Origin of the sequence: Krasilnikovia cinnamomea (assembly GCF_004217545.1) — a bacterium.
Classification (GTDB): Bacteria; Actinomycetota; Actinomycetes; order Mycobacteriales; family Micromonosporaceae; genus Actinoplanes; species Actinoplanes cinnamomeus.
The window spans coordinates 2,178,663-3,101,408 of record NZ_SHKY01000001.1 but is presented as its reverse complement, the minus strand read 5'-3'; the positions used below and the strand labels follow the sequence as shown (position 1 = coordinate 3,101,408).

Annotated in this window: 833 protein-coding genes, 14 tRNA genes, 3 rRNA genes, 1 other RNA gene, 14 pseudogenes and 1 riboswitch (2 of these 866 running past the window's edge); of the genes and pseudogenes, 513 read left to right on the top strand and 352 right to left on the bottom strand. The window is 71.4% G+C overall.

Going from position 1 to position 922,746, the window contains the following annotated elements; genetic code table 11:
• From murJ to EV385_RS13940, 7 genes are all read left to right on the top strand, one after another.
• Positions 1-278, top strand: the 3' end of a protein-coding gene (gene murJ / locus EV385_RS13970) for a murein biosynthesis integral membrane protein MurJ (protein ID WP_130509866.1). 1,498 nt of this gene lie to the left of the window's left edge; 278 of the gene's 1,776 nt are visible here — the last part of the coding sequence; the start codon falls outside the window, past its left edge; it ends in the stop codon at positions 276-278.
• Positions 279-477: 199 nt separating this feature from the next.
• Positions 478-2,016 (top strand): protein kinase family protein, encoded by a 1,539-nt coding sequence (locus tag EV385_RS13965; RefSeq protein WP_130509865.1) that lies wholly within the window; start codon positions 478-480, stop codon positions 2,014-2,016.
• A gap of 31 nt (positions 2,017-2,047) precedes the next feature.
• A complete protein-coding gene (gene sigM / locus EV385_RS13960; RefSeq protein WP_242624870.1) occupies positions 2,048-2,752 on the top strand; it encodes an RNA polymerase sigma factor SigM in 705 nt (234 codons plus the stop codon).
• Positions 2,749-3,738: a hypothetical protein gene (locus EV385_RS13955; protein ID WP_130509863.1), complete on the top strand. Its 990-nt coding sequence runs from the start codon at positions 2,749-2,751 to the stop codon at positions 3,736-3,738. Before sigM ends, EV385_RS13955 begins: the two co-directional genes overlap by 4 nt.
• Before the next feature lie 132 nt (positions 3,739-3,870).
• Positions 3,871-4,830, top strand: coding sequence for a thioredoxin-disulfide reductase (gene trxB / locus EV385_RS13950; protein WP_130509862.1), 960 nt, complete (start codon positions 3,871-3,873; stop codon positions 4,828-4,830).
• A gap of 28 nt (positions 4,831-4,858) precedes the next feature.
• Entirely contained in the window at positions 4,859-5,182 is a 324-nt protein-coding gene (trxA, locus tag EV385_RS13945; protein WP_130509861.1) for a thioredoxin, read from the top strand.
• 160 nt (positions 5,183-5,342) lie between these two features.
• Positions 5,343-6,491, top strand: a complete 1,149-nt coding sequence (locus EV385_RS13940; protein ID WP_130509860.1) for an N-acetylmuramoyl-L-alanine amidase — start codon at positions 5,343-5,345, stop codon at positions 6,489-6,491.
• 1 nt (position 6,492) lies between these two features.
• Here the strand turns inward: EV385_RS13940 and EV385_RS13935 are convergent, their stop codons facing one another.
• Positions 6,493-7,161, bottom strand: a complete 669-nt coding sequence (locus EV385_RS13935; RefSeq protein WP_130509859.1) for a GNAT family N-acetyltransferase — start codon at positions 7,159-7,161, stop codon at positions 6,493-6,495.
• A 219-nt stretch (positions 7,162-7,380) separates the two neighbouring features.
• On the opposite strand from EV385_RS13935, the gene EV385_RS13930 reads away from it, so the two are divergent.
• A complete protein-coding gene (locus EV385_RS13930; protein ID WP_130509858.1) occupies positions 7,381-8,682 on the top strand; it encodes an aminotransferase-like domain-containing protein in 1,302 nt (433 codons plus the stop codon).
• Positions 8,683-8,690: 8 nt separating this feature from the next.
• Entirely contained in the window at positions 8,691-9,647 is a 957-nt protein-coding gene (locus EV385_RS13925; protein WP_242624869.1) for a D-alanine--D-alanine ligase family protein, read from the top strand.
• 898 nt (positions 9,648-10,545) lie between these two features.
• On the opposite strand, the pseudogene EV385_RS35055 reads toward EV385_RS13925, so the two are convergent.
• From EV385_RS35055 to rpmH, 10 genes and pseudogenes are all read right to left on the bottom strand, one after another.
• A pseudogene (locus EV385_RS35055) lies at positions 10,546-10,909 on the bottom strand (hypothetical protein); the annotation flags it as partial.
• A 2,179-nt stretch (positions 10,910-13,088) separates the two neighbouring features.
• Complete coding sequence (locus tag EV385_RS13905; protein ID WP_130509855.1) at positions 13,089-13,544, bottom strand: GNAT family N-acetyltransferase; 456 nt, start codon at positions 13,542-13,544, stop codon at positions 13,089-13,091.
• Between the two features lie 1,012 nt (positions 13,545-14,556).
• Complete coding sequence (locus EV385_RS13900) at positions 14,557-15,669, bottom strand: ParB/RepB/Spo0J family partition protein (RefSeq protein ID WP_130509854.1); 1,113 nt, start codon at positions 15,667-15,669, stop codon at positions 14,557-14,559.
• A complete protein-coding gene (locus tag EV385_RS13895; protein ID WP_423203116.1) occupies positions 15,666-16,811 on the bottom strand; it encodes a ParA family protein in 1,146 nt (381 codons plus the stop codon). The genes EV385_RS13900 and EV385_RS13895 overlap by 4 nt, the downstream gene beginning before the upstream one ends.
• A gap of 897 nt (positions 16,812-17,708) precedes the next feature.
• Positions 17,709-18,497, bottom strand: a complete 789-nt coding sequence (rsmG, locus tag EV385_RS13890; RefSeq protein ID WP_423203048.1) for a 16S rRNA (guanine(527)-N(7))-methyltransferase RsmG — start codon at positions 18,495-18,497, stop codon at positions 17,709-17,711.
• 146 nt (positions 18,498-18,643) lie between these two features.
• Positions 18,644-19,243 (bottom strand): Jag family protein, encoded by a 600-nt coding sequence (locus EV385_RS13885; protein WP_130509852.1) that lies wholly within the window; start codon positions 19,241-19,243, stop codon positions 18,644-18,646.
• Between the two features lie 131 nt (positions 19,244-19,374).
• A complete protein-coding gene (gene yidC / locus EV385_RS13880) occupies positions 19,375-20,409 on the bottom strand; it encodes a membrane protein insertase YidC (protein WP_130509851.1) in 1,035 nt (344 codons plus the stop codon).
• A gap of 1 nt (position 20,410) precedes the next feature.
• Positions 20,411-20,647 (bottom strand): membrane protein insertion efficiency factor YidD, encoded by a 237-nt coding sequence (yidD, locus tag EV385_RS13875; protein ID WP_242625290.1) that lies wholly within the window; start codon positions 20,645-20,647, stop codon positions 20,411-20,413.
• An 89-nt stretch (positions 20,648-20,736) separates the two neighbouring features.
• A complete protein-coding gene (rnpA, locus tag EV385_RS13870) occupies positions 20,737-21,123 on the bottom strand; it encodes a ribonuclease P protein component (RefSeq protein WP_130509849.1) in 387 nt (128 codons plus the stop codon).
• Positions 21,124-21,158: 35 nt separating this feature from the next.
• The gene (rpmH, locus tag EV385_RS13865) at positions 21,159-21,296 is read right to left on the bottom strand and encodes a 50S ribosomal protein L34 (RefSeq protein ID WP_020516543.1); all 138 of its coding nucleotides are present in this window, start codon (positions 21,294-21,296) and stop codon (positions 21,159-21,161) included.
• Positions 21,297-21,875: 579 nt separating this feature from the next.
• On the opposite strand from rpmH, the gene dnaA reads away from it, so the two are divergent.
• The 5 genes from dnaA (at position 21,876) to EV385_RS13840 (ending at position 28,511) form a co-directional block, all read left to right on the top strand.
• Entirely contained in the window at positions 21,876-23,843 is a 1,968-nt protein-coding gene (dnaA, locus tag EV385_RS13860; protein WP_130509848.1) for a chromosomal replication initiator protein DnaA, read from the top strand.
• A gap of 706 nt (positions 23,844-24,549) precedes the next feature.
• Positions 24,550-25,683, top strand: a complete 1,134-nt coding sequence (dnaN, locus tag EV385_RS13855) for a DNA polymerase III subunit beta (RefSeq protein WP_130509847.1) — start codon at positions 24,550-24,552, stop codon at positions 25,681-25,683.
• 36 nt (positions 25,684-25,719) lie between these two features.
• Complete coding sequence (gene gnd, locus EV385_RS13850; RefSeq protein ID WP_130509846.1) at positions 25,720-26,592, top strand: phosphogluconate dehydrogenase (NAD(+)-dependent, decarboxylating); 873 nt, start codon at positions 25,720-25,722, stop codon at positions 26,590-26,592.
• Between the two features lie 7 nt (positions 26,593-26,599).
• On the top strand, positions 26,600-27,730 hold the full coding sequence (gene recF, locus EV385_RS13845; protein ID WP_130509845.1) for a DNA replication/repair protein RecF: 1,131 nt from the start codon (positions 26,600-26,602) through the stop codon (positions 27,728-27,730).
• Between the two features lie 295 nt (positions 27,731-28,025).
• Positions 28,026-28,511, top strand: a complete 486-nt coding sequence (locus EV385_RS13840) for a DciA family protein (protein WP_423203115.1) — start codon at positions 28,026-28,028, stop codon at positions 28,509-28,511.
• Between the two features lie 390 nt (positions 28,512-28,901).
• Here EV385_RS13840 and EV385_RS13835 read toward each other — a convergent pair whose 3' ends face one another.
• The gene (locus tag EV385_RS13835; protein WP_130509844.1) at positions 28,902-29,468 is read right to left on the bottom strand and encodes a hypothetical protein; all 567 of its coding nucleotides are present in this window, start codon (positions 29,466-29,468) and stop codon (positions 28,902-28,904) included.
• A 520-nt stretch (positions 29,469-29,988) separates the two neighbouring features.
• On the opposite strand from EV385_RS13835, the gene gyrB reads away from it, so the two are divergent.
• From gyrB to EV385_RS13810, 6 genes are all read left to right on the top strand, one after another.
• Positions 29,989-31,941: a DNA topoisomerase (ATP-hydrolyzing) subunit B gene (gyrB, locus tag EV385_RS13830; protein WP_130509843.1), complete on the top strand. Its 1,953-nt coding sequence runs from the start codon at positions 29,989-29,991 to the stop codon at positions 31,939-31,941.
• A gap of 194 nt (positions 31,942-32,135) precedes the next feature.
• On the top strand, positions 32,136-35,849 hold the full coding sequence (gene gyrA / locus EV385_RS13825) for an intein-containing DNA gyrase subunit A (protein WP_423203114.1): 3,714 nt from the start codon (positions 32,136-32,138) through the stop codon (positions 35,847-35,849).
• Positions 35,850-35,852: 3 nt separating this feature from the next.
• Complete coding sequence (locus tag EV385_RS13820) at positions 35,853-36,746, top strand: DUF3566 domain-containing protein (protein ID WP_130509842.1); 894 nt, start codon at positions 35,853-35,855, stop codon at positions 36,744-36,746.
• A 119-nt stretch (positions 36,747-36,865) separates the two neighbouring features.
• Positions 36,866-36,942 (top strand) — tRNA-Ile (locus EV385_RS13815).
• 35 nt (positions 36,943-36,977) lie between these two features.
• Positions 36,978-37,106, top strand: coding sequence for a DLW-39 family protein (locus EV385_RS35050; protein ID WP_242624868.1), 129 nt, complete (start codon positions 36,978-36,980; stop codon positions 37,104-37,106).
• A gap of 10 nt (positions 37,107-37,116) precedes the next feature.
• Positions 37,117-37,189: transfer RNA gene (locus EV385_RS13810), tRNA-Ala, on the top strand.
• Between the two features lie 89 nt (positions 37,190-37,278).
• Here the strand turns inward: EV385_RS13810 and EV385_RS13805 are convergent.
• The 4 genes and pseudogenes from EV385_RS13805 to EV385_RS13790 form a co-directional block, all read right to left on the bottom strand.
• Positions 37,279-38,526 carry a tyrosine-type recombinase/integrase gene (locus EV385_RS13805; RefSeq protein WP_242624867.1) on the bottom strand — a complete coding sequence of 416 codons (1,248 nt, stop codon included), beginning with the start codon at positions 38,524-38,526 and terminating at the stop codon, positions 37,279-37,281.
• Positions 38,502-38,690: pseudogene (locus tag EV385_RS35045) on the bottom strand (helix-turn-helix domain-containing protein). The gene EV385_RS13805 and the pseudogene EV385_RS35045 overlap by 25 nt, the downstream one beginning before the upstream one ends.
• Positions 38,687-38,890, bottom strand: a complete 204-nt coding sequence (locus EV385_RS13795; protein WP_130509840.1) for a hypothetical protein — start codon at positions 38,888-38,890, stop codon at positions 38,687-38,689. Before EV385_RS13795 ends, EV385_RS35045 begins: the two are co-directional and overlap by 4 nt.
• A gap of 169 nt (positions 38,891-39,059) precedes the next feature.
• Positions 39,060-40,333 (bottom strand): annotated as a pseudogene (locus EV385_RS13790) (replication initiator).
• Positions 40,334-40,713: 380 nt separating this feature from the next.
• Here EV385_RS13790 and EV385_RS13785 point away from each other — a divergent pair.
• Positions 40,714-42,690 carry a CshA/CshB family fibrillar adhesin-related protein gene (locus EV385_RS13785; RefSeq protein WP_130509838.1) on the top strand — a complete coding sequence of 659 codons (1,977 nt, stop codon included), beginning with the start codon at positions 40,714-40,716 and terminating at the stop codon, positions 42,688-42,690.
• Between the two features lie 795 nt (positions 42,691-43,485).
• Here the strand turns inward: EV385_RS13785 and EV385_RS13780 are convergent.
• Complete coding sequence (locus EV385_RS13780; RefSeq protein WP_130509837.1) at positions 43,486-44,730, bottom strand: calcium-binding protein; 1,245 nt, start codon at positions 44,728-44,730, stop codon at positions 43,486-43,488.
• Positions 44,731-45,523: 793 nt separating this feature from the next.
• Between EV385_RS13780 and EV385_RS13775 the strand changes: the two genes are divergently transcribed.
• From EV385_RS13775 to EV385_RS13755, 5 genes are all read left to right on the top strand, one after another.
• The gene (locus tag EV385_RS13775) at positions 45,524-46,303 is read left to right on the top strand and encodes a DinB family protein (RefSeq protein ID WP_130509836.1); all 780 of its coding nucleotides are present in this window, start codon (positions 45,524-45,526) and stop codon (positions 46,301-46,303) included.
• A gap of 66 nt (positions 46,304-46,369) precedes the next feature.
• Entirely contained in the window at positions 46,370-47,314 is a 945-nt protein-coding gene (locus EV385_RS13770) for a DUF2332 domain-containing protein (protein ID WP_130509835.1), read from the top strand.
• A gap of 129 nt (positions 47,315-47,443) precedes the next feature.
• Complete coding sequence (locus EV385_RS13765) at positions 47,444-47,980, top strand: helix-turn-helix domain-containing protein (RefSeq protein WP_130513290.1); 537 nt, start codon at positions 47,444-47,446, stop codon at positions 47,978-47,980.
• Between the two features lie 106 nt (positions 47,981-48,086).
• On the top strand, positions 48,087-48,848 hold the full coding sequence (locus EV385_RS13760; RefSeq protein WP_130509834.1) for an SDR family oxidoreductase: 762 nt from the start codon (positions 48,087-48,089) through the stop codon (positions 48,846-48,848).
• A gap of 215 nt (positions 48,849-49,063) precedes the next feature.
• A complete protein-coding gene (locus EV385_RS13755; protein ID WP_242624866.1) occupies positions 49,064-50,665 on the top strand; it encodes a GGDEF domain-containing protein in 1,602 nt (533 codons plus the stop codon).
• A gap of 57 nt (positions 50,666-50,722) precedes the next feature.
• On the opposite strand, the gene EV385_RS13750 is transcribed toward EV385_RS13755, so the two are convergent.
• From EV385_RS13750 to EV385_RS13740, 3 genes are all read right to left on the bottom strand, one after another.
• Positions 50,723-51,364, bottom strand: a complete 642-nt coding sequence (locus EV385_RS13750) for a DsbA family oxidoreductase (protein ID WP_130509833.1) — start codon at positions 51,362-51,364, stop codon at positions 50,723-50,725.
• A 17-nt stretch (positions 51,365-51,381) separates the two neighbouring features.
• Positions 51,382-51,810: a SufE family protein gene (locus EV385_RS13745; RefSeq protein ID WP_130509832.1), complete on the bottom strand. Its 429-nt coding sequence runs from the start codon at positions 51,808-51,810 to the stop codon at positions 51,382-51,384.
• Positions 51,811-51,991: 181 nt separating this feature from the next.
• Positions 51,992-53,722: a proline--tRNA ligase gene (locus tag EV385_RS13740; protein ID WP_130509831.1), complete on the bottom strand. Its 1,731-nt coding sequence runs from the start codon at positions 53,720-53,722 to the stop codon at positions 51,992-51,994.
• Between the two features lie 171 nt (positions 53,723-53,893).
• Between EV385_RS13740 and EV385_RS13735 the strand changes: the two genes are divergently transcribed.
• The 8 genes from EV385_RS13735 to EV385_RS13700 all read left to right on the top strand — a co-directional run bounded on the left by EV385_RS13735 (position 53,894) and on the right by EV385_RS13700 (position 64,384).
• Positions 53,894-54,673 carry an SGNH/GDSL hydrolase family protein gene (locus EV385_RS13735; protein WP_130509830.1) on the top strand — a complete coding sequence of 260 codons (780 nt, stop codon included), beginning with the start codon at positions 53,894-53,896 and terminating at the stop codon, positions 54,671-54,673.
• Positions 54,674-54,683: 10 nt separating this feature from the next.
• The gene (locus tag EV385_RS13730) at positions 54,684-55,583 is read left to right on the top strand and encodes a sulfurtransferase (RefSeq protein ID WP_130509829.1); all 900 of its coding nucleotides are present in this window, start codon (positions 54,684-54,686) and stop codon (positions 55,581-55,583) included.
• Positions 55,584-55,766: 183 nt separating this feature from the next.
• The gene (locus tag EV385_RS13725) at positions 55,767-56,369 is read left to right on the top strand and encodes a TetR/AcrR family transcriptional regulator (RefSeq protein WP_130509828.1); all 603 of its coding nucleotides are present in this window, start codon (positions 55,767-55,769) and stop codon (positions 56,367-56,369) included.
• Positions 56,370-56,473: 104 nt separating this feature from the next.
• On the top strand, positions 56,474-57,811 hold the full coding sequence (locus EV385_RS13720) for an acetyl-CoA carboxylase biotin carboxylase subunit (RefSeq protein WP_130509827.1): 1,338 nt from the start codon (positions 56,474-56,476) through the stop codon (positions 57,809-57,811).
• 5 nt (positions 57,812-57,816) lie between these two features.
• The gene (locus EV385_RS13715) at positions 57,817-58,695 is read left to right on the top strand and encodes a hydroxymethylglutaryl-CoA lyase (RefSeq protein ID WP_207229824.1); all 879 of its coding nucleotides are present in this window, start codon (positions 57,817-57,819) and stop codon (positions 58,693-58,695) included.
• 194 nt (positions 58,696-58,889) lie between these two features.
• Positions 58,890-60,419 carry an acyl-CoA carboxylase subunit beta gene (locus EV385_RS13710; RefSeq protein ID WP_130509825.1) on the top strand — a complete coding sequence of 510 codons (1,530 nt, stop codon included), beginning with the start codon at positions 58,890-58,892 and terminating at the stop codon, positions 60,417-60,419.
• Positions 60,420-60,473: 54 nt separating this feature from the next.
• A complete protein-coding gene (locus tag EV385_RS13705) occupies positions 60,474-61,631 on the top strand; it encodes an acyl-CoA dehydrogenase family protein (RefSeq protein WP_130509824.1) in 1,158 nt (385 codons plus the stop codon).
• Positions 61,632-61,726: 95 nt separating this feature from the next.
• A complete protein-coding gene (locus EV385_RS13700; protein ID WP_130509823.1) occupies positions 61,727-64,384 on the top strand; it encodes an ATP-binding protein in 2,658 nt (885 codons plus the stop codon).
• A 288-nt stretch (positions 64,385-64,672) separates the two neighbouring features.
• Here EV385_RS13700 and EV385_RS13695 read toward each other — a convergent pair whose 3' ends face one another.
• The gene (locus tag EV385_RS13695) at positions 64,673-65,176 is read right to left on the bottom strand and encodes a MarR family winged helix-turn-helix transcriptional regulator (RefSeq protein WP_242624865.1); all 504 of its coding nucleotides are present in this window, start codon (positions 65,174-65,176) and stop codon (positions 64,673-64,675) included.
• Between the two features lie 102 nt (positions 65,177-65,278).
• Here EV385_RS13695 and EV385_RS13690 point away from each other — a divergent pair, with 102 nt between their 5' ends.
• A complete protein-coding gene (locus EV385_RS13690) occupies positions 65,279-65,857 on the top strand; it encodes a YceI family protein (RefSeq protein WP_130509821.1) in 579 nt (192 codons plus the stop codon).
• 219 nt (positions 65,858-66,076) lie between these two features.
• Positions 66,077-67,555 carry a glutamate-cysteine ligase family protein gene (locus EV385_RS13685; RefSeq protein ID WP_130509820.1) on the top strand — a complete coding sequence of 493 codons (1,479 nt, stop codon included), beginning with the start codon at positions 66,077-66,079 and terminating at the stop codon, positions 67,553-67,555.
• A 33-nt stretch (positions 67,556-67,588) separates the two neighbouring features.
• Here EV385_RS13685 and EV385_RS13680 read toward each other — a convergent pair whose 3' ends face one another.
• Positions 67,589-69,484, bottom strand: coding sequence for a Hansenula MRAKII killer toxin-resistant protein 1 (locus EV385_RS13680; RefSeq protein WP_130509819.1), 1,896 nt, complete (start codon positions 69,482-69,484; stop codon positions 67,589-67,591).
• Between the two features lie 152 nt (positions 69,485-69,636).
• Here EV385_RS13680 and EV385_RS13675 point away from each other — a divergent pair, with 152 nt between their 5' ends.
• Positions 69,637-70,518: a PASTA domain-containing protein gene (locus tag EV385_RS13675; RefSeq protein WP_165449472.1), complete on the top strand. Its 882-nt coding sequence runs from the start codon at positions 69,637-69,639 to the stop codon at positions 70,516-70,518.
• Positions 70,519-70,550: 32 nt separating this feature from the next.
• Here the strand turns inward: EV385_RS13675 and EV385_RS13670 are convergent, their stop codons facing one another.
• A complete protein-coding gene (locus tag EV385_RS13670) occupies positions 70,551-70,850 on the bottom strand; it encodes a hypothetical protein (protein WP_130509817.1) in 300 nt (99 codons plus the stop codon).
• A 513-nt stretch (positions 70,851-71,363) separates the two neighbouring features.
• Between EV385_RS13670 and EV385_RS13665 the strand changes: the two genes are divergently transcribed.
• The 3 genes from EV385_RS13665 (at position 71,364) to EV385_RS13655 (ending at position 73,198) form a co-directional block, all read left to right on the top strand.
• Positions 71,364-72,245, top strand: coding sequence for a helix-turn-helix domain-containing protein (locus EV385_RS13665; RefSeq protein WP_130509816.1), 882 nt, complete (start codon positions 71,364-71,366; stop codon positions 72,243-72,245).
• Positions 72,215-72,433 carry a DUF397 domain-containing protein gene (locus EV385_RS13660; RefSeq protein ID WP_130513288.1) on the top strand — a complete coding sequence of 73 codons (219 nt, stop codon included), beginning with the start codon at positions 72,215-72,217 and terminating at the stop codon, positions 72,431-72,433. Before EV385_RS13665 ends, EV385_RS13660 begins: the two co-directional genes overlap by 31 nt.
• Before the next feature lie 234 nt (positions 72,434-72,667).
• Entirely contained in the window at positions 72,668-73,198 is a 531-nt protein-coding gene (locus EV385_RS13655) for a hypothetical protein (RefSeq protein WP_130509815.1), read from the top strand.
• A gap of 12 nt (positions 73,199-73,210) precedes the next feature.
• Here EV385_RS13655 and EV385_RS13650 read toward each other — a convergent pair whose 3' ends face one another.
• From EV385_RS13650 to EV385_RS13635, 4 genes are all read right to left on the bottom strand, one after another.
• On the bottom strand, positions 73,211-73,798 hold the full coding sequence (locus EV385_RS13650; protein ID WP_242624864.1) for a hypothetical protein: 588 nt from the start codon (positions 73,796-73,798) through the stop codon (positions 73,211-73,213).
• 378 nt (positions 73,799-74,176) lie between these two features.
• Positions 74,177-74,980: a WecB/TagA/CpsF family glycosyltransferase gene (locus EV385_RS13645; RefSeq protein ID WP_423203113.1), complete on the bottom strand. Its 804-nt coding sequence runs from the start codon at positions 74,978-74,980 to the stop codon at positions 74,177-74,179.
• Entirely contained in the window at positions 74,980-76,053 is a 1,074-nt protein-coding gene (locus EV385_RS13640; RefSeq protein WP_130509813.1) for an NAD-dependent epimerase/dehydratase family protein, read from the bottom strand. Before EV385_RS13640 ends, EV385_RS13645 begins: the two co-directional genes overlap by 1 nt.
• Positions 76,054-76,210: 157 nt before the next feature.
• Positions 76,211-76,296: transfer RNA gene (locus EV385_RS13635), tRNA-Leu, on the bottom strand.
• Positions 76,297-76,473: 177 nt separating this feature from the next.
• Here EV385_RS13635 and EV385_RS13630 point away from each other — a divergent pair.
• From EV385_RS13630 to pknB, 7 genes are read left to right on the top strand one after another with little or no spacing between them, the layout of a single operon-like run.
• Positions 76,474-77,256: an FhaA domain-containing protein gene (locus EV385_RS13630; protein WP_130509812.1), complete on the top strand. Its 783-nt coding sequence runs from the start codon at positions 76,474-76,476 to the stop codon at positions 77,254-77,256.
• 5 nt (positions 77,257-77,261) lie between these two features.
• A complete protein-coding gene (locus tag EV385_RS13625) occupies positions 77,262-77,744 on the top strand; it encodes an FHA domain-containing protein FhaB/FipA (RefSeq protein ID WP_130509811.1) in 483 nt (160 codons plus the stop codon).
• Positions 77,741-79,222 carry a PP2C family protein-serine/threonine phosphatase gene (locus EV385_RS13620; RefSeq protein WP_130509810.1) on the top strand — a complete coding sequence of 494 codons (1,482 nt, stop codon included), beginning with the start codon at positions 77,741-77,743 and terminating at the stop codon, positions 79,220-79,222. The genes EV385_RS13625 and EV385_RS13620 overlap by 4 nt, the downstream gene beginning before the upstream one ends.
• A 34-nt stretch (positions 79,223-79,256) precedes the next feature.
• Entirely contained in the window at positions 79,257-80,765 is a 1,509-nt protein-coding gene (locus EV385_RS13615; protein WP_130509809.1) for an FtsW/RodA/SpoVE family cell cycle protein, read from the top strand.
• Complete coding sequence (locus tag EV385_RS13610) at positions 80,762-82,264, top strand: penicillin-binding transpeptidase domain-containing protein (protein WP_130509808.1); 1,503 nt, start codon at positions 80,762-80,764, stop codon at positions 82,262-82,264. Before EV385_RS13615 ends, EV385_RS13610 begins: the two co-directional genes overlap by 4 nt.
• Position 82,265: 1 nt before the next feature.
• Positions 82,266-83,618: a serine/threonine-protein kinase gene (locus EV385_RS13605; protein WP_130509807.1), complete on the top strand. Its 1,353-nt coding sequence runs from the start codon at positions 82,266-82,268 to the stop codon at positions 83,616-83,618.
• Complete coding sequence (gene pknB / locus EV385_RS13600) at positions 83,615-85,417, top strand: Stk1 family PASTA domain-containing Ser/Thr kinase (protein ID WP_130509806.1); 1,803 nt, start codon at positions 83,615-83,617, stop codon at positions 85,415-85,417. The genes EV385_RS13605 and pknB overlap by 4 nt, the downstream gene beginning before the upstream one ends.
• An 18-nt stretch (positions 85,418-85,435) precedes the next feature.
• On the opposite strand, the gene EV385_RS13595 is transcribed toward pknB, so the two are convergent.
• From EV385_RS13595 to EV385_RS13580, 4 genes are all read right to left on the bottom strand, one after another.
• Entirely contained in the window at positions 85,436-86,083 is a 648-nt protein-coding gene (locus EV385_RS13595) for an aminodeoxychorismate/anthranilate synthase component II (RefSeq protein WP_130509805.1), read from the bottom strand.
• Between the two features lie 4 nt (positions 86,084-86,087).
• Complete coding sequence (locus EV385_RS13590) at positions 86,088-86,363, bottom strand: hypothetical protein (RefSeq protein ID WP_130509804.1); 276 nt, start codon at positions 86,361-86,363, stop codon at positions 86,088-86,090.
• A 2-nt stretch (positions 86,364-86,365) separates the two neighbouring features.
• A complete protein-coding gene (locus tag EV385_RS35040; protein ID WP_423203047.1) occupies positions 86,366-87,532 on the bottom strand; it encodes a class E sortase in 1,167 nt (388 codons plus the stop codon).
• A 506-nt stretch (positions 87,533-88,038) separates the two neighbouring features.
• On the bottom strand, positions 88,039-88,848 hold the full coding sequence (locus tag EV385_RS13580) for a DUF881 domain-containing protein (protein WP_130509802.1): 810 nt from the start codon (positions 88,846-88,848) through the stop codon (positions 88,039-88,041).
• 198 nt (positions 88,849-89,046) lie between these two features.
• Between EV385_RS13580 and EV385_RS13575 the strand changes: the two genes are divergently transcribed.
• From EV385_RS13575 to EV385_RS13555, 5 genes are all read left to right on the top strand, one after another.
• The gene (locus EV385_RS13575) at positions 89,047-89,310 is read left to right on the top strand and encodes a cell division protein CrgA (RefSeq protein WP_130509801.1); all 264 of its coding nucleotides are present in this window, start codon (positions 89,047-89,049) and stop codon (positions 89,308-89,310) included.
• A 219-nt stretch (positions 89,311-89,529) separates the two neighbouring features.
• Positions 89,530-91,695 carry a (Fe-S)-binding protein gene (locus tag EV385_RS13570; protein ID WP_130509800.1) on the top strand — a complete coding sequence of 722 codons (2,166 nt, stop codon included), beginning with the start codon at positions 89,530-89,532 and terminating at the stop codon, positions 91,693-91,695.
• Positions 91,696-91,754: 59 nt separating this feature from the next.
• On the top strand, positions 91,755-93,098 hold the full coding sequence (locus EV385_RS13565; RefSeq protein WP_130509799.1) for a hemolysin family protein: 1,344 nt from the start codon (positions 91,755-91,757) through the stop codon (positions 93,096-93,098).
• Complete coding sequence (locus tag EV385_RS13560) at positions 93,091-94,116, top strand: hemolysin family protein (protein WP_130509798.1); 1,026 nt, start codon at positions 93,091-93,093, stop codon at positions 94,114-94,116. The genes EV385_RS13565 and EV385_RS13560 overlap by 8 nt, the downstream gene beginning before the upstream one ends.
• A gap of 76 nt (positions 94,117-94,192) precedes the next feature.
• Positions 94,193-95,068, top strand: coding sequence for a LamG-like jellyroll fold domain-containing protein (locus tag EV385_RS13555; RefSeq protein WP_242624863.1), 876 nt, complete (start codon positions 94,193-94,195; stop codon positions 95,066-95,068).
• A 28-nt stretch (positions 95,069-95,096) separates the two neighbouring features.
• On the opposite strand, the gene dcd is transcribed toward EV385_RS13555, so the two are convergent.
• Complete coding sequence (gene dcd / locus EV385_RS13550; RefSeq protein WP_130509797.1) at positions 95,097-95,681, bottom strand: dCTP deaminase; 585 nt, start codon at positions 95,679-95,681, stop codon at positions 95,097-95,099.
• A 74-nt stretch (positions 95,682-95,755) separates the two neighbouring features.
• On the opposite strand from dcd, the gene EV385_RS13545 reads away from it, so the two are divergent.
• The 5 genes from EV385_RS13545 to EV385_RS13525 all read left to right on the top strand — a co-directional run bounded on the left by EV385_RS13545 (position 95,756) and on the right by EV385_RS13525 (position 98,792).
• Entirely contained in the window at positions 95,756-96,265 is a 510-nt protein-coding gene (locus EV385_RS13545; RefSeq protein ID WP_130509796.1) for a pyridoxamine 5'-phosphate oxidase family protein, read from the top strand.
• A 48-nt stretch (positions 96,266-96,313) separates the two neighbouring features.
• A tRNA-Gly gene (locus tag EV385_RS13540) sits at positions 96,314-96,387 on the top strand.
• Positions 96,369-96,770, top strand: a complete 402-nt coding sequence (locus EV385_RS13535) for a DUF5919 domain-containing protein (protein ID WP_341273992.1) — start codon at positions 96,369-96,371, stop codon at positions 96,768-96,770. The genes EV385_RS13540 and EV385_RS13535 overlap by 19 nt, the downstream gene beginning before the upstream one ends.
• Positions 96,767-97,552 carry an inositol monophosphatase family protein gene (locus EV385_RS13530; protein WP_130509794.1) on the top strand — a complete coding sequence of 262 codons (786 nt, stop codon included), beginning with the start codon at positions 96,767-96,769 and terminating at the stop codon, positions 97,550-97,552. The genes EV385_RS13535 and EV385_RS13530 overlap by 4 nt, the downstream gene beginning before the upstream one ends.
• A 151-nt stretch (positions 97,553-97,703) precedes the next feature.
• Positions 97,704-98,792, top strand: a complete 1,089-nt coding sequence (locus EV385_RS13525; protein ID WP_130509793.1) for a hypothetical protein — start codon at positions 97,704-97,706, stop codon at positions 98,790-98,792.
• On the opposite strand, the gene EV385_RS13520 is transcribed toward EV385_RS13525, so the two are convergent.
• The 13 genes from EV385_RS13520 to EV385_RS13465 form a co-directional block, all read right to left on the bottom strand.
• Positions 98,739-99,566: an NRDE family protein gene (locus EV385_RS13520; RefSeq protein ID WP_207229823.1), complete on the bottom strand. Its 828-nt coding sequence runs from the start codon at positions 99,564-99,566 to the stop codon at positions 98,739-98,741. The two genes, EV385_RS13525 and EV385_RS13520, sit on opposite strands and share 54 nt — an antisense overlap.
• An 18-nt stretch (positions 99,567-99,584) precedes the next feature.
• Positions 99,585-100,421 carry a 3-methyl-2-oxobutanoate hydroxymethyltransferase gene (gene panB, locus EV385_RS13515; protein WP_130509791.1) on the bottom strand — a complete coding sequence of 279 codons (837 nt, stop codon included), beginning with the start codon at positions 100,419-100,421 and terminating at the stop codon, positions 99,585-99,587.
• 19 nt (positions 100,422-100,440) lie between these two features.
• Complete coding sequence (locus EV385_RS13510) at positions 100,441-101,694, bottom strand: MFS transporter (RefSeq protein WP_130509790.1); 1,254 nt, start codon at positions 101,692-101,694, stop codon at positions 100,441-100,443.
• On the bottom strand, positions 101,691-102,776 hold the full coding sequence (locus tag EV385_RS13505; protein ID WP_130509789.1) for a thioesterase domain-containing protein: 1,086 nt from the start codon (positions 102,774-102,776) through the stop codon (positions 101,691-101,693). Before EV385_RS13505 ends, EV385_RS13510 begins: the two co-directional genes overlap by 4 nt.
• Before the next feature lie 29 nt (positions 102,777-102,805).
• Positions 102,806-103,579 carry a type III pantothenate kinase gene (locus EV385_RS13500; RefSeq protein WP_130509788.1) on the bottom strand — a complete coding sequence of 258 codons (774 nt, stop codon included), beginning with the start codon at positions 103,577-103,579 and terminating at the stop codon, positions 102,806-102,808.
• Between the two features lie 6 nt (positions 103,580-103,585).
• Positions 103,586-103,990 carry an aspartate 1-decarboxylase gene (panD, locus tag EV385_RS13495; protein WP_130509787.1) on the bottom strand — a complete coding sequence of 135 codons (405 nt, stop codon included), beginning with the start codon at positions 103,988-103,990 and terminating at the stop codon, positions 103,586-103,588.
• A gap of 32 nt (positions 103,991-104,022) precedes the next feature.
• The gene (locus EV385_RS13490) at positions 104,023-105,414 is read right to left on the bottom strand and encodes an aspartate aminotransferase family protein (RefSeq protein ID WP_130509786.1); all 1,392 of its coding nucleotides are present in this window, start codon (positions 105,412-105,414) and stop codon (positions 104,023-104,025) included.
• Positions 105,411-107,030 (bottom strand): FAD/NAD(P)-binding protein, encoded by a 1,620-nt coding sequence (locus tag EV385_RS13485; protein WP_130509785.1) that lies wholly within the window; start codon positions 107,028-107,030, stop codon positions 105,411-105,413. Before EV385_RS13485 ends, EV385_RS13490 begins: the two co-directional genes overlap by 4 nt.
• Entirely contained in the window at positions 107,027-109,192 is a 2,166-nt protein-coding gene (locus EV385_RS13480) for a pyridoxal-phosphate dependent enzyme (protein WP_165449471.1), read from the bottom strand. The genes EV385_RS13485 and EV385_RS13480 overlap by 4 nt, the downstream gene beginning before the upstream one ends.
• Entirely contained in the window at positions 109,189-110,223 is a 1,035-nt protein-coding gene (locus EV385_RS33895; RefSeq protein WP_165449470.1) for a hypothetical protein, read from the bottom strand. Before EV385_RS33895 ends, EV385_RS13480 begins: the two co-directional genes overlap by 4 nt.
• A gap of 68 nt (positions 110,224-110,291) precedes the next feature.
• A complete protein-coding gene (locus tag EV385_RS13475; RefSeq protein ID WP_130509783.1) occupies positions 110,292-111,545 on the bottom strand; it encodes an ATP-grasp domain-containing protein in 1,254 nt (417 codons plus the stop codon).
• Positions 111,542-113,110, bottom strand: a complete 1,569-nt coding sequence (locus EV385_RS13470; RefSeq protein ID WP_130509782.1) for an AMP-binding protein — start codon at positions 113,108-113,110, stop codon at positions 111,542-111,544. Before EV385_RS13470 ends, EV385_RS13475 begins: the two co-directional genes overlap by 4 nt.
• Positions 113,111-113,147: 37 nt before the next feature.
• Positions 113,148-113,384 (bottom strand): phosphopantetheine-binding protein, encoded by a 237-nt coding sequence (locus EV385_RS13465; protein ID WP_165449469.1) that lies wholly within the window; start codon positions 113,382-113,384, stop codon positions 113,148-113,150.
• 216 nt (positions 113,385-113,600) lie between these two features.
• Here EV385_RS13465 and EV385_RS13460 point away from each other — a divergent pair, with 216 nt between their 5' ends.
• Entirely contained in the window at positions 113,601-114,653 is a 1,053-nt protein-coding gene (locus tag EV385_RS13460) for a phosphopantothenoylcysteine decarboxylase domain-containing protein (RefSeq protein ID WP_130509780.1), read from the top strand.
• Here EV385_RS13460 and EV385_RS13455 read toward each other — a convergent pair.
• Entirely contained in the window at positions 114,582-115,535 is a 954-nt protein-coding gene (locus EV385_RS13455) for a Rossmann-like and DUF2520 domain-containing protein (RefSeq protein ID WP_130509779.1), read from the bottom strand. The genes EV385_RS13460 and EV385_RS13455 overlap by 72 nt on opposite strands.
• Before the next feature lie 1,030 nt (positions 115,536-116,565).
• Between EV385_RS13455 and EV385_RS13450 the strand changes: the two genes are divergently transcribed.
• The 4 genes from EV385_RS13450 to EV385_RS13435 all read left to right on the top strand — a co-directional run bounded on the left by EV385_RS13450 (position 116,566) and on the right by EV385_RS13435 (position 121,159).
• Positions 116,566-116,886 (top strand): hypothetical protein, encoded by a 321-nt coding sequence (locus EV385_RS13450; protein WP_130509778.1) that lies wholly within the window; start codon positions 116,566-116,568, stop codon positions 116,884-116,886.
• A gap of 72 nt (positions 116,887-116,958) precedes the next feature.
• Positions 116,959-118,059 (top strand): hypothetical protein, encoded by a 1,101-nt coding sequence (locus EV385_RS13445; RefSeq protein ID WP_130509777.1) that lies wholly within the window; start codon positions 116,959-116,961, stop codon positions 118,057-118,059.
• Positions 118,060-118,349: 290 nt separating this feature from the next.
• On the top strand, positions 118,350-119,915 hold the full coding sequence (locus EV385_RS13440; RefSeq protein ID WP_130509776.1) for a GGDEF domain-containing protein: 1,566 nt from the start codon (positions 118,350-118,352) through the stop codon (positions 119,913-119,915).
• A 191-nt stretch (positions 119,916-120,106) separates the two neighbouring features.
• The gene (locus EV385_RS13435) at positions 120,107-121,159 is read left to right on the top strand and encodes a class I SAM-dependent methyltransferase (RefSeq protein ID WP_207229822.1); all 1,053 of its coding nucleotides are present in this window, start codon (positions 120,107-120,109) and stop codon (positions 121,157-121,159) included.
• 55 nt (positions 121,160-121,214) lie between these two features.
• On the opposite strand, the gene EV385_RS13430 is transcribed toward EV385_RS13435, so the two are convergent.
• The gene (locus EV385_RS13430; protein WP_130509774.1) at positions 121,215-121,892 is read right to left on the bottom strand and encodes a hypothetical protein; all 678 of its coding nucleotides are present in this window, start codon (positions 121,890-121,892) and stop codon (positions 121,215-121,217) included.
• Positions 121,893-122,085: 193 nt separating this feature from the next.
• On the opposite strand from EV385_RS13430, the gene EV385_RS35035 reads away from it, so the two are divergent.
• The gene (locus EV385_RS35035) at positions 122,086-122,280 is read left to right on the top strand and encodes a YciI family protein (protein WP_242625287.1); all 195 of its coding nucleotides are present in this window, start codon (positions 122,086-122,088) and stop codon (positions 122,278-122,280) included.
• 108 nt (positions 122,281-122,388) lie between these two features.
• Here EV385_RS35035 and EV385_RS13420 read toward each other — a convergent pair whose 3' ends face one another.
• Complete coding sequence (locus EV385_RS13420) at positions 122,389-122,946, bottom strand: phosphoribosyltransferase family protein (RefSeq protein WP_130509773.1); 558 nt, start codon at positions 122,944-122,946, stop codon at positions 122,389-122,391.
• Between the two features lie 107 nt (positions 122,947-123,053).
• Between EV385_RS13420 and EV385_RS13415 the strand changes: the two genes are divergently transcribed.
• Positions 123,054-124,181 (top strand): PP2C family protein-serine/threonine phosphatase, encoded by a 1,128-nt coding sequence (locus EV385_RS13415; protein WP_130509772.1) that lies wholly within the window; start codon positions 123,054-123,056, stop codon positions 124,179-124,181.
• 17 nt (positions 124,182-124,198) lie between these two features.
• Here the strand turns inward: EV385_RS13415 and EV385_RS13410 are convergent, their stop codons facing one another.
• Positions 124,199-124,402, bottom strand: coding sequence for a hypothetical protein (locus EV385_RS13410; protein WP_130509771.1), 204 nt, complete (start codon positions 124,400-124,402; stop codon positions 124,199-124,201).
• Positions 124,403-124,701: 299 nt separating this feature from the next.
• On the opposite strand from EV385_RS13410, the gene EV385_RS13405 reads away from it, so the two are divergent.
• Positions 124,702-126,558, top strand: a complete 1,857-nt coding sequence (locus EV385_RS13405; protein ID WP_130509770.1) for an acyl-CoA dehydrogenase — start codon at positions 124,702-124,704, stop codon at positions 126,556-126,558.
• Positions 126,559-126,639: 81 nt separating this feature from the next.
• Here the strand turns inward: EV385_RS13405 and EV385_RS13400 are convergent, their stop codons facing one another.
• Positions 126,640-127,155 (bottom strand): SixA phosphatase family protein, encoded by a 516-nt coding sequence (locus EV385_RS13400; RefSeq protein ID WP_130509769.1) that lies wholly within the window; start codon positions 127,153-127,155, stop codon positions 126,640-126,642.
• 79 nt (positions 127,156-127,234) lie between these two features.
• On the opposite strand from EV385_RS13400, the gene EV385_RS13395 reads away from it, so the two are divergent.
• Positions 127,235-127,513, top strand: a complete 279-nt coding sequence (locus EV385_RS13395) for a DUF6458 family protein (protein WP_130509768.1) — start codon at positions 127,235-127,237, stop codon at positions 127,511-127,513.
• A gap of 34 nt (positions 127,514-127,547) precedes the next feature.
• Here the strand turns inward: EV385_RS13395 and trhA are convergent, their stop codons facing one another.
• The 7 genes from trhA to pdhA form a co-directional block, all read right to left on the bottom strand.
• On the bottom strand, positions 127,548-128,222 hold the full coding sequence (trhA, locus tag EV385_RS13390; protein ID WP_130509767.1) for a PAQR family membrane homeostasis protein TrhA: 675 nt from the start codon (positions 128,220-128,222) through the stop codon (positions 127,548-127,550).
• Between the two features lie 47 nt (positions 128,223-128,269).
• Positions 128,270-130,114 carry an NHL domain-containing thioredoxin family protein gene (locus tag EV385_RS13385; protein ID WP_130509766.1) on the bottom strand — a complete coding sequence of 615 codons (1,845 nt, stop codon included), beginning with the start codon at positions 130,112-130,114 and terminating at the stop codon, positions 128,270-128,272.
• Positions 130,115-130,201: 87 nt separating this feature from the next.
• Entirely contained in the window at positions 130,202-133,321 is a 3,120-nt protein-coding gene (locus EV385_RS13380) for an LppU/SCO3897 family protein (protein ID WP_130509765.1), read from the bottom strand.
• 391 nt (positions 133,322-133,712) lie between these two features.
• The gene (locus EV385_RS35670; protein ID WP_278044980.1) at positions 133,713-133,841 is read right to left on the bottom strand and encodes a hypothetical protein; all 129 of its coding nucleotides are present in this window, start codon (positions 133,839-133,841) and stop codon (positions 133,713-133,715) included.
• Between the two features lie 167 nt (positions 133,842-134,008).
• Positions 134,009-135,475, bottom strand: coding sequence for a dihydrolipoamide acetyltransferase family protein (locus EV385_RS13375; RefSeq protein WP_130513286.1), 1,467 nt, complete (start codon positions 135,473-135,475; stop codon positions 134,009-134,011).
• A gap of 5 nt (positions 135,476-135,480) precedes the next feature.
• A complete protein-coding gene (locus EV385_RS13370; protein WP_130509764.1) occupies positions 135,481-136,470 on the bottom strand; it encodes an alpha-ketoacid dehydrogenase subunit beta in 990 nt (329 codons plus the stop codon).
• Complete coding sequence (gene pdhA / locus EV385_RS13365; RefSeq protein WP_130509763.1) at positions 136,467-137,606, bottom strand: pyruvate dehydrogenase (acetyl-transferring) E1 component subunit alpha; 1,140 nt, start codon at positions 137,604-137,606, stop codon at positions 136,467-136,469. Before pdhA ends, EV385_RS13370 begins: the two co-directional genes overlap by 4 nt.
• 461 nt (positions 137,607-138,067) lie before the next feature.
• On the opposite strand from pdhA, the gene EV385_RS13360 reads away from it, so the two are divergent.
• Positions 138,068-139,375: a hypothetical protein gene (locus tag EV385_RS13360; RefSeq protein WP_130509762.1), complete on the top strand. Its 1,308-nt coding sequence runs from the start codon at positions 138,068-138,070 to the stop codon at positions 139,373-139,375.
• A 1-nt stretch (position 139,376) separates the two neighbouring features.
• Here the strand turns inward: EV385_RS13360 and EV385_RS13355 are convergent, their stop codons facing one another.
• The 3 genes from EV385_RS13355 to EV385_RS13345 are packed head-to-tail and all read right to left on the bottom strand — an operon-like array spanning position 139,377 to position 144,192.
• Positions 139,377-140,603, bottom strand: coding sequence for a hypothetical protein (locus EV385_RS13355; RefSeq protein WP_130509761.1), 1,227 nt, complete (start codon positions 140,601-140,603; stop codon positions 139,377-139,379).
• 35 nt (positions 140,604-140,638) lie between these two features.
• Complete coding sequence (locus tag EV385_RS13350) at positions 140,639-142,357, bottom strand: GTPase (RefSeq protein ID WP_130509760.1); 1,719 nt, start codon at positions 142,355-142,357, stop codon at positions 140,639-140,641.
• The gene (locus EV385_RS13345) at positions 142,354-144,192 is read right to left on the bottom strand and encodes an ABC transporter (RefSeq protein WP_130509759.1); all 1,839 of its coding nucleotides are present in this window, start codon (positions 144,190-144,192) and stop codon (positions 142,354-142,356) included. The genes EV385_RS13350 and EV385_RS13345 overlap by 4 nt, the downstream gene beginning before the upstream one ends.
• 385 nt (positions 144,193-144,577) lie before the next feature.
• On the opposite strand from EV385_RS13345, the gene dnaK reads away from it, so the two are divergent.
• The 4 genes from dnaK to EV385_RS13325 all read left to right on the top strand — a co-directional run bounded on the left by dnaK (position 144,578) and on the right by EV385_RS13325 (position 148,783).
• Positions 144,578-146,455 (top strand): molecular chaperone DnaK, encoded by a 1,878-nt coding sequence (gene dnaK, locus EV385_RS13340; RefSeq protein ID WP_130509758.1) that lies wholly within the window; start codon positions 144,578-144,580, stop codon positions 146,453-146,455.
• Positions 146,452-147,072: a nucleotide exchange factor GrpE gene (gene grpE / locus EV385_RS13335; RefSeq protein WP_207229821.1), complete on the top strand. Its 621-nt coding sequence runs from the start codon at positions 146,452-146,454 to the stop codon at positions 147,070-147,072. Before dnaK ends, grpE begins: the two co-directional genes overlap by 4 nt.
• Positions 147,073-147,136: 64 nt before the next feature.
• Entirely contained in the window at positions 147,137-148,318 is a 1,182-nt protein-coding gene (gene dnaJ / locus EV385_RS13330) for a molecular chaperone DnaJ (protein ID WP_130509757.1), read from the top strand.
• Between the two features lie 24 nt (positions 148,319-148,342).
• Positions 148,343-148,783: a heat shock protein transcriptional repressor HspR gene (locus EV385_RS13325; protein WP_130509756.1), complete on the top strand. Its 441-nt coding sequence runs from the start codon at positions 148,343-148,345 to the stop codon at positions 148,781-148,783.
• 83 nt (positions 148,784-148,866) lie between these two features.
• Here EV385_RS13325 and EV385_RS13320 read toward each other — a convergent pair whose 3' ends face one another.
• The 4 genes from EV385_RS13320 to EV385_RS13305 form a co-directional block, all read right to left on the bottom strand.
• On the bottom strand, positions 148,867-149,313 hold the full coding sequence (locus EV385_RS13320) for a hypothetical protein (RefSeq protein WP_130509755.1): 447 nt from the start codon (positions 149,311-149,313) through the stop codon (positions 148,867-148,869).
• A gap of 197 nt (positions 149,314-149,510) precedes the next feature.
• Entirely contained in the window at positions 149,511-150,719 is a 1,209-nt protein-coding gene (locus EV385_RS13315; RefSeq protein WP_130509754.1) for a cation:proton antiporter, read from the bottom strand.
• Between the two features lie 6 nt (positions 150,720-150,725).
• The gene (locus tag EV385_RS13310; RefSeq protein WP_130509753.1) at positions 150,726-151,223 is read right to left on the bottom strand and encodes a cation:proton antiporter regulatory subunit; all 498 of its coding nucleotides are present in this window, start codon (positions 151,221-151,223) and stop codon (positions 150,726-150,728) included.
• Between the two features lie 29 nt (positions 151,224-151,252).
• Positions 151,253-153,397 (bottom strand): ATP-binding protein, encoded by a 2,145-nt coding sequence (locus tag EV385_RS13305; RefSeq protein WP_242624862.1) that lies wholly within the window; start codon positions 153,395-153,397, stop codon positions 151,253-151,255.
• A gap of 256 nt (positions 153,398-153,653) precedes the next feature.
• Here EV385_RS13305 and clpB point away from each other — a divergent pair, with 256 nt between their 5' ends.
• On the top strand, positions 153,654-156,242 hold the full coding sequence (clpB, locus tag EV385_RS13300) for an ATP-dependent chaperone ClpB (protein ID WP_130509752.1): 2,589 nt from the start codon (positions 153,654-153,656) through the stop codon (positions 156,240-156,242).
• Positions 156,243-156,297: 55 nt separating this feature from the next.
• Here the strand turns inward: clpB and EV385_RS33890 are convergent, their stop codons facing one another.
• Positions 156,298-156,474, bottom strand: coding sequence for a hypothetical protein (locus tag EV385_RS33890; protein WP_165449468.1), 177 nt, complete (start codon positions 156,472-156,474; stop codon positions 156,298-156,300).
• A gap of 343 nt (positions 156,475-156,817) precedes the next feature.
• Between EV385_RS33890 and EV385_RS33885 the strand changes: the two genes are divergently transcribed.
• The 5 genes from EV385_RS33885 to EV385_RS13275 all read left to right on the top strand — a co-directional run bounded on the left by EV385_RS33885 (position 156,818) and on the right by EV385_RS13275 (position 160,810).
• The gene (locus EV385_RS33885) at positions 156,818-157,996 is read left to right on the top strand and encodes a hypothetical protein (protein WP_165449467.1); all 1,179 of its coding nucleotides are present in this window, start codon (positions 156,818-156,820) and stop codon (positions 157,994-157,996) included.
• Positions 157,997-158,074: 78 nt separating this feature from the next.
• Positions 158,075-158,836 (top strand): hypothetical protein, encoded by a 762-nt coding sequence (locus EV385_RS13290; RefSeq protein WP_130509751.1) that lies wholly within the window; start codon positions 158,075-158,077, stop codon positions 158,834-158,836.
• Positions 158,837-159,209: 373 nt separating this feature from the next.
• Complete coding sequence (locus EV385_RS13285; RefSeq protein WP_130509750.1) at positions 159,210-159,605, top strand: ADP-ribosylation factor GTPase-activating family protein; 396 nt, start codon at positions 159,210-159,212, stop codon at positions 159,603-159,605.
• A 57-nt stretch (positions 159,606-159,662) separates the two neighbouring features.
• Entirely contained in the window at positions 159,663-160,040 is a 378-nt protein-coding gene (locus EV385_RS13280; protein ID WP_014440216.1) for an ArsR/SmtB family transcription factor, read from the top strand.
• Between the two features lie 98 nt (positions 160,041-160,138).
• Positions 160,139-160,810 carry a class II aldolase/adducin family protein gene (locus tag EV385_RS13275; RefSeq protein WP_130509749.1) on the top strand — a complete coding sequence of 224 codons (672 nt, stop codon included), beginning with the start codon at positions 160,139-160,141 and terminating at the stop codon, positions 160,808-160,810.
• Positions 160,811-160,826: 16 nt separating this feature from the next.
• Here the strand turns inward: EV385_RS13275 and EV385_RS13270 are convergent, their stop codons facing one another.
• Complete coding sequence (locus tag EV385_RS13270; protein ID WP_130513284.1) at positions 160,827-161,603, bottom strand: DedA family protein; 777 nt, start codon at positions 161,601-161,603, stop codon at positions 160,827-160,829.
• A gap of 196 nt (positions 161,604-161,799) precedes the next feature.
• Positions 161,800-161,982 (bottom strand): hypothetical protein, encoded by a 183-nt coding sequence (locus EV385_RS13265; RefSeq protein WP_130509748.1) that lies wholly within the window; start codon positions 161,980-161,982, stop codon positions 161,800-161,802.
• Positions 161,983-162,199: 217 nt separating this feature from the next.
• Here EV385_RS13265 and fbaA point away from each other — a divergent pair, with 217 nt between their 5' ends.
• Positions 162,200-163,225, top strand: a complete 1,026-nt coding sequence (fbaA, locus tag EV385_RS13260; RefSeq protein ID WP_130509747.1) for a class II fructose-bisphosphate aldolase — start codon at positions 162,200-162,202, stop codon at positions 163,223-163,225.
• A gap of 104 nt (positions 163,226-163,329) precedes the next feature.
• Positions 163,330-163,878 carry a hypothetical protein gene (locus EV385_RS13255; RefSeq protein WP_242624860.1) on the top strand — a complete coding sequence of 183 codons (549 nt, stop codon included), beginning with the start codon at positions 163,330-163,332 and terminating at the stop codon, positions 163,876-163,878.
• Here the strand turns inward: EV385_RS13255 and EV385_RS13250 are convergent.
• On the bottom strand, positions 163,875-165,086 hold the full coding sequence (locus tag EV385_RS13250) for an LOG family protein (RefSeq protein ID WP_423203045.1): 1,212 nt from the start codon (positions 165,084-165,086) through the stop codon (positions 163,875-163,877). The genes EV385_RS13255 and EV385_RS13250 overlap by 4 nt on opposite strands.
• Before the next feature lie 57 nt (positions 165,087-165,143).
• Between EV385_RS13250 and EV385_RS13245 the strand changes: the two genes are divergently transcribed.
• Positions 165,144-165,566 carry a DUF3151 domain-containing protein gene (locus tag EV385_RS13245; RefSeq protein WP_130509746.1) on the top strand — a complete coding sequence of 141 codons (423 nt, stop codon included), beginning with the start codon at positions 165,144-165,146 and terminating at the stop codon, positions 165,564-165,566.
• A gap of 20 nt (positions 165,567-165,586) precedes the next feature.
• Here the strand turns inward: EV385_RS13245 and EV385_RS13240 are convergent, their stop codons facing one another.
• From EV385_RS13240 to EV385_RS13230, 3 genes are all read right to left on the bottom strand, one after another.
• The gene (locus EV385_RS13240) at positions 165,587-167,434 is read right to left on the bottom strand and encodes a chromosome partitioning protein (RefSeq protein ID WP_242624859.1); all 1,848 of its coding nucleotides are present in this window, start codon (positions 167,432-167,434) and stop codon (positions 165,587-165,589) included.
• Between the two features lie 555 nt (positions 167,435-167,989).
• A complete protein-coding gene (locus EV385_RS13235; protein ID WP_130509744.1) occupies positions 167,990-169,021 on the bottom strand; it encodes a diacylglycerol kinase family protein in 1,032 nt (343 codons plus the stop codon).
• A 2-nt stretch (positions 169,022-169,023) separates the two neighbouring features.
• Positions 169,024-170,316 (bottom strand): adenylosuccinate synthase, encoded by a 1,293-nt coding sequence (locus EV385_RS13230; protein WP_130509743.1) that lies wholly within the window; start codon positions 170,314-170,316, stop codon positions 169,024-169,026.
• Between the two features lie 177 nt (positions 170,317-170,493).
• On the opposite strand from EV385_RS13230, the gene purD reads away from it, so the two are divergent.
• Positions 170,494-171,735, top strand: a complete 1,242-nt coding sequence (gene purD, locus EV385_RS13225; protein WP_130509742.1) for a phosphoribosylamine--glycine ligase — start codon at positions 170,494-170,496, stop codon at positions 171,733-171,735.
• A gap of 12 nt (positions 171,736-171,747) precedes the next feature.
• Here the strand turns inward: purD and EV385_RS13220 are convergent, their stop codons facing one another.
• Positions 171,748-172,197, bottom strand: a complete 450-nt coding sequence (locus EV385_RS13220; protein WP_130509741.1) for an SCP2 sterol-binding domain-containing protein — start codon at positions 172,195-172,197, stop codon at positions 171,748-171,750.
• Between the two features lie 134 nt (positions 172,198-172,331).
• Between EV385_RS13220 and purB the strand changes: the two genes are divergently transcribed.
• Entirely contained in the window at positions 172,332-173,753 is a 1,422-nt protein-coding gene (gene purB, locus EV385_RS13215; protein WP_130509740.1) for an adenylosuccinate lyase, read from the top strand.
• 55 nt (positions 173,754-173,808) lie between these two features.
• Here purB and EV385_RS13210 read toward each other — a convergent pair whose 3' ends face one another.
• Positions 173,809-174,501 carry a S1 family peptidase gene (locus tag EV385_RS13210; protein ID WP_165449466.1) on the bottom strand — a complete coding sequence of 231 codons (693 nt, stop codon included), beginning with the start codon at positions 174,499-174,501 and terminating at the stop codon, positions 173,809-173,811.
• 316 nt (positions 174,502-174,817) lie between these two features.
• Here EV385_RS13210 and purS point away from each other — a divergent pair, with 316 nt between their 5' ends.
• The 3 genes and pseudogenes from purS (at position 174,818) to purL (ending at position 178,655) form a co-directional block, all read left to right on the top strand.
• Positions 174,818-175,072 carry a phosphoribosylformylglycinamidine synthase subunit PurS gene (gene purS, locus EV385_RS13205; protein ID WP_130509738.1) on the top strand — a complete coding sequence of 85 codons (255 nt, stop codon included), beginning with the start codon at positions 174,818-174,820 and terminating at the stop codon, positions 175,070-175,072.
• Positions 175,069-175,734, top strand: a pseudogene (purQ, locus tag EV385_RS13200) (phosphoribosylformylglycinamidine synthase subunit PurQ); the annotation flags it as partial. The gene purS and the pseudogene purQ, both read left to right, overlap by 4 nt.
• Before the next feature lie 152 nt (positions 175,735-175,886).
• On the top strand, positions 175,887-178,655 hold the full coding sequence (purL, locus tag EV385_RS13195) for a phosphoribosylformylglycinamidine synthase subunit PurL (protein ID WP_130509737.1): 2,769 nt from the start codon (positions 175,887-175,889) through the stop codon (positions 178,653-178,655).
• 206 nt (positions 178,656-178,861) lie between these two features.
• On the opposite strand, the gene EV385_RS33880 is transcribed toward purL, so the two are convergent.
• Positions 178,862-180,847 carry a carboxypeptidase-like regulatory domain-containing protein gene (locus tag EV385_RS33880; protein ID WP_165449465.1) on the bottom strand — a complete coding sequence of 662 codons (1,986 nt, stop codon included), beginning with the start codon at positions 180,845-180,847 and terminating at the stop codon, positions 178,862-178,864.
• Between the two features lie 238 nt (positions 180,848-181,085).
• On the opposite strand from EV385_RS33880, the gene EV385_RS13180 reads away from it, so the two are divergent.
• From EV385_RS13180 to amcA, 5 genes are all read left to right on the top strand, one after another.
• The gene (locus EV385_RS13180) at positions 181,086-181,370 is read left to right on the top strand and encodes a sterol carrier family protein (RefSeq protein WP_130513281.1); all 285 of its coding nucleotides are present in this window, start codon (positions 181,086-181,088) and stop codon (positions 181,368-181,370) included.
• An 86-nt stretch (positions 181,371-181,456) separates the two neighbouring features.
• Positions 181,457-183,064 (top strand): amidophosphoribosyltransferase, encoded by a 1,608-nt coding sequence (gene purF, locus EV385_RS13175; protein ID WP_130509736.1) that lies wholly within the window; start codon positions 181,457-181,459, stop codon positions 183,062-183,064.
• Between the two features lie 88 nt (positions 183,065-183,152).
• Positions 183,153-184,295, top strand: a complete 1,143-nt coding sequence (purM, locus tag EV385_RS13170; RefSeq protein WP_130509735.1) for a phosphoribosylformylglycinamidine cyclo-ligase — start codon at positions 183,153-183,155, stop codon at positions 184,293-184,295.
• Positions 184,296-184,507: 212 nt separating this feature from the next.
• On the top strand, positions 184,508-185,614 hold the full coding sequence (gene amcB, locus EV385_RS13165) for a cyclophane-forming radical SAM peptide maturase AmcB (protein ID WP_130509734.1): 1,107 nt from the start codon (positions 184,508-184,510) through the stop codon (positions 185,612-185,614).
• Positions 185,580-185,807: a multiple cyclophane-containing RiPP AmcA gene (amcA, locus tag EV385_RS33875; RefSeq protein WP_165449464.1), complete on the top strand. Its 228-nt coding sequence runs from the start codon at positions 185,580-185,582 to the stop codon at positions 185,805-185,807. The genes amcB and amcA overlap by 35 nt, the downstream gene beginning before the upstream one ends.
• Before the next feature lie 131 nt (positions 185,808-185,938).
• Here amcA and EV385_RS13160 read toward each other — a convergent pair whose 3' ends face one another.
• Entirely contained in the window at positions 185,939-186,151 is a 213-nt protein-coding gene (locus tag EV385_RS13160; RefSeq protein WP_130509733.1) for a DUF3073 domain-containing protein, read from the bottom strand.
• A 181-nt stretch (positions 186,152-186,332) separates the two neighbouring features.
• The gene (locus EV385_RS13155) at positions 186,333-187,412 is read right to left on the bottom strand and encodes a Glu/Leu/Phe/Val family dehydrogenase (RefSeq protein ID WP_130509732.1); all 1,080 of its coding nucleotides are present in this window, start codon (positions 187,410-187,412) and stop codon (positions 186,333-186,335) included.
• 149 nt (positions 187,413-187,561) lie between these two features.
• On the opposite strand from EV385_RS13155, the gene EV385_RS13150 reads away from it, so the two are divergent.
• A complete protein-coding gene (locus tag EV385_RS13150; protein WP_130509731.1) occupies positions 187,562-188,401 on the top strand; it encodes a DUF8083 family protein in 840 nt (279 codons plus the stop codon).
• Positions 188,402-188,703: 302 nt separating this feature from the next.
• The gene (locus EV385_RS13145; protein ID WP_014687221.1) at positions 188,704-188,913 is read left to right on the top strand and encodes a BldC family transcriptional regulator; all 210 of its coding nucleotides are present in this window, start codon (positions 188,704-188,706) and stop codon (positions 188,911-188,913) included.
• A gap of 75 nt (positions 188,914-188,988) precedes the next feature.
• Here EV385_RS13145 and EV385_RS13140 read toward each other — a convergent pair whose 3' ends face one another.
• Entirely contained in the window at positions 188,989-189,360 is a 372-nt protein-coding gene (locus tag EV385_RS13140; protein ID WP_130509730.1) for a PPOX class F420-dependent oxidoreductase, read from the bottom strand.
• Positions 189,361-189,379: 19 nt separating this feature from the next.
• Between EV385_RS13140 and EV385_RS13135 the strand changes: the two genes are divergently transcribed.
• Genes EV385_RS13135 through EV385_RS13120 form a run of 4 tightly spaced genes read left to right on the top strand, consistent with a single transcriptional unit; the run spans position 189,380 to position 192,666 of the window.
• Positions 189,380-190,156, top strand: a complete 777-nt coding sequence (locus tag EV385_RS13135) for a class I SAM-dependent methyltransferase (protein WP_130509729.1) — start codon at positions 189,380-189,382, stop codon at positions 190,154-190,156.
• Positions 190,153-190,713 (top strand): RNA 2'-phosphotransferase, encoded by a 561-nt coding sequence (locus EV385_RS13130; RefSeq protein WP_242624858.1) that lies wholly within the window; start codon positions 190,153-190,155, stop codon positions 190,711-190,713. The genes EV385_RS13135 and EV385_RS13130 overlap by 4 nt, the downstream gene beginning before the upstream one ends.
• Positions 190,714-190,759: 46 nt before the next feature.
• Positions 190,760-191,323, top strand: coding sequence for a hypothetical protein (locus EV385_RS13125; protein WP_130509727.1), 564 nt, complete (start codon positions 190,760-190,762; stop codon positions 191,321-191,323).
• The gene (locus EV385_RS13120) at positions 191,320-192,666 is read left to right on the top strand and encodes a PrsW family intramembrane metalloprotease (protein ID WP_130509726.1); all 1,347 of its coding nucleotides are present in this window, start codon (positions 191,320-191,322) and stop codon (positions 192,664-192,666) included. The genes EV385_RS13125 and EV385_RS13120 overlap by 4 nt, the downstream gene beginning before the upstream one ends.
• Positions 192,667-192,682: 16 nt before the next feature.
• Here the strand turns inward: EV385_RS13120 and EV385_RS13115 are convergent, their stop codons facing one another.
• Positions 192,683-192,931, bottom strand: a complete 249-nt coding sequence (locus EV385_RS13115) for a hypothetical protein (RefSeq protein WP_130509725.1) — start codon at positions 192,929-192,931, stop codon at positions 192,683-192,685.
• Positions 192,932-193,061: 130 nt separating this feature from the next.
• On the opposite strand from EV385_RS13115, the gene EV385_RS13110 reads away from it, so the two are divergent.
• Both EV385_RS13110 and EV385_RS13105 read left to right on the top strand, forming a co-directional pair.
• Entirely contained in the window at positions 193,062-193,478 is a 417-nt protein-coding gene (locus EV385_RS13110; RefSeq protein WP_242624857.1) for a hotdog fold thioesterase, read from the top strand.
• Positions 193,479-193,528: 50 nt separating this feature from the next.
• Complete coding sequence (locus EV385_RS13105; RefSeq protein ID WP_130509724.1) at positions 193,529-193,921, top strand: hypothetical protein; 393 nt, start codon at positions 193,529-193,531, stop codon at positions 193,919-193,921.
• A gap of 3 nt (positions 193,922-193,924) precedes the next feature.
• On the opposite strand, the gene EV385_RS13100 is transcribed toward EV385_RS13105, so the two are convergent.
• Positions 193,925-194,242, bottom strand: coding sequence for a hypothetical protein (locus tag EV385_RS13100; protein ID WP_130509723.1), 318 nt, complete (start codon positions 194,240-194,242; stop codon positions 193,925-193,927).
• Positions 194,243-194,355: 113 nt separating this feature from the next.
• Here EV385_RS13100 and EV385_RS13095 point away from each other — a divergent pair, with 113 nt between their 5' ends.
• Positions 194,356-194,994, top strand: a complete 639-nt coding sequence (locus tag EV385_RS13095; RefSeq protein ID WP_130509722.1) for an HAD family hydrolase — start codon at positions 194,356-194,358, stop codon at positions 194,992-194,994.
• A gap of 53 nt (positions 194,995-195,047) precedes the next feature.
• Positions 195,048-195,458 carry a hypothetical protein gene (locus EV385_RS13090; RefSeq protein WP_130509721.1) on the top strand — a complete coding sequence of 137 codons (411 nt, stop codon included), beginning with the start codon at positions 195,048-195,050 and terminating at the stop codon, positions 195,456-195,458.
• Between the two features lie 31 nt (positions 195,459-195,489).
• On the opposite strand, the gene EV385_RS13085 is transcribed toward EV385_RS13090, so the two are convergent.
• From EV385_RS13085 to EV385_RS13075, 4 genes are all read right to left on the bottom strand, one after another.
• On the bottom strand, positions 195,490-196,164 hold the full coding sequence (locus EV385_RS13085) for a nucleoside/nucleotide kinase family protein (RefSeq protein ID WP_130509720.1): 675 nt from the start codon (positions 196,162-196,164) through the stop codon (positions 195,490-195,492).
• A 142-nt stretch (positions 196,165-196,306) separates the two neighbouring features.
• A complete protein-coding gene (locus tag EV385_RS33870; RefSeq protein ID WP_165449463.1) occupies positions 196,307-196,462 on the bottom strand; it encodes a hypothetical protein in 156 nt (51 codons plus the stop codon).
• Between the two features lie 185 nt (positions 196,463-196,647).
• Positions 196,648-197,319, bottom strand: coding sequence for a hypothetical protein (locus tag EV385_RS13080; protein ID WP_130509719.1), 672 nt, complete (start codon positions 197,317-197,319; stop codon positions 196,648-196,650).
• A 264-nt stretch (positions 197,320-197,583) separates the two neighbouring features.
• The gene (locus tag EV385_RS13075; protein WP_207229820.1) at positions 197,584-198,192 is read right to left on the bottom strand and encodes a class I SAM-dependent DNA methyltransferase; all 609 of its coding nucleotides are present in this window, start codon (positions 198,190-198,192) and stop codon (positions 197,584-197,586) included.
• A gap of 279 nt (positions 198,193-198,471) precedes the next feature.
• Between EV385_RS13075 and EV385_RS13070 the strand changes: the two genes are divergently transcribed.
• Together EV385_RS13070 and EV385_RS13065 are read left to right on the top strand one after the other, a co-directional pair.
• A complete protein-coding gene (locus tag EV385_RS13070; RefSeq protein ID WP_207229819.1) occupies positions 198,472-198,657 on the top strand; it encodes a hypothetical protein in 186 nt (61 codons plus the stop codon).
• Positions 198,658-198,827: 170 nt separating this feature from the next.
• Complete coding sequence (locus tag EV385_RS13065; RefSeq protein WP_130509717.1) at positions 198,828-199,628, top strand: nucleoside phosphorylase; 801 nt, start codon at positions 198,828-198,830, stop codon at positions 199,626-199,628.
• A gap of 203 nt (positions 199,629-199,831) precedes the next feature.
• Here EV385_RS13065 and EV385_RS35665 read toward each other — a convergent pair whose 3' ends face one another.
• The 11 genes from EV385_RS35665 to EV385_RS13020 all read right to left on the bottom strand — a co-directional run bounded on the left by EV385_RS35665 (position 199,832) and on the right by EV385_RS13020 (position 206,479).
• Positions 199,832-199,957, bottom strand: coding sequence for a hypothetical protein (locus EV385_RS35665; protein ID WP_278044979.1), 126 nt, complete (start codon positions 199,955-199,957; stop codon positions 199,832-199,834).
• Between the two features lie 26 nt (positions 199,958-199,983).
• The gene (locus tag EV385_RS13060) at positions 199,984-200,718 is read right to left on the bottom strand and encodes a hypothetical protein (protein ID WP_130509716.1); all 735 of its coding nucleotides are present in this window, start codon (positions 200,716-200,718) and stop codon (positions 199,984-199,986) included.
• Complete coding sequence (locus EV385_RS13055) at positions 200,715-200,960, bottom strand: hypothetical protein (protein ID WP_130509715.1); 246 nt, start codon at positions 200,958-200,960, stop codon at positions 200,715-200,717. The genes EV385_RS13060 and EV385_RS13055 overlap by 4 nt, the downstream gene beginning before the upstream one ends.
• Before the next feature lie 334 nt (positions 200,961-201,294).
• The gene (locus EV385_RS36120) at positions 201,295-201,513 is read right to left on the bottom strand and encodes a DUF7710 domain-containing protein (RefSeq protein ID WP_423203044.1); all 219 of its coding nucleotides are present in this window, start codon (positions 201,511-201,513) and stop codon (positions 201,295-201,297) included.
• A gap of 152 nt (positions 201,514-201,665) precedes the next feature.
• Positions 201,666-201,742, bottom strand: a tRNA-Phe gene (locus EV385_RS13050).
• Positions 201,743-201,752: 10 nt separating this feature from the next.
• Positions 201,753-201,829, bottom strand: a tRNA-Asp gene (locus EV385_RS13045).
• 40 nt (positions 201,830-201,869) lie between these two features.
• Positions 201,870-201,942, bottom strand: a tRNA-Glu gene (locus tag EV385_RS13040).
• 134 nt (positions 201,943-202,076) lie between these two features.
• Positions 202,077-203,189, bottom strand: a complete 1,113-nt coding sequence (locus EV385_RS13035) for a MerR family transcriptional regulator (RefSeq protein ID WP_130509714.1) — start codon at positions 203,187-203,189, stop codon at positions 202,077-202,079.
• Positions 203,179-203,745 (bottom strand): isopentenyl-diphosphate Delta-isomerase, encoded by a 567-nt coding sequence (gene idi / locus EV385_RS13030; RefSeq protein WP_130509713.1) that lies wholly within the window; start codon positions 203,743-203,745, stop codon positions 203,179-203,181. Before idi ends, EV385_RS13035 begins: the two co-directional genes overlap by 11 nt.
• A gap of 76 nt (positions 203,746-203,821) precedes the next feature.
• Positions 203,822-205,306, bottom strand: a complete 1,485-nt coding sequence (gene crtI, locus EV385_RS13025) for a phytoene desaturase family protein (protein WP_130509712.1) — start codon at positions 205,304-205,306, stop codon at positions 203,822-203,824.
• A 48-nt stretch (positions 205,307-205,354) separates the two neighbouring features.
• Positions 205,355-206,479, bottom strand: coding sequence for a polyprenyl synthetase family protein (locus EV385_RS13020; RefSeq protein ID WP_130509711.1), 1,125 nt, complete (start codon positions 206,477-206,479; stop codon positions 205,355-205,357).
• 116 nt (positions 206,480-206,595) lie between these two features.
• Here EV385_RS13020 and EV385_RS13015 point away from each other — a divergent pair, with 116 nt between their 5' ends.
• Both EV385_RS13015 and EV385_RS13010 read left to right on the top strand, forming a co-directional pair.
• Positions 206,596-207,489 carry a phytoene/squalene synthase family protein gene (locus EV385_RS13015; protein WP_130509710.1) on the top strand — a complete coding sequence of 298 codons (894 nt, stop codon included), beginning with the start codon at positions 206,596-206,598 and terminating at the stop codon, positions 207,487-207,489.
• A gap of 1 nt (position 207,490) precedes the next feature.
• Positions 207,491-208,858 carry a cryptochrome/photolyase family protein gene (locus EV385_RS13010; RefSeq protein ID WP_130509709.1) on the top strand — a complete coding sequence of 456 codons (1,368 nt, stop codon included), beginning with the start codon at positions 207,491-207,493 and terminating at the stop codon, positions 208,856-208,858.
• 28 nt (positions 208,859-208,886) lie between these two features.
• Here the strand turns inward: EV385_RS13010 and EV385_RS33865 are convergent, their stop codons facing one another.
• Positions 208,887-209,030, bottom strand: a complete 144-nt coding sequence (locus EV385_RS33865; RefSeq protein WP_165449462.1) for a hypothetical protein — start codon at positions 209,028-209,030, stop codon at positions 208,887-208,889.
• A gap of 132 nt (positions 209,031-209,162) precedes the next feature.
• On the opposite strand from EV385_RS33865, the gene EV385_RS13005 reads away from it, so the two are divergent.
• From EV385_RS13005 to rrf, 4 genes are all read left to right on the top strand, one after another.
• Positions 209,163-210,527 (top strand): dihydrolipoyl dehydrogenase family protein, encoded by a 1,365-nt coding sequence (locus tag EV385_RS13005; protein WP_130509708.1) that lies wholly within the window; start codon positions 209,163-209,165, stop codon positions 210,525-210,527.
• A 450-nt stretch (positions 210,528-210,977) separates the two neighbouring features.
• Positions 210,978-212,496, top strand: a 16S ribosomal RNA gene (locus EV385_RS13000).
• A gap of 442 nt (positions 212,497-212,938) precedes the next feature.
• A 23S ribosomal RNA gene (locus tag EV385_RS12995) occupies positions 212,939-216,047 on the top strand.
• A 137-nt stretch (positions 216,048-216,184) separates the two neighbouring features.
• A 5S ribosomal RNA gene (rrf, locus tag EV385_RS12990) occupies positions 216,185-216,301 on the top strand.
• The 16S, 23S and 5S rRNA genes sit together here, the layout of an rRNA operon.
• A gap of 279 nt (positions 216,302-216,580) precedes the next feature.
• On the opposite strand, the gene EV385_RS12985 is transcribed toward rrf, so the two are convergent.
• The 3 genes from EV385_RS12985 to EV385_RS12975 all read right to left on the bottom strand — a co-directional run bounded on the left by EV385_RS12985 (position 216,581) and on the right by EV385_RS12975 (position 218,520).
• The gene (locus tag EV385_RS12985; protein WP_130509707.1) at positions 216,581-216,910 is read right to left on the bottom strand and encodes an STAS domain-containing protein; all 330 of its coding nucleotides are present in this window, start codon (positions 216,908-216,910) and stop codon (positions 216,581-216,583) included.
• Between the two features lie 290 nt (positions 216,911-217,200).
• A complete protein-coding gene (locus tag EV385_RS12980; protein ID WP_130509706.1) occupies positions 217,201-217,878 on the bottom strand; it encodes an NADPH-dependent F420 reductase in 678 nt (225 codons plus the stop codon).
• Between the two features lie 138 nt (positions 217,879-218,016).
• Complete coding sequence (locus EV385_RS12975) at positions 218,017-218,520, bottom strand: DUF6194 family protein (RefSeq protein WP_130509705.1); 504 nt, start codon at positions 218,518-218,520, stop codon at positions 218,017-218,019.
• A 95-nt stretch (positions 218,521-218,615) separates the two neighbouring features.
• On the opposite strand from EV385_RS12975, the gene EV385_RS12970 reads away from it, so the two are divergent.
• Positions 218,616-219,386, top strand: coding sequence for a MerR family transcriptional regulator (locus EV385_RS12970; RefSeq protein WP_130509704.1), 771 nt, complete (start codon positions 218,616-218,618; stop codon positions 219,384-219,386).
• On the opposite strand, the gene EV385_RS12965 is transcribed toward EV385_RS12970, so the two are convergent.
• Positions 219,356-220,207 carry a hypothetical protein gene (locus EV385_RS12965; protein ID WP_130509703.1) on the bottom strand — a complete coding sequence of 284 codons (852 nt, stop codon included), beginning with the start codon at positions 220,205-220,207 and terminating at the stop codon, positions 219,356-219,358. The genes EV385_RS12970 and EV385_RS12965 overlap by 31 nt on opposite strands.
• Positions 220,208-220,438: 231 nt before the next feature.
• Here EV385_RS12965 and EV385_RS12960 point away from each other — a divergent pair, with 231 nt between their 5' ends.
• The 4 genes from EV385_RS12960 (at position 220,439) to EV385_RS12945 (ending at position 226,823) form a co-directional block, all read left to right on the top strand.
• Positions 220,439-222,061, top strand: a complete 1,623-nt coding sequence (locus tag EV385_RS12960; RefSeq protein WP_165449461.1) for a methyl-accepting chemotaxis protein — start codon at positions 220,439-220,441, stop codon at positions 222,059-222,061.
• A 211-nt stretch (positions 222,062-222,272) separates the two neighbouring features.
• The gene (locus tag EV385_RS12955) at positions 222,273-222,803 is read left to right on the top strand and encodes a hypothetical protein (protein WP_130513278.1); all 531 of its coding nucleotides are present in this window, start codon (positions 222,273-222,275) and stop codon (positions 222,801-222,803) included.
• A gap of 15 nt (positions 222,804-222,818) precedes the next feature.
• Complete coding sequence (locus EV385_RS12950; protein WP_130509701.1) at positions 222,819-224,351, top strand: flotillin family protein; 1,533 nt, start codon at positions 222,819-222,821, stop codon at positions 224,349-224,351.
• Positions 224,352-224,588: 237 nt separating this feature from the next.
• A complete protein-coding gene (locus EV385_RS12945) occupies positions 224,589-226,823 on the top strand; it encodes an ATP-binding protein (RefSeq protein WP_207229818.1) in 2,235 nt (744 codons plus the stop codon).
• Positions 226,824-226,826: 3 nt separating this feature from the next.
• On the opposite strand, the gene EV385_RS12940 is transcribed toward EV385_RS12945, so the two are convergent.
• Together EV385_RS12940 and EV385_RS12935 are read right to left on the bottom strand one after the other, a co-directional pair.
• Complete coding sequence (locus tag EV385_RS12940) at positions 226,827-227,312, bottom strand: SRPBCC family protein (protein ID WP_130509700.1); 486 nt, start codon at positions 227,310-227,312, stop codon at positions 226,827-226,829.
• Positions 227,309-227,671 (bottom strand): metalloregulator ArsR/SmtB family transcription factor, encoded by a 363-nt coding sequence (locus EV385_RS12935; protein ID WP_130509699.1) that lies wholly within the window; start codon positions 227,669-227,671, stop codon positions 227,309-227,311. The genes EV385_RS12940 and EV385_RS12935 overlap by 4 nt, the downstream gene beginning before the upstream one ends.
• 373 nt (positions 227,672-228,044) lie before the next feature.
• Here EV385_RS12935 and EV385_RS12925 point away from each other — a divergent pair, with 373 nt between their 5' ends.
• Together EV385_RS12925 and EV385_RS12920 are read left to right on the top strand one after the other, a co-directional pair.
• Positions 228,045-229,325, top strand: coding sequence for a hypothetical protein (locus EV385_RS12925; RefSeq protein ID WP_130509698.1), 1,281 nt, complete (start codon positions 228,045-228,047; stop codon positions 229,323-229,325).
• Positions 229,322-229,633, top strand: a complete 312-nt coding sequence (locus EV385_RS12920) for a hypothetical protein (RefSeq protein WP_130509697.1) — start codon at positions 229,322-229,324, stop codon at positions 229,631-229,633. The genes EV385_RS12925 and EV385_RS12920 overlap by 4 nt, the downstream gene beginning before the upstream one ends.
• A gap of 934 nt (positions 229,634-230,567) precedes the next feature.
• Here EV385_RS12920 and EV385_RS12915 read toward each other — a convergent pair.
• Complete coding sequence (locus tag EV385_RS12915) at positions 230,568-231,248, bottom strand: HAD family hydrolase (RefSeq protein ID WP_130509696.1); 681 nt, start codon at positions 231,246-231,248, stop codon at positions 230,568-230,570.
• A gap of 255 nt (positions 231,249-231,503) precedes the next feature.
• On the opposite strand from EV385_RS12915, the gene EV385_RS12910 reads away from it, so the two are divergent.
• Entirely contained in the window at positions 231,504-232,043 is a 540-nt protein-coding gene (locus tag EV385_RS12910; protein WP_130509695.1) for a DUF6226 family protein, read from the top strand.
• Between the two features lie 158 nt (positions 232,044-232,201).
• On the opposite strand, the gene EV385_RS12905 is transcribed toward EV385_RS12910, so the two are convergent.
• Positions 232,202-232,576, bottom strand: a complete 375-nt coding sequence (locus EV385_RS12905; RefSeq protein WP_130509694.1) for a hypothetical protein — start codon at positions 232,574-232,576, stop codon at positions 232,202-232,204.
• Between the two features lie 870 nt (positions 232,577-233,446).
• Here EV385_RS12905 and EV385_RS12900 point away from each other — a divergent pair.
• From EV385_RS12900 to EV385_RS12890, 3 genes are all read left to right on the top strand, one after another.
• Positions 233,447-233,785 (top strand): PadR family transcriptional regulator, encoded by a 339-nt coding sequence (locus EV385_RS12900; protein ID WP_130509693.1) that lies wholly within the window; start codon positions 233,447-233,449, stop codon positions 233,783-233,785.
• Positions 233,785-234,825 carry a hypothetical protein gene (locus tag EV385_RS12895; protein ID WP_130509692.1) on the top strand — a complete coding sequence of 347 codons (1,041 nt, stop codon included), beginning with the start codon at positions 233,785-233,787 and terminating at the stop codon, positions 234,823-234,825. Before EV385_RS12900 ends, EV385_RS12895 begins: the two co-directional genes overlap by 1 nt.
• A gap of 252 nt (positions 234,826-235,077) precedes the next feature.
• The gene (locus tag EV385_RS12890; protein ID WP_130509691.1) at positions 235,078-235,737 is read left to right on the top strand and encodes an HAD family hydrolase; all 660 of its coding nucleotides are present in this window, start codon (positions 235,078-235,080) and stop codon (positions 235,735-235,737) included.
• Here the strand turns inward: EV385_RS12890 and EV385_RS12885 are convergent.
• Positions 235,718-236,983 carry an NsdA family TPR-like regulatory protein gene (locus tag EV385_RS12885; RefSeq protein ID WP_130509690.1) on the bottom strand — a complete coding sequence of 422 codons (1,266 nt, stop codon included), beginning with the start codon at positions 236,981-236,983 and terminating at the stop codon, positions 235,718-235,720. The genes EV385_RS12890 and EV385_RS12885 overlap by 20 nt on opposite strands.
• Before the next feature lie 211 nt (positions 236,984-237,194).
• Between EV385_RS12885 and EV385_RS12880 the strand changes: the two genes are divergently transcribed.
• The 11 genes from EV385_RS12880 to EV385_RS12830 all read left to right on the top strand — a co-directional run bounded on the left by EV385_RS12880 (position 237,195) and on the right by EV385_RS12830 (position 244,570).
• A complete protein-coding gene (locus tag EV385_RS12880; RefSeq protein WP_242624856.1) occupies positions 237,195-237,644 on the top strand; it encodes a hypothetical protein in 450 nt (149 codons plus the stop codon).
• A 114-nt stretch (positions 237,645-237,758) separates the two neighbouring features.
• A complete protein-coding gene (locus EV385_RS12875) occupies positions 237,759-238,121 on the top strand; it encodes a hypothetical protein (protein ID WP_130509689.1) in 363 nt (120 codons plus the stop codon).
• Positions 238,118-238,528 (top strand): hypothetical protein, encoded by a 411-nt coding sequence (locus EV385_RS12870; RefSeq protein WP_130509688.1) that lies wholly within the window; start codon positions 238,118-238,120, stop codon positions 238,526-238,528. Before EV385_RS12875 ends, EV385_RS12870 begins: the two co-directional genes overlap by 4 nt.
• Before the next feature lie 2 nt (positions 238,529-238,530).
• Positions 238,531-239,964 (top strand): FtsK/SpoIIIE domain-containing protein, encoded by a 1,434-nt coding sequence (locus EV385_RS12865; RefSeq protein ID WP_130509687.1) that lies wholly within the window; start codon positions 238,531-238,533, stop codon positions 239,962-239,964.
• Positions 239,961-240,341, top strand: a complete 381-nt coding sequence (locus EV385_RS35945) for a hypothetical protein (RefSeq protein WP_341273937.1) — start codon at positions 239,961-239,963, stop codon at positions 240,339-240,341. Before EV385_RS12865 ends, EV385_RS35945 begins: the two co-directional genes overlap by 4 nt.
• On the top strand, positions 240,338-240,535 hold the full coding sequence (locus tag EV385_RS12855; protein WP_130509686.1) for a hypothetical protein: 198 nt from the start codon (positions 240,338-240,340) through the stop codon (positions 240,533-240,535). Before EV385_RS35945 ends, EV385_RS12855 begins: the two co-directional genes overlap by 4 nt.
• Positions 240,532-241,128 (top strand): hypothetical protein, encoded by a 597-nt coding sequence (locus EV385_RS12850; protein WP_130509685.1) that lies wholly within the window; start codon positions 240,532-240,534, stop codon positions 241,126-241,128. Before EV385_RS12855 ends, EV385_RS12850 begins: the two co-directional genes overlap by 4 nt.
• A complete protein-coding gene (locus tag EV385_RS12845) occupies positions 241,125-241,319 on the top strand; it encodes a hypothetical protein (RefSeq protein WP_130509684.1) in 195 nt (64 codons plus the stop codon). Before EV385_RS12850 ends, EV385_RS12845 begins: the two co-directional genes overlap by 4 nt.
• Complete coding sequence (locus tag EV385_RS12840) at positions 241,316-243,154, top strand: replication initiator (RefSeq protein WP_242624855.1); 1,839 nt, start codon at positions 241,316-241,318, stop codon at positions 243,152-243,154. The genes EV385_RS12845 and EV385_RS12840 overlap by 4 nt, the downstream gene beginning before the upstream one ends.
• Entirely contained in the window at positions 243,138-243,350 is a 213-nt protein-coding gene (locus EV385_RS12835) for an excisionase family DNA-binding protein (RefSeq protein ID WP_130509683.1), read from the top strand. Before EV385_RS12840 ends, EV385_RS12835 begins: the two co-directional genes overlap by 17 nt.
• The gene (locus EV385_RS12830; RefSeq protein ID WP_130509682.1) at positions 243,350-244,570 is read left to right on the top strand and encodes a tyrosine-type recombinase/integrase; all 1,221 of its coding nucleotides are present in this window, start codon (positions 243,350-243,352) and stop codon (positions 244,568-244,570) included. Before EV385_RS12835 ends, EV385_RS12830 begins: the two co-directional genes overlap by 1 nt.
• A 92-nt stretch (positions 244,571-244,662) precedes the next feature.
• On the opposite strand, the gene EV385_RS12825 is transcribed toward EV385_RS12830, so the two are convergent.
• Positions 244,663-244,734, bottom strand: a tRNA-Lys gene (locus EV385_RS12825).
• Positions 244,735-245,177: 443 nt separating this feature from the next.
• On the opposite strand from EV385_RS12825, the gene EV385_RS12820 reads away from it, so the two are divergent.
• A complete protein-coding gene (locus EV385_RS12820) occupies positions 245,178-245,744 on the top strand; it encodes a GOLPH3/VPS74 family protein (RefSeq protein ID WP_130509681.1) in 567 nt (188 codons plus the stop codon).
• A 63-nt stretch (positions 245,745-245,807) separates the two neighbouring features.
• Here the strand turns inward: EV385_RS12820 and EV385_RS12815 are convergent, their stop codons facing one another.
• The 3 genes from EV385_RS12815 to EV385_RS12805 form a co-directional block, all read right to left on the bottom strand.
• A complete protein-coding gene (locus tag EV385_RS12815; protein WP_130509680.1) occupies positions 245,808-246,146 on the bottom strand; it encodes a hypothetical protein in 339 nt (112 codons plus the stop codon).
• A 409-nt stretch (positions 246,147-246,555) separates the two neighbouring features.
• Entirely contained in the window at positions 246,556-247,107 is a 552-nt protein-coding gene (locus EV385_RS12810; protein ID WP_207229817.1) for a hypothetical protein, read from the bottom strand.
• Between the two features lie 274 nt (positions 247,108-247,381).
• A complete protein-coding gene (locus EV385_RS12805; RefSeq protein WP_130509679.1) occupies positions 247,382-247,798 on the bottom strand; it encodes a hypothetical protein in 417 nt (138 codons plus the stop codon).
• A 266-nt stretch (positions 247,799-248,064) separates the two neighbouring features.
• On the opposite strand from EV385_RS12805, the gene EV385_RS12800 reads away from it, so the two are divergent.
• From EV385_RS12800 to EV385_RS12785, 4 genes are all read left to right on the top strand, one after another.
• Positions 248,065-248,568 carry a SigE family RNA polymerase sigma factor gene (locus EV385_RS12800; protein WP_130509678.1) on the top strand — a complete coding sequence of 168 codons (504 nt, stop codon included), beginning with the start codon at positions 248,065-248,067 and terminating at the stop codon, positions 248,566-248,568.
• A complete protein-coding gene (locus EV385_RS12795) occupies positions 248,558-249,607 on the top strand; it encodes a hypothetical protein (protein WP_130509677.1) in 1,050 nt (349 codons plus the stop codon). Before EV385_RS12800 ends, EV385_RS12795 begins: the two co-directional genes overlap by 11 nt.
• Before the next feature lie 477 nt (positions 249,608-250,084).
• A complete protein-coding gene (locus EV385_RS12790) occupies positions 250,085-250,675 on the top strand; it encodes an RNA polymerase sigma factor (RefSeq protein ID WP_130509676.1) in 591 nt (196 codons plus the stop codon).
• A gap of 15 nt (positions 250,676-250,690) precedes the next feature.
• Complete coding sequence (locus EV385_RS12785) at positions 250,691-251,869, top strand: CU044_5270 family protein (protein ID WP_130509675.1); 1,179 nt, start codon at positions 250,691-250,693, stop codon at positions 251,867-251,869.
• A 146-nt stretch (positions 251,870-252,015) separates the two neighbouring features.
• Here the strand turns inward: EV385_RS12785 and EV385_RS12780 are convergent, their stop codons facing one another.
• Positions 252,016-252,852 (bottom strand): alpha/beta fold hydrolase, encoded by an 837-nt coding sequence (locus EV385_RS12780; protein ID WP_165449460.1) that lies wholly within the window; start codon positions 252,850-252,852, stop codon positions 252,016-252,018.
• Between the two features lie 398 nt (positions 252,853-253,250).
• On the opposite strand from EV385_RS12780, the gene EV385_RS12775 reads away from it, so the two are divergent.
• Positions 253,251-253,763 carry a SigE family RNA polymerase sigma factor gene (locus tag EV385_RS12775; RefSeq protein ID WP_130509673.1) on the top strand — a complete coding sequence of 171 codons (513 nt, stop codon included), beginning with the start codon at positions 253,251-253,253 and terminating at the stop codon, positions 253,761-253,763.
• The gene (locus EV385_RS12770) at positions 253,753-254,565 is read left to right on the top strand and encodes a hypothetical protein (RefSeq protein ID WP_130509672.1); all 813 of its coding nucleotides are present in this window, start codon (positions 253,753-253,755) and stop codon (positions 254,563-254,565) included. Before EV385_RS12775 ends, EV385_RS12770 begins: the two co-directional genes overlap by 11 nt.
• A gap of 13 nt (positions 254,566-254,578) precedes the next feature.
• Here EV385_RS12770 and EV385_RS12765 read toward each other — a convergent pair whose 3' ends face one another.
• From EV385_RS12765 to EV385_RS12750, 4 genes are all read right to left on the bottom strand, one after another.
• Positions 254,579-254,821: a hypothetical protein gene (locus EV385_RS12765; protein WP_130509671.1), complete on the bottom strand. Its 243-nt coding sequence runs from the start codon at positions 254,819-254,821 to the stop codon at positions 254,579-254,581.
• A gap of 51 nt (positions 254,822-254,872) precedes the next feature.
• Positions 254,873-255,841 carry a tryptophan synthase subunit alpha gene (gene trpA / locus EV385_RS12760; RefSeq protein ID WP_341273935.1) on the bottom strand — a complete coding sequence of 323 codons (969 nt, stop codon included), beginning with the start codon at positions 255,839-255,841 and terminating at the stop codon, positions 254,873-254,875.
• A complete protein-coding gene (gene trpB / locus EV385_RS12755; RefSeq protein WP_207229816.1) occupies positions 255,838-257,043 on the bottom strand; it encodes a tryptophan synthase subunit beta in 1,206 nt (401 codons plus the stop codon). The genes trpA and trpB overlap by 4 nt, the downstream gene beginning before the upstream one ends.
• A gap of 274 nt (positions 257,044-257,317) precedes the next feature.
• Positions 257,318-257,710 (bottom strand): winged helix-turn-helix transcriptional regulator, encoded by a 393-nt coding sequence (locus tag EV385_RS12750; protein WP_130509670.1) that lies wholly within the window; start codon positions 257,708-257,710, stop codon positions 257,318-257,320.
• A 112-nt stretch (positions 257,711-257,822) separates the two neighbouring features.
• Between EV385_RS12750 and EV385_RS12745 the strand changes: the two genes are divergently transcribed.
• Positions 257,823-258,818 carry an SDR family NAD(P)-dependent oxidoreductase gene (locus tag EV385_RS12745; protein WP_165449459.1) on the top strand — a complete coding sequence of 332 codons (996 nt, stop codon included), beginning with the start codon at positions 257,823-257,825 and terminating at the stop codon, positions 258,816-258,818.
• Position 258,819: 1 nt separating this feature from the next.
• Here the strand turns inward: EV385_RS12745 and EV385_RS12740 are convergent, their stop codons facing one another.
• Together EV385_RS12740 and EV385_RS12735 are read right to left on the bottom strand one after the other, a co-directional pair.
• Entirely contained in the window at positions 258,820-259,428 is a 609-nt protein-coding gene (locus EV385_RS12740; protein ID WP_130509668.1) for a DUF4360 domain-containing protein, read from the bottom strand.
• A 76-nt stretch (positions 259,429-259,504) separates the two neighbouring features.
• A complete protein-coding gene (locus EV385_RS12735) occupies positions 259,505-260,152 on the bottom strand; it encodes a DUF4360 domain-containing protein (protein WP_130509667.1) in 648 nt (215 codons plus the stop codon).
• 378 nt (positions 260,153-260,530) lie between these two features.
• Here EV385_RS12735 and EV385_RS12730 point away from each other — a divergent pair, with 378 nt between their 5' ends.
• The 12 genes from EV385_RS12730 (at position 260,531) to EV385_RS12680 (ending at position 272,731) form a co-directional block, all read left to right on the top strand.
• On the top strand, positions 260,531-261,166 hold the full coding sequence (locus EV385_RS12730; RefSeq protein WP_242625286.1) for a DUF4360 domain-containing protein: 636 nt from the start codon (positions 260,531-260,533) through the stop codon (positions 261,164-261,166).
• Positions 261,167-261,423: 257 nt separating this feature from the next.
• Positions 261,424-261,696 (top strand): hypothetical protein, encoded by a 273-nt coding sequence (locus EV385_RS33860; protein ID WP_165449458.1) that lies wholly within the window; start codon positions 261,424-261,426, stop codon positions 261,694-261,696.
• Positions 261,697-261,769: 73 nt separating this feature from the next.
• Complete coding sequence (locus EV385_RS12720) at positions 261,770-263,953, top strand: AfsR/SARP family transcriptional regulator (protein WP_130509664.1); 2,184 nt, start codon at positions 261,770-261,772, stop codon at positions 263,951-263,953.
• 488 nt (positions 263,954-264,441) lie between these two features.
• Positions 264,442-265,473 (top strand): ABC transporter substrate-binding protein, encoded by a 1,032-nt coding sequence (locus EV385_RS12715; protein WP_130509663.1) that lies wholly within the window; start codon positions 264,442-264,444, stop codon positions 265,471-265,473.
• Positions 265,470-266,273, top strand: coding sequence for an ABC transporter ATP-binding protein (locus tag EV385_RS12710; RefSeq protein ID WP_130509662.1), 804 nt, complete (start codon positions 265,470-265,472; stop codon positions 266,271-266,273). The genes EV385_RS12715 and EV385_RS12710 overlap by 4 nt, the downstream gene beginning before the upstream one ends.
• On the top strand, positions 266,266-267,135 hold the full coding sequence (locus EV385_RS12705) for an ABC transporter permease (RefSeq protein WP_130509661.1): 870 nt from the start codon (positions 266,266-266,268) through the stop codon (positions 267,133-267,135). Before EV385_RS12710 ends, EV385_RS12705 begins: the two co-directional genes overlap by 8 nt.
• 16 nt (positions 267,136-267,151) lie before the next feature.
• Positions 267,152-268,069 carry a TauD/TfdA dioxygenase family protein gene (locus tag EV385_RS12700; protein ID WP_130509660.1) on the top strand — a complete coding sequence of 306 codons (918 nt, stop codon included), beginning with the start codon at positions 267,152-267,154 and terminating at the stop codon, positions 268,067-268,069.
• Complete coding sequence (locus EV385_RS12695) at positions 268,066-269,418, top strand: LLM class flavin-dependent oxidoreductase (RefSeq protein ID WP_242624854.1); 1,353 nt, start codon at positions 268,066-268,068, stop codon at positions 269,416-269,418. The genes EV385_RS12700 and EV385_RS12695 overlap by 4 nt, the downstream gene beginning before the upstream one ends.
• On the top strand, positions 269,415-269,651 hold the full coding sequence (locus EV385_RS35030; RefSeq protein WP_242624853.1) for an FAD-dependent oxidoreductase: 237 nt from the start codon (positions 269,415-269,417) through the stop codon (positions 269,649-269,651). Before EV385_RS12695 ends, EV385_RS35030 begins: the two co-directional genes overlap by 4 nt.
• A gap of 14 nt (positions 269,652-269,665) precedes the next feature.
• On the top strand, positions 269,666-270,985 hold the full coding sequence (locus tag EV385_RS12690; protein WP_242624852.1) for an FAD-binding protein: 1,320 nt from the start codon (positions 269,666-269,668) through the stop codon (positions 270,983-270,985).
• Positions 270,982-271,347, top strand: coding sequence for a 4Fe-4S dicluster domain-containing protein (locus EV385_RS12685; protein WP_130509659.1), 366 nt, complete (start codon positions 270,982-270,984; stop codon positions 271,345-271,347). Before EV385_RS12690 ends, EV385_RS12685 begins: the two co-directional genes overlap by 4 nt.
• Positions 271,331-272,731, top strand: coding sequence for an MFS transporter (locus EV385_RS12680; protein ID WP_130509658.1), 1,401 nt, complete (start codon positions 271,331-271,333; stop codon positions 272,729-272,731). The genes EV385_RS12685 and EV385_RS12680 overlap by 17 nt, the downstream gene beginning before the upstream one ends.
• A 64-nt stretch (positions 272,732-272,795) precedes the next feature.
• Here the strand turns inward: EV385_RS12680 and EV385_RS12675 are convergent, their stop codons facing one another.
• A complete protein-coding gene (locus tag EV385_RS12675) occupies positions 272,796-274,373 on the bottom strand; it encodes a GGDEF domain-containing protein (protein ID WP_165449457.1) in 1,578 nt (525 codons plus the stop codon).
• Between the two features lie 255 nt (positions 274,374-274,628).
• On the opposite strand from EV385_RS12675, the gene EV385_RS12670 reads away from it, so the two are divergent.
• Both EV385_RS12670 and EV385_RS12665 read left to right on the top strand, forming a co-directional pair.
• Positions 274,629-276,221 carry a GGDEF domain-containing protein gene (locus EV385_RS12670; protein ID WP_130509656.1) on the top strand — a complete coding sequence of 531 codons (1,593 nt, stop codon included), beginning with the start codon at positions 274,629-274,631 and terminating at the stop codon, positions 276,219-276,221.
• 330 nt (positions 276,222-276,551) lie between these two features.
• Positions 276,552-277,391: a phosphoribosylaminoimidazolesuccinocarboxamide synthase gene (locus EV385_RS12665; protein ID WP_130509655.1), complete on the top strand. Its 840-nt coding sequence runs from the start codon at positions 276,552-276,554 to the stop codon at positions 277,389-277,391.
• 56 nt (positions 277,392-277,447) lie between these two features.
• Here the strand turns inward: EV385_RS12665 and EV385_RS12660 are convergent, their stop codons facing one another.
• Positions 277,448-277,633, bottom strand: a complete 186-nt coding sequence (locus EV385_RS12660) for a hypothetical protein (RefSeq protein ID WP_130509654.1) — start codon at positions 277,631-277,633, stop codon at positions 277,448-277,450.
• The gene (locus EV385_RS12655) at positions 277,630-277,917 is read right to left on the bottom strand and encodes a hypothetical protein (RefSeq protein ID WP_130509653.1); all 288 of its coding nucleotides are present in this window, start codon (positions 277,915-277,917) and stop codon (positions 277,630-277,632) included. The genes EV385_RS12660 and EV385_RS12655 overlap by 4 nt, the downstream gene beginning before the upstream one ends.
• A gap of 303 nt (positions 277,918-278,220) precedes the next feature.
• On the opposite strand from EV385_RS12655, the gene EV385_RS12650 reads away from it, so the two are divergent.
• A complete protein-coding gene (locus tag EV385_RS12650; RefSeq protein ID WP_130509652.1) occupies positions 278,221-279,108 on the top strand; it encodes a helix-turn-helix domain-containing protein in 888 nt (295 codons plus the stop codon).
• 74 nt (positions 279,109-279,182) lie between these two features.
• Here EV385_RS12650 and EV385_RS12645 read toward each other — a convergent pair whose 3' ends face one another.
• Positions 279,183-279,419 carry a DUF397 domain-containing protein gene (locus tag EV385_RS12645; protein WP_130509651.1) on the bottom strand — a complete coding sequence of 79 codons (237 nt, stop codon included), beginning with the start codon at positions 279,417-279,419 and terminating at the stop codon, positions 279,183-279,185.
• A gap of 265 nt (positions 279,420-279,684) precedes the next feature.
• Between EV385_RS12645 and EV385_RS12640 the strand changes: the two genes are divergently transcribed.
• Positions 279,685-279,948, top strand: a complete 264-nt coding sequence (locus EV385_RS12640; protein WP_130509650.1) for a hypothetical protein — start codon at positions 279,685-279,687, stop codon at positions 279,946-279,948.
• A gap of 52 nt (positions 279,949-280,000) precedes the next feature.
• Entirely contained in the window at positions 280,001-280,297 is a 297-nt protein-coding gene (locus EV385_RS12635) for a hypothetical protein (RefSeq protein WP_130509649.1), read from the top strand.
• Between the two features lie 56 nt (positions 280,298-280,353).
• Here the strand turns inward: EV385_RS12635 and EV385_RS12630 are convergent, their stop codons facing one another.
• Together EV385_RS12630 and EV385_RS12625 are read right to left on the bottom strand one after the other, a co-directional pair.
• Entirely contained in the window at positions 280,354-281,130 is a 777-nt protein-coding gene (locus EV385_RS12630; protein WP_278045023.1) for an SAM-dependent methyltransferase, read from the bottom strand.
• A gap of 280 nt (positions 281,131-281,410) precedes the next feature.
• Positions 281,411-283,018, bottom strand: a complete 1,608-nt coding sequence (locus EV385_RS12625; protein ID WP_242624851.1) for a GGDEF domain-containing protein — start codon at positions 283,016-283,018, stop codon at positions 281,411-281,413.
• A 234-nt stretch (positions 283,019-283,252) separates the two neighbouring features.
• Here EV385_RS12625 and EV385_RS12620 point away from each other — a divergent pair, with 234 nt between their 5' ends.
• Positions 283,253-283,873 carry a TetR/AcrR family transcriptional regulator gene (locus tag EV385_RS12620; protein WP_242624850.1) on the top strand — a complete coding sequence of 207 codons (621 nt, stop codon included), beginning with the start codon at positions 283,253-283,255 and terminating at the stop codon, positions 283,871-283,873.
• A gap of 104 nt (positions 283,874-283,977) precedes the next feature.
• Positions 283,978-285,402, top strand: coding sequence for an MFS transporter (locus EV385_RS12615; RefSeq protein ID WP_130509646.1), 1,425 nt, complete (start codon positions 283,978-283,980; stop codon positions 285,400-285,402).
• Between the two features lie 117 nt (positions 285,403-285,519).
• On the opposite strand, the gene EV385_RS12610 is transcribed toward EV385_RS12615, so the two are convergent.
• Complete coding sequence (locus EV385_RS12610; RefSeq protein WP_130509645.1) at positions 285,520-286,989, bottom strand: cellulose binding domain-containing protein; 1,470 nt, start codon at positions 286,987-286,989, stop codon at positions 285,520-285,522.
• A 262-nt stretch (positions 286,990-287,251) separates the two neighbouring features.
• On the opposite strand from EV385_RS12610, the gene EV385_RS12605 reads away from it, so the two are divergent.
• Positions 287,252-288,013 carry a dienelactone hydrolase family protein gene (locus tag EV385_RS12605; protein ID WP_130509644.1) on the top strand — a complete coding sequence of 254 codons (762 nt, stop codon included), beginning with the start codon at positions 287,252-287,254 and terminating at the stop codon, positions 288,011-288,013.
• Between the two features lie 20 nt (positions 288,014-288,033).
• On the opposite strand, the gene EV385_RS12600 is transcribed toward EV385_RS12605, so the two are convergent.
• Together EV385_RS12600 and EV385_RS12595 are read right to left on the bottom strand one after the other, a co-directional pair.
• Positions 288,034-288,471, bottom strand: a complete 438-nt coding sequence (locus EV385_RS12600) for a VOC family protein (RefSeq protein WP_130509643.1) — start codon at positions 288,469-288,471, stop codon at positions 288,034-288,036.
• 38 nt (positions 288,472-288,509) lie between these two features.
• On the bottom strand, positions 288,510-290,072 hold the full coding sequence (locus EV385_RS12595) for a UDP-N-acetylglucosamine 2-epimerase (RefSeq protein ID WP_130509642.1): 1,563 nt from the start codon (positions 290,070-290,072) through the stop codon (positions 288,510-288,512).
• A gap of 340 nt (positions 290,073-290,412) precedes the next feature.
• On the opposite strand from EV385_RS12595, the gene EV385_RS12590 reads away from it, so the two are divergent.
• The 5 genes from EV385_RS12590 to EV385_RS12570 all read left to right on the top strand — a co-directional run bounded on the left by EV385_RS12590 (position 290,413) and on the right by EV385_RS12570 (position 303,757).
• On the top strand, positions 290,413-290,979 hold the full coding sequence (locus EV385_RS12590) for a type 1 periplasmic-binding domain-containing protein (protein WP_130509641.1): 567 nt from the start codon (positions 290,413-290,415) through the stop codon (positions 290,977-290,979).
• A gap of 97 nt (positions 290,980-291,076) precedes the next feature.
• The gene (locus EV385_RS12585; protein ID WP_130509640.1) at positions 291,077-301,924 is read left to right on the top strand and encodes a LamG-like jellyroll fold domain-containing protein; all 10,848 of its coding nucleotides are present in this window, start codon (positions 291,077-291,079) and stop codon (positions 301,922-301,924) included.
• Positions 301,921-302,535: a DUF416 family protein gene (locus EV385_RS12580; protein ID WP_130509639.1), complete on the top strand. Its 615-nt coding sequence runs from the start codon at positions 301,921-301,923 to the stop codon at positions 302,533-302,535. Before EV385_RS12585 ends, EV385_RS12580 begins: the two co-directional genes overlap by 4 nt.
• A gap of 342 nt (positions 302,536-302,877) precedes the next feature.
• Positions 302,878-303,459 carry a transposase family protein gene (locus tag EV385_RS12575; RefSeq protein WP_165449455.1) on the top strand — a complete coding sequence of 194 codons (582 nt, stop codon included), beginning with the start codon at positions 302,878-302,880 and terminating at the stop codon, positions 303,457-303,459.
• Positions 303,434-303,757 (top strand): hypothetical protein, encoded by a 324-nt coding sequence (locus tag EV385_RS12570; RefSeq protein WP_130509637.1) that lies wholly within the window; start codon positions 303,434-303,436, stop codon positions 303,755-303,757. Before EV385_RS12575 ends, EV385_RS12570 begins: the two co-directional genes overlap by 26 nt.
• Before the next feature lie 160 nt (positions 303,758-303,917).
• Here EV385_RS12570 and EV385_RS12565 read toward each other — a convergent pair whose 3' ends face one another.
• From EV385_RS12565 to EV385_RS12530, 8 genes are all read right to left on the bottom strand, one after another.
• Positions 303,918-304,466, bottom strand: a complete 549-nt coding sequence (locus EV385_RS12565) for a hypothetical protein (protein WP_130509636.1) — start codon at positions 304,464-304,466, stop codon at positions 303,918-303,920.
• A gap of 93 nt (positions 304,467-304,559) precedes the next feature.
• The gene (locus EV385_RS12560) at positions 304,560-305,186 is read right to left on the bottom strand and encodes a GTP-binding protein (RefSeq protein ID WP_130509635.1); all 627 of its coding nucleotides are present in this window, start codon (positions 305,184-305,186) and stop codon (positions 304,560-304,562) included.
• The gene (locus EV385_RS12555; protein ID WP_130509634.1) at positions 305,167-305,637 is read right to left on the bottom strand and encodes a DUF742 domain-containing protein; all 471 of its coding nucleotides are present in this window, start codon (positions 305,635-305,637) and stop codon (positions 305,167-305,169) included. The genes EV385_RS12560 and EV385_RS12555 overlap by 20 nt, the downstream gene beginning before the upstream one ends.
• A complete protein-coding gene (locus EV385_RS12550) occupies positions 305,634-306,104 on the bottom strand; it encodes a roadblock/LC7 domain-containing protein (protein ID WP_130509633.1) in 471 nt (156 codons plus the stop codon). The genes EV385_RS12555 and EV385_RS12550 overlap by 4 nt, the downstream gene beginning before the upstream one ends.
• Positions 306,101-309,124 (bottom strand): HAMP domain-containing sensor histidine kinase, encoded by a 3,024-nt coding sequence (locus EV385_RS12545; protein ID WP_130509632.1) that lies wholly within the window; start codon positions 309,122-309,124, stop codon positions 306,101-306,103. The genes EV385_RS12550 and EV385_RS12545 overlap by 4 nt, the downstream gene beginning before the upstream one ends.
• On the bottom strand, positions 309,111-310,193 hold the full coding sequence (locus EV385_RS12540; RefSeq protein WP_242624848.1) for a hypothetical protein: 1,083 nt from the start codon (positions 310,191-310,193) through the stop codon (positions 309,111-309,113). Before EV385_RS12540 ends, EV385_RS12545 begins: the two co-directional genes overlap by 14 nt.
• Positions 310,194-310,815: 622 nt before the next feature.
• Positions 310,816-312,486 (bottom strand): DUF885 domain-containing protein, encoded by a 1,671-nt coding sequence (locus tag EV385_RS12535; protein ID WP_130509631.1) that lies wholly within the window; start codon positions 312,484-312,486, stop codon positions 310,816-310,818.
• A gap of 39 nt (positions 312,487-312,525) precedes the next feature.
• Positions 312,526-313,590: a PHP domain-containing protein gene (locus tag EV385_RS12530; protein ID WP_130509630.1), complete on the bottom strand. Its 1,065-nt coding sequence runs from the start codon at positions 313,588-313,590 to the stop codon at positions 312,526-312,528.
• A 55-nt stretch (positions 313,591-313,645) separates the two neighbouring features.
• On the opposite strand from EV385_RS12530, the gene mtnA reads away from it, so the two are divergent.
• Positions 313,646-314,653, top strand: a complete 1,008-nt coding sequence (mtnA, locus tag EV385_RS12525) for an S-methyl-5-thioribose-1-phosphate isomerase (RefSeq protein ID WP_130509629.1) — start codon at positions 313,646-313,648, stop codon at positions 314,651-314,653.
• Positions 314,654-314,662: 9 nt separating this feature from the next.
• Here the strand turns inward: mtnA and EV385_RS12520 are convergent, their stop codons facing one another.
• Both EV385_RS12520 and EV385_RS12515 read right to left on the bottom strand, forming a co-directional pair.
• Positions 314,663-315,235 (bottom strand): DinB family protein, encoded by a 573-nt coding sequence (locus tag EV385_RS12520; protein WP_130509628.1) that lies wholly within the window; start codon positions 315,233-315,235, stop codon positions 314,663-314,665.
• A 40-nt stretch (positions 315,236-315,275) separates the two neighbouring features.
• Positions 315,276-316,316, bottom strand: a complete 1,041-nt coding sequence (locus EV385_RS12515) for a prephenate dehydrogenase (protein WP_423203042.1) — start codon at positions 316,314-316,316, stop codon at positions 315,276-315,278.
• Positions 316,317-316,469: 153 nt separating this feature from the next.
• Between EV385_RS12515 and EV385_RS12510 the strand changes: the two genes are divergently transcribed.
• Entirely contained in the window at positions 316,470-317,564 is a 1,095-nt protein-coding gene (locus tag EV385_RS12510; RefSeq protein ID WP_242624847.1) for an outer membrane protein assembly factor BamB family protein, read from the top strand.
• Between the two features lie 72 nt (positions 317,565-317,636).
• Here the strand turns inward: EV385_RS12510 and EV385_RS12505 are convergent, their stop codons facing one another.
• A complete protein-coding gene (locus tag EV385_RS12505) occupies positions 317,637-318,407 on the bottom strand; it encodes a M23 family metallopeptidase (protein WP_130509626.1) in 771 nt (256 codons plus the stop codon).
• 87 nt (positions 318,408-318,494) lie between these two features.
• Between EV385_RS12505 and EV385_RS12500 the strand changes: the two genes are divergently transcribed.
• The 4 genes from EV385_RS12500 (at position 318,495) to EV385_RS12490 (ending at position 320,317) form a co-directional block, all read left to right on the top strand.
• Positions 318,495-318,863, top strand: a complete 369-nt coding sequence (locus tag EV385_RS12500) for a hypothetical protein (RefSeq protein ID WP_130509625.1) — start codon at positions 318,495-318,497, stop codon at positions 318,861-318,863.
• Between the two features lie 101 nt (positions 318,864-318,964).
• Positions 318,965-319,132 (top strand): hypothetical protein, encoded by a 168-nt coding sequence (locus tag EV385_RS33855; protein WP_165449454.1) that lies wholly within the window; start codon positions 318,965-318,967, stop codon positions 319,130-319,132.
• Positions 319,133-319,221: 89 nt separating this feature from the next.
• On the top strand, positions 319,222-319,743 hold the full coding sequence (locus tag EV385_RS12495; RefSeq protein WP_130509624.1) for a tRNA adenosine deaminase-associated protein: 522 nt from the start codon (positions 319,222-319,224) through the stop codon (positions 319,741-319,743).
• Between the two features lie 118 nt (positions 319,744-319,861).
• Entirely contained in the window at positions 319,862-320,317 is a 456-nt protein-coding gene (locus EV385_RS12490; RefSeq protein WP_423203041.1) for a nucleoside deaminase, read from the top strand.
• 108 nt (positions 320,318-320,425) lie between these two features.
• Here the strand turns inward: EV385_RS12490 and deoD are convergent, their stop codons facing one another.
• Positions 320,426-321,142, bottom strand: coding sequence for a purine-nucleoside phosphorylase (deoD, locus tag EV385_RS12485; RefSeq protein WP_130509622.1), 717 nt, complete (start codon positions 321,140-321,142; stop codon positions 320,426-320,428).
• 120 nt (positions 321,143-321,262) lie between these two features.
• Here deoD and EV385_RS12480 point away from each other — a divergent pair.
• The 9 genes from EV385_RS12480 to EV385_RS12440 all read left to right on the top strand — a co-directional run bounded on the left by EV385_RS12480 (position 321,263) and on the right by EV385_RS12440 (position 331,704).
• Positions 321,263-321,352, top strand: a tRNA-Ser gene (locus EV385_RS12480).
• A gap of 222 nt (positions 321,353-321,574) precedes the next feature.
• Positions 321,575-324,778, top strand: a complete 3,204-nt coding sequence (locus tag EV385_RS12475; protein WP_130509621.1) for a TIM-barrel domain-containing protein — start codon at positions 321,575-321,577, stop codon at positions 324,776-324,778.
• A 50-nt stretch (positions 324,779-324,828) separates the two neighbouring features.
• Entirely contained in the window at positions 324,829-325,179 is a 351-nt protein-coding gene (locus tag EV385_RS12470) for a putative quinol monooxygenase (RefSeq protein WP_130509620.1), read from the top strand.
• Positions 325,180-325,374: 195 nt separating this feature from the next.
• Positions 325,375-327,753 carry a right-handed parallel beta-helix repeat-containing protein gene (locus EV385_RS12465; protein ID WP_130509619.1) on the top strand — a complete coding sequence of 793 codons (2,379 nt, stop codon included), beginning with the start codon at positions 325,375-325,377 and terminating at the stop codon, positions 327,751-327,753.
• Positions 327,754-328,213: 460 nt separating this feature from the next.
• Positions 328,214-328,423: a hypothetical protein gene (locus tag EV385_RS12460; RefSeq protein WP_130509618.1), complete on the top strand. Its 210-nt coding sequence runs from the start codon at positions 328,214-328,216 to the stop codon at positions 328,421-328,423.
• A gap of 133 nt (positions 328,424-328,556) precedes the next feature.
• Positions 328,557-328,997, top strand: a complete 441-nt coding sequence (locus tag EV385_RS12455) for a DUF6886 family protein (protein ID WP_207229815.1) — start codon at positions 328,557-328,559, stop codon at positions 328,995-328,997.
• 37 nt (positions 328,998-329,034) lie between these two features.
• Positions 329,035-329,376, top strand: coding sequence for an STAS domain-containing protein (locus tag EV385_RS12450; protein ID WP_130509617.1), 342 nt, complete (start codon positions 329,035-329,037; stop codon positions 329,374-329,376).
• 119 nt (positions 329,377-329,495) lie between these two features.
• On the top strand, positions 329,496-330,845 hold the full coding sequence (locus EV385_RS12445; RefSeq protein WP_165449453.1) for an acyltransferase family protein: 1,350 nt from the start codon (positions 329,496-329,498) through the stop codon (positions 330,843-330,845).
• 88 nt (positions 330,846-330,933) lie between these two features.
• Positions 330,934-331,704 carry a DUF2786 domain-containing protein gene (locus tag EV385_RS12440; RefSeq protein ID WP_165449452.1) on the top strand — a complete coding sequence of 257 codons (771 nt, stop codon included), beginning with the start codon at positions 330,934-330,936 and terminating at the stop codon, positions 331,702-331,704.
• An 86-nt stretch (positions 331,705-331,790) separates the two neighbouring features.
• Here EV385_RS12440 and EV385_RS12435 read toward each other — a convergent pair.
• Positions 331,791-331,878, bottom strand: a tRNA-Ser gene (locus tag EV385_RS12435).
• Between the two features lie 80 nt (positions 331,879-331,958).
• On the opposite strand from EV385_RS12435, the gene ffs reads away from it, so the two are divergent.
• The 9 genes from ffs (at position 331,959) to EV385_RS12390 (ending at position 342,568) form a co-directional block, all read left to right on the top strand.
• Positions 331,959-332,055: signal recognition particle sRNA small type (gene ffs / locus EV385_RS12430), an RNA gene on the top strand.
• A gap of 130 nt (positions 332,056-332,185) precedes the next feature.
• On the top strand, positions 332,186-335,089 hold the full coding sequence (locus EV385_RS34295) for a DNA polymerase III subunit gamma and tau (RefSeq protein WP_207229814.1): 2,904 nt from the start codon (positions 332,186-332,188) through the stop codon (positions 335,087-335,089).
• Between the two features lie 98 nt (positions 335,090-335,187).
• On the top strand, positions 335,188-335,496 hold the full coding sequence (locus tag EV385_RS12420; protein WP_242625284.1) for a YbaB/EbfC family nucleoid-associated protein: 309 nt from the start codon (positions 335,188-335,190) through the stop codon (positions 335,494-335,496).
• Positions 335,497-335,500: 4 nt separating this feature from the next.
• Complete coding sequence (recR, locus tag EV385_RS12415) at positions 335,501-336,094, top strand: recombination mediator RecR (protein WP_130509614.1); 594 nt, start codon at positions 335,501-335,503, stop codon at positions 336,092-336,094.
• Between the two features lie 357 nt (positions 336,095-336,451).
• On the top strand, positions 336,452-337,447 hold the full coding sequence (locus EV385_RS12410) for an ABC transporter permease (RefSeq protein ID WP_130509613.1): 996 nt from the start codon (positions 336,452-336,454) through the stop codon (positions 337,445-337,447).
• Between the two features lie 137 nt (positions 337,448-337,584).
• Positions 337,585-339,312, top strand: a complete 1,728-nt coding sequence (locus EV385_RS12405) for an ABC transporter substrate-binding protein (protein ID WP_242624846.1) — start codon at positions 337,585-337,587, stop codon at positions 339,310-339,312.
• A 118-nt stretch (positions 339,313-339,430) separates the two neighbouring features.
• The gene (locus tag EV385_RS12400; RefSeq protein ID WP_130509611.1) at positions 339,431-340,432 is read left to right on the top strand and encodes an ABC transporter permease; all 1,002 of its coding nucleotides are present in this window, start codon (positions 339,431-339,433) and stop codon (positions 340,430-340,432) included.
• Between the two features lie 13 nt (positions 340,433-340,445).
• Positions 340,446-341,513, top strand: a complete 1,068-nt coding sequence (locus EV385_RS12395) for an ABC transporter ATP-binding protein (RefSeq protein ID WP_130509610.1) — start codon at positions 340,446-340,448, stop codon at positions 341,511-341,513.
• A 17-nt stretch (positions 341,514-341,530) separates the two neighbouring features.
• A complete protein-coding gene (locus EV385_RS12390; RefSeq protein WP_130509609.1) occupies positions 341,531-342,568 on the top strand; it encodes an ABC transporter ATP-binding protein in 1,038 nt (345 codons plus the stop codon).
• 93 nt (positions 342,569-342,661) lie between these two features.
• On the opposite strand, the gene EV385_RS12385 is transcribed toward EV385_RS12390, so the two are convergent.
• From EV385_RS12385 to EV385_RS12370, 4 genes are all read right to left on the bottom strand, one after another.
• Positions 342,662-343,045, bottom strand: a complete 384-nt coding sequence (locus EV385_RS12385) for a hypothetical protein (protein WP_130509608.1) — start codon at positions 343,043-343,045, stop codon at positions 342,662-342,664.
• Positions 343,045-343,752 (bottom strand): HNH endonuclease family protein, encoded by a 708-nt coding sequence (locus EV385_RS12380; protein WP_130509607.1) that lies wholly within the window; start codon positions 343,750-343,752, stop codon positions 343,045-343,047. Before EV385_RS12380 ends, EV385_RS12385 begins: the two co-directional genes overlap by 1 nt.
• 253 nt (positions 343,753-344,005) lie before the next feature.
• Positions 344,006-345,745, bottom strand: coding sequence for a 2-isopropylmalate synthase (leuA, locus tag EV385_RS12375; RefSeq protein ID WP_130509606.1), 1,740 nt, complete (start codon positions 345,743-345,745; stop codon positions 344,006-344,008).
• Positions 345,746-345,978: 233 nt separating this feature from the next.
• Positions 345,979-346,779, bottom strand: coding sequence for a hypothetical protein (locus EV385_RS12370; protein ID WP_130509605.1), 801 nt, complete (start codon positions 346,777-346,779; stop codon positions 345,979-345,981).
• Positions 346,780-346,974: 195 nt separating this feature from the next.
• Between EV385_RS12370 and EV385_RS12365 the strand changes: the two genes are divergently transcribed.
• Positions 346,975-348,240, top strand: coding sequence for an aspartate kinase (locus EV385_RS12365; protein ID WP_130509604.1), 1,266 nt, complete (start codon positions 346,975-346,977; stop codon positions 348,238-348,240).
• 24 nt (positions 348,241-348,264) lie between these two features.
• On the top strand, positions 348,265-349,317 hold the full coding sequence (locus EV385_RS12360; protein ID WP_130509603.1) for an aspartate-semialdehyde dehydrogenase: 1,053 nt from the start codon (positions 348,265-348,267) through the stop codon (positions 349,315-349,317).
• A gap of 41 nt (positions 349,318-349,358) precedes the next feature.
• Here EV385_RS12360 and EV385_RS12355 read toward each other — a convergent pair whose 3' ends face one another.
• Complete coding sequence (locus EV385_RS12355; protein WP_130509602.1) at positions 349,359-349,655, bottom strand: hypothetical protein; 297 nt, start codon at positions 349,653-349,655, stop codon at positions 349,359-349,361.
• A gap of 196 nt (positions 349,656-349,851) precedes the next feature.
• Here EV385_RS12355 and pyrE point away from each other — a divergent pair, with 196 nt between their 5' ends.
• Positions 349,852-350,379, top strand: a complete 528-nt coding sequence (pyrE, locus tag EV385_RS12350; RefSeq protein ID WP_130509601.1) for an orotate phosphoribosyltransferase — start codon at positions 349,852-349,854, stop codon at positions 350,377-350,379.
• 24 nt (positions 350,380-350,403) lie between these two features.
• Here pyrE and EV385_RS12345 read toward each other — a convergent pair whose 3' ends face one another.
• Positions 350,404-350,748 carry an STAS domain-containing protein gene (locus tag EV385_RS12345; protein WP_130509600.1) on the bottom strand — a complete coding sequence of 115 codons (345 nt, stop codon included), beginning with the start codon at positions 350,746-350,748 and terminating at the stop codon, positions 350,404-350,406.
• A 256-nt stretch (positions 350,749-351,004) separates the two neighbouring features.
• Between EV385_RS12345 and EV385_RS12340 the strand changes: the two genes are divergently transcribed.
• Together EV385_RS12340 and EV385_RS12335 are read left to right on the top strand one after the other, a co-directional pair.
• Positions 351,005-352,627, top strand: coding sequence for a methyl-accepting chemotaxis protein (locus tag EV385_RS12340; RefSeq protein ID WP_165449451.1), 1,623 nt, complete (start codon positions 351,005-351,007; stop codon positions 352,625-352,627).
• Positions 352,628-352,693: 66 nt separating this feature from the next.
• Positions 352,694-353,668, top strand: a complete 975-nt coding sequence (locus EV385_RS12335) for a helix-turn-helix transcriptional regulator (protein ID WP_130509598.1) — start codon at positions 352,694-352,696, stop codon at positions 353,666-353,668.
• Positions 353,669-353,681: 13 nt separating this feature from the next.
• On the opposite strand, the gene EV385_RS12330 is transcribed toward EV385_RS12335, so the two are convergent.
• Positions 353,682-354,485, bottom strand: a complete 804-nt coding sequence (locus EV385_RS12330) for a GntR family transcriptional regulator (RefSeq protein ID WP_165449450.1) — start codon at positions 354,483-354,485, stop codon at positions 353,682-353,684.
• Between the two features lie 179 nt (positions 354,486-354,664).
• Between EV385_RS12330 and EV385_RS12325 the strand changes: the two genes are divergently transcribed.
• Positions 354,665-354,979, top strand: coding sequence for a hypothetical protein (locus tag EV385_RS12325; protein ID WP_130509596.1), 315 nt, complete (start codon positions 354,665-354,667; stop codon positions 354,977-354,979).
• A 6-nt stretch (positions 354,980-354,985) separates the two neighbouring features.
• Here the strand turns inward: EV385_RS12325 and EV385_RS12320 are convergent, their stop codons facing one another.
• A complete protein-coding gene (locus EV385_RS12320; RefSeq protein WP_130513266.1) occupies positions 354,986-356,575 on the bottom strand; it encodes a GGDEF domain-containing protein in 1,590 nt (529 codons plus the stop codon).
• A gap of 257 nt (positions 356,576-356,832) precedes the next feature.
• On the opposite strand from EV385_RS12320, the gene EV385_RS12315 reads away from it, so the two are divergent.
• Positions 356,833-357,762 carry a DNA adenine methylase gene (locus EV385_RS12315; protein ID WP_242625283.1) on the top strand — a complete coding sequence of 310 codons (930 nt, stop codon included), beginning with the start codon at positions 356,833-356,835 and terminating at the stop codon, positions 357,760-357,762.
• On the opposite strand, the gene EV385_RS12310 is transcribed toward EV385_RS12315, so the two are convergent.
• On the bottom strand, positions 357,759-358,640 hold the full coding sequence (locus tag EV385_RS12310; RefSeq protein ID WP_130509594.1) for an ATP-binding protein: 882 nt from the start codon (positions 358,638-358,640) through the stop codon (positions 357,759-357,761). The two genes, EV385_RS12315 and EV385_RS12310, sit on opposite strands and share 4 nt — an antisense overlap.
• 245 nt (positions 358,641-358,885) lie before the next feature.
• Here EV385_RS12310 and EV385_RS12305 point away from each other — a divergent pair, with 245 nt between their 5' ends.
• A complete protein-coding gene (locus tag EV385_RS12305) occupies positions 358,886-359,884 on the top strand; it encodes an AraC family transcriptional regulator (RefSeq protein WP_130509593.1) in 999 nt (332 codons plus the stop codon).
• 128 nt (positions 359,885-360,012) lie between these two features.
• On the opposite strand, the gene EV385_RS12300 is transcribed toward EV385_RS12305, so the two are convergent.
• From EV385_RS12300 to EV385_RS12285, 4 genes are all read right to left on the bottom strand, one after another.
• Complete coding sequence (locus EV385_RS12300) at positions 360,013-360,798, bottom strand: hypothetical protein (RefSeq protein WP_130509592.1); 786 nt, start codon at positions 360,796-360,798, stop codon at positions 360,013-360,015.
• 177 nt (positions 360,799-360,975) lie between these two features.
• Complete coding sequence (locus tag EV385_RS12295) at positions 360,976-361,974, bottom strand: CU044_5270 family protein (protein WP_130509591.1); 999 nt, start codon at positions 361,972-361,974, stop codon at positions 360,976-360,978.
• Positions 361,971-362,636, bottom strand: coding sequence for an RNA polymerase sigma factor (locus EV385_RS12290; protein WP_242624844.1), 666 nt, complete (start codon positions 362,634-362,636; stop codon positions 361,971-361,973). Before EV385_RS12290 ends, EV385_RS12295 begins: the two co-directional genes overlap by 4 nt.
• A 185-nt stretch (positions 362,637-362,821) precedes the next feature.
• Positions 362,822-363,244 (bottom strand): ATP-binding protein, encoded by a 423-nt coding sequence (locus tag EV385_RS12285; protein ID WP_278044977.1) that lies wholly within the window; start codon positions 363,242-363,244, stop codon positions 362,822-362,824.
• 190 nt (positions 363,245-363,434) lie between these two features.
• Between EV385_RS12285 and EV385_RS12280 the strand changes: the two genes are divergently transcribed.
• Positions 363,435-363,800, top strand: a complete 366-nt coding sequence (locus EV385_RS12280; RefSeq protein WP_242624843.1) for an STAS domain-containing protein — start codon at positions 363,435-363,437, stop codon at positions 363,798-363,800.
• Here the strand turns inward: EV385_RS12280 and EV385_RS12275 are convergent, their stop codons facing one another.
• Positions 363,801-365,057: a PP2C family protein-serine/threonine phosphatase gene (locus EV385_RS12275; RefSeq protein ID WP_130509589.1), complete on the bottom strand. Its 1,257-nt coding sequence runs from the start codon at positions 365,055-365,057 to the stop codon at positions 363,801-363,803.
• A gap of 787 nt (positions 365,058-365,844) precedes the next feature.
• Between EV385_RS12275 and EV385_RS12270 the strand changes: the two genes are divergently transcribed.
• A complete protein-coding gene (locus tag EV385_RS12270) occupies positions 365,845-366,150 on the top strand; it encodes a helix-turn-helix domain-containing protein (protein WP_130509588.1) in 306 nt (101 codons plus the stop codon).
• Positions 366,151-366,256: 106 nt separating this feature from the next.
• Here the strand turns inward: EV385_RS12270 and EV385_RS12265 are convergent, their stop codons facing one another.
• Entirely contained in the window at positions 366,257-366,538 is a 282-nt protein-coding gene (locus EV385_RS12265) for a hypothetical protein (protein ID WP_130509587.1), read from the bottom strand.
• A 172-nt stretch (positions 366,539-366,710) separates the two neighbouring features.
• A complete protein-coding gene (gene cspE / locus EV385_RS12260) occupies positions 366,711-366,914 on the bottom strand; it encodes a transcription antiterminator/RNA stability regulator CspE (protein ID WP_130509586.1) in 204 nt (67 codons plus the stop codon).
• A gap of 406 nt (positions 366,915-367,320) precedes the next feature.
• Between cspE and EV385_RS12255 the strand changes: the two genes are divergently transcribed.
• Positions 367,321-367,770, top strand: coding sequence for a peptidase inhibitor family I36 protein (locus tag EV385_RS12255; RefSeq protein ID WP_130509585.1), 450 nt, complete (start codon positions 367,321-367,323; stop codon positions 367,768-367,770).
• A 108-nt stretch (positions 367,771-367,878) separates the two neighbouring features.
• Here the strand turns inward: EV385_RS12255 and EV385_RS12250 are convergent, their stop codons facing one another.
• The gene (locus tag EV385_RS12250) at positions 367,879-370,839 is read right to left on the bottom strand and encodes an AfsR/SARP family transcriptional regulator (protein WP_130509584.1); all 2,961 of its coding nucleotides are present in this window, start codon (positions 370,837-370,839) and stop codon (positions 367,879-367,881) included.
• A 317-nt stretch (positions 370,840-371,156) separates the two neighbouring features.
• Between EV385_RS12250 and EV385_RS12245 the strand changes: the two genes are divergently transcribed.
• Both EV385_RS12245 and uvrA read left to right on the top strand, forming a co-directional pair.
• Positions 371,157-372,101, top strand: a complete 945-nt coding sequence (locus EV385_RS12245) for a DUF8189 domain-containing protein (protein WP_479723873.1) — start codon at positions 371,157-371,159, stop codon at positions 372,099-372,101.
• Between the two features lie 196 nt (positions 372,102-372,297).
• Positions 372,298-374,766: an excinuclease ABC subunit UvrA gene (gene uvrA / locus EV385_RS12240; protein WP_130509582.1), complete on the top strand. Its 2,469-nt coding sequence runs from the start codon at positions 372,298-372,300 to the stop codon at positions 374,764-374,766.
• 191 nt (positions 374,767-374,957) lie between these two features.
• Here uvrA and EV385_RS36115 read toward each other — a convergent pair.
• Positions 374,958-375,371, bottom strand: a pseudogene (locus EV385_RS36115) (IS1380 family transposase); the annotation flags it as partial.
• A gap of 562 nt (positions 375,372-375,933) precedes the next feature.
• Here EV385_RS36115 and EV385_RS12225 point away from each other — a divergent pair.
• From EV385_RS12225 to EV385_RS36100, 13 genes are all read left to right on the top strand, one after another.
• Positions 375,934-376,377 carry a 6-pyruvoyl trahydropterin synthase family protein gene (locus EV385_RS12225; protein ID WP_130509581.1) on the top strand — a complete coding sequence of 148 codons (444 nt, stop codon included), beginning with the start codon at positions 375,934-375,936 and terminating at the stop codon, positions 376,375-376,377.
• On the top strand, positions 376,355-377,149 hold the full coding sequence (locus tag EV385_RS12220) for a 7-carboxy-7-deazaguanine synthase QueE (protein ID WP_165449448.1): 795 nt from the start codon (positions 376,355-376,357) through the stop codon (positions 377,147-377,149). Before EV385_RS12225 ends, EV385_RS12220 begins: the two co-directional genes overlap by 23 nt.
• A 2-nt stretch (positions 377,150-377,151) precedes the next feature.
• Positions 377,152-377,844, top strand: coding sequence for a 7-cyano-7-deazaguanine synthase QueC (gene queC / locus EV385_RS12215; protein ID WP_130509579.1), 693 nt, complete (start codon positions 377,152-377,154; stop codon positions 377,842-377,844).
• Positions 377,844-378,407, top strand: coding sequence for a GTP cyclohydrolase I (gene folE / locus EV385_RS12210; protein ID WP_130513263.1), 564 nt, complete (start codon positions 377,844-377,846; stop codon positions 378,405-378,407). The genes queC and folE (EV385_RS12210) overlap by 1 nt, the downstream gene beginning before the upstream one ends.
• On the top strand, positions 378,404-378,874 hold the full coding sequence (queF, locus tag EV385_RS12205) for a preQ(1) synthase (RefSeq protein WP_130509578.1): 471 nt from the start codon (positions 378,404-378,406) through the stop codon (positions 378,872-378,874). The genes folE (EV385_RS12210) and queF overlap by 4 nt, the downstream gene beginning before the upstream one ends.
• Before the next feature lie 106 nt (positions 378,875-378,980).
• Entirely contained in the window at positions 378,981-379,619 is a 639-nt protein-coding gene (locus EV385_RS12200; RefSeq protein ID WP_207229811.1) for a class I SAM-dependent methyltransferase, read from the top strand.
• Between the two features lie 1,378 nt (positions 379,620-380,997).
• Positions 380,998-381,573 carry a hypothetical protein gene (locus EV385_RS12195; protein WP_207229810.1) on the top strand — a complete coding sequence of 192 codons (576 nt, stop codon included), beginning with the start codon at positions 380,998-381,000 and terminating at the stop codon, positions 381,571-381,573.
• Positions 381,574-382,146: 573 nt separating this feature from the next.
• Positions 382,147-382,710: a type 1 periplasmic-binding domain-containing protein gene (locus EV385_RS12190; RefSeq protein ID WP_130509575.1), complete on the top strand. Its 564-nt coding sequence runs from the start codon at positions 382,147-382,149 to the stop codon at positions 382,708-382,710.
• Between the two features lie 99 nt (positions 382,711-382,809).
• On the top strand, positions 382,810-393,603 hold the full coding sequence (locus tag EV385_RS12185) for a LamG-like jellyroll fold domain-containing protein (protein WP_130509574.1): 10,794 nt from the start codon (positions 382,810-382,812) through the stop codon (positions 393,601-393,603).
• Between the two features lie 5 nt (positions 393,604-393,608).
• A complete protein-coding gene (locus tag EV385_RS12180) occupies positions 393,609-394,100 on the top strand; it encodes a hypothetical protein (RefSeq protein WP_165449446.1) in 492 nt (163 codons plus the stop codon).
• An 816-nt stretch (positions 394,101-394,916) separates the two neighbouring features.
• Positions 394,917-395,138: an HNH endonuclease signature motif containing protein gene (locus EV385_RS36110; RefSeq protein ID WP_423203112.1), complete on the top strand. Its 222-nt coding sequence runs from the start codon at positions 394,917-394,919 to the stop codon at positions 395,136-395,138.
• Positions 395,139-395,176: 38 nt separating this feature from the next.
• A complete protein-coding gene (locus EV385_RS36105; protein ID WP_130509571.1) occupies positions 395,177-395,521 on the top strand; it encodes an SMI1/KNR4 family protein in 345 nt (114 codons plus the stop codon).
• A 106-nt stretch (positions 395,522-395,627) separates the two neighbouring features.
• The gene (locus EV385_RS36100; protein ID WP_423203040.1) at positions 395,628-396,026 is read left to right on the top strand and encodes a DUF4265 domain-containing protein; all 399 of its coding nucleotides are present in this window, start codon (positions 395,628-395,630) and stop codon (positions 396,024-396,026) included.
• 295 nt (positions 396,027-396,321) lie between these two features.
• Here EV385_RS36100 and EV385_RS12160 read toward each other — a convergent pair whose 3' ends face one another.
• Positions 396,322-396,849 carry a GNAT family N-acetyltransferase gene (locus tag EV385_RS12160; RefSeq protein WP_130509570.1) on the bottom strand — a complete coding sequence of 176 codons (528 nt, stop codon included), beginning with the start codon at positions 396,847-396,849 and terminating at the stop codon, positions 396,322-396,324.
• A gap of 14 nt (positions 396,850-396,863) precedes the next feature.
• Complete coding sequence (locus EV385_RS12155; protein WP_479723872.1) at positions 396,864-398,174, bottom strand: NsdA family TPR-like regulatory protein; 1,311 nt, start codon at positions 398,172-398,174, stop codon at positions 396,864-396,866.
• Between the two features lie 401 nt (positions 398,175-398,575).
• Between EV385_RS12155 and EV385_RS12150 the strand changes: the two genes are divergently transcribed.
• The 13 genes and pseudogenes from EV385_RS12150 (at position 398,576) to EV385_RS12090 (ending at position 408,744) form a co-directional block, all read left to right on the top strand.
• Positions 398,576-398,788: a helix-turn-helix transcriptional regulator gene (locus tag EV385_RS12150; protein WP_130509569.1), complete on the top strand. Its 213-nt coding sequence runs from the start codon at positions 398,576-398,578 to the stop codon at positions 398,786-398,788.
• Positions 398,789-398,909: 121 nt separating this feature from the next.
• Positions 398,910-399,773 carry a hypothetical protein gene (locus EV385_RS12145; RefSeq protein WP_130509568.1) on the top strand — a complete coding sequence of 288 codons (864 nt, stop codon included), beginning with the start codon at positions 398,910-398,912 and terminating at the stop codon, positions 399,771-399,773.
• Between the two features lie 68 nt (positions 399,774-399,841).
• On the top strand, positions 399,842-400,294 hold the full coding sequence (locus tag EV385_RS12140; protein ID WP_130509567.1) for a single-stranded DNA-binding protein: 453 nt from the start codon (positions 399,842-399,844) through the stop codon (positions 400,292-400,294).
• Complete coding sequence (locus EV385_RS12135; RefSeq protein ID WP_130509566.1) at positions 400,252-400,545, top strand: hypothetical protein; 294 nt, start codon at positions 400,252-400,254, stop codon at positions 400,543-400,545. Before EV385_RS12140 ends, EV385_RS12135 begins: the two co-directional genes overlap by 43 nt.
• A gap of 4 nt (positions 400,546-400,549) precedes the next feature.
• Complete coding sequence (locus tag EV385_RS12130) at positions 400,550-401,428, top strand: FtsK/SpoIIIE domain-containing protein (protein ID WP_130509565.1); 879 nt, start codon at positions 400,550-400,552, stop codon at positions 401,426-401,428.
• A 66-nt stretch (positions 401,429-401,494) separates the two neighbouring features.
• Complete coding sequence (locus EV385_RS12125) at positions 401,495-401,875, top strand: hypothetical protein (protein ID WP_130509564.1); 381 nt, start codon at positions 401,495-401,497, stop codon at positions 401,873-401,875.
• 135 nt (positions 401,876-402,010) lie between these two features.
• Positions 402,011-403,078: a DUF6197 family protein gene (locus EV385_RS12120; protein WP_130509563.1), complete on the top strand. Its 1,068-nt coding sequence runs from the start codon at positions 402,011-402,013 to the stop codon at positions 403,076-403,078.
• A pseudogene (locus tag EV385_RS12115) lies at positions 403,075-403,371 on the top strand (hypothetical protein); the annotation flags it as partial. The gene EV385_RS12120 and the pseudogene EV385_RS12115, both read left to right, overlap by 4 nt.
• Positions 403,372-403,745: 374 nt before the next feature.
• Positions 403,746-404,063 (top strand): hypothetical protein, encoded by a 318-nt coding sequence (locus EV385_RS12110; RefSeq protein ID WP_130509562.1) that lies wholly within the window; start codon positions 403,746-403,748, stop codon positions 404,061-404,063.
• The gene (locus tag EV385_RS12105; RefSeq protein ID WP_130509561.1) at positions 404,060-405,046 is read left to right on the top strand and encodes a hypothetical protein; all 987 of its coding nucleotides are present in this window, start codon (positions 404,060-404,062) and stop codon (positions 405,044-405,046) included. Before EV385_RS12110 ends, EV385_RS12105 begins: the two co-directional genes overlap by 4 nt.
• Complete coding sequence (locus EV385_RS12100; RefSeq protein ID WP_341273934.1) at positions 405,043-406,809, top strand: replication initiator; 1,767 nt, start codon at positions 405,043-405,045, stop codon at positions 406,807-406,809. Before EV385_RS12105 ends, EV385_RS12100 begins: the two co-directional genes overlap by 4 nt.
• A 65-nt stretch (positions 406,810-406,874) precedes the next feature.
• Positions 406,875-407,204 (top strand): helix-turn-helix domain-containing protein, encoded by a 330-nt coding sequence (locus tag EV385_RS12095; protein ID WP_130509560.1) that lies wholly within the window; start codon positions 406,875-406,877, stop codon positions 407,202-407,204.
• A gap of 13 nt (positions 407,205-407,217) precedes the next feature.
• A complete protein-coding gene (locus EV385_RS12090; RefSeq protein WP_130509559.1) occupies positions 407,218-408,744 on the top strand; it encodes a LacI family DNA-binding transcriptional regulator in 1,527 nt (508 codons plus the stop codon).
• Positions 408,745-408,846: 102 nt separating this feature from the next.
• On the opposite strand, the gene EV385_RS12085 is transcribed toward EV385_RS12090, so the two are convergent.
• Positions 408,847-408,923, bottom strand: a tRNA-Pro gene (locus EV385_RS12085).
• A 73-nt stretch (positions 408,924-408,996) separates the two neighbouring features.
• Positions 408,997-409,890, bottom strand: coding sequence for a metallophosphoesterase (locus EV385_RS12080; protein WP_130509558.1), 894 nt, complete (start codon positions 409,888-409,890; stop codon positions 408,997-408,999).
• Positions 409,891-409,915: 25 nt separating this feature from the next.
• Here EV385_RS12080 and EV385_RS12075 point away from each other — a divergent pair, with 25 nt between their 5' ends.
• Positions 409,916-410,368, top strand: a complete 453-nt coding sequence (locus EV385_RS12075; RefSeq protein ID WP_130509557.1) for a GatB/YqeY domain-containing protein — start codon at positions 409,916-409,918, stop codon at positions 410,366-410,368.
• A gap of 106 nt (positions 410,369-410,474) precedes the next feature.
• Here EV385_RS12075 and EV385_RS12070 read toward each other — a convergent pair whose 3' ends face one another.
• On the bottom strand, positions 410,475-412,904 hold the full coding sequence (locus EV385_RS12070; RefSeq protein WP_130513259.1) for a transglycosylase domain-containing protein: 2,430 nt from the start codon (positions 412,902-412,904) through the stop codon (positions 410,475-410,477).
• Between the two features lie 318 nt (positions 412,905-413,222).
• On the opposite strand from EV385_RS12070, the gene EV385_RS12065 reads away from it, so the two are divergent.
• A complete protein-coding gene (locus EV385_RS12065; protein ID WP_130509556.1) occupies positions 413,223-413,525 on the top strand; it encodes a WhiB family transcriptional regulator in 303 nt (100 codons plus the stop codon).
• Positions 413,526-413,550: 25 nt separating this feature from the next.
• Here the strand turns inward: EV385_RS12065 and bagB are convergent, their stop codons facing one another.
• From bagB to EV385_RS12050, 3 genes are all read right to left on the bottom strand, one after another.
• Positions 413,551-414,726 (bottom strand): ArsA family ATPase, encoded by a 1,176-nt coding sequence (gene bagB, locus EV385_RS12060; protein WP_242624840.1) that lies wholly within the window; start codon positions 414,724-414,726, stop codon positions 413,551-413,553.
• Positions 414,727-414,806: 80 nt separating this feature from the next.
• Entirely contained in the window at positions 414,807-415,766 is a 960-nt protein-coding gene (gene bagA / locus EV385_RS12055; RefSeq protein ID WP_130509555.1) for an ATPase BagA, read from the bottom strand.
• A gap of 33 nt (positions 415,767-415,799) precedes the next feature.
• Positions 415,800-416,876, bottom strand: coding sequence for an Rv0361 family membrane protein (locus EV385_RS12050; protein WP_130509554.1), 1,077 nt, complete (start codon positions 416,874-416,876; stop codon positions 415,800-415,802).
• Between the two features lie 119 nt (positions 416,877-416,995).
• Here EV385_RS12050 and sp36 point away from each other — a divergent pair, with 119 nt between their 5' ends.
• The 5 genes from sp36 (at position 416,996) to EV385_RS12025 (ending at position 423,414) form a co-directional block, all read left to right on the top strand.
• Positions 416,996-417,151: a Sp36 family protein gene (sp36, locus tag EV385_RS12045; protein WP_130509553.1), complete on the top strand. Its 156-nt coding sequence runs from the start codon at positions 416,996-416,998 to the stop codon at positions 417,149-417,151.
• The gene (locus tag EV385_RS12040) at positions 417,148-417,633 is read left to right on the top strand and encodes a RidA family protein (protein WP_207229809.1); all 486 of its coding nucleotides are present in this window, start codon (positions 417,148-417,150) and stop codon (positions 417,631-417,633) included. The genes sp36 and EV385_RS12040 overlap by 4 nt, the downstream gene beginning before the upstream one ends.
• A 144-nt stretch (positions 417,634-417,777) precedes the next feature.
• Positions 417,778-418,566 (top strand): MBL fold metallo-hydrolase, encoded by a 789-nt coding sequence (locus tag EV385_RS12035; protein WP_130509552.1) that lies wholly within the window; start codon positions 417,778-417,780, stop codon positions 418,564-418,566.
• Positions 418,563-422,207 (top strand): adenylate/guanylate cyclase domain-containing protein, encoded by a 3,645-nt coding sequence (locus EV385_RS12030; protein ID WP_130509551.1) that lies wholly within the window; start codon positions 418,563-418,565, stop codon positions 422,205-422,207. Before EV385_RS12035 ends, EV385_RS12030 begins: the two co-directional genes overlap by 4 nt.
• Positions 422,208-422,238: 31 nt before the next feature.
• Positions 422,239-423,414: a serine/threonine-protein kinase gene (locus tag EV385_RS12025; RefSeq protein ID WP_130509550.1), complete on the top strand. Its 1,176-nt coding sequence runs from the start codon at positions 422,239-422,241 to the stop codon at positions 423,412-423,414.
• A 38-nt stretch (positions 423,415-423,452) separates the two neighbouring features.
• Here EV385_RS12025 and EV385_RS12020 read toward each other — a convergent pair whose 3' ends face one another.
• From EV385_RS12020 to EV385_RS12010, 3 genes are all read right to left on the bottom strand, one after another.
• Entirely contained in the window at positions 423,453-425,459 is a 2,007-nt protein-coding gene (locus tag EV385_RS12020) for an ATP-binding protein (RefSeq protein WP_130509549.1), read from the bottom strand.
• An 11-nt stretch (positions 425,460-425,470) separates the two neighbouring features.
• Positions 425,471-426,937 (bottom strand): carboxyl transferase domain-containing protein, encoded by a 1,467-nt coding sequence (locus tag EV385_RS12015; RefSeq protein WP_130509548.1) that lies wholly within the window; start codon positions 426,935-426,937, stop codon positions 425,471-425,473.
• A gap of 293 nt (positions 426,938-427,230) precedes the next feature.
• Positions 427,231-427,908: a Crp/Fnr family transcriptional regulator gene (locus tag EV385_RS12010; RefSeq protein WP_130509547.1), complete on the bottom strand. Its 678-nt coding sequence runs from the start codon at positions 427,906-427,908 to the stop codon at positions 427,231-427,233.
• A 222-nt stretch (positions 427,909-428,130) separates the two neighbouring features.
• Here EV385_RS12010 and EV385_RS12005 point away from each other — a divergent pair, with 222 nt between their 5' ends.
• From EV385_RS12005 to EV385_RS11985, 5 genes are all read left to right on the top strand, one after another.
• Complete coding sequence (locus EV385_RS12005; RefSeq protein ID WP_130509546.1) at positions 428,131-429,312, top strand: CapA family protein; 1,182 nt, start codon at positions 428,131-428,133, stop codon at positions 429,310-429,312.
• A gap of 106 nt (positions 429,313-429,418) precedes the next feature.
• The gene (gene nth, locus EV385_RS12000) at positions 429,419-430,216 is read left to right on the top strand and encodes an endonuclease III (RefSeq protein ID WP_423203111.1); all 798 of its coding nucleotides are present in this window, start codon (positions 429,419-429,421) and stop codon (positions 430,214-430,216) included.
• A 32-nt stretch (positions 430,217-430,248) separates the two neighbouring features.
• Positions 430,249-430,824 (top strand): TlpA family protein disulfide reductase, encoded by a 576-nt coding sequence (locus tag EV385_RS11995; RefSeq protein WP_130509545.1) that lies wholly within the window; start codon positions 430,249-430,251, stop codon positions 430,822-430,824.
• Positions 430,821-431,513, top strand: coding sequence for an NUDIX hydrolase (locus EV385_RS11990; RefSeq protein ID WP_242624839.1), 693 nt, complete (start codon positions 430,821-430,823; stop codon positions 431,511-431,513). Before EV385_RS11995 ends, EV385_RS11990 begins: the two co-directional genes overlap by 4 nt.
• Before the next feature lie 31 nt (positions 431,514-431,544).
• On the top strand, positions 431,545-432,723 hold the full coding sequence (locus tag EV385_RS11985; RefSeq protein ID WP_130509544.1) for a MarP family serine protease: 1,179 nt from the start codon (positions 431,545-431,547) through the stop codon (positions 432,721-432,723).
• Between the two features lie 118 nt (positions 432,724-432,841).
• Here EV385_RS11985 and mycP (EV385_RS11980) read toward each other — a convergent pair whose 3' ends face one another.
• Positions 432,842-434,125 (bottom strand): type VII secretion-associated serine protease mycosin, encoded by a 1,284-nt coding sequence (gene mycP / locus EV385_RS11980; RefSeq protein ID WP_242624838.1) that lies wholly within the window; start codon positions 434,123-434,125, stop codon positions 432,842-432,844.
• Between the two features lie 216 nt (positions 434,126-434,341).
• Entirely contained in the window at positions 434,342-438,322 is a 3,981-nt protein-coding gene (gene eccCa, locus EV385_RS11975) for a type VII secretion protein EccCa (RefSeq protein ID WP_130509542.1), read from the bottom strand.
• A 175-nt stretch (positions 438,323-438,497) separates the two neighbouring features.
• Here eccCa and eccD point away from each other — a divergent pair, with 175 nt between their 5' ends.
• Positions 438,498-439,937 carry a type VII secretion integral membrane protein EccD gene (gene eccD / locus EV385_RS11970; RefSeq protein ID WP_130509541.1) on the top strand — a complete coding sequence of 480 codons (1,440 nt, stop codon included), beginning with the start codon at positions 438,498-438,500 and terminating at the stop codon, positions 439,935-439,937.
• Positions 439,938-439,956: 19 nt separating this feature from the next.
• On the opposite strand, the gene EV385_RS11965 is transcribed toward eccD, so the two are convergent.
• Complete coding sequence (locus EV385_RS11965; protein ID WP_130509540.1) at positions 439,957-440,454, bottom strand: inorganic diphosphatase; 498 nt, start codon at positions 440,452-440,454, stop codon at positions 439,957-439,959.
• 531 nt (positions 440,455-440,985) lie between these two features.
• Between EV385_RS11965 and dacB the strand changes: the two genes are divergently transcribed.
• The 7 genes from dacB (at position 440,986) to EV385_RS11930 (ending at position 449,328) form a co-directional block, all read left to right on the top strand.
• On the top strand, positions 440,986-442,506 hold the full coding sequence (gene dacB, locus EV385_RS11960; RefSeq protein ID WP_130509539.1) for a D-alanyl-D-alanine carboxypeptidase/D-alanyl-D-alanine endopeptidase: 1,521 nt from the start codon (positions 440,986-440,988) through the stop codon (positions 442,504-442,506).
• 55 nt (positions 442,507-442,561) lie between these two features.
• Positions 442,562-443,629 (top strand): zinc-dependent metalloprotease, encoded by a 1,068-nt coding sequence (locus EV385_RS11955; protein ID WP_130509538.1) that lies wholly within the window; start codon positions 442,562-442,564, stop codon positions 443,627-443,629.
• Positions 443,630-443,636: 7 nt separating this feature from the next.
• The gene (gene tilS / locus EV385_RS11950; protein ID WP_130509537.1) at positions 443,637-444,617 is read left to right on the top strand and encodes a tRNA lysidine(34) synthetase TilS; all 981 of its coding nucleotides are present in this window, start codon (positions 443,637-443,639) and stop codon (positions 444,615-444,617) included.
• Positions 444,618-444,744: 127 nt separating this feature from the next.
• Entirely contained in the window at positions 444,745-445,320 is a 576-nt protein-coding gene (gene hpt / locus EV385_RS11945; protein WP_130509536.1) for a hypoxanthine phosphoribosyltransferase, read from the top strand.
• Positions 445,321-445,578: 258 nt separating this feature from the next.
• A complete protein-coding gene (gene ftsH, locus EV385_RS11940) occupies positions 445,579-447,603 on the top strand; it encodes an ATP-dependent zinc metalloprotease FtsH (RefSeq protein ID WP_130509535.1) in 2,025 nt (674 codons plus the stop codon).
• The gene (gene folE, locus EV385_RS11935) at positions 447,600-448,277 is read left to right on the top strand and encodes a GTP cyclohydrolase I FolE (protein WP_423203110.1); all 678 of its coding nucleotides are present in this window, start codon (positions 447,600-447,602) and stop codon (positions 448,275-448,277) included. The genes ftsH and folE (EV385_RS11935) overlap by 4 nt, the downstream gene beginning before the upstream one ends.
• A 97-nt stretch (positions 448,278-448,374) precedes the next feature.
• On the top strand, positions 448,375-449,328 hold the full coding sequence (locus tag EV385_RS11930) for a DMT family transporter (protein ID WP_242625280.1): 954 nt from the start codon (positions 448,375-448,377) through the stop codon (positions 449,326-449,328).
• Here the strand turns inward: EV385_RS11930 and EV385_RS11925 are convergent.
• The 4 genes from EV385_RS11925 to EV385_RS11910 all read right to left on the bottom strand — a co-directional run bounded on the left by EV385_RS11925 (position 449,318) and on the right by EV385_RS11910 (position 453,195).
• Positions 449,318-449,542: a hypothetical protein gene (locus tag EV385_RS11925; RefSeq protein WP_130509533.1), complete on the bottom strand. Its 225-nt coding sequence runs from the start codon at positions 449,540-449,542 to the stop codon at positions 449,318-449,320. The genes EV385_RS11930 and EV385_RS11925 overlap by 11 nt on opposite strands.
• 38 nt (positions 449,543-449,580) lie before the next feature.
• Entirely contained in the window at positions 449,581-449,841 is a 261-nt protein-coding gene (locus EV385_RS11920; RefSeq protein WP_130509532.1) for a hypothetical protein, read from the bottom strand.
• A gap of 9 nt (positions 449,842-449,850) precedes the next feature.
• Entirely contained in the window at positions 449,851-450,510 is a 660-nt protein-coding gene (locus EV385_RS11915; RefSeq protein WP_130509531.1) for a hypothetical protein, read from the bottom strand.
• Positions 450,511-450,594: 84 nt separating this feature from the next.
• Positions 450,595-453,195: an FtsK/SpoIIIE domain-containing protein gene (locus EV385_RS11910; RefSeq protein WP_130509530.1), complete on the bottom strand. Its 2,601-nt coding sequence runs from the start codon at positions 453,193-453,195 to the stop codon at positions 450,595-450,597.
• A 141-nt stretch (positions 453,196-453,336) separates the two neighbouring features.
• On the opposite strand from EV385_RS11910, the gene EV385_RS11905 reads away from it, so the two are divergent.
• A complete protein-coding gene (locus tag EV385_RS11905) occupies positions 453,337-453,879 on the top strand; it encodes a hypothetical protein (protein WP_242624837.1) in 543 nt (180 codons plus the stop codon).
• Positions 453,880-453,885: 6 nt separating this feature from the next.
• Here the strand turns inward: EV385_RS11905 and EV385_RS11900 are convergent, their stop codons facing one another.
• The 7 genes from EV385_RS11900 to EV385_RS11870 are packed head-to-tail and all read right to left on the bottom strand — an operon-like array spanning position 453,886 to position 462,392.
• Positions 453,886-454,494: a hypothetical protein gene (locus EV385_RS11900; protein WP_130509529.1), complete on the bottom strand. Its 609-nt coding sequence runs from the start codon at positions 454,492-454,494 to the stop codon at positions 453,886-453,888.
• Positions 454,491-455,612 carry a M23 family metallopeptidase gene (locus EV385_RS11895; RefSeq protein ID WP_130509528.1) on the bottom strand — a complete coding sequence of 374 codons (1,122 nt, stop codon included), beginning with the start codon at positions 455,610-455,612 and terminating at the stop codon, positions 454,491-454,493. Before EV385_RS11895 ends, EV385_RS11900 begins: the two co-directional genes overlap by 4 nt.
• Positions 455,609-456,157, bottom strand: coding sequence for a hypothetical protein (locus tag EV385_RS11890; protein ID WP_130509527.1), 549 nt, complete (start codon positions 456,155-456,157; stop codon positions 455,609-455,611). The genes EV385_RS11895 and EV385_RS11890 overlap by 4 nt, the downstream gene beginning before the upstream one ends.
• A gap of 6 nt (positions 456,158-456,163) precedes the next feature.
• Positions 456,164-458,128, bottom strand: coding sequence for an MFS transporter (locus EV385_RS11885; protein ID WP_130509526.1), 1,965 nt, complete (start codon positions 458,126-458,128; stop codon positions 456,164-456,166).
• Entirely contained in the window at positions 458,129-461,674 is a 3,546-nt protein-coding gene (locus EV385_RS11880; protein ID WP_130509525.1) for an ATP-binding protein, read from the bottom strand.
• A 43-nt stretch (positions 461,675-461,717) separates the two neighbouring features.
• Complete coding sequence (locus tag EV385_RS11875; RefSeq protein WP_130509524.1) at positions 461,718-462,080, bottom strand: hypothetical protein; 363 nt, start codon at positions 462,078-462,080, stop codon at positions 461,718-461,720.
• Between the two features lie 15 nt (positions 462,081-462,095).
• Positions 462,096-462,392 (bottom strand): hypothetical protein, encoded by a 297-nt coding sequence (locus EV385_RS11870; protein WP_130509523.1) that lies wholly within the window; start codon positions 462,390-462,392, stop codon positions 462,096-462,098.
• Positions 462,393-462,756: 364 nt separating this feature from the next.
• Between EV385_RS11870 and folP the strand changes: the two genes are divergently transcribed.
• From folP to EV385_RS11835, 7 genes are all read left to right on the top strand, one after another.
• Positions 462,757-463,569, top strand: coding sequence for a dihydropteroate synthase (folP, locus tag EV385_RS11865; RefSeq protein WP_130513252.1), 813 nt, complete (start codon positions 462,757-462,759; stop codon positions 463,567-463,569).
• A gap of 158 nt (positions 463,570-463,727) precedes the next feature.
• A complete protein-coding gene (folB, locus tag EV385_RS11860) occupies positions 463,728-464,075 on the top strand; it encodes a dihydroneopterin aldolase (protein ID WP_207230089.1) in 348 nt (115 codons plus the stop codon).
• Positions 464,072-464,599, top strand: coding sequence for a 2-amino-4-hydroxy-6-hydroxymethyldihydropteridine diphosphokinase (gene folK, locus EV385_RS11855; protein WP_130509521.1), 528 nt, complete (start codon positions 464,072-464,074; stop codon positions 464,597-464,599). Before folB ends, folK begins: the two co-directional genes overlap by 4 nt.
• A 35-nt stretch (positions 464,600-464,634) precedes the next feature.
• A complete protein-coding gene (locus EV385_RS11850; protein ID WP_130513251.1) occupies positions 464,635-465,111 on the top strand; it encodes a DUF3180 domain-containing protein in 477 nt (158 codons plus the stop codon).
• A gap of 95 nt (positions 465,112-465,206) precedes the next feature.
• Entirely contained in the window at positions 465,207-466,331 is a 1,125-nt protein-coding gene (locus EV385_RS11845) for an ABC transporter permease (RefSeq protein ID WP_207229806.1), read from the top strand.
• A gap of 57 nt (positions 466,332-466,388) precedes the next feature.
• Entirely contained in the window at positions 466,389-466,679 is a 291-nt protein-coding gene (locus tag EV385_RS11840; protein ID WP_130509520.1) for a hypothetical protein, read from the top strand.
• Between the two features lie 101 nt (positions 466,680-466,780).
• On the top strand, positions 466,781-467,272 hold the full coding sequence (locus EV385_RS11835) for a hypothetical protein (RefSeq protein ID WP_130509519.1): 492 nt from the start codon (positions 466,781-466,783) through the stop codon (positions 467,270-467,272).
• Here the strand turns inward: EV385_RS11835 and EV385_RS11830 are convergent.
• Positions 467,165-468,289, bottom strand: a complete 1,125-nt coding sequence (locus EV385_RS11830) for an ABC transporter ATP-binding protein (RefSeq protein WP_130509518.1) — start codon at positions 468,287-468,289, stop codon at positions 467,165-467,167. The two genes, EV385_RS11835 and EV385_RS11830, sit on opposite strands and share 108 nt — an antisense overlap.
• A gap of 44 nt (positions 468,290-468,333) precedes the next feature.
• On the opposite strand from EV385_RS11830, the gene EV385_RS11825 reads away from it, so the two are divergent.
• The 4 genes from EV385_RS11825 to EV385_RS11810 all read left to right on the top strand — a co-directional run bounded on the left by EV385_RS11825 (position 468,334) and on the right by EV385_RS11810 (position 472,102).
• Positions 468,334-469,020 (top strand): ABC transporter permease subunit, encoded by a 687-nt coding sequence (locus EV385_RS11825; protein ID WP_130513250.1) that lies wholly within the window; start codon positions 468,334-468,336, stop codon positions 469,018-469,020.
• Entirely contained in the window at positions 469,017-469,724 is a 708-nt protein-coding gene (locus EV385_RS11820; protein ID WP_130509517.1) for an ABC transporter permease, read from the top strand. Before EV385_RS11825 ends, EV385_RS11820 begins: the two co-directional genes overlap by 4 nt.
• Before the next feature lie 200 nt (positions 469,725-469,924).
• On the top strand, positions 469,925-470,923 hold the full coding sequence (locus EV385_RS11815) for a glycine betaine ABC transporter substrate-binding protein (protein ID WP_130509516.1): 999 nt from the start codon (positions 469,925-469,927) through the stop codon (positions 470,921-470,923).
• 99 nt (positions 470,924-471,022) lie between these two features.
• Complete coding sequence (locus EV385_RS11810) at positions 471,023-472,102, top strand: hypothetical protein (protein ID WP_130509515.1); 1,080 nt, start codon at positions 471,023-471,025, stop codon at positions 472,100-472,102.
• A 79-nt stretch (positions 472,103-472,181) separates the two neighbouring features.
• On the opposite strand, the gene EV385_RS11805 is transcribed toward EV385_RS11810, so the two are convergent.
• Together EV385_RS11805 and EV385_RS11800 are read right to left on the bottom strand one after the other, a co-directional pair.
• Positions 472,182-473,306 carry an NADH-quinone oxidoreductase subunit D gene (locus EV385_RS11805; RefSeq protein WP_130513249.1) on the bottom strand — a complete coding sequence of 375 codons (1,125 nt, stop codon included), beginning with the start codon at positions 473,304-473,306 and terminating at the stop codon, positions 472,182-472,184.
• Between the two features lie 195 nt (positions 473,307-473,501).
• Positions 473,502-474,464, bottom strand: coding sequence for an SAM-dependent methyltransferase (locus EV385_RS11800; RefSeq protein WP_130513248.1), 963 nt, complete (start codon positions 474,462-474,464; stop codon positions 473,502-473,504).
• A gap of 151 nt (positions 474,465-474,615) precedes the next feature.
• On the opposite strand from EV385_RS11800, the gene EV385_RS11795 reads away from it, so the two are divergent.
• The 10 genes from EV385_RS11795 (at position 474,616) to EV385_RS11750 (ending at position 486,658) form a co-directional block, all read left to right on the top strand.
• Positions 474,616-475,599, top strand: coding sequence for a Rossmann-like and DUF2520 domain-containing protein (locus tag EV385_RS11795; protein ID WP_130509514.1), 984 nt, complete (start codon positions 474,616-474,618; stop codon positions 475,597-475,599).
• Positions 475,596-476,429, top strand: a complete 834-nt coding sequence (gene panC, locus EV385_RS11790) for a pantoate--beta-alanine ligase (RefSeq protein WP_130509513.1) — start codon at positions 475,596-475,598, stop codon at positions 476,427-476,429. Before EV385_RS11795 ends, panC begins: the two co-directional genes overlap by 4 nt.
• Positions 476,429-476,857 carry an aspartate 1-decarboxylase gene (gene panD, locus EV385_RS11785; protein ID WP_130513247.1) on the top strand — a complete coding sequence of 143 codons (429 nt, stop codon included), beginning with the start codon at positions 476,429-476,431 and terminating at the stop codon, positions 476,855-476,857. Before panC ends, panD (EV385_RS11785) begins: the two co-directional genes overlap by 1 nt.
• 456 nt (positions 476,858-477,313) lie before the next feature.
• Complete coding sequence (locus tag EV385_RS11780) at positions 477,314-478,225, top strand: septum formation family protein (protein WP_130509512.1); 912 nt, start codon at positions 477,314-477,316, stop codon at positions 478,223-478,225.
• A gap of 61 nt (positions 478,226-478,286) precedes the next feature.
• Positions 478,287-479,933, top strand: coding sequence for an L-aspartate oxidase (locus EV385_RS11775; protein WP_130509511.1), 1,647 nt, complete (start codon positions 478,287-478,289; stop codon positions 479,931-479,933).
• A gap of 98 nt (positions 479,934-480,031) precedes the next feature.
• Entirely contained in the window at positions 480,032-480,886 is an 855-nt protein-coding gene (nadC, locus tag EV385_RS11770; protein ID WP_242625279.1) for a carboxylating nicotinate-nucleotide diphosphorylase, read from the top strand.
• Positions 480,887-480,948: 62 nt separating this feature from the next.
• On the top strand, positions 480,949-481,707 hold the full coding sequence (locus tag EV385_RS11765) for a type III pantothenate kinase (RefSeq protein ID WP_130509510.1): 759 nt from the start codon (positions 480,949-480,951) through the stop codon (positions 481,705-481,707).
• A 112-nt stretch (positions 481,708-481,819) separates the two neighbouring features.
• The gene (gene lysS / locus EV385_RS11760; protein WP_165449698.1) at positions 481,820-483,274 is read left to right on the top strand and encodes a lysine--tRNA ligase; all 1,455 of its coding nucleotides are present in this window, start codon (positions 481,820-481,822) and stop codon (positions 483,272-483,274) included.
• A 146-nt stretch (positions 483,275-483,420) separates the two neighbouring features.
• Positions 483,421-483,774 (top strand): histone-like nucleoid-structuring protein Lsr2, encoded by a 354-nt coding sequence (locus EV385_RS11755; RefSeq protein ID WP_130509508.1) that lies wholly within the window; start codon positions 483,421-483,423, stop codon positions 483,772-483,774.
• A 361-nt stretch (positions 483,775-484,135) separates the two neighbouring features.
• On the top strand, positions 484,136-486,658 hold the full coding sequence (locus tag EV385_RS11750; protein WP_130509507.1) for an ATP-dependent Clp protease ATP-binding subunit: 2,523 nt from the start codon (positions 484,136-484,138) through the stop codon (positions 486,656-486,658).
• Between the two features lie 55 nt (positions 486,659-486,713).
• Here the strand turns inward: EV385_RS11750 and EV385_RS11745 are convergent, their stop codons facing one another.
• Complete coding sequence (locus tag EV385_RS11745) at positions 486,714-487,616, bottom strand: HhH-GPD family protein (protein ID WP_130509506.1); 903 nt, start codon at positions 487,614-487,616, stop codon at positions 486,714-486,716.
• Positions 487,617-487,638: 22 nt separating this feature from the next.
• On the opposite strand from EV385_RS11745, the gene EV385_RS11740 reads away from it, so the two are divergent.
• The 3 genes from EV385_RS11740 to EV385_RS11730 all read left to right on the top strand — a co-directional run bounded on the left by EV385_RS11740 (position 487,639) and on the right by EV385_RS11730 (position 489,485).
• A complete protein-coding gene (locus tag EV385_RS11740; RefSeq protein WP_130509505.1) occupies positions 487,639-488,151 on the top strand; it encodes a glycine cleavage system transcriptional repressor in 513 nt (170 codons plus the stop codon).
• Positions 488,148-488,699 carry a peptide deformylase gene (locus EV385_RS11735; protein WP_130509504.1) on the top strand — a complete coding sequence of 184 codons (552 nt, stop codon included), beginning with the start codon at positions 488,148-488,150 and terminating at the stop codon, positions 488,697-488,699. The genes EV385_RS11740 and EV385_RS11735 overlap by 4 nt, the downstream gene beginning before the upstream one ends.
• An 81-nt stretch (positions 488,700-488,780) precedes the next feature.
• Entirely contained in the window at positions 488,781-489,485 is a 705-nt protein-coding gene (locus EV385_RS11730) for an adhesin (protein ID WP_130509503.1), read from the top strand.
• 15 nt (positions 489,486-489,500) lie between these two features.
• Here EV385_RS11730 and disA read toward each other — a convergent pair whose 3' ends face one another.
• The 4 genes from disA to EV385_RS11710 form a co-directional block, all read right to left on the bottom strand.
• Positions 489,501-490,640 (bottom strand): DNA integrity scanning diadenylate cyclase DisA, encoded by a 1,140-nt coding sequence (gene disA / locus EV385_RS11725; protein ID WP_130513245.1) that lies wholly within the window; start codon positions 490,638-490,640, stop codon positions 489,501-489,503.
• A gap of 139 nt (positions 490,641-490,779) precedes the next feature.
• The gene (gene radA / locus EV385_RS11720; protein WP_130509502.1) at positions 490,780-492,228 is read right to left on the bottom strand and encodes a DNA repair protein RadA; all 1,449 of its coding nucleotides are present in this window, start codon (positions 492,226-492,228) and stop codon (positions 490,780-490,782) included.
• Positions 492,229-492,286: 58 nt separating this feature from the next.
• Positions 492,287-493,018 (bottom strand): hypothetical protein, encoded by a 732-nt coding sequence (locus EV385_RS11715; protein ID WP_130509501.1) that lies wholly within the window; start codon positions 493,016-493,018, stop codon positions 492,287-492,289.
• Positions 493,019-493,116: 98 nt separating this feature from the next.
• Positions 493,117-493,992: a UbiA family prenyltransferase gene (locus tag EV385_RS11710; RefSeq protein ID WP_423203039.1), complete on the bottom strand. Its 876-nt coding sequence runs from the start codon at positions 493,990-493,992 to the stop codon at positions 493,117-493,119.
• On the opposite strand from EV385_RS11710, the gene EV385_RS11705 reads away from it, so the two are divergent.
• The 4 genes from EV385_RS11705 to EV385_RS11690 are packed head-to-tail and all read left to right on the top strand — an operon-like array spanning position 493,991 to position 497,500.
• Positions 493,991-494,743, top strand: coding sequence for a methyltransferase domain-containing protein (locus EV385_RS11705; RefSeq protein ID WP_130509499.1), 753 nt, complete (start codon positions 493,991-493,993; stop codon positions 494,741-494,743). The two genes, EV385_RS11710 and EV385_RS11705, sit on opposite strands and share 2 nt — an antisense overlap.
• Positions 494,743-495,897: an acyl-CoA dehydrogenase family protein gene (locus tag EV385_RS11700; protein ID WP_130509498.1), complete on the top strand. Its 1,155-nt coding sequence runs from the start codon at positions 494,743-494,745 to the stop codon at positions 495,895-495,897. The genes EV385_RS11705 and EV385_RS11700 overlap by 1 nt, the downstream gene beginning before the upstream one ends.
• 57 nt (positions 495,898-495,954) lie before the next feature.
• Positions 495,955-497,019: a type III polyketide synthase gene (locus tag EV385_RS11695; protein WP_130509497.1), complete on the top strand. Its 1,065-nt coding sequence runs from the start codon at positions 495,955-495,957 to the stop codon at positions 497,017-497,019.
• 28 nt (positions 497,020-497,047) lie between these two features.
• Entirely contained in the window at positions 497,048-497,500 is a 453-nt protein-coding gene (locus EV385_RS11690; protein WP_130509496.1) for a DUF6023 family protein, read from the top strand.
• A gap of 31 nt (positions 497,501-497,531) precedes the next feature.
• Here EV385_RS11690 and EV385_RS11685 read toward each other — a convergent pair whose 3' ends face one another.
• The gene (locus EV385_RS11685) at positions 497,532-498,344 is read right to left on the bottom strand and encodes a hypothetical protein (RefSeq protein ID WP_130509495.1); all 813 of its coding nucleotides are present in this window, start codon (positions 498,342-498,344) and stop codon (positions 497,532-497,534) included.
• A gap of 332 nt (positions 498,345-498,676) precedes the next feature.
• On the opposite strand from EV385_RS11685, the gene EV385_RS11680 reads away from it, so the two are divergent.
• The 4 genes from EV385_RS11680 (at position 498,677) to EV385_RS11665 (ending at position 501,580) form a co-directional block, all read left to right on the top strand.
• The gene (locus EV385_RS11680) at positions 498,677-499,162 is read left to right on the top strand and encodes a CarD family transcriptional regulator (protein ID WP_041832964.1); all 486 of its coding nucleotides are present in this window, start codon (positions 498,677-498,679) and stop codon (positions 499,160-499,162) included.
• A 42-nt stretch (positions 499,163-499,204) separates the two neighbouring features.
• Entirely contained in the window at positions 499,205-499,897 is a 693-nt protein-coding gene (gene ispD, locus EV385_RS11675) for a 2-C-methyl-D-erythritol 4-phosphate cytidylyltransferase (RefSeq protein WP_130509494.1), read from the top strand.
• A gap of 5 nt (positions 499,898-499,902) precedes the next feature.
• On the top strand, positions 499,903-500,385 hold the full coding sequence (ispF, locus tag EV385_RS11670) for a 2-C-methyl-D-erythritol 2,4-cyclodiphosphate synthase (protein ID WP_130509493.1): 483 nt from the start codon (positions 499,903-499,905) through the stop codon (positions 500,383-500,385).
• 85 nt (positions 500,386-500,470) lie between these two features.
• Positions 500,471-501,580 (top strand): tetratricopeptide repeat protein, encoded by a 1,110-nt coding sequence (locus EV385_RS11665; protein ID WP_130509492.1) that lies wholly within the window; start codon positions 500,471-500,473, stop codon positions 501,578-501,580.
• 192 nt (positions 501,581-501,772) lie between these two features.
• Here EV385_RS11665 and EV385_RS11660 read toward each other — a convergent pair.
• From EV385_RS11660 to EV385_RS11635, 6 genes and pseudogenes are all read right to left on the bottom strand, one after another.
• Positions 501,773-502,672: pseudogene (locus tag EV385_RS11660) on the bottom strand (N-acetylglucosamine kinase); the annotation flags it as partial.
• Complete coding sequence (locus EV385_RS11655; protein ID WP_130509491.1) at positions 502,669-503,934, bottom strand: 6-phospho-beta-glucosidase; 1,266 nt, start codon at positions 503,932-503,934, stop codon at positions 502,669-502,671. The pseudogene EV385_RS11660 and the gene EV385_RS11655, both read right to left, overlap by 4 nt.
• Positions 503,931-504,818 carry a carbohydrate ABC transporter permease gene (locus tag EV385_RS11650; protein WP_130509490.1) on the bottom strand — a complete coding sequence of 296 codons (888 nt, stop codon included), beginning with the start codon at positions 504,816-504,818 and terminating at the stop codon, positions 503,931-503,933. The genes EV385_RS11655 and EV385_RS11650 overlap by 4 nt, the downstream gene beginning before the upstream one ends.
• A complete protein-coding gene (locus EV385_RS11645; protein WP_130509489.1) occupies positions 504,815-505,753 on the bottom strand; it encodes a carbohydrate ABC transporter permease in 939 nt (312 codons plus the stop codon). Before EV385_RS11645 ends, EV385_RS11650 begins: the two co-directional genes overlap by 4 nt.
• A gap of 2 nt (positions 505,754-505,755) precedes the next feature.
• Positions 505,756-507,072: an ABC transporter substrate-binding protein gene (locus EV385_RS11640; RefSeq protein WP_130509488.1), complete on the bottom strand. Its 1,317-nt coding sequence runs from the start codon at positions 507,070-507,072 to the stop codon at positions 505,756-505,758.
• Between the two features lie 39 nt (positions 507,073-507,111).
• Positions 507,112-508,293, bottom strand: coding sequence for an ROK family transcriptional regulator (locus EV385_RS11635; protein ID WP_130509487.1), 1,182 nt, complete (start codon positions 508,291-508,293; stop codon positions 507,112-507,114).
• A gap of 274 nt (positions 508,294-508,567) precedes the next feature.
• Between EV385_RS11635 and EV385_RS11630 the strand changes: the two genes are divergently transcribed.
• From EV385_RS11630 to EV385_RS11620, 3 genes are all read left to right on the top strand, one after another.
• Positions 508,568-509,455 carry a chitosanase gene (locus EV385_RS11630; protein ID WP_165449443.1) on the top strand — a complete coding sequence of 296 codons (888 nt, stop codon included), beginning with the start codon at positions 508,568-508,570 and terminating at the stop codon, positions 509,453-509,455.
• 131 nt (positions 509,456-509,586) lie between these two features.
• Complete coding sequence (locus EV385_RS11625) at positions 509,587-510,432, top strand: hypothetical protein (protein ID WP_207229805.1); 846 nt, start codon at positions 509,587-509,589, stop codon at positions 510,430-510,432.
• A gap of 78 nt (positions 510,433-510,510) precedes the next feature.
• Entirely contained in the window at positions 510,511-510,993 is a 483-nt protein-coding gene (locus EV385_RS11620; RefSeq protein WP_130509486.1) for an SRPBCC family protein, read from the top strand.
• Positions 510,994-511,013: 20 nt separating this feature from the next.
• On the opposite strand, the gene EV385_RS11615 is transcribed toward EV385_RS11620, so the two are convergent.
• The gene (locus tag EV385_RS11615; protein WP_130509485.1) at positions 511,014-514,469 is read right to left on the bottom strand and encodes a toll/interleukin-1 receptor domain-containing protein; all 3,456 of its coding nucleotides are present in this window, start codon (positions 514,467-514,469) and stop codon (positions 511,014-511,016) included.
• A gap of 156 nt (positions 514,470-514,625) precedes the next feature.
• Here EV385_RS11615 and EV385_RS11610 point away from each other — a divergent pair, with 156 nt between their 5' ends.
• A complete protein-coding gene (locus EV385_RS11610; RefSeq protein WP_130509484.1) occupies positions 514,626-515,099 on the top strand; it encodes a hypothetical protein in 474 nt (157 codons plus the stop codon).
• Here EV385_RS11610 and EV385_RS11605 read toward each other — a convergent pair whose 3' ends face one another.
• Positions 515,100-518,138, bottom strand: coding sequence for an AfsR/SARP family transcriptional regulator (locus tag EV385_RS11605; RefSeq protein ID WP_130509483.1), 3,039 nt, complete (start codon positions 518,136-518,138; stop codon positions 515,100-515,102).
• A gap of 338 nt (positions 518,139-518,476) precedes the next feature.
• Between EV385_RS11605 and EV385_RS11600 the strand changes: the two genes are divergently transcribed.
• Entirely contained in the window at positions 518,477-520,018 is a 1,542-nt protein-coding gene (locus EV385_RS11600; RefSeq protein WP_130509482.1) for a glycosyltransferase family 39 protein, read from the top strand.
• Between the two features lie 46 nt (positions 520,019-520,064).
• On the opposite strand, the gene hisC is transcribed toward EV385_RS11600, so the two are convergent.
• The 4 genes from hisC to hppD form a co-directional block, all read right to left on the bottom strand.
• Positions 520,065-521,144 (bottom strand): histidinol-phosphate transaminase, encoded by a 1,080-nt coding sequence (gene hisC, locus EV385_RS11595; protein WP_130509481.1) that lies wholly within the window; start codon positions 521,142-521,144, stop codon positions 520,065-520,067.
• Complete coding sequence (locus EV385_RS35660; protein WP_423203038.1) at positions 521,141-522,469, bottom strand: RDD family protein; 1,329 nt, start codon at positions 522,467-522,469, stop codon at positions 521,141-521,143. Before EV385_RS35660 ends, hisC begins: the two co-directional genes overlap by 4 nt.
• A 55-nt stretch (positions 522,470-522,524) precedes the next feature.
• Positions 522,525-523,046, bottom strand: a complete 522-nt coding sequence (locus EV385_RS11580) for an RDD family protein (protein ID WP_242624835.1) — start codon at positions 523,044-523,046, stop codon at positions 522,525-522,527.
• A 346-nt stretch (positions 523,047-523,392) separates the two neighbouring features.
• A complete protein-coding gene (hppD, locus tag EV385_RS11575) occupies positions 523,393-524,550 on the bottom strand; it encodes a 4-hydroxyphenylpyruvate dioxygenase (protein WP_207229804.1) in 1,158 nt (385 codons plus the stop codon).
• A gap of 88 nt (positions 524,551-524,638) precedes the next feature.
• Between hppD and EV385_RS11570 the strand changes: the two genes are divergently transcribed.
• The 3 genes from EV385_RS11570 (at position 524,639) to EV385_RS11560 (ending at position 528,226) form a co-directional block, all read left to right on the top strand.
• Positions 524,639-525,127, top strand: a complete 489-nt coding sequence (locus tag EV385_RS11570) for an Lrp/AsnC family transcriptional regulator (RefSeq protein ID WP_130509480.1) — start codon at positions 524,639-524,641, stop codon at positions 525,125-525,127.
• A gap of 63 nt (positions 525,128-525,190) precedes the next feature.
• Entirely contained in the window at positions 525,191-526,501 is a 1,311-nt protein-coding gene (locus EV385_RS11565) for a PQQ-binding-like beta-propeller repeat protein (protein ID WP_130509479.1), read from the top strand.
• 39 nt (positions 526,502-526,540) lie between these two features.
• Complete coding sequence (locus EV385_RS11560) at positions 526,541-528,226, top strand: fumarate hydratase (protein ID WP_130509478.1); 1,686 nt, start codon at positions 526,541-526,543, stop codon at positions 528,224-528,226.
• Between the two features lie 81 nt (positions 528,227-528,307).
• Here EV385_RS11560 and EV385_RS11555 read toward each other — a convergent pair whose 3' ends face one another.
• Both EV385_RS11555 and EV385_RS11550 read right to left on the bottom strand, forming a co-directional pair.
• On the bottom strand, positions 528,308-528,817 hold the full coding sequence (locus tag EV385_RS11555) for a GNAT family N-acetyltransferase (protein ID WP_423203037.1): 510 nt from the start codon (positions 528,815-528,817) through the stop codon (positions 528,308-528,310).
• The gene (locus EV385_RS11550) at positions 528,814-529,131 is read right to left on the bottom strand and encodes an ArsR/SmtB family transcription factor (RefSeq protein ID WP_130513238.1); all 318 of its coding nucleotides are present in this window, start codon (positions 529,129-529,131) and stop codon (positions 528,814-528,816) included. Before EV385_RS11550 ends, EV385_RS11555 begins: the two co-directional genes overlap by 4 nt.
• 132 nt (positions 529,132-529,263) lie before the next feature.
• On the opposite strand from EV385_RS11550, the gene EV385_RS11545 reads away from it, so the two are divergent.
• Positions 529,264-529,722 (top strand): ArsI/CadI family heavy metal resistance metalloenzyme, encoded by a 459-nt coding sequence (locus tag EV385_RS11545; protein WP_130509477.1) that lies wholly within the window; start codon positions 529,264-529,266, stop codon positions 529,720-529,722.
• A 24-nt stretch (positions 529,723-529,746) separates the two neighbouring features.
• On the opposite strand, the gene EV385_RS11540 is transcribed toward EV385_RS11545, so the two are convergent.
• Entirely contained in the window at positions 529,747-529,956 is a 210-nt protein-coding gene (locus EV385_RS11540) for a hypothetical protein (RefSeq protein WP_130509476.1), read from the bottom strand.
• Between the two features lie 178 nt (positions 529,957-530,134).
• On the opposite strand from EV385_RS11540, the gene EV385_RS11535 reads away from it, so the two are divergent.
• Together EV385_RS11535 and EV385_RS11530 are read left to right on the top strand one after the other, a co-directional pair.
• A complete protein-coding gene (locus EV385_RS11535) occupies positions 530,135-530,875 on the top strand; it encodes a helix-turn-helix domain-containing protein (protein WP_130509475.1) in 741 nt (246 codons plus the stop codon).
• Positions 530,876-530,907: 32 nt separating this feature from the next.
• Positions 530,908-531,150, top strand: coding sequence for a hypothetical protein (locus EV385_RS11530; protein ID WP_130509474.1), 243 nt, complete (start codon positions 530,908-530,910; stop codon positions 531,148-531,150).
• Positions 531,151-531,219: 69 nt separating this feature from the next.
• Here the strand turns inward: EV385_RS11530 and EV385_RS11525 are convergent, their stop codons facing one another.
• Both EV385_RS11525 and EV385_RS11520 read right to left on the bottom strand, forming a co-directional pair.
• Positions 531,220-531,729, bottom strand: coding sequence for a hypothetical protein (locus EV385_RS11525; RefSeq protein WP_130509473.1), 510 nt, complete (start codon positions 531,727-531,729; stop codon positions 531,220-531,222).
• A 106-nt stretch (positions 531,730-531,835) separates the two neighbouring features.
• A complete protein-coding gene (locus EV385_RS11520; protein ID WP_130509472.1) occupies positions 531,836-532,348 on the bottom strand; it encodes a hypothetical protein in 513 nt (170 codons plus the stop codon).
• Positions 532,349-532,628: 280 nt separating this feature from the next.
• On the opposite strand from EV385_RS11520, the gene EV385_RS11515 reads away from it, so the two are divergent.
• The 5 genes from EV385_RS11515 to EV385_RS11495 all read left to right on the top strand — a co-directional run bounded on the left by EV385_RS11515 (position 532,629) and on the right by EV385_RS11495 (position 539,554).
• The gene (locus EV385_RS11515) at positions 532,629-533,891 is read left to right on the top strand and encodes an arginine deiminase (RefSeq protein ID WP_130509471.1); all 1,263 of its coding nucleotides are present in this window, start codon (positions 532,629-532,631) and stop codon (positions 533,889-533,891) included.
• 24 nt (positions 533,892-533,915) lie between these two features.
• Positions 533,916-535,310, top strand: a complete 1,395-nt coding sequence (locus EV385_RS11510) for a class II fumarate hydratase (protein ID WP_278044976.1) — start codon at positions 533,916-533,918, stop codon at positions 535,308-535,310.
• A 49-nt stretch (positions 535,311-535,359) separates the two neighbouring features.
• Positions 535,360-536,775: a cysteine--tRNA ligase gene (gene cysS / locus EV385_RS11505; protein WP_130509470.1), complete on the top strand. Its 1,416-nt coding sequence runs from the start codon at positions 535,360-535,362 to the stop codon at positions 536,773-536,775.
• A complete protein-coding gene (gene rlmB / locus EV385_RS11500; RefSeq protein WP_130509469.1) occupies positions 536,775-537,887 on the top strand; it encodes a 23S rRNA (guanosine(2251)-2'-O)-methyltransferase RlmB in 1,113 nt (370 codons plus the stop codon). The genes cysS and rlmB overlap by 1 nt, the downstream gene beginning before the upstream one ends.
• Positions 537,888-538,213: 326 nt before the next feature.
• On the top strand, positions 538,214-539,554 hold the full coding sequence (locus EV385_RS11495) for an outer membrane protein assembly factor BamB family protein (RefSeq protein ID WP_130509468.1): 1,341 nt from the start codon (positions 538,214-538,216) through the stop codon (positions 539,552-539,554).
• A 45-nt stretch (positions 539,555-539,599) separates the two neighbouring features.
• On the opposite strand, the gene EV385_RS11490 is transcribed toward EV385_RS11495, so the two are convergent.
• The gene (locus tag EV385_RS11490; RefSeq protein WP_130513236.1) at positions 539,600-540,691 is read right to left on the bottom strand and encodes an ABC transporter ATP-binding protein; all 1,092 of its coding nucleotides are present in this window, start codon (positions 540,689-540,691) and stop codon (positions 539,600-539,602) included.
• Positions 540,692-540,913: 222 nt separating this feature from the next.
• On the opposite strand from EV385_RS11490, the gene EV385_RS11485 reads away from it, so the two are divergent.
• Positions 540,914-540,990, top strand: a tRNA-Thr gene (locus tag EV385_RS11485).
• 835 nt (positions 540,991-541,825) lie between these two features.
• On the opposite strand, the gene EV385_RS11480 is transcribed toward EV385_RS11485, so the two are convergent.
• Together EV385_RS11480 and EV385_RS11475 are read right to left on the bottom strand one after the other, a co-directional pair.
• Positions 541,826-542,206 carry a DUF2267 domain-containing protein gene (locus EV385_RS11480; protein ID WP_130509467.1) on the bottom strand — a complete coding sequence of 127 codons (381 nt, stop codon included), beginning with the start codon at positions 542,204-542,206 and terminating at the stop codon, positions 541,826-541,828.
• A 45-nt stretch (positions 542,207-542,251) separates the two neighbouring features.
• Positions 542,252-542,524, bottom strand: coding sequence for a DUF2795 domain-containing protein (locus tag EV385_RS11475; RefSeq protein ID WP_130509466.1), 273 nt, complete (start codon positions 542,522-542,524; stop codon positions 542,252-542,254).
• 591 nt (positions 542,525-543,115) lie between these two features.
• Between EV385_RS11475 and EV385_RS11470 the strand changes: the two genes are divergently transcribed.
• Entirely contained in the window at positions 543,116-544,924 is a 1,809-nt protein-coding gene (locus EV385_RS11470; RefSeq protein ID WP_130509465.1) for an NAD-binding protein, read from the top strand.
• A 13-nt stretch (positions 544,925-544,937) separates the two neighbouring features.
• On the opposite strand, the gene EV385_RS11465 is transcribed toward EV385_RS11470, so the two are convergent.
• Positions 544,938-545,699 carry a TetR/AcrR family transcriptional regulator gene (locus EV385_RS11465; protein WP_130509464.1) on the bottom strand — a complete coding sequence of 254 codons (762 nt, stop codon included), beginning with the start codon at positions 545,697-545,699 and terminating at the stop codon, positions 544,938-544,940.
• An 82-nt stretch (positions 545,700-545,781) separates the two neighbouring features.
• Between EV385_RS11465 and EV385_RS11460 the strand changes: the two genes are divergently transcribed.
• Together EV385_RS11460 and EV385_RS11455 are read left to right on the top strand one after the other, a co-directional pair.
• A complete protein-coding gene (locus EV385_RS11460; protein WP_130513235.1) occupies positions 545,782-546,729 on the top strand; it encodes an ATP-binding cassette domain-containing protein in 948 nt (315 codons plus the stop codon).
• Positions 546,726-547,505 (top strand): ABC transporter permease, encoded by a 780-nt coding sequence (locus tag EV385_RS11455; RefSeq protein WP_130509463.1) that lies wholly within the window; start codon positions 546,726-546,728, stop codon positions 547,503-547,505. Before EV385_RS11460 ends, EV385_RS11455 begins: the two co-directional genes overlap by 4 nt.
• A gap of 31 nt (positions 547,506-547,536) precedes the next feature.
• On the opposite strand, the gene EV385_RS11450 is transcribed toward EV385_RS11455, so the two are convergent.
• Positions 547,537-548,757: a DUF4032 domain-containing protein gene (locus EV385_RS11450; protein WP_130509462.1), complete on the bottom strand. Its 1,221-nt coding sequence runs from the start codon at positions 548,755-548,757 to the stop codon at positions 547,537-547,539.
• Between the two features lie 115 nt (positions 548,758-548,872).
• Here EV385_RS11450 and EV385_RS11445 point away from each other — a divergent pair, with 115 nt between their 5' ends.
• Positions 548,873-550,087, top strand: a complete 1,215-nt coding sequence (locus EV385_RS11445) for a trypsin-like serine peptidase (protein WP_130509461.1) — start codon at positions 548,873-548,875, stop codon at positions 550,085-550,087.
• 53 nt (positions 550,088-550,140) lie between these two features.
• Positions 550,141-550,872: a phosphatase PAP2 family protein gene (locus tag EV385_RS11440; protein WP_130509460.1), complete on the top strand. Its 732-nt coding sequence runs from the start codon at positions 550,141-550,143 to the stop codon at positions 550,870-550,872.
• Between the two features lie 4 nt (positions 550,873-550,876).
• Here the strand turns inward: EV385_RS11440 and EV385_RS11435 are convergent, their stop codons facing one another.
• The 4 genes from EV385_RS11435 to EV385_RS11420 form a co-directional block, all read right to left on the bottom strand.
• Positions 550,877-551,638, bottom strand: a complete 762-nt coding sequence (locus EV385_RS11435; RefSeq protein ID WP_242624834.1) for a PIG-L deacetylase family protein — start codon at positions 551,636-551,638, stop codon at positions 550,877-550,879.
• A gap of 60 nt (positions 551,639-551,698) precedes the next feature.
• Entirely contained in the window at positions 551,699-552,799 is a 1,101-nt protein-coding gene (gene nagA, locus EV385_RS11430) for an N-acetylglucosamine-6-phosphate deacetylase (RefSeq protein ID WP_130513233.1), read from the bottom strand.
• 2 nt (positions 552,800-552,801) lie between these two features.
• Entirely contained in the window at positions 552,802-553,728 is a 927-nt protein-coding gene (locus tag EV385_RS11425; protein WP_278044975.1) for an ROK family protein, read from the bottom strand.
• Between the two features lie 136 nt (positions 553,729-553,864).
• Positions 553,865-554,788 (bottom strand): SIS domain-containing protein, encoded by a 924-nt coding sequence (locus EV385_RS11420; RefSeq protein WP_130509458.1) that lies wholly within the window; start codon positions 554,786-554,788, stop codon positions 553,865-553,867.
• 192 nt (positions 554,789-554,980) lie between these two features.
• Here EV385_RS11420 and EV385_RS11415 point away from each other — a divergent pair, with 192 nt between their 5' ends.
• From EV385_RS11415 to EV385_RS11400, 4 genes are all read left to right on the top strand, one after another.
• Positions 554,981-555,766 (top strand): DeoR/GlpR family DNA-binding transcription regulator, encoded by a 786-nt coding sequence (locus tag EV385_RS11415; RefSeq protein ID WP_130509457.1) that lies wholly within the window; start codon positions 554,981-554,983, stop codon positions 555,764-555,766.
• Positions 555,767-555,915: 149 nt separating this feature from the next.
• Positions 555,916-556,872 carry an ATP-binding cassette domain-containing protein gene (locus tag EV385_RS11410; protein ID WP_207230086.1) on the top strand — a complete coding sequence of 319 codons (957 nt, stop codon included), beginning with the start codon at positions 555,916-555,918 and terminating at the stop codon, positions 556,870-556,872.
• The gene (locus tag EV385_RS11405; protein ID WP_130509455.1) at positions 556,869-557,879 is read left to right on the top strand and encodes an ABC transporter permease subunit; all 1,011 of its coding nucleotides are present in this window, start codon (positions 556,869-556,871) and stop codon (positions 557,877-557,879) included. Before EV385_RS11410 ends, EV385_RS11405 begins: the two co-directional genes overlap by 4 nt.
• A gap of 109 nt (positions 557,880-557,988) precedes the next feature.
• Complete coding sequence (locus EV385_RS11400; RefSeq protein WP_242624833.1) at positions 557,989-558,408, top strand: DUF3263 domain-containing protein; 420 nt, start codon at positions 557,989-557,991, stop codon at positions 558,406-558,408.
• An 11-nt stretch (positions 558,409-558,419) separates the two neighbouring features.
• Here the strand turns inward: EV385_RS11400 and EV385_RS11395 are convergent, their stop codons facing one another.
• Positions 558,420-560,630: an AAA family ATPase gene (locus EV385_RS11395; protein ID WP_130509454.1), complete on the bottom strand. Its 2,211-nt coding sequence runs from the start codon at positions 560,628-560,630 to the stop codon at positions 558,420-558,422.
• Positions 560,631-560,732: 102 nt separating this feature from the next.
• Here EV385_RS11395 and EV385_RS11390 point away from each other — a divergent pair, with 102 nt between their 5' ends.
• The 5 genes from EV385_RS11390 (at position 560,733) to EV385_RS11370 (ending at position 568,314) form a co-directional block, all read left to right on the top strand.
• Positions 560,733-561,407, top strand: coding sequence for a hypothetical protein (locus EV385_RS11390; RefSeq protein ID WP_130509453.1), 675 nt, complete (start codon positions 560,733-560,735; stop codon positions 561,405-561,407).
• A gap of 137 nt (positions 561,408-561,544) precedes the next feature.
• Positions 561,545-564,427, top strand: a complete 2,883-nt coding sequence (locus EV385_RS11385; RefSeq protein ID WP_130509452.1) for an alpha/beta fold hydrolase — start codon at positions 561,545-561,547, stop codon at positions 564,425-564,427.
• Positions 564,424-565,365 (top strand): ABC transporter permease, encoded by a 942-nt coding sequence (locus tag EV385_RS11380; protein ID WP_130509451.1) that lies wholly within the window; start codon positions 564,424-564,426, stop codon positions 565,363-565,365. Before EV385_RS11385 ends, EV385_RS11380 begins: the two co-directional genes overlap by 4 nt.
• A 250-nt stretch (positions 565,366-565,615) precedes the next feature.
• A riboswitch (SAM riboswitch) is annotated at positions 565,616-565,747 on the top strand.
• Between the two features lie 12 nt (positions 565,748-565,759).
• Positions 565,760-567,037 carry a threonine synthase gene (thrC, locus tag EV385_RS11375; protein ID WP_130509450.1) on the top strand — a complete coding sequence of 426 codons (1,278 nt, stop codon included), beginning with the start codon at positions 565,760-565,762 and terminating at the stop codon, positions 567,035-567,037.
• A 290-nt stretch (positions 567,038-567,327) separates the two neighbouring features.
• Positions 567,328-568,314, top strand: a complete 987-nt coding sequence (locus EV385_RS11370; RefSeq protein WP_130509449.1) for a GNAT family N-acetyltransferase — start codon at positions 567,328-567,330, stop codon at positions 568,312-568,314.
• 72 nt (positions 568,315-568,386) lie between these two features.
• On the opposite strand, the gene EV385_RS11365 is transcribed toward EV385_RS11370, so the two are convergent.
• The gene (locus EV385_RS11365) at positions 568,387-568,914 is read right to left on the bottom strand and encodes a GNAT family N-acetyltransferase (RefSeq protein WP_130509448.1); all 528 of its coding nucleotides are present in this window, start codon (positions 568,912-568,914) and stop codon (positions 568,387-568,389) included.
• A gap of 491 nt (positions 568,915-569,405) precedes the next feature.
• Between EV385_RS11365 and groL the strand changes: the two genes are divergently transcribed.
• The 3 genes from groL (at position 569,406) to EV385_RS11350 (ending at position 573,228) form a co-directional block, all read left to right on the top strand.
• Positions 569,406-571,028 carry a chaperonin GroEL gene (groL, locus tag EV385_RS11360; RefSeq protein WP_130509447.1) on the top strand — a complete coding sequence of 541 codons (1,623 nt, stop codon included), beginning with the start codon at positions 569,406-569,408 and terminating at the stop codon, positions 571,026-571,028.
• Between the two features lie 137 nt (positions 571,029-571,165).
• On the top strand, positions 571,166-572,971 hold the full coding sequence (locus EV385_RS11355; protein ID WP_130509446.1) for a glycerol-3-phosphate dehydrogenase/oxidase: 1,806 nt from the start codon (positions 571,166-571,168) through the stop codon (positions 572,969-572,971).
• On the top strand, positions 572,968-573,228 hold the full coding sequence (locus EV385_RS11350; RefSeq protein ID WP_130509445.1) for a DUF4031 domain-containing protein: 261 nt from the start codon (positions 572,968-572,970) through the stop codon (positions 573,226-573,228). The genes EV385_RS11355 and EV385_RS11350 overlap by 4 nt, the downstream gene beginning before the upstream one ends.
• Here the strand turns inward: EV385_RS11350 and EV385_RS11345 are convergent.
• Positions 573,225-573,869 carry an HD domain-containing protein gene (locus EV385_RS11345; RefSeq protein ID WP_130509444.1) on the bottom strand — a complete coding sequence of 215 codons (645 nt, stop codon included), beginning with the start codon at positions 573,867-573,869 and terminating at the stop codon, positions 573,225-573,227. The two genes, EV385_RS11350 and EV385_RS11345, sit on opposite strands and share 4 nt — an antisense overlap.
• Before the next feature lie 294 nt (positions 573,870-574,163).
• On the opposite strand from EV385_RS11345, the pseudogene EV385_RS11340 reads away from it, so the two are divergent.
• Positions 574,164-576,233: pseudogene (locus tag EV385_RS11340) on the top strand (PrsW family intramembrane metalloprotease); the annotation flags it as partial.
• Positions 576,234-576,782: 549 nt separating this feature from the next.
• Here EV385_RS11340 and EV385_RS11335 read toward each other — a convergent pair.
• The gene (locus EV385_RS11335; RefSeq protein ID WP_207230085.1) at positions 576,783-577,079 is read right to left on the bottom strand and encodes a GroES family chaperonin; all 297 of its coding nucleotides are present in this window, start codon (positions 577,077-577,079) and stop codon (positions 576,783-576,785) included.
• A gap of 188 nt (positions 577,080-577,267) precedes the next feature.
• Between EV385_RS11335 and EV385_RS11330 the strand changes: the two genes are divergently transcribed.
• Entirely contained in the window at positions 577,268-578,527 is a 1,260-nt protein-coding gene (locus EV385_RS11330) for an AI-2E family transporter (protein ID WP_130513231.1), read from the top strand.
• A 217-nt stretch (positions 578,528-578,744) separates the two neighbouring features.
• Here EV385_RS11330 and EV385_RS11325 read toward each other — a convergent pair whose 3' ends face one another.
• Entirely contained in the window at positions 578,745-580,778 is a 2,034-nt protein-coding gene (locus tag EV385_RS11325; protein WP_423203035.1) for an ATP-dependent DNA helicase, read from the bottom strand.
• A 33-nt stretch (positions 580,779-580,811) separates the two neighbouring features.
• On the opposite strand from EV385_RS11325, the gene EV385_RS11320 reads away from it, so the two are divergent.
• From EV385_RS11320 to EV385_RS11305, 4 genes are all read left to right on the top strand, one after another.
• Positions 580,812-581,318 carry a DUF402 domain-containing protein gene (locus EV385_RS11320; RefSeq protein WP_130509441.1) on the top strand — a complete coding sequence of 169 codons (507 nt, stop codon included), beginning with the start codon at positions 580,812-580,814 and terminating at the stop codon, positions 581,316-581,318.
• A 177-nt stretch (positions 581,319-581,495) separates the two neighbouring features.
• Positions 581,496-582,464, top strand: coding sequence for a PI-PLC domain-containing protein (locus EV385_RS11315; RefSeq protein ID WP_242624832.1), 969 nt, complete (start codon positions 581,496-581,498; stop codon positions 582,462-582,464).
• Positions 582,465-582,654: 190 nt separating this feature from the next.
• A complete protein-coding gene (locus EV385_RS11310) occupies positions 582,655-583,281 on the top strand; it encodes a DUF47 domain-containing protein (RefSeq protein ID WP_130509440.1) in 627 nt (208 codons plus the stop codon).
• Positions 583,282-583,284: 3 nt separating this feature from the next.
• Positions 583,285-584,292, top strand: coding sequence for an inorganic phosphate transporter (locus EV385_RS11305; RefSeq protein WP_130509439.1), 1,008 nt, complete (start codon positions 583,285-583,287; stop codon positions 584,290-584,292).
• Here the strand turns inward: EV385_RS11305 and EV385_RS11300 are convergent.
• On the bottom strand, positions 584,285-585,295 hold the full coding sequence (locus EV385_RS11300) for a Gfo/Idh/MocA family protein (RefSeq protein WP_130513229.1): 1,011 nt from the start codon (positions 585,293-585,295) through the stop codon (positions 584,285-584,287). The two genes, EV385_RS11305 and EV385_RS11300, sit on opposite strands and share 8 nt — an antisense overlap.
• 47 nt (positions 585,296-585,342) lie before the next feature.
• Here EV385_RS11300 and EV385_RS11295 point away from each other — a divergent pair, with 47 nt between their 5' ends.
• A complete protein-coding gene (locus EV385_RS11295) occupies positions 585,343-586,131 on the top strand; it encodes an NUDIX hydrolase (RefSeq protein WP_130509438.1) in 789 nt (262 codons plus the stop codon).
• Here EV385_RS11295 and pstB read toward each other — a convergent pair.
• The 6 genes from pstB to EV385_RS11265 all read right to left on the bottom strand — a co-directional run bounded on the left by pstB (position 586,112) and on the right by EV385_RS11265 (position 592,303).
• Positions 586,112-586,888, bottom strand: coding sequence for a phosphate ABC transporter ATP-binding protein PstB (gene pstB, locus EV385_RS11290; RefSeq protein WP_130509437.1), 777 nt, complete (start codon positions 586,886-586,888; stop codon positions 586,112-586,114). The two genes, EV385_RS11295 and pstB, sit on opposite strands and share 20 nt — an antisense overlap.
• A gap of 12 nt (positions 586,889-586,900) precedes the next feature.
• The gene (pstA, locus tag EV385_RS11285) at positions 586,901-587,986 is read right to left on the bottom strand and encodes a phosphate ABC transporter permease PstA (RefSeq protein WP_130509436.1); all 1,086 of its coding nucleotides are present in this window, start codon (positions 587,984-587,986) and stop codon (positions 586,901-586,903) included.
• Positions 587,987-588,032: 46 nt separating this feature from the next.
• The gene (pstC, locus tag EV385_RS11280; RefSeq protein WP_130509435.1) at positions 588,033-589,121 is read right to left on the bottom strand and encodes a phosphate ABC transporter permease subunit PstC; all 1,089 of its coding nucleotides are present in this window, start codon (positions 589,119-589,121) and stop codon (positions 588,033-588,035) included.
• Between the two features lie 38 nt (positions 589,122-589,159).
• Positions 589,160-590,254 carry a phosphate ABC transporter substrate-binding protein PstS gene (gene pstS / locus EV385_RS11275; RefSeq protein WP_130509434.1) on the bottom strand — a complete coding sequence of 365 codons (1,095 nt, stop codon included), beginning with the start codon at positions 590,252-590,254 and terminating at the stop codon, positions 589,160-589,162.
• Positions 590,255-590,558: 304 nt separating this feature from the next.
• Positions 590,559-591,566 carry a mycothiol synthase gene (mshD, locus tag EV385_RS11270; protein ID WP_130509433.1) on the bottom strand — a complete coding sequence of 336 codons (1,008 nt, stop codon included), beginning with the start codon at positions 591,564-591,566 and terminating at the stop codon, positions 590,559-590,561.
• Between the two features lie 14 nt (positions 591,567-591,580).
• On the bottom strand, positions 591,581-592,303 hold the full coding sequence (locus EV385_RS11265; protein WP_207229800.1) for a winged helix-turn-helix transcriptional regulator: 723 nt from the start codon (positions 592,301-592,303) through the stop codon (positions 591,581-591,583).
• A 317-nt stretch (positions 592,304-592,620) separates the two neighbouring features.
• Between EV385_RS11265 and EV385_RS11260 the strand changes: the two genes are divergently transcribed.
• From EV385_RS11260 to EV385_RS11240, 6 genes are all read left to right on the top strand, one after another.
• On the top strand, positions 592,621-593,670 hold the full coding sequence (locus EV385_RS11260) for a hypothetical protein (RefSeq protein WP_242624831.1): 1,050 nt from the start codon (positions 592,621-592,623) through the stop codon (positions 593,668-593,670).
• A 103-nt stretch (positions 593,671-593,773) separates the two neighbouring features.
• Complete coding sequence (locus EV385_RS11255) at positions 593,774-594,559, top strand: LmeA family phospholipid-binding protein (protein WP_242624830.1); 786 nt, start codon at positions 593,774-593,776, stop codon at positions 594,557-594,559.
• 87 nt (positions 594,560-594,646) lie between these two features.
• Positions 594,647-594,724, top strand: coding sequence for an Ms5788A family Cys-rich leader peptide (locus tag EV385_RS35940; protein ID WP_341273990.1), 78 nt, complete (start codon positions 594,647-594,649; stop codon positions 594,722-594,724).
• 155 nt (positions 594,725-594,879) lie between these two features.
• Positions 594,880-595,728: a sulfurtransferase gene (locus EV385_RS11250; RefSeq protein WP_130509431.1), complete on the top strand. Its 849-nt coding sequence runs from the start codon at positions 594,880-594,882 to the stop codon at positions 595,726-595,728.
• Between the two features lie 4 nt (positions 595,729-595,732).
• Positions 595,733-596,062 (top strand): DUF1416 domain-containing protein, encoded by a 330-nt coding sequence (locus EV385_RS11245; protein WP_130509430.1) that lies wholly within the window; start codon positions 595,733-595,735, stop codon positions 596,060-596,062.
• Between the two features lie 86 nt (positions 596,063-596,148).
• Positions 596,149-596,997, top strand: coding sequence for a hypothetical protein (locus EV385_RS11240; protein ID WP_130509429.1), 849 nt, complete (start codon positions 596,149-596,151; stop codon positions 596,995-596,997).
• Positions 596,998-596,999: 2 nt separating this feature from the next.
• Here the strand turns inward: EV385_RS11240 and EV385_RS11235 are convergent, their stop codons facing one another.
• The gene (locus tag EV385_RS11235; RefSeq protein WP_130509428.1) at positions 597,000-597,362 is read right to left on the bottom strand and encodes a DsrE family protein; all 363 of its coding nucleotides are present in this window, start codon (positions 597,360-597,362) and stop codon (positions 597,000-597,002) included.
• A 46-nt stretch (positions 597,363-597,408) separates the two neighbouring features.
• Here EV385_RS11235 and mtfM point away from each other — a divergent pair, with 46 nt between their 5' ends.
• The 12 genes from mtfM to EV385_RS11180 all read left to right on the top strand — a co-directional run bounded on the left by mtfM (position 597,409) and on the right by EV385_RS11180 (position 604,993).
• A complete protein-coding gene (mtfM, locus tag EV385_RS35655) occupies positions 597,409-597,513 on the top strand; it encodes a small membrane protein MtfM (RefSeq protein WP_278044974.1) in 105 nt (34 codons plus the stop codon).
• The gene (locus EV385_RS11230; RefSeq protein WP_130509427.1) at positions 597,510-598,124 is read left to right on the top strand and encodes a heme-binding beta-barrel domain-containing protein; all 615 of its coding nucleotides are present in this window, start codon (positions 597,510-597,512) and stop codon (positions 598,122-598,124) included. Before mtfM ends, EV385_RS11230 begins: the two co-directional genes overlap by 4 nt.
• Positions 598,125-598,180: 56 nt before the next feature.
• Complete coding sequence (locus tag EV385_RS11225) at positions 598,181-598,603, top strand: Fur family transcriptional regulator (RefSeq protein ID WP_242624829.1); 423 nt, start codon at positions 598,181-598,183, stop codon at positions 598,601-598,603.
• Positions 598,600-599,649 (top strand): CAF17-like 4Fe-4S cluster assembly/insertion protein YgfZ, encoded by a 1,050-nt coding sequence (gene ygfZ, locus EV385_RS11220; protein WP_130509425.1) that lies wholly within the window; start codon positions 598,600-598,602, stop codon positions 599,647-599,649. The genes EV385_RS11225 and ygfZ overlap by 4 nt, the downstream gene beginning before the upstream one ends.
• Positions 599,650-599,709: 60 nt before the next feature.
• Positions 599,710-600,543 (top strand): beta-keto acid cleavage family enzyme, encoded by an 834-nt coding sequence (locus EV385_RS11215; protein ID WP_130509424.1) that lies wholly within the window; start codon positions 599,710-599,712, stop codon positions 600,541-600,543.
• Positions 600,540-601,463 (top strand): asparaginase, encoded by a 924-nt coding sequence (locus EV385_RS11210; RefSeq protein ID WP_130509423.1) that lies wholly within the window; start codon positions 600,540-600,542, stop codon positions 601,461-601,463. Before EV385_RS11215 ends, EV385_RS11210 begins: the two co-directional genes overlap by 4 nt.
• 103 nt (positions 601,464-601,566) lie before the next feature.
• Positions 601,567-602,049, top strand: coding sequence for a helix-turn-helix domain-containing protein (locus tag EV385_RS11205; protein WP_130509422.1), 483 nt, complete (start codon positions 601,567-601,569; stop codon positions 602,047-602,049).
• Entirely contained in the window at positions 602,046-602,501 is a 456-nt protein-coding gene (locus EV385_RS11200; protein ID WP_130509421.1) for a hypothetical protein, read from the top strand. The genes EV385_RS11205 and EV385_RS11200 overlap by 4 nt, the downstream gene beginning before the upstream one ends.
• A 70-nt stretch (positions 602,502-602,571) precedes the next feature.
• The gene (locus tag EV385_RS11195; protein ID WP_130509420.1) at positions 602,572-602,886 is read left to right on the top strand and encodes a DUF2516 family protein; all 315 of its coding nucleotides are present in this window, start codon (positions 602,572-602,574) and stop codon (positions 602,884-602,886) included.
• Positions 602,880-603,695: an alpha/beta fold hydrolase gene (locus tag EV385_RS11190; protein ID WP_423203109.1), complete on the top strand. Its 816-nt coding sequence runs from the start codon at positions 602,880-602,882 to the stop codon at positions 603,693-603,695. The genes EV385_RS11195 and EV385_RS11190 overlap by 7 nt, the downstream gene beginning before the upstream one ends.
• Positions 603,696-603,743: 48 nt before the next feature.
• Positions 603,744-604,172, top strand: a complete 429-nt coding sequence (locus EV385_RS11185) for a hypothetical protein (RefSeq protein WP_130509418.1) — start codon at positions 603,744-603,746, stop codon at positions 604,170-604,172.
• Positions 604,173-604,198: 26 nt separating this feature from the next.
• A complete protein-coding gene (locus EV385_RS11180; RefSeq protein ID WP_130513226.1) occupies positions 604,199-604,993 on the top strand; it encodes an EI24 domain-containing protein in 795 nt (264 codons plus the stop codon).
• A 9-nt stretch (positions 604,994-605,002) separates the two neighbouring features.
• Here EV385_RS11180 and EV385_RS11175 read toward each other — a convergent pair whose 3' ends face one another.
• The 3 genes from EV385_RS11175 to EV385_RS11165 form a co-directional block, all read right to left on the bottom strand.
• Complete coding sequence (locus EV385_RS11175) at positions 605,003-606,019, bottom strand: LacI family DNA-binding transcriptional regulator (protein WP_130509417.1); 1,017 nt, start codon at positions 606,017-606,019, stop codon at positions 605,003-605,005.
• Positions 606,020-606,024: 5 nt separating this feature from the next.
• A complete protein-coding gene (locus EV385_RS11170; protein ID WP_130509416.1) occupies positions 606,025-607,467 on the bottom strand; it encodes a GH1 family beta-glucosidase in 1,443 nt (480 codons plus the stop codon).
• A gap of 117 nt (positions 607,468-607,584) precedes the next feature.
• Positions 607,585-608,346 (bottom strand): maleylpyruvate isomerase family mycothiol-dependent enzyme, encoded by a 762-nt coding sequence (locus EV385_RS11165; RefSeq protein WP_130509415.1) that lies wholly within the window; start codon positions 608,344-608,346, stop codon positions 607,585-607,587.
• Positions 608,347-608,411: 65 nt separating this feature from the next.
• On the opposite strand from EV385_RS11165, the gene EV385_RS11160 reads away from it, so the two are divergent.
• A complete protein-coding gene (locus tag EV385_RS11160; protein WP_130509414.1) occupies positions 608,412-609,485 on the top strand; it encodes a UDP-N-acetylmuramate dehydrogenase in 1,074 nt (357 codons plus the stop codon).
• An 18-nt stretch (positions 609,486-609,503) separates the two neighbouring features.
• Here the strand turns inward: EV385_RS11160 and EV385_RS11155 are convergent, their stop codons facing one another.
• Positions 609,504-610,028, bottom strand: a complete 525-nt coding sequence (locus tag EV385_RS11155) for a CAP domain-containing protein (protein WP_130509413.1) — start codon at positions 610,026-610,028, stop codon at positions 609,504-609,506.
• Between the two features lie 469 nt (positions 610,029-610,497).
• On the opposite strand from EV385_RS11155, the gene EV385_RS11150 reads away from it, so the two are divergent.
• The 10 genes from EV385_RS11150 to EV385_RS11105 all read left to right on the top strand — a co-directional run bounded on the left by EV385_RS11150 (position 610,498) and on the right by EV385_RS11105 (position 618,679).
• Positions 610,498-611,196, top strand: a complete 699-nt coding sequence (locus EV385_RS11150) for a response regulator transcription factor (RefSeq protein ID WP_130509412.1) — start codon at positions 610,498-610,500, stop codon at positions 611,194-611,196.
• A 124-nt stretch (positions 611,197-611,320) separates the two neighbouring features.
• Positions 611,321-613,639, top strand: a complete 2,319-nt coding sequence (locus tag EV385_RS11145; RefSeq protein WP_242624828.1) for a chemotaxis protein CheA — start codon at positions 611,321-611,323, stop codon at positions 613,637-613,639.
• 1 nt (position 613,640) lies between these two features.
• The gene (locus EV385_RS11140) at positions 613,641-614,084 is read left to right on the top strand and encodes a chemotaxis protein CheW (RefSeq protein WP_130509410.1); all 444 of its coding nucleotides are present in this window, start codon (positions 613,641-613,643) and stop codon (positions 614,082-614,084) included.
• Positions 614,084-614,950, top strand: a complete 867-nt coding sequence (locus tag EV385_RS11135; RefSeq protein ID WP_130509409.1) for a hypothetical protein — start codon at positions 614,084-614,086, stop codon at positions 614,948-614,950. The genes EV385_RS11140 and EV385_RS11135 overlap by 1 nt, the downstream gene beginning before the upstream one ends.
• Before the next feature lie 16 nt (positions 614,951-614,966).
• On the top strand, positions 614,967-616,103 hold the full coding sequence (locus EV385_RS11130) for a protein-glutamate methylesterase/protein-glutamine glutaminase (RefSeq protein ID WP_130509408.1): 1,137 nt from the start codon (positions 614,967-614,969) through the stop codon (positions 616,101-616,103).
• Positions 616,100-616,945 (top strand): CheR family methyltransferase, encoded by an 846-nt coding sequence (locus EV385_RS11125; protein WP_130509407.1) that lies wholly within the window; start codon positions 616,100-616,102, stop codon positions 616,943-616,945. Before EV385_RS11130 ends, EV385_RS11125 begins: the two co-directional genes overlap by 4 nt.
• Before the next feature lie 7 nt (positions 616,946-616,952).
• Positions 616,953-617,339: a response regulator gene (locus tag EV385_RS11120; RefSeq protein ID WP_130509406.1), complete on the top strand. Its 387-nt coding sequence runs from the start codon at positions 616,953-616,955 to the stop codon at positions 617,337-617,339.
• Positions 617,336-617,824: a chemotaxis protein CheX gene (locus EV385_RS11115; protein ID WP_130509405.1), complete on the top strand. Its 489-nt coding sequence runs from the start codon at positions 617,336-617,338 to the stop codon at positions 617,822-617,824. The genes EV385_RS11120 and EV385_RS11115 overlap by 4 nt, the downstream gene beginning before the upstream one ends.
• Complete coding sequence (locus EV385_RS11110) at positions 617,821-618,183, top strand: response regulator (RefSeq protein WP_130509404.1); 363 nt, start codon at positions 617,821-617,823, stop codon at positions 618,181-618,183. Before EV385_RS11115 ends, EV385_RS11110 begins: the two co-directional genes overlap by 4 nt.
• A 7-nt stretch (positions 618,184-618,190) precedes the next feature.
• The gene (locus EV385_RS11105; RefSeq protein ID WP_130509403.1) at positions 618,191-618,679 is read left to right on the top strand and encodes a hypothetical protein; all 489 of its coding nucleotides are present in this window, start codon (positions 618,191-618,193) and stop codon (positions 618,677-618,679) included.
• Between the two features lie 10 nt (positions 618,680-618,689).
• Here EV385_RS11105 and EV385_RS11100 read toward each other — a convergent pair whose 3' ends face one another.
• The 30 genes from EV385_RS11100 to EV385_RS10955 form a co-directional block, all read right to left on the bottom strand.
• Positions 618,690-619,688: a sulfotransferase family protein gene (locus EV385_RS11100; protein ID WP_130509402.1), complete on the bottom strand. Its 999-nt coding sequence runs from the start codon at positions 619,686-619,688 to the stop codon at positions 618,690-618,692.
• 115 nt (positions 619,689-619,803) lie between these two features.
• A complete protein-coding gene (locus tag EV385_RS11095; protein WP_130509401.1) occupies positions 619,804-620,085 on the bottom strand; it encodes a hypothetical protein in 282 nt (93 codons plus the stop codon).
• A 3-nt stretch (positions 620,086-620,088) separates the two neighbouring features.
• Entirely contained in the window at positions 620,089-621,702 is a 1,614-nt protein-coding gene (locus EV385_RS11090; protein WP_130509400.1) for a hypothetical protein, read from the bottom strand.
• Positions 621,692-623,731 carry a flagellar biosynthesis protein FlhA gene (locus tag EV385_RS11085; RefSeq protein WP_130509399.1) on the bottom strand — a complete coding sequence of 680 codons (2,040 nt, stop codon included), beginning with the start codon at positions 623,729-623,731 and terminating at the stop codon, positions 621,692-621,694. Before EV385_RS11085 ends, EV385_RS11090 begins: the two co-directional genes overlap by 11 nt.
• A 174-nt stretch (positions 623,732-623,905) precedes the next feature.
• Positions 623,906-625,000, bottom strand: a complete 1,095-nt coding sequence (locus EV385_RS11080; protein WP_130509398.1) for an EscU/YscU/HrcU family type III secretion system export apparatus switch protein — start codon at positions 624,998-625,000, stop codon at positions 623,906-623,908.
• A gap of 69 nt (positions 625,001-625,069) precedes the next feature.
• On the bottom strand, positions 625,070-625,834 hold the full coding sequence (locus EV385_RS11075; RefSeq protein ID WP_130509397.1) for a flagellar biosynthetic protein FliR: 765 nt from the start codon (positions 625,832-625,834) through the stop codon (positions 625,070-625,072).
• Positions 625,831-626,721, bottom strand: coding sequence for a flagellar type III secretion system pore protein FliP (gene fliP, locus EV385_RS11070; RefSeq protein WP_242624827.1), 891 nt, complete (start codon positions 626,719-626,721; stop codon positions 625,831-625,833). The genes EV385_RS11075 and fliP overlap by 4 nt, the downstream gene beginning before the upstream one ends.
• A complete protein-coding gene (locus tag EV385_RS11065; RefSeq protein ID WP_130509395.1) occupies positions 626,721-627,221 on the bottom strand; it encodes a FliO/MopB family protein in 501 nt (166 codons plus the stop codon). Before EV385_RS11065 ends, fliP begins: the two co-directional genes overlap by 1 nt.
• 6 nt (positions 627,222-627,227) lie before the next feature.
• Positions 627,228-627,977: a flagellar motor switch protein FliN gene (gene fliN / locus EV385_RS11060; RefSeq protein WP_130509394.1), complete on the bottom strand. Its 750-nt coding sequence runs from the start codon at positions 627,975-627,977 to the stop codon at positions 627,228-627,230.
• Complete coding sequence (locus EV385_RS11055) at positions 627,974-628,954, bottom strand: flagellar motor switch protein FliM (protein WP_242624826.1); 981 nt, start codon at positions 628,952-628,954, stop codon at positions 627,974-627,976. The genes fliN and EV385_RS11055 overlap by 4 nt, the downstream gene beginning before the upstream one ends.
• Before the next feature lie 100 nt (positions 628,955-629,054).
• Entirely contained in the window at positions 629,055-629,504 is a 450-nt protein-coding gene (locus EV385_RS11050) for a flagellar basal body-associated FliL family protein (protein WP_130509393.1), read from the bottom strand.
• 16 nt (positions 629,505-629,520) lie between these two features.
• The gene (locus EV385_RS11045) at positions 629,521-630,528 is read right to left on the bottom strand and encodes a flagellar motor protein MotB (protein ID WP_130509392.1); all 1,008 of its coding nucleotides are present in this window, start codon (positions 630,526-630,528) and stop codon (positions 629,521-629,523) included.
• Between the two features lie 3 nt (positions 630,529-630,531).
• On the bottom strand, positions 630,532-631,320 hold the full coding sequence (locus EV385_RS11040; protein WP_130509391.1) for a flagellar motor protein: 789 nt from the start codon (positions 631,318-631,320) through the stop codon (positions 630,532-630,534).
• Positions 631,320-631,589 carry a flagellar FlbD family protein gene (locus EV385_RS11035; RefSeq protein ID WP_130509390.1) on the bottom strand — a complete coding sequence of 90 codons (270 nt, stop codon included), beginning with the start codon at positions 631,587-631,589 and terminating at the stop codon, positions 631,320-631,322. Before EV385_RS11035 ends, EV385_RS11040 begins: the two co-directional genes overlap by 1 nt.
• Before the next feature lie 206 nt (positions 631,590-631,795).
• Positions 631,796-633,019 (bottom strand): flagellar hook protein FlgE, encoded by a 1,224-nt coding sequence (locus EV385_RS11030; protein ID WP_130509389.1) that lies wholly within the window; start codon positions 633,017-633,019, stop codon positions 631,796-631,798.
• Between the two features lie 50 nt (positions 633,020-633,069).
• On the bottom strand, positions 633,070-633,513 hold the full coding sequence (locus EV385_RS11025; RefSeq protein WP_130509388.1) for a flagellar hook assembly protein FlgD: 444 nt from the start codon (positions 633,511-633,513) through the stop codon (positions 633,070-633,072).
• A 108-nt stretch (positions 633,514-633,621) separates the two neighbouring features.
• Entirely contained in the window at positions 633,622-635,757 is a 2,136-nt protein-coding gene (locus tag EV385_RS35650) for a flagellar hook-length control protein FliK (protein ID WP_130509387.1), read from the bottom strand.
• A 29-nt stretch (positions 635,758-635,786) separates the two neighbouring features.
• Entirely contained in the window at positions 635,787-636,776 is a 990-nt protein-coding gene (locus tag EV385_RS11015) for a transglycosylase SLT domain-containing protein (protein WP_130509386.1), read from the bottom strand.
• Positions 636,773-637,447 carry a flagellar export protein FliJ gene (locus EV385_RS35005; RefSeq protein ID WP_242624825.1) on the bottom strand — a complete coding sequence of 225 codons (675 nt, stop codon included), beginning with the start codon at positions 637,445-637,447 and terminating at the stop codon, positions 636,773-636,775. The genes EV385_RS11015 and EV385_RS35005 overlap by 4 nt, the downstream gene beginning before the upstream one ends.
• A 102-nt stretch (positions 637,448-637,549) precedes the next feature.
• Positions 637,550-638,860 carry a FliI/YscN family ATPase gene (locus tag EV385_RS11005; protein ID WP_130509385.1) on the bottom strand — a complete coding sequence of 437 codons (1,311 nt, stop codon included), beginning with the start codon at positions 638,858-638,860 and terminating at the stop codon, positions 637,550-637,552.
• Positions 638,857-639,531: a FliH/SctL family protein gene (locus tag EV385_RS11000; RefSeq protein ID WP_130509384.1), complete on the bottom strand. Its 675-nt coding sequence runs from the start codon at positions 639,529-639,531 to the stop codon at positions 638,857-638,859. The genes EV385_RS11005 and EV385_RS11000 overlap by 4 nt, the downstream gene beginning before the upstream one ends.
• Positions 639,515-640,540, bottom strand: coding sequence for a flagellar motor switch protein FliG (gene fliG, locus EV385_RS10995; protein WP_130509383.1), 1,026 nt, complete (start codon positions 640,538-640,540; stop codon positions 639,515-639,517). The genes EV385_RS11000 and fliG overlap by 17 nt, the downstream gene beginning before the upstream one ends.
• A 29-nt stretch (positions 640,541-640,569) precedes the next feature.
• Complete coding sequence (fliF, locus tag EV385_RS10990) at positions 640,570-642,162, bottom strand: flagellar basal-body MS-ring/collar protein FliF (RefSeq protein ID WP_130509382.1); 1,593 nt, start codon at positions 642,160-642,162, stop codon at positions 640,570-640,572.
• A gap of 1 nt (position 642,163) precedes the next feature.
• A complete protein-coding gene (gene fliE, locus EV385_RS10985) occupies positions 642,164-642,490 on the bottom strand; it encodes a flagellar hook-basal body complex protein FliE (RefSeq protein WP_130513224.1) in 327 nt (108 codons plus the stop codon).
• Between the two features lie 5 nt (positions 642,491-642,495).
• Positions 642,496-642,888: a flagellar basal body rod protein FlgC gene (locus EV385_RS10980; protein ID WP_130509381.1), complete on the bottom strand. Its 393-nt coding sequence runs from the start codon at positions 642,886-642,888 to the stop codon at positions 642,496-642,498.
• A gap of 2 nt (positions 642,889-642,890) precedes the next feature.
• Positions 642,891-643,238, bottom strand: coding sequence for a flagellar basal body rod protein FlgB (gene flgB / locus EV385_RS10975; protein ID WP_130509380.1), 348 nt, complete (start codon positions 643,236-643,238; stop codon positions 642,891-642,893).
• Between the two features lie 194 nt (positions 643,239-643,432).
• Positions 643,433-643,756 carry a hypothetical protein gene (locus EV385_RS10970; RefSeq protein WP_130509379.1) on the bottom strand — a complete coding sequence of 108 codons (324 nt, stop codon included), beginning with the start codon at positions 643,754-643,756 and terminating at the stop codon, positions 643,433-643,435.
• A 6-nt stretch (positions 643,757-643,762) separates the two neighbouring features.
• On the bottom strand, positions 643,763-644,155 hold the full coding sequence (gene fliS, locus EV385_RS10965; protein WP_130509378.1) for a flagellar export chaperone FliS: 393 nt from the start codon (positions 644,153-644,155) through the stop codon (positions 643,763-643,765).
• Positions 644,156-644,171: 16 nt separating this feature from the next.
• On the bottom strand, positions 644,172-645,686 hold the full coding sequence (gene fliD, locus EV385_RS10960; protein WP_278045021.1) for a flagellar filament capping protein FliD: 1,515 nt from the start codon (positions 645,684-645,686) through the stop codon (positions 644,172-644,174).
• Between the two features lie 159 nt (positions 645,687-645,845).
• The gene (locus EV385_RS10955) at positions 645,846-646,646 is read right to left on the bottom strand and encodes a flagellin N-terminal helical domain-containing protein (RefSeq protein WP_130509376.1); all 801 of its coding nucleotides are present in this window, start codon (positions 646,644-646,646) and stop codon (positions 645,846-645,848) included.
• Positions 646,647-647,020: 374 nt separating this feature from the next.
• On the opposite strand from EV385_RS10955, the gene EV385_RS10950 reads away from it, so the two are divergent.
• The 10 genes from EV385_RS10950 to EV385_RS10905 all read left to right on the top strand — a co-directional run bounded on the left by EV385_RS10950 (position 647,021) and on the right by EV385_RS10905 (position 658,604).
• Positions 647,021-647,506: a flagellar protein FlgN gene (locus EV385_RS10950; protein WP_130509375.1), complete on the top strand. Its 486-nt coding sequence runs from the start codon at positions 647,021-647,023 to the stop codon at positions 647,504-647,506.
• Positions 647,506-648,897 (top strand): flagellar hook-associated protein FlgK, encoded by a 1,392-nt coding sequence (gene flgK, locus EV385_RS10945; protein ID WP_130509374.1) that lies wholly within the window; start codon positions 647,506-647,508, stop codon positions 648,895-648,897. Before EV385_RS10950 ends, flgK begins: the two co-directional genes overlap by 1 nt.
• A 10-nt stretch (positions 648,898-648,907) precedes the next feature.
• The gene (gene flgL, locus EV385_RS10940; protein WP_130509373.1) at positions 648,908-649,795 is read left to right on the top strand and encodes a flagellar hook-associated protein FlgL; all 888 of its coding nucleotides are present in this window, start codon (positions 648,908-648,910) and stop codon (positions 649,793-649,795) included.
• A gap of 348 nt (positions 649,796-650,143) precedes the next feature.
• Positions 650,144-650,536 (top strand): flagellar assembly protein FliW, encoded by a 393-nt coding sequence (fliW, locus tag EV385_RS10935; protein ID WP_242624824.1) that lies wholly within the window; start codon positions 650,144-650,146, stop codon positions 650,534-650,536.
• Between the two features lie 101 nt (positions 650,537-650,637).
• The gene (gene csrA, locus EV385_RS35645) at positions 650,638-650,886 is read left to right on the top strand and encodes a carbon storage regulator CsrA (RefSeq protein ID WP_130513223.1); all 249 of its coding nucleotides are present in this window, start codon (positions 650,638-650,640) and stop codon (positions 650,884-650,886) included.
• A gap of 85 nt (positions 650,887-650,971) precedes the next feature.
• Positions 650,972-653,116, top strand: coding sequence for a glycosyltransferase (locus tag EV385_RS10925; RefSeq protein WP_165449440.1), 2,145 nt, complete (start codon positions 650,972-650,974; stop codon positions 653,114-653,116).
• Between the two features lie 21 nt (positions 653,117-653,137).
• Entirely contained in the window at positions 653,138-654,922 is a 1,785-nt protein-coding gene (locus EV385_RS10920; RefSeq protein ID WP_130509370.1) for a glycosyltransferase family 4 protein, read from the top strand.
• A gap of 95 nt (positions 654,923-655,017) precedes the next feature.
• On the top strand, positions 655,018-656,751 hold the full coding sequence (locus EV385_RS10915) for a methyl-accepting chemotaxis protein (RefSeq protein WP_130509369.1): 1,734 nt from the start codon (positions 655,018-655,020) through the stop codon (positions 656,749-656,751).
• 193 nt (positions 656,752-656,944) lie between these two features.
• The gene (locus EV385_RS10910) at positions 656,945-657,691 is read left to right on the top strand and encodes a hydrolase (protein ID WP_242624823.1); all 747 of its coding nucleotides are present in this window, start codon (positions 656,945-656,947) and stop codon (positions 657,689-657,691) included.
• Positions 657,692-657,767: 76 nt separating this feature from the next.
• Positions 657,768-658,604: an SRPBCC family protein gene (locus EV385_RS10905; RefSeq protein ID WP_242624822.1), complete on the top strand. Its 837-nt coding sequence runs from the start codon at positions 657,768-657,770 to the stop codon at positions 658,602-658,604.
• Positions 658,605-658,623: 19 nt separating this feature from the next.
• Here EV385_RS10905 and EV385_RS10900 read toward each other — a convergent pair whose 3' ends face one another.
• Together EV385_RS10900 and EV385_RS10895 are read right to left on the bottom strand one after the other, a co-directional pair.
• Positions 658,624-660,462, bottom strand: coding sequence for a sensor histidine kinase (locus EV385_RS10900; protein ID WP_130513221.1), 1,839 nt, complete (start codon positions 660,460-660,462; stop codon positions 658,624-658,626).
• A gap of 78 nt (positions 660,463-660,540) precedes the next feature.
• Positions 660,541-660,768: a DUF7455 domain-containing protein gene (locus EV385_RS10895; protein WP_130509367.1), complete on the bottom strand. Its 228-nt coding sequence runs from the start codon at positions 660,766-660,768 to the stop codon at positions 660,541-660,543.
• A gap of 224 nt (positions 660,769-660,992) precedes the next feature.
• Here EV385_RS10895 and EV385_RS10890 point away from each other — a divergent pair, with 224 nt between their 5' ends.
• The 3 genes from EV385_RS10890 (at position 660,993) to EV385_RS10880 (ending at position 665,086) form a co-directional block, all read left to right on the top strand.
• A complete protein-coding gene (locus EV385_RS10890; RefSeq protein WP_341273989.1) occupies positions 660,993-662,582 on the top strand; it encodes a S8 family peptidase in 1,590 nt (529 codons plus the stop codon).
• Positions 662,583-662,669: 87 nt separating this feature from the next.
• Positions 662,670-663,071 carry a response regulator gene (locus tag EV385_RS10885; protein WP_130509365.1) on the top strand — a complete coding sequence of 134 codons (402 nt, stop codon included), beginning with the start codon at positions 662,670-662,672 and terminating at the stop codon, positions 663,069-663,071.
• A 374-nt stretch (positions 663,072-663,445) separates the two neighbouring features.
• A complete protein-coding gene (locus tag EV385_RS10880) occupies positions 663,446-665,086 on the top strand; it encodes a DNRLRE domain-containing protein (RefSeq protein ID WP_278044972.1) in 1,641 nt (546 codons plus the stop codon).
• A 30-nt stretch (positions 665,087-665,116) separates the two neighbouring features.
• Here the strand turns inward: EV385_RS10880 and EV385_RS10875 are convergent, their stop codons facing one another.
• Positions 665,117-665,896 carry a class I SAM-dependent methyltransferase gene (locus EV385_RS10875; RefSeq protein ID WP_130509364.1) on the bottom strand — a complete coding sequence of 260 codons (780 nt, stop codon included), beginning with the start codon at positions 665,894-665,896 and terminating at the stop codon, positions 665,117-665,119.
• Positions 665,896-666,654, bottom strand: coding sequence for an SDR family oxidoreductase (locus EV385_RS10870; protein WP_130509363.1), 759 nt, complete (start codon positions 666,652-666,654; stop codon positions 665,896-665,898). Before EV385_RS10870 ends, EV385_RS10875 begins: the two co-directional genes overlap by 1 nt.
• 233 nt (positions 666,655-666,887) lie before the next feature.
• Between EV385_RS10870 and mshA the strand changes: the two genes are divergently transcribed.
• Together mshA and EV385_RS10860 are read left to right on the top strand one after the other, a co-directional pair.
• The gene (gene mshA / locus EV385_RS10865) at positions 666,888-668,201 is read left to right on the top strand and encodes a D-inositol-3-phosphate glycosyltransferase (protein WP_242624821.1); all 1,314 of its coding nucleotides are present in this window, start codon (positions 666,888-666,890) and stop codon (positions 668,199-668,201) included.
• A complete protein-coding gene (locus tag EV385_RS10860) occupies positions 668,198-668,782 on the top strand; it encodes a type III secretion system chaperone family protein (RefSeq protein WP_130509362.1) in 585 nt (194 codons plus the stop codon). Before mshA ends, EV385_RS10860 begins: the two co-directional genes overlap by 4 nt.
• A 559-nt stretch (positions 668,783-669,341) precedes the next feature.
• Here EV385_RS10860 and EV385_RS10855 read toward each other — a convergent pair.
• On the bottom strand, positions 669,342-670,634 hold the full coding sequence (locus EV385_RS10855) for an MDR family MFS transporter (protein ID WP_242624820.1): 1,293 nt from the start codon (positions 670,632-670,634) through the stop codon (positions 669,342-669,344).
• A gap of 144 nt (positions 670,635-670,778) precedes the next feature.
• Here EV385_RS10855 and EV385_RS10850 point away from each other — a divergent pair, with 144 nt between their 5' ends.
• On the top strand, positions 670,779-671,537 hold the full coding sequence (locus EV385_RS10850) for a phosphoglyceromutase (RefSeq protein WP_130509360.1): 759 nt from the start codon (positions 670,779-670,781) through the stop codon (positions 671,535-671,537).
• 145 nt (positions 671,538-671,682) lie between these two features.
• On the opposite strand, the gene phoU is transcribed toward EV385_RS10850, so the two are convergent.
• Positions 671,683-672,330, bottom strand: coding sequence for a phosphate signaling complex protein PhoU (gene phoU, locus EV385_RS10845; RefSeq protein WP_130509359.1), 648 nt, complete (start codon positions 672,328-672,330; stop codon positions 671,683-671,685).
• Between the two features lie 196 nt (positions 672,331-672,526).
• Here phoU and EV385_RS10840 point away from each other — a divergent pair, with 196 nt between their 5' ends.
• Both EV385_RS10840 and EV385_RS10835 read left to right on the top strand, forming a co-directional pair.
• Complete coding sequence (locus EV385_RS10840; protein WP_423203034.1) at positions 672,527-673,819, top strand: sensor histidine kinase; 1,293 nt, start codon at positions 672,527-672,529, stop codon at positions 673,817-673,819.
• Between the two features lie 30 nt (positions 673,820-673,849).
• The gene (locus EV385_RS10835; protein WP_130509358.1) at positions 673,850-674,533 is read left to right on the top strand and encodes a response regulator transcription factor; all 684 of its coding nucleotides are present in this window, start codon (positions 673,850-673,852) and stop codon (positions 674,531-674,533) included.
• Here EV385_RS10835 and EV385_RS10830 read toward each other — a convergent pair whose 3' ends face one another.
• On the bottom strand, positions 674,534-675,364 hold the full coding sequence (locus EV385_RS10830; RefSeq protein WP_207229797.1) for a DUF3109 family protein: 831 nt from the start codon (positions 675,362-675,364) through the stop codon (positions 674,534-674,536). It abuts the gene before it with no gap.
• A 110-nt stretch (positions 675,365-675,474) separates the two neighbouring features.
• Between EV385_RS10830 and EV385_RS10825 the strand changes: the two genes are divergently transcribed.
• Positions 675,475-676,290 carry a sugar phosphate isomerase/epimerase family protein gene (locus tag EV385_RS10825; protein WP_130509357.1) on the top strand — a complete coding sequence of 272 codons (816 nt, stop codon included), beginning with the start codon at positions 675,475-675,477 and terminating at the stop codon, positions 676,288-676,290.
• A gap of 25 nt (positions 676,291-676,315) precedes the next feature.
• Here the strand turns inward: EV385_RS10825 and EV385_RS10820 are convergent, their stop codons facing one another.
• Positions 676,316-676,876 carry a CGNR zinc finger domain-containing protein gene (locus EV385_RS10820; protein ID WP_130509356.1) on the bottom strand — a complete coding sequence of 187 codons (561 nt, stop codon included), beginning with the start codon at positions 676,874-676,876 and terminating at the stop codon, positions 676,316-676,318.
• Positions 676,877-676,995: 119 nt separating this feature from the next.
• Between EV385_RS10820 and EV385_RS10815 the strand changes: the two genes are divergently transcribed.
• From EV385_RS10815 to EV385_RS10795, 5 genes are all read left to right on the top strand, one after another.
• Positions 676,996-677,916 (top strand): proline dehydrogenase family protein, encoded by a 921-nt coding sequence (locus EV385_RS10815; protein ID WP_130509355.1) that lies wholly within the window; start codon positions 676,996-676,998, stop codon positions 677,914-677,916.
• 156 nt (positions 677,917-678,072) lie between these two features.
• Complete coding sequence (locus tag EV385_RS10810; RefSeq protein WP_130509354.1) at positions 678,073-678,285, top strand: helix-turn-helix domain-containing protein; 213 nt, start codon at positions 678,073-678,075, stop codon at positions 678,283-678,285.
• Positions 678,286-678,482: 197 nt separating this feature from the next.
• Positions 678,483-678,584 carry a 30S ribosomal protein bS22 gene (locus tag EV385_RS10805; RefSeq protein ID WP_007465623.1) on the top strand — a complete coding sequence of 34 codons (102 nt, stop codon included), beginning with the start codon at positions 678,483-678,485 and terminating at the stop codon, positions 678,582-678,584.
• Positions 678,585-678,654: 70 nt separating this feature from the next.
• Positions 678,655-679,776: an NAD-dependent epimerase/dehydratase family protein gene (locus EV385_RS10800; protein ID WP_423203033.1), complete on the top strand. Its 1,122-nt coding sequence runs from the start codon at positions 678,655-678,657 to the stop codon at positions 679,774-679,776.
• Positions 679,773-680,672: a lysophospholipid acyltransferase family protein gene (locus EV385_RS10795; protein ID WP_130509352.1), complete on the top strand. Its 900-nt coding sequence runs from the start codon at positions 679,773-679,775 to the stop codon at positions 680,670-680,672. Before EV385_RS10800 ends, EV385_RS10795 begins: the two co-directional genes overlap by 4 nt.
• Before the next feature lie 34 nt (positions 680,673-680,706).
• Here the strand turns inward: EV385_RS10795 and EV385_RS10790 are convergent, their stop codons facing one another.
• Together EV385_RS10790 and EV385_RS10785 are read right to left on the bottom strand one after the other, a co-directional pair.
• The gene (locus tag EV385_RS10790; RefSeq protein WP_242624818.1) at positions 680,707-681,873 is read right to left on the bottom strand and encodes a DUF5667 domain-containing protein; all 1,167 of its coding nucleotides are present in this window, start codon (positions 681,871-681,873) and stop codon (positions 680,707-680,709) included.
• A 178-nt stretch (positions 681,874-682,051) separates the two neighbouring features.
• Positions 682,052-683,011, bottom strand: coding sequence for an ECF subfamily RNA polymerase sigma factor, BldN family (locus EV385_RS10785; protein ID WP_242624817.1), 960 nt, complete (start codon positions 683,009-683,011; stop codon positions 682,052-682,054).
• A 294-nt stretch (positions 683,012-683,305) separates the two neighbouring features.
• On the opposite strand from EV385_RS10785, the gene EV385_RS10780 reads away from it, so the two are divergent.
• From EV385_RS10780 to EV385_RS10735, 10 genes are all read left to right on the top strand, one after another.
• Positions 683,306-684,817 (top strand): AMP-binding protein, encoded by a 1,512-nt coding sequence (locus EV385_RS10780; RefSeq protein WP_242624816.1) that lies wholly within the window; start codon positions 683,306-683,308, stop codon positions 684,815-684,817.
• On the top strand, positions 684,814-685,071 hold the full coding sequence (locus EV385_RS10775; protein WP_130509350.1) for a glutaredoxin family protein: 258 nt from the start codon (positions 684,814-684,816) through the stop codon (positions 685,069-685,071). The genes EV385_RS10780 and EV385_RS10775 overlap by 4 nt, the downstream gene beginning before the upstream one ends.
• A 44-nt stretch (positions 685,072-685,115) precedes the next feature.
• A complete protein-coding gene (locus EV385_RS10770) occupies positions 685,116-685,757 on the top strand; it encodes an HAD family hydrolase (RefSeq protein ID WP_130509349.1) in 642 nt (213 codons plus the stop codon).
• A gap of 231 nt (positions 685,758-685,988) precedes the next feature.
• Positions 685,989-686,726 carry a redox-sensing transcriptional repressor Rex gene (locus EV385_RS10765; protein ID WP_130509348.1) on the top strand — a complete coding sequence of 246 codons (738 nt, stop codon included), beginning with the start codon at positions 685,989-685,991 and terminating at the stop codon, positions 686,724-686,726.
• A complete protein-coding gene (locus EV385_RS10760) occupies positions 686,723-688,039 on the top strand; it encodes a glutamyl-tRNA reductase (protein WP_130509347.1) in 1,317 nt (438 codons plus the stop codon). Before EV385_RS10765 ends, EV385_RS10760 begins: the two co-directional genes overlap by 4 nt.
• Positions 688,040-688,074: 35 nt before the next feature.
• Positions 688,075-689,019, top strand: a complete 945-nt coding sequence (gene hemC / locus EV385_RS10755) for a hydroxymethylbilane synthase (RefSeq protein WP_130513214.1) — start codon at positions 688,075-688,077, stop codon at positions 689,017-689,019.
• On the top strand, positions 689,016-690,599 hold the full coding sequence (locus tag EV385_RS10750) for a bifunctional uroporphyrinogen-III C-methyltransferase/uroporphyrinogen-III synthase (protein ID WP_130509346.1): 1,584 nt from the start codon (positions 689,016-689,018) through the stop codon (positions 690,597-690,599). The genes hemC and EV385_RS10750 overlap by 4 nt, the downstream gene beginning before the upstream one ends.
• A gap of 48 nt (positions 690,600-690,647) precedes the next feature.
• Entirely contained in the window at positions 690,648-691,637 is a 990-nt protein-coding gene (gene hemB / locus EV385_RS10745; protein WP_130509345.1) for a porphobilinogen synthase, read from the top strand.
• A gap of 46 nt (positions 691,638-691,683) precedes the next feature.
• A complete protein-coding gene (locus EV385_RS10740; RefSeq protein ID WP_130509344.1) occupies positions 691,684-691,896 on the top strand; it encodes a type II toxin-antitoxin system HicB family antitoxin in 213 nt (70 codons plus the stop codon).
• An 18-nt stretch (positions 691,897-691,914) separates the two neighbouring features.
• On the top strand, positions 691,915-692,115 hold the full coding sequence (locus EV385_RS10735) for a type II toxin-antitoxin system HicA family toxin (RefSeq protein ID WP_130509343.1): 201 nt from the start codon (positions 691,915-691,917) through the stop codon (positions 692,113-692,115).
• A gap of 15 nt (positions 692,116-692,130) precedes the next feature.
• Here the strand turns inward: EV385_RS10735 and EV385_RS10730 are convergent, their stop codons facing one another.
• The 3 genes from EV385_RS10730 to EV385_RS10720 are packed head-to-tail and all read right to left on the bottom strand — an operon-like array spanning position 692,131 to position 694,663.
• A complete protein-coding gene (locus EV385_RS10730; RefSeq protein WP_130509342.1) occupies positions 692,131-692,373 on the bottom strand; it encodes a hypothetical protein in 243 nt (80 codons plus the stop codon).
• Entirely contained in the window at positions 692,370-693,920 is a 1,551-nt protein-coding gene (locus EV385_RS10725; RefSeq protein ID WP_207229795.1) for a radical SAM protein, read from the bottom strand. The genes EV385_RS10730 and EV385_RS10725 overlap by 4 nt, the downstream gene beginning before the upstream one ends.
• On the bottom strand, positions 693,917-694,663 hold the full coding sequence (locus EV385_RS10720) for a prolipoprotein diacylglyceryl transferase family protein (RefSeq protein WP_130509341.1): 747 nt from the start codon (positions 694,661-694,663) through the stop codon (positions 693,917-693,919). The genes EV385_RS10725 and EV385_RS10720 overlap by 4 nt, the downstream gene beginning before the upstream one ends.
• A gap of 49 nt (positions 694,664-694,712) precedes the next feature.
• Here EV385_RS10720 and EV385_RS10715 point away from each other — a divergent pair, with 49 nt between their 5' ends.
• Positions 694,713-695,366, top strand: a complete 654-nt coding sequence (locus EV385_RS10715) for a hypothetical protein (RefSeq protein ID WP_130509340.1) — start codon at positions 694,713-694,715, stop codon at positions 695,364-695,366.
• 67 nt (positions 695,367-695,433) lie between these two features.
• Here the strand turns inward: EV385_RS10715 and EV385_RS10710 are convergent, their stop codons facing one another.
• The 3 genes from EV385_RS10710 to EV385_RS34995 all read right to left on the bottom strand — a co-directional run bounded on the left by EV385_RS10710 (position 695,434) and on the right by EV385_RS34995 (position 700,408).
• Positions 695,434-697,860, bottom strand: a complete 2,427-nt coding sequence (locus EV385_RS10710; protein ID WP_130509339.1) for an endonuclease — start codon at positions 697,858-697,860, stop codon at positions 695,434-695,436.
• A 52-nt stretch (positions 697,861-697,912) separates the two neighbouring features.
• The gene (locus EV385_RS10705; protein ID WP_130509338.1) at positions 697,913-698,932 is read right to left on the bottom strand and encodes a GNAT family N-acetyltransferase; all 1,020 of its coding nucleotides are present in this window, start codon (positions 698,930-698,932) and stop codon (positions 697,913-697,915) included.
• Between the two features lie 90 nt (positions 698,933-699,022).
• Entirely contained in the window at positions 699,023-700,408 is a 1,386-nt protein-coding gene (locus EV385_RS34995; RefSeq protein ID WP_242624815.1) for a lytic transglycosylase domain-containing protein, read from the bottom strand.
• 170 nt (positions 700,409-700,578) lie between these two features.
• Here EV385_RS34995 and EV385_RS10695 point away from each other — a divergent pair, with 170 nt between their 5' ends.
• A complete protein-coding gene (locus tag EV385_RS10695) occupies positions 700,579-700,788 on the top strand; it encodes an FmdB family zinc ribbon protein (protein WP_130509337.1) in 210 nt (69 codons plus the stop codon).
• 618 nt (positions 700,789-701,406) lie between these two features.
• Complete coding sequence (locus EV385_RS10690) at positions 701,407-704,067, top strand: adenylate/guanylate cyclase domain-containing protein (RefSeq protein ID WP_130509336.1); 2,661 nt, start codon at positions 701,407-701,409, stop codon at positions 704,065-704,067.
• An 87-nt stretch (positions 704,068-704,154) separates the two neighbouring features.
• Here EV385_RS10690 and EV385_RS10685 read toward each other — a convergent pair whose 3' ends face one another.
• Positions 704,155-704,670 carry a phospholipase gene (locus EV385_RS10685; RefSeq protein WP_130509335.1) on the bottom strand — a complete coding sequence of 172 codons (516 nt, stop codon included), beginning with the start codon at positions 704,668-704,670 and terminating at the stop codon, positions 704,155-704,157.
• A gap of 240 nt (positions 704,671-704,910) precedes the next feature.
• Between EV385_RS10685 and EV385_RS10680 the strand changes: the two genes are divergently transcribed.
• Positions 704,911-705,927, top strand: a complete 1,017-nt coding sequence (locus EV385_RS10680) for a potassium channel family protein (RefSeq protein ID WP_130509334.1) — start codon at positions 704,911-704,913, stop codon at positions 705,925-705,927.
• A 4-nt stretch (positions 705,928-705,931) separates the two neighbouring features.
• Here EV385_RS10680 and EV385_RS10675 read toward each other — a convergent pair whose 3' ends face one another.
• Both EV385_RS10675 and EV385_RS10670 read right to left on the bottom strand, forming a co-directional pair.
• Positions 705,932-706,984 (bottom strand): 2-oxoacid:ferredoxin oxidoreductase subunit beta, encoded by a 1,053-nt coding sequence (locus EV385_RS10675; protein WP_130509333.1) that lies wholly within the window; start codon positions 706,982-706,984, stop codon positions 705,932-705,934.
• Entirely contained in the window at positions 706,977-708,830 is a 1,854-nt protein-coding gene (locus EV385_RS10670; RefSeq protein WP_130513211.1) for a 2-oxoacid:acceptor oxidoreductase subunit alpha, read from the bottom strand. Before EV385_RS10670 ends, EV385_RS10675 begins: the two co-directional genes overlap by 8 nt.
• Before the next feature lie 298 nt (positions 708,831-709,128).
• On the opposite strand from EV385_RS10670, the gene ndhC reads away from it, so the two are divergent.
• The 5 genes from ndhC (at position 709,129) to EV385_RS10645 (ending at position 712,050) form a co-directional block, all read left to right on the top strand.
• Positions 709,129-709,506 carry an NADH-quinone oxidoreductase subunit A gene (ndhC, locus tag EV385_RS10665; RefSeq protein ID WP_130509332.1) on the top strand — a complete coding sequence of 126 codons (378 nt, stop codon included), beginning with the start codon at positions 709,129-709,131 and terminating at the stop codon, positions 709,504-709,506.
• A 93-nt stretch (positions 709,507-709,599) separates the two neighbouring features.
• On the top strand, positions 709,600-710,337 hold the full coding sequence (locus tag EV385_RS34990) for a DivIVA domain-containing protein (protein WP_242624814.1): 738 nt from the start codon (positions 709,600-709,602) through the stop codon (positions 710,335-710,337).
• 56 nt (positions 710,338-710,393) lie between these two features.
• Positions 710,394-710,840: an SRPBCC family protein gene (locus EV385_RS10655; RefSeq protein ID WP_130513210.1), complete on the top strand. Its 447-nt coding sequence runs from the start codon at positions 710,394-710,396 to the stop codon at positions 710,838-710,840.
• A 47-nt stretch (positions 710,841-710,887) separates the two neighbouring features.
• Positions 710,888-711,490: a DNA-3-methyladenine glycosylase I gene (locus EV385_RS10650; RefSeq protein ID WP_130509331.1), complete on the top strand. Its 603-nt coding sequence runs from the start codon at positions 710,888-710,890 to the stop codon at positions 711,488-711,490.
• A 26-nt stretch (positions 711,491-711,516) separates the two neighbouring features.
• Positions 711,517-712,050: a hypothetical protein gene (locus EV385_RS10645; RefSeq protein ID WP_130509330.1), complete on the top strand. Its 534-nt coding sequence runs from the start codon at positions 711,517-711,519 to the stop codon at positions 712,048-712,050.
• A 196-nt stretch (positions 712,051-712,246) separates the two neighbouring features.
• Here the strand turns inward: EV385_RS10645 and EV385_RS10640 are convergent, their stop codons facing one another.
• From EV385_RS10640 to EV385_RS10630, 3 genes are all read right to left on the bottom strand, one after another.
• Positions 712,247-713,059: a serine protease gene (locus EV385_RS10640; RefSeq protein WP_130509329.1), complete on the bottom strand. Its 813-nt coding sequence runs from the start codon at positions 713,057-713,059 to the stop codon at positions 712,247-712,249.
• A gap of 170 nt (positions 713,060-713,229) precedes the next feature.
• The gene (locus EV385_RS10635) at positions 713,230-714,018 is read right to left on the bottom strand and encodes an enoyl-CoA hydratase-related protein (RefSeq protein ID WP_130509328.1); all 789 of its coding nucleotides are present in this window, start codon (positions 714,016-714,018) and stop codon (positions 713,230-713,232) included.
• Between the two features lie 30 nt (positions 714,019-714,048).
• The gene (locus tag EV385_RS10630; RefSeq protein WP_130509327.1) at positions 714,049-714,843 is read right to left on the bottom strand and encodes a PaaX family transcriptional regulator; all 795 of its coding nucleotides are present in this window, start codon (positions 714,841-714,843) and stop codon (positions 714,049-714,051) included.
• 294 nt (positions 714,844-715,137) lie between these two features.
• On the opposite strand from EV385_RS10630, the gene EV385_RS10625 reads away from it, so the two are divergent.
• Entirely contained in the window at positions 715,138-715,305 is a 168-nt protein-coding gene (locus tag EV385_RS10625; protein WP_015625691.1) for a DUF3117 domain-containing protein, read from the top strand.
• 78 nt (positions 715,306-715,383) lie between these two features.
• Positions 715,384-716,826: a leucyl aminopeptidase family protein gene (locus EV385_RS10620; protein ID WP_130509326.1), complete on the top strand. Its 1,443-nt coding sequence runs from the start codon at positions 715,384-715,386 to the stop codon at positions 716,824-716,826.
• A gap of 82 nt (positions 716,827-716,908) precedes the next feature.
• On the opposite strand, the gene EV385_RS10615 is transcribed toward EV385_RS10620, so the two are convergent.
• Positions 716,909-717,580, bottom strand: a complete 672-nt coding sequence (locus tag EV385_RS10615) for an O-methyltransferase (protein WP_130509325.1) — start codon at positions 717,578-717,580, stop codon at positions 716,909-716,911.
• Between the two features lie 173 nt (positions 717,581-717,753).
• Here EV385_RS10615 and EV385_RS10610 point away from each other — a divergent pair, with 173 nt between their 5' ends.
• On the top strand, positions 717,754-719,013 hold the full coding sequence (locus EV385_RS10610; RefSeq protein WP_423203108.1) for a trypsin-like peptidase domain-containing protein: 1,260 nt from the start codon (positions 717,754-717,756) through the stop codon (positions 719,011-719,013).
• Positions 719,014-719,076: 63 nt separating this feature from the next.
• On the top strand, positions 719,077-719,511 hold the full coding sequence (locus EV385_RS10605; RefSeq protein WP_130509323.1) for a twin-arginine translocase TatA/TatE family subunit: 435 nt from the start codon (positions 719,077-719,079) through the stop codon (positions 719,509-719,511).
• Positions 719,512-719,546: 35 nt separating this feature from the next.
• Here the strand turns inward: EV385_RS10605 and EV385_RS10600 are convergent, their stop codons facing one another.
• From EV385_RS10600 to EV385_RS10590, 3 genes are all read right to left on the bottom strand, one after another.
• Positions 719,547-720,707 carry an Mrp/NBP35 family ATP-binding protein gene (locus EV385_RS10600; protein WP_130509322.1) on the bottom strand — a complete coding sequence of 387 codons (1,161 nt, stop codon included), beginning with the start codon at positions 720,705-720,707 and terminating at the stop codon, positions 719,547-719,549.
• Positions 720,708-720,804: 97 nt separating this feature from the next.
• Positions 720,805-721,320 (bottom strand): DUF1003 domain-containing protein, encoded by a 516-nt coding sequence (locus EV385_RS10595; protein ID WP_130509321.1) that lies wholly within the window; start codon positions 721,318-721,320, stop codon positions 720,805-720,807.
• Positions 721,313-722,626, bottom strand: coding sequence for a magnesium transporter MgtE N-terminal domain-containing protein (locus tag EV385_RS10590; RefSeq protein ID WP_130509320.1), 1,314 nt, complete (start codon positions 722,624-722,626; stop codon positions 721,313-721,315). The genes EV385_RS10595 and EV385_RS10590 overlap by 8 nt, the downstream gene beginning before the upstream one ends.
• Positions 722,627-722,653: 27 nt before the next feature.
• Between EV385_RS10590 and EV385_RS10585 the strand changes: the two genes are divergently transcribed.
• The gene (locus EV385_RS10585) at positions 722,654-723,526 is read left to right on the top strand and encodes a PhzF family phenazine biosynthesis protein (protein ID WP_130509319.1); all 873 of its coding nucleotides are present in this window, start codon (positions 722,654-722,656) and stop codon (positions 723,524-723,526) included.
• A gap of 13 nt (positions 723,527-723,539) precedes the next feature.
• On the opposite strand, the gene EV385_RS10580 is transcribed toward EV385_RS10585, so the two are convergent.
• Entirely contained in the window at positions 723,540-724,034 is a 495-nt protein-coding gene (locus EV385_RS10580) for a hypothetical protein (RefSeq protein ID WP_130509318.1), read from the bottom strand.
• Between the two features lie 101 nt (positions 724,035-724,135).
• Positions 724,136-724,834 (bottom strand): HAD family hydrolase, encoded by a 699-nt coding sequence (locus tag EV385_RS10575; RefSeq protein WP_130509317.1) that lies wholly within the window; start codon positions 724,832-724,834, stop codon positions 724,136-724,138.
• Positions 724,835-724,988: 154 nt separating this feature from the next.
• Here EV385_RS10575 and EV385_RS10570 point away from each other — a divergent pair, with 154 nt between their 5' ends.
• Positions 724,989-725,942, top strand: a complete 954-nt coding sequence (locus tag EV385_RS10570) for a DMT family transporter (RefSeq protein ID WP_130509316.1) — start codon at positions 724,989-724,991, stop codon at positions 725,940-725,942.
• Positions 725,943-726,093: 151 nt separating this feature from the next.
• Positions 726,094-727,035: an SDR family NAD(P)-dependent oxidoreductase gene (locus tag EV385_RS10565; protein ID WP_130509315.1), complete on the top strand. Its 942-nt coding sequence runs from the start codon at positions 726,094-726,096 to the stop codon at positions 727,033-727,035.
• A gap of 47 nt (positions 727,036-727,082) precedes the next feature.
• Here EV385_RS10565 and EV385_RS10560 read toward each other — a convergent pair whose 3' ends face one another.
• The 4 genes from EV385_RS10560 to trxA (EV385_RS10540) all read right to left on the bottom strand — a co-directional run bounded on the left by EV385_RS10560 (position 727,083) and on the right by trxA (EV385_RS10540) (position 731,019).
• Positions 727,083-727,571: a DUF4190 domain-containing protein gene (locus EV385_RS10560; protein WP_130509314.1), complete on the bottom strand. Its 489-nt coding sequence runs from the start codon at positions 727,569-727,571 to the stop codon at positions 727,083-727,085.
• Positions 727,572-727,662: 91 nt separating this feature from the next.
• A complete protein-coding gene (locus EV385_RS10555) occupies positions 727,663-728,070 on the bottom strand; it encodes a CoA-binding protein (RefSeq protein WP_130509313.1) in 408 nt (135 codons plus the stop codon).
• A gap of 20 nt (positions 728,071-728,090) precedes the next feature.
• Positions 728,091-730,529 (bottom strand): intein-containing Rv2578c family radical SAM protein, encoded by a 2,439-nt coding sequence (locus EV385_RS34985; RefSeq protein WP_242624813.1) that lies wholly within the window; start codon positions 730,527-730,529, stop codon positions 728,091-728,093.
• 127 nt (positions 730,530-730,656) lie between these two features.
• A complete protein-coding gene (gene trxA, locus EV385_RS10540; RefSeq protein ID WP_130509312.1) occupies positions 730,657-731,019 on the bottom strand; it encodes a thioredoxin in 363 nt (120 codons plus the stop codon).
• Between the two features lie 548 nt (positions 731,020-731,567).
• On the opposite strand from trxA (EV385_RS10540), the gene EV385_RS10535 reads away from it, so the two are divergent.
• The 7 genes from EV385_RS10535 to EV385_RS10510 all read left to right on the top strand — a co-directional run bounded on the left by EV385_RS10535 (position 731,568) and on the right by EV385_RS10510 (position 736,737).
• A complete protein-coding gene (locus EV385_RS10535; RefSeq protein ID WP_130509311.1) occupies positions 731,568-732,191 on the top strand; it encodes a TrmH family RNA methyltransferase in 624 nt (207 codons plus the stop codon).
• A gap of 199 nt (positions 732,192-732,390) precedes the next feature.
• On the top strand, positions 732,391-733,062 hold the full coding sequence (locus tag EV385_RS10530) for a DUF6758 family protein (RefSeq protein WP_341273933.1): 672 nt from the start codon (positions 732,391-732,393) through the stop codon (positions 733,060-733,062).
• A 119-nt stretch (positions 733,063-733,181) separates the two neighbouring features.
• Positions 733,182-733,340 (top strand): hypothetical protein, encoded by a 159-nt coding sequence (locus EV385_RS33845; RefSeq protein WP_165449439.1) that lies wholly within the window; start codon positions 733,182-733,184, stop codon positions 733,338-733,340.
• Positions 733,341-733,349: 9 nt separating this feature from the next.
• Positions 733,350-734,228 carry a PH domain-containing protein gene (locus EV385_RS10525; protein ID WP_130509310.1) on the top strand — a complete coding sequence of 293 codons (879 nt, stop codon included), beginning with the start codon at positions 733,350-733,352 and terminating at the stop codon, positions 734,226-734,228.
• A gap of 43 nt (positions 734,229-734,271) precedes the next feature.
• Positions 734,272-735,123: a PHP domain-containing protein gene (locus EV385_RS10520; protein WP_130509309.1), complete on the top strand. Its 852-nt coding sequence runs from the start codon at positions 734,272-734,274 to the stop codon at positions 735,121-735,123.
• A 52-nt stretch (positions 735,124-735,175) separates the two neighbouring features.
• On the top strand, positions 735,176-735,787 hold the full coding sequence (locus EV385_RS10515) for a MarC family protein (RefSeq protein ID WP_130509308.1): 612 nt from the start codon (positions 735,176-735,178) through the stop codon (positions 735,785-735,787).
• A 134-nt stretch (positions 735,788-735,921) separates the two neighbouring features.
• Positions 735,922-736,737, top strand: a complete 816-nt coding sequence (locus EV385_RS10510; RefSeq protein WP_130513208.1) for a RecB family exonuclease — start codon at positions 735,922-735,924, stop codon at positions 736,735-736,737.
• A gap of 36 nt (positions 736,738-736,773) precedes the next feature.
• Here the strand turns inward: EV385_RS10510 and EV385_RS10505 are convergent, their stop codons facing one another.
• Entirely contained in the window at positions 736,774-737,637 is an 864-nt protein-coding gene (locus EV385_RS10505) for an oxygenase MpaB family protein (protein WP_130509307.1), read from the bottom strand.
• A gap of 387 nt (positions 737,638-738,024) precedes the next feature.
• Here EV385_RS10505 and EV385_RS10500 point away from each other — a divergent pair, with 387 nt between their 5' ends.
• On the top strand, positions 738,025-738,504 hold the full coding sequence (locus tag EV385_RS10500; RefSeq protein ID WP_130509306.1) for a DUF2231 domain-containing protein: 480 nt from the start codon (positions 738,025-738,027) through the stop codon (positions 738,502-738,504).
• Between the two features lie 49 nt (positions 738,505-738,553).
• Here EV385_RS10500 and EV385_RS10495 read toward each other — a convergent pair whose 3' ends face one another.
• On the bottom strand, positions 738,554-738,880 hold the full coding sequence (locus tag EV385_RS10495; RefSeq protein ID WP_165449438.1) for a translation initiation factor 2: 327 nt from the start codon (positions 738,878-738,880) through the stop codon (positions 738,554-738,556).
• 62 nt (positions 738,881-738,942) lie between these two features.
• Here EV385_RS10495 and EV385_RS10490 point away from each other — a divergent pair, with 62 nt between their 5' ends.
• Entirely contained in the window at positions 738,943-739,122 is a 180-nt protein-coding gene (locus EV385_RS10490; RefSeq protein ID WP_130509304.1) for a hypothetical protein, read from the top strand.
• Between the two features lie 176 nt (positions 739,123-739,298).
• Here the strand turns inward: EV385_RS10490 and EV385_RS10485 are convergent, their stop codons facing one another.
• On the bottom strand, positions 739,299-739,883 hold the full coding sequence (locus EV385_RS10485) for a hypothetical protein (protein WP_242624812.1): 585 nt from the start codon (positions 739,881-739,883) through the stop codon (positions 739,299-739,301).
• Positions 739,884-740,045: 162 nt separating this feature from the next.
• On the opposite strand from EV385_RS10485, the gene EV385_RS34980 reads away from it, so the two are divergent.
• Entirely contained in the window at positions 740,046-740,285 is a 240-nt protein-coding gene (locus tag EV385_RS34980; RefSeq protein WP_242625385.1) for a hypothetical protein, read from the top strand.
• A gap of 237 nt (positions 740,286-740,522) precedes the next feature.
• On the opposite strand, the gene EV385_RS10475 is transcribed toward EV385_RS34980, so the two are convergent.
• The gene (locus EV385_RS10475; RefSeq protein WP_130509302.1) at positions 740,523-741,209 is read right to left on the bottom strand and encodes a 5-formyltetrahydrofolate cyclo-ligase; all 687 of its coding nucleotides are present in this window, start codon (positions 741,207-741,209) and stop codon (positions 740,523-740,525) included.
• 78 nt (positions 741,210-741,287) lie between these two features.
• Here EV385_RS10475 and EV385_RS10470 point away from each other — a divergent pair, with 78 nt between their 5' ends.
• From EV385_RS10470 to EV385_RS10445, 6 genes are all read left to right on the top strand, one after another.
• Entirely contained in the window at positions 741,288-743,378 is a 2,091-nt protein-coding gene (locus tag EV385_RS10470) for a sensor domain-containing diguanylate cyclase (RefSeq protein ID WP_207229793.1), read from the top strand.
• Positions 743,379-743,429: 51 nt separating this feature from the next.
• A complete protein-coding gene (locus EV385_RS10465) occupies positions 743,430-744,344 on the top strand; it encodes a UTP--glucose-1-phosphate uridylyltransferase (RefSeq protein ID WP_130509301.1) in 915 nt (304 codons plus the stop codon).
• Positions 744,341-745,642, top strand: a complete 1,302-nt coding sequence (locus tag EV385_RS10460) for a molybdopterin molybdotransferase MoeA (RefSeq protein ID WP_130509300.1) — start codon at positions 744,341-744,343, stop codon at positions 745,640-745,642. Before EV385_RS10465 ends, EV385_RS10460 begins: the two co-directional genes overlap by 4 nt.
• Positions 745,642-746,280, top strand: coding sequence for a GNAT family N-acetyltransferase (locus tag EV385_RS10455; RefSeq protein ID WP_130509299.1), 639 nt, complete (start codon positions 745,642-745,644; stop codon positions 746,278-746,280). Before EV385_RS10460 ends, EV385_RS10455 begins: the two co-directional genes overlap by 1 nt.
• A gap of 158 nt (positions 746,281-746,438) precedes the next feature.
• Complete coding sequence (gene sepX / locus EV385_RS10450) at positions 746,439-747,215, top strand: divisome protein SepX/GlpR (RefSeq protein WP_130509298.1); 777 nt, start codon at positions 746,439-746,441, stop codon at positions 747,213-747,215.
• Between the two features lie 83 nt (positions 747,216-747,298).
• Positions 747,299-747,372, top strand: a tRNA-Ala gene (locus EV385_RS10445).
• Positions 747,373-747,447: 75 nt separating this feature from the next.
• Here EV385_RS10445 and EV385_RS10440 read toward each other — a convergent pair.
• On the bottom strand, positions 747,448-748,350 hold the full coding sequence (locus EV385_RS10440; protein ID WP_130509297.1) for a tyrosine-type recombinase/integrase: 903 nt from the start codon (positions 748,348-748,350) through the stop codon (positions 747,448-747,450).
• A 236-nt stretch (positions 748,351-748,586) separates the two neighbouring features.
• Here EV385_RS10440 and EV385_RS10435 point away from each other — a divergent pair, with 236 nt between their 5' ends.
• Positions 748,587-748,973, top strand: coding sequence for a hypothetical protein (locus EV385_RS10435; RefSeq protein ID WP_130509296.1), 387 nt, complete (start codon positions 748,587-748,589; stop codon positions 748,971-748,973).
• 344 nt (positions 748,974-749,317) lie between these two features.
• Here the strand turns inward: EV385_RS10435 and EV385_RS36095 are convergent.
• Both EV385_RS36095 and EV385_RS10425 read right to left on the bottom strand, forming a co-directional pair.
• A pseudogene (locus tag EV385_RS36095) lies at positions 749,318-750,611 on the bottom strand (ISL3 family transposase).
• A 69-nt stretch (positions 750,612-750,680) separates the two neighbouring features.
• Positions 750,681-750,884 (bottom strand): hypothetical protein, encoded by a 204-nt coding sequence (locus EV385_RS10425; RefSeq protein WP_130509295.1) that lies wholly within the window; start codon positions 750,882-750,884, stop codon positions 750,681-750,683.
• 226 nt (positions 750,885-751,110) lie between these two features.
• Between EV385_RS10425 and EV385_RS10420 the strand changes: the two genes are divergently transcribed.
• Both EV385_RS10420 and EV385_RS10415 read left to right on the top strand, forming a co-directional pair.
• Positions 751,111-751,815: a hypothetical protein gene (locus EV385_RS10420; RefSeq protein WP_130509294.1), complete on the top strand. Its 705-nt coding sequence runs from the start codon at positions 751,111-751,113 to the stop codon at positions 751,813-751,815.
• A gap of 642 nt (positions 751,816-752,457) precedes the next feature.
• Positions 752,458-753,135: a hypothetical protein gene (locus tag EV385_RS10415; RefSeq protein WP_130509293.1), complete on the top strand. Its 678-nt coding sequence runs from the start codon at positions 752,458-752,460 to the stop codon at positions 753,133-753,135.
• Positions 753,136-753,158: 23 nt separating this feature from the next.
• Here the strand turns inward: EV385_RS10415 and EV385_RS10410 are convergent.
• Positions 753,159-753,803, bottom strand: a pseudogene (locus EV385_RS10410) (ISL3 family transposase); the annotation flags it as partial.
• A 287-nt stretch (positions 753,804-754,090) separates the two neighbouring features.
• Complete coding sequence (locus EV385_RS10405) at positions 754,091-755,950, bottom strand: sensor histidine kinase (RefSeq protein ID WP_165449437.1); 1,860 nt, start codon at positions 755,948-755,950, stop codon at positions 754,091-754,093.
• A gap of 1,140 nt (positions 755,951-757,090) precedes the next feature.
• On the opposite strand from EV385_RS10405, the gene EV385_RS10400 reads away from it, so the two are divergent.
• Complete coding sequence (locus EV385_RS10400; RefSeq protein WP_130509291.1) at positions 757,091-757,600, top strand: NUDIX hydrolase; 510 nt, start codon at positions 757,091-757,093, stop codon at positions 757,598-757,600.
• A gap of 77 nt (positions 757,601-757,677) precedes the next feature.
• Here EV385_RS10400 and EV385_RS10395 read toward each other — a convergent pair whose 3' ends face one another.
• Positions 757,678-758,070 carry a hypothetical protein gene (locus tag EV385_RS10395; protein WP_130509290.1) on the bottom strand — a complete coding sequence of 131 codons (393 nt, stop codon included), beginning with the start codon at positions 758,068-758,070 and terminating at the stop codon, positions 757,678-757,680.
• A gap of 53 nt (positions 758,071-758,123) precedes the next feature.
• On the bottom strand, positions 758,124-758,567 hold the full coding sequence (locus tag EV385_RS10390) for an SSI family serine proteinase inhibitor (RefSeq protein WP_130509289.1): 444 nt from the start codon (positions 758,565-758,567) through the stop codon (positions 758,124-758,126).
• A 252-nt stretch (positions 758,568-758,819) separates the two neighbouring features.
• Between EV385_RS10390 and EV385_RS10385 the strand changes: the two genes are divergently transcribed.
• The 3 genes from EV385_RS10385 (at position 758,820) to EV385_RS10375 (ending at position 761,020) form a co-directional block, all read left to right on the top strand.
• Positions 758,820-759,209: a VOC family protein gene (locus EV385_RS10385; protein ID WP_130509288.1), complete on the top strand. Its 390-nt coding sequence runs from the start codon at positions 758,820-758,822 to the stop codon at positions 759,207-759,209.
• A 104-nt stretch (positions 759,210-759,313) separates the two neighbouring features.
• Positions 759,314-759,679, top strand: a complete 366-nt coding sequence (locus tag EV385_RS10380; RefSeq protein ID WP_130509287.1) for a VOC family protein — start codon at positions 759,314-759,316, stop codon at positions 759,677-759,679.
• A 111-nt stretch (positions 759,680-759,790) separates the two neighbouring features.
• A complete protein-coding gene (locus tag EV385_RS10375) occupies positions 759,791-761,020 on the top strand; it encodes a GAF domain-containing sensor histidine kinase (protein ID WP_130509286.1) in 1,230 nt (409 codons plus the stop codon).
• A 369-nt stretch (positions 761,021-761,389) separates the two neighbouring features.
• Here EV385_RS10375 and EV385_RS10370 read toward each other — a convergent pair whose 3' ends face one another.
• Positions 761,390-762,964 carry a dolichyl-phosphate-mannose--protein mannosyltransferase gene (locus tag EV385_RS10370; RefSeq protein ID WP_130509285.1) on the bottom strand — a complete coding sequence of 525 codons (1,575 nt, stop codon included), beginning with the start codon at positions 762,962-762,964 and terminating at the stop codon, positions 761,390-761,392.
• A 74-nt stretch (positions 762,965-763,038) separates the two neighbouring features.
• Between EV385_RS10370 and rsmI the strand changes: the two genes are divergently transcribed.
• Positions 763,039-763,887 (top strand): 16S rRNA (cytidine(1402)-2'-O)-methyltransferase, encoded by an 849-nt coding sequence (rsmI, locus tag EV385_RS10365; protein ID WP_130509284.1) that lies wholly within the window; start codon positions 763,039-763,041, stop codon positions 763,885-763,887.
• Between the two features lie 581 nt (positions 763,888-764,468).
• On the opposite strand, the gene EV385_RS10360 is transcribed toward rsmI, so the two are convergent.
• Positions 764,469-765,080, bottom strand: coding sequence for a hypothetical protein (locus EV385_RS10360; RefSeq protein WP_130509283.1), 612 nt, complete (start codon positions 765,078-765,080; stop codon positions 764,469-764,471).
• A gap of 87 nt (positions 765,081-765,167) precedes the next feature.
• On the opposite strand from EV385_RS10360, the gene EV385_RS10355 reads away from it, so the two are divergent.
• Both EV385_RS10355 and metG read left to right on the top strand, forming a co-directional pair.
• Positions 765,168-765,383, top strand: a complete 216-nt coding sequence (locus tag EV385_RS10355; protein WP_130509282.1) for a hypothetical protein — start codon at positions 765,168-765,170, stop codon at positions 765,381-765,383.
• Between the two features lie 1,295 nt (positions 765,384-766,678).
• Entirely contained in the window at positions 766,679-768,481 is a 1,803-nt protein-coding gene (gene metG, locus EV385_RS10350) for a methionine--tRNA ligase (protein WP_130509281.1), read from the top strand.
• A gap of 3 nt (positions 768,482-768,484) precedes the next feature.
• Here the strand turns inward: metG and EV385_RS10345 are convergent, their stop codons facing one another.
• Positions 768,485-769,525: a hypothetical protein gene (locus EV385_RS10345; protein WP_130509280.1), complete on the bottom strand. Its 1,041-nt coding sequence runs from the start codon at positions 769,523-769,525 to the stop codon at positions 768,485-768,487.
• A gap of 87 nt (positions 769,526-769,612) precedes the next feature.
• On the opposite strand from EV385_RS10345, the gene EV385_RS10340 reads away from it, so the two are divergent.
• The 6 genes from EV385_RS10340 (at position 769,613) to EV385_RS10315 (ending at position 775,361) form a co-directional block, all read left to right on the top strand.
• Complete coding sequence (locus tag EV385_RS10340) at positions 769,613-770,515, top strand: TatD family hydrolase (RefSeq protein ID WP_207229792.1); 903 nt, start codon at positions 769,613-769,615, stop codon at positions 770,513-770,515.
• A gap of 80 nt (positions 770,516-770,595) precedes the next feature.
• Positions 770,596-771,486 carry a 16S rRNA (adenine(1518)-N(6)/adenine(1519)-N(6))-dimethyltransferase RsmA gene (rsmA, locus tag EV385_RS10335; protein WP_130509278.1) on the top strand — a complete coding sequence of 297 codons (891 nt, stop codon included), beginning with the start codon at positions 770,596-770,598 and terminating at the stop codon, positions 771,484-771,486.
• Entirely contained in the window at positions 771,483-772,061 is a 579-nt protein-coding gene (locus EV385_RS10330) for a Uma2 family endonuclease (RefSeq protein ID WP_242624809.1), read from the top strand. The genes rsmA and EV385_RS10330 overlap by 4 nt, the downstream gene beginning before the upstream one ends.
• Positions 772,058-773,005 (top strand): 4-(cytidine 5'-diphospho)-2-C-methyl-D-erythritol kinase, encoded by a 948-nt coding sequence (locus EV385_RS10325; protein ID WP_130509277.1) that lies wholly within the window; start codon positions 772,058-772,060, stop codon positions 773,003-773,005. Before EV385_RS10330 ends, EV385_RS10325 begins: the two co-directional genes overlap by 4 nt.
• Before the next feature lie 7 nt (positions 773,006-773,012).
• Positions 773,013-774,821 (top strand): ABC-F family ATP-binding cassette domain-containing protein, encoded by a 1,809-nt coding sequence (locus tag EV385_RS10320; protein ID WP_130509276.1) that lies wholly within the window; start codon positions 773,013-773,015, stop codon positions 774,819-774,821.
• Between the two features lie 78 nt (positions 774,822-774,899).
• A complete protein-coding gene (locus EV385_RS10315) occupies positions 774,900-775,361 on the top strand; it encodes a DUF4383 domain-containing protein (RefSeq protein WP_130509275.1) in 462 nt (153 codons plus the stop codon).
• Between the two features lie 44 nt (positions 775,362-775,405).
• On the opposite strand, the gene EV385_RS10310 is transcribed toward EV385_RS10315, so the two are convergent.
• Both EV385_RS10310 and EV385_RS10305 read right to left on the bottom strand, forming a co-directional pair.
• The gene (locus tag EV385_RS10310) at positions 775,406-776,008 is read right to left on the bottom strand and encodes a TetR/AcrR family transcriptional regulator (RefSeq protein WP_207230083.1); all 603 of its coding nucleotides are present in this window, start codon (positions 776,006-776,008) and stop codon (positions 775,406-775,408) included.
• Between the two features lie 161 nt (positions 776,009-776,169).
• Positions 776,170-777,129 carry an acyl-CoA desaturase gene (locus EV385_RS10305; protein ID WP_130509273.1) on the bottom strand — a complete coding sequence of 320 codons (960 nt, stop codon included), beginning with the start codon at positions 777,127-777,129 and terminating at the stop codon, positions 776,170-776,172.
• Positions 777,130-777,545: 416 nt separating this feature from the next.
• Here EV385_RS10305 and EV385_RS10300 point away from each other — a divergent pair, with 416 nt between their 5' ends.
• The 19 genes from EV385_RS10300 (at position 777,546) to cysN (ending at position 808,529) form a co-directional block, all read left to right on the top strand.
• Positions 777,546-784,748, top strand: a complete 7,203-nt coding sequence (locus tag EV385_RS10300) for a type I polyketide synthase (RefSeq protein WP_130509272.1) — start codon at positions 777,546-777,548, stop codon at positions 784,746-784,748.
• Between the two features lie 5 nt (positions 784,749-784,753).
• Complete coding sequence (locus EV385_RS10295) at positions 784,754-789,319, top strand: type I polyketide synthase (protein ID WP_130509271.1); 4,566 nt, start codon at positions 784,754-784,756, stop codon at positions 789,317-789,319.
• A 30-nt stretch (positions 789,320-789,349) separates the two neighbouring features.
• The gene (locus tag EV385_RS10290; RefSeq protein WP_130509270.1) at positions 789,350-789,646 is read left to right on the top strand and encodes an acyl carrier protein; all 297 of its coding nucleotides are present in this window, start codon (positions 789,350-789,352) and stop codon (positions 789,644-789,646) included.
• The gene (locus tag EV385_RS10285) at positions 789,643-790,413 is read left to right on the top strand and encodes an alpha/beta fold hydrolase (protein ID WP_130509269.1); all 771 of its coding nucleotides are present in this window, start codon (positions 789,643-789,645) and stop codon (positions 790,411-790,413) included. Before EV385_RS10290 ends, EV385_RS10285 begins: the two co-directional genes overlap by 4 nt.
• Positions 790,414-790,428: 15 nt before the next feature.
• Positions 790,429-791,364 carry a sulfotransferase family protein gene (locus tag EV385_RS10280; protein WP_130509268.1) on the top strand — a complete coding sequence of 312 codons (936 nt, stop codon included), beginning with the start codon at positions 790,429-790,431 and terminating at the stop codon, positions 791,362-791,364.
• 19 nt (positions 791,365-791,383) lie between these two features.
• Positions 791,384-793,015: a hypothetical protein gene (locus EV385_RS10275; protein ID WP_130509267.1), complete on the top strand. Its 1,632-nt coding sequence runs from the start codon at positions 791,384-791,386 to the stop codon at positions 793,013-793,015.
• A 12-nt stretch (positions 793,016-793,027) separates the two neighbouring features.
• Positions 793,028-794,725: a hypothetical protein gene (locus tag EV385_RS10270; RefSeq protein WP_242624808.1), complete on the top strand. Its 1,698-nt coding sequence runs from the start codon at positions 793,028-793,030 to the stop codon at positions 794,723-794,725.
• A 139-nt stretch (positions 794,726-794,864) separates the two neighbouring features.
• A complete protein-coding gene (locus tag EV385_RS34960) occupies positions 794,865-796,691 on the top strand; it encodes a hypothetical protein (RefSeq protein ID WP_242624807.1) in 1,827 nt (608 codons plus the stop codon).
• An 86-nt stretch (positions 796,692-796,777) separates the two neighbouring features.
• A complete protein-coding gene (locus EV385_RS10260; protein WP_207229791.1) occupies positions 796,778-797,779 on the top strand; it encodes an extracellular catalytic domain type 1 short-chain-length polyhydroxyalkanoate depolymerase in 1,002 nt (333 codons plus the stop codon).
• Positions 797,780-797,813: 34 nt separating this feature from the next.
• On the top strand, positions 797,814-798,644 hold the full coding sequence (locus EV385_RS10255) for a helix-turn-helix domain-containing protein (protein WP_130509265.1): 831 nt from the start codon (positions 797,814-797,816) through the stop codon (positions 798,642-798,644).
• Positions 798,645-798,690: 46 nt separating this feature from the next.
• Positions 798,691-798,762 (top strand) — tRNA-Gln (locus EV385_RS10250).
• 84 nt (positions 798,763-798,846) lie between these two features.
• A complete protein-coding gene (glmU, locus tag EV385_RS10245; protein WP_130509264.1) occupies positions 798,847-800,307 on the top strand; it encodes a bifunctional UDP-N-acetylglucosamine diphosphorylase/glucosamine-1-phosphate N-acetyltransferase GlmU in 1,461 nt (486 codons plus the stop codon).
• 121 nt (positions 800,308-800,428) lie between these two features.
• On the top strand, positions 800,429-801,409 hold the full coding sequence (locus EV385_RS10240; RefSeq protein ID WP_130509263.1) for a ribose-phosphate diphosphokinase: 981 nt from the start codon (positions 800,429-800,431) through the stop codon (positions 801,407-801,409).
• A gap of 380 nt (positions 801,410-801,789) precedes the next feature.
• Positions 801,790-802,413 carry a 50S ribosomal protein L25/general stress protein Ctc gene (locus tag EV385_RS10235; protein WP_130509262.1) on the top strand — a complete coding sequence of 208 codons (624 nt, stop codon included), beginning with the start codon at positions 801,790-801,792 and terminating at the stop codon, positions 802,411-802,413.
• Between the two features lie 86 nt (positions 802,414-802,499).
• A complete protein-coding gene (pth, locus tag EV385_RS10230) occupies positions 802,500-803,087 on the top strand; it encodes an aminoacyl-tRNA hydrolase (RefSeq protein WP_130509261.1) in 588 nt (195 codons plus the stop codon).
• Positions 803,088-803,770: 683 nt separating this feature from the next.
• Complete coding sequence (locus EV385_RS10225; protein ID WP_242625267.1) at positions 803,771-805,315, top strand: sugar transferase; 1,545 nt, start codon at positions 803,771-803,773, stop codon at positions 805,313-805,315.
• Positions 805,316-805,374: 59 nt separating this feature from the next.
• Positions 805,375-806,274, top strand: coding sequence for a 3'(2'),5'-bisphosphate nucleotidase CysQ (locus EV385_RS10220; RefSeq protein ID WP_242624806.1), 900 nt, complete (start codon positions 805,375-805,377; stop codon positions 806,272-806,274).
• Between the two features lie 45 nt (positions 806,275-806,319).
• On the top strand, positions 806,320-807,231 hold the full coding sequence (gene cysD, locus EV385_RS10215) for a sulfate adenylyltransferase subunit CysD (protein WP_130509259.1): 912 nt from the start codon (positions 806,320-806,322) through the stop codon (positions 807,229-807,231).
• Positions 807,231-808,529, top strand: coding sequence for a sulfate adenylyltransferase subunit CysN (cysN, locus tag EV385_RS10210; RefSeq protein WP_130509258.1), 1,299 nt, complete (start codon positions 807,231-807,233; stop codon positions 808,527-808,529). The genes cysD and cysN overlap by 1 nt, the downstream gene beginning before the upstream one ends.
• On the opposite strand, the gene EV385_RS10205 is transcribed toward cysN, so the two are convergent.
• The 3 genes from EV385_RS10205 to galE (EV385_RS10195) form a co-directional block, all read right to left on the bottom strand.
• Complete coding sequence (locus EV385_RS10205) at positions 808,513-809,343, bottom strand: ATP-binding protein (RefSeq protein ID WP_130509257.1); 831 nt, start codon at positions 809,341-809,343, stop codon at positions 808,513-808,515. The two genes, cysN and EV385_RS10205, sit on opposite strands and share 17 nt — an antisense overlap.
• A gap of 193 nt (positions 809,344-809,536) precedes the next feature.
• Positions 809,537-810,694: a galactokinase gene (galK, locus tag EV385_RS10200; protein ID WP_130509256.1), complete on the bottom strand. Its 1,158-nt coding sequence runs from the start codon at positions 810,692-810,694 to the stop codon at positions 809,537-809,539.
• A complete protein-coding gene (gene galE / locus EV385_RS10195; RefSeq protein ID WP_130509255.1) occupies positions 810,691-811,671 on the bottom strand; it encodes a UDP-glucose 4-epimerase GalE in 981 nt (326 codons plus the stop codon). Before galE (EV385_RS10195) ends, galK begins: the two co-directional genes overlap by 4 nt.
• A 176-nt stretch (positions 811,672-811,847) precedes the next feature.
• Here galE (EV385_RS10195) and trpS point away from each other — a divergent pair, with 176 nt between their 5' ends.
• The 12 genes from trpS to EV385_RS10135 all read left to right on the top strand — a co-directional run bounded on the left by trpS (position 811,848) and on the right by EV385_RS10135 (position 823,474).
• Positions 811,848-812,873: a tryptophan--tRNA ligase gene (gene trpS, locus EV385_RS10190; protein ID WP_130509254.1), complete on the top strand. Its 1,026-nt coding sequence runs from the start codon at positions 811,848-811,850 to the stop codon at positions 812,871-812,873.
• A gap of 5 nt (positions 812,874-812,878) precedes the next feature.
• The gene (locus tag EV385_RS10185) at positions 812,879-813,454 is read left to right on the top strand and encodes a 2'-5' RNA ligase family protein (RefSeq protein ID WP_130509253.1); all 576 of its coding nucleotides are present in this window, start codon (positions 812,879-812,881) and stop codon (positions 813,452-813,454) included.
• A 22-nt stretch (positions 813,455-813,476) separates the two neighbouring features.
• Entirely contained in the window at positions 813,477-814,397 is a 921-nt protein-coding gene (locus EV385_RS10180; RefSeq protein WP_130509252.1) for a YihY/virulence factor BrkB family protein, read from the top strand.
• 7 nt (positions 814,398-814,404) lie between these two features.
• Complete coding sequence (locus tag EV385_RS10175) at positions 814,405-814,779, top strand: hypothetical protein (RefSeq protein ID WP_130509251.1); 375 nt, start codon at positions 814,405-814,407, stop codon at positions 814,777-814,779.
• Between the two features lie 28 nt (positions 814,780-814,807).
• Positions 814,808-815,080: an SCO4848 family membrane protein gene (locus tag EV385_RS10170; protein WP_130509250.1), complete on the top strand. Its 273-nt coding sequence runs from the start codon at positions 814,808-814,810 to the stop codon at positions 815,078-815,080.
• Between the two features lie 262 nt (positions 815,081-815,342).
• On the top strand, positions 815,343-816,410 hold the full coding sequence (locus tag EV385_RS10165) for a BMP family lipoprotein (RefSeq protein WP_207229790.1): 1,068 nt from the start codon (positions 815,343-815,345) through the stop codon (positions 816,408-816,410).
• 182 nt (positions 816,411-816,592) lie between these two features.
• Positions 816,593-818,101, top strand: coding sequence for an ABC transporter ATP-binding protein (locus EV385_RS10160; RefSeq protein ID WP_341273932.1), 1,509 nt, complete (start codon positions 816,593-816,595; stop codon positions 818,099-818,101).
• The gene (locus EV385_RS10155; protein ID WP_130509247.1) at positions 818,098-819,429 is read left to right on the top strand and encodes an ABC transporter permease; all 1,332 of its coding nucleotides are present in this window, start codon (positions 818,098-818,100) and stop codon (positions 819,427-819,429) included. Before EV385_RS10160 ends, EV385_RS10155 begins: the two co-directional genes overlap by 4 nt.
• Positions 819,430-819,433: 4 nt before the next feature.
• Positions 819,434-820,702: an ABC transporter permease gene (locus EV385_RS10150; protein ID WP_130509246.1), complete on the top strand. Its 1,269-nt coding sequence runs from the start codon at positions 819,434-819,436 to the stop codon at positions 820,700-820,702.
• A gap of 45 nt (positions 820,703-820,747) precedes the next feature.
• Entirely contained in the window at positions 820,748-821,461 is a 714-nt protein-coding gene (locus tag EV385_RS10145) for a cytidine deaminase (RefSeq protein WP_130509245.1), read from the top strand.
• A 46-nt stretch (positions 821,462-821,507) separates the two neighbouring features.
• Positions 821,508-822,788 carry a thymidine phosphorylase gene (locus tag EV385_RS10140; RefSeq protein ID WP_130509244.1) on the top strand — a complete coding sequence of 427 codons (1,281 nt, stop codon included), beginning with the start codon at positions 821,508-821,510 and terminating at the stop codon, positions 822,786-822,788.
• A gap of 5 nt (positions 822,789-822,793) precedes the next feature.
• Positions 822,794-823,474, top strand: a complete 681-nt coding sequence (locus tag EV385_RS10135) for a DUF4272 domain-containing protein (RefSeq protein ID WP_130509243.1) — start codon at positions 822,794-822,796, stop codon at positions 823,472-823,474.
• On the opposite strand, the gene EV385_RS10130 is transcribed toward EV385_RS10135, so the two are convergent.
• Positions 823,471-824,376, bottom strand: a complete 906-nt coding sequence (locus tag EV385_RS10130; RefSeq protein ID WP_130509242.1) for a methyltransferase domain-containing protein — start codon at positions 824,374-824,376, stop codon at positions 823,471-823,473. The genes EV385_RS10135 and EV385_RS10130 overlap by 4 nt on opposite strands.
• Before the next feature lie 26 nt (positions 824,377-824,402).
• On the opposite strand from EV385_RS10130, the gene EV385_RS10125 reads away from it, so the two are divergent.
• From EV385_RS10125 to EV385_RS10100, 6 genes are all read left to right on the top strand, one after another.
• Complete coding sequence (locus EV385_RS10125; protein ID WP_130509241.1) at positions 824,403-825,533, top strand: adenosine deaminase; 1,131 nt, start codon at positions 824,403-824,405, stop codon at positions 825,531-825,533.
• Between the two features lie 449 nt (positions 825,534-825,982).
• Entirely contained in the window at positions 825,983-829,630 is a 3,648-nt protein-coding gene (locus tag EV385_RS10120; protein ID WP_130509240.1) for a sensor histidine kinase, read from the top strand.
• Positions 829,627-830,028: a roadblock/LC7 domain-containing protein gene (locus EV385_RS10115; protein ID WP_130509239.1), complete on the top strand. Its 402-nt coding sequence runs from the start codon at positions 829,627-829,629 to the stop codon at positions 830,026-830,028. The genes EV385_RS10120 and EV385_RS10115 overlap by 4 nt, the downstream gene beginning before the upstream one ends.
• A 92-nt stretch (positions 830,029-830,120) precedes the next feature.
• Positions 830,121-830,501, top strand: coding sequence for a DUF742 domain-containing protein (locus EV385_RS10110; protein ID WP_130513201.1), 381 nt, complete (start codon positions 830,121-830,123; stop codon positions 830,499-830,501).
• A gap of 1 nt (position 830,502) precedes the next feature.
• Positions 830,503-831,090, top strand: coding sequence for a GTP-binding protein (locus tag EV385_RS10105; RefSeq protein WP_130509238.1), 588 nt, complete (start codon positions 830,503-830,505; stop codon positions 831,088-831,090).
• A gap of 96 nt (positions 831,091-831,186) precedes the next feature.
• Positions 831,187-832,062 (top strand): arylamine N-acetyltransferase family protein, encoded by an 876-nt coding sequence (locus EV385_RS10100; protein WP_130509237.1) that lies wholly within the window; start codon positions 831,187-831,189, stop codon positions 832,060-832,062.
• Between the two features lie 108 nt (positions 832,063-832,170).
• Here EV385_RS10100 and EV385_RS10095 read toward each other — a convergent pair whose 3' ends face one another.
• The 5 genes from EV385_RS10095 to deoC all read right to left on the bottom strand — a co-directional run bounded on the left by EV385_RS10095 (position 832,171) and on the right by deoC (position 838,879).
• Positions 832,171-834,441 carry a transposase gene (locus tag EV385_RS10095; protein ID WP_130509236.1) on the bottom strand — a complete coding sequence of 757 codons (2,271 nt, stop codon included), beginning with the start codon at positions 834,439-834,441 and terminating at the stop codon, positions 832,171-832,173.
• Between the two features lie 24 nt (positions 834,442-834,465).
• Positions 834,466-835,551 (bottom strand): DNA primase, encoded by a 1,086-nt coding sequence (locus EV385_RS10090; RefSeq protein ID WP_423203032.1) that lies wholly within the window; start codon positions 835,549-835,551, stop codon positions 834,466-834,468.
• 53 nt (positions 835,552-835,604) lie between these two features.
• Complete coding sequence (locus EV385_RS10085) at positions 835,605-836,375, bottom strand: aldehyde dehydrogenase family protein (RefSeq protein WP_242625264.1); 771 nt, start codon at positions 836,373-836,375, stop codon at positions 835,605-835,607.
• Positions 836,376-836,469: 94 nt separating this feature from the next.
• The gene (locus EV385_RS10080) at positions 836,470-837,897 is read right to left on the bottom strand and encodes an aldehyde dehydrogenase family protein (RefSeq protein ID WP_130513199.1); all 1,428 of its coding nucleotides are present in this window, start codon (positions 837,895-837,897) and stop codon (positions 836,470-836,472) included.
• Positions 837,898-837,907: 10 nt separating this feature from the next.
• Positions 837,908-838,879: a deoxyribose-phosphate aldolase gene (deoC, locus tag EV385_RS10075; protein ID WP_130509234.1), complete on the bottom strand. Its 972-nt coding sequence runs from the start codon at positions 838,877-838,879 to the stop codon at positions 837,908-837,910.
• A gap of 83 nt (positions 838,880-838,962) precedes the next feature.
• Here deoC and upp point away from each other — a divergent pair, with 83 nt between their 5' ends.
• The gene (gene upp / locus EV385_RS10070; RefSeq protein WP_130509233.1) at positions 838,963-839,595 is read left to right on the top strand and encodes a uracil phosphoribosyltransferase; all 633 of its coding nucleotides are present in this window, start codon (positions 838,963-838,965) and stop codon (positions 839,593-839,595) included.
• Positions 839,596-839,736: 141 nt separating this feature from the next.
• Positions 839,737-840,540, top strand: coding sequence for a class I SAM-dependent methyltransferase (locus EV385_RS10065; protein WP_130509232.1), 804 nt, complete (start codon positions 839,737-839,739; stop codon positions 840,538-840,540).
• A gap of 17 nt (positions 840,541-840,557) precedes the next feature.
• Here EV385_RS10065 and EV385_RS10060 read toward each other — a convergent pair whose 3' ends face one another.
• The 3 genes from EV385_RS10060 to EV385_RS10050 are packed head-to-tail and all read right to left on the bottom strand — an operon-like array spanning position 840,558 to position 845,047.
• Positions 840,558-841,046 (bottom strand): NUDIX hydrolase, encoded by a 489-nt coding sequence (locus tag EV385_RS10060; protein ID WP_130509231.1) that lies wholly within the window; start codon positions 841,044-841,046, stop codon positions 840,558-840,560.
• A 1-nt stretch (position 841,047) separates the two neighbouring features.
• Positions 841,048-842,199 carry a glycosyltransferase gene (locus EV385_RS10055; RefSeq protein ID WP_130509230.1) on the bottom strand — a complete coding sequence of 384 codons (1,152 nt, stop codon included), beginning with the start codon at positions 842,197-842,199 and terminating at the stop codon, positions 841,048-841,050.
• Positions 842,192-845,047, bottom strand: a complete 2,856-nt coding sequence (locus EV385_RS10050) for a bifunctional glycosyltransferase/CDP-glycerol:glycerophosphate glycerophosphotransferase (RefSeq protein ID WP_165449435.1) — start codon at positions 845,045-845,047, stop codon at positions 842,192-842,194. The genes EV385_RS10055 and EV385_RS10050 overlap by 8 nt, the downstream gene beginning before the upstream one ends.
• 256 nt (positions 845,048-845,303) lie before the next feature.
• Here EV385_RS10050 and galE (EV385_RS10045) point away from each other — a divergent pair, with 256 nt between their 5' ends.
• The 3 genes from galE (EV385_RS10045) (at position 845,304) to EV385_RS10035 (ending at position 850,633) form a co-directional block, all read left to right on the top strand.
• Positions 845,304-846,317 (top strand): UDP-glucose 4-epimerase GalE, encoded by a 1,014-nt coding sequence (gene galE, locus EV385_RS10045; protein WP_130509228.1) that lies wholly within the window; start codon positions 845,304-845,306, stop codon positions 846,315-846,317.
• A gap of 93 nt (positions 846,318-846,410) precedes the next feature.
• Positions 846,411-849,854 (top strand): bifunctional glycosyltransferase/CDP-glycerol:glycerophosphate glycerophosphotransferase, encoded by a 3,444-nt coding sequence (locus tag EV385_RS10040; protein ID WP_130509227.1) that lies wholly within the window; start codon positions 846,411-846,413, stop codon positions 849,852-849,854.
• 95 nt (positions 849,855-849,949) lie between these two features.
• On the top strand, positions 849,950-850,633 hold the full coding sequence (locus EV385_RS10035; protein WP_130509226.1) for a GOLPH3/VPS74 family protein: 684 nt from the start codon (positions 849,950-849,952) through the stop codon (positions 850,631-850,633).
• A 94-nt stretch (positions 850,634-850,727) separates the two neighbouring features.
• On the opposite strand, the gene EV385_RS10030 is transcribed toward EV385_RS10035, so the two are convergent.
• Both EV385_RS10030 and EV385_RS10025 read right to left on the bottom strand, forming a co-directional pair.
• Positions 850,728-852,371: a phospho-sugar mutase gene (locus EV385_RS10030; protein WP_130509225.1), complete on the bottom strand. Its 1,644-nt coding sequence runs from the start codon at positions 852,369-852,371 to the stop codon at positions 850,728-850,730.
• A gap of 19 nt (positions 852,372-852,390) precedes the next feature.
• Complete coding sequence (locus EV385_RS10025) at positions 852,391-854,469, bottom strand: serine/threonine-protein kinase (protein ID WP_130509224.1); 2,079 nt, start codon at positions 854,467-854,469, stop codon at positions 852,391-852,393.
• 205 nt (positions 854,470-854,674) lie between these two features.
• Between EV385_RS10025 and EV385_RS10020 the strand changes: the two genes are divergently transcribed.
• Together EV385_RS10020 and EV385_RS10015 are read left to right on the top strand one after the other, a co-directional pair.
• A complete protein-coding gene (locus EV385_RS10020; protein WP_130509223.1) occupies positions 854,675-856,246 on the top strand; it encodes an acyl-CoA mutase large subunit family protein in 1,572 nt (523 codons plus the stop codon).
• Positions 856,247-856,525: 279 nt separating this feature from the next.
• Positions 856,526-857,803: an amidohydrolase gene (locus EV385_RS10015; RefSeq protein WP_130509222.1), complete on the top strand. Its 1,278-nt coding sequence runs from the start codon at positions 856,526-856,528 to the stop codon at positions 857,801-857,803.
• 53 nt (positions 857,804-857,856) lie between these two features.
• Here the strand turns inward: EV385_RS10015 and EV385_RS10010 are convergent, their stop codons facing one another.
• The gene (locus tag EV385_RS10010; protein WP_341273931.1) at positions 857,857-858,894 is read right to left on the bottom strand and encodes a DUF4349 domain-containing protein; all 1,038 of its coding nucleotides are present in this window, start codon (positions 858,892-858,894) and stop codon (positions 857,857-857,859) included.
• Between the two features lie 107 nt (positions 858,895-859,001).
• On the opposite strand from EV385_RS10010, the gene EV385_RS10005 reads away from it, so the two are divergent.
• Genes EV385_RS10005 through EV385_RS09990 form a run of 4 tightly spaced genes read left to right on the top strand, consistent with a single transcriptional unit; the run spans position 859,002 to position 862,331 of the window.
• A complete protein-coding gene (locus tag EV385_RS10005) occupies positions 859,002-859,637 on the top strand; it encodes an MBL fold metallo-hydrolase (RefSeq protein ID WP_130509221.1) in 636 nt (211 codons plus the stop codon).
• Positions 859,638-859,639: 2 nt separating this feature from the next.
• Positions 859,640-860,542: a hypothetical protein gene (locus EV385_RS10000; RefSeq protein ID WP_130509220.1), complete on the top strand. Its 903-nt coding sequence runs from the start codon at positions 859,640-859,642 to the stop codon at positions 860,540-860,542.
• A 44-nt stretch (positions 860,543-860,586) separates the two neighbouring features.
• Positions 860,587-861,324 carry an SCO6745 family protein gene (locus EV385_RS09995; RefSeq protein WP_130509219.1) on the top strand — a complete coding sequence of 246 codons (738 nt, stop codon included), beginning with the start codon at positions 860,587-860,589 and terminating at the stop codon, positions 861,322-861,324.
• Positions 861,325-861,368: 44 nt separating this feature from the next.
• On the top strand, positions 861,369-862,331 hold the full coding sequence (locus EV385_RS09990) for a GNAT family N-acetyltransferase (RefSeq protein ID WP_130509218.1): 963 nt from the start codon (positions 861,369-861,371) through the stop codon (positions 862,329-862,331).
• 54 nt (positions 862,332-862,385) lie between these two features.
• Here EV385_RS09990 and EV385_RS09985 read toward each other — a convergent pair whose 3' ends face one another.
• Positions 862,386-862,847 (bottom strand): gamma-glutamylcyclotransferase, encoded by a 462-nt coding sequence (locus EV385_RS09985; RefSeq protein ID WP_130509217.1) that lies wholly within the window; start codon positions 862,845-862,847, stop codon positions 862,386-862,388.
• A 90-nt stretch (positions 862,848-862,937) separates the two neighbouring features.
• On the opposite strand from EV385_RS09985, the gene EV385_RS09980 reads away from it, so the two are divergent.
• Positions 862,938-864,338, top strand: coding sequence for an NAD(P)H-quinone dehydrogenase (locus tag EV385_RS09980; RefSeq protein ID WP_130509216.1), 1,401 nt, complete (start codon positions 862,938-862,940; stop codon positions 864,336-864,338).
• Between the two features lie 35 nt (positions 864,339-864,373).
• Here the strand turns inward: EV385_RS09980 and EV385_RS09975 are convergent, their stop codons facing one another.
• The gene (locus EV385_RS09975; protein WP_341273930.1) at positions 864,374-865,195 is read right to left on the bottom strand and encodes a DedA family protein; all 822 of its coding nucleotides are present in this window, start codon (positions 865,193-865,195) and stop codon (positions 864,374-864,376) included.
• A 976-nt stretch (positions 865,196-866,171) separates the two neighbouring features.
• Here EV385_RS09975 and EV385_RS36090 point away from each other — a divergent pair.
• Together EV385_RS36090 and EV385_RS09965 are read left to right on the top strand one after the other, a co-directional pair.
• Positions 866,172-866,822 (top strand): annotated as a pseudogene (locus EV385_RS36090) (PAS domain-containing protein); the annotation flags it as partial.
• A 13-nt stretch (positions 866,823-866,835) separates the two neighbouring features.
• The gene (locus EV385_RS09965) at positions 866,836-867,606 is read left to right on the top strand and encodes a sensor histidine kinase (protein WP_130509215.1); all 771 of its coding nucleotides are present in this window, start codon (positions 866,836-866,838) and stop codon (positions 867,604-867,606) included.
• Positions 867,607-867,676: 70 nt separating this feature from the next.
• On the opposite strand, the gene EV385_RS09960 is transcribed toward EV385_RS09965, so the two are convergent.
• Entirely contained in the window at positions 867,677-869,425 is a 1,749-nt protein-coding gene (locus EV385_RS09960; RefSeq protein ID WP_130509214.1) for an acetyl/propionyl/methylcrotonyl-CoA carboxylase subunit alpha, read from the bottom strand.
• Positions 869,426-869,491: 66 nt separating this feature from the next.
• Between EV385_RS09960 and EV385_RS34955 the strand changes: the two genes are divergently transcribed.
• The 3 genes from EV385_RS34955 to EV385_RS09945 all read left to right on the top strand — a co-directional run bounded on the left by EV385_RS34955 (position 869,492) and on the right by EV385_RS09945 (position 872,117).
• On the top strand, positions 869,492-870,316 hold the full coding sequence (locus EV385_RS34955) for a helix-turn-helix transcriptional regulator (RefSeq protein ID WP_242624805.1): 825 nt from the start codon (positions 869,492-869,494) through the stop codon (positions 870,314-870,316).
• 85 nt (positions 870,317-870,401) lie between these two features.
• Positions 870,402-871,358 carry an ATP-binding cassette domain-containing protein gene (locus tag EV385_RS09950; RefSeq protein ID WP_130509213.1) on the top strand — a complete coding sequence of 319 codons (957 nt, stop codon included), beginning with the start codon at positions 870,402-870,404 and terminating at the stop codon, positions 871,356-871,358.
• Between the two features lie 3 nt (positions 871,359-871,361).
• On the top strand, positions 871,362-872,117 hold the full coding sequence (locus EV385_RS09945; RefSeq protein WP_130509212.1) for an ABC transporter permease: 756 nt from the start codon (positions 871,362-871,364) through the stop codon (positions 872,115-872,117).
• A 208-nt stretch (positions 872,118-872,325) separates the two neighbouring features.
• Here EV385_RS09945 and EV385_RS09940 read toward each other — a convergent pair whose 3' ends face one another.
• The 6 genes from EV385_RS09940 to EV385_RS09915 all read right to left on the bottom strand — a co-directional run bounded on the left by EV385_RS09940 (position 872,326) and on the right by EV385_RS09915 (position 877,385).
• Positions 872,326-872,982 (bottom strand): O-methyltransferase, encoded by a 657-nt coding sequence (locus tag EV385_RS09940; protein ID WP_130509211.1) that lies wholly within the window; start codon positions 872,980-872,982, stop codon positions 872,326-872,328.
• Positions 872,983-873,085: 103 nt separating this feature from the next.
• The gene (locus tag EV385_RS09935; RefSeq protein WP_130509210.1) at positions 873,086-873,700 is read right to left on the bottom strand and encodes a Maf family protein; all 615 of its coding nucleotides are present in this window, start codon (positions 873,698-873,700) and stop codon (positions 873,086-873,088) included.
• Positions 873,701-874,054: 354 nt separating this feature from the next.
• On the bottom strand, positions 874,055-875,137 hold the full coding sequence (mycP, locus tag EV385_RS09930) for a type VII secretion-associated serine protease mycosin (RefSeq protein WP_130513197.1): 1,083 nt from the start codon (positions 875,135-875,137) through the stop codon (positions 874,055-874,057).
• A 29-nt stretch (positions 875,138-875,166) separates the two neighbouring features.
• Positions 875,167-876,645: a hypothetical protein gene (locus EV385_RS09925; protein WP_130509209.1), complete on the bottom strand. Its 1,479-nt coding sequence runs from the start codon at positions 876,643-876,645 to the stop codon at positions 875,167-875,169.
• On the bottom strand, positions 876,645-877,058 hold the full coding sequence (locus EV385_RS09920; protein ID WP_130509208.1) for a hypothetical protein: 414 nt from the start codon (positions 877,056-877,058) through the stop codon (positions 876,645-876,647). The genes EV385_RS09925 and EV385_RS09920 overlap by 1 nt, the downstream gene beginning before the upstream one ends.
• A 129-nt stretch (positions 877,059-877,187) precedes the next feature.
• The gene (locus tag EV385_RS09915) at positions 877,188-877,385 is read right to left on the bottom strand and encodes an acyl-CoA carboxylase subunit epsilon (protein ID WP_130509207.1); all 198 of its coding nucleotides are present in this window, start codon (positions 877,383-877,385) and stop codon (positions 877,188-877,190) included.
• A 101-nt stretch (positions 877,386-877,486) separates the two neighbouring features.
• On the opposite strand from EV385_RS09915, the pseudogene EV385_RS09910 reads away from it, so the two are divergent.
• Both EV385_RS09910 and EV385_RS09905 read left to right on the top strand, forming a co-directional pair.
• Positions 877,487-878,584: pseudogene (locus EV385_RS09910) on the top strand (serine/threonine-protein kinase); the annotation flags it as partial.
• A gap of 2,892 nt (positions 878,585-881,476) precedes the next feature.
• Positions 881,477-882,220, top strand: coding sequence for a M50 family metallopeptidase (locus EV385_RS09905; protein ID WP_130509206.1), 744 nt, complete (start codon positions 881,477-881,479; stop codon positions 882,218-882,220).
• 71 nt (positions 882,221-882,291) lie between these two features.
• On the opposite strand, the gene EV385_RS09900 is transcribed toward EV385_RS09905, so the two are convergent.
• Positions 882,292-883,878 carry an acyl-CoA carboxylase subunit beta gene (locus EV385_RS09900; protein WP_130509205.1) on the bottom strand — a complete coding sequence of 529 codons (1,587 nt, stop codon included), beginning with the start codon at positions 883,876-883,878 and terminating at the stop codon, positions 882,292-882,294.
• 134 nt (positions 883,879-884,012) lie between these two features.
• Here EV385_RS09900 and EV385_RS09895 point away from each other — a divergent pair, with 134 nt between their 5' ends.
• From EV385_RS09895 to EV385_RS09885, 3 genes are read left to right on the top strand one after another with little or no spacing between them, the layout of a single operon-like run.
• Positions 884,013-886,061, top strand: a complete 2,049-nt coding sequence (locus EV385_RS09895; RefSeq protein ID WP_130509204.1) for a hypothetical protein — start codon at positions 884,013-884,015, stop codon at positions 886,059-886,061.
• 27 nt (positions 886,062-886,088) lie between these two features.
• The gene (locus tag EV385_RS09890; protein WP_130509203.1) at positions 886,089-886,955 is read left to right on the top strand and encodes a biotin--[acetyl-CoA-carboxylase] ligase; all 867 of its coding nucleotides are present in this window, start codon (positions 886,089-886,091) and stop codon (positions 886,953-886,955) included.
• 5 nt (positions 886,956-886,960) lie between these two features.
• Positions 886,961-887,554, top strand: a complete 594-nt coding sequence (locus EV385_RS09885; protein ID WP_130509202.1) for a PH domain-containing protein — start codon at positions 886,961-886,963, stop codon at positions 887,552-887,554.
• A gap of 42 nt (positions 887,555-887,596) precedes the next feature.
• On the opposite strand, the gene EV385_RS09880 is transcribed toward EV385_RS09885, so the two are convergent.
• The 3 genes from EV385_RS09880 to EV385_RS09870 form a co-directional block, all read right to left on the bottom strand.
• Positions 887,597-888,193, bottom strand: coding sequence for a GtrA family protein (locus EV385_RS09880; protein WP_130509201.1), 597 nt, complete (start codon positions 888,191-888,193; stop codon positions 887,597-887,599).
• 62 nt (positions 888,194-888,255) lie between these two features.
• Positions 888,256-888,786: a GtrA family protein gene (locus EV385_RS09875; RefSeq protein ID WP_242624804.1), complete on the bottom strand. Its 531-nt coding sequence runs from the start codon at positions 888,784-888,786 to the stop codon at positions 888,256-888,258.
• Positions 888,787-888,849: 63 nt separating this feature from the next.
• Positions 888,850-889,608 (bottom strand): sigma-70 family RNA polymerase sigma factor, encoded by a 759-nt coding sequence (locus tag EV385_RS09870; RefSeq protein ID WP_130509200.1) that lies wholly within the window; start codon positions 889,606-889,608, stop codon positions 888,850-888,852.
• 300 nt (positions 889,609-889,908) lie between these two features.
• Here EV385_RS09870 and EV385_RS09865 point away from each other — a divergent pair, with 300 nt between their 5' ends.
• From EV385_RS09865 to EV385_RS09855, 3 genes are all read left to right on the top strand, one after another.
• The gene (locus EV385_RS09865) at positions 889,909-891,726 is read left to right on the top strand and encodes a phosphoenolpyruvate carboxykinase (GTP) (RefSeq protein ID WP_130509199.1); all 1,818 of its coding nucleotides are present in this window, start codon (positions 889,909-889,911) and stop codon (positions 891,724-891,726) included.
• 97 nt (positions 891,727-891,823) lie between these two features.
• The gene (locus tag EV385_RS09860) at positions 891,824-892,963 is read left to right on the top strand and encodes an NAD(P)/FAD-dependent oxidoreductase (RefSeq protein WP_130509198.1); all 1,140 of its coding nucleotides are present in this window, start codon (positions 891,824-891,826) and stop codon (positions 892,961-892,963) included.
• A 31-nt stretch (positions 892,964-892,994) separates the two neighbouring features.
• A complete protein-coding gene (locus EV385_RS09855; RefSeq protein WP_130509197.1) occupies positions 892,995-893,765 on the top strand; it encodes an isoprenyl transferase in 771 nt (256 codons plus the stop codon).
• Between the two features lie 13 nt (positions 893,766-893,778).
• On the opposite strand, the gene otsB is transcribed toward EV385_RS09855, so the two are convergent.
• Complete coding sequence (otsB, locus tag EV385_RS09850; RefSeq protein WP_130509196.1) at positions 893,779-894,591, bottom strand: trehalose-phosphatase; 813 nt, start codon at positions 894,589-894,591, stop codon at positions 893,779-893,781.
• 320 nt (positions 894,592-894,911) lie between these two features.
• Here otsB and EV385_RS09845 point away from each other — a divergent pair, with 320 nt between their 5' ends.
• The 4 genes from EV385_RS09845 (at position 894,912) to EV385_RS09830 (ending at position 898,882) form a co-directional block, all read left to right on the top strand.
• Entirely contained in the window at positions 894,912-896,321 is a 1,410-nt protein-coding gene (locus EV385_RS09845) for an RNA 5'-3' helicase PhoH2 (protein WP_130509195.1), read from the top strand.
• A gap of 280 nt (positions 896,322-896,601) precedes the next feature.
• Entirely contained in the window at positions 896,602-897,297 is a 696-nt protein-coding gene (locus EV385_RS09840) for an aggregation-promoting factor C-terminal-like domain-containing protein (RefSeq protein WP_130509194.1), read from the top strand.
• 96 nt (positions 897,298-897,393) lie between these two features.
• Positions 897,394-898,158, top strand: a complete 765-nt coding sequence (locus EV385_RS09835; RefSeq protein ID WP_242624803.1) for a S1 family peptidase — start codon at positions 897,394-897,396, stop codon at positions 898,156-898,158.
• A gap of 58 nt (positions 898,159-898,216) precedes the next feature.
• Complete coding sequence (locus EV385_RS09830; RefSeq protein ID WP_130509192.1) at positions 898,217-898,882, top strand: rhomboid family intramembrane serine protease; 666 nt, start codon at positions 898,217-898,219, stop codon at positions 898,880-898,882.
• Between the two features lie 15 nt (positions 898,883-898,897).
• On the opposite strand, the gene glpX is transcribed toward EV385_RS09830, so the two are convergent.
• The gene (gene glpX / locus EV385_RS09825) at positions 898,898-899,947 is read right to left on the bottom strand and encodes a class II fructose-bisphosphatase (protein WP_130509191.1); all 1,050 of its coding nucleotides are present in this window, start codon (positions 899,945-899,947) and stop codon (positions 898,898-898,900) included.
• A gap of 132 nt (positions 899,948-900,079) precedes the next feature.
• On the opposite strand from glpX, the gene EV385_RS09820 reads away from it, so the two are divergent.
• Positions 900,080-900,730: a DUF4245 domain-containing protein gene (locus tag EV385_RS09820; protein ID WP_130509190.1), complete on the top strand. Its 651-nt coding sequence runs from the start codon at positions 900,080-900,082 to the stop codon at positions 900,728-900,730.
• A 25-nt stretch (positions 900,731-900,755) separates the two neighbouring features.
• Here EV385_RS09820 and EV385_RS09815 read toward each other — a convergent pair whose 3' ends face one another.
• From EV385_RS09815 to EV385_RS09805, 3 genes are read right to left on the bottom strand one after another with little or no spacing between them, the layout of a single operon-like run.
• Complete coding sequence (locus EV385_RS09815) at positions 900,756-900,959, bottom strand: exodeoxyribonuclease VII small subunit (protein ID WP_130509189.1); 204 nt, start codon at positions 900,957-900,959, stop codon at positions 900,756-900,758.
• Positions 900,956-902,182 carry an exodeoxyribonuclease VII large subunit gene (xseA, locus tag EV385_RS09810; RefSeq protein ID WP_130509188.1) on the bottom strand — a complete coding sequence of 409 codons (1,227 nt, stop codon included), beginning with the start codon at positions 902,180-902,182 and terminating at the stop codon, positions 900,956-900,958. Before xseA ends, EV385_RS09815 begins: the two co-directional genes overlap by 4 nt.
• A 9-nt stretch (positions 902,183-902,191) precedes the next feature.
• The gene (locus tag EV385_RS09805) at positions 902,192-902,743 is read right to left on the bottom strand and encodes a hypothetical protein (protein WP_130509187.1); all 552 of its coding nucleotides are present in this window, start codon (positions 902,741-902,743) and stop codon (positions 902,192-902,194) included.
• A 195-nt stretch (positions 902,744-902,938) separates the two neighbouring features.
• On the opposite strand from EV385_RS09805, the gene EV385_RS09800 reads away from it, so the two are divergent.
• The gene (locus EV385_RS09800; RefSeq protein ID WP_130509186.1) at positions 902,939-903,907 is read left to right on the top strand and encodes a 4-hydroxy-3-methylbut-2-enyl diphosphate reductase; all 969 of its coding nucleotides are present in this window, start codon (positions 902,939-902,941) and stop codon (positions 903,905-903,907) included.
• Here EV385_RS09800 and EV385_RS09795 read toward each other — a convergent pair.
• A complete protein-coding gene (locus EV385_RS09795; RefSeq protein WP_130509185.1) occupies positions 903,904-905,046 on the bottom strand; it encodes a DNA recombination protein RmuC in 1,143 nt (380 codons plus the stop codon). The two genes, EV385_RS09800 and EV385_RS09795, sit on opposite strands and share 4 nt — an antisense overlap.
• Before the next feature lie 53 nt (positions 905,047-905,099).
• Here EV385_RS09795 and EV385_RS09790 point away from each other — a divergent pair, with 53 nt between their 5' ends.
• Positions 905,100-905,867, top strand: a complete 768-nt coding sequence (locus EV385_RS09790; protein ID WP_130509184.1) for a hypothetical protein — start codon at positions 905,100-905,102, stop codon at positions 905,865-905,867.
• 27 nt (positions 905,868-905,894) lie between these two features.
• On the opposite strand, the gene EV385_RS09785 is transcribed toward EV385_RS09790, so the two are convergent.
• The 5 genes from EV385_RS09785 to EV385_RS09765 all read right to left on the bottom strand — a co-directional run bounded on the left by EV385_RS09785 (position 905,895) and on the right by EV385_RS09765 (position 912,042).
• Entirely contained in the window at positions 905,895-906,449 is a 555-nt protein-coding gene (locus EV385_RS09785; protein ID WP_130509183.1) for a hypothetical protein, read from the bottom strand.
• Positions 906,450-906,524: 75 nt separating this feature from the next.
• On the bottom strand, positions 906,525-909,068 hold the full coding sequence (gene valS, locus EV385_RS09780; protein ID WP_130509182.1) for a valine--tRNA ligase: 2,544 nt from the start codon (positions 909,066-909,068) through the stop codon (positions 906,525-906,527).
• 39 nt (positions 909,069-909,107) lie between these two features.
• Positions 909,108-909,602, bottom strand: coding sequence for a methylated-DNA--[protein]-cysteine S-methyltransferase (locus EV385_RS09775; RefSeq protein ID WP_130509181.1), 495 nt, complete (start codon positions 909,600-909,602; stop codon positions 909,108-909,110).
• Positions 909,599-911,152 carry a DNA-3-methyladenine glycosylase 2 family protein gene (locus EV385_RS09770; RefSeq protein ID WP_130509180.1) on the bottom strand — a complete coding sequence of 518 codons (1,554 nt, stop codon included), beginning with the start codon at positions 911,150-911,152 and terminating at the stop codon, positions 909,599-909,601. Before EV385_RS09770 ends, EV385_RS09775 begins: the two co-directional genes overlap by 4 nt.
• Positions 911,153-911,463: 311 nt before the next feature.
• Positions 911,464-912,042: a dienelactone hydrolase family protein gene (locus tag EV385_RS09765; protein WP_130509179.1), complete on the bottom strand. Its 579-nt coding sequence runs from the start codon at positions 912,040-912,042 to the stop codon at positions 911,464-911,466.
• 149 nt (positions 912,043-912,191) lie between these two features.
• Here EV385_RS09765 and ychF point away from each other — a divergent pair, with 149 nt between their 5' ends.
• The 6 genes and pseudogenes from ychF to EV385_RS09735 all read left to right on the top strand — a co-directional run bounded on the left by ychF (position 912,192) and on the right by EV385_RS09735 (position 914,858).
• Positions 912,192-913,277, top strand: a complete 1,086-nt coding sequence (ychF, locus tag EV385_RS09760; protein WP_130509178.1) for a redox-regulated ATPase YchF — start codon at positions 912,192-912,194, stop codon at positions 913,275-913,277.
• Between the two features lie 31 nt (positions 913,278-913,308).
• Positions 913,309-913,590, top strand: a complete 282-nt coding sequence (locus EV385_RS09755) for a type II toxin-antitoxin system RelE/ParE family toxin (protein WP_130509177.1) — start codon at positions 913,309-913,311, stop codon at positions 913,588-913,590.
• A gap of 14 nt (positions 913,591-913,604) precedes the next feature.
• Positions 913,605-913,898 (top strand): HigA family addiction module antitoxin, encoded by a 294-nt coding sequence (locus tag EV385_RS09750; protein ID WP_130509176.1) that lies wholly within the window; start codon positions 913,605-913,607, stop codon positions 913,896-913,898.
• Positions 913,899-914,001: 103 nt separating this feature from the next.
• Positions 914,002-914,148 (top strand): annotated as a pseudogene (locus EV385_RS09745) (DUF933 domain-containing protein); the annotation flags it as partial.
• A 78-nt stretch (positions 914,149-914,226) separates the two neighbouring features.
• Complete coding sequence (locus EV385_RS09740) at positions 914,227-914,466, top strand: hypothetical protein (RefSeq protein WP_130509175.1); 240 nt, start codon at positions 914,227-914,229, stop codon at positions 914,464-914,466.
• Positions 914,463-914,858, top strand: coding sequence for a PIN domain-containing protein (locus EV385_RS09735; protein WP_130509174.1), 396 nt, complete (start codon positions 914,463-914,465; stop codon positions 914,856-914,858). Before EV385_RS09740 ends, EV385_RS09735 begins: the two co-directional genes overlap by 4 nt.
• A gap of 120 nt (positions 914,859-914,978) precedes the next feature.
• Here EV385_RS09735 and EV385_RS09730 read toward each other — a convergent pair whose 3' ends face one another.
• The gene (locus EV385_RS09730) at positions 914,979-915,560 is read right to left on the bottom strand and encodes a Uma2 family endonuclease (RefSeq protein WP_130509173.1); all 582 of its coding nucleotides are present in this window, start codon (positions 915,558-915,560) and stop codon (positions 914,979-914,981) included.
• A 61-nt stretch (positions 915,561-915,621) separates the two neighbouring features.
• Between EV385_RS09730 and EV385_RS36085 the strand changes: the two are divergent.
• The 7 genes and pseudogenes from EV385_RS36085 to EV385_RS09690 all read left to right on the top strand — a co-directional run.
• Positions 915,622-915,999: pseudogene (locus tag EV385_RS36085) on the top strand (GNAT family N-acetyltransferase); the annotation flags it as partial.
• A gap of 38 nt (positions 916,000-916,037) precedes the next feature.
• Entirely contained in the window at positions 916,038-916,619 is a 582-nt protein-coding gene (locus EV385_RS09720; protein ID WP_242624802.1) for a hypothetical protein, read from the top strand.
• Positions 916,620-917,017: 398 nt separating this feature from the next.
• Positions 917,018-917,224, top strand: a complete 207-nt coding sequence (locus EV385_RS09710) for a helix-turn-helix transcriptional regulator (protein WP_341273929.1) — start codon at positions 917,018-917,020, stop codon at positions 917,222-917,224.
• Positions 917,225-917,383: 159 nt separating this feature from the next.
• Positions 917,384-919,150 (top strand): aa3-type cytochrome oxidase subunit I, encoded by a 1,767-nt coding sequence (gene ctaD / locus EV385_RS09705; RefSeq protein ID WP_130509170.1) that lies wholly within the window; start codon positions 917,384-917,386, stop codon positions 919,148-919,150.
• Between the two features lie 336 nt (positions 919,151-919,486).
• Positions 919,487-920,572 (top strand): G5 domain-containing protein, encoded by a 1,086-nt coding sequence (locus tag EV385_RS34950; protein WP_165449434.1) that lies wholly within the window; start codon positions 919,487-919,489, stop codon positions 920,570-920,572.
• Between the two features lie 64 nt (positions 920,573-920,636).
• Positions 920,637-921,464 (top strand): nucleotidyltransferase domain-containing protein, encoded by an 828-nt coding sequence (locus EV385_RS09695; RefSeq protein WP_242624801.1) that lies wholly within the window; start codon positions 920,637-920,639, stop codon positions 921,462-921,464.
• Positions 921,461-922,207, top strand: coding sequence for a Type 1 glutamine amidotransferase-like domain-containing protein (locus EV385_RS09690; RefSeq protein ID WP_130509167.1), 747 nt, complete (start codon positions 921,461-921,463; stop codon positions 922,205-922,207). The genes EV385_RS09695 and EV385_RS09690 overlap by 4 nt, the downstream gene beginning before the upstream one ends.
• Here the strand turns inward: EV385_RS09690 and EV385_RS09685 are convergent.
• The gene (locus EV385_RS09685) at positions 922,192-922,557 is read right to left on the bottom strand and encodes a PH domain-containing protein (protein ID WP_130509166.1); all 366 of its coding nucleotides are present in this window, start codon (positions 922,555-922,557) and stop codon (positions 922,192-922,194) included. The two genes, EV385_RS09690 and EV385_RS09685, sit on opposite strands and share 16 nt — an antisense overlap.
• A 38-nt stretch (positions 922,558-922,595) precedes the next feature.
• On the bottom strand, positions 922,596-922,746 hold the 3' portion of the coding sequence (locus EV385_RS09680) for a 4a-hydroxytetrahydrobiopterin dehydratase (RefSeq protein ID WP_130513194.1). Its footprint extends 161 nt past the window's final position; 151 of the gene's 312 nt are visible here — the last part of the coding sequence; its start codon lies beyond the right edge, outside the window — the gene reads right to left on this strand; it ends in the stop codon at positions 922,596-922,598.

Genomic DNA, 922,746 nt, shown 5'->3' with positions numbered 1-922,746 from the left:
TGGCCGTGCTGCGGCGCCGGATCGGCCGGCTCAATCTCGGCTCGGTCGCCGGCGCGCTGGCCCGGGTGCTGGTGGCCGCCACGCTGGCCGCCGCGTTCGGTCTGCTGGTGCTGCGGCTGCTGCCCGGCGGCGCGCGCCCGGAGCGCGGCGCGGCGATTCTCCAGGTGGCGGTCGGCGGGTCGGTGATCGTGGTGACGTACGTCGTGGCGGCCGCGCTGCTGCGGGTGCGCGAGGTCAGCCAGGTCATCGGCATGGTCCGCCGCAAGCTGGGCCTCTGAGTCCATCGCGAACTCGGACTTTGAGGCTGTGGACAAGCCTGTGGACAAGCCGCTGAACAGCCCATCGTCGTCACCGGACGGCCGGTAGCCGATCGGCCGCGGGCCTCGGACGGGTGCCCCGCCCGGGGTTGACCTGTGGGAGCCTGGCCCGGGCCGGGTAAGGTCGTGTCGGACACGTGTGTACCACGGAGGAGGACCGGTGACCCAGGTCGGCGAAGGCCACGAGACCGCGGCCGATGGGGCCGGTCCGGTCATGACCTTCGGTACCTCCACCGTCGGTGAGATCCTGGCCGAGCGCTACCAGCTCGAGGACCACGTCAACAACGACAGCGCCGGCCGCCAGGTGTGGCGCGGCATCGACGTCATCCTGCGCCGCCCCGTCGCCGTGGTGCTGCGGCACCCGGGCGGGGATTCCGCCACCGAGATGCTGCAGGCCGCGGTCGACGCGAGCCGGGTGATCCACCCCAATCTGGTCGGCGTCTACGACGCCATCGACGAGGGCGAACGGGCGTACGTGGTCCGCGAATGGGTGGACGGGACCGCGTTGCGCGAGCTGGTCACCACGAACGGACCGATGGATCCGCCCCGGGCCACCGCGATCGCCCGCTCGCTGGCCGACGCCCTCACCGCGGTGCACGCCACCGGCATGGTGCACGGCAACGTGCACCCGGGCACCACCCTGATCGCCGACGATGGCCGGGTGGTGCTGGCCGACGCCCGGGCCGACGCGGCGGACAGCATCGAGGCGGACGTCCGCGCGGTCGGGGGGGTCCTCTACTACGCGCTGACCGGACGCTGGCCGCACACCGAGGTCGGCCGGTCCGCGCTGCCCGACGCGCACCGCGACGCCGCCGGCACCATCGCCGCGCCGCGACAGGTCCGCGCAGGCATCCCGGCCTACCTGGACGACCTCACGATGGACCTGCTGGACAAGCGGGTCACCGCCCCCGACGCCCAGGCCCTCGCGGCCGAGCTGGCCCGCCTCGACTCGGCCGACGACGACTACGAGGACGTCGGCCCGCTGCGGTTCACCCAGGGCACCTCGGTCGAGCCGGTCCGCAGCACTCGCAAGATCGCGCTGGGCATCGCGGCGCTGGTGGTCATCGCACTGCTCGGCCTGATCTTCGGCATCAACGCCATCTCGAACTCCGGCCAGGACAAGCCGTCCGGCGCGTCTCAGGCGGGGACGAACCAGCCCGGGCCCAGCGGCGGCGGCACCAGCGACGACGGCGACAACACGCCCGCGCCCCCGCAGAAGATCGCGCTGACCGCCGACATGGTCCGGATCGTCGACCCGCCGCCCGGCACCCGCGACGACACCGGCGAGGCCGCGAAGACGGTCGACAACGACGACTCGACCGGCTGGGAGACGCAGGGCTACCGCTCTTCAAAGTTCGGCAATCTCAAGTCCGGCATGGGCGTCCTGATCAACCTGGGAACGCCGCGGTCGATCAGCGAGGTGCGGGTCGAGGCCTCCGCGCCGGGCGTCGCCATGGACGTCCGTACGGGTGACGGCGACCCGGGCGACAACTCCGGCGGCGACGAGAAGATCCTCAAGACCTACACGCGGGTCAGCGACTCCGACATCGAGAAGTCACCGGGTACGGACACGGTCCTCACGGGCTTCGACGAGAACACGAAGTACCAGTACATCCTGGTCTTCCTGAGCGAGCTGCCGCGCGGCGACGACGGCAACTACCGGGTCAGCATCAACAAGATCGAGGTGTACGGCAACTGACCCGGCCGCCCGTCTCCGCTAGATTGCTGGCGTGACCCAGCAGCGCGACGCGCACCCGGGGGCGGAGCCGCTCACCCCGAGCGACGCCGAGCTGCTGCGCGCGCACGTCGACGGCGACCCCGACGCGTTCGGTGAGCTGGTCCGCCGCCACCGGGACCGGTTGTGGGCGGTCGCGCTGCGCACGGTCGGCGACCGGGAGGAGGCCGCCGACGCGGTGCAGGACGCGTTGCTGTCGGCGCACCGCGCCGCCGCCCGGTTCCGCGGCGAGTCGGCGGTCACCACCTGGCTGCACCGGATCGTCGTGAACGCCAGCCTGGACCGGCTGCGCCGCCGCCAGTCGCACCCGACCGTGCCGCTGCCGGACGGCAGCCGCCCCGACGACACGCCCAGCGCGCCGGAGCCCGCCGCGCCCGCCCCGGACCACGACACCGCGCTGATCGTCCGCGCCGCCCTGGCCGATCTTCCCGCCGATCAGCGCGCCGCGATCGTCCTGGTCGACCTCCAGGGGTACGCGGTGGCCGAGGCCGCCACGATCCTCGGCGTCGCCGAGGGCACCATCAAGAGCCGGTGCGCGCGGGGCCGCGCCCGGATGGCGCTCGCCCTGGCCCCCCTGCGCCCCGGCGGAGACGGCGGTCACGACGCCGGCGGGAACCGTACGGGCGCCCACCGCGTCCCATCGGGGTCGGGAGTGACAGGGCCGCTCCCGCCCACACCCGAGGGGAGGCGCGACCCGTGACCGGGGCCGACTTCAGCGACGTCGACATCGACCTGCTGGCCGACTACGTCGGCGGGGTCCTGGACGGCACTCCGGAGGCAGCGGAGGTGGCCGCCCGGATCGACGCCGACCCGCAGTGGCGCGACGCGCACGACGCGCTGCTGGCGGGCATGGCCGCGGTCGACACCGAGCTGCGCGCGATGGGCGCCGCCCCCGAGCCGATGCCCGCGGACGTGGTCGCCCGGATCGACGCCGCCCTCGCGACGGCCGCCGGGATCGCGCTCGACGACGATGCCCTGACTGACGCCGCGAGCGCGGACACCACTGTTGCGGACGCCGGGGACGCGGAGGACGCCGGTGCCGCGGAGGCGGGGCCGCGCCGGCATCTGGTCGCCGTACCGTCCGGGGGTGCCCGGGTGGGCGCGGCCCGGCGGCGGTGGCGCTGGGCCGCGCCGATCGGGGTCGCGGCCGGAGTGCTCGCGTTCGCGGGCCTCGGCGTCAACCACCTCGTCAGCCCCGCTTCCAAGAGCACCGAGTCGGCCGATTCCACCGCCATGCTGGCGCAGCCCGCGAGCGGCGCGGCGGTCCTGCCGGATGCCGGCCAGATCCGCACCACCAGCACCGACTACGCGCCGGACACCTTGCGTGCCGAGGCCGCCCGGGCGTTGTCCGCGCCCGCCGCCGCGCAGGACCGCGCGGAGCCGGGCGCGGCGAAGGGCGCCGTGCCCAGCGTCGTGCCCAGTGCCGAGGCGATGACCGGCGTGGCCACGCCGTTGCAGCGGCTGCGCGCGCGGGACGCCCTGCAGGCCTGTCTGGACGCGATCGCCCTGGAGTACGGTCCCCGCCCGCTCCTGGCGCAGAGCATCGAATACGCCCGCTTCGCGCAGGCCCCGTCCCTGATCGTGCGGTTCGCCGGGCCGGACGGCACGTGGGTGTGGGTCAGCGGCCCGGACTGCGGAGTCCCCGGTGCCGGCGCGGCCACCCGATTCCGGGAAAAGGTAGGCTGACCCGCACCGCGTTTCCCGTTGGGTGAGTTCGACCACGGGCCTCTGACGCGCGGGAATGACGCGTCCCTACGATGAGGTTCTAGCGTGCGGAGTCGCCGGGATGCCCGGTGACATCGATCGGAGGAGTCGGCAGTGGACGAGGTCCGAAACCTGATCATCATCGGCTCGGGACCGGCCGGCTACACGGCGGCGCTGTACGCGGCCCGGGCCAACCTGAACCCGCTGGTCATCGAGGGCGTCCAGTCCGGCGGCTCGCTGATGACCACCACCGAGGTGGAGAACTTCCCCGGCTTCCCCGAGGCCATCATGGGCCCCGAGCTGATGGACAACATGCGCAAGCAGGCGGAGCGGTTCGGCGCCGAGTTCATCACCGACGACGTGACCCGGGTCGAGCTGTGCGACCGCCCGACCGAGGCGGGCAGCGACGGCCTCAAGACGGTGTGGGTGGGCGACACCACCTACTTCGCCCGCGCGGTCATCCTCGCCACCGGCTCCGCGTGGCGCCCGCTGGGCGTGCCGGGGGAGCAGGAGCTGCTGGGCCACGGGGTGTCGTCGTGCGCCACCTGTGACGGCTTCTTCTTCCGTGGGCAGCACATCGTCGTGGTCGGCGGTGGCGACTCCGCGATGGAGGAGGCCACCTTCCTGACCAAGTTCGCGGAGACCGTGACCATCGTGCACCGGCGGGACTCGTTCCGGGCCAGCAAGGTGATGCAGGTTCGCGCGCTGAACAACCCGAAGATCAAGATCGAGTGGAACAGCGAGGTCGAGGAGATCCTCGGCGCCGAGGGCAAGGTCGTCGGGGTCCGGCTGCGTGACACGCAGACCGGGGCGACGAAGGTCCTCGACGTCACGGGCGTCTTCGTCGCGATCGGGCACGACCCGCGCAGCGAGCTGTTCAAGGGCCAGGTCGAGCTCGACGCCGACGGTTACGTCAAGGTGGCGAGCCCCAGCACCCGGACGAACATCCCGGGCGTCTTCGCGGCCGGCGACCTGGTCGACCACACGTACCGGCAGGCCATCACCGCCTCCGGAACGGGCTGCGCCGCGGCCCTGGACGCCGAGCGCTTCATCGCCTCGTTCATCGAACTCTGAGCAACTACTGAAATCCCGGAGGTACCTGGTGGGAGCAACCAAGGCGGTCACCGACGCCACGTTCGCCAGCGACGTGCTGCAGTCCCAGAAGCCGGTGCTGGTGGACTTCTGGGCCGAGTGGTGCGCGCCCTGCCGCAAGGTCGAGCCGCTGCTGGCCGAGATCGCCACCGAAATGGGCGACAAGGTGGAGATCGTCAAGGTCAACATCGACGAGAACCCCGAGACCGCTCGCGCCTACCGGGTCATGTCCGTGCCCACCCTGACCATGTTCAAGGGCGGCGAGCCGGTCAGCTCGGTGGCCGGCGCGAAGCCGAAGGGCGCTCTGATCAGCCTCATCGAATCGGCGCTCTGACGCCCGACCCCGACGCCCCCGTGTCCCACCGGACGCGGGGGCGTCACCATTTCGTGATCCCCCGCACGGATCGTCGATCGACGTCCGGCCGCGCCGGATTGTGCGCGGTACGCTCCGGAGGTTGCCCTTCCGCCCACCCCCGAGCCCAAGGGAGCCGCGCGTGCGTGCGATCCGACGTGGAGATTCCGGACCGGCCGTTGAGGAGATCCGGTCCATCCTCGTGGCGCTCGACCTGCTCGAGCTCCCCTCCGACGTCTACGACGACGCCACCGAGACCGCCGTACGGGCGTTCCAGCAGAGTCGCGGCATCGGCGTCGACGGGGTCGTCGGCGCCGAGACCTGGCAGGCCCTCGACGACGCCCGCTGGACCCTCGGCGACCGCACCCTCTTCCACTCCATCCCGGCCGCGCTGACCGGCGAGGACGTCCGCGCCCTCCAGGAACGGCTCATGGAGATGGGCTACGACACCGGCCGCGCGGACGCCATCTACGGCGCACGCACCGCCCGGGCGGTGGCCCAGTTCCAGCGCGAGGTCGGCCTGACGCCGGACGGCACCTGCGGCCCGCAGACGATGCACGCGCTGCGCCGGCTCGGCCGCAAGGTGGTCGGCGGACGCCCGCAGTGGCTGCGCGAGGCCGAGGCATTCCGCCAGTCCGGCCCCAACCTGATGGGCAAGACCATCGTCGTCGACCCCGGTCACGGCGGCCCCGGCGACCGCGGCGTGGTGGTGCCCGACGGCCCGCTGCGCTGGACCGAGGCCGACCTGGCGTTCGACCTCGCCGCCCGCCTGGAAGGCCGGATGGCCGCCGCCGGCATGCGCGTACACCTCACACGCGGGCCGTCGCCCGCCGAGCCCATGACCGGCGCCCAGCGCGCCGAGCTGGCCAACAGCCTCGGCGCCGACCTGCTCATCTCCCTGCACCTGGACGGGCACGACAACCCGACCGCGGACGGCGTCGCCACCTACCACTACGGCACCGGCAACGGCCTGACCTCCACGGTCGGCGAGCGGCTGGCGAACCTGGTGCAGCGGGAGATCGTCGTGCGCACCGGGATGCGCGACTGCCGCATCCACGCCAAGACCTGGGAACTGCTGCGGCTGACCCGGATGCCGGCGGTCCGCGTCGACTTCGGCTACCTCACCTCACCGGGCGAGCGGGAGCGGATCGTCGACCCGCTGTTCCGCGAGCAGCTCGTCGAGGCGATCCTCGCCGCGGTGCAGCGGATGTACTACCCGGTCGAGCAGGACGTGCCGACGGGCTCGATCGACGTACGCAAGCTCCGCATGGTCCTGGCCAAGCAGGCCTGACTCAGGACTGGGTGGAGCGGGTCGCCGCGGCCGGGCGCACCGGGCGCAGCAGCGTGTCCGGGCTCATCGAGCCGAGCAGCTTCTCCAGCGCGTACTCGACGTCGGACTTCCAGGACAGGGCGGTGCGCAGTTCGAGCCGCAGCCGCGGGTAGCGGGGGTGCGGGCGTACCGTCTTGAAGCCCACGGACAGGAAGAAGTCGACCGGGGCGACGCAGCTGCCCGCGCCCTCCTCCCCGGTATCGCCGAACTTCGCGTCGCCGAACGCCTCGATCGCCTTGACCCCGCGCTTCGTGAGGTCGCGGGCGACCCCCTGCACGAGCATCCGGCCCAGCCCGCCCCCGGCGAACGCCGCGACCACGTGCGCCGTCGTCAGCAGCACGGCGTCGGCGGACACCGGGGAGGTCGGGAACGCCATCGACCGCGGCACGTAGGCCGGCGGGGCGTACATGACGTAGCCGGCCGGCATGCCGTCCACGTACGCGAGCTTGCCGCACGAACCCCACTCCAGCAGGGTCTGCGACACCCAGGCCTCCTTCTCCAGCCCGGGATCGCCGGAGGCGCAGGCGCGTTCCGCGGAGACGGGGTCGAGTTCCCAGTAGACGCACTGGCGGCAGGGCCGGGGCAGATCCTCGAGGGTGTCGAGGGTCAGGTTGACCAGGCGTCGCGACATGGGCGGACCCCTCAGCATCACGGAATGTCCGGTTGACGAAGCACGGTCCTGTTCACGTGCCCGTCCGCGCCCCCGTCGGATACTACGCCGCAATGGCCTTGAACGGCACCGATCGGACCTTGCCGACAGGCCACCACCGGCTGGTTGGCAGGCGGCCCCCGCGTACGCGGCGACTAGCATGAATGCCGTTGTCGCCATTTTCAGGAGGGGTGAGACGGCATGACCGGTACGACCCAGGACGACTACACGGACCGCTACGCGCGGCGGGTACGCGGGATGACCACCTCGGAGATCCGCGCGCTGTTCGCCGTCGCCAGCCGCCCCGAGGTGGTGTCGCTGGCGGGCGGATCGCCGTACGTCGCGGCGCTGCCACTCGACGCGGTGGGGGAGATGCTCGGACGGCTCGCCGCCGAGGAGGGCACCACCAGCCTCCAGTACGGCATCGGCCAGGGCACCGCCGAGCTGCGCGAGGGCATCTGCGAGGTGATGTCGCTGTCCGGCATCGACGCGTCCACCGGTGCGTCACCCGACGACGTGGTGGTGACCGTCGGCGGTCAGCAGGCACTCGACCTGGTGGCACGGCTGTTCCTGGACCCGGGCGACGTGGTGCTCGCCGAGGGGCCGACGTACGTCGGCGCACTCGGCGCTTTCCAGGCCGCCCAGGCACAGGTACGGCACGTCGCCATGGACGCCGACGGCCTCATCCCCGCGGCGTTGGAGGCGGCCATCGCCGAGACCGCCGGGCGGGCCAAGTTCCTGTACACCATCCCGACGTACCAGAACCCCGCCGGCGTCACGCTGACCGACGAGCGGCGCGAACAGGTGCTAGACATCTGCGAACGGGCCGGGCTGCTGGTGGTCGAGGACGACCCGTACGGAACGCTGAGCTTCGCGGGCGACGCGCCGCGACCGCTGCGGGCGCGCCGCCGCGACGGGGTGTTCTACCTCAGCACGTTCTCGAAGACCTTCGCGCCGGGCCTGCGGGTCGGCTGGATCCTTGCACCCCACGCCGTCCGGGAGAAGCTCGTCATGGCCAGCGAGGCGCAGATCCTGTGCCCGAGCGCGTTCGCGCAGGCCGCCGTCACCAAGTACCTCGCCACCATGCCGTGGCGCGAGCAGATCAAGTCGTACCGGGAGATCTACCGGGAGCGCCGCGACGCCCTGCTGGACGCACTCGAGGATCTGATGCCCGCCGGCACGACCTGGACCCGCCCGGAGGGCGGCCTGTTCGTGTGGGCGACGCTGCCCGACGGCCTGGACTCGAAGGCGATGATGCCGCGCGCCATCGCCGCCCGCGTCGCCTACGTGCCCGGCACCGGGTTCTTCGCCGACGGCTCCGGCGCCGGCCACATGCGGCTCAACTTCTCCTTCCCGCCGCCCGACCGCATCCGCGAAGGCGTCCGCCGCCTCGCCGGGGTCATGGAACAGGAGCTCGCGATGCGCGCGGTCTTCGGCACCCCGACCCGGCACCGCCGTCGTGGGCACGCCGGCGCGGACACGCCCGGCCCCGACTTGGCATGATCAAGTCCATGGGTACGGAGGAAGACGTGCGAGTTCTGGTCCTGGCCGGCGGCCTGTCGTACGAGCGGGACGTGTCGTTGCGTTCCGGTCGGCGGGTGCTGGACGCGCTGCGCGCCGCCGGACTTCAGGCGGACATGCGCGACGCCGACGTCGCGCTGCTGCCCGCGCTGCAGGAGGATCCGCCGGACGCCGTGGTCATCGCGCTGCACGGCGCCACGGGGGAGGACGGCTCGCTGCGCGGAGTGCTGGACCTGTGCGGCGTGCCGTACGTCGGATGTGACGCCCGCGCCTCCCGCCTGGCGTGGGACAAGCCGTCCGCGAAGGCCATGCTCCGCGAGGCCGGCATCCCCACCCCCGACTGGGTGGCGCTGCCGCACGACCGCTTCTCCGAGCTCGGCGCGGTCGCCGTACTCGACCGCATCGCCGACCGGCTCGGCCTGCCGCTGATGGTCAAGCCGGCGCAGGGCGGCTCCGGGCTCGGCGCCTCGGTCGTGCGGGACGAGGCCGATCTGCCGGCCGCCATGGTCGGCTGCTTCGCCTACGACTCCACCGCCCTGGTCGAGCGGTACGTGGCCGGCATGGACGTGGCGGTCTCCGTGGTCGATCTCGGCGACGGCCCGCAGCCCTTGCCCGCCGTCGAGATCGTCCCGCGCAACGGCGTGTACGACTACGCCGCCCGCTACACCGCCGGGCTGACCACGTGGCACACCCCGGCACGGCTCGACCCGGCCGTCGCCGCCCGGGTGGCATCGACAGCCCTCGCCGCACACGAAGCGCTCGGCCTGCGGGACCTGTCCCGGGTGGACCTGATCGTCGACGGTGAGGGCGAGCCGCACGTACTCGAGGTCAACGTCTCGCCGGGCATGACGGAGACGTCGCTGCTGCCGCTCGCCGTGCAAGCGGCGGGGCTGGACTTCGGGAAGGTGTTGGCCGGGCTGGTCGGACGCGCGACCGCCCGTGGATAGCTAGCGCTCGTTGGGGCCGTGGTGCCCTGGTCATCGTCTCCGCGGTGACCGATGCCTGTCTTACCTGCCGGGCCGCCCCGTGTGCCCGGCCAGTCGCTTCGGTGGCCCGCCGTGCGCTTCGGCTATCCCGCGCCGGTCGTGCCCGCCGTTTCGGGCGCATCGCCGGTCGGCAGGGGATCGGAGGGTCTCCGGGTCTCGGCCGTGCCAGATGCCGGTGAATGATGCTCGGCGGTCGGTCTCTCCTTCACCGCGTTGTCTCCTCGGGCGGTGAAGGTCGGCGCTGGTGGTGCCGCCGAAGGTGGGGCGGGCAGCTGGTTGGCGTCGGATGCTCCGGGGTTTCCTTTGGAGCTCAGGTCGGGCTCGACGGCGTCGCTGTGTTCGACGGCGCCGGTGGGCCGGTTAATGGGCGCGGTGTCGTGGTTGTTGGCGCGCGGTGAGTTGACCGTTCCCGCGGCAACGTCGCCGCGAAATTGGCCGTCGCCGCTGTCTGTTTCCTCTGCGCTGTCCGCGCCGTCCGCATGGCCGCGATTCGCGCCGTCCGCGTGGCCGCGATTCGCGCTGTCCGCGTGGCCGCCGGTCGCGCCGTCCGCGTGGGCGCCGTTCGTGTCAGCTGCGTCCGCGTGGCCGACCTGAGCATCAGCGGCTCCTGCGGTCGGCTCCGCACGGGCGCCTTCTGTGTCACTCTTCAGCGCCCCGACCGTCCCTGCGTCAGTCACCCCTGCGTTGCTGGCTTCCGTACTGGTCGCCTGCGAATCGGCTTCTGTGAGCGTCGCCGGGGCATCGGTTTCTATGAGCGCCTGGGCATCGGTTTCTATGAGCGCCTGGGCATCGGTTTCTGTGTGTGTCGCCTCCGCGTCGCCGAGATTGACCGCGGATGCGGTGGGTGAATCACTGATCGTGGAAGGCGCCTGCCATGCGATGTGGGGCGGCTCGGCGATGGCGCGGCCGCCGAACTCGCCCAACCATGCGGCCACCAGCGCCAGGCTCTCGCGCCACTGCTCCTCGGGAACGACCGGAAGGATGTCATCCCACAGTGAAAGGAACGTCCCACGAAGCTGGAGTCGCCCGTACGGCCGCGCGAGGAACCACATGTGCAGGTGGGCGGAGCCGTCGCCCCAGCGGTTGACGTGGACACGGGCCACGCCGTCGAGCGAGCGGACCGCGCGTTCCAGTCGTACCGTCATGACCCCCAGTTCGGCGGCCAGCAGATTCGGCAGGTCGCCGAGGTCGAGGTGGGATCGGCATTCGAGGATCAGCACCACCGGGAGACCGGTTGGCCGGTCCATCGCGCGAACACGCCACCGGTCACTGACCCAGATGTACGCGTCGTCCGGCGTGTTGCAGGCGACGCAATCCGCAGCGTCCTCGCCGCTGCGCGGTGGTTCGACGGCGACCGGATCAGCGAGAGTCTTGACCCTCATGTCCCCCTCGAACGGGAAGGAGGGCCAGCGCGTGAAGTCCGGGAGTGGGGGATTCTTGTCGGGCACGTGGCTGACCCTAGCCCAGCTTGCGAGCACTGTCCCGGCTCAATTTGAGTGAACTCCCTTCCCCGGGTCAGCCATTCAGACGCACCCGAAGACGTTGATCGGCATCACGGTGTGTGGACGGTCGAGTTTCGGGCTCGGTTGTCCACAGGAGTTATCCACAGGCCGGATGGTTTCCCGTGAAACACCACGTAGATGCCGGGGCGCACCTGTGGATACACCCGTGTACGTCCGCCCAGGCATCGGCGACGTTTCACGTGAAACGGTGGGGCTCCGGTCCCTCAACAAGACTTACGCACAGGCTGTGGATATTCATCCGCTGGGCTTCCGTCCCGTCGCCAGTCTCCGAACATCGAGACGACCCGGCGGTGCTGGAGGCGCGCTGGCTCCTCGCCCCCGCACTCGCACATCAGACCCCGCGCCAGTCGACCCCCATGCGGAGCTCGAGGGGGGTGCTGCAAGCGATAGCTTAGGTCCGTCCCATGCTTCCCGGACCAACGCGTCGGCGGGCGGGTAGCGCCCCCTCGCGCCGTGGATCTCATCCGTCTCGCGCCGTGGATCTCATGCGCCTTACGCCTGGCCGCGTCGCTGCGGCCGGTTTCACGTGAAACGGCACCGGGCACCGGGCACCGGGCACCGGGCACCGGGCACCGGGCACCGGGCACCGGGCACCGGGCACCGGGCACCGGGCACCGGGCACCGGGCACCGGGCACCGGGCACCGGGCACCGGGCACCGGGCAGATTGTGCTCGGCTGTTTCACGTGAAACAACGTCGCGGCCGCAGCGCGAAAGGGCCGAGCCGATCCTGGTCTCCTGGCGGACGTTCCGAGGTGACTGAGTAGACGGGCTTGACGCCTTCGGTCGATCTCAGACGGCGAGATTCCAAGCAGAGGGGCGAGCATTTTCAGGGAGGCAGACTCCTGTCACGTCGCAGTGGGATGCGCTGACGCTGGCGTCACCGACCAGCGTGGTCAGCCGGTCCCGGCGGGAAGGGTGGCTCGAGCCTCACGGATCGGATCCGGCGGCGGGTTGGCGAGCGCCGTTTGCCACGCGCCTGGACGCGCCTTTGCTCGGTAGACGGCTCCGGGTCCGGGATCATCGAGTCATCGGTCGCCAGGACGAATAGGCGGCATGAGCAGCGACGCCTCTTGCCAGTGTTGCCGGACGTGGGGCCGGACAGGCCTGACCGCTGACCTGACTCCGAAATCCGTCGCCCGGACGCCCATCGCCCCGCGCGCCCAACGCAACGTCGGCCCGGTCCCGCGTGGGCAATGCCTTAGCGACCTCGAAGCAGCCCACAGCTTCCGCGTCAGTCATCCGGCAGCTTTGTGATCGGAACGATGCCCGGCGTTTCACGTGAAACCGCGCCGCAAGGCTCCTGTCTGCAAGCAAGGCCGGGGTGCGGCTTTCAATGGCAGGGCGACTTGCTGGGAGCAGCGGATCGACGGCGAAGTCGGTGGCATCAGAGATTCCAGCCTCTGCTGAGCATGGATTGCCACCCCCAGTCCGCTGCGGCTGCCACTTCCCGCCGGCTGTCTGCCCTTCGGCCGCCTGCCCTTCGGCCGTCTGCCCTTCGGCCGCCTGCCCTTCGGCCGTCTGCCCTTCGGCCGTCTGCCCTTCGGCCGTGTGCCCTTCGGCCGTGTGCCCTTCGGCCGTGTGCCGTCCGACCCCAGGAATCAGGCTTCGGTCGCCGAGACGACCGCCGGGTGGCGCTTACGCAAGGAGCTGGCGAACCCATCTCGTCTATCCACGCGATCCATGCGGATAGGAAACGAGGCGGAGCAGAGCGCAGACAAAATGGCGGTCGGCCTAGGTTTCACGTGAAACAACCACCTACGCGCGTACATCGCTCGGGCCCGGCCAAGCTGTGGGTAGAGAGTCGAATGGACATGTGGGGAGCCAGCCCATGGTTGGGCGCACCTGCCGGGCGCAACAAGTGGCTCCCAATATCAAGTCTCAGAGATCCAGCACTCCGACGGTTTGGCCTCCGCTCTGCTCGCCAGTCGGTCGGAACCCCAGTTTCAGATAGAACTTCTCGGGCCCACCAAGCCGAGGCTCCCACGTGACGTACGCTCGGTCGCCGCCGCGGCGACGAATCTCCCGACAGACCGCGTCAACAGCGAACCGACCGTATCCGCGGCCCTGGGCGGCCGCCGCGATATTCAAGCGCCAAACTCCTGAGCGCCGGTCGCTTGGATCCCGGTCTGGGTCCCACGGGATGTCGAGGAACCCCATCAAGAAGCCGACTAGCTGATCGTCGTCGTAGATCAGCCTCGGCCAGGCGTAGTCGGCGAAGACATAGGCCTCGGCCAACGACTTGACCACCGGCTCGACCAGATCCTCCTGATCGGATCGAACCGACAACGCAAGAGCTGCCTCGTAGTTCGTCGGAGTAATGCTCTCCAGTCGCATACGGCGAAGGCTAGCGACTCGCCACCGGCTGAGCGCGGGTCCTACCCCTCGGCCTTGTCTCCGCGAGCCGCCGGGCATTGGTCCGGCGACCCGCCCGGCACTGTCCCGGCGACCCGCCCGGCACTGTCCCGGCGACCCGCCGGGCCTCGTTTCCGCGAGCCCTGCCTGCTCAATCTCCGCGAGAACCGGCGACGACGATCGGGGCACCGAGCGGGATCTCCGCGTCTCATTGGCGCGACAGTCGTCGTAGCCGCCGAGCCAGTTGTCCATGTGCTCGAACTGATCGCCGTTTTGAGCCAGCGTGACCGGCCACTGGACCTGCGACCGGCCGAATTCCCGCGGCGTATGTGGGGACCGCCAGGCCGATGCGGCCCGCTCTCGCCGTGCGCTGCGTCTGTTGTTGGCAAGCCCGGCATTGTCTGTCGCGGTGCGCAACCAGGGCGTACGGCATGTAATGGTGCAGCTCGACCATGGCGATTGGAATACTGCGCCGAGCCCACCGCCGCGGTCGTGACCGGGTCAGCGGGAGCGTGCCGATGCCCGACAACCGCCGTAGGACTCCGAACTAGTCGCACGAGCCCCGCCTGCTAACGCCAGCGGATCCGCGTATGCATGCAACGGAGCCCGACGGCAACCATCTAGTAGCCCGGAGTCCGACCAGGGGTCTAGGGCCTACCGGCGCCAACACCAGATCGACGCGGAATGCGAATTGCCCTCATGGCTCACCCGACAACGGCACAGTCCCCGGTTCCGCGCGCTCAGAACGAATTCAACCGCAGAATCCAGGCCCGCGAAATCTCAGGAGAATCGTTCTAGGAGAACCGCATCCACAGGGAAGAAGCGACTGACTGGCGGCCCGGAGACCATACATTGCGTGCCTAGGCAAGAGCGAAAGGCGCTCACGCGCCGCCCTATGCAACTCGAAGCCGGGTAACAGGGCAAACAAAAGACAGGCACGCGATTCATGACCGCGGCCTGTCTTCGTTGTAGGGCGCCGGACTACCAGGCTGGCTCAGCCCTGCTGGTCGTCACTGCCCTCCTGGTCCACACCGATCATGCCAACGATGCGTTCCAGGTCATCGACCGTAGCGAACTCGATGGTGATCTTTCCTTTGTTCCGGCCGATGTCGACTTTGACGCGGGTGTCGAAGCGATCCGACAGCCGCTCGGCCAGGTCGTTCAACGCCGGCGCGTGCACCTTGGCCCGGCGGGTCGGTGCCGCCTTCTTGACCGGGCCGTCGGCGAGCGCAAGGGACACGAGTTCCTCGGTGGCGCGTACGGATAGACCCTCGGCGACAATCCGCAGTGCCAACTTCTCCTGCGCGTCGCCGTCTTCGAGGCCGAGCAGTGCGCGAGCATGTCCCGCGGACAGCACGCCGGCCGCCACCCGGCGCTGTACCGGAGCGGGCAGATTCAGCAGTCGAATCGTGTTGGAGATCTGCGGCCGACTCCGGCCGATCCGCCGCGCCAGTTCCTCATGAGTCGCGCCGAACTCGTCCAGCAGTTGCTGGTACGCGGCCGCCTCTTCCAGCGGGTTGAGGTTTGCGCGGTGGATGTTCTCCAGCAGGGCGTCCCGCAACATGGCGTCATCGCGGGTGTCCCTGATGATCGCGGGAATCGTCTCGCGGCCGATGGCCTGCGCGGCACGCCACCGACGCTCACCCATTACCAGCTCGTACTTGCCTTCGCCGAGCTCCCGCACGACGATCGGCTGCAGGAAGCCGACCTCCTGGATGGAGACCTTCAGTTCCTCGAGTGCGTCTTCCTCGAAGACATGCCGGGGCTGCCTCGGGTTCGGCTCGATCGCGGTTACCGGAAGGTCCGCGAAGCGCGCACCCGGCACGGGTGCCAGCTCCTCGTTGACCGATGGCTCCTCGAACGGCTCGGCGGCCCGCTCAGGTTCGGGCTCAGGCGCCGGCTCGGCGGGAGGGGTGAACTGCGCCGGAGGAGCCGAGATGGGGGCCGCGGCGACGGGCGGTTCGATCGGCGTGGCCGGGGGAGCTTCCGCCTCCGGCGGGGCCGCCGGGGGCGGCTCCTCGGTGACAACGGCCGTACCCGAGGGCGGCGCCGTGGGAATCAGCGCGCCCAGGCCTCGCCCGAGACCTCCCCGTGGACGGTTCTTCATGCCGTGCCTCCCGTGTTGACCCCGCGCATCGCAAGCTCGAGCGCTGCCTCGAAGTAGCTGGTCGCGCCCCGCGAACCCGGATCGTAGGTCATCACGGACTGGCCGTAGCTCGGAGCCTCCGACACCCGCACGTTACGGGGGATCACGGCCTCGAGCACCTTGGCCCCGAAGTGGTTACGCACGTCCTGCTCGACCGCGTCCGCCAACCGGGTACGGCGGTCGTACATGGTGAGCAGGATGGTCGAGACGTCGAGCGCCGGGTTCAGGTGCTGGCGCACCAGATTGATGTTGTTGATGAGCTGATTCAAGCCTTCCAGCGCGTAGTACTCGCACTGGATCGGGATCAGCACCTCCTGGGCCGCCACAAGCGCGTTGACCGTCAGAAGGCCGAGCGACGGCGGGCAGTCGATGAAGACGTAGTCGAACGTTTCGGGGTGGGCGGCGAGGGCGCGGGCGAGGCGTGACTCGCGGGCCACCACGGAGACCAGCTCGATCTCAGCACCGGCGAGGTCTATGGTCGCGGGCACACACCAGAGGTTCGGAATGCCCTCCACCGCTTGGGCCACCTCGGCCAGCGGGATGTTGTCGATCAGGCAGTCGTAGACGTCGGGGACGCCGGCGTGATGCGGCACGTTGAGACCGGTCGAGGCGTTGCCCTGCGGGTCCAGGTCGACAACGAGCACGCGGTTACCGTGCAGGGCGAGCGCCACGGCGAGGTTCACGGTCGTCGTGGTCTTGCCGACGCCACCCTTCTGGTTCGCGACGCAGAGGATGCGCGGATGGTCCGGGCGGGGCATGGTGATTTCGCCGCTCGGATTGAGGATCTGCACGGCACGCAGCGCCTCCATGGCCAGCGGCGGATCACCCTCCTCGCCGTCCGCTGTTTCACGTGAAACATCCTCGTCCGACGGCGCAGAGCCGGCCGACGCCGCTGGCGGGACAGGCACCGATGCGGATCCGGAAGGCGGACCGGTACGTGGTGCGGGGGCGGGGCGCCGCCCTTCCTGAGCACCGCTCTCCGCCGCCGAGTCAGCAGGGGCAGTTGTCGGCGTGCCGTATACCTGACCTGCGGAGGACTGACCTCCGTGTCCGTTTGCTACGCGTGGCTGCGGCACGCCGTGCTCCCCCTTGTCAGGCCCCACCCCGGGCTGATCGGAGACAGTGGATGGATCGGTTTCACGTGAAACACCGTTCCACGTGCCACGGCCACCGTCGACACCTCTGCCGTACTCCTGCACCGTCTTATCCCTGCCTGGTCGGAATGGATCGGCACCGCGAGCACTCACCGTGGCACCGAATGGCGATGCGTGCGGTCCGGCAGAAGGCGGTGGAGTGACACACGCGCCCACCGCCTGCTCCACACTATCGACGCGCGGCCAGCCTACGGCCGCGGGGCGAGGCTCGCCACGATTCTCCGCCTGATGGGCCCCTGAGGGCGACCCCGACTCGGCTTCGAAGACCATGAATCCCGACACGAATCGCAGCGCGACGGCGCCCGGTGGTGGGCCCGGATGGGGTGGACACGCGTCCCGACCACCTGTGGGTCCTACACCACCCGCGTCCGCCGACCGCGCGGAGACCTGCGGACCCCGGGATCCCGCGATCGGACCCTGGCCAAAGTCACGAACGCCACCGTGGGCAGCGTGGCCGTCAGCCACGTCTCGTGCACCACCCATGATCACCGACTCGACGGCAGGCGCCGCAACCGCTGCCGCAGACGGCCCGGAAACCCCCGGTGACCCCTCGACCGACTTGGCCGGGGAAGGTCCGCCCGACGAAGAACCCACCGAAGCGCCAACAGGCGACGAGCCAGTCGAGGCCGAAGCGCCACCAGGCGACAAAACCGTCGCGGCCGATCCGCCAGACGACGAGACCGCTGAGGCCGATCCGCCCGACGACGAGACCGTCGAGGCGGACACGCCAGGGGGAGAGGCCGCAGGGCGGTCGCTCGCTGGGGCGCGCCGAGCAGCCGGAGGCGCCGGCTCCGCGACAGCACGTGGGACTCGTCCGGCTCGCTTACGTGCGCCCCGCCTGCCCATCTATCCCCTCCGCGTTCTCCCTCGTCCAGAGCCGCGTCCTCCGTCGCCGCGTGGGCGCCGCCCCGTACCGGCCGCCCGCGCGGACGGCCTCGACCGTGGCGGCACGACGTCCCGTACCCGCACGATCTCGACGACCGTGCTGGGGGGATCGATCACCCCGGCCCCGCAGGACCGGATGACCGGTTCGGAGCCACCGAGGCGGTTGATCGCCTCGCGGTGCTCCGCCACCTCCTCCGTGGCCGAGGCGCCCTTGAGCGCCAGCAGCCTGCCGCCCACCGCGGTGAGCGGCAGGCACCAGCCGGCCAGTCGGTCCAGCGGAGCGACCGCCCGGGCGGTGACGACGTCGGCGGCGACGGGGGGCCCGCTGGCGACCTCTTCGGCCCGGCCGCGCACGACCGTGACGGTCGCGTCGAGGCCGAGCGTTGTCACCGCCTCGGTCAGGAAGGCGGTACGCCGTGCCAGTGGCTCGACCAGCTTCACCGTGAGGTCCGGCCGGGCCACAGCCAGCACGATACCGGGCAAACCAGCACCGGATCCGACATCCACCACATAAGCGCCTTTAGGGATGAGATCGGCTAAGACGGCGCAGTTGATGAGGTGGCGCTCCCAGATCCGCGGGGCCTCGCGGGGGCCGATCAGACCACGGATCACTCCGTCCGTGACGAGCAGTCGGGCGTACGCCGTGGCCAGCGGGAGCCGGTCGCCGAACACCCGCCGCGCGGCCTCGGCCAGTTCCGCGGGCGGGTCGGCTGGAACGGGCAGACCAGACCCGGACGCCGCCGGTGGCACCGGCTCCTCCGAGTCCGACGATTCGGCGGGGCCGGCCGACTGGGTGCCGTGAGCAGAGGCGTGGGGGACAGCAGACGACGGCGGCCCGGGCCGTTCAGCACCCGGGCCGCCGTCACCCGCGCCGAAGCGGGGTGTAGTCATTCGCGTCAGTCAGCCGGCCGGACCACGATGCGCCGGTTCGGCTCGACGCCCTCCGACTCGCTCTGCACGCCCGCGATCGCGTTGACCACGTCGTGCACGCACTTGCGCTCGAACGCCGACATCGGCTCCAGCCGTACGGCGTCGCCGTGCTCCTTGACCTTCTCGACCGCGTTGCGCGCGACCGCCGCGAGTTCCTTGCGCCGCGTCGCCCGGTAGCCGCCGATGTCGAGCAGCAGGCGGCTCGGCGAACCGGTCGCCCGGAAGATCGCCAGCCGGGTCAGTTCCTGGAGCGCCTCCAGCGTCGCACCGCGCTGGCCGACGAGTGGCTGCAGGCGGCCGCCGACGACCTCGACCATCGGGCGCCCGGCGGAGACCAGTTCGTCGATGTCGCCGTCGTAGTCGAGGATGTCGAGCAACCCCTCGACGTAGTCGGCAGCGATCTCGCTCTGCCGGAACAGGTCGCTGTCGGAGGAGCCGCCCTCCGCCTTCTGTTCCTGCTGGCCGCCGGCCGCCGGTGCGCTGCCGTTCTCGGCCGAAACGCCGCCCTCCTCCGGATCGACTGTCTCACTCGACTCGGCGGCGCTGGGCGTGCTGGTGTCGGTCACGGTGTCATCTCCGTACTCTCGTGCCGGACCTGCCGGTCCGCTGTTTCCCGAGTCGGCGGTGTCCGTACGCCGGCACGGGCAGGTCTGTGCGGGAAGGGCCGCGTCGCGGGCCGTGGGGCCCGCGCGCCGGGCTATCCCTGGGGTTTGTTCGCCGGTCTGGCGCCCTTCTTGGGGTTCGTCGGCTTGGCACCCGGCTTGGGGGCGAGGGCCTTCGTGTCCACCACGGGGGATTCCGGTTCCGCGCTGGCCTTGCCGCGACCGAACAGGCCACCCGTGCGAGCCGGCTGGACCGGGCTCTTGGCGGAGCCACCCTTGGCGGCGCCGGAGCCACCGGCCGGGCGGGGGCCCGGGCCACGGCTGCCGGCCATCGGCGCCGGCGGGAACTTCCGCAGCACCCACTGCTGCTGGGCGAGGGTGAACAGGTTGTTCGTGACCCAGTAGATGATGACACCGATCGGGAACAGCCCGCCCGAGACCAGCAGGGACAGCGGGATGCCGTACAGCATCAGGCGCTGGATCATCTTCTGCTGCGGGTCTTCGGCCCAGCCGGTCTTGAGGATCATCTGGCGGCTGGTCAGGTATGTGGTGGTCATCATGACGAGGACCAGGATGCCCGCCACGATCTTGACCGTGACGCTGTTGGCGTCGAGGGCGGCCAGTTCCTCAGCGCTGGAGCCGAACTTCGACGGCAGGGGAGCGCTAAACAGGGCTGAATTCGCCGCACTGTTGAACTGCTCGACGGACCAGCCGTACAGAGTCTTGTACTTCTCTGGCAGGTCCGGGTTGAGGCGGCGCAGCACGTGGAACAGGCCCAGGAAGACGGGGATCTGCAGGAACATCGGAAGGCAGCCCATCAACGGGTTCGCCTTCTCCGTCCGGTACAGCTCCATCATCTCTTTCTGGAGCGTCTCCCGGTCACCCTTGTGCTTATCCTGCAGCTCCTTGACCTTGGGCTGCAGGGCCTGCATGGCGCGCTGGGACTTGATCTGCTTGACGAAGACCGGGAACAGGATGACCCGGACCGTCACCACTAGGAACACGATGGCCAGGACCCAGGACCAGTTGGTCCCCAGGACCCGATACTCGGGGATGCCGATGGCGTCCCACAGGGCGTGCCAGCGCAGGAGGATCCACGAGATCGCGTAGTAGATCCAGTCGAGACTCAATTCATGCTCCTGTCACATCGGCAGGACGGCGAGGCTTCGGGTCAGGCACCGGGTCGTACCCGCCGGGGTGGAAGGGTTGGCAGCGCAACAGCCGCCAGATCGCCAGTCCGGTCCCGCGCAGAGCGCCGTGCCGCGCCAACGCCTCCTGGGCGTAGGCACTGCACGAGGGGTAGAACCGACAGCGGGCCGGCAGTGCCGGGCTCAAATAACGACGGTACGCGACGACTGCACCGATCATCAGCCGGGCGACCAGCGAGGCGCGCCGCGTCGGGTCCGGCCCCACGTCCGGCGCGCCCTCGTCGGGCGTCGGACCCGGTGAGTCCGTGCTCATCGGCCCCGCCCTCGACGCGGTCCCCGGGCGGCCGCGAGCGCCGCGGCCAGATCGGCGTCGAGCGCGGCACTGGACGCCTCAGCGGAGGCCGGCAACGCGCGGACCACCAGCAGGGCGCCCGGCGGCAGTTCGCCGAGCCTCGGCCGGACCAGGTGACGCAGGCGGCGCCGGACCCGGTTACGGACGACCGCGTTGCCGACCGCCTTGGACACGACGAAGCCGGCGCGCGCCGGGGAGTCGGGACTCCCGGCGGGCGCCGGCTCGTCAGAGATCGTCGGAACGCTCAGGTGGACGACCAGGGTGGCTCGTCCGGCTCGGCGGCCACCGCGGACCGCTGCGGCGAAGTCGGTGCTACGCCGCAGTCGTTGCGCCGCGGCCAGCACGATTACCTGGGCATTCCGGCCCGACAGGTGTCGGCTCAGGCCGACAGCTTGTCGCGGCCCTTGGAGCGGCGGGCAGCGAGGATGGCACGGCCGGCCCGGGTGCGCATGCGCAGCCGGAAGCCGTGGGTCTTCGCGCGCCGGCGGTTGTTCGGCTGGTAGGTGCGCTTGCTCACGTCAGAACTCCGTCTTCGTGCTACGTGCAAAGGGGATCGGCTGCAAGACGCCACTTTAGCAGAGCGCGGCGGAGCAACCCTTCGACCCTACGCAGGCCGGATTCGCTGGTCAACCAACCGCAGGCCCAGCACACCAGGGTGACCGGGCCGTGCGTCCCACCTCCCGATCATTCTGTACGGTCGATGAACGTTGGCACCTCGCACGGGCGGCCACCGGTTGAACCCGGTGCCGCCGCGCTGTTAGCGTGCCCGTTTGCTGGTCCCCCCAGCGCTGTTCGCATACCGCATAGAGGGGGCCAAAACCGGACAAGGCGGTGAATCGTTCGGCACGGTGAGCCTGTTTTCCCGCGCCAGCACAGGCTCCGGGGAATCTGCCGACCATCCGGCCGGGGAGCGACCGCCAAGGTGTGCACAGGTTGTGGATAACCTGTGGACAGCCGGCGGCGCCGTGCACGTACAGCGCGTATGAATGTGCTGGGTTGGGGGAGCCGGTTGGCCGCCCGTGTGGGTGACGACGGGCAGAGGCGGATAGCCGGACAAGGCACCGGGGCGTCCGGTGGCGATGGGGGTGGCGCGGCGGTGGCCGATTCGGTCGACCTGAGCAAGGTCTGGACTGCGGCGACGAACGAGCTGGCCGACGAAATCGTGTCGGGCCAGCAGCGGGCGTACCTGCGACTCACCCACCTGCGCGCCATCGTCGAGGACACGGCACTGCTGTCCGTCCCGGACGCCTTCACCCGCGACGTGATCGAGTCGCGGCTGCGGCCGGCGATCACCGACGCGCTGTCGCGCCGGCTCGGCCGTCCGATCCAGGTCGCCGTCACGGTACGGCCGCCCGAGGACGGTTCCGGCCGCCCCGGCACGGTGTACGGCACGCCACCGCCCGAGGGCTACGGCGCCCCGGCACCCGAACCCGAGGACCGCCCGGGCCACTACGCCGACGACCGCGGCACCCCCGCCCCCGGGTACGGCGCCGAGCACCTTCCGTACCCATCAGACGAGCACCTTCCGTACCCATCAGACGAGCACCTTCCGTACCCATCAGAGGAGTACGACCCGCAGCGCTTCGCCGCGGCGCCGACCGGGTCGGCGCAGCACTCGTCGCCGGCCGCGCCGCACCCCCGCGCGGTTCCGGCCGCCCGCGACGGCCAGGACGCGCTGTTCGCCGCGCCCGTGCCGCAGCAGGCGCAGATGCCGGCGCCGCTGCCGGCCCACCCCGCCGCGCCCCACCCGGCTGCCGGGCGCGCCGAGCCGGAGGCACCGCCCCGCCAGTCTCCGCACTACCCGGAGCCGCAGTACGCCGAGCCGCAGTACGCCGAGCCGCCGAACGAGTCCGGTGCGCGCCGGATGGGCACTGACCCGGGACAGCGGCGCGACAACCAGCGGCGCGACGAGCGCCCGCCCGGGCCCGATCGCCGCGACGAGGCGCTGCGGATGGGCCACGCGGGCGACAACGGCCCCGGCCGCAGCCCGGTCGACATGCGGGTGGGCGGCAACGCGCGCCCGGGCGGTGACGGCGGCAACCGGCTCAACCCCAAGTACATGTTCGAGACCTTCGTCATCGGGTCCTCCAACCGCTTCGCGCACGCCGCGTCGGTGGCGGTGGCCGAGTCACCCGCGAAGGCGTACAACCCACTGTTCATCTACGGCAGCTCCGGGCTGGGCAAGACCCACCTGCTGCACGCGATCGGGCACTACGCCACCACGCTCGGCCATGCCCGCAGTGTGCGCTATGTCTCCACCGAGGAATTCACGAACGACTTCATCAACAGCCTGCGCGACGACAAGACGCAGGCGTTCCAGCGGCGCTACCGCGACGTCGACATCCTGCTGATCGACGACATCCAGTTCCTGGAGAACCGCGAGCGCACCCAGGAGGAGTTCTTCCACACCTTCAACACGCTGCACAACGCGAACAAGCAGATCGTGATCAGCTCCGACCGCTCGCCGCGGCAGCTGGCCACGCTGGAGGACCGGATGCGTACCCGGTTCGAGTGGGGTCTGCTGGCCGACATCCAGCCGCCGGACCTGGAGACCCGCATCGCGATCCTGCAGAAGAAGGCCACCCAGGAGCGGATGTACGCCCCGGACGACGTGCTGGAGTTCATCGCCTCCCGGGTGTCGAACTCGATCCGGGAACTGGAGGGCGCGCTGATCAGAGTCACCGCGTTCGCCAGCCTGACCCGCTCGCCGGTGCAGCTGTCGGTGGCCGAGGAGGTGCTGCGGGACTTCATGCCGGACGGCGCGGGCCCCGAGATCACCGCCGACCAGATCATGGTCTCCACCGCCGACTACTTCGGCGTCAGCCTGGAGGACCTGCGCGGCCACTCGCGCTCCCGGGTCCTGGTCAACGCCCGCCAGGTCGCCATGTACCTGTGCCGCGAGCTGACCGAACTGTCCCTGCCCCGGATCGGACAGGCCTTCGGTGGCCGGGACCACACCACGGTCATGCACGCCGACCGCAAGATCCGGCAGCACATGGCGGAGCGCCGCTCGCTCTACAACCAGATCGCCGAGCTCACCAACCGGATCAAGCAGAACACCTGAGGGCGGCATCACAGCCCACACGGGTCGGAGCCTCCGGGCGCCGGCCCGTTCTTCGTACGGTCGGCCGGTTCTCCCGCGCAGCGCTTGTCCACACAGCGGCGCCACCCGACTGTGTCCGTGCCAACGTTATCCACCGGCCGTCCCCAGCAGTTGTCCCCAGCCGTGGACAACCGGCGCGCGGCTTCCCCACAGATGTGGACTACTCCTGGGGAAATCGATGTGGACAGACACTCACCGTGACGGCTCTGTCCACTCCTTGTGGACGAGTGTGGATGGCCTGTTGAAGGTTCTGGGGACGACGGGTCGGTGCCGTCGCGGCGTTATCCCCAGCTCCGGGGACAAACCCCGTGGATTTCCGGTGGACAGCCGGTGGACAACGGTGGACAACCGCCGCCGGGTCGGCGACTGTGGACGCGGACCGGTGTTCCGACCCGGGTTACCCACATGTGAAACACCGGTGGATAACCCGCTGACCTGCACGAACGGCAGTTCTCCACACTGTGCACAGGGCCGATGAAGACGACTAGTTATCTCTTCTAAGACAACAAAAACCAATCATCAGCGTTGGGGAAGGTGTGGATGGGTCGCGACTGGCCCGCCCATGTCAGGCTCAGTTCTCAGCACCGGGGTCGGGCGCGGGGCAGGACCGTACGCGCCCTAGAGTTCGGTGGTCCGCCCCTACAGAGGAAGCGTTGCGGAGGACAGCATGAAGTTCCGGGTGGAGCGAGACGCGCTCGCCGACGCCGTGGCATGGACGGCCAAGAGCCTGCCGAGCCGTCCCTCGGTGCCGGTGCTGGCCGGCGTCATGCTGCGGGCGGCGGACGGGCGGCTACACGTCTCCGGTTTCGACTACGAGGTGTCCAGCCAGGTGAGCGTGGAGGTGCAGGCCGACGCCGACGGCGCCGCGCTGGTCTCCGGCCGCCTGCTGGCCGAGATCACCAAGGCGCTGCCCGCCAAGCCGGTGGACATCGCCGCGGTCGGCGCGCATCTGGAACTGGTCTGCGGCAGCGCCCGGTTCACGCTGCCGACCATGCCGGTGGAGGACTACCCGACCCTGCCGGAGATGCCGTTGTCCACCGGCACCGTCGACGCGCAGGCCTTCGCCGCCGCGGTGGCCCAGGTGGCGGTCGCCGCGGGCCGTGACGAGACGCTGCCGATGATGACCGGCGTCCGGGTGGAGCTGAACGGCACGAGCCTCGCCATGCTGGCCACCGACCGCTACCGCCTCGCGATGCGGGAGATGGAGTGGGCTCCCGAGGACCCCGAGGTCAGCCTCAACGCGCTGGTGCCCGCCAAGACGCTCAACGACACCGCCAAGGCGCTCGGCCCGGTCGGCGGCGAGGTCACCATCGCGCTCGCCCAGGGCACCGCCGGCGAGGGCATGATCGGGTTCGCGGGTGGCACCCGCCGCACGACCAGCAGACTGCTCGACGGCGCGAACTACCCGCCCGTACGCTCCCTCTTCCCCACCAGCCACAACGCGGAGGCGCGGGTGCCGGTCGGGGCGCTGGTCGAGGTGGTGCGCCGGGTCGCCCTGGTGGCCGAGCGCACCACCCCCGTGCTGCTGAGCTTCAGCGCCGACGGCCTCGTCGTCGAGGCGGGCGGCACCGAGGAGGCCCGCGCCAGCGAGGCGATGGAGGCCACCTTCACCGGCGAGGAGCTGACCATCGGCTTCAACCCGCAGTACCTGATCGACGGCCTGCAGAACCTGAACGCCCCCACCGCGGTGCTGTCCTTCGTCGACGCGTTCAAGCCCGCGGTCATCTCGCCCGCCGGTGAAGACGGGGAAATCGTGCCTGGATACCGCTATCTGATCATGCCGATCCGGGTAACCCGCTGATACTGAGCTGAAGTACGCACACCGTAGGGGGACATCATGCAGCTCGGCCTTGTCGGTCTCGGCCGGATGGGCGGCAACATGCGGGACCGGATGCGCGCGTCCGGTCTCGAAGTCATCGGGTACGACCACCACAAGGAGTCCAGCGACGTCGCCAGCCTCGCCGAGCTGGTGCAGAAGCTGACCGCGCCGCGCGTGGTGTGGACCATGGTCCCCGCTGGGGAGATCACCGAGAGCACGATCAACAAGCTGGCCGAACTGCTGTACCCCGGCGACATCGTCATCGACGGCGGGAACTCCAAGTTCACCGACGACGCGCCCCGCGCCGAGCGGCTGGCGGCCAAGGGCATCCACTACCTGGACTGCGGCGTTTCCGGCGGCATCTGGGGCAAGACCAACGGGTACGCGCTGATGGTCGGCGGCGACGAGGAGATCGTCGCGCACTGCCGCCCGATCTTCGACGCCCTCAAGCCGGCCGGGGAGTTCGGCTTCGCGCACGCCGGCCCGCACGGCGCCGGCCACTACGCCAAGATGATCCACAACGGCATCGAGTACGGCCTCATGCACGCCTACGCCGAGGGCTACGAGATCCTCGAGGCCTCCGAGCTCGTGCAGAACGTCCCCGCCGTGATCAAGAGCTGGCGCGAGGGCAGCGTGGTCAAGTCCTGGCTGCTCGACCTGCTGGACCGGGCCCTGGACGAGGACCCGCAGCTCGCCCAGATCCGTGGTTACGCCGAGGACACCGGCGAGGGCCGGTGGACCGTCGACGAGGCCGTGCGGCTCGCCGTGCCGGCCAACGTGATCGCCGCCTCGGTGTTCGCCCGGTTCGCCTCCCGCCAGGAGGACTCGCCCGCCATCAAGGCGGTGGCCGCGCTGCGCAACCAGTTCGGCGGCCACGCCGTCAAGCGCTGAGCCAGCCGTGTACGTGCGCCGGGTCGAGCTCACCGACTTCCGCTCGTACGAGCGGGCGGCGGTCGACCTCGAACCCGGCGTCACCGTGCTGGTCGGCCCCAACGGCACCGGCAAGACCAACCTCGTCGAGGCCCTCGGGTACGTGGCCACGCTGGACAGTCATCGGGTGGCCACGGACGCGCCGCTGGTCCGCGCGGGGGCGGCCGCCGCGATCGTCCGCTGCGCGATCGTCCACGAGGGACGTGAACTGCTGGTCGAACTGGAGATCGTCCCCGGAAAGTCGAACCGGGCCCGGCTCAACCGCTCCCCGGTACGCCGCGCCCGCGAGGTCATCGGTGCACTGCGGATGGTCCTGTTCGCCCCGGAGGACCTGGAACTCGTCCGCGGTGACCCGGGCGAGCGCCGCCGCTACCTCGACGACCTGCTGGTAGCCCGGATGCCCCGGTTCGCCGGGGTACGCGCCGACTACGACCGGGTGGTCAAGCAGCGCAACGCCCTGCTGCGCACCGCGTACCTGACCCGCAAGGTCGGCGGCAACCGTGGGCAGGATTTGTCCACCCTGGCCGTCTGGGACCAGCACCTCGCCCACCACGGGGCCGAGCTGCTGGCCGGGCGCCTGGAGCTGGTCACCGCGCTGGCACCGCACCTGACCAAGGCGTACGACGCGGTCGCGGCGGGACGGTCGGCGGCGGCCATCGCGTACACCTCGCGGCTGGGCGGTGCCCTCGCGTCGGAGCGGGCGGCGCTGGAGCAGGCGCTGCTGGAGGCGCTGGCGGAGCAGCGTTCCGCCGAGATCGAACGGGGCGTCACGCTGGTCGGCCCGCACCGCGACGACCTGGCGCTGACCCTGGGCGACCTGCCCGCGAAGGGGTACGCCAGCCACGGCGAGTCCTGGTCGTTCGCGCTGGCGCTGCGGCTGGCCGCGTACGACCTGCTGCGCGCCGAGGGGATCGAGCCGGTGCTGGTGCTCGACGACGTCTTCGCCGAGCTCGACGCCGGACGCCGGGACCGGCTGGCCACGCTGGTCGGTGACGCCAGCCAGCTGCTGGTGACGTGCGCGGTCCCGCAGGACGTACCGGCGACGTTGCGCGGCGCCCGCTTCGACGTCGCACCCGGGGTGGTGACCCGTGCCAGCTGACCACCGCCCCGCCGACCAGGGCGGACCCGTCGGCTCGGAGCCCGGCCGACCGATCTACCTGCAGCCCAGCGGCGCCGAGGGGCAGAGCGCGCCGTCAGCGCCGCACGCGTCGGGCGGGTCTCACCGACCCGGCGAGGCTTCTAGGCCGGGCGAGGCTTCTAGGCCGGCCGATGCTTCCGGGCTGGGCGGGGCTTCTAGGCCCGCCGATGCTTCCGGGCTGGGCGACGTTTCCGGGTCGGACGGGTCGGGCGAGCGTGACGAAGCGGGCGGGGGCGACGGGCCCGCCGGACCCGAACTGGCCCGGGCGGTGCTCGACGCGGCGCTGGCCCGGCGCCGCGCCGCCCCGCGCGCCGGACGCCGGTCCGGGGGCGGCGGCGAGTCCGGTGGGCGGCGGCTGCGCGGCTACTCCGGGCCAGGCCCCGACCCGCGCGACCCGCAACTGTTCGGTGCCGTCCTGGAGCGCCTGATCAAGCAGCGGGGCTGGCAGAAGCCCGCCGCCGAGGCCACCGTCTTCGGCGCGTGGGAGAAGGTCGTCGGGCCCGACATCGCCGCACACAGCCGCCCGGTCAAGCTCGACGCGGGCGTACTCACGGTCGAGGCGGAGTCGACGGCCTGGGCCACCCAGCTCCGTCTGCTGGCCGGCAACCTGCTCAAGCGAATCGCGGCCGAGGTCGGCAACAACGTCATCACCAAGCTCAACATCCACGGCCCCGCCGCCCCGTCGTGGAACCGCGGCCCGCGCCGCGTCCAGGGCCGCGGCCCCCGCGACACCTACGGCTGACCCGCCGCCCGAACGCCCGCGAAACCCCCGACCAGCCGTGAAACGCCCGACCCGCCGTGAAACGCCCGGGGGGCCGGGAACGCCCGGGCAACCGTGGAACGCCCGACCGGCCGCGAAACGCCCGGACGGACGAGCCCCGCCCGCCCCACGACGCCGCCCGCCGCCGGTGGGCGGTCGGCGGTGGGCGGCAGCACAGCAACGTTGGAGACTTCGGGTCCGTTCCGCGCCACAACTCCTCAAGATCGCGCGGGCGCCACGCGAGTCAGTTCCCAAGGCGGTCGTTGGGGGCGGAGGGGCCGACGGTGCCGCCGCCATGTCCCCCTGAACAGGCCGCCTGAACAGGCCGCCTGAACAGGCCCCCTGAACAGGCCCCCTGAACAGGCCGCAGGGTCAGTAGTCGGCGAAGACGGCGAAGCCGCGTTCGGCGCAGCGGCGGTAGAAGCCGGCCAACACCGCCAGTTCCGTACGCGCGAAGCTCCAGTGCGGCGCGTTCCCCGCGTCGTCGCGCAGCGCCGCCAGCCGGTGATCCAGCCAGCGCAACTGCTGTTCGGCGAGGCGGCCACCGGCCACCGCCGCGCGCATCACGCCGGCCACGCTGTCGAACGTGACCAGGTCGCCGTACTCATGGTGGCCCTCGACGAAGCGCTCCAGCCCGCCCGCGATCCATGCGCAGCCGTCGGGGTCGATCACCGGGTCCTCGTCCTCGGCCGCCGCGTCCGTCGCGTAGAGCACCCCGTCGAGCCCGAGCAGCAAGTCGACCAGCTCCGTGTACGCGGTCGCCCGCACCGTACCCGTCTTGGCGATGTGCAGCGCGAGCGCGCCCGTCGGCGCCGCGATGTCGGGCGCCTCCGCGATGCCCCCGAAGTCGACGAACTCGGCGGGCGCCACCGGGTCATAGAACTGGTTCGTCCGCGGCCAGCGCACCGCGACGTTGTCCAGGCCCTTGTCGTGCGCCATGGGGGGCCACCTCCTCGACCTACCCTTGCGGCCGTCCGGCCGTACACCGGCCCGCGCGGGGAGGTTACGACACCGCCACCGGTGGCCGTGAGGCAGTGTCGCAGCGCGTGGCCCTCGGGTGCGGCAGGCGCGCCCCACCGGGCGGCCCCCGATTCCGCGGCCGTTGCGGTCGGGCCCCTCTTCCGTGTAGGGGGAGACGTGGGAGGCGGCCTGCGAGCCGCTACGGCAATCTGAGCCGCCCGGAAAGGGTGCCGGACCCCCGAGAACTCGCTCCAGCGGAGTAGAATCGCCGAAGACCGGGAAAACGCCAGCATGACGATGATCCGTCACGCTGCGCGATTTTTCCAGCCGATCACGATCCGCGGGTGACCGCGGCGACCGGCGCGGCTCGGCTCCACCGGTGGTCCGCCCCTCCCCGCGGGTTGTCGCCTGTGGTGCGCCCTGCCCGCCGGCCGCCGGCAGTCGCCCGCCGACCCCGGGTCCGGCCCGCGCGCGGGCCAGGCACGAGAAAGTGGCCGAGGTGGCAGAGAAGAAGCACGAATACGGTGCCGAGTCCATCACCGTGCTCGAAGGCCTCGAAGCGGTGCGCAAGCGTCCCGGCATGTACATCGGCTCCACCGGCGAGCGCGGCCTGCACCACCTGGTCTGGGAGGTGGTGGACAACGCCGTCGACGAGGCCATGGCGGGCTTCTGCGACACCGTCGACGTCGTTCTGCTGGCCGACGGCGGCGTCTCGGTCACCGACAACGGGCGTGGCTTCCCGGTCGACCTGCACCCCAAGCTGAAGAAGCCGGGCGTCGAGGTGGCGCTGACCGTGCTGCACGCGGGCGGCAAGTTCGAGGGCACCGTGTACAAGGTCTCCGGCGGCCTGCACGGTGTCGGTGTCTCCGTGGTCAACGCTCTGTCGACCCGCATGGCCGTGGAGATCCACAAGTCCGGCTTCGTGTGGCGCCAGCAGTACACCGCCTCCAAGCCCGGCCCGCTGGAGAAGGGTGAGACCACCACGAAGACCGGGTCGACGGTCCAGTTCTGGCCCGACCCGGCGGTCTTCGAGACGGTCGACTTCGACTTCCAGACCATCTACCGCCGCCTGCAGGAGATGGCGTTCCTCAACCGCGGCCTGACGATCAACCTGCTCGACCAGCGTCCCGGGCAGGAGGACGAGAACGGCAAGGCCCGCGAGGTCACCTTCATGTACGCGGGCGGCATCGCCGACTTCGTGCGCCACCTCAACGCCACGAAGACGGCCATCCACAAGTCGGTGATCGAGTTCGGCGCCGAGGCGAACGAGGACGGCATGGCGGTCGAGGTCGCCATGCAGTGGAACGAGTCGTACGGCGAGTCGGTGTACACGTTCGCCAACACGATCAACACCCACGAGGGCGGCACCCACGAGGAGGGCTTCCGGGCCGCGCTGACCACGATCGTGAACCGGTACGGCGCCGAGAAGAAGTACCTCAAGAGCGACGAGAAGCTGTCCGGTGAGGACATCCGCGAGGGTCTTGCCGCCATCATCTCGGTCAAACTGGCCAATCCGCAGTTTGAAGGCCAGACAAAGACAAAGCTGGGCAACACGGACATGAAGAGTTTCGTGCAGAAGGTCGCCAACGACCAGCTCGCGGACTGGTTCGAGCGCAACCCGGCCGAGGCCAAGATGATCATCACCAAGGCGTCTCAGGCCGCCAGGGCCCGGATCGCCGCGCAGCAGGCGCGCAAGCTGGCCCGCCGCAAGTCGCTGCTGGAATCGGGCTCGATGCCGGGCAAGCTGGCCGACTGCCAGTCCACCGACCCGCGCCTGACCGAGCTGTTCATCGTCGAGGGCGACTCGGCCGGCGGCTCGGCCAAGTCCGGCCGCGACAGCATCACCCAGGCGATCCTGCCGATCCGCGGCAAGATCCTGAACGTGGAGAAGGCCCGGATCGACCGGGTGCTGAAGAACAACGAGGTCCAGGCGCTGATCACCGCGCTGGGCACGGGCATCCACGACGAGTTCGACATCGCCAAGCTGCGCTACCACAAGATCGTGCTGATGGCGGACGCGGACGTCGACGGCCAGCACATCCAGACGCTGTTGCTGACCCTGCTGTTCCGCTTCATGCGACCGCTCGTGGAGGTCGGCCACGTCTACCTGGCCGCGCCGCCGCTGTACAAGATCAAATGGAACAAGAAGGGCGATGACGCCCAGTACGCGTACTCGGATCGGGAGCGCGACGGCCTGATCGCGTTGCGCCAGCAGAAGAAGGCGAACGCCAAGCCGGACGACATCCAGCGGTTCAAGGGTCTCGGCGAGATGAACTTCCAGGAGCTGTGGGACACCACGATGAACCCGGCCACCCGGACGCTGCGTCAAGTCACACTGGACGACGCTGCGGTCGCGGACGAGTTGTTCAGCGTGCTCATGGGCGAGGACGTCGAGGCGCGCCGGACGTTCATCCAGCGCAACGCCAAAGACGTGCGCTTCCTGGACATCTGACGGGCAGGTCGGCGGTCATCGAAACACCGCCGACCTGTGGTTATACACAGTCCCCCACTACTTTCCACAAAGTTATCCACAGCGAAATGCGTAGCTCGGCCCTTGATGTCGGGTTCCACTGCAAGTAAGGGTTAACTGTGACGGACACTCCCGAGACCCCTGGCGACGAGCCCCAGGACGACGTCGGCGGCGGCGTGACCCAGCGCATCGAGCCGGTCGGCCTCGAGGTCGAGATGCAGCGCTCGTACCTCGACTACGCCATGAGCGTCATCGTGGGACGGGCCCTGCCCGACGTGCGAGACGGCCTCAAGCCGGTGCACCGCAAGATCCTGTACGCGATGTACGACTCCGGCTTCCGCCCGGACCGCGGGTACGTCAAGTGCGCCCGCGTCGTCGGCGACGTCATGGGCAACTACCACCCGCACGGCGACTCGTCCATCTATGACGCCCTGGTCCGCATGGCGCAGCCGTGGTCGCTGCGCTACCCGCTGATCGACGGCAACGGCAACTTCGGCTCGCCGGGCAACGATCCGCCAGCGGCGATGCGTTATTGTCTGGTTTCGGATACTTTGGTCCGAACGCCGTTTGGCTCGGTGCGGATCGGCGACATCGTCCCGGACGCGGCGCCGAACTCCGAGACCGACATCGACCTCAAGGTCTACGACCGTAACGGCGACCCGGTCCGGGCCACGAAGTTCTTCCACTCGGGCGAGCACCCGACCCTCACGCTGCGCACCCGCGAGGGCTTCGAGCTGACCGGTACGCACAACCACCCGGTCCTGTGCCTGGTGAGCGTGGCGGGCGTGCCGACGCTGCTGTGGAAGCTGCTGGAGGAGATCCAGCCGGGTGACCGCGTGGTCATGCAACGGGTTGTGCCCGACGAGATCGGCATGCCGATGCTGGAGCACGTCGAGGCGGCGGTGCTGGCCGGTGCGTTCGTCAGCGAGGGCTGGGCGTCGCAGAAGCGCGCCGGCTTCAACAACATCGATGCCAGCTTCTTCTCCCGGGTCGTGTCCGCGTACGACATCGCGGTGGGGGGTCCGCGCTACGTGGGCAGCCGCTTGATCGCGTCGGGCAGTGTGCTGCACGAGCTCGACATCCAGAACATGGAAGCGCTGCGCCGTAGCGTCCTCGGGGAACTGGTCGGGGCGCGCAGTGCAGCCAAGTTCATCCCCGCGTTCGTGTGGGCGGGCCCGGCCGCCGTGAAGCGGGCGTTCCTGCAGGCACTGTTCGAGGGCGACGGCTCGTCCTCGCTGTTGCCGCGCAACACGATCCAGATCTCGTACTCGACCCGCAGCTCCCGTCTCGCCGCCGAGGTCCAGCAGTTGCTGCTGGAGTTCGGCGTGGTCGCCAAGCAGTGCCGGTACGAAGAGGGCGAGATCAAGGTCGTCATCACGAACCGCCGCGACGCCCGCCAGTTCGCGCTCAACGTCGGTTTCCTCGGCCGCAAGCAGGCCAAGCTGGAGTCCGAGCTGGGATCGGTCCCGGCGTCCAGCACGGCGCTGTCCAGCGACCACGTGCCGTTCGTCGGTGACTTCATCCGTACGCATGGTGCTCGACGGTGGACCGAGCGTGACTGGCTGGTCAAGCACAACGTCGACCGCATCGAGCGCTGGGAGCGTGACGGCGCCGAGATCGCGGCCCGGATCACCGAGCCCGGTGTCCTGGACGTCGTCGAGCCGCTGGTGGACGGCCGGTTCTACTACGCCGAGGTGGCCAGCCTCGCGGACGGCGGCGTACGTCCGGTGTTCAGCATCCGGGTCGACACCGACGATCACGCGTTCGTGACGAACGGCTTCGTCAGCCACAACACCGAGTCGAGGCTCGCGCCGCTGGCGATGGACATGCTGCGTGACATCGACGAGGACACCGTCGAGATGCAGGACAACTACGACGGTCGGACGAAGGAACCGACCATCCTGCCGGCGCGTTTCCCGAACCTGCTCGTCAACGGTTCCGAGGGCATCGCGGTCGGCATGGCCACGAAGATCCCACCGCACAATCTGCGGGAGATCGCCCAGGGGGTGCAGTGGTGCCTGGACAACGTCGATGCGGACGAGGCGACCACTCTGGACGCCCTCCTCGACATCGTCCAGGGTCCGGACTTCCCGACCAAGGGCCTGATCGTGGGCAAGTCGGCCATTCAGGACGCGTATCGCACCGGGCGCGGGTCGATCCGGATGCGAGCGGTCGTGGAGGTGGAGGAGGACGCCCGGGGGCGTACCAGCCTCGTGGTGACCGAGCTGCCGTACCAGGTCAACCCGGACAATCTCGCGGAGCGGATCGCCGAGCTGGTCAAGGACGGCAAGCTCACCGGGATCGCGGACATCCGGGACGAGTCGTCCGGGCGTACCGGTCTGCGGTTGATCCTGGTTCTCAAGCGCGACGCGGTCGCGAAGGTCGTGCTGAACAACCTGTACAAGCACACCCAGCTGCAGGAGACGTTCGGCGCGAACATGCTGGCGCTGGTCGACGGCGTGCCGCGCACGCTGAACCTGGCGCAGTTCCTGCGGTACTACGTCGAGCACCAGATCGACGTCATCCAGCGGCGGACGGCGTTCCGGTTGCGCAAGGCCGAGGAGCGGGCGCACATCCTGCGCGGCCTGGTGAAGGCGCTGGACATGCTGGACGAGGTGATCGCCCTGATCCGGCGGTCGCCGACGGTCGAGGACTCGCGCCAGGGCCTGATGCAGCTGCTGGACGTGGACGAGGTGCAGGCCACCGCGATCCTGGACATGCAGCTGCGGCGGCTGGCCGCCCTTGAGCGCCAGAAGATCATCGATGAGTTGGCGAAGATCGAGGTGGAGATCGCCGACCTCAAGGACATTCTGGACAAGCCGGAGCGGCAGCGGGCCATCATCTCCCAGGAGCTCAAGGAGATCGTCGACCGGTGGGGTGACGAACGGCTCACCCAGATCATCCCGTTCGACGGCGAGGTCTCGATGGAGGACCTCATCGCCCGCGAGGACGTCGTGGTGACCATCACACGAACGGGGTACGCGAAGCGCACCAAGATCGACATGTACCGGTCGCAGAAGCGCGGCGGCAAGGGCGTGAGCGGCGCCGGGCTGCGCCAGGACGACATCGTCAGCCACTTCTTCGTGATCTCGACCCACGCGTGGATCCTGTTCTTCACGAACAAGGGCCGCGTCTATCGGGCCAAGGCGTACGAACTACCAGAAGCGAGCCGGACTGCCAAGGGCCAGCACGTCGCGAACCTGCTGGCGTTCCAGCCCGACGAGCACATCGCCCAGGTCATCCAGATCGCGAATTACCAGGTCGCACCGTATCTTGTGCTGGCAACGAAGAATGGCCTGGTGAAGAAGACCCGGCTGGAGGAATTTGACTCCAACCGGAGCGGTGGCATCATCGCCATCAACCTGCGGGAGGACGACGAGTTGGTGGGGGCGGCGCTGGCCAGTGCGCAGGAGGATCTGCTGCTGGTCTCCAAGCATGCCCAGGCCATCCGGTTCAACGCGTCGGACGAGGCGCTGCGGCCGATGGGCCGGGCGACCTCGGGCGTCATCGGCATGCGGTTCAGCGACGACGACGAGCTGCTGGCGATGGAGGTCGTCCGCGAGGGGCTGGACGTTTTGGTCGCCACGAACGGCGGGTATGCCAAGCGGACGCCGATCGAGGAGTACCCCGTCCAGGGGCGGGGTGGCAAGGGCGTACTGACCGCGAAGATCACGGAGCGTCGCGGTGGTCTAGTCGGTGCGTTGGTAATCAGCCCGGAGGACGAGCTGTTTGCCATCACCAGCAATGGTGGAGTCATCCGGACTCCCGTGAAGCCTGTACGGCGCACGCGGGATCGGAACACAATGGGGGTCAAGCTGATGGACCTCCCAGAAGGTGTAACCATCGTGGCGCTTGCTCGCAATGCCGACGAGCCTGACGAACAGGACTAGTTGATGACGGAGACCACCGCGAAGTCGGGGAGCTCGGGGACCTCGACAACTCCGGTCGACGAGGAGCCGAAGAAGGACGGTTCCACGCCGGCCGGACGCGAGGCCACCGGCCGCGCGACAGTCCCCGCCGCCGACGCCGCGTCCCCGCCGAAGTTCACCCGTGCGCCGGGCATGGCCCCGCCGCCGAGTGAGCCGATGGCCGATGGGGACGCCCCGGCGAAGGCGGACCGGCCGGCCGGAGCGCAGGCCGCGGGGATCGCGAAGGGCTCGGCGGCGGTACCGGTAGTCACGAAGGGCGGCAACAAGGGCGCGGCAGCCAACGGGACGGCACCCCGTACCGGTGTCCTGCCCCCGGTCACGCCCGGCGCCGCGCCGCAGCGTCCCGGCGCGGCGGCCGCCGATGGCCAGCGGCGCCCCGGCGCCGCCGCCGCGGGTCCCGCCGGTGCGGCAGCGGTCGGCGCGGCCCGGGTGTCGGAAACGGTGCGCGCCGCGCGGTCGACGGTCTCGTCTGCCGCCGCGCGTGGCCCCCGCCGCGCCCGCCTGAACCTCAAGCGGATCGACCCCTGGTCCGTGATGAAGTTCGCCTTCGCCGTCTCCGTGGTGCTCTTCATCGTCGTGGTCGTGGCGACCTCGGTCCTGTATCTCGCGCTGGACGCCATGGGTGTCTGGAACGAGATCAACAAGGGCCTGGGCGACCTGGTGAGCGCCAGCGGTGGCGCCGGATCGAGCAACGCGGGCTTCCGGGTCACCGCGTGGGGCGTCATCGGCACATCGATGCTCGTCGGTGCGGTGAATGTCGTGCTCTTCACCGCCCTGGCCACGCTCGGTGCGTTCATCTACAACGTCTGCGCCGACCTGGTGGGTGGCATCGAGCTCACCCTGGCGGAGCGGGACTGAACGGGTACGGGAGGGGCCGCCGCCCACCGCGCGGCGACCCCTTCCGGTCCGTCGCCGCGGCGGGGGTCCCGGTTTGGGGGTCCAAGTCGGGGTACGGTAACCTTCGTTGTCGCACTTACGGGGCTATAGCTCAGTCGGTTAGAGCGCAGAGCTGATAACTCTGAGGTCGCTGGTTCGATTCCAGCTAGCCCCACCACCGTGCCCGGCAGTCGCAGATCGAGAGGTCCAGCCATGCTGAAGAAGCTCCTGATCATCGCCGGTGTGGTTGGCGCGGCTGCGCTGATCGTCAAGCGGGTCAAGGCGTCCAGCGACGAGCGTGCCCTGTGGCACGAGGCCACCACGGCCACCGACCTGCGCTGACATCAGTCCCGGGGCCCTAGCTCAACTGGCAGAGCACCGCCTTTGCAAGGCGGGGGTTAGGGGTTCAAGTCCCCTGGGCTCCACAATCCGTACGGTCTGAGCTGGGCAAACAGTCGGTCAAGATCGACTAGTAAAGAACCAGTAAGGTTCAGGCCGGTGCGAGCCTCGGTGGCTAGCCACCCGCGCGGGCTCCCAGCGCTCGTTGAAGGTGCGCTCCGATGAGCCCCTTCACGCGTTCGGCCCGGGGCCACCAGTGCACGTAGGTCTCCAACGTGATCTGTAGCCCCTTGTGCCGGAGCGCCCGCTGAACATCCTTCGGGTCCGCGTGGTGGGCGATCAGCGTGGTGGCGAAATAGTGCCGCAACGCGTGAAAGCCGCTGTGATTCGGGTCCTCTGGCCAGCCCGCCTTCCTCCGCCACTTGATCCACTCGGCCGACCAGGTTCGGTCCGTGAACGGATTCCCGTGAACCGTCGTGAAGATCAACCGCGCCGTGCGGGCGATCTCGCGACCCGTCGTAATGTCGGGCAGCTCGATCTCAACCGGCGGCCAGTCCTTGATGTGCCGGGCGATAGCGTCCGCGACGACCTGGTCGAGGTCCACCGTGCCGGACGATCCCGACTTCGGCGGAGCCATGTAGAAGCCGCCGTAGTGCTGCGGCGAGTACCGCAGTTGCTGCACAACGTGGAGCTCGCCGCGTTCCGGTTCGATACATCGCAGGCTGTCCTCCAGGCCCAGGGCCTCACTGATTCGACAACCCTGAGCGGCACCGAGCAGAAGCAGCGCGTGGTATCGCTCAGGGACGACGTCGAACAGGCGAACCACTTGCTTCTCGTCAGGTACCCACTTGGGCGCCCGCGATAGCCCACGCAGAATTTGTGACAGCCGGATGTTGTCGCAGGGATTCTCGGAAATGACCTTATCGGCCACGGCCGCCGCCATCACCGCGTCGAATAGCTCGAAGTACAGCCGTAGGCTCGACTGCGGAGTTTCCGCTCCGAGCCGCCGTGTTAGCCACTCCAACACCGTGGTCGTCGTAATGCTGTCGATCGGTAGGTCACCGAAGGCCGGGTAAAGATGGTTTCGTAGGTTGGACTCTGTACGCCGACGTGTCTCGACCACCCAACCAATCTCGCGGGCCAGTCGCCAGCGGTCGCCGTACACGCGGAAGGTCGTGGTCCGATCCGCGCGACGGACAACGGGGGCCGGGGCGACTCCAGCTCGTTGCTCAGCCTCCCAGTCCTTCGCGTCCTCCTTGCGCTCGAAGGCTCGGGTGACCGTCTCGCCAGAGGGGCCGACGGCAATACCTCGCCATCGCTTCCCCTGACCATGACGCTTGGACTTCAGCCGCTCATCGTTTGGACCGCGCTCCTTGAGATGCCACAGATCCACTGGCATCAGGCGGCCTGCCTCTTTACCCATTCCCGGACATCGGCCGGGTCGTATCGCAGATGCCGGCCAACCTTCGCGGCCGGTGGTCCCTTCCGGCGGTGTCCTCATTGGTAGAGCGTCCCGGGCGGAATGCGTAGGTACTTGGACGCCTCCTGGATGCTCCACAGTTCGTCGTCATGGGTTGGGGTTGTCAATGGGCTTCCTCCTTCGGGGTCAGGGTCAGGTACACGCGGGTTTCCCCGGCGTGGCTGGCGGGGTGGGTGCTGGTCCGGCACGTCGCGCGGTGACCGTATGCGGCGGTCAGTTGCGCGACGAGCTGGGCCTTGTGGATGGTCACGATGTCGGCGGGTCCGATGAGCCGGACCGCCAGCAGCGGGCGGGGTCTTGGTGGCATGGGCTGCTCCTGGTGGTGCTGATCTAGGGTGTCGGGCATGTCGGCGTTGGTCATGCTGGTGCTGTCGGGCTGCCTGTTCGCAACGTTGTTCGTGGCGGTGGCCGTCGCGATCGGCCTGGCCCTCGCACGCAAGCGGTAGAGCCGGGCTAGTTAAGTCACTGTGGAGTTGTCAAGGGACGTGTTGACACGTACGTGTCACGCGGCGGTGGGGAGTGCCGACAGGTCGTCGGCGAAGTCGCGGGCGGCTTGGGCGCGGCGGCGGGCGGCGTCGGCGGCGGAGTTGGCGAGTAGCGAGTAGGGCGTCGCCGGTGGTGATCCAGCCGGTGGCGTGGTAGCCAAGCCGGTAGACGACGAGGTTGGCTTGCTGGTCGTCCCACAGGTGCGGGAAGCCCTGGGTGCGCCGCCAGATGGTGCGTTCCCACCGCTTGAAGGTGTAGGTGACCGAGAACCCGCGCGACTTGGTGGTGATGTGCCCGCCGACGCCGAATTGGTGGGCGTAGCGGCGCAGCCGGTGCCAGCCCTCGGCGGTGCCGAGGTCCCAGCACGCTTGGAGGAGCCGCCCGGTGTGGGTGTCCCGGGCGGCGTACAGCTCGATGCTCATCTCATCCAAGCGGCGGAAGATCGCGCCGGTGGCTTCGGTGCTCTTGGTGACGTATTTGGCGAGGTAGCCGGAGAGTTTGGTCAGGTTCGCGTCGTCGCCTGCGGCGTTGATGTGCACGATGTCGAGACCCTGCGCACCCCACGCCATCTCCCAGCCGCGCCCGTTGTTGGCGGGGTGGCCGGCGATGGTGTAGCGGGTTTTGCCGAACGCGGTTTCCAGGACGCTGGCGAACATGCCCCGGGTGACGATTGCGCTCGGGGGGACGATCGCGGCGGGGCAGTCGGGGTGGTAGCCGTCGAGGCGGATGATCGCGTGGTAGTGGATGACGCCCCGGGCCTGGAATTCGTACACCTTGAGGTAGCGGCGGCGCAGGTCGACACCGAGGCGCTTGCCCAGGCGCTCGAGCTCGCGGTCGAACTCCTGGATGGTGCGCCGCCACAGTTCGCTGGCTTGCAGGTTCCACACGACCTGGTGCCGGTGGTCGTAGCAGTCCAGGCACAACGGCGTCCCGAGCAGCGGATCGGTCGCAGCGTGCCGGGCGGTGCAGCGCATCTCGTGGCCGTGACCGCAGGGCTGCCCGTACGGGCGGCACACGGCGGCGCGGCAGGTGCAGCGGTCCTTGCCGCGGCAGTCCGCGGCGTGGGTCTTCACGACCCGGTGATGGACCGGCCCGAAGGAGGGGGCGGTGGCGGTGAGGAACACGGCGAGGTGCTGGCCGAGCGGGGCAGGCCGTATCGGCCGCCTTCGAGCCCGGCGCGGATGATCTGGTAGGTGTCGCGGCGGTACACCTCGGCGCAGGAGGGGCAGACGCTGGCGCGGCGGTTGCCGCAGGGGGTGTAGATGACGCGTCGGGCATGGTGTCGGTGTCGATCGTGTGCATGAGGCTGCCGTCAGGGTTCTTCACGTCGATCGACCCGGACAGCCGGATCGGGCGGGTGCACGCGGCGGCGGCGGAGACGTGGTCGAGCCATTCCGGGTACTCCCCGGAGCGAACACGGTCGCGGGTCCGGGCCTTCTGGCTCCAGCTGATCAATGGTCGTCCACGATGTGCGGCTTCCATGCCCCCAAAGGGTGAACCAGACTAAAGCTGACAGAGCGGTGACTGTTTCCCGATACACCGGACGGTGGTTGGCAGGGTCAGGCCGCCACCGTGACGGTGCCTGGGATGCGGGGGCTTTCGATGGTTGGGTCAGCAGCGGATGTGCCCAGCACGGGCGGGCGGGTGCGATCTGCCCTGCTGTGCGTGGTGGTGGCGGTGCTCGTGGTGGGGTCGGCCCCGGCTCCGGTGTGGGCGAGGTATGCCACTGGGGGTTCAGGGCTGTACCGGGGGTCGATCGACTGGTTCGAGTGGGGCAATGCCGGGGACGCCATCCCGGCTGGAGGTCTCACCAAGACCAACACCCGCACCGTTGCTGGCAAGTCATTGGACACGACGTGCGTCATGTCCAACGTCGTCGGCGCGATCAGCGCCTACCGGCCCGGCAACTACGTAGGCGACGCCTTGGACGACCTCTACAACATTGGGGGCACCGGAACCAGCAACGAACTGATCAGCGGGCTGGCGAACGCGACAGCGGCTGCCACGGTCAGCTTCGACTTCTCCTGCGCCGTCACGTACGACGGCCAGGTCGTGCCGCTACGCGGGCTGGTCATGGCAGACGCCGAGCAGACCAATACCGGAGAGTACGTTCAGGCGACACCGGGCCAGGCGGCGACCTGGCGCGTCATCGACCGCTTCCGCTCCTGCGGCACGTCCGCGACGCAGGCGACCCTGGCTGGAGACGGAACGCTCAGGCTTGACTCGCTGTCTGGAACCCCCTGCGCGGGCGGTACAGGTCCGACCGTCGTCGGTTTCATGGACGGCGCCACCAGCGCGCACGTCGAGGTGAAAGGTGGCGGTAAGAGTGCCGTCGCGGTGGGGGCCGTGCTGGACGCCGACTTCGGTGACGCCCCGACCAGCTACGGCCAGGCGGGCGCCTTCTTCGACCCCGCGTGGCAAGGCGGCACCGTCCCGGTCGGCGCTACCGACGTTTCGACCAACGGCTTCACCCTGGGCACCCCCGCCCAGGGCAGCGGCCCGCGCCTGGGCGCCCTCATCGACGCCGAATCGTCCCCGCAGCCCAGCGCCGACGCCGACGGCGATGACACCGACGGGTCCGCCGACGAAGACTCGGTCACCCCTCCAGGCTCGATCACGGTGGATCCCGGCTCCACGTTCACCCTGCCCAACATCGCGTGCGGCGGCTCGGCGTTCGTCGCCGGATGGATCGACTGGAACCGCAACGGCACCTTCGACCCCGCCGAAGGCGTCACGCCGAAGTCCTGCACGGCCGGTTCGGTCGACCTGTCCTGGACGATGCCCACGACCACGAAAACCGGCCGAACTTACCTCCGGCTCCGCGCGGCAGCCACCAGTGCGGCCGCAGGAAAATCCATCGGCCTAGCCACCAGCGGCGAGGTCGAAGACTTCGCCATAGACCTCAACCCCGGCCCGGCGACGGCACATCCCGCCACAACCTCCGGCTACGGCGTACAGCACACCACCATCAGTGTCGGAGCCAACGGCTCGATCACCCTGCTCGACTCCGGCGGCAACCCCACCGACACCGTGACGATCCTCGGCAAAGGCGTCTACCACGTCGACGATCCGGCCACCGGGGTGATCACCTTCACCCCCGAGGACGACTTCACGGGCGCCGCACCCGCCGTCACCTACCAACTCACCGACACCACGACCCCGACCGCCACGGTCACCACCAGCACCTACACGGCGACCGTCCTGACCGCCCCGACCACCGCCAGCCCTGCCATGACCGCAGGACGGGGCGTGCAGAAGGCCATGGTCACCATCCCACCCGGCGGCTCCATCACCCTGCTTACCAAGACCGGCAACCCGACCAACAAGGTGACCATTACCGGGCAAGGCGTCTACCAACTGAACCCGCCCACCGGCGTGATCACCTTCACCCCCGCACCCGGCTTCCTCGGCACGGCCACCGCCGTTGCCTTCCGAGTTGCCGACGCATTCGGGCAGCTCGCCGCCAGCACCTACACCGCCCGCGTCCTACCCACGGCGGTCCGACCCGCGTTGCCCGTCACCGGCGCCCCCGCCGCCTTACCTGCCACCGGCGGCATGCTCCTGGTCGTCCTCGGCATCCTGCTCCTGGCGACCACCCGGCGGCGCACCACAAGGAGCTGACAGAACCGCATTCCACGAGCCCACTTGTCGGCTGTGCCCAGGCGGTTGTCCTCGCCGGACGGGCAGGCTCCCAGGATGATCCAGGCGGTTCGGTCCCGGCCGTGGATATTGAGCTGGGTGCGGAGTCATCCCGGCCGCCTGCCCAAGGGATGCCGGGCCCCTGCCCGGCCGTCAAACGGAACGGCTGTTTGACGGCCGGGCAGGGGCCCGGCATGGCGAAGCCCAGGCGACCGGGATGACTCCTCGGGGGTGGGCCAAGGACGAGCGGCGCCGGGGCCGACCAAGATCCACTAGTAAAGCGCCAGTAAGCCGGAGCATGTAAAACGCTGTCAGACGATCACAACTGCTGAAGGCTGAAGCGCTGCTCAGCGCCTCTTTCGCCCGGTCTCAATCAAGATCCCCGGTTCGGGGTTCAAGTCCCCTGGGCTCCACCGATATGCCCACTGGCCTGCGGTAGCGCGGCGTCAAGATCACGTACGGCAGTTTCACCACACATCGTCGGTGATCTTGAATCATGAGCGGCCCGACTGCCGCTCCGCCGTCGCTTGCAGCTTAACCTCAACCTCGCACCGTTCGGTGGCGGGCCCGATGCGGTCGGGTTGTCGCGGGCTCTCGACTTGGCCCGGCGGGACGAGCTGCTGAAGCAGTGGGAGATGCTGCGGCGGGTGTATTGACAAGGCGCGATTCCGCTAGGTGCCAGGTTGAACACAACCGGTGGGCCGTTCCTATCACGAGGTGGGCTCCCTGCCCGGGTAGGTGCAGGGAGCCCGTGTGGTTTCGGGTTGTGGTGGTTGGTCAGCAGCCGCTGGTGGTGTCGCCGCTGTCGACGGTGCAGGTGTCGGTGCCGAGGCCGCCGTTGGCGGTGTCGCCGGACACGCTGTCCTGGGTGTCGATGTTGTCGTTGCCGTTGCCGCCGGTCAGGGTGTCGGTGCCGGTGTGGTCGTAGAGGGTGTCGTTGCCGTTCTGGCCGTTGAGGTTGTCGTCGCCGGTGCCGCCGTAGAGGGTGTCGGCGCCGTTGTCGAGGATGCTGAGGATGTCTTCGCCGTAGCTGGAGTCGTTGCCGGGTCCGGCGTAGATGGTGTCGTTGCCGTTGTCGCCGTTGATGGTGTCGTTGCCGGCCAGGGCGCAGATGACGTCGGCGCTGTTGGTGCCGTTGATGGTGTCGTTGCCGTTGGTGCCGTAGATCGTGCAGCCGTTCGCGTTGTTGATCGTGGTGGACTCGGCGTCGGTGTTGTTACCCGAGTTGGAGTCGGACTCGTTGGCCGACACGGTGGCGGTGGCGGTCAGGGTGCCGGTGGTGGAGCCGGGTGACACGTTGATCGTGACGGTGGCGCTGCCGGAGGCGGCGATGCTGCCCAGCGAGCAGGTCACGGTCAGACTCGAGGTGGAGCAGGAGCCTTGGCTGGTGGAGGTGGACAGGATCGCCGTACCGGACGAGGCGGTGCCGGTCACCGGGACCGACAGGCTCACTCCGGTGGCGCCGGACGGGCCGCCGTTGGCCACGGCCACGGTGTAGGAGTAGCCGTCACCACCGACGGAGACCGGGTCCGCGGAATCGGACACCGACGCAGAGACATCGGCGCCGGAGCTACCGATCGTGGTATTTGCGGTGTCGGTCCCCACGACGTCGTAACCTTCGGTCTCGAAGTTGTAGGCGTTCAGTTCGCTGTAGGCGGTGACCGTGCCGCTGGCGGTGGGCAGAATCGTGTAGGTGAGGGTGACCTCCGTGATGAACAGCATCTGGCAGTTGGACTGGGTGGTGTTGTGGTCGCAGTACACGTCGGGGTTGGAGCTGCTGATGTCGGTGATGCTGGCGTCTGAGCCGCTGAGGTTCATGTAGGCGATGTAGAAGTTGTCCGAGCTGAGGCCGGACAGGGTGACGGTGTAGTTGTAGCTGGTGTTCACCGTGCCCGTCGACGGGCCGCTGATATCGATGGTTTCTGCGGCGTAGGCCGGGGACGCGGCCAGGGCGGTGAAGCCGGTCAGGGCGACTGCGGTGGCGGCGGCCATGACCAGCCGCCGTCGAGTGTTCTGAAACACGACGTAACCCCGCTTTCGCGGAATGGGCACAGCATTGTCCGATCCCCTTATCTCGGGGCCGTGCCGCAAGAATAAGAAACAGGGGCGGCGGTAGCCCGGAGCGGTGCTCAGGGGCTATGCGCCGATGCGGTCTGTGGGGCCGGGAGACTGTGCCGCCGTGCGCCCAACCGGTGACGCTAGCGGACCCGGGAGATCAAATCCTGCGTTATCCGGAATGCGAACCCTCAAGTTCACCTGAGTTCGCCTACCGGATGAAGAGTGTCGGAAAGTACGGCGGGCGAGCCTCCTATGTGGCCGCTGCTTCCCGCTTCTGCCGGTCTGGGGTCAGGCTCCGGGGTCTGTTCGTGTCTCTCCGTTCAAACCGGCAACCGCCGTGCCGCGCCTGGTGGGTTCAAGGATCCCGAGGCGGTTCCGTTCGTGTCTGCTCGACGGGTTCTGTCTACGCCCATGGGGGATTGCAGAGTCTGTGAAACCGGCACCGACGATGTTGATGGTGCGGCTGCGAGAGGTGCACTGCCGGCGAATAGACTGATATGTAGTGGAGCACCGCACCGGGGTACGGTGAACCACCAGATTCGCGAAGGAATGGGTAGCGCAGCCCCGAGTCACTAATCTCGAGGTTGCGCGCTGAAGGAATCGGATCACAGTCACCGCGCGCTCGAATGACACCCGGATCGGCGTCCTCTGTGTCTTCGCGCGGATGAGCACGGTGGTCTGGATCGCCACGTCGCGCATCGTCGGCCGCGACTGCCGTGGACCGGAAAGTGTCGGACGGCGGCGGTAGCGTGACCACATGGCTGATTTCGTCGGCGCCGATCTCCGCGGATCGCGGTTCGAACGTGTGGACCTCACCGGCGCCCACCTGCACGACGTCGACCTGCGCGACGCCCAGTTCCGCGGCGTCGACTTCGGCGGGGTTGTCATGCGGGGCGTCGAGCTCAGCAACGTCACCATCCACGGCGACATCGAGAACCTCACGATCAACGGCGTGGACGTCACGCCGCTGGTGACCGCCGAGCTCGACCGGCGGTATCCCGACCGGGCCAAGATGCGCCCGACCGACCCGGCCGGCTTCCGAGAGGCCTGGGGGATCCTTGAGCGGCTGTGGGATGAGACCGTGGAACGGGCCCGCCGCCTGCCACCACCGCAGCTGCACGAGTCCGTCGACGGCGAGTGGTCGTTCATCGATACGCTGCGGCATCTGGTGTTCGCCACCGACTCCTGGGTGGGCCGTGCGATCCTCGGCAACCCCGCTCCGTGGGATCCGCTGGGTCTTCCATGGGACGAGATGCCCGACATCCCGGGTGTGCCGCGCGATCGTGCCGCGCGGCCGTCGCTCGACACCGTCCTCGAACTGCGCCGGGACAGGATGTCCACGGTCCGCGAGGTCATCGACGGATTGACCGCCGAATCGTTGGCCGCCGACACCGATCCGGTCGACGCGCCGGGGTGGCCGGAACCGCGCAGCTATCCCGTACGGGTTTGCCTGTCGATTGTGCTCAATGAGGAGTGGGAGCACCGGCTGTACGCCGAGCGTGACCTGGCGGCCCTGCGGGCCCGGGGCGCGCAGTAGTGCCGTGTTCCTGCGAGCGACATCACCCACCGTCGAGGTCGGGAAGCGCTCGGCGCCGGTGCGACGATGGTCGGCGTGAGGACCTCGACGTGGTACACGGAGTTCGCCGAGCTGGAGGCGCGCGGGGTTTCGCCGGCCTACGAGCGCCTGTCGCACGCGGTTGCCCGTGACGACGAGATCCTCGCCCTGCTCGACACGCTGCCGGAACCCAAGCGACAGCCGAATCTGCTGTTCGGGGCCGTACGGCTGCTCGGCGGTCCGGTGCTGGACCCGGATGCGTTCCACCGGTTCGTCGTGGCCAACTGGGCGGCGCTCGCTGAGCAGATGCGCGCCCGCGCGACACAGACGAACGAGGCCGGGCGGTGTGCCTTGCTGCTCCCGGTGCTGGCCGCATTGCCGCAGCCGCTGGCCCTCCTGGAGGTCGGCTGCTCGGCAGGCCTGAATCTGTATCCAGACCGGTACGCCTACCGGTACGGCGAGCACAGGATCGGATCCGGCGCACCGGTCCTGGAGTGCGCCGCCACCGGGGTGCAGCCACCGTCCGCACTTCCCCAGGTCGTGTGGCGGGCGGGGCTGGACCTGAACCCGCTCGACGTGACCGACCCGGCCGACCTCGCCTGGCTGGACGCGCTCATCTGGCCCGAGCACGACCACCGCCGGGCGCGGCTGCGGGCGGCCGCGGCGGTGGTCGCGGCGGATCCGCCGCAGCTGCGACGGGGTGACCTGGTGGACGACCTTCGGGCCCTGGCCGCCGAGGCGCCCACCGACGCCACGCTGGTGGTGTTCCACACGGCCGTGTTGTATCTGGTTCCGCCGGCGGGCCGGGCGGCTTTCACCGCGGTGGTGCGCACCCTCCCCGGTCATTGGATCAGCCTGGAGGCGCCCGAGGTGCTGGACTTCGACGTTCCGGGAACGTGGCCGCAGCCGGGTGTGCGTCACCTGCTGGCGCTGGACGGGAAACCACTGGCCTGGGCGGGAGCCCACGGTCAGTCGATGGTGTGGTTCGGGTGACGCTGCTCGGCGCACTTACGGCGGTAGATAACGCAGGGCGCACCATTCATCGACGGACGGTCCAGTCGGTGCCTGGCCGTTCGGGTGTTGCGCGGCGCGGGCCGTGAGCGCGAGCATCCACATGTGGCGATGGGTCCGGGTGCCCTGCTGACGACCGGTGAGGCGGCCGTCCTGCTGCGCTCGTCACGGGCGCACGTCGCGGACCTGTGCCGGCGCGGGCTCCTGCCGTACGTGCGGGTGGGTGACGAGCGGCGGATCCGGCGCGCCGACCTGGAGGCGCTGATCCGGCCCGGTCTCGGTCCGGAGGAGTTGCGCGACCTTTGGCTACATCGGGCGGTGGCCGGGAAGCTGGTCGCGGACCCGCCCGGCGTGCTGGCGGTTGCCCTGGGCAACCTGCGGCGTCTGCGTCGCGCGCATCCGGAGGGCCGGGCCTGGGAGTGGCTGGACCGCTGGGAGGTCGTGCTCGGGCAGGGCGTGGCGGCGGTGCTGGACGCGTTGACCTCGTCGGCACGATACGCCGTCGACCTGCGCCGCACGTCGCCGTTCGCGGGGGCCCTGACGGAGCGGGAACGGCGTGCGGTGCTGGCGGCGTTCGCGGAGAGCCGACGGGACCGGGCCCGCCCGATGAGCGCGGAACGGCGCGAGCACGTCCTCCAGCGGGTCTAATCCTCCACTTCGTGAGGACGCCAGAGTCCAGCGTGGATAGCGACGGGCCGGGGGTGTGCGCCAGGGTCGCTGGGTGGGCCGCCGGCCTGTCGTTCATTCTGCTGACATGACGAACAAGACGACGGTGCTGGTCACCGGAGCGAGTGGAACGCTGGGCGCCGCGGTCCTCTCCCGCCTGGCGGGCGAGGACGTGGCCGTGCGGCCGATGAGCCGCCGGGCCAGGACCGGCTGGGTGGCCGCGGACCTGGCCACCGGCGAGGGTCTGGCGGAGGCGGTGCGCGGCGTGGACGCCGTCGTGCACCTGGCGTCGGGCGCGGGCCGCGATTCCGGCGACATCGATGTCGGGGGCACCGGGAGGCTGGTCGCGGCGGCGCGGGCGGCGGACGTCCGGCATCTGCTGTACGTGTCGATCGTGGGCGTCGACCGGGTGCCGATCTCGTACTACCGGGCCAAGCTGGCGGCGGAGCGGATCGTCACGGCGGGAGAGGTGCCGTGGACGATCGTGCGTGCCACGCAGTTCCCGCAACTGGTCGACCGGATGTTGACCGCGTCGTCCCGGCTGGGAGTGCTGGTCGTGGACCGTCGCGTGCTCGTGCAGCCGGTGCACCCGACCGACGTCGCGGAACGCATCGCGTCGCTGCTGGGCGCGGGGCCCGCCGGTGCGGTGGAGTTCGGCGGCCCCGAGGTGCACACGTTCGGTGAGCTGGCCGCCGCGTGGCGGCAAGCCCGCGCGGTGCGGCGTCCGGTGCTCCCGATCCGGGTGCCGGGGCGCGCCGGGCGGGAGTTGCGCGCCGGGGCGCTCACCACGGCGGCCCGGCCCGCCGGCACGCGGACGTGGGGTGACTATCTCGCGGGCTCGAACAACTGAGCCAGCAACGCCGACGAACACAATGCCGAATGCATCGACGCCTGCGGTCAGATGCACCCGCCGCCCCGATCCGCGGCCCTGGACCCGAACTGGCGCCACATGACCTTCGACACCTGAGCGCGGTCGGTGCGGTGCCTGACCACCGTCGTGCTCCGGGCTTACTTCAGTCGGGCGACCGGGGGCCGATGGGACCGAGGTACGGAGGGGGTGGGCCCGTGACCGGCAGCATGTCCGGTGCCGACGAGCTTTCGGCTGCCCTCCTGACGATGGAGAACATGATCGTCTGGGATGCGGAGGCCGGGCTCGCCGCCGCCGTCGAGCTGGAGCGCCAGGCCGAGGCCATCGGCGACGAGGCCCTGATCGTGCGGGCCCGGCTCTGCCGGATCTGCATGGAGATGCGCACCGGGGACCTCGCGGGCGCCCAGCGGCAGCTGCACGCGATCCACGACTGGGCCGTCGCGCACGACGACCGCAACATGCAGGCCCGTACCCATTTGAACTGGGCGAACATCCAGCGCTTGTCCGGTGATGTGGCCAAGTGTCTGGAGCATTCGGTGATCGCGGTCGAGCTGCTCGACGAGTCGGCCACCCCCTACATGCAGATCAACCACCGGACGCGGCTGGCCGACGCGCTGGGTCTCAACGGCGCGATGGACGCCGCGCGGACGCGGTACCGCCAGGCCGAGGAGCTGGCCCGGGAGCTGGAGCAGGGTGAGCTGCTCACCATGCTGCTGAACAACTGGGCGTACACCGAATACAGCAGTGGCGAGTTTCCGCGCGCGCAGGAGGTGGCCGCGCGGCTGCAGGAGCACGCCGCCGCGTACGGCTTCGAGCTGGACCCCGCGGCGCTGGACACGATCGGTGCGATCCAGATCGAGAACGGCGAGTACGCCGAGGCCGAGCGGACGATGCAGGCGTGCCTGGCGCAGTACGAGGCCGGGTTCAGCGACGACGCCGACGATCTAGCCGAGTACCAGCTCACCCTGGCCCGGGCGCAGCGCGGGATGGGCGCGATCGAGGCGGCCCAGACCAACCTGGACGTCTCCCGGGCGCTGTGTGTCGAGCGGGAGCTGCACGAGGTCCTGGTTCGGGTGCATCAGGAGCAGGCGGAGCTGCATGCCCTGCGGGGGGAGTTCGCCGAGGCGTTCGCGGTGCACAAGGTCTTCTTCGCCGCCCGCGAGCGGCTGGGCTCGCTGCAGCGGGAGGCGCAGGCACAGACCCGGCTGGCGATGTTCGAGACGGCCGAGGCCCGCGAGGAGGCCGAACGTTTCCGCGAGCAGGCCCGCCGCGACCCGCTGACCGGCCTGCGCAACCGCCGCTACGTGGACGAGGAACTGCCGGCCCTGATCGCCGACGATGCCGAACTCACCGTGGCGATCGTCGACCTGGACTTCTTCAAGCGGATCAACGACGAGCTGTCGCACGACGTCGGTGACCAGGTGCTCGTACGGGCGGCGCGGGTGCTGGAGCGGGAGCTGGCCGCTACCGCGCCGGACGGGTTCGTGGCGCGGCTGGGCGGGGAGGAGTTCCTCCTGGTGCTGCCGGGGACGCCGGTGACCGCGGCGACCGCGCAGCTCGATGACATCCGGCGGGCGGTCCGGGCGTCGGACTGGCGCGACATCACCGGGGATCTGCCCGTCACGGTCAGCATCGGGGTGGCTGGCGCGCATGAGGCGAGCTGCCGTAGCCAACCCGGAGTGCTCTCCGTGGCGGACCGCAACCTCTACGCGGCCAAGCGCGCGGGCCGCGACCGGGTGGTCGCGGGGCCCGGGCGTAGGCGGCGTAGGCGGGCGTACCGGGACCGCGACGCGTCCTGAGCCGCCGGGCCGGTGGCGGGAGCGGAGAAGGTCATCGATGGTGTTTCACGTGGAACATCATCGACGACTGTCTACGGCCTCCCGGCGCAGAACCTCCTCGAACGCGGTCCGCAGCACGGCGGGCTCCTGCGCCCCCTGCAGTGCGTACCGGCCGTCGACGACGAAGGTGGGGACGCTCGTGATGCCGAGCCGGTCGGCCGCGAGCTGATCGGCCTGGACCTGCTCGGCGCCCGCCCCGGAGCCGAGGTAGGCCAGCGCCTCCGCCCCGTCGAGACCGATCGAGGCCGCCAGCCCGGCCAGCGCCGGGTGGGAACCGATGTCGATGCCGTCCGCGAAGTGGGCCCGCTGCACCGCGTCCAGCATGGCGGCCTGCCGACCCTGATGCCCGGCCCAGGCGACCAGCCGGTGCGCGTCGAAGGTGTTCGCGGCGACCGCCCGCTCGAACTCCACGATCAGCCCCTCGGCCGCCGCGACCTGGTTGAACTGCGCCCACATCCGCTCCACCCGGGCCGGCCCGCCGAAGCGGGCGGCCAGCACGGACTTCAACGGTACGGGCGCCGGTACCGGCGCGCGGTCGAGCTGGTACGCGCGGAACGTGACGCTCGCGTGGGCGCCGAACTCCGCCAGCGCGCGTTCGAGGCGCCGCTTGCCGAGGTAGCACCACGGGCAGACGATGTCGGACCAGACCTGGATGTCCATCTGCACTCCCTCCCGGATCAGGCCGCCTGCTCGCGTACCTGGCGCTTTAGCCGCGCCAAGATGGCGGTGCCACCACGTACCCGGAGCGGGCTGATGGCCTGGTCGAGCCCCATCCGGGCGTACAAGTCGTCGGGGACCGCGAGGACCTCGGCCGCGCCCGCGCCGGCCAGGCCCTCTGCGAGGATGCCCGCGAACGCGCGGGTCGTGGGTGCCTCCGGCGGGCAGTCGAAGTACGCCCGGACGACGCCGTCGGGCTGCACCTGCGCGCGGAGGAAGAACGCGGTCTGGCATTCCGGGACCTGTTCCATCCCGTCGTGCCCGGCCAGTTCGGCGGGCAGTGCCGGCACGGCGTCGGCGAACTCGAGCAGCATCTCGAGCACGACCTCGCGCGGAGCGGAGGCGAACTCGTCGATGATCTCGGCGAGCCGGGGCGGCATGTCGGTCACGCTTCGACCCTACGCGGCCGGGTCACGCCGACGCCGGACGTCGAGAGCAGCACCACATCGAACGCCGCCACCGTACGGCCAGCCGGCCGCTGTGGCTGCGCGGGACGGGGAGTGGGAGAGGCCGCCGGGACCGGCGACTCCGCGTTGCGGCGGGACGCCGATCCCGGCCGATCAGGTCGGGTTACGCCGGGGTGGTGAGCAGCCTCGGCACGTCGGCCAGCCGGACCTCGTCGCGCTGTCCGGTGCGGCGGTCGCGCAGTTCCACGTACCCCTCGGCCAGACGGCGGCCGACCACGACGGACCGCGCGATGCCGATCAGCTCGGCGTCGGTGAACTTCACCCCGGCCGACAGCTGGGGCCGGTCGTCCACCAGCACCCGCAGCCCGGCCGCGACCAGCTCCGCGCCCAGCGCCAGGGCCGCCTCCGTCTGCCCGTCCTTGCCGGTGGCGACGACGTGCACGTCGGCGGGCGCCACCTCGTCGGGCCATAGCAGGCCGCGCTCGTCGTGGTGCTGCTCGGCGATGGCGGCCACCGCCCGGGACACCCCGATGCCGTAGGAGCCCATGGTCGGGCGGACCGGTTTGCCGTCGGCGCCGAGCACGTCGACCTTGAACGCGTCGGTGTACCGGCGCCCGAGCTGGAAGATGTGCGCGATCTCGATACCGCGCCGCATGGTCAGCTCACCGGCTCCGCAGGCCGGGCACGGGTCACCGGCGCGCACCTCGGCGGCCTCGATGGTGCCGTCCGGGGTGAAGTCGCGCCCCGCCACCACCGAGGTGGCGTGCTTGCCCGCGATGTTCGCGCCGGTCAGCCATGCCGTGCCGGGCGCCACCCGGGGGTCGGCGAGGTAGCGCAGCGCGAGCCCCTGCGGGCCGATGTAGCCCTTCACCAGCTCCGGGCGGGACGCGAAGTCGTCGAACATCGTGGCGGTGGCCGGGCTCAGCGCCGCGTCCAGCCGCTTGAGATCCACCTCCCGGTCCCCGGGTACGCCGATGACCAGCAGTTCGTCCTCGGCGCCCGGCCGGTGCACTGTGACGACCACGTTCTTCAGGGTGTCCGCGGCGGTCCAGTCGGTGCGCCCGTCCAGGGCGCGCTCGTTGGCCAGCGCCACGAGCGAGGCGATCGTGGGGGTGTCCGGGGTGTCGTGCACTGTCAGCGGGCCGGTGGCGGCCTCGGTGATCACGGGCGCCGGGGTGGTCACCGCCTCGGTGTTGGCCGCGTAGTCGCACCGGGTGCAGCCGACGTACGTGTCCTCACCCACCTCGGCGGCCGCCAGGAACTCTTCCGAGGCAGAGCCGCCCATGGCGCCGGACATGGCGGCCACGATGGTGTGCTGGAGCCCGAGCCGGGCGAAGACCCGCTGGTACGCGGCCCGCAGCGTGGCGTACGCGGCGGCCAGTCCGTCGTCGGACAGGTCGAACGAGTACGCGTCCTTCATTAGGAACTCGCGCCCGCGCAGCAGCCCCGCCCGGGGCCGCGCCTCGTCGCGGAACTTCGTCTGGATCTGGAACAGGATCACCGGGAAGTCCCGGTACGAGATGGTCATGTCCTGCACGAGCAGGGTGAACATCTCCTCGTGGGTCGGCGCCAGCAGGTACTCGGCCCCGCGCCGGTCGGTGAGGGTGAAGATGTCGTCGCCGTACTCGGTCCACCGGCCGCTGGTGTCGTACGGCTCGCGGGGCAGCAGCGCCGGGAACGCCACCTCCTGGGCGCCGATCGCGGTCATCTCGTCCCGCACGATCGCGGTCACCCGGTCCAGCACCAGCTTGCCCAGGGGCAGCCAGGTGTAGCCGCCCGGGGCGGCGCGGCGGACGTACCCCGCGCGCAGCAGCAGCCGGTGGCTCGGCACCTCGGCGTCCGCCGGCTCCTCGCGCAGGGTCCGGAGCAGCATGGTGGACATTCGCAGCAACATGTCCGCAGCGTAGGGAAGTGGTCTGGGTCGGTCACGCCGGTTTCCACTGGTGGCCGCGACCGGGTGAGGCGCGGGCCGGATGTCGCCACCGTCACGCGCCCGTGCATGTCCGGTGCACTCAGTGCAAAAATGACTCGGCATCGAGGTGAGCAGACGTTAAGGGGGCGGCCGATGGGCTGGCGCAGCTTCGTGGCGATGGGGGACAGCTTCACCGAGGGGATGGACGACGCGTACCCGGACGGCACGTACCGGGGGTGGGCGGACCTGGTCGCGGCGCGGCTGGCGCTGGAGACCGGCCCCGACTTCGGGTACGCGAACCTGGCCATCCGCGGGCGCCTGCTGGACCAGGTGGTCAAGGAGCAGGTCGAGCCGGCGCTGGCGATGAGGCCCGACCTGGTCAGCTTCGCGGCCGGCGGCAACGACGTGCTGCGGCGCAAGGCCGACCCGGTCGCGCTGATCGAGCGGGTCGACCCGGTGATCGGGCGGATCCGCGCCACGGGCGCCGACGTGATCCTGTTCCGCTTCGCGGACGTCGCCGCCATGCTGCCGGGCCAGCGCCTGGTCGCGCCGCGTGTCGCCGCCCTCAACGACGGGGTGCGCCGCCTGGCCGACAAGCACGGCGCGTACCTGATCGACCTGCACGGCGACGAGACCTTCCACAATCCGCTGATGTGGAGCACGGACCGGCTGCACCTGTCCGGGGCCGGGCACCGGCGCGTCGCCGCGCACGTACTGGCCGCGCTGGGGGTCCAGGTCGACGACGGGTGGCTGCTGGCGCCGCCCATGCCCGCGCCCGCGCCGTGGCTGTCGGCGCGCGGCGCGGATCTGCGCTGGGCCGGGCAGTACCTGGCGCCGTGGCTGAAGCGGCGGCTGACCGGCGCGTCGTCGGGCGACCTGGTCACGGCGAAACGTCCCTCCCTGGCGCCCGTGCAGGCGGTCGAAAAGGGTTAGCCTGAGCGACATGTCCGTTGCGAATGATCCGGCGCCGTCCCTCCAGGCGTACGCCCACCCGGAGCGGCTGGTCACCACCGACTGGCTGGCCGCGAACCTCGGCACGGACGGCCTCGTGGTCGTCGAGTCAGACGAGGACGTCCTGCTGTACGACATGGGGCACATCCCCGGCGCGGTGAAGGTCGACTGGCACACCGAGCTCAACGACCAGGTCACCCGCGACTACCTGGATCCGGCGGCGTTCGCTGCGCTGTGCGAGGCCAAGGGCATCGGGCGGCACGACACGGTCGTCTTCTACGGCGACAACTTCAACTGGTGGGCGGCGTACGCGCTGTGGGTGTTCAGCCTGTTCGGCCACCGCGACGTGCGTCTGCTCGACGGCGGGCGGCAGAAGTGGATCGCCGAGGGGCGCGAGGTGACCCGGGACAAGCCGGCCCCTCCGCTGGCGCGGTACCCCGTGCCGGAGCGCGACGACGCGCCGATCCGGGCGTTCCGCGATCAGGTGATGGGGCACATCGCCAGCGGGCACCCGCTGGTCGACGTGCGGTCCCCGCAGGAGTACACGGGCGAGCGGACCCACATGGAGAACTATCCGCAGGAGGGGGCGCTGCGCGGCGGGCACATCCCGGGCGCGCTCAGCAAGCCGTGGAAGTCCGCCGCCAACGAGGACGGCACGTTCCGGTCGGCGGACGAGCTCACCAAGATCTACCGGGACGAGTTGGGCCTGGTGCCGGGCGACGACGTGATCGCGTACTGCCGGATCGGTGAGCGGTCCAGCCACACCTGGTTCGTGCTGCACCATCTGCTGGGCTACCCGCAGGTGCGCAACTACGACGGATCGTGGACCGAGTGGGGCAACCTGGTCCGGGCGCCGATCGTGCGCGGGGATCGGCCCGGCGGCCTGGCCTGACACCGACGTGTCGCGGCTGTGGGGTAAGTCATGGACCCCCGCGCCGACCTGGCAGAGGTGCTGGCCGATGCGCTGGTCGCGCTGGGCCGAACGGACGAAGCGCCCGCGCTGGGCGAGCGGAGGAACCCGAAGCGGCTAAACGGTCGTTCAGGATCCCGCTTGACAGCGGGTTAAAGTTTCCGGGTGACGGTAGACCAGCAGCAGCGGACGACGGCCCCCGCGCCCCGGCGGCGCTCGCGCCGCGAGGAGATCCTGGAGATCGCCGTGGGGCTCTTCGCGTCCCGCGGCTACCACGGTGTGTCGATGGACGACATCGGTTCCGCCGCGGGCGTGACCGGCCCGGCCCTCTATCACCACTTCGCGGGTAAGGAGGCCATGCTGGTCGCCGCGCTCGTCCCGGTCAGCGAGAATCTGCTCAGCGGCGGCAAGTCCCGGGTGTCCCGGCACAACGGCGACGCGCAGGCGGCACTGGCCGACCTCATCGACTTCCATGTCGACTTCGCGCTGGCCAACCCGGCCGTCATCGCGCTGCACCTGCACGAGCTGGACCGGCTGCCCGACGAGCCGCGCCGCCAGATCCGCCGCCTCCAGCGCCTGTACGTCGAGGAGTGGGTGACCGTCCTCGGCGAGCTGCGCCCCGACCTGGACGCCGGTGAGCGCCGCGTGCTGGCCCACGCCGCGTTCGGCCTGATGAACTCCACGCCGTTCCTCGGCGGCGAGGTGGACCGGCAACGCCGGGCCGCCCTGCTGCGCGAGGCCACCGGCCACGCCCTGCTCGGCCGCTGACCAGCGACTGTCTGCTCCGCACCAGAACACGGCCCACCGGCTACCCGCATCACACACAGGCCCACCGGCCTCCCCGTACCGGGGCTCCGCACAGAAAGAGCGCCATGATCGAGTCGTTGCTCATCGCCAACCGGGGCGAGATCGCCCGCCGGATCATCCGTACCGCCAAGCGGCTGGGGATCCGGGCGATCGCGGTCCACTCCGAGGCCGACGCGGGCATGCCGTTCGTCCTGGAAGCCGACGAGGCGGTCTGTGTGGGACCGGCCAACCCGGCCCAGAGCTACCGCAACACCGAGGCGATCCTCGCGGCGGCCAAGTCGACCGGCGCCCAGGCCATCCACCCCGGCTACGGCTTCCTGAGCGAGAACGCGGAGTTCGCCCGTACCGTCGAGGAGAACGGCCTGATCTGGGTCGGACCGTCCGCGGACGCGATCACCGCGATGGGCGACAAGATCAACGCCCGGAACCTGATGGCCGCCGCGGGCGTGCCGGTCGCACCCGGCACCCAGGACCCGGCCGCCACGGTCGAGGCCGCGCTGGAGGCCGCCGCCACGATCGGCTTCCCGGTGATGGTCAAGGCGGCGGCGGGCGGCGGCGGCATGGGCATGGCGGTCGCGAACGACGAGGCCGGATTGCGCACGGAGTACGAAAAGGTACGCGGCTTCGCCGAGCGCATGTTCGGCGACGGCTCGGTGCTCATCGAGCGCTACTTCCCCCGGGTGCGCCACGTCGAGGTGCAGATCCTCGGGCTGGCCGACGGCCGGGTCGTGGCCCTGAGCGAGCGCGAGTGTTCCGTGCAGCGGCGCAACCAGAAGCTGGTCGAGGAGGCCCCCTCCCCGGCGGTGAGCCCCGAGCTGCGGGCGCGCTTCCTCGCAGCGGCGGTCAAGGCGGGAGAGGCGGTCGGCTACCGCAACGCCGGGACGGTCGAGTGCCTGCTGGACCCGGCGACCGGCGAGTTCTTCTTCCTGGAGATGAACACGCGGCTGCAGGTCGAGCATCCGATCACCGAGCTGATCCACGGCCTGGACCTGGTCGAGGAGCAGCTGCGGATCGCCTCCGGCGAGGCGCCGACCTTCGACCCGGACGCGCTCACCACGACCGGCCACGCGATCGAGCTGCGGATCAACGCCGAGGACCCGAAGCGGTTCCTGCCCGGCCCCGGCAAGGTCACCACCTGGGTCGAGCCCACCGGCGACGGCGTCCGCGTCGACTCCGGGTACGCGGCCGACACCACGGTCACGCCGTTCTACGACTCGCTGATGGCCAAGCTGATCGTGCACGGCACGGACCGCGCGGACGCCCTGGCCAAGGCCCGCGCCGCCGTGGCCGGATTCGAGATCGTGGGCCCGAAGAACAACCTGCCGTTCTTCGCCGAGCTGCTGGAGAACGACGAGTTCCTCGGCGGCGACTACGACACCGGCATCGTCTCCCGGATGAGGTGAGCCAGATGACTTCGGTTTCGATCCGCGAGGTGGCCCCGCGCGACGGGCTGCAGAACGAGGCGCCGATCCCCACCGACGCGAAGGTGCGGCTGATCGACGCGCTGTCGCGTACCGGCGTGGGCCGGATCGAGGCGGTCTCGTTCGTGCACCCGAAGGCCATCCCGCAGATGGCCGACGCCGACGAGGTGTGGGCGCGCGCCTGGCACAACCCGGACGTGCGCTACTCGGCGCTGATCCCGAACACCCGGGGCGCGCAGCGGGCCATCGCCGCCGGTTTCACGGAGATCGAGGTCGTGGTCTCGGCCAGCGACACCCACAACCGGCGCAACCTCAACCGCTCGACCGAGGAGTCACTGGACGACATCGGCGCGCTGATCCCGCTGGTGCACGAGGCCGGGGCGACCCTTGAGGTGATCGTGGCGACCAGCTTCGGGTGCCCGTTCGAGGGCGACATCGACCCGAAACGGGTGGCGGGAATCGTCGAGCGGGTCCGCGCCGACGGCGCGGACCGCATCGCGTTCGGCGACACCACGGGCATGGGGACCCCCCGCCGGGTCCGCGACCTGCTTTCCGAGGTACGCCCGGACCTGCTGCACTTCCACAACACCCGGGGTACGGGGCTGGCGAACATCCTGACCGCCCTGGAGCTCGGCGTGGCCGAGTTCGACGCGAGCGTGGGCGGCATCGGGGGCTGCCCGTACGCGCCGGGGGCGTCGGGGAACGTGGCCACCGAGGAGGTCGTGCACATGCTGCACGACATGGGCATCGACACCGGCATCGACCTGGACAACCTGATCACGGTCGCCGAGCTGGCCGAGGATCTGCTCGGCAAGACCCTGCCCTCGGGCGTGCTGCGGGCGGGTCCGCGTACCCGGCTGGTCTGAGCAGGGGCGCTGCGACCCTGCGGACTTCCGGTCAGCTCCGCGCCGAAAGTCCTCAAGATCTGGTGGTACCACCACCTCAGAACCTAGATCACCCGCCGGGCCACCTGCAACGGAGTCGACCTGGACCGCCTTGGACGTCACACGCAAAGTGCGCTAGCCTAACGATCGTTCAGGTTGGATCGGAAGGGGAAGACGTGGCCATCGACGGTGAGGCCCTGGCTCAGGTGCGCAAGCGGGTAGCGGCCGGAGGTGCCGAGCGCTACCACGCGGCGAACGCGGCCAAGGGCAAACTGTTCGCCCGCGAGCGCATCGCACTGCTGGTCGACGAGGGCTCCTTCGTCGAGGACGGCATGTACGCCAACGCGCTCGCGGACGGCCTGCCCGCCGACGGTGTGATCACCGGCAACGCCCGCATCGACGGGCGCGAGGTGTGCGTGATGGCCAACGACTCGACCGTCAAGGCCGGTTCCTGGGGCGCCCGCACCGTCGAGAAGATCATCCGGATCATCGAGCGGGCGTACGCGACCGGCGTACCCATGGTCTACCTGGTCGACTCGGCCGGGGCCCGGATCACCGACCAGGTCGACCTGTTCCCGGGCCGCCGTGGCGCGGGCAAGATCTTCCACAACCAGGTCAAGGCGTCCGGCTCGATCCCGCAGGTGTGCGCGCTGTTCGGCCCGTCGGCGGCCGGTGGGGCGTACATCCCGGCGTTCTGCGACGTCGTGGCGATGGTCGAGGGCAACGCCAGCATGTACCTCGGCTCGGACCGGATGGTCGAGATGGTCACGGGCGAGAAGACGACCCTCGAGGCGATGGGCGGCGCCCGGGTGCACTGCGCCGAGTCCGGCGTGGGCCACTTCCTGTGCAAGACCGAGCAGGACGCGCTCGACGTCGTACGGCGCTACCTGTCGTACCTGCCGGCGAACTGGGAGCAGCAGCCACCCGCCGCCGAGGCAGCGGAACCGGCCAATGTGGATCTCGCGGCGCTGGTGCCCGCCAGTGAGCGGCAGGCGTTCGACATGCGCCGCTATATCAAGGGCCTGGTCGACGAGGGTTCGTTCCTGGAGATCCAGGCGCTGTGGGCCAAGGAGCTGACGGTCGGCTTCGCCCGGATGAACGGCGAGGTCGTCGGCATCGTCGGCAACAACTCGATGTTCAAGGGCGGCGTGCTGTTCGTCGACTCGGCGGACAAGGCGACCCGGTTCGTGCAGCTCTGCGACGCGTTCAACGTGCCGCTGCTGTTCCTGACGGACGTGCCCGGGTTCATGGTGGGCACGGCGGTCGAGAAGCAGGGGATCATCCGGCACGGGGCGAAGATGATCAGCGCGATCTCGGAGGCGACCGTACCCAAGATCTGTGTCGTGGTCCGCAAGGCCTACGGCGCCGGGCTCTACGCGATGGCCGGGCCCGGCTTCGAGCCGGACGCCACGATCGCGCTACCCACCGCGAAGATCGCCGTGATGGGCGCCGAGGCCGCCGTCAACGCGGTGTTCGCCAACAAGATCGCGGCGATCGCCGACGAGGACGAGCGCGCCGCGTTCGTCGCCGAGCGCCGCGCCGAGTACGAGCGCGACATCGACATCATGCGCCTGGCCAGCGAGCTGGTGATCGACGCGATCGTCGAGCCCGCCGAGCTGCGCGCCGAACTGATCCGCCGGTACCACGCCGCCCGTGGCAAGGACCGCACGTTCTCCCGCCGCCGCCACGCCGTCACCCCGGTCTGAGCAGCGTCACCACTCTCACAGAGGTCAACCCTCGTCCAGAGAAAGGCACCCGTCATGGTCGACTTCCGGCTCAGCGAGGAGCAGGAGGCACTGCGCGCCAGCGTGCAGGAGTTCGCCCGCGAGCAGGTCGCTCCGGTGATCGCGGAGCACTACGAGCACAAGACGTTCCCGTACGAGCTGATCCGGCAGATGGCCAAGATGGGGCTGTTCGGGCTGCCCTTCCCGGAGGAGCACGGCGGCATGGGCGGCGACTACTTCGCCCTGTGCCTCGCCCTGGAGGAACTGGCCAGGGTGGACAGCAGCGTCGCGATCACCCTGGAGGCGGCGGTCTCGCTGGGCGCCATGCCGATCTTCCGATTCGGTACGCCGGAGCAGAAGGCGCGCTGGCTGCCGCAGCTGACCAGCGGCGAGAACCTGGCCGCGTTCGGGCTCACCGAGCCGGGTTCCGGTTCCGACGCCGCCGCGATCGCCACCCGCGCGGTGCTCGACGAGAAGACCAACGAGTGGGTCATCAACGGCTCCAAGGCGTTCATCACCAACTCCGGCACGGACATCACCGCCCTGGTCACCGTGATGGCGGCGACCGGCACCCGGCCGGACGGCAGCAAGGAGCTGTCCACCATCATCGTGCCGTCCGGCACCCCGGGCTTCACGGTCGCGCCGGGCTACTCGAAGGTCGGCTGGTGCGCGTCCGACACCCATGAACTGTCCTTCGACGACGTCCGGGTGCCGGCGGAGAACCTGCTCGGCCAGCGCGGCCGGGGCTTCGCGCAGTTCCTGCGGATCCTCGACGAGGGCCGGATCGCGATCGCTGCGCTGTCCGTGGGCCTGGCCCAGGGTTGCGTGGACGAGTCCGTCGCGTACGCCAAGCAGCGCCAGGCGTTCGGCCAGCCGATCGGCAACTACCAGGCGGTCCAGTTCCTGATCGCCGACATGGAACTGCGCGCGCACACCGCCCGGGTCGGCTACTACGACGCCGCGTCCCGGATGCTGGCGGGCGAGGACTTCAAGCGGTACGCCGCGGTCGCCAAGCTGCACGCCAGCAACGCCGCGATGGACAACGCCCGTTACGCCACCCAGGTCCACGGCGGGTACGGCTTCATGAACGAGTCCGCGGTGGGCCGCTTCTACCGCGACGCGAAGATCCTGGAGGTCGGCGAGGGCACCTCCGAGGTGCAGCGCATGATCATCTCGCGTGATCTCGGACTCTGACGGCGGGTAGGGGATCGGACCGTGCCTCGGTCCGATCCCCGACATGCGGCCCTCCCGGGTCAGCGCGCATCGACACCGGTGCCTAGGTTCAAGGGATGACCTCGGAGCACGGCACCGGCGAGCCGGATGCGCGATTCGCCGCCGTGCTGCGCAGTCGCCGGAAACGGGCCGGGCTCACCCAGGCGGAGCTGGCGGCCCGCGCGGGCATCGGCGTGCGTACCGTGCGGGATCTGGAACGTGGCCGGGTCGCGCGTCCACAGCGGACCACCGCCGTACTGCTGGCCGACGCGCTCGGACTGGCCGGGGCGGACCGGGCGGAGTTCCTGGGCGCCGCCCGGGGCTACACGCCACCGGCGCCGCCCGTGCCCGGCCTCACGGCGGGCGGCACACCGCAACCGCCGCCGGTGGTCCGGCTGCCACCGGCCGGCGAGCTGATCGGCCGCGACGCGGACGTCGCCGAGCTGGTCGCCGAGCTCTCCCACCCGGTGCCCGACGGCGCCGCCACCCGGACGGCCCGGCCGGTTGCGGAGGGCCCCGGCGGGATCACGCTGGTCGGCCTGGCCGGCGTGGGCAAGACCGTCCTCGCGCTGGTGGTGGCGCACGAGATCGCCGCCGCCCACCCCGCCGATGTCGCGGGCATCGTCGTCACGGACGGCTCCACGGCCGGGGAGATCCTCGGCGGGGTGGCCGCCGTGTTCGGGGTGGGCCGGCCCGAGGATCTGCCCGCACGGCTGGCGGACCGGTCCGCGGTGCTGCTCGTCGACGCGGTCGAGCGGTCCCCCGACGCGGTCGCCGACGCGCTGTCGCGGCTGCGCGACGGCGTACCCCACCTGCGTTTCCTCGCCACCGGGCGGCATCCCGTCGGCCTGCCCGACGAGCGGGTCCGGACGGTGGCGCCGCTGGTCGCCCCACCGGCCGAGGTGGGCGCGGCGCCCGGGGAGGCGGCCACCTACCCGGCGGTCGCGCTGTTCCTGGACCGGCTCGCCCGGGTCGGCCGGACCCCGCTGGATGCCGACGAGGTCGCGGCCGTGGTGACCCTGGTGCGGCGGCTCGGCGGCCTCCCGCTGGCGATCGAACTGGCCGCCGCCCGGGGCCGAGTGCTGACCGTCGCCGAGATCCTCGACCGGTACGGCGACCGCGTCCTGGACCTGTCCCGGGCCGCCGCCTCGCCACCCGAGACCGTGGTGTCGCTGCGGGACGCGGTGGACGCCAGCTACCGCCTGCTGGACCCCGCCGAGCGGAACGCCCTGCGCCGCCTCGCCATGTTCCGGCACCGCTGGTCGCTGCGGCTGGCGGAGCAGATGCTGGCGGACGGCCCGACCGCCGGCACGGACGTGGTGCACGTGCTGGACCGGCTCCTGGGACTGGGCCTGCTCAGCGTGCGCGGCACCCGCTCCTCCCGGTTCCGCCTGCTGGACGTGGTGCGCGACTTCGGCACCGAGCGGGCCGCGGTGAAGGGCGAGCTGAGCGGGTTCCGGCGCCGGCACGCCGCCGTGCTGGCCGACCTGGCGCAGCAGGTGGCGCCGGATCTCGTCGGCGGGGACCTCGCGGCGGCGGCGGCCCGGCTCGACGACGTGGCGGGGGACCTGGGTGCGGCGTTGACGTTCGCGGCGGGGGAGGACCCGCACACCGCGTTGCGCATCGCGGCGGCGCTGCCGTGCTGGTGGCGGTTCCGGTCCCGGGAGGTGACCGGCCGCCAGTGGCTGCGGCGGCTGCTCGACGACCCGCGCACCGCCGACGCCGACCCGGCGGTGCGGGCGTGGGCCCACGCGGGCCTGGCCCAGCTGGCGCCCGAGCACGGGGCGGGGCCGCAGGAGCGGGACGCGGCCCGGGCCGCCCTGGCGGGCTTCGAGCGGCTCGGCGACCCGGCCGGGCAGGTGACCGCTCACCTGCTGCTGGCCGTACCGAAACCGGATGCGGGAGGTCACGCGGAGGCCCGCGGGCACGCGGAGGCCGCGCTGGCGCTGGCCCGCCGGCATGCCCGGCTGCGCGACATGGCGGTCGCCCAGCACCATCTGAGCTGGCACGATATCCGGGTCGGTGACCTGGCGGCGGCACGCCGCCGGCTGGCCGAGGCCGAGCGGCTGACCCGCCGCTGCGGCGAGTACCGGCTGCGCGCGGTGGCGCTCGCCGCCCTGGCCGAGCTGGCCCGCCTGGACGGCCGGACCGAGGACGCGGAACGGCTCGGCCGCCGGGCGGTCGCCGAGCTGGCCACGGTCGGCCCGGCCGCGCCGAATCACCGGCGGCGGGTGCTGGCGACGATCGGTCTGGCCCTGGTACGGGCGGGCCGGTTCGCGGAGGCGGTCGCGGTGCGCGAGGAGTGGGATTCGGGGCCGGGCCCGGGCCCGTGCGGGGCGGGGGCGGAGCTGCCGGGCAGCGGGTTTCCGGGTGCGCAGGCGCCGAGCGCCGAGTTCTCCGCGGCGCTGCTGGACGGCGCGCTCGCGGCGGGTCGCGGCGAGCGCGCGCGGGCGGCCGACTGCTTCGCCCGGGCGGCCGACACCGTCGGGGCGGGCATGGATCCGAGGGACCTGGTCGCGGCCCTGGTCGGGCTGGTCGGGAGCACACCCGATCCGGCGGTACGGCGGGACGCGTTCGCGCGGTTGACGCAGCTGTGCCGGGCGACCGGGATGACGCTGCTGCCCTGGGAGCGAGAGGAGCTGCGCGCGGCGGGATCAGATCCCGGCTCGGGCGGGGCGTCGTCCGCGCGCGAGGCCCCGACGGCCGATGGTCCGGCGGATCCGGACGTCGCGTGAGTGCGGCCAGCCGGCGGGCGGGACCACGGCGAAGCGCCCTGGCGGGCACTGGTGTCGAGTTACCCCGGCTCGGGGGACGACCGGCGCTGATCTGCCCCCTGACGCGCCGGTCGCCACACCCGTAAACGGCAGGCGGCGAGAACGATGACTCCCCCGTCGGGTCAATATCCGTCTCGGTCGCGCCGCCTCCCCCCGGCTGATCACCCTAGCCTTGGGTGATCAGCGATTTGGCCGGGATGAAGTGGTTTCGACCACGGCGTCCGCCGGTTCTGCCGGTTGTTCTGCCGGTTACTGACGAGGTGCGGAGAACGCCTCGACGTCGGCCCCGGTGCTCCCGGCGGTCGCGCACGGATTCACCGCGTCCCGGACGATCCGCAAGGCTTCGAGCAACTGGTTGAGCTGCTCCGGTTCGAGCTGGCCGATGAACCACTGCTGGACCAGTTCGAGGTGCCCGGGGAGCACTTCGTCGAGCCGTTCCAGGCCGGGCTCGGTGATCACCGCGTACGAGCTGCGGCGGTCGTTGGGGCAGGCCTCCCGCCGGACCAGGCCGTCGCGGTCCATGCGGTCGACGACGCGAGTGACACCGCTGGTGGACAGCGAGGTCTGCCCGGCGAGATCCGTCATCCGCAGGCGCTGACCGGGTGAACGGGCGAGGCGCATGAGCACCTCGAACTCGACCGGGGAGAGGTGGTGCTGCTCGAACTGGGCGGCGAACCGGGTGGTCAGGCCCGTGTACGCCTCGGCGAAGAGGCCGACTGCCGTGAACCGGGGGTCATCGAGGTTGATACGCACGTCACCAGAATAACACCAGGCACTTGACAGAAGGAATATTGCGGAGCGTATAGTTGCTACGTCAACCAAAGTCATCAACCCGCTCCGAGAGGAAGACCCGTCATGACCGAGTCCGTCGCCACCACCCGCGAGTTCCAGGGCCTGCAGATCCCCGCCGCGGGCACGTACGAGCTCGACGCGGCGCACAAGCGCGTCGGCTTCGTGGTGCGCCATCTCATGGTCAGCAAGGTGCGCGGCGAGTTCACCGACGCGACCGCCACCGTCACCGTCGCCGAGGACCCGCTGCAGTCCTCCGTCGTGGCCACCATCCAGACCGCCAGCGTCCGCACCGGCCAGGACGACCGCGACAACCACCTGCGTACGGGGGACTTCTTCGAGGCCGAGAAGTACCCGGCGATGGAGTACCGCAGCACCGGCATCAAGTCGTTCGAGGGCAACGAGTTCGTTCTCGACGGTGAGCTGACCATCAAGGGGATCACCCGGCCGGTCGAGCTGGTCGTGGAGTTCGAGGGAGTCGGCCGCAGCCCGTACGGATTCGATGTCTTCGGTTTCAGCGCGACCACCGAGATCGACCGCGAGGAATGGGGTCTGACCTACAACATGGCGCTGGAAACCGGCGGCGTCATGATCGGCAAGAAGATCAAGATTGAGATCGAGGGCGAGGCCATTCGCCAGGCCTGACGTCTGCGCAAATACCGGCGGCGCCGCTCCAGTTGGGGGGAGCGGCGCCGTTGCGTATTCCGCGGCACCGCTAGCGGGTAGCCCCACGGGGATGGCAAGGTGAACCGAACGCGTGCGTTCGCTCACAGAGTGGTGATCGAAGTCCGCTTTTGTCCCTGTCGTGGAAGTCGGCAACCACCTACCGTGAGACACTCACGCCGCACCGTGCCGGGAGGGCAGATGGGCAAGGACCTCTCCGACGCAGCCTTCTCCAAGGAGGATCGTGCCCGGTATCGGCAGAAAGTCCGCCGGTGCCTTGATGTGCTCGCACTCATGCTCGACGCCGCCGCTTTCGAGGGCGAGAACCGAATGACCGGCCTCGAAATCGAACTCAACCTCATGGACGCCGACGCGGAACCGGCGATGTGCAACGCCGAAGTTCTCGCGAACCTCGGCGATCCCACGTTCCAGACCGAACTCGGCCAGTTCAACCTGGAACTCAATGCCCGCCCCCGGCTGATCTGCGGCGACGGATTCGCAGATTATGAACGGACCATCCTGGAAAGCCTCGGCCGTGCCGAGGACCGCGCCGAGAAGTCCGACAGCACCATCGTCCTCGTCGGCATCCTCCCCACCCTGGGACCCGAACACCTCGTCGAGGGCAATCTGTCCGCCAACGAGCGCTACCATGCCCTCAACGACCAGATCGCCGGAGCCCGGGGCGAACAGTTCGCGGTCGACATCCGCGGCGTCGAGCGCCTGCAGGCCGCGAACGACTCCATCGCCCCCGAGGCGGCCTGCACCAGCGTGCAGTTCCACATGCAGGTGCCGCCGGACCGGTTCGCCTCGTACTGGAACGCGTCGCAGGCGATAGCCGCGATCCAGGTCGCGGTGGGAGCGAATTCGCCCTATCTGTACGGCCGCCGCCTCTGGGCGGAGACCAGGATCGCCCTGTTCCAACAGGCCACCGACACCCGGCCGGAAGAACTCAAGGCCCAAGGGGTACGGCCACGGGTCTGGTTCGGCGAGCGGTGGATCACCTCGGTGTTCGACCTGTTCGAGGAGAACGTCCGCTACTTCCCGCCGCTGCTGCCCGTCCTCGACGACGAGGATCCGGTGGTGGTCCTGCACGACGGCGACGTACCCCAGCTCGGTGAGCTGCGCCTGCACAACGGCACGGTCTACCGCTGGAACCGGCCCGTCTACGACGTCATGAACGGCCGCCCGCACCTGCGCGTCGAGAACCGCGTGCTGCCGGCCGGGCCGACCGTGGCCGACATGATGGCCAACGCCGCGTTCTACTTCGGGCTGGCCCGCCAGCTCGCCGAGGAGGAACGCCCGATCTGGACCCAGCTGCCGTTCGCGGCCGCGGAGGACAACTTCCACGTCGCGGCTCGGCGCGGGATCGAGGCGACCGTGCACTGGCCGCGCGCCGGTGACGTCGCGGTCACCGACCTGGTGCTCGACGAGCTGCTGCCCAAGGCGGCCGCGGGGCTGGACAAGTTCGGCGTCGCCCCGGTGCACCGGGACCGGCTGCTGGCGATCATCGAGGGCCGCTGCCGTGCCCGGCGTAACGGCGCGACCTGGCAGACCGAGACCGTCCAGCTGGCCGAGCGGCAGCGCGGGCTGGACCGGGGCCCGGCGTTGCACGAGATGCTGCTGCGCTACATCGAGTTGCAGCACACCAATGATCCGGTGCACACCTGGCCCGTCGCATGACGAGTGTCCACTGTGGCCCCGTGTCGCCGTTGATCAGGCGTCGGATTCGTCCTGGCCGGAGCGGCGTCCGAGGCGGCGCAGCAGGCCCCGCTTCGGCTCGGCGGCCGGGCCGTCCGCGTTGATCTCGGCCACGGGTGGTTCCGCCGGGGGCGGCGCGACCGTGGCGCGCGACGACTCAGCGGCGTCCTTCCGGGTCCCCGAGGGCTTCGGGACGTCCGGCCGCGACGCCTCGGGCGACGCGGCGGCGCGGCCCACCGCCCTGCCACCCGGCGCCGGATTCGGCACCTGGGTGGGGCGTGGATCGGGCCGGGGTGCGGTCGGCGCGGGCGCCGTCGGCGGAGGGACGGTCGGCGGTGGCGCGGTCGGCAAGGAGGACAACGGGACCGGTGAGGTTCCCCGGCCGGACACCGCCGACGGCGCCGCCTGGCCCGGGCCTGCCTGGCTCCGGCCCGCCTGACTGGATCCGGCCTGACTCGGTCCGGCCTGACTCGGTCCGGCCTGACTCGGTCCGGCCTGACTCGGTCCGGCCTGACTCGGTCCGGCCTGACTCGATCCGGCCTGGCGGGGACCCGTCGGACCGGCGGCGGTCTGGCCGGGCACGGGCTTCCTCGAGGGCTTGCCCGGCGCGGCCCTGCCGGACCCCGCCTTGGCGGGAGTGGCCTTGGCCGGTGCCGCCTTGCCCATGGCGGCCGACCCCGGCGCGGCCTTCGTGGGTGGGGTCTGCGGGGGCGGGGTCTGCGGGGGCGGGGTCTGCGCGGGCGGGACCTTCGTGGGTGGGTTCGATGAGCTGTCGGCGGCGGAGGTTCCGTCCTCGCGGGCCGCCGCCGCTCTGCCCCGGGTGGACTTCGCCCGCGCGGCCCCACCCGGCTCGGCTCGCGCCCGGGCGGTGCTCTTGTCAGCGGTGCCGGTACCCCGGCCGGCATCGGAATTTCGGTCCGAGGCCTCGTCCGGCTCGGTGCTGCCGGCCGGGGTGGACTTCCCCGACGAGGACCGCCGCACCCACCTGCCCGACGGTGCCGCCTCGTCGGCCGGGCCCGCCTGGGCCGGTACGGTCGTCACACCGCGTCCGGCGAGCTCACGGGCCACGGCCCGCCGCTGCGCCAGCGCCACGGTCGCCGCGGACCCGGCGAGTCCGGCGATCACCGCGTACGGGGCGATCAGGTACGCCGACTCGATCGAGCCCAGCGAACCGGTCAGCTGTGGAGCCAGGGCGAGGAACGCCGTCGCCACCAGCAGGGGCCCGACCGCACCGGACGTGGCGGCCCCGACGCCCCGGTCCCCGCGGCGGACGGCGCCGACCGCGCCGATCACCCCGAGGAGGGCGGCGGCCAGCAGCGTGAGCAGCGCGCTGGGCAGGGCCACGATGCCGTACCGGGTGCCGGGGGCGGCGAACTGCCAGCTGTTCAGGTACGTGGCTGAGGGGCGGTGCAGGGTCAACTCCGCGATGACCGCGGCGGCGGCGAGAATCCACAGCCAGCTCGCGGTCGCGACCAGGTTGGCGGCGACCGGCCGCGACACCACGGCCCAGTACGCGACGATGAGGCCGAGCAGCACGCCCAGCAAGGCGTACCCGGCGGCGACGGTCTGCGGTGAGAACGTGTCCGGACGTACCGCGGCCCGGGCGGGCAACGCGATGAGCGCGACGGTGAGTAGCGCCCCGATCGCGGCGGCACCGGCCAGCGCCAGGCGCCACGGACCACCGGAACGTGTCGGCATCCGGCCCGCGAGGACCGCGCCGAACACGGTGGCGCTGGCCGCGATCCACGTCGCCCAGCCCAGACTGCCCAGCCAGAGGCTGTCGTCGGCGCCCGCGGCGGTCGGCCATTCGACCACGCCCAGGCCGTACCCGAGGCCCAGCTGGGCGGCGCCGGTCCCCGCGGCGATCCCGGCCGCGATCCCGGCCTGCACTGTTCTGCCCCTCTCGGCCATGCCGGGCACTGTAGCGGCAGGTGACGATGCCTGCGAATCCGTCGCGGTCCGCCGCAGCAAGGTCACGCAGCGGCTTTGTCCGCGGATGCCGCGCGGCGCGACCGGGACGGGTTACGTTGAGCCCCGGCAGGTGCGAGGGAGAGGATCCGCCGATGTCCGACGAGCAGGGGCGGCGCCACGAACCCGACGGCGAGGGGTCCGAACCGGACAAGACCGGCGCTTCCGACCCCGGCCCGGCCACCGGAAACCACCCGGACGACGGCCCCCGAACGGGCGACGCCGATGCCACCACGGTGCTGGGCTCGGCGGGTGATGATGCGACGGCGGTCATGCCCGGCTCGGCGGGTGATGATGCGACGGCGGTCATGCCCGCTTCGTCGGGTGACGATGCGACGGCGGTGCTGCCCGGTTCGACCGGTGGGGGAGCCGCGTGGGGCGGCCGGGCCGAGGTGCGCCCGCCCCGGCCCAGCGCCGCGATGGGCGACACCCGGGAGGAGTGGGCGGTCCCGGCCGCGCGGGAGCCTCGTGGCCGATGGTGGATCCCGGTCCTCGTGGGCCTCATCGTGGTGGCGTTGCTGATCCTGCTCGGGTGGGGGGTCTACCAGATCCTGCAGGCGTGGAACAAGGACCAGGAGGCGCCCGCGCCCGTGGTGACCACCTCAGCGGCGGCGCCTCCGTCGACCGCACCGTCCACGGCCCCTTCGTCACCCCCGTCGTCACCGCCGTCGACAGCCGCCACCAGCACGGCGCCGACGACGGAGCCGACCGGGCCGACCGAGGTGACGGTCCCGGCCCTCAAGGGACTTGCCGTGCAGGACGCGCGGCAGGCGCTGGAGCGTACGGGCCTGGCGTACCGGGTGCGGTTCGTGGCTAGCGACGCACCGGCCGGCACCGTCATCGACAGCGATCCGGCCGAGGGTCAGCAGGTGCCGCCGGACACCACGGTGACGCTCATCGTCGCGGCTCCGCGCCCGTCGTCCGCCGTACCGTCGTCGACTCCTACGGGCACCTCCGCCCAGCCCGACAAGGACTGACCACAGCGGACGGAGCTGTCGGCGGCGACCGTTCAGCGGTTGGTGCGCAGCGCCCGGGCCGGGACCGCGCCCGAGGTCAGGCCGGGCTGGCGGCCGTTGCGGGCGCGGGGGTCCGGTGCCTTGCCGACCTGGCGCAGGCCGTTGGCCTGGACGAAGATCGACCGGCGCTCGACTGCGTCACCGGCGGAGTTGAGCTCGTATCCGTCGAGCCAGACCCATCCCTCATAGGTCGGCCAGTCGTGAACCCTGATCACCCGGAACAGCATCGGCGCGGAGAATTGGACGCTCGCGGCCTTCGTCACGTGGATGACATCACCGGACCGAGGAAGCACGTCAGCTCCTGTTCTGATCTCGTCTCGGGGTGAACGCTTGGCTGCACAGTGGACGCAGATGCTCCAGTGTGCCCAGGTCATGCTCATTTGCAACCATCCGATGATGCCAATCATCATGGCGGTTACGGATACGTCGCCTCCGCCGGTCGGGCCGAAGTCGCAGGCGGTCCGGGAACGGCTCCCGGCGGGGTCCACCCGGGACCAACGCTCGACCAGCGCCCCGCGAAACGGCGTCACTTCTGCGTGCGGTGCGTCGGCCCGGTCGCGTCGTCAGGACCATCTCGCCAGAACATTGCGCTGCTCGCCAGAACTTTGGGTGACGCGCGACCTACAGAAAGATTGCACTACCGATCCGATCGATGCAAGTTGCATGTCAGCCGTCCGTGACTATTTGATCACGCAACACGCTTGAAGGATCAAGAGATCAACAGACAGACTGGCATCGACGCCGCCGTCGGGGGGATATCGTGCCGATCCCCCGTAGATGTGGCGCAGTTTTCCCGGAGGTCCAGTGTGATCCAGCGCCGCAGTCCTACGATCCGTCGCCGACGGCTCGGAGCTGAGCTCCGCAAATACCGCGAATCGGCCCGCGTGACCATCGACGTCGTGGCGGATCGGCTCGGATGCTCGCCGTCCAAAGTGTCCCGGATCGAAACGGGGCACACGAGCGCGACTCCTCGCGACGTAAAGGACATGTTGGACATTTATGGTGTCGAAGGGGCCGCTTCCGAGGAATTGGTGCAAATTGCCCGAGAGGCGCGGCAAAAGGGTTGGTGGCATCCGTACAGCACCGTCCTGGTGGGGGCTTATGTCGGGCTTGAGGCGGCGGCTTCTTCCGTGCGCGCGTACGAACAGCAGGTCATTCCGGGACTGCTGCAGAGCGAGGAGTACGCGGCGGCGATGATCCAAGCTGCTCGATCGGGTGACACGCAGATGGAAATCAACCGCAGAGTCCACGTCCGCATGGCGCGGCAATCGTTATTGATCCAGGACGATCCGATCGATCTCTGGGTGGTGCTGGATGAAGCCGTACTGAGTCGCCCGGTCGGCGGCGACGAGGTGATGCGGGATCAGCTCGTCCGCCTGGTCGAGGTGGCGAAGTTGCCGAACGTGACCCTGCAGGTGCTGCCGTTCGCCGCAGGGGCCCACGCCGGCATGGATGGGACCTTCGCGATCCTCGACTTTCCCGACGACCAGGATCCCGCCGTCGTGTACGCGGAGAACGCGACCGGCGGGCTGTTTCTGGAGAAAAGCGACGAACTGCAGAAGTACGGCTCCATCTTCGACACCATCCAGGCGACCGCCCTCACCCCCGAGGCGTCCACGGAGATGATCGAAATGCTGGCAGAGGAGCCATTGTGGAAATTGAGACCAAGGGTTTCCGGATCGATCTGAGCCGCGCACAGTGGTTCAAGAGCAGCCGTAGCGGACCGAATTGTGACAACTGCGTCGAGGTCGCCTTCGTCGACGAGGCGATCGCGGTGCGCGATTCCAAGAACCCGCAGGGCCCCGCCCTGATCTTCACGGCCGCGGAGTGGGACGCATTCGTCGGCGGAGCCAAGGACGGCGAATTCGACCACTGAGTCGTCAGCGCGGCTCCGGACGGCCGGCTTGCCCGGGACAGCGCTCCCGGGCAAGCCAGCCGTCGACGAATGCGGCGGGCCGCCCGTCCACATTTGCTCACCCACGCCGCCGTCGCCCCAGCGCACCCCGCCTCGTTGAACGCACCAAGCGCGGACCGGACCGCGCCGGAACCCACTCATTGCTGCGCAACGGCGGGGGCGGGCGCCACACGGCGAGCGAGGCAGGCGGAACTGATGACGATTTCCGAGAACCTGAACAACGGCGCCTCGTCGGCGCAGGACCGGTTCAGCGGTGGGGTGAACGCGTACCGGCAGAACCGGCGTGAGGCGCTGTCTGCGGAGAGTGCCGATGCCGAGCTGATCGGCCGGGGCGGTCCGCCCAGCCTGTCCTCCGGCCTGCCGACCCGGTCGCCCGGAATGTCGCAGAGCCTCGAACCGACCAGCGCGCTGGACCGCGCCGCCAAGCTGCCGTCGCTGGACCTGCACGGCCTGACCGAGCCGGTCTTCCCGCCGCCGTCCAACTGGCACGAGCCGGGCCGCACCCTCGAAGCGAGCCGGGCGCTCGAGCCGAGCCGGGCCCTCGAGTCGAGCCGGGCCGTCGCACCGAACCTGTCGATGGCGGATCACCCGTTGCTGCGCGGCCTGCTGCTCGAACTGCCGGCGCGCGGCACCATGCCCCCGTCGGACTGGCTGGACCGCTGGTTCGAGGCGGCGCGCTCGATCCTCGAACTCCTCTACGTGCAGGAAGCCAAACGCGGCGGCTGACCCCGCACCACCTCAGCCGATGCGGGTCGCGCGCCGCCGGATCGGCGCGAGGACCAGCACGCTGAGGCGGCTGTGCCGCAGGGCGTGGCGGATGCCGACCGCGACGACCGCCAGCCCGGCGAGCGTGATCGCGATCGCGGCGAGGTTGCCGCCCGGTGCGGTCGGCATCCCGAAGGCGGCGACGGGGAGACCGACCAGGGCGGCGATGCCCGTCGCCTGCAGCGGGGTGGCGATCAGCGGGTGCGCGGCCGCCGCGCGCAGCGCGGGCGGCAGCGGGGCGCGCGGCGCGGTGGTGAACGCGCCCGCGCCGCCGCGCAGGGCGGTCAGCCGGCGCAGCGTCGTGCCCAGCACGACCATCGCGGGTACGGCGGGCAGCAACGCCGCCGTGACGGCCGCGGACGGCCCCTCGACCACGCTGGTCACGACGGGTACGGCGACGAACAACGCCGCCCCGGCCAGCACCAGCAGGATCAGTGTCCCGGCGCGCCGACGGAGTTCGCGGGCGGAGCCGGCGGTCGGCAGGGCGTCGGCCAGCAACCCGGCGGCCAGCCAGATCACGGCGAGGGCACCCGCGAGGGTGAGGTCCACGGCGGTGTTCACCTAGCCAGACTTCACCCGCGGGGCGCCGCGCGAAACCGGGTTATGTCCGGACCCGTACCCGTAGGGGTCGGCGCCCGCCCCCGTTCAATACGGATCGTGCCCGTATCGTCGCTCCACGCACTCAGCCCAATGGGCGATGTGGACAGTGACCCCTGTTGCCCGGGTGAGCAGTGCCCTAGTGTCGGGTGCCAGCCGCCGGGGTGACCCGGATGGCGCGGACCCGACCTGGGGAGGTCGGCCGGGGTTCCCACGGCGATGCGGCGGGGCCCCGGCACCGGGCCCAGGGCACCCCAGCGGGCCACCCGGGTCGGGCCGGTCAGTCCGGCGAAGAGGGCACCCGAAACGGCGGTCGTACCGGCGAATGGACCCGAACGGCGGTCATACCGCGAAGGTGGGCACCCGCTCGGTCGCGGGCGCCGGCGGGCTGGCCCGCCACAGGCCCGACTTCTGCGCGGCCAGGCGCGCCAGGTACGCCGGATTGAGCAGGACGTACCGCTTCCACAGTCGTTTCGGCTCCAGGCCGAGCCGCCACAGCCACTCCAGCGCGTACCGCTGCATCCAGGCGGGCGGGTTCTTCAGCAGGCCGGCGTGGTAGTCGAACGCCGCGCCGACGGCCAGCAGCGGCATGTCCAGCAGCGGGCGCATCGCGTACGTGAAGACCTCCTGGCGGGGGCAGCCGAGGCCGACCAGCACGACCCGCGCCCCGGACGCCTTGATCCGCTCGGCGATCTCGGCGTCCTCGCCCGGCTGCACCGAGCGGAACTTCGACGCCTCGACCCCGGCGATCTTCAGGGCGGGGAACATGCCCTCCAGCGCGGGGACCAGGCGGTCCAGGGTCGGCTGGGTGGAGCCGTACAGGTAGACCGGCAGGCCCTCGGCGGCGGCGCGCTCCAGCACCTTGAGGGTGAGGGTGGGGCCGTAGACCCGGTCGGCGAGCCGGGCGCCGTGCACCAGGTTCAGCGCCCAGCGCACCGGCTGACCGTCCGGGGTGACCAGGTCGAAGGAGTTGAGCCGGGCGTTGTGGGCGCGGTCCTGCACTCCGGTCATCACGCCGTGCACCGCCAGGGCGGTGACCGCGAACGGGCGCCGTTCCCGGGCGGCCGTGATGATCTGTTCGGTGGCGGCCTCGTAGTCGACCGCGTCGACCAGGACGCCGAGGACGTTGCGCTTGCCCTGGGCGATCACTGCGCGGGCACCCACTTGTCGACGTTCGCCTCGTAGATCTCCCGCAGGATCATCGGCACGTCGTAGACCTGCTTCCAGTCCGGGTAGTCGGCCTGGAACGCGGCGTTGGAGCCGACCCACCAGATGTGGTCGCCGACGCGGTTCTCCGCGATGTACTCGGTGATCATCTCCTGGCCGGTGATCTCCTCGGCCAGCTTGAAGGCCTCCAGCATCGACGTGTGCGAGTGCCGCCCGCCGCCCAGGTTGTAGACCGCCGCCGAGCGCGGGTTGCGGAAGACCGCCTCGAACGCGGAGACCACGTCGTGGCTGTGGATCGCGTCGCGGACCTGCTTGCCCTTGTACCCGAACATCCGGTAGGTGCGGCGCTCCATGTTGCAGCGCATCACGTAGGCGAGGAAGCCGTGCAGCTCGGTGGCCGCGTGCGCCGGACCGGTCAGGGTGCCGCCCCGGAACAGGGCCGTCTTCATGTCGAAGTAGCGGCCGTACTCCTGGACCATCACGTCGGCCGCGACCTTCGAGGCGCCGAAGACCGAGTGCAGGCACTGGTCGATCGACATGTCCTCGGTGATGCCGTGGTAGTACGGGTGGTCCGGTTCCAGCTCCCAGCGGGTCTCCAGCTCGGTGTAGGGCAGGGAGTTGGGGCGGTCGCCGTACACCTTGTTGGTGGAACAGTGGATCACCGGGGCGTCGATGCAGTGCTCGCGCACGTTCTGCAACACGTTGAGGGTGCCGACCGCGTTGACGTCGAAGTCGGTGAACGGGTCACGCACGGCCCAGTCGTGCGACGGCTGCGCCGCCGTGTGGATCACCACGGCGATGTCGCGGCCGTAGTGCGCGAAGATCTTCGCCAGCGCGTCCCGGTCGCGCAGATCGATCCCCTGATGGGTGTACGCGGTGCCGAGCTCGGCGGCGAGGCGGCGCACGTTCCACGCGGTCGACGCCTCGGGTCCGAAGAACTCCTGGCGCATGTCGTTGTCGATGCCGACGACGTCGAGGCCGAGCCCGGCGAAGTGCCGGACCGCCTCGGAGCCGATCAGACCGCCGGATCCGGTTACCAGGGCGACTGCCACGTACGACACTCCGAGTCTGCGGGGACGGGGAAAATCAGAGGCGAGCATAACGCGACGGTGCTCACACCTGGGTTTTCACTCGTTTGAGCCGCGCGGTCGGCCGGCCCGTACTGATCAACAAAAGAAGGCCCCGCGATCATCGCGGAGCCCTTCTCGGTGGTGGGGATGGGGGGAGTTGAACCCCCACGTCCTTTCGGACACACGGACCTGAACCGTGCGCGTCTGCCATTCCGCCACATCCCCGTGGCCTTGTTGCCGATTACTAGGTGCGACAGACTACGCTGTCCCACGTCACACAGCGAGCAGATAACGCCCCGTGACGCCAGGAGAGATTAGCACGGCGTCGCGGGCTGTCATACGAGGGTCAGAAGTGCCGGCTGCAGTTGGCGCGAGATGCGCGAGCGGCGGCCGGATACCATCATGTCCTCGGAACCCGAGGAGGAGCCGGTGAGCGTGCTGCAGCGCTTCGAGAAGCGGTTGGAAGGCCTGGTGGAAGGGGCCTTCGCGAAGGTGTTCAAGGGTGTCGTGCACCCGGTGGAGATTCTGAATGCCATGCAGCGGGAGGCCGAGGCACACAAGGCCATCCTGGCGGGTGGCCGCACCCTGGTACCCAACCGGTACGTGATCGACCTCTCGCCCTACGACCACAGCCGGCTCGCGCCCTACGCGGCCGCGCTGGCCCAGGAGTTGGCCCAGTCCCAGGCCGAGTTCATCGGTGAGCAGGCGTGGACCGTGTACGGCGACGTCATCGTCGAGATCGAGCGCGGCGACGGGCTGGACACCGGCATGTTCCGGGTCACCGCGGAGGTGTACACCGGCGGCGAGGTCGCCCCGGTACAGCAGCCTTCGTACGACGCGGCGCCGGCCTACTCGCCGTACGACCAGCAGCAGGGCGGCTACCAGCAGCACGGGCACAACGGCCGCAACGTCGGCCTGGTGTCCGGCGACGGCCGGACGTACCCGTTGCAGATGGGCTCGACGGTGATCGGCCGGGGCGACCAGGCCAATCTGCGCCTGCCGGACGTCGGCATCTCGCGCCGGCACGCCCGGCTCGACTACGACGGCAGCCAGGTGGTGCTGACCGATCTCGGTTCGACGAACGGCACGATGGTCAACGGCCAGCGGGTCTCCGCCGTGGCGCTCAACCCCGGCGACATGATCCAGCTCGGCACCACCACGCTGACGTTCCGAGTGGACGGCTAGCCACCTTGCCCGAATTCGTCCTCACCGTCGCCCGGTTCGGTTTCCTCATCCTTCTGTGGATCTTCGTGTTCACGGTGGTCGGGGTCATCCGCCGGGACCTCTTTGCCGGGGTCCGCTCCAAGAGCATCGTCGCCAGCCCTCGGGGGGTGGGTGGCGCGGTGCTGCAGGGCCGTCCGGCCAAGGCGAAGCGCGGTAAAGCGGCACGGCAACTCGTCGTGACCGCCGGCCAGCTGGCCGGGACGCGAATCACTCTGGGTGAAGCCCAGATCACCATCGGTCGGGCCGAGGACTCGACCCTGGTCATCACGGATGACTACGCGTCGGCCCGGCACGCCCGGCTGGTGCCGCGGGACGGTCAGTGGTTCGTCGAGGATCTCGGCTCGACGAACGGGACCTATCTCGATCGCGGTAAGGTCTCCGGACCCACTCCCGTCCCCCTTGGCGTGCCGATTCGCATCGGGCGCACTTCTCTCGAGTTACGGCCATGACCCTGACCCTGCGCTACGCCGCCCAGAGCGACCGCGGTCTGATCCGAGACGGAAACCAGGACTCCGTCTACGCCGGACCGCGGCTGCTCGCCGTCGCCGACGGCATGGGCGGCATGGCCGCCGGTGACGTCGCCAGCAACATCGTCATCGCGGCCATGGCTCCCCTGGACGAGGACGTGCCCGGTGACGCGCTCGTCGACGCCCTGCGGCATGCCGTCGGCACCGCCAACCAGCAGCTGCGCGACACCGTGGACGCCAACCCGCACCTGGAGGGCATGGGCACCACGTTGACCGCCGTGCTCTTCTCGGGCAGCAAGTTCGGCATGGTGCACATCGGTGACTCCCGGGCGTACCTGCTGCGTGGTACCGAATTCGCCCAGATCACCAAGGACGACACGTACGTGCAGATGCTGGTCGACGAGGGGCGGATCAGCCCCGAGGAGGCCAGCAGCCACCCGCAGCGTTCCCTGCTCACCCGGGCGCTGGACGGTCGCGACATCGACCCGGAGTACTCGGTCCGCCAGGTGCTCAAGGGCGACCGCTATCTGATCTGCAGCGACGGGCTCTCCGGCGTGGTCAGCGCGGAGACCATCGCGGAGAGCATGCGTACCCTCGCCGACCCGCAGGAGTGTGTGGAGCGGCTGGTGCAGCTCGCCCTGCGCGGTGGCGGCCCCGACAACATCACCGTGGTGGTCGCGGACGCGACCGACGCGGACATCGTCGAGCAGGCCCCGATCGTCGGCGGTGCCGCCGCCCGGGACCGCGGCAACGCCACCCGGGCCGACAGCTCCAGCGCCGCCGCCCGCGCCGCCGCGCTGCAGGCGCCCCGGCCCGCACAGCCCGAGGCCACCGCGGACGACCGGGAGGATCCGGAGCCGCGGCGGCATCCGGTGCGTACCAGCATGCTCGTGCTGCTGCTCTTCGCCACCCTGGGCGGCGGGCTCTGGCTGGGCTGGCAGTACACCCAGGACCAGTACTACGTGGGCGCCACGCCCGCCGGTCAGATCGCCATCTTCCGGGGCGTACCCGGACAGATCGCGGGCCTCGACCTGTCCAGCGTCAACGAGACCAGCGCCGCCCGCCTCGACGACCTCACCACGGTCGCGCAGGACCGCGTCAAACAGGGCATCCACGCCGACAGCCGGCCCGACGCGCGGCGCCGTCTCGCCGAACTGACCAGCGACGTGCCGACCAACCTCAACCTCAAGCCGATCTGCCCACCCAGTGGCACGCCGTCCGAGACCACGGCACCCGCCACCACCGCACCGGCCGCGACGGAGCAGACGCCGTCGGTGGACCAGACCACGTCGCCCGCGGCGGGGAAGACCACCCCGCCGGCGGCCGGGAAGGCCTCGGCTCCCGGCTCGACCATCGCCGCCACCACGCCGGCCACCGTGCCCGTGACCACCCCGGACGCTCAGGCTTCCACCTCCGCCCCGACGATCGTCGATCCGGTCGGGTGCCGGACGGTCGACTGAGCGCCCGCACACACCGAAGTCTGGGGACCCCTTCTTGACCGCGCCCGCCGTACCGGCCTCCGCACCCGCGACCACGGGTGAGATGCCGCGTACCCCGGGAACGAAGACGCGGCGCAACGCCGAGCTGGGCCTGCTGGCCTTCGCGATGCTGCTGGTGGCCGTGTTCGCGGCCACCGTCGAGGCGAACCAGCTCGGCGGCGTCAGCTCGTCGTTCTGGGTGCCGGCGGCGCTGCTCGGGCTGCTCTTCCTCGGACTGCACCTGGTGGTGCGGTTCACCGCCCCGTACGCCGACCCGGTCCTGCTGCCGGCGGTGGCGCTGATCAACGGCATCGGCGTGGTCTTCCTGCGCCGCCTCGACCTGGCCAAGGCGATCGCCAACAAGCAGGCCATCCCGGGGGTGTTCGCCCTCACCGGCGGCCGCCAGCTCGCCTGGACCCTCGGCGCGCTGATGCTGGCCGCGATCCTGCTGCTGGTCATCCGCGACCACAGGGTCGTCTCGAAGTACGCCTACACGCTCGGCCTGGTCGGCATCGTGCTGGTCATGATCCCGGCGGTGCTGCCCAGCAGCATCTCCGAGGTCAACGGCGCCAAGCTGTGGATCAAGCTGGGGCCGTTCTCGATCCAGCCCGGCGAGTTCGCCAAGATCGCGCTGGTCTCCTTCTTCGCCTATTACCTCGTGCGCAAGCGTGAGGTGCTGTCGCTGGCCAGCCGCCGGTTCATGGGTATCGACTTCCCGCGCGGCCGGGACCTCGGCCCGGTCGTGACCGTCTGGCTGCTGTCGCTGCTCGTCCTCGTCTTCGAGAAGGACCTCGGCACCGCGCTGCTGTACTTCGGCCTGTTCGTCGTCACCCTGTACGTGGCGACCGAGCGGGCCAGCTGGCTGATCATCGGCCTGGTGATGTTCTTCGGCGGCGTGTACGTGGCGTACCTGCTGGGCGCGTCGCTCGGGGGACCGTTCAAGAACTTCTACGACCGTGCCTCCATCTGGCTCGACCCGTTCAGCAGCCAGTTCTACAACCGGCCGGTCGGCGGCAGCTACCAGCTCGTCCAGGGGCTGCTCGGCCTCGGCACCGGCGGGATGTTCGGCTCCGGACCGGGCGCGGGCTCGCCCGGCCAGGTGCCCGAGGTGCGTACCGACTTCATCTTCGCGGGCCTCGGTGAGGAGATCGGCCTGTTCGGCCTCTCCGCCCTGCTCGTGTGCTACCTGCTGATCGTCGAGCGGGGGCTGCGTGCGGCCATCGGGGTGCGGGACTCGTTCGGCAAGCTGGTCGCGGGCGGCCTCGCCTTCACCCTCGGCTTGCAGGTCTTCGTCATCGTGGGTGGTATCACCGGACTCATCCCGCTGACCGGACAGACGACGCCGTTCCTGTCCGCCGGCGGCTCGTCCCTGATGGCGAACTGGCTGCTGATCGCGATGCTGCTGCGGATCTCCGACGCCGCGCGGCGCCCCGAGACCGGCGGCCCGGTCGCCCCGGTGGGCGGCGTGCTCAAGCAGCCACCCGCCCAGCTCCACGGCGCCATGACGGAGGTGATCAAGCCGTGAACGCACCACTGCGCAAGGCCGGCGTGGTCATCCTCGTCCTGTTCGGGCTGCTCTTCGTCAACCTCAACTACGTGCAGGCGTACAAGGCGGACGCCTACCGCACCAGTGACTACAACGGCCGGGTCCAGGTCGCCGAGTACCAGCGTGCGCGCGGCGTGATCCAGGCCGACGGGCAGCCGCTGGCGCAGAGCAAGCCCACCGACGGCACCCTGAAGTACCTGCGGAGCTACCCGAGCAAGCAGGTCGAGGCGTGGGCGCCCGTGGTCGGGTACAAGCCGGTCAACGGCGCGGCCACCGGCATCGAGCGCAGCGAGAACGAGTTCCTCGCGGGCACCAGCGACACCCTGTTCGCGGACCGGATCAGCGACATGTTCACCGGGGACAAGACCGGCGGCGGAAACGTCGTGCTGAGCCTCAAGACGAAGGCGCAGGCCGTGGCGTACCGGGAGCTGGTCAACAACGAGCGGGGCGTGGGCAAGGGCGCCGCGATCGCGATCGACCCGCGTACGGGCGCGATCCAGGCGATGGTGACCATGCCCAGCTTCGACCCGAACCCGCTGGCCAGCCACGACAAGAAGGTCGCGGCCGCGGCGTACGAAAAGCTGATCAAGGACAAGGATCAGCCGCTGCTGAACCGGGGCCTCAACGAGACCCTGCCGCCCGGCTCCACGTTCAAGACGATCATCTCCGCGGCCGCGCTGCAGAACGGCTACGACGTGGACTCCGTGCTCCCGGCCGGGCAGGAGTACCGCAACGGTGGCGCGATCATCCGCAACGCCGAGGACGAGGTCTGCCCCGGCGCCAGGACCACCCTCAAGGACGCGCTGACCACGAGCTGCAACACCGCGTTCGCGCAGCTCGGCGTCAAGCTCGGCGCCGACACGGTGAAGCGGACGGCACAGGCGTTCGGCTTCGAGCAGGAGGACCTGACCGTCGGCAACCTGGAGGACGGCGGCCTGCCGGTCGCGGCCAGCCGCACCGGCGCCATCCAGAACCCGGACGGCAGCACGGACGTGGGCGCGCTCGCCCAGTCCTCCCTCGGCCAGCGCGACGTGCGGATGACCACGCTGCAGGGCGCGCTGATCGCCGCGACCGTGGCCAACGACGGCAAGCAGATGCGGCCGTACCTGGTGCAGCAGTTGGTCAGCCCCGGCCTGCGCCCGCTCTACACCGCGAACCCGAAGACGCTGCGCACCCCGATCAACTCGGACGTCGCGGGCAAGCTCAAGGACATGATGGTCAGCGTCGTCGAGAACGGCACCGGCAAGCGGGCCCGGATCGGCGGCATGGAGGTCGGCGGCAAGACCGGGACCGCGCAGAACGCCGAGGGGGCCAACCCGCACGGGTGGTTCATCGGCTTCGCGTTCAACTCCAAGGGTGAACCGGTCTCCGCGGCCTGCGTCATGCTGGAGAACGTGCCCGGTGGCCACGCCAGCGCCGAGGCCGCGCGGATCACCGGGCTGATCATGAAGGCCGCGGCGGGTCAGGGAGGGGACTGAGATGATCAGCCCTGGCGTGACCCTTGGTGGCCGCTACCGCCTCGACGAGCGCATCGCGGGCGGCGGCATGGGCGACGTGTGGCGCGGCACCGACGAGGTGCTCGGCCGTACGGTCGCCGTGAAGATCCTGCTGCCCGCCCTGCTGGAGGAGCCCGGCTTCGCGGAGCGCTTCCGGGGCGAGGCCCGCACCATGGCCACGATCAACCACCCCGGCGTGGTCGACGTCTACGACTACGGCAGCGACCAGCAGCTGGCGTTCCTGGTCATGGAGTACGTCGAGGGCGACGCGCTGTCCCGTACCCTCAGCCGGGTCGGCCGGCTCACCCCCGGCCGCACGATGGCGCTGGTGGCGCAGGCCGCCGACGCGTTGCAGGCCGCGCACGCGAACGGCATCGTGCACCGCGACGTGAAGCCCGGCAACCTGCTGGTCCGTCCCAACGGGACGCTGGTGCTCACCGACTTCGGCATCGCCCGCTCCGAGCTGGTCGGCCAGCTCACGGTCGCCGGTTCGGTGCTCGGCACCGCCTCCTACATCTCCCCGGAACAGGCCTCCGGCGGCGTGGCCACCCCGGCGTCCGATGTGTACGCCCTCGGCGTGGTCGCCTACCAGTGCCTCTCCGGGCACCGGCCGTTCGACGGGGCGACCCCGATCGAGATCGCCATGAAGCACGTCCGCGACATCCCGCGGCCGCTGCCCCCGGACATCCCGCCCGCGGTCCGCGCGATCGTCGACCGCGCGCTGGCCAAGGACCCGGCCACCCGCTGGCCCACCGCCTCGGCCATGGCCGCGGTGGCCCGGCAGGCCGCGTCGTCGCTGACCACGGCGGCACAGCAGCCCGTGCCCAACGGTTCCGTGCCGGTCAACCGGCCGCAGTCCGGCGGCCCGGCCATGAACCGGCCGCAGGGTGCCGCACCGGTGTCGAACCGCCCGCACTCCGGGGCGCCGTCGTCCGGCCCGCCCGGGCACCCCATGTCGGGCCAGGCCCGGCCGCCGTACCCGCCCGTGCCGCGACCCGTCTCGGGCAGTCAGGCCCGGGGCGCGGCGTCCGTGCCGCAGGTCAACCCGTACGCGCAACCGCTGGTGCCGCAGGCGCACCAGCAGCAGCCGGCCCCGCAGAGCTCGGGCGGCCGCCAGGTGCTCATCGTGCTCGCCGTGGTGCTGGCCCTGCTGGTGCTGCTGTGCGCCGGAGTCATCTCGTTCCTACTCAACCAGGGCAATACGAACTCGCTGGGTGTTGTGCGGACCACGGCGGCGGTGGCCGCTGAACCGCCGGCGGAGTCGTACCGTGCTATTCAACAGGTTGGCGGAGCGCGCAGCCTGGACCACGCGAGCGAAGGACGACAGACGCTATGACGGCGCAGGCCCGCCTGCTCGGTGGCAGGTACCAGGTCGGCGAGCTGCTCGGATACGGCGGCATGGCCGAGGTCCACCGCGGCCGCGACCTCCGGCTCGGCCGGGACGTGGCGATCAAGATGCTGCGTACGGACCTCGCCCGCGACGCCACGTTCCAGGAGCGTTTCCGCCGCGAGGCACAGAACGCCGCGGCCCTCAACCACCCCGCGATCGTCGCCGTCTACGACACCGGCGAGGAGGTCTCCTCCACCGGGGAGAAGCTGCCGTTCATCGTCATGGAGTACGTGAACGGCCGCACCCTCAAGGAGGTGCTCGCCGCCGAGCAGCGGATCCAGCCGCGCCGGGCCCTGGAGATGATCGCGGACATCTGCGCGGCGCTGGAGTTCAGCCACCGGCACGGCATCATCCACCGCGACATCAAGCCCGGCAACGTGATGCTGACCCAGAACGGCCAGGTCAAGGTCATGGACTTCGGCATCGCCCGGGCCCTGGCCAGCGGCGCCACCACCATGACCCAGACCAGCGCGGTCATCGGCACGGCCCAGTACCTCTCCCCCGAGCAGGCGCGCGGCGAGTCCGTCGACGCCCGCTCCGATGTGTACGCCGCCGGGTGCGTGCTGTTCGAGCTGGTGGTCGGCCATCCCCCGTTCGTCGGCGACAGCCCGGTCAGCGTGGCCTACCAGCACGTACGTGAGGATCCGCGCGCGCCCAGCCAGATCAACCGCGAGGTGCCGCCGGACGTCGACGCGATCGTGCTGAAGGCGTTGGCGAAGAATCCGCTCAACCGCTACCAGAGCGCGCAGGAGATGCGCGCGGACGCGCTGCGCGCGGTCGCGGGCCGCCCCGTCATGGCCACCCCGGTGATGTCCGAGGCCGAGACGATGGCGCTGGGCGGGCCGATGTACCAGCAGTCCGGCCAGACCACCATGACTCGCCCGATCCCGGGCGCGATGCCGCCGCAGTCGCCACAGCGGCGCAGCTCGTCGTTCGTCGTGGCGATCCTGTCCGCCCTCGCCGTGCTCGCCCTCGTGGCGGCCGGGGTCGGCTTCTGGCTCAACAACAAGGGCGACACCGGCCAGCAGCAGGAGCCGGTCACGGTCGCCATGCCCAAGCTCGTCGGGCTGACGCCCGACGACGCGCGGGACGCGCTCGCGCGCAGGGGGCTCACCGGCATCACCGAGGGCGACCCGGACACCGGCGAGGACTGCACGAAGGGCAAGATCAGCAAGCAGGACCCGCCGGCGAATCAGCTCGTCGAGAAGACCGTGCCGGGCTCGTACACGGTGTGCACCGGCCCGGCGGTCGTGCTGGTGCCCGACGACCTCAGGGGCGCGACCAAGGAGCAGGCGGTGACCGCCTTCGCCAAGGCGCGTCTGGTCCCGGACTTCGACAGCGTGAACAGCGACGCGCCGGTGAACACGGTGGTCTCCGTGGAGCGGGCCGGTGAGCATGTCGCCCCGGGCACCAAGATCAAGGTGCAGATCTCCAGGGGCAACGTGGTGGAGGTTCCGCCGCTCAAGGGCAAGAACGAGGACCAGGCGCGGGCCGCGCTCGACGCCGTCGGGCTGAGCGCCACGGTTGCGGACGGCCCCCCGTCGGACACGCCCGGCGTCGTCGTCGACCAGAACCCGAAGGCCGGCCGCAAGCTCGCCAAGGGCGGCACGGTCACGATCTTCATCAGCGTGCCGCAGACCTCGCCGACCCCGAGCGGTTCCGTCTCGCCGAGCCCGGACGACACCACCCCGCCGGGTGGCAACGGTGGCGGCGACGACCCGTTGGGCGGCCTGCTGCAGCCGTGATGCGCGGCGAGGTCCCTGTCAGGCGGCGAACGCCGCCCGGCGGCGGGCCTCCACCTCGGCGGCCAGCTCGGGTGCGCGGTCCCGGGCCTGTGGCAGGCCGCAGGCGGCGAGCCAGTTCGCCAGCATGGTGTGCCCGCCCTCGGTGAGCACGGACTCGGGGTGGAACTGCACACCCTCGATCGGCAGCTCCCGGTGCCGCATCGCCATGACCACGCCGGACTCCGTCCAGCCCGTCACCTCGATCTCGGTGGGCAGGGTCTCGGGCAGCACGGCCAGCGAGTGGTACCGCGTCGCGGTGAACGGGTCCGGCAGGCCGGCCAGCACGCCCTCGCCCTTGTGCCGGACCAGCGACGTCTTGCCGTGCAGCAGTTCCGGCGCGCGGGTCACCGTGGCCCCGTATGCCGCCCCGATCGCCTGATGGCCGAGGCAGACCCCGAACAGCGGGAGCTCGCCCCCGTACGCCGTGATGACGTCCATCGTGATGCCCGCGCGGTCCGGTGTGCCCGGGCCGGGGGAGAGCAGGATCCCGGCCGCGCCGAACCGGCCGACCTCGGCCACGCTGATCTCGTCGTTGCGCCGGACCTCGCACTCCGCGCCCAACTGGCCGAGGTACTGCACGAGGTTGAAGACGAACGAGTCGTAGTTGTCGATCACGAGGATGCGCACGGCGTCACCTGTTGCTGGGGCTCGGTTCGGGCTCGTTCGAGTGGGTGCTGTACGGGATCTCGTCCGGGCCCAGGTCCGGGTCGTCCGCGCCGGGCACCGTGTTGGGGTCCTGCTGCGTCTGCTCAGTGCCGACCTGCACGTCGTCGAAGGGTAGCAACGGGGTCGCCCACGGGAAGACGACGTACCACAGCAGCACCCCGACCGCGGTGGTCAGCACGATCGAGCCGGTGAGCTTGCCCCACAGGCCACCGGGGAGCTTGCGCCAGATCCAGCCGTACACGGCTATCCCGCCTTGATCTCGGCCGGCTTGCCGGCGTCCGCCACACCCGGATCGCGCTTGGACGAGGAGACCAGCTCCGCGTGCACGATCAGTCGCTGATAGTTGTTGAACTTCGGGTTGCAGGTGGTCAGCGTCAGCATCGCCTTGGAGGGCTTCGCCCCGGGCCGGTTCGGCACGGGCGCCACCACCTCGACCGCCGACGGCTTGACGATCGCCTGGCTCGTCACCCGGTAGACGAACCAGTCGGTGCGGGTCTCGACGCCGATGACGTCGCCCTTCTGCAGTTCGTCCAGCCGCCAGAAGATCTTCCGGATCCGGTGGCCCGCGACCGAGAAGTTGCCGACCTTGCCGGGCAGTGCCGTCTCCGGGTAGTGCCCGGGGGCGTACCGGATGTCCTGCGGGCGGACGCCGTTGACGACCACCCACTCCTTGTCCAGCTTCGGGATGTAGAGCCGGCCGATCAGGTTCTTGCCGGGCGCGGCCGGGGCGTTCTTGGCCGGGCCGGTGGTGGGCGCGACGGTCGGGTCGGCCCACTGCTGGTCCAGTTCGTCGCCGAGGCTGCTCTGCTCGGCGTCCACCTCGGCCGAGTTGCCGAACACCTCGTAACCGGCGAAGAGCAGCACGACGACCCCGAAGGTGATCATCAGCTCGCCGGAGACGCGGATCGCCGAACGGATCCGCGAGCCGAGGGTCGGCCGGGTCAGCTCCGAGTAGACGCTCTTGTAGCCGTCCTGGGTCTGCTCCGGGCGGAGCTTGACCACCTTCTCGCCGCGGCGCGGCTTGCCGTCGTCGGCGTCCCCGGCGGGCTCGCCCGGCTCGGCGGCCGCCGCGGCGGCAGCGGCCGCCACGGACGCCGCGCCGACCGCGACGTCGCCGGCCTTGGCCGCCGGCTTCGCACCGGCCGGGGCGGGGTCGGTGTTCGGGCGCGGGCTCACCGAGGGGAGCAGACCGGTGGGCCCGTCGATGGTACGGAGCAGCGCCGTCGCGGACGGGTCCGGTTCCCGCGCGGCCGGGCCGAGTCCGGGTGGCGTACCGAGCCGGAGGCCCGGCGGTGGCTGCGGTGTGCCGGTGGGGTAGCGCCGTGGCTGCTCACCGGGGTGCCCGTCGAGCGGCGACACCGGGACGGCGGCCCCGGGAGGCATGGCGCTGCCCCGGGCCTGCGGCGGCATCGCCTCTCCTGAGCGGTAGGTCCCGGCCTGGCCGTTGACCTGCGCGCGCCCACGCTGCGGCAGCCCCGGCGGCTGCGTTGGGCCGGCTGGCGGGCCGCCGTGGGGCGACGCCAGGTGCGGCGCAGCAGCGTGCGGAGGGGCATTGTGCAGCGACGCCGCATGCGGCGCGACGCCGTGCGGCGCGGTGGGGCCGGTCGGTGGTGTGGCGGGTGGCGGCGGGACGGAGGCCGCGCCGACCACCGGGTGCGCGCCGCGCATGCCGGGTACCCCGCCCCGACCTCGGGGCTGCTCCCACGGGGTGACAGCCGGTGGCTCGGGGGCGCTCGGGTGGTCCGGATCGGGGGAGATCGTGACGCCGAGCCCGAGTGGCGGATCGAGTGGCCCGCCGGGCACCCCGCCCGGAGCCGAATCCGAAACGCGTGGAATGTACGCCGTGTGTGCGTCACCATCGGGAGCGCGGTGCCGTCCGGAGCTCGGGGCACCCTCCGGGTACTCCGGGGGGACCATCACTCGGCAACCCGCGCGGATCGGAGGTCACTCGACCCGTCGTACGCCCGCACTGTCACGTTCCCTTCGACGGTTTCCTGATAGCCGAGGCCGAAGTCGGCGACCGCATCGCGGAATTGTTGGACACCTTCCGCCGATTCCAACGCGTGATGCAGCGCTGTGGGTTCGCCGATCGCAGTGATCTTGAACGGTGGTGAGAACACCTGGCCGTGGAGCAGCAGGGTGTTGCCGACACAGCGTACCGCGCTGGTGGAGATCACGCGGACATCCATGATCGACATTGCCTCGGCCCCACCGGCCCACAGCGCGTTGACAACCGCCTGCACATCGCCCTGGTGGACGACCAGATCGTCATTGCCCGGGGCATTCGGGCCCGTGCCCGCGTCGCGCCGGGACGAGTCGTTGAGCACCACGGTGAGCCCGGGGCCCCGTACCGTGGTGAAGCCCGCCGCCGCGCGCTGCGAGTCGGCCAGCTGCCGCGCGTGCTTGACCGGCTGATCCACCTCGGCGAGCTGACCGGCCGACTGGTCGACCTCCGCGCGCAGGGTCGCGGCCTGCCGCTCCCGCCCGGCCAGCCGCTCCCGCTTGTCCGCGATGAGCTGGGCCAGCTGCGGGCGCCGGTCGTCGCGCAGCGCGGTGCCGTCCGCCGTCCGCGCGGAGGTGGTGAAGAGCAGCCCGGCCGCGAGCGCGATCAGGGGTACGCCGACGGACCACCCGCGCTGGCGCTGGCCGACCCGGCGTGGGCGCAGACCGCGAATCGCCCGCCGCAGGACGAGTCGCCACGAGGGGGTGCCCGTGGTGTACTCCACGCCGGTGTCCTCCTCCGAATCGCCGATTGACCGGTTCGTACGCCGCCGCCGGACATCTTTGTGCCCCGGCCGGTGCCTGCACCGGCGCGGACTTGACTACGCTAACTGCCGAACACTATTCGCCACGGGCAGCGTTCGGGGTCCCCGGAGCCGCTCAGCGGTGGGTCGTTCGCCACTTGTTGCCCTCAGGAGACCACCGTGCCGAAGTCACAGGTTCGCAAGAAGAAGGTTTACACCCCGCCGACGGACATCCGCCCGTCGACGACGGCGCAGTCCAAGAAGCCGAGTCCGGTGTGGGTCCCGGCCAGCGCGGTCGCCCTCATCGTCATCGGTATCAGCTGGCTGGTGGTCTATTACCTGTCCGAGCAGCAGTACCCGGTCGCGGCGTGGCAGTACTGGAACCTGGCCATCGGTTTCGGGTGCATGGTGGCCTCGCTCGGCATCCTGTCCCGCTGGCGGTGACCGTCCCGCTGGCGCCACGTCGGGGACCCGGACGATAGCGTCAGCCCTCCCGATCTGATCGACTGCGCACCCCGGCACCCGCTCGGGGTGCGCTTTCGCGCTGGGGGCGGCGCGGCGGGGCGACTTGAGGGATTGCGGCACACGCCACGGTGCAAAAGCATTACTCGTGGGTAACATGGGGCGGCTCCCGCAAGCCGCACCGAGAAGGGCGCAACGCAGATGCACGCTGTCCAGATCGTCGCCACCGTCCTGGCGGCCGCCATCACGGTGGTCGCCGTATCCCTGGCGGTGCGCGCGGTGCTGAAGATGACCGCCGTCATCCGCCTCGGCCAGCCGGACCCGGGCCGCTTCGAGGGCAAGGGCACCCGCACGGTGACCATGCTCAAGGAGACCGCCGGACACACCCGGATGCTCAAGTGGGGCGTGGTCGGTGCGGCCCACTGGTTCGTCATGGTGGCGTTCATCGTCCTCTCGCTGCTGGTCGTCGAGGCGTACTTCGAGGTGGTCGACCCCGATTTGGGGCTGCCGCTGGTCGGCGACCTCACGGTGTTCGGTCTGGTCACCGAGATCATCGGGGTGCTGGGCGTCATCGGCATCGCGGTGCTGATCGCCATCCGGCTGCGCAACCGGCCGGGCCGCGGCCGTGGCCTGTCCCGGTTCACCGGCTCGACCATGTGGCAGGGCTACTTCGTCGAGTGGATCATCGTCGCGGTCCTGGTCTGCGGCTTCCTCATCCGCGGCTTCAAGGCAGCCACCGGCCACCTGGAGTTCCCCGTCTGGGCCGCCCCGGTCAGCCATGCCATCGGCGGGGTCCTGCCGGACTGGGAGGCCGGGGCGACGATCGTCGCGCTGATCAAGATCTGCATCTCGATGACCTGGCTCATCGTCGTCTCGCTCAACGTCACCATGGGTGTCGCCTGGCACCGCTTCCTGGCGTTCTTCAACATCTTCTTCAAGCGCTCCCCGGACAAGCCCGCCGGTTCCGGCCTGGGCGCCCTGAAGCCGATGACCAGCGCGGGCAAGCCGCTGGACTTCGAGGAGGCCGACCCGGAGAAGGACCAGTTCGGGGTCGCGCACGTCGAACAGTTCACCTGGAAGGGGCTGCTCGACTTCTCCACCTGCACCGAGTGCGGCCGCTGCCAGTCGCAGTGCCCCGCCTGGAACACCGGCAAGCCGCTGTCGCCGAAGCTGCTGGTGCTCTCGCTGCGCGACCACGCGTACGCGAAGGCGCCGTACCTGCTGGCGGGTGGCGGCAAGGACCTGACCGGCGAGGAGAAGGCGACCGAGGACCAGCTCAAGGGCGTCGACGTACTGGCGATGGCCGAGTCGGAGCGCCCGCTGATCGGCGGCGTCGACGAGCAGGGCGTCATCGACCCGGACGTACTGTGGTCCTGCACCACCTGCGGCGCCTGCGTGGAGCAGTGCCCGGTGGACATCGAGCACGTCGACCACATCGTCGACATGCGCCGCTACCAGGTGCTCATCGAGTCGAGCTTCCCCGCCGAGGCCGGCGTCATGCTGCGCAACCTGGAGAACAAGGGCAACCCGTGGGGTGCCCCGCAGAACACCCGCGAGGACTGGACCAAGGGCCTGGACTTCGAGGTGCCCCGGGTCGGCGAGGTGGAGGACTTCGAGTATCTGTTCTGGGTCGGCTGCGCGGGCGCGTTCGAGGACCGGGCCAAGAAGACCACCCGGGCGGTGGCCACGCTCCTGCACGAGGCCGGGGTGAACTACGCGATCCTCGGCGAGGGCGAGACCTGCTCGGGTGACCCGGCCCGGCGCATCGGCAACGAGTTCGTCTTCCAGATGCTCGCCCAGCAGAACGTCGAGACCCTCAACGAGGCGTTCGGCGACCGGCCGACGAAGAAGATCGTCGCCACCTGCCCGCACTGCTTCAACACCCTGGGCAACGAGTACGAGCAGGTAGGCGGCAAGTTCGAGGTCGTGCACCACACCCAGCTGCTGGCCCACCTGGTCGCCGAGGGCAAGCTCACCCCGGTCCAGCCGGTCGACGGCGGAGTCACCTACCACGACCCGTGCTACCTCGGGCGCCACAACCGGGTGTTCGAGGCGCCGCGTGAGGTGCTCGGCACGGCGATCGAAGGCGGTCTCAAGGAGATGCCGCGCAACTCCGAGCGCTCCTTCTGCTGTGGCGCCGGTGGCGCCCGCATGTACATGGAGGAGAAGATCGGCAAGCGCATCAACGTGGAGCGCAGCGAGGAGGCCCTGGCCACCGGCGCGAAGACGATCGCGGTGGGCTGCCCGTTCTGCTACACGATGATCAGCGACGGCGTGACCGGAAAGGGCGAACAGGACAACGTCGAGGTTGTCGACGTCGCCTCGGTGCTACTGCGCTCCATCAAGGGCGACGCGTCATCGGCATAGGCCCTCACGGTCCGTGGCCGCGGTCCGGCACAATGAGTGCCGAGGTGAGATAACCGATAATGGACGGCCTGTTCCTGACCGCGGCGCTCCCGCTGGTGGCTTTCGCGCTGCTGACGGTGGGCAACGCGTTCTTCGTGGCGGCCGAGTTCGGGCTCGTCACGGTTGACCGCGTCGAGATCGACCAGCGCGCGGATCGCGGTGACCGCCGGGCGCGTACGGTCCGGCAGGCACTGCGGGAGCTGTCCTTCCAGCTCTCCGGCGCCCAGCTCGGCATCACGATCACCGCGCTGCTCACCGGCTACCTGGCCGAGCCCGCCCTGTCCAAGCTGTTCGTTCCGCTGGTCGAGCCGCTGGCGCGCGGCGCCACGGAAACGGTCTCGCACGTCCTGGCGCTGGTCGTGGCGACATTGCTGTCCATGCTGTTCGGCGAGCTCGTACCGAAGAACGCCGCCCTGGCCCGGCCCATGCGGGTCGCCCTCGCCACCGCCGGGCCGCTGCGCCGCTTTTCCCAGCTGCTCACCTGGGTGATCGCCGCGCTCAACGGCTCGGCGAACTGGCTGGTCCGCCGCATGGGCATCGAGCCGCAGGAGGAACTGGCCAGCGCCCGCTCCCCGGAGGAGCTGGGCCTGCTGGCCGCGATCAGCGCCCGCGCCGGGGCGCTGCCCACCGAGACCGCCACCCTGCTGCGGCGCACCATCCGCTTCGGGGAGAAGCGGGCCGCGAAGGCGATGACCCCGCGCGTGGACGTGGTCGCGCTGAAAACCACGGCCAGCGTCGCCGACCTCATCGCCCTGGCCCGGGAGACCGGCCACACCCGCTTTCCCGTGTACGAGAACACCCTGGACATCGTCATGGGAGTGGCCGGGGTGCCCGACGCGCTCGGGGTGCCGCCCGAGCGCCGCGCCGCCACCGCGGTCTCCACGGTGGCCCGCGAACCGGTGTACGTCCCGGAGAGCCTCGACCTCGACAAGGTGCTGGCCGCCCTGCGCGCCGCCGACGCCGATCTGGCCATCGTGGTCGACGAGTACGGCGGCACGGACGGCGTGGTCACGGTCGAGGACCTCATCGAGGAACTGGTCGGCAACATCGCCGACGAGTACGACACGGAGGAGGACGGCTTCGCCGAGACCGGCAGCGCCGAGCTGACGGCGCCCGGCGGCGAACGCACGTTCCTGGTCGACGGGCTGCTGCGCGAGGACGAGACGGCCGAGCAGACCGGCTTCGCCCTGCCCGAGGGCCCGTACGAGACGCTGGCCGGGTTCCTGCTGTCCCGGCTGGGCCACATCCCGGTGCCGGGCGAGTGCCTGGTCTATGACGGCTGGGAGTTCACCGTCATGGAGGTCGACCGCCACCGCATCGAGCAGGTGCGCGTGGTCGCCCCGCCGGAGCCCGACGATGAGTGAGCTGATCATCGCGGCCGTGCTGCTGCTGGGCAACGCGACCTTCGTCGGCGGCGAGTTCGCGCTGATCGCGTCGCGGCGTACCGCGCTGGAGCCGTTGGCGGCCACCAGCAAGCGGGCCCGCTGGGCACTGTCCGCGATGAACCAGATCCCGTTGATGATCGCGGGGGCGCAGCTCGGCATCACGATCTGCTCGCTGGGCCTGGGCGCGATCGCCGAACCGGCGCTGGCGCACCTGCTGGAGGTCCCGTTCCAGGCGCTGGGCTTCCCGGACAACGCGGTGCACCCGGTGGCGTTCGTCATCGCCCTGGCCGTCGTGGTGTTCCTGCACACCGTGGTCGGCGAGATGGTGCCGAAGAACATCACGCTGGCCGGCCCGGAACGCTCCGCGCTGTGGCTGGGCCCGTACATGCTGGCCTTCTGCGTGGCCACCAAGCCGGTGCTGACCGCGATGCGGTGGGCCGCGCGGGCCGTGCTGGCACTGTGGAAGATCGAGGCGACCGACGCGGTGAAGACCGTGTTCACCGCCGAGGAACTGGCCGGCATGGTCACCCAGGCGCGCAGCGAGGGCCTGCTCGGCTCGGAACAGTACGCCCGGATCCACGCCGCGCTGGGGCTGGCCGACCGCACCGCCGGGGATGCGCTGCGGGCCTGGTCGAAGACCATCACGGTGCCGGACGACGTCACCCCCGCCACGCTGGAGGCACTGGCGACCCAGAGTGGCCGGTCCCGGTTCCCGGTGGTGCAGCGGGGCACTCGGCGGGTGCTCGGCTTCGTACACATCAAGGACCTGCTGGATGACGACGCGGCGCGGCGGCACGAGCCCGTCCCGGCGGAGATCGTCCGCCCGCTGGCGGTGGTGCCGCCGGAGCGGTCGCTCGCCGACCTGCTGCTGGCGATGCGCCGCGATCGGCTGCACATCATGCTGGTCAGCGACGGCCGGGTGCCGCTGGGTGTGCTGACGCTGGACGACGTCCTGCACGCCGTGGTCGGGGAACCCGCCGTTCGGCCGACCGCGTAGGGGTAGTTCGCCGCTCCTGGCCGCCATCGCCGGGGGTGCGGGTAGCGCGGGCCGGGCGCATCCGGACAATAGGGGAATGCCTGACAACCGACGGATGGCTCGGCGGATCGGCCCGCTGGGCGCCATCGCCGCCGCCGGCATCCTCGCGGCGGGGCTGCTCGGCGCCGGCCATCTCGCGACCCGCCCGGACCCGTCCCCCGGTCCGGGGGCACAGCCCGCGTTCGCCCTCGTGTCCCCGCCCGCCCCGGGTGTGCTTCCGCTCGGCGAGTCCGCGGCGCCGACCGCCCGGACCGGCGCGGTGCTGGTGGGCACCGGGCCGGTCTCGGTGCACTACACCTTCGACGCCGGGGTGGGCCATCCGGTCACCGACACCACCGGCGGCCACGAGCTGCGCGTCCTCGGCCAGAACGGCGGCAGGCTGTCGCTCGTGCCGCAGGGCCTGGGGCTCGCGGTCGCGTTCCCGCAGCGATGCCAGCTGCCCCACGAACGGGACTGCCCGCGCGCCATCCTGGAAGGCGAACGCGACGACACGCTGAACCCCGGAACCCGCCCACTGCGGTACGGAGCCTCGGTCCTCATGAGCCGCGCCGACCTCGCCGACGGTGCGAACGTACTCCAGAAGGGGTACTCGGTCGGCGGGGTGAGCCAGTTCAAGCTCCAGGTGGATCACCAGCTGGGGCACCCCAGCTGCGTGGTGGTCGGCCAGGGCCGCATCTACCGGGCGGAGCCCGCCCTGAACGTCGCCGACGGGTCGTGGCACGAGCTCACCTGCGAACGCTCGGCCGCCCGCCTGACCATCATGGTCGACGGCGTGGAGCGTGCCTCGGTGCCCGTCCCGCGCACCCTGTCGATCGCGAACGCCGAGCCGCTGCGCGTCGGCGGCAAGGGCCCGAACAAGGGCAACGACCAGTACGCCGGCCAGATCGACAACGTCTTCCTCGAGATCCCCTGATCGGGGTCCTCGCGCCCCGGATCTACCGTCAGGGGCGCGGGGTGGGCCAGGTGCGCCAGTTGTGCGAGCTGCGGCTCGGGGTCGGGCCGCGCTGCCCCTGGTAGCGCGAGCCGTACACCGCCGATCCGTACGGGTGCTCGGCCGGCGAGGAGAGCCGGAAGATGCACAGCTGGCCGATCTTCATGCCCGGCCAGAGCTTGATGGGCAGATTGGCCACGTTGGACAGCTCCAGCGTGACGTGCCCCGAGAAGCCGGGGTCGATGAAGCCCGCCGTGGAGTGGGTCAGCAGCCCCAGCCGCCCGAGGCTGGACTTGCCCTCGAGCCGCCCCGCGAGCTGGTCGCCCAGCGTGATGACCTCCAGCGTCGAGGCCAGCACGAACTCGCCCGGGTGCAGCACGAACGCCTCGCCGTCGGCCACCTCGACCTGGGCGGTCAGGTCGTCCTGCTGCTCCGCCGGGTCGATGTGCGTGTACAGGTGGTTGTTGAACACCCGGAAGAAGCGGTCCAGCCGCACATCGATGCTGGACGGCTGCATCAGCGCCGGCTCGAACGGCTCCAGGGCCAGATCGCCCGACTTGATCTCGGAGACCAGGTCACGGTCGGAGAGCAGCATCGCCACACTGTACGGCCTGCCCGAACGAGTACATTCAGTGGCTCCGTCGAACGTGTGTTCGATATCATGTCCCCATGGCATCCTGGTCCCAATTCGCCGCCGCCGAGCCCCGGCTCGCCGCCGCCGTCCGCGCGCTCCTGCAGCAGTACGGCCCCGGCCTGGGCTACCTGGCGACGGTCCGCCCTGACGGCGGGCCGCGCGTGCACCCGGTCTCCCCGGTCATCACCGACGAGGGGCTCTACTGCTTCCTCATCGATTCCCCGAAGCGCCACGACCTGGAACGCGACGGGCGCTACGCCCTCCACTCGTACCCGCCGGAGGAGACCGACGACGAGGCGTACCTGTCGGGGGTCGCTGTTCCGGTGATCGACCCCTTGGTGGTTGCCCGGCTCTCGGCGGAGCTGCACGCCTCCCCGGCGGTGGACTGGCGCCTGTTCGAGCTGCTGATCGAGGTCGCCATGGTCCGCCGGCACGGCCCGGCAGGTGCGTTGCTGCTGCCCACGGCCCCGCGTGCCCGGGTGATCACCCAGACGTGGCACGACCCGGCGACCGGGTTATCCCGTCCACTGGCCGGAGTGCGGTGAGGCGGTTGCGCCATGAGTGCCGGGTATCGGGTACAGTGGGGCGGCCCTGCGGGTGTAGTTCAATGGCAGAACATCAGCTTCCCAAGCTGACAGTGCGGGTTCGATTCCCGTCACCCGCTCCACGACAAAGGCCCTGGTAGGGACACCGATCCCGGGCCGGGGCCTTCATCATGGCCACGCCCGGAACCGCCGCTCGTGCCATTGGCGTGCCATTTGGCAGCTCGGCGCCCTCACCACGCTCAACCTGCAAGGCGTACTCAGGGTCCGGGACCGACTTCCCGCCGACTTGCGCGAGCGGATCGAGGTCGCCACGTACGACCAGACCATCCGCTTCAACATCACGATCATCGACCAGAAGCTCTGCATCGCCCAGCCATACCTACCTCACGCCCGAGGCGTCGAGTCGCCCACAATGGTGATCAAGAAGCGGTTCCCCACCGGGGGTCTCTACTCCGTCTTCGAGCGCACCTTCGACGAGCTTTGGGACGGTGGACAGCCCAGATGACCGACTACGCCGACCTTCTCCCCATCGCCCACCGGGCCGTCGATCTCGCCCACGAGATCATGACCACGATGCAGCCCGGAGTCCTTACCGCCAAGGGCGAGCGGGACATGGCCTCCGAGGTCGACTACGCCATCGAGGAGCAGGTGCGCGCCTTCCTCAGCCAGAAGACCCCTGACCTCGGTTTCCTCGGTGAGGAGAACGGCACGAGCGGAGCAACGGATGGCCCGATGTGGGCGCTCGACCCGGTGGACGGCACGGTCAACTTCGTCCACAGCTCGCCCTTGTGCGCCATATCGCTGGGCTTGATCGTCAGCGGCCGACCCGTGCTCGGTGTCATCGATCTCCCCTTTCTCGGAGAGCGATACTGCGCCGTCGAAGGTGGCGGTGCCGAGGTGGATGGCCGGCGGATCACTGTCAGCTTGGCGTCGAAGGTCTCCGAGGCTGTAGTGGCCATCGGGGACTACGCCGTGGGCGACCGGTCCGCACAGAAGAACAGCGAGCGGTTCGCCATGACGGAACGACTCGCGGCGAAGGTCCAGCGGATCCGTATGCACGGATCCGCCGCCATTGATCTGGCTTGGCTGGCCGCCGGCCGGGTGGATGCCATCGCCATGCTGTCCAATAAGCCGTGGGATACCGCAGCCGGGGTGATCATCGCCCGCGAGGCTGGAGCTCAGGTCGTCGACCGCGAGGGCCTGGTCCACGACGCGCGGTCCCAGTCAACAATCGCCGCGCCCCCCGCTCTGCTACCAACGATTCTCGCCCTCGTCTCTGGCGGTTGACGGGATGACGACGGTGAAGTACATCGACGACACTGGATCGCTCGACGGCGGCGTTGGAGCGTCGGCGTACATCGCGGGTGAACAATGTCATACCCGTCCGTTCCTCATGGGACTGACTCGCCCGCGCGGCTTTGGCATTGTTCTTCATCGAATGATCAAGCGACGGCGGGACGACCGGGGAGAGCATCTGGTGGCGGCGGCGCAGCATCCGGTGACGCAGGACGGCGGTCAGGCCCTCTCCTCGTCGCATCCCCTGCTACAGGGTCCGCGGTGGCGCAACTTCGACTCCGGGCTGCGCCGGTGGCCGGAACCGCTGGCCGGCAGGCGCTGGCAGAGCTGGCTGGTGGGTGGCAACGCGGCCGGCCGGCTGCGCGCGGCTGCCGTGGTTCGCAAGCCCGGCCCGGGGCGCCTGAAGTCCAGCGCGCTGCTCACCCCGGCGTGGGACCTGCTCCCCGCCGACCGGGACGGCCTGGTGGTGGGCAGCCTGCTCCGCCAGCGGGGCGGCCTGCAACTGCGGCCGGACAACCGTCCGGAGCAGGAACACGAGGCGGTGCGCGGCATCCTCGGCCGGTTGGCCGCCGACCACGGTGCCGCGCCGATCGCCTTCCCGAACGTGCCGGCCGATCAGGTCGCCGCGATCGCGTCCGCGTTCCGCGGCGCGGTGGTGCGCCGCGCCGGCACGTGGTCGGAGTACGTGCTCGGCGGCGCCACCTCGGTCGAGGAGTTCGTCGGCACGCTCGGCCGGAAGGTGCGAGCGCTGTGGCGGGCCAGGCGGCCGCACCTGGAGTCGCTGGGCTGGCGGACCACGGTGTCGGCCCCGACCGAAGACCTGATCGAGCGGGCATCCGAGCTGCTCGCCGACGTCAACGTCCGCAACGGTACGCCCGACGCTCCCCGGATGGCGCAGGCTCGCACGACGATGTGGTGGCAGGAACTGCCCGAGGCGGCTCGCGCCATCACCGTCACCGACGACGACGGCGCGCTGCTCGCGGTGTGCTTCGCCCGGGCCGGCGGCGACGTTCTGGAGCTACAGGAGGTCGGCATCGCCGCCGGGGCTCTCGGCAACTCCGACGCGTACGTGCTGGCGACCGTCGTCGCTCCGCTGGAGCTGGCGGTGGCCGAGCGGATCGCGATCGTATCGGCGGGCTACGGGCACGCCAACACCAAGGCCATGTACGGCGCTTCCCTAGGCCTCGACTACCACATCGTCGCCGACCTGGGCGAACTCACCGGCGCCTGACCACACCGGCACTCGTCTCCAGGACACCTTCCGGCCGCGCACGGTGCCGAAGTCGTAGCGGGCTCGGTCGGGTCCGAGCGCGACGAGGCTGACCGAGGAGGTCAGCCACGGACCGCCGCCGAAGTCCCAGCGGCCCACCAGAGCGCGCGGGTCGTCCGGCGGCAGGGCGTCGCCCTCGGCCAGGGCGACCCATGGGCCCCAGGCCGCGAGCGCCGTCCGGTGGCGCGGATCGGGGCGCGGATCGGGGCGCGGCGCCGCGGCCAGGCGGGGCCGGAAGTGGGCGCGCCGTGCCGCCTCGGCCGCGACCGCCGCCGGCGGGACGTACGGGTCGTCCACGACGTCGTGCGGACCTCCGTTGGTGATCACATGCGTGCCATCCGGCAGTTCCCACTCCTCCAGCCGCCGCCCGTCCCAGCTGTGCAGGCGCGCGCCGTGGCGGCACGCTCGCAGCAGATGGAACGGGTCGTACCGCCGTACCGGAAGGTCGGCGGCCATCGTTCCCCGAGCCGCCAGCAGCGGGAGGTCACCGCGGGAGCGCCGGTGGCGGCCCGCCGCCGGGCCGAAACCATTGATCACAACGGCGGCCGAGACGCCGCAGTGCTCCACCGGACCGTTCACCGAGAGCCAGGTGCCCCCGCCGACCAGGTCGAGTCCGCCCACGGTCTCTCGCGCGTCGGGCCAGTGCCGGCCGGGCGGCAGCCAGGCCCGGCCGGGTTGCTCGTCGCGCACGGCGAGGATCAGGACGGGTGCGGGCGCATCCCGCCGGACACTCACCACGAGGGTGCACACCGTTCAGCCGAAGCTGTGCTCGGCGGCCGGGAAGGCGCCGTGCCGCACATCCTGGACGAACTCGCGGACCGCCGTCTCGATGACGGCGTCCAGTTGGGCGTACTGCTTGACGAAGCGGGGCAGCCGCCCGCGGCGCAGGCCCAGCATGTCCTGCCAGACGAGCACCTGGGCGTCGCAGTCGGGACCCGCTCCGATGCCGATCGTCGGGATGTCCAGCAGGCCGGTGATCTCCTTGGCGACGTCCGCTGGCACCATCTCGAGGACAACCGCCGTGGCACCGGCGTCGGCCACCGCCCGCGCGTCGGCGACCAGGGCGCTCGCGGCATCCTCGCCGCGACCCTGCACCCGGAACCCGCCGAGCTGGTGCTCGCTCTGCGGGGTGAAGCCGATGTGCGCCATGACCGGGATGCCGGCGTCCACGAGCTTGGCGATCTGCGGCGCCATCCGGGCGCCGCCCTCGAGCTTGACCGCCTGGCAGCCGCCCTCCTTGAGGAATCGGACCGCGGTCGTCAGCGCCTGACCCGGGTCACGCTCGTACGAACCGAACGGCAGGTCGCCCACGACGAGTGCGCGGCTGGTCGCTCCCACCACGGCCCGCACCAGCGGCAGCAGCTCGTCGACGGTAACCGGGATGGTGCTGCTGTGCCCGAAGACCGTGTTGGCGGCGGAGTCACCCACCAGCAGCACGGGTACGCCGACCCGGTCGAAGATCTCGGCGGTGTAGCAGTCGTAGCTGGTGAGCATCGACCACGTCTGCTTCTGCTGCTTGGCGAGCAGCAGGTCGCGGGTGCGGATACGGCCGCTGGCCTTGCCACCGTAGACGGCAGGCTCATCTGTCATTGTCATGTCTCCTTCGATTTCAGACCGTTGCGCTTTCAGCAGTGGTTGCGGTGCTCAGCGCGGGACGCCGTTCGTGGGCCCACGCGGTCGCCGGGATCAGCAACACCCCGGCGGTCAGGAACAGCGCGCCGACCACCGCCCAGCCGAGCAGGCCGAAGTGAATCAGTGGCGCGGCGAACAACACGGGTCCGAGCGCCTGCATGGCCTGGACCGCCAGGCTCCAGGCGCCCAGATACTCGCCCTGGCGTTCGTCGCCGGCCAGCTCGTACGAGATCCCCCAAGTCGCGGCGGAGCACCAGATCTCGCCCAGGGTGATGATCGCCATCGCTGCCAGCAGCAACGCGACGGCGACGACAGTGGACCGCCCGGCCGTGAGTCCGAACAGCAGGCAGCCGCAGAACAGTGCGACGCCGGCGCGGGCGGCCATCCGGGCCGCGCCCCGCGCGGTGTCCGCGCCCTTGCTCGCGGCCACCTGCAGGAGCACCACCAGGACGGTGTTCGAGATCAGCAGGACCGAGATGATCGGTCGTGGCGCGTCGGTGCGCTGCAACACCCACAGGGGCACGCCAACCAGCACGAGTTGCGCGTTCATGTACAGGACGCCGGCCAGGCCGGCCGCCGTCATGAACCGGCCGTCCCGCAGTGCCCGGCCGCCGGAGGCCGGCGCCGCGGCCGCACGAGTCTCCGCGGGAACCGCCGGGAGCCGGGTCAGCACCACGGCGGCGAGCACGTACGAGACGGCGTTGGCAAGCGCCAGAGCCGCGAACCAGGAACGGTGCTGGTGTGCCAGCACGACGCCGGTGAGCGCGGAGCCCACGGCGAAACCGATGTTCCAGACCGTACGGTTGTAGGCGTTCGCCTTGACCCGGCTCTCCTTCGTCGAGATGGCCGAGAGGTAGGCGCGGCGATTGGGTGGCTCGGCGCACTCGGCCAGGGCCACGACCGTGACGACGACCAGGAACGCCGGGAACGAGCCCACCAGCATGTAGGCCACGAAGCAGGCGGCCCGCACCACGTTGAGCGCGACGAGGAGCCGCCGGTGCCCGAAGCGGTCGCCGAGCATGCCGGCCGGCACCGAGGTGAGCAGCCCGATCAGCCCCGCGACGGTCAGGCCCACGCCCACCTGGGCGGGTCGCAGGCCGATGTAGAACACGAAGTACGCCGCGCTGCCGGTCATGAACACCCCGGTGCCGACGGCGTCGAGAAGGCTGATCAGCGAATACGCGCGCAGCGGCCCACTTGGCGGCAGCAGCCGGTGCGCCAGCGTTCTCACGCCGACTCCCGGGCCATGGCCGCGTCGAGTGCCTTGCGAAGGTCGGGCCAGAACGACTCCTGCTGGACGACCTCGTAGGTGTCCCCGGTGGCGTAGTGGTACTCGTCGTACTCGCCGAGCCAGGGCGCCCACGAGTTGCGCGGGTCGTCGGCCGGGTCGGGCTGCTGGAACACCGCCGCGTGTCCGTCGTACCGGCGCATCTGGTGGTGGACCTGAGACAGGGCGAGCGCAGCCCAGGCCAGTTGCAGCCAACCCCAGTCGGTGTCCGGGGTGGACCGGTCGCACCAGTCCGCCTCTCGGATCTGCGGCATGATGATCTCGGCGGCCTGGGCGGGGTTGGTGATCTTGAAGTTGCGGCGCATCCAGGCCATCCGGAACCGGTAGAGGTCGTCGAGCCCCCAACCGGGGTCGAAGCTGTGCGGAGCGGTGGCCGGCACGCTATTGATCAGCGCCACCTCGGCGACCCGCTCACCGTCCGCCACCAGCAGGTCGGCCAGTTCCAGGGCGAGCAGCCCACCGGAGCAGAGGCCGCCGAGCAGGTACGGCCCGTGCGGCTGGATACGCCGGATCTCCGCGAGGTGCCGGGCGGCGCGCTCGCGGACCGACAGCAGCGGGCGCTCGCGGCGGGCGATCGGTCCGCTGCGGATGCCGTACAGCGGGCGGTCGAAGCTGGCGGCGGCCGCGAACCGGCTGAGGAACTCGATGTTGCCGGTGCCCCAGTGCGCGCAGAAGAACGGTGTGCCCTCGCCCTCGATCAGCGGCACGACCGTCTCGGCCAGCGGCTCCTGCCAGGTGCTGCCGGCGCCCTCCCACAGCTCCTGCATGGTCTGCGGGCGGGCGCCGGCACCGGCCTCGGCGGGCTGCGCCAGGTGCCGCGCGACCGCGGCCAGCGTCCGGTGCTTCTGCACCAGCTCCACGGTGACGCCGGTCAGGTTGGCCTTGCGCGCCTCACCGACGAGCTTGACCGCGAACAGGTACGTGCCGCCGGCGTCGTAGAAGTCGTCCTCGGGGGACAGTGTCGTGCCGATGATGCCCGACGCGATGCCGCACAACCGCGCGGCGATGTCGTCCGGATTGCTCATGTCGTGCTCCCAGCGGTGGACGGCGGCGATCAGCGCGCCATGGAGAAGACCCGGTCGAAGGCGACCCGCAGGCCGATCGACGTGAGATGGGGTTCGTGTGCGGTGACCGCGGCCGACTCGGCGATCACCACGGGGGCGAGACCGCCCGTGGCGATCACCGCGGCGACGTTGACGCCGAGTTCCGCCACGATGCGGCCGACCACCCCGTCGATCTGTGCCGCGAAGCCGTAGACCAGGCCCGATTGCAGGCAGTGCTCGGTGTTGCGGCCGATGACCGAGGGCGGCCGGGCGGCCTCCACCTTCCGCAGCCGGGCGGCGTTCGCGGCCAAGGCGTCCATCGAGATCGCGATGCCCGGGGTCAGCACGCCGCCGAGGAACTCGCCGTCCGAGCCCACCACATCGAAGTTGGTGGAGGTGCCGAAGTCGACCACGACGGTCGGGCCGCCGTAGAGGTGGTGGGCGGCGAGCACGTTGGCGATGCGGTCACTGCCGACCTCGCCGGGCCGGTCGACGGCGAGCCGGGGAGCCGCCGGCGACTCGGCGTCGAGGGTCAGCGCCGGCACGTCCGGGTAGTAGCGGGAGATCATGAGGCGGATCTCCCGCTGTGCGGCCGGCACGGTCGAGCAGACCGCGATGCCGGTGAGCGGTGGCACCGTCCCGCGGCACAGATTGTTGAGCCGGACGGCCATCTCGTCGGCGGTGGTGCGCTGGTCGGTGGTGACTCGCCAGGAGTGCGTCAGCTCGGCGCCGTCCCAAAGGTCCAGCACTGTGTTGGTGTTGCCGATGTCGACAGTGAGCAGCATGGCGGCTCAGCCCGCCGTGGTCAGGATGACGCCCGGTGCGGCCTCGCCCGGGTCCGAGCCGATCTCGATCGCCCTGTTGTCCGCGTCGACGTGCACGATCCGCGGGACGAGCTGGTGCAGCTCGGACTCGTCGACCACCGCGTACGAGATGATGATCACCAGGTCGCCGGGGTGCACCAGGTGCGCGGCAGCACCGTTGATGCCGATCACGCCGCTGCCGGCGGCGCCCTCGATGGCGTACGTTTCGAGGCGGGCTCCGTTGGTGATGTCGACGATGGCGACCTGCTCGCCCGGCCGGATGTCGGCCTTCTCGAGCAGGTCGCGGTCGATCGTCACCGAGCCGACGTAGTGCAGATCGGCTTGCGTCACGGTGGCGCGGTGGATCTTCGACTTCAGCATGTGCCGTTGCATGATTTCTCCGATCGGTGAAGGAGGCAGCTGCGTTACCGGACCTGGGCCGGCACGCGGTTGTCACGGTGGGACGGCTGCGGGAAGGCGGCGGCGACGGCGTCGTGGACGATGTCGAGGGCGACGGCGATCTCCGCCTCGCTGACCGTCAGCGGCGGCAGCAGCCGCAGCACACAGTCGTCGCGCCCGCCGAGTTCCACGATCAGACCGCGGCGCAGACACTCCGCCCGCACCGCGGCAGCCACCTGCGACCCGCTCAGGCCGTCCGTGTCGCCGAACTCGACGCCCCAGAGCAGTCCGCGCCCGCGCACCTCGGCGATGCCGGGCACCCGTGCGGCGAGCGCGCCGAGCGACTGCGCGATCTGGGCGCCACGACGGCATACGTTGCCCAGCACGTCGGCCGAGCGCACGTAGTCCAGCGCCGCGACACCGCTCGCGAAGGCGAGCTGGTTGCCGCGGAACGTGCCGATGTGTGCGCCGGGGCTCCACCGGTCCAGGTCGCCGCGGTACAGCAGCACGGAGACCGGAAGGCCGATGCCGCTGAGCGCCTTGGAGGCGATCACGATGTCCGGCTCGATGTCGTACTGCTCGAAGGCGAACCAGCTGCCGGTGCGGCCGCAGCCGGTCTGCACCTCGTCGACGATCAGCGGGATCTCGAGTTCGCGGGTCAGCTGCCGCACCTCGCGGACGAACTCCCGGGTCGCCACCACCGAGCCGCCCTCGCCCTGGATGAGTTCGAGCAGTACGCCGGCCGGGCGGGGCACCCCGCCGTTGGCGTCGGTGAGCACCGAACGCAGATAGGTGGCGCAGTTCGTGCTGCAGGTCTCCGGCCGCAGCCCGAGCGGGCAGCGACGGCAGTAGGAGAACGGGAAGAAGTGCACGCCCGGCAGGCCGTTGCCGACCGCCGCCTTGGGGCCGACGTTGCCGGTGACCGCCATGGCGCCCGCGGTACTGCCGTGGAAGCCGCCGGAGAACGCGACGATGTCGGTGCGACCTGTCGCGATCTTGGCCAGCTTGAGGGCGGCCTCGACGGCGTTGGCGCCGGTCGGCCCGCAGTAGTGGATCTTGAAGCGGTCGCCCATGTCGCCCGGCAGCATGCCGAGCTGAGCCTCGGTGAACGCGTCCTTCGCGGGCGTCGGGAAGTCCAGGCCGTGCACCAGGTCGCCGAGCTGCTCCCGCACGGCCGCCACCACCCGCGGGTGGTTGTGGCCCAACGACAGCACGCCCGCGCCGGCGAGGAAGTCGAGGAACACGTTGCCGTCCAGGTCCTCGACGTACGAGCCGGCGGCCCGGCGGATGGCGATCGGCAGGTAGCGCGGGTAGGTACGGGCACTGGACTCGCGTACCTGCTGGCGGTCGAGAAGCTCCTTGCTCCGTGGTCCGGGCACGGCGGTACGCACCAGCGGCGCGGAGTAGGACAGGGTCATGTGAGCACTCCTTCGTGTGCCGTCCGGGCGGCCGAAGCCCCGGACGGCCAGCAGCGAGATTCGAGGTCGGCAAGGTCGGACAGCCAGCCGGCGACGATTGCGGTTGCCCGGCGCACGCAACTGCCCACCGCGCTCGCGCCGATGTGCGAGCCGAGGGTGAGCTGGCCCATTACCGTGACCTGACGGTCGATCCCGTGTTCGTGATGGGCGAAGCAGGTGTCGGGCTCGACCGCCACGCCGAGCACCGGGTCGGCCAGCAGCACGCCGGCGGCGACCGCGCTGGCGGCGAACCCGTCGCGGGGGCCGATCCCGCCGTTCCGGCTCACCGCGTTGACCAGCAGCGGCACCCGCAGCGGCGGACTGCCATCGGCGAAGGTCAGCTCGAACCGGTCGGACCGGGTGCGCACTGCGCTCACCCCCGCGCGCACGCTGAGCACGCCGGCCGTGAAGAGGGCGTCGAGCCGCAGCGCGGCCGCCAGCGGCACGGGGGCCGCCTGGGCGAGCAGCGGGGTGAGGAACGTACGCCACACGGCGCGGCGCTCGCCCACCGGCATCTGCCGGTACATCCAGAACAGCGTGGCGAAGAACTCGCGGCACAGGCGCTGGTGCGCGCCGGCCGCGGGCTCGGCGGCACGGCTCGCCCGGATCGCGGCGCGCAGACGCTCGTGCGGGTCCCGGGGCTCGTCCGTACGGTGACCCGTCCACGCGATGGCCGCGTCGAAGCGGCGGCGCGCCGCCGCTGCGGTCCAGCCGCCGTCCGTCTCGCCCAGCTCGGCGAGGGGCCGGCAGGCCAGGTACGGGTTGACGATGCCGCCCGGCGGCGGCGCCGGTGTCTGGACCCCGGGCAGCTGGCCGCCGCGGGAACAGGCCACGACGGAGTACGGCTCGTGCGGCCGGTACCGCAGGCCGCCGTCGTCGCCGGGAAGGAACCGGCCGCGTGCGTACGCGATCGTGAAGCAGGCGTCGACGGCGGTCAGCGAGGTCCCCAGCACCCCGATGGTGCGGTGCCCGCGGGACGCCTGGGCCAGCTCGTCGGCGGGCCACGGCAGGAACAGCCCGCCGGTGCCTGCGGCCCGCAATCGGCCGTCAAGCGCCGCGCAGTGTTCGGCGGTCTCCGGCTGCCAGTGCCCGGTCGCCACCAGCAGCCGGTCGACGTCCAGATGCACACCCGAGGCCAGGTCGATCCGCAGGCGCCCGCCGGCGCGCCGGGCGCCGATGGCCTCGTCGTTCGCGAGCGTCACCCGTACGCCCAGCTCACGGAGCCGGCCGACCGCCGCCTCGAACCGCTCGCGCGCGTAGACGCCGAACGTGTGCCGGCTGGCCACGCCGTCCGGCAGAGCCGGCCGTCCGGCGAGCCAGCGGGTGAAGTCGTCGGGGTCGTCGGCGCGCAGTGACATCAGCCCGCTGTCCTGGTTGACCAGGTGGAACGGGGCCGCCTGGCCGCCGTAGGGCAGGCCGGGCCCGAAGTCGCCGGTGCGTTCGACGACGGTGACGGCCAGCCGCCGGCCGAGGGCGGGCGTGATGTCGGTCAGGCCGCGGCCCAGGGCATCGAGGAACGCGGTGGCGCTCACCCCGGCGCCCACCACCACGATGACGTGCCGATCGCCGATGGTCATGGCCGCCTCAACCCGTTCGGCTGCGGGCCGGCGGCGCCGGTCACCAGGTAGGCCCGCGCCTGTCTGGGTACCGCAGGACTTCGCGGCGCGGAACCGGCCTGCACCGCGGCGGCCAGCGCCCCGACGTCGGCGGCGAACCGGGCCGACGGGTGCTTGCTCACCAGGTCGACAAGCCGCCGGCCGAACTCCGGGCCGCCGGCGGCAAACGCCTGCACGAGCCGGGCGCCGACACTCGCCGCGCCGGCTGGTTCGGGCCAGAGCCCGGCGTCCAGCGCGATGAGGGGCTGGGCCAGGCGTGCGGCCGCCAGCGAAACGCCCAGCAGCGGCACGGGCGTGGCGCGCAGCACGTCGACCGCGCCCGGCGCGGCGTGCGGCTGAGCCAGGCCGTTGATCGCGTGGCGCCAGTCGACCGGGGCCGGGCCGCCCGCGCTCAGCGTGTGTGGCAGGCAGGGCGCCGCGACGTCGTAGACGCCGGTGATCGCGTCCACCGGACCGCCGGGAAGCCGGGTCAACAACGCGGTGCAGGCGCTCAGCGTTGCACCGCCGGAGGTGGGTATCCACAGCTCGCCGACGCGCGGCTCGGCCAGGCCCAGCGCCGCCCAGTCGTTCCGGACCGCATCCACGACGTCCAGCAGCAGGGTGGCGAAGCCCGCCGCGCCGTCCATTCCGGACAGTCCGAACGCGGTGTTCAGCCGGTGGTCGGGATCGCAGGCGAGGAAGACGGCGGGGCGTTGCTGCCGGCTCAATTCCGCTTCGCGGGCGACGGCCCGGTCGGTGGCGTCGTTGAAGTCGGCGCACCGCACGACCGTTCCGGCGGCGGTGAGCAGCTCCAGCTTGCTCGCCGGTATGTCGGCCGACACGAAGAACTCGCAGGTGACGTCGCGGGCGCCGCGCCGGCGCAGCAGATCCGCCAGAGCGGCGACGCTGCGCGCGTGGCTGCCGGTGGAGGCGGCGAGCAGCGTGACTCCCGCGAAGCGGGTGGCCAGGTCCGTCGGTTCGCCGCGCTCGGCGGCGGACTCGAGGGTCGCATAGGACGCGCCAGCAACCACGCGTGCCTTGGTCGACCCGCCGAGCGGCAACGTGGCGTCCAGCACCAGGGCGGCCGGCTCCTCGAGGACCTCGCTGAGCAGCGGCGCGGCGATCACCGGGGCGGCCGGGACGGCGAGGTCGCGCCGCAGGAAGGCGCGCACCCGGAAGGCGCGTTCCAGGTGGTCGCCGAGGGGATCGGCGGCCGGTGCCCGTCGTGCCCGGACCGTCGCGCGCCGCTGTTGCGCGGCCGCGAACTCGGCGGCCGAGACGAAACGGTGGCGTAGCGCGGCGGTCATGGCTCCGGCCAGCCCGAAGAGCTGCCAGACCCGGCCGTCATCCCCCACCACGTCGAACGTCGGCGAGTCGAACCAGCCGACGAAGACCGGCCGGCGGCCGCGGGCCAGGCCGATGCGCAGATGCGGGCGTACCACGGGTTCGGCGTCGAAGAGGGCGTCCAGCGGCAGCCGGCCGACGGCCGACACCTCGCGCGGGTCCGGCCGCACGTCGGCGAGCACCGGCGCGGTGGCGCGCAGGACGAACCCGGACGCGGTGTAGCCCCCCTCGGTGAGCCAGTCGCCCAGCGGCAGCCACGGGTCGAGCCGGGGATCGGCATCGGCCCCGCCGAGGCCGGCCTCCTCCCCGAATTCGCGCAGGGCCGTGATCGCCGGCGGCTCGCCCGGCTCGGCGGCGCCACCGAACAGGGCGATCTCGCCGGCGTCGTTCATCGGAGCACCGGTGTGCCCGTTGACGTCGCTGCGCCGGATGACCAGCACGCGTGCCGCCGGGCCGGTGCCCACCACGGGCAGCGCCACGGCCGCCCGGCGCGGGGTGGGGAAGAACGCACCGAGCACCCGGGCGCGGGCGTCGATGCGCACGCCCGGCAGGTACGGCACGTCGGCGGTCCCGCCCAGCCGGTCCACCAGCACCCGCGCCGCGCAGTACGCCATCTCGTCAGCGACGCTCTCGCGTTCCGCGTCCAGCTTGGCCCCGGCCTGCGCCAACAGGCGGTCCCGCAGGGACGCGGGAAACTCGCCGCGCATCCCGGCGGCCGCCGCCACCGCCTCGGCGAAGCCGTCGGCCAGCGGAGCGGCGGCGAGCCGAGCCAGTGCGTCGGCGAGCATCGGATCCGTCATGCCGGTACCGGCGTCACGACCGCCGTGTAGTCGGACGAGGTCCGCGGGAACGACAGGTCGGCGATCGCGGTCGGCCACGGCTCGCCGGGCTCGACGTGCCGCTCCTCGTAGAGCAGGGCGCGCACCCTGCGGCGGCCCAGTACCGCGCACGTGGTGCTCTTGGTCCACTCGACCTCGCCCGGATCCACGTCGACCGGCCATGGTGCCCGCCGGTGCCGCGTCTCGTCGGTGGTGTTGAGGTACGGAGGTTGCAGCGCGGTCATGCGGTGCGCTCGCCATGCCGGATCCTGGTAGGACCGCTCGTCGAGGTAGCCGGCCAGGCCGAAGGTGGCGAGCCACGGATCCCAGCTCACCGGGTCGGCGCCCGGCGCCGGCAGGCCGGCCAACCGCTCGTGGATGAGGCCGGTCAGCGTCGCCTGCGGCGCGTCGAGGCCGCGCACCGACAGCACGTGCACCTCGTTCGGCGTCACCGGGTGCACCTCGATGTCGTCCTGGTCGTGGTGCTGCACCACGTAGGCGTGCTCGGCGTCCGCGACGAGCAGGAAGAACGGCAGCATGCGGCGGCCCTCGGCGGCAAGCGTCGCGGGCAGGGCGCGCAGACCGGCGATCGCCTCGGCGGCGCTGGGGTAGCTCACCGCGTCGAGGCAAAGCCCGCTGCGGGTGACGTACCCGGCCTTGGCTCGCTGCTGGCGCAGCTCCGTCGAGGGGCTCTCGCCGAGCTCGCCGCTGACGGTCGGGGCAATGAGAATCTTGGCGTACAGGCCGGTGTCCTCATTGACCGCCACCCACGTGCCGCCGCCGGCGTCGAGTCCGCCGCGTACCTGCTGGCCGAGCAGCGCCTCGTCGCGGCCGAAGCGCATGGTCCAGACCCGGCGCAGCAGACCCGGATCGTCGCGCCAGTGGCAGCCGTAGGACTCGCCCGAGGCGGTCACCATCCGGCCCTGCCGCAGATGGATGGATTGGTCCCGGGTCTCGTAGACGACGAACGCGTCCTCGTTGCCGGGCCGGTGGATGAACACCGCAAGACACATGTGGATTCCCCTGTTTGCCGGGAGCGGAAGGCGACGCGTTCTCGCGTCGCGTCCTTGGGAACGCCGCCTCAGTGCGGCTGGAGCAGCGCGGCGTCCCGGCCGATACGGTCCAGGCGGCGCAGGGTGCCGGACATGCCGGCGCGGTCGGTCTCGGTGTAGACCGCGTAGAGCATCTGCAGCGAGCCGGACCGGGAGTCCACGACGTCGCCGGGCTCGGCGCGCCGCCACACCTGCCACACGCCCGGTTCGGTGCGGAAGACCGCCGGGTCGGCGAGTTCGGTGACCCCGAACCGGCCCTCGGGCGGCTGGACGAGCAGTACGGCGGCGTGCGCGCGGAACGCGAGACCGCCGAGATCCGCGGGGCGGCCCGCGGCGACGTCCAGCACGACGCGGACGGGGTCGACCGTGGCGGTGCGCCGCATCAGCTCGCCGACCCAGCCGCCGAGACGGCCGTTGACCTCGATGACCCGGGGGCCCTCCGGGGTCAGCTTGATCTCGGTGTGCGTAACGCCCCACCGCACATCCAGGGCCGCCAGGGCGGCCGAGGCCAGGGCCAGGACGGGTTCGGTCTCGTCCGGCGCCAGCAGCGTCGGCAGGAGCAGACCGCGCTCCCGGAACGGCGGTGCCAGGGCCAGGCGGTCGGTGACGGCGAAGTGCGTGATCCGGCCGTGCTCGACCACGGACTCCACCGAGACGAAATCGGCCAGCACGTCGCCGTACGGATGACGGCCCGCCGGCAGCAGCTCCTCGACGATCCAGCACGCCGGCGCCGCCGGGTCGGCCGCCGCCGCGCGGATCAGCGCGTCCAGCGCCGCCGAGTCGTCGTAGCGGCCGGTCCACCGGCTGCTGTTGCCGGACGCCGGCTTGACCACGACCGGGTAGCCGACCTTCTCGGCCGCGGCCGGCAGCTCCCGCGTGCTCGCCGCGGCCTCGACCCGGGTCGGGCTGACGCCTGCGGCGTTCAGCGCGGCTCGCTGCCGGACCTTGTCGCTGAGCAGCTCGGCCGTCCGCCTGCTGTGGTACGGCAGGCCGAGCCCCGCGGCCAGCTCCGCGCAGCGCGCGATACGGGCGTCGCCGAACGTGGTGATCCCGACCGGAGCCAGGGCGCGCAGTTCGGCCAGCACGTCGGTGTCCGGCCGGTCCTGCACCACCCGGGCGAGCCGGGACAGCATCGGCAGGTCGGCCGCGCCGTTCGAATCGTCCGGGTTCACCAGGAACACGAGGTCGGCCCACCCTCGGGCGGCGCGTAGCACGTCGCGCGGGCCGGCCGAGCCGGGCCCGTGCACGACCACGATCGTCGGCCGCCGGGGATCCGCGGTCATGCGGTCACCAGCATGTCGCGCAGCGCGAGGTAGTCCACCTTGCCGCTGCCGTTCACCGGGAACGACGGCAGCCAGGTGACGGCTGCCGGGAGCATGTACGCCGGCATGAGGCCCAGCAGGTACTGCTTGATCTCGGCGTACTCCCGGGCGGTGCCGGTGGCCGCGGCGCGCAGTTGCAGGCCGCCGTTGCCGTCCGGCAGCGCCAGCACCGCGGCGTCGAGCACGTCCGGGTGTGTGGACAGCTTCCACTCCACTTCGCCGAGTTCGATGCGGTGCCCACTGATCTTGACCTGGCGGTCGAGCCGGCCGAGGTGCAGCAGCCCCTCGGCGGCGACGCGCACCAGGTCACCCGTGCGGTACCAGTGGTCGGCCGGGACTGGATCGCCGGGCGCGACCCGCGTGGCGGTGCCGTCGGCGATGGTCAGGAACCGGTCGGCGTTGTCGGCCGGCGACAGGTATCCCGGGAACCGCATGGAGCCACGTACGCACAGCTCACCCTGTGTCGATGAGGTGCGGTCGCCGTCGACGAGAACCCATTCGAGATCGGGATAGACGGCGCCGATCGGCGCCGTGCCGTTGCTGGTCTCCGGCCAGTCCGTGACGTCGGCTGGCAACTGGTACTCGACGCAGCTGATGGTCAGCTCGGTGGGGCCGTACACGTTCCGCACGATGCTTCCCGGCGCGGCGGCGGCCCAATCGCGTGCGAGTTCCAGTGGTAGCGGCTCGCCGATGAACAGACTCTGCCGCAGGGCCGGCATGGAGTCGGCGCCCAGGGTGCCGGACCTTCGGGCGTACGCCGCCAGCGACGGAACGGAGTACCAGTGGGTGATGCCGCGGCGGCTCACGTAGGCGCTCGGCGCGAGAAGTTCCCGATTGCGGGGAACGACCAGGGTGCTGCCGGTTGTCCAGGCGGCGAGCATGTCGTGCACCGACGGGTCGAAGGTCAGGGCAAAGGTGTGCGACAGGCGTGCGCCGGGGCCGAGTTCGCTGGCCGGCAGCGCCATGTTCAGGTACGCCCGGACGTTGCCGTGGCTGACGGGCACGCCCTTGGGCCGCCCGGTCGACCCTGAGGTGAACAGGATGTAGGCGATGTCGCCGGGAAGCAGCGGCTCGGCGGGGCCGGCCGCGCCGGGGGCCGGTTGGTTCGGATCGACCACGGCGATGCCGTCATGGCGCAGGGTCGCGGCGAGCTCGGGGTGCAGCGTGGGGTCGACCACGACCGCGTCGAGCCCGGCCCGGCGGCAGATGTCGGCGTTGAAGGCCGTGGGGTTCTGCGGGCCCAGCGGCACCACCGCGTGCGCGCCGTGCCAGCTGCCGAGGTAGTACTCGTAGGTGCTCGGCCGCTTGTCGGCAACCAGTCCGATGCGACCCTGACGAGCAATCTTCAGGTCGGCGAGAACACTCGCGGCAGCCGATACCGCGTCCCGGAATTCGAAATAGCTAACCGTTTCAGAACCGGTGTCAATCGCCGTCTCGGCGGGGAATTCGTCGGCAACGATAGCGAATCGAGCAGAAGCCATCAGGCCGTCTATTTCGGACAGCCGCGCCGCGGTGGTGGTGGTCATTGAGATTTCTTCCGTCGTGTAGGGCCGAGTCGAAAGCTCAGGCCGAAACCCGCTCCTCGCAGGCGTTCAGGACCGATCCGAGGGTGCCCTCGATGAACAGCACCTCGAGGGGGAAGCGGATGTCCAGTCGCCGCTCGATCCGGCTGACCATCTGGAGCGCGAGCTGAGAGTCGCCGCCGGCGGCGAAGAAATCGTCGTCCTCGGCGGGGTGCTCGGCACCGAGCGCGCTGCGCCACTCCTCGAAGACCACGTCGACGACAGTCTGGTCCCGCACGATCGATCAACCCCCGCTAAAACATGTGAACACCACGATAACTGCGCGCCGGGAGAGCTTAATGAGCAGCGCTGATCATGGCAAGTGCAATTGATATCTGTGATGTTGGCTGCCTGCTGGCGACCGGAGTCCACACCCTACTGTGCATTGCTGGTGAACTGACAATCCCGGCGCGGGTACCGAGGGTCCCGACATTCACGAGGAGTAATCTGATATATGGCCACGAGAATTACCCTGCGGGTCGGGACGGGCCGCGATGTGCACCACGCCTGGGGTGCGACCGCTGCGCTGGTCGCAGCGGGTTTCGAGGTGCACGTCCAGACCTGCGCCGAGGCGGCCGCGGCGCTGCCGGCTGCGAGTTGGTTCGACTACACACAGTGCTCGTCGGTGACGGCCCGGTGGGCTGACCCGGTGCCCGGCTCGGTGGCCGTCGACGCCTGCCTGGGGCCCGGCGAGACCAGCGCGGCCCGGATCCAGGTGCTCGAGCAGCCGGCCGGGGTGCTGCTGCGACCGTGCGCCGACGGCGACGCGACAATCCGGCTCGAAGCGGCCGCCGCCGGCCGCCCGTACGCCGATGCCGTGGTTGACGCCGTGCGCTACGTCCACCCGCCCCGCGACGACCTCGCCGGCCTGCGGATCGTGGTGACGTCGGGCGGCACCCGCGAGCCGGTCGATCCGGTGCGAATCATCACGAACCTGTCATCCGGCAAGATGGGCCAGGCCCTTGCCCGGGCCGCGCGCGACCGTGCCGCCGAGGTCACCCTGATCAGCACCACCGATACCCATCCCCGGCTCGCCGGCGTGCGACTGGTCGTCGCCCCCGACGTGGCGGCCGTGCGGCAGGCCGTGCTGGCTGCCTGCGCCGACGGTGCCGACGCGGTCATCATGGCCGCGGCGATCTCCGACTACCGTCCGCGCAGCGTCGCCACCCACAAGGTCAAGAAGACCCCGGACGGCGCCCACTGGGAACTGGAGACGGTGTCCAACTTCGTACCGGAGATCCCGCCCGGTGTGCTGCGGGTGGGGTTCGCCGCCGAGACCGACTCCGACCTGGATGCGGCCCGCACCAAGCTGGCCCGGCGGGGCTTCGACCTGCTGTGCCTCAACAACGTGTCGTTGCCCGGCGTGGGCTTCGACGTGGACACCAACCAGGTCACGATCATCGACCGGGAGGGGGTGCGGCACACCACCGGGGTGCTACCGAAGATCGTCGTGGCCGACCGGATCCTCGACGAGTTGCGCTCGTACCCGGGGGTCGGACGACGCTGACGCGGGCGTTGCGCTCAACGCCTCGGTCAGCATCGCCACGACCCGCTCGACGCTCGCGGCCTGGCCGAGGTTGGCGGCCAGGGCCCGCTCGGCGGTGACGCGCGCGAACTGCAAATAGCCCGGCACCAGGGCCGGCACCCGCTCGCGCAGCGTGGACACGTGCGCGCCGATCGTGGCGGTATCACCGCGGCGGACCGGCCCGGTGAGGGCGTCGTCACCGAGCCGCAGCGCATTCTCCAGCGTCGTGCGGACCAGCGGACCGAGAATGAAACCAGGGTCGGGCACCCCGGCGGCACCGAGCGCCTGCATCGCGGCCGCGGTGAGGGTGACCAGATTGTTGGCGCCAAGTACGAGGGCCGCGTGGTAGAGCGTGCGATCGGCCTCCGCGATCCAGACCGGGACGCCGCCGAGGTCGCGGACCAGCCCCTCGGCACGGTCGCGGGCCTCCGGCGGGGCCGTCACCGCAAAGGCGATCCCGGCCACGTGCTCGGCGTCGGAGTCGCCGCCCGGGAAGGTCATCGCCGGGTGCACGGCCAGCGGCGTCGCCCCCACGGCCGTGGCCTCCCGCAGCACCGCCAGGCCGCAGGCCCCGCTGGCGTGCATCACGTGCCGGCCCGGTGCAAGCGCCCCCGCGGCCGCCAGCTCCCCGCACACCGACGCGATCGCGTCGTCGGGGACGCTGAGCAGCGTCAGCGAGCTGCGTGCAGCCACCTCGTGCGGGGTTAGCACCGGCACGCCCGGCAGCCGGCGGCGGCAGCGATCCCGTGCCTGCGCCGACCGTGCCGAGACGCCCACCACCTGATAGCCCGCGCCTTGCAACGCCTGGCCGAGCGCGGTGCCGACCCGGCCACCCCCGACGATCCCCACCGATCCGTTTCGCATGCTGTCTCCCCGTAGTCAAGATCGAGGGTCATCATCGCCCACGTCCCCTCCGGACCGCCCCGGCATCCCCTCGACGACCGCGGTCGAGACTGCGGGCCGGCGCAAGTCGGTACGCGTAACGGGCTTCCTAAACGACGATGACCGCGGCAGGTGCAGTCCTGGTCGTAAACCAAACCTCGACCGGCACCCATCGCGTCCCACTCGCGGATAGACCAATGCCGGCAATTCTCGATCGATACCATTTGCCGCGTAGTCGTAACAGCAGCCCGAAGGGCGCTCGTTGCTTCGATGATTGTCTCGGAAACTGACCGACGTGATTGCTCATCACCCTGCCGCGCGATACGAAGAAGGTCGTCAAGGCAAAGAGCAAGGGGGAGTGGAAGACGTTTAAAGCCGCAGCATCCCTCGTTGAGGGACTCTCGGCTTGTGTCGCCTGACGGCCAGCCCGAACCACCCGAACTGGTCCGCGCTTAGGCGTAGCGATTGACCAGGGCACTCAATAAGGACTCCGGCAGAGCTGGGACCTGTCGGATAGCTGCTTTCGCCGGCAAGATGATCGCGTCACGATGATTCATCGTTGAGCTCGCGGATGTTCGGCGGACTGCAGCGGATTCAAACGACAGATATCCTGCCGTCCACTTTCGCGGCAGTGATTCCGAGAAGGCGAGCGTCCGATGGATCTTTCTGATCGACAACGTTTGACCGTGAGCGCGGCTGAGATAGCCCGGGGGCAGATGACTATCGCCTCACTGGCGACTGCCACGAGCCACCTCGCGCAGGCAGAGACCCTTCTAGGTGCCGTCGTGCAATCCGGGGAGCGTATGGAGGCGGCATTGCGAGAAGCAGTGGACCCGGACGCCGTCGGCACCGGTGCGGAGGGTGCGGACCAGGCGGTTCATCCCCGCGTCGCGGCGGCCCGCCTTGGTGTGGAGAACGCCCGGGCGGCGCTGGCGATTCTGGCTACCCTTCGCGGCACCCTCCGGGGCGGGACCGCAGCGACGCCTCCCGTGATCGGTGAAGGTGACCTCTCATGAGCGATCAGCAGGGTGTCGTCGGTCATTTGGAACACGCGGTGGAGTTGGCCATCAAGGCGGAACACGACCTGCAGCAGGCGGGGGCTCACCTCCTGATTGCCGGGGGTATGACGGTGCAGGGGGCGGGGTCGCACGTGACTGGTTCCGCTCTCGATGCGATCGGCGCCACCGGGCCTGCTGGGGCGACGCACAGCCTCGGTGATTCTCTCTACCACGCCGCGCACCAGCAGCTTGAGGAGGCCGGACATGCGGCACAAGCGGCATCGGACGCGTTGTTCGGAAGCAGCGCGCCTCCGCCACCCCCACCCAGCCAGTAACGGAACGGGTGGGTGCGCTGCTCCGGCGTGACAGATGCTCATCCTCGTGGGCGCGCGGCCGATGAGATCCGGGTGAACACGCTCGGGGCGGAGGGCAATGCGGCTGACGCCGAGCAGCTGTCGGCTGCCCTGCTGGCGCTGGAGGACCAGGTCATCCTCGACGCCGCCGCGGGGTTCTCGACCGCGGTGCACCTCGAACGGCGGGCTGACGCTCTAGGCGACGAGGCCCTGCTCATGCGGGCCCGCCTGTGCTGGATCGACATGCTCCGGCGCACCGGTGACGTCCCCGGCGCCGCCCGGCAGATCAAGGGCGTCCACGCGTGGGCCCGCAAGCACGGCGACCGCCGGATGCAGGCGCGTACCCACCTGGTGTGGGCGGGTATCGAGCGGTTGTCCGGCAACGCGGCCAAGTTCCTGGGGCACGCGCGGAGCGCGGTCGAGTTGCTCGATGAGTCGGCCACGGCGCACATGCGGATCTGGCACCGGGTCAGGCTGGCCGACGCGCTGGCCGAGAACGGCGACATGGACGCGGCGCGACCGCGCTACCACGAGGCCGAGGACCTGGCCCGCAAGCTCCAGGAGTGGGAACGGCTCACGGTGGTGCTGAACAACTGGGCCTACGCCGAATACGAAGCCGGCGACTACCCGCAGGCCGGACAGGTCGCGCGGCGGATGCAGGAGCACGCCGTGGCGCGCGGCTACTACTTCGACGCGGACGCGCTGGAGACGATCGGGGCGATCCAGATCGCCAACGGCGAGTACGCCGAGGCCGAGCAGACGATGCAGGTCTGCATCGCCCGCTACAAGAACGTGGGAGCCAACGACGCCGACGAACTGGCCGAGTACCTGCTGACCCTGGCCCGGGCCCAGCGTGGGCTCGGCGCGACCGGCCGGGCGCTGGAGAGCGTGGAAACCGCCTACCAGCAGTGCGTCGAGCGCGGCCTGCGAGAAATCCTGGTCCGCGTCTATCAGGAGAAGGCGGAGTTGCACGCCGTCCGGGGTGAGCACGCCGAGGCGCTCGCCGCGAACAAGGCCCTCACCGCCGCCCGGGAAAGCGTGTCTGCCGGGCAGCGCAAACCCGTGCGCGCGATCCTGCAGGCGATGTTCCGAACCCACCGAGGTCCGCAGACAAGCCGATCCACTGAGGCGCTTGGTCCCCAAGCGGGTCAGTGAGGCACGGCAGTCGGGTCACTCAGACACCTGACGGCAAACGGCCTCGTACCGTTCGTCATGATCGGCCTTGGCATGCTGGCTGCTTCGTACCGTGGCTGATCGCCTTCCTGCTCAGCCGCCGATCGGCCCGACGCGCGGCGGCCGCCACCGAGAACCCGGAGAGCTGATCCCGGGAGCGGCCGCGCCACAGTGGGCAGGCGCCACCGAGGCGCAACCCCGGTGCTCCCCGCGGATGACCCGCGGCGCCCCATGCTGGGGGGTCGGTTCGCGGGGGTCTGTGGGGGTAGGAAATGGTACGCGCCGCCAGTCGCTGGTGGGTCCGCTGCTGCGCGGTCGCCGTCCTGGTGGAGCTCGCCTTCATCACGGTCTCGCTCGTCGGCCACGGCAGCGAGACCACCCGGGCGATCCTGGCCAACGTGGTCTACCCCTTGGGTATCGCGGTGGCCACGGCCGCCGCCTACGCCGCCGCGCGGCGCAGCCCCCGGTCGCGGCGGCGCTGGTGGTGGCTGGTCTTCGTCGCCAACCTGCTGTGGCTGGCCTCGAACATCTACTGGACCGCGTACGAACTGATCGGCCGTCCCGTGGAGACGGCCTCGATCGGCGACGTGGCCCTCGTCGGCTCGTACCTCGGGCTGATCCTCAGCGTCGGGCTCGGCTTCACCGGTAGAGGTGCGCTGCGCCAGCTGCGCGGCCAGCTCGACGGGCTGTTCGTCGCGGTCGCCTCCGGGGTGGCGGGCTGGCAGTTGCTGGTCGCCCCGCAGCTGCACGGGCAGTTCACCGTGAACACCCTCGTCGATGTGGTCTACCCGCTGCTGGACGTGGCGTGCCTCGCGGTGTTCCTCTCGGTCGGGCTCAGCGGCCAGCGCCGGGTCCCGCCGCAGATCGCCCTGGTGGTCGGGGGCGTGCTGCTCTCCACCGGCGCGGATGTGCTCAACAGCGCGCTGGCGATGCGCGACATCGGTATCGACGACGCCGTGAACCGCAACCTGTACTTCCCCGTGGTGCTCCTCTTCGCGGTCGGTGCGTTGTGGGACGCTCGCGGGCAGCGCGACGTGGCGGAGTCCGCAGCCCGGCATCTGGAGTTCGACCTGGGGTTCTGGCCGTTCCTGCTGGCCGTCGGCGGCGTGCTCGGCTGGGCCGGTCAGGACGCCCTGGACGGGCGGATCTCCCGGCCCGTGCTCGGACTGGTCGCCGTCACGATCATCGGGCTGACCCTGCGCGCCCAGCTGAGCATCCGCGACCAGCGCCGCGTCGCCCGGCAGCTCGACGCCGCCCTGGCGGAACAACGGCGGCTGGCGATGACCGACGGACTCACCGGCCTGCACAACCGCCGGTTCGGCGAGGAGACGCTGCACGTACAGGCCGAGCGCGCGCTGCGCGACGGCACCGACCTCGGGGTGATCATCATCGACCTCGATCATTTCAAGGCGGTCAACGACGGGTACGGGCACGACGCCGGCGACGCGGTCCTCGCCGAGAGCGCGGCGCGGCTGGCCGGTGTCCTGCGCAGTGATGACGTGCTGGTGCGCTGGGGCGGCGAGGAGTTTCTGGCCATCACCCCCGGGACCGGAGCGGCGGATCTCGCCGCACTCGCCGAGCGCCTGCGCCGGGCGTTGGCCGACCAGCCGGTCCGGCTGCCTGACGGGGCGGAGATCCCGGTGACCGCCTCGCTCGGCGCGGCCGCCCTGCCGCTGGCCGGCGTCGGCGTGAAGGCCGTGGTGCGGGCCGCTGACGAGCGCCTGTACGCGGCGAAGAGCGCGGGCCGGAACCGCGCGGTCACCGACTCGGCGCCCGAACCCCGGCCGGTGGCGGTCGCCACCGAGGAGCCGCCAGGTCTCGCCGCGACGCGAGGGTGACCGTCGACGAGGTCACGCGCCGGTCGCGCGCCCCGCTAGGTCATGGAACGCCCGCACATAGCGGTCGGTCGCGTACCGCTGAATCACCGTACCGATGCCTATCCGTGCGCTGCGGGTCCGACTGTGGAAAGGTGCGGCATAGACCCGTAATCGGGTGAGAGCCGACGGATCGCATGGGGGAGATGACCGCCATGACCGCACTCGACGAGCGGATGATGCAGGCCACGATCGGCGCACTTGAGCTCTTCGGGATCTACCTGGGCACCCGGCTCGGCATCTACGACGCGATGAGCGCGCGGGACAGCACCACCTACGGAGAGTTGGCCGAGCAGGTCGGCATCGCACCCCGGTACGCGCGGGAATGGCTGGAACAGCAGGCCGTGGCCGGGATCCTCACCGTGGACGACGCCGGTGCCGAGGCGGAAGCCCGGCGCTACCGGCTGCCCGAGGCGCATGTCGGCGTCCTCACCACGCCGGTCGCGCCGGACCACCTGGCCCCGCTGGCCCGCATGGTGGTCGGGATCGCGTCCGTGCTGGATGAGGTGGTGGACGCCTACCGCACGGGAAACGGCGTGCCGTATGCCCGCTATGGCGCCGACTTCCGCATCGGGCAGGGCGGGATCAACCGGCCCGCGTTCGGCTCCGCGCTGGTCGAGGAGTGGCTGCCGGCGCTCGGCCCGGCCGCGCAGCGGGTGTCCGGCGGTGGCCGCCTCGCCGACCTCGGTTGTGGGCAGGGGTGGTCGACCCTCGCGGTGGCGCAGGCGTACCCGCGGGCTGAGGTCTGGGGGATCGACACGGACGCGGCGTCGATCGCCGAGGCCCGCGCGGCGGCCCGGGAGCGCGATGTCACCGTACGGTTCGAGTGCAGCGACGCCGCCGACCTCGCCGCGCACGGCCCGTTCGACGTCCTGCTCCTGCTGGAGGCACTGCACGATCTGGCCCGGCCGGTGGACGTGCTCGGCGCCGCCCGCGCGGCCCTGGGCGCCGACGGTGCCCTGCTGTTGGCGGACGAGGCGGTGGCCCCGTCGTTCACCGCCCCGGGCGACGAGCTGGAGCGGATGATGTACGGCTGGAGCATCAGCCACTGCCTGCCCGCGGCCATGGCGGAGCAGCCGTCCGCCGCGATCGGCACCGTGATCCGCGAGGACACGGTACGGCGGCTGGCGGCGGAGGCCGGTTTCGCGCGCACCGAGGTACTCGACGTCGACGGCGGCTTCTTCCGCGTCTACGCCCTGCACCCGTGACGCGGCGCGGCGCCGTGCCGGAGGACCGGGCGGGTGGCCCGGCCCTCCGGTGGGTTCACGCCAGTACCCGCACCGTTCCTGAGTAGACCGTGATCTTCCAGGTGCATCCCGACCACGTGTCGAGGTCGAAGTAGCCGCTGCGCGCTCCCTGGTGCCCGTTGAGGGTGAGCGTCCCGGCCGGCTTGGCCGAGCTGACCGACTCATATCCGAACGAGTCGCCGTTCCAGCGCAGATACATGTACCCACCGACCGGGCACCGGTAGGTGACCACGGCCTGGAAGTCGGCGGTGGGGATGACGACGCGCGGGCCCTGCCAGGAGCTGTCCGTGCCGGTGTAGGTCACGAGGCGGCGGGGGACCCGGTGCAGCACGGCCACCGCGTCGAGGCGGGTGATCGCGCCCCGGGTGGCCGTGCCCCGGTACATGGCGCGCCACGTGCCGGTGTACCGGGCGGTGGTCCGGGAGCTGAAGTATCCCCGGTCGTCCGAGTCGGCGTACCCGGTGTAGGCCCAGGTGGTCGCGGTGGAGCGGCGGAAGTAGAAGTAGACCCGCGAGCGGTTGCCGGTCGCGCCCAGCCACACCCGGCCGGACAGGGTCAGGGCCTTGCCCTGGTCGGCGGGCTCGGGCGCCGCGTTGAAGGTCATCTGTACGGGCGCGGGCGCCGCCAGCGCGGCCGGTCCGGCCAGGCCGATCAGTGAGACGGCCGCCGCCACGGCACTGAACCAGCGGATCATTTTCCGGTACATCGGACGGATGCCTTTCGGGTCGGCGGGGAGGTCATCCCTGCCAACGCCGCGCTACCGGCGCGCGGCGCCCCGGATTGTCCGATTCAGACAGAAACCACCGTTTCAGGATCGGCCGTCCGGCGTTCTCCGCTCGTACGATGGCCGTGGTCTGCCACCGGTGAGAGGAACCGCCGTGTATCTGATGATCTCCACCTATCTCGCGCCGCTCGACGAGATCGACCAGGCCCGCGCGGACCACCTGGCCTTCCTCGGCGGGCTGAGCGAGGCGGGCGTGCTGGTCTCGGCCGGGCGGCAGAACCCGCCGGCCGGCGGCGTGGTCCTGCTGGACGCGGCGACCGCGCAGCAGGCCCGGGACCTGATGGCGGACGATCCGTAACGTGCGGCGCGGGCTGGCCCGCTACGAGCCGGTGGGCTGGCAGCCGACCATCGGGGCGCTCGCCGACTGGAGGGGGGCCGCAGGCCCACGGGATCAGCCCCGGTGAAGTCAGGTGGGCTGACTCAGCTCGGTGCCGGTCACCAAGCTGCGCACGTTCAGCTCGGCCGCCGTGGCGGGGTCGCAGTCCGCGACGATCACCGCCGTACCGATGACCGCCGCGCCGCGCGCCGCGGCGAGCGCGTGCACCGCCCGGGCCTGCGCGCCCGTGGCGATCCAGTCGTCCACGACGAGCACCCGGTCGGCCGGACCGAGCAGGCGGGTGCGCAGCCCGAGCCGCTGCCGCGCGCCACGGTGGTCGGCGGGCACGTCGGCCCAGGTCATCGGCTCGGCGATGGGTAGCCGGGAACCCTCGCGGTACACCTCGACGAACCCGGCGCCCAGGGCCCGCGCGACCAGCGGCCCGATGAGAAAGCCGGTGATCTCGGGGGCGATCACCACCGTGGGACCCGCGCCCGGGAACAGCCCGGCGAGCGCCGGGCCGAGACCGTCCAGGATCGTGGGATCGCGCCACCAGCCGGACCGGTCACTCACCAGGTACCCGCTGCCCGGGCCCGGGTCCGTCCAGCGGAAGGCGGCGCGCAGAAGATCATGCAGGTCGCTCGGCACGCCGACATCCTGTCACCGCCGTGCGCGCCACGCCCGAACCGGGCATCGGGCCGCAACGTGCCCAGACTCCGCGTCCAAGGTGATGCAGTCGCTCGCGTCGATCAGGCATGCTGTTCGGCGAAGCCATGCCTATTCTCCCGGCGGGCAGACGCTCGCTCAGCCCTGGATCCCGCGCCGGCCTCGGCGCGGCCCTTGTGCTGCTCGCCGTCGTGTCGGCGGTGGAACTGGCCGACGGCAAGGAGGTGAACTTCGTCGGCCTGCTGGCGGCGGTTCCGTTCCTGGCCGCGGTGTTCGCCTCCTGGCAGACCGTCCTCGGCGTGGGTGCGCTGGCCGCGGTGGTCGGCACGACGTTCGCCCTGCCGCATGGCCGGGTCGACATGGTCGGCATGGTCAACGTGCTCGGGGTGATGCTGGCGACCGGGATCGCGGCGAGCGTGGCCACGATCCGGCAGCGCCAGGCCGACCGGATCGCGGAGCTGGTGCGGCTGGCGGCCGTGGCGCAGCAGGCGGTGCTGCGCCCGATCGGTCCGCAGGTCGGCTCGCTGGCGGTGGCGGGCCGCTACATCTCGGCGTCGGCGGCCGCCGACATCGGCGGGGACCTCTACGAGGCCCTGGACACTCCGTACGGGGTGCGGATCATCATCGGCGACGTGCGGGGCAAGGGCCTCGACGCGGTCCGTCTGGCCAGCATCGTGCTCGGCTCGTACCGGCACGTCGCGTACGAGCGGGCGGATCTGCGGGCGATCGTCGCGGATCTGGACCGGGCGGTGGCCCGTAGCGTCGGCGACGAGGACTTCGTCACCGCCGCGCTGGTCGAGGAGCGGGGCGGGACGCTGACGATCGTCAACTGTGGACATCCGGCGCCGCTGCTGTTGCGTCGCGGCCAGGTGATCGCCCTGGAGCCGCCCGCCCCGGCGCCACCACTGGGTTTCATGCCGGTGGCCCGGCCCCGGGTGGAACGGCTGGAACCGGGCGACCGGTTGTTGCTGTTCACGGATGGTTTGGGCGAGGCGCGCCGGGAGGGTGAGTTCTTCCCGACCGCGGACCGCGCCTGGCGGCTGCTGGGCCACGGCACCGTCGGGGACGGGCTCGCCTCGCTGGAAACCGCTCTCGTGGACTGGGTCCACGGCCGGCTGGACGACGACATCGCCCTGGTCCTGTTGGAGTACTCCGGCCGCGACGGCGGCGCCTCCGTACCCATGCCGAGCTGGGAGGTCGGCGCCGCCGGTAGCTGAGTCGTCAGGCCGGGTCGTCAGGCCGCGTCGGCGGGCGCGTCATCCGGTTCCTCCGCCGCGGGACCGGCCGGGTCCGGGTCCCGGCCCACCGGCCCGGGCACGACCGTGACCTGGGCGCGTGCGGTGAACTTCTCGGGCTGGCGGTGCCGGCCCACGTACGCGCGGGGCTGCTGGTCGGCCTGGCGTGGCTCCGGAATCAGACTCTTGATCGTGGCGAACATCGTGACCTCCCCAGGTCGTTCGCCGCCATGTCGGCGGTCGGCGAGCTGTCCCTGCTCTGCGGGTACGCGTGTGAGGCGTACACCGGGAGCAACGAGCCGGGGCGCCGGTCGATACTCCGCGCGGCCCGGCGGTCGGCAAATGACCAAAAGGTGACTCCGGTTACACCTGATCGAGGGCGATTGGTCCACTTTTCGACACACACCAAGGATCTCTCGCGGGTTGTCGACGCCTACCCGCTGGTAATACAGTGTTGGTTACTGACGAGTAACTCGCGTTCGGGAGAGCGGGGCCAAGCCACATGACTCACTACAAGAGCAACCTGCGCGACCTCGAGTTCAACCTCTTCGAGGTGTTCGGGGCTGACCGCGCGTTCGGCCAGGCGCCGTTCGACGAGATCGACGCCGAGACCGCGCGCGACGTCCTCGCCGAGGTGAACCGCCTGGCGCGCGAGGATCTCGCGGCCAGCTACGCGGATGCGGACCGCAATCCGCCGAAGTTCGACCCGGCGAACCACACGGCGAACCTGCCCGAGTCGTTCAAGAAGTCCTTCGCGACCTTCATGGCGTCCGAGTTCTGGCGCCTCGACCTGCCCGGCGAGCTCGGCGGCACCCTCGCCCCGCGCTCCCTGTGGTGGGCCATCGCGGAGCAGGTCCTCGGCGCGAACGCGCCGATCTGGATGTACTCCTCCGGCCCCTCCTTCGCGCACGTCGTGCACGTCGAGGGCAACGAGGAGCAGAAGAAGTGGGCCAAGCTGTTCGTCGAGAAGCAGTGGGGCTCGACCATGGTGCTCACCGAGCCCGACGCGGGTTCGGACGTCGGCGCCGGTCGTACCCGGGCCATCCCGCAGGCGGACGGCTCCTGGCACATCGAGGGCGTCAAGCGCTTCATCACCTCGGGTGAGCACGACCTGAGCGACAACATCATCCACTACGTGCTGGCCCGTCCGGTCGGCGTCGAGGGTGTCGGCGGCCCGGGCACCAAGGGCCTGTCGCTGTTCATCGTGCCGAAGTTCCACTTCGACCCGGAGACCGGCGAGCTGGGCGAGCGCAACGGCGCCTTCGCCACCAACGTCGAGCACAAGATGGGCATCAAGGTCAGCAACACCTGCGAGATGACCTTCGGCGAGCACGGCATCCCGGCCAAGGGCTGGCTGCTGGGCGACGTCCACCAGGGCATCCGCCAGATGTTCATGATCATTGAGTACGCCCGGATGATGGTCGGCACGAAGGCCATCGCGACCCTGTCGACGGGTTACCTCAACGCGCTGGAGTACGCGAAGAACCGCGTCCAGGGCGCCGACCTGCTGCAGAACGCGGAGAAGGACGCCCCGCGCGTCACGATCACCGCGCACCCGGACGTACGCCGCTCGCTGATGCTGCAGAAGGCGTACGCCGAGGGCATGCGCGCCCTGGTGATCTTCACGGGCACGTGGCAGGACAAGGTCGCGATCGCCGAGGCGGCCGGGGACGAGAAGGCCGCCAAGGCCGCCGCCCGGGTCAACGACCTGCTGCTGCCCCTGGTCAAGGGCGTCGGCTCGGAGCGGGCGTACGAGCTGCTCGGTCACGAGTCGCTGCAGACCTTCGGCGGCTCCGGCTTCCTGCAGGACTACCCGCTGGAGCAGTACGTCCGGGACGCCAAGATCGACACCCTGTACGAGGGCACCACGGCGATCCAGAGCCTGGACCTGATCTTCCGCAAGATCGTGAAGGACCAGGGTCGGGCGCTGTCCGTCCTCGCCACCGAGATGCAGTCCTTCGTGGAGACGGAGGCCGGCAACGGCCAGCTCAAGGAGGAGCGGGCCGCGCTGGCCAAGGCCCTCGGCGAGCTGCAGGCCATCCTCGGCATCGAGATGGGCTGGCTGCAGGCCGTCCAGGGCGGCGAGGCCCGCGAGCTGTACAAGGTGGGTCTCAGCTCCCGCCGGGTGCTGCTGGCCATCGGCGACGTGGTGATCTCCTGGCTGCTGCTGCGCCAGGCCGAGGTCGCCCTCAAGGCCCTCGGCGGCGAGGTGAGCCCGGCGGACAAGAACTTCTACACCGGCAAGGTGGCCGCCGCCCGGTTCTTCGCCCGCGAGATCCTGCCGCGGGTCGGCGCGGATCGCCGCATCATCGAGAACACCAACCTCGACCTGATGGACCTGCCCGAAGAGGCGTTCTGACGCGAACCCTCCCCTGAGCGACGGGGGCCGGCGGACAAGGGTGTCCGCCGGCCCTCGGCGTTTCCGCGGCTCGTGGCGTTGTCAGGCGCGGGCGGTGTGTGACTGCACCAGGGGCAGCGCACCCGGCTCGATCTGCGACCACGCGAGGTCCGCCCGGTGTACCGCCAACCCGGCCGTTCGCAGGCCCATCAGGCCGGGCTCACCGTCCGAGGTGCCGAGCAGCAGGGAAACATCGGACATCGTCGGGTTGTGCCCCACCACCAGCACCGTTGCGGTCGCCTCGGGCACCCCGCGGAGCAGGTCGATGACCTCGGTGCGGCCGCCCGCGTACAGGCCCGGGTCGTAGTGCACCTCCGGTGCGGTGCCCGCCGGGTCGGCCTCGGCCAGCGCCACCGCGACCGCATGCCAGGTCTGCCGGGTCCGCGTGGCGGGCGAGCAGAACACCAGTCCCGGGCGGAGGCCCTGCGCGGCCAGCCAGGCTCCCGCCGCGCCCGCGTCCGCCCGTCCCCGGTCGGTGAGCTGCCGCTCGATGTCCGGAAGCTCGCCGGGCGTCTCCGCCTTGGCGTGGCGCAGCAGTACGACAGTGCGTGCGGTCATGCCGACAGCTTGCCTGATTAGAGGTCGATTCACCGGGGTAAACACGCGCGTCGACGCACCGACGAGCCGAGGAGGGCCCATGGGCATCGGCGGAAGTATCTTTCTCCTGGCATTGGGGGCGATTCTGGCGTTCGCCGTCAATGCCAACATCAGCGGCCTCGACCTCAACGTCGTCGGCTGGGTTCTGATGGCGGCGGGCCTGGTCGGCCTCATCGTCACCATCTGGTTCTGGAACAGCCGACGCCGCGCCGTCGTGGTCAGCCAGGGCCGTCCCGGAGTGGTCGGTGGCGCACCCGTCACCGAGTACCGGGAGACGCGTCGCGACGACGTGCCGCCGCCTCCGCCGCCGGGTTTCTGAACCGCGGGTGGCGTAGCGCCTTGGCGGGCGGCGGTCAGGCGTACAGCGCGAAGTAGATCGCGATGTGGTGCAGGATCGCCGCCACCAGCGTGCAGGCGTGGAAGAACTCGTGGTGGCCGAAGACCGTCGGCCACGGATTGGGCCGGCGCAGGGCGTAGAACACCGCCCCGACGCTGTACGCCGCGCCACCGGCGGCCAGCAGCACGAGCACCGTCACGCCGCCGTGGTGCAGCACGTCCGGCAGGATCGCGACCGCGGCCCAGCCCAGGGCGAGATACAGCGGCGCCCCGGCCCACCGCGGCAGGTGCGGCCAGATCATCTTCAAGGCCACCCCGCCGAGGGCGCCGGCCCAGATGATGGCGAGCATGACGTCGCGTATCGCGGGCGGCAGCAGCAGGACGCAGAACGGCGTGTACGTGCCCGCGATGAAGATGAAGATCATCGAGTGATCCATCCGCCGCATGATCTGGTAGCCGCGCTCGGACCAGAACCGGCGGTGGTACAGGGCGCTGACGCCGAACAGCCCGCACACCGTGAGGCTGTAGACCAGGCAGCTCAGCAACGGTGCGATGCCGGGACGGCTGGCCGCGATGGAACAGAGCACGACGCCGCAGACCAGCGCGACGAAGAACGCGTACTGATGGAGCCGGCCGCGTAGGCGCGGCTTGCCGAGATCGGCCGGCGTCCGGGACGGGGCGGAAGTCGTCACGGTCCTAGGTTACGACACCGTAGGTTACTTGCAGGTAGTGTTTGCGCTCACGGCCCTGCCGCATCGTCCAGGCCCCGCAGGACCAGCGGCACCCGGACTGGCGCACCCTGCTCGACGACAACCGGCACCCCCCAGTCCTGCCTGGTCAGATGGCATGCGGCATGTTCCACGTCAGAGTCGCACGTGGCGGCCTGGGCAACCACCTGCAACACGCCGGAGGTCACGGCCGGGTTCACCACCAGCCGCCGGGACAGCTCCGTGCCGACACCCTCGCCCGCCAGCAGCAGTTCCGGCGGTGACGCCGACACCTCCAGCCGGGTCGACGGCCCGTACGTGTCGTCCAGCTTCTGTCCCGGCGCCGGGGTGAAGACGATGTCCAGCGTCACCTCGCCCGGCGCCAGCGGCGACGGCGGGCGCTCCACGCGGTGCCGCTCGCCCGCGACCGTCCGTACCGCTCCCGGAGCCAGCCGGGTCAGCCGGTGCGCGGCCGACTCCACCACCAGCACCGATCCGTCCGAGGTGACCAGCACGTCGCTCGGTTCGGCCAATCCGGAATCCACCGTGGACACGGTCTGCGTCTGCGGATCGAACCGGCGGACCGCCCCGTTGTAGGTGTCCGCGACCAGCACCGAGCCGTCCGGCGAGGCGGCGACACCCAGCGGATGCTGCAGCAGCGCCGTCTTGGCCGGACCATCCACGTGCCCGAAATCGAACAGCCCCTGGCCCACCGCGGTGTGCAGGACCCCGTCCGCGATCCAGCGCAGCGCCGACGTCTCGCTGTCCGCGATCCACAGCCGGTCCCCGGCCGCCGCCAGCCCCGACGGCTGCGCCAGCCACACGTCCGGCAGGGGGCCGTCACGCAGCGCCTCGACCGTGGTGCCCGCGTACACCCCGGCGGTGCCCCGGGCCGGGTCGAACCACCAGAGCTGGTGGATACCGGCCATGGCGATCACGATCCGGTCGTCGTACCAGGCGACGTCCCACGGGGAGGACAGGTCCGCGGCGAGCGCGTCCTGCTCCGGGCCGTCCGGCGCGGCGCGCCACTGTCGGCCCGTGCCGGCCACCGTACGGACCTGCCCCGTCGCCAGGCTCACACCGCGGAGCAGGTGGTTCACCGTGTCCGCGACGACGACGTCGTAACCGGTCCGCTCGGCGACCGGTGCGGGCAGCAGGCACATGCCCTGCGGCTCGGAGAAGCTGGCAGCGTCCGCCGGGCCGTCGCTGCGGCCGCGGTCACCCGTACCGATCCGGCGCAGCACGGTCTCGGCGTCCGCCGCCAGCTCGACCAGCGAATGCCGGGCCGAATCCGAGACCAGCACATGCCCGGAGGGCAGCTCGACCGCCTTGCCGGGAAAGCGCAGCGTCGTGTCCGGCGCGGTGGGTGGAACGTACGGGCCGTCGCCGCGACGCAACGTCCCGGCCGCCTCATGCTCGGCGATCAGCTCGTCCAGCAGCCGGGACAATCCCTCGGCGTGGCCCTCGCCGGCCATCGAGGCGACCAGGTAACCCGCCGGGTCGATCACCGCGAGGGTGGGCCAGGCCCGGGCCGCGTACTGCTGCCACATCACCATGTCGGCGTCGTCCAGGACGGGGTGGCTGACCCCGTACCGTTCGACCGCCGCCGCCAACGCCTGCGGGTCGCGCTCGTGCTCGAACTTCGGTGAGTGCACGCCGATGACGACGAGTGCGTCGCCGTAGCGCTCCTCCAGTGGCCGCAGCTCGTCCAGCACGTGCAGGCAGTTGATGCAGCAGAACGTCCAGAAGTCGAGTACGACGCAGCGCCCGCGCAGGGATTCCAGGGTCAACGCCTGGCCGCCCGTATTCAGCCACGCCCGGCCGCGAAGCTCGGGTGCACGTACGCGGGGGCCGGGGGCGGGCGGGCGCGAGGTCATGGGTTCAGTCTGCCAACGAGCCGGGTGGACGCCCGCGCGGGGCGGGCGTCCGGTCGTCGCGTACGCCGGGCTGCTCCCGGCAGCGGGTCAGCTGTTCGGCTTCAGGCAGAGGACCTGGGTCTTGTCGCCCGAGGGGTTAAGGACGTACGGCTGACCAGCGTCGGGGCACTGTTCCTTCGCCTCCACGATGGACACCACCTGGAAGGCGCCGGCGTCACCACAGGCCGCCTTGACCGCTGCGTCGCCCGAGCGTTTCACGCATTCGCCCTGGCTGACGCTGAAGCCGCCGTCGCTGGAGTCGGAGCCGCGCGAGATCAGCCACACGAGCCCGAACACGAGGCCCAGCACGATCGCGGCACCCAGAACCACCACGACGGTGACCGGCAGCACCCGCACGTTCGGGGCTGGGGTGTCGGGCTTGTCCGGGGTCGGCGCGAGCGCATCGGCCGGCCCGGGCGCAGCTGCCGCCTCGGGCTGCCCGGCGGAACCGGGCCAGGCGGCCCCACCCTCCGGGCGCGGCGGGCCGGACCACTGAGCGGTCGCGTCGGAGCCGGGCGTGCCGGACCACTGAGCGGTCGCGTCGGATCCGCTGGCGCCGGACCACTGAGCCGTTGCGTCGGATCCGCTGGCGCCGGACCACTGGGCGGTCGCCTCGGAGCCGGGCGTGCCGGACCATTGGGCGGTTGCGTCCGGTCCGGGCGGGGTCACCGTGGCGCGGGTCGCCGGGCCGGGGAAGACCCCGCCGAGCTTGGCCCGGTCCCCGGGGAGTCCCGGCTGCGGCGCGGCATCCGGCGCAGGTCGTGGCGGGAAGCCGTCCGCCAGCGGCGGGCGGGAGTGCATCGAGGGCAGCGCGGGCTCCGGCACATACGGCTTGTCGACCGGGTTGCGGCCCGCCATGTCGGTGGTGTCCTCGCCGTAGCGGTCCAGCGGGTTGTCCTGCCCCCGGCCCGCGAACTCCTGGTACGGCCCGCCCGGCTGCTCCGGCGCCGGGGAGGCGGGGGCGAAGGGCGGCGCCACGCGGGCGCTGGCCGCGGCCCGGGCGGGGCCTTGGTTGCCGCCGGGCGGTGGGGTCTTAGGGCCGAGCGGCGGCAGGTCCTGCGACGGGCCGCCAAGCTCGCTGGCGGCTTCGTCGGCCCGGCGGCCGGGGAACGGCGTTACCGGCGCCAGGTTCTCTTCCTCGGCGGGCGGCGCCGGGCGTCCGTACACGCGCGCCTGCGGAGGTGTCGCCGGTGGCGGCCCTTCCGCGCCCGGCGCCACTCGACTGGCGACCGGTACCGAGGCGCTGGCCGACACCGGTCGCGCGGTGCCGGACGCCGGCGCGGGCTGGTCGCTGGGATCCCGTGGCTGCGGGACGCTGCGGCGTGCCTCGGCGACCAGCGGACCGCCGTTGCTCTGAGCGGCTCCCGGCGATCGGGGCGCGGCGGGTGGACCGTCCGCACCGAACGACGCGCCAGGGACGCGCTGAGCGAAGCCCGGCCCACCCGGGCCAGCGTCCCCGTGGTCCGACCCCCCGAACGCCGGGCCTCCCGACGCGGGGCCACCAGATGCGGGGCCGCCGAACGCTGAGCCACCAGATGAGGGGCTGCCGAATGCCGGGCCACCAGATGAGGGGTTGCCGAACGCCGAGGCATCAGATGTGGGATTGCCGAATGCCGGGCCGCCAGATGAGGGGTTGCCGAATGCCGGGCCGCCAGATGCGGGGCCGCCGGAACTGGGGCGGCTGGGAGAACCGGGGGGCGTATCGAACGGCCGTGGACCGTCGAACAACGCCGGGCTGTCCGACGGCCTTGGACCGTCGGCGGGTGGAACGGTGAACGGCCGGGGCCGGTCGAACGGCGACGGGCCGTCGAACGGCGTCGACGCGAGCCCATCCGCCTCGTTGGCGGCCGCAGGACGGCGGGTGCGAATCGGCAGGCCGTTGTCCGCGACGCGTTCGCCCAGGCCATCAGCCGGGGGAGCGGTGCGCGCCGCGAAGCCCCCGCTGTCACCGACAGAAGGAGGCGCGGAGTCGGGTAGATCTCCGAGGGTGGCACCGGGGACCCTGGGCTGCTGGTCGCCGAAGGGCGCAAGGCCGGACCGGTTGGCCGGTGATTCGCTGGACCCGTGGGCGGCGGCACCGGGGAAGGCGCCACGGACGTCCGGGCCGAACCCGCTCACCTGCGGCGCGTCGCTGTGCCGAGGCTCGTCGGTGGTCTGCGGTGCGCGCGGGGGCTCGAAGCTCGAGCCCCACACCGGTGCGGGCGAACCAGCGGCCGAAGCGGGCGGCGCGAAGGGCGACGACGGGGTCGGGCCGGGATCGTCCCCGATCATGCCGCGGGTGGGTGAGCCGGGGGCGAAGCCCTGAATCTCGCTGGCCCGGCGCTCGGGCGGATTGCCATCTGCGGGCCGGACATCGAAGGGGTCGCGGTCCATGGCCCGCCGGTCGAAGGGGTCGCGCTCCGCGGATCGCCGGTCGAACGGGTCGCGGTCCGTGGGCCCGGAGCCCAGCGAGTCGGTGGCCCGGTACGGGTTCGGCTCCTCCGGGGCGGCGAAGGCGTTGCGCTCCGACGCCGGGGGCGGCGCGGCCGGGGGCGGCGCCCACGCGGAGGGTGGCGACTGGTCCGCGCCGGGGCTGCCCGGGAACACTCCGGGATCACCCGGGAACGGGCGCCCACCGGGAAGCTCGGCAGCCTGGCCGGGCGGGGGCACCGCGGGGACCACGAACGGCGAGCCGCCGTTCGGGGTGGCGTGCGGCGGCGGGGCGTAGACGTTCGGGTCGGCGGGTGGCACCTGTGCCCGGCCAGCGGCGGGCGGAACCTGAGCCTGCCCGGCGGCGAGCGGAAGCTGAGCCGGAGGTTGCCCGGCGGCAGGCGGGTACGACGTCGGCCCGGCGGCGGGCGGGAATGCCGGCTGCCCGGCGGGTGGGAACGGTGCCTGCCCGGCGGGTGGGAATTGTGCCTGCCCGGCGGGTGGGAATTGTGCCTGCCCGGCGGGTGGGAATTGTGCCTGCCCGGCGGGCGGGATCTGCGCCTGCCCGGCCGGTGGGAATTGTGCCTGCCCGGCGGGCGGGATCTGCGCCTGCCCGGCGGCGGGGGGTGCTGCTGGACGGCCGGACGGCGGGTTCCCGTCGGAGTCGGGTGGGAACCAGTTGGCGCCGAACTGCTCGGCTGCTCCGCCCGACGTGGCCTCGGCCGGCTGTCTACCGGCGTGCTGCCCCTCGGACGTCATACGCGCCTCCTCCATACCTGTCACCGTGCCGGCCTCGCACACGCACGCGGCCGCCGGTCGTTGGACCGGCGACCGGGCCGAACTGCCCCGGCCGGGCCGTGCGGGGTCGCCGGCTCCGGGAAGGAGCGGTGGCCCCGGTCGCCCCTCCGGCCGGCCACGCCGGGTAAGGCGACCAGTGCCCCACCGTACCGGGCGGTGCGGGTCGTCGGAATCCCGGTGTACTTCCTTAAGGTGCTCGTAAACCGGCGCTGGTTGCGCTTACCGGCGCCGCGACCTGTGGGTATGCGATCACCGGGGTTCGGGAAAAGTTGGCCTGTTCCGATGTCGGGCACCGGCCGGGAAAGCCGACGGCCCGCCCGGTTGGACCGGGCGGGCCGTCGTGCTGTCTGGATCAGATCGGCCGGCGCTGGGCGAAGATCGCGATCTCGTCCCGCATGGCCTGGGTGGGCGCGGAGTGCCAGGCGCGGTCGATGGCGCGCTCCTGGCGCTTGGCGATTCGGCGGCTTCGGATGCGGTCCATGGTGCTGCTCACTGTCACTGCCCTCGTCTTTTTGCTGCTCGTCTTCGTGGCACCACCAGTGTGACGCACACGAAGACGAGCAGGCAAACGATTATGGGGTGACGGTGCTTACTTGACTAAGGATCGAAGGCCGAGAAACCCGGTTGCCGAAGAAACCTCGGCGGCTCCTAGGTCCAGGACAGCAGTGCCCCCTCCGGGTCGGAGAGGAACGCACCGACGTCACGCAGGAACTTCGAACCCAGCTCGCCGTCGACGATCCGGTGGTCGAAGCTGAGTCCCAGCGTGGTGACCTGGCGGATCTTGATCTTGCCCTTGTGCACCCACGGCATCGGGCGGATCGCCCCGAAAACCAGGATCGCCGACTCGCCCGGCGGCAGGATCGGCGTGCCGGTGTCGACGCCGAAGACCCCGACGTTCGTGATCGAGAACGTCCCGCCCTGCATGTCCGCCGGCGGGGTCTTGCCCGACTTGGCGGTCTGCACCAGCCCGTTGAGGGCGTCGGCCAGCTCCCGCAGGGTGAGCCGTCCCGCGTCCTTGACGTTGGGCACGATCAGGCCACGCTCGGTGGCCGCGGCGATGCCGAGGTTCACGTACTCCTTGACGACGATCTCGTTCGTCGCGCCGGACCACGTCGAGTTGACCATCGGGTGCCGCCGCAGCGCCACCAGCACGGCCTTCGCCACCAGCAGCAATGGCGAGACCCGCACATCGCGGAACTCCGGCCGGCTCTTGATCTTCTCCAGCGTCTTCATCGCGCGGGTCACGTCGAGCGTGAGGAACTCGGTCACGTGCGGCGCGGTGAACGCCGACGCCACCATGTTCTCCGCGGTCAGCTTGCGTACGCCCTTGATCGGGATGCGCTGCTCGCGGGTGCCGTCCCCGGCGGCCACGACCGGTGCCGCCGCGATCGAAGGCTCGACGGCCGGGCGGGCCGCTGCCTGCTGGACGTCCTCCCGCGTCACCGAGCCGAGCGGGCCGGAGCCGGCGAGCGCGGCGAGATCCACACCCAGGTCCCGGGCCAGCTTGCGGACCGGCGGCTTGGCCAGCACCGGCCCGGCCCGGTGCGCGACCGCAGCGGGCGCGACCGGAGCGGGCGTGGGTGCCACGGGCGGCGCCACGACAGCGGGTGCCACAGGCGCGGCCACGGCGGCGGGCGCCGCGGGTGGGGCCGCCTGATCCGTGCCGTTGACCCGGGGCCGCCGCTTGGCCGCCGTGGTGCGCGGGCCGTAACCGACCAGGATCGCCGTACGGCCGCCCGGTGCGGGGCCGCCGATGAGACCCGGCTCCACCGCACCCTCGGCGGGGGCCACCTCCACGGCCGCCAGCGACGCCGCGGACGGCACCGGGGCGGCCGGGGACTGTACGGGCTCGTCGACCGGGCCCGCGCCCGGCTCGGTGTCGATCGCGATGATCGGCGCGCCGACCTCCACGGTCGTACCGGCCTCGTGGAAGATCTTCGTGACCATCCCGGCCCACTTGGCGGGGATCTCCACGGCCGCCTTGGCGGTCTCGACCTCGACGATCGGCTGGTTCAGCTCGATCGTGTCGCCCACCTTGACCAGCCAGGACAGGATCTCACCCTCGGTGAGACCCTCGCCCAGGTCGGGCAGGTTGAACTCCTTGATCCGCGACATCCGGGTCACCAGCCGAACGTACGGTCGACGGCGTCCAGCACCCGGTCGAGGTCGGGGAGGTACTCCTCCTCGACCCGCGCGGCCGGGTACGGGATGTCGTAGCCGGACACCCGCAGCACCGGGGCCTCCAGGGAGTAGAAGCACTCCTCGGTGACCCGGGCGGCGATCTCCGCACCGAGGCCGACGTTGCCGGGGGCCTCGTGCACGACCACGCAGCGGCCGGTACGGCGTACCGACTCGAACACCGGCGCCAGGTCCAGCGGCGAGAGCGTACGCAGGTCGATGACCTCCAGCTCGCGCCCGTCCTCGGCGGCCGCGGTCGCGGCGTCCAGGGCGGTCTTGACCATCGGGCCGTACGCCAGCACCGTCGCGTGCGTGCCCGGCCGGATCAGCCGGGACGCGTGCAGCGGGTACGCGCCGGAGAGCGGGGCGTCCAGCTCGACCGGGCCCTTCTCCCAGTAGCGGCGCTTGGGCTCGAAGAAGATCACCGGGTCGTCGGACGCGATGGCCTGCTGGATCATCACGTACGCGTCGGACGGGCTGGCGCAGGTCACGACCTTCAGGCCGGGGGTGTGCGCGAAGTACGCCTCGGGGGACTCGGAGTGGTGCTCCACCGCGCCGATGCCGCCGCCGTACGGAATCCGGATGACCATCGGGACCTTGATGTTGCCCAGCGACCGGTAGTGCATCTTCGCCACCTGGGTGACGATCTGGTCGAACGCGGGGAACACGAAGCCGTCGAACTGGATCTCGCAGACCGGGCGGTACCCACGGATGGCCAGGCCGACCGCGGTGCCGATGATGCCGGACTCGGCCAGCGGCGTGTCGATGACGCGGTCCTCGCCGAAGTCCTTCTGCAGGCCGTCGGTGATCCGGAAGACGCCGCCGAGCTTGCCGACGTCCTCGCCCATGATGACGACCTTGGGGTCGCTCTCCAGGGCGCGGCGCAGGCCGTGGTTCAGGGCCTTGCCCAAGGTAATGGTCTCGGACATCAGTGGGCGCTCCCCTCGAACGATGCCTGGTAGGCGGCGAACTGCTGACGCTGCACGTCCACCTCGGGCGAGCCGTGGGGGTAGGCGTTGTCGAACATGCTGACCGGCTGCGGGTCGGGCATGGCCAGGACGCGCTCGCGCAGGGAGAGGGCGACCTTGGCGGCCGAGTCATCGACCTCCGCGAAGTACGTGTCGTCCGCGAGTTGCTGCTTGGTCAGGAACGCGCGCAGCCGCAGGATCGGGTCCTTGGCCTGCCAGGCCTCGACCTCGCTGGCGATCCGGTACCGGGTGGGGTCGTCCGAGCTGGTGTGCGCGCCCATCCGGTAGGTGTACGCCTCGATCAGGGTCGGGCCCTGCCCGTTGCGGGCGTGGTCCAGGGCCGCGCGGGTCACCGCGTACGTGGCCAGGACGTCGTTGCCGTCGACCCGGACGCCGGGGAAGCCGTAGCCGGCGGCGCGGCGGTACAGCGGGATGCGGGTCTGGCGCTCCAGCGGCTCACTGATCGCGTACTGGTTGTTCTGGCAGAAGAAGACCATCGGGGCGTGGAACACGCCCGCCCACACGAAGGCCTCGTTCACGTCGCCCTGGCTGGTCGCGCCGTCGCCGAAGTAGGCGATCACGGCCTCGCCGTCGGGGGTGCCGGTCTTGCCGTCCATGGTGATGCCCATGGCGTAGCCGGTCGCGTGCAGCGTCTGCGAGCCGATCACGATCGTGTACGTGTGGAACTTGAACTCGTTCGGGTCCCAGCCGCCCTGGTCGACGCCCCGGAACAGGCCGAACGGCATGATCGGGTCGATGCCGCGGCAGTACAGCACGCCGTGCTCGCGGTACGTGGGGAACGCCATGTCCTGCGGGCGCAGCGCCCGGCCGGAGCCGACCTGCGCCGCCTCCTGCCCCAGCAGGCTCGCCCAGATGCCCAGCTCGCCCTGCCGCTGCAGTGCGGTCGCCTCGGCGTCGAGCCGGCGGACCGTGACGAGGTCGCGGTACAGCTCCCGGTACTCGTCGTCGGTGAAGTCGACCGAGTACGTCACGCCGTCGTCGGTGGTGACGCTGTCGACGCGCTCCCCGTCGGGGGTGAGCAGTTGCACGAACCCACCGGCCGGTACGTCGGCCCCGGGTTCGCTCGTGCCCTTCGCCATCCGTGTCTCCCTGTTCCATCATCTGGGCCTGCGGCGGGTGTTGCCCGTCCGCGCGGCTGACCACGCTCCCGGCACCCGCCGGAAGCTGTATCGCCGCGCCTGGCCCGGGTGGGGTTGCCGCGCGGCGTTGTCAGCGGGGCAGGCCCCGCCGGGGAGCGACGGTCCCGCCAGGCGCCCCGCTGGTCGGCGAAGGCGACGGCGGCGGTGCCGTCGCCCCCCATCCTGACAGAGAACGTGAGTGCCACCACAGGTCGGGTCGATCACAGTCGGGAAATTCTCGCGAGCAATTGGTGGACTCCTTTGTCCGGTTAAGCACTTTTCGTGCGCTCACGAACGTACGAACGGCCGAGCTGTGCCGCTGCCGAACCGCGGATCCGTCGTTCACCTCAGCACTGGGACGGATAGCCGGATGCGATTTCGTTGATCTTCCGGCGGCCGGGATGCGGAGGAGGGTGCAGGTCGTGCCGGAGCCGGACGACGACGGACGCGTGCCGCCCATGAAGGTCCTGCGCAAGCGCCTCAACGGCGTCTACCGCGCCGACGGGCTGGCCGCGCCGACCCGGCGCTACATCCTGATCGTCGCGCTGCTGGTGGGACTCGCGTCGCTGCCCACCCTGGCCGCCATCACCGCCGGGCGCGACTGGATCGACCGGGGCCGTACCGGGGCGATGGACGTGCCGCTGCTGCCGCCCGCCTCGTCGGGCCCGGTGCGGCCCGGGCCGGGCGGCACACCGCAGGCCACCCCACCGGCCAGCAGCGGCACCGGCACGCAGCCGGGCGACACCGCGCCGTCCGGGGGCGCGGCCCCCGGACCGGCGCAGACGGGCGCGACCGGGCCATCCGGATCGGAGGGTCAGGGTCCGGAATCCGACATCGAACGGTACGGGCACAGCCGGCCCCAGCCGGGCCGCACTCCTTCGGAAGCCCCGAAGCCGGGCAGCGCACCATCGTCCGGCGGCGGACAGCCGAACGGCTCGCCCACCGGCGGCGGCAAACCCGATGGTTCCCCGTCGGGCGGCGGCAAGCCCAGCGGGTCGCCGTCCGGGGGCGGCAAGCCCAATGGGTCGCCGTCCGGGGGCGGTAAACCCGCAGGTCCCTCATCGGGTGGCAGCAAGCCCGGCAGCGGCAAGCCGGGCGGAGGCCAGAAACCTGGCACGCCAGCGCCGGGCGGAGGCCAGAAACCTGGCACGCCAGCGCCGGGCGAGGGCGGGACTCCCGGCACGCCAGCCCCGGGGGAGGGCGGGACTCCCGGCACGCCCACACCCGGCGGCGGCGAGAACCCGGGCACGCCGGCGCCGGGCGGCCCCGGCAACCCGCCGGGCGGCCCCGGCAACCCGTCGGGCGGCCCGGGCGAAACGCCGGGCCCCGGAGGCCCGGAGACACCGCCGCCGGGAGGCACCGAACCGCCGGGCCACACGCCGCCACCCATCGAGCCGCACGATCCACCCGGACCGGAGCCCTGGTGCACCGACGGCGGCGAATGCTGGACCCCTCCCGACCCCGCCAACCCCACCCCGGACCCCGACCCGCCCGTCGAGACATGGAGGTCAGGCATGGCCGAACGACCGCACAATCTGCGCTTCGCGACCGCCGCCGCGCGCGCCCACAACAGCCACCGGTTCAGCGGGTACGGCGACGACTGCGCGCAGGGCCGCCCGTACTGGGGCAGTCACCGGGCCGGGGACCGGCGGTGGGACGACTACCGCTGGCCCGGCTCCCGGGCGGGGCGGCACCACGCCGACCCGGACGACCCGCCGCCGTGGTGGTGAGTCAGGACGGGTCGTCGTTCAGCCGGTGCCGGTTGGCGTCGATCCAGGCGTCGATGGCCGCGGTGTCGTTGGGGTCGACGCCCTCGGAGATGAGCTGGGCCACCGCGGCCGTGGCCGGGCTGCGCCGCTCCCCGGTCGCGTAGAGGCGGGCGAACTCGTCGATCATCTCCTCGACCACCGAGCCCGCCTGCTCGACCGCCGCCTCGGGCAGGCCGCGCCGCCGGGTCGCGTACGCCGACCAGGCCCGGGTGACCCGCGGCAGCATCGCGGCGTCGTCCATGTCCAGTACGGCCCGGCGGTGCACCCAGTCCAGCAGGAACAGCCCGGCGACCGCGGGGCTCCAGCGCAGCGGGTCGGCGTCCGGCAGGCTCATCGCGTGGTCGAGGATCAGGCTGAGGCAGAAGTGCAGTGAGGACAGTTCGTCGTCGGTCTGGATCGCGCCGAGCCCGCCGCGCCGCGCCTCGGGACCGGCGAGGAAGTCGCGGATCAGCCGTTCGCGGTCCGGATGGGACAGTTCGTGCGGTTCGGGCAGCGGCGGGGTGGTCGCGGCCGGGAGCAGCGCCAGGCGGGCGGCCGCCAGCGCGCGGTCGGTCGCCAGGGACCCGTCGGACGGCAGGTCGCTCAGGCCGTCCGTGATCTGCAGGTGCCGACTCACCTCGACCCGGACGCGGCCCGGGTCCTCCTCGCGGAACCAGGTCAGCTCGTCGGTCGCGCACATCTCGCGTACCTGGCCGAGGATGCGCTGGGCCGGTCCGCCCACGAACACGTCCTTGGTGATGCCGATGTTGTGGTCGATCAGCGCCACGACCGCGTGGTCCGGGCCGCCGTCCTGGCTGTCGTCGTACGCGAACGTGACCAGATAGGACGTCTGATCTCCGTACACGTCGCCGTACGCGTAGCAGCCCGTCGGGTGGACCCGGCCCAGTTGTGCGCTCCACGCCGGTGCCTGGGCGCCGGGCCGGACGTCGGCGGCTCCGGCGGCGTCCGGGACCAGCGCCGCGAAGACCTCGCGGATCGTGGTGGCCGACGCGGTGCGGCGGCGGGCGGTCGCGGTGAGGAAACGGCCGACGAACTCGCGTACGGCCGCGGCGCGGTCCTGCTCGGCGACCGCGTAGACGCTGCCGAGCAGGGCGGTACCGAGCATCTCGGCGTCCAGGGCGCAGTCCAGCTTCGCCACGTCGCGGGCGGCATGCAGGACCGCTTCGTACGGAGTCTGGGGAGCCGCCATGCCGCTCAGCGTACCGGTCCGGGGGCGCCGCGCAGCTAGTCGGAACGCACCGCGATGAGCGCCTCCCGCGCCTGCGCGTACGCGTTGAGCACCTCGCGGACGGGCGCCACGACGTACTCGCGGGCCACCTCGGTGACCGCCGTGCGCAGCCGTTGCTCGGCCCGCCGCCGGGCGCGCCGGGCGCCCGCGGAGATCACCGGCTTGAGCAGCAGCGCCAGCAGCACGCCGAACACCAGCCCGCCGAGCAGCAGCAGGGTCGGCAGGGGGACCGTGCCGACCTGCGGGTAGTTCAGCCGTGGCAGGCCGAGCGCGCGGAGCCCGTACCCGATGATCAGCCAGCCGAGGCCGGCCAGCGCGGTCAGGGTGAGCAGCCACTGCAGCAGGCCCGCGGCGCGCCACCACAGCGGGGTGCGGCCCAGCCCGAGGTCGGTCGCGGCGACCGCGCGGTCCAGCGCGTCCGGCAGGTCGCCGGCGCGCGAGCGCGCGGCGGTGTTCAGCGGCGGTGCCCACACCGCGGGCAGCGGCGCGGCGGCCCGGGTCGCGACGGCCCGCACGCTGAGGGTCACGGCGGCGCGCTGCGCCGCACTCGCCTTCGGCAGGGAGGTACGGGCGACCGGCGCCGGCCCGTCCGGCGGCGTGTCGGTGCCCGGCTCCGGGTTGTCACCCCGGCCCGCCGCTGCGGTGCCCAGGTGCAGCCGCCGCAGCGGGTCGGGTCGCAGGCGGCTCAGCCCGCGCACCAGCGGCCATCCCGTGTTCGCCGCGGCCCGCTGCCGGTACGCGTTCCCGGCCGCCTCGGCGACCGCGGGCACCCCGGCCGAGGCGGCGAGGGAACCGGCGAGCTGGCGTACGGTCGCCCGGTCGACCTCGTCCTCGGCGGCCGGCGGCCCCATCGCGGCGGCCAGCTGCTCGCCCACGGTGTCGAGGTCACCGGCGAGCCGGCGCAGAGCCGCCTGCCGCCCGGCGACGGTCTGCTCCAGGGCGGTCCGCAGGTCGGCCAGCATGCCCGGCTGCTTCGCGGAGGTGGCCAGGACCGGAGCGCCGCCCAGGCCGTCCGCTTCGAGCAGCCGTTTGAGGTCGGCGACGACCAGGTCGGTGTCCGAGGAGGACAGCCGGTCGGCCTGGTTGAGCACGACGACCGTGATGTCGGCGTGCCGCCGGAACTGCCGCAGGTACGCCTCGTGCAGGATCCGGTCGCCGTACTTCTGCGGGTCGACCACCCAGATGACCAGGTCGACCAGGGCGAGCAGCCGATCGACCTCGAGCCGGTGGCCGCGCTCGACCGAGTCGAAATCCGGCAGGTCCAGCAGCACGAGCCCGTGCAGGGTGGCCTCGTCGTCGCCGTCGAGGGCGCTCTCCCGCAGGAAGCGCTGCCGGGGCAGCACGCCGATCCAGTCGAGCAGTTGGGAGGCGGGCTCCAGTGGGCCCCAGACGCACGCGTGCGCGACGCCGGTGGTGGGGCGGCGCACCCCGACGGGCGACAGCTTGAGCCGGGCCAGCGCGTTGAACAGGCTGGACTTTCCGCTGCCGGTGCTGCCCGCGAGCGCGACGACCGTGTGCTCGCGGGACAGGGCGAGCCGGTTGCCCGCCCGCTCGACGAGGGTGTGCGCGGCCACCAGGTCGTGGTCCGGCAGGTACGGGTCGACGGCCCGCAGGAACCGCCGCAGCGCCTCCAGCCGGTCGGCGATGCGTGCCGCGTCGACGGCCTTCAGGTCGTCGCCGGTCAGGGCGTCGCGGACCCGGTCCACCAGGTTCACGGCGTACCCGCCTCGGCGGGCGTCGGGGCGGTCAACGCGAGGTCCTCCCGGGCGCTTTCGACGTCGGCGGCGGCCCGGCGCAGCGCGGCGCCGGGTTCGGGGTCCAGGCCCACGGCGGCGGTCCGGTCGCGGTACCGGGCGGCCTCGGTGTCCAGCAGGGTGTCGACCCGGGACAGCAGGTCCGCGCGGGCCCGGGTGGCCAGGGTACGGATCACCTGGTCGCCGAAGATCGCTTCGAGCACCTTCTGGGCGGCCACGGTGGTGCCCGCGCCCACGGCGACCTCGAGCCCGGTGGGGATGAACGCGGTCGAGGTGAACACCGCGACCATGACGGCCAGTCCGGCGCCGTTCACCGCGTACGCGGCCCCGCGGGCCGTCGCCCGCTTGTCGCCGCCTTCGATACGCACCAGTTCGAGGACGAACTGCTGCCAGTCCCGGATCACCCGCTCCGCCCGTTCGGGCAGGTCGGCGGCGGGTTTCTGCAGTTCGGGCGCCAGTAGCGCGACCCCGGCCGGATGCGCCTGCCAGGCCGCGTACGCCTGCTCGGCCGCGTCGGCGGCGAGGCCGCGCAGCAGCGTGACGAGCTGGGATTCCAGTGCCATCTGCAGGTTCTGTCCCGGGGCGGGACGGCCGGTGATCGCGGAGACGATCCGGTCGCGCAGCCGCCCGACGCGCGACTCCAGGCTGCGCAGGAACTCGCCGGTGCCGAGGAACTCCTGCCAGCGGGCGAGCACCTCGCCGCGGAGCAGCCGCCCGTCGCGCAGCCCGTCCTCGACCGCCCGCCGCGCCGTCCGGTACGCCGCGGAGACCCGCTCCTCCAGTGCCGCCTTCGCGGCGGCCTGCTCGTCGGCGGCGGAGGCGAGGCCTTCCACGGCGGGGCGCAACGCGGCCAGGGCCCCGTCGAGGGTCTGCCGCACGACCGTGGCCCGCGCGGTCGAGTCGGCCGCGAGCTTCGCGAACCAGTCGTGCAGTGGTTGGACGACGTCCTCGGCCAGCAGACCCTGACCGTCGAGGGTGGTTTCGGGCAGCACGAACAGCGGCGCGGCGGCCATGTCGTGCGCGCCCAGCATCTCCCGCAGGTGTGCGGAGACCTCACCGGCGGCCTCGTCGGGCACCCGGTCGAGCACGAGCGCGATCACGGTGCCGCGCAGCCGCGCGGTGGTGAGCAGCTCCCACGGGACCGCGTCGGCGTACCGGGCGGCCGTGGTGACGAACAGCCACAGGTCCGCCGCGGCCAGCAGCTGGGCCGCGAGGGCCCGGTTGCGGTCCACGACGGAGTCGATGTCGGGCGCGTCGAGCAGGGCCAGCCCGGCGCCGAGGGCGGGCGCGGCGACCAGCTGCAGCGCGCCCGGGTCCGAGGTGGACTCGGTGGTCCGGGTCAGGCCGGGCAGCAGTTCCCCCTGCCGGAACCAGGCCAGGTCGGACGGGTGGCTGACCAGTACGGGCGAGCGGGTCGTCGGCCGCAGCACGCCAGCCGGGCTGACCGGCGCCCGGACCAGGCTGTTGACCAGGGTTGACTTGCCCGCGCCGGTGGAGCCGCCGACCACGACCAGCAGCGGGGCGTCGAGCCGGGTGAGCCGGGGCAGCAGGTAGTCGTCGAGTTGGGAGGCGAGCGCGGCGCTGACCCGTCCGGCCTCGTCGGCGGACGGCATGACCAGCGGGTACGCCGTACCGTCGAGGGTCTTCCGGAGGTGGTTGAGCGCGGTCGTGAGCGTCCCGACGGCGGCGGGTGGCTCGGCCGTGGGAGCCGCTGTGGCGGGCGCCGCCGCCTCGTCGGCGTCCCCGGACGCCGCGTCGTCGCCCACCGGGGGCGGCGGGGCGTCGTCGTCACTCATGTTCGTCGATGTCTTGACCGGGGCCGAGTTCCGTCTGGCGGTGGCCTCCGTCACCCGCACCTTGGGCTTTCGTCCTGCCGTGGGACCTTCGGGGTCAGGTGCGGGGGCGACGGCGGGCAGGGCCGACGGTCCGACCGCGTCACCGTGCGTCGTCACAGGGTAAAGCGTGCCCGATCTATGCATCGCAGACAACAGGTACCGCCCGGCCGTGACCGGACAGGTATGTCCCATTCCCGGACTTGCGCCGGGTAGGCTCAAGTTCGACTTGACGGTTGGCCCCGGCGTGGCATCATTGAGTCCGGTCCACTCAACTTGAGAGCGCATCCCTCGGGCGGCGCCCAACGGCCCGGGGACAACCAGGCCCGCAAGAAGCGAGGAAGCGAACATGGCACGTGCGGTCGGCATCGACCTCGGCACCACGAACTCCTGCGTCAGCGTTCTGGAGGGCGGCGAGCCCACCGTCATCGCGAACGCCGAGGGCTCCCGGACGACTCCGTCGATCGTCGCCTTCGCGCGCAACGGCGAGGTGCTCGTCGGTGAGGTCGCCAAGCGTCAGGCGGTGACGAACCCCGACCGGACCATCCGTTCCGTGAAGCGGGAGGTCGGCACCAACTGGTCGATCGACATCGACGGCAAGAAGTACACCCCGCAGGAGATCTCCGCGCGGGTGCTGATGAAGCTCAAGCGCGACAGCGAGGCGTACCTGGGCGAGCAGGTCACCGACGCGGTGATCACCGTCCCGGCGTACTTCAACGACGCGCAGCGCCAGGCCACCAAGGAGGCCGGCGAGATCGCGGGCTTCAACGTCCTGCGCATCGTCAACGAGCCCACCGCCGCGGCCCTCGCGTACGGGCTGGACAAGGGCTCCAAGGAGCAGACCGTTCTGGTCTTCGACCTCGGCGGCGGCACCTTCGACGTCTCGCTGCTGGAGCTGGGTGAGGGCGTCATCGAGGTCAAGTCGACCTCCGGCGACAACCACCTCGGCGGCGACGACTGGGACCAGCGGATCATCGACCACCTGATCAAGACGTTCCGCGGCGAGCACGGCATCGACCTGGGCGCGGACAAGATGGCGCTGCAGCGGCTGCGCGAGGCCGCCGAGAAGGCCAAGATCGAGCTGTCCGCCGCGACCACCACCAGCATCAATCTGCCGTACATCACGGCCGGCCCGTCGGGCCCGCTGCACCTGGACATGACGCTGAGCCGGGCCGAGTTCCAGCGCATGTCGCAGGATCTGCTGGACCGCTGCAAGGGCCCGTTCGAGCAGGCGATCAAGGACGCCGGGATCAAGGTCGCCAGCGTCGACCATGTGATCCTGGTCGGCGGCTCGACCCGGATGCCCGCCGTCAGCGACCTGGTCCGCCAGCTCACCGGCAAGGAGCCCAACAAGGGCGTGAACCCGGACGAGGTCGTCGCGGTCGGCGCCGCCCTGCAGGCCGGTGTGCTCAAGGGTGAGGTCAAGGACGTCCTGCTGCTCGACGTCACCCCGCTGTCGCTGGGCATCGAGACCAAGGGCGGCATCTTCACCAAGCTGATCGAGCGCAACACCACGATCCCGACCAAGCGCTCCGAGGTCTTCACCACGGCCGACGACAACCAGCCGTCCGTGCTGATCCAGGTCTTCCAGGGCGAGCGGGAGATCGCGGCGTACAACAAGAAGCTCGGCACGTTCGAGCTGACCGGCCTGCCGCCCGCGCCCCGCGGCGTGCCGCAGATCGAGGTCACCTTCGACATCGACGCGAACGGCATCGTGCACGTGGCCGCCAAGGACATGGGTACGGGCAAGGAGCAGAAGATGACGATCACCGGCGGCTCCGCGCTGCCGAAGGACGACATCGAGCGCATGATGCGCGACGCTCAGGACCACGCCGACGAGGACAAGAAGCGGCGCGAGGACGCGGAGACCCGCAACCTGGCCGAGCAGCTTCAGTGGCAGACCGAGAAGTTCCTCGCCGAGAGTGGCGACAAGCTGCCCGAGGACACCAAGGGCAAGATCAGTGATGCACTCGGCGACCTGCGCAGCGCGCTCGGTGGCACGGACATCGACAAGATCAAGTCCGCGCACGAGGAGCTGGCCAAGGTCTCCCAGGAGGCCGGTTCGCTGCTCTACGCCCAGCAGAGCGCGGACGCCGAGGGCGGTGCCGGTGCCGGCGGCGCGCAGGGCGGCCCCGGTGCGGGTGCGAGTGCGGGTGCGGCCGGCGCGGGTGCCGGTGGCGCCGACGACGTGGTGGACGCCGAGATCGTGGAGGACGACAAGAAGTGAGCACCGCGGACGACGAGAACGAACCTCAGGCGGCAGAGCGCGTCGTCATCCGCGACCGGCGCAAGATCGACCCGAGCGCGAAGGACTCCGCCGCCACGGCTCACAAGGCCAAGGAGTCCACGGGCGGAGGCGCCCACCGGGCCCCGGGCCAGGAGGACGACGACGCCGCGACGGGCGCGTTCGGTGCCGAACTGCAGGCGCTGCGTACCGAGCTGGAGGAGCGCACCCGCGACCTCCAGCGGGTGACCGCCGAGTACGCCAACTACCGCAAGCGGGTCGACCGCGACCGGGGTGCGGCGGCCGAGCAGACCATCGGTTCGGTGCTCGCCTCCCTGCTGCCGGTCCTGGACGACCTCGACCGGGCCCGCGAGCACGGCGACCTGGTCGGGCCGTTCGCGACCGTGGCCGAGGCGCTGACCGCGGCGCTCGGCAAGTACGGGCTCGCGGCCTTCGGCGAGAAGGGCGATCCCTTCGACCCGACCCGGCACGAGGCGGTGGCGCACCAGATGTCCGGGGACGTCACGGAGCCGACCTGCATCGAGGTCATGCGCCGCGGCTACACGCTGGGCGAGCGGCTGTTGCGGCCCGCCCTGGTCGCGGTCGCCGACCCAGCATGAAGATCGTTGGAGTCCCGCTCGCCGGAAGGTGGGCGGGACCGTCGGGTTGGAGGGGGTGGACTAGATGAGTTCGAAGGACTGGCTGGAGAAGGACTTCTACGCCGTTCTCGGGGTGGGCAAGTCCGCCTCCGCCGACGAGATCAAGAAGGCGTACCGGAAGCTCGCCCGCGAGCTGCACCCCGACCGCAATCCGGGCAACCGGGAGGCCGAGGAGAAGTTCAAGGCGGCCTCCGAGGCCTACGACGTGCTGTCGGACGACAAGAAGCGCAAAGAGTACGACGAGATGCGCTCGCTGTTCGGCTCCGGCGCGTTCCGCCGCGGTGCCCGTCCCGGCGGGGCGCAGTTCGACCCGTCGGACCTGTTCGGCAACTTCGGCGGCGCCGGTGCGCCCGGGGGCCCGGGTGACCGCCGGTTCGGCGGCGCCGGCTTCTCGGACATCTTCAGCTCGATCTTCTCCGGTGGCGGGGCCGGGCCCCGGCGCGGGCCGCAGCGCGGCCGCGACGTCGAGGCCGAGGTGACCCTCGACTTCGTGCACGCGGTGCAGGGCACCACGCTGCCGCTGACCCTGCGTTCGCCGGGGGTCTGCGACACCTGCCACGGCAACGGCGCCAAGCCCGGCACGATGCCCCGGACCTGCCCGGCCTGCCACGGCTCCGGCCTGATCTCCCGCAACCAGGGGTCGTTCAGCTTCTCGGAGCCCTGCCGGGAGTGCCAGGGCGCGGGCAGCATCGTGGACGTCAAGTGCCCCGAATGCCGGGGCACCGGCGGGGTCACCAAGAACCGGACGATCAACGTACGCTTCCCCGCCGGGGTCGCGGACGGCCAGCGCATCCGGCTTTCCGGCCGGGGCGAGCCGGGCGAGCGCGGCGGTCCCGCCGGTGACCTGTACGTGCAGGTCAAGGTGCGCCCCGACGACCTGTTCGGGCGCAGCGGCGACGACCTCACGCTCACCGTGCCGATCACCATCGCCGAGGCGGTGCTCGGCACCGACCTGCCGGTGCCGACGCTCGACGGCACGGTGACGTTGCGGGTGCCGCCGGGCACGCCGAGCGGTCGCAAGCTGCGGGCGCGCGGCAAGGGGGTCGCCCGGCGCGACGCCCCGGCCGGGGACCTGCTGGTCACGGTCGAGGTGCAGGTGCCCTCGACGATCTCCGACGAGGCACGCGACGCGTTGGAGACGTTCGCGAAGCTCACCCCACCCGCCGGGCGTGAGCGCATCGAGGCGCGACGGCGCCGCGTCGGCTAGGACCGGACAGCAGGAGGTGGGCACGTGTACGAAGAAATCCAGATCTCGGTGGAGCAGGCCTCCGACGCGAAGGTCCTGATCATTTCCGTCGCGGCCCGGCTCGCCGGGATGCACCCGCAGACCCTCCGGCAGTACGACCGGCTCGGGCTGGTGCAGGCCGGCCGGGCCGGCGGCGGTGGTCGCCGGTACAGCGAACGCGATGTCGCGCTGCTGCGTGAGGTGCAGAAGCTCAGCCAGGAAGAGGGCGTCAACCTCGCCGGGATCAAGCGGATCATCGGGCTGGAGCAGCTCGTGGCCGACCTGCAGCAGCGGATCGGCGAACTGGAGAGCCAACTGGACGACGCGTACACCCGGATCGCGCAGCTGGAGGCGGTCGGGCCGTACCCCGGGCGGGACCTGGTCCGCCAGGACCGTCCCTCGACCGCCTTAGTGGTGTGGCGCCCGCGCCGCAGCGCGGACCGCTGACGCGAGACGGCGGCGGCCCCCAGGGTGATCCCGGGGGCCGCCGCCGTCTCGTCGTGCGGCATGACCGAGTGGTGTCGGAGTGGTCAGCGGCGGCCGAACAGGCCCAGCCGGCGCGGGTGCCGGACGAGGCCGCCCTCGATCCACTCCTGGTAGTCGAACAGCTCGGGACGGGTCATCAGGACGCGGCAGTTGTGCGCCCAGATCGACATCGGCTCGTCGCCGACCTCCTCGGCACGCTCGACGTACTTCTTCAGGCGGCGCTTGCGCTGGCTCGACGCGTTCGGGCGTACGCCGTCGGCCGCGTAGATGTACATGCAGTGCAGCGCGAACCGGCGCGCCGGGCACTGCCGGTCCATCGCCAGCTCGAACAGGGTCGGCGCGAGCACGTCACCCGCGATGAGCAGATCCCAGTCGGGCGGCATCGCGTCCAGCGGAACGGCCTCCGGGTGGTATGCCCAGGCCTGGATCTCTTCCGGCCGCGGATCGACCGGGTTGGCGAATCCGAAGAATGTCGACTCACGCACGCTCACGCCGCCGCCCTCGCCATGCCGTGTACCGCACGGCGCACCCAGCGCCGTGAACTGCTTCATTAACAGGAAGTTGTCGCCGCGACACGTTAGCGCGACCAAACGGGCCTGCGGAAGGCCCCGGGATCACATTCCGGTACTGGGAAGTAGCACGGTGCTGCCTGCCGGCCGGAAAGGTCCTGCTTCGCGCCGGGTAGCGCTCAGTCGCCGGCCGGCAGCGGCTTCGGTGGGCGCCGGGTCGCGTTCATCCGCCGCCGCACCGCCGCCTTGAACCACGCGTAGTCGGGCAGCCGCGCCAGCAGCGGCCCGCTGATGACCGTGATGAGCACGTACGCGGTGGCCAGCGGCGCCAGCTTCGGCTCCAGGCCGGAGGCGACCGCCAGCCCCGCGATGACGATGGAGAACTCACCGCGGGGGATCAGGGCCAGCCCCGCGCGCAGCCGCCCGGGCAGGGCGATGCCGACCCGCCGGGCGGCCAGGTAACCGGTGAGGATCTTCGTGGCCGCCGTGAGCACGGCCAGGCCCAGCGCGGGCAGCAGCACGGCCGGCATGTCGGCCGGGTTCGTGGAGAGCCCGAAGAACACGAAGAACACCGCCGCGAACAGGTCCCGCAGCGGCGTCAGGATCTCCGTGGCGTGGTGGGCGACCGGCCCGGACAGGGCGATGCCGACCAGGAACGCGCCGACGGCGGCCGAGACGTTCAGCCGGGCGGCCACCCCCGCCACGAACAGCGTCAGGCCCAGCACGCTCAGCAGGAGCGCCTCCGGGTCGCGGACGGACATAAAGCTGGAGATGGCGTTGCCGAACCGCAGCGCCACCAGCAGCACGGCGGCCACGGTGGCGACCGCGACCGCGAGGGCCTGGACGCCACCGAGGATGCCGAGCCCGGCCAGCACGGCGGTGACCAGCGGCAGGTAGAAGGCCATCGCGAGGTCCTCGATGACCAGCACCGACAGGATGACCGGGGTTTCGCGGTTACCGAGGCGGCCCAGGTCGCCCAGCACCTTGGCGATCACGCCGGACGAGGAGACCCAGGTGATGCCGCCCAGCACCACGGCGGCCTCCAGGCCCCAGCCGAGCAGCAGCGCGAACCCCACCCCCGGCAGGGCGTTGAGCACCCCGTCGATGATCCCGGCGGGCGCGGCCGCCCGCAGGTTGCCGACCAGCTCGCTCGCCGAGTACTCCAGGCCCAGCATGACCAGCAGCAGCACCACGCCGATCTCGGCGCCGATCGAGATGAACTCCTCGCTGGCCGACAGCGGGATCAGGCCGCCGTGGCCGAAACACAGCCCGGCCAGCAGGTACAACGGGATCGGGGAGAGCCCCACCCGGCGGCCGAGGCGGCCGAGCATGCCGAGTGCGAACAGCACCGCGCCGATCTCGACGAGCAGCACCGCCGTGTCATGCACGGCGCGTCAGCCGCCGTTCTCGCCGGCCAGGATGGCGGTGACGCCGTCCAGGCCCTGGCGGGTGCCGACGACGACGACCACGTCGTTCGCCTCGAAGATGAAGGACGGGCCGGGCGAGGCGATCACCTCGCGGTCGCGCAACACGGCCACGATCGAGGCACCCGTACGGGTGCGGGCCCGCGTGTCGCCGAGCCGCCGGCCGACGAACATCGAGCCGGCCGGGATCGCCACCTGCTCGGTGAGCAGCCCGGCGGCCTGCTGGCGCAGCCCGGCGAGCTGACCCAGCATCAGTGAGGCGCCGAGCACGTCGGCCAGGGCCTCCGCCTCGTCGTCGGTGAGCGGGATCGAGGCGAGGCTGGCGTCCGGATCGTCCACGTCGTAGAGGACGAGGTCGCGGCGGCCGGTGCGGTGCGAGACCACTCCGACGGTGCGGCCCGACGACGTGACCAGGTCGTGCCGGACACCGATACCCGGCAGGGGGGTCTGTTCTACCCGTACACGCACCCGACAACGGTATCCGAACGCGGTGTGCTCTAGGCCCGCGCGGGCACCCGGTCGCCGGTCCGGGTCGGCGCGGCGGTGGTGGGCAGGGCGAGCGCCACGTCAGGATGGCCGGTTGTCGGCGGCGGGTCGGCGGCGGGCAGGGTGAAGGTGAAGCGGGAGCCGCCGCCGGGGTTGTCGTCCGCGGCGATGGTACCGCCGTGGCGGCTGACGATGCGGTGGCAGATGGCCAGGCCGAGGCCGGTGCCGGCGTAGGCGCCACCGGCGTGGGCGCGGTGGAAGTCGTCGAAGATCGCCTCGTGCTGCCCGGGTGGGATGCCGATGCCGTTGTCGGCGATGGTCACCTCGACGATGTCGTCGCGGCGGGTGCTGGTGATCTTCAGATGCGCAGTGACGCCGGGCGCGGTGTACTTGATCGCGTTGCCGATGAGGTTGTCCAGCAGCTGCCGGACCGCTCCGGCGTCGGCGTGCACGGGGTGGAGCCGGCCCGGCGCCAGCTGCGGGGCCGGTCGGCCGGCGGCGACCGCGGCATCCGCGCGGGCGGCGGTGACGTCGGCGACCAGGCCGGCGAGCTCGACCCGGGTGGGGGTCAGGTCGGCGTCGCGGGCGGCGGTGTACGCCAGCAGGTCGTTGATGAGTCCGCGCATGCGGGTGGCGGCGCGGGAGACCCGGGTGAGGCTGTCCCGGGAGCGGTCGATCGCGGGCTGTTCCGCCTCGAGGGCGTCGGAGGCGAGCTCGGTCCAGCCCTCGACGGCGGTCAGCGGGCTCTGCAGGTCGTGTGCCACGGCGCCGGCGAAGTTGACGAGATGGTCGCGGTGGCGGCGTTCCGCGGTGACGTCGTGGTAGAGCACGACGGCGCTGCGGCAGCCGTGCCCGTTGGGCAGCGGGGTGGCGGTCACCTGGACGATGCGGGCGTCGTGGTCGCCGGGCTTGTGGACGAGCAGGTCTTCGCCCTCGACATGGTCCCCGGCCAGGGCCCGGGTGTGCGGCAGTGCCTCGGTGGGGACCGGGGTGCCGTCGAGGCGGCGCAACCGCCGGTGCGCGTCACCGACCACCTCGACCTCGCCGAGCAGGCGTACCGCGGCAGGGTTTCGCAGCACGACCCGGCCCCGGCCGTCGACGAGGGACAGGGCGTCGCCCATCGAGTCGATGATCGCGCTCATCAGCGCGGCGTGCTGCCGGGCCTGCTCGCGCTGGTCCGCGAGCTCGCGGACCAGCCCCTGGCGCTCGTCGCGTCCGAGGGCCAGCGCGAGCGCGGCGACCGCCACCACGGCGAAGAGCACGTGCGCGGTCACCGCGCGTAGGTACGGGTCGGGGATGGTGGCCAGGGCGCCGTCCCCGCGCAGGGTGAAGGTGATCGAGGCCCCGGCGAGGACCAGGTTGTTCAGCACCACGAAACCGGTGTGCAGGCGGATGGCCGCCCAGGCGGTCACGGCGATCAGCGGGAGCCCGTTGTCGGACACCAGCCCGATCAGGTAGGCGATGAGCGAGCAGGTCGCCACGGCCAGGTACTCGGCGACCCGCCACGTGGGGATCAGCCGCAGGTCGCAGTCCGCGTCGCGCCACCAGCCGACCAGTGACCCGTGCCGCTCGCGGAAGGCGCTCATCGCCGGCCCGAACCACATCCCGGCGACGCCGATCACGACCGCGCTGGCGATGTCGCGGGTGATCCACGCGATGAACGACGACCCGGTGAGCTGCCCGGTGACCAGCCACATCCCGGCCTGGCTGGTGGTCGCGCCGGCGAGCACCGCGACCACGATCGTGCCCAGCACACACATCAGGTCCCTGGGCGTGGACGGCCGCAGGTGCCCACCGGCTCCCCACAGCGCCGGTCGCCATCGGGAAAGCAGCGCCGAGAATGCGACGACCTGCACGAGGTTGGCCAGGGCGAGGACCGCGCCGAGGGTCGGACCGGCTCCGGTCAGCGTGTTGCCGAGCAGGCCGATCGTGAACAGGGCCAGGGCGTCCACCCACCGCAGGCGGGCGCGCCGCTGGGCGCAGAACCAGACGACGGCGACCCCGGCGGCGGGCCACAGCAGGGCCAGGTGACTGCCGCTGACCACGGTCATCCGTCCGGCGGCGAAGGCGACCGCGTACACGGCGGCGAACCCGGCCGTGCGCAGGAGCGAGGCCCGGACGCTCATCCGGTACGCCGGTCCCGTCACCTCCGCCACCGCGGCCTCGTCACTTGCACTACCCGCCGCGCTCATGCGCCGCCCTCCCCCGGTTCCGAAAATGTCCGACGTTCCTATCGGCCGCTCGTCCGGGCCGCTGAGCGCCGACTTGAGGACTTTCGTCCAGATGTGGCGACGCTCACAGAGTCCGCGGGCCGTCCCGTTGTCGGGGTGGACGGCCGGTCTTAAGGTTGAGTGGAATACGCTCAAGTCTGCGGGCGCTGTACCCGGGCGGAATCACCGATCAGGGGAGCACATGAACGCCGAACGCCTCACCACCAAGAGCCGCGATGTGATCACCGGCGCGGTCGCCTCCGCCAGCACGCGCGGGCACGCCTCGGTCGAACCGTGGCACCTGCTGCTGGCACTGCTGGACACCGGCGGCTCGACCGCCCCCGGCCTGCTGCGCGCGGTCGGCGCGAACCCGGCCGAGATCCGTCGCGTCGCGGCCCGCGCGGTCGAGCAGATCCCCTCCGCCCGCGGCGCCAGCATCGCCGAGCCCAGCCTGTCCCGCGAGTTCGTCAACGCCATCGGCGAGGCCGAACTGATCGCCAAGCCGCTCGGCGACGAGTACATCTCCACCGAACACCTGCTGGCGGGGCTGGCCCGGGTGGGCGGCGCGGTCGGCAAGGCGTTGCGCGACGCCGGCGCCACCGAGGAGACGCTCGTGGCGGCGTTCCCCTCCGTACGTGGCGGCGACCGGCGGGTGACGACCCAGGACCCGGAGCAGACGTACCAGGCGCTGGAGAAGTACAGCGTGGATCTCACCGCGCTGGCCCGCGAGGGCAAGATCGACCCGGTGATCGGCCGGGACGCCGAGATCCGCCGGGTCGTGCAGGTGCTCTCGCGCCGTACCAAGAACAACCCGGTCCTGATCGGTGAGCCCGGCGTCGGCAAGACCGCGATCGTCGAGGGCCTGGCCCAGCGCATCGTGGCCGGGGACGTGCCCGAGACGCTGCGCGACAAGAAGCTGGTCTCGCTCGACCTGGGTGCCATGGTCGCCGGGGCGCAGTACCGCGGCCAGTTCGAGGAGCGGCTCAAGAGCGTCCTCGAGGAGATCCGCAACTCCAACGGCCAGGTCGTCACGTTCCTGGACGAGCTGCACACGGTCGTCGGCGCGGGCAAGGGCGAGGGCTCGATGGACGCCGGCAACATGCTCAAGCCGATGCTGGCCCGCGGCGAGCTGCGCATGGTCGGCGCGACGACCCTCGACGAGTACCGCGAGCACATCGAGAAGGACCCCGCCCTGGAGCGGCGCTTCCAGCCCGTCGTGGTCGGCGAGCCCACGGTCGAGGACACCATCGGCATCCTGCGCGGCCTCAAAGGCCGGTACGAGGCCCACCACCGGGTCCAGATCACCGACGCCGCCCTGGTCGCGGCCGCCAGCCTGTCGGACCGCTACATCAGCGACCGGTTCCTGCCGGACAAGGCCATCGACCTGATCGACGAGGCCGCCTCCCGGCTGCGCATGGAGATCGACTCCCGGCCGGTGGAGCTGGACCAGCTCCAGCGCCAGGTCGACCGGATGCGGGTGGAGCGGCTGGCGCTGGGCAAGGAGACCGACCCCGCGTCGGTCGCCCGCCTGGAACGCCTCGAACGCGACCTGGCCGACCGCGAGGAGGAGCTGACCGCGCTCACCGCCCGCTGGGAACGCGAGCGCGGCGGCCTCAACCGGGTCGGCGAGTTGAAGCAGAAGCTAGACGAGATGCGGGTCGAGCTGGAACGCGCCCAGCGCGACGCCGAGTGGGAGAAGGCGTCCCGGCTGCAGTACCAGGAGATCCCCGCCCTGGAGCAGGAGCTGGCCAGCGCGTCGGAGGCCGAGGAGGAGAAGGCCGAGCCGCCCATGGTCAAGGAGGAGGTCGGCGCGGACGACATCGCCGAGGTGATCTCCTCGTGGACCGGCATCCCGGCCGGCCGGATGATGGAGGGCGAGACCGCCAAGCTGCTGCGCATGGAGGACTCGCTCGCAGCCAAGGTGGTCGGCCAGCGCGAGGCCGTCGAGGCGGTCGCCGGTGCGGTGCGCCGGGCCCGGGCCGGCGTCGCCGACCCGGACCGGCCCACCGGCAGCTTCCTGTTCCTCGGCCCCACCGGCGTCGGCAAGACCGAGCTGGCCAAGGCGCTCGCGGGCTTCCTCTTCGACGACGAGCGGGCCATGGTCCGCATCGACATGAGCGAGTACGGCGAGAAGCATTCCGTCGCCCGCCTCGTCGGCGCCCCGCCCGGGTACGTCGGCTACGAGGAGGGTGGCCAGCTCACCGAGGCGGTGCGGCGCAGGCCGTACTCGGTGGTGTTGCTGGACGAGGTGGAGAAGGCCCACCCGGACGTCTTCGACGTGCTCCTGCAGGTCCTCGACGACGGGCGGCTCACGGACGGCCAGGGCCGTACGGTCGACTTCCGCAACGCGATCCTCGTGCTCACGTCCAATTTGGGCTCCTCGGTGGTCTCCGACTTCACCCTGAGCGACGAACAGCGGCGCGACGAGGTCATGGCGGCCGTACGGGCGCACTTCAAGCCCGAGTTCCTCAACCGGCTCGACGACATCGTGGTGTTCCACGCGCTGACCGCGCAGGACCTGGCGGCCATCGTGGACATCCAGCTGGCTCGGCTGCGCGGCCGGCTGGCGGACCGGCGCCTGAGCCTGCGGGTCACCGACGCCGCGGTGCACTGGCTCGGCGAGCACGGCTACGACCCGATCTACGGGGCCCGGCCACTGCGCCGCCTGGTGCAGTCGGCGATCGGCGACGCGCTGGCGAAGGCGCTGCTCGGAGGTCAGATCGTCGACGGTGACACCGTCAGCGTCGACCTCAACGACGCCAAGGACGGACTGTCGGTGAGCCGCGGCTGAGTTCGTGGACGGAACGAGGGCCCTGCCGGTGCGGCAGGGCCCTCGTCTCGTACGGTCAGTGCTTCTGTTCCCGGCGCCGGTAGGCGTGCGTCATCAGGATGTCCGTGAGGGAGTGTTCCCCCTCACGGGACCAGATCCGGATCCCGTCGCGGATCAGTTGATAACGGACGTCGGTATACCGGGTCTTCGTGTCGTCATGGTGCACGACGGTCAGCGTGTCGGCGTGTGGCATGGGACTCACCGGTCCTTGTCAGGTCTGGGGCGGCCGCGGCATGGTCACGCGGCTCGCGTAATGGCGAAGGTGCCCGGATCCGGTCAGCCTGGGCCCCGGCGGTCTGTGGGCGGGGGCGGCGACCTGGGCGGACAACGGGCGCCGTCGGGGAGGTCTCCTGCCGACGAGGCGCCACGAGTACGCAGTTTACGGGCCGGGAGTTGACGCTGTCGCCCCTCGATCGAGCGATCCGTTGCACACAGGCCCGATTCGCTCCGTTGGCGTCCTTCGTTACGGTGCGCGAACCGGCGGTCGCGGGCGTAGCGTCCGAACGGTACCGTCAGTGGATCAAGGAGGGATCTTCGTGGCCGTTCCCATGTATCCACAAGCACCGGCGCCGAGGACGCGACCGGGGCTCGTCACCATCTCGTCCTATCTGCTGTACGCGACCGCTGCGCTGTCCCTGATCGGCGCCGTGATCACGCTCAGCGGCGTCGGAACGATCACCAAGGTCTACCGCGAGGCGTACCAGGGCACCGCGGCAGAGGGCACCGAGACCGTGGCCGTGGTTGCCAGCGTCATCGGACTCGTGGTCAACGTGCTGTTCGCTGCGGCGCTCGCCATCCTGGCCATCTTCAACGGCCGTGGACGGAACGGGGCCCGGATCACGACCTGGGTGCTGGGCGGCGTCGCGCTGTGCTGCAGCGGGGTCGGCCTGGCGGGCACGGCGGTCTCCAGCTCCCTGAACGTCGACACCGGTGGTAGCGCGGGGCCCAGTTCGCGCGAGCTGGAGCGCCGGCTCAGCGAGGAACTGCCTTCCTGGTACATGCCGGTCACCACCATCCTCTCGGCGCTGGGGCTGCTCACCCTGCTGGCCGCGTTGATTCTGCTGGCCCTGCCCGCGTCGAACGCGTACTTCCGGGCGGCGCAGCCCGCGTGGGATCCGTCGCTGCCGTATCCCGCCTACCCGGGGTATCCCATGGCGCAGCCGCCGTATCCCGGCCAGCCGCCGTATCCCGGCCAGCCGACGAATCCCGCGCAGCCGCCCTATCCGGGCCAGCCGATGCCGGGCCAGCCGATGCCGGGCCAGCCGATGCCGGGCCAGCCGTATCCGGGCCAGCCGGTGCCCGGCCAGCCGATGCCGGGCCAGCCGACGTATCCCGGTCCGGAGCCCACTTCGGGTGGGATGGGATATCCCGGCCAGGCGCCCTATCCCGGGCTCGGCCAGCCGGCAGGGCCGGCTCCGGAGGCGACCCCGCCCGGTGGTGTGGTACCGCCGCTGCCAAATCCACCGCTGGCATCCGGGCCGGAACAGCCGCTCTCGCCCGGGTCGGACCAGCCGCTCTCGCCCGGGTCGGACCAGCCGCCGTCGCCCGGTCCGGCACCGGGCGCGGCTGCGCCCGGCGCTGCGGGGGAGGCTTCGACCGGCGACGGCTCGCCCACCGACAACTCGCCCACCGGTAAATCGACCGGCGACGGCTCGCCCGGGGCGGAGCGCAAGGATCGGCCGGGACCGCCCGCCGATCCCACGGCCCAGCCCTGAGCACCGGAGGAAGGGCGGCGGCGAGGCCCGACCCCGGGTAGGTTCGGGGCCGCAACGCATCACCCGGGGAGCCGTCACATGTCGTACCAAGTCCCGCCGCCCGTCGCCGTGCCCACGGTGCCGGCGGCCCCTGCGTCGCGTCGCCGGCCGGTGTCGGTGACGCTCGCGGCGGTCCTGCTCGGCCTGATGGCTCTGGCCGGCCTCGCGTACGCGATCACCACGATCGCGATCGCCCCGGGCGTCGTGACCCGGTTCCGCGACGCCGCCCAGGGGGCCGCCAGCGCGGAGGTCGACGGCTTCGCGTCCGTGGTGTGGATCGGGGCCGCGGTCGGCGCGGTCGTCGCGGTGATCCTCTTCGCGCTGTGCGTGGTGCTGGCGCTCGGGTTGCGCCGGGGCAGCAACGCGGCCCGCATCGGCACCTGGGTGGTGTCCGGTCTGGGGCTGCTGGCCGGGTTCGGTTCCCTGATCATGGTGCTCGTACAGCGCAGCGGCGAGGGTGACCCGGGGTCGCTCGGTGCCGCGCTCAGCGGCGCCTACCCGGACGGGTGGATCGGCCTCAACGTGACCGCGGCGGTCGCCCAGATGGTGGGCTACCTGATCGTGGCGGGCCTGCTGCTGGCCGCGCCCGCGTCGTTCTTCGGCCGGGGCCCGGAGGCTACCGGTGGCGCCACCGCGGGCACTGCCGCGCCGGGCTCGCCGTACGGTCACGGTGTGCTCATTGGCCATGGCGCGCCCTATGGGACCGGTGCGGGAGCCTATGGCACTGGTTACCCGCCGGTTGCATCCATAACGCCCACGCCGGGGCAGGACGACGAATTCTGGTCGCGTCCGTCGGCTTGAGTGGCCGAGGCATCGACGTTTGTGGGTCACCCGAACGGGTATCGTTTGACGCCGAAGGATGCCGTTGCGTCGACTGTCCGGATGTCTCCCGCGTGCCTACTCGGGGTCGTTCCGCCCGCTGGACGGACAGATGTTTGTCAATGTTGTGTAAGTACTGAGGATTCGATCTGAGGATGCTGAGAGCGTCCGGATAACCCGGCGCTGGTACGAGAACCCGCTTTGAGCTGCCTCTATGGTTGCTGGAGCCCTTTCGGTGGGCCTACAGTAAACAACACTTACAGATCCGGGATGGCAATGCTGAGGGTCTATAGTTCCCTTTCGGCCCGGGCAGGGCGGTACGTTCCGTTCCCTTCCAGCCAGTACCCTCGATGTCATGGAAGCGCACCACGACCTGCGTAAATTCATCACTGAAACGACCGTCGCGCAGAGTCGTCGCGTGCTTTCATCGGGTCGTGCAGCGTTGTGTGACGGTGGCGATCCGGACAGTGCGACCACGCCTCACAGCGCGGTTGTACGAATGCAGAGTGTGTCGATCCATAGGGGCGCGGATCGACACATCGACAATGTGGGGCGTCTCACTCCCCCGGTGTGGATCGAGAGCCCGACAGCGATGGACAGCGACCAGACGGCTGCTGAGGCGTTGCAGGAGGCAGGGACCGAAGTCGGTGTCGAGGTAATGGTCGATCGGAGAACTGAAGCGACCGCCCGGGTCGCCGGCTCGGCGTCCCGATCGGCTGACCCGACGACCGATCTCGGCCTTACGGCCTGAAAGTTAGCCGGTTCGTTCCTGCCCACATGCAGGAGAATCGATGCAGTTGGTGGAAGGATGGAGATCGTGGGAACTGCGTTGGCGGAAATGACAATGCCTCAGATCTCGCCGCTTGCCGGCGAGCCAATTGAACGTGCCGACGCCGAGCGTCTGGCGGGAGTGCTCAAAGCACTCGCCGACCCCGCACGGCTGCGTCTACTCAGCCTCATTCAGTCCGCAACGGACGGCGAGGCGTGCGTCTGTGACCTGACCGCCCCACTGGGCCTGTCGCAGCCGACCGTCAGCCACCACTTGCGGATCCTGACCGAGGCGGGTCTGCTGGAGCGTGAGAAGCGCGGTGTGTGGGCGTACTACCGCCTGGTGCCGACGGCCATCGCGACCATCGCCGACCTGCTGACCCCGCCCCGCAAGCGGGCCACGAAGAAGGCGCGCTGACCGGAAGCCGACGCCTGGCGTCACCCCGACCAGCGTGACGCCAGGCTGGATCGCGAGACCTCCAACAAGTCCACCCCCGAGGACCCGAGGAGCTTCCGGTGAACTACGTACCTGGTGACCTGCGCGACCAACTGGCCCATGTGGGCTACGACGTCGTCCAGGCCGGCCTGGTCTGCGGATCGGGCGGAAATCTGTCCGCCCGCGTGAACGACGACGACGCCTGCTGGGTCACCGGAGCCGGTGCCTGGCTCGACCGGCTCAGCCGGGTGACCTTCGCAGCCGTACGGATCTCCGACGGCTCGCCGACGGTGATCGGGGCCGTGCCGTCCGGCGTCGCGCCCACCAGCGAACTGCCCCTGCATCTGGCGCTGTACCGGGCCCGGCCCGACGTGAACGCCATCGTCCACCTGCACCCCCAGACCGTCCTGCTGCTCGACGCGTTGGGGGAGCACGTCCGCCTGGTCACCACCGACCACGCGTTCTACCTGCGCCGGGTCGTCACGGTGCCGTTCCGCCTGCCCGGCGGCGGCGAGCTCGCGGCGCTGACCGCGGCCATGGCGGCCGACGGCACCGACTGCCTCGTCCTCAGCCAGCACGGCTGCGTGGTGCTGGCCGACAGCGTGGAGCTGGCCCACAAGCGGGCCCGCAACCTGGAGGAGGCCGCCGCGCTGACCTACCGGGCGCTGGCGGCGGGGCGTCTGGACAGCCTCCGCGAGTGCCCGGAGGAGTTCCTCGACCGCCTCGCCGGTTCGGCCCCGGTGACCGTCTGACGGGTCGACCCGGGCGTCAGGCCCGGTGGTCGCCGCGGTGGTGCGGGCGCTGTTCGTCCTCGTCGTCGCCGCGGATCGACTCGGCCAGTCCGGCGATGCTCGCCGCGGCCACGACCCCGATCGCGGCCGCGGCGTCCGGCTCCTCGGGGGCGGGGCCGCGCCGCTTGGCCCGGCGCTCGCGGAGAATCTCGATGAAGATCGGCAGGACCGAGATCGCGATGATCAGCGCGACCACGGGCAGGATGTAACGGTCGATCTTGTCGCCGATCGCCCGGTGGATCTGGTCCGCCAGCAGATAGCCCACCAGCAGGATGCCGTCGACCCAGACGATGGCGCCGACGATGTTCCAGACCAGGAACTTGCGGGCGGGCATGCCGAGGGTGCCCGCGACCGGGTTCAGGAACGTCCGGACGATCGGGATGAACCGGGCCAGGACCACCGCCTTCGCCGGACCGAACTTCTCGAAGTAGTACTCGGCCTTCTCCACGTACTCTTTCTTGAAGATCTTGGAGTTGGGCCGGTCGAACATCTTGCGGCCGTATCGGGCCCCGAGCCAGTGGCCGAACTGGGCGCCGACGATCGCGCAGATCGGCCCGCCGATCAGCAGCCCGGCCAGGGAGAGCTTCGTACCCGAGCCGAAGATCGATTCGGCGACGGGTGACGCCGCGATCCCGGCCAGGAACAGCAGCGAGTCGCCGGGGAAGAAGAAGCCGACGAGCAGGCCGGTCTCCGCGAAGAGGATCGCCCACACGCCTACCAGGCCGAAGGTTTGCAACAGCTCCTTCGGGTCCATCGGGTTGAGGGCGAGCTGCTCGGACAGGGCACGGAAGGTCACGCAGTGCAGGGTACCGGGACAGGCTGAGTGCCCGCTGTGCTCCGTCTGGGTGGCACGCGGCGTCCGTCCGCGGAATGTGACGGCTATCTCAGTGCCGTCGGCCGACGGCTTGCCCGCCTGGGCCGCGGAGATTCCGGACTACGGCCGCGCTGACTCAGCGGTAGTCGTCGTCGAACGGGACCTCCTGGGCCTGCTCCTGCGCGTCCCAGTCGGGCGCCTCCAGGTCCTCGGGGGCGCGTGGCTCGGCGGCGTCGTCCCACCGGGGATCCGCGACCGCGGCCTGTTCGGCGGCGTCGGCTTCCGGGGCCTCCACATCGAGGCGGTGCGGCTGGGTCATCGTCGGCTCCCTCCGGTGGGGCGGACTGCGTCTTCCACGGTACGACCGCTGTGGCGCCGTGCGGAGCCCGATCCCGCCGGATGGGCACCGGGAATCGGGGCGATTTCCCCCGGCCCCGGGGGCTGCGGAATACTGCCTGCTGGAGGACAGCGCGGTCCTGCCCTCTGGCACCCCGGTCGTACGCACGAATCCGTACGCAAGATCAAGGAGATCACCGATGCCCATCGCTTCCCCTGAGGTCTACGCCGAGATGCTCGACCGCGCCAAGGCCGGCGCGTTCGCGTACCCCGCGATCAATGTGACGTCCTCGCAGACGCTGAACGCGGCCCTGCAGGGCTTCGCGGAGGCGGGCAGCGACGGCATCATCCAGATCTCCACGGGTGGTGCCGAATACGTCTCCGGCCCGACCGTGAAGAACATGGTCACCGGCGCGGTCGCGCTCGCCGAGTTCGCCACCGAGGTCGCCAAGCACTACCCGGTCAACATCGCGCTGCACACCGACCACTGCCCGAAGGACAAGCTCGACGGGTACGTACGCCCGCTGCTGGCGATCAGCAAGGAGCGGGTCGCGGCGGGCAAGGCCCCGCTGTTCCAGTCGCACATGTGGGACGGCTCGGCCGTGCCGCTGGATGAGAACCTCCGGATCGCCGAGGAGCTGCTGGCCCAGGCCGCCGCTGCGAAGATCATCCTCGAGGTCGAGATCGGCGTCGTGGGCGGCGAGGAGGACGGCGTCGTCGGCGCGATCGACGAGAAGCTGTACACCACCGTCGAGGACGCCATGGCCACCGTCGCCGCGCTCGGCACGGGCGAGAAGGGCCGCTACATGGCCGCCCTGACCTTCGGCAACGTGCACGGCGTGTACAAGCCGGGCAACGTCAAGCTGCGCCCGGAGATCCTCAAGGAGATCCAGGAGGCGGTCGGCGCCAAGGTCGGCAAGGAGAAGCCGTTCGACCTGGTCTTCCACGGCGGCTCCGGCTCGCTGCTCTCGGAGATCCGCGCCGCCCTCGACTACGGCGTGATCAAGATGAACATCGACACCGACACCCAGTACGCCTTCACCCGGCCGGTGGCCGACCACATGTTCAAGAACTACGACGGCGTCCTGAAGATCGACGGCGAGGTCGGCAACAAGAAGACCTACGACCCGCGCGCCTGGGGCAAGCTCGCCGAGAACGGCCTGGCCAAGCGCGTCGTCGAGGCCGCCGAGCACCTGCGCTCCGCCGGCACCACGTTCGCCAAGTAACCGACCCGGTCGCGGCCGGTCCCCGTACGCGGGACCGGCCGTTCCGGTGTTGCGACCCGCCACCGCGACCTGGGTACGATCGTCCGGTTATCGACCGGTGGTAGGTGATCGTGCTCGGCATCGAGGGCTATGAACCCGAGTGGCACCACGACGCCGAGGCCCTCGCCGCCGTCCACCGTCAGCGCTTCACCCGGATCATCGGCCGGGAACTGCTGGCGGGCTGGCTGATGTGGGACATCTCCGCCCGTGGCTGGTTCGCCGACGGCCCCGTGATCCTCGGCTTCGCCGGCCCGAACGGTCTCGGCGGCGCCAACGTGGAGATCACCCACCGCAAGTTCGACGAGTGCGCGATCACCTGGAATCAGGTCGACATGACCGCGCCGATCGACTGGTTCGGCACCGGGATCCAGCTCGACTGGCGCGCCGACCCGCACGGTGCACTGCGCCGGGCCCGCGGGCAGGTGCTGCGCGAGGTCAACATCATCGAGCGGATCACGGTCGCCGAATGGCTGCCCCGGGTGCTGCACGCGGTGGAGTTCCGCTTCGACCGGGCCCGGCTGGCCGTCTACAACGCGATGGACGAGAACGGGCTGACCGACGTACCCGACGTCGACCTGCCCGTACACAGCTGGCGGCGGGTCCGGGTGGCCTAGCCGGTCAGGGCTGTCATCGCCTCGTCGAGGGAATCGGTGACCACGACCAGCTCGGACTGATCGCCGTGCGGGGAGCGGGCCAGCAGCGGGCGCAGCAACTGCTCGACCGGCAGCCCGGACCAGTGCGCCGAACCGAGGAACACGAACGCTCCGCTGGGGCCGTCCGTGCGGTAGAAGGTCTTCGTCGCGGCCTGGAACACCTCCTGCACCGTGCCCGCCCAGCCGGGCGCGAACACGATGCCGCCGCGGGACAGCCGCAGGATCGAGTCCTCGCGTACCGCGTTGGAGAAGTACTTGCCGATCTGGCCCGCGAAGAGGTTCGCCGGCTCGTGGCCGTACAGCCAGGTGGGCAGCGCGAGACCGCCGTGGGTCAGTCGCGCGACAGCGTCCCCCGCCGCCGGGGGCGGGTACTCCGCACGCACCCGCAACGCCGCCGCCGTGTACGGATCGTGATCCCGGAAGTCCGGAGCCACCGCCAGCAGGTCGATCGCCGCCGCCAGCTCCGCCTCGGAGCGGCTGGCGAAGTAGGCGCCGAGGTTGGCCGCCTCCATCACCCCCGGCCCGCCACCGGTGATCACCAGGCGGCCCGCGTTGGCCAGCCGCCACGCCAGCGTCGCGGCCATCCGGTACGCGGCCGACCCGCGTGGCTCCGCGTGACCGCCCATGATCCCGACCGCGCCGCTGATCCCCACCGTCCCGTCGGGCCCGTGCGCCCGCACCCAGGCGTTCAGGGCCTTGCCGAGGGCGTTGTCGATGCCCGCGTCGTGCAGCCGCTGCGCCAGCGCCTCGCGGATGTCCGGGGTCGCACCGCCGTGCTCGCCGAAGTGGTCGTAGACGACCGTGTCGTACATGCCCGCGAAGCCGTGCCGGTCGAAGCCGAACGACAGGTCCTCCGGGGTGTAGAGCTGCGCCGGGTGCGTCGGGTACGGCCGGGCGTCGAACGGCGGGATCAGGTGGGCGCCGCGGCGGATCAGGTCGATCTCCACCTCGGCGGAGAGCAGCCGGCAGCCCACGAAGAGGGTGCCGTGGACGTCCACCCCGCTCAGGTCGGGCGGGTCCTGATCCAGCCGCAGGCCCAGCACGATCAGGCGGGCGAGTGAGCCCCGGGCCAGGTGCCCGTCGAACTCGGCGCGCGACTCGATCTCGTACGCGGTGGCGTCGAACGGAGTCTCGTCGCCGAACACGGGTTGAAGTGGATCACCGGGCACTCCTAGGAGGTTAGCCCCCGGCGGCGTCGGTCCGGGGCGGGCGGGTTGAATGGGTTCATGCAGAACCTGCTTCCCGAGCCGCCCGCCACCCGCCTGCCCGCCGACGACGAGGCGGACAAGGCCCTCGCCGAGGCCCGACAGGCCGGCACGGACGACGCGTACGAGGGGGTCGCCGCCCGGTTCCCGGCGTACAGCGGCGGCTGGGCCGCGCTGGCCGAGAGCGCGCTCGCCGCCGGGCGCACCGTGCCCGCGTACGCGTACGCCCGCACCGGGTACCACCGTGGCCTGGACGCGCTGCGTCGCAACGGCTGGAAGGGGCACGGCCCGGTCCCGTGGTCGCACGAGCCGAACCGGGGCTTCCTGCGCTGCCTGTACGTGCTGTCCCAGGCCGCGGCCACGATCGGCGAGTCCGACGAGGCGGCGAGGTGCGCCCAGTTCCTGCGCGACAGCGACCCGGCCGCCGCCGACGCCCTGAGCTGACGCGAGCGGCCGCGGCCCGCCTACAGGCCCTCGGCCACCGCTGCGGCGATCTTGAGCCAGGCGTCCCGGGTGTTGGCGGACAACTGCCCGTAGCGCAGCGGCTCACCCGAGTCGATCAGCCGCTCGTACGGTGCCAGCAGCACGGCCCGGGTGCGCGCCGCGAAGTGCCGCTGGATCGCCGGCAGGTCGATGTCCTTGCGGGTCGGCGGCATCGACACCACGCTGACCGCCTGCCGTACCAGCCGCTGGCGGCCGCTCTGCTCCAGGTGGTCGAGCATGCGCGCCGCCGTCTCGGCCGAGTCGTTACGCGCGGACATCGTGATGACGAGCTGGTCGGTGGCGTCCATCGCCGCCTGCCAGTTCTGCGCCCGCACGTTGTTCCCGGTGTCCACGAAGATCAACTTGTAGAACCGGCTGACGATCTCCCGGATCTCGGCGAACGCGCTGGCGGTCAGCATCTCACCCGCGGTCGCGGACTCGTCCGAGGCCAGCACGTCGAACATGCCCTCGCCCTGGGCCCGGACGTACTGCGACAGGTCGCCGACCCGCCCGTGCGAGCCCCGGAACAGGTGCAGGTCACGCATCATGTCGCGGACCGTACGGGCGTGGAAGTCCTGCTGCGCCCGCATGCCGAGCGTGCCCTGGGTCTCGTTGTTGTCCCAGGCCAGCACGTATCCGCCGCGCTTCTGACCGAACGTCATGGCCAGCAGCAGCACCGCGACCGTCTTGCCCGCACCGCCCTTCGGGTTGACCACGGTCACCTGCCGCAGACCACCGAAGTTGCGCCGTACCTTCTCGACGTCCTGCTTGTATTCCAGCTCGCGCTTGCCCGGGGCCAGCCGGAGCAGCCCCATGGTGCCCTTGGTGACGATCGCGCGGGCGCCCATCGTGGCGGTCGGCTCGGGCGGCTTGGCCAGTCGGCGCCGGGCGAACTCCTCGGCCGTCGGGGTCCCGTCGGAGACCCACGGCAACTGCTGGAAGGGGTCCATGGTCGGCTGCTCGCCGGCCTGCGGCTGGTGCACCTGCGGATGCGGCGGCACGGCCCGCGGGTCCACGGCCGGGGGGTACGGGCCGGGCGGCGGCTGATGGGGTGCCCGGGCGCGGGGGTCACCCGGCTGCTGATCGGCCGGCCAGTGCTGGGGACCCGGGGCCTGCGTCCCGGGCACCCCATATCCGTGCTGCCCGTGCGGGTGCGGGACCTGTCGGCCGACTCCGGATCCTCCCTGCTGAGCCGGTTGCGCGCCGGGCCCCGAGGGGGTCTGACCGGCTTCCGATGCGGCCTGCGAAGGTCCCGGCCGCGTTTGAGCGGTGGATCCCTGCGGCCCGGACTGGACCGGCCGGGCCGGGTGGGCGGCGGACCCAGCCTGCGCTGACGGATCGGCGGTGGTGGGCCGGGCGGGCTGGGGCTGCGGTGCGGGAGGAACCGGACCCGGCCGGTAGACCGGGCCGGCCACCTGCTCCGCCGTGGGAGCCGGGCCACGCCGCGGGCTCACGGTCGGATAGTGCGTCGCCCGGTCGCCGCCGAGATATGCCCCGCCCGCACGTTCCTGCGCCGCGGTTCCCCGCTGCACAGATTCTTGCTGCGCCGGTCCTTGCTGCGCCGGTCCGGGTTGTGCCGGTCCCGTTTGCCCGGTTTCGGGCTGTCCGGTCACTGGTTGCGCATGACGCGATTGCGCGCGCCCGGATTGCGCTGTTCGTGGGTCGGTGTCCCCGGGGGCTGGGTCATCGGAATGCCTAGGAGCTGGGTGGCGGTGCGGCGGCTGAGCCCACGGCGACGCCGCCTGGACCGTCCGGGCATCGGTTGCCGGGCCGCCGATCGGTCCACCGGCATCGGATGAGCCGCCCGATACCGGGGCGGCGGCGGGCATCGATCCATTGAGTCGGTCGCGAGACGCGGGCGCGGCCCCGGAGACGGGCGCCGCACCGGTGGCCGGGACAGGTGCCGAGAAGGGTGCCGCCCCCGAGGTCGGTGCGGATGCGGTGGGGTCGGCCTGCCCCGACACGGGCGCGGCGGCGCCTGGTCCGGACACCGGCACGGACGCGCTTCCCGACACGGCGCCGGGCCAGGCCTGGCCGGCCGGTTGCGCGGCGGGGAACGAAGGTGCCACCGTCCGGGGCGGGTCGGGGCGCGACGGCGGAGGCGGCGGAGGTACGACTGCGCGGTCCGCCGGCCGGTAGACGCCCGGTTCGGCCGGGGGGTGGCTGCCGGACAGCGGAACAGCGGGCGGCGCGGCGTGCGGGACGGGTTTTCCGCCGTGCACGGGGGCGCTCAACTCCTCCGGCGGCCAGAACGGTTCCACGTCCCGGGCTGGGGGCGTGGCGTTCGAGCCCGGGACGTAGACGCGGTCAGCGTTTTCGTCCTCCACGGGTGCTACCTCCGGTGATTCTCGTACCTCAGTTCGTACTCAGAGTTGCACAGCCAGTCAGCTGGCGTACACCGCCCAGACTCCGGGTTCGGTCCACCAGGAGCGCTTGCGGCTCATCGACCCGTTCACCCCATCGTCAAGAAACGGCAGCTCGCCGTCGCGCGGAAGGATACTGACGGCACGACCTCGGGCGCGGCGCACCTCCACGCGTACCCGGGTGCTCCGCAGGCGTCGCTTGACCGTTACCGGGACCGCCACCGCGACCTCGACCCGCCCGTCCGTGGGATCGACACCGGTGAGCAGCGGCAGGCCGTCGAATTCGGCGTACCCGGAGCCGTTGCCGATGGCACACGCGAGCACCGGATCGTCACCGTCGGTGAGCACCGCGTCGTCGACCTCGACCCGGCCGCGCCACGGTACCGCGCGGCCGGAGTGGTCCGCCCCGCCGATCAGCGCGCCGTCCAGGGTGACCGAGCCGCCGTCGTTGCGGAGCAGGTCGAGGCGGCGCACCGTGCCGCCGAGCACCGCCGCGGCCACCGCGGCCGGCTCGCGGGGCAGGCCGAGCTGGGCGGCCAGGTCGCTGGTGCCGCCGGGATCGAGCGGCAGGATCGCCACGGGCGGCAGGTCCGGCAGGGTACGGCCGTCGGCCAGGTCGGCGGGCCGGCGGCTGGGCGGCGGGGCGTAGCGCCGGACCAGGCGGCGCAGCACCGCGCGTAGCTGGCCGTCCGCCGCGGTCGCGACCACGAGGCGCAGCTTGCTGTCGGCGTCCGGCCAGGACAGGCCATCGGTACGCGGCTCCGCGTCGAAGCGGGCGATCACCGCGTCGATCTCCGCGTCGGAGGAGGCCGTGACCATCTCCACCCGGGCGCCCGCTTCGCGCAGCGCGTCCGCACAGGCCAGCACGGGAGTGCGCGCCCGTCCCTGACGCGGCCCGCACACCGCGTGGTCGCCACAGCCGCCGCCCGACGAGTCACAACCACCCCCGGCGCAGCCGCCGTCCGCCGGGGCGCTGGTGTCCGCGGCGCAGCCGCAGGAGGAGCCGCAGCCGCCGCCCCCCTCGGCGAGGCTGAGTACCACGACGTCGTACACGGTCAGTCCTCGCCCAGCATGGAGTGCCGCTCGATGGCCGCCTCGCGGCCGGGGCCGACGCCCACCACGGAGATGCGCGCGCCGATGCGCTGCTCGACGTACTCGACGAAGCGTTGCGCGTCCTTGGGCAGGTCCTCGAAGGTGCGGCAGCCGGAGATGTCCTGCCTCCAGCCGGGCAGCGTCTCGTAGATCGGCACGGCGTGGTGGAAGTCCGACTGGCTGACCGGCATCTCGTCGTGCCGCACGCCGTTCACCTCGTACGCGACACACACCGGGATCTCGTCCAGTTGATCGTAATTGTCCAGTTTGGTCAGGACGAAGTCGGTGACGCCGTTGATCCGCTGGGCGTACCGGGCCATCACCAGGTCCAGCCAGCCGATGCGGCGCGGGCGGCCGGTGGTGGTGCCGTACTCGTGACCGACCTCGCGCAGGTGGTCGCCGAACTTGTCGTGCAGCTCGGTGGGGAACGGCCCCTCGCCGACCCGGCTGGTGAACGCCTTGAGCACGGCGACCACCCGGTCGATCTTCGTGGGCGGGATGCCGGAGCCGGTGCAGGCGCCACCGGCGGTCGCGTTCGAGCTGGTCACGAACGGGTACGTGCCGTGGTCCACATCGAGCAGGGTGGCCTGGCCCGCCTCGCAGAGCACCACCTTGCCCGCGTCGATGGCCTGGCTCAGCTCCAGCGCGGTGTCCGCGACCATGGGGCGCAGCCGGTCGACGTAGGACAGCAGCTCCGCGATGACCTCGTCCGGCTTGATCGCGCTGCGGTTGTAGATCTTGCTGAGGACCTGGTTCTTGAAGCCGAGCGCGGCCTCGACCTTCTGCCGCAGGATCGACTCGTCGAACAGGTCCTGGATGCGGACGCCGAGCCGGTTCATCTTGTCCGCGTACGTCGGGCCGATGCCGCGCCCGGTCGTGCCGATCCGCCGGGCGCCCAGGAACCGCTCGGTGACCTTGTCGAGCGTCCGGTTGTACGACGCGATGACGTGGGCGTTCGCGCTGATCCGGAGCCGGGACGTGTCGATGCCGCGGGCCTGCAGGGCGTCGATCTCCTGGAACAGCACGGTGAGGTCGACCACCACGCCGTTGCCGATCACCGGCGTGACCCCGGGGCTGAGGATGCCGCTCGGCAGCAGGTGCAGGGCGTACTTCTCGCCGTCGATGACCACGGTGTGGCCCGCGTTGTTGCCGCCGTTGAACTTGACGACGTAGTCGAGGCGGTCGCCCAGCAGGTCGGTCGCCTTGCCCTTGCCCTCGTCGCCCCACTGGGCGCCGACCAACACGATCACTGGCACTTCGGTTCCCCAAGCCTTCGGTCGAACACGCTTCCGTCGGAACACGTACGCGGAGAGGCCCGGGTACTGCCGAAGTTTACGCGAATGCGCCGCCCGCCACGGCCCCCGCGCCCACCTGGTGATCAAGGACCACCGCGCCGCCCTCGCTGGCGGATGCGGAAAGTAGGATCGGCGGACGTGCGCGTACTTCTGATCGGGTCCGGGGGGCGCGAGCACGCGCTCGCGCTCGGGCTTGCCGCTGACCCCGCCGTCCAGCTCGTTGCCGCGCCCGGCAACCCGGGCATCGCCCAGGTCGCCGAGCTGCGGGAGGTGACCGCGACCGACCCGGCCGCGGTGGCCGCGCTCGCCGTCGAGGTGGGCGCCGACCTGGTCGTGGTCGGCCCGGAGGCCCCGCTGGTGGCGGGCGTCGCCGACGCCGTACGCGAGAAGGGCATCGCCTGTTTCGGGCCGTCCGGGGCTGCCGCGCAGCTGGAGGGCTCGAAGGCGTTCGCCAAGGACGTGATGACCGCCGCCGGGGTGCCGACCGCCCGGGCGTACGCCTGCACCATCGAGGCCGAGGTCGAGCAGGCGCTGGACGAGTTCGGCGCGCCGTACGTGGTGAAGAACGACGGGCTGGCCGCGGGCAAGGGTGTCGTGGTGACCGAGGACCGCGCGGCCGCGCGGGCGCACGCCCGCGACTGCGGCCGGGTGGTGATCGAGGAGTTCCTGTCCGGTCCCGAGGTCTCCCTGTTCGTGGTGACCGACGGGACCGCCGCGGTGCCGTTGATGCCGGCGCAGGACTTCAAGCGGGTCGGCGACGGCGACGCGGGCCCGAACACCGGCGGGATGGGCGCGTACGCGCCGCTGCCGTGGGCGCCGGCCGACCTGGTCGAGCGGGTCATGGCCGAGACCGTGCACCCGACGCTGGCGGAGATGCGCCGCCGGGGCACCCCGTTCGCCGGGCTGCTGTACGTCGGGCTGGCGCTGACCCCGGGCGGCCCGAAGGTGATCGAGTTCAACGCCCGGTTCGGCGACCCGGAGACCCAGGTGGTGCTGGCGCTGCTGGAGACGCCGCTGGCGGGGCTGCTGCGGGCCGCCGCCACGGGCACGCTGGCCGAGCACCCGCCGCTGCGCTGGCGTTCCGGCGCGGCGGTGACCGTGGTGGTGGCCAGCCACAACTACCCGGGGCCGCCGCGTACCGGCGATGTCATCTCGGGTGCGGAGGCACCCGGGGTGATCCACGCGGGTACGGCCCGGCGCGCGGACGGTGCCCTGGTGTCAGCGGGCGGCCGGGTGCTCAGCGTGACCGCTACCGGGGCGGACCTGGCGGGCGCCCGCGAAGCCGCGTACGCATTGGTCGACGGGATCACCCTGGACGGCTCGCACCATCGCACGGACATCGCGCTGCGGGCCGCCCAGGGGCAGATCGCCGTGCCCTGATCGGGCCGGGGGTCAGGACTTCGGCAGGTCGAAGAGCTTCGCGACCTGGGCTGCGAGGCCGAGGTCGCCCTTCGCCTTGATCTTGCCGGTCATGAACATCATCATCGGGTTGCCGTCGCCCGAGACGACCTTGAGGAACGTGACCGGGTCCATGGTCATGGCCAGCTTCGGCTCGCGGGCCGGCTGGTTGGTGACGGTGCAGGCACCGTTCTCGATCACGGTCTCGTAGGTGTCGTCACCGGTCGCGCCGCCGGTGATCGCCCAGTGGATGACGGCCTGGGTGCTGCCGGCCTTGTCCGCGCGGAACAGCCCGGGCATCCGGTCGAACACCTCGTCGAGGATCTTGCCGCGGTCGCCGGACGCCATCACCTCGGCGATCTTCGCGTCCGGGGTGGACTTGACGAGCTGGGCGAACTCCTTCGGGCCGATCGAGGCGAGCGACTCGGAACTGAAATCAGTCATCGTGGACCTTTCGCAATGAACGCCGGAGCTACTGACGGGTAACCCTAGCGACAATGGGCTCGTTCCGCAGTCTCCCACTGCCCTGCTCATCGGCGCCCGGGGTGGTTGCCGGCGCCCATGGAAGAATCGCGGGCGTGACCGTACCGAACGTCCTCGCCGCCCGCTACGCCTCCGCCGACCTCGTCGCCCTGTGGTCCCCGGAGGAGAAGATCCGGATGGAGCGCCGGCTCTGGCTGGCCGTGCTGCGCGCGCAGCGCGACCTCGGCATCGCCGTGCCCGACGGGGTGGTGGAGGCGTACGAGCGGGTCGTCGACCAGGTCGACCTGGCCGGCATCGCGGAGCGCGAGCGGGTCACCCGGCACGACGTCAAGGCGCGCATCGAGGAGTTCAGCGCGCTGGCCGGGCACGAGCACATCCACAAGGGCATGACCTCGCGCGACCTCACCGAGAACGTCGAGCAGTTGCAGATCCGGGCGTCGCTGGAGCTCATCCGCGACCGGGTCGTCGCCACTCTGGCCCGGCTGGCCGCACTGGCCGTCGAGCATGGCGAGCTGGTCCTGACCGGGCGCTCGCACAACGTCGCGGCGCAGGCGACCACGCTGGGCAAGCGGTTCGCGAGCGCGGCCGAGGAGCTGCTCATCGCGTACGAAAGGCTCGATGATCTGATCGGGCGCTATCCCCTGCGCGGCCTCAAGGGTCCGGTCGGCACCGCGGCCGACCAGCTCGACCTGCTCGACGGCGATGCCGCGAAGCTGGCGGAGCTGGAGCAGCGGGTCGCCACCCACCTGGGCTTCCGGCGGGTGCTGGCCAGCGTCGGGCAGGTCTACCCGCGCTCGCTCGACTTCGACGTGGTCTCCGCGCTCGCCCAGATCGTGGCGGCGCCGTCGTCGCTGGCCACCACGATCCGGCTGATGGTCGGCCAGGAACTGGTCACCGAGGGCTTCAAGCCGGGCCAGGTCGGTTCGTCGGCGATGCCGCACAAGATGAACACGCGCTCGTCGGAGCGGGTCAACGGCCTCGCCGTGATCGTCCGGGGCTACCTGTCCATGGTCGGGGAGCTGGCCGGTGACCAGTGGAACGAGGGCGACGTCTCCTGCTCCGTGGTGCGCCGGGTCGCGCTGCCCGACGCCTTCTTCGCCACGGACGGGCTGTTCCAGACGTTCCTGACGGTGCTCGACGAGTTCGGTGCATACCCGGCGGTCATCGCCCGGGAGCTGGACCGCTTCCTGCCGTTCCTGGCCAGCACGAAGGTGCTGGTCGCGGCCGTGCGCAAGGGCGTGGGCCGGGAGGTCGCGCACGAGGTCATCAAGGAGCACGCGGTGGCCGTGGCGCTGGCCATGCGGGAGAAGGGCGCCGCCGACAACGACCTGTTCGACCGGCTGGCCGCCGACGGGCGGCTGGGGCTGTCCCGCGCCGAGATCGACGCCCTGGTCGCCGACCGGGCCGCGTTCGTGGGTGCCGCCCCGGCGCAGGTCCAGGCGGTCGCCGCCCGGATCGCCGAGATCGTCGCGGCCCACCCGGAGGCGGCCGGGTACACGCCCGCCCCGATCCTCTAGTCCGTTGGAGCCGCCGGGCGCGGCGGATCTGCCGCACGCCGCGCCCGGCGGAGCATCACACCCCCGCGACCGAGGTGATCCAGGCCCGGTTGGCGGCCACACTGCCGTAGATCTGCAGTGTCTGGCCGTCGGCCAGGGACGCGACGCCCACCTGGGCGCCGTTGTAGATCTCCGGGCCACCGGAGTCCCCGCGCCAGGCCGCGCCGCTGCGCCCCGTACTCTGCAGCGCCCGGCCGCCGCCGTCGTCCCTGGCGTCGGTGTCGTCGACCCGGACCGTCGCCGTCTTCAGGGTGATCGAGGCGGCGCAGCCGCTGAAGCAGGTGCGGCCCCAGCCATAGATCGAGTTGATGGATCCGACCGGCGGGTCCGCGTCGGCCAGCGGCATGAAGGTCGTGCTGACCGGCGACGCGAGCTTCAGCAGGGCCAGATCGTGGCGGCTCGCGGTGGCGGTCACGGCCCGGGTCACCCCGCCCGACGTGCGGTTGACGCTGCCGACCCGGACCGACATCGCCCCGCCGAGGCAGTGCTTGGCGGTGAGCACGTAGCTCGCCGAGATGATCGTGCCCGAGCAGGTGAACTCGCCGTCGCTGAGGACCGCGGCGGCCCAGGGGGCCGAGCGGGTGGTGGTGCCGCCGATGATGTTGCTCGGACCGGCGGGATCCTTGGGGACCGCCGACGCGGCGCCGGGCACCGCGAGAACGGTCGTGAGGGTGGTGGCCAGGGAGACCACGACGGCATGGAAACGCACGCCGGACTCCTTCCAGTCAGGTCGAGGCGGCGCGCGGCCGAGAGGGGGTAGCCGTGCGTTCAGGCCCATCGACGTTGATCGACTGACCGTAAGAGGTGGTCTGGCCTGCGACAAGACTTCACGTACCCCCTATCACCGTGTGATGGTCACGCTCGGTGAAGGGGCGGAGACGCCTGCCGAAGTTACCTGTTCAGGACGTGTGATCGTCGGCCTGCCGACACCGGCCGATACGCCGCAGGGGGATGTCACAGGGTAGGCTTTGGCCGCTCGCCCCGTTCCCGGGGCACCCGCTGCGCACCTACAGTCAGGAGTGCCCGTGTCCCGCGTCGTCGTCGACGTCATGCTCAAGCCGGAGATCCTTGATCCGCAGGGCCAGGCGGTCGCCAACGCGCTGCCGAGGCTCGGGATCTCCGATGTCTCCTCCGTCCGCATCGGCCGCCGCATCGAGATCGAGTTCGCGGGTGAGCCCGACCTCGACCGGGCCCGCGAGATCGCGGACAAGCTGCTGGCCAACCCCGTGATCGAGGACTTCTCGATCCGCCTCGACGACACCGTTGCCGAGGGCGCGTGACCATGCGGATCGGTGTGGTCACTTTTCCCGGTTCGCTCGATGACGGCGACGCGGCCCGCGCGGCGCGCATCGCCGGGGCCGAGGTGGTCCGCCTCTGGCACGGCGACCCGGAGCTGCACGGCGTCGACGGGGTGATCCTGCCCGGCGGCTTCTCGTACGGTGACGCGCTGCGCTGCGGCGCCATCGCCCGGTTCGCCCCGGTGATGGAGACCATCGCGGACGCCGCCCGTGGTGGCCTGCCCGTCCTGGGCATCTGCAACGGCTTTCAGATCCTCTGCGAGGCCCACCTGCTGCCCGGCGCGCTCACCCGCAACCAGCACCTGCACTTCCGCAACCGGGACCAGTGGCTGCGAGTGGAGGCGACCGGCACGGCCTGGACGAACGCCTACGCGCCGGGCCAGGAGATCCTGATCCCGGTGAAGAATGGTGAGGGCTGCTTCGCCGCCGACCAGCGCACCCTCGACGAGCTGGAGGCCGAGGGCCGGGTCGTCGCCCGCTACCTGCGCGGCAACCCGAACGGTTCGCAGCGCGACATCGCCGCGATCACCAACGCGGCGGGCAACGTGGTCGGCATCATGCCGCACCCGGAACACGCGGTGGAGGCGCTCACCGGCCCCTCGCTGGACGGCCTGGGCTTCTTCACCTCCGTCCTGCGGCACCTGGCGGGGGCCGGGCAGGAAGCGGCACTTGTCGGCGCGCAGGTCCAGGGGGGACCCGCCGCGTCGGTCGTAGGGGGACAGGGCGCGCAGGTCGCGGGAGGACATCTCGCAGGGGAGCACGGCGCGCAGCTCGCAGGGGGACAGGGAGCACAGCGATGACCACGCAGCCCGACACCGCGACCAGCGGCGCGGCCACGCCGCGCGGGGTGCCCAACCAGCCGCCGGCCGCGTCGGCCGGGCCGGCCAAGCCGTCCGGTTTCGCGGCCACGGACGTGCTGGTGAGCCAGTTCGACGGCGGGCCCGACACGGTGGAGCGCGCGCTCGCCACGCCCGAGGAGCTCCAGCCGCACGCCGACCTGGGCCTCAAGGACGACGAGTACGACCGCATCCGCCAGATCCTCGGCCGCCGCCCCACCGCGTCCGAGCTGGCCATGTACTCGATCATGTGGAGCGAGCACTGCTCGTACAAGTCGAGCAAGGTGCACCTGCGCCAGTTCGGCGAGAAGGCGCCGAAGAACACCCGGATGCTCGCGGGCATCGGGGAGAACGCGGGCGTCGTGCAGATCTCCGACGACCTCGCGGTCACGTTCAAAGTGGAGTCGCACAACCACCCCAGCTTCGTCGAGCCGTACCAGGGCGCGGCGACCGGCGTCGGCGGCATCGTCCGCGACATTCTCGCCATGGGCGCCCGCCCGATCGCGGTGATGGACCCGCTGCGCTTCGGCGCCGCCGAGCACCCCGACACCGCCCGCGTCCTGCCCGGCGTCGTCGCCGGCATCGGCGGGTACGGCAACTGCCTGGGCCTGCCCAACATCGGCGGCGAGGTCGTCTTCGACCCGTGCTACCAGGGCAACCCGCTGGTCAACGCGCTCAGCATCGGCGTGCTGCCGGTAGAGCGGTTGCAGAAGAAGGAAGCCGCGGGCATTGGCAACGTTGTCGTGCTGCTCGGTGCGCGTACCGGCCGCGACGGCATCGGCGGCGTCTCCGTGCTGGCGTCGGCCACCTTCGACGAGGGCGCGGAGCAGCGCCGCCCGTCGGTGCAGGTCGGCGACCCGTTCATGGAGAAGCTGCTCATCGAGAGCTGCCTGGAGATGTACGACGCGGGCCTGGTCGTCGGCATCCAGGACCTCGGCGGCGCGGGCCTGACCTGCGCACTCACCGAGACCGCCGCCGCGGCGGGCACCGGCATGCGGGTCTACCTGGAACGCGTGCCGCTGCGCGAGCCGTCGATGTCGCCCACCGAGATCCTGGCCAGCGAGTCGCAGGAGCGCATGCTGCTCATCGTCGCGCCGGACAAGCTCGACGCGGTGCTGCGGACGGCCGAGAAGTGGGGGGTGTGGGCCACCGCGATCGGCGAGGTCACCCCGAGCGAGACCCCGGGCCTGCCCGGCCGCCTGGTCATCAGCTGGAACGACTACACCGTCGTCGACGTGCCCCCGGGCTCGCTGGCCGACGACGGCCCGGTGTACGCGCGCCCGCTGCGCGAGCCCGCCGACCTGATCCTGCTCCAGGCCGACCGCGCCGAGACGCTGCCCCGGCCGTCCACGCCGGACGAGCTGCGGGAGACCCTGCTGCGCATGGTCGCCTCGCCGAACCTGTGCGACAAGACCTGGATCACCGAACAGTACGACCGGTACGTGCTCGGCAACACCGTCCTCGCCCAGCCCGAGGACGCCGGGGTGCTGCGCCTCGACGAGCAGACCGGTCTCGGGGTCGCGCTGTCGGTCGACGGCAATGGCCGGTTCGCCCGGCTCGACCCGTACGAGGGGGCGAAGCTGGCGCTGGCCGAGGCGTACCGGAACGTCGCCGTCACCGGCGCCGAGCCGGTCGCCGTCACGGACTGCCTGAACTTCGGCTCCCCCGAGGACCCGGCCGTCATGTGGCAGTTCGCCGAGGCGGTGCGCGGCCTGGCCGACGGCTGCCAGCAGCTCGGCATCCCGGTCACCGGCGGCAACGTCAGCTTCTACAACCAGACGGGTGCCGCGGCGATCCACCCGACCCCGGTCGTGGGTGTCCTCGGCGTCCTCGACGACGTCGCCCGCCGCGTACCGATGGGCTTCCGCACCCCGCCCGCCGCCGACGGGGATCTGCTCTTCCTGCTCGGCGACACGGCCTGCGAGCTGTCCGGCTCCGAGTGGGCGTGGGTCACCCACGGCCACCTCGGCGGCCGACCGCCCAAGGTGGACCTGGTGCAGGAGCAGCGGCTCGGTGCGCTGCTGGCGGCCGCGGGAGTACGCGGCCACGTCAACGCCGCGCACGACCTGTCGGACGGTGGCCTCGCCCAGGTTCTCGTGGAGTCCTGCCTGCGCCACACCGTCGGCGCGCGCGTCACCCTGCCCGCGCCGGTCGGTGAACTCACCCCGTTCGTCCACCTGTTCAGCGAGTCGGCGGGCCGGGCCCTGGTCGCGGTGCCGCGCGGACACGACAAGGCGTTCGTCGCCCTCGCGGCCGAACACCACGTCACCTGCACGCCGATCGGCGTGACCACGGCGGAGCCCGCGCTGGAGCTGCAGGGGCAGTTCACCATCGGGCTGGACGAGCTGCGGGCGGCGTACTCGGAGACGATGCCCCGGCTGTTCGGCGGCGCCGCCGAACTCACCGCCCGGCAGGCGGCCGAGGAGGCGGCGTCCCGGCCGGAGGAGACGGCCCCGGCCGCTGCTCCGACCGCGACCGGCGGTACGGCGTCGCAGACGCCGGTCACGACGGAGCCGGGGGACGGGCCCGCCGCCGAGGCGACGCCGACTGCGGCGGCCGAAGCCGCTGCGACAGCCGAGGCGGCCGCCACGGCCAAGGACGCACCGGAAACCCCGCAGCCGTCCGGAGCCGACAAGGCGGAGACCGCTGGTAAGACGGAGACCGCTGGTAAGACGGAGACCGCTGGTAAGACGGAGACTGCCGGTAAGGCGGACAGCACGGGCGTCTGATACCGCCCGCCTTCCCCGCCCAGACAAGCACGACCGCGCCACGGCGAGCCCCGGCCCGCCGTGGCGCGTCGCTGTTTGCGCGCCCTTCCTACTGCGGTCCGCGCTCCTGGCCGCTTACTGCGGTTCCGCGCTCCTGGCCGCCGACCGGCTGGAACGGCGAAGGCCGACCCCGGATCCGGGGTCGGCCTTCGCCGTAGAGCGTGGGATCAGCCGTTATGCCACTGCTGCTGGGGCGGTGGCCCGCCCTGGCGGCCACCCTGCTCGTAGTAGCCCTCGTCGTCGCGGTGTCCACCACGGCCCTGGCCCTGCTCGGGCGGGCCGCCGTAGCCGCCACCGGGACGGCCGTACGTGGCGCGGGCGTCGTAGCCGCCGCCCTGGCCCGCGTGTCCGGGGCCACCCTGGTCGGGATATCCGCCGCCGGCGGGCGGGCCGTAGCCGGGGGCGGGGGCGTAGCCCTCACCCGGGCCGTACCCGGCGGTCGGCGGGCCGTACCCGCCACCGGCCGCCGGAGCGCCGCCGTACCCGCCACCGGCGGGGGGTGCGCCGCCGCCCGGGCCGGACCAGGCGCCGTAGCCGCCCTGGTCGGGGCCACCGCCGGGCGCCGGTGGGTAGCCGCCGGACCGGTAGGCGCCGCCACCCGCGTCGGGGCGGCCGCGCCCGGCGGGCGGGTACTCCGGCTCGGCGCCGTAGCCACCCTGGTCGCCATAGCCCTGGTCGTATCCGGGGCCCTGGTCGTAGCCGCCTGCGGGCTGCGGGCGGTACATGCCGGTCGGTTCGTCGTAGCGCTGCTGCTGTTGCGCCCCGCCGTAGCCGTCGGCCGCGCCGTAACCGCCGTACCCGTCCTCGTGCTCGGGCGCGGCGTAGCCGTAGTCGTCGTAGCCGCTGGCCTGGGCGGGAACCGCCGCGGCGCCGTACTGGCCGTAGCCGCCGGCCGCGACCGCCGGTGCGCCGTACGCCCCGGCGGCGCCGGCCGCGGCGGGGGCGGAGCCCCAGCCACCGGGGCCGGCGTAGCTGCCCTGCGGCATCGGCGGTGCGCCGTACGGGTCGGGGAACTCGTCGGCAGCCGGTACCGGCTGCTGCAGCATGGTCGGCGCGTCGCGGATCGAGGGCGCCGCCGTGACCATCGTGGCCTCGTTGGCGCCGCTGCCGGCCGGGGCGCCTACCCGGGTCGCGTCGCCACCGGGGTACCGGTTGGGGCTCTGCGGGGTGGCGCCGCTGGCGGCGGAGCCGTCGGAGTCGTCGTCGTTGCCCTTGCGCCGCATCAGCACGAGCACGATCGCGCCGATCCCGGCGGCGACGAGCAGTCCACCGAGGATGATGAAGAGCAGCGAGCCGGAACCGCTGTCCTGGTTGGCGGCGGCGTTGGTCGGCTCGGGGCCCGCGGCGGGTGTCTCCGTGGGCTCGGTCGGCGGGTCGACCGCGGCGTTCGTCGAGGGCTGCGCGCTGGCCGTGGCGGTCGCCGACGGCGTCGCGGTCGGCGTGGCGGCGACGGAGGCGAGGGTGAGCGGCACGTTGATGGCCCGATTGGCCTCGCCCTGCACGTTGACGGTGACGGTCTTGAAGCCGGACTTCGCCGCGCCGACGATGATGTTGCCGGTGGCGATGGGCTGGGAGTCCGACGAGGTGAACTGGTAGCCGCCGTCGTTGCCGCTGGTGGTGCTGTACCGGTGGCCGGCGCTGTCCTGCAGGCCCACCGTGGCGCCGGACAGGGCCTTGCCGTCGCTGTCCTTGACCCGGCCGGAGATCTGCCGCACGGTCTTCGGCTTGTCGGCACCGCGCACGGTCACGGTCTGGGACGCGTTATCGGTCTCGGAGCCGAGGGACGCGGCGATCTGGACCGTGACCGTCTTGGTCTGGCCCGGGTCGACCGGCGGGGCGGTGAGTTGCGCGGTGAAGCTCTGGCTCTGCCCGGCCTCGATCTTCGCGGCCGGACTGCAGTCGCCGCTGCACCCCATGCCGGTGACCGACACCCGGATCGTCGCGTCACCGCCGGGCGTCGCGTTGTTGCCGTTGGTGATGGTGTACCGCACCGTCGTGCGGCCGCCGGAAGGCACATCCGTCGACGACAGGCTGTCGATCGAGACTGTTGGCGGGGCAGCCTGGGCCGCCGCCGGGGCGATCACCAGAATCCCGCCGGTCAGTGCCAGGAACGCACCGGCCTGGACAGCCCGGGCACGTAGGTGCGTTGTCACGTCCACCGCCTTCCGGTCGCACGGTCTCCGGCAGCTCAGGTTGCCCGGTAGATCCCGCGACGAATACACACCGTCGGTCACTATGCCTTGTTCAACGTCCTCTGCGCGACCCAGGGCCGCCGAGCAATATTCGTAGGCCGGGTCGTATCGTCCCGTCGTGTCCCGTGCGCACAATAAATCCGAGTCCCTGACGGCCGTGGTGGACGCGCTGAGCCGCGGCCTTCAACCCGACCGAACGATGCTGCGTGACGCGGTCCGGCACACCCTTGCGGACCTTGCGCGCCGTGCCCCCGGCCGTTCGGTGGAGGTGCGCGTTCCACCGTTCGGTGCGATTCAATGCGTCGAGGGTCCGCGGCATACTCGCGGCACACCGCCCAATGTGGTCGAAACCGATCCGGTGACCTGGGTGCTGCTGGCCGTGGGGCGGCTGGGCTGGGCGGACGCGGTGGCGGCCGGGCGGGTCACCGCCAGCGGGACCCGGACGGACCTGTCGGCCCTCCTGCCGCTGGTCGATGGCGACTGAGCCCGGGTAGTGTGCGGCGGCCTCGCGTACACTGGTCCGTCGGAACTGACCCGCGAGTCGAGCAGACCACGTGAGGGAGCGAGCAGGTGCCCCGAGGCGACGGCCGGTTGACCGACGATCTCGACCCACAGGAGCACGGTCCCCGGGATGCCTGCGGCGTCTTCGGTGTCTGGGCCCCCGAGGAAGAGGTCGCGAAACTCACCTATTTCGGGCTTTTCGCGCTACAGCACCGCGGCCAGGAGGCGGCGGGCATTGCGGTGAGTGACGGCTCCGGGGTCGTGGTGTACAAGGACCTCGGCCTGGTCTCGCAGGTCTTCGACGAGCCCACCCTCGCCAGCCTGCGCGGGCACCTCGCCATCGGGCACACCCGCTACTCCACCACGGGCGGTTCGAACTGGGAGAACGCCCAGCCGACCATCCGCGCCACCACGGCCGGCACGACCATCGCGCTGGCCCACAACGGCAACCTGGTCAACACCGCCGAGCTGGCCCGCGAGGTCGCCGAGCGCGGCCTGGAGAACGACCGCCTGGCCACCTCCGACACCGCGCTGGTCACCACGCTGCTGGCCGCCCGCCCCGACCTGTCGGTCGAGGCCGCGGCCCTGGAGGTGCTGCCGAGGCTGCGCGGCGCGTTCAGCTTCGTCTTCATGGACGAGAGCACCCTGTACGCCGCCCGCGACGCCCAGGGGGTCCGCCCGCTGGTGCTCGGCCGGATGGAGCGGGGCTGGGTGGTCGCCAGCGAGACCGCCGCGCTCGACATCGTGGGCGCCAGCTTCGTCCGCGAGGTCGAGCCGGGCGAGATGATCGCCGTCGACGAGCACGGCCTGCGCTCCAGCCGGTTCGCCGCGCCGGAGCCGAAGGGCTGCCTGTTCGAGTACGTCTACCTGGCCCGCCCGGACACCACGATCGCGGGCCGCAACATGTACTCGGCCCGGGTGGAGATCGGCCGCCGGCTGGCCAAGGAGCACCCGGTCGAGGCCGACCTGGTCATCCCGGTCCCGGAGTCGGGCACCCCGGCCGCGATCGGGTACGCCGAGGCGTCCGGCATCCCGTACAGCGCGGGCCTGACCAAGAACGCGTACGTGGGGCGTACCTTCATCCAGCCGTCGCAGACCATCCGCCAGCTCGGCATCCGGCTCAAGCTGAACCCGCTGCGCGAGGTCGTCCGGGGCAAGCGCCTCGTGGTCGTCGACGACTCGATCGTGCGGGGCAACACCCAGCGCGCCCTGGTCCGGATGCTGCGCGAGGCCGGCGCGGTCGAGGTGCACGTACGCATCTCCTCGCCCCCGGTGCAGTGGCCCTGCTTCTACGGCATCGACTTCGCCACCCGGGCCGAGCTGATCGCCAACGGCCTGGAGATCGACGGCATCCGCCGCTCGATCGGCGCGGACTCTCTCGGCTACGTCTCGCTGGACGGCCTGGTCGCGGCGACCGAGCAACCGAAGACGCGGCTCTGCATGGCCTGCTTCGATGGTCAGTATCCGATCGAGCTCCCGGCCGGGGATCTGATCGGCAAGCACCTGCTCGAGGGCGTCGGACGCCGGGCCGCCATGCCGTCGGCCACACCGGAGGAGGCGACCGCCGCGGTGGCGGAGCTGGAGGCCGAGTATGAGAACGCCGAGCACACCGACGAGAATCGGGGGGCACCCCTCGTCGCCAGTCCGGGCGGCGGGGACGCGCTGAATCGTCCCTGACCCGGAACCCACCGCAGCACACAGACGTCGTAAACACCGGCAGCACCGGCAAAGTAACCGCGCACCACGCGCACCAAAGGGGAGAACCGTGACGCACGTGTCCGAGCGCAACAGTGCCGGTGCCGATGGCGCCGACCGCCAGCCCTGGACGGCGGGTGCGGGCCGCGCCCCGCGGAAGCGGACGGTCACGTACGCGGACGCAGGGGTCTCGATCCACGCCGGCGACCGCGCGGTCGAGCTGCTCAAGACCAAGGTCAAGAAGACGACCCGCCCGGAGGTGATGGGCGACCTGGGTGGCTTCGCGGGCCTGTTCCGGCTGAACGCCGGCAAGTACCGCAGCCCCATCCTGGCCTCCTCGACCGATGGCGTCGGCACGAAGCTGGTCATCGCGCAGCAGCTCGACATCCACGACACGATCGGCATCGACCTGGTCGCCATGGTCGTCGACGACCTGGTGGCCTGCGGCGCCGAGCCGCTGTTCCTGCTCGACTACATCGCCTGCGGCGAGGTCGTGCCGGACCGGGTCGCGGAGATCGGCGCCGGCATCGCCGACGGCTGCCGGTACGCGGGCTGCGCCCTGCTGGGCGGCGAGACGGCCGAGCACCCGGGCGTGATGCGCCCGGACGAGTACGACGTCTCCGCCACCGGCGTCGGCGTGGTGGAGGAGAGCGAGATTCTCGGCCGCGAGAAGGTCGAGGTGGGCGACGCGGTGATCGCGATGCGCTCGTCCGGCCTGCACTCCAACGGGTATTCGCTGGTCCGCCACGTGCTGCTGGGCGCGGGCCGGATGCGGCTGGACACCGTGGTGGACGACTTCGGCGGGCAGCGGACCCTCGGCGAGGAGCTGCTGACCCCCACCAAGATCTACGCCAAGGACTGCCTCGGCCTCATCGAGGAGACGGACGTCCGGGCGTTCGCGCACGTCACCGGCGGCGGCATCCCCGGCAACCTGGTCCGGATCCTGCCGGACCACGTCGACGCGGTCGTCGACCGGGCCACCTGGCGCCCGCAGTCGATCTTCGATCTGATCCAGGCCAAGGGGCGGATCGACGACGCGGAGATGGAGGCCACGTTCAACATGGGCGTCGGCATGTTCACGATCGTCTCGGCCGAGGACGCGGACCGGGCGATGGCGTACCTGACCGGCCGTGGCGTCGAAGCGTGGCAGGTCGGCGAGGTTGTCGAGGGCACCGGCCAGGTGCAGATGATGGGCCAGCACACGCGCGGGTGAGTTTCTGCGCGATGGGTGTGCAATGATCCGCGCGTGTCGATCGGTCGGCGCGCGCGGATCGTCGTTTCGGTTACACGGTGTCACAGCAAGCGGAGGGGTGGGCCCACTCGGGTGGACGGCGGCACCTAGGCTGGCCTGAGTCGACGACGTTGGCGGACGGAGGTGGACGGGTGGCCGTTTCGCGGCCTCGACACGGAGGCCCCTTCAACGGCATGCGCGGCATCTCGGCCGTGCCCACCTACGTCGTCATGCAGCCCACCACGCTCTGCAACCTCGACTGTTCCTACTGTTATCTCCCGTTCCGCGCCGATGATCGCCGCATGCCACTGGCCGTGGCCGAGGCGGTCGCCGCGGCGGTCGAGCCGTGGTCCCGCACGGGACGGTTCTCGGTCGTGTGGCACGGCGGCGAGCCGCTGGCCGCCGGCCGCGATCACTTCGCCGCGTTGCTGGCGCCGTTCGGCCCGGCGGTGGAGCATCACGTGCAGACCAACGCCACCCTGATCGACGACGCGTGGTGCGAGTTCTTCGCCGCGCACCGGATCCGGGTCAGCGTGAGCGTGGACGGGCCCCGGGAGCGCAACGGCGACCGGGTCAACCGGGGCGGACGGCCCGCGTACGACCGGATCGTGGCGGGCGTCGAGGCGCTGCGCCGGCACGGCATCCCGTTCTCGGCCCTCTGCGTGGTCGCGCGCCCCGAGCCCGGCCTGGCCGCCGAGCTGTACGCGTACTTCCTCGACCTGGGCTGTGACGTGCTCGGCATCAACGTCGAGGAGCTGGAGGGCGTCAACACCCGGACCAACCGCCATCCCGCCGCGGCGGTGACCGGGTTCTGGGCCGAACTCGTCGACGCCTGGCGCCGCGACCCCCGCATCCACGTACGCGAGATCGAATGGTCCCTGCGCTATGTGGCCTCGGTGCTGGACGGCACCGCCGACGACGTGCTGCCCCGCCGCCTGGATCCGATCCCCACCGTCGCCCACGACGGCTCGGTCGTGCTGCTCTCGCCCGAGCTGGCCGGCTTCTCCGACCCCCGGTACGGCGACTTCACCAGCGGCAACGTGCTCACCACGCCGCTGGCGGAGATCCTCGCGGGTGCGCTGGGCACGCCGTGGATCCGGGAGTTCCTCGACGGGGTCGAGGCCTGCCGCAGCACCTGCCCCTACTTCGGGTTCTGCGGTGGCGCCCACGCGGCGAACCGCTACTTCGAGCACGGGCGCTTCGACGGCACGACGACGGACCACTGCCGCAACAGCAAGATTCGCCTACTCGAGGGAGTGCTGGACCATGCGCGAGATCACGAGCCCACGGCCGCAGTCTGACCGCGGGGAGACGGATCCCGTGACGGCGCGGGTGCAGGACACCCAGGCGGGACTTGCCGCACTGCTGCGCGAGGCGGAGGTCGCGCGGCAACAGCGAGCGGAGACCGGTGCGCAGGAGGGTTCCGCGGTCTGCGCGTGGAACCACTTCGAGAACATCCCGACGTTCTACAACTGGAACAACCGCCCCCGCTGACCCTGCAGCAAGGCGAGCCCACGCGGGTCACCCCGCGTGGGCGTCTCGTTCCCTACCGAAAACGTCGATCCGCCTCGGCCCGCGACACACAGGAGCACGCGGAGTGCCGCGTGCTCTGCGCAGTACGAAGGTCAGCGCCGCGAAGGCGACCAGGTGTCCTGGTCGTCGTCCGCGTCGTCCTCATCGTCGTCGACGAACTCGTCCGGGTCGTCGTCGAAATGATGATCCGACTTACCGGCACCCGCCAGTTCGCGCTGCAAGGCGGTGAGGTCGGTGTTCGGGGAGTGGTACTTCAACTCCCGGGCCACCTTTGTCTGCTTGGCCTTAGCACGGCCGCGCCCCATGGCTCGACCCCCTCGCACAGAATTCGGGGCAGCCCGAAGGCGGGCCCCGATGACGTCAGGCATCTCTCGTGGCTCTTACGGTACATGGACGATGCCGCCTTCGGCACCTCGGGTTCTCGGGTGACACCGCCGCGCGTCGCGGCCTGCCGGGCACCGGACGCGCGACGGTGTCAGAGGCGGGTCAGCCGAGGTAGATGGTGCGCAGGCGGCCGACCTCCGCCATGCGTCGCTCGGCCAACCGGTCGGCGGCGACCGCCGGCGGCACACCCTCGTCGTCGGCCAGCCGCAGAATCTGCCGCGTGGTGTCGAAGATCTTGGTTGCGCGCAGCTTGGCGCGCTCGAAGTTGAACCCTTCGATCTCGTCCGCCACCTGAATGACCCCGCCCGCGTTCACCACGTAGTCGGGGGTGTAGAGGATGCCGCGTTCCTCCAGCATCTTCTCGATGCCGGGGTGCGCGAGCTGGTTGTTCGCGGCGCCGGTGACGACCTTGGCGCGCAGCAGCGGCACGGTGTCGTCGTCCAGGGCGCCGCCGAGGGCGCACGGGGCGTACACGTCGATGTCGCCGGTGATCAGGGTGTCGGTGTCGGCCACCAGGTCGATCTGCGGGTACGTCGTGCGCGCCCACTGCAGCGCGGCCTCGTTGACGTCCGTGGCGACGACCGACGCGCCGTCGTCGATCAGGTGGGCGACCAGGTACCGGCCGACCTTGCCCAGGCCGGCGACGCCGACCCGGCGCCCGGCCAGGGTGGGGCTGCCCCACAGGTGCTCGGCGGCGGCCCGCATGCCCTGGAAGACGCCCCAGGCGGTGAGGATGGAGGAGTCCCCGGCGCCGCCGTGCTCGACGCTGCGGCCGGTCACGAAGCGGGTCTCGCGGGCGATGACATCCATGTCCGCGACGTAGGTGCCGACGTCGCAGGCGGTGTAGTAGCGGCCGTTCAGCGACTCCACGAAGCGGCCGTACGCGCGCAGCAGGCCCTCGCTCTTCAGCTGGCCCGGGTCGCCCCAGATCACGGCCTTGCCGCCGCCGAGGTCGAGCCCGGCCAGCGCGTTCTTGTACGCCATCCCGCGCGAGAGGCGCAGCACGTCGGTGAGGGCCTCCTCCTCGGAGGCGTACGGGTAGAAGCGGGTGCCGCCCAGGGCGGGCCCGAGGGCGGTGGAATAGATGCCGATGATCGCCCGCAGGCCGGTGTGCCGGTCCTGGCAGAAGACGACCTGTTCGTGCCCGTCGGCGTCGCTGCCGTCGTTGATGAACACGCCCATCGCTTGCTCTCCTGATTCCTTGGGGTGGGCCCTTGTGAGGCCCTGATCGGCGGGGTCTGCCGACACCGGAAGCCTAATCGGGAAATCGACCTTCGGATTCCCCCCGCGCGGGAAGTCAGCCACGGCCGATTTCGTGAAAGACTCGCGCCGTGCCGTCACTGTTCGCGTCGTACCTGCGGGTTTACGAGCCCCTGACCGCCTTCGACCGCGACCGGCAGGTTTTCTGGCGCCGGTACGCCACCGAGGGCCGCGCGCTGGGTCCGGTCGAGGGGCCGGTCAAGCAGCGCACCGCCGTGCTGGAGGCGCTGGGCGCGGGCTGGACCCGCCTGCCCGACCTGCCCGACGAGGCGTACGTGCTGGAGTGGGAGGAATCGCTGCTCGTCTGTCCGTGGAACCTGCGGTTGCGCGTGGCCGAGGCGGCGCTGAGCGCCCGTAGCGGGGTGCCCAGTGTGCTGGCGGACGCGTTCGTGCCGCCGGTGCTGGCGGGGCAGGCGAAGGCGGTCGTGGAGGACTGGCGCAACGGGGCGAAGGTGCTGGAGCGCGGGGTGCCCCGGGTGCACGAGCAGATCGCGACGTGGGGGGTGCCACTGCGCTGGTTCGTCTTCGTGGATCTGGAGGAGCGGGAGATCGCGCTGGGCGGCCGCCGCCGGGTCCTGCGCTACCGGACGGAGATCAGTAAGGCCCGGCGCCGCGCCCATCGCGGGGTGTCGGTGCTGCGCAAGGCGCTGGGTGAGGCCCCGATCACCGAGGCGGTGGAGGAGGGGGCCCGGTGGCTGGAGGAGTTCCATCCGCGCTCGATCGTCGAGCTGGACTATGGCGGCCTGGTGAATCTGCTGCCCGACGAGATGTTGGCCGAGGACGACTCGCCCGGACTGGTGGCGGCGGGGCTGTCGGCGTTGTCGCGCGGCGACGCGGAGGCGGCCACCGAGGCGTACGAGAAGTTGGTGGCGCGGTGGCGCGGGGTGCAGTTGCTGGAGCGCTGCAACTGATCGACCGGCGTGGTAGCCGTGATCTGAGGAATCCGGACGAACGGGCATGATCACGGCATGAGAGAGCGCTCTCAAGGCGAACACTCTTCGTAATCACCGTCGCTCGAAGCGTGATTTTCGGTCCAAACGAGACACTTTCTGGCGTAGAAAACGTGCATAAATCGGGCATGCTTCAACCGTCTATCTAGGGACGTTCGGCCGTTCGGCCCATGTCGGACATCGGGGACTAGCCGGACCATGAGAGACGCACCGGCCGGCGGGACCCCGGCCGATGTCTTTAGGTACCTGTGGAGGAGTAACCGATGGCATCGCGTACGCACGATCCTGAGCCGCTGTTGACCCCAGCCGAGGTGGCGTCGATGTTCCGCGTCGACCCGAAGACCGTCACCCGGTGGGCGAAGGCCGGCAAGCTCAGCGCAATCCGCACGCTGGGCGGGCACCGTCGCTACCGGGAGTCGGAGGTTCGCGCTTTGCTGCAGGGGCAGATTCCCACGCAGCGACAGGGTGACTGACGCAAACAGTCGACCAAGGGACCGGAGCGAGGGGCGAGCGCTGGGGTAGGCGATCGCCCCTTCTTCGTACTCCGGTCAGTTCACCAGGACGGCGACCGTGCCGTCGGTGCCCCGGCGGATCCGGCTGAACAGCAGGGTGAGCCGGCCGAACACGCCGTACTTCTTGCGGATCCCCGCCTTGACACGCTCGCGGTCGGCCTCGTCGCCGATGCGGGCCTGCGCCTCGACCGCATCGCCGCTGGGATTGCCGCGCATGTCGCAGGCGGCGACCGTCACCCGGCCGCTGTTGCGGATCCGCTTGAGCTTGCCCGAGCCGGCGACCGTCCAGAAGCCCAGCCCGGCGCCGTCCGGCACCACCCACAGCGGCGTGGGCACCGCCCTGCCGTCCCGGCGGAACGTCGTGAGCAGGACGTACTTTTCCGTGGCAAGTTGCTCCAGCGTCGCCATGCGCACAAGACTAGTGACAATGGACGCCCCACCCATCGGTGATGTCTTCGGCGAGTTGCTCCGCGATGCGTACGCGGTGCGGACCGGGATCGGGCCGCGCCCCCTCGCGGGCGGCCGGGTGCCCCGTCCGGTCATCGAGATCATCGAACGCGACGACGGCCTGATCAACGGAGCCCCCGCCGACCAGTACCTCAGCGAACCCGACGACTGGCAGCCGCACGACCACCGCGCCCTGCGCCTGGTCCGCGGTGCCGTGCTCGACATCGGCGCCGGGGCCGGCCGCATCGCCATCGAACTGCAACGCCGCGGCACGGCGGTCACCGGCCTGGACATCTCCGCCGGGGCGATCGAGATCGCGCGGCGGCGGGGACTGCGCGACACCGTGCGCTGCACGGTCGACGAGTACGCCCGCGCCCCCGCCCGGTACGACACGTTCCTGCTGCTCGGCAACAACCTCGCGCTGCTGGAGAGCCGCGAGCGCGCCCCGGAGTTCCTCGCCGCGCTGGCGGCCCTGGCCCGGCCCGGCGCCCGGATCATCGCCCAGGGCACCGACCCGTACGGCACCACCGATCCGGTGCATGTGTCGTACCACGAACGGAATCGGGCGCGTGGGCGGCTCGGTGGTCAGCTGCGCCTGCGGCTGCGCTACCGGCTGCTGGCCACCGACTGGTTCGACTACCTGGTCTGCTCCGTCGCCGAACTGGAGTCGCTGCTGGCGGGCACCGGATGGCGGCTGATATCGATCGACGACGCCGACCGGCCGTACTACCTTGCGGTCATGGAGCTCACCAATTGACTACGCTCACCCGCCAGCAGGTGCGCGTGAGCCGGCGCGTCTCGATGCTGCTGCGACACCGCCCCGAACAGGCCGGGCTGGTCCTGGACGGCAACGGCTGGACCCCGGTGGCCGCGCTGCTGGCCGCGCTCGGCATCGACCGGGCGGAACTGGACGCCGTGGTCGCGGGCAACGACAAGCAGCGCTTCGCGATCGAAACCGGGCCCGACGGGGTGGAGCGGATCCGGGCCCGGCAGGGCCACTCCCGCCGGGTCCCCGTCGACCTGGACCTGCCCCCGGTCGCACCGCCGGCCACCCTGTTCCACGGCACCCCGGCGACCAACCTGGCCTCGATCCGGCGCGCCGGGCTGCGGCCGGGCAGCCGGCACCACGTACACCTGTCCGCGGACGTGCCGACCGCGGTGGCCGTGGGCCGGCGCCGCGCCGCCGAGGTCGCCGTGCTGCGCGTGGCCGCGGCCGACATGGCGGCCGCCGGGTACGTCTTCCACCGCACCGACAACGGCGTCTGGCTCACCGCGGCCGTCCCGCCCGGATACCTCGCCGAAGACCACCCGTAGATCGGTCCGTCCGGCACCTTCCGCGTTCACCCGCTAGCGTTTAGTGATGCGGAGGTTCACTCGGCATGAGCTGACGAATCTCCTCGGCGCACTGGCCATCGTCGCCACGCTCGCGGTGCTCGCGTTCGGGCTGCCCGCGCTGGACCGCGCGCTGCCCGCCGAACGGGCCGTGCGGGCCGACCGGCCGTACGCGGTCGGGGGCGGGGTGAGCGTCGTGCCGCCGCCCGGCGCCACCGTCGACGTCACCGGGACGCGGCCCGGCAACGACCGTGGCACGGCCCTGTTCCGGATCGGTCCGGTCCGGTACGCCATCTCCGTGCAGCCCTTCGACGGCACCCTCGCCGCCGCCGCGACCCGGCTGCGCGAACGCATCACCGGCACCCCCGGCTACCAGGTGACCGGCACCCAGCTGGCGATCGCCACGGCCAGCGGCCTGACCGGGCTGCAGGGCGGGTACACCGCACCGGGCCGGGGCGGCCGGTACGCCGTCTTCGTGGCCGACGGCCGCACCATCGAGGTCACCGTCAGCGGCACCGAGCTGGACCTGGGACTGCGGCTGCCCATGATCGACACGAGTACCCGTACGTTGAGCTACCGGGCGGTGCCGTGACCGCGCACGCTCCGGTGCAGCCCGGTGGCCTGTCGCCGGCCCGGCTCGTCCGGCAGCCGGCCTGCTGGATCGTCGCGGCGCTGCTGGTCGCGGGCGGGCTGCGGATCGCCCAGATCGGCGGGCGGTTCGTCACCGCCTTCCCGCTGGCCACGCTGACCGCGACCGTGCTGTTCGCGCTGCTGGCCGTACCGTTCTGGCTGTTCGTCACGGAGCTGGACTTCCTCGAACGGGAGCCGACCGTGCTGCTGGTGGCGGCGCTGGCGTGGGGCGGGCTGGTGGCCACGGCCGTGTCCATCCCGGCGGGCGCGGCGCTGGAGGACATCGTGGCGAAGTTGACCTCGCCCGGCTTCGCCGCCGGGTGGGGCTCGGCCCTCACCGGGCCGACGGTCGAGGAGATCGCCAAGACCCTCGGCGTGGTCGCCATCGTGCTGATCGCCCGGTCGCAGATCAACAGCGTGCTCGACGGCATCGTGTACGGCGCCATGGTCGGGCTCGGTTTCCAGATCGTCGAGGACATCGTGTTCTCGCTCGGCGCGGTCGCGGTGGCCGGGCGAACCGACGACGTGCAGCCGGTGGTGGCGACGTTCCTGCTGCGCGGGTTCCTGGCCGGCGTCTGGAGCCACACCCTGTTCGGGGCGCTGGCCGGGGCCGGGATCGGCTACCTGGTCGTCGGCACGGACCGGTCCCGCCCGGCGCGGCTCGGGGTGGCCCTGCTCGCGGTGTTCGGGGCCTGGTGCGCGCACGTGCTGTGGAACGCGCCGCTGTTCGGCGACGGCTTCGGCAACGGTGCCACCGGGCTGCTGGCCGTACTCGTGTTCAAGGGTCTGCCGCCCCTGCTGTTGATCCTGTTGCTGGTGCGGCGCGCGCACGACCGGGAGGCCGACTTCTACACCGCCCACCTCGCCCGGCTGCGCGACCCCGGCCTGATCACCCCCGGCGAACTCGCGGTCCTGCGGTCGGGCGCGCAGCGCGCGGCGGCGCGGCGGCACGCGCGGATCCGGTACGGCCGGCGCGGATCGCTGGCCGTGCGCCGGCTGCAGCAGGCCCAGGCCCGGCTCGCGGTCGAGTTGAGCCGCGCGTGGGCGCTCGCCTCGGCCGGCGGCCCGCCGATTGCGGCCGGTGCCGTGGTCGGAAACGAGGCAGCATCGCAGGTCGCCGCGGTGCTGCGGCGGTGTGCCGAGGTCCGCGCGCAGCGGGCCGTGCTGAGCGGACTCGGCCTGCGCGAGGCGGTCGCCCCCCGCACCGGCCCCGACGCCTGGGTCAGGCGCGCATGGGTGCTCGTCACGGTGGCGTTTGCCGTCGTGGTCGTCTGGGCAGCCCTGGCCGCCCTGGACGGCGGCTGAGCGCTGACAAGCGCGGTCAGACAGCGGGCGGCAGGCCCCCGTCGCCGTCGACGACGGTCTCCGGGGTGCCGTCCTGGTCGAGGTCGACCATGGTGATGTCGACCTTGCCGTCCTGGTCGGTGTCGAACTGGAACAGGTCGGGCTTGCCGTCGCCGTCGGTGTCGGACACCCAGACGTCGGGCTGGCCGTCACCGTCGGTGTCGCGCGCGATCAGATCGACTCGGTCGGTCCCGCGCGTCTCGATGATCTCCCGGGGGTCGGTCATGAACTGCCTCCCTAAGCGGCTGGCTGCCTCGATACCCACCAAACGTAGGTTCGATGCACAACACCCCCCGTCCGGGGATGTGACCGGCGTCGCGCGTCCGGGCCCAAGGTCGCCGGTAACGTTCCCGGACGTGGACACAGCGGCGAACGGCATGGCCGAGCTTTTCGGCAGCAGCACCGGTGCGCTCGGCGACCGGATGGGCATCGAGATCACCGAGGCCACCCCCGAGCGGATCGTGGGCCGGATGCCGGTCGACGGCAACACCCAGCCGTACGGCCTGCTGCACGGCGGGGCGTCATGTGTGCTGGCCGAGACGCTGGGCTCGGTCGGCGCCGCTCTGCACGGCGCGACCGTGGACCGCCCGTACGCGGTGGGCGTGGACATCAACGCCACCCACCACAAGGCGGTGCGTTCCGGGGTCGTCACCGGCGTGGCCACGCCCGTGCACCGGGGCCGGACCGCGGTCACGTACGAGATCGTCATCTCCGACTCCGACGGCGCCCGGGTCTGCACGGCCCGCCTCACCTGCCTGCTCCGGGGGGCTTGAGCAGCGGGGTTCGGGCGCGATTCTTGACGGATCCACGTACCTTTTTCCTCGTGACCGATGTACCTCAGCACGCCTTCGACGACGCGGCGCAGGTGCTGCACTGCGCGCTCAGCGGCGACAGCGATGCTGTGGTGGGCACGTTCGACGCGGTGGTGGACCGTTCGGGGGTGGTCGGGGCGTGGGACGTCGCCTGGTGCCTCGCCGCCACCATGGTGGGCCGCGACGTGGTACGCGGCGGCGCCTGGACCCTGGAGTTCCCCGGCATCGACGACGCGCGTTACGACAAGCGCTGGGTGGCGCGGTTCGTCAGCGCGTACGCGAACGGGGACGTGCCGACCAGCGAGGCGCTGTTCAGCGCGGCGATCGCCGACGGGCAGCTACCCGACTGCCTGCTCACGCTGGCCGGTTCGACCGTGGCCACGCTACGCCACCGCGCGGCCTGACACTCAAAGATCGTCGCTGTTGCGCAGGTAGAGCGCCTTGGCGTACTGGGCGGCGGCGGCCTGGTGATACATCGTCGCCTGGGCCATGTACCAGCCGTTGTCCGACAGTGCCTTCTTCGCTCGGGTCATCCCGGACCAGCGGATGTCCGCATCCACCTCGGATCGCCCACGCTCCTTGAACGCCTGCCGCATCTGCATCTTCCCCGACCGGAAGATCTCCGCGGCCTCCTCCGCCTGCTTGATGCAGGCGAAACCCTTCTCGTTCAGGGCCTCGGCCAGCGTCCAGGCCGCCTGCTCGGCGGCGTTGGTGAACTTCGGCACGTCGCTCCTCCCCAACCGGTGACCGAGATCGATACTCCCTGACAGTGGTGCGGAACCGCGGTAACCGGCGCCCGCGCGCCGCGCGGATTTGCCCGAACGGTCACACTGGCGCGGTGCTACTGCTCATCGATCTGGACAACACCCTCGTCGACCGTACGGCAGCCTTCCGACGGTGGGCGACCGGATGGGCACCCGCCCACGGCGGCGGTCCCGCCGACGTCGCATGGCTGATCGCGACCGACAACGACGGCTACGAGCCGCGGGAACGGTTCGCCCGCAGCATCGCGGCGTACTTCGATCTGCCCGACCACCGGGCGGTGTTGGCGGAGCTGCGCGAGGGGATGGTCAAGGAGCTGGAGCTGGACCCGCGCGTGGGGCTGGCCCTGGCCGAGGCGGTCGCCGCCGGCTGGTCGCCGGTCGTGGTCACCAACGGGACCGTACGTCAGCAGGAGTCGAAGCTGCGGCACACGGGTCTGGACCGGCTCGTCGCCGGCTGGGTGATCTCCGAAGGCGCGGGCGTCCGCAAGCCCGACGCCCGGATGTACGAACTCGCGGCCGCGGAGGTGGGGCTGCCCCTGCGCGGCTGGATGATCGGCGACCACGCCGAGCACGACGTGGGCGGCGCCGTCGCGGTGGGGCTGGACACGGTGTGGCTGCCGCGCGGACGGTCATGGCCCGGCGGGTTGCCGTACCGGCCGACCCGGACCGCCGACGACTGCGCCGCCGCCATCACCTCCGTCGTCCAAGCCTGAGATTCTCGTTCGCTTCGTGGCCGCGCCGCGCCCGGCCTCGGTAGCCTGCGGTTATGACCGAGGGCCGAGCCCGGGCCCTACCGGCCGCCGTGCTCGCGTCCGGCACCGCCGCCGTGCTGGCATTGGCCGCGGGGTGGTGGGCCCACGCGGCTCCACGCGAGCCGTCGCGCACCCCGCCGGGCACCGGGAGCTTCGTGCTGCTGCAGCTCGACGACGGCGCGGTCGTTTCGTACGACAGTGCCCGCACCGCCATCACCGATCCCGAGCGGCAGCTCGTCCTGCTGCAGCGGCTGGTCGACGCCCAGTGGCCGTGCCGGGTGCCACGGCGGGCGCCGTCGCCGCGTACCGGTGGCATGGGCGGTCCTGACCGCCGGGTCCTGGTCCCGGACAGTGTGCCGGGGGTCATCCGGCTGCCCCGGTGCGCCGGGCTCGGCGGCACCGCCACGTTCGGGCCGGCCCGGTAGCGGGCGCCGGCACTCGCTACTGATCCGCCGATCAGCTTGACCGCGCGTGCCGGACCACCCGTGGTGCGTCGATGTCCCGGTTGTCGATCAGGATGGCGGCGCGCTGCTGCGGCGAGCACGCCCGGAAGTAGATGCGCTGACCCTCGACATAGCGGTGCATCGTCGGGTGTTCGGGATCCGGGTCGGAGCCGTCGCGTAGGGCCATCCGCCGGGCGGTCACGCTGAACGGGACGTCCAGGAACACCGACAGGTCCCACACCGGGGCGAGTTCGTCGCGGTGCAGGAACAGCCCGTCGACCACCAGCACCGTTGCCGGCTCCGCCGAACGCCGCTCCGGGTGCAGGACGCTGTCGGTCTTGAGCTCGTACGCGACGGAACGGTAGCGGCGCGAGCCACCCGGTGCGAACGGCACCAACACGTCCCGCTCAAAACGCTCGTAGTTGTACGAGTCCTCCCAGAACCCGCGCGGCGATGCGCGGCCCTGCCGGTAGCGGACCGTACGGGTGTTGAGAAAGTCGTCCAGCGATACCCGCACGACCGGGCGGCCGATCGCCTTCACGGCCGCGGCGAGTTCGTCGGCGAACATGGTCTTGCCGGACCCGTCCACGCCGTCGACCGCGACCCGAACGCAGTCATCGCCCTCCGCTGGGGGAACGTGTCGCGCGATCCGCTCGATGACCGCGCGTCGTTTCGCGGACAGCCTCATCCGGCCAGTCTCCCAAACCGGGGGTACACACCCGATCCGGTGGTTCGGTGATAAGGAGCCCGGTCAGCAGCATGCGCTGATCCAGGTTTTCCCAGTAGTACTCGCGGCCGGCGCTGATCTGCCCACTCTCCGAGCCACATCCCTAGGCGTGCGCGACGACCTCCGCTGGATCCGGATGAGCCGTGATGAACCACAAGGAGGCCAGCGACTGGGCGCGTTGCCGGTCGCGGCCGTCGGTAGCGCCGTCGCCCGCCGGCCGGGCGTCCGAGCAGCCTGCCAGGGCCACCGCAGCGGTCACAGCGGCGAGCGCCGCGACGCCACGCCCCGATATTGCGTGGTCACCTGTCCTGGCACGCGGCCCACCCTAGGCAAGATCGGCCATCCACGGGTCGGTAGCGGGAGCGGGGTACGGGAAGCCATACCTTCCGCCCGACCCGTCGAACACCGAAGCCAGATCAAGTCACGAGGGGCGGAAGCGGGGGTCTAGCTGCTGGACGGTTCCATCTGGCCGATGGCCGCATCGGTTCGCGTGCTGAACGTGTCGGTCCACGTGCCGGGCGGGTCGCTCGGGCCGGTGGCCCGGTCGGCTCGGTCGGCTCGGGAGAAGGTGACCCGTACCCCGTGGGCCTGAACGGTCAGGTGCTCACGGTCCGCGGACAGGATGGTGACGTGACCGGCCTGCTCGCCCGGGCCGACGCCTATCGCGCCGAGCCCGGTGATGGCGGCTACCTGGATGGGGTCGTTCCCGAGGTACGCGTTGGCCGTGCTGAACACGTCGGTGACGTCGAAGCCGACGCTAGTGGTGCGGAACTTCCCGCTGATCCTATGGACGCCGTCGGAGGCATCGAACTCTGCGTTACGGCCGAGTTCCAGCCACGCGCCAGTTGATGCGGGGATCTCGACGGCGCCATGGCCGTCGGTCACGGTGGTCAGACGCCAAGGGGTGCCCACGTAGCCGACTTCGACGACGCCAGGTGAGGCAGGCGGCAGCGACGCGACGGCACGCGGACCCGGCAGGTCGCGGTGGGTCGGGCGCAACAGCAACCCGAGGGCGACGGCTGTGACGGCGGCCGCGCCTGCGATGACGGGCATCGCGGACTGGCGGGTCCAGTGGCGCGGCGGGGGAGTGTCGGTCACCCCAGTTGAATCGGCCACCGACGTGCAGAGTTGCGCAAGCGTCCCGCTGTTGAATCCCTCATCACTACCGGATCAGCGACCTGCTGATCTCGCTCCGATGATCGTCAGCTCCGGCGCGGCGGGCCGCACCATTGCTCAACGGGCCGTTCCGGCGTGCTGGACCACCTTGACGGAGTGGCGCAGCCGGGTGCCCTTCGATCCGCGCCGCAGGGCGTTCAACGGGTATGGGCCCCGACCATGGTCGAGCCCGACTGTCGTCATCGTCCTCCGGGTGCGGCGCACTCAGCTGGCGCTTGCGGCGATGGCCGCGTATTTGCGGTCAGGGCGGTCCGGGAACTGCTGTTGCAGGCGTTGGAGTTCGGTGAAACCAGCCTTTGTCAGGCGGGCGGAGAATTCGTCCGCCGGCCAGCGGTATGCCGTAAGGACCTTGTGGTCGAACTCGGCCACCTCATCGTCGCTGTCGAAGAAGCCGATCACCAACCTCCCAGAAGGGGCCAGCATCCGGCGGAACTCGGTGAGCACCCGGTCCAGTTCCTGCGGGGACAGGTGAATCGTCGAGTACCAGGAGAGGATCCCGGCCACCGAATGGTCGGGGACGTCCAGTTCAGTCATCGAACCGAGCCGGAATTCCGGCCCGGGGAAGTTCGTCCGGGCGTGGTCGATGAACTCGCGGACCAGGTCGATGCCGGTCACGTCGGCGCCGAGCGAATGCAGGTAGGCGGTCCAATGGCCGGGCCCGCAACCGAGATCGAACACCGTGCCGTCCAGGCCGGCGAGGTGGTCCCGGACGAGGGCCGTATCGTCCTCGGGGGCCTGCCAGCCAGCGTCAAACAGGGCGATGTACTGCTCTGACATAGACGAATAGGCATCACGTACCGGCTGCGTGCGCACCGGCGACACTCTAGACCCGGCCCAAGACGTACCGGCGCGGTTGAGGGCGGCGGACGGCGGTCCGTCCCTAGGTCGATGCCCATGGGTTAGACCTCCCTGAACGAACAGAATCCGGACAAAATGAGCCTCGGGAGCCGACGTTGCACTCACGTCCGGCACTGCGGATAGTGGGCGAGATCCGCCGCAAGACCAGCTTCGACAGGCCGGGTGGGACCAGATTCCGCGCCCGACAGCCACGAAGCGTTCGAGAGCTGGCCGGCGCCGGGCCGTACCGAAGGGATGCGGCTGTCGGCTCGCCAGTGGGGTCTGGTCGTGGCCGCACTCGTGCGCGGAGCCGAGATCGAGGACCGCATCGATGAGCCGGAGGCCGCCGCGACCTCGCGTCGGATCGCGGGCCTGGTACGGGAACGGCTCGCCGAGCAGGGACTCAGCCCGGTGCCGGTGGTGTATCCCCGCTCTGGCTGAGGCGGGTACGGGTCGTGTGGCGGCGTCTGCGACGCCGACCACCCGGGTGGTCGGTTCGCGGCGCCCCGGGGGACTCTCTTGGCAGAGCCGTTCACCGATTATCGATCGTGCACAGGCGTTGATCTCAGCCAGGATGAGCACGGCAGTCATCGTGTGCGGGTAGGGGCGGCATGGAGCAAACGGGCCAGCAACGGCACTTCCACATTCCTCTGACCGAGCACGACTCCGCTCGACAAGCATTCATCGAACCCTCTGAAACGATCTCACCGCGCGATGTCCCGGGTGCCTGCGTCATCACCTTCTTCGGGGACGTTGTGGACCGACTTGTCGAGCGTCGGGGAGCGCGTGTGCTAGTCGAGAACCGTTGGGAAGACGGCCCCCACCCCCTGCTCGAGGTCGAGCACCTCGGGGAACGTCTCGCAGTTCTCCGGTCGGGGGTGGGCGCTCCTCTCGCCGGGGCCCTCCTCGAAGAGGTCATTGCCATGGGGTGCCGCGCATTCGTGGTTTGCGGCGGTGCGGGTGCGCTGCACAGCGAGTTGACCCTTGGGCACTTCGTCGTGGTGTCCGCCGCGATTCGCGATGAAGGGACCTCGTATCACTACTTGCCTGCGGCTCGGAGCATTCAGTTCGACGAGGCCGCTCGAAGTGTGCTGGAAGAAGTTCTCAAGACACGCGGGGCCCCTTTCGTCGTCGGCCAGACCTGGACAACAGACGCTCCGTATCGGGAAACGCCAGGAAAGATCGCACACCGTCGAGCCGAAGGTTGCCTGACCGTTGAAATGGAGGCCGCTGCGCTCGCAGCGGTGGCGCGTTTTCGAGGGGTGCCCCTGGCCCAGGTCGTGTATTGCGGGGACGATCTCGCGGGCGACTCATGGGATCACCGCTCCTGGCAGAACCTCTCCGACGTGCGCGAGGACCTGTTCGACCTCGCCGCATCTGCGGCGATCGCACTGTCCCGAGCGAGCGCCTGAAACACCCGCACGCCTGCTCTCGGCTACCTGTCCGGAGGTTCGCCGGGTCGGCCCACGTCACCCGGTGTAGTCGATGACATCCGTGTGCCGGCGGCAGCTAGTCCGCCAGCAATGAGCTCTTATCGGTCAGCTGCAGCAGACGACCTTTACGACCAGATCCGGGCACTCGCCGCGTGAGTTGGTTGTTGGCTGTCCGACGCTGGTCATGAGCGCTTGACTGGTTCGGTGAGCAGCTCCTCGATCCGAGCGCGGATCTTGTCGAGGAAGGTGCGCACGATCTCGATGGGTTGGTACGCATTCCCGCCTGAGCCGGCGACGCCGTAGCCCATGATCCACCGAACACGCTGAGGGTTGGCTACGGGCCGGCCGGGCGGATCCAGGGGTCGAGGATCAGGTGGTCGAGGCCGATCGCGGCGAACTTGTCATATAGCGGCTGTGTCAGCTGGACCATGTTCACCCGCAGCTTGCCGTCCTCTGAGGTGATCCCGTAGATGCCCGAAGCGAGGTCGTCCATCAGTGCCCCGACCGCCTCGCCGGTGGTGGCCTGCAGTCTGGCCTCCGCGGCGATGCTGTGCCCGCCGGGCGCGGCGACCACGCAGAGGTTGTCGGTGTAGATCGCGGTCAACGCCGCCCTGGCCTGGTCCACGTCGCCGCTTACCACTTCGACCACCAGGATGCGGGCGTTCCCGAGGTGCGTCGCGAACGGTTCGGCGAACTGGTCGGCATGTGCGTGCAGATAGTCGCGGACCTGGTCGTCGTTCCAGTCCTCGCCGTCGCGCCAGCCGCCGGCCGGCGCCGGGCACGGCGGGGTGTCCGGCAGATCGGAGTCCCCGGGCGCACCGGCCGACGTGGGCTTGTACGGCATCCGCTGGATGTCGGACAGCCCGATCGGATGCCACCGGCCGCGCAGCGTGGCGGCGTTCGTGGGTCTTATGCCCGGCACCGGGATGCCATACGGGCAGGTATCGCCGCCGATCGAGGCCGGGATTGGGGCCGGCGCGCACAGCTCCGCATCCTCGACCGGGCCGCTCACCTCGACGAGATCGCCGTCCCGGACGATCAGCTCGGCCCGACCCGCCGGAACGATCACCGGTACCGGCCCGGATGCGCGTGCTGGTGGCGGCAGTGGTGTGCGGTGAGCGGCGAACCCCAGTGCCCCGCGGCCAGGATCGCGGTCGTCGCCACGGCGACCAGCACCAACCAGCCCCGCCGCTTCGGGGTCACCGACCGGTTCACGTCCGACTCGAGCGGCGGTGGCTGGGTTACCCGCCCGAGATCGTCTGATGTGGTGAGCGGGTTGTCGCTCGGCCCGGAGCCGCGATCACCAAGCACGATCGTCCCTCTGCCAGCTCCGAAGTGCACGCACCGGTCAGACGGTAGGCGCTGATCGAATCCCTTGGCGTCCCCCGAGCCAGCCAACCGCAGCTCCGAACGGAGGAGTCCATCCCCCCACGCTGCGGCGTAAGGCCGGTGGGAACGCCCCATGGGCAGCTGCGATACGCCCTCCCATCTTGCAGATCGGTGGACGACTGTCGCACGTGAGGACAAGGCGCCACGGCGACAGAGACCATGACGCTTGTACTGCCGAATTGACCTTTTCGAGGATCAAGGCGCCGCTGACGCGGCGCACCGTGCGCGCTCGCGGCCCGCTGCCGGCCGCGAGCGGCTACTCGACGGTCCCGTCAACGACATGGACATGTTCCAGGCTGGGGGAGAACCCAGCCACGTGCAGCGGGGTTCCATGGTGAGCCTTGCTGGGTCGAAACTGCCCGCATGACACTGCCCAGTCGTAGCAGCCCTCTCCGGGATCAGCCAGGCCGCCGTCACGATCGCCAGCGGGGCTGAGCTGGGTCGAGGTCGGGGCGACCGGCTGCCGCGCCAGCAAGCCAGCCGTGCGATCTGCGTGCGATTAATGCCGGCGATCATGGGTGTTCGGCGGTGACCAACGGTTACCCCGATGGCTGAGACCGACGCCGCAACGACGAAGCGCCGACCCGCGTTTCCGCTGGTCGGCGCTTCGGAAGCCCGTTCGGGCGCTGGTGGCCAGGGGCGGGGTCGAACCGCCGACCTTCCGATTTTCAGTCGGACGCTCGTACCAACTGAGCTACCTGGCCGTGATGGCGCTGGCGGTCCTGACGGGACTTGAACCCGCGACCTCCGCCTTGACAGGGCGGCGAGCACTCCAACTGCTCCACAGGACCTTGCATGTACCGCATTAACTACCCGACCGAGGTCGGTCCGTACCCCCAACGGGATTCGAACCCGTGCTACCGCCTTGAAAGGGCGGCGTCCTAGGCCACTAGACGATGAGGGCAACTCCGCCATCATTGCATACCCGCAATCCTGGCGGCGTGGGCCCTTACCGGCCCCGCTTGAGGCTTCGAAAGCATACGTGATGGGCCGGGGGGTCTCCAAACCGGTATCCCCATCGCCGTGGCGCCGGGACGATCAGCACCAACGGAGATCGATCCGGGGCCGCGCCGGGTCGGCCACCGCCATCACCGCCGTGACGGCCTCCGGCAGGCTGCCGAGCACGGGCACCGTGTCGGGCAGCTCGGCCCGGTCCCAGCCGGGTCCGGCCGCGGCCACCAGCAGCGGGCGGTGCGGGCCATCGAGCAACCGGCCCAGCTGGCCAGGATCCGCGGTCTGCCGTTGCTGCGACCAGAGCACCACGGCGGTCGGCCCGGTCCTGGCCACTGCGTCGTCCAGCGCCTGCGGTGGAACCCGAGCGCCGAGCGACCGGCACGGCACCCCCAGCTCCGCGAGCGCTGCGGCCAGCGCCTCCAGCGGCAACGTGTGCTGTTCCTCGTCGGCGGCGGCCAGCAGGATGCGAGTGGGTGCGCCGGGCGACGGACGTGGCACCGCGCCGAGCACCTCGGCCACGCAGCGGGACACAACGTGCTCCACCTCGATGAAGCGCTGCGTCGCGGCATACCTTTCGCCGACCCCGACGAGCACCGGCATGATCACCTCGTGCCAGGCCGCGACCACTCCGTGGTCGGCGACGTGCGTCTCGAGCAGATCGCGTACGGACGCCGCGTCGAGCCGTGCGGCGGCGCGGGCCACGCCACGGGCGGCCGGTCCCGCGCGTGCGCTCGCGACGGTCGGGCCGCCGCCGCGCCTTGGCTCCCTGGCGTCGGTTGGGCCGCCGCCTCGCCCTGGCTTCCCGGCATCCGTCGGGCCGCCGCCGCGACTCAGCTTGCCGGCGTCAGCCAAGTCGCGGCCGCGGCTCGGCTGCCCGGCGGCGGTCGGGCCGTCCCGGCGTTGGCGGGCGGCGGCGTCGGTCGGCGCGGCATGGCCGAGTGACGAAGGCATGGCGACATCCATCGGTACGACCGCCCGCCGCGCCCAGCCGGCGGCCTCGGCGGGCGTCATGCCCCGGGCGGTGAGTCGCCGCATCACCTCCAGACGCTGCATGTCCTCGACCGTGTAGCGCCGGTGCCGGCCGGGGCTGTGCTGACTGGGACCTAGTCCGTATCGCTGATGCCAGGTGCGCAGGGTGGTGACGGCGACGCCGAGCCGCCGGGCGGCGGCCCCGGCGGTGAGCGCCTCATCGACCACCCGCGGACTCCTCGCCGGCGTCCAGATACCGGACGAGGCACTCGGTGACCCCTGCGAGCCACGGCGCGTACGAGCCGGAATCCGTCGCCAGCTCCGCGCGCAGCTCCGTCGGCTCCACCCACCGGATCGCGGCGACCTCCCCGGGATCGGGCCGGGGCAGCCATGCGGCAGGCAGGTCGCCCACGAGGACGTGGTCGTACTCGTGCTCGACGCGCCCGGTGACCGGGTCCTGCGCCCGGTACGCGTAGACCCCCGCCTCGGTGAGTGCCACGCCGTCGAGGCCGACCTCCTCCGCAAGCCGGCGCCCGGCCGCGGTGGCGAGATCCTCCCCGGGTGCGGGATGCCCGCAGCAGGTGTTGGCCCAGCGCAGCGGGAACCGGGTCTTGGCAGCCGCCCGCTGCTGAAGCAGCACCCGGCCGTCGGGGCCGCGCAGGAAGACCGAGAACGCCCGATGCAGCCGACCCGGAGCCTGATGGGCCTGCTCGACCGTGGCGGATCCCACCGGGGCGCCGTCGGTATCGACCAGTTCGACGAGATGGTGCTCGCGGGATGTCATGCCCCACCTCCCGGCAGGCCCTCGCGGCCCCCGGCGGTCATGCGGTGCGGGCCGGGCGTGCCCTCGGTGCACTCGGTCATGTGGTGCTCCCGGTGACCCGTGCGGCGGCGAGCTTGCCCGAGATCAGCACCATCGGCACTCCGACGCCGGGCTGGGTGCCGGAGCCGGTGAACACGACGTTGGGCAGCGTCGGGTGCAGGTTGCCCGGCCGGAACGGGCCGGTCTGCCGGAACGTGTGCGCGGCGGCGAACGGGGTGCCCGCGGCCATGCCCTGCTCGGCCCAGTCTGCCGGAGTGATGACGCGTTCGACGTCGACTCCGGCGCGAAACCCCAGGTAGCCGCGCTGCTCCAACACGTCGACCAGCTCGTCGGCGTACCGTCGGCCGAGGCCGCCGCGCCAGTCCAACGGCGCCGTGTGGAGGTTCGGGGTGGGCGCCAGCACGTAGTAGGTGTGCCGTCCGGTGGGCGCGACCGACGGGTCGGTGCGGCTCGGGTTCGTGACCAGCAGGGACGGTTCGCTCATCAGCAGCCCGCGCCGGATCACCTCGTCAAAGGTGCCCCGCCACGCCGTACCGAAATGGATGTTGTGGTGTGCGGCCTTGGTGTAGGCCTGCCGCGATCCGATGTGCAGTACGACGCAGGACGGCGAGTAGCGCAGGCGGCGCGGGCGGCGGGTGGGCGGCAGCAGCTCGCGCCAGGCGACCGGCAGATCGGGGTTGAGCACGACCACGTCGGCCGGGATCCGCTGGCCGTCGGCGGTGTGCACGCCGGTGGCCCGGCCGTGCCCGATCTCGACCCGGGTCACGGTCGTGTCGTACCGGATGTCCACGCCGTGCTTCTCGGCGGCGCCCGCCAACGCCTTTGGCACGGCATGCATGCCGCCGCGCGGGTGGTACACGCCGGCGACCGCGTCCAGGTAGGAGATGACGGCGTACAGCGCGAGGGCGTCGTGCGGGGCGAGGCCCGCGTACATGGCCTGGAACGAGAAGATCCGCCGCGTGCGGGGATCCCGGAAGAACTCGTTGATCTTCGGCTGGAGTCGGCGGAACCCCCCCATGGCCAGCAACTTCAGCAGGTTGACATGCAGCAGGTCGAGAGGGCTGTCGAGGTTGCGGTCGATGAAATGGTCGCGTTCGAGCCGCCACAGCCGCCGGGCGAACTCGACGAAGCGCAGATATCCGTCGGCTTCCCGAGGCCCGCACACATGGGAGATCTCGGCCGCCATCCCCACCGTGTCGGTGCGTACGTCCAATGTCGAACCGTCCGGGTAGTACGCCCGATATGCCGGGTCAAGCCGGGTCAGCTCCAGCCAGCCGTCGAGGTTCTCCCCGACGGCGGCCAGTGGCTCGGCGATCAGCTCCGGCATGGTGAGCACGGTGGGCCCGGTGTCGAATTCGTACCCGTCGACCGAGAGGCGCCCAGCCCGCCCGCCGGGTGCCGACTCACGCTCGACGACGGTCACCTGCCGCCCGGCTCCGGCCAGGTGCAGGGCGCATGCCAGCCCGCCCAGCCCGGCACCCACGACCACCACCCGGTCGGTGGGTCCTGTCACGGTGCGCACGTCAGCGCCTCCTGAGGTTCTGCACGGCGGTCCTTTCCGGGGGCCTCATCATGCCGGTCGGTGGGTGGCGGTCACAGCCAGGCGGGTCAGGGCGGCGCGGGCGTCCGGGCGGATGGGCGCGTTCGCCAGCGCGGCGGTCCCCTCGGCAACCCGCTGCCGGATGAGGGCCTCGACTCGCGCGACCGCCCCGGTCTCCGCGATCACCCGGGCGAGGCGGTCCACGTCAGCGGTGGTGTCCCGCCCGGGGTCGTGGATCCGGTCCAACGCGGCAAGCTGGGCAGGGGTGGCGGACTGGCGAGCGAGCATGAGCAGGGCGGTGGGCTTGCCGGTACGCAGGTCGTCGCCGGACGGCTTGCCGGTGACCGCGGGGTCGCCGTACACCCCGAGCAGGTCGTCGCGAAGCTGGAACGCCTCGCCGACCGCGGTGCCGAACCGGTCGTACGCCTCAGATGTGGCCGGGTCCCCGGCCGGCCCGGCCAGTGCGAGGCCGAACTGCAGCGGGTGGCGCACGGTGTATCCGGCGGTCTTGTGCCGGGCGACGCGAAGCGCCCGATCGATGGACCAGCTCCCTGGCTCGGCCTCCCCGAGCACGTCCAGATACTGCCCGGCGACCGCCTCGGCACGCATCCGGTCGTAGCAGGTGCGCGCGGCGAGCAGCGTGGCGGCGGGCAGCGGGGCATCCGCCAACAGCTGGTCGGCCCAGACGAGTGACAGGTCACCGACGAGGATGGCCGAACTCCGCCCGAAGTGGACCGGGTCCCCGCGGCGCCCGGCACGCTCGTGCTGAACGGCGAAGACCCGGTGCACCGTCGGGTGCCCCCGCCGGGTCGCCGAGTCGTCCATCACGTCGTCGTGAACCAGTGCGAACGCGTGCATCAGCTCCAACGCGGCCAGCGCGGGCAGCACGGCCTCGACCGGCTCGGCCGCGCCGACCGCCCCCCGCCAGCCCCAGTACGCGAACGTCGGACGCAGGCGCTTGCCGCCCGCGAGCACCAGGTCGCGGGCCGTGCGGGCGAATCCGCCCAGCGCTGGATCGACTCCATCCAACGCGGCGATCCGTCCGGCGATGAAGCCTGCGAGCGTGCCCTCCACCGCACCGATCACGTCGTCATGACGGACCTCCTGGTGGGGCAGGGTCCGGCCCAGATGTCCGGTGAGGATGTCGTTGGCCACGGGAAGAGAGTACGCTCATCGAGGCGGTTGCGTCGATCCGTGCGTCGCTTTGTTTGCCGGCTGAGTCCTCCCGGGGAGATTCCCGTCCCGGGAGATCCGTGACGAGGAGGGTTTGTATGGACCTGGCGGTTGCGTACGACCGGTGCCGTGAGCTGCATCGGCGTCACGGCCGGACGTACTACCTCGCCACCCGGATGCTGCCCGCGTGGAAACGCCGCCACGTCCACGCGTTGTACGGTTTCACCCGTTTTGCGGATGAGATCGTCGACCGCACGGAGGCGCTGCCACCGCCCGAGCGCGCCGCCCGCCTCGCCGCCTGGTCCGATCGCTTCCTCGCCGGGCTGCGCGGCGAGCCGGTCGAGGACCCGCTGCTGCCCGCCGTGCTGCACACCATCGCCGTCTTCGACCTCGACCCCGACGACTTCGCCGCCTTCCTGCGCAGCATGGCGATGGACCTGACGGTCACCTCGTACGCCACCTACGCCGACCTGCTCGGCTACATGGAGGGCTCGGCCGCCGTCATCGGCACGATGATGCTGCCGATCCTCGGCTCGACCGATCCCGTCGCGGCCCGCGAACCAGCCCGTCAACTGGGCCTGGCGTTCCAGCTCACCAACTTCATTCGCGACGTCGCCGAGGATCTCGACCGCGGTCGCACCTACCTGCCGGACACCCACCTCGCCGACCATGGCGTCACCCGAGACGACCTGAAAGCCGCCCGAGCCGCCGGCCGGGCCACCCCTGCGATCAAAGCCCTCATCCGCGCGGAGTGCCGACGCGCACGAGACCACTACGCGGCCGCGGCCCCCGGCATCCCCCTGCTGGCACCCACTTCCCAGGCCTGCCTCCGCACGGCATTCCGGCTCTACGCCGGCATCCTCGACGAGGTCGCCGCCGCCGACCACGACGTCTTCGCCCGCCGCGCCACGGTGCCCAACCGGCGTCGCGCGACCGTCGCGCTGCGGTGCCTGCTCACCCGCCCCGGCACCCCGGTGGCGGCGGTGGCCTGACATGCGTACCGCGATCGTCCTGCTCACCCGCGACCTACGGGTGCGTGACCATCCCGCGCTGGCCGCCGCCTGCGCCGCCGCCGACCGAGTCGTGCCGTTGTTCGTCTTCGACCCGGACCTGCAGGCGATCTCCGCCAACCGGACACGCTTCCTGTACCAGGCGCTCGCCGATCTGCGGCACACCCTGCGCGGTCGCGGCGGCGACCTCGTCGTCCGCCACGGCGATCCGGTCGCCCAGACCATCCGCACGGCCCAGGCGGTCGCGGCCGACGCCGTCGCGATCACCGCCGACATCAGCGGGTACGCCCGGAGCCGCGAGCACCGCCTGGCGCGGGAATGCACCCGGCACCGTCTCGCCCTGCGTGCCTTCCCAGGCATCACCGTTGTCGAGCCGGGCGCCCTGCGCCCCGCCGGCGGCGGCGACCACTACCGTGTCTTCTCCCCGTATAACCGCGCGTGGCAGGCTGCCGCGTGGCGCGACGAGGTGACCGCTCCCCACGCGATCAGGCTGCCCGACGGGCTGGATCCGGGCGACTTGCCCCCGGCCCCGCCCGGCGAGTCGCCGGACGCCGCGCCCGGCGGCGAAACAGCGGGACAGCACCGCCTGCATGCGTGGTTGACCGGTGCGGCCGGTCACGGACGAGGGGTGACCGAGCGCATCCCCGGGTACGCCGACCACCACGACGATCTGGCCGCGGACGCGACCTCGCGGCTCAGCCCGTACCTGCGCTTCGGTTGCGTTTCTCCGCTCGCTGTGGCGAACGCGGCGCGCGCCCTCGACGGGCCCGGTCCGGCCGCGTTCGTCCGCCAGCTCTGCTGGCGCGACTTCTACCACCAGGTGGCGCTCGCGTTCCCCCGGCTGGCGACCGACGCCTACCGGGCCCCGGCCGAGCCTCCGTGGCGTCGCGATCCCGCCGCGCTGCGCCACTGGCAGGACGGCCAGACGGGGGTGCCCGTGGTGGACGCCGGCATGCGGCAATTACGGGCCGAGGGCTGGATGCACAACCGGGCCCGGCTGATCACCGCCGCCTACCTCGCCAAACACCTCCGCCTGGACTGGCGCGACGGGGTCCGCTGGTTCTTCCGGTGGCTGCTCGACGGCGACATCGCCAACAACGCCGGCAACTGGCAGTGGGTGGCGGGGACCGGCAACGACACCCGGCCATACCGCCGGTTCAACCCGATCCGCCAGGCACACCGCTTCGACCCGGATGGCGAATACGTCCGGCGCTACCTGCCGGAACTCGCGGCAGTACCCGGTGGCACGGTGCACGAGCCATGGCGCTTACCCGGCACGGTGCGCCGCGACCTGGACTATCCGCCACCGCTGGAGTCGCCGGGCGAGGAGCCGACGTGGCTGCGGGCCTGACGTGAGGGCGGTCCGAGAAGGCAGCCTGTCAGCGGAGGTCGACCCGCCCGGGGCGCGGTACTGGTTGCGCGCCGCGGCCCGCGCTGCCCGGGGATTGCTCCACGGGCAGCGCGAGCGCGGTCGCGGCCATGAGGTTGGCGGACACCAGCCCTGCCCGCCATCGCCCCCTCACGGCCGCACCTCGGTGTGACCTCTTCCGCGGCGTTGAGAATCGGCCACCGCCGGGGGCAATCAAGGATTTCCCCGCGAAAATGTCCGGCGACGTTCCCGTGTGGTCGCGGGCGGCGGTGCCAAGCTGATGCCCATGGGCGAAGCGCAGCACGTGGACGCGGTCGTTGTCGGCCTGGGGGTCGGCGGCGAGGAGGTCGCCGGCCGGTTGGCCGAGGCCGGTCTGTCCGTGGTCGGCATCGAACACGCGCTGGTCGGCGGCGAGTGCCCGTACTGGGGCTGCATACCGACGAAGATGATGATCCGGGCGGGCAACGCGCTGGCCGAGGCACGCCGCATACCCGGCCTGGCCGGTGCGTCGACAGTGCGGCCGGACTGGACCCCGGTCGCGCGCCGCATCCGCGCGGAGGCCACCGACACCTGGGACGACAAGGTCGCGGTGGACCGCTTCACCGGCAAGGGCGGGCGGTTCGTGCGGGGCCGGGCGGCGATCGCCGGCCCTGGCCGCGTCCGCGTCAACGATCAGGAGTACGTCGCCGCCCGCGCCCTGGTCCTGGCCACAGGCACGGCGGCGGTGGTGCCACCGATCGACGGACTGGCCGGCACGCCCTTCTGGACCAACCGGGAGGCCGTCGAGGCCGAGCACCTGCCCGGAAGCCTGCTGGTGCTCGGTGGTGGCGCCATCGGCCTCGAACTGTCCCAGGTCATGGCCCGCTTCGGGGTCTCCGTCACGGTCATCGAGGGCAGCGATCGCGTCCTGGCGATGGAGGAGCCGGAGTCCTCCGAACTGGCCGCCCAGGCGCTGTCCCGCGACGGGGTGACGATCCTGACCGGGGTACGCGCCCAACGCGTGGCCCACTCGGCCGACGGCTTCGCTCTGACCCTGAGCGACGGCCGTACGATCACCGGTCAGCAGCTCCTGGTCGCCACCGGCCGCACTGCCCGCCTCGGCGAGCTCGGCGTCGACTCGATCGGCCTCGACCCGACCGCCCGTCACCTGGTGACGGACGACCGCATGCGGGTCGCTGACCAGGTGTGGGCGGTCGGTGACGTCACCGGCAACGGCGCCTTCACCCACATGGCCATGTACGAGGGCGATGTCGCGGTGCGAGACATCCTCGGCCAGGGCGGGCCGGGAGCCGACTACCGCGCGCGACCACGGGTCACCTTCACCGATCCCGAGATCGGCGCGGTGGGGTTCACCGAGCGGCAGGCCCGCGACGCCGGCCTCGACGTGCGGATCGGCCACACCGCCCTGCCGTCCTCATCGCGGGGGTTCATCCACGGCCCGGGCAACGACGGCTTCATCAAGCTCGTGGCCGATGGTGCGCGTGGAGTTCTCGTCGGTGCGACCTCGGCCGGTCCGGCCGGTGGCGAGGTCCTCGGTGCGCTGTCCGTCGCCGTACACGCCGAGGTGCCGGTGTCGACGTTGCGCGGCACCATCTGGGCGTACCCGACGTTCCACCGTGCGATCGGCGATGCCGTGCGCGCGCTCGGCTGACCCGGACAGCCGGGCTGACCTGCGCATTCGACGGACCATGGGGGGCCGATTTGGTGCCCTGGATACGACCGGGTAATGTTCTCTCTCGGCAGGGGAACGGACGAGCCAGCGGCCAGACCGCGGCGGCCGGCCTGCCAAGCCCAACGACTTCGAGTACGTGGCAGTGCTGCGCGCTCGGACAGGCGGGCGTACTGGGGCAGACAGGAACCAACCGGGAGAATCCGGTTGACAGGGACTGAAAGACCCGGTAAAGTTGAACGAGTGCCCCGAGGTTGGGCCTCCGGTTGGGGGTCTGGTTTTGGTGTGTGGTTGTTCTTTGAGAACTCAACAGGGTGTTTTGATAAGCCAGTGCCAATTGTGATTGTTTGTCCCTGGCCGGTCACGTTTGTGGTCGGTTGTGGATTCCTTTGGCAACAATTTGTTTGTTGCTGGGGTTGATTCTTCAGGTTTTTGTTGGAGAGTTTGATCCTGGCTCAGGACGAACGCTGGCGGCGTGCTTAACACATGCAAGTCGAGCGGAAAGGCCCTTTCGGGGGTACTCGAGCGGCGAACGGGTGAGTAACACGTGAGTAACCTGCCCCATGCTTTGGGATAACCCTCGGAAACGGGGGCTAATACCGGATATGACTTCTGGCCGCATGGTCGGGGGTGGAAAGTTTTTCGGCGTGGGATGGGCTCGCGGCCTATCAGCTTGTTGGTGGGGTGATGGCCTACCAAGGCGACGACGGGTAGCCGGCCTGAGAGGGCGACCGGCCACACTGGGACTGAGACACGGCCCAGACTCCTACGGGAGGCAGCAGTGGGGAATATTGCACAATGGGCGGAAGCCTGATGCAGCGACGCCGCGTGAGGGATGACGGCCTTCGGGTTGTAAACCTCTTTCAGCACCGACGAAGCGAGAGTGACGGTAGGTGCAGAAGAAGCGCCGGCCAACTACGTGCCAGCAGCCGCGGTAAGACGTAGGGCGCGAGCGTTGTCCGGATTTATTGGGCGTAAAGAGCTCGTAGGCGGCTTGTCGCGTCGACTGTGAAAACCCGCGGCTCAACCGCGGGCCTGCAGCCGATACGGGCAGGCTAGAGTTCGGTAGGGGAGACTGGAATTCCTGGTGTAGCGGTGAAATGCGCAGATATCAGGAGGAACACCGGTGGCGAAGGCGGGTCTCTGGGCCGATACTGACGCTGAGGAGCGAAAGCGTGGGGAGCGAACAGGATTAGATACCCTGGTAGTCCACGCTGTAAACGTTGGGCGCTAGGTGTGGGGGGCCTCTCCGGTTCTCTGTGCCGCAGCTAACGCATTAAGCGCCCCGCCTGGGGAGTACGGCCGCAAGGCTAAAACTCAAAGGAATTGACGGGGGCCCGCACAAGCGGCGGAGCATGCGGATTAATTCGATGCAACGCGAAGAACCTTACCTGGGTTTGACATCACTCGAAAACTCGTAGAGATACGGGGTCCTTCGGGGCGGGTGACAGGTGGTGCATGGCTGTCGTCAGCTCGTGTCGTGAGATGTTGGGTTAAGTCCCGCAACGAGCGCAACCCTCGTTCGATGTTGCCAGCGGGTTATGCCGGGGACTCATCGAAGACTGCCGGGGTCAACTCGGAGGAAGGTGGGGATGACGTCAAGTCATCATGCCCCTTATGTCCAGGGCTTCACGCATGCTACAATGGCCGGTACAAAGGGTTGCGATGCCGTGAGGTGGAGCGAATCCCAAAAAGCCGGTCTCAGTTCGGATCGGGGTCTGCAACTCGACCCCGTGAAGTCGGAGTCGCTAGTAATCGCAGATCAGCAACGCTGCGGTGAATACGTTCCCGGGCCTTGTACACACCGCCCGTCACGTCACGAAAGTCGGCAACACCCGAAGCCGGTGGCCTAACCCCTTGTGGGAGGGAGCCGTCGAAGGTGGGGCTGGCGATTGGGACGAAGTCGTAACAAGGTAGCCGTACCGGAAGGTGCGGCTGGATCACCTCCTTTCTAAGGAGCACCTTGCCCGTGAAAGCGGGCCAGGAGCCCGCGTCACCCGAGTGTGGTGACGGGGTGCTCGATGGCGGAGACACTGGCCTAGTCTGGTTCCGGCAACGGCCGGCGCATCTAGTACGCATCCCTGTGTGGGGTGGGGGAACGGTGGGCTGGTGCGGCTGGGGCGGGGCGACCGATCAAGACATCCTGTTGGGTCCTGAAGGAACAACCAGGCCCGGTACCGCGTGGGAACGCGGGTCGGGTACCCGGCTGAGAGGCTGGGGGTTGTTGTTCAGCGCCAGGCATGACCTGGTCCCTCATACCGTTTCAACACTGTGCGTCTGTGTGGCGTGGGCCTTTCGGGGTGGGTGTTGGGGGTTTGGTGGGGGGCGGTTCGGGTTGTGGGTTGGTTGTTGGTTGAGAATTGCACAGTGGACGCGAGCATCTTGTTTTCTGTGGTTAAGTTGTCAAGGGCGAACGGTGGATGCCTTGGCACCAGGAGCCGATGAAGGACGTGGGAGGCCGCGATAGGCCTGGGGGAGCTGTCAACCTAGCTGTGATCCCAGGGTGTCCGAATGGGGAAACCTGGCACGAGTCATGTCGTGTCACCATCATCTGAATTCATAGGGTGGTGGGGGGAACGCGGGGAAGTGAAACATCTCAGTACCCGTAGGAAGAGAAAACAATAGTGATTCCGTGAGTAGTGGCGAGCGAAAGCGGATGGAGCCTAAACCGGGTGTGTGTGATACTTGTCAGGGGTTGCATATCCGGGGTTGTGGGAGCCACGTACCGTGTCTGACAGCGCGGTGGAGAGTTACAAAGTTGCACGTTAGTTGAATGGTGTGGGAAAGCCAGCCGTAGACGGTGAGAGCCCGGTAGGCGAAAGCGTGTGACCTCTGTGTGGATTTCCCGAGTAGCGGCGGACTCCTGTAATCTGCCGTGAATCTGCCAGGACCACCTGGTAAGGCTGAATACTTCCTGGTGACCGATAGCGGACGAGTACCGTGAGGGAATGGTGAAAAGTACCCCGGGAGGGGAGTGAAATAGTACCTGAAACCGTTCGCCTACAATCCGTCAGAGCCTTTTGGGGTGATGGCGTGCCTTTTGAAGAATGAGCCTGCGAGTTAGTGGCACGTGGCGAGGTTAACCCGGGTGGGGTAGCCGTAGCGAAAGCGAGTCTGAAGAGGGCGTTGAGTCGCGTGTTCTAGACCCGAAGCGGGGTGATCTAGCCATGGGCAGGTTGAAGCGTGGGTAAGACTGCGTGGAGGACCGAACCCACCAACGTTGAAAAGTTGGGGGATGACCTGTGGTTAGGGGTGAAAGGCCAATCAAACTCCGTGATAGCTGGTTCTCCCCGAAATGCATTTAGGTGCAGCGTCGTGTGTTTCTTGCCGGAGGTAGAGCACTGGATGGTCTAGGGGGCCTACAAGCTTACCGAAATCAGCCAAACTCCGAATGCCGGTAAGTGAGAGCGCGGCAGTGAGACTGCGGGGGATAAGCTTCGTAGTCGAGAGGGAAACAGCCCAGATCACCAGCTAAGGCCCCTAAGCGTGTGCTAAGTGGAAAAGGATGTGGGATCGCATAGACAACCAGGAGGTTGGCTTAGAAGCAGCCACCCTTTAAAGAGTGCGTAATAGCTCACTGGTCAAGTGGTTCCGCGCCGACAATGTAGCGGGGCTCAAGCACACCGCCGAAGCTGTGGCACTCACACAAGTACTTCGCGAAGAGACTTTGGTCTTTTCGTGCAGGTGTGTGGGTGGGTAGGGGAGCGTCGTATGGCGGGTGAAGCGCCGGGGTGACCCAGGTGTGGACGCCATACGAGTGAGAATGCAGGCATGAGTAGCGAATGAAGGGTGAGAAACCCTTCCGCCGGATGACCAAGGGTTCCAGGGCCAGGCTAATCCGCCCTGGGTGAGTCGGGGCCTAAGGCGAGGCCGAGAGGCGTAGTCGATGGATAACGGGTTGATATTCCCGTACCCGCGTAGGAGCGCCAGCGATGAACCTCACTGTGCTAACCATCCGAGTTTGTTGATCCCTTCGGGGTGACGTGGGCGAGGTTGGGATCCTGGTGGGTAGTAGTTGAGCGATGGGGTGACGCAGGAAGGTAGCTGATCCCGGCCGGTGGTTGTGCCGGGGTAAGCGTGTAGGCCGTGCCATAGGCAAATCCGTGGCACATGGAGGCTGAGACGTGATGCCGAGCCGATTCAGGTGAAGTCAGTGATCCTATGCTGCCGAGAAAAGCCTCTAGCGATGTTCCGAGCGGCCCGTACCCCAAACCGACACAGGTGGTCAGGTAGAGAATACCGAGGCGACGGGCGAACTGTGGTTAAGGAACTCGGCAAATTGCCCCCGTAACTTAGGGAGAAGGGGGGCCGGACGCGTGAAGCCCCTTGCGGGTGGAGCGTGGTATGGCCGCAGAGAGCAGGGGGAAGCGACTGTTTACTAAAAACACAGGTCCATGCCAAGTCGTAAGACGATGTATATGGACTGACGCCTGCCCGGTGCTGGAACGTTAAGGGGACCTGTTAGCTCTTCGGGGCGAAGCGGAGAACTTAAGCGCCAGTAAACGGCGGTGGTAACTATAACCATCCTAAGGTAGCGAAATTCCTTGTCGGGTAAGTTCCGACCTGCACGAATGGCGTAACGACTTCCCCACTGTCTCAACCACAGGCCCGGCGAAATTGCAGTACGAGTAAAGATGCTCGTTACGCGCGGCAGGACGGAAAGACCCCGGGACCTTTACTATAGCTTGACATTGGTATCTGAATGCAATTGTGTAGGATAGGTGGGAGCCGGTGAAGCTCGGACGCCAGTTCGGGTGGAGGCAATCTTGAAATACCACTCTGTTGGATTTGGGTATCTAACTTGCGGCCCTGATCGGGTCGAGGGACAGTGTCTGGTGGGTAGTTTAACTGGGGCGGTTGCCTCCTAAAAGGTAACGGAGGCGCCCAAAGGTTCCCTCAGCCTGGTTGGCAATCAGGTGTTGAGTGTAAGTGCACAAGGGAGCTTGACTGTGAGACTGACAGGTCGAGCAGGGACGAAAGTCGGGACTAGTGATCCGGCACTTGCGTGTGGAAGCGGTGTCGCTCAACGGATAAAAGGTACCCCGGGGATAACAGGCTGATCTTCCCCAAGAGTCCATATCGACGGGATGGTTTGGCACCTCGATGTCGGCTCGTCGCATCCTGGGGCTGTAGCAGGTCCCAAGGGTTGGGCTGTTCGCCCATTAAAGCGGTACGCGAGCTGGGTTTAGAACGTCGTGAGACAGTTCGGTCCCTATCCGCCGTGCGCGTTGGATACTTGAGAAGGGCTGTCCCTAGTACGAGAGGACCGGGACGGACGAACCTCTGGTGTGCCAGTTGTCCCGCCAGGGGCACGGCTGGTTAGCTACGTTCGGAAGGGATAACCGCTGAAAGCATCTAAGCGGGAAGCCTGCTTCGAGATGAGGTATCCCACCACCTTGAGTGGGTAAGGCCCCCAGCTAGACGACTGGGTTGATAGGCCGGAAATGTAAGCCAGGTAACTGGTTCAGTTGACCGGTACTAATAGGCCGAGGGCTTAACCACACCCATAAATTTGGTGCTCAACGCGTCCACTGTGTGATATCTCAGCAAACAACCACCCCCCACACACCCCACCCACCTAGACCACACAGTCTGGTGGGCGGGTGGAAGATGATGGGGGCTTGGTGGCTGGTAGTTGTGCCGGTGGTCATAGCGGAGGGGAAACGCCCGGTCTCATTCCGAACCCGGAAGCTAAGCCCTCCAGCGCCGATGGTACTGCACCCGGGAGGGTGTGGGAGAGTAGGACGCCGCCGGACTCAAACATGATGAGGGCCGCCCCCACCCCGGGGGCGGCCCTCACTGCATGCTGACCAGACACCACCCCACACCAGGCCAGACAAGCCATACCAGGCCAGGCCAGACAAGCCATACCAGGCCAGGCCAGGCAGGCCATACCAGGCCAGGCACGATCACGACTGTGTGTGCGCTGCCCCGGCCAGGGGCGGGTCCACACAGCTAGATAGGGCCGGGGACTTGAGTGTATTTCGGCACGGCCCGTTGCTCGCCTGCTCTGGTCAGTCGCGGTCGGCAGCAGCTCAGGCGGCGGTCTCGGAACGTAGCCGCTGGGGCGGTACGCCGGCCGCGGTCAACAGGCCCCCGACCGTCGCCGAATAGTTCTCCATCGACACGGCTACGTGGTGATCGTCGGCCAGGTCGCACAACGCGGCGAGGGTGCCGAGGTTGATGGCATCCATCGCGGACACGTCGCTCAGATCGAGGACGAGCCGGACCGGCCGGACCTTGCGTACTGCGTACACCAGGATCTGGCGCAGGGTTACGGCGGTGTCGAAGTTCATCGCGCCGTGCGGCTGCACGACGAGACTGCCATCCGCGCCCGCCTGAACATCGACCGAAGTGTTTTCCACCGGTCTGCCTTCCGTCACCGCGCGTTTGCCGGGCGGCCAGACTACGACGACTCCCAGCGCCCGTCGATAGCCGGAAGGGTGAATTGCGCCAGGGCGCAGGCAGCCGTGTTCGTGCCGCCTGCGCCCCGGGCTGAACCCAGACTGCGCGTCGATTCCGCGAGAACCCTAAGCCCCACTCCGCGAGGAGGGCCCCCTACGCCGGGCTCCGCGAGGACCATGCGCCGGGCTAGCGAGATCCTGCGCCAGGGGCTAGCGAGACCCTGCGCCAGGTCAGCGGGACCTCGGCCGCGTCAGCGGGACTGCGGGGTCGCTGCGGCGACCGCGTCGCGTACGGTTCGGACGTCGGCGGGGGTGCCCAGCGGGTCGGGGAACGTGCCGTACGGGGTCACGTAGACCGGGGTGTCGCGCTGGGTGCGCCAGTTCTCGGAGAGCGGTCCCACGTCGACGGTGTCGTACCCGATGGCGTTGAGGAACTCCGTGACGGTGCGCTTGGCGGCGGCGTCGTCACCCGAGATCGGCAGGGCGGTCCGGTCCGGCGCACCGGCCGGGCGGCCCAGAGACGCCAGGTGCTTGAAGTAGATGTTGTTGAAGCCCTTGACCACGTGCGCGCCGGCGAGGTGGCGCTGCAGGAGCTCGCCGGTGGTGCTGGAGCCGTTCTCGAGTTCGGGGAAGACCCCGTCGCGGTCGGGGTAGTAGTTGTTGGTGTCGATGACCACCTTTCCGGCCAGCGGCTTGGCCGGGACGTCGCGGTACGCCCGCAGGGGGACCGTGACGATGACGATGTCACCGGCGGTGGCCGCCTCGGTGGGGGTGCCGGCGCGGGCCCCGGGGCCGAGCTCGGCGACCAGATCCTGCAGTGTTTCGGGGCCACGGGAGTTGCTCAGCACCACGTTGTAGCCGGCGGCGACCGCCAGCCGTGCCACGGTCGAGCCGATCAACCCGCTGCCGATGAGTCCGATTGTCGTCATGACAGCGCGAACCTCACGATGGGACCTGGGATTCCGTCTCACCAGCGGTAGTGACCGGCAGCACACACTGTAGGGGCATCCCGCGCATGGACCTCCGTCGGATCCCCGGCAGGACCTGGCCAGGGCACTTCGGGTGGGTCAGCCTTGGTCGACCTGGCGGGCTCGGCGTGCGTTGTCATGGCGGGCCGCCCGGGCGTGCGCGGCGGCGACCAGCTCCGCGACACGAGTACGGGTACGCGGGCCCGGGTTGAGCACGCTGACCCAGCCGGCCGTGGCGTACACGGGGTGGGGTAGCAGCTGGTCGAGGGCGGTGTAGTCCCACCGGTCGGCATGCGCGGGGTGCTCGGCGGGGGCGTAGCCGACGGTCTCGGTGAACAGTGCGCGGCCGGGATCGAGGTTGAGGCGTACGACGCCGGGGCGGTGCAGGTGGGAGGCGGTGTCGAAGCCGGGATAGTCGTTGGTGACCAGCGTGGCGAACGGCATGCGCCGGTCGGCGGGTGAGTCGCCCCTCGGGTCGTAGTAGAAGAACGAGTCGCCCCAGGCCACCTCCGGTGCTCCGGTCTCGGCGCTGGCGCGTAGCACGACCACCCCGGGCAGCGCGGTGATCAGTGCGGTGACCCGTTCCTCGATGTCCGTTCCCATACCCTTGAACCATATCGTTGAACTTGCGTCTGAGACTCTGGGTTGACGCGACGTGGCGGGGGACGCCTCAACCCTCAAACCGGGATTGGGGTGTCGTGCGGCCGGTGGATCTCGCCCGGGAAGCGGGCATCTCGGCCCAGGCCGTACGCGATTATGAGCGGGACGGGCTGCTGCCGCCCGCCGAGCGGTCCGCTTCGGGATACCGCCGATACACCGAGGTGCATGCCCGCGCGCTGCGGACCTACCGGGCGCTGGTTCCCGCGTACGGATATGCGGCGGCCCGGGAGATCCTGCGGGCCGTGCACCGTGCCGATCTGGACGCCGCCCTGCGGGTCATCGACGCCGGTCACGCCGGGCTGCAGCGTGACCGGGAAACCCTGGACACGGTCGCGGCGGCGGTCGAGCGCCTCACCGGTGCGGACCGACCTGATGGTGAGCGGGGGAGCGGTCCGCAGGGAGGCGACCCCGGGCTGGGGGCCGCGCGGACGGCTCCGGGGCCGTTCACCGTGGGGGAGGTCGCCGGGCGCCTCGGCGTGACCGCCGCGACGGTGCGCAAGTGGGAACGGGCGGGGATCGTTCAGCCGGGGCGTGATCCGGGCACCGGATACCGCCGGTTCACGGCGGCCGACATCCGTGACGCGGACCTGGCCCACCTGTTGCGCCGGGGTGGATATCCCCTGGCCCACATCGCCACGGTCGTGCGCCACGTGCGGGAAGCGGGCGACCTGGCGGCCCTGGCCGCTGCGCTCGCCGACTGGCGGGCCCGGGTCACCGCACGGGGTCGGGCCATGCTTGCGGCCGCCGCGCAGCTGGCCGGATATCTCGACGCCACCGGTCAGGACGGCAGGGCGCGCCAGCCGTCGTAGTCGTGTACGGCGATGCCGTTGAACGCGGGCGCGCTACGGGTCGCGCCGTCCACCCGGGCCAGCGCGTCACCCAGCGCGGTCGCACCCTCCTCGGCGAAGGTGCAGTACGGGCAGTCGGACAGCGGCCGGGTTTCGGCGCCCAGCCGGACCCGCTTGCCGGCGGCGGCGCCGCGCGCCAGCCAGTCCCGGCTGACGTCGTAGATCGAGTTCGGGCCGGTGCCGCTGTCCCGGTAGCTCATCACGGTGACGGCGGAGGCCCGGCGCAGAGTCTCGGTGGCGAGATTCTTTCCGGAGACCGTGATCGTGCCGTACCAGAACGGCACGTCGACCTCGACGGCCAGCGGGCCGGCGTCGCGCAGCCGCTGCAGCAGCGTCAGGTAGGCGGTGGCCGTGGCGTTGCGGTTGGTGTTCCACGCGGGCAGCAGGTACGGCTCGGCGTCGACGTGCAGACCGGCGAACAGCTTGGTACCGGTCACCGCCTTCTGCCAGGCCAGGGCGGCGGCGTGGTCGGTGGTCCAGGATTCGTCGCCGCCGAGCGCGCTCAGCCGTACTCCGGCCAGGTCGGCCTGGCGCTTCAGTTCGCGCAGGCGGGGCAGCGAACCGTCGGTGGCGACGGTGGTGCCGACGTACGTGAAGATCTCGGTCACGTCGTGGCGGGCCGCCCACGACATCACCTCGGCGGGGTCGGCCTGGCTCCACAGCCACATCGCCCGGGTGCCGGGTGGGGCGGGTGCGGTGCCGGCGCTGGCGTTCGCCCCGGATGCGGTCAGTACGACAACGCTCAGCGCCGACATCAGCCACATCCGCGTTCCGCGCCTCACCACCACACCCCCTTGTCCGCCGCGCCGCCCGTCCGGTTGGGGGTAGGGCCAGAATCGGCAGCCGGCCGGGATTCATGAGGTGTCGGGGGAGGCGGGCAGCGCGAAGGCGCCCGAATGGATCTTAAATGCATTCTGTGGCGAAGGCCATCATCGCGGTCCGTCAGGACGTCCCCGGCGGGGTCGATCGGAGCGGAGATCGGAAGCCAGCCCCGAACCGACGAAAGACGTGCCATGCGCCGCATTCTCGACAGCCTGACCATGAGCCGAATGCTCACCAAGCTGACCATCCGCCGTTCGCTCCGCATCGGCTTCACCGTGGTCGTGGTGCTGCTGGTGCTGCCGGGCCTGGTGTCCGTGGTGAGTCTCTTCCAGGCGACCGGACGCATCGGGTCGCTGGCCGACGCGTCGGTGCCCGGCGCGCAGATCGTCGGCCGCATCGACGCCCTGATGAACAAGTACCGCAAGGAGCAGTGGGAGTACCTCGCGCTGCCCGCCGGCGACAAGGACCTCGCCGAGACGGCCGCCTCCATGAAGGAGGAGGACGCCGAGATGAAGGACCTGTTCGCGGAGTACCGGAAGCTGCCCGTCGAGGCCCACAACCTCAAGGCGCTGGCCGCGTTCGAGGACCACTGGAACGGGTACGTGCAGGCCACCGCCGGCGAGATCGGGCTGGCCGACCAGGGTGACAAGGACGCCGCGCGCGACACGTTCGACGACGGCAAGGGCGGCGACCTGTGGGACTCGCTCAAGGGCGACCTGAAGTCGTGGCGCGCCGCCTCCGCCAAGGCGGCGCAGGCGGACCGCGACGCCTCCCGGATCTCCGCGATCGTGGCGTTCAGCCTGTTCGGGGTGCTGCTGGCGATCGCCATCGCGGCGGCGTTCACGGTGCGGCGGACCCTGTCGCGGCGGATCACCACCGGGCTGGAGACGCTGGCCGACGCGGCGGACGGCATCTCGCGTGGTGACCTGGCGCAGCGCGTGGAGACCGGGACCGACGACGAGATCGCGCAGGTCGCCTCGGCCTTCGATCGGATGGTCGAGTACCTGACCGGGATGGCCGACGTGTCGCAGCGGCTCGCGGCGGGTCAGCTGGCGGTCAACGCGCGGCCCAAGTCGGAGCAGGACCGGCTGGGGCAGGCGTTCGCGGCGATGGTGGCCAACCTGAACGACTCGATCGGGCAGGTGCACGTGGCCGCCGGTGCCCTGGATGAGGCGTCCCAGGACCTGACCGAGGTCTCCGACGGGGTACGCGGCGCCACGGGCGAGGTCGTCGACAACGCCGGGCGGCAGGTGACCCTGGTCCGTGAGGCGCAGCAGGCGGCCGAGCAGACCGTCGATCTGGTCACCGGCGGCATGGCCACCGTGCAGCAGTTGGCCCAGGTGATGCGGGAGCTGGACAGCAAGTCCACGGAGATCGGCGGGATCGTCGAGGCGATCACCCGGATCGCGGGGCAGACCAACCTGCTGGCGCTCAACGCCTCCATCGAGGCCGCCCGCGCCGGTGTGCACGGCTCCGGCTTCGCGGTGGTGGCCGGGGAGGTCCGGGCCCTGGCCGAGGAGAGCGGCAACTCGGCGCAGTCCATCGCGAACCTGGTCGCCGATATCCAGCGGACCAGCGGTGACGCCGTGCGGATGGTGGACGAGAACGCCCGGGACGCCTTCGAGCGGATTGCCAGCGGCACCTCGTCGCTGCGGGTCGCGCTCGACGAGGTCGGTGCGTTCGCCAGCGCGAACGTGCAGTCCACCGAGCGGATGGCGGCCGCTACCGCGGCGACGGCCAGTTCCGTACGGCAGCTCGGTGCGACCGCCGACCAGCTGCGCGGGGTGGCCGGTCGCTTCTCGCTGCAGCAGTAGCCGGGATGTCGGTCCGGGGTGGTGCCGAGGCTTGCCACGACGGCGGCGCCGGCGGCCAGGCACCATGGGCCGTACCGGCGGCGGTCGCGGCGTACCGCCGCCCGGCCGTACACCACCCCCGCCGGTCCGCCGATGTGCCGGATGAGCAGGGCCTTCCCGGTGGCGTGATCCGGCTATCCTCGAGCGTCGGGGACGCGGGGAGGCGGGCGTGATGGACACGGCTACGGTGGTGTTCCTGGCCGTGGGTGGCGTGGGCGTCGTGGTGCTCGCCCTGGGTCTGCTCGGTGCCGAGCTGTTCCAGTTCGGCCACCCCGGTGCCGACGGGCCGGTATCTACCGAGGCGGTCGCGGGGTTCGTGGGCGCGTTCGGGTTCGCCGCGGCGGTCGCCGGTGAACTGCTCGATGCCCGTACCCCGCTGATGATCGGGCTGGCCGCGGCCGTCGGCGCGGCAGCGGCGCTGCCGGTCGCCTACCTCGCGGTGCGCCTGGGCCGCGCGGCGCGCACCATGCGCACCGACGCCACCCCCACCCGCCAGGACATGGTCGGGACGCTCGGGGTGGTGATCACCCCGATCCCTGACCAGGGGTACGGAGAAGTCCGGCTGCGGATGGGCGGGCAGCCGGTGAAGGTCAACGCCCGCGCGGATCGGCCGATCCCGATCGGTGCCCACGTCTTCGTGGTCGAGGCGCCGAGTGACACCAGTGTCGTGGTCGAACAGACCAGCGCCCTTCATCAGAACTAACCCCAAGGACGTGCAGTGACCCCTCTGTTGATCTCGATCGGTGGCACCGTGCTGCTGGTCGTGCTCGTCGTGCTGTTCATCCTGTCCCGGATCAAGGTGGCCGGGCCCAACGAGGCGTTCATCGTGACCGGCCGCAAGGGCCGTGCGGTGGAGGCCGCCGACGGCAGTCGCGCCACCGACCTGTCCGGGCAGAAGGTCGTCATGGGCGCGTCGGTGTTCGTCGTGCCGATCGTGCAGAAGCTGCAGTCGCTCGACCTGTCGAGCCGGCGCATCCACGTCGAGATCACGGGTGCGGTCAGCAAGCAGGGCATCCGCGCCAACCTGCAGGGTGTCGCGATCGTCAAGGTGGGCGGGACCGAGGACGCCATCCGGGCCGCCGCGCAGCGCTTCCTGCACCAGCAGTCGGAGATCGAGGAGTTCACCCGCGAGGTGCTGGCCGGCGCGCTGCGCTCGATCGTCGGGCGGCTCACCATCGAGGAGATCATCCGGGACCGGGCCGCGTTCGCGTCCGCGGTGGCCGAGGAGGCCGAGCACTCGATGACCAACCAGGGTCTGGTGCTCGACACGTTCCAGTTGCAGGACATCATCGCTGAGGGGACGTACCTGCAGGATCTGGGCCGGCCGGAGGCCGCCCGGGTGCTCAAGGACGCCGCCATCGCCGAGGCCCGGGCCCGGCAGGCGGCCGAGCAGGAGCGGCTGCTGGCCGAGGAGGCCATCGCCGAGGCGAACCGGAACCTGTCGCTCAAGCAGGCCGCCATCCAGGCGGAGATCGACGCGGCGAAGGCGAAGTCGGCGGCGGCGGGCCCGCTCGCCCAGGCCGAGCGCGACCAGGCGATCCTCGCCGAGCAGCAGAAGGTGGCCGAGCGCAACGCCGAGCTCAAGCAGCGCCAGCTCGACACCGAGGTGCGCAAGCCCGCCGACGCGGCCCGGTACAAGGTCGAGCAGGAGGCCGAGGGTGCCCGGCAGGCCGCGATCCTGCGCGCCGACGCCGAACGGCAGGCCACGATCGCGGCCGCGCAGGCCGCCGCCGAGCAGTCCCGGCTGACCGGTGAGGGTGAGCGGGCCCGGCGGGCGGCGCTGGCCGAGGCCAACGCGATCGAGGGCGCGAAGGAGGGTGAGGCGGAGCAGCGGCGGCGTACCGCGATCGCGGACGCCACCGAGCGGGAGGGCGCGGCCGACGCCTCCGCCATCCAGGCGCGCGGCCAGGCCGAGGCCGAGGCGATGCGGGCCAAGGCCGACGCCTTCTCCGAGTACGGCGAGGCCGCCATCCTGGACCTGCTGGTGCGGGTGTTGCCGCAGGTGGTGGACGCGGCCAGCCGCCCGATGAGCGCGATCGACAAGATGACGGTCATCTCCACCGACGGCGCCTCGACGCTGACCAAGTCCGTGGCCAGCAACGTGGCGCAGGGTCTGCAGCTCGGTACCGACCTGACCGGGATCGACCTGAGCGCGCTGCTGGCGCGACTCGGCGCCGCCCGCAACGGCGGTCCGGCCCCGGCCGTCAACGGCGGTCAGGCCCCGGCCGTGGAGGCCAAGCCGGCCGAGTGATCCGGCGGGAAACCGGGGGCGGCGTGTGCTGCCCCCGGTTTCGTTTTGGGGCTCCGGCGGAGACGTCTGACGTTACCCCGATCGGTCGGCCCGCCTCGGCCCGGTCGTCCGGACGCCTGTCCGAAAGGACGACCTGCAACCTGGCTGCACCCGAGTGGCACCGTGAGTGCACCCCAGGACCTCGAATCTCTCTCCAAGGCCTGCCGGAGTGGCCCGGCCGATCGGGGGAGAGAACACGTGCAACGCACGACAACGCGGGCTGCCGTGACCACCGCTGCCGGGATCGGGCCCGCGCGCGGGCAGGGGGTGTCTTCCGGCGGCGCCCGCGTCCGGCTGAGCATTCCCACCTGGCTGCTGCGTACCGCCGGCTTCGCCGCCGTCTATGCGGCCGCGTTCGCGGCCGGGCGGATGACCGTGATCAGCGGCAGCTCCCTGGCCCTGCTGTGGCCCGCCGCCGGCATCGCGATCGTCTGGCTCTGCGCGCAGCGGCGCTCCCCGGTCCTGTGGGCCGACGCGCTGGCCCTGACCATCATCAGCTTCGTCGGCAACGCGATCACCGGCGAGGCCCTCGGCCTGAGCGCGGCGCTCGCACTGGCCAACCTCGTTCACGTGGCGGTCTTCGTCGCGCTGCTCTCCCGCCGCCACCCGCACCTGTGGGGCGCCGGCGGCACCGCGCGGCTGTCCACGCCCCGCGAACTCGGGTGCGTCATCGGGATCGCCGCGGTCGCCGCGGTCGTCAGCGGCGTGGTCGCGTACGCGCAGATCGGGCTGGCCGGCGGGGAGCAGTTCACGGCGCAGGCGTTCACCGGCTGGATGACCCGTCAGGTCACCAGCACGATCGTGATCGGCGCGGCCGGGCTGTGGTTCGGCCCGGCGATCGGCGCCCTCCGGGACCGGCACGGTTCGCTGGCCGGTTGGTGGCGCGACACCGACCGCGACCTTCGGGCCACCCCCGCCCGGCGGGTCGTCGAGTACCTGGCCGTGTCGCTGTGCTCGGTCGGCGCCTACCTCGTCGGGTTCGTGTACGACGAAGGCCTGCCGCTGGCCTTTCCGCTGATCGCGATCACCGTGTGGGCGGCCATCCGCCTGCGCACCGGCTTCGTCGTGCTGCAGACCCTGGTCCTCGGCGGCGCTGCGGTGCTGTTCACCCTGCACGGGGAGGGTCCGATGGCGGCGGTCGCCGACCCGCAGGTGCGGGCGTGGCTCGCCCAGTTCTTCGTGGTCCTCATCGCGGCCGTCGGGCTGGCCCTGGCCCTCGGCCGCGACGAGCGGGCCCAGCTGATCCGGGAACTGGCCGAGCAGAAGGAGTTGGAGAGGCAGCACGCCGCGCTGATGAGCGCGGTCATCGACTCCATGGCCGACGGCCTGTCCGTCATCGACGCCCAGGGCCGGGTCGAGCTGCGCAACCCGGCCGGCGTACGCCTGTTCGGGTCCGGCACCTCGGTTGACGAGGCGCACCGCCGGATGCGCCACCTCGACGGCACCCCGGTCAGTGGTGACACCCTGCCCTCCGCCCGGGCCCTGGCCGGAGAGAAGGTCGACCCCGTCGACGTCCTCGTCACCGACGCCGACGGTCATGACCCGCGCATCTTCCGGGTATCCGCGACGCCGCTGGTGGCCGCGTGCGGGGACCGCCGGGCGGTCGTACTGTTCCACGACGTCACCGCTGAACGCCGCCACCGCGACCAGCTCGCCGGGTTCGCCGGTGTCGTCGCCCACGACCTGCTCAGTCCGCTGACCGCGGTCGAGGGGTGGGTGGAGGTCGCCGCCGAGGCGCTCGACGCCGCCCCCGAGCACCCCGCGCTCGACCGGTCCCGCGACAGCCTCACCCGGGTGACGCGGGCCGCCACGAGCATGCGCGGGCTGATCAACGACCTGCTGGCGTACACCACCGCCCGCGACGTGGAACTGGCCCGGGTCCCGGTGGACCTGACCAGCATGGTCGCCGAGATCGCCGCCATCCGGACCGACGCGGCGGTGGCCGCGGGGCGCCCGGCGCCAGAGGTGACCTTGGGCCGGCTCGACCCGGTGCACGCGGATGTCGGCGCCGTCCGGCAGGTGCTGGACAACCTCATCGGCAACGCCGTCAAGTACACCGCGCGCGGCATCACGCCGATGGTGACCGTGACCAGCACCCGCCACGACGACTTCGTCCAGATCACCGTCGCCGACAACGGCATCGGGATCCCGGCCGGGCAGCACGAGGTCATCTTCGACGACTTCCACCGTGCCCACCTCGGGTCCGGCTACGCCGGTACCGGGCTCGGCCTGGCCATCTGCCACCGGATCGTCACCCGGCACGGCGGCACCATCACCGCCGAGGACAACCCGTTCGGCGGCTCCCGCTTCACCTTCACCCTGCCGGCCACCGACCACACGGGCAACCCGGGCGGGGAGGAACTGGCTCCGCTCGACCTGCCCACCACGCCCGCGCCCGCCTACACCGACAAGGTCACCGCGCTCGCGGCGTGAGCCTCACTGCTGTCGTTGCGCCTCGAAGTGCTCCTTCATCGACGGGTAGTAGTCGTCGAAGGTCGGCATGGGGCCGCCGTCACGGGAGGCCACCAGGGCGTCCAGGTAGTACTCCCAGCCGGGGCCGATCTCGCCGACGCTCTCGGTGCCGGTCAGCCGCTGGGTGAACCGCAGCTCGGTCACGCCCGCGGACTCGGCGAGCACCATGTCCAGGTACCAGTTGCCGTGCTCGTTCAGCGCGGACAGGGCCAGCCGGCGCGGTGGGTCGCACGCGTCGATCGTCATGTCCATCCAGGGCTTGCCCTCCTCGTGCACCATCTGGACCTTGATCGTGTGCCCCGGCGCCGCGTCGCCCTGCCAGGGACCGAACCAGCGGGCCGTACGTTCCGGATCGGTGAGGCTCGCCCACACGTCGTCCACGGGTGCGCGGAACGTGCGGGTCAGCACCAGGTCGTCGCCGAGTAGTCGGCCGGTGGGTGTCGGGCTCATGCGGTCTCCTTCTGGGAACGGTCGCGCCCGGCGGTCGTGCGCCGCTCGCGGCGGGTGCGGTAGACCTCGGTCTCCAGCGCGTCGAGGCGGTGCTGCCAGCCGGACGGACGGGTCAGCCGCTCCAGCCACCCGACCAGATCGTCGAGCGGTGCGGTGACCAGTGCGTACACCCGGCGACGCCCGTCGGCGGTGTCGCGGACCAGACCGGCTTCGCGCAGCACCCGCAGGTGGCGGCTGACGGCCGGGCGGCTGATCGCGAAGCGGTCGGCGATCTGCCCGGCGGAGCGCGGTTCGTCGCGCAGCATCAGCAGGATCTCCCGCCGTACCGGATCGGCGATCGCCCCCGCCACCTCGTCCACCCCCGAAGCGTAACCTTCTGGTTACGCGTCCGCAATTGCGCCTATCGTGTGGGCATGGCTTGCCGGATAACTTTGCTCGTGCTGGACGCCCGTGACCCCGACCTGCTCGCCCGGTTCTGGTGCGAGGTGCTCGGCTAGGTGGAGGCCACCGACCGCGGGTTCCACCTCGGTCGTCCCTTCAGGAAGGACGCCTGCGTACGGGAAGTCCTTGATCGAATCGCCCGGGAGCGCCCGTTTCGTGTCATGCTTCCCTGACGCTGAGACGCGTCGGGAGGTCTCGATGATGTTCCACGAGCGACCCAGGGCCCCGGAAGCCGTGAGTCCGCGAACGCGACCGGCTGAGCAACCGGCCACCAGCGACGACCTGTGGTCGGTGACCGAGCAGATCCGCCGGCGGGCAGCCATCCGGGGCCCGGAGCCGCATCGCCGGGCCAAGGCCGCCGAGCGCGGGCCCTCCACTATGGCGGAACTCCTGTCCGGACCGGCGCCAAAGGGGACCACGAGGGCCAGCGAACGTGCCACGACCCGGGCGTGGGAGGGTGCGGCCGAGGCCGTCGACAGGATCCGGGAGTTCGCCGCAGCCGAGCGGCTCGACCGTACCCACGAGGCCGCGCTCCGCCTGCGCGACCGGCTGGCCGAGGCGCGCGCCGAGGCCCGGGACCGCCCGCCGCGCGCCGCCCGCCTGGTCCGTACCCTGACCGCCGCGCGGGAGCTGGCCCGCGAGCTCGACATCGCCGAGTCCGTCGGTGTTCTGCCCCCGCGACGGCGCGACCAGATGGGGCAGGAACTCGGCCACCTGGCCGGCTGCCTGGGCACCGACCTGGAGCGTGTCGCGGCGCCCACCCGCGAGCCGAAATGGCTGGATGTGGCCTCCCCGGCGCACGGCCAGGTGAACGTCGCGGGCGCCCGCACCCTCTTCCGTCCGGGGCACGTGGCGGCCAGCGACGCCTCGGCCGTGGTCGTCGCGAACGACTGCGAGCTCGAGGCCGTCGACCACTACCACCTGCGCCGGGTGTCGCTCGACTGCGGCAGCCTCTACCGCGACAACGCGGCGGTCGAGTCCTTCGCCGCCATGCTGGCCGAGCCGTCCGAGCAGAGCATCCAGGCGTTCCGGGAACAGCTGCGCCGCATCGTGAGCCCGGTGCCCGAGCCCGGCCGGCAGGTCTACCGGGAGCGGGTGGCGGCGCGGGTCAACACCCATCTCGACCACCCGGACGTCGCGGTCCTCGGCGACGAGTCGCACGTGCGCTCGACGACGGCCTATCACGTACGCGAGACCGTCGTCCCGCTCGCCGACCTGCTGTACGAGCGCGAGGACCTGATCCAGGCGCTGGCCGAAGGGCAGGGCGACGTCAGCCTGGAGAAGCCGATCCAGGACGCTCTCGGTGAGATCGAGGACGTCGCGCTGCTGCGGTACGCGATGAACCCGGACGGGGGGCGTACCAATGTGCGGCGCTCGCTGGACACCCGGCGGGTGCATCTCGCGGCGGCGATGATGGTCGGTGCCGGCAATACCTTGACCCACAGCAGCGAGGTCGAGGCCGGGCGGGCGCGGCTCGGGAACCTGGCACGGTTCGACCGGCGGGTGCGGCAGCGGCGCGAGAAGGCCCACGGGATGGCCGAGCGGCCCGCCGCCAAGGGGTTGTGGCTATGAGGTGGGTCGCCCCGATCGGGCTCGCCGTACTAATCGCCGGCGCCGGGGTGTTCTTCGCCGTCCAGGATCTCGGCCGCGCCGACCAGTACGCGAGCGTCGGTAGTTTCCTTCTCGCGCTGGCCCTGGCCGGTGGGAGCGTGGTTGTTCACCTGCGCCGCCGGGGGAGCCCGCAGGAGGCACCGCCGCCGGTCCGGGATGCGCCGCCCAACAATACGATCGTGGGCGCCGGCGTGGTCTTCACGGGTCCCGGCGCCCGTGCCGACATCACGTTCACCGGGGACGAGCGCCGGCGGCGCCGGAAGAAGTGACCCGCAGCGCGCAATCTCAGCGACAGATCAGGGCGCCGGCTCTCGATGCGTGGTGTATTCGTTGCGCCACGATGACTGTTGGCCAGTTCTCTGTGGCTCTCGGCGATGGCATCTCGGACTGCCACCACCGCCGACAGGATGTCAGCCAGCGGTGGTTCGATGCGTGCGTTGCGTACGGCTCGAAATCCCGAATGCGCCGGTGCGGGGCGGAAGGTCTGCGGGTTCAAGCACATTACTGCCCCTGGATGATTCCAAACGTTGCGCGCAAGCTATCGAGATGACGTGCTCAGCGAGGGTGGCGCGTGTAGCAGCCAGTCCGGACCGACGTCTCCATCAACAAGCCGACCTGGCTAGGGCATCGGGTCACGCATTTGAGATGCGTCCATATTCGCAGGTCAGATGGGGTTTCTGTGGGCCGCCGGGGACTCGAACCCCGAACCTAAGGAGTCCCGGCAGTACGGTTGGATCAAGCCGCCTGCGAGGTCGGACCGCCCGGAATGGTCCCGCCTCGGCCGGTGCGGTTGCTGGCGTTGCTGTACTTCGCTGCTGTACCGCAGTCGACGGGGCGGAGGCCGCCCCTGCCGACGGAACGCCTGACCCCCACACTGCCAGCGCGGAGCGGGACCGTTCGGCGGGTACGCCAGGCGCGGATACCTGCGGTGAGTCGTTCACCGTCGACCGCTCCCCCGCTCCACTGGCTGCCGTCGTTGCCGTCAGCCGTTGCCGTCAGCTCGGCGACCATGTGATCCGTAGAGGTGTGCAGGGTGGCCAGTTACGCCGCCCCGGTCGCGGCGATGCCCATATTGACGTTCTTGTGATGGCGCGGCGGCGGCCCGCTGGGGTCAGGCAGGGGTCACCTCTTGCCCGCCCTGTGGAGATCAACTGTTTTAGGCTTCGTCGGCCGCTGCGGCTGGCCGCGTCTCGTCGGCCCACGTCACTCTCGGCACACGTCCATCAGTTCAAAGCCCTCGCCTCGCAGTACTCGGACAGCAGCCACAACGTCCCTGACGGTGCGGTCCGGCGGGGCGAGTTCGGTCGGCCAGTCCTTTCCTCGGCTGACCCAAAGCGTGGCGAGCCCCGCGGCTCGGCCACCCTCGACATCAAGTACAGGGCTGTCGCCGATCGCCCACCCTCCGCTCAGCAGATCGAGGCCGCACCGACGGGCTGCCGCCTCAAAGATTTCGCGCCTCGGCTTCCGGATGCCCAGTTCACCGGACACTGCCCAGGCATCAACATGTTGGTCCAGCCCGGTACGCTCGATTTTGCCCAACTGGTTGTCGGCCTGACCGTTGGTCACGATCGCCACCTTCCAGCCGTCGTCGCGCAGTAGTGTCAGCGATGCCAGCACCTCCCTGCGGCAGCTCACGAGGTCCGGCATCCGGCGTCGGTACTGCTCCCATGTGTCATCCACCGAGGCCGCCAGTCGAAAGCGCTGCTTCACCTCGCCAAAGAACCAGTCGCGGGGAACGGAACCGTCCTGATCCGTAGCGATCAGCCATGCCAACGCGTCGTCCGGCAGTTCGTACTCGGCGCAGAACTCAACCGCCCAGCGCCCGAACGCCGCCGAACGGTCCACAAGGGTGTTGTCGAGATCGATGAGCGCCAACCGTTGCATGGTCAACCACCGTATCGGGCGGGTGACGGGAATCGAACCCGCACTGTCAGCTTGGGAACCGCACAAGATCGGCATTCTGACCGGCTTGCGCCCTAGTGGCGGCGGTCCTCGATGGCCTGGGCTACCCCCGCTGGTCCCCAGCTTGTGGCCCGTCAATGGCCCGACATGCGCACGGGTCGGCTAGCTCTCAGATGGCCTCGACGGTGCTCAGACATTCGTCACCGAGGCCGCCAGGAAGGCCATACCCTAACTGGGATGGATCAAGGACAGTCACCACCACCAGAGGCATACGAGACGGTAACCAACCCGGGCCGCTTCCGCGTGCTTCATGAGGCGGCGCGGCAGATCCTCGACGACCTGGTCACCGAGTACGTGGTTGACCGTCGCGACTACCTGACGGCGGACCCCAGCAGCCAAGACTTGCAGGTGCCTGCGGTGCAGCTGGTGCCCGGCCGCTCCGAGGCCGGTCCCCTCACCGTTGTCTTCACGGCCTTCCCCGGCCTGATCCTCACGCTGGGTCGCTGGCGGCAATTCAGCCTTCCGGCCTGTGGCTGCGACGCCTGCGACGAGGACCCGGCCGACCTCATCGAGGAGCTCCACGAGGAAGTTGGAGTACTCGTCGGGGGAACATTCGCGGAGCAGCTGAGTCATGGCTCTCGCGCGGGAGTGAGTTGGGGGCGATCGACTAGCCCTCAAGAGCACTGGGGCTGGACTGCGGTTTCCCGTTCGGATGCGGAGCAGATGGGACCAGCCCAACGCATCGACTGGGCGCCTTGGCCACGCCGCTCGGCCTAAATATGGGCCACCGCCTTGCAAAGATCGCGCGACTTGTCGGCCGGTGCCGGTGATGGCCGCTGACCTGGACCGAGAGTCGGTCGGTGCCGCCGTCCCGCGCCGGGTGTCGGCGGGCTTGGCTGTACTGGTGGCTGTACGGGTCGGCGGTCCTGGCGGCTCTACTCGCCTGACGAGTTCCTCCCGAGCTGGGCCCTGATGGCCGCCACCACCTCACGGCCTTCGGTGCCATCGGGGTCAACACCCGGAGTCATGTCATCGGCGATGTCCGCCCAATGAGACAAGGTATTCATGACGAAGTTCCAGTCCGGGTCGGTTAGCTGGACGCTTACTTGTTGATCGTTGGGCAGGGGAGTCTCCTCGTCCAGATATGCGCGGGCAAGCACAATCTCCCTCACGCGCTCCGCGACTTCGACATGGTCCTCGGTGTCCTCGTCCTCAACAGCACTCGAGATCTCGTTGTCTATGTCGTCGACCAGCGAGAGCCAGTCGTACACCCGGAGCGTCACAGCTGCGCCGACGGTCTCATCTGACATGCTCCGGAGCGTATCGACCTCGCGGACGCTGATCAGCCGAATCGACCCATTCCCGCGCTGGCTCGCACCCATCCCGTCTGCCGTCGACCCACACACCATGGAGCGGGCCTGCCCCAGGGCGGCAAGGTGGAGCGCCTCACCAGCCGAACGACCTTGCCGCCCTGGGGCAGGTCTGCTCGGCTCCGCCTGGGTCGACGGTGGGCGGGATGGCCCACCATCCCAGAGCCTGAGCGCCCCCGCCGGAGGCATCCGATCTTGCCACCGGAAACCTGCGCCGCCGCGCCGGCCGATGCCGACCGGAGGTCGCCAGCAGGCCGAGCGCAGCGGCGCTCGGCCTGCTTCGTCGTCGCCCTGGTCCTCGATGCCGTCCCTACATCTGCTTCGACGGTCAACCTCGGATCACTCCCCTGATGGTGCGGGCGCGGGTACCGACGCCGGGGCTTGCCCGGCCGCCGTCGCCGCAGGCGTAAGGCGGACCGGGCCGCGCAGCGGCCCCGAGCGACCGGCCTGCGCGCCACGATGCGCCGCGTCAGCGGCGCCTTGATCCAAGTACAGAGAAATTCGGCAATACTCGAAGGCGTAAGGCGAAGGCGAGGACCCGAGCGAGACAACAACCGGTCCGCAACGCGCACCGTCAGTGGCATTTCGTACCAGCACCACCTGCTAACCACCGCAGGGTACGAGCCGGTTCGGGTCAGGGAGCCTGGCCCGCACTCCCTTCGCAGCCAACTAGGCGAGCCCTCCACGATCAGAATTGAGGCTCACGACACGCGCCGGTGCGTTGTCCTGCTTCCGCTGTTGCCGTGGACACCAGCAGGTCAGCCATACACCGGTTGACGATATATCTCGCTTGACGTACGGTCTGCGGCCATGCAGGAACCCACGCTCTTGATCCTCACGGCCCTGGCGAAGGAGCCCCTGCACGGGTACGGGGTGATCCGTACCGTCCAGGAACTGTCGCAGGGCGAGGTCGTGTTGCGGCCCGGCACACTCTACGGCGCCTTGGACCGGCTAGCCGAGCAGGGGCTCACTGCGGTCGACCGGGAGGAAGCGGTGGACGGCCGGCTGCGGCGCTACTACAAACTCACCGACAGCGGCGCCGCCGCGCTCGCCACTCAGATCGGGCGCCTGCGCCGGAACGCCGACTCGGCCGAGGCGCGGCTACGCAGCCGTCCAACCGTGGGCGTCCGGCGGCTGGGGGTGGCCTGATGACCGCGATCGGTGGACAGGACGAGCGCCGTTACCGTCGGCTCCTTTGGGCGTACCCCAGTGGATATCGCCGCCTGCACGGCGCTGAGATCGTCACGACGCTGCTGGACATGGCCGAGTCCGGCCACGGCCGGCCGACCGTCGGTCAGGCCGTGCACCTGGTCGCTTGCGGTATCCGGCAGCGGTTCCGTGTGCCGCGGCGCGTGCTCGCGGTGATCGGGGCCGTGCTGTCCGCGGCCACGCTGGGCGGGCTGGGCGCGGTCACCGGCAACTGGCTGGCCTGGCAGGCAGCCGCGCCGGTGCCGTCGGCAGCTGAGATGACCGCGCTGACCTCGGCGGCGGCGGGTCTGCCGCGGCCGTGGTTGGAGCCTTGGCGCTCGGCGATGAACGGCCCGGGCATGAGCGGCGCCGTTGACGGTACGGGTACGTACGACCCCGCCCGGGTTCGGACCGCCCTGAGCGCGACGGGATGGCAGATCACCTCATTCGTGGAGAGCACCGAGGTGATCGGCGTGGGCGCCGGTCCCGGTGAGACGAAGGTCCCGGCGCGCGCCCTGAACTTCGCCGCGACCAAGGGCGGGCTCAGCCTCATGGGTTTCACAAACACCCTGGTCGGCGGCGAGTACGACGGACATACGTCCCTGGCGCTGGACGTCACGACAGACGTGACTGGCGCGATCCGGCCGTCGACGGTCGCCGGCCTGCTGCTCGGCGCGCTCGGGGGATGGCTGCTGGCCGCGGCCCTCGCCTACCGGATCCGGACGGCCGATGGCCACAACCGATGGACCACCAGCGGCCTGACCGCGCTGGCGCTGACCGCCGCGGCCGTCCCGGCGTTCGTCGCCTATTGCGAGGCCTACCAGATCATGGTGTACGACGTGCACGCCTCCTCTGGACAGTACGTCGAGTACAGCATCAGCGAAACCATCCCGATGCCCGTGGTGCTGATCAGCACCGGAGTCGCGGCGCTTGCCCTGGTCGCGGCGGTACTGGTTGCCAACCGTCGTAGCGAACCGGAACTCACCCCGGTCAGTTCATAGCCCGGAGGGCCACTCTCAGCGAGGTCAACCCACTTCCCGGTAGAGGTCACAGTCGGCCTGATCATGGCATCTTCTAATCCGTCGGTCGTCGGCTCGAATCGCCTAGGCGTGCCGGGCTCCGAGGCCCGACCAGTGATATCGACTCAATTCCCGGTGTCCGGAATTGCCTGAATCTACGCATCAAACGTTCATGGAGTGCCCTGCGCGGCAGCTGCTGTCGGCGGCGACCTGCGAGGGCTTAGGCTCGGTCGCATGATTCGAGCTGTCGTCTTCGATGTCGGCGAGTGTCTGGTGAACGAGGCACGCGAGTACGGGACGTGGGCGGACTGGCTGGGCGTTCCTCGGCACACGTTCTCGGCGGTGTTCGGTGCGGTGATCGCGCAGGGACTGGACTACCGGGAGACGTTCCAGGTGTTTCGGCCGGGCTTCGACCTGACTCAGGAGCGGGAGAAGCGTGCGGCGGCGGGTCAGCCCGAGTGGTTCGGCGAGGATGACTTGTATCCGGATGTCCGGCCGTCGCTGAGCAAGCTGCGCGATTCCGGCTTGTGGGTCGGGATCGCGGGGAACCAGACTGTTCGAGCCGGCGGCATCCTGCGGTCGCTAGACCTGCCGACGGACATGATCGCCACGTCGGACGACTGGGGGGTCTCGAAGCCGGAGCTGGGCTTCTTCGAGGCGGTCGCCAAGGCCACGCCGGCCGCACCGGCCGAGACGTTGTACGTGGGCGACCGGCTCGACAACGACGTCCGCCCCGCGGCGGCGGCGGGCTTTAAGACGGCGCTGATTCGTCGCGGCCCGTGGGGGATCATTCAGCAGCGTAATCCGGAAGCGGACCGGGTGGCGACGATGCGCATTGACTCTCTGGCTGAGCTTCCGGATCGGATTGCGGCGTTCAACGCCGAAACGCGTTGAGGGTGGTCTGCCAGCCGTAGAGCCGGTCGTCGAGGTGCCGGACGTAGGCTTCGTCGGCCCATGGCTGGAGCGCACTGCGGACCTCGCGGATGCGTGCCATGCCGGTGGCGTACCAGGTGACGGCGAGCTGGTCGAGGGCTTCCTCAGCGCGGGCGCACGCGGCTTCGGGACGCTTTTGCGCGACCTCGACGGCGGCGAGGTCGCCGAGGACGACGGTTCGTTGCTTGCCCTCCTCGGCGGGCAGGGCGTTCAAGACAGCGGTGAGGGTGTCGCGGGCTTGGGCGAGGCGGCCGGCCTTGAGCTGGGTGTTGCCCTTGAACGCGGCGAGGCGCACCGGCGAGAACCAGGTGAACCAGTCCGGCGACTGGTGCTCGGACCCCGTACGCAGGATGTCTTCGGCGCGGGCGATGGCGCGCAGGCCGTCGACGGGGTGGCCGCTGCGGGTGTCGCATTCGGCTTCGACCGCGTCGAGCCAGGCGAGGAACTCGGCGGACGCGGGGCCGCGGCGGGCGTAGGCGCGTGCTGCGCGGATCCGCTCGGCGGCTTCGTCGCGGTGTTGTGCCCAGCCGGGGATGAAGGCCGCGTGGGCGAGGATCGCGGCGCCAAGGATGGGGTCGTCGGCTTCCCCGGCGGCCTGGAGGGCGCGGACGTAGGTGGCGTCGGCGTCCTCGGGCTGGCGTAGGTCGAAGAACTCGACGCGGCCGGCGAGCAGCAGCGATTCGGCGAGTGCCGTGGCGAGAACGCGGCGGGCGAGGCCGTGGGTTTCGGCGAGCAGGTGCAGCCCGAGCCGGGTGTGTTCGACCACCGTGGGGTGCAGATGATCGGGTTGCACGCTCCAGTAGAGGCGTCGGTGGGCGACGGTGATCGCGGTGTAGTCGGCGCCGATGGTGGCTGGCTGCACAGCGGTGGCGGCTTGCGGTAACGGCAGAGTCGCGGCCGCGGGCATGTGCGTGGGCTGCGGCGAAGCGACCGACGGCGGCGTCCCTGTGCTCTGCCAGGGCGGAGTGAAACCGAGCTGGTCGATCGGCAAATGCAGCAAGTGGACAATGAGCCGCTGGTGATCGGCACGGGGCCATGGCGGCGACGGCGATTCCCACCGGCGGACCTGACGAACGCTGACCTCCATGCGGCCGAGGCCGATGCGGGGAGCGGCCTGAGTCAGAGCGTCGGCGAAGGCTTGCTGCGAGGCGTATCCGGCGTGCTGCCGTGCGGCCTTGAGCCGAGTGTTTCCGGCGGGGTGGGGCATCGCGGCGCACCTCCAAGGAGTCGGGTCCGTTCCCGGAACCCTAAGACCTAGCAGGTCAGAGCAGGGACTCTAGATGGACCGTATCACATAAGGGCCCATTAAAAGTCCTCTCGAGGTCCTCTCTGAGGCCTACGGAACGACCCTTTGCAGCGGCATCCTCGTGGTATGAGGGCGCGAGGCAGGAGCCTCGGCGTCGTGAAGGAGGAAAGCAGTGGCGATCCCGAACACGATGAAGGTGCCGGTGCCGTGGGACTTCGTGGCGCCGCATGGCGTGCTGTTCCTGGGGGTGGACCGGGCGGTCGACTTCGACCGGCGTGGTCAGGCCGACGACCAGGAGCGGGACAAGGAGACCGGGAAGCGGGTGTGGCTGGTCCGGGGTGTGGATCTGGATCCGGAGGCGGGCAAGTTCGGCGCGTCGAAGGAGCTGAAGATCCGGGTGATCGCGGATGTGCAGCCGGTGCCGCCCGAGCCGGAAATGCCTGGGTATCCACCGATGGTGGAGTTCACCGACGTGACGATCACGCCCTGGGTCGATTCGCAGAAGTGCAAGGCCCCCGAACACAACAAGCCGCACAAGTGCCGGGCCCGAATGGGGTGGTCGATTCGCGCCACCGGGATGACCGCACCACAGCAGACCGGCAAGCCCGCGAAGGCTGCCTGACCTACTCGACTGACTGATCTGTTCGCGCGCCGCGGGGTGGGGCCAACAACCGCCAAGTAGTTCTCCCCGCCCCGGGCGCTCAACCCACCGAACCCATCAAGGGAAGGGGCTGTGATGCCCAAGGTAGTCGACGCTGCCCGCGTCACGACACCACCGTCCGCTGTGTGGCGGAGCTGCACGACCTGTGACCACCTGGTGCCCCTGGCCCCGGACACCGCCCGGTGCCCCCGCTGCCAGCACCTGTCCGCGACCGGTCCGGCCTTCACGGAGCGGGAGCTGGCCGAGGCCCGCGCGGACCTGGCCGAGGCGTGCGCGCACTGCCGCACCCGACTGGACCGCATCGACGCGGTCAACGCGTTCCTGACCGGCTACCTCGGCACCGTCGTGACCGCCGTCCTCGGCGGCCGCAACGACGGCGGAGCCTCGCTGCGCCGGGCGGCCGCCCTGTACGCGGTCCGCAAGCAGGTGATCGCGTGAAGACCCACCGCCGCGCGGTTGCCCTGCTCGCCGCTCCCGGTGTCAGCGCCGCCCGTCACGTCTACACGTCGGTGCCCGCCGATGCGGTGCGGGTGGCCGCCCTGGTCGAGATCTCGGCCGCTGCCGCAGCCCTCGCCAGGACCGTGGTCCGGTTGCGTCGGCTGGACCCGGACCTGATCGCCCCGCACGTCCGCGACTCCACCGACCTGCGGGCCGTGCTCGGGCGGGGCCGGTGGTTGCCGACCATGTGCCGGTACGTTCCCGCCCCGCCCTCCGGTCCGGTCGCCGTCGCGGAGCTGTTCCCGGCCGCTGCGCCCGTGTCGCGGTCGGTGCGGCACCGCACCACTCGCCGCCCTGCCACCGGGCAAGGCTCGCTGTTCGCCCTCGCTGGTCGGGAGGTGTGCTGACCATGCCCCTGGTCAACGTGATCCGTGGGGAGCAGGTCCCCGTCTCCGCCCTGAATGTCCGGACCCCGGTGCTGCGGGTTCCGCTGTGGGCGGCCCTGGGCTGGCAGCTGGTCAAGGCACTCGCCTGGCTGGTCAAGACCTACGTGCGGCTGTGGTACCTCACCCTGCCCGCCACGTTCCTGACCTGGCTGTACCTGCGGTACGGCTGGCAGGGCCTGGCCATCCTGGTCGGCTCGACCGCCGCCATCGGCGGGGGCTGGTGGTTCGCGCATCAAACCTCGTGTCTGCGGTTCGGGTGGTGGCCGATCCTGGCCCGCTACCGCCGGTTTGTGTACCGGCGGCGCTGGCAGGCCGCGATGGTCACCGCGAAGCTCGCCGTCTCCTACGACCGGCACATCGTGATTCCCGTGCTCAAGCGGGTGCGCTGCCAGGCCGGGGCTGATCGGGTGCTGGTGCGGATGGTGACCGGGCAGATCCCCGACGACTTCGCCAAAGCCTCCGAACGCCTCGCCCACACCTTCGGCGTCCGCCAAGTCAAGGCCATCCCCGGCCCGGCGTTCGGCACCGTGGTCCTGGTCCTGCTGCGCGGCGACGCCTTGCACCGCACGATCGCCCCGCTGCCGGTGGCGGCGGTGCCGGACTTCACCGCCCTGCCCATGGGCCTGTGCGAGGACGGCACCGTCTACATGCTGCGCCTGTTCGGCACCCAGGTCCTCATCGTCGGCGCCACCGGCTCCGGCAAGGGGTCGGTGATCTGGTCATTCATCCGCGCCCTCGCCGCCGGCGTCTCCACAGGCCTGGTCGAACTCTGGGGGATCGACCCCAAGGGCGGCATGGAACTCGGCATGGGACGACCCCTGTTCACCCGATTCGCCACCCACAACTTCGCCCAGATGGCCGAACTCCTCGAAGAAGCCGCCCAGCTCGCCCAAGCACGGGCCGCCCGCCTGGCCGGGGAAACCCGCCAACACCAACCCACCCAGGCCGAGCCGCTGATCGTCCTCGTGATTGACGAGCTGGCGAACCTTACCCACTACCTCACCGAACGGCAGTTGAAAGACCGGATCAAAGCCGCCCTTGGCATCGTCCTCTCGCAGGGCCGCGCCGTCGGCGTCCACGTCATCGCCGCCATCCAGGACCCCCGCAAAGAAGTCCTGCCCGCCCGCGGCCTGTTCCCCACCCGCATCGCCCTGCGCCTCTCGGAGGCCGCCGAAGTTGACCTCGTCGCCGGGGACGGCATGCGCGACCGCGGCGCCCTCTGTGACCGCATCCCGCAGTCCCAGCCGGGCGTCGGGTATGTCGCCCTCGAAGGCGACCCCACCCCCATGCGGGTCCGCTTCTCCTACCTCACCGACAAACAGATCAAACAGATGGCCCGGACGTATGGCCGGTTCCGGGTCATCGAGGGCGAGGCCACCGAGGGCGGTGCGGCATGACCATCCACATCGTCGACGTCCACGACCGCACCCACACCTGCCCCGCCGACCCCACCCCGCATCCCATCGACTCCACCCGCCGCCTCGTCGACACCGTGCCGGGCGGCCCGTGCCGGCAGCCGATCACCGGCACCGCCGTGCCGTGCGGGCGGCGCCGTCCCGCCGACCAGCAGTGCGACGCCTGCCGCACCACGGTGACCGTCCGCCACCACACCCGCGACCACCTCGGTCCCGCACCCCGCACCACCGTCCGGCCCTCGACCGCGCTGGCCGCCCGGCCGTGCGAGGTGTGCGGGCTGCCCCTCGCGGCCGTGCTGGCCCACGTCGGCCGGCACCTGCTCTGCCGACCCACCACCGAGACGGGGGCCGTCGCATGACCGCCCCGGCCATCACCCGCCCGGCCCGCCGGTGCGCCCACTGCCACCACGACCTCACCGAGCTCGGCCAGGCCGAGGACGTCGGGTTCGGCTACAGCCGCGACACCACCGAGCCCGTTCCGGTACCGGTGCCCGACTGGGTGGAACTCGTCTTCCTCACCGGCCGCACCCCACGGGCGGAGGCCAGCCGATGACCACCGCCTCCACCGTGCCCGGCCGCGGCGAGCGGGTCGAGTCGGCCACCCTGGCCGCCATCCTCACCACCGTGGCGGCAGCGGCTGGGTGGGCGTCGTTCACGCACGTCCACGACTGGACGATGCGCCACATGCCGGTCGGTACTCCGGACGCGTTCGGCTGGGTCAACGCCGTCATCTCCGAGCTGGTGCCGGTGGCCGCGTTCCTCACCATCAAACGGCGCCGCCGCACCGGCCAGCCGATCGGCTACCCGCTCGCCCTGCTCATCGCCGCCGCCGCGCTGTCCCTGGCCGCGCAGCTCGCCGTCGCCCAACCCAGCCCGTCCGGGTGGCTGCTGTCCGCCGTGCCCGCCCTCGCCTTCATGGCCCTGGTGAAACTCGTCTTCACCACCCGGGCCGGAACCGACACCACCTATGTGGTCGAGCCCGCGCCATCAGAGCCGGAACCCGCCCCGGCCGAGCACCACGACCCGGCCCCACCCGCGCCGTCGCTGCCTGCGGCCCCGGCCCCGGTGCCGGGTGTGGTGCCGGTACCCGCCGCAGCGGTCACTCGCCTCAACGGCACCCCCGTGATCGGGCCGGTGACCCGATGAAGATCCGCCTCGTCGGCACCCCCGCCGAGATCGCCGCCGCGCTCCAGGCCCTCACCGAGTCGCGGCTGGTCGACATCACCGCCGTCTCGCGCACCTACCCGGCCGGTCACGACACCGCCCGGACCCGCCTGTACCTCGACGTCCGCCCAGCCCCGCCCACCGGCCCCGCAGAGGAGGAACCACGCCCGTGACCGCACCTACCCTGCCCCTCACCCCGGCCGAGGCCCCCCAGCCCCGGCCGGAGGTCCGGCCAGGCTCGCGCGCCGCCCGCCTCGCCCTGCCCCGCGCCGTCGACGCGCTCAAGCAGCTCGCCGCCGAGCACGGCGTCTGCATTCGCCCGATCGCGCTGCGCCGCACCGACCTGCTCACCGGACAGACCGAGCTGATCGACCTGCCCTGCGGAGCCACCCTGGAAGCCAAGTGCCCGCCCTGCGCGAAGCGGGCACGGCACTACCGCCAGGTGCAGATCCGCGAAGGCTGGCACCGCACCGACGAGCCCCTACCCCCGCCCGAGCCGGCCACCGACGACCAGAAGGCGCTCATCAGCCTGCGGGCGCACTTCGAGTTCTACCGCGCCCAGGCCGAACGCAACGCCGAGTGGGACCAGGTCACCGAGCTGGACGACGCGATCCGCGAGGTCGAGGACGCCATCGCCGCCGAAGGACTGCGCGGCCGGATCGCACCCCCACACAGCAACCCCGACGACGCGGACCAGGACGACGACGCGGACCGGCCCCGCCGCAAGCGGTCCACGAAACGTCGCCAAGACGTGCCCGACCTACCCCGCCAGAAGATCCAGCCCCGCACCGTCGGCCGGACCTACACCGGCACCGACGGGTCGGTGCACCAGCCGTCGATGTGGCTCACCCTCACGCTCGACACCTACGGCCCCGTCCACTCCATCCACCAAGGACGCCCCTGCGCCTGCCGCCGCTGGCACACCCAAGACGACCCGCAACTCGGCACCCCGGTCGACCCGGGCACGTACGACTACCGGCGCGCCGCGTGGGACGCCGTGCACTTCCCCCGCCTGCTCGACCGCTACATGCAGAACCTGCGCCGGGCGGTCGGCTGGAACGTCCAGTACGCCGGGTGCGTCGAACCGCAGCGGCGCCTGGCCCCGCACGCCCATTTCGCGATCCGGGGCACCATCCCGCGCGCCATGTTGGAGCGGGTCGCTGGCGCGACCTACCACCAGGTGTGGTGGCCCGCCGCCGACCGGCTCCGCTACCCGCTCGACCGGCCACCCGTGTGGGACGCCGAGGCGGAGGCGTGGGTGGACCCTGACACCCGAACGCCGCTCCCCACCTGGGACGAAGCGCTGGACGCCATCGACGCCGACCCCGACAGTGTCCCGGCGCACATCGTGACGTTCGGGCCGCAGGTCAAAGCAAAGGGCGTCGAACCCGGAGCCCGGGACGCGGAGAAGACGATCGGCTACATCACCAAGTACGTCACCAAAGCCGCCGCCGACTGCCACACCATCAGCAGCGACCCGCAGCGGGAGCACCTCGACCGGCTCTGGCACGAACTCCGCATCACGCCGTGTTCGGAGCGGTGCGCCAACTGGCTGCTCTACGGCGTCCAGCCGAAGAAGGCCCACGCCCGCCTGCGCCCCGGCAACTGCAAAGGCCGGGTCCACCAGAAGACCACCCTCGGCATTGGCGGCCGCCGCGTCCTGGTATCACGCGACTGGTCCGGCAAAACCCTCGCCGACCACAAGGCTGACGCCCACGCCTGGGTCAAAGCCCTCCTCGGCGTCACCGACGACGCGGCCACCGCCCCGGCCGCCGACCTCAGCACCGCTGCGCCGGCCCCGGTCGCCTGGGAGATGGCCCGACCCGACGACTCCGACCTACCCCCGCTGGAACACCGCCTGCTGCGCGCCATCTCGCAGCGGATTCAACGCCGCGCCCAGCTCCGAACTGCTCGGCAACCGGCGAGCGGCGACCCACCCGCCAGCGTCTCGGGAACCGGAACAACGCCTACCCCGAAGGGAGCCTTGCCGCATGACCAACACACGTGAGACCACGCTGCGCCCGCGCTGGTACTCGCCCGCCGAGGTTGCGGTCCTGCTCGGCTTCGGCTTGTCCAAGGTCAAGATGAAGATCGCCACGGGTGAGTTGCGTTCGGTCAAGGACGGCAAGTACCGGCGCATCCTTCCCGAGTGGGTCGATGAGTACATCAGGGAGCAGGTCGCGCGGAATGAGGAGGTGGCCTGATGACGACCCGCGCTCGCGCCAACGGAGAAGGCTCGATCTACCCCTACCGCAACGGATTCGCCGCGTATGTCTGGGTCACCAAGCCGGACGGGAAGCGGGGCCGCAAGTACGTCTACGGCAAGATCCGGGAGATCGTCCACGAGAAGTGGCTGAAGCTGCACCAGCAGGCCAACGCTGGGCCGGTGTCGACGCGGGTGCCGACACTGGGCGACTTCTCCACGTATTGGCTGCGGGAGATCGTGCAACCGAATCTCGCGCCCGGCAGCTACGTCACGTATGAGGCGATCATGCGGCTGTATGTCATCCCCGGTCTGGGCAAGCGCCGTCTGGACAAGCTGCGGATCAGCGACGTGCAGACGTGGCTCAACGCGCTGCGGCGCGAGTGTCAGTGCTGCGCTCAGGGCAAGGACGTGCGCCGGCCGCCTGCCAAGAGGAGATGCTGCGCTCTCGGCAACTGCTGTGACAACGTGCCTTCGGCAACCACCGTGGTGCACATCCGGCGAGTGCTGCGGACGCTGCTGAACCAGGCGATCACGGACGGCCACATGTCAGCCAACGTCGCCCGGCACGTCAAGCTCCCATCAGCGAGGGCGAGGAAGCGGCGTGCCTGGACCAGCGACGAGGCACGGCAGTTCCTGGAATCCGCGCGGGCCGATCGGGATCCGTTCTACGCCGCGTACGTCCTGGTGCTTGTGCTCGGTCTGCGCAAGGGTGAGATGCTCGGCGTGACGTGGGGCGGCATCGACCTGGACGCGGCCGAGCTGGTGGTGGACATGCAGCTCCAGCGCGTCGGCCACGACCTGCTGCACCGCGAGACGAAGACACCAACCTCGGATGACACGCTGCCTCTCCCGGAGATCTGCGCGGTCGCCCTGCGGGAACGCGCCGCCGCCCAGAATGTGGCCCGGGAAGAAGCGGGCGAGGCGTGGCGCCGGTCTTCGCTGGTCTTCACGACGCGGTTCGGCACGCCGATCGAGCCGCGCAACTTCAACCGCTACTGGGATCGCCGCTGTGATGCGGCTGGCGTCCGGCGAATCACGATCCGTGATGCCCGACGGACATGCGCCTCCCTGCTCGCCGACCTCGACGTCCATCCGCGCGTGGCGATGCAGATCCTCCGGCACGCTCAGTTCTCGATCACGATGGAGATCTACACCGTCGTGTCGTCGGCGGCAACGCGCGCGGCGCTGAAGAAGCTGGGGGAGTCCCTTGACCACTGATCGTCGACGGCCGCTGCTGTACTTTGCTGCTGTACGGCGGGGCTGGAGCCTCTGCAAGGCGGCAACATAGCCGGTCTGACCTGGGGTTGATGTGGGCCGCCGGGGACTCGAACCCCGAACCTAAGGATTAAAAGTCCTCAGCTCTGCCATTGAGCTAGCGGCCCGCCGCGCCACTAGGCTACCCGAGGCCCCGTCCAATGGGCGCGCGGCTTTCCCAACGTCGCTTGCGCTGCTGCCGTCTGTGTACCGACCCGGAGCCCTACGTCGAGTCGGCACCCGATGGCAGCTGCCGCACCTGTCCGGCCGGGCCTGCCTGATCGCCAGCGGCGCGGCTGGCATCGGCGTGCGGGCTGCGGGTGCAGAGCCGCGTACGCCGGTAAGTTACGGAGGCCGAGAGCCGGCGCCTGGGCCATGAGCCCTTCCGCTTCTTCAACGCTGATCTACCGTCAAGTGCGGACAGACGGCGACGGCGTGCATCTGGACCGACTTGCCGTCCCCTTGCCGCGACTGGCTCGGCTGGCCGTCGTGGGAGGCGCTCGCCCCCTCGCGAACCTCCGTGACGACCTGGACGGCACCGCGCGGTGGCCATTGCTTCGTGGGAGGGCAAATGCCGCTGCTGGCCGATGACATGTTCCGCGTCGCGCACCGCGATCACAGCGGTGTCCCGATGCTGTACGGCGTGGCTGGGCTTGGGCGGGCCGCCGCACTGCTCGGCGAGTTGGTCCTGACCGGCCGTATCGAATCCATGCGGGCCGGGTCTACGTCCTCGACCGGCCCCCCGGGCGACGCGCTCGCGCCGCAGGTGCTGGGTCGGACCAGTCCCGCGACGCGGGCGCCGATCGGGGGGTCGATTATCCAGAGCGTGCTCGCCGCGGCAGGCATCGCCGTATACGTGTTCAACGGGTGGGATCCGTTCATCCGCATGTTCTTCTGGCTCCCCGTTCTCGGCGGCATCGGCGTGCTCATCCTGATGACCGTGACCTCCATCGCCGTCTTCGTCTACTTCGCCGGCACCGGGCACCGCGACGGGGTCGGCACAGGCCGGGGTCTGCTCGCACCCGCGGCGTCCTTGCCCGCCGGTCATGGCGACGGCTACGCGGCCGCTGACCCGCCCTGCCCGGGTGTAGCCCAGCGCTACCCCGGGCGCCGGATCATCCCGACCATCAGCCCGTAAGGGGTTCGTGGAGTGCTTCCTTCGACGACTCCAGAGATGCTGACTCCGGCTACACCAGGATGATCAACCGTTGCAACGCACAGTCACGACCAGGGGTTCGGGCTGAGAGTCGTCGAGGTCCAGACGAACAACCCCCAATTCAACCGCCCTGCGGTCAGTACGCACCGGATCACCTGGGTGACCTGCCAGACAGCTCGGATACCCGCGGTTATGGCTTCGCCCCTGAGCATCCGTCCACTGCTGCGCAGCTACGGCGAATTCGCGGGTGCCTTCCTCTCGCCCGCCAAGTTCAACCACGATCCGCCGAGTTTCATCGTTCGACCAGATCACCGTGCCAGCGAGCAGCTCGGGCATCGCCGTGTGCTCATCGCGCATGAACCACCCCAGGACGAACGCTGCCACGACTCCCGCCCCGAGGAGTACCGGCCGCAGACGACGAGGAACACGCCCGATGAGCGCTCGCATAAACCTCAACGGCGGCATGAGCGCACGGTAACCGAAACCGCGGCAGCCATCGGCCAGACCAGACAACGCTCACCCGGACACCTCCCGCGATGTCGCGACTTGACGCCGCGGGTCCGTGCCGTACGTGACTGCGTCGGCCGGTATTGCCGTGCGACCCTCGCTAGGATCGCCAACAGCGCCGGGCAGAGGCGGATGGGAAAGTCCGTTACCAGCACCATGCTGACGCCCGCGAAGGATGTGCCGGTTCGAGGTCCGGTAGCCCGGCGCCCCACCAGCCGCCTGAGCTGCCCTCTGCGGGTGTGAAACCGGCTCCCTCGACGACGCCCGAGATGCCACTCCCAGCGGTTCAGGTGTCGTAGACGCCGCAGTCCCACGGCGCCGAGAACGCCATGTAGTTGCCGGGTTCAGCTGTAACCCACCACATGTCGTCCTCGCTGGTGGGCGCCTCAGCGATGAGCCCGAAGGCCAACCCGAATCGCTCGACGGCGAAGGGCTCAACCTCGATCCGACCGAACTTGACCTTGCCGAGTTCCGCAAGGCGGGCTTGGTAGACCCGTTTCACCTCGGCCGAGTCGAGCCTCTCGCGACTGCCAACGTCGTCGATCTTGGCCTCCAAGAACTTGCCGTCTTGGGCAAACAGGTACAGGGCCACGAACTCCCGGCTGGTGTCCGTCCCGTACGTCCCCGGATCGAACGGCGTGGTCAGGAAGAACTGACGGCCGTCTGCGGTGCGCCCGATGTGTCTGGCCGCAAAGCTGTCGCGGTTGATGGCAATGCGCTCGGGGCGGCCGCTTCCCTCGGACGCCGCAGCGGGAGGTCCAGCGTCGCCTGCGCACCCATCAGCAAAGTCGCCTGGGGCGCACCCTCCGGCCAGACCAGTCCCCGCGATGAGGGACATGACCATGCTGGCTATGCGCCCCCGCGACCGATTCCCCACGCCGATTACCTCGCCACCCTCGTCCCGCACACGGCAACGAGGCTAGGCAAGCGACCCGCGCCTACGCATCCGCCGACGCAGCCGGTGTGCCCAGCACCAGCGAACCTCGCGCTCGGCAAACGGCCACTCGGTGATCACCGAACGGCTCCTCGCGGCTCTTCAGACGGAACCCACTCCGTTGGCGTGAACCTTGCTCCCTCGACGACTCCAGAGGTAACGGTGCCAGCGAACGCCATTACGCACCGCTGACCACCTGCACGTCGCTCGGCTTGGGCAGCCGCCAAAGGCCGGCGTACTCGGGATCCCAGGCCGTGCCGAATTCCGCTTCGTGGAGGTACTGCGCCCGCGGCGCCTCGTCGTCTCGGGGCGGCCAGTCCCGGTACGGCAGGTACGCAATCCGCCAGGCGATGATGACGAAGAGCCATGGGCCAAGAAATGCGTCGCGTCGGCGGTAGGACACCTTCGGCGCGAGCCACACCAGGAAAGGCGCACAAAGCGCGAAGGCGCTCAAGGTGCCCAAGAAGCCACTTCCCGTAGCGTCCTCGATGGTCGTGGCGAAAGCGCCGAACGAGACGAGGATCGCGATATCGAGCACCCCGGCGATAAAGACGCGGACGAACGGCTTGCGGGGCGCCCGCACCGGCTGCAGCATCAACGCAGCCTACGAACCTGCCGCCCGCAGCGGACCAGCGATGAGGCTTAACGTCGTGATCTAACGGTGAGAAGCGCGCCGCGTGACTCCGACCCGGCCAAGAGAAGCCAGTAGAGGGGGCGACACCCCACCTCGCGGTCCTCCGATTTATCCCGCAGTAGACCTACTATCGCGGTTGTTAACGAAGTGGATGTGATGTCCCACGCCTTGAGAGAATTTTCTCGGCGGTGTCTACAACCGGGCCCTGCCGAAGCGTTCAATACGGCGTGACCTTCGAGGAGTATGCCTTCGCCCGTAGTGGGGCGTTGATGCGACTAGCCCGGCTGCTCTGTGGTGACGAGCATCGGGCTGAGGATCTCGTTCAGGAGATTCTCGCCAGAGCGTTCGCACGGTGGGGGCGCATCTCCCGGATGGGTCAACCGGACATGTACGTCCGCCGGATGCTGGTCAATGCGCATCACTCGTGGTGGCGGCGGCGGAGCAGCTACGAGTCGCCCGTCGCTGTCGTTGGCGAACGCTCGGCTGCCGTTGATGAAGCCGCCGAGGTCGTCGAGCGTGATGCGCTATGGCAACTTGTCTGCGCCCTGCCGAGGCGGCAGAAAACAGTGATTGTCCTGAGGTACTACGAGGATCTTGATGATGGAGCGATCGCCGAGATCATGGGCTGCTCAACGGGAACGGTCCGGACACACGCGATGCGAGCCCTGATGGCGCTACGACAGCGGCAGGGTCGATCCGCCAACCTATGGGAGCGTTCTGATGTCCTTTGATCTCGATCAGCGGCTGACGGAAACGCTCAATTCACACACGGGAGCCGAAATAGATCCGACACCGCTCGTGGCGTACGCCCGCGACCGAGGCGGACGCTTGCGGCGTCGGCGTCGTGGACTGATGGCCTTGGGCGCGTCCGCCTGCGTGGCGCTGGTAGCCGCGGTCGCGGTCACGCCATTCGGTGGGAGGTTCGGGCACCTGACTCGTCCCGCTTCGGAGCTCGTGCTGCCGGCCTCGCCGAGCCAGCCGGGCGCGGCGGAACAGCCTAACCTCGTCGGCACGGATCCGGGCACTCTGCACTTCTCGGCCGACGACTTGTTGGCAGGTGCGGCAAACGCCACTTGGAGCGCAGGCCGAGGCACCGAAATCGTCGAGTACACCGGTCCGGCCGGTCAGGCACGGGTAGTGCTAGCCCGCAGCGCCGCGTCGCTGGACGGCATTCGGCAGACCCTGGCCTCGTCGGGCCGGCCGCAGCCGCCGACCGATGTGCGCGTCGCCGGACGCCCTGGGATTGCCTGGATCGATCCCGGGCCCTCGGGAGGGACGAACCTCTGGTTCGTGCGCTGGCGGCCAGTCGACGGCCTGTGGGCCCAGATGGAGAGCTACGCGGATAGCCGCGAGGGCGCGATCGGTGCGGCCGGCAAGGTTCGGTTCGACAGTGCCCACCGATGTGCGGTGCCATTCCGCTTGGAATCGCTGCCCACCGGTGCCCGCCTGCTGGAGTGCTCGGTCAACCTCGGCTACGACGGGCGGAGCATCTTTGCGGAAGGCTCACTCGTGGTGGGCGATCAAGGCGGTCGTTGGCTGACCGTCCGGGTGCAGCGCACGGAGAACGTCGGGGCGCAGGGAGGTGAGTTGAGCGCCGGGCCTTATCGAGTGCACCGACAGGGCAGCGATGTGCTGAAGATGTCCGCCACTCCGGGCTCCGTCGAGGTGTTCCTCGACGGATGGGGAAACGGATACGCAGAATCGGACGGCTTGGCGGTCCTCGGCGGATACCGGCCCGTTGGCGACGTGAACGACCCTGAGACGTGGTGACCGGTAGAACTTCGCGAAGACCGGTCTTGGCTGGACCAGCATCAGCACCGTCGCTGGACGTCCTGGCACCGCTGGACCACGTTGGCGACTCTCGCCCACGCCCTCCTCGCCGCCGCCACCGCTCACCGCGACCCACCCGACCCGGCCGGACTGCTCCCGCTGACTGTCAACGAGCTACGCCACCTGTTCAACATCCTGATCATCGAACCCACCCGGCGCCGCACCGACCCGCTGCTCTGGTCGATCCGCCGGCGCCGCCACCAAGCGGCGCGGCGGGCCCGCAGCGGCCTCGGCCTTGGCTCGAGCTACCTCAAGCTCGGCGATAACGGAGGTGTAGGAATCCGGTGTCGGGCCTCGTGCGGCGTACCCCGGAACGATGGAGCAAAGCGTGAAGACGGATCGGGCCTCGCGCATAGACCTGGGTGGAAGGTAACCCGAGGACAGGAGTTTCGACGTGATGCAACGGCCCGATCACTCATGGCTGCGGTAAGTCCGGCTGTGGCCGGGACCTCCGCCGGCATCGACACCGACGCCGCGGTGATCAGCGCATCGTTGGCGGATCCGGACCGGTTCGCGACCATCTACGACCGGTACGCCGCCATGTTGTACCGATACGCGTACCAACGGGTGGGTCCGGAGATCGCCGACGACGTCGTGGCGGAAACGTTCCTCGCGGCATTCCGGGGGCGGGCCTCCTACGACCTCGGCCGTCCGGAGGCCCGGCCGTGGTTGTTCGGCATCCTCACCCGCGAGTTGGCCATCCACCACCGGCGGGAGAAGGCGCGCTACCGGGCCATGGCCCGCGCGACGTACGACACGGTGCAGGACGGCCCGGCCGATCAGGTGGCCGCCCGGGTGGTCGCCGATGCGGCCCGGGGGCCGCTTGCCGCCGCCCTGGCCGTGCTGGCGCCGGGCGACCGCGACGTGCTGCTGCTGGTGGCGTGGGGGCAGCTCAGCTACGACGAGGTGGCCGACTCCTTGAACATCCCCCAGGGCACCGTGGGTTCCCGACTCAGTCGTGCTCGACGGAAGGTCCGCCGGGCACTCGGCGGTTTCGATCCGCAATGATCAGAGAGGACCATCGTGAAATCTGACCTGTCCATTCTCGAGGAGTTCGGTGCGAATCTGGCCCCGGCGCAGGAGCAACCACCGGCCGAGGTCCGCCACCGCCTGATGAACGCGATGCGGCAGCCGGCCCGTCGACCGTCGCTGTTGTCGTCGGTGCGCGGCGTACGCCTGGCCTGGCGGATCGGTATGCCCACGGTGGCCGCCGCGGGCGTCGCCCTCGCCCTGGTGGCCGGATACCTGCCCGACAACACGCGTGGCCGTCCGGCGCCGCCCGGCGCCGCAGCACAGGCCGGTGCCGCGCCGCGGGCCCTGCCGGACGCCGGGCAGGTGTTGCTGCTCGCCGCCGCGCACACCGCCGACACCCCGACCATGGACGCCCGGCCGGATCAGTTCCTGTTCATCGACTCCGTCGAGGTCCAGTCGAGTGCCGGCTCCCACCGGAATCGCAGCGGCAAGGTTGTTTTCGGGCGACCCACCGTCTCCGAGCCGCAGCGCACGCGGACGTGGCTGTCGGTGGACGGCACCCGGGACGGGCTGGTCGTCCAGGAGACGGCGGCGTCACCCGTACGCACCCACATCGACGGATGCAAGAACAGGCTGCAGGCGGAGACCATCGACCGGCCGGAGAGCACACCCAAGATCCCCTGTACGCCCGAGCCGGCCTACCAGTCCGGCCGGGTCCCCACCGATCCGGACAAGCTCCTGGCATACCTGTACGACCTCGCCGCGAAGGGGCCGACGTGGGTGTCCATCGGTGCCGGCCAGGACGGGATGCCGCGCGGGTTCGTCCGACTCTCCGATGACCAGTCCGCGTTCGCGGAGATCGCGCAGATGCTGTCCATGAATCACCTGCCGGCCGTGCAGGAGGCCGCTTTCCGGGCCGCGGCGCGGATCCCCGGCGTCGAGGTACGGCGCAACGTGGCGGACGCCTCGGGGCGTACCGGCGTCGCGGTGACCCGTACCGAGGCGGGCACCCGGGAGGAGCTGGTGTTCGACCCGACCACGTACACGTTCCTGGGGAGCAACCTCATCGCGGCCGACTTCGACCTGAAGGACGCGCACGTGGTCCGGCGGCCCGACGGAAAGATCGGCCGGCTCACGCTGAGGGTCGCGAACCCGAAGCCGGGTGACGTCATCTCCAAGTACGCGCTGCTGCGGGTCGCCATCGTCGACAAGGTCGGTCAGCGCCCGTAACCCGACACCGCCGGGTCGGGGATCCGGCGGCCGACACCGACAGTGCTGCCCCAGTCATTGGCTGGGGCAGCACTACTTGAACCGGATTCTGTTATCCCGCCGGCGGCGGCGGGATCTGCGCACGGTGCCGCAGATGAGTTACCTCGTCAACGGAGTACGGGGGCGGCGTCGATGGCCGCCACGAACAGGTCGGCAATCTCGCGGGGTGCGGTGAAGTTCGCGACATGACCATGACCCGGCAGGACGACCAGCTCGGCGCCGGGAATCACCGACGCGACCGCACGGGCCGGCGTACCGAACGGCGGCCGGTCGCTGCGGGCACCCTGGATGACCGTGGTGGGGACGGTCAGCGCCGCGTACGGAGCGAGGTCCAACCCGGTTAGTTCATCCAGGGCGGCCAGCTCGACGCAGGAGCTCGCCGCGAGGGTGAGGCGTTCCGACCAGCTGGGAAGAGTGCGCAGCTGGGCGAGCGTATGGGCGCTGTCACCGAGTACGTCCAAGTGGATCGTGGACAGTGCGGTGTCGAGGTCGCGCCGATCCAGTGCTGCGCGGATGCGGTGCAGAGCCCCGCCGGTGACCGGCCGGTCCAGTGGAAGCGGTGGTTCGTAGAGCACCAGCGCACCGAGATCCGTCCGGGCGGTGCTGGCCAGCAGCGACACCACCGCGCCGTAGCTGTGTCCGATCAGGATCGTTCCGGGACCGGTGCGGTCCAGGAGCGCGCACAAGTCCGTGACCTCGACCATCACGTCATAGTCGGGACCGAAGTCGGCGCTCGTGGCCCGCCCGCGGCGGTGTGGCGCGAGGACGCGGCGACCGGTGCGCTCCGTGATGCGCGCAGCGGTATCGAGCCAGTCCCGCCCTGTGTTGAGAGTTCCGTGCAGGATTACCACCGGCGCTTCAGTGCTCAGCGCGGCCGGGACGGTTTCGAGGTACCGGATGATGGCGCCGTTGTGGCCGCGCACCATGCCTTCCAAGGGAGTCACAACCGGCACCGTAGTCGGGCTGCTCAATCTGATCGCGGGAAGGGACGGCCCCAATACTCCCCGCCACGCAAGGTGGTCGCGAAGGACGCCAAGCCGGATGCGCGTTCTCGTCAACACCAGGAAGTACGGACACGCGCGGCGTACGGCAAGGCCGGGAACGCCACCATCACCCGACCCGTACCTGGCGGAGGTAGCGCCGCAAACCGCCCTTGTCGCCGGAGACTGTCGGATCCACCCCATACCCTGTCGATGCCGCGGAGGGTGCGCGGGGGTCGTTCAATCACGACCGAGGATTTCGCCGTGCCGCGCTGCAACCGCCGCCCGGCCTGGTTCGTGATGGGAATGACGGCGGCTCCCAGGGCCGTCGCACCGACACGGGGAGGAGCGTGGGCCGCGTCATGCGTGACGCCCACAGTTTCGACGAGTTCTACCGCCAGACCTCGACCCGCCTGATGCGTTACGGGTACGCGGTGGTCGGCGACCCCACGGACGCCCAGGACCTGGTCCAGGACGCGTACGCGAAGGCGTGGCGCCACTGGCGGACGGTGGCCGCGCATCCCGCGCCCGAGGCGTGGGTCCGGCTGGTGCTGGTCCGGCTGGCGACCGACCGGTGGCGCCGGTTGACCGCCTGGCGCGGAGTGCTGTCGCGGACGGGACCACCACCGGCGATGGGCCCGCCCAGCGAGGACACCGTCCTGTTGACGGCGGCGTTGCGCAAGCTTCCGCCGACGCACCGGCAGGCGATCGCCCTGCACTACCTGTTCGACATGTCGGTGGACGACATCGCCCGGGAGACCGGCGCCGCCCCCGGCACCGTCAAGTCGTGGCTGTCCCGCGGTCGTGCCGCGCTGGCCGCGCAGCTCAGTGAGGCGCCGAAGGGGCGGGTTCTGGAGGTCAACGATGTCAACTGAGCTCAGGGAGTTGTTCGGCGCGCTGTCGGCCGACGCGGACAGCGTTCCCGTGCTGGCCGCCGAGAAGCTGCGGTCGCGCGCGGACCGCAGCGGCCGTACCCGGACCGCGCTGGCGATGGTCGCGCTGGTCGTGGTGGTTGGCGGCGTGGCCGCCGGTGGTCGGTGGGTGTTCACGGCGGGCCCCCCGACAGCGCCTGCCCCACCGGCCGCCAGCGTGGCAGTGACGACACCCCCGGCGCCGTCGCAGACCCCGCAGACCGTGCCGGACCGGGCGTTCCTGACGGCCGCCGACACAAACGGTTCGACGCCCGACACGGTGCCCGCCGACGAAAGGTCTCCGAATCTGTGTGGCGCGCGGTTCGCCAGCAACGGCGCCATCCGGGTGACCCGGACGGCCCGGGCGATGTACGACGAGCGGAATCCGCCACCGAACCGGCCGCCGAGCGGGGTCGTCGAGCAGACGGTCACCGCCTACCGGGGCGCCGGCGCGGCGGATTTCGTCCGCGAGTTCCGGTCCGTGGTGGGCGACTGCGCCCGCGACAAGCGGGACGGACAGACGTGCCGGCAGCGGCTGTTGGACGCGCCGAACGTCGGCGACGAGGCGGTCCTGGTGGAGCGCCGCTGCGTCGTGCAGGCCCCGGAGGGTCGCGCCGAGCGTAGGTACCGGGTGGCGGTGGTGCGCGTCGCGAACCGGGTCACGGTGCTGTCGTTCCATGGCTGGGAGGGGGCTTCGGTGGATCCCGCGCAGACGCAACAGTTGACGCGGCTGGCGGCGCAGCGCCTCACCGGCTGGGGCGGATAGCGCGGCGACGCCGTCAGGCCACGCCGTGCTGGGCGTCGCCCGGGGGAGCGGGGTTCGCCGGACCGCCAGCCTCGACGAGGTCGGCCAGGTCGATCCCCGCATCGCCCAGGACGCGGTGCACCGCGGCGATGCTCAGCCAGTCGAGTTCGTTGTCGCCGTGCCGGATGCGGTACCAGCGGGAGCGGCCGCGCTTGACCACCTCGACGCGCCACGCGCCGTCCGGGGTCTGCATCGCGTACTCGATCACCGCTTCCATCCGGCCGACGCTACGCCGCAGCTCAGCCCGGGTGCACGGGGTCGCGGGGAACTACCTCGAGGTAGTTCCCCGCAGCCTGGTCGCGTCGAGCGCCGCCCGGAATCCCGCCACCACCTGCCGGAGCCGTTCCGGCGTGGCGCCGTCGAGTACCTCCCGCACGAGGGCCGAGGCCACCACGACACCGTCGGCCGCGCCCGCGGCCCGGGCGGCCTGGGCGGGGGTCGACACCCCGAAGCCGATCAGTACGGGCGGCCCGCCCGCGTCCCGGGCGTTCGCGGCCAGCACGACCGCGCGGCCGTCGAGGGTGTCCCGCTCGCCGGTCGGGCCCATGGTGCTCACGGCGTACACGAAGCCGCGGCTGCGGGCGCAGATCTGCCGTATCCGGGCGGCCGGGGTGCTCGGCGCGACGAGCAGGACGAGGTCGATGCCGGATCGGGCGGCGGCCGGCTCCAACTCGCCGAGTTCGTCGACCGGGAGGTCGGGCACGATCAGCCCGGTCACCCCGGCCGCGGCCAGCCGACGGCAGAACGCCGTGGCGCCCGCGTGGACGACCAGGTTGGCGTAGGTCATGACGACCACGGGCACGGTGAGCTGGTCCCGTACGGATGTGAGATCGGTCAGGATCTTCTCGACCGTGGCGCCACGGGCCAGGGCCTGGTCGGACGCGCGCTGGATCGTCACGCCGTCCAGCATGGGGTCGGAGAACGGCAGGCCCAGCTCGACCGCGTCCGCGCCGCCCGCCTGGCAGGCCAGCAGATAGCGCGTCCAGTCCGCGGTGATGCCGCCGGTCACGTACGGAACGAGGCGGGGACGCCCGGCACCGCGCATCGCGGTCTCCAGCGCGCCGGGCGTCGCGGTCTCCGAGGCGGCTCGCGTCGTGGTCTCCAGCGCGCCGGGCATGGCGGTCTCCGAGGCGGCTCGCGTCGTGGTCTCCAGCGCGCCGGGCATGGCGGTCTCCGAGGCGGCTCGCGTCGTGGTCTCCAGCGCGCCGGGCATGGCGGTCTCCAACGGCGCGCTCACCGGGTGGCCGTCGCCATCAGCGCGGGCATGTCCTTGTCGCCGCGCCCGGAGAGGGTGATCAGTACGGTGGATCCGGTCGGCAGGTCGGCGGTGCCGGCCGCGCGCAGCACCCACGCGATCGCGTGCGCCGATTCGAGCGCGCACAGGATGCCCTCAGTGCGGGCGAGCCGGCGCAGCGCGGGCACCACCTCGTCGTCGGTGACGGTGACGTAGCGGGCGCGCCGGATGTCGCCGAGGTAGGCGTGCTCGGGGCCGACGCCGGGGTAGTCGAGGCCGGCGGCGATGGAGTGGGCCTCGGCGACCTGCCCGTGCTCGTCCTGCAGGACGCGGCTGCGGTAGCCGTGCACGATCCCGGCGGTCCCGTCGGTCATGGCTGCCCCGCCGGCGGCCTCGACGCCGATGAGCCGCGCATCCGTGTCGACGAACCCGGCGAAGGTCCCGGCCGCGTTGGAGCCGCCGCCGACGCAGGCGACGACGTGGGTGGGCACGGACGTGGGCAGTTCCGCGGCGCACTGCGCGCGGGCCTCCTCGCCGATGACCCGCTGGAATTCCCGGACCATCCAGGGGTACGGGTGCGGCCCCATCACGGAGCCGACGCAGTAGTAGGAGTCGTGGGCGGCGGTGACCCAGTGCCGCATGGCCTCGTTGCAGGCGTCCTTGAGGGTGCGGCTGCCGCTGCGTACCGGGACGATCTCGGCGCCCAGCATCGTCATGCGGAAGACGTTGAGCTGCTGGCGTTCGATGTCGCGTTCGCCCATGAAGACCGTGGCGTCGAGGCCGAACAGGGCGGCGGCGGTCGCGGCGGCCACGCCGTGCTGTCCGGCGCCGGTCTCGGCCAGCAGGCGGCGGCGGCCCATCCGGTGGGCCAGCAACGCCTGCCCCAGCACGTTGTTGATCTTGTGGGAGCCGGTGTGTGCCAGGTCCTCGCGCTTGAGCAGGACGGTGACGCCGAGTTCGGCGGAGAGGTTCACGGCCGGGGTGAGCGCGGTCGGGCGTCCGGCGTGGACGGCGCGCAGCCGTTCCAGCCGGTGCCGGAACGACGCGTCGGACCAGGCTTCGCGGAACGCCTCCTCCACCTCGGCGCAGGCGGCGACCAGCGATTCGGGTACGTAGCGGCCACCGAACTCGCCGAAGCGCCCGCCCGCGAGGGGCTCGGCCATCATCGTGCGGGCGGCCACGGATAGGGCGTTCGTGACTGTCATGGCATCTCCTAGAGTTCTATAACTCTCCCTCACCCTTGCCGAGAGTTCTAGAACTGTCAAGCGGCCATGCCGGCGCCGCGCCGCTGCGGGGGCGCGAGTCAGCCATCCATGTGTGCTGTGAACGCGAGCCGCCCAGCCCGCCCCGCCACGAGACGCTGCGGATCTGGGCGCAGGCGGTGGGATGCAACGACACCGGGTCGCCGCGAAGGGTGCCGTGCCGGTTGTTGGAGACTTTCGGTCAGTTCCGCACCCGAACTCCTCAAGATCGGTTTGGTTAGCTGTCGGCGCGGGCGTCGTGTGCGGCGCGGGCCGCCAGTACGTCGGCGAGGTTGGCTTCCGCCCAGTCGCGGACCCCGGCCAGCAGGGCCACGGCGCGCAACCCGAGATCGGTCAACGCGTACTCCACCCGGGGCGGGATCGTCGGGTACTGGGTGCGGGTGATCAGGCCGTCGCGCTCCAGCGTGCGCAGTGTCTGGGTGAGGCTCTTCTGCGTGATGCCGTCGAGGCGTCGGCGCAGCTCGCCGAAGCGCAACGGACCCTCGCGCAACGCCGGCACGATCAGCACGGTCCACTTGCTACCGATCATGTCCAGCACGTCCCGCGACGGACAGCCCCGCAGGTACGCGTCGGCACCACCCCGAACGCGCAGGTCAACTCCGGTATCCATCCAGTACCTATATACCTTCAAGGTGCCTACTTTCCACCGGCGACCGATATGCGAAACGATCGATTCCAGGCGTCGCCACGGGGGCGCGCGCCGTCGTCGCGAAGGAGCCGTGGTGGGCGAGCGGGCAGTATCCGGGTGGCCGATGACCGGCCGGGTGGTCCTGGTGACCGGAGCGACCAGCGGTGTCGGACGGGCCACGGCGTCCGCCCTGGGCGCCGCCGGCGCCACGGTGCTGGTGCACGCGCGGACGATGTCCCGCGCCAGGGAGGCCATAGCGGAGTTCTCGCGCGGCGGCCGCCCGGGCACGGAGTCCATCCTCGACGGGGCCCGGGGCGGGGAATCCGAGCGTCGCGGCGGGAGTGTCGTATCCGCGAGGCCCGGGCCGGTGGGGTCGCGGTTCGTCGCCGTGGCGGGCGACCTCGGCTCCCTCGCGGGCGTACGCGAGATCGCCGCACAGGTGCGACGCGTGGCCTCAAACGGATTGCACGTATTGATCAACAATGCCGGAGCGGCATTTCCCCGACGCGGATTGTCGCAGGACGGGGTGGAACGCACTATTGCCGTGAATCACATCGCCGTTGCCGCGCTGAGTCGCGCGCTGCTCGGTCTCCTGCGCGACGGGGCGGCTGCGGCCGGACGGCCATCCCGAGTGGTGAATGTGTCCTCTTCACTCGAAAGGCGGGGCAATCCACACTTGGCGGATTGGTCGTATCCGGGCCGGTTCCACCAATTCCAGGCGTACTGCGACGCGAAATTGATCAACCTGGCGTACAGCTATGTTCTGGCGGGGGAGGTGGCCGGCAGCGGGATTACGGTCAATTGCGCCGATCCGGGCAGTGTGGCGACCGGCTTCGGGCGTAATGCCGGTGGCCTGTTCAAGATGATCCAGACACTTGGCCGCCCGCTGCTGGCCACCCCGGAGAAAGGCGCGCGCACCGGTATCCGGCTGGCCGCCGATCCCGCGTTGGACTCCGAAACCGGCGGCTATTACCGGGGGAGCGAGCCGTACCCGTCCTCCGCGGCATCCCGCGATCCCGACTTCGGGGCGCTGATCGGCCGGCGTACCGCCGCGGTGCTCGGCGGCGCGCCGGCCGGGGACCTGCGCTGATTCAGCCGGTACAGGACCGCCAGGCCAGCCGGTACGTGGTCCCGAAGCTGCCGTCCGTGGAGTCCATCACGATGAAGCTGGTTTGGTTTGGCGCGGTCCCCGCGTCCACCACCAGCTCGGTGTCGATGGTGAACTTGCGGCCCTTGCCGCACGGGCCGAAGACCACCGGGTCGGTGCGGTCGGTGACCTGCCAGTTGTCGGCGTACGGGCCGGGGAACGGATGCTCGACCGGGGTGGGCTGCGGGTCGCCCTGGAACCGGTAGCTGGCCCGCAGCGCGGCGTTCGCCCCGCTCGCCAGGGACGCGAAGCCCCGGTAGTCGGCCTGGGTCACCGCGTACGTGACGCCGGCGGGCACCTGGAGCTGCACGGTGAGCTTGCACTTCTGGGTCGCGTCGCCGGTCTTGGCGTCGCCGCCGGCCGCCGCGAGATATTCGCTGTAGGTCACCGTGAAGGCCTCCCGGTCGGGGGAGATGGCCACCGCCACGGTGCCGGGGCGGCAGCTCGACCCGCTCGCGCTCACCACCTCGATGACCACGCCGTCCGGTGGGGACGGTGGTGCGGCGGGGAGTACGGGTGCGATCAGCAACCCGGCCAGCAGCGCCCGCCTCACCGGGTCGTTCCCTGCTCCAGAGCGCCGCGAAGGCCCCGCCGGAAGGCGACGGGGCCAACGCCAGCGCGGGTAGCGGTCAGCACCGCCGCCACTGGAAATTGACGATGGTGTAGACGTCGCCCTCGGAGGCGCGTAGCGAGATCCAGCTGGTGCGCGACGAGGAGCCCGCGTCGACCCGGAGTTCCGTGTTGATGTTGAGGCTGCGGGTCAGGCCGCAGGGTGCCCAGACCAGCTCGGCGGCGCTGGTGACGTCGATCGTGTGCCAGCCGCCGTCGAACGGGCCGGCGAAGTAGTGGTCCGCGTAGTTGTTGTCGGACGATCCCTGAAGGTAGTAGTTGGTGCGCTCCAGGGCGGTGGCGCCCGCCTCCAGGTGCGCCCGGCCCCAGTAGTCGGCGCGGGCGATCGCGTACGTGAAGCCCTGCGGGATGTGCACGAGCACGTTGACCTGGCAGTTCTTGCGGACGCTGGTGGGGTTGGTGGAGCCGCCGTCGGCGGCGCGGAAGTCGGAGTAGTAGATCCGGAATCCGGTGTTGTCCGGCTGCATGCTGACCCACGCCGTGCCGGCCGGGCAGCCGGAGCCGTTGACGGTCTGCACGTCGAGCGTGACCTGCCCGCTCGGGGGTACGGAGTCCTCGGCTTGCGCCGGACCGGACAGGGACAAAGTGGAGAGAGCTATCACGGTCGCGAGGGTGAGCAATCTCGCGCCGGCCTGCCTGAAGGTCATGGGGGTTCCCTTCCTGGGCGTGTCCCGAAGATTACATATCGACCTCAATCAAAGCCTAGGGCGAATGCTAGCGATGGGCCATCGGAACGACAAGAACTTCCAGAGAGCAGTGAAAACTGTTTTGGAAATAGTGATCTTCGGATCTCCCCCTGTGGCATTTATTCAGGCTATTTCGGATTAAATGGGGGAGCCTTGATCCACTTATTGACGACCTTGGGGGGTCCTGCCATTCTGGGGAGTTGATCCTTGAATTCATCTGAGGAATCAACTTTACACATTGACTGCCCTCGATTAGCTAAATAGCATGGCCGCATCACGGACGCCGCTGAGGCTTTGGAAGGAGTCCTTATGCGCAAGGCGTTGACCATTTGCTGCGCCATGCTCGCGGTGTTGGCATCGACATTGTTCGCCAGCCCGGCATCGGCCATCGGCTATCTAGATCTCCCGGTGCCGCCGCCGAGCGACCGGATCGTCATCGACGTGGTGACCGTCAACGGCACCGGCTGCCCGGCCGGGACCGCCGCGATCGCGGTGTCACCCGACAACACCGCCTTCACCGTCACCTATTCGGCGTACACCGCGCAGGTCGGTGTCGGGGCGGCCCCGACCGACTGGCGCAAGAACTGCCAGCTCAACATCGTCGTCCACGTACCGCACGGCTTCACGTACGCGATCAGCAAGGTGGACTACCGCGGTTTCGCGTCGCTCGCGGCCGGAGCCAGTGCCATCGAGCGGGCCAACTACTACTTCCAGGGTCAGTCGCAGACCGCGTACATCAGCCACCCGTTCTACGGGCCGCTGGGTGACGACTGGCAGACCACCGACGAGGTCGCGGTTGCCGCGCTGGTCTGGGCACCATGTGGGGCACTGCGCAACCTCAACATCAACACCGAGCTGCGGGCGATCGCCGGTACCTCGGACACGACACGCACCACCAGCTTCATCACGATGGACTCCACCGACGGGGCGATCAACACCACCTACCACTTCGCCTGGGCCCAGTGCCCACGCTGATCGCCCGCCACGGAGCGGACCGGGCTTGATCCGTGAACCCCCCTGAGGGCAACGGCACCAAACCTCGGCGGAAGCCCCACGGGCTACCGACAGCACCATGGTCGCGCCGGCTGGACACTCCAGCCGGCGCGACCTCGTGCCCACTGCCCGTGGCCGGGCGGACGTCCGCGCCCAAAGGCAACCCAAAGACGTTTGTGGATCATGTTCTCCACAGCAGCGCGCGGCCCCTCCGCGCGTTCGACTTCGAAGGAGGACCCATGCAGCGACGTACCGCCACCCTGGTCCGGTCCCTGATCATCCCCGCCGTGATCGCGGCGGGCGGCCTGGCCCTGGCGACCGCGGCGCAGGCCGGCACGTCGGCGGCCCGGATCACCGACCACGTGAGCGAGGCGCTGATGCCGATGATCGGCTCCGGCACCCACCCGGTGGCGGAGTCGGACGCCAGCGTGGCGCTGATGCCGATGATCGGCTCCGGCACCCACCCGGTGGCGGAGTCGACCGGCCCCTCCTGGGGAGTCGGCAACGGCTGAGGCCGACATGTCCCGCTGCATCGCGGGGCCGGGCCGCCGGCCACGGTGGCGCCGGGCGGTCATCCTTGAGGCCATGCCCGAGGCCGCCCCCGCCACCTGCACACCGGTCACCTGCGTCGACGTCCCGGTCGCCCGCTCCTTGGTCAACCGCGGGCGGGTGGACGCCACAGCGGGTCAGGCCGGCGCCGGTGACAGCGCCCCGGACGCCGCGACCGTGCGCGACTGCGCGGCGGCGGGCGACTGGGAGGGCGCGGCCGAGGCCGCGGCGCGGGTCGCGGCGCATTCGCAGCCGCTGACCCCCGCCGAGGCCTGGCCCACCGTGATGGTGCTCTATCTGCAGGGTGAACTGGCGGCCGCCGAGTCGGTGCTCGCCCGGACCAGCGTGGACGGCGCGGCCGCGGAGCACGCGGACGCCGATCAGGCGTTGCTGGCCGCCTGGGAGGCCAGCGTCGCGTGGGCCCGGGCGGGCGCGGACGACTGCCGCGCAGCGGTCACGCGGGCCCTTGCCCTGGCCCGGGCGGCCGACGACCCACGGGCCCTGGCGGCCGCCCACATCGTGCACGCCCTGCTGGCCGCCGCGCAGGACGACCGGCGCGCCAACGACCGGCACTACGCGCTGGCGCTGGCCGCCGCCGAGCGCTCGCGCGACCGTACGTTGCAGCTGCGGGTCCGGGTCAACCGCGCCTCGCAGCGGCTGGAGGAGGGTGACCTCAACGGTGCCCGGCTGGAGCTCGACGCCGCCGGGGCGGTGCTGGCCCGGCCCGGGCCCGCCCCGCACCCCGCGATGGCGGGTCTGGCCCGGCACAACCAGGCCGATCTCGACCTGCGCGCCGGGCGGTTGCCCGCCGCGCGGGACGGTTTCCGGGCCGCCGCCGCGCTGCTGCAGCGGGCCGGGACGGCCACCGTGGCGTTCCCGCTCACCGGGCTGGGCGAGACCCACGAGCTGCGCGGCGACCTCCAGCAGGCGCGGGCGGCGTACGAGGAGGCGGTGCTCGTGGCCGACGCGGGCGGCATCGCGGCCGCGCTCGGCCCGGCCCTGTGCGGCCTCGCGCGGGTTTTCGCCGCGATCGGCGACGGGGCGGCCGGTCCGGTCGCGGCCCGGGCGGTCGCGGTCGCGGACGGCCTGACTCGGGCGCAGGCGTACGCCGCCGCCGGTTGGGCGGCGGCGGGCACCGACCCGGCGATCGCGCGGGCCCACGCGGACACCGCGATCACGCTGGCCCGGGCGGGCCGCAATCCCGCGGCGCTGGCGGAGGCCCTGGAACTGGCCGCGGTCACCGCGCGCGACGGGGCCACCGAGTCGTTGCTGGCCGACGCGGCGCGGGTGTACGCCGACCTCGACGACCCGATCGGTGCCGCCCGGGTGGCGCTCGCCCGGGCCCGCGCGGGGCTGGGGCGGACCCCGGCGGCCGACCAGGTCCTCACGGAGCACCGGCTGCACGCGCTGGGGGTGGATCCGTTCGCGGGAACCCGGTCGTTGGCCGGCGCGGCGACCGGGGAGCCGGTGAGCGTACGGATGCTCGGGTCCTTCGCGGTGCTGCGGTCCGGCGAGGAGGTGCCCGCCGGGGTCTGGCAGAGCCGCAAGGCCAGGGACCTGCTCAAGCTGATCGTCGCGCGGCGCGGGCGGCCGTCCACCCGGGAGGCTCTGGGCGAGGGGCTGTGGCCGGGCGCGGACAACGTCGCCAACCGCCTGTCCATCGCGCTGTCGGTGCTGCGCAACGTCCTCGACCCGGAGCGGATGGTTGCGCCGGGCCACTACGTGATCGCCAGCCCGGCCGGGGTGGCGTACGACCCGCGCACCCTGCGGGTCGATGTGGACGTGTTCCTCCAGCTCGCCGAGGCCGGTGTCGCGGCCGCGAAGGCGACGGCCTCCGGCCCGGGAGCGGCGGACCGGGAGGCGCGGCTGCTGCTCGACGCCGCGGCCGAGGCGTACACGGGGGACGTGTTGGACGACGAGCCGGATCTGGCGGTCGCCGAGGCGCTACGGGAACAGGCCCGCGCCGCCTTTCTGACGGTGATGCGCACGCTGGGCGCGGTGTGCGCCCGAGCGGGCGACACCGACGACGCGGTCCGGGCCTGGCTGCGCGTGCTGGAGCGCGATCCGTACGAGGAGGACACCGCGCTGCGGCTGGTCGAGACGCTGATCGCGGCCGGGCGGCACGGCGAGGCGGCCCGGCACCACCGTTTGTACGCGCAGCGGATGCGCGAGCTCGGCGTTGCCCCCCGTGCCCCACGGGGGACGGGCGAGCTCCGGTAGGGACGCAGTGGACGGCAAACCCTATCCGACCTATGGGATATGTATGTGAGCTGGGTCACAAACATGCTGACGTGAACCGTTGTGACCAGCTACGTTGCTGTCATGAAACGGAGCAAGCGTCTCACCAGGCGCCGCTTCGTCGACTACCTCCGGGTGTGTACCTGCACCTGTTGAGTTCGACGGCGAAGCGCAGCGCACCTGCCGCCCCCTGACCGCGCACCAGCCCGTGGCATGGGCTGCGCCTTCCGGTAACGCCGACCCCGCCACCTGCCGGCAGCGCCTCGGGAGATCCCGAGAGCGAGCTGAAGAGCACCGCACGCCGACGGCGCCCGCGTTCACCCGACGACCGCGACTTCGCCCAGAACCGACATAGCCCAGTACCGGCATATCCGAACCGCCGCATGCCCCGTCGCGGCGCGATGACTGCTGTCCGTACCGACCGCACCGCCGGCCGGTCGCTGCCACCTATCCCCACGAGGAGAGTTCCGATGAGATTCCATAGATCCGCGCTGGCAACCGTGCTGGCGGGCGCCCTGCTCGTCACCTCGGCACTGTCGGGTTGCGGCAAGGCCAGCAGCGCCGCCGACGGCAAGCAGGCAACCGAGCTGCGCTACCAGGGCTGGGTGGGGCAGGTGACACTGCCGGAGCTCGCGGCCGACCTCGGTTACCTGGGTGACGTCAAGCTCAAGTGGATCGGCAACACGATCAGCGGCCCGCAGGACATCCAGGCCGCCACCACCGGCGACATCGACTTCGGCGGCGCGTTCAACGGCGCCATCGTCAAGCTCGCCGCCTCCAAGGCGCCGATCAAGGCCGTGGTCGCCTACTACGGCGCGAACAAGGACACCTACAACGGCTTCTACGTCCTGAACGACAGCCCGATCAAGAGCGCCCGCGACCTGATCGGCAAGAAGATCGGCGTGAACACGCTCGGCGCGCACGCCGAGGCGATCACCAAGACCTACCTGGCCCGTAACGGGCTGACCGATGACGAGATCAAGCAGGTCGAGCTGGTCGTCGTGCCCCCGGTCAACACCGAACAGTCGCTGCGTCAGGGCCAGATCGACGTGGCCTCGCTCAGCGGAGTGCTGCGCGACAAGGCCGTCGCGCGCGGCGGGGTGCGGTCGCTCTACAGCGACTACGAACTGCTCGGCGAGTTCAGCGCCGGCAGCTACGTGCTGCGGCAGGACTTCATCAAGAAGAACCCGGACACCGTACGGACGTTCGTCACCGGCGTGGCCAAGGCGATCGAGTGGTCGCGGACCACGCCTCGCGCGGAGGTGATCGCCCGCTTCGAAAAGATCATCAAGGCGCGCGGCCGCAACGAGGACACCAGCACCCTGCAGTTCTTCAAGAGCTACGGCGTCGCCGGGCAGGGCGGTCTCATCAGCGACAAGGAGTTCGCCACCTGGATCGACTGGCTGGACCGGGCCGGTGAGCTGAAGGGCAAGCAGGTCAGCGCCGCCGACATCTACACCAACGAGTTCAACCCGTTCGCCGCGAACGGTGCCGCGAAATGACCGCCAAGATCCAATTCGAGGACGTCGGCAAGGCGTTCCAGGCGCGCGGCACCACGGTCACCGCGCTGCAGCACATCAATCTCACCGTACGGTCGGGAGAGTTCCTGGTCATCGTCGGTCCCAGCGGGTGCGGCAAGTCCACCCTGCTCGACCTGCTCGGCGGCCTGGCCGAACCGACAAGCGGGCGGATCCTCGTCGACGGCGTACCCGTCAGCGGCCCCGGCCTGGACCGGGGAGTGGTCTTCCAGCAGTACGCGCTGCTGCCCTGGCGCACCGCGCAGAGCAACGTCGAGTTCGGCCTGGAAGCCAAGCGGGTGCCCCGCCGCGAACGGGCCGCCCGGGCCCGCGAGTACCTGGACCTGGTCGGGCTCGCCGGATTCCACGACCGGTACCCGCACGAGCTGTCCGGCGGGATGAAGCAGCGGGTGGCGATCGCCCGCAGCCTCGCCTTCGACCCCGACGTGCTGCTGATGGACGAGCCGTTCGCCGCGCTCGACGCGCAGACCCGCGACGGCCTGCAGGACGAGCTGCTGCGGATCTGGGAGAAGACCGGCAAGACCATCGTGTTCATCACCCACGGCATCGAGGAGGCCGTCTACCTCGGCCAGCGGGTCGCCGTGATGACCTCCCGGCCCGGCCGGATCAAGCAGGTCGTCGAGGTGCCGCTGGCCGCCCGGTCCGCCACCGAGGACCTGCGCTCCGACCCGGCGTTCGCCCACTACCGCCACGAGATCTGGAGCCTGCTGCGCACCGAGGTGGACAAGGCCCGCAACGAGGAGTTGGAGGTGGCCCATGTCTAGCGTCACCGACACGCCGCTCGCGCTCCGCACGCCACCCGCGACGCCGATCCCTGCCGCCCCGGCGGCGCCGTCGGTCCCGGCGTACCCGTGGAACCGCCGCATCCTGCGCGGCACCGGCGCGGTCGTCACCCGGGTGGCGGCGATCGCCGTGCTGGCGGCCGTGTGGGAGATCTTCCCCCGGCTCGGCCTGGTCGACGCCACCTTCCTGCCGCCGCTGTCCGAAGTGCTGGCGGCGTGGTGGCAGCTCGTGCTGTCCGGCGAGCTGATCGACCACACGCGGGCCAGCCTGAGCCGGTCGCTGGCCGGGTTCGGCCTGGCCATCGTCGTGGCCATCCCGCTCGGCCTGCTGATCGGCTGGTACAAGCCGGTGGCAAACCTGCTCAACCCGGTGCTGGAGCTGTTCCGCAACACGGCCGCGCTGGCCCTCCTGCCGGTGTTCGTGCTCATCCTGGGGCTCGGCGAGACCTCCAAGGTGGCGATCATCTTCTACGCCTGCTCGTGGCCGATCCTGCTCAACACGGTCAGCGGGGTCCGCACGGTCGATCCGCTGCTCATCAAGTCGGCGCGCTCGCTCGGGCTGGGGCCGCTGCGGCTGTTCCAGAAGGTGATCCTTCCCGCCGCCGTGCCGACCATCTTCACCGGCATCCGGCTGGCCGGGGCGTACTCGATCCTCATCCTCATCGCCGCCGAGATGGTCGGCGCCAAGGCCGGCCTCGGCTACCTCATCAACTACGCGCAGTACAACTTCGCGGTCCCCGACATGTACGCCGGAATCATCACCATCTCGGCCATCGGCCTGGTCGTGAACCAGGTGCTCGTCCTCACCGAACGCCGCTTCTCGACCTGGCGCACCACCAACTAGAAGGGAACCCCTCGCCATGACACTGGCACCCAGCATCCCGGACATCCGCCGCATCGGCGGCCGCATCGGCGCCGAGATCGTCGGCGTCGACCTCGCCCAGCCGCTCGACGACGGCACGATCAGCGCGCTGAACACCGCGCTGGTCGAACACAAGGTGCTCGTCTTCCGTGACCAGCAGCTCGACGACGCCGCGCACGTCCGGTTCGCCTCCGCGTTCGGTCCGCTCACCACGGCCCACCCGACCGTGCCGTCCGTGGACGGCAACGCCAACGTGCTCAACGTGGAGGGTGGCGAGGGAGCCCGGGCCAACGCCTGGCACACCGACGTCACGTTCGTGGTCGCCCCACCGAAGGCCACCACGCTGCGCAGCCTGGTCATCCCCCCGTACGGCGGGGACACGTTGTTCGCCAACACCGCCGCCGCGTACGCCGACCTGCCGGAGCACCTGCGGACGCTGGCCGACAAGCTGTGGGCGGTGCACACCAACGAGCACGACTACGCGCCCCACCCGCAGTTCCGTACCGACGAGGCGGAGCAGTACCACAAGGTGTTCGTCTCCAAGCGGTACCGCACCGCGCACCCCCTGGTGCGCATCCACCCCGAATCCGGCGTGCCGAACCTGTTCATCGGCGGCTTCGCCAGCAGCATCCTCGGGCTGTCGAACACGGAGTCCCGCGACCTCCTGCGGCTGCTGCAGGCGTACGTGACCCGGCCGGAGAACACCCTGCGCCACCACTGGGCCGTCGGCGACGTGGTCATCTTCGACAACCGGACCACCCAGCACTACGCGGCCGACGACTACGGCGACCTGCCCCGCAAGCTGCACCGGGTCACCGTGGCCGGGGACGTGCCGGTCGGCGCGGACGGCGCCAAGAGCTACGTCATCGAGGGCGACGAGGCCGGGCACTACACCCCGCAGGCTGCGGCGTCGTGAGCCGGCCGGGACTGCTTCACCTCAACGCGTTCCTCATGGGGGTCGGGCATCACGAGGCGGCCTGGCGGCTGCCGCAGAGCGACCCGTACGCCCACGTCGACGTCGCGCACTACCAGAACCTGGCCCGGATCGCGGAGCGCGGCAAGCTCGACTCCCTGTTCCTCGCGGACGGCCCGGTGCTGTGGGACCAGGTGGAACGGCGCCCGTCCGGGACGCTGGAACCGACCGTGCTGCTCACCGCGCTGGCCGGGGTCACCGAACGGATCGGGCTGATCGCGACCGCGTCGACCACCTACAACGAGCCGTACAACCTGGCCCGGCGGTTCGCCTCGCTGGACCTGATCAGCGGCGGCCGGGCCGGGTGGAACATCGTCACCACGGCCGGGCTGGACGCGGCCCGCAACTTCAACCTGGACCACCTGCCCGCCCACGCCGAACGCTACGAGCGGGCCGCCGAGTTCATCGACGTCTCCCTCAAGCTTTGGGACTCCTGGGACGACGAGGTGATCCTCGCCGACAAGGAGACCGGCGTCTGGGGCGACAGCGACCGGATCTACCCACCGGCGCACGCGGGCCGGTTCTACCGGGTAGCGGGCGCGCTCAACGTGCCCCGTTCGGCGCAGGGCCACCCCCTGCTGGTCCAGGCGGGATCGTCGGAGAACGGCCGTACCTTCGCGGCGAAGTACGCGGAGGCCGTGTTCACCGCGCACCAGACGCTCACCGACGCGCAGGAGTTCTACGACGACCTCAAGCGGCGCGCCGCCGAACACGGCCGCGACCCGCACCACGTCAAGATCCTGCCGGGGATCGTGCCCGTCATCGGCGACACCGAGGCGCAGGCGCGGGAACTCGACGCTGAACTCAACCGGCTGATCCGCCCCGAGTTCGCCCTGCCCGGCCTCGCCGAACTGCTCGGGGTGGACGTCGCCGACCTGCGCCTGGACGCCGAACTCCCGGCCCACCTGCCGGAGGAGGACGAGCTGGAGGGTGCCAAGAGCCGCCGTACGCTCGTGGTCAACCTGGGCCGCCGGGAACGCCTCACCGTCCGCGAGATCATCGCCCGGCTCGGCGGCGGCCGCGGCCACCTCACCTTCGCGGGCACGCCCGAGCAGGTCGCGGACGCCATCACCGGCTGGTACGACGCGGGCGCCGCCGACGGCTTCAACATCATGCCGCCGGTGCTGCCCGGCAGCCTGGAGCAGTTCGTCGACCGGGTGGTGCCGATCCTGCAGGAGCGCGGCCGGTTCCGCACCGAGTACACCGGACGCACCCTGCGCGAGCACTACGGGCTGCCCCGGCCCGCGAACCGCAACACGGCCGCACGGCAGCCGACGGCCGCCCGGCCGTGACGGACGAGTTGCGGCTTTCCGCGGACGTACTGGTCCTCGGCGGCGGCCCGGCGGGCACCTGGGCCGCCGTCGCCGCCGCCGGGGCCGGCGCCCGGGTGGTGCTCGCCGACAAGGGCTACTGCGGCACCAGCGGCGCGGCCGCCGCGGGCGGCAACAACGTCTGGTACGTGCCGCCCGACCCGGCCGCCCGGGAACGCTCCGTGGCCGAGCGGGAGCGCGCGCCGGGCACCTGACCGAGCGCGACTGGATGCTGCGGACGGTCGACGAGGCGTACCGGCGCCTCGGCGACCTCGCGACCTGGGGCTACCCGTACCCGGTCGACGAGGCGGGGCGGCAGCGCCGGGGCAGCCTGCAGGGCCCGCAGTACCTGCGCACGATGCGGCACCGGGCGAGGCGGGCCGGGGTGCGCATCCTCGATCACAGCCCGGCGCTGGAACTGCTCACCGACCCCGACGGCGCCGTGGGCGGGGCCGCCGGGCAGCGGCGGCAGGACGGCGGGCGGCGCTGGACGGTACGGGCGGGCGCGGTGGTGCTGGCCACCGGCGGCTGCGCGTTCCTGTCCGGGGCGCTCGGGCTCAACGTGGACACCGGCGACGGTCACCTGATGGCCGCCGAGGTGGGTGCGGCGCTGTCCGGGATGGAGTTCTCGGCGGCGTACGCGCTGGCCCCGGCGTTCGGTGGGCAGACCAAGGGGCTGATGATGCAGTTCGCCAGGTACTACGACGCCGACGGTCGCGAGCTGGACGTCGGTGACCCGCTGACCGGGCGGGACGCGCTGGCCCGGCTGGCGGCGACCGGCCAGCCGCTGTACGCCCGGCTGGACCGCGCCCCGGAGTCGCTGCGGGCGGCCGCGCGGCTGGCTCAGCCCAACTACTTCCTGCCGCTGGACAAGGCCGGCATCGACCCGTTCACCACCGCGTACCCGGTCCGGTTCGTGCTGGAGGGCACCGTACGCGGCACCGGCGGCCTGGCGCTGGCCGGCGACGACTGCGCCACCGGCGTCCCCGGCCTGTACGCCGCCGGCGACGTGGCCACCCGCGAGTACGTGACCGGCGCGATCAGCGGCGGCGGCAGCCACAACGCCGCCTGGGCGATGGCCTCGGGCACGTGGGCCGGTGCCGCCGCGGCCCGGCACGCGCGCCGCGCCTCCCGGCCGGCGGCGCCGCTGCGCCCGGCGGGCCGGGCCGGACTGCGCCCGACCGGCGGGGCGTCGCGACCGGCCGCCGAGGTGGTCGCCGCGGTGCAGCGCGAGGTCGTCCCGCTGGACCGCAACTACTTCCGCACCGGGCCGGGGCTGCGCCGCTCGCTGTCCACCCTCGACGGCCTGTGGCGCGAGTCGGCGGCCGGGCTGAGCGGTGCGGGCCCGGACGCCCTCCCGGCCCGGCAGGCCGCGGCGCTGGTCGCGCACGCCCGCTGGATGTACGCCGCCGCGCTGGCCCGCGCGGAGACCCGCGGCCTGCACCGGCGCGACGACCAGCCACAGGCGCGGCCGGACGGCGCGCGGCGGATCAGGGTCGGCGGCCTCGACCAGGTCTGGACCGCCGTACCGGTGGGCAGCGGCGCATGATCGAGCTGGTCAGCCAGGACCGGTGCGTACGGTGCGACATCTGCGTACGGGTCTGCCCGATGAACGTCTTCGACGCCGTGCCCGGGGCGGCGCCCGTGATCGCCCGGCAGGCGGACTGCCAGACCTGCTTCCTGTGCGAGGCGTACTGCCCGGCGGACGCGCTGTTCGTCGCGCCGTTGAGCGGGCCCGCGCCGGACGGCTCCCCGTACGCCGACGAGGCGGCGCTGGCCGAGGCGGGACTGCTGGGCCGCTACCGGGAGCAGATCGGCTGGGGGCCGGGCCGCACGCCGGGCAGCGCGCGCGACACCAACCACCTGTTCACCGCCCGGATCAACCCGGATCTCGATGACCGCCGGGGTTGACCTGCGCGGGCGGGCCGTGCTCGGCGCGCTGTGCCTGGCCACCGCCGCGTACTCGGTGCTGCAGTCGCTGGTGGTGCCCGCCCTCGGGGTCTTCCAGCGGGAGTTGGGCACCACCCCGTCCGGCGCGGCGTGGCTGCTGACCGCGTTCCTGCTCAGCGCGTCGGTGTCCACTCCGGTGCTGGGCCGCCTCGCCGACCTGCACGGCAAGCGACAGGTCCTGCTCGGCGCGCTCGCCGCGATCAGCGTCGGCTCGGTCATCTCCGCCACGGCGGACGGTCTCGGGGTGATGGTGGCCGGCCGTGCCGTACAGGGACTGGGCGGTGCCGTGTTCCCGATCTGTTTCGCGCTGGTCCGCGACCACCTGCCGGGCGGCGAGCGGCCCCGGGCGTTCGTTGCGATCTCCACGGTGATGAGCCTCGGCGGCGCCGCCGGCACGATCGCGGCCGGGCCGCTGCTGGCGGTGCTGTCGTCGCGCTGGCTGTTCGGCCTCCCGGCCGTGGTGTCGGCGCTGGCCGCGCTGCCGGTCGCGGTGCTGCTGCCGCGCGGCCCGCGCCAGGGTCGGGCCCGCGTGGACTGGCCCGGCGCGGTGCTCCTGGCCACCTGGCTGGGCCTGCTCCTGCTGGCGATCAGCTTCGCGGGCCGGTACGGCTGGACGGACCCCCGGGTCGCCGGGCCCGGCCTGGCCGCGCTCCCGCTGGCGGCGCTGTGGCTGGCCCAGCAGCGCCACGCCCGGCATCCCCTGGTCGACCTGCGCACGCTCGCCATGCCGACGGTGCGCGCCACGAACGCGGCCACCCTGCTGCTCGGCTTCGGCATGTTCGGCTCGTGGATGCTGGTGCCGCTGTTGGTGGCCCAGCCGGCGGCCAGCGGCATCGGCTTCGGCGCCAGCCCGACCCTGGTGGGGCTGGTGATGCTGCCGACCGCGCTGGGCACCGTGCTGGTGCTGCCCGCCCAGCGCCGCCTGGTCCGCCGTTACGGGCTGCGGGCGGCGCTGACCGTGGGGGCGGCCACGGCCGGGTCGGCGTACCTGATGCTGGCGGTCTGGCACGGCGCGCTGCCGCAGGTGTGCGCGGCCGTCCTGGTGATGGGCGCCGGGGTGGGTCTCGCGTTCGCGGCCGTGGGCGCCCTGGTGGTGGAGGCGGTGCCGCGCGAGCAGACCGGGGTGTCGGCGGGCGTGAACAACGTCATGCGTACGGTCGGCGGCAGCCTCGGCGCGACGCTGGGTGGCGCGGTGCTGACGTGGTCGATCAGCGCGTCCGGGTATCCGAGCGCGGGATCGTACCGGGCCGCGCTGGCGCTCTACGCGCTCGCGCTGGCCGGTGCGCTGGTGTGCGGTTTGCGGATCCCGCGTCCCGAACCCCGGCTGGCCCCCGCCACGCCGTAGCTCACTGGTCGACGTTGACCAGGAAGAACACGGGGCGGCGGCTGCGGAAGTTCCGTCGCAGCGGCTATGCGGCGAGGCGGTCGCGTCCGGTGCGTTTGGCGGTGTAGAGGTGTTTGTCGGCGGTGGTGAAGAGGTCTTCGCCGGTCATGCCGGGTAGTAGTGGGGCGAGTCCCATGCTGACGGTGACGCGTAGGCCGAGGGCGGTTTTGTGCCAGTCGTGGTCGCGGATGACGGTGCGCATGCGGGCGGCGATGCGGGTGGCGGTGGCCAGGTCGGTGGCGAGGAAGACGCCGAACTCGTCGCCGCCGAAGCGGGCGGGCAGGTCGGAGGCGCGGCATTCGGTGCGCAGGAGGTGGCCGATCTCGCGTAGGACGTCGTCGCCGACGCCGTGGGAGAAGCCGTCGTTGATCTGTTTGAAGTTGTCCACGTCGACCAGCAACAGGCAGACGTCGGCCGGGGAGCCGTCGGTGCTCAGTTCCGCCATCCGGCGGTCGAAGCCGCGCCGGTTCGCCAGCGCGGTCAGCGGGTCCGTCTGCGCCGCCGCGTCGGCACTCGCGTGGTCGGCCTCGAGTTGGACCCGGCGGCGGGCCTGGCGCAGCATGGCCACCCGGTCCAGGCGCAGCCGCCACAACTGCTCGGCGTGCGCCCGCAACGCGGAGGCCAGGTGTCCGGTCGCCACGCTGGGTCGGGCCTCCGCCGCGACCAGGCCCAGCTCGAACTGGAAGATCAGCTGGTGGCGCGGGGCGCCGGCCAGGGCGCACAGCTGCTCGGCGGCGGTCAGCTCGCGGGCCGCCCCCGCGAAGTCACCGGCACTGCGCAGCGCCAGCCCGTACGCGAGGTGGGCGAGGCGGGCTTCGAAACGGCGCCCGGTGGCATGCAGCAGGCGAATCGCCGCGACGGCCTTCTCCTCGGCCTCGGTGTATTCGCCCGTCTTGGCCAGCGCGCAGGCCAGCAGCGCGTGCACCATCGCCTCATCCAGGAGCTCGGTCTCGTCCTCGGGCTGCTCCCACGGCCGGGTCAGGGCGATCACGTCGCGGTAGCGGACCCCGGCCTCCTCGAGGCGGCCCACGTGTTCCAGCCGCAGACCCCACTCCAGCAGCGACTCGGCGCGCTGGGTGTCCAGGATGATGCGGCGGTTGCGGTCGGTGTCGAGCAGCCGCCGGTCGGCGACGGACGCCTGCTCGGCCAGCTCGTACAGTTCCGCCCAGCGGGCCGGTTCCGCGACCGAGGACATCGCCGAGAAGTAGCGCCAGTCCCGGGGACACGTCTCGAGCGTGGCCATGGCCCAGGCGATCAGGTGCAGACCCTCTTCCAGTCGCCCCATCCGCACCAGCACGTCGGCCAGGTCGGCGCTGGCCTTCGCGCGCGCGGTGCGGGAGACGGCCCGCCGCAGCAGTTCCCGGCCCATCGTCTCCGCCTCGGCGTAGCGGGCCAGCTCGGTCAGCACGTACATCCGGGTCTGGAGGATCACCCGGGCGGTGTCCCGGTCGCCAAGTGTCTGAGCGATCCACTCGTGCTGTTCGCCGCAGTCGAGCACCTCGTCGTAACGGCCCTGGGCGTAGAGCATGTGGGTGTAGTCCGCCAGGGAGACCAGCGGTCCCGCGTGCGCGACGGGAGCGGGCAGCCCAGAGCTCGACTCCATACCCACTCCCATTACTCCAAGTAAGTTACGCGTCACGACACGTAGAGAATTTCCGCGTCTATTGAGTCGGTCGCCGCCGAGGCGTTCTTAGCCGGTGCCGCTGCCACACTGAGTGACGATGACTACGCCAGCCACCCGTCCGCGCGTTCCCGCAGGGCGGCGTGTCGGAGGAGTCTTTGCGGTGGCTTGACTAATGCGGCACCTGCACCGGCCGAGGTGTTACTTAGTGGTAGCGACGGTCCCGGAGGAGGAAGCATGGAGTCGAGCTCTGCGCTTCCCGTACCCATCGAGCAGATCGGGACGCTGAAAGTCCCGGCGCGCCACCTGCGCCAGCTCTACGGCGAGGGCCGCTACGAGGAGATCCTCGAACTCGCGGACTCGTACCTGTGGATCGCGGAGCTTTTCGGCGACTGGGAGTCGGCCCGCGCGATCGTGCAGTCCCACTCGTACGCACTGACCGAGCTGGGCCGCTACACCGAGGCCGAGTTCATGTCGCGCGACCTGCTGCGCCGCTCCGTCTCCCGCACCGCGCGCGCGAAGGCCAACGCCGACATGGCCGATGTGATGTCGCGCATGGGCCGCCTCGAAGAGGGCCTGCACCAGTTGGCCGCGGCCATGACCATCCTGGAGTCCTGCCCCCGCAACACCTGGTACTACGCGGCGATGTCGTCGGTCGCGGAGGCCGCCCGCTGGGCCGAGCTGTACGAGCTCGCCGACAAGGCCACCGACGGCGAGCCGAACCTGGACCGCATCGACCCCATGCGCCGGATCATCCGGGACCTGCAACGCGCCGAGGCGCTGCTGGAGTGGGGCCTGCGCCTGGACCACGTCGGTCGCCTGGAGGAGGCCGGCGTCCGCTTCCGGGACGTCATTTCGCTGACCCGCCGATGGCTGGACCCGGACGCCGGCCCCGACTCCCAGCTCGGCTCGGATCAGGCGATGCTGGGCGCGTTGCTGGCCTGCGGCCTGGCCAAGACGGGTCAGGTGGAGGAGGCCCGCGCGCTGGCGACCGCGGTCATTCCGGACCTGCATGCCGACGGCCGCCACTTCGACGCCCGGCTCGCCCACCTCGCCTACGGGGTGGCGCTGCGCAGCCTCGGCAAGTACGAGAAGGCGGCCCGGGAGCTGATCGCGGCCGAGCAGCTGTGTGCGCTGGCCGGCGCGGCGCGGCACCGGTTGATGTTCCAGTTCGAGCTGGCTCTGGTCGCCGCGGAGGCGACGCCGAGCGAGGCCACCCGGCACCTGCTGGCGGCGGTGCGCGCGCACGCGCAACAACTGTGGCGGCTGCGGCTCGACCGGGTCGCCATGCTGCGCCAGGCCCGCCGCCGGGTGCAACTCGAGGCCGACCACGCGACCGCGGACACCGCCGCCCAGACCGACCCGCTGACCAGGCTCGCGAACCGGCGCGGCTTCGACCGCCAGATGGCGGCGGTGGCGGCGGACACGCGCGCGGTCACCGACCAGATGTGCCTGTTGCTGGTCGACGTGGACAACTTCAAACAGATCAACGACGGCTTCTCCCACGGCGTCGGCGACGACGTCCTACGCGAGATCGGCCACCTCCTGCGCACCGAATGCCGCGCCTCCGACCTGCCCGCCCGCTTCGGCGGCGACGAGTTCGGCGTCTTCCTCGCCACCGACCTGGCCACCGCCACCCGCATCGCCGCCCGCATGCGCACCGTCATCCGCGACCACGACTGGCACAAAACCGCCCTCGGCCTACGCGTCACCGTCAGCATGGGACTCGCCCCACTACTACCCGGCATGACCGGCGAAGACCTCTTCACCACCGCCGACAAACACCTCTACACCGCCAAACGCACCGGACGCGACCGCCTCGCCGCATAGCCGCGACCGCTCAGCGAACGGCCGCCGCGATCGCCCGCACCGGCAGGGGCAGCACGCCGATGCCCTCGGTCTCCGTCACGTGCCAGTCCCGCGGCCCCGACATCGATACATTCGCCTGGACGCGCTACGTTTCCGATCATGGGTGCCCTCAAGCCGATCCACGTACTCGCTCTGCTGTTCTGCCTGCTGTCGCTGGCCGTACTGATCGGCGGCGGCCTGTGGGCGGCCCGCCGCCGGTCCACCGGCTCCGACTCCTGACCGGGCCGGATCCGCCGGTGTCCGCAGTTCGGATACCGTGGGCGCAGTCGGACGCGCGGCGGAGGGAAGCACGTGGAGCTACTGCACTCGGGCAAGGTCAGGGACGTGTACGCCGACGGTGACGACCTGCTGCTCGTCGCCTCGGACCGGGTCTCGATCTACGACGTCGTGCTGCCCACGCCGATCCCGGACAAGGGCAAGATCCTCACCCAGTTGTCCCTGTGGTGGTTCGAGCAGCTCGCCGACGTCGCCCCGCACCACATCATCTCCGCCACGGAAGTGCCCGCCGAGTGGGCCGGGCGGGCGGTGCGCTGCGAGCGCCTGCGGATGGTGATGGTCGAGTGCATCGCGCGCGGCTATCTCGCCGGTTCCGGCCTGAAGGAGTACGAAAAGGACGGGGCGGTCTCCGGTGTCGCGCTGCCCCCCGGCCTGATCGAGGGCTCGCGGTTGCCCGAGCCGGTCTTCACGCCGACGACCAAGGTGGCGCCGGGCGAGGGACACGACGAGTTCATCACGTACGCCGACGTGGAGTCGCAGGTCGGCGCGGACGTCGCCGCCGAACTGCGGCGGATCACGCTGGAGGTCTACCGGCGCGGCTCGGCGATCGCGGCGGAGCGCGGCATCCTCATCGCGGACACGAAGATCGAGCTGGGCTTCTCCCGTAGCGGGGCGCTGACGATCGGCGATGAGCTGCTCACCCCGGACTCGTCGCGGTTCTGGGCGGCCGCCGAGTGGCAGCCCGGCGGCGCGCAGCGCTACCTGGACAAGCAGTTCCTGCGGGACTGGTCGGCGGGCCTGACCGGCTGGGACCGCACCGCACCGGGTCCGGAGATCCCGGACGAGGTGGTCGAGGCGACCCGCAACCGCTACGTCGAGGTGTACGAGCGGCTGACTGGCGACCGCTGGCGCTGAGCACCGCGTTGCCTTTGTCGCGCGGGTGCGGCGAGCACGGCACGGGACCCGAGTAATTAGAGGGTGTGCGCGGCCCCGGGCCCGTGCGGGCGGGGGGCCGGTTCGCCGCAACCGGCGCAGGCCAGCCGGTCGCCGCAGTCCGGACACCGGTTGTTCGTGCGGCACAGGTGCCAGCCCAGCGCGACTCCGGTGAGGAGGCTGGCCAGCCCGACGAGGGCGGCGACCGCGACGGCCCCGATCATGCGGGCGGCTGGCGCAGGGCCAGACCTGCGGCGGAGCGGCGGTCCAGCGCCGGATCCTCCTCGGCCCGGCGGCTCACGTACGGCGCGGTGAAGGTGTCCACCCCCGTGCCCGGGCGGCTGCCCGGACGGTACGTGACCGTGACGGCGTGCCGGGACGCCGCCTCGATGACCCCGGCCCGCCAGCCGTCCCGGTAGACCCAGACCAGGTCCGCCTTGCGGTAGCTGTCCGCCGGAGCCACGTCAGCCGGGTCGCGTTCCGGCGGAACGATGGTCGGGGTGGACATCGGGATGCCTCCTCGTGGACGTGGGTCGTCGAGGGCGTCGGCCGTCGCTCGGGTGATGTGCCTCGGCCAAGCGGTCGAGGCCGCCCGGCGAGTGGACATTCAGCACGTTGTGTCAGCGGGCGGATACGGGTTTGTCAGCTATCATGCTCGGGATCCCATGCGTTCGCAAGGCACTCTGCACGTGCATCGGTCCTGTGCGGAAGGGCGTACGAACAGGCCGTTCCGTTTCACGCGGCGCGATCTCCCCTTTAGGATGCGGAGGGACTGCGATCGGGCAGCCCAGGAACGGTGACGAGGAGTCAGGTGGTCGCAGGTCGGGACGAGGCGCCGCAGAGCGGCCCCACCGTGCTGCGCATCCTGCTGGGGGCGCAGCTACGTCGCCTGCGCGAGGGTCGGGGCATCAGCCGCGAGGATGCCGGCTACGACATCCGCGCCTCGGGATCCAAGATCAGCCGGATGGAGCTCGGCCGGGTCAGCTTCAAGGAGCGCGACGTCGCCGACCTGCTCACCATGTACGGCGTCACCGATGCCAAGGAGCGCGAGGCGCTGCTCGGCCTCGCCCGTCAGGCGAACAATCCGGGATGGTGGCACCACTACAGCGACGTCCTGCCGAACTGGTTCCAGGCGTATCTCGGCCTGGAGGCGGCGGCGTCGCTGATCCGGACGTACGAGATCCAGTTCGTCCCCGGTCTCCTGCAGACGCCCGAGTACGCCCGTGCGGTCATCCTGCTCGGGCATGCGGGCGCGACGACCGAGGAGATCGACCGCCGGGTGCAGCTGCGCCATCAGCGCCAGCAGATCCTGACCCGGGCGAACCCGCCGCAGCTGTGGGCGGTCATCGACGAGGCGGTGCTGCGCCGGCCGATCGGTGGGGTCGAGGTGATGCGCCGTCAGATCGAGGCGCTCATCGAGGCGTCCAAACTGTCCAGTGTGCGGCTGCAGATCCTGCCGTTCAACGCCGGTGGGCACGCCGCCGCCGGTGGCCCCTTCTCGATCCTGCGCTTTCCCGAGCCGGAGCTGCCGGACGTGGTCTACGTCGAGCAACTGACCAGCGGGATCTATCTGGACAAGCGCGACGATGTCGACCACTACGCGATGGCCATGGACCGGGTCTGCATCGACGCGGAACCGCCCGGCCACACCCCGGAGATCCTCGGCAAGTTGCTGAACGAGGTCGGCCGGATCGGGTAGGCCGGGCGGCTCGGGTGGCGTACGGCCCGCCCGAGCTTACGCGCGGGCGGGCCGTCGTCGCCAGTACCTGCTGTTCAGCCGAGCAGGTTGTCGAAGTCGCCGTCGCGTACGCCGAGGATGAACGCCTCGATCTCGGCCGCCGTGTAGATCAGCGCCGGGCCGTGTGGGTCCCGGGAGTTGCGTACCGCGACGCCGCCGTCGGGCAGGGCGGCGCACTCGACGCAGTTGCCGCTCGGGTTGCTGCGGCCGCTCTTCTGCCACGTCACGCCGGGCAACTGACCCGCGGGCATGCCGTTGACGATGCGCTTCATACAAAGCTCCCTACGTCTGTCTCCGATCGGCTGTCGACCGGCGTCCTACCCGCCCCTCCGCCCTCACCGCCGGACCCGTCGTGCAAATGCACGTGCATCTGGCCTTGCGTCAGAACAGGATTGTGAGCATGATAACGCACGTACGACAAAGAATGGATGTCACTTACGGTGACATCCGTGAGTGACGGGCCGGTCGCGGACATCGACCTCTGCGACCTCGACGCGAGGCTCCCTGGCGGGGGCGTCCGAGCGGAGGAGTGCTGCCATGTCGATTCCCAACATCGGCCCTGAGCTCCCCGATCCCGGCGGCTACGAGGCCGCCGAGACGCAACGGAGGGGAAACCTTTCGCTCGTCTACCGCGACGAGCCGGTCACGGACGAAGTCCGGGCGGCATCGACGCGGGCCAGCGTGGTGACGCACCGGTTCGGCGGCGTGCGGTATGCGCTCTGCCGGCCGGCCGCCCGCCGCGCACCGGCGGCGGGCAGGGCGGCCCCGGCCAAGGACGGTGAGTCCGACGAGAGTGAATGAGCCGGTCCGATGTGTCCGGCGCCGGCGCCTCGGGATCGCGCCGGCGCGGACGATGTGGACACGCTCCGCCCCGATCATCCGGGGCGGGCGGCTCCGGGCCGCGGTGCCGTCGCGGCCGGTGCAGGTCTTCGCCGAGACGGACTACTGCTACGGCCAAGGGCCGCTGATCCTCAAGGTGGATCGGGTCGAGTGGGCCAAGCCGGTGCCCCATGACGGGGACACCTGGCTTGAGGTCGAGGGGGTCGTCATCGACCCGGCGGGCCGGGAGGGCGCGCGCCGGCAGGTGCTGGTGCGCGCCCAGCGGATGCCGGTGCCGCCCGCCCGCAAGCGGCCGCGACTGCGGCCATGAGGCACCGGTCGGGCGGTCGGGTTCCCCCGTGCCGGGCTGCCCGACCGGCCGAGTTGTCAGGGCTTGCGGGCCACCCCGGCCCAGTAGTACGCCGCCTCGGGGCGGTCGACCGGGACATCCGGCCGCCACGCGGACACCGGCACCAGCCCGGGCTCGAGCATCTCCCAGTCACCGAAGAAGCGCTGCACCTGGTCGCGGGAACGGCAGACCAGTGTCATGCCCGCCCCGGTCGCGGCGTCCACGGCGCGGCCCACCTCATCCGGGTTGAAGTCCGCCGTCGGGTGGGTGATCGCCAGGCAGCTGCCCGACGGCAGCGCGTCGCGCAGCTCGGCGACCTTGCCCCACGGATCCGCGCTGTCCGCCAGCAGCATGAGGATCGCGATCAGCGTGAGGCCCACCGGCCGGGTCAGATCCAGCGTGTCGATCAGCTGCTGATCGCCGAGGATGGCGCCCGGGTCGCGGATGTCGGCCGAGATGTACTCACTGCGGCCCTGCGCGGAACTCACCATGAGGGCGCGGGCGTGCACCAGCACGATCGGATCGTTGTCGACGTACACCACCCGGGTCTCCGGGGCGATCTCCTGGGCGATCTCGTGCAGGTTCGGCCGGGTCGGGATGCCCGTGCCGATGTCCAGGAACTGCCGGATGCCCTCCTTCGCGACCAGGTCGCGGGCGGCGCGGTGGACGAACTTGCGATTCTCCCCGGCCATGTAGCGCAGGTCCGGGATCGCCTGGATCATGGCCTCGCCGACCGCGCGGTCCACCGCGAAGTTGTCCTTGCCGCCGAGCCAGTAGTCGTAGATGCGAGCCGAGTGGGGCACATTGATGTTCACCCCCGGGGGTGCGAGCTCCGCCGCCGGAGGAACGTCCTTGCCCTGCTCCACGCCCGCCTCCTGATCCCGGCCGGGCCGAAGCGCGGCCGACGCCGGCGGGCCTGACCGAAACTGATCTCGTCGCGACGATCTCTGTCTGGTCGGTGACCGTGTGACGCCCGGATGCGCGTCGATTCGGCCACTGTGGTCAGACTAGCGGGCTTCGCGGGTGAAATTCAGCCCCGTCGCTCGATCGTCTGTCGCCCCGCAGCGTGGTGGCACAGCGGGCGACCCGAGAAGATCAGGCGGCGTCGCGGTCACGGTCGCGGTACGAGCGCGTGCGCCCGTCGCGGGCCATGCCGGACACGACGCGGTCGCGCCCGCCCCGCTTGGCGACGTACAGGTTGCGGTCCGCCGTGGACAGGATGGCGGACTGGCTGAGGTCCGGGGCCTCGTGCACGCCGGCCACGCCGATGCTCACCGTGACGGGCAGGTCACCGGTGATGGTCCACCAGTCGTACGCCCGGATCGCCCGCCGGACCTCGTCGAGCCGCGTGGTCGCGGTGGGCACCGGCGTCCTGGGCAGCACCAGGAGGAACTCCTCGCCGCCCAGCCGGGCCACGAACCCGTCCGGTGCGACCGCCGCCAGCTTCGTCTCCAGCAGCTTCGCGACCTGCACCAGCACCTGGTCGCCGACGTCGTGGGAGAGCTGGTCGTTGACCCGCTTGAAGTGGTCGAGGTCGACGATCGCGACGGTGAGGTCGGCGTCGCCGGTGAGCAGGGCGGGCAGTTCCTCGTCGATGTACCGGCGGTTGCGCAGGCCGGTCAGCGGGTCGCGGCGGGCCTGCTCGCGGAAGCGTTCGGCCTCCTCGCGGGCCTCGGCGGTCTCGAACATGGCCTGCCGGGTCTGCGCCTGGGCCTCGCGCTGCTTCGAGCGCAGGCTCTCGTGGGCCGCGTAGAAGGTCTTGTGCATCGCGAACGCCTCGGCGAACTCGCCGCGCGCGGCGAGCAGCTCGGCCTGCTCCTGGTGTACGCGGACCAGCACCTCGTGCAGTTCGCGATCGACGCACAGCAGCCGGGCAGTGTCCAGACTGGCCTGCGCCCGGTCGAGGGCGCCCATGCAACGCTGGGCGCGGGCCATGGTGAGCAGGTACTCGGGCAGGTCGTCGGCGTCCTCGCGCAGGCCGGTCTCGTGCCGGGCGATGCATACCCGCATCGTCTCCTCGGCCGCGGCGTACTCGCCGTTCTCGATCTGGATCGCGCCGATCGTGTCCAGCGTCGCGGGATCCAGCTCGAAGCCGTGCGTCACCGCGTGGTGGTTCAGGCGCTGCACCACCTCCTGGGCGCGCACGAAGTCGCCGTCGGTGAACTCGGTGTAGGCCCAGTTGTTCAGCACGCTGGTCAGCGTTTCCCACAGGCGCAGTTCCCGGGCCAGCTCCTCGGCCTGGTGGTAGCGCGGCCGGGCCGCCTCCATCGCGCCGTTGAGGCCCAGCGCGTCGGCCAGCTTGGCGCGGTGCCACACCTGCATGAACGGGGTGGCGGTCTCGTCGAGCAGCTCGACGGAGCTCAGCGAGTGCTCCAGGCACTTGGCGAAGTCGCCGAGCAGACGCTGGATGTTCGCCCAGATCAGGTGGGTACGGGCCTGCAGCCGGCGATCCTCGTGCTCGACCGCCCATTCGTAGCAGTCGTAGATCTGCCGGGCAGCCCCGGCGACGTCGCCGGTGCGCATGAGCATGTTCGTACGGCACAGGCGGGCGCGGGCGGCGAGGGCTTCGTCGCCCAGTTCGACGGCCTGGGCTTCGAGCTCGGTGGCGAGGGCGAGATCGGCTTCGGCGTTCCAGAGGATGCGTTCCTCGATCGCCAGCAGCGCAGCCGACAGCTGCTCGGCACAAATCGCGCTGCCGTTCACCGGCCACCTCCTTCCCGTCCACCCGTGCTCATCGGCCCCCGGCGGCCCGGCTGAAGCAATTTGGATCGCCGTTGCCGCCGATGTTCCGGTACTCTTCGCGTTCAATCGTTGACCGAGAGTCACAGGTTTTGAGGGTTCGAGCGTGATTCCTGTCTCACCGGGCCCGCGTCGTACAGTGGTCGGATGGCCAACCGACGTACGGCGACGCGGCCTCGTCTGAGCCGGGATGCGATCGTGGCGAGCGCTGTCTCCCTGGCTGACGCGGAAGGGCTGGACGCGGTGACCATCCGCCGGCTCGCCCAGGAGCACGGTGTCACTCCGATGGCCATGTACTGGCACTTCAACGACAAAGACGCGCTGCTCGACGGCATCGCGGAGTTCCTGGTCGGTGAGGTGCGGCTGCCCGAGCCCGGCGCCGGCACCTGGGACGAGCAGCTGGGTGACGTCCTGCGGGCGTTCCTGGCCGCGATCGAGCCGCATCCGGCGGTGGCCGGGCTCGCGCTGAAGCGGATCCTCGCCTCGGAGCCGGGCCTCCTTCTGGCGGAACGGGCGCTGACCCTGCTGGAGCAGGGCGGGTTCGCCCCGGCCCGGGCGGCGCAGGTGGGTCGCTATCTGCTCTGCGCGGTGATCACGCTGGTCACCTCCGATCCGAACCCGCACAACGCGGTCAGTGCCGAGGCCCGTGAGGAGATCCTGCGGCACAAGCGGGGCGCGCTCGAGGTTCTCTCGCCCGCGCGCTATCCCCATGTCGTGGCCGCCGCGCCCGCCCTGGTCGGCTGCGCGGACCGGGACGACTACTTCGCCTTCAACATCGACCTGCTGGTTCAGGGCACTCGCGGCGTTCGCCGGACCTGACCAAGTACCCCTCCATCGCGGCCGCGCGCTTGACGTCGCCGTGCGACGTACGTATACGGTGTACATGTACGTCGCATAGTGCGGCGACGCTGACGGAGGTAGACGTGAGACGCAGTCCGTGGTCGGCGCTGGTGGTGCTGGCGCTCGCCCAGTTCATAGTGGTGCTCGACGTGACGATCGTGAACGTCGCGCTCCCGGACATCCAGCAGGACCTCGGCTTCTCGCCCTCGGGCCTGCAGTGGGTCATCAGCGCGTACACCCTGATCTTCGGGGGTTTCCTGCTGCTCGGCGGCCGCGCCGCCGACCTGCTCGGCCGGCGCCGGGTCTTCATCGCGGGCCTGCTGCTGTTCGGCCTCACCTCCCTCGTGGCGGGCCTGGCGTCCACCCCTGAGCAGCTCGTGGTCATGCGGGCCGTGCAGGGCCTCGGCGGGGCGCTGCTGTCCCCGGCCGCGTTCGCGATCCTCACCGTGACGTTCGCGCACGGCCGCGACCGCAACATCGCCATGGGAATCTGGGGCGGCCTCGCGGGGCTCGGCGGAACGCTGGGGGTGATCGCGGGTGGCCTGCTGGTCGACTCGCTGAGCTGGCGGTGGGTGTTCCTGGTGAACGTGCCCATCGCGATCGCCCTGGTCGCGCTGGCGCCGGTGTTCGTCGCCGAGTCGCGGGTGCGCCCGGCGGGCCGCCGTACGTTCGATGTGGCCGGTGCCCTGCTCGGCACGGGCGGCCTGCTGGCCGTCGTGCTCGGCGTCATCCGGGCCGAACCGCTCGGCTGGGGCTCCGCCGAGGTGATCGCGCTGCTGGCCGGTGGGCTCGGCCTGCTGGCGCTCTTCCTGCGGGTCGAGGCCCGGTCCGCCGCCCCGCTCGTGCCGCTGCACCTGTTCCGATCACGCGGCCTGCGCACGTCCGTGCTGGCCCTGGCCCTGAACGGCGCCGGATTCCTGGCCATGTTCTTCCTGACCGCGATCTTCCTGCAGCAGGTCCGCGGCCTGACCGCCCTGGAGACCGGCCTGGCGTTCCTGCCCATGGGCATCGCCGCGATCGTCAGTGCCGTGGTCGCGTCCCAACTGGTCACCCGCTTCGGCACCAAACCGGTGCAGTTCGGCGGCGCGGTGCTCAGCGTCCTCGGCCTGCTGCTGCTCACCCGCGCGGACGCCACCGGCGCGTACGCCACGCAGTTGCTGCCCGGCCTGATCCTGTTCGGGATCGGCATCATCGCGACCGGCACCCCGGCGATGATCGCCGCGGTGGCCGGGGTCCGGCCGGACGAGGCGGGCGCGGCCTCCGGCGTGGTGAACTCGGGCTACCAGGTGGGCGGCGCGATCGGCCTCGCGGTGATCACCACCCTGGCCACCACGCACGTCGAGGGGCTACTGGCCGGCGGGGCGAATCCGCAGGATGCGCTGGTCGGGGGCTTCGAGCGCGGGTTGTTCGCCGCGGCGCTGTTCGCGGCGGTGAACATCCTGACCACCCTGGGGGCGCCGCGCGTGCGGCCCACGGCGGACCAGGTCGAGGCGGCCGTCGCGGCCTGAGCCGGTACGCACCGCCGTGGCAACGGGGGTCGGCGGTCCCAAGCGCTCGGGCCAGAACACGACGCGGCGCCGGGAAGGGGGCATTCCCGGCGCCGCGTGGGGTGAAGCGACTGATCGTCAGCCGGTGAAGCCGGCGAAGATCTTGCTGAACTCGGACGGGGACTGGGCCACGTTCGTGCACTGGAACAGCGCGCCGTTGCAGGCGTTGCGGTCACGGTTGGCCTCCCAGAAGGAGACGAACCCGACGTGGTTGCTGTTCGCGAAGGCGACCACGTCCCGGGCGTCGTCCTGGGTGAAGGTGCCCTGGTCGTCGTTCTTGCCGAGCATCGGCGTGACGCCGACCATCTTGAACGCTGCCGCGTCGCTGTTGCCGTAGATCGACTTGATCTGGTCCTTGGTGGACTTCACGGCCTGGATCGCCAGGTCACCGTAGTCCTGGCCGGCCCGGCCGTAGTCCATGGCCATGATGTTGACCAGGTCCAGGTCGACGCCCGCCTTCTTGGCCGAGTTCACCACGTTGAGGCCGTCGGCGGTCAGACCCTCCGGCAGCACCGGCAGGGTGAGCGAGATCTTCAGGCCGGGGTTGGCCTTCTGCAGCGAGGCCAGCGCGGTCGACCGCCGGTCGATCGTCGTGCGGTCGGCCACCGCGGCGCCCTCGATGTCCAGGTCGATGTACTTGAGGTTGTACGCCGACACGACCGCCTGGTACTCCGCCTCCAGCGCCTTGACGTCCGTGCACGCCTGGGCCAGTTCGACGCCGGTCGCGCCACCGAAGGAGACCTTGACGTCACCGCCGGCCTTGCGCAGCGCGTCGATCTGGTCGCCGAACTGCTTCGACCGCGGGTCGAACGCGTTGAACCAGGTCGCCTGGCACCCGGCGCTGGTCACGAACGCCAGCGAGTACGACTTCACCCCACCGGCGGCGGCCATGTCGGCCAGCGTCGGCGAGTTGGGGTTGGACAGCAGACCCATGTCGACGTACGGGGCGACCTTGACGTTGCCGCCGCCACCGGTGGCCGGCGGGGGCGCCGTCGTGGTGGGCGGCGCGGTGGTGACGGGCGGCTTCGTGGTGGCCAGCGGCGTCGTGGCCGGCGCCGTGGTGGTCGGCTTGGTGGCGGGGGTGGTCGGTGGCTCGGTGGCCGGGGTGGTCGTCGGAGTGCCCCCGCCGCCCGAGCACGAGGCGCCGTTGATGGTGCAACTGGTCGGCTCGCCCTTGCCCGCGACGATGAAGCCGAATTCGACGGCCCCGCCGGCGGGGATGGTGTTGTTGTAGCCCTTGTCCTTGGCCGTGGAGGTCGCACCGGACGTGGTGATCGCGGTGTCCCAGAACGTGCCGAGCTTGGCGGTCGACGGCAGCCCGAAGGAGAGCTGCCAGCCCGTCACCGCCGCCGAGCCGCTGTTCTTGATCGTGTACCGGGCCTGGTAGCCCGTGTCCCACTTGGAGTCGGTGCTGAACGTGGCGGTCAGTTTGCCGCCCGCCGGTGCACCGGCCGGGTTCGTGGCCGCGACCGCCGCGCCCACGCCACCGCCCACGGCGAGTAGGGCCGCTCCGAGGTAGATCGTCAGGCGTAGCCGGTTGCGGGGCATCGAAGACTCCTATCTCGGGTGGTTCTGACAGGCGTCGATTCTGGTGCCCCGCTGTATTAGTAAGGTTTGTATGCACCTTAAAACTGACTGAAGGTCCGCAGCGTGACGACGGATGCGTGGACGATCACGAGAACTTCTCACGCCTCGCGCGGCGGTGTGACTTGCCTCCTCGCGCCGTTCGCACATTCCGGGCGGCATGCCTGCGGCGTCGGGTGTACGTTTCGCCGTGATCAGATGAATTGCCCGGCAGGAGGCGCCCGCAATGCACAAGATCGTGGTGGACATCCCCACCGAGGACGGCATCGCCGACGCGTACCTGGTGCGCCCCGACGGAGCCGGGCCGTGGCCGGGAGTGCTCGTCTACCAGGACGCGTTTGGGCTGCGGCCCCGGCTGTTCGAGATGGCCGACCGGATCGCCGGGCAGGGGTACGCGGTCCTCGTACCCCACCTGCTGTTCCGGGCCGGGCGCGCGCCGTTGTTCGACCTGTCGGGACTGTCCGATCCGGAGCAGCGCGGACGGATCATCGAGCAGATCATGCCCCTGATCATGCGGCTGGACAACGAGACCGTCACCCGCGACAGCCGCGCGTATCTCGACTTCCTCGCCGCGCAGGACGGTGTCGCGGCGGGCCCGGCGGCGATCGTCGGATACTGCATGGGCGGCACCAACGCGGTACGCGCGGCGGCCGCGTTCCCCGACCGGATCGCGGCGGTCGCCGCCTTCCACGCCGGCCGGCTCGTCAGCGACGCACCGGACAGCCCGCACCGGCTCGCCCGGCGGATCACCGGCGAGGCGTATTTCGCCCACGCCGACCAGGACCCGTCGATGACCGCGGAGCAGATCGAGACGCTGGAGCGGGCGCTCGACGCCGCCGGGGTGCGCTACCGCTCGGAGGTCTACCCCGGCGCCCAGCACGGGTTCACCATGGCCGACACCGCCGCCTACCAGGAGGCGGGCGAGCAGCGGCACTGGGAGAACCTGCTGGCGCTGCTCGAACGGACCCGGCGCCGCGCGCCGAGGTGACGCGGGTGGCCTGTCCGCGCTCAGGAGAGGCAGAACTCGTTGCCCTCCGGGTCGGCCATGGTGATCCACGACAGCGGGCCCTGCCGACCCCGGTGCAGGAGCGTGGCGCCCCGGGCCAGCAGCCGCTCGTGCTCCTCCTCGGCGCGCTCCGAGCCGACCCACACGTCGAGGTGGATGCGGGTCTTCACCGTCTTGGGCTCGGGGACCACCTGGAAGAGCACTCGCCGGGGACGGCCGCTGGGCAGCGCCTCGGGATGCCGGATCGCCGCGCCGATCCGCCACACCAGCACCCCGCGGTGGGTGGTGGTGTCGGCCTCGGTGGCCATCCCCTTGGCGATCATCTCCTTGATGAACGACTCGTCGGAAGGCTCCACCTCCCAGCCGAGCGTCTCGGCCCACCAGTCGGCCAGCGTGTGCGGGTCGGCGCAGTCGACCGTCACTTGAAAGTCGTATGCCATGCCCGCACGCTAACCGGGACCACCGACAATTCCCGGGATCACTGCTCGCAGTCGTCGAGCAGGGTGGGCAGGTACCGGTGCAGCCCGACGGCGTCGTACACGTGCCGTACCTCGGTGATCTGGCCGTCGGTCACGGTGAGGAACTCGGCGAAACGCACCGTGCCGAACATGGTCGCGCAGTCGTAGACGTGTGCGGCCGTCGCGCCGGTGGACACCCGGGAGACCACCGAGATCTCCGTGGCGAAGACCGCGATCCGGTGCAGGGTCTGCACGAGTTCCTCGTCGTCCACCGGCGGGTCGAGGTTCCACTCGACCTCCACGTCCGGGGCCAGGAGGCGCCGCGTCGCGTGCCGGTCGCCGTCGATCCACGCCTGCGCGTAGCCGGCGGCGACGTCCTCGGCGACAGCGTCGCCGGACCGGCTGGGCGCGGCCGCCACCTGCGGGGTCCGGGCGGCCGGGTGCTCGACGGTCACGCGGCGCGCCTCGGAGCGGGGCCGGGGCACCCCGGGGCGCGGGGAGACCTCCCGGGACTGCGCGCTCGGCATCGGTTCGGGGTCCGCTTCCAGGCCGAGCAGGGCGGCGGTGGCCTGGGCGACGCGGCGGGCGGCCTGCCCGTCGCCGTACGGAATGCCGCCCACGGTCATCGCGTCGCGCCGTACCCGGCTGTCCAGCAGCCGGGCCGCCTCGCCGACGACCAGGTCGGTGTCGGTGTCGGTGAGCATCAGCGCGGGGACGCCGAACGACAGCGCCTCCTCCCGCAGGCCGTCGGAGTCGGTCAGCACCAGGTACGCGTCGGACAGCAGGCAGGACAGGTCCGGGTGCGCCAGCGGGCCGGTGACGGTGAGCCGGTCCACGCCAGTCAGCTCCGCGGTGGGTTCCTCCGGGCCGGACAGGACCGCGTAGATGTCGGGATACCGGGCGATCAGGGCGCGCACCACGGTGAGGCCCCGTTCCAGGGGCGCGTCCACGGTCACGGCGACCAGCCGGTGGTGCTGGGCGGCGGCCCGGGCTGCCGCCAGCGCGGGGTCGCGATACCGCAGCTCACGACCGGTGACCGCAGCGGCGGCCTCCGGCACGGTCGTGCCGGTGATCACCACCGCGCGGGCGGCGACGTTCTCGTCGAGCAGGTTCATGGCGGCCAGCGGCGTCGAGGTGAGGTGCAGCGCGGCGAGCTGCGCGATCAGACGCTGGTCGGCCTCCTCCGGAAACGGCGCGTCGAGGCTCATCGAGCGCCGTCCCGCCTCCAGGTGTACGACCGGGATGCGGCGCGAGAACGCGGCCAGCGCCCCGGCCAGGCTGGTGGGGGTGTCGCCGTGCACGATCACGGCGGCCGGTGGACGGCGCTCCCACAGCAGGTTGAGCTGCCGGATGAGGTCGGTCAACGGTTCCGCCCCGGTTCGGGTGCGGCCCCCGACGGGCAGGGTCACGTCGGTGTCGAGGCCGAACGCCGCGAGTGCCGGCCCGACCATCGCGGGCTGCGGCCCGCCGGCGATCAGGATCGGGGCGAGCAGGGCAGCCTCCCGCATGGCGGTCGCCACGGGCGCGAGCCGGACGGCCTCGGGGCGGGTGCCGCCGACGAGGTGCACCTCGGGCAGCGACATGGTGCCTCTTTCCGGGTAGGGGCAGGCGATCCGCGAAATCACTGTTCGTGTTCTCGGCCGGGCATCGTCTGGTGTATCTCGGACGCTAGATGGCTACCTAACGTCACTCAAGTGCGGTGACCGGTCCGCCGCGTCAAAACCTCCGTTCGGCTAGCACCAAGTGCCAATATGTCTCCCTCGGAGGCCTGCTCGGTCCCCATCTAGGAGTCAATAGCAGAGCATGACGTAACTGATAGTGACGCAGCGGCGCCGCCTGGATTGGTGCCCGCGTCGCTACACAAGGTGACTTCGATGAGGGCTGGACAGGGTGAGTACGCTCTGCGCCGTGCTAGGCGGACGAATGGACAAGCGACTGCGGGGCTCGGCGGCCAAGACCGGGCGCGAAGGCTTCCGGCTTCCCGGTGGGCGGCGGACCTGGTTGATCGGCGGCGGTGCCGCCCTGGTGCTGGTGGCCGGTGGGCTGACCTGGGCGCTGTGGCCCGACGGGCGGCCCGACCCGCGTGCCCGGGTCTACACCGAGAGCACCGCGTGCCTGCTGACTCCCGCAGGTGGGACGGCCGACAAGCGGGCGGCGCCGGTGTGGGCGGGGATGCAGCAGGCCTCGCTCGACACCCACGGCAAGGTGCAGTTCCTGGAGGTCGACGGGCCGCAGACCGGTGCGAACGCGGTCACTTACCTGGGAACCCTGGTCGGTGGCAAGTGTGACGTGATCCTCACAGTTGGCGCGGCGCCCAACGCGGCGGTGGACGCCTCTGCTGCTTCGCAGCCCAACGTCCATTTTGTGGTGATCGGATCTGGCAAATCGCAGGCGAACGTATCCATCATCGGCGAGGAGGATCCCGCCAGGGTGACCGAGCGCGTGCGTTCCGTGGTCGCCGATGTGTTGTCCGAGACAAAGGATCGATGAACCGTTACCGGCTCGCGTCCGTACCTGACTTGATTCCTGTCTCGCCAGTACCGCAGACTCCCTCGCGTTTCACGAATTCACGGGGGAGGAGCCGGCGATGCGCCGTGCCGCTGGGAAGATCGCTGTTGCCACGGCGGTCGTGTTCGGACTGACGGTCGCCGCCCCCGTGGGGGCTGTGCGGGACCCGGAGTTGCCGGTCTCGTGGTTGTGGTCGTGGGTGTCGCAGCGGCCGGCGTGGGCGAAGCCGGATCCGGTGGTACCGCAGCAGAAGCGCGGTCCGGGCGGCAGCGACCGGCCCGCCACGACGGCGGACACCACGGCGCAGGGTGGTGCCGGTCGGGCGCCGAAGCCGGCCCCCGGCACGCTGGACTCGTACCAGCCGTACGACCCGAACCGGGGCCGCAAGGTCACCCCCGACGCGGACCTCGGCTTCGACGCGAAGACCAGCGAGCGGGACGAGGACAAGTCCACCGCCCGCTCGGATGTGTTCGACAACGCGGACGGTTCGGTGACGGCGAAGACGTACACCGGGCCGGTGAACTTCCGGGGCAAGGACGGCACCTTCCAGCCGATCGATGCGGATCTGGAGAAGCGTGCCGACGGGCGGCTGCACATGGCGGCGAACAGCCTGGACGCGTCGCTGGCGGCGAAGGTTCCGGTGGTGAAGGCCCCGGTCGAGGCGCCCGGGCAGGAGCCGGGTCAGGTGGCGCCGTCGACGGCCCCCAGCGCACCCGCCGACGCTCCGGCCAAGGCCCCCGATGCGGGCAAGCAGCTCGCGACGCTCAAGCTGCCCACGGGCGAGAGTGTCGGCTACACCCTCGACGGCGCGGCCCCGGTCACTCCGACCGTGGACGGCAACACCGCCACGTACCCGGGCATCCTCCCGCAGACCGACCTGGAGTTGCAGACGTTTGACTCCGGTATCAAGGAGACGTTCATCCTGCGGTCGAAGGACGCGCCGTCGTCGTGGACCTTCCCCCTCGCGCTGAAGGGTTTGACGCCGCGGCTGGCCGGCGACGGCAGCATCGAGTTGCGCAACGCCGACGGTAAGGCGGTCGCCTGGTTCCCGAAGGGTTGGATGCAGGACTCGAAGGTCGATCCGCGTTCGGGTGCGCCGGCCGAGTCGGGTGGGGTGACCTACCAGCTTTCCGAGCGTGACGGTGTGCCGGTGCTGCATGTGGAGGCCGACCGGGCGTGGCTGGACGACCCGGCGCGGGTCTACCCGGTGCGGGTGGATCCGACCGCGACCACCGGCACCACGGGTGACGTGTACGTGGACAACGACAACTCGACGACGAATCAGAACGGTGACAACCTGCCGGTCGGTACGTACAACGGTGGGACGGTCAAGGCGCGGTCGTTCATTCACTTCGACGAGTTCGACGATGACGGTTTCAAGGGCAAGCGGATCACGAAGGCCGTGTTGAAGCTGTTCCTGTCCTGGACCTATTCGTGCACGGTGGACCGGGCGTTCGATGTGCGGGCCTCCACGGAGAGCTGGACGGTCGCCGGTCTGACCAACGGGGGCTGGGACGGCCCGGCCTATTCGGGGTCGATCGGGTCGTTGACGGTGACGGATCCGGGTGCGGCGTGCACCAACACGGGCGGGAACCGGTCGCAGGGTAAGTGGGTGTCGGTGAACCTGAACCCGGCCACGATCGATGGCTGGTCGAAGGGCAACCCGAACTACGGTCTGGCGTTGACCGCGTCGGAGTCCGACTCGAACGCGTGGAAGCGGTTCACCTCGGCGAACTACAACAGTGGGTCGCACAAGCCGGTGTTGGAGCTGACGTATGCCACCAACGTCGCCCCGCAGGTCGATGTGCGGTACCCGGGCAACAACTCGGTGGTTAACACGCTGACGCCGGAGTTGCTGGTCAAGGGCCACGACTCGGACAACTGGCCGGCCCAGGGCCTGAGCTACGTGTACACGGTGTTGAGCGCGGACGGTAAGACGACGATCGCGACGTCGCCGGCGGTGGCGGGGACGTGGACGGTGCCGGCGGGCAAGCTGGCGTGGAACACGACGTATCTGTACACGGTCAAGGCGTACGACAAGGTCACCTACAGTACGGCCACCCCGGCGTACGCGTTCACCACCGCCGTGCCGCAGCCCACCCTGACCAGCGACCTGGCGCAGAACGGCGGCAAGGGTTTCGACGCGAGCACGGGCAACTACACCACCTCGGCGACGGACGCGAACGTCGCCACGGTGGGCCCGTCGCTGGCGATCACGCGCAGCTACAACAGCCTGGACCCGCGCCGCGACAACGCGTTCGGCACGGGCTGGTCCAGCATCCTGGACACCCGCGCCACCCGGATCACCGACACCGCGAACTCGGTGCAGTCGGTGCGGATCACCTACCCGACCGGTGAGGAGGTGGCGTTCGGGCGTAACTCGAACGGGACGTTCACCCCGCCGTCGGGGCGGTTCTCGACGCTGACCGAGCAGTCTTCCGGTGGCACGGTGACCGGGTACACGCTGACCGACAAGGACGCGACGGTCTACACGTTCGGCCGGGCACTGACCGGTGGCAAGGTGTTCCGGCTGACCTCGATCAAGGACGCGAACAACCGCGCCCTCACCGTCGCCTACGACGCGGCCGGTAACCCCACAACGCTGACCAGCGCGTCGGGCCGGACGCTGAAGATGGGCTGGGAGACCCCGGCGGGCGCGACCGCGCCGCACGTGTCCTGGGTCGCCACCGATCCGACCAAGCCGGGTGACTGGGACACCGCGAACACCTGGTCGTACGGCTACACCGAGGACCGGCTGACCAAGGTGTGCCAGCCGGACAACTGGTCACAGTGCTGGACCTACGACTACGACACCACCTCGCAGTACGCCAACGCCGTGCTGAATGTCGGCCCCGAGTCGTACTGGCCGCTGGGTGACGCGGCCGGCTCGGTCGCCGCCAAGAGTGTGGTGCTGTCCAACGCGGGCATGGACAACGCCCGCTACAACTTCACCACCTCGGGCCATCCGGGTCCGCTGGCCGGTGGGACGGCCACCGCGACCGGGTTCAACGGCACCAGCTCGTTCGTGCAGCTGCCCAGCGGTCTGGTGGCGGACGGCCAGTACCAGTCGGTGAGCATGTGGTTCAACACCACCACCCCCGGCGGTGTGCTGTTCAGCTACAACGGCGACCCGCTGAGCAAGGGCACGACCACCGGCAACTACACCCCGGCGTTGTACATCGACAAGAACGGCAAGCTGCGCGGCGAGCTCTACATCGGCAACGCGGCTGCGGCGATGCAGTCGAACACGGTCGTCACGGACGGCAAGTGGCACCACGTGGTGCTGGCCGGTGAGGGCGACTCGCAGACCATGTACATCGACGGCGTCGCCAAGGCCACCCTGGCGGGCACGATCAAGCGGGCCGTGGCCAATGTGACGGAGACCGTCAACATCGGTGGCGGCTACGTCGGTGGCCTCTGGCCCGACCACGTCAACACCGGCGCGTCCCCGGCCAAGGCCACCTACTTCAAGGGGTCGATCTCGGATGTCGCGTTCTTCAACTCCACCCTGGACGCGTCCACGGTCGCCACGCTGAACGCCTCCGGTCGTACCGCGCAGCCGGTGCTGTCCAAGGTGACCCGCCCCAGCGGCGGCGTCACGGCCACGGTCGGCTACGACAAGGTGACCGGCAAGGTCTCCACCGTCGTCGACGAGAACGGCGGCACCTGGCGGCTGGCCAACCCGACCGTCGCCGGTTCCAGCCTGGTCTACGCGGCGGCGGTGCTGGGCGCGAAGCCGAAGGACTACTGGCGCCTGGGCGACACCGACGTCACGGACGCGGTGAACGAGGTCGCCGGTGGGCAGGCCACCTACAACTCGGTGACCCTGAACACCGCGGGCAAGTTCGGCGACACCCCCGCGGCCAGTTTCAACGGCACCTCCTCCTACCTGGAGCTGCCTGCGGAGGATGTGCCCACGACCGGGCCGAACACCATCGAGATGTGGTTCAAGCTGCCGGCCGGTAACACCAAGGGTGGTGTGCTGTTCGGCTATCAGGTCGACGCGATCGACGAGGCGGCCACCTCCGGCTGGACCCCGGCGCTGTACGTGGGCACGGACGGCAAGCTGCGCGGCGGATTGTGGACCGGTAGCGCCGCCACGCCGATGACCGCGCCGACCGCGGTCAACGACGGCAAGTGGCACCATGTGGCGTTGACCGCCACGACCAACGCGCAGGCGCTGTACCTCGACGGTGCGGTCGCCGCGGTCAAGTCCGGCACGGTCATCGCGACCGAGGCCACGCACGCGTACGTCGGCGCCGGGCGGTGGGCGGGCGGCTGGCCCGGTCGTACCACGGACACCGGCTGGTGGCCGGGTCAGATCTCGGACGTCGCGTTCTACGACAGCGCGCTCAACGGCGACCAGGTCAAGAACCACGTGGACACGGTGAAGCAGACCGCGCCGGTGGCGATGACGATGGTCTCGGGTGTCGCGACGGCGATCCCGATGCCGGTCTCCCAGGTCGCGGTGACCACCCCGACCGGTGGGCAGCAGGTCTCCAGCTACGACCTGGTCAACGGCAACCGGATCGTCGCGCAGAGCGACGTGCTGGGCAACACCACGATGTACGGCTACGACGTCGGCGGCTTCGCCAGCATGGTGTACGACCCCAACGGCGCGCTGACCCAGACGTTGCAGGACGCCCGCGGCAACACCAAGCAGTCCATCACCTGCCAGGACCAGAGCGCGAACAAGTGCTCCTCGGTGTACTTCACGTACTTCCCGGACGCGACGTCGACGAACCTGGCGCCGAACCCGAAGAACGACGCGCTGCTCACCGTCCGTGACGGGCGGTCCGCGTCGGCGACCGACGACACCTACCTGACCTCCAACACCTACGACGACCAGGGCAACCTGACCACGGTCACCGACCCGCTCAAGCGGGTGACCCGCACCGTCTACACCGACGCGAACAGCGTCGCGGCCGACGGGGGCACACCACCGGCGGGTCTGCCCACGAAGGTGACCACCCCGGGCGGCGCGACGCAGACGGTCACGTACTTCAAGTCCGGTGACGTGGCGCAGGTGACCGAGCCCAACGGAAAGATCACCAAGTTCACGTACGACGGCCTCGGCCAGGTGCTCACCGAGACGGAGATCTCGGGCGCCTACCCGCAGGGCCTGGTCAGCACCACCACCTACGACCGGATGGGTCGCAAGGTCACCGAGACCGACCCCGCGGTCACCAACCGGGTCACCGGTGCGGTGCACACCCGGGTCTCCACCACGGTGTACGACGTGGACGGCAATCCGGTCGAGGAGCGCACCGAGGACGCCACCGGTGGCGACGCGGCGCGGGTCGAGAAACACGGCTACAACCAGTACGGCCAGGAGGTCTCTTCGACCACGCCGGGCGGCGCGACCACGACGTTCACGTACGACGCGGCAGGGCGGCTGGTGGACCAGACCGGCCCGGACGGGGTGGTCACACACAGCGAGTACGACGCCGAGGGCAACCTGCTGTCGACCACGCTGCGCGGTTACACCGGCGACCCGAACAACCCGAGCGACGCCCGTGACCTGGTGCTGGAGCGCAACTCGTACGACCCGGCGGGTCGGCTGGCGACCGTGACCGACGCGATGGGTTGGACGACGACGCACCAGTACACGGACAACGGTCTGGAGGCGAAGGTCTTCCGGACCGACGGCACGCAGACGCACGTGATCGAGGAGAACACGTACGACGCGGCGGGCAACCTGATCCGGGAGGTCACGAACAACGGGGCGACCACGGTCGAGCATGTGTTCGACGCGGTGAACCGGGAGACCTCCACGGTCGCTGACCCGGCCGGGTTGAAGCGGAGCACGTCGGTCAGTTACGACGCCGATGACCGGGCGGTGGCCACGACGCAGAAGGACGCGTCGGGCACGGTGATGGCCAAGGCGGAGGCGTTGTACGACGTCGCGGGCCGGATGCTGGCCCAGACCACCTATCTGACCAACAGCGGGGGTGCGTCCCCGGTGGGCCGGTGGAAGCTGGCCGACGGCGCCGGGCTGAAGGCGGCCGACAGCGCGGGTAACAGCCCCGCGACGGCTGGGTCCGGGGTGTCGTGGAGCGACGAGCGTGGTGGGTCCGCGGTGTTCGCCGGGACCGACGCGATGACCACCCCGGGCGCGGTGGTCGACACCCGCCGCGACTTCTCGGTCTCGGCGTGGGTGAAGCTGGCCGACACCGACCGGCTGCACCGGGCCGTGTCGGGTGGTGGCGGGGAGCAGCAGTCCCCGTTCGACCTGGCCTACGACAAGGAGAGCAACCGCTGGCGGTTCAAGATCCTGCACGGTGACGTGGCCGATTCCGCGGGCACTCTGGCACTGTCCACTACCGTCCCGGCCGCGGGCCGGTGGACCCACCTGACCGGCACCTACGACGCCTCCGCGGGCACCGCGAAGTTGTACGTCGACGGCAACCTGGAGGCGACCGCCAACGGCCGGGCGTTCGGCACCGCCGCCTCGATGGTTCTTGGTGCAGGCATGTGGAACGGCGACCTCGGCAGCCGTCTCAAGGGCGGCCTCAGCGATGTGCAGGTGTACCAGCAGGCGCTGTCCGCGACCGAGGTCGCGGACGTGACCAGCGGCGCCGCCCCGAGTGCGGAGCGGAAGATCAGCCGCACGTCGTACACCTATGACGCGGACGACAACGTGGTGTCGGCGACCGACCCGAACGGCAACACCAGCTACACCGCGTACGACGAGGACAACAACGTCGTCAAGACGACCGCGCCGGCCGCGTTGAGTGAGACCGGCACGTCCGGTTCGGTGCTGGCGAACGCGGTGGCCTGGACCGGCTACAACACCTTCGGTGAGGTCACCGACAGCAAGGACGCCAACGGCAACTGGTCGCTGACCTACTACGACGCCGACGGCCGCCCGACCCTGCAGCGGATGCCCGCCTACACGCCGCCGGGTTCGTCGACCCCGATCACCCCGGAAACGATCAGCAGGTACAACGCGTCCGGGCAGCTGGAGACGGTCACCGACCCCAACGGCGGCATCACCCGGTTCGAGTACGACCAGCTGGACCGGCTGTCGAAGCAGACCGCGGTCGACGGTGGGGTCACCACCTACGCCTACGACCTGGCCGGGGACGTGCTGTCGGTGACCGACGCGACCGGTGCGGTCTCCACGTCGACCTACGACTACCTGGGCCGCCAGCTGACCTCGACCGATCTGATCCGGCAGGACAACACCGCGGCGACCACCCGCTACAGCTACGGGTTCGGGGGCTGGCTGTCCGAGACGACCTCGCCGACCGGGGTGAAGCAGTCGACCACCTACAGCCCGCTGGGGGAGACGCTGACCGTCAAGGACGGCGCGAACAACGTCACCACCCTGACGTACGACGGGGCGGGCCAGGTGGTCCGCAGCACCCTGCCGGACAACACGTACACCACCACCAGCTACGACCTGGCCGGGCGGGCGACCAAGTCGGCGGCGTACAACGCGGCCGGGACGCTGCTGCAGGACTCGTCCACCGAATACGACGCGGCGGGCAACGTGGTCGCCACGATCGACGGGCGCAAGACGCGGACCACGTTCGACTATGACGCCACCGGCATGCTGGTCCGCGAGCGGCAGCCGATCAGCGCCTCCGACGCGATCGAGACCACGTTCGGCTACGACCTGGAGGGCAACCGGACCCGGTTCACCGACGGGCGCGGCAACGCGTTCTTCACCACGTACAACGCGTGGGGTCTGCGCGAGTCGCAGATCGAGCCGTCCACCCCGGCACACCCCGACCCGGCCGACCGCACGTTCACGGTCGTGTACGACAAGACCGGCCGCCCGGTCAAGCAGCTGCTGCCCGGCGGCGTCAGCGTGACCAACACCTACGACGCCATGGGCCTGCTCACCAAGCAGTCCGGCGCGGGCGCCGAAGTCGACACCGCCGACCGGAGCTTCGAGTACGACAAGTCCGGCCGGTTGACGAAGTTCTCCGGCGACCAGGGCACCAACACCATCGCCTACGACGACCGGGACCTCCCGACCTCGATCACCGGCCCGTCCGGCAACTCCTCGTTCACCTACAACCCGGACGGCGCCATCGCCAGCCGCACCGACGCGGCCGGCACCACCAGCTTCCGGTACGACACGGCCGGCCGGCTGGACAAGCTCACCAACACCGCCAAGGGCGTCGACCAGACCTACAGCTACAACAAGCTGAGCGCGGTCACCAAGATCGCGCATGGGACCGGTAACAGCCGCAACTTCAGCTACGACGACCTGCACCGGCTCACCAGCGACGAACTCAAGACCGGGTCGGGCGCCTCGATCGCGAAGATCGAGTACGGGTGGAACGCCAACGGTGACCTGACCTCGAAGAAGACCAGCAACTTCGGCGGGACCACCACCACCAACACCTACGACTACGACCTGGCCGACCGGCTCACCTCGTGGAACAACGGCACCGCGACCACGGTGTACAGCTACGACAGGTCCGGCAACCGGATCCAGAACGGCGGCAAGCAGTTCACCTACGACGCCCGGAACCGGCTGCTGACCGGCGACAACGCGAACTACAGCTACACCCCACGGGGCACGCTGCGCGCGGTCAACGGGGTGGAGACCAAGACCGACGCATTCGGGCAGGTCATCACTCAGGGCATCGCCGGTGGCGGCGCCCAGAACTACCGCTACGACGCGTTCGGCCGGGCCATCCGCGACGGCTTCTCCTACACCGGCCTGGACAACGACCTGGCCGCCGACGGCGAAGCCACCTACATCCGCGGCACCGCCAACGAGGTGATCGCCGAAACCTCCGGCGCCACCACCCGGTACGCGTGGACCGACATCCACGACGACATCGTCGGCCAGTTCACCGCCACCGGCACCACCCTCGACGCGTCGGTGGTCTACGACCCGCTCGGCAAGGTCATCGCCTCCGCAGGCGCCATGATCGGCAACCTCGGCTACCAGTCCGAATGGACCGACCAGACGACCAACCGCGTCAACATGGCCGCACGCTGGTACAACACCGCCACCGGCCAGTTCGACACCCGCGACACCGCGAACAACAACCCCGTCCCCGACTCGGTCAACGCCAACCGCTACCAGTACGGCGACGCCAACCCGCTCACCGTCACCGACCCCACCGGCCACTGGGGAGTGCCGAGCTGGATGAAGAGCGCCGCGCGTACGGTGACGTCCACCGTCTCGTCCGGCTGGAACAGCGCCTCATCGGCGGTGTCGTCCGCGTGGAACACCGGCTACTCGTACGCCCGGGCGACGTACAACTACGGCGCCTCGAAGGTCAAGAGCGTCTACAAGGCCGGCGTTAAGAAGATCAAGAAGGTCTACCACAAGGCCAAGCGCGTCTATAACAAGGTCAAGAAGGCCGTCAAGAAGCACGTTCGGCAGTGGGCGTCCAAGGCGAAGCGCTTCTACAAGAAGGCCGTCCGGGCGATCAAGAAACACACCCCGAAGTGGGTGAAGAAGGCCTATAACAAGGCCAAGAACTTTGTGAAGAAGACCGCCAAGGCCTTCAAGCAGGCAGCCAAGAAGACGCTGTCGGCGGCCAAGCGGGTGGTCAAGAAGACCGTCAGCGTGGTCAAGGACGCAGCGAAGGCCACAAAGAAATGGGTGGTCGAGAACAAGGACACGCTGCTGGAGGTCGCCGCTATCGGCGGCGCCATCCTGGCGGGCATGGCCTGCACCGCGGTGACCGCGGGCGCCGGTGCGATCGCCTGCATGGTGGGCGCGGGTGCGCTGATCAACCTGGCCAAGGACTCGGCGCAGGGCGACATCCACAGCCTCGGGGATGCGCTTGGATCGATGGGCACGGGCGCGCTGTCGGGTCTGGCCGGTGGTGCCGGCGGAATGATCGCCAGCAAGGTCGGGACGATGGTGGCTGGCAAGGTCGGCACCGGCCTGGTTGGGCGACTGGCGACTGAGGCGACCGAGAACGGCGTCGACGAGGTCTTCAACCAGGCGATCACAACTGGACGTGTCGACCTGAAGTCCGCCGCGATGGGTGTCATTCCGGGGATGAGCGCCTTCAACCGGAAGTCGCAGGGTGGCGGCGGGCTCCAATCGGCAGCAGGTCTCGGCCTCGTCAGCAGCGGTGGCGGTGGTGGTGGCTGCTCGCGCAGGTCGGCTGGCATCCACAGCTTCGACCCCGACACCCGGGTGCTGATGGGGGACTGGTCCAAGCGTCCGATCAAGGACGTGAAGGCCGGCGACCTGGTGATGGCCGCAGCCCCGACCTCGGGTACGCCGACGCCGAAGATGGTCGAAGTCACGCACCTGAACACCGACCACGAGTTCTCGGACGTCACGGTCAAGGATCGCAACGGGCGTGGGTCGGTCCTGAACACCACGCAGAACCATCCGTTCTGGAACGCGACGGACAAGAAGTGGTCCTACGCGAGGGACCTGAAGCCCGGTGACGAGCTGAAGGTCGCGGGCCGGGGCAAGGTCCGTGTCAGCAAGGTCAAGAACTTCGCTGGCACGAAGGAGATGCACGACCTCACCGTCGCCGACATCCACACGTACTATGTGATCGCAGGCACCAAGCCCGTCCTCGTCCACAACAACGACCCGGCATTCGCGAACCGTGCGTGCGACGTTCCTCGGCTGGAGCGTAGTGCTCAGCGCATCAACCGGGCGCTTGACCCAATTGCTCAATCACAGCGTGACACGGTGGTGATGAGTACTCAGGACGGTCCCGACCTCGTCGCGTCAGGTGTGCGCGACGTCGATCCTCGCCAGCGAGCCGAGCTGGGCGGATCAGAGCTTGAAGCCCGGCTTCCGGGCCAGCACGCTGAGGTCACCGCCAATGAACGGGCGAAGGATCTCGGACTAAGACCAAGGGCGCTCTCGAGCTACCCACACGCGATCTGTCCTGCCTGCCGCCAGTACCTGGAAGAAGAGGGCTATAGAATCACGGATGACGGGATGAGTGCGGTCATGCGTACCTTCAGGGGGAAATGATGCCAGCTGTAGTGCGCTTTGATGGCGAGCAACTCCGTGCGAGTCTCGGGGCACTCACCTCGTGGCAGCGAGTCGCCTTCGCAGTCAGCTGTGTGGAGGTTCTTGTCCCGTCCTACGCCAGGTTCAGCGAGATCGAGGAAGTCGGCGATCCTGAGTTGGTGAGGACTGTTGTCGATGCCGTGTGGTCTTCACTTGGAACCTCCGACGGGTTCTCCATGCCCCCTGACCTTCCTTCCCCGGATGCGGTGAAGGAGCTTCTGCCAACAGAAGACGACTGGAACGAGTGGGCACCGCAGGCAGAGGACGCGATCGCCGCCCTCGTCTATCTCCTGGAGTTAATACGAAGTGATGATGTCGAAATGGCGGCTTATACCTCCGAGCGGGCCTATGCTGCAGTTGACGAGTTCACGGCGCGTGAACAGGAGTTGGAAGTCCTTGACGCCAGCGACCGCGAATCGTTACTCGAATCCGCTTCGATTCAAACGGAGTTGCAGCGGCAAGCAACTACTTTAGATATCCTCCGAAACCGGGGTGCCGATTCGTCTGCGATTGCTGAACTGCGTGTTCTCGCTCAACGAGCGCCGATTGGCGGTCCCATCGAGGGCGACTGACCTTTGTGCTGACTCGATCCAACCAGTCCGACTACCGTGCCGATCGTGGGTCACCCGGGCTCTGCGCCGCGGCCGCCTGACGGTGCGCGCCTACGAGCTTTGAGTCCAGTTTGAGCGTTATCCTGTCTCGCGTCGTCAGAAGACGCGAGACGGGAGTCCGCACGGCCGTTTCAAGATCGATAGTTGCGGTGAGTGCCGGTGTCAGCGTGTCGGATATGGACGAAGCTCCGTTGAGACCAGGTCTTTCCACGGAACTGGTTCAACCAGAGCTTCGTCCTGCCGCAGTCTGTCATCTCCACCACCGATCCATCATCGCCAGCGACTCCATCATCGCCAGCGACCGTGGACGAGGCCTCGTTCACGCCTTCGTGTCACGGTCTGCTGGAGTTGTTCCTCGCCGTCTCTGACGGCCGTTCGGGCCAGGGCCGTGATCATCCGGTCGCGGTCGTGCTCGCCCTGGTCGCGGCGGCCACGGTGGCCGGGTTGAAGGGCTGCATCGCGATGACGGGCTGGGTTGCCGACGTGCCCACGGACATCCTCGATGGCTTGTATACGCGGGTCGATGCCCGTCCGGGCGGGCGGTCGTCACGCTCGACGATCTGGCGGGTCTGCACCGATACCGACACCGACGTCTTGGACGCAGTGATCGCCGAGTGGACCGCCGCTCAGCGGCCCGGCAACCCTGAACAGGCGCCTACCAGCGGCGATGCGCCGATACAGGTGCGTCTGGACGGTAAAACCGTCCGTGGCACCGTCGACGCCGACGGTGAGCAGCTACACCTGCTGTCCGCCCTGGCCGAGCGCGGAAGGCCGATGTCTACAAGTAATCGCTGGAAGGTCGTCTATGGCAGCTGTGGTAAGTATGTTCGCTCCGGATCCAGAGTTTCAAGGAATCGGTGTGAACGATCTCATCGCCACAGTTGAAGATGAGTCGGAGTCTGTCGTTTCGCGCGGACGTGCGATCCTTGAGGTCGGACGTCGCGCGGACGGAAGCCGCGAATTGCAGGATCGGCTCTTCGGTTGGATGGACTCGGACCGGTTCGCTGCCAAACGCTGGTTTGGTTCAGTCACGTTGGCATGGGTGGCCGCCTGCGGTTTGGGCTACTCGCTGCAGGGTTTCGAACGCGTGCACCTTGCTGAAGCATTGTCGACATGGCCGGCCGAAGAGCGCGAGATCCTGCTTGCTTGGGCACGGCACGAAGACTGGTTTGACGGGGTCTAGGATCGGGTCGGCTTTGGTGGATCTGGACAGAAGATCCATGACTGACAGGCATCGCCGTGTCATTCCTTATACGGCTTGGAGGAATTTATGCGGCGCCTCGACGGATGGCCGCTTGACCACGGTTGAACTACGGGAAAGGGCGGGTCGGGTAAGGCGGCCGTCAGTCCGTCGTGGTGTCGCGGAGCAGGGTGGGATTGTCGCGGATCAGGGCGGCGAGCCGCCTCGCGGCCTGCTCCGTGTCCTCCGGTTTCACCTTCAATGGAACCGGCTTCGGCATCGGCTGCGGCGCCGACTCAGCCATGGGGCTGCCGTACCTGTGTTGTTCCCCGGCGCGCCAGAGCCCGTCCGCGCCAGATCCCTGCGGGAAGGGCGGCGTACCCGGATCTGCGGGCTCGTCGATCGGCTCACCGACCGCGATGTCGAAGTCGGCGGGCCGAGCGGTCGGCCCACTCTCCGTGGTGCGCACCGCCACTGTGTGGTCCGCGCTGACCTGGACGACCCCGTCCTCGACCGCGAAGTGCAGCAGCACCGGATCCCCGGCGCCCTCCACCCCCACGGTCACGGCAAGTTCCGGATTGCGTCCGACGACCGCGGCGATCGCTTCGACCAGCTCCGTCACCGCGGCCGGAGTCGCCTCCCCCGCGGCGCGGCGGCGCAGCTCATCGCGGCGCGCCAGCTTGTCCAGCGCGTCGTCCAGTCCGCCCCGCATGCCCCTGTCCTCCCGTCAGGTCGCTGCCTTGTACAACTCTGCACGCTCAACCGCCGCTATGGGAACCCGCGTCGGCGAACGTCCGGCGCAACCTTACGTCGCCTTCATTTTCAGGGCTCGATCGAGGGCGCGATCAAGTACCACGAGCAGGGCATCCCGGACAGAGCCACGGAACCGTGCGTCGAAGGACAGAACGGGTACATCTTCGGGCACGGCCAGCGCCCAGCGGACCTCGTCGAGGCTGTAGCTGAGCTGGCCGTTGAACGTGTTGACCCCCACCACGAAGGGCATGCCGGCCCGCTCGAAGTAGTCGACGGCCGGATAGCAGTCGTCGATCCGGTTCGTGTCGACCACCACGAGCGCGCCCAGGGCGCCGCGGACCAGGTCGTCCCACATGAACGCGAAGCGGGACTGGCCGGGCGTGCCGAACAGGTACAGCTTCAGCGTGTCGTCGATCGTCACACAGCCGAAGTCCATGGCGACGGTCGTGCTGGTCTTGGCCGTCTCCGGGTTCGGGTTGTCGACGCCGACGGACTCCATGGTCATCTCGGCCTCGGTGCGCAGCGGTGCGATCTCGGAGATCGCGCCCACGGTCGTCGTCTTGCCGACGCCGAAGCCGCCGGCGACGACAATCTTGACGGGTACGGGCGCGGCGCCCGGCTTGCGACCGCTCGGCACGCGGGCGGTGCCGACGACGCGGTCAGAGGGCTCGAAGTCCACGGATCACTCGCATGATGGTGTCGGGGTCGGGGAACTCGTCGTCCAGCACGTGTACGTCCAGGTAGCCGGCCGCGTGCAGGTCGCTGACAAGGATGCGGGTCACGCCAAGGTGGAGCTTCAGCCGTGCGGAGATCTCCGCGACGGACAGCGACTCCTGACAGAGACCGACGATGGCCCGCTGCTCGGGGGAGAGCCGGTCGGGCACCACTCCGGGGCGGAGCGTGACCTGGGTTTCCATCCCGATGGCGGGGTCGGCCGCCGTCACCCGCCCGGAGGTGATGACGAACGGCCGCAGCGCGGTCGTCTGCTCCCCGGGCGACTCGTGCTCGGCGTGGGCCGGTGCGAAGTACTCACCGGCCGGCCGCTCGTAGGGGGCGCCCGACTGCAGGAACGGCCGGACCCCGGTAGCCACCTGGGGTACCGGGTCGTCGGAGCCGGGCGCGAATCTCATTGCTGGACGGCGTTCTTCAGTTCAGCGATGAGACGGGGGCTGAGGGCGCCACCCGCGCGGGTGGCGAACAGCGTCATCTCGTACGCGAGGGTCCCGAGGTTGGCGCTGCGGTCGGCGATGACGCCGAGCACCGAGCCCGCGCTGATGGCCGTGACGAGCAGGTAGCCGTCGGCCATGTCGATGATGACCCGGTTCAGGCTGCCCAGCGCGTACCAGGCGGCGGCTCCGCCGGCGAGGCTGGTGACGCCGGAGACCACCGCGGCCAGCCGCTCGGCGTTCGACCGGTCCTTGCTGTTCGACATCGCCATCAGCAGGCCATCGGAGGAGACGGCGATGGCTTCGCGGACCCCCGCGGTCCCGGAGGTGAAGGAGTCCAGCAGCCAGTTGAACGTCTTCGCTTCCGCGCTCAGTTGCGCGTTCGCGAAGTCGCGTCCGTTGCCGGTGTCCGTGGAGTAGGGGGATGTCATCGCGGTTGTCCCTCGTGTTGTGGCTGGGTTTCATTGAGTGCGGATGCGACGCCGTGCTCGAACTGTTCGATCAGAGCCCGGGCAGCCTCGGGGTCGAGAGGCTGGACCGGTGACGCGGGTGGCGCCTGGTTGGGCGGGCTGGTGACCGGCAGCGAGGCGCCGGGCACGCGCCTGGCCAGCGGGGGATTGCCGCCGGTCGAGGGCGGCGGCGGGCTCGCCGCGGGTGCGGGCTGGCTTGCCCCGTACGACGGCTGGCCTCCTCCGTACGAAGGCTGCCCGAACGAAGGCTGGCTACCCCCGTACGAAGGCTGCCCGAACGAAGGCTCGCTGGCTCCGAACGGCGGCGGGCTCGCCGGCGGCGGGCTGCCGCCGAACGCGGACGGGCTTGCCGCCGGTGGCGGTTGGTTCGCGCCGGGCGGCGGGTACTCCACCGCGGGCGGCGCGGCGACGTCGGCCTCGATCACGTCCCACTGGGCGCGGGCCACCCCGGCCTCGAAGTCCGCGAGGGCGTCGCGGGCCGCGAGCGCGTCGTCCGAGGTGGGCGGCGCGGTGCGGGGTGTCGGACCGGTCTCGGTCGGCATGTGGCTACCGGGCACCCGGCGGCGCAGCGGGGCCGCCCCACCGCCGCGCGGGAGGTCGGGAGCCGGGCTGGCCGGCGCGGCGCTCGGCGCGGGCAGCGACGGCGGCCCGGCGAGGGCGTGCGGCGAAGGAAGCTGCGCCGGGCCCGCGAGGGCCTGGGGCACGGGCCGTTCCGGCTGGCGCTGCCGGGGCAGCACCATCTCCGTCTGGGCGGGCTGGACCAGCCGGCCCTCCAGCTCGGGCAGCGCGGCCGGGTGCCGGCCCGCGATCGGGACGCCGAGGTCGTACCCGTGCGTGCGCGGCTGGTGGTCGGGCACGGGCTCCGCGTCGTACACGGTGTCGTCGACGTACCGGTCCGGCTCGTGGCGGTGGAATCCCGCCTCGATCGCGACCGGGCTCGCGGCGAGCGCGAAGGCGTTCCAGGTCAGCGCGGCCTCGATGGTCTCGGTGGCCCGGTTCAGCTTGTTCGCGTCGAACGGCTGGGTGCTGCCCGGCGCGTGCCGGCCGGCGGCGCCCGCGATGAGCGTCGGCAGCTCGGTGGTGTGGTGGCCGACGACGGACGCCTGGATCGGGGCGGCCGGCACCGCCTCCGCGTGGGTGATCAGGTGCGCTGGCTCCAGGTCGAGCCACGCGGTGACACCGCCGTTGGGGGTCTCGGTGAGGGTCACCTCGATGCCGTGCCGCCGGGCGAGACGGCCGACCACGAACAGGCCGAGCACCTCGGTGGGCGCCAGGTCGAGGCGCTCACGGCGGGTCAGCCGGGCGTTCTCCTCGGTCATGCGCTCCGGGGACAGGCCGAGGCCGTGGTCGACGATGGCCAGCCGGGCGCCGCCGCGCAGTTCGGTCGCGGTGGCGCTGACCCGGGTGTGCGGCGGGGAGAACGACGTGGCGTTCTCCATCAGCTCCGCCAGGATCAGGGTCAGGTCGGCCACCAGCGACGGCACGACCACGATCTCCTCGGGGATCTCCAGGTCGACGCGGGTGTAGTCCTCGATCTCACCGAGGGCCAGCCGGACGACGTCGGACAGCGCCAGCGGGGCCATGTGCTCGTTCGCGCCGGCGCCGCCGGAGAGCACGACCAGCGAGCCCGCGTTCCGGCGCAGACGGCTGGACAGGTGGTCGAGCCGGTACAGCTCGCGCAGGCGCTCGGTGTCGGTCTCGCGGCGCTCGAGGCTGTCGATCAGGGCGAGCTGGCGGCCGACCAGGTTCTGCGTACGCCGGCCGACGTGGCCGAACATCTGCGCCACGTTGCGCCGGCCGACGGCCTGCCGCTCGACCAGCCGTGCGGCCGTGGTCTGCACCCGGTCGAACGCGCGGGCCAGGTCGCCGATCTCGTCGCGGCCCGCCACATCGACCTCGTCGAGGCGGATGGGCCGGACGTGGTCGGTGTCGTCATCGGCGACGCGCTGGAGTTCGGCCTCGGCCTCGCGGGCCACCCGGTCGGCCGAGGCGGTCAGGTGACGCAGCGGACGGGCGACCGCGCCCGCCATCAGGATGCTGAGGCCGACCACCACGACGAACATGACGAGCGTGCCGCCACCGACGCTGTACGCGGTCCCGATCGCGTCCTGCCGCGTCTGGGTGACCGCGGTGGTCACGTCGGCGGCGATCCGCTTCTCCATGAATCCACCGATGACGGAGATGGAGCGCAGCGACGGGAACAGGGTCTTGATGTTGAGTGACTTGGCCGCGGTGAGCGGGTCGGTCGTGCCGTACTGGAAGAACGCCGGGCCCAACCGGGTGAGGAACGATTCCCGGGCGCCGATGTACAGCTTGTACTGCGCGGGCGTGAAGTACGGCTGGCTGTTCGCGAAGACCTGCTGCAGCTGGACGAACGCCACCGAGAACCGGCCGAGCACCGACTGCTGCTTGGTGATGACGGCCGGGACCAGGTAGCCGGCGATCTGGCTGATCAGCTCGTCGGTACGCAGCGCCTGGTCGAGCGCGAACACCTGCCGGCCGGTCGCCGTGGTGAGGTCGGCGATCTGGGACAGGCCGAGCTGCACGAAGACCTGCTGGATGACGGTGGTGTACTCGGCGACGATCACCTCGGGCGGGATCGCCCGGTTGCGGACGTTCAGCCGGGTGTTGTCGAGCTTCGACAGGTTGGCGATGGCCCGCCGCAGTCCCAGTGGGAGATCTTTGCTCAGGCCGCGCAGCTGCTGAACCCGGTCCCTCGCCTTGGCGCTCTGCACCGACAGCTCGGGCAGCGGGACGAGTCCGTAGAAGTAGCCCACCGACAGCAGGCGTTCCTCTTGCAACTCCTGCACCGCGGTGCCGACTTCGACGGCCAGCGCGACCACTTCGGCGACCTTCTGCGCGTCGCGGGCGACGGTGATGCGGTCGGCGATGATGGGCACGCTGAGGCCGACGACGCCGAGCAGCGGTACGAGGATGAGCAGGGCCAGCTTGCCCCGCATGCGCAAACTACCGAAGAACACCGGACCGCTCCCGCTGAGTCGGGGCGTCGCCATAGGTCGGCGCCTGGTTCAGGTGGCCGTAGCCGTCCCCGGGACGGCCCATGCCACGCGCGGCGTCCGGACCGGCGGGGGCCGGGCCGGGACGGGCGGAGGACGCCCGGCGCCGTCCGACGAGGTGCAGGGCCCCGGCCACGAGCGTCAGCGCCAGCACGGCGACCCCGGCCGTCAGGATGCCGGCGTGGCGCAGGTCGAGGCTGTCGAGCCGGTCGTCGAGCAGGGTGGTGGTCTCCCGGGAGACCACCCCGGAGAGGGCGCTCAGGGAGGTCTGCAGCTGCGCCTGCGCGGTGGCCATGGTGGCCGGGTTCGGGGTGCCGCCGGGGTTCGCGCCACGGGTCAGCGCCTCGACCCCGCGCCGGAACTGGTCCAGGGTGCTCACCAGGTTGCCGCTGAGCGTCGTGCTGGTGGTGTTCTCGGCCGCGGCCTGCAGGTTGTTCGTGAGGTTGTCGACCGAGGCGTTCACGAACTCCACGGACGCGCCGAACTGCGGGGCGAGCACCGCCTTGCGGGCGGGGGTCGCCGCGGAGACCAGCATCGCCAGGTCGCCCATGCGGCTCACCTGCGTGACGGTGGTGGGCAGATCGACGGCGATGACCTGCTGCAGGTGGGACACGTCGTTGTCGGGGTCGCGCAGCAGCCCCGTCCCGCTCTGTACGGAGGCGTACAGCGCCAGGGCCAGGTCGGCGACCTCGACGTGGGCCTGGAAGACCGCCTCGGCGTCGCCCTTGAGGGTCTTGAACTTGCCGATCTTGTCGCGCAGGTTCGTCCATCGCTCACGGGTGCCGAGCTCCGCACCGAGGCGGGCGTCCACCGCGGAGACGTTGGTGACGGCGGTGGTGAGCGAGGCCGGTGGGGCGGCGACGCCCTGCAGCGCCGAGGACTGCGCCTCGGCCAGGCCGCTGATCAGCGGCGCCAGGGCGGTGAGGTACTCCACGCCCTGCCGCTCCCGCTGGGTGTTGTCCCGGCGGTCCTGGTTGTCGTTCCAGACCCACGCGAAGAGGCAGCCTGCCGGTACCAGTATCAGAACCGTCAAAACAGCCGCCACGGCGGATCGCAAGTGGTTTGGCCGGTGATTCACCGTGACTGACATTGCCTACGTCCTTCGCCATGCAGCGCCGGCGACCGTTTGATGGCTACGTTGCGTAGCCGGACGGGCGCACCGATCCGGGTGAATCTATCCGAGAAACAATCATGGGGCCCCTTTCCTAGGGTCAGAGTTGAGTCGTCTGATCGGGGGATACGCCGCAGGCACCGAGTGGCTGTAGCGACCTTCAGGTCCGGCCGAAGGGTGTGAAGGTGCTGGATACGGGCGGGGTGTGCCAGCACGGGACAGAGTCGCGACAAGCGCGTCCGAGCGCCGGCAGGCTTCCACAGTGGAGTAACATTCATCACTCATGCAAAGTTACCGTTAAGTAGCTGTAAAACCACTCTGAGTGAGAATCATGCGGAGCGTGTCCGCGCGATCACACGTATCGGCTTCATGTTCTCCCAATCTGTGGGACGGACCGTGGGATCGGCCCGGTGGATGAGGTCGCGTCGACCGGGCCGGGGCGTCCTTCGCCCGAAAATGGGGCAGACACGGCCCGCACGCGCATCCCAGACAGTTCGCACGCCGCCCAGCCCGTCCGCCGCTCGGTGTGAGCGGCCGAGGCCCGTCATATCCGGGCAAGGGCCCGGCGGAACGGGTCGAGACCCAGCGAGCCGAGATTCAGCGCGTCCCGGTGGAAGGCGCGCAGGTCGAACGCGGCCCCCTTGCGGGCCTTCGCGTCGTCGCGGGCCTGCAACCAGATGCGCTCACCGACCTTGTACGAGGGGGCCTGGCCGGGCCAGCCGAGGTAGCGCTTCCACTCGAAGCGGAGCACCTCGTCCTCCATCCGGCAGTGCGCGCGCAGGAACTCCCAGCCCAGCTCCGGAGTCCAGCGCTCACCGGGGTGGAAGCCGAACGGATTGTCCCGGGGGATCTCCAGCTCCAGATGCATGCCGATGTCCACGATGACCCGGGTGGCCCGCAGCGCCTGGCCGTCCAGCATGCCGAGCCGGTCGCCCGGATCGGCGAGATAGCCGAGGTCGTCCATCAGACGCTCCGCGTACAGGGCCCAGCCCTCGCCGTGGCCGGAAGACCAGCACAGCAGCCGCTGCCACCGGTTGAGCAGCTCCGCGCGGACCTGGGTCTGCGCGACCTGCAGGTGATGCCCGGGGACGCCCTCGTGGTAGACCGTCGTCACCTCGCGCCAGGTGGAGAACTCCGTCATCCCCTCCGGCACCGCCCACCACATCCGCCCGGGACGGCTGAAGTCCTCGCTCGGGCCGGTGTAGTAGATGGCGCCGTCGCTGGTCGGCGCGAGGCAGCACTCGATGCGCCGGACCTGCTCGGGAATGTCGAAGTGGGTGCCGTGCAGCTCGGAGATCGCCTTGTCCGCCAGGGCCTGCATCCAGTCCCGGAACGCCTCCTTGCCCGGGATGCGCCGGGCCGGGTCCGCGTCGAGCGCGGCGACCGCGTCGTCGATGCTCGCGCCCGACCCGGCGATCTCCGCCGACACGGCGCGCATCTCCCGCTCGAGGCGGTGCAGTTCCTCGAAGCCCCACGCGTACGTCTCGTGCTGGTCGATCCGGGCGCCGAGGAAGTACTGCGACGCCCGCTCGTACCGTTCGCGGCCGGCGGCCTCCCGGTCGCGGCCGCGCGGCGACAGCTCCTTGCGCAGGAAGTCGGCGAAGCCGGCGGTGGCGGCCGTGGCCGCCGCGGCGTTGCGCCGCAGCTCCGCGTCGAGCGCGCCGTCGGCCCCCAGCCGTCCGGCCAGGCCGTGGAAGAAGTCGTCCCGGGCCGGGTCGGTCCAGGTGTCGCACATGTCGGCCACCGCCAGCATCTGGGCGCGCGCGCTGACGTGGCCCGCGTCGGCCTGCTCCAGCAGGGTGCGCTGATACTGCGCGACCGCCCGGGGAACCTGCCCCAGCCGGGCCGCGATGTTGGCGACCGCCTCCTCGCCCTCGGTGGGCATGAGGTCGAAGACCTGGCGGATGCTGTGCATGCCGCTGGCGATGACGCTGAGGTCGCTGGTGGTGTCGCCGGCCTCATACCGGGTCAGGTCGAGCCCGAGGCGTTCCTGCATGGCCTCCTTCGCCACCGCCTCGGCCTCGCTGCCGGGCTCCAGCGTCGTCAACTCGGCGAGGGTGCGCCGGGTCAGCTCGGCGATCGCCGCATACCCGTCGGGGGAGAAGTCGTCGAGCTGGTCGTCCCGGCCGGGGATGCCGACCCAGGTCGAGCCGATCGGGTTGAGCGGCGCCCACTCGGTGACGTAACGGTTGGCGAGGTCGTCAATCTGTCCCACGCCGCAGACCCTACGGGAGAGCACCGACGAAACGCGTCCTCAATCGCCGCTGTGTCCTGCGGTCCAGCCCAGGAGGGCTTCCGCGGTCCACGTGTTGACCACGCGCTCCGGCGGCACCGCGCACAGGGCCGCCCGTTCGCAGCCGAAGTGCAGCCAGTCCAGCTGACCGGGAGCGTGCGCGTCGGTGTCGATCGTGAACAGACAGCCCGCCTCCACCGCCACCCGCAGCATCCGCTTGGGCGGGTCGAGCCGGTCGGGGCGGGAGTTGATCTCCACGGCCTTGCCGTGCTCGACGCAGGCGGCCAGAACCTTCTCAAGATCGAAGTCGCTGGGTGGGCGGGTCCGCCCGGCGCGGTGCCCCCGATCGCCCGCGCCGGCCGCGGCCACCTTGCGGCCGGTCATATGCCCGAGTACGTCCAAATGCGGGTTGGCGATCGCGGTGAGCATCCGGTGCGTCATCCGGGACGCGTCGTCGCGCAGGCCGCTGTGCACGGAGCCGACCACCAGATCGAGCCGGGCCAGCAGCTCGTCCTCCTGGTCGAGGGAGCCGTCCGCCAGGATGTCGACCTCGATGCCGGTCAGGACGCGGAAGCCCGCCGGAAGCGCGTCGTTGAGCCGGGCCACGTGATCCAGCTGGCGGCGCAGCCGGTCCGGGGTGAGCCCGCGGGCCACGGTGAGCCGGGGCGAGTGGTCGGTGAGCACCATGTACTCGTGGCCGAGCTCGACCGCCGCCAGTGCCATCTCCTCGATCGGGGAACCGCCGTCGGACCAGTCGGAGTGGACGTGGCAGTCGCCGCGCAGCGCCTCGCGCAGCGCGGCCGCCGCGTCGCCCAGATCCGTGCCCTCGGTCGCGGTCAGCCGGCGCAGGTAGACCGGCTCCTCGCCGGACAGCGACTCCGCGACACAGCGGGCGGTCACGTCGCCGACCCCGGACAGTTCCGACAGCGTGCCCGCCTCGACGCGGGCCCGCAGCTCCTCGGCGGGCAGCGCGGCGACGGTCGCGGCCGCGGACCGGAACGCGCGGACCCGGTACGTGGCCTCGTTGGCCCGCTCCAGCAGGAACGCGATCCGGCGCAGGTCGGCAACGGGATCGCGGGCGCTCACCAGGCCCACGCTAGTGCACGCGGCGGGGGCCGGGCGGCCCGCTAGCGTTGCCGCCATGCGAACGATCGACTGGGTGACCGCCGCCGCGCGCCCTGACGCCGCCAGCGCGGGCGCCGACGACGCGGGGTGGATTGAGCTCATCGACCAGACCGCCCTGCCCGGCGAGTTGCGGGTGCTGCGCATCGCCACGGTGGCCGAGCTCATCGCGGCCATCCGATCGCTGGCCGTACGCGGCGCACCGGCGCTCGGGGTCGCCGGGGCGTTCGGGGTGGCGTTGGCCGCGCGGCAGTTCGCGGGTGACCCGGCCGGGCTGGCGGCTGCCGTACACGAGATCGAGACCGCCCGCCCGACGGCGGTCAACCTGGCCCGTGGCGTCCGGCGGGCGGCGGCGCTGCTGCCCGGGGGATCGTCGGCGGTGCTGCGGGAGGCGTACGCGGTGCGCGACGAGGAGGTCGCGTCGTCCGAGGCGATGGCCGTGCGCGGCGCCGACCTGGTGAGCGAGTTGTGCGGGACGCGGCCCCGCCTGCTGACCCACTGCAACACCGGGGGCCTGTGCACGGTCACCACCGGTACGGCGCTGGGGGTCGTCGGCGAACTGCACCGGCGTGGCGCACTGGCCGGGGTGATCGCCAGCGAGACCCGCCCGCTGATGCAGGGTGCCCGGCTCACCGCGTGGGAGCTGGCCCGCTGGGGAGTGGACTTCCGGGTGGCGGTCGACTCGGCCGGGCCGTTCCTCATGGCGCGTGGCGACGTCGACGCGGTGATCCTCGGCGCGGACCGGATCTGCGCCAACGGCGACGTCATCAACAAGATCGGGACGTACGCGCACGCCCTCGGCGCGCGCCGCGCCGGGCTGCCCTTCATCGTGGTCGCGCCGGAGTCCACGGTGGACTCCGACACTCCCGGCGGTGCCGCGGTCGAGATCGAGGACCGGGGCGCCGCCGAGGTGACCACGTTGTCGGACGCGGTGAATCCGGCCTTCGACGTCACGCCGTACGACCTGGTCACCGCGATCGTCACGGACCGGCGGCTGATCCGCCTGGATCGTGGCGACAAGCCCTGACGCGCGTTCCTATGAGGCTGGTTTCCAGGGTTTGAGCCAGCTCGTCTCGGGCCAGCCCTCGGCCGCCGCCATCAGCGGGTACGCGGTGGCCCCGTCGATGCTCTCCCGCACGATGTCCGCGTGCCCGGCGTGCCGGGCGGTCTCCTGGATGAGGTGCAGCAGCACCCAGCGCAGGGAGAATTCGTCAAGATCCGGGCGGTTCCACGGCACGGAACGGTCGACCGGGACGGAGTAGCTCAGATCCCCGAGCTCGCGGACCGTCTCCTCGGTGTGCTCGGCGGCGCGGTCGTAGCGGGCGAACACGTCGTCTATCGTCTCGCCGTCGGCGAGCTTGAAGTCGTCCGCGTACTTCTGGAAGTCGATCGGGCGCGACTCCTTGCGGATCGTGGCGATCCAGTTCTCCTCGGTGGAGGCGCAGTGTTTGACCAGGCCGCCGACGCTCAGTGTGCTCGCGGACGGGGTGGCCCGCAGCTGCTCGTCGGTGAGGCCGTACGCGGTGAGTTTCAGGACGTAGCGCATCTGGGTGAGATAGGCGAGCAGGCCCTCCTGCTCGGTGGCGATCGGACCGACCTGACCGGGCATGTGCTGACTCCTTCGTCTCGGTCCTGCGACGCCGCTCAGCCTATGGCCGACCACCGACAGTTTCGGGTCGCACGGCCCGCAACACCCGGCGCTCGTCGTCCACCCCGGTCACCCAGCCGCCGGCGCGGCCCAGCTCCAGCAGGGCGTCGGCGTGCCAGGGCACCTCGACCACCGTGCCCGCGACCACCGGCCAGGCCGCGCGCGCCAAACTGGCCGGGGCCAGCAGTGGACGCAGCGCCGCGACCGGGTCCGGTCCGTCGAGCGCGGCGCGCAGCTCACCCAGCGTCTTCAGGACGCCGTCGAGCGCGGGGCCGACCGCCGCGGCGTTGCCCCCGCACATGGCCGCGATGAGTTCCGGCCGGGTGGCGGCGACCCGGGTGCCGTCCCGGAACGAACCGGCGGCCAGCGCGGCGGCCAGCGGGTCGCCCGCGACCGCGGTGGTCAGCGCGGCGGCCAGCAGATGCGGGACGTGGCTGGCGGCGGCGACCGCACGGTCGTGCTCGGCGGCCGTGGCCGGCACGGCGCGGGCGCCCAGCGCGGTGACCAGCCGGGCCATCGCCAGCCACCCGGGCAGGGCGGTCTCTCCCGGCTCCAGGCAGAGCACCCAGGCGCAGCCGGTGAACAGGCCCGGGTCGGCCGCGGCGAAGCCGGAGGTCTCCTTGCCGGCCATCGGATGCCCACCGACGTACGCGGCGGCCGGTAGGTGCTGCCGGACCAGGTCGCGGACCGGGCCCTTGACCGAGGTGACGTCCGTGACCAGACCCTCGTAACCGGCCAGCTCGGTCAGGACGGGGGACAGGGCGGGCAGTGGCACGGCGAGCGCCACCAGCTCGGCGTGCGCGACCGCGTCCCGCAGCCGGCCGGCCACCTGCCACCGGGCCTGCGGCGCGGCCTGCGCCGCGGCGGTACGAGCCGTGCCCCGGGTCGCCGGGTCGGCGTCGAAGCCGATGATCCGGTGCCCGGCCGTGGCCAGTGCCTGCGCCAGCGAGCCACCGATGAGCCCCAGCCCGATCACCGCGACGTCCACGCGGGTGACTCTCCCACACCGGGCAGCGGGTGGGCCGTACGGACAGGGGTGCATCCGCCGAACTCAGCGAAGGATTAATCCGTTTCGTCACCACATGACGCTAATTCATCCAAACGCTCCTTTAGGAAATATTCATCTTGTTACGTTGATGTTGTGACTTACAGGGACAAATTTCTCAAAAGGATCGCCGGGGTCGCGGTTCTAGGTGTGGTCCTCGCGGTCGCGCCGACCCCGGCTGAGGCGATCTCCTCCAACTCGCAGCCCGTACCCAGCTTCAACGGGACCGTCTGGGCGCTGGCCTACTCGGGCAGCACGCTGTACGTCGGTGGGGACTTCACCGCCGCGGTCGTCAGGGGCAAGACGATCAAGCGGAACAAGCTGGCCGCCGTCAACGCGACCACCGGAGCCCTGCTGTCCTGGGCGCCCTCGGCCAACGGCCGCGTCAAGGCCATCGCCGTGAGCGGGTCCAGCGTGTACGTCGCCGGCAACTTCAGCGCGATCAGCGGGCAGAAACGGGACAGCCTCGCCCGGATCGACGGGTCCAGCGGCGCCGTGTCGTCCACCTTCAAACACAGCATCAGTGGCTCCCCGTACGCGGCGGCCGCCGCCAACGGCAGGCTCTACCTCGGTGGCACGTTCAGCGCGATCGACGGGCAGCCGCGTGGGCGGCTGGCCGCCTTCAACCTCAGCACCGGCGCCCTCGACGGCGCCTGGCGGCCCAGCGCCGACGACCAGGTCGAGGCGATCACCGCCGCCGGCACCAGGGTGTACGTGGGTGGTCGCTTCCACCGGGTGAACGGCGCCTCCGGGTACGACCGACTGGTCGCCCTCGACCCGTCCCGCGGGAGCATCGTGACCGGGTTCAAGCCACGCCCCTCGGTCATCACGTACGGCATCACGGTCACCTCCGCCGGGGTCTTCAGCGCGCACGGCGGGCGGGGCGGGACGGTCAACGCGTACACGACGAGCGGTTCGAAGCGCTGGACCGCCACCTTCGACGGCGATGGGCAGGCTGTGGTGGCCCTCGGCGGTGCGATCTACGTCGGCGGCCATTTCGACCACGCATGCCGCACCTCGCGCACCGGATCGCAGGGGACCTGCCTCGACGGCGCGGTGGACCGGGTCAAGCTCGCGGCGCTCTCGCCGTCCGATGGTCGCCTGTTGGGCTGGACCGCGAACCTCAACGGCATCGAGGGAGTGCTCACGATGGCCGGCAGCGCCGGCCTCGGCAGGCTGGCCGCGGGCGGCACCTTCACCACGGTCAACGGCGCGAACCAGAAGCGCCTGGCCCAGTTCGGCTGAGTCGGCCGCAGGCCGCTCGCAGGCATTACCGGAGCGGGGCCGCATCCCGGGCGAGGATGCGGCCCCCACACGTCAGGCCTTGCAGTGGTGCTTCTTGTTCCACGCCGCGACCGCGGCGACCGGGCTCTTCTGGCCCTTCTTGCGCCACGAGGTGAGGTAGGTGGCGGGCCAGACCACCCCGCGCCGGACCTTCCAGTCGCCCGACTTCGCGCACGGCGGCGAGATGCCGTAGTGCAGGTGGCAGACCCCGCTGGAGTTGCCGGTCTTGCCGACCTTGCCGAGCTCCTGGCCCGCCTTCACGCGCGCCCCCTTGCGGATGCCCGGCAGCACCTTGCTCAGGTGCGAGCCGTAGTAACGCACACCGTCGTCGCCCTTGATGGACACGAACAGGCCGCCGTTGTAGGGGCCGTCGGGCGAGCCCTTCCTGAACCGGTCCTTGAGGCTGATCTCCAGGACGACGCCGCTGGTCGTGGCGACGAACGGCTTCCCGCAGGCGGCGAAGATGTCCGTCGCCGGGTACTTCGCATGGGTCTTGTGGAACGCCACGTTGGACGCCTTGACCGGGAAGACGTACCGCACCTTCGCCGTCGTGGTCGCCGTCGTGGTCGCCGTCGTGGTCGCCGTCGGCTTGGGGGTTGCCGAGGGTGTCGTCGACGGGCTCGCGGCGGTCACCGGCAGCGTGACCTCGGCCGCGGCGGGAACCGCCTCGGCAGCCGGCGTCGTCGCGGCGGTCGACGGCTCGACGAACGCGGGGGTCGCGGCGGCTGACCCGCCGGCCCCGCCAGAGCCACATCCAGCGAGTGACAACACGGTGACCAGGAGAAATGTACGGCGTACAAGCATCGCGCCATCCTGACAGAGATCCACTGGCCGCGCTGACCCGTCAGCGCTGGATAGGCTGGCGGAAGTACCGGAGAGGAGGAGGCGGATATGGCCGAACGGCAGGGGTCCTGGCCGGGGTCGGCCGTGCCGCAGCCCTCCGGGCTCTTCCCGGGACTGCCCCGGCGGCCGGTCTACCGGGAGCCGCATCCGGTCGCCGCCGCACCGGTGCTGGCCGGGATCGGCGCGACCGTGCTGTGGTTCGTACTGTTCGGCAGCGTCGGCCGTGACCTGGCCAGCTACGCCTGGTGGACCGTGCTGGCCGCGCTCTCGGCCTGGGCCGTCTCGGCCGCGCTGGCCGTCCTCGGTGACCGGGGCGTGGCCGTCGGCGTCGCCGTGACCAGCGGGTTCGGGTTGTCCATCGCATCGACATTCGTCGCGGTCAGGTGGATCGCCACGAGTGACTGGCCGATGTGGTGAGGCTCGCACCGATCGCGTCCGAGCTGACCGGACGTGCACCCATTGTGGCTCTGCGTACTTGGCCTTGACGAAACCTCCCCACGGTCGGCAACCTCGGCTTCATGGCCCACGTACCGCAGCGGCTCGACCCGGATCGTCGCCGTCGTCGGCTCGAACTGCTGGCCGCTCTCGCGGACGCCAAGTCGGTCCGCGAGAGCGCCCGGCCGGAGCGTCTGCAGGGGGCGCGACTGCGCGAGCTGATCGCCGTCCGCCGCCGCCTCACGAACTGAGTTGTTCACCACTCGGGGCGTGGCGCCGTTGCCGCGCCGCCGTTGCCGCTACCGTCAGGCGCTGAAGACGAAGTCGCGTGGGGGGAAACGTGTCGACTTTTGCTGCCGCCGTCGCCCGGGGCAAGAACGGTTGGACGGCGTCGGAGCTGGAACTGTCCGGCCTCGCCGACATCGACGAGGTGGCGGACCGCCTGCGTGACGTCGAACCAGACGCCGCGCTGTCGCTGCTGTTCGTCGAGGCCGACGACGAGTACCTGGTGATCCTGCGCCTCGACGAGGGCGAGGATCTACGGGTGTTCGGGTCCGATTCGGCCTTCGCCGAGGAGTCCCGGGTCGGGGCCCTGCTGCTCGGCGACATCGAGGCTCCGGCCCTGGAGATCGACGAGCTGGCCGCGCCGGCCTCGAGCGACGACGAGGACGGCGACAAGCCCGCCGTCGACCCCGACGCGGACCCGGTGGGCGACGCGGAGCTCATCGCCGATCTGGGCATCACGGCGCACAAGCTGCTGTCCCTGTGCGGTCTGGAGGGCATGCTGCCGTCCGACGTGACCGCCGAGATCTGCCAGCGGCTGGGCTGCGGCGACGAGGTCGAGGAACTGCGCGAGGCGTGAGCGCACGCGCGGCGGCGCAGCGTGAGCGGGCGCAGCGAGGGCACGTGCGGTGGCGCAGCGTGAGCGTGGGCCAGGAGCGCACGCGGGGCGGGAGCCAGTGGGCGCGGAGCGGCGCGGCGTGAGTCTCGGGGTGCGGCCGGAGCACGAGTTGTGGATGCGCCGCGCCTTGGACGTGGCCGCGACGTCGCCCGCGGACGTCCCCGTCGGCGCGGTGGTCTACGACGCCCGTGGGCGGGAACTGGCCGCCGCCGGCAACGAGCGTGAGGCCACCGGCGACCCCACCGCGCACGCCGAGATCCTCGCGCTGCGCCGGGCGGCGGCCCGCAGCGGCGAGTGGCGACTGGACGGCTGCACCCTGGTGGTCACGCTGGAGCCGTGCACGATGTGTGCGGGCGCGCTCGTCCTGGCCCGGGTGTCCACGCTGGTCTTCGGCGCCTGGGAGCCGAAGACCGGCGCGGTGGGCTCACTCTGGGACGTGGTTCGCGACCGCCGCCTCAACCACCGCCCAGACGTGTACGCCGGAGTTCTGGAACAGGAGTGCGCCGCCATGCTGCGCGGCTTCTTCCGCCCGTGACCCTGCCGACCGCTGGTGGCCGCTCCGGACCTTGAAGAGTTCGGGTCGGCTGTGAACCCGAACTCTTCACGTTGCCGAGCCCGCACCCGCCGGGCGGGCGGTGGCCGGTCAGGCGGCGCCGGCGATCGCGGTGTCCAGTCCGATCTGCACCATGTTGTCGAAGCCCTGCTCGCGTTCGGCCGGGGTCATCCGCTCCTCGCGCGTGATGTGGTCGCTGACCGTGAGGATGGTGAGGGCGCGCGCGCCGTACCGCGCCGCGGTCGTGTAGATCGCCGCGGACTCCATCTCCACCGCCAGCACGCCGTAGTCCGCGAGCCGGCCGTAGAGGTCGGGGCGGTCCGAGTAGAACGCGTCGGCCGCCAGGATCGGGCCCACCCGCATCGGCACTCCCCGGCCCTCGGCCACCTCCGCGGCCGTGCGCAGCAGCCCGAAGTCCGCGACGGGGGCGTAGTCGATCAGCCCGTCGAACCGGACCCGGTTCATGTTCGAGTCCGTGGCCGAGCCGATCGCGGCGACGACGTCGCCGAGCTTCAGGCTGTCGATGATCGCCCCGCACGACCCGATGCGGATCACGGAGCGGACCCCGTACTCATTGATCAGCTCGTGGGTGTAGATCGACGCCGACGGCATCCCCATGCCGGTGCCCTGCACCGACACGGGCACCCCCCGCCAGGTTCCGGTGTAGCCCAGCATCCCGCGAACCTGTGTGTAACAGACCGGGTCCTTCAGATAGGTCTCGGCGATCCACTTCGCCCGCATCGGGTCCCCGGGGAGCAGGACCCGCTCGACGATGTCGCCCGGCTGCGCGCCGATGTGCACACTCATGCCCCCGATCCTGCCAGGCGTGCTCACCCCGGACGGGGCTGGCCACCGGAACCATCGAGGTCAGGGCTCGCCGGGTAACCCGGCGGCAGAGCGGGTCAGGGGTCGGGTAACCTACTTCGCGGTGGTGTGTCCGAGCGGCCTAAGGAGCACGCCTCGAAAGCGTGTGAGGGTGCAAGCCCTCCAAGGGTTCAAATCCCTTCACCACCGCCAGCCAGCAGGGCGAGCGCCCGGCGACTCTGTGTGAGTCGCCGGGCGCTTCCGCGTCCGCTCCTTGTAGCCGGCCAACGGCATCCGCCATCGGCGAAACCCACGGTGTCCGTGTTAGTTCCTGAGGTGAATTAAGTGCGTTGACATTGATATACGTCAGTGGAAACGTGCGTCGGGAGTGACTGGCCGGTGCGGGGCCGCCCCGCGGCAGACTGGAGGAACTCGATGCGCGTTGGCGTCCTGTCCAGGCACTTCACCGCCGCCACAGCGGCCCTGACGGTTGCGGCCCTGCTTGGCGGTCCGGCGTCACCGACCCGGGCGACCGCCTCCACCAGCGCCTCCGTGGTGATCTCCGGACAGGCACGCTTCGAGGTGCTGTCCCCGACGCTGATCCGTACGGAGTATTCGGGCGACTCCCGCTTCGTCGACGCGACCACCTTCAACGTGGTGAACCGGCAGGCCACCCGGTGGCCACGCGTCAGCACCCGGACCGTCGACGACTGGCTGACCATCGAGACCGGTGCCGTCACGCTGCGGTACAAGGTCGGTTCCGGTCCGTTCGGTGCGGACAACCTGAGCGTCCGGCTCACGACCGGCAGGCAGACCGTGCAGGCCGCGCCCTGGGCGGACCACGCCCCGGCGGCCTGCGCCCCGGGCGCCCTGTGCGAGGCCGAGTCCGGCAGGCTGCAGAGTGTCGCCGTCGCCCGCGACCACGCCGGCTTCACCGGCTCCGGCTTCGCCGCGGGCTTCGAGGCGCCGGGCGACGCCGTGACCTTCACGGTGACCGTTCCCGAGGCCGGGACATACCAGTACGCCGCCCGGTACGCGAACTTCTTCGGCGCCGACGGGCAGAACACCACCCGGAGCCTCACCGTCGCCGTCGACGGCACCGCCGGCCCGCGGCTCGCCCTGCCCAGCACCGGGTCCTGGGACACGTGGGCGCTCGCCTCGGCGCCGGTCACGCTCGCCGCCGGCCGGCACGAGTTCGCGCTGCGGCGCGATCCGGCCGACTCCGGCCACGTCAACGTCGACAGCGTCGCCGTTCTGCGGCCCGGCCAGGCGTACCCGTCACCGGCCCCGCCGCAGGTCGTGCCGTGCGCGTTCGGCGCGCTGTGCGAGGCGGACGCCGGCGCGCTGGCGGGCGGAGCGAAGCTGGCCGCCGACCACAACGGCTACTCGGGCGACGGCTTCCTCGCCGGGCTGGAGCGGGCCGGGGCGTCGGACACGCTCACGGTGACGGGGGTTCCGGCGGCCGGCAGCTACCGGTTGCAGCTGCGCTACGCCAACGCCCGCGCCGGCCGGCAGCCGCTGCGGGCGCGCGACGTGACGGTCCAGGTCGGCGGCGCCGCGCCCGTGACCGCCACGCTGGCGCCGACCAGCGGCTGGGACTACTGGCGCACTGTGGCGGTACCCGTCGCGCTGGCCGCCGGTACCAACTCGGTGCGGCTGGGCTGCCCCACCGACGACAGCTGCAACGTCAATATCGACACCGTCGCCATCACCGCCTCCGACGCCCCGTTGCTCGCCCCGCACGCGCCGCTGGGGGGCTTTCGCCGTTCGCTCGACGGTGTCGACGGCTCCGCCGTCACCGCGCCGGGCATCCTCTACGCGGACGGCTGGTCGCTGCTCGACGACACCGCGTCGGCGCTGTTCGACCCGGGCACGCAGACCGTCACCCAGCGCAGCGCCCACCCCGGCGGCTACCAGGACGGGTACGTCTTCGCGTACGGCCAGGACCACGGCCGGGCGCTGCGCGAACTCGGCATGCTCACCGGCCCCACCGCGTTGCTGCCCCGGTGGGTGTACGGCGTGTGGTACTCCGAGTACTACGACCACAGCGCGGCCGATTTCCAGCAGACCATCGTGCCCCGGTTCCGCGCCGAGGGCGTACCCCTCGATGTCCTCGTGGTCGACACCGACTTCAAGGCCGGCGACAAGTGGAACGGCTGGGACATCGACCGGGCCAGATTCCCCGACCCGGCGGGCTTCCTCGACTGGGCGCACGCCGAGGGCCTGCACACCAGCCTGAACATCCATCCCAGCATCCGTGGCGGCGACCCCAGGTTCGCGGCCGCCCAGGCCAGGGCCAAGGGCAAGCTGCAGCGCACCGGCTGCAACAGCGGCCCGGACTGCTACGTGTTCGACTGGGGCGACCCGGACCAGCTTGCCGCCTACCTGGACCTGCACCGGTCCATGGCGCCGGCGGGCGTGGACTTCTGGTGGCTCGACTGGTGCTGTGACGCCAGCCGGTCCTCGCTGCCGGGCGTCACCCCCGACGCCTGGATCAACCTGAAGTACGCCACCGAGAGCGGCTTCGCGTTCTCCCGCGCGTACGGCTCCCTGCAGGCGGGTGGCTACAGCAACCCGACGGCCGTGCCGACCGGCCCGTGGGCCGACAAGCGCACCACCCTGCACTTCACCGGCGACACGATCTCGAACTGGGAAACCCTGGCGTACGAGGTGGGCTACACGCCCGGCGAGTCCGCCGCGACGGGCCTGGCGGCCGTGAGCCACGACATCGGCGGTCACACGTTCGGCCTGCAGGAGCCCGGCAGCGAGCCGGGCAGCACGAAACTGCCCGACGACCTGTACGCGCGCTGGGTCCAGTTCGGCACCTTCCAGCCCGTCGACCGGCTCCACTCCAACCACAGCGACCGCCTGCCCTGGCAGTACGGCCCGGCCGCGAAGGCCTCCGCCGTCAAGTTCCTGCGGCTGCGCGAGCAGCTGATGCCGTACACCTACAGCGCCGCCGCCGAGGCCAACCGGACCGGGCTGCCCATCACGCGGCCGATGTATCTCGCCTACCCCGACCAGCAGGAGGCGTACGCGACAGCCGGAGCGCAGTACCTGTACGGCGCGGACCTCCTGGTGGCACCCGCCACCGAGCCGGGGTCGAGCGCCAGCACGACGGTGTGGTTCCCGCCGGGCAGCACCTGGACGGACTACTTCACCGGCAGGACGTACCAGGGCGGGACGACCCAGCAGGTCACCACCACGCTGGACACGATGCCGGTGTTCATGCGTTCGGGCGGCATCGTGACGACCCGCACCGACGACGTGCGCGGCGACGAGAACAATCCGCTGCGCGCGGCGACCGTCACGGTGGCGGTGGGCGAGAACGGCCGGACCGCGCTGTACGAGGACGACGGGACCGACCACACGCGCCACGCCACGACGGAGCTGACCTATCGGGAGTCGGGCGGGCTGCACACCGTCCGGATCGGTCCGGTCCGGGGTCACCACGCCGGTCAGCCGAGCGTGCGGGAGTGGACGGTCGTGTTCACGGGCGCTACTTCGCCGCAGACCGTACGGGTGAACGGCCGGGTGCTGTCCCGGGCGGCCTGGTCGTACGCGGCGGACACGCGGTCGCTCACGCTGCGGATGGGCGCCCACCCGATGCACGAGCCGTTGACGGTCACCTACCGGTAGGCGACGGCTCCGACGACCTGCCGGTGCTTTCGGCCGCGTACAGTGCGACGGTGGGTGAACGGACCGTTGCGGGTGGATTCGGCCTGATCGTGCGCTTCCGGCTGCGGGATCAGGAGGCCGCGGAGCACTTCGACGCGCTGGTCGCGCGGACCCTGCCGGAGATCGCGCGGCACGAGCCGGGCACGCTCGCGTACGTGGTGCATTCCGTGCCGGACGAGCCCCTGCTGCGCGTCTTCTACGAGCTGTACGCCGACAGGGCCGCCTTCGATGCACACGAAAAGCAACCGCACACGCGACGCTTCCTCACCGAGCGTGAGGAACACCTGTGCGGGCTGGAGGTCACCTTCCTGCAGGCCGACCGAGGCTCGCTTCCCCTGCAGGCTCCTTACGGGCGCGCGTAGACACCATCCAGGTTAGGGTGGCCACCGGTCGGCTGAGCCGAGGCATATGCAACTGGTCACATTACGGTGCGTATTGAGCACTGATCAACGTTCAGTTACCCCCGGCCCTGTCCCTTCGGCGGAGGCGGCTCGGGTGGGGGACTCGTACGGTTGCACCCGATTCGCACCCCACCCGCAATCGTGACCGGAGCCTTGATGCGTCTGTTCCGCCCCGCCCGCGCAAGCCGTGCCGCAGCCGTGCTCGCCGCCACCGCGGCTCTGCCGACCGCCCTGACCGCGATGGCCGCCCCCGCCGTCGCGGCGGGTGCCGACGTCCCGGCCTACTCGCTGGCCTCGACCGTGAGCCCGGCGCCGCTGCGCGCCGAGGAGTGCACCGCCGACGCGACGTGCGTGCTCGCTCCGGCGCCCCGGGGCGGCGTGCTGGACGACTACGCGGCCCTGAAGCAGGCCGTGGACACCGCCGCCACCCGCGTGCGCGCGGCCGTCGTGGCGGCCGACGGCACGGTGGTCAACCCGGCGACCACCGCGACGGTGCTTCTGGCCCCCGGCACCTACCGCCTCACCAGCGGCCTGAAGCTGCCCCCGAACGTGAACCTGCGCGGCAGCGGCATCGCCACCACCACCCTGGTCATGGACCCGACGGTGAACTGGAAGAACTTCAGCTACGGCTTCCTGGTGCGGCACAACGACAAGAAGGAGGCCGGCAGCACGAACCTGGTCTCCGACCTGACCGTCAACGGCAACTGCCGTACCGGCGCGGGCGCACCCGAGCCGGCCGACCTGCCGGGCCGCCCGGGCCAGGCCTGCGACTTCAAGGCCCCGCTGGGCGCCAGCGACAACACCGGCGGAGGCATCTCGGCCGGTGACCGGTGGACCGTACGCCAGGTGCGTTTCACCAACTTCGAGTACTTCAAGCTGTGGGTCAACGGCACCACGGGCGTGCGCGTCGTCGACAACCGGTTCGACAACTGGGGCGGCGCGGAGTCCGATGGTGAGGACAACATCGGTGGCGGCGGCCGCAACGACGACACCGTGATCGAACGCAACCAGTTCGACGCGACCATCCGTGGCAACAGCTTCGACTTCACCAACGCGATCCGGACCACGGTGCGGGACAACATCGTGCACACGACCCCCGCGGTCGCGGCGGCCCGCAAAGAGAACGAGTACGGCAACATGTACTTCGAGGGTGTCGTGTCCCCCACGGCGACCGGCAACATCCTCGAGGGCGCGCACATCACGCTCACCTCGAACGCCAACTACGCGCACAGCGGGTCCAACAAGGACATCACCAACCCGCGCGACGCCGTCATCACCGGCAACCGCATCTCCGACTCGGCGACGGTCGGCGTCCTGGTCAAGTACGACGACTACAACGACGCCGACAACACCCCGGGCACCATCGGCGGCTGGAACGACAGCAGCACCGACCCGGCCGACCACGTCGTGCGGGTGGGCGGCAACAACGTCATCCGCGACAACGTCATCGAGCGGCCCGCCCTGTCGGGTGTCCTCGTCTTCGGCCTGGCCCGGGACAAGGACGCCGCGGACACCATCGTGGGCAACCGCATCGTCAACGCCGGCTTCGGTGGCGCCACGACCTACAACACCGGTGGCGGCTGGTACGACACCGCGGGCATCGGCCTCGGCGTCGGCCGCGGCGATTCCGTGTACGGCAACACGATCGTCGACGACCAGGACGTCCACACCACGTGGTACGGCCTGCAGCTCGGCCCGCGCAAGACGAACACCGCCAACGCGCCGACCAACACCGTGCTCACCGGCCCGGACGGCACCGGCAACACCACCGAAGGCATCATCGCGGCGCCGGTCCGTTTCGGTGCCCTCGCGCCCGAGGCGCCCGCCAACGCCACGGTCGGCCCGAACGGCCTGACCTGGGACGAGTCGTACGCGACCAGCAACCCGATCGCCGGCTACCGGGTGTACCGCGACGGCGCTCTGGTCGCGGACCTGCCGGTCGGCAGCGCGACCGTTCCGGGCAACCTGCTCGACGCGGACGCCGCGAGCCTGGAGAACCCGGCGGCGGGCCTGGCCGGCTGGACCGCCGGCAGCGCGTCGAAGGTGGCGCGTACGGACGTGGCGGGTGCCGTGGGTGGTGCGGCGCTGGCGCTGACCGCTACGGGTAACGGCCAGATCAGCGCGTACAGCCGGAAGCTGGCGGCCACGGCCGGCACCACGTACACGTCTGTCGCGTCTTTCCAGGCCGGCAGCGGCAGCGCCGGGCGCAAGGTCCGCGCGGGCCTGGCCTTCATCGACGGCGCCGGGAAGATCTCCCGCCTGGGCACCCAGAACATGCCCACGGTGGACCCGGCGACTGGCTGGCTGACCAGCTCCTACTCGGCCGCGGCGCCGGCCGGGACGGTGTGGGTCCAGTCGTTCCTCATGGTGGAGAACGCGGCCACCGGCGAGACACACCTGCTGGATCGTCTCGGCCTGGTGACCGGCACGGCCACCGAGCAGTGGACGGACCCGGCGGGAACCACCGGCCGCTACCAGGTCGTCGCCTACCGTGCCGACGGGGGCGAGAACTCGGCCGCCGTCACCATCGGCTGAGCGAGCTTTCCGACGGATTAATCCTGACGGAACGGACTCAAGAACGGCTCACGCCCGGCTCCGGAGACACGCAGATCTCCGGGGCCGGGTGTGCTTTTTGGGCGTGCTTTTGGGTGTGCCACGAGATTCGTCGTTGATCACGCTCTGTGCGAAAACTTCCGGGAGCCCGTGACCGCCGCGTTCGCGCCCAGTTGTCCTCACGAGGCCCGTCCGACATGATCAATTCGCTGATCAGGCGCCCTGCGCATGACGGCCCCGTTACGTCGCAACGGAGTCGATCTCCGCAACCTGCGGCGATTACTCAACGTGTTGATGAGTGAACCGCCCTGAGACGCGGCTCACGCGCAAGTCACACCGGCCAAAACCACCGGATCGGACAACCCATCTTCGACCGGGCAGCGAGGAAGTTTCATAAGTTCGCCTGGTCACACACGTCAATGTCTCCCCTAGGGTTGACCAGGTGAGAGTTGAGCAGCACTGGTGGAATGGCGACAGCCGGCTCGCACGCCGGGATGTCTACGTCCGCACCGACGGCGAAACCTGGGAGGTCGAGGCCCAGATGGGCGGCCCCTCCGGCAAGTCCAAGGTGCAGCAGTGTCCGGGACGGGCATCCGCCCTGATCCTGGCCGACGCGTGGCGTGGTCCGCGCTGGAAGTGGCGCCAGCTGTAAGGCGCCCGCAACCCAGGCTGCGCCGCAATGCTCCAACCTCCCGGCACAGCCGATCGTCATCGGGCCGGACCCCGTTCGGGGTCCGGCCCGATCGCATGTCCGGTGCCTCCGGGCCGGGTGCTAAAAGGAACGGATGCGTCCGGCACCAGGAGAGGTCCTGCACTTTTCTGAGGACCCGTCCATCACCCGCTTCGCGCCGCACGTCGCGGCGACCGCTCAGCAGCCGGATCCGTACGTTTGGGCGGTCGACGCCGAGCAGGCGCCGTCGTACTGGTTTCCGCGCGACTGCCCGCGCGTCATGGCCTGGCCACATCCCGGCACCAGCGCCGCGGACCACGAACTCATCCTCGGCCCGGGCGGCGGCGAACGCGTCCACGCCATCGAGTACGGCTGGCTGGCCCGCATGCAACAGGTCCGGTTGTACGCGTACCGGCTGCCCGCGGCCCCCTTCCGTCCTTTCGGGCAGCCGCGACCCCACGCCATGGTCGCGGTGGAGCTCGGATGCGCAATGCCATACCTCGACCGGAGGCGGGACGGACCGGCTGTGCGCCGATGCAATCCTGATTTCGCCTAGCCTCTGAATTCAGAGAACCGGGACGAAAGTGACTTTCATGCAGGCCACAGTGACCGATCATCGTTCTGACGTCGCCGTGCTGCGCCTGACCGGCGAGCTCGACGCCGACACCGCCCCCACCCTGCGCGCCAAGCTCACCGAGCTGCTCGAGCGGCCGGTTCCCCGCATCGTCGTCGACCTCACCGACCTCAAGTTCTGTGACTCCATCGGCTTGAGCGCGTTCATCGTCAGCAAGGAGGTGATCACCGCGCGCGGCGGCTGGATGAGCTTCGCCGGGGCGAACCCGTTCCTGGTCAGGCTCATGGAAACCGTGGGACTGAGCCGGTACTTCGCGATCTTCCCCGAGGTCGAGGACGCCATCGCGGCGGGCCAGCTCTAGGTCCGCTTCCGGCAACCAAACGGGCTCGAATCCAGCCCGGGCTGACCTGGCAAGGATGCTGCCTCGTCGCTAACCTCGGCAGGTCATCGACGAAGCCCCCGACCGAGGTCCATACCCCCGTGGCCCACACCGCCAGCCTAGATCCGGCCTTGTCGCCGCCCCGCGCCGCTTCACCGCATCGGCTCGCTTGGCTGGACGGCTTGCGGGCGGTCGCCGCGCTCCTCGTCGTCTACGCACATCTGAGCCGGTACCTCTTCCGCGACGTGCGGGCGGTCACCGGCGAGTGGCTGCACGCGGGCACCGCTGGCGTCATGCTCTTCTTTCTGGTCAGCGGCTACATCATCCCGGCCTCCCTGGAGCGGCACGGGAGTCTGCGATCGTTCTGGATCAGCCGAGCTTTTCGGCTCTTCCCGTTGTATCTGGTTGTTGCCTTCGCGGTCTGCGTCCTCGGGGAAAACGATTTGCTCCCCCTGGACGGCTACCTGTCGGATCACCCGTGGTCGGCGGCCATGGCGCACGCCACCATGCTGCCGGACCTGCTCGGGGTCCCACTCGTCACCGCGGTGTTCTGGACGTTGAGCTTCGAGATGGCTTTTTACCTCATCGTCAGCGCGCTTTTCGCGCTGCGGCTCCACACCGCGAACGGGGTTATCGCCGTAATCCTGGCGGTGCTGGCCGTGCTCAGTGCGCCGCTGACGCCGAGGCACATCTCGGCGACGCTGGGAGACCTGCTGACGATCGGTGTGGCCATCTGCCTGGCCGCCGGACTCGTAGGCGTCATGAGCATGCGCCGTTGGGCCGTTCTTGCCGGTGGCGTGGTGCTTGCTGGGATGGCCAGCCTTCTGCTGATTGCCAACCAAGAGCCCGCGCACGCCTGGGACGGACTGCTCATCGTGGCGGTCATGTTCGTCGGCACGACGCTGTACCGTGCGGACCAGGGCCAGACGAGTTGGTGGCGCGCAGGCACGGTCGCAGCCGTGGTTGCGGTGGCACTCCTGTCGAATTGGTTCTCGGAACTGCAATCGCTCGGTGCGCTTTCCTTCCGATACCAGGTGCGTTCCGTAGTCACGCTCCTGACCTTCTCCGGAATTTTCGCGGTAGGCATGCTAACCAGAAAGGCGAGAACCCCTCGTTTCCTGGTTCTTCTGGGCCTGATCAGTTATTCCATTTACCTCGTGCACTACGTACTCATCCAGGTGTTGAGTCCGATTCTCACCAACCTGGCCAGCCGGCTCTCTCCGGTGGCGCAGATTCCTGTGCTTGTTGCGTTTCTGGGCGTACTCATTGGGATATCCTGGGTTTCCTACCGGATCGTGGAAATTCCTGGTCAGCGGCTGGGGAGACTGGTTGATCGGTTGGTCGTCGATGGGGGCGAAATAGACATGCCGCCGACAGGTCACGTGGCTTCCCGAGCGTGGTCCCGGCTTGGCATGAGAAAGGCGACCAGAAGCGTGGGGGCCGATCGGTAAGCGCGCCGGGTCCGCCGCACACGACCGGCTGAGGCTGGGGTGGACGCGCCTGGGAGAGTGCGTACGTTGAGCCCCGAAGGAGTACCCCATGACCCCCCACGTGCCTGCCCCGGACGGACCGGATCCGGGAATGCTCGACAAGGTCCGCAAGCTGCTCGCCAAGGCCGAAGACGAGGCCTGCACCCCGGCGGAGGCGGAGGCGTTCACCGCCAAGGCGGCCGACCTGATCGCCAAGTACGGCATCGACCAGGCCCTGCTTGCCGACAGCGCGCCCGGCGTCGACGTGGTGGGGGACCGGGTGATCGAGATGGACGCCCCGTATGCCCGGGACAAGGCGGGCCTACTCGCCGGGATCGCACACGCCCTGCGCTGCAAGACGGTGCGCCGGACCCAGCACACCCCGGGTGACGGGAAGCGGATCTCGATGCACCTGTTCGGGTTCGGCGCCGATCTGGACCGGGTCGAACTGCTGTACACGTCGCTGCTCGTGCAGGCCGCACACGCGCTCGCCGCCGCGAGCGTGCCGTGGGGTGAGCACCCCGCCTCCTACCGCCGCTCCTGGTACGCGGGGTATGCCACGGCGATCCATCGTCGGCTGCAGGCGGCCGAGGCCCGCGCTCAGGTCGACGCCGAACACGCCCACATCAGCACACAGCACAGCGGCCGGTCGGTGGCCCTGGTGCTCGCGGACCGTGGTGCGCTGGTGGACCGGGCGCAGGCCGCCGCGTACCCGAAACTGGCCGCGGGGCGCGCCCGCCGGTTGTCCGGCTCGGGAGACCGGGATGGCTACGCGGCCGGGCAGCGCGCCGACCTGGGCGCCAACCGGATCGGGCGGTCCGGGCGGAAGGCGGTGTGGTGACAGGCCCGCGGCTGGCGGGGGAGACGGCCTGGAGAGCCGACAGGGCGGGACTGGAAGGTCCCGCCCTGATCACGGCTCGATGTGCGTGGCGGAGGATACGAGATTCGAACTCGTGAGGGTGTTAACCCAACACGCTTTCCAAGCGTGCGCCCTAGGCCTCTAGGCGAATCCTCCGTCGCACAGGATACAGAACCGTGCGGCCGCGCTTGCGCCACCACCCTGGGTCCCGCCCCGGGGCGTTGGGTACGCTGATGGGCAGCCCCTCGTGCGGCGTGCATCTCGTGAACCTCCCCAGGGCCGGAAGGCAGCAAGGATAAGCGGGCTCTGACGGGTGCACGGGGGGTCTCTTCGTCTCCTGAGCCCGCCGCCTGCCCTGTCCGCGCCCCCGGTGACCAGCGCCCGAGGGTCACCCGGGCGGGATGGCGTTTGGTGTTGTCACACCCTCGGCGGAGAATGGCGCGGTCGAGAGGAGGCGGCAGGAGTGGCACTCGCGCTCTACCGCAAGTACCGGCCCCGCACCTTCGCCGAGGTCATCGGGCAGGAGCACGTCACCGAGCCGCTGTCGCAGGCGCTGCGCAGCGGCCGGTTGCACCATGCGTACCTGTTCTCGGGGCCGCGCGGCTGCGGCAAGACCTCCAGCGCCCGGATCCTCGCCCGCTCGCTCAACTGCGTGCACGGCCCGACCCCGGAGCCGTGCGGGGTCTGCCCGTCCTGCCGTTCCCTGGCCACCGACGGGTCCGGCTCGATCGACGTGATCGAGATCGACGCGGCCAGCCACGGTGGCGTCGACGACGCCCGCGAGCTGCGGGAGAAGGCGTTCTTCGCCCCGGCCAGCAGCCGTTTCAAGATCTACGTGATCGACGAGGCGCACATGGTCTCGTCGGCCGGGTTCAACGCGCTGCTCAAGCTGGTCGAGGAGCCACCCGACTACGTCAAGTTCATCTTCGCCACCACCGAGCCGGAGAAGGTGCTCGGCACCATCCGCTCCCGCACCCACCACTACCCGTTCCGGCTGATCCCGCCGGCGGTGCTGCGGCCGTACCTGGCCCAGCTGTGTGAGGCCGAGGGGATCGCGGTGGAGCCGGCGGTCTTCCCGCTGGTCGTGCGTGCGGGCGGTGGCAGCGCCCGGGACACGCTGTCGGTGCTGGATCAGCTCATCGCGGGCGCCGGGCCGGAAGGCGTCACGTACGGCCGCGCGGTCGCCCTGCTCGGCGTCACGGATGCCGCGCTCATCGACGAGATGTGCGACGCGCTGGCGGCCGGCGACGGGGCGGCGGCGTACGCGACGATCGACCGCGTCGCCGAGGCCGGTCACGATCCGCGCCGCTTCGCCTCCGACCTGCTCGAACGGCTGCGGGATCTGATCGTGCTCCAGCAGGTGCCGGACGCCGTGGCCAAGGGCCTGATCGACGGTCCGGCCGACCAGCTCGAGGCGATGGGCGCGCAGGCCACCAGGCTCGGTCCGGCGACCCTGTCGCGTTGCGCGGACATCGTGCACAACGGGCTGGTCGAGATGCGTGGCACGACCGCCCCCCGCCTGCTGCTCGAACTGGTCACGGCCCGGATGCTCCTGCCGGGCGCCGAGGACTCGACCGGCGCGCTGCTGCAGCGCCTCGAACGCATCGAACGCCGCGTGACCCTGAGCGGTGACGCCGGCACGGCCCCGGTGGCGGGGCAGACGGCTCCGGTAGCCGGACAGACGGCTGCGCACGCTGGGGGCGGATCTCCGCCGGTGGTGGCGGCGGAGCAGGCGGGCGGGGGCGGGGGTACGGGCCTGTCGGCGGCGCGCGCCGCAGCGGCGGCTGCCGGACGCCGATCAGCCACGGAGCCAAGCCCCGGTACGGACCCCGGCGCGCCCGCCGAATCCGCGCCCGCCGAGGGCCAGCCCGCGCCCAGCCATCCCCCGCAGGCGCCTAGCCAGCCCTCGAAGGGGCCCGGCCAGCTTTCGCAGGCACCCGGCCAGCCCTCGCGCGCGCCCGGCCAGCCTGCGCGCGCGCTCGGCCAGCCGTCGCAGGCGCCGGGCGCGTCGGCGCACGAGACCGTCCGAGTTCCGACCGGGAGCGTCCAGGCCCAGGCCGAGGTCGTCCAAGCCCCGAGCGGGCCCGTCCAAGCGCCGACCGGGACCGTCCAAGCCCAGGCCGAGGTCGTCCAAGCCCAGGCCGGGAGCGTGGAAGCGCCCGAGCCGAAGGCGGCGGCCCGCAGTGTCGCCGAGCCCCCGGCGGCCCCGACCGAGATCGAGTCGACGGATACGCCGGACGGCCGGGCGACAGCCGACCCGGGACGGCTCACTGTGGACGCGGTCCGCGAGGCGTGGCCCGAGATCATGACGGCGGTCGGGCACAAGAGCAAGAAGATCGCCGCGCTCGCCCAGGGCGCCACCGTCCGTGACCTCGACGGCCAGACGCTCGTCCTGACGTTCCGGTTCCCGGCGCACGCGAAGATGGTGGCCTCCGATCCGACCCTGATCTCCGACGCGCTGTACGAATCGCTCGGCGGCCAGTGGCAGATCCGCTGCGATGTCTCCGGTGAGGCTGGCGGGACGGCCAGCCCGCCCTCAACTGGCCGGCGTTCCGTGCCGAGTCAGGGCGGTTCGCGTGGTCCGGCGCCGGACGCGCGCCGATCGCCGCAGGCCGGGTCCGCCGCGCCGGGCGGCGATGCCGCGGGCGGTGCGACGGCGGGCCCCGTTTCGGGATCCACCCGGCGGCGTGAGCCGTCACCCCAGCCCGCGCCGGGCGACGAGGGCGACGACTGGCCGGAGCCGGCGCGCCCTGGTGGCGGGTCGACGCCGGCCGAGCCGCCAACACCGACCGCTGAGGACCGTGGTCCAGGCGGGTCCGGCGATCGCGGCCCGACCGCTGACGGCCCTGGTCCGGGCGGGCCCGCCGACCGGGGCCCGACGGCGAACGGCAACGGCGTCCGCCCGCGCGGTCCAGGTGCGGCTGCCGCCTCCGGTGGTCTCGCCGCCGCCCGTGCCGCCGCCGCGAACGCCGCCAGGTTGGGTGGCGCCCGCGCCGGTGCCGCCGGGCTGTCCGCGCCGGCCGGAACGACACCCAAAGCAACGGGAACGACACCCAAAGCAAACAACCCGACGCCGAAAGCCCACGGCCCGACGCCGAACGCAAACAGCACGACGCCGAGGGCGAACGGCACGACGCCGAAGGCGACGCCCGGGGGCTGGTCGGACGGGTCACCGGCGGAGGAGCCGCCGTACGACCCCGAGTACGACGGCCCGGTCCGGGGGGTCGCGGCGTACGAGGGCTTCGATCCGGGTGACGAGCCGCTCGACGACGTGATCGACGAGAAGACCGCGCGGGAGAGCAGCGAGCAGCAGGCCGTACGGCTGCTCCAGGAGGCGTTCGGGGCGGAGAAGATCGGCGAGGCCTGACCCGCCGTCCGCGCGGACCGCGCTGCCGCCCACTACGCTGAGCGGGCGAAAACCGACGACCCGAGGAGCCGGCCGTGCGTCCTGGTGGACAGCCGAACATGCAGCAGATCATGAAGCAGGCCCAGAAGATGCAGCAGCAGGTCGCGCAGGCGCAGGCCGAGCTGGCTGCGGCCGAGCTGACCGGCACCGCGGGCGGTGGCCTGGTGACCGTGACGGTGACGGGGCTCGGCGAGTACAAGTCGGTCAAGATCGACCCGAAGGCGGTCGACCCGGAGGACTTGGAGACGCTGGAGGATCTGGTGCTCGCGGCCCTGCACAACGCCGCCGAGGCGCAGCGCGAGCTGACCGAGCAGAAGATGGGACCGGCCACGGGTGGTCTCGGCGGCCTGGGCCTGCCGGGGTTCTGATTCCGTGTACGAAGGTGCCATCCAGGACCTGATCGACGAGCTGGGGCGGCTGCCGGGCGTGGGCCCGAAGAGCGCCCAGCGGATCGCTTTCCACATCTTGTCCACAGACCCGGCCGACGTGAACCGGCTGGCCACCGCGCTGCGCAAGGTCAAGGAGCTGGTCCGGTTCTGCACGACCTGCTTCAACGTGGCCGAGTCGGAGCAGTGCCGGATCTGCCGCGACCCGCGGCGCACCAATGAGGTGCTGTGCGTGGTCGAGGAACCCAAGGACATCGTGGCGATCGAGCGTACGGGCGAGTTCCGGGGGCGCTATCACGTTCTGGGCGGGGCCATCAATCCGCTGGAGGGGATCGGTCCGGACAACCTGCGCATCCGCGAGCTGCTGGCGCGGCTGGGCACGGGCGAGGTCAAGGAGTTGATCCTGGCCACCGACCCGAACACCGAGGGGGAGGCCACGGCGACGTACCTGGCGCTGATGGTCAAGCCGATGGGCGTCGCGGTGAGCCGGCTGGCCAGCGGCTTGCCGGTGGGCGGTGACTTGGAGTATGCGGATGAGATCACGCTGGGTCGTGCGTTCGAGGGCCGCCGGGCCGTCTGAGATTCCTCCCCGTTACGTCCATTTCGCTTCCTAGCAGGCCATCTACGCGATACCGTCCGTTTGGAACGCGCGGAGGTCACGATGGCGTCACGGTGGAGACACGGAACTGACCGTGTAGACCATGCAGCCTTGACCCCGGCCAAGCTGTAGGTGAATGTTCCTAGCGATGGCGGCACACCCGCCGTCGAGTGCCTTCGGAAACCCGGCCGGACCTGGCAGGGATTCGAGGGTCGGCACTCGAGGCTTGCGATAACCGATCGGTTGCCGGGCGCTGCGGGAGCCATCGCATCCGGTCGGCGGCGTAGTCGGACGGGTGCTGTGGTCCGGGCTTCGGTGGCCGGGGAAGGACCGGCGTAGATGTCGATCGGCCCAGAGGCGACCACCGAGCAGTTAACCTCCTCGGACGGCGCCGCGCGGGAGCCTGGCGAGAAGGCGATCGCGGGTCGTTCGCTCAAGCAGATCGCCTGGCGCCGGCTCAAGAAGGACAAGGTCGCGATGGCCGGCGGCGTCGTCGTGGTCTTCCTGACCTTCATCGCGGTGATCGCCCCGCTGCTGACCAAGTGGTTCGGCCACCCGATCGATGAGTTCCACATCGACAAGATCGACCCCACGTTCGGGACGCCGATCGGCCCGTGGGGCGGTATCAGCTCGGACTTCCTCCTCGGTGTCGAGCCGACGTCGGGCCGCGACGTGTTCAGCCGGATCGTGTACGGCGCGCAGACCTCCCTGTCGGTCGCCTTCCTCTCCGCCTTCTTCTCCACGCTGCTGGGCGTACTGTTCGGCCTGTCCGCGGGCTACCTCGGCGGCTGGGTCGACTCGGCGATCAGCCGGGTGATGGACTTCCTCCTCGCGTTCCCCCAGCTGCTGTTCGCGATCGCGCTGGTCTCGGTGCTGCCGGACACGATGTTCGGCCTGGGCGACCGCTGGTCGCGGGTCGGCATCCTCGTCGTGGTCATCGGCTTCTTCGGCTGGCCGTACATCGGCCGCATCGTCCGTGGGCAGACGCTGTCGCTGCGTGAGCGCGAGTTCGTCGAGGCGTCCAAGAGCCTCGGCGCCCGCTCGCCGCGGATCCTGTTCAAGGAGCTGCTGCCCAACCTGGCGGCGCCGATCCTCGTCTACACGACGCTGATCATCCCGACCAACATCCTGACCGAGGCCGCGCTGAGCTTCCTCGGCGTCGGTATCCCGCCGCCGTGGCCCTCCTGGGGCGGCATGCTGTCGGACGCGATCGCCACGTACCAGTCCGACCCGATGTACATGATCGTTCCGGGCATGATGATCTTCATTACCGTGCTGGCCTTCAACCTCTTCGGTGACGGCCTGCGCGATGCGCTCGACCCGAAGGCCCGGTGACACCGCCGGCCCGGTGACCGCCGGGCCGGCGGCCATCGCACGATCCGCGGCGCCGCGAGGTTCCGCTGTTCAAGAAACTAGGAGGACAGGTGGCTAGTAAGGCGAGGGTGGTGGCGGCTGCAGGTATGGCCGTCGCTGTGGGTCTCACCACCGCCGCGTGCGGTGGCGGGTCCAGCGACAAGAACGGCAGCACCACCACCACCGGCAAGACTGCATACAACGCGGCCACGACCTCGGTCGTGAACCCGGGTACCGCCAAGGGCGGCACGCTCGAACTCTGGAGCGCCCAGGACGCCGACTCGTGGGACCCGGTCCGCGGGTACTACGCCTTCGTGTGGAACCTCAACCGGCTCTACACCCGCAAGCTCATGGACTACGCGGGCGCGGTGGGCAAGGACGGCCTGAAGCTCCAGCCCGACCTGGCCGCGGCCGAGCCGGAGATCAGCGCGGACAAGAAGACCTACACCTTCAAGCTGAAGCCGGGCATCAAGTTCGACGACGGCACGCCGATCACCTCCAAGGACATCAAGTACGGCGTGGAGCGCGTGTTCGCGCAGGACGTCGTCCCCGGTGGCCCGGTGTACCTGATCGACCTGCTCGACCCGAAGCACGAGTACAAGGGCCCGTACAAGGACACCGACCCGAACAAGCTGGGTCTGAAGTCCGTCGAGACGCCCGACGACTCGACGATCGTCTTCAAGCTGGCCAAGCAGTTCGCGGACTTCCCGTACCTGCTGGCCATGCCGGGCGCCGGCCCGGTGCCGCAGAAGCGGGACACCGGCGCGCAGTACGGCAAGAAGCCCGCCTCCTCCGGCCCGTACATGATCGAGTCGTACGACCCGGGCAAGAGCGTCAAGTGGGTCCGCAACCCCAACTGGGACCAGTCGACCGACACGATCCGCAAGGCTCTGCCGGACGCGATCAACCTGACGATCACCACCAACGCCGATGACCTGGACAGCCGCCTGATCGCCGGCACCGCGGACCTCGACGTCGGCCAGACCGGTGTGCAGGCCGCGGCCCGCGCGAAGATCCTGCAGGACCCGAACCTGCGGGCCAACGCGGACACCCCGATCACCGGCTTCATCCGGTACGCGGCGATCGGCCAGAAGGTCGCGCCGTTCGACAACGTCGAGTGCCGCAAGGCCGTCATGTACGCCGCCGACCCGACCGCGCTGCAGGCCGCGCGGGGTGGCCCGGTGGCCGGTGGCGACATCGGCACGAACATGCTGCCCCCGAACATCGGTGGCGCGGACCCGTCGTACGACCCGTACGGCCGGGCCCAGGGCAAGCCGCAGGTCGACAAGGCGAAGGCGGCCCTGCAGGCGTGTGGCAAGCCGACCGGGTTCAACACGGTCATCGCGGTCCGCAACAACAAGCCGGCCGAGATCAAGACCGCCGAGGCGCTGCAGGCGTCGCTCAAGACCGTCGGCATCAACGCCAAGATCGACCAGTACGACGGTGCCCAGATCGCGTCCGTCGTCGGCTCGCCCGACAACGCGCACAAGAAGGGCTACGGCATCATGATCGCCGGCTGGGGTGCCGACTGGCCCTCCGGTACCGGTTACCTGCAGGCGTTGGTCGACGGCCGGTTCATCCTGCCGAACGGCAACTTCAACCTGCCGGAGATCAACGACCCGGCGATCAACGGCCTGTTCGACCAGGCCGCGCAGGAGACCGACCTGACCAAGGCGTACGGCCTGTACAACCAGATCAACACCAAGGTCATGGAAGGCGCGTACTACCTGCCGTTCGTCTTCGACAAGGCGCTCAACTACCGCAACCCGCGGCTGACGAACGTCTACGTCCACGACGCCTTCGGCATGGTGGACTTCCAGGCCCTGGGCGTCAGCGCCGGCAAGTAGCAGCATCCCCGCCCGCACGCACGTGCCGGGAAGAACGAAGGGCAGGTGAAGGCCGCCCGCAGTGGGCGGGCGTCGGTCCCACAAGGATCGGCGCCCGCCCGCTGTTCGGCCGAACGTCGTGTTGGCATACATCATTCGGCGCCTCCTCAACGCCGTACTCACGTTGCTCGTGGTCACGCTGGTGACGTTCGGGATCTTCTTCATGGTCCCGAAGATCACCGGAAGCGACCCGGCGCTGCTCTACATCGGCAAGACCGCCGACGCGGTCTCCGTGGAGGGCATCCGGACCAAGCTGGGTCTGGCCGACCCCGTGATCGTGCAGTACGGCAAGTTCCTGAAGGGGCTCGTCGTGGGCCGCGACTACGCCAACGGCCCGGACGTCACACACTGCCCGGCACCGTGCATGGGGTACTCGTTCAAGACCGACGAGGAGGTCACCCCCAAGCTGCTCGGTGACCTCCCGGTCACCATCTCGCTGGCCATCGGCGCGGCCGTCATCTGGCTGATCATGGGAGTCGGCGCCGGTGTCATCTCGGCGCTGCGAAAAGGCAGCCTGCTGGACCGGGCGGTGATGTCCACCGCGCTGGCGGGCGTCTCGATGCCGATCTACTTCACCGCGCTGCTCTCCTCGGCCATCTTCGTGTACTGGCTGGAGTGGCTACCGAATCCGGCCTACACCCCGTTCACGGAGAATCCGGTGCAGTGGGCGTCCGGCCTGATCCTGCCGTGGATCACTCTGGCGTTCCTGTTCGCCGCGACCTACGCCCGGCTCACCCGTGCCAACATGCTGGAGACCCTGGGTGAGGACTACATCCGTACGGCGCGGGCCAAGGGCCTGCGGGAGCGCTCGGTGATCAGCAAGCACGCGCTGCGCTCGGGCCTCACCCCGATCATCACCATCTTCGGTCTGGACCTGGGTGCGCTGCTCGGCGGCGCCATCCTCACCGAGACCGCGTTCAACCTGCACGGGATCGGCCTGCAGGCGCTCACCGCGATCCGGGGCAACGACCTGCCGATCATCATCGGGGTCACCCTGATCGCCGCGTTCTTCATCGTCATCATCAACCTGATCGTGGACTTGCTCTACGGCGTCATCGACCCGCGCGTGCGGCTGAGCTGAGGGGGAGGACCACATGTCGATCGACTCGCTGGCCGGCGCTGCCCGCCCGGCCCACCAGGCAGGCCGCCCGTACCTGGAGATCAAGGACCTGATGGTCCGGTTCGAGACCGACGACGGCATCGTCAAGGCCGTGTCGGATTCCTCGTTCGCCGTGGACCGCGGCCGCACCCTCGGCATCGTGGGCGAGTCCGGCTCCGGCAAGAGCGTCACGTCGCTGGCCATCCTCGGCCTGCACCGCACGCGCAGCAACGCCAAGGTGTCCGGCCAGATCTGGCTGGACAACCAGGAGCTGGTCACGGCCACCGACGAGCAGGTGCGCAACCTGCGCGGCGGCAAGATGTCGATGATCTTCCAGGATCCGCTGAGCGCGATGCACCCGTACTTCACGGTCGGGTCGCAGATCGTCGAGGCGTACCGGGTGCACAACCCCAAGGCCAGCAAGAAGGAGGCGCGTACCCGCGCCATCGACATGCTGGCCCGGGTCGGCATCCCGCAGCCCGAGCGGCGTTTCAACGACTACGCGCACCAGTTCTCCGGCGGTATGCGCCAGCGCGCGATGATCGCGATGGCGCTGGTCAACGACCCGTCGCTGCTCATCGCGGACGAGCCGACCACGGCCCTGGACGTGACTGTCCAGGCCCAGATCCTGGACCTCATCCGGGACCTGCAGGAGGAGTTCGGCTCCGCCGTCATCATGATCACCCACGACCTCGGGGTCGTGGCCGAGCTCGCCGACGACGTCATCGTCATGTACGGCGGGAAGATCATCGAGCGCGGTCCGGCGCACGCCGTCTTCGAGCAGCCGCAGCACCCGTACACGTGGGGTCTCCTCGGGTCGATGCCTCGCCTCGACCGTGACCTGCGTGAGCGCCTGAACCCGGTCAAGGGTTCGCCGCCCAGCCTGATCAACCTGCCCTCGGGCTGCGCCTTCCACCCGCGGTGCCCATACGCCGGGCTGAACGGCGACCGGTCGTTCACCGAGGTGCCGGTGCTGCGCGGCGGTCACCACGCGGCCGCGTGCCACCTGTCGCCGGAGCAGCGCTGGGAACTCTTCCAGCGCGACGTGGCGCCGAACCTGTGAGCGGGAGTGACAAGACGATGAGCGAGAACCTGCTCGAAGTGACGGGCCTGCAGAAGCACTTCCCGATCACGAAGGGTCTGTTCAAGCGCCAGGTCGGCGCGGTGCGCGCGGTCGACGGCATCGACCTGGCCGTGCGCGCTGGCGAGACGCTGGGCGTGGTCGGCGAGTCCGGGTGCGGCAAGTCCACGGCGGGCCGGCTGTTCACCCGGATCCTGGAGCCCACGGGCGGCCGGATCACCTTCGAGGGCCGGGACGTCTCGCACCTGTCCACGGCCGCGCTGCGCCCGTTCCGCCGCGACGTGCAGATGATCTTCCAGGACCCGTACTCGTCGCTGAACCCGCGGCACACCGTCGGCTCGATCATCTCGGCGCCGCTGCAGATCCAGAAGATCCCGACGCCGCAGGGCACCAAGAAGGCCGTGCAGGAGCTGCTCGAACTCGTCGGCCTCAACCCGGAGCACTACAACCGGTACCCGCACGAGTTCTCCGGCGGCCAGCGCCAGCGCATCGGCATCGCCCGGGCGCTCGCGCTGCGGCCCAAGCTCATCGTCGCGGACGAGCCCGTCTCCGCCCTGGACGTGTCGATCCAGGCGCAGGTCGTCAACCTGCTCGACGACCTGCAGAGCGAGTTCGACCTCACGTACGTCTTCATCGCGCACGACCTGTCCGTGGTGCGGCACATCTCCGACCGGGTCGCGGTCATGTACCTGGGCAAGGTCGTGGAGATCGCCGAACGGGACGCCCTGTACGCGAGCCCGCGGCACCCGTACACGGTGGCCCTGATGTCTGCCGTGCCGGTGCCGGACCCGAGCCGCCGCGATCGCGCGCAGCGCAACCGGGTGCTGCTCACCGGCGACGTGCCGAGCCCGATCAACCCGCCGTCCGGCTGCCGGTTCCGGACCAGGTGCTGGAAGGCGCAGGAGATCTGCGCGACGGAGGAGCCGCCGCTGGTGCCCCGCGCGGGTGACCCGGCGTCGCACCAGACCGCCTGCCACTTCCCGGTGGTCGAGGGGGAGGCCGTGCAGGGGCGGAGCCCGGCGGGCGCCTCCGCCTGACGCGTTCTAGCGCTGCGGCTGCCGATCCCCGGTGGGATTGGCAGCCGCTTGCTCGTCAGGGGGTAGCGGGCGGGGTACTTCGCCCGCAGATGGTTAGCCCTGTGGGCGGTGGAGCAGGCCGAGTGCGATCGCGTGCACTGCGGGGAGGTCGGCCGGGTCGCTCAGGCGTGTGCGGCCGCCCGTGATCACGTACCACTCGTCGGCGTCCTTGTACTGCACGTGCAGGGTGACCTCGTCGCCTGACAATTCGGTGCGCAGGGTCAGGTCGCCGGTGACGACGCCGACCTCGTCGGTCATCACACCGCCGGGTCCGGCGGTGAAGTCGGCGGTCCGGCTGGCAGTCGCGGAGGGGTCGGCGGTTGGCGCCGGACTGGCGCTGGTGGCTGGGTTGGCGGTGGTGGCTGGGCTGGCGGTGGCTGGGCTGGCGGCGGTCGTCGGGCTGGCAGGGGTGGCGGCGGGGTTGGCCGGGTCGGACATCAGCAGGTCTCCAGCATGTCGGCTAGGGCGGCCTTCTCGGCCGAGGTGACGGTCAGCTTCCAGTGACTCTTCACCGCTACCCAATCCTGCGCGTACTCGCACCAGTTCTCGCGGGCCGGAGGCTTCCAGGTCGATGGATCCTGGTCGCCCTTCGCCCGGTTGGAGCCCTGCGACACCGCGACGAGCTGCGGGTCGTCCAGGTCGTTCGCGAACTGCTCCCGCTGCGGGGTGCTCCACGCGGACGCGCCGGAGCGCCACGCGTTGGCCAACGGTACGACGTGGTCGATGTCGACCTGGGCCGGCGTGTCGATCACCTTGCCGTCGTACACGCTGGTCCAGCTGCCTCCGACGACGTTGCACCCCGAGGTCTTGACGTTGGTGCCGTCGCGCTTGAGGACCGAGTCGCGGACGTCGCAGTTGGCGCCGGTCGACTGCCAGTGCGGGAACTTTGCCCGGCTGTAGCCGCGCATCGAGCCCGGGGCAGCCACGGTGAGCGCGTCGAGCTGCTGCGCCGCTTCCTTCGCCGTCCCGGGCGCGCGGCCGGTCGAGTCGGGATCACCGGCGGCCGGATTGCCGGGCGTGACGGTGCAGCCGCTGATGGCGCCGATGACAAGGGCGACGGTGGCGATCGAGAGGGCAGCGCGGGGGATGACGGCGCGGGGGGACACGCGGCCATCGTATGAGCGCGACGCCCGACTGGTCGGCATCGTCACCTTTGCCGGGACCATTCGGCGCGCCATCGCCCGATGACCCCGCCGCGCCGTCGCCCGGTTACGCGACCGTGCCGTCGCCCGGTTTCGCCGTCGCCCCGGGCCGGTTTCGCCGTCGTGCTGTAGGTCTTTGAGGACTTCGGGTCAGGTGCTCGCCTGATGTCTTCAAGATCTGGGGGGGTGTGGCTGCCAGTACGGCGTGGAGGGCGGCGGCACGCACCATTGCTGCGTGCCGCCGCTGTGGCCGTGGTCAGCGGACCCGGTTGACCGCGCTGGTCAGCGCCTTGATCGAGGCGGTGACGATGTTGGCGTCCAGCCCGACACCCCACACCGTGGTGTCGCCGACCTCGCACTCGACGTACGCGGCGGCCTGGGCGTCGCCACCCGAGGACAGCGCGTGCTCGTGGTAGTCGAGCACGCGGACCTGCACGTCCAGCGGCTTCAGCGCCTGCACGTACGCATCGATCGGGCCGTTGCCGACGCCCAGCAGCGCCCGCCGCGCCCCGCGGTGCATGACCTCGGCATCGATCTCGACCTTGCCGTCCACCGTGGCGGTCGAGTAGCGCTCCAGCCCGACGATGCCGAACTCCTGGTGGTCGACCAGGTACTCGGCCGCGAAGATGTCCCACATCTGCTGCGGGGAGATCTCGCCGCCCTCGACGTCGGTGACGTGCTGCACCACGCCGGAGAACTCGATCTGCAGCCGCCGCGGCAGGTCGAGCTTGTGCTCCTCCTTCATGATGTACGCCACCCCGCCCTTGCCGGACTGCGAGTTCACCCGGATGACGGCCTCGTAGTTGCGGCCCAGGTCCTTCGGGTCGATCGGCAGATACGGCACGCCCCACTCGAAGTCGTCCACCCGCTTGCCGGCCTCGTCCGCGTCGGCCTGCAGGGCGCCGAAGCCCTTCTTGATGGCGTCCTGGTGCGAGCCGGAGAACGACGTGTAGACCAGGTCACCCACGTACGGGTGGCGCTCGTGGACGGGGAGCTGGTTGCAGTACTCGACGGCGCGCTTGATCTCGTCGATGTCCGAGAAGTTGATCATCGGGTCGATGCCCTGGGAGAACATGTTCAGCCCCAGCGTCACCAGGTCGACGTTGCCGGTGCGCTCGCCGTTGCCGAACAGGCAGCCCTCGATCCGGTCGGCGCCGGCCAGCAGGCCCAGCTCGGCGGCGGCCACGCCGGTGCCACGGTCGTTGTGCGGGTGCAGGCTCAGCACCACGCTGTCGCGGCGGGGCAGGTTGCGGTGCATCCACTCGATCGAGTCGGCGTACACGTTGGGGGTGGCCATCTCGACGGTGGCGGGCAGGTTGATGATCAGCGGCCGGGCCGGGGTGGGGTCGATGACGTCGATGACCTTCGAGCAGATCTCCAGCGCGTAGTCCAGCTCGGTGCCCGTGTACGACTCGGGGGAGTACTCGTAGAAGATCTCCGTGTCCGGGGTGTAGATCTCCGCGTACTTCTGGCACAGCCGGGCGCCGCTGGTGGCGATGTCCGTGATCCCGTCCTTGTCCAGGCCGAACACCACGCGGCGCTGGAGGATCGACGTGGAGTTGTAGAAGTGCACGATCGCGCGCCTGGCTCCGCGCAGCGAGTCGAACGTCCGGTCGATCAGGTGCTCGCGGCACTGCACCAGGACCTGGATGGTCACGTCGTCCGGGATCAGGTCCTGCTCGATGAGCTGGCGGACGAAGTCGTAGTCGGTCTGGCTGGCGGCCGGGAAGCCGACCTCGATCTCCTTGTAGCCCATCTGCACCAGCAGCTGGAACATGCGCCGCTTGCGCTCGGGCGACATCGGGTCGATCAGGGCCTGGTTGCCGTCGCGCAGGTCCACCGCACACCAGCGGGGTGCGGCCTCGATCCGGCGGCCGGGCCAGCGGCGGTCGGGCAGATCAACGGCAAACTGATTCAGGTACGGGCGATAGCGGTGGAACGGCATCGCGCTGGGGCGCTGCCGGGCGATCGGATCATCGGAGACGTCGGACGACATGGGTGTGCTCCTCAGGTCAGCGGGTGCGAGGTGGAAAACGCCAACGGCCGACCGGCGCGCGTCAACTCCGCGACGAGGTGCCGGCCAGGGATGGGGCCTCGTCGCGGCAGCGAAGAAGGAGCGCATACCACATGTCGCAGATGACCCTACGTGATCAATTCGGTCATCGCTAACTCTACGCCCGGATCGTGGGACCCCGACCGTTCACTCGACAGTGTTGGCTGAGCGCCCACTCACCTGGACGGAACGAGGCTCGGCGGGATCGACGGGGGTGGCGGGGGCGCGGCCATCCCCAGCGGGTCGCCGGCGCGTACCGGTCCGGGCAGTTGCACCCGGGGCGGCGGGGCGGCGGGCGCGCCGGTGAGCACGATCTGGCCGAAGCCCAGCCGGGCGGCGGTGAGCAGCCCGTCGTCGGCGTAGCAGTAGATCCCCACGTCGAAGGTGGCGTTCAGCGACGCCGAGATCGTGTCCACCGCGAAGCACCGGCCCCGCGCACCGGTCAGCGGGCTGGCCGGGGTCACCGAGAGCGCGGCGCGGCGGTCCGTGAAGACGCTCAGCCACTGCCGGAAGACCCGCTGCACCTTCGGATCGTACGGGCGGGGGATCCGGTCACCCGGGTCGCCGAGGCGTACGCAGGAGGAGACCACGGGCTGGGTCGGCGACGGCAGCGAGCACTGGTACAACCCGGCCGCGGTCTGCACGATCGAGACGTCCGCGGTGCCGCCGAGCGCCCCGCCGGGGATGTCGACCCGCCAGCTGCCGTCGGTCGCCACGGTGACCACGATGTCGCGCGGGGCCTGGCCGGGCGCGGTGTACCGGTACAGCGCCGCGTACCGGTGGTCCTGGGCCAGGGCGGCGCGCGCCGCGAGGTCGGCCCGTGCGGCGCCGGGGTCGGGCAGCGCTTCGGTGGGCGCCGAGGGGCTCGGGGGCGGCGTCGCCGGGGCCGCGTCGCCGCCGCAGGCGGTGACGCCGACGGCGAGCAGGGCGGCGGTCAACGCGGACAAACCGCGCCGAACAACGGGGGTGGGACGCACCGCGACATTCTCGCCTCCGGGGGCCGTAACCCCGGCCGTACGGGCGGATCCGTCCCCGGCGTGTCGTACCGACGGCCGGATTCTGGGATCGCCTGTCGAAGTGTGAGACGGCCGCGGCTAGGCTGGTCCGGACCTGAACGGCGCCGCCGACCCCGGCGGCGCCCGCACGTACGCCGCTGGAGGGAGTCGTTCGCCGTGGGGCTCGTGGTGCAGAAGTACGGCGGTTCCTCCGTCGGCGACGCCGAGCGCATCAAGCGCGTGGCCGAGCGGATCGTGGACGCCCGCAAGGCGGGCCACGACGTGGTCGTCGTCGTGTCCGCCATGGGCGACACCACCGACAACCTGCTCGACCTCGCGAACCAGGTCAGCCCGCTGCCCCCCGGCCGGGAACTGGACATGCTGCTCACGGCGGGCGAGCGCATCTCGATGGCGCTGCTGGCGATGGCGATCCACAACCTGGGCTACGAGGCGCGCTCGTACACGGGCTCGCAGGCCGGGGTGCTGACCACCTCGGTGCACGGCAAGGCCCGGATCATCGACGTGACCCCGGGGCGGCTGCGTACCGCGCTGGACGAGGGTGCGATCGCGATCGTCGCCGGCTTCCAGGGCGTCAGCCAGGACACCAAGGACATCACCACGCTCGGCCGCGGCGGTTCGGACACGACCGCGGTGGCCCTGGCGGCGGCGCTGCGCGCGGACGTCTGCGAGATCTACACCGACGTCGACGGCGTCTTCACCGCCGACCCGCGCATCGTCTCGAACGCCCGGCACATCGGCAAGATCACCTACGAGGAGATGCTGGAGCTCGCCGCGGGCGGGGCGAAGGTGCTGATGTTGCGATGCGTGGAATACGCCCGCCGGTTCGGCGTGCCGATCCACGTACGCTCGTCCTACTCCAGCAAGCCAGGCACGTTGGTCACCGGATCGATGGAGGATCCTTCCGTGGAACAGGCGCTCATCACCGGTGTGGCCCACGACCGCAGCGAAGCGAAGATCACGATCGTCGGGGTGCCCGACGAGCCGGGCGCGGCGGGCCGCATCTTCAACACGGTGGCCAACGCCGAGATCAACATCGACATGATCGTGCAGAACGTGTCGACCGAGGGCACCGGCCGTACGGATATCTCCTTCACCCTGCCCAAGGCCGACGGCCCGGGCGCGATGGCGGCGCTGAACAAGATCCAGGATTCGATCAAGTTCAAGAGCCTGCTCTTCGACGACCACGTCGGCAAGGTGTCGCTGATCGGCGCCGGCATGCGCTCGCACCCGGGTGTGGCCGCGCAGTTCTTCGCCTGCATCGGTGAGGCCGGGGTGAACATCGAGATGATCTCCACCTCGGAGATCCGGGTGTCCGTGGTGTGCCGCGACACCGACCTCGACACCGCGGTGCGGGCGGTCCACGAGCAGTTCGAGCTGGGCGGCGACGAGCAGGCGGTGGTCTACGCCGGCACCGGACGGTAGGCCCGGCATGGCAGAAGTGCGCTGATCGTGGCGGCGCCCACGCTCGCGGTCGTCGGAGCCACCGGCTCCGTCGGCACGGTCATGCTCGAACTGCTCTCGTCGCGGCGCAACGTCTGGGGCGAGATCAGGCTCATCGCGTCCGCCTCCTCCGCCGGTAGGGAGCTGACCTGCCGGGGCGAGTCCCTGGTGGTGCGGGAGTTGACCCCGGAGGCGTTCGACGGCGTCGACGTGGCGATGTTCGACGTGCCCGACGAGGTGTCGCTGGAGTGGGCGCCGGTCGCGGTCGCCCGGGGTGCGGTCGTGGTGGACAACTCGGCCGCGTACCGGATGGAGCCCGACGTCCCGCTCGTGGTGCCCGAGGTCAACCAGGAGGTGCTGGAGCACCGGCCGCGCGGCATCGTCTCGAACGCCAACTGCACCACCATGGCGATGATCATGGCGATCGCCCCGCTGCACCGCGAGTACGGCCTGCGCGAGCTGGTGCTGGCGTCGTACCAGGCGGTGTCCGGGGCCGGGCAGATCGGCGTGGACGTCCTGCACGACCAGCTCAGCAAGGTGGCCGGGGACCGGGCGCTCGGCTCGCGGCCCGGCAACGTGCGCCAGGCGGTCGGCGACGACCTCGGCCCCTTTCCGGCGCCGCTGGCGCTCAACGTGGTGCCGTGGTCCGGGGACCTGGCCCAGTGGGGCTGGTCGTCCGAGGAACTCAAGATGCGCAACGAGTCGCGCAAGATCCTCGGCCTGCCCGACCTGAAGGTGTCGGCCACCTGCGTACGGGTGCCCGTGGTCACCGGTCACTCGATCGCCGTGCACGCGGTCTTCGCGGCCGAGCTGGACGCGGACGGCGCCCGCGACGTACTGCGGCACGCGCCCGGGGTGATCGTGGTCGACGACCCGGAGGCGGGCGAGTTCCCGATGCCGATCGACGCCGTGGGCACGGACCCGTCCTGGGTGGGACGGATCCGCCGGGCCATCGACGACCCGCGGGCGCTGGATCTCTTCGTCACGGGCGACAACATGCGCAAGGGCGCCGCCCTCAACACGGTGCAGATCGCCGAGCTGCTGGCCGCCGACCTGTAGCGCCGGCTGCGGGCGGCCCGTAGCGCCGGCTGCGGGCGGGCCTATAGGGCCAGTTGTGGGCGGGCCGGGACGCCCACGACCGCCGGTCCGACGCCGCGCGCAGGGAGCTGGTGCGGCACTGGGTGGGGCAGCACCAACGACTCGAGCGGTGGGGCCACGGCCGGGCGGTTGTTGAGCTGGATCAGCCGGGCGGCGCGGGCCAGCGAGCCGGTCTCGCCGTCGCGGAATCCGTCACGGTATCCCTTCTCGTACCGTTCGCCGCGGCCCAGCGCGCGGCCGAGCGCGAAACACGACGACCCGGCGAGGGCGATGACGAACAGAAACGCGAAGGGGGTCACGACACTCCTTTCAGGGCCTCATCGTCTATGGGTCGCAAATTACTCTAAACAGGACAAGGTGCAAGGGCGGTCCGGGGCAAGTACGCCTTCGGGTGACCGTCCGCCGGGCGGCCCGCCGGGGTGACCATGGTCCGCGCCGACCCGCCGGGCGCCCCGGATGCGCGGTCGTTCGCCGCGCCTGCCAGGCTGTGACCTCATGACCGACACCGACCTCGCCCGGCAGGTACGCGACGTCAGCCGGCTGACCGGCGAATTCGTCCTGCGCTCCGGCCGAACCGCCACGGAATACTTCGACAAGTACCAGTTCGAGTCCGACCCCGAGCTGCTCGACCGGCTCGCCGAGCGGCTCGCGGTCCTCATCCCCGAGGGCACAGAGGTGCTGGCCGGCCTGGAGATGGGCGGGATCGCGGTCGTCACCGCGCTCGGCCGGCACGCCAAGCTGCCGTGCGCGTTCGTGCGCAAGCAGGCCAAGGCGTACGGCACGGCCCGGCTGGCCGAGGGCGCCGAGGTCGCCGGCCGGCGGGTGCTCGTCGTCGAGGACGTCGTCACCTCCGGTGGCCAGGTGGTGATCTCCACGGAGGAACTGCGCAGGCTGGGCGCCCACGTGGACCACGCGGTGTGCGTCATCGACCGGCAGGAGGGCGGGACCGAAGCGCTCGCCAAGGCCGGCATCATGCTGCGGGCCCTGCTCACCCGCGCCGACCTCGAAGCGGCGGCGGCCTGACCGGTCCCTTCCCGCGCGGGGCGCTCAACGGTGCGCCCGCGCGGGGGCGGAGGTCACCCCCAGCAGCTCCATCACCCCGGCGACCCGCAACACCCGCTCGACGATCCCGTGGGTGTTCACCACCTGGTACGCGCATCCGTGGCGGGACGCCGCGACATGCCCCTCGAGCAGGGACCGGACGCCCGCGGCCGCCAGCAGCGAGACCTGCCGCAGGTCGATGACGAGGGTGGTGACCCCCGGCTGCCCGACGGTGCCGGCGATGGCGTCGGTGAGTGCGGCGCTGACGTCACTGTCGATCTCTCCACGGACCACGAGCCGGGCGACCCCGTCACCGTCGTCGTGCTTACGCACTCCAAACGGGCTCGTCATCCGCACCCTCCCGATCAGTCCCACCCCAGTAACCGAGCGGAAACCCCATCCTGCACCCGGATCCGCCGTACACCCTGCAGGCGTCACCCGGACGTGGGACCCGCATGGACCGGCCGGGTGACGGCGGGGGTCGGTGATCAACCGGCCGGATCCGGCTCATTCGCCACCGCCTCACCCACGCACAGTGGTCAAGAACGCGCCGTCACGACCGATGAGAGGGCCGACACTGTTCATTTCCCCGATGAGGTCCAGGCTTATGACTGCCGCCGCCGCAAAGAAGCCCGGTAAGCGACCGGGGGTGATCACCCGCTTCATCCTCAACCGCCCCCTGTACCACAAGATCATGTTGATCGTGGTGGTGCTGGCGGTTGTGGGCGCGGGCGTCGGGATCTTCGCGATCGTGCAGATGTCGCGGCTGAGCACCCTGGCCCAGCAGATGTACTCCCGAAGCGTAGTCCCCAGTCAGCAGCTCGGCAGGATCGCCGTGGACATCGGCGACATGCGCTCTCTGGTGCTGAACCACGCGCTGTCCAAGAGCAATTCCGCGATGACCCAGTACGAGCAGGCCATGAAGGCCGGCGACGTGACCTTCAACAAGGACGTCGCGGAGTACCGGAAGACGACCGTCAACAGCGCCCGGCTCGACCTGCTGGTGGCGGCGTGGCAGCGCTACCGCACGGTGCGGGACACGAACTTCATCCCGTCCAGCCGCAACAAATTCGATGTCTCGGCGATCCGTGACCATTCCCTCAACCCGGTCGCCGAATCGGCGATGTCCGAGCTGGATTTTCTCCTCCTCGAGGAGAACGAGGCGGCGACCGCCGCCGCCGCCGACGCGCGGGCCCGGTACACGACCGCGCGCACCGTGACGGTGGTGATCCTGGTGGTCGGGCTCGCCCTCGCGACGGTTTTCGGGCTGCTGGTGGCGCGTGGGGTGTCCCGGCGCGTGCGGGCCCTGTCGGGCGTGATCCGCAACATCGCCGACGGCGACCTGACGTGCTCGGCGAACGCGGACGCGGCGGACGAGATCGGCATCATGGCGGGTGAGCTGGACCGGGCCGCCGGCACCCTGCGGGCCACGATCGGCCAGATCGGCGGCAGCAGCCAGAGCCTGGCCGGTACGGCCCAGCAGATGGCCTCGGTCAGCGCCCGGATGGCGGTCGACGCCGAGCAGGCCAGCTCGCGGGCTGAGCTGGTGTCGTCGGCGGCCCTGCAGGTCTCGGCGAACGTGGACACCGTCGCGGTGGCCGCCGAGGAGATGACCGCCTCGATCCGTGAGATCGCGGGCAGCGCCACCGACGCGGCGGAGATCGCCCGGGGCGCGGTCGAGGTGGCCCAGGCCGCCAACGCGACCGTCGCGAAGCTGGGTGTGTCCTCGACCGAGGTGGGCAACATCGTCAAGGTGATCACGTCGATCGCGGAACAGACGAACCTGCTGGCGCTGAACGCCACCATCGAGGCGGCCCGGGCCGGCGAGGCGGGCAAGGGTTTCGCCGTGGTCGCCTCCGAGGTCAAGGACCTCGCCCAGGAGACGGCCAAGGCCACCGAGGAGATCTCCCAGCGGATCCAGGCGATCCAGACCGACACCGACGCGGCGGTCAGCGCGATCGGGGAGATCGCCGCGGTCATCGAACGGATCAACACGTACTCCGACACGATCGCGTCGGCCGTGGAGGAGCAGACCGCCACGACCAGCGAGATCGGCCGCAACGTGGGCGAGGCCGCCGCCGGGACCACGAACATCACCGAGACCATCGCCGGGGTCGCCGAGGTGGCACAGAACACCACGGCCGGAGTGAGCGAGGCCAACCGTACGGCCGAGGAGCTGTCTCGCCTGGCCAGCGAACTGCACACGCTGGTCGGCCAGTTCCGGGTGTGATCGAGGGCGCCGCCGCGGCGCTCCGGCACCCTGGTTCTCGCAACCTGGCCGACCGATAATCGGCGGATGCATCCGTCGTCCACTGTAGTTTTCAACTCCTTCGAAACGGAGGACGTGGACGAGGCGCGGGCGATGATCGAGAAGGCGCTGCTCCCGGTGGAGATCGCGGTGGTGTCCGCGGGGCGGCCGTACCGGTGCCGGTACGAGCAGCTCGGGTTCGGGCCTCTGCGGGTCAACCGGGCCTACCACAACCTCGCGGTGCGGGTTGCCGTGCCGGACCTGCAGGGCGGATACACCGTCGGGTTCGCGGGGGAGGGCCGGATGCGGTCGCGCCACCGCGGCATCGACACCGAGATCAGTACGACCACCGCGGCGGTCCACCAGCCGGTCGGCGACATCCATGCCGATTCCGCCGGTGCGACCCTGACCTACACGGTGGCGATCGAGCAGCGGGACCTGGAGACGGCCCTGTCCGCGCTGCTGGGCCGCGCCGTCGAGGGGCCGATCCGGTTCGGCCCCAGCCTGGACCTCACCGGTCCCGCGGAACGCAGCTGGGCGCGGCTGGTGCGCAGCCTCGCCGAGGAGATGACGAGGCCGGACGGTCTCGCCACCCATCCGATGGTGATGCAGCCCCTGACCGACGCGGTGCTGCGCGGGCTGCTGCTGACCGCCGACCATCCCGACCGGGAGGCGCTGCACCAGCCCGCGACGCCGTCACGCTCGGCGCCGGTACGTCGCGCCATCGACGCGATCCATACCGACCCGGCCCAGCCGTTCACCCTGAGTGCGCTGGCCCGCAGCGCCGGGGTCAGCGTACGGACGCTGCAACAGGGCTTCAGCGAGCAGGTGGGCACCACGCCCATGGGGTACCTGCGGCAGGTACGTCTGGCGTGCGCCCACGACGAGCTGCGAGCGGCCGACCCGACGCGTACCGGGGTGGCGGCGGTCGCGCACCGGTGGGGGTTCGCCCACCTGGGCCGATTCGCGGCCTACTACCGCGCCGCCTACGGCTGCCCACCCTCCGACACCCTGCACCGCTGACCTGGACTCCTTACTAGAGGGTGACCGGGTCGTCGTCCTCAGTGACACGAAATTCGTAGGTCAGGGCGTAGCGATCGCCGGGGATGACGATGTCGGCGATCTCCACCGGACGCTGATCGGTGCTGAAGGTGCGGTGGATGCAGAAGACGGGTACGCCGCTGGGGACACGAAGGGCTTCGGTTTCGCCTGGCGAAGGCAGCCGGGTGGAGACTTCCTCGGCGACTCGCGTGATTTCGACGCCGATGCTGTCCATTCGCGTGATGACCCCGGTCCCGGCAAGCGGACCTTCCTCAGGGCGCTCGATCGGTGTGTCACGCGTGAGGTCGAAGGGTTCAAACGACGTGGCGAGCTGGATTGGCCGCCCGTCGGCGAGGAACCGGTACTCCGTCCTCATCACCTCGGTCCCCGCCGGAATCTCCAGGCGTGCAGCGATGTCCTCGGCCGCTTCGACGACCCGGCTGTCCGCCTCGATGTCTGGATGGAGACCGGCGGCCCGTGCCTCGGTGGCGAACTCGGCGGTGCCGCGCTGTCGACGGTACCGGCGGGGCTTGCGCTGCAGCCGTCGCTGGTCGCGTACGAACGTGCCCACCTTCGGCACCTTCGTGATGAGCCCGCTGTTGGCGAGCAGGGCGAGTGCCTCACGAGCGGTCCAGCGCGACACCGCGTACCGCGTCATGAGCAGGTTTTCGCCCGGCACCCGGTCGCCTGGTTGGAGCACTCCGCTCTCGATGGCCTCACGCACGCGCGCTGCGATCTGTTGGTGGATTGGGCGCGGGTCGGCTGGGTCGAGATCTGGCAGTCGCTCCATGCCGCTCATCCTCCCCAACTGTTCTCCGGAGATCCAATCTCGTGCGGCGTTGATTCTTCTCCGGAGAAGAACGTACGATTGCCCTTCTCCGAAGAACATCGCGGGGACGCCTCACAACGAAGCGCACTGTCTACCGGGTTGGGCCCGATGGATCGGTGAATCGGGGCAACCTTCCGGAAGGAAGAACGATGTGGCTCGATCGGATTTCGACCGATCCCGATGGCATGGAGCTGAAGCCGTTGCGGCTCAACTTCGCTCAGGTCTGTCTGTGGTGTGGGCGTCGCTGGTGTGGGGCGCCGGAATGTGTGGCGGCGCACGCGGCGTCCACCTGGGTCGTCTGTCCGGCCTGCGACGGCTTCGAGATGATCGACTGCCTCTGCAACGGTGGCCTGGTCGAGGCCGGACCGGGGCTGGTGGCCGCCCAGCGCGGCCGGGTCCTGCCCGTGACGGCGGCGCCCGCCGAGGTCGCCACGGTGTCCGGACCAGGTCCGGAAACCGCCTGACGCCGATCAGGCGGCGTCGAGGTCGCGGTACGTACGTTTGCGGGCTTCCCGCGCCTGCGCCGAGACGACGCGGTCGCGGCCGGTCCGCTTGGCGATGTAGAGGTTGCGGTCCGCCGTGGACAGCAGGGCCGGCTGACTGAGGTCGGGGGCCTCGTGTACGCCGGCCACCCCGATGCTGATCGTGACGGGCAGCGTGCCGGTGATCTCCCGCCAGCCGTACGCACGGACGGTTCGCCGGATGTCGTCGAGCCGGTCGGTCGCGGCCGGGACCGGGGTCGCGGGCAGCACCAGGAGGAACTCTTCGCCGCCCAGCCGGGCCACGAACCCGTCCGGTGCGACCGCCGCCAGCTCCGTCTCCAGCAGCTTCGCGACCTGCACCAGCACCCGGTCGCCGACGTCGTGGGAGAGTTCGTCGTTGATCCGCTTGAAGAAGTCCAGGTCGACGATGGCCACGGTGAGGTTGGGGTCGGCCGCGATCAGGGCGGGCAGTTCCTCGTTCACGTAGCGGCGGTTGCGCAGGCCGGTCAGCGGGTCGCGGCGGGCCTGCTCGCGGAAGCGTTCGGCCTCCTCGCGCGCCTCGGCGGTCTCGAACATGGCCTGCCGGGTCTGCGCCTGGGCCTCGCGCTGCCGGGCGCGCAGGCTCTCGTGGGCGGCGTGGAAGACCTTGTACATCTCGAACGCCTCGGTGAACTCACCCCGCGCGCCGTGCAGCTCGGCCTGCTCCTGGTGCACCCGGACGAGGACCTCGTGCAGCTCGCGTTCGACGCACAGCTCCCGGGAGGCGTCCAGGCTGGTCTGGGCCCGGTCGGTGGCACCCATCCCGCGCTGGGCCCGGGCCAGGGTGAGGAAGTAGTCGGCCAGGTCGTCGGCGGCGTCGCACTGACCCGCGTGGTGCAGCTCGATGCACTTCAGCATCGTCTGCTCGGCCTCCGCGTACTGGCCGTTGCCGATCTGGATCGCGCCGATGGTGTCCAGTGCCGTCGGGTCGAGGTCGATGCCGTGCGCGGCGGCGTGCTCCTGCAGCCGCGCGGCCACCTCCTGCGCGCGGGGGAACTCGTCGGCGGCGTACTCGGCGTACGCCCAGTTGTTGAGCAGGATCGCCAGCCGCTGCGGCATGCCCAGCTCGCGGGCGAGTTCCTCGGCCTGGCGGTACCGGGGCCGGGCCGCGTCCATCGCGCCGGTGATGGCCAGCGCGTCGGCCAGCTTGGTGCGGTGCCACACCTGCATGAACGGGGTGGCGGTCTCGTCGAGCAGCTCGACCGCGCTCAGCGTGTGTTCCAGGTTCTTGGCCAGGTCGCCGAAGAGCCGCTCGACGTTCGCGCAGGCCAGATGGGTACGCGAGCGCAGCCGGCGATCGCCGTGCGTGGTCGCCCAGTCGTGGATCTCGTAGACCTGGCGGGCGGCCGCCGCGATGTCGCCCGTACGCATGAGCAGGTTCGCCCGGCAGAGGCGGGCGCGGGCGACGAGCATGTCGTCGCCCAGCTCCTCGGCCTGCCGCTGCAGGCCGGTGGCGGTGGCCAGGCCGGTCTCGAAGTCCCAGACGATGGAGTCCTCGACCTCCAGCAGGGCTGCCGACAGTTGCTCGGCGCCGGTCATGCCGTGTTCCAAGGCTCACCCCTCCCATGCATCCGTTCCTCCATCGGCCGTGGCGGCGCACCCTGAAGCAGTTGCCCTGAGCCGTTCGACACCCGTGCCCGCCGGGGTGGCCGACGGCATGCGCTGACCGGTCGGCGACCGCCACTGACGTAGTGGATGAATCGGGACAAAGGGGCTGCAGCGCTCACGAGGACACGCTGCGCGGCCCGCGCCGGCGCGACCAAAGCTTCCCCCGGTGCGGCAGACTGACCGGCGTGATGGGTAACGCCGTGCCGCCCCGGCGACTCGCCGCGCTCGGGAACGTGCCCCATGCGATCCCCTACCAGGGCAGCAAGCGCCAACTCGCGCACGCGATCGTCCCGTTGCTGCCCTCCGACACCGACACGCTCGTCGAGCCGTTCGCCGGTTCGGCGGCGATCACGATCGCCGCGCAGCATGTGGGCATTCCGCGCGCGGCCCGGATCGGCGACATCAATGAGCCACTGATCGCGCTGTGGGTCCGGATACTGGAGGAGCCCGCCGCGCTGGCGGACGACTACGAGCGTCTCTGGTATGAGCAGCACACGGATCCGCGCGCCTACTACGACGAGATTCGCGCGAAGTTCAACGCCACCGGCGAGCCCCATTTCCTGCTGTACCTGCTGGCGCGGTGCGTCAAGGCCGCCGTCCGGTACAACCGGGACGGTGCCTTCAACCAGGGCGCCGATCACCGCCGCCTGGGCGCGAAGCCCGAGACCATGCGGGCCAGGATCACCGGCACTTCACGTACGCTGAATCCCTCGACGGTCGCCGCCGCCGGTGGCTACCCGGACATGCTGCTCGGTGCGGCCGACCGGGATGTCGTCTACATGGATCCGCCCTATCAGGGGGTCTCCCGCACGCGCGACCACCGGTACATGGCCGGGCTCGACCGCGACTGCTTCGTCCGGCACCTGGCCGAGGCGGTGGGCCGGGGCACGTCCTTCTTGCTTTCGTACGACGGCGCCACCGGGACCAAGCGCTACGGGGAGCCCATTCCGGAGAGCCTGGGTCTCCTCCACCTGCACCTGTACGCGGGAAAGTCCTCCCAGGCGACGCTCAACGGCCTCGATCACCACACGGTGGAATCGCTGTACCTCTCGCCCGCACTCGTCGACCGCCTGGGTGGTGCCGAGGCGGCGATGGCGCGGCTGTCAACACTGCCCTAGGTGCGACGCTGCCCGAGCGGGGTCCGGTTGGGCTTCTGCCGGGCGCGGGTGACGCCCTGCGCCGCCGTGAGAGTCGCCCAGACGATCTTGCCGGTGCGGGTCGGCAGCGCCCCCCAGGCGGCCGTGGTGGAGTGCACCAGACGCAGCCCGTAGCCCCGACGGGCGGGATCGCCGGGATCGCCCGCGACGTCGCGGGGCAGGGACGGATACCGGCGATCGTGGTCCTGGACGGCCACGTGCAGGCCGGTCGGGTGGCGGGTGACGGCGACGTCGATGTGGGTGCGGGCGTGCTCTATCGCGTTGGCGACCAGTTCGGTCAGCACGGCGGTGACCGGGCGGGACAGGGCGGGCAGCCGCCACGTGGTGCACGCGACGCCGACGGTCTGCGTGACCAGCGGCAGGGCCTCGACGTCGGGGGCCACGTGCAGGACCAGCCGGTCGGCCGGAGCGGTGCGATTCCGCAGGGTCGCGCGGGCCTCCGGGACCGAGGCGTAGACGGGCACGTCCCACCGGGCACCGCACCGGGTGAGGATCGCCGCCAGTGGCGCCGCGGTGGGCAGGCACACCACCACCGGCACCGGCGGCGGAGTGTGAGCACCCCAGAGGCGGGCGGCGCCCCACAGCGCGGCACTGGCGCCGGCCGGATCCCCCAGATCATGCAGATCGATGATGACCCCGGCGGGCTGAGCGACCAGGCAGGAGCACAGGACCTCGGCCGTCACGGTCTTCAGGCCGGCGTCCCAGCGGCCGTGCACGGCGACCTCGGCCAGGGCGGTGTCGAAGTCCCCCAGGACCGTGACGGCCTGCTGGCGGGCTGCCGTCGCGCCGACGCGCCGGTGGGCGCTGGACAGCAGGAACGGTGGCTGATCGCGCCTCATGACTCCCCCAGGGGATCGACGAGCCGGACGGGCGGTGGTCGGCCGCGGCGACGGGACCTCACTCAGAGTCCCACGGCATCGGCGTATCTAAACAGGGCGAAGTGCCCCAAGCCGCCGTGGGTCGCCTCCGAGCTGCGGCGGCTTTCCAGGTCCCGCCGGGCATGCGAGGGTGGATATGTCCTTGCGACCGGGGGCGAGACCGGTGCTGAGGTTCGCCGCCGAACCGTGCCGCCCGTGGAGGCGCCATGCCGGACCAGCCTGCCGACCCACCCCACGAGGTCGGCGCCGGGCCGCCCCCGCACATCGCCCGGTTCGCCACCCACCACCCCGACGAGTTCCGGGACTGGATCGCCGCCCGCTACACCGATTACGAGCAACGGGTACGTCCCCGGGCCCGGGGGTCCAGCTTCGCCGGCGAGTACGGCGCCCTCGGCGGTATCCAATTCGTCCGGACCCGGTACACCGCGGTGACCGTCGATGTCGACTGCCCGCCGCTCTCCCACGTCTCCATCGGACACTGGATCTCCGGAAACGCCCTGGTGCGGTGGGCCGGCGGCGAGGTACGGGCCGGCGCGCGGGACACGCTGCTGTTCCCGCCCTACGGTTTGCGCGGCTGGTTCGACTGCAACCAAGTCGCCAGCGTCAGCGTGACCCTGGACGCGCTGCTGCGGGTGGCCGAGGAGACCACCGGGCTGGACCGGGCGCAGGTGCGCTTCACCGCCCTGCCGCCGGTGTCGGCCGAGGCCGAACGGCAGTGGCTGACCACCGCGACCTACGTACAGTCCGGCATCTACAGCCGTGCGCTGGATCCTCCGCTGCTGCGGACCGCGGCCGAGCAGCTGGTCGCGGCGAGCGTGCTGACGACGTTTCCGAACACCACGATGACCACCGAGCTTCGTACGCCCCGCGATCCGGCCACGCCCGCGACGGTCCGTAAGGCACTGGCCTTCATCGACGCCAACGCCGACCGGCCGATCACCCTGACCGACATCGCCGACGCGGCCGGGGTGGTGCCGCGCACGCTGCACTACGCGTTCCGGCGCCACCGCGACATCACACCGATCGGCTACCTGCGCCAGGTCCGGATGGCCCGCGCGCACGAGGAACTGCACGGGGCCGAGCCCGGCGACGGCACCACGGTCGCCGCCGTCGCCGCCCGATGGGGGTACGCGCGTGCGCACCGCTTCGCCGCCGCCTACCACCGGGCCTACGGCCAACCACCCGCCAAGACGCTGCGCTCCTGACCCAGCCTCGAGGACCCAGCTACACCCTGCGCAACTGACGCGGACGCCGGGCGGCTCCGGCCCGACGGCACAAAGCATCAGGGCCGGTTCCCCACGCGGGAACCGACCCTGATTAGATCAACAGGTGCCTACGACCGGGTCCAGGACCAGTCCTTGACCAGCACCTCGTGCTGCGGGCCCCACGTCGCCGTGGACCCCGGCCAGAGCGAGATCGCCTCGGCCTGCAGGCGCGCCGCGACCTCGGTGCCCCATCCGTTCTTGGTCGTCCGGGAGAACGGCGCCGGAATCTGGGTGCCGTCGATGGACAGTTCCACCCGCTGGCCGCTCGGGTCCACGAGGAAGGAGACCTGGTGCCAGGCCGTGTCCGGCTTCAGGTAGCCGGCCGCCGACCAGGAACTGCCGGTCCACACGCGGATCTTGCCGAAGTTCGCGTCCCACGGGTTGAGGACCCACTGGAACGCGGTGCCGTAGTCGTAGCGGGTGTTCGCGCCGTCCCAGACGAACAGTCCACCCTCGACGGTCTGGGCGTTGCGGGGGCCGCCGGCCGTGGACGGCACGAACGGCATCTGGAAGGAGTAGCTGGCCTGGTGGACGAGCGTCATCATGGACGCGTCGACGACCGGCTTGTACGTGATGTTGTGCGCCATGATCCCGCGGTTGAGGATGTTGGAGCGCAGCCGGGAGTCGGCGCCGCGGTGCTCGGTGGTGATGTCGGCCGCGTTCACCGGCGCCTGGCCGGCCGCCGCGTAGATGCCGTCACCGACGACGGTGGTCCAGCCCGCCAGGTCGGTGCCGGTGTCGGTGACGGGCGTCGTGGCGGCCATGGCGGGCGCCGACAGGCTCGTGGAGGCAGCCACCGCGAGGGCGGCCGCGCCCGCGCCGAGCAGGGCCAGGAAGCTACGTCGGCCGCGCACGGCCGATTGGTTCAGGTTAGGCATGTCCCACTGTTCGGCCCGCGGCCTGCCGCTTGAAGTTCGGCGAGCTGTGACCCTTGTCTAAACGCCTGACCTTTGATTCCCCCGCGGGCGTCCGGGCAGAGATCGTTCAACCGGCCCGCCCGGATCACTCCGGGCGGGCCGGCTGGAGGCGTGTCAGACCGTGTCGCCTACCTTGTCCACGATCCCGGCCCGGATACGGATCTCCAGATTCAGCACGTCGCCCTTCTTGAACCGGTTGGTTCCGTCGAGCGCCTCGGAGACGTGGTCCTTCACGACCACTGAGCGCAGGCCGATCAACTGGTAGGTCTTCGGGTCGAACAGGAAATCGTCGTTGACCCAGCCGTCGACACTGATCGTCACCGCGACCGCCGGCCGTCCGTCGAGGTTGACGGCGTTGGTGTCGATCTTCACGCCGGGCTTGCGGGCGTACCAGCGGAAGACCGCGGCCTCGACGTCCGGCGGGAGAACCTCCTGCAGGATCATCATGCCCGGATCGGACCAGCCGGACCTCTTCGGCTTCGCGAGATACCGGTCGATCTTCTCCGGCGAGGTCAGCCCGGCCAGCTCGTCGTACGGACTCGTCGCGAAATGCGTCCCGTCCGCGACGTCGAGCTTTCCACCGTCGGTCCGGCCGGCATGGACCTTGCCGTCGATGCGCACCCACGACTCCAGGCGAGTCTCATGGGTCTTGCCCTTCACCAGCGCCGCGTTCGGCTCCTTGGCGTCGAGTTTCGGGTCGTTGAAGGTCTGCGTCCGCTCGATGTAGGCGAACTGGTCGGGACGCGGCTTCACCCACGGCTTCAGCGCGGCCGTGAACGCCGCGTTCTCCAGCACCTCGGCCGCCGCGGCGGGCTTGGCGAACGGCAGCGTCGGGAGCACCGGACGGCCGGCGACGGGCGGCTTGTCGCCGTTGCGCCCGGTGGTGCCCGGCGTAGCCGTGTTGAGGTTCTCCACCGCCACGACACCGACGGTCGCGGCCGCCGCGGTCAGGACGGCCGCGGCGATCCGCAACGTCCAGCGGGGCCGCCGGCGGACCACCGGGGCGGGACCGCTCAACCGATCGAGCAGTGCCGCCCGGGCCCGGTCGTGCGCCGCCAACGAAGGGGCCTCGTCCGGTCCGAAAACATCCTGAAGTACGTCGATCTCGTTCACTGAAAAGTCCTTCCCCCAAGTGCCGTACGCATTTCCTGCCGCGCGCGGTGCAACCGTGACCGGACCGTGCCGGCCGGAATGCCCAGCGCCGCTGCCACCTCGGGCTGACTGAGCCCGGCCCACGCCACCAGCAGCAGCACGTCGCGATTGGCCGCGGACAGCCGGCGCAGCGCCCGCGCCAGCCGGCCCTTCGCCGTCGCGGCGTCGAGCCGCCCGGCGACCGCGTCGTCGTGGGCGCCGACCGCCTCGTCCGGCGACAGCTTCGCCAGCGTCTTGTACCGCTTCGACTCGGCTCGCCCCTGACGAGCGATCAGGTTGGACGCGATGCCGTACAACCACGGCGCGGCATCCGGGTAGCTCATGTCGTAGCCGTCGATGCGGCTGAAAGCGACCATGAACGTCTCCGACGCGACGTCCTCGGCCAGATCAGGTCCCAATCGCCGCGCCGCGTAGGCATAGATCCGCCGGTAGTGCCGGTCGAAAACCGCCGCGAAATGCTCCGGCGACCGCTTGGCCTGAGCGATCTTCTCGGCGTCCGTGGGAAACGTGGCGTCGCCGCGCCCGCTTCCGTTGACCCGCGTCATGCCATCGCCGTGTTGGGTGGCGATGACGGGCGCGTCTCGGGCGTAGCGACTCAGGTCCACATCCACGTCCGTCTCCATCGGCTGTCACCATCCTCTCAACCCCTCTTCGCCGCTGGCCACGAAAGTGTTCGCACCTCTTCGCGCCGGGATCGCTGCGGTGACCAGCGCCGATGCCGCCAGTCAGCACGGTCGTGGCACCCGCCGGTACCCGGCAGGTGCAGGCGGTCGCGAATGTGTCGCGGGAGCCGGTGCGGCGTTGCGTGTCAGGACTGCGGTAGTTGGCTCGCGAAGAGGTACTTCCGCATGCGTAGCAACACTTGGCCGGGCCGCACAGTCACGAAGGCGGCGCTGTCGGCGAGTGCGGCGATGAAGGGCAGCCCGCGCCCGCCGAGGGCGAGGGGATCAGCGGGCAGGCCGGCGTCGAGTCCCGCACCGTCCGGGGCGGTGCCGCGGTTGCTGATCTCGATCTGGCAGTTGTCGTCGTCGATGACGATCGCGACGTCGACGGTGCTATCGGGATCGGAGTGCGTCACGGCGTTCGCGCACGCTTCGGAGATGAGCACAGCGAGGTTTCCGCGCACTTCCTCATCGGCTCCGGTGAGGCTCAACAGGGTGGTGAGTACCTGGCGGGCGCGGGTCACGGTGGACGGGTGCCGGGGTAACGACAGCCTCGTGGTGACGTGCACTGCGCTGCTCCTGCTCGGCCGGTTGCTGGGCCGCGTCTGTTTGCGGTGTCGCGCAGTGGGCGATACTGCGCTCCTTCTGGACGGCAGTACCCGAGTGTGGTGACATTAACCGACAACAGTTACTGCCCACGCTAGTCGCTGACCTGCTGCAAGAGGGGTTGAGGCGGATCATCAAGGCGGGGAGGTTGTGGTGGATCTGCTGATGGCGGCCCGGCCCGGCAGGAACTGCACCGTGGTGGAGGTCCGCGGCGAGTTGGACATGGCCACGTCCGCGCAGTTGGGTGCGGGTCTGCAACGGCTGATCGACGCGGGGGACCGCCGGGTGGTGGTGGATCTCGCCGGGGTCAGCTTCATGGATTCCAGCGCGCTGGGTGCGCTGGTGACCGCTTACAAGGCGTTGCGGGAGGCCGGCGGCCGGTTGGGACTCGCCGCAGTGCAGCCCGCCGTGCGCAGCGTCCTGGAGATCACGTCGGTCGATCGGGTCATTGCCGTCTATGACAGTGTCGAGGCGGCCTCGGCTGATGGGCGGCCGGCGGACGCCGGGACCAGCGGCTAGTCAATGGGGCAGCGGCGCGCTGGTCCGCGCCTGGTCGGCGCCGGCGCTGGTACTGCGTTGCGCGCTGTGCCCGCTGTGCCAGTCGACGATCAGCAGGGTGGCGTCGTCGTCCAGGTCCGGTCCGGCGATCTCGAGTACGGCGTCGGCCAGCGCGCGGGCGGCCTCCCGCGGGTGCAGCGCCGTCATCTCCCGCAGCCGTGCGGGGAGGTTCAGGCTGGCGGCTCTGCGTTCGCGCATGCCGTCGGTGAACAGGACAAGGCGGTCCCCCGCGCGCAGCGTGATCTCTGCGCCGTGGAAGCCGGCCTCGGGGAACATACCCAGGGGGAAGTTGCCGGGTAGCGGCAGCTGCCGGGTGTCGCCGTCGCGGACGAGTAGCGGTGGCACGTGCCCGGCGTTGAGCAGCGAGCACTCCCCGGTGCGCAGGTCGAGGCGGCCGAGTACCGCGGTGACATAGCCGCCCGGGACGACGGCGTTCTCGGCCAGTGCGGCGTTCGCTGCGTCGGCCTGTTCGGTCAGGGTGGCCCCGCGACGGCGGGTGTTGCGCAGGCTGCCTACGCCGAGCGTGGCCGTCAGCGCGCTGGCCACCCCATGGCCCATCGCGTCGGTGACGCTGAAGTACAGCGTGTCGCGGGCCAGGCTGTAGTCGAAGGTGTCCCCGGCGATACTCGCGGCGGGCTCCAGCCAACCGGACAAGGTGAACGCGCTGGCCTCACAGGTGTAGGAGCCGGGCAGCAGACGGCGCTGGATCTCCGCGGACAGCGTGAACGGGGTGGTGCGTTGTCCCCACTCGAACAGGTCGGTATGCCGCCGGTTGGCGATCACCACGAACGCCAGCGCGTGCGCCGTGCGAGCGATCTCCGGCAGCACCCCCGGGGCCGGCTCGTCCGGCAGAGTCATCTCCAGCAGGCCGATCACCTCCCCGCGGTCGGTGACCGGGGCCAGCACCGTCCAGCCGTCGGGTTGCGCCAGGGTTTGCACCGTCTGGGTGCGCAGCGCCTGCTCGGCGGGACCGCCGTCGAAGGGCATGACGGTGGCGACCTCGTCACCCTCGCGCCGTTGCCCGCCGGCACCGTCGGCCGGCAGGTTGGCCAGCCGGACCAGCGCCCGGCCGCTGAGATCGGCGATCAGGAACGAGACGGTACGGGCGTTCAGCGCCGCGGCGAGCTCTCTGGTGACCGCCTCCACCGCGTCCACCGGCGGCGCGTTCTCTGCGGCATCCAAGATACCGGCCAGTACCCGCTCCGGACTGCTCTGCACCCCTACACGGTACGAGACCCGCCGATTCCGGACATCCCTCGGGGGGCAGGCCGGTCAACGGTCCGCTCACCGGCTGGGTGACGCACCAGGGCCGCCCCGGGCGCGACCGCGGTAGCCGCCAAGCGGTCGAGGCGTTCGTCGATCCGAGGCGGAAGCCGCGCCAGCCGCCGAGAAAATCTATGTCGGAGCTACTAGACATTCCCGCTGGTCCTGACTAATGTTTCTGTCGTTGACAGCAGAGATCGTCGAAGACGCAGACGAGACGACCGAGCGTTACACAGGGCCCGGACCTTCCGTGGCTCGCTCGGCGCAGCGGTGGAAGTAACTGATCACCGCAGGCAGCAAGGCAAGGCACGTGGAAGTGAAACGGAAGTGGCAGGTAAGACCCTGACGTAGTTCCAGGTCAGGGCGCAGGCGGGCCGATGCAGGTTCAGGGCTCGCTTGGGTAGGACAGTCCGCCGCACGTGGGCGGAGCCATGAAGTCGCGTGGGCTCCGGCACCGGCGGGCAGCACACGAGGTAGGAAGCAGAGGAAAGGGAGGGCCCGAACACCGTTGGATCGCCCGCTGCCAGCAGGAATTTCGGCTCTGGTGCGGACACCGCAGTTTCCATCGAACGAGAGGTGGTCTCCGGTCACGCTTACGCGATCCTCGCACCCTAGGCCGCCGACGGCGGCAGGTGCGGATACGACAACCCGACGAACACGTCGGTAGATGGTGTTTTCGACCCGTAACCCCGGGCCCCGGCGCTTTCCGCGCCGGGGCCCTCGTCATAGATGAGGTACCTGTATGGCCCAACCCGACGACATGTTCGGCGACGACGACTACCCCGCCTACACGATGGGCCGCGCCGCGGAGATCACCGGCGCCTCACAGGACTTCCTGCGTCGCCTCGGCGAGGCGAAGCTGATCACCCCGACCCGCTCTGCCGGCGGGCACCGCCGCTACTCCCGCAACCAGTTGCGCCTTGCCGCCCGGGCGCGGGAGATGGTCGAGCAGGGCACTGCCCTGGAAGCGGCATGCCGGATCATCAGTCTCGAAGACCAGCTTGAGGAAGCCCTCCGGCACAACCAAAATCATCCGCCCCACCAATAGGCGGACGCTGCCCGATCTGACCGCCCGTACGGTCCTTCTCTGCCACGAGAGGGGCCGTTCGCCGTACTCCGGGACCCCCACGCGTGGGTCGACGGCCGTCGCATCATCAGAAGGGTGCTGGTCCGCGGCCGGCCAGTGAAACCAGCACCTGCGTGGCGAGTAGCTTGCGCATGCCAGTGACCGCGACTGTCCCCAGCCGATCGTAGGGCAGTTCCAGTTGAAGCCCCTCGACGGCGTTGCGCAGGTCCGTCGTGACCTCGTCCGGACGGAACGTGCCGCCCCAGCCGTTGACTCCTCCGCGCTGATTGATACTGAGGGAGGCCATGCCGGAAATGCATGCGCCGCCGACCAGGATCAGCCTCGCAGGGCCCGAGTAGGTCGCCGTCATAGTCATGTCCTTTGGGGTGTCGCGCCGTGTTTCCACGGTTCCGGCTGCCCTCCCGGCGTCAGGCGGGCGGGGCGGCGAGTCATCAGATGATCTTTACGATGCCGTGCTGTCCGGGTGAAATGCCGAACGGCGGCCCGCTGAATCAGTCGGGCCGCCGTTGGCAGGGCGTTGATCAGAGCGGGCGGATGTTCTCCGCCTGCGGGCCTTTCTGGCCCTGGGTGATGTCGAACTCCACCTTCTGGTTCTCATCGAGGCTGCGGTAGCCGCTCGTCGAGATCTGGGAGAAGTGGGCGAAGACGTCGGCGCCGCCGTCGTCAGGGGTGATGAAGCCGAAACCCTTGTCGGCGTTGAACCACTTCACGGTGCCTGTAGTCATGTCTGCTCCTTCGCAGGCTGTTTAGAGACCGCATTGCGCGGACTCTAACGCTGCCGCGTTGATTACCCGCGTCGAAACGACACGAAAAACGAAAAGCGCCTCGATGGGTTCAGATGACCCATCAGGCGCCGGATAACGTCCACGGAAATCAAAACTGCAACCGGTCCAGCCTAGCACACGGTCCGCGCTCCCGGGTTGATCATGGTACGAACGGTCAAGGCGGCATGGGCCGGGGTCACGGCCCGCCGCGGCGCCTGCATCCTGTCGCCGAGCCGGTGGCCCGCTGAGGCAGGTCCGGTCGCGCAACGCTGACGGTCTGGACCGTCGCAACCTTTCCACAAGCTTTCCGCAACCGGCGGTCGAGACCGTCGCGTACAACGCCAACCCTTGTGGAAGTGAGGTTGCCATGACATTCACTCATCCGTCACGGACGCTCACGCGCCTGCCGCTCGCTCTGGGCCTGTGCGCTCTTGGGCTCGCCGCTGCGGCATCACCGGCAGCGGCCGCTGCTCCATCCGCCGGGCGGACCGCTGTGCTCGTCGGGTGTCCCGCAGATACGGTGTGCCTGTATAACGACAAGGACTTCAACGGCCCCGTCTTCATGGTCGCGGCCGGTGACTCGTTCCCGACGTTGCACGCGTTTGCCTGTCCGGGCTGTGACAGCCCCAAGCACGGCGCCGGCGACGGCAATTTCGGTGACCAGATGAGCGCCTGGGTGAACAACACATCGTGGACGTACTGCTGGTACTACGACATCGACTATCGCAGTTACGTTGGCACGATGCCGGCCGGTCAGGCAGTGGCCTGGGTCGGCAAACGCGCGCAGGACGAGGCCTCCTCGATCCGGCCCTGTTGATACTGCGACCGCACGCTCGATCTGCTCAGGTATGCGGCACGGTGCATGCCGTGCCGCATACCTGGTGCGCTGGGAGCCGAGAGCCCGCTACCAGAGCTTTGTCCTTGGTCAGGTCAGGATGGCTAGTTCGGCTCTCGTTGCCTCGACGGCTGACAGGCCGAGCTCGGTATAGATTGCGATCGCATGGTCGTAGTGCTGTCTCGCGGTTTGGGTGTCCACCGGCGCAGCGGCTCGGGCCAGACCTCGGCGGGCCCGGGCGATCTGTTCTTGGCAGCCGGCCCGCGTGGCCACGACCAGGGCCTCGGCGTGGTGGCTGCGGGCCATGGCCGGGTAGCCGTCGGCCTGGCAGGCCTCGCCGAGTCCGTTGAGCGCCCATGATTCGCCGACCTGGTCGCCGTGTCGGCGGAACTGTTCGAGCGCCTGCCGGTGTTGGTCGGCCGCGGTGAATGGGTGGCCGCTCAATGACTCCGCCCGTCCGCGGCCGTCGATGGCCCAAGCCTCGCTGTCCCCGTGTCCGAGCTCCGCGAACGTGCGGGCAGCCTCGCTGTGTAGCCGGACGGCCTCGGCCGGCCGTCCCTCGACGGCGGCCAGCTCACCCAAGCCCATCTTCACCCACGCTTCGCCGAAGCGATGCCCCGCTCGACGGTGCAGCACCTTCGCCTCGTCCAGGTGCTGCCGGCCCGCTGTGCCGTCGCCCATCCGGACTTCCACGGTGCCAAGCCTGGTCAGCACATGCGCCTGTCCCGTGACGTCGCCGACCTGCTGAAACAGCGTCAACGCCCGGGCGTAGTAGTAGGCCGCCCGCGGGTACCGGCCGGCGCTTTCGGTGAGCATGCCGACGTTGCCCAGCGCCCGTGCCTGTCCGAGCACGTCGCCGACTTCTTCGAACAGCGTGTGGGCCGCCCACATCTCCGCCGCCGCCAGCTCGATGCGGCCGGCCTGGTGGTGTACGCCGCCCAGGGCGATGCGCGCGTTGGCCTCGGCGGCACGGTCGCCGGTGGCGCGCGCCGCGGCCTGGGCGTCCCGATTGATCGCCAGCGCCACCGCCTGGTGATGCCCGTCGAGGTAGCGAAACAGCAACGCGGACAGCGTCACGGCATGCTCGGGCCGGCCGCGGGTCACGGCCCGGGCGACGAGTGCCTGGACAGCCGGCAGTTCGGTGCCCAGCCAGTCGCGTGCGACATCCACGTTCGTGATCGCGGGGACCGGGCTCACCGGGGCAGCGACGGACGGCCGCCGGTGGGCTTCGCCGGGATACAGGCAGTCCATCGCCGCGGAGACCGTGGCGAGGTAGTAGCCGTACACCCGGTCCAGCGCGGTGTGCGCGTCGAAGTCGTCGCCGGTCTCCGCCGCGTATGCCTTGAGCAGGTCGTGCATGCCGAAACGGTCGGCGCCGGCGGGGTGGATCAGGTGGGCGCGGACGAGGACGTCCAGCTGGCGCCGGGCCTCGTCGAGCGGGCAGCCGGCGAGCGCGGCCAGGGCGTACGCGTCGAACAGCGGTGCCGGATGGCGGCCGAGTGCGGCGAAGGAGCGTCGGGCCGCGGGGCTCAATCGCCGCAGCGACCAGGAGAACACCACCCGCACGGCGGCCCGCTGGTCGTCGCCACCGCTGAGCAGGTCGAGTGCGCGCTGGGCCGCCTGCAGCTCGTCGACCAGGCGGGCCAGCGACGTGGTCGGCCGGGACACCGCGTGCTCGGCGGCCAGGCGCAGGGTCAGCGGCAACCGCACACACCGCTCCGCGAGTGCCGCGGCGGCCTCCGGCGCGGCGGTCACCCGGTCACCGATCAGGCGGCCCAGCAGGGCGACCGAGTCGGCGGCCGGCAGCCGGTCCAGTTGCACGCGGTGCGCGCCGTGCAGGGCCACCAGACCAGCCAGCGAGTCACGGCTGGTCACCATCACGACACAGGTGGAGGTGCCCGGAAGTAACGGGCGGACCTGCTCGACGGTCGCCGCGTTGTCCAGCACGACCAGCATCCGGCGCGCGGAGACCTCCGTGCGGAACCGGGCGGCGCGTTCCTCCGGCCGCAGCGGAATCTTCGCGCCGGCGGGTAGCAACGCTGTCAAGAGCATGGCCAGCGCCTCGGTGGGCGGCAGCGGCTCGCCCGGGTCGTACCCGCACAGATCCAGATACAGCTGCCCGTCCGGAAACCGGCTCCGTTCCCGGTGACACCAGTGCACGACCGTGGCCGTCTTGCCCGACCCGGCCGTGCCGGTGACGCCGATGACTACCGGCTCGTCGCCGGTTCGGCCGGTGAGCCGGTCCAGTTCGGCCAGCTCCTCAGCCCGGCCGGTGAACGCGGTGATGTCGGCGGGCAACTGTGCGGGAACGGCGGCGCGGACCGTGGCCGTCAGCCGTGGGTCGTGGCGCAGTATCGCCCCGTGCACGGCTGCGAGTTCGGGGCCGGGATCCGCACCGAGTTCCTCGCGTAACACCCGGCGCGTCCGCTCATACTGGGCGAGCGCGTCGGCACCACGGTCGACGGCATAGAGGGCGCGCATCAACGCCGCGGCGGCGGTCTCCCGTAATGGATACTCGTCGGTGAGTTCGGTCAGCTGGGTGATGGTGGACGCCGCACCACCACCCCGGATCTCGGCTTCGGCCCACGCCACGACGGCGGCCGCGTGCTCTTCGCGCAAGGTGCGCCGGGTTCGTTCCACCCAGTGCCCGCGCAAACCGGCCAGTGGTTCGCCGTACCAGAGGGAGAGCGCGGACCGCAGCGTGGCGGCGTCGGTGGGGTGGTTGCGAAGCGCGTTTCGGAACCGGTGCACGTCGACCTGCTCGGGCCGGACCACCAGGCGGTATCCGCCCGCTTCCCGGGCCACGTACGTGCTGCCGGGGTCGGCCTGCTCGAGCGCGCGCCGGATCCGGGTGATGTGGGCCTGCAACGAGCGGCGGACCTGCCTGGGCGGGGACTCGCCCCAGACCCGGTCCACCAGCACGTCGACATCGACTGTGCGGCCCGCCTCGAACAGCAGCACGGCGAGCACCGCCTGCCGCCGCGGCTCGCCGAACCCGATGGACCCGCCGGCCGTGTGCAGGCGGATCGGCCCCAAGACCCGGAAATCCACGTCGCCACCCGTTCCTGCCCAGTCCGCGGAACAGTGCACCGTAGAGCCGGCATCTCGGTGACCACAACACATCCGCAACATTTCTGACTGCCCTGGGGGGTCAGGCTCCACCTCGGAAGTGGCGACCGGGTACGGCCTTCACCGATCGTCGCCATCGCCGTCGACAAGGAGGAGATGTGCGTACCAAAAGAACGATCTTGCCCGTGGTCGTGGGGCTACTCGCCACCCTGCTGGCCCCAGGCACCGCGACCGCAGCCCCGAACCTCAGCTGTCGAGAGGTCGGGGGAGCCGATCAGAAGGACCCCGCGTTGGTTGCGATGCCGAACGGGTCAGTCGAACACTACAAAACTGGCTCAGGCAGCAACGTCGTCCGCTTTGAGATCGACCCGCGGACGTCCGCCCTGAACAACCTCCAGAACCTGGGCGGTTTCGCACGCTCCGAACCGGTGGCAACCTCCTGGGGGGCGGGACACTCGGCGGTCGCCGTGCGAGGTGGCGACGAGGCGCTGTACGTCATGCAGTTCGACAACGGCGCCTCAACCGGCTGGCAGAACCTTGGCGGCGTGCTGACCTGGAACCCGGAGCTGGTGTCGACCCGGCCCGGGCACCTCATCGCCTTCTATCGGGGCACCAACAAGCAGCTGTGGTACCTGGAGTACGTGAATGGCGTCTGGGGGCCGCACACCAGTCTCGGCGGCGTGCTCACGTCCTCCCCGATCGCCGTCTCCACCGGGCCGGGACACGTCGGCGTGTTCACCCGCGGCCAAGCCAACGACCTCTACTACGTGGAGCGGATCGGGTCCACCTGGAGCGGCTGGGTCGGACTCGGTGGCCGGTTCGCAGTCGATCCGGTGGCGGTGAAGCGCGGGCCGGGGATCGACGTATTCGTGCGGGGACTCGACTCCAAAGTGTACGGAATTTCGTACAACGGCTCGTCGTGGGGCTCGTACTACCCCCTGGGGGCACCGCCGAACGGCGCGGTCTCCGAACCGGGAGCCGCGGTGACCAGCTCGGGCGAGCTGGTGGCGTTCGTCCGAGGTGGTGAAGACCGTACAGGCAGCCGTCCCATCTGGCGCAACTCGTCCTTCGACGGCGGCGCGACCTGGTCGGGCTGGATCGTCGTCGACCAGATCCAGGCGTTCACGTCGGCGAACAACCCCGAGGCGACGGCCAACGCCTTCGGCGGCTGGACCGTGGCCTCAACCAACCTCCCCCCGGGAGCGCAGTTCGGACTGTTCAGGACCTGCTCATTTGTACCGTGACGATCCCCGAAGGCTAGGAACCACAGCACGTCGTGACCATCGCGGCGGGTCACGTCCGGGTACGGCGCCGGGCGTGACCGTCGTCCGCTCGCTGTGCTGTTCCTGCTGGCCGCGCTTGGCGGGATCGGCGGGGCCTGGCTGATCCAGCAGGGCTGACGCGATGATTCGGCGCCGCGGAACAGGGTAAGCAGACCTGGTGAAAAATGACGCTAACGACCATTTCGTGCGGGTCCGGGGTGCCGCCGAGAACAACCTCCGGAACGTCGACGTCAACGTTCCCCGCGATGCCATGGTCGCCTTCACCGGCGTCTCCGGTTCGGGCAAGTCCTCGCTGGCCTTCGGCACCCTCTACGCCGAGGCGCAGCGCCGGTACTTCGAGTCCGTCGCGCCGTACGCCCGCCGGCTGCTGCAGCAAGTCGGTGCGCCGCACGTACAGGAAATCACCGGCCTGCCCCCGGCCGTGGCCCTGCAACAACGTCGCGGGGCACCCAGTTCGCGGTCGACGGTCGGCACCATCACCACGCTGTCCAACCTGCTGCGGATGCTCTACTCGCGCGCCGGGACCTACCCGCCGGACGCACCGCGGCTGGAGGCCGAGGCGTTCTCCCCCAACACCGCGGCCGGCGCCTGCCCACGGTGTCACGGACTGGGCGTCGTGCACGACGTCGCCGAGGACCTGCTCGTCCCGGACCCGTCGCTGAGCATCCGCGACGGCGCCATCGCGGCCTGGCCGGGCGCCTGGCAGGGCGCCAACCTGCGCAGCGTCGTGAGCGGCCTGGGGATCGACATCGACAGACCGTGGCGCAAGCTCAGGAAGAAGGACCGGGACTGGCTGCTCTACACCGACGAGCAGCCGTCCGTCCTCGTCGCGCCCGAGCCTGACCGCATCGACAGCGGCTACTACGGGAAGTTCTGGAGCGCCCGTCGGCACGTTATGCACGTGCTCGCCGACTCCAAGAGCGACCGGATGCGCGAGCGGGCGATGCGGTTCGTCCGGAGCGTGCCCTGCCCGGTGTGCCACGGCAGCGGCCTGCGCCCGGAGGCGCTCGCGGTGACCTTCGCCGGCCGCACCATCGCCGACGTCAACGCGATGCCCCTCACCGCCGTCGTGGCGCTCCTGCGGCCCGCCGCGGGGTTGTCCGGGGCCGGGGCTGCCACGCCCACCGCACGGTCCGGGGAGACGACCGAGGTCGCGGTGCGGCTCTGTGCCGACCTGGTCGCGCGCGTCGAGGTGCTGCTCGGCCTCGGCCTGGGGTACCTCAGCCTCGGGCGCCGCTCGACGACGCTGTCGCCCGGCGAGGCGCAGCGCCTGCGTATCGCCACCCAGTTGCGTTCAGGGCTGTTCGGGGTCGTCTACGTGCTCGACGAGCCCTCCGTGGGCCTGCACCCGGCCGACGCGGAGCCGCTGCTGGACGTGCTGGACCGGCTGAAGGCGGCGGGCAACTCGCTGTTCGTCGTGGAGCACGACATGGACGTGGTCCGGCGGGCGGACTGGGTGGTCGACATCGGCCCCGGCGCGGGCGAGAGCGGCGGACGTGTGCTGTACAGCGGTCCGGTCCCCGGCCTCGAACAGGTCGAGGAGTCGGCCACCAGCCGGTACCTCTTCGGCCGTGCCGAGCCGCTCGACCATCGCCCGCGTACGCCCCAGGGGTGGCTGCACCTGCGCGGCGTCTCCCGCCACAACCTGCACGGCGTGTCCGTCGACGTGCCGCTGCGGGTGCTGACCGCGGTGACCGGGGTGTCCGGTTCCGGAAAGTCGACGCTGGTCACGCAGGTGCTCGCCGAGGTCGTGCGCGGCCACCTCGGGCTGGCGAGCGACGAGCCCGACGAGGCGGAGCTCGACATCGACGTGCGCGACGCGGCGGGGCTCGACTCGTTCGACCGGCTGGTCCGGGTCGACCAGCGGCCCATCGGCCGCACGCCCCGGTCCAATCTGGCCACCTACACCGGGATGTTCGACGCGGTGCGCAAACTGTACGCGGCGACGGACGAGGCGCAGGCGCGCGGATCCGCGGCCGGGCGGTTCTCCTTCAACGTCGCGGAGGGGCGGTGCGAGACCTGCCAGGGCGAGGGATTCGTCGCGGTCGAACTGCTGTTCCTGCCCGGGACGTACGCGCCGTGCCCGGCCTGCCACGGCGCGCGGTACCAAGCGGAGACGCTGGAGGTGACCTACCGCGGCAAGAACATCGCCGACGTGCTGGCGATGTCCGTCGACGACGCCGCCAAGTTCCTCGCCGACGTCCCGGCCGCCTCCCGGAGCCTCGAGACGCTCCGGGAAGTGGGGCTGGGCTACCTGCGGCTGGGCCAGCCGGCGACCGAGCTCAGCGGTGGCGAGGCCCAGCGCATCAAGCTCGCCACCGAGTTGCAGCGGGCCCGCCGCGGCCACGCGCTCTACCTGCTTGACGAGCCGACCGCGGGGCTGCACCCCGCGGACATCGCGCTGCTGCTGCGGCAACTGCACCGGCTCGTCGACGCCGGCAACACCGTCGTCCTGGTCGAGCACGACCTGGACACGATCGCCGGCGCAGACTGGGTCATCGACCTCGGCCCGGGCGGTGGGGACGCGGGCGGCCGGATCGTCGCGACCGGCCCTCCCGCCACGATCGCCGAGGCAGGGGACAGCGCGACCGGGCGCTATCTGGCGCGCCGCCTCGAACGCTCCTGAGCGGGCGACCTCCCCGGCCGTCAGCGCTTCATGCCGTGCTCGATCGCCTCGATGATCCGTGGGCGCAGCTGGGCGGCGCCGCCGAGCACGCTGCGCTGCTCGCCTACCACGGATACGTCCACTCGTACGCCAGGTGGCTCGTGTCGGATGGCATGCCGTTGAACGACTTCGCCCGCGTCATGGGACATGAGCAGATCTCGACCACGCTGGATCGCTACACGCACCCCTCCGATCGGGCCCCAGGTGGTCGGCGGCGGTCGCCCTCGCCACCGCGATCCGGCGTAGCTGGGCAGGGCCGATCTCGTCCAGAGCCCACCACACGGTGGTGTTCGAGGCGACCGGCCCGAGCACCTCGCCCTGGTGGCGCAGCACGTCGATGTCGCAGATCGTTTACCGCCGTCGGCGATCATCACGGCCAAATCGACCAGAACCCGGCCCCGGTCATGAACCGGGAACACGCCGGTCCGGGCCAGCGCAGCGGACAGGGCGCCGGTCAGCCCGGCCCCGTCCACGAGCATCCGCAGCAACGCCGTGCCGACATGCGACACCACACCAGTCCCGTCCGCGGTGACCCGCAGTTCCTTCGACCACGCCGCAGATTGCACGCCGGAAGTGCCTCCCTGGCAGCGAAACCTGTAGATGTCGCAATCACAAGTTTCCCCTGCCAGAGCGGCGCTTTCGTCTATTCACACGCCGATCGGACCCGCCAAACGATGATCACCGTGAATCACCCGGGCTAATGGCTAGAACTTGACCCTCGGCCCGACCCGATGACGTGCGCATGAGGCGATCATCTTGTTGGCTGCGACGCCGGAGAATACCTTGGCATACCAGCCACCTTGACGCCCGTCGACTACCGAGCATACGGTGCGTATGCGCCTAGCCTCGCGTTGAGGCGGGTGCAGTGTCGTCCCCACACGCTATGCGACATAGGTTTCCGATCGGCGCAGTCACGCCGATCCGACTTATGGCTGCGCGTCGACATGCATTGCAGGCGATTCGCCTCAAACAATCCCGTTCTGATCTTCCGGCTTCCAGATCATCGAATCATGATCTGTCCCGGAAGAACAGATACTGTCTGCGCAGTTGCAGTTCCATGGATGGCATGATCAATGCTGGCGCGGGTTTCTCTCGCCGCCGGTGACGGTACGGCGCAAGGGAGGGCCGATGGCAAGTATCCGGCAGATGTTCGAACTCGCAACACCGGTCTTCTTCGATGCGGCGCATCAGCTTCCGGATTCGGTTGATCTGGTCAGCAAGAAGTGCGCACGTTTGCACGGGCACACCTACCATGCACTGATCAGGGTGGAGGTAATCGACAATTCCCGCCATGGGATGACGATCGACTTCAAGGAGCTGAAGGACGCGATCGGTGGGAGACTCGATCACCGATACGTCAACGAGGTGTTCGACGACCATTACGGCGCGAACGCCAAAGAGGCGACCGCGGAAAACATTGCCCTGTTCATCGTAGAGCTCATCAGCGGCGTTCTTCATACCAGGCAAGTCCCGTGTACGAGCATCACTGTCGCCCTTGCCGAGGGATACAAAGGTCCGGACAACACGGTGTATGTCACGGTGCGGGGAAATGATGGTAACGACCAAGTCTGAACTGAACCTAGCTGTCCTCGACGGAGGGCCGGAGATCTTCTACACCGTGCAGGGGGAAGGCGCGAGCGTCGGCCGACCCGCCCTGTTCGTCCGAACATCCGGCTGCAATCTGGAATGCAGCTGGTGCGACACGCCTTACACCTGGGTCTTCAGCTCGGCCAAGGCCGCCGTGCATGCCGACGGACAGCTCTATTCACGCCGCGCGAGTCAAACGCGAATTGCCCCTGCGGACCTGGCCGAGCGTATCGGGTCCACCGGCAGCACTCGAATCGTGTTGACCGGCGGCGAGCCGATGCTGCAACAAAAGTCGCTGACCGAGATGCTGGTCAACCTTAAATCCACCCACCCCGGTGTCATAGTCGAGGTCGAAACGAACGGCACCATCGAACCGAGAATGTACAGCATCCTGGGCCGGCGCACCGGGATGGAAGTCCTCGTCGATCAGTGGAACGTCTCACCCAAACTCTCCGGTGCGCGGAATTCTCCTGGTAGAGCGTTGAATCCAGCAGCCCTGAGCCGATTCGGTGGATTACCAAATGCCGTTTTCAAGTTCGTGATCGCCGGCGAAAAGGACGAGGCGGACCTACTGCGTCTGGTCGGCCCGGCGAATCTGGGCCTTCAGCCCGCCCGGATTTGGATCATGCCGGAAGGCCGCACGCCCGAGGAAATTCGGGCTCGCCTACCACGGCTTGCCGAGCTGTGCAAGGTCCATCGATTCAACCTGACGACCCGCCTGCACATTGAGATTTGGGGAGACAAACAAGGGGTGTAGTAATGGCACGGATTGTACAGACCTTCTCCGGCGGAATGGATTCCGCCACCCTGCTGCGGTACTTGAGCCGTGGCGGGCACGAGTTGCGGACCATCGGATTCGACTACGGGCAGCGACACAAGAAGGAGCTCCAATTCGCCTCGAAGATGGCGGCGGATCTGGGCGTTCCCTACACGATCGTTTCGCTGGATTCCCTCACCTGTCTGCTGAGCGAGTCGGCACTCACCAATGCGGACGTGGCGGTGCCCGACGGCCACTATGCCGAGGAGTCCATGAAGATCACCGTGGTGCCCAACCGAAATATGATCATGCTGGCCGTCGCCATCGGCTATGCCGAAAACCTTCACTACGACGCGGTCGCGATAGCCAACCACACCGGCGACCACACCATCTATCCCGACTGCCGCCCCGCCTTCGTCGAGGCACTGGACGTCGCGGCCCGCTTGGCCACGTATGGCGGCATCCGGGTGCTCTCGCCGTTCAAACACATCTCGAAGACAGAGATCGTCGCCATCGGCAACGCCATCGGCGTCGATTATCGCGACACCTGGTCGTGCTACAAGGGTGGCGACGAGCACTGCGGCACCTGCGGCACCTGTGTCGAACGCCAGGAAGCGCTCGACGAGGCCGGCGGCGTTGCCGTGCCCGCCGCTCTGGACCAGGTTTCGGCGGCGATGAATGAGGCCCTGACGTGATGCTCGATCCCCATGCCCGCGCGGCCGCCGAGGAACATCTGCGGGAGCTTCTCAAGGTCTTCGGCCATGACATCGACCGTGAAGGTCTCGTTGACACGCCAAGGCGTTACGTACGGTTCCTGGAACAGTTTCTAGTGCCGGAAGAATTCGACTTCACATCATTCAGCAAAGAAAACTACGACCAGATGATCGTACAACGTGACGTCCCGTTCTACTCGATCTGCGAACACCATCTCGTTCCCTTCTTCGGAGTGGGAACGATCGCCTACATACCCGATCGGCGAATCGTTGGCCTGTCAAAGCTTGCGCGTTGTCTGCGGTTCCATGCGGCAGGCCTCCAGAACCAGGAACGCATCACCATGGCCACCGCGAGCCGCTTGCAAGAAGCTCTCGAGCCAAAAGGCGTGGCGGTGATATTGCAGGCCCGCCATCTGTGCATGGAGATGCGCGGCATCAAAGCCTACGGGGCCACGACCATAACCTCAGAGGTGATCGGAGCATTCCGGGACCAGAATCGGACCCGCGGCGAGCTGCTGAGCTTGATCTCACAAGGACAAAAATGAGCGACATCAAGAACCTGACACTGCTCGGCGCGGCGAGCACCTCCTACACCTACGAAGAACCGGCCAGCAACCAGCTGGAGACGTTCGACTACCAGAGCTCCGCCACGCAGGCGGTCGGCTTCATCACCAGCGAGTTCACCTCACTGTGTCCCAAGACGGGGCAACCCGACTTCGCCCGTATCGAAATCGTCTACGTCCCCCGGCGACGGGGCATCGAAAGCAAGAGCCTCAAGCTCTACCTGTTCCGCTACCGCAACCACGGCGCCTTCCACGAGGACTGCATATCCAAAATACTGCGGGATGTGGTCGAAGCGATCGAGCCTTGGTACATCAAAGTCATCGGCGACTTCACGCCGCGAGGCGGCATCGCGATCAAGCCGGTGAGCGTGTTCTATGCACCCACAGCCAACCGGAACGAGATCGACACCACCATCCGGAATTATCATCAGGCGACCTTCAACCGATGAACCACGCACCTACCAGCCTTTGGCCGAGCGATATATTGAAACCGCCGCGAATGCGGCTGAGAGAGGTCCGAGTATGGACACGGCCGGCTCTTCCACGACGGCAAGCATGGCAATCGCGGCCCACTACGATCGACTTTTCGAAACACATCATATGTCCGCAACCGGTGTGGAATGGCCCAGCGACGCGATCCACCACGCGGTGTTCGACGGGCTACTGCGAGACGTCCGTCTCCATCGTGCGCTATCTGTGCTGGATGTCGGATGCGGCTACGGGGCGCTCATCGGGTATTTGGAATCACGTGGATGCGCGCCGCGGCGCTACCTTGGAGTCGAGGTCTCCCGGCTAGCTTTGGCCGCCGCGCAAGATCGGTGGCCCGCCAACTGCCGGTTTCTCCTCGGTGACTTCTCACGCGAAGATTTCGAGGTCGAGGCGGATTTCGACCTCGCCGTGTGCGCGGGTGCCCTCGTGCACTTCGTGGATCCAGACGGCCTCCACATCGCAACCATGATTGACAAAATGCTCCAAGCCTCCCCGTGCGTGGTCTTCAATGTCATAAGCGATGCCGACGCCGACGCTGGCTACGCCGACCCGCCGGTGAGCGGCGAGCCGTACGTGCTGGGCATCCCGCAGCTGGAACGCGTGCTGGACCGCCTGAGCGGGAAATGGCCGACGCTGCAATGGCACACGCATTGCGCCCAGACGTGGCCGCGGTCGACTGACGTGTTCGTCCGGCTCACTCGTTGAGCTCGCGGTTCAACCGCCGCCATGATCCACATTGCGAGGGCCGTGCCGAGGGTCTCGCCGGTGGCGCAACCGGGTCAGGCAGTGCAAGGTCGTCTGCAGGGCCGTGGTTCACGTGGTCGCCTGTCGGGACGGGTGGTGATCGGCGCGGTGATCCATGGCCGCGCCGTGATTGACATGCAGGTCCATGTCGAGCCTCCTTGTAGGTCCCGGCCAAACCCCTAGGGGTATATCTCGGGTAGGGATCGGGATCAGATTTCTTCCGTGACTGGGCGCGCGGAGCAGTCCGACTCGTCGGAAAGCCCACGGGATCGTCATGAGGGCGGCCGGAAGTTCGCTGCGCCCCTCATGCGTGCACGCGCATCCCGGCACCGCGACGGCCGGCGCTCGTCATGCACCGCCTCACACCCCAAGAGGTGATCACCTTGCAGGTCGCTGTGCACTCAGGACCGCTTCGGGGAGATGCCTACCATCGGCTGTCATTTCGGCGTTGTTCTCGTCCGACGTCACGCGCTGTTGGCGAGGCTGTGCGGCTCGGGTGGCGCGAAGCTCGTTGAGAGTCCCGGCCGCCTGCCAGGGGTGGCACACCGAATCTGATCGCGCCCCGGCGTTTGCGAGGGGTTTCGGGGGCAATCAAAACCTCATTGAGAAACGTGAGGCCCTGACCGGCATCTCTGCCGGTCAGGGCCTCACCGTGGTCGGGGTGGCCGGATTTGAACCGACGGCCTCTTCGTCCCGAATTAGGCCCGAGATCTGGATCATGGTGGGCCTCTGCCTATACGCCCTGGTCACGGCGTTGGTCGGTGTCGGGCTCCGGTGGTCCGTACGAGCCCAAAGTCCAAGATCTACTCCCCGCTCACTCCCCGCGTCACGGCGGCGTTCCGACCTTCGTCCGCTGCTGGCATCCCGTCGCGCAAGCTTCGCTCGGCCGGGCCGCGCCTGCCTGGGCCAGGTGGAGCGCCCTACCGGACGTACGACCTGGCCCAGGCAGGCGCGGTCTGGTTGCCTCCGGTGCGCGACGGGGAGCTGGTCTCTGCTGGGCATCCCGGAGTCGCCCGGGTCCCGGGGCGGAGCCCCGGCCGCCGGAGGCTTGTCCCGGGTCGTAGGGCCGGAGGCCCTACCCGCCGGAGGCACATCTGCTATGCCTGGCGGCTGGCAGCGGCAGTGGAGACGGGAGGTATTCGATCGTTGCGCTCATGTCTGCTCCGCGATGGCCGACAGGGCTCAGGTGACGGTAGCCCGGCAGAGAACTGTGAAGCGACGCCGGGCCGCTCGGGCTGCTTTGGCAACTGCCGTGCTGGCTGCCGTCGCGGCAACCAGCACGGGATGTGCTCGTTCCTCAGGCGCCCCAGCAGACACCGACCTCGCTACTGCCTCACCGGTGCCGCGGCCCTCGGCCGCGGTGGCCGATTGCACGCCCTCGGCAGGCACGGTGGTCTGGTCGAACATCCGGACCCAGGACGAAGTGACCAGCGCGGCCGTCTTCGACAACGGCAAGCTGCGGGATGTCTGGGATCGGCCGCTGAAACCTCACATCGTCGACGGCGTTGCCCCCTCCCGGTGGCTCGCCGTGCTGCAGTCGTCCCTCGGAAGTCGGACTGACCAGGTGCTCGGACCCACGGCGACCAAGTCGGGCCTAGACCAGGTCCACGAAGCGTTCACAACGGATCATGACCGGAGTCGTCAGATCGGCTTCACCACGGTGTCGCGGGTAACCGCCGACTTCGCAGTCACGTGCCACGGCAAGTCGGTTCAAGGATCGCTTGTGTCGTGGTCCGGCGCCGGCGTGGGGGCCGTGCCGTGCAACTGGGTCGCTTTGCCGCAGATGCCATACGGTCAGCTGGCGCCGCTGTGCGCACCGACGGTGGACCCGAGCGCCATTAGGGAGCCGATTCTCCTCGACAACACCGGCGACGACGCAACCGACAACTTGCACGACAACATTGTCGTGAATTGAGCCCAACGGCAGTAGCGCCCCGGCCGTTCCGAGTGAGGATGGCCGGGGCTTCGGCGTGTCCGCCGGCGTCGCGGTGGCCGCTGCCGGGTCGCGCCGGGAGCGAAGCGGCAAGGCGCGACCGGCCGGCAGGATCGGCCCGCGCGGCGGCCCGCAGGGCCGCCCTTGAAGACGTATGGAAAGTTCTCACGCTGACTTGGACAAATTGGACAACTTGGATGTCCCGTCACGGGACATGCTTGACACTCGCGTCCCACCTGACGCTTGACATGATCGAGATTCCAGCCGTCCGGGAACTACACATCCGTACTGTGCCCACTGTGGCCAGGTTCTTCTCGGCCATCAGCCGCTACCGGAGAATCATCCTGGCTCTCGCCTGGCCGTGGCCATCGTGTACGTGCTGGCAAACCTCAGGCTGCCGACGCTGCCGGGTGCTGTCGGCGGCAACGGTCTTGGGGAGGCGGCCGGCGCCGCATTTGCTCGTGGACGTGGCCTCATCGGCCGAGGGCCGGATACGTTCGGCGGCTTGCCGGGCTGGACGGCGTGGGTACGCTCTGCGCCGTGTTAGGCGGACGGATGGACAAGCGACTGCGGGGCTCGGCGGCCAAGGCCGGGCGCGAAGGCTTCCGGCTTCCCGGTGGGCGGCGGACCTGGTTGATCGGCGGCGGTGCCGCCCTGGTGCTGGTGGCCGGTGGGCTGACCTGGGCGCTGTGGCCCGACGGGCGGCCTGACCCGCGTGCCCGGGTCTACACCGAGAGCACCGCGTGCCTGCTGACTCCCGCAGGTGGGACGGCCGACAAGCGGGCGGCGCCGGTGTGGGCGGGGATGCAGCAGGCCTCGCTCGACACCCACGGCAAGGTGCAGTTCCTGGAGGTCGACGGGCCGCAGACCGGTGCGAACGCGGTGACTTACCTGGGAACCCTGGTCGGTGGCAAGTGTGACGTGATCCTCACGGTTGGCGCGGCGCCCAATGCGGCGTTGGATGCCGCGGCGCCGTCGCAGCCGAACGTCCATTTTGTGCGGGTCGGAGCGGGCAAAGCGCACGCCAACGTGTCTGTCATCGACGATGCCGATCCCGCTGCGGTGACTGAACGGGTGCGTTCCGTGGTCGCTGATGTGTTGTCCGATGCCAAGGATTGATGAACCGTTACCGGCTCGCGTCCGTACCTGACTTGATTCCTGTCTCGCCAGTACCGCAGACTCCCTCGGGTTTCTCGAATCACGGGGGAGGAGCCGGCGATGCGCCGTGCCGCTGGGAAGATCGCTGTTGTCACGGCGGTCGTGTTCGGACTGACGGTCGCCGCCCCCGTGGGGGCTGTGCGGGACCCGGAGTTGCCGGTCTCGTGGTTGTGGTCGTGGGTGTCGCAGCGGCCGGCGTGGGCGAAGCCGGATCCGGTGGTACCGCAGCAGAAGCGCGGTCCGGGCGGCAGCGACCGGCCCGCCACGACGGCGGACACCACGGCGCAGGGTGGTGCCGGTCGGGCGCCGAAGCCGGCCCCCGGCACGCTGGACTCGTACCAGCCGTACGACCCGAACCGGGGCCGCAAGGTCACCCCCGACGCGGACCTCGGCTTCGACGCGAAGACCAGCGAGCGGGACGAGGACAAGTCCACCGCCCGCTCGGATGTGTTCGACAACGCGGACGGCTCGGTGACGGCGAAGACGTACACCGGGCCGGTGAACTTCCGGGGCAAGGACGGCACCTTCCAGCCGATCGATGCGGATCTGGAGAAGCGTGCCGACGGGCGGCTGCACATGGCGGCGAACAGCCTGGACGCGTCGCTGGCGGCGAAGGTTCCAGCCGTGAAGGACCCGGCCGGGGCTGAGGCTCCGCCGACGGGCGAGGCGCCGCCGACGGGCGGGGCGCCGGTGGAGGTGTCGCCGTCGACGGCGCCGAGCGCGCCCGCCGACGCTCCGGCGGCTAAGGCTCCGGAGGCGAGCAAGCAGCTGGCGACGTTGAAGCTGCCGAGCGGTGAGAGTGTGGGTTACGCGCTGGACGGTGCGGCGCCGGTGACTCCGGTGGTGGACGGTAACACCGCGACGTATCCGGGGATCCTCCCGCAGACCGACCTGGAGTTGCAGACGTTCGACTCCGGTATCAAGGAGACGTTCATCCTGCGGTCGAAGGACGCGCCGTCGTCGTGGACCTTCCCCCTCGCGCTGAAGGGTTTGACGCCGCGGCTGGCCGGCGACGGCAGCATCGAGTTGCGCAACGCCGACGGCAAGGCGGTCGCCTGGTTCCCGAAGGGTTGGATGCAGGACTCGAAGGTCGATCCGCGTTCGGGTGCGCCGGCCGAGTCGGGTGGGGTGACCTACCAGCTTTCCGAGCGTGACGGTGTGCCGGTGCTGCACGTGGAGGCCGACCGGGCGTGGCTGGACGACCCGGCGCGGGTCTACCCGGTCCGGGTGGACCCGACCGCGACCACCGGCACCACGGGTGACGTGTACGTGGACAACGACAACTCGACGACGAACCAGAACGGTGACAACCTGCCGGTCGGTACGTACAACGGTGGGACGGTCAAGGCGCGGTCGTTCATTCACTTCGACGAGTTCGACGACGACGGTTTCAAGGGCAAGCGGATCACCAAGGCCGTGTTGAAGCTGTTCCTGTCCTGGACCTATTCGTGCACGGTGGACCGGGCGTTCGATGTGCGGGCCTCCACGGAGAAGTGGACGGTCGCGGATCTGACCAACGGGGGCTGGGACGGCCCGGCCTATTCGGGGTCGATCGGGTCGTTGACGGTGACGGATCCGGGTGCGGCGTGCACCAACACGGGCGGGAACCGGTCGCAGGGTAAGTGGGTGTCGGTGAACCTGAACCCGGCCACGATCGATGGCTGGTCGAAGGGCAACCCGAACTACGGTCTGGCGTTGACCGCGTCGGAGTCCGACTCGAACGCGTGGAAGCGGTTCACCTCGGCGAACTACAACAGTGGGTCGCACAAGCCGGTGTTGGAGCTGACGTATGCCACCAACGTCGCCCCGCAGGTCGATGTGCGGTACCCGGGCAACAACTCGGTGGTTAACACGCTGACGCCGGAGTTGCTGGTCAAGGGCCACGACTCGGACAACTGGCCGAACCAGGGCCTGAGCTACGTGTACACGGTGTTGAGCGCGGACGGTAAGACGACGATCGCGACGTCGCCGGCGGTGGCGGGGACGTGGACGGTGCCGGCGGGCAAGCTGGCGTGGAACACGACGTATCTGTACACGGTCAAGGCGTACGACAAGGTCACCTACAGTACGGCCACCCCGGCGTACGCGTTCACCACCGCCGTGCCCCGGCCTATGCTCACCAGTGGCCTGGCGCAGAACAGTGGCAAGGGTTTCGACGCCAGCATCGGCAACTACACGACGTCCGCGACCGACGCCAAGGTCAACACGGTTGGGCCGTCGCTGGCGATCACCCGCAGCTACAACAGTCTCGACCCGCGCCGCGACAACGCGTTCGGCACCGGCTGGTCCAGCATCCTGGACACGCGGGCGACGCGGGTTGATGTGGGCGGCAGTGTGCAGTCGGTGCGGATCACCTACCCGACCGGTGAGGAGGTGGCGTTCGGGCGTAACTCGAACGGGACGTTCACCCCGCCGTCGGGGCGGTTCTCGACGCTGACCGAGCAGTCTTCCGGTGGCACGGTGACCGGGTACACGCTGACCGACAAGGACGCGACGGTCTACACGTTCGGCCGGGCACTGACCGGTGGCAAGGTGTTCCGGCTGACCTCGATCAAGGACGCGAACAACCGCGCCCTCACCGTCGCCTACGACGCGGCCGGTAACCCCACAACGCTGACCAGCGCGTCGGGCCGGAAGCTGGGCATCACGTGGCAGACGCCGGCCGGTGGTACTGCGGCGCACGTGGCGACGGTGTTCACCGATCCGACGAAGCCGGGTGACTGGAGCACGTCCAACACCTGGCAGTACACGTACGCCGAGGACCGGCTGACCAAGGTGTGCCAGCCGGACAACTGGTCGCAGTGCTGGACCTACGACTACGACACCACCTCGCAGTACGCCAACGCCGTGCTGAATGTCGGCCCGAAGTCGTACTGGCCGCTGGGTGACGCGGCCGGCTCGGTCGCCGCCAAGAGTGTGGTGCTGTCCAACGCGGGCATGGACAACGCCCGCTACATGTTCACGACCTCGGGCCATCCGGGTCCGCTGGCCGGTGGGACGGCCACCGCGACCGGCTTCAACGGGACCAGCTCGTTCGTGCAGCTGCCCAGCGGTCTGGTGGCGGACGGTCAGTACCAGTCGGTGAGCATGTGGTTCAACACCACCACCCCCGGCGGTGTGCTGTTCAGCTACAACGGTGACCAGTTGACCGCGGGCACTTCCAGCCGCAACTTCACGCCGGCGTTGTACATCGACAAGAACGGCAAGCTGCGCGGCCAGTTCTGGAACGGGCTCGCGACGCCGATTCAGTCGAATACGGTGGTCACGGACGGCAAGTGGCATCATGTGGTGCTGGCCGGTGAGGGCGATTCGCAGACCCTCTATGTGGACGGCGTCGCCAAGGGGACACTGGCGGGCACGATCCGCCGGTACGACACCAGCGTCGCGGAGATCATCAACATCGGTGGCGGCTACGTCGGCACTGGCTGGCCCGACCACGCGAACACCGGCGCGTCCCCGGCCAGGGCCACCTACTTCAAGGGGTCGATCTCGGATGTCGCGTTCTTCAACTCCACCCTGGACGCGTCCACGGTCGCCACGCTGAACGCCTCCGGTCGTGCCGCGCAGCCGGTGCTGTCCAAGGTGACCCGCCCCAGCGGCGGGGTCACCGCGACGGTCGGCTATGACAAGGTGACCGGCAAGGTCTCCACGGTCGTGGACGAGAACGGCGGCACCTGGCGGCTGGCCAACCCGACCGTCGCCGGTTCCAGCCTGGTGTACGCGGCCGCGGTGCTCGGCGCCAGGCCGAAGGACTACTGGCGCCTGGGCGACACCGACGTCACGGACGCGGTGAACGAGGTCGCCGGTGGGCAGGCGACCTACAACTCGGTGACCCTGAACACGGCCGGAAGGTTCGGTGACACCCCCGCGGCCAGTTTCAACGGCACCTCCTCCTACCTGGAGCTGCCTGCGGAGGATGTGCCCACGACCGGGCCGAACACCATCGAGATGTGGTTCAAGCTGCCGGCCGGTAACACCAAGGGTGGTGTGCTGTTCGGCTACCAGACCGACGGGGTCGATGAGCCCACCACCGGTGACTGGACTCCGGCGCTGTACGTGGGCACGGACGGCAAGCTCCGCGGCGGGCTGTGGACCAACTCGGTCGACCAGATGACCACCACGGCTACGGTCAACGACGGCAAGTGGCACCACGTGGCCCTGACCGCCACCACCAACGCCCAGGCCCTCTACCTCGATGGTGTGCGGGCCGCTACCAAGTCCGGCACGGTGGTCACGACCCGCGCCCAGCGCGCGTTCGTCGGCGCCGGGCGGTGGGCGGGCGGCTGGCCCGGCCGTACCACCGATGTCGGCTGGTGGCCGGGTCAGATCTCGGACGTCGCGTTCTACGACAGCGCGCTCAACGGCGACCAGGTCAAGAACCACGTGGACACGGTGAAGCAGACCGCGCCGGTGGCGATGACGATGGTCTCGGGTGTCGCGACGGCGATCCCGATGCCGGTCTCCCAAGTCGCGGTGACCACGCCGACCGGTGGGCAGCAGGTGTCCAGCTACGACCTGGTCAACGGCAACCGGATCGTCGCGCAGAGCGATGTGCTGGGCAACACCACGATGTACGGCTACGACGTCGGCGGCTTCGCCAGCATGGTGTACGACCCCAACGGCGCGCTGACCCAGACGTTGCAGGACGCGCGCGGCAACACCAAGCAGTCGATCACCTGCCAGGACCAGAGCGCGAACAAGTGCTCCTCGGTGTACTTCACGTACTTCCCCGACGCCACCAGCAAGACGCTCACCCCGAACCCGAAGAACGACGTGCTGCTGACCACCCGTGACGGGCGGTCCGCGTCGGCGACCGACGACACCTACCTGACTTCGAACGAGTACGACGACCAGGGCAACCTGACCACGGTCACCGACCCGCTCAAGCGCGTCACCCGCACGTCCTACACGAACGCGAGCAGCGTCGCCGCAGACGGCGGCACGCCCCCGGCCGGTCTGCCTACCAAGGTGACCACGCCCGGTGGCGCGACCCAGACGGTCACGTACTTCAAGTCCGGTGACGTGGCGCAGGTGACCGAGCCCAACGGCAAGATCACCAAGTTCACGTACGACGGCCTCGGCCAGGTGCTCACCGAGACCGAGCTCACCAGCGCACACCCCGAAGGGCTGGTCACCTCACACAGCTACGACCGGATGGGCCGCAAGGTCACCCAGACCGACCCCGCGGTCACCAACCGGGTGACCGGTGCGGTGCACACCAAGGTCAGCACGACCGTCTACGACATCGACGGCAACCCGACCGAGGAACGCACCGAGGACACCACCGGCGGCGACGCGCCTCGGATACAGGAGTACAGCTACAACCAGTACGGCCAGCAGGTCAGCTTCACCACACCCGGCGGGGCCACCACAACCTTCACGTACGACACATCCGGCCGGATCGTCGACCAGACCAGCCCGGACGGGGTGAAGACCCGCAGCGAGTACGACGCCCGCGGCAACGTGCTGTCAACCACGCTCGTGGGTTACACGGGCGACCCGAACAACCCGAGCGACGCCCGCGACCTCGTGCTGACCCGCAACTCGTACGACCCTGCCGGGCGGCTGGCCACCGAGACCGACGCGATGGGCTGGACGACCACCCACCAGTACACCGACAACGGTCTGGAGGCGAAGGTCTTCCGGACCGACGGCACGCAGACGCACGTGATCGAGGAGAACACGTACGACGCGGCGGGCAACCTGATCCGGGAGGTCACGAACAACGGGGCGACCACGGTCGAGCATGTGTTCGACGCGGTGAACCGGGAAACCTCCACGATCGCCGACCCGGCCGGGTTGAAGCGCACGACGTCGGTGTCCTACGACGCCGATGATCGGGCGGTGGCCACGACGCAGAAGGACGCGTCGGGCACGGTGATGGCCAAGATGGAGGCGTTGTACGACGTCGCCGGCCGGATGCTGGCCCAGACCACCTATCTGACCAACAGCGGGGGTGCGTCCCCGGTGGGCCGGTGGAAGCTGGCCGACGGCGCCGGGCTGAAGGCGGCCGACAGCGCCGGTAACAGCCCCGCGACGGCCGGGTCCGGGGTGTCGTGGAGCGACGAGCGTGGTGGGTCCGCGGTGTTCGCCGGGACCGACGCGATGACCACCCCGGGCGCGGTGGTCGACACCCGCCGCGACTTCACCGTCTCGGCCTGGGTCAAGCTCGCCGACACCGACCGGCTGCACCGGGCCGTGTCGGGTGGTGGCGGGCAGCAGCAGTCCCCGTTCGACCTGGCCTACGACAAGGAGAGCAACCGCTGGCGGTTCCTGGTGGTCGGCTCCGACGTCGCCGACGCGGGCGGCACGGAGGCGCTGTCGACCACGGTCCCCACCGTCGGCAGGTGGACGCACCTGACCGGCACGTACGACGCGGGTGCGGGCACCGCGAAGCTGTACGTGGACGGCAACCTCGAGTCCACCGTCGGCGGCAAGGCGTTCGGCGCCGCCTCCTCGATGATCATCGGTGCGGGCATGTGGAACGGGTACCTGGGCAACGAGCTCAACGGTTCCGTCAGCGACGTCCAGGTGTACCAGCAGGCGTTGACCGCGACCGAGGTCGCCGACGTGACCAGTGGCGCCGCCCCCGCGAGTGAGCGGAAGGTCAGCCGCACGTCGTACACCTATGACGCGGACGACAACGTGGTGTCGGCGACCGACCCGAACGGCAACACCAGCTACACGTCGTACGACGAGGACGGCAACGTCGTCAAGACGACCGCGCCGGCCGCGTTGAGTGAGACCGGCACGTCCGGTTCGGTGCTGGCCAACGCGGTGGCGTGGACTGGGTACAACACGTTCGGCGAGGTCACGGACAACAAGGACGCCAACGGCAATTGGTCGGCGACCTTCTACGACGCCGACGGCCGTCCGACCCTGCAGCGGATGCCCAGCTACACGCCGCCGGGCTCCTCGGAGCTGGTGACGCCGGAGACGGTCAGCACGTACAACGCGGGTGGGCAGTTGGAGACGGTGACCGACCCCCAGGGTGGGGTCACCAGCTTCGCTTACGATCAGCTGGACCGGATGTCGAAGAAGACCGCGGTCAACGGCGGGGTCACCACGTACTCGTACGACCTGGCCGGGGACCTGTTGTCCTCGACCGATCCCACGGGTGCGGTGACCACCGCGACCTACGACTATTTGGGCCGGGTGCTGACCCAGACGGATGTGGTGCGGCAGGACAACACCGCGGCGACCACCAGCTACACCTACGGCTACGGCGGGTGGCTGTCCGAGACGACCTCCCCCACGGGGGTCAAGGCGTCGACGACCTACAACCCGCTGGGTGAGACGCTGACCGTCAAGGACGGCGCGAACAACGTCACCACCATGGCCTACGACGGTGCGGGCCGGCCGACGCGGACCACGCTGGCCGACAACACCTACACCACCACGTCGTACGACCTGGCCGGGCGGGCGACCAAGACGGCGGCGTACAACGCGGCCGGGACGCTGCTGCAGGACTCGTCCACCGAGTACGACGCGGCGGGCAACGTGGTCGCGACCATCGACGGGCGCAAGACCCGGACCACGTTCGACTACGACGCCACCGGCATGCTGGTCCGCGAGCGTCAGCCGATCAGCGCCTCCGATGCGATCGAGACCACGTTCGGCTACGACCTGGAAGGCAACCGGACCCGGTTCACCGACGGCCGCGGCAACGCGTTCGTCACCACTTACAACGCGTGGGGTCTGCCCGAGTCGCAGATCGAGCCGTCCACCCCGGCACACCCCGACCCGGCCGACCGCACGTTCACGGTCGTCTACGACACCACCGGGCGGCCGGTCAAGCAGCTGCTGCCCGGCGGCGTTACGTTGACCAACGCCTATGACGCGATGGGCCGGCTGACTAAGCAGTCCGGCGCGGGCGCCGAAGTCGACACCGTCGACCGGACCTTCGACTACGACAAGTCCGGCCGCATGACGAAGTTCTCCGGCGACCAGGGCACCAACACCATCAGCTACGACGACCGGGACCTCCCGACCTCGATCACCGGCCCGTCCGGGAACTCCTCGTTCACCTACAACCCCGACGGAGCACTGGCCAGCCGCACCGACGCGGCCGGCACCACCAACTACCGGTACGACACCGCGGGCCGCCTCGACAAGTTGACCAACACCAGCAAGGGCGTCGACCAGACCTACGCCTACAACCAACTGAGCGCGGTCACGAAGATCACCCACGGGGGTACGGGGAACACCCGCAACTTCAGCTACGACGACCTGCACCGGCTCACCAGCGACGAACTCAAGACCGGGTCGGGCACCTCGATCGCGAAGATCGAATACGGGTGGAACGCCAACAGCGACCTGACCTCGAAGAAGACCACCAACTTCGGCGGCGCCACCACCACCAACACCTACGACTACGACCTCGCGGACCGGCTCACCTCGTGGAACAACGGCACCACCACCACGGTCTACGGCTACGACAAGTCCAGCAACCGGATCCAGAACGGCGCCAAGCAGTTCACCTACGACGCCCGGAACCGGCTGCTGACCGGCGACAACGCGAACTACAGCTACACCCCACGGGGCACGCTGCGCGCGGTCAACGGGGTGGAGACCAAGACCGACGCGTTCGGGCAGGTCATCACCCAGGGCATCGCTGGTGGCGGCGCGCAGACCTACCGCTACGACGCGTTCGGACGGGCGATCCGCGACGGCTTCTCGTACACGGGCCTGGGTAACGACCTGGCCGGTGACGGCGAGGCCACCTACGTGCGCGGCACCGCCAACGAGGTCATCGCCGAAACCTCCGGCGCCACCCCCCGGTACGCGTGGACCGACATCCACGACGACATCGTCGGCCAGTTCACCGCCACCGGCACCACCCTGGACGCATCGGTCAACTACGACCCGCTGGGCAAGGTCATCGGCAGCAACGGCGGCATGATCGGCAACCTCGGCTACCAGTCCGAATGGACCGACAAGTCGACCAACCGCGTCAACATGGCCGCACGCTGGTACAACACCGACACCGGGCAGTTCGACACCCGCGACACCGCGAACAACAACCCCGCCCCCGACTCGGTCAACGCCAACCGCTACCAGTACGGCGACGCCAACCCCCTCACCGTCACCGACCCCACCGGCCACTGGGGTATCGACTGGGTCAAGAACGGCATCCGCAGCGTCGGTTCGGCCCTTTCATCCGGTGCCCGAAACATCTCGAATGGCATCAAGTCCGTCGGGAGGGCGTTCGTGAACGGTGGCAAGGCCCTCGGCTCGTCGATCAAGAACAGCCTCAAGTCGGGACTGTCGAAGGCCAAATCGTGGGCGAATGCCGGCATCAAGGCGGGCAAGAACTTCCTCAACAAGTCCAAGAACGCTGTTCGCGACATCGTGTCGGCGGGGAAGAACAAGCTCAAAGGTTACGCGTCGGCGGCGCAGCGGAAGTTCAACAACTTCGTCAACACGGCGAAGAAACACATCCCCAAGCGCTTGAAGGACTTCTACCACCAGACGAAACAGAACTTCAAGAAGGCCGGAAACTTCCTCAAGCAGGCCGGCAAGACCACGCTCGCTCAGCTCAAGAGGACCATCACCAAACCCCTCGGGGCAATCAGGGACAAGTCGAGCTCCGCGAAGAAGTCCCTGATCGACTTCGTGACCGACGGCATCGGAACAGCGGCATCCGGCTACAAGAGCACGGTCCGAGGCACCGCCGGTTCTGTCTATGACGCCACAGTCGGCACGGTCACGGGCATGTACTCGCAGTTCGAGGACGCGTGGAACCAAACCAAGGCAGACGCCGAGGCCATCGGCCGCGGTGACATGTCGTGGGGCGAAGGCTTTCTCAACCAGGCGAAGCGAGACTGGAACCTGCCCGGCATGCCCGGCAGCGCCTGGAACACGCTTAAGGGCTTGTACGGCGAGGGTGAGGCCATCTTCACGGCCGACACGCCCGAAGAACGCGCCTACCATGCCAGCCATCTCGGGGGCACCCTCGTCATCATGTTCTTCGGCGCCAAGGGCGCCAAGGGTGGACTCCCCAAGGGAGGGCTCCCTAAGGGCCCCCGCCCGGGAGCACTGAACGACATCAAGAGCGCGGTTAGGGACTGCCACAGTTTCTCCCCGGACACCCGGGTTCTGATGGGGGACTGGTCGACACGTCCGATCAAGGACATCACCGCAGGGGACCTGGTTATGGCCTCCCGCCCGACCAGCAGCATTCTGATCCCGAAGAGAGTCGAACTCACCCATCGAAACACCGATCGCGAGTTCTCGAACGTCACCGTCAGGTACGACAACGAGCGGACGTCTGTCCTGAACACGACGCAAGACCACCCGTTCTGGAACAAGACAAGCCGAACGTGGTCCTATGCCAAGGACCTCAAGGCAGGCGACAAGCTGAAGGTTGCAGGCAGGGGCACGGTCGTCGTGAGCAGCGTCCGCAACTACGCTGCCACGAAGGAGATGCGCGACCTCGCCGTCGCCGACATCCACACGTACTATGTGCTCGCCGGCAAAACCCCGGTCCTGGTCCATAACTGCGGTGGCACTGTTTGGGACGATATTAAGGGAACTCAATCCGAGATTCCGGGTACGCCAATCCCCAAATCATTTGAACTCAATGCTGGCGGGTCCAGAGTCTGGGTGCATCCGAATGTTACGAAGCATATGACGGAATATATGCAGAGTGTGGCGAACCGGGGCGGGAGTACGCCTCAGATAAACATGGCCGCTCAGGCGCAGCTATCCAGTCTGCAATCCGCGGTCGGTGCCGCCACGAAGAATGGGGTTCCGCTGAACCAAATGGTCAACGCAGGAGGATGGGAACTCAAGTTCAGCCAAAGATCGGGAGATCCCTTACCTGCGTTGATTCATGGATTGTATACGGGGTAGCTGAGATGATTAATGTTGTTGGGCATGCAGAGTGTGTCGGCGTTGACGTTGAGACGGATCCGTGGATCGCTCTCAACGTGTCATGGCAGGTGAAGAGTCGCTCAGACACTCTCTACCTCATGATTACCGGACTCGAAGGCGGCTACGTTGAGTTGAAGGTCAACTCGATGGACGGCGCCCTAGTGGAGTTAGTAGTCGTCGATGAGCCACCTGCGGGGGTGGGCTACGATGGCCTTCCCGAACTGAAAGACGAATCGCAGTGTCTGGTGCCAACCCTTGATCTCAATAATTGGTCTTGGAGGAGGACGCCTGACTATTCCGAGCCGAAGGAAAGGGTGAGTCGAGCGGCGAGCAAATTGGGAATGTCTGTCCGCGAAAAGATCGTTACCCTGCGGCTCTCCGAATCTGATCCAGTCGAATTCATCGGGGGTGGTCCAGTGCGCATAGGTCTTTCGGCTGGCGGCGAACTCTCCTGTTTGGTGGTACTGCGAGATTGAACCGAGTACCAGGTGGATGCGGGCTGGTGTGGTCACGCTACGTAGCGGTTCGCTCTCCCGGTTGGTGACTGCTCGCCCGCGTTGCCGTCACGGTTGCCGTCAAGGAGAAGGGAAAGCGGCAGGTATCGATACGGCCTGTCGGTGGGGCGGCTCTGATCTGCGGCGCGGTGGCCCGGCATTCGTGGGCGTGCGCGCGGGGCCGTAGGTCTGTAGCGCGTGCGCGCGGCCCCGGCTTCGGCCGGGGCCGCCTCCTTGATCCTGTATAGCTTTTCTTAGCCAGACTTCTCGATCGATAGTGGTGCGACGGGCTCCAGATCGAACTCTTCGGGCACTCGTCGATGCTCGGTTCGTAAGCCGCGGTCGGTGGCGCGGCGTGTTGGGTGGGCGCTGTAGGCGTCTGCCCGCGTGGTGTCGGCGTTTGCGGGGCCGTAGTGGTCTCCGGGGTCAAGGGCCGCCCGTAGGGCGGTCGCTGTGGCGACGCGTAGCGTCCTGGGGGCCGGAGGGGCGGCCTCGTATCCTCGCGGCGCCGGCCGCTGCTGCTCTCCCTCGGGTGCGTGGACGTGCTCCGCCGGTTCGTGCGCCAACTGGCCCGCCTCTGGCCGTGCTTGTGCGTGGAGGTTGCTGTCACCGTTGCTGTCACGATCGATGATTGTGATTCTATGGGGCGACGAAACAGCCTGAAACCGCAGGCGAGGCCTGACATGACTTAGCGTAGTTGCTGGTTGCGTCCACACGTACTATGTGCCAGCTGGTAACACTCCGGTACTGGTCCACAACTGCACAACCGATCCAGCGCTTCGTGCCGAGTTCAACAAAATGCGCCCAGGGCTGTGGAAGAACGAGGCGAAACAGAATCCTGGACAATACTCCCCAGGGGACCTTGAACGCATGCAAGCGGGGAAGGCTCCCATAGGCGATGATGGGTTCCCTATGGAAATTCACCACCGCATCCCGCTGTCAAAGGGTGGAACTAACGAACAAAGCAATTTCGTGTTCTTAACGCGAACCCAGCATCGCCTCGGCGAGAATATCGCCTGAATCACCCTCCATGTGACTGTGGATAGGGGGTCCACCGAGTGTTCGAGCGCGTAAGCGAGCTGCTTGCCCTCCACAGTGTACTGCCGGGCAACGGTGCAGATGACCGAGATATTCACAACGCGGAGGATGCACTGGGTCGCCTTCCCGATGATTACCGCTACTTTCTCCGCGAGTATGGGTGGCTTTCCGTACAACATCTCGAAATATTTGGGCTGGGGAACGCCGTTCCTGCTTATCTTGATGTTGTGAGGATGACTCGTGCGGAGAGGTCTGAACCAGGATCACCAATCCCAGGATCCTACGTCTGCGTAATGAACGACGGAGCTGGCAATCTATTCTGTTTGATACGGCCAAGTCAGGCGCAGGGGCAGGGATTCCAATAGTCCTTTGGGATCATGAACTTGGTCAGGATCAAGAACTAGAAGTCAGAGGGCGATCCTTCGAGGACTGGCTGACGGCCCTTTTGGAGTCGGAACTCTCGTAAGACAATTGTGTCGGCGCGGGCGCCACCCTGCCGATACTGAGGGCGGGTTGCTGAAGCTTGTTCGCACGCCTGGACTCACGCTCGGTGTCGCCGCAGGGGGCGTTATCCAGGTGAATACTGATGACGGTTCATATGGGGTTATCTCGCGGGGAGGGAACTTGGCCCCGCAGCTCTATGGACCGCCGGATGTTGCAATGTCTATCGAAGGCGAATTGCGTCGCCTAGGGAGATGGCACGACGGGTGTGTGAAGAATATGACGATTCTTACCGTTCCAGTGCGTGCACGTTTCGATGCGATCGAGTCAACATTAAACGCGCTTGCCGCAAAGCGTGGAATAGAGTGGTACTACGGTAATGTCTACGGTGAAGACTGCACTACGCCACTCAATTGGTGGGTCAGCTGATCAACTAATGGTCGGTTTGATCCGAGTTTCCGAGCGGCCGTCTGGGGGCACCCTTGCGATCATGCTCCTTGGTGCCACGGGCGCCAAGGGCCGGATTCCCAGTGGCCCTGTCCTGGCGCGCAGAGCGACATCGAGGCGCGGATAGTGGCTGCCACAGGTTCTCCGGACTGCCCAGATTCAGCGAGGCGCGGCAACTGACTGGGCCGAACGAGGTGACGGGCGACTCGGCGTCGTTATCTCCGTCCAGCTCGACGGCTCCGATCGCACAGCGGCCACTGCGTCCAGCAGGTGAGATTCAATCGCGAGACAGCACGGCGTATAGGAGCGAGTCACGCCACGCGCCGTTGGTGAACACGTGGTCGCGGATGCGACCCTCATACTGCATGCCGAGCCTCTCGGCAACGGCGATGGAGGCGGCGTTGTCGGGGCCGATGGCCGCGGAGATGCGGTGCAGCCCTAGCTGCTTGAAGCCGAACGTGATCATCAGTCGGGCGGCGTCGGTGGCGTAACCCTTGCCCCATCGGTCGGCGCGGATGGCGTAGCCGAGCTTCGCTGCCTTCACCCCTGCGAGCGCGAGGCGGACGAAGCCGACCAGCTCGTCATCGTCTGCGGTGACGGCGAGGTAATACTCAGTGCGTGGGTTGTGGCGTGCCCGCTCCACCGCGCCGTCGATCATTGCTTGGGCGGCGGCCAGGTCGCGGCTGTCGAAGGACAGCCACTGGGTGACCTGGTCGTCGCCGACGATCGCCAACGAGGCGGCCGTGTCGTCGCTGCGGAATTCTCGCAGGGTGACGGCGCGACCGGTGAGCGTCACGGGGTACATGAGCTGATCCTGCCCTACCGGGGCAGGGCCTTCAGCGGCGTATGCGTGAAGTCCTCGATCCGCTCGATCAGGTCGGATGCGTCGTCCGCAAGTCCTGCGCGGGTAACGGCCTGGTGGACGCGCTGAACGGAGTGGACAACCCCGTTGATGCGCTGTTCGGGCGCCAGCTCAAGGACTGAGGTGAGCGCGTCCTCGGCTCCCTCGATGTCGCGCGACACGACCCGGGCGATCGCCAGGTCGGCGTGTGAGCCCGCTTCGTCGCCGAACGCCCACGCCGGGTCGGAGCGGTCGGCGTATGCCGTGACGGCTCGGGTGGAGAATGCGACGGCGTTGTCCGCCTCCGCGGGCAGCCAGGCGAGCGCGTCAGCGGCGTAGTAGATCGTGCGGGGCTGGCTGAAGGTACAGATGCCGCCCAGCTCGTCGACGGCGTCCGGCTCGACGCTGTCCCAGGCGTCCTCCGCAGTACGGATCGCGGTCAGCGCGCGCTCGCGGTTGCCGAGCGCGGCGTACGCGCGGGCGGCGCTGACCGGGAGCCACACTGAGGTGGTGCCGCCGCCCTGGTGGGCGTACTCGGTGCCCATCTCGGCGTAGCGCACGGCTTCGGCGTAGCGGCCGGCCCAGTACGCCACCATCGATTGCAGGCCGCGCAGCCAGGCGCGAAGACCATTGTGGTCGGCCTGGTCCGCGCACAGGATCGCGGTACGGGCTTGCAGCATGGCGGCGTGTGGGTCGGCGAGGTCGTGCGAAGCCTTGGCGAGTAGGCCGCTGGTGACGCTGGCGAGGAAGTGCAGTTGCCGTGCTTGCTGGGGTGTCTGTCGGCGCTCCAGGAGCGCGAAGAGCGTGTCCTGGGTTTCGGCCAGGTCACCGAGCAGCTCAGTGAGCGGGCGCTGTGGGTAGGCCAGCGCCAGGCGCTGGACGTCGTCGCGGAGCTGGTCGACGGCTTCAGGTGTCGTGCTCTCGGCGGCGAGCAAAGTGAATCGGCGGGCGCGTTCGGCTGCCATGGTGATGATGCCCCTCTCAGTGCCGGGTGACGGAACCACCAATGAGCCGTCGTTAGCCGGCGCGGCTGTCGCAAGGTTGGGATCCCACGGGCGGAGCAGGTCATCGAGCGGCATGCCGAACATGGCCTGGAATGCGCGGCGGGTGGCGGGGGTTGCTCCCGCCGCCGCCCGTTCACCCCGAGCCATGCGGGCCAGGTGACGCGCGCTGATCGTCGCGCGTTCCTCCAGACGCAAGAACTCGGCGGCCATTTCCTCGTAGGTGCGGTCACGCTGCTGGATCAGGTGTTCCAGCTGCGTACGGGGCTCCCTGCGTGGTCGTGCCACGGTTCCGCTCCGCTCCTCAGTTAGTGGGTTCTACCTCGACGGTCGCGTACCCGCGGCAGCGTCACAACCAATGTCCCTCACATGTCCGGGATTGGTCCACCAACGGTCCGTTACGGGACCTCGATTGGTCTACGTCGATCGACACACTCTGGTCTCAGTCGCGTCGTCCGCCGCGAATCGACCGGAAAGGGTAGCCATGTCCAGAATGCCGGGAGCACTTCCCGTGACCGTCTTCCTCGTTGGCATCGGACTGCTGGCGCTGGAGATCATCTTCCTTGCACTCGTCAACCACGGTGGGGCGTGGCGTCGTCAGATTCGGGCGCACCGGTGGGTCACGGCTCGGCCCGCCGCTCGTCGCCGATCAGTGGGTGGCCGGGCGTCCTCGCGTACCGTGAGCGGTGATGACGCCGACGCCGAAGATCGACGAGCTGCCCACGGACTGGTGGACCGCGGCCGAGTGTGCCGCATACCTGGGGATCACCCGCAGCACCTGGGCGGCGTACGTCGCCCGCGAACAGGCACCCGCACCCGAGCGGACGTTCGGCCGGTCGCCCGCGTGGCGTCCAGCCACGGTCAAGACCTGGGCCGCCAACCGGCCTCGTCGCGGCAAGTAGATCACGGTTCTCCACCCTCTTCATCACGCCTAGCGAGTACAGCACTGGCGCTGTATAGTCGGGAATCGAATACAGCGCCCGCGCTGTATTCCGGTCGAGTGATGGCAAGAGGTGATGTGCGATGAGCGGCCGGAGCCTGTTCGCGCGCCAGCCGATCGGCGCGGTCGCGATTGTGGAGACGCCGGTGTCGCAGTGGTACGCGCGGAAGGCGCGGATCACGGTGGCGGTCGTGGGTCTGGCCGTGGACGCGCTGGTGACCGCGGTGTTGTCGGTGTTCTGCCCGCTGCTGCTCGCGATTGTGCTGGGTGCGGTGGCCGGGCTGGTTTGCGGCGTGGTCGCCGGTGTGCTGGTTCGGGTGTGGCCGGTGCTGCGGGTGCTGTGGTGGTGGTCCTTCGAACTGATCGCCGCGCTGCTCGTGGTCGGTGGCCCGGTCACTATCGCCCACCTGGCAGGCCGCGGGGTGGCCCTCGCTGTGGTGCTGCTGGTTCCCGTCCTGTGCCTGGCGGTCTGGCCGGTGCGCCGGTTCGTGGCGGCGTGGTCGTGGGTGCCGGTGGTGCGGCACCGGCTGCGGCTGTGCTTCGCCGGGATCGTGCGCGGTACGGGCGGAGTCCGTCCGGGCTCGTTGCCGCTGGTCTTGTGGGCTCGCCCCACTCCGGCGGGGGAGCGGGTGTGGCTGTGGCTGCGCCCCGGTCTGGAACTGGCCGACCTGGACGGCAAGGCGGGCCGGATCGCGGTGGCGTGCTGGGCCAAACAGGTCCGCGTGCTGGCCGCATCCGACCGGTACGCAGCCCTGCTCCGCATCGATGTGGCCCGTCGGGACCCGCTGACCGGACGGGTCGAGTCCCCCCTCGCCCTGCTGGTCCCCGGCCTGCGGGAGAAGTACCTGGCGGAGGTGCCGGTGTCGCCGGGCCTGCCGCCGGTCGGCCTGGAACTGGCCGACATCGACGAGCCTCCAGCACCCGAACCGCGCGGCGGCCGCCGATGACCGCCGGGCACGGGGTGCCGGATGTCCGTTCCATCAAGCGCCATCACCAGTAGAGGAGCGAGATTGAGATGGCGAACGAAACTGTGATCACGGTGGTGGGGAACCTGACCGCCGACCCGGAACTGCGGTTCCTGGAGAACGGCACCGGGATGGTGAAGTTCACCGTCGCGTCCACCCCGCGGACCCTGGACCGGGCTTCGGGGCAGTGGAAGGACGGCGACCCGCTGTTTTTGACCTGCACCGCCTGGCGGGACATGGCCGAGCACATCGCGGAGTCGCTGACCAAGGGCACCCGGGTGATCGTCACCGGCCGGCTGAAGTTGTCGCGGTGGGAGAACGAGCAGGGTGAGAAGCGGTCCGCGTACGGCCTGGACGTCGACGAGGTCGGCCCGAGTCTGAAGTGGGCGCAGGTCAAGGTCAACCGGATGCACCGCAGCAAGAACGACGGGTTTGCCCCGGCCGAGGTGCCCGACGACGCGTGGAACGCCGCCACCCCCGCGACGGCGACGTCGGTGGGGTGATGGTCATGGACGACCCGAACCAGTGGAAGCCGGGCAAGGGCCTGCGGGCGACGCCCGAGGGCGCCGAGCCGGTGGAGGTGCCGCACCTGGACGACGCGATGGTCCGGCTGGTCACCCGCAATCTGCTGATCGGCGGCATGCCGGGCTCCGGCAAGACGGGACTGATCAACTCGCTAACTGTGCATGCCGCGCTGGACCCGGACGGAACTGGCGCGGCGGGCCCGGCGGCCGGCACGGATGCGGAGGCGTGAGCTGATGTCTCCGGTCCTGGTCGCACACACAAGCACCGGCACCGCGCCGGTGGAGGTGGGTCCGGCGCTGTCGATCTTCGATCCTGTGCATGTCGGGATCGACGAGTTCGGGCAGCCGAAGCGGGTGCCGTTGATCTACCGCAACATGCTGATCGGCGGCGAGCCCGGCTCCGGTAAGTCCGGGCTGTTGAACGCGGTGGTGGCGCATGCGGCGCTGTCGTTGGATTGCCGGTTGTGCCTGCTCGACGGCAAGCGGGTCGAGTTGGGGCAGTGGCGTCGGTGCGCGGACGCGTTCGTCGGCCCGGACATCGCCGCCGCCCTGGCGTTGTTGAAGCGGCTGCAGATGATGATGGACCGCCGGTACGACTACCTGGAGGACTGCGACCGCCGGAAGATCACCCCGCAGGATGTGTTCACCGCGTATCTGGTCGCGATCGATGAGATCGCCTACTTCTCCGCCACGGTCGGCTCCAAGCAGCAGCGCGAGGAGTTCTCGGTGCTGCTGCGCGATCTGGTCGCCCGCGGTCGAGCGGTCGGCATCATCGTCGTCGCGGCCACCCAGCGACCCAGCTCGGACATCATCCCGACGAGTCTGCGGGATCTGTTCGCGTGGCGGTTCGCCGGACGCTGCACCAACGACAGTTCGTCGGACATCGTGCTCGGGCACGGCTGGGCGAACAAGGGCTGGTCGGCGAACATCGTCAGCCCGAACAACCCCGGCGCAGGCCTGTTGATCGCCGAGAACGGTGGCCCCGAGCTGGTGAAGGTCGCCTACCTCGACGACCGCACCTGCGCCGCCATCGCCGCCTACGCCGCCGAACTGCGCGCCACCGTCGTAGCCGGCGACCGCCCGGCACTGCGGTCGGTCCCGGACGCGGCCTGACCCCTGACCACCCCGGAACCCCTCCGGGCTGGAAGTCCACCCCACCTACCGAAGGAGAGCAACGCAATGAGCCGACGACTTCCGGCCACCCGGCCACCCGCGCCCCGGGTCATCCACTACGTCGATCCGGGCACTGCGGCCGAGCTGGCGTACTCGATGAACCCGGCGCAGCTCGCCGCCCGGCAACGCCAGCAGCAAGCCTCCTACCAGCGCTGGCAGGCCCGGCAGCAGGCCATTGCCGCCGGCGACCGCAAGCTGCGCCGGTTCTGGCTCGGCTTCGGCGCGGTCACCGGCCTCGCCGTCCTCGCCGCTCTCACCGCTGCCGGGTGGCTGCTGTGGACCGCTGTAGGCCTCGGCGTCCTCGCCATCCCCGTGCTGGTGGCGGGCTTGGTCGCGCTCGCGGTCGGGGGGCACCGCTGCATCACCGTCGTGCAGCACTGGCACTGATGGCCACCGCCATCACGCCAACGTCCCTGTCCCTACCACCTCGAAAGCCGACGACACCGGATCAAAGCCCTGGAAAGCCACCGGTGCCGCCAGCCCCAACCACTGACCCAACCCGTTAGGAGAGGAGCCAGCGTCATGCACGCTACCCAACCGCAGGGCGGAGCCTGCCCTGAACCCACCCGCCGCTACGACGGCAAACCCGAAACCAGCACCGACCGCCGGTACTTCGACCTCTGCCAGTCCGACCACGCCGCCGAGCTCTACGGACAGAGCGAGCTCGACCACGACCGGCTACCCACCACCGACGGCTTCATCGCTTGGTGCGCCAGGCAAGCCACCGCGGCGGACGGGTACGTCGTCACCGAGTCCGGCCTGCACGCCCTCGCTGCCTCCCAGGGTGACGACGAGTGCGGCGAGGAGCCGGTCACGGCCGGCCGTGTGCTGCAGTCGGCGGCGCTGTACCTGGAACGGCACGGCTGGATCCAGGGCGCCTACTACGACCCGTCCGCCACCTGCTTCACCCCGGCGGCCTGTCTGGTCGGGGCGATCGGCATGGTCTGCTACGGCGGACCGGTCGACGCCCCGGCGCAACACTTCGACAATCCCGGCTTCCTCGACTTCGAGGAAGCAGTCCTGCACCTGGACCGGTACCTGCTGGTCGCAGACGGGTCGGAGTCGTACGAGTTCAACGATGCCAAAGGCCGCACCCCGCAGCAGGTCACACACGCGCTGCGGGAGGCGGCGGAGACCCCGGCCGAGAACCTGGTCGACGCCATCCGGGCCATCAACGCCACGAACGCGCATCAGGCTGAGAGTGCGAAGCTGCTGATCCCCCAAGGGATCTGGGATGAGGCGGCCGAGCAGGTCGACCACCCGCATTCCCCGGGCACCTTGTTCGGCTGTCCGGCGTGTGAAGCCGAGTGCTTCTGCACCGGTGACCAGACGCGGTGCGTGCACTGTGCCCTGGCCGAACAGGTTACGGCCAACAGCGACGACGCCGAACCCACGTACCGCGATTCCGTATCCGAAATCTACGAACGCCTCGGGGTCGGCGACGGTGACGGCATCACGGAGTGCCCCGACTGTGGGCGGCACGTCCCGGTCATCGAGGGGCGGGTCGCCATCCACGTGCGGCACCCCAGCACCGCGACCGGCACCTGCGACGGCAGCGATGCTGCCCTGCCGGGCGGTGACGTCCGATGAGCAAGAACACTGTCAAGCCCGCCTTGACACCGAAACCGGGCAAGCGGGCCCGGCGTCGGGTGGAGAACACCCAGTTCGACGCGTTCGCCCGCCGGATCCTGCGCGCCTACGCGCGTCGGATCGCCGACGGCGACGTCGAAGCCCTCGGTGCGCTGGCCGCGCTCACGGCGGAAGTCGACGCCGTGTGCCGGCTGGCGGTGGCGGGGCTGCGCCAGGCACCGTACGGGTACTCATGGTCCGAGATCGCTGACCGGCTCGGTGTGTCCCGGCAGGCCGCGCAGATGCGCTACGGCGACACCACCGACAGGGGCGCCATCGACCGCCGTCTGCTGGAGGCGGGGTTGGGCGTCTCGGTGGCCACACTCGTGCGGGTATTCGCTGATCATCACCCTGGTAGCCCGGCCGCGTCGCGGTGTCCGGGCTGCGGCTTCCGCTACCCCGACGGGGTCCTCGACTGTCCCACGAACGCCACCGTGCGTCCGCTGCTGCTGCGGCGGCGTGGCGAGGACCGGGAAGCGGTCGCTCTGCTGACTCCTGACCAGTTCGCCGACCTGTGCAAACCGATCACTACCCGCTTGCGGGCAGCGGTCCGGCAGGCGGCTCTCCCCTCGCCGTGTCCCGACCGCGTACCGACCCTGTTCGACCACGCCGGGAAGGACACCACCCGATGAACCTCGAACCGTTGGCGACGGTCGCTGCCGACCCCGCCCCGTTCCCGACCCGACCGATCGGCCGACGCCGGTTCGCCGCGGAAGTCTTGGCGAACTGGCTGACCACCACCGTGCCCGACATGAACGTCAGCTACGACGGTGACTGCACGGTCACGGTCGCAGCGTTGACGGTCCGCTACCTTCCCGGGGCCGTGCAGATCGCTCTGCCCGACCGGTACACCCTCGAAGGTGAAGTCGTGGTCTACGCCGACGACCCGTTCGCGATCGCGACGATCGTCGACCTGTACCTGGCATCCACCCAGGTCACGTCATGACAGCCGTCGTGGCGGGTCGCCGATGGGCGTACCTCGGTGCCACCCTCGGCGGACTCGTGTCCATCGCGGCGAACATCGCCCACTCCTACGTCCCACCCACGGGCGTAGACAGCGGCTGGTCCCCGAAGCCGGGTGCCGTGCTCGGCGCCGTGTTCTGGCCCGTCGCGCTGTTCGTCGCCACCGAAATCCTGACCCGCGTCGCCTGGCCCGCCGGCCGGGTGTGGTGGCTACTGCGCTGGGCGGGCATGCTCCCCGTCGGCGCGGTCGCCGCCCTGGTCTCCTACCGGCACCTGTCCGGGCTCCTTGCCTACTACGGCGAAGAACCCCTGGTATGTGTGCTCGGCCCACTCGCCGTCGACGGGCTCATGGTGATGGCCACCGGCGCGATCCTTGCCACCAGCCACCACCACACCAACCCAGAGTCCCTGACCGTTCCGGCCCGTCCCGACATCGCCGTCGGACCGGCCCCGACCCCCATCACCGCCGCGTCCACCGCCGGCAGCTCCGTTCCGTGCGCGATGGACCCGACCCCGGAACCCGAACCGGTGCCGGCACCGATTCCGGTGCCGTCCCCGGCTGTCGTCGCCACCCGGATCGCCCGGGCAGACGCCACCGGCCCGACCGGATCAGCGACCGCGCTGCGCGACACTGCCCGCAAACCGCGTCCCCGCCCCAGCACCACCGGCACATCCTCGGCGCCGAAGCTGGCCGCTCCCGCCACCGACACCCCTGTCGCCGCGCCGGAGCCCGCACAGCCCACCACGCCGATCGTGTCACCGGAACTGTTGAACCGGGCCCGCGAGACTGCACGGCAGTACCGCACCGAGCACGGCACGCCGATCACGCCCGGGCAGCTGGCCGTCCGCCTCAAGGCGACGTCCGAACAGGCGGCACAGGCCCTGGCCGTGCTCGGCCTCGGCCCGGACAACCCGACCAACCCGATCCCGACTGTCAACGGCAAGCCTGTGAAGGCGACCCGGTGACTGTCTCGTCGTTGAGCGTCGTCCCCGAAGCACCCGCTTCGGGGACGGCCCCCCACGCCGAGCCGCCCACGGTCCCGTCCTGGTACCACCACGCGGCGGACATCCGGCTGCAAACCGTCGCCCGCGCCGCCCAACCGGATTACGAGGCGTGGCTTTCCCATGTGAAGCCTGCAGCCGCTTGTGTGCGGCCGGTGCGGCTTGCCGGGACGATGGCTACCGTCGAAGCCGCCACCGGCCGGATCCTCGCCGAACGGTCTACGGCGGACTTGCCGGACGGGGTGATCTACAAGCCGTGCGGCAACCGTCGCGAGGCGGTGTGTCCGGCCTGCTCGCAACGCTACAAGCGGGATGCCTACCAGGTGGTGCGGGCCGGGCTGGTCGGCGGCAAAGGCGTCCCAGAGCACGTCGCGCATCACCCGGCAGTGTTCCCCACCCTCACCGCCCCGTCGTTTGGCGACGTGCACACCCGGGTGGTGCACCGGCACACCTGCGCCCGGCGCACCGGCTGCGACTGCCGGCCCGAGCCGTGCCACGCCCGCCGCGACGCCACCACCTGCCCGCACGGGATTCGGCTGGCCTGTTTCGCCCGGCACGACAGCGACGATCACCGGCTGGGCGCGCCGCTGTGCCTGGACTGCTACGACCACGACGCCCAGGCCGTGTGGAACCTGATGGCGGGCGAGTTGTGGCGGCGCACGACCATCGCGATCAACCGCTACATCCGCCGCCTCTGCCGCCAACGCGGACTCCCGTTCTACCCGGTGGCCTGCGGGAAGACGGTGCGCTGGGTGGCGCCGGTGCGGCTGTCGTTCGGCAAGGCCGCCGAGATGCAACGCCGCGCCGTCGTCCACTTCCACGCGATCATCCGACTCGACGGCTACGACCCGCGCGACCCGGACGCCATAGTGCCGCCGCCGGGCGCGCTTGACGCCGCCGACCTCGTCGCCGCCGTCGACCACGCCGCCGCCACCGTCGCGTTCACCAGCGACCCGCACCCGGCCAACGGGCGCGGCTGGCACATCGGGTGGGGCGAGCAGGTCCTGACGAAGGTGATCACGGTCGCGGCCGAGGGACAAGTGACCGACGCTCAGGTCGCCGCGTACCTGGCCAAGTACGCCACCAAGTCGACCGAGGTCACCGGGCACGCCTCGAACCGGCTCAGCGACGACACGATCACCCTGTACGCCGACCCGGAAGGCACCCACACCGAACGGCTCATCGACGCGTGCTGGCGCCTCGGCAGCTTCCGCACCAACCCCTCTCCGCCTGCCCCTCTAGCAGCCGGAGAGCGGCATGCCGCGCCTGCCCCGACCGTGCCGTTCGGCCACTTGCGCACCGACCCGAATTGTGGCGGCTGCACCCGCTACCGGACCTGCCCGACGTGCGCCGCCGAACAGGTCGCCGCCGCCGATGCGGCCCGCCGCGCCCCGGCCGGGCCGCCAGCCAGCCCGTACCTGAAGCTGCGCCGCTGGGCGCACATGCTCGGCTTCGGCGGCCACTTCCTCACCAAGAGCCGCAAATACTCGATCACGTTCGCGCTGCTGCGTGACCAGCGCGTCGTGTTCCGCCGTGCCCAGAGCAGCGGCCCGGAACACAATCCGGCCGACACCAGCGAGCCGACCACGCTGGTCGTGAACTTCCTGGCCTTCGTCGGCGCCGGATGGAAAACCCCGGCCGACGCGATGCTCGCCAACACCTCCGCCGCACTGGCCCGCGAACACCAGCGCACCGCCCGCGAGTACCTGGAAACCCGGGCCGCCTGAACGGCCAATGACCGTCAAGCCAGCCTTGACGCCCAACCCAAGCAACCGGAAGGAGCGCCGCACCCATGGGGGAGGCGAGTGCAGCGCAAGGCCCGTACTACCGGCCTGCCGAGGTCGCACGGCTGCTGCGCTGCTCGGAATGGTGGATCAAAGAGCAGGCCCGGCACCGCCGGATCCCGTTCTCCTGGATCGGCGGCAGCTACCTGTTCACCGAGGAGCACATCGCCGCGATCGTGCGCCTGTTTGAGGTGAAGCCCGGCGACGACATCCCGGCCGTGCACCGGCGTGGTCGGGCGGATGGTGCGTCGTCGACCGACGACCCCGGCGCGGTGCCGATCCGGCTACGGGCGCGGCCGCCCCGGCGGGCTCGTCGTGCCGAGAGAGCGGCCGCATAGGAGGGAGATTGCTGTGGCGTATGCCGAGAAGCGAGGAGATTACTGGCGGGCCCGGTACTGGCTGCCCACGGGCAAGCTGGCCACGGTCAGCGACACGAGCGGGGCGGCCATCCGGTTCCGGACCCGCCGCGAGGCGGAGCGGGCCGCCAACGATGCGGAGGCCCGGGCGCGTCGCTCCCGGGTGGATCCGGTCGCCGGTCGGATGCACTTCGGTGACTATGTGAGCCGCTGGTACGCGGTGCAGGATCTCGCCGCGTCCACCATGCAGAACTACCGCCGGCACATCGAGGAGCACCTGCTGCCGACGTTCGAGGCCGTGCCAGTGGCGGACATCGTGGCCGCGGATGTGGCGGCGTGGGAGAAGAGCGAGCGGGCGGCCGGCTACGCGGAGGCGAGTATCAAGACCTGGCGCGGGACGCTGCACCTGGTCCTCGCCGACGCGGTGGAGGAGGGACTGCGCGACTACAACCCGGCAACCCGGCGACGCGGCCGCGGCAAGCGGGCCGGGCGGTCACGGCGGCGCGGCCCGGAGAAGGTAGTCACCTCGGCGCTGGGGGTGCTGTTGCTGGCCGAGCGGGTGGCGCTGCTGTCGGGGCGCGACGATGAGTTCGTGGCCGTCGTGTTGCTCGGCTTCACCGGGATGCGCTGGGGCGAGCTGGTCGGGTTGGAGACCCAGTTCGTCCGGCCGGGCGAGGTTCGGGTGGAGTGGCAGCTGTACGAACTGGACACAGGTGTGTGGCATCGGTGCCCGCCGAAGGACGACTCGCACCGGACGATCGATCTGCCGGATTGGCTGGGCGCGATGGTGTCCGAGCATGTCGCCCGTACCCGGCCTCGGCCGTGCGCCTGCCACGGGCTTACGTACGTGTTCGGGGGTCATCGTCCGGCGAACGGGGCGGGGCGGGCGGAGGGTCCCCGGCTGGTCGACGTGTCCCGGCGTGCCGGGGTGTCGACCGGGACGGTTTCCAACGTACTGAACCGGCCGGACACCGTTCTGGAGGCGACCCGGGTGCGGGTGCTTACGGCGGCGAGCGACCTGGGCTACGTGCACGGTGGCGCGCCGACCGGCGAGTTGGCGCCGCACTGGCGGCGGACCGGGTTCGCGACCTGGCTGTTTCAGCCGGCGGCGACCGGCTGGTATCCGCGGGCGGCGCCGCGCGACCCGCGCCCGGTGCCGGTGCTGGGGGAGCCGTGGCCGGGTGTGCCGGTCCGGGGCCGGGGCGCGGCGGGCCGGGCGGACGCCTGCTGGCTGCCGATCGCGGCCGGGCTGACGCCGCATGGCCTGCGGCACACCCACAAGACGGTGATGGAGGAACTGGCCGTGCCAGGCAAGCTGCAGGACGAGCGGATGGGCCATGAGGACGGCTCGGTGCAGTCGAGGTACGTGCACATCACGGCGGCGATGCGTCGGGCGCTGCTCGACGGCCTGACCGAGCTGTGGGTCGCGGCCCTGGATGAGCGGCGTGCGATGGCTCCCGGCTCGCCCGTGGCCGTGCTGGATCGGCTGCTCGCCGAGCGGGTAAAGGAGGTCGGGGAGTGACCCGCCAAGATTCACTCCCCAGCCACTCCCCAACCGGCCGGGAGAGACAGTTCAGGGCTGGTCTCCCTGTCTGGAAGACCAGCCCTGAGCTGGTGTTTCACGTGGTCGGGGTGGCCGGATTTGAACCGACGGCCTCTTCGTCCCGAACGAAGCGCGCTACCAAGCTGCGCCACACCCCGAGCGTGCGGAGCAATAGTATCCGACCGCCCCAGCCAGGCAAATCCGGTATCCCCCTGGGGGCGAAACCGCAGGTCAGCGCGGTATCAGGGTGAGAATGCTGGCCTCCGGACGGCAGGCGAAGCGGATCGGCGCCGTCGGGTGGGTGCCCAGCCCGGCCGAGACGTGCAGCCACGAGTCCGAGCCGGGCCAGCGGTGCAGGCCCTTGGCCATCGACGTGGGCAGGTCACAGTTCGTGGTGAGGGCGCCGTACCCGGGGACGCACACCTGGCCGCCGTGGGTGTGCCCGGCCAGCATCAGTGCGAAGCCGTCGGCGGCCATCGCGTCAAGGACCCAGGAGGCGGGGGTGTGGGTGACCCCGATGTGCAGGTCGGCGCCCGCCGAGGCGGGGCCTGCCACGGACGGGTAGTCGTCCCGGTCGACGTGCGGGTCGTCGACGCCGACCAGTTCCACGGAGCGTCCCCCGGCCTTCAGGACCGTACGGGCGTTGTTCAGGTCCGCCCAGCCCGCGTCGGTGAACGTCTGCCGCAGCGTCTCGTACGGCAGTTCGACGCCCTGCACGTATTCCCGCTCGGGGAGCAGGTACCGCAGCGGGTTCCCCCAGACCGGGCCGCGGTAGTCGTTGGAGCCGAACACGAACGCCCCGGGCAGCCCGAGGAACGGCTGGAGGGCGCGCACGACGCCGGGTACGGACTCGGGGTCGGCCATGTTGTCGCCGGTGACCACGACCAGGTCGGGGTCGGTGCCGCCGAGCGCGGCCACCCAGTCCTGCTTGCGCCGCTGGCCCGGCATCATGTGCAGGTCGCTGAGGTGCAGGATGCGCAGGGGCTCGGCGTCGGGCGCCAGCACCGGCACGTCGACGCGGCGCAGCGTGAACATGTTCCGCTCGACCAGCGAGGCGTACGCGAACGTGGCGCCGCCGGCGGCGAGCGTACCGGCGGCCAGGGCGATAAGGGGGCGCTTTCGCATAACCGCCAGGGTAGTTTGACCCTCCATGGGAACGCTGAAAGACCGCCTGAACGATGACCTGCACGCGGCGATGAAGGGGCGCGACGAGCTGACCACGGCCACGCTGCGGATGGCCCTGTCGGCGGTGCGCACCGCCGAGGTGTCCGGCACCGAGGCCCGCCAGCTGAGCGACGACGAAGTGATCGCGGTGCTGACCAAGGAGGCGAAGAAGCGCCGGGAGGCGGCCACCGCGTTCGCCGGGGCTGGGCGGGCCGAGGCGGCCGCGAAGGAGACCGCCGAGGGGGAGATCCTGGATCGGTATCTGCCGCGTCAGCTCAGCGACGCGGAGATCACCGAGCTGGTCGCGGGGGCGCTGCAGGCGGGCGGGTTCACCGGGAAGGCCCAGATGGGCCCGGCCATGAAGGCGGCCCAGGCCGCGGTGGCCGGCCGGGCCGAGGGCGGCCGGGTGGCCGCCGAGGTACGCCGCCAGCTCGGCTGACCGCAGACCACGGGCCACTGACGGTACGGCGCGGAGTCGCTGGCGCCGGAGACGGAAAGCGGCCGGGGCCCTGTTCGGGGCCACGGCCGTCGCCGTTGTCGTGGGACTAGCGTCTCGGTTTCCTGGTCCCCGGGAACTGGATGATCGGCGGGGTCTGGCCCGGCGGGGTGCCCGCGATCGGCGGCTGGTCGGACTTGCCGTTGCTGACCAGGATCTCCACCGCGCCGCCCTTGATCGTGCGGTTGGGCGGGTTGGTGCCGGCGGCCGTGCCGAGCGGGCACTTGGAGTCCACGTCGGTGCCGATCGTGACGCTGAAGCCGGCGTCGTCGAGGCGGTTACGGGCGTCGCTGAGCGCGTCACATGTCACGTCGGGGATGGAGCGCTGGTCGCCGTACGCCATCTTCTCGTTGCCGGGTTTCTTGAACTGCTCCTTCGGCTTGCCGTCCATGAAGTCGGCGACGGTCTCCCAGACGGCCGGGTTGACGATGCCGTGCGACATCCGGTCCCGGTGGTCGGGCCAGTCCGGATTGACCAGGTAGCCCGCGACCACGATCGAGGTGGTGCCGACGACGAGTGAGGCGGTCTTGTCGTGGTCGGTGGTGCCGGTCTTGCCGAACACCGGGTGCCCGACCGCGCCGCGGGCGGCCCGTGCCGTCGCTCCGCTGCAGCGGCCGAGCTGGGCCGAGTCGCCGACCGGGCAGCGGGTCGCGTCGAGCGCGGCCCGGGCCACGTCGGGGCTGGTGGCGCGGGTGCAGTGCGGCTTGCCGACGTCGATCTTCTCGCCATCCTGGGTGGCGATCTGCTCCACCGGGGTCGGCTCGCAGTACATGCCGTCGCCCGCGAGGGTGGCGTACGCGTTGGCCATGTCCAGCGGGGTGGAGGCGGAGACGCCGAGGACGAACGCGCCCCACTGATGGGCGGCGTCTTTGTCGTTGGCGTACTCGGCGTCCTCCTTGGCCCGGAACTTGATGCCGAAGCGCTTGGCGACGTCGACGACGTTCTCGGCGCCGACGCGTTCCGCCAGGGGCACGAAGTACGTGTTGACCGACTTACCGAAGGCCGTCCACATGTTGTAGACGCCCGCCTCGCCGCCGCCCGCGTTCGACGGGCAGTAGAAGTGGGTGCCGGGGCAGGCGGCGGGGCTGCCGCGCTGGATGATGTAACCCGACTTGTAGCGTTTCTCGGCCTTGATGGTGTAGCCGAGCGGGTAGCCCTTCTCCAGCGCGGCGACCATGGCGAACATCTTGGACACCGAGCCGGACTGGTAGCCGACGATGTCGCCACCGCCGCTGAGCAGCGGGTTCGTGGTGTTCGGGTAGCTGCCCCGGATGCCCTTGCGAGCCTTCGCCGGGTCGGACGAGACCGGGTTCTGCGGGTTCTTCGGGTCGTCCAGCTTGAACTTGCGGTTCGTGGCGAGCGCGCGGACCTTGCCGGTGCCGGGCTCGACCGCGGCCAGCAGCAGGGCGTTCTTGTTCTTGTCGGAGATGTGGTCGAGGATCCGGGCGCGCGCGGCCTTCTGCGCCTTGACGTCCATCGACAGCTGGATGCGGTAGCCGCCGCTCTTGAGCCGCCGCTCCCGGTCGTACGGGGTGGCGCCGAAGGTCTCCTGGCTGAGCCACCAGCGGTAGAAGTAGTCGCAGATGAAGCCCCAGTTGTTCTTCGCCACGGCGTTGCAGCCGCTGCTGGCCCGCTGCACCGTGCGGCTGATCACGACCTTCTTCGCCTCGTCGGCCTGCGCCTGCGTGATGTGGTTCAGCTCGACCATGTCGTTGATCACGTAGTTGCGCCGGTTCAGCGCCTGCGGGTAGCCGCCGGGCGTGGTCGGGTTGAACGCGGTCGGCGCCTTCACCATGCTGGCCAGCAGCGCCGCCTCGGCCACCGTCAGGTCCTTGGGCTTCTTGTTGAAGTAGACCTGGCTCGCGGCGAAGACGCCGTACGCGCCGTTGCCGAAGGGGGCGACGTTGAGGTAGCGCTCCAGGATCTGGTCCTTGGTGAGTTCCTTCTCGATCTGGAGCGCGTACTTCATTTCGTTGATCTTGCGGCGCGGGGTGTCCTGGGTGGCGTCGATGACCTCCTTGGGGTTGGTCGCCGAGTACGCCAGGGACATGCGCACGTACTGCATCGTCAGGGTCGAGGCGCCCTGCTTCGCCTTGCCGTTGTTGTTGTTCACGAAGGCGCGGGCGACGCCCTTCATGTCGACGCCGTTGTGGTGGTAGAACTCGTGGTCCTCCGCGGCGATGATCGCGTGCTGCATGTTGGGCGAGATGTCGCGCAGCGGCACGTCGCTGCGGAACTCGTCATACATGATCGCGACGAGGGTCTTGTTGTCGGAGGCAAAGATCCGGCTGACCTGGGGCGCGGTGGCCTGCTTGAGCTCGCTGGGCAGCTGCGAGAAGGTCTCGCCGCCGGCCTTGGCGGCCAAGCCGGTCATGGCGACCGCCGGGAAGGCGGCCGCGGCGACAACGACACCCGCGAGTAGGCCGCAGATCAGCAGCGAGCTCGCGTTGGCAAAGATGTTGTGGTCACGTCGGCGCATCCAGGAGGTCACGCCAGCAGGGTACGCGACATGCGCCCGTGGCCGCCTGCCCAGAAACGATGGTTCGCCCAGGGTGATTGTGCCGTCCCCGAAGGTGAGCGCGCAGCACCTTTCCGGCTTTGCAACGGGACTGCACCGAGGGGCGATGCCCGACATGCCCGGAACTCCCGAGCTATACGTTTTTGAGGGACAACATTGCGTAATCGTCCGACTACGGAGCATGATGGTCCGGCGAACTGTCGCACGACGTCGGCGCGGCCTGGGGGGACGTGAGCCCGCCGGACGTCAGGGGGTAGAGGCAAGGGGGGACGTGTACACATGGGGATGATCAGCGACTGGCCCAGCATGGCGGCGTGTCAGAGTGGCGACCCTGACGCGCTGTTCGTGCAGGGCGCCGAGCAGAACGTGGCCAAGAGGATTTGCCGCAGCTGCCCGGTCCGCTACGAATGCCTCGCCGACGCGCTGGACAACCGGATCGAATTCGGCGTCTGGGGAGGCATGACCGAGCGGGAGCGCCGCGCGCTGCTGCGCCGCCACCCCTACGTGGCGAGCTGGCGCAAGATGTTCGAAGCCGCGCTGAGGGAGAAGAGCGCCGACCGGGTGCTCGTCTCGGCACGCTGACTCCGCCGGTCCGCGTCCGGACCCATCACGCGGTGAGGGCGGCACCGATCGTCCGCAGTCCGTCGACGTCGTGCACGTCGGCGGGCTGCGCCGGCACCGGGACGGCCGGCACCTCCGGAAACGCGCCCGTGAACTCGGCCGCGACCCGTACCTCGCGCTCGATCTGACGCAGCAACCGCGCGTGCACCCGCAGCGCGTCCGCGGTGACCTGCTGGCCGCCGGCGGCGTCCAGCGCCGCCGCGGCGGCCTCCGCCGCCTCCGCCGACACCGAGCTCAGCTCGGCCTCGTGGGTGCGGTTGAGCACCAGGCCCGCCAGCGGCATCCGCTCCGCGACCAGCCGCTCGGCGAAGTACGCGGCCTCCCGGACCGCATCCCGCTCCGGCGCCGCCACCAGCAGGAACGCCGTCTGCGGGTCCTGCAGGATCCGGTACGTCTCATCCGCCCGGTGCCGGAAACCGCCGAACATCGAATCCAGTGCCGCCACGAACCCCGACAGGTCCGTCAGCAACTGGGCGCCGAGCACCTTCTGCACCGCCCGGGTGAACAGCCCGAACGACGCCGTCATCAGCGAGAACACGCTGCGGCCGGAGCGCGCCGGAACCAGCAGCAGGCGCAGCATCCGCCCGTCGAGGAACCGGGACAGCCGGGCCGGGGCATCCAGGAAGTCCAGCGCCGAGCGCGACGGCGGGGTGTCCACCACGATCAGGTCCCACTCGTCGCGGGCCCGCAACTGGCCCAGCTTCTCCATCGCCATGTACTCCTGCGTGCCGGAGAACGTCGAGCTCATGGCCTGGTAGAACGGGTTAGCGAAGATCTCCGCGGCACGCTGCGGGGTGGTGTGCGCCTGCACGACCTCGTCGAACGTGCGCTTCATGTCGAGCATCATGGCGTGCAGCTCGCCGCCGGAGGCGTCCGTGTCGATGCCCTTGACCTGCCGCGGCGTGTTGTCCAGCTCGGTCAGCCCCATGGACTGCGCCAGCCGCCGGGCCGGGTCGATGGTCAGCACGACCGTCCGGCGGCCGTGCCGCTCGGCGGCCCGCAGCCCGAGCGCGGCCGCCGTCGTGGTCTTGCCGACCCCACCGGAGCCGCAGCACACCACGATCCGGATGGCCGGGTCGGCCAGCAGGCCGTCCACGTCCAGCCGGGGCACGTCCAAGCCGGGCCGGTCCAGGCGGGAGGCGGTCAGATCAGCGGCGGCCACCCTTCGAGCGTACTGAGTCGCCGCCTGCGGTGCCCCGCGCGGCGCTGCGGGCTGTGGCGGGTCGAACACCGAACGGCCGGTCAGACGGCCAGCAGGTGCTCGGCCAGCTCGTCCAGACCCGCCCGGTCCACACCCTGCTCCAGCAGCGGCAGCTCCACCATGGGGCGGCCCGCCTCGACCAGGTCGGCGCGCAGGGACTCCTCCAGCTCCCGGCGGGTCAGGTGCGCCCGCGCCTCGGCGTGCAGGCCGTTCACGGTCGCCGGGTCGGCGGGCAGACCGGCCGCCGCGAGGCCGCGCCGCAACTCGGCCTTGGTCACCTTGCCGCTGGTCAGCAGCGGGGGCCGGGCGCCGTTGACGATGATCCGGCCCACCGGGATGTGCAGGGTGGCCAGCTCGGCGATCGCGTCGAGGCTCTCCTGCACCGGCATCTCCTCCAGCAGGGTGACCACGTGCACGGAGGTCATCGCCGAGCGCAGCAGCGACGCCACCCCCTCGCTCTGGTTCTTGATCGGCCCCATCTTGGCCAGCCGGGCGGTCTCGGCGGTCACGTTGAGGAACCGGCCGATCCGGCCCGTCGGCGGCGCGTCCAGCACCACCGCGTCGTACGCCCGGCGCCCGTCCACCGAACGCGTGGTGGCCTCCTTCACCTTCCCGGTGAGCAGCACGTCGCGCAGGCCCGGGGCGATCGTGGTGGCGAAGTCGATCGCACCCACCTTGCGCAGGGCCCGGCCCGCGGCGCCCAGCCGGTAGAACATGTCGAGGTACTCCAGCAGCGCCTCCTCGGCGTCCACCGCCAGCGCCCGCACCTCCCCGCCGCCGGGCACCGTCGCGATGCGCCGCTCCTCGTACGGCAGCGGGTCCGTGCCGAACATCTGGGCGATGCCCTGCCGGCCCTCCACCTCGACCAGCAGCGTGCGCCGCCCGCCCGAGGCCAGCGCGAGCGCCAGCGCGGCCGCCACGCTCGTCTTGCCCGCGCCGCCCTTACCCGTCACCACATGCAGCCGCGCCGGCCAGCGGCCGGTCCGCTCGATCCCACCCACTACTTCACAGTAGGTCAGGCCGTCAGGGGCGGATCACCCGCGGACGTCGCAGACCAGCCAGCCGGTCTTGTGCACCACGGTGAACGTGAGACCCTGCTGGGCCGTCTTCTCGTCCGCCGTCGCCATGGTCAACTGCACCGACACGGTCGCCAGGTCCTCGTTGTGGGTGCCGATCGCCGGTTCGCTCCAGCTGAAGGTCGGGGAGGCGTACTCGGCCGAATAGCCCTTGATCTGCTCGACCCGCGCGGCCAGCCGCTTGGCGTTGCGCGCCTCCCGGCAGATCAGGCCGTCGGCCGCCGTGGCGTCCTGCTCCGTGTAGACCGCGGTCAGGAAGCGGTCGACCGCGGTCGCCGGGTCCGGTGCGCCCTTGCCCCGGTCGGCGTTGCGCAGCAGCAGGTACGCCGAGACGGCGCCGCCGCCGCAGAAGAGCAGCGTCGCCGCCAGTGCCGCCGACACCCAGACCCCGGTGCGCCGCGCGGGCGGCGGCCCGGGCGGGGATGCACCGGCGCCGACCGGCTCCGTCGGCTGCTCCGCCAGCCCGGACGGGAACCCCGCGGCCGGCCCGGCCGGCTGCTGCCAGGCGGCCGTCTGCTGGTGGGCGACCGGCTGGAACTGCTCGGTGACGTCCGCGTCGGGCTGCGGGGGCAGGATGCTGGTCGGCTCGTCGTCGCCCGCCGCCGCGGCGCCCGGGATGAGTTCGGTGGGGGAGCCGGGATGGCCCGGCTCCCCGGGGTACGCGCCGGGCGGTGGCCACTCCCGCTGCGAGCGCGGCGGCAGGGCGTCGATGAAGTCCGCGCCCTCGGCCGGATGAGCGGGCGCCGGGCCAGGGGTGTCCGCCTCACCGGGGAACGCCTCGGCCGCCGCGATCGACGCCCGGGGACCCCCCGTCGGCCCCGGCGTGGCAGGGACCGGCGCGGCCGGGACCGGCGGCCACGGGGGCGGCACAGCGGTGCTGTCGTCCGCCGCGTGCGGGGGCTCCGGCGGCGGGAGCGGCTCGGGCAGCGGGATGGGCTGCGGCGGCTCCGGGTCGGGCAGCGGCACCGGCTCGGGCTGAGGATGACCCGGATGGGCGCCCTCAGCGGGGGAGTTGTCCCGGGGCTCCTGCGTCATGGTGTCCCCTGCCGTGCTGGATGTGAGCTGTCGCTCAGCCTAACCAAAATGCCCGGGCGGCGAGCCCTAAGCTGACGCCGTGGCCGCGTCGCGGCCGACGATGAGGGAGCTGGCAGGCAATGCAGAAGTGGGAGTACGTGACCGTGCCGCTGCTGGTCCACGCGACCAAGCAGATCCTCGACAACTGGGGCGAGGACGGCTGGGAGCTGGTGCAGGTCGTCCCGGGGCCGAATCCGGAACAGCTGATCGCGTACATGAAGCGGGTGAAATCGTGACCACGCCGGTGAGCGGGGACGGAGCCGTGGACGCGTACGCCCGGCTGAAGGAGCTGGGGCTGACCCTGCCCGAGGTGGTCCCGCCGCTGGCCGCGTACGTGCCGGCGGTGCAGTCGGGCAACCACGTGTACGTCTCCGGCCAGCTGCCGATCGTCGAGGGCAAGCTGCAGGCGGTGGGCAAGGTGGGCGCCGAGGTCACCCCGGAGCAGGGTGCCGAGCTGGCCCGGATCTGCGCGCTGAACGCACTGGCCGCGATCGAATCCCTGGTCGGCCTGGGCCGGCTCGTGAAGATCGTCAAGGTGAACGGGTTCGTGGCGTCCGCGCCCGGGTTCACCGGCCAGCCGACGGTGATCAACGGGGCGTCCGAGCTGTTCGGCACGGTGCTCGGCGAGATCGGGCGGCACGCCCGCAGCGCTGTCGGCGTGGCGGAACTGCCGCTGGGCGCGCCGGTCGAGGTCGATGTGATCGCCGAGATCGCCTGAACCCGCCGTAGGTGGCCGTGCCGCCGCGCCGAGCGGCGGCACCCACGGTGCGGGAACCCGCCGGTGGACCGCTGCCACCGGCGGGCCTGGCGGCCCCGGTTCGGGGGTCGGCCCGGTCGGCGCCGGCGACGTACGATGCCCTGCATGCGGGGTGTCACGCCGGTCGACCGGTTGCCGGACGGGGTGACGCTGCTCCGCGCCCCCAACCCGGGACCGATGACCCTCGACGGGACGAACACCTGGGTGCTGCGGCCGCCCGGCGCGTCCGGCGCCGTGGTGGTGGATCCGGGGCCGGACGACCCCGGGCATCTCGCCGCGATCGCCGCCCAGGGGCCGGTCAGCGCCATCCTCATCACGCACGGCCACCACGACCATGTCGAGGGTGCCGCCCGGCTCTCCGAGCTGCTCGGCGGGGTGCCGGTCCGGGCGGCCGACCCGGCGCACTGCGTGGGCGCGCCGCCGTTGACCGCCGGGGTGCTGGTGCTGGCGGGCCTGGAGATCGAGGTGCTGCCCACGGCGGGGCACACCCGGGACTCGGTCTGCTTCCGTACGGGTGACGCGGTCTTCTCCGGGGACACCATCCTCGGGCGGGGCACCACGGTCGTCGCGTACCCCGATGGGGACCTGGGCTCGTACCTGGACAGCCTGACGATGCTCACCGCGTACCAGAGCACGCTTCTGCCGGGGCACGGCCCGGCGCTGGCCGACTGCGCCGCAGCCGCGCGGGCCTATCTGGCGCACCGCCGCGACCGGCTCGCCCAGGTCGAGGCGGCGATGGCGGCCGGGGCGGAGACCGCGGGCGACATCGTCGACGTGGTCTATCCCGAGATCGACCCGGCCATCCGGTTCGCGGCCGAGGCGTCCGCCCGCGCCCAACTCGACTACCTGAGACGGGAATCACCGCCGCTGCCGGAACAGTTGGACCCGCTGTGACCTGTCCGGTCTGTGGAACCGTCCCCGTGCCGGGCGGCCGCTTCTGCCACAACTGCGGTGCCGCGCTGCCCGCCGCGGCCACCCTGCCCGCCGCCGAGCGGCGCATCGTCACCGTGCTCTTCGGCGACCTCTCCGACTTCACCTCCTGGTCGGAGGACCTCGACCCGGAACGGGTCGGCGCGGTCACCGACCGGGTGCTGGCCGCGCTGGCGGGCGCGGTGAAGACGTTCGGCGGGCACGTCGACAAGCTCACCGGCGACGGGATCATGGCGGTGTTCGGGGCGCCGGTCGCCCACGAGGACGACGCCGAACGGGCGGTCCGCGCGGCGCTGAGCATGCAGCGGGCCGTGCGCCGGGTGCTCGACGACGAGCGGGGCGGCGGCGCGCCGCTCGGACTGCGGGTCGGGCTGAACACCGGCGAGGTGGTCGCGGGCATCCAGGCCGCGCTGGAGTACACGGTCATCGGCGACACGGTCAACACGGCGGCGCGGCTGGCCGACGCCGCCGCCGTCGGTGCCGTGTACGCGGGCAGCCGCACCACGCTCGGCACCCGGCACGTGGCGTCGTGGCGCCAGCTGCGGCCGCTGCGGCTCAAGGGCAAGCGGGAGCCGGTGCCGACGTACGAGCTGCTGGGGCTGCACGACGCGCCGGGCACCCGCTCCGGGCTGGGCGACGAGGCGCCGTTCGTGGGGCGCGAGACCGAGCTGGGCCGGGTCGCCGGGCGCCTCGGCGAGGCCATCGACTCGGGCACCCCGCGGGTGCTGGTGATGACCGCGGAGGCCGGGATCGGCAAGACCCGCTTCGCGTCCGAGGTGAAACGGCTGGCCACCGGCTACGACGTGGGGGCCGGACGGTTCGCGGGGCACACCGGGGCCCGGGTACTGCGGGTGCGCTGCCGCGCGTTCGGGGAACGCCGCCGGTTCGCGCCGCTGGCCGACCTGGTCCGCAAGTCGGTCGGCCTGCCCCGCGACGTCGCCGCCACGATGAACCGGCCGGTGGTCGAGGAGCGGCTGCGCAAGCTCGTGCACCGGCTCGGCCGCGACGGCGAGATCCCCGACATCGACCTCGACCGGCTGCTGGCCCTGCTCGGGTACGGCGAACCCCCGGCCGCCCCGGTCGGCCCGGCGGGGGTCGCACAGTGGCAGCCCACCGGCGGGCCGCCCGACTCCGAGGCGATGCCGCGGGCGGTCGCCGACCTGCTCACCGCGCTGGCCCAGGAGACCCCGCTGGTGGTGATCGTGGACGACCTGCACGACGCCACGGGCGAGACCGTCGACGCGCTCGGCAGCACCCTGTCCCGGTTGGACGGCCCCGTGGTGGTGCTGCTGCTCGGCCGCCCCGAGCTGGTGCGTACGGCCGGGGCGCTGACCCGGCTGGCCGACGCCGAGGTGCACACGCTGCCGCCGCTGCGCGGGGCGGACGCCGCCCGGCTGCTCGTCGCGTACCTGGCCGGGGGGCGGTTGTCGCAGCCGGACGTCGACCGGCTGCTGGCCACCGCCCAGGGCAACCCGTTCTACCTGGCCGAGCTGGTCACCCTGCTGCTGGAGCGGGGGGCGCTGATCCCGGCCGTGGGCGGCGATCCGTCCGGCCGGTGGGAGCTCGCGGCCGGGTCGCTGGACAGCAAGCTGCTCTCCCGTGACCTCGCGGCCGTGCTGGCGGCCCGCATCGACGCGCTGCCCGCGGAGCCGCGCTCGGTGCTGCGGGACGCGGCGGTGGTCGGCGACCGGGTGCCGACCGGGGTGATCGAGGCGCTGCGGGAGCGGCGTACCGCCGGGGACACCCGGCCGGGTGCGGTCACCACGGTCGAGCTGGACCGGGCGGTGGACGAGCTGCTGCAGCGCCGCATGCTGCACCGGGTGCGCGGCGGCTTCGCGTTCACCACGCCGCTGATGCGCGAGGCCGCGTACAACGGGATCAGCAAGGCGGATCTCGCGGAGCGGCACGCGTACCTGGCCCGGTGGGCGGCGCCGGAGACGGTCACCGAGCTGGGGTACGACGCGGCGGGCCGGTTGAGCCTGACCGAGCAGGAACGCGACGCGTTCGTCGCCACGCACGCCGAATGCGCGATGGGGCTGGCCGACGAGGTGCGGCTGCGCCCGGACGCGGCCGTGCGCCAGGTGGCCGCGCTCGGCGTGGCGGCGCTGGGGCGGCTGGCCCGGCGGGCGCTGGCCAGCATCGAACCGGCCGCCGCCATCGAGTACGCGGAGCGGGCCGTCGCGTTGGCGCCGGACGGTCTGCCGCTGGCCGACCAGCTCGTGCACGCCCGGGCGCTGCTGCGGCTGGGGCGCGCCGAGGAGGCGCTGGTGTTCGGCGAGAAGATCGCCACCGGCGCGGACGACGACCCGGCGTCGCGGGCCGAGGCGTTATTGGTGGTCGGGCGCGCGCACGAGGCGCTGGGTGACATGCCGCGGGCGGTGGCCTCCTGGCAGGAGGCGCTCGACGTGGCGACCGAGGCGCACCTGGCCCCCGAACGGGCGAACGCGATGCGCCGCCTGGGCATGGCGGACTTCCTGGCCGGGCGGCTCAGCCAGGCCAGCAGCCGGTTCGCGGCCGCGTACCAGGTGACGCTGGCGGCAGGGGACCGGCACGGGCAGGCGTGGGCGTTGCAGAACCTGGCCTGGGTGACCACGACCCGGGGCGACTTCGCCGGTACGGACGCGGTGCTGGGGCGCGCGGCGCGGCTGTTCGCCGAGCTGGGCGACGCGACCGGGCGGGCGTGGCTGCGCGGCACCACGGCGTTCGCCCGGCTGCTGGCGGGGCGGCTGCACGAGTCGCGGCGGCTGGCCCGGGTCTTCCTGCCGTTCGGGGACCGGGTGGGCGAGGGCTGGGCCGTGGGCACGCTGCGGGCGGTCGAGGCGTACGCGTCGGTCGAGCTGGGCGAGCTGGCCGAGGCGGACCGGGAGGCGCGCCGGGCGTACCGGGACTTCGAGGGGATGTCGGACGACTGGGGGCGCGGGCTGGCGCTGGTGGTGCGCGGCGCGATCGCCCGGAGCCTGGGCGAGCCGGAGCACGCCGTGGACCTGCTCACCGACGCCCTCGGGTACGCCCACCGGACCGGGCACCCGCTGCTGCTGGGCATGGCGCTGACGTTGCGCGGTTTCGTGTCCCTGCAGCGCGGGGACGTGGCCAGCGCCGAGGCGGACGCGCACCGGGTGATGGCCGCGGTGGAGCCGCACAACCCGCTGGCGCCCGCGCAGGTGGGGCCGCGGGTGCTGCTGGCCGAGGCGCGGCTGCGCAGTGGGGACGCGGCCACCGCGGTGGGGCTGCTGGCGCCGATCGCCAGCGACATGAGCAAGCCGTCGCTGTTGTTCTCGCGGCGGCAGGCCCTTTCCTCGTACGCGTCGGCGCTGCTGGCGCAGGGGCGGGTGACGGAGGCGCTGACCTGGGTCGAGCGCGCCATCGAGGTCCCGGCGGAGGATGTGCGCAGCAAGGTGGTGGCCGCGATGGTGGCGGCCCGGGTGCTGGCGGCGGCCGACCGGATCGAGGAGGCGAAGCTGGCGTCCGAGGAGGCGGTCCGGCTGGCGTACTCCACGGAACAGGTCAGCGAGCGGGCCAAGGCCGAGGCGTTGCGGGACACGATCGCACTGTCCGTCGTGGACCCGCCGGAATCTGTCGCGTTCGCGTCTGACGTGCCTGGATGATCCCGGGACCGGCTGGCGTATTTTCTATTCCGTGACGGAGACCGCGCCTGGCAGCCTGCCTACGCCGTACGTGCCGGGCATGTCCGGCTTGTCGGTCATGGCGCGCGGCGGGTACGCGACCGTTTACCGGGCCACCCAGGACTCCGTGGGGCGCGACGTCGCCATCAAGATGGAGAACCGCACCCTGGACAACGCCCGTGATCAGGCACGCTTCCTGCGCGAGGCGCGGGCGGCGGGGCGGATGTCGTCGCACCCGCACGTGGTGGACCTGTTCGACGTCGGGGTGACCGTCGACCAGCACCCGTACCTGATCATGGAGATGTGTGACGGCTCGTACCTGGACCGGATGCGGGTCTCGCCGCTCGGCCCGGCCGAGACCCGCGACGTCGGGGTGAAGATCGCCGACGCGCTGGTGCACTCGCACGCCAATGGCGTGCTGCACCGCGACGTCAAGCCCGCCAACATCCTGTACTCGCACTTCAACCCGGCCGTGCTGGCCGACTTCGGGCTGGCCGTGCTCGGCGAGATGCGCGACTCGTCGGTCACCCTGGAGGTGCTCACCCCCGCGTACGCGCCGCCCGAGATGTTCCGCCAGGACACCCCGTCGGGGGCGGTCGACGTGTACTCGCTGTGCGCCAGCCTGTACGCGATGATGCGCGGGCGGCCGCCGCGCTGGGAGACCGACCGCAGCCCCAGCCTGATCACCCTCATGGACATGTTCGACCAGCCCATCCCGGACCTGCCCGGGGTGCCCCGGGAGCTCACCGACGTGCTGCGCTACGGCATGGCCAGCGACCCCCGCGCCCGCCCCAACGCCGAGCAGTTGCGCGACATGCTGGTCGGGCTGCACCTCGGACCGGGCACGCCGCACCCGCCGTACGCCACGCCCGGGGCGTCCAATCTGTACTTCTCGGGCGGATTCGTGCCGCCGCGGCCGGAGCCGTCGGCGCAGCCCCGGCCGATCCCGCCAGCCTCACCGACCCGCGACCTGCCCGATGAGACCCCGACCGAGAAGACCAGCGGATCCAAGCGGGCGAGGCGCAAGTGGTTGTTTGGCGGCTTCGGCCTGTTTCTGCTGCTGATGGGGCCGGCTACGGGGCTGGCGCTGCCGTCGCGGCCCCCGGTGCGCGCGGTCGCGGGCCGGATGCCCGCCGCCCTTCCGCCCGCTTCGATCGAGATCGGCCAGACCTTGCGGAGTTTCGGTTAGCAGCGGACCAGAACTCCACAAGGTCTGCTTGAGCTCGCCTACTCCGGGTCGAGGACGGCCAGCAGCTCGCCGGTGTCGACCTCCGCGCCGGGCTGCACCGGCAGCGACGCGACCACCCCGGCCGACGGGGCGTGCACCGGGTGCTCCAGCTTCATCGCCTCCAGCGTGAGCAGCAGCTCACCGGCGCGTACCCGCTGGCCCGGGACCACCAGGACGCGGCGCACCGCGCCCGGCAGCGGGGCGATCAGCGAACCCTCCGCGGTGTCCAGCGCCGGCAGCGGGAACCGGGACAACTCGCGCAGCGTGACCGAACCCTCGGGGCTGTCCACGTACGACACGTCGCCGACGCGGTGCACGCCGAAGGTGAGGCGGATGCCGCTGACGTCGAGGATCACCCGGGTGCCGTCGGCGTGCACCACCGCGGTCGGCGGGTGGTCGTCGATCGTCGGGGCCTGACCCAGCCCCGCCAGGTCCAGCTCCTCGGGGTCCACGGCGCGCACCCACCAGCCGGCCAGCTCACCCTGGCGGTTCATCCGGTAGCCGACCTCGACCGGTCCGGCGGGGCCGTCGTACACGGCGGTCTGCGAGCCGGACGGGACGTTGCGCCAGCCCGAGGGCAGCGACGCCAGCACCGGCGCGGTCGCGCGCCGGGCGGCGGCCCCGGCCAGCGTCGCGGCCAGGCAGGAGACACGTACGGCGTCCACGCTGGACAGCAGCGGGGCGAAGACCTCGGGGTGCCGGTCCAGGAAGCCGGTGTCGGTGTCCCCGGCCCGGAACGACTGGTGACGCAGCACGCGGACCAGCAGGTCCCGGTTGGAGACCACGCCGTGCAGCTGGGAACGGGTCAGCGCGGACGCCAGCATCCGGGCCGCCTCCTGCCGGGTCGGTGCCCAGGCGACCAGCTTGGCCAGCATCGAGTCGCGGTGCACCCCGACCACCGAGCCGTCCGCCACCCCGGAGTCCAGGCGCAGACCGGGCTGCGACAGTGGGCGGAACGAGCCCGCCACGTCCGGCACGGCGAAACGGTGCAGGGTGCCGGTCGCGGGCAGCCACGCGTACGCCGGGTCCTCCGCGCAGATGCGTACCTCGATGGCATGCCCGCGGATCGGGGGCGGGCCGGGCATCGGCAGGCTGCCGCCCTCGGAGACCAGCAGTTGCAGGCGGACCAGGTCGTAGCCGGAGACACACTCGGTGACCGCGTGCTGCACCTGCAGGCTGGGGGTCAGCTCCAGGAACCAGAACCCGCCGTCCGAATCGAGCAGGAACTCGACGCTGCCGGCGCCCACGTACCCGATGGCCCGGACCGCGATGATCGCGGCCCGGCACAGCTCCTCGCGCAGCGCCGGGTCGACCGCCGGGGACGGGGTCTCCTCGACGATGTTCTGGTAGCGGCGCTGCACGGAACACTCCCGCTCGCCGAACGGCACCACGGCCCCGTGCACGTCCGCGAAGACCGGGATCTCGATGTGCCGGGCGTCCTCCACGTACGGTTCGCAGAAGACCTCGCCGCCTGCCTCCTGCCGGGCCGCCGCGACCGCCTCGGCCAGCGTCACCGGGTCGCGCAGCACCCGCATCCCGCGGCCGCCGTCGGCCGCGGTCGGCTTGATCAGTACGGGAAACTGGGTGACCGCCGCCGGATCCGTCTCGGTCGGCAGGACCGGCACCCCGGCCTCGGACACGATCTGCTTCGTCTCGATCTTGTTGTGCAGCACCGCGAGGGTCTTCGGGGGCGCACCGACCCAGATCATGCCCGCCTCGGTCACGGCCGCCGCGAACTCCGGATCCTCGGCGAGGGTGCCGTTGCCCGGGTACAGGGCGTTCGCGCCGGACCGCTGGGCGGCGGCGATCAGCACGTCGCCGCGCTGGTACGTCGACGACGGCGTACTGCCCGGCAGGTGGACCGCGTAGTCCGCCTCGGACACGTAGGGGGCGTCGGAGTCGGCGTCGGTGTAGACCGCCACCGTCTCGATTCCGACCAGGCGGCAGGTGGCGAAGACCCGGCGGGCGATCTCACCCGGGCTGGCCACCAGAAGACGTCGGATCACTGCTTCGCCTTTCAGGGTCGGAAGACACCCACGTGCTCGGCACCCTCGACGGCCGCGCTGTGCACGGCCGAGAGGCAGAGGCCGAGCACCGTACGGGTGTCGCGGGGGTCGATGACGCCGTCGTCCGGGAGCTTCCCGACCGGGTACGGGGCGGGCCCGGACGCCTCGCCGGCCCGTTCGACCGGCCAGCTGAACAGGAACCGGGGCTCGTACGCCCGGCCGTAGATGCCGCCCGCCTCCGCGGCGGGAGTCCCGCCGATCATGAGCGTGAGGTGCGGGACCGTGGACTTGGCCACGGCATGCACCAGCGGGGCGCCGTGCCGGACGTCGGCCGCCTCGTTCGGTTCGGCCGCCGGGGCGGCGCCGGTGTACTGCAGGAACAGCAGCGAGGTGGCGGTCGCGTTGGCCAGCTGGATGAAGTGGACCGCCTTCTGGGTCTCGGCGGGGGAGAACGCCTGCCCCAGGTTGGCCAGCACCCCGACCGGGTAGCCGTGCAGCTCACCCCAGCCGGTCACCAGCGCGGTGCCCTGGGTCGGCTTGAACTCGTCGAAGTCGCTGTCGTCGAGGATGCGGGCCAGCACCTCGCGCGGTTCGAACGCGGTCGCCGGGTCGGCCGCCGCCATGGTCAGCAGGTCCTCGGGGTCGTGCCGGGGTGGCAGCGGGGGCAGGGTGCGCGGGCCCGGGCCGCGCTTGCGCCAGTTGAAGCGGCGTACGCACTGGCGGGCCAGCCGCAGCCCGTCCCGCTCGTCCTCGGCGAGCTGGTCGGCGGGGCCGGTGACGCCGGCGGGCACGGTGGGGGTGCTGCGTACCTCGGGGGCGGGGCGGCCGTTCGGCCCGGCCGCGCGGGCGGGCTGGGGGTGGATGGTGAGCACCTTCGCGTGCCCGCGCACCATGATCGTGTAGTCGGAGAGGGCCGGGAGGTAGGCGGCGTCGCCGTTGGTCGCGCCGAACACCACGCAGACCGTGGGCACCCGGTCCACGGTGAGCTGGCTCAGGTCGCGGGCGATGGCCCCGCCCGGCGGCGGCCCGGTCGGCGCGGCCGCGCCGGTCGACTCGACCAGGTTGATCAGGGGCAGGCGGTTGACCGAGGCGATCCGGGCGGCCCGCCGGATCTTCTCTACCGTGTACGGGTTGACCGCCCCGCCCTCGACGGTCGGGTCGTTGGCCACGATCACGCACTCGACGCCCTCGACCACGCCGATGCCGGTGACCACGCTCGCGCCGACGCCGAACTCGGAGCCCCACGCCGCCACCGGCGACAGCTCCAGGAACGGGCTGTCCTGGTCGAGCAGCATCTCGACGCGTTCGCGGGGTAGCAGCTTGCCGCGCGCGTGGTGCCGGGTCACGGCCTTCTCGCCGCCCCCGGCGCGCGCCTCCTCCAGCGCGGTCTCCAGCTCGGTCAGGCGCTGCAGCATGGCGCCACGGCGCTCCAGGTACGCGGGATTGCGCGGGTCGATCGCGCTGTCCAGCACGGTCATGGCGCCACCCCACCGCGTGCCGCGCCGCCCCCCACCGTCTTCAAAGCCCGCGCCCTCTCGCCGTACTGATCGCCTCTCGACCACCTCCGTAACGAGCGGCCGACCGGGTGCGACACGGATCCCGGGCGGGCCGCTTCCCGGCCAGCTCAGGCGCCTGCGGAAAACGCGAAACCACCGCCGTCGCGGACGGCCGGACCGGCCCGCGGCGACGGCGAAGGGACGCCCGTGGAGACGGCGAAGGGCCGCCCGGGTGGGCGGCCCTTCGGCGGTGGATCAGCTGGTCGTGGCGTGGTTCAGACGCGGGCGCGGCGGGCGAGCCGCTCCGGGTCGAGGATGATCACGCTCTTGCCGTCGAGGCGCAGCCAGGCGCGGGAGGCGAAGTCGGCGAGCGCCTTGTTGACCGTCTCGCGGGAGGCGCCGACGAGCTGCGCCAGCTCCTCCTGGGTCAGGTCGTGGGTCACCCGCAGCACGCCGCCGTCGCGGGTGCCGAACCGGCCCGCCATCTGGAGCAGGTTCTTCGCCACCCGGCCCGGTACGTCCGTGAAGATGAGGTCGGCCAGGGCGTCGTTGGTGCGGCGCAGGCGGCGGGCCAGCACGCGCAGCAACTGCTCGGCGATCTCGGGCCGGTTGTTCAGCCAGGGGCGCAGCGAGGACTTCTTGAGCCGGGCCAGGCGACTGTCCGTCACCGCGGTGGCCGTGGCCGTACGCGGACCGGGGTCGAACAGCGACAACTCGCCCAGCATGTCCGACGGGCCCATGATCGAGACCAGGTTCTGCCGGCCGTCGGCGGCCCGGCGACCCAGCTTGATCTTGCCGGAGAGCACGATGTACAGGCTGTCGCCGGCCTCGCCCTCGTTGAAGACGATGTCGCCCTTGCGGACCTCGATCGTGTCCATCTCCTTGGCGAGCGCCTCAGCGGCCTCCGGGTCCACACCCTGGAAGATCCCGCTGCGAGCCAGCACCTCATCCATCGCCGCACCTCCGAATGCGCCACGCCTGCGCTCGATCAGTCTAGGCGCACGCGTACGGGAAACAGGGGAGCACCCCTTGATCTAGATCCGCAGCGTAACCGGTCCGGCGGGCGACCGGTATTTCGTCGCTCATAGCGACCGACCGGTCGACCGACGGGGCGAACGACGAAGGGCCGAACGGACGTCGTGGCCGGTTGCTCCCCGACAGTATCGTCGCCATCGATGAATGCCCACCCCCCGCCGCGCAACGGGCTGTTCGGCCGCCCGATCCTCACCCTCACCATCGTGGTCGCCGCCCTGATCGGTGCGGGCCTCGGCGGTGTCGCCCTGGCCGACCGCGACTCGGGGACCGGCACGGCGCGCTGGCAGCAGCCGGCCGTCGCCGCCTCGCCGAGCGGCACCAAGCGGGCGACACCGAGCGCCGAGCCCGCCAGCGGGACCATCACCCTGTCCGCCACGGGCGACATCATCATGGGCAGCGCCCCGAACCGGCTGCCCGCGAACGGCGGCGACGGCTTCTTCGACTCGGTCGCCGAGGGCCTCAAGTCCGACCTGGTCATGGGCAATCTGGAGCAGCCGCTCACCGGCGACACCGGGGCCAGCAAGTGCGGCTCCCCGCCGCGCGCCAACTGCTTCGCGTTCCGCTCGCCCCCGGAGTACGCCCGGCACCTCAAGGAGGCCGGGTTCCAGCTGCTCAACACGGCCAACAACCACTCCAAGGACTACGGCGTGGCGGGGTACCGCAACACCGTCGCCGCGCTGGAGGACGCCGGTCTGCGGCACACCGGCGCCGAGGACCAGATCACCGTGGTGGACGTCAAGGGGGTGTCGGTCGCGGTCGTGGGCTTCTCCCCGTACGCGGGGGCGAACAACCTCAACGACCTCGACCATTCACGTACGGTGATCGAGCAGGCCAAGGAGAAGGCCGACCTGGTCGTGGTGCAGGTGCACATGGGCGCCGAGGGCTCGGACAAGAACCACGTCAAGCCGGGCAACGAGCTGTTCTTCGGGGAGAACCGGGGCGATCCGATCGCGTTCTCCCACGCGGTGATCGACGCCGGGGCGGACGTGGTGATCGGGCACGGCCCGCACGTGCTGCGCGGGATGGAGTTCTACAAGGGCAAGCTGATCGCGTACAGCCTGGGGAACTTCGCCGGGGGCGGCAAGACGCTGTCCAGCGCCGGGGTGCTGAAGTACAGCGGCATCCTGCACGTCACGCTCGGCGCGGACGGCCGGTTCGCGGGCGGGACCTTTCTGTCCACGTACCTGAACGGGGTGGGTGTCCCCACCCGGGACAGCGCGAACGAGCGCGGCCGCAAGATGGTCGCGCAGCTGTCCGCGGACGACTTCGGCGACACCGCGGCGCGGATCGCCGACGACGGCGCGATCACGCCGCCCGCCTGACGGTACGTTCGCCGAAGCTGTCGGTGCTGCGACGTACTCTTGCACCGTGACTCGTCCGCCCGCCGCCCCCGCCTCCCCCGGGCCGGCCGTTCCGGTGGGGCCGGCCGTGCTGGTGCGGTCCGCCAAACGGTTCGCGAACGAGACCCCGATCGGCCGTAAGCGGCGGGCCCGGCGGATGGCGCGGGTGCTCGCCGAGACCCACCCCGACGCCCACTGCGAGCTCGACTTCAGCAACCCGCTGGAGCTGGCGGTCGCCACGATCCTCTCCGCCCAGACCACGGACGTACGGGTCAACGAGGTCACCCCGGTCCTGTTCCGCCGCTTCCGCACGGCGGCGGACTACGCGGCCGGGGACCGGGCCGAGCTGGAGGAGATCCTGCGCCCGACCGGCTTCTTCCGGGCCAAGACGGATTCGCTCATCAAGCTGGGCGAGGCGCTGACCGAGCGGCACGGCGGGGTGGTGCCCGGCACGCTGGACGAGCTGGTCGCCCTGCCCGGCATCGGCCGCAAGACCGCGAACGTCATCCTCGGCAACGCGTTCGGGGTGCCCGGCATCACGGTCGACACCCACCTGCGCCGCCTGGCGAACCGTTTCGGCTGGGTCGCCGAGGAGGATCCGGTCAAGATCGAGTTCCAGCTCGCCGACCTGATCGAGAAGCGCGACTGGACGATGATGTCGCACCGGGTCATCTTCCACGGGCGCCGCGTCTGCCACGCCCGCAAGCCCGCCTGCGGCGCCTGCACCCTCGCCGCCTCCTGCCCGTCGTACGGCACCGGCCCCACCGAGGCGCCGGCCGCCGCGCGCCTGCTGAAGGGCCCACGGGCCCGCGAGCTCGCCGCCCAGGCCGGTGTGGACCCGGAGCTCGTCCCGGCGGCCGCCATCGTCACGCCGGAGGCGCCGTGACGGCAGGCGGCCGGGCACGATGGGCGCGACGGATGGCGGCTTCGCTCGCGCCCACGCTGGCCACGTCGCTCGCGCTGGCGGCGTGCACGGGCGAGGAGCGCGTCGCGGCGCCGCCGGGTCAGCCGTCGCCGTTCGCGGACTGCGCCGCCCTGGCCGCGCCGCCATCCGCCGGGCCGGGTTTGCCCGCCGGGGCGGCGTTGCCCGATCTGGAGCTGCCGTGCTTCACCGGGGGCGCGCCGGTGCGCCTCGCCGATCTGCGCGGGCCCGCCGTGGTCAATCTGTGGGCGTCCTGGTGCGAGCCGTGCCGCACGGAGCTGCCGGCCATGCAGCGCCTCGCCGAGGCGTCCGCCGGCCGGCTCACGGTCGTGGGTGTCGACACCGGTGACGACCGGGACGCGGCGGCCGGGTTCGCCGCGGACAAGCGGGTGACCCTGCCCACCCTCTACGACCGGGACCGGAAACTGATCACCGCCCTGGGCCGCACCACGCTGCCCGTGACGGTCTTCGTCGACGGCCAGGGCCGCGCGCGTGTCGAGCCGCTTCCGCTCGACGCCGACCGGCTCGCCGCGCGCGTACGCGACTGGACCGGCGTGACGGTGACCCCGTGACCGGGCGTGACCGGCCCCGCGGGCTGCCGGGATGGTTCGAGCCGCTGCTCTCGCGCGCCGCCACCAGCCGTACCGAGGACTTCACCCCGATCCGGCCGCCCGCCGCCGGTGGACGGCCCAGCGCCGTGCTGGTGCTGCTCGGCGAGAGCGCCCCGGGCGCGCCCGACCTGCTCGTGCTGCAGCGGGCCGCGACCATGCGCAACCACGCCGGGCAGCCCGCGTTCCCGGGCGGCGCGGCCGACCCGAGCGACCGGGACCCGGCGCACACCGCCCTGCGCGAGGCCAATGAGGAGGTCGGGCTCGATCCGGACAGCGCCACCGTGCTGGCCCTGCTGCCCCCGCTGTACATCCCGGTCAGCTCGTTCCTGGTCACCCCCGTGCTGGCCTGGTGGCATGCGCCGCATCCGGTGCACCCGCGCCAGCTCGACGAGGTGGCGCACGTGGCCCGGCTGCCCGTGGCCGAGCTGGTCGATCCCGCCAACCGGATCCGCGTCCGCCACCCGAGCGGCTGGGTCGGGCCGGCGTTCCAGGCGCGCGGGATGCTCGTCTGGGGCTTCACCGCCGGGGTCATCTCGGCACTGCTGGACATGGCCGGATGGTCCCGGCCGTGGCAGCCTGGGCGGCTCATGGATCTGCCCGCCCCGTCTCCGGCCACGCCGGGCGGCGCGCCGGACGAGGTGGTCACATGAACGCCTGGTATCCCACTTCTACGCTGAGCGGGTGCACGTGGTCGATGGAATCCTGATCCTGCTGATGCTGGTCTTCGCGATCAGCGGCTACCGGCAGGGTTTCGTCGTCGGTGCCCTGTCCTTCGGTGGCTTCTTCAGCGGGGCCCTGATCGGGTTGCAGATCGGTCCGCTGATCGCCGACCAGTTCGCCAGCGGGGCGACCCGGGTCGTGGTCTCGCTGGTGTCCATCTTCGCCCTCGCGGTGCTGGGGCAGACGCTGGCCGGCTGGTTCGGCACCCGGCTGCGGCGCTCGATCGCCAGCCGCCCGCTGCAGCGGCTCGACGACGCCGGCGGCGCGGTGGTGTCACTGGTCGCCGTGCTGCTGGTGGCGTGGCTGGTGGCGGTGCCGCTGGGTTCGTCGTCGCTGCCCTGGCTGAACCGGGAGGTCCGCAGCAGCGCGGTGCTCGGCGGCGTCAACAAGCTGATGCCCGAGCAGGCGCAGGCCCTGTCGTCGGCGCTGCGGGAGACGCTCGACACCAGCGGCTTCCCGGACGTCTTCGGCGGGCTCGCCCGCACGGAGGCCCGTGAGGTCGCCGCGCCCGATCCCGCGCTGGCGAACTCGCAGGTCGTAGCGAACTCCCGGCGTTCGGTCCTGAAGGTGCTGGGCACCGCACCGAGCTGCTCCCGGCGCATCGAGGGATCCGGATTCGTGTACGCGCCCGAGCGCGTCATGACCAACGCCCACGTCGTCGCCGGCACCCGCAGCGTCCAGGTGGAGACGGCACGCGGCAAGCTCGACGGCACCGTGGTGGTCTACGACCCGAAGCGCGACCTCGCCGTCCTGTACGTGCCGGGGCTGAGCGCGCCGGTGATGCCGTTCGTGCAGCGGCAGGCCGGCACCGGGTCCAGCGCGATCGTGCTCGGCTATCCGCTCGACGGGCCGTACAACGCCCAGTCGGCCCGGGTGCGGGAGGCCAGCCGGATCACCGGCCCGGACATCTACGACTCCGGCGACGTGACCCGGGAGATCTACACGATCCGGGCGCTGGTCCGCAGCGGCAACTCGGGCGGCCCGCTCGTCGCGCCGAACGGGCGGGTGATGGGCGTCATCTTCGCGGCCGCGGCCGACGACCGTAACGTCGGCTTCGCGCTGACCGCGAACGAGGCGGCCGGTACGGCGAAGCTCGGGGCGGAACGCACCCGCCGGGTCAGGACCGGCGACTGCGCCTGACGCGCGCAGGGCGCTGAGCGGCCCGGACCTGGTGCCGGGCGGCCGGGCCGGGTGACGGGCCGGGTCGGGCCGGGCCGGGTGACGGGCCGGGTCGGGCCGGGGCGGGTGACGGGCCGGGTCAGGTGACGTTCGCGAAGCGGCGCAGCATGGCCAGGCCGACCACTAACGACACCAGGAACAGGGCGCCCGCCGCCCACCAGCCGCGTTCGGAATGTTCGGCGGCCGGCTGGTCCGGCATCGCGGCACCCGCATTGGCGCCAGGGACCAGGGCGCCCGTGGTGCCGGGGCTGTCGTCGGGAGCCGACTGGGCCTGCCCGGAGGCGGGCGCGCTGCCGAACCGGGAGACACCCGGATCCGGGGTGTTGTCCAGCGGGTTGGTGGCCACCCACGGGACGTCGGCGGTCAGCGCCGCGGCGGGGTCCACGATCCCGTAGCCGTACGTGGCGTCGCGGCCGGGCGTACCGCGGTCCTTCGTGGTCCGGATGATCCGGTTGATCACCTCGGCGGCCGACATCGTGGGCCACCGGGAACGGATCAGCGCCGCCGTCGCGGACACCATCGGCGCGGCGAAGCTGGTGCCCTGCACCCGCCAGTACCCGTCCGGCCGGGCACCGACGAGCTGGGTGGCCGGGGCGGTCACCACCGTCTCCTTGCCCGTGATGGAGCCGGACCACAGCCCGGAGCCGTCGCGTTCCATGCCGGCGACCGCGATGACCCCGGGCTCGCGGGCCGGATACCAGACCCCGCCGGAGGGCGAGGCGCTCGCGTTGCCGGTGCAGGCCACCACAACGACGTCCCGGGCGAAGGCGTAGTCGAGCGCGGCGGCCAGCGCGGCGCTGGCGCCGTTGCCGCCGAGGGACAGGTTGATGACCCGGGCGCCGTGGTCGACCGCCCAGCGCACGCCCTTGGCCACGATCATCGCGTCGTCGTACCGGTTCTCCTCGTCCAGCACCCGGACGGGCAGGATCTTCGCCTTCGGCGCGATGCCGACCACCCCGGCGGTGTCGTCGTGGCCGGCGATGATGGCCGACACCGTGGTGCCGTGGCCGACCAGGTCGGTGTCGCCGTCACCGTCCGGGTCGACCAGGTCCAACCCGGGCAGCACCTGCCCGGCCAGGTCGACGTGCCGGGCGTCCACGCCGGAGTCGATGACCGCGACCGTCACGCCCTGGCCCGCCGAGTACGTCCACGCGCCCGCCACGTTCAGCGTCTTGAGATGCCACTGCTCGTCCCGGACGGAGTCGCCCTCCCACGGCGCGGGGGTCTCCAGGGGATTGCCGAACTCGGTGTGCGGGGCCGCTGACGCGGGCGCCGCCCACGCCGGGGCCACACATGTGCCTGCGGTGACGAGGCCGGCCAGGGCCGTGGCGACGAGCCGCCGCAACGGCCGCCGGGCGCTCACCAAGTGGCACCCCCGCGCGGAGGCGGACCGGGGTGCGGTTCTACCGCGTCGCGCCGGGGCCGGCGGGACGCGCGCAGTCGCGAACTCGTAGCGCTCACAGGTCGGCGTCGCCATTCTGATGATGGACGGTCGATGGAGGGAGATTACTCCGATTCAGCGTCTTGTCGCGGGGGTCCTTCCATGCATTCGCACCGGATGTACGTCGTCACCGCCGGATCACGAGGGTGGCAGGTGCGCCAACTGGATCAGCCGCACCCCCTCCCGCCTGGTCAGCAGCCGCCCGCGACCCGGCGGCAGCGCGGTCGGCTTGACCGGGCCGAGCAGGGCGCCCTCGTCCGCCGGGCCGGACATCACCAGGCCGGGCGCGGACAGTTCACGCAGGCGCTGGATGACCGGCTCGTACAGCGAACGGCTGGCGCCGCCCGCGCGGCGGGTGACGATCAGGTGCAGGCCGACGTCGCGGGCCTGCGGCAGGTATTCGAGCAGCGGCTGCAGCGGGTTGGTCGGCCCGGACGCCACCAGGTCGTAGTCGTCGACCAGCACGAACAGTTCCGGACCCTGCCACCACGAGCGGTCCCGCAGCTGCTGGGCGGTCACCTCGGGGCCGGGCAGGCGCCGCTCCATGTACCCGGCCACGGACTCCATCAGGTCCTGCGTCTTCTGCGCCTGGATGCCGTACCCGATGCGGTGTTCGGTCTCCGGCAGGTCCATCAGGCTGCGCCGGTAGTCGACCAGGATGATCCGGGCCTCCTCGGGGGTGAACCGGCGCATCACGGTCGTGGCCAGCGCCCGCAGGAACGACGACTTGCCGCACTCGGCGTCGCCGAAGAGCAGGAAGTGCGGGTCGGTCGCGAAGTCGATCTCGACCGGCCGCAGGTCCGCCTCGGAGATGCCGATCGGCAGCCGCAGCCCGGAGCTGCGGGACAGATCCAGCTCGGCGTACGGCAGGCTGGCCGGCAGCAGCCGGACCCGCGGGGCGATCGGTCCACGCCAGTTCGCGGCGATCGCCTTGACCAGCGCCCCGGTGTCGCCCAGCGAGTTCACCTCGGGGCGCACGGTCAGCAGGTGCAGGCTCTTGTTCTTGTCCGTGGGATGCTCGACGATGCCCCGGCCGGGCCGCTCCGGGACCCCGGTCGCCGCCCGACGGTTGATCATCGAGTCGGTGGGGTCGCCGAGGCGCAGCTCCAGCCGCGATCCGAACAGGTCACGGATCGCCGGGCGGAAGTCCATCCAGCGCGTCGCGGTGGCCACGACGTGGATGCCGTACGACAGGCCGCGGGTGGCGATGTCGGTGATGACCGGTTCGAGCTCCTCGTAGTCCTTCCGCAGGGTCGCCCAGCCGTCCACGATCAGGAACACGTCGCCGAACGGGTCGGCGGCCGTGTCCGTGCCCGTGCCCAGCGCGTTCGCCCGCCGCCGCCGGTACGAGGCCATCGAGTCGATGCCCAGCTCCGCGAAGCGCTGCTCCCGCTCGGCCAGCAGGGTGAGCATCTCGCCGACCGTACGGCGCACCCCGACCGCGTCGAGGCGCCCGGACACGCCGCCGACGTGCGGCAGGTCCCGCAGCGTGCCCAGCGAGCCGCCGCCGAAGTCGAGACAGTAGACCTGAACCTCGGCCGGGGTGTGGGTCAGCGCGAGCCCGCAGACGAGCGAGCGCAGCGCGGTGGACTTGCCGCTCAGCGTGCTGCCCACCACCGCCACGTGTCCCGCCGCCCCGGCCAGCGGCAGCCACATGACGTCGCGGACCTGCTCGCGCGGCTTGTCGATGAGCGCGATCGGGACCTGCAGCGCGCCGTGCAGCTCCGGATTGGCGAACACCAGCCCGCGCACCGGGTCCGCGGTGACCGGGCCGAGCAGCTCGTCGAGCGCCGCCGACTGGTTCAGCGGCGGCAGCCACACCTGGTGCGCGGGTGGGCCCTGCCCGTTGAGGCGGTCCACCATGATGTCCAGCAGGCTCTCGCCGGCCGGGACCTCCGCCGGCTTCGGCTGGGCGGGCACGACCGGCTTGGGCGCGGGCACGTAGTGCGTCGAGTACGGCAGGATCTCCGGCGGGGTGCCGTCACCGGCGGCGCCCGGTCCCCGCGTGCCGCTCTGGCGGAACGCGCCGGAGACGTACGCGGCCTTGAACCGCACCAGCGGCTCGGTGCCGAACTTCAGGTAGCCGTGCCCGGGTGAGCGGGGCAGCTCGTACGCGTCGGGCACGCCGAGCACCGCCCGGGACTCCAGCGCCGAGAAGGTCCGCAGACCGATCCGGTAGGACAGGTGAGTGTCCAGCCCGCGCAGCCGCCCCTCCTCGAGGCGCTGGCTGGCCAGCAGCAGGTGCACGCCCAGCGAGCGGCCCAGCCGTCCGATCTGGACGAAGAGGTCGATGAAGTCCGGCTTGGCGGACAGCAGCTCGGAGAACTCGTCGCAGACCACCAGCAGCGACGGCAGCGGTGGCAGCGCGGCCCCACCGGCCCGGGCCTTCTCGTAGTCGCGCAGGCTGGCGTAGTTGCCCGCCTTGCGCAGCAGCTCCTGGCGCCGGACCAGCTCGCCGTCGATCGCGTCCACCATGCGGTCGACCAGCGGCAGCTCGTCGGCGAGGTTGGTGATGACCGCGGCGGTGTGCGGCAGCCGGTCCAGCGAGGCGAACGTCGCGCCGCCCTTGAAGTCGACCAGGACGAAGTTCAGCGACTCGGACGAATGGGTCGTGGCGAGCGCGAGCACGAGCGTACGCAGAAGCTCTGACTTTCCGGAGCCGGTGGCGCCGATCAGCAGGCCGTGCGGGCCCATGCCGTCCTGGGCGGACTCCTTGAGGTCGAGCTCGACCGGGCCGCCGTCGGCGCCCATGCCGATCGGCACCCGCAGCCGGTCCCGGTTGGGCCGGGGCAGCCAGCTCTGCGCCACGCTGAACGTGTCCGGGTCGGCGATGCCGAGCAGTTCCGCCAGCCCCATCTCGGCGGCCAGCGGGGTGTCCGACGACTTCGACATGGCCGCCAGCCGCAGCGGGGACAGCCGCCGGGCCACCGCCTCCGCCTGCTCCTCGGTCAGCTGGTCCGGCGTGCCGACGTCGGCGGCCGAGTCCATCGCGTACGTGTGCAGCTCGGGTTTGGCGCCCGCGGCGGTGCGCACCTCCAGCACGAGCAGCGAGCGGTCCAGCAGCCGGGGCGGCTGCTCGTCCAGGTCGAGCACGGTGACGCCGTCGATGCCGTCGTCGAGCTGGGTGGCGCCCTTGAGGTCGGCGCCGTCCAGGACGATCACCACGTGCGGGCCGGTGCTGCTGCCACCGGCCGGGTTGAACCGGTGCCGGCTGCCGATCACGTCTTCGAGCAGCTTCTCCAGGTCGGGGCCGGAGCTGGCGACGAGCCGGACCGGGCCGAGCGCGTCCGTCCGGGACGGGTGCAGGTTGTGCGGCAGCCACTTCACCCACTCCCACGCCGCCCGGCGTTCCGGGCCGGCGCAGACCGCGACGATCAGGTCGTCCGGCGCGTGGAACACCGCGAGCTGGGTGAGCACCGCGCGGGTCAGGGCGCGCGCGTCCGCGTCCGCGCCCGTGCCGTGCCCGCGCAGGAATACCCGCGCGAAGCCGCGCAGCGACACCGCCACCGGCAGGTCCGGCACCACCGAGTACGCGTCCAGGAAGCGGCGCAGCGCCCCCGCGGTCATCGGCTCCAGGTCCTCCAGCGGCCGGGTCACCGGCGGTACCAGCGGGGTGGCCAGGGTCTGCGGGCCGACCGCCAGCCGTACCACCCCGAAGTCGGGATCGGCGGGGCGCCGCTCCCACACCCGGTGGCTGGCCGCCGTGGACCACAGCTGCGTCGGGTTCGGGTGCCGGTAGTACAGGCCGGTGCGCTGCTTGCCGGCGGTCTCCCGGACCCGGCGGCGCAGCCCGGCGAGGTGGCGCAGGTACTCGCGGCGGGCGGCCATCATCTCCGCCTTCTTCGGCGAGCCGTTGCTGCCGAACGAGGTGGCCATCATCGCCACCGACGAGATGCCGAACAGGCCGCCGACCACGTACGAGAAGGCTCCGCCCTTGCCCTGGCTCATCATCATCGCCATCGCGACGGAGCCGCCCAGCATGGGCAGCGCCATCAGGGCCTGCTGCCAGCGGCCCCCGGCGGCCTGGGGGATCTCCGGTGGCGCGTCGACCGCGAGCTCACCCGTCGGGATCTCCGGCGCCGGACGCCGGGCACCCCGCTTGATCACCACCGTGCTCATGTGTGCAGACAGTCCCTTCGCCCCGTCCGCGGGCGGTCACCGGGCACCGCGGTCGGCCCAGGATAGGTAAAGTGCCCTCCGTTCCGCAGCCCTCGGCGACACCGATCGGGGCGACGGCAGGCCCGAGTGCCCTGGCGAAGTGGGGGTGCGAGCGCATGCGAAAGGTTGGCACAACATGACGGTGGGTCTTGCTCGGGTCACGATCAGTGCGCCCCAGCGCCGGGTCGATGTCGCGCTGCCCGAACACGTTCCGCTGGCGGAGCTGCTGCCCGAGGTGCTGCGGCACGCCGGGGAGGGGCTGGCCGACGACGGCGAGAAGCACGGCGGCTGGCTGCTGCGCCGTACCGACGGGGTGGCGCTGACCACCGCGCAGGGCCTGTTCCCGCAGGGTGTGCGCGACGGCGAGGTGCTGCACCTCGTGCCCGCCCGCGAACAGTGGCCGGAGCTGGAATACGACGACGTCGTCGAGGCGGTCGCCGAGGGGGCCCGCCGCCGTGGCACGGTCTGGAGTCCGGCCGCGACCCGTGCGGCGACCCTGGCCGGTGGTGCCGTACTGCTGGCGCTCGGCCTGCTGGCGGTGCTCTCCGCCGGTCCGCGGTGGCCCGGTTCGGCGTTCGTCGGGCTCGGGGTCGCGGTGCTGCTCACCCTGGCGGGCGTGACCGCCTCCCGGGCGTACGGGGACGCGCAGGCGGGCGCCGCGCTGGGCGCCTGCGCCCTGCCGTACGCGTTCGCGGGCGGCGCGGTGCTGGTCGCCACGGAGGCCGGTGACCGGGTCGGGGTGCTCGGGATCCTGCCGTGGCTCGGCGGCCCGGAACTGCTGGCCGGTGCGGCGGCGCTGCTGCTGGCGGCCGTACTCGGCGGGGTGGGGGTGGCGGCCGCGCGCCGGCTGTTCACGGCGGGTGCCACGGTCGGGCTGCTGGCGGCGCTGGCCGCCGCGCTGAGCATGGTCACGTCCGCCGCCGGTGCGGCCGCCGTGCTGCTGTCCGTGCTGGTCTGCGGGATCGGCGCGCTCCCGCTGCTGGCGATCAGGTTCGGCAAGATGCCGACGCCGCCGGTGACCCTGCCCGCGAGCGGGGAGGCGGCCGAGGGCTTCACCGCGGCCGCCCCGGCCGGGGTGCTGGATGCGGCGCGGGAGCGGCCGGGACGGGCCGTCGTGTTCGCCGCCGTGGCCCGCACCGAGGAACTGCTGGCGGGGATGCTGCTGGGCCACGCGGTGCTGGCGGCCGGAGCGTTCACCGTGCTGGCGGCCGACGGCTCCGGGTCGGCGCGGCTGCTGGTCGCGGTCAGCGCGGCGGCGCTGCTGCTGCGGTCGCGGCTGTTCGTCACGCTGCGCCAGCGGGTGCCGCTGTTGTTCGCGGGCCTGTTCGGGGTCGCGGCGCTCGGGGTGGACCTGCTGTGGGGTGCCGACGCGGGGCTGCTGCTGGCGGTTAGCGGGGCGGCGTTCGTGCTCGCGCTCATCACGGTGGCGGCCGGCGCGACGTACTCGCGCCGGCCGCCCTCGCCGTATCTGGGCCGCGCCGCCGACCTGCTCGACACGCTCGTGGTGGTGTCGGTGATCCCGGTGGCGTGCGCCGTGGTGGGCCTCTACGGCCTGGTCGCAGACATCAAGCTCTAGGCCAGGCCGTTGCCGGGGATCAGTCCTCGTGGTGCTCGGCGGCCTCGGCGCGCTTGAACGACTCCCGGATCTCCTCCTCGGCGTCGACCCGGCCCACCCAGGTGGCGCCCTCGACGGACTTGCCGGGCTCCAGGTCCTTGTAGACCGTGAAGAAGTGCTGGATCTCCATCCGGTCGAACTCGCCGAGGTGGTGGATGTCGCGCAGGTGCTCCTGGCGCGGGTCCTCGTAGGGCACGCACAGGACCTTGTCGTCGCGGCCCTTCTCGTCGGTCATGCGGTACATGCCGATTGCGCGGGCGCGGACCAGGCAGCCCGGGAAGGTGGGCTCCTGGATCAGTACGAGCGCGTCCAGGGGGTCGCCGTCCTGGCCGAGCGTGCCCTCGATGTACCCGTAGTCGGCCGGGTACTGGGTCGCGGTGAAGAGGGTCCGGTCCAGCCGGATCCGGCCGGTCTTGTGGTCGACCTCATACTTGTTCCGCTGACCCTTGGGGATCTCAACCAAAACGTCGAAATCCATGATGTGCTCCCTTGTTCGTCCCGCGCTGGACCCGGCGGGTGGCCGGCGGCGGGAGCGGGACACGCAGGGGCCCACAGGATCCGCGCGCAACGGTGTGCCGGATGACAGTAGTCTCCCCTAAGTCTGCAGCCGGATCGAAGGAGGGGGCCTGTGGGGAGGCAAGATTCACAGCACGGCCACGCCGCCGAGCCGCCCCGACCTGGGCAGGCCCCGGCCGGCCGGGCCAGCGTGCCGGTCCCACCGCCCCCCGCCTCGCCGACTGTCGTCCCGCCGGTTGGACCGCGGGACGCGGCGCCGGCGCCGCAGTTTCCGCCGTCCGTAGCGCATTTTCCGGGGCAATCCCGGCAGCAGCCCGGCGGCGCGCCGCCGGGCGGGGGAAATCCTCCGGCAGGTGCCGCCGGCCGGGCGGCTGTTCCCCCGGCTGCGGGGCGTGCCGTGGTTCCGCCGGTCGGTGGAACGGCCCCCGTGCCCGCGACGACCGGCCGAGCCACGGTTCAACCTCCCGGCCCCACCGCGCCCGCCGGTTCGGCCATGAATGGCGGCCCGGGTCACCCGTTCGCACCGGCGGCGGAGGTTCCGGCCGCCCGCCCGGTTCCGCCCGTCGCTGCGGGCGGGACGCGCACGGGCCGGCGTACCGTCCTGATTTCGGCGCTGGCGGCCGTGCTCCTGCTGGTGGTCGCGGCCGCGACCGTCCTGGTCGCCCGGCCCGGCCCGGTACGCGGCTGGCTCGCGGCCGACCCGACCGCGCGGGCCACGGCGCCCGCCACGCCCGAGCCCAGCCCCACGCCGGTGCTGCGCGCCGCCGATGCCGAGGCCCCCGCGCCCTCGGCGGCCGGGGTGCAGGACGCGCTGGCGTCCCTGGTGAAGGCGCCGGCGCTCGGCTCGCGGGTGAACGTCTCCGTGGTGGACGCGGCCACCGGGGAGGCGCTGTTCGAGCAGAACGCCGACGCGATGACCATCCCGGCCTCGACCACCAAGCTGATCACGGCGGCCACCGTCCTCGCGGCACGCGGGCCCGCCTACCGGCTGAGCACCCGCGCGGTGGCCGGTGCCAAGCCGGGCGAGGTGGTGATCGTCGGTGGCGGCGACCCGACGCTGGCGGTCAACGGCAAGGGCCAGTTCCCCGGCGCGGCCCGCCTCGACCGCCTCGCCGCCCAGGTGCGCAAGGCCCTCGGTGACACGAAGCCGACCCGGGTGGTGGTGGACACCTCGCTGTTCACCGGCCCCACCACGGCGACCGGCTGGAGCCAGAGCCTGATCGCGCCCGAGGGCCAGGTCGCGGCGATCCAGTCGCTGATGACCAACGCGGGCCGGATCAAGCCGGTGCACAACGAGTTCGGCGGCGACCCCCGCTACAGCGATCCCGCCATGTCGGCGGCGCGGGCGTTCGCGGCGCAGCTCGGCGTGCCGGCCGGCGCGGTCAGCCGGGGCAAGGCCCCCACCGCCGGGGCCTCCGCTGGGCCCGATCAGGCGGTCGCGCCCGGCACGGAGCTGGGCGCGGTGCAGTCGCCGCCGCTGGTGCACGTACTCGACTGGATGCTGGAGCAGAGCGACAACGTCATCGCCGAGGCCATGGGCCGCCAGGTCGCGCTGGCCGCGGGCAAGCCCGCGACCTTCGAGGGCGCGACCGAGGCGATGATCGCCAAGCTGGGCGAGCTGGGCCTGCCCACCGACGAGACCAATCTGTCCGACGCCAGCGGCCTGTCCCGCAAGAACGGCATCAGCCCGGCCCTGCTCACCAAGCTGCTGGCGTTCGCCGCGGGCGGTAAGCAGCCCGCGCTGAGCAGCCTCTTCGGCGGCCTGCCGGTGGCGGGCTGGTCCGGCACCCTGCAGACCCGGTTCGTCACGCCCAGCCCGAACCGCGTCGGGCAGGGCATCGTCCGCGCCAAGACCGGCTCGCTCAACGGGGTCAACACGATGGCCGGCGAGCTGGTGACCAAGGACGGGCGGCTGCTGGTCTTCGCGTTCATGGCGGACGCCACCGGGGACGCCGTACCGGCCCGGGCGGCGCTGGACCGGATGGCCGCCCGGCTCGTCGACTGCGGCTGCTGATCTCCGGGTTTTCTCCGGAGCTGTGCCCTGGCCCCGCGCGGGTACGGTGGTGGGCATGGCGCAGTTCGTGGACTGGGACCTGGCCGCCGCCACCGCGGGCGCCCTGTCGAAGTCGGGCCCCGCGGTGTCCTACGAGGAGGCCACGCAGGTCGTGGCGCAGTTGCGGGAGTTGACCGACGAGGCCGCCGAGCACGTCGCGGCGTACACGGGGTTGGTTCCGCAGGTCGAGGTGCCGGCGGTGCGGGTGGTGGACCGCAAGGACTGGGCCGCCGTGAACATCACCGGGCTGAAGCAGGTCATCGTGCCGTTGGCCAGCCGCATCACCGGGGACAATCCGCCGGGCGCGGTCGCCGACGCGATCGGCTCGCGGCTGACCGGGGTGCAGGCCGGTACGGTGCTGGCGTACCTGTCCGGCCGCGTCCTCGGGCAGTACGAGGTCTTCACCGACGATCCGGGCCAGCTGCTGCTCAACGCCCCGAACATCGTCGAGGTGGAACGCAAGATCCAGGCCGACCCGCGCGACTTCCGGCTCTGGGTGTGCCTGCACGAGGTCACCCACCGCACCCAGTTCACCGCCGTTCCGTGGATGCGCGGGTACTTCCTCGGTGAGGTGCAGGCGTTCGTCGACGCCTCACAGAGCGGCGAGCACATCCTCGAACGGCTGCGCCGCGGCATCGCGACCCTCTCGGACGTGCTGCGCGACTCGGAGAGCCACTCCTCGGTGCTGGATCTCGTGCAGACGCCGGCGCAGAAGGCCGTGCTGGACCGGCTGACCGCGCTGATGACGCTGCTGGAGGGGCACGCCGAGTTCGTGATGGACGGTGTCGGCCCCGAGGTCATCCCGTCGGTCGAGTCGATCCGCGCCAAGTTCAACCAGCGCCGGGCCAGCGGCAACCCGCTGGAGAAGGCGATCCGGCGGCTGCTCGGCATCGAGGTCAAGATGCGCCAGTACGCCGAGGGCCGCAAGTTCGTGCACGGCGTCGTGGAGCGCGTCGGGATGGCCGGGTTCAACAAGGTGTTCAGCTCCCCGCTGACCCTGCCCCGGCTGGACGAGCTGAACGACCCGGACGCCTGGGTGGCGCGGGTGCACGGCCCGGCCGGGTCGCTGCCGCCGGCCGGCTGACCGCGCCGTGGCGCGGATCTCGGCCCCGGTGGCCGCCGTGCGGCAGGCGGTGCGGGCCGCGCTGGGCGGGCTGCCCCGGGGCGCCCGCGTGCTGGTGGCGTGTTCGGGCGGCGCCGATTCGCTGGCCCTGGCGGCCGCGACCGCGTTCGTGGCGCCACGGTTCGGCCTGGAAGCGGGGCTCGTCACGGTCGACCACGGTCTGCAGGAGGGCTCGGCCGAGCGGGCCGCCCGGGTGGCGGCGTGGGGCCGCGTCACCGGGTTCGACCCGGTCGAGGTCGCCACGGTCGAGGTGGCCGGTCCCGGTGGCCCCGAGGCCGCCGCCCGGTCCGCCCGCTACGCCGCGCTGGACGACGCGGCGCTGCGGTGGGACGCCGTGGCGGTGCTGCTCGGGCACACCCGTGACGACCAGGCGGAGACGGTGCTGCTGGCGCTGGCGCGCGGGGCGGGGCCGCGCGGGCTGGCCGGGATGCCCGCGCGCCGGGGCCGGCTGCTGCGGCCGCTGCTGGGGGTGCCCCGGGCGGACACCCGCAAGGCGTGCGCGGCGCTGGGGCTGAGCCCGTGGGAGGACCCGCACAACGCCGACTTCGCGTACGCCCGGTCCCGGGTGCGTGGCCAGGCTCTGCCCGCGCTGGTCGCGGCGCTGGGTCCGGCCGTGGTGGACAACCTGGCCCGGACGGCCGAACTCCTGGCGGCGGACACGGCCGCGCTGGACGCGCTGGCCGCCACGGCGCTGGCCGCCGCTCGTACGGAAAAGGGCCTGTCCGTGGCGGCGCTGGCCGCGCTGGATCCGGCGGTGCGCAGCCGGGTGCTGCACGCGTGGGCCCGCGAGCTGGGCGCGCCCGGCGGCGCGCTGTCGCAGAAGCACGTGGCCGCGCTCGACGCCCTCGTCGTGTGCTGGCACGGGCAGGGTGCCGCACACCTGCCCGGTGGTGCGGCGGTCGCACGGCGTAAGGGACTACTCGTCCGGGTGGAGTCCGACCCACTGTGACGGTTGTCACGATCCGGGGGGATTTTCGGTCAGACGGGTCGGATCCAGGCGATACGCGACCGCATCAGGGCCCTGGAGCGCCGACCCGTTGGCCGCGATCGCGGCGCCATGCGGCAGGCTAGGGGCCATGGCTGAGGGCTCCTGGTACCACGCCGACATCGACCGCGTGATCATCTCCGAGGAGCAGATCCGCGAGAAGACCGCCGAGCTGGCCAAGCAGGTCTCGGCGGACCATGCCGACGCCGAGGGCGGCCTGCTGCTGGTCTGCGTGCTCAAGGGCGCGGTGATGTTCATGGCCGACTTCGCCCGGGCGCTGGGGCGGCACGGCCCGTCCGCCGAGATGGAGTTCATGGCGGTTTCGTCGTACGGCTCGGGGACCACGTCGTCCGGGGTGGTGCGCATCCTCAAGGACCTGGACCGCGACATCGCCGGCCGGCACGTGATCGTGGTCGAGGACATCGTGGACTCCGGACTGACGCTGTCCTGGCTGATGAAGTACCTGCAGTCCCGTTCGCCCGCGAGCGTCGAGGTGGTGGCGCTGTTCCGCAAGCCCGACGCGGTCAAGGTGCCCGTGCCGGTGCGCTACGTCGGCTTCGACATCCCCAACGAGTTCGTGGTCGGGTACGGCCTGGACTTCGCCGAGCGCTACCGCGAGCTTCCGTACGTGGGGATTCTGCGCCCCGAGGTCTACGCCCGTAGCTGAACGCGCTCCCAGCGGACTCACAGAAACCGGCCCGCGCCCACCGTTTCGTCCGGGTTGAGGGCGGTTGCCCGGCATGGGGTGCGTACGCGAAACCCGCCCGCCCGGCCTGCGGGCGCCGGGCTCACGGGGTCGGACGCGGCACCCACGGTGTACCGTCGAGTGACCGATGGCGCAATGCTCCGCGCGCGCCGGAGGCACATCCCAGGTGATCAGGACGCCGATACAGGAGGGTCCGGGCGGGTGCCGCCCGACAACAGCATGGAACGTACGCGTTTCTTCCGCCGCCCGGTGGTCTGGATCATTCTGGTGATCATCGGGGCGATTGCGCTGAGCTCATTCTTCACCAGCGGCCCCAGTTACCAGCGCGTCGATACCTCGGTCGCGCTCGAGCGGCTGAATCAGCCCGGTATCAAGAAGGCCTTGATCAAAGACAAGGAGCAGACGCTCCAGCTGGAGCTGGCCCAGGCGCAGGACTTCGACGGTAAGTCGACCAACAAGATCGAGGCCCAGTACCCGTACGAGGTCACCAACGACGTCTGGAACGACGTCAAGGAGGCCAAGGCGGCCGGGCGGATCAGCGGCGGGGTCGACACCAAGGTCTCCGGCGACAGCATCCTGCTCACCCTGCTGGTCAACCTGCTGCCCATCGCGATCCTCGTGATCCTGCTGCTGCTGTTCATGTCGCAGATGCAGGGCGGCGGCTCGCGGGTGCTCAACTTCGGCAAGTCCAAGGCGAAGATGATCACCAAGGACACGCCGAAGACGACGTTCGCCGACGTGGCGGGCGCCGACGAGGCGGTCGAGGAGCTGCACGAGATCAAGGACTTCCTGCAGAACCCGGCCAAGTACCAGGCCCTCGGCGCCAAGATCCCCAAGGGCGTGCTGCTGTTCGGCCAGCCCGGTACGGGCAAGACCCTGCTGGCCCGCGCGGTCGCGGGTGAGGCCGGGGTGCCGTTCTACTCGATCTCCGGCTCGGACTTCGTCGAGATGTTCGTCGGCGTCGGCGCCAGCCGGGTCCGCGACCTGTTCGAGCAGGCCAAGGCGAACGCTCCGGCCATCGTCTTCGTCGACGAGATCGACGCGGTCGGCCGGCACCGCGGCGCTGGCATGGGCGGCGGCCACGACGAGCGCGAGCAGACCCTCAACCAGCTGCTCGTCGAGATGGACGGCTTCGACACCAAGGGCGGGGTCATCCTGATCGCGGCCACCAACCGGCCCGACATCCTCGACCCGGCGCTGCTGCGCCCCGGCCGCTTCGACCGGCAGATCCCGGTGGACACCCCGGACATGGAAGGGCGGCGCGCCATCCTGCGCGTGCACGCCAAGGGCAAGCCGTTCACCCCGGACGTCGACCTCGACGCCGTGGCCCGGCGTACCCCCGGCTTCTCCGGTGCCGACCTGGCCAACGTCGTCAACGAGGCGGCGCTGCTCACCGCGCGCAACGAGAAGCGGGCCATCACGAACGACTACCTCGAAGAGGCCATCGACCGGGTCATCGCGGGCCCCGAGCGCCGCACCCGGGCGATGAGCGACAACGAGAAGAAGATCACCGCGTACCACGAGGGTGGGCACGCGCTGGTCGCGTTCGCGCTGCCGCACTCCGCGCCGGTGCACAAGGTGACGATCCTGCCGCGCGGTCGCTCTCTCGGGCACACCCTGGTGCTGCCGACCGAGGACAAGTACACCCAGACCCGCGCCGAGATGATCGACACCCTGGCGTACGCGCTGGGCGGCCGGGCCGCCGAGGAGCTGGTCTTCCACGAGCCCACCACGGGCGCGGGCAACGACATCGAGAAGGCCACCAGCCTGGCCCGGGCCATGGTCACCCAGTACGGCATGAGCAGCAAGCTCGGCGCGGTCAAGTACGGCACGAGCGGCGACGAGCCGTTCCTGGGCCGCACCATGGGCCACGAGCGGGACTACTCCGACGCCATCGCGGCCGAGATCGACGCCGAGGTGCGGGCGCTCATCGAGCTGGCCCACGACGAGGCGTGGGAGATCCTCGTGGAGTACCGCGACGTACTCGACAGCATGGTGCTCGAGCTGATGGAGAAGGAGACCATCTCCCGCGAGGACATGGACCGGATCTGCGCCCGGGTCGCCAAGCGGCCGCCGATGGCCCCGTTCAACGGCTTCGGCAAGCGGCTGCCCTCCGAGGCTCCGCCGGTGGTGACCCCGGCCGAGCGGGAGAAGCTCAAGGCGCAGGCCGAGGCCGACGGTCAGGCCGCCGTGGGTGGCAGCGCGGGTGGCAGCGCCAACAGCTCGACGGACGGCGCCCACTGATCACCGACGGCAGTTCGACAGAGCCGGTCGACTCTGACGACGAGCTCGACTATCTGGCCGCGCGCCTGGTCGACGGCAAGCTCACCGGTGCCCCGGTGGAGCAGGTCGTCGACCTGGCGCGCATCGAGAAGGCGGTCCGCGAGATCCTGCTGGCCGTCGGCGAGGACCCGGACCGGGACGGGCTGCGGCACACCCCGACGCGGGTGGCCCGCGCGTACGCGGAACTCTTCGCGGGCCTGCGGGTGGACCCGGCGCAGGTGCTCACCACCACGTTCGAGGCCAACCACGAGGAACTCGTGCTGGTCCGCGACATCGAGGTGATGAGCCTCTGCGAGCACCACCTGCTGCCGTTCAAGGGCGTGGCGCACGTCGGCTACATCCCCGGCGAGCACGGCCGGATCACCGGCCTGTCCAAGCTGGCCCGCCTCGTCGAGGTGTTCGCCCGGCGCCCCCAGGTGCAGGAGCGGCTCACGTCGCAGATCGCCGACCTGCTGATGACCAAGCTCGACCCGCGCGGCGTCATCGTCGTGCTGGAGTGCGAACACCTGTGCATGGAGATGCGCGGGATCCGCAAGGGCGGCGCCCGCACCACGACCTCGGCGGTGCGCGGCGCGTTCCAGAGCGACGCCAAGGTCCGCACCGAGGCGATGATGCTGATCAACGCGCCCCGCTGACCTCCGGATCCGGTCGGCAGTCAGGTCCGAAAACCGCGCGAAATTGTCGTACGCCTTCGGCAGAGTGTCAGGGGTGACGACGCAGACCGGTCCTGACATCCAGGCTCTCCCCGACGGCTCCCGTACACCGTCCCACGCCGAGCTGCGCCGATGGCTGCCCGGCTATCTGGTCCTCGCCGTGATCTGGGGGACCAGCTTCCTGTTCATCAAGGTCGGCGTCCGCGAGCTGCACCCGCTCTGGCTCACCTTCGGCCGGGTCGCCGCGGGCGTGCTGACCCTGCTGGTGGTGCTCGCGGTGACCCGGGACAGGCTGCCCCGCGACGCCCGGCTGTGGGGGCACCTGTCGGTGGTGGCGCTGGTCGGTGTGGTGCTGCCGTTCACGCTGTTCGGCTTCGGCGAGCAACGGGTGTCGTCGGTGCTGGCGGGCATCTGGAACGCGGCCACGCCACTGGTCGCGCTGCCCCTGGCCGTACTGGTGTTCCGCACCGAGCGGCTCACCGCGCGCCGGGTGGCCGGACTCGGCCTCGGCTTCGCCGGGGTGCTGGTGGTGCTCGCCGTGTGGCGGGGCGTGGGCGGGGCACAGCTCACCGGACAGCTCATGTGCTTCGCCGCGGCCATGTGCTACTCGGTCGCGATTCCGTACCAGAAGAAGTTCATCGCGGGGCGCGCCGGCAGCGGCGTCTCGATGGCCGCGGCCCAGTTGCTGATCGCGCTGGCCATGCTCGCCGTCGCCGCGCCGTTGCTGGGCGGCCCGCCGCCGGACCCGACGGCGTTGTCCGGCGAGGTGGTGCTGTGCGTGCTGGCCCTGGGCGCCCTCGGGACGGGCATCGCGTTCATGCTGAACCTGCAGGTGATCCGGGTGGCCGGCGCGAGCACGTCGACGTCGGTGACCTACCTCATGCCGGTGGTCGCCACCGTCGTCGGCGTGCTGATCCTGCGCGAACACCTGCACTGGAACCAGCCGGTCGGTGCCCTGGTCGTGCTGGCCGGCGTCGCCGTCGCCCAGGGGCTGCGGCTCCGCCGCCGCGCCACCGGCAGGTCTACTCCATGAAGCCGGTCTCCGGATCGACCCCGGCAAGGAACTCCCGGATGTTGATGATGTGTTCGTCCAAGGTCGCTTCCACGCCGCCCGATCGGACCCCGCCGAATCCATAGCCGGGGTTCTTCCCGGAGATCCAGTTGTAGTTGTAATGGCCGGGGCGATCCGACCACGACACGATCTCGAACACTTCTCCGTCGACGTCGACCCGCGTTGATGTTTCCACGTCCCCAGGCTAAGGACGAGGTCAACCAGGGTTCGGCATCAGACGATCATGCGGTAGGCGTCGGCGCTGTCCATGGCCGCACGGGCCAGCGTCGCCGCCTCGTCCAGCCGGGTCCGCGCCTGCTCCAGCTGCGCGATCGCCGCCGCCACCGACGGGTGCACCGAGCCGAACGCGGTCAGCCGCAGCAGCGTCAACGCGTCGTCGAGCTGATCCGAGACCTGCTGGATGCCGGACACCGCGCGCTGGGTGCCGTCCACCGACGCGGCCACGTTCGCCTTGACCTCATCCACACTCGACACGACAGCCCCTCATCGGAAGAACGCCAACAGGCCCACGCCCATGCAGGTCAGCAGCACCGGCGTCAGGCAGGTGATCGCACCGACCAGCGGAGTGCGGTCGACCTTGTGGCCCTCGCCCCCGTACACGAAACCGAGCGTCAGCCAGCCCAGCCCGAACGCCAGCAGGGGCATGCTCAGCCCGCACAACAGCGCGTACGTGGGCAGTGAACCCGACGGGGCGACCAGATACAACACGATCTGCACGAGGAGGACGGCCGCCGCGAACGGGCCGTACACCAGCAGGTTGCGCGCCCACGGCCGCCACGGCGTGGCCGGGCCGGGACCCAGCAGCGCCGCGTCCGCCGCGTCCGCCGTCACCCGGGCCTGCCGCAGCGCCGCCAGCGCCGCACCCGGGCCACCCGCGATCGCCTGCGCGGCCAGCGCCTGGTCCGCGGCGTGCGGCGCGAGATCGATCTCGGGTACGCCGAGATCCTGGACCAGCCGGGCGTGCTGCGGCGCCAGCCGCGCCCGTACCCCCGCAAGCTCCTGCTGTGCGGCCTGGACGGTCGCCGCCTGCTCGCCCGCCGCGGTGCTCGCGGCCCGGCGCACCGCGTCGAGGCGCTGCGCCGCGGCGAGGTAGCCGGTCCACGCGTCGGCGGCCTGCTCGTCGACGGTCTGCTCGTCGCTCACGACTCGTCGCTTTCCGGCCGGGCGAACGGCTGCTCGTTGTTCACGACTCGTCGCTTTCCGGCCGGGCGAACGGCTGCTCGTTGTTCACGACTCGTCGCTTTCCGGCCGGGCGAACGGCACGAAGGTCACCAGGCGGTCCGCCTGCCGGTCGTGCAGCAGCGCCCGGTTCGCCCGTGGCTGCCAGTCCACCGGCCTGCCCACCAGCAGCGTCACGTCCTGTTGCGGTACGTTCAGGAAGACCAGGCCCGCGACGTCCTCGCGGCCCGCACTGCCGCCGGTCTCCTCGGAGAACCGGCGCAACCCGCGCCACCAGGACAGCAGGTGCGCCCCGCGCGCCGGACCCTCCCGCAGCAGGCGGCGCAGCGAGGGCAGGGTGCCCGGACCGGCCGCGTCCATGCCGAACACCACGCGGTAACCGGGCCGCTCCACGTCCAGTTCGGCGGCGAGCCCGGCCGCGTCGACCAGCACTACCTCCTGCCGGTGGCTGATCTCGTCGGCCAGGTCCTTGGCCAGCTCGTCACCCTCGGCGACCAGCGACGAGATGACGAACCGGGTGCTGCGCGGCGGATGGAACGCCGCCACCCCGCGCGCCGCCGCGTCCAGCACCTCGGCCCCCGCCGGATTCGAGCCGAACACGGCCAGATGACGGCCGGGGGAGGCGTCCAGCGGGAACGCGGCGCTGGACAGCGGCACGTCGATGACCCGCCCCACCAGCGCCGCCGGGCGACCCGCCCGCCCCGCCAGCGCCGCCCGGTACGTCGGGTCGTCGGCCAGATGCTGGCGGGCGTACCCGGCGAAGATGCGCGGCGGCGCGGACTCCGGGTCGCGCGCCCCCCACAGCCGGTGCCGCAGGTCGCTCAGGGCGTTCTGGTCCGCGTGCGGGTCCGGGAACCGCACCACCCGCTCGTGGCCCCGGGTCGCGCCGCGCGGACCGCCCAGGCCACCGGCCGTGTTGACCACCGCGGTGCCCAGCGGCAGCCCGGCGGCCGAGTCGTTCGTGGCCTCCAGCACGTCGCCGCCGCCCGGCAGCGCGATCCGCACCGGGAACTGGCCGAAGATGGAATCCCGCTTCGCGTACAGGGCCTCGACGCCGCGCACCGTCTGGCTGGCCAGCACCAGATGGATTCCGTACGAGCGGCCCTTGCGGGCCAGCGACTCCAGCAGGGACACCGCCTCGCCCGCCGTCGTGTCGTTGCCCGCCAGCAGCACCTGGAACTCGTCGACGACACACAGGATGCGCGGCAGCGGGCGGCCCCGCCCCTCCTGCGCGGCCACGGCCCGCAGATCCGCGAAGCGGGTCACCCCCGCCCGCTTGTACGCCACCGAGCGGCGGGTCATCTCCGCGTCCAGGTCGCGGAGCACGGCCAGCCCGTACTCGCGGTCGGACTCGACGCCCACGGCCCGGGCGTGCGGCAGCCAGGTGCGGTCCCGCCGGGTCGGCACGAACTCGGCGAACGACACCCCCTCCTTGAAGTCCAGCAGGTACAGCGCCAGTTCGTCCGGGCCGTACCGGGCGCCGAGGCCGTACAGGACGTTGATGAGGAACGCGGTCTTTCCCGCGCCCGAGCGTCCGCCCACCATCCAGTGTGGCGTCAGGTCGTTGAAGCGCAGCGTCAGCGCGGTGTCACCGTCGTGGCCCACCACCGTGCCGAGCCCCTCGGCGGCGTCACCCGTCCACAGGTCGTCGCCCGGCTCGGGCAGCAGGTCGGCGAGCACCACCTGGGACGCGGCGGCCGAATGCGCGGCCAGTTCCTGGCAGACCGCCTCGATCAGATGCGGCGGCGGGTCCTCGTCCAGGAACACCGGCGCGTTGAGCCACACCGCCTCCGGCACCGAGCCGAACGTGCCACCCGGCGGGTCGCCCACCACGGCGTACGGGTTGCGCACCGACACCATCGTCGTGCGCGGCAGCGGCGCCTGAGTGGTCTCCGCGGTCAACGGCGGCGGCGGCCAGCCCGCGACGACCAGGTGCAGCCCAGACTCGGGGCCCTGCTGCGCCAGCGCGGCGATCCGGTTCAGCTCGCCGCCCTCGGTCAGCTCCGGCAGGCACGCGACGACCAGCAGCATGAGCCGGTCCCGGCGTCCCCGCCGCACCGCGCTGCCGCGCGCCGGGCGCAGCCACTTCTCCGCCTCGCTGAGCACGTCGCGCAGGCCGTTGCGGTCCGTCGCGGGCGGGGCCAGCAGCCCCGCGTCGGCCAGCGTCGAGAACGGCGCGAACACGGCACCGCCGGAGGCGTCCACCCCGCGTACCAGCAGCGAGCCCGCCGGTGCGGTCGCCAGCAGCCGGAGCAGGACGCTGCGCAGCAGGCCCGCCACCCGCGGGTCACGGGCGTCCGCGTCCACGGTGAGATGACCCGTACCCAGCAGCGGGACGATCGCCGGGAAGCGCACGTCGTCCAGCGGTTGCGCCACCCCGACCCGGACGAACCGGGGCGGGTTCGGCCCGCCCAGCGGCGTCGTGGCGGCCTGCGCGTCCAGCGGCGCGCTCAGCCAGCCCGGGGCCAACTCCTGCGCGGCGGCCCGCAACTCCTCGGCCAGCCGGTGCTGCTCGCGCGGGTCCGCGGCCGTGGCCGGATGACCCTGCAGCGCCGCGGCGGCCGCGTCCACGGTCGCCTGTGCCTGGCGATGCAGGGCAGCGGCCTGACCAATCCGGCTCGCCGAATCCGCCACCGCCCTCACCTCCATCTGTGCGTTCAAACCGTATCCCAGACGCGGCGGCGGGTCCCGTTGCGGAGCCGATGGGGTGTTCCGCGCCGCTGCCGCAGGTCGCGGCGCTTACGCTCCACACCCGACCGGCGGCGGAACGTACGCACTAGGCTCGACATCGTGCAGCCGCCGCGACTTCCCGACCCGCCGCCCGCCCAGCCGCCCGGTGCCGTGGTGGCGGGTGGGGTTCCGCCCCGGCCGCGTAACCGGCGCCTGCGGCTCTGGCTCGCGATGGGTGCGGGGATCATGTTGCTGCTCTGCCTCGGCGGGGTCGGGGTGTTCGTGTCGCTGTACGACTCCGCCACCGAGATCAAGCGCAGCGCGCCCGACGCGGTGGTGGACGGGTTCCTGCGCGCCTACCTGGTGAACCGGGACGACAAGGAAGCCGCCCTGTACATGTGCGAGTCCGGAGACTTCTCGGCGGTGTCGGCGCTCCGCACGGAACTCATCAAGCGGGAGCAGGACTTCAACGTGAAGGTCACCGTCAGCTGGAGCACGTTGACCGTGGCCGGGGCCGGGCAGTCGCGGCGCTCCGTGGCCACCGACCTCATCATCTCCGGCACCCGCAACGGCACTGTGCAGAGTCGGCGCACCGAACCGTGGTCGTTCGGCGTCGTCGATGAGGACGGCTGGCGCGTCTGCGATTCCGCCAAGGTCGTCTGACCGGCGTCACTCCACCCAGAGCAGGTGGACCGGGACCTCGAGTGTGCGGGGCGCGCGGCCGCTCCAGGACCACCGGTACCAGTCCAGCTCGGCCGCCACCCGGGCGCAGATGTCGCCGTCGTCGCTGGTGTGGAGTTCGGTGACGGCGCGCAGGTCGCGCCGCTCGCCGCCGTCCTCCAGCAGTTGCACGACGCGTCGGCCGGTCAGCGCGTCGGCGTCCAGGGCGGCCACGGGGCTGCGCCGGGGCGGTTCGTCCAGCGAAACAAGCCGGGACACGACGTCGCCCGCGCCGGTGCGGCCGGTGCCGGTGATGCCGAGCTCCTCCACCCACACGCGCTCGACCGGGACCAGCGGCGCGAACACCTCGGTCAGCTCCGCCTCCGCGCGATACCACTCGGACTCCGGCATGACCGGCACGTACGTCCTGCTGCCCTGCACCACCGTCTCGTCCGCGCGCAGGTCCTGCCGCCAGCCGTGGCCGGGCAGTCCGATGATGACGCGTCGCCCGCGCAGCTGACCGCCCATCGCGGCCGGGGTCGCCACGACGGGCCGGGGCGGATCGGGCAGCCAGTCGGCGCTGCCGGTGAACGGGTCGGGCACGGCGCCGCCGGTCATGTGGTGCCGCCCAGCGGTGCGCCCTGCTGCTCCATGAACGCCACCGGGTTGACCGCGCCCACGCTGCGGCGGTCGTTGTTGAGATGCACCTCGAAGTGCAGGTGTGGCCCGGAGGAGTTGCCGCTCGAGCCGACCCGGCCGATCTGCTGACCGGCCTGGACCCGCTGACCCACCTGCACGGCCGGGTGTTCGACCATGTGGCAGTAGCGGGTCATCACGTTCCCGGCATGCACGATCTCCACCATCCAGCCGCACCCTCCCTTGCCCGGGTAGCCGTCGACGTCGCACGTCCGCCGACCGCTGTGGTCCACGTTGCATTTCACCACGGAGACCACCCCGCTGGCGGCGGCGTGGATCGGGGTGTACCGGTCGACGATGAGGTCGACGCCCTGGTGGGCGGGCCGGTCCCGGGTCCGGAAGCCCGACCCGACCACCGCACCCGGGGACGGGATGGTCCATCCCGACGCGGCGATCTGCCCCACGGTGGTCAGGCACACCAGGGAAACCGAGTTCCCGACCGCGCGGGCGGCGCCGTGTGCCAGCAGGTTGACGATGCGGGTGGCCACCGCCTCGTGCTTGGCGTACGCGTCGGGATAGGCGCTGATCTGCACCTTCTGCGCGGCGCGGGTGAGTGGCATCAGTTCCCAGCCGTCGATGGTCTGCAGCTTCTCGTAGAACTTGGTCGCCGCGTACACCGGATCCATGATCTGTTCCGGGGTGCCCCAGCCGGTGCTGGGCCGCTGCTGGAACAGGCCGAGCGAGTCGTGGTCGTTGCGCGCCCCGAGGTTGCCGAGGTTGGTCAGGCTGGACTCCTGCATGGCCGTGGCGACCGCGATGACCCAGGCCCGTGGCGGCAGCTTCAGGTTCGAGCCGACCTTGATGATGATCGCCGCGTTGCGGACCTGGGCCGCACCGTAGCGGCTGACCCGGGGCATCTTCTCGTCGGGATCCACGACCCCGCCGACGCCGCACCCGGCGGTCGTGTACCGCGGGTCGTTGCGGTCGGCGTCGAACGCGCCGACGAGCAGGGCGACCACGCTTCCCCCGCAGCACAGCACGGTCAACGTGGCGACCAGTGCGGTGAGCAGGATGACGGGACGCGGCCGGGGAAGCCTCATGAGGCGTCCCAGTCGATGCCGTCCACCAGCCAATGCCGGTCGGGCGCCACCAGGCGAAGGGTCAGCTTGCCCGCGTTCGTGGTGACGACCGCGTCGACGAGGCCCTCGCCGACCGGGACTATCGCGGGTCTGCCCAGCACCCGATCAGCGGGCACGCCGGCCGGGTCCACCCCGGCCAGGTCGTCGGACAGGTCCTTGGTGGCGTTCGGGGCGAGGCCGTCGTGCCAGGCCCCCGCGGAGATGTTGCGGTGGTTCACCCAGGCGGAGGCGAACGCGTACGCGACCGCTTCCGGCTCCGCCGTGCCGGGATCGGTGGTGGGTGACGGCGGCGGATCCGCTGAGATCACGCTGTCGTCGTCGTCCGGGTTCGCGCTGAGCACGGGGGCGGGCGAGACCGTGGAGATGACCGCCCCGGCGCGGTCATCGCCGTCGGAGAACAGCCGCCCCGTGCCGACGACCAGCAGCACCAGCGCGGCGATCACCAGCGCGACGCCCCAGCGGGACTTGAAGATCCGGTTGAGGCTGAGTTCGACGAAGCGCGGCACGGCCGGTCACCTCGCCTCGGTGCGGGTGCGGGGCGGAGCCGGTTCCCGGACCGTGTCGCCGGTCTCCGGCCGGTAGATCGCGTACGACGCGGGACGCTCGGCCACGTCCGGCTCCGTCCACGAGGACTGGCGCCGGGGCCGGACGGCGCGGGTGGCCGTGACCGGAGCCCGTTCAGCGGGCGCGTCGACGTGTCTGGTCTCGGTGCCGTCCGGACGGGGCGCCGGCACGCTGTCCAGCTGACCGGACGCCGCGACCGTGACCGCCTGGCCGCGGTTGGCGGCGGCGTGCGCCGGATCCTCCAGGCGCGCCTCCGGACGCAGGTTCGACTGTTCGACGTAGACCGTACGGCGCTTGCCGATCGCTGGTTCCCGGGTGCCGCCCGCATCGGCGACCTCCAGTTTGGCCGCCTCGCGCACGTCCCGGAAGAACCGCCGGTGCCAGGACCCGGCCGAGGTGATCGCGGCCGTTCCGTCCTTGCCGCCGAGCTGGGTGATCCGCCGGTACGGCCGCAGCAGCAGCCATCCCACCACGCCGCAGAGCCAGACGAGGACAACCTGCAGCCAGCCCGGCAGGCTCGGCGTATTCATGATCAGGTCGACCGCGAACAGGTAGATCGCCGCGCCGGTGCCGAAGATCGCGATGTTGAACAGCGCCGCCACGACCGCGTTGCCCAGTCGCCGGATGCCGGAACTGGCCGGGCGCAGCAGCCCGATCGTGCCCAGGATCGGTGCGGCGATCACCGCCCAGCGGAAGACCAGGAAGCCCAGCAGCACGAGCAGCGACGCGGTCAGGTCGAACATCGCGAACATCACGGAGGCCAGCATCGCGATGAACCCGGCGCCGATCCGGTCCATCCCGTTGACGCCCTGGAGGTACTCGTACGCCTCCGGGTCCTCCTGCTTGATCTGCTCGGCGACCTTCTCCCACTGCTCCTTCTTGGCGTTGAGGGTCGCCGTGCGGGTGTCCGGGTTGTCCCGCATCTTCTGGGCCTCGTCCCAGCTCAGCGAGCGGGCGTCGTAGAGGGCCATGCCGTACTTCTGCGCGGTGGTGCTGTCGGCCGAGCCGAGCAGCCCGCGCAGCCAGTTGCGGTACAACATCGTCTCGGTGGCGGTGTCGCTGGCCCGTACGGCGGGCGGGCGGTGGTCCGTGCAGGCGCCCGGGGTGGGGTCGTCGCACTGATCCGCCGGAAGGGTCTGGCCGCGCGGGCCGACCGCGTCGTGGACTACGCCCAGGGTCGTGATGAGGCTCTGGTCGGCGATGTTGGCCGAGCGCACCGGCCACGCGGCGATCGCCGTGACCGCCACCATGATGAGGATCGCCCACCCGGCCGTCGTCATCGCCGCGCCCATCTCCGCCTGCTGGGAGCGCCAGATCAGGTACAGGCCCACGATCGCCAGGGTGATGACGCCGAAGACGCTGAAGACCTTCTCGTAGACCGCCTTGGTGGCCTGCTGGACCAGCGGGTCGGCCCAGCCCCACATCGACGCCGGGTCCCAGGCCCGCTCGCGCAGCGCGTTGGACGCCCCGATGACCGCCGTGGCGATCATGAACTCGCCGTTGGCCACCGTCGTCTCGAACTTGTACTCCGGGTCCACGAGCGTGGACGCGCACCCGCTGTCCAGGTCGTACGTCGTGTACGCGTAGCCCGCGTACCCGTACTGGCTGTAGATGCCCTGGGGGCCGGGCAGGGTCGACGACTCGGGGCGCTCGGCGAACCAGCCCGCCAGGCCGGAGTCCGGCGCGCTCGGGGTGGGCGGGGTGAGGCACTCGGCGCGGGCCGCGCTGACGTCGGCCAGCCGGTCGACGCACGCCTTGAAGTCCGACTGCCACTCCTCGGTGCTGCACAGGCCGCCGGGCGCCTGGGCGGGCACGGCCGCTACCGCGCCGGACGGCGCCGCCACCGCCCACGCGACCGACGCGACCGCCGCGACCAGCACGGTGAGCAGCAGGGCGCACGCCCGCCGGACCATTCAGACCTCCAGGTCGGTGAACGACGACGGAATCGCCGTGGGTGCCGCCTGCGCGGCCGCGGGGGTGGTGTCCAGGTGCTCCAGCAGCCCGTCGACGTACGAGACGTCGACCCGGACCTTCTGCACCCGGCCGTCCACGTCGCGCATCACGAACTCGCGGAACCCGAGCCGGTGTGCGGACGCGGTGTCCACCTGCGACAGGGAGGCGAGGGTGGCCTCGTACCCGTCGTGGACCGGGACGCGGAGCAGGCGCAGCGCCTCGGAGGCGATCTCCTGGTCCTCGGCGATCCGGCCGACGAACACGGTCGAGACCAGGTTCTGCACGTCGAGGCCGAGGATGTCGCGCGGGTTCTGCGAGGCGACCAGGGCGGCGAGGTTCCACTTCCGGGAGTCGCGGGCCAGCCGGACCAGGAACGAACGCCCGGAGCGCCAGCCCTCCATGAAGTGGGCCTCGTCGAGGCCGACCAGCTTGCGGGACGACATCGAACCGCCGTAGCAGCGGCGCACGGCCAGCCGGTGCGCGGTGTGCAGCATCGGCAGCGCCAGGGACTCCTCGGCGGACCAGTACTCGCGTTCGATCTTCAGGTCGGGCAGGCGGAGCCCGGCCATCGTGATGACGGTCAGGGTCGCGTCGCCGCTGAGCAGGTGCTGCGGCGGCCGGCCGAAGAACAACAGCGCCAGCGGCATCTCGGCGGTGTCCAGCAGCAGGTTCGCCAGCTCCCGGCCCTCGTCGTCGCCCAGGTTCTGCAGCGTGGCGACCACGTCGTCGATCGTGGAGGTCTCCTCGGCGGGCACCTGGCGCACCGCGTGGCGCAGCAGGGTCGCCGTGGAGGCCTCCTTGGCGACCTGCGGCGGGACCAGCATGGAGCAGATGTCCTGGACCAGCATCCGGCGCTCGGCGCGGGCGTTGGAGACCGCGATCTCGAACTCCCGGTCACCGGCGGGACCGGTCGGGAACTCGGTGCGCACCGGCGTGGGGATCAGCGCGTACGGCGCCAAGGTGCCCTGTTCCGAGCCGGTCAGGTTGAGCACCCGCGAGTACGGCCGCAGCTCGGGCATCTGGCACAGCCGGGCCAGCGGTCCCGACGGGTCGAGCAGGGTCACCTGCACGCCGCGCCGCGCGTTCAGATAGCCCAGGGCGCCCATCAGCGTGGACTTGCCTCCGCCGGGCTCGGCGACGAACACCCCGAGCCCGGAGCGCTCCCGCACCTCCATGGGGAAGTGCAGGTCGAGGAAGACCGGCCGGCGGCACGTCCCCGCGGTACGCCCGATCAGGTCACCGCGCCGGTCACCGACCGTGGAGGCGGCCTGGGGCAGCGCGGCGGCCAGCAGCTTGACCGGCATGCGGCGTACGTATCCGGTGTTGGCGATCGGCTCGCCCGGGATGAACTCGCGGGCCAGCTGGTCCTGGTTCTTCGGGTGTTGCAGCGAGATGCGCAGCTCGCGGGAGTAGAGCTGGATGAGGCGCCGGGCTCGCTCCAGACACTCCTCGCGGGTGGCGCCGCCGACCGCGATCCGGTGCCAGCCGTGCGCGCGGGCCGACTCGACCGGCAGGCCGGTGGTCATCTCGTCGCCGATCACCAGGGCCCGTTTGGCGAGGCGTTCCAGCTCGGGCGGCGCGTCGATGCCGTGCTCGGCGTAGTCGAGCTGCTGAGAGCGGATCATCCGCAGCCGGTGCTCCAGGTTCTTGAAGGAGCTGGTCGAGCCGAGGATGTCGATGCGCGACGAGAGCTCCATGGGCCACGGCAGCCGCTCGTGGAAGTGCAGCCACGGCTCGTGCTTCTCCGGGATCTCCAGCGGCTCCATCCGGCCGACCGACAGCACCGCCACGTGGCGTTCCTCGCCGGACATGCGGTTGACCAGCTTGACGGTCGATCCGTACGGGGTGCGGTAGCGCTCCACCTGCTCGGTGAGGGCCAGCAGGTCGCCGCGCTCCCAGTGCCCGTTGGTGACCGGGGAGAGGGGGCCGGGCGGGGCCATGCACAGCGCGACGGAGCGGAACAGCAGCCATTCCAGCTCCTGCGGGGTGACCCGCCGCCCGCGCATGCCGAACGCGTTGAGCACCTCGTCGAACTGCTCGACCGTGCGGCCCAGCTTGCGGCGCTCGCCGTCCGTGGTGCCCTTGCCGACGATGCGCAGGACGCGCTCGGCGAACGTGTCGCCCAGCGAGCGCCGGGCGAACGTCACGCCCAGGAACGTCTGGCCCTCGGCGTGGTTGACCGACAGCAGGTGCCGCTGCGCCGCGACCAGGTGATCCGACCAGGACGTCGCGCCCGAGACGTCGGGCAGCGGCTTGGCGGTGAAGGAGTCCACCGTGCGGGCCCACTCGTCGGCCGGAAACGGCCGGCTGGTGCGGCGCAGGTGCAGCCGGAAGCCGGCCAGGCCCGCGTACTGCTCGGAGATCGCGGAGAGCAGGGCCTCCCGCTCGGCGTCGGGCCGGAACGCCCAACGCACCTCGGGCAGCTGATACCAGGCGGTGACCGTGCTCTGGGTGAAGGTCAGGTGCCCCGCGATCTCGGTGATCTCCAGCTCGACGGCCGGGTCGCGGTCGCTGAACTTCAGCTTGTGCGGGCGCAGCGGCGCCGCCTTGGCGTCTTTCGCCTTCCGCTGTTTGCGGTCCGGGTCCGCGGGTGCGGTGACGGCGGGCAGGTTCGCCGGTTCCGCGTCGGCGCCGCCGCGCCGACGCTTGCGCCGGGCCGGCTCCTTGGTGCTGCGGTGCGCGGGCGCGTGCTCCGGCCGGGTGGCCGGCAGATCGGCCCGGCCCGGGGCCGCCGCATCGTACGGCGGTGCTCCCGCCCGTGCCGATGGCACCGCGGTGACCCCGGGAGCGACCGTCCCGCCCACCGGGGTGGTGGCACTCGGCGCGGCCACCGTCTGCCACAGCGGTGGTGTCGTGACGGGGACGTCCGGGACGTCGGTGTCGGCGCCCCGGGCGGGCAGGGTCGTGCCCGGACGGAGCGCGCCCGGGCCGGTCTCGTCCGTCCACTCGGCGAAGTCGGGGTCGTCGAAGATCGGATCGGGGGTGCCCGGGTCGTCGTCGAAGAAGTCCGCCGGTGGCCCGGCCGGAACCCGGGTGAACGCCGGCTCCTGCGCCACGGGGTCCGTGACCGGGGTCGTGTCCACGCGCTCTTCGAGCTTGGCCGCAGGCGCGTCCGATGCGGACGGGTTCCCCGGGATGATCTCGCCGGATACGGTGCCGTCGACCACCAGATCGAAATCCGGGTCGTGGTCATCGGCATACTGATCTTCCGGTGGGGTATCCGGGACTGGGGTGGACGGCCGGGCGGGCGCCGGAGCCCCGCCGAACAGATCGAGGAACGGTGAGTCGATGTCCATGGTGGTGTCCGCGGCCGACCGGGGCCGTACGGGCTGGGGTGCCTGGAACACGCCGACCGCGCCGTGCCCGGGGTTGGTCACGATCTCAGGGTCAAGGTCCTCGCCCGGGAAGGGCGGCGAGGGGTAGTTGTCCGAGCGCACACCGTTACCTTGCCTGGCTGTGGGGGAGAGGGCCGCGCGAGGATGCCCCGGCGGTGTGGAATCGGTCATGCGCATGCCCCGTTCGGGCACGCCGCAGGACTGGTCAGACCGGTCATATCAGCTCCTCCCGAACCCGGATGCGAGTAGCGACAAGTCTCGGATCGCGTTGCTCCACGGCTGGTTCGCGGGTGCGACGCCAGTCGGTGAGCGCGGTGCGGATGACCACCCGGGCGGGCCGGTCGGGATCGACGTGCCGGAACACGTACGACGTCGTCACCATGGCCAGGGCGATCTCCCAGGCCGGGAACGCGTCGAAGTCGAAGGTCATCAGGTAGTGCAGCAGCATGAACAGTGGCACGAGCCCGACGAACATGCCGTACTGCGCGTACGGCAGGTGGACCGGCAGCGTGTACCCCGGTGGTCCTAGGTAGACCAGCCGGGCCCGGTAGATGTCGTCGTCGGTGCGCAGCCGCATGTGTCCGCCTGCGGCCTAGCTGAAGAGGAGGTTGATGAGGTAGTCGCCGACGAAGAACAGCGTCGCGGCGCCCGCGATGAACGCCAGCCCCACGATGGCGATCGCTGAACTCGTCAGCACCTTCGAGATCTCCCCCCGGCTGGCCCGGCCGATGAAGATGACGCCGAGGACCGCCAGCAGGATGGGGGCGATGTTGCTGGCGAAGAAGGTGACGACACCCTCGGTGTTGATTCCCTTCGGCTCGGCGGGGGCGGCGAGCGGGCCGTGCTGGAGCGCCGTCGCGAGCTGAGCGGCGAAGTCGGTGGCGATCATCGGTGTACCTCCCGGGTGCTCGGCGAGGGGCGCCGGGCACGGTGCAGTTGTGAAGCCTCGCTGGCGGCAACGCCCATATGGTGCTACTTCCTGCTCACCACGTCGAGTGAGCCGTTAGGGCACTGCAGTCCTTCCAAGCCCATCTGCTCTCTTCGGTCCTTTAATGATGCCCAGTTCCGAAGAGTACGGGCCGTACTTCCTACCTACAAGCTGCCTGATTCGTTACCCAAGGTGGAGACGTGACTGAAGATGAGTCACGAGGGATCGTACGCGCGTTCGAAGATCGTGTGGTCGGTACCGTGTGCCTGTGGACAACTCGGTCGGCGTCGGGAACCGGCTATTGCGTAGCAATCACCCGGTCGTGATGGGCGTGGTCAACGTGACCCCGGACTCCTTCTCGGACGGTGGCCGGTACGTCGACCTGGACGCCGCGGTCGCCCACGGCGTCGCGCTGCACCGCGACGGCGCGGCGCTCGTGGACGTCGGCGGCGAGTCCACCCGGCCCGGCGCCGAACGGGTCGACGCGGCCACCGAGATCGCCCGGGTCGTCCCGGTGATCCGGCAGCTGGCCGCGGCCGGGGTCCCGCTCAGCATCGACACGACCCGCGCCGAGGTCGCGGGCGCCGCTCTGGAGGCGGGCGCGGTCATCGTCAACGACGTCTCCGGCGGCCTCGCCGACCCGGCCATGGCCACGGTCGTCGCCTCGGCCGGCTGCCCGTGGATCCTCATGCACTGGCGCGGCCACTCCCGCGACATGCAGGACCGCGCGGTCTACACCGACGTGGTCGCCGAGGTCCGCGCCGAGCTTCTCGACCGGGTCGCGGACGCGACCGAGGCCGGGGTCGCACCGGAACAGCTCATCCTCGACCCCGGCCTGGGCTTCGCCAAGCAGGCCGAACACAACTGGGCGCTCAGCGCCCACCTCGGCACGCTGGTCGCCCTCGGCTTCCCGGTGCTCTTCGCGGCCAGCCGCAAGTCGTACCTCGGCCGCCTGCTGGCCGGGCCGGACGGCGCGCCGCGCCCGGTCGACGGCCGCGAGGCCGCCACGATCGCGACCAGCGTGCTGGCCGTGGCGGCGGGCGCGTGGGGGGTCCGGGTGCACGACGTCCGCGCCACCACCGACGCCCTGGCCGTCTGGACCGCCACCGGCCGCCCCCGCCTGCGGGAGGCCGCATGACCCCGCGCCCGCTCGGAGCCGAATCCGCCCGCCCCACAGACGGACCTGGGCGGTCCGCCGACGGATCCGGCCACCTCGCCAACGGACCCGGCCACCCCGCCAACGGACCCGGCCATCCCACCGGCGGACCTGGGCGGTCCGGCGGCGGCGCCGACCGGATCACCCTCACCGGCCTCCGGGTACGCGGCTTCCACGGCGTCTTCGCCCACGAGCGGCGCGAGGGTCAGGACTTCGTGATCGACGCCGACCTGGAGCTCGACCTCGCCCCGGCCGCGACCAGTGACGACGTCGCCGACACCGTCCACTACGGCGAGCTGGCGGGCGAGCTGGCCGCGGTCGTCGCGGGCGAGCCGGTCGACCTCATCGAGACCCTGGCGGACCGGCTCGTCGCGGTCTGCCTGCGGGACGCCCGGGTCGCCGCCGCCACGATCACGGTGCACAAGCCGCAGGCGCCCATCCCGCACGAGTTCGCCGACGTGGCGGTCACCCTGCGGCGGACCCGATGACCCGGGCGATCCTGTCGCTGGGCGGCAACCTCGGCGACCGGTACGCGCACCTGCGCACCGCCGTACACGGGCTGGGGGAGGCGGTGGTGCTCACCTCCGGGGTGTACGAGACCCCACCGTGGGGGGACGCCGAGCAGCCGCCGTACCTGAATGCGGTCGTGCTGGTCGTGGACCCGGCGGCCGCGCCGCGGCAGTGGCTGGACCGGGCCCGGGCGCTGGAGTCGGCCGCGGGCCGCGTGCGTGACCCGCAGCGGCGCTTCGGGCCGCGCACCCTGGACGTCGACGTCATCGCGGTGTGGCAGGAGGACGGCACCCCGGTGTGCCAGGACGATCCCGAGCTCACCCTGCCGCATCCCCGGGCGCACCAGCGGGCGTTCGTGCTCAAGCCGTGGCTGGACCTGCAGCCCTACGCGCAGCTGCCCGGCCACGGCTGGGTCACCGATCTGCTCACCACGAACGCGCTGGCCGCCGACGTCGCCGCACTGAGCCCCCGGCCCGACCTGCCGTTAGAGTCGGATCCGTGAGCAGTGACCCCGGCGGTGACCGGCACCCTCCCACGATGCGGCCGACCAACCCGTCGGTGCTGGTGGTCGCGGCGCTGGGCGCCGCGGCGTTCGGTTGGCTGCTGCTGAGCACCCTGTACTGGCGGATGCCGCCGCTGCCGTGGCCGCCCATCATCGTGCTGGCCGCGCTGGCGGTGGCCGAGTTCCTGCTCGCGCAGAACACCCGGGCCCGGATCCAGCACCGCCGCGGCGCCCTGCCGGTCGACGCGCTCGCGGTCGCCCGGTACGCCGTGCTGGCCAAGGCGTCGTCGCTGGCCGGGGCGCTGTCCGCCGGGTTCTCCGCGGGCCTGCTCTCCTGGCTGGCCCTGGACCCGACGCACGCCGCCCAGCAGGACATCCCGGCAGCGATCGGCGGCGTGGTCTCCGCGCTCGCGCTGGTCGGTGCGGCACTCTGGCTGGAACGGGCGTGTCGGGTGCCCCCATCTGACCGGAAGGATGAGGACGACTCCGACAAGAGTCCGGGACGTCGCTGACGGGTGTCCAATTGGCCTTGAACCCGGGTACGGGTGCCTCCGTATCCTGAGCCGGGGAGGCCCCGGCCGCCTTGACCACACCAGGAGGGGCGGACATGGCATACGACGACGTCGCCTTCGGCCGACCGGCCGGACCGGACGATGACGGTGGCCGCGACCGGCTCGGCGTGCACCTCGGCTGGGAGATCGTCCTGCTGCTCGGTGCCGCCGCGCTCGGCTTCCTGCTGTACCGGTTCGACCCCGCCAGCCTGCGCCGCCCGGCCCTGGACACGCTGCTGATCACGGCCACCGCGATCGGCCTGCTCACGCTCGGCGCCGGCCTCACCCTGCGGGCCGGGGTGCCGAACCTGGCGGTCGGGCCGATCGCGCTCGCCGCATCGCTGCATTTCGCCGAGAACGGCGACCGCGGCCTGCTCAAGGCCGCCCTGCCCGCCCTCGTGATCGCGGCGGGCGGCGCCGTGGTGATCGCCGTGCTCATTCTCGCCCTGCACGTCCCCGGCTGGGTGGCCACGCTCGGCGCCGGGATTGGCGTCATCGTGTACGACCAGCTCCGCACCGCACCGGTCGCCGTGCAGGGCGGATACGACCCGTCCAACCAGGCGTTCTTCCTGTTCGGCGGCTTCGCGCTGCTGGCGGTCGTCGGCGGCGCGGTGGGCGTGCTGGATTCGGTACGCCGCAAGCTGGGCGCGATGCGCCAGCCCACCGATCCGGCCCGGCGCCGTACCGGGGTGGCCCTGCCGGTGCTCGCCTCGCTCATCGCGTCCTCGGTGTTCGCGGTGGCGGCGGGAATCCTGCTGGCCGCCCAGTCCGCCCGGCCGATCGTGCCCGGCACCGGCCTGGAGTGGACCGGCATCGCGCTGGGCACCGCCCTGGTCGCGGGCACCAGCGCGTTCGGGCGCCGTGGCGGCGTCTTCGGGACCCTGCTGGCCGTGGTCGCGATGACCTTGTTCCTGGACTACGCCGGGCGGCGCGGCTTCGACATCGCGCTGTTCGCCACGGCCGCGTGCACCATCGGCGGCGGGCTGATCGTCACCCGGCTCATCGAGACGTACGGCCGGACCCTGACGGTGGCGGACGCGGAGCCGGACTGGCAGCCCGACCCGCCCGCCGAGACCGCCGCCTGGCGCGCCGACCTGCCGGAGACCTGGTCGTCGTCCGGGGTCGGCGCCCAGCGCCGCGGCGAGCGGTGGGACGACGGCCCGTGGGGCAGCGGCCGCTGAACGGTGGCGCGGGCGTCTTCGGGGCGTCCGGTCGGACCCGGGACCTATGCTGACTCCATGACCGATGCCACCTTCGCCGAGCTGGACGCCATGTCGACGGAGCAGCTGCGCGAGCGCGCCTTCGCCCGGGCCAAGGAGAGCCGCGACGTCAAGTTCTTCTGGTCGATCCTGAAGCACCTGCCGGACTCCGACGAGGCGTCCGGGCTCGACGGCGCCCCGAATTCGGTCGGGCCGACGATCGACGAGGCGCACGCCCTCTGGCGGGAGCTGACCGGTCACGGCGCCGGGTACGGCGAGCACGAGCCGCTGCTGCGGGCGGCCTTCATCGACTACCTGCAAAAGCACTGAACATACTGCGAAAGCGCTGAACAACACCTGAACGCGTACATTCACGGGCATTGCCCGCCGGTGCGTTTGGCCGGCGGAATCCGTTGGGAATCAACGCGTCCATGCCCCTCGGAAATCGCTATCGAACCGCGCCTGGTGCGGGCACCCTCGCCGCACTCCTCCTTGTCCTGATCTTCGGCAGCCCGTTCTACGCGGACTGGGCGCAGAAGAACACCGATCCCGACACCGCCGGCGGCTGGTGGCTGCGGCTGCTGGCCTGGCCGCACTGGCGGTTCAGCTCCAGCGACTCCGTCCGCGAGGTCGTCGCCGCCGATCTCAAGGCGATCCTGCTGGTCGTCCTGACCGCGCTCTTCCTGATTCTGCTGCCCGGCTCGCAGCTGGCCCGGGCCCGCGGCACGATCAGCCAGTTCTTCGCGGGCTGGGCGGCGTACATCTTCGCGGGTGGTTTCGCCGCGCTGCTGACCACGCTGATCCTGGCGAATCCATCACTGCTCGGGGCGTTTCGGGCCGCCGGCGAGGGGGCCACGTACGGCCTGTTCGTCGGATGGATCATCGGCATCGCCACGCTGGGCGGCCGCCGCGGCGTCGGCTGACACCCCGGCGTGCCGGTCGCGGGGCTGGCCGTCGGGGGGCGCGAAGATCGCTGAGCGGGACACCGTACCGATCGGCTGGCCGTCGGTGGTGACCACGACGTTGAGCGCGTCGCCGGTCAGCATCGCGGCCAGCGCGTCGTACATCGTCCCCGAGTCCGCGACCGAGGGCAGCCGCTCGATGTCCTCGGTCCCGGCGAGGGGACGCAGCGCGTCGCGCAGCCGGGTGACGGCGAGGCGGCGGATACCGCGGTCCGCCCCGACGAAGCGGGCCACCGCCTCGGACGCCGGGGCGCTGAGCACCTCGGCGGGTGGCGCGTACTGCAGCAGGCGGCCGCCCTCGGCCAGCACCGCGATCCGGTCACCCAGCCGTACCGCCTCGTCGATGTCGTGGGTGACCAGCACGATCGTCTTGCGGACCGCGGCCTGCAACCGCAGGAACTCCTCCTGCAGCCGGCCCCGCACGATCGGGTCCACCGCCGAGAACGGCTCGTCCATGAGCAGCACGACCGGGTCGGCGGCCAACGCCCGGGCGACACCCACCCGCTGCCGCTGGCCGCCCGACAGCTCGTGCGGGTAGCGGTCGCCGTGCCGGGCCGGGTCCAGCCCCACCATCTCCAGCAGCTCGTCGGCCCGCGCGCGGATCTGCTTGCGGTCGGCGCCGCGCAGCCGCGGCACGGTGCCGACATTGGTACGGATGGTCTGGTGCGGGAACAGCCCGACGTCCTGGATGACGTACCCGATGCGGCGGCGCAGCTCCACCGGATCGCGCTCGGCGATGTCCTGGCCGTCCAGCAGGATCCGGCCCTTGGACGGCTCGACGAGCCGGTTCAGCATGCGCAGGACGGTGGACTTTCCGCACCCGGACGGGCCGATCAGGACGGCCAGTTCTCCCGCGCGTACCTCCAGACTCAGGTCGCCGACCGCGACCGTGCCGTCCGGATAGACCTTGCCCACGTGCTCCACGGTGATCGGGGCCGCGCCGTGCCCGGCGCCGGGACTGTCCGGGGTAGCGTCCACGTGTGTCCTTCCTGTCCTGGGTGCCCGGGCCGGTGCCGGTTCGGCTGCTGGCCGTGCCGGCCGATGCCCGGCCGGGCAATCCGTGGTTCTCCTGGACCTACGTCCACGAGAATGCCGACACCATTCTGGAGAAGCTCGCGTTTCACGCCGGCCTCACCGCCCGCGCCGTGCTCATCGCCCTGGTCGTGGCCGTGCCGCTGGCGGTCGTCGCCTACTGGTGGCGGCCACTGACCGCGCCGATTCTCGCACTGTCCAGTGTGCTGTACACGATTCCCTCGCTGGCCCTGCTCGCGCTGGTCGCACCCGCGGTGGGCACCACCAGGGACCTCTCCGTGCTCATCGCGCTCGTCCTGTACGCACTGCTCGTGCTGGTCCGCAACACCCTGGCCGGTCTCGTCCAGGTCCCCGGGCCGGTACGCGACGCGGCCGCCGGAATGGGGTACGGGCGGCTGAGCCGCCTCTGGCGCATCGAGCTGCCGCTGGCCCTGCCCGCGCTGCTCACCGGGCTGCGCCTGGCCACGGTGTCGACCGTGGCGCTGGTGACGATCGGGGCCATGATCGGCAACGGCGGGCTCGGCGACCTCATCCTCGGCGGCTTCAACCACAACTTCTACCGGGCCGAGATCATCACCGGCACGGTGCTCTGCGTGGTCCTGGCCCTGCTGCTGGACCTGCTGCTGGCCGGGCTGGGCTGGCTGCTCACCCCGTGGACGCGGGGACGCCGGTCGTGAACTACCTCTCCGACGGCCTGGTCTGGCTCAACGACCCGCTCAACTGGATCAACCCCGGCGGGCTGCTCGACCGGCTGCGCGAGCATCTCGTGATCTGCGCGTGGGCGGTGCTGATGGGCTGCCTGGTCGGCTGGCCGCTGGGCATCTGGCTGGGCCACCGCGGCAAGGGCGGGGGACCGGTGGTCGTGCTGGCCAACCTCACGCTGGCCATCCCGACCCTGGCGCTGCTGACCATCCTGCCGCTGACCCCGCTCGGCTTCGGCCAACTGCCGGTCGTGGTCGCGCTCACCGTCTTCGCGGTCCCGCCGCTGCTGGCGAACGCGTACACGGGGGTGCGGGAGGTCGATCCGGGGATCCGGGACGCGGCGCGCGGGATGGGGTTGTCCGGCGGGCAACTGCTGCGGCAGGTGGAACTGCCCCTGGCGGTGCCGTACCTGGCGGCGGGGCTGCGTACGGCGGCGGTTCAGGTGGTGGCCACGGCCGCGCTGGCCGCGTTCGTGAACGGCGGTGGGCTCGGGCAGGTCATCAGCGCCGGGTTCGGGATCGGCATGAGCAACGGCGGCGGCGGGCAGATCGTCGCGGGCGGCCTGGTGGTGGCGGCGCTGGCCCTGACGGTGGAGGCGGTGCTGGCGGGGGTGCAGTGGCTGGTCACCCCGCGCGGTCTGCGGACCCGGGCGCGTCCCGGGGCGTCCACCGTCGTGTGATCCGCCAGGGGCGGTGATCGGCCCCGGGTAACGCTTTGGCAACGCCCGTCGTGCGGGCGCGGAGCTTGTCGTACCCCCGAGGTGGGATGGGAAGTGCCGCACGCGGGTGCGGCTGACCATCACGCGGGCATCGGATACCAACCGCCCGTCGGACACGCGGCACGGCCCAGGGCCCGTGCCGGGACACAGAAGGCGGCACCATGCGTCGACACCTGCTCACGATGACCGGCTGCCTCGCGGCCGCGGTCGTCGTCCTTTCCGGTTGCGGCCAGGCCGGCTCGTCCGGCACCGCCGCCCCGCCCAGCGCCGCCGCCGGCGCCGGATGCGCCCCGGTCGCCGGGGACAAGTTGGTCGTCCTCGCGGACGACAAGCACCTGCAGAACACGGACAACGTCGTCCCCGCGGTCCACAAGGCATCGTCGTCGCCGCAGCTGATCGCGGCGCTCGACAAGGTGTCGGCCGCGCTCGACACCCCGAAGCTCATCGAGCTGAACAAGGCGGTCGACGTGGACCGCAAGTCTTCCAAGACCGTGGCGCAGGAGTTCGCCACGGCGAACAATCTGACCGCGGGCATCGCCAAGGGCCCCGGCGGCACGATCCGGGTCGGCGCGGCGAACTTCGCCGAGAGCGCCACCCTCGGCGAGCTGTACAACATCGTGCTCACCGCCGCCGGCTACACGGTCAAGGTGCAGCAGATCGGCAACCGCGAACTGTACGAGCCCGCCCTGGAGAAGGGCGAGATCGACGTCGTGCCGGAGTACGCGGCAACCCTCGCCACCTTCCTCAGCGGCAAGGTGGAGGGCAAGAACGCCAAGGACCCGTCCTCGCCGGACCTGAACACCACCATGGCCAACCTCACCTCGCTGGGCGGCAAGGTGGGCCTGGTCTTCGGCACACCGTCGGCCGCTCAGGACCAGAACGCGTTCGCGGTGACCCAGGGCTTCGCCGACAAGTACGGCATCACGACGCTGTCCGACCTCGCCGGCAAGTGTTCCGGGACGGCCACCATCCTCGGCGGACCGCCCGAATGCCCGCAGCGGCCCAAGTGCCAGCCCGGGCTGGCGGAAACGTACAACTTCCAGGCGGGCAAGTTCACCTCACTGGACGCGGGTGGGCCGCTCACCAAGTCGGCCCTGAAGCAGGGCACGATCAGCGTGGGCCTGGTGTTCAGCTCCGACGCGGCGCTGGCGGCGGGCTGACGGTCGCCGGTCGGATGTCCCTGGCGCGCCCGTCGCGGCGTGCCAGGGGCCCATCCGACCGTTTCGTACCGGCCCCGCCGGTGGGTACGATCTGCCACCATGCCGGACCGGGAACCGCACCAGGAACACCGTGAGGGGCACAGTGCCCGGCTGCCGCGCCTTCTCGTCTGGGCCGGTGCCGGGCTCGCCCCCGCGGCGGCGACCGTGGCACTGCTCGGCGGTGACTCGTCGATGCGCGTCGCGGTGCTGCTCCTCGCGGTCTGTGTCGTGCTGATCGGAGCCTCGCTGCTGATCCGCAGCGATCCGGTGCTCCTGCGGATGGATGTCGAGGACCGCGTCGCCGCCGAGGTCGAGACCCTGCGCGAGCAGTTGCGGGCCGAGGTCGCCGCGGCGGCCCGGGTCACGCATCACCACGTGCAGACCCTGCAGGACGAGCTCGGCCAGTTGCGTGGCGCCGCCTGGGCCGAGCCCGGCACCACCACGGGCGGCCGCGCGTCCGTACCCGCCGCCGTGCCACACCCGGCGGCTGGGCCAACCGGCTCGGCCCCGGTGCCGCACGGCGTAACCGGGTCAGCCGGGGGCGGCATGGTGCCGCACGGCGCGACCGGGCCGACCGGGGGCGGCATGGTGCCGCACGGCGCGACCGGGCCGACCGGGGGCGGCGTGGTGCCGCACGGCGCGACCGGGCCGGCCGGGGGCGGCGTGGTGCCGCAAAGGGCGGCCGTGGCTCGGTCCGGGCTGCCCCGGCCGCGCGGCCCGGTGCCCGGGCCGCCGCCGTCGGTCGCCCGCCCGCCGAGAAACCCGCCCATCGTCGCGTTGCCGCCCGCCGGGCCACTGCCTGCCGGGCCACTGCCTGCTGGGCCCTCGCCTGGTGGACGACTGCCTGCCGGGCCTTTGGCTGCCGGGCCTTTGGCTGCCGGGCCAATGGCCTCCCCGTCGCCGGGCGTACCGGCGGAAGGGGGCGGCAAACGCCGGGCCGACATCACCGCCGTGGACCTCGGCTACACAGGACGCCGGACCCGCCCCGACGACACCCACGAGGAATTCGACTACGGCCCCGAGCCCGGACATCCCGGCTACGGCGTGACCGCGCCCGACCCGTACGACGCGGACCCGCTGGCCGATGAGTACGACTGGCGTCAGCCCTCCGGAAACTGGGACCAGCGCGGCCGCTGGTGACACCGTCCAGCTCGCCTTGAACCGGGACCTCGAAGAGTTGTGGTCAGGAGCTGACCGGAACTCTTCAAGATCAGGCGGGCTATTTGTCGATGTCGCCGACCACGAAGAACATCGAGCCGAGAATGGCGATCAGATCGGGCACCAGGCAGCCCGGGATCAGCGTGGCCAGCGCCTGCACATTCGCGTACGAGGCGGTGCGCAGCTTCATCCGCCACGGCGTCTTCTCGCCGCGCGACACCAGGTAGTACCCGTTGATGCCGAGCGGGTTCTCGGTCCACGCGTACGTGTGCCCCTCGGGTGCCTTGACCACCTTCGGGAGCCGGACGTTGACCGGCCCGCTGAGCTGGTCGACCCGGTCAAGGCACTGCTCGGCGAGCGTCAGCGACACGTACACCTGGTCCAGCAGCACCTCGAAGCGGGCGTGGCAGTCACCGGCCGTCCGGGTCACCACGGGCACGTCCAGCTGGTCGTACGCGAGGTACGGCTCGTCGCGGCGCAGGTCGATGTCGAGCCCGCTGGCCCGCGCGACCGGCCCGGAGGCCCCGTACGCGGCGGCCTGCTCGGCGGTCAGCACGCCCACCCCGACCGTCCGAGCCAGGAAGATGTCGTTGTTCCGGATCAGCCGGTCGAGGTCCGGCATCCGGGACCGGACCTGCGCGATGGCCTCCCGGGCCCGCCGCGTCCAGCCCGCGGGCACCTCCTCCTTCAGGCCGCCGACCCGGTTGAACATGTAGTGGATGCGCCCGCCGGAGACCTCCTCCAGCACCGTCTGCAGCGTCTCCCGTTCCCGGAAGGCGTAGAAGATGGGGGTGATCGCGCCGATCTCCAGCGGGTACGAGCCGAGGAACATCAGGTGGTTGAGAACCCGGTTCAGCTCGGCCAGCGCCATCCGCAGCCAGACCGCGCGCTCGGGCACCTCGATGCCCATCAGCCGCTCGACCGCCAGCACCACGCCCAGCTCGTTGGCGAAGGCGGACAGCCAGTCGTGCCGGTTCGCCAGCACGATGATCTGGCGGTAGTCGCGTACCTCGAACAGCTTCTCGGCGCCCCGGTGCATGTAGCCGACGATCGGCTCGCAGGCCACCACCCGTTCCCCGTCGACCGTGAGCCGTAGCCGCAGCACGCCGTGCGTGGACGGGTGCTGGGGCCCGATGTTGAGCACCATGTCGGCCGTGTCGAGTCCGGCGCCGGTCCCGACGGTCATCTCGCGCAGATCGCTGCTCACGATCTCCGATCGTAGGGGTCCGCCCACCGGCGGGCCGTGCGCGGGCGCGCGCCCCGCCGCCACGATCCCCCGCCCCTACCCGCTACCGCACGTGCGCGGGCAGCAGGGAAATCCGACTCGATGACGACTCTTGGAAGCCACCGGCCCCCGGAAGGGCCCCGCCGGGCTGTCCGGTCACCGTTGGGGGAGGGGCGGGTCCATGCCGATGCCGTGCAGCAGCCACCAGTGCCCGCCGAGTCCGGCCGCGTCGGTGAGTTCGGCTGCCGCGCCTGCCCGGCTCAGCGCCCGCAGGTAGCCCGCCGGGTCCGTGCCCGCCTGGTCGAGCGGCGGGCGGGCGGCGGACACCCCCAGGGCGTGCAGCGCCGCCCGCTGCCGCAGCAACACGTACGGGCTGCCGGTTGCGGTCGCGGCCGCGTCCACGGCCACGTGCGCGGTGACGTCACAGCCGCCATCCGGTACGGGCGGCACCTGGCGTCCCGCCCGGAAACCGGTGAGGGTGCCGAGCACCGGCCGGTCGTCGCGGACGTGCCCGTAGTCGACCGCGAGCGCGCACCCGCGCCGGACCGCGGACACGGCGTCCGCCCAGGCGACGTCGCGGGGCCAGCCGATCTCGGCCCGCTCCCCGGGCGACCGCACCGGCCACCACCGGGCCAGCCAGAACGCGTCCGCAGCGTCCACGGGCCCGCCCAGCGACTCGGCGCCGGTGTACGGCTCGACCAGGACCCGGCGTACCCGGCCGTCCCGGTCGGCCTCGGCCACGTCGAGCGGAACGTTGTCCAGCCACTCCGTGCCCAGCAGCACGCCCACGATCCCGTCCGGGACGTCGCGCCGCCACCCGATCGAGGCGTCCAGGCCGGGCGGCCGTGGCGCCGCCTCGACCCCGGTCAGCCGGGCCCGCGAGCCGAGCGACTCGGCCAGCAGCGGGTGCAGCGCGGTGAGCAGTTCACCGCGTCCGGCCCCCACGTCCACGACGTCGAACCGGGGCGGGTGGCGCAGCGCGGCGTCGACCTTGCCGATCAGGTGGTGCAACGCACTTGTGAACAGCGGGGAGGCGTGCACGCTGGTCCGGAAGTGCCCGGCCGGGCCGGCGGCGCCGCTGGTGAAGAAGCCGGACTCGCCGTACAGGGCGTCCTGCATCGCCGTACGCCATCCGACCCGCCGCCCCGTCACACCGCCACCCTAGGTTGAGGTCGGGTGCCGTTGTTCACAGGTGGTTGTCACCGGTGTGTTACGTCGGCGCATACTTCTCCTCGACCGGTACCCCAATCGCTGAGGACTGGATCCCACCATGAGCGCAGTGCCGCGCGCCCGAGACCGGGCCGAACCGCTGGTCGTCGGCGTTGTTGGCGCCGGGCGGGTGGGCGCCGTCCTGGGCGCGGCCCTGGCCGCCGCGGGCCACCGGGTGGTCGCCGCCGCCGGGGTCTCCACGGCCTCCCGCGACCGCATCGCCCGGCTGTTGCCGCAGGCCGCCGTGCTCCCCGCTGACGAGGTCGCCCGCGCCGCGACCGATCTGCTGCTGCTGGCCGTCCCCGATGACGCCCTCGCCGGGGTGGTGTCCGGGCTGCGGGCGACCGGGGCCCAGCCCGAGGGCCAGATCGTGGCGCACACCTCCGGTGCGCACGGTGTCGCCGTCCTGGGGGCGACCGCCGGGTTCGCGCTGCACCCCGCCATGACCTTCACCGGCGAGCCCGCCGACCTGGACCGGTTGCCCGGCACCGCGTACGGTCTGACCGCACCGGCGCCGCTGCGCGCGTTCGCCGCCCGGCTGGTCACGGACCTGGGCGGGGTGCCGGAGTGGGTCGCCGAGGAGGCCCGGCCGGTGTACCACGCCGCCCTGGCGCACGGCGCGAACCATCTGGTCACCCTCGTCAACGAGGCCGCCGGCCTGCTGCGCGCGGCCGGGGTCGGCCAGCCCGGCAGGGTGCTGGCGCCGCTGCTGCGCGCCGCGCTGGACAACGCGCTGCGGATGGGCGACGCGGCGCTGACCGGCCCGGTGTCGCGGGGCGACGCGGGCACCGTACGCAAGCATCTGGACCACATCCCGGCCGAGGCCGCGCCCGCCTACCTGGCGCTGGCCCGGCGCACCGCGGACCGGGCGATCGCGGCGGGCCGTCTCCGCCCGCAGGACGCGATCGCCCTGCTGGACGTCCTGGCCCACGCGGCAAGCGCGGAGATCGGACCGACCCGGGCCGAAACCGTGGCGGCACAGGCCGAGGCCGACGCGGGACGGGTCGGGGTCGAGGCGGGACGAGCAGAGGAGGTCGCACCGTGACGGAGCTGGTGCACACCCGCGCCGAGCTGGAGGCAGCCCGCAAGGCGCTGCCCGGCACGGTCGCCGTGGTCATGACGATGGGCGCGCTGCACGAGGGGCATCGCGAGCTGATGCGGACCGCGCGGAGCAACGCCGACCACGTCATCGTGACGATCTTCGTGAACCCGCTGCAGTTCGGCCCGAACGAGGACTACGACCGCTACCCGCGCACGCTCGACGCCGACCTGGAGGCGTGCCGCGCCGAGGGGGTCGACCTGGTGTTCGCCCCGGCCCGCGAGGAGATGTACCCCGGCGGCCAGCCGTCCGTGACCCTGGAGGCGGGCCCGCTCGGCACGATCCTGGAGGGCGCCAGCCGCCCCGGCCACTTCGCCGGGATGCTCACGGTGGTCTGCAAGCTGCTCCTGCTGACCCGGGCCCACCTGGCTTTCTTCGGCGAGAAGGACTACCAGCAGCTCGCGCTGATCACCCGCATGGTCCGCGACCTCGACATCGCCGTCGACATCCGCGGGGTGCCGACCGTCCGCGAGCCCGACGGCCTCGCGCTGTCCAGCCGCAACCGCTACCTCTCGGCCGAGCAGCGTGCGGCCGCGCTCGCGCTCTCGCGCGCGCTGCGGGCCGGCGCCGCGCACACCGAGGCCGAGGCCGCACTCGCTGCGGCGACGGCGATCCTGGCCAACAGTACGGGCGTACAGCTCGACTATCTTGCCCTCACCGACCCGGAGCTGGGGCCCGCCCCGGCGCACGGACCAGCCCGGCTGCTCGTGGCAGCCCGGGTAGGCAACACCCGCCTGATCGACAACGTTCCGCTCCAGCTGGAGATTGCCGCATGATGCTGCGCACGATGCTCAAGTCGAAGATCCACCGGGCCACCGTGACCCAGGCCGACCTGCATTACGTCGGCTCGGTGACCGTGGATGCCGACCTGCTGGACGCGGCCGACCTGCTCCCCGGTGAGCAGGTCGCGATCGTGGACGTGACCAACGGGGCGCGCCTGGAGACGTACGTGATCCCGGGCGAGCGCGGCACCGGCGTGATCGGCATCAACGGCGCCGCCGCCCACCTGGTGCACCCCGGCGACCTGGTCATCCTGATCTCGTACGGGCAGATGGACACGGAGGCGGCCCGGGCCTACGAGCCGCGGATCGTGCACGTCGACGCGCAGAACAAGATCATCTCTCTGGACGCCGACCCGGCGGCCGCGGTGCCCGGCATGGCCGACGACCTGGTCCGCGGCGACCTCACCCTGTCCCGCGCCTGACCCGCCACCACCGGCGTTCTGCCCGCGCGCTTGGCTCGCCTCGTGCTGGCGGTGTGCCTGCGCGCCTGTCTCACGTCGTGCCGGTGGTCTGCCCGCGCGCCTGCCTCGGCAGGTGTCGGGGGTCTGCTGTGCGGCGGCTCGTCCTGATTCCCGGCTCATCTTCTGCCGACCTTGCAGACTTCCGGTCAGCGCCGGACCGGAACGCTTCAAGATCGCCAAGATCACCGCGCCCGTAGGGCACGACAGGGCCCGAGGGGAGAGCTGCCTGAGGGGGGAGCTGCCTGAGGGGGGAGCTGCCTGAGGGGGGAGCTGCCTGAGGGGGGAGCTGCCTGAGGGAGAGCTGCCCGGCGGTGGTGGGTGAGGCGTGGGCGCGCGACGTCGGGGGGATGCCGCCCTAGGATGAATGCCATATGATTGACAAAAGGGACAACTGTGGCGTTCGGGAGGCAGGGGTTCATGCGGCGCCGCCTTCGTACCCGCCTCGGCGGGCTGGCCGCCGTGGGCCTGGCCGTGCTGGCTCTCGGCGCGGGCTGTGGCCTGCCGGAGGGCGTTGACGGCAATCTCACGGACGACTGGGCCGCGATCGCGGCGCCCACGGGCTTCACCCCGGTCGCCGCGACCTGCCACGCCGCCGCGTACGCCCCGGTCGGGTCCCGCTCGGCCTACGAGCAGGTCGACTGCGCCGAGTCGCACCGCAGCGAGACCGTGTACGTCGGTACCTACCCCGACTCGGCGGCACCCCCGGAAGCCGCCTCCGCGGCGGCGCAGCAGGCGTACCGGACGTGTGACCTGAAGACCGCGCCGTACGTGGGCGGGCCCTGGCGTACCGCCCGCCTGTGGATCGGGGTCACCCACCCGTCCGCGGCCGCGTGGACGGGCGGCGCCCGCTGGTTCCGGTGCGAGCTGGCCGAGGTCAGCTCGGTCGAGGACGGCGGCGGGGCGGTCCCGCGCGTGGGCAGCCTCAAGGGCGCGCTGGCCCAGCCCGGCTCGCCGCTGCTGCTCACCTGCTACGCGGTCAAGCTGGACGCCGCCGGCGCGATCGACTCCATGCCGGCCGCGCCCTGTACGGCCAAGCACAACGCCGAATTCGTCGGGATCTGGAACGCGGGCACCCTGCCGTACCCGAAGACCGACGCCCAGTGGGCCAAGTTCCACTCCGGCTGCCGCTCCGTCATCGCCTCGTACGCGGGCGTGCCCAACGACGCGGACCAGCAGTACCGCACCGGTGTGGTGTCCCTGCCCGGCGGCGCGGACGTGTGGGCGCTCGGCGATCACGCGGTGCGCTGCTACGCGTGGGTGGACGGTGCCACGCTCACCTCGTCGGTGAAGGGCAGGGGCAACGCGGGCCTGCCGATCTTGTACAAGTAACTCCGAGCACTAATGTCGCCCCCGGCTCGATACTCCCGCACCGGCGAGGTTGACTGAGCAAATGTCGCATCAAGCGGATCTCCCGGCGCTGCCGCGCTGTCTCGCCGCCCCCGACCCGGGCTGGGCCGAGACCACCGACGTGGTGGTGGTCGGCTCCGGCGTGGCGGGCCTGACCGCCGCGCTGCACCTGCGCGAGGCCGGTCTGCACGTCACCGTCGTCACCAAGGTCAACATCGACGACGGCTCCACCCGCTGGGCCCAGGGCGGCATCGCGGCCGTGCTCGGCCCGCTGGACACCCCCGAGGCGCACGCGTTCGACACCGAGATCGCCGGGGTGGGGCTGTGCGACCCCGCCGCCGTCCGGGTGCTCGTCGAGGAGGGTCCCGCGCGGATCCGCGAGCTGATCCGGATGGGCGCCGCGTTCGACCGCAACGCCGACGGCTCGCTCATGCTGACCCGCGAGGGCGGGCACCGCGCGGACCGGATCGTGCACGCGGGCGGCGACGCGACCGGCGCCGAGGTGCAGCGCGCCCTGCATGCGGCGGTCCGCCGCGACCCGTGGATCCGGCTGGTCGAGCACGCGCTGGTGCTCGACCTGCTGCGCGCGGCCGACGGCCGCGCCTGCGGCATCACCCTGCACGTGCTCGGCGAGGGCAGCGAGGACGGCGTGGGCGCCATCCTGGCCCGCGCGGTCGTGCTGGCCACGGGCGGCATGGGCCAGGTGTACGCCTCCACCACCAACCCGTCGGTCTCCACCGGCGACGGGGTGGCCCTGGCGATGCGCGCGGGCGCCGAGGTCACCGACGTGGAGTTCGTGCAGTTCCACCCGACCTCGTTCATGACCGCCAGCATCACCTCGGTGCAGCGCCCGCTGATCTCCGAGGCGCTGCGCGGCGAGGGCGCCCACCTGGTCGACGAGTCCGGCACCCGGTTCATGGTCGGCCAGCACGAACTGGCCGAGCTGGCGCCGCGCGACGTGGTCGCCAAGGGCATCCACCGGGTGCTGCGCGCGACCGGCGCCGACCACGTCTACCTGGACGCCCGGCACCTGGGCAGGGAGTTCCTGGAGCAGCGGTTCCCGACGATCGTGGCCTCCACCCGGGCGGCCGGGGTCGACCCCGCGACCGACCTGATCCCGGTCGCACCCGCCGCCCACTACGCGTCCGGCGGGGTCCGCACGGATCTGCACGGCCGTACCTCCATCCCCGGCCTGTACGCCTGCGGCGAGGTCGCCTGCACCGGCGTGCACGGCGCGAACCGGCTGGCCAGCAACTCGCTGCTGGAGGGCCTGGTGTTCGCCCGCCGGATCGCCGACGAGCTGGGGCGCGACCTTCCCCCGCAGGCGGACCCCGTGCCGATCCCCGGCGCCCCGGGCTGGGTGGCCGCCCCGGCCGTGCGCGGCGAGCTCCAGCGCGCCATGACCCGCGGCGCCGGTGTCCTGCGCTCGGCCGACTCCCTCGCCGGCACGGCCAAGGAACTGTCCCGGCTCGCCGAGCAGCGCGGCACCCCCCGCAACGCGGCCTGGGAGGCGACGAACCTGCTCACGGTCGCCAGCGCGCTGGTGGCGTCCGCGACGGCTCGGCGGGAGACGCGGGGCTGCCACTGGCGTGAGGACTACCCGACCGCCGCCGACGAGTGGCGCGGGCACCTGCTGACCGCGATCGACGCGAGCGGCGCACTGACCCAGAACTTCGAGGAGATGGCATGACCGAGCGCACCGAGGGCCACGAGGGCATGCCGGGCAGGCAGAGCATGACCGAGCGCACCGAGGGCGGGTACAGCGTGACCGAGGGCGGGATCGTCGAGGTGGGGACCGGGCTGGACCCGGACGCGGTGGAGCGGATCGTGCGGGTCGCGCTCGCCGAGGATCTCGGGGATCCGCCGCTGGACGTCACGAGCGCCGCGACGATCCCGGCCGAGCAGGTGGACACGGCCGAGCTCGTCGCCCGCGCGCCGGGCGTCGTGGCGGGCCTCGGCGTGGCCGCCCGGGTCTTCGCGGTCACCTCCGGCGGCGCGGCGACCTTCACGCCGGTCGCCGCCGACGGTGACCGGGTGGTCCGCGGGGACGTGCTGGCCGTCATCACCGGCCCGACCCGGGCCCTGCTCACCGCCGAGCGCACCGCGCTGAACCTGCTGTGCCGGATGTCCGGGGTCGCCACGCACACCCGCCGGTGGGCGGACGCGCTGGCGGGCACGAAGGCGACCGTGCTGGACACCCGCAAGACCACCCCGGGCCTGCGGGCCCTGGAGAAGTACGCGGTCCGCGCGGGCGGCGGCACGAACAAGCGCATGGGCCTGTACGACGTCGCGATGATCAAGGACAACCACAAGCTGGCGGCGGGCAGCATCACGGCGGCCTACCGGGCGGTGCGGGCGGCGTTCCCCGAGGTCGCGGTGCAGGTGGAGGTCACCACGCTGGCCGAGGCCCGGGAGGCGGTGGAGGCGGGCGCCGACTTCCTGCTCTGCGACAACATGACGCCCGACCTGCTGCGCGAGGTGGTCGCCGCGGTGGGGGACCGGGCGGAGCTGGAGGCCACGGGGAACCTCACCCTGGAGACCGTCGACGCGTACGCCGCCACCGGCGTGGACTACCTCTCGGTAGGTGGTCTCACGCACTCCTCGCCGATCCTCGACGTCGCGCTGGACCTGCGGGCCCGGTGAGGTGGCGTTGCGGTTGGGGGCGGGTGTGCCCGTACGTGATGCTCAGGTCTTAGGGTTTGCTCGTGCTCTTGTGCATTGACATCGGCAACACGAACACGGTCCTGGCCACCTTCGACGGCGACAAGCTGGTGCACAACTGGCGGATCAAGACGGACGCCCGCTCGACCGCCGACGAGCTGGGGTTGATGTTCCGCGGGTTGCTGGCGGGCGACGCCGTCGAGATCACCGGGGTGGCGGCGTGCTCGACCGTGCCCGCCGCGCTGCGCTCGCTGCGCACGATGCTGGCCCGCTACTACGGCAACCTGCCGAACGTGATCGTCGAGCCGGGGGTGAAGACCGGCGTGCAGCTCGCGATCGACAACCCCAAGGAGGTCGGCTCCGACCGGGTGGTCAACACGCTCGCCGCGCACGCCCTGTACGGCGGCCCGTCGATCGTGGTCGACTTCGGCACCACCACGAACTTCGACGTGATCAGCGCGAAGGGCGAGTTCCTGGGCGGGGCGTTCGCGCCGGGCATCGAGATCTCGTTCGACGCGCTGGCGGCCCGGGCGGCCCAGTTGCGCAAGGTCGAGCCGGCCGCGCCGCGTTCCGTGATCGGCAAGAACACGGTCGAGTGCCTGCAGTCGGGCATGTATTTCGGCTTCGCGGGCCAGGTGGACCGGATCGTGGAACGGATGATCGAGGAGCTCGGCTCGGTGCGCGCGGTCATCGCCACCGGCGGCCTGGCCGGGCTGGTGAAGGACGAGTGCCGGACGATCACCGCGCACGAGCCGATGATCACCCTGATCGGGCTGCGGATGGTATATGAGCGGAACGTCTGAGGCGCCCTGAGTACGCTTTTCCCGACTTCCGTTGCCCCCGACAGAGAGCCGTGCCGTGACCGAGCAGCAGAACCAGCCCGCCGTCGACCCCGCCGAGGACCTTCCCGAGCAGATGCGGGTCCGCCGGGCCAAGCGGGACCGCATGCTGGCCGACGGCACCGAGCCGTACCCGGTCGGTTTCGCCCGGACCGCGACGCTGGCCGAGGTCCGCGAGAAGTACGCGGAGCTGCCGACCGACACGGCCACGGGTGACACGGTCGGGGTGACCGGCCGGGTGATTTTCGTCCGCAACGGCGGCAAGCTGTGTTTCGCCACGCTGCGTGACGGCGACGGGACGGAGTTGCAGGCCATGCTCTCCCTGGACCGGGTGGGCGCGGAGCGGCTGGAGGACTGGAAGCGCCTGGTGGACCTGGGTGACCTCGTCGGGGTGACCGGTGAGGTGATCACCAGCCGGCGCGGTGAGCTGTCCGTGCTGGCGGACTCCTGGGCGGTCACCGCGAAGGCGCTGCGGCCGTTGCCGGTCGCGCACAAGCCGCTGAGCGAGGAGACCCGGGTCCGGCAGCGTTATGTCGACCTAATCGTCCGGCCGCAGGCCCGGGATACCGTCCGGACGCGGTCGACGGTGGTGCGCAGCCTGCGCGAGTCGCTCTTTGCGCGCAATTATCTCGAAGTGGAAACACCTATGTTGCAGTTGCTGCACGGTGGTGCGACTGCTCGCCCGTTTGTGACGCACAGCAACGCCTTGGACACGGATCTCTATCTGCGTATCGCTCCCGAACTCTTTTTGAAGCGGTGCGTCGTCGGTGGCATCGAGCGGGTCTTCGAGATCAACCGCAACTTCCGCAATGAGGGCATGGACTCCACCCACTCGCCGGAGTTCGCGATGCTCGAGGCGTACCAGGCGTATGCCGACTACGACGTGATGCAGAACCAGGTCCGCGAGTGGATTCAGGAGGCCGCGTTCGCGGTCGCCGGTTCGCACGTGGTGACCCACCACGACGGCACCGAGCTGGACCTGGGTGGGCAGTGGCGTTCCGTCACCCTGTTCGGCTCCCTGTCCGAGGCCCTCGGCGAGGAAGTGACGATCCGTACCGATATGGCGCAACTGCTGCGGTACGCGGAAAAGCACGATCTATCCGTGGACCCCAAGTGGAGCGCCGGGAAGCTGGCCGAGGAGCTGTTCGAGCACCTGGTCCAGCCGACGCTGCAGGCGCCCACCTTCGTGCGCGACTACCCCGAGGAGACCACCCCGCTCACCCGGGCCCACCGCGAGACGCCGGGCCTGACCGAGAAGTGGGACCTGTACGTGCTGGGCTTCGAGCTGGCCACCGCGTACTCGGAACTGGTCGACCCGGTGGTGCAGCGTGAACGTCTGGTGGCGCAGTCCCTGCTGGCCGCGAAGGGTGACGCCGAGGCGATGCGCCTGGACGAGGATTTCCTGCGCGCCATGGAGTACGGAATGCCACCCGCGGGTGGCATGGGAATGGGAATCGACCGGCTCTTGATGGCGCTGACCGGTCTGGGGATTCGGGAAACCATCCTCTTCCCGCTCGTGCGTCCCGAGTAGCACCAGGCGGTTTTGGCCGGGTCGGGGGGTCATTTCGGATCCCCTCGCGGACAATCACCACCCCTGGATTGACGGATCGTGCGGGCAAAGCGTTATTGTTCTCCTATTAGTGCGGAGCGAACCTGTGTTCGGGAGGATAACGGCGCGTGGCCAAGCAGATCATTCACAAGCTGGTCGATGACCTCGACGGTGGCGACGCCGACGAGACCGTGAAGTTCGCCCTAGACGGCATTCAGTACGAGATCGACCTGTCGGAGAAGAACGCAGCCAAATTGCGGGACGTCTTCGCTCAGTACGTCGCCGCCGGCTCGAAGGTGGCGCGCGGCGGCGTCGTGGTGGGCGGCCGGGCCGCCCGCGGTCGCGGCGGTGCCACCGCCGACCGCGAGCAGAACAAGGCCATCCGCGAGTGGGCGAAGAAGGCTGGCAAGGAGATCAGCGATCGGGGCCGGATCCCCCAGGAGATCGTGGACGAGTTCCACGCCAAGGGGCCGGGCCGCTAGTCGGTCGGCTTATCGCAGGGTCCGCGGCGCACGGCGCCGCGGACCCTGCTGCTTTCGGCTCGTACGCGCCGCCGCTTGCGTACGGTTATCCACAGGGGTGGACAACGTTGTCCACAGGTTGTGGACAGGGTGGCCGGGGGCTTCCGCGCCGGGATTTCGCTGTGCGCGTACTCCCGTGGGGTGGGGAACACCGGTTGAGCGTGGGAGGTTGGGGAAAACATCCGCACCGGGTACGCCAAGGGGCCGTGACGGCCCCGGTGGAGTCATCCGGCGGCGATAGAGTTACAGCACGGGTATCACCGATGCCCGTGCGCTGGCCCCGCCAGACCATTGGCGCACGGCACGTGAGGAGCACGAGGGCATGTTCGAGCGGTTCACCGACCGAGCGCGACGGGTTGTCGTCCTGGCCCAAGAAGAGGCCCGGATGCTCAACCACAACTACATCGGGACCGAGCACATCCTGCTCGGCCTGATCCACGAGGGCGAGGGCGTCGCCGCCAAGGCTCTGGAGAGCCTGGGCATCTCCCTGGAGGGCGTCCGCCAGCAGGTGGAAGAGATCATCGGCCAGGGCCAGCAGGCGCCGAGCGGGCACATCCCGTTCACGCCGCGCGCCAAGAAGGTGCTGGAGCTGTCGCTGCGCGAGGCGCTGCAGCTCGGCCACAACTACATCGGCACGGAGCACATCCTGCTCGGGCTGATCCGCGAGGGTGAGGGCGTCGCCGCCCAGGTGCTGGTCAAGCTCGGCGCCGACCTCAACCGGGTCCGCCAGCAGGTGATCCAGCTGCTCTCGGGTTACCAGGGCAAGGAGCCGGCCGCGGCCGGTGCGGCGGCGGGCGAGGCTGCCCCGTCCACCTCGCTGGTGCTCGACCAGTTCGGGCGCAACCTGACGCAGGCCGCCCGCGAGGGCAAGCTCGACCCGGTCATCGGCCGGGAGAAGGAAATCGAGCGGGTCATGCAGGTGCTCTCCCGCCGTACCAAGAACAACCCCGTCCTGATCGGCGAGCCGGGCGTCGGCAAGACCGCGGTCGTGGAAGGGCTGTCGCAGTCCATCGTCAAGGGCGAGGTGCCCGAGACGCTGAAGGACAAGCAGCTCTACACGCTCGACCTCGGTGCGCTGGTCGCCGGTTCCCGCTACCGCGGTGACTTCGAGGAGCGCCTCAAGAAGGTGCTCAAGGAGATCCGTACCCGGGGCGACATCATCCTGTTCATCGACGAGATCCACACCCTCGTCGGTGCGGGTGCCGCCGAGGGCGCGATCGACGCCGCCAGCATCCTCAAGCCCATGCTGGCCCGCGGCGAGCTGCAGACCATCGGCGCCACCACGCTCGACGAGTACCGCAAGCACCTGGAGAAGGACGCCGCGCTGGAGCGCCGCTTCCAGCCCATCCAGGTCGGCGAGCCGTCGCTGGCGCACACCATCGAGATCCTCAAGGGCCTGCGCGACCGCTACGAGGCGCACCACCGGATCAGCATCACGGACGCGGCCCTGGTCGCGGCCGCCACGCTGGCCGACCGGTACATCTCGGACCGGTTCCTGCCGGACAAGGCGATCGACCTGATCGACGAGGCCGGTGCCCGGATGCGCATCCGCCGGATGACCGCGCCGCCGGACCTGCGCGACTTCGACGAGCGCATCGCCCAGGTGCGCCGCGACAAGGAGTCCGCGATCGACGCGCAGGACTTCGAGCGCGCCGCCCAGCTGCGCGACAAGGAGAAGCAGCTGCTCGGCCAGAAGGCCCAGCGGGAGAAGGAGTGGAAGGCCGGCGACCTCGACGTCGTGTCCGAGGTCGACGACGAGCAGATCGCCGAGGTCCTCGGCAACTGGACCGGCATCCCGGTCTACAAGCTGACCGAGGAGGAGACCTCCCGGCTGCTGCGCATGGAGGATGAGCTGCACAAGCGGGTCATCGGCCAGGAGGACGCGGTGCAGGCGGTGTCCAAGGCGATCCGGCGTACCCGCGCCGGGCTCAAGGACCCGAAGCGGCCGTCCGGCTCGTTCATCTTCGCCGGCCCGTCCGGCGTCGGTAAGACCGAGCTGTCCAAGGCCCTCGCGGAGTTCCTGTTCGGCTCCGAGGACGCGCTGATCCAGCTCGACATGTCCGAGTTCCACGACCGGTACACGGTGTCCCGCCTCGTCGGTGCCCCTCCCGGCTACGTGGGTTACGACGAGGGCGGCCAGCTCACCGAGAAGGTGCGCCGCAAGCCGTTCTCCGTGGTCCTCTTCGACGAGATCGAGAAGGCCCACCCGGACGTGTTCAACACCCTGCTGCAGATCCTGGAGGACGGTCGCCTGACCGACGGCCAGGGCCGCATCGTGGACTTCAAGAACACGGTGATCATCCTGACCACCAACCTGGGCACGCGCGACGTGGCCAAGGCGGTGTCGCTCGGCTTCCAGGCCTCCGAGGCCGAGGAGAGCAACTACGAGCGGATGAAGGTGAAGGTCAACGACGAGCTGAAGCAGCACTTCCGCCCGGAGTTCCTCAACCGCATCGACGACACGATCGTCTTCCACCAGCTGCGCCAGCAGGAGATCCTGCAGATCGTCGACATCTTCACCTCGCGGATCGAGACCCAGCTCAAGAACAAGGACATGGGCCTCGAGCTGACCGAGAACGCGAAGAAGTACCTGGCGAACAAGGGCTTCGACCCGGTCCTGGGCGCCCGGCCGCTGCGCCGGACGATCCAGCGGGACCTGGAGGACACTCTCTCCGAGCAGATCCTCTTCAACGAGCTGCGCCCCGGCCAGATCGTCGTCGTCGACTGCGAGGGCGACCCCGCCCAGGTGGAGAAGGCCAAGCTGACCTTCTCCGGCGCCGACCGGGGCTCCGTGGTCCCGGACGCCGTGCCCGCCGACCTCGGGGCGGCCGCCGCCGAGGAGTGATCAGCGCTGCATGAGCAACGGCCCGGCACCGCGAGGTGCCGGGCCGTTGTGCGTCTCAGAGCTGCTGGACGTCGGCCCGGTCGGCGTCACCGGCCAGCACGAAGCGGTCCGCGTCCGACCCCAGCGCCTCCACCAGGCCGTCGTCCACGAGACCGGCCAGGGCGCGGGCACGCTGCACCTCGTCCGTCCACACCGCGTCCAGCCGCTGGCGGGGCACCGGGCCGGTGGCGTGCCGCAGCACCTCCAGCAGCAGGCCGCGTACCTGACGGTCCGTTCCGGCGTACCGCTGGGGGCGGCGCGTCGGGCCCGACGCGGCCGGGGCGCCACTCAGCCGCCACGCGCAGACCGACACGAACGGGCACTCGGGGCAGCGCGGCGAGCGGGCGGTGCAGACGATCGCCCCCAGCTCCATGAACGCGATGCTGGCCCGGGCCGCCCGATCGGATTCGGCGGGCAGGAGCTCCGCCATAGCGGTCAGGTCCGCGGCGGTGGTGGCCGGGCCCGCGTCCGGGGCGCCCTCCACCGCGCGGGCCACCACCCGGCGCACGTTCGTGTCCACGACCGGGTGACGTTGCCCGTACGCGAACGTCGCCACCGCCCGGGCCGTGTACGTGCCGATGCCTGGCAGCGCCAGCAGCTCGGTCAGGTCATCCGGCACCCGGCCGCCGTGCCGCTCGACCATCGCGGCCGCGCACGCATGCAACCGCATCGCCCGCCGCGGGTAGCCGAGACGTCCCCACATGCGGATCGCCTCGGACGGGGGATCCTGCGCCAGATCCGCCGGGGTGGGCCAGCGGGTCATCCACGCCTGCCAGGCCGGGGCCACCCGGACCACGGGGGTCTGCTGGAGCATCACCTCGCTCACCAGCACCCCCCACGGGGTGGTGCCGGGCTCGCGCCACGGCAGATCGCGGGCGTTGCGGTCGTACCACTGGATGGCGTCGTCGGCGAGCGTCATGGTGGGTCCTACCCTAGGTCCTGTGAACGAGCTCGCCATCACCGTCATCGGCCCGGACCGGACCGGCATCGTCGCGGACGTCGCCGGAGCCCTCGCCGGGGTCGGCGCCAACCTGACCGACTCCACCATGACCCGGCTACGGGGTCACTTCGCGATGACCCTGATCTGCACCGGGCCGACCGTCGAGGCGGTGGAGAAGGCGCTGGAGCCGGTCAGCGCCGATGGCGGGCTGCTGGCCACCGTACGGTCCGTGCCGCCGGAGGCGGACACCGAGCCGGTCGGGGAGCCGTACCTGCTGAGCGTGCACGGGGCGGACCGCCTCGGCATCGTCGCCGCGGTCACCCGCGTGGTCGCCGCCGGGGGCGGCAACATCACCGATCTCACCACCCGCCTGACCGGCCCCCTGTACGTACTGGTCGCCGAGGTCGACCTCCCGCCCGGCGTGGCGGACGACCTGGCCACCGCGCTCGCCGTGGCCGCCGACGAACTCGGCGTCGACGTGACGCTGCGCCCGGCGGAGTCGGACGTCCTGTGAGCGACGCCCTCGCCGACTGGAAGCCCGACGTCCTCGGGGTGGCGGGCCGGGTGCTGCCGGTGGTGACCGCTCCCGACCCGGTGCTCGGCCGGCCCGGCGCCGAGGTCGACCCGATGGATCCGGAGGTCGTCCAGCTCGCGGCGGACCTGGTGGCCACGATGCGGGTCTCGCCCGGCTGTGTGGGCCTGGCGGCCCCGCAGGTGGGAGTGAGCGCGCAGGTGTTCAGCCTGGACGTCACCCAGCACCCGAAGACCGCGACGACGCACGGCACGTTCGTGCTGTGCAACGCGCGGGTCGTCGAGGCCAGCCGGTGGCGACCCGGGCGGGAGGGCTGCATGTCGGTGCCGGACCTGACCGGCGACGTCAAACGCGCCGGACGCCTCGTGGTCGAGGCCGTGCTCCCCGGTACGGGCGAAGCCGTGCGGATCGCCACGGACGCGTTCGAGGCCCGTGCCCTGCAGCACGAGATCGATCACTGCGCGGGCAAGCTCTTCCTCGATCGGGTGGCCGGCGCGCATGCCGTGTACCAGCGCAAGGTCTATCTCTAACGAGCTACCCGCGAGTCGGTGTCGCCCACACCGGCGCGTCGGCACGTTCCGCTCGAGGTACGGGACTACCGTATGCGCATCATGCGAACGACGGTTGGCCCCCTTCCTCCCTCCGTCTACTGGCGGCGTCGAGCCGTGGTGCTGGGTGCGGTGCTGCTCGGCGTCATCGTGCTGTTCGTGTCCTGCTCCGGTGACGACGAGGGTGGCAAGCAGGCGCGTGCCGCCGCGTCGCAGACACCGACGCCCACGCCGTCGGCCACCACCCCCGAGGAGCAGCCGTCGTTCGCGGACGCGGAGCCCGGCGACGACCCGTCCCTGCCCGATCCGGCCGATCTGACGCCGACGCCGAGCGGTGACGCGGGCAACGTGCCGGTGACCGCCGCCGCCGGTGGCCCGTGCACGGACGCGGAGGTCGTGGTGGTGCCGGCGCCGGTCGTGACGACCGTCAAGCGGGGCGTGCCCGTCGAGATCCGGCTGCGGCTCAAGAACGTCTCCGATCGTGAGTGTGCCCGGGCGGTCGGTTCCGATGCGCAGGAGTTGTACATCGACCAGGGAGCGCAGAAGGTCTGGTCGTCCGACACCTGCACCACGACGAACCAGCCTGAGGTGAAGTCGCTGGCACCGGGCGCCGAGCGGGAGTACCGGATCACCTGGAACGGCCGCATGGCGACCAAGTGCGCCGCCGGTCAGCCGGCGGGCCCGGCCCCGAACCCGGGCCAGTACGAGGTGCATGCCCGGCTCGGTACGAAGATCGGCCCGCCGGTCGTGCTCACGATCGTGGCCTGATCGCCAGCCGGGGTCTCAGACGTAGCGTTCGAGGATGGATGCCTCGGCGAGGCGGGACAGTCCCTCGCGGACGCCGCGGGCCCGGGCGTCCCCGACTCCCTCGACGGTCTGCAGGTCCTCGACCGTGGCGCCGAGCAGGCGCTGCAGGCTGCCGAAGTGCACCACGAGCCGTTCGACGATCTGGGCGGGCAGGCGCGGCACCTTGGCCAGCAGCCGGAATCCGCGCGGGCTGACCGCCGCGTCCAGCGCGTCGGAGGAACCCGGGTATCCGATCGCCTTGGCGACCGCCACCAGGTCGATCATCTCCGTGGCGCTGAGCAGGTCCAGCTCGACCAGCGCCTCGTCCAGGGTGCGTGCCTTGCGCCCGGCGGGCAGGTAGTCGCGGATCACCAGCGTACGGTCGGCGTCCACGCCGGCCATCAGCTCGTCGAGCTGCAACGCCAGCAGGCGGCCGTCGGTGCCCAGCTCTACCACGTACCCCGAGATCTCGTCCGCGATGCGGCGCACCATCTCCAAGCGCTGCACGACGGCGACCGCGTCGCGGACCGTCACCAGATCCTCGATCTCCAGCGCGGAGAGGGTGCCGGAGACCTCGTCGAGGCGCAGCTTGTACCGCTCCAGGGTGGCCAGGGCCTGATTGGCGCGGGACAGGATCGCGGCGGAGTCGTCCAGGACGTGCCGCTGGCCGTTCACGTACAGGCCGATGATGTGCATCGACTGGCTGACGGAGATCACCGGGTAGCCGGACTGCTTCGCCACCCGCTCGGCGGTGCGGTGCCGGGTGCCGGACTCCTCCGACGGGATGCTCGGGTCGGGCATGAGGTGCACCGCGGCGCGGACGATGCGGGTGCCGTCGCTGGAGAGCACCACGGCACCGTCCATCTTGCACAGCTCGCGCAGCCGGGTGGCGGAGAATTCCACGTCGAGCGCGAAGCCGCCGGTGCAGATCGTCTCCACGACCGCGTCGTAGCCGAGCACGATCAGCGCGCCCGTGCGGCCGCGCAGGATGCGTTCGAGGCCGTCGCGCAGTGCGGTGCCGGGGGCCATGAGCGCGAGGTTGGCGCGTAGTGGGTCGCCGATGACGCTACCTCCGGTCAGGCCGGCAGAGCTGGGCACGACGGGGCGCGGTGCAGAACCGTTGACGCCGGCGCGCAGCGGTGAGCCGGCAGCCGTCTGCCTGGGTCCCTGGCGGTCATGCGGAGCATCGCGGTCGAGCGGCACCTGTACAGTCTACGGACTGTCATCCGGCGCAACGAGGCGCGGTGCGCCTTGTGCTCCGTAGCGTGATGAGCGGTCACTCTTGGTGATCTCCCACGGAGGCGGACGCGGTGGCGGCCCACTGCAGCGCCGTACGCAGATCGCCCACCTCCTCGACCCGCATGCCGGATGGTGTCCCGCCCGATGCGCCGGGCCCGCACCCGGGTGGCACCAGCGCGAACTTGAAGCCCAGCCGGGCCGCCTCGGCCAGCCGGCGCCCCACCGCCCCGACCCGGCGCACCTCCCCGGTGAGGCCCACCTCGCCGATCGCCACCAGGTGCGGGGCCATCGCCAGGTTGAGCCCGCCGGAGGCCACGGCCAGCGCGACGGCCAGGTCGGCGGCGGGCTCGACCACCCGGATGCCGCCCACGGTGGCGGCGAAGACCTCCCGGTCGTGCAGCTTCATCCGCTGGGTACGGCGTTCCAGTACGGCCAGCACCATGGCCAGCCGGGCACTGTCGAGCCCGGACACCGTGCGCCGGGGTGAGCCGTTGACCTCCGCGCCGATCAGCGCCTGGATCTCCGTGACCAGCGCCCGGCGCCCCTCCATCGCCACCGTGACGCAGGTGCCGGGCACCGGCTCCGCATACCGGGTGAGGAAGAGGCCGGACGGGTCGGCGAGGCTGCTGATGCCGCCCTCGTGCATCTCGAAGCACCCGACCTCGTCGGCCGCGCCGAAGCGGTTCTTCACCCCGCGTACCAGCCGCAGCGAGGAGTGCTTGTCGCCCTCGAAGTGCAGCACGACGTCGACCAGGTGTTCGAGTACGCGGGGGCCGGCCACCTGGCCGTCCTTCGTGACGTGGCCGACCAGGACGGTCGCGACGCCGCGCTCCTTGGCGATCGCCACCAGCGCCGCCGTCACCGCCCGCACCTGGGTGACGCCGCCCGGCACCCCCTCGGTGCCCGGCGCCGAGATCGTCTGGACGGAGTCGAGGACGAGCAGCCCCGGCCGCACCGCGTCGAGGTGCCCCAGCACCGCCCCGAGGTCGCTCTCGGAGGCGAGGAACAGCCGCTCGTCGAGCGCGCCGAGCCGCTCGGCCCGCAGCCGCACCTGGCTCACCGACTCCTCGCCGCTGACCACGAGGGACGGTGTGCCGGCGCCCGCCGCCCACTGCTGGGCGACGTCGAGCAGCAGCGTCGACTTGCCGACCCCGGGCTCGCCCGCCAGCAGCACCACCGCGCCGGGCACGAGACCGCCGCCGAGCACCCGGTCGAGCTCGCCGACCCCGGTGGGCACGGCCCGGGCCGGGGCGGCGCTGATCGTGGCGATCGGCCGGGCCGGCTCGGACGGGATGCGCGAACTGACCACCCGCCCCGAGACCACGGCACCGGTCACCGTGGACTCGATGACGGAGCCCCACTCGCCGCACTCCGGGCAGCGGCCCAGCCACTTCGGCGGCTGGTGGCCGCAGGCGTCGCAGACGAAGGCGGGCTTGGCCGACCTGGCCGACCTGGCCTGACTGTTGGCTGTCCGGGAGGTGGTCACGCGGCCACGCTAGCGGCAGCCTCTGACGTTTCCGTGCGGGTGCCGCCGGGCCACGAGGTCACTCGTGCTCGGCGGGACCCTCGACGTCCTCGATGGGCTGCGCCGGGGCGCGCGAAGCCGGCGAGAACGGCACGCTCATCGGGGCGGGCACGGCCAGCGGCTGCGCGCCGTTGCTGAACTCGAAGACGAGATTCACCGAGTTGCCGGGCTTCAGCGGTGCCGCCAGGCCGACCGCCTGCAGCTGCGGGACGTGGCCGGGCTGGAAGGACAGGAAGCTGAGCGGCGGGATGGTCAGCCGTGCGGGCTGCGCCGCTGCGGCGGGCACCGCCGCAGCGCTGCCACCCGGGGCCGGGCTGGCGACGGCGGGCGCGCTGGCGGGCACCGGGGTGGCGACGGCAGGCTTGGTGGCGGGCTGGTCCGAGGCGATGGCTGCGGGGGTGCCACCGAACAGGCCGACCGAACGGGCGTAGACCACCTGGGCGGTCGGGTCCGGCGTCATCGGCGGCGCGCTGCTGACCGTCACGGTCACCGGCTGCGGGGTCTGGTTGAAGAGGTTGAGCTCCAGCGGAGCGTTGCCGCCCGCCTTGAAGCCCTCGGGGCTGTTGTACGTGACCGCGAGTCCGCGGATGAGCACGCTGCCGTTGGAGTTCTGCGTGTTGACACCGAACGTGCCGGGCTGCTTGAGGGCCGTCTCGGCGACCTGACCGGCGCTGCACCCGGTGAGCGCCACGGCGGCCACCGTGACGGCACCCAGGGCGCGGGCGACACGGCGGGTTCCCAGCGAGCGCATCTCAGTCCTCCAACAAACGGGGGCTCCGACCAACCTGACGCCAGCCTAGAGGGCGGTGATCCGGGCCGTACGCCGACCCGTCCATTCACACCACCCGGTCACACCACGCGCCCGCTGGCGATGAGCAGCAGCACGTCGCAGAGCGCCACCACGATGACGGCCCGGAACATCGCCACCGGACGCCCGCGCGAGCGGGTGCCCGCGTACCAGCCCAGGGGCAGGATCACGACGGCCGCGCCCGCCGCGGCCAGGCCCGCCCACGACGGCGGGCCGGGCGGCCCGAACACCAGGGTGAGCGTCGCGGCCAGCAGCAGCCCGGCGGCCGCCAGCTGGGAGCCGACGGGGCCGAGCCGGTGCGGTAGCCCGCGCACGCCGGTCGCGGCGTCGTCGGCCAGGTCCGGCAGGACGTTCGCGAAATGTGCCCCGCCGCCGAGCAGGCTGCCCGCCACCACCAGCCAGACCGGCGGCGACGGGCTGCCCGGCAGCGCCAGCACCACGAACGCCGGCAGCAGCCCGAACGCCACCAGGTACGGCACCACCGACAGCGGGGTGGACTTCAGTGGCCAGTCGTAGAGCAGCGCGAAGATCCCGACGAGCGTGATGCACACCGCCGCCGCCGCGCCGAACGGCAGCCCGAGCACCGGCACCGCCAGCGACGCGGCCAGCCCGGCCAGCCCGACCGTACGGCGGTCCACCGCGCCCGTGGCGACCGGCTTGTCGGTGCGCCCGGTGCGCCGGTCCCGGTCGGCGTCGAGCCAGTCGTTGACCCAGCCCACCGAGAGTTGGGTGGCCCCGACTGCCGCCGCCACGCCGCCCAGGGACCAGCCCCGGTGCCCCACGCCGACCGCCAGCAGAGTCATGGCGGCGGTCACCGCGCCGCCCGGTTCGGGGTGACTGGCCCGTAACAGGGCTAACGCGCGCGACATGACAGCAGTGTGGTGGTTCGGCGATCGACATGCCACGCTCGATCGCATGCGGTCGATCGAGCGCAACGATCCACGTCAATACGACGAACTGGCGTGCGAGTGGTGGCGCCCCGGCGGCGACTTCGAGATCCTGCACTGGCTGGCGGCCGCCCGCGCCGCGCTGGTGCCCCCGGCGGCCCGGCCCGGCGCGGTGCTTCTCGACGCCGGATGCGGTGGCGGCCTGCTGGCCCCGCACGTCCGCGGGCTCGGCTACCGGCACGTCGGCGTGGACCTGCGCCGGAGCGGGCTGGCCCAGGCCGCGACCCACGGCGTCACCCCGCTGGCCGGTGACGTGACCGCGCTGCCGCTGGCCACCGGGTGCGCCGACGTGGTGGTGGCCGGCGAGATCCTCGAACACGTCACCGACCTGGGCGCGACCGTGGCGGAGCTGTCCCGGGTACTGCGGCCCGGCGGGCTGGTCGTGCTGGACACGGTCAACGACACCGCGCTGGCCCGGCTCGTCATCGTGACCCTGGGTGAGTGGCTGGGTGTCGCGCCGCCCGGCATTCACGACCCGGCCCTGTTCGTGGACCCCGGTGTGCTGACCGGCGAGTTCGCCCGCCACGGCGTGCGGCTGTGGGTCCGCGGGGTACGGCCCACCACCACCGGCCTGCTGCGCTGGCTCGGCGCCCGCGCGGGGCGCGACGCCGGGGCCCCGCTGGGACGGATCGTGCCCACCTGGTCGACGGCCGTGCTCTTCCAGGGTCGTGGAACCAAGGCGCTCTTCCAGGGGCGTGGAACCAAGACGGGAGCGGCGTGATGATCGACGAGGCGCGACGGCTGGCGCCCCGGTTCGCCGCCCGGGCAGCGCGGCATGACCGGGACGGCTCGTTCCCGGCGGACGACTTCGCCGACCTGCGGCGCGCGGGCCTGTTCGGCCTGATGGTCCCGGCCCGGCTCGGCGGCGCCGGGGCGGGCTTCGCGGACTACGCGGCGGTCGCGTACGAGCTGGCCCGGGGCAACGGCGCCACCGCGTTGATCTTCAACATGCACGCCTCGGTGACCGGCGCCCTCGCCGGGGTCACCGACGACCTCGCCGACGCGCTGGGCCTGCCACCGGAAGCGCTGCGGGCCCGCGACGACCACCTCGCCGCCGCCGCCCTGGGCAGCTGGTACGCGGTCGCGATGAGCGAACGCGGCGCCGGCTCCCGGCTCTCCCAACTGAGCACCACCTACACCCGGGCCGGCGGCGGCTTCCGCATCACCGGCGCCAAGACGTTCTGTTCCGGCGCGGGCCACGCCGACGCGTACCTGATCGCGGCCCGCAGCGCGGCCGACCCGGCGCAGGTGTCGCAGTTCCTGGTGCCCGCGGGCGACGGGCTGCGGGTCGAGCCGACCTGGGACGCGCTGGGGATGCGCGCGACCGGTTCCCACGACCTGCACGTCGACGTGACCGTGCCGGAAGGGGCGCTGCTCGGCGGGGTGGAGGGGCTGGCCCTGGTGGTGGCGCAGCTCGCCCCGCACTGGATGGTGGCCAGCTACGCGGCGGTGTACGTGGGGGTGGCCCGGGCGGCCGTGGACGCCGCGGTGACCCACGTGACGGAGCGCAAGCTCGGGCACCTGCCGGCCGTACGGGCCCGGATCGGCCGGGCGGACGCGGCCGTGGCCGCCGCCCACCTGGCCGTCATGGAGGCGGCCCGCCGGGTCGACGAGGCGCCGGGCGACGCCGAGACCAACCGGTGGGTGTGGCGGGCGAAGCTCATCGCGGGGACGACGGCGGCCGACGTGGCGGCGTCGATGCTCGAGGCGGCGGGCACCTCGGCGATGCGCCGCGGACATCCCCTGGAGCGCCTGTACCGGGACGCCCGCGCGGGCTCGCTGCAGCCCGCGACGTCGGATGTGTGCGCGGACTGGCTCGGCGTCGACGCGATCGGGGGTGATCCGGACACCGACGGCAGTGCGCCGCGCTGGTGAGTGGCGGCCGGCGATGGGTAGGTCAGGGCGGGGACGTCAGCCTGGGGAGGCAGACAGGTGAACCGGAGCGCAACGATCGCCGGACTCGGCACGGCGCTGCCGCCGTCCGCCGTGCAGGACGAGCTGTGGGAGGGCTACTTCGCCGAGCGCTACCACGGCGGCCGCCGTGGGCTGGCCCAGCGGATCTTCGCCAACTCCGGGGTGCGTACCCGGCAGGCCGCGGTGAGCCCGCTGCTGGAGGACGTGTCCGACTGGTCCACGGAGCGGCGGATGCGCCGCTATCAGGTCGAGGCCGTGCCGTTGGGCAAGGAGGCGGTCGGCCGGGCGCTGACCGACGCCGGGGTGGGCGCCGAGGAGCTGGGCCTGTTCGCGGTCTGCTCGTGCACCGGCTACGCCACCCCCGGCCTGGACATCCTGCTGGCCCGGGACACGGGCATGTCGCCGCACGTCCAGCGCCTGTTCGTGGGCCACATGGGTTGTTACGCGGCGCTGCCGGGCCTGGGCTCGGTGGCCGACTTCGTGGTGGCCCGTGGCCGCCCCGCGCTGCTGCTCTGCGCCGAGCTGACCAGCCTGCACCTGCAGCCCGCGGAGACCCGGGCGGACATGCAGCAGATCGTCTCGCACGCGCTGTTCTCGGACGCGGCGGCCGCCGTCGTGCTCACCCCGGGTGACGGCCGGTCCGGGTACGCGGTGACCGAGGTGGCCGCCGTGACGGACGCGACCACCGCCGACCACATGACCTGGGACGTCACGGACCTGGGCTTTCGCATGGGCCTGTCCGCCCGGGTGCCGCAGGTGCTGTCGTTGCACGTCCGGGGCCTGGTCGACGACGTGCTGGCCCGGCGCGGCCTCACGGTCGGCGACGTGCCCGGCTGGGCGGTGCACCCGGGTGGCCCCAAGATCCTCGACGTGGTGCAGGACCGGCTGGAGCTCTCCGACGCCGACCTCGCCGCGTCGCGCGACGTGCTGGCCACGTACGGGAACTGCTCCTCACCGACCGTGCTGCTGGTGCTGGACGCGCTGCGCCGCCGGGCCGAACCCCCGCCGCGCGTGCTGATGCTGGCCTTCGGCCCCGGACTGACCCTGTACGTGGCGCTGCTCGAACGACATAAGGTCACCTGATGAAAATCTGCGGCGAGACCCGGTCGTGATGACCGGCGACCGGGCCCGTGGCGTGCAGCTGTACGCCCTCGCCGTGGCGCTGCTCGTCGCCGGTGCCGTGTGGTGGGTCCGCGCGGCCCCCCACGCCGACGCCGATCCCCGGGTGGCGGGCTGGCAGGACGTCGTGACGCGCCTGGTGCCGGACGCGACGCCGCAGGTCCAGGCGGACACCCTGGTGCTGCCCCCGGGCAGGACCGCGCGGCGGGAGGCGGCCGTGGCGGGCGGCACGTTCACGCTGACGATGGTGTGTGCCGGGCAGGGGCAGGTCCGGGTGCGGCTCAGCACCTCCGGCAACGACACCGGTCGCGCGGTGCCGTGTGCGGACCGGCCCGACCCGGTGACGCTCAGCGTGGCCCTGGCGCACGAGTTCTTCATGTTGATGACGGCGGAGACGGACAGTTCGGCGGTGTTCCGCTGGCGCCTGACCCAGGCGGTCGCCTGAGCCACCCCGGCGTGCTGACGCCTGCCGGGTGTCAGAGCGCGGCGAGGTCGTTCTTGAGGTCGTCGACCGAGGAGGTGCCCTCCAGCTTGCGGACGATCTTGCCGGCGTCGTCGACGAGCACGGCGGCCGCCCGGCCGTCGGGTGCGGCGAGGGCGAGGCTGCTGCGCAGTTCCCCGGTCGGATCCCGCAGCTCGCGTACGGACGGGCCGTTGGCGCGCGGCGCGGCACCGGCCGGCGGCGCGGCCGGGGCGGCGGCCGGCGGTAGAGCGGCGCCTGGCTGGGTACCCGTAGTGACTGTGAGGACCGGGAGGTCGGGGCGGGCCGCGGCGGTGTCGGCGACCAGCCGCGCGCAGTCACACCCGTCGGTGAGCAGCAGGACGGCGGGCAGTCGTGCGCGCAGGGGCACGGTGTTGCCGTCCGTACCGATCAGTTCCAGCGCGGGCAGCGCGTCACCCTCGCCGGTGGCGGTCTGCGGGCTGGTGTGGGTGCCGGCCCCGGCGGTGCGCTGGGTCGCGGGCGCCCGGCCCGGACCGGGCCAGGCCGAGGCGAACAGGCTGGCGACGGTGACCAGCACCGCCATGGAGATGATCAGTACGGGAGCGTGCCGGCCGGCCGCCGCGACGCGGCGCAGGCCGCGGACCACGGGACGGCTGGTGAAGCGCTGCCAGGGGGTCTGCGGGGGCAGGACGTGGAGTTCGGCCTGGATCGCCGCGACCTCGTCGGCGAGTTCGGACAGGTCGTCCGGGATGACGATGAGGCCCCACTCCTCCGGCAGGTCGGGCAGGCCGTCCGGGGAGGCGCCATCAGGTGGCCACTCGTTGCCATTGTCCTTGAAGCTGCCCACAACTCACCCTCCCCCCTTGCCGACCAAAATCGCGTCGATGGGGACCTGGGTTCAGCCTGCCGTAACGTGACGCGGATCGCTAGTAGCGGGTGGTTCCGGGAGCGAGCGATACGCTTGACCTCGCAAAGGCGCCAGATCGGAAATATACGACTCGCTGAGTTGAGTGGTCACGGTGTGGTTACTCAGCGTGAGAGGGGCACTTCAATGGGCTCCTGTCAAGCGGGAGAAAGACCTCTCACAGGCCCTCTGAGCTGCACTAACAGTCACGGCTGGGGTGGGACATCGCTGCCTGAGCGTGTTACCCTAGACACAGCGAAAGGGGTTTCGAACCTATGGTTTTCAGTGTCGGCGAGACCGTTGTTTACCCCCACCACGGGGCCGCACTCATCGAGGCAATCGAGACTAGAACTATCAAGGGCGTGGAGAAGCAGTACCTCGTCCTTCGGGTCGCCCAAGGCGACCTGACGGTCCGCGTGCCCGCTGAGAACGCCGAGATCGTCGGCGTGCGCGAAGTGGTCGGCGAGGAAGGCCTGGGCAAGGTCTTCGACGTCCTCCGCGCACCGCACACCGAGGAGCCGACCAACTGGTCGCGGCGTTACAAGGCGAATCTCGAGAAGCTTGCCTCCGGTAACCCGCTCAAGGTTGCCGAGGTCGTTCGTGACCTCTGGCGTCGTGAGCGCGAGCGTGGTCTCTCGGCAGGGGAGAAGCGCATGCTCGCCAAGGCCCGCGACATCCTCGTCGGTGAGGTGGCCCTCGCCGAGAAGAGCACCAAGGACGAGGCCGAGGTGCTCCTCGACAAGGTGCTCACCGAGGCCTGACGTTCCACCCGCGATCGCACCATCCCTCGCCTGGACCGCGACGTGACCGCGCAGCTCAATCCGCACGGTGACGTCGCGGTCCTGGTTCTTGCCGCGGGTGCCGGCGTACGGCTGGGCCCCGGTGTGCCCAAGGCCCTGCGCCTGCTGGCGGGTGAGCCGTTGCTCGTGCACGCGATCCGCCGGGTCGCCGCCGCCCCGTCCGTACGCCTGATCGTGGTGGCCGCCCCGGTCGCCGACGTTCCCGGGGTCCGCGCGCTGCTCGCCCCCGTCGCCCCGGTCGTCGTGGTGGCGGGGGGCGCCGAGCGGCAGCAGTCCGTGGCGGCGGCTCTGGCGGCCGTACCGGAGGATGTCGGCATCGTGCTGGTGCACGACTCCGCGCGCGCCCTCACCCCGCCCGAACTCGTCGAGTCCGTCGCGGCGGCGGTGCGCGGCGGCCTGCCCGCGGTGATCCCGGCCCTGCCGGTGGTCGACACCGTCAAGGAGGTCGGGCCGCAGGACCGGGTCCTCGGCACGGTCGACCGGTCCGTGCTGCGCGCCGTGCAGACGCCGCAGGGGTTCCGGCACGACGTGCTGGCCGCCGCGCACGCCACCGCCGGCGACCCGCTCACGGACGACGCCGGCCTGGTCGAGAAGGCCGGGATCGCGGTGACCTGTGTGCCGGGGTCCGAGCTGGCCCTGAAGATCACCCGGCCGCTCGACCTGGTCCTGGCCGAGGCGCTGCTCGGCGTACGCTGACCTTCATGATCGTTCCGCGGGTGGGCATCGGCACCGACGTGCACGCCTTCGACCCGGATCAGCCGTGCTGGGTGGCCGGTCTGCACTGGCCCGGAGAGCCGGGCCTGGCCGGGCACAGCGACGGCGACGTCGCCGCCCACGCCGCCTGCGACGCCATCTTCAGCGCCGCCGGGCTCGGCGACCTGGGCAGCAACTTCGGCACCGACCGTCCCGAGTGGGCCGGGGCCTCCGGGGTCACCCTGCTGGCCGAGGCGGCCCGCCGGGTACGCGCCGAGGGTCTCGTCGTGGCCAACCTGTCCATCCAGGTCATCGGCAACCGGCCCAAGATCGGTACGCGGCGCGCGGAGGCGCAGCAGGTGCTGGGCGAGGCGGCCGGCGGCCCGGTCTCGGTCTCCGGCACGACCACCGACGGGCTGGGCCTGACGGGGCGTGGTGAAGGTCTCGCCGCGATCGCGGTGGCGCTGCTGCGCGAGGCCGGTCCGGCGTAGATCTCGTACCGATACGGCCGCCGGATCATGACCCGCTGACCCCGGGGCCCGAGCAATTCTGGTGAGGGCCTCATAAGCTGGCGTCGTGCCCAGCGATGCCGCGTCGGCTCCGTTCGAGCCCGAGACCACCCCCGAGGAGTACCGGCAACGGTCGCTGCTGCTGGCCGACCTGGGCCGCTACGACGAGGCCGCGGGGGAACTCGCCGCCGGGCTGGCCACCGCACCGGCCGATCCGGCACTGCTGTCCACGCTCGCCCGGGTCCACCTCGTGGCCGAACAGCCGGTCGAGGCGTTGGTCGCCGCGGAACGCGCCGTCGCCGCCGGGCCGGACCGGGTGGACGGTCTGGTCGCCCGCGGGATGGCGCTGGTCGACAACCGCCGGTACGCCGAGGCCGCCCAGGTCGCCGGGGCCATCCTCGGCCGCTGGCCCGCCGACCCGTACGCACAGCGCACCGGCGCGGCGCTGCTGAGCGAGGCGCGCAACGGCCAGGAGGCGCTCAACGCCGCGTGGCACGGGGTGCGGATCGCGCCCGCCGACGGCGAGGCGCACCTCGTGCTGGCGGTCGTCGCCGCCCGGCTGCGCCTGTTCGATCTGGCGCAGCGCGCGTACGCCGAGGCCCTGGACCTGGACTCCGCGATCGGTGAGGCGCAGCGCGACGTCGGCATCGTCCGGCTGGAGCGGCGCCGCTGGGCGCGGGCGCTGGAGACCCTCGCCGACGAGGCCGCCCTGGCCCAGCCGCCCGCGCCCGACATGCCGGACGCGGCGTTGCTGCCGGCCCCGCAGTCCCCGGTCGTGGTCCGACCGGCCGGTCCCGTGCTCGACCCCGGGCCCGACTCGGGCACCGCCGTCCGGCAGGCGGTGCTGTACTGCGCCAACGCCGTCCTGGTGGCCGGGGTGCTCACCGGGGTCATGCGGCTGGCCAGCCCCGGCGCCTCCCGGGTCTGGGCGGCCGTGATGGGCGTGCTGATCGCGGTCGCGGTCATCGGGTGGCTGACCCGGCGGCTCACCGAGCCGTTGGGCACGGCCCTACGCCGGCTCGGCACGCGGGACCGCCCGCTGCTGGCGGCGGCCTACCTGGCCGGGGCCGCGCCGATGCTGATCCTCGTGCATGCCGTTGTCGGCGGGGTGGTTCCCCTGGTGGCCGCCATGGTCACCGCCGCGCTGGCCGAACTGTTCGTCCTCGTGCGCCATTGATGGCCCGCCCGGTTCTTCGCGCCTGAAAGGACCGGCAACCAGACCTTGAACAGTTTCGGTTCGGCGCTCACCCGAAGTCTTCAAGTTCGGGTCAAGGGACGTCGGGGCCGGGTCGCGCAGCGCGGTGCGGACGCCTCGCTCGGTGTCCAGCGGGGCCGGGCCGCCGTGGAGGGCGTCCAGCGCCAGCAGGGCCGCGCCGACCACCGGGGGATCGGTCACCACGGTGACCTCGGCCCGGGGCGTCTGGGCGGCGGCGCCCGCCAGGATGCGTTCGTGCAGCACGCGGTGGCGGGCGCGGAGCACGCCGCCGCCCAGCACCAGCGCGTGCGGGGCATCGGTCAGCCCGAGGCGGGCCGCGGCGACGCGGTGCTGGGCGAGGATCTCGTCGGCCTGCCGCCGGACCAGCCGCAGGGCCACGGGGTCGCCCGCGGTGGCGACGTCGAACAGCAGCGGGGTCAGCTCGTGTACGGCGTGGCGCGGCAGGTCGCCGAGGTGCAGGGCGATGCTGACGCTTTCCACGGTGGGCCGCCCGAAGTGACGGGCCACGGCATCGGTGAGCCCGGTCGGCTCCCCGCGGCCGTCCTCGCCCCGGGCGGCTTCACGCAGGGTGTGGTCGGCGAGGTCGTGGCCGCCGCCCCAGTCTCCGGAGATCGGCCCGAGCGAGGGGAAGCGCGCGGTCCGGCCGTCGGCGGTGCGACCCACGCAGTTGTTGCCCGCGCCGCACACCACGGCGACCGCGTCCGGTGCCGCCGTACCGGCCCGCAGCAGGGCGAAGCAGTCGTTGTCGACGACGTACCGGCGGGCCCAGTCGCGGTCCGCGACCGCGGCGTGCAGGCGGTCCACTTCGACCGGCAGGTCCGCCCCGGCCAGGTAGACGGCCGCCAGGTCCACCGGGGTTCCGGCGGGCACCCCGGCCCGGGCGCGGACGGCTGCGACGAGGGTGTCGAGGACCCGTACCGCGCCGGGCAGGCCGAGCGAGTGCGGTGACGAGGTGCCGCCGCGGGCGATGCCGAGCACCCGGCCGTCCGCGGTGCCGAGCACGACGTCCGTCTTGGAGTTGCCGCCGTCGACGGCGAGGAAGAGGGCCGTCATCGGGCCCAGGCCAGGTGCTCGGCACCGGCGGCGACGAGCTTGTCGGTCAGCGCGTCGGCGTACTCGTGCTGGCCCACCAGGGGATGCGCCAGCAGGGCCCGGTACACCCGGTCCCGGCCGCCGCGCAGCGCCGCGTCCAGCGCCAGTTCCTCGTACCCGGAGACGTGCGCGATGAGACCGGCCTGGTCGGGCGCGACCGGGGCGACCGGCAGCGGACGCGGGCCGCCCTGACCGGCGCGCGCCGAGACCTCGATGACCGCGTTGGCCGGCAGGAACGGCAGGGTGCCGTCGTTGCGGACGTTCACCGAGTGCACCCCGTCCGGATCCAGGCCGTGCAGGGCCGCGATGAGGCCGACCGCCGCCTCCGAGTAGTACGCGCCGCCGCGCTCGCCGAGCAGGGCGGGCTTGGCGGTCAGCGCCGGATCCCGGTACATCTCCAGCAGCGTCGATTCGATCTGTGCGACGCGGGCGCCGCGCGTCGGTGCGCCGCGCTCGGCGCGCACCACCCGGTCGTGGTCGTAGTAGTAGGAAAGGTAGTAGGAGGGCACGCAGCTCAGGGCGGCCAGCACCGGCTCGTCGATCTCCACCTCGGCGGCCAGCTCGGCCCGGTGCGCGGCCAGCAGCTCGGGCAGCCGGTCCACCCCGTCCACGTACGCGGCCCGTTCCCACGTCAGGTGGTTGAGACCGACGTGGTCGAGAAGCACGGCCGACGGGTCGACGCCGAGATAGCCGGCAAAGCGGCGCTGGAAGCCGATCGCCACGTTGCACAGGCCGACCGCGCGGTGGCCCGCGTCGAGCAGTGCCCGGGTCACGATGCCGACCGGGTTGGTGAAGTCGACGATCCACGCACCCGGGCGCGCCCGCTTCCGGACGCGCTCGGCGACATCCAGCACCACCGGCACCGTACGCAGAGCCTTGGCGAGCCCGCCCGCCCCCGTGGTCTCCTGCCCGACGCAGCCGCAGTCGAGCGGGAACGTCTCGTCGCTGATCCGGGCGGCCTGCCCGCCCACCCGCAGCTGGATCAGCGCCACGTCGGCGTCGGTGACGCCGGCGTCCAGGTCGGTCGTCCAGGTGACCCGGCCGGGGTGGCCGTACGCGGCGAAGATGCGCGCCGCGAACCCGCCGACGACCGCCAGCCGGTCGGCGGCGGGGTCGATCAGCACCAGCTCGTCGACCTGCAGGCCGGAGTCGCGCAGCCGGGCGAACCCGTCCACCAGCTCCGGCGTGTACGTCGATCCGCCTCCAACGACAGCGATCCTCACCCTTTGACTCCCGTGAGCGTGACACCCTGCACGAACGCGCGCTGGGCGAAGAAGAACACGACGACGATCGGCGCCATGGTCAGCACGGTGGCCGCGATGACCAGGTTCCAGTCGACGTGATGGACACTGTGGAACGACGCGAGCCCGAGCGAAAGCGTCCACGCCTGCTCGTTCTCGCTGGTGTAGAGCAGCGGGCCGTAGTAGTCGTTCCAGCAGTAGAAGAACTGGAACAGCCCGGCGGCCGCGATGCCGGGGCGGGCCATCGGCAGTACGACCCGGATCAGGGTGCCCCACTCACCGCAGCCGTCGACCTTCGCCGCGTCGAGGTACTCCTGCGGGATGGTCAGCAGGAACTGGCGCAGCAGGAAGATGGCGAACGCGTCGCCGAACAGCATCGGGACGACCAGGGGCCACAGCGAGCCGGTGAGGCCGTACCGGGCCCACATCAGGTAGAGCGGGACGGTCACCACCTGCGGGGGCAGCATCATCACGCAGATGATGACCAGGAACAGGGCGTTGCGGCCGCGAAAGCGGAGCTTGGCCAGGGCGTACGCGGCGGGGACGCTGGACAGCAGCATGAGGGCGGTGGCGGTGACCGCGTACAGCAGCGTGTTGAGCAGGTAGCGGGGTAGCGGGGTGACCTGGAAGACCCGCACGTAGTTCTCGGGGTGCCAGGAGTTGGGCCAGTAGTCGCTGGTGAGCGCCTGGTTGCTGGTCATCAGTGAGATCAGCACCAGGTAGACCACCGGGGTCAGGAACATGATGGCCAGGGCGATGGCGATGCTGTGCCGGGCGATCCAGACCAGCCGGTTCTCGCGCCGGGCCTTCCTCGTGGAAGGCGGCCGGTTCACCACCGTCGGTGGCGCGTCAAGGACGGCGGTCATGATTCCTCCCCGGAGAACGCCTTGGCGCGGCGCAGCAGGATCACCGTCACGGCGAAAGCCACCAGGAACAGCGCCACGGCCAGGGCGTTCGCGTAGCCCAGCGCGTGGTAGCGGAACCCGACCGTGTACAGCCACAGCGGGTAGGTGAACGTGGAGCCCTCGGGGAAGCCGAAGGATTGGGAGATCCCGCCGCCGGTGGTGGCCTGCCCGCTGGCGATCGAGCCCGCCACGGCGGCCTGGTCGAAGTACTGCAGCGTGTAGATGACCCCGGTGACGGCCGCGAACAGGATCACCGGGCGGATCGTCGGGATGGTCACGTACCGGAAGCGGTGCCAGGCGTTGGCGCCGTCCAGGGCGGCGGCCTCGTACAGGCTGGTGGGGACGCCCAGGACGCCGGCCAGGAAGATGACCATCAGGTCGCCGATGCCCCACAGGCCGAGCAGCACCAGCGACGGCTTGGCCCACTCCGGCGAGTTGAACCACAGCGGGCCGTCGATGCCCAGGTGCGCCAGCATCGTGTCGACCGGCCCGGTACCGGGTTTGAGCAGGTAGACGAACGCGATCGTGGCGGCCACCGGCGGCGCCAGCGCGGGCAGGAAGAAGATGGTCCGGAAGAACCCCGCGCCGCGCTTGAGCTGGGTGAGCAGCACCGCCAGGCCGATCGCGCTGACGATGCGTACGGGGACGAAGACCGCCACCATCCACAGCGTGTTGCGTACGGACTGGAGCAGGAACGGGTCGTCGGCCAGCCGCCGGTAGTTGGCCAGCCCGACCCACTGCGGCGCCGACAGCAGGTCGAACCTGGTGAAGGAGAAGTACACGGCGGACACCAGCGGGTAGCCGAAGAACACCACGATGCCGATCAGGGCGGGGGCCAGGAACGACAGCGTGGTGGCGTGCTGCCGGGCCCGGATCGCCAGGGGTTTGGCGCTCATCGTCAGCCGCCCAGCGTCATGACGCTGTTGACCTGCTTGTCCGCCTCGGCCAGCCCGGCGTCCAGGTTCGCCACCTTGCCCGCCTGCCAGCCGGTCACGAACGTCTGGAACGTCTCCTGGTACGCGGGCCCGGACGCCGAGGGCGGGGTGGTGGACGAGTTCGGGTTGGCGAAGATGTCCATGAACGTCTTGAACGCGGGATCCACCTTCAGCGCCGGGTCGGCCGCGGCCTTGGTCGTGGTGGGGATGTTGCGCAGGGAGTTGGCCAGCTTGACGATCGTCGTGTCGTTGGTCGTCAGGTACTTGATGAGCTCCCAGGCCGCCTCGGGGTTCTTGGCGTTCTTGGCGATGCCCATGATGTTGCCGGTGACGTAGCCGGCGCCGTACCGGGCCGGGTCGGTGGTGGGCAGCGGGGCCACGCCGTAGCTGAGCTTCGGGGCCTGGTCGGCGAGGAACGCGAGGCGGTACTCGGCGTCGACGTTGATCGCCACCTGGCCCTTCTGGAACGCGTTGTCCGCGCTGAACTCGTCGCCCAGACCGGCCCGGAACTTCTGCAGGTTGTCGTAGCCGTACCAGTCGACGAGGCTCTTCTGCCAGGTCAGCAGCGTCTTCCAGGCCGGGTCGGCGGCGATGGCGGACTTGCCGTCGGCGGTGAGCCACGTCGCGCCGACGATGGGGGCGAGGTGGGCGGCGGCGTTCTCGTAGAAGTCCATCAGGGGCAGGAAGCCGACCCGCTTCAACGAGCCGTCGGCGTTGCGTACGGTGAGCTTCTTGGCGTCCTCGGCCAGCTCGTCCAGGGTCTTCGGCGGCCCCGCGATGCCCGCCTTGGCGAACAGGTCCCTGTTGTAGAACAGCCCGTACGCGTCGGCGAGGAACGGCATGGCGCACCGCTTGCCGCCGTACTCGGTGTATTGCCGGGTGGTGGGGTTGAGCTGGGAAAGGTCCACTTTGTCCCGGGCGATGTACGGGGCCAGGTCGACCCAGGCGCCGGAGGCGCAGAACTTGCCGACGATGTCGGTGGAGTACGACAGGCCGATGTCGGGTCCGTTGCCCGCGCCGATGGCCTGGGTGACCTTCGAGTCGTCCTGGCCCGACTTGACCGTGACCTTGATCTTCGGGTGGGTGGCCTCGAAGTCCTTGACGACCGTGTCGATCGCGGCGGCCTCGCGTTCGGTGAAGAAATGCCACAGCTCGACCGTGCCGGACACCTCGGTGCCCGGGTCGGCGATCTTGTTTTCCTTGGGTGCGGGGGTGCATGCCGCGGTTAGTGCGGCGGCGGTTATCAGGGCAAAAAGGGCGCGCGGTATCCGGGTGTTCATGAGGGGGTCCTTCCCGGGGATTTCGTTATGGGTTGGGGGTCAGCTGTCGCGAATGGACGCGATGAGGGTTTCGCGGACCGCGGTGAGCCCGGCGTCCAGCGCGCCGAGCAGCACCGCGTCGTCGTCGATGGTGGTCACCGCGACCGTGCTCTCCAGTGGCGCGGCCCGATGGAGAGCGCTCTCGACCGCGGCCAGCAGCGTCCGCCCGCCGGCCTGCGCGACCGGACCGGCCAGCACGACCAGCGACGGATCGAGGACCGCGATGACCGCCGCCAGGCCGACCGCGATGCGGTCGGCGAGCCGGGGGAAGAACTCGCTCGCCGCCTCCGGGTCGGCGGCCGCCGCCCGGACCACCTCCGGCGGGGTACGGCCGGGCACGCCGCAGTCCTGGCCCAGGGCGAGGACGGCCGCACCGCCCACCAGGTCCTGCAGGTCCACCTTGCGGTGGGTGGAGTCCGGGGCGTACAGCGGCATGTAGCCGATCTCGCCCGCGCCGCCCCGGGCGCCGCGCAGGAGCGACCCCGCGATGTCGATGGCCAGACCGAGGCCCTCCAGGCCGAGCCAGAGCAGGGCGAAGCCGTCGGACTCGCGGGCCACCCCGTGCCGGCGTTCGGCGATCGCGGCGAGATTGACGTCGTTGTCGACGCCGACGTGGGTGCCCAGCGCCGTGGCGATCTCCGGCACCAGGCCGGTACGCCCCAGCCCGGGCACGTCCACGTGCCGGATGGTCTGGGTGCGGCTGTCGTACGAGCCCGCGACGCCGAGCTGGACGTGGCGCAGCCGCTCGGCGGGCACCCCGCTGTCGCGGCGCAGCGTGGCGACGGCGTCGAGCACGGCCGACTTCGGGTCGGTCCGCAGGAAGTCGACGCGCAGTTCGGTCCGGGAGCGGATCGTGCCGGTGAGGTCGCACAGGGCGGCCGCCACGGACGGGGCGTCGCTCGGGCCGATGTCACGGATCGAGACGGCCGCCGCGTACGCCGCGTCGGGGTTGGCCGCGTAGAGCTCGGCGTTGGGGCCGGGGCGGCCGCTGTTGTGGCCGACCACGGTGACCAGGCCCGCCTCGGTGAGCCGGCGCAGCACCTCGGAGATGGTCGGCGTGCTGAGCTTGGTGAGTTTGCGCAGGTCGGAGCGGGTCAGCGTGCCGGGTTCGAGCAGGTGGGCGAGCGCCGCGCTCTCGTTCATGGCGCGGAGCAGCTTCGACGAGCCGGCGAGACGCGACACGGTGGCCCCCGGGTGGTGATTGGCAAACTGGCTAACAATTAGCTGGACGGTAGGCCCGGCCTCCCGGGACTGTCAAGGTCTCGATCAATGAACGAATCGTCCTTAACCGCTCAACGGGTTGTCAATCGCCCCGGATTGATAAAACACTTTAACGGTCATTGATAAACCTCCTTAACTGTCGTAGCGTCACCACCCATCGCCGGCGGCGGCGCAAGCCCCTCGGTCGCCGCCGGTGCCGATCCTGCGCGCCCATCCCCTACCCCTGAGGAGCGCAATGACCACCCCCAGCACCACCCCCCGTCCCCGCCGTCGCACGACGGCGTACCTCGCCGCCGGTCTGCTCGTCCCCGGCGTCGCCATCGCGTACGGCCTGCTGCCCGCGGGCGCAGCGACCGTCCCCGCCGGGACGTCGGCCGGCGTCGTGGCCCCAGCCCGGCCGGTGGCCGCCGCGGCCGCCGCAGCCCGCAGAAACCTCGACGACCCGGCGAAGAAGGAGGTCGCGATGCAGATCGTCTCGGCCGCCGAGAACTCGTCGCTCGACTGGCGCGCCCAGTTCTCCTACATCGAGGACATCGGCGACGGGCGCGGCTACACCGCCGGGATCATCGGCTTCTGCTCCGGCACCGGCGACATGCTGGAGCTGGTCGAGGCGTACACGGACACCAAGCCGTCGAACGTCCTGGCCCGGTACCTGCCCGCGCTGCGCACGGTGAACGGCTCGGACTCGCACGCCGGGCTGGACCCGAACTTCCCCAGGGACTGGCGTACCGCCGCGCAGGACCCGGTGTTCCGGGCCACCCAGGAGGCCGAGCGCGACCGGGTGTACTTCAACCCGTCCGTGGCGCGCGGCAAGTCTGACGGCGTGCGGGCGCTCGGGCAGTTCGCGTACTACGACGCGGCCGTCATGCACGGTCCCGACGGGATGGCGTCGATCCGCAGCCGGGCGCTGCGCAAGGCGAAGCCGCCCGCCCAGGGCGGCAACGAGACCACCTGGCTCCACGCCTTCCTGGACGAGCGGGTCATCGAGATGAAGAAGGAGGAGGCGCACTCGGACACCTCGCGGGTCGACACCGCCCAGCGGGTCTTCCTGCGCAACGGCAACCTCGACCTGAACACGCCGCTCGACTTCGCGGTCTACGGCGACCAGTACCACATCGGCTAGCGTCCCGACGTCGCGCCGGTCCGAGCGGGCGGTCGGTGCCGATCGCCCGCTCCGTCACGCCTACTCCTATGAAAAGCGACATAACGGTCGGTGTTGTCCGCGCTTCGGAGCGTCCATTAGGTTCATTATTCGTGTCAACGCTGGTGCCGCCGCTGTTCGCGGGACTCGTCGATGACGCCGTCCTGCTACCGCCGAACGACACCGACGTCGGCGCCGCGGTGGCGGCGCACCGCGAGCACGCCGCCGCGTGGTACGCGCCCCTGCTCGGCTCGCTGCTCGTACCCTCCTCGCTGGCCCACCGGGCCCCGCCCGTCGGCGGCCTCGCGGTCGGCGTCGTCTGCGACACCAGCATCGACGGGCTCGACGCCGCGGTGGCCGCGCTGCGCGGCGCCGCGGCCGAGGTGCGCCAGGTCGAAGCGGCGGTCGCGCGCCGCGGCGAGGACTCCCAGCCTGGCCTGCGCGCGCTGCACCGCTTCGCCGCCACCCAGCCCGACCTCGACGTGTACGCCGAGATCCCGCTGAGCTGGGGCCTGCTGGCCGCGCTCGACACGGTCGCCGGGAGCCGCGCCGACGGGCGGCGGATCGGCGCCAAGTTCCGGGTCGGCGGCCTGGCCGCGGAGCTGTTCCCCACCCCGGTCGAGCTGGCCGCGGTGATCTGCGCCTGCCGCGACCGCGAGCTGCCGTTCAAGCTCGCGGTGGGGCAGCGGCACGCGCTGCGGCACACCGATCCGGAAACCGGTTTCACCCACCACGGCTTCCTCAACGTGCTGGTCGGATGCGCCGCGGCGGTCGACGGGGCCGAGGTGGCCGAGGTGGCCGAGGTGCTGGCCGCGACCCATCCGGTGCCGCTGGCCGAGCCCGCGCGGACCCGCCGCGACGGGCAGCGCCCGCTGCTGGCCGGCTTCGGCGCCCGCAACGTGCGCGACCCGCTCACCGAGCTGGTCCGGGTGGGTCTGATCAACGGCGGATACGACTGAGGTACGCGGGCGCCGTGACCGGGTAATCGTTGTTCCGAAGAGCTGCCGACCCGTACGGTGTATTCGGGAGGTCACGCTATGTCGACGGTCGCGGTCACCCGATTGGTCGAGGCGCCGGTGAGTGAGGTGTGGCGCGTGTTCACCGACCTGTCCCGCCGGGCGCAGTGGTTGTCCACGGTTCACCGGGTCGAGCCCGTCACGCCCGGTGAGTTCCGCTCCGGCACGACCTGGCGCGAGGCCCGCATCATGGCCGACGGCTCCGAGATCACCGAGGAGTTCCGGGTCAGTGACTGCGCGGTGCCGGAGCAGTTCGTGGTGGAGTCGCCGGGGATCGGGGCGGACTACCGGATGACCTACACCTTCGCGCCCGTGACGGCCGGGCGGCACCGGGGCGGCACGATGGTCACCGCCGTCCAGGACGGCACCCCCACCGAGCCGCGCGGGCGGCTGCTGGCGCTGGTCTTCGGCGGGCTGGCCGCCCGTACGGTCGAGGGCGCGCTGCGCCAGGACCTGGACGACCTCGCCCACGCCGCCGCAAACCCCTCCACCGAGGCCGCCTGACCGCCCGCCGCCGGTGATCCTCATGCGGGACAGGTCGGCTGGTACGGCAGCTCGGGGATGACGCGGGCCCACTCGTCGGCGGTGAACCCGCGTCCGGTGATGGCGCAGGCCTGCCGGGCCGGGTGGGCGCGCAACTCGGTCAGCTCCGTGTAGTCCCAGACGGTGACGTGCGCGGGGTTGCTGGCGTCGTTCCCGCCCGCCGCCAGGCTGCGCCCGTCCGGGCTGAACGCCACCAGGCCGGTCTGCAGCACGGTGCCCTTGAGGGTGGCCAGCCGCACCGGCTTCGCCCGGTCCGAAACGTCCCACAACGCCACGGTGTGATCCTGGCTGCCGGTCGCCACGGTGTGCCCGTCCGGGCTGAACGCCACCGCGCGCACCCAGTTGCTGTGGCCGGTCAGGGTGCTCAGCCGGTGCGGCCTGGCCGGATCGGTGACGTCCCACAGGATCGCCGTGCGGTCGTAGCTGCCGGTCACCAGCGTGTGCCCGTCCCGGCTGAACGCCATGGACTCCACGGTCTCGCCGTGTCCGTCCAGAGTGGCCAGCCGGACGGGGCGGGCAAGGTCGGCGGCGTTCCACAGCCAGACCTGCCCCTTGGCGCCGCCGACGGCCACCGTGCGTCCGTCGGGGCTGAACGCCAGCGACTCCACCATGTTGCCGTGCCCGGTCAGCGTGGCGCGCCGGACCGGACGCGCACGGTCGGCCACGTCCCACAGCATCAGCTTGCCCTCGGTGGCGCCGACCGCGAGGCTGCGGCAGTCCGGGCTGAACGCCAGCGCGTTCAACCGCGTCACGTCCTCCTCGAACACGGCCCGCCGGACCGGCCTGGCCGGGTCGCTCACGTCCGTCAGCGACACCTGGCCGTCCTCCCGCCCGGCGGCGGCGATGGTGCGTCCGTCCGGGCTGAACGCCACCGCGGCGACCTCGTCGTCATGCGCGGTCACGGTGGCCCGCCGGACCGGATGGGCCGGATCGGTCATGTCCCAGAGCATCGCCTCGCCCTCGTAGCCGGCGGTGGCCAGTGAGCGTCCGTCGCCGCCGAACGCCAGCGCCAGCACCTGGGCGCTGTGGTCGTCGAGTTCGCTGAGCTGGGTGGGGGCACCCCGGTCCGCCACGTTCCACAGCGTCGCCGTCTCGCCGCTGCCGGCCGTGACCACGGTACGGCCGTCCGCGCTGAACGCCATCGACTCGACCGCCCCGCCGTGGCTGACCATGCTGGTCAGCCGCAGCGGCTTGGCGGGCTCCGTCACGTCCCACAGCGTCGCCGTACCGTGCGAGTCGCCGGCGGCCAGGACGCGTCCGTCCCGGCTGAACGCCACGTCCTGGACCGTCTCGGGCGCGCCGGTGAGGGTGGCGCCCCGCTTGGGCCGCGCCGGATCCGTCATGTCCCAGAGAACCACCGCGCCGTCCCAGTCCCCGGTGGCCAGCAGCGGCCGGTTCGGGCTGAACGCCACCGATGCGGGGCGCACGTTGCCGCCGGCCAGCGTGGCCGATTGGACCGGATGGGCCCGGTCGGTCACGTTCCAGATGGTCGCCGTGCCGGCGGACAGCACCACGGTGCGCCCGTCCGGGCTGAAGATGGCGCGGTCCAGCACGTAACTCTTCGTGGTCAGCCGCGACAGCCGCTTCGGCTTGCTCTGGTCGGTCACGTCCCACAGGGTCGCGCTCGCGTCCAGGCTGGCCGTGAGGACGGTACGCCCGTCCGGGCTGAACGTGACCGACTTGACGCTCGTCAGGCCGGGCAGCGTGGCCAGCTGCACGGGATGGGACCGGTCGGCCACGTTCCACAGGATCGCCATGCCCCGCCAGCCGACCATGGCCAGCGTCCGCCCGTCCGGGCTGAACGCCAGCGCGCTCACCAGCGAACCGTCCCCGCGCAGGGTGGCGAGCCGGACGGGGTGCGCCCGGTCGGCCACGTTCCACAGCGTCGCGGTCCCGTCCTCGCCGCTGGTCGCCAGGAGGTCGTCCGGGCCGAACGCGGCCCGACTCACGCCGTCGAGGGTGCCGGCGTAGTGCGTCGACGCGACGATGCCGGTGAGTTCACCGCGGCTCTCGGGCCCCGGCTGCACCTTCTGGGCGGCCAGCCCGAGCATGAGGGCGGATCGCGGGTCCTCGTCGATCGCCTCCCTGGCCTGGTTGATCAGTCGCCGGCTGATCGCGATCCGCTGCTGCTCCTCCGCCTTGCGCTGCTGCTCGTCTGCCTTGCGTTCCTGGTCTTCGGCCCGGCGTTGCTGCTCGTTCGCCTTGCGTTCCTGGTCTTCGGCCCGGCGTTGCTGCTCGTCGGCCCGGCGCTGCTGCTCGTCCGCCTTGCGCTGCTGCTCGTCCGCCTTGCGCTGCTGCTCGTCCGCCTTGCGTTGCTGCTCGTCGGCTCTGCCCTGCTCCTCGTCGGCCCGGCGCTGCTGCTGCGCGGCGATGTGCTGCTGCCGGAGCGCCTCCGCGCTCGCCTGGTGGGCCAGTCGCTTCTGCTGCTGGGCGGTCCGTTCCTGGCGACCGGCCTCGCCCGCCCAATGCCGCGCCCGATCACGCTGCCGCTGGGTCAGCCGCTCCTGGGCGCGCGTCCGCTCCGCCGCCCGCTGCGCCAATGCCTCCTGCCTGCGCGCGTTGCCCTCCTGGCGACCGGCCTCCCGCGACGCCTGTTCCGCGAGCCCCTTCTGCTCGCGCGCCAGCCGTTCCTGCCGCCGGGTCTCCGCCGCCGCGTCCCGGGCCCGCGCCTGCTGTTGCCGCGCCACCTCCTCGTGGTCACGCGACTCCTGGGCGAACCGCTCGGCGCTGCCCCGCTGCTCCAGCGCCTCCTGCTGCTGGTACCGCGCCTCCACCGCCGCCGCGGTCGCCCGCTGCGCGTTGCGTACGGCCAACCCGCCGGTCAGCGACGCCACCAGCGTCAGCAGCACCAACGCGGTCACCGCCACCGAACGCAGCCGCCGCACCCGGCGATGCTGCCGGACGTCCTCGCCCTCCAGGTCGTCCTTGCTGACCCCGTGCATCGGTGCGGCCAACTGCGCGATCGCGTCCCGGAACCGGGAATGCCGCAGGCTCAGGTGCTGGTCGTCCCTGGCCCAGCGCAGGTCGAGGAACAACGGCTCCTCGGCGAAGACCGTACGCAGCGCCGTCGGCACCGCGGTCGAGCCCTCGGTGAAGTCCCGCCGCGCCGGATCCCACTGCCATTCGCCGTCGGTCACCACGGGCAGGATGCGGTCCGCCGACTTCGTGGCCACCCAGTGCTCGATCTCGCGGTTCACCCACGGCGAGCGCGCCGCCTCGGGCGAGGCCAGCAACACGAAGTACTCGGAGCCGTCGAGCGCGTTCTGGATGGACGTCCACAACGCGGGTGTGACCGCCAGCCCGGTCTGATCCCGGAAGATCCACAACGCCCGCCGCCGGTGCCACGGCTTCGCCAGTCGGTGCAGACCACGCTGGACGGCGGGTGCGAGCCGCCCGTCTGCGGCATGACTGTACGAAATGAACCCATTGAAGGTCATGGCAGATCCCCGCGATCGGTCCGGTTGGCGACCGTCATTCTGCACACCACCGTCGACGCGGAGAATGACGGATGCCACTGCCCTGGCCGTACCGGGGGCGGCGTCCGTATCGTCGTGGTGTTTCTGAGCGGAACGAGCCGTCGTACGGGGGTCGCAGTGCGGTTCGGAGTTACCGGTCACCAGATTCTCCCGCCGAGAATCGTCGACCGTGCGGTGGAGCACTGGCGCCGGGTCCTGCCCGTCGGCGCCCAGTTGTACGGGGTGTCGAACCTCGCCGAGGGCGCCGACCAGCTGTTCGCCGCGCACGTCGTGGCGGCCGGGGGCGTGCTGGAGGCGATCCTGCCCTGCGCGGACTACGCCAGCTCGCTGGTCACCGACGACGGCAGGGCCCGGCTCGAACAGCTTCGGCGGGCCGCCACGACGGTGCTCACCCTGCCCTATCCGCAGCCCAGCGATCAGGCGTTCCTGGCCGCCGGGCAGGTCCTGGTCGACCGCTGCGACCACCTCTTCGCCGTCTGGGACGGGCAGCCCGGTCGCGGGGTGGGCGGCACCGCCGACATCGTGGCCTACGCCCGGGCGCGGGGACGCCCGGTCACCGTGCTGTGGGTGGAGGGCGTCGTCCGGGTGTGACTACCGCCCGGATCCCGCCGCCGGGACGCCGATCGTCGGCGCGGGCACCGCGAGGTCGGCGAACAGCCGCCGCGCCTGCTCCACATGCGACAGTGCCCGGTCGGGCTCGCCGGTGACCTGATCCGCGGCGGCGATGCCGTCGTGCGCGCGGGCCTGCTCGTACCGGTCGCCGATCTCGCGGGCCAGGGCGAGGGCCTGGCCGTGTTCGGCGGCGGCCTGCGCGGCGTCGCCCGCCGCGCGCAACACCTGGCCCAGGTCGTTGAGCGCCTCGGCCTCGCTGGCCCGGTCCCCGATCCGGCGGTGCAGCACCAGGGCCTCCCGCAGGTGAGCAGCGGCCTCGGCAAGCCGTCCGCGCCGGGCGTGGACCGCGGCGAGGTCGGTCAGCACGTACGCCTCCCGGGTACGGTCACCGGCCTGCCGGACCGCGGCGAGGCTCAGCTCCAGCGACGCGGCCGTCGGCGCGAGCTGATCCGGGTCCGGGCCCAGCCGGGCCAGCAGCGACAGCACGTACGCCTCGCTGAACCGGTCGCCGAGCCGGGCGTAGAGCTCCAGTGCCGGCCGGAGCCGCCGCACCGCCTGCGCGGAGTCGCCCAGCCGCTCGTCTACCAGGCCCAGCCGGACCAGCGCGTCGGCCTCGCCCGCCTCGTCACCCAACCGCCGGTACCGCGTCCACGCCTGCTGATAGTGGTCCGCGGCCTGCCGGTAGTGGCCCTGCCGCCAGTGGACGCTGCCCAGGTTGCGCAGCGCCCCGGCGACGGCGGCGTCATCGCCGAGTCCGGTGTAGAGAGTCAGCGCCTGCTGGTAGGACTCGGCCGCGCGGTCGAGCCGGCCCTGCCGCCGGTGCAGCCGTCCCAGGTTGCTCAGCGCCCGGGCCTGCGCGTCCCGGTCGCCGACGGCCCGGGCGGCCGCCGCGGCCGACGCCGTGACGGTCACCGCCTCGGCGACCGGCCCGCCCGCGTCGAGGTAGCGGAACAGGGTCTCGGCCAGGGCGATGGCGTGGCGGTGCCAGCCGTGCGTGGCACCGTACGTGCAGGCGGCGGCCAGGTTGGGCCATTCGGCCTCGAGCCAGGCGCGGGCCGCGTCCGCGTCACCGGTGGTGCCGCCCGCCGCCAGGTCGCGCGCCGGGGCGGGGGTCGGGTACAGCGCCGCCATCGCCGCGACGGACCCGGCCAGGTAATGGTCGAACAGGCGGGTCAGGGCCGCCTCCCGGTCCGGTGCGGTGTCGTGCCGGCTGGCGAGTTCGGCGGCGTAGGCGCGCAGCAGGTCGTGCATGCCGTACCGGCCGCCGCCGGAGGTGTGGATCAGGCTGGCCCGGGCCAGCAGGCCGAGCAGCCGCCGCGCGTCGCCGACGCCGGTGCCGGTCAGCGCCGCCGCCGCGTCGACGTGCAGGTTGACCCCGGGCGGCAGCCCGAGCAGCCGGAACGCGCGGGCCGCCTCGCCGGACAGGTTCTGGTACGACCAGGAGAAGACCGCCCGCACCTCGGCGCGCGGATCGCCGCCCGCGTCGAGCAGATCGAGCCGCCGCTGGTGGTCGGCCAGCTCGGCGACCAGCTCGGCCAGCGGAACGTCGGAGCGCGCCGCGGCCAGCTCGGCCGCGATCCGCAGCGCCAGCGGCAGCCGGGCGCAGGCGTCGGCCAGCTCCGCGGCGGCGGACGGCTCGCGGTCCACCCGGGCGCCGATCAGCCGGCGCAGCAGACCCACCGCGTCCGCCGGGGGAAGCAGGTCGAGGTTGAGCCGTTCGGCCCCGTGCACCGCGACCATTCCGGGCAGGGAATCCCGGCTGGTGATCAGCACCAGGCACGATCCCGCGCCGGGCAGCAACGGCCGGACCTGCTCCACCGAGGAGACGTTGTCCAGCAGCACGAGCATCCGCCGGCCGGCCAGCTCGGACCGGTAGCGCCCGGCCCGCTCGTCGAGCTCCAGCGGCAGCTCCGGTGCGCGTACGCCGAGCGCGGTGAGGAACCAGGCCAGCGCGTCGGCGGGCACCACCGGCTGTTCGGCGTCGTAGCCGCGCAGGTTCACGTAGAGCTGCCCGTCGGGGAAGGCGTCCCGAACGCGGTGCGCCCACCGTACGGCCAGGGCGGACTTGCCGACTCCGGGCGTACCCGAGAGGACCGCGATGGTCACCGCCGTGGCCGCGGAGTGCCGCGGGTCATCGCCGACCGGCTGCGACAGCAGCCGGTCCAGCGCGGCCAGTTCATCGGTACGCCCGGCGAAGGCGCGCACGTCGGCGGGCAGCTGCGCCGGTACCGGAGCCGGTCCGGTCTGCCGCGGCTCGGGCACGTCCGCACTCGGTGCGGCGAGGCCCGGGTCGGCGGCCAGAATCCGCTCGTGCAGCCGGCGCAGTCCGGCACCGGGATCGCTGCCGAGCTGTTCGGCCAGGCAGCGGCGGATCCGCCGGTACTGCTCGTCGGCGTCGGCCTGGCGGCCGCACCGGTAGAGGGCGAGCATCGACTGCTCGGCCAGCCGTTCGTCCAGCGGGTGCTCGGCGACGGCGGCGGACAGCGCCGGGAGCAGCTCGCCGTGGCGGCCCAGCCGCAGCAGCACGTCGTTGCGGTCGAGCTCGGCGGCGAACCGTTCGCTGAGCAGCGTGTGCCGGGTCGAGGTGAGCCACGGAGTGTCCAGGCCCGCGAACGGTTCACCGCGCCAGCAGCCGAGGGCCTGCGCGAACAGCTCGGCGGCCGACCGGTCCGACTCCGCCGACCGGGCAAGCGTGATCAACCGGCGAAACCGGTGGATGTCCACCGCCTGCGGGTCGACGGTGAGGAGGTAGCCGGCCGATTGCCGCTGGATCTCCACCCCGTCCGCGTCGGCGACCGCCCGCCGCAGCCGGGACAGGTAGCTGTAGAGCGCCCCGGCGACCCGCTGCGGGACATCCTCGCCCCACACCCGGTCGACGAGCTGGTCGACCGGGACCGGACGGCCGGCCTCGACGAGCAGCACGCCCAGTACGCACCGTTGCCGGGCATGACCCAGATCGACGGGTCGGCCGTCGAGCCGGGCCTCCACGGCGCCGAGCACACCGAACTCCGCCGCCATGCCACCTCCATCGACGCCACCACGGCGTTTCCCTGACCAGGGAATTCAAGATACCCACAAGGACCGATACGAGTCTTTCACGCTTCGTTCAAGGTCCAACGGCGACGCTGGATGTGTTGCAGGTGAGCGGCAGGCCGCCTTCGCCCGGTTACGCGAGCGTACGGGGGAATCGGGACGTGAAGCAGAGCACCAGGACGCGACGGGCGGTCTGCTCACCTGCGACAGGTCGGCCGGAATTGGCACACCGCCACTGGAATCGTGCCGCGCGACCGAAGGTGGATCGGCCTCCGTAGGATCGGTCGCTCGCGGGAGAGCGGAACGACGGGGGTGACGGGTAGATGGCCATCGGGGTCACCACGGGTGCCGGGCCGACCCCGGATGGTGAGCTGGTCGACGCCGCGCCGGTTCCCGTGCCGAAACCGTCCACTGTGCGCTCGGCGGCCGCCGTCGCGGCGGCGCCGTTCGCGTTCACACTGGCGGTGATGCTGTTCGGCATCGGCGACCGGCAGCTGTGGCGCGACGAGCACGCGACGTGGTGGGCCGCCTCGCTGTCGTGGGGAGATCTGCGTCACCTGGTGGGCACGGTCGACGTGGTGCTCTTCCCCTATTACGTACTGATGCACGTCTGGATCGGGGTGTTCGGCGCCTCTCCGACCGCGCTGCGCCTGCCGTCGGCGCTGTTCATGGCCGTGGCGGCCGGGTTGCTGGCGTTGCTCGGGCGGCGGCTGTTCGACGCACCGAGCGGTGTGGTCGCGGGGCTGCTGCTGGCGGTGATCCCGGCGATCTCGCGGTACGGCCAGGAGGCCCGCCCGTACGCGATGACCCTGGCCGCCACCGTCGCGGCCGCCCTGCTGCTGATGCGGGCGCTGGAGAAGCCGTCCCCGTGGCGATGGGTGGGTTACGGCCTGGCCGTGCTGTGGGTGGCGTGCAGCCACATCGTCGCGCTCATGGCGCTGGCCGCGCACCTGGTCGTCGTGGCGGCGGTGCTCGCCCGGGCCGGGGCGCGGCGCCGCCCGATCCTGTTCGGCTGGCCGCTCGCGGTGGGTGCCGCGCTACTGATCGCCGCACCGCTGGTGCTGGTGGGGAGCCGGCAGGGCGGCCAGATCAGTTGGGTGCCCGATCCGGTCTGGGCACGGGTGGAGTCGTTCCCGGCCAGCATGTTCATGAGCGGCGCGGTGGCCGGATCTATCGTGGTGCTGGGCGTGGCCGCGCTCGCGCTGATGCACGCGACCCCGGCTCCGGATCGGCGGCCGGGTCTCCTGCTGGCGGTCTGGGCCGTGCTGCCGCCGGTGGTCGCGTACTACACGTTCGACGAGTTCAGCCTGTTCTATCCCCGGTACCTGCTGTTCACCGTGCCGGCGTGGGTCCTCGCCGCGGGGTGGGCGCTGCGCCGCCTCGCCGGTTCCACCCGCGCGCTCGTTCCCGTCGCGCTGGCCGCCGTGGTCGCGCTGGCCGCGGCGGGCCTGCCGGATCAGCGGTTCGTCCGCTCCGACGCGGTGGAGAACGAGTTCGCCTTCGCGGCGGCCGCCCGCTATCTCGGCGACCACGAGTCACCCGGCGACGGGGTCGTCTACACCGGATACCGCAAGACCCACCGCGCCTTCCGGTACGAACTCGAACAGGCCGGTAGGCCCGTGCCGCCCGAGGTGCTCACCGAGCCGCCGAGCGGGCAGCCGTGGTCGTGGCAACGCCGCGACCGCGCCGACCCGGTCGCCGCCCTGGCCGGTTACCAGCGCGTCTGGCTGGTCTCCACCAACCCGGACGACGACATCCTCAGCAGCGTCCCCCCGGCCGTCCGGGCGGCGCTGGCGCAGCGCTACACCGTCGCCGACACCCAAACCTTCCACCGCATGCGGGTCTCCCTGCTGGTCGCGGGGTAGGCGGCGAGGTCGGGTCTCTCTGCTGGTCGCGAGGTAGGCGGCGAGGTCAGGCGAGCGCATGCTCCGCGGCGGCGAGGAACGCGTCGTTCTCCTCCGGGGTGCCGATGGTCACGCGCACACCGTCCGGCTGGAAGGCGCGGACGATGACCCCGCGCGCCTCGCACGCCGCGCCGAACGCCGCGGCCCGGTCGCCCAGCGGCAGCCACACGAAGTTGGCCTGACTAGCCGGAACCTCCAGCTGCAGCTTGCGCAGCGCCTCGGTGATCCGGTCGCGCTCGGCGATGATCAGCGCGCAGCGGCGCGTCACCTCATCCTCGGCGTCCAGCGCGGCCAGGGCGGCGGCCTGCGCCAGCAGGTTCGTGGAGAACGGCGTCACCACCTTGCGGATGGTCGCGGCCACCTCCGGCTGGGCCACCAGGAAACCCATGCGCAGACCGGCCAGGCCCCACGCCTTGGACATGGTGCGCAGCACCACGACGTTGGGGCGGTCACCGTACGTCTCGAGGGCATCGGGCACCTGCTCGTCCGTGACGAACTCCCGGTACGCCTCGTCGAGCACCACGAGCACGTCGTCGGGCACCTGCGCGAGGAACCGGTCCAACTCGGCGCGGCGCACGCTGGTGCCGGTCGGGTTGTTCGGGTTGCACACGATAACCAGGCGGGTCCGGTCCGTGATCGCGTCGGCCATCGCGGACAGGTCGTGGCCGTGCCCGGCGGTGTTGGGCACACGTATGCCGGTGGCGCCCGCGCCCGTGGCGATGATCGGGTACGCCTCGAAGGACCGCCACGCGTGCACGATCTCGTCGCCGGGCAGACAGGTCACCTTGGCCAGGGTCTCGGCCAGCCCCACCGAGCCGCAGCCGGTGACTACGCGGTCGGGACTCACGCCGTACCGGTCGGCCAGCCGTTCGCGCAGCGCGACCACACCCATGTCGGGGTAGCGGTGCACCGTGCGGGCCGCCTCGGCGATCGCCTCGGGCACGCCGGGCAGCGGCCCGTACGGGACTTCGTTGCTGGCCAGCTTGATGGCCTCGGTCAGGCCGAGTTCGCGGGCCAGGTCGGCGACGTTGCGCCCCGCCACGTACGCGGGCAGGGTGTCCAGGTCGGCACGGGTGAGCCGGGTCATTTCTCTCCTCCGGAGTGGTCGCCGCCACCGGCGGCCTCGACAGGGCGGCGGTACCCCGCCGGAAGCGCGACCACCACGGTCTGCGCGGACTTGTCATGCAGTGCCTGCCGCAGCCGTGGATCGAACAGCAGCGACACCGAGTCGATGAACTGCATCACCAGCCCGAGCCCCCAGAACGTCCAGAACGGGGTCCACAGGCCGAGCCGGGCCCAGCGCCGGAACGCGCGGCCGAAGCCGATCTGGTCGGTGTTCTCCATCCGGAGCACCTTGACCTGCATGAGCCGCTTGCCGAGGGTCTGGCCGTGGTTCGCGGTGGCCGGCACCTCGTACGCGAACCACAGCGCGGTCGCGATGATCAGGATCGTGAACATGAGGTAGCTGGCACGCATTGACGCCGGCTGCGGCGTCGCGTTGGCCGGGTCGGCCATGGCGGCGCGCAGGATCGGCTCGACCTCCAGCCACCACTGGTACGCGAACCAGCCGTTCACGGCGATGTTGAGCAGTAGCACCATGACGACGTCGACCATCCGGGCGACGAGCCGACGGCCGAACCCGGCCAGCGCGAAGCCGTGCGGGCGCAGTTGCGGAACGTACGCCCAGGAGTAGCCGGGTGTCCCCGGCGCGGGCGGCTGCCACCCCGGCGGCGGCTGCGCCCCGGGCGGCGGTTGCCAGCCTGGTGGTGGCTGCCATCCCGGCGGTGGTTGCCAGCCGGGCGGTAGGCCCCAGCCCTGTGGGGGAGCCGGTGCGGAAGGTCCGTGCCCACCCGGATGGAACCCGCCCGGATAGGGACCGCCGGGATAAGGGCCGCCGGGGTAAGGGCCGCCGGGGTAAGGGCCCCCGGGGTAAGGGCCCCCGGGGTAAGGCCCCGGGTACGGCATACCCGGCTGCAGCCCACCCGGCTGAGGCCCGCCCGGCTGAGGCTCGCCCGGCTGAGGCATACCTGGCTGAGGCCCGCCCGGCTGGGGGATGCCCGGCTGGGGGATGCCCGGCTGGGGGATGCCCGGCTGGGTACTCCCCGGCTGGGCGCTGCCCGGGTAGGGCACGCCGGGATGAGCCGCGGACGGAGATGCCGCACCGGGAGACGCCGCACCGGGTGCGTTCGGATCGGGTGTGGTGCCGGGCGCCCGATGGCCGGGGATGGACGCGCCCGGCGTGGCGGCGTTCGGCGCCGCGACCGGTGAGGTGGGCGCCTCCTCCGGGGGCGGACCCTCCGGCGGCACGGCGTCGGCCGGGATCGGCTTGCCCACCCAGCCCTCGCCGTCCCACCAGCGCTGGGTCGCCGGGTCGGCGGGATCCTTGTACCAGCCTGGGGGCAGGGAGGTCATGCGGCTTCCCCCATGACATGTCCTCCTGGCCCTTGCCACGCGGCGGTGCAGTCGGTCATGCCGGAACCTTAACGACGACAGTCTGCCCGGCCTTGTCATGCAGCGTCTGCTGGAACGGCTTGTCCCACAACTGCCACAGCCCGTCGAGCCAGCCCAGCATCGGCACGAGGGTCCCGCCGACGTAGGCGACGAGATACCGCCGGGCGGCCATGCCCCGGGTCAGCGTCGCGGCGGGGTCCAGCGGCACCACCCGGATCTTGAGGGCCTTCTTCCCGACGGTCTGCCCGGAGCGGTACATCATCTCCACGTAGTAGACGTAGTACGCCGCCAGGGCGAGCACGAAGAGGCCGAGCTCCACCAGCAACACCGGCAGGAAGAACTCGCTGAAGAGGTCCGGGAATTCGGTCGGTCCGGCGTACGGGTCGACCGTCGCCGTGACATCGCTCATCCGGCTGATCATCAGTATCAGGATCGGCATGAAGACGACCATCAGCGCGCCCGTGAGGATGGCGGCGTCGATGAGATAAGCCAGCAGCCGCGTGGCGAAGTCCGCCAGCGGCTGACCAGCCGGGCTCAAGGCCGCCGGCCGGTAGCCAAGACCGGGAGGCGGTCCGTAGGCGGCCCCCGGCCCGTACCCGGGCGGAGGCGGGTACCCGGGCGGAGGCGGGTACCCGGGCGCTGGCCCATACCCGGGCGCTGGCCGGTACCCGGGCGCTGGCCCATACACAGGCGCCGGCCCGTGGCCGGGCGGCGGGCCGTAGCTGGGCGGTGGCGCGTATCCGGGCGGTGGGCCGTAGGCCGGCTGGGGGTGCCCGGGCGGCGGGCCGGCGGGCTGGCCGGGGACGGGGGCGGGTGGCGGCCCGTACCCGGTTGGGGTGCCGGGCCGGCCGCCCGCGTCGGATTGCTGTGTCACGCAGACAGTGTTACAGGTTGCCGCGCAGTTCCTGCTCCCGCTCGATCGCCTCGAACAGGGCCTTGAAGTTGCCCTTGCCGAAGCCGAGCGAGCCGTGCCGCTCGATCAGCTCGAAGAAGACCGTCGGGCGGTCCTGCACCGGCTTGGTGAAGATCTGCAGCAGGTAGCCGTCCTCGTCGCGGTCGACCAGGATGCGGCGCTTCTTGAGCTCCTCGATCGGGACCCGGACGTTGCCGATGCGGGCCCGCAGCTCCGGGTCGTCGTAGTACGAGTCGGGGGTGGCCAGGAACTCGACACCGGCGGCGCGCATGGCGTCGACGCTGGCCAGGATGTCGTTGGTGGCGACGGCGATGTGCTGGGCGCCGGGGCCGCCGTAGAACTCCAGGTACTCGTCGATCTGCGACTTGCGCTTCGAGACGGCCGGCTCGTTCAGCGGGAACTTGACCTTGCGGGTGCCGTCCGCGACGACCTTGCTCATCAGGGCCGAGTAGTCCGTGGCGATGTCGTCGCCGACGAACTCGGCCATGTTGGTGAAGCCCATGACCCGGCGGTAGAACTCCACCCACTCGTCCATCTTGCCGAGCTCGACGTTGCCGACGACGTGGTCGACCGCCTGGAAGAAGCGCTTGGGCTGCAGGCCGGCGTCGATCGCGGGCTGCCGGTCCACAATCGGGCCGCGCGCCACGAAGCCGGGCAGGAACGGCCCGTCGTAGCCGGATCGGTCGACCAGCGTGTGGATGGTCTCGCCGTACGTGGCGATGGCGGCGAGCCGGACCGTGCCGTGTTCGTCCTTGACGTCGTGCGGCTCGGCGACCGAGCGGGCGCCGGCCTCGATCGCGTGCCGGTAGGCGGCGTCGACGTCCGGGACGGCCAGGGCGATGTCCTTGATGCCGTCGCTGTGCCGGGTGACGTGGTCGGCGCCGGGCGCGTCGACGTGCACCGCGCCGGTGATCAGGAACCGTGCGGACCCGCTGACCAGGACATACTCGGCGTGGTCGCGGTAGCCGTGCTCGGGGCCCCGGTACGCGACGCAGGTCATCCCGAACGCGGTCGAGTAGTAGTGGGCCGCCTGCTTCGCGTTGCCCACGAGAAACTGCAGGTAGTCGACGCCCTTGACGGGGAACACGTCGACGTCGGGCGACTGGGCGGCTGCCATCATCTGCGTCATGTGCCGAGGTTGGCGCAGGTCACAGCGCTGGGCAACTGTCTCGTCCTGCGCTGATCAGTCTGCGCATTCGGTATCCTCTGGAACCACCATGGCTATACAAGATGTTCAGCTCGACGCGTTGGACGCGCGGCTGCTCGCCCTGCTGCATGCCGAGCCACGCATCGGCGTGCTCGAACTGTCCCGCCGTCTCGCGGTCGCCCGCGGCACGGTTCAGGCCCGGCTGGACAAGTTGATCGCCCGCGGCGCGATCCGTGGCTTCGGCCCGGACGTGGCGCCGGACGTGATCGGTTTCGGGGTGACCAGCTTCGTCACCCTGGAGATCAGCCAGCGGTACGGCCACGACGCGGTCGCCGCCCACCTGGCCGAGATCCCCGAGGTGCTGGAGGCGCACACGATCACCGGGGCCGGGGACATCGTGTGCCGGATCGTGGCCCGCTCCAACGCCGACCTGCAGCGCGTCATCGACCAGATCGTCGGCTACGAGGGGATCGTCCGCGCCTCCACGATCATCGCCCTCGCGGAGCTGATTCCGTACCGGGTGCTGCCGTTGGTGCGTTCCGCCGCATCGGGGTCATAACGACTCGACACGGGCGAATCGCGCTGCGGGGCGGGGCGGCCGGGGATCGTTAGGTTGTCCGGCGTGGCGTCCGGCGGTGGGTGGCGAGGCTACGCGGTCTGCGCCGTCGTGGTCGTCATCGTGCTGGCCGCCACGGGAGTGTGGAACCCGTTCCCGAAGCTGTGGAGCTGGATCGACCGCGACGAACCCATCGCCCCGGGCGCCGCGAAGTGGCAGGCCAGGCTGGGCGGAACCCCGCGCAGTGTGACGATCGCGGACGACGTGGTGATCGTCGAGTACCGCACCTCGATCGAGGCGTACGGGGCCGGAACCGGGGTGCGGCTGTGGAAGTCCGACGCCGACTGGTCTGCGGTGGCGGGCAGCGGCGCCAACGCGGTCGTGGTCACCGGGCGGCTGATCACCAAGGGATACCAGGTGCTCGATCCCCGCACCGGCGCGGTCCGGCGGACCGATTCCGCGGCGACGGCCGTCTGGACGTACACGAATGCGATCTTGGATGTGCACTGCGGTGACGGGGGCTGCGAGCTGACCGCCCGGGATCCGCGCGGCGGCGACCCGCTGTGGCGGGTGCCGTCGCCCAGCCTGGGCATCGTGCTCGACGGCGACAACCCCGACCTGCCCGGCACCCGGCCGCTGACCGGCAGCCAGATCGACGATCAGATCGCCGGGCCGTCGCTCATGCCCGCCCTGCTCGGGCTGCCCGAGGACCGCCAGGTCCGGATCGTCGACACGGCTGCGGGGCGGCTCGTGCAGACCGTCGCGCAGGGTACGCGCCAGCGGGTCACGGTGGCCGGGGGCCGCCTGCTCACGGTGACCGGAGAGGCCCGCGACGGCACGTGCTACTACCGGGTGGCGGCGACCGACCCGCCGGCCACCGATCCGGTGTGGCGGCGCGACCTCAACCTGCGGACCGCCGACGACGGAGCCGAGTGCCGGCAGGACCGGGACCCGGTGGGCGGCGGCGACGTGGTGCTCGGGGTCGACCCGGTGGGGCGGCAGGTGCTGATCGCGGCGCACGACGGGCGCGAGCTGTGGCACGGCGGCGAGGGGGAGCGGGTGCTGGCGGTCGACGACCGGTACGCGGTCGTGCGCGAGGGGGACGGACGTGGCGCGCGTGGGCGCTCCCTGGCCCGGGGCGGCGGCGGTTGGCGGCGGTCCATCGGCGCGGGCACCCAGGCGGCGCTGACGCCGTACGCGGCGGTGCTGGTGGAGCCGAAGGCGGGCCGGGTCACCGCGATCAGTCCCGGCTCGGGCGCGGTGCTGGCCGAGGTGAAGACCACCGGCAAGCCGTACGCGACGGGGCCCGGCGGGCTGGTGCTGGTGTCGGGGCGGGACCTCGCGTACGTGCCCTTCGCCGTTGATCGAGCAGGTTGATTCGCACCTTGAGCAGGCACTGGCCTAGGCTTGCCGGTCATGAGCAGAGCCGCCGCTTTCTCGTATGCCCCGTTGTTGCCGATCGGTGACGACCTGACCGAATATCGCCTGGTCACGGACGAGGGCGTGGACGTGGTCAACGGGCCGGGCGGGCGTCGCTTCCTGACGGTCGAGTCGTCGGTGATCACGCAGCTCACCGCGGAGGCGATGCACGACATCGCGCATTACCTGCGCCCCGCTCACCTGACCCAGCTGCGGTCGATCATCGACGACCCCAAGGCCTCGGCGAACGACCGCTTCGTCGCCCTGGACCTGCTGCGCAACGCGAACATCGCGGCCGGCGGCGTGCTGCCCATGTGCCAGGACACCGGCACCGCGATCGTCATGGGCAAGCGCGGCCGCCACGTGCTCACCGACGGCCAGGACGAGCGGGCGATCGCGCAGGGCGTCTACCAGGCGTACACCAGGCTGAACCTGCGGTATTCGCAGCTCGCCCCGCTGACGATGTGGGACGAGAAGAACACCGGCACCAACCTGCCCGCGCAGATCGAGCTGTACGCCGAGGACCCGGGCGGGCACCCGGACGCGTACAAGTTCCTGTTCATGGCCAAGGGCGGCGGCTCGGCCAACAAGTCGTACCTGTACCAGGAGACCAAGGCGCTGCTCAGCCCGGCGCGGCTGATGGAGTTCCTGGACGAGAAGCTGCGGCTGATCGGGACGTCGGCGTGCCCGCCGTACCATCTCGCGGTCGTCATCGGTGGCACCAGCGCCGAGCACGCGCTCAAGACCGCGAAGCTGGCCAGCGCCAAGTACCTGGACAACCTGCCCCGGCAGGGGTCGATGACCGCGCACGGCTTCCGCGACGTCGAGTTGGAGGCGGCGGTCCTCGAACTGACCCGCGACTTCGGCATCGGGGCGCAGTTCGGCGGCCGGTACTTCTGTCACGACGTACGGGTGATCCGCCTGCCCCGGCACGGCGCCTCCTGCCCGGTGGCCATCGCGGTGTCCTGCTCGGCCGACCGCCAGGCCCTCGCCAAGATCACGCCGTCCGGGGTGTGGCTGGAGCGGCTGGAGACCGACCCGGCCCGGTTCCTGCCCGACGTCACGGACGAGCACCTGGAGACCGACGAGGTCGTCCGCGTCGACCTGAACCGCCCGATGGACGAGATCCGGGCGCAACTGTCGAAGTACCCGGTGAAGACCCGGCTGTCGCTCAGCGGTCCGCTGGTGGTGGCCCGCGACATCGCCCACGCGAAGATCGCCGAACGGCTGGACGCGGGCGAGCCGATGCCGCAGTACCTGCGCGACCACGCGGTCTACTACGCGGGCCCGGCCAAGACCCCCGAGGGGTACGCGTCCGGCTCGTTCGGCCCGACCACGGCCGGGCGGATGGACTCGTACGTGGAGAAGTTCCAGGCCGCGGGCGGTTCGCTGGTCATGCTGGCCAAGGGCAACCGGTCGGGTCAGGTCACCCGCGCCTGCCAGAGCCACGGCGGGTTCTACCTCGGCTCGATCGGCGGCCCGGCCGCCCGGCTGGCCCAGGACTGCATCAAGCACGTCGAGGTGCTCGAATACCCGGAACTCGGCATGGAAGCGGTGTGGAAGATCGAGGTCGAGGACTTCCCGGCGTTCATCGTCGTGGACGACAAGGGCAACGACTTCTTCGCCGAGGTGACCCGCCCCAAGAGCGTCCTGCAGGTGGGCAGCAAGCCCCCGGCGTCATAGCGGATCGCGTTCGCTTTCAGATCTTGAAGAGCCCGGGTCAGCTCCGAACCCAAACTCTTCACACATCGCTCTGCCCCATGGTCACGCGATGGTGGGGCTGCGGCGCTCCAGCAGGGTGACGTCGCGCCAGCGGCCGTGGTGGCGGCCGATCCTCTCGCGGGTGCCGACGACGCGGAACCCGCAGGCCGTGTGCAGGGCCAGGCTGGCGGCGTTCTCGGAGAAGACGCCGGATTGGATGGTCCAGATCCCGGCCCGCTCGGTCGAGCCGATCAACGCCTGCAGCAGCGCCCGGCCGACTCCCCGGCCGCGGGCATCGGGGTGGACGTAGACGGAGTGCTCCACCACACCGGCGTAGACGCACCGGTCGGACACCGCCGAGCAGCCCACCCAGCCGAGGACGCGGTCGCCATCGACGGCGACGAAGCGATGCTCGGGCAACCGGCCGGCGGCGAACTGCTCCCAGCTCGGCGGTGCCGTCTCGAACGTGGCGTCGCCCGTGGCGATGCCCAGGCGGTAGATGTCGAGGACCGCGTCGGCGTGCGCGTCGAGCATCGGCGCAATGCGCGGCTCCGGGGACCGGTCCGTGCTCATGACATCTCCTCGGCGGCGTCGGAGGGGTCGAGGAACTGCGACAGCCCGGCGAGCCTGCCGGGCACGATCCAGTAATAGACCCAGGTGCCCCGGCGTTCGCAGTCGACCAGGCCGGATTCGCGTAGCTGCCGCAGGTGGTACGAGATGGTCGGCCCGGTCAGGTCGAACGCGTCGGTGATCTCGCAGACGCACACCTCGCCGCCGTTGCGGGCGGCGATCAGGGAGAGCACCCGCAGCCGGACCGGATCGCCGAGGACCTTGAACGCGCGGGCCAGCTCGGTGGCCCCTTCGGGGCTGAGTGCTTCGGCGACCATCGGCGCGCAGCAGGCGGCGGTGTCGATCACCGGCAGGCTCTTCCTAGACACCACTCTAGGTTGACAGCTCTCTAGGCAGGGTGCAAGCTGTCTAGAGAATCATCTAGATAAGGAAGCCTGGGAGGTACGACGATGTCTCGTGTGCAGCTCGCCCTGCGGGTGTCCGACCTGGAAGCGTCGGTCGAGTTCTACTCGAAGTTGTTCGGGGTTGAGGTGGCCAAGCGCCGCCCCGGGTACGCCAACTTCGCCATCACCGAGCCGCCGCTGAAGCTGGTCCTCATCGAGGGCGACGCGGACCAGCCCACCGTCATGGATCACCTGGGCGTGGAGGTGTTCAGCGGCGACGAGGTCACCGCCGCCACCCAGCGGCTCACCGAGTCCGGCCTGGTCACCCTCGCCGAGGACGACACCGAGTGCTGCTACGCGCTCCAGGACAAGGTGTGGGTTCGCGGTCCCGGGGATGAACCGTGGGAGGTGTACGTCGTCAAGGCCGACGCGGACCGGTTGGCGAAGGCGCCGGCGAGTGTGTGCTGCGGCGGCGAGCCCGCCCCGGCCGACGACAAGCAGCCCGCTTCGACCGGGTGCTGCTGACCGCCGTCTGGTTACGCCATCGGTTCAAGCGGTCCAGCGAAGGAAGCGGTCGAACAGCTCAGCGGCAGCCGTCGGGGGGAGATCCCCGACGGCCACCTCCAGCCGTATCCACATGTGGATACGGAGTCCGGTCGGGGACAGTTCCCCGGCCAGGCTCTTCCGGGCCGGATCGCATGGCCACGGCTTGCCGCAGGCCAGGCAGCTCCAGCTCGGCCGCTCCTCGATGTGCTCCACGCCGCCGCCTCTCGGGTCTCGGCTTCCGCCGAGCGCCCGGGGCGCGTACGTCCAGCCGGGCGCCCGGGGGCGAAGACAGGATGTCGCCGGAATGCCACCCAGCGCGACGACACCAGAGGCGGCGTTACAGCGACATCTAGGACGACATTCCGGCGACGTACGGAGTACGGTCCTAGCCATGGAGACCCAGCCTCGGCCGAACACCGCGCTCCGTGCGGCTCGCCTCGCGATGCGTCTCAGTCAGGACGAAATGGCCGAGCGGATGCGCAGGGCGGGAGCCGCTAGCACCACCAAGCGGACCGTCCAGCGCTACGAGAGCGGCGAGATCACCAACCCCCGGCCAGCCAGCGCCCGGGCACTCGAAATGGTCACGCGCCTGCCTATCTCATCGCTGGGCTTCCCGGCAGATGCGGAGGCGGTGGTCGTCGATGACGGCCGGGGAGGGCACGACCTGGAGGTACGCCCCATTCCGATCCCCGCTCCGACCGGGCCCGCACGGGCGGGCGGGGGCCACTCCGGAGTGTGGTTGAGTCGCTACCGCTATTACTCCAGCAGCCGCGGCCAGGACCTCGACAGCGCTCACTATGTGGTGATCCTGCAGCACGGGGACACGCTGACCGTACGCAGCGTCCAGGCTCCTGAAACGTCGCTGCTCACGATGGACCTGATGGTTGACGGCAGCGTGATCACGGGGACGTGGGCCGAGGAGACCAAGGTCGATGGCTACTACCGAGGCGCCCGATATCACGGTGCCATCCAGCTGCTCGCCGAGCCGACCGGTCGCCGCCTCGCCGGGAAGTGGGTCGGTTTCGGCAAGGACATGGACATCAACACGGGCCCATGGACGCTGACCTTCCAGGACGCGAGCACGAGCAAGTCGACGCTGGCGAAGTACGAGCAGGCGCCCGAAGGGGGGTAGTGCCCGACGATCGCGCCGGGAACGATGGCTAGATGGCGGATCTGGAGGCGGCGGTACGGAAGCTTCGTTCAGCGCAAGCCGAAGTGTCCCGCGCCGAGAAGCGGGCCGCCCGGATCGTCGCGGAGGCCCGGGAGCGGGTGGATCAGGGGCGTGCCGCGCTAGCCGAGGAGATTCGGGCGGCTGACCGGGCGGGGATGCGCCAGGTGGACATCGTGGCGGCGACCGGATACTCCCGCGAGCGCATTCGCCAGATCGTCCGCGATGGCGAGGCTTGACGCTCAAGCGTCGCAATGGAAGGCGGGCACCCGCGTGTGCGCCGGTACCCGCCTTCTATTGCTCTTGAACTACTCGCAGATCGTGCTGAGCGGGGCGAACCAGGCGTTCAGCTCGGTCTCGAAGTGCTTGTCGACGTCCTTCTCGGTCTTGAACTTCGCGAAGAACGCGTCGCCCTCGGCGGCCTTGACCAGGTTGTCGGCGGCCTCCGCACCGGCGGCCTGCAGCTTCGGGTCCTTCGCGGCCGAGGTCGCCTTCTTGACGTCGGCGGCCCAGTTCTTCAGCTCCGTGGCGGCTGCCTTCTTCGCCTTCGCGGCGTTCTGGGTCTGCTTGGTCTCCTTGTAGCCGATCATCTTGCCGAGTTCCACGCCGAACGCCTCGGCGCCCTTCTGTAGCTCCTTCTCGAGCCCGTCACAGACCTTCTTCGAGTCCGCGGTGTAGTCGGGCGCCGCCGTGGTGGTCGCGGTGGCCGGGGTAGCCGCGGGCGCGGCGGCGTCGGCCGTGGTCTTCGTGTCGTTGCTGCAGGCGGCACCGCTCAGCAGCACGCCGCCGAGGGTCACGGCCAGGATGACGCGTCGCATCACAATTCCGTTCATCGAGGGGGGAAGATCGTCGGGGACGATACGGTCCATGCGGGTCTAGCGCAAACGCACGTTCCGGTGATCTTTTCGGCCCCGATTTCGACCGTCAGCCGCACACTCCGGCGACCGGAGTGAGCCATGTGGCCATCAGGCCTTCCAGTGACTTGTCCAGGTCCTTCGTTGTTTTGATCTTGCTGAGAAGTGCGGTGTCCTGGGCGCTCTTGCTGAATTTGGCGGCGGATTCCGCGCCCGCTTTGCGCAGTTCCGGATCCTGGGCCGTCGCGGTCTGCTTGCGGATCTTCTCGGCGACCTTCTTCAGTTCGGCGCGGGCGGCCTTCTCCGCCTTCGCCGCGGGCTCGGCCTGCTTCGCCTCCCGGAACGCGATCATCCTGCCTAGTTCCGTACCGAAGTTCTTCAGGTCGGCAGTGAAGATCGTTTCCACCTGGCCGCACACCTTCTTCGTGTTGGCGGCGTAGTTCGCGGCGGTTGTGGCGGGCGCGGCGGCCGAGGGCGGGACGGAGGTGCCCGCCGCCGTGGGGGTCGCGGTCTCCGCGTCGTCGCAGGCCGCCGTGGTCAGCAGAGCACCGCCAAGGGTCACGGCCAGGAGGGCGCGTCGCATCACAATGGATCCTGTTCGGCTGGGGGGGCTAGGATCGTGCCACAGAGGAGCAAAACCCTCCGGACGATACGTGCGCCGCCCCGCCCCGTCCACCGCGGCGGCCAGGCTCTGTGCGGGCCGCCACTCCATTTCACCGCCGATTCGCTCTGCCTGCGTACCCGAACAAGCCGCAGACGACGAAGTCAGCTCACAATCCGGTCTAACCTCCTAAAATGCCCTTATAGGGCGAGATGGAGGGGTGGGTCGCCATCGTGTCGCCCACCAACACTTGGAGGACCGCGTGACCACCCAGGACAGGCCCATCGCGCAGAGTTACGGCGTCTATTCCGAGGTCGGCCGGTTGCGCAAGGTGCTGGTCTGCGCGCCGGGGCTGGCGCACCGCCGGCTCACCCCCACCAACTCCGACGACCTGCTCTTCGACGACGTCATGTGGGTGGAGAACGCCCAGCGTGACCACGCCGACTTCGTCAACAAACTGCGTGCCCGTGGCGTCGACGTGGTGGAGCTGCACGACCTGCTGGCGCAGACGATGGCCATCCCGGACGCGCGCTCCTGGCTCCTCGACCGCAAGATCGTCGCGAACGAGGTGGGCCTCGGGCTGGTCGACGACACCCGGGCCTTCCTGGAGTCGCTCGACCCCGGGCAACTGGCCGAATACCTGATCGGCGGCCTGGCCACCACGGACCTGCCCGACGACTTCCGGCCCGAGTACGTCGCCCTGGCCCGGGAGGGCACCGGCGCTCGCGAGTACCTGATGCCGCCGCTGCCCAACACCCTCTACACCCGGGACACCACCTGCTGGCTGTACGGCGGGGTCACCCTCAACCCGCTGTTCTGGCCGGCCCGCAAGGACGAGACCCTGCTGATGAAGGCGCTCTACGAATTCCATCCGGACTTCGTGGGCGCCACGGTGTGGTGGGGTGACCCCGAGCGGCAGTGGGGTCAGGCGACGTTCGAGGGCGGCGACATCATGCCGGTCGGCAACGGGGTCGTGCTGATGGGCATGAGCGAACGCACCTCCCGCCAGGCGATCACGCAGGTCGCCGCGGCCCTGTTCGAGAAGGGCGCCGCCGACCACGTCGTCGTCGCGGGCATGCCGAAGCTGCGGGCGGCGATGCACCTCGACACCGTGTTCACCTTCGCCGACCGCGACGTGGTCACCCTGTATCCGACCATCATGGACGGCGTCCACACGTTCTCGCTGCGGCCGGCCGACCGGGCGCCCGGCGTCGACATCGTCGACCACGGCTCCCGGCCCTTCGTCGACGTCGTCGCGCAGGCCCTGGGCCTGCCGGGGCTGCGGGTCATCGCCACCGGCGGAGACGTGTACGCCTCCGAGCGCCAGCAGTGGGACAGCGGCAACAACGCGGTCGCCCTCGAACCCGGGGTGGTGTTCACCTACGACCGCAACACCCAGACGAACACGCTGCTGCGCAAGGCGGGCGTGGAGGTCATCGAGATCGTCGGCGCGGAGCTCGGCCGGGGACGTGGCGGAGGCCACTGCATGACGTGCCCGATCATCCGCGAACCGGTGTCGTTCTAGGGAGCTTTGACAGAGGATGAACAGGTGACTGTCGACAACGGCTACCGCATCGAGCGCGACACCATGGGCGAGGTCCGGGTCCCCGCCGACGCCCTGTGGCGGGCGCAGACCCAGCGGGCGGTGGAGAACTTCCCGATCTCCGGACGCGGGCTGGAACCCGCGCACATCCACGCCCTGGCCCGGATCAAGGGGGCGGCGGCGCAGGCCAACGCGGCTCTGGGCGTACTCGAAGAAGATCTTGCCAAGGCCGTCGAGATCGCCGCCGCGCAGGTGGCGGACGGCGGCCACGACGACCAGTTCCCGATCGACGTGTTCCAGACCGGCTCGGGGACCTCCTCGAACATGAACGCCAACGAGGTGATCGCCACCCTCGCGGCCCGCGAGCTGGGCCGCCCGGTGCACCCGAACGACCACGTCAACGCGTCGCAGTCCAGCAACGACGTCTTCCCGTCCTCGATCCATCTGGCCGCCACCGAGGCCATCACCAGCAACCTCATCCCGGCGCTCGACCACCTTGCGGCCGCGCTCAACGCGAAGGCCGCCGACTGGGCCGAGGTGGTCAAGAGCGGCCGCACGCACCTCATGGACGCCACGCCGGTCACCCTGGGTCAGGAGTTCTCCGGGTACGCGGCGCAGGTGCAGAACGGCATCGACCGCCTCACCGACACGCTGCCCCGGCTCGGTGAGCTGCCGCTGGGCGGCACCGCGGTCGGCACCGGGGTGAACACTCCGCCCGGCTTCGCCCCGGCGGTCATCGACCGGCTGCGCGAGGCGACCGGCCTGCCGCTGTCCGAGGCCCGCAACCACTTCGAGGCCCAGGGCGCCCGGGACGCCCTCGTGGAGGCGTCCGGCCAGCTCCGGGTCGTCGCGGTCAGCCTGTACAAGATCGTCAACGACATCCGGTGGATGGGGTCCGGGCCCCGCGCCGGGCTGCGCGAGCTGCGCCTGCCCGACCTGCAACCCGGCTCGTCGATCATGCCCGGCAAGGTGAACCCGGTGGTGCCCGAGTCCGTCCGGCAGGTCTGCGCGCAGGTCATCGGCAACGACGCGGCGGTCGCGTTCGCGGGCACCCAGGGCGACTTCGAACTCAACGTGATGCTCCCGGTGATGGGGCGCAACCTGCTCGAATCCATCCGGCTGCTGGCCGCGGCGGCCCGCATGCTGGCCGACCGGTGCGTGGCCGGCCTGGAGGCCAACGTCGAGATCGCCCGCGGTTACGCCGAGGGATCACCGTCGATCGTCACCCCGCTCAACCGCTACCTCGGTTACGACGAGGCCGCCGCGATCGCCAAGCAGGCCCTGGCGACCGGACGGTCGATCCGCGAGGTAGTCGTCGAACGCGGTCACGTCGAGGCCGGGCGGGTCACCGAGCAGCAGCTGGACGAGGCTCTGGACGTGCTCCGGATGACCCGTCCCTGACCCCTGGGACGGGCGGCAAACCGTTCGCCGCCCTCGGTACCCTTGTACGGTGACGCTGCGCTTGTACGACACCGCGACCCGATCGGTCCGGGACTTCGTCCCGATGAGGCCCGGTCAGGTGGGGATCTACCTGTGCGGTCTCACGGTGCAGTCGATCCCGCACATCGGCCACCTCCGCAGCGGCGTCAACTACGACATCCTGCGCCGCTGGTTCCAGCACTCCGGGTTCGACGTCACGTTCATCCGCAACATCACGGACGTCGACGACAAGATCCTGGACAAGGCCGTCGAGCAGGGCCGGCCGTTCTGGTCCATCGCGTTCGCCAACGAGCTGGTGCTGGCCGCCAACTACCGGTCGCTGAACGTGCTGGAGCCGACGTACGAGCCGCGGGCCACCGGCCACATCACCGAGATGCACGAGCTGATCCAGGAGCTGATCTCGGGCGGGCACGCGTACCCGGCCGCCGGGGGCAACGGCGACGTGTACTTCGACGTGCCGTCCTATCCGGAGTACGGGGCGCTGAGCGGGCAGCGCCCCGAGGACATGCGGGCCCCCGCCGACGGTGGCGAGCCGGACAAGCGCGACTTCCGCGACTTCGCCCTGTGGAAGGGCGTCAAGCCGCAGGAGCCCGCCGACGCCGCCTGGTGGTCCCCGTGGGGCCCCGGCCGTCCCGGCTGGCACATCGAGTGCTCCGCGATGGCCCGGCGCTACCTGGGGCCTGAGTTCGACATCCACGGCGGCGGGCTCGACCTGACCTTCCCGCACCACGAGAACGAGATCGCCCAGTCGCGTGCGGCCGGGCTCGGCTTCGCCCGGTACTGGGTGCACCACGCGCTGCTCAACCTCGGCGAGGCCAAGATGAGCAAGTCGCTGGGCAACGTCATCGACCTCGACGCGGTGCTGACCATGGGCATCCGGCCCGTCGAGCTGCGCTACTACCTGGGCAGCCCGCACTACCGTTCGCGGATCGACTACTCCGACGAGGCGCTGCGCGAGGCCGCGACGGCGTACCGGCGGATCGAGGGCTTCGTGACCCGCGCCGTCGAGATCGCCGGGGCCGGGGAGCCGGGCCCGGTGCCGGACGCGTTCGCCGCCGCCATGAACGACGACCTCAACACCTCGGCCGCGCTGGCCGTCGTGCACGACACGATCCGCGAGGGCAACACGGCCCTGGCGGGGGGCGACCAGGCGGGCGTCTCGACCACGCTGGCCGCCGTCCGCGCGATGCTCGGGGTGCTCGGCCTCGACCCGCTGGACGCGGCGTGGGGCGGCGCCGAGCGCGACGGCGACCTCAAGCCCGTGGTGGACGCGCTCGTGGCGTTGGCCCTGGAGCAGCGGGCGCAGGCCCGCACACGTAAGGACTGGGCGGCCGCCGACGCGGTCCGCGAACAGCTCAAGCACGCCGGTATCCAGGTGGAGGACACTCCTGCGGGGCCGCGCTGGACCGTAGGGGAGCACCACTGATGCCGGGCAACTCGAGCAACCGAAGCCGTCGCGTGACCTCGAAGAAGGGCGCGCCGACGGGCTCGGGCGGCAAGAACCGCAGCGGGCTCAAGGGCCGCGGCAAGACCCTGCCCGCCGACGAGCGGCCGTGGCACAAGGGGTACTCCGGCACCGAGAAGCTGCCGGAGAAGACCGCCCGCAAGCAGGACAAGGAACGCCGCGCCGCGGCCGCCGAGGGGCGCGCCCCGAAGGTCGGCGTCCCCGGCACCAAGGACACCACCTGGGGCAAGGGCTGGAAGGGCACCGGCAAGCCGACGGCGCGCGGCGGCAAGGTGCCGCACCACCGCGGTCCCCGGATCGCCCCCGGGCGCCGCTCCAACCCCACCAAGGAAGGCCCCGAGCTGCTGCTCGGGCGCAACCCCGTGGTCGAGGCGCTGCGCGCCGACATCCCCGCCACCGCGCTGTACGTGGCGCAGGGCATCGACATCGACGAGCGGATCACCGAGATCGTCCGTACCTCGGGCGACCGGGGCATCCCGATCCTGGAGATCAGCCGCCTCGAACTGGACCGGATGACCGGCGGGGTGCTGCACCAGGGCGTCGGGCTGCAGGTGCCCCCGTTCGCGTACGAGCAGTTCGACGACCTGGTCGCGGCCGCCATGGAGCAGACCGCCCCGCTGCTCGTCGCGCTGGACGGCGTCACCGACCCGCGCAACCTGGGCGCGGTCATCCGCTCCGTGGCCGCGTTCGGCGGGCACGGCGTGTTCCTGCCGGAGCGGCGCGCCGCGGGCATCACCGCCACCGCGTGGCGCACCAGCGCGGGCGCGGCCGCCCGGGTGCCGGTGTCCCAGGTCGTCAACCTGACCCGGGCCATCAAGGCGTGCCAGCAGGCGGGCTTCACCGCGATCGGGCTGGATGCGGACGGCGACACCGACCTCTACCAGCTGGAGGCCGCGGTCGGCCCGCTGCTGGTCGTGGTCGGCTCCGAGGGGCGTGGCCTGTCCCGGCTCGTCGGCCAGACCTGCGACCTGCGCGTGGGCATCCCGATGGCCTCCACGGTGGAGTCGCTGAACGCCAGCGTCGCCGCCGCGGTCACGCTCGCCGAGGTGGCCCGCCGCCGCACGTACGGCTGAGCCCCCGCCGCCGGGCGGCGACCCGTAGCATGACGGGCCGGTTGCACGGCGGCGGAGGAGCAGCATGACCGGTCCCGACTTCACCCGGGGTGTCGAACCCGGCACCCAGCAGGGTGCCGAGCCGAGTTACGCCGAGCCGGTCGACCCGTGCTGCTGGCCATCGCCCGCGACCCCACCGCCCGGCTACGTGGGCCTCCGCCGGGGCGGGGATCGTCGCCGACCCCGTACACCAGGCCCTCCCGGCGACCTCGCCGACCTGGCCGGACCCGACCGCGGACGGCGAGCCGACGGGGCGCGACGGCCGGGTTCCGGCGTACCGGAAGAGGATGTTCTGGGTCGTGGCCGCCGCCTCGGCGGTCGTGCTCGGCGTGGCCGCCACCCTGGCCGTGGTGTTCTGGCCGAAGTACCCGGCGCTGGCTTTCCAGCCGCTCGCCGACCCCTCGCGGGTGGCCCCGGCCGTTCCCATCACGTCCCGCTTCGCCGCCGCCACCGTGCGCGGCGACCGGGCCTACTTCGCGAGCGTCTCGGATGACGGGACCCTCGGCGTCGTGGCCGCCGACACCGGCACCGGCGAGCGGCTGTGGGGCAACCCCGCGGCGGGCGACGCCGACGACTGGCAGCAGCTGGTGGCGTTGCCGGACGCGGTGGTCGCCGTGTCCGCCGAAGACGACGACCGCCGCCGGATGGTGCTGCTCGACCCGGGCTCGGGCAAGCCGCTGTGGGACCGCGTCATCGGCGACGACGACACCCTGCTCTACGCCGAGGACACCGTGGTGCTGGTGGACCGCGAGGAGGACCGGCTCCTCGGCCTGGACGTGCGCGGCCAGGGCCGGGTCCGCTGGGAACTGAAGGATCCCGGTTCCTTGTCCGGGTCGCGGACCACGACCGTGCTGGCCGCCACCACGCCCGAAGATCTGGCGGCCCCCACCTCCGCCAAGGGCGCACCGTTCGCCGAGCCGCTCGACGACGACCGGCGCATCGTGCAGATCGGCGCGGACCGCTCGGCCCGGGTCATCGACGCCAGGACCGGCGCGGTGCTGGTGCCGCCCCGGCAGAGCGTGGCCGACCCCGACGACCCCGTGGTCGCCCACGACGGCACGCTGGTGGTGGCCGAGTCGGACAACGCCCGCCGGATCGTCGCGTACGACCTGGCAAAGCTGGGCGAACCGCGGGTGCTCTACACGGCGCCGGACGACAACACCCGGTTCGAGCACCTCACCCCGTGCGGCACCGACCGGGTCTGCGCCGTGCAGACGACCAGTTCCGACGCCAAGACCGCCCAGGTGGTGGCCGTGGACGTGGCCGAGGGCGGGCGCCGGTGGGCGTGGCCGCTGCCCGACACGAACAACCTCGTGCCCGTGGGCGACTCGCTGCTGGCCGCGCAGAACACCACGCCCGCGAAGGTCAGCCTGCTCGGCGCGGACGGGACGGTCCGCTGGACCCGCGACGGCGTGGCCGCCCGCCTTGACGGCGGCAACCTGCTGCGCTTCGCCAAGCCCCTGTCGACCTACACGGACGACCCGTCGGTGGCCGGGGAACACCTCGGCGACGACGCCGTCGAGCTGGGCCCGCTCAGCGGCGTACGGCCGGCGACCTGCGCCTGGAACACCGCGGTGCTGGCCTGCGTGGCCGACGAGGACTTCGTGCTGCGGCGCTTCGCGGGCTGAAGACGACGAAGGCCGGCCCCGTGCGGGGCCGGCCTTCACCGCGGATCAGGAGATGCGTACGCCCGTGGTGGCGTTGAAGACGTGCACGTTCTCCGGCTGCGGCCGGATGAACACGGTCTCGCCCATCGTCGGCATGCTCCGCCGGTCCGTGCGGACGACGAAGCGCTCCGAGCCGCCGTCCAGGGCCGCGTGGCCGTACACGTTGGCGTCCGAGCCGAGGTCCTCGACGAGGTCCACGACGATCGGCATGCCGCCCGCGGTCGGCGACACCAGCTCCGTGGCCTCCGGCCGGAAGCCGATGGTGACCTTGGCGTCGCCGCTGCTGCGCGCGGCCGCGACCTGCTCGCGGGACAGCGGCAGCAGCATCGGGCCGAAGGCCGCGCCCGACTCGGTCAGCGGCACGGTCTTGATGTTCATCGCCGGGGAGCCGATGAAGCCCGCCACGAAGACGTTGCCCGGGGTGTCGTACAGGGCGCGCGGGGTGTCGCACTGCTGCAGCACACCGTCGAGCATGACCGCCACCCGGTGGCCCATCGTCATGGCCTCGACCTGGTCGTGGGTCACGTACACGGTCGTGATGCCGAGCTTGGCCTGCAGCGTGGCGATCTGCGAACGGGTCTGCACGCGCAGCTTGGCGTCGAGGTTCGACAGCGGCTCGTCCATGAGGAAGACCTGCGGCTCCCGCACGATGGCCCGGCCCATGGCGACGCGCTGACGCTGGCCGCCGGAGAGCGCCTTCGGCTTGCGGCTGAGGTACTCGTCCAGCTGCAGCAGCGCCGCGGCCTCCTTGACCCGGCGGTCGATCTCCGACTTGGGGGTCTTGCGGAGCTTCAGGGCGAACGCCATGTTCTCGTACACCGACATGTGCGGGTACAGAGCGTAGTTCTGGAAGACCATCGCGATGTCGCGGGACTTCGGGGGGAGGTTGGTGACGTCCTTGCCCTCGATGAGGATCCGCCCGCGGTCGACATCCTCAAGGCCGGCGAGCATGCGCAGGCTGGTGGACTTGCCACAACCCGAGGGGCCGACGAGGACCAGGAACTCGCCGTCGCCGATCTCGAGGTTGAGCTCGTTGACCGCGGGGCGCTCCTGACCGGGATAGATCCGGGAGGCCTTGTCATAGGTGACCGTAGCCATGATGAAGTGCTTCCTTTCCACCGGCAGGAACGTGCCGGACGATCCGAGTGGAGGAACGAGAGCCCACTTCGCCCTAAGGTGAGGCAGGCTCGTGCCCGTCACGGTAGGTCATATTCATCCGCCTGCCAAGGTCCAGCGCCACCAGGTGGACGTGTGGGCGGGCAGGTCGCGGCCCCGGGACGGGGGTGGCGGCGGTGGGAGCGGTTATGCTTCAGGGCGCATGCCCCTGTAGCTCAGTTGGCCAGAGCACCCGCCTTGTAAGCGGGATGTCGTCGGTTCGATTCCGACCGGGGGCTCCACCTCTATCAGCGCAAGCAGCGGCACCGATCCCTCAGTGCCTGCTGTCGTCCCTCAGTGCCTGCTGTCGTCTCGGTTCGCTCCGGAGTCGCCGTTCGGTGGGTCCGTAGCGTCGCCGTTCGTGTTCTCCTGGTCAGGCGCAGGGCAGGGCAACCGCCGTTCCTTAGCTACTTGGGTACCTGATGTGACTACACCCGTTAGTTGGCCCACCGCACGCCTTCGGAGCTGGCCCGCTGGACGAGACTGCAACGGCTGGTTGGCCCGTTCTGCCGGAGCATGTGGGCCACTTCGTGGTCGTTCAGGCCCTGGTCGTGGCTGGTGATCGTGACGAGCGAATCGAGGAGGCCCTCTTCAACTGGACCCCGCCCCCGGGACGCGGGCGGCCGAAGTATCGGTGACAAAGAGTCGCGGAAGTGCTCGCGCACCTCATCCAAGGACGCGCTCAACTGGCCGAGATGAGGGCGTCGGATGGGCCGATACTGCTGGCGCGTCAAGGGTGCCGGTCGGCGGTGATGCGGTTCGTGCCGATGTAATCCGACTGTGGTTAGCGGACATCGAAGGGGCGTAGGTAACCCCGGAGGTAGCGGATGGCACAGGAACCGAACCGGACCAACGACAGCTGGTGGAGCGGCTGTATCGGGACCACTACGGCGTCGTTCCGCGGTATCTGCTCCGGCGGGTCGATCCGCCCACCGCGGAGGACATGCAAGCGGAGACCTTTCTCGTGGCGTGGCGACGGCCGGATTCGTTGCCGGCCCGGGGGCGGGCTGGCTGTGCGGGGATCGCCCGCAGGGTGAGGACCTGAGCGGCGGCGGGCTGACCTGGACGTGACGCTGTTCAGGCCGCCGTCGTGGTCAGCTCACGGTACTCGGCGGGCAGCTGGGACAGTGCGTGCCGCAGGTGCGCGCCGTCGGTCGTCTGGCTGAGCGTGGTCAGCACCACCCGGACACCGCGTGTGACCTCCTCTTCCTTGAGGCCCGTGCGCCGGCTCAGCTCGCGGACGAAGTCGTCCAGCGGCACTGGATGCGCTCCGCCGTCGTGCCGCGGGGGTAGGTTGCCGGCCAAGTCCTCCGGAAGGTTGAGCGCAAGCTCACGGAGTTCGCCGCCGCTGAGCTGTTTGCCTACCTCCTCCAGCGTGCCGCGGATGAGGTCCGCGGCCTCTTCCTTGGCCAGGCCGGCCTGGTCCGCCACCACCGCGGCGAGTGCCCGCTCGTCCATCGTCGTCCCCCTCGTGGACTCAGTCCGCATCCGGATCTTGCTGCGTCAGGTCGTATTGCGCAGGTATTCCGCCACCAGCTGGTGCTTCTTGTCCCGTGCCTTGGCGGCCTTCTCGGCCGGGGTCTCCTGGGCGATGTCCGTCTTCGCCGAGCGGACCACCTCGTCCTTGTTGCGGTACTCGACGGGCGGCATGCCGCGCAGCGCCTTGAGCACCTCGATCGGCGCGCCCTCGCGTTCGGCCTCCTGGACGATCTCGTCCCTGGCCGCCGGATAGTCCAGTTCGTTGAGGTACCGCAGTACTTCGTCAACAGTGGTCATAATGCGCATTTACCCAGCGACGGTGGCCCCGAACATGCGGCACCCGGCAGGGTCGACGACGGGCTTCCTCGGACGCGATGCGCAGGGCGTCCAGCGTGCCGCGCCGGTGCGCCTCCGCCGTCTCGATGTCGACGTATCGGAGCGGGGCCGCGCGTGATCCGCAAGCCGCACACCACACCGGTGGACCACGCGGCGACGACGAAGATCACGCCGTACTCGCGCGCGGACAGCCGGTACCCACCGCGTCACTCTCTGTGGTGGGAGGAGGTCGAGTCCGGGAGCGAGTTGAGCAGTACGACGATCGGCGTCGACCAGCGGCGTGTGCGACGGTCGGGTGGCCTGCACGAGGCGTTCACCCGACATCGATTGGCGCCGTGTTGGTGGTTGTCGCGGGCGTTGGAGGTCTACGCAGCATGGTTTCGGTGGGGATCACCGGAAACGCCGCAAGATCACGTACACAGACATGCCGGATATGGGTGTTACCGATCGGCGGCAGTCGGCGTACGGACGACCATGCGGATCCTGATTGGACGGACCTGCCCTCCGGTGGGCGGGGCATCGGGAATGTGCGTGGCTGACTACGATCCAGTCATGAGTACGGAGGCCCCGCGTGACGCCGCCGCGAGGCGATCCGTGTTGTCTCGGCTCCGCGAAGGGCTGGCCCAGAACGGCGACGACGCCCGCCCCCACTTCGTGGTCTGCGGTTCGGACGCGCTGGTCTACACGCTCGCCGAGGAGTTGGCGAACTCCGGCCACCGGATCCGGCTGACGGTCATCGCGCCCACCCGGCTGCGGTCGGACGTCCCCGACCTCGGCCAGGTGCGCAACATCAAGGTGATGCGGGCGGACCGGCTCGACGAGCGGACGTTCCGGGCGGCGGGGCTGTCCGGGGCGACCGCGCTGGCGCTGGTGATGCCGGACGACGTGGTCAACCTGCATGCGGCGCTGTGCGCCCAGGCCGTCGAGCCCGACCTGCGGCTGGTCATCCGCATGTTCAACTCCGGTCTCGGGTACGGCGTCAGCGGCCTGTTCGCCGACTGCGCGGTGCTGTCCGACGCGGCGATGGCCGCCCCGGCGTTCGTGGCGGCGGCGCTCGGCGAGGTGGCGCCGACCTACTTCCGGCACGCCGGCCGCACGCTGTACCTGGCGCGGCGGGCCGACGTACACGAACGGCATGTGGTGTGTGCCCTGACCGCGACCGACGGCAAAGGGCAGGTGGCCGTGCTGCCGGCCGAGCCGTCGCTCGCCGAGGCGCGGCCGGAGGATCTGGTCCTCGCCGAGGCCACCGGGCGCCCGGCCGGTGACGCCGTGGCCGCGCAGCGGCTGGTGCGGGCGCGCCGCCGCCGGTGGCCGTTCGTGGCGATCGGGCGGGCCGTGCGCGGTGCGGTGAGCCGCAAGCTGGGCATCGCGGTGCTGATCACGCTGGCGGTCACGCTGATCGCGGGTGCGGCGCTGGCCCACTCCGACCACGTGCACGGGTTCTGGCGCTCGCTGTACGTCACGTTGCTCACCGCGGTCGGCTCCTCCGATGTGGAGGAGAACCGGGGCGCGGTCGCTCAGGCCGCCCAGCTCGTGCTGACCATCGCCGGGCTGGCGCTGTTGCCGCTGATCACCGCGGCGGTGGTGGAGAGCATGGTCAACGCGCGGCTCGCCCTGTCCAACGGCCGGACCCACCATCCGCACACGGACCACATCGTGCTGGTCGGCCTCGGCAACGTGGGCACGCGGGTGCTGCGGCAGCTCAAGGACTTCGGGCTGGACGTAGTCGCGATCGACCGCAACGCCGACGCGCGCGGCGCGAAGATCGCCCAGCGGCTGGGGGTGCCGTTCATCGTCGGGGACGCGGGGCTGGAGGAGACGCTGCGCGCCGCGTCCGTCCAGACGTGCAAGGCGCTCGTGGTCGTCTCCACCGACGACGTGACGAACCTGCAGGCCGCCCTGAACGCCCGGGTGCTGCGCGAGGACCTGCGGGTGGTGTTGCGGCTGTTCGACGACGACTTCGCGCGGCGGGTGCAGGGCGCCTTCGCGATCAACACGTCGCGCAGCGTGTCCCGGCTGGTGGCGCCCGCGTTCGCGGCCGCCATGCTGGAACGCGACGTGAAGGCCACCCTGCCGGTCGACCGGCACGCCCTGCTGGTCGCGGAGGTTACGGTGGCCGCGGGGGCGCCGCTGGCGGGCCGGGCGCTGCGGCTTGCGGACCGGCCTTTGAGCGTACGGGTGCTCGGCCTGTCGCGGCCCGGCTCGCAGGGGGTGAACTGGCGCCCGGACCCGGCGCACCAGCTCGTCGCGGGTGACCGGCTGCTCGTGGTGGCCCGGCGCGCGGGGCTGCGGGCGCTGGCCGAGCAGGCCGCACCGCCCCCGCCGCCGCTGGAGCAGACCCGCCTCGACGCGGCCCACTAGGCCGCCGCGCCGGTCAGCGGTCCGGGTCGCGGCGCAGGAGCACCTCCACGCCGTCGAGCAGGCGATCGAGGCCGAAGCGGAAGGAACGGTCCGGGTCGCCGACCGCGTTGTACTCCTGCCCGGCCGCCGTCCCGACCCGCTCGCCGATCGGGTACGCGCCGGGCGGCATCACCCGCTCGAGGATCGGCGCGTTGGCGGCCCACCACTCGGCGTCCGAGATGCCGGACTGTTGCGCCGTACGCCGTGCGTTGACCGACGTCCGTGCGGCGCCGGCCGTGAAGTCGCTGAGCGTCGTGATCACCTGGTCCATTTCGAGATCGGTGAGGCCGGTGCCGTCGATGGCCGCGAGCTGCCATTCGTACAGGGCGCAGCCGTTCGGGCCGATCCAGGGTCGGCTGTTGTTCTCGACCTGCAGCAGCCACGGGTGCCGGTGGAAGTCGTCCCACATGTGCCGGGCCACCCCGGCGAGGCGCTGGCGCGGTGATCCCTCGTGGGGCGGGTGTTCCCGCTCGCCGATGACCTCGTCGACCATCAGGCCGATCAGCTCGGAGCGCCCGGGAACGTACGTGTAGACCGACATGAGCTTGAGTCCGAGGCGGTCGGCGACCTTGCGCATCGAGAACGCCGGCAGCCCGTCGGCGTCGGCGACCGCGATCCCCGCCTGGATCACCTCGTCGACGCTGACGCGTTGCTTCGGCCCCCGGGTGCCCTGCGGTGTGCCCAGTGTGCGCCGCCACAGCAGGCCGAGCGTGCGGTCGAGGTCCCGGTTTTCCATGTGCGGAGATTACCCCGTGGGGTGTACGGTATTTCCCGCAGCATTTTCCGTAAGGTATACGGAGTTAGGAGCGGCGGTGGCCATCAACCACACTCTGATCGCGGACGGACTTCGCAAAAGGTACGGCGACGTATTCGCCCTGGACGGCTTCGACCTGCGGGTGCCGCCCGGGGTCATCCACGGACTGCTCGGCCCCAACGGCGCGGGCAAGACCACCGCGATCAAGGCCCTGGCCACCTTGATCGACGTCGACTCCGGCAGCGCCAGCGTCGCCGGGTTCGATCTGCGCACCCAGGCCGGGCAGGTCCGGCGGCGCATCGGCCTGGTCGGCCAGAACGCCGCCGTCGACGAGATCCTCGGCGGCCGGCAGAACCTGGTGATGTTCGGGCGGCTCTACGGCCTCCGCAAGGCGGCCGCGCGGGCCCGCGCCGACCAGCTGCTCGACACGTTCGGGCTCACCAAGGCCGCCGATCGGGCGGTCTCCACCTACAGCGGCGGCATGCGCCGCCGGCTCGACATCGCCGCCGGTCTCATCCCGACCCCGGCGGTGCTGTTCCTCGACGAGCCGACCACCGGGCTCGATCCCCGCGCCCGCAACGAGGTCTGGAACAGCATCCGGGAGACCGCCGCGCGCGGCACCACGGTGCTGCTCACCACCCAGTACCTCGACGAGGCCGACCAGCTGGCGGCGGAGATCACCGTGATGAACCACGGGAAGGTCATCGCTGGCGGCCCACCCGACGTGCTCAAACGCCAGGTCGGCGGTGACCGCGTCACCGTCACCGTCGCGCCGCGCGACCCGCTGGACGAGGTGGCGCGGCGGCTGTCGGCGGCCGTCGGCGAGCCCGCCGTGACCGACGCCGACACCCGTGGCGTCACCGTCGAGCTGCGCACCGGCGTGACCGGACTGGCGGGCGTCGTCCGCGCCCTGGACGAACTGGCCGTCACCCCCGAGGACCTCGTGCTGCGGCGTCCGACCCTCGACGAGGTGTTCCTCAACCTGACCGACCAGGAGGCGACGGCCCGATGACGACCCTGCACGCCGGCTGGGTCATCACCCAGCGCAGCCTGGCCCACTGGGCCCGTCAGCCCTGGGGACCGATCTTCAACCTGCTCTTCTCGATCATGCTGCTGCTCGTCTTCGGCTTCCTGTTCGGCGGCGCGATCACCGTCCCCGGCGGCGGCGACTACATCACCTTCCTGCTGCCCGGCATGCTGGCGCTCAGCATGATGTTCGGCGTGGAGTCCACCGCCCGCGCGATGGCCGACGACGCCCGCAAGGGCATCACCGACCGGTTCCGCTCGATGCCGCTCGGCAGTGCCGCCGTGGCGCTGGGCCGCGTCGGTGCCGATCTCGCCAACTCCGCGGTGGAACTGCTCGTACTGATGCTGGGTGGACTGCTGATCGGGTGGCGGATCACCGCCGACCCGGCCTCGGCGGCCCTCGCGGTGTTCCTGCTGTTGTTCCTGCGGTTCGCGATGCTCTGGATCGGGATCTTCGTGGGCCTCAGCTTCCCGGGCGAGGGCGCGACCGCGGCGGTGCAGGTCCTCGTCTGGCCGATCGGGTTCCTGTCCACCGCCATCGTCTCCGCCGAGACGATGCCCGGCTGGCTCGGCGCGATCGCCGCCTGGAACCCGCTGTCCGCGACCGCGACCGCCGCGCGTCAACTGTTCGGCAACCCGACCGGCATCACCGAAGGAGTTCTGGCCGACGGCGCGGTGTGGCTGGCCCTCGCGTGGCCGCTGCTGCTCACCGCGGTCTTCATCCCGCTGTCCGCACGGGCCTACCGCAGGCTGCGCGGCTGACGAAGGCTCACCCGGCGGCGGCCCGGCGCGCTCAGCCCGGGACGCCGCCGAGTGAGCCGACCTCGACACCCAGCACGGCCTGCTCGTCGGGCTTCTTGACCAGCACGTCCGTCAGGTACGACTGCACGGCGGGGGCCATGCCGACGTCGCGGTCGGCCCGTTCCGACAGCAGCCACTTGTGCTCGATGATCTGCGCGAAGATCTCCTGCGGCTCCAGCTTGCGGCGCAGGTGCGCGGGCACCGCCCGGACCACCGGCTCGAACACCTCGGTCAGCCAGCGGTGCGCGGCCTGCTGCTCGTCGACCAGATCGCTCTCGGCCCGGTACGCGTCCAGGTCGTTGAGCAGCGTACGGGCCTGGTTCTCCTCCGCGTCCAGGCCGGTCAGCCGCAGCAGCCGCCGGGTGTGGTAGCCCGCGTCGACCACCTTCGGGCGCACCCGGTAGCCGCCGTCCACCGTGGACATGGCCACCTCGGCGACGTCGAAACCCATCTCGTTGAGGCGGCGGATCCGGCGTTCGATGTTGTGCCGGGCGTCGCGCGGCACCTCCTGCTCGTACGTGACCTCGTGCCACAGGCGCTCGTAGCGGGCCACGATGTCGTCGACCACCGCCTCCGGGTCGATCGAGGGGTGCAGCAGCGCGGCGGCCTGCAGGTCGAGGGACTCGCCGAAGATGTTGAGCCGCAGCACCTCGATGTCCTCCAGCCGCTGCCCCTCGCTCAGCCTCGGGTACAGGCTGCCCGTCTCCGCGTCCACCAGGTACGCGGCGAACGCACCGGCGTCGCGCCGGAACAGCGTGTTGGACAGCGAGCAGTCGCCCCACGCGAAGCCGGTCAGGTGCATCCGCACGATCAGCGCGGCCAGCGCGTCCAGCAGCCGGTTCAGCGTCTCCGGGCGCAGCGTGTGCGAGAACAGCGCCCGGTACGGCAGTGAGAACTGCAGGTGCTGGGTGATCAGCACGCTTTCCAGCGGCTCACCGTCGGCGGTCTGCCGGTCCGTGACCACGGCGACCGCCCGTACCGCCGGGAAGTCGATCCGCTCCAGGGCGCGCAGCAGGTCGTACTCCTTCTCGGCGATGCGCTCGCGGGTCTCCTTCAGCGCGTACACGGTGTCGTTGAGTTTGACGAAGCGCACGATGTGCCGCGAGATGCCCTGGGGGAGCGCGACCAGGTGATCCGCCGGCCACTGCTCCAGCGGGACCCCCCACGGCAGGTCCAGCAGCGCCGGGTCGACGAGGGCGGACGTGATGCGCACGCACCCAGTCTGCACGGACGTGGCGGCGCGTCGCGGTCGCACGTGGTTCGTTACACAGCCCGGACAGCCAAGTTGGTTCATATGTCGCCGATGTGACCCGAGTGGCGGGAGTGGTATGCGACGCACGACGAGCATCCTCATCGGGGTGCTCGCGGCCGTGACCCTGGTCCTCGCCGGGGCGGCCCTGGCCTGGACGCGCCAGGCCGGCACCGGCCAAACCGTCGGCACGTGGCACGACGCCCCCGCGGGCGCGCCCACCCCGGTGGCGAGGCAGCGGCCGGTCGCCGCGCCGCACGGCTACACGCGGGTCGGTGACCTGGTCCGGGTGGACCGCCGCCTCGGGTACGCCGCGCCGGCGATCCTGCGCCATCCCGGCGCGACGTACGTGAAGCCGCACTTCAGCCGGGTTGACCTGAGCCCCGGGGACTACGTCGTCGTCGCCAGCCCGGACGGCGCGGAGTCCTACCGGTACGACACGTCCGGCGCCACCTGGGCCATGTCGATCACCGGGGACACCGCCGTCGTCCGGCTGCACCGCGGCGGACGCTGGGCCCGCCCCGGCGTCACCGTCGATGTGGTCGCCCGCGGTTTCCGCGCGGCCGAGCAGCGCAGGGTCGCGCAGCCCCAGCTCACCGCGCCGGGGACCACCGGGCGGGAGGAGTCGGTCTGCGGCTCGGACGACAGCACCGAGGCGGCCTGCTACCGCTCCGCCCAACCGGTCGTGTACACCCGGTCCCGGGCCGTCGCCCGGCTGCTGATCAACGGCACCCAGCTGTGCACCGGCTGGCGGGTCGGCGCCCACAACCGGATGTTGACCAACAACCACTGCTTCACCTCGTCGCGGGAGGCGTACCGCACCGAGGTGTGGTTCAACTACGAGTGCGCCAAGTGCGCGGGGGGTGAGGCGCTGCGTCCGGTCAAGGTGTGGGGCGACCGGGTGCTGGCCACCAACCGGGTCTACGACTACACGTTGTTCACCGTCGACGACTTTCCCAGGGTGCAGCGGTTCGGCTACCTGACGTTCGACTCCGCGCGGCCGAGGAAGGGCCAGGAGCTGTACGTCCCGCAGCATCCGGCGGGGGCGCCGAGGAGGATCAGCGGCGGGCTCAAGGAACGGGCCGGGACCTGCGCCGTCGTCGACCCCAGTTACGACGGGTACGCGCGGAACTCGGACGTCGCCTACTACTGCGACACCGCGGGCGGTTCATCCGGCAGCCCGGTGCTGTCCCGGGCGACCAACCGGGTCGTGGCGCTGCACCACTTCGGCGGCTGCCCCAACTCGGGCGTACGCGCGGACCTCATCGCCGCCCGGCTGCGTACCCTCCTCTGACCGGCGCTGGGCTGTGCGGGCTCGTCTGGCTTTCGCTGGGTAGCGTGGGGCGGATGGAGCAGGTAGCGGTGCGTACCCGGGCCCGGCCGGTGACCGGCTGGTGGCTCGACGCCGCCCTGCTGGCGGGCTTCGTCGCGCTGACCTTCGCGCTGGCTCGCGGGCACCTGCTGGCGCTGGACGAGGCGATCGCCGACTGGGCGCTGGCGCACCAGCCCGCCGCGCTGTACTGGCCCGCCCGGGTGCTGAACTACCTCGGCCAGGGCGGTCAGGTGCTCATGCCGGTCACGGTGCTGCTGATGGTGCTGCTCATCCGGCGGACCCGGTCCGTGCGGCCCGTGCTGGTGTTCCTGAGCGCGTTCGTGCTCATGTACCTCACGGTCGGGCCGCTGAAGGTGTGGCTGGACCGGGCGGCGCCGAAGTTCGAGGGCCCGGACCGGGCGGTGCTGTTCAACCCGTACGCGTCCGGGTTCAAGGCGTTGAGCTACCCCTCCGGCCACGTCGCCAACGCCCTGGTCTGGTACGCCGCCATCGCCCTGCTGGCGGCGGCGCTGCTCCGCGCGTACGGTCGTGAACTCCCGCCGCGAGCCCTGGTCGCGCTGCGCCTGCTGCCCCCGGTGATCGTCTTCTGTACGACGACCTACCTGGCCTTCCACTGGATCACGGACTCGGTCGCCGGGCTGCTGCTCGGGCTGATCCTGGTCCGCCTGATGGCCCGCGTCCCGTGGGACAGGGTGCCGCTGCCACCGCTGCCCGGCGGAGTCCAGCGCCCCGCCGGACTGGGCTGACCGTTCAGTACAGGTTCAGGTAGAAGACCTCGAAGCCGGCCCCGTACCTGACGCCCAGGCGGCTGCCGGTCTGCCGGGCGAAGCCCTCCAGGAACTCCCCGGAGTCGAAGTCACCGGAACCGAGGCCGCGCAGATAGGCGGCATGCGCCTCCAACGACCGGACGCCCAGCTCGAACGTGTCGGTGGTGTCGACTCCGTGCTTCGCCCGCGGTGAGCCCGCCGCCCACACCTCCCGGACCCCGCCCCACTTCTCCAGGCCCGCGTCGATCTGTTCGCGGAACACCCAGCGGTTGCCCGCGTCGCGGGCGGCGTCGAGGACGGCCCGGCCGGTGACGATGTGGTCGGACATGTTCAGCGCGTCGCCCGCCTCGTCCCAACTGTCGCGGAAGTTGTTGGTGAGCACGATGTCCGGCCGGTGCGTCCGGATCACCCGGCACAGCTCGCGGCGCAGCGCTACGCCGTACTCCAGGACGCCGTCGGGCAGCCGCAGGAAATCGACCTGGGTGACGCCGACGATCGCCGCGGACTCGCGCTGTTCCGTCTCGCGCGCCGGGCCGGCCTCGGCCGGGTCCAGTCCGTCGATGCCGGCCTCGCCGCTGGTGACCAGGACGTAGTTGACCGCCTTGCCCTGACCGGTCCAGCGGGCGACGGCCGCGGCGGCGCCGAACTCCAGGTCGTCGGGGTGCGCCACGATGGCGAGGGCGCGCTGCCAGTCCTCGTTGACGGGCTGGAGCGGGTGGGGCACGGTGGGCGCGTCACCAGTCACCGGTCCATCCTGCTCGACACCACCGGACCGTGGTGGGATCCGCACCGGGGGAGTGTCGGGTCAGTTCACCCAGGCGCCGGCGCGCATCACGCGTTTGACCCGCAGGTCGGCCGAGAGCACGACGAGGTCCGCCCGCAGTCCGGCCTCCAGCGCGCCGAGCTGGTCGGCGAGTCCCAGGGCGCGCGCCGGGGTGGTGGCCGCCATCGCGCACGCGTCCGCCAGGGGAATGCCCGCGGCCACCGCCTGCCGCAGCGCCGCGTCCATGGTCAGCGTGCTGCCCGCGATCGAGCCGTCCCGGGTCAGCCGGGCCACCCGGTCCGCGACGACGACCTCCTGGCCGCCCAGCTCGTACCGGCCGTCCGGCATGCCCGCCGCGTCCATCGCGTCGGTGATCAGGGCGGCGCGGTCCGGGCCGGTCGCGTGCGCGGCGAACGACAGCATCCCCTGGTGCAGGTGGAAGCCGTCCGCGACCAGTTCGCAGACGACGGTGCGCGCGCCGAGCAGGGCCACCACGGGCCCGGGACGGCGGTGGTGGGCGGGCGGCATGCCGTTGAAGACGTGGGTGCCGACGGTCGCTCCGGCGGCCACCCCGGCCAGGGTCTGCTCGTACGTGGCGTCGGTGTGTCCCACCGCGGCGACCACCCCGGCCCCGGCCAGGTACGCGATGGCCTCCAGCGCGCCGGGCAGCTCGGGGGCGATCGTCACCATCCGCACCGCCCCGTCACCGAGCTTCACCAGGTCGGTCAGCTCCTCCAGGGACGGGTCCCGCAGGTACGCCGGGTTCTGCGCCCCGCACCGAGCCCCGGACAGGTACGGCCCTTCGAAGTGGATCCCGGCCACGGTCCCGTCCGCCACGAGTGGCCCGTACGCCACGGTCGCGGCCCGCATCAGCTCGTACGGGGAGCTGACCAGGCTGGCCAGCAGCGTGGTGGTGCCGTGGCCCAGGTGGAACTCGGCCGCGCGCCGGGCGGACCCGACGTCGCCGGTGGTGAAGGTGTGCCCGCCGCCGCCGTGGCAGTGCAGGTCCACGAAGCCGGGCACGACGATGTCGTCGGGGACGTCGGTGGCCGCCTCCACGTCCAGGATCGTGGGGCCGTCGACGCGGACGGTGCCGGGGATCACGGCGCCTGGGCGCACGATCCGTCCGCGTACCTCGGTGATGGTCACGGGCGGTCCGCCAGGGAGTCGAGGGCCAGCAGGGCGGCGCCGAGGCAGCCCGCGGTGTCGCCGAGCGCCGCCCGGGTGAGCCGGGGCATCCGGTGGAATGTGACCCGGGCCGCGCAGGCGGTGCGCAGGGGGGCCAGCAGCGCCTCCCCGGCCTCCGCGAGCCCGCCGCCCAGCACCATCACGCCCGCGTCGAACAGCGCCTGCGCGGTGAGCAGGCCGTCGGCCAGCGCCTCGACGGCGTCCTGCCACACCGCGGCGGCCGGTGCCTGCCCGGCGGCGGCCCGGGTGGCCACGTCGAAGGCCGTGGCGTCGGCGATGCCGGACAGTTCCGCGTACCGGCGGCCGATCGCCGAGGCGGATGCGATGGCTTCCAGGCAGCCGTGGGCCCCGCAGCCGCACCGGGGGCCGCCGGGGCGCACGATCACGTGGCCGATCTCGCCGGCGGCGCCGTGCGCGCCCGCGAAGGTCTGCCCGTCGACGACGTGGGCGGCGGCGATGCCGGTGCCGATCGCGATGAACAGCACGTGCCGTTCGTCGCGGCCCGCGCCGAGGCGGGCTTCGGCGAGGCCGCCGACACGTACGTCGTGGCCGAGCGCGGCGGGCAGGCCGAGCCGTTCGGCGACGAGGTCGCGCAGCGGTACGTCGCGGAAGCCGACGTTGGACGACCACACCGCCGTGCCGGTGGTCTCGTCCACCACCCCGGGCACGGCGACGCCCGCGGCGATCGGGGTGAGCCCGTCGGCGCGGGCGCGGTCGGTGAGCCCGGCGGCGATGTCGAGGATGGTCGTGGTGACGGCCTGGGGGCCGCGGCCGGCCCGGGTGGGGTGCCGCTCGGCGTGGTGCACGGTGCCGTCCGGGCGGACCACCGCGCACTTCATGCCGGTGCCCCCGACGTCCAGCGCGATGACGGCGTCGTCGCTCACGCGGGACCCGTCCTTCGCGAGCGGGAATCCGATGAGCGGCGCCTGCCACGCGTGGGTTCGCTCACGAGGGTTCCGGCCAATCGCGGGCATCCGCTCACGGTAGTGCTGGTCTTCGATGTGTGCGCGCCGCCCTCGTTCACGGGAGGACGACCGAGCGGGACAGGTGGGGTGGCCGGTCCGGGTCGAGTCCCTGGCTGGTGGCCAGCAGCACCGCGACGCGCTGGGCCACCACCAGGTCGGCCATGGGGTCGAGGGGGGCCCGGCCGCCACGCCAGGCGCCGAGGGCCGCGTACCCGCCGTTGTACCGGCTGTGCACGAACGAGGCGCCGGTGGCCTCCACGTCGTCGACGAGTCCGGGTGGGATGTCGCCGAACGCCCAGACGACCCGGCGCGGGGCGGCCAGCGCGATCGGCCCGTGCCGGTAGTCCATGGCGGGGTACGCCTCGGCCCAGTATCCGGCGGCCTCCCGGCACTTCAGCGCGGCCTCCTCGGCGAGGCCGATCGTCCAGCCGCGGCCCAGGAAGGTGATCTGCTCGGCGAGTGCGGGGTGCACCGGCAGCGGAATGCGGACGGCGACCTCGGCGTCGCAGGCGATGTTCTCGATGTCGGTGCCCAGGTGGGCGCGGAGCAGCGCCAGCGCGGTGGTGGCGAAGCGGGTCTGAACGACGGCCAGCTCGTCGGCGAAGTCCAGCGCGATCGTCTCGGCCGCCACGGCGGCCGCGGGCTGGCCGGAGTCGGCGGTGATCACCGTGGTGGGGCAGGTACCCCGCAGGGATTCGAGCAGGTCGAGGACCTCGGTGGTGGTGCCGGAGCGGGTGATCGCGACGACCCGGTCGTAGCGGCGTTCGAGCGGGAACTCCGACGCCTGGAACGCGTCGGTCTCGCCGTGCCCGGCGCGCTCGCGCAGGCCCGCGTACGCCTTGGCCATGAACCACGAGGTGCCGCAGCCGACGACGGCGACGCGCTCGCCGTGCTTGGGCAGGCCGGGGGCGTCGGCCAGTTTGGCGGCCTGACGCCAACAGTCGGGCTGGCTGGCGATCTCCGCCTTGACGTGGGTCATCGCATGTCCTTCACAGGCCGCCGTTTGCGCAGAAGCGTTCGGTACGACGTTCTTTCGAGCGTCATTCTGCGCAGATGCCCGCCTCCGAGGCAATGCACCGAGGGTATTCGCGCAGGTACCCTCTTTGCTTCGTGTCTTTTCGCGCACTAATGTGCACACTCTTATCACGGAACGTGCAGCGGGGAGGCTCGGGTGGACCGGTACGCGCGGTGGAATGCCCTGCTCGAGTTACTGGCCGAGAGCGGGCGGGTGAGCGTCGAGGACGCGGCCGGGCGCCTCGACGTGTCCCAGGCCACGATCCGGCGTGACTTCGACCAGCTGGCCCAGCAGCAGATGATCACCAGGACCCGGGGCGGGGCGGTCGCCAACGGCGTCTCGTACGACCTGCCGCTGCGCTACAAGAGCGCCAAGCACTCGGCGGAGAAGCAGCGGATCGGCGAGGCCGCCGCCAAGCTCGTCGTCCCCGGCACGGTCGTCGGCCTCAACGGCGGCACCACCATGACCGAGGTGGCCCGGGCCCTGGCGGTCCGCCCGGACCTGAACACCAGCGGCGAGGGCGCCCAGCTCACGGTCGTCACGAACGCCCTGAACATCGCCAACGAGCTGCTGGTCCGTTCGCGGATGAAGATCGTGGTGGCCGGGGGTGTGGTGCGCCCGCAGTCCTTCGAGCTGGTCGGCCCGCTCGGCGGCGCGCTGCTCAAGGAGGTCACGCTCGACATCGTGCTGCTCGGCGTCGACGCCCTCGACGTGGAGCTCGGCGCGGCCGCCCATCACGAGGGCGAGGCGGCCATGAACAGCCTCATGGTGGCCCGCGCCAAACGGGTCGTCGTCATCGCCGACTCGTCGAAGCTGGGCGGGCACGCGTTCGCCCGGATCTGCCCGATCGTGAAGGTCGAGACGCTGGTCACCGACTCGGGCGCCCCCGCGTCGGTGGTGCAGCGATTCCACGACGCGGGCGTACACGTCATCTGCGCCTGAGCCGCCCGGGTGGCGAACGTCACCTAGGGTGGCGGCCATCTTTCCATGTGACCGGGAGGTGCGGCGTGACGGCCGTCCTGGAGATAGCGGGTCTGCAGAAGACCTACCGCACCCGCAAGGGGGTACGCCGGGCGCTCGACGGCTTCGACATGGTCGTCGAGGCGGGTCAGGTGCACGGCTTCCTCGGGCCCAACGGGTCGGGCAAGACCACCACCCTGCGTACCCTGCTGGGCCTGATCAAGCCCAACGGCGGCCGGATGACCCTGCTCGGCCGGGAGGTACCCGCCGCCCTGCCCGAGGTCGCGGGCCAGGTGGGCGCCATCGTGGAGAGCCCGCAGTTCTTCGGCAACTTCAGCGCCCGCGACACCCTGTCGCTGCTGGCCGACGCGGGCGGCGTGGAGCGGCACCGGGTCGACGAGGTGCTGGAGCTGGTCGGGCTGAGGGACCGGGCGAAGGACCGGGTCAGGACGTACTCGCTGGGCATGAAGCAGCGGCTGGCGGTCGCGTCCGCGCTGCTCAAGAACCCCCGGCTGCTGATCCTGGACGAGCCCGCCAACGGCCTGGACCCGGGCGGCATCCGGGAGATGCGTACGCTGATGCGCAACCTGGCCGAATCCGGCATGACGGTCGTGCTGTCCAGCCACATCCTCGGCGAGATCCAGCTCATCTGCGACTCGGTGACCATCATCGCGGCGGGCCGCCGGGTCGCCGCCGGTACGGTGGCCGAGGTGCTGGCCCAGCACACCTCCACCGCCGTCCGGGTCCGCCTCGACGCGGCCACGGACGTCCCCACCGCCGCCGAAGTGCTCACGGCAGCCGGGGCGCAGGTCCGGGTCGAGGCCGACCACCTGCTGGTCAGCGGCGTCGAGCGGTCCTCCCTGATCACCCGCGCGCTGGCGGACCGCGAGCTGTACGTCAGCGAGCTGACGCCGGTCACGGCCGACCTGGAGAGTGTCTTCCTTGAACTCACCGGCACCGCGCCGGTGGCGGGTCAGCACCGGCAGGTCGACGACACCGCGCTGACCCCGGCCGGCGAGACCGCCGCCCGCGAGATCACCGTGGGCGAGTTCTCCGTCGGCCAGACGCAGGGTGGGTGGGGACAGTGAGCCTGTATCGCGCGGAGACCCGGCGCCTGATGAAGCGCCGTTTCACGAAGGTGCTGGCCATCGGCTGCCTCGCCATCCTCGCGGCGCTGGCGGTCGGCACGTTCTTCACCAACCAGAAGGTCGGCCCGGCCGCAATCGCCGCGGCCCAGGCCCGCGCCAACGAGGACTACCAGAACGCGCTTCGGGACACCGAGCAGCAGAAGCAGCAATGCGTGGCGGCGCAGGGTACGGAGCGTGCGTCGGACTTCCCGCCGAACTGCGAGGAGATCACCCCGCCGAGCCAGGACGACTTCAGGTACGAGTGGTACATGCCCGCGACCTTCAGCTTCCGGACGAACTTCCCGGAGATGGTGTTGGCGCTGGCGGGAATCCTGGCGATGGGCGCGTTCGTCATCGGAGCGTCCTTCGTGGGCGCCGAGTGGAGCAGCGGCGGAATGATGAACCTGCTGCTGTGGCGCCCGCAGCGGGTGCGGGTGCTGGGCACGAAACTGGCCGCGCTGCTGGCCGGGATCGGTGCGTTCACCGTCGTGGTGTCCGCGGTCTGGACCGGACTGTTCCTGCTCATCGCCGCGCTGCGCGGCAGTACGGCCGGGATGACCTCAGGGGCCTGGCAGTCGATCATGCTGCTGGAGCTGCGCGCGGTGGTGCTCGTGGTGGCCGCGGCCGCCCTCGGCTTCGGACTCGCCTCGCTGGGCCGGCACACCGCCGTGGCACTGGGCGTGACCGTGGGTGTGATCGTGGTCTTCCAATTCGGGCTGGCCACGGTGCTCGCGCTGGCCAGGGTCAAGTTCATCGAGGCGTATCTGATCCCGGTGTGGGCGGACGCGTGGCTCTCCAAGCAGGTCCGGCTCGAGGACTACGAATCCTGCAACTTCTCCGCGACCCAGGGCTGCATGCCGGACACGCTGACCATCACCTGGCAGATGGCGGGCGGGGTGCTGGCGGCGGTGCTGGTCCTCGTTGTGGGGGCAGCCATGTGGACTATCCGTAGCCGCGACGTTACGTGAGGTAGCCTCGCGGCGTGCGCGCCTCCGAAGGGGATCGCCGGTTACCACTATGCTGGCGATCCCCTTCGTACGTTTGTGCGTGCTCTCCGACCACCCCAGGAGCGCCCCTATGCAGCCGCCCGCCGAGATCCCGGACGTCCACGAATCCTCCGCTGTGGAGGCGCAGCGCGTGCCCGCGCCGCGCGCCGAACCGGCGACCCTGACCGAATCCCTGCCCGCCCCCCGCGGGGAGGCGGCGGCCCTGGCCGAACCCGAGGCCGCCGCCGTCCTGGCCGAGCCGGCGGCCCGGGTGGAGACCGTCGCGCTTACCGAACGGGAGGAGCAGATCCTCGCGTTCGAGCGCAAGTGGTGGAAGCACGCGGGTGCCAAGGAACAGGCCGTCCGGGACGCCTTCGGCCTCTCGGCCACCCGCTACTACCAGCTCCTCAACGGGCTGCTGGACAACCCGGCCGCGTACGAGCACGACCCGGTCCTCATCGGCCGGCTGCGCCGCCTGCGTTCCGCCCGGGCCCGCACGCGCCGCCGCTGACGCCGGGCCGGCTATCCGGCCTTCTCGGCGTACGCGGCCAGCCACGCGACCTGGGCCGGGTCCAGGGAGGGCCGGACCCGTTGCCGGGCCGTCGCCACGTGCGCCCCCGTCACCGTGGTGGCCTCCAGCGACTCGCGCATCGCGGCCAGCGCCGACTCGCGAACCAGCGCGGCACAGTCGGCCGCGGAGAAGCCGTCCAGCTCGGCGCCGAGGGCGGCCAGATCCACGGACGGGTCCAACGGCACGGAACGGGCCGCGGCCCGCAGGATCGCGGTACGGGCGTCCGCATCCGGCGGCGGCACGTACACCAGCCGTTCCAGGCGGCCGGGGCGCAGCAGCGCCGGGTCGACCAGGTCGGGCCGGTTCGTCGCGCCGATCACCACCACGTTGCGCAGCGCCTCCACCCCGTCCAGCTCGGTGAGCAGGGCGGCGACCACCCGATCCGTGGTGCCGCCGTCCGTGGCCTGCCCGCGTACCGGGGCCAGGGCGTCCACCTCGTCGAGGAAGACCAGGGTCGGCGCGGCCTCCCGGGCCCGGCGGAACAGCTCGCGGACCGCGCGCTCGCTCTCGCCCACCCACTTGCTGAGCAGCTCCGCGCCCTTGACCGAGAGCACGTTCGCCTTGCCCGTACCGGCGATCGCCTTGACCAGATACGTCTTGCCGCAGCCGGGCGGGCCGTACAGCAGGACCCCGCGCGGTGGCTGCACTCCGAGCCGGGCGAACGTGTCCGGGTAGGTCAGCGGCCACAGCACCGACTCCGTGAGCACCTGCTTGGTCTCCGCCATGTCGCCGACGTCGTCCAGGGTCACCGCGGCGACCTCCAGTGTGGACTCCGCCATCGAGGTGGGCCGCACCACATCCAGCGCCGCCTCGAAGTCCGCCATCGTCACCGTGGGTGCCGCCGACTCCTTCTGGCGCAGCGCCGCGCGCACCCCCGCCTCACGGGCCAGCGCGCCCAGGTCGGCCGCCACGAAACCGGGTGTGCGTCCGGCCACGTCGTCCAGCCGGACGTCCTCGGCCAGCGGCATCCCCCGGGTCAGCACGCCGAGCTGTTCGCGCCGCATCGCGGCGTCCGGCAGCGGCACCGCGAGCTGCACCGCCAGCAGGTCCGGGTCGCGCAGCGACGGATCCAGGGACTCGGGGCGGCTGGTGGTGCACACCACGGCCACCCCGGCCTTCAGCAGCTCCGCGAGGACCTGCCGGAACACGGTCGCCAGCGGCCCGGGCTGATCGCGCGGCGCCAGCGCCTCCACATCCGAGATCAGCAGTACGGACGGCTCGCCCGCGCGGGCGTCGCGGGCCAGCCCGCGCAGCCGGGTGGCCGCGGCGTCGTTGGTCAGCGCGGCAAGTTCGGGCGCCCAGACCGTCAGCACCCGGGCGCCCACCCCGGCGGCGACCGCGCGCACCAGCGCCGACTTGCCCGATCCGGCGGGACCAGACACGAGTACGCCGAGCGACACGGTCGTGCCCAGCCGCCCGAGCACCTCCCGGTGGTGGAATCCCAGGTCCAGCAGTTCCGTGAGCTCCTTGGCCTGGGCCTTGAGCCCGGGCAGGTCGTCGATGCTGGGCGGCGGCACCTCCGGGTCGGTCGACGCCGGGGCGTGCGCGGGCGAGGCGGGAGTGGAGGCGGTGCCCCGTACCGCGTCGGAGAAGTGCCCGCCCTCCCAGCCCACGACGGTGTCCATCGTGACCAGCGCCGCGTCGGCGCCGTCCACCGCGACCACGGTGAGCAGGGTGCTCGTCCAGGCGTAGCCGACCCGGTTCGCGAGGCTGCGCCGGGCCGCCTCGACCAGCGACCGGTGCGCCGCCGCCGGCATCACGTCCTGCGGCAGCAGCGACACGTCGTCGCCCGCGGTGACCACCTTGCCGAGCAGCGCCAGCCGCAGCATCTCGGGCGACACCACCGCGACGATCTCGGGCGGCCCGGTGAGGGTCACCCGGCGCGCCTCGGTCACCGGGATCGGGGTGACCGTCACCTGGCCGCCGTCGCGCATGCCGAGGTTGCCCAGGGTGAGGTCGTCGGCGTAGAGCAGGGCGCGGCTGGCGGTCGGTTCGGCGCGCGCCGCGATGCCCGCCGTGGTCCGCGTCCCGGTCAGCCGCATCGGGTCGCCGGGGCGGACCGCGAGCGCGGCCATCACCTCGGGATGCAGTCGCACGATGCCGCGGCGGGCATCGAGGGCCGCCGGTCGCAAGGTGACGGTCAGCGTGAGATCGTCTGGCACCGCGAGAGCCTCCGGGATACGTGAGGGACTAGGTTGACACGCTATCGCCGACCGGCTCGCCCGTACGCCGCACGCACCCCTCGTCCGCCCGGAGGCACTCCCATGAGGCACCGCCGTACCGTCCTCGCCGCCGTCGCATTCACCCTGCTCAGCGTGGCCGCCTGCTCCGACGACGCCAAGCAGCCCACGGCGGCCCCGGCCCCGACCGAGTCCATCCCGGCCGAGGCGGGCGTCGGCGGGCCAGAGGTCACCGAGCCGCCCGCCACGGGTACGGCCAAGCCCGCGTTCACGAAGAACCCGGACGGCACGACGAACCGCAGTGGCGCGCCCCGCCCGGCGACGGGTGACACGACGATCAGCGCGGGCGGGCTGGGTCCGTACAAGATCGGGGTGTCGCAGGCGACCTTGAAGTCGACCGGGCTGTTCGCCGGGGCGGTGGCCAAGAAGTCCTGCACCGGCTACACCGGCGCCACCGGCCTGGCCAGGTTCGGCTCGCCCGACCTCGTCTTCTACAAGGGCCGGCTGCTCTATCTGAGCCTGCAGCGCGGCGGGCCCAGCACCGCGAAGGGCACCATGATCGATACGGCCGTGGCCGACGTCAAGCGCGCCTACCCGGGCGGCAAGCAACTCGACGACTGGACCGGCGCCACCGCCTGGCTGGCTCCGCACGGCGACTACACGCTGCTGTTCGCCATGAAGAACGACAAGGTCGCCGTGATCCAGGCCGGGATGGCCGAGCCGCTGCAGTTCCGGTTCACCGACCGCCAGGGCTGCTGACGTTCCGTTGGTGGCCGAGGCGGCCCCGGTTCCGGATCTTGAGGAGTCGGGGTGAGCAGCTGACCGGAACCTCACAAGATCGGGTTGCGCCTCCTCTCTCAGCGGGGGCTCAGGCGGGCGCGGCTAGCGTTGCGCGCATGCCCGTACTTGCGACCAGGCTGCGCCGTGCGCTGCCCCGGCCGACCCGCCGCCGCCTCGTGGCCGGCGCGGCCGTCCTCGTGCTCGTCGCCGCGCTGGTCGGCTGGGCCGCCTGGCCCGAGCGGTCCGCGTACACCAGCAGCGACCTGCGGATCACCGTGTTGTCCGGCCCCTCGGGCACCGAGCCCGTGGATCTGGACGCCCGGTTCTACCTGCCCGCGGACCGCTCCGGCCGGGTCCCCGCGGTGCTGCTGGCGCACGGCTTCGGCGGCTCCAAGGACTCCGTGCGCGAGAACGCGCAGGAGCTGGCCGGGCTCGGGTACGCGGTCCTGACCTGGACCGCCCGGGGCTTCGGCCGCAGCGGCGGGCAGATCCACCTGGACAGCCCCGACTACGAGGTGAAGGACGCCGCGCGCCTGCTGGACTGGCTGGCCGCCCGCCCCGAGGTGCGCACCGACGCCCCCGGCGACCCGCGCGTCGGCGTGGTCGGCGGCTCGTACGGCGGCGCCCTCGCCCTGCTGCTGGCCGCCGCGGACAAGCGCGTAGACGCCCTCGTCCCGCTGATCACCTGGAACGACCTGGGGCGCGCGTTCCTGCCGCAGTCCGCCGACACCTCGGCCAGCGGCGTGTTCAAGAAGGGCTGGGCCGGACTGTTCTTCGGCAACGGCGCCGCCGCGGGCGCCTCCGCCCTCGGCGCCGCCGCGTCGGCAGCCGGAACCGCGGATTCGTCCGCAGACAGCGCCGCACCACCACCCGACGGCGCATCCACCGGGGGATCGTCCCCGAGGGACGGGGCGGCCGGTGCTCCGGGGGCGGCCGGGTCGCGAGGGGCCGTCGATCCGGCCTGTGGCCGGTTCGCGCCGGAGGTCTGCGCGGCTTACCTGCGGCTGGCCTCCGCCGGGACGCCGGACGCGGCGACCCTGGCCCTGCTGCGCCGGTCCAGCCCCGGCCCGGTGCTGGACAAGATCACGGCCCCGACCCTGCTGATCCAGGGGGCCGTGGACACGCTGTTCCCGCTGTCGGAGGCGGACGCCAACGCCCGCGGCATCGCCGCCACCGGCACCCCGGTCCGGGTGGCCTGGTTCACCGGCGGCCACGACGGCGGCGACGGCCCGCAGTCCGACTCCGACCGCACCCGGTTCCTGACCGCGCAGTGGCTCGACCACTACGTGCGCGGCGCCGGGGCGGCACCGGCGACCAGCTTCACGTACTCGCGGGTGGCCGGGTTCAGCGCCACGGACCGGGGCCTGGTCACCAACGGCTACTCGACTCCCGCGTACCCGGGGCTGGCCGGGACGGGCCGCACCGAGGTCACGCTGACGGGCGCGGCGCAGCGGATCGCCAACCCGCCCAACGGCACCCCGGCCGCGATCTCCTCGCTGCCGGGCACCGGCGGCCAGCTCAGCAGCCTGCTCGGCGGCGTCGCGGGTGACATCCCCGGCCAGCACGCGAGGTTCGAGTCCGCCCCGGTGCCCGCCGCGATCGACGTGGTGGGCGCGCCGACGGTGCGGTTGCGGGCCGCGTCCCCGACCGGCGAGGCGGTGCTGTTCGTCAAGCTCTACGACGTGGACCCGGCGGGCGCCGCCACGCTCAGCGGCGGCCTGGTCGCCCCGGTCCGGCTCACCGGCCTGCCGACCGACATCGCCGCCGCGAAGCCGGTGACGGTCACGCTGCCCGGCATCGTGCGGCGCATCGACGCCGGGCACGCCGTCCGGGTCGTGGTCGCCACCAGCGACCAGGCGTTCCTCACCCCGGCGCAGCCGACGACGTACACGGTCGCGCTGGACCCGGCGCTCACCCTGCCCACGGTCACGGGCACCCCGATCCCGAACCCGGACTCGATCTGGTGGTATGTCCTGGCCGCGCTGGCGGCGGCGATCGCGCTGGGCGCCGTCGTGCTCCTGGCCGTCCGGCGTCGCCGGGCCCGCCGGACGCACACCCCCACGATCGACGAGTACGCGGACACCCCGCTGGTCGTGCGCGGCCTGCGCAAGGCGTACGGGGACGGGTTCGTGGCGGTGGAGCGGGTGGACTTCACGGTCGAGCGGGGCCAGGTCGTCGGCCTCCTCGGGCCCAACGGCGCGGGCAAGACCACCACGCTGCGGGTGCTCATGGGCCTGACCCTGCCCACCGAGGGCGACGCGCTGGTCTTCGGGCACCGGCTGGTGCCGGGGGCGCCGATCCTCTCGCGGGTCGGCGCGCTCGTCGAGGGCCCCGGCTTCCTGCCGCACCTCAGCGGCTACGAGAACCTGCGGGCGTACTGGCGGGCCACCGGGCGGCCGGAGGCGGACGCGCACTTCGACGAGGCGCTGGAGATCGCCGGGCTGGGCGACTCGGTGCACCGCCGGACGAAGACGTACAGCCACGGCATGCGGCAGCGGCTGGCCATCGCCCAGGCCATGCTGGGCCTGCCCGAACTGCTCGTGCTCGACGAGCCCACGGACGGGCTGGACCCGCCGCAGATCGCCGAGATGCGCCGGGTGCTGCAGCGCTACGCCACCGACGGCCGGGCCGTGCTGGTCTCCAGTCACCTGCTGGCCGAGGTCGAGCAGACCTGCACCCACGCCGTCGTGGTCAACAAGGGCCGCATCGTGGCGTCCGGGCCGGTCTCGGACATCGTCGGCGACTCCCCGTCGGTGCTGCTGGAGGTATCGGACGTGCCCGCCGCCTCCCGGGTGCTGGCCGAGCTGGACGTCCGGTCGGTCACCCCGGACGGCGACACCGGCCTGATCGTGGACATGAACGGCACCCCCCGCACCGAGGTGGTGGCGTCGCTGGTCCGCGCCGGGGTCGGCGTGGACCGGGTGGTACCCCGGCGCCGCCTGGAGGACGCCTTCCTGGCCCTGGTCGGCGACAACTCGCGAGGAAGTGGTGACCGATGAGCGCAGCGGCAAAGGAGCGCGAGCCGGTGGGCGCGGCAGCCGGACAGGCGGAGCCGACCGCAGCCGGGAAGTCGGCGGCGCTGGGCGTGGTGAGCGGGTACCGGCCGTCGGCCACCTTGCCGATCATGGCGGAGGTGCGGCGGCAGGCGTCGCGGCGGCGTACCCAGTTGGCCCTGGGCTTCATGGTCGCGCTGCCGCTGATCATCCTGCTGGCGTTCGAGTTCGGCGGGGACGGCGACGACGACCGCGGCCGTCGCGGCGGAGCGTTCGCCAGCCTGGTCGACCTCGCCACCTCCAGCGGCCTGAACTTCGCCCTGTTCAGCATCGCGGTCTCGGCGGGCTTCCTGCTCATCGTGGTGGTCGCGCTGTTCTGCGGCGACACGGTAGCCAGCGAGGCAAGCTGGGGCACCCTGCGCTACCTGCTGGCCGTCCCGGTCCCGCGCGCAAGACTGCTGGGCGTCAAGCTCATCGTCGCCTTGATGTACTCGCTGCTGGCCCTGGTCACCCTGGCCGGAACAGCCCTGCTGATCGGCACGCTCCGCTACGGCTGGCACCCCCTGGGCAGCACGATCGCCGCCCAGATCCCACCCGGCCCAGGAGTGCTGCGCCTGCTGGCGATCCTGGCGTACCTGGCCACGACGATGCTGATCGTGGCGGGCCTGGCGTTCCTGCTCTCCACGCTGACGGACGCGGCACTGGGCGCGGTTGGCGGCGCCGTGCTGCTCTGGATCCTCTCCAGCATCCTCGACCAGATCACCGCGCTCGGCGACCTGCGCGTCGTCCTGCCCACCCACTACGCCGACGCCTGGCAGGGCCTGCTGTCGACCCCGATGCAAACCGCAGACCTGGCCAAGGGCGCGATCGCCGCCCTCTGCTACGCCACGCTCTTCATCGGCCTGGCCTTCTGGCGCTTCACCCGCAAGGACGTCACCAGCTGACCCGCCTGGGCCGCCCACGACGGACCGGGCGGCCGTGGCCGCACGGCCCTCGGCTTCTCCGGGGGTGTGGTCGCACGGACCTGGCAGGGACGGGCGCCCCAGCGCCCGTCCCGGTCTCCGCGGGAGCAACGGTCCGGTCCGCGGCGGACCTGGGACCAAAAAGTTCTAAAGCCCGAGAGGACGCTCACAGATCGGGATCACAGGGTGAGGATGACCGCCACACCCCGTAAGCTGAGCGGCACAACTGCATACCTCATCCAGAGGGGCTGAGGGAACGGCCCGACGACGCCCCGGCAACCACCGCACTCGACTCGATGACGAGGCCAGACGTGCGGCAGGTGCTAATTCCGTCCCCGCGCGTCGCGCCGGGGAAAGATGAGAGGAAGGCCTCGCCATGACGTCGACCGTCGACGCCCCCGTCTCTACCAGCCCCGCCCGCGCCCTGGTCTGTCGCGGCTGCGGCACGGAGTTCCCGCTCGCCGCGCAGCACGCCTGTTACGAGTGTTTCGGCCCCCTGGAGATCGCCTACGATCCGGCCGCGCTCGCCCGGGTGACCCGCGCGCAGATCGAGGCGGGCCCGCAGAACATCTGGCGCTACGCCGCGCTGCTGCCCGCCGGGCAGGACCCGGCCGAGCGGGTCACCCTCGACCCGGGCCTGACCCCGCTGGTCAGCGCGCCCGCGCTGGCCGCGGCGATCGGGCTGCGCGCGCCGCTGTGGGTGAAGGACGACTCGGCCAACCCGACGCACTCGTTCAAGGACCGGGTGGTGTCGGTGGCGCTGACGGCGGCCCGGGGGCTGGGCTTCACCCGCTTCGCCTGCGCCTCCACGGGCAACCTGGCCAACAGCGTGGCCGCGCACGCGGCCCGCGCCGGGGCGCCGTCGGTCGTGTTCATCCCCGGCGACCTGGAGGCGGGCAAGGTCGTCACCACCGCCGTGTACGGCGGCCAGCTCGTCGCCATCGACGGCTCGTACGACGACGTGAACCGGCTGTGCAGCGAGCTGGTCGAGACGGACGAGTTCGAGGACACCGCGTTCGTCAACGTGAACGTGCGGCCGTACTACGCCGAGGGTTCCAAGACCCTCGGGTACGAGGTGGCCGAGCAGCTCGGCTGGCGGATCCCGGCCCAGGTGGTCATTCCGATGGCCAGTGGCGAGCTGCTGACCAAGGTGGACAAGGCGTTCTCCGAGCTGGTCGAGGTCGGGCTGGTCGAGGCCCCGGCGGGCGGCTGGAAGGTGTTCGGCGCCCAGTCGGCGGGCTGCAACCCGATCGCCACGGCCCTGCACAACGGGTCGGACACGGTCATTCCGGTGAAGCCGACCGGCATCGCCAAGTCGCTGAACATCGGTGACCCGGCCGCGGGGGCGTACGCGATCGAGACGGTGACCCGCACGGGCGGCTGGATGGACTACGCCGACGACGACGAGATCCGCGCCGGGATCGAGCTGCTGGCCCGCACGACGGGGGTCTTCGCGGAGACCGCGGGCGGCGTGACGGTCGCGGTGTTGCAGAAGCTGGTGGCGAGCGGGCGGCTGGACCCGGAGGCCGAGACGGTCGTGTTCAACACCGGTGAGGGACTCAAGACTCTGGACGCGGTCGCGGACCGGGTCGGTCCCACGCACCGGATCAAGCCGTCGTTGCGTGCGGCGCGTGACGCGGGCCTGCTGGGCTGACCGGGGTCCTGCTGGGCTGACCAGCGCATAGTCGGGTATCCGACCGGCGGCGGGTATTTCCTTCCGGGGAGGGCTTGCGGACCGATCGCAGGCTCGGCAGGATGCTCTACGCGGGAGGACGCGACGCCGTACGAGGTCCCACCTTCGAGCTTGGCGACAATCTCCGAGGGGCCCAACGACCCAGCGCCGGAGGCGCTGTGCGCGCGTCCTCCCGACCAAATCTCCTCTGTGCAAATCTTCTCCGGCAATAATCGTTCGCGCCGGACGGAGTGTGCGTTCACCCTGTCGGGATGCGCATCGAGCCCTTGACGGACGCCACGATCGACCATGCGTACGGCGTACTGCGCGCTGCGGATGAATGGGATGTTCCGGATCTTCCACCCGTGGCGAAGTCCGTCTTCACGGTGGCGGTGCGCCATCCCTTCCCCGGCACGGAGCAGGAGCGCTACCTCGCCGTCGACGGCGGCGGGACGCCGGTCGGCTTCCTCGGCCTCAACCTGCCCCAATACGACAATGTGGACAATGTCTCTACGCTGCTGGTCGTCGCGCCGGAGCATCGGCGCCGGGGTTACGGCCGGGCGCTGCATGCGTACGCCGTCGAGCGGGTCCGGGTGGCCGGGCGCAAGCGACTCATCGCAAGCACGACCGGTGCCCGCCCGGACGGCGCCGCGTTCGCGGATGCCGTGGGGGCCGCGCCCGCGCTCCGCGAGACCCGCAGCCGCTTCGACGTCGGGGGCGCCGACCACGACCGGCTGGACGCGTTGCGCGCCGAGGCGTGGCGGCACGCGGACGGATACCGGCTCGTCCAGTGGATCGGGGTGCCGCCGGACGAGTTCCTCGACGACCTGGCCTACCTGGACGGCCGGCTGCTGGCGGACGCGCCGGTCGGCGACCTGGTCATGGAGGTCGAGCAGGTCGACGGGGCCCGGGTGCGCGGCAACGAGGAGGCCCGGCGCGCCCGGGGCATGACCGCCTTCCACACCGGCGCCGTGCACGCCGCGACCGGGCGGCTGGTCGCCTGGAGCACGCTGACCGGGACCGAGGCGGCTCCCGAGCATGCCTGGCAGCAGATCACCATCGTCCACCCCGGGCATCGCGGGCACCGGCTCGGCCTGATCGTGAAGCTGGAGAACGTACGGCACATCCGGGCCGCGCGCCCCGGGCTGACCGCGATCGACACCATCAACGCGTCGGCGAACGAGCGCATGCTCGCCATCAATCGGCTGATGGGCTTCCGGCCGGTGGACGTGGAGATCCAGTGGCAGCAGGCGGTGTGAACAGCCGGGCCGCCCACGGGCGCAGCGCAAGCTCGCGCAACACCGTACGGGCGGCGTGCCACGGGCGGGGCATCAGGCGCGGCGGCGCATCTGCAGCTCGGTCAGGGCCGGGATGACCGGGTGCGGCACCCGGATGCCCGTGTCGGCAAAGCCGAGCCGCTCGTACGCCCGGACCGCCCGGTCGTTGCCGACCACGACCTCCAGCATGAGCTCCGGGCGCCCGGCGGCGCGCGACCACTCGGCGACCGCCTCGACCAGCTCGTCCAGCACGCCCGTGCCGCGATGCGCGGGGGTGATGTAGACGGCGAACACCACGGTCGCGCCCGGCTCGTCCGGCAGCATCGTCCCGCCCGCGTGGCCGATCAGCGGGCCCCGGCCGGGATCCGCCACGAACTGGGCGAGATGGTCGCCGCTGGCCGCGTCGGCGATCCGGCGCCGGTAGTCGGCGTGCGGGCGGGCGGCGGCCTGCGCCACCGTCTCCAGGAACGCCAGCGGGCTGTCGGCCAGCATCTCCAGCCGCAGCGCCCGGGTCCGGGCGGCGTCGGCGGCGGTGACCCGGTGGACGGTGTGCGTACGGGGCCGGGCGAGTGTGCCGGTCATGCTGTCTGCCTACCGGTCGCGCGTCAGCTAGGCAAGCCGGATGCCGGATTCCGACCGCGCCGGGCTCGGCGCTGATGACGCCGCGTGACTCCGCTCGGGATTCCGCCGTTCAGTCGGCGCGGGCGGCCGAACGGCGAGATGATTCGCTGGCCTGCCGGTCGGGCGCCCACCTCCGTAGCCTGCTCACCGTGCGTGATCAACGCCTCGTCGGAGGGGTGTGCGGGGTGGCCGGTCGTCCTTGCACTCGCCACCTCAGAGTGCTAAACAAGTCATTGGCACTCGCGCCACGCGAGTGCCAACAGGTCGGGACGGTGGGGTCACGGTCACGGCGTCGCCATCGGCGCCGGGGCACGAGGCCGGTCGTCGCGGGCTATCCGGCCCGTCCTGCGGACGTCGCATCGCCAGGTGGCGACGTCCGAAGAGATCCTCAACGTGCGGAAAGCGGGGCCGAACAGGCCCGGCACCGCGAGTGTCCAGGAGGACAACGCCGTATGGCCAAGATCATCGCATTCGACGAGGAAGCTCGTCGCGGCCTCGAGCGGGGCATGAACCAGCTCGCCGACGCCGTCAAGGTGACGCTCGGCCCCAAGGGCCGCAACGTCGTGCTCGAGAAGAAGTGGGGCGCGCCCACCATCACCAACGATGGTGTGTCGATCGCCAAGGAGATCGAGCTCGAGGACTCCTACGAGAAGATCGGCGCCGAGCTGGTCAAGGAGGTCGCCAAGAAGACCGACGACGTGGCCGGCGACGGCACGACGACGGCGACCGTCCTCGCCCAGGCGCTGGTCCGTGAGGGCCTGCGCAACGTCGCGGCAGGCGCGAACCCGATGGCCCTGAAGCGGGGCATCGAGGCCGCCGTCGCGAGCGTCTCCGAGGCGCTGTCGCAGATCGCCAAGGACGTGGAGACCAAGGAGCAGATCGCCTCCACCGCCTCCATCTCCGCCGGTGACTCCACGGTCGGCGAGATCATCGCCGAGGCCATGGACAAGGTCGGCAAGGAAGGCGTCATCACCGTCGAGGAGAGCAACACCTTCGGCCTGGAGCTGGAGCTCACCGAGGGTATGCGCTTCGACAAGGGCTACATCTCGGCGTACTTCATGACCGACGCCGAGCGGATGGAGGCCGTCTTCGACGACCCGTACATCCTCATCGCCAACAGCAAGATCTCCGCGGTCAAGGACCTGCTGCCCGTCCTCGAGAAGGTCATGCAGTCCGGCAAGCCGCTGGTCATCATCGCCGAGGACGTCGAGGGCGAGGCCCTGGCCACCCTGGTCGTCAACAAGGTGCGCGGCACCTTCAAGTCCGTCGCCGTCAAGGCCCCGGGCTTCGGCGACCGCCGCAAGGCCATGCTGGAGGACATCGCGATCCTCACCGGCGGCACGGTCATCAGCGAGGAGGTCGGCCTCAAGCTCGACGCCGCCGACCTGAGCCTCGTGGGCCAGGCCCGCAAGGTCGTCATCACCAAGGACGAGACCACCATCGTCGACGGTGCCGGCAACGCCGAGCAGATCCAGGGCCGGGTCAACCAGATCCGCGCCGAGATCGAGAAGTCGGACTCCGACTACGACCGCGAGAAGCTGCAGGAGCGCCTGGCCAAGCTGGCCGGCGGTGTTGCGGTCATCAAGGTCGGCGCGGCCACCGAGGTCGAGCTGAAGGAGCGCAAGCACCGCATCGAGGACGCCGTGCGCAACGCGAAGGCGGCCGTCGAGGAGGGCATCGTGCCCGGCGGTGGCGTGGCGCTCGTGCAGGCCGGCAAGACCGCGTTCGACAAGCTGGACCTGGCCGGCGACGAGGCCACCGGCGCGAACATCGTCAAGGTCGCGCTCGACGCCCCGCTGCGTCAGATCGCCGTGAACGCCGGCCTCGAGGGCGGCGTCGTGGTGGAGAAGGTGCGCAACCTGGAGGCCGGTCACGGCCTCAACGCCGCCAACGGCGAGTACGTGGACCTGCTGGCCGCGGGCATCATCGACCCGGCCAAGGTCACCCGTTCGGCGCTGCAGAACGCCGCGTCGATCGCCGCCCTGTTCCTCACGACCGAGGCGGTCGTGGCGGACAAGCCCGAGAAGACCCCGGCCCCGGCCGGTGCTCCGGGCGGCGGGGACATGGACTTCTGAGTCCATCCCACTCGCACCAAGCGCGAAGGCGGGCCGCTCCGGCGGCCCGCCTTTCCGCGTCTTCACCCACCGTTCTCACCCCTGAGCGCCACGTTTCCCTCGCCGGTGTGACACCCGGGGGCGCTAACCTCATACGGGTGCGTGATCCCTCCGTCTCCCGGTACTCGGCCGGTCGGCTGTCGCCGATCCGCCGCATCGCTGACCTGCGCCGGCTCCGCGACGAGCAGTTCGACGTCCTGGTCATCGGCGGCGGTGTCACCGGCGCCGGCGCCGCCCTGGACGCCGCCTCGCGCGGCCTGAGCGTCGCCCTGGTCGAGGCCCGTGACCTGGCCGCCGGCACCTCCAGCCGGTCCAGCAAGCTGATCCACGGCGGCCTGCGCTACCTGGAACAGCTCGAACTGCACCTCGTCCACGAGGCGCTCACCGAGCGCGGCCTGCTCACCAGCCGTCTCGCCCCGCACCTGGTGCGGCCCGTGCCGATCCTGGTGCCGCTGATGGCGGCCAACCCGCCCGCCCGGGCCTGGCACCGGGCGTACTACGGGGCCGGGGTGGCCGCGTACGACGCGTTCGCCGGGGTGTTCGGCACCGGGCGGGGGATGCCGCTGCACCGGCACCTGACCCGCGACGGGGCCCGGGCGATGTTCCCCAGCCTGCGCGCGGACGCGGTGACCGGCGCGATCCGGTACTACGACGGGCAGGTCGACGACGCCCGCCTCGTGGTCAACCTGGCCCGGACGGCGGCCAGCCTCGGCGCGGCCGTGGTCACCAGCGCCCGGGTCACCGGCTTCGTCCGGCAGGCCCGCGAGGTCGTCGGGGTGCGGGTCCGGGACCTGGAGGCGCCGGACGCTCCCGACTTCGAGGTCCGCGCCCGTACGGTGGTCGCCGCCACCGGGGTGTGGAGCGACGACATGTCCCAGATGCTCAGCGACGTCGGGGTCCGCCCGGGCATGCGGGTACGCGCCTCCAAGGGCGTGCACCTGGTGGTGCCCCGCTCCGCGATCACCGGTGAGGCCGGGCTGATCCTGCGCACCGCGACCTCGGTGCTGTTCGTCATCCCGTGGGGCGGGCACTGGATCATCGGCACCACGGACACCGACTGGGAACTTGACCGGGGCCACCCGGCCGCCTCGGCCCGCGACATCCGGTACCTGCTCGACCAGGTCAACACCGTGCTGGACCGGCCGCTGACCGAGGACGACATCGAGGGCGTGTACGCGGGCCTGCGTCCGCTGCTGTCCGGCGAGGCGGACTCCACCTCCAAACTTTCCCGCGAGCACGCCGTGGTCGAGCCGATGCTCGGCCTGCTGCTGGTGGCGGGCGGCAAGTACACGACGTACCGGGTGATGGCCGCCGATGTCATCGACCGGGCGGCGCGCCGCCTCGGCGGGCCGGTCCGGGCCTCGCGCACCGACCAGCTACCGCTGCTCGGCGCCGACGGGTACACGGCGGCCTGGCGCGACCGGCAGGACCTCGCCCGCCGCCACGGTGTCACCGCCGGGGTGGTGGAACACCTGCTGGAGCGGTACGGCACCCTCACGACGCACCTGCTGGCCATGATGGCCGCCGAGCCCACCCTGGCCGGCCCGCTGCGCGGCGCCCCGGAGTACCTGGCCGCCGAGATCGCGTACGCGGCGCTGGCCGAGGGGGCGCTGCACCTGGACGACGTGCTCACCCGGCGTACCCGGATCTCCATCGAGACCGCGCACCGGGGCACCGAGTCCGCCGCGCACGCCGCCGAGATCATGGGCGAGGCGCTGGGCTGGAGCCCGGCCGTGCGCGCCCGCGAGGTCGAGCACTACCTCGCGCGGGTCCAGGCGGAACGGCAGTCCCAGACCATGCCGGACGACCTGACCGCCGACGCCGCCCGCATCGGGGTGCCGGACGTGCGCGGCATCGCCGCCGACCGGGGCGGCATCTCCGACCTGCTCGAAGTGGACCTTTGATCCTCGTCGACGAGCCACGCTGGCCGGGCCGGGGACGGCTCTGGTCCCACCTGGTCAGCGACGTCTCGTACGCGGAGCTGCACGCGTTCGCCGAGATGCTCGGGGTGCCCCGGCGCGGGTTCGACCGCGACCACTACGACATCCCGGCGGCCCGCTACCCGGCCGCGCTGTGGCTGGGGGCGACCCTGGTCGCGCCGCGCGAGCTGGCCGCCCGGCTGCGCGCCGCCGGTCTGCGCCGCCCCAAGCACACCGTCTAACCGGCCGCCAGCGTGGCCAGTTCGCGGGTCAGGTTGGCGCGGGCGCGGGCCTCCCACGCGGCGTGCAGCGGCGCGAGGCGGTAGATCTGGGGCAGCTCCAGCAGCGCGGTGAGGACCTGGGTGCGACCGGCCCGGAACGCGTCGTCCGGCACGTGCGCGTACTCGCGGCGGATCGCCGCCGTGTACGCCGCGTACCGGTCGTCGTCGGCGGCCAGGATGGACAGGTCGGCGTCGCACAGCAGTTCGCCGTCGGGGTCGTCGGCGCCGGTCGCGTGCCCGGCCGTCAACCCGACCAGCCGCGACACCTCGGCCGCCACCTGCGCCGGGGCGCCCAGCGTGGTGAGGAGCCCCGCCGCGAACTCCGCGCTGTCGCGCTCGTTCGCGTCGCCCAGCGCCCGCGGGTCGTAGACCGCGTCGTGCAGCCACGCCGCGACCCGCACCCGGTCCGGGGCGGGCGCCAGGTCCGCATACCGGTCGATCACCTCGAGTACGGCGCACAGGTGAGTCACGTCGTGGTACTGCCGCTGCGGCTCGGACCAGCGACCCAGCAGGTACCCGCCCGCCGCGTCCAGATCCGCCTCCGGCGCGCTCGCCCCCGCGCCCCGGGCCGCCGCCCGCCAGCGGTGCACTAGATCCGTCACGGCGACATCCTGGCACGCCGGCCCGTAGGGTCGGGGCGTGGCCCGATACGCCGAGTGCGGGGTGGCACGGGGGCGGGCGGTCCCGTCCCCGCCGCTGGGCGCACCGCGCATCCGGACGACCGGGTGAGCGACGCGGGTCAGCGCGGGCTGGCGGCCGGAAAGGGGCGTAACCGCTCGTCCTGACCCGCCGCGCCGGGTGGCGTGACCGGCCGTGTGCGGGTCGCCGCGGTGGCCCGCGCCCCGCTCGGGCTGGCTGGGGCGGCCCGGGAACGCCCGGATGGCTAGGCTGACGGCATGGCCGACGTTGCACCGGGCGGGTCGCCCGACCAGCCTGCCCACCCTCCGGCCGGCCAGACCCCCGCCGGCTGGTCGCCGCCCGATTCAGCCGCCCCGCTCGAACCGGCACCGGACCCGGGGCCGGGGACACCGCCGAGCGTGGGGTCACCCCCCAGCGTGGGCGCGGTCCCGAGTCTGGGCGCGGCCCCCACCCTGGGTGCTCAGCCCAGCCTGGGCGCCGTTCCGGGCCCTGTCCCGGTGGCTGCGGGCGCGGGGGTGCTCGTCCCCGGTGCGGCCTGGTCCGGCCCGGACGGGAGCCCGCCGGAGCTGCCGCACCGGCGTGGCTGGCGGCGCTGGCTGCCGCTCGGCGCCGTGATCGGCCTGATCGCGGTGTGCGCCGTCGCCATGCTGATTTTCCTGGGCTACAACTTCGGCGTCGCCGGGCTGGTCATCGGCCTCGTGGCCGCGATCCTGCCGGTGCCCGTGCTCGTTGGCTGCTTCCTCTGGCTCGACCGGTACGAGCCCGAGCCGACCCGCTACCTCGTCTTCTGCTTCGCCTGGGGCGCGGCCGTGGCGACCGCCGTCGCGCTGCTGGTCAACACCAGTTTGGCCTGGCTCTTCGAGCACGTGGGGCTGCCGGACGCGCTGGTCGCGGTGCTGGTCGCCCCGTTCATCGAGGAGACGATGAAGGCCCTCGGCCCGATCCTGTTGCTCTGGAAACGGCGCCGCGAATGGTCCGGCATCACCGACGGCATCGTCTACTGTGGCATCTCCGCGATCGGTTTCGCCATGGTGGAGAACGTGCTCTACCTGGGCGGCCACGGCTACGCGGCGGGCGCCGACCAGTACGGTCCCGCCACCGGCATCCAGAACGTCTTCCTCATCTTCATCGTCCGGATCCTGTTCACCGGCTTCGCCCACCCGCTGTTCACCTCGATGGCCGGCATCGGCCTCGGCATCTCCGCGCGCTCGCCGGACCGCCGGGTGCGCTGGCTCGCGCCGATCGCCGGGCTGCTGCTGGCGATGATGCTGCACGGCACGTTCAACCTGCTCCCGACGCTGTCGGTGGCCACCGGCCAGCCGCTCATCATGCTGTACGGCTACATCGGCTTCATGGTGCCGCTGTTCTTCGCGATGGTCGGCGTCGCGGTCGCGCTGCGCGGCTGGGAGGGGCGGCTCAGCGAGCGCATCCTGCCGTACTACGTGCGTACCGGCTGGTTCTCGCCGCCGGAGATGGCCTCGCTCGGCAGCCTGGGCCGGCGCCACTCCGCCCGCCGCTGGGCCCGGCGCGTCGCGGGCACCGCCGGGGTCAAGGCGATGCGGGAGTTCCAGTTCGCGGCCACCAAGCTGGCGCTGCTGCGCGACGGGATGCAGCGCGGCCTGGACCGCAAGCCGGAGGACATCCGGCACGCCGCCGACGAGGAGCGCCGCCTGCTGACGGCGATCACCGCGTACCGGTCGTCGTTCGTGGGGCGCGACCCGCAGGCGCCGCAGGCCTTCTGGAACGGGTCCGGCTACCAGATCGCGTTCCCGGACGGCGTGACGCGGGCGGTGCCCGCGCCCGAGGAGCCGGTGGTGCCCGTGCCGGTCCGTCTCGCGCCACCCGTGCCGGTCGGTGTGGGCTGGGGCGCGCCCGGATACGCGGCGGCTCCACGGTTCGCCCCGGCGCCGGGATACCCGAGCTACGGCTCCGCGCCCAGCTACGGCCCTCCAGCCGGGTACGGCCCACCCGCCGCCTACGTCCGTCCCGCCACCTACGGCCCTCCCCCCGGGTACGCCGCCCCGACCAGTTACCCCACCCCGGCCGGCTACGCACCTCAACCGGGCTATGGCGCGTATGGCGCCGCCCCGGCCGGCGCGTATGGGGCCGCCCCGGGCTACCCGCCGGCTCCGGGCTTCTCGCCGGCTCCGGGCTTCTCGCCCGCTCCGGGCTTCTCGCCCGCTCCGGGCTACCCCTCTGCCCCCGGCTACGTGCCCGCTCCGGGCTACCCGCCCGCTGCGGGGTTTCCGGCTGCTTCCGGCTACCCCTCGACACCGGGCTACGGTGTCCCGCCGGGCGGTTCGCCGTCGGGTGGCGTCCAGCCGGGTTACGGCGTCCAGCCGGGGAGCGTCCCGCCCGGCTACGGGATCTCCGCGCCGCCCGCGTACGGTGCCCCGCCCGGCTACGGCGCGCCACCGCCCACCGACGCGCAGCCGGGCTACGGCGCGCCACCGGTGTACGACGCGCAGCCGAGTTCGGGCTCCCAAGGTCCACACGCGAACCACGGCAACCCGCCCGGGTGGGACCCGCAGCAGCACTGGGCAGGCCACGCACCCGCGCAGCCTCCGGTGCCACCGGCGCACAGCGGCGGGCATCCGTACCCGTACTCGCCGGACCCGGCAGTCGCGACCGGGCCGCAGGCCCCGGATCCGACCGGGGCCCCCCACGCCGGGAGCGAGGCGCCCCCGGCCGACCCGGCGCCCAATGCCGATACGGGCGGCTCGTCCCGCGAATAGCGGCCCGGTCACCTGGGTATGGCAGTGTCGTGACCAGCTCGAAGGATCAGCGCCGTCGGCGTTCCGGAGGGTCGGCCGCCGGAAACCGGCGGCCGTCCGAGCCGTGCGGCATGCGGGTTCGGTGGCCGATCGGGCCGGTGGTCACAGGTAGAGGCCCGTGCCGTCGGATTCGACCCGGCTGGCGGCCACGGCGTGCACGTCCCGCTCCCGGAGCAGCACATAGGTCTTGCCGTGCAGCTCGACCTCGGAGCGGTCGTCCGGGTCGAACAGAACCCGGTCGCCGACGACGATGGAGCGCACGTTCGGCCCGACCCCCATGGCTACGGCCCATGACAGGCGGCGGCCCATCGACGCGGTCGCGGGTATGACGATGCCGGCGGTCGAGCGGCGCTCGCCCTCGCTGCCGTCGAGGCGTACGAGGACGCGGTCGTGCAGCATCCGGATCGGCAGGCCGGTGTCGGTGGTGGTGTCGGCGCTCACGTGCAGACGGTACGCCCGTCTGTCGCGGACGCCTGCCCGGGCCTGCGGATCAGTGGGAATCTGCGAGCGAGCAGGGGACGCTGCCGCGGGCGGCGACTACGGTGGATATCGCGTGACTAGGGCGAGGGGGTTGGCGGTTGAGCCGGTTGCAGCGGGTCCGGCAGAACCTGCGAAAAGCCTACGAGACGGGCCGCGAGTCCGTGCGAACGGCGCGGACCCAGCAGAACGGGAATTCCGACGCCGACCAGGACTTCGCGTTCGAGATACCTCCACCGCAGGTGGTGGTCGACCAGCAGTCGACGACCAGCCTGGACGACACCGAGGTGCCGCATTCGTTGCGCATCGCCGCGGCCTGGTCGTGGCGGCTCATCGTGGTGGGCGTGGTTGGCTATGCGCTGCTGCGCTTCATCGGGACCATCAGCATCGTCGTCATCCCGTTGGCCATCGCGCTGCTGCTGTCCGCGTTGCTGGCCCCCGCGGTCGGCTGGTTGCTGCGGATGCGGCTGCCCCGTTCGCTGGCCACGTTTCTCGTCCTGATCAGCGGCATCGCCGCGGTCGCGGGCACGCTGACCCTGGTCATCAACCAGTTCCTCGACGGACTGCCGGAGTTGACCCGCAACGCCAGCGACGGCGTACGGAAGATCCAGGAGTGGGCGCGGACCGGGCCGCTGCACCTGTCCGACAAGCAGGTGGATCAGGCGATCGACTCCGCCCAGGATTGGATCAATGGGAACACCTCCTCGCTGACCGAGACCGGCTTCGCCACCGCCGCCACCCTCTTCGAGGTGGTCACGGGTGCGCTGCTGGTGCTGTTCGCGACGTTCTTCTTCCTGCGCGACGGCCGCAAGCTCTGGTACTTCCTCGTCCGGCTGTTCCCGGTGAACGCCCGCTGGAGCCTGTTCGACGCGGGTGACGCCTCGTGGGCGACGCTGGGGTCGTACGTCCGGGCCACCGTCCTGGTCGCCTTCATCGACGCGCTCGGCATCGGGCTCGCGCTGGTCATCCTGAAGGTCCCGTTCGCCTTCCCGCTGGCCGCGCTCGTGTTCCTGGGCGCCTTCATCCCGATCGTCGGTGCCACCACCTCGGGCGCCGTGGCCGTACTGGTCGCGCTCGTCACCCGGGGCTGGGTGATCGCGCTGATCGTGCTCGGCGCGGTGATCCTGGTGCAGCAGTTGGAGGGGCACGTCCTGCAGCCGCTCATCATGGGCCGGGCGGTGGCCATCCACCCGCTCGTGGTCATCATCGGCATCGCCTCCGGCGTCGTGCTGGCCGGAATCGTGGGAGCGCTGGTCGCGGTGCCGCTGATCGCCGTCCTGAACACGGGCGTACGCCGACTGGCCCGCCGCCGCCGCCCCGAAGCACCCCCCGGCCCGGTTCCGGACGACCCCGTACCAGCCACCACATAGCGGACGTCTGTGCTCCCGTACAAGGAGGAGGACTCGTGACCGAAGCGGCGAATTGGCGGGATGTCAAGGTGAAGGCTCGCGCTGTGGATCCGTCCTGGGACACGGAGGAGCGGGGCGAGCGCCGCCGCCAGATGCGGGAACGCATGCTTGCGACCGGTCTGTCACAGGCACGGATCGGAAACCTTTAACTCCACGTCGCCTGACGCGGATACCGCCGCTATGTCGCGGCGAGGCGTTGCAGGGCGCCGATGGCCGCCTCGGGGCGGGTCGTGTACCAGAACGGGGGCAGTGACCCGCGCAGGAAGGCGCCGTACCCGCGGGCGGTCTCCAGCCGGGAGTCGAGCACCGCGACCACGCCACGGTCCCCGGTGGAGCGGATCAACCGCCCCACGCCCTGGGCCAGGCGTACGGCCGCGATGGGGACGCTGACCGACGCGAACCCGGAGCCGCCGGCCGCGTCGACCGCGGCGGCGCGCGCGGCCGCCAGGGGCTCGTCGGGGCGCGGGAACGGCAGCCGGTCGATGACGACGAGCTGGCAGGCGTCGCCGGGCACGTCGACCCCCTGCCACAGCGACATGACCCCGAACAGGCAGCTGGCGCGGTCCTCCCGGAACTTGCGGACCAGGATGGGCAGCGACTCGTCACCCTGCAACAGCACCGGGAGATCGGTACGGGCGCGGACCAGCTCGGCGGCCTGGGTGGCGGCGCGGCGGGACGAGAACAGGCCCAGCGTCCGGCCCCCGAGCGCGGTCACGAGCTTGACGAGTTCCTCGCCCGCGGCGGCGGGCAGGCCGGAGGCGGCGGGCCGGGGCAGGTGCGCGGCCACGTACAGAATGCCCTGCTTGGGGTAGTCGAACGGCGAGCCGACGTCGAGGGAACTCCAGCCGTCACCGGAGGCCGGGGCGGCGGCGCCGGACCGCTGCTCGGGGACCGCCGCGGCGGGCAGGCCGAGCGAGCGGGCGACCGTGTCGAAGCGCCCGCCGAGGGTCAGGGTGGCCGAGGTGGCCACGACCGTACGGTCGGTGTAGAGGCTGCCGGCCAGGGTGCCCGCCACCGACAGCGGGGCCACGACGAGCGCGCGCCGCCCGCCGCCCGTCTCGGACTTCTCGATCCAGGCCACGTCGTGCTCGGCCTGTTCCAGCAGGCGCTGGGCGGTGGTGGACAGCTCGTCCAGAGTGGCCTTGGCCTGTTGCTTGCGGACCGGATCGGGGTCGTCCGCCTTGACGTCGCCGATCGCCTCCAGGGCCGACCGGGTGGACGCGTCGATCAGCGTCACCGCCTGGTGCAGCAGCGGCGGCAGCCCGGCCGTCAGGCGCCCCGCCGGTGTCTCGCCGAGGCCGGCGGCCAGCGCGTCGCCGGCCGTGGTGATGGCCTCCCCGGCGGCGGGGGTGACCAGTGGGCGGGCACGGCGTCCGGCCCGCTCGACCGCCTCGGGGGTGAGTTCGGCCTGGGCGGCGGAGGAGACCCGGTCGGCCAGCTCGTGCGCCTCGTCGACGACGAGCAGCTTGTGCGGCGGCACGATGTGGCGCCCGGCCAGCATGTCGACGGCCAGCAGGCTGTGGTTGGTGACCACGACGTCGGCCTCCCGGGCCCGGGCCCGGGAAGCCTCGGCGAAACACTCCGCCCCGTACGGGCAGCGGGCGGCGCCCACGCAGTCGCGGGCGGGCATCGACACCTGCCGCCACGCCGTGTCGTCCACGCCGGGATCGAGCTCGTCGCGGTCGCCGGTGGCGGTCTTCTCCGCCCAGGTGCGCAGGCGCTGGATCTGCTTGCCGAGCCGGCCCGCCTCGCCGAGCCAGCGTTGCCGTGGCGGGTCGTCGAAGAGGGTGTCGGCGGGCTCCTCCTCGTCGGCGTGCTCCAGCTTGGCCAGGCACAGGTAGTGGTGGCGCCCTTTGAGGACCGCGAACGTGGGGCGGCGGCCGAGGATCGGCGTGACCGCCTCGGCCAGCCGGGGCAGGTCGTGCTCGACGAGCTGGTTCTGCAGCGCGAGGGTGGCGGTGGAGATGACCACGGGGCCGTCGACCAGCAGCGCGGGGGTCAGGTAGGCCAGCGACTTGCCTGTACCCGTGCCGGCCTGGACCAGCAGGTGCTCGGAGTCGGCGACGGCGCGTTCGATGGCCGCGGCCATGGCTTCCTGGCCGGGGCGGGCGGTGCCGCCCGGCACCGCGCCGACCGCGGCGGCGAGGAGCTGGGCGGCGGTGGCCGGGGAACGGGTGGCGGCGGGCACGACGAAGACCGTACCCGCCGCCACCGACGAAACCCGCGCACCGTTAGGGTGCCAAGCATGCCGAGCGAGACGGTCCGGGTGGTCTACACCAAGTACGACGGTTCGGCCCATCGCGACTATCCGGCGCGTCGGCTCAACGAGGACGATCTCGGCATCTGGGTGGGTGTCACCCGCGGCACCGCCTCGGTCTACCACGGCCGGCCCTCGGTCGAGCAGATCCCGTTCGTGCTGCTGATCCCGCGCGAATCGTGGTGGACGGCGATGTTCAACCCGCCGCCGCGCACGAGCGAGGTCTACTGCGACATCACCACCCCGGCCCGGTGGGACGGCGACACGGTGCACATCATCGACCTCGATCTGGACGTGGTACGCCGGCGGGAGTCGGGGCTGGTCGAGCTGCGCGACGAGGACGAGTTCGAGGAGCACCGGGTCCATTTCGGTTACCCGGACGACGTGGTCGTCGAGGCGCAGGCGGCGGCGGAGCGGCTGCTGGTCGCGCTCGGCGACGGGACGGAGCCGTTCGCGTCGACGTACCGCAAGTGGCTGTCCGCCGTCGTCGACTGACCGACTCCGGCCGCCGGCCGTTCCTTTTCTCCCCCCGTCCGGTTCGCCCCGGATCCGGCGACACGCGACGTCACGAGGGATTTCTCCGCTAGATATACCCGGGTGGCGGTGTCAGATGTGACACAGTGGTCTGAGCGATAAGTACGTTTAGTCCTATTCACCTGGCGGGATGGGGGCGTGACGGTGGCGGGGGACATCTCGACAATCGCGGGTGGTCTGGCGGGGGTGGCCGGTACGGTCGGCGCGGTCTCGGTCGGCTTCTCGTTGCTGCGCCATCCGCAGCCGTACCTGCCGTGGGGACACGCGATCATCCGCCCGCAGGAGACCGACCCGTTGCCCGGCGTGCTGCGCCGTGGCCTGGCGGGGCTGACCATCCCGGTGCGTCCCGGGCCGCACGGCGAACTGTTCATCGGGCCGGGCGCACCGCAGCCGGGGCGTACGCTGCGCCGGCTCGTGCTGTCCCCGCTGTTCGTCCGGGCGAAGGCCGGCGACGGGCGGCTGCGCCGCGATCAGCGGCTGCCGTTCCGGCTGGTGGTGGAGTTCGTCGGGCCGCGCCGCGACGCCGAGACGCTGCTGCGGGCGTACCGGATGCTGGACCGGCAGCTGCGCGACCACGCCCAGCTGTTGAGCCGGTCCGTGGACGGGGTGCTGGAGCCGGGCGCGGTGACCGTGGCCGTGGCCGGGATCGTGGACGTCCGCGAGCTGCTGGCCGCCCAGCCGGTCCGGTACGCCTTCGCCGACGGCACCTTCGACGACATCGGCACCCGGTCGGCGCCGCCGTCGCTGGTGCCGATGATCAGTGAATCATGGTCGCGGCGGTTCGGCTGGGACGGCCGGGAGCCCATCTCCGCCGAGGAGCGGCACCTGCTGCATGCCCTGGTGCGCGCCGCGCATGCCGACGGCCGCCTGGTCCGGATCTCCGGCCTGACCGAGGGCTCGCGCCGGGCACGCCGGGCGATCTGGTCCGAGCTCTGCGCGGCGGGGGTGGACGTCATCGCGGACACCGACCAGGTCGGTCTCGTCCGGCACCTGCGCCAGTGCCCGGTGAGCCAGCCCGTGGCGCCGCCGGTGGATCCGCCCCGGCCGGCCCGCCGCACATCGCCGGCGCCGCATCCGACCCGGGCCGAGGCCGTCCCGCGGGTGTGATCTCCACCGTCCGGAGCTACCCATCCACGGGTGCGGATGGTGAACATTGGATGAACTGCGATTGAACTGCCTCTGAGCAGGGGTAGGCGGGGTCCGTGCCCACCGACGCGTTACCTAGCATTCCCCCGGAGTTCGCCGTGCCCGTCACGGCGGTTCCGTACCTGCCCACCAGTCCCGCGAGGTTCGCGCCGTGAAGTTCTCCTTCCGCCCCACCGAGGGCGCCTTCTACGACCTTTTCACCAAGGCCGCGCAAAACCTCGTGCGGGGCACCGAGCTGCTCAACGAGCTGGCGCTGCCCGACGTCGACGTGCAGTCCGTCAGCGACCGGCTGACCGACGTCGAACACGACAGCGACCAGATCACCCACGACCTGTACAAGAAGATCAACTCGACGTTCGTCACGCCGTTCGACCGGGAGGACATCTACTCCCTCGGCTCGCAGCTCGACGACGTCATGGACCACCTCGAAGCGGTCGGCAACCTGCTCTACCTGTACGGCCTCACCGCCCTGCCGTCGCTGCCACGCGAGATGCACGAGCTGGTGCACGTCCTGGACCAGCAGGCCAAGCTGACCGCCGAGGCGATGCCCCGGCTGCGCACCATGAAGAATCTCGAGGAGTACTGGATCGAGATCAACCGGCTGGAGAACGACGGCGACCGGGCGTACCGGATGCTGCTGGTCCGGCTGTTCTCCGGCGAGTACGACGCGCTGACCGTCCTGAAGATGAAGGAGGTCGCCGACGAGCTGGAGGCGGCCTGCGACGCCTTCGAGCACGTGGCGAACACGGTCGAGACCATCACGGTCAAGGAGTCCTAGACCTTGTCCGCCGAGTTCATCGCCGTGCTCGCGGTGATCGCCGCCGCGATGGTGTTCGACTACACCAACGGCTTCCACGACGCGGCCAACGCCATCGCGACCAGTGTCAGCACGCGGGCGCTCACGCCCCGGGCCGCGCTGCTCATGGCCGCCGCCGGCAACTTCATCGGGGCGCACTTCGGCACCGAGGTCGCCAAGACCGTCGGCGACGGCCTGGTCACGCTGCCGACCGGCATCGCCAGCCTGGGTGTGGTCTTCGCCGGCGTTGTCGGCGCCATCGTCTGGAACCTCGTCACCTGGTACTTCGGGCTGCCGTCGTCGTCGTCACACGCGCTGTTCGGCGGGCTCGTCGGCGCGACCCTGTTCGCCGCCGGTGGCACCGTCGAGTGGGGGACGATCACCACGAAGGTGCTCATCCCGATGGTGCTGTCGCCGGTCGTCGGCCTCACCCTCGGCTTCCTGGTGATGCTGGCGATCCTGTGGGGCTTCCGCCGGGGCAACCCGGGCCGCCTCAACCGGGGTTTCCGGCACGCGCAGACCGTGTCGGCGGCGGCCATGTCCATCGGCCACGGCATGCAGGACGCCGCCAAGACCATGGGCATCATCGTGCTGGCGCTCTACACGGGCGGGTACCAGGACAGCCCCACCGAGATCCCGACGTGGGTCTACTACACCTCGGCGACGGTGCTGGCGCTCGGTACGTACGCGGGTGGCTGGCGGATCATCCGCACCCTCGGCCGCAAGATCATCGACCTGGGGCCGCCCGAGGGCTTCGCCGCCGAGACCGTCGCGAGCTCGGTGCTGTACTTCAACGCGCTCGTGCTGGGCGCGCCGATCTCCACGACGCACACCATCACCTCGGCGATCATGGGCGTCGGCGCCACCAAGCGGATCAGCGCCGTGCGCTGGAACGTGGCGGGCAACATCGTGATCGCCTGGATCATCACGTTCCCCGCGGCGGCCGGGATCGCCTGCCTCACGTACTTCCTGGTCCGCCCGCTGTTCAGCTGAGTTCCGCGGGCGGGTCGAGGTCGTAGCTGACCCCGATCTGCGCGCGGACCGCGTCCAGCGTGCTCATGATCTCCAGGGTGGCCGTCTGCGGCACCAGCGGGCTCTCCAGCTCCCCGGCCGCCAGGCAGCGCTGCACCTCCAGCGCCTCGTATTGGTAGCCGTGGCCCGGGAACGGCACGTCGAAGGTCTCCGCGCGGCCGTCGCGGTGCAGCTCGAACGACCTCGGCATGTAGAACTCCGGCGGCAGGTCGATCCGCCCCCGGGTGCCGGTGATCGAGGCGGTGTTGCGGGTGGCGCCGCCGATCCCGCAGGTCAGGGCGGCCACCGCGCCCGAGGCGTAGCCGAGTAGCATGCCGGTGTTCTCGTCCACCCCTTCCGGGGTGAGCCGCGCCCAGGCCTGCACCGACTCCGGGGTGCCCAGGATCAGATGGGCCAGGTTGAGCGGGTACACCCCGAGGTCCAGCGCGGCGCCGCCGCCGAGCCGGGGATCGCGCAGCCGGTGCTCGGCCCCGAACGGCCCGGCCAGCCCGAAGTCGGCGTGTACCGCGGTCACCTCGCCGATCGCGCCGTCGCCGATCAGCTCGGCCACCCGGCGGATCGCCGGATTGCAGCGCATCCACATGGCCTCCATGAGGAACAACCCACGGGTACGCGCCTCCTGGACCAGATGCGCCGACGAGGCCAGATCCAGCGTCATCGGCTTCTCGCAGAGCACCGCCTTGCCACCGGCCAGGCAGGTCAGCGCGGCCGCGTGGTGCATGGCGTGCGGGGTCGCCACGTACACGACATCCACCTGGTCGTCCGCGGCCAGCTCGGCCCACGAGCCGTGGGCCCGGGCGAAGCCGTGCCGCCGCGCGAACTCCGTGGCGGTGTCGGCCCGGCGCGAGCCGACCGCGGCCAGCTCCGCCCCGGGCACGAGCCTCAGGTCGGCGGCGAACGTCGTGGCGATCGCGCCCGTGCCGAGGATGCCCCAGCGGACCGTGGGCGACACGTCCTTGGCCATGATCGCCACGGTATCGCTCACGGCCGGTTCGGTGGCAGGATCGGACGGTGACCAACCTCGAGTTGCCGGAAGCGTTGGCGCGCCGGGCGCGCGAGTTCACCGGCACCCCCGTGCCCGCGCGGCCCGCGGCCACGGTCGCGCTGCTGCACCCCGAGACCCTTCAGGTGTACGTGCTGCGCCGCCGCACCACCATGGCGTTCGGCGGCGTGTACGCGTTCCCCGGCGGCGGCGTCTCCCCCGACGACCAGCCCGAGACGCTGCGCGCGGACTGGGCGGCCCGGCTCGGGGTGCCCGACGAGCAGGCCCACGCCGTGGTGGGCGCCGCCGCGCGGGAGCTGTTCGAGGAGGCGGGGGTGCTGCTGGCCGGGCGGGCCGACGAGCCGGACCACACCATCGGCAACGTGGGCGGTGACGACTGGGAGGACGAGCGGGCCCAGGTCGTCGCCCGCCAGCTCAACCTCAGCGAGGTGCTGGCCCGCCGGGGGCTGCGGCTGCGCGACGACCTGCTGCTGCCGTGGGCGCGGTGGATCACCCCGGAGTTCGAGCCCCGGCGCTTCGACACCTGGTTCTTCGTGGCCCTGCTCCCGGCCGGGCAGGAGGCGCGCGACGTCTCCGGCGAGGCCGACGGGACCGCGTGGATCCGCCCGGCCGACGCCGACGAGCTGACCATGCTCCCGCCGACCCGCGTGCTGCTGCGCGAGCTCTCCGCGTACGAGCGGGCCGACGAGATCGTCGCGGCCTCCGCACACCGCGACGCCGCCGTCCCCGTCATGCCCCGGGTGGAGGTGGCGGAGGACGGCGCCGTCACGGTGACGATCAGCCGAAGCGACCCGTGATGTAGTCCTCGGTCTTGCGCTGACTCGGGTTGCTGAAGATCTTCTGCGTGTCGTCGTACTCGATCAGACGGCCCGGATCGCCGGTCTTGTCGATCGAGAAGAAGCCGGTCTTGTCGCTGACCCGCGCGGCCTGCTGCATGTTGTGCGTGACGATGATGATCGTGAAGCGGTCCTTCAGCTTGAACATCAGGTCCTCGATCGCCAGCGTCGAGATCGGGTCGAGCGCCGAGCAGGGCTCGTCCATGAGCACCACCTGCGGCTCCACCGCGATGGTCCGGGCGATGCACAGCCGCTGCTGCTGGCCGCCGGACAGGCCCGCGCCCGGACGGCCGAGCCGGTCCTTCACCTCGTCCCACAGGTTCGCCGACCGCAGCGACTGTTCCGCGGAGTCGTCCAGCACCGACTTCTTGCGGATGCCGTTGAGCCGCAGCCCCGCCACCACGTTCTCGTAGATGCTCATGGTCGGGAACGGGTTGGGTCGCTGGAACACCATGCCGATCATCCGGCGGACCGCGGTGACATCCACGTCGGGGTCGTAGATGTTCTGGTCGTCGATCGTGAGCCGGCCCTCGATCCGGGCGTTCGGCAGTACCTCGTGCATGCGGTTGATCGACCGCAGGAACGTCGACTTGCCGCAGCCCGACGGCCCGATCAGGGCGGTGATCGTCTTGGGCTCGACCGTCATGGAGACGTTGTCGATCGCCTTGAACGATCCGTAGTACGACGAGACGTTGTGCGCCTCGATGCGCTTGGCCATGGGGGACACCTCTTATCGCGTCAACTGGTTGCGACGGGCGAGCAGTTTTGCCGCGATCGTCAGGATGAGGACCAGGGCGACCAGCGTCAGTGCTGCCGTCCAGGCGCGGGCAGGTGCGTACTTGGAAGCGTCGCCGGCCTGCTGGAACACGAAGAGCGACAGCGACATCTGGTTGCCGCTGAACGGGTTGAAGTTGATGGCGCTGGCGCCGCCCGCCACGAGCAGCACCGGTGCGGTCTCGCCGGCCGCCCGGGCGATCGCCAGCATGATGCCGGTGACGATACCCGGCAGGGCCGTCGGCAGGACAATCTTGATGATGGTCTTCCACTGCGGCACGCCCAGTGCGTACGCGCCTTCCCGCAGCGGCCCCGGCACCAGCCGCAGCATCTCCTCGGTGGACCGCACGATCGTGGGCAGCATCAGTACGGCCAGCGCCAGCGCGGCGGCGAAACCCGAGTACTGCGGCCGGCCGTCGTTGAACACCGGGCTGACGATGAGCACCCAGAACGACAGGATGAACAGACCGGCCACGATCGACGGGATACCGGTCATCACGTCGACGAAGAAGCGGACCGTCAGCGCGAACCGGCCCCGGCCGTACTCGACCAGGTAGACCGCGCCCATCACACCGAGCGGCACGGCCAGCAGGGTGGCGATGCCGACCTGCTCCAGCGTGCCGATGATGGCGTGGTACGCGCCGCCGCCCGCGTCTCGCGCGCCGATGTTGTTCATCGACGTGGTGAAGAACGTCGCGTCCAGCCGCTCGGCGCCCTTGGAGATCAGCGTCCACACCACGGAGGTCAGCGGCAGCACCGCCAGAATGCACGCGGAGTAGATGAGCGTCTTCCACATGCGGTCCCGCGCGGCGCGCTTGCCCTCCACGCGGCCTGCGACGTACAGGAGCCCGGCCAGGTAGAGCAGCAGGCCGAGGACCGCGACGAGCACCCAGCCGCCGATGTCCAGGCCGAACACGACGATCGCCGCGACCGCGAGGGCCACGACGGCGACGCCCAGATTCGTGGCCAGCGACAGCCGCTTGCCCCGAATGTTCTCCGGCGTCATGCGAACGCCGGGCATTTCCCGCTCAAGAAGACTCATGCTGGGCTCCCATTCCGCATGCCCTCGCTGCGCTCGGTGCACTCGGTCATGCGGCACTGTCCCGGAACTCGCGGCGGCGGTAGATGATCGCGCGGGCCGCCATGTTGACCACGAGGGTGATGGCGAACAGCACCAGGCCGGAGGCGATCAGCGCGCCGCGACCGGTCTCGTTGGCCTCGCCGAACGTGTTGGCGATGTTCGCGGCGATGCTGTTGCCGCCGTTCTCGATGATGTTGAAGGAGATCCCGAAGACGCTGCCGAGCGTCAGGGCCAGGGCGATCGTCTCGCCGAGCGCGCGACCCAGGCCGAGCATGACCGCGGCGATGATGCCGGGCCGGCCGTACGGGAGCACCGCCGTACGGATCATCTCCCACTTGGTGGCGCCCAGCGCGAGCGCCGCCTCCTCGTTCATGCCGGGGGTCTGCTGGAACACCTCACGCGAGATCGAGGTGATGATCGGCAGCACCATGATGGCCAGCACCAGGCTGCCGAGCAGGATCGAGTAGCCGAACGGGCCGTCGCCGTCGAACAGCGGCAGCCAACTGAAGTAGTGGTTGAGCCACACCGACAGCTCCCGCACCGGCGCCACGAAGAAGTCCCGGCCCCACAGGCCGAAGACGACGCTGGGCACGGCCGCCAGCAGGTCGACGACGAATCCGAGCGGGTTGGCCAGGCGCTTCGGTGCGTAGTGCGACAGGAACAGCGCGATGCCCAGGGCCACGGGCACCGCCACGATCAAGGCGATGATCGAGGTCAGCACGGTCCCGAAGGCCAGGGCCGCGATGCCGAACTTGGGCTGTGTCTCGTTCGGGAACCACTTCTCGTACGTGAAGAAGTTCTCCGTGTTGGCCTGCAGCGCCGGTATGGCCTTGGCGATCAGGAAGATCGCGATGGCCACGATGATGACCAGCACCATCGCGCCGGATGCCCTGCTGAGGCCGCGGAAGCCGCTCTCGATCGAGAACCGTGCCTTGCGGGGCAGCGCGCCGCCACCGCCGAGAGGCGGACGGCCGCCGGGGGGGACGTCGTCGGGGGGAACCGGCGAAACGCCGTCGCCGGCGGGCCGGGCGTGGCGTCCTGCCACACGCGACCCGCCGGCGCCGAGGTTCGCCGAGCCGGAGGGGTACTCACCCATCTGCTGCTCGCTGTCGTCTCGGAGGGACCCGGGGAGGATCAGGCGATGGCCGCGACCGACGCCGCAACCTTGCTGCGCATGGTCTCGGGCAGCGGCCCGTAGCCCAGCTCGCCGAGGGACGCCTGGCCACCGGTGCTCGAGGTGTAGGTCAGGAAGCCCTTGATGGCCTCGGCCTTCGGGCTGCCCTTGCTGCACACGATCTCGTAGGTCACCAGGACGATCGGGTACGCCCCCGCCGTGGTGGTGCTGTAGTCGATGTCCAGCTTCAGGTCGTTGCCCGTGCCGGCGACCTTGGCGCCCTCGATGGTCTTGCCCGCGCTCTGGGGGGTCAGCTCGACGAACTCACCCGCGCCGTTCTTGACCTTCGCCTTCTTCAGGTCGCTGTTCTCGGCGAAGGACAGCTCGACGTAGCTGATCGTGCCGGGCGTGCTCTTGACCCGCGCCGCCACGCCGTCGGACTTGGCCGCGCCGGTGCCGCCCGGAGCCTTCCACGCCTTGGCGTTGCCGTACGTCCAGTCGGCGGGGGCGGTCTTGCTCAGGTACTTGGTGAAGTTGTCGGTCGTGCCGGACTCGTCGGAGCGGTGGACCGTCTCGATGGTGGTCGCGGGCAGCTGGGCGCCGCTGTTCTCCGCCGCGATCGCCGGGTCGTTCCACTTGGTGACCTTGCCGGAGAAGATCTTGGCGATGGTGCTCGCGGACAGCTGCAGGTTCTCGACGCCGTCCGCGTTGTAGACCACGGCGATCGGGCCGACCAGCATCGGCAGGTTGAGTGCCTGGCCGCCGGCGCACTTGGCGTCCGCCTGCGGCTGCTCCTCCGGCTTGAGCGCGGAGTCGGAGCCGGCGAAGTCGGCCGTACCCGAAATGAAGGCCTGGATGCCCGCGCCGGAACCGGTGCCCTGGTAGTTGATCTTCGCGTTGGAGCACTGACCCTGGTAGGTCTTGATCCACTCGTCCATGGCGTTCTTCTGCGCGGTCGAGCCCTGCGCCGTCAGATCCCCCGCGGCGCAGTTCTGGGCCGCGGCGGAGGCGCCACCGGCCGGCGACGCCGTCTCGTTGTCCGAACCACACGCGACCAGCGAGAGGGTCGCGGTCAAAGCAATACCGGCCAGCAGGCCGGACCGCTGGAGCTTCACGGTTTTCCCTTCGAGTGGATTGCCGGGCTCGATCGGCCCGACAAGCCGGTCTCACCGGCCCACTCGAAAGCTAGGAGGGCCAGATGACCTGTTCCCCGGTCGCAAGTGAACCTGCGGTGAACAGGTCGACCCCCTGAGGTAGCCGAAGGCTGAGGGCGAGTTGTCCGTTACGTGAACCGACGCCCCGGCGACCGAAATGCCGGATTTTCGGGCGCGCCGAGACGGCGCCGTGACATACGCTTGACCGTTCCGTTACCGCCAACTCGGGTGCGCGGAAAGGTGAAGACAGCTCCACGCCGCAACCTCAGGATCCGGCGAGCGGAACCCGCTTCTGGTAGCTCACGTCTGCGGCGAAGACAGTGAACCCCAGCCGCTGGTACAACGCCACCGCGGCCGAGTTCGACTCGTCGACGTAGAGCAGGGCGTCGCGCACCCCCCGCTGGGCGAGATGCTGGAGTCCGGCCAGGCTGAGCGCGGCTCCCAGGCCGCGCCGGTGCCCGCCCGGATCGACGCCGAGGACGTAGATTTCCCCCATCCGGGGGACGTCGCCGCGCGCCGGATGCACCTTCGTCCAGTGGAACCCCAGCAGGGTGTCCGCGACGTCGACCGCCAGCAGGAACCCCTCCGGGTCGAACCACGGCTCCGCCATCCGCAGCCGCAGGTCCGTCTCGGTCCACCGGCCCTGCTCCGGGTGGTCGGCGAAGGCGCGCGCGTTGAGCCGGAGCCACCCGGCGTCGTCGAAGCCGGGGCGGAAGTGGCGCACGGTCACCCCGGCGGGCAGCGGTACGTCCGGCAGCGGCTCGGTCAGCGGGCGGCGCATCTGCCACAGCACCCGGGCGCGCGCGAAACCCGCGCCCTCCGCGAAGGTGCGCGCGGCGGCACCGTCACCGTGCGCCCACACGCTCAGCGTTGCCCCGGGCACCGCGCTGGCCACCGCCGCCAGCAGCGCGGTGCCGTACCCCTCGCGGCGGTGCCGCGGATGCACCACGAGCTCGCCGGAGGGCGCGCCGGGATCGGACCGGTCCAGGTAGGCGTACCCGGCCAGGCCGTCGTCGGCAAAAGAAAGCAGATGTACGCGCGCGGCGCCGACACCCGCAGCATCCCCGTCAGCGCCGGTCCCGGCGGTGTCCGGGCCGGCATCGGCCCCGGACGCCGAGGCGCTCGCCGGGGCGTGGCGCACGGCGAGCACCGTGTCCTCGGCCAGCGCGAAGACGCCGTCGGCTGCGGCGGCCGCCTCGGCGACCGCCAGCACGGCGGCGCTCTCCTCGGGGGTGAGCCGGTCCGCGTGGCGGACCGGCCGCACCGTCGTCATGGGTCAGTGCACTCTCAAACCGGCAGCGGGACCGGCTCGTTGTCGGGCAACTGGCGGCTGGCCGGCGGCACCACGAACTTGTAGCCCACCTGGCGCACCGTGCCGATCATCGCCTCGTACTCGGGGCCGAGCTTGGCGCGCAGGCGCCGCACGTGCACGTCGACCGTGCGGGTGCCGCCGAAGTAGTCGTAGCCCCACACCTCGCGCAGCAACTGATCGCGGGTGAACACCCGACCCGGGTGCTGGGCCAGGAACTTCAGGAGCTCGAACTCCTTGTACGTGAGGTCGAGCGGGCGGCCCTTGAGCTTCGCGGCGTACGTGTCCGGGTCGATGTTGAGCTCACCGGCGCGGATCGAGCCGCCGCTGCCCGCGGTGGCGTTGGTCAGCCGCCCGACGCTGAGCCGCAGCCGGGCCTCGACCTCGGCGGGCCCCGCGGTGGCCAGGATGACGTCGTCGACGCCCCAGTCGGCGTTCAGCGCGATGAGCCCGGCCTCGGTGACCACCGCGACCAGCGGCACACCCAGCCCGGTCGCGTGCAGCATGCGGCAGGTGGCCCGGGCCTCCGACAGTTCCGAGCGGGCGTCGACCAGGACGGCGTCCGGGCTGGGGCCGGACACCAGCGTGCGGACATCGCGCGGGGCGGTGCGCACCGAGTGGGGGAGCAGGTCCAGCGCGGGCAACACGGCGGAAGCCTCACCCGCACGTGCTGTCACCAACAGAAGGATCTCCACACTCACCTCCGTCCTCGCGGCACGCGGCCGCATGGGTGACCCGGTATGCGTACTCAACGCGGCGCGGCCGCAACGAACAGCAGACCGGAGGATCGGGTTCCCGGCGTCACCGACGGGTGGGCTGGGCTCACCTTAACCGACGGACGGGCACGAAGTCCCTGGTCGCGTTGTCGAGTGATGTAGTGAACGCGACGTGCCTGACCGAACGGAGGAGTGGTAACGGCCCGTTCGGCCGACGCGGGCCGCGGGCCCGTCCGGAAGTGGTGCCACGGCGCCCGGTCGCCGGATGACCCGGGTACGGGTGGTCTGGCACCATCGCAGGCGTGTTCCCCACCAGGCCGCAGCGCGGCGACTTCACCGGAGTGCCGCACGACGGCGAGCGCGACCCGTGGGACGCCGACCTGTCCCGGGAACTGCCGCGTGTCGGGCCGCGCCGGGCGCCGGGCATGTTCGGCGCCGTGCCCGAGCCCGAGCCTCCCGCCAGCATCGTGCCGGGGGCGGGCCCGGCCGACGACGCCGACGACGAGCCGGAAGAGGTCCAGTTCGTCGAGGTGCGGCGCCAACTGTCGCTGGCCATCGCCGGATTCTCCGCGCTGCTGGCGATCGGCCTGATCGTCGGCGCGCAGAGCACCGGGCCGGACGCCCGGCTGCCGTACGCCATCGTGATCTTCGGGGTGCAACTGCTGTTCGTACTGGCCTGGACGATGGCGGTCCAGCCGCCCGCGCCCACGGCCGTCGGCATCGTCTGCGCGGCGGCCGCCGGGGTGGCCGACTACGCGGCGATCACCGCCGACGAGCCCGGGCTGGCCCCGCTCGCCTACGCGGCGGCCGGCGGCTTCGTGGTCGCGGTGCTCGGGCAGTTGCTCAGCCGGGTCGGCTGGCAGCGGGTCAAGGACTCCCTCGGCCCCACACTGATGATCGTGGCGGGCGTGGTCGCGTACGCATGTCTGCTGGTGCTGACCCGCCAGCCGATCGGCGCCCAGACCGTGCTGGTCTGCCTGGCCGCGGCGGGCGTCGCGCTGGTCGTGGCCCGGGTGACCGACGCCGGGTACGCCAAACCCCGGCTGGCCCCGCAGGTGCCGCGCGGCGCGGCCGGCATCGTGCTCGGCGCGATGCTCGGCACCCTGGCCGCCGCGGCCCTGGGCAGCTTCCTCGTGCTGCCCTTCGACCCGGCGAAGGGTGCCGTGCTCGGCGTGGTCACGGCCGCCCTCGCGGTGCTGGTCGACCTGGCCGTCAACTACTCGGAGGCCGGGCGCAGCATGGCCGGGGAGGTGCCGACGTTCTGGCTGGCCCGCCACATGCAGGGGCCGCTGGGTGCGTTCGCGGTGGCCGCGCCCGCGGGGTACGCGATGGCGACGTTCTTCCTGTCCTGACCGTGGCCGGATATTCGCTGCATTCGTTGGACCATGCCCACCCGGTGGCCCGGGGCGAGTACGGTCCTGGGGGTCCGAGCCCGCGGTCGATGGAGGAGGAGACGTGGCCGAGGTGTACGACCCGCCCCGCGCACGCAAGCGCCGGATGCGGCCCGTGCTCGTGACCCTGGCAATCCTCGTGGTGCTCCTCGGCGTCGGTTTGATCGTGGCGGACCGGGCCGCGGCGGCGTTCGCGGAACGGGTGATCGCGGAGCGCATCTCCGGTCAGGTCGCCAGCCAGGGCGCCCGCTCGGAACATCCGGACGTCACCGTCATGGGGGTGCCGTTCCTGACCCAGGTCACCTCGGGCAAGTACGAAGAGACCCGGATCGTGCTGCGCAACTTCGAGGGGCCCGCCGGCGGTGGCAAGTCGATCCGCGTGCCCGAGCTGGAGGTGCGCGCGACGGACGTGAGCGCCCCGCTGGACACCGTGCGCAGCGGTCGCGGGGACATCTTCGCGGGCAAGGTCACGGGTACCGGGACGGTCGACTACGCCCAGCTCGCCGCGCTCATCGGCCAGCCCGGGCTCACGCTGCGCGAACAGGACGGCAAGCTGGTCGGCACCGCGCCGGTGCAGCTGCTCGGGCAGACCGTCCAGGTCACCGGCACGGCGAGCCTCGAGGTGGTCGACGGGGTCGTGCGGGTGCGCTTCTCCGACGTCACCGCCGCGGGGTTGCCCAATCTGCCGCTGGTCCGCTCGTTCATCGACGCGTACGTCAAGGACCTCGCGGTCGACCTCAAGGTGCCGAAGCTGCCGCTCGGCCTGGTCGTGGAGAAGGTGGAGCCCCTGCCGGCGGGCCTGCAGTTCACCGCGAGCGCGCACGACGTCGCGCTCACCGGCGGCGTCTGAGCCCCGGCGGTCTGTGACGGCCGCCTCCGTCCCGGATGCTGGTCGAAGGTGTTCCGGGCTGTGGACCCGCTGGTAGGGTCCGTTCCCATGAGCCTGTTGCTCACGAAACGGCGCGCGATCGACCTGTGTCGCGTGGCCGCGTGCCTGTGTCGCCCCGTCGCCTGACGGGGCCGCTCATGCTGCGCAGGATCTAACCGCCCGGCAGTGGCGCCGTCGCACCAACCCCGTGATCCGTTGTGCCAATGGGTCCCGCGCGGGTGCGGCCGAAATTCCCCCGCGTGACGACTCACCCATCCCACCCGACATAAGGGAGTCAAACGATGAGTCGCGACACCGCGCTCGTCTCTGCCGACTGGGCCGAGAAGAACCTCGAAACTCCGGGAATCGTCTTCGTCGAGGTCGACGAGGACACCACCGCGTACGACGGTGGGCACATCCCCGGTGCCGTCAAGCTGGACTGGAAGAAGGACCTGCAGGACCCGGTCCGCCGCGACTTCGTGAACCAGGAGCAGTTCTCCGCGCTGCTGTCCGAGCGCGGGATCGCCAACGACGACACCGTCATCCTGTACGGCGGCAACAACAACTGGTTCGCCGCGTACGCGTACTGGTACTTCAAGCTGTACGGCCACGGCGACGTGAAGCTGCTCGACGGCGGTCGCAAGAAGTGGGAGCTGGACGCCCGCCCGTACAGCAAGGACGTGCCGAGCCGGGCCGCCACGCAGTACCAGGCCAAGGCCCCGGACCTGTCGATCCGCGCGTTCCGCGACGAGGTCGTGCAGGCCATCGGCGCGCAGAACCTGGTCGACGTGCGCAGCCCCGACGAGTACGCGGGCCGGCTGCTGGCCCCGGCGCACCTGCCGCAGGAGCAGTCCCAGCGCGCCGGCCACATCCCGACCGCGATCAGCGTGCCGTGGAGCAAGGCGGCCAACGAGGACGGCACGTTCAAGTCCGACGACGAGCTGGCCAAGCTGTACGCGGCCGCCGGGCTCGAGGACGGCAAGGACACCATCGCGTACTGCCGGATCGGCGAGCGTTCCTCGCACACCTGGTTCGTGCTCAAGGAGCTGCTCGGCCGCGCGAACGTGAAGAACTACGACGGTTCCTGGACCGAGTACGGATCCCTGATCGGCGTGCCGATCGCCCTCGGCGACGAGCCCGGAAAGGCGTGACCAAATGACCTCTCCCGCCAACACCACAGCCGGGTGCGCCGCCCCGGACCAGTCCGCTCCGCTGCCGGCGAGCGTCGACCTGGAGAAGGAGACCGTCATCACCGGTGCCGTGCGCACCGCCGACGGTGAGGCCGTGGGCGGCGCGTACGTCCGGCTGCTCGACTCCTCCGGTGAGTTCACCGCCGAGGTGGTCACGTCGCCCGAGGGGGTGTTCCGGTTCTTCGCCGCCCCTGGCGCCTGGACGCTGCGGGCACTGTCCCGCAGCGGCAACGGCGACCTCACCGTCGACGCCGCGCGCGGCGTCAACGAGGTCGGCCTGACCGTCGCCAACTGAACCACGCTCTGCTGCCGCAGGGGCGGGACCCGGTTCCGGGTCCCGCCCCTGCACGCGTCCGCGACCTGCCATGCCACCATGGCGGCGTGAATCCCCCGGCACATCCGCCCGCCATCCGGCCGCCCCGCCGCCCGTGGCTGAGGGTGGTGGTCGTGGTGTGGGCGGTGCTGCTGGCCGGACTGGTCTTCTGGTCCGTCCGCCACGACCCCCCGACCGTTCCCGAGCAGGCCGACATCGCCGCGGCCCTGCCGTTCCTGGACGCCGCCACGGGCGCCGTGATGTCCGCGGCGGACGCCGACGGGCGCGCCGTCGTGCTGCATCCCACGGAGTTCTCCCGGGACTGCCGCCTCACCCCGGTCCGCCCCGGCATGGAGGCCGTCCGGGAGGTCACCGTGCGGGTGCGCGCCGGCGGGGCCGGCCAGGCGCTCGACGCGATCGCGAAGGCGCTGCCGGCCGGGTACCAGGCCCGGGTGCGGCGCAGCGCGTCCGGCACCCGCCTGGAGCTGTACGCCGACGCCGGTGGTTTCGTGGCGATCGACGCGCGTACCCCGGCCGACGCGACCGTGGTGACGTTGCAGGTGTCCACGGGTTGCCGCCCGCCGGCCGCCGTGGTGAACCCGACGCCCACCCGCCCCCCGGTGTCCACGCTGCCGGCGATCTACCGGGCCGCCCTGAGCGCGCTGGGCGCCGCTGGTGCCGTGGCGGACACCGTGACGGAGGTGGCCTGCCCGTCCGGCGGTACCGCGCGGACCGTGACCAGCGTGGCCGTCCCGCTGCCCCGGGATCTGATCCGGGCGCTGAAGGCGGTGACCGCGGGAGCGGGCGTCGTGCAGGCCGAGCCGCGGGCGTGGGCGTGGCGGATCGGCGGCCTCTCCGTGGTGGTGACCATCACGGAAGGGTCCGCGCGAGTCAGCGTCACCGTCGGGTGCCGCTGAGGTCAGTACACGAGCGCCTGCGCGCCCTCGCCCATGATCTCCTCGACGAAGACCGCGGCGCCCGCGATCCGCACCCCGGGCAGCACGTCGTCGGGGGTGATGTCGCGCCGGGCGGCGCACTGGGTGCAGGCGGTGACCCGGCCGTTGGCCAGCAGCAGCTCCAGCAGGTCGGGCAGGGGAGCGGCGTGCGGCAGTGCGAACTGCTCCGCCCGCCCGGGCAGGGCGAACCAGGTGGACTCGCCGGTGAGCCAGAACGAGACGTCGACACCGGCTGCCACGGCGGTGCTGGCCACGGTGAACGCCTGGGAGCAGCGTTCCGGGGCGTCGGCGCCGGCGGTTGCCTTGACCACGAGCAGGCGAGTCATGGCCGTCAGCCTAGGCGCGAGCAGTGTTGACTACGATGACCGGGTCATGGTTACCGAGATCGGATTCGTGAGCCTGCTGGTCGCCGGGTTCGGCGCGCTGGCGGGCGGCCTGGGCTACCTGGCCGTGCGGATGGCAAGGGGACGCTGGTGAGCAACGACGAGGCCGCGGACACCGGCAACCCGCTGGGCCCGCCGCCCTGGCTGAACGCGCCGCCGGTGGACGCCTACCCGTACGAGGACACCCACGACCTGCGCTCCGGGCCGGACCTGCACCCGGCGCTGCTGGGCCTGCTGCCGTTCATCGGGCTGTGGCGCGGACGCGGCCAGGGCGGCTTCCCCGGCGTGGAGGACTTCAACTTCGCCCAGGAGGTCCGCATCAGCCACGACGGGCGGCCGTTCCTGCACTACGAGTCGCGGGCGTGGATTCTCGACGACGAGTCGCAGCCGGTCCGGATGGCCAACCGCGAGGTCGGTTGGTGGCGTCCGGTGACCACGGCCGAGGGACGGGCCACCGACGACATGGAAGCCACCATGTGCACCCCCACCGGGATCATGGAGTTGTACCTCGGGAAGGTGACCGGCACCCGGTTGGAGATGGAGGCGGACGCGATCGTCCGCTCGCCCACCGCCAAGGAGGTCACCGCGGGCCACCGGCTGTTCGGCATCGTCGAGGGCGCCCTGCTGTACGCCCAGGAGGTCGCCGCCGAGGGCCGGGGCCTGGAGCCGCACATGTCCGCCCGCCTGCTGCGCGTCGGCGGCTGACCCACCCCGGCCCGGCACGGGCGGGGCGCATAGGCATGTCGAACTATGCTCATACCGTGACCGCCCCATCGCTTGCCGACAAGCTCCGGGAACGCGGCCTGCGGCTCACCCCGCAACGCCAGCTGATCCTGGAAGCGGTGTACGAACTGGGCCACGCCACCCCGGAGCAGGTGCACCACGCCGTGCGGGAACGGGCCGCCGGGGTCAACATCACCACGGTGTACCGCACCCTCGAACTGCTCGAGGAGCTGGGCCTGGTCAGCCACACCCACCTGTCGCACGGTTCGCCCACGTACCACCGGGCCGGGGAGGACCAGCACGTGCACCTGGTCTGCCGCCGCTGCGGGTCGATCGGCGAGGCCGACCCGTCCGTGCTGCTGCCGGTGACCCGGCAGTTGCAGGCGGAGCGCGGGTTCCGGGTCGACGTCGGGCACGTGTCGCTGTTCGGCGTCTGCGGTGACTGCAAGGAGCTTTCATGATCCTGGTCGAGGAACTGACCCCCGACTCCCTCGACGCGGGCGTCGCCGCCCACTACGGCGACCCGATGCGCGAGCAACGCCTGCTCGACACGGCGGTCGGCCTGGTCGACCGGTCGCACCGCGAGGTCGTCGCGGTGCCCGGCGAGGAACGGGCGAGCTGGCTGCACACCCTCACCACCCAGCACCTGAGCGATCTGGGCGCCGGGCAGGGCACCGAGCTGCTCGTGCTCTCCCCGCACGGCCACGTCGAGCAGCACGCCCTGGTCACCGAGGACGGCACGACCGCGTGGCTGGACACCGAGCCGGGCAGCGGCGCGGGCCTGCTCAGGTACCTGGAGATGATGCGGTTCTTCACCAAGGTGGAGCCGCGCGACGCCAGCGCCGAGCTGGCGGTGCTGTCGCTGGTCGGGCCGGACGCTGTTGCCGCCGCCGCCCGGCTGGGCGTGACCGGCCTGGCCGAGCCGCGGATCGCCCCGGTGCCCGACGCCAAGTTCGCCAAGGGCACCGTGCCGTCGGGACCGACCGCGATCTACGACGTCCGGCAATTCGCGTACGGGCTGGCCCGCCGGGTCCCGCTGGGCGTGGATCTGCTGGTCCGCCGCCCCGAGGTGGAGGCGGTCCGGGCGGCGCTGGAGGTGCCCCCGGCCGGGCTGTGGGCGTACGAGGCGGTGCGGGTCGCGCATCGCATCCCACGGCTGGGCTGGGAGACCGACCACCGCACGATCCCGGCCGAGGCCGGGTTCCTGGCCGCCGCCGTACACCTGGACAAGGGTTGTTACCGGGGGCAGGAGACGGTGGCCCGGGTGCACAACCTGGGCCGTCCGCCCCGCCGCCTCGTGCTGCTGCACCTGGACGGGGTGGCCACGGACCACCCGCCCGCGCAGGGCACGCCGGTCACGCTGGACGAGCGCGCGGTCGGTTTCGTCGGCACCGCGGTGCGCCACCACGAACTCGGCATGATCGCCCTGGCGGTGCTGAAACGGAACGTGCCGGACGACGCCCGGCTCCAGGTCGCCGAGTCCGCGGCGGCCGTCGACCCGGCCTGATCATCTCTTGAGCTGCGGTCCCCGCGACCCCGGCCCGTCCCACGTGGCAGGATCGCGGGCATGACCGGGACCCTCATCACCGTCGCGCCCACCGGCGCGGAGAGCAGCAAGGCGGCCGTACCCGCGCTGCCCGTGACCCTCGACGAACTCGTGGTTACCGCCAAGGAGTGCGAGGCGCTCGGCGCCGCCATCATCCACGTGCACATCCGCGACGACGACGCGAAGCCCACCCTGGACCAGGGGCGGCTGCGGGCGACCGTGGCGGGGCTGCGCGAGTCCACCGGCCTGATCGTGCAGCTCTCCTCGGGCGGTTCCGTGACGGACCCGGAGGCGGACCGGCTCGCCGTGCTCGACGCGGGCCCGGAGATGGCCTCCTGCACGATGGGCACGGTCAACTTCGGCGACGACGTGTTCCTGAACCGGTGGGAGTTCGTCGTCGAGCTGCACACCCGCATGCAGGAACGCGGCATCGTCCCCGAGTACGAGATCTTCGACCTGGGCCAGCTCACCACGCTGCAGCGCCTGCTCAGCTCGTACGGGCTGCCGTTCGGCGGGCACGTGCACGTCGACCTGGTGATGGGGGTGCCCGGCGGGATGCCCGGCACCGCCGAGGCGCTGGTGGCCTGCCGCCAGGCGCTGCGTGACCTGCCGGAGGGCACGACGTTCTCGGCCACCGGCATCGGCCGCAGCACGATCCCGGTCATGCTGGCCTCGCTCTCGGCGGGCGGCCACCTGCGGGTCGGCATGGAGGACACCGTCACGTACGCGAAGGGTCAGCCGGTCGAGTCGAACATGCAGCTCGTGGCGCGGGCGGTCGGTTTCGCGCAGCTCGCGCAGCGGCCGCCGCTGAGCCCGGCCGAGGCGCGCGCGCTGCTCGGCATCCCCGCTCGATGATCCTCGCGGAGGTCGTGCGGTCCGGTTTCGTCGAGAGTGTGCACCACGGTTCGGTCGTGGTGCTGGACTCGGCGGGCACGGTGAAGGACAGCGCCGGGGACGTCGGGTCGCCGTTCTTCCCCCGCTCGTCGAACAAGCCGTTGCAGACCGTCGGCATGCTTCGCGCCGGGCTGCCCGCGCGGGAGGCCGCCGACCTGGCGCTGATCAGCGGCAGCCACCTCGGTGAGCCGTTCCACGCGCTGCGCGCGGGGGAGATCCTGGCGGCGGCGGGCCTGAGCCCGGAGGCGCTGGGTTGCCCGCCCGCGCTGCCCGCGTCGGAGCGGGAGCGGGACGCGGTGCTGCGGGCGGGCGGCGCGGCGCGGCGGATCCTGATGAACTGCTCCGGCAAGCACGCCGGCATGCTGGCCACCTGCGTGGCCAACGGTTGGCCGGTGGAGTCGTACCGCGATGCCGGGCATCCGTTGCAGGTCGCGCTGGCGCAGACCGTGGCGGAGCTGGCCGGTGAGCCGATCGCGGCCACCGGGGTGGACGGCTGCGGTGCGCCGGTGTTCGCGTTCTCGCTGACCGCGCTGGCGCGCTCCTTCCTGCGTCTGGTGGACGCCGAGGCGGGCAGCCCCGAGCGCCGGGTGGCGGACGCCATGCGGGCTCACCCCGAGCTGGTGCACGGCACGGGCGGGGACGACACCGTACTGATGGCCGGGGTGCCGGGGCTGCTGGCCAAGGGCGGCGCCGAGGGGGTGCAGGCGGTGGCCGTGCCCGGCGTGGGTGCGGTGGCGTTCAAGATCTCCGATGGGGCCGCCCGGGCCCGGATGCCGCTGTTGCGCGCGGCCCTGCGCCGGCTCGGGGTGGACGCGCCGGTGCCGCCGGTGCCCGTGCTGGGCGGCGGGGAGACGGTCGGCGAGGTCCGCGCCACCTGGTGATCTCCCCGAAGCGTGAGGTCGGGGTCACCGAGTGAGGTGATTCACGCTAGCTGCTGCAAGCGTTTTGCTTGCAGCAGCTAGCGGTCGGGGCTACCGTCGAGGCATGCCCACGCCCAAGGACCTGCCGCAGGACATCGGCGGATTCATCCGCGACCTGCGTCAATCCGCCAAGATCTCGCTCCGGCAGCTCGCGGAGCGGGCCGGGGTGAGCAACCCGTACCTCAGCCAGATCGAGCGTGGCCTGCGTAAACCCAGTGCCGAGGTGCTCCAGCAGCTCGCCAGCGCGCTGCGGGTCTCCACCCCGGCGATGTACCTGCGTGCCGGCCTGCTCGACAGCGAGGGCCAGCAGGGGGTGCTGGCCGCGATCGCGGTCGATCCCGAGCTGACCATCGCGCAGAAGCAGTCGCTGTCCCAGATCTACGAGACGTTCCGCAACGAGAACGCCCGGCACGCGCCGCCCAAGGCCGCCGAGCCGCCCGTCGACACCGAGGGCGACGGGCTGGCCGCCGTCCTCGAGGACGTGGCGGTTGTGGAGGACGGCGCCGCGCCCCCACCCAGGACCACCAAGTCGGAGGAGACGACATGACCGAGCAGACCAAGACCAAGATCCCCGCCCCCCTGTACGCCGCCGCCGGAGCCGGTGACCTCGCGGTCGAGCAGCTGCGCAAGCTGCCCGCCGTGGTCAGCGAGCTGAGCGACCGCGCCGTCGCGACCCTGAAGCCGGCGATCGCCAACGCCAACACCAAGGCCGGCGAGCTGCGGGAGAAGGCCACCACGACCGACTTCGACAAGCTGCGCAGCAACGCCGCCAGCAACGCCGTCGCGTTCGCCCAGCTGGCCCAGGAGCGTGCGCTCAGCGCGTACACCGCGCTGGTCGCCCGGGGCGAGCGCGTCGTGGGCACCGGCGTCGTCGAGGCCGCGGACGTGGTCAACGCCGACATCGAGGCCACCGAGGCCCCGAAGGCCGTCGCGGCGGCCGCCGCCGCGACCGAGCCGAAGCCGCGCGTCGCCAAGCGGACCCGTCCGGCCGCCAAGTGATCGAACACGCCACCGCGTGACGAACCGCGGGCCCCGGCTTCGGCCGGGGCCCGCGGCATAGACTCGGCCCATGGCCACCAGCGCACCGATCTTCTATCTCGACGTCGTCCGCGGCATGAACCTGGTCATCCTGATCCTGTCGCTGATCGTGCAGGCCGTGGCCCTCGTGCACTGCATCACGCAGCGAGGCGACGGGTTCCCGGCGATCGGCACCCTGCCCAAGGGCGCCTGGGTGGCCATCCTCGCCGTCTCCCTCGTGCTCACGTACCTGATCAGCGGGCCGATCGGCATCTTCGGCCTGATCGGCATCGCGGCCGCCCTGATCTATCTGCTGGACGTCCGGCCCGGCCTGCGTGACCTTTCCGACGGCAAGGGGTTCTGGTAGCCGACCGCCCGCGGGTCCGGCTGCCCGGCCCGCACCCCGAACTGGTCGACACCCCGCACGGCGTGCGCCTGGAGCAGCTCACCACCGGTACGGGCGACCCGGTCACGGTGTTCGCGCACGGCCTCGCCGGTGACATCACCGGCACCCGCCCGCTGGGCAGCGCCGTCACCGGACGGCGGGTCTTCTTCCACCAGCGCGGGCACGGCCGCTCCGACGCTCCGCCCGGACCGTGGAGCTTCGCCGACCTCGCCGCCGACCTCGCCTCGGTCGCGGACCGCTCCGGTGCCACCCGGGCGGTCGGGGTCAGCATGGGCGCCGCCGCGGTGTGCCGCCTGCTGGCGCAGCAGCCGGACCGCTTCGCGCGGGTGGTGCTGTTCCTGCCGGCGCCGCTCGACGGGACGCGGCCCGCCGCCGCCCGCGACCGGCTGGCCCGGCTGCGCGCCGCGCTCGACTCGGGGGACCTGCGCGCGGCGATCGAGCTCGAGGTGCCCCCCGACGTCCGGCACACCGGCGCCGGCCAGGCCTACCGGCGCCAGCGCGAGGAGCAGTTGCGGCGCGACGGTCTGGCCCCGCAGCTCGACACGCTCTGGCAGGCCCCGGCCGTGCCCGACGAGGGCGCGCTGCGCGCGTTCGCCGGTCGGGCCCTGGTGCTCGGGTGCGCCGGCGACGCGCTGCACCCGGCCGCCGTGGCCGAGCGGGTCGCCGCCCGGCTCGGCGCCGACCTGCACGTGTACGACCGGCCCGACGTGCTGTGGACGGACCGGCGGGATCTGCGCGAGCGGATCTCGACCTTCCTCAACGCCCATTGAGCAGCGGGTACGCCGTAACCTTTCGGGCCGCGGAACGATTGTCAATCCGTGCGGCTCTCCCCCAAATCGATCTTCTTCGGCGTCCTCGTCCTCGGGCTGCCCTTCGCACTGGCCGCCGGTTGGGCCCTCGGCACCCCGGCCGCCGGGCCCGCGCCCGCGTCGGCCCCGGCGGGCAGCGGCGTCCTGGGGGCGGCGCCGAGCCGGACCGTCACCCCCGAGTCGGTCACGGCCCTGGAGTGGTCGCCGCGCCCGGTCCGCCCCGCCCCGCCCGCCACCAGCCGTACGCCGCGCCGCGCCGCCGTCGTTGCCACCGTGTCGCCGAGCTCGTCGCCCGGCCGGGTGCGACCGTCCCGGACGCCACCGCCCGCCCCGGCCGACCCCAGCGAGCCGCCGCCCAGCCCGTCCGCGCCGCCGTCGCCGAGTGCCGACCCCAATCCGGCGGGCCTCGGTGCGGGCGGGCTGGTGCCCGGGTCCTAAGCTGCCGGATCGTGACCGATGTTGCGATGCGCTCGATCGGCCCCGGCGGCCCGGTACGGGAGTTCCTCCGCGGCGCGGCCCTGCTGCCCCGCGGGCTTGGGCTGTGCATGCGCAACCCGCGACTGCTGGTGCTGGGCCTGATCCCGGCGGTCATCTCGGGCATCCTGTTCAGCGCGGCGCTGGTCGCGCTGCTGGCGTTCCTGCCGGAGATTTCCCGGACGGTCACCTGGTTCGCCGACGACTGGGACCCCGGTTGGCGCGGCCTCGTTCAGGTGCTGGCGGGCATCGCGGTGGTCGGCTTCAGCGGCCTGATCGGGGTGCTGACCTTCACGGCGGTCACCCTGCTCATCGGCGACCCGTTCTACGAGAAGATCTCCGGACTCATCGAGCAGCGGTTCGGCGGGGTGCCGGACGAGGTCGAGGTGCCGTGGTGGCGTTCGCTGGGCCGCAGCCTCGTCGACTCGCTGCGCCTCATCGCGCTGTCGGTGCTGTTCGGCGTCCCGCTGTTCCTGCTGGGCTTCCTGCCATTAGTGGGGCAGACCGTAGTGCCCGTGCTGGGCGCGGCGATCGGCGGGTGGCTGCTGGCGGTCGAGCTGACCGGGGTGCCGTTCCAGCGGCGGGGGCGGCGGCTGGCGCATCGCCGTGCCGCGTTGAAGGAGCAGCGGCCGCTGGCCCTCGGCTTCGGGGTCGCCGTGTTCGTCTGTTTCCTGCTGCCGCTCGGCGCGATCCTGCTCATGCCGGGCGCGGTGGCCGGGGCCGCGCTGCTGGCGCGCCGGGTGCTCGGACTGCCGATCGACGAACCCGGCCCGGCCGCGGTCTGACGCCGCGGGTCAGGCGGAGTCGCGCAGCACCAGCTCGGTCGGCAGGACCACCGGGGCGGCGACCTCGGTGGGGTCGTCGACCAGCGTGAGCATCAGCTTGGCCATGGTGCGGCCCATGTCGACGATGGGCTGGCGGACCGTGGTCAGCGGCGGGTCGCTGTAGCGGGCGATCTCGAAGTCGTCGAAGCCGATCACCGCCACGTCGAGCGGGACCCGGCGGCCGCGCTCGCGCAGGGCCTGCAGCGCGCCGTGCGCCATCAGGTCGGAGGCGACGAAGACGGCGTCCAGCTCCGGGTCCTCGGTGAGCAGGCGCTGCATCGCCTGTTCCCCCGACTCGCGGGTGAAGTCGCCGGTGGTCACGTGTTCCGGCAGACCCGCCTCGGTCAGCACGGCCCGGTAACCGGCCAGCCGGTCCACCCCGGCGATCATGTCCTGCGGCCCGGCGATCGTGGCGATCCGGCGGCGGCCGGCGCCGACCAGGTGCCGCACCGCCGCGGCCACCCCGCCGAAGTGGTCCACGTCCACGTACGGGACGGTGTTGCCGGCGGGGCTCATGGGGCGGCCGCTGCACACCACCGGGATGCCGAGCCGGGCCAGCTTGCCGGGCAGCGGGTCGGCCCCGTGCATCGAGGCGAACATGACCCCGTCGACGTGCCCGGCCATCGCGTACCGCTCGACCCGGTCGTGGCTGGCCGCGGAACCGGCCATCATGAGGACGAGCTGCTTGTCGGCCGCCTCCAGCTCCGTGCTGACCCCGCGGATCACGGCGGGGAAGAACATGTCGTCGGAGAAGACCCGGCTGGCCGTCTCGGGCAGGATCAGCGCGATCGACTCGGTCCGCTGGGTCACCAGGCTGCGGGCCGCCTGGTTCGGTACGTAGCCCAGTTCCTCGACGGCCTGGTTCACCGCGTCGCGGATCGAGGCCGCGACCGTGGTGGAGCCGTTCACGACGCGGGACACCGTGGCCCGGGAGACACCGGCGCGTCGCGCCACCGCTTCGAGGGTCGGCCGCTCCCGCGTCACCATTGCGCTCACTCCTCCGCTGGGGCGCGGTCGGGCAGACCGTTACGCCGGATCACCTCCTGATACCACCGTGCGCTGTCCTTCGCCACCCGCGCCTGGGTGGTGTAGTCGACGTGCACGATGCCGAAGCGTTTGGCGTAGCCCTCCGCCCATTCGAAATTGTCCATCAGAGACCACACGAAGTATCCCCGAAGGTCAACACCGGCGGACAGCGCGTCGTGGCAGGCCCGCAGGTGTCCGTCGAGGTACGCGATCCGCTCGGCGTCGCGGACCCGCCCGTCCGGGCCCGGCCCGTCCGGGTACGCGGCCCCGTTCTCGGTGATCAGCAGGGGGATGCCGTGGTAGTCGCGGTGCAGCCGCTCCAGCAGGCGGGTGAGCGCGGCCGGTTCGATCTGCCAGTTCATGTCGGTGACCGGGCCGACCGGGGCGCGGAACGCGACGCCCTCGGTGCCCGGGCTGTCCGGGTCGGCGGGCGTGCCGGGCCGCGCGGACACGTACGCGGGCTGGTAGAAGTTCACCCCGAGCACGTCGATCGGCGCGCTGATCAGCTCCTCGTCGCCGTCGCGCAGCCACCCGAGGTCGGTGAAGCGGCGCATGTGCTCGATCATGTCGGCGGGGTAGCGGCCGCGCAGCAGCGGGTCGAGGAACATCCGGTTGTGCAGCCCGTCGACGAGCCGGGCCGCCTCGACGTCGGCCGGGTTGTCCGGATCCACGGGGTACACGGCGGTCGGGTTGAGCGTGATGCTGATCTGCCGCGCCCCGGCCGCGCGCAGGGCACGGGCGGCCAGGCCGTGCCCGAGCAGCAGGTGGTGCACCGCGGCGAACGCGGCGGCCGGATCGCTGACCCCGGGGGCGTGCCGTCCGCTGCCGTAGCCCAGGTACGCCGAGCACCACGGCTCGTTCAGCGTGGTCCAGGTGCGTACCCGGTCGCCGAGGCGGCGGAAGGCGATCTGGGCGTACGCGGCGAACGCCTCGGCGGTCTCCCGTACGGTCCAGCCGCCCCGGTCCTGCAGGGCCTGCGGCAGGTCCCAGTGGTACAGCGTGACCACGGGTTCGATGCCCTTGGCCAGCAACTCGTCGGTGAGCCGGTCGTAGAAGTCGAGGCCGCGGGTGTTGACCGGGCCGGTGCCGTCGGGCTGCAGCCGCGGCCACGAGATCGAGTACCGGTACGACGCGAGGCCCAGCTCGGCCATCAGCGCCACGTCGTCCGCGTACCGGTGGTAGTGCTCGCAGGCCACGTCGCCGGTGTGCCCGGCGACGACTTTGCCTGGCGTGCGGCTGAAGGTGTCCCAGATCGAAGCGCCGCGGCCGTCCTCGGTCGCGGCCCCCTCGATCTGGTACGCGGCGGTGGCCGCGCCCCAGACGAAGCCGTCGGGGAAGCGCGGTCCCGCCGTCGCGGGCGCGCCGCTGGTTGCCGTCGTCGTCGACTCGGTCCAGACCGTGGCCGTCATGCCTGTCACCGCTTCCTGCCCGCCGCCGATGCGGTCGCCGGGCGCCGCACTTAACCGGTAAAGCATACGGCCACCGGCCTGCCGGGGAGGGGGGCGCCGATTCCGGAACCGGGCGGTTCAGCCCACTTGGAGCGCGGCGAACAGCCGGGGGTCGCCCGTGGTGACCAGCGCGTCGGTAGGGCGGCGACCGGTCAGGGTGAGCAGCAGCTCGCTGGCGGTGCCGCTGGCCTCGGCGCGGGCGTGGTGGTCGTCGGAGTCGAGGATCGTGCCGGTGTCCAGCAGCGCCACTCCGGTGCCGCGCAGCCGGACGAACCAGTCGTACGCCGCGTCCGTGGCCACCAGGTGCACCACCCCGTGCACGTCGGTCGGGCCGGTGCGCCGCCCGGCCGGCAGCCAGGTGTCCAGCACCTCGCTGATGCCGTCCGCGGCCAGCTTGGTCTCCAGCGGGGTGGCCCGCCCGACCGCCGTCTCGGCCTCCCAGCGGCGCAGCGCGATCTCGTGGGCCATCCGGCGCTGCCAGAACGCGGCCTTCTTCGGCTGCGGCGCCCAGTTCCAGGCGGGCAGCTCGGCGTCGATCGCGTCGAGCGTCTCGATCGTGCCGGTCAGCTCCCGGCGCAGGCCGTCCAGCGCGTCGGGCCAGGCGGGGCGCGGGTCGACCGGGACCGGGTCGGCCGGTGGGTCGGTCACGCCGCGCGGGGTGTGTTCGCGTACCCAGTGCAGCTCGGTGGTCAGGTGTCCGGCCAGGTCGGCCGCGCTCCACCCGGGGTGGGGCGGAATCGGGAGGTCGGGGTCCGCCTCCGCGAGGGCGTCCTGCAGGGCGGGCCCGTCGGCGCGCAGGGCCGCAAGCCAGAAGTCCTTCGTCGCGTGCAGCCTGTTCATCGGAATCTCCGCTCAACCCCGACCGCGTGAGGCACCCCGGGCGCTCGCGCCCTAGGGTGAACGTCGTGCCTGACGTTAGTGCTGACCGGGAGACCACCGCATCCCCAGCGGCCGCGCGTTCGCTGGGGGCGTACACGACGCTACGCCTCGGTGGCCCCGCGGGAGCGTTGACGGTGGCGACCGAGTCCGGCGAGGCGGTCGCCGCGGTCCGCGCGGCGACGTCGGCGGGCGAGCCGGTGTTCGTGCTGGCCGGGGGCAGCAACGTGGTGGTCGGCGACGCGGGATTCCCGGGCCCGGTGCTGCTGCTGCGCACCACCGGGACGCGGGTGGTCTCCCGGGACGCCACCGGGGCGGTGGTGCGGGTGGCCGCCGGCGAGCCGTGGGACGACGTGGTCGCCCGGACGGTGGCCGACGGCCTGTCCGGCCTGGAGTGCCTGTCCGGCATCCCCGGCAGCGCGGGGGCGACGCCGATCCAGAACGTCGGCGCGTACGGCCAGGAGGTGGCCCACACGATCGTGGCGGTGCACGCGTACGACCGCAGGGCCGACGAGGTGCGCGCCTACACCCCCACGGAGTGTGGGTTCGGCTACCGGTCCAGCGTCTTCAAGCACACCGACCGCTGGGTGGTGCTGGAGGTCGACTTCCGGCTGGCGGTCTCGGGCGACTCGGCCCCGATCCGGTACGCGGAGCTGGCCCGCCGTCTCGGCGTGGAGGTGGGCGAGCGGGTGCCGCTGCAACTGGCCCGGGACGCGGTGCTGAAGCTGCGCGCGGGCAAGGGCATGGTGCTCGACGCCGAGGACCGCGACACCTGGTCGGTGGGGTCGTTCTTCACCAACCCCGTGCTGTCGGCGGCACAGTGGGCGGCCCTGCGCGAGCGGGCGGACCCGCCGTCCTGGCCGGGGGAGCAGGGCGCGGTCAAGGTGCCGGCGGCCTGGCTGATCGAGCAGGCCGGCTTCCCGAAGGGGTACGGCCGGGACGGCGTGGCGATCTCCACGAAGCACACCCTCGCGCTGACCAACCGGGGCGGCGGCACCACCACCGCGCTGCTGGCACTGGCCCGGGAGATCCGTGACGGGGTGCGTGCCCGGTTCGGGGTCGAACTGCACCCCGAACCGGTCCTGGTGAACTGCGCGCTCTGAGCACCCCCGGCGGCGCGCTCAGAGCCGGCCGAAGAGCTGCGTGTAGTACGGCCTGCCGTCCGCGCCGAAGCTGACCCCCGTGCCGATGGAGCGGGCGGTGCAGTCGAGCATGTTCGCCCGGTGCTCCGGGCTGGCCATCCAGGCGGCGATCACGTCGTCGGCGGTCGGGTAGCCCCAGGCGATGTTCTCTCCGGACGGCTGGGTGTATCCGGCGGCGCGCGAGCGGGTCACGAACGTGGAGCCGTCGAGCCACACGTGGTTGAGGTCGCCGGTGAAGGCCATGTGCGCGCTCTGCTGGACCGAGGCGATGATCAGCTCCTGGTCGACGGCCAGGAGCCCGCAGCCGTTCGCCCACCGCTGCTGGTTGGTCTTCGTGACGAGCTGGGACATCAGATCCAGGGCCGGGGCGGGCAGGCGGGCCATGAGCCGCGCGGCGATGATCGCCGGGCTGGGGCTTCCGGCCTGGGCCGGCGTCGGTGCCACGAGCACGGGCAGCGCTGCGGCGGCGAGCACGGCTAGCTTGGGTACGGCGGAATGGAACACGTTCTGCCTCCGGGTCCACGGGTGGGCGCCAATCGCCCTCCTTGGCTATCGGACCGGCTTGTGGCGTTTTTGTCTCACATTTCGTGGTTCGCGATGTTCGTCGTCGGCGTCCGTGTCAGCCTGGTGGGATGGCCACCGCCAGTCGGGGTAAGGACGCTGGGTAAGCACGCGCGGTGGCGGTACGGACGGCCGGTTTGCGCGCCCCGGGGGTGCCGGGGCGGGACGTGCCTGCTGAGGGGCCTGAGGTCGAAGTCGGCGGATCCGCCCGGACCGGCCCCGGCGGGGGATGAGCACGCTAAACTGTCACTGTCCGTATATGAACCACTAGGTCGTCATACGACCGACCCGGTGACGTTTGTCTAGCTATCGTGGGGCATCTCGCCACGAAGTTGGCCGACGCCGCGCCAGGCGGGCCGGGGCACCGCGTCTGCCGACGCACAGCGGGGGTGTATGCCATGGGGATGAGGGCATGAGTCGCCTCCTGGTCGTCGAGGACGACCCGGACATCGCGCTCGCCCTGCGGCTGCTGTTCAGCCGGGCGGGGTACGAGGTCGCGCACGCCGGGGACGGGCGTACCGGCCTCAAGGAGGCGTACGCGGAGCACCCCGACCTGGTGGTGCTCGACGTCGGCCTGCCGGAGATGGACGGCTGGCAGGTGTTGGAACGGCTGCGTGACGTCTCCGACGTACCCGTGCTGGTGCTCACCGCGCACGGCCAGGAGGCCGAGAAGGTCCGCGGCCTGCGCGGCGGCGCCGACGACTACCTGACGAAGCCGTTCGCCAACAACGAACTCCTCGCCCGGGTCGAGGCGCTGCTGCGCCGCTCGTCGGCCGGGCAGAACAGCTGGGCCAGCCAGATCTACGACGACGGGCTCGTGCACCTGGACCCCACCAAGCGCCGCGTGTACGTCAAGGGCGATGAGAAACGTCTCACACCGACCGAGTTCCGCCTGCTCAACGCGCTGGTCCGGCACGCCGGCGCGGTGCTGTCGCCCAACCAGCTGCTGACCCAGGCATGGGACGACCCCACTGGAATCGGTCAAGAACGGGTCAAGTTCGCGGTCCTGCGGCTGCGCCGCAAGCTCGGCTGGTCGGACCCGGACGAATCACCGATCGAGTCCGTGCGCGGATTCGGCTACCGATACCGGCGCCCGGGAGGGGAGAGCTGAATCCGCCGAGGGCACTGGGCGCGGTGTCCTCAGGTGGCGGCCCCGGGAGTCGATGAGGGAACAGGAAGCCCCGAGCAGGAGGTAGGCCGTGGAAGACCTTGGTGAGATCGTTGGCGAATTTCTCATGGAGAGCCATGAGAATCTCGACCAGATCGACCGGGACCTCGTCGCCCTGGAACAGAACCCGGGCTCGCGGGAGCTGATCGCCCGTATCTTCCGGGCGATTCACACCATCAAGGGCACCAGCGGGTTCCTCGCCTTCACCCGGCTCGAGACGCTGGCGCACGCGGGCGAGTCGCTGCTGTCCCGGCTGCGTGACGGCGTACAGCCGGTGACGCCCGAGACGATCACGACGCTGCTGGCCACGATCGACGGCGTCCGTTCGCTGCTGGCGGCCATCGAGCACCGGGGCTCCGAGGGCGACATCAACGTCGACGGCATCATCGCGTCCGTGCACGCCCAGATGCAGTCCGAGGCACCCGCCCTGGAGGCCGCCCCGGCCGCTCCGGCCGCCGAGGCCGAGGCGCCCGCGGAGGTACCGGTCCCGCTGGCGGAGACGCCGGCGCGCCCCGCGCCCGAGCCGGTCGAGGGCCAGCGCCGTCCGCTCGGCGAGATGCTCGTCGAGTCCGGCGCGACCAGCCCGTCCGACGTCAGCTCGGCGCTGCAGCAGCAGCTCGAGGGCGACGAGCGCAAGCTCGGCACCATCCTGCTGGAGGAGGGCAAGGCGGCCCCCGCGGCCGTCTCCGAGGCCCTGCAGACCCAGGCTCCCAAGCGCAGCGTCGCGGACTCCGCGATCCGCGTCGACGTGGACCTGCTGGACAACCTGATGAACATGGTCGGCGAGCTGGTGCTGGCGCGTAACCAGCTCGTCCGCGGCGTGATGGAGCTGGGTGACTCCGGCCTCGTGCGCAGCGCCCAGCGGCTCGGCATGATCACCAGCGAGCTGCAGGAAGGGATCATGAAGACCCGGATGCAGCCGATCGAGCACATCTGGTCGAAGCTGCCCCGGGTCGTCCGCGACCTCAGCACCGGCCTGGGCAAGCAGGTCCAGCTGGTCATGGAGGGCAAGGAGACCGAGCTCGACCGCAGCCTGCTCGAGGCGGTCAAGGACCCGCTGACCCACCTGGTGCGCAACGCGGTCGACCACGGCATCGAAGAGGCCGACGTCCGGGTCGCCAACGGCAAGTCGCCGGAGGGCACCCTGGCGCTGCGCGCGTACCACGAGGGTGGGCACGTCGCGGTCGAGGTCGCCGACGACGGCGCCGGCCTCAACGTGGAGCGGATCGCGCAGAAGGCCGTCGAGAACGGTCTGATCCGCGCCGACCAGGTCGCCACCATGGACAAGCGCGAGATCATGGCGCTGGTCTTCCAGCCCGGCTTCAGCACCGCGCAGAAGGTCACCAACGTCTCCGGCCGCGGCGTCGGCATGGACGTGGTGAAGACCAACATCGAGCGGATCGGCGGCGCGGTCAGCGTCGACTCGACCCCCGGCCAGGGCACCGTCTGGCGCCTCACCATCCCGCTGACCCTGGCCATCATCCAGGCGCTCACGGTCGACTGCGGCGACCAGCGGTACGTGGTGCCGCAGGTCGCGGTGCTCGAGCTGGTCTTCATCGACGGCAACAGCACGAAGATCGAGTACGCCTCCGGCGCCCCCGTGTACCGCCTGCGTGGCAAGCTGCTGCCGCTGGTCCGGCTGGACCGCGCGCTCGGCTTCGACGTCGGCAGCGACCAGGGCGTCTACATCATGGTGCTGCAGGCCGACGGGCGCCGCTTCGGGCTCGTCGTGGACCGCGTCCTCAACACCGAGGAAGTCGTGGTCAAGGCCCTCAACAGCCGCCTGAAGGACATCGGCCTGTACGCGGGCGCCACGATCCTCGGCGACGGCAAGGTCGGCCTGATCCTCGACATCTCCTCGCTGGCGCGCCGCTCCCACCTGGGCGCGGACGCCGAACGGGAGAACATCGTCGGCGCCTCGCGCGCCGTCGGCACCGGCGACCGGGGCGAGCGCCTGCTCATCACCGCGGTCGGCGAGCGCCGGGTCGCCATCCCGCTGGACACGGTCACCCGCCTGGAGGAGTTCCCGCGGGACCGCATCGAGCAGGCCGGCTCCCGCGAGGTCGTGCAGTACCGCGGGCAGATCCTGCCGCTGGTGCGACTGTCGCAGCTGCTCGGGGCGTACAGCGAGGAACCGGAAGGGGACACCGTGCCGGTGGTGGTCTACAGCGAGGGCCCGCGCAGCGTGGCCCTGGTGGTCGACCGGATCGTCGACATCGCCGAGAACGAGACGACCGCCCGCCGCGACGCGGAGGAGGACGGCCTGGTCGGCACCGCGGTGATCCAGCAGCGGGTCACCGAGCTGCTGGACGTGCGGCGCGCGATCCTCGCCGCCGACCCGAACTTCTACCGTGACACGACCGACGAGCTGCTGGTGGAGGCCTGACATGGCGAGTCGTCAGTTCGCCACTTTCGAAGTGGCAGACCAGTTGTTCGGTGTCGAGGTGGACACCGTCCAGGAGGTGCTCTCGTACAACGAGTACACCCCCGTGCCGTTGGCCCCGCCGGCCGTCGGCGGGCTGTTCAACCTGCGTGGCCAGGTGATCGCCGCGGTCGACCTGCGGGTGCAGCTCGGCCTCAACCGGCAGGCGCTCGAGGGCCCGGTCATGAACGTCATCATCCGCGGTAGCGGGGAGCGCGAGCCGGTCAGCCTGCTCGTCGACCGCATCGGCGAGGTCGTGGACCTCGAGGACGAGGCGTTCGAGCCGCCGCCGGACACGCTCAGCGGGCCGACCCGCGAGCTGGTGGTGGGTACGTTCAAGCTGGACGGGCGGCTCATGTTGGCCCTGGATGTCAACCAGGCCGTCGACACGTACCGCGCTACGACCTGATGTACAGCCTGGTCAGCGCTCCTGTCCTCGGCTTCGACCTGACCCGCCTCGGTGGCGGGTCGGCCACCGCCGAGGTGCTCCTGCGTGCCCTGAAGCTGCAGCTCGGGGACCTGCCGGTGCTTGCGGAGCGGCTGCCCGACGAAGGTGTGCGCGGCCCGTTGTGGGTCGAGGTGGAGAGCGCGTCGCGCCGGTTGCCGACCCTCAAGGGGGTCGGCAACGACGCCAGTTCGCTGGCGTTGATCGAACGGGCGCCGATCGGTTCGGTGGACGCGCTGCTCACCTGCATCCGCTACGACGTGATGGCGTGGACCTGGCAGGGCACCGGGCGGGACGCGACGCAGAGCGAGGCCGCGGCGTCCGCCACGGCGCTGCTGTGCGACGCGGCGGTCGCCAGCTACCTGCGTGAGGTGCTGGACGAGCAGACCCGCCGGATGCTCGGCGCGGGCTGGGTCGCCGCGGTGAAGAAACTGCCCACCGGCGCACCGATCGACCTGGGACCGCACCACTACGCGATCTCGGCGCTGCTGGAGCGGCTGCGCTCGATCCGGCCGGCCGACCTGAACCGGCTGGTGCAGTCCGCCGAGGACGCCCGCCGCAACGCGGGTGGCTGGTCGCCGGCGGTGCACTCGGCGTCCTGGGCGGCGTATCTGTCCGACCGCGTCCGAACGGCCGCGGCGGCGCAGATGCTGCTGGTTCAGGCGATCGACATCGCGGCGATCCCGTTGGCCGACCGGGCCGGCGGGATCTGGAACATGCTCAGCGGCGCCGTGCAGGCGCTGGTGGTCAAGGACTTGCTGGACACCGCCACGGCACACCGGCTGCTCGCGCCGGTCATCGCGGCGCTGGGACCGACCTGGCTGGGGTGAGAGGAGGGTGGCCCGAATGATTTCCGTGCTCGTCGTCGACGACTCCGTCGTCGTGCGGCGGCTCATCGTGGACGCCCTCGGCGATTCCCCGAACATCGAGGTCGTCGGCACGGCCGCGAACGGCCTGCTGGCCCAGGCGAAGATCGACCGGCTCAAGCCCGACGTCGTGACCATGGACATCGAGATGCCGCAGATGAACGGCATCGAAGCGGTCCGGGAGCTGCGTAAGCGGCATCCGAGGCTGCCGGTCATCATGTTCAGCACGCTGTCGGCCGCGGGCGCCACCGCCACGCTGGAGGCGCTGTCCGCGGGTGCCACCGACTACGTCACCAAGCCGTCGAACGTCGGCTCGATCGCGCAGTCCATCGCGGCCGTACGCGAGCAGCTGGTGCCGAAGATCCTGGCGCTGGCGGGCTGGCAGCGCCCGGCCCGGCCCGCGCCGCCCCCGGCCCGTCCGGGCGCGGCACCGCCGCGTGGCGGCACGGCCACACCGAACCGCCTGGCGGTGCCGCCGCTGGCCCGCCCGGCCGCGCCGGTACGCAAGCGGCCCGGTGGCCGGGTGGACGTGCTGGCGGTCGGCTGCTCGACCGGCGGACCGGACGCGCTGACCAAGGTGCTGCTGGCGTTGCCCGGGGACCTGCCGGTGCCGGTCGTGGTCACCCAGCACATGCCGCCGGTCTTCACCCGCATGTTCGCCGAGCGGCTGGACCGCAGTACCCCGTTGCGCGTCGTCGAGGCCGCCGACGGGATGGAGCTCAGTGTGGGCACGGTCTACATCGCGCAGGGCGACCGGCACCTGGTGCTGCAGCGCCGCGGCAACGCGATCGTGACCCAGCTCAGCAGTGCACCGCCGGAGAACTCGTGCCGTCCGGCGGTCGACGTGATGTTCCGGTCGGTCGCCGAGATCTTCGGCGGGAACGCCTACGCGGCGGTGCTGACCGGAATGGGGCACGACGGACGTGTCGGAGCGAAGGTGTTGCGGGAGGCGGGAGCCGAGGTGTTGGCGCAGGATGAGGCGACGTCGGTGGTGTGGGGCATGCCCGGGGCGGTGGTAGCGGCCGGCCTGGCGGACGAGGTGCTGCCGCTGGACCGGATTCCGGCCGCCCTGGTCAGCCGCTTGAAGGTCGGACGTTCCGCGGCGGTGGCCCGATGACGTTGTCACAATCGGACTTCGCCTTCGTGTCCCAACTGGTCAAGCGGGAAGCGGCGATCGTGCTGGCCCCCGGCAAGGAGTACCTGGTCGAGGCGCGGCTGATTCCGGTCGCCCGGCAGCTCGGTGCGGGCAGCGTCGGCGAGTTCCTGGCCGGGCTGCAACGCCGCCCGAACGTCGCCGACCAGCAGCGCATCGTCGACGCGCTGACCACGAACGAGACCTCGTGGTTCCGCGACCGCGAGCCGTTCACCGCCCTGACCGAGGTGGTGCTGCCCGAGCTGGTGCAGGCCCGGGCCAGCGCCCGCAAGCTGCGGGTGTGGTCCGCCGCCAGTTCCAGCGGGCAGGAGGCGTACAGCCTGGCGATCACGATGCAGGAGGCCCTGCCGAGCGGGTGGGGCTACGAGATCATGGGCAGCGACATCTCCACGGAGATGATCGGGCGCGCCGAAAAGGGCGAATACAGCCAGGTCGAGGTGAACCGCGGCCTGCCCGCGACCACCCTCGTGCAGTACTTTGACCGGATAGGCACGCACTGGCGGGTCGCGCCGACATTGCGGCGCAACGTGTCGTTCCGGCTGATGAATCTGACCGCGCCGATTCCGGCGATGCCGCCGTTTGACGTCATTTTTCTCCGGAACGTGCTCATCTATTTCGACGTGGCTACGAAGAAGTCGGTGCTGCACAACGTCGCCAAGTTGCTCCGGCCGGACGGCTGGCTGTTCCTCGGCGCCGCGGAGACGACGATCGGCATCGATGACAACTACGAACGGGTGGCGGCCGGTCGGACGTCCGCCTACAAGATCCGAGCCGCGGTGCCAGCCGGTACCGCCAAGAGGGGATGAGCACGCGATGCGCGCCATGGTGATCGACGACTCTCGCGCGATGCGAATGATCCTGAAGCGCATCGTCGCGAAGCTGAACTTCGAAGCGGTGGAGGCGGGTGACGGCCAGGAGGCCCTCGACCTGCTCAACGGGATGGACGAGGTGCCGGAGCTGGCCCTCATCGACTGGAACATGCCGAACATGAACGGGCTCGAGTTCGTGACGAAGGTCCGTTCGGATCCGCGACTGCGCGAAATGACCCTGGTGATGGTCACGACCGAGAGTGAACAGAGCCAGATCGTCCGCGCGCTGGCCGCGGGTGCCCACGAATATGTCATCAAGCCCTTCACGGAGGGCGCAATGATCGAGAAGCTGGCCCTGCTGGGCCTCGTTCCCACCGGAGCAAACTCATGAGCGTCGATGTCGTGGTGAGTGAGGCCGAGCTCGCCGAAATGGTCGAGCAGGTCTGGATGTCGTATCTGGACCCCGAGGGGGTCGACCCGCTGATCGCCACCGGGGACGCCACCCAGGTGTGCGAGGTGCACTCGTCGGTGTCAATCACCGGATCCTGGAGCGGCCACGTCGTGTACGCCACCTCGATGACGGCCGCGCGCCGCTCCGCCGCCGCGTTCCTGGCCATGGAGCCGGACGAGGTGAGCGAGGAGGACCTCACCGACGTGCTCGGTGAGCTGGCGAACATCGTAGGTGGCAACGTGAAGGCGATGCTGCCGCCCGGTGCGCTGCTGTCGCTGCCGCAGGTCGTGCTCGCGCCCGAGTCGACCACGAAGTACCCCGCGGCCGAGCGGGTCACCGGCCTGTACGGCCTGTGGAGTGGCGAGCCGGTGTCCATTTCGATGTGGCAGAGCCGCGCGGACGTCAAGAAGGAGGAGGGCGAGTGAAGATTCTGATCGCGGACGACAGCCGCGTCATGCGGCAGATCGTCACTCGCACCCTGCGCCAGGCCGGCTTCGACGGGCACGACCTCATCGAGGCCTCCGACGGCAAGGAGACGTTGGACAAGGCGCAGGACGAGAAGCCGGACCTCATCATCTCCGACTGGAACATGCCTGAGATGACCGGTGTGGAGGTTCTGCGCAAGCTGCGTGCCGCGGGCAACAACGTGAAGTTCGGCTTCGTGACTTCGGAGTGCACGCAGGAGATGCAGGACGAGGCGCAGGCGGCGGGGTCACTGTTTTTCATCGTGAAGCCATTCACAGCCGAGCAATTCGACGAGGTGTTCTCTCCAATCCTGGGATGATGTGGTCATGTCCGATACCTCGGTTATTCCTGGCTCACTCGCCGTCCGCAATCTCTTCGAGGACCTCCTGGGCCGGGAGGTCAGCGTCAATCCAGGCAACCCGCTCGGCGCCGCGGACCTGCCCACCGCGGTCATCGCCATCTACACGGACACCTCCCAGCAGTTGTACGCGGTCCTCGGCATGGAGCTCAGCCTCGCCGCCAACGCCGGCGCCGCCCTCGGTCTGTTGCCGGCCGGTGCGGCCGAGGACAGCATCGAGGAGAAGAAGCTCTTCCCGAACCTTGCAGAGAACGTCTTCGAACTCTGCAATGTGCTGAGCAGCGTCTTCAGCAACGTCGAGGGCGCGCCGCGCGTCAAGCTCTACCAGGTCATCTACCCGGGCATGGATCTGCCCAACGATGCCCGGGCGCACCTGCTGGCCCTCGGCAAACGCCTCGACCTCACCGTCGAGGTGGCCCGCTACGGCAAGGGTGCCCTCTCGCTGTCGATCGCCTGATCCGCGCCGGTCACGCCTCGGGTGAGCGCGCATGGGGCACCCGGCGCGCCAACGGCTCCGGTCGCAGCCGGGCCGCCGCCCGGGTCAGGCCCCGCTTCGCGGGGGCCAGCCGGTGCGGCGCCGCCGACCAGCCGTACCGCAGCAGTTCGCCGCCGCCCACCCGGGACGCCCCGGACAGCTCGTATCCGCACGCCCGCAGCCGCCCACCGAGCGCGGTCTCGCAGAGCGCCACCTCGGCCGGGCTGAGCCGTTGCTGCCAACTTTGGACCCGCTGCGTGGTCACCGGGCCGTGGGTGCGCTCGTGCCACGTCTTGTGCGCCGGCACCGCCACCCGGGCGACCCGGCCCGGCTCGGACATCGCCGGATCGTAGGTCTCGCCGAGGAAGTCGCACAGCCGGGACAGTTCCGTCGCCGGGTCGGCCACCAGGTCCTCGTAGCGCAGCTGGTACCACTGGCCCGGGCCGAGGCGCCGGGCCGCCCGGCGGGCGTCGTCGACCGCCCGGGCCCACGCGGCGACCGTGGTGTACAGGTCGTCGCGGTGCCAGGACATCTCCTTCAGTGACGCCACGCAGTCGCGGCCGTCGCGGACGATGTTGACGATCTGGGCGTCCGGGAACAGCCGCAGGATCATGTCGAGGTTCTGCAGGTAGGCGGGGCGCTTGTCGCCCCATCGGGGGCGGCCGAAGCGGGCCGCGTACAGCCGGAAGACCTCCGCCAGGGCGGAGCCGAGGGTGGGCGCCCCGGCGACGATGGCCCGGACGGCCTGCTCCGGGTCCACGCCCAGATCGGCGAAGCGGGTCTGCTGGCGGTCGACGATCCACCGGGCGAGCGTCCACCGGTTCGCCGGATTCCGCAGATCCCCGAACGCCCGCCGGGCCTGGTACGCGTCGAGTACGAACCGGGTCTCGGGCGGGATCGCGATGCGCGGATGAGCATGCAGCATGAGCTGGAGCATCGTCGTGCCGGACCGGGGGCAGCCCACGACGATGATCGGACGGTCACCGGACACCCGGCTCACCTCCGGTGTGGTAGGGGTACACCGGGGGTAACGTAAGACATCGCGGGCTTAATAGGAGTAAACGGGCGATCAGCGTGTCGCCGTCACCGCCGGGCCGCTCGGTGCGTCAGGACGGGTGCTCGGCCGACTCGGGGTCGGCCGAACCGTCCGGTACCGGCTTGGCCGCCTCGGGGGTGACGGCGGGCTTGCTGGGCTCCGCCTCCGCCTCGGCGGTCTTGCCGTAGCCGGCGGTCACGAAGCGCAGGCCGGCCAGCAGCAGCGCGGCGATCGGCACGGCGATGAGGAAACGGATCAGCACCTGCGAGATGTCGATGTCGTCGGTGACGTACCGGTACACCGCGGGCGCGCTCATCAGCAGCGCGAACAGCAGGACGGCCGGACGGATCATCCGCTACCTTCCCCGGGCCGCCCGGCGTGGCGTCGCGGCCATCGGCACGATGTCGGACGCGATCCGGGCGCAGAGCATCGCCGCCCAGGCGTGCGGGGTCGCCGGCCGGCCGTCCAGCGAGTAGATCGGCACGTCCAGGCCGAGCACGGTCGCCGGATCCGTGGTGATCTCCACGTTGTGCACCACCAGCGCCTCGACGTCACCGAGCGTGCGCAGGTGCCGCGCGGAGTCGGGAGTCTTGCGGGTCGCGTCGACCACCGCCCACACGGCGGTCGCGCCGAGCGCGTCACACATGTCGTTGACCCAGATCGGGTCGGTGTCGCCGACCGGGGCGTCCAGCACCACGACCCAGGCGTTGTCGGCGGACTGCAGCTTCTCGGCGCGGGCGGCGGCCTGCGCCGGGGTGTGCATGACCCGGGAGGAGTGCATGCCGGTACCGGCCGCCGACGGGCCCGCGTACAGCAGGTGGTTGGCGTCCAGGTCGATCTCCCGCAGCAGCTGCTTGCCGATGCCGATCGCGTGCGCGACCTCGCCGGCCAGCACGAGGATGTCCCCGGGGGCTTCGGGGATCCCGGGCGCGGACGGGCGCGCGGCCAGCACGGAAAGCACTCCGGCATACGTGTCGCCGCCGGTGATCTGGGCGGCGAGCTGCTCGGGCATGCCGACCGAGAGCAGGTTCATCACCACGGGGTCGCTCTGCGCCGGGCGCAGCTCGGTCGAGGTGGCGGAGAACGTGGCGATCTCCGTGGAGGTCTGGTTCATGCCGTACGCGGCGGCGGCCGAGCGGGTGGGGGCGAGGGTGCTGGAGGTGGGGGTGTGCCGTTCGAACCGGACGTTCTCCTCGTCGGTCATGCCGAGGCCGCCCATCAGTTCGGCGAGGCTGGGCACCGGCGGCAGCGGGCGCACGGCGGCCGGGTTCTCGGCCGACGGCACGCCCATCCCGAGGGCGGGCCCACCCATCCCGGGCGCCGCCGTACCCATGCCGGACGCTGCCCTACCCATGCCGGATGCGGCCGTGCCCATGCCGGAGGCGGCCGTGCCCATGCCGGACGCGGCCGAACCGAGGCCGGACGCGGCCGAACCCAGGCCGCCGGAGCGCGCCCCGGCGCCGGTCGCCGTACCGCGCAGGCCGCCGTTGTTGACCGGCGAGCCGCTGGCCTCGGACGGGCGGAACGGCCGTACCGTCTGGGCCTGTGGCCGCTCCTGGGCCTGCCGGGCGGACGCCTGCACGGCCTCGGTCTTGTCCAGGCCCGCCATCAGCTGCGCGAAAGCGGCGCCGCTGCCGGCCATGCCGGGCCCCGGGGCGGCCTCGTCGTCGGCGAGGCCCCCCGAGGCCCCACCCTGGGTGATCCGGTCGCGCGACTCGGCGCGCTCCAGCAGCTGTTCCAGGCCGCGGGGCTCCTCGGCGGTGGCGGTGGCCGCCCGGCGGAACGGGTCCGCGCTGGGCCGGTCCTCGGGGTCGGGCACCTCCACGGCCAGCTCGTAGTGCTGCTTGGCGAAGAAGCCGCCGAAGCCGCCGCTACGCACCTTGTCCGCGGAAATGATGCGGACGCCGGAGCCGTACTCCTCCCGCACCTGGGCCAGCAGTGGTTCGATGGCTGGTCCCTCAAGCAACACCCGCGTAGGCACCGTTCACCACCCCCATGGTCTCGATCTGCGCGGTGGAACCGGAGATCTCCGAGTAGGACAGCACCTGCAGCTTCTTGCTGCCGGCGCGCAGCAGGCGCATGAGCGGCAGCCGCAGTTGCGGGGAGCAGGCCAGCACGGGGCTGAGCCCCTGCTGCTCGGCGCCCTCGACGAGGTGCCCGGCCTCGCTGACGATGGCCTCGGCCTTCAGGCCGTCGATCGCCATGAAGGCGCCGGTCTCGCTGGGTCGCAGCGACTCCAGCAGGCCCTGCTCCAGGATCGGGTCGAGCGTGATGACGGACAGCCGGCCGTGCGCGGTGTACTGGGCGGCGATGGCCGGGCCCAGCGCGGCGCGGGCGGCCTCGACCAGGCCGTCGTGGTCGACCGACACCTTGGCGCGCAGCGAGAGCGCCTCGAAGATGCGGACCAGGTCGCGGATCGGCACACCCTCGTCCAGCAGCCCCTGCAGCACCCGCTGGATCTGGCCCAGGCTGAGCAGCGCGGGCGTCAGCTCCTCCACCACGACCGGGTGGCTGCGCTTGACCGTCTCGGTCAGCGCCCGCACGTCCTCGCGGCCGAGCAGGCGGCTGGCGTTGCCGCGGACGATCTCGGCCAGGTGGGTGATGATCACCGAGGCGCGGTCGACGACCGTGGCGCCGGACAGCTCGGCCTGGTAGTGCAGCTCCTGCGGAACCCACTTGCCCGCCAGCCCGAAGACCGGCTCCACGCCGGCCCGGCCGGGCAGGGCCTGCAGGCCGTCGCCGATGGCCAGGACCGTGCCGGGCGGCGCCTGGCCGGTGCCGGCGTCGATCCCGGAGATCCGGATTGCGTACGAGGACAGCGGCAGGTCGAGGTCGTCGCGGGTACGCACCGGCGGCATGACGATGCCGAGCTCCAGGGCCATCTTGCGGCGCAGGGCGCGGACCCGGTCGAGCAGGTCGCCGCCGCCGGAGTCGACGAGGTCGACGAGGTCCGGGGAGAGCGCCAGTTCCAGCGGGTCGACCCGCATCTCGCCCATGAGCTGGTCCGGGGAGTCCGGCGAGGGCCGGTCCGCCTCGGCGGCGACGACCTCGACCTCGGGCTCCGGGTCCTTGACCCGCTGCGCAATGATCAGCACGGTCGCGCCGACCAGCAGGAACGGGATCTTCGGCAGGCCGGGAATGACACACAGCGCGAGCGCCGCGCCGCCGCCGATGCGCAGGGCCAGCTTGTTCTGGCTCAGCTGCTGGCTGACGCTGGTGCCCATGTCGCCGGAGGTGGCCGAGCGGGTGACGATGAGGCCCGTGGCGACCGAGAGCAGCAGGGCCGGGATCTGGGAGACCAGGCCGTCGCCGATGGTCAGCAGGCTGTAGTGGTTCATCGCGTCGGCCGGGGACATGCCCTGCTGCATCATGCCGATCGTGAAACCGCCGACCAGGTTGATGACCGTGATGATGATGGCCGCGATGGCGTCGCCCTTGACGAACTTCGAGCCACCGTCCATGGCGCCGTAGAAGTCCGCCTCGGCGGCGACCTCGGCGCGGCGTTTCTTGGCCTCGGCCTCGTCGATCAGGCCGGCGTTCAGGTCGGCGTCGATCGCCATCTGCTTGCCCGGCATGGCGTCGAGGGTGAACCGGGCGCCGACCTCGGCGACCCGCTCGGCACCCTTGGTCACCACGACGATCTGCACGATGATCAGGATCAGGAAGATCACCAGGCCGATGACCAGACTGCCGCCGACCACGAAGCTGCCGAACGCGTGGATCACCTTGCCGGCGTCGCCGTCGCGCAGCACGAGTCTCGTGGCGCTGATGTTGAGCGCCAACCGGAACAGCGTGGCCACCAGCAGGATCGCGGGGAAGACCGAGAAGTCCAGCGGCTTCTGCACGAACATGCTGACCAACAGGATCAGCAGGGCTGCGGTGATGTTCAGTGCGATCAGGAGGTCGAGGAGGAAGGTCGGCAGCGGCACGACCATCATCACGATGATGCCGATAACCCCGACGGGTACGGCGAACCTGCTGAGGTTCCTGTTCTTCACGGCACCTTCCGAGTGTGGGAAGTCCGGGGCCGATCCGTGCCCTGCTGGCGCGCCATCCCTGGCGTCCTTCTGATCGGCGGTCCGTCGCGGTCACTGAGCGGCAGTTTCCGGGCCCGGCGAGCCCATCGTCTCGCGGTTATGGCCGGGATGTGAGTAAATCTCCCACATTGGCCCCTATGCGGCGGCGGCCGTGGTTGCGTGCGGGTTGCGGTGCATACCGGCGGCGGAGCCCTTTGCCTTGAGACTCATCACAAACGCGAGCACCTTCGCCACCGCGCCGAACAACTCGGCCGGGATCTCGTGGCCCACCTCGGTGCCCTTGTGCAGGGCCCGGGCCAGCGGCACGTCCTGCACCATCGGGATGCGGTGCTCCGTGGCCAGCTCACGGATCTTCGTGGCGATCGCGCCCTGGCCCTTGGCCACGATGCGGGGTGCGCCCTTGGCCGGGTCGTAGCGCAGCGCCACGGCCACGTGCGTCGGGTTGACCAGCACCACGTCCGCGGTCGGCACGTCGGCCATCTGCCGGTTGCGGGCCATGGCCAGCTGCCGGGAGCGGATCTGCCCCTTGACGTGCGGGTCACCCTCGGTGTTCTTGTGCTCCTGCTTGACCTCTTCCTTGGTCATCCGCAGTTGCTTGTTGGTGCGGCGGCGCACCACGAAGTAGTCGGCCGCGGCCATCACGATGCCCGCCACGGCGGCGACCCGGATCACCGAGAGCGCCCCGTCGGTGACCACCGCGAGCAGGGTGCTGACCGGAAGCCGGCCCGCCGTCATGAGCAGCGGCACCATGTCCTTCATCGTGGCGTACAGCACACCGGCGAGCACGGTCGTCTTCACCAGTGCCTTGGTGCCCTCCCACAGCGACTGGGGGCCGAACATCTTCTTGAGCCCCGGCAGCGGGTTGAGCCGGTTGAACTTCGGCAGGAACAGCTTGGTGGCGACCCGGATGCCGCCCTGCCCGCCCGCCGCGGCGATGCCGACCACCATCATGGTCAGGGCCAGCGGGAGCACGGTCCACGTCGCGCTCAGCAGCCCCTCCCGGAGGATGCCGAGGGCGACGTGCGGGTCGGGATCGGCGATCGTGGCGGGGATCTTGCCCATCAGTTCCCGGGAGTGATCCATCGCCGCGCTCAGCGTCTTGGGCAGCACGATACTGGCGGCCAGCATGCCCACCCAGGCGCCGATGTCTTGGCTACGCCCGATCTGGCCTTCCTGCCTGGCCTTCTTCAGCCGTTGCGCGGTGGGCTGTTCGGTCTTCTCGCCGGCCACGTCACCTCCCCGGGTCTGCTGTCATCCCGTTCGGCGCGAACCGGCCGGCGCTGAGCCCGACCCGCGGTGTCAGCCGCCGCTGAGCTGCACGACCGCGGTGACCGCCTTGTCGATCAAGGAGTCCAGCGCGCGGGGGAGCGCGGCGATCGCGATCCCGGACAGCGCGAGCACCAGGAAGATCTTGGCGGGGAACCCGAGCTGGAACGCGTTCAGAGCGGGCGCCACGCGGTTGAGCAGCCCGAACGCCACGTCCGTGAGAAACAGGATCGCGACCAACGGGCCCGCGATCTGCAGCGCGGCCAGGAACATCTCGCTCACCCCCTCGGTGAGCACCCGGCCCAGCGTGGCCATCGAGAACGACGCGTTCAGCGGCAGCGTCTCGTACGACTGCAGAAACCCGCGCAGGATCATCTGGTACGCGTCCGTGGCGAACAGCAGCGTCATCGCGACCAGGTTGTAGAAGCGGCCGAACACCGAGCTCTGGCTCAGCGACAGCGGGTCGAACGCGTACGCCAGCGTGAAACCGCCGAACACGTCGAGCAGGTCGCCCGCCGCCTGCAGCGCCGCGAAGTACAGCGCGGTGATGAACCCGAGCGAGGCGCCGACGAAGAACTGCAGCGCCGCGCTCGCGATGATCGCCGGGGCGGTCATCGCGGGCAGCGACGTGGTCAGGTACGGCGTCATCGGTATCGCGATCCCCACCGACATCAGCGCCTTGACCGGAGCCGGGATGAGCCGCGAGTTGAACGGCGGGCTGACGACCAGCCACGCCCCGGCCCGTACTGCTCCGAGCATCACAGCGAGGAGCGTGGCCAGCGGGGCGTCGAAGTTCATCCGTAGCTCGCCACTAGCGCCGTGATGATCAGACTCCACCCGTTGACCAGCACGAACAGCAACAACTTGAACGGCAGCGCCACAGTCACCGGTGGCAACATCATCATGCCCAGTGACATCAGTGACGCGGACACCACCATGTCGATGATGATGAACGGGATGAAGATGACGAATCCGATGATGAACGCCGCGCGCAGCTCCGACAGTACGAACGCGGGCACCAGCGTGGTCATCGGCAGGTCGTCCTGGTTCGCCGGCGTCGGCTGGCCGGAGACGCGCACCATCAGCGCGATCTCGTCCGGGCGGGTCGTCTTGAGCATGAACTGCCGCAGCGGCTGGATGCCGTCCTCGAACGCCTGCGACTGCGTCTTGGTGCCGTTGAGGTACGGCTGCAGACCCTGCTCGTTCATCTGGGCCAGCGTGGGGCCCATGATGAACAGGCTGATGAACAGCGCCAGCCCGGCCAGCACCTGGTTCGGCGGCATGCTGGTCAGCCCGAGCGCGTTGCGGGCGATCCCCAGGACCATGAACACCTTGGTGAACGGCGTGCACACCAGCAACAGCGCGGGCAGTACCCACAGCAACGTGATGCCGAGCAGGATCACCAACGAGTTGGCGGGCCGGTTCTCGCCGTTCACGTTGACGTTGACGTTGACGGCGCCGCTCGGCGGGATCGGCGCGGCCGGTGTGGTCGGCGCGACCGGCGCCCGGTACGCCACAGGAACCATCGGAGCGTGCCGAGCCGGGGCGGGAACGGCCGGGGCGGGAGCGGGTGCGGGAGCGACCGGGGCGGGCGCCGGGGCCGGGGCTGGGTCGGCCGACGCCGGGGCGGCCGGCGCGAGCGCCAGCGCCAACCCGGTCAGCAGCAGTACGAACCCGCGGCGCATCATCGCCTCGACGTCCGATCGCGGAGGAACTCCATGGTCGCCCGCCAGGTGCTCGGCGACAGCAGTGAGCCGTCCAGGCGGCCGCCGCGGTGCCGTACCGCCAGGTCCGCCGGCAGCGTCACGTCCGCGAGCGTGGCTTCCGGCCTCAGCGCGACGGGATCACGCTTCTTGGTGTGCACCGGCGGGAGCGTGACGTCCTGCTCCAGCGAGACCGGGTCGCGCTTCTTCGTGTGCACCGGCGGAACCGGCTCGAACGGCCCCAGCGCGGTCTCACCGAGCAGGCTCACGTACTGGTCGGTCACGCCGAGGATGAGTGCCTTGTCGGCGACCTGCACCACCGTCACCACCGCGCCGCGGGCGAGCTGCTGACGGTCCAGTACGGCGAGGTTGGGCGTCCTGTGGCGGCCGGTAAGCGGGCGCCGGACCACCTTGGCCAAGCCCCACATCAGGCCGAACACGATCAGCAGCGAGAAGCCGATCCGCAGGACGAGTTCGATCACGGACGGCTACCCCTGTTCACTGCCCGGGGCGACGATCTCCGTGATCCGGATGCCGAAGTTCTCGTCGATGACGACGACCTCGCCGCGGGCGATGAGGCGGCCGTTCACCAGCAGGTCCGCGGGGCTGCCCGCGGCCCGGTCCAGCTCCACGATCGCGCCGGGCACCAGCGACAGCAGCTCCCGCACGCTCATCCTGGTCCGGCCCAGCTCCGCCGAGACCTCCATCTCGACGTCGTGCAGCATGTCCAGGCCACCGCGGATGGCGCCGATCTCCGCCCGCCGGGCCGGGACCCCGCCCGGACCGGCTTCCGCGGGCCAGGGCGTGAGCGAGAGCGCCACGATCGCGCGTACGGTCTCGCCGTCGAGCAGCGGCACGGCCACCGCGCCCGGCTTGGCGGCCAGCGCGCTGAGCGCGACGGCGGGCTCCATGACCTGGCCCGGGTCCAGCACGACCGGCCCGAACGTACGGGCGGCGGCTTCCAGGGCCGGGCGTACCGCCGCGGTCAGGTCCAGCTCGCCGAGCGGGCTCTCCTTGAGCGCGTCGGCCAGGTCCTGCCCGACGACCACGACCACGTCGCCGGTCGCGGCGCCACTGAACCGGGCGGTGATCGCCTGTCCGTCGGGCAGCGCGTCCTCGCTGGCCGCGACCGGTACGCCGACGACCAGCTCACGGCTCGTGGGAAGGACGGCGCGGGCCGCCTCCGCGGCGCTGCGCGCCAGCGCGACCTGCGGCTCGGTGATGGTGGGCGCGGTCACAGGCGGCCAACCTCCTTCGACGGTTCCTGGGGCGACGGCACGACGAGACACGCGAGCCGGGCGCCCTGATTACCCGGTACGGCGTGGGCGAAGACGGTGTCGTTGACGGTCACGTCGAGCGGCACGCTGATCGGGTGCCCCAACGGCACGACGTCGCCGGGGCGTAGATCCACGATGTCATCGGTACGCATCCGAATTGGGTGGAATCGGACCGCAACATCGATCGGCGCGGCAGAAAGTCCGCCCGTCAGGTTCCGCAGCGCGACGTCGCGGGCCAGCCGCTCGGCCGGGGTCAGCTCGATCGCTTCATGGTGTTCCAGCACCGGCAGGATCGTGTTGAACGGCAGGCAGATGCTCGCCACGCACTCCTCGGTGCCGATCTTCATCTCGAACGAGGCGATCACCACCGCGTCGCCCGGCTGGTGTGCCCGCAGGAACTGCGCGTTGTACTCGATGTCCCGCAGCTTCGGGTTGATGTCGACCAGCGTCTCGAAGCCGTAGCGCAGTTCGCCGAGCATCCGCTCCATCAGGCCGCGCAGCAGTGGCATCTCGACGTCGGTCAGCGGGCGCTCCGGTTGGGGACCGCCCGGACCACCCAGCATGTGGTCGATGGCCGTCATCACCGCCGGTGAGGACATCTCCATCAGCACCGTGCCGGGCAGCGGGTCGAGGGAGACCAGCGCCAGGATGGTGGGGTTGGCCAGCGTCGCGACGTACTCGTCGTAGTTGAGTTGCTCGATCGAGTTCAACGTCACGCTGCTGACCACCCGCAGCCGGGTGGTCAGCAGCGTGCCGCAGCCGCGGGCGTACGTCTCGAACGCTATCTGCAGCGTCCGGACGTGCTCGCGGGACAGCTTGATCGGGCGCCGGAAGTCGTACGGTGCCGGCCCTCCGGTACCGCGGCGCGACATCTTGCCCCGCCCGACGGCCGGCATGGTTCCCCGCCCGGTGGCGGGCGCAGACGGAGAGTTGGTCACGTCGTCCTCATCGGCTCGTTTCGCGAACCACTGAGCCCGTGGGTCGCTTTGTCCCCAGGTACGCCGGATGGGCAGGTCGATGCCCGGTCCGGCGCCACCGTCACTGCGTCACGAACTGGGTGAAGTAGATGTCCATGACCAGTTGCTTCTTGTCCTTGCGGTATGCCTGGTCGAGCTTGGCGAGCAGGTCCTGCTTGGCCTTCGCCCGACCCTTCTCGTTCTCCAGCACCGCGATGTCCAGGCCGGTGTACTGGTCGATCGCCAGGTCACGCGCCTCGGCGGTGTCGATCTCCTCCTCGCCGGCGTCCGCGGTCATCTGCATGGCGAAGCCCAGTTTCAGATAGTGCCCGGCGGACAGGTTGATCGTCAGCGGATCCTCCAACGTGACGACCACGCCCTTCTCCGGCGCCTTCGGCGTGGCCTCCGCCTTCTGCGACGCGAACAGCATGTACCCGCCGGCCCCGCCACCGCCCAGCAGAATGACCGGGCCCAGGAGGAACAGCAGCAGCTTGCCCTTCTTCTTCGGCGCAGCCGAATCCTTCTCGCTCATCGAAACCTCCTTGTCGTCAGTCGTGCGTGGTCGTGGTGGTGGACGGGGTGGTGCCCGCTTCGGCGTTCGCCTCGGCGTTCGCCTCGGCCGTGGTCTGGCCGACGTGCGGCTTCGCGTCGTCTCCCGCGGCGGCCGGCAGCAGCCCGGCCTGATCCGGCTTCAGCATGGTCAGGACGACCACGTCGACCCGGCGGTTCATGGTGATCGCCCGCGGGTCCCTGGGGTCGATCAACGGCTTGGTGTCGGAGTACCCGACCGCGCTCATCCGGCTCTTGGCCAGCCCGTGGTCGGTCAGGTAACGGACCACCCGCGAGGCGCGGGCAGCGGACAGCTCCCAACCGCTCGGGTAGAACGTGGTCGGGGAGTTGAGCTGGTTGGTGTGGCCGTCCACCTCGATCGGGTTCGGCAGCGCCAGCAGCGGCGGCGTCACCGCGTCCAGGATCTTGGCCCCACCCGGCCGCAGGTCGGCCCGGTTGCCCGCGAAGACCACCTCGTTGGTCACCACGGTGACCACCAGACCCCGCCGGTCGATCGTGAACCGCACCTGGTCGAGCAGCTTCACCTTCGCGAGTGCGTCCGCGATCTTCCGCTCGATCTTCTTGAGGTCCTCGGCCTCCTTGGCCGCCGCGTCGGCGTTCTTGGAAGCCCGGATCCGGCCCTCGGCCTGGATCGCCCGCTGGACCGCCTGCTGCTGCTCCTTGGTCATCTTCTGCGTACCGGAGGTGCCGTCGTCGGGCCGCGCCCCCGGGTCGATGTTGAGCAGCTGCGCGGCCGGGCCGTCCCCGTCGAGGGTCGACGTCTGGCCCTGGAAGACAACCGTCGGCGCCCCGAAGCCGGCGGACAGACCCGCCGCCAGCTCGTTGAACTTCTTCTGGTCGACCGTACTCATCGCGAACAGCACCACGAACAGCACGAACAGCAGCGTGAGCATGTCGGCGTACGACACGAGCCAGCGCTCGTGATTGACGTGCTCCTCGTGCTCCTCGTGGCCGCCCTTGCGGCGCCTCGCGCTCTTTGTCGCCATCGGCTACGCCGCCTTCTTGGTGGACGCGGCCTCGGCGGCCTTGCGTACCTCCGGCGGGAGCAGACTGCGCAGCTTCTGGGCCACCAGGCGCGGGTTCGAGCCGGACTGGATGGCCAGCACACCGTCGATAATCAGCTCCATCTCCTCGCACTCGACACCGGAGAGCCGGGTGAGCCGGGAGGCGATCGGCAGCCAGATCACGTTGGCGCTCATCACGCCCCACAGCGTCGCGACGAACGCGGCGGAGATGGAATGGCCCAGCGTCTCCGGCTTGCTGAGGTTCTCCAGCACGTGCACCAGGCCCATGACCGTGCCGATGATGCCGATCGTCGGCGCGTAGCCGCCCATGCTCTCGAAGATCTTCATGCCGGCCTTGTCGGCCTTCTTCTTCGCGGCGATCTCGGCGTGCAGGATGTCGTGCAGCTCCTCCGGGTCGGTGCCGTCGATGGCCAGCTGCAGGCCGCGCTTGAGGAAGGGGTGCTGGACCTCCTTGACCGCGTCCTCCAGCGCCAGCAGGCCCTCGCGGCGCGCCCGCTCGGCCAGCTTGACGATGTCGTCCACGAGCCGGGTCGGCGGCGCCACCTTGGCGAGGAACGCCTTCTGCAGCAGCTTGGGGAAGTTGAGGGCGTCCTTCAGCACGCCGCCGGCCATGGCGGCCATGAACGCGCCGCCGAACACCAGCAGCAGCGACGGAATCAGCAGGATCGACGCCGGCGAGCCACCCTCCAGGATCTGGACGGTGAAGACGATGACCAGGGCGGCGACAACGCCGACGATGGTGGCGATGTCCATCAGCGGTCCTTTCGGTGCAGCGGGAGCACCACGGCGTCCTGCGATTCATCGGAGGCGGGCGCTTCGGCGTCCTCGATGCGGCTCGCCTGGGCGATCAGGGAGGCGCGGTAGTGGCGGACCGAGTCGATGAACTCGGGCACAGACTCCGCGATGACGTACTTGGTGCCGTCCACCAGAGTGATGACCGTGTCGGGCGTGCAGTCGGCACGCTCGACCAGGTCCGGGTTCAGGGCGAACACAGCACCGTTGAGGCGGGTTACGAGGATCACGGGTCCGTCCTTGGTCGTTCGTCGGCTGGTCGGGGCCATCCGTGGCCCGTCACATGTCCATCGGACATGCGGGTGGTGCGAATAAGGGCGTACGGGTCGCCATCCGGGTGCGAGGCGCGCGGATCGGCGGCGGCCGGGCGGGCGGTGCCCGGACACGCGGCGGCCGGGACGGGGCGAGACCCATCCCGGCCGGCACACGGTCATCGTCAGCGCTTGAGGTTGACGAGTTCCTGCAGGATCTCGTCGCTGGTGGTGATGATCCGGCTGTTCGCCTGGAAACCGCGCTGGGCGATGACCAGGTTCGTGAACTCCTGCGCCAGGTCCACGTTCGACATTTCCAGCATGCCGCTGGAGATGAGGCCGAGACCGGCGGAGCCGGCCGCGCCGACCTGGGCCAGACCCGAGTTCACCGTGCTGCGGAACATCGAGTCACCGATCTTCTCCAGACCGTTGACGTTGTTGAAGTTCGCGAGCGCCAGCTGGCCCAGCGTCTGCTTGAGACCGTTGCTGAACACACCCACGATCTGGCCGGTGTTCGACACCGTGTACGAGCTCAGGATGCCGGCCGCGGAGCCGTCCGACGCGCTCACCCGCGCCTCGGTGTTACCGCTGTAGCAGGTGAGGTCGCGGACGTCGATGGTGTAGGTGTTCGGCGCGGCGCCGAGGCTGACAGTGGTGAGCGGGACGCCCGGGAAGGCGGGATCCTCTGGCCTTCCGCTGGGGAAGGACAGCGCCTGGGTGCTGCCGTCGGGCAGCGTCATCGTCCACTCCGGCACCGTCGGGATGGCGGGGTCGCCCTTGACGGTTTCCGTCAGGGTGACGTTCATGACGCTGGACGCACCGTTGGCGTCGATCACCGGCACCGGGATCACCTTGAAGTCGCCGACATTGGCCTCGTAGGAGAGGTTGCCGGTGAGGGTGAAGCTCGTGGTCGCGGTGGGTGCCAGGCTGATGCCGATCGGCAGCTTGATGTTCCCGGGCGCGCCCGCGGTGTTGACGACACCGGCGGCGTTCGCGCTCCAGCCCTGCACGATCTGGCCGTTCGGGGTGGTCAGCGAGCCGTTGCCGTCGAAGCTGAAGGATCCCGCGCGGGTGTACAGCGACTCACCGTTGCTCTTGACGATGAAGAAGCCGTCGCCCTGGATCATCATGTCCGACGACTTGCCCGTGGTCTGCGCGGCACCCTGGCTGAAGTTGGCGCTGATGCTGGCCAGGCGCACACCGAGACCGACCTGGGCCGGGTTGGTGCCACCGGCCTGCGTCTGTGGCGCGCCGGCGGCGTTGACCATCTGCGACAGGGTGTCCTGGAAGACGGCCTGGCTGGTCTTGTAGCCGGTCGTGTTGACGTTGGCGATGTTGTTGCCGGTCACGTCCATCATCTGCTGGTGGGCGCGCAGACCGGAGATGCCGGAGAACAGGGAACGCAGCATGCGGTTGGGGTGTCCTTCCCGGTTGAGGAGAGTGGGCGGGTGGGCTGAGGTCAGCCCGCCCGGTGGACTTCCGTGACCTTGGACAGCTGCACATCCATGTTCCCGATCACGAGGACCGGTTCGCTGTCTCCGTTGAGCCGTGCCGTGCTGACGACACCCACCTGGGTGTCACCGTTGGGGTCCTTGAAGCTGACCGTCTGACCGACCAGGGCGCTGGCCCCGATCAGCTGCTGGCCCTTCAAGACGTTCTCGATCGCGCCGAGCTTCTCGACCTGGGTGAACTGCGCCGTCTGGGCCAGGAACTGGGTCGAGTCGGCGGGGTTCGACGGGTCCTGGTACTTCAGCTGCGCGACCAGGAGCTTGAGGAACGTGTCCTGGTCGGCCAGGTTCTTCCGTGAGCCGCTGTCGGTGGTCGTCTTGTTGGTGTACAGCGAGGTCGGCGTCCGGTTGACGTCGTAGTCCTTGCTGACGTAGCCGTTGATCGGCGTGGTCATGACGGCCCTCCTGGGTCGGCGTGGGTGGGGCGAAAATTCTTCGCCCGTCATCGAATTCGGCGGGGTTCCCCGGTGGCTTAGGTGCAGTTCGGGTGCGCCCGGCCGCGGTCAGGCCCGGACGTCGAGACGGCTGGTGCCGTCGGCCCGGACCGGGGCGGCGACGGGCGGTTCCGCTGCCTCCGGGCCGGCGCTCGCCCGCGTACCGCCGGGTGAGCCGCCCTCCCGCAGCGTGAACTGCTGGCGGGCCTGCTCCTGCTGGGCGGAGCCCTGCCGCAGGTCCAGGGAGCAGTTCGTGAACCCGGATTCGGTCAGCTGACGTCGCAGGTCGTCCAGGGACTGCCGGAGCGTGTCCGTGCCGGCGTCGGTCGTACCGGTCAGCTGGAGGTTGATCTCGCCGTTTCGGATCTCCGCGACCACCTGGACCGGGCCCAGGTCTGCCGGATGCAGATGGACGGTCAGGCGATGCACGCCGTCGGCGTCCAGCCGCAGCGGGGCGATCCGCAGCGCCAGCTGGGCCGCGGCCGGGACCGGCGGTGCCGGTGCGGGCGGCGCGGGCGCCTCCGCACGGGCGACCGGACCGGCCGCGGACACGGCCACGCTCACCGGGCCGGGTACGGCGGGCGGCGGACCGGACACCTCCGCGCGCGCCGCGCCCGAGGCTAGCGGCACCCCCTGGTCGGGGGCTGGACGGCCGTCCGGGTTGTCGCCGGCTTCCGACCCCGGGCGGCCGGCGGAGGCGGCCGGTGCCGGGCCGGTGGCGGGCGCCGGGGTCTCGGGGGCGTCGGGGCCTGCCGCGGTGGCGGCCCGCGCTTCGGGCGCGGCCGGGCTCGGTTCGGCGCTGGCCGCAGCCGCGGCGGCGGCGTACGGCTGAGCGTCGCTCGGCGTGGTGGTGCCCGGGGCGGCGGGTCCGCTCTGGGCGTCGGTGGGGTTCGCGGCGGCGGTCGGTCCCGCGGGCGCGACGCCGGCGGCGGTGGGTCCGGCCGGCGTGACCGGCGGGGTGGCGTCGGTGGGCGCGGTGCCCGGGGCCGGGCTGGCCGGCACCGGGGTGGCCGGGGTCCCGGGCTGGGCCGGGGTGGCCGCGGCGGCTTGCAGGCCGGGCTGGACCGCGGCGGTCAGGACCGGGCCGGTGACGGGGCTGCCCGGACCGGCGGGTGCCGGGTCGGAGCCCGTGACGGGTACGCCGGGCTGCGTCGGGGCGGCCGGGACCGGGCTGTCGGCGGTCGGGCCGTCGGCGGTCTGGCCGGTGGCGGCCGGGCCACCCGTGGCCGGGCCGGTGGTAGCCGGGCCGCCCGTGGCCGGGCCGGTGGCGGCCGGGCCGCCCGTGGCCGGGCCGGTGGCGACCTGGCCGCCCGTGGCCGGGCCGGTGGCAGGCGGCGGCGCGGCGGCGTGGTCCGGAGCCGGCGACGGCACGCCCGCTGCGGCGACCCCCACCGCGTCCCCTCCCGCTGGCACAGGCACGGTCGCGGGCTGGTCGGGGCCGGTCGCGGCCGGGTCCTCGGCGGGCGCTCCCGGCAGACCGGGCACGGCCTGCCCGAGCGCGGTACCCGGCACGGTGCTCGGCTGTGTCCGCGCCGCCGCCTCGTCCGCGACAGCGGGCGAGCCCGCGTCCGGTGCGACCGGCGGGACGTCGGCGGCGGCGGTGGTGGCGGTGACCGCCGGGCCGTCCGTCGCGCTGACCGCCTCGGTGGTGCCGGTGTGGCCGGGCCCGGTGGGCGGGACGGCCGTGACCGCGGGGTTCACCGGACCGGTCACCTGCGGCTCGGTGGTGTCCGGGTCGTCGCGACGCGCCTGGGCGGGGCGTCGGCCGGTGACTTCGGCGTACCGCTGTTCGGCGGCACGGGACTGTACCCGCCGCTGCTCCGCGCGATCCTGGGCCCGTTCGCGGGCGGCGCGGTTCTGCAGCACGCGGTCCTGGGCGGCCCGGCCGCGGTCGGCCTGCATGGCCCGGTCCTGGGCGGCCCGATCGTGGGCGGCCCGATCGTGGGCGGCCCGGTCATGGGCGGCGCGGTTCTGGGTCGCGTCCTCGTGCGCGGCGCGGTCCTGGGCGTTCCGGGTCTGCGCGGCCCGGTCCGCCGCGGCACGCTGCAGGTCGGCCGGGTCCGTACCGGCGGGCCTGCGGCTCAGCTCGGCGGAGAGCGCCGAACCGAACGCCTCCCCGCCGCCGCTGGGCGCGGCCGTGGGGCGGCGGGTGACATCGGTCGTCGCCGTGCGGTCCGTACCGACGATGGTGCTCGGCGTGCTCATCGGCAGATCTCCTCCTGTTGTCTCGATGGTCAGCCGCCCAGCGCGGCGAGCGCCTTCTGGACCTTCGGCACGTACGCCTGGGTTTCCGCGAACGGGGGGATGCCCCCGTACTTGTGCACCGCGCCGCCGCCCGCGTTGTAGGCCGCGAGGGCCAGCGGCAGCGACTTGAACTCCTTGAGGTGGTTCGCGAGCAGCTTGGCGGCGCCGTCGACGGCCTGCGCCGGGTCGAACGAGTTGCGCACGCCCAGCCCGCGGGCGGTGGCCGGCATCAGCTGCATGAGGCCCTGCGCCCCGGCGGGGCTGACTGCCTTCGGGTTGTAGCTGGATTCGACCTTGGCGACCGCGGCCAGCAGCTCCGGCGAGACGTGGTACTTCGCGCCGGCCTTCAGGAACAGGTCCGCGTACGGCACCCCGGCCAGGCCGCCGGTCTGCCGCAGCGCGGCCGGGCGGGCCGCCGCGGTGGTTGCGCCGGTCGCGGCCTCGGTGCCGAGCACCCGCCGGATGTGGGTCGGCGTCTCGTACACCGACTGGATCTTGACGTGGTCGCCGGGCTTCGGCGCCGCGATCATCTTGTTGTCGCCGAGGTAGATGGCGACGTGGTTGACGGGGGAGTTGAACGCGAGGATGTCGCCGGGCTGCGCGGCGGCGAGGTTGGCGACCTTTGTGCCCGCCTTGGCCTGCTGCCACGAGTTGCGCGGCAGTTCGATGCCGAGGTCGCGGTACGCCCGCTGCACCAGCGCGGAGCAGTCCAGCCCCTTGGCGGGGTCGGTGCTGCCGAACACGTACCGGGTGCCCAGGTACTTCTTGGCGGCCGCCACGACGTCCGCGCCGGTCGCCCCGGCGCGGGTCGTGCCGGTGTCCGTGGCGGTGTCCGTGGCGGTGGCGTTGGCCAGGGCGGAGGCGAACGCCGTGCCGCCGGTCCGGGGCGCGCTCGTGGCGGCGCCGACGGTGGCGGGTACGACCCTGAGCTGGCTGTTCAGCTCCGAGATTCGGGCCAGGACCCCGTCGATGCCCATCATGCGCGGCTCCGGTTGTCGTCGTCGGTGCTGTCGTCGGAGAGGTCGGCCGGCCGTGCAGTCTGCTGAGCGCTCAGCAGGGCCGCGCGGCGGGCGGCGAGAGTCTGGGCCGGGTCGGCCAGGTCGTACGTGGGGCGCTGGGCGGCCACCGAGTTGGCGACGGCGCGGCTGGCCGCCTCGCGGTCGGCGGCGCTGCCGTGGCCGTGGCGCAGCGGGTTGGCGCGTTCCTCGCGGAGCCCGTCGACGCCGCGGGCGGCGTTGCGGGCCTTGGCGGTGACGGCCAGCTCGTCGAGGTTCTGCTGGTCCAGTGCGAGGTCGTGCCGCCGTACGGCCTCGGCGTGCCGCTCGGCCAGCAGCTCGACGGCCCGGCGGCGCTTGGCGGCGTCGGCCAGCTCGTCCATCTTTTCCTGGGTGGCCTCTTCGGCCTCGGCGACCATCCGGTGCGCGTCGAAGAGGCCGGCCGCCAGGGACTGCCGGGCCACCAGTGAGGCGACCATGGCGCGGGCCGTGCCTTCGGTGGGTGCGTCCGAGCCGGTGAGTTCGAGGTGTCGCCGCTTGACGAGGGCCTGGGCGTGGCGGATCTCGGCCTGTGACTGAAGCACGGCGCCGCGGGCCACGTCCTCCTGCGCTTTGCGTGCGCGCAGTACTGGCGCGAGCCTAAAGAACCGGTTCACGAGGCCTCCTGGCGGGGCGGGATGGGCGTCCTCACCCCGACCTTCGGCCCGGCCCGGAAGGCGCTGAGCGCCTGCACCCGAGCTGCACCCGGTGCGGTGCGCCTACCCGGCCGGCTGCACCAGAGCGTGCAGCCCCTGCCACGCCTGTTCGGCGGTGACCCGCTCGTCGAGGCCCTGCCGCAGGAACGCGGTGATCTCCGGCCAGATGGCGGTGGCGCGGTCCGCGTCGGGGTTGGTGCCCGGCACGTATGCGCCGATCTCGACCAGTTCGCGGATCTCCCGGTGGGCCGCCATCATCCGGCGCAGCTCCGTGGCGTCGGCCCGCTGCTCCGCTGTGGTGATCTTGTTGGCGACCCGGGAGATGGAATCCAGCGCCTCGATGCTGGGGAAGTGGCCCGCGGTGGCGAGCTTACGGTCGAGCACGATGTGGCCGTCGAGGATCGAGCGGGCCGCGTCGGCGATCGGCTCGTTGTGGTCGTCGCCCTCCACCAGCACCGTGTACAGCCCCGTGATGCTGCCGCGGGCGCCCGGACCGGCGCGTTCCAGCAGCGAGGCGAGCATGGCGAAGACACTCGGCGGATAGCCGCGGGTGGCCGGGGGCTCGCCCACCGACAGCCCCACCTCGCGCTGCGCCATCGCCGCGCGGGTCACGCTGTCCATCATCAGCAGTACGTCGGCGCCCTCGTCCCGGTAGTACTCCGCGATCCGGGTGGCCACCGATCCGGCACGCAGCCGGACCAGTGGTGGCTGATCCGAGGTGGCGACGACCACCACGGACCGGGCCAGGCCCTCGTCGCCCAGGTCGTGTTCGATGAACTCGCGCACCTCCCGGCCGCGCTCACCGACCAGCGCGATGACGTTCAGCTCCGCTGCCGTACCGCGGGTGATCATCGACATGAGCGTGGACTTGCCGACACCGGAGCCGGCGAAGATGCCGATGCGCTGGCCCCTGCCGCACGGCACCAGCGTGTCGAGCACCCGGATGCCCAGCGGCATCGGTTCCGCGACCAGCTGGCGTTCCAGCGCGGACGGTGGTGCGGCGTCGATGCCGACCGGCTCACCGGTCAGCGGCGGGCCACCGTCCATCGGGCGGCCCAGGCCGTCCAGGATGCGCCCGCGCAGATCGGGGCCGACCCGGACGCGCAGCGGGCCGCCGGTGGCGACTACCGGGCTGCCGGTACCCAGCCCGGTGATCGGGCCCAACGGCAGGCAGGACAGCCGCTCGCCGTCGAGCGCGGCAACCTCCGCCAGTACGGTGTCCGCGCCCTCGCCGATGGCCAGCAGCTCGCCGACCCGGGCCTCCAGCCCGCTGACCGTGACCCGCAACCCGACCGCGCCGGTCACCTTGCCCCTGGCCTGAGGCCGGGCGGCGACCATCGCGGCGCTGAGCCGGTTACGGAACGCGTCCGTCACAGCCGTAATGCCTCCCGGGCCCGTTGCACGGCGGCGGCGATCGAGGCGTCCACCGTGGTGGCGCCGATCTCTGCGACGGCGTCACCCGGCTGCAACGCCGGGTCCGGGCGCAGGTGCACCGGCCGTCCCTCGTAGTTGTAGTCCGTGTCGGTTGCCGTGCCGACCAGAACCCGATAATCGTCGGGGTGCAGCGCCACCACGAGCCCGGGACGTTCCGGGGCGACGGACATGGCGCGGCGCAGCGCGTCGACCGCACGTCCCTGCGGGTCGGCCAGGGTGCGCCCGATGATCGCCTCGGCCAGCTCGAACGCCTGCGCGAGGATCTCCTCCTGGATGTCGTGCACGCTCGTCACGTGCCGGGTCTCCAGCTTGTCGGCGGCCCGACCGGCCGCCTCCACCGCTTGCGCCAGCGCGGCGGCGCGCCGCTGATCGAACGCCCGTTCCGCCTCGCGTGTGCGCTCCAGCGCGGCGGTCGCCTCGATCGCGGCCGCGCGCTGGCCCTGTGCCCATCCCTCGGCGTACCCGGCGGTGCGGGCCTCCTCCTTGGCCCGCTGCACCGGCGGGGTGTCGCCCGGTTCGCGGCGGCGCAGGTCCACCGCGAACCGGACGGTGGCCGCGGAGTCGGCGACCGAGCCGCGCAGGAACACCCGGTTGTCAGTCGACGAGTTCATCGGCTTCTCCACCACGCTGGATCTCGATCTGGCCGGAGTCCTCGAGCGAGCGGATCACCGACACGATCTTCTGCTGCGACTCCTCGACCATCCGCAGCTTGACCGGGCCGAGCAGGTCCATCTCCTCGAGCAGGTTCTCCCGGCCGCGCTCGGAGAGGTTGCCGGTGACCTTGTTCCTCACCAGGTCGTTGACACCCTTGAGCGCGGTGGCGAGGTCGTTGGGCTCGACCTGGCGCAGCACCAGCTGCACCGCACGGTCGTCGAGCAGGGTGATGTCCTCGAACATGAACATCCGGCGCCGGATCTCCTCGGCGATCTCCGGGTTGCGCTCTTCCAGCGCCTCCAGGATGAGCCGCTCGGTGGTGCGGTCGGCCCGGTTGATGATGTCGACCAGCGGCTGCACGCCGCCGACCGTGGAGAGCTGGTCGGGCTGCAGCACGGTGGAGAGCTTGCGCTGCAGGGCCTGCTCCACCTGCCGGATCACGTCCGGCGAGGTACGGTCCATCACCGCGATGCGGTGTGCGACGTCCGACTGCACCTCGGGCGCGAGGCCGGACAGGATCGACGAACCGAGCGCCGCCGGTACGTGCGCCAGGACCAGCGCGATGGTCTGCGGGTGCTCGTACTGCACGTACGAGAGCAGCTGGCGCGGGTCGGCATGGCTGAGGAAGTTGAACGGCATGTCCGTCATCGAGGCTTCGAGACGGTCCAGGATCAGCGCCGCCCGCTCGGGGCCGAGCGACGCCTCCAGCAGGTCCCGGGCGTACGCGAGGCCGCCGACGCCGGCGCTCTGGGTGGTGGCCATGGCGTAGAACTCGTCGATCACGTCCGTGACGACGTCGGTCTCCAGCTTGCCGAGCCGGGCGATCTCGGCGGAGAGTTCCTCCACCTCGTTCTCCCGCAGCGTGGAGAGCACCTTGCTGGAGTACTTCGTGCCCATCCGTACCAGCAGGATGGCGGCCTTGCGCAGGCCCGTCATGGACGTCGTGGTCAGTGCCGCTGTGCTCAACTCAGAATCCCCCTCTTAACCGGTTGTGGTCAGCGGCCAGCGCCCAGCCAGCCCCGAAGCAGGGCGGCGATTTCCTCGGGCTGCTGTTCGACCATCTTCTCGATCTCGCGCTGCCGTTCCTCGAGGTGCTCGTTGTGCGTCGACTCGATCGCGGGCTGCGGGATGGCGGCGTTCAGTTCGGCCAGGCGCTGCTGCTCCAGCGCGGCCTGCATGGCCTCCAGGTGGGCGATCTCGGCGGCGGTCAGCGCCTTGCGCTTCTTGATCCGCCGGCCACGCCACCACACTGCCAGCAGCAGGAGCAGGACGAGCAGGACCAGACCACCGGTCTTGAGCATCGACATCTGCTCGTCGGCCTTCTTCGCTGCCTCGATCGCCAGCATCTCCTGCTTCGCCTGGTCCGCGGCGGTGGTGTCGAACGGCATCGCGCTGACCGCGATGGTGTCGCCCCGGGTGGCGTCGACGCCGGCGGCGGCGCTGACCAGCTGCTGCACGTCGGCCGGGTTCACCAGGCCGGCGGTCTTGCTGTCCAGCAGCACCGCGACGCTGAGCCGCTTGACCGTGCCGGGCGCGCTCTTGCGGTCCTCGATGGTCTTGTTCAGCGCGTTGTTGCGGGTCTGCGCGGTGTTCTCGTACTGGCCGTTGCCGTTGTTGGCGCCGTTGGGCACCTGGATGTTGTCCGGGCCGAGCACCCCACCGGTGTTGGTGCCCGCGCCGTTGTACGCCTCCCGGCTGATGCTTTCCGCGAGCGCCGGCAGCGACGGGTCGGCCTGGTACGTCTCCTTCTTCGTCTGCGTCTGGTCGAAGTCGAGCTGCGCGTTCGTGGTCACCTTGGCGTGACCCGGGCCGACGACCGCGTCCAGCATCGTCTGCAGCGAGCTGTTGAGCCGGTTCTGGAACGTGACCGTCTGGTCGTCCGAGCCGTCCCCGCCGTTGCCCGTGCCGATCGCGGTGCCGTTACCGGTGGACAGCATCCGGCCGTTGGCGTCGGCCACGGTGACCTGCTCCGGCTGCAGACCCTCCACACTGGAGGCGACCAGGTGCACGACCGACTGCACCTGCTGGTTGTTCAGCTGGTCGTTCGCCTTCGAGGTGACCAGGACCGAAGCGGTCGGCTTCTTCTGGTCGTCGGCGAAGACGTCCTTCTGCGGGATGACCAGGTGCACGGTGGCGGCCTGCACCCCGTCGATGCTCTTGATGGTGTTGGCGAGTTCGCCTTCCAGCGCCCGCTGGTAGCCCACGTGCTGCATGAAGTCGCTCGTGGTCACGCCCTGCTTGTCCAGCAACGCGTATCCGGTGTCGGACTCACCGGGCAGGCCCTCGCCGGACAGCTGCAGCCGCAGGTCGTACACCTGCTCCTTGGGGACCAGGATGGTCTGGCCACTGTTGGCCAGCTCGTACGGCGTGCCGGACTTCTGCAGCGTCTCGACGATCGCGCTGGCGTCCTTGGCGGACAGGTTGTTGAACAACGTCGCGTACGTCGGCTTGGCGGCCCACGTGGCGAAGAAGTAGCCACCGATCGCGAGTGCGAGCACCGCGACGATCGTGACGGACTTCTGGCCAGGCGTGAACGCCTTGAAACCGTCGGTGACTTTGCGTACGGGCGCGGGAAGGCGGTTAATCATGTCAGGCCTGCATCCTCATGATTTCCTGGAAGGCCTCGACGGCCTTGTTCCGGATCGCCACGGTCAGTTGCATGGCCAGCGCAGCATCGTTCGCGGCCATCGTGTACTGCGCGGGGTCGCTCAACGTGCCGTTGGCGACCTGTACCGCCAGGTCGTTCGCCTTGTTCTGGGAGGCCTGCACGCTTTCCAGGCCGTTGGCCAGCATTCCGGCGAAGTCCGAGTTCGGGCCGGTGACGGCGGGAGTGCCGGAGGCGGCCGAGAGGCCGTCGATCCCGGAGATACCGCCGACGCCGGAAACGGCGCTGATCGCATCGATCGGAGAGGTCATGGTCGTCACTTCCCGAGGTTGATGGCGGCGGCGTACGAGTCACGGGCGCGGTCCACCACGGCGAGGTTCGCCTGGTACGAGCGCTGCGCCATGATCATCTGGGCCATCTGGCTGCCGAGGTCGATGTCCGGGCGGCGGACGTAGCCCTCGGTGTCGGCCAGCGGGTTGTCCGGGTCGTATTCGAGCTTGCCCTCGGCACTGCCCAGGGCGATGCCGCCGACCTGGGCGCCGTTGCCGTCCTGCGCCTCCTGGGCGATGACGTACCGGGCCTGGAAGGCGTTCTCGGAGGTCCGCTTGACCGTGTCGATGTTCGCGATGTTGTCGGAGATCGCGTCGAGCCACTTGCGGTAGACCGTGACGCCGGTGCCGGCCACGCCGATCGCGTTGAAGATGCTCATGATCAGACCCCCCGGATCGCGTCGCGCAGCAGGTTGTGCTTGAACTCCACGGCACGCAGGGTGAGCTGGTAGCGCATCGTCGTGTCGATGTGCGACAGCGTCTCCTCGTCGAGGTTGACGTTGTTCCCGTTGAGCCGGGTGGGCTCCAGTGAGCGCTGCACGCTCGGGGTCACCGACTCCGGCGACCGGCCGGCGGCGACGGCGCCGCTCAATGCCTCTTCGAACTTGACCTTGCGGGCGTGGTAGCCCGGGGTCTCGATGTTCGCGATGTTGTCCGCGATGGCGCTCTGGCGGGCGGCCAGGCCGGCCACGGCCACACGCAGCGCGGATGACGACACGTCGTCGAACACGGCAACAACTCCTTTCGTCACCTACCTGGTTGCCGCCGGTCCGTGGCGTGTCGCTGAGCTATCCGTGCTCGTACTCCGCTTCGGCGTACTCGCTCATCCACTGAGCCGGAAACGGTTGCCGTGGAGTTGCATGCAAAAAACCCGGTAGCCCCGCGTCTGCGGGGCTACCGGGATTGACGGTTCTTACGTTGTGGTCACATGGCGCAGTCGACGTACGACGGGATCGCCTTGCCGGGCGTACCGACCTCGACCTTGGCCGCGAAGGCGGTCTGCCGCCGGTTGGCGGTGATCGCCAGCGCAGCCGCCTTCGCCGCTTCCATCTGGCGGGCCAGGATTTCCTCCGCGCGCGAGCGCAGGTCCTGCGGGATCGGGCCGATACCTCGCGGTGGCGCCCACGGCGTGGCCTCCGGCAGGTCCCGGATGCGGTGCTCCTCCTTGATCATCTCCTCGATGACCTCGACGTTCGCCTCCAGCTCGTCCAGGGCGCCGATCCAGGCGTCGCGCCAGTCGCCGGTCATCGGCGCTCAGCTCCCGGTGGACGCGGTGGCCAGCGCCGCCTCGCGCCACGTGTCGCGCAGCGGCTCCATCAGCTCGCGGCACTGCCGCACCTTGACCGGATCACCCTTGACGTTCGCGGTGACCAGCTCGGTCATCACGAAAGCGTAGATCGCGGCCAGATCGGCGGCGCCGTCCCACACGTCCGGTTTCAACGAGGTCTGCAATTCCAGGACGATGTCCTGGGCGTGCAGCAGGTTGGTCCGGGCGTCCTCCCGGTCGCCGTCGAGCAGGGCCTGTTCGCCCCGCGTCAGGTCCAGTACGAGCCGGTCGTAGAGCATCACCAGCAGCTTGGCGGGGGATGCGGTGGCGATGGAGTCGGCGAGGTATCGCTCGCGCATGGCGGGTGAGGCAGAGGTCATTGAGGCGCTCATTTCATCAACCGAGGCTGGAGATCTGGCTGGCGAGCCAGTTGGACTGCTGGTGCAGGCTGTTGAGTGCGGTTTCCATGGCGGAGAACTGGCGTTCCAGGTTCAGGCGGCGCAGCGCCAGGCGGTCGTCCCAGCTGCTGATCTGGTCGTTGAGGTCGCTGATGGTGTCGTTGCGGTGCTGGATCAGGCCCTGCAGCGTGCCCTGCTTGACCTTGCTGGCCGGGTCACCGGGGCGGATGACGCCCTCGGTCGCCAGCAGCGAGAGTGTCTCCAGCTTGCGGCCGAGCCCGCGGGCGACGTCGTAGTCGGGCTGGAACTTGCCCTCCGTGCCCAGACCGCCCGGGTTGGCGGCCGTCTTGGAGTCCGTCTCGGTGTACGAGTCGAAGTAGCGAGCGGTCTTCTCCGGGTCCTTGGCCAGCTCGGCGACGAACTTGGTCTTGTCGAACTTGACCGTGCCGTCGCGGGTCAGCGAGATGCCGATGTCCGCGAAGCTGCTGAGCGCGCCGGGCTGGAGCGGGTCGACGCCGGTCACCCCGGTGGCCACGGCGCTCAGCAGGTCCTGCTTCAGACCGCGCAGCGTCGAGTCGCCGGCCAGCGGGGCGGCCGCTGTGGTGTCGGTCTTTCCCTTGCTCTGGTTGTTGATCTCGGTCAGCGCCGCGTTCAGGCTGTCGACCAGGGACTGCACCTTCGCCGCGACGGCGTCGGCGTCGGGGGTGATGCCAACCGTCACCGGCGCGTCGGCGGCGGCCTGCTTCCGGGTGGCCGTGATGGTCACCCCGGGCAGCACGTCGGCGAAGGTGTTGGACGACGAGCTGATCGTGTACGACGACGAGAGCGGGTTGCCGAAGGCGTCGACCGTGTCCTCACCGATCCGGATCTGGGCGTCGGAGCCCAGCACGGTGGTGGTCGCGGCGCCCAGCGCGAGACCGGTGGGCAGCTTGCTGTCGTCGAACGCGGCGGAGGCGCCGCTCGTCTTGGCGGTCAGTTGCAGCGTGTACTGGCCGGAGCCGATCTGCACGACGGACGCCTTGTACACCGCCAGCGGCTCGGCGTTGATCGCCGCCGCGACGTCGCGCAGCGACCCGCTCGCCGGGGACAACGTCTTGGTGACGTTGGCGGGGTCGGCGGGGTCGGCGATCGCGATGTCCAGCGGGTTGCCGTCCGTGACCACGTCGGTGGGGGAGGCGACCGTCATGTTCGAGAACGTCATGACGTGGGTGGTCGCGACGGACTCGACCCGGAAGCTCAGCGACCCCGCGGACGCCCCGGCCTGCGCGGTGACGACCGCAGCGTCGGAGCTGCTGCTGGTCTTCATCGCGCCCCAGGTGTCGGCGGTGCCGAGCGCCTTCGCGGCGGTCGCCAGGGCGGCCATCTTGGTGTTGATGGCCTGGTAGGCGCTGACCGCCTTGTTCTGGGTCGTGACCTTGTTCCTGAGCTGGGTCTGCGGGAGCGCCTCGGCCTGCATCAACTTATTGATGATGTCTGAGGTGTTCAATCCCGAGCCGAGACCATCAACGGTCATGGCCATCCCGGCGTTCCCCCTTCACTGGCTGCCCGCTGTGCGGGTATGAAACGGGCGGTCGGCGTCATCGCCGACCGCCCGTCTGTTCGGTTGTCTATTCAATTGGCTGAGCTTTTCAGCTCGGTGAGGCCGTCACTATCCGGTTGTACTGAACCGAGATCAGCGGAGCAGGGAGAGCACGCCCTGCGACGCCTGGTTCGCCTGCGCCAGCATCGCGGTGCCGGCCTGGGACAGGATCTGCGAGCGGGTGAAGCCCATCATCTCCTGCGCCATGTCGGTGTCCCGGATCCGGGACTCGGACGCCGACAGGTTCTCGATCGCGACGTTGACCGAGTTCACGGTGTGCTCGAACCGGTTCTGCAGAGCACCGAGCCCGGCCCGCTGGGTCGAGACCTCGGTGATGGCAGCCTGGATCGTGTCGCTGTCCGTGATGTCGACCGCGCCGTACGCCGCGCCCGCCGTGAAGTCGTTCAGCTCGCTGTTCGCACCGACGTCGATCGTGTCGGCGCTGCCGAAGCCGACCTGGAAGGTCATGGTGGTGCCGGCGAACAGCTGGACACCGTTGAACTTCGTGTTGGTCTGGATCCGGGCGATCTCGGTCGTCAGGGCGTCGAACTCGCCCTGCAGAGCGGCCTGCGAGTCGGTGTTCTGCGCGCCGCTGTTGTACTGCACGGCCAGGTCGTTCATGCGCTGCAGCATGCTGTGGACCTCGGTGAGGGCACCCTCAGCGGTCTGCACGACGCTGATGCCGTCCTGGGCGTTGCGGGCGCCGACCTTGAGGCCGCCGATCTGGCCCCGCAGGCCCTCGCTGATGGCGAGACCCGCGGCGTCGTCGGCCGCCCGGTTGATCCGGAAACCCGACGACAGCTTCTCGAGCGCCTTGCCCATCTGGCCGTCGGTGACGGACAGGTTGCGGTAGGCGTTCTGAGCAGCGATGTTCTGGTTGATGCGCAGACCCATGGAAGTTCCTCCTTGAGTGGGGTCCTGGTCGACTCATCCGTGAGCCGTTTGACTTACGCCCTCATTATTCGGCCGTCCCCCGACGATCATGAGGACAGTGCAGAGAATTTCTGGAACTTTCCAGAGCCGCGCTTGCGCCTCGCTTGAGCCGGCCCTGACCTCCGCAACTAGGCGCGCCCGCTGCGGATACCTCTTATATGCAAAACGCGATTTCACGCCTCCGCCAACGGAGCGGAAATCGTCTGACCGCCCGATCGACGGGGAACCCTCAGTCGTGCCGGGAACATGCCGACCATTGCGTGTGAACGGGAAAACGGCCGGCGTGGCCTGCCCCGTACGAGCCGAGTCCCGACCCGAGAGTGAGGAGCCCGCGGGTGAGCCTGACAGACCTTTCCAGCGTGCTGTGGCGTTCGCGTGAACTGTTGGAACTGTTGCTGTTCAAGCTCGAGGAGGAGCAGCTGATCCTCGCCGCGGGCCGCACGCGCTGGTTGCCGCATGCCACCCGCGAGGTGGAGGTGGTGCTGGACCAGATCCGGCAGACCGAGGTGGCCCGGGCCGCCTACTCGCAGGGCGTCGCGGTCGATCTGGGCCTGGCGCCGGAGGCGTCGCTCGGCGAACTGGCCGACGCCGCCCCGGAACCCTGGTCGGACCTGCTGCATCAGCACCGCAAGGCGTTCCTGACGCTGACCGCCGAGATCAACGGCATGGCGAGCGCCAACCGTGAGCTGCTCACCGCGGGCCAGCGCGCGGTGCGCGACACCATGCACGCGATCTCGGGCAACGTGGAGACCTACGGCCGGCAGGGCCAAACCGTCGTCGGCGGGACCCGCCGCCCGAGCCTGGTAGATGAGGCGATCTGATGTCGAGTTCATTCGGTTCCCTGAGCATCGCCCTGAGCGGCCTGTACGCCAACCGGCGCGGGCTGGACGTGTCCGGCCAGAACATCGCGAACGTGAACACCGAGGGATACTCCCGGCAGCGCGTACAGATGCAGTCGGTGGTCGGCGGGAGCGCGGCCGCCATGTACGCCCGATCCGACGGACTCGGCGACGGCGTCGAAGTGACCAGCGTGCAGCGTCTGCGCAGCCAGTTCCTGGAGGAGCGGGGCCGCTCCGAGCACGCCATCGGCTCCTACCTGACCACCACGGCCGCGATCTACAACTCGATCGAGGACACGTTCGCCGAGCCGAGCGACACCGCGATGCAGGCGCAGTTGCACGACATGTGGGCCAGCTGGGCCGACGTGGCCAACGCGCCGGACGACCTCGCGGCCCGCTCCGCGCTGCTGCAGAAGAGCGCGACCGTGGCCGACGGACTGCGCAACGCCCACGGCGCGCTGGCCTCGCAGTGGGAGGACATGCGTGGTCAGGTGGACGCGTTCGCCGCCGAGATCAACCAGACCGCGACCGCGATCGCGGACCTGAACAAGAACATCGTGCTGGCCAGGGCGTCCGGGGCGACGGTCAACGAGCTTGAGGACCAGCGCGACCTGCACGTCATGCACCTGGCCGAGATGGTCGGGGCGACCGCCTACCAGCGCCAGAACGGCGCGGTGGACGTCCTGGTCGGTGGCTCGCCCCTGGTCAGCGAGTTCAACGCGCGCAGCCTCGAGGTGACCGGCGCGCAGCGGCTCCAGGACCAGGGTGTCGACCCCGTGCAGCTGCGGTGGACGGACGCGCCTGCGGTGAGCCCCATCGCCGGCGGCAAGATGGGTGCGATGCTCGACGCGCTCACCACCATCATCCCGGACCTCTCCGCAGACCTCGACAACGTCGCCAAGACGCTCATCGACACGGTCAACGCCGCGCACACCCCGGCGTTCGGCCTGGACGGAGTCAACGGCCGGCCTTTCTTCAGCGGCACCGTCGCGTCCGACATCGCGGTCGACATCCCCATGGACAAGCCGACCTGGGTCGGGGCCGCACCGACCGCCGGCACGTTCGACGGCACGGTGGCCGACCTGTTGTCGCGCACCGGCGCGACGAGCACCGGCCCGGACACGGTGTACCAGAACATGATCGCCGAACTGGGTGTGGCGTCTCAGACGCTCGGCCGCCGTGCCGATATCCAAGGCAACATCACCCTGCAGATCGACTCGGCGCGGGAGGCGGAGGCGGGCGTCAACCTCGACGAGGAGATGACGAACCTGCTGACGTACCAGCGCGGGTACGAGGCGGCCTCCCGGGTGCTGACCACGATCGACCAGATGCTTGACCAGCTGATCAACCGCACCGGCCTGGTCGGAAGGTAGGTAGGACGACATGCCTCAGATAAGGGTCACCGAGGGCAGCATCACCACCCGGGTGATGGCCAACCTGCAGCGCAACGTCGCCCGCAGTGGCAAGCTCCAGGAGCAGCTGTCCAGCGGCAAGCTGATCAGCCGGCCGTCCGACTCGCCGAGCGGCACGCTCTCGTCGATGCAGCTGCGTGGCGAGGCGCGGGTCAACGAGCAGTACTCCCGCAACGCCGACGACGGCCTGGGCTGGCTCGGTACGGTCGACAACATCCTCACCACGTCGCTGACCCAGCTGAACCGGGTGCGGGAACTCGGCATCCAGAGCCAGAACGGCGCCGCCTCGCAGGAATCGCGCGAGGCGCTGGCGGTCGAGGTGGAGAACATCCGGGACGGCCTGATCGGCGTCGCGAACACCACCTACCTCGGACGGCCGGTGTTCGGCGGCACCACCACGCTGCCTGCCGCGTACGACAGCACCGGGGTCTACCTCGGTGACACCGGCGACGTGATGCGCACGATCGGCAACGGCTCCCAGGTACGGGTCGGCGAAGTCGGTCCGAACGTCTTTGGTACCGGTCCGGACCAGCTCTTCACGGTGCTGTCGGACATCGCCACGAGCCTGCGCGCCAACAACACACCGGCGTTGCAGGCCAGCATGGACAAGCTGAACGCCTCCGGCGACCTCATCAAGTCGACCCTGGCGGATGTGGGTGCCCGGTACAACCGGGTGTCGCAGGCGAAGGACACCGCGCAGAGGCGAGTGGACGCGCTGAAGAACCAGGTCTCGGACATCGAGGACGTCGACCTGCCCAAGACGATCATGGAGATGCAGCTGCAGCAGACCGCGTACCAGTCGGCGCTGGCCGCGACTGCCAAGGTCATCCAGCCATCGCTGCTGGACTACTTGCGGTAGACGTGATCGACGACGGCCCCCGGGGGATCCCCCGGGGGCCGTCGTCGTTTCCGAAACGAGCACAACAATGCCGGTGACTAGCGGAAACCGCCCGTTCCAGAGATCGGAAGCCGATAGAATCGGATCACGCAGACGAGGACGCTGCCGGGGGACCACTTGGTGCCGTGGGCGCCGCGAAATGTCCGACATCGAGGACTCGCTCTGCCGAGACCATCATGGAAACACAGCTCCAGCAGACGTCGTACCAGGCCGCCTTGCCCGAGTGGCCAAGGCGGGCCAGCCCTCGCTCATCGACTTTCTGAGGTGACCATGACTACTCGCACCGCGTCCCGACCTATGGGGGACATCATGACCGACATCGATCTGCCGATCATCGAGATGGCCGCGCCCATGGCCGGCTTCCCCGCCCATCGGCAGTTCGTGCTGGTCCGGCTGAACGACGAGGGTTTGCTCTACGCGTTCACCTCGGTTCAGGACCCGAGCCTGCGGTTCCTGGTGGCCCCGCCCGAGCCGTTCTTCCCGGACTACGCGCCGGAGATCGACAACGAAGCTCTCGCGGCGTTGAACAACCAGGATCCGGACCGGGTACTGGTCATGGTCGTCATCACCGCCGGAACAGAGGAGACCACGGCGAACCTGATGGCGCCGATAATCGTGGACCGGGACACCCGCCGGGCCATGCAGGTCATCCTGCAGGGCAGCAAGATGCCGGTTCGGGCGGTCATGCGCCGCAACTACTGACAGCACGGGTCCGGCCAGCGAGCCGGACCCGTGCCGTCGGCGGCCGTGTGTCGCGGGCGCGGCTAGATTGTCCTTGTCCACGGATGGCGAGAGGGCAGCCAATGCTGGTGCTCACCAGGAAGGCCGGCGAGAGCGTGATCATCGGCGATGACATCGTCGTGACCGTGCTCGAGGCGCGCGGCGATGTCATCCGGATCGGCATCCAGGCCCCGCGCGACGTGCAGGTGCACCGCGAGGAGGTCTACCGGGAGTTGCAGGCCGCCAACCGCGCGGCGGCGTCACCGGACGACGAGGCGGTGCAGGCACTGGCCGACAGCCTCCGACCGGCGGCCAAGCCGGACAAGAGCTGAGGCGTGTGCCCGGATTGATCCGCCGAAGGTCGGCCGTACTCCTCGGGCTTGCGCCCCAACGGCCGATCGACCAGAGGTGATCCGCGTGCCCGTCTCCGTGATCGTCACCGCCAGCGGCACCGCCGACGAATTCCAGAAATTCCTGGACGGTCTGCGACCGACACTCGGGCTGCGCGACGAGGTCGTCTGCGTGCTCCCGCCGCGCCGGCCTGATCTCGCCGCCAAGACCCGCGCCCAGTCCTGGCTGACCGTTGTGGACGATGCGTCACCGGAGCAGGGCGCTCGCTGGTCGGCCGGATTGTCCGCCACCAACCATCCGATCGCCGTGCTGCTCGACGGCGACACGCTCCTGACCCCAAACTGGCTGGACGCCGTCGCCGCGGCGTTCGACGACCCCACCGTCGTCGCCGCCGGGCCCCGTTGCTTTCGTACGTTCGGCCCGCAGCGCGTCGGGCTGCCCCCCGAGGCGCTCGCCAGTGTCACCAAGTTCAAGGCGTACGCCCGGCAGTGGCGCCAGGACAATCGCGGCCTGACCGAGGTGGACCGGCTCGGCCCGGTATGCGTCGCGGTCCGCCGGGAAGCGTTGGCGCGCGTCGGCGGGCCCACCCTGGACATGCCGTACGAAAAGCTGCGCGAGCACGGCCGCCTGCTGCTGGTCGAGAGCGCGCTGATCGCCCACTTCGGCGGGCGGCAGTGTGCGCTGGTGCCCGCCCCGCCCATCGACGCGCCGCTACTGTCGGCGTGCCTGATCACCAAGGACGAGGAAGCGGTCATCGCCGAGTGCCTGAGTGCGCTGCGCGACGCGGCGGACGAGATCGTCGTCTACGACACCGGCTCCACCGACCGCACCCGGGAGATCGCCCGCGAACACGGCGCCCACGTCGTCGACGGCTACTGGGACGACCACTTCGGCGACGCCCGCAACCGATCCATCGCCCACAGCCGAGGCCAGTGGTCCTTCACCGTCGACGCCGACGAAGTCGTCCAGGGCGACGTCACCGCACTGCGACACCAGTTGGCCACCGCCGAACGGACCGTCGACGGGTTCCTCGTCCCCCAGGTCAGCCAGACCGCGACCGGCAACGTCACGGTGCAGTCCACGCGCTTGTTCCGCGCGCACGAGAACCGGTACCGCGGCCGGCTGCACGAACACGTCGTCCACCGGATCACCGGCGAAATCCCGGAGACCCGGCCCATCGACGGGCTGGCTCTCCTGCATTCCGGCTACCTCGAGACCTCGTTCGCGACCAAGGACAAGGTGGGTCGCAACGCCCGTCTCGCCGAGCTGGCCCGAGACGAGGGGCCGGAGGCCCTCTTCAACCTCGCCCGATCGGTCAGCAAGGCCGGCGACCCGGAGGCTGCCATCGAAGCATGCCGGTCCGGGCTCGCCGCCCACCCCGACAGCTTCATCCGGACCGGACTGCTCTACACGCTGATCCGGTGCTGCGCGCAGACCGGCCGACTCGACGAGGCGAGCGCGGCCCTCTCGGATCTGCGCAAGGTCGCCCGTGAGCCGGTCACGGTGGACGAGGCGGAGATCGTCATCCGGGCCACCGAGGGCGACCACGAGCGAGTGCTGGAGATTCTCCGCGGGATGCCGGAAACCGCCACCAACGACTTCGGCATGGCGGCCGGCCGCCGCGAGATGGCACCGAACGAGGTCGCCAGCCTCAGAGCCACCGGCCGGGCGGCAGAGGCGGCCGAGATTCTGCGCCCGGCGCTGCGCGCCGGACGTCTGCTGCTCCCACTCGAAGTGATGAGCACAGTGCTGGACGAAGCGGGTTCCGACCTGACCGAGCTGGTCCGGCTGATTCCCGAACCCGCAGTCCGGGAGGTGCTGTACAGCACGCGTACGGCGTCACCCGAGCTGGCCGATGCCGTGATCGAGGCGCTCTGGCAACGCTTCCCCGGCGACCCCCGGATCTTCGGGGTGGTGGTCTGGCTGGCCGATCGGCTGCCGCTGAACCGGGCGATCGAGTGGTCGCGCCGGCTGCGGGAACAGGACCTCGCGAAATACTGCCCACTGCTGGCTACCGCAACCTCCACCGAACGTCCCGCCGTCCAGCGGGCACTGGCGGCGGCGGCCGCGCTGGAGTTCTTCGGTGACCAGGCCGCGCTCGCCCCGCTGGCCGAGGCGCTCGACCAGGTGCCCGACGAGCAGACCAGCGCGGTGCTGGAGGAACTGCGCGCGCTCGCTCCCGGTGTGGCGTCCGCGATCGAGATGGTGTGACGCGAGGGGACGGATGTTGCGGTGAAAGCTTCTTCGCACGACTCGGGCGACGTGCTGCGGCCTGACCTGTACGCCGCGGTCGCCGGTGCCCGCCGCACCGAGTTCATCGCCCGCCGGGAGGTGCTGCCGGTCGCCCCGCACCGATCCCCGTCCGGCGATGCGCCCGCGCGGCTCCGGCTGTGCTATCTCGTCCCGCGCACCGACATCTGCGGCGGGACACGGGTGCAGTTCGAGCAGGCGAACCGCATGGCCGCGCGGGGTCACCGGGTCACCGTTCTCAGCCACTACCGGCAACCGGACTGGTTCGACCTGCGAGTGCCGTTCATGCAGGTGCCGTGGGGGCTGGAACTCGCCGAGGCCGTACCGGCGTGCGATCCCGCCTGCGATCTGGTCGTCGCGGGAGCGTGGGATCAGATCATGGCCGCGCGGGTCCTCGGCACCGCCCCGGTCGTTCACTTCGAGCAGGGCGATCTTCACCTGTTCGAGGACATCGACGAGGAGACCCACGCGCTGGTCTCCCGCAGCATGGCGGCGGCCGACGCGACGATCACCGTGAGCGGCACGACCGCCGAGGTGCTCCGGACCCGCTTCGGCGTCGAGGCGGTGGTCGTGCACAACGCCGCCGACCCGGACGTGTTCCACCCCGCCGGTACCAGGTTCAGCAGGGACCGCCCGTACGTGATGGTCGTCGGCTGGGATGGCAACGAGTTCAAGGGCATGGCCGAGATGCGCCGGATGTGGCAGGCGCTGCAGGCCGACCGGCGCGAGCTGGACCTCGTCTGGGTCACGCCACGCCCGCCGCGGGAACCGCTGGGCCACGTGGTCGTCGCTCCGGATCAAGCCACGCTGGGCGCAATCTACCGGGGTGCGTCGGTGTATGTCTGCTGCTCCCATTACGAGTCGTTCGCGTTACCGGTCATCGAGGCGATGGCCTCGGGGACACCGGTCGTGTCCACCCGCAACGTCGGCGTCCTGGAGTACGCACGCGACGGCGTGAACGCCCTGCTCTGCGACGTACGTGACGTGGACGGGCTGGTGAGCGCGGTGCGTCGGGTGCTCGACGAGCCGGAACTGGCCGGCAGGCTGCGCGAGGGCGGGCTGGCTACCGCGGCGGAGTACTCCTGGGACGCGATCATGAGGCGGGTCGAAGACACCTACCGCGGCGTGTGCGCGACGTGGTCAGCTCCGACGATCGACGACACGTGGCAGTTCGACCTCCGCGGGCTGCACTTCGCGGACGGAGACGCCGAGAACACGCTGCGCCGACGCGCGGCAGCGACCGCGGCCGCCCGCCTGGCCGTACCCGTGTCCTTCCCGGCGTTCGAAGGCCACCGCGTCGTCCGGTGGCAGGTCGTCGGCCGGCGACGGCACGGCGGGGCGGGCACCACCCGCGCGTACGTGCCGGCCCACGCGAACACCGCGCCGCGCGACCTGCCGTACGCCGCCGCTCTGCGCGCGTTCACCGCCGGGCGTTTCGACGCCGCGATGGCGGGTTTCCTCGACGCCTACCAACGCGACGAGGACGACTCGGCCCGGGCGGCACTCGGCCGGTGGATGGCCATCACGCTCCTGCAACTCGGGCGCGACGCCGAGGCGAACGACCTCATCAAGAACGGTCTGGAAGCGTTTCCGGGGTATACCGACTACCACTATCTGCAGGCGCTGGCCGGGCTGGTGACCGGGCGGCGGCTCGATGGCGAGGCGTATGTCGCCGCGCTCACTCTGCTCGGTCCGGCCACGCACTACGACGAGTGGTTCGACGCGCCGGATCTCCTCGCGCGGGAGCGCCTTCTCGCGACGGTTTAGCGCCGCGCGGCCGACATGCCGGTGGCGGCCGACGCGTGTCGAGTGTCACGCGGTGATCTCGCACAATTGTGCGAGCCGGTGGCCGAACTAAATGTGTGACCTTTCGACTCCTGCGCTATCTCCGCCCGGTAGTGGCGGGCGCGATCGTGCTGCTGGCCGTCTTCCTGGCGCTCCGTGCGATCGCCACCGGCCCGTTCGAGGATCTCGAGGCCAACCAGCTGGCCCGCGACGCCCAGCGGTTGGGCATCGCGCTCGACGGTCAGGTGGCGCTGCTGAGCACGTTCGGCGCCACGAACTCGGAGTGGGACGACTCCGCCGACCAGGTCGCCGCCGCCGACAGCGAGGGCTTCCTGGAGAGCTTCGAACCGGAATACCTGCGCGGCACCGGTGTGGTCGACGGGGTCATGGGTGCCGGGCTCGACGGCACGCCACGGGTGGGAGTGCTGGCGGACGCCTCGGGCGCCGCGGAACTCGCCGACGTCCCGGCCGAGCTGCGGGACCGGGCGCTGCTGCGGCGCCTGTTCGACCCCGCCGCCGAGAGCGGTGACGGCATCTGCGGCATGATCCTGGCCGCCGACCGCCCGTACCTGTACTGCGGCTTCGCCGCGTACCGCAGCAGCGGGGAGCCACCGGCCACCGGCGGCCTGATCTACCTCAAGTCGCTCGACCCGGCGGCCCTGACCAAGCTGGGCGCCGAGGTCGACCTGTCGCTGACCCGGGTGGCCCAGCGGCACACCGGCGCCGCCGAGCGTTCCGTGCTCGCCAGTCGGCTGGGACGCATCGCGGTCAGCACCGCCACGCTGAACGAAACCCAGGTCGCCGTGGACGCCGTCGTACCGACCGCGAACGGCGGCCCGATCGTCCTGCGCTCGATCGGCGACCGGCAGCTGCACCGGATCGCCGGCCGGACCGCCAACCAGATCTTCCTGTTCACCGCGGTCGGCACGCTGCTGCTGCTCGGCGCGTTCGGGATCCTGTCGCGCCGCGCGGTACGCCAGCAGGTGCGGCCGCTGCGGCGTACCACCGAGGCCGTCATCGCCTCCGGTGACCGCAGCCTGCGCATCGGGCACCCCGGCAAGGGCGACATCGGTGCGCTGGCCGCGACGATCGACACCATGCTGGAGACGCTGGCCGCCCAGGACGCCGCGCTGCACGCCGAACAGGCCCAGCGCGAGGAACAGCTGCGCCGGACGTACGCGGAGCAGGAACGCGTCCAGGACGAGTCCCGCCGGCAGGCCCGGGAGACCGTCGACCGCACCTCGGGCGCGGTCGTGGACCGCCTCGCCGGGGTGGTCGGCCACGTCGGCGACGTCCGCACCGCCACCCGCGACATCGATGCCCGGATCGACGCCGCGCACGCGGCCAGCCGCAACCTGGTGGAGCATGCCGGCAACGCCGAACACGCGGTCGACGCTCTCGGCGACAGCCTGCGCCGGGTCGCCGGGATCGCCGAGATGATCACCGAGGTGGCGGCGCAGACGAACCTGCTGGCGCTGAACGCAACGATCGAGGCCGCCCGGGCCGGCGAGGCCGGGCGCGGGTTCGCGGTCGTCGCCGGGGAGGTCAAGAACCTGGCCACCTCGACCGCCGAATCCACCGACGAGATCACCAGCATCGTCGGCGAACTGGAGCGCGAGATGCGCGCGATGTCCACGACGATCCAGACCATGGCCGGTTCCGTCACCGACATCACCGGTACCACCGGCGAGGTCCACGGCCTCGCCGAACGCCAGCGCGGGCTGGTGGAGCAGCTCAGCCGCGACCTCGACGACGCCATCCGCCAGATCGCGGGCCTCGGCGGCCACGGCGTGCCGGGCCGCGACACGTGATGTCCCGCCGGGCAGGCTCCGCCGGATCGCGGCCGGGCGAGTGTAGGGCCGCCGGGTTCGGGCCTGGAGCGCACCGGGGTGGCGCACCCGGAATGCACCTGCCGCGGACCCCGGCCCACAACACCGCGAACCGACTGTCAACTGCGAGGCGGGGAGCACTCGTCGCAGAGAGGTCCGGGAGTACAAGGTGAGCGTGGAGCGGGAATCAGTCATCGTGGGTGGCGGTACCGTCGGGGCCGCACGCCCGGTCGACCTGCTCGTCGACGCGCACGTGCACACCGGTTTCGCGGCCGGGCGGGACGCCATCGGGGTGGTCGTGTCGGCGGCCGACCGCGCCGGCCTCACCGCGATCACGTTCGCGGATCAGGCCGGGCCGGAGACGACCTGGCTGCAGGCGTACGCGGACGCGGTGCGCCGGGCCAGCCGCCGTACCGAGCTGACCCTGCGGGTCGCGGCCGAGATCGAGATCGTGCAGCCGGACGGCTGGCTGGCCTTCCCGGCCGACCTCGGCCAGTTGGAGGCCGTCTCGGTCGCCATGTCCCGGCTGCCGCTGCCGGACGGCCCGGTGGGCCCCCGCGACATCCGCGCGCTGCTCGGCACCGGTGAGCTCACCCCCGAGCAGGTGGCCGAGCAGGCCGTCACCGCCATGATCCACGCGGTCGAGCGGGCCTCCCGGTACGCGCCCACCCAGCTCGCCCGCCCGCTCAGCCTGCTGACCCAGGTGGGCCTCGACGACTGCGTGATCACCGCCGAACTGGTGGACGCCCTGGCCACCGCGTGCCGCTCGACCGGCACCTCGGTGGAGATCAGCGAGGCCTGGCGCAGCCCGTCGCCGCGCATCGTGGCGCTGCTGCGCGACGCGGGCGTATCCTTGCTGGCCGCCAGCGACGCCCGGTACGCGGTCGAGGTGGGCCGCTGGCAGTACCTGCGCCGGATCTGACGGGAAACCAGACGCGGACAGTTAACTTCTACGTACTCTCTGTCATGCCAGCACTTCAGCATGGGGGAGAGACGCGATGAGTATGGTTCAGCAGGCCATCGAGATCGGCGCGCCGCTGCACATGGTGTACGAGCAGCTCGCCACGTTCGAGAACTACCCGCGCTTCATGGCCGGCGTGCATCGGGTCACCGCGACCGGCAACGACCAGACTCACTGGGTGATGGACGTCGACGGCCATCGCCGCGAGTTCGACGCCCAGATCACGGAGTGCTCGCTCGACGAGCGGGTCTCCTGGTCGACGATGGAAGGCCCGCTGCTGGCGGAGACCATCACCGTCCGGCCGCTGGGTGAGATGCGCACCCAGGTGGTCGCCCAGCTCGAGGCCGACATCGCGTACCTCATGCCCAGCGACCGGCACGGGCAGGAGACGCTCAACCGCCGGCTCAAGATGGATCTCGAGGAGTTCAAGTACCTCATCGAGTCCGGCGAGCTGGCCGGCACCGCCGCGTTCGGCGGAGCGAGCACCAAGCGGCTCCCCGGCGACCGATCGGATCTCGCGTCGCCCGCGTCGGTCGCGGCCCGGATCAAGGCGAACCGCGCGGCCACTGGCCGCAGCGACATGTCCGCCCGGCGACCGGACGCCCCGGACGAGATCGTCGACATCACCTCGGCGCCCGGCATCCACAGCGCGACCGACCTCGACGATGTGCTGGCACCGGGTCGCCGCATCGCCGGCAACCGCCCGATCCGCGGTGGCGCCGCGGGCACCTGGCCGGCCACCGGTGGCACCGGGAGCATGCCGATGGGCGGGCACGGCAGCGCCCCGATGGGCGGGCAGCGGATGTCCGCGCAGGATGCCTGGGGCGACGGGATGATCAACGAAGCGGACCGGGGCGGGGCCCTGGACTACTGAGCGGGCGCGGCGGTCACGCTCAGCCGCGTACCGCCGCCTCCTCCAGGGCGAGCACCATCCGGGCGCCGCGCGGCTCGGCCCGCTCATAGCGGACCGAGCCGCCGTTCGCCTCGACCAGATGGCGCACGATGAACAGACCCAGCCCGGAGCCCCGCGCGAACCGGTCGAACAGCCGGGGCACCAGCTCCTCGGGAATGCCCGGGCCGCGGTCCTGGACCATCAGCTCGACCCCCTCGCCCAGCCGCCACGCCCGCACCTGCACGGGTGCGTCACCGTACGCCACGGCGTTGCTCAACAGGTGCTGCAGCACCGCCTCCAGGTGGCCGCGGTCCGCGAGCGCCGCCAGCTCGTCCTCGATGTCGATCTCGGCGTCCGGGGCGGTGTCGGCGGCGACCGTCTCCGCCACCTCGCGCAGCGGGACCGGGGTCCGCCGGGCGGTCACCGTGCCCGTGTCCAGCCGGAACAGCAACTGCAGGTCGTTCATCATCTTGATGAGCCGCCGGGTGTTCTTGTCGATCTTCGTGGCCAGTTCGAGCCGGATGTCCTCCGGCAGCTCCGCCCAGTCCGCCGCCAGCAGCTCCGCCAGGCTGGCGATCGAGCTGATCGGCTGTGCCACGTCGTGGGTCAGCATCGAGGTCAGGTCGTTCTTGAACGCCAGGGCCTCCTCCAGCCTCGTGTTCGCCTCGCGCAGCCCCACGTTGCTGCGCTCCAGCTCACCAGCGCGCTCCGTGAGGGCCTGCTCGGCCCGCTTGCGCTCGGCGATGTCGACGTACGTGGCGACGTAGCCGCGCGGCTGGCCCTCCGCGTCCGGGATCGGTGCCATCGTGGCCAGCACCGGCACGTCCGCGCCGTCCGGGCGGCGGACCCGCATCTCCCCGATCCACTCGCCGCTGCGGACCGGGGGCAGGCCGTCCGGCCGTCGGCCCAGCTCGTCCTCGGGGGGCCGGCCGGACAGCTCGTGCCAGCGCCGGTTGACGTCGAGCACCCGGTAGTTGGCGTCGAGCACCATCACGGCCTCGTTGATCGATTGCAGCAGGGTGTCGGCGTACTCGCCGCGGTCGCGCAGCTGTGCCACCAGGTCACGCTGGCGCCGGTCGGCGGCGTCCAGCGAACGCACCAGGCGGCCGGCCAGTGCCAGCAGGACGAGCGCGGTGAGGATGACGCCGGTGCTGATCGCGGCGACCGGGCGGCTGACGCCGGCCCGGCCCGCCAGCGCGCTGACCACGGCCGCGACGACCGGAACGGCGACCAGCAGGGGCAGCACGTGGCGCACCGTGGTGCCCGGTCCGGCCGGAGCCGCGGTCCGCAACGGGCCAGCCTCCGGGCGGGCCAGGATCGCACCGGCGGCGAGGATCAGCAGGGCGCTGGCCACGTACGTGGACATCACGCCGACCGGCGCACGGCCCGGCGGGAATGACGGCGCGAACATCCGGGGCACCAGGGCGACCAGCGCGACGATCGCCGCGGCGCCGAGCAGCGCGTCGGCCACGCGGAAGCGGGCCGCCGCGCCGGGCCGCAGCCGGATCCGGACGTCGATGCCGACCAGGGCGAGCCCGATGAGGAAGGCGGCGATCCCGGCCGCCGGATAACGGGCGAGGGACGCCAGGCCGATGGCGGCGGTGACGGCGCCCAGGGCGCGGGCCGTCGCGCGTAGCGCCGGACCGGCCCCCGGCAGCACGTGCAGCAGCAGGGCCAGACCCCCGGTGACCAGGGCGGCGGCCGGTACGGCGACGAGCTCCCAGGCCGCCGACCGATCCAAGCTGAGCAGCACGATCAGGGCGGACGCGGCGACCGTGGCTCCGGCGCACCCGGACAGCACCCGGGACAGCCGACCCACGTCCTGCGCCGCGATCCGCACTGACAAAGCCCCTCTATTACGGGCCTATCCGCCCGGAAGTGAGGGATCGATCATAACGCCACGGATGTGGTCAACAGCTCACGCTGTGCGAACCTCGCCCGCCCACGCGAAGCCCTGCTCAACCGCCACCCGGGCGGCCACCCGGGACAGGTCCGCGGCGTGCTTGTTGCCGTGGTGCCCACAGAACGCCAGCGTGCCGCCGCCGGCGATGGTGACCTCCAGCTTGGCCGCAGCGCTGCAGCGGTCGCAGCGCTCAGCGAGCGAGGCGACGGTGACGATCTCGGGCGACAGGGTGGTGGCGCTCATCCTGGGGCTCCTTCGATAGCGGTACGGCGGTCCTGACCCCACGTTCGGCCTATCACGGGGCCGGCTTAGCGATCCGGCGGACCCGGGGTAGGCCGGATCGCTACCCGCCCGCACCCGTGTGGGCACCGGCGCCTTCCCGCCGATCGGCACGCTGAGCTGCGACTTGTTCTCGACAGGCCTCCCGTGGAGCCACTCGCGCGGGGCGGAGACGGAGCAGCTTGATGATCAGCATCGCCCGACTCGCCATGGCCGCGGGCCTGGCCACCGCGGCCGTTCTGACCGCGACCGTGGGCCCCGCCCTCGCCGAGACGCCGACCGCGCCCACCGGCACGGTGCTGGCCGCCGAGCCGGGCGAGGCGATCAGCAACAGCTACATCGTCGTGCTGAAGCCGGACTCGGCCGCCGCCGAACAGGTCACCTCCGCCTCCCAGCAGATGGCCCGCAAGTACGGCGGCGAGATCGAGGACAACTACCTCACCGCCGTTCGCGGCTTCCACATCCGGATGACCGCCACCCAGGCCGCCCGCCTCGCCGCCGACCCGGCCGTCCAGTACGTCGAGCAGGACGCAAAGATCTCGCTGGCCGACACGCAGAGCGACCCGGCGTGGGGCCTGGACCGCATCGACCAGCGGGCACTGCCGCTGTCGGATTCGTACACCTACCGCTCCGCCTCGAACGTCACCGCGTACGTGCTGGACACCGGGATCCGGCTGGGCCACACCGAGTTCGGCGGCCGGGCCCGCAACGGCTGGGACTTCATCGACGGCGACTCGGTGGCCCAGGACTGCAACGGCCACGGCACCCACGTCGCGGGCACGATCGGCGGGACCACCACCGGGGTGGCCAAGGACGTCCAGCTCGTCGGCGTACGGGTGCTCGACTGCAACGGCTCCGGGTCCTACTCGGCGATCATCGCGGGCGTCGACTGGGTCACCACCCACGCGGCCAAGCCCGCGGTCGCCAACATGAGCCTCGGCGGTTCGCGCAGCACCGCCCTGAACGCCGCGGTGGCCAACTCGATCGCCGCCGGGATCACGTACGCGGTCGCCGCGGGCAACAGCGACGCCGACGCCTGCCAGTACTCGCCCTCCTCCGCCCCGGCCGCGATCACGGTCGGCGCCACCGGCTCCGACGACGCCCGCGCGTGGTTCTCGAACTACGGCACCTGCGTCGACCTCTTCGCCCCCGGCGTGGACATCACCTCGGCCTGGCACAACTCCGACACGGCCACGGCCGACCTGAGCGGTACCTCGATGGCCTCGCCGCACGTCGCGGGCGCCGCCGCGCTCGCCCTCGCGGCCCACCCCAGCTGGAGCCCCGCCCAGGTGCGCGACGACCTGGTCGGCACGACCACCACCAACGTCGTGACCAGCCCCGGGACGGGCTCGCCGAACCGGCTGCTCTACACCGGGGCGGACAGCGTGGCGCCGACCACGCCGACGCGGGCCCCCGCGCCGAAGGCGCCGCAGTGCGGGCCGTTCACCAACGCCAGCGGGGTGGCCATCAGGGGTGGCCAGACCGTCAAGCGCGGTCGGGCCGTCTCGACCTGCTCGGGCCGGGCGTCGACGACCTCGTCGGTCACCGTACGCGTGCGCAGTCCGTACCGCGCTCGCTTCGTGGCCGTGCTGGTCACCTCGGGCGGCCGGACCCGGGTTCTCAAGACCGCCACCACCACCGCCCGCGACGGCAACGTGGTCATGACGTACCGGCTCAACCTCAGCTCGTACCGGCGAAACGGCACCTGGACGCTGCGGATCACGAACCCGCGCGGCGCCCGTACGGGGTACCTTGACTCCTGGACCCTGGCTCTCTGACCTCGCGCCGCGAGGGCGGAGGCGGGCATCCGGGCGGGCCTGCCCGGGATCCGGGTCCGCACTTCGCGGTGACTCGGGGGAGGCCCCATGACGGAGGCTCCGGCACAACCCACCGTCCTCGTCGTGGACGACGAGGAGGACCTGCGCGACATCATGCGCCGCATGCTGGAGCGCCGCGGCTTCCGCGCCCTCGTCGCGGGCAACTCCGAGCAGGCCCTGGAGATCTGCCGGAGCCAGGACGGTGCCATCGACATCCTGGTCACCGACCTCGGCCTGCCCGGCGTGTCGGGCGGGGAGCTGGCCCACGCCGCGGCCGAGCTGCGCCCCACGATGGCCGTCGTCTACGTGTCGGGCCTGCTCAAGGAGATCGCGGTCGACCAGGGTCTGATCCCCGGCGACGCGGTGCTGATCAAGAAGCCGTTCACCTCGGACGTGCTGATCGACACCCTGCACACCGTCATCTCCGGTGAGGCACCCTCCACCGCCTGACCCGCGACAGCCGAACCGCAGCCCACCCCGCCGGACTGTAGGTGCCGGCAGGGTGGGCTGCGCCGCATCTTGATCCGCTCATGATTGATCCTCCGGTGCCGATCAAGGCCACCGGAGGTTTCGTCCCGGTGATCCGCGCCCGCAGGGGGCCGCCGGATCGTCCCGGCCGTACGGGTGAGAGCCCCGTCAGCGGCCGCATTCCACCCTGCTTTTCGGTGCACCTTGCCTGCACCTGTTCGGAGCCCGGACGCGCACCCACCGCTCCCGACCGTGGATGGCACAAGCGATCCACGAGTCAGGGGGAACTGATGGACGCCAGGCGGGTAATCCTTTCTACCGCCGTTGCCGGTGCCATGGTGGGCGGTGGGCTCGCCGTGGCGGGAACCGCCGAAGCCGCGGCCACGACGACCACGGGCACCGTGTCGAAGTGGGCCACCGACGACGCATACACCTCGAGCACGAGGCGCAGCACCAACTTCGGCGGCGCCGACAAGCTCGTGGTGGGCAAGGCGGACGGCGAGACGCGTCTGTCCTATGTGAAGTTCGCGACCGGTGCGCTGCCGAGCGGCGCGGTCGTCAAGAACGCCACGCTGCGGCTGCCGCTGAACGGCACGCCCGTCGCCGCGAACTTCAGTGTGCAGCCGGTCGGCACGTCGTGGACCGAGTCGAAGATCACCGCCGCGACCGCGCCCGCGGCGTCGTCCACGGCCGTGACGATCAAGCCCGCCACCACCGACACCATCCTCAAGGTGGACGTGTCCAAGTGGGTCACCAAGGCCGGCACGTACGCCTTCGTGCTCAAGTCCGCGTCGACCACGGACGTGACCCGCCTGTACGCCACCGAGTACGGCGACGACACGACGGGCGGCCCGCAGCTGGAGGTCAACTGGAGCCGCACCGTGGTGACCCCTCCGCCGACGACGCCACCGACGACGCCTCCCACGACGCCGCCGACGACGCCGCCGACCACGCCTCCCACGGCGCCGCCGACCACGCCTCCCACGACGCCGCCGACCACCACTCCGCCGACGACGCCGCCCACGACGACGCCGCCGACCACGCCGCCGACCCAGGAGTGCGTGACCGACGCGTTGCTGGTGCCCAGCTGTGGTGTGTTGTGGGGTGCCGCCGCCGGTGGCTTCACCGACACGCCGCGGGATCAGGCGCTCAAGGACTGGGAGGCGAAGACCGGCCGTACCGCGGCGATCTTCCACACCTACCACAAGGGCGACGAGCAGTTCCCCACCAAGGCCGAGATCGCGATGACCCAGGACCCGGCCAAGCCCCGCGTGCTGCTGCTGAACTGGAAGGTCGCCTACGGCACCACCTGGGCCAAGGTCGCCGCCGGGCAGCAGGACACCCGCATCGACAACTGGTCCAAGTACGTCAAGGCCAACTACCAGCAGAAGTTCTACCTGGCCCTGCACCACGAGCCGGAGAACGACGTCAACCCCACCGCCGGGTCCGGGATGACCGCCAAGGACTACGCCAACATGTACCGCCACGTCATCGAGCGGCTGCGCGCCAACGGCGTCACCAACGCGATCAACGTGCTGGCCTACATGGGCAACGAGAAGTGGATGGCCCAGTCCTGGTGGAAGGACCTCTACCCCGGCGACGACGTCGTCGACTGGATCGGCCTGGACTCCTACGTCAGCGTCGAGAAGGGCTACTACCACTACGGCGACTTCGGTGACATCCTCGACCGCCAGCCCACCGGCGGCGGCCTGGGCTTCTACGACTGGTCGGTCACCAACCACCCCAGCAAGCCCATCATGCTGGCCGAGTGGGGCATGTACCACCGCGTCAAGTACCCCACCGACAAGTCCGCCGCGTTCAACACCGTGCTGCCCGAACTGGACCAGCACCCCCAGGTCAAGGCCGTCGTCTACTTCGACACCGCCGCCGACAACGAAGGCGACCGCAACATCGCGGTCGACTCCACCGCCAGCAGCCTCGCGGCGTTCCGGAAGGTCGCTGCCGACCCGCGGTTCGACGTGACGATCAGCGAGTAACACGCAACGCGATCACGGCCGGGCCGGTCCTCAGTGGAGGATCGGCCCGGCCGCCGTTTCCGGCCAGGGCACGCTCAGCTCACCGAGCCGCCAGCGGGCCGGGCCGTCCAGCACCGGCAGCCCCTCGTCACGTAGCCGGGCCACGGTCGCCAGCCAGCGCTGCCGCGCCCCGAACGGGGTCGCCGACGAGTCCCATGCCCGGCCCAGCGCCCGCATCAGGTCGTACACCGGCTCGCCGGGCACATTGCGGTGGATCAGCGCCTTGGGCAGCCGTTCCGCGAACGTGGCCGGGTGATCCAGGGCGGCCAGCCGGGCCGAGAACGTCAGCGACCGCGGTCCGGTGGAGTCCACGCACGCCCACGTGGCGATCCGGCCCAATTCGTCACACGTGCCCTCGACCAGGAACGCACCCCCGGCGGTCATGGCCCGCCACGCGGCGGCCACCTCGTCCTCGGCGTACTGGCGCAGCACGTTGAACGCCCGCACCACCACCGGGCGCAGCCCGGCCAGCTCGAACCCACCGCGCCGGAACTCCAGCCCGGGCGGGTCCGCGTCCGGCTGCGCGGCGGCCACCCGTTCCGGATCGATCTCCAACCCCACGACCCGCACGTCCGGGCGCACCGTGGCCGCCAGCCGGGCCCACAGCTCGACCGCGGTGACCGGCGTCGCGCCGTACCCCAGGTCCACGACCAGCGGGTCTTCGGCGTCCGCCAGCAGCGCCCCACACCGGTACGCGAGGAAGGCGTCGACGCGGCGCAGCCGGTTGGGATTCGTGGTCCCCCGGGTGACCGCCCCGACCGGCTTGGCCATCAGAGGTCCCGCGCCACCTTGTGCTGCGCCGCCTGCGCGATCGGGCGGACGACGAGCCGGTCCACGTTCACGTGGTGCGGGCGGGTCGCCACCCAGGCCACGCAGTCCGCGATGTCGTCGGCAACCAGGGGGTGCCGGACGCCCGCGTACACGGCGTCGGCCTTGGCCTGGTCGCCGAGCCGGTTCAGGGCGAACTCGTCGGTGCGCACCATGCCCGGGTCGATCTCGACGACCCGGACGGGCCGCCCGGCCAGCTCCAGCCGCAGCGTGCCGACCAGCGCGGTCTCCGCGTGCTTGGCGGCGGTGTACCCGGCCCCGCCCTCGTACACCGTGAAGGCGGCGGTCGAGCCGACCGTCACGATCGTGCCGGCGCCGCTGCACTCCAGGTCCGGCAGCAGCGCCTGGGTGACCCGCAGCGTGCCGAGCACGTTCACCTCGTACATCCACTGCCAGTCCGCGACCGCGCCCGCCTCGACCGGGTCCGCGCCGCGGGCCCCGCCCGCGTTGTTGACCAGCAGGGTGACCGGCGCGCCCAGCGCACGCACCGCGGCGGCCAGCGCGGCCACGCTGTCGTCGGCCGTGACGTCGCAGGCGACCGCGGTCGCGTCGGCGCCGATCTCGGCGACCAGGGCGTCGAGCCGGTCGGCGCGCCGGGCCGCGGCCACCACGTGGAAGCCCTCGGCGGCCAGCCGGCGGGCGCTGGCGGCCCCGATGCCGCTGGAGGCGCCGGTCACCACGGCGATGTTCTTCTGCACCATGGGTCGATCCTGCCGCAGGGCCGTCCCGCCGACCCGGCCACCCCGGCGGGGAGAGCTGGATCACCCGCGCACCGCCAGGCGTTCCTACCGCCGTGGCGGCAGGGCAGGCTCAGCTCGGTAAGAGAGCTGGGTCACCCCGCGCGCCCTGGGGATAGGAGGAGTTGGGGTCGATGGGGAAGATGAACGACGGCGTAACACTTGCACGTCACTTTTCCGCTCTGAAGGGATTCGACGTGGCTGAGCTGCCGGCCGCTGGCCGTTGGCCGACCCCCCGACGCATCGCCACCCTCTCGGTGCACACGTCGCCCCTCGAACAGCCCGGCACGGGCGACGCGGGCGGCATGAACGTGTACATCGTCGAGGTCTCCAAGCGGCTGGCCGCGCGGGGCGTCGAGGTCGAGATCTTCACCCGCGCCACCTCCAGCGAGCTGCCGCCGGTGGTCGAGATGACGCCGGGCGTGACCGTACGGCACGTCACCGCCGGCCCGTTCGAAGGGCTGTCGAAGGAGGAACTGCCCTCGCAGCTGTGCGCGTTCACGCACGGGGTGCTGCGCGCCGAGGCGGCCCGCGCCCCGGGCCACTACGCCCTCATCCACTCGCACTACTGGATGTCCGGGCAGGTGGGCTGGCTGGCCGGGGAGCGCTGGGGGGTGCCGCACGTGCACACCGCGCACACCCTGGCCAAGGTGAAGAACAGGTTCATCGCCGAGGGCGACCGCCCCGAGCCGAAGGCCCGGGTGATCGGCGAGGAGCAGGTCATCAGCGAGGCGCAGGCGCTGGTGGCCAACACCAGGTTCGAGGCGCAGGATCTGGTCGGCCACTACGCCGCCGAACCCACCCGGGTCACCGTCGTGCAGCCCGGCGTGGATCTCGACCGGTTCCGGCCCCGCCCCACCCGTGCCGCCGACCGGCGCCGGCTGGGCCTGCCCGAGCGCGGGCTCGTCGTCGCGTTCGTCGGGCGCATCCAGCCGCTGAAGGGTCCCGATGTGCTCGTCGCGGCCCTGGCCGAGCTGCGCCGCCGCGACCCCGAGCTGGCCCGCGAGGTGACCGTCGTGATCTGCGGCGGGCCCAGCGGCAGCGGCCTGGACCGCCCGACCTCCCTGATGGATCAGGCCGCCGCCCTCGGTGTCGCGGACGCGGTGCGGTTCCTGCCGCCGCAGACCGGCAACGCGCTGGCCGCGCTGTACCGGGCCGCCGACCTGGTGGCCGTGCCCTCGCACAGCGAGTCGTTCGGGCTGGTGGCGCTGGAGGCGCAGGCCTGCGGCACGCCCGTGGTCGCGGCGGCCGTCGGTGGACTGGTCACGGCCGTCCGCGACGGGACCAGCGGGACCCTGGTCGACGGGCACGACCCGCGGGACTGGGCCCGGGTGCTAGCCGCGCTGTTGCGGGCCCCGGACCGGCGCGCACAGCTGTCCGCCGGGGCGGTACGGCACGCGACGGACTTCTCCTGGGACCGTACGGCCGACGGGCTGCTGCGGGTCTACCGTGAGGCCGTGACCGAGCACCGCGCCCTCATCGCGTCCCGCCTCACCGGTTGCCTGGCATGACCGACCGCAGCGAGGGCCCGACCGGCGAGTACGCGGCGCTCATCGAGCGGGTCTGTGCCGAGCGGGAGCTGCCGTGCGAGCCGACCGGTGACCGGGGGTACGCGGTCACCCTGCCCGGCACCCACAAGCTGAAGACCGTGTGCAACCTGATCGTCGGCGAGCACGCGCTGCGCGTCGAGGCGTTCGTCATGCGCCGCCCCGACGAGAACCACGAGCAGCTGTGGGCCTGGCTGCTGCGCCGCAACGCCCGCATGTACGGCGTCGCGTTCTCCATCGACGCGGCCGGCGACGTGTATCTCACCGGCCGGGTGCGCCTGACCGGCCTCGACGAGGACGAGCTGGACCGGCTGCTCGGCGCGGTCGTCACGTACGCGGACGAGTCGTTCGACACGATGCTGGAGATCGGTTTCGGCACCGCCATCCGCCGCGAGTGGCAGTGGCGGGTCAAGCGCGGCGAGTCGCTGGCGAACCTGCAGGCGTTCGCCCACTTCGCCGCCCCGTCGGACGGCCCGGCTCCGTCGGACAGCCCGGCTCCGTCGGACAGCCCGGCCCCGTCGGACAGCTCCACCGCGGTCGACTGACCCTCGGTCGGCCGTTTCGCCGGCGTTCGGCGACTGTTCGCGTGTCGCGCCTGCCTTGGGAAGGACACCGGACCGTACGATTGTCCGGTACCCGCTGGCTCGTAAGGATCACTGTCGAGCGCCCGGTGGACCGCAAAATCGGCGGTTCTTCCGTGATGTTTGATGCATCTGTCGCCTGCTGTGACGGTTCAGACAGATGGCAGACAGCCAACTGGCTTGTGACAGTTGACCGGCCGAACTAGCGTGGTCAATGGACATCGAACCGTCAGTTCGGGGAACGGGTCCACCGGCAACGGTGGCCACGGTTCGATGTCGGGGACGGGTGGCATGAGCCGTTGGGGGACGGCGCGACCCGAGACCGGCGGCATGTGCGGGCGGCGCCTATGGGGATGGGTGTCGTCCGCCGCCGCCGGCGCCAACTTCGGCGCCGTCCGGCACTGGGCGGCGCCGTTTCCTGTCCACGGCCCGGCCGGCCCCGAGGCTCCACGGCCCGGCTGGCCCCGAGGCTCCACGGACCGGCTGGCCCAGAGGCGGCCGCTGGTCCGAGACCCGCCTGGCCTCAGGCGACTTCCTTGACCTTCTCCCGCGGCACCGCGCGGCGCGGTCGCGCGACGACCACGGCGGACGCGGCGCTCGCCGCGGCGGCCCGCAGCGCGGCCACGCGTCGTTCCCGGGCCGGGCCGGACGCGAGCTGCCCGGCGGCGACGACGACGCCGAGCCCGGCGCAGGACAGCCACAGCGCCGAGTCGCCGAGGTGTTCCTGGACGAAGCCCCCCAGGATCGGCGCCAGCGCGGTCGCCACCGACCAGGACAGTGAGCTCATCCCCTGGTAGCGGCCGCGCAGCGCGGCGGGGGACAGCTCCGCGACCAGCGCCGAGTTGGACGGTGACTGGATCATCTCGCCCAGGGTCCAGATCACCACGGTGCCCGCGAACATCCACGCCGTGCCGGCGAACGCGCAGAGGCCGAAGCCGGCGCCGATGAGCAGCGCGGCCATGGCCAGGACCCGGGACCGTTGGCGCCCGGCCAGCAGCCGGGGGACGAAGAGCTGCCCGGCGACGATCATGATGCCGTTGACCGCGGCGACCCAGCCGTACGTGGCCGGGCTGAGTCCGCCGGCGGTCATGGTGATGGGCAACGTGGACATGTGCTGCATGAGCACGAGCACGATGAGCAGGTTGAGGCCGATGAAGCCGAGGAAGACCCGGTCGCGCAGGACCGCGCGGAGGCCGGCCGGGCGGCCCGGCGAGACCCCGGTCGCGGGCGCGAGCGCGGGGCGGCTCTCCTTCAGGAAGACCAGCGTGGTGACGGCGGTGACCGCCGTGGTGCCGGCGTCGATGGCGAACAGCAGCAGGTAGTCGGCCTGGGCGGCGAACCCGGCCAGAATCGCGGCGAACGCGAAGCCGAGGTTGACCGCCCAGTAGTGCAGCGCGAAGGCCCGCAGGCGGTCCTTCGGGGGCACCACGTCGATCATCATGGCCTGGAACGCCGGCCGGGCCGCGTCGGCGGACGCCCCGAGCAGGAACGCGCAGACCGCGAGCTGCCAGAAGCCCTGGGCGAAGCCGAGCGCCAGCATCAGCGCGGCCGTGCCGAACTGGGCGGTCAGCAGCGTGGGCCGGCGGCCCCACCGGTCGGCGAGGACGCCGCCGGTGAGGGTGCCGAGCGCGCCGCCCGCGCCGTACGCGCCGATGACGAGACCGGCCTGGGTCTGGCTGAAGTGCAGGTGCGCGGTCAGGTAGATGGCGAGGTAGACGATGGCGAAGGCGCCCAGTTTGTTGATGAGCGTCCCGGTCCAGAGGAACCAGTAGGGCCGCGGCAATCCACCCGCGGCCTGCCGCAGCCAGCCCGGCACGCCCCCACCCCCGTACTCCCGTAAGCACCGATACGCCATCGCTGCCTTACACGCTATCGGCCGTGATCTTGCCGCGCAGCGGGGTTTCCACGTGGTGGTCGCCACTACCGGGTCCGCGCACGGCCGCAACCGGCCTGGGGCAGGATGACCCTCATGACTGTGGGGACCCTGGTGCTGCTGCGGCACGGCGAAAGCGAATGGAACGCCAAGAACCTCTTCACCGGCTGGGTCGACGTCGACCTGAACGCCAAGGGTGAGACCGAGGCGCGCCGCGGCGGCGAGCTGCTCAAGGAGCACGGGCTGCTGCCCGACGTGGTGCACACGAGTGTGCTGCGCCGCGCGATCCGCACGAGCGAGATCGCGTTGCATGCCGCGGACCGGCACTGGATCCCGGTGCGCCGGTCCTGGCGGCTCAACGAGCGCCACTACGGCGCGCTGCAGGGCAAGAACAAGAAGGAGACGCTGGATGCGTACGGCGAGGAGCAGTTCATGCTCTGGCGCCGCTCGTACGACGTCCCGCCGCCCGCGATCGCGGACGACGACGAGTGGTCGCAGGTCGCCGACCCGCGCTACGCGACCCTGCCGGACGAGCTCAAGCCCCGCACGGAGTGCCTCAAGGACGTGCTGATCCGCGCGCTGCCGTACTGGTACGACCAGATCGTGCCGGATCTGCTCACCGGGCGCACCGTGCTGGTGGCCGCGCACGGCAACTCGCTGCGCGCGGTCGTCAAGCACCTCGACGGCATCTCCGACGAGGCGATCGCGAAGCTGAACATCCCGACCGGCATCCCGCTGCGCTACGACCTCGACGCGGACCTCAAGCCGGTCAGGGCGGGCGGCGAGTACCTCGACCCGGACGCCGCCAAGGAGGCCGCCGCCGCGGTCGCCAACCAGGGCCGCTGAGACACCACGGCCGGGTCGCGTCCCGTTGCGGGAGCGCCCCGGCCGCGGTGTTGGGCGGCCGGGCGGGCGGCGAAACGCGGGCCCGCCCCGGCGGCCCTTTCGGGCGGCGGTCAGCAGCTGACCGTCTCGCCCGTGGAGGGGACCGTCAGTTGGCCACCGTCTCGCCCGTGACCAGGTAGACGACGTGCTCGCCGATGTTCACGGCGTGGTCGGCGTAGCGCTCGTAGAAGCGGCCGAGCAGGGCGCCGTCGATCGCGGTCTCGGCGCCGTACGGCCAGTCCTCGGCCAGCAGTACCGCGAACAGGTCGCGTTCCAGGTCGTCGATCGCGTCGTCGTCCTTCTCCAGCCCGGCGGCGACCTCGGCGTTCGGTTCGGCCAGCAGGTTCGTGATCTTCTCGGCCATCCGGCCGGCCACGTCGGCCATCTGCCGGAAGACCGGCCGCAGCTCGGCGGGGACGGCCGGGGACGGGTGCCGCCGGGCCGCGGTCTTGGCGACGTGCTCGGCTAGGTCACCCATCCGCTCCAGGTCGGCGGAGATGTGCAGGGCCGTGATGACCGTACGCAGGTCGGAGGCGACCGGGGCCTGCCGGGCGATGGTGTCCGACACCAGCGCCTCGATCTGGCGGTACATGTCGTCCACCTCCTCGTCGCGCCCGATGACCGCCTCGGCGGCGGCCCGGTCGGCGGTCAGCAGGGCGGTGGTGGCCTTGGTCAGCGCGGCGCGGACCGCCTCCGACATGGTGACCAGGAGCCGATTGACCTCCATGAGATCGGCATGAAACTCTGCGCGCATCTTCTCGTCCCGGATCTCGGGGCCGCCGCTGTCGACAGGCGGCGGCCTGGGTAGGCCCCACGCTAGGGGTGCGGTGCGGCGCGGACGTGAACGGCGGTGAACGAAGCCGGGCGGGCCGGTGAACATTCCCTGACCGGTGCCGGATTTGTCCAAATTTTCTGACGGGTCAGGTAAACAATGACCCTACGATCGCTGCGTGGACTGGGTGTACCGCGTCGGCCTCCTCCTCGCCGCACTCGCCTTCGGGGTGGCGGCGGGGATGCTGCTCGCCCGCGGCCGCCGGTCCGCCCGAGCGACCGCCGGGACGGGCGGCGCGGACGACCCGCGAGGAGGACGTGCCGTCGACATGGACGAAGGGCAGCCGCAGGGCAAGACCGGCCTCAAGGGGCTGGGCCGCCGGAGCCTCGACTCGCTGCGGGTCGGGGTGGTGGTGCTCGACGCGGACGACGAGCCCGTACTGGTCAATCCCGCCGCCCGGGCGATGGGCCTGCTGCGCTCCGGCGGGGCGCCGGGCACGATCGCGGCCCACCCCATTCTGCGTACGCTGGCCGGCCAGGTCCGGCGCACCGGCGTGCGCCGCGAGGTCGAGCTCGACCTGCCGCGGGGCCGCGCGGGCGGCGCGTCGGCGCCGCTCGGGCTGCACCTGCGCGCCGTGGCCCTCAACGCCACACACGTCGCGGTCGAGGCCGCGGACGTGACCGAGTCGCACCGCCTCGCCCGGGTCCGGCGCGACTTCGTGGCCAACGTCAGCCACGAGCTCAAGACCCCGATCGGCGCGCTGCAACTGCTGGCCGAGGCCCTGCTGGACGCCACCGAGCTGCCCGAACCCGCGCCGGACGCGCAGAGCGAGGACCTGCTGGCCGCCCGGCGCTTCGCCGAGCGCATCCACCACGAGTCCGCCCGGATGGGACGGCTCGTCAACGAGCTGCTCGAACTCACCCGGCTGCAGGGCGCCGAGCCGCTGCCCACCCCCGAACCGGTGGCCCTGGACTGGGTGATCGCCGAGGTGATCGACCGGACCCGCACCACGGCCTCGGCCAAGGGCATCGACGTCGAATACACCGGCCCCAAGGGCGCCACCGTGTACGGCAGCGACAGCCAGATCGCCACCGCCGTGACCAACCTGGTCGAGAACGCCATCGCGTACTCGGGGGAGGACACCAAGGTGTCGCTGGCCGTGCGGCCGGGCGACGACTGGATCGAGATCGACGTGGCCGACGAGGGGATCGGCATCGCCCCGCACGACCTCGACCGGATCTTCGAACGGTTCTACCGTGCCGATCAGGCCCGCTCCCGCGCCACCGGCGGCACCGGCCTCGGTCTGGCCATCGTCAAGCACATCGCCACCAACCACGGTGGCCGCGTCGACGTCTCCAGCACACTGGGCGGTGGCTCGACGTTCACCTTGCGCCTACCCGCGCGACCCCCGGAGTCCCCGCTGCCGTTACCCGCGGCGACTGAGATCGAGTCCGGTGCGACGGGCCGCTGACCCCGCCACCGACTGACGGAAGGAACCGCTTTGGCCCGCGTGCTCGTGGTCGAGGACGAGGAATCGTTCTCCGACGCCCTGTCGTACATGCTGCGCAAAGAAGGGTTCGAGGTGTCGGTCGCGCCGACCGGGACCTCGGCGCTGACGCAGTTCGACCGGACCGGGGCCGACATCGTGCTGCTCGACCTGATGCTGCCCGAGATGTCCGGCACCGAGGTCTGCCGTCAACTGCGGCAGCGCTCCGCCGTACCCATCATCATGGTCACCGCGCGGGACAGTGAGATCGACAAGGTGGTCGGCCTGGAGATCGGCGCCGACGACTACGTCACCAAGCCGTACTCGCCGCGCGAACTGGTCGCCCGGATCCGGGCCGTGCTGCGCCGGCACGGCAGCGAGGCGGCGGAGGTCAGCACCCCGACCCTGGCGGCCGGACCGGTCCGGATGGACGTCGAACGGCACGTGGTCACGGTCGACGGCTCCTCGGTGCAGCTACCGCTGAAGGAGTTCGAGCTGCTGGAGCTGCTGCTGCGCAACGCGGGCCGGGTGCTGACCCGGGGCCAGCTCATCGACCGGGTGTGGGGCGCCGACTACGTGGGCGACACCAAGACCCTGGACGTGCACGTCAAGCGGCTGCGGTCCAAGGTGGAACCGGAGCCCAGCGCGCCGCGCTACATCGTGACCGTGCGCGGCCTGGGCTACAAGTTCGAGCCCTGATCAGCCTCGTTTGCGCAGGCGTGCCGCGGCCGTGGTGGCCGGGTGCACCGCCACCAGGCCCGTCTTGAGGCGGGCCTCGCACAGCTCGGCCAGCTTGGTGTACGCCTCGTCGCCGACCAGCGCCGCCAGCTCGGCCGCGTAGCTGCGGAACATCGGTTCCGTCCCGACGTGGGCGTCCGGGGAGGACGTGCACCACCAGTCGAGGTCGTGGCCGCCGGGGCCCCAGCCGCGCCGGTCGAACTCCGCCAGCGTGCTCTGCAGCACCTTGGTGCCGTCGGGGCGCTTGATCCAGTCCTGCTCGCGGCGCACCGGCAGCTGCCAGCACACGTCGGGCTTGTAGGTGAGCGGATGCCGGCCGTCGCGCAGGGCCTGGGCGTGCAGGGCGCACCCGCCGCCGCCGGGGAAGTCCGGGTCGTTGAGGAAGACGCACGGCCCGTCGTCGGGCTGGGTCGCGGTACGCCGGGACGGCTTGGTCCCGTCGACCGTGTCCATTTCGGTGTAGTTCTTGAAGCCCCGCCGGTAGTGCTGCCAGGTCTGCGGGGTGAGCTTGGCGGCGGCGGCCTTGATCCGGTGCTCGTCGTCGGCGTCGGTGAAGAAGGCGCCGTGCGAGCAGCAGCCCTCCCGCGCGCGTCCGGCGATGATGCCGTGGCAGGCGGAGCCGAACACGCACGTCCAGCGCGACAGCAGCCAGGTCAGGTCGGCGCGCACGACATGCTGCTCGTCGGCGGGGTCGACGAATTCGATCCACTCGCGAGGGAAGTCGAGCTCGACCTCACGATCGCGCGCGGCCTCGGAATCCAGGGTGATGCGTACGGGGGTCTTGCGGCTCACCCCTGACAGCGTACGCGGGGGTGAATCCGGGTGCGGGATGTCGACCTGTTTGACGGGTTATGTCCTGATCGACTCCGGAGCGGCGCGCGTCGCGGGTCTACCCTGGTCCCGTGGCCTTCCGCGTCCCCGTGCTCCTGTCCAGTTCCTCGGTGTTCCCCGAACCCACCGCGGCCGCCTTCGAGATGGCGGCCACCGTCGGCTACGACGGTCTCGAGGTCATGGTGTGGACCGACGCCGTCAGCCAGGACGCCGGCGCGCTGCAGGGCCTGGCCGACCACTACGGCGTCCCGGTGCTCTCGGTCCACGCCCCCTGCCTGCTCGTCACCCAGCGGGTGTGGAGCCCCGACCCGTGGGAGCGGCTGAACCGGGCCGCCCAGCTGGCCGAGACCCTCGGCGCCCCGACCGTGGTGGTGCACCCGCCGTTCACCTGGCAGCGCGACTACGCCCGCGGCTTCGCGGCCGGCCTGGCCAAGGTGCAGGCCCGGCACCCCGACACGACCTTCGCGATCGAGAACATGTACCCCGTGCGGATGGCCGGGCGGACCTTCGTGCCGTACGTGCCGGGCTGGGACCCCACCGAGGCCGGGTACGACGCGTACACGCTCGACCTGTCGCACTGCGCGGCGGCCCGCGGCGACGCGATGGAGATGGCCGAGCGGATGGGCGCGGGCCTCAAGCACGTGCACCTCGGCGACGGGACCGGCGAGGGGCGCGACGAGCATCTCGTGCCCGGCCGGGGTGCCCAGCCCTGCGCGGAACTGCTGCGTTCGCTGGCGCCGCGCGGATTCCGGGGCTCGGTCGCCCTGGAGGTCTCCACCCGCAAGGTCACCAGCCGGGCCGTCCGCGAGGCGGATCTGCGCGAATCCCTGGAATTCGCCCGTCGCCACCTGGCGGCCGCCGACTCCCCGGCCCCGCTGCCGAGCTGATCCCGGCGTCAGGGCGGCGAGGGCGTCAGACCGTGGCCCCGGCGTCGGCCGGGGAAAGGGTCATGGTGGCGGCGCGTTTGCGGGCGCGGTGCGCGGCCACGTGGGAACGGGTGGCGCAGCGCTCCGAACAGAACCGGCGGCAGTTGTTCGACGACGTGTCGAGGTAGACGTTGCCGCAGCGGTCGTCGGCGCAGATGCCGAAGCGGGCGCTGCCGTACTCGCACAGCCAGACCGACAGGCCCCACACCGCGCCGGCCAGGAACTCCGCGCTGACCGAGGCACCACGGCTGGTGACGTGCATGTGCCAGTCATGGGCGTCGTGCCCGGAGATGCGCGGCTGCACCGGGAACGCCTCCAGCAACGCGTTCAGCTCCGTCACGGCTTCGGCGTCCCGGCCGGAGGTGCCGTACTCGAAGATGTCGCGCAGGCGGCGCTGCGCACGGCGGAAGACCGGCAGGTCCTTCTCCACGACCTCGTCGCACATCCAGGCCTGGTCCTCGGTGAACAGGGTGCGAAGCCCCTCGAAGTCGTCCAGCCCGGCGTTGACGAGATCCACGGCAGTGCGCGCGTACGCGTCGAAGTTCACCCGTCAACCGTAGCCAATGCGAGCCCGTCGCCGCCGCGTCCGAATGGGCACGACCGGGCGCGCCCGTGGTGGTGACCGTTGGCCGCAGGCACCGGGCAGGTGGGCGATACGCTCGGCCCATGCTCCGATCCGTCATCCTCGCCGCCGCCGGTTCCGCCCGGATGGAGCGGTTCGTCGCCAACGCCCCCATCAGTAAGAACATCGTCCACCGGTTCGTCGCGGGTGACGGCACCGAGGACGCCCTGCGGGTCAGCCGCGAACTCGCGGACGACGGCCTGGCGGTCAGTCTCGACCACCTGGGCGAGGACACCCTCACCGCCGAGCAGGCGGAGGCGACCAAGGATGAGTACCTGCGGCTGCTGGGCCGGCTGAAGGAGACCGGCCTGACGCCGGCGACCGAGGTCAGCGTGAAGCTGTCGGCGCTGGGGCAGAAGGTCGATGACCGTACGGCGTACGAGCACGCGCGGGCGATCTGCGCGGCGGCGGCCGACGCGGGCACCACCGTGACGCTGGACATGGAGGATCACACCACCACGGACTCGACCCTGGAGATCCTGGCCGAGTTGCGCAAGGACCACCCGGCGACCGGTGCGGTGCTGCAGGCGTACCTGCGGCGCACCGAGGGGGACTGCCGGGAACTGGCGGCCAGCGGGTCGCGGGTGCGGCTGTGCAAGGGCGCGTACGCGGAGCCCGAGTCGGTGGCGTTCCAGTCGGCGCTGGACGTGGACAAGTCGTACGTGCGCTGCCTCAACATCCTGATGGCCGGCGAGGGTTACCCGATGCTGGCGACCCACGACCCCCGGCTGATCGCGATCACCGAGGACCGGGCCCGCTGGTTCGACCGCGACCCGTCCGAGTTCGAGATCCAGATGCTGTACGGCGTGCGCCCCGACGAGCAGGCCCGGCTGGCCGCCGCGGGCTACACCGTGCGCGTGTACGTCCCGTACGGGGACCAGTGGTACGGCTACCTGATGCGCCGGCTGGCCGAGCGCCCGGCGAACCTGGCGTTCTTCGGCCGGGCCCTGGCGTCCCGCAAGTAGCGCGGAAATAACCAATTCGGGGGAAATGCCACGAATCCCCTGCGTGTCGCCTTGACTTTTTGGTGGCGTTTTCACGGAACGTATCGCCCTGGTCACAGCCGTCTCGATACCGTACTGATGACACGCACGTCGGCGCGAAGGGATCGGTGCGAGGAGATGACGGGACCAGCCCAGTCCGAGGAACGTCTCTCGGAGGTGCGCTTCCTGACCGTGGCCGAGGTGGCCGCTCTCATGCGGGTCTCCAAGATGACCGTCTATCGCCTGGTTCACGGTGGCGACCTCACCGCCGTACGGGTCGGCCGCTCGTTCCGCGTGCCGGAACACGCAGTACATGAGTATCTGCGCGGGGCGTTCAGTCAGAGTGCCTGACGGCGTGGCGGGGGCCCTGTTGGTCCGGGCGCGGCCGGGCCGCTACGCTGGAGCGGCTGGTTCCCAGGTCGTCGTGCGCGCGTGCGGCGTAGGTCACCGCCCTGTGCCGGGCCTGGGCAGCGGTCCAGTTCGGAGGCCGGACGCGTCTACGTGCGCGGTCCGCTCCGACCCCTACATGGTTTCGAGAGGCTTGTCGTATGGGCTCCGTGGTCAAGAAGCGCCGCAAGCGTATGGCGAAGAAGAAGCACCGTAAGCTGCTGCGCAAGACCCGCGTCCAGCGTCGCCGTCTCGGCAAGTGACCCCCGGCCGGGCCGTAGGCCCGGCCGCGTCACCCGCCCCACCGCCGCCGACCCCCGAAGGGCATACGTGGTGACGTCTTCCACCCCGGACGCGCCGCGGGTCGTCGTGGTCACCGGGGTCAGCCGCCTACTCGGCGCCCACGTGGCGTCGCGGCTCGCCGCCGACCCCCGGGTCGAACGCGTCATCGGCCTGGATCCGCAGACCCCGCCACCGGCCTTCGCGAGCCTGCTGGGGGACGTCGAGCTGATCCGGGCCGACGCGCGGGCCGCCACCGGCGCGCTCGCCGACCTCGGTGCCGAGGGGCTCGTCCACCTCGCCATCAACGGCGCGCCCGACCCCCAGCACGGCGGCCGCGCGGCGATGAAGGAACAGAACGTCATCGGCACCATGCAGCTGCTGGCCGCCGCCCAGGGCGCCACCCGGCTGCGCAAGCTCGTGGTCCGCTCGTCGACCGCCGCGTACGGCGCGTCGTTCCGCGACCCGGCCGTATTCACCGAGGACACGGAGCCGCGCGCGGTGCCGCGCGGCTCGTTCGCCCGCGACATCCTCGACATCGAGGGGTACGTGCGCGGCTTCCGCCGCCGCCGCCCCGAGGTGACCGCCACGGTGCTGCGGTTCGCGCCGTTCATCAGCTCCACCGCCGAGACCAGCCTGACCCGGTACTTCGCCCAGGCCGTCGTGCCCACGGTGCTGGGCCGCGACGCCCGCCTGCAGTTCGTGCACGTCGACGACGCGCTGGAGGTCCTGCACCGGGCGGTCATCGAGGACCATCCGGGCACCTTCAACGTGGCGGGCGCCGGGGTGCTCAACCTGTCCCAGGCCGTACGCCGGGCCGGCCGGATCTCGGTGCCGTTGCCCGAGTCCACCCTCTCCTCGCTCGGCGGGGTCGCCCGGGCGGTCGGCATCGGGCAGATCGGGCTGGATCAGATCGACCTGTTCGTCCACGGCCGGGTGGTGGACACGGCCCGGCTGGTCCGCGAGTTCGGCTTCACGCCCCGCACCACCGCGGCCGCGTTCGACGACTTCATCCGGGGCCACATGGGTGGCTCCTCGCTCACTGCGGACCGGCTGGCCATGGCCGAGCGCGCCATCCTCGACGGGATCCGCCGGGTCCGCGAGGCCGCCGCGCGGCGACCGGCCGTCGAGGCGGGTCCGCCCGATACCGCGGTGGGGGTGGGGGAGCAGCAATGACCCTGGACGAGAACACGCCACCCGGCCCGGACGAGTCCCGCCCGCGGGACATGGTCGACGTGTGGGACCAGCGGGTCGCGAGCGGCCTGGCCTTCCTGCGCCGACGGCTGGCCGGGGCGTACGAGGTCGACGATTTCGGCTTCGACCCCGAGCTGACCGACACGGTCTTCTACCCGATGCTGCGGCTCCTGTACCGGGACTGGTTCCGTACCGAGGTGTTCGGCGTCGAGAACGTGCCGGACGACGGCGGTGGCCTGGTGGTCGGCAACCACTCCGGGACGATCGCGCTGGACGCGCTGATGCTGTCCGTGGCGCTGCGCGACCACACCCCGGCCGGACGCCACCTGCGGCTGCTCGGCGCGGACCTGGTGTTCAGCGTCCCGGTGATGTCCGAGCTGGCCCGCAAGGCCGGGGCGACCGTGGCGTGCAACCCCGACGCCGAGCGGCTGATGCGCACGGGCGAGATGGTCGGTGTCTTTCCCGAGGGCTTCAAGGGGATCGGCAAGCGCTTCTCGGAGCGGTACAAGCTGCAGCGCTTCGGCCGGGGCGGCTTCGTCTCCGCCGCGCTGCGCACCGGCACCCCGATCATCCCGGTCGCGATCGTCGGGGCCGAGGAGATCTACCCGATCCTGGCCGACTTCAAGCCGCTGGCCCGCCTGCTCGGGATCCCGTACTTTCCGGTCACCCCGACCTTCCCGTGGCTGGGGCCGCTGGGGCTGGTGCCGCTGCCCAGCAAATGGCTGATCCAGTTCTGCCCGCCGATTCCGACCGCGCACCTGCGCGACTCCGCCGACGATCCGATGGTGGTCTACAACCTCGCGGACCAGGTGCGCGAGACCATCCAGGCCACGCTGTACGCGCTGCTCGAAAAGCGGCCGGACCCCTTCGGCCTGTAGCCGTCCAGGGATCCGGCCGCCGCCGGGCGCGAGCTCAGGCGCTGGCGCCGAAGATGCCGTTCAGGAGACCGCCGAGCAGCCCCTGGTCGCCTTCGGCACCGTCCTGGGATCCGGTGGACGGTGCCGCGGAGGCCGTCGGTGCGTGGTCGTCGTCGGTCTCCGCCGTGCCGGGCGGTACCGCGTCCGCGTTCAGCTGCCGGTCCGGGGCCGGTTCGGTCGCGGTGGGTTCCGGCTTCGCCTTCGAGGTGTCCTTCTCGGCGGCGGTGGCGGGCTTGCCGGGCTTCTCGGAGCGGCCCGGCTCCTCCCGCTCGGTCGCGGTGTTCGTCCCGGCCGGGCAGTCCTGCAGCTTCGGGCCCAGGGAGTCCGTTCCGTCCGGGATGGGGGGGTCGCAGGCCAGGCCGGCCTTCAGGTCCTTGGCGCGCTGCAGGACGTCGTCGAGCAGGTCCAGGGAGGTGATCGCCCGGGCCCGGTTGGCCTGGTTCAGCCCGTCCAGGACGGTGGTGAGGGTCCGCTGCTGACCGACCGCGAACGACTCGATCGTGGCCAGTGGCCCGTCGTCCTGCCGGGCGACGGCCGCCGAGGCGAGCAGCCGCACTCCCGTGCGGGTGTCCGCGTCCATGTCGTCTAGAACCTGGCCGAAGCGGGTGCTGTCCCCCATCGCGGCGGCCTCGGCCAGCCGGTTGCGGGCGAAGTCCAGCCAGAGCTGGCCGCGGGTCAGGTCGGAGCCGGCCATGGCCAGCTGGGCGCGCTCGGTGGAGCGCTTGACGCCGTACAGGGCGTCGCCGGGGGCCGCGTTGTCGCTGGCCGCGGAGATGCCGGAGACCGCCATCGCGCCGGCCGCGACCCCGATGACGATGGCGCCCCGGGCCCGGAACCGGCGGGCCGTGCCGACCCGCAGAGTGCCGAAGCCGGATTCGGCGGCGCCGGTGGGCGCCGACGTGGCGTCCGTGGCCGCCGCGCTGCGGCCGATCCCGTCGCGTTCCGCCGTGGCGACCAGCATGGCGCGCAGGCCGACCCGGAACTCGGGATCGACCTGAACGCCGGGCCGGACCGCGGCGAGGCTGTGACCGATCGCGACCATTCCCGCGAGCTGCTCGTCAGCCTGGGCACGGGCGTGGTGCCGACGCCCGCCGGTCGTCTCGTCGAGAAGCTCCGCGAAGCGCTCGGCACTGCGGCGGTCGAGGAAATCGAAGTTCACCACGGGCACCTCCCTTCGCTCGTGATTCTGTCGTCGGCTCCGTTGCCGGCGGTCGCGACGTAGGAGCGGGACTTGCGGTCCAACGCGGGTCGCACCCGGTCAAACGCGCGGTGGGCGCGTACGGTTACGGGTCGGGGACTGTCGGCGGGTGGTGTGGAGATCGACATCGGGAAAAGCGTCGTCACCACTGGAACCCTTCGGGCAGCAGCCGGGCGAGCGCCCGGACGGCCCGGTACTGCAGGGCCTTGATGGCGCCCTCGTTCTTGCCCATGGTCTGCGCCGTTTCGGCCACGCTGAAGCCCTGCAGGAAGCGCAGCACGATGCACTCCTGCTGTTCGGGGTTGAGCTGCTTGACCGCGGTGAGCAGGGCGACGTTGGTGATGTGGTCCACGACGGCCGCTTCCGGGCTGCCCTCGGGGCCCCGGTCCTCGCGGTCGGCGTCCAGGACGTCGCCGGTGGTCACCTCCAGGCGGTACCGGCCGGACTTGAAGTGGTCCGCGACCAGGTTCCGGGCGATCGTGACCAGCCAGGCGCCGAGGTCGCGGCCCTGCCAGGTGAAGCTGCCGATGCGCTTGAGGGCGCGCAGGAACGTGTCCGAGGTGAGGTCCTCGGCGAGCTGGCGGTTACCGACCCGGAAGTAGACGAAGCGGAACACCGTGTCGACGTACCGGTCGTAGATCAGGCCGAACGCCTCGGCGTCGCCCTCCTTCGCCCGCTCGACCAGCGCCCACACCTCGGCGGCCGCGTCGCTGGGATCCGGGCGGGCCGGATACCTCGGTGGCTCGGTCTCGGCCGGCGGCCCGGTGGTGCTCTGCGTGGGTACCACCACCCCGGTGTCGCCGTCGGCCGTCGCGGTCTCGCCGGGCCGGTGCCCGGGGCCGGGCTGGGCCGGCATCGGGGGGCGGCCCGGTACGACCACCCGGCCCGCGACCGGCTTGACGTTGCCGGTGGGCGGCAGGTGCTGGCCGGGTGACTGGTTGAGTGGCGGGCGGTTGGGTGCCCGCCGGGTGCCGTCCCCACGGATCGCGTGCGCGATCATCCCGTCCACGCTGCGCCGCAGGGCGGTCAGGCCCTCGGTGAGCGCGAGGCGTGCGGCGAACACGTCACGGCGGTACGGGTCGCCGGCGTACACCTGGCTCACTGCGCCTCCTAGTCCGGCAAATCGATCAAATCACAACAAAAGGGGTGGGGCCGTCCCGCAAACCTGCCGGGCCGGCCTCACCCACCGGTGTGGAGTCCGTTACACGAGTGGGAAGTGTTACGGACCTTGGACACTCGGAGTCGCACACCGTGTGCGCCGAGCGAGATTATCCCGAAGTGGCACACACCGGACGTCAGGAACTTTGTGTCATCATGTCGGGCACGGTTGAGGCGGAGGACGGACACCGCGTCCGTGGCACCCGTTCGGGTGGCCGATGTGCCAGACTCGGGCCTCGTGCAGGACGATGCTCACGACCCCGTACGCGCGGCCGCCGCGCGCCGTCCCGACGGCCCGGCTCTGATCGCGGGCGAGGCGACGCTGACCTGGCAGGAGCTCGACGCGCGCGTCGACGAGGCGGCCCGCCGCCTGTGGGCGCTGTGCCCGCGCCCGGGCGCCCGGGTGGCCCTCGTCCTGGGCAACACCCTCGACTTCGCGGTCACCTTCTACGGCGTGCTGCGGGCGGGCCTGGTCGCCGTGCCGCTCAACCCGGGCTACACCGACGACGAGCTGACGTACGCGCTCGGCGACGCCGGGGCTGCCGTGGTGGTCGCCGAGCAGGCGGTGCGCGACCGGCTGTCGGGCGACGCGGTGGTCGTACCCCCGGAACTGCCCGCCGCGGACGGACCCGGCGCCGCTCCCGCCACGCCCCGGGCCGACGAGGTCGCGGTGCTGCTCTACACCTCCGGCACGAGCGGGCGGCCGAAGGGCGCCATGCTCAGCCACGCCGCGCTGGCCGCCAACCACCACCAGCTCGACCGGATCGACCCGCCCGTCGTCGGGCCGGACGACGTCGTGCTGCTGGCCGTGCCGCTGTTCCACGCCTACGGGCTGAACACCGGACTGGGCACGGTCGCGCACCACGGGGCGTGCGGGGTGCTGGTGGACAAGTTCGACCCGGCCGGATCGCTCGCCACGATCGCCCGGCACGGCGTCACCGTGACCCTCGGCGTCCCGTCCATGTACGCGGCCTGGTCCCGCCACCCGGAGGCGCCGCAGGTGCTGGCCGGGCTGCGGGCCGCCGTGTGTGGCGCCGCCCCGCTCGACCCGGCCGACGCGGCGCGGTTCCAGGACGCCTCCGGCGTCCGGATCATCGTGGGGTACGGGCTCACCGAGACCGCGCCGGTGCTCACCACCACGGCCGTCGGCACCCGGCACAAGACCGGCTCGATCGGGCGGCCGCTGCCCGGGGTCTCGCTGCTGCTGCGCACCGCCGACGGGGCGGTGCTGTGGCGCGACGGCACCGCGTCGGTCGACGAGGACCTCGCCGAACTGGACCTCGCGGTCGCCGACTCGGCCGGCACCGACCCCGGCGAGATCGTGGTGCGCGGACCCAACCTGTTCGCCGGGTACTGGCCCGACGGGCACGGCGGCCCGGACGCCGACGGCTGGTGGGGCACCGGCGACGTCGCATACGCCGACAGCGAGGGTGATCTCGTGCTGGTCGACCGGATCGGCGAACTGATCCTGGTCAACGGCTTCAACGTCTACCCGGCGGAGATCGAGCGGGTGCTGGCCCAGCATCCGGCGGTGGCCGAGGCGGCCGTGATCGCGGCGCCGGACCCGGAGACCGGCCAGGCGCCGCACGCGTTCGTCGTGCCCGCCGCCGACCCGCCGCCGACCGCCGAGGAGCTGCGGGAGCACTGCGCGCGGTGGCTGGCCCGGTTCAAGCTGCCGAAGGCCATCGACCTGGTCGCCGAGCTGCCGCACTCCCCGATCGGCAAGGTCCGTAAGAGTGCCCTCTCATGAGTCGGCTGACGTTGATCAGCCGGGACGGCTGCCATCTGTGTGAGGTCGCCGAGCAGGTGCTCGACCGGATCGCGGCGGACACCGGGCAGACGTGGACCCGGGTGGACGTGGACAGCTCGATCGAGCTGGAACGCGACTACGGCGACCGGGTACCGGTGCTGCTGCTGGACGGCCGCGAACACGGCTACTGGCGGGTGGAGGAGGCCCGGCTGCGCCGCGATCTGGCCCGCGCGCCCGGGGCGCCCCCGCTGTGAAAATCACGTCGGTGGTTGTCGCAGGCGGCCGTTAAGGTCGTCGGGTGGCGCGCAAACACCTGGTCTGGGACTGGAACGGCACCCTGCTCGACGACCTGCACCTCGTGGTCAGCTCGACCAACCACGCGTTCGCGGCGATGGGCGGGCGCAGCGTCGACTCCGACGAGCACCGGCGCCGGTTCCGCCGCCCGGTCGCCGAGTTCTACGCCGAGATCCTGGAGCGGGCCGTCGACGCCGAGGAGTTCGGCCACCTCGACCGGATCTTCCACGAGGCGTACCGGCTGGGGCTGACCACGGCGTCGCTGGCCGCGGACGCGCAGGCCGCGCTGACCACCTGGCCCGGCACCCAGTCGCTGCTGTCCATGTGGTTCCACGAAGAGCTGGTCCCCGCGATCGAGACGTACGGGCTGGCCGGGGTCTTCGCCCGGGTCGACGGGCTGCGCACCGAGGTCGGTGGCGACCTGAAGGCGGGCCACCTGGCGCGGCACCTGGCCGAGCTGGGGGTCGCCGGCACCGACGTGGTGCTGATCGGCGACTCGCTCGACGACGCCAGCGCCGCGCAGTCCGTGGGTGGCGTCGCGGTGCTGTACACCGGGGGCTTCACCGACCCGGTGCGGCTGCGGGCGTCGGGCCTGCCCGTGGCGGACACGCTGGTGGAGGCCGTGGACATCGCCCGGGGGTTGTGACACCCGTCGGCGAAGTGGCCGATCGGCCCGCCCGGGGGCCATACTCGAACGCGTCGGCGGTGACTAGCACGCCGACCCGACGTTTGTCCAGTTCTCCTAGCAAGATCGCGATTTGTGCACGCCTTCACAAGCGCCTACTGTGTGAGTCCGGCGGGCCCCGCTACCACAGCCACGTCCGGTAGGTCTGCAGGGGTTCGCCGCAGGTTCGCCACCTCGTCGGCACGGAGTCAGATGAGCCAGCAGCGGCACGGAAGCACACCCGGCAACGCCGGCGCCGTCCCCGCCTTCCCGGATCTGCCGGAGGCGACGATCGCGCGGCTCCCGGAGTACCTTCGCGCGCTGCACCACCTCGCCGAGACCGGCGCCGACACCATCTCCTCCGAGGGCCTCGCCGCCGCCGCCGGGGTCAACTCGGCGAAACTCCGCAAGGACCTGTCCCACCTCGGCTCGTACGGCACCCGCGGGGTCGGCTACGACGTCGCCCTGCTGGTCGACCAGATCGAATACATCCTCGGCCTCGACCAGCGCCGCGCCGTCTGCCTCGTCGGGGTCGGCAACCTCGGCCACGCCCTCGCCGGGTACGCGGGCTTCGCCAGCCGCGGCTTCCGCATCGTCGCCCTCTTCGACGCCGACCCCGCCCGGGTCGGCGAGCAGATCAACGGCCTCACCGTCCGGCACTTCGACGAGCTGCCCCGCGTCGCCGCCGCCGAGGCCCTCGCGATCGGCGTGATCGCCACCCCGGCCAACGCCGCCCAGGCGGTCGCCGACGGCCTCGTCGCCGCCGGGGTCACCAGCATCCTGAACTTCGCGCCGTGCGTGCTGTCGGTGCCGCCGGGAGTCGACGTCCGCAAGGTCGACCTCGCCATCGAGCTGCAGATCCTCTCTTTCCACGAGCACCGCAAGGCCTCGCTCACCGCCCTGCCCGGCGGCCGCGAGAACGCCGGCGGGCAGGAGGCGGTCGGGTCGTGAACCTCCTCAGCGTCGGTGCCTCCTACCGCACCGCGGGCGTCGGCACGCTCGAACAGCTGGCCATCGCCGAGTCCGCCATCCCCGCGGTGCTGCAGCGGCTGGTCGCCCAGCCGTACATCGGCGAGGCCGTCGTGCTGTCCACCTGCAACCGGGTCGAGGTGTACGCGGCGGTCACCGGCTTCCACGGCGGCCTCGGCGACGTCTGCAACGTGGTTGCCGAACAATCCGGCGTCGCCGCGGGCGATCTCGCCGGGCATCTGTACGTGCACTACGACGAGGCCGCCGTCCAGCACCTGTTCCGGGTCTCGTCCGGCCTGGACTCCATGGTGGTGGGCGAGTCGCAGATCCTCGGGCAGCTGCGTGACGCGTACCACGCGGCGACCGAGGCGGACACCGCCGGACGCCTGCTCCACGAGCTCATGCAGCAGGCGCTGCGGGTCGGTAAGCGGGCGCACGCCGAGACCGGCATCGACCGCGCCGGGCAGAGCGTCGTCACCGCCGCCCTCGACCTCGCCGCCGATCACTTCCCGGACGGGGTCGCGGGCCGCACCGCGCTCATTGTCGGCGCCGGGGCGATGGGCGCGCTGTCGCTGGCCACCCTCACCCGCGCCGGTGTCGGACCACTGCGAATCACCAACCGCAGCGCGGCGCGCGCCGACCGGCTGGCCGAGGCGTACGGCGCCACCGGAGTTCCGTACGCGGAGCTCGACGCCGCCCTCGCCGACGTCGACATCGTGGTGACCGCCACCGCCGCACCCGACCCGGTGCTGACCCGCGAGCGCCTCGCCGCCGTCCTGGAACGCCGTACGGGCAGCCAGCCGCTGGTCGTGCTCGACCTGGCCGTCCCCCGCGATGTCGCGCCCGACGCCGCCGAGCTGACCGGCGTCGTGGTCATCGACATCGACGGGCTGGCCAGCAGCCGCCGTACCCCGCCCGCCGCCGCCGAGACCGCCGCCGTCGAGCAGATCGTCGCCGCCGAGGTCGAGCACTTCCTCGGCTGGCTGCGCGGCGCCGACATCGCACCGACCGTGGCCGCCCTGCGCACCCGCGCCGACGAGGTGGTCGCCGCCGAACTGGGCAAGCTGACCTCGCGGCGGCCCGAATTCACCGCCGAGCAGCGCGCCGACGTGTCCCGTACGCTGCACCGGGTCGTGCAGCAGTTGTTGCACTCGCCTACCGTGCGGGTGCGCCAGCTGGCCGCCGAGCCCGGCGGTGACCAGTACGCGGCGCTGCTGCGCGAGCTGTTCGACCTGGACGTGCCGCTGGCCACCCAGGCCGATGCCGTACCCGAGATCGGGGGGACTCGCGCATGATCGAGCGCACCGAGCGCAGCGAGGGCCACGCGAGCATGCGTGGAGGCAGCGGCGCCGCCCTGCGCCTGGGCACGCGGGGCAGCGCCCTCGCCCTCGCCCAGTCCCAGATGGTCGCGGACGCGCTGACCACCGCCACGGGCCGTGCCGTGGAGCTGGTCCGGATCCAGACCGCCGGAGACCGTTCGGCCGCGCCGGTCGCCCAGCTCGGGGTCGGGGTGTTCGTGTCGGCGCTGCGTGACGCGCTGCTGGCCGACGAGATCGACTTCGCGGTGCACTCGTACAAGGACCTGCCGACCGGCGACCACCCCCGCTTGCACATCGCGGCGATCCCGCAGCGGGAGGACCCGCGCGACGCGCTGGTGGCCCGCGACGGTCTCACCCTCGCCGAGCTGCCGCCCGGCGCCGCGATCGGCACCGGCGCGGTGCGCCGCATCGCCCAGCTGCACGCCCTGGGCCTGCAGTTGGAGGTCACCCCGATCCGCGGCAACGTGGACAGCCGCATCGCGCGGGTGCTCGGCCCGGCGGCCGACCTCGACGCGGTCGTGCTGGCCCGCGCCGGCATCGCCCGGCTCGGCCGGACCGCCGAGATCACCGAAACGCTGGACCCGATGCTCATGCTGCCCGCCCCCGCCCAGGGTGCGCTGGCGATCGAGTGCCGGGCCGGTGACACAGACCTGGTCGAGCTGCTGGCCGTGCTCGACCACGCACCGACCCGGGCCGCCGTCACGGCGGAACGGGCGATGCTGGCCACGCTGGAGGCCGGGTGTTCCGCACCGGTCGCGGCACACGCCGAGCTCGCGGAGGGCGAGCACGGTGACGAGATATACCTGCGCGGTGCGGTGATCAGTCCGGATGGGGCACGAGCCATCCGGCTGTCGCGTACCGGAACGCCCGCCGACGCGGCGGAGATCGGCAAGGCGTTGGCCGCCGACCTCCTCGACGCCGGCGCCGATACCCTGATGGGGAGCACAGAGAAATGACCACCCGCACTCGTAAGTCCGGCGGCCGCATCGCGTTCGTCGGGGCCGGACCCGGCGACCCGGGCCTGCTGACCCGCCGGGCCCACGACGCCCTCGCCGACGCCGACCAGGTGGTCTACGACCGCGGCGTACCGGAGTCGCTGCTGGCGGCGATCCGTGCGGAGGCCAAGGAGGACGCCCAGTTCAGCCCGGCCGAGGGCGCGCCCGGCGACGTCGCCAAGGTGCTGCTGTCCGCGGCCAAGTCCGGCCTGTCCGCCGTGCACCTCGTCGCCGGTGACCCGTTCGGCCACGACTCCGTCGTCAAGGAGGTGCAGGCCGTCGCCCGCACCGCGGTGCAGTTCGAGGTCGTGCCCGGCGTGGGCCAGGCCGCGGGCGTCGCCACCTACGCGGGCGTGCCGTTGCCCGGCGTGCGCAGCGTCGCCGACATCGACGACATCGCCGCCCTGGACTTCGACGCGCTGGCCTCGGCCGCCGCGCGCGGCTCGTTCGCGGTCGCGGTCGACGCCGGTGACCTCGCCACCGTCCGCGACGGCCTGATCGCCGCGGGCGTCGAGGCCGGCACCCCGGTCGGCGTGACCGGCGACGGCACCGGCGAGACCCAGTACACCACCACGTCCACCGTGGACAGCTTCGTCGCCGCCGCGCTCGGCTTCACCGGCCGCGTCGTGCTCACGGTCGGCGCGAACGTCGCCCACCGCGACAAGCTGAGCTGGTGGGAGAACCGCCCGCTGTACGGCTGGAAGGTGCTCGTCCCGCGCACCAAGGAGCAGGCCGGGGCGATGAGTGCCCGGCTGCGCGCGTACGGGGCGATCCCGTGCGAGGTGCCCACCATCGCGGTCGAGCCGCCGCGTACCCCCGCCCAGATGGAGCGCGCGGTCAAGGGCCTGGTCGACGGCCGGTATGCCTGGGTCGTCTTCACGTCCGTCAACGCCGTCCGCGCGGTGTGGGAGAAGTTCGGCGAGCACGGCCTGGACGCCCGGCACTTCGGCGGCGTGAAGATCGCCTGCATCGGTGAGGCCACCGCCGAGGCGGTGCGCGCGTTCGGCATCCAGCCCGAGCTGATCCCGGCCGGGGAGCAGTCCAGCGAGGGCCTGCTGGCGGAGTTCTCCCCGCACGACGAGATCCTCGACCCGGTCGGCCGGGTGCTGCTGCCGCGCGCCGACATCGCCACCGAGACGCTGGCCGCGGGCCTGATCGAGCGGGGCTGGGAGGTCGACGACGTCACCGCGTACCGGACGGTGCGCGCGGCGCCGCCGCCGGCCGAGATCCGCGACGCCATCAAGTCGGGCGGCTTCGACGCCGTGCTGTTCACGTCGTCCTCCACGGTGCGCAACCTGGTCGGCATCGCGGGCAAGCCGCACGCCCGTACGGTCGTCGCCGTGATCGGCCCGAAGACCGCCGAGACCGCCACCGAGTTCGGCCTGCGGGTGGACGTGCAGCCGCAGCACGCCTCGGTGCCGGACCTGGTCGAGGCGCTGGCCGAGTACGCCGTGGAGCTGCGCGAAAAGCTGGCCGCCATGCCCGCCAAGCAGCGCCGGGGTTCCAAGGTTCAGGGGCCCACCGCGCTACGTTTCCGCTGATCGGGGTATCCACCGTCGTGGGCCCCCGCTTCCGCTAGGGGAATCATCGTGCCGTACCCGGAGATCCGCCCCCGCCGGCTGCGCCGGACCGCGGCCCTGCGTCGCCTCGTCGAGGAGACCCGGGTCGCCCCGGCCGAGCTGGTGCTGCCGCTGTTCGTCAAGGAGGGGCTGACCGAGCCCCGGCCGATCAGCTCACTGCCCGGCGTCGTGCAGCACTCCCGGGAGTCGCTGCGCAAGGCCGCGCACGAGGCGGTCGGGGCGGGGGTCGGCGGCCTGATGCTGTTCGGCGTGCCCGAGCAGGCCAGCAAGGACGAGACCGGCTCGGCCGGTCTCGACCCGGACGGCATCCTCAACGTGGCGATCCGCGACGTGATCGCCGAGGTCGGCGACGCCACCGTGGTCATGAGCGACCTGTGCCTGGACGAGTTCACCTCGCACGGCCACTGCGGGGTGCTGGCCCCCGACGGCAGCGTCGACAACGACGCCACCCTGGAGCTGTACGCCCAGATGGGCATGGCGCAGGCCGAGGCCGGGGCGCACGTGGTCGGCCCGTCCGGGATGATGGACGGCCAGATCGGCGTGATCCGCAAGGGCCTGGACCGCGCCGGCTTCCAGGACGTGGCGGTGCTGGCGTACGCGGCGAAGTACGCGGGCGCGTTCTACGGTCCGTTCCGGGAGGCGGTCGAGTCCACGCTGCAGGGGGACCGGCGCACGTACCAGCAGGACCCGGGCAACATCCGGGAGGCACTGCGCGAGGTCGAGCTGGACGTGGCCGAGGGCGCGGACGTGGTGATGGTCAAGCCCGCCCTGCCGTACCTCGATGTCATCGCCGCGGTCCGGGACCGGGTCGACATCCCGGTCGCCGCCTACCAGGTGTCCGGCGAGTACGCGATGGTCGAGGCGGCCGCCGCCAACGGCTGGATCGACCGGGAGCGCGTCATCCTGGAGAGCCTGACGTCGATCAAGCGCGCGGGCGCGCAGATCATCCTGACGTACTGGGCCACCGAGGCAGCCCACCTGCTGCGCCGACGGTACTAGCCTCTCAGCTGGTCCGGCTTACTCCTGGCCGCGATATGGTTGCCAGGTGGCAGAGCCTCGCACGGTGACCGTGCCCGTCGTCGTCGAACGCGACGAGGGCGGGGTGTGGTGCGCCCACGCCCAACTGCTGCCCGGCGTCGGTGCCCACGGCGAGGGTGCCACCGAGGAGGAGGCTCTCGACGACCTCCGCGAGGCGCTTATCGGCCTCATTGAGGAGTTCGGCGTCCCGCGGGAGTTGTCGATCACCGTGGCAGCCTGATGCCGCCGCTTCCCCTCCGTGAATGGAATCCGCATCGTGCGGGCGCTGGAGCGGCACGGGTTCAAGGTGGCCCGGGTCCGCGGCAGCCACCACATCCTGCGGCACGCGGACGGGCGTGGGACCACGGTCCCTGTGCACGGCGGCCGCGACGTTGCCCGGGGCACCCTGCGTGGCATTCTCAACGACGTCGGATTGACGATCGAACAGTTGGCTCCGTAAACCAGTCAGTCGCAGTCAGGTCCAGCGGATGATCGCTCCGGCGGCGCCGGCCGCTGCCAGCACCGCCAGGTAGGCCAGCACCAGGCGGACGTCCCGCAGGACGCAGGCGGACCGGCGCAGCCCCTGCCGGTGCGCCCGCAGATAGCCCGCGAACGCGAGCACCGCGAACGCCGCCACGGCGACCGGCCCGGCGATCCAGGTCAGCGCCGCCACCGTCGCGTACACGCACAGCCGAAGCGGATCGTGTGGGGCGGTCACGGCGACACCGCCCGGGGTAGCCGCTGGGCGGCCAGCTGTGGCCAGGCCTGGACGGCGCAGAACGGCGCGCACTGATCCCGCTGGTCCCGCCGCGTAGCCACGTGGATGCAGCACTGCGTCAGCCGTTCCTCGACCATCGTCGCCATGTCCATGAACGGCTTGACGGTGATCCGTTTGACCCGGTCGGCCAGCATGCGGCGCAGCCGCTCGTGACTGCCCGGCAGGGCCGAGGACGCCAGTGTGGCCAGCGTGCCGATGCCGAGGTCGCAGTTGGTGCAGATGTCACGCCACAACTCCCCGATCCGGGGGTGCGACAGCGACGACTGCTCGGACAGCAGCCCGAGCAGCGAGTCCTTGACCGCTTGCCGCAGGCTGGCGGGCAGGTCGGTGTCGGCGATCCGGTTGGCCACCAGATCGGGCGACAGTTCCAGCAGCTCCAGCAGTTTTCGGGTGCCGATCAGCGCGGTCAGCGAGCGCCACCGTCCGGTGTCGTCGCGCAGCAGGTAGCCCACTGAGCAGCAGTGCGGATGGGAGCAGGGCAGGGCGGTGAGGTCCCGCCAGGTGACCAGGTCGCCGGTCTGCGGGCCGAGCCGGGCCAGCACGCCGGTGTGGGTGAGTCGGTCGCGCCAGTCGATCGGCTCGGAACGGCCGGAACCGAACTGGGGCTGAATCGACACCCCGCCCACGTACGGGGTGTCCAGCGCCCGCTTGATCACCGGGCCGATCTGGTCCTCGTTGACCCCGAGCGCGGCCGTCATGGTCAACGTGGTGAAGATGCCCCGCTCGCTGAGCCGGTCGATCGCCTGGTCCTTGATCCGTCGCAGGTCGGCGCCGCGGTGCAGGCGGTGGGCCCGCTCGGTGACGCCGTCGTACTGCAGGTAGACCTCCAGCCGGTGGCGGTGGCGGGCCAGCAGGTCGAGCAGCGCGTCGTCGCGGGCGACGGCCAGGCCGTTGGTGTTGAGCAGGATCCGCACCACCGGCCGGGCCACGAGGTCGTCGAGCAGCTCGCGCAGTTGCGGGTGGAGGGTGGGTTCGCCGCCGGAGAGCATGAGTACGTCGAGCCGGCCGTCCTCCCGGGAGATCCGCGTGTCCACACTGGCCAGGAGGTCGGCCAGCGGGACGACCGACTCCTCGGCCGGTGACGAGTCCGCGAAGCAGGTGGGGCAGCGCAGGTTGCACGTGTCGGTGAGGTCGGTCAGCAGGATGCAGGTGTGCTGCGTCTGCATCTCGGGGAGCCCGTCCAGGTAACCCGCGGGGACGGGTGCGAAGTTGCCCGCCAGGTCCGGCTGGTGCCGCTTGGTGGGCGCCGTCCACCGTTCCAGGTATTCGAGGATCTCCGGGTCCTCGTCGTACAGGGTGCTGACCAGGCCGTGGCGGGGGCAGCCGCGTTCCAGCCAGACGCGGCCGTCGCGGACGGCCAGCCGGCCCGACAGCCGGGCCACCTCGGCGAGGTCCCGCAGGGGATTCTCGGCGTGGCAGTGCGGGCAGAAGGCGTTGACGTACCGGTGGATGCGGTCGCCGCGCAGCGGCATGCCGAGCGTGCTCATCGGACTTTCACTCTCCCGTTCAGCTTCCAGATCCGCCACGCCAGCAGCGGTGCGCAGCACAGCAGGAACCATTGCGGCCGGGTCAGCCCGTCGGCCACCACCTGGTTGCCGCGGACGAATTCGACCCCGAACCGGAAGATCGCGTATCCGGCGAGGTATCCGGTGAACAGCGCGTCCGGCCGGGTGACGCGATCGCGCAGCAGCACGAGCGCGCCCAGGGCGAGGAGGTGGAAGACGATTTCGTACGCGAACGAGGGGTGCAGTGGAACCCCGACCCGCGCGCCGGGGATGCGCGCGGCGGCCTCCGCGGTCAGCGTGATGCCCCAGCGGCCACCGGTCGGGGTGCCCGGCAGCTCGGTGAGCAGGCAACCGATCCGGCCCACCGCCATCCCGGCGGCTACGGCGGGGGCGAAGAGATCACCACTGTGTTCGGTGTAGCCGCACAGCCGTTTGGCGACGAGCACCCCGGCGTACGCGCCGAGCAGGCCGGACAGGATGCTGCGGTTGCCGTACAGCCATTGCTGGGCGAGGCCGGCGTTGTCGCCGAGTCGAAGATGCTGCAGCCACGTGCCGATCCTGGCGAAGACGGCTCCTCCGGTCAGCGCGCCCGCGACCAGGTACCAGAGGCGGGGGTCATGCCGTCCGCGCCGGTGCGTCTCGACGGCGAAGACGGCTGCCGCGACACCCAGACCGAGACCGGTGAAGATCTCATGTGTCTCGACCGGCACAGCACCTAATTGCACTTGCTAGATATAACCATCAAATAGGCATGAAATCGGGCATCCTGCCCAGGTGACACCGAACTGGGTGCCGAGTCACGCCGAGTTCAAGCACGGCGTCGAACAACGGATGTCGGCCATCCTCCGGGATTGCCCGGGCCTGATGGCAATTCCCCTCCCGCCGCCGCGGATCCGAGAGGAGGCCGCGCTCGCGCCGCCCACCGCGGGTAACCGGATCCGGGCGGGCGCCATTGCGGTCAACCTTCCGCCGGACCAGGTGTTCGCGGCGGCGGCCCTGCACTTCCAGCGCGCCGGCTACCAGGTCAACGACGCCATCGGCGTGGTCGGCCGCCTGCTGGTCGCCAGTGACGCGGCAGGGTACGCACTGACCCTGCGGCGGGAGGGCACCGAGCCCCCGATTCTGATCGTCGCGTCCCCACCCCTGGCCGGTGTCTCCACGTCGGCCCGGATCTGGCTCGGCGTCGCCGTGGGCGGGGCGGCCGGGTTCTTCGCCCCGTGCATCACGGGGCTCAGCCCGTTGTCCGACCTGCCGCACCTGGTCGGCCTGGAGGCGCCGTGGTTCGCCTGGGTGCCGTTCTTCGCCGTGGCCGTGCTGGGCTGCCTGCTGCATCCGGCATCCCGTGCGTTCGGCACCGGCCTGCTCATCGGTGGCTCGCTGGTCGGCATCACCATGGCCAGCATCTGCTCCGGGCTCGGCGTCGGTTAGGTGAAACGCGCCGGGGCCCGGCGGTGTCATGTCACCGCCGGGCCCCGGGCTTCGCTCGTTCAGCGAGCTAGTCGTCGTTGACGATGGTGCCGGTCGCGGTCGGGCCGGTCTGCCGGACCGAGGTGGAGATGCCCGCGACAGCCAGGGTGAGCTTCTCGTCCGGCTCACGGACGTCGTCCCCGCGTACGGTCACCGTGAAGCTCGTGGCGGTCTCACCCGCCGCGATGGTCCGGCAGCCCAGGTAGGGGTCGAAGTCCAGCAGCGGCCACGCGGTCTGCGGTCCGGCGATCGCGCACACCGTCAGCGGCTGGCTCATCGGCCGCGACAGCGTCACGGGGAACACCAGCGGCGTGGTCGTCCCCTTCGCCCCCTCGGTGACCCGGGCACCTGCCACGGACAGCGCCGGACGGGACTGGAACCGGATCACCTGCGGGTCGTGGTCGCTGGCGCCCCGCTTCGGGTTGTCCGGGTCGTGGCCGGACCAGTCCGCGTTGATGTGCGCGGCCCGAATCTGGATCAGGTCCGCGTACAGGGCGTCGGTGACGAACACGTGGTCCAGCGTCTGCGCCGACCCCTCGAAGTCGTACGAGTACGCGGCTGCCGGCACGTCCGCCGCCAGGTCGTCCCACAGGTTGTGCAGGCCGGCGGCGTACAGCGGGCCGAGCTGGTCGCCCGGGTTGGCGGGGACCGGGTCGTCGGGGCGGGGGAAGACGTTCAGGTCACCGCCGTACACGACCCGGGCGTGCGGGTGGGCCGCCTCGATCGCGGTGACCAGCGCCGCACCGTACGCGGCCTGCTCGGTGCGCTGCCCGACCCGGCCGTCCGGCCCGGACGAGTAGTGGTTGCTCATGGCCCAGATCTGGTAGTGATCGGCGGAGCCCGGCGCCGCCTTGACGTCGAACAGGCCGACCTGCGGGGCGCGGGTGTAGACGTTCGAGCCGTCCACCCCCGTGGACTTGTCCACGTCGGCGGGGAGCACCGCGTTGAGGGCCTTCGGGTTGGACACGTCGGTGTTGCCGGGCAGCGGGGCACCCCGGTACACGACCTTCGGGCTGGCGCCGAGGACGGCGTCGTCCGCCGCCGGTGTCGCCAGCGAGAGCCGGTCCGTGCGGTACAGGAACGCGGAGGTGATGCCACGGGCGTCCGCCCCGGTCCGGTCGAACGCCGCATCGTACGCGGGACCGCCCGCGGCCTTGACCGTCAGCGCCAGCTCCTGCAGAGTGTCCGGCCTGCCGTCCGCGTCGTTGGTGTCGCCGCAGGTCAACGCGCCGTCGGTCACCGTACAGATGTCCTGGTCCTCGGCCTCCTGGGCGAGGATCAGGTCGGGGCTGTGCAGGTCGTCGGTGATCTGACCGGCCAGCGCCCCCAGCCGCTTCTGGTACTCCTCGGCGCTCGCCGGGACGTAGTTGAAGGGCGGCTTGACTCCGGTGCAGCCCAGGTTCCCGGTGAAGTCGCAGCCGTCGAACGGGTCGTCGCGGAAGTCGTACAGGTTCTCCACGTTGAACGTGGCGACCGCGACCTCGCGGCTGCGCGTCGCGGCCTTGGGCGGGTGGTTCTTCGCCGGGTCCGGGCCGGATGCGAACGCGACCGCCGCGGGCTGGACGCTGTACTTGTTGAACGCGTAGTGGACGCCACCGATCGCGTCGCCGCTCACGGTGTCGAAAGTGCGTGCCGGGGGCAGCACCGCGGAAGCGTCGTTCGCGGCCGCCTTGACCCCCATGGGGCCGAGCAGGATGCGGTTTCCGTTGCCGTTGTCGACCGTGCCGGGCAGGTCGTCGAGCGGGTGCGCGTCGCGGAACACCCGCCGCGCGTACGGGTCCTCGCGCTTCATCAGCGGGTCGTCGCGGTCGATCGCCCAGGCCTCGGCGTCGTCGGTGCTGTCGTACACCTTGGTGCCGGAGACGAGCCCGGAGCCGGAGCGGACCCGCAGCTGCATGCCCTCGTGCCGCTCCCAGAACAGGTCGGCGGCCGCGGCGTCGGCGGGCGGGACGGCGTCGTCGACCTGCACCTCGGCGGGTACGTCGAGGCCGGTCGCCAGCGTGCTCACGTACTCCGCGCTGGACAGCTCGGTGAGGCTGAAGTACTCGCTCACCTTCGCCTTGACGACGATCTCGTCGCCCACCTTGGGGGCGTATCCGCCGATCAGGGTGGTGAAGGTCGACATGTAGACGAAGATGCCGTCGGAGGTGGTCGGGTCGCCATCGGTCGCGTCCTTGCGGCTCTGCAGGAAGAAGCCGTACTGCTTGGCGCCGGTGTCGGTGTGCGACAGCGCGAGCTGGGTGACGACGCCGCGGACCAGGTGCTTGGCGGAGCTGGTGCCGTTGCCCGACGGGGGCGCCAGCGGGGAGCGCTGCGTGCGCGGGCTGGTCGTCGTGCTGCCCTGGACCGCGCCGACGGTCAGGGGATCGTCGGCGGCGTGGGCCGCGCCGGGGAAAAGGGTGGTCGCCGAAACTATGGAAACAGCGATAATGGGCAATATGCGTCGGAAGCGCACGAAGCCTCCACTGGGGAGCTGAACATGGGTACGCCGACGGTAAAGCCCCAGGTCAGTCCTTGGGTTCTAAGGTCTGTACCAGTTGCGCAACATCGGCGCCATATTCATACCAGTCACGGTCCAGCTGGAAGCCCAACTCGGCGTTAACCTTGATCATCGATTCGTTGTGCCGCGCGTTCCAGGTCTGGACCTCCAGCAACCCCGGCTCGGCGGTCCGCAGCTCGAACAGCATGCGCGCCTTGATCGCCCGGTCGATGCCGTGCCCGCGGTGGGCGCGGACCACGATGGTGTCGTACTGGTCCGCCCGCTCCGGGTGCTGCGCCGGAACCACCACCTCGGTGAGACCCGCCACCACCCCGGTGGCCTCGTGCACCGCCAGCACGATGTACGGCTTCAGCCCCCGTTTGTGCAACGTCTGCAGGCTGTCGCGTAGCCGCTGCGGATCCGACGACCGGGGCGCCAGGTCCAGGTCGTTGTCGTCGTCCGGGGCCTCCTGCTTCGCCTGCGCGTACGCCTCCAGCAGCTCCTCCGGCGGGCCACCCGGGTGATACTCGATGCGGTAGCCGTGCGCGATGCCGTTGCTCATCGACCCCAGCGCCTCCCAGTCCACCTTGGAGAGGGTGAGGACGCTGCGGGTCTCCGCGTACTCGCGCTCGAAGCCGACGGACTCGTAGAACCCGATGGCCGGGGTGTCGCCGATCACCTCGACCCCGATGGACGAGAAGCCCTCCAGGTACGCGCGGCGCGCGGCCACCCCGACGAGCTGCCGTCCCAGACCGCGGCGGCGTAAGGCCGGATGGACCAGTACCTCCAGGACGCCGATGTCGCCCAGCAGCAGGATGCTGACGTGGCCGTACACCCGGCTCTCGCCCTCGGGGAGGCGGTCGTCCTCGGCCACCCAGCAGATCCGGCGCTCACCGGGCATCGTCTCGGCCAGATACTCCCTGACCTGCACGTCCTGCCACGGTGGATCGTCGGGGAGGTCCGCGGCCAGCACCGCGTTCAGCGTCTCCACGAGCGATCGGATCTCCCCCGGCGACGCGGCCCGGGGATCCCACTCACGCACCCTCACGCGTACAGCTTGCCGGTAAGGCGAGGCTCAGGGAAGGCCCACGGATGCATTCGTATGTGGTCCGTCACTGTCGGTTGACAACAATCGCCATTAGACGCGGCTTCGCTGGCCGTACGTGTTCGCCGCGTCGAAGACCTTCTGCGCGTACGGCCGCACCGCGTTGTACGACAGGATCGCATCCCACCACGCGTCCGCCTTGGACAGGTCCCGGCCGTTGCGGCACAGGTACGCCGCCGCGGTCAGCGCCGCGTCGTCGATGTCGTTCGGATCGGCGAGTCCGCTGTTGTCGGCGTCGACCGCGTTCTCCTTCCAGGTGGACGGGATGAACTGCAGCGGTCCGATCGCCCGGTCGTATGTCGCGTCCCCGTCGAGCACGCCCTGGTCGGTGTCCTTGATCAGCTGGCGGCCGCCCTTGCCGTCCAGCGGCAGCCCGTGGATCGGTGGCTGCACCGAACCGTCCGCGCCGAGCACCGCGCCGTGCGCGCTACCGTGCGCCGACTCCACTTCGGCGATCGCGGCCAGGGTCGTCCAGTTGAGGTGGCAGCTCGGCGTCGTCCGGGCCACCACCAGCTCCGCGTACCCGTACGCCTGCACGGCCACCACCGGGATGCCCACCCGGGTGCCCACCTGCTGCGCCCAGCCCGCCAGTGCGTCCGCCGGCCGGGCCCCCGTGACCACGGGAAACGCCGGCCCCGTGCTACTGGGCAGCGTGGCCACGCTGCCCGGGACGCCCGCCGGGACGCTCACGGACGGCACGGCGCCGCCCTGGTCGAGCGGGAACCCCGGGGTCGCGCTCGGCGACGGCGCCGCGGGCAGGGCCTTCGGCACCAGGTAGACGCCCGCCGTGCCGGCGGCACCCATGAGCAGCGCGGCGATGGCGGCGGGCAGGATGAGCCGGCCGCTGGGGCGCCGGGCCCAGGCGGAGGTACGGCGTCCGGCGGCGCGGGCAACCCGGACCGGGTTGGCGTGGCGCAGCACACGGGTGGCGCGGCCCTTGGAGGCGGCCGCCACGGCGGCGGCGGTGGGCGGATCGCCCGCGTCACCCGGCGCCTTGTCGCCGGTGGCCTGGTCTGCCGTTCCGCCCTTCGCCTCGGCCGAGTCGATCTTCGCGGCCGGTCTGTCCTTGTTCCCGGCTGGCTCGCCCTTGTTCCCGGCCGGCTCGCCCTTGTTCGCGGCTGGCTCGCCCTTGTTCGCGGCCGGCTCGTCGTCATCGCGAGCCGGTTCGTCGTTCCCGGCGACCTTGTCGGCGGCTTCGCCGGGAGTGTCGCTATTGCCGGAAACGGCGGGGTCTGGGGGTGTGGTGCCGTCCGCTTTGGCGAACGCCGCACCGTCAGCGGGCTTGACCGGGCCATCGGCGCCACGGTCGCCTAGGCCGGTCCGGAGCTTGTCGCCGACCGGGCCGGGGCGGGGCGTATCGGGCTCGGCCCCGGTGAGGCCCGGGACGGGATCGCTCGGGGCGGCTCCGGAGCTGCCCACGGGCCCGCCCCGATGCGGCGCGGGCGGCCGCGTTTGCGGCGTGCCCGATCGCTTCTTCTTCCCGTCCCCCACGCCACGACCCTACCTGGCGGTGGCCTCGCCCGACGGTCCCTGTACGCAGGCTGTGGACGGGGAGGCGGGAGGGCGTACCCACCCAATACGCTGTGCGGATGCCGCGCTACGACTACCGCTGCCGCTCCTGCGGTGACACGTTCGAGGTGACCCGCCCGATGCGGGAGGCGTCCGCCCCGACCACCTGCCCCCAGGGCCACACCGACACGGTGAAGCTGCTGTCCACGGTTGCCGTGACCGGGCGCGGTGGCGCCCCTTCGGCGCCAGCCGGTGGCGGGGGCTGCTGCGGTGGCGGCGGCTGCTGCTGACACCAGACCAAAGGCCAGGGCCGGGGCCGTCTCGTCCCCCCTCCCCGGCCGGACTGGCGTCCGCCCCGGCCTTGCCATCATCCGGACCACGGCGGTCCGCCCGCATCCGGACCACAGCCACCCCGCCCACATCCGGACGACAGCCACCCCGCCCACATTCGGACGACGGCCACCCGGCCCGCATCCGGACCACGCCGTCCGCTCGCTGCTCGACCGGGTGATCCTGGTCTGGTCGGAACCGGCTCGACGGTGATCGCCCGAGGCGGGTGTCCGTCGTGGACAGACGGCGACGGTTCCGCTGCGGCTACGGCGAAAATGGACGATCGGCACGTATCGCGGTCCCCCTGAACCACAGCAACACCATCGGGGTACGCCTGCGTGAGTGTGTTCAATGTCGCCCCCGGCCACAGCCGACCGGATTCGCCGCAACCGGAAGCGGTTCACCTCGTTACGTCACGCGAAGTGCCACCCGTAATCGTCGATGATTTCCCCGGGGTGTCGCCCATAAGAGGCCGACATCGCGGGTCGGATGGTTACCGATCGTTTTTACGATGTGCCGTGTCAGCGTGGCGCGTGCACCATGACATTGACATCCCGGAGGGGGCGGAGGTTCACACCGTGTCGGGACGGACCGAGCTGCCAAGCGGGCTGGTGACCTTCATGTTCACCGACATCGAGGGCTCGACCCGGCTCGCGCGGATGCTCGCGGAGGCATACGGGGCCGTCCTCCATGCGCACCGCGAGGTGATCCGGGCGGTGCTGCACGACTTCGGGGGCGCGGAGCTTTTCACGGAGGGTGACTCGTTCTTCGTGGCCTTCGGCAACGCCGCGGTGGCCGTGACGGCGTGCGTCGCGATGCAGCGGGCGCTGGCCGCGCACGGCTGGCCCGGCCCCGACGTGATGCCCCGGGTGCGTATCGGACTGCACACGGGCCGGGCCACTCCGGTCGGTGGCGAGTACACCAGCGCCGAGGTGCACCGTGCCGCCCGGGTCGCCGCGGCCGCGCACGGCGGCCAGGTGCTCTGCTCGGAGGCGACCGTCCGCGCCGCGACCGCCCAGCCCCCGGCCGGTGCGGCGCCGCACCCGATGGAGGGCGTCGACCTGCTGGACCTGGGTCTGTATCACCTGCGCGGTTTCGACGACCCGGAGCGGATCTTCCAGGTCGCGGCGCCCGGACTGGAACGCAGCTTCCCCCGCCCGCGCACCCCGGGAGCGGCGCGCCACAACCTGCCCGCGCCGCTGACCACGTTCGTCGGGCGGCGTGCGGAGCTGGCCGAGCTCACCGCCCTGGTCGGCAAGCATCGCCTGGTCACGGTCGTCGGTGGCGGTGGTGCCGGCAAGTCGCGGCTGGCGCTGGCAGCCGCCGAACAACTGCTGCCGGGGTATCCGGACGGCGTCTGGGTGGTCGACGTCGCCGCCGGCACCGATGACCTGCCGGTGGCGGTGGCCCGCGCGCTGGGGGTACGCGCCGAGCCGGACCGGCGTCTCATCGAGACGATCGTGGACCGCTGCGCCCACCGCCGCCTGCTGCTGCTGGTGGACACCTGCGACGCGGCTCCCGCCGCGGTCCGGTCGGCCGTACGTCATCTGCTGGCCGGCTGCCCCGGGCTCCGGGTGCTCGCGACCGGCCGTCAGCCCGTCGGCGTCCACGGTGAACTGGCCTGGCGGATCCCGCCGCTGGCCCCGGCCGACGCCTTCACCCTGCTCGGTGAGCGCGCCGCGGCGGCGCGCGGCGGCCAGCGGGTGCCGCCGCGCGAGGACGCGGATCTGGTCCGGGTCGCGTCCCGGCTGGAAGGGCTTCCCCTTGCCCTGGAACTGGCCGCGCAGCGGCTCCAGTTGCTGTCGGCGGCGCAGCTGGCCAGCCGGCTGGACGACCCGCTGACCGCCCTGGACGCGGGCCGCGAGGACACCGCTGGCGTCATCGGAGCCGACTGCCGGATCAGTGAGGCGGCCGAGCGCCACAACAGCCTGACCCGGACCGTGGACTGGTCGTACCGCCGGCTGGGGGAGCGGGCCGCCCGCCTGCTGGAGCGGCTGGCGGTCTTCGCCGGGCCGGTCGAACTGGCGGCGGTCGAGTGGTGCGACGACGAGGCGCTCGGCGCGCTGTCGGAACTGACCACCGCGTCCCTGATCGAGGTGGTGCCGGGCCCGCGCTACCGGATGCCCGAGCAGGTCCGGGGGTACGCGATGCGCAGGCTCGTGGCCGCGGGCGAGGAGCGGGCGGTGCGGGAGCGGCACGTCGGCTGGGCGTTGCACGTCCTCGACGCGATGGCGGTCGACGCCGACGGCGAGCCGCGCACGGTGTCCCTGACGGAGCTGGCCCCGTACGTGGGGGAGTGGCAGGCGGCGCTGCGCTGGGTGGTCGGCAACGGCAGCGTCCGGGCCGGGCTGCGCCTGGCCGCCGCCCTCGACCCCTGGTGGCGGGAGTACGGCGGCGCCCGCGACGGCCGGGATCTGCTGTTCCGCCTGTACGGTCGGCTGTCCGAGGAGGATGTGACCCCCGCCGAGCTGGCCGGGGTGTACCTGGTGCACGCCGGCCTCGCCGAGGACCCGGACGAGCAGACCCGTTTCCTGCACCGGGCCGAGTTGGTCGCCCACACCGCCGACCTGCCGGTGCTGGTCCTCGCGGCGATGGTCGGCCGGCGGGTGAACCTGCTGCGGGACAAGCGTTTCGCCGACGCGGAGCGGCTGTGCCGGGAGGTGATCGCGCACGCCGAGCGGTGCCACGTGGCCGGGGCGGCATTGCCGGCCGTGCTGACCCTCGCCGAGTTGCTCTGGCGTAGAGGATCGCTGGACGAGGCCGCCGAGTTGCTCGGGGCCGCGCGCCAGGCCGAGGCGGGCCGGCCCGGCGACCGGGGCCGCCGTACCGTCGACTGGCTTCTGGGGATGGTGGCCCTGCGCCGGGGCGACCTGGTCGCCGCGCACGACCACCTCGTGGTCGCCCTGCGGTCGCGGCTGCGGCACGGCTTCCGGGGCGCGGCCGCGGACGCGGTCGCCGCGATCGCGGTCCGGTGTGCGCTCGGCGGCGACGCCGCTACGGCGGCGGTGCTGTTCGGGGGTGCCGAGTCGGTACGTGGCGAGCGGCGGGCCGAGGTGTTCGGCGGGTTCTGGTCGGCGCAGCAGGCGGGGGTGCGGGCGACGCTGGGCGACGGCGCGTTCGACGCGGCGTACGCCGACGGCGCGCAACTGGGCTTCGACCGGATCGTGGCGATGGCGCTGGCCGTGGAGCACCCGGACCTGGAGCAGGGCTCGGCCCGCTTCGCACCGACCCTGCACTGAGGCCTCGACCTCCCTGAGGCTCGGCGCAAAGGGGCGGCCCGCAACCGGCGGGGGGAACCGGCTGCGGACCGCGCTCGGGGTGGGCGCTCAGCCCGCGTGGGCCTTGAGCTGCGCCGCCCGTTCGAGGTCGGCGCGCTGCACCGCGTCGAGCGAACCGAAGATGTGCACCGCCTGGTAGTACGTCCAGGCGAGGCTGTAGCAGGCCGGCTGCAGCGCGGCGCTGTAGGTGGCGCACTTGCGCTTGAGGTCGGCGTAGAACATGGAGTCGACCCGGTCCTTATTGGCCGGGAACTGTCCGATCGCCTTGTAGTTGCGGTAGCCGAAGTCGTGGTGCCAGCAGGCGAGGGCGAAGTCGAAGCCGAGCGGGTTGTCGGGGCTCGACGAGCAGTAGTCGGTGGACCAGTCGAAGTGGTATTCGGCCCAGCGTCCCTGGTCGACGCGGGCGGCGTTCCAGGCGTTGGTGCTGGCGGTGGTCGTTTGGGTCCAGGAGGAGAGCACGGCCGGCTTGTCGGCGGGGATGGCGGCGTGCGCGGCGGCGGCGGGGACGAGCAGGGCCAGCGACGACAGGGCGACGACGAGGGTACGGCGGGCGGACCGGAGCATCGGGGACCTCCAGCGGGGGCGGCCCCTCGTGAGGGCCGGTGACCCTCAGTGTTCGAAAGATTGCAGAATTAATACAAACATGTGAATGGTTTCTGCTGGAGTGCGCCGAAGGCATCGCTGGGTATTCCGTACCGTCGCCGATTGTGATGTCCTGAAATTTCGTGGTGCCATCCAAGTGGCCCGCTGGGCCCGGTACCAGCACCGCGCCGGTTATCGTGATCGTGTGCAGGCGGGCGTACCGTGATCCACCTTCCCCTGGTCCGGCAGGGGCCCTTGCGCGCGCTCAGCATCCGGGCGGCCGCGGCCCTGTTGCTTGTCCTGCTGACCGTCGGCATGGTCTACGCCGACCGCGACGGCTACCGCGACGTCAACGAGGACGGCCTCTCGCTGCTCGACTGCTTCTACTACGCGGTCGTATCGCTCTCCACGACCGGCTACGGCGACATCACGCCGTACACCCCGCACGCGCGGCTGGTGAACATCATGTTCATCACGCCCGCCCGGGTGCTGTTCCTGATCATCCTGGTCGGCACGACCCTCGAGGTCCTCACCGAGCAGTACCGGAAGAACCTTCGGGTCACCAGGTGGAGGCGCAAGTTGAAGGACCACGTCATCGTCTGCGGCTACGGCACCAAGGGACGTTCGGCCGTCACGGCCCTGCTCGAGAACGGCCTCGACAAGTCCCGCATCGTCGTCGTCGAGAACCGCGACGTCGCACTGCGCCACGCCGCCACGGACGGCCTCGTCGCCATCGAGGGCAACGCGACCCGCTCCTCAGTGCTCAACGAGGCCCACGTCAAGAGCTGCAAGGCGGTCATCATCGCCACGGACACCGACGAGGCGTCGGTGCTCATCTCCCTGACCGTGCGCCAGTTGACCGGCGGCCAGGTACGGATCATCGCCGCGGTCCGCGAGCAGGAGAACGCCGCCCTGCTCAAGCAGAGCGGCGCCCACCACGTCATCGTGTCGTCGTCCACCGCGGGCCGGCTGCTCGGCCTGACCACCACCGCGCCGCCGCTGATCGACGTCGTGGAGGACCTGCTCACCCCCGGTCAGGGCATGGCGCTGGCGATGCGTGCCGCGGAACGCAACGAGGTCGGCCGCAAGCCGCGCGAGCTGGACACGCTCGTGGTGGCGCTGATCCGGCGGGGCAAGGTGGTGCCGCTGGGCGGGGAGGCCGCCGTCGCGATCGAGACCGGCGACATGCTGGTCTACATCCGCAGCGAGGACGCCCCGGCCAACGGCGTCGTGGTCTGAGGGGTCAGAGGATCGCCCAGGTGTCCCCGCTGTGCAGCAGGTCGGTCAGCATCTGCTCCGGTGTGCCGGTGGATCCCGCCGTGGCGTCCGTGAGCTGCTTGGCGAGCAGCTCGTCGTAGGACGGGCGCTCGACCGCGCGGAACACCCCGATCGGCGTGGTGTTCAGGTCGGAGCCGGACAGCCGGGACAGCGCGAACGCGTACGCGGGCTCGGCCACGGTCGCGTCGTGCACCACGGGCCGCTCGTCGCCCAGCCCGGCGGTCTCGCGTACCTGAAGCCCGAAGCCGCCCGCCGGATGCACCACGGAGAACTGGCCCTGCGAGCCGAACGTGATCGGCTGACCCTGTTCCAGGCGGATCAGGTGGTCGTCCCGGGTCTCCGGATCCTTGATCAGCTCGAACGCGCCGTCGTTGAAGATGTTGCAGTTCTGGTAGATCTCCACGAACGCCGAGCCCTTGTGCTCGGCCGCCGCCCGCAGCACCGACTGCAGGTGCTTGCGGTCGGAGTCGATCGTGCGGGCCACGAACGTCGCCTCGGCGCCCAGCGCCAGCGAGAGCGGATTGAACGGCGAGTCCGCCGACCCGGCCGGGGTCGACTTGGTGATCTTGCCGAGCTCGGAGGTGGGCGAGTACTGCCCCTTGGTCAGGCCGTAGATCCGGTTGTTGAACAGCAGGATCTTCAGGTTCACGTTGCGGCGCAGTGCGTGGATCAGGTGGTTGCCGCCGATCGACAGCGCGTCGCCGTCGCCGGTCACCACCCACACCGACAGGTCCGGGCGGGAGGAGGACAGGCCGGTCGCGATCGCGGGGGCGCGGCCGTGGATCGAGTGCATCCCGTACGTGTTCATGTAGTACGGGAAGCGCGACGAGCAGCCGATGCCCGAGACGAAGACGATGTTCTCCCGGGCGATGCCCAGCTCGGGCATGAAGCCCTGCACCGCGGCCAGGATCGCGTAGTCACCGCAGCCCGGGCACCAGCGGACCTCCTGGTCCGACTTGAAGTCCTTCGCGGTGAGCTGCAGCGGGGTACGCCCCGCGGGGATGGTTGGGCTAGCCATTCTTGACCACGTCCTCGAGCATGTGCTCCAGCGTCGCGGCCGTGAACGGCAGGCCGCTGACCTGGTTGAAGGGAACCGCGTCGACCAGGTACCTCGCCCGGATGACGTGGGCGAGCTGGCCCAGATTCATCTCCGGAATCACCACCTTGTCGTACGACTTCAGCACCGTGCCCAGGTTGGCGGGCAGTGGGCTGAGGTGCCGCAGGTGCGCCTGGGCGATGGGCAGGCCGCGGTGGCGCAGGGCCCGGCAGGCGGCGCCGATCGGCCCGTACGTGGAGCCCCAGCCGAGCACCAGCACCCGGGCGTTGTCGTCCGGGTCCTCGACCGCGACGTCGGGCACCTCGATGGCCTCGATCCGGGCGGCCCGGGTACGCACCATGAAGTCGTGGTTCGCCGGGTCGTACGAGATGTCGCCGGTCCGGTCCGCCTTCTCCAGACCGCCGATGCGGTGCTCCAGCCCCGCGGTGCCGGGCACCGCCCACGGCCGGGCCAGCGTCTCCGGGTCCCGCAGGTACGGCAGGAACTTGCCGTCCTCGCCGTTAGGCTCGGTTGCGAACTCGACGCTCAGGTCCGGCAGCTCGGCGACGTCGGGCAGCAGCCACGGCTCGGAGCCGTTCGCCACGTAGTTGTCCGAGAGCAGGATGACCGGGGTCCGGTAGGTCAGGGCGATCCGGGCGGCCTCCAGCGCGGCGTGGAAGCAGTCGGACGGCGACTTCGGGGCGATCACCGCGAGCGGAGCCTCGCCGTGGCGGCCGTACAGGGCCATGTTGAGGTCGGCCTGCTCGGTCTTGGTCGGCATGCCGGTGGACGGCCCGGCGCGCTGCACGTCGACGATCACCAGCGGCAGCTCCAGCGCGATGGCCAGGGAGATCGTCTCGCCCTTGAGCGCCACGCCGGGGCCCGAGGTGGTGGTGACACCCAGCGCCCCACCGTACGAGGCGCCCAGGGCCGCACCGACCGCGGCGATCTCGTCCTCGGCCTGCATCGTCGTGATGCCGAACCGCTTGTGCTTGCTCAGCTCGTGCAGGATGTCCGAGGCCGGGGTGATCGGGTACGCGCCGAGGAACAGCGGCAGCTTCGACCGCACACTCGCGGCGACCAGCCCGAGCGCCAGCGCCGCGTTGCCGGTGATGTTCCGGTACGTGCCGGGCACCATCCGGGCCGGCTTGACCTCGTAGCGGACCGAGAAGTCCTCGGTCGTCTCGCCGAAGTTCCAGCCCGCCCGGAACGCCGCGATGTTCGCCGCGACCAGGTCGGGGCGCTTGGCGAACTTGCGTTCCAGGAAGCGCAGCGTCGAGGAGTACGGCCGGGAGTACATCCACGAGAGCAGGCCCAGGGCGAACATGTTCTTCGCGCGCTCGGCGTCCTTCTTCGGCACGTTCAGCTCGGCCAGGGCGCCGACCGTCATGGAGGTCAGCCCCACCGGGTGCACCGCGTAGCCGTCGAGGGAGCCGTCGTCGAGGGGGCTCACCGCGTACCCCACCTTGGCGAGGTTGCGCTTGGTGAACTCGTCGGTGTTGACGATGATGTCCGCGCCCGCGGGCAGGTCGCTCAGGTTGGCCTTGAGCGCCGCCGGGTTCATCGCGACGAGCACGTTGGGCGCGTCGCCGGGGGTCAGGATGTCGTAGTCCGCGAAGTGCACCTGGAAGCTCGACACGCCCGGCAGCGTGCCGGCTGGAGCACGGATCTCCGCGGGGAAGTTCGGCAACGTGGAGATGTCGTTGCCGAGTTGGGCAGTCTCGGAGGTGAATCGGTCACCCGTGAGCTGCATGCCGTCGCCAGAGTCCCCCGCAAATCGGATCACCACCCGATCGAGCCGCTCGACCCGTTTGGTCGCTGTGTCGATCTCGCTGGTGACCTCGCTCTGCTCGGCCACGATAAACCTCCTGATGGAGCGTGCCGGCGGGTGTGCGCGTCGATGAGCCGGCCCGCAAATCTGTCAGTTACAGCCTACGTCGGTGCTCCTTACCCATTCCGGGCGGGAGGCTGTCCGGTCGCGGACCGTTGACCACAGTAGCCAGGCAAGGCACACCTGAACCAATCGGTTCCATCCCGTGGCGCGTCGGGCCGCGGGTTGGCGTATCCTGCCGGCCCCCGCCCCGCTCGGTACGCCCGGCCACGCGCGTGTTCGCTAGGCTGCGGCCGTGGACGGCTACCTGGGTTCCTACGCCACGCTGGGCCTGGTGATGGCGGCGGGCGTGCTGGTCTTCGTGGGCGCGTTCGGCGCGAACCGGCTGCTGCGCCCGGCCCGGCCGGCCGAGCCGGCGGGCAAGCGCATCGCGTACGAGTGCGGCATCGACCCGGTCGGCGGCGACTGGGCACAGGCCCAGATCCGTTACTACGTGTACGCGTACCTGTACGTGTTGTTCGCGGTCGAGGCGGTCTTCCTCTTCCCGTGGGCGGTGGTCTTCGACCGCCCCGGCTTCGGGCTCGTCAGCGTCGTGGAGATGGGCATCTTCGTGGCCGTGCTGGCGCTGGGCATTCTCTACGCCTGGCGCAAGAAGATCCTGACCTGGACCTGACGCTCGCCGATCCGGTGATCGTCCGGCCCGCGTGGCGGACGGGCCGGGGTGGCGGGCTCGCCACGCTCAGCGGCTCGTGCCAACATCGTGCGCATGGGTCAGCTTCTGCTCTTCATCGTCGTGGCTCTGGTCGTCGCGGCGATCGTGTTCGGGGTGACCGTGATGGTGAGCGGCGGTGACCCCGGGCTGACCCGCGTGGAGCCGGACGGCCGGGCCGTGCCGCTGCCCAGCGACCGCCCGCTCGGCGAGGACGACATCATTCAGACCAGGTTCGACACCGCCGTGCGCGGGTACCGCATGTCGCAGGTCGACCAGGCCCTGCAGCGGGCCGCATACGACGTCGGGTACAAGAGCGAGCTGATCGGGGTGCTGGAGGCCGAGGTGCAGGCGCTACGGGAGGGCCGGATCGCCGACGCGGACGTGCTGCGCCGCGCGCGCGAGGCCGCGGTCGCACCGGCCGCCGAGCCGGGGCCCGCCGACGAGGGCCCGACGCCCGCGCAGGTCCCGGTCGGGGAGGACACGGTCCACGGCGCGGTAGCGGCTCCCGCAGCCGCGGCTGTGTCCGGGACCGCTGGTGACGCTGGGGCTCGTGGTGATGCTGGGGCTCGTGGTGATGCTGGGCCTGCCGGTGCCGGGCTCGCTGGTGCCGGGCTCATCGGTGCCGAGGCCGGGGTCGGGGTCGGCGGGGAGGGCGGTGCGGAGGCGCACCAGGATCGTCACGCCGTCGAGGATCCCCAGGCCGTGGTGGCGGGGCTGCCGCCCGACGCCGTCCTGCCGCATCCCGCCCCGCCGCACGGCACCGGCAGCGAGGCGCCGGTGGAGCGCCGGTGAGCTCCCCGGACCCGGTCCAGAACTACGGTGACGCCGCCCGGCCGGGCGCCGGGGAGATGACCGCCACGGTGATCGTCGACGCGCCCGCCGCACAGGTCTTCGCCGCGTTCCTGGACTGGGAGAGCCAGTCGCTCTGGATCCCGTTCACCACGGTCCGCGTGGTCGAGGGTGACGGCGGCGAGGGCAGCCTGGTCGAGGCGGTCACCGCCCTCGGCCCGGCCGTGCTGCGCGACGAACTGCGGGTCGTGCGGGTGGACGCGCCGTACGAGGTGCGGGTCGTGCACTGCGGCAAGGTGCTGCGCGGGCCCGGCTCGATGCGGTGCACGCCGATGGCGGGCGGGCGTACGCAGGTCGTGATGCACGAATGGTTCCACCTGCCCGGCGGCGCCGCCGGGCGGCTGGCCTGGCCGGTGCTCTGGCCGGGCTCGAAGCTGGGCTTCACGGGTGTGCTGAAGAAGTTCGCCCGGTTGGTCGAGCAGGGTGCCCTGCCGCGACCGGCGTGATCCGACCCTGCTGCGAAATGTCGGTGCCGCGCCGTACCGTCGCGCCCATGACGGACGCTTCGAACCGGACCGCCGCGCCCCTCGCGGACGGGCTCGTGCTGGGTGCCGACGGCCACCCCCGCTGTGCCTGGGGTGCCAGCGCCGCGGAATACGTCGCCTACCACGACCAGGAGTGGGGGCGGCCGGTGCGCGGCGACGACGCCCTCTTCGAGCGGATGAGCCTGGAGGCGTTCCAGTCCGGGTTGTCCTGGCTCACCATCCTGCGCAAGCGTGAGGCGTTCCGGCGGGCGTTCGACGGCTTCGCCATCGCCGTGGTGGCGGGGTACACGGAGGCGGACGCGGCCCGCCTGCTGTCCGACGCGGGCATCGTGCGTAACCGGATGAAGATCGAGGCCACCGTGCACAACGCCCGGGTCGCCGCGGAGCTGGCGGGCGGTCTGGCCGCGCTGCTGTGGTCGTTCGCGCCCCCGTCGCGCCGCCCGCGGCCGGTCACCCGCGCCGACGTGCCCGCCACCACCGTGGAGTCCACCGCGATGGCCCGGGAGCTGAAGCGGCGTGGCTTCCGCTTCGTCGGTCCGACCACGGCGTACGCGCTGATGCAGGCCACCGGGATGGTCGACGACCACCTGGCCGGGTGCCACGTCCGCTGATCCGTGGCCGTGATGTGATGGTGCGCATGGCGCACTGGGCGGTGATCATCCCGGCGGACACGTGGGCGACCGAGCGGCTGTTCCACCACGACACCCTGACCGTGGCCGGATCGCCCCGGGCTCAACCGGGCCAGGGCGACGAGGTGCTGCTCCTCGCGGGCGGCGACCAGCCGGTGGTGGTGGCGTTGGGGTCGGTCGCGAAGGAGTCCGGCGACCAGGTGGTGATCGCGTACCGGCGGCGGGCCTTCGACGAGCCGGTCCCGGCTACGGGGCTGAGTCTCGACGCCGCGGTGACCGAGGTCGACGAGGAGCGGTTCCGTCAGGTGGCGGCCCGCCTCGGCGGCGACCGCGACCAGCGCACGTGGCTGGTCAGTGTGGACCTGCCGATCGAGGCGACCACTCCCGCCGAGGCGGTCCGGCAGTTCTGGTCGTACGTGCGGGAGCTGGGCCCGGCCGAGCTGCCCGCGTTCGTGTCGCCGACCAATGACGAACTCGCGATGCAGGCGTTCGTGCTGGGCGAGGAGGCCAACCTCGACCCGGAGGAGGACGACGAGGACTGACGCGGCCGCCCTGTCCGCCGCGCGGTCCGCTCGGACGGCGCGATCGCGTTGAGCGACGCAGGAGAACTTCCGGCTGATGCGGGCGGCGTCGCACGCACGCGACGGCCCCGGAACGCCGTGTCCCGGGGCCGTGCGGTGCGCGTGCGGATCGCGCCGGGGTTGCCAGCCGCAGCGTGCGCGGCCGCGGCTTCGTGGGTCAGCCGCCGAGGCTGGACGCGGCCGACTGGATCGCCGAGGCGAAGTAGCTGACCTGCGTGTACACGCCGGGCTTGTTGGGCCGGGCGCAGCCCTCGCCCCAGCTCACGATGCCGACCTGGATCCAGGCGTTGGCGGCGTCGCGGCGGAACATCGGGCCGCCCGAGTCGCCCTGGCAGGTGTCCACGCCGCCCTGGACGAGGCCCGCGCAGATCTCGTCACTCGGGATGACCTCGCCGTCGTACATCGCGCTGGAGTTGCAGGTGGCGTCGTCCACGAACGGCACGGTCGCCTTGAGCAGGTACCGCTGCTGCGCGCCGCCCTCGCGTGCGGCGCCCCAGCCCGCGACGGTGAAGGTGCCCGTGTCGTACGTCGTGTTCGTGGCGATCGGCAGCGTGGCCAGGCCCGTGACGGGGCTGGACAGCCGGATCAGCGCCCAGTCCTTGCCGCTGCCGTTGTAGCCGGGCGCCCGGTACACGTAGTTGGACTTGCGAGTGATCTTGCTGGACGAGTTCAGGTCGACGACGCCCATCGTGGCGGTGATGCTCGTGTTCGTGCCGGTCCGGCTCACACAGTGGGCCGCGGTCAGCACGATGGTCGGGCTGTAGAGGGCGCCGCCGCAGCCCATCGACAGGCGGACCATGAACGGGAACTCACCCTGCGCGGCCTGACTGCCGCCGACCACCGACGGGCTCACGATGCCGTCGCCCGAGGCGGGGGACGCGCCCGCGGGCGCCGCCTGCAGTACCGTCCCCATCGCGGCTGCGGTGAGCGCCGCCGCCGCACCGCCCAGAATCCTGCGCCAGCTTGCCATCCGGTCCTCCCCACCCCGACGGTGCGCCGGTCGCGCCCGCCGTCTTCGATTGCGGAGAATCGTAGGCATTCACATTGTTAAATGTCTCTATCTCAATTGACTCATATCGCGGGCTGATGATCATGAGGCCACGGCGGTACGTACGCCGTGGCCCCACGAACGTCACCGCCTCAGCGGCCCTGGAACACCGGCCTCTGCTTGGCCACGAAGGCGGCCACCGCGTCCCGGTGATCCGCGGTCCCGCCGCAGATCGCCTGCGCCTGCGCCTCGGCGGCCAGCGCGTCCGAAAGCGTCCCGGCGTCGGCGATGGACAGCTCCCTCTTGATCGCGCCGTACGCGACCGTCGGCCCCGCCGCCAGCCGCGCGGCCAGCTCCTGGGCCACCGGCAGCACCTGGTCGTCGTCGTCGAGCAGGCGGCTGAGCAGGCCCAGTTCGGCGCACCGCTCCGCGCGCACCGGCTCGGCCAGCAGCAGCAGCTCCAGCGCCCGGGCGTGCCCGACGATGCGCGGCAGCGACCAGCTGATCCCGGTGTCGCCCGCCAGCCCGACGTTCGCGAACGCCATCAGGAACGTGGTGCGCGGGCCGCCGATGCGGAAGTCCGCCAGCAGCGCCAGCGAGGCACCCGCCCCGGCGGCCGTGCCCCGTACGGCGGCGACCACCGGCTTGGGCAGGCTGGCCAGCCGCTGGGCGATCGGGTTGTAGTGGGCGCGCACCGTGTCCAGGTCGGTGGAGCCGGAGGACAGGGTCCCCGCGTGCTCGCGCAGGTCCTGACCGACACAGAAGGCGTTGCCCGCACCGGCCAGCACGACGGCCCGGCAGGACTTGTCGGTCTCCAGCGCGGCGAGGGTGTCCCGCAGCGCCTCCTTGAGATCGACGTCGAGGGCGTTCATCGCGTCGGGCCGGTTGAGCGTCAGGGTGACGACCGCATCGGTGCGGTCGACGAGCAGCGAGTCCGTCATGGCAGAGAGAATCCCACAACCGCGGACGGATCAGGACCGGCGTGTGACCGAAGCATCGAGGCAGCGCTCCACGAACCGGTCGGCGGCGGGGCGCAGACGGCCGGCGTGCCGGTCGAAGAAGTGCGCCGCGCTGGTGCCGGGCCAGTGCTCCGGCAGCAGCGACGGGGGCAGCTGCGGGTCGTGGAAGAGGAACGAGCGCCAGGCATGTACGAGCTGGAACCGGGTCGCGTAGGCCTCCTCATCGGAGCTGCGGGCGGTCACCCCGGCCACCAACGGACGGTAGGTGGCCACGAACTCCTCGTAGGCACGCCCGATCTCGGTCAGGTTCCACGCCCGCCCCACCACCTGCGCCGCGCCCGGTGACCCGGCGGCGTGGCAGGCGCTGAACCGCTCGTACTCGATGGCGGCCTCCGTCAGCACCACGTCGATCTCCTCCGCCGGGCGGGGGGCGACCCACGCGTGGTCGTCCACCATGCCGTAGCCGAGGAAGGACAGCCGCGCCGCGTCGCGCCGAGACACCGGGGAGCGCAGCAGGACCAGGTCGAACCGGCCGTCCCAGGAGACCCGGTGGGTGCGGTAGATGCGGGCGGATGCCTCGTCGAGGCGCCGTGCGGCCTTCGGGGTGAGCAGGTAGCCCGGGCCGGAGACCAGCCGCATGGGGTGCAACCAGCCCTGACGTACCATTCGGGACACTGCGGTGCGCACCGCGGGCGGTGCGATGCCCAGCGGCGCGAGCAGCTTGACGAGGGCGGCCACCGGGGCACGTCCGCCCCGCGGACGAAGGTAGTCGCCGTACAGGTCGAAGAGGGCCGACCGCGCCTGCATGACCGCACATTGTGACAGCACCGAAGGCGATATGCTAGACGCTGTCACATCGGTCCGGGCTGAGTTTGGGATCGCCGGGGTTCATCAGGGAAAATGTTTGATCGGCACGGTGGGCCAGGCGGCGTCTACGGCGCGGCGTGACCCACGGGCTGCGGTCTCGGGTCGGTCCGGCGGGGGCGACTCCGCCGCCGGTCGGAAACGAGGTATGGCGTCGCGTGGGGCTGAGCACGCGGCGTTGACGAAGTGGCTGTGGGGAGACCCACCGACCCTGATGTAGGTCTGAGGGGAGACAAGATGGCGGCGATGAAGCCGCGGACGGGCGATGGTCCGCTGGAGGTCACCAAGGAGGGGCGTGGCATCGTCATGCGCGTCCCGCTGGAAGGTGGTGGCCGTCTCGTCGTTGAGATGACTCCGGACGAGGCCAACGCGCTGGGTGACGCGTTGAAGGCGATCGCCGGCTGACGTTTCACGCAGGGCCCGCCGGTACGGTACCCGCCGTACCGGCGGGCTTTCCACGTCATACGGAAAGGTCATCCGTCAGTGTTCCCGATCCGCCTGGTCGCGCAGGCTGGCGACCGTACCCGCGTAATCCCGGTCGGCAGCGCCGGCCCGCTCGACGCTGACCCGGCCGATCTGGCCGCCGACGTCGCCGTGCTGGCCGCCGAGGTGGCCGAGCTGTGCCGCACCGCCGAGCAGCCCGAGCGCGCCGGCGCCGTGCAGGCCCTGCCGCGCCCCCTGCGTACCCCGGCGAAGGTGTTGGCCGTGGGCGTCGGCGCCGCCGACGAGGGCGGCTGGCGCGCCGCCGGCGCCGCCGCCGTCCGCGCCGCGAAGGACGACGAACCCCTCGCGGTCGTGCTGCCCACCGAGGCGGCCCCGGACGCGGTCCGCGGCCTCGCCGAGGGGCTCTGGCTGGGCGGTTACCGCTACACGGACGGCGTGCAGCCGCCGCGCGCCGCCGAGGTCGAGCTGGTCGTGGCCCACCCCGACCGGTACGCGGCCGCCCTGGACGCCGCCCGCGCTGCCGCGCGCGCCACCTGGCTGGCCCGCGACCTCACCAACACGCCCTCCTCGGTGAAGAACCCGGCCTGGTTCGCCGCGCGGGTGCTGGCCGAGGCCGGACGCCGCCCGGGGCTGAGCGCCACCGCGTGGGAGCCCGACCGGCTCGCCGCCGAGGGCTTCGGCGGCCTGCTGGCCGTGGGCGGCGGCTCGGCCAACCCGCCCCGCCTGGTCGAGCTGTCCTGGGCGCCGCCGGACGCCACCCGGCACGTCGTGCTGGTCGGCAAGGGCATCACGTTCGACACCGGCGGCATCTCGATCAAGCCGGTCGCGGCGATGCAGCTCATGCGCAAGGACATGGGCGGCGCGGCGGCGGTCGTCGCGGCCACCCTGGCCGCCGCCGACCTGGGCCTGCCGGTCCGGGTGAGCACCCTCGTGCCGCTGGCCGAGAACGCGGTCAGCGGGTCCGCGTACCGGCCGGGGGACGTCATCACCCACTACGACGGCACGACCAGCGAGAGCACCAACACCGACGCCGAGGGGCGGCTCGTGCTGGCCGACGCCCTCGGGTACGCGGTAGCCCGCCTCGACCCCGACGTGGTCATCGACCTGGCCACCCTGACCGGGGCCAACGCGGTCGCCCTCGGCGCCCGGACCGCCGCCCTGTACAGCCACGACGACGCGCTCGCCGGGGCCCTGTACGCGGCCGGCCAGGCCAGCGGGGAGCGGATGTGGCGCATGCCGCTGCCCGACGACTACGCCGAATTCCTGCACAGCGACATCGCCGACCGGTACAGCGCGCCGACCCAGGGCGGGGGCTCGGTGATGGCGGCGATGTACCTGCGGGAGTTCCTCGGCGACCGGGTCGACCGCTGGGCCCACCTGGACATGAGCGCGCCGAGCTGGGCGGCCGCCGCCGACGGCGAGCTCAGCAAGGGCGCCACCGGCTGGGGCGCCCGGATGCTGCTGCGCTACCTCAGCGCCTGACCCCAGCGCTGCCTCAGCGCCAAGCCGCTGCGCCGCCGCAGCTTGGCGCTCAGCTGCCGCGGCGCCGGGCCGCTACGCTGCCTCAGCGCTTGGCGGCGGCCAGCAGGCCCGCGCCGCTCGGGATCAGCGCGGGGATCCACTCCTCGGCCTCGCGGACCGCTTTGACGGTCTCCCGGATCGTCACGGTGTCGACGTCACGGGCGGCCGGGTCGCCGATCCGGCCACCCGCCAGGGCGCCGTTGATCACCAGCACCCCGCCGGGGCGCAGCAGCCGCAGCGCCGCCTCCGCGCACGCGCCGAACTCGGCGGCGTCCGCGTCCGCGAACACCAGGTCGTAGACCCCGTCGGCCAGGCGCGGAAGCACGTCCAGCCCCCGGCCGGTGATGATCCGGGTACGGGACGCCGCGAAGCCCGCCTCGACGAAGATGCGCCGGGCGATGCGCTGATGTTCGCTCTCCACGTCGATGGTGGTCAGCACCCCGCCCGGCCGCATGCCGCGCAGCAGCCAGACACCGCTGACCCCGGTGCCCGTACCGATCTCGACCACCGCCTTGGCGTGTCCCGCCGCGGCCAGCAGCCGCAGCACCGCGCCGGAACCGGGGGTGACGCAGGGGATGCCGAGTTCGCGCGCCAGGCCCCGAGCGGTCTGCAGGACCACATCCTCGGTGGCGTACGCCTCGGCGAAGCTGAGTGACTGTGCCGTCGGCGAGCCGAACGGCCGGGGGGCTGCGGTGACGATGGGGACCTCCGGCATAAGGGGGATGGGCGTTGGATAACCGGCGCACATCGGGTATGAGAGTAGATCGGGGCCGGTCCGGCGCGCATCGGGACTTCGATGGATCGAACACCCGGCCCGTGGAGGGGCGGTTCGCTGCCACCGATCCGTGTCATCCTGGGAGAGGAGCCGGGATGAGTGGAGGCATCGACGTGACCGACGGCTGGAACTGGCGCCAGCCTCAACCGCCGACGCCGCCCTCCGGGCCGTCCGCGGCGGGTTCGTGGTGGTCCGACGCGCTCGCGGACCCGTGGCGCGACCCGCACGCACCCGCGGCGGTGGTGGTGCCGGGCGCGCCCGTGAGCAGCGGACCAGCGCCCGAGCCCGTCAGCGACCCCGACGCACCCCGCCGCTCGTACGCTCCGGTCCTGCTCATCTGCCTGATCACGGCCCTGCTGGCGGGCGCCCTGGGCAGCACCCTGGCCTACGTCTTCGCGGTCCGCAACGGCATGGGCGCCGGTACGACGCTCGGTGCCCCGCCGCCGCAGACCGCCCCGTCGGCCGTCCAGCGCGCCCCCGACTCCCAGGCCGGGGTGGTCGAAAAGGTCATGCCGAGCGTGGTGACCGTCCGGGTGACCGGCGCGATCGGCTCCGGCTTCGTGGCGACCACCGACGGGTACGTGATCACCAACGATCACGTCGTGGAGGGCGCGGACAAGACCATGTCCGTGGCGTTCAGCGACGGCACCACCGCCTCGGCCAAGGTGGTCGGGCGCGACCCCGAGTCGGACATCGCGGTCATCAAGGTCAACAGGTCGCGGCTCAGCCCGGTCGTCTTCGGCAACTCCGACTCCATCGCGGTCGGCGACCGGGTGCTCGCCTTCGGCGCCCCGCTCGGCCTGGTGAACACCGTGACCGACGGCATCGTCAGCGCCCTGGATCGCACCATCCAGGCCGGGGAGCCGGGTGGCACCGTGCGGTACTACGCGGCCATCCAGACCGACGCGGCGGTGAACCAGGGCAACTCCGGCGGCCCGCTGGTCGACGCGGACGGCCGGGTGATCGGCATGAACTCCGTGATCCGCTCGGTGGGTGGTACGGAGACCGAGGCGGGCAACATCGGGCTCGCCTTCGCCATCCCGATCAACCAGGTGCGCCGGGTGGCCAAGGACATCATCGACACGGGCAAGGCCCGCCGTACGGTGATCGGCGCCGAGGTGGCCGCGACCGGCGGCCTGGTGGGCTCCGGTGGGGCCCGGCTGCGCGCCGTGGAGCCGTCCGGCCCGGCCGCCGCCGCGGGCCTCAAGGCCGGTGACGTGCTCACCAAGATCGACGGCCACGTCATCGAGGACGGCACGGACCTCATCGCGCTGGTCCGCAAACACGACCCGGGCGCCACCGTGGCGGTCGAGTACCGGCGCGGTGCCAAGTCCCAGACCGCCTCGGTCACGCTGGCCGAGGACACCAACTGAGCCGATGTGCGTACCCTTGGTCGGCGGAGCAGTTGGGGACGGGAAGGCAGGGGAAGTCGGGCCGTGTTCGAGAACCTGAACTGGTGGGAGATCCTCGCCCTGCTCATGCTCGCCCTGCTGATCTTCGGTGAGCGCCTTCCCAAGGTCATCGGGGACGGCCTGCGGATGCTGCGCGGCCTGCGCTCGATGGCCCAGAACGCGACCACCGACCTGAGTCGCGAGCTGGGCACGGACATCCAGTTGCAGGACCTGCACCCGAAGGCGTTCATCCGCAAGCACCTGCTCAGCGAGGACGAGGAGGCGGCGCTGCGCAAGCCGCTGCAGGGCCTCTTCGACGACGTCAAGAGCGACCTGAACGGCGTCAAGAGCGGCATCAACGGCCTCAAGAGCGACCTCACCGACGTGAAGTCGTGGCAGAGCGACCCGGCGCCGGGCGCGGCCGTGGCGCCGGAGCAGTCCCGTCCGGTCGCCGACCGCTTCGACGTCGACGCCACCTGAGCGGACGCCACCTCCAGGGCGCCGCCCCGACGTGGTCAGCCGCGGCGGGCGTTGACCATCAGGCCCAGCGGCTTGCCGACCAGGGACTCCCGGCGTACGGCGAGGCGCTCCGCGACCGCGTCGAGGGCCTGGGCGGCCGGGGCGGCCGGGTCGGCCACCACGATCGGCGCACCGGCGTCCCCGGCCTCGCGCACCCGGGTGTCGAGCGGGATCTGGCCCAGCAGCGGCACCGAGGCCCCCACCGTACGGGTCAGCGAATCGGCGACGGTGGCGCCGCCGCCCGCCCCGAAGACCTCCATGCGGGAGCCGTCGGGCAGCTCCAGCCACGACATGTTCTCCACCACGCCGACCAGCCGCTGGTGGGTCTGCAGCGCGATCGCGCCCGCGCGCTCGGCCACCTCGGCGGCCGCGGCCTGCGGGGTGGTCACCACGAGGATCTCCGCGTTCGGCAGCAACTGGGCCAGCGAGATCGCCACGTCGCCGGTGCCGGGCGGCAGGTCCAGGAGCAGCACGTCCAGGTCACCCCAGTAGACCTCCGACAGGAACTGCTGCAACGCCCGGTGCAGCATCGGGCCGCGCCACACCACGGCCGCGTTGCCCGCGGTGAACATGCCGATCGAGATGACCTTCACGCCGTGCGCCTGCGGCGGCATGATCATGTCCTCGACCCGGGTGGGCCTGCCGTCCACGCCCAGCATCCGGGGCACCGAGTGGCCGTAGATGTCCGCGTCGACCACGCCGACCGACAGGCCGCGCTTGGCCAGGGCGGCGGCCAGGTTCACCGTCACGCTGGACTTGCCCACCCCGCCCTTGCCGGAGGCGATCGCGTACACCCTGGTCCGGGAGCCGGGCTGGGCGAACGGGATGACCGGCTCGGCGGCCGCGCCGGCACCGCCGCGCAGGTTGGCCTGCAACTGCTGGCGCTGCTCGGCGGTCATCACCCCGAAGTCGATCTCGACCGAGGTGATGCCCGGGATCCGGGTCAGCGCCGCGGTGATGTCCGCGTTGAGCTTGTCGCGCAGCGGGCATCCGGCGACGGTGAGCAGCAGCTCGACCCGCACCCGCCCGTCTGCGACGGTGAAGCCCTTGACCATGCCGAGCTCGGTGATCGGCCGGCGGATCTCGGGGTCGTCGACGGTGGCGAGGGCGGCCTGAATGGCCTCCTCGAGGGTCGCTGCGGCGGGCGGTACGGGCATGGCGACGATGTTACTGCGCGGTCAGCTCCGCGCATCCTCCCCGCCACTGTGATGCTGTGCGCTCGTCAGGCGCCCCCGCTTCGCACGGTGCGCTCGTTCATGCGTCCTGATCTCGTCTGTCCAGCTTCGCGCGTCGGGCCGCCGCCTCGTCCAGCTCGTCGGCCAGCCGGGCCAGCTCCGTACGGACGAAGTCCCGGGTCGCCACCTCGCCCAGCGCGATCCGCAGCGCGGCGATCTCCCGGGCCAGGTACTCCGTGTCGGCCTTCTGCATCGCCGCCCGGCGCCGGTCCTCCTCCATCGCCAGGCGGTCCCGGTCGGTCTGCCGGTTCTGCGCCAGCAGGATCAGCGGCGCCGCGTACGACGCCTGCAGCGACAGCACCAGCGTCAGGAACGTGAACGTGTACGGATCGAACCGCAGCGACTTCGGGGCCATGGTGTTCCACGCGAACCAGGCCCCGATGACCACCGTCATGTAGACGATGAACTTCGCCGTACCCATGTAGCGGGCGATGCTCTCCGACCAGCGCCCGAACGCCTCCGGGTCGAAGCGGGGCAAGCGCACCCGGCCCGGCTCGACCGGCTGGTCCAGCCGGTCGCGCCGCGGCTCACTCATCGCTGAGCCTCGGCAGGATCACCGCGGTCTCGCCCGGCGCGGGCTCGTCGTCCGGGGCGTCGCGGTCACGCCAGTCGCGCGGCAGCGAATGGTCGAGCACGTCGTCGACCGTCACCGCGCCGACCAGCCGGTGCGCCGGATCCACCACCGGCATGGCGACCAGGTCGTACGTCGCCATCCGCTTGGTGATCTCCGGGAGGGTGGCCTCCGGGCGCAGCGGGTCCAGGTCGTTGTCCACGATGCCGCCGAGCAGGGCGGCCGGCGGCTCCCGCAGCAGCCGCTGGAAGTGCACCATGCCCAGGTACTTGCCGGTCGGGGTGGCCGACGGGGCCCGGGCCACGAACACCTGCGCGGCGACGACCGGCGACAGTTCGGGGTTGCGGATGCGGGCCAGCGCCTCGGCCACGGTCGCGTCCGGGGTGAGGATCACCGGCTCGGAGGTCATCACGCTGCCCGCGGTGCCGGGCCGGTAGCTCATCAGCTGCCGGACCGGGGCGGCCTCCTCGGGCTCCATCAGGTCGAGCAACACGACCTGCTCCGCCTTGGGCAGCTCGGCCAGCAGGTCCGCGGCGTCGTCCGGGTCCATCCGTTCGAGTACGTCGGCCGCGCGCTCCCGGTCCAGCCGGGCGAGGATCTCCACCTGGTCGTGCTCCGGGAGTTCCTCCAGAACGTCGGCCAGCGTGCGGTCGCTGAGCGCGGCCGCCACCTCGTTGCGCCGGGCGTCGGAGAGGTCCTGCAGCGCGTTGGCCATGTCCGCGGGGCGCATCTGCTCCAGCAGGGCCAGCAGGTTCGAGGTGCCCTGCGCGTCCGTCGGGCCGACCAGGCCCCGCACCCGGTCGTACTCGACCTGATACACATGGCCGCGGCGGGCGAGCCGCCCGGTGTGCTCGCGGACCGCGACGCGGGTGATCAGCCACTCGTTGTTGCGGTTCAGCTCCATGCCGAGATCCACGACGGTGCCGGTCTGCCCGGCGCCCTCGCCGTCCTCGGGCAGCACGGTCACCCGGCGGTCCAGCAGGTCGCCGAGGATCAGCAGCTCGTTCTGCCGCTTCTCGAACCGGCGCAGGTTCAACATGCCGGTGCCGAGCACGACCGCCTCGGCGTCCATCGAGGTCACCCGGCCGATCGGCAGGAAGATCCGCCGGCGCAGGGCCATCTCGGCGACCAGCCCGACGACCTGCGGCGGACGGTTCGTGGTGCGCAGGCGGACCACGGCGTCGCGGACCCGTCCCACGCGGTCTCCGTTGGGATCGAACACGGGCAGCGCGGCCAACCGCGCGAGATACACCCTCGTCCCCATTGTCACGGGTTCAGCCTAGGTTAGCGTCAGGACATGTCTACCGTGGTGTACGAGATCGTGGACGTATTCACCGATCGTCCGTTCGCGGGGAACCCGTTGGCGGTCGTCTTCGGAGCCGAGTCCCTCGCCGGTGACCAGATGCAGGCGCTGGCCCGCGAGTTCAACCTGTCCGAGACGGTGTTCGTGCTGCCCGCCGAGTCCGGCGGCAGCTACCGGGCCCGGATCTTCACCCCCGAGGCGGAGCTGCCGTTCGCCGGTCACCCCAGCGTCGGCGCCGCGGTGACATCCGTACGCCGGGGTGTGGCCGCGCCCGGTGTCCTCGTTCAGGAGTGCGGGGCCGGGTCGCTGCCCATCGAGGTCACCGCGGACGGGTCGGCGACCCTCACCGGCGGCACCCCGACGCTGGGCGCGCCGATGGATCCGGCTCCGCTGCTGGCCATGGCCGGGCTCACCGCCGACGACCTGGCCGGGCAGGCGGCGCCGCGCCTCGCCGGTTGCGGCCTGGAGTTCGTCTTCCTTCCGGTACGCCGCGACGCCCTCGCCCGGGCCCGGGTCGATCAGGGCGCCGCGGACCGGCTCAAGGTGTCCCAAATCAGCGTATTCGCCTGGGACGAGGCGCAGCGGTCGGCGTACGCCCGGGTGTTCTGCCCGGGGGTTTCCGTGCCGGAGGATCCGGCGACCGGGTCGGCGGCGCTGGGGCTCGGGGTTTGGCTGGTAGCGGCGGGGTGGCTGGCGGGGGACGGCACCGCCGCGTACACCGTGCACCAGGGGATCGAGATGCGCCGGCCGTCGCTGCTGGCGTGCACGGTCACGGCGGCCGGAGGGGTCGCGACCCGGGCCACCGTCGCCGGGCACGTGGTGCCGGTGGCACACGGCGAGATCGCCGTCCCCCCGTTCCGGGGTTGAGCCGCCGGGCGGCTCAGCGGCGGCGGACCCGGTGTAGCCGGAACGGGCGGCGGACGGGTACGCGCGCTGATGTCTCCCGTGGCGGTGCGGCCTGCGCGCCGTCGGGCAGGGCGGGCGCGGCGACCGGTTGCTCCCCGGCGGGACTCAGCCGGACGATCGCGCAGCCGTCACGCTGCCAGCGCGCCACCAGCTCCTCGGCCGTACCTGAGGCGTTGAGCCGCTTGGCGGCGAGCTGAGGCGCGACCGTCGCCCAGTCGTCCGAGCCGGGGGCGATCCGGGCGGCGGCCGCCTCCCAGATGAGGATCAGGCCGCCGGTGTCGCCGCGCAGCCGTACCGTGGCGCGGGTCGCGTCGGCCAGGTCCGGCGCCGACTGCTCGCCGGGGCCGCACACCACGATCAGCGCCCCGTCGAGCGGCAGGCACCACAGGGCGCGGGCCGGGCCGTCGCCGACACTGATCCAGGCCACGGCCGCCTTCTTGACGGCCTCCTCCACGAGCTCAGCTGTCACGGCGCCATCCTGTCACCCCGTACGGCGCCTGCGGCGCCCGCTCGTACGGATGTCGAAGAGTTGGGGTCAGCTCCACGCCGTAACTCATCAAGATCCGCTGATCAGACCAGGGCTGGGCGACGGTCGACCAGGCGTACGACCTCGGTCAGGGAGGAGACGGTCATGCCGGTGAAGCCGTCGTCGTGGTCGAAGACCAGGTGGTCGGCCAGGTCGGGGGCGGCCAGCCGGACCGCGGTCATGCCGACCGCCTCGGCACCGGTCAGCTCGCGGCTGCCGCCGTCTCCCACGTACAGGCAGTCCTGGGGGGCGACGCCGAGGCGGTCGCAGGCGGCCAGGTAGATCCGCGGGTCGGGCTTGCAGACACCCAGCTCCACCGAGAAGACCTGGGCGTCGAGCAGGCCGGCGACGGGCAGGGTGGGCAGGAACGCGGGCAGCTCGTGGGTGCAGTCGCTGACCAGGGCGGTGGCGAGGCCGCGGCGGCGTAACGTCGTGAGAGCGCTTACCGCGTCTCCGCGTAGCCGGGTGTCAGCGCGCATCGCGTTGATCCGGGCCGGCATGGCGGCCGCCAGCTGGCCGGGGCAGGGGTGGCCGCCGGCCTGTTCGATGACCCACCCTAGGGTGGCCTCGGCGGATCCGAAGAGTCCCCGGGCCCGGGCGCGGAACGACCGATCGAGTACGCCGACGACGACGTCGGGGTCGCAACCGAGGAACCGGGCGATGGCGGCATGCTGTGGCCCGCGCCGGATGGAGCGGGTCAGCGTACCGAAGAAGTCAAACACGACCGCACCGTATGCGGGCATGTCGATCAGCCTCCGGGCATCGAGAGAGTTACATCGAGAGAAAGAACAAGGGCCGGAACCGTCGGTGAGCGTAGCCACCGATTCACTCTGCGCTCAATGGAGGTTCACAAATTGTGACGCGGCGATCCGGGTCATGTCATCGGCGGAACTGACCATGTCTGCACCGCGCCATCCCTCGACCCTGCCCACCGTCGCCGCGCTTGCCGTGGCGGTGCTGGCGGTCTCCTCCTCCGCGCCGTTGATCAAGTTCGCGGCGGCGCCCGCACTCGCCGTGGCATTCTGGCGCAACGGCCTGGCCGCCCTCGCATTGACCCCCGTCGCTTGCGGCCCGCGCCGGGGCGAGCTGCGCGACGTGCTCCGCGGCGTACGTCGCCGAGATGGCATGTTCTGCCTGCTGGCCGGTGTCGCGCTCGCCGCCCACTTCGCCACCTGGATGCCGAGCGTCCAGCTCGGCTCCGTGGCCACCGCGACCGCGCTGGTGGCCACCCAGCCGGTCTGGCAGGGCCTGATCGCGGCCGCCCAGGGCCGGCGCCCGACCGTGGCGGGCTGGTGCGGCATCGCGCTGGCCGTGGCCGGCGCCGCCTGGGCCACCGGTGTCGACGTCGGCGTCTCCGGCCGCGCCGTCGCCGCGGACGTGCTGGCCCTGCTCGGCGGGATGTTCGCGGCGGTGTACACGGCGCTGGGGGAGCGGGCCCGCTCCCGGCTGAGCACCACGACCTACACCTGGATCTGTTACGGCACCTGCGCCGTGCTGCTGCTGGCGATCTGCCTGGCGGTGCGCCTCCCGCTGACCGGGTACAACCCTCGCACCTGGGCCGCGATCCTCGCCCTCGTGGTGGGCGCCCAACTGCTCGGGCACTCGATGTTCAACTACGCGCTGCACCGTACGTCGGCCACCACGGTCAGCGTGCTCATCCTGCTGGAGGTTCCTGGCGCCGCCGCGCTCGCGTGGGTCTGGCTCGGCCAGGCGCCCGACGCCGCGGCCCTGCCCGGCATCGCGCTGCTGCTGGCCGGTGTCGCGGTGGTGGTGCTCGGCGGGGGCCTGCGCCGCGACGCGCGGGACGCGACCGCCTCGCTGGCCGACGCCGCCGACCCCGCACCCCGGTGACCCGTCGACCGGGTGCCTCGGGACGGATCATCCAGCGGATATCGAACCCATCTGACGACTCAGCGTGACCATTGCGATCCGGCTTCATTTCTGGCGCGCCACGGTGACGTCGATGTTTGCCCCCGAAAGCGCAAGCGGGCAGGATCGCCGCATGGTCTATGACGCACGTTCGGTCAGCGGCAGCCGGTCGAGGAAGGACGCCACGCGGCCCGCGGCCGGTCGTCGCCCCCGCGCCACGGCGGCCACCGCCGACACCGAGGCGGACCTCGCCGCGGAACGCCCGACCGCGCTCACCGGGGACGAGCCGGACACCGCGCCCGACGAGGCTCCGGTGACCTTGCGCCTTGACGGCAAGGTCGCGCTGGTCACGGGCGCGGGCAGCCCGGACGGCATCGGGTACGCGACCGCCCGGCGGCTGCGCGACCTCGGCGCCCGGGTGGCGATCGTGTCCACGACGCGGCGCATCCACGACCGCGCCTCGGAACTCGGGGTCACCGGCTTCGTCGCGGACCTCACCGACGAGGCCGAGGTGGGCGCGCTGGCCGACGCCGTAACCGACCAGCTCGGCGACATCGAGGTACTGGTCAACAACGCCGGTCTGGCGAGCCGAACCAGCCCCGAGGTGCTGCGCCCGGTGGCCCAGCTGACGTACGACGAGTGGCGCGCCGAGATCGACCGGAATCTGAGCACCGCGTTCCTGTGCAGCCGCGCGTTCGTGGGCAGCATGTGCGAACGGGGATGGGGCCGGATCGTCAATCTGGCCGCCACGGCCGGGCCGATCAACGCCCTGCCCACGGAAGCCGCGTACGCCGCCGCGAAGGCCGGGGTGCTGGGCCTCACCCGCGCCCTGGCCATGGAACTCGTCGCGGACGGCGTGAACGTCAACTGCGTCGCCCCCGGCACCATCTACACGGCGGCATCGACGGTCACCGAGATCAAGCAGGGGCTCGGCACGCCCATCGGCCGCCCCGGCACGCCGGACGAGGTGGCCGCCGCGATCGCGTTCCTGTGCTCGCCGGCCGCGTCGTACATCACGGGTCAGATGCTGGTGGTCGACGGCGGCAACAGCGTCCGCGAGGCCGAGTTCCGCTGATCGCTGATCCGGTCGGCCGGGGCAGATCGGCCGACCGGATCGGTCGCTCAGTAGGTGCCGCTGCTGTTCGCCGCACCGATGATGGGCAGCGCGATCAAGCCGATGCACATCAGCAGGTAGAAGCCGGTAAAAATGTAGCCGAGCCACAGCCCGGCCGTGGCCAGGCCCTCCCCGCCTTCACCGGTCTGGCGGATCTGCTTCTTCGCCACGTGGCCCATGACGATCGCGGCCGGGGAGAAGACGAACGCGAAGACCAGCGCCAGGATCGCCATGGTGTTGGTGCTCGGCCCGGCCGCGTAGGGCTGCGCGTACTGCGGCGCGCCGTAGGGCTGCTGCGCGTACGGCTGCTGCCCGTACGGCTGTCCCCCGGCCGGGGGGTACGGCTGGCCGCTGGTCGGCGGAAGGTACGGCTGTCCACTGGCCGGTGCACCGCTGGCCGGGGCCGCATACGGGTCCGAGGCGTAGGGATTCGGCTGCTCGTAGGGCTGCTGCGGCTGATATGGATCCGGCGTGCCGCCGGGCGGCGGATATGTCATGTCAGGCTCTCCTCCTTGTGTAACCGGCACCGTACTAGTCGAGTCGAAGGCGGCGACATCCGCGCTGAACGTCGATCGCCTGGTGAACCGTTCAGACCTGGCGGGTGAGGCCCGCGGCGGCGCGTTCGACCATGAGGCAGCGGTCCTCGACGTAGTCGAGGCCCGCCTCGGTGGCGATCCGGCGGGCCTCGGCGGAGACGATGCCGCTCTGCAGCCACACCGCGGGGATCTTGGCGGCGATCGCCTGCCGCACGATCTCGACCGCGTCGGCGGCCGGACGGAAGATGTCGACGAGGTCCACGGGCTCCCGGATGTCCGCCAGTGTCCGGTAGGCCCGCTGCCCGAACACCTCGTCAACGAACGGGTTCACCGGAATGACGTGCCAGCCGTGCCGGAGCATGTGCAGTGGCACCGAGTGGGCCGGTTTCGCGGGGTCCCGGGAGGCGCCCACGACCGCGATCACCCTCGCGTCGGCCAGGATCTGCCGTGCACTGCGCATGGTCCGACTCTATCGACGGATCAGAGCAGGGTGAGCTGTTCCACCTCCGCCTGTGACGCCCGCTGCACACGCCGGCCGGCGCGGGGCGGGTAGCCGCTCGCCGCCGGGCCCGGTGGTCCCCCGCCCGGTGGGGAGCCGGTCGCCGCGCCGCCCTGCGGTCCCCCGCGCGGTTGTTGTCCGGTCCTCGCCACGCCTGGCGGTGCCATTCCTGGTGGTTCCATTCCTGGTGGTGCCGTCTCTGGTGAATTCGATCCCGGTGGCTGGGCTTCGTCGTGGCTGTAGGCGCGGCGGGTCTCGGCCCGGTCGCGGCGGTCCAGTCCGTGGCGGGCGGCGGCCAGCCGGACCCGGGCGGTGATCTCCGCCTGCGTCGCCCGGGGGAGGTAGGACCCGGCCCGGTACAGCTCCCGATAGCGGGGGGCCAGCGCCGGATGCTCGCGGGTGAGCCAGGCCGCGTACCACTCCCGGGCGCCGGGGCGCAGGTGCAGCGCCAGCGGTGTCACGCTGACCGCACCGGCCGCGGCGATCGCGGCCACCGTCTCGTCGATCGACTCGTCCGTGTCGGTGAGCCCGGGCAGGATCGGGGCCATCAGTACGCCGACGTCGAAGCCCGCGTCGGTGAGGGTGCGCACCGCGTCCAGCCGGCGTCGCGGGCTCGGTGTGCCCGGCTCGACCGCGCGCCAGAGCCGCTCGTCGACGAAGCCGATCGAGAAGGACAGTCCGACCGGGGCGACCTCGGCGGCCTGCTTGAGCAGCTCCAGGTCGCGCAGGATGAGAGTCCCCTTGGTGAGGATCGAGAAGGGGTTGGCGAAGTCCCGCAGCGCGGTGAGGATCGGTGGCATCAGGCGGTACCGGCCCTCGGCGCGCTGGTAGACGTCCACGTTGGTGCCCATCGCGATGGGTGCGCCACGCCATGTCGGGGCAGCCAGTTCCCGCCGGACCAGCTCGCCCGCGTTCACCTTGACGACGATCCTGGTGTCGAAGTCGCGACCGGCGTCGAGGTCCAGGTAGGTGTGGGTGTTGCGGGCGAAGCAGTTGTGGCTGACCACGCCGTCCGCGATGAAGTCCCCCGTTCCGGTGGTGAGGTCGTACAGCGGCAGGGTGAGGCCGAGCTCCTCGATGTCCACGACGGTGAGCCGGGCGTCGGTGCGTACGCCGACCCCCGCCGCGTCCAGCGGGGTGGCGTCCGCTCCGGTGGCGTGCCGGAATCGCAGGGCGGACCACAGGTCGCGGCTGAGCTCGACCGTGGACGGGCCGCCACGGGTGCCGGGCGCGTGGCGGCTGGGCAGAGCCTGGTGGGTCAGCGCGTCCGTCACCCGGCGCAGAAACGCCTCGTCGTGGCTGGCGAAGGTGACCGCCAGGCGGTGCGCGCGGCCGATGGAGCCGAACGCGCCCGCCAGGAAGCCGCGGCGCCAGTCACCGGTCGGGTGCTCGGGCCAGCGCAGCGCATCGTGCAGGGCGACGCCCTCCAGGTACCCGTCGGCCCGCGCCCAGGCAGCGGCCGCATGGCAACCGGGACGAGCCCCGGGGGCGCCGTCCCCGGCTCCCGGCGACCGGGGCGCCCCAAACCCGCCTGTGGCGGCAAGACTTGGGCGAGCGAACTCCGCCGCGCTCGGCCTGGAGCCAGTCGCGCACGGCTGGGTGGAGATGGCCGCGCCGGGCTGGGTGGGCATGGCTGCGCCGGGTCGGGTGGGCATGGCTGCGCCGGGTCGGGTGGAGATGGCCGCGCCGGGCTGGGCGGACACGGCAGCGCCGGGTCGTCGGGCGGAGGCCGCCGCGTCGCCGCGAACCAGCCCGCACAGGAAACCCGCCCGGTAGTCCGGGGACTCCTTGGGAGGGTCCGCGAAGCGACCGACCCCGGCCATCCGGTCCCCGACCGCCAGTGCCGGGCAGCCGGGACCGGCCGGGCTGACATGGCGCCAGCCGCGGTCGGTCAGGAAGCGATGCTCGCCCCCGGACACCAGCCGGGTGCCGTCCGCCAGCGTGACCCGGTACGCGGGCCGCGTCGTCGACCAGTGCGCGAGGACGGTGGTGGCGACATACCGGCGGTGGGCACCGGCGCCCGTCGTGCCGAGGACGGCGTCGCCGGCCCGCAACTGGGCCAGCGGCCGGGTGGAGCCGTCGGCCAGCAGAATCGGAGTGTCTCCACCGAGGCAGTACGTGCAGGCGTGCGAGCACCCCCGGTACGGATTGATCGTCCACTCGAACGGCACTCGCGACGCGCCGGGGACCCGGTTGATGATCGACTTGGCCCGGATCTCGTAGAACGTCAATCCGCTGAAGGACGGCGTGTCGAACGTGCGGACGCTCGCCCCGGGCAGCGCCAGCGGCAGGGGTGGGGCCACCGGCGCTGCCGGTCCTGGTGCCGCTGGGTCGAGCGCGGCGGGGACGGGCGCGGCAGGCTCGACCGCGGCAGGGTCGGGCGCGGTGTTCTCCTGAGCCGCGAGATGGGACCAGCGCATGGGCACTATTCGAACATGCGTTCGATCGCCTGTCCATCCGCCGTGCCGATTCACCGGAGACGGTGAAGGCCCGGCGCGCGGGCGCCGGGCCTTCCTGGTGCTGCGACTCGTGGTGTCGTGACGGCTGTCAGTGCTGGTGAGTCGCGAGCTGCTTGCGGACGTCGTCCATGTCGAGCTTCTCGACCTGGTCGATCAGGGACTCCAGGGCGGACTCCGGGAGCGCTCCGGCCTGCGAGAAGACGATCACGCCATCCCGGACCGCCATGATCGTGGGAATGGAGCGGATGTCGAACTTCGCGGCGAGCGCCTGCTCGGCCTCGGTGTCCACCTTGCCGAAGGTGATCGCGGGGTGCTTCTCCGACGAGCGTTCGTACGTCGGCGCGAAGCGCACACACGGACCGCACCAGCTGGCCCAGAAGTCGACCAGAACGATGCCGTCCTTGCCGGTGACCTCGTCGAAGTTCGCTGCCGTCAAGTTAACGGTCGCCATGATCTCTCCGTCCATGGGAAGTGTCGTACGTGCGATGAAACCCATCGTTCACCTCGGCAATTCCCGTCGGGTAGTGCCCTATGCCGTGGGCTTCGGCACGGTACGGCAACCGGCGAACAGGTCCATTTCACGCTAGGTAGGGAGAGCGCTCTCAAATGTTTCAACCGTTTGTATGACGGCCGCGGGTGCGGTGACGTCCCGGAGTGTCGGTCATCCGACACATTCCTGCCCTTTCTGCAAACTGACCTGCGCGTACCGTAACTGTAAACAAAGTTAAGTGTGACTTGAGTCACGCGTGAGTGCTCTTCACATCGATACAGACCGTGAGGCAAACTTTTCCGCAACAGAGCGTGGGCGGCGGGTGCCGGGGAGGGCCCCGCCGCTCATTGCGTCCGGGTCCGTTTTGCCTCGGCGAGAAGCCGTCGGACTCCGCAAGGCGCTGGACCCGTAGGCCGTCGGACGCAACGAGCGGCAACCGGCTGATCACCAGCGGGAAGCGACGGACGCGCCGCCCCGCCGCGAAGCCGGCCACCGTAGCCTGATCGCCCATGACCGAGGACGACGCCGAGATCGGGGTGGGCCCGTGGCCCGGCCCCTGGCCGGACGGCGAGCAGTACGATCCCGAGCTTCTCGCGACCGGTGACCGGCGCAACGTGGTCGACCGCTACCGGTACTGGCGCCGCGAGGCGGTCGTGGCCGATCTCGACCGGCACCGCCACGGCTTCCATGTCGCCATCGAGAACTGGCAGCACGACCTCAACATCGGCACGGTCGTCCGCAACGCCAACGCGTTCCTCGCCGCCGAGGTGCACATCGTCGGCCTGCGCCGGTGGAACCGGCGCGGCGCCATGGTCACGGACCGGTACCAGCATGTCCGCCACCACGCCACGATCGAGGACTTCGTTGCCTGGGCCCGGGCCGATGGGCTGCCGATCGTCGGCATCGACAACCTGCCCGGCTCTCACCCGATGGAGACCGTCACCCTGCCCCAGCGCTGCGTGCTGCTGTTCGGCCAGGAGGGGCCGGGCCTGTCCGGCGCCGCAAGGACGGCCTGTGACCAGGTCTTCTCCATCGCCCAGTACGGTTCGACCCGGTCGATCAACGCGGGTGTCGCCAGCGGCATCGCGATGCACGCCTGGATCCGCGCGCACGCGGGCCCGCCACCGCAGTGACGCCACCGTGAGGGACCTCCGGGTGCAGGCGCCGTGACCCGAGTGGCCCCGGACCGACCCGACTGGCCCCGGACTGACCCGAGTGACCCCGAAGTGACCGGAGTCCGCCGAACCGGCCCGGACGGGGCGAATCCGCACGCCGCGACCAGGTTCTGCCGATTCGCTTGACGGCGGCCCGCCCTGCCCGCACGGTAAGAGGGTGGGTGTCACAGTGAGTTGCCCCCGATGCGGTGCGCATGTCCGGCCGCCGGACCTGATGCACAGCGACTGGCGCTGCGACAACTGTGGTGAGGTCCCGCCGTTCCACGTCGCGGAGCACATCGGCGCCGAAATCCTGGAGAGCGTCCTGCGCCGGACGGCACCCCCGGCCGAGCGCGTGCCGCTCTGGTGCCCGTGGCCGCTGGCGGCCGGCTGGATGGTCACCGGCGTCGGCTGGGCCGGGGACGACCGCAGTGGAGTACGCGCGACCGCGCTCGCCTGCAGCGGGCCCGACCCGCTCGGCGGTGGGCCCGCCGAACTCGTGCTCATCGCGGAGCAGCCCGGCGTCGGGCTCGGCACCCGCTTCGCCGGCATTCCCGGCATCGATCCCGGCCACCTCATCAGTGAGGCGCTCGCCGACTCGGGGCCGCAGGGCCCGCACGCCAAGGTCAAGGCGGGCGGGCATCCCACTCCACTGTGGTGCGTCAAGTCCCCGGAGGATCGAAGCGCCTACGTGAGTGAGGCGAAAGGAATGTGGCTCTATGCGGTAGCGTGGCCCGCAAGCGCGGGCTACTTCCTTGCCGAGCACGTCGTCCTGCACGATCTGTCCGATGGGGTGCCGCCCGAGCTTGTGTACGGAGCGCCATCGCCGTACCTGCACGGGAAAGCGTGACCTGCGGGGACGGAACTTGGCGATTCGGCCACATTGTTCACACCGAGCGACCAAGCTGATACCGTCGGTACTGTCGCGGCGCAGACCGTCACCCGCACCGGAGGAGAAGAAGGCAGGCCATGATCAAGAAGGTACTCACCTGGCTTGGCATCGCATTCTTGATCTTCTTTATCGCCTTCAATCCGAACTCGGCCGCGGCGGTGTTCGCATCGCTCGGCAGCACGATCGGTGACATCGCTGAGGGCTTCGGGACCTTCTTCACCAACCTCGTCGCATAGCATTGCCAGATGGGTCCTGGTGAGCCGAGTCAGCCCGACAACGAGGGTGCCCGTCGTCGTCCGCAGGACGACGACGAGACGTTCGGGTACGACGATCCTGCCTTCAACTCCGGCCCGGAGAACGACCCCGGCGCCGCCTATTCGGACGGTCCCGGCTACTCGCCGGACGCAGGCTACTCACCGGACGCCGGCTACTCGCCCGACGCGGGTTACTCGCCGGACGCGGCCTACGGTTCGTCCCGCCCGGAGGAGTACCCCGACGAGTACGAATCCCCGGTCTTCACCGCGGAGGAGCTCGAGGGCCTCGGCGCCGGCTCCGGCCCGCGCCGGGTCCTGCCGCTGGAGGACGAGCCGACCAACCTGGTGGCCCGGTACCTGTTCCCCACCGAGCGTTACCGCGGCGAGTGGAAGCGGCACTGGATCCACCTGATCACCCCGCTCTTCGTCGGCGCGGCCGGCACGCTCATCCTCGGATACCTGGCCGGGTTCCTCACCCGGCAGCAGGTCGACGGCCTCGTCACGGCCGCGGTGCTGCTCTGGATCGGGGTCATCGCGTGGGTGGCCTGGCGGGTCTTCGACTGGTACTTCGACCGCTTCATCCTCACCAACAAGCGGGTCATGGTGGTCAACGGCATTGTCACCCGCAAGGTGGCCATGATGCCGCTGCTGCGGGTCACCGACATGAAGTACACCCAGTCCCCCCTCGGGCGCCTGCTCAACTACGGCACCTTCGTGCTGGAATCGGCGGGCCAGGACCAGGCGTTGCGCGAGGTCAAGCATCTGCCCAACCCGAACGAGCTGTACCTGCGCGTCGTCGAGGAGATGTACGAGCCGCAGGCCGTCGAGGCCCGTCTGGGCAAAGACGGTGACGCGGGTGACGACGCCTGACGTGCGCGTTCACCCACGTGCACCCACCCGTTAACTTCTTCGAGTGACCCGAATCGACCTGCACTGCCACTCGACGGCCAGCGACGGCACCCTGACCCCGGCCGACCTGATGGCGGCAGGTCGCGACGCCGGGCTCGACGTCATGGCGATCACCGACCACGACACCACGGGCGGCTGGGCCGAGGCGGCCGCCGCCCGACCGGCGGGCCTGAGCCTGGTCCGCGGCGCCGAGCTCTCCTGCCGCTGGTACGGCGTGCAGCCGGCGATCCCGCTGCACCTGCTGGCGTACCTGTTCGACCCCACCGAGCCACGGCTCGCCGCCGACCTGGCCCTCATCCGCAGCGACCGCGAGCGGCGCGCCGAAGGCATCGTCGAACTGCTGCGCGCCGACGGAGTGGACATCACCTGGGCCGAGGTGCAGGGGTACGCGGCCGGCGGATCGGTGGGCCGCCCGCACATCGCCCAGGCGCTCATCCGGGCCGGGCTGGTCCGCACGACCAACGAGGCGTTCGCGTCGCGCTGGCTCGGCACGCGGTACTTCGTACCCAAAGCCGATCTGGACGTCTTCGAAGCGGTCCGGGCGGTCCGCGCGGCCGGCGGGGTGGCGGTCTTCGCGCATCCGCGAGCCACCCGCCGGGGCCGGGTGGTGCCGGACAAGCTCATCGAGGAGCTGGCCGAGGCGGGCCTGTTCGGGCTCGAGGCCGACCACGAGGACCACTCGCCGGAGGAACGCGAACACGTCCGTGCGCTCGCCGACCGGCTCGGCCTGGTCGTGACCGGCTCATCGGACTTCCACGGCACCCACAAGACCGTCCAGCTCGGCGCGTTCACGACCGCGCCGGAGGCGTTCGAGCGGATCGCGGCGGCCGCCACCGGCGTACCCGTGCTGGGGTGACGAAGGGCGCAGTCCGCTGCCGCGTCCCTGCGCGGACGCCTAGGTTGATCCCGTGAACCTGAAGCTGTTCGGCGAGGTCTTCGTGACCCTCCTGGTGATCGTCGATCCCCCGGGCATGGTGCCGGTCTTCCTGGCGCTGACCGGCACCATGCCGACCAAGCAGCGGACCCGCGCGGGTACCCAGGCGGTCGGCCTCGCCCTCGGCGTCATCGTGGTGTTCGCGGTGGCCGGCCAGACACTGCTCGACTACCTGCACGTCCAACTGCCCGCGCTGCAGGGCGCCGGTGGGCTGCTGCTCGTGCTCGTGGCGCTGCAGCTGCTGACCGGCAAGACCGACGAGCCCTCGGAACAGGGCGGCACGACCAACGTCGCCCTGGTGCCGATCGGCACCCCGCTGCTGGCCGGGCCAGGCGCGATCGTCGCCACGATGCTTTTCGTACGGCGTGCCGAAGGCGCACCGGACTATGTGGTCATCGGCCTCGCCATCCTCGCCGTCATGATCACGGTGTGGCTGGTGCTGCGCTTCTCCGGCGTCATCGTCAAGCTGCTGCGACCCGGCGGCATCGAGGTGCTGACCCGCATCGCCGGTCTGCTGCTGGCGGCCATCGCGGTCCAGCTCATCGCGGACGCGGTCGCCGCGTTCGTGCGCCTGTACTCGGCCTGATTCATTCTGTCGGTGGGTGCTGGCAGGATGACCGGGTGTCTTCGACGAGGTCCCCACGCGCCGTGCCCGGTCAGCCCCGTCCAGCCAGGTCCGCGCCCGGCAAGCCCGGCCACGAGCAGCTGGGCTTCGCCGGCATGCCCGAGCGCCTCTTCGTATGCACTCCGAGCAAGCTCGCGGCCTACGAGGACTGCCCCCGCCGATACCGGTACTCGTACCTCGACCGCCCCGCCCCCCAGAAGGGGCCGCCGTGGGCGCACAACTCGCTCGGCGCGAGCGTCCACACGGCCCTGAAGAACTGGTATGCCCTGCCCGCGGCCCGCCGCGGTCCCGAGGCCCTGCCCGCGCTGCTCACCTCCACCTGGGTGGGGGAGGGTTACCGCGACACCGAGCAGGAACGGCAGGCACACCGGCGGGCGCTGGACTGGCTGGAGTCCTACGTGGCCACCCTCGACCCGGCCGACGAGCCCCTCGGGGTCGAGCGCGTGGTCGCCGCCCGCACCGCCGTGCTCGCGTTCAACGGCCGCGCCGACCGGATCGACGCCCGGCCCGGTCCCGCGGGCCCCGAAGCGGTCATCGTGGACTACAAGACCGGCCGCGCCGAGCCGGGCCCCGACGACGCCCGCGGCTCGCAGGCCCTGGCGCTGTACGCGTTCGCCGCGCAGCGCGTCTTCCGCCGCCCGTGCCGCCGCGTCGAGTTGCACCACCTACCGACGGGGACGGTCGCCGTCCACGAACACACCGACGAGTCACTGGCTCGCCAGCTGGCCCGCGCCGAGGACACGGCCCGGGACATCGTCACCGCCGAGAAGGCGGTCGAGGCCGGCGGTGACCCCGACGCCGAGTTCCCGGTTCGCCCGGGGTCGCTGTGCGCATGGTGTGACTTCCGGCGTACGTGCCCGGCGGGTGCCGAGGCTCCGGCGAAGGAGGCATGGGCCGCTCTCGCGGTCTGAGTGGGCCCCGGCGGGCGGCGGATCAGCCTCGTCGGGTTACGCGGTGAGGCCCGCGCGGGCAAGGGCCGCCTGGCGCATCGGCATGATCCGGTCCCGGACGGGCGGGGCCGCCAGCACCGCGCCGATCAGCAGCCGCACGGTCCGTACGGACAGGCCCGCGGTCAGGTCAGTGGTCGGCCAGCCCAGGCCGCCGTACATCCGGCGTGCCCACGGCGGCAGCAGCCCGAACGCGGTCGCCGCGACGCCCAGGTAGGCCCATCGGGTCGGGCCCAGGGTCAGCCCGAGCCGTACCGCCCGGCTGCCCCAGTCGTCCGGCACCGGCGGCACCGTGAGGAACAGCCCGGTCTCGGCGCTGTCGCGGGTCAGCGCCAGCTCCGGCTGGATGGCCGCGTAGTACTCCGCTGTCTCGGCGGCCGTGCCGGGGACGGTGGCCGGGTCGAGGCCGACGACCTCGGCGGCGCGCCGCTGCTCGGTGTAGTACGCGTCGACCTCCGCGCCGGTCAGCTTCACCCCGGCCCGCAGGGCGGTGGTCAGGAATGACTCCACCTCCGTGACGTGCACCCAGCGCAGCAGCTCGGGGTCGTCGATCCGGAAGCGTTCACCGGTCCGGGGGTCCACCGCGCTCAGCCGGGCGTGGATGCGCCGTACCCGTCGCCCGGCGGCCGCGACCTCCGCGGTGCTGCCGTAGATCACCGTGCCGACGTAGTCGGTGGTGCGGGTCAGGCGCCCCCACGGATCCGACCGGTAGTCGGAGTTCTGCACCACCCCGGCGACCGCGCGGGGGTGCAGGGCCTGCAGATACAGCGAGCGCAGCCCGCCGAAGTACAGGATCGGCTCCTTGTGCAGCTTCCAGGTGACCGAACCCGGACCGAAAAGCCCGACATCATGACGGCTGTCCATGCCGTATAGCCTGCCATGCGCGACGGGGTGGAAGTTGAACCCGTTCAGCCGGCCGCCGTCGCCACCCCCCAGCGCACCGGTCGGCCATTGCGTGCCAGCGCTGGCCGACCCGCCAATCCGGTCGGCCCGAGCTGGCCGACCCGCCAGTCCGGTCGGCCCGAGCTGGCCGACCCGCCAGTCCGGTCGGCCCGAGCTGGCCGACCCGCCAGTCCGGTCGGCACTGCCGTGCCCGCGCTGGCCGACAAGCCGATGGCGCATGGCGCGGATTCAGATGTCGCGTGCTGGGGTGAACCGGATCCGGTCCGGGCGCGTAGGCGCAGATAGGTGCGTTCGCGGTGTCCGAAGCCCCTAGGCTGGCCGCGGGGTCCGATGATCAAGGAGTTGGCCGTGTTCGATCAGGTGAACGGTCTGCCAGTGCATGCCCTGGTGCTGCACGCCGCCGTGGTGTTCGTGCCGTTGCTGGCCCTGGTTTCCGTGGTCTATGCGGTCGTGCCGCGCTGGCGGCCGCGCGTCGGCTGGGCGGCCGCTCTGCTGGCGATCGCCGCCCCGGTCACCGTGTGGGTGGCGGTCGAGTCGGGCGAGCAACTGTACGACCGGCTGGTCCAGCAGGGCATGCGGGGACCCATCCTGGGCATTCTGGACGATCACATGAACTTCGGCCGTCTGACGTTGTGGTTCTCGGTGGCACTCGGGGTGGCCACGCTCGTGATGGTCTTCTTCACGCTCGGCCGTTCCGGCCGGGGGCTGCCGCGCCCCGCCGAGGTGGTTCTGGCGATCGTGGTGGTGGCGTTGGCCGCGGTGGCCGGCTACTACGTCTTCCGGACCGGCGACTCGGGCGCCCACGCCGTGTGGGGCTCGGGGTCCTGATCAGCTCCGTCCCGGCCGGCATGTGGGGTGCCGGCCGGGACGGGAGCGCTCAGACGAGTGCGCGCGCGCAGAGCAGGCACATCAGGATGAGCCCGATCGCGCCCGCCACCAGCCCGACGCCGTAGGTCACCGTCCGCGCCGAGCCTTCCTCCTCATCAAGGGCGTCCATGTCCTGCGCGGGCATGGCCCGCGGCGGGGGCGGCTGGGCGACGGTCGGTGGGCGCCAGTACGAGGGCGGCGGGTCCATACGGGGCGGGCCGGGATACGGGGCGGCCGGTTGCGGCCCCGGCGCCGCCGGATCCGGGTGGGCCGGCTCGGAATCCTGCGCCGGGCGCCGCCAGTAGGCGTCGTCCTCGTTACCGGTCGGGGCGCTCACGTTCACCGACGCTACATCCCCGGCGAACGAGGATTGCGGGGGCGCGGCTTACCCTCGTAATCGTGGACATCCTGGAACAGCCCGAACACGACTCCGACGGTGAGCGCACCGTGGACTTCGAGTCCGAGGAGGCGCCGCTGCTGCCGGAGCAGACCCGCGATGACACGGAGCGCGGCTGGGGCGACCGCGAGGACACGAACGACGCCCGCCTGCTGGAGGACCGCCCGCCGCACTGGGACTGAGCGCCGCCGTCAGGCCGGCCCCACACGGGTGACGAAATGCCGGGCAACGATCCTCTCGCCGGTCTCGCCGGTCTCGCCGGTGTTGGGGCCGTGGCGGCTGTGGCGGTCTCGGCGGCTGTGGCGGTCTTGGTGGTCTCGGCGGCCGTGGCGCTGGCCTGGCTGGATTCGGACCGCCGTCACGGGACGGGGCGGATCACCACGGCGTAGCCCGCCCCGGCCGGTGTCGCCACGGCGCGATCTGCCTCCGCCGGGGTGAGCGCGAGCAGGAGGCCGCCCCCAACTGGATCGTCAGGAGCGGTCACGTCCAGCACGAGCGCGCCCCGCGCCACGGTAGGCCTGTCCTCGTCCGGCTGGCCCGTGCCGTGCACCCGGAACAGGTCGACCCGGTCGCCCGAATGCACCAGCGCCAGGGCGGCGGGCTCGGCCAGGCGCACGGGCAGGCCGACCGTCCCGTGGGGCAGGCTTGGCCGCCCGCGAGCCGAGGCACGCGGCGTGGCCGTGGTTGCGGGGCCACCCGGGGTGGACGCGCCTCCGCCGGTGTCGCGCGCCGGTGACGACTCCGGCGGGCACCTGGTTGTTGGGCCGGACCAGCTCATCAGCGCTGCCGTGATCAGCAGCGCGGCCATCGCGGCCAGCCTCATCAAGGTGCCGCGGCCCGGCCGCCGCCAGCGCGCCGGATCGAGTCGCGGCTCCGCTGCCTCCCGGCCGCGCCGGAACGGCCCCAGCGGCCGTACGTCGCCCCCACGCCCCGTGCCTGCCATCGCGCCTCCCCGCCGCCGGTGCCCTGCCTCCTCCGTCGCGATGCGCGCCGGCATGGCCGACGTTACGGAGTGCACCGGCCACCCGGCGGGCGGCCTGTGGACAACGCGGCGATGTGGATAACGGGCGGGTGGTGCCGTCCGGCCGCTTAGGTGGAGACATGGGTGACCGGGATGTGGTGGCGGCCGTGCCGCTCGACTCAGGCGGAGGCGGCGGCCGGTGCGCTGGTGCTGGAGGACGAGCTTGCCGACGAGGCGGACGTCTTCGAGGACGTGCTCGAATCGCTGCTGGGCTTCGCGGCGTCGGACTTCGACGTGTCCGACTTCGCGGCCTCCGGCTTCGGCTCGGAGGAGGTGGTCGGCTTCCCGGATCCACCGTTGCCGGAGCGGGAGTCGTTGCGGTAGAAGCCCGACCCCTTGAAGACGATTCCGACGGAGTTGAAGACCTTGCGCAGGCGGCCCTGGCACGCCGGGCACTCGGTCAGCGCCGGGTCGGAGAAGGACTGCACCGCCTCGAGCTGCTCGCCACACTCGGTGCAGGCGTACTGGTACGTGGGCACGGATCCTCCGCGTTCTCGACAGCCAAACTCACTCGGCGCTGGCACTCGCCGTCACCGAGTGCCAATGCTGCGCCATCGGAGCTTATTTCGTCCACTCCTCGCCCGCCATGAGGGTCAGGCCCCTGCCGGGACTGATGGCCGCGCGCACCCGTCGATCGTGCGCCTCGGCCGGTACCTCCGCCATCAGCTCGCCGTCGTGCAGCAGTGCCACGGTCAAGGTCGCGGGCGTCACGCGGGCGAGCGCGCGGTCGTACGAGCCGCCACCGCGACCGAGCCGCCGTCCCGCCCGGTCGACCGCGAGGGCGGGGACGACGACCAGATCGGCGGCCGTGATCGCGGTCACGCCCTGCCGCGGACCGGTCGGCTCCCGCAGCCCGCGCGGCCCCGGGCGCAGCGAGTCCGGCCCGGTGTACCGGGCCCAGTCCAGGTCGCCGTCCTCCAGGAGGACCGGGAGCAGCAGCTCGGCGTCCGGCTGCAGCGCCCGGGCCAGTGCCTCCGGCAGGTCGGGGCCGCCGGGCTCGGCCCCGATCGGCACATACGCGCTGATGGTCACCGGCGGCCGTCGCCGTGCCGAAGCGGGTTCTGCATCGACCGGCGGCCGCCCAGGCACCGGCAGCCGCCGTACCAGGGAAAGCAGTTCCGCCTGGAGCGCCGCCGCGGCCCGTTCGCGGGCCTCCGTGGTCAGCGATCCGCGGGCCTGCAGCAGCTTTCTACGCAGCGCAAGCTTCTGAGACCGAGATCTTTCCGCTCCAAGGGCGAAATCAGGCATTCAACCACCTCCTCGAAACGGGCAAACGGTGCACACTATGTCAGCATCGCTCGAACAGGGCCACCTCCAGGAGGACGTGTGACGCTACGTGGGCGGCTCACGACCGCCTTCCTGGTGGTGGTGCTCGGCCCGGTTCTGCTGGGCTCGGTGTTCGTCGGCATGACCGTGGCCACCGTGCGCCGCGATCGCGCCGTCGAACGGCTCGATCATGCCGCCACCACGGTGCGCACCGCGATCGGCGCCGTGTGCCGCCAACTGCAGGCGGTCGCCGACGCGGTCGCCGTGCTGCCGACGGCTGACCGGCGGCTGGCGGCGGACCAGCTCATCGCCCGTGGCCTGGCCGCCGAGATCACCATCGGCCGGACCGGAAGCGCTCCACCCGCGCACTGGCGGGACTGCGCCGACCCCGCCGACGTCGGGGTGGCCGCCATCGCCGCCCGAGCCCAGGCGCCCGGCGTCACGGTCGCCGCCGGGCAGGTGCTCGACGCGGCGTTCGTGGACCGGCTCGCCGCCTCCAGCGGCGCCGAGGTCACCCTGCTCTCCGGCGACGGCGCCGGGGCCGCACCCACGGAAAGCACCGAGCCCCCGTACGCCCGGTCGCACGTCGCCGCGCTCGCCGCCGGGCTGCCCTCCGCCGGGCACGGAGACGGCCAGGTCCGGCGCACCACCGACGGCGACCGGTTCGTACGCCGGATCGCCCTCGCCCCCGGCCAGCCGCTGCCCCTGGCCGTCTCCGTGCCCGGCGGCGGCCCGACCGGCCTGTACGCCCTGCTCATCGGCGCCGACCTCGCCGTGGCCGCCGTCGCGGTCCTGGTGGCGCGGTGGCTGGCCCGCTCCACCACCCGGCCGCTGGCCGACCTGGTGTGGGCCGCCGGCCGGGTCGCGGACGGCGAACTGGACACCCGCGTCCCGGTGCTACGCCACGACGAACTCGGTCGGCTGGCCAGCACGTTCAACCGGATGACCCGCGAGCTGCGGACCTACGTGCAGGCACTGACCGCCAGCCGCGACCAGCTGCGCGGGCACCTGGCGATCCTCGGCGACACCCTGTCCAGCACCCACGACGTGCACCGGATCCTGCGGGTCATCCTGCAGACCGCGCTGTCCGCGACCGGGGCCCGGGGCGGCGTCGTGCTGCTCATCGACCCGGCCGATCACGTTCTGGTGGCGCGCTGCGCCGAGGGCCTGAGCGGACGCTGGGACGTCCCGGAGACCGAACTGCCCGGCCTGCGGGTGCCGCTCGGCGAGGGAGTGCTCGGCACCGTGGCCGCCACGGGCGTGGCCCAGCGTGGATCGCACCCGGGTGGGGAACCCCCGTGCCGCACGTACGTCGCGGTGCCCATCTGCGCGCCGCCGACCGTCGGGGATCCCCTGGTGCCAGGCGAGGCCACCGGCTCGGCCGCGCCGGTCGTGCTGGGGGTGCTCGCCCTCTATGACCGGCTCGGCATGGACGAGTTCGACGACGCCGACCTGATGACGCTGCGGACGTTCGCGGGGCAGGCCGGGGTCGCGGTGCACAACGTACGCGTGCACGAGGAGGCGCAGCGGCTCTCCCTCACCGACCCGCTGACCGGGCTGTGGAACTACCGGTACCTGCGTGAGTCGCTGCGCCGCGAGGTGGAGCGGGCCAGCCGGTTCGGGCGCATGCTGGCCATACTGGTCCTCGACCTGGATCACTTCAAGAACGTCAACGACACGTACGGGCATGCCGCGGGGGATACGGTGCTGGGGGAGTTCGCCCGGCGCATCCGGCTCGGGCTGCGCGAGGTCGACGTGGCTTTCCGGCAGGGCGGGGAGGAGTTCGTCGTGCTGCTGCCGGAGACCGACGGGTTCGGCGCGGCCACCGTCGCCGAACGTCTCGGCGCGGCGATCCGCGACATCCCCGTACCGATAGACCGGCGCCGCGCCGACGCCGCCGACGAGGACCCGGTGGACCGCATCCCGGTCAGCGTCTCGATCGGCATCGCGGTCTATCCCGACCACGGCGGGACCGCGCAGGAGGTGCTCGACGCCGCCGACGACGCCCTGTACGCGGCCAAGAACGCCGGGCGCGACCGGTACCGGATGGCCGCGCCCGGGGTTTCCCCAGGCCGGCCACGCTGCGCGGATGATCGCGCCACCACCCGCCCGGGTGGCCCGCAGACGCCGCGGCAGAACCGTGGCCGATAGTCTCGCCAATGTCCGGGCACTATCCAAGCGAAGTGTGGGGGGACTGAAGAGATGACCACGAACGCGCACGAGAACGGCCGCCGGGCGGTGAAGGCCGTCATTCCGGCAGCCGGTCTGGCGACCCGGTTCCTGCCGGCGACCAAGGCCGTACCGAAGGAACTGCTCCCGGTCGTCGACCGTCCCGTGCTGCAGTACATCGTGGAGGAGGCGGCGGCCGCGGGCATCACCGACGTGCTGCTGGTGACCGGTCGTGGCAAGACATCGATGGTCGACCACTTCGACCGGCGCCCCGACGTCGAGGCGCGCCTGGAGGAGAAGGGCGACGCCGAACGGCTCGCCGCCGTGCGCCGGACCAGCGAACTCGCCGACATCTACACCTGCCGCCAGGGCGAGCCCCTCGGGCTCGGACACGCCGTGGGCACCGCGGCCTCGCACGTGGGGGACAACGCGTTCGCGGTGCTGCTCGGCGACGAGTTCGTCGAGCAGGAGCAGCCGCTGCTGCCGGCAATGCTGGACCTGCAGGCCCGCACCGGCGGCATCGTGCTGGCCTTCATGGAGGTCAAGCCGGAGGAGACCTCCCGCTACGGCATCGCCTCGGTGCGGCCCAGCGAGTTCGGCGAGGACATCGTGGAGGTCACCGGGCTGGTCGAGAAGCCCGCACCGGCGCATGCCCCGAGCAACCTCGCCGTACTGGGGCGCTACATCCTGCCCGCGGCGATCTTCGAGGCGATCCAGAACACCAAGCCCGGCAGCGGCGGCGAGATCCAGCTGACCGATGCGATGGCCGCACTGCTGGCCGAGGGTACGCCGGTGCACGGCATCGTCTACCGCGGCCACCGCTACGACACCGGCATGCCGCTGGGGTACCTGCAGGCCGTCGTGCAGCTCGCCGTGAAGCGGCCCGACCTGGGGCCCGAGTTCCGGCAGTGGCTCACCGACTTCGTCGCCGGGGGTGCGCAGGGATGACCGCGACGGCCGATGCCGAGGCGGCCGCCAACGAGTTGATGCCGCTCGCCGAGTACCTGGGCAGGGTGCTGCGCAGGTTGCGGGCGCTGCCCCCGCTCGACCTCGACCTCACCCAGGCGCACGGCAACGTCCTCGCCGGCGACGTGTACGCACCACACCCGTACCCCGCCTTCGACCAGGCGGCGATCGACGGGTACGCGGCTCGCTGGGAGGACCTTGCCGCCGCCGGGCGGATCGGCTCGCACCCCGCGTCCGAGGGTGGTCCTCGCTCGGTTCGTCTCAACGTGGTCGGCGACCTGGGTGCGGCGAGCTGGCGGCCCGTACGCCTGACCCCCGGCACCTGTTTCTCGGTGGCGGCCGGCGCCCCCCTGCCGGTCGGCGCGGACGTCGTCGTGCCCGTGCACTGGACCGACCAGGGCATGGCCACCGTCGAGATCCTGCACGCCCCGAAGCGCGGCTCCGGGGTCCGGCGGGCGGGCGACGAGCTGCCCGTGGGCCGCCTGCTCGCCCCCAGCGGCGCGTACGTGACCCCGCCGATGGTGGCGGTCTTCGCCGCGGCCGGCATCGGGCACGTGGTGGTCCGGCCCAGCCCGCGGGTGGTGGTCGTGGCGACCGGCGACGAACTGGTCGACGTGGGCCGCCCGAGCCAGCCCGGACAGGTGGTCGACGCCAACTCGCACGCGCTGACCGCGGCCGCGGTCGAGGCGGGGGCCCTGGCGTACCGCATCGGGATCTGTGACGACGACCCGGAAGGGCTGCGCGGGCTGCTCGAGGACCAGACCCTGCGCGCCGACCTGATCATCACCACCGGCGGCACCGGCACGGGCCCGGGCGACATGCTGCGCCGGGTGCTGGCGCGGCGCGACCCCGGCCGCGGCGCCGTCGAGTTCACCGACGTGGCGCTGTGCCCCGGCACCGCGCTCGGCTTCGGCACGGTCGGCGGCGAGGAGGTGCCCGTGGTCTGCCTGCCCGGCGAGCCCGGCGCGGCGCTGATCGGCTTCGAGGTGCTGGCCCGCCCGGTGATCCAGATCCTCGCCGGTGCCGAGCCGGTGTTCCGGCCGAGCGTCAAAGCACACCTGCTGGAGACCGTGTCGTCGCCGGGCGGCCTGCGCGAGTTCCGTCCCGCCCACGTCGCGGAGCGGCGCGGCGGTGGCTACACGGTGCAGCCCCTCGCCGGTGGGCCGTACACTCTCTCGGGCCTCGCCGAAGCCAACGGCCTGCTGGTTCTCGGTGAGCGGGTCACCTCGGCGGCGGCCGGGTCGACCGTCGACGTGCTGCTGCTCGACCGGAGGCGATGATGCTGGGGTACCCGCCCGGATGGCCAGCCGTCCTGGCGGACGGGCCGGTGCTGCTGCGGCCGTACCGGCGCGGCGACGGCCGGGCGTGGTCCGAGGTCCGGATCGCCAACCAGCAGTGGCTCGCCCCGTGGGAGTCCTCGCCGCCCGGGCCGTGGGCCGAGATGAACTCCACCCGGGCGTACGCCTTCGTCTACCGCGACATGAAGCGGGCCGCCCGGCGCGGCGACAGCATGCCGTTCGCGGTCTGCCTGCGCGACGACCAGGGCCGCGAGCGGCTGGTCGGCCACCTGAACCTCGGCAACATCGTGCGCCGGGCCTTCAGTTCCGCGTACGTGGGGTATTGGGTCGACGCGCGGGTGGCGGGCCGCGGCATCATCCCGACCGCGCTGGCGCTCGCGGTCGACCACGCCTTCGGCCCGGGGCAGCTGCACCGCGTCGAGATCAACATTCGGCCCGAGAACGCGCCCAGCCGGCGGGTCGTGGAGAAGCTCGGTTTCCGCGAGGAGGCGTACCACCAGCGCTACATGCACATCGACGGCGCCTGGCGCGACCACCTCGGGTACGCCATGACGAGCGAGGAGGTCGTCGCCGAGGGCGGTCTGCTGGCCCGCTGGCGCAGACTCCGCGCTGTCACATAGCCGACCACCGATGATCAACTCTGCGTGGCGCGCCCGGCGCGCCGCGCGAATTTCCGCAGCTCCCGCCCGTAACCTCGGGGCGATGGGGACATGCGGTGCCTGGTCGTGCCTGAGCTCGGGCCGACCCTGGACCGCTTCGGCTGACGGAAGGGGTGAGGGTGCCGACCTCGGTGCTCCTCGCCGTCCTCGCCGCGGCCGGGCTGCTCGCGCTCGCACCGGCACTCGTACGCCGGTACGACGCGACCGAGCGCCTGGTGGCGGAGCGGGCGTCGTCGACGGCTCGGGTGCTTTCGCGCCGCCGTCGACGCCGTACCGTGCCCGGACGCCGACCGGTCAACCCGCCGCGCCAGTTCACGGTTACGGTCACGCCCCCGGCGAGTGAATCGCGCCCCCTGAAGCTGGTGGCCCCGCGCCGCAGCGTACGGCCAGCGAAGCTGGCGGCCCAGCGCCGCGCCGCGCGGCCCGTGCGCGCGCCACGGCACACCCCCGCGGTCATCCGCCGCCGCCGGGTCTTCGCCGCGTTGCTGCTGCTGAACATCATCGAGCTGGTCGGCGTCCTCGCCGTTGGCCCCGGCTTCTGGATCGGCTTCGCGGTCACCGGCACCCTGCTCGGGATGTACCTGGTGCACCTGCGCAACCGGGCCATCGCCGACCGGCGTCGTCGCCGCGGCGAGGCCCGCGAGGCGGCCTGGCTTGCCGCCCGGCAGGCCGAGGTACGGCGGGAACAGGCGCGCCGGGCCGCCGCGCGACGGGAGGCGCAGCGCCGCCTCGCCGCCCAGCGGGAGGCCGTGCGGCGCGCCGCGATGGGCTTGGACCGCGATCCGTCCGATCTTCCGGCGGCGGTCAACGGGGGTTCGGTGTCGTACCGGCGGACCGGTGGGCTGCGCGGGCGGGCGTACGAGGCGGGTGGGCGGGGGTCCGGGTTCTCGGCCTGATCGATGGGGTGCGGCGCGCCGGGTGGGGTGGTTCGCGAGCCGGGCGGGGAACCTGTTAGCCTTGCTGCGGTCCTACGGGCCAAGGGGCTGTGGCGCAGACCGGTAGCGCACCTCGTTCGCATCGAGGGGGTCAGGGGTTCAAATCCCCTCAGCTCCACCCACACACGCATTGAGCTGCGGAAATGCTGACCAGAGATCGTTAGGCCCAGATCCGGCCCAGATTGTGACTAGGTCAGGCAGCCGCCGACCCATTCCGTCCCGCAGCTGCGGCCCGCAGAGCCGCGCTGATGATGTTGCGACGACGGTCCCGCTTCGGCCACCAGTGCACGTAGGTCTCCAACGTGATTCGCAAGCTGGAGTGCCGCAAGGCGTTCTGCACGTCAGTCGGGTCGACGTTGGCCGCGATCAGCTCGGTGGCGAAGTAGTGCCGCAGCGAGTGGAACGTGCCCGCCTGCGGCCACTTGGCGGCGGCCCGCCACTGTGCCCAGAGCTTTGACCATGCCTGATCGTGGATCGGCCGTCCGAGATCGTCGGTGAACAGCAGCTCGACCAGGCGGCGTGTGGCCGGCTTGCCGAAATCGGGTGTGCCGCGCGTGATGTCCGGCAGGTCGACGGCGACCGGCGGGAACCGCTGGACGTGCTCGGCCACGGCCGCCGCGACCGCCTCGTCCAGATCGACGTCACCGACCGAGCCGGACTTCGGCGGCGCGAGGTAGAACCCGCCGTACGCCTGCTTGTGGAACCGCAGCTGCTGCACGACATGGACCTCCTGCCGGGCAGGATCGACGCAGCGCGGGCCGTTCTCCGTGCCGAGCACCTCGCCGAGCCGCATGCCTTCGCCCGCGCCGAGCCAGATGGCGGCCTTGAACCGGGGCGGGACGACCTCGAACAGCGCCGCCGCCTCCCCGGTTGTCGGCACCCATTTCGGTGCCCGGGAGAACCCGCGCAGGATCGCGGAGAGACGCACCGCCTTGCACGGGTTGTCGGGGATGACCTTGTCGACGACGGCGGCATTCATGATCACGTTCAGCACGTCGAAGTAGGTCTTGAGCGACGACTGAGCAACCTGGGCGGCGATCAGGTTGGTGATCCATTCCAGGACATCCGGATCGCGTGGCGTGGGAACGGCTCCCATTTAGGAGGCTCATTCGCGATCCATTTGAGCTTGCGGCGTATCCATTGATGATCTCGGTAAGCACTCTAACCGTTCGGGCAAGTAGAGCAGGATCGACGTTCTACATGCTTAGGCGCAATGCCGCTAAGGTCGCTATTGCGGGCGGGATGCTTAGCGTGTTCCCCACAGGCGTTTTCCAGCCAGCGTCGGTTCTCCCGGCGCCAAATTCGCCGGACTTTGACCTGTGGCGAAATGTCATGCGGGAGTACAGTGAGGAATTTCTCGGCAACCCCGAACATGACGGTGATGGCCCGCCGATCGACTACGCCAGCGAGGAGCCGTTTCGCTCGCTCGACGCAGCGCGACGCGACGGCAGAATACGCGTCTACTGCTTGGGCGTCGGAATTGATTCGCTCAACTATGTCGGTGATGTCTTGACGCTTGCGGTCTTTGACTCCGATGTGTTCGACGCGATCTTCGATGGGATGGTCGATCAGAACGACGAAGGTGACGTGGATGCGGAGGAGTACAGCTTCACCCCGGAGGCGATGCGTCGCCTGCTAGACACCCAGCCGATCGCGCCCAGCGGGGCCGCTTGCCTACATCTGGCCTCGGAGTATCTGTCTGAGGGAACCCTGATGTGAGGGGAGTCGGCAGTGGGCGCAAGACGGCAAGGCCGGGCACATCGGGGCGCGCTGAGCGAGGCACCCTGTCCATCGCGGATCTTGACCGTCTGTCGGGGTACGGCTTGGAGTGCAGAGCCACGCACGCCACCGAGTACACAGAGCCATCGACATCTGCGAGTCAGTAGCGAGCTCGCGGTCGAGCTGACGGGTACGGCCGACTACACTCAGTCACGTAAGCCGACCCGGCGAAGTCCGGATCTGCCGATGAGAGTGCATCTCGCCAATCAGCGGCGATCAGTGGGGACGGTCGATCGATCCGTTCTTTCGCCGGCCCTGTGGCTCCGTTACGCGGCTCTTCGAAGTTAAGCGGGGTTGAGGTGTCCGCGGTGGCGGCGGGTCGTGGCTGTGCGGGTGCGGAGGCGTTGATTCTCCGGGTTGCGGAATCCGTAGGCGTCGCGGGCGACTGTCTTGATGACGCGGTTGGTGCCTTCTGATCCGGCGTTGGTGATGCCGGTGGTCAGGAACGCGTGGATCTGCGGCCACCAGGTCTCGATCGTGGTGGCGAGCCGGTGTAGTTCGGGCAGGTCAGAGGCGGCGCAGCGGGCGTAGAAGCGGTGCAGGAGCCGGTGGACGCGTTCTCGGTCGGGTCGGGTTCGGGCGGTGGAGAGCAGGTCGAGGAGGTCTTCTTTCGCGTTCCACGCGGTCAGGATCGGGGCACCGATCGTGGCGGGTAGGCCCTGGAGGGTGTCGACCAGACGGTCGACGTGCTTGCCGCGCATCCGGGCGGCGGAGCGGGTCAACCGGTTACGCATCCGCCACTCGGGATCACTGCCGCGGCCACGGCGCCCACGCTGGGTCAGCGTGACCCGGCGGCGGACCTCGGTGACGGCCCGGTTGGCCAGCTGCACGACGTGGAAGTGATCGACGACCAGCAACGCGTGCGGTAGGACCTGCCGGATCGCGGCCTTGAACACGGTGCACATGTCGATCGCCACGGCCCGGACCTGCTCTCGCCAGGCCGGTGAGCGAGCGGTCAGCCAGCCCGTGACCGCGGCAGTGCTACGGCCTTCGACCTAGGCGAGCAGGCCCTGCCCGCCGGACAGATCGCAGAATCCGACGTGCCAGCGATCCGCGGTGACCGTCCACGAGCTGGTCGAAGATCCAGTGCGGCTTGCCCCGGCGGACCTCGTCGATGCCGAGCACGGCGACGGGCTCGGGCTCGTCCGGCCGCACCGCAGCAGCGTCAGCGACGACCGGCCACGAGATCCCGTGGTCGCGGGCGGACTGCACGATCGTGCGGCCGCCGTCGGCGACTGCTGCGCCGGCCGCCTGCCGCAGCCGGGTGATCAACCGGGCCCGGGCCGGGACCTGCGTGACCTGCTCGGTGAACGACCTGCGCGGGCACGACAGGGTCGGGCAGTACCAGCGCCGCTTACGCCAGCGCAGCCGCACCGGCCAGCCGGCGACCGGCAGATCCCGCGGTCGGGTCGTGGCCCACTGCTTCACCCGCACCGCTCGCTGCCCGCACTGCGGACAGCATCGTGCCTGCTCACAGCTCGTGGATAGGTGCACCACCGGGACGCCGGCGGCGTCCAGCTCGACCCGCTCGGCGACCAGGCCATCCAGGCCCAGCAGCCGGGTCGTATCGTTGACCATGCTCGCAGCTCTTCACTTGTGACCATCCGATTTGGACACTCAGATGATCACCGATGTGCTGCGAGCCCTTCACGCTCGGGTCCGCTCCAACCGCGACCCCCGCTCAACTTCGAAGATCCGAGTTGTAGCGGGCAGGTGCTCGCTTTTCTCGATACCGAGAGCCTTCGCGTGCTTGGCGTCGGCAAGCACGATGAAGGCGATGCCGAGGCCGCCGAGGAGCACCACGGCCACAGCCCAGGGGGCGGCGTCGGAGAGAACGTCGGACAGTTTCACCGCTACCTGACCTCCATAGAACCGGGCAAACCCGGGCGAAAAGGTGGGCGTTCACCAGGATAATCTCTACGACGCCCGGAGCGCGAACGGCCGCACGGTGCTCTGGCTGGGACGACGCAAGAGCGTCGGTAGCGGCCCAGGCAACAGCGGACTCGCCTTCGACCAACTCAACCCATGACGGACGCCGTCCGACTGCTGTGACCAACCAGCCTGCCGAGGAGGGTACATGTTGCAAGTCCTATTCCGCGCATTCGTCACCGTCTTCACGGTCGCCACCGGCGTCACCGTCTCCACCTTGTGGGGCGATTCCAGCGGCGGAAAGCTACTGGCCGCATCGGTCATCGCCGTAGTCGTGGGACTCGTGGAATGGCTGATGATCTGGACCCCAAAGCACTCGGCCCTGGCCCGGCGGCTCCTCGACCCACGCTCGGTCGTGGTCGGGGTCTGGCTGCAGGACGTCAAGCTGGCATGGGGACTACAAGGACGGCCACAGGCAAGCCCAAACCGCTTCGCGATCTTCACCGTGAGCTACGACTCGACGCACGACTATCTCGTCGAAGGACGCGCCTACGACGAGCGGGGCCAGGAGTATGCCCGGTGGCACTCCATCGAAAGCCCCATGTTCTCCCGCAACGGACGAAGCATGACCTACCTATTCGAAGGAACCGTACTGGATTCCGACGTCTCCCTGACCGAGCGGCACAGGGTCGGGCTCACGCGGCTCGCGTTGGAATCAAGCACTGACTGCGGTGAGGGAAGCGTCGAGCACGTCGCCATGAACGCACATGTCGAGTTCGACCTGTTCCGGATAACCCCGACATGGCTCGCAACACGCGGCCTCGCCGCGTTCTCAGTCGAGGCGATAGGCCACCTTGCCACCCGCAGCAAGTTCGCCGAGGCATACGCCCGCACCCTGCAACCAGTCGCCTGACTCGACCCGCCATGCCAGCCAAGCGGGGACGATCGTAATCGGCTGGATCACGAACGCGCGACCTCGGCGAGCAGGCACTCGCTCTATTGATCATTCGGCTCCTGCTGCAACCCTGCGCGTTTGCCATCGAGTCGAGATTGCTCAAGACGAGTCCGGCACGCAACAAACACCGGGCACCGGGCATCGGCACCGGGCGATGAGCGGGCCGGTGCGCTGAGCAAGAGGACCCCAGCGCTCGGCATGCAGCATCCGCACCGCCTGCCGCGCCAACCGTGTGCCAGATGGACGGCTGCCTGGTCAACCGGCAAATACTGACCGAGACAGAACCCGGCCTCTTCGCCCTCAACCCGAAACGGACGTAACCTCCCGGACCGGCCTCTCAGGTCATCGAGGCCGGGTGTTTCTTCCTTACTGCTTCGGCGGGGGCACGGACCAGATAGTCTGGCAAGGGACGTCTTGAGCACATATATCTGAGTAAGTGTTTGAGAGTGGTGTTACTCGGGCGTGGTGGCGTACCGGCAGCGTTGTCGGGTATCGGGTTTGCCGCGGTCGAGGCAGCGGGACCATGGTGTTGATCGCGGCCCAGCGAATCAGTGCTTCGAGACGACACCACCCTCAAACACTCCTGACGTGGGGAAATAGATGAAAAATCCTGTCAGCGTGCCGTCTCGTGCCATTAGCGGCGATGACATTTCACCTCCAGCCCAGCAGCTTCTCAGAGACCTCAATCTGCTGCCCGAAGAGGGTGACTTGGCCCACGCGGGCGGTTTTGTGGCCGCCTTCAAAGGTCCGCCGGACAGTGTGGCCCTTATCGAGGCCGGCGCCACCGCGGCGACCAAGTGGTGGTCCGTCGGCTTAGGCGTGATGGTCACTGGGGCGTGGGCGGCGGTACGAACATGGTGGTCTGCGGAAGACCCGGCGAACCAGCACATTCTTCTGTGGGGAGCCGCCATCGTGACCGCGGCGGCGGTTCTTGGTGTGGCTCACCTGTTCGCCTCCGACCTCCGGGGCCGCGCCGCGGTGGCAACCGAGACCGTCCGCGCCCGCGCCGCCGTCGCCGAGACGTTCGTACGAATGGCCGAGCAGGCGCACGCGAGAACCCTGGATGGGCAGCACGTAGCGGCCCGCGCCCCGGGTGACGGTCTCCAGTTCGCCGCCCTGCCGTCGATCACCGTCGAGAACATGGCCAAGCACGGTCCCGAGGAGGCCGGATGGCACGCATTGGGGCTTCTCACCGACGGCGCGCGTCGCAACCGATACCTAATCGCCAAAGGCAACACGCACGAATGGGTTGATGCCGGCATGGTGAGCGTGCCATAGCGGCTGAAAATGGCTCTTCGAGGTTAAGCGGGGTTGAGGTGTCCGCGGCTTTTCCGGGTGGTCGCGCAGCGTGTTCGTAGGCGTTGGTTGACCGGGTTTCGGAAGCCGTAGGCGTCGCGGGCGACGGTTTTGATGACTCGGTTGGTGCCCTCGGAGCCGGCGTTGGGGATACCGGTGTGCAGGAACACGAGGATGGGTGGCCACCAGGTCTCGATCGTGGTCGCGAGGCGGATGAGTTCGGGCAGGTCGGAGTCTGCGCAACGCTGGTAGAAGTGGTGCAGCAGCCGGGTGACGTGTTCCCGGTCAGGGCGGGTGCGGGCGATCGCGAGTAGGTCGAGCAGGTCCTCCTTGGCGTTCCACGCGGCCAGGACCGACGTGCTGATGGCGGCGGGTAGCCGGGCCAGGTCGTCGCAGAGTCTGTCGACGCGTTCGCCGTGCATCCGCCGGGCGGAGCGGGTCAGCCGGTTACGCAGGTCCCATTCCCGGTCCCCGGCACGGCCCCGACGGCCGCGGACCTGCACGGTGACCCGACGGCGGACCTCGTTGAGCGCCTGATGCGCGAGTTGCACCACGTGGAAGTGATCGACGACGAGGACGGCGTGCGGCAACGCCTCCCGGACCGCGGACTTGAAGATCGTGCACATGTCGATCGCGACGAACCGCACCTCGCCTGGGGTGTCGTATTTGAAGATCATCCGGCCCAGATCCGGCCCAGATGACCAGTGATAGGCGGTGACAACCGACGCTAACCGCTGACACGCGACGCCAGGTCAGGGTGTGCGCGCCGGAGGATGCGCCCATGGTCGGTCTATGGGGTTCAAATCCCCTCAGCTCCACCCACAAAACCGCAGGTCATCAGAAGGCTAGCCGCGATTTTGCGCCGGCCTTTCTCCGTTAGTTGTCCGATTCTGGGTGCCGTTGCGAGCGGCACTACCAGACGGCGCAGGTCTGATGTTCAGGTCTGGGGGTTGGGGCTGCGGGCCGCGGGCGGTGTGCGTGATTGCTCGGGTGTCGCCAGGGTTTCGGTTGGCGTGGCGGGCAGGGTGAAGACGAACCGGGAGCCGCCGGTGGGGTTGTCTTCGACGTGGATGGTGCCGCCGTGGCGTTCAACGATGCGTGAGCAGATGGACAACCCGAGGCCGGTGCCGGAGTAGCCGGCCGTGGCATGGGCGCGATGGAATCGCTGGAAGATGGCGAGGTGCTGCCCGGCCGGAATCCCGATGCCGTTGTCGGTGAGCGTGACGGTGACGGTGCCTTCCTCGCGGACCGTTCTGACGGAGACTTCCGGGGTGGTGCCCGGTGCCGTGTACTTGACGGCATTGCTGACCAGGTTGTCCAGGAGCTGACGGACCAGCACCCGATCGGCGAGGACCGGGACAAGGTCGCCGATGTCGAACCGCGGCACCAGCGCGTTCGAGGCGGTGGCCGTGTCGATGCGGGCGGCGGCCACGTCGCGGGCGAGGGCGGCGAGGTCAACCTCTTCGGCGGTGATCTCGGAGTTTCTGGCAGTGGTGTAGGCGAGCAGGTCTTGGATCAGGAGCCGCATGCGTTGCGCGGTGTTGTTGACCCGGGCAACTGCTGATCGGGCCTGGGTGACGTCCGGCTGGTCGGGTAGCCCGGCGAGGATGTCCTGGCACGCTTCGGACCAGCCTTCGATGGTGGTCAGCGGGTTGAGCAGGTCGTGGGCGACGACGCCGGCGAACGTGGCCAGCTCATCGCGCTGCCGCCGTTCGGCGGTTACGTCATGAAAGAGCAGCACGGCCTGGACCTCGGCGGGGTTGAGGTGCAGCGCCGTGGCTCTGACGTGGAGGACTCGTCCCTCGGGCACCGTCGCGTTGCGCACCAGCACATCCCTTTCGAGTGCCTGCTCGCCCGCCAACGCCCGGGCATGGGCCACCTCCTCTTGGGTGATCGGCGTGCCGTCGATGTCGGCGACACCCCATGAGGCGGTGTCGACGCGAGCTTCCCTCTCGAACTGGACGCCCATCAGGGTCCGAGCGGCCGGGTTGTGCAGCAGGACGCGGTCGCGTTGGTCGATCACGAGCAGACCGTCAGCCATGCTGTCCACGATGGCGCTCATCAGCCTGGCGCGCCGGGCATGCCGATCCCTCTCCACGGCCAGCGCGGCTTGCTCCGCGCGCAGCGAACGCGACAGCGCTGCCGCCTCGTCGCGGCTGAGAGCCAGCGCCAACCCCACAACGGCAGCCACGAGAACGAAACCGTGCCCCACCATCGCCCGGAGTTCGAGGGTTTGGACAGTGGAGAACGGCCCTAGACCGTGCATGGTCAACACCATCGCCACCGTCGCCTGCACCAGATTGCTGAAGGCGACGTATCCGGTACTTAGCCGCGCCCCCGCCCACACCGCTACCGCCATCAGCAGATAGGTCAACGGCAGCGTCCGGCCGGGGAAGGAGACCACCGCATACATCGTCGTGGTGCAGACCGCCACGATTACGTACTCTCCGAGCCGCCGCCGAGGCGTACGCGCCAGCGCAGCAACGATGGCCGACGCCCAGCCGGAGAGGCTCCCCCGCTGCTGCCGGTAGCAAGTCACCGCGTGACCAAGGCACACGGCGAGCGGGAGGACGACCACGATGCTGCTCACACTGCGGGTGAACGTCACGGTCAGCAGTAACCAGTGGTGCGCCCCCGTAGCCACCCAGACGCCGGCCATCGCGGAGACCGACCCGGCCGCGGCCGCCACGATCGCTGCGCCGAGCAGTCCCCACAGATCCTGCAGCGTGCGCAGGCGTTCGACGCCACCGGCTCCCCACAGATGGGGCCTCAACCGGCCCATCATGATGAGGAACACCCAGGCCAGGACCGCGGAGGCGGTCGCGAGGGCGATCGCGGCGGGCAGCCGGGTGCCGATGACGGCGGCACCGAGCACGGTGGTGGCAAACAAGGCAGTGGCGTCGACCCATCGGGTGGGAGCCCGCCGCTGGGCGCAGAACCACACCGCCGCCACGCCGGGGGCAGCCCACCCGATGACCAGATCATGGAGCTGTAGAACTTGCGCCTGACCAGCCACAACAGCGGTTAGGTGGAGCAGCGCGAACCCGCCGGTGCGGGCGATCGAATTCCAGTACCTCATGACGGCCCCAGATCATCCGGCCGGAGACGTGCCGAAGGGCATCCCTCCTGAGCGCACCCGTCCTAACCAGCGGCACCGGGATGCGCCGTGGGGCCAGCGTACTGTCTGGTATCGGATGTTTTGGTGGCTTTGGGAGTTGGGTTAGATGTCTGATTCTGGAAGCCATCCAGAGGCGGGGCGTGCGTCGCTGGCCCGATGATGTCGCTGGCGGCCCGGAGCGGCGCATCCAACCCGCCCAACCGATGGCCGGGAGGACACCGCCGCGCGTTGGGGCGGGGCGTCCTGACGGAAGCGCTCTGCAGGCTGCATTTGAACTCGGGTCCCAAGCCACCTCTCGCGGATGCCTCCGGGGCCTGTGGCTCGGGCTCAAGAACTGGATGATTCGGCCGATGAATCTGCCATGCCGATTCGCCGACTTGCGCTGCTGTGCGTCGCGGTAGCCGCTGCGGCGGCTCTCGCGGCGTGCGGTCCCGACGATCGTGGGGCGGCGGGAAGCGGCTCTGGCACGGCTCCGTCGCCCTCCCAGTCGGTCGTCGCGGAGCTGGTGACGTCACCATCGGTGGAGGTCGTCGCGCCGGCCGACGAAGCCGAGGCGTGCGCCATCACCCCTGGTGATCCCACCTGCGCCGGGGTGCTGGGTCCGGACAACATTCAGGTTGCCGGCTAGGCGTCGTTCGACGGGCGTGGCCGGACCCGGCGATGACGGAGACGACCGGCTCGTGAACCCGCCTGTGTCGCTTGCGGCGGTCAACCGTCTCGCCGGAAGGGGTAGCCGCCTGCGGCATGGTCCGAAGCAGACATCGCCCGTACCTTCCCAGACTGCCGTCGGTGGGATGCCCGGCGGCTTAGGGTGGGCCGATGCCCGTCTCGCCATACATTGCCCGTCTGCGCGCTCACGTCGGTCACGACCTGCTGCTCCTGCCCGGGGTCAGCGCCGTCGTGCACAACGCCGCCGGGCATCTGCTGCTCGCCCGGCGCAGCGACAACGGCCGTTGGTCCCTGCCCGCCGGCATCATCGATCCGGGCGAGCAGCCGTCGGACACGGTCATTCGCGAGGTGTTCGAGGAGACCGGCGTCCACGTCGAGATCGAGCGGGTCGGCGGCGTCGCCACGCACCCGGTGGTCTACCCCAACGGCGACATCTGTGAGTACCTGAACGTGTGGTTCCGGTGCCGGGCCGTCGGCGGCGCGCCGCGCACCGATGGCGACGAGTCGCTGGAGGTCGGCTGGTTCGCGCTGGACGACCTGCCGGAACTCGACGACTGGGCCCGCCTGCGGATCGACACCACCCGGGACCCTGACGGCCCCGCCTGGCACGTCCAGCCCGGCGAACGGCACCCCGCGCTCGGGCAACCCGACGCGCTGTAGCTCCCGGGGGCTCGCCGCCTCAGAGGGAGGTATGCGGGCGGCCCGCAGGCAAGGAGCCTGCGGGCCGTGGATCTTGCTTACTCCGGAGTGCCGACGTTCGTCACGAGGTCGATGACCTCCAACAGGATCGGCGGCGTGCCGGGAACACCGTCCATCGTCACGACCGTCTTGTTCGTGCCGTCGCTGTAGTGGGTGACGACCTCGTAGCGGTGGCGGTCGCAGCACGGGTTCGACGGCAGGTAGAACGGCGCCAACGTGCGGTACTGGGGGGTGGCGGCCAGGCTCAGCGCCTGGGCCGCGCGCTCGTCCCGGGTGGTGGTATCCACCGAGAAGAATTCGGTACGGCCGATGAACCCGCCCGTCTGGGTGATCGAGATGGATTCGGTCCAGGCCACCGATGCGGCTGCCGCCGGGTTGGCGGCGATCAAGGCGGTCGCCATGGCGCACGCAACGGCCAGGGCGCGGAACAACTGCTTCATTGCAATGTCCTCTTCTGCGCGTGAATTCGATCGGGCGGGATGGATCAGAAATCGAATACGTCGCCCGTGGCGTGCAGCAGGACGCAGCGGTTCGAGAAAGTCTCGCGGTAGGCGACGGGATTCCCCTCCCACAGGCCGGCCGCGATGGCCGTCACCGGCTGATACTCCCGGGTGCAGATGCCGCCCTCGTCGGCCAGTGCGGCGATGTCGCCGTCGACCGAGCGCAGATCGTCGCAGGCCGAGCCTGCGGTGGCGTGGGTGCCGCCGTCCGGGTCGCACTCGAGCGTGGCCAGCCGGGGAGGGACACCGCTGTGGTCGGCGGGTAGCACGGCGAGCACCAGCGTGCTGTCGGATGCGGGGGCCGTCGGCGCCGCGGCGGCGGGGGTGCCGGGGGCGAGCAGTGCGGCCGTGGTGGACAGGCTGGTGGCGAGAATCCCGATGTGGTGAATGGGGACCACGATTTCCTCCTTGTGGAAGGCGCGGCTCATCGGGACGCATCCTTCTTGTGGAGGGCGCGCCCGCGAATCGCTTGATTGGATCGCCCATACGCTAAGGCTTTTCCGGGGAAAGCGTCAACTTGACCAGTTTATAATCGTCAATACAATGCGACTTTTTAATGTCATGGGCGCGCGTCCGCAGTGCGGGCCAGGGGTGGGTTCAAGGGAACTTCACATGGACTCGATCACCCGGGCCGTTCGGCGCGGCATGCGGTCACCGGCAAACTGGGGCAGAGTGCTCACATGCTTGGACGTACCTCGAAGCACTGGTGGGGCGTTGTCCTCGATGCCCCCGACCCCCTTGCCCTCGCGCGCTTCTACGCCGACCTCATGGACTGGAAGATCGTCAAGGAAGAGGGCAACTTCGTCGGCATCGCGCCCATGGGCGAGCATGTGGAGTACTTCGCATTCCAGCAGGCCACGGACTACGAGCCGCCCGTGTGGCCGGCGCAACCCGGGCGGCAGCAGATGATGCTGCACCTCGACATCGAGGTGCCGGACCTGGAGGTGGCGGTCGCGGCGGCGGTGCGGGCCGGTGCGCGGCTGGCCGATCATCAACCCCAGGAGACGGTACGGGTCCTGCTGGACCCCGCCGGACATCCCTTCTGCCTGTACGTCGACCCGGAAGCGTGACCGACCAGACGGGCAGCCGATGTCGTAGCTCGGCTATACGGTCGTGAGACGGTGCGGCCAGGGCTGGACCGGGTCGTTGACGCCGAGGCGATGGGAGCAGATCGATGATCGACCATGTAGTGCTGGGGGTCCACGACCTCGGCGCGAGCCGGTTGTTCTACGAGCGGGCGCTGGCACCCCTCGGAGTCCGGGTGGTGGTCGACGCCGGTGAGGCGCTCGGCTTCGGGGCCGAGCCCGCCCGCCCGTTCTTCTGGCTCGCGGTGCGGGAGCCGTCGCACCGGGTGCATGTGGCCTTCACGGCGTCCGATCGCGCCACGGTCGACGCCTTTCACGCCGCCGCGCTGGGTGCGGGCGGCGTGGACAACGGCCCGCCGGGTCTGCGGCCGCACTACCACGCGAACTACTACGGCGCGTTCGTCTTCGACGCCGACGGCAACAACGTCGAGGCCGTCTGTCACCTGCCGGAATGACCCGGGCGGCCGGGCCATCGACACCCCACCCGTGGACCGCGAATCCGGAGCGAACTGCGAATACTGCTACTTTCCGATGGTATGTCTTGGGTCTGCCGATGGAGGTGACCCATGCAAGCCCCACTTCCCGCCAACGAAGCGGACCGGCTAGCCGCGCTCTACGGGCTCGGTGTCCTCGACAGCGCGCCGGAGAAGGACTTCGACGACATCGTGGCGTTGACCGCGTCCGTGTGCGACGTACCGATGGCGCTGGTCTGTCTGGTCGACGCCGACCGGCAGTGGTTCAAGGCGCAGGTCGGTGCCGAGCTCGCCGACATGTCCCGGGACCTGTCGTTCTGTGCCCACGCGATCCTCGGTCACGACCTGCTGATCGTCCCGGACACTCGCAAGGATCCCCGGTTCGCCGACAATCCGGCCGTCCGCGCCGGGGACGGGATCCGCTTCTTCGCGGCCGCCCCGCTGATCACCACCGAGGGCTTCGCGGTGGGCGCCCTGTGCGTCTTCGACGCCGAGCCACGCGGGCTCGACGACGACCAGAGGGCCGCGCTGCTCGCCCTCGCCCGGCAGGTCACCGGCCAACTGGAGCTGCGCCGCTACGCGATAGCGCTCGCCAGCACCACGGCCCGGCTGCAGGAACTGGAGCGCCGCAAGGACGACATCGCCAACCTCGTTTGCGGGCCGCTCCGGGCGCCGATGCGCCTCATGGGCGAGCACCTGGCGGAGCTCGGGCGTACCGGGCGCCACGATCCGGAGCTGGCCGATCTCGTGGCCCGGGCCACATCCGCCCACGTCCGCGGGTTCACCGACCTGCTGGAGCACCTGACCACGCTGGCGCAGGTGGGCACCGAGAACGAAAGCCTGCACATGCGGCAGATCGACCTCACCCAGCTGACCAGGCGGGCGGTCGAGGCGGTCCGGCCGATCGCGGCCACCAAGCACATCGGGATGCTCGACCAGTCCGACGGTGTCAACCTGCCGATCGTCGCCGACCCCGTACGGCTGGAGCAGGTCCTCACCCATCTGCTCTTCGCGGCGGTGAAGTACACCCCGCCCGGCGGCCGGGTCCGCGTCGGCACGGAGGTGGAGTCGGGCCCGACCGTACGCATGGATGACATGGATCTGCCCGACGGCATGCGGCCGGACCTGTTCCCGCACCTGTTCTACGGCGCGATCGCGAATCCGACAGACCTGCCCGGGCCGGACCACGGCCTGGCGGTAGCGAAGCGGATCCTGGACGCGCACCACGCCACGGTCGCGCTCTCCGACCGGCCGGGCGACGGCACCTCCCTGCATGTGGTGTTCCCGTTCGCCGAGCGGGAGGCCGACCTCTTCGTAGCCTGATGCTCGCGGGCCGTCAGGGCTCTTGGCCCGGCCTGGGGCGGCTCGCGGTCCGGCTGGTGCGGGTCGCGGTCCGGCGGGGGTGCTCGCGGTCCGGGGGCTCGGCCCTGCCGCCATGGTCCGAGGTGACTTCGTCGCGTGACCCGGGGAAGTTCCCGGGTGACGATTCCGCAACGCGGGCCGGGCACCCGTTGTGCCGGTCTACGTGTGTCGTTAAGCTTCTTCGTGCGCGCCCCTATCGCCCGCTTCCCCCGTGGCAGGCGATCGGGGCGCGCGTCTCTTTGCACCGGCGGTTCCGCGACCTGCGCGGCATCCACGGATCCTCGACGGCCCATCGGTCGAGGTCGATGGGCCTCCGCCGACAGTGGACCCTCAGATCCAGCGGCTTCCCAGCCACATCCGCGCCGACCACGAGTCGTACGGAATGGACTGACCCACGAAGATCGGGTGGAAGTAGGCGAAGCAGAGCGCCACGAGCAGCACGTACACGCCGGCCATGATCGTTCCCACGAGCTGCCGGTCCGTTCGGGCCGCGCCGGTCGCCATCCCGGACGGCGGAGTCATGATCGCCCCCAGCGCGTACACCACCGCCAGGATGAGGAACGGCAGCGCGGGCAGCACGTAGAACACGAACATCGTCCGGCCGTCGGCCACCGCGTAGTAGAACCAGGGCAGCAACCCCGCGACCACGCCCGTGCCGATCGCGAACGCCCGCCAGTCCCGGCGCGCGATGCCGAACCACAGCAGCGCACCCAGGGCCGGCAGGAACGACCACCACAGGATCGGGGTACCCAGCAGCAGGATCTCGGCGGCGCAGCTCTGCGAGCCGCACCGCGGGTCGCCGTTCCAGTAGAACGCCACCGGACGGCCGAGCAGCAGCCACTGCCAGGGCCAGGACTGGTACACGTGCCGGTCCGTCAGGCCGCTGTGGAACGTGTATGCCTCGACGTGGTAGTGCAGGAGGTTGAGCAGCGCGCCCAGCACCGGCGGCTCGCTCAGCCCGTTCGCCTGCCGGTAGTGCCGGAAGTATCCGGTGTTCGTGACGAACCAGCCCGTCCAGGTGGCCAGGTAGAAGATCACGGTCAACGTGAAGCTCAGGATCAGCCAGCCCAGATCGCCGATCAGACCCGCGAACGGACGCCGTACCCCCGCGGAGCGGCGCGCACCCACTCGCCAGACCACCACCAGCATCGCGAAGAACGGCGCGAAGAACAGCGCGCTCCACTTCACCCCGCACGCCAGCCCGAACAGGATCCCCGCCGCCAGCAGCCACCACGGCACCGCCCACGGCAGCCGCCGCGCCGTTGCGGGGTCGAAGCCGCCCTCCAGGGCCCGCAACCACCGCCGCCGGTACGCGTCCCGATCCAGCACCATCGCCGCGAACGAGGCCAGGATGAAAAGGCCGAGGAAGATGTCCAGCAGCGACGTGCGCGACAGCACCAGATGGAAGCCGTCCAGCGTCATCAGCAGCCCGGCCGTGCCCGCCAGCACGATCGAGTGGAACAACCGGTACGCCACCCGGATCAGGATCAGGACCATCAACGTGCCCGCGATCGCGGCCGGGAACCGCCAGCCCAGCTCGGTGTTCCCGAACGCCTTCTCACCCAGCGCGATCAGCCACTTGCCCAACGGCGGGTGCACCACGTACGCGGGCCCGTTGGTCTTCTCGTCCCACTCGACGCCGTGCTGGAGCATGTCCCACGCATCGGTCGGGTAGTACACCTCGTCGAAGATGTAACCCTTCGGCCTACTCAGGCCCGCCAGGCGCAGGATCGCGGCGACCGCCACGATCACGGCCGTGACCACCCACGAGTACGGGTTCAGCCAGTCGTCCAACGTCGCCAGCCGCCGCCGTACCGAATCGGGGACGCGCCGGGCACTGCCCGGCTCGGCCTCGGGCACGTCCGGGGTCGCGATGTCGGTTTCAGCCGTCGGCGCCGCAGTCACCCCGCGATCGTAGGCCGCGCGCCCGCGACACGGTGCCCGGAGGCCGCGCGTCGGACGTGTGGTGCACTTTCGGAGTGACGGAGGAAGACACCGGCCGCGTCGTGCTTGTCGGCGCGCCGCTCGGCAACATCGGCGACGCGTCCACCCGGCTGCGGGAGACCCTGGCGACCGCGGACGTGGTCGCCGCCGAGGACACCCGCCGCCTGGCCCGGCTGGCCCGCGACCTCGGGGTCGGCGTGGCCGGGCGGGTGGTCTCGTACTTCGAGGGCAACGAGGAGCGGCGTACCCCGGAACTGGTCGACGCGCTGCGCTCCGGCGCGGTCGTCGCGGTGGTGACCGACGGCGGCATGCCGAGCGTCTCCGACCCCGGTTACCGGCTCGTCCGCGCGGCCCTGGACGCCGGCTTCCCGGTCACCGCGGCGCCCGGTCCCAGCGCGGTCACCACGGCGCTGGCGCTGTCCGGCCTGCCCAGCGACCGGTTCGTCTTCGAGGGCTTCCTGCCGCGCACTCCCGCCGGGCGCCGGTCCCGGCTGCGTGAGCTGGCCGCCGAACCGCGCACCCTGGTGTTCTTCGAGGCTCCGCACCGCATCACCGGGGCCCTGGCCGACCTCGCCGCCACGTTCGGGTCGGACCGGCCCGCCGCGGTCTGCCGCGAGCTGACCAAGACGTACGAGCAGGTCCGGCGCGGCGGCCTCGGCGAGCTGGCCGCGTGGGCGGCCGAGGCGGAACCCCGCGGTGAGATCACCGTCGTGGTGGCCGGGGCGAGCGCTTCCCCGCCCGCCCGGCCCGCGGACGCGGACCTGCGCGCGGCGGTCGCCGAGCGGGAGGCCGGGGGATCGTCGCGCCGCGACGCCATCGCGGCCGTCGCCCATGAGTACGGCCTGCGCAAACGCGAGGTGTACGCCCTGATCCACGCCGACTGACAGACGGTCCCGGGTCGGGGGCCGAGGCGGCGCCGTGCACGTCGCGCGGGGGTGTGCGATGCCCGGGGGCGGCACTGCGCACGCTGGGCGAGGTGGTTGTTCGCTGGGATATGACCTTGAGGAGCAGCTTGGAGTCAGTTCCGCGCCGATTCTGTTCAAGGTCTGGTTGTGGGATGGCCCGCTGCCGCTGCCGCTGCCGCTGCCGCTGCCGCTGCCGCTGCCGCTGCTGCCGCCGCTGTGGGCCGGGGTGCTGGCTGTCCGCTGAGCCTCGATCTTGGGGACTTTGGGTCAGTCCCGAGCCGGAACCCTTCAAGATCTGGTCGTTGGAGGGTGCGTCATCTGGTCGTGGGAGAGGCGTCGCTGGGGGGCGGGTGCGCTGGACTCGATCTTGATGACTTGGGGTCAGTTCCGCGCCGAAAGTGTTCAAGGTCTGGGTGTGGGATGGCTGGCTGCAGCTGTGGGTCGGGTGGTGGCTGTCCGCTGAGCCTCGAACTTGGGGACTTTGGTTCGGCGTGTTCAGGCGAGGGTCGCCGTCCGGCACCGGGATTGGTGGGTGGGTGCCGGACGGTGCGTTATCGGAGTCAGTACGCGGCGGCCAGGAAACCGGCCAGCAGCGCCAGTGGGCACGCGACGCTGAGCAGTAGTGCGCCGTGCCGGGCTCGGCGGCTCTCCAGCCGGCGAACGCCGGTCAGGCCCGCGATGCCCAGGCCGCACAGCAGCACCAGCACGAAACCGAGCATCCAGCGCAGCTGCATCAGTGTGCCGGTTTCCCCGACGTACGCCTGCTGGCCGTCCAGGTTGACCATTCGCGCGGGAGAGACCGCGCCGCGGGCGCGCTGGTCGCCGGTGACGCCGAGCAATGTCACCCGGTCCACCCGGGAGAAGCCGTCGCCCGTGGCGAACTGCCCGAAGCAGCGCTGACCGATTCCGTCGCCGGTGCACTGGATCACCGTCGCCCGGCCCTTCACGTCGTGCCCGACAGCCAGCCAGAAGGGCTCGGCGCTGACCCATGCGAAGAACGCCGCGATCAGGCTGAGTGCGACGAGCGAGGGCAGGCCGGACCGTGGGCGGCGTGGTTCGCGCGACCGATGCCGTGGTGGCACCCCGAGCTGGGACGGCCGCTCCGGCTCCGCCGTGGCCGCCTGCCGGGCCCGCTCGTCGTCGGACAACCAGAAGGTCGACGTCTCCAGCAAGGCGGCCGCCCGACTCGCCGGAACCTCCGCCTCGCCACCCTGCTCGCGGGTTCGGCCACCCGGGTGTCGACTAGCCTTCGTGCCTCCGTGCTGTTCCTGGTGCCGGCCGGCATGCGCGCCCTCGTGCTCGCTGGCATGCTCGTTCCTGCCCTCGTCGGCCGGTCGGCTCCTGTCCTCGCGGGCCAGTCCGCCGCCCTGCTCGGTGCCTTCACCTTGCCTGTTGTGCTGCTCGGCCACCTGCCTGCTGGGCTGCCCGGCCGCCTGCTCGTTAGCTTGCCCGGCGGCCTGTCCGGTCGTCGGTGACCCGGTTAGGGCCGACCGAAGCGGCGCTGGTCCGGTCGTCTGCGGCGCCGGTTGAGCGGAGTACGCTGCTGGTCCAATCGAGTGCGTTGCCGCTCCAGTCGAGTGCGCTGTCGGCCCAGTCGAGTGCGCTGTCGGCCCAGTCGAGTGCGCTGTCGGCCCAGTCGAGTGCGCTGCCGGGCCAGTCGACTGCGGTGCCGACGATGCGATCTGCGCGGCGCCCGGCTGGCGGGGGGCGTTCGCCGTGGACCGGTTGCCGACCGGCTCCGGCAGGAGCATGACGTCGGGTATGTCGGCGCCGTCGCCTGCGGCCGCCGCGGTGTCGGCGGACGACGCGTGTGCGGCGGTATCCGGAGTCCCCGCCCGGGGGCCGACTCCGGCCTGGGCTGGGCCGACTCCGGCCTGGGCTGGGCCGACTCCGGCCTGGGCTGTGGATGGCGTGGCGGGCGCGGCTGTGCCAGCGGACCCCTTGACCTGCGGCCACTGCGGTGGGCCGACGGGGTCCAGGCGGACTCCGTCGACCACGTGGTGGTGGCGCTCCACCGGGACCCGTGGCGCGGCACGCCCGACAGTGGGGAACTCCGCCGTCACCGCGTCGAGCGCGGTCGGCTCCGGGACCGGTGCCACGGTCGGGGCGATCGTCGGCGCCGCGGCCGTCTCACCCACCCGAGCCGACGGCGGCAGTGGCCCGCCCGGCACCGCCTGGGGCGGGGCAGCCGATGACAGCGGGGCCCCTGAGGGCCGTGCAGCCGAGGGCGCCGTCGCTGTCGGCGGGGCGGCAGAGGACTGGGCCGCCGGGGATGCCGTCGCTGTCGGCGGGGCGGCAGAGGACTGGGCCGCCGAGGGCGCCGTCGCTGTCGGCGGGGCGGCGGAGGACTGGGCCGCTGTGGGTGGGGCCGCTGCGGACGGGACCGCTGAGGGAGGGGTCGCCGAGAAGAGGGCGGCTGAAGGAGGCGCCGCTGGGGGTGGGGCGGCGGTATCCGTTGACGGGGGTTCCGGGGCCGCGTGCCGGGGTGGCGGGGGCCAGAGCGGGGGCCGTGGCGGGGCCGCGGTCGTGGCTGTTCCGGCGGCGCGGCCCGGCTCGCGGTCGGCCCCGGTGTGCCGCCGCGCGGCGTCCTCCGGGACCGCCTCGCCCTCACTTCGCGATGTTTCCCCTGGCTGCGGCGCGTCTGCGGTCACCGCACCATTGGACTACGCGGCACCTTGGCGAGCACGTTCCTGATGGGGCGTGTCGGGACAAATCAGACCCCTGCTATCCGTTCGCGCGGCGGGTGTGGCGGTCACTACGCTGGAGCACCATGAGCCACGTTCTCGCCGCGGTCGCCTGGCCCTATGCCAACGGTCCGCGCCACATCGGTCATGTCTCCGGCTTCGGGGTGCCCTCCGACGTGTTCAGCCGGTACATGCGGATGGCCGGTCACGACGTGCTCATGGTCTCCGGTACGGACGAGCACGGCACCCCGATCCAGGTCCAGGCCGACGCCGAGGGTGTCACGCCGCGCGAACTGGCCGACCGGTACAACCGGGTGATCGTCGAGGACCTGCACGGCCTCGGGCTGTCGTACGACCTGTTCACCCGCACCACGACCGGTAACCACTACGCCGTGGTGCAGGAGCTGTTCAGTGGCCTGCTGGACAACGGGTACATCGTGCGGAAGACCACCCTGGGCGCGATCTCGCCGTCCACGGGCCGGACCCTGCCCGACCGTTACATCGAGGGCACCTGCCCCATCTGCGGGTACGAGAGCGCCCGCGGCGACCAGTGCGACAACTGCGGCAACCAGCTCGACCCGGAGCAGCTGGTCAACCCCCGGTCGCGGATCAACGGGGAGACCCCGGAGTTCGTCGAGACGGAGCACTTCTTCCTCGACCTGCCCGCCTTTGCCGAGGCGCTGGCCACCTGGCTCGACGCCCGCGAGGGCTGGCGGCCCAACGTACTGAAATTCTCCCGCAATCTCCTCGACGACCTGCAGCCGCGCGCGATCACCCGTGACCTGGAGTGGGGCGTACCCATCCCGCTGGAGGGCTGGCGCGAGCGCAACGACAAGCGCATCTACGTCTGGTTCGACGCGGTGATCGGCTACCTGTCCGCGTCGATCGAGTGGGCGCGGCGCACCGGGGATCCGGAGGCGTGGCGGCAGTGGTGGTCCGCCGACGGGCAGGGCAAGGACGCGAACGCCTACTACTTCATGGGCAAGGACAACATCGTCTTTCACTCCGTCATCTGGCCCGCCCTGCTGCTCGGCTACTCCGGCGCGGGCGACAAGGCGGGGGAGCCGGGGCGGCTGGGCAAGCTGAACCTGCCCACCGAGGTGGTCTCCAGCGAGTACCTGACGATGGAGGGCCGCAAGTTCTCGTCGTCGCGCCGGGTGGTCATCTACGTGCGGGACTTCCTGGAGCGCTACGACGCGGACGCGTTGCGGTACTTCATCGCGGCGGCGGGTCCGGAGAGCAACGACACCGACTTCACCTGGGCCGAGTTCGTGCGGCGCAACAACGACGAGCTGGTCGCGGGCTGGGGCAACCTGGTCAACCGGTCGATCTCGATGGCGGCGAAGAACTTCGGCGCCGTACCCGAAGCGGTCGAGCTGACCGACGCGGACCGTGAGCTGCTCGCGGTGGCCGAGGCGGGTTTCGCGACGGTCGGTGACCTGATCGGGCGGCACCGGCAGAAGGCCGCGATCGGCGAGGCGATGCGGGTGGTGGCCGAGGCCAACAAGTACCTGTCGGAGCAGGCGCCGTGGCAGCTCAAGGACGAGGCGTCCAAGCCCCGGATGGGTACGATCCTGCACGTCGCGCTGCAGGTGGTGCGCGACGCCAACACGCTGCTGACGCCGTTCCTGCCGCACTCGGCGCAGAACGTGCACGAGCTGCTCGGCGGCACGGGGGTGCACGCGCCGATGCCGTCCATCGTGGAGGTCGAGGACCTCGACGGCGGGCCGGGCTACCCGGTGCTGATGGGTGACTACACCGCCGGCGCCAGGTGGGAGCGGGTCCCGCTGGTGGCGGGTACGCCGCTGGCCGCGCCGAAGCCGGTGTTCCGCAAGCTGGATCCGTCCGTTGTGGACGAGGAGCTGGCCCGCCTGGAGGCGGCCGAGTAGGGCTCAGATCGTGTACGGCAGGTCCGCGATGTGGTGCCCCTCCAGCTCCCGCATCGGGGCCCACGCCTCGTACACGCCGCGCTCGTAGCAGCGGGCTCCGGTGTCGACCAGCGCCTCGGCGCCCGGGCGGATCAGCCGCAGGCGGGCCCAGCTGTCGTCGCGCTGCAGTACCCAGCACGGCACACCACGCCAGTTGGCCTGCTCGGCGCGGCGGCTCAGGGTGGTGACCGGGTACCGGGCGGCCCGGGTCAGCGCCCGCACCCGGAACTCGCCGGGCGGGTCGGCCACCGCCTCGTACTCGTGCTCCTCCATCCCGGCCTGGCCCACCAGGCGGGCCGACGGGGTGTCGGTGCACGGTACGTACTCGCGGTCCGGGCTCACGCCCGGCAGGCCGTCGAGCAGGTGCCGCCAGCGCGGGCCGGCCAGCCGCAGCCAGCCGTGCTGCTCAGGCTGGTACGTGTACAGCACGACCTCCTCGCCGCCCGCCGGGTACGCCAGCAGCTGCGCGTTGGCCGGCAGGGGCAGGTCGGCGAAGCCGGCGGTGATGAACTCGGGGATCAGGTCGTCGGCGCTGGGGGTGAAACCGGTGCCGAGCACGAGCGCGCCGACGCGGTCGTGTGCGGGCAGCGTGGACAGGCCTGGCTGGGCGGGCGCGCAGGGGATCTCGTAGTCGCTCGGGTCCACCGCCCGCCAGCGCAACGCGTACGTCACGGTGGTGTCCATGGTGCCGTCGGTACGCAGCAGCGCCAGATCCGCCGGACCCCTCAGATGCGCGAGGTCACACGCGCGATAGCAGAAGCCGTACGGTAGCCAGCCGCCGAGATGGCCCGCGAGTTGCGCGGCGGACAGGACCTTCACCATGCGCGTGCCGCGGTGCACCGCCGCGGTGGCGCGGATCCGGCTCAGCATCGCGTCGTCGCGATGTGCCGCCGACTGGCTCATCCGCTGTACCGTCGCCCAGCTCAGGTCCCGGAGCAACGGCGCCATCAGCGGCGGCTCCTGCGGGTCGACGCTGACTGCGTTCTCCTCACCCGTCACGGTCACTCTCGGCACATTAAGTGACGTTCATTGATTCCGGGTAAATTCCCGGTTGCCGCAGTGCGGGTGAAGGAACTCTCACCCGGATGTGTGATGCTGGGCCGGATGAACACCGCTTCGCCTGCCGAATCCCGCCGTGCCCGTGCCCGCCGCCGCGCGGGGGAGTTCCCGCCCGCGCCCACTCCGCTGGCGGTGCCGGTCTTCGACAGCCACACCCACCTGGACATCACGGTCCACGAGGCGGGCGTGCCCGGCGGCACGGGCGATCCGGTCGAGGCGCTTGTTGCCGCCGCCGCGAAGGTCGGCGTGGACCGGCTCGTGCAGGTCGGGGTGGACGTGGCGTCCTCGCGGTGGGGCGCGGAGCTGGCCGCCCGCCAGCCGGCCGTCGTGGCCACGGTGGCGTTGCACCCCAACGAGGCGCCGACGTTGCCGGATCTCGACGAGGCGTTGCGCGCCATCGAGGCGCTGGCCGCCGAGCCGCGGGTCCGCGGGGTCGGCGAGACCGGGCTGGACACGTTCCGTACCGGCGAGGCGGGGCGCGCGGCGCAGGAGGAGAGTTTCCGGGCGCACATCGCGATCGCCAAGCGGTACCGCAAACCACTGATCATCCACGACCGGGACGCCCACGACGACGTGCTGCGGGTGCTGGACTCCGAAGGCGCCCCGGACACCGTGGTGCTGCACTGCTTCTCCGGCGACGCGGACTTCGCCGCCGAGTGCGTGCGCCGGGGGTACCTGCTCAGTTTCGCGGGCGTGGTGACGTTCGCCAGCGCGGGCAACCTGCGGGCGGCGGCCGCGGTCACCCCGCCCGGGCAGATGCTGGTCGAGACGGACGCGCCGTACCTGACGCCGATGCCGTACCGGGGGCAGCCCAACGCGTCGTACCTGATTCCGCTGACCGTGCGGGCGCTGGCCGAGGCCGCGGACGCGGACCTGGACGCGCTGTGCGCGGCGATCTCCGCCACCGGGGACCGGGTCTTCGGCCCCTGGCGCTAGCCCCCGGCGGTGGCTGCCGGGAACGGCGGAGGTGAGGTGCGCGGCAAGTGTCCGGGTGACCGGCCGTAGGCTGTGGCCTCATGGCGGACGCACTGCTCGGCCCGGCGGAGATCCGGGAGCTCGCCGCGCGCCTCGGCGTCACGCCGACCAAGAAGCTCGGCCAGAATTTCGTGCACGACCCGAACACCGTCCGGCGCATCGTGGCCGCCGCGGGCCTCACCGGCGACGACGTCGCGCTGGAGGTGGGGCCGGGACTCGGGTCGCTCACCCTCGGGCTGCTTCCGGTGGCGGCGCACGTCCACGCCGTGGAGATCGACCCGGTGCTGGCGGCGGCGCTGCCCGTGACGGTGGGTGAGCGCGCCGACGCCGCACGGCTCACGGTGCATCCGGCGGACGCTCTGCGGATCACCGCCGCCGAGCTGGATCCGGCGCCGACGATGCTGGTGGCGAACCTGCCGTACAACGTGGCCGTGCCGGTGGTGCTGCACCTGCTGGCCGGTCTGCCCACGCTGCGTGGCGGGCTGGTGATGGTGCAGAAGGAGGTGGCGGACCGGCTGGTCGCCGGTCCCGGCTCCAAGGTGTATGGCGTCCCGTCGGTCAAGCTGGCCTGGTACGCGCACGCCCGCCCGGCGGGCCGGGTACCCCCCGCGGTGTTCTGGCCGGTCCCGAACGTGGATTCGGGGCTGGTCGCGTTCACCGGCCGGGAACCGCCCGCCGACGTCGACCGGCGCGCGGTCTTCGCGGTGGTGGACGCGGCGTTCGCGCAGCGCCGCAAGACGCTGCGGGCCGCGCTGAACGGCTGGGCCGGTGGCGCCGACAACGCCGAGAAGGCCCTGGTCACGGCCGGGATCAATCCGCAGGCCCGGGGGGAGTCGCTGACCGTCGAGCAGTTCGCCGCGATCGCGGCTGCCGGAATCCACCACGGGTACGGCGGTAAGCTCAGCGGGACGCGCGAGGAGGTGGACCGATGACCGCCGAGACAGCCGGCCACGTCATGTGGTCACCCGACCCGGTCACGCAGCGGGCTGCGGGGTACACCCTCGAGGACGTCCTGAACCTGCCCGATGACGCCCCCCGCGTCGAGCTTCGCGATGGAGTCATGATCGTGGTTCCCTCCCCCACGGCCGGGCATCAGAAGATCAGCAATCTGCTGTGGCTGTGGTTCCGTCAGCAGGCTCCCGAGATCTACTACGAGCCGTTGACCGCGGTCGGCGTCGCCGTCGGTCTCGGCGACACCCACGAGCCGGATGTGCTGCTGTTGCATCAACCGGTTTCGGAGGACCGGCACTTCTTCCTGCCATCGCAGGTCGCCATCGTGGTGGAGGTGGTGTCGCCGAGCACGAAGCGCCGGGACCGGCTGGAGAAGCCGGTCGCGTACGCGGCCGCGGGCATTCCGCACTACTGGCGCATCGAGCAGGATCCGCTGCACGTGTTCGCGTACGACCTGCGGGACGGGCGGTATGAGCTGGTCGCCGACTCGGACACCGAGCTGGTGTTGAGCGAGCCGTTCGAGATCCGGCTGCCGATCCGGGACATCACTCCGTGACCGAGGCGTGGGGGCCGGACGACGACAAGCCGCGCCGCTCGGCCGGCCCGGTCCGGGTTCGGGTCCCCGCGAAGATCAACCTTCATCTCGGGGTGGGGCCGCTGCGCTCCGACGGCTACCACGAGCTGAACACCGTCTACCACGCGATCAGCCTGTTCGACGAGCTGACCGCCCGCGCCGGCGACACCCTCACCCTGACCATGGAGGGCGAGGGCGCAGGTGAGCTGGCCCTCGACGAGAGCAACCTGATCATCCGGGCGGCGCGCGCCCTGGCCACCGAGGCCCGGGTGCCCGCGCACGCCCGGCTGCACCTGCGCAAGTCGATCCCGCTGGCCGGAGGCCTGGCCGGGGGCAGCGCCGACGCGGCCGCCACGCTGCTGGCCTGCGACCTGCTCTGGGGCACGGGACTGTCCCGCGACGAGCTGGGCGAGATCGGCGCGACCCTCGGCTCGGACGTGCCGTTCCTGCTGCACGGCGGCACGGCCCTGGGCACCGGCCACGGCGAGGCGGTCAGCCCGATCCTGGCCCGCCCCACGACCTGGCACTGGGTGGTGGCGATCGCCGACGGTGGCCTGGCCACCCCCGAGGTCTACCGCGAGCTGGACCGGCTGCGTGCGGGCGGTTCGGCGCCGGTTGCGCTGGGCCCGGCGGACGCGCTCATGGCGGCACTGCGCCAGCGTGACCCGGCGGTACTCGGCGCCGTACTCGGCAACGACCTGCAGGCCGCCGCGCTGGCGTTGCGCCCCCACCTGGCCGACGTGCTCAAGACCGGCGCCGAGGCGGGCGCGCTGGCGGGCATCGTGTCCGGCTCCGGCCCGACCTGTGTCTTCCTCACCGCGGACGGCGCGCACGCCCAGACGGTGGCGGCTGCGCTGGCCGACGCGGGGGTGTGCCGGGAGGCGGTCACCGCGCGCGGGCCGATGCCGGGGGCGCGGGTAATCTAGTCGGATCGTGGCCAACATCGTCAATCTGGACCGGGTCGGCAAGGGGTACGGCGCCGCCGGTCAGCTGCTCACCGACGTCTCCCTCGGGCTGGACGACGACGCCCGCGTCGGCATCGTCGGCCTCAACGGCGCGGGCAAGTCGACCCTGCTGCGCCTGCTGGCCAAGGTCGAGGAGCCCGACTCGGGCCGGGTCACCCACCGCCGGGACCTGCGGGTGGCCGCCCTGCCCCAGACGCTGAACCTGGCCGCCGAGGCCACCGTCCGCGACGTCGTGCTGGGCACGGCCTGGCTCGCGCAGGGCATGGGCGCGGAGCACGAGTGGGCGGGCGACGCCGGGGTGCGGGCGATCCTGGACGGGCTCGGCATGGCGTACCTGGGGTTGGACACCCCGGTCGGGCCGATGTCCGGCGGGGAGCGCCGCCGGGTCGCGCTGGCCGCTCTGCTGGTCCGCGAGGCCGACCTGCTGATCCTGGACGAGCCCACCAACCATCTCGACGTGGCGGGCGTGGACTGGCTGGCCCGGCACCTGCTGTCCCGGCGGGGCGCGCTGGTCGTGGTCACCCACGACCGCTGGTTCCTGGACGCGGTGTGCACCGCCACCTGGGAGGTCGCGGACGAGCGGGTGCACACGTACGAGGGTGGCTTCGCGGCGTGGATCCTGGCCCGGGCGGAGCGGGAGCGCGTCGCGGCGGCCATCGAGGCGCGCCGGCAGAACCTGCTCCGCAAGGAGATCGCCTGGCTGCGCCGGGGCCCGCCGGCGCGTACGTCGAAGCCGCAGTTCCGCATCGACGCCGCGAACGCGCTGATCGCGGACGTGCCGCCGGTCCGCGACACGGTCAGCCTGCAGCGGCTGGCGGTCTCCCGGCTGGGCAAACAGGTGTACGACCTGGAGAACGTCGCGCTCCAGGCGGGTGAGAAGACGATCCTGACGGATCTCACCTGGCAGGTGGGCCCCGGCGACCGGATCGCGATCCTCGGGGCGAACGGGGCGGGCAAGACCACCCTGCTGCGTCTGCTGGCCGGGGTGCGGACCACGGACGGCGGGCGGCTGGTCACGGGCGCGACCGTGCGACCCGCGTTCCTGTCGCAGGAACTGGCCGAGCTGCCGGGGCAGCTGCGCCTGCTGGAGGCGGTCGAGGAGGTCGCCAAGCGGGTCCGCCTGGGCGAGAAGGAGATGTCGGCGGCCCAGCTCGCCGAGGTCTTCGGCTTCACGGACAAGCGGATCTGGACCCCGGTCAGCGACCTGTCCGGCGGTGAGCGCCGCCGGCTGCAGCTGCTGCGGCTGCTGGCCACGGAGCCGAACGTGCTGCTGCTCGACGAGCCCACCAACGACCTGGACACGGACACCCTGGCGTCGCTGGAGGACCTGCTGGACTCCTGGCCGGGCACGATGATCGTGGCCAGCCACGACCGTTACCTGGTCGAACGGGTGACCGACACCGCGTACGGGATGTTCGGCGACGGGCGGCTGGTGCATCTGCCCGGCGGCATCGACGAGTACCTGATGCGCGCCGCGGCGCGCGGCGCGACGGACGTCACGTCGGCGTCGGCGCCCACCGCGACCGCCGCCGCACCGGAGCAGCCGGGCATGTCCGCCGGGGAGCTGCGGGCCGCCCGCAAGGAGCTGACCCGGCTGGAGCGCCAGCTCGGCAAGCTGGAGGAGCGCATCCTCTCGATCAACGAGAGCCTGGCGGTGCACGGCGCCGACTACGACAAGATCGTGGAGCTGGACGCCCAGCTACGTGCCGCGCAGTCGGAGCGGGCGCAGGTCGAGGAGGCCTGGCTGGAGCTGGCCGAGCAGGTCCCGGGCCACTGATCCGGGGGTGCCCCTGCGCGCCGTCGGGCGATACGCGAGAATCGGCGGGAACGACACCCGAGCTGGAGAACGGACACCATGGCGCACACCCCGGTCAACCACCCGCTGCGGCCGCTCTACCGCGCCATCGGCGCCCTGATGGGCGCGTATCTCGTCGTGTTCGGCGTGGTCGGCTTCATCGTCACCGCCGACGAGGGTCTGTTCGGCAAGTCCACCGACAAGGTGCTCGGCCAGGACACCAACCTGTTCTGGTCGATCGTGTCGCTGGTGCTCGGCGTGCTGGTGCTCGGCGCGACGGCCCTGGGCAACAACCGCGACGCCGCCGCCTACACGTTCGTGGGCTGGGGACTCATCGTGGTCGGTAGCTACTCCCTGGCGGTGCTGCGCACCGACGTGAACGTCCTGGACTTCGGCATGGCGACCGTCATCGTGACGTGGCTCGTCGCGCTGTGCCTGATCATGGCGGGCCAGTACACCAAGGTCGCCCCGGCGAAGCTGGCCGGTGCCCCGCGCCAGGTCCGCGAGGGCGCCGCGGCCTGAGGCCGTAAGCGCCGCGCCCGGCACCCCGGGCGCGGTGTCGCGCGTCAGCGCGCCTTGCGGGTACGCAGCGCCGGTTTGGCCTCCAGGTGCGACAGGCCGTTCCAGGCGAGGTTGACCAGGTGCGCGGCCACCATGTCCTTCTTCGGCTTGCGCGCCTCGCGCCACCACTGCCCGACGAGCGCCACCATGCCCACGAGGGCCTGGGAGTAGAGCTCGGCGAACTTCGGGTCGAAGCCGAGCCGTTTGAACTCGGCGCCGAGGATGTGCTCGACCTGGTGCGCCACGTCGTTCATGACGCTGGAGAAGTTGCCGCCGGGCGACAGCACGGGTGACTCGCGGACCAGCACCCGGAAGCCGTGCGGCTCCTCCTCGATGTAGTCCAGTAACGCGAGCGCGGCCTGCTCCAGCAACTCGCGCGGGTGCCCGGCGGTCAGCGCCGCGGCGATGCGGTCCAGCAGGGCCCGCACCTCCCGGTCGACGACGACCGCGTAGAGCCCTTCCTTGCCGCCGAAGTGCTCGTAGACCACCGGCTTGGACACCTTCGCCCGGGCGGCGACCTCCTCGACGCTGGTGGCGTCGAAGCCGCGCTCGGCGAACAGCTGCCGACCGATCGTGATGAGCTGCTCGCGGCGCTGCGCCGCGGACATCCGGACCCGTGAGGCCGGGGGATTGCCGGTCGCCGTGCGGGCGGCGCGGGCACGGCGGCCACGCGGCTCGGTGCTGCTGGTGTCGTCCTGGTCGGTCACCCGGACATCCTGCCAGTCGGCGCCGACATTCACGGGCTCCGAACGGCCCGTCGCGGCGGTAACTATGACTGGGCCTTCACCATCTTGGCCGCCAGCCGCTCCGGACGCGGCCACTTGACGTCGTGCGCGGCGCCGAACTTCTCCAGGATCCAGATGAGCCGGGCGGAGATGTCGATCTGGCCGCGGAGCACCCCGTGCCGGGCGCAGGTCGGGTCGGCGTGGTGCAGGTTGTGCCAGCTCTCTCCAAAGGAGACCAGCGCCAGCGGCCAGAAGTTGGAGGCCCGGTCACCGGCGCGCATCTCGAACGGGCGCTCGCCGTACACGTGGCAGACGGAGTTGATCGACCAGGTGATGTGGTGCAGCAGGCCGATGCGCACGATGCCGGCCCAGAAGAACGCGGACAGCGCGCCCTGCCACGACCAGGTCACGAGGCCGCCGATCAGCGCGGGGCCGAGCGTCGAGAAGATCACGATCGGCAGGAACATCTGGTCGACGCGGCGGATGTCGCGGTCGGCCAGCAGGTCGGGGGCGAAGCGGGTCCGGTTGGACAGCTCGCGGCTGAACATCCAGCCGAGGTGGGCATGCCACAGGCCGCGGGTCAGCGCCCAGTAGCCGGTGCCGAAGCGCCACGGCGAGTGCGGGTCGCCCTCCAGGTCGCTGAACGCGTGGTGGCGACGGTGGTCGGCGACCCACTGGATGACGTTGCCCTCGATGGCCAGCGAACCGGCCAGCGCGAGCACGACGCGCAGCCAGCGCTTCGCCTTGAAGGAGCCGTGCGTGAAGTAGCGGTGGAACCCGACCGTGATGCCCAGACCGGACACCAGGTAGAAGACCGACCCGATCGCGACGTCCGTCCACGAGAGCCATCCACCCCAGGCGACCGGCACCGCGGCGAAGACCGCCAGGAACGGCACGATCACGAACGCGTACAGCGCGATGAGCACTCCGCGCTGCTGCGGGCCCTCGGTCAGCGGCTTGGGGCCGGCGGCCTGGGGTGCGGGCTCGACGAGAACGGAAGTCATGGCACCTCACACGGGGGAAGGTCGGGGGGAGATGGATCAAGAAGCTACGGCTACGTCACCGTAACCTACGCAACCGTAACTCAGCCAGGGAACCTTGCCCACGAATGGCGGGCAGCGCTTCCCGAATCGCTACCGTCGCACCGGGCTTGCACCCGTGCGGCACAGTGGTGGAAATTCTGATGAACGTCGATGTGTTCCAGGTAGGCCTACCGGTCAGGGTGTGGTCCCGACGCAAGAATTGCACCTTGTCCATCGAGATGGTGTAACCGCGTTGTAATCAGTTGTGGCTAGCTTCCTTGCCGAAGCGGATTCATGTATTGAGATCTATGGAATTGATGTCGCCCCGCCCGCCCCACCCACCTCGCAGTTCCCAGGCACCTCGCCCCCTGCCGCCGCGCCCACGAAGCGGGAGTCCGATGAGTACTGCCCTCGATCCGAACCGTCTGGTCATCGCCGTCACCGGCGGCGCGGGCCTGGACGCCAGCCCGTACGCCCTCACCGCCGCCGTCCGCGCAGGTGCGCTCGGCGTACTCGACCTCGGCGACGGTGACCCCTGGTCCCTGCGCACCCTGGCCGACGCCGCCCGCCGGACCACCGGCTTCGGCGTACGGGTCACCGCGGCCTGCGCCGCGACCCCCGCCGAGCTGGCCGAGACCGCCGGCCCGGCGGTGCACGTGATCATCCTCACGGCGGACAGTCCGTGGCCGGTCGCCGAACTGGCCCGCCGCTACCAGGTGCTGGTCGAGGTCACCGACCTGGCCGAAGCGCGGGCCGCCGAGGCCGCCGGTGCACACGGGCTCGTCGCCCGGGGCATGGAATCCGGCGGGCGGGTCAGCGAACTGAGCGCGTTCGTCCTGCTCCAGCAGCTCGTGGCGGAGGTCGAGCTGCCGGTGTGGGTGGCGGGCGGCATTGGCCCGTCCACCGCCGTGGCGTCCGTGGTCGGCGGCGCCGCCGGTGTCCTGCTCGACACCCAGCTTCTTTTGCTCCGAGAGTCCACATTGGTCGATGATGTTGCGATTCTGTTGCGCCGCATGGACGGCACCGAGGTCGTCACCGAGGGCGGCCGACGCGGGCTGCGCCGCGGCGACGATCTGCTCCCCATCGGCCAGGACGGCTGGCTGGCCGCCGAATTCGCCCGGCGCTGGCCGGACACCACCGCCGCCGTGCACGGCGTCCGCGACGCCGTACGGGACGCGGTGCGGGACCCCGACGCCGGGGCGGCGCTGCGGCCCGGAGCGCCGCTGGCCCGTACGCTCGGCGTCGACCTGCCGGTCGCCCAGGGGCCGATGACCCGGGTCAGCGACGAGGCCGCGTTCGCCGCCGCCGTGGCCGACGCGGGCGCTCTGCCGTTCATCGCGCTGGCCCTGGCCAACGCGGAACAGTCCCGGCGCATGCTCACCGAGGCGGCCGCCGCCCTCGGCGACCGGCCGTGGGGCGTCGGCGTGCTCGGCTTCGCCCCCGACGCGCTGCGGGCGGCCCAGATCGAGATCATCCAGGAGATCAAGCCCGCGGTGGCGATCATCGCGGGCGGCCGCCCCGCGCAGGCGAAGGGCCTCGAAGCGGCGGGCATCAGCGCCTTCCTGCACGTGCCCTCGCCCGGCCTGCTGCGCCAGTTCCTGCAGTCCGGCTCCCGGAAGTTCATCTTCGAGGGCGCCGAATGCGGTGGGCACGTCGGGCCGCGGGCCAGCTTCCCGCTGTGGGAGGCCCAGCTCGCCGTGCTGACCGACTTCCTCGCCGACCAGCCCGCCGGGACCGCCGCCGAGCTGCAGATCTTCTTCGCCGGGGGGATCCACGACGAGCGCTCCGCCGCCATGGTCGCCGCCCTGGCCGGGCCGCTGACCCGCCGCGGCGCCCAGGTGGGCGTGCTGATGGGTACGGCCTACCTGTTCACCGCCGAGGCCGTCACGCACGGGGCGATCCAGCCGCTGTTCCAGCAGGAGGCCGTCGAGGCCACCGGCACGGCGCTGCTGGAGACCGCGCCCGGGCACGCCACCCGCTGCCTGCCGTCCGGGTTCGTGGACGACTTCCACCACCTGCGCGACGAGCTTTCCGGCGCGGGTGTGGAGAACCGCGTCATCTGGGAACAGCTCGAACTGCTCAACGTCGGCCGGCTGCGGATCGCCAGCAAGGGCCTGCGCCGCGACGGCGACACGCTCGCCCACGTGGACGACGCCACCCAGGCCGCCGAGGGGCTGTTCATGGCCGGGCAGGTCGCCGTGCTGCGGCACGCCACCACCACGGTCGCCGACCTGCACGCCCAGGTCACCACCGGCGCAACCGCGCTGCACGCCGGACGGGTCGCCGCTGCCCGCGCCGACCTGGGGCTCGACGCGGACGCCGAGGCGGCCGCCGCCGCGCCGCTGGACATCGCGATCGTCGGCATGGCGTGCGTCTTCCCCGGCTCACCGGACCTGCCCGCCTTCTGGAACACCGTGCTCGGCGGCAAGGACGTCGTCCGCGAGGTCAGCCCCGACCGGTGGGACCCGGAGATCTACTACGCCCCCGAGGTGGGCCCCGGCCAGGCCGGGCGGATCACGGTGAGCAAGTGGGGCGGGTTCATCGACCCGGTGCCGTTCGACGCGATCAGGTACGGCATCCCCCCGGCCGCCCTGGCCAGCATCGACCCCACCCAGCTCCTGGCCCTGGAGATCTCCCACCGGGCCCTGGTCGACGCGGGGTACGCGTACGACTCGGGGGCGGACCACTCGCGGACCGGGGTGGTGTTCGGGGCCGAGGCGGGCAGCGACATGAGCCAGACCCAGACGCTGCGCACCCTGCTGCCCGGCTACCTCGGCGACGTGCCGGAGCAGATGGAGGGGCTGCTGCCCACGGTCACCGAGGACACCTTCCCCGGGGTGCTGGCCAACGTCATCGCCGGGCGGGTCGCCAACCGGCTCGACCTGGGCGGCCCCAACTACACCGTCGACGCGGCCTGCGCCTCGTCGCTGGCCGCCATGGACGCCGCCTGCAAGGAACTGACCTCGGGCCACAGCGACCTGATGATCTGCGGCGGCGCCGACCTGCACAACGGCGTCAACGACTACCTGATGTTCACCTCGGCGCACGCGCTGTCGCCGACCGGGCGCTGCCGCACCTTCGACAGCACCGGCGACGGCATCGCCCTGGGCGAAGGGGTCGCCGCGGTCGTGCTCAAGCGGCTGGCCGACGCCGAACGCGACGGGGACCGGATCTACGCGGTCGTCAAGGGCCTCGGCGGGGCCAGCGACGGCCGGGCCCTCGGGCTCACCGCGCCGCGCGCGGAGGGGCAGCGGCGAGCGCTGGACCGGGCGTACGCGTCGGCCGGGGTCACCCCGGACCGGATCGGGCTCGTCGAGGCGCACGGCACCGGCACCGTGGTCGGCGACCGTACCGAACTGGAGACGCTGACCCGGCTGTTCACCGAATCCGGTGCCCGGCCCGGCGGGGCGGTGCTCGGCTCGGTGAAGTCCCAGATCGGGCACACCAAGTGCGCCGCCGGGATGGCCGGGGTGATCAAGGCGGCGCTGGCGCTGCACACCGGGGTCAAGCCGCCGACCATCAACCTGACCCGGCCCAACCCGGCGTGGAGCCCCGACAACAGCCCGTTCGCGTTCCATACCGAGGCCCGGCCGTGGGCCGCCCCGGCCGCCGAGCGGCTCGCCGGGGTCAGCGCGTTCGGCTTCGGGGGGACCAACTTCCACGTGGTGCTGTCGGCGCACGCGCCCACCGCGGATCCCCGGCACGGCCGCGACGAGTGGCCCGCCGAGCTGTTCCTGTTCCGCGGCACGGACCGGCCGGCCGCGCGGCGCGGCGTACAGAAGCTGCTGGACCGGCTCGGTGCGGCGCCGGACGCGCGGCTGCGTGATCTCGCCGCCGGGGCCGCGCGCGAGTCCGACCCGCGCACCGGCGCGGTGCGCATCGCGATCGTCGCCTCCGACACCGCCGACCTCGCGGACCTGCTGCGCCGGGCGCTGCAGGGCGAGCACGACCCGCGTACGGGACTGCACCAGCCGCCCGAGGCCGACGGGCCGGGTAAGGTCGCGTTCCTCTTCCCCGGTCAGGGCAGCCAGCGGCCGGGCGCCCTGGCCGACCTGTTCGTCGCGTTCCCCGAGCTGCGGCAGTATCTGCAGCTCGGCCGCGAGTACGCCGACCTGCTGTTCCCGCCGACGGCGTTCGACGAGGCGACCGAGCAGGCCCAGGCGGATCTGGTCCGGGACACCCGGGTGGCGCAGCCGGTGCTCGGCATCGGCGGGCTGGCCGCCGACCACGTGCTGCGCCGCCTCGGCGTGCGCCCCGACATGGCGGGCGGGCACAGTTACGGCGAACTGGTCGCGCTGTGCACGGCGGGCGCGTTCGACCCGGCCACCCTGCTGGAGCTCAGCCGGGAACGGGCCGCCGCCATCCTCGGCGCGGCCGGTGACGACCCCGGCACGATGGCCGCGGTCGGCGGCACGGCCGAGCAGGTCACCGCCGCGTTGGACGCGGCCGGACTCACCGGCGAGGTGGTGCTGGCCAACCACAACGGCCCGAACCAGGTGGTCGTCTCCGGCCCCACCGAGGCCGTGGGCCGGGCCACCACCGCCTTTACGGCGGCCGGGCTGCGGGCCCGCGCCATCCCGGTCGCGTGCGCGTTCCACAGCCCCGTGGTGGCCGGTGGCGCGGACACCTTCGCCGCGGTGCTGGCGGGCCGCCGGGTCACCGCGCCCACGCTGCCCGTCTGGTCGAACCGCAGCGCCGAGCCGTACCCGGCCGACGCCGGGGCGGTCCGGGACGGACTGGCCGCGCAGATCGGCGCGCCGGTCCGGTTCGTGGAGCAGATCGAGGCCATGTACGCCGCGGGCGCCCGGATCTTCGTGGAGGCGGGCCCCGGGCAGGTGCTCGGCCGGCTCGTCGCCGACATCCTCGGCCACCGGCCCCACCGGGTCGTCGCGGTCGACGGCCGCCCCGGCCAGGGCCTGCCCGCCCTGCTCACCGCGGTCGCCGAGCTGGCCTGCGCCGGGGTGCCCGTGCAGACCGGGTGGCTGTACGCCGGGCGGGACGTGACAACCGTCGCGCCTACCACCTCCGACAACCGACCCATCTGGACCGTCGACGGTCAGGTGGTCCGCGACCGCAACGGGGACTGTCTGCCCGGTGGCATGACCCCCGCTCGACGAATCGAGGAGTTCAGCATGACCGCAGCGGGCGGGGCCGAGGTCGGCCGCGACTCCAGGGGCGAGCTCGTCAGCGAGTTCCTGCGTACCAGCCGTGACCTGATCGCGAGCCAGCGTGACGTGCTGCTGGCGTTCCTGGGGGACGGCTCCGGCGGGCGGCTGGTGTGGCAGCCCGACGCGACCGTGGTCCCGGTGGAGGCCGCGCCGGTTACGTCGCTGGCACCCATGGTGATCCCGGCCCACCCCGAACTGCCGGATGTCGTGGCCGCGCCCGCCGCTCAGGTGGCCGTGCTGGCCCCGGCGGCTCCCGCGCTGGATGTGCAGGGTGCGGTGTTGACGGTGATCAGTGAGCGGACGGGGTATCCGGAGGAGCTGATCGAGCTTGATCTGGATCTGGAGGCGGATCTGAGCGTCGACTCGATCAAGCGGGCGGAGGTGGCCGGGGAGGTGGCGAACCGGCTGGGTCTGTCGGTGGAGGGTGACGAGTCGGAGCTGGAGGACCTGGTCAAGGCCCGTACGGTGCGGGCGATGGTGTCCTGGTTGGACACCCGCATCAACGTCGTGGCGCCGCTCGCGGCCGGGCCCGCTCCCACCGCGCCGATCGTCGCGACCGTCGCCGCGCCGGTGCTGGATGTGCAGGGTGCGGTGTTGACGGTGATCAGTGAGCGGACGGGGTATCCGGAGGAGCTGATCGAGCTTGATCTGGATCTGGAGGCGGATCTGAGCGTCGACTCGATCAAGCGGGCGGAGGTGGCCGGGGAGGTGGCGAACCGGCTGGGTCTGTCGGTGGAGGGTGACGAGTCGGAGCTGGAGGACCTGGTCAAGGCCCGTACGGTGCGGGCGATGGTGTCCTGGCTGGACACCCGCATCAACGGCGCGCCCGAACCGGTAGCGGCCCTGACCGCCGCCGTGGCTTCCCCCGAGTTTCCGGCGGCCGCCCCGGCCGCGCCCACGATCCCGGCGGCGTCGATCAAAGCGGCGATCCCGGCGGCGCTGGCGATCCCGGCGGCCAATCCGGGCATCGCGCCGCAGCGCCTCATCGGCGTCGTGGAACCCGCCCCCGTGGCCGGTGCCGCCGCCGACCTCGACGGCGCCCGCTTCCTCATCACCGGCGGTGCGGCCGCCGGGGCGGCCCTGGCCGGACGGCTCGCCGAGGGCGGCGCCACCGGCGTGTCCGCCGGCATGGACGCCGACCCGAGCGGGATGGACGGCATCGTCCTGCTCGACGGGCTCACCGACGGCACCGGCCCGCTGCTGCCGGACGCGTTCGGCTTCGTCAAGCGGGCCGTCGCGGCGCTCACCGCCTCGGCGTCCCGGACTGGGCCGCGCTGGCTGATCGCGGCCGGTCCCGAGCCGGACGGCCCGCGCACCGACGGCCTGCCCGGGCTGTTCCGCACCCTCGCCCGCGAATACCCGGAGGTGGTCGCCCGCTACGTGCGGGTGCCCGCCGACGCTACCGCCGACGACGTGGCCGAGGGGCTCGTCGAGGAGCTGCGCGACACCACACCTGCCCCGGTCGTGTACCGGCGCGCGCAGGGCCGCCAGGCGGAGCAGCTCGTGCCCACCGGGCTGGGCGTGCTCGCGGACGGGGGCGCCGGACCCGCCGGGGAGGGGGTCGCCGAGGCGCAGGCGATCGGGCTCGACGCCGACTCGGTGGTCGTGCTCATCGGCGGTGCGCGCGGCATCACCCCGTGGTTCGCCCGGACCCTCGCGGGCGGGGCGCGGTGCCGGATCGAGCTGGTCGGGCGCACCCCGCTGCCGCAGACCGACGAGGACCCGGAGCTGGCCGCGGCCACCGACAAGGCCGCGCTGCGCGCCACCCTGGCCCGGCGCGGCATGCGTTCGCCCGCCGACATCGACCGGACCGCGTCGGGCATCCTCGCCGCCCGCGAGGTCGCCGCGACCGTCGCCGAGCTGAGCGAACTCGGCGCGGATGTCCGCTACCACTCGCTCGACGTCCGCGACGACGAGGCCACGCACCGGCTGATCAAACGGATCCACGACGAGTACGGGCGCATCGACGGGCTCGTCTACGCCGCCGGGATCATCGAAGACAAGCTGATCGCCGACAAGGATCCCGAATCCTTCGCCCGGGTCTTCCGTACGAAGGTCGACGGGGCGCAGTCCGTGCTGGACGCGCTCGCCGGGTGCGGCGCCGAGCCCCGGTTCGTGGTGCTGTTCGGCAGCATCGCGGCCGCGTACGGCAACCGGGGGCAGAGCGACTACGCGGCGGCCAACGACGCCCTGGACACCATGGGCGCCCGCTGGTCCGCCGAGACCGGGCACCGCGCGCTGACCGTGCACTGGGGACCGTGGGCGCCGGTCGGGCTGCACGCGGGCATGGTGTCGCCCGAGCTCACCGCCGAGTACGCCCGCCGGGGCATCGGCCTCATCGACCCCGAGGAGGGGGCGCTGAGCCTGCTGCGCGAACTGGCGTGGGGTGATCCCGGCACCACCTCGGTCGTCTACACCGCCTCGGGCTGGTAGACCGCATGCAGCCCATCGCGATCGTCGGGATGGCGGCGCTGTTCCCCGGCGCCGCCGACCTGGACCAGTACTGGCAGAACCTGATCGCCGGCAAGGACCAGATCACGGACGTCCCGCCGGACCGCTTCGACGCGCTGTTCTACGACCCCGCCCACGCCGACCGCCCGGACCGGCTGTACTGCAAGCGCGGCGGGTTCCTCGACGAGCAGGCCGTGTTCGAGCCGCTGAAGTTCGGCATCATGCCGAACTCCGTGGGCGACATCGAACCGGACCAGCTCATCACGCTGGACGTGGCGGCCGCGGCGGTCGCCGACGCGGGCGGCCCGGACCGGATGCCGGACGCCGACCGGGTCGGGGTCATCCTCGGTCGCGGCGGCATCCTCAGCCCCGCCGCCGCCCGGTACGCCCAACGCGTCCGCATGTCCAGCCAGGTCATCGGCATCCTGCGGGAGCTGATCCCGGACCTCGACGAGGAACGTCTCGACCTGGTCCGGGCCCGGTTCGACGAGCGGCTCGGCAAGCACCAGCCGGAGGGCACGATCGGCCTGGTGCCGAACCTCGCCGCGTCCCGGGTGGCGAACCGGCTCAACCTGCGCGGGCCCGCGTACACCATCGACGCGGCGTGCGCGTCGTCGCTGCTGGCCGTCGACCAGGGGATGACCGAGCTGGCCGCCGGGCGGCTCGACGCGGTGCTGGCCGGCGGCACCCACCACGTACACGACATCAGCTTCTGGTCGGTGTTCAACCAGCTCCAGGCGTTGAGCCGCAAGGGCGACATCCGGCCGTTCGACGCGGACGCGGACGGCGTACTGATCGGTGAGGGCACGGGGATGGTCGTGCTCAAGCGCCTCGCCGACGCCGAGCGCGACGGCGACCGCGTCTACGCGGTGATCCGCGGCAGCGGCACCAGCAGCGACGGCCGGTCGGCCAGCATGTTCAACCCGGCCAGCGCGGGGCAGGCGCTGGCGATCCGCCGCGCGTGGGAGGCGGCCGGGCTGGACCCGACCGCACCGGACGCGCTGGGCCTGCTGGAGGCGCACGGCACCGCCACACCCACCGGCGACGCGGCCGAGCTGGCCACGGTCGCCGAGGTGTTCGGCCCGCACACCGGCGGCGAGCGGCCGGTCATCGGCTCGGTGAAGTCGATGATCGGCCACGCCATGCCCGCCGCGGGCATCGCCGGTCTGATCAAGGCTGTCCTCGCGGTGCACCACGGGGTGCTGCCGCCCACGCTGCACTGCGACAACCCGCGCGCCGAGATGGCCCGGACCAGGTTCCAGCCGATCGGCGCCGCCCGCCCGTGGCAGGGCAGCGGCCCGCGCCGCGCCGGGGTGAACGCGTTCGGCTTCGGCGGCATCAACGCCCACGTGATCATCGAGCAGCACGCGGGCCCGGTGCCGGTCGAGGTCACCGAACCCGACAAGGTGATGTGGCTCGCGGCGCACACCCCGGCCGCGCTGGGCGAGCTGCTGGCCGCACCGGACGCGGTGGTGCGCGGCCTGGAACAGGCCGGGACCCTCGACGGCGGCCCGGTCCGCATCGGCATCGTCGACCCCACCGACCAGCGGCTGGCCGCCGCCCGCCGGATGGTCGCCCGGGGCGAGCCGTGGCGCGGCGGCCGCGACATCTGGTTCACCCCGCGCCCCCTGCTCGGGCCCGGCGGCGGCCAGCTGGCCTTCGTCTATCCCGGGGTCGAGGCCGAGTTCGCGCCCCGGGTCGGGGACGTGGCCGCCCACTTCGGACTGCCGTACCGGGAGTTCAGCGCGGACGACCTCGGGCAGCACGGCACCGGGCTGGTCGAGGTCGGCACGCTGCTGGACGCCGCGTTGCGGCGGATGAACGTACGGCCCGACGCGGTCGCCGGGCACAGCATCGGCGAGTGGACCGCGGCCGCGGTCACCGGCCAGATGAGTACGCAGGGAGTCGACGCGTTCCTGCACCTGTTCGACGCGGACACGGTCGAGGTGTCCGGGTACGCGTTCGCCGCGATCAGCGCCAGCGCCGAGACCGTGCTGCCGCTGCTGAACGCGTACCCGGGGGTGCTGTTCACGCACGACAACGCGCCCGCCCAGTGCGTGGTCAACGGCCCGCGCGAGCAGGTGCAGCGGCTCGTCGACGACCTGCGCGCCCGCAACATCCTGTGTCAGCTGCTGCCGTTCCGGTCGGCGTTCCACACCCCGGTGTTCGCGGAGGGACTGCAGGCCATCGGTGCGGCCATGGGCCGGTGGGAGGTGCATCCCACCGACGTGCCGGTGTGGTCGGGCACGCTGGCCGCGCCGTTCCCCAGCGACCCGGACGAGGTCAACCAGCTGTTCATCCGGCACATGATCGAGCCGGTCCGGTTCCGGCAGACCGTCAACGCCATGTACGACGCCGGAATCCGCGTCTTCCTGCAGGTGGGGGCCGGGCAGTTGGCCACGCTCATCGACGACAACCTGCGCGACCGGGACCACCTGGCCATGCCGGTCAACGTGTCGCGGCGCAGCGGCCTGGATCAGCTGCGGCGGGTCGCCACCGCCCTGTGGGTGGACGGCGGCGCGCCGGACCTGCGGGTCCTCGACCCGGCCCCGGCGGCGGTGCGTCCGGTCCCGGAGCATCGGGTGGCCGGTCCGGTGCAGGCGCGCGGCCCGGCGGTCCGGCTGGATCTGGGCGGGACGCTGGTCAAGCTCGGCGAGGGCGCGGCCGACCTGCTCGGCGTCACGGCGCACGGTTCTCGGCCCGCGCTAGCTCGACCGGCCGCATTCGCGCCGGTCCAGCGGGCCGCATCCGCGCCTGTCCAGCCGGGCGCACCCACGGCCGACGCGAAGGTGGAGGCGCATCAGGCCGCGCTGTCGGCGCTGAACCGCCTCGCGGGGAACTCCAGTGCGGCCCGGGAACTCGCCGCCCTCCTGGAGGAGACCGCGAGCGACGCGGTGACCGTGCTGAGCGCGGCCGCCACGGCACCCGCGCGTCGTCCTGCCCCGGCACCCGCGCCTCGTCCTGCCCCGGCACCCGCGCGTCCGGTGGCTCCACCGCCCGCGTCTCCCGCCACGGCCCAGGCGGTGCCGACGGCTTCGGTCGCGGGGACCGGCACGGGCGACGACGTGGTGTTGCGGACCTCCCTCGACGTCTCCGTCGAGCGGATGCCGTACCTGCGGGACCACTGCTTCTTCGTGCAGCCCGACGACTGGCCCAAGGTCGAGGACCGCTGGCCCGTCGTGCCCGCCACCACGGTCGTCCAGCACATGATGGACGCCGCCGAGCAGGCCGCACCCGGCCTGCGGGCGGTCGCCGTCCGCGACGCGAAGTTCAACCGCTGGCTGATCGCGGCCCCGCCGCAACGAGTCGACATCACGGTCCGCCGCGCCGGCCCGGACCAGCTCACCGTGGTGTTCGGCGGGTACGCCCGCGCCACCATCGAGATGGGAGCCGGGTACCCGCAGCCACCCGAGGCGCCGTGGACCCACGACCCCACCACGGAACGGCCGCCGACGATCAGCGCGGAACAGATGTACGCCGAACGCCTCATGTTCCACGGCCCGAAGTTCCAGGGCGTCACGGCGGTGTACGCACTCGGCGACATGCACGTGCGCGGCGAGGTCACCGCCCCGGTACCGCCGGGCGCCCTGCTGGACAACGCGTTGCAGCTCATCGGCAACTGGCTCATCACCACCCAGCCGTTCCGTACCGTCGCGTTGCCGGTGGGGCTGCGGCACGTCCGGTTCTTCGGGCCGCCACCCGCGCCGGGCACCGCGTTCGAATGCGTCGCCCGGGTCCGCTCCATCACGGACGGCGAGCTGATCGCCGACACGCAGCTCTCGGTCGGCGGGCGGGTGTGGGCGCAGATCGACGGCGCCACCGACCGGCGTTTCGACAGCCATCCGACCGCCCGCGCCTGCGAGCGGTTCCCAGAGAAGTACCCGATGTCGCAGCGCCGCCCCGAGGGCTGGACGGTCGTCTTCGACGCGTGGACCGACCTGGTCACCCGGGGCATGGCGGCGCGCGGCATCCTCGGCGGCGACGCCGCGGCCGAGTACGAGCGGATGCCGGGCGCGCGCCGGAAGCAGTGGATGCTGGGGCGGATCGCGGCCAAGGACGCGGTGCGGTTCCGGCAGTGGGACGCCGGGCACACCGACGTCTACCCGATCGAGCTGACCGTACGCAACGAGCCGTCCGGACGGCCGTACGTGGAGCTGCGGCCCGGCCGCGGCTTCGTGGACGGCGTGGTGTCGATCGCGCACACCCAGGAGGTCGGCGTCGCGATCGCCGGACCGCCCGGCGGAAAGGTCGGCATCGACGTCGTGGAGATCACACCCCGCGACGACGCCACCCTGAGGTACGCGCTGACCGACGCGGAACGCGCCCAGGTCGACACCGACCGGGACGTGGCCCGCGTCTGGGCCGCCAAGGAGGCCGTCGGCAAGGCGCTCGGCACCGGCCTGGACGGCGCCCCGCGCCGCTTCGTGGTGTCGCTGGCCGACGGCACGGTCACCGTGGACGGCCGCACCTTCCCCGTCGCCTTCGCCGAGATCGAGAACCCGCCCGACCTGCCCCCGCGCCACTACGTCGTGGCGTGGACCCCCGCCCAGTGATCAAGCCGAGTGAACAAGGAGAGCACCGCCATGCCCTCGAACCCGACCGCCGTTCTCGCCGACGTAGACGCCCTGCTCCGCGCGGTGCTGGGCGACTTCGGCCCCGACGCCGAGATCACCATGGACACCACGTTCCGCGACGACCTGGGCATGGAGAGCCTGGACGTGGTGGCGCTGGCCGGACGCCTGCAGGCCCGGTACGGCGACTCGGTCAACTTCGCGCTGTTCGTCTCGTCCCTCGACGTCGCCTCGATCGGTGAGCTGACGGTCGGCCAGCTCGTCGACTACATCGCGCAGTCGCTGGAGAAGGTGCCGGCCGCGTCATGAGCCATGTGGTGGTCAACGGTGTCCGGATGCACGTGCAGGAGGTGCCCCCGGTGGGGGAGCGGCGCGGCACCGCCGTACTGATCCACGGCATGACCTCGGACAGCATGGCGAGCTGGTTCCTCACGCTCGCCCACCCGCTGGCTGCGGAGGGCCTGCGAGTGCTGCTCTACGACCTGCGCGGGCACGGCCACAGCGACCGGCCGCCCACCGGGTACGCGCTGGACGACTTCGTCGACGACCTGGAAGGGCTGCTCGAGCACTGGGACGTCGACGAGCCGGTCCACCTGTTCGGCAACTCGTTCGGCGGCACCATCGCGTTCGCGTACGCGGCCCGGCACCCCGACCGGGTCGCCGGGATCGTCGCGGTCGAGTCGGCGCCCCCGACCGAGGCCTGGTTCGGCCGGATGGCGCGGCGGCTGGCCAGCGCCGCCGAGACCCTCGCGGACGCCGAGGCGGTGGCGCACAGCCGCCCGCTGCTGGCCCGCCGGTACCGGGAGGCCTCGGCCCTGCTGTCCGGCACCACCGTGGGGCAGGAGCTGCCCAACAGCGCCCTGCCCGACCCGGCCCGGCTGGCCGCCATCGACTGCCCCGTGCTGTGCCTGTACGGCGCGGAGTCGGCGGTGAAGGAACTCGCCCCGCACACCCAGCGGCTACTGCCGCAGTCGGGCCACGTCGTCATCGACGGCCAGAAGCACACCCTGCTCATCAAGGCCCCCGACCAGGTACGCGCCCACGTGCTGCCCTGGCTCGCCACCCCCGTCCACTAAGGAGACCCCGCGTCGATGGACCGCGCCATCATCATCAGCAACGGCCGCTGCGGCTCGACCATGCTGTCGGATCTCATCGTCGAGGAACCGGAGACGTGCTCCGTCCAGGAGTTCTTCATGTCGGTGGCGATGTGGCACCGCAGCAGCGAGATCCTCACCGGGCCCGCGTACTGGGACGTGCTCAGCGGGCCCAAGGAGGAGCTGTCGCTGCTGTTCCGCATCGGGGTACCACCCAAGGAGGTGCGCTATCCGGCCTCCGGGCGTTTCGCCGGTGACCTGCTGCGGCTGCCCCGCATCATGGCGATCACGCTGGCCAAGCTCACCGACGACCCGGACACGCTGTTCGACCGGCTGGGCGAGCGGGTCCGCCAGTTCCCGGAGCAGCGGATCGGCGCGCACCACCAGGCGTTCCTCGACCTGCTGGCCGAGCTGACCGGCAGGAAGCGCTGGGTGGAACGGTCCGGCGGCTCCAGCCAGGTCGCGCCGTCGCTGCTGGAGAACCACCCCAGCGCCCGGATCGTCTACCTGACCCGGGACTGGGAGGCCACCGCCCGCTCGATGAGCCGCCACTCGGTGTTCCAGCTCGTGCAGCTGCGGGTGGAGGCCGTCGGCCGGTACGGCGTGGACCCCCTGACCGTGCCGCCCGGCACCCCGGTGCCGGACGAGCTGGCCCCGTACCTGCCGGACCGGCTCACCGCCGAGCTGCTGAGCGAGCGCGGCAACGACCTCAAGCGGTTCATGGCGCTGTGCGCGTTCATGAGCAGCCAGGCCGAGCAGATCCTGGCCGACCGGCCGCCCGCGCACCTGCACCGGATCGCGTACGAGGACCTCGTGGCGGACCCGGTCGCCCGGCTCACCGACCTCGGCGAGTTCCTGCAGTTCGCCGACCCAGCCGGCTGGGCCGCGTCGGTGGCCCACCGGGTACGCAGGCCGGAACGGGTCGCCGTGTGAGGCGGAGGGAGGCGTAAGCGTGTACGGACTGGCGGTTCTCGCGGCCGCGGTCGTGCTCGGTGCACCGGCCGCGGCGGTCCCCGCGTCCCCGAACGGGGACGTCACCTACACCCGTACCTTGCTGGGCAAGGCGCAGCCCGACGAGTGTTTCGCCGGGATCGGGCAGCCGTACCCGCCGGGGCCGCCGTGCGCCCAGGGCCAACCCAAGGTCAACCAGGCGTACGTGTGGAGCCTGGTCCGGACCGGGCGCCGGGTGTGGTTCGGCACGGGCGCCAACACGCACTGCCTGACCAGCGGCGCCAACCTCGGCAGCACCCAACCGGTGCGCAACGACGACTACGTCTGCGAGTTCGGGGAGAGCCAGGTCGCCCGCACCAACCTGACAATCCCGGACGCATTGGGTGACGTGCGCCCACCCCAGGTGTGGCTGCACGACACCGGCACCGGCGCGCTGGTGAACAAGTCCGCCGAGATCAGCACGGCATCCGCCGCCGACGCGCGCCGGCTGGGCAGCACGCTCGGGATGCGGGCCGCCGGCACCCTCGACGGCGTCGTGCTGCTCGGCGGGCCGTCGCTGCACAGCGGGCTCAACCTGTTCGCCTTCGACGCGGCCACCGGCCGGTTCCTGGGCTCCCGCACGCTGCTGGCGTACGGCAACGCCCGCACCTTCCTCGCCGCCGAGGGCGCGCTCTACCTGGGCGTGGGCATCGGGCCGGGCGGCGGTCGCGGTGGCGCGGTGCTGCGCTGGGCCGGGAACCGGCTGGCCCCGTTCACCTTCGTGAAGGTCGGTGCGCTGCCTGCGCAGGCCGTCGACCTCGCGTACCACGAGGGCCGGCTCGTGGCCACGACCTGGTCCACGAACGACCCGGCCACGCCGCAGCAGCTCGCCGGGGTGTGGACCAGCCCGCCGCTGCCGCTGACCCGGTCCGACGCCGGCGGCTGGACGCAGGCGTGGAACGTCGCCGGGTACGAGCCGGACCCGCTCATCGAGCGCACGTACGGGCTGGGCGGGGTCGCCTCGTACGGCGGCTGGGTCTACTGGGGCACCATGCACGTGCCGCTGCAGGCCACCCTCCTGCACCAGGCCACGTACCCGCAGGACACGGACGAGGCGAAGCGGGCGCAGATCAGGTTCACCCAGCGCGCCACGAGCCTCTGGCGGGGTAGGGACCTGGGCCGGCCCACCCAGCAGATCGAGCTGCTGTACGGCGAGCCGGCGCTGCCCGCCTACACCCCGGGCGCCGGTTGGTCGCCCGTGTCCACCGGCGCGACCCCCCGGTACGGCAGATCCGGCTTCGGCAACGCGTACAACAACTACACCTGGCGGATGGCCGTCGCGGGTGGACGGCTGTACGTCGCGACGATGGACTGGAGTTACCTCGTCCACGATCTCAGCGCCGAAGCGCCGCCAACCGACCCGGCGCTGTGGGGCGCCGACCTGTGGGCGTTCCCGTCCGCAGACGAGCCCGCCCGGCCGGTCGACACCACCGGCCTCGGGAACTACCTCAACTACGGCATCCGCAACCTGGTGCCCGACGGCGAGACGCTCTACCTCGGCACGGCCAACCCGATGAATCTCCGCACCGCCCCCGGCGACGACGTCCCCGAGGGCGGTTGGGAGCTGATCAAGCTCACCCCCACCTCTTCGTGAAGGGACCACCCCGTGAGCACAACCCTGCGCCGGCTGACCACCGTGGTCGCCGCGCTGGTCGTCACGGTCGGCGTCGCGGTCACCCCCGCCCGCGCCGCCGACCCCGACCCATACACCTTCCACCTGCTCGCCAAGGCCAAGCCCGACGAATGCTTCAACGGCATCGGCCAGCCCTATCCCGCCGGTCCGCCCTGCGCCGAAGGCCAGGCGAAGGTCAACCAGGCGTACGTCTGGGGCCTGACCCGGGTCGGCTCCTCGATCTGGTTCGGCACCGGCGCCAACGTGCACTGCCTGGTCAGCGGCGCCACCCTCAACGTCGCGGTCCCGGTGGTCAACCCCGACTACGTCTGCGAGTACGCGCAGAGCCAGACCGTCCGCGACGACCCGGACTTCCCCGCCCCGGTCGGCGACCAGCGGCCCCCGCAGGTGTGGCTGTACGACGCACACACCAAACGGCTGACCGACAAGAGCGGCGAGATCCGCGCCAAGAGCGCCGACGACGCGGAACGCCTGCGCACCACGATCGGCCTGCGCGCCGCCGGGAACCTGAACAACGTCGTCCTGCTCGGCGGCCCGGCCCTGGGTGACTCGCTGAACCTGTTCGCGTTCGACGCCCGCACGAAACGGTTCCTCGGCTCGGTGAACCTGCCGCAGTACGGCAACATCCGTACGTTCCTGGTCGCCGAGGGTGCGCTGTACCTCGGCGTCGGGGTCGGCACCAACGGCTCGTCGGGTGGCGCGGTGCTGCGCTGGACCGGCGGCGTCCGCAACCCGTTCGCCCTGGAGGCCGTCGCCGTGCTGCCGGTCCAGGCCGCCGACCTGGCCTACCACGACGGCCGGATCGCGACCACCACCTGGCCCGCCGAGCAGCCCAGCAGCCCCGCGCAGCTCGCCGGGGTCTGGCTCAGCCCGCCGCTGGCCGACGGGGAACCCGGCCTCAACCCGGAGGACGCCAACGGCTGGAAGCAGGCGTGGCACGCCCGCCAGTACGAGACCGACCGGGTGGTCGCGGCCACCTACGGCGGCGGTGGTGTCGCCTCGTTCGGCGGCTGGCTCCACTGGGGCACCATGCACGTGCCGCTCAAGGCCACCAAGGTGCACCAGACCGTGTACCCGCAGAGCACCGACGACGCGAAGGCCGCGCAGGTCAAGTACACCCAGCGCGGCATCAGCATCTGGCGCGGCAGGGACCTGGGCCTGCCCACCCAGCAGATCGAGCTGCTGTACGGCGAGTCCACCCTGCCCGCCTACGACCCGGCCACCGCCACCTGGAAGGCCGTACCCACCGGCTGGACCCCGAAGTACGGCAAGAGCGGCTTCGGCTACCCGTTCAACAACTACACGTGGCGAATGACCGTAACCGGGAACCGCCTGTACGTCGGCACGATGGACTGGAGCTACATCGCCAACGAGATCATGAACCAGCCGTCCGGATTCTCCGCCCGCGACCGCGCGGCGGTCACCGCAGGCATTGACCCCGATGCGTATGGTGGCGACCTGTGGATGTTCCCGTCCACATCGGAGCCCGCGAGCGCGATAAACATCAATGGCGTGGGCAACTACCTCAACTACGGCATCCGCAACATGATCCCGAACGGCAATGGGCTGTACCTGGGCATGGCCAACCCGATGAACCTGCGCACCGACCCCACCGACGACGTACCCGAGGGCGGCTGGGAGCTGATCAGGCTCGACAGATCCTGCCCGTAACCCCCAGACGTGGGCGGGCGGCGACCCACGACGCCGCCCGCCCACCCCCCGGCCCCGCACCCCGCGAGGCCCGAACTGTCAGCGCCTGCCGCCACCCGCGGTGGGCGCTCGTTGCGCTCCGCGGAAAGGGAAGATGTTCATGAAAATAGCTTCGACCGCCACCCTGCGCCGGGTGGCGGCGGTGGGTACCGTCCTCGTGCTCGCCGCGGGCTGGCCGGCTACCCCCGCCGCCGCCCACCAGGCCCGCGACATCAAGATTCCGTTCATCAGCACCCTCGCCGATCTGGTCCGCCGCGCCGTCGACGGCCAGGTCCGGCTGCCCACCCCCACCAAGTCCGGGTACCGGTTCAACCTGCTGGCCAAGGCCACGCCCGACGAGTGCTTCGGCGGCGTCGGCCAGCCGTACCCCGCCGGGCCGCCGTGCAAGAGCGGCAAAGCCAAGGTCAACCAGGCGTACGTGTGGGGCCTCACCCAGGTCGGCAAGACCGTCTGGTTCGGCACCGGCGCCAACGTGCACTGCCTGGTCAGCGGCGCCACCCTCAGCTACATCAAGCCGACCGCCAACGACAACTGGACCTGCGAGTACGGCGAGAGCCAGTCCGGAAAGGCCGACGACGCGATCCCCGACTACCTCGGCGACATGCGGGCCCCCGAGGTGTGGACGTACGACACCACCACGAAGAAGAAGGTCAACAAGTCCGCGGAGATCCGCGCCAAGTCGTCCGACGACGCGCTGCGCCTGAGCCACACCATCGGGCTGCGCGCCGCCGGAAACATGGGCGACGTCGTCCTGCTCGGCGGCCCCGCACTCGGCGACACCCTCAACATGTTCGCCTTCGACGCGACCACCCAGCAGTACCTCGGGTCGTTCTCCTTCGCGAACTACGGCAACATCCGGACGTTCCTGGTCGCCGACGGCGCCCTCTACCTCGGCGTCGGCATCGGGCGCAACGGCTCCGCGGGCGGCGCGGTGCTGCGCTGGTCCGGCGACAAGACCAACCCGTTCGCGTTCACCACGGTCGCCTCGCTGCCCGTGCAGGCCGCCGACCTCACCGTGTACGACGGCCGGATCGCCGCCACGAGCTGGCCCGCCGAGCAGCCCACCACCCAGCTCATGCTGGCCGGGCTGTGGATCAGCCCGAAACTCGCCGACGGCTCCCCCGGCCTCAACGCCGAGGACGCCACCGGCTGGAAGCAGGTCTGGAACGCCCGCCAGTACGAGCCCGACCGCGTCGTGTCGGCCACCTACGGCGGCGGCGGCATCGCCGCGTTCGACGGCTACGTCTACTGGGGCACCATGCACGTACCCATGAAGTCCAGCATGGTGCATGCGACCGTCTACCCGCCCGCGAACAAGGAGGCGGCCAAGACCCAGGACATCAACACCCAGCGCGCGGTCAGCATCTGGCGCGGCAAGGACCTCGGCCTGCCCACCCAGAAGATCGAGCTCGTGTACGGCGAGAAGACGCTGCCCGCCTGGGACCCCGCCACCAGCACCTGGTCGCAGAAGTCCACCAATTTCACCCCGCTGTACGGCAAGTCCGGCTTCGGCTACCTGTTCAACAACTACACGTGGCGGATGACCGTCGTGGACAACAAGCTGTTCGTCGGCACGATGGACTGGAGCTACCTGGTCAAGGACCTGTTGCAGGGCGCCGCGCCCACCGCGCCGGTCAACAAGTTCGCCCGGCAGGCCATGGCCGACCCGGACTCGTGGGCCAAACCGCTCATCAAGCCCAGCCAGTTCGGCGGTGACCTGTACATGTTCCCCGACAGCAACTCGCCCGCGACCGCGGTCGACAAACGCGGCCTGGGCAACTACCTCAACTACGGGATCCGCAACATGATCCCGGACGGCTCGGGTGGCCTGTACATCGGCATGGCCAACCCGATGAACCTGCGTACGAAACGCCTGGACGCCAAGCCCGAGGGCGGCTGGGAACTCATCAGGATGAGCGGCCGCTGACTCCCCGCGCAAGGGCTGGGCGAGGTTTCGCCCAGCCCTTGCCCTTCTCTTACCTGGCCCGAACATCCACAGGAGACGATGTGACGGTGAGAACCCGAGCCCTCGCCCTGGTAGTCGTCGGCCTGCTCGCCGTCGGTGGCTGCACCGGGCACCGCGCCGACCGCGGCCGCCCACCCGCCCCCGACGTCACCTCGGCGCCCGCGACCACCGGCACCCCGCCCTCCGGTGTGCCTTCGCCGGATGGCCCGCCCGTCGGCCAGTCCTCGGCCACCATGACCGTCGGCGGCATGGAGCGCACCTACCGGGTCTACCGCCCGGCCGGCCTGCCCGACCCCGCGCCCCTGGTGATCGTGCTGCACGGCGCCGCCGGCACCGGCCAGCAGGCCGAACAGTCGTACGGCTGGGACGCCCAGGCCGACGCCGGGAAGTTCCTGGTCGCCTACCCGGACGGCGTCCGCCGCACCTGGAACGCCGACCCCGACTGCTGCGGGGTGGCCGCCCGCGACAACGTCGACGACGTCGGCTTCATCACCAGGCTGGCTGGATCGTTCGGCCCTCTGGTCGACGCGCGGCGCGTCTACGCCACGGGGATCTCCAACGGTGCCCTGCTGTCGTACCGGCTGGCCTGTGAGACGGACGTGTTCGCGGCCATCGGCCCGGTCGCCGGCACGATGATCAACGACTGCCCCCACCCCCGTCCACTGTCGATCATGCACATCCACGGCACCGCCGACCCCACCGTCCGGTACGACGGCGAGCCTGGCAGGCGCGCCAACGGCGGGGCGGGCAGCCGCCTTCCCGCCAAGATCGACGGCCCGGCCGTGCCGGACCTCATCGCCCGGTGGCGGGAGATCGACCGCTGCGCGGCGCCGGTGGTCAAGACCTCCGGGGCGGTCACCACCTCTACGGCGGCCTGCGCCGACGGGCGCGCGGTCGACCTGATCACCGTCGCGGGAGCCGGGCACCAGTGGCCCGGGTCACGGCCCGCGCCCGTCGCGCAGCGGCTGCTCGGCCTGGACGCGCCGTCGACGGCGCTGCGGGCGACGCCGGCACTGTGGACGTTCTTCGCGGCGCATCCACGGGCGTGAGTTTCTGTCGTACCCTCGTCCTAACGTATCGACCATGGACGATCCTCGTCGCGCCGAGGCGCGCCGCCTCCGGGTGGATCCCGGCCTGTCCCTGTCCCAACTCATGAAGCACTTCGGGGTCGGCGCAGCGACCCTCACGGACTGGCTGCGCGGAATTGAGCCGCCGGAGTGGACGCGCCGCCCGAACGCCAAGGACCACCTTCGGGAGCGCGCGGTGGCACTTCGTCGTGACGGTTGGTCGGTCAACGACTTGGCTCTTGAGCTGGGCGTCGCGAAATCGACCGCCTACGCCTGGGTCCGTCACCTCCCGCTGGACCCGGACACCGATCGCGCCCGCCGTAAACAGGAGCATGCCGCGATCATGACCGCTGGGCGGTGGGAGGCGAAGCGCGCGGAACGCGCTCAGCGGCGTGCGGATGTGCATGCCCGGGCCGCCGCAACCATCGGTGCGCGAACCGAGCGGGACGCGCTGCTGGTAGGTGCGGCGATCTACTGGTGTGAGGGGGCCAAATCCAAGCCTTGGCGCCGATTGGATCGGCTGACCTTCATCAACAGCGATCCGGGCCTCGTCGCGTTGTTCCTTCGCTTCCTCGCGGTCTGCGGGCGTGACCCGCACGAGGTCGACTACCGGGTGCATATTCACGAGACGGCCGACGCGGAGGAGGCCGCCGACTGGTGGTGCCGTGAGTTGAGCCTGCCCCGGTCGAGGTTCCAGCGACCGACGATCAAGCGCCACGTGCCAGCCACGAGACGGCAGAACGTCGGTAGGGACTATCACGGGTGCCTGGCTGTTTCCGTTCCCCGGTCGGCGGAGCTCTACTGGACCGTGGAGGGAGTAATGGCGGCGTTGACGGACCTGAGATAGTAGGTTCTGGCAATCGAGCGCCGGAGCGGTCCGGGGCTCGAACCAGTCGGCCGTGGTGAAATGGGCATCACCTTCGGTTTTGGTCCGAAAGTTCCGGGTTCGAGTCCTGGCGGCCGAGCGTGCCCTGTGGTAAGGCAACGTAGATTTGCGGAGTCCCCCGCCGCGCAATCGATGCCGCGATCTGCACCGCTGCCTTTGAACAATGGAGTCCCGCGTGAGCCATGCCGAGAGCCGTACCGTCGTCGTCCTTGCCGCCGGTGAGGGAAAGCGGATGAAGTCCGCGACCCCCAAGATGCTGCACCGGTTGCTCGGCCGGACGCTGCTCGGCCACGTCCTCGTCGCCGCGGAGGCTGCCGAGGCCGACCGCACGATCGTGGTGGTCGGCCACAAGGCCGACCAGGTCCGCGCGCACCTCGCCGAGATCGCCCCCGCCGCCACCCCGGTGCTGCAGGCGGAGCAGAACGGCACCGGCCACGCCGTGCGGATCGCCCTGGACGCGGTGCCCGAGACGGGCGGCACCGTGGTCGTGCTCAACGCCGACGTCCCGCTGCTGCGCCCGGCGACCGTGGCGGCGCTGATCGAGGCGCACGAGGAGTCCAAGGCCGGGGCGACCGTGCTGGCCGCCGAGGTGGCGGACCCGACCGGCCTGGGCCGGGTGGTCCGCGACGCCAACGGCAACCTGGAGCGCATCGTCGAGGAGCGCGACGCCACCGCCGAGCAGCGCGCGATCCGCGAGATCAACGCGGGCATCTACGCGTTCGACGCGGCGCTGTTGCGGGAGGCCCTGGGCAAGCTGTCGACCGACAACGACCAGGGCGAGGAGTACCTGACGGACGTCTTCGGCCTGCTGGCGGCGGTGGATCACCCGGTCGGGGTGTACGTCGCCGCGGACGCGCAGGAGACGCTGGGCTGCAACGACCGGGCGGAGCTGGCCCGGCTGCGGGCGCTGCTGCGTGACCGGGTGAACACGGCGTGGATGCGTTCCGGCGTGACGATCATGGACCCGGCGACGACGTGGATCGACGTGACCGCGACGGTGGAGCCGGACGCGGTGATCGACCAGAACACCCAGCTGCTGGGCGACACGCGGGTGGCCGCGCACGCGGTGGTGGGCCCGGACGTGACGCTGGTGGACACGGCGGTGGCCGAGGGCGCGACCGTGCTGCGGGCGCACTGCGTCGGCGCGCAGGTGGGCCCCGAGGCGACCGTGGGCCCGTACTCCTACCTGCGGCCGGGGACCACGCTGGGCCGCAAGGCCAAGGTGGGCGGCTTCGTGGAGACGAAGAACGCCGAGCTGGGCGACGGTGCGAAGGTGCCGCACCTGTCGTACGTGGGGGACGCGGCGATCGGCCCGAAGGCGAACATCGGCGCGGGCACGATCTTCGCGAACTACGACGGCGTCAAGAAGCACCGCACGACGGTGGGCGAGGCCGCGTTCGTGGGCAGCGACACGGTGCTGATCGCGCCGGTGGAGATCGGCCCGGGGGCGTACGTGGCGGCGGGCAGCGCGATCGCCAAGGACGTGCCGCCGGGCAACCTCGGTGTGACGCGGGCGCCGCAGCGCAACGTGGAGGGCTGGACGGAGCGCCGCCGGGCGGGCACGGCGTCCGCGGAGGCCGCCGAGCGGGCCGAGCGGGAGTCGGGCGGCAACGCGGAGCGGTGACCTTTCCGGTCGTCGCGCCGTGAGCCATCCCACCCCGCAGACTCGGCGTGTGGCGGGAAACTTGTCGCGGGGGATACTGCACGGGACACACCCCTCGACCACCACGGGAGCGGACGAGCCGATGGGCAGCATCGTCGCGGAGAACCGCAAGAGTCTGATGCTTTTCTCCGGGCGGGGCTTCCCCGAGCTGGCCGAGGAGATCGGGCAGGTCCTCGGCATCGCGCCGACCCCCTCGGATTCGTACGAGTTCGCGAACGGGGAGATCTTCGTCCGGTTCAAGGAGTCGGTGCGGGGTTCGGACGCGTTCGTCGTGCAGTCGATGACCGAGGGCGTGAACCGCTGGGTCATGGAGACCCTGATCATGATCGACGCGCTGAAGCGGGGCTCGGCGAAGCGCATCACGGTGGTGTTGCCGTTCTATCCGTACGCGCGGCAGGACAAGAAGCACCGTGGCCGGGAGCCGATCTCGGCGCGGCTGGTGGCCGATCTGCTGAAGACGGCGGGCGCGAACCGGATCCTCACGGTGGATCTGCACACGGCGCAGATCCAGGGCTTCTTCGACGGGCCGGTGGATCACCTGTTCGCGATGGACACGCTCGCCGAGCACGTGCAGCGCAAGTACGCGGGCCGTCCGATGACGGTGGTGGCGCCGGACTCGGGCCGGGTGCGGGTGGCGGAGCGCTGGACGGACCGGCTGGGCGGGTGCCCGCTGGCGTTCATCCACAAGACCCGTGATCCGCTCAAGCCGAACCAGGTGGTGGCGAACCGGGTGGTCGGCGAGGTCGAGGGCCGGGTGTGCCTGATCGTCGACGACATGATCGACACGGGTGGCACGATCGCGAAGGCCGCCGACATCCTGTTCGATTCGGGCGCCGCGGACGTGGTCGTGGCGGCGACGCACGCGTTGCTGTCGGACCCGGCGACGGAGCGGCTGAAGAACAGCCAGATCTCCGAGCTGGTGGTGACGAACACGTTGCCGCTGCCGCCGGAGAAGTGCCTGGACAAGATCACTGTGCTGTCGATCGCGCCGCTGCTGGCCAGGGCGATCCGCGAGGTCTTCGACGACGGCTCGGTGACCACGTTGTTCGGCGGGCTGAGCTAGGTTCTGGCGAATCGCGGCGCGCCGCGGTCCGCGTGTGCTGTGATCACTTCAGCTGGAACGTCGGGTCGTAGCCGGGCGTTGGCAGCGGGCTCGGGGGTCGTGCAACTTGCACCGGCCGGGTGAAGTTTTCGCAGAGAACGGACCCGGTGGGTTGTGCCCGATCGCGGAAGGTAAGCTGGCACGGTTGCCACGGCGAGGGTGCCCCGCGGGCTGCTGACGTTCGCAGTCGGCTTGGCGGCACCGTGATCGACGCGGTGCTCCGGGCGTGTGCCCTGGCGCGCCCCCTCGCCCGGCAGCGCCCGACGATGGCTCGCTCCACCGCCGACCGCCCGCAGCCCCGCCGGCTCCTGCAGCCGAGCTTAGAGTTTCAGGAGTTCCCTGTGTCCGAGGTAAAGATCAGCGCCGAGCCCCGCACCGAGTTCGGTAAGGGTGGTGCCCGCCGCACGCGCCGGGCCGGGAAGGTGCCCGCCGTGCTGTACGGGCACGGCGAGAAGCCCCAGCACATCGCGTTGCCGGCGCGGGAGTTCGCGGCCGCGATCCGGCACGGTGGCCTCAACCAGGTGTTCACGATCGACATCGCGGGTGGCACCAGCACGACGCTGGCGCTGCCGAAGGCGATCCAGCGCGACCCGATCAAGGACACGTTCGAGCACGTCGACCTGATCATCGTGAAGCGTGGTGAGAAGGTCCAGGTCGACGTCCCGGTGACGCTGACCGGCGAGGCCGCCCGTAACACCCTCGTGGTGCACGAGAGCAACACGCTGGCCGTGGTCGCCGAGGCGATGCACCTGCCGACCGGCTTCGAGGTCGCCCTCGACGGCCTGGAGGCGGGCTCGCAGATCACCGCCGCCGACGTGCCGCTGCCGCAGGGCACGGAGCTGGCCGTGGACCCCGACTTCGTGATCGCCGTGGTGACGGCGGCGCAGACGGCCGAGCAGATGGAGGGCGAGACCGGCGAGGCCGCCGCTGAGGCCGCCGAGGGTGGCGAGGCCGCCGCGGAGTGATCGCGGCCCCGGAGCGAGGCCCGTAACGACCACGTCAGGGAAAGTGCCGATGGCACTTTCCCTGACGCATATCCGGAGACGACACGATGAGCGACGACGCGCCCTGGCTGGTGGTCGGGTTGGGCAACCCGGGCCGGGAGTACGCCGGTAACCGGCACAACGTGGGCTTCATGGTGGCCGAACTGCTGGCCTCGCGGGTGGGCGCGAAGTTCGGCCGGCACCGGCGGGCCCACGCGGAGGCGGCCGAGGGGCGGCTGAGCGTGGGCGGCCCACGGCTGGTGCTGGTGAAGCCGCTGACGTACATGAACCTGTCGGGCGCGCCGGTGTCCGCGCTGGCCCAGTTCTACAAGGTGCCGCTGGCGCACGTGATCGCGGTGCATGACGAGCTCGACGTGCCGTTCGGCCAGGTACGGGCGAAGCGCGGCGGCGGCGAGGGCGGCCACAACGGGCTGCGGTCGATGTCGAAGTCGCTGGGCGCCAAGGAGTACGCCCGGGTGCGGTTCGGCATCGGGCGCCCGCCGGGGCGGCAGGACCCGGCGGATTACGTGCTGTCGGACTTCTCCTCGGCCGAGCGCAAGGAGCTGGACTTCCTGGTCGACCGGGCCGCGGATGTCGTGGAGGCGGTCGTGGTCGAGGGGGTCGAGTGGGCGCAGAACAAGTACCACGGCGGGTGACTCCGGGGGACCCGAACGGTCACATGATTTAGTCCGCTTTGTCCCTCTCTCTGCCCCGTGACCCGACGCTCTACCTGGGCGTTGGTCACATATAGCCGCAGCGCACAGAGGTGCGCGGGACGTGGCGGGGACGGGGAGGGTCGGTGACGCAGGACCTGTCCGAGGAACGTGAGGCGGCCCGTCAGGGCATGGCCACCTACGGGCGCGAGGATCACCCTCGGCCCCTGCTGGATCCGTACGTTAAGGGCCGTTTTCATCCGGAGGCCGCAGGGCGGCCATTTCCGGACCGGGACCGCCCGGATGCGCCGGGGCGGCTGTACGTGGGGGCCGCCGGCCAGTATCTGCCGGACCGCGAGCCCGGGCCGGGCCGCGCCCGGCACCGGCTGGACGCCCGGCAGCACGCGGACGGACCGGGCCCATGGCCGGGGCCGCAGCCGTCCCTGGGCGGACCGGTGACACCCGGACCGGGTGCGGCAGGGGACCCGGAGTTCCACGGCCCGCCGGGCCACCCGCACGGTCCGGCCAACCACCCACCCGCCAACCACGGCCCGCGGGCGCACCGACCGCTGCAGCGTGGCGGCAAGACCAACCACGGCCCGGTGCAGCCGTCCCCCGCGGGTCCGGCGCCCGAGCAGGGCCCGCCGGTGGTACGGGCGGCCCGCGTCGAGCCGAACGCGGCGCCGATGGCGGGCGGTGGCGGCACCAGTGCGGCCGAGCGGGCCCGCAACCAGGCGATCCCCCGCCACTGGTCGGCCGCGCCGAACCGGTCCGTGGTGGTGCGGCCCGCGACCCGGCCGTTCGTCCGGGTACCCGGCAAGCACGCGGCGATGTCGCGGCGCCAGCGCTGGGAACGCCGGTACGTTCGCGCGCTGGTCGCCGGGGACCTGCTGGCCGGGGTGGTGGCCGGCGCGGTGACGTTCGCGCTGCGCTTCGGGTACCAGGTGACGGCGTACAACCAGGGGTATCTGCTGCTGTCGGCGCTGCTGCCGGTGGTGCTGCTGCTGGTGCTGGCGGTGAGCCGGGCGTACGAGCGGCGCTACCTGTTCGTGGGCACCGACGAGTACCAGCGGGTGCTGCGCGGCGGGGTGGGCCTGATCGCGGGCGCCGCCATGGTCTCGTACGCCCTCGATCTGGACCTGGCCCGCTCGTACGTGCTGGCCGCGCTGCCCGCGGTGATCGCCGGGGTGGTGGTGCTGCGGTTCGTGCTGCGCAAGCGGCTGCACTTCGCCCGGCGGCGCGGTGAGGGGTTGCGCCGGGTGCTGGTGGTGGGGCACGAGATGTCCGTCATCGGCCTGACCCGCCAGCTGCGCCGGGAGCGCTATCACGGCCTGGAGGTGGTGGGCGCCTGCCTGCCCGCTGATCACGACGGCGCGGTCGACCTGCCGGTGTACGGGTCGTTCGACGACGTGGCCAACGCCGTGGACGCCGCCGACGCCGACACCGTGGTGGTGCTGAGCTGCCCGGAACTCGACGGGGCGGCGCTGCGCCGGCTGGCCTGGCGGCTGGAGCGCGACGACGTGGACCTGATAGTCGCGAGTTCGCTGATCGACGTGGCGGGGGCGCGCACGACGATCCGCCCGTTCGACGGGCTGCCGATGCTGCACGTGGAGCACCCCCGCCTGCACGGCGGTGCCCGGGTGGTCAAGGACGTGGTGGACCGGGTCGGTGCGGTGCTGCTGCTGGTGCTGTTCGGGCCGCTGCTGTTGGCGGTCGCACTGTGTGTCCGGTTGACCTCACGCGGCCCGGTACTCTTTCGGCAGGTCCGGGTCGGGCGCGACGGGCGGCTGTTCCGCATCTTCAAGTTCCGCAGCATGTATGTGGACGCCGAGGCCCGGCTCGCCGAGCTGAAGCACCTCAACGAGCACGATGGTGTGCTCTTCAAAATCCGCGACGATCCCCGGGTGACCCGGGTCGGGCGGTGGCTACGCCGGCTGTCGCTGGACGAGCTGCCGCAGTTGCTGAACGTCCTGGCGGGGCAGATGTCGTTGGTCGGGCCACGGCCGCCGCTGCCCGTGGAGGTGGCCGCCTACGCTGATGACGTCCGGCGCCGACTTGCCGTCAAACCGGGCATGACCGGCCTCTGGCAGGTTTCCGGGCGTTCGGACCTGCCCTGGGAGGAGGCGGTCAGGCTGGACCTTCGCTATGTGGAGAACTGGTCCCTGAGTTTGGATCTGGTGATCCTGTTGCGGACCATGACCGCGGTGTTGCGGTCATCGGGAGCGTACTGATGGGGCGCCCGGTCCGCCGCGAGGCGGCGGACCGGGCGGTCGGATGGAGGAGCGAGGACGTGGGCGATCGGACTTCGACGTCGGCGCGGACTGACCAGTCCCGCATCGCGGGACAACGTGACGGTGGCGACGTTGGCACCCCGCCGGTCATCGACGCGGCGTTCGCGCGCTGGCTGGCGGACCGCGCCGGGCAGGCGCTGCTCGCCGTCCGCGAGGAACTCGGGTACGCCGACCCGAAGGCCCTCAAGGCGGCCGGTGACCGCGCCGCCCACGATCTGCTGCGTACGGAGCTGGCCCGCTGGCGCCCCGCCGACGCGGTGCTGTCGGAGGAGGACGAGCACGCCCGCGTCGCGTGGCAGGACGGCGAGCACGCCGTGCTGCGCCCCGAGCGGCTGGGCGCCTCCCGGGTGTGGATCGTCGACCCGCTCGACGGCACCCGGGAGTTCTCCGAGCAGGGCCGGGCGGACTGGGCGGTGCACGTCGCCCTCTGGACCGCGGACAGCTCCAGCCCGTTCCGGCTGGCGGCCGGTGCGGTGGCGATGCCCGCCCAGCACCGGACGGTGGCCACGGACTCCCCGCCCGCGTACCCGCCGATGCCGCTGTCCGCGGCGACCGGCGGGGCGATCCGGATCGCGGCCAGCCGGACCAGGCCGCCCGCGTTCGTCACCGCGCTGGCCGAGGACATCGGCGCGGAGCTGGTGCCCATGGGGTCAGCGGGAGTGAAGATCGCCGCCGTGATCAGTGGGGACGCCGACGCGTACGTCCACGCGGGCGGGCAGTACGAGTGGGACAGCGCCGCGCCGGTCGCTGTGGCGTCGGCCACTGGTCTGCATGCTTCCCGTATCGACGGCAGTGAGTTGAAATACAACCAGGCCGACCCGAAGTTGCCAGATCTGGTGGTCTGTCGTAAGGATCTCGCTCCTCGGTTGCTTGCAGCGCTGCAGCGTCACCTCCCGTAACCTGACTCTTCACCGCTCGACCCGAAAGGTCTGGGGACCACGCTCATGAGCCAGACGATGCCCTACCGCGTCTCGCATCTGGATGCTCTCGAAGCCGAGAGCATCTTCGTCATGCGGGAGGTCATGGCCGAGTTCGAGCGCCCCGTGCTGCTCTTCTCGGGTGGCAAGGACTCGATCGTGATGTTGCGGCTGGCGGAGAAGGCGTTCGCCCCCGCGCGCATCCCGTTCCCGGTCATGCACGTCGACACGGGTCACAACTTCGCCGAGGTGATGGCGTACCGCGACGCCCGGGTGGCGGAGCTGGGGCTCAACCTGGTGGTCGCCAGCGTGCAGGAGGCGATCGACTCCGGCCTGGTACGCGAGCTGCCCGACGGCACCCGCAACCGGATCCAGACACCGGTGCTGCTGGCGGCGGTGGAGAAGTACCGCTTCGACGCGCTGTTCGGCGGGGCCCGCCGCGACGAGGAGAAGGCCCGCGCCAAGGAGCGGATGTTCAGCTTCCGTGACGAGTTCGGCCAGTGGGATCCGAAGAACCAGCGTCCCGAATTGTGGGCGCTGTACAACGGCCGGCACCACCCGGGCGAGTCGATCCGGGTCTTCCCGCTGTCCAACTGGACCGAGCTGGACGTGTGGCACTACATCGCCAAGGAAGAGATCCCGCTGCCGAGCATCTACTACGCGCACGACCGGGAGGTCATCGAGCGCGACGGGATGATCTACGCCGTGAACGAGTTCATCCGGCCCCGGGCGGGGGAGACCCCGTCGGTGCAGCGGGTGCGCTACCGCACGGTCGGCGACGCGTCGCAGACCGCGGCGGTCCGTTCGGACGCCGACACGGTGGAGAAGGTCATCGAGGAGGTCGCCGCCACCCGGATCACCGAGCGCGGCGCGACCCGGGGTGACGACAAGGTCAGCGAGGCGGCGATGGAAGACCGCAAGCGGGAAGGGTACTTCTGATGAGCCAGGCAGTGCTGGAATCCGACACGGCCGCGGCCCGGAACATGGACCTGTTGCGGTTCGCCACGGCGGGCAGCGTGGATGATGGCAAGTCCACCCTGATCGGGCGGCTGCTGTACGACACCAAGTCGCTCTTCTCCGACCAGCTCGAGGCGGTCGAGGCGGTCAGCGCCGCCCGCGGTGACGAGTACACGAACCTGGCGCTGCTCACCGACGGCCTCCGGGCCGAGCGGGAGCAGGGCATCACGATCGACGTGGCGTACCGGTACTTCGCGACGCCGCGGCGCAAGTTCATCATCGCGGACACCCCGGGGCACATCCAGTACACCCGGAACATGGTCACCGGGGCGTCCACAGCGGACCTGGCGCTGATCCTGGTCGACGCCCGCAAGGGCATCGTCGAGCAGTCGCGGCGGCACGCGTTCCTCTGCTCGCTGCTGCGGGTGCCGCACCTGGTGCTGTGCGTCAACAAGATGGACCTGGTCGACTGGGACCAGGCGGTGTACGAGAAGATCCGCGACGAGTTCACGTCGTTCGCGGCCAAGCTCGACGTCCCGGACCTCACGGTCATCCCGATCTCCGCGCTCAACGGCGACAACATCGCCTCCCGCTCGGAGAACTCGCCCTGGTACGACGGCACGTCGCTGCTGCACCACCTGGAGCACGTGCACATCGCCAGCGACCGCAACCTGGTCGACGTGCGTTTCCCGGTGCAGTACGTGATCCGCCCGCAGTCCACGACGGTCACCGACTACCGCGGCTACGCCGGGCAGGTGGCCAGCGGCGTGCTCAAGCCGGGCGACGAGGTGATGGTGCTGCCGTCCGGGCTGACCAGCACGATCGCGGGCATCGACACCGCCGACGGGCCGGTGGACGAGGCGTTCCCGCCGATGTCGGTGACGATCCGGCTCGCCGACGAGATCGACATCTCGCGCGGCGACATGATCTGCCGCCCGCACAATGCGCCGAAGCCGGCGCAGGACATCGAGGCGATGGTCTGCTGGATGGACGAGACCGCCCCCCTGCGGGTCGGCGGCAAGTACGCCATCAAGCACACCACCCGCAGCGCCCGGGCGGTCGTCCGGGGCCTGCAGTACCGGCTGGACGTCAACACGCTGCACCGCGACGAGGCCGCGGACGGGCTGGCGCTCAACGAGATCGGCCGGGTCCGGCTGCGCACCACGGTGCCGCTGCTGGCCGACGAGTACCGCCGCAACCGCACCACGGGCGGCTTCATCCTCATCGACGAGACGACCAACCGTACGGTCGGCGCGGGGATGATCATCGAGGCGGCGTAAGGCGCCGGCGGGCGGTCAGGGGTCTGCGTACGGCGCCCCAGACGACCTTGCCGTCCCGGGTGGGCACCGCGCCCCAGGCGAGCGCGGTGGCGTGCACCAGGCGCAGGCCCAGGCCGTGCTCGGGCGTCCGCTGGCCGGGTATCTGGGCGGGTGGGGCGAGCTGCGGCATGTCCGTGCAGAGGTCCTGGACGGCCACGTGCAGCCCGGACACCCGGCGCGACACCGTCACGGTGATGGTGGTGCCGGCGTGCTGGACCGCGTTGTTGACCAGTTCGGAGACGACGAGGCGGGCGGGCTGGCGCAGGGTGGTCAGGCGCCAGCAGCGGCACGCGTCCTCGACCAGGCGGCGGGCGTGGGCGGGGGCGTTCGCGTCCGGGCACAGCCGCACGCGCATCCGGTCGGTGCTCGGCAATCGGCCGGTGATCGCCACCTGCGCCTGGTCGACCGTGGCGTAGACCGGCAGGAAACGCCCCGCCCCGAACCGCTGCAGCCGGTCGGCGAGGATCTGCTCGGGCGACACGCACAGGGCCAGCTGCACCGGCGGCTGCAGCCGCGAGGCGAGGCTGCGTACGCCCATCCAGACCGGTGCGCTGTCCGCGCGCGGGTCGTCGAGGTGTGACAGGTCGATGATGAGCCCGGCGGTCTGCTGGGCGAACATGCGGCGCAGCGCGCCGGAGACGTCGGTGCACAGGGTGGCGTTCCACTCGCCGTGGACCGCCAGCAGCGCCACCGCGCCGGCGGTGTCGTACCGGATCCGGACTCCATCCTCAGGGCGTGGGTGGTCCGGCCACAGGAATGGTGGATCGATTCCCATGCTGGTCCTCGCAGGTGCAGGCGGGCCGCAGCGTCCCGCGTAGCCTATCTCGCACTTCCGTGGCGGAGAGCGGTCTCTCCCCCGGCCGGGGGTGTCACCGCGCCTCCGGTGATTCGTCGTCATGGTGGGTCACCAGCTCGTCGCAGGCGTAGGTCATGCCTGCGGCATACCCCACTACGGGGCGGCCGAAGCGTCACAGTCGGGCGGCTCCGGGACCCGGGGTCACCACCCAGGCGGTGGGGGCTGCGAATCCGTGCGCCGCGTACGCCGCCTCGACCGCCGCGGCCGTCGCCTCGGCCCGCCCGGCGTCGACCAGGGTCAGGACGCACCCGCCGAACCCGCCACCGGTCATCCGGGCGCCGTACGCCCCGGCGGCCAGCGCCGCCTCGACCGCCACGTCGACCTCCGGCACGGTGATCTCGAAGTCGTCGCGCATCGAGGCGTGGGAGGCGCTCAGCAGCGGCCCGATCTCCCGGATCCGCCCGGCGTCCAGGTGCGCGACGGTGTCGAGGACCCGCTGGTTCTCGGTAACCACATGCCGCGCCCGGCGGCGCAGCACCTCGTCGTCCAACTGGTGCAGCGCCATGCCCAGGTCGGCGGTGGCGACGTCGCGCAGCGCGGCGACGCCGAGTCGTTGTGCGGCCGCCTCGCACGACTTGCGGCGGGCGCCGTACTCGCCGTCGACGTGCCGGTGCGGCGCGTTGCTGTCGACGATCAGCACGGCCAGCCCGTGCGCCGCCACGTCGAACGGGATCTGCCGCACCGCCTGGGTGCGGCAGTCCAGGAACAGCGCGTGCCCTTCCCGGCAGCGGATCGACGCGGCCTGGTCCATGATCCCGGTGGGCGCGCCCACATACCCGTTCTCGGCGCGCTGCGCCAGCGCCGGACGCCGGGGTACGGGCAGGTCCAGGCCGCCCAGCTCGACCAGCGCGGTGAGCACCGCGGACTCCAGGGCGGCCGAGGAGGAGAGCCCCGCGCCGACCGGCACGTCGGAGGCCAGCGCCAGCCGCGCGGGTGGCACCGGCAGGCCCGCGTCGCGCAGCGCCCACACGACCCCGGCCACGTACGCGGCCCAGCCGTCGAGCACGCCCGGCCCGGCCACCTCGGGCTCGCCGAACGTCACCGGCTCGGGCGCGAGATCGGAGCGGACCTGCCAGCCGGATTCGGCCGCGGCGGCGGCCACCACGACCCGCTGCGGCAGGGCGAACGGCAGCACGAATCCGTCGTTGTAGTCGGTGTGCTCGCCGATCAGGTTGACCCGCCCCGGCGCGGCCCACAGCCCGGCCGGTGCGGCGCCGTACGTTTCGGTGAAGCTGGCCGCGGCCCGCGCCGCCACGTCGGAGGCGGTCATCGCGCGACGTGGCCGTGGTAGAACTCCCAGGCGTCGGAGATCATGGCTTGCAGGGTGTCCTTCTCGGGGACCCAGCCCAGTTCGGAGCGGGCCTTCGCGGACGAGGCGACCAGCGCGGCCGGGTCGCCGCTGCGCCGGGGCGCGATCTCCACCGGCAGGTCGACGCCGGTGACCTCGCGGACCGCCTCGACGACCTGGCGGTTGGAGAAGCCGTTGCCGTTGCCGAGGTTGAAGATGCGGTGCTCGCTCGGGGTGGCCGCGTCGAGCGCCAGCAGGTGGGCGCGGGCCAGGTCCTCGACGTGGATGTAGTCGCGCACGCAGGTGCCGTCCGGGGTCGGGTAGTCGTCGCCGAACAGCTGCAGCTTGTCGCGCTTGCCGGCGGCCACCTGCAGGGCGATGGGGATGAGGTGGGTCTCGGGGTCGTGCCGTTCGCCGACCGCGGTGCCGTCGGGGCGCAGGTACGCGCCGGCCACGTTGAAGTAGCGCAGGGACACCGCGGCGAGGCCGTGGGCGAACGCCTCCGAGGTCAACGCGTGGTCGAAGGTCAGCTTCGTGGCGCCGTACGTGCTGGTGGGGGCCTTGACGGCGGATTCGGTGATGGGCAGCTCGGTGGGGTTGCCGTAGACCGCGGCGGTGGAGGAGAAGACGAACCGGGGCACCCGGGCGGCGCGGACCGCGTCCAGCAGGGCCAGCGACCGGATGACGTTGTGGTCCCAGTACAGCTCCGGGCGGGCCATCGACTCGCCCGCGGCGATGAGCCCGGCGAAGTGCAGCACCGCGTCGAAGCCCGCCGCCGGGGTCAGCACCCGGCCCGCGTCGCGGATGTCGGCGTCCACGAGTGTCACACCGGGTGCGACGGCCTCCGGGAAGCCGGTGCTGAGATTGTCCAGGACGACGACCTCGTGCCCGGCGTCGAGCAGCAGGCGGGTGGTGATGCTGCCGATGTAGCCGGCGCCCCCGGTGACGAGCAGTTTCACGGCGTGGCCTCTCCGTTGCGACGGTCCTACCGGTCAGGGTAGGCAGGCCGCCGGGCGGCCCGGATGCCGCCTCAGAATCCCTCAATATCGCTCAATAGTCAACACGATCAAACATCAGACCTTTATGGACCGGAGCGTTTGACGGACCGTCCACGCGGGCTGACACAATGGCGCTCATGTCCGACCCCGCCCGCCGCCCGCGAGTGTTCTCCGGTATCCAGCCGACCGCCGACTCCTTCCATCTCGGCAACTACCTCGGCGCGGTGCGCAACTGGGTCGCCATGCAGGAGACGTCCGACGCGTTCTACTGCGTTGTCGACCTGCACGCCATCACGGCGGGGCACGACCCGGCGGTGCTGCGCAACCGGACCCGGCTGTCGGTCGCGCAGTTGCTGGCGGTCGGGCTCGACCCCGAGCGGTGCACGCTGTTCGTGCAGTCCCACGTGCCCGAGCACGCCCAGCTGGCCTGGGTGCTGAGCTGCATCACCGGCTTCGGCGAGGCGGGCCGCATGGTGCAGTTCAAGGACAAGTCCGCCAAGCAGGGCTCGGACTCCGCCAGCGTGGGCCTGTTCACGTACCCGATCCTGCAGGCCGCCGACATCCTGCTGTACCAGGCGGACGCGGTGCCGGTCGGCGAGGACCAGCGGCAGCACCTGGAGCTGACCCGCGACCTGGCGCAGCGGTTCAACTCCCGGTTCGGGCAGACCTTCACCGTGCCGTCGGTGCACATCGTCAAGGACACCGCGAAGATCACCGACCTGCAGGAACCGACCGTGAAGATGAGCAAGTCGGCGTCCTCGCCCAACGGCATCATCGAGCTGCTGGAGGACCCGGCCCGCTCCGCCAAGAAGATCAAGTCTGCGGTGACCGACACCGGCCGCGAGATCCTGTACGACGAGGAGAACAAGCCCGGCGTCAGCAACCTGCTCACGATGTACGCGGCGCTCACCGCCCGCACCATCGACGAGCTGCTGGAGGAGTACGACGGCAAGGGCTACGGCGACCTCAAGAAGGACCTCGCCGAGGTCGTGGTCGACTTCGTCACGCCCATCCAGGAGCGCACCCGCGCCTACCTGGACGACCCGGGCCACCTCGACAAGCTGCTGGCGATCGGCGCCGACAAGGCCCGCGCGGTCGCCACCGCCACCCTCGACAAGGCGTACCGCCGGGTCGGTTTCCTCCCGCCAGGCCGCGGAGCCTGACACCGGTGACCGGCGACGACAGCGCCGCGAGGCCGGGTCCGGCGGCGGGCGGCGTGGGTGCCGCGACGACCCGCATCGGCGTCGCGATCGACATCCCGCAGCCGTGGGGGGACGCCCTGACCCGGCGCCGGGCACAGGCCGGTGACCCGCAGGCGGCGTACACCCCGGCGCACGTGACCCTGCTGGGGCCCACCGAGGTGGCCACGGATGCCCTGGCGGGGATCGAGAAGCATCTGGAGGCCGTGGCCGCGGGGCAGCAGCCGTTCACCATCCACCTGCGCGGCACGGGTACGTTCCGGCCGATCACCGAGGTGGTCTTCGTGACCCTGGCGGTCGGCATCAGCGAGTGCGAGCTGCTGGCGGAGGCCATCGCCGCCGCCGACGGGGTGCACCGCGATGCCCGGTTCCCGTACCACCCGCACGTGACCGTCGCGCAGGACGTCCCGGCCCCGGCGCTGGACGCGGTGTTCGAGGATCTCGCCGGGTTCTCGGCGCGCTTCGAGGTGCCCGCGTTCACCCTGTTCTCGCACGACGGCGAGGGGCCGTGGCGCCCCCGGCGCGACTTCCCCCTCGGCGCATGAGACCGCCGGGTACGGTCGGCCCGTGAACCCGATCGACCGGCTGTACGGCGCGGCCGAGTCGCGAATCCTGGCCGGACGGCACCGCTGGCGCACCTTCGACCACCTGTGCCGGGCGCTGCTGCGCTACTGGGACGTGCAGGGGGGCAGGCTGGCCGCGGCCATCGCGTACTACGGGTTCTTCGCCCTCTTCGCGTTGCTCCTCATCGGCTATTCGGTGTTCGGCCTGCTGCTGAGCAAGAACTCGGAGCTGTACTCGATCGTCACCGACTTCCTGGAACAGAATCTGCCGTTCGTCGACCTGCAGCAGATCCTCGACAGTGGCCGTACCGTCGGCATCGTCGGGCTCGTCGGCCTGACCTTCACCGGCATCGCCTGGGTGGAGGCGATCCGCTCCTCGCAGCGCCTCATCTGGCGCCTGCGCGAGCAGCCCGGCTACGTCGGCCTGCGGCAGGTCCTCGACCTGGCCGTGCTGACCGGCATCCTGGTCCTGCTGGCCGCCTCCCAGCTCGCGGCGTACGGACTGGAGCAGTTGCTGGAATGGCTGGCGCACGGCGGCTTCGCCCGGACGCTGTCGGTCGCGGGGGTGCTGCTGACCGTCGCGGTGAACATGGTGTTCGCGGCCGCCCTGCTGGCCCTGGTGCCGAGGCTGCACATGACCGCCCGGCGGATGGCCCCACCGGTGCTGCAGGTGGGCATCGGCATCACCCTGCTCAACACCGTGGGGGAGACCTTCGTCCGGCTGGTGCAGCGCAATCCCGCGTACGGGCTGGTCGCCAGCGCGGTCGGGGTGCTGGTCTATCTGTACGTCTTCAACCAGCTGCTGCTGTTCGGCGCGGCCTGGGCGGCGACCAGTCCGCACGGGCGGGTCGTGGACCTCGCCGCCGAGGACAAAAATGCACCGGTAGGGCAAAATACCTGGATTCGCCATCGCCGCCCGCAATGATGGGCGCGTGGGCACTCTCGTGACGCTTGACCTGCCGAAAGACTCCCCGGTGGCCGACCTGCCATGGGTCATCACGATCGGGGCGCTCGGTGACGAGGAGGACTGGGAGCCCGTGGTCTGCGGGCCCTACGAGCGCCCGCATGCGCTCGCGCTGGCCCGGGCGGTGGTCGCCGACGAGGACCTGCTGGCGGTCGTGGAGCCGCTGCTGCCGCTGGTCGACGCGGACGCCATCCGCGACGAGATCGAGCTGTCTCGATCGGCTCCCGACTCCGCGCCCGCCGAGGAGGAGGATCCCTCCTTCGAGCTCCGGCGTGAGCCCACGGCGGCCGAGGTGCGCGCCGCGTTCGCCCGCATCGCCGCGAACCTGCCCACCACGGGCTGACCCGTCAGCGGGCCCGCATACTGGGCGGATGGTGATCTCGCGGCGGTGGGCGGTGTTCCTCATTGGAGTCGGCGGGTGGACGTGGCTGATCTGGCCGCGCTTCGCCGTGGCGATCTGGAAGGACGACCGGTCCTTCGCCGGGGGCGGCCCGACCTCGTTCCTGTGGGTGCACGCGCTGCTCATCGCCGCCTCCCTGGCGATCGGCACGGCGGTCGGGGTGCTCGGCGTCCGGGCGTGGCGCGCGGCGGGCCGCAGCCGTGCGGCGGATCCGGCGAGAAAGCCTGCCGACGCCCCGCGGTGATGCCGGAAGAATCGGCATCCCCGGCGGGTATGGACGCAAAATTGCCGGGCCGGTGCCTTCACAGCCGGACAATTTACGTCGCAACGGGGTCAAACCGGCGCGAACCTCAGGGTGCGATTGCGGCGAGGTAACGGTGCGCCAACAGTCCGGGTGAATTGCTGCCACGACGGTGGCCTGGGGATACGCTCCCGACCTGAGATCACCGACGGGGGTCGGTGTGGAGCGGAAGGAGAGCGTCTTGCGCCCAGTACGTGGGAAGCGGATGGTTGCGATTCTCGCGGCGGGTGGGCTGACGCTCGCCGCTGCGGCCTGTGGCAGCGCCCCGGACAAGACCCCGAGCGGTGGTTCCAGCGCCGCCGCCACCTACCAGGCGTGCATGGTCACCGACACCGGAGGCATCGACGACAAGTCGTTCAACGCCTCGGCGTGGGCCGGCATGCAGGGGGCCGAGAAGCAGGCCGGCAACGTCAAGATCAAGTACACTCCGTCCACCGCGGAGTCCGACTACGAGCCGAACCTGCGCCAGTTCGTCAACCAGAAGTGCAACTTCATTCTGGCGGTCGGCGGCCTGATGGGTAACGCCACCAAGAAGGTCGCGGCCGAGAGCCCCACCGCGCAGTTCGGCATCGTGGACGCCGCGGTCCCGGGTGCGGCCAACGTGTACCCGATGCAGTTCGCGACGCAGGAGGCCGCGTTCCTCGCCGGCTACCTGGCGGCGGGCTACTCCAAGTCCGGCAAGGTGGCCGCCTACGGCGGTCTCAAGATCCCGCCGGTGACCATCTTCATGGACGGCTTCGCCGACGGCGTCGCGCACTACAACAAGACCAAGGGCAAGAACGTCCAGGTGCTCGGCTGGGACAAGGCCAAGCAGAACGGCACGTTCGCCGAGAACTTCGGTGACCAGGCCAAGGGCAAGGCCATCACGAACACGTTCGTCGCCCAGGGCGCCGACGTGGTCATGCCGGTCGCCGGTGGCACCGGGCTCGGCACCGCGGACGTCGCCAAGGCGTCCGGCGGCAAGGTCTCGGTCATCTGGGTCGACCAGGACGGCTGCCAGAGCGCGGCGCAGTACTGCGAGGTCTTCCTCACCACGGTCGTCAAGAACATCAAGGACGCCGTGCAGGAGGCCATCGTTACCGGCGCCCAGGGCACGAAGCTGGCCGCCACCCCGGGCTTCGTCGGCACGCTGAAGAACAACGGTGTCTCGCTGGCGCCGTACAACCAGTTCGACAGCAAGGTCGACCCGGGCCTGAAGGCCGAGGTCGACAAGCTCAAGCAGGACATCATCGCGGGCACCGTCAAGGTCGAGTCGGCCAGCGCGCCGAAGTGACCCTCCGCTAGCAGGTAGGTACGTCCGGCCGCCGCGCGGCCGTGGGGATGACTCCTCGCGGCCGGGCGGCGGTCCTGCTCCCGAATTGTTACGGTCCTCGCGTTGGCCACCCACGTGATCGCTGTCAGGAGACTCCGCTGAGACTGGAACTGCGCGGCATCACCAAGCGCTTCGGCGACCTGGTGGCCAACGACCACATCGACCTCACCGTCGAGCCCGGCGAGGTGCACGCCCTGCTCGGCGAGAACGGCGCCGGCAAGTCGACGCTGATGAACCAGCTGTACGGGCTGTTGCAGCCGGACGAGGGTGAGATCCTCGTCGACGGCGAGGCCCGCACGTTCCGCAGCCCCCGCGACGCCATCGCGGCCGGCATCGGCATGGTGCACCAGCACTTCATGCTCGTGCCGGTCTTCACGGTCGCGGAGAACCTCGCGCTCGGCGCCGAGAAGACCCGCGGCGGCCCGCTCGGCTGGCTCGACCGGCGCCGCGCCCGCCGCGAGGTCATCGAGGTGTCGCAGCGCTACGGTCTGCCGGTCGACCCGGACGCCCTGGTGGAGAACCTGCCGGTCGGCGCGCAGCAGCGGGTGGAGATCATCAAGGCGCTGACCCGCGACGTCGACCTGCTCATCCTCGACGAGCCCACCGCGGTGCTCACCCCGCAGGAGACCGAGGAACTGCTCGCGGTCATGCGCGGGCTCTCCGACTCCGGTAAGTCCATCGTCTTCATCACGCACAAGCTCAAAGAGGTCAAGGCGATCGCCGACCGGATCACGGTCATCCGCCGCGGCCGTACGGTCGCCAGCGTCAGCCCGCAGACCCCCGAGGACGAACTGGCCGCCCTGATGGTCGGCCGGGCGGTCAGCCTCGAGGTGACGAAGACGCCCGCCGAGCCGGGCCGCGAGGTGCTGAAGCTCTCCGGCCTGATCGTCGACGACGACCGCGGGATCCGCGCGGTCGACGGCGTCGACCTGGTGGTCCGGGCGGGGGAGGTGCTCGGCATCGCCGGGGTGCAGGGCAACGGCCAGACCGAGCTGGTCGAGGCCGTGATGGGTCTGCGCGAGCCCCGGGCCGGTGCCATCACGGTCGACAACGAGGACCTGACCGGCATGAGCACCAAGCAGATCCTGCGTTCCGGCGTCGGCTACGTCCCCGAGGACCGCAGCCTGGACGGGGTGGTCAAGGAGTTCTCCGTCGCCGAGAACCTGATCCTCGACATGTACGACCGGCCGCCGTTCGGCAACGCGTTCCGGCTCGACCCCTCCGCCGTCGCGGCGTCGGCCCGGGAGCGGATCGAGCAGTTCGACGTGCGTACGTCGTCGCCGGACGCGGCCGTGGGCACCCTGTCCGGCGGCAACCAGCAGAAGGTCGTCGTGGCGCGGGAGATGTCGCGCCCGCTGCGGCTGTTCATCGCCGCCCAGCCCACCCGTGGCGTGGACGTCGGCTCGATCGAGTTCATCCACAAGCGCATCGTCCAGGAGCGCGACGCCGGCACGGCCGTCCTGGTGATCTCCAGCGAACTGGACGAGGTCGTCGGTCTCGCCGACCGGATCGCGGTCATGTATCGCGGCCGGGTCCTGGCCACGGTGTCGCCGGACACCCCGCGCGAGGAGATCGGCCTGCTGATGGCGGGCATCACGGGCGAGTCCGGCGAGGCTCCGGACGCCGGCTCCGACGAGAAGGGGACGAAGTGAGTACGGACGGACCGGTCGGCGCGCCGGAGACACCGGAGAAGCCGACCGGGGAACCGGCCCCGGCGACCGCCACCGCCCCGCGGTCCGAGCCACCCGCGAAGGACGCCGACGGCGGCGACTCCTTCCTGCGGGTGTTCCTGGCCAACCTGTGGTCGGCGAACACGGTCACCGTCACGGTGCTGTCGATCCTTCTGGCGCTGGTCATCGGCGCGGTGCTGATCGTGGTGTCCGACCCGGACGTGCTGGCGGCCTTCGGCTACTTCACCGCCCGTCCCGCCGACGCCCTGCAGGGCAGCTGGGACCTGGTCAGCGCCGCGTACGCCGACCTGTTCAAGGGCGCCATCGTGGACCCGGCGGCGGTGTCCGCGTGGATCGACGGCACCGGTAGCTGGCAGGAGGTGCTCGCCCCGATCTCCGAGACGCTCACCTTCGCGGCACCGCTGATCTTCACCGGGCTCTCCGTGGCGCTGGCGTTCCGCGGCGGCCTGTTCAACATCGGCGGCCAGGGCCAGGCGATCATGGGTACGATCTTCGCCGCGGTCGCCGGATTCGCCCTCGACCTGCCGATCGTGCTCAACCTGATCGCCGCGCTGCTGGCCGGGATCATCGGCGGCGCGGTGTGGGGCTTCATCCCCGGCATCCTCAAGGCGCGTACCGGCGCCCACGAGGTGATCGTGACGATCATGCTGAACTACACCGCCTTCCTGTTCCTCGGCTGGCTGATCATGCAGGACGGCGTGCACGACCCGGACCGCTCGGAGGCGATCAGCAAGACGGTGCCGCCGTCGGCGGAGCTGCCCGCGCTGGGCGGCCCGCTGCGGGTGCACCTCGGCATCCTGCTCGGTGTGCTGGTCACGGCCGGCGTGGCGTGGCTGCTGAAGCGGTCCGCGTTCGGGTTCGAGCTGCGGGCGGTCGGCGCCAACCCGGCCGCCGCCAGGACCGCCGGGATCAGCGTGGGCCGGACGTACACGCTGCTCATGGTCACCGCGGGCGCCCTGGCCGGGCTCGGCGGTGCCACCCAGGTCCTGGGCACCGCGCACAACCTGACCCCGGCGGTGGCGGGCAACATCGGCTTCGACGGCCTGCTGGTCGCCCTGCTCGGCCGGAACCGGCCGTGGGGCACCCTGCTGGCGGCCATACTGTTCGGCGCGCTGCGCGCCGGCGGCAACCGCATGCAGTCGTACACGGGCATCTCGGTGGAGCTGGTTACCGTGCTGCAGGCGCTGATCGTCATCTTCATCGCCGCACCTGCCCTGGTGAAGGCGACCTTCCACCTGCGCGCCGCCCGCTCCGCGCGGCTCGGCACCTCGATGGCGAAGGGCTGGTAGTCACGTGTCGACGGCGACGGTTGAGGAACTGACCGAGGTCACCGCCCCGACGCGGTTCTGGGACCGGCAGCGCCGCCTGGGCGCCGCCCTGGTGCTGCTGGGGGCGGTGGCGACCGGGCTGTTCGGTCCGCTGGCGCACAGCGAGACCGCCCGGTTCACGCTCAGCGAGGACGCCTCGGGTGCCGCGCTGAGCATCAACGGCCAGCTCGGCGCGATCCTGTTCGGCGTGTTCACGATCGGTACCGGGGTGGCGCTCCTGGTGGGGGTCGCGCGGCGGTGGCAGACCATGCTGCTGTCGCTCGGCATCCTGGCGTTCGTGCTGTCGTTCCTGTGCTGGCAGGTGGCGGGCAAGTTCCTGCCGCTCGTGGACACCGCGGACGGCACGCTGGAGCTGGCGGTGCCGCTGATCCTGGGCGCCCTCGCGGGCGTGCTGGGCGAACGTTCCGGCGTGGTCAACGTGGCGATCGAGGGCCAGCTGCTCATGGGCGCGTTCGCCGGTGCGCTCGTCGGCACCATGACCGCCAGCGTGTTCGCCGGGCTGATCAGCGCGGTCGTCGGCGGGGTGATCATCGCGGCGCTGCTCTCCGTGCTCGCCATCCGGTACCTGGTCGACCAGGTCGTCGTCGGCATCGTGCTCAACCTGCTGGCGGTCGGCCTCACCGGCTTCCTTTACGAGCGGCTCATGCAGCCCGACGCGGCGAGCTACAACCAGCCGCCGCGCATGCCGAACATCCGGATTCCCGGCCTCGCCGACATCCCCGTGGTGGGTCCGGTGCTGTTCGACACGAACGCGCTGGTCTGGCTGGCGCTGATCCTGGTCGTGGTCGTCCACTTCGGGCTGTCGCGGACCCGCTGGGGCCTGCGGACCCGGGCGGTCGGCGAACACCCGACCGCCGCCGACACGGTCGGCATCCGGGTGCGCGGACTGCGCTACCTCAACGTGCTGCTCGGCGGCGTCATCGCGGGCCTGGGCGGTGCGTACTTCACGCTGGTCGCCACGGGCAGCTTCAACAAGAACATGACCGCCGGTGCGGGCTTCATCGCCCTGGCCGCGCTGATCTTCGGGCGGTGGACGCCGTTCGGGGCGCTCGGCGCGGCGCTGTTCTTCGGCTTCGCGCAGAAGCTCGCCTTCTACCTGAGCGCGGTGGGCAGCCCGGTACCCAACCAGTTCCTCAACATGCTGCCGTACCTGGCCACGATCGTGGCAGTGGCGGGGCTCGTCGGGCGGGTCCGCGCCCCGGCCGCCGACGGGCAGCCGTACATCAAGAGCTGACGTCCGGGGCGGCCCGGATATCGGCGGTGGGGCAGAATTCAGGACATGGAGATCGACTGGCCGGGGCTGCGGGCCGCCGCGATCGAGGCGATGCGGCACGCGTACGCCCCGTACTCCGACTTCCCGGTCGGGGTGGCCGGGCTCGTCGACGACGGCCGGGTCGTGGTGGGCTGCAACGTGGAGAACGCGTCGTACGGCCTGACCCTGTGCGCCGAGTGCGGCCTGGTCTCGGCGCTGCATGCCAGCGGCGGCGGCCAGCTGGTCGCGGTGTCCTGCGTCGACGCCAACGGCACGCCGCTGATGCCGTGCGGGCGCTGCCGGCAACTGCTGTTCGAGCACGGCGGCCCGGACTGCCTCGTCGAGGCGGTGCCGCGCCCGCTGCGGATGGACGAACTGCTGCCGCACGCGTTCGGGCGCGCCGACCTGGACGCGCTGACCGGCCCGGCCGCCCTGCCGGAGGTGCCCGCCCGGCTGGCCCGGTACCGGGGGCGCGGCACGGTGTTCGTGCACCCCGACCTCTCCGGCGGCGAGCAGGTGTGGACGGGGTACTGGGAACGCTCGGCGGGCAGCTCCGACGCGCGCGACACCGAGGTGGGGATCCTCGAGGAGGGGCCCGTCCTGCCGAGCGCCGCCGCCGTGGTGCGCTGGGCCCGGGTGCGCACCCCCCGCATCGTCGTGGTGGACGCGGAGGGCGGACTGTCCTGGGCCGGTGAGGGCGATCCGCCGGAGGGCATCGGCAAGCGTTGGGAAGCGTCATAAGCTCGGCCACGAAGCCGCAACGACGCGGCGGATCGGGAAGGAACCCATGAGCGGCGAGTTCGCGGCAGTCGACGTCATCATCGCCAAGCGGGACGGGCACGCGCTGTCCGACGCCCAGATCGACTGGGTGGTCGACGCGTACACCCGCGGGGTGGTGGCGGACGAGCAGATGTCGGCGCTGGCCATGGCCATCCTGCTGCGGGGCATGACCGGCGCGGAGATCGCCCGGTGGACCGCCGCGATGATCGCCAGCGGGGAGCGGCTCGACCTGTCCGCGGTGTCGCGCCCGACCGTCGACAAGCACTCGACGGGCGGGGTGGGCGACAAGATCACCTTGCCGCTGACCCCGCTGGTCGCCGCCTGCGGGGTGGCCGTCCCGCAGCTGTCCGGGCGGGGGCTCGGGCACACCGGCGGCACCCTGGACAAGCTGGAATCCATCCCGGGCTGGCGGGCCCGGCTGTCGAACCCGGAGTTCGTCGCACAGCTGCGCGACATCGGCGCGGTGATCTGCGCGGCCGGCGAGGGGCTGGCCCCCGCCGACCGCAAGCTGTACGCGCTGCGCGACGTCACCGGCACCGTAGAGGCCATCCCGCTGATCGCCAGCTCGATCATGAGCAAGAAGATCGCCGAAGGCACGGGCGCGCTGGTGCTGGACGTGAAGGTCGGCTCGGGCGCGTTCATGAAGGAGGTCGGCGCGGCCCGCGAGCTCGCCCGCACCATGGTCGAGCTGGGCGGCGCGCACGGAGTGCGTACGGTCGCCCTGCTCACCGACATGTCGACCCCGCTGGGCCTGACGATCGGCAACGCGATCGAGGTGGCCGAGTCCGTCGAGGTGCTGGCGGGCGGTGGCCCGGCGGACGTGGTGGAGCTGACCCTCGCCCTGGCCCGGGAGATGCTCGACGTGGCCGGGGTCGACGCCGACCCGGCGAAGACGCTGGAGTCCGGCGCCGCGATGGACTCGTGGCGCGCGATGATCCGCGCCCAGGGCGGCGACCCGGACGCCCCGCTGCCGGGCGCCAAGGAGACCGAGGTGCTGCGGGCGAGCACGGACGGGGTGGTGGCCGGGCTCGACGCGTACGGAATCGGCATCGCGGCCTGGCGGCTGGGCGCCGGGCGGGCCCGCAAGGAGGACCCGGTCAGCGCCGGGGCCGGCGTGGTGCTCAAGGTGCGCCCCGGCGACCGGGTGCGCGCCGGGGATCCGCTGCTGGAGCTGCGTACGGATGAACCCGCCCGGATCCCGGCGGCGCGCGCGGACGCCGAGGCGGCGATCCGGATCGCGGACGCCGCGCCAGAGCCCACGCCGCTGCTCATCGATCGCATAGCCTGACGTCGATGACCAAGGCCGCTCCCGATCCCCGCGCGGTCCGCGAGGCGAGCCTCGACGAGCTGGAGCGGCTCGCGCTGCCGCTGCCGCCGCAGTCGTTCCCGCTGGTGTGGGAGCCCGGCGACGGGGTCGAGCTGCGCCGCACCACCGAGATCGAGGCCCGGGCGGCCGTGCTGCACGTCGTGGTGGCCCGCTGCTTCGGCATGCCGACCGAGCTGGCGATGGGCTGGCTGCTCGGCTCGCACCTGGTCGAGGAGGTGACGCCGCCGGAGTGGCAGTTCGTGACCGGGGCGCAGGGTGACCACCGGTCGTTCGTGCTGCACCACGACGCGGTGTTCGCGCTGGCCTGGCTGCTCGGCCTGAGCCGCCACCTGGACCCGACCGCGCGTCCCGAGGACCGGCTGATGCGGGTCATGCCGGATCTGCCCTCCGGCGAGACGTTCCGCGAGTGGCGCTCCCGGACACTGGTCGCGCCGCGCGACGCGGTCGAGGCGGCCGTCCTGCTGGACCTGTACTACTGCCTGGACTGGGCGTTCCAGGAGGCGGAACGCGACGGGCTGGCCCTGCCCGGCGAGGTGGGCAGCAACGCGATCGGGCAGCGCCGGTGGGCCCTGGAATGGGCCGTCGTGTTCCGTGGGCCCTACCACGACCGGCCGCCGGACTGGGAGGAAGTGGACCTCTCGGTCTAGCAGTAGACGGTGAGTTCCACGGCCGCCGTGACGGTCACGTCGCCGGTCGGCAGCTCGGCAGCGGCGACGTGGCGGGCGCTGGGGGTCATGCCGATCAGCGTGCGGGCCTCGTCGCCGTTCAGCCGCAGGGTCTTGCGCAGCACCCGGCGGTGCTTTTCGACGAAGTCGGCGCTCAGGCTGTTCGCGACCCGTTCGGCCTTGTCCGGGTCGACCTGGACCAGGCCGTACCCCTCGACCAGCTCGGCCAGGTGGTCCGCCGCGGGGGTGACGACCAGCAGCGCGCCGCCGGGGCGCAGCACCCGGCGGAACTCCGGGCCGTTGCGCGGGGCGAACACGTCGAGCACGAGGTCGGCGGCGCCGTCGGCCAGCGGCAGCGGCCGCCACAGGTCCGCGTGCACGGCCGCGGCCCGCGGGTGGGCGCGGGCGGCGCGGCGCAGGGCCGGCTTCGACACGTCCAGGCCGAGTCCGGTCGCGGCCGGCAGTCTTTCGAGTACGGCCGAGAGGTAGCGGCCGGTGCCGGTGCCGGCGTCGATCACGAGTCCGGTTCCGCCTCCCGCCGGGCCCTCGGCGCCCGCCGTCCCAGCGCCCGCCGTCTGGACGGCGTCGCTTGCGGCGGCTGTGGTCTGGGCGGCTGTGGTCTGGGCGACTGTGGTCTGGGCGGCGTCGGCCAGGGCGTCGGCGATGAAGTCGTAGTGCCCGGCGGCCAGGAACCTCTCCCGGTCGGCGACCATCTCGGCGCTGTCGCCGGAATGCGGGCTGCGGCCCGCGGTCAGGCTCGCGTACCCCTGCCGGGCGATGTCGAAGCTGTGCCCGCGCGGGCACCGCAACGCCGCCGGGACTGCCCGCCGCAGTGCGCCCGCACACACCGGGCACCGCAGGAACGGCAGTGCTGCGTCGATCATCCCCGGCATCCCTCTAGGCTCTGCTGATGGTCGCCATTTCATACCCCGACATCGTCAAGGCCCCGAAAGCGCTGCTGCACGACCACCTGGACGGGGGTCTGCGCCCGGCGACGGTGGTGGAACTCGCCGACGCCGTGGGGCATGAGCTGCCGGAGCGCGACCCGCAGCGGCTGGGTCAGTGGTTCGTGGCGGCCGCCGATTCGGGCTCGCTGGAACGCTACCTGGAGACGTTCGCGCACACGGTGGCGGTCATGCAGACCGAGGCGGGCCTGCACCGGGTGGCCCGCGAGTGCGCGCTTGACCTGGCCGCCGACGGGGTGGTGTACGCGGAGGTGCGCTACGCACCGGAGCAGCACCTGGAGCGCGGGCTGAGCCTGGAACAGGTCGTCGAGGCGGTCCGCGCCGGCTTCGAGGACGGGGCCGCCGAGGCGGCCGCGCAGGGCCGGCAGATCCGGATCGGCACCCTGCTCACCGCGATGCGGCACGCGGCGCGGTCGCAGGAGATCGCCGAGCTGGCGGTGCGCTACCGCGACTCGGGCGTGGTCGGCTTCGACATCGCCGGGGCGGAGGCCGGTTTCCCGCCCACCCGGCATCTGGACGCCTTCGAGTACCTGCAGCGGGAGAATGCCCACTTCACGATCCACGCGGGCGAGGCGTTCGGGCTGCCGTCGATCTGGCAGGCGATCCAGTGGTGCGGTGCGGACCGGCTCGGCCACGGGGTACGCATCGTGGACGACATCACCGGTCACGTGCCGTCGGCGGGCTCGACCACGCCCACCGGCGGCTCGGCGTCGGCCCCGCCCGGTGGCCCGGTGCTGGGGCGGCTGGCCGCGTACGTCCGGGACAAGCGCATCCCGCTGGAGCTGTGCCCGTCGTCGAACGTGCAGACCGGGGCGGCGCCCTCGATCGCCGAGCACCCCATCGGGCTGCTGCACGACCTGCGCTTCCGGGTCACGGTCAACACGGACAACCGGCTCATGAGCGGGACCTCGATGTCGCGGGAGCTGACGCTGCTGACCGAGGCCTTCGGCTGGGGCTGGAGCGAACTGCAGTGGCTCACGATCAACGCGATGAAATCGGCGTTCATCCCGTACGACGAGCGGCTGGCCATCATCAACGAAACGATCAAGCCGGCGTACGCGAAGTTGATCGCCTGAAGTCCGGTTTTCCGGGCATGGGGGACACGGAGGTCCTTTCGAGGGCCGAAATCTGGCGATTCAGCCGGGTGCCTCCTCCGAATGGGCACTCCCCTGTATACGAAGACTGCACAATCTGGCATCTTGCCTTGCGGTCCCTGTGTCCTGCGCGCCATCGTCTGTGCTGCCCCGATCCTCGCGGACCGGGGCGGTCCAGCGTGGCCGGAGGCCGGCGCCGGACATTCAGAAGCGAGTGACCGTGAGGAATGCAGGCATATACGGACAGTGACGTCGGGTTGGTGAATCCCACCACGTGGCCACCAACATCGCGTCACACAATTGGTCCGTGTCCGCCTGCTCTTTCTCTTTGACACTCGTCGTGATGGAATCTCGGGGGCCCGACGCGGCGAGTCAGCCGTGTGCGGGACCGGGCCGGGCAGATGGCCGGGTCGAAACAGGAGGACGGTGACGTGAGCAAGCGCCCCAAGCCGGCGAACGCGGTCATGTCGCGTCTCCGCCGACCGGCCGGCCGACTGCGGGATCTCCCCATCTGGTCGAAGCTGGGCCTGATCATGCTCGTGCCGACCCTGGCGACGGTGATCGTCGGGGTCAGCGGCCTGATCGACCACATCGGCGAGGCCAACAACGCCGAACGTGCCCGCACCCTCTCGGTGCTTTCGGAGGCGGCCGGTGGTCTGGTCGACCACCTGCAGAACGAGCGCGCCTACGGCGTGGCGATCACGCAGGCCAAGGGCCCGGCGAAGGACGACGCCAAGAAGCTGTACAACGACGAGCATGCCCAGGTGGACGCCGCCCGGCTGCCGTACGCCCAGCAGAAGGCCGCCCTGGACGACGTACCCGAGAAGGTCGGCGTGCTGCTGCTGCGCCTCGACCGCAACCTCGAGGACCTGCCCGCGGTCCGCAGCCAGACCGCCAACGACAAGCTCACCGTCGACGACGTCGAGGGGGCGTACGGCGCCCTCATCAACGACCTGCTGAACGTCCGCGACGCCTCCGCGCAGCTCGCCCTGGACACCACGCTCAGCGACCACCTGCGTGCCGTGGCCGCGGTCGCCCGGGCCAAGGACTTCGTCGCCCAGCAGCGCGGCGTCGGCCACAGGGTGCTCGGCGCCGGCGACTTCAACGCCGGCCTGCGGCAGAAGTTCCTGCTGACCGACGCCGGCTTCGCCATCGCCGACTCGACCCTGCGCACCGTCGGCACGGACGAGGAGATCGCGCTCTTCGACCGCGTGGTCGACGGCGCCGACGAGCGGGCCGCCACCAACCTGACCGGTCAGCTGCGCGCCCGTACGGGCCAGTTCACCACCGACATCCCGTTCGACACCGGGTCGTGGGAAACCGCGATGGTCGGCTACAACAAGCTCTTCCGTCAGGTCGAGACGCGGATGGACGCCGACATCGTGCGGGAGGCCACCGGCCTGCGCGACGACGTGAACCGGCGGGTCTTCATCGAGACCAGCGTGCTGATCGGCATGCTCCTGCTGGCCATCACGTTCGCCTGGTTGGTCGCCCGCTCGATGGCCCGTTCGCTGCGCGAGCTGCGCCAGGGTGCCCTCTCGGTCGCCCAGTACGGCCTGCCCCAGGCGGTCGAGCGGCTGCGTGACCCCGCGCTCACCAGCTCGCTCACCCCGGCGCAGGTCGCCGACCAGGTCGCCGAGCCGCTGCCGGTGCGCAGCCGCGACGAGTTCGGGCAGGTGACCGAGGCGTTCAACGCCGTCCACCTGGAAGCGGTCCGGACCGCGGCCGAGCAGGCCGCGCTGCGCTCCTCCGTCGCGACGATGTTCGTCAACCTCGCCCGCCGTTCGCAGATCCTGGTCGACCGGCTCATCGGTCACCTCGACCGGCTGGAGCGCGGCGAGGAGGACCCGGACCGGCTGGCCGAGCTGTTCCAGCTCGACCACCTCGCCACCCGAATGCGCCGCAACGACGAGAACCTCCTGGTTCTCGCGGGTGCCGACTCCACCCGTGTGCAGCGCGAGCCGGCCGCCCTCATCGACGTGTTGCGCGCCGCCCAGTCCGAGGTGGAGCACTACACGCGCGTCGAGTTCGGAATGATCGACCGCGACATCGAGGTGTCGGCGCACGCCGTCAACGACATGGTGCACCTGGTCGCCGAGCTGTTCGACAACGCGACCGCGTTCTCCCCGCCGAACTCGACCGTGCTGGTCGAGGCGCGGCGGCTGGGCGACGGCGCCCTGCTCTCGGTCGAGGACCGCGGTATCGGCATCAGCCGTGAGCAGCTGCGCGACCTCAACGAGCGGCTGGCCAACCCGCCCATGGTGGATGTGGCCGTCTCCCGGATGATGGGCCTCGTCGTGGTCGCCCGGCTGGCCAACCGGCACGGCGTGTCCGTGCAGCTGCGCCCGGCCGACAACGAGCGCGGCACGGTGGCCGAAGTCGGCCTGCCGCTCGGCGTCCTCGCGTCGAGCGCCGTGGCCTCCCGGGCCACCAGCAACGGAATCGGTGCGTCCCCGTACGGCGCCACCGAGCCGGCGCAGCGGTCGCCGTTCGCGGAGCCGCTCGCGCTGGAGAGCGGGGGACCGGGCCAGGGCTTCCCGGCCGGCCGCCCGTTCGACCCCAGCGCGCCGGTGAACTCCGGCGGACTGCTCGGCGGGGGTCGTGGGGTACCCGCCTGGTCCGACCTGACCGGCGCTCCCGCCAACGGCTACACGAACGGCAGCGCCGGACTCAACGGCACGAACGGATTCCACGGCCCGCGCGCCGGGGAGTCGCCGTTCGCGCCGCCGCAGAGCCCGGCCCCGCAGAGCCCGGCACCGCAGAGCCCCGCACCGCAGGGCTTCGGTTCGCAGGGCTTCGGCCCCCAGGGCCTCAACGGCGACCTGCCGCAGCGGCGCAACGGCGAGGCGGTCCGCGGCGAGGACGGCGCGTTCGGCGCCACCATCCCGCGTCAGCTGCCCGCCAACCCGGACAGCCAGGCGCGCAGCCCGTTCGTGCCGCCCGTCTCGGCGCCTCCGGTGCCGCCGACTTCCGCCCCGCCCGTACCGTCCGCCCCGCCGTACGGTGGTCGGCCGGTGTCCGGGATGCCCGCCTCCGGCGTGCCCAGCTCGGCTCCGCCCGCCCAGCCGGCCCCGCCGGTCTGGCCCCCGGTCGCGGGCGACGCGAACGGCACGCCGCAGGTCCCGGAGAACCTGGCCGCCGCGCTCGACATGACGGCCGAGCTGCCCCGGTACCGTCCGGAGCGCTCGCCCGCCGGGACGCCGCAGTCGGCGCCGCCCGCCACGGACCGGCAGCGGATCGACGCCGAGCGCGCGGTCGCGGCCCACGAGGCGGCCGCCGCCGAGGCAGCCGCCGCGCACGCGACCGCCGCCGCGCAGATCGCGGCCGCACAGCAGCGCGCCGCCCAGACCGACAACCGGTACGCGGACGAGACCATGGAGCTGCCGATCTTCCGGGAGCTCGAGTCGGCCTGGTTCACCACGAACCGGAGCAGCAGCGTGGTGAAGTCCCCGGATGGGGAGAGCGACGCGCTCACCACCCAGCGGTACTCGACCGCCGAGCCGACCCGCCCGGCCGCCGCCGCGCAGTCCACGACGGCGGCACCCGAGAGCCGCACCGCCGACAAGGTCCGTGACGCCGCCACCGTCGGTGCCCTGCCGACCCGTGGCAGCACCGCGGCAGCCTCGAACGGCGCAGCCTCGAACGGCGCAGCCTCGAACGGGGCGGCCGCGAACGGGATCGCCGCCGGCAACGGGACTACCATCGGCAACGGCAAGGCCACGGGCAACGGGACGACCATGGGCAACGGATCGGGCAGCGGCCCCACCGCGGGGAACGCCGCCTGGCAGACCGCGGCGGACGAGGGCTGGCAGGCCGCACGGGCGGCCGCCGAGGCTCCCGTCGAGACCACCACCTCGGCGGGTTTGCCAAAGCGCACTCCGATGGCTCAACTCGTCCCCGGCGGTGTCGATCGGGGCGGTACCTCCGTCCAGCGCCGTACGCCGGAGGCGGTTCGCGGGCTGCTGTCCGCGTACCACCGGGGTGTGCAGCGGGGTCGCACCAAGGAACAATCGACCAACCCGGAGGAGACTCCGGGAGGGCAGCAGTCCTCGCAGGCTGGCAAGGAGCATGAGGCATGACATCTACGCAGGATCTGGGTTGGCTCCTGGCCAACTTCGCCGACCGCGTTCCCGGGGTGGCGCACGCGATCGCGGTATCCGCCGACGGTCTGCTTCTCGCGGCGTCGCGCGACCTTCCGCGTGACCGCGCCGACCAGCTGGCGGCCATCGCCTCCGGCCTGGTCAGCCTGACCCAGGGGGCAGCGCGCTGCTTCGAGGGCGGCGCGGTCCTGCAGACGGTCGTGGAGATGGACAACGGGTTCCTGTTCCTGATGTCGATCTCCGACGGCTCGTCGTTCGCGGTGCTGGCAGCCCGCAGTTGCGACGTCGGCCAGGTGGGCTACGAGATGGCCCTGCTGGTCGACCGGGTCGGCGAGGCGCTGACGCCGGCGCCACGTTCGGCCGCGGTTCTGGGCTGAATGACCGTGGCCGGGATCACAACCGGTCACTGTCAAAAAGATGAATGACAAGAGACACTTCTAAGGGCCGAGGGATGGGGTGAACGGTGACGATGCCTGAACGCGATGAGCCGACCGGCGCGCTGGTCAGACCGTACGCCGTGACCCGTGGCCGAACCCGGCCGAAGCTTGAGATCGCGCTGGAAGCGCTGGTCGAAACAACCGTCCGTGGCCGCTCCACCGGAGCGGGCAGGGGTGGGCAGGGCAGCGAGCATCAGTACATCGCGGCGATGTGCGACGGCGGCAGAGTTCAGTCGCTGGCCGAAATCGCCGCGCGCATGCAGCTGCCGCTCGGTGTGGCTCGGGTACTCGTCGCCGACATGGCCTCGGATGGCCTGGTCGCGGTGTACGAGCCGACGTCGCTGGAGGATGAGACCGATGCGGTGGGCACGGAACTGCTGGAAAGGGTGCTGAGTGGACTTCGCAGGCTCTGATATGTCGCGCCGGCAAGCCGCCGGGCGCGTTACGTCGGCGAAGATCGTCATCGCCGGCGGGTTTGGCGTCGGCAAGACGACGCTGGTGGGTTCGGTCTCGGAGATCACCCCGCTGACCACCGAGGCGATCATGACTTCCGCCGGTGTGGGTGTCGACGACAACCGGCAGGTGCCGGGCAAGACGACGACCACGGTGGCCATGGACTTCGGCCGGATCAGCATCGATCGGGACCTGATCCTGTACCTGTTCGGCACGCCGGGCCAGACGCGTTTCTGGTTCATGTGGGACGAACTGGTACGCGGTGCCATCGGCGCCGTCGTCATGGTCGACACCCGGCGTCTCGCGGACTGCTTCGCCGCGATCGACTTCTTCGAGCACCGGCGCCTGCCGTACCTGGTGGCGATCAACTGCTTCGACGGGATGCAGTACCACAACGCCCAGGACGTCCGGGACGCGCTGGCGATCTCGAGCGAGGTCCCGGTCGTCAGCTGCGACGCCCGTAACCGCGAATCGACGAAGAACGTGCTCATCTCGCTGGTCGAGTACGTCCTCACGATGCGCCGGTCACGCGCGGTGGCCCCGGCCTGACGTACGCGAGAAACCCCGCTCCGGCACCCGGAGCGGGGTTTCCTGCTGCTTCCGTCCGGAACGCACCGGCGAACACCTGTTCGATAGGGTGGGCGGATGTCTGACCCCATCGATGTCCCCGGCTACCTTCGGCGGCTCGGCCTCACCCGCCTGGCCGGGCAGGCGCCGAGCGTGGAAGCCCTGCACGAGCTGCACCGGGCGCATGCGGAGCGGGTGCCGTACGAGTGCCTGGAGATCTGGCTGGGCCGGCCCACCTCGGTGGACCCGGCGGAGTCCGTCCAGCGCATCGGGCGGGGCCGCGGCGGCTACTGCTTCCACCTCAACGGGGCCTTCTCCGCGCTGCTGAGCGCCCTCGGCTATCGGGTCACCCGGCACGTCGGCGGCGTTCAGGGCAGCGCGGACGAGCCCGCCGGTGCCAGCGCCAACCACCTCGTCCTCACGGTCGCCGGGCTACCCGCGCCCGCCGCGCCCGGCGGCCAGTGGCTCGTCGACCTCGGCATGGGCGACGGCCTGCACGAGCCGCTGCCGCTGACCGGCGGAGAGCACCGCCAGGGCCCCTTCCGGTACGGCCTGCGCCCCTCGGCGGCCGAGCCGGGCGGGTGGCGGTTCGACCACGATCCGCGTGGCGCGTTCCTGGGCATGGACTTCCGCCCCGGAGCGGCGACGATGTCGGCGTTCGCCGAGCGGCACGTGGAGCTGTCCACCTCCCCGGAGTCCGGTTTCGTCCGGGTGGCGACCGTGCAACGGCGCGACGCGTCCGGGGCGGACGTTCTGCGTGGGCTGGTGCTCAGCCGGGTGGGGGAGGCGCCCACCCGCACCGTTCTCGACGACCGCCGCGACTATTTCGCCGCGCTGGCGGACGTTTTCGGGCTCACCCTCGATGACGTCACCTCGGCCGAACGCGCCGCACTGTGGCGACGCCTGAGCACCGCCCACGAGCAATGGCTCAGCACCCAGGCCAGCTCGGCCTGAGCCGTCACCAGCTGCCCGCGTCCCAGCCAGGCCTGAGCGGTCACCAGCTGCGCGCGTCCCAGCCAGGCCTGAGCGGTCACCAGCTGCCCGGGTCGGCGGGTGCAGACGTCAGCTGCTGCGGTAGCCCGCGTTGTTGCCGTACGTCTCGCTCTGGCCGCCGTCGCGGGTGAAGTCCCAGCCGCCCGCCGCCTCGCGGCCCGGGCGCCCGCCGATGGCGTACCCGCCGATCTCCTGACCCCGGCGCCAGCCGCGGAAGTAGCCGGTGGTGTGCGCGGCGATGCTGGCGGGGTCGCGGACGATGCGCAGCGGCCGCTCGTCGCGCAGCGGCGAGCCGGGCACCAGATTCTTCTGTGGCTCCCGCTTCGGCAGGCCCGCCGCCGTCATCGTGGTGACCGCCGGGCTGGCCGCCTTCTCGGCCGCCTGCCAGCCGGTGTCCGCCGGGTTGGTCCAGTCCAGATTGCTGCTGGCGGCCTCGCTGTGCCCGGTGAACCAGGCGGACCGGGCGGCCGCGAAGATCAGCAGGTCGCCGTCGTTCTCCGCGGGCACGGGCGGGGTCGAGCTGCGGTCCAGCGCCGTGAGCGTGACGCCGGGGCTGGTCGTCCGGCGCGGGGCCCGACCGTTGGTGCGGCCGGCGCGCTCCGCGGAGTCGCCGTCCACCAGCCGCAGCGACGGGGGCTCGGAGGCGCCCGGCAGGCCGCCCAGGCCGCCGTCGATCCGGCCGAGGACGGGCTCGACCAGGCGCAGCGACGGGGGCTCGAGGGGCAGGTCGTCGGACTGCCACGGCGGGCGGACCCGGCCCGGGCCGGGAGCGCCGGAGGTCGGCGAGGCGGCGCGGTCGTCGCCGTTGACCAGCGGCCAGTTGGCACGCGAGCCCGGGTCGGCGTTCTCGGGCCGCGCGGCCGGCAGCGGCAGGCTGTAGTCCGTCGCCCCGTTGGTCGCCCCGTTGGTCACGCCGTTGGTCACGCCGTTGCTCGCGGCGGGGGTCGCCGGGCGGGTGGTCGGGCGCGGCGGGATGACGGTGCGCTGTCGCTCGGCGCGGGCGCTGCTGATCGCCGCGTTGGTCAGGGTCGGCCGGAACGGCTGGCCGGAATCGGCGGGCGCCAGCGGGCCCCGTGAGCCGGGCAGGATCGGCGTCATCCCCGGCGGGGGCGGCGGCACGGATACCGGCCGGTTGCCCGGGTTCCGGTGCGGCAGCGAGGCGGCCGGAGCGGCCGCCGGCGGGGTGGCCGGTGGCCCGGTGACCGGGCGCGGTGCCAGCGGCGGCGGCATGACAGGCTCGGGTGCCACCGGCGGGGTGGTCAGCGGGCGCGGCGTGACCGGGGTGTTCTCGGCGGCCGGCTCCGGGCGGGCGCGGCGGCCCACGCGGGTGCCCGCGCTGGGGCGTACCGGCTGCAGGGGTGTGACGACCGTTTCGGCGGCGCGGCGGGTGGCGCGGCGGCCCGGGGACGGGGCGGCGACCGGCGGGGCGACCCGGGCGGCCAGCGTGCCGACCAGGGCCTCGCAGGCGGCGTCGCAGGAGCGGACCGCGCCGATGGCCTGGCGTACCGCGTCCGCGGCGGCCGGGGCCAGGGACTTGTTGACCCCGCCGCGGCGCGGGGATTCGCTGATCGCCACGACCAGCGCGGTCACGGCCGAAGTGACCTGGCGCTCGGTGCCGACGCCGGCGCGGGTCAGCTCCACGGCGACCGCCTCGGCGATGGACTCGGCGTCGGCGCCGCCCGCGGTGAGGCGGCCGGGCTCCGGCAGCGCGTCGAGCACCGCCAGGGCCAGCGGGTGGGCCGGGTCCGGGTAGGCCCGCAGCGCGGCCGGGTACAGCTCGCGCAGCACCTCGCGCAGCGCGGTGGCGGCCGCGTTGCGGCCGTTGAGCATGGCCACGTGCGCGGCCAGTACGGGCTTGTAGCTGATGAGGTCCCGGGGGGTGGGCAGGGTGACCGCGGCGATCGCACCCGCCTGCAGGGCCCGGGCCAGGCCGACGGCGCGGCGGGCGGCCTGCGGCGCGGCGAGTTCCTCGGGGGAGTCGTCGTCGGAGAACCGGTCCGCGAAGTCGTCGGCGGAGTCGTCGTCGGCCACGACCAGCGGGCGCCCGGCGGCGGTGAGCAGCGACGTGATCGTGTGGTCGTCGCTGTCGGCGGCGACCGCGGCGTCGGCGAAGCCGCTGGTCCGCTCCACGAGCAGCGTGCCGAGCTGGGCGTACCCGGCCGGGTTGTCGCTGATCTCGCGCACTTCGAGCAGTCGCCCCGCGTCGTCCACCACGGCGATGGTCAGCTGCGCCGCCGTGGAGGCCGGACGCACCGATTCATCAGCCGACGCCAGACCGCAGTACACGCGCACGAGCGCCACGGCGTCGTCCTCCTCCCCGGGACTGCTGTCGTGTGCCAAGGACTGATGGTCCCTGGTGAGGGGTCACTCGCGCCAGTCCACAGCGGCAGAGATCTTGCCGATTATCGAGCGCCATCCGAGACTTGCCTGCTGTGCCCCGATTTTCCGGAGTCGCCGGCGCCCGAAATACCCACCCATACCGCCGCTTTCGGCCTTGCGCAGGGACTCGTCCAGGTCGTCGAGCGGCGAGCCCGGCGACAGTGCCAGGACCACCGGCTTGAGCCGGAGCGCGTACCCCAGATCCCGGGCGACCTCGCCCGCGGCGATCAGCAGCGGCAGGTCCCAGGTGTCGTGACCGCCACGCAGGTTCTCCACAACGAGGTCCAGCTCGTAGCGGTCCTCCGGCAGCGGGTCGACGTCGGACGACTGTACCCGTTCGGCGACGGTCGTCCAGGTGTCCACTTGGGCAAGATCATGGGGTGCACCCGAACGGATGAAGGACACCAGGGACTCCGGGCTCTTGAAGAGCAGCAGCCGGCCCTTGTGGCTGAGGAAGACGGGTACTTCCTCGTCGGCCGCCTTGTCCGCCTCGTCGTCCGCCTCGTCCTCGAAGTCGGCCGGATCGGGCTCCTCGGCCTCCTCCTGGTCACCGGCCTTGGCGTCCTTCGCGTCCCCCTCGGCCAGCAGGGCCGCGAACTCCTCGTCGACGATGACCTCGTCGTCCTCGGCGGCGCGGGCCTCGGCGGCCCGGCGGCGCTCCTCGAACGGGTCGTCGTCGTCCGTCGCGAGCTCGGTCGGCGTGATCACGCCCGCCTTGCGGAACGCCCGCAGCGTGTACCCGACGCCGGCCGGCAGGGCGATCTCCACCGGGGAGACGTTCGCCTTCTCCCACAGCGCGCGCCCGGAGGTGCCAGGCTCGGCGGCGGGCGACTCGTCGGCGGCCTCGCCGGCCGCGGCACTGTCGGCGGGCGACTCGTCGGCGGCCGATTCGGCGGCGGCCGATTCGGCGGCCGGGGAGCTGTCGGCGGACTCGGCGACGGGCTCGCTGTCGGCGGGCTGGTCGCCCAGGGGCTCTTCGGCCTCGGGCCGGTTCGGCGACTGGCGGGCCACGGTGACCTCCGGGTTGGTTCGCTGAGCGGGCGTGGTGGTGCAGCGGGTGACTCTGCGCACACACACCCTAGTGGGCGCGGCTGGGCGGGGGTGGTGGTCCCCCGCCCGCCGGGTCAGAAGCCCTTCGGGTGCCAGACCGTCTTCGTCTCCAGCAGCGCGGTCATCGCCTCGATCCCCGGATCACCGGTGAAGTCGGGCGCGGTCGCGGGCGGGCGTACCACGCGCTTGAGGGTGTCGGCGGCGGCCCGTTCGAGGTCGGTGGCGAGGGCCGGGTCGGTGACCCCGGTGAGCACCAGCGCGTTGACGTCGTCGTGCGAGGCCAGCCACGGCGCGGTCTCGGCCGGGTGCCCGGTGAGGACGTTCACGACGCCGCCCGGCAGGTCCGAGGTGGCCAGCACCTCCGCGAGGGTGATGGCGACCTGCGGGCCGGGGGCCAGCACGACCACGGTGTTGCCGGTGACGATCGCCGGGGCGACGACGCTGACGAGTCCGAGCAGCGACGCCGGTGCGACCACGCCGACCACTCCGGTCGGCTCCGGCGCGGACAGGTTGAAGTACGGCCCGGCCACCGGGTTGGCGGCGCCCACCACCTGGGCGATCTTGTCGGACCAGCCCGCGTACCAGACCAGGCGGTCGACAGCGGCGTCCACCTCGGCGGCGGGCACCCCGAGGGCGGTGAACTCGGCCCGCCGGCCCTCCAGCATCTCGGCGGCGCGGTAGAGGATCTGCCCCCGGTTGTACGCGGTCGCCCCGGCCCACTTCGGCTGCGCCGCCCGGGCCGCGAGCACGGCGTCGCGGGCGTCCTTGCGGGAGGCGAGGGCCACGTTGTCGCCGTCCACCAGATAGGTCCGTCCTGACTCGCTGCGCGGGAACGCGCCACCGATGTAGAGCTTGTACGTCTTGCGTACCGCGAGCCGCGTGCTCGGCGTCGCGACGGTCTCGGTCTCGGCGTGCTTGGCCTTGGTGGCCGTGGATGACTTAGGCAAGGTACGCCTCCAGGCCGTGCCGGCCGCCCTCCCGGCCGTAGCCGGATTCCTTGTAGCCGCCGAACGGCGACGTCGGATCGAACTTGTTGAACGTGTTGGCCCACACCACGCCCGCGCGCAGCTTGTCGGCCACGGCGAGGATGCGCGAACCCTTCTCGGTCCACACCCCGGCGGACAGCCCGTACGGGGTGTTGTTGGCCTTCTCGATCGCCTCGGCGGGGGTGCGGAAGGTGAGGATGGACAGCACCGGGCCGAAGATCTCCTCGCGGGCGATCCGGTGCGCCTGGGTCACCCCGGTGAAGATGGTGGGTGCGAACCAGTAGCCGTGTTCCGGCAGCTCGCAGGCGGGGGACCAGCGCTGCGCCCCCTCGGCGTCGCCCACCTCGGACAGGGCCCGGATGCGCTCCAGCTGGGCCGCCGAGTTGATCGCGCCGATGTCGGTGTTCTTGTCCAGCGGGTCGCCGACGCGCAGGGTCGCCATCCGGCGCTTGAGGGCGGCGAGGACCTCGTCGTACACCGATTCCTGGACCAGCAGCCGCGACCCGGCGCAGCAGACGTGGCCCTGGTTGAAGAAGATGCCGTTGACGATGCCCTCGACGGCCTGGTCGATCGGGGCGTCGTCGAAGACGATGTTGGCGGCCTTGCCGCCCAGCTCCAGGCCGACCCGCTTGCGGGTGCCCGCGACCGCGCGGGCGATCTGGCGGCCGACCTCGGTGGAGCCGGTGAAGGCCACCTTGTCCACGCCGGGGTGCTCGACCAGCAACCGGCCGGTGTCGCCCGCGCCGGTGAGGATGTTGACCACGCCGGGGGGCAGCTCGGCCTGCCGGCAGATGTCCGCGAAGAACAGCGCGGACAGCGGGGTGGTCTCGGCGGGCTTGAGCACCACGGTGTTGCCGCAGGCCAGCGCGGGCGCGATCTTCCACGCGAGCATCAGCAGCGGGAAGTTCCACGGGATGACCTGGGCGGCGACGCCCAGCGGCCGGGGATCGGGGCCGAAGCCCGCGTAGCGCAGCTTGTCGGCCCAGCCCGCGTAGTAGAAGAAGTGCGCGGCGACCAGGGGCAGGTCGACGTCGCGGGACTCGCGGATCGGCTTGCCGTTGTCCAGCGACTCCAGCACGGCCAGCTCGCGGGAGCGCTCCTGGATGATGCGGGCGATCCGGAACAGGTACTTGGCCCGTTCCGCGCCGGGCAGGGCCGACCAGGGGCCGAAGGCGCGGCGGGCGGCGGCGACGGCCCGGTCGACGTCCTGCGGGCCGGCGCTGGCGACCTCGGCCAGAACCTCCTCGGAGGCCGGGTTGACCGTCTTGAAGACGCCGCCGTCGGCGGACGGCGGGTCGAAGGAACCGTCGATGAACAGCCCGTACGAGGGCGCGAGGTCGACGAGCGACCGGGACTCGGGGGCCGGAGCGTACTCGAACAAGGTCATGGGCTCAGTCCAGCGTAAAGTAGTCCGGACCGGCGTAGTGGCCGGTGGTGAGCTTGGTGCGCTGCATCAGCAGGTCGTTGAGCAGCGAGGAGGCCCCGAAACGGAACCAGTCCGGGTCGAGCCAGTCGGCGCCGACGGTCTCGTTGACCATGACCAGGTACTTCATCGCGTCCTTGGTCGTCTTGATGCCGCCCGCGGGCTTGACCCCGATCTGGCGGCCGTGCTGCGCCCGGAAGTCGCGGACCGCCTCCAGCATGATCAGCGTGACCGGCAGGGTGGCGGCGACCGGCACCTTGCCCGTGGAGGTCTTGATGAAGTCCGCCCCGGCCAGCATCGCCAGCCAGGACGCCCGCCGCACGTTGTCGTACGTACCCAGCTCGCCGGTCTCCAGGATGACCTTGAGGTGGGCCGGGCCGCAGGCCTGCTTGACCGCGACGATCTCGGCGAACACGTCGTCGTAGCGCCCGGACAGGAACGCGCCGCGACTGATCACCATGTCGATCTCGTCGGCCCCGGCGGCGACGGCGTCGCGGGTGTCGGCGAGCTTGACGTCCAGCGGCGCCTGCCCGGACGGGAACGCGGTGGCCACGCTGGCCAGGTGCACCCCGGAACCGGCGAGCACCTCGGCCGCGAACGGCACCATCGCCGGGTAGACACAGACCGCGGCGACCCGGGGGCAGGTCGGGTCGGCCGGGTCGGGACGCAGCGCCTTGGCGGACAGGGCGCGCACCTTGCCCGGGGTGTCGGCGCCTTCCAGGGTGGTCAGGTCGACCATCCGGATCGCCAGGTCGATGGCGTGCGCCTTCGCGGTGGTCTTGATCGACCGGGTGCCCAGGGCCGCCGCGCGGGCCTCGACGCCGACCTTGTCGACCCCGGGAAGGCCGTGGAGGAATGACCTCAGATCGAACGCCGGTGCCGTCGGGGTCGCCGCGGGACCGGACACGCCGGGCAGCCCCGACGTCACTGTCGCAGTCATGCGGGTCAGTCTACGCGCGGGTCCGACACTTGATCTTGGGATGCCTCCGCTTGCGGCCTGACCTTTGCCGATAGGTTGACCGCGTGGACGTACTCGTTGTTGATCACCCCCTGGCCCAGTCCCGCCTGACCGCGATGCGCAACGCGGCGACCGACTCGGGCACCTTCCGCGCGGCGCTGCGCGAGCTCGCCAGCATGCTGGTCTACGAGGCCGCCCGCGCCTTCGAGGTCGAGCGGTACCCGGTGACCACCCCGGTCGCCCCCGCCCAGGGCACCCGGCTGGCCAACCCGCCGCTGATCGTGCCGGTGCTGCGCGCCGGGCTCGGCATGACCGAGGCGGCGCTGGGCCTGCTGCCGGAGTCGCACATGGGTTTCGTCGGTCTGGCCCGCGACGAGGTCACCTTCGAGCCGCGGGCGTACATGGAGTCGCTGCCGGGCGACCTCAGTGGCCTGCCCGTGCTAGTGCTGGATCCGATGGTGGCCACCGGCGGCTCGCTGGTGCACTGCTGCCAGCTGCTGGTGGACCGGGGGTGCACCGACATCACGATCTGCTGCGTGCTGGCCGCGCCCGAGGGCATCGCCCGGCTGGAGAATTCCGGGCTGCCACTGCGGCTGGTCACCGCGTCCGTGGACGAGGGGCTGAACGAGCACATGTTCATCGTCCCGGGTCTGGGCGACGCGGGAGACCGGCAGTTCGGCGGTATGCCCCGCTTTTGATGGGTTAGTCGGTAAGCGTGGTGACTTGCGGCGTAGCGTAGAGCTGGCTGCCCGATCAAGGGACATTCCCGGGCGAGCGCGCGCCGTGTACTCTGCGGCGCACTTCCCCAGTCCCCGAGCCTCCCAATCGGATTCGGTGCCATGTCATTGCGCAGAACCGCCAATTCGTACCTTCGACGGCTGACCGGCTATGAAGTTCGCAAGTTCCGGCCACCGGCGCCCAAGCCGGCGGCCAAGCCCAAGCCGCCGCCCGCCAAGCCGAAGCCCCCGCAGCCGCCCACCCTGCACGACTTCACCAAGCTGAGCGTGCTGCTGGAGGTGGCGCCCACCGACCTGCTGGTGGCGCTGGGCTGGCCCGTCGACGACGTCGCGAAGGTCGTCGACGAGTTCGACCAGCTGACCGACGAGCTGAAGCAGCGCTACACCGAGCGCGAGACGCTCTTCCCGGAACGGTGGGGCGTGGAGCGGGGCACCGGCCTGACCCTGTACGGCCTGGCCCGGCTGCTGAAGCCGAAAACCGTGGTGGAGACCGGAATCGCGGACGGCCGCTCGTCCTTCATGATTCTCAGCGCCCTCGACCGCAACGAGCAGGGCACGCTCTACAGCTTCGACGTACGGCCGGACGCCGGCAGCCTCGTCAAGGGGCACCCGCGCTGGCGGCAGACGGTCAGCGACGCGAAGGACCCGCGGCGCAGCTTCACCGAGGTCGTCGACGGCCTCGACACGATCGATCTCTTCCTGCACGACAGCGATCACGGCTACCCGAACCAGATGTTCGAGTACGAGTCGGCCTGGCCGAAGATCCCGTCCGGCGGGGTGCTGGCCAGCGACGACGTCGACCTCACGAAGGCGTACGTGGACTTCGCGACGAAGATCGGCGCGCGGCCCCACTTCCTCTTCGACCGCCGCAAGATCCTCGGCGCGATCCGGCGCGAGGCCGCCTGACGCTCAGCCGCCGACGCTCAGCCGGTCGTGCACGACCACGAGACCGCCCGGCCCTCGTGGAACGGCATGACCCCGTGGAACGGACGCGGCTCGGCCGCGAACACCAGAGGCAGGAAGTGCCGGTCGGACTCCCACATCGGGATCCGGCCGGCCAGCACGTCGGCCACCGGCACCCAGTGCAGGCTGCCCTCGGGGTTGGCGGTCCGCGGCGTGCCGGACCACCGCGGGATGCGGAACAGGAAGCCGAACCAGTTCTCCCCGCCGCGCCCGAAGCCGGGCCAGGAGATCGTGCCGGCGAAGTCGAGCTCCCCGCACTCCAGCCCGGCCTCCTCGCGGACCTCCCGGCGCATGCCGGTGGCCACGTCCTCGTCCGGCTCCAGCTTGCCGCCCAGGCCGTTGTGGTAGCCGAAGTGGATGTCGTCCGGGCGGGCGTCGCGGCGGATCATCAGGACCTCGCGCCGGTCCGCGGACAGCACGTACCCCAGCGTCGCGAGGACCGCCCGCACCTCAGCGGTCCAGCAGGGCGAACAGGGCTTCCCAGCGGTCGACGATGCTGTCGGGCGTGAAGCGCTGCACGGACTCGCGGCCCGCCTCGCCCAGCCGTACCCGGAGGTCCTTGTCCTTCATCAGGCGCTCCAGGGCGGCGGCCATGCCGGGCACGTTGCCCGCGGTCACCACCAGGCCGCCGCTGACCTCGTCGTCGATCAGTTCGCGGATGCCGGGGGCGCAGTCGAAGGCGACCGTGGGCAGTCCGTACGCCATCGCCTCCATGATGGCGATCGGGAAGCCCTCCTCGCGCGACGGCAGGGCGTAGATCGACGCCGCGCTCAGCGCCGCGTCGATGTTGTCGGTCTTGCCCACGAGGATCTGGTTGTCGTCGAGACCCAGCTCGCGGGCCTGCTCGCGCAGCTCGGCCTCGTCCGGGCCCGCGCCGTAGATCTTGAGGCTCCAGTCCGGGTACTGCGGGCCGATCAGCGCCCACGCCTCGAGCAGCATGTCGATGCCCTTGTCGTGGGACAGCCGGCGCAGCGAGACGACCGTCTTCTCGTCCAGCGTGGGCATCGTCTTCGGGACCGTCATCAGCGGGTTGGGCATCGCGCCCACGTTGGTCATGCCGGCCCGGGCGGCCCACGCGTCCGCGTCCGCGTCGGTCAGCAGCAGGTGCATGTCCATGTCCGCGTAGTACTTGAGGACCCGCTGGTACCGGCTCGAGTTGCGGCAGGCCTCGAACGACTCGTGGGACATGCCGATCACGGTGAGGCCGGTCGTGTCCGCGGCGGACACCCACTCCCCGGCCCAGACCTGCGCGGCGATGACGACGCCGCCCGGCTGCGCTTCGCGGAACAGCTCGGTCAGCCGTTGCGCCCCCTCGGCCAGCAGCTTGGCCCGGTGGCGCTGGCGGGCCAGGTTGACCACATTGAGCCGGCTCAGGCCCTCGACCTTGCGCCGCCGGGGCAGGTGGTCGTCGTGCAGGGTGATCATCGGGTACGGCAGGTCCGACCCGTAGTCACGCGCGACCGTGGCGGGCTCCACCCCGACCAGGCGCACCCGGTGCCCCCGGGCGCTGAAGAGCCGCCCGATGTCGTGCGCCCACTGGATGAGGCCGCCGAGCTCGTTGACGCTGTTGCAGACGATGAAGATGTCCCGGGGCTCAGCCACGGCGCGCTCCTGGGGCGAAGAAACGTTCGACCACGGCCTTCGCCGCGTTGCCGGTGTCGTACTCGCAGAACCGGGCCACGAAGGCGCGGTGCTGTTCGGCGAAGCGGTCCGGGAGCTTGTCCAGATCGGCGAGCGCGGCGAACAGCGCGTCCGGGGTCCGCGTCAGCGGGCCAGGGGCCACCTCGGCCAGGTCGAAGTAGGAGCCCCGGCTGTTGCCGACGTAGTCGTCGTAGTCCGGCACGTGGAAGATCATCGGACGGCCCAGCAGCGCGTAGTCGAACATCAGCGACGAATAGTCCGTGATCACCGCGTCGGCGATCTGCATCAGCGGGGTGACGTCGTGGACGTTCGCCACGTTGCGCACCGAGTGCGCGTACCTCGGGGGCATCGCGAACGACGCGAGGTAGTGCGGGCGGATCAGCAGCACGTAGTCGTCGCCGAAGCGTTCGACGAAGTCGTCCAGGGAGAACGGCAGGGTCAGGCCCTTCGACCACCGGCCGATCTCCTGGGGACGGAAGGTCGGCGCGTAGAGCAGGACCTTGCGGTCGTCGGTGAGGTTCAGCGACTTGCGCAGCGCCGCCACCTCGTCCGGGTTGTCCTGCCGCACCAGGACGTCGTTGCGCGGGTAGCCGACCCGCATCAGCTCCGAGTGCACCCGCATGCCCCTGGTCAACGTGCGGACGTCGTGCTCGGTGCGGACGAGGAACACGTCGAAGCGGTCGATCGCGTCCTGCAGCCGCTGCTGCTGCCCGGCCGTCTGGCTCTTGATGGTCGCCTCGTCGAAGCCCATCCGCTTGAACGCCGACCCGTGCCAGGTCTGGATGTACGTGGTGCCGGACCGCTTGCGCAGGTCGTGCGGGAAGCCCTGGTTGTCCACCCAGTACCGGGCCCGGCCGAGCTCGCGCAGGTAGGCGTAGGACTGCCGGCGCACCAGCTTGACGTCGGACGGGAAGCCGTTCGGGTGCTCCTCGGAGTGCGCCCACACCGCGCGGAACGGCACCCCCGAGCGCTTGAGCTCCTCGTAGATGGCGCGCGGGCTGTCCGAGAACTGCTTGCCCATGTGGCTCTCGAAGACGATCGTCCGCTTGCTGATCGGCAGCCGCGAGAAGACGTTGTCGTACCAGGCCAGCTTGGTCTTGCGCTGGTTCATCCGCTGCCGCAGGTCGCGCCGCAGGGTCCCGGCGGTGCTCCAGAGCCGGGCGCCGAGCGGCTGCGAGCGCAGCCGGTGGACCGTGGCGTCGCCGGCCCGGGCCTTGCGGCCCTCGGCCGCCAGCCGCAGCGCGAGGTTGCCCGCGTCCGTACGGTAGGCCTCCATCCGGTCCGCGACGAGCCGGGTGAGCCGCGGCCGGACCGCCAGCCGCAGGTCGTCGATCACCGGGTCGTCGGCGAACAGCTGCAGGTCGATGGTCTGGGCGGCGGTGCGGATCCGCAGCACGACGTTGTAGACCATGTCCACCAGGCCGACGGGGCGCAGCACCCGGGCCGGGTCGAAGCTGGCCGTCCAGGTCGCCTCGGTGCCGGAGACCGCCAGCTTGGCGGGCAGGGTGAACTGGCGGCGCCGGTTGCGCCGGGCGCGCACCACCAGCTGGGCCTTCGGCTTGGCCATCGTGCCGAGCCGGCCGAGCGGGTTGGTGATCGCGCCGCTGATCGTGACCGTGCTGCCGGAGCGCTCGATGCCCGTGATCCGGCTGCCCAGCCGCAGCTTGGCCAGCGGCAGATCCTGGAAGCCGAACTCGGTGACGTCCAGCACCTCGCGGCCGAGCGGGTCGTCCAGGTGGCGGTCGCACCAGAACACCCGGCCGTCGCGGACCACCAGGTCCGTGCTCAGCAGGCTCTTGGCGCCCTTGCCGACCATGTAGTCGTGGGCGGCGGCGACCCCCGCCAGGTCGTCCTGGCGGACCATGTAGGCCGCGATCGCGGGCAGCGGCTTGGCCTGCCGGAACGCTTCGGGCTGCAGGGTCTGCACGTACGGGCGGGCGACGTCGAGCAGGGCGCGCTGGGTCGCCTCCGGGAACTGGCCGAAGCCCGCCAGGTGGATCCGCAGGTCGTTCTCCAGGAACCGGATGTCCTTCTGCAGCCGCAGCTCGCCGGTGTCGTGCTGGGCCAGCAGCTTGTCGATCTCCCGGGTGACCGCGATCCGGTCGGTGATGTTGCGCAGGTCCGCGGCCCGGCTGGTGATCGAGCGGGCCTTCGGCTCGATGTTCCAGGTGTAGATCCGCTGCGGGATCACCGCGATCTTCTTGGCGGTCAGGTACGCGTGGGCGGAGAACAGGTTGTCCTCGTAGAGACGGTCCTCCAGGAAGACCAGGTTCTCCCGGACCAGAAAGTCGTGCCGGTAGAGCTTGTTCGTCGAGAGCACGTCGTAGAGCAGTTCGGGCTGGTCGCGCAGCGACTCGTGGACCACCTTGCGCTGCACCAGCCAGGGCATCCAGGACTGCTCCTTGCCGGTGGGCACGTCGTGGCGTACGCACCGGCCGACCACCATGTCGGCGCCGGACTCCTCGGCCATTGCCACCAGGTTGCGGCAGGCGTGCCGGTCGATCGTGTCGTCGCTGTCCAGGAACATCACGTACCGGCCGCGGGCCTGCCGGACGCCCGCGTTGCGGGGGGCGCCGCAATGGCCCGAGTTGGCGGGCAGGCGGATGAAGCGGACCAGGTCGGGGTGCTCGTCGGCCAGGCGCTGCGCCACCGTGGGGGTGGCGTCGGTGCTGTGGTCGTCGACGACGATCACCTCGTGGCTGCGCAACGACTGGTCCAGCACGGATCGGACCGCGGCCTCGATCCGGTGTGCGTCGTTGTACACGATGACCACCACCGTGACGTCGGGCCGGGGGGTGGGCGAGGTCACGACTGACTGGTCCTTTCTATGGCACCAGGGCGACGCCGCGCAGGGCACTCGGGCGACACCGCCGGAATGTCGCGCCGCTGCGGGCAGCGCGGCAACGCGGTGGGGGGCGGACAGGGGGATGTCCGGGGCGGCCAGGTTCATACGTTACAGCCAGAGGCGGCACCGGCGCACCCGGCGGCTAGCATCGACCGGCCCGACGTCTCGGCGACGTCCGCTACTCTCGCCGGGCAGACCGTTGATCGGAAAGGGACATTTCGTGAAGGTGCTCATCGCGGGCGGTGCGGGATTCATCGGCAGCACCATCGCGTCCTGCCTGCTCGACGCCGGGCACCACCCGGTCATCCTGGACAATCTGGTCACCGGGCGCCGGGAGTTCTGCGCGGGCAGGTCCTTCTACGAAGGCGACATCGCCGACCCCGCGGTCCTGGACCGGATCTTCGCGGACCATCCGGACATCGAGGCCGTCGTGCACTGCGCGGCCCTCATCGTCGTGCCGGAGTCGGTGGAACACCCGATCCGCTACTACCGCGAGAACGTCTCGAAGACCCTCGAACTGGTCGACCGCCTGATCGGCAAGGGCGTCACCCGGTTCGTGTTCAGCTCCTCGGCCTCGATCTACGAGCCCGGCGAGGACTTCAGCGTCCACGAGGACTCCGCGGTGTCGGCCCAGAGCCCGTACGCCCGGACCAAGCTCGTCGTCGAGCAGATGCTGACCGACATCGCCGCCAGCACCCCGCTGCGGGTGCTCTCGCTGCGCTACTTCAACCCGATCGGCGCCGACCCCAAGATGCGTACGGGGCTGCAGCTGCCCGCGCCCAGCCACGCGCTGGGCAAGCTGGTGGCCGCCTACCACGCCGGACAGCCGTTCCCGGTGACCGGGCTGGACTACCCGACCCGGGACGGCTCCGGCATCCGCGACTACGTGCACGTCTGGGACCTCGCCGGTGCCCACCTGCGCGCGGTCGAGGTCTTCGACACCCTCTTCACCGACGAGTCGCGCTACCAGGTCATCAACCTCGGCACCGGCACCGGCACCACCGTGCTGGAGTTCGTCGAGGCCTTCAACCAGGTCGTCGACACCCCGGTCGAGGTCCAGGCGGCGCCCCGGCGCCCCGGTGACTCGGTCGGCGCCTACACCCGCAGCACCCGGGCCGCCGACCTGCTGGGCTGGCGGGCCGAACACACGGTCGCCGACGGCATCCGCGACTCGCTGGCCTGGGTACAGCAGCGCGACCGGGTGCTGCCCGACCTGGACCGCGGCCAGCGGTAACCCGGCGCGCGGCAACCCCGGGCAGCGCCACGACCGGCGTATCTTTCCTCAGGGGAGGAGCGGGCCGACACCGCTGAGCGGGAGGCCAGGACTGTGCCGGAGCTCGTCGCGGGGCTCGTCAGCGTCGTCGTGCCGATCTACGACGTGGTGCCGTTCCTCGGCGACTGCCTCGACTCGTTGCGCAGCCAGACCCACCGCGAGCTGCAGGTCATCTGCGTCGACGACGGATCCACCGACGGCAGCGCCGACATCGCCGAACAGTTCGTCGCCGACGACGACCGGTTCCAGCTCGTCCGCCAGGCCAACGCGGGCCTGAGCGCGGCCCGCAACACCGGCGTCGGGTACGCCACCGGCGAGTACCTGGCGTTCGTCGACAGCGACGACGTGCTGGCCGCCCACGCGTACGAGATGCTGCTGCGGGCGCTGTCCGGCGGCGCCGACTTCGCCAGCGGCGGCGTGCACCGGCTCAGCTCGCGCGGGCACTACCTGGGGTACCCGCACGACGGCGCCATCCGCGCGACCGACCTCGCCACCCACGTCCGCGACCACCACCGGCTGCTGCGCGACCGGACGATCTGGAACAAGCTCTTCCGGCGTACGTTCTGGGACGCACATGGCTTCACCTTCCCGGTCGGCCGCCTGTACGAGGACGCGCCCGTCACCGTCCCCGCCCACGCCTGCGCCACGAAGGTCGCGGTCGTCGCCGAGACCATCTACTACTGGCGGGTCCGCGAGGGTTCCGTCCGCTCGATCACCCAGTCGGACCACGACGTGCGCAACCTCGTCGACCGCTTCCACTCGGTCGACCTGACCCGCCGGGCGCTGATCGACGCGGGTCACGGCGACCTGTGCCGGGTGTACGAGGAACAGGCGATCTGGGACAAGCTCAACTCCGCGACGCAGTACCTGCCGGACGCGCCGCAGGTGTTCCGCACGACGTTCCTGGACCTGGCGAACGCGTACCTCGACGAGGTGGGCGACGCCGTCATCGAGCGCTTGCCCGCCCGCCTGCGCCCACAGTGGCGGCTGATCCGCCAGCGGCGCATCGACGCGCTCGTCGAACTCGTCGACCGGGGCTACCGGGCCCCGCGGGCCGAGGCGGCCGGACCCGCGACGCGGCGGCTGGAGTCCGGCGTCCGCGGCCTCGCCTGGCGCGACGGGAAGCTGCGGATCTCCGGGTACGCGTACGTGCCCGGGACCGCGGGGCGCCGCTGGCCGACGCTGCGGATGCTGTGGCTCTCGGCCGACGGCAGCCGCCGCAAGCTGCCGTTGTGGCCCCGGTCGTACCGTGGTCCGGCGGTGCCGGCCGGGGGGTTCACCGTGGCGCTCGACCCGGCCGTGTTGCGCCACGGCGGCCGGTGGCGTACCGGGAACTGGACCGTGGCCGTCGCCGCGACCCGCGGTCTGCGGCTGCGCCGCGACGGGCTGCGGGTGCCCGCCGACTGGGCCGAGCCGATGCCGCGGCATCGGGTCGCGCCCGGCGTCTGGGTCCGTCCCCTGGCCGTCGGCGGGCGGCTGCGCCTGCGGGTGACCCGGGCCCTCGGCTGGCTCACGGCGAGCCGCCGCGAAGGCGACGACCTGGTCCTCGACGGGCGGCTGCGCACCTGGCCGGCCGGGCCGGTGCGGGTCGAGTTGCGGGCGCACGGGCTCGCGGTGCACCGCGCCGAGGCGGTGGTGCGCACCGGAGCGGACGGCGCCACGTTCACGGCCCGCCTGCCGATCGGCGGCGTCGCCCTCGACGACCACACCGACAACCACGCGGCCGGCCTGTACGCCCGGCGGCTCGGTGTCCATCTCGTCCTCGGCGACAAGGCGGCCAGGCTCGTCGCCGACGTCGGGTACGAACAGATCCGGACCGTGTGGGGGACCGACGAGGTGTACACCGCGGTCGCCGTCGGCGGGCAGGTGTCGCTGTGCACGCGCCCGGCCGGCCCGGTGCTCACCGAGGCGCGGTGGCGGCCGGACGGCGCCCTGCTGCTGCGCGGCGACAGCCCCCGCCCGGCGGCCGGCGAGCTGCTCGTGCGTCTGCGCGCGTGGCGACGCGACATCGCGCTGCCGCTGCGGGTCGCGGACGGCCGGTGGGAGGTGGTCGTCGACCCGGCCGCCGCGCCCAGCCTGGCCGGACCGCTCCCGCTGCCGGCCGGTACCTGGGATCTCGCGTTCCGCTCGCCCGGTCACCGGCACCCGACCGTCGTCCCGCTGGGTTGCACCGACGCGGTCCGGGCCGCGCTGCCCACTGCCGCGCCCGCGGTGACCGGGATCCGTTGTGTGCTGCGCCGGGCGGCCGCCGACCGGGCGGCCCTCAAGGTGGTGGCACCGCGCGGCGACCCCGCCGAGCGGGAGCGGTGGCGGGCCGCGTACTTCCCGGACCCGGGCGGTCCCGACCACGATCCGCCGGCGGTCGTCCCCACCCCGGCACCGCAACCGCGCGCCGGTCATTCGCCGCGCCTGCGCGACGTGGTGCTCTTCGACGGCGCGCCCGGGCGGCGTTTCCCCGACGATCCGGCCGCCCTGCTCGCGGAGCTGGTCGGCCGCCCCGACGCCCCACCGGTGGCCTGGACCTACGAGCCCGGTCAACCGCTGCCGCCGGGCGCCGATCCGGTGCCGCTGGGGGGCGCGGCGTGGTACGAGGCGCTGGCCACCAGCCGCTGGCTGGTCTGCAACGACACCCTGCCGCACTGGTTCCGCGCCCGCGACGGCCAGGTGGTGCTGCGGCTCGGCGGGGGCTGGCCGGTCGCCCGCTTCGGCGCGCTGGCCACCGCGCACCCGCTCGGCCCTGACCTCGTCACCCAGCTCAGCTCGGACGCTCGCCACTGGACGGCGCTCGCGTCGCCCGGCCCGTCGGCGACCCCGGTGCTGCGTTCCGAACTGCGCTTCGGCGGCCCGGTCCTGGAGTACGGCCGCCCGGCGAACGACGCGCTGAGCACGATGGACCCGGAGGCGGCCCGGACCGAGGTCCTGCGCCGGCTGGACCGTCCACCCGGCACCCGCCTGGTGCTGTACGCGCCCACCCGCCGCCCGCTGGACCTGCGCCGACCGGGCTGGAGCGATCCGGGGCGGCTGCTCGACCTGCCCCGGGTGGCGGCCGCCCTCCCGCCGGGCCACGAGCTGCTCGTACGGCGCCACCCCGGGCTGATCGACGACGTGCTGGGGCTGGCGCCGGGGGTGCTGGACGTGTCGGCGTACCCCCGGACGGACCGGCTGCTGCTGGCCGCCGACGTACTGATCACGGACTATTCGGCGCTGCTGGCCGACTACGCGGCGACCGGCCGTCCGGTGCTGCTCTACGTGCCCGACCTGGCGGAGTTCGAGGCGTCGCCCGGTCTGAACGTCGATCTGCGGACGAGCTCGCCCGGCCCGCTGCTGCACACCTCGGCGGAGGTGGCGGAGGCCGTGCGGGACGTCGCGGCCATCGCGGACGAGTACGCGGCGGCCGCCAAGAAGTTCGCGGCCGCGCACCAGGCGGACGGTGGCGGCCGCGCCGCCGCCCGCCTGGTGGACTGGCTGCTTTCCGCTGCGCCAGGTCGCGCCGGGTGACCAGCCCACCGACGCGTTCCGGGTGCCGTCTGGACGGCGCGACATGGCCGTTGCCGGGAGCCCGGGAGCTGCGGCGGGACACTATCGTTCTGGGCATGACCTCCATCGCGCTCGCCGAAGAATTGCTGCTGCTCGCCTACGACGACGAGACCGGCAAGGCGACCGGCTCCCGAATCGGGCTGGACCTCGGCATGGCCGCGGCCGTGCTCGTCGACCTGGCGCTGAAGGGCCGCATCGCATATGTCGACGGCTACCTGAAGGTCATCGACCCGACGCCGGTGAACGACCCGATCGAGGACGCGGTGCTGGCGAAGGCGGCGGCCGACGAGCCGCATACCCCGGCGCAGTGGGTCCAGCGGCTGCGCCACGGCCTGCGCGCCCGGGTCCTCGACGACCTGGTGGCCCGGGGTGTGGTGCGCGACGTCGACGAGACCCAGCTCGGCGTCATCCACGTGCACCGGTACCCGACCACGGACCCGGCTTACGAGGCGGAGATCCGCGGCCGTCTGGCCCGGGCCCTGATCAGCGACGCGGTGCCGGACGAGCGCACCGCCGCGCTGGCCACGCTGCTCATCGCCACCCGGATGGAGCCCGCCCTGCGGCTGCCCGCCGACCAGGCCGCGCACGCTCACCAGCGGCTGGCGGAGATCGCCAACGGTGCGGGCTTCTCCGGCGGCGTGAACCTGGAGGACTCGATCGTGCGGCCCAGCGTCGCGCTCGTCGTCGCCACCCTGGGCCGGGCGATCACCGCCGCCCTGGGCACCCCCAAGGCCAGCTGACCCGGCCCGTCCAGCGCCTCAGCCGGCCCGGGCACCTCAGCCGGGCCGGGCGCCTCAGCCGGGCCGGGCGCCTCAGCCGGGCCGGGCGGCGCGGCTAGCCGAGGCCGAGGGCGGCCGCGATCTCGGCGCGCAGCGCGGTCAGGGCGGCGGCCGCGCGGGTCCGGGCCGCGGGCACGTCGCCGTCGCGGACCGGCTCCACCACCTCCAGGTACGCCTTCAGCTTCGGTTCGGTCCCCGAGGGCCGGATCACCACCCGCGCCGCGTCCGTGCGGAACGTGAGCACGTCCGCGGCGGGCAGCCGGTCCTCGACCTCGGTCAGGTCGGCGCCGAGCAGCGTGACCGGCGGCTTGTCCCGGACCTGGGTCATCGCCCGGGCGATCTCGGCCAGGTCGTCGACCCGTACCGACAGCTGATCCGTCGCGTACACCCCGAACTCGGCGGCCAGCTCGTCCAGCCGGTCGGCCAGGGTCCGGCCCTGCGCCTTGAGCGCGGCGGCCAGCTCCGCCACCCGCAGCGCCGCCGTGATGCCGTCCTTGTCGCGGACGTGCCCCGGCGCCACGCAGTAGCCCAGCGCCTCCTCGTAGCCGTACGCGAGGTCCTCGGCGGCCCGGACGATCCACTTGAACCCGGTGAGGCTCTGCGCGTACGGCATGCCGCGCGCCGCGCACAGCGCACGCAGCAGTGACGACGACACGATCGTGGTGGCGTACGTCCCGGGGATGCCCTGGCGTTGGAGGTGGTCGGCCAGCAGGGCGCCCAGTTCGTCGCCGCGCAGCGGGCGCCAGGTGCCGTCCGCGCCCGGCAGCGCGATGGCGCACCGGTCGGCGTCCGGGTCGTTGGCGATCGCGAGGTCCGCACCGGTGTCGGTGGCGAGCGCCAGCAGCAGGTCCATCGCCCCGGGCTCCTCCGGGTTGGGGAACGCCACGGTGGGGAACGCTGGGTCCGGCTCCGCCTGCTCGGCGACCACGGCCGGGGCGGCGAACCCGGCCCGGGTGAACGCGGCGGCCAGCACGGCGCCGCCCACCCCGTGCAGCGGCGTGTACGCCACCCGCAGCTCGCGCGGGCCGGGGGCCAGCACGGCGGCGGCGCTGTCCACGTACCCCTGCACCACCGCCTCGGTCAGCACGGTGCCGGGCTCGCCCAGCGGCACCTCGGTGAGCGACCCCACGGCCTGGATGGCGGCCTCGATCTCCGCGTCGGCCGGGGGCACGATCTGCGCTCCCGCACCGGCCGGGCCGCCCAGCGCCGCACCCAGATACACCTTGTAGCCGTTGTCCTGCGGCGGGTTGTGGCTGGCCGTGACCATCACCCCGGCGACCGCCCCGAACTCGCGTACCGCCCAGGCCAGCACCGGGGTGGGCAGCGGGCGGGGCAGCACCAGCGCCTCCCGGCCCGCGCCCGTGGCCACCCGGGCGGTCTGTTCCGCGAACGCCTTCGAGCCGTGCCGGGCGTCGTACCCGATCACCAGCGGGCCGGTGCCGCCCTGGGCGGCCAGCCAGCCGACCAGCCCGGCGGCGGCGCGGGTGACGACGGCGAGGTTCATTCCGTTCGGCCCGGCGCGCAGCTGGCCGCGCAGCCCGGCCGTGCCGAACGTGAGCGGCCCGGCGAACCGGTCGGCCAGCTCGTCCGCGCTGGCGGGCAGCCGCTCCAGCAGGGCGGTCAGCTCGGCACGGGTCGCGGGGTCGGGGTCGTCGGCGAGCCAGGCGGTGGCCCGGGCACGGAGATCGTCAGAAGCCATGCTCAGTGGATAGCACGCCTCACGCGTTCGCGATCGCGAACGTCCTCGCCATCTCCTCGAAGATCGGCATGCTCTCCGCGAACCGGGCGTCGGTCGTGGTCAGGTAGAAGGAGTACATCCGCCCGTCGCGGGTGATCTCCCGCCAGACGCCGTGCCGCATCTCGGCGCCGCTGCCGCAGGTGTACTCCAACTGCGCGCCGGCCCCTCCGGCCACCTCGACGTCCGAGACACTGACCCGCCGGTACGGTTCCGGGCAGTTCTTGGACTTCTGCAGCGTGTTCTCGGCGATCTTCTCGGCGAACCGGCGGGGCTCCGCGTCGCCCTTCTCGACCACGATGCGGACCTTGCGGGTGTCGTCCTGCGGGTCGACGTAGTCCACCCAGACCCCGGAGGCGCTCCGGGTCCAGGCCTTCGGGACCTTCACGGTGACGCCCTTGCCGCGGTGATCCTGGGTCTCGAACGCCGCCGGTGCGGGCTTCACGGCCGCCTGCTGTGGCGTACGGGGCTGCGGGTCCTTGCCGCCCGTGAACACCAGCACCACCGCCAGCACGAGCAGGACGGCGACGCCGCCCGCCGTGGCGAGCTGGATGTTGCGGGGCCAGCCGCGCACCGTGGTGACGGCCCGCTCCGTGCCCGAGCGTACGGTCCGGCTCACGGTGGCCAGCGCGGCCCGGCGCCGGGCGCCCGGGCTCATCACGACCGTGCCGCCGGGCAGCGGCTCGCGCGCCGCGCGGGCACCGTCCCAGGCGCGGCGCGGCGGGATGAGGCTGGTCGGGTCTGCGGCGCTGCCGCCGGGCGGCAGCATGCTGGTCCGCTCGCTGTCGCCGCCGGGCGGGAAAAGGCCGGTCCGGCCGGCGTTCGGCGGTAGCAGGCTGGTCCGGTCGCCGTTCGGCGGTAGCAGGCTGGTCCGGTCGCCGTTCGGCGGTAGCACGCTGGTCCGGTCGCCGTTGGCGGCCGGGGCGGGGAACGCGCCGGTGGGTGGGCCGGAGATGGGGATCGTGGCGTCGGGCCCGGCGGGAGTCTCGGGGGCGCGCCGCCGGCCGCCGCCCTGGCGCAGCTTGGCGAGGTGCCCGGTCAGCGACTCACCCGGGGCCAGCATGGCCCGGCCGCCGATCTGCCCGCTCGGCTTCGCGGGCGGCACGGGCTGGGTCGCGGCGGCGTCCGGGCGCTGGGCCGGGACCACCGAGTACGGGTCCGTCATGAGATGTGGCGGCGACTTGCTGGCCAGGGGGCCCGCCAGCTGCTGGCGCAGCATCGTCCGGGCGGTCTGCACGTCGAAACGCCGCGCCGGGTCCTTCTCCAGCAGGCCCATCAGCACCGGAGCGAGGGAACCGGCGCGCTGGGTCGGGGCGGGCGGGTCCTCGACCACGGCGTGCATGGTCTCGATGGGGTCGCCCTTGTCGAACGGCGGGCGTCCCTCGACCGCGGTGTACAGCGTCACGCCGAGCGAGAACAGGTCGCTGGGCGGGCCGAAGTCCTGGCCCATGGCGCGCTCGGGCGAGATGAAGTGCGGCGAGCCCAGCACCATGCCGGGCGTGGTGAGCTGCACGTCGGTGGGCATCCGGGCGACGCCGAAGTCGGTGAGCACACAGCGTCCGTCGGAGCAGATCAGCACGTTGGCGGGCTTCACGTCGCGGTGCAGCACGCCGTGCGCGTGGGCCACCTCCAGCGCCCCGAGCAGCGCGATGCCGATCTTGGCGACCACGCGTGGCGCCACGGGGCCGTCCTCGATGACCATGTCCGCCAGGCTGCGGGCGTCCAGCAGCTCCATGACGATCCACGGGCGGTCGTTCTCGTGCACGACGTCGTACACCTGGACGACCGCCGGGTGCTGCAGCGCGGCGGCGGCGCGGGCCTCGCGCATGGTCCGCTCGAACATCGAGTCCCGATCGCTCGGAGCCAGGCCCGGCGGGAGGACGACCTCCTTGATGGCCACGTCGCGGCGCAACAGCGTGTCGGCGGCGCGCCAGACCGTACCCATGCCGCCGTGACCGACCGCGGCGCGCAGGGTGTAGCGCCCGCCGATGAGCGTGCCCGGCGCCGCGCGTCCGCTGGTCGGAGTGGTGTCACCACCGCTCCACGTCGGAATCTGAGTCACTGAGATTGCCACCGAGGGGATGTAGGGGCCGGGGACCAACGACGCTATCTTGCCGGTTCCCACCCCCTTTGTGAAAGTCGCTGGGCCCGTGTTCCGAGGAACTTGACTCCTGGTAGCGACCTGAGCGCCGTCCGTCCGTGGGTTTGTCCACAGGTGGGCCGAGACCACGCCCCCGTCCCCTGAACGAAGTCTTAGGATCCCGGTTGTGAACGCAGAATCCGGGTTCGAGATCAAGCCGGTCTACGACCGCGAGGACGTGCCGCCGGGGACCGAGGCGCGGATCGGCGAGCCCGGGCGCTATCCGTATACCCGCGGGGTGTATCCGACGATGTACACCTCGCGCCCCTGGACCATGCGGCAGTACGCCGGTTTCGGCACCGCCGCGGAGTCCAACGCCCGCTACCACCAGCTGCTGGCCGCGGGCACGATGGGCCTGTCCGTGGCGTTCGACCTGCCCACCCAGATGGGCTACGACTCGGACGAGCCGATCGCGCACGGCGAGGTGGGCAAGGTCGGGGTGGCCATCGACTCGATCGACGACATGCGGCGACTGTTCCACGACATCCCGCTGGGCAAGGTCTCGACGTCGATGACGATCAACGCGCCCGGCTCGGTGCTGCTGCTGCTCTACCAACTGGTCGCCGAGGAGCAGGGCGTGCCCGGCACGGCGCTGCAGGGCACGATCCAGAACGACATCCTCAAGGAGTACATCGCCCGCGGCACGTACATCTTCCCGCCCAAGCCGTCGCTGCGGCTGGTGGCGGACACGTTCGCGTACTGCCGGGCCGAGATTCCGAAGTGGAACACCATCTCCATCTCCGGCTACCACATGGCCGAGGCGGGTGCGTCGCCCGCGCAGGAGATCGCGTTCACCCTGGCCAACGGCGTGGAATACGTACGCGCCGCGATGGCCGCCGGGCTCGCCGTGGACGACTTCGCCCCGCGCCTGTCGTTCTTCTTCGTCGCCCGCACCACGCTGCTGGAGGAGATCGCGAAGTTCCGGGCCGCCCGGCGCATGTGGGCGCGGATCATGCGGGACGAGTTCGGAGCGAAGGACCCCAAGTCGCTCATGCTGCGCTTCCACACCCAGACCGCCGGGGTGCAGCTCACCGCCCAGCAGCCCGAGGTCAACCTGGTCCGGGTGGCGATCCAGGCGCTCGGCGCGGTCGCGGGCGGCACCCAGTCGCTGCACACCAACGGGTATGACGAGGCGATCGCCCTGCCCACGGAGAAGGCGGCCCGGCTGGCGCTGCGTACCCAGCAGGTGCTCGCGTACGAGAGCGGGCTGACCGGCACGGTGGACCCGTTCGCCGGCTCGTACGCCATCGAGGCGCTCACCGACGAGGTCGAGGCCGCCGCGACGACGCTGATGGAGCGGGTCTTCGCGCACGGCTCGGCGGTGGAGGCGATCGAACAGGGCTTCCAGAAGCGCGAGATCGAGACGTCCGCGTACCGGATCGCCAACGAGATCGACTCCGGCGAGCGGGTGGTGGTCGGCGTCAACCGGTTCACCCTCGACGAGGAGGAGCATTACGAGCCGCTGCGCGTCGACCCGGCCATCGAGGCGGGCCAGGTGGCGCGGCTGGCCGAGCTGCGCGCCCAGCGCGACACCGCCGCCGTGGAGGCGGCGCTGGCCGACCTGCAGAAGGCCGCCGGCGGGACGGACAACGTGCTGCGGCCCATGCGGGAGGCCTTGCGCCTGCGTGCCACCGTGGGGGAGGTCTGCCACACGCTGCGGGGGGTGTGGGGGACGTACCACCCGGTTGAGCGCTTCTGACGCCGAGCGCCGAATCGGACTCCTGGTGTGCCAACCGGAAACATGATCGGGTCACGCTGGGTCGAGATTTGAACCGCGTCACCTCCGCGAGACGTTACCCGTTGTAGGAGGTGGTGGGTCGATGGCTGCGTTGATAGACACCGCTCTTATCAGGGCTTTCGTGACGGTACGCGTTCCGGTCACCACGGGAATGACGTTGCACAGCGTCACCACAATCGGTCTAGGCTGTCGCACGTTGCGGAAACCCGACCAAACCTCGAGAGCGATAGAGAATCCGACATGACGAGTGCGCTCACGGTGCCCGGGGGCACCACGACGCCCACGGAGCCGATGTCGCCCGCCTGGCCGTCCCCGCCGCCGGGCGCCGACCCCCTTCCCGGGCAGCTCGACCGCTGGCTGGCCGCCCGCGGTGCGGAGCTGGTGGCGATCCGCCGGCACATCCACGCCCACCCCGAGCCGTCGCACGCCGAATTCGAGACGGCCGCCCTGGTGGCCCGCGAGCTGGCCGTCGCCGGGCTCTCCCCGCGCCTGCTGCCCAAGGGCAACGGGGTCATCTGCGACATCGGCAGCGGCGACCGGGTCATCGCCTTCCGCGCCGACCTGGACGCGCTGCCGCTGCACGACGTCAAGGACGTGCCGTACCGGTCCACGGTCGCGAACGTGGCGCATGCCTGCGGCCACGATGTGCACACCACCGTCCTGCTCGGCCTCGGGCTGGCGCTGGCCAAGTTGGAGGAGCAGGGCGAACTGCCCGGCCGGATCCGGCTGCTGTTCCAGCCCGCCGAGGAGTCGGTCCCCTCGGGCGCGCCCGAGGTGATCGCCGCGGGCGGGCTCAAGGACGTCGCGGCCATCTACGCGCTGCACTGCTACCCGCAGCTACCCGCCGGACTGGTGGGGGTGCGCTCCGGCCCGTTCACCGCGGCGGCCGACACGGTCACCGTCACCCTGACCGGGCCGGGCGGCCACACCGCCCGCCCGCACCTGACCGCCGACCTGGTGCACGCGCTGGGCCGGGTCATCGTCGACGTGCCGTCGCTGCTCGGCCGCCGGGTCGACCCCCGCGCCGGGGTGTCCATGGTGTGGGGGGCGGTGCACGCCGGGGAGGCGTTCAACGCCATCCCCGACGAGGGCCACGTACGCGGCACGGTCCGCATCCTCAACCGCGACGCCTGGCGCGAGGCGCCCGAGCTCATCACCCAGTTGATCCGCGACGTGGTCGCCGCCACCGGCGCCGAGGCCGACATCCGGTACGAGCGCGGCGTGCCGCCGGTCATCAACGACCGGATGGCCGCCGCCGTCATCGCGGGTGCGGCCGGGGCGGCCCTGGGTGCCGACCACGTCGTCGAGGCCGAACTGAGCATGGGCGGCGAGGACTTCTCGTTCTACCTGGAACACGTCCCGGGCGCGATGATCCGCCTCGGCACCGGCATCCCGGGCGACAAGGTCCGCCACGACCTGCACCAGGCCGACTTCGACGTCGACGAGCGGTGCATCGGATACGGCGTACGCGTGCTGGCCCACACCGCCCTCGCCGCCCTGGCCACCGGCGCCTTCTGACCCCGGCCCCGGCCCGATGGGGTCGTGGACGGAGTCGTCGGGCGCCGGGCGGCCTACTGTGGACTGTCCGTCGGCTGCGGCGCTGCGGGCGGCGCTGCGGGCGGCGCGGCGGGCGGCGCGGCGGGCGGCGCTGCCGCCCCGGCCTTCCCACGGGCGTAGCGGCGGATCAGCCAGAAGAGTCCGTAGGCGGGGATGCCCAGGGCCAGCAGCCACGGCAGCAGCGCACCCAGCACGGTGAGCAGCACGGAAAGCGATGCCACCAGCGCGTTCCAGCCACCCTTGAGGCCCGCGAGGAATCCGGGCGGACCATCCGGCTCATCCTCGACGGCGGCCTCCGGGCCGAGCAGATCCACGGTGATGGTGGACAGTGCCGTGAGGTCGGCTAGGCGGCGCTTCTTGGCCTGCAGCGACGCCAGGTCCGCCTGCCGGGTGCTGACCTCGTTCTCCAGCATGACCAGTTCGTTCAGCGTCTTGGCCTGGGCCAGCAGGCGGCGCCCACTGTCCACTCTGGCCTGCTGCGTGGCGATCCGCGCGTCGAGGTCGACGACCGCCTCGGTCACGTCCTCGGTGTTCGTGGTGCGCTGCTGCTCCTTGCCCAGCCCGGCGATCTGGTCGATCACGGTGCCGAACTTCCCCGAGGGCACCCGCAGGGTCAGCGTGCCGTGGTCCCCGCCGCTGCCGTCGGCACCGCTGCTGCGGTTGTCACCGCCGACGAAGCCGCCCGAACCGGTAGCGAACCCGGCCACCTGCGCGGCCGAGGCGTTCACGTTCTTCACCCGTACGGTGATCGAGCCGGTGTAGATGATCGACCGCTGGTCGACCGCGAGGTTGGGTGCCTGGGCGCCCGGCTGCCCCTTGCCCTGGGCCTGGGCCTGGGCTAGGGCTTGGGCTTGGTCCTGGGCCTGGGTCACGCCCCCCTCGGCCTGGCGCTCGGCCGGTGCGCCAGCAGGCCCGGCCGCCGCGGGCCCGGGCGCGCCCGTGGTCGAGACGGACTTGTCCGACGAGCCACCGCTGCATCCGGCCAGCGCCAGCGTCGCGATCAGGGCCGTGGCGCCCAGCAGCCGGGCGTTATGTAGGTGTCGCATTCCCATGGTTCCTCCATCCCCGCAAGGTCTGCACCCTCGGACGTGCGGCGGGCGTGGTCCGGTTCCGGCAGACTGCGATTCGACGAGTAACGAATCGGCTGCGGAGGGATCCCGTGCGCGTCACGAAGCTCACCCACTCCTGCCTGCGCATCACCAGCGGCGACACGGTGCTGGTGGTCGACCCGGGCAAGTTCAGCGAAAAGACGGCGTTGACCGGGGCGGACGCCGTCCTGGTCACCCACGAACACTTCGACCACCTCGACGTGGACGCGCTCGCGGCGGCGGTCGCCGCCAAACCGGACCTACGGGTGTACGCCCACGCGGACGTGCTGCCGCTGCTGTCCGGTCTGGCCGACGCGGTCACGGCCGTGGCAGAGGGCCAGGAGTTCGACGCGGCCGGCTTCACCGTGCGCGCGTACGGCGGCAGGCACGCGGTCATCCATCCGGACATCCCGCGGATCGCGAACCTGGGCTACCTCATCGCCGACGGCCAGGACACGGTGTACCACCCGGGCGACTCGTTCACGGTGCCGGACGAGCCGGTGGAGACCCTGTTCGTGCCGCTGAACGCCCCGTGGATGAAGCTCAGCGAGGCCATCGACTTCGCCCGCGCGGTCAAGCCCCGCCGGGCGTACGCGCTGCACGACCTGCTGCTCACCGAGCTGGGCGCGACGATCAGCAACGGGCACCTGGAACGGCTGTCCGGCACCGAGTACGCCCAGCTTCCGCCCGGCACGACCGTCGGCTGACCGTGCCCGGGGATCACGCCGCCGACATCGTGCGGCGGCTCTACGAGGCGCCGCCGGACGGGTTCGTCGCGGCCCGTACGGCGGCGGTCGCCGCGGCGCGCCAGGCGGGCGACCGGGAGGCGGCGAAACGGTACGCGGCGCTGCGCAAGCCGACCGTCGCCGCGTGGCTGGTGAACCTGCTGGCGTTGCGCCGCCCCGACCTGGTCGACGAGCTGGTCGAGCTGTCCGCCGCCCTGCGCTCCGCCCAGCGCGACCTGCACGGCGACCAGCTCCGCGAGCTGTCCACCCAGCGCCGCCGGATGGTGTCGGCGCTGGTTTCGGTGGCCCGGGACCTGGCGCTGGCCCAGGACCCGGCGCTGTCGGGCGCCAAACTGCCGCTGGCCGAAGTGGAGACGACGCTGACCGCGGCCCTGTCCGAGCCGGAGATCGCCGCGCAGGTGCGCTCGGGGCGGCTGGTGCGCGCCGCCACGTACGCGGGCTTCGGGGAGGTTCCCCGCCCGCGCCTGCGGCTGATCACCGCGGACGACCTGCCGGAAGCCCCCGAGGACAGCGCGGAGGACAGCGCTCCGGAAGACGGCGAGGTGGAGGACGGCGCCGCCGCGGCGGCCGACGCCCAGCGACGGCGGGACCTGACGCGGGAGCTGACGGCGGCGCAGGCGGCGGAACGCCAGGCGCACGCGGCACTCGAACGGGCGGCGGCCGCGGAACGTGACGCAGTTCATGCCCTGGAGCGGATCGAGGCGGAGCTGGCCGAGCTGGACCGGCGGCGCGCTGCGGCCCAGGCTGAGGTTTCCGGCCGCACGCTGGCCCGACGCTCCGCCGAGCGGGACACGGCCGCAGCGCGCCGCCGGGTCGGCGACGCGCAGGCGGCGATCGAGGATCTCGAACTTCGCGGGCCTGAATGAACGACCATTTTCCAGAACCGGTCACGCGGAGCACAATCGGGCACGTGACTCCGGAACAGGCAGCCGCCACGGCCAGACCGGGACTCGCGGGGCTCGTGGGTGCGTTCGCCGAATCACCGCGTACGCTGCGCCGCGCGCGGCTGCTCGGACTGTCCGGGTGGGCGTACCACGTGTCCGCGCGGGCGGGGGCGCTCGGGGACGTCAAGCCGGAGACCGCGGCAGCGGCGATCGGCTTCATCGCGCCCGAGGCGGTGACCGACGGCTGGGAGGCGGCCGCCAAGACGACCGAGCCGCACGAGGTCGCCACCTGGCACCTGCACGAGCTGTGCAGGTGGGGGGTGGAGGAGCTCGGCGAGTTCGCGCGGCTGGGCCGCCTGCTCACGCTGAGCCGGCGGGTGGTGGACGCGGCCGACGCGGCGGGGCTGCCGTTGTTCGCCGCGTGGCGGGCGATGCCGGTGCCGGACACCTCGCCGGGCGCGCAGACCGCGGTGGCGCTGCACCTGCTGCACGAGCACCGGTTGAGCGTGCAGGGGGTGGCGGTCCGGGCCAGTGGTCTCACCCCGCTGCAGGCGATCATCGCGGGGCCCGAGGGGGAGACGGGGGCCGTGGCGTTCGGGTGGCAGCCGCCGTACCCGGCGGCCGGGCCGATCGTGCGGCGGCTGATGTGGGCCGAGTCGGTGGCGGACGCGCTCGCCGGGCAGGCGTACGCCGAGCTGGATCTCGCCGAGCGGATCGAGCTGATCGGGCTGCTGGAGTCGTCGCAGCAGGCCCTGGCCAGGTAGATAAACCGGTTGGCACGGCGGCGCCGCCGTGGTCCGATGCGCCGGTGAACGAGTTTCCCGAGGGCTGGACGACGCGCCGGCCGACCCTGGACGACATCCCCGCGCTGCTGGCGCTGGTGCACGCCAGCGACCTCGCGGCCATCGGCGAACCCGATTTCACCGCCGAGGAGGTCCGGGAGGCGCTGACCGCCCCGCACACCGACATGGCCCGCGACTGCTGGGTGGCGCTCGACGCGGCCGGGCAGCTCGTGGGCTGGGCGTACCCGCACAACAACACCGGCGGCGAGCGCGACTTCGTCGAGGTGTACGTCTGGCCGGACCGCGGTGAGCCCGCGCTGCGCCCGTTGCTGGAGCTGATGCTGGGCCGGGTCGCCGAGCGGGCCCGCGACTTCGGGTACGACCCGATGACGGTGCGCGCGGGCGCCATCGCGACGGAGAAGGCCTGGGTCGCGACCCTGGAGGCCGCCGGTTTCACGTTCCTCAAGCGGAACGCCCGGATGACCATCGCGCTGGACGGCACCGAGCGCGTGGTGCCGGAGCCACCGGCCGGGGTGACGGTGCGTCCGGTGCGCCCGGACGACGACGCGGAGATGCGCCGGTTCCACGCGACGATCGAGGAGGCGTTCGGGGACACCGACCACCCGGCGACCGATTACGAGACCTGGCGGGCCCAGGTGACGGCCGCGAGCAGCGTCGCGTACGACGAGTGGTTCGTGGGCGAGGTCGACGGGCAGTGGGCCGGGGTGTTGCAGAGCTCCGATCAGGGCGCCGAGGACAACGGCGGGTGGGTCAAGAACCTCGCGGTGCTCGGGCCGTACCGGCGGCGGGGGGTGGGTGCGGCGCTGCTGCGCCGCGCTTTCGCCGTGTACGGCGCGAAGGGCCGCGTCGAGGCAGGGCTGGGCGTGGATCTGGCCAACCCGACCCAGGCCGCGCGGCTCTACTACGCCGTCGGCATGCGCCCCCTGTACGAGGCCGACGTCTACCAGCGCACCGTGGCCGCGGCGTGAAGAGTTCGGGTTCGCAGCTGACCCGAACCCTTCAAGATCGGTGAGGGGTTTGCGTCAGGCGTCGGGAGAGGCGGTGCGGGTGGGGCGGGAGCGCAGGTCGGCGACGTAGTCGTCGGGGGCGCCCGCCTTCTCGGCCGCGTTGGCGATCTCGGAGAGGTACCAGGCGGTCGGCATGCCGCCCTCGTAGCCCGCGAACACGTACACCCAGGCGCTGACGTCGCCCTCCAGCGTCGAGACCCGCAGGGTGACCTTCTGGTACGCCCCGGCGGTGACGCCCTCGACCTCGTCGAGTTGCGCCGCGTCCCACTGGTGCACGTCGTAGAGGGCGACGAACACCCGGTCGCCGGGCGACTCGACAATCGTGGTGACCGCGCCCTCCCAGCCCATGTCCCCCTCACCCGCGAAGGTCAGGCGCCAGCCTTCTATCCACCCCACGCCGACCATCGGCGAGTGCGGGCAGTAGGCCCGCATGCGGGCGGGGTCGAGGTTTGAGCCGTACGCGGCGTAATGACGCACGGCGATGACGATAGCCCGCTGCGCCGGTAGGGGAGAATACGAAGGTGCGTAACGGCACGTCGGGGTGAGTTTTGCGAGGATTGGAGTGCTGTGAGCCGGATTGTCATCATTGGTGGGGGCCCCGGTGGCTACGAGGCCGCCCTGGTCGCCGCCCAGCTCGACGCGGACGTCACGCTCGTCGAGGCCGATGGTGCCGGTGGGGCCTGCGTGCTCTCCGACTGCGTACCGTCGAAGACCTTCATCGCCAGCTCCGAGGTGGTCACCGGATACCGGCACAACGAGCGGTTCGGGGTCCGCTCCGCCGGGCTGGAAGGCGTCACGGTCGACGCGAAGGCGGTCAACGAGCGGGTCAAGAGCCTCGCCCTGGCCCAGTCCGGCGACATTCAGGCCAAGCTCATCAAGGCCGGGGTGGACGTGGTCACCGGCCGGGCCCGGCTCGGCGAGGACACCCTCGGCCACACCCACCAGGTGCTCATCACCCCCGCGGGCGGCCAACCGTACGCGGTCGACGCCGCGACCGTGCTGATCGCCACCGGGGCCACCCCGCGGGTGCTGCGCACCGCCGTGCCCGACGGCGAGCGCATCCTCGACTGGCGCCAGCTGTACGACCTCACCGAGCTGCCGGAACACCTGATCGTGATCGGCTCCGGCGTCACCGGCGCCGAGTTCGCCAGCGCCTACCTGGCCATGGGCGTACGGGTGACCCTGGTCTCCAGCCGGGAGCGGGTCATGCCGCACGAGGACGCCGACGCCGCCATGGCGATCGAGCGGGTCTTCCGCGAGCGCGGCATGACCATCCTCAACCAGTCCCGCGCCGACGCGGTCGTCAACACCGGCTCCGGGGTACGGGTGACGCTGGCGGACGGCCGTACCGTCGAGGGTTCACACGCCCTCATGGCGGTCGGCGCCGTTCCCAACACCGCCGACCTCGGCCTGCGCGAGTACGGCGTCGACGTCGCCGACGGCGGCTACGTCACCGTGGACCGGGTGTCGCGGACCAACGTGCCCGGCATCTACGCGGCGGGCGACTGCACCGGGGTGCTGCCGCTGGCCAGCGTCGCCGCGATGCAGGGCCGGATCGCGATCTGGCACGCGATGGGTGAGGCGGTCGCGCCGCTGCGCCTGCGTACCGTCTCCGCGAACGTCTTCACCGACCCGGAGCTGGCCACGGTCGGGGTCTCGCAGAACGACGTGGACGCCGGCAAGGTGCCCGCCCGCCAGGTGATGCTGCCGCTGACCGGCAACGCGCGGGCGAAGATGGCCGGGCTGCGCGACGGCTTCGTGAAGCTGTTCTGCCGCCCCGCCACCGGTCAGATCGTCGGCGGGGTGGTGGTGGCGCCCAAGGCCAGCGAGCTGATCCTGCCGATCACGATGGCGATCGAGAACAACCTCACCGTGGACCAACTGGCCCACACGATCACCATCTACCCGTCGTTGTCCGGCTCGATCGCCGAGGCGGCCCGCCAGCTGATGCAGCACGAACTGCAGTAGCTTCCGGCCGGATGAGCGCAGGGGCTGAGCGCCGGTCAGCGCACCCGGGCTCGGCGCTTCGGCGGCGCTGGCGGGTCGTCGGTGGGCACCGGACGCTGGTTGCTCTCCGGACCGCTGCCGTGGGATTCGCCGCCGGCGATGTCTCCGGCGGCTGCCCGGTGCGGGCCGGTGCCGGGTCCGTTGACGTCTGCGGCGGCTTCGTCGGCTGTCGGGCCGTCGAAGTCGTCGGTGTCGCGGCCGCCGAACACGGCGAGGACCCAGCCTGCCGTACCGAAGATCACCGCGGCGGTGGCGGCCACCGCGAACAGCCGCCACGCCGACTGGGTCACGGCGGTGCCGCCGACGTGCCCGACCAGGCCGCCGTACGTGGCCCAGCCGATCGCGGCCGCCCCGTCATAGGCGACGAACAACCTGATCGGGTATCCGGTACGACCGGCGTGGTAGCCCGCGGCCATCCGCCCGCCCGGCACGAACCGGCACAGCAGCAGCACGAGCGGGCCGGGCCGGCGCAGGCCCCGGGTGAACCGGGCGGCCGCCCGGCGGGTCCGGGACACACCCAGGACCCCGTCGTGGCGCGGGGCGCACCGGCGGCGCAGGGCGGCCAGCCGGTCACCGACCCGGCCGCCGCCCGCCGTACGGCCGAGCACGAAGGCGATCGAGTCGCCGGTGAACATCCCCAGCGCGCCGACCGCGATGACCAGGGGCAGGCTGAGATTGCCGTACACGGTGAGGGCGCCCGAGGTGATCATGATGGCCTGAATCGGGACGACCGGCACCATGGCGTCGACGGCGAGGAACGCGAAGAGCGCAAGGTAGGCCCACGCCGGCGTCGCCACAGCGGTCAACAGATCGGTCATGCGGTCGGCCACCTCGGGGCTCACGGGCTCATGGCGTCTGAGCAGTACGTCTCAGGGCAACACACCGTCTCAGTGCAGTACATCGGGGATACCCGCGAGAGAGCGTGCTGATCTCAGCATGCGCTCAGGTCGGACCGGTCCACCCCGTGATGCCGGACACGGTACGTTGTCGACCTGGCCTGAGTGGGTAGGTTTCGTCCCGATGTCGGGCGGTTCGAGCCTGATGGGCAGTCGGTTTGCCGATACGTGATCGTCCCGGTGGCGCGTACGGTTGATGCGTTCGCGACGCCGGGTCCCCGTTGTCGGCGTGGCGGGCGGCGCGCGCCCGTATCCGGCGCGTCCGGGTATGCGGCGCCCACGGGCCGTCGGTAGGTCCCGTACCGGCGGCCCGCCCATCCGGGTCCTGGTCAGTCATCCCGGCCGCCTGCGCGTTCGCCGAGGACACAAGCTCCCGGAAGCCCGGACGAACCCCATGACGAGGAAATCCCGGCGCTGAAGGTGGATGCGGCACCAACCGCAGCTCACGAGTCGCCCGCCTAACCGGTTCGTCTTCGTTCGGCAGGGTCGGTCGGTTGCTGTACGGAACTCTGTCCCGTCGTCGAGCCTTCACCAGCCTCGTCGCATGACATCTCCTTCCGACCCGTAGGGCGCGACCGTGCCTGTCGGCCGTTGCGGATTGTTGGTCAACCGCGTACACCTGCGCAGCTCACGCCACTCCCCACTGGCGCGGATTGCAGCCGGGATCGTCCGTTGCCGACGACCGCGTGAGCAGTCCGTGAGCAGTTGCTTGAGCGGTATGCAAGTTCTGATTCGTGGCCCAAGCCCGCAGCGACGCGCCTGCCGCCCACAGCGTTCCGCCTGTGGCCTTTCCCACCTTCTGGTCGGGTATCCGGCGGTACTGTGTCAGTGATTTCCGAGAGCTTGAGCGGGTGTCGGCGGAGGGATCGGCGTGTTCGACCAAGCTCTGACCTCGCGCATGTTGGTCCCGGTGGCCGCGGTGACGGTCACCGTCCTCGCCGTCGTGGCACTCATGACGGCGCCGGGTTCCCTGTTCTTCGGCATGGTCGGGGTCGGACCGTGTCTGGCGGCGGGGTCGGCCCGGCCCCGGGCGGTAGCCGCCGTCGGTGGCTACGCGCTGGTGCTGGCAATGCTGGTGTCTTGGGTGCAGGGCCTGTGGTTCACCGCTCCTCAACTGCAGCGGCTGGTACTCATCGTGGTCATGACGGGGCTGTGCGTCGGTCTGGCGCACAGCCTGCGGGTCGCCGAGGACCGGGCGGCGGCGAGCCGTGGGAGGCTGCTGGAGATCTTCCGCTCGTCGCAGGACGCGATCGTCACCACCGCGCTGGACGGCACGATCACGGAGTGGAGCCCGGGCGCGGAGCACATCTACGGCTACACCGCCAAGGAGATGATCGGCCGCAGCATCACCACCCTGGCGATGCCCGGGCGTGGCCCACACATGCTGGAGGCGCTCGGGCGGCTGGGCCGCGGCGAGCGAGTCGACAACTTCGAAACCCGGCGGGTCCGCAAGGACGGCACCCACGTGGATGTCTCGGTGAACGTCGGGCCGTTGCGCGACCACACCGGGGCGATCGTGGGAGTCTGCGGAACGCACCAGGACATCACCGCGAGAAAGAAAGGTGCAGGCGCGGGAGCGGTTGTTGCGGGAACGGTCGGCCCAGGCCGAGCGGCTGGAGAGCCTGGGTCGGCTCGCCGGCGGCGTGGCGCACGACTTCAACAACCTGCTAGCGGTCATCCTCAGCGCGGCCGAGCTGGCCAGCGACCCGGCGGCGCGCGAGGCGGAGGTACGGGCCGACCTGGCCCGCGTCCTCGGCGCTGCGGACAGCGCCCGCCAGCTCTGCCGCCAGCTGCTGCTGTTCGCGCGCGGCGAAAGCGTCGACGTCGAAGCAGTGGACCTGAACGCGGTCCTCGTATCGGTTCGCGACCTGCTGGCGTACGTGGTCGGCGAACATGTCAGGTTGGTAACCCGCCCGGCCGCCACGCCACTGCTGATCGAGGCGGAGCGCAGCCGGCTGGAACAGGTGCTGGTCAATCTCGTGGTCAACGCCCGCGACGCCATGCCAGACGGCGGCACTGTGGAGATCGAGGCGAGCACGGCGCGGGTGGAAGACGACCCTGCCTTTCCGGACGTGCGGCCGGGGTGGCACGCGCTGCTCGTGGTGCGGGACACCGGTGCGGGCATGACCAACGAGGTGGCCGAGCACATCTTCGAGCCGTTCTTCACAACCAAGGCCAAAGACAAGGGCACCGGCCTCGGGCTGGCCACCGTGTACGGCATCGTCAAGGAGTTCGGCGGCGGCATCAGCGTCGAGTCGGAGCTCGGCGTCGGCACCACGTTCCGAATGCTGCTGCCGTGTGCCCAGCGCGGCGATCTTGTCGCCGCGCGATGAGGGATCGGCTTGCCGGCTGGTGCCAACCATTGGCGCAGCGCTCGGACGAGGGTCACCCCCGAAACACGACCTAGTCGATGGTGCAGATGGTGGTGCCCGCGGTCACCGTGGCCCCGACCTCGATGGCCAGCCCCGACACCGTGCCCGAACGGTGTGCCTGCAGCGGCTGCTCCATCTTCATCGCCTCGACCACCACGATCACGTCGCCCTCGGACACCGTGTCGCCGTCCTGCGCCGCCACCTTGACGATCGTGCCCTGCATCGGCGCCGTGAGCGCGGCCGCGCCACCGGCGGCCGGGGCCTGCTGGCGGGCGCCGCCCCGGCGAGCCGTCGGACGCGGGGCGCCTGCTGTGGGCGTACCCGAGGAAAGGTTGGCGGGCAGGCGGACCTCGAGCCGCTTGCCGCCCACCTCGACCACGACGGTCTCGCGGGCCGGCGCCTCGGCGCCGGGCGCCGCGTGGGCGACCGGCTCGACTCCGCCCGCCCACTCGGTCTCGATCCACCGCGTGTGCACCGTGAACGGATCGGAGGTGAACGCCTCGTCGCGGACGACGAGCCGGTGGAACGGCAGCACGGTGGCGATGCCCTCGATCACGGTCTCGTCCAGGGCGCGGCGGGCGCGGGCCAGGGCCTCGGCCCGGTCCTCGCCGGTCACGATGATCTTGGCCAGCATGGAGTCGAAGTTGCCGCCGATGACGGTGCCCTCCTCGACGCCCGCGTCCACCCGGACGCCCGGGCCGGAAGGCCAGGTCAGCGCGGTGACCGTGCCGGGTGCCGGGAGGAAGTTGCGGCCCGCGTCCTCGCCGTTGATTCGGAACTCGATCGAGTGGCCGCGCGGCTGCGGGTCGGAGGTGAAGCGCAGCCGCTGACCGGCGGCGATCCGGAACTGCTCGCGCACCAGATCGACGCCCGCGGTCTCCTCGCTGACCGGGTGCTCCACCTGCAGCCGCGTGTTGACCTCCAGGAACGAGATGGTCCCGTCCTGGCCGACCAGATACTCCACGGTGCCGGCGCCGTGGTACCCGGCCTCGCGGCAGATCGCCTTGGCGCTGGAGTGGATCTGCTCGCGCTGCGCGTCGGACAGGAACGGCGCGGGCGCCTCCTCGACGAGCTTCTGATGGCGGCGCTGCAGCGAGCAGTCCCGCGTGCCGACCACGATGACGTTGCCGTGCGTGTCGGCCAGCACCTGCGCCTCGACGTGGCGCGGCCGGTCCAGGTAGCGCTCGACGAAGCACTCGCCGCGCCCGAACGCCGCCACGGCCTCGCGGGTCGCCGACTCGAAGAGCCCGGGGATCTCCTCGATCGTCCGGGCGACCTTGAGGCCGCGCCCGCCGCCCCCGAACGCCGCCTTGATCGCGATGGGCAGCCCGTGCTCGCGCGCGAACGCCACGATCTCGTCCGCGTCGGCCACCGGCTCCGGCGTGCCCGCGACCAGCGGCGCGCCCGCCCGCTGCGCGATGTGCCGCGCGGTGACCTTGTCGCCAAGATCGCGGATGGCCTGCGGGGACGGCCCGATCCAGATCAACCCCGCATCGAGTACGGCCTGAGCGAACTCGGCGTTCTCCGACAGGAAGCCGTAGCCCGGGTGCACCGCGTGGGCGCCGCTGCGCGCCGCGATATCGAGCAGCTTGTCGATGCGCAGATACGTCTCCGCGGCCGTGGTGCCGTCCAAGGCGTACGCCTCGTCGGCGAGCCGTGCGAACGGCGCGTCCCGGTCGGGGTCGGCGTATCCGGCGACACTGGTGAGGCCCGCGTCCTTGCAGGCCCGGATGACACGGACGGCGATCTCGCCGCGATTCGCGATCAGTACCTTGCGCACGTCGCTGAGCCTAGCGTCCCGACACCGGCGCCGGGCTCAGTCAAGTTTGGCTATTACGCTGACAGCGTGTCCGCCACCCGCATGATGATCCTCGGCGTTGTCCAGTGGATGCAGCCGGTGCACGGCTATGACGTGCGGCGTGAGCTGCTGAGCTGGAGCGCCGACAAATGGGCGAACGTGCAGCCCGGGTCGATCTATCACGCCCTGCGCAAGCTCACCGACGAGGGTCTACTGCGGGCGGTGGCGACCGAGCAGGTGGGCGCCCGCCCGGCCCGGACCACGTACGAGGTGACCGAGAAGGGCGCGGGCGAGTTCCAGGCGCTGTTGCGCAACAACTGGTGGCACCTCGCCACGCCGCCGGACCCGTTCCTGGCGGCCTTCTCGTTCCTGCCCGCGCTGCCCCGGGAGGAGGCAGCGGCGGCCCTGCGTAACCGGGCAACCCAGTTGCGGGCGGGGGTGCAGCAGTTGCAGGCTGCGCTGGGGTCCGAATGGGCGGCGAGCAAGCCGGTGTTCGTGGGCTGGATGTGGGAGCTCGCCGTGGACAAGTCCGAGGCGGAGATCGCCTGGTGCGAGCGGGTGGCCAAGCGGATCGAACAGGGGGATCCGTACCTGCCGTCTGAGGCGTCTTTGCCTTCAGGGGAAGTTTCGTCGGTTGAGGCGGCTGGGACGTTTTCGTCTGCCGAGGGCGCTGGGGACTCTGTGCCCGGTGAGGCCACCGGGAGCCTGCCGTCCGGTGAGGTCGGTGAGGTCGGTGAGGCCGGTGAGGCTGCTGGGGTCGGTGGGGCCGGTGAGGTCGCTGGGAAGTCTTCGCCGGATGCGGAGTCCGGGAAGCCTTCTGTGGCGACCGCCACCGGAAAGCCTGGCTGGCCGTCGGCGTGGGTCAGCCGCTGACTATTCAAGTTTGACTAGCCGCATCGGCGGCCCTACGCTGCCCCCTTGGCAGGCGTTCGCCTGCCCCACGACTGGGGGAAGTCAAGTGATCGAGACGCGAGGACTGCGCAAGTCGTTCACGTCCCGGCAGGGACGCGAGAAGAAAACCGTCGAGGCCGTACGCGGCGTCGACCTGACCGTGGCCGAGGGGGAGATCTTCGGCTTCCTGGGCCCCAACGGCGCCGGAAAGACCACGACCCTGCGGATGCTCGCCACCCTGATCGAGCCCGACGGCGGCTCGGCCACCATCGCCGGCGTGGATCTGCTCAAGAACCCGGGCGAGGTGCGCCGCCGCATCGGGTACGTGGCTCAGGGCGGCAGCACCTGGGACGACTCGACCGCCCGCGAGGAACTGGTCCTGCAGGCCCGCCTATACGGCATCTCCCGCTCCGTCGCCACCGAACGGGCCAACCGGGTCCTCAACGCGTTCCAGCTCAGCGAGTACGCCGACCGCAAGTGCAAGACGTACTCCGGTGGTCAGCGCCGCCGGGTCGACATCGCGCTCGGCATCATCCACGAGCCGAAGCTCGTCTTCCTGGACGAGCCCACCACCGGCCTCGACCCGCAGAGCCGCGCCCACATGTGGGATGAGGTGCGGCGCCTGCGCGACGAGGGCATGACGGTCTTCATCACCACGCACTACCTCGACGAGGCCGACGCCCTCTGCGACCGGATCTCCATCATGGACCACGGCCAGATCGTCGCCTCCGGCACGCCCGCCGAGCTCAAACGCGAGATCTCCGGCGACGTGGTGCGCGTCGGCCTCGCCGCGGGCGCGGTCCCCGCCGCCGCGGAGGTACTCGACGTCGCGCCATTCGTGAACAAGCTCGAAACGCAGGACGACGGTCTACGCCTCTACGTCGACGACGGTGCCACCGCCATCCCGCTGGTGCTGCGCGCGCTGGACGCCGCATCGGTGCCGCTCGGCACGATCGAGCTGCACCGTCCCAGCCTCGACGACGTCTTCCTGACCAAGACCGGCCGCTCGCTGCGGGAGGAATGAGCCATGAAGCTGCTGCGTGACACCTCACTCATCTTCCAGCGCCAGATGCAGCTCCTGCTGCGCAACCCGGTCTGGATCTTCGTCGGCGTGTTCCAGCCGGTCATGTACCTGCTGCTGTTCGCCCCGCTGCTCAAGCCCGCACTGCAGGTACGCACCAACGCCGAGGCGTACGAGATCTTCGTCCCCGGACTGCTTGTGCTGCTGGCCATCTTCGGCGGCCTGTTCCAGGGCTTCGGGCTCATCGCCGAACTGCGCGCCGGCATCATCGAACGGTCGCGGGTCACCCCGGTCAGCCGCCTCGCGCTCCTGCTCGGCCGGTCGTTGCGTGACGTGGTGTCGCTGATCGCCCAGGCGGTCATCATCACCCTGCTGGCGTTGCTGTTCGACCTGCGGGTGTTCATTGGCAACCTCCTGCTGGCGTACCTGATGCTCGCGTTGATCTCGCTGATGACCTCGGCCGTCAGCTACGGCGTCGCGCTGAAGGTGAGGAGCGAGGACGCCTTGGCTCCGCTGATGAACACTGTGGCCCAGCCGGTGCTGCTGCTCTCCGGCATCCTGCTCCCGCTGACCTTCGCGCCCGGCTGGCTGCAGGGCGTTGCCGACTGGAATCCCTTCTCCTGGGCCGTCGACGGGACGCGGGCGCTGTTCCGTGGGGACCTGGCCTCGGAGGCGGTCTGGCAGGGGCTGGTCATCATGGCCGTGCTCGCCGCGGCGGCGGTGGCGTGGGCGGCCCGGATGTTCGCCCGCAGCGTCCGCTGAATCTCTCTGCTCGATTCCTGCCGCATTCCGCAGGAACTGCAGGAACTATCTGCTGGACTCGGCAGCAGCGCTTGTGGACTCCGCTTGAGGTGCTGGACTCTGTTGCGGCGGCCCGTGGCCTTTCGGTCGAGGGCCGCCGCACACCTGCGCGCCGCCGTGCCTAGCGGGGTAGCGCTGCCGCGTCGGGTCTGCGGTGCGGGCCGGATGCTCAGGGCAGGCGGCGTGCCATCGTCAGGCCGTCGGCGATCGGCAGGATCACCGCCTCCACCCGCTTGTCCGCGATCACCATGTCGTTGAACGCGGTGATCGCCCGGTCGCTGGTGCTTTGTGGATCGAGCACTCGGCCCGACCACAAGGTGTTGTCGACAAGAAGGACGCCGCCGGGACGCACCCGCGGCACCAGCTCATCCCAATACGTCTGGTAGCTCTCCTTGTCCGCGTCGATGAACACCAGATCCAGGTGCGGCTCGGCCGGCAGCTCGCTCAGCCGCTCAGCCGCCGGCCCGATGCGCAATTCGATCCGGTCGTCGACCCCGGCGCGCTGCCAGTAGCGACGCGCCACACTCGTGAACTCCTCAGAGATGTCGAAGCAGACCAGCTGCCCACCGTCGGCGAGCCCGCGCGCGATCGACAGCGAGGACAGGCCCGTGAACGTGCCCACCTCCACCGCGCGGCGCACCCCCGTCACCGTCGTCAGCATCCGGATGAAGGCCGCCTGCTCGGGCGCCACCTGCATGCCCGCGTTGTCGGGGAGCGCAGCCCGGGTCTCGGCGATGAGCTCGGCGGTGACCTCGTCCGGCGCGGTGCTGTGGTCGAGCAGGTAGGCGTGCAGTTCGGCGGTGAGCGGCAGCGGTTTGAACGTCATGCCTACGACCCTAGGCCGTTCGGGGAAGTGCGGGAGCGCCCTGTGGATAAGGGATGCGCTCAGACGGGGCTGCGCTGCCGGTGGGCTCGGGCAGCGACGGTCGTCAGTCCCGCCACAGCCGGGTGATGGAGACGCCGAAACCCGCCAGCAGGCGGCGCAGCAGCGGTAGGGACAGTCCGATCACGTTGCTCGCGTCGCCCTCGATCCGGTCCACGAACGCGCCGCCACGCCCGTCGATCGTGAACGATCCGGCCACGTGCAGCGGTTCTTCGGTCGTCACGTACGCGTCGATCTCGGCGTCCGAGATGTCCGCGAAGTGCACTATCGTCGTGCCGACCTCCTCGCCTTGCTTGCCTTCCACGAGGTCGGTCAGGTGATGCCCGGTGTACAGAATCCCGGAGCGCCCGCGCATGGCGCGCCAGCGCTGCACCGCCTCGCTCGCGTTCGCCGGTTTGCCCAGGATCTGGCCGTCGAAGGCGAGTACCGAGTCGCAGCCCAACACCAGGGTGCCGGGGTCGCTCGGCAGGCGGGCGGCGACCGTACGTGCCTTCAGGCGGGCCAGGGTCAGGCTGAGGGTGTGCGCGTCGTCCGCCTCGACGGTCGATTCGTCGACGCCGCTGACGATCGTGTCAGCGTCGATGCCGGCAGCCTTCAGCAGGGCGCGGCGGGCAGGACTCGCGGAGGCGAGCACGAGACGGTACGAGGTGTCGGTCTGCACGCCGCAACGCTACAAGCACGCGGGGCAGGGCCGTCTGCCACTCGGCATGCCCAACAGCCTTCCCGCGCCCTCTACCCTTCCGGGCTGACCTGGCTAAAGAGACAGAGAAGACGACACGCTTCGATGAGTTGCGAATGCGTAATGCCTCAGAGGCTCGTCAGAAAGCGGGGACGGCTGGTATGACCGTCGGGTCAGTCTGCTGACATTGATGTCAGTGTATTCCGACCATTAGCTGTAGTAGGTGAGCCCAGACGGTCCGACTGCTTCTCGGCGTCTCAACCCTGTCACTGCGGCGGCCGTGCGGGACCAATGTCTCGGACATTGCTGGAAGGGCTCTGATGCCGCTGCGGCGATCTACTGCCTGCGCCGTCGGACGAGTACAAACGCCGCTAGCCCACCGAGTGCGGCGAGCGCAGCAGCGCAGCTGACGACGAGTGCCGTACTGCGCGCCGGCTGGTTTTCCGGCGATGCGGTTACATTTGTCGACGTGCTGGCTCCGGCCTGCTGGGTATTGTCAACCGGGGCGCTAGGGCTCGGTTCGTCCGTTGGAGTGGGCGCGTCGGTGGAAAGAGCCGCCACGATATCGATGACTCCGTGTCCGTACTCTGGATCTACCCCGGGAGCTCCCTTGTCGGCGGCGGTTGATTCCAGGCGTGCCACAACTTCCCGCGCGCTCAGGGCAGGGTACTTGCTGCGGATGAGCGCGACCGCTCCAGACACGATTGCTGCCGAGTCGGATGTGCCGGTCCCGGTTGCGTACCGATTATTAGTGCTTGTGCTCATGATGTCGGTTCCGGGCGCCATTAGGTCGAGCGCAGGGCCGGTTGCCGAGACTGGGGCCCGCTTTCCGTCGCGATCCACTGCCCCTACTGCCAGAACGCTAGGGACGAAGGCCGGGGATGTGATTCCGTGGGACTCCGGCCGGTTCCCCGCCGAAGCAACGACCACGACGTTTGCCTTTTCAGCAGCCGCTAGCGCAGAGAACAAGTCAGGTGTCGCGCCTCCACCGAGCGAGATATTGATAACGTCTGCGCCATGGGCAATGGCCCATGAAATTGCTGGCCCTAGGCCGCGACTAAACCTGCCGGTGGTAAGAACTCGAATCGGGAGAATCTTTGATTCAGGTGCGATGCCAAGGGCCCCTGATCCATCCTTCCCATGGGCGGCGATGTCCCCAGCCATGGCTGTTCCGTGGCCGTCCACGTCGGTCCGCCCAGATCCCCTCGCATTGGTGAAGTCCTTACCCGAAAGGACACTGCCGGACAAATCGCGATGATCGCTGACGCCTGAATCGATTACGGCGACGGTGACACCGCGCCCAGTACTGATTCGATGAGCCTCAGCAATTCTCAGGTACTGGAGGTGCCATTGCTTGTCGCGAGTATTGTCGGCGAGGGCCGGACTGCCAATGGTGGCGATGCTGGCACTTGCTACCATCGCCGCAGCGGCGGCAAATGTTCGCCGAATCATCCTTTGATGCCGATAGCGGGACCGGGGTTAATAGGCCCTGGGTCTTCCTGGGGCAAAACCACCGGATCAACCCCTTCGTCAGTCGCCCATGGGTTGTCCGGGTCCCACGGAGCCGTGTTTGCATTCTCCGGATGGTCGCTGCGTGATCTTCTTGATTGGCCATACGCGGCTCCGAGCTGTCCGCCTGAGCCAAGTCGGGCCGCAGCGCCAACGCCCGAAACCGATCGGGCTCCGGCGCTCGACTGCGGATTGATGACTCCTCCAATAGGATTGACCCGGCTTGATCCTCCACCCACACGTGTCTGGCCAGACCCGGTGCCAGGCAACTGTCCGATGACGCCGCTGCCGGGCGTTGACCCGATCACGCCACCGGACGGCATTGTGGGGAATCGGCCAGCTTGCGCACCAAGGCTAGGCCTGGGCGGACCGCCGGGAATGGCCGCTCCGCCGGGTATCGACGCGGTTGAAGCACCGGGCGGGACAAGGCCTAAGGGCGAATTTACTGCGGGAGGTAGAATCCCGGGGAGGCCAGGCGTGCCAGGCGGAATTGTATTTGTTGCACCGATCGTTAGGCCCGGAGTGACCGGAGGACTCACGGGTGGGGCTGCCACGAGCTGGGTACCCGACAACGTGGGACCCCCAACCGGATTGATTACTGATCCTGGATTGATTGCAGATACGCCGGGATGGCCCGAAGCTACTGGCGACGTAGTCGCCATATGTGGACGCTGGACTAGGTGGTCCGGAGGAGGCACCGCAGGAGGTGCAGGGACGGGAATCAAGGGTGGCACTGACTGCCCAGAGCCGTTGCCGTCCCCATGGTCGTCACCCTGGCGATTCGCCATCGTGCCAAAGTCGTACAGCTTTGGCTTCTGCAGCTGTGCTTGTGCGCTAATCACGGTGTTGCTCAGCGCGTACATGATGCTTCGTGCCTGATTGTTCAGTTGCTCCTGGTGCTCAGCGGAGACCGGCGGCGCAGTCGGCACTGGCGACGCTTGCGGGCTGGGCGACGGCGAGGGCGTCGGGCTTGAGGATGGCTTTGGCGCGGCTGCTGCGGCATCCCGATCGGCCTGCCACTTGGCGATGCTGGCCTGGTTCGCCATGTACTCCTTGTACAGCGGCTCGATCTTGGTGCGGGCCACGCTGAGGTCGAGGGCGACGGACGAGAACGTCGTGTAATTTGCTGCTGCTGCGGCGTGGGTCTCTGTGAGGTGCTCGATGAGCTCATCCAGCCGGGCGATGTACGCGGCCGAGGCCGGGCTCTTCTCCGGCGGCCATGCGTCGGCGAGGTTGTCCCGGTACAGCCGGACGCGACTGAGATGCTCATTGGTCAGTTCGGACGTGCGCCGCCATCCCTGGACCACCTCGTAGTGCGGCTCGGTGTCCTGGTCGGCGATCGCCTCCCACATCTTCTTGACGTCGTACCCGAACCAGTCCGTGCCGCCGTATCCACCGCCACCGTCAGCGATCAACATCAGGGCAACACCGTCCCGTTCTCAAGCTCCGGTGAGGGCTGGGCGGCGTCAAAGGCCCTGTCCACGTCGTTGACTCGGGCGCGGGAGAAGGCATCCGAACCGCGATACTCGTGGCTGATGGTCTTGGCTGCGTCGGCGAACTGGCCGGTGCCGTCGCGGAAGTTGTAGGTGTTGGAGTACGTCACGCTCTGCACCTCGTGGTGGTGCGTGAGGAACGCCTGGAGTTCCGGGAAGTTCGGGGCCCCCGGCAGCGGGGTGAGCATCGAGGCGGTGACGAGGTCGAGGTGGGGGCCGTAGCCGGAGTCGACCTCCTTGGCCAGCCCGGTGGCAAAGTCTTCCATCGCCTGGATGTCGGCCTCGATGGCGCCGTAGTCGGCCAGCCATGCCGGCGGCCGGTCCTCTTCAGGAATCATGAATCAGCCCTCCCCCGAGAGTGCGAGATCTCTCGGAAGAGTAGTCGGTGACGCGACGTCGTGGGGGGCCGGACGAAACGCAGTGGACGATCGGCGTGACCGTAGCGCAGCGAGAGCTGCTGATCCGTGCTATCGGGGCAAACCGGAATCCCGCCATGAACCGGGCCGGCCCGCCGGGCGGGCGCTGCGCACCCAGGCACTCATGCGCGGCGGGGGCGTCGGGGCGCCCGAGGTCGCCGTCCGGCTGACCAGGGCGCCGACGAGCGCGGCGACCTCCTCGGCGGTCGGCGTACCACGGACGACGCTGAACTTGGTTTCAGGGTCCATCGACGCAGCTTACGACGCCGGTGTGGGCGGACGGTGACACACGTCCCACGGACTGCTGATCAATTAGCTGCGGCTCGACAGCACCGGGTATTTTCTGCGTGATGTCTTCTTCTCCCCCGCTCGTAGTCGCTGACCGTTATCGCCTCGTTGCGCCACTCGGTCAGGGCGGGATGGGTCGTGTCTGGCGTGCGGTCGATGTCGTGCTGCACCGTGACGTGGCCATCAAGGAGCTCGTCCCGCCTCCCGGCCTGACGGTCGACGAGCGGCGGGAGATGCGGGAACGGTCGCTGCGCGAGGCCCGCGCGATCGCCCGGCTCAACAACATCAACGTGGTTCGCGTCTTCGACGTGCTGCGTACGGATGCCGATCCGTGGATCGTCATGGAGTACGTGCCGTCGCGCTCCTTGCAGGACATTCTCGCCAGCGACGGCCCGTTCCCGGCGGTGCGCGCGGCCGAGATGGGTCTCGGCATGCTCAATGCGTTGCGTGCGGCCCACCGGGCGGGCGTGGTGCACCGTGACGTCAAGCCGGGCAACGTGCTGCTCGGCGAGGACGGCCGTGTCGTGCTGACGGACTTCGGCCTGGCCACGGTTCCCGGCGACCCGAATGTCACCCGGACGGGCTTGGTGCTGGGCTCGCCCGCGTACATCGCGCCGGAGCGCGCACGGGACGGCACGGCCGGGCCTGCCGCGGACCTGTGGTCGCTCGGCGCGACGCTGTACGCTGCGGTCGAGGGTCAGTCCCCGTTCGCGCGGTCGTCGGCGATCGCCACCCTGGCGGCACTGGCCACGGAGAATCCGCCGCCCGCCCGCAACGCGGGCCCGCTCAAGCCGGTCCTCAACGGCCTGTTGCGCAAGGATCCGAGCCACCGGATCAACGCCGACGAGGCGGAGCGTCTGCTCCTGCGCGCCACGGGACGCCGGTCGAAGCTGTCGTTCCCGATGAGTCCGACGATGCGGCGGCCCGGGGCCGGCCGGGACCGCTCCGCGCCGTCGTTCGGCCCGCCGGTCGTGCCGGGCACCGGCTTCACGGCGACGGGCTCGGCGCCGGTCGTACCGGGTCCGCGCCCGCCGGTATCCCCGGCCCGCCCACCGATGTCACCGGCGCGCCCCCCGGCTTCGCCCGGCCAGCCCCCGGTTTCCCCGGCGCTGCCACCGGCGTCACCAGGCCGTCCGCCTGTGACACCGGGTCGTGCTCCGGTCACGCCGGCCGCTGACGGGCGCCCGGTCTTCACGCCGGGCAAGGCCACGGTCGGGCGTCGGCAGATGCCCGACACGCCCACCCGCATCGACCAGCCCAAGGCGGCCGGGCCCCGCCTCGACGCCACCCGGGTGGACACCCCGCCGGTCCGCGACGGCGGGCGTCCGGGCCGGACATCATCCGGTACGGCAACGCCACCGCCCCCACCCGCGGGCAGCGCGCCGCCCGGAACGGGTCCCGCCGCCGACGAGACCATTCGCGGGTCCCGTTCCGGCGCAGCGTTGACGGCAGACCAGATCGCGGCCCACCGTCGCCGGGCCGCAGCCCGCATCGAAATGCCTGCGCCACCGCGCCCAGGCGGCGAGACCGCGGTGCCTGCCGCGCCCAGGCCAAGTGGCGCCGAGACAGCAGTGCCGGCTGCGCCCCGGCCGGGCGGCGGCGAGACGGCGGCACCCCCCGCCCCGCCCCGGTCGGCCGGCGGCGAGACGGCGGTACCCACTCCACCCCGACCTGTTGGCGAAATCGAGCCCGTTGGCGACATCGAGCCATCGCCGCCAGCGGACCGGGCGGAGCCTGGCCAGGAGTCAGAGACGGCCGCGCCGCAGGGCGATGCCGGGGCATCCGCCGAGGTCGCGCAGCCCGAGCACGAGGGACAGACCGAGGCGTCCACCCATCAACCGGAGGTGCACTCCGACGCGGCCGATGCGACCGACACCGAGGCCGCCGACGCGATCGAAGCGACCGCCGAGGCCCAGACGGCGAAGGCCGCGACCGCCGGAACCCACCCCGCGACCGCCGGAACCCACCCCGCGACCGCCGGAACCCACCCCGCGACCGCCGGAACCCACCCCGCGACCGCCGGAACCCAGCCCGCGAAAGCCCAGGCCGTGAAAGCCCAGCCCGCGAAGGCCGAAGCCCAGGCCGCGAAGGCCGAAACTCAGCCCGCGAAGACCCAGGCCGCGAAGGCCGAAACTCAGCCCGCGAAGGCCGAAACCCAGGCCGCGAAGACTCAGACCGCGAAAGCCCAGGCCCAGAGCAAGCCAGACTCCCCCGGAGGTACGAACGCTGCCGGAAGCGCGGCCCCCGCGTCCCGGCGCTCCCAGGCCGCAGAGAATCCCCAAGCCGCCAGCGGGAACACGAACGTCGCCGGTGGCAAGACCGAACTCATCGCCGTCGACGGCCCCACCAAGCCCGAAGGTGACGAGGGGCAAACGGCACCGTCGGCGGACGAGTCCGCCCCGGCACAGCCCGCTGCGGATCCCCGCCCATCGGCCACGAAGCCCAAGACCGGCGCCAAGCCCACGGTCGGCGTCCGGGCGGGTGCCGGATCGAGCAGCAAGGCCTCACGCAAGAAGGCGCGAGGCCGTAACACCGCAACGGCGAAGACAGGTACGGCGTCCACCTCACCGGCCGGCACCCCGTCGCCGGGTACCGCGAAGGCGTCCGCGACCAGCGACCCCACGCCGGGATCCACGGTCGAAGGGGGAGGAACGGAAGCCGCCGCGCCCGCGACGGCAGCACGTGACGGCGCTCAGAAGTCGTCGGCCACCGCTGCGGCGGGGAGCACCCCGACCACGAACGCCACCAGTACGACGCCCACTCCGGCGACGGCATCGGGCAAGAACCGGAACGCGGCCGAGACGAAGCCCTCCACGGCCCCGACCGGGCAGGCGCCAGCCGCTGGAGCAGCCGAAGCGGGCGACGCCGTCAGCACAGCGGCCGCGCCGGACCGAGGCGCCAGGGCTGCCGGAACCGGCGCGCCGGTGGGCGAAGCTCCCGCCCAGACGGGCCCGGAGTCCGGTGACCTCACCGAGGCGAGCCAGTCCGCCGGTCCTGCGGCGGCGGCGAGCGCGGGCGCCGACAGGGACTTGACCACGAAGGTTGCCCCGGCTCCATCCACGGTGGGCGTGCCGCTGGCTCGGCCCGCCACGGACCATCCGGGCAGCGCCGGTCGCACCGGCATCGGCCGGCGCGGCAGGACGACAGCTGCGGGCGTGGACGCCACGAAGCTGCTCGCCCAGGGCGGGTCGGGAGCTGGACGGTCGTTCGGTGGTGCCTCGGCCGGTTCCGGCCGGCCCGCGTGGCAGCCGATGCCGGTGCGGGACCCGTCGTCCGGCCGCAGGGGCGTCACCGTGTTCGGGACGACGCTGACCCGGCGGCAGACGGCCATCGGCGTCGCGATCCTGCTCGCGCTGGTCCTGGTCCTGGTGCTGATCGTGCGGATGGCCGCCGGCGGAGGCGACGCCAACAAGGCCACCGGCGACGCGCACAAGGCCGGCAACACCCCGAGCGCGGCCGCCTCGGCACCGGCGGTTCCGGCGCCGACACCGAGCCAGCCGGCGGCTTCGGCGCCCCAACCTCCGGCGACGAAGCCGAGCGCGCCGCAGACCAGTGCGCCGCAGACCAATGCCGCCCTGCCCGCGGGCTGGCGCGTCTACCGGGACAGGTCGGGCTTCTCCATCCCGCTGCCGGGGGACGCCGACATCTCGCATCCGGGCCGCGAGCTGCACGTACGGTGGGACAACCGTCTCCTGATCATCGATCAGACGGACCAGCCGCAGCCGGACCCGCTGGCCGACTCGAAGGAGCAGGAGCAGGCCCGGCGCAACTCGAAGTACCGCGACTACGATCCGGTCCGGCTGGAGGCCGTGAAGTACTTCTACAAGGCCGCCGACTGGGAGTTCTTCTACACCACCAGCAGCAACAACCGGCAGCACGTGTGGAAGCGCAACTTCCTGTCCAGCCCGGACCAGGCGTACAGCATCGGCATGTACGCGGTGCCCGAGGACTGGGGTTCGGCCAGCCAGGAGATGCAGATCATGCTCAAGGGGTTCAAACCGGCGTCGTGAGCGGCCGGGCTTGGGGGCGCTGATCGACTACGCTGCCGGGCTGTGTCGACCGATGGACTGACAGACCTGTGGGACAAGCTGTTCGGCGCCCAGCCCGACCCGCCTGCGCTGCTGGTGCTGGTCACCGTGCTGCTGGCGTTCGTGGTGGTGGCGGTACGGCCGCTGTGGCGGATCGCGCGCAACGCGGTCACCATCGCGCACGAGGGCGGGCACGCCCTGGCGGCGCTGCTCACCGGGCGCAAGCTGCGGGGCATCCGGCTGGAGTTCGACACTTCCGGGTTGACCCTGTCGGCGGGGCGGCCGACCGGCCCGGGGATGATCCTGACGCTGTTGGCGGGCTACCTCGCGCCGTCGCTGGTCGGGCTGCTGGGCGCCTGGCTGCTCGGCGGTAACCGCATCACCCTGCTGTTGTGGCTGGCGGTCGTCCTGCTGCTGCTCACGCTGATCAACATCCGCAACGCCTTCGGCGCGGTGTCGCTGCTGGTCACGGGCGCGATCGTCGTCGTGGTCTCCTGGTACGCGACCCCGCAGGTGCAGGCCGCGTTCGCGTACACCGGGGTGTGGTTCCTGCTGATCGGTGGGCTGCGGCCGGTCGGGGAGCTGCAGAAGCTGCGGAGCCGGGGCCGGATGCCGGAGTCCGACGCGGACCAGCTCGCGCACCTCACCCACCTGCCAGCACTGTTCTGGGTGGGTACGTTCGGGCTGGTCAACCTCGTGGTGCTGGTGGCTGGCGCGTTCCTGCTGGCGGGCCAGTGGCTGCCGGACCTGGGCGCCCCGACGCCCTGACACGGGCGCCCCGAACGCCCTGACACGGGCACGACGGTGAGCAGGCCCAAGAAGCGGGCCCGCAATGACCCCTACAGCGGGATGTTGCCGTGCTTCTTCGGGGGCAGCGTCTCCCGCTTGCTGCGCAGCATCCGCAGCGCCCGGGTCACCTGCGCCCTGGTCTGCGACGGGGAGATCACCGCGTCCACGTAGCCGCGTTCCGCCGCGATGTACGGGTTGGCCAGCGTGTCCTCGTACTCCTCGATCAGCTGTGCCCGCGTCGCCACCGGGTCCTCGGCCGCGGCCAGCTCGCTGCGGTAGAGGATGTTCACCGCGCCCTGCGCGCCCATGACCGCGATCTGCGCGGTGGGCCACGCGAAGTTCATGTCGGCGCCCAGGTGCTTGGAACCCATGACGTCGTACGCACCGCCGTACGCCTTGCGGGTGATGACGGTGACCTTGCCGACGGTGGCCTCCGCGTACGCATAAATGAGCTTGGCCCCGCGCCGGATGATGCCCTCCCACTCCTGGCCGGTGCCGGGCAGGAAGCCGGGAACGTCCACGAACGTGAGCACCGGGATGTTGAAGGCGTCGCAGGTCCGCACGAACCGGGCCGCCTTCTCGGAGGCCGCGATGTCGAGGGTGCCCGCGAAGTGCATGGGCTGGTTCGCGACGACGCCGACGGGGCGGCCCTCGACGCGGCCGAAGCCGACCACGATGTTCTGCGCGTACAGCGGCTGGACCTCGAGGAAGTCGTCGACGACGGCCTCGACGACCTTGCGGATGTCATACGGCTGGTTCGCCGAGTCCGGGATGAGGGTGTCCAGGGCCAGATCGGCTTCGTTGGGCTCCAGGTCCGCGGGATCGTCGAAGGTGGTCGGTTCGTCCAGGTTGTTGCTAGGCAGGTACGACAGGAGCGCGCGCACGTAGTCGATCGCGTCGTCCTCGTCGCTGGCGAGGTAGTGGGCGTTGCCGCTGCGGGTGTTGTGGGTGCGGGCGCCGCCGAGTTCCTCCATGCCGACGTCCTCGCCGGTGACCGTGCGGATGACGTCCGGTCCGGTGATGAACATGTGGGAGGTCTGGTCGACCATCACGGTGAAGTCGGTGATCGCGGGGGAGTACACCGCGCCGCCCGCGCACGGGCCCATGATCAGGGAGATCTGCGGGATGACGCCGCTGGCCCGGACGTTGCGGAAGAAGATGTCGGCGTACAGGCCGAGGGCGACGACGCCCTCCTGGATGCGGGCGCCGCCGGAGTCGTTGATGCCGATGATCGGGCAGCCGATCTTCATGGCGAGGTCCAGCACCTTGACGATCTTCTCGCCGAAGACCTCGCCCAGCGACCCGCCGAAGACCGTGAAGTCCTGGGAGAACACGCACACCTGGCGGCCGTCGACAGTGCCGTAGCCGGTGACCACGCCATCGCCGTACGGGCGGTTGGAGTCCAGGCCGAAGTTGGTCGAGCGGTGCCGGGCGAGTTCGTCGAGTTCCACGAAGGAGCCCTCGTCGAGCAGCATCGCGATCCGTTCGCGGGCGGTCTTCTTGCCGCGGGCGTGCTGCTTCTCCACGGCCCGCGCGGAGCCGGCGTGCACCGCCTCCTCGACCCGGCGGTCCAGGTCGGCCAGCTTGCCTGCGGTGGTGTGGATGTCGGTCCTGGTCGCGTCCTGCTGGGTGGTCACGGGTACCGTCCTCGCGCTCTCTCCGCCACGCCGTCGTCGCCGTGGGTTGCCGCTCGCCGTGATCGTAGTCAGCCACACGCGGGGCGTCGCTACGGGTGCGTTTCGCACTCAATACCCCATTCGTTACTTCCCCCGTGACGAACTGGATGACCGTTACCGGCATCGCCCTGATCTGCGTGGGGCTGGTCCTGCTGGTCGCGTTCCGGGCCGTAGTGTTCGGCGGCCGGAAACGGCGGCAGGCCCGCACGGCCGCGGCGAACCGTCGGGCGCAACTGCCCGCCGCCCCGGTGGACGGTCCCTGGGCCGCGCAACTGCCCCCCGCCTCGCCGGACGGCCCCTGGGCGGCCGAGCTTCCGTCCGCCTCGCCGGACGACCCCTGGGCCGCCGAGCCGCACGGGGACGGGCGTGGCGGGTGGGACGCGCCGGGCGGGCATCCCGGCCGGCCGGTCCGTGGCGGCGGCCAGCGCCCCCGGTCCGCGGACGAGGCGGCCCCGGCGATCGGCGCCCCCGCGCGCCGCTCCCGGGGGCGCGTCCCGGCGGCGACCCGCACCCGGGCCCGGGCCGACGGCTCGGCCCGCATCGACACCGCGGCCGCCGGGTACGCCGACGGCGCCGAGCCGGGACACCCGGCGAAGGAGCGTCGTGGCGCGCGGGGCGGCGAACGCCGGACCATGTGGCTCGATCCGGACCCCGACGCCGGTGCCGTGGTGCGTTCCGTGCCGGTCGTCGCGGGCGCGGCCGAGCCCGCATCCGCTGTGGCGGCCGACGCGGACCTCGCCGATGACATCGTGGACGAGCCCGGCTCGCGGCGTTTCCGGCGGCGGCGGGGCAGCACCGGGGCGGCGGAGCGGCGCCGCCGCCGCGACGAGGACGAGGACTCCCAGTACGTGCTGGCCTCCCTCGGCCTGGCCGACGACGGAGCACCGGAGCGCGACGGCGACGACCCGTTCGAGGCGCTGGATCCGGGCGACCCGGACCACGGACGGACGGATCCGTACGACGGTGTCAGCGAGCCGCGCCCGGACGACCCGTCCGGATTCGGCGACCGGGACGATCCGCGCGTGCCGATGGACTTCTCCAGCACCGGCCCGGGCGCTGACGAACCGGCCGATCCGGGATTCGCCGGCTCCACGCCGGACGCGGACGGCACCGGTGGTTCCGGAGCCATGGGCGGCGTCGGCGGGCTTGCCGCGACGCTGTTGGACGACGATGCGGCCGGAGGGGGAGCACCGTCCGGCGCGGGGGTGGGACTCGGCCGGGGTGAGTTCGATCGGGCCGGTACGGCTCAGGATCCGGAATCGCGCTCGCCGTACCGGGCCGCCGCGCCGGCGCCGCGCGGGTGGCCCGCGGACCGCTCCGACCAGCGCTACGGCGACCGGGTGGAGGGCTGGGTGCGCCCCGAATACCGGGAGCTGCCCGAGGTCGACACCGCCGGGGCGTACTGGACTCCGGCCCCGGACGGCCCGTACGTGGAGCCCTCCGCCAGCGGGTACGGGTGGCCGGTGCCGGTCGAGCGGCTGCCCGCCGCCCCGCCGTACGAGCCGGTGACCGGGTTCGACCTGCCGCCGGTGTCCGACCTGACGACTGTCGTGCCGACCTGGCCACCGGCCGGCACCGAGCAGCCGCGGTTCGCCCCGGCGCGCGACAGTGGCTCGGGGATCCTCTGGGGTTCCGCGCGCGACGACACGGTCTGGGGCGACTCCGGTGTGGACGAGGTGCCCGAGCCGTACGGCTGGCCCCCGGCCGGTCCGCAGCGCCGTTCGCCGGGTCCGGTGGGCGATCCGGTGGTTGACCGGTTCGGGGCGCCGGAACGCGAGCCGCGTTTCGGCCCGGGTGGGTCGGCGCGCCGTACGGGGCCGCCTCGGGGCTCCGTCCGGATGCCGGGCTCCGCATCGGTTCCGGCGCCCGGGTTCGGGCGGCCCCGGGACTTCGGCGCACCGTCGGGTCTGGGTGTGGCGCCGGTGCAGGGTCTCGGCCCGGCGCGGGGGTTCGGGCGTACGCCCGGCATCGGTCGGCCCTCGGGGTACGCCCCGGCGCAGGGGATCGGGCCGGAAGCCGTGGCCCTGCCCGGCGACGACCGGGATCTCCGCGCGCGGCCACGTCCCCGCCCCCGGCCCCGCCCGGGCGGGGCGGACGCCCGCAGCACGGTCTACGTCAGCAGACACGCGGCCGACCCGGGCTGAGCCCGGCCGCGCGGCTAGGGTGAGCGGATGCCGTCCTCGCCGTACGCGGACCTGGAGCGCCCTCCGCTGGTTTTCCGCTCCCTCGAGCGTGGGCTGTTGACCCCGGGCGGCCTGTGGCAGCGGCTGGACCTGCGTACCGAAACCGACTCGACGAACGCCGACGTGGCCGACGCCGCGCGCGCGGGGGAGCCCGAGGGCCTGATCGTGGTGGCCGAGCGGCAGCTGGCGGGCCGGGGGCGGCGCGGCCGGGACTGGGTGTCGCCGCCCCGGGCGGGGCTGACCGTCAGCGTGCTGTTGCGTCCCGGCCGGCCGGTGCCCGCGCGCGGCTGGCCCGCCGTCCCGGCCCGGGCGTACGGCTGGTTGCCGTTGCTGGCCGGTGCGGCCCTGCGCGCCACCGTCGAGAAGCTGACCAGCCTGGACGCGGCCGTGAAGTGGCCGAACGACCTGCTGATCCGGACCGCGGACGGTGAGGCGAAGTGCGCCGGCATCCTCGCGGAGGCCGTGGACGACGCGGTGGTGCTCGGCATCGGCCTCAACGTCACGACCCGTCCGGAGGAACTGCCGCGCGTGCCGACCGGCCTGCCGGCCACGTCGTTGCGGGCGGCGGGTGCGGAGATGACCGACCGGGACCCGCTGTTGCGGTCGCTGCTGCGCGGCCTGGCCCAGTGGTACGCGGGCTGGCGCGACACCGGCGGCGACGCGGAGATGTGTGGGCTGCTGGCCGCCTACCGGGACGGGTGCGCGACCCTCGGACGCGCGGTACGGGTGCTGCTGCCGGGCGGCGACGAGGTCACCGGAACGGCGACCACGGTGGACCCGGACGGTCAGTTGGTGATCCGGACGGCTGACGGCGAGCGGCGCGTCTCCGCGGGTGACGTGGTGCACGTACGCTGACCGGCGTGCGTTTCCCGGACGATGTGCTCACCGATTCCGAGGACGTAGTCCTCCACCTGCGCCCGCATGCCCGGGCGGCGGTCCTGCCCGGCCTGGTGCTGCTGGTCACGCTCGCGGCGATGATCGTGGCGTGGGTGATGCTGCCGACGGACCTGGGCGGCCGGATCGGCGTCTGGGTGGTCGCGGTGATCTGTCTCGGGGTCGCGGTGCGCCGGGGCGTCTGGCCGCTGCTCGTGTGGCGCTGCACCCACTACGTGATCACGGACGAGCGGATCCTGCTGCAGGACGGGGTGCTGGCGCGGGAGCGGCGGGATCTGCCGCTGGCCCGGGTCAACGACCACGCGATGACCCAGTCGGTGCTCGACCGGCTGCTCGGTTGCGGCACGCTGACCGTCGATTCCATCGGCGACCGCGTCGCGGTGCTGGCGTCCGTGCCGCACGTGCACGAGGTGCAGACCACCCTGTACGAGCTGATCGAGCACGACCGGCTGCGCCCCGCCGACGACGAGCTTGCGGACGACGACGAGCCGGGGGACGACGACGAGGTGCCGGTCCCCCGGGCGAGGGACCGCCGCGGGCGGCGCGCGCTGCGGGGTTGAGCTGCGCGGGGTTGAGCTGCGCGGGGTTGAGCTGCGGCGGGGTCAGCTGCCGGAGCGGGCGGGGCGCTCGGCGTCCAGCTCGGCCAGCTCGATCTCGCGTTCCAGCTCGGCGAGCTGCGCGGCGCTGCCGGGGTGGTGTTCGGCGCTGAACTCGGCGAGGCCGGCGGCCGGGTCCAGTTCGGTGATGGCGTCCTCGTGGCCGTCGACCGGCGGCTTGAGGAACACGAAGGTCCGGTACGCCCAGAACCGGAAGATGGTGGCGATCCCGGTCGCGAAGAGGGTGACCCCCATGATGGCGAGCTTGTGGTCGGACTCGTTGAGGCCCACGCCGTACTTGGCGATGGTCACCGCGCCGGACTGGATGAGCATCCCGATGAGGTTGAAGCCGAAGAACAGGGTGTACTCGCGGCGCAGCGCGCTGCGGGCGTGGTGCCGGTAGGTCCAGTAGCGGTTCGCCAGGTAGGCCAGCGTCGTCGTGATGACCGTGGCGATCACGGTCGCCTTCACCGCGCCGATCGGCATGGTCACGTAGAAGATGGCCATGTAGAGCACGGTGTTCGCGGCGCCGATAACGCCGAAGGCGAACGCCTCGGGGACGAGACGGCGCAGCCGTTCCGTCAGCGAGCGGGCTGGGGGCATCTGGACAACCTTACGGGAGGGTGGGTGGGTACCACGGTGGGCCGGGGGCGGTGACGGCGCCGTCACATGTGCGGAAGGGGCGCTAGCCCGGGGTCCGTGGTGTCCGGTGCGGGTGAGACGGGCTCCGCGGCGTCGGCGGCGCGGAACACGAAGCGGCGGTACGACCAGAAGCGGAACAGGGTGCCCAGTACGCCGCCCACGAGCAGGCCGGACACGTTGTCCGCGAGCGGGCTCTGCAGCGCGGGCCAGAACTGGCCGAGCCCGTAGTGGCTGATGGTCAGGCAGGCGAGGCCGATGCCGAGTCCGGCCGCGTTGAGGAAGAAGAAGGTGGCGTACTGCCGGGCCATGTTGTGGTGCTCGCGGTGCCGCCACGTCCAGAAGCGGTTGCCGGTGAAGGCGACGGTGGTGGCGACGACCGTGGAGCCGGTCTTGGCCAGCAGGGTCTCCACGTCGAGCTGGAGCAGCACGTTGAAGATGGCCAGGTCGACCGCGAACGCGACGGTGCCGACGACGCCGAACTTGCCGACCTCCCGCACCAGCGCGCTCAGCCTGGCGCGCAGGCTGGACGTCTGCGGCGGCGGAGTCTCTGGCACGGGATCGAGACTACCGGCGCCTGTCACCCGGCGACGTCCCCGTGAGCGACCCGTGAGCGACTCTTAACCGGCGGGCTCGGCATGGTGACGCTGCCGGTACGGACGGTGACGAATCACGTCCAAATCGGCGATTTCGGCGAGGCGGCCCCGGCAGCCACCGCACCAGCGCAGGTGGGCGCGGAGCCGGGCGGTGTCGCGGGTGGCCAGCCGGCCGCGGACGTGCCCGCCGAGCCGGTCGCCCGTCCACCGGCATTCGGGCTGCTCGGCGATGGCCACATGCTGCTGCAGGTAGCGCTGGCGCAGACCTTCCCGGGCGCGGTGCGCGAGCACGGCGACCGCGTTCGGGGTGAGCCCCAGCAGGGGGGCGACCTCGGCCGGGCTGGCCCCTTCCACCTCGGTGTGCCAGAGCACGTCGCGCCAGCGGGCGGGCAGTTGACTGAACGCGCGGGCGGCGAAGGTGCGCTCCAGCCGGTCCAGTGCCGGGTCGAGGAACGGTTCCCCCGGGTCGTAGCGGGTGAGGTCGTCGGTGAACTCCAGCCGCCGGTCCCGGCGGGCCCGGTGGTAGCAGACGTGCCGCAGGGTGGTGTGCAGGTACGCCCGGAACGCGACGAGCGGTCCGCGCCCGGCCCGCAGCGCGGCGAACACGTTGGTGAAGGTCTCGGCGACCAGGTCGTCCGCGTCGGCGGGGTTGGGGGCGAGGGTGTGCGCGAGCTGCTTGGTTGCCGCGGAGTGCCGCTGGTAGAGCGTGCCGTAGGCGTCCGCGTTTCCGGCGCGTACGGCCGCGAGCAGGTCGGTGTCCGTGTCGCTGCCCGGCATCGCCATTCCTGCCTCCTGACGACGATGGGGAGGAAAGCCCGGTTACGTCCAAGTTTAGGCAGCTTGGTCGGGTTTGTGAAAGTCGAGGCAGGAAGCAGGTCGGAGCGCACTCGTGCGCACTCGTGCGCTGACTTCCGAAAGATCAATCGTGAACGCGCACAAACACCGAGGATTGTGCGGTTGTCCACAGGGTGAACCGATGAACTGAACGGTCGATCGGCTTACGCTCAGGTGACTCCCGTGACTTACGAGGCCGTCCGCGGCCTGGCTCGTCGCAGGTCAGTGCCGACCGAAGGAGATCCACGAATGTCTTTGCCCGCTGTCACCGCCCCCACCCGCCACCAACGCCTGCTCGACTGGATCGACGAGGTCGCCGCACTCACCACCCCGGACGCGATCGTCTGGTGCGACGGCTCAGAGCAGGAATGGACGCGCCTCACCGACGAGCTGGTCGAGGCCGGCTCACTCGTCCGCCTCAACGCGGAGAAGAAGCCGAACTCCTTCTGGGCCCGCACCGATCCCGGTGACGTCGCCCGCGTGGAGGAGCGCACCTACATCTGCTCCGTCGACCCGGCCGACGCCGGGCCGACCAACAACTGGATGGCGCCTTCCGAGATGAAGGCGACGATGACCGAGCTGTACCGCGGCTGCATGCGCGGCCGCACGATGTACGTCGTCCCGTTCTGCATGGGCCCGCTCGACTCACCGAGCCCCATGTTCGGGGTCGAGCTGACCGACAGCCCGTACGTGGTCGCGTCCATGAAGATCATGACCCGGATGGGCACCAAGGTGCTCGAGGCCATGGGCGACGACGCGCCGTTCGTGCCCGCCCTGCACTCCGTCGGCGCGCCGCTGGAGCCGGGTCAGCAGGACGTGCCCTGGCCGTGCAACGAGACCAAGTACATCTCGCATTTCCCGGAGACCCGCGAGATCTGGTCGTTCGGCTCCGGCTACGGCGGCAACTCGCTGCTCGGCAAGAAGTGCTTCGCGCTGCGCATCGCCAGCGTCGCCGCCCGCGACGAGGGCTGGCTGGCCGAGCACATGCTGATCATGAAGCTGACCTCGCCCGAGGGTCAGGTCCGCTACATCGCCGCCGCGTTCCCGTCGGCCTGTGGCAAGACCAACCTGGCCATGCTGGAGCCCACGGTTCCCGGCTGGAAGGTCGAGACCATCGGCGACGACATCGCCTGGATGCGCTTCGGTGAGGACGGCCGCCTGTGGGCCACCAACCCGGAGTACGGCCTGTTCGGCGTCGCGCCCGGCACGGACTACAAGACCAACCCGAACGCGATGCGCACCCTGGCCAAGGGCAACTCGCTGTTCACCAACGTGGCGCTCACCGACGACGGTGACATCTGGTGGGAGGGCATGGGCGAGCCGCCCGCGCATCTGACCGACTGGCACGGCAACGACTGGACGCCGGACTCCGACGCCCTGTCCAGCCACCCGAACAGCCGGTTCTGCACCCCGATCACGCAGTGCCCGATCCTGGCGCCCGAGTACGACGACCCGCGCGGGGTGCCGATCGACGCCATCCTGTTCGGTGGCCGCCGCAAGACCACCATCCCGCTGGTCACCGAGGCCCGCGACTGGGCGCACGGCGTGTACCTCGGCGCCACGCTGTCGTCGGAGACCACGGCCGCCGCGGTCGGCCAGGTCGGCGTCGTACGCCGCGACCCGATGGCGATGCTGCCGTTCATCGGCTACCACGCCGGTGACTACTTCCAGCACTGGATCGAGATGGGCAAGGGTGCCGGCGGCGACGCCGACAAGCTGCCCAAGGTGTTCTACGTCAACTGGTTCCGCCGTGGCGACGACGGCCGGTTCCTGTGGCCCGGCTTCGGCGAGAACTCCCGGGTGCTCAAGTGGATCGTCGAGCGCCTCGACGGCCGCGCGGCCGCCGTGGAGACCCCCGTCGGGCACGTGCCGACGCCGGACGCGCTCGACCTGACCGGGCTCGACATGTCCGCTGAGGACCTCGAGGCCGCGCTGCGCGTCGACCGCGACGAGTGGCTGGCCGAGCTGCCGCTGGTCACCGAGTGGTTCGAGAAGATGGGCGACAAGCTGCCCGCCGTACTGTGGTCCGAGCTGGACGCTCTGCGCGCCCGGCTCAACGCCGCCTGATCCACCGATCCCAGCGCCCGCACCTCTTCTGAGGTGCGGGCGCTGCTGTGTACGGTGCGGGCGTGAGCCTTCGACCGGTGCCACGAGGTGCAGTCCGGTGAGGTTCGATGTCGCGGTCGTCGGGGCGGGTCCCGCCGGGGCGGCCGCGGCGCTGGCCGCCCGCCGGGCCGGGGCCCGGGTCCTGCTGCTCGACCGCGCCGACTTCCCCCGCGACAAGCCGTGCGGCGACGGCATCGCCGCGAACGCCCTCGACATCCTCACCGGCCTCGGCGTGCCCGACGCCGCCCGGGGCCATCCGCCGATCGGCCGCCTGCGGTTAGTGGCTCCCGGCGGGGCGGTGGTGGCCCGCCCCCTGCCGCGCCCGGCACACACCGTGCCCCGCCGGGTCTTCGACGCCCGGCTGGTCGCCGCGGCGGTCGCGGCCGGGGCGGACCTGCGGCGCCGTTCGGTACGGGCGGTCCACGACGACGGGCACGAGGTCCGGGTGGCGTGTTCCACCGGCGGCCGGGACGACGAGTACCGGGCCGCCGTGGTGATCGGCGCGGACGGGGCGGGCTCGGTCGTGCGCCGCGCCCTCGGCCACCCGCCCAACCCGCCCGGGCACCTGGCGCTCGCCCTGCGCGGCTACGCACCGTGGGACGGCGCGGAACAGCTCATCGTCACCACGAGCGCGCGCTGGCCCGCGTACGCGTGGGCGTTTCCGCTCGGCGACGGCACGGCCAACGTCGGATACGGGGAGGTGTTACGCGGCGCCCCGCTGAGCCGGGCGTACCTGCTGGAGCGCCTGGCCGGGCTGCTGCCCGGCACCGATGCGACCAGCCCGCGCGCCCACCACCTGCCCCTGTCCACGCACCGGCCGCCGCCCGCGCGGGGCCGGGTGCTGCTGGCCGGGGACGCCCTGTCCTTGATCAACCCGTTCACGGGCGAGGGCATCTTCTACGCGGTGCTCTCCGGTGCGCTGGCGGGCGCGGCGGCGGCGGGAGCTGCCCACGAAGCCGGCGCCCGGTACACCGCTGCCCTGCGCCGCCGCCTGGGCCGCCACCTGCGGCACTCCGGGATGGCCGCCCGGCTCACCCGGGGCGCGCGGGTGGTGGACGCGGCCGTGCGGGCCGCGCACCGGCATGGGGCCGTCTTCGACCGGATGGTCGATCTGGGGGTCGGTGACGGAGTCTTCGACATTCGGACTATCGGACGCATCGCCACGGAGCTGCTGCGCCCCGGACCGGTCCGGCATTAAGGGTGGCAGCACTGCGGATAGGCTGGGCGTGATGAGTCTGCGGTCCCTGGTCTACTCGGTGTACGAGCGGCGGCTCGCCCGCAAGTTGGTCGGCAAGCCGGTGCCGCGCCATGTCGGGGTCATGTGCGACGGCAACCGCCGCTGGGCCAGGGAGATGGGCTACGTCGACCCGAACGACGGCCACCGGGTCGGCGCCGCCCGGGTCAAGGAGCTGCTGGCCTGGTGCGACCAGGCCGGGATCGAGCACGTCACGCTGTACCTGCTGGCCACGGACAACCTGCAGCGTCCCGCCGCCGAACTCGACCCGCTGCTGAAGATCATCGAGGATCTGGCCACGGAGCTGGCCGAGGACGGCAACCCGTGGCGGCTGCGCATCGTCGGCGCCCTCGACGTGCTGCCCGGCGCCACCGCGACCGCGCTCAAGGCGGCCCAGGAGAGGACCCGCGACCGCACCGACGGCGTCGAGGTCAACATGGCGGTCGGGTACGGCGGCCGGCGCGAGATCGCCGACGCGGTCCGCTCGCTGCTGCACGAGAACGCCGCCGCCGGGCGCACCATCGAGGAGCTGGCCGAGATCCTCGACGTCGAGCACATCGCCGAGCACCTCTACACCCGCGGCCAGCCCGACCCCGACCTGGTCATCCGTACGAGCGGGGAGCAGCGCCTCTCCGGTTTCCTGCTGTGGCAGTCGGCGCACTCGGAGTTCTACTTCCATGACGCCAACTGGCCCGACTTCCGCCGCATCGACTTCCTGCGCGCCCTGCGCTCCTACGCGGGCCGCCAACGCCGCTACGGCGCCTGACCCCGCGCTCTCCTCAACCGCGGAAGGCGGGCAGGGCGTCGGTGAGGAAGCGGGCCACGGCCTCGGGAGACTCCAGCGTGAGGTCGGCGGCGCTGGACAGCTCGGCTCCGGTCTCCGGGTTCGCGACCGCGACACACATGCCGAAGAAGCCCGGATCGAGGGCCTCGCGGGCGCGTAGCGCGTCGAACGCCTTGACGTCCGACATGTCGTCACCGAAGTACCAGGCGCAGCCCGCGGTCAGCACCGCGTCGCTGATCACCATGCCCTTGTCCTGGTCCACCGGCGGCTTCAGCTCCACCACCATGCGGCCACGCTGGATCCGCAACCCGAGCCGCTCGGCCTGCTCGTGCCCCCAGCGCTCGACCTGGTCGGCGAGGTGCGGCGCGGTGCGGTAGTGCAGGGCCACCGAGAGCCGCTTGTACTCCACCAGGATCGCGTCGGGCAGCTCGGCCCGCGCCTGCTCGGCCAGGTCGGCCATCGCCGGGACCCACGGCAGCGCGGCCGGCTCGGTGACCACCTCACCCTCGTGCAGCACCTCCAGGCCGTACAGGCCGTACAGGTCGACGTGGGTCAGGCGGGCGAAGCGGGACTGCAGGAAGCTCACCGGGCGGGCGGAGACGATGGCCACCCGGGCGACCAGACCGGCGAGGGTTTCGAGTACGTCGAGTGCCTGCGGCACCGGATGCACGGCGTCCGGGTCGTCGGCGACCGGGGCGAGCACCCCGTCGAAGTCGAAGAAGAACGTGGTGTCCTTCGCTCGCGCGACGGTGAACTCCCACGCCTCGGCGGCACTCAGCGGGTGCGAAGGACGTGCTGACTCTGCCACGTGCGTCAGCCTACTCGCCGAACGTGTCGTTGCAGGACGCCGAATCGGCGTACCACGACGGCGTGATGGCCGTCACTCTCCGTACCGATGGTTCAAGGTCGGCTACCGGACGGCGAGGCCTGCGGCTTCGCTCTATCGCGCGTGACAGTTGATCAGCTAGCGTCTACGTATGGCACGGGGTTCTCCCGGGCCAGCCGGAGGCCCGGACCTGCGAACATGTTGCGCCACGGGGCCCGCATCCCGACCCCGTGTCCAAGCCGGGCGCCGGGACGTGGCGGACCGCGGGTGGGGTTCGGGTGCACGCCCGCCGGAGCAGGCCTGTGACATCTCGCCGTACTGACGCCGGGGCATCGCACGACCCGGCCGCCCACCCCTCCAGCAGCCTCTCCGCGGCGGGACGTCGTTCCCGTGACCGGCACGCCTCCGCGGAGCCCGCCCCGGCCGGCCGGGTGTTCGTTCTGGACACCTCGGTCCTGCTGTCCGATCCGGCGGCGTTCCGCCGGTTCACCGACCACGAGGTGGTCATCCCCCTGGTGGTGATCTCCGAGCTGGAGGGCAAGCGTCACCATCCCGAGCTGGGCTGGTTCGCCCGCCAGGCGTTGCGGATGCTGGACGAGCTGCGGATCAAGTTCGGCCGCCTCGACCAGCCGGTGCTCTGCAACGACGAGGGTGGCACGCTGCGGGTGGAGCTGAACCACGCCGACCCGGGCGCGCTGCCGCCCGGCTTCCGCAACGACTCCAACGACACCCGGATCCTGTCCGTGGCGCTGGGGCTGGCGGCGGAGGGTCGTGAGGTCACCCTGGTCAGCAAGGACATGCCGCTGCGGGTCAAGGCCGCCTCGGTCGGCCTGCTGGCCGACGAGTACCGGCACGGGCAGGCCAGCGATCCCACCTGGACCGGGATGAGCGACCTTACCCTCGCCGAGGACGAGGTGAGCCGCCTGTACGCGGGCGAGGCCCTGGTCCTGGAGGAGGCCGCCCACCTGCCGTGCCACACCGGCCTGGTGGTGCATTCCCCGCGCGGTTCCGCCCTGGCCCGGGTGACCTCCGACAAGTCGGTCCGGCTGGTCCGCGGCGACCGGGAGGCGTTCGGGATCCACGGCCGCTCCGCCGAGCAGCGCATCGCGCTGGACCTGCTGCTGGACGAGTCGATCGGGATCGTCTCGCTCGGTGGCCGCGCCGGTACGGGCAAGTCGGCGCTGGCCCTGTGCGCGGGCCTGGAAGCCACGATGGAACGTAACCGGCACAAGAAGGTCGTGGTGTTCCGCCCGCTGTACGCGGTCGGCGGCCAGGAGCTGGGCTACCTGCCGGGCAGCGAGTCGGAGAAGATGTCGCCCTGGGCGCAGGCGGTGTTCGACACCCTGGGCGCGGTGGTGCACGCCAACGTCATGGAGGAGGTGCTGGCGCGCGGCATGTTGGAGGTGCTGCCGCTGACCCACATCCGGGGCCGCAGCCTGCACGACGCGTTCGTCATCGTCGACGAGGCGCAGTCACTGGAGCGCAATGTGCTGCTGACGGTGCTGTCGCGGATCGGGCAGGGGTCGCGGGTGGTGCTGACCCACGACGTGGCTCAGCGTGACAACCTGCGCGTTGGTCGTCACGACGGGGTGACCGCGGTGATCGAGGCGCTCAAGGGCCACCCGATCTTCGCGCACGTCACACTGACCCGTTCCGAGCGCTCGCCTATCGCCGAGGTCGTCACGGACCTGCTGGAGGACATACCGCAGTAGGGGCCGGCGCGGTGGGATTTCGGCCTGATTTGCACCCATAAGCTGTGTGATCCATTTCACAACGGCGCGCCACTGTTTCACATCGACTTCACCGTGCGCGATGGTGTTCGGCGGGTACCACCGGATGGGTGCTCGTCGGACATCGACGCAGCTCACATCCCTTCGATCGAAGTAGGTCGAGGTCTCGGCCCTCCGGGGTCGCGGTGCTCACGGCGCGGACCGATGCCGGATTTCCGGCGAGGCCCGCGCCGCGTCATTGCCCCCGACGAAGGGATACTTCGTGAATCGGCTCTGGAGCCGGGTCGGTGTTCGTGTGGCCTCCGTGGGTCTGCTCGTTCTGGGCGTGATCGGCGGCGTCTATCTCGGGCAGGACCGGGCGACCCAGCAGCGCAGTGCCGAAGCGCAACTCGTCGTTCAGGCCGACGCGGACGAGCTGCAGCTGCTGAAGGAGCGACACGCCGAGCACGCGGCGGCCCGGGCGTGGCAGCGCCAGGCCGAGGACGACGCGGCCGCGAAGGCGGCGACCGAAGCCAAGGCCGCGGCCGACAAGGCGCGGTCGCTGGAGAAGAAGGCGATCGCCAAGGCCGAGGAGAAGAAGGCGGCGGAGGAGAAGTCCTCCGACTCCGGGGACACCGTGCCGTACCCCGGTGACATCCCGGCCTCCTGCGACGAGTTCAACGGCAACCGCGCCATCGGGTGCGCGCTGATGCTCGAGGCGGGCTTCAAGATCGATCAGTGGCCGTGCCTCGACAAGCTGTTCAAGCGCGAGAGCGGCTGGAACCACCACGCCGAGAACAAGAGCTCCGGTGCGTACGGCATCCCGCAGGCGCTGCCGGGCAGCAAGATGAAGTCCGAGGGCGCGGACTGGGAGGACAACCCGGCCACCCAGATCAAGTGGGGTCTCGGCTACATCGAGGGGCGCTACAAGACCCCATGTGGCGCCTGGAACCACTCGGAGAACGTCGGCTGGTACTGAGAATTTTCCGCGATGCGGGGGTATGCGTTCGGCGCGTACCCCCGCATTGCGTTCCGGGGATGATCAAATGACCGTATGGTCCGGAATGTCGTTTCCGTGATTCTGTGCGGCGCCCTCGTGGCGCCGCTGGCCGCGACCGGCGCGCCAGCCCACGCCGAACGTGGGTCGCCGCCGGTCCACGCGGTCGTCGGCGGCAAGCTCGCGCCGGACGGCTGGTTCCCCTGGATGGTCCGCCTCTCCATGGGCTGTGGCGGCGCGCTCACCGCGCCCCGCGTCGTGCTCACCGCCGGTCACTGCGTCGCCGGCACCGGGCCGGACACCAGCATCCGCGTCATCGCCGGCGTCGCCGACCTCAAGTCCCCCAACGCCATCGTCGCCCGGTCGGTCACGGTGATCCGCGCCACGGGTTTCCACGGGGAGGTGAACGGCGACGACTGGGCCGTCATCAAGCTCGATCGGGCGCTCAAACTGCCCGTCCTGCCGCTGAGCCGGGGCGGCGACGACGGCCCGCAGACCATCCTGGGCTGGGGCCAGACCGGCGAAACCAATCCGGTGCAGCAGCGCCGCCTCCGGTACGCCACCGTGTCGATCGTCGCGGACGCCACCTGCGCGGCCGCGTACCGGAAGGTGGGGGTCGACCTGGTCGCCGGCGAATCGATCTGCGCCAGCGCACCCGGCGTCGACACCTGCCAGGGCGACTCCGGCGGCCCCATGGTGCGGCGCACCGGGCGACACGGGTGGGTGCAGACCGGAATCGTGAGCTGGGGAGTGGGCTGCGCCCGCAAGGGCTATCCGGGCGTATACACGCAGGTGTCCACGTTCCAGGCGGCCATCCGCGCCGCCACCCGGCGGCTCGCCTAGCCCCAGGGCGGCACGCAGCGTGTTGGCGGGATAGCGAGCGCCTGGAACACTTGGACCCGTGAGTTACCTCGAGGAGCGCGAGGACGCGGCGGCGAAGTTCGGCACCGAGCCCTTCTACGCGTCGCTGGGCCGGGCGTTCGTCGCCATGTGCGCGCTGATCCCGTTCCTCTTCCTCGTCGAGGCCCTCGACATCGCGATCGGCCGGGGCCAGCTCGACGTGGCGGGCGGCATCATCCCGCACCGCGTCGACGGTCTCGACGGCGTCGTCTTCAGCCCGTTCCTGCACGCCAGCTGGGACCACCTGTACGGCAACGCCGTACCGCTCATCCTCGTCGGCACGTTCGTGCTGGCCGCCGGGACCAAGCGCTTCATCTGGTCGACGCTGCTGATCATGCTGGTCAGCGGCCTCGGGGTGTGGCTCATCGGCGACCCCGACAGCGTGGTGGTCGGCGCCAGCGGGGTCGTCTTCGGCTACCTCGGGCTGCTGTTCGCCCGCGGCTTCGTCGAGCGCAGCTGGTGGAACCTGGGCGTGGCCGCGTTCATCGGCCTGCTGTACTGGTACCAGCTCTACAACGTGCTCCCCACCGACCAGCCGATCTCCTGGCAGGGCCACCTGCTCGGCCTGATCGGCGGCGTGATCGCCGCGATCCTGTTCCGCCGCAAGCGGCCCCGTCCCGTCCCGGGCAGGTACGACCCGACCACCACCACGCTGACGGATCTCTGAGCGCCGCCGGGCGCGTCAGATCAGGGCGACGTCGCCCGAACCCGTCGGCACCGTCGGCAGGTGACCGTCGAAGTCGACCGCCGAGTACAACGACAGCTTCTCCAGCCGGTGGTACGAGTCGATCACCCGGATCGTGCCGCTCTTGCTCCGCATGACGATCGACTGCGTGTGCGCCCCGCCCGCCCGGTACCGCACGCCGCGCAGCAGGTCGCCGGAGGTCACCCCGGTCGCCACGAAGAAGCAGTTGTCGCCCGTGACCAGGTCGTCGGTGGTCAGGACCCGGTCCAGGTCGTGCCCGCCCGCGATCGCCTTCTCCCGTTCCGAGTCGTCCAGCGGCCACAGCTTCGCCTGGATCATGCCGCCCAGGCACTTCAGCGCGCACGCCGCGGTGATGCCCTCGGGGGTGCCGCCGATGCCCATGAGCACATCGACGTCCGACTCATGACGCGCCGCCGAGATCGCCCCGGCGATGTCGCCGTCGGAGATGAACTTGATCTGTGCGCCCGCGGCGCGGACCTCCGCGACCAGCTTCTCGTGCCGGGGCCGGTCGAGGATGCACACCGTCACGTCGGAGACGCTGGACCGCTTCGCCTTGGCGATCCGGCGCAGATTCTCCGCGGTGCCCGCGTTGATGTCGATCACGTCCGCGCAGTCCGGGCCGACCGCGATCTTCTCCATGTAGAAGACCGCGCTGGGGTCGAACATCGCGCCGCGCTCGGCAACGGCCAGCACCGCGACCGCGCCCGGCATCCCCTTGCTCATCAGCGTCGTCCCGTCGATCGGGTCGACCGCGACATCCACCTCGGGGCCCGTGCCGTCGCCGACCCGCTCGCCGTTGTACAGCATCGGCGCGTGGTCCTTCTCGCCCTCGCCGATCACCACGACGCCGCTCATCTGGATCGAGTTGATGAGCTTGCGCATGGCGTCGACGGCCGCGCCGTCGCCGCCTTCCTTGTCGCCGCGGCCCACCCAGCGCCCGGCCGCCATCGCGGCGGCCTCGGTGACGCGGACCAGGTCGAGGGCGATGTTCCGGTCGAGATCCTGCGGAACGCGGGCAACAGTCACGGCGGGGCCTCCTCGCGACACTGCGGGTGTGGGTTCACCGATCCTGTCATGGGCGGCTACGCAAAGTCCCGCCGCAGCGACTTGATTAACACCGGGTGGGGCCGGTGACCGTCGATCAGTCAGGATGGGTACGTGGAACCAGCCCGCCCCGCCGACGCCGCCCCGGAAACCGCCGCCGCTACCCCGGCGGCCGCCGCTGCCGGTGTTCCGGCTGGCGGCATCTCGCCGGCCGGTGTTCCGGCGGGCGGCGTCCCGGCCGGGCAGGCGGGCCGCGGCCGGGCCGAGCGGCCGCCCAGGGACATGGTCATCTCCCTGGCCGTCCTGCTGGTGCCGATCGCGCTGGTGCTGATCTTCTACCGCGTCGTACTCGACGGTGACGCCCCGCGGAGCATCGACCCCGGGCCCACCATCCAGCAGGCGCAGGCGGCCAGCGTGTTCCCGGTGGCCGAGCCGCGCGGGCTCGGCGACGACTGGCACGTGGCCAGCGCGACGTGGCGGCGCGAGGCCACCGGCGCGACCCTGCGGCTCGGGTACGTCGCCCCGGGCGACGCACCGGTCCAGCTGATCGAGAGCAGCGTGCCGGCGGAGACCCTGCTGCCGCGCGAACTCGGGCGCACCCTCGCCCCGCACGGCTTCTATCAGAACGCCGGGCGCGCCTGGCAGCGGTACGCGGCGGGCGCGGAGACCCAGGCCCTGGTGCTGCTGGAGAAGAACCGCTCGGTGATCGTGCTGGGTCAGGCGGACGTCCGGCAGCTGGAAAAGCTCGCCGCGTCCCTGTCCTGACTCACTCCTGCGCGCCTGTCCTGACTCACTCCTGCGCGCGGGCGGCCCGGGCGGCGTCGATGCGCTCGCGGGCTCCGTCGAGCCAGCGCTGGCACACGTCGGCCAACCGCTCGCCGCGTTCCCACAGCGCCAGCGCCTCCTCCAGCGAACTGCCGCCCTGCTCCAGGCGTTCCACCACCGACGCCAGCTCGGTGCGCGCCTGCTCGTAACTCAACGTCTCGTCGGTCACCCGGTCTCCCGTACGCTCGCCCGCAGCTCGCCGTCCGCGAGCCGTACCCGAAGAAGGTCGTCCGGGGCCACCTCGGTGGCCGCGCGGACGACGTGGCCGTCGGCGCGCTGCACGATCGCGTAGCCGCGCTGCAGCGTGGCCGCGGGCGACAGGGCGCGCAGCCGCGCGAGGGTGTGCCGCAGGTCGTCGTCGGCCCGGCGCAGCCGGTGGTCGACGCAGCGCCCGGCGCGGTCCCGGAGCGCGGCCACGTCGGCCGCGCGCTGATCGACCAGTGCCTCCGGGCGGGCCAGCGCGGGCCGCGAGCGCCACGCCTGCAGCCGCTGCGCCTCCCGGTCGAGCATCGTGCCGATCGCCCGGTCGAGGCGGTGCCGCGCGTGCTCGATGAGCCGGGTCTCCTCGGCCAGGTCCGGCACGACGCGTTTCGCGGCGTCGGTCGGGGTGGAGGCGCGCACGTCGGCGACGTAGTCGACCAGCGGCGCGTCCGTCTCGTGGCCGATCGCGCTGACGACCGGGGTCCGCGCGGCGAACACCGCCCGGCACAGCGCCTCGTCGGAGAACGGCAGCAGATCCTCCACGCCGCCGCCGCCCCGGGCCAGCACGATCACGTCGATCGTCGGGTCGTCGTCCAGCACGGCCAGCGCGTCGATGATCTGGGTGACCGCGGTCGGCCCCTGCACGGCCACGTTGACGACCCGGAAGTCCACCGACGGCCAGCGGCGCCGCGTGTTCATCAGCACGTCGCGCTCGGCGGCCGAGGCCCGGCCGGTGATCAGGCCGATCCGCCGGGGCAGGAACGGCAGGCGTCGCTTGCGCTCCCGGGCGAACAGGCCCTCGGCGGCCAGCAGCTTCTTGAGGCGTTCCAGCCGGGCCAGCAGCTCACCGAGGCCGACCTGGCGGATCTCGTCGGCGCGCAGGCTCAACGACCCCCGGGCCGGGTAGAACTCGGGCTTGGCATGCAGCGTCACCCGGGCGCCCTCGGCCAGCTCGGGCGCGCCCGCGTCCAGCACGTCGCGGTGCGTGGTGACGGTGAGGCTGAGGTCGGCCGAGGGGTCGCGCAGGGTCAGGAAGACCACGCTGGCGCCGGGGCGGCGGCTGATCTGGGCGACCTGCCCGTCCACCCACACCCAGCCCAGCTTGGCGACCCAGGCGCCGATCTTCTGGCTGACCACCCGGACCGGCCACGGCTCGTCCGCCGTGCTCTTGGGCTGCTCGGGCTGGGTCACCGGGTCAGCCTACGGAAGAGGTCCGACATCCTCGGTGGTGGCGCGGCCGCCGCCGGCCATGGCGGTGGCGCGCGCGGCCATCGTCCGGCGCACGGCCACGGCGGCACCGGCCGCCAGCAGCCCCACGTACGACCAGACGAGCAGGTTCGCCGCCAGCGCCAGCACGTCGACCTGCCAGGACTGGACGCCGGCCACCCGCTCGGCGGTCGTCAGATCATCCGCGATCGCGCCCCGGCTCAGCCACCGGTACGGCCAGCCCCGGGTCGTCAGGTACGCGTACGCGCCGAACGCCTGCGACGTCGAGACGGCGATCCCGGCCACCGTCCCGGCCAGCCCGGTGGCCGCCGCGGCGATCGCGGTGGCCGCCACGGGCAGCCGGGTCCGGTGCGGCATCAGCAGCACGAGACCGCCCACCGCCAGCACCGCACCGACCGTGACGTCGAGGACCGGCTCCGGCCCGTGCAGGTTCAGCAGCACCCAGGTGAGGCCGCCGACCAGGGTGCACGCCCCGACCAGTACGGGAACCACGGCGGCGATCCGGAGCCACAGGCGCTGTCGCATCGCACGAGTATGCCCCGAACGATCATCAAAGTGCGGCGCGGGCGGGTGCCCCCGGGCCACCCCCGCCCGCCCGAGTGGGCCGGGAAACCCTCGGCGTGATCGACCGTGTGCTCCCGGTCAGCATGCGGGTGCCAGACGGGTGTGGTGGGGGTCGCAGCGGGGGCGCCGGCTGGTGCGGCCACGTACCATGGCCGGGTGACCGAGACCCGTAAGCGCGTGCTCCTGGCCAGGCCGAGGGGGTACTGCGCGGGCGTCGACCGCGCGGTGCAGACCGTCGAGGAGGCGCTGAAGCTGTACGGCGCGCCGGTCTACGTCCGCAAGCAGATCGTGCACAACAAGCACGTGGTCAGCACGCTGGAGGCCCGCGGCGCGATCTTCGTGGAGGAGAACGAGGAGGTCCCCGAGGGCTCGATCGTGGTCTTCTCCGCGCACGGCGTCGCCCCCGAGGTGCACGAGCAGGCCAAGGCCCGCAACCTCAAGGCGATCGACGCGACCTGCCCGCTGGTCACCAAGGTCCACCACGAGGCCAAGCGGTACGCGGCGGAGGACTACGACATCCTGCTGATCGGCCACGAGGGTCACGAGGAGGTCATCGGCACCGCCGGTGAGGCTCCCGCGCACATCCAGCTCGTAGACGGCCCGGACGGGGTCGACAAGGTCACCGTGCGGGACCCGGAGAAGGTGGTCTGGCTGTCGCAGACCACGCTGTCGGTGGACGAGACGATGGAGACCGTGGCCCGGCTCAAGACCCGGCTGCCGCTGCTGCAGTCCCCGCCCAGCGACGACATCTGCTACGCCACGCAGAACCGCCAGCACGTGGTCAAGGAGATCGCCCCGTCCTGCGACGTGGTGATCGTGGTCGGCTCGACGAACTCGTCGAACTCCGTCCGCCTCGTCGAGGTGGCCCTGGACGCCGGTGCCCGCGCCGGTCACCTGGTCGACTACGCCTCGGAGATCCGCGACGAGTGGCTGGAGGGCGCCACCACGGTCGGTGTCTCGTCCGGCGCCAGCGTCCCGGAGGACCTGGTCATGGAGGTGCTCGCGCACCTGGCGGAGCGCGGCTTCGGCGAGGTCACCGAGTACACCACCGCCGAGGAGCGGCTCACCTTCTCGCTGCCGCAGGAGCTGCGCCGCGACATGAAGGCCGCCGCCGCGCGCGGTTAGAACTCGTCGACCAGCTCCGGTGCCTGGGGCTGGCGCGGGGTCACCTCCACCTGCGCGGGCGTGGTCAGCTGCTCGTCGCTCACCCCCAGCTCGGCCAGCTTGCGGGCGCTGACCAGCACCCGCGACTCCAGCGACCCCACCGCCCGGTTGTAGGCGGTCACCGCCCCGCCCAGCGCACCGCCGAGCCGCCCCACGTGCTCGCCGAGCGTGGCCAGCCGCCCGTACAGCTCGCGGGCCAGCTCGTGGACCACGACGGCGTTGCGGGCCAGCGCCTCCTGCCGCCACGAGTACGCCACCGTGCGCAGCAGCGCGACCAGCGTCGCCGGGGTGGCCAGCACGACGTCGCGGGCGAACGCGTGCTCCAGCAGCGCCGGGTCGCGTTGCAGCGCGGCGTCCAGGAACGGGTCCGCGGGCACGAACAGCACCACGAACTCGGGCGTCTGCGGGAACGCCGTCCAGTACGCCTTGGCCGCCAGCGCGTCCACATGGGCGCGCAGGTGGCGGGCGTGCCGGTCGAGGTGGCCGTCGCGGGTCCGCTCGTCGCGGGACTCCATTGCGGACAGGTACGCGTCGAACGGCGCCTTCGCGTCCACCACCACGCTGCGCCCGCCGTGCAGCCGCACCACCAGGTCGGGGCGCACGCCCTGCTGATCCGTGACGGCGGTGACCTGCTCGGCGAAGTCGCAGTGCTCCAGCAGCCCCGCCGCCTCCACGATGCGGCGCAGCTGATGCTCGCCCCAGCGTCCCCGCACCTGCGGTGCCCGCAGCGCCGCCACCAGCTGCTTGGTCTCGGTGCGCAGCTCACCGGAGACCGCGCCCATCGAGCGGACCTGCTCGCGCAGTTCCGCGTACGCGTCGACGCGGTCGCGTTCCAGCTCGCCGATGCGCTGTTCGTAGCGGCGCAGCGCGTCGTGCAGCGGGGCCACGGCGCGGGCCACGGCCTCCTGCGACTGGGCGGTGGCCTCGTAGGACAGCGCCCGCATCGACTGCTCCAGGCGCTGCTCGCCGGCCCGGCCGGCCTCGACGGTGGCCTCCAGGCGGGCGATGTCGGCGGCGGCGCGCAGCCGGGCGGCCAGCCAGCCCAGCGCGGCACCCACCCCCAGACAGACGATCACCACGGCCACGGTCGAGACGGTCACGCCTGGAGCTTGCCAGAGGGGTACGACGGGACAGGCGAGGGTAGCTTGGAGACATGAAGGTGTTTCTGCTGGTGATAGTGGTTCTGCTGCTCATCGCCGTCGTTGTCGCGTGGCGGCACGGCTCCGTGGCCCGCGAGCAGCAGCGCCTCGCCGACGCCCGGGCGGAAGCCCAACGCTGGTACGAGCGCCTCGGCGGCCAGGTGATGAACCTGCACGGCGACGACCCGGCGGCCCGGCAGGCGCTGGCCGACGCGGGGGAGCGCTACAACGCCGCGGGCGGCCAGCTCCAGCAGGCCACCTCGGTACGGCAGTTCGAGCTGGCCCGCGAGAGCGCCCTGGAGGGCCTGGCATACGTGCGGGCCGCCCGGATGGCCATGGGCCTGGACCCGGGCCCTGAACTGCCGGCGCTGGCCGGGGCGGCGGGTGCCGGGCAGTTGACCTCGCAGCGCGAGGTCACCGTGCAGGGCCAGCACTACAAGGCGGGGCCGCAGCCGGCTCCGGACATGCCGTACTACTACCCGGGTGGGCAGGTGCAGGGCCGTCCCGTGCCGGCCGGCTGGTACTCGACCCCGGTGTGGAAGACCGCGCTCGGCGCGGGCGCCGGGGTGCTCGGCGGCATGCTGATCTTCGACGCGCTGTTCTCGCCCGGGTTCGGGGACATGGGCTACCAGGAGGGCTTCGCGGACGGCTTCGCCGCGGGCGACAACGACATCAGCGGCAACGATGCGAGCGGCGCCGGGGACTTCGGCGGCGGCGACTGGGGCGGGGACTTCGGCGGCGGGGACTTCGGCGGCGGGGACTTCGGCGGCGGGGACTTCTGAGCGAACGCCGGACGGCGTTCGCGGCCGTCACGACGCCTGGGGCTGACCGACCAGGCGCCGGTCGAGTTCGCGGCGCAGCGCCCGGGGGCCGGGCCACACCTGGGTCAGGTCGGCGGTGAAGGTGGCGCCTTCCGGACCGTCGCGCAGCGTGGGCCCGCCCGGCCCCTCGCCCGCGACCGGATGCACCCGGTCCAGGTCCACCGGCGTCACGTCGAGCACGGTGCGCAGCCCGCTGCGGCGTACCGAAACGGCGGCGATGTCGTCCCAGGCCAGCAGCACCGGATCGCTGCCCTGGGCGGCCAGCTCCATGCCGCCCGCCGAGATGCGGACCCACGTGGTCAGGGCCGCCCGGGCGCACACCGTGTAGCCGCCCGCGACCAGCACCGCGATCACCGCCCCCTGAGCGAGCGTCGACCACCACGGGTCGCGGTCGCCCCCGGCCACGGCGTCGAGCACGAGCGCGGCCACGACGTACGTGAGCGTCAGGGCGGCGAACAGGGTGACGAACGTCCGCGCGGGCGACGAACGGAACAGCACCGCGTCCCTGGCCGGGGCCTCGACCTGCTCGGGCTCGGTCGCCATGCCTTCCATACTGCCGCGACGGTCCCGGCCGCGGAGGCGGATGCGCCGGACGCGGCCGCGTCCGGCGCATCCGTTTCAGAACGCGCAGGCGATGACCAGTTCCGGCGTACGGTCGGGCAACCGGTCCAGCTTGCCGATCTTCCCGGCCGCCTTCAGGTCGCCCTCGATGCGCGCCAGCCGGTCCAGCATCGCGGCCGGCCCGAGCGCCTCGGCCAGCGGCACCTCCGCCTTCATGGACAGCTTGCGGTCACTCTTGGCGCGGCGGATCTGACGCAGCGCCTCCCCGGCCAGGTCCAGCAGATCCGCGTCGCCCTCGGGCGCGACCCGGGTCAGCTCGTACGTGGTGGGCCAGGTCGAGGTGTGCACCGAGCCGTACCGCCACCACGACCACACCTCCTCGGTGACGTACGGCAGGAACGGCGCGAACAGCCGCAGCTGCACGGACAGCCCCGCCGCCAGCGCCGCCCGGGCGGAGTCGGCGGCCGGGCCGTGGCCGTACGCGCGATCCTTGACCAGCTCGATGTAGTCGTCGCAGAACGTCCAGAAGAACCCCTCGGCCGCCTGCAACGCGTCGGTGTGCTGGTACGCGTCGAGTGCCGCGGTCACCTCGCCGGTCACCGCGGCCAGCCGGGCCAGCACGGCCCGGTCCAGTTCCGCGGTGACCGGGCGGCGCAGGGCGTCCGCCGCGCCCAGGCCGAGCGCGAACTTCGACGCGTTGAGCAGCTTGGTGGCCAGCCGCCGCCCGACCTTGATCTGGGCGGGGTCGAACGCCAGATCCGTGCCGGGCCGCCCGTTGGCCGCCCAGTACCGGACCGCGTCGGAGCCGCTCTGCTCCAGCAGGCCCATCGGCGTGACCACGTTGCCCTTGGACTTCGACATCTTCTTGCGGTCCGGGTCGAGGATCCAGCCGGAGAGCACCGCGGTGTGCCAGGGCAGGGTGCCGGTGGACAGGTGGGCCCGCACCACCGAGGAGAACAGCCAGGTGCGGATGATCTCCTGGCCCTGCGGGCGCAGGTCCATCGGGTACGTCCGCCGGTGCAGATCCTCGTCGACACTCCAGCCGGTGACGATCTGCGGGGTCAGCGACGAGGTGGCCCACGTGTCCATGACGTCCGGGTCGGCGGTGAAGCCGCCCGGGACGTCACGCTGGCCGGGCTCGAAACCGGGCGGACAGTCCGAAGACGGGTCAACCGGCAGCGACGAATCGTCCGGTATGAGAAGCTGCTGGTAGTCCGGCTCGCCAGCGTCGTCGAGCCGGTACCACACGGGGATCGGCACGCCGAAGAACCGCTGCCGGCTGATCAGCCAGTCGCCGGTCAGCCCGTTCACCCAGTGCTCGTAGCGGTGCGCCATGTGCTGCGGAATCCAGCGCAGCGCGCGGCCCTGCGCCAGCAACTGCTCGCGCAGGTGCTGGTCGCGCCCGCCGTTGCGGATGAACCACTGGCGGCTCGTGACGATCTCCAGAGGCGCGTCCCCGTTCTCGTAGAACTTCACGGGATGGGTGACCGGCCGCGGCTCGCCGACGAGATCGCCGGACTCCTGCAGCAGTCGGACGATCTCCCGGCGGGCCGCGGGCACCGTCAGCCCCGCGAACCCCTCGTACGCCACCTGCGGGACCCCGGGCGGGCGCTCCGCCACGAACCGGCCGTCGCGGCCGATCACCACGCGCGTGTTCAGTTGCAGGTCACGCCACCAGATGACGTCGGTCAGGTCGCCGAACGTGCACACCATCGCGATGCCCGTGCCCTTGTCCGGCGCGGCCATGGCGTGCGCGTGCACCGGCACCTCGACGTCGAAGAACGGGCTGCGCACCGTACGGCCGACCAGCGCGGCGTACCGATCGTCGGTGGGGTGGCAGACCAGCGCGACGCAGGCCGCCAGCAGCTCCGGCCGGGTCGTGTCCACCTCGACCGGCCCGTCCGGCCCGTGGAAGCGCAGCCGGTGGAACGCGCCGGGCCGCTCCCGGTCCTCCAACTCGGCCTGCGCGACCGCGGTCTGGAAGCCCACGTCCCACAGCGTCGGCGCCTCCGCCGTGTACGCCTCGTCGCGCGCCAGATTCTGCAGGAACGCCCGCTGCGAGATCGCCCGCGCGGTGTCCCCGATCGTCGTGTACGTCATGGACCAGTCGACGGACAGCCCGAGGCGCCGCCACAGCGCCTCGAACGCCTGCTCGTCCTCGGCGGTGAGCCGCTCACACAACTCCACGAAGTTCAGCCGCGAGATCGGCACCGGCGGCTTCGGCGCGGTCGCCGGCGGCTGCCACCCCGGCTCGTACGGCAGCGCCGGGTCGCAGCGCACGCCGTACACGTTCTGCACCCGGCGTTCGGTGGGCAGCCCGTTGTCGTCCCAGCCCATCGGGTAGAAGACGGTCTTGCCGCGCATCCGCTGGAACCGCGCGATCGTGTCGGTGTGGGTGTACGAGAAGACGTGCCCCATGTGCAGCTCGCCGGATACGGTCGGCGGAGGGGTGTCGATCGCGTATACGTCCGAGCGCTCCTTCGAGCGGTCGAACGCGTACGTGCCCTCCTCCTGCCAGCGGCGCGCCCACTTCTCCTCGAGGCCGTCCAGCGACGGTCGCTCGGGCAGACCGGCGCGCGCGGTCTTTCCCGTATCGGTCATGGGCCGATGCTACGGCCGCGCGCGCCCGCCGTACCTTCATTAATGCCGTTCGTGCTCCAGCAGCCAGGCCTTCACGTCGAGGCCCCAGCGGTAGCCGCCGAGCGTGCCGTCGATGCGCAGCACCCGATGGCACGGCACGAACAGGGCGACCGGGTTGCGCGCGCAGGCCGCCGCCGCGGCCCGTACCGCGGCGGGCCGCCCGGCCAGCTCCGCGAACTGCGTGTACGTCACCGGAGCACCCGGCTTGATCTCCCGCATGACCTGCCACGCATGGGCCATGAACGCGCCGCCGGTGCGCTGCTCGACCGGCACCTCGTCGAGCGCGGCCAGGTCACCGTCCAGATAGCACCGGACCGCGGCACTCACCGCGCCGAGGTCGGCGACGGGCCGCGTTTCTCCGGCCAGTTCCGGGTGTACGAGGCGCAGCAGTCCACCCACGTCCGTGGTGAATCCGGCGGCGCGGACCGCACCGCCGTCGCTCACCACCGCGGTGAACGCTCCGGCGGGGGTGTCCATCGTGCTGTGTCGCATCATGCGGACCTCCAGAGTCGCATCAGGGCATAGGAGCGCCAGGGCCGCCAGCTCTGTGCGTGTGCGGCCAGGGCGGTGGGGGAGTCGGGGAGGCCGAGCGCGCGGGCGCCGCGCCGGGCCGCCACGTCGGTGGGGAGGAAGACGTCCGGGTCGCCGATCGCCCGCATCGTCACGTAGCCCGCTGTCCAGGCGCCGACGCCGGGCAGCGCGGTGAGCCGGTCGGTGGCCGCGTCCCGGTCGGCGCCGGGGTCGAGATCCAGCTCGCCGCCGGCCACCGCGCGGGCGAGCGCCCGGATGCTCTCGCGCCGCGCCGCCGGCATCCGGAACGCGTCATCCGGCAGCTCGGCCACGACCGCGGCCCCGGGAAAGGCCCGCAAACGCCTCTCATGATCGCCGTCGTTGGCGTCGTTGGCGTCGTTGGCGTCGTTGGCGTCGTGGGGGCCGCCAGCCCCTGGCCGCTCGCGCAGCCGCTGGCCCGCCGGCGGGCGCGCGTCGTGGGCGTCGTCGGCGTCGGCGGGCTCGGCGGTGGTGTGCGACAGAAGGTGGGCGAGGGTGGTGCGGGCCGAGCGGACGCTGACCTGCTGGCCCACGATGGCGCGGACCGCCAGCTCGAAGCCGTCCACCGCGCGGGGCACCCGGACCCCCGGCTCCGCCTCGACCCCCGGCCGCAGCGCCGGGTCGGCGGCCAGTGTGGTGTCCACCGCCACCGGGTCGGCGTCCAGGTCGAGCAGGCGACGGCAGCGGGCCACGGCCGGTGCGAGGTCACGTACGTCGGCCAGCGTGAGCGTGGCCGAGATCCACCGGTCGGCCGGGGTCAGCGCGACCGTGGCGACCCCGTGCGGCAGGCTCAAGCCCCGCCGGTACGTCCGGCCGTCGCACTCCTCCACCCCCGGCAGTGCCCGGGCGGCGAGGAAGCTGACCAGCGCCTCCGCGTGCAGCGGAGCCCGGTACGCCAGCCGTACCGTGATCGTGCCCGCCCCGGCGAGCGTGGCCGGGCGGCGCGATCGCAGCGCGCTGGGTGGCTGGGCGTACACCTCCTGGATCGTGTCGTTGAACTGGCGCACGCTGCCGAAGCCCGCCGCGAACGCGATGTCCGCCAGGCCCAGCTCGGTGGTCTCGATGAGGATGCGGGCGGTCTGCGCGCGCTGCGCCCGGGCCAGGGCGAGCGGGCCGGCGCCCAGCTCGGCGGTGATCATCCGGTGCAGGTGGCGCTCGGTGTATCCGAGGCGGCCGGCCAACCCCGGCACACCCTCGCGGTCGACGACGCCGTCGGAGATGAGGCGCATCGCCCGGCCCACCACGTCGGCGCGCACGTCCCACTCCGGTGACCCGGGGGCGGCGTCGGGACGGCAGCGGCGGCAGGCGCGGAAGCCGTTGCGCTGGGCGGCGGCGGCACTGGGGTAGAACGCGACGTTTGCCCGTTTCGGGGTGAGGGCGGGGCAGGACGGCCGGCAGTAGATGCCGGTCGTCTTGACCGCGGTGTAGAACCAGCCGTCGAACCGCTGATCGCGGCTGTCGACGGCCCGGTAACACCGCTCGAAATCCAACTCCATGCCGTCGAGTCTGCCCTGCGTGCCGCCCGCCCGGCTGGCGGCTTTCGGACATGGCATCGCCGGACCACGCGGCCCGCCCGTCGGCGGCATCGCAGTGCCGCCCGGTCCGCCCGCTGGCGGCAGTGCCGCCCGGTCCGCCCGCTGGCGGCAGTGCCGCCCGGTCCGCCCGCTGCGGCAGCGCCGCCCGGCCAGCCCGTCGGCGGCATCGCGGCACCGCCCGCCCTCCCGCTGGGCGGACTGGCCGGCACGTTGAAGGGTTTGGGTCAGCTCCTCACCCGATGTCACCAAGATCGCTCTTACGTCAGTGCGGATCAGGCCACCTGGTCGAGGAAGTGGAGGAGTCGCTCGGTCAGCAGGGCGGCGGCGTCGGGGTCGAAGTCCGGCAGGCTGGAGTCGGTGAACAGGTGCCGGTCGCCGGCGTAGAGGAACAGCTCGGCGTCCGAAGTGGACGCCACCAGTGCCCGGGCCGCGTCGACGTCGCCCTCACCGGCGAAGAAGGGATCCGCGTCCATGCCGTGAATCCGCACCGGAACCCCGGCGGGCCAGTCGCCGCCGAACTCGGCCGGGGGCACGCAGGCGTGGCACAGCACCGCGCCACGGGCGCCCGGACGGGTCTGGGCCAGCGCCTGGGCGGGTAGCACGCCGAGCGAGAAGCCCACGTACACCAGATCGGGGCGCAGGGGCTCGGCGGCCCGGCGGCCGCGCTCGATGATCTCACCGAAGCCGATGTCGCCCGCGTGGGCGACGCCGTCGTCGAGCGTGTCGAAGACCCGCCCCGCGTACAGATCCGGCAGGTGGACGGTGTGGCCCGCGCGACGCAGGCCGTCGGCGAAGTCGCGCATGCCCGGCGTCAGGCCCTGGGCGTGGTGGAACAGCAGGAGCTCGGTCATGTCGCCGATGATGCCGGGCTGGGCCGACAATTTCGGTGCCCGTTGGCGTACCTGTGGATTGTGTCAACCTGTGTTGACATCGGGGGTCGCGCCGGGTGCCTGCCAACTCCGCGCGTTCCGCAGCGCAACGGTCAGTAGACTGGCCGGTCGTGAGCCTCACCATCGGAATCGTCGGCCTGCCCAACGTCGGCAAGAGCACCCTGTTCAACGCCCTGACCAAGAACGACGTGCTCGCCGCGAACTACCCGTTCGCCACGATCGAGCCCAACGTCGGCGTGGTCGGGCTGCCCGACGACAGGCTCCAGCAGCTCGCCGGCCTGTTCGGCAGCGAGAAGATCCTCCCCGCGCCGGTGAGCTTCGTCGACATCGCGGGTCTGGTCCGCGGTGCGTCCAAGGGTCAGGGCCGTGGCAACGCGTTCCTCGCCAACATCCGCGACGCGTCCGCGATCTGCCAGGTGGTGCGCGCGTTCTCCGACCCGAACGTGCTGCACGTCGACGGCAAGGTGTCCCCGGCCGACGACATCGAGACGATCAACACCGAGCTGCTCCTCGCCGACCTGCAGACCCTGGAGAAGGCGCTGCCCCGGCTGCAGAAGGAGGCCAAGCTCAAGAAGGACCGCGCTCCCGTGGTCGCCGCCGCCGAGGCCGCGGCGAAGCTGCTCGACGAGGGCGTGACGCTCTACCAGGGCGCCGCGGGCGCGGGCATCGACCTCGGCCTCCTGGCCGAGCTGCACCTGCTCACCACCAAGCCGTTTCTGTACGTCTTCAACGTCGACGAGGCGGAGCTCGGCAACGCGGCGTTCCTCGACGAGCTGCGCGCGCTCGTGGCGCCGGCCGAGGCGGTCTTCATGGACGCGAAGATCGAGTCGGAGCTGATCGACCTGCCGGAGGACGAGGCGCTGGAGCTGCTCCAATCCACCGGTCAGACCGAGCCGGGCCTGCACCAGCTCATCCGCGTGGGGTTCGCGACGCTGGGTCTGCAGACGTACCTGACGGCCGGGCCGAAGGAGGCGCGGGCCTGGGTGATTCCGGTGGGTGCCACCGCGCCGGAGGCGGCGGGCGTCATCCACAGCGACTTCCAGCGCGGCTTCATCAAGGCCGAGATCGTCAGCTTCGACGACCTGATGGCGGCCGGTTCGATGGGGGCGGCCAAGGCCGCGGGCAAGGTACGGATGGAAGGCAAGGACTACGTCATGCGCGACGGCGACGTAGTCGAGTTCCGATTTAACGTGTGACGTTATTGACGTGCCGCGTTATACTTAGCCGGTGATCCGATCCTTCGGGAACCGGGAGACCGAGCGGCTGTGGCGACGTGAGCATGTGCGGTCTCTCGACTCCCGGGTTCTTCGGACTGCGCTGAGGAAACTCGTGCTCCTCGATGCTGCGGTTACCCTCGTCGACCTTCGTGTTCCGCCGGGCAACCGGCTGGAGGCGCTCAGTGGCGATCGAAAGGGCCAGCACAGCATCCGGATCAACGACCAGTGGCGGATCTGCTTCGTCTGGACCGAAACTGGTCCGGAAGACGTGGAAATCGTGGACTACCACTAGGGAGGTGAAACGAGATGAGCAAGCTGGCCCCGATTCACCCCGGCGAGGTGCTGATGGAGGATTTCATCGCACCGCTCGGGATCACTCAGCACAAGGTTGCTGTGGCCATCGGGGTGCCGCCCCGGCGGATCAATGAGATCGTCCACGGCAAGCGGCGTGTCACCGCCGACACGGCCCTCCGCCTGGCGCGCTACTTCGGAACGACCGACCTCTTCTGGATCAATCTGCAGAACCGGTACGACCTCGAGATTGAGAAGGACGCGCTCGGCGACATCCTCGACAGCATCCGGCCTCTCCAGTCGGCCTAAGAGCGCCGCCGCACCCGATGTCCGGCTCAACCTTTGGCGGACATCGGCGCCTGCCCACATCCCCAAGCCGATGAGCAGATCCGTGTCGACTTCCAGAGCGACGAACATCAAGGCCGAGATCGTCAGCTTCGACGACCGGATGGCGGCCGGTTCGATGGCGGCGGCCAAGGCCGCGGGCAAGGTACGGATGGAAGGCAAGGACTACGTCATGCGCGACGGCGACGTAGTCGAGTTCCGATCTAATGTCTGATTCCGGTTCAACGTCTACCGCATCGGATCAGCGCCAACGGTTGGGGCAGCTGTGGTAACACCGTGGTATGGTCGACGAATGGCGAGGACGAAGAAGGTCACGATCACGCTGCCGGTGGAGTTGCTGGAAAGCATGAAGACGCACACCGACAACGTCTCCGGCTACCTCACCGAGCTGGCCGAGCGCGCCGAGCGGCGCAGACTCCTCCGGGAGGAGTTGGATCGCTACCAAGGCGAGTTCGGGCCGTTCACTGACAAGGAGATGGCCGAGGCTCGGTCGCTCCTGCACGGGGCTGAGGAGACTGGGCGCGCGGCGTGAGCCTCGAGTCGCTGGTGCTCGACTCGCAAGGCTTCTCCGGATGGATTGACCGCGATCGCAAGGTAATGCGACTGCTGGAGCAGGCGGAGCGGGACGGGACCGATCTGGCCATGTCGGCCGCCACGATCATCGAGATTTCCCACTCCGGCGTGGATACCGCCCGGCTGAGCTGGCTGCTGTCTCAGATTCGAGTGGAGGCGGTGACGAAGGAAAGTGCCCGCCGTAGTGCAGCGCTGTTGAAGGCGGCTGGGCTGCATGGGCACAAATACGCCATCGATGCCATGGTCGCCGAGGTGGCGCTACGATTACCTGCGCCGGTGGCAGTTCTGACATCCGATGTCGACGACATGGTCAAGCTGTGCGGGCAGCGCGTCCGGACCATCGGGCTGTAGCGATCTTCTCGATGATGGCGGGAGCGTCCAAGCTGTTGATCGGGGACGTCATCCGGTCGAGTTCCGATTCAACGTGTGACGTTGTTGCGGCGCAAACACCGGCGGACGTCGGCGCCTGGCTCAGGTCTTGCGGCCGGGCACCAGCCCATCCAAGTCGATCTTTATCGCGAACGGCGTCGTGGTGCGCAGTTCGTGGCGGTGGATCGCGGTCGCCACGTACGACCGGGTGGGTCCGTCGAGTTCGTAGGCGTGGACCACCGGGGAGCCATCCTCGTCCTCGATGCGCCAGTAGTTCGCGATACCGGCTTCCGCGTACTTGCGCAGCTTGACGTTGCGGTCGCGATGCGCCGACTCCGGCGAGACCACCTCCACGACCAGCAGAGTCTCTTCAGGCGTGTAGAAAGTGCGGGACGGATCGAAAGGTGCCTTGGTGGCTAGGAGATCAGGCTCCGGCCGATTCCATTGGTCGAGTCGGATCGTGATTTCCCGGTCGACCTCGATGCCTGCCGGGGCCTGGTCCGTCAGGGAGTTCACCAGCGCGGTGATCATGCGGGCGTGCCAGACCCGCTGGGGAGACATCATGAAGACGAGGGCTCCATCGATCAGTTCGGTGTGGCGCGGCGCCTCGGCGAGACTGTCGAGGTCCTCGGCGTACCAGCCCTCGGGGCGAGGCGGACGCATCCACTCGGGCACCGCAGTCATGCGGTCACCGTAGCATTCGGTAACGGCTGTCCAGTTCTGCTGCGGCACCTACGATCGGGACGTGAACGGGTCGGTCGAACCTGGTGTCATACTGCGGGTTCTTGCCTCACAGGACGCCGCCGTCATCGCCGGATGGGCTGTGGATCCACAGTTCTGCCGGGAGGCGGAATGGACTTCGGGCCTGCCGGCTCACGAGGACGAGCGCTTTCAGCGCGGGCTCATCGAGACGCCACCGAAGGACCTCATTCGCCTCGGTGCCTGCGCGGGTGACGATCTCGTCGGCTATGTCGACTTCCAGGGCGGCGAACCCGCTCGGCGCGAGCTCGGCGTTGTCATCGGCGTACGCAAGCTCTGGGGTCGCGGACTCGGGCTCAGCGCGGCGGCTGCGGGGCTTCGGTACGGCTTCGTCGAACTACGGCTCCAGGAAATCTGGGCGGAGGCGCTTGAGGAGGGTGTGTCGTGTCGAAGCGTCGACGCGTGGAGACGATGCCGCCGCGCGAGGTGCCCGGCTATGCCGAGGCGTTTGCGGCCGGGCGCATCCGCCAGGTGCCCGCCACCCCGCCGCGCCTCGCTGTGTTCCCCACCGCCCGGGCCGTGTTGCAGACCCACATCGCAGTGGCGGTGATCGGCATCCTGGCTATGGTCATGATTGCCAAGATCATTGGTTGGCTCACAGGTGAAGGTGCCGTGTTCGGGGTTGCGATGGGCCTGCTCTCCACGCTGGCGTTCGTCATGTACTTCCGGCGCGGAACCCGGATCGGCGAGCGGCTGATCGCCGAGTTCCGGCATGGCTACTGCACGTTCGAGCTGTCCCTGGGTGGCTTCTGGATCGGCGGCCACGGCAACTGGGGAGAGATGGGGCCGGGCTGGGACTTCCGGAGCCTCTGGCTGCTCGACGGTTCGACCGGGGCGGTGAAACGCAGTCCCGTGCCCGGTGGTGATCCCCCAGGCATGTATCCGTCCCCGCATCGCCCAGGGCAGTGGGAACTGTGGACCGGCTCGCAGTGGTACGGCATCTACGAGAGCCCCCCGGACGACGGCCCCGTCCAAACCGCATGACGCGGGATTCACGGGGTCCAGCGGAGGAAGCGGTCGAACAGCTCCTCGGCCGGGCTGGGTGACAGGTTTCCGACGGCCACCTCCAGCCTCGTCCACATGTTGATCCTGAGCGCGGTCGGGGCAATTCGGCGGTCAGATTCTTCCGCGCCGGATCACACGGCCAGGGCTTGCCGCAGGCCCGGCAATCCCAGCTGGGACGTTCCTCGATGTGCTCGGCCACTCGGGCCCACTCTCCCGGTCGGCGATGGAAGGGAGAGGACGGACACCGGCGTCGCAGGCAGCAGCATCCGCCACCTCAGGCGATACAGTACACATGTCCACGCGCTTAGCGCATATTGATCGCACACATACGAGCCTATGGACTATGCGGGTGTGCGGTCGCGCATAGCGTTTGACCTGTGAAGAGAGTTCGGTTGATGGGCACGGCCGAGATCGGCGCACGCCTCGGCGTCACCCGATCGCGAGCCCACGCCATCACCCGTGACCGGGACTTCCCGGAGCCCTACCAGGTACTCACGATGGGCTCGGTGTGGGATGCCGAGGACGTCGAGCGGTGGATCCGTGAGCACCGCCCCGCGTTGGCCGAGGAGCCCGAGGGGGAGTAGCGAGCCGAGACGGCCGTCGCCTCCAACGCTTGACGCAGAGCGCCTGCGCACGGTCGCTCTTAGGCACAATGTGGATTTCCGTCTGCTGCATCGATGGGCATGACGGCGTAGCGTCGTCCGCACGGCTTCAGCACGGCACCGACTCCCGTGGAGGACGCCATGGCCGCCGTCGCGCCTCGCCCGGTCCAGCCACACCCCGTCCGGCCGTGGCCCGATCCCGTGCGGCGCACGCCCCGGGGTTCCGCGTTCGCCGCCACGCTCCGCACGACCGACGCGAAGCAGATCGGCATCTTGTACCTGACCACGTCGTTCGGGTTCTTCGTGGTGGGCGGATTCATGGCGCTGCTGATGCGCGCCGAACTGGCCCGCCCCGGGATGCAGTTGCTCTCCCCGGAGCAGTACAACCAGCTCTTCACCATGCACGGCACGATCATGCTGCTGTTCTTCGCGACCCCGATCGTGTTCGCCTTCGCGAACTTCGTCGTGCCGTTGCAGATCGGGGCACCCGACGTGGCGTTTCCCCGGCTCAACGCGTTCGCGTACTGGCTGTACCTGTTCGGGGGTCTCATCGCGCTCGGCGGGTTCGTCACGCCGGGCGGCGCGGCGGATTTCGGCTGGACCGCGTACACGCCGTTGAGCGACGGGATGAGCTCGCCCGGAGTGGGCGGCAACATGTGGGTGATGGGCGTGGCCCTGTCCGGCCTGGGCACGATCCTCGGCGCCGTCAACATGATCACCACGATCCTGACGTTGCGCGCACCGGGCATGACGATGTTCCGCATGCCGATCTTCACGTGGAACATCCTGGTCACCAGCCTGTTGGTGGTGCTGGTGTTCCCGTTCCTGGCTGCCACGTTGTTCGCGCTGGCCGCCGATCGCATCCTCGGCGCCCACGTGTACGACCCGGCGACCGGCGGCCCGCTGTTGTGGCAGCACCTCTTCTGGTTCTTCGGCCACCCCGAGGTGTACATCGTGGCCTTGCCGTTCTTCGGCATCATCACCGAGGTCATCCCGGTGTTCAGCCGCAAGCCGTTGTTCGGCTACAAGGGTCTGGTGGCGGCCACGCTGCTCATCGGCGGCCTGTCGATGAGCGTGTGGGCCCACCACATGTTCGCCACCGGCCAGGTGCTGCTGCCGTTCTTCAGTTTCCTCAGCTTCCTCATCGCGGTCCCGACCGGCATGAAGTTCTTCGTCTGGATCGGCACGATGTGGCGCGGCCAGATCAGCTTCGAGACGCCGATGCTGTTCGCGCTCGGGTTCATGGTGACGTTCCTGCTGGGCGGGCTGACCGGGGTGCTGCTGGCGTCGCCGCCGATCGACTTCCACGTCCATGACACGTACTTCGTCGTGGCGCACTTCCATTACGTACTGTTCGGCACGATCGTGTTCGCGGTGTTCGCCGGGGTCTACTTCTGGTTTCCGAAGATGTTCGGGCGGATGCTCGACGACCGGCTGGGCAAGGTGCATTTCTGGCTGACGTTCCTCGGGTTCCACACCACGTTCCTGGTGCAGCACTGGCTGGGCGCCGAGGGCATGCCCCGCCGGTACGCGGACTATCTGCCCGGCGACGGCTTCACCGTGCTCAACATGGTCTCGACCATCGGCTCGTTCGTGCTCGGCGCCGCCACCCTGCCGTTCCTCTACAACGTGTGGAAGTCCTACCGGTTCGGCCGGATCGTGACCGTTGCCGACCCGTGGGGTCACGGCAATTCGCTGGAGTGGGCGACCGCGTCGCCGCCGCCGCTGCGCAACTTCGACCGCATGCCGCGCATCCGTTCGGAACGCCCGGCGTTCGACGCGAAGTTTCCGGAACTGGCCGCCGGTGGGCAGTCGGCGGCCGGCCCGCCGGAGGGCGGCGCGAAGCCGCTCACCGGCGAGTCGGACGGCGGTGCCCGGTACCCCGAAGATCACGGGACCACCGAGTGATCACGATGTCGACCATGATCTCGCAGTCGTAGCTGAGTGTCGGTGCCGCGCTGTCCGCCCCGCCGCCGGGCGGCGCGACCATCCTCGCTTATCGGACAAAAAAGGATAAATGTGACGAACGGACGGCGGCCGGTATTCGAGATGTCGGTCAGCGATGTCGGATGTGCGTCCGCGACCTCCGCAAGTCAGCCTTTCGAGTGCCGTAATCACGGTGTCGTTCACCTTTTCTACAAGCACAATGTTTTGGTGCTTAACCAGACATCTAGTGATTACTGGCAGCATTACTTCGAAATGCCACCAAAGTCGTGGTGGGCTCGCCTTCCCTTCGGCGTCCGCATGTTCGCCGGAAGCTGCGCCCTGCTCACGACCGTCGGGGGCAGCATCTATGGCATCGCCGCACTGGGCCACGACGAGGCCGGAACCGTACGCGCCGAGCCCGCGAACGCTCCGGGAGCGGCCTCCGCCGTCGACCAGCCCGCGCCCTCCGGATCGCCGTCGGCGCCGAACTCGGCCGCGCCGAAGGGCGGGGCGTCGGGCGGCCACGTCCCGGGGGGCGTCAGGGTCGGCGCGCAAGGAGCGCCGGTGGGGATCGGCGGCGACCTCACCCGGGGCCCGGCCACCCGATCCCGGCCCGTGGAGGAGACCGAGAGGACGGCCACCCGCGCGCCCCGGGACCCGGTGCGCGCCGCCGCGGGCGTCCGCAACCCCGTCGCCCCGGCGCCGCCGATGTTCCCGCAGCTGGTCAGCGTCCGTACGGTCACCGAGAGCCGGATCATCCCGTTCCGGACCCGGTTCGTCCGGGACCGGTCCCTGCCGCGTGGTCGCGTGCGCGAGCGCCGTCCCGGCGTCCCCGGGCTGCGCGCCGTCCGGTACCGGGTCACCTATGTCGCGGGGCGGGAGACCCTCCGGGTGCTGATCGGGACGGCCGTCACCCGGACGCCGCAGGACCGCGTCATCGCCGTGGGCGCCCGTAAGCGCCACGGCGGGGGCGGCGGACACCGCAAGTGCCACGGCAAGTCGCACGACTGCCCGCCGAAGCACCAGGAGACGCCGCCGTCCTGCGCGAACGGGAACCAGCCCGGTGGCCCGGCGGCCAACCCGGCGAACCAACCGGCGGCCACCCAGCCCCCGGCCCAGCCCGGCGGGAACCAGAACCCGGATGCCCCCACTGTCCCCGGCGGCGTGCCGGTTCCCGGCGTCCCGCCCACCCCGGACGGCAATCCGGTCCCCGGCGGAGTGCCGCCGGTCGACGGCCCGCTTCCGACACCCAACGGGACGCCGGTGGTCGTTCCCGTGCCCACGGCCGGACCGCCCGCACAGCCCGGGACGGATCCGGCTGCGGGGGCGGTGCCGGTCGTCATCGTCGGAGTACCGGGTGTCCCGATGGGACGCGGGCCGGCGCCGGGCCCCACCTGCCACTGACGGCCGATCCGAGGCCGCCCGATCCCGCGACGGCAAGGCGCGGGAGGATGCCAGGGTGGCGGCGGTGAGCGAAGCGCGGCTGGCCGAGTTGGCCGGGCGACTCATAGGCGTGGACGGCGTGGTCGGTGTGGTGCTCGGCGGCAGTCGCGCGCGCGGCACCCACACCGCCGACTCCGACACCGACCTGGGGCTGTACTACCGGCCCCCGCTCGACGTGGACGGGCTCGCCGCGCTGGCCCGGGACGTGGCCGGGCCGGACGCGCGGGTCACCGCGCCGGGCGAGTGGGGACCCTGGGTGGACGGTGGGGCCTGGCTCACCGTGGACGGTGCCGCCGTGGACTGGATCTACCGGGACCTGGGCCGGGTAGAGCAGGCGTGGCGTGACGCCGAACAGGGCCGGTACGCGTTCCACGCCCAGGCCGGGCACCCGCTGGGCGTGCCGGACTTCGCGTACCCGGGTGAACTGGCCCTGTCGGTGGTCCTGGCCGAGCGGGCCGGTGAGCTGGCCGCGCTGCGGGCCCGTGCCCGGGTGTATCCGCCCGCGCTGGGCGCCGCGCTCGTGGCGGGGCTCTGGGAGGCGGACTTCCTGGTCGGGGTGGCCCGCAAGGCGGTGTCGCGCGGGGACGCCGCGTATGTCGCGGGCTGCCTGTTCCGGCTGGTGGGGGTGTGCGCGCACGCCCTGCACGGCGCGGCGCACCGGTGGCTGATCAACGAGAAGGGCGCGGTGGCCTCGGCGGCGGGTCTGCCGGGTGCGCCGCCACGGTTCCGCGCGGAGGTCGACGCGGTGTTCACGGCGGTCGACGGGGACCCGGTCCACCTGGCCACCGCCGTGGACGCGGCCCAGGACCTCGTGCTGGCCACCGCCGACGCGTGCGCCATGATGACGCGATGAGCGCCGACGAACCCACGATCCTCGCCACCAGCGCCGGCATGCTCCCGGGCCGGTTCGGCGCGCTGGACATGCGGGTGGGCCCGATCTTCGAACTCGCCGCCGAGCTGGCGCATGCGGGCCCGCAACCGCGCATCTGCCTGCTCGGCCAGGCGACGGGGGACCAGGAGGCGCGGATCGGGGCGGCGTACGCGGCGTTCGCCAAGACCCGGTTCCGGCTGTCGCACCTGGCGCTGTTCCCGATGCCGAACGTCGACGACATCCGCGCGCACCTGCTCAGCCAGGACGTCATCTGGGTGGGCGGGGGCAGCGTGGCGAACCTCGTCGCGGTCTGGCGGGTGCACGGGTTGCCGGAGATCCTGCGCGAGGCCTGGCAGTCCGGTGTGGTGCTCGGCGGGGTGTCGGCGGGCTCGATCTGCTGGCACATCGGCGGCAGCACGGACAGCTTCGGGCTGCGGCTGCGGCCGTTCACCGAGGGGCTGGGCTGGCTGCCGTACAGCAACGGGGTGCATTACGACGCCGAGGAGCAGCGGCGGCCGATGATGCACAAGCTGATCGGCGACGGCACCCTGCCCGACGGGTACGCGACGGACGACGGCGCGGGGCTCGTCTACCGGGGCACCCGGCTGGCCGAGGTGGTCGCCGACCGGGAGGGTCCGCGCGGGTACGAGCTGAAGCGCGCCGAGGACGGCACGGTGACCGAGACCCCGCTGCCGACGAGGTTGCTCTCCTACGACGCGGCGTAGTGCAGGATGACGTTGTGCACGTGGTGGGTCTTCTCCGTGCCGCGGAACTCGACCTCGTAGACGTGCGTGCCGACCGTGATCGCGATGGAGCCGGTGGAGAAGAACTGCCCGGCCCAGCTCTTGTTGCTGACCACGCTGACGCTGCTGACCTTCGAGTACGGGATGCTCGTGATCGCCACGCGCTTACCCACGAAGGACTTGTCCTGGATGATCACGCGCCGGTTGGTCAGGCCGAGGAAGCCGGTGCCCGCACCGACCGCGTCGTAGACGGCGATGATCTGCTCGCCCTCCAGCAACCCGCTCTGGATCTGTTCCAACTGGCCCTTGTTGTCGAAGACGACGTCGCCCATGGGCCCGAGCGTAGTGCGGCCGGGCCAGCGCCGTCGGGCTACTGGCGGCCGACGACCGTACGGTAGGCGTCCTCGATACGGGCCGCGAGCGTGACCTCACCGTCGGTGATGTCGGTGCCGTCCTGCGCGGCGAGGCAGATCTGCGTGTGACCGTCGAGGCGACGGATGTGCGGGCGGATGCGTAAGGTA

What these genes read in the sequence shown, in the direction of transcription:
- EV385_RS13410 (WP_130509771.1), bottom strand. Translation starts at nt 124,402, where the DNA reads ATGTTCGCCACGATCAAGAGTCTGATTCCGGAGCCACGCCAGGCCGAC.
- EV385_RS11030 (WP_130509389.1), bottom strand. Translation starts at nt 633,019, where the DNA reads ATGCTGCGTTCCCTGTTCTCCGGCATCTCCGGTCTGCGCGCCCACCAG.
- EV385_RS12110 (WP_130509562.1), top strand. Translation starts at nt 403,746, where the DNA reads ATGAACCTCGAACCGTTGGCGACGGTCGCTGCCGACCCCGCCCCGTTC.
- EV385_RS12080 (WP_130509558.1), bottom strand. Translation starts at nt 409,890, where the DNA reads ATGCGAAAGCGCCCCCTTATCGCCCTGGCCGCCGGTACGCTCGCCGCC.
- gnd (WP_130509846.1), top strand. Translation starts at nt 25,720, where the DNA reads ATGCAGCTCGGCCTTGTCGGTCTCGGCCGGATGGGCGGCAACATGCGG.
- EV385_RS13630 (WP_130509812.1), top strand. Translation starts at nt 76,474, where the DNA reads ATGTCCTCGGAACCCGAGGAGGAGCCGGTGAGCGTGCTGCAGCGCTTC.
- EV385_RS13770 (WP_130509835.1), top strand. Translation starts at nt 46,370, where the DNA reads ATGGTCGGCGTGAGGACCTCGACGTGGTACACGGAGTTCGCCGAGCTG.
- EV385_RS10140 (WP_130509244.1), top strand. Translation starts at nt 821,508, where the DNA reads ATGAGCGGCGAGTTCGCGGCAGTCGACGTCATCATCGCCAAGCGGGAC.
- EV385_RS13010 (WP_130509709.1), top strand. Translation starts at nt 207,491, where the DNA reads ATGCGTACCGCGATCGTCCTGCTCACCCGCGACCTACGGGTGCGTGAC.
- EV385_RS10630 (WP_130509327.1), bottom strand. Translation starts at nt 714,843, where the DNA reads ATGCAGGCGCGGTCGGCCCTCTTCGACCTGTACGGCGACTACCTTCGT.
- EV385_RS10850 (WP_130509360.1), top strand. Translation starts at nt 670,779, where the DNA reads ATGACCCTCATGACTGTGGGGACCCTGGTGCTGCTGCGGCACGGCGAA.
- rlmB (WP_130509469.1), top strand. Translation starts at nt 536,775, where the DNA reads ATGCCGGGCAACTCGAGCAACCGAAGCCGTCGCGTGACCTCGAAGAAG.
- dnaJ (WP_130509757.1), top strand. Translation starts at nt 147,137, where the DNA reads ATGAGTTCGAAGGACTGGCTGGAGAAGGACTTCTACGCCGTTCTCGGG.
- EV385_RS10795 (WP_130509352.1), top strand. Translation starts at nt 679,773, where the DNA reads ATGACCCTGGACGAGAACACGCCACCCGGCCCGGACGAGTCCCGCCCG.
- EV385_RS12900 (WP_130509693.1), top strand. Translation starts at nt 233,447, where the DNA reads ATGCAGGAACCCACGCTCTTGATCCTCACGGCCCTGGCGAAGGAGCCC.
- EV385_RS11115 (WP_130509405.1), top strand. Translation starts at nt 617,336, where the DNA reads ATGAGCGTCGATGTCGTGGTGAGTGAGGCCGAGCTCGCCGAAATGGTC.
- fliW (WP_242624824.1), top strand. Translation starts at nt 650,144, where the DNA reads ATGACCGACATCGATCTGCCGATCATCGAGATGGCCGCGCCCATGGCC.
- EV385_RS13900 (WP_130509854.1), bottom strand. Translation starts at nt 15,669, where the DNA reads ATGAAGAACCGTCCACGGGGAGGTCTCGGGCGAGGCCTGGGCGCGCTG.
- EV385_RS13905 (WP_130509855.1), bottom strand. Translation starts at nt 13,544, where the DNA reads ATGCGACTGGAGAGCATTACTCCGACGAACTACGAGGCAGCTCTTGCG.
- EV385_RS11400 (WP_242624833.1), top strand. Translation starts at nt 557,989, where the DNA reads ATGCAGCCGCCCGCCGAGATCCCGGACGTCCACGAATCCTCCGCTGTG.
- EV385_RS11745 (WP_130509506.1), bottom strand. Translation starts at nt 487,616, where the DNA reads ATGACGCTCGCCGACGACGCCATCCAGTGGTACGACCGCAACGCCCGC.
- EV385_RS12120 (WP_130509563.1), top strand. Translation starts at nt 402,011, where the DNA reads ATGCACGCTACCCAACCGCAGGGCGGAGCCTGCCCTGAACCCACCCGC.
- EV385_RS13795 (WP_130509840.1), bottom strand. Translation starts at nt 38,890, where the DNA reads ATGCCACCAAGACCCCGCCCGCTGCTGGCGGTCCGGCTCATCGGACCC.
- EV385_RS13560 (WP_130509798.1), top strand. Translation starts at nt 93,091, where the DNA reads ATGAGTGAGCTGATCATCGCGGCCGTGCTGCTGCTGGGCAACGCGACC.
- pdhA (WP_130509763.1), bottom strand. Translation starts at nt 137,606, where the DNA reads ATGGCGAAGGGCACGAGCGAACCCGGGGCCGACGTACCGGCCGGTGGG.
- EV385_RS11475 (WP_130509466.1), bottom strand. Translation starts at nt 542,524, where the DNA reads ATGACCACTGTTGACGAAGTACTGCGGTACCTCAACGAACTGGACTAT.
- EV385_RS11215 (WP_130509424.1), top strand. Translation starts at nt 599,710, where the DNA reads ATGACCGGGACCCTCATCACCGTCGCGCCCACCGGCGCGGAGAGCAGC.
- folK (WP_130509521.1), top strand. Translation starts at nt 464,072, where the DNA reads ATGACCCGGGCGATCCTGTCGCTGGGCGGCAACCTCGGCGACCGGTAC.
- EV385_RS12065 (WP_130509556.1), top strand. Translation starts at nt 413,223, where the DNA reads ATGGGGATGATCAGCGACTGGCCCAGCATGGCGGCGTGTCAGAGTGGC.
- EV385_RS10385 (WP_130509288.1), top strand. Translation starts at nt 758,820, where the DNA reads ATGCTTGGACGTACCTCGAAGCACTGGTGGGGCGTTGTCCTCGATGCC.
- EV385_RS10510 (WP_130513208.1), top strand. Translation starts at nt 735,922, where the DNA reads ATGCCCGAGCGCCTCTTCGTATGCACTCCGAGCAAGCTCGCGGCCTAC.
- EV385_RS13265 (WP_130509748.1), bottom strand. Translation starts at nt 161,982, where the DNA reads ATGACCCAGCCGCACCGCCTCGATGTGGAGGCCCCGGAAGCCGACGCC.
- EV385_RS13280 (WP_014440216.1), top strand. Translation starts at nt 159,663, where the DNA reads ATGGAGATCGTGGGAACTGCGTTGGCGGAAATGACAATGCCTCAGATC.
- EV385_RS12395 (WP_130509610.1), top strand. Translation starts at nt 340,446, where the DNA reads ATGTCGATCGACTCGCTGGCCGGCGCTGCCCGCCCGGCCCACCAGGCA.
- EV385_RS11560 (WP_130509478.1), top strand. Translation starts at nt 526,541, where the DNA reads ATGAGCAGAGCCGCCGCTTTCTCGTATGCCCCGTTGTTGCCGATCGGT.
- EV385_RS12865 (WP_130509687.1), top strand. Translation starts at nt 238,531, where the DNA reads ATGCCCCTGGTCAACGTGATCCGTGGGGAGCAGGTCCCCGTCTCCGCC.
- EV385_RS12095 (WP_130509560.1), top strand. Translation starts at nt 406,875, where the DNA reads ATGGGGGAGGCGAGTGCAGCGCAAGGCCCGTACTACCGGCCTGCCGAG.
- EV385_RS12315 (WP_242625283.1), top strand. Translation starts at nt 356,833, where the DNA reads ATGGGTAACGCCGTGCCGCCCCGGCGACTCGCCGCGCTCGGGAACGTG.
- EV385_RS34985 (WP_242624813.1), bottom strand. Translation starts at nt 730,529, where the DNA reads ATGCGCTGGTCCCATCTCGCGGCTCAGGAGAACACCGCGCCCGACCCT.
- EV385_RS10980 (WP_130509381.1), bottom strand. Translation starts at nt 642,888, where the DNA reads ATGAGCATCTTCAACGCGATCGGCGTGGCCGGCACCGGCGTCACGGTC.
- EV385_RS09915 (WP_130509207.1), bottom strand. Translation starts at nt 877,385, where the DNA reads ATGGACCCTGAAACCAAGTTCAGCGTCGTCCGTGGTACGCCGACCGCC.
- idi (WP_130509713.1), bottom strand. Translation starts at nt 203,745, where the DNA reads ATGACATCCCGCGAGCACCATCTCGTCGAACTGGTCGATACCGACGGC.
- EV385_RS12605 (WP_130509644.1), top strand. Translation starts at nt 287,252, where the DNA reads ATGCACAAGATCGTGGTGGACATCCCCACCGAGGACGGCATCGCCGAC.
- EV385_RS11835 (WP_130509519.1), top strand. Translation starts at nt 466,781, where the DNA reads ATGCCCCTCGGAAATCGCTATCGAACCGCGCCTGGTGCGGGCACCCTC.
- EV385_RS10065 (WP_130509232.1), top strand. Translation starts at nt 839,737, where the DNA reads ATGTCATTGCGCAGAACCGCCAATTCGTACCTTCGACGGCTGACCGGC.
- EV385_RS10895 (WP_130509367.1), bottom strand. Translation starts at nt 660,768, where the DNA reads ATGAGCGCCACCACCCTGTCGCCCGAGATCGTCACCGTCGCCTCGCTC.
- valS (WP_130509182.1), bottom strand. Translation starts at nt 909,068, where the DNA reads ATGACCGATACGGGAAAGACCGCGCGCGCCGGTCTGCCCGAGCGACCG.
- EV385_RS11440 (WP_130509460.1), top strand. Translation starts at nt 550,141, where the DNA reads ATGGAGCAGGTAGCGGTGCGTACCCGGGCCCGGCCGGTGACCGGCTGG.
- yidD (WP_242625290.1), bottom strand. Translation starts at nt 20,647, where the DNA reads ATGATCGGTGCAGTCGTCGCGTACCGTCGTTATTTGAGCCCGGCACTG.
- EV385_RS12475 (WP_130509621.1), top strand. Translation starts at nt 321,575, where the DNA reads ATGCGCGTTGGCGTCCTGTCCAGGCACTTCACCGCCGCCACAGCGGCC.
- EV385_RS12520 (WP_130509628.1), bottom strand. Translation starts at nt 315,235, where the DNA reads ATGCCCGGTCAGGTCGGTCCGATCGCCACCGAGCAGGAGGGCCTGCTC.
- EV385_RS10525 (WP_130509310.1), top strand. Translation starts at nt 733,350, where the DNA reads ATGGGTCCTGGTGAGCCGAGTCAGCCCGACAACGAGGGTGCCCGTCGT.
- ftsH (WP_130509535.1), top strand. Translation starts at nt 445,579, where the DNA reads ATGGAACGTACGCGTTTCTTCCGCCGCCCGGTGGTCTGGATCATTCTG.
- dcd (WP_130509797.1), bottom strand. Translation starts at nt 95,681, where the DNA reads ATGCTGCTCTCCGACCGTGACCTGGTCTCCGAGATCAAGTCGGGCGAT.
- EV385_RS13735 (WP_130509830.1), top strand. Translation starts at nt 53,894, where the DNA reads ATGGGCTGGCGCAGCTTCGTGGCGATGGGGGACAGCTTCACCGAGGGG.
- fliS (WP_130509378.1), bottom strand. Translation starts at nt 644,155, where the DNA reads ATGACCTCTGCCTCACCCGCCATGCGCGAGCGATACCTCGCCGACTCC.
- EV385_RS12050 (WP_130509554.1), bottom strand. Translation starts at nt 416,876, where the DNA reads ATGACGCAGGAGCCCCGGGACAACTCCCCCGCTGAGGGCGCCCATCCG.
- EV385_RS13015 (WP_130509710.1), top strand. Translation starts at nt 206,596, where the DNA reads ATGGACCTGGCGGTTGCGTACGACCGGTGCCGTGAGCTGCATCGGCGT.
- EV385_RS13820 (WP_130509842.1), top strand. Translation starts at nt 35,853, where the DNA reads ATGACGGAGACCACCGCGAAGTCGGGGAGCTCGGGGACCTCGACAACT.
- EV385_RS13775 (WP_130509836.1), top strand. Translation starts at nt 45,524, where the DNA reads ATGGCTGATTTCGTCGGCGCCGATCTCCGCGGATCGCGGTTCGAACGT.
- EV385_RS33895 (WP_165449470.1), bottom strand. Translation starts at nt 110,223, where the DNA reads ATGTGTCTTGCGGTGTTCATCCACCGGCCCGGCAACGAGGACGCGTTC.
- EV385_RS10870 (WP_130509363.1), bottom strand. Translation starts at nt 666,654, where the DNA reads ATGGTGCAGAAGAACATCGCCGTGGTGACCGGCGCCTCCAGCGGCATC.
- deoC (WP_130509234.1), bottom strand. Translation starts at nt 838,879, where the DNA reads ATGACTGCGACAGTGACGTCGGGGCTGCCCGGCGTGTCCGGTCCCGCG.
- EV385_RS12145 (WP_130509568.1), top strand. Translation starts at nt 398,910, where the DNA reads ATGAGCGGCCGGAGCCTGTTCGCGCGCCAGCCGATCGGCGCGGTCGCG.
- EV385_RS10315 (WP_130509275.1), top strand. Translation starts at nt 774,900, where the DNA reads ATGGCGCACACCCCGGTCAACCACCCGCTGCGGCCGCTCTACCGCGCC.
- EV385_RS13730 (WP_130509829.1), top strand. Translation starts at nt 54,684, where the DNA reads ATGTCCGTTGCGAATGATCCGGCGCCGTCCCTCCAGGCGTACGCCCAC.
- EV385_RS13405 (WP_130509770.1), top strand. Translation starts at nt 124,702, where the DNA reads ATGACTCACTACAAGAGCAACCTGCGCGACCTCGAGTTCAACCTCTTC.
- EV385_RS12820 (WP_130509681.1), top strand. Translation starts at nt 245,178, where the DNA reads ATGCCGCTGCTGGCCGATGACATGTTCCGCGTCGCGCACCGCGATCAC.
- EV385_RS11335 (WP_207230085.1), bottom strand. Translation starts at nt 577,079, where the DNA reads ATGCTGCACGACCGCGTCCTCGTACGCCTCGACGGCAGCGAGGGCGAG.
- EV385_RS11700 (WP_130509498.1), top strand. Translation starts at nt 494,743, where the DNA reads ATGATCGACGAGGCGCGACGGCTGGCGCCCCGGTTCGCCGCCCGGGCA.
- EV385_RS11730 (WP_130509503.1), top strand. Translation starts at nt 488,781, where the DNA reads ATGCGAACGACGGTTGGCCCCCTTCCTCCCTCCGTCTACTGGCGGCGT.
- EV385_RS11150 (WP_130509412.1), top strand. Translation starts at nt 610,498, where the DNA reads ATGAGTCGCCTCCTGGTCGTCGAGGACGACCCGGACATCGCGCTCGCC.
- EV385_RS12005 (WP_130509546.1), top strand. Translation starts at nt 428,131, where the DNA reads ATGAATGCCCACCCCCCGCCGCGCAACGGGCTGTTCGGCCGCCCGATC.
- dnaK (WP_130509758.1), top strand. Translation starts at nt 144,578, where the DNA reads ATGGCACGTGCGGTCGGCATCGACCTCGGCACCACGAACTCCTGCGTC.
- EV385_RS13750 (WP_130509833.1), bottom strand. Translation starts at nt 51,364, where the DNA reads ATGGACATCCAGGTCTGGTCCGACATCGTCTGCCCGTGGTGCTACCTC.
- EV385_RS12345 (WP_130509600.1), bottom strand. Translation starts at nt 350,748, where the DNA reads ATGACGAGCCCGTTTGGAGTGCGTAAGCACGACGACGGTGACGGGGTC.
- EV385_RS12770 (WP_130509672.1), top strand. Translation starts at nt 253,753, where the DNA reads ATGTCAACTGAGCTCAGGGAGTTGTTCGGCGCGCTGTCGGCCGACGCG.
- EV385_RS13475 (WP_130509783.1), bottom strand. Translation starts at nt 111,545, where the DNA reads ATGACCGCGGATCCCCGGCGGCCGACGATCGTGGTCGTGCACGGGCCC.
- EV385_RS13180 (WP_130513281.1), top strand. Translation starts at nt 181,086, where the DNA reads ATGCTGCGTGACGCGGTCCGGCACACCCTTGCGGACCTTGCGCGCCGT.
- EV385_RS11050 (WP_130509393.1), bottom strand. Translation starts at nt 629,504, where the DNA reads ATGAGCGAGAAGGATTCGGCTGCGCCGAAGAAGAAGGGCAAGCTGCTG.
- EV385_RS11130 (WP_130509408.1), top strand. Translation starts at nt 614,967, where the DNA reads ATGATTTCCGTGCTCGTCGTCGACGACTCCGTCGTCGTGCGGCGGCTC.
- hemC (WP_130513214.1), top strand. Translation starts at nt 688,075, where the DNA reads ATGCGTGGAGGCAGCGGCGCCGCCCTGCGCCTGGGCACGCGGGGCAGC.
- EV385_RS10015 (WP_130509222.1), top strand. Translation starts at nt 856,526, where the DNA reads ATGACGAGTGCGCTCACGGTGCCCGGGGGCACCACGACGCCCACGGAG.
- EV385_RS12585 (WP_130509640.1), top strand. Translation starts at nt 291,077, where the DNA reads ATGCGCCGTGCCGCTGGGAAGATCGCTGTTGCCACGGCGGTCGTGTTC.
- EV385_RS13925 (WP_242624869.1), top strand. Translation starts at nt 8,691, where the DNA reads ATGGGTACGGAGGAAGACGTGCGAGTTCTGGTCCTGGCCGGCGGCCTG.
- EV385_RS12805 (WP_130509679.1), bottom strand. Translation starts at nt 247,798, where the DNA reads ATGCTGCAGCCGGTGCGGGCGCCCCGCAAGCCGTTCGTCCGCGTCTTT.
- EV385_RS13835 (WP_130509844.1), bottom strand. Translation starts at nt 29,468, where the DNA reads ATGGCGCACGACAAGGGCCTGGACAACGTCGCGGTGCGCTGGCCGCGG.
- EV385_RS11000 (WP_130509384.1), bottom strand. Translation starts at nt 639,531, where the DNA reads ATGAACTCGTCGACTGACAACCGGGTGTTCCTGCGCGGCTCGGTCGCC.
- EV385_RS10560 (WP_130509314.1), bottom strand. Translation starts at nt 727,571, where the DNA reads ATGACATATCCGCCGCCCGGCGGCACGCCGGATCCATATCAGCCGCAG.
- EV385_RS11365 (WP_130509448.1), bottom strand. Translation starts at nt 568,914, where the DNA reads ATGACCGGCACACTCGCCCGGCCCCGTACGCACACCGTCCACCGGGTC.
- EV385_RS11815 (WP_130509516.1), top strand. Translation starts at nt 469,925, where the DNA reads ATGCGTCGACACCTGCTCACGATGACCGGCTGCCTCGCGGCCGCGGTC.
- EV385_RS11645 (WP_130509489.1), bottom strand. Translation starts at nt 505,753, where the DNA reads ATGAGCGCCAAACCCCTGGCGATCCGGGCCCGGCAGCACGCCACCACG.
- EV385_RS13620 (WP_130509810.1), top strand. Translation starts at nt 77,741, where the DNA reads ATGACCCTGACCCTGCGCTACGCCGCCCAGAGCGACCGCGGTCTGATC.
- EV385_RS33845 (WP_165449439.1), top strand. Translation starts at nt 733,182, where the DNA reads ATGATCAAGAAGGTACTCACCTGGCTTGGCATCGCATTCTTGATCTTC.
- EV385_RS10420 (WP_130509294.1), top strand. Translation starts at nt 751,111, where the DNA reads ATGTTGCAAGTCCTATTCCGCGCATTCGTCACCGTCTTCACGGTCGCC.
- EV385_RS09880 (WP_130509201.1), bottom strand. Translation starts at nt 888,193, where the DNA reads ATGCCCCCAGCCCGCTCGCTGACGGAACGGCTGCGCCGTCTCGTCCCC.
- EV385_RS11880 (WP_130509525.1), bottom strand. Translation starts at nt 461,674, where the DNA reads ATGACCGATTCCACACCGCCGGGGCATCCTCGCGCGGCCCTCTCCCCC.
- EV385_RS35670 (WP_278044980.1), bottom strand. Translation starts at nt 133,841, where the DNA reads ATGGACCGCATCCGAAGCCGCCGAATCGCCAAGCGCCAGGAGCGCGCC.
- EV385_RS09945 (WP_130509212.1), top strand. Translation starts at nt 871,362, where the DNA reads ATGAAGCTGCTGCGTGACACCTCACTCATCTTCCAGCGCCAGATGCAG.
- hisC (WP_130509481.1), bottom strand. Translation starts at nt 521,144, where the DNA reads ATGACCCGGCTCACCCGTGCCGACCTGGACACCCTGCCCGCGTACGTG.
- panD (WP_130513247.1), top strand. Translation starts at nt 476,429, where the DNA reads ATGCTGCGCACGATGCTCAAGTCGAAGATCCACCGGGCCACCGTGACC.
- EV385_RS35650 (WP_130509387.1), bottom strand. Translation starts at nt 635,757, where the DNA reads ATGAGCACGCCGAGCACCATCGTCGGTACGGACCGCACGGCGACGACC.
- EV385_RS12710 (WP_130509662.1), top strand. Translation starts at nt 265,470, where the DNA reads ATGACCGCCAAGATCCAATTCGAGGACGTCGGCAAGGCGTTCCAGGCG.
- EV385_RS11600 (WP_130509482.1), top strand. Translation starts at nt 518,477, where the DNA reads ATGGCCATCGGGGTCACCACGGGTGCCGGGCCGACCCCGGATGGTGAG.
- EV385_RS10905 (WP_242624822.1), top strand. Translation starts at nt 657,768, where the DNA reads ATGAGTATGGTTCAGCAGGCCATCGAGATCGGCGCGCCGCTGCACATG.
- EV385_RS11875 (WP_130509524.1), bottom strand. Translation starts at nt 462,080, where the DNA reads ATGCGGCTGCGCACCGACGACGACATCTACCGGGCCCGGCTGGTCTAC.
- EV385_RS11520 (WP_130509472.1), bottom strand. Translation starts at nt 532,348, where the DNA reads ATGCGACGCGCCCTCCTGGCCGTGACCCTTGGCGGTGCTCTGCTGACC.
- EV385_RS10685 (WP_130509335.1), bottom strand. Translation starts at nt 704,670, where the DNA reads ATGCTCCGGTCCGCCCGCCGTACCCTCGTCGTCGCCCTGTCGTCGCTG.
- EV385_RS10300 (WP_130509272.1), top strand. Translation starts at nt 777,546, where the DNA reads ATGAGTACTGCCCTCGATCCGAACCGTCTGGTCATCGCCGTCACCGGC.
- EV385_RS11200 (WP_130509421.1), top strand. Translation starts at nt 602,046, where the DNA reads ATGACCGAGCAGACCAAGACCAAGATCCCCGCCCCCCTGTACGCCGCC.
- EV385_RS35940 (WP_341273990.1), top strand. Translation starts at nt 594,647, where the DNA reads ATGAGCCTGTTGCTCACGAAACGGCGCGCGATCGACCTGTGTCGCGTG.
- glmU (WP_130509264.1), top strand. Translation starts at nt 798,847, where the DNA reads ATGGAGTCCCGCGTGAGCCATGCCGAGAGCCGTACCGTCGTCGTCCTT.
- EV385_RS13450 (WP_130509778.1), top strand. Translation starts at nt 116,566, where the DNA reads ATGAGCGATCAGCAGGGTGTCGTCGGTCATTTGGAACACGCGGTGGAG.
- EV385_RS11885 (WP_130509526.1), bottom strand. Translation starts at nt 458,128, where the DNA reads ATGGTCCGGCGGGCGTGCGCCCTGCTGCTCACCGTGCTGGTCGCGGCG.
- EV385_RS12390 (WP_130509609.1), top strand. Translation starts at nt 341,531, where the DNA reads ATGAGCGAGAACCTGCTCGAAGTGACGGGCCTGCAGAAGCACTTCCCG.
- EV385_RS11570 (WP_130509480.1), top strand. Translation starts at nt 524,639, where the DNA reads ATGGCTATACAAGATGTTCAGCTCGACGCGTTGGACGCGCGGCTGCTC.
- EV385_RS12555 (WP_130509634.1), bottom strand. Translation starts at nt 305,637, where the DNA reads ATGAGATTCGCGCCCGGCTCCGACGACCCGGTACCCCAGGTGGCTACC.
- EV385_RS11045 (WP_130509392.1), bottom strand. Translation starts at nt 630,528, where the DNA reads ATGGCGACAAAGAGCGCGAGGCGCCGCAAGGGCGGCCACGAGGAGCAC.
- EV385_RS13505 (WP_130509789.1), bottom strand. Translation starts at nt 102,776, where the DNA reads ATGAGCAATCCGGACGACATCGCCGCGCGGTTGTGCGGCATCGCGTCG.
- EV385_RS11420 (WP_130509458.1), bottom strand. Translation starts at nt 554,788, where the DNA reads ATGACCCACGTCAAGGCGGAGATCGCCAGCCAGCCCGACTGTTGGCGT.
- EV385_RS13765 (WP_130513290.1), top strand. Translation starts at nt 47,444, where the DNA reads ATGGGTCCGGGTGCCCTGCTGACGACCGGTGAGGCGGCCGTCCTGCTG.
- EV385_RS10110 (WP_130513201.1), top strand. Translation starts at nt 830,121, where the DNA reads ATGCCTGAACGCGATGAGCCGACCGGCGCGCTGGTCAGACCGTACGCC.
- dnaN (WP_130509847.1), top strand. Translation starts at nt 24,550, where the DNA reads ATGAAGTTCCGGGTGGAGCGAGACGCGCTCGCCGACGCCGTGGCATGG.
- EV385_RS10595 (WP_130509321.1), bottom strand. Translation starts at nt 721,320, where the DNA reads ATGAGTGAGCCGCGGCGCGACCGGCTGGACCAGCCGGTCGAGCCGGGC.
- EV385_RS10815 (WP_130509355.1), top strand. Translation starts at nt 676,996, where the DNA reads ATGCTCCGATCCGTCATCCTCGCCGCCGCCGGTTCCGCCCGGATGGAG.
- EV385_RS13480 (WP_165449471.1), bottom strand. Translation starts at nt 109,192, where the DNA reads ATGACGGATCCGATGCTCGCCGACGCACTGGCTCGGCTCGCCGCCGCT.
- EV385_RS11795 (WP_130509514.1), top strand. Translation starts at nt 474,616, where the DNA reads ATGAGCGCAGTGCCGCGCGCCCGAGACCGGGCCGAACCGCTGGTCGTC.
- EV385_RS11805 (WP_130513249.1), bottom strand. Translation starts at nt 473,306, where the DNA reads ATGACCGTCGGGACCGGCGCCGGACTCGACACGGCCGACATGGTGCTC.
- EV385_RS11410 (WP_207230086.1), top strand. Translation starts at nt 555,916, where the DNA reads ATGGTCGTCGAGGCGGGTCAGGTGCACGGCTTCCTCGGGCCCAACGGG.
- EV385_RS12790 (WP_130509676.1), top strand. Translation starts at nt 250,085, where the DNA reads ATGGCTGCGGTAAGTCCGGCTGTGGCCGGGACCTCCGCCGGCATCGAC.
- EV385_RS10570 (WP_130509316.1), top strand. Translation starts at nt 724,989, where the DNA reads ATGTCTGCACCGCGCCATCCCTCGACCCTGCCCACCGTCGCCGCGCTT.
- EV385_RS12340 (WP_165449451.1), top strand. Translation starts at nt 351,005, where the DNA reads ATGACTGCCGCCGCCGCAAAGAAGCCCGGTAAGCGACCGGGGGTGATC.
- EV385_RS10465 (WP_130509301.1), top strand. Translation starts at nt 743,430, where the DNA reads ATGACCACGAACGCGCACGAGAACGGCCGCCGGGCGGTGAAGGCCGTC.
- EV385_RS11320 (WP_130509441.1), top strand. Translation starts at nt 580,812, where the DNA reads ATGCCGAGCGAGACGGTCCGGGTGGTCTACACCAAGTACGACGGTTCG.
- ispF (WP_130509493.1), top strand. Translation starts at nt 499,903, where the DNA reads ATGATCGTTCCGCGGGTGGGCATCGGCACCGACGTGCACGCCTTCGAC.
- trpS (WP_130509254.1), top strand. Translation starts at nt 811,848, where the DNA reads ATGTCCGACCCCGCCCGCCGCCCGCGAGTGTTCTCCGGTATCCAGCCG.
- cysN (WP_130509258.1), top strand. Translation starts at nt 807,231, where the DNA reads ATGAGCCAGGCAGTGCTGGAATCCGACACGGCCGCGGCCCGGAACATG.
- EV385_RS10725 (WP_207229795.1), bottom strand. Translation starts at nt 693,920, where the DNA reads ATGAGCACGCTCGGCATGCCGCTGCGCGGCGACCGCATCCACCGGTAC.
- EV385_RS11705 (WP_130509499.1), top strand. Translation starts at nt 493,991, where the DNA reads ATGCGGTCGATCGAGCGCAACGATCCACGTCAATACGACGAACTGGCG.
- EV385_RS09770 (WP_130509180.1), bottom strand. Translation starts at nt 911,152, where the DNA reads ATGGAGTTGGATTTCGAGCGGTGTTACCGGGCCGTCGACAGCCGCGAT.
- EV385_RS11525 (WP_130509473.1), bottom strand. Translation starts at nt 531,729, where the DNA reads ATGCGACGCGTCATCCTGGCCGTGACCCTCGGCGGCGTGCTGCTGAGC.
- EV385_RS12590 (WP_130509641.1), top strand. Translation starts at nt 290,413, where the DNA reads ATGGACAAGCGACTGCGGGGCTCGGCGGCCAAGACCGGGCGCGAAGGC.
- deoD (WP_130509622.1), bottom strand. Translation starts at nt 321,142, where the DNA reads ATGAGTGTGCACATCGGCGCGCAGCCGGGCGACATCGTCGAGCGGGTC.
- EV385_RS11845 (WP_207229806.1), top strand. Translation starts at nt 465,207, where the DNA reads ATGGCATACGACGACGTCGCCTTCGGCCGACCGGCCGGACCGGACGAT.
- EV385_RS11380 (WP_130509451.1), top strand. Translation starts at nt 564,424, where the DNA reads ATGAGCGCAGCGGCAAAGGAGCGCGAGCCGGTGGGCGCGGCAGCCGGA.
- EV385_RS12410 (WP_130509613.1), top strand. Translation starts at nt 336,452, where the DNA reads ATGTCGATCGGCCCAGAGGCGACCACCGAGCAGTTAACCTCCTCGGAC.
- EV385_RS13145 (WP_014687221.1), top strand. Translation starts at nt 188,704, where the DNA reads ATGGCATCGCGTACGCACGATCCTGAGCCGCTGTTGACCCCAGCCGAG.
- EV385_RS11780 (WP_130509512.1), top strand. Translation starts at nt 477,314, where the DNA reads ATGCGGCGCCGCCTTCGTACCCGCCTCGGCGGGCTGGCCGCCGTGGGC.
- EV385_RS12550 (WP_130509633.1), bottom strand. Translation starts at nt 306,104, where the DNA reads ATGACATCCCCCTACTCCACGGACACCGGCAACGGACGCGACTTCGCG.
- EV385_RS10485 (WP_242624812.1), bottom strand. Translation starts at nt 739,883, where the DNA reads ATGGCAGGCACGGGGCGTGGGGGCGACGTACGGCCGCTGGGGCCGTTC.
- EV385_RS12450 (WP_130509617.1), top strand. Translation starts at nt 329,035, where the DNA reads ATGCAGGCCACAGTGACCGATCATCGTTCTGACGTCGCCGTGCTGCGC.
- EV385_RS12640 (WP_130509650.1), top strand. Translation starts at nt 279,685, where the DNA reads ATGTCGATTCCCAACATCGGCCCTGAGCTCCCCGATCCCGGCGGCTAC.
- EV385_RS13245 (WP_130509746.1), top strand. Translation starts at nt 165,144, where the DNA reads ATGCAGAACCTGCTTCCCGAGCCGCCCGCCACCCGCCTGCCCGCCGAC.
- EV385_RS12015 (WP_130509548.1), bottom strand. Translation starts at nt 426,937, where the DNA reads ATGACCGTGCTGGACAGCGCGATCGACCCGCGCAATCCCGCGTACCTG.
- EV385_RS12910 (WP_130509695.1), top strand. Translation starts at nt 231,504, where the DNA reads ATGGATCAAGGACAGTCACCACCACCAGAGGCATACGAGACGGTAACC.
- EV385_RS35660 (WP_423203038.1), bottom strand. Translation starts at nt 522,469, where the DNA reads ATGACCTCCCTGCCCCCAGGCTGGTACAAGGATCCCGCCGACCCGGCG.
- pstA (WP_130509436.1), bottom strand. Translation starts at nt 587,986, where the DNA reads ATGAGTCTTCTTGAGCGGGAAATGCCCGGCGTTCGCATGACGCCGGAG.
- EV385_RS10555 (WP_130509313.1), bottom strand. Translation starts at nt 728,070, where the DNA reads ATGCGCAGTGCACGGCAGATCCTGGCCGACGCGAGGGTGATCGCGGTC.
- EV385_RS11615 (WP_130509485.1), bottom strand. Translation starts at nt 514,469, where the DNA reads ATGACCTTCAATGGGTTCATTTCGTACAGTCATGCCGCAGACGGGCGG.
- EV385_RS10675 (WP_130509333.1), bottom strand. Translation starts at nt 706,984, where the DNA reads ATGGCTAGCCCAACCATCCCCGCGGGGCGTACCCCGCTGCAGCTCACC.
- EV385_RS09925 (WP_130509209.1), bottom strand. Translation starts at nt 876,645, where the DNA reads ATGTTGATCGCTGACGGTGGCGGTGGATACGGCGGCACGGACTGGTTC.
- EV385_RS13740 (WP_130509831.1), bottom strand. Translation starts at nt 53,722, where the DNA reads ATGTTGCTGCGAATGTCCACCATGCTGCTCCGGACCCTGCGCGAGGAG.
- EV385_RS12920 (WP_130509697.1), top strand. Translation starts at nt 229,322, where the DNA reads ATGAGGTGGGTCGCCCCGATCGGGCTCGCCGTACTAATCGCCGGCGCC.
- EV385_RS13760 (WP_130509834.1), top strand. Translation starts at nt 48,087, where the DNA reads ATGACGAACAAGACGACGGTGCTGGTCACCGGAGCGAGTGGAACGCTG.
- EV385_RS13655 (WP_130509815.1), top strand. Translation starts at nt 72,668, where the DNA reads ATGACGATTTCCGAGAACCTGAACAACGGCGCCTCGTCGGCGCAGGAC.
- EV385_RS10205 (WP_130509257.1), bottom strand. Translation starts at nt 809,343, where the DNA reads ATGGGAATCGATCCACCATTCCTGTGGCCGGACCACCCACGCCCTGAG.
- EV385_RS12775 (WP_130509673.1), top strand. Translation starts at nt 253,251, where the DNA reads ATGCGTGACGCCCACAGTTTCGACGAGTTCTACCGCCAGACCTCGACC.
- EV385_RS12070 (WP_130513259.1), bottom strand. Translation starts at nt 412,904, where the DNA reads ATGCGCCGACGTGACCACAACATCTTTGCCAACGCGAGCTCGCTGCTG.
- amcA (WP_165449464.1), top strand. Translation starts at nt 185,580, where the DNA reads ATGCGCGAGATCACGAGCCCACGGCCGCAGTCTGACCGCGGGGAGACG.
- EV385_RS10655 (WP_130513210.1), top strand. Translation starts at nt 710,394, where the DNA reads ATGACCGCCACGGTGATCGTCGACGCGCCCGCCGCACAGGTCTTCGCC.
- EV385_RS09690 (WP_130509167.1), top strand. Translation starts at nt 921,461, where the DNA reads ATGAGCGCCGACGAACCCACGATCCTCGCCACCAGCGCCGGCATGCTC.
- EV385_RS12635 (WP_130509649.1), top strand. Translation starts at nt 280,001, where the DNA reads ATGTGGACACGCTCCGCCCCGATCATCCGGGGCGGGCGGCTCCGGGCC.
- EV385_RS12305 (WP_130509593.1), top strand. Translation starts at nt 358,886, where the DNA reads ATGCCGGACCAGCCTGCCGACCCACCCCACGAGGTCGGCGCCGGGCCG.
- galK (WP_130509256.1), bottom strand. Translation starts at nt 810,694, where the DNA reads ATGACCGCCTCCGACGTGGCGGCGCGGGCCGCGGCCAGCTTCACCGAA.
- EV385_RS12380 (WP_130509607.1), bottom strand. Translation starts at nt 343,752, where the DNA reads ATGCCGACCAGTCGGGCGTCGCGCTCATACGATGGCCGCGTGTCCCCC.
- EV385_RS12845 (WP_130509684.1), top strand. Translation starts at nt 241,125, where the DNA reads ATGAAGATCCGCCTCGTCGGCACCCCCGCCGAGATCGCCGCCGCGCTC.
- EV385_RS11680 (WP_041832964.1), top strand. Translation starts at nt 498,677, where the DNA reads ATGGTTTTCAGTGTCGGCGAGACCGTTGTTTACCCCCACCACGGGGCC.
- EV385_RS10285 (WP_130509269.1), top strand. Translation starts at nt 789,643, where the DNA reads ATGAGCCATGTGGTGGTCAACGGTGTCCGGATGCACGTGCAGGAGGTG.
- EV385_RS10435 (WP_130509296.1), top strand. Translation starts at nt 748,587, where the DNA reads ATGCGGGAGTACAGTGAGGAATTTCTCGGCAACCCCGAACATGACGGT.
- clpB (WP_130509752.1), top strand. Translation starts at nt 153,654, where the DNA reads ATGAACGCCGAACGCCTCACCACCAAGAGCCGCGATGTGATCACCGGC.
- EV385_RS10305 (WP_130509273.1), bottom strand. Translation starts at nt 777,129, where the DNA reads ATGACTTCCGTTCTCGTCGAGCCCGCACCCCAGGCCGCCGGCCCCAAG.
- EV385_RS10565 (WP_130509315.1), top strand. Translation starts at nt 726,094, where the DNA reads ATGGTCTATGACGCACGTTCGGTCAGCGGCAGCCGGTCGAGGAAGGAC.
- EV385_RS12035 (WP_130509552.1), top strand. Translation starts at nt 417,778, where the DNA reads ATGCGGGGTGTCACGCCGGTCGACCGGTTGCCGGACGGGGTGACGCTG.
- EV385_RS11650 (WP_130509490.1), bottom strand. Translation starts at nt 504,818, where the DNA reads ATGACCGCCGTCCTTGACGCGCCACCGACGGTGGTGAACCGGCCGCCT.
- EV385_RS11840 (WP_130509520.1), top strand. Translation starts at nt 466,389, where the DNA reads ATGACCGATGCCACCTTCGCCGAGCTGGACGCCATGTCGACGGAGCAG.
- EV385_RS10860 (WP_130509362.1), top strand. Translation starts at nt 668,198, where the DNA reads ATGACCGACCGCAGCGAGGGCCCGACCGGCGAGTACGCGGCGCTCATC.
- EV385_RS13285 (WP_130509750.1), top strand. Translation starts at nt 159,210, where the DNA reads ATGGAAGCGCACCACGACCTGCGTAAATTCATCACTGAAACGACCGTC.
- EV385_RS10970 (WP_130509379.1), bottom strand. Translation starts at nt 643,756, where the DNA reads ATGACCGGCGACTGGCGCGACGCCTGGATCGGCGCCCTGGACGAGCTG.
- EV385_RS35050 (WP_242624868.1), top strand. Translation starts at nt 36,978, where the DNA reads ATGCTGAAGAAGCTCCTGATCATCGCCGGTGTGGTTGGCGCGGCTGCG.
- EV385_RS13805 (WP_242624867.1), bottom strand. Translation starts at nt 38,526, where the DNA reads ATGGGTAAAGAGGCAGGCCGCCTGATGCCAGTGGATCTGTGGCATCTC.
- EV385_RS12290 (WP_242624844.1), bottom strand. Translation starts at nt 362,636, where the DNA reads ATGGAGACGGACGTGGATGTGGACCTGAGTCGCTACGCCCGAGACGCG.
- EV385_RS13355 (WP_130509761.1), bottom strand. Translation starts at nt 140,603, where the DNA reads ATGGCGGCTCCCCAGACTCCGTACGAAGCGGTCCTGCATGCCGCCCGC.
- pstC (WP_130509435.1), bottom strand. Translation starts at nt 589,121, where the DNA reads ATGGGTGAGTACCCCTCCGGCTCGGCGAACCTCGGCGCCGGCGGGTCG.
- pknB (WP_130509806.1), top strand. Translation starts at nt 83,615, where the DNA reads ATGACGGCGCAGGCCCGCCTGCTCGGTGGCAGGTACCAGGTCGGCGAG.
- EV385_RS10135 (WP_130509243.1), top strand. Translation starts at nt 822,794, where the DNA reads ATGACCAAGGCCGCTCCCGATCCCCGCGCGGTCCGCGAGGCGAGCCTC.
- EV385_RS11445 (WP_130509461.1), top strand. Translation starts at nt 548,873, where the DNA reads ATGCGACGCACGACGAGCATCCTCATCGGGGTGCTCGCGGCCGTGACC.
- EV385_RS09685 (WP_130509166.1), bottom strand. Translation starts at nt 922,557, where the DNA reads ATGGGCGACGTCGTCTTCGACAACAAGGGCCAGTTGGAACAGATCCAG.
- EV385_RS13680 (WP_130509819.1), bottom strand. Translation starts at nt 69,484, where the DNA reads ATGGCCGAGAGGGGCAGAACAGTGCAGGCCGGGATCGCGGCCGGGATC.
- EV385_RS12600 (WP_130509643.1), bottom strand. Translation starts at nt 288,471, where the DNA reads ATGGCATACGACTTTCAAGTGACGGTCGACTGCGCCGACCCGCACACG.
- EV385_RS11125 (WP_130509407.1), top strand. Translation starts at nt 616,100, where the DNA reads ATGACGTTGTCACAATCGGACTTCGCCTTCGTGTCCCAACTGGTCAAG.
- EV385_RS13395 (WP_130509768.1), top strand. Translation starts at nt 127,235, where the DNA reads ATGGGCATCGGCGGAAGTATCTTTCTCCTGGCATTGGGGGCGATTCTG.
- EV385_RS12500 (WP_130509625.1), top strand. Translation starts at nt 318,495, where the DNA reads ATGGCCGAACGGCAGGGGTCCTGGCCGGGGTCGGCCGTGCCGCAGCCC.
- EV385_RS11850 (WP_130513251.1), top strand. Translation starts at nt 464,635, where the DNA reads ATGCGGCCGACCAACCCGTCGGTGCTGGTGGTCGCGGCGCTGGGCGCC.
- csrA (WP_130513223.1), top strand. Translation starts at nt 650,638, where the DNA reads ATGCTGGTGCTCACCAGGAAGGCCGGCGAGAGCGTGATCATCGGCGAT.
- EV385_RS10400 (WP_130509291.1), top strand. Translation starts at nt 757,091, where the DNA reads ATGCCCGTCTCGCCATACATTGCCCGTCTGCGCGCTCACGTCGGTCAC.
- EV385_RS13930 (WP_130509858.1), top strand. Translation starts at nt 7,381, where the DNA reads ATGACCGGTACGACCCAGGACGACTACACGGACCGCTACGCGCGGCGG.
- EV385_RS11550 (WP_130513238.1), bottom strand. Translation starts at nt 529,131, where the DNA reads ATGGTCGCCGAAGCACTCAGCCCCGAAGGGGCCACCGAGCTGGCCCGC.
- EV385_RS13455 (WP_130509779.1), bottom strand. Translation starts at nt 115,535, where the DNA reads ATGCGAAACGGATCGGTGGGGATCGTCGGGGGTGGCCGGGTCGGCACC.
- EV385_RS13430 (WP_130509774.1), bottom strand. Translation starts at nt 121,892, where the DNA reads ATGATCCGCTGGTTCAGTGCCGTGGCGGCGGCCGTCTCACTGATCGGC.
- EV385_RS12680 (WP_130509658.1), top strand. Translation starts at nt 271,331, where the DNA reads ATGACCGCCGGGGTTGACCTGCGCGGGCGGGCCGTGCTCGGCGCGCTG.
- EV385_RS10415 (WP_130509293.1), top strand. Translation starts at nt 752,458, where the DNA reads ATGAAAAATCCTGTCAGCGTGCCGTCTCGTGCCATTAGCGGCGATGAC.
- panD (WP_130509787.1), bottom strand. Translation starts at nt 103,990, where the DNA reads ATGCAACGGCACATGCTGAAGTCGAAGATCCACCGCGCCACCGTGACG.
- ygfZ (WP_130509425.1), top strand. Translation starts at nt 598,600, where the DNA reads ATGATCCTGGTCGAGGAACTGACCCCCGACTCCCTCGACGCGGGCGTC.
- EV385_RS11145 (WP_242624828.1), top strand. Translation starts at nt 611,321, where the DNA reads ATGGAGAGCCATGAGAATCTCGACCAGATCGACCGGGACCTCGTCGCC.
- EV385_RS09775 (WP_130509181.1), bottom strand. Translation starts at nt 909,602, where the DNA reads ATGATGCGACACAGCACGATGGACACCCCCGCCGGAGCGTTCACCGCG.
- queF (WP_130509578.1), top strand. Translation starts at nt 378,404, where the DNA reads ATGAGCGACATCAAGAACCTGACACTGCTCGGCGCGGCGAGCACCTCC.
- EV385_RS11640 (WP_130509488.1), bottom strand. Translation starts at nt 507,072, where the DNA reads ATGAACACCCGGATACCGCGCGCCCTTTTTGCCCTGATAACCGCCGCC.
- EV385_RS12330 (WP_165449450.1), bottom strand. Translation starts at nt 354,485, where the DNA reads ATGAGCGGCATGGAGCGACTGCCAGATCTCGACCCAGCCGACCCGCGC.
- EV385_RS10225 (WP_242625267.1), top strand. Translation starts at nt 803,771, where the DNA reads ATGGCGGGCGGTGGCGGCACCAGTGCGGCCGAGCGGGCCCGCAACCAG.
- EV385_RS11455 (WP_130509463.1), top strand. Translation starts at nt 546,726, where the DNA reads ATGACGACCCTGCACGCCGGCTGGGTCATCACCCAGCGCAGCCTGGCC.
- EV385_RS11750 (WP_130509507.1), top strand. Translation starts at nt 484,136, where the DNA reads ATGTTCGAGCGGTTCACCGACCGAGCGCGACGGGTTGTCGTCCTGGCC.
- EV385_RS12915 (WP_130509696.1), bottom strand. Translation starts at nt 231,248, where the DNA reads ATGCAACGGTTGGCGCTCATCGATCTCGACAACACCCTTGTGGACCGT.
- EV385_RS10650 (WP_130509331.1), top strand. Translation starts at nt 710,888, where the DNA reads ATGACGGACGCTTCGAACCGGACCGCCGCGCCCCTCGCGGACGGGCTC.
- EV385_RS12670 (WP_130509656.1), top strand. Translation starts at nt 274,629, where the DNA reads ATGGAGTCGAGCTCTGCGCTTCCCGTACCCATCGAGCAGATCGGGACG.
- EV385_RS10455 (WP_130509299.1), top strand. Translation starts at nt 745,642, where the DNA reads ATGCTGGGGTACCCGCCCGGATGGCCAGCCGTCCTGGCGGACGGGCCG.
- EV385_RS11535 (WP_130509475.1), top strand. Translation starts at nt 530,135, where the DNA reads ATGGAGACCCAGCCTCGGCCGAACACCGCGCTCCGTGCGGCTCGCCTC.
- EV385_RS12505 (WP_130509626.1), bottom strand. Translation starts at nt 318,407, where the DNA reads ATGCTTGTACGCCGTACATTTCTCCTGGTCACCGTGTTGTCACTCGCT.
- fliD (WP_278045021.1), bottom strand. Translation starts at nt 645,686, where the DNA reads ATGACCGTTGATGGTCTCGGCTCGGGATTGAACACCTCAGACATCATC.
- EV385_RS13675 (WP_165449472.1), top strand. Translation starts at nt 69,637, where the DNA reads ATGTCCGACGAGCAGGGGCGGCGCCACGAACCCGACGGCGAGGGGTCC.
- EV385_RS11180 (WP_130513226.1), top strand. Translation starts at nt 604,199, where the DNA reads ATGCGCTCGATCGGCCCCGGCGGCCCGGTACGGGAGTTCCTCCGCGGC.
- EV385_RS11105 (WP_130509403.1), top strand. Translation starts at nt 618,191, where the DNA reads ATGTCCGATACCTCGGTTATTCCTGGCTCACTCGCCGTCCGCAATCTC.
- EV385_RS13140 (WP_130509730.1), bottom strand. Translation starts at nt 189,360, where the DNA reads ATGGCGACGCTGGAGCAACTTGCCACGGAAAAGTACGTCCTGCTCACG.
- EV385_RS11605 (WP_130509483.1), bottom strand. Translation starts at nt 518,138, where the DNA reads ATGGCGGCGGAGTTCGGTGTGCTCGGCGCCGTGGAGGCCCGGCTCGAC.
- EV385_RS10810 (WP_130509354.1), top strand. Translation starts at nt 678,073, where the DNA reads ATGACGGGACCAGCCCAGTCCGAGGAACGTCTCTCGGAGGTGCGCTTC.
- EV385_RS13935 (WP_130509859.1), bottom strand. Translation starts at nt 7,161, where the DNA reads ATGTCGCGACGCCTGGTCAACCTGACCCTCGACACCCTCGAGGATCTG.
- EV385_RS10640 (WP_130509329.1), bottom strand. Translation starts at nt 713,059, where the DNA reads ATGGCAAGCTGGCGCAGGATTCTGGGCGGTGCGGCGGCGGCGCTCACC.
- cspE (WP_130509586.1), bottom strand. Translation starts at nt 366,914, where the DNA reads ATGACTACAGGCACCGTGAAGTGGTTCAACGCCGACAAGGGTTTCGGC.
- EV385_RS11120 (WP_130509406.1), top strand. Translation starts at nt 616,953, where the DNA reads ATGCGCGCCATGGTGATCGACGACTCTCGCGCGATGCGAATGATCCTG.
- EV385_RS13070 (WP_207229819.1), top strand. Translation starts at nt 198,472, where the DNA reads ATGCGGCTGTCGGCTCGCCAGTGGGGTCTGGTCGTGGCCGCACTCGTG.
- EV385_RS13700 (WP_130509823.1), top strand. Translation starts at nt 61,727, where the DNA reads ATGACCTCGGAGCACGGCACCGGCGAGCCGGATGCGCGATTCGCCGCC.
- rsmA (WP_130509278.1), top strand. Translation starts at nt 770,596, where the DNA reads ATGGCGGACGCACTGCTCGGCCCGGCGGAGATCCGGGAGCTCGCCGCG.
- EV385_RS10380 (WP_130509287.1), top strand. Translation starts at nt 759,314, where the DNA reads ATGATCGACCATGTAGTGCTGGGGGTCCACGACCTCGGCGCGAGCCGG.
- EV385_RS10765 (WP_130509348.1), top strand. Translation starts at nt 685,989, where the DNA reads ATGAGCCAGCAGCGGCACGGAAGCACACCCGGCAACGCCGGCGCCGTC.
- EV385_RS13435 (WP_207229822.1), top strand. Translation starts at nt 120,107, where the DNA reads ATGACCGCACTCGACGAGCGGATGATGCAGGCCACGATCGGCGCACTT.
- EV385_RS11235 (WP_130509428.1), bottom strand. Translation starts at nt 597,362, where the DNA reads ATGACTCGCCTGCTCGTGGTCAAGGCAACCGCCGGCGCCGACGCCCCG.
- EV385_RS12335 (WP_130509598.1), top strand. Translation starts at nt 352,694, where the DNA reads ATGCATCCGTCGTCCACTGTAGTTTTCAACTCCTTCGAAACGGAGGAC.
- EV385_RS10885 (WP_130509365.1), top strand. Translation starts at nt 662,670, where the DNA reads ATGACGGAGGCTCCGGCACAACCCACCGTCCTCGTCGTGGACGACGAG.
- EV385_RS13240 (WP_242624859.1), bottom strand. Translation starts at nt 167,434, where the DNA reads ATGCCCGCCGCCGCCCCGGTATCGGGCGGCTCATCCGATGCCGGTGGA.
- EV385_RS12660 (WP_130509654.1), bottom strand. Translation starts at nt 277,633, where the DNA reads ATGATCGGGGCCGTCGCGGTCGCCGCCCTCGTCGGGCTGGCCAGCCTC.
- EV385_RS10585 (WP_130509319.1), top strand. Translation starts at nt 722,654, where the DNA reads ATGTCTACCGTGGTGTACGAGATCGTGGACGTATTCACCGATCGTCCG.
- EV385_RS13375 (WP_130513286.1), bottom strand. Translation starts at nt 135,475, where the DNA reads ATGTCGCGGATCAAGGAGTTCAACCTGCCCGACCTGGGCGAGGGTCTC.
- EV385_RS10105 (WP_130509238.1), top strand. Translation starts at nt 830,503, where the DNA reads ATGTCGCGCCGGCAAGCCGCCGGGCGCGTTACGTCGGCGAAGATCGTC.
- EV385_RS09870 (WP_130509200.1), bottom strand. Translation starts at nt 889,608, where the DNA reads ATGGCGATGCCGGGCAGCGACACGGACACCGACCTGCTCGCGGCCGTA.
- EV385_RS12265 (WP_130509587.1), bottom strand. Translation starts at nt 366,538, where the DNA reads ATGACGGCGACCTACTCGGGCCCTGCGAGGCTGATCCTGGTCGGCGGC.
- EV385_RS11465 (WP_130509464.1), bottom strand. Translation starts at nt 545,699, where the DNA reads ATGGAAAACCGGGACCTCGACCGCACGCTCGGCCTGCTGTGGCGGCGC.
- EV385_RS10645 (WP_130509330.1), top strand. Translation starts at nt 711,517, where the DNA reads ATGGCGCACTGGGCGGTGATCATCCCGGCGGACACGTGGGCGACCGAG.
- mtnA (WP_130509629.1), top strand. Translation starts at nt 313,646, where the DNA reads ATGCGAACGATCGACTGGGTGACCGCCGCCGCGCGCCCTGACGCCGCC.
- EV385_RS13690 (WP_130509821.1), top strand. Translation starts at nt 65,279, where the DNA reads ATGACCGAGTCCGTCGCCACCACCCGCGAGTTCCAGGGCCTGCAGATC.
- ctaD (WP_130509170.1), top strand. Translation starts at nt 917,384, where the DNA reads ATGGCCGCCGTCGCGCCTCGCCCGGTCCAGCCACACCCCGTCCGGCCG.
- EV385_RS10460 (WP_130509300.1), top strand. Translation starts at nt 744,341, where the DNA reads ATGACCGCGACGGCCGATGCCGAGGCGGCCGCCAACGAGTTGATGCCG.
- metG (WP_130509281.1), top strand. Translation starts at nt 766,679, where the DNA reads ATGAGCCACGTTCTCGCCGCGGTCGCCTGGCCCTATGCCAACGGTCCG.
- leuA (WP_130509606.1), bottom strand. Translation starts at nt 345,745, where the DNA reads ATGTCGTCCGACGTCTCCGATGATCCGATCGCCCGGCAGCGCCCCAGC.
- EV385_RS11900 (WP_130509529.1), bottom strand. Translation starts at nt 454,494, where the DNA reads ATGACCGGCGGCGCCGTGCCCGACCCGTTCACCGGCAGCGCCGACTGG.
- EV385_RS10625 (WP_015625691.1), top strand. Translation starts at nt 715,138, where the DNA reads ATGGCGGCGATGAAGCCGCGGACGGGCGATGGTCCGCTGGAGGTCACC.
- flgL (WP_130509373.1), top strand. Translation starts at nt 648,908, where the DNA reads ATGCCTCAGATAAGGGTCACCGAGGGCAGCATCACCACCCGGGTGATG.
- folE (WP_130513263.1), top strand. Translation starts at nt 377,844, where the DNA reads ATGCTCGATCCCCATGCCCGCGCGGCCGCCGAGGAACATCTGCGGGAG.
- EV385_RS10290 (WP_130509270.1), top strand. Translation starts at nt 789,350, where the DNA reads ATGCCCTCGAACCCGACCGCCGTTCTCGCCGACGTAGACGCCCTGCTC.
- EV385_RS13705 (WP_130509824.1), top strand. Translation starts at nt 60,474, where the DNA reads ATGGTCGACTTCCGGCTCAGCGAGGAGCAGGAGGCACTGCGCGCCAGC.
- EV385_RS10505 (WP_130509307.1), bottom strand. Translation starts at nt 737,637, where the DNA reads ATGGACAGCCGTCATGATGTCGGGCTTTTCGGTCCGGGTTCGGTCACC.
- EV385_RS11555 (WP_423203037.1), bottom strand. Translation starts at nt 528,817, where the DNA reads ATGAGCACGGACCGGTCCCCGGAGCCGCGCATTGCGCCGATGCTCGAC.
- EV385_RS12715 (WP_130509663.1), top strand. Translation starts at nt 264,442, where the DNA reads ATGAGATTCCATAGATCCGCGCTGGCAACCGTGCTGGCGGGCGCCCTG.
- EV385_RS12610 (WP_130509645.1), bottom strand. Translation starts at nt 286,989, where the DNA reads ATGCCCCGCAACCGGCTACGCCTGACGATCTACCTCGGAGCGGCCCTA.
- EV385_RS11810 (WP_130509515.1), top strand. Translation starts at nt 471,023, where the DNA reads ATGCCGGACCGGGAACCGCACCAGGAACACCGTGAGGGGCACAGTGCC.
- EV385_RS10575 (WP_130509317.1), bottom strand. Translation starts at nt 724,834, where the DNA reads ATGCCCGCATACGGTGCGGTCGTGTTTGACTTCTTCGGTACGCTGACC.
- EV385_RS12850 (WP_130509685.1), top strand. Translation starts at nt 240,532, where the DNA reads ATGACCACCGCCTCCACCGTGCCCGGCCGCGGCGAGCGGGTCGAGTCG.
- EV385_RS12270 (WP_130509588.1), top strand. Translation starts at nt 365,845, where the DNA reads ATGGCCCAACCCGACGACATGTTCGGCGACGACGACTACCCCGCCTAC.
- EV385_RS12385 (WP_130509608.1), bottom strand. Translation starts at nt 343,045, where the DNA reads ATGTCCGACCCGGCCAACCCCGCCGCCACCCCTGCCAGCCCGACGACC.
- EV385_RS11095 (WP_130509401.1), bottom strand. Translation starts at nt 620,085, where the DNA reads ATGATCCGTCCGGCCGTCCTGCTGTTCGCGCTGCTGATGAGCGCGCCC.
- EV385_RS11300 (WP_130513229.1), bottom strand. Translation starts at nt 585,295, where the DNA reads ATGGCCAAGGACGTGTCGCCCACGGTCCGCTGGGGCATCCTCGGCACG.
- EV385_RS12180 (WP_165449446.1), top strand. Translation starts at nt 393,609, where the DNA reads ATGATTAATGTTGTTGGGCATGCAGAGTGTGTCGGCGTTGACGTTGAG.
- EV385_RS12515 (WP_423203042.1), bottom strand. Translation starts at nt 316,316, where the DNA reads ATGCACCCCTGTCCGTACGGCCCACCCGCTGCCCGGTGTGGGAGAGTC.
- EV385_RS10775 (WP_130509350.1), top strand. Translation starts at nt 684,814, where the DNA reads ATGAGTCGGCTGACGTTGATCAGCCGGGACGGCTGCCATCTGTGTGAG.
- EV385_RS11470 (WP_130509465.1), top strand. Translation starts at nt 543,116, where the DNA reads ATGAGTACGGAGGCCCCGCGTGACGCCGCCGCGAGGCGATCCGTGTTG.
- EV385_RS12905 (WP_130509694.1), bottom strand. Translation starts at nt 232,576, where the DNA reads ATGTCAGATGAGACCGTCGGCGCAGCTGTGACGCTCCGGGTGTACGAC.
- EV385_RS09975 (WP_341273930.1), bottom strand. Translation starts at nt 865,195, where the DNA reads ATGACCGATCTGTTGACCGCTGTGGCGACGCCGGCGTGGGCCTACCTT.
- EV385_RS35035 (WP_242625287.1), top strand. Translation starts at nt 122,086, where the DNA reads ATGATCTCCACCTATCTCGCGCCGCTCGACGAGATCGACCAGGCCCGC.
- EV385_RS10440 (WP_130509297.1), bottom strand. Translation starts at nt 748,350, where the DNA reads ATGGGAGCCGTTCCCACGCCACGCGATCCGGATGTCCTGGAATGGATC.
- EV385_RS12895 (WP_130509692.1), top strand. Translation starts at nt 233,785, where the DNA reads ATGACCGCGATCGGTGGACAGGACGAGCGCCGTTACCGTCGGCTCCTT.
- EV385_RS09865 (WP_130509199.1), top strand. Translation starts at nt 889,909, where the DNA reads ATGTCTTTGCCCGCTGTCACCGCCCCCACCCGCCACCAACGCCTGCTC.
- EV385_RS10750 (WP_130509346.1), top strand. Translation starts at nt 689,016, where the DNA reads ATGACCACCCGCACTCGTAAGTCCGGCGGCCGCATCGCGTTCGTCGGG.
- EV385_RS09920 (WP_130509208.1), bottom strand. Translation starts at nt 877,058, where the DNA reads ATGATTCCTGAAGAGGACCGGCCGCCGGCATGGCTGGCCGACTACGGC.
- EV385_RS12735 (WP_130509667.1), bottom strand. Translation starts at nt 260,152, where the DNA reads ATGACCTTCAGGCAGGCCGGCGCGAGATTGCTCACCCTCGCGACCGTG.
- EV385_RS12075 (WP_130509557.1), top strand. Translation starts at nt 409,916, where the DNA reads ATGGGAACGCTGAAAGACCGCCTGAACGATGACCTGCACGCGGCGATG.
- EV385_RS12730 (WP_242625286.1), top strand. Translation starts at nt 260,531, where the DNA reads ATGCTCGCGGTGTTGGCATCGACATTGTTCGCCAGCCCGGCATCGGCC.
- EV385_RS09940 (WP_130509211.1), bottom strand. Translation starts at nt 872,982, where the DNA reads ATGACGTTCAAACCGCTGCCGCTCACCGCCGAACTGCACGCCTACCTG.
- eccCa (WP_130509542.1), bottom strand. Translation starts at nt 438,322, where the DNA reads ATGAGCACGGTGGTGATCAAGCGGGGTGCCCGGCGTCCGGCGCCGGAG.
- EV385_RS10330 (WP_242624809.1), top strand. Translation starts at nt 771,483, where the DNA reads ATGACCGCCGAGACAGCCGGCCACGTCATGTGGTCACCCGACCCGGTC.
- EV385_RS11490 (WP_130513236.1), bottom strand. Translation starts at nt 540,691, where the DNA reads ATGGCTACGGTCACCTATGACAAGGCCTCCCGGATCTATCCCGGTCAG.
- EV385_RS12420 (WP_242625284.1), top strand. Translation starts at nt 335,188, where the DNA reads ATGCAGCAGATCATGAAGCAGGCCCAGAAGATGCAGCAGCAGGTCGCG.
- EV385_RS13380 (WP_130509765.1), bottom strand. Translation starts at nt 133,321, where the DNA reads ATGACGTCCGAGGGGCAGCACGCCGGTAGACAGCCGGCCGAGGCCACG.
- EV385_RS12220 (WP_165449448.1), top strand. Translation starts at nt 376,355, where the DNA reads ATGATGGTAACGACCAAGTCTGAACTGAACCTAGCTGTCCTCGACGGA.
- EV385_RS12150 (WP_130509569.1), top strand. Translation starts at nt 398,576, where the DNA reads ATGACGCCGACGCCGAAGATCGACGAGCTGCCCACGGACTGGTGGACC.
- EV385_RS12750 (WP_130509670.1), bottom strand. Translation starts at nt 257,710, where the DNA reads ATGGATACCGGAGTTGACCTGCGCGTTCGGGGTGGTGCCGACGCGTAC.
- EV385_RS12105 (WP_130509561.1), top strand. Translation starts at nt 404,060, where the DNA reads ATGACAGCCGTCGTGGCGGGTCGCCGATGGGCGTACCTCGGTGCCACC.
- EV385_RS11390 (WP_130509453.1), top strand. Translation starts at nt 560,733, where the DNA reads ATGAGGCACCGCCGTACCGTCCTCGCCGCCGTCGCATTCACCCTGCTC.
- EV385_RS12565 (WP_130509636.1), bottom strand. Translation starts at nt 304,466, where the DNA reads ATGCGGGGCGGACTGGACGACGCGCTGGACAAGCTGGCGCGCCGCGAT.
- EV385_RS12720 (WP_130509664.1), top strand. Translation starts at nt 261,770, where the DNA reads ATGCCCGAGGCCGCCCCCGCCACCTGCACACCGGTCACCTGCGTCGAC.
- thrC (WP_130509450.1), top strand. Translation starts at nt 565,760, where the DNA reads ATGACGTCGACCGTCGACGCCCCCGTCTCTACCAGCCCCGCCCGCGCC.
- EV385_RS10130 (WP_130509242.1), bottom strand. Translation starts at nt 824,376, where the DNA reads ATGATCGACGCAGCACTGCCGTTCCTGCGGTGCCCGGTGTGTGCGGGC.
- EV385_RS10295 (WP_130509271.1), top strand. Translation starts at nt 784,754, where the DNA reads ATGCAGCCCATCGCGATCGTCGGGATGGCGGCGCTGTTCCCCGGCGCC.
- fliP (WP_242624827.1), bottom strand. Translation starts at nt 626,721, where the DNA reads ATGCGCCGCGGGTTCGTACTGCTGCTGACCGGGTTGGCGCTGGCGCTC.
- EV385_RS11135 (WP_130509409.1), top strand. Translation starts at nt 614,084, where the DNA reads ATGTACAGCCTGGTCAGCGCTCCTGTCCTCGGCTTCGACCTGACCCGC.
- EV385_RS13565 (WP_130509799.1), top strand. Translation starts at nt 91,755, where the DNA reads ATGGACGGCCTGTTCCTGACCGCGGCGCTCCCGCTGGTGGCTTTCGCG.
- EV385_RS13525 (WP_130509793.1), top strand. Translation starts at nt 97,704, where the DNA reads ATGATCAAGCGACGGCGGGACGACCGGGGAGAGCATCTGGTGGCGGCG.
- folP (WP_130513252.1), top strand. Translation starts at nt 462,757, where the DNA reads ATGGGCGTGGTCAACGTGACCCCGGACTCCTTCTCGGACGGTGGCCGG.
- EV385_RS13460 (WP_130509780.1), top strand. Translation starts at nt 113,601, where the DNA reads ATGGCCACGAGAATTACCCTGCGGGTCGGGACGGGCCGCGATGTGCAC.
- EV385_RS12980 (WP_130509706.1), bottom strand. Translation starts at nt 217,878, where the DNA reads ATGACGACAATCGGACTCATCGGCAGCGGGTTGATCGGCTCGACCGTG.
- EV385_RS11620 (WP_130509486.1), top strand. Translation starts at nt 510,511, where the DNA reads ATGTCGACGGTCGCGGTCACCCGATTGGTCGAGGCGCCGGTGAGTGAG.
- cysD (WP_130509259.1), top strand. Translation starts at nt 806,320, where the DNA reads ATGAGCCAGACGATGCCCTACCGCGTCTCGCATCTGGATGCTCTCGAA.
- EV385_RS12955 (WP_130513278.1), top strand. Translation starts at nt 222,273, where the DNA reads ATGGACACGGCTACGGTGGTGTTCCTGGCCGTGGGTGGCGTGGGCGTC.
- EV385_RS10805 (WP_007465623.1), top strand. Translation starts at nt 678,483, where the DNA reads ATGGGCTCCGTGGTCAAGAAGCGCCGCAAGCGTATGGCGAAGAAGAAG.
- EV385_RS34950 (WP_165449434.1), top strand. Translation starts at nt 919,487, where the DNA reads ATGTTCGCCGGAAGCTGCGCCCTGCTCACGACCGTCGGGGGCAGCATC.
- EV385_RS09750 (WP_130509176.1), top strand. Translation starts at nt 913,605, where the DNA reads ATGAGCAAGCTGGCCCCGATTCACCCCGGCGAGGTGCTGATGGAGGAT.
- EV385_RS10600 (WP_130509322.1), bottom strand. Translation starts at nt 720,707, where the DNA reads ATGCCCGTACCGCCCGCCGCAGCGACCCTCGAGGAGGCCATTCAGGCC.
- EV385_RS35665 (WP_278044979.1), bottom strand. Translation starts at nt 199,957, where the DNA reads ATGGGCTACGGCGTCGCCGGCTCAGGCGGGAATGCGTACCAACCCATC.
- EV385_RS12795 (WP_130509677.1), top strand. Translation starts at nt 248,558, where the DNA reads ATGTCCTTTGATCTCGATCAGCGGCTGACGGAAACGCTCAATTCACAC.
- EV385_RS13415 (WP_130509772.1), top strand. Translation starts at nt 123,054, where the DNA reads ATGCTGTTCGGCGAAGCCATGCCTATTCTCCCGGCGGGCAGACGCTCG.
- EV385_RS10170 (WP_130509250.1), top strand. Translation starts at nt 814,808, where the DNA reads ATGGTGATCTCGCGGCGGTGGGCGGTGTTCCTCATTGGAGTCGGCGGG.
- EV385_RS34990 (WP_242624814.1), top strand. Translation starts at nt 709,600, where the DNA reads ATGGGTCAGCTTCTGCTCTTCATCGTCGTGGCTCTGGTCGTCGCGGCG.
- EV385_RS11175 (WP_130509417.1), bottom strand. Translation starts at nt 606,019, where the DNA reads ATGGTGACGCGGGAGCGGCCGACCCTCGAAGCGGTGGCGCGACGCGCC.
- EV385_RS11870 (WP_130509523.1), bottom strand. Translation starts at nt 462,392, where the DNA reads ATGATCGCCACCGACTTCGCCGCTCAGCTCGCGACGGCGCTCCAGCAC.
- queC (WP_130509579.1), top strand. Translation starts at nt 377,152, where the DNA reads ATGGCACGGATTGTACAGACCTTCTCCGGCGGAATGGATTCCGCCACC.
- EV385_RS10375 (WP_130509286.1), top strand. Translation starts at nt 759,791, where the DNA reads ATGCAAGCCCCACTTCCCGCCAACGAAGCGGACCGGCTAGCCGCGCTC.
- trxA (WP_130509312.1), bottom strand. Translation starts at nt 731,019, where the DNA reads ATGGCGACCGTTAACTTGACGGCAGCGAACTTCGACGAGGTCACCGGC.
- EV385_RS12685 (WP_130509659.1), top strand. Translation starts at nt 270,982, where the DNA reads ATGATCGAGCTGGTCAGCCAGGACCGGTGCGTACGGTGCGACATCTGC.
- EV385_RS11140 (WP_130509410.1), top strand. Translation starts at nt 613,641, where the DNA reads ATGGCGAGTCGTCAGTTCGCCACTTTCGAAGTGGCAGACCAGTTGTTC.
- EV385_RS12310 (WP_130509594.1), bottom strand. Translation starts at nt 358,640, where the DNA reads ATGAGGCGCGATCAGCCACCGTTCCTGCTGTCCAGCGCCCACCGGCGC.
- EV385_RS13345 (WP_130509759.1), bottom strand. Translation starts at nt 144,192, where the DNA reads ATGAGTGACGACGACGCCCCGCCGCCCCCGGTGGGCGACGACGCGGCG.
- EV385_RS09785 (WP_130509183.1), bottom strand. Translation starts at nt 906,449, where the DNA reads ATGGCGACCGAGCCCGAGCAGGTCGAGGCCCCGGCCAGGGACGCGGTG.
- EV385_RS13570 (WP_130509800.1), top strand. Translation starts at nt 89,530, where the DNA reads ATGCACGCTGTCCAGATCGTCGCCACCGTCCTGGCGGCCGCCATCACG.
- hpt (WP_130509536.1), top strand. Translation starts at nt 444,745, where the DNA reads ATGGCTGAGGGCTCCTGGTACCACGCCGACATCGACCGCGTGATCATC.
- EV385_RS11075 (WP_130509397.1), bottom strand. Translation starts at nt 625,834, where the DNA reads ATGAACTTCGACGCCCCGCTGGCCACGCTCCTCGCTGTGATGCTCGGA.
- EV385_RS12595 (WP_130509642.1), bottom strand. Translation starts at nt 290,072, where the DNA reads ATGTCGCTGCCCGAGGTGCACCTCGTCGGCGGCACCCGCCCCGAGGCC.
- EV385_RS12700 (WP_130509660.1), top strand. Translation starts at nt 267,152, where the DNA reads ATGACACTGGCACCCAGCATCCCGGACATCCGCCGCATCGGCGGCCGC.
- EV385_RS11775 (WP_130509511.1), top strand. Translation starts at nt 478,287, where the DNA reads ATGTCGCATCAAGCGGATCTCCCGGCGCTGCCGCGCTGTCTCGCCGCC.
- EV385_RS33860 (WP_165449458.1), top strand. Translation starts at nt 261,424, where the DNA reads ATGCAGCGACGTACCGCCACCCTGGTCCGGTCCCTGATCATCCCCGCC.
- EV385_RS13290 (WP_130509751.1), top strand. Translation starts at nt 158,075, where the DNA reads ATGTCGTACCAAGTCCCGCCGCCCGTCGCCGTGCCCACGGTGCCGGCG.
- EV385_RS11250 (WP_130509431.1), top strand. Translation starts at nt 594,880, where the DNA reads ATGAGTCGCGACACCGCGCTCGTCTCTGCCGACTGGGCCGAGAAGAAC.
- trpB (WP_207229816.1), bottom strand. Translation starts at nt 257,043, where the DNA reads ATGACAGTCACGAACGCCCTATCCGTGGCCGCCCGCACGATGATGGCC.
- EV385_RS12940 (WP_130509700.1), bottom strand. Translation starts at nt 227,312, where the DNA reads ATGAGCCCGACACCCACCGGCCGACTACTCGGCGACGACCTGGTGCTG.
- EV385_RS12810 (WP_207229817.1), bottom strand. Translation starts at nt 247,107, where the DNA reads ATGTCCCTCATCGCGGGGACTGGTCTGGCCGGAGGGTGCGCCCCAGGC.
- EV385_RS12320 (WP_130513266.1), bottom strand. Translation starts at nt 356,575, where the DNA reads ATGACCGGCGCCGAGCAACTGTCGGCAGCCCTGCTGGAGGTCGAGGAC.
- EV385_RS11630 (WP_165449443.1), top strand. Translation starts at nt 508,568, where the DNA reads ATGACCACCCCCAGCACCACCCCCCGTCCCCGCCGTCGCACGACGGCG.
- EV385_RS12160 (WP_130509570.1), bottom strand. Translation starts at nt 396,849, where the DNA reads ATGTACCCCGTGACGCTCACCGGTCGCGCCGTCACCCTGCGAGAATTC.
- EV385_RS12245 (WP_479723873.1), top strand. Translation starts at nt 371,157, where the DNA reads ATGCCGAACGGGTCAGTCGAACACTACAAAACTGGCTCAGGCAGCAAC.
- EV385_RS12130 (WP_130509565.1), top strand. Translation starts at nt 400,550, where the DNA reads ATGTCTCCGGTCCTGGTCGCACACACAAGCACCGGCACCGCGCCGGTG.
- EV385_RS13115 (WP_130509725.1), bottom strand. Translation starts at nt 192,931, where the DNA reads ATGACCGACCCCCGGGAGATCATCGAGACGCGCGGGACCGACCGAGTC.
- EV385_RS10240 (WP_130509263.1), top strand. Translation starts at nt 800,429, where the DNA reads ATGGGCAGCATCGTCGCGGAGAACCGCAAGAGTCTGATGCTTTTCTCC.
- EV385_RS10035 (WP_130509226.1), top strand. Translation starts at nt 849,950, where the DNA reads ATGACCTCCATCGCGCTCGCCGAAGAATTGCTGCTGCTCGCCTACGAC.
- EV385_RS11165 (WP_130509415.1), bottom strand. Translation starts at nt 608,346, where the DNA reads ATGAACAGGCTGCACGCGACGAAGGACTTCTGGCTTGCGGCCCTGCGC.
- fliF (WP_130509382.1), bottom strand. Translation starts at nt 642,162, where the DNA reads ATGATTAACCGCCTTCCCGCGCCCGTACGCAAAGTCACCGACGGTTTC.
- EV385_RS13440 (WP_130509776.1), top strand. Translation starts at nt 118,350, where the DNA reads ATGGTACGCGCCGCCAGTCGCTGGTGGGTCCGCTGCTGCGCGGTCGCC.
- EV385_RS12645 (WP_130509651.1), bottom strand. Translation starts at nt 279,419, where the DNA reads ATGAAGCGCATCGTCAACGGCATGCCCGCGGGTCAGTTGCCCGGCGTG.
- EV385_RS13220 (WP_130509741.1), bottom strand. Translation starts at nt 172,197, where the DNA reads ATGACTGATTTCAGTTCCGAGTCGCTCGCCTCGATCGGCCCGAAGGAG.
- amcB (WP_130509734.1), top strand. Translation starts at nt 184,508, where the DNA reads ATGCGCGGCATCTCGGCCGTGCCCACCTACGTCGTCATGCAGCCCACC.
- EV385_RS10115 (WP_130509239.1), top strand. Translation starts at nt 829,627, where the DNA reads ATGACATCTACGCAGGATCTGGGTTGGCTCCTGGCCAACTTCGCCGAC.
- EV385_RS13715 (WP_207229824.1), top strand. Translation starts at nt 57,817, where the DNA reads ATGACTTCGGTTTCGATCCGCGAGGTGGCCCCGCGCGACGGGCTGCAG.
- purL (WP_130509737.1), top strand. Translation starts at nt 175,887, where the DNA reads ATGACCACGCAGCCCGACACCGCGACCAGCGGCGCGGCCACGCCGCGC.
- EV385_RS09765 (WP_130509179.1), bottom strand. Translation starts at nt 912,042, where the DNA reads ATGACCGAGCTCCTGCTGTTCCACCACGCCCAGGGCCTGACGCCGGGC.
- EV385_RS13545 (WP_130509796.1), top strand. Translation starts at nt 95,756, where the DNA reads ATGGCATCCTGGTCCCAATTCGCCGCCGCCGAGCCCCGGCTCGCCGCC.
- EV385_RS11245 (WP_130509430.1), top strand. Translation starts at nt 595,733, where the DNA reads ATGACCTCTCCCGCCAACACCACAGCCGGGTGCGCCGCCCCGGACCAG.
- EV385_RS11210 (WP_130509423.1), top strand. Translation starts at nt 600,540, where the DNA reads ATGATCCTCGCGGAGGTCGTGCGGTCCGGTTTCGTCGAGAGTGTGCAC.
- EV385_RS12655 (WP_130509653.1), bottom strand. Translation starts at nt 277,917, where the DNA reads ATGTCCACCCCGACCATCGTTCCGCCGGAACGCGACCCGGCTGACGTG.
- EV385_RS12855 (WP_130509686.1), top strand. Translation starts at nt 240,338, where the DNA reads ATGACCGCCCCGGCCATCACCCGCCCGGCCCGCCGGTGCGCCCACTGC.
- EV385_RS13485 (WP_130509785.1), bottom strand. Translation starts at nt 107,030, where the DNA reads ATGACCATCGGCGATCGGCACGTCATCGTGGTGGTGGGCGCCGGGGTG.
- EV385_RS13135 (WP_130509729.1), top strand. Translation starts at nt 189,380, where the DNA reads ATGGACGCCCCACCCATCGGTGATGTCTTCGGCGAGTTGCTCCGCGAT.
- EV385_RS12675 (WP_165449457.1), bottom strand. Translation starts at nt 274,373, where the DNA reads ATGGAGTCGAGCTCTGGGCTGCCCGCTCCCGTCGCGCACGCGGGACCG.
- EV385_RS10475 (WP_130509302.1), bottom strand. Translation starts at nt 741,209, where the DNA reads ATGCCTGATTTCGCCCTTGGAGCGGAAAGATCTCGGTCTCAGAAGCTT.
- dacB (WP_130509539.1), top strand. Translation starts at nt 440,986, where the DNA reads ATGAATGGCGGCCCGGGTCACCCGTTCGCACCGGCGGCGGAGGTTCCG.
- EV385_RS10875 (WP_130509364.1), bottom strand. Translation starts at nt 665,896, where the DNA reads ATGGCCAAGCCGGTCGGGGCGGTCACCCGGGGGACCACGAATCCCAAC.
- hppD (WP_207229804.1), bottom strand. Translation starts at nt 524,550, where the DNA reads ATGACGCAGATGATGGCAGCCGCCCAGTCGCCCGACGTCGACGTGTTC.
- EV385_RS12255 (WP_130509585.1), top strand. Translation starts at nt 367,321, where the DNA reads ATGACATTCACTCATCCGTCACGGACGCTCACGCGCCTGCCGCTCGCT.
- EV385_RS13090 (WP_130509721.1), top strand. Translation starts at nt 195,048, where the DNA reads ATGACCGAGGGCCGAGCCCGGGCCCTACCGGCCGCCGTGCTCGCGTCC.
- EV385_RS11205 (WP_130509422.1), top strand. Translation starts at nt 601,567, where the DNA reads ATGCCCACGCCCAAGGACCTGCCGCAGGACATCGGCGGATTCATCCGC.
- pyrE (WP_130509601.1), top strand. Translation starts at nt 349,852, where the DNA reads ATGACCGACACCGACCTCGCCCGGCAGGTACGCGACGTCAGCCGGCTG.
- EV385_RS13555 (WP_242624863.1), top strand. Translation starts at nt 94,193, where the DNA reads ATGCCTGACAACCGACGGATGGCTCGGCGGATCGGCCCGCTGGGCGCC.
- EV385_RS12140 (WP_130509567.1), top strand. Translation starts at nt 399,842, where the DNA reads ATGGCGAACGAAACTGTGATCACGGTGGTGGGGAACCTGACCGCCGAC.
- EV385_RS11385 (WP_130509452.1), top strand. Translation starts at nt 561,545, where the DNA reads ATGCCCGTACTTGCGACCAGGCTGCGCCGTGCGCTGCCCCGGCCGACC.
- EV385_RS11195 (WP_130509420.1), top strand. Translation starts at nt 602,572, where the DNA reads ATGGCCACCAGCGCACCGATCTTCTATCTCGACGTCGTCCGCGGCATG.
- EV385_RS13160 (WP_130509733.1), bottom strand. Translation starts at nt 186,151, where the DNA reads ATGGGGCGCGGCCGTGCTAAGGCCAAGCAGACAAAGGTGGCCCGGGAG.
- EV385_RS10030 (WP_130509225.1), bottom strand. Translation starts at nt 852,371, where the DNA reads ATGGCTTCTGACGATCTCCGTGCCCGGGCCACCGCCTGGCTCGCCGAC.
- EV385_RS12835 (WP_130509683.1), top strand. Translation starts at nt 243,138, where the DNA reads ATGACCAACACACGTGAGACCACGCTGCGCCCGCGCTGGTACTCGCCC.
- EV385_RS11965 (WP_130509540.1), bottom strand. Translation starts at nt 440,454, where the DNA reads ATGGATTTCGACGTTTTGGTTGAGATCCCCAAGGGTCAGCGGAACAAG.
- EV385_RS13490 (WP_130509786.1), bottom strand. Translation starts at nt 105,414, where the DNA reads ATGACCCTGTCCTACTCCGCGCCGCTGGTGCGTACCGCCGTGCCCGGA.
- EV385_RS13500 (WP_130509788.1), bottom strand. Translation starts at nt 103,579, where the DNA reads ATGCTGCTCACTGTCGACATCGGCAACACCAACACAGTGCTGGACCTT.
- EV385_RS09740 (WP_130509175.1), top strand. Translation starts at nt 914,227, where the DNA reads ATGGCGAGGACGAAGAAGGTCACGATCACGCTGCCGGTGGAGTTGCTG.
- EV385_RS11495 (WP_130509468.1), top strand. Translation starts at nt 538,214, where the DNA reads ATGTTCTGGGTCGTGGCCGCCGCCTCGGCGGTCGTGCTCGGCGTGGCC.
- EV385_RS12465 (WP_130509619.1), top strand. Translation starts at nt 325,375, where the DNA reads ATGCGTCTGTTCCGCCCCGCCCGCGCAAGCCGTGCCGCAGCCGTGCTC.
- EV385_RS12190 (WP_130509575.1), top strand. Translation starts at nt 382,147, where the DNA reads ATGGACAAGCGACTGCGGGGCTCGGCGGCCAAGGCCGGGCGCGAAGGC.
- EV385_RS10340 (WP_207229792.1), top strand. Translation starts at nt 769,613, where the DNA reads ATGCTGGGCCGGATGAACACCGCTTCGCCTGCCGAATCCCGCCGTGCC.
- EV385_RS12705 (WP_130509661.1), top strand. Translation starts at nt 266,266, where the DNA reads ATGTCTAGCGTCACCGACACGCCGCTCGCGCTCCGCACGCCACCCGCG.
- EV385_RS11530 (WP_130509474.1), top strand. Translation starts at nt 530,908, where the DNA reads ATGGCGGATCTGGAGGCGGCGGTACGGAAGCTTCGTTCAGCGCAAGCC.
- EV385_RS10100 (WP_130509237.1), top strand. Translation starts at nt 831,187, where the DNA reads ATGTCTGACCCCATCGATGTCCCCGGCTACCTTCGGCGGCTCGGCCTC.
- EV385_RS13065 (WP_130509717.1), top strand. Translation starts at nt 198,828, where the DNA reads ATGGAGCAAACGGGCCAGCAACGGCACTTCCACATTCCTCTGACCGAG.
- EV385_RS13270 (WP_130513284.1), bottom strand. Translation starts at nt 161,603, where the DNA reads ATGGACCCGAAGGAGCTGTTGCAAACCTTCGGCCTGGTAGGCGTGTGG.
- EV385_RS12960 (WP_165449461.1), top strand. Translation starts at nt 220,439, where the DNA reads ATGCGCCGCATTCTCGACAGCCTGACCATGAGCCGAATGCTCACCAAG.
- EV385_RS10255 (WP_130509265.1), top strand. Translation starts at nt 797,814, where the DNA reads ATGGACGATCCTCGTCGCGCCGAGGCGCGCCGCCTCCGGGTGGATCCC.
- EV385_RS09890 (WP_130509203.1), top strand. Translation starts at nt 886,089, where the DNA reads ATGCCGTCCTCGCCGTACGCGGACCTGGAGCGCCCTCCGCTGGTTTTC.
- EV385_RS12325 (WP_130509596.1), top strand. Translation starts at nt 354,665, where the DNA reads ATGTGGCTCGATCGGATTTCGACCGATCCCGATGGCATGGAGCTGAAG.
- EV385_RS11955 (WP_130509538.1), top strand. Translation starts at nt 442,562, where the DNA reads ATGGCGCAGTTCGTGGACTGGGACCTGGCCGCCGCCACCGCGGGCGCC.
- EV385_RS33855 (WP_165449454.1), top strand. Translation starts at nt 318,965, where the DNA reads ATGGCCCACGTACCGCAGCGGCTCGACCCGGATCGTCGCCGTCGTCGG.
- lysS (WP_165449698.1), top strand. Translation starts at nt 481,820, where the DNA reads ATGCGGGTCCGCCGGGCCAAGCGGGACCGCATGCTGGCCGACGGCACC.
- EV385_RS12125 (WP_130509564.1), top strand. Translation starts at nt 401,495, where the DNA reads ATGAGCCGACGACTTCCGGCCACCCGGCCACCCGCGCCCCGGGTCATC.
- EV385_RS13470 (WP_130509782.1), bottom strand. Translation starts at nt 113,110, where the DNA reads ATGACCACCACCACCGCGGCGCGGCTGTCCGAAATAGACGGCCTGATG.
- EV385_RS10955 (WP_130509376.1), bottom strand. Translation starts at nt 646,646, where the DNA reads ATGGGTCTGCGCATCAACCAGAACATCGCTGCTCAGAACGCCTACCGC.
- EV385_RS12875 (WP_130509689.1), top strand. Translation starts at nt 237,759, where the DNA reads ATGCCCAAGGTAGTCGACGCTGCCCGCGTCACGACACCACCGTCCGCT.
- EV385_RS11895 (WP_130509528.1), bottom strand. Translation starts at nt 455,612, where the DNA reads ATGAGGCTTCCCCGGCCGCGTCCCGTCATCCTGCTCACCGCACTGGTC.
- EV385_RS12225 (WP_130509581.1), top strand. Translation starts at nt 375,934, where the DNA reads ATGGCAAGTATCCGGCAGATGTTCGAACTCGCAACACCGGTCTTCTTC.
- EV385_RS13155 (WP_130509732.1), bottom strand. Translation starts at nt 187,412, where the DNA reads ATGGGCGTGTTCATCAACGACGGCAGCGACGCCGACGGGCACGAACAG.
- EV385_RS10695 (WP_130509337.1), top strand. Translation starts at nt 700,579, where the DNA reads ATGCCGCGCTACGACTACCGCTGCCGCTCCTGCGGTGACACGTTCGAG.
- EV385_RS13085 (WP_130509720.1), bottom strand. Translation starts at nt 196,164, where the DNA reads ATGAGGCTGTCCGCGAAACGACGCGCGGTCATCGAGCGGATCGCGCGA.
- EV385_RS09805 (WP_130509187.1), bottom strand. Translation starts at nt 902,743, where the DNA reads ATGCGACAGCGCCTGTGGCTCCGGATCGCCGCCGTGGTTCCCGTACTG.
- EV385_RS10390 (WP_130509289.1), bottom strand. Translation starts at nt 758,567, where the DNA reads ATGAGCCGCGCCTTCCACAAGGAGGAAATCGTGGTCCCCATTCACCAC.
- EV385_RS13400 (WP_130509769.1), bottom strand. Translation starts at nt 127,155, where the DNA reads ATGACCGCACGCACTGTCGTACTGCTGCGCCACGCCAAGGCGGAGACG.
- EV385_RS09855 (WP_130509197.1), top strand. Translation starts at nt 892,995, where the DNA reads ATGAGTCTGCGGTCCCTGGTCTACTCGGTGTACGAGCGGCGGCTCGCC.
- EV385_RS12440 (WP_165449452.1), top strand. Translation starts at nt 330,934, where the DNA reads ATGACCCCCCACGTGCCTGCCCCGGACGGACCGGATCCGGGAATGCTC.
- EV385_RS12010 (WP_130509547.1), bottom strand. Translation starts at nt 427,908, where the DNA reads ATGGATGAGGTGCTGGCTCGCAGCGGGATCTTCCAGGGTGTGGACCCG.
- EV385_RS35945 (WP_341273937.1), top strand. Translation starts at nt 239,961, where the DNA reads ATGACCATCCACATCGTCGACGTCCACGACCGCACCCACACCTGCCCC.
- EV385_RS13005 (WP_130509708.1), top strand. Translation starts at nt 209,163, where the DNA reads ATGGGCGAAGCGCAGCACGTGGACGCGGTCGTTGTCGGCCTGGGGGTC.
- EV385_RS12455 (WP_207229815.1), top strand. Translation starts at nt 328,557, where the DNA reads ATGCGTCCGGCACCAGGAGAGGTCCTGCACTTTTCTGAGGACCCGTCC.
- EV385_RS12975 (WP_130509705.1), bottom strand. Translation starts at nt 218,520, where the DNA reads ATGGGAACGGACATCGAGGAACGGGTCACCGCACTGATCACCGCGCTG.
- pstB (WP_130509437.1), bottom strand. Translation starts at nt 586,888, where the DNA reads ATGGCCAAGCGCATCGAGGCGCACAACGTCTCGTCGTACTACGGATCG.
- EV385_RS11025 (WP_130509388.1), bottom strand. Translation starts at nt 633,513, where the DNA reads ATGACCACGCCGATCAACGGCTACGTCAGCAAGGACTACGACGTCAAC.
- EV385_RS10615 (WP_130509325.1), bottom strand. Translation starts at nt 717,580, where the DNA reads ATGCCGGAGGTCCCCATCGTCACCGCAGCCCCCCGGCCGTTCGGCTCG.
- EV385_RS13605 (WP_130509807.1), top strand. Translation starts at nt 82,266, where the DNA reads ATGATCAGCCCTGGCGTGACCCTTGGTGGCCGCTACCGCCTCGACGAG.
- EV385_RS10280 (WP_130509268.1), top strand. Translation starts at nt 790,429, where the DNA reads ATGGACCGCGCCATCATCATCAGCAACGGCCGCTGCGGCTCGACCATG.
- mshD (WP_130509433.1), bottom strand. Translation starts at nt 591,566, where the DNA reads ATGACGACGGTGCGGCCGGTCCGCCACGCGGACCGGCTCACCCCCGAG.
- EV385_RS09730 (WP_130509173.1), bottom strand. Translation starts at nt 915,560, where the DNA reads ATGACTGCGGTGCCCGAGTGGATGCGTCCGCCTCGCCCCGAGGGCTGG.
- EV385_RS11690 (WP_130509496.1), top strand. Translation starts at nt 497,048, where the DNA reads ATGACCGGCGACCGGGCCCGTGGCGTGCAGCTGTACGCCCTCGCCGTG.
- EV385_RS12185 (WP_130509574.1), top strand. Translation starts at nt 382,810, where the DNA reads ATGCGCCGTGCCGCTGGGAAGATCGCTGTTGTCACGGCGGTCGTGTTC.
- EV385_RS09790 (WP_130509184.1), top strand. Translation starts at nt 905,100, where the DNA reads ATGAAGGTGTTTCTGCTGGTGATAGTGGTTCTGCTGCTCATCGCCGTC.
- mycP (WP_130513197.1), bottom strand. Translation starts at nt 875,137, where the DNA reads ATGGTAGCAAGTGCCAGCATCGCCACCATTGGCAGTCCGGCCCTCGCC.
- EV385_RS12765 (WP_130509671.1), bottom strand. Translation starts at nt 254,821, where the DNA reads ATGGAAGCGGTGATCGAGTACGCGATGCAGACCCCGGACGGCGCGTGG.
- EV385_RS11715 (WP_130509501.1), bottom strand. Translation starts at nt 493,018, where the DNA reads ATGCGCTCGCTGGGAACCCGCCGTGTCGCCCGCGCCCTGGGTGCCGTC.
- EV385_RS11370 (WP_130509449.1), top strand. Translation starts at nt 567,328, where the DNA reads ATGCGCATCGAGCCCTTGACGGACGCCACGATCGACCATGCGTACGGC.
- EV385_RS10165 (WP_207229790.1), top strand. Translation starts at nt 815,343, where the DNA reads ATGGTTGCGATTCTCGCGGCGGGTGGGCTGACGCTCGCCGCTGCGGCC.
- EV385_RS11480 (WP_130509467.1), bottom strand. Translation starts at nt 542,206, where the DNA reads ATGGACGAGCGGGCACTCGCCGCGGTGGTGGCGGACCAGGCCGGCCTG.
- EV385_RS11015 (WP_130509386.1), bottom strand. Translation starts at nt 636,776, where the DNA reads ATGATGGGCATCGACGGGGTCCTGGCCCGAATCTCGGAGCTGAACAGC.
- eccD (WP_130509541.1), top strand. Translation starts at nt 438,498, where the DNA reads ATGACGGTGGGTCTTGCTCGGGTCACGATCAGTGCGCCCCAGCGCCGG.
- groL (WP_130509447.1), top strand. Translation starts at nt 569,406, where the DNA reads ATGGCCAAGATCATCGCATTCGACGAGGAAGCTCGTCGCGGCCTCGAG.
- EV385_RS10145 (WP_130509245.1), top strand. Translation starts at nt 820,748, where the DNA reads ATGGAGATCGACTGGCCGGGGCTGCGGGCCGCCGCGATCGAGGCGATG.
- EV385_RS12580 (WP_130509639.1), top strand. Translation starts at nt 301,921, where the DNA reads ATGATGCCAGCTGTAGTGCGCTTTGATGGCGAGCAACTCCGTGCGAGT.
- EV385_RS13720 (WP_130509827.1), top strand. Translation starts at nt 56,474, where the DNA reads ATGATCGAGTCGTTGCTCATCGCCAACCGGGGCGAGATCGCCCGCCGG.
- EV385_RS13125 (WP_130509727.1), top strand. Translation starts at nt 190,760, where the DNA reads ATGCGGAGGTTCACTCGGCATGAGCTGACGAATCTCCTCGGCGCACTG.
- EV385_RS12200 (WP_207229811.1), top strand. Translation starts at nt 378,981, where the DNA reads ATGGCAATCGCGGCCCACTACGATCGACTTTTCGAAACACATCATATG.
- mtfM (WP_278044974.1), top strand. Translation starts at nt 597,409, where the DNA reads ATGGTTACCGAGATCGGATTCGTGAGCCTGCTGGTCGCCGGGTTCGGC.
- flgK (WP_130509374.1), top strand. Translation starts at nt 647,506, where the DNA reads ATGTCGAGTTCATTCGGTTCCCTGAGCATCGCCCTGAGCGGCCTGTAC.
- EV385_RS13530 (WP_130509794.1), top strand. Translation starts at nt 96,767, where the DNA reads ATGACCGACTACGCCGACCTTCTCCCCATCGCCCACCGGGCCGTCGAT.
- EV385_RS11040 (WP_130509391.1), bottom strand. Translation starts at nt 631,320, where the DNA reads ATGGACATCGCCACCATCGTCGGCGTTGTCGCCGCCCTGGTCATCGTC.
- EV385_RS35040 (WP_423203047.1), bottom strand. Translation starts at nt 87,532, where the DNA reads ATGCCGCCGCAGGCCCGGGGCAGCGCCATGCCTCCCGGGGCCGCCGTC.
- EV385_RS11910 (WP_130509530.1), bottom strand. Translation starts at nt 453,195, where the DNA reads ATGGAGGTGAGGGCGGTGGCGGATTCGGCGAGCCGGATTGGTCAGGCC.
- panB (WP_130509791.1), bottom strand. Translation starts at nt 100,421, where the DNA reads ATGACAGATGAGCCTGCCGTCTACGGTGGCAAGGCCAGCGGCCGTATC.
- EV385_RS11170 (WP_130509416.1), bottom strand. Translation starts at nt 607,467, where the DNA reads ATGACGGCCACGGTCTGGACCGAGTCGACGACGACGGCAACCAGCGGC.
- EV385_RS11800 (WP_130513248.1), bottom strand. Translation starts at nt 474,464, where the DNA reads ATGCAGGACGCCCTGTACGGCGAGTCCGGCTTCTTCACCAGCGGCGCC.
- EV385_RS34960 (WP_242624807.1), top strand. Translation starts at nt 794,865, where the DNA reads ATGAAAATAGCTTCGACCGCCACCCTGCGCCGGGTGGCGGCGGTGGGT.
- EV385_RS11710 (WP_423203039.1), bottom strand. Translation starts at nt 493,992, where the DNA reads ATGCGATCGAGCGTGGCATGTCGATCGCCGAACCACCACACTGCTGTC.
- EV385_RS13385 (WP_130509766.1), bottom strand. Translation starts at nt 130,114, where the DNA reads ATGACCTCGCGCCCGCCCGCCCCCGGCCCCCGCGTACGTGCACCCGAG.
- EV385_RS11995 (WP_130509545.1), top strand. Translation starts at nt 430,249, where the DNA reads ATGGCGGCTTCGCTCGCGCCCACGCTGGCCACGTCGCTCGCGCTGGCG.
- sp36 (WP_130509553.1), top strand. Translation starts at nt 416,996, where the DNA reads ATGCAGAAGTGGGAGTACGTGACCGTGCCGCTGCTGGTCCACGCGACC.
- EV385_RS10310 (WP_207230083.1), bottom strand. Translation starts at nt 776,008, where the DNA reads ATGTCCGCGGCGCAGCGCCGCGAGCAGCTCATCACGATCGGTCGGCAG.
- EV385_RS10125 (WP_130509241.1), top strand. Translation starts at nt 824,403, where the DNA reads ATGGTCGCCATTTCATACCCCGACATCGTCAAGGCCCCGAAAGCGCTG.
- phoU (WP_130509359.1), bottom strand. Translation starts at nt 672,330, where the DNA reads ATGCGCGCAGAGTTTCATGCCGATCTCATGGAGGTCAATCGGCTCCTG.
- EV385_RS12890 (WP_130509691.1), top strand. Translation starts at nt 235,078, where the DNA reads ATGATTCGAGCTGTCGTCTTCGATGTCGGCGAGTGTCTGGTGAACGAG.
- EV385_RS36110 (WP_423203112.1), top strand. Translation starts at nt 394,917, where the DNA reads ATGCGCCCAGGGCTGTGGAAGAACGAGGCGAAACAGAATCCTGGACAA.
- EV385_RS10535 (WP_130509311.1), top strand. Translation starts at nt 731,568, where the DNA reads ATGACCGAGGACGACGCCGAGATCGGGGTGGGCCCGTGGCCCGGCCCC.
- EV385_RS12830 (WP_130509682.1), top strand. Translation starts at nt 243,350, where the DNA reads ATGACGACCCGCGCTCGCGCCAACGGAGAAGGCTCGATCTACCCCTAC.
- fbaA (WP_130509747.1), top strand. Translation starts at nt 162,200, where the DNA reads ATGCCCATCGCTTCCCCTGAGGTCTACGCCGAGATGCTCGACCGCGCC.
- EV385_RS10635 (WP_130509328.1), bottom strand. Translation starts at nt 714,018, where the DNA reads ATGACGGACTCGCTGCTCGTCGACCGCACCGATGCGGTCGTCACCCTG.
- pth (WP_130509261.1), top strand. Translation starts at nt 802,500, where the DNA reads ATGAGCGACGACGCGCCCTGGCTGGTGGTCGGGTTGGGCAACCCGGGC.
- EV385_RS33890 (WP_165449468.1), bottom strand. Translation starts at nt 156,474, where the DNA reads ATGCCACACGCCGACACGCTGACCGTCGTGCACCATGACGACACGAAG.
- EV385_RS12690 (WP_242624852.1), top strand. Translation starts at nt 269,666, where the DNA reads ATGCTGCGGACGGTCGACGAGGCGTACCGGCGCCTCGGCGACCTCGCG.
- fliE (WP_130513224.1), bottom strand. Translation starts at nt 642,490, where the DNA reads ATGACCTCTCCGATCGATGCGATCAGCGCCGTTTCCGGCGTCGGCGGT.
- EV385_RS13685 (WP_130509820.1), top strand. Translation starts at nt 66,077, where the DNA reads ATGGGCAAGGACCTCTCCGACGCAGCCTTCTCCAAGGAGGATCGTGCC.
- EV385_RS12885 (WP_130509690.1), bottom strand. Translation starts at nt 236,983, where the DNA reads ATGCCCCACCCCGCCGGAAACACTCGGCTCAAGGCCGCACGGCAGCAC.
- EV385_RS11545 (WP_130509477.1), top strand. Translation starts at nt 529,264, where the DNA reads ATGTCTCGTGTGCAGCTCGCCCTGCGGGTGTCCGACCTGGAAGCGTCG.
- EV385_RS10010 (WP_341273931.1), bottom strand. Translation starts at nt 858,894, where the DNA reads ATGGGAATGCGACACCTACATAACGCCCGGCTGCTGGGCGCCACGGCC.